Origin of the sequence: Lentzea sp. NPDC092896, assembly GCF_044754905.1 — a bacterium.
Taxonomy (GTDB): Bacteria; Actinomycetota; Actinomycetes; order Mycobacteriales; family Pseudonocardiaceae; genus Lentzea.
This window is the reverse complement of the sequence record NZ_JBIVPX010000003.1, coordinates 338,681-1,027,076: the sequence shown is the minus strand read 5'-3', so window position 1 is coordinate 1,027,076 and position 688,396 is coordinate 338,681. Positions and strand designations below refer to the sequence as shown.

At 68.4% G+C, this 688,396-nt stretch carries 696 protein-coding genes, 12 tRNA genes, 1 other RNA gene, 4 pseudogenes and 1 riboswitch (1 of these 714 only partly in view); of the genes and pseudogenes, 359 read left to right on the top strand and 354 right to left on the bottom strand.

All coding sequences use genetic code 11. The annotated features are described in order from the left end of the window. From ACIQF0_RS20855 to ACIQF0_RS20845, 3 genes are all read right to left on the bottom strand, one after another. The coding region (locus ACIQF0_RS20855) for a DNA repair ATPase (protein WP_401031425.1) at positions 1–181 on the bottom strand (181 nt) is incomplete at its 3' end. Beyond that, positions 178–2,103: an SPFH domain-containing protein gene (locus tag ACIQF0_RS20850; protein ID WP_401031423.1), complete on the bottom strand. Its 1,926-nt coding sequence runs from the start codon at positions 2,101–2,103 to the stop codon at positions 178–180. The genes ACIQF0_RS20855 and ACIQF0_RS20850, both read right to left, overlap by 4 nt. Positions 2,104–2,105: 2 nt before the next feature. Further along, on the bottom strand, positions 2,106–2,633 hold the full coding sequence (locus tag ACIQF0_RS20845; RefSeq protein ID WP_360045388.1) for a hypothetical protein: 528 nt from the start codon (positions 2,631–2,633) through the stop codon (positions 2,106–2,108). A gap of 92 nt (positions 2,634–2,725) precedes the next feature. Between ACIQF0_RS20845 and ACIQF0_RS20840 the strand changes: the two genes are divergently transcribed. Both ACIQF0_RS20840 and ACIQF0_RS20835 read left to right on the top strand, forming a co-directional pair. Then, entirely contained in the window at positions 2,726–3,523 is a 798-nt protein-coding gene (locus tag ACIQF0_RS20840; RefSeq protein WP_401031422.1) for a TIGR03619 family F420-dependent LLM class oxidoreductase, read from the top strand. An 11-nt stretch (positions 3,524–3,534) separates the two neighbouring features. Beyond that, positions 3,535–4,443 carry a CobW family GTP-binding protein gene (locus ACIQF0_RS20835; protein WP_401031420.1) on the top strand — a complete coding sequence of 303 codons (909 nt, stop codon included), beginning with the start codon at positions 3,535–3,537 and terminating at the stop codon, positions 4,441–4,443. Between the two features lie 2 nt (positions 4,444–4,445). Here ACIQF0_RS20835 and ACIQF0_RS20830 read toward each other — a convergent pair whose 3' ends face one another. The 3 genes from ACIQF0_RS20830 to ACIQF0_RS20820 form a co-directional block, all read right to left on the bottom strand. Continuing rightward, complete coding sequence (locus tag ACIQF0_RS20830) at positions 4,446–5,468, bottom strand: serine hydrolase domain-containing protein (protein WP_401031418.1); 1,023 nt, start codon at positions 5,466–5,468, stop codon at positions 4,446–4,448. Continuing rightward, entirely contained in the window at positions 5,465–6,583 is a 1,119-nt protein-coding gene (locus tag ACIQF0_RS20825; RefSeq protein WP_401031416.1) for a serine hydrolase domain-containing protein, read from the bottom strand. Before ACIQF0_RS20825 ends, ACIQF0_RS20830 begins: the two co-directional genes overlap by 4 nt. A gap of 100 nt (positions 6,584–6,683) precedes the next feature. Then, positions 6,684–7,757, bottom strand: coding sequence for an aldo/keto reductase (locus tag ACIQF0_RS20820; protein ID WP_401031414.1), 1,074 nt, complete (start codon positions 7,755–7,757; stop codon positions 6,684–6,686). 208 nt (positions 7,758–7,965) lie between these two features. Here ACIQF0_RS20820 and ACIQF0_RS20815 point away from each other — a divergent pair. Continuing rightward, positions 7,966–8,041: transfer RNA gene (locus tag ACIQF0_RS20815), tRNA-Lys, on the top strand. 162 nt (positions 8,042–8,203) lie between these two features. Beyond that, positions 8,204–8,935, top strand: a complete 732-nt coding sequence (locus ACIQF0_RS20810) for a hypothetical protein (RefSeq protein ID WP_093595949.1) — start codon at positions 8,204–8,206, stop codon at positions 8,933–8,935. Positions 8,936–9,340: 405 nt separating this feature from the next. On the opposite strand, the gene ACIQF0_RS20805 is transcribed toward ACIQF0_RS20810, so the two are convergent. Both ACIQF0_RS20805 and ACIQF0_RS20800 read right to left on the bottom strand, forming a co-directional pair. Continuing rightward, on the bottom strand, positions 9,341–10,195 hold the full coding sequence (locus ACIQF0_RS20805) for an acyl-CoA thioester hydrolase/BAAT C-terminal domain-containing protein (protein WP_401031412.1): 855 nt from the start codon (positions 10,193–10,195) through the stop codon (positions 9,341–9,343). A gap of 4 nt (positions 10,196–10,199) precedes the next feature. Continuing rightward, entirely contained in the window at positions 10,200–11,645 is a 1,446-nt protein-coding gene (locus ACIQF0_RS20800) for an MDR family MFS transporter (RefSeq protein WP_401031410.1), read from the bottom strand. Between the two features lie 192 nt (positions 11,646–11,837). Here ACIQF0_RS20800 and ACIQF0_RS20795 point away from each other — a divergent pair, with 192 nt between their 5' ends. Together ACIQF0_RS20795 and ACIQF0_RS20790 are read left to right on the top strand one after the other, a co-directional pair. Then, positions 11,838–12,782 carry a serine hydrolase domain-containing protein gene (locus tag ACIQF0_RS20795; RefSeq protein ID WP_401031408.1) on the top strand — a complete coding sequence of 315 codons (945 nt, stop codon included), beginning with the start codon at positions 11,838–11,840 and terminating at the stop codon, positions 12,780–12,782. Between the two features lie 60 nt (positions 12,783–12,842). After that, positions 12,843–13,538, top strand: coding sequence for a hypothetical protein (locus ACIQF0_RS20790; protein WP_401031407.1), 696 nt, complete (start codon positions 12,843–12,845; stop codon positions 13,536–13,538). On the opposite strand, the gene ACIQF0_RS20785 is transcribed toward ACIQF0_RS20790, so the two are convergent. Further along, positions 13,503–13,979, bottom strand: a complete 477-nt coding sequence (locus ACIQF0_RS20785; RefSeq protein WP_401031405.1) for a DUF6328 family protein — start codon at positions 13,977–13,979, stop codon at positions 13,503–13,505. The genes ACIQF0_RS20790 and ACIQF0_RS20785 overlap by 36 nt on opposite strands. Positions 13,980–14,059: 80 nt before the next feature. Here ACIQF0_RS20785 and ACIQF0_RS20780 point away from each other — a divergent pair, with 80 nt between their 5' ends. Then, positions 14,060–14,605, top strand: a complete 546-nt coding sequence (locus tag ACIQF0_RS20780) for a superoxide dismutase (RefSeq protein WP_401031403.1) — start codon at positions 14,060–14,062, stop codon at positions 14,603–14,605. On the opposite strand, the gene ACIQF0_RS20775 is transcribed toward ACIQF0_RS20780, so the two are convergent. After that, positions 14,602–15,291, bottom strand: coding sequence for a DUF4241 domain-containing protein (locus ACIQF0_RS20775; protein ID WP_401031402.1), 690 nt, complete (start codon positions 15,289–15,291; stop codon positions 14,602–14,604). The genes ACIQF0_RS20780 and ACIQF0_RS20775 overlap by 4 nt on opposite strands. 122 nt (positions 15,292–15,413) lie before the next feature. Between ACIQF0_RS20775 and ACIQF0_RS20770 the strand changes: the two genes are divergently transcribed. The 6 genes from ACIQF0_RS20770 to phoU all read left to right on the top strand — a co-directional run bounded on the left by ACIQF0_RS20770 (position 15,414) and on the right by phoU (position 22,853). Continuing rightward, complete coding sequence (locus tag ACIQF0_RS20770; RefSeq protein WP_401031400.1) at positions 15,414–16,178, top strand: macro domain-containing protein; 765 nt, start codon at positions 15,414–15,416, stop codon at positions 16,176–16,178. Between the two features lie 10 nt (positions 16,179–16,188). Then, the gene (gene dusB / locus ACIQF0_RS20765; RefSeq protein WP_401031399.1) at positions 16,189–17,313 is read left to right on the top strand and encodes a tRNA dihydrouridine synthase DusB; all 1,125 of its coding nucleotides are present in this window, start codon (positions 16,189–16,191) and stop codon (positions 17,311–17,313) included. Further along, positions 17,306–17,758 (top strand): hypothetical protein, encoded by a 453-nt coding sequence (locus ACIQF0_RS20760; RefSeq protein WP_401031397.1) that lies wholly within the window; start codon positions 17,306–17,308, stop codon positions 17,756–17,758. The genes dusB and ACIQF0_RS20760 overlap by 8 nt, the downstream gene beginning before the upstream one ends. Before the next feature lie 141 nt (positions 17,759–17,899). Next, complete coding sequence (locus tag ACIQF0_RS20755) at positions 17,900–18,748, top strand: GGDEF domain-containing protein (RefSeq protein ID WP_401031395.1); 849 nt, start codon at positions 17,900–17,902, stop codon at positions 18,746–18,748. A gap of 298 nt (positions 18,749–19,046) precedes the next feature. Further along, complete coding sequence (locus ACIQF0_RS20750) at positions 19,047–22,115, top strand: LCP family protein (protein ID WP_401031393.1); 3,069 nt, start codon at positions 19,047–19,049, stop codon at positions 22,113–22,115. A 72-nt stretch (positions 22,116–22,187) separates the two neighbouring features. Beyond that, positions 22,188–22,853: a phosphate signaling complex protein PhoU gene (gene phoU / locus ACIQF0_RS20745; RefSeq protein WP_360045423.1), complete on the top strand. Its 666-nt coding sequence runs from the start codon at positions 22,188–22,190 to the stop codon at positions 22,851–22,853. Positions 22,854–22,866: 13 nt separating this feature from the next. Here the strand turns inward: phoU and ACIQF0_RS20740 are convergent, their stop codons facing one another. The 7 genes from ACIQF0_RS20740 to ACIQF0_RS20710 form a co-directional block, all read right to left on the bottom strand. Continuing rightward, the gene (locus ACIQF0_RS20740) at positions 22,867–24,027 is read right to left on the bottom strand and encodes a hypothetical protein (RefSeq protein ID WP_401031391.1); all 1,161 of its coding nucleotides are present in this window, start codon (positions 24,025–24,027) and stop codon (positions 22,867–22,869) included. Positions 24,028–24,054: 27 nt separating this feature from the next. Beyond that, positions 24,055–24,831: a phosphate ABC transporter ATP-binding protein PstB gene (gene pstB / locus ACIQF0_RS20735; protein ID WP_319976685.1), complete on the bottom strand. Its 777-nt coding sequence runs from the start codon at positions 24,829–24,831 to the stop codon at positions 24,055–24,057. A gap of 10 nt (positions 24,832–24,841) precedes the next feature. Then, positions 24,842–25,756: a phosphate ABC transporter permease PstA gene (gene pstA, locus ACIQF0_RS20730; protein ID WP_401031388.1), complete on the bottom strand. Its 915-nt coding sequence runs from the start codon at positions 25,754–25,756 to the stop codon at positions 24,842–24,844. After that, positions 25,753–26,817, bottom strand: a complete 1,065-nt coding sequence (gene pstC / locus ACIQF0_RS20725) for a phosphate ABC transporter permease subunit PstC (RefSeq protein WP_401031386.1) — start codon at positions 26,815–26,817, stop codon at positions 25,753–25,755. Before pstC ends, pstA begins: the two co-directional genes overlap by 4 nt. A gap of 33 nt (positions 26,818–26,850) precedes the next feature. Then, positions 26,851–27,963 (bottom strand): phosphate ABC transporter substrate-binding protein PstS, encoded by a 1,113-nt coding sequence (gene pstS / locus ACIQF0_RS20720; RefSeq protein ID WP_360045432.1) that lies wholly within the window; start codon positions 27,961–27,963, stop codon positions 26,851–26,853. Positions 27,964–28,161: 198 nt separating this feature from the next. Beyond that, on the bottom strand, positions 28,162–29,037 hold the full coding sequence (gene mshD, locus ACIQF0_RS20715; RefSeq protein WP_396425145.1) for a mycothiol synthase: 876 nt from the start codon (positions 29,035–29,037) through the stop codon (positions 28,162–28,164). A gap of 10 nt (positions 29,038–29,047) precedes the next feature. Then, positions 29,048–29,809, bottom strand: coding sequence for a response regulator transcription factor (locus ACIQF0_RS20710; RefSeq protein ID WP_319976680.1), 762 nt, complete (start codon positions 29,807–29,809; stop codon positions 29,048–29,050). 175 nt (positions 29,810–29,984) lie between these two features. Here ACIQF0_RS20710 and ACIQF0_RS20705 point away from each other — a divergent pair, with 175 nt between their 5' ends. The 11 genes from ACIQF0_RS20705 (at position 29,985) to ACIQF0_RS20655 (ending at position 39,445) form a co-directional block, all read left to right on the top strand. Further along, entirely contained in the window at positions 29,985–30,707 is a 723-nt protein-coding gene (locus ACIQF0_RS20705; RefSeq protein WP_401031383.1) for an alpha/beta hydrolase, read from the top strand. Next, positions 30,704–31,540 carry a DUF2993 domain-containing protein gene (locus ACIQF0_RS20700; RefSeq protein WP_401031382.1) on the top strand — a complete coding sequence of 279 codons (837 nt, stop codon included), beginning with the start codon at positions 30,704–30,706 and terminating at the stop codon, positions 31,538–31,540. The genes ACIQF0_RS20705 and ACIQF0_RS20700 overlap by 4 nt, the downstream gene beginning before the upstream one ends. Then, positions 31,537–31,944 carry a thioredoxin family protein gene (locus ACIQF0_RS20695; RefSeq protein WP_401031380.1) on the top strand — a complete coding sequence of 136 codons (408 nt, stop codon included), beginning with the start codon at positions 31,537–31,539 and terminating at the stop codon, positions 31,942–31,944. Before ACIQF0_RS20700 ends, ACIQF0_RS20695 begins: the two co-directional genes overlap by 4 nt. A gap of 79 nt (positions 31,945–32,023) precedes the next feature. Next, entirely contained in the window at positions 32,024–32,101 is a 78-nt protein-coding gene (locus ACIQF0_RS20690; RefSeq protein ID WP_360045477.1) for a putative leader peptide, read from the top strand. Positions 32,102–32,173: 72 nt separating this feature from the next. Then, a complete protein-coding gene (locus ACIQF0_RS20685; protein WP_360045440.1) occupies positions 32,174–32,611 on the top strand; it encodes a DUF4395 domain-containing protein in 438 nt (145 codons plus the stop codon). A gap of 38 nt (positions 32,612–32,649) precedes the next feature. Next, entirely contained in the window at positions 32,650–33,495 is an 846-nt protein-coding gene (locus ACIQF0_RS20680) for a sulfurtransferase (protein ID WP_401031377.1), read from the top strand. Between the two features lie 4 nt (positions 33,496–33,499). Then, a complete protein-coding gene (locus ACIQF0_RS20675) occupies positions 33,500–33,799 on the top strand; it encodes a DUF1416 domain-containing protein (RefSeq protein ID WP_319976674.1) in 300 nt (99 codons plus the stop codon). 764 nt (positions 33,800–34,563) lie between these two features. Further along, positions 34,564–35,175 carry an FABP family protein gene (locus ACIQF0_RS20670; protein ID WP_330272083.1) on the top strand — a complete coding sequence of 204 codons (612 nt, stop codon included), beginning with the start codon at positions 34,564–34,566 and terminating at the stop codon, positions 35,173–35,175. 203 nt (positions 35,176–35,378) lie between these two features. After that, on the top strand, positions 35,379–35,966 hold the full coding sequence (gene pxpB, locus ACIQF0_RS20665) for a 5-oxoprolinase subunit PxpB (RefSeq protein ID WP_401031374.1): 588 nt from the start codon (positions 35,379–35,381) through the stop codon (positions 35,964–35,966). After that, on the top strand, positions 35,963–36,826 hold the full coding sequence (locus tag ACIQF0_RS20660; RefSeq protein WP_401031373.1) for a biotin-dependent carboxyltransferase family protein: 864 nt from the start codon (positions 35,963–35,965) through the stop codon (positions 36,824–36,826). Before pxpB ends, ACIQF0_RS20660 begins: the two co-directional genes overlap by 4 nt. A gap of 84 nt (positions 36,827–36,910) precedes the next feature. Beyond that, positions 36,911–39,445, top strand: a complete 2,535-nt coding sequence (locus ACIQF0_RS20655; protein ID WP_401031371.1) for a glycosyl hydrolase family 18 protein — start codon at positions 36,911–36,913, stop codon at positions 39,443–39,445. Positions 39,446–39,455: 10 nt separating this feature from the next. Here ACIQF0_RS20655 and ACIQF0_RS20650 read toward each other — a convergent pair whose 3' ends face one another. Then, positions 39,456–40,298 carry an aminodeoxychorismate lyase gene (locus tag ACIQF0_RS20650; protein ID WP_401031369.1) on the bottom strand — a complete coding sequence of 281 codons (843 nt, stop codon included), beginning with the start codon at positions 40,296–40,298 and terminating at the stop codon, positions 39,456–39,458. A 71-nt stretch (positions 40,299–40,369) separates the two neighbouring features. Between ACIQF0_RS20650 and ACIQF0_RS20645 the strand changes: the two genes are divergently transcribed. From ACIQF0_RS20645 to ACIQF0_RS20625, 5 genes are read left to right on the top strand one after another with little or no spacing between them, the layout of a single operon-like run. Beyond that, positions 40,370–40,759: a transcriptional repressor gene (locus tag ACIQF0_RS20645; RefSeq protein ID WP_177320500.1), complete on the top strand. Its 390-nt coding sequence runs from the start codon at positions 40,370–40,372 to the stop codon at positions 40,757–40,759. Continuing rightward, on the top strand, positions 40,756–41,817 hold the full coding sequence (locus tag ACIQF0_RS20640) for a YgfZ/GcvT domain-containing protein (RefSeq protein ID WP_401031367.1): 1,062 nt from the start codon (positions 40,756–40,758) through the stop codon (positions 41,815–41,817). The genes ACIQF0_RS20645 and ACIQF0_RS20640 overlap by 4 nt, the downstream gene beginning before the upstream one ends. Before the next feature lie 18 nt (positions 41,818–41,835). Further along, positions 41,836–42,660: a 3-keto-5-aminohexanoate cleavage protein gene (locus ACIQF0_RS20635; protein WP_360041042.1), complete on the top strand. Its 825-nt coding sequence runs from the start codon at positions 41,836–41,838 to the stop codon at positions 42,658–42,660. A 60-nt stretch (positions 42,661–42,720) separates the two neighbouring features. Beyond that, positions 42,721–43,290, top strand: coding sequence for an aerial mycelium formation protein (locus tag ACIQF0_RS20630; RefSeq protein WP_093595856.1), 570 nt, complete (start codon positions 42,721–42,723; stop codon positions 43,288–43,290). A 43-nt stretch (positions 43,291–43,333) separates the two neighbouring features. Beyond that, positions 43,334–44,515, top strand: coding sequence for an MFS transporter (locus tag ACIQF0_RS20625; RefSeq protein ID WP_401031364.1), 1,182 nt, complete (start codon positions 43,334–43,336; stop codon positions 44,513–44,515). Here the strand turns inward: ACIQF0_RS20625 and ACIQF0_RS20620 are convergent. Further along, on the bottom strand, positions 44,458–45,318 hold the full coding sequence (locus ACIQF0_RS20620; RefSeq protein ID WP_401031362.1) for a hypothetical protein: 861 nt from the start codon (positions 45,316–45,318) through the stop codon (positions 44,458–44,460). The genes ACIQF0_RS20625 and ACIQF0_RS20620 overlap by 58 nt on opposite strands. A gap of 173 nt (positions 45,319–45,491) precedes the next feature. Here ACIQF0_RS20620 and ACIQF0_RS20615 point away from each other — a divergent pair, with 173 nt between their 5' ends. Continuing rightward, on the top strand, positions 45,492–45,683 hold the full coding sequence (locus ACIQF0_RS20615) for a DUF3073 domain-containing protein (protein WP_360041030.1): 192 nt from the start codon (positions 45,492–45,494) through the stop codon (positions 45,681–45,683). A 72-nt stretch (positions 45,684–45,755) separates the two neighbouring features. Here the strand turns inward: ACIQF0_RS20615 and ACIQF0_RS20610 are convergent, their stop codons facing one another. The 11 genes from ACIQF0_RS20610 to ACIQF0_RS20560 form a co-directional block, all read right to left on the bottom strand. Continuing rightward, entirely contained in the window at positions 45,756–46,751 is a 996-nt protein-coding gene (locus ACIQF0_RS20610; protein ID WP_401031360.1) for an NADH:flavin oxidoreductase/NADH oxidase, read from the bottom strand. A gap of 84 nt (positions 46,752–46,835) precedes the next feature. Next, complete coding sequence (locus ACIQF0_RS20605) at positions 46,836–47,630, bottom strand: pentapeptide repeat-containing protein (RefSeq protein WP_360041024.1); 795 nt, start codon at positions 47,628–47,630, stop codon at positions 46,836–46,838. Positions 47,631–47,681: 51 nt separating this feature from the next. Then, complete coding sequence (iolD, locus tag ACIQF0_RS20600) at positions 47,682–49,535, bottom strand: 3D-(3,5/4)-trihydroxycyclohexane-1,2-dione acylhydrolase (decyclizing) (RefSeq protein WP_401031358.1); 1,854 nt, start codon at positions 49,533–49,535, stop codon at positions 47,682–47,684. After that, positions 49,532–50,419 carry a 5-deoxy-glucuronate isomerase gene (gene iolB, locus ACIQF0_RS20595; RefSeq protein WP_360041018.1) on the bottom strand — a complete coding sequence of 296 codons (888 nt, stop codon included), beginning with the start codon at positions 50,417–50,419 and terminating at the stop codon, positions 49,532–49,534. The genes iolD and iolB overlap by 4 nt, the downstream gene beginning before the upstream one ends. Further along, positions 50,416–51,321, bottom strand: a complete 906-nt coding sequence (locus ACIQF0_RS20590) for an aldolase (protein WP_319976660.1) — start codon at positions 51,319–51,321, stop codon at positions 50,416–50,418. The genes iolB and ACIQF0_RS20590 overlap by 4 nt, the downstream gene beginning before the upstream one ends. Further along, entirely contained in the window at positions 51,318–52,250 is a 933-nt protein-coding gene (iolC, locus tag ACIQF0_RS20585; RefSeq protein ID WP_360041014.1) for a 5-dehydro-2-deoxygluconokinase, read from the bottom strand. Before iolC ends, ACIQF0_RS20590 begins: the two co-directional genes overlap by 4 nt. Then, the gene (locus tag ACIQF0_RS20580) at positions 52,247–53,017 is read right to left on the bottom strand and encodes an ATP-binding cassette domain-containing protein (RefSeq protein WP_360041012.1); all 771 of its coding nucleotides are present in this window, start codon (positions 53,015–53,017) and stop codon (positions 52,247–52,249) included. Before ACIQF0_RS20580 ends, iolC begins: the two co-directional genes overlap by 4 nt. Further along, entirely contained in the window at positions 53,014–54,063 is a 1,050-nt protein-coding gene (locus ACIQF0_RS20575) for an ABC transporter permease (RefSeq protein ID WP_401031354.1), read from the bottom strand. Before ACIQF0_RS20575 ends, ACIQF0_RS20580 begins: the two co-directional genes overlap by 4 nt. Before the next feature lie 15 nt (positions 54,064–54,078). Beyond that, complete coding sequence (locus ACIQF0_RS20570) at positions 54,079–55,062, bottom strand: sugar ABC transporter substrate-binding protein (protein ID WP_360041007.1); 984 nt, start codon at positions 55,060–55,062, stop codon at positions 54,079–54,081. Positions 55,063–55,076: 14 nt separating this feature from the next. Next, complete coding sequence (locus ACIQF0_RS20565; RefSeq protein WP_401031352.1) at positions 55,077–55,937, bottom strand: TIM barrel protein; 861 nt, start codon at positions 55,935–55,937, stop codon at positions 55,077–55,079. A 2-nt stretch (positions 55,938–55,939) separates the two neighbouring features. After that, positions 55,940–56,935, bottom strand: coding sequence for a Gfo/Idh/MocA family oxidoreductase (locus ACIQF0_RS20560; protein ID WP_360041001.1), 996 nt, complete (start codon positions 56,933–56,935; stop codon positions 55,940–55,942). 134 nt (positions 56,936–57,069) lie between these two features. On the opposite strand from ACIQF0_RS20560, the gene ACIQF0_RS20555 reads away from it, so the two are divergent. The 5 genes from ACIQF0_RS20555 to ACIQF0_RS20535 all read left to right on the top strand — a co-directional run bounded on the left by ACIQF0_RS20555 (position 57,070) and on the right by ACIQF0_RS20535 (position 61,291). Beyond that, positions 57,070–58,071: a LacI family DNA-binding transcriptional regulator gene (locus tag ACIQF0_RS20555; RefSeq protein WP_401031350.1), complete on the top strand. Its 1,002-nt coding sequence runs from the start codon at positions 57,070–57,072 to the stop codon at positions 58,069–58,071. Further along, on the top strand, positions 58,068–59,561 hold the full coding sequence (locus ACIQF0_RS20550) for a CoA-acylating methylmalonate-semialdehyde dehydrogenase (RefSeq protein WP_401031348.1): 1,494 nt from the start codon (positions 58,068–58,070) through the stop codon (positions 59,559–59,561). Before ACIQF0_RS20555 ends, ACIQF0_RS20550 begins: the two co-directional genes overlap by 4 nt. A 408-nt stretch (positions 59,562–59,969) precedes the next feature. After that, complete coding sequence (locus tag ACIQF0_RS20545; RefSeq protein ID WP_401031347.1) at positions 59,970–60,104, top strand: hypothetical protein; 135 nt, start codon at positions 59,970–59,972, stop codon at positions 60,102–60,104. A 456-nt stretch (positions 60,105–60,560) separates the two neighbouring features. Next, positions 60,561–60,797, top strand: coding sequence for a hypothetical protein (locus ACIQF0_RS20540; protein ID WP_401031345.1), 237 nt, complete (start codon positions 60,561–60,563; stop codon positions 60,795–60,797). After that, entirely contained in the window at positions 60,794–61,291 is a 498-nt protein-coding gene (locus tag ACIQF0_RS20535) for a hypothetical protein (protein WP_401031343.1), read from the top strand. The genes ACIQF0_RS20540 and ACIQF0_RS20535 overlap by 4 nt, the downstream gene beginning before the upstream one ends. Before the next feature lie 54 nt (positions 61,292–61,345). Here the strand turns inward: ACIQF0_RS20535 and ACIQF0_RS20530 are convergent, their stop codons facing one another. From ACIQF0_RS20530 to ACIQF0_RS20520, 3 genes are read right to left on the bottom strand one after another with little or no spacing between them, the layout of a single operon-like run. After that, the gene (locus tag ACIQF0_RS20530; RefSeq protein WP_401031342.1) at positions 61,346–62,857 is read right to left on the bottom strand and encodes a tripartite tricarboxylate transporter permease; all 1,512 of its coding nucleotides are present in this window, start codon (positions 62,855–62,857) and stop codon (positions 61,346–61,348) included. Continuing rightward, positions 62,858–63,376 (bottom strand): tripartite tricarboxylate transporter TctB family protein, encoded by a 519-nt coding sequence (locus tag ACIQF0_RS20525; RefSeq protein ID WP_401031341.1) that lies wholly within the window; start codon positions 63,374–63,376, stop codon positions 62,858–62,860. Then, entirely contained in the window at positions 63,373–64,341 is a 969-nt protein-coding gene (locus ACIQF0_RS20520) for a tripartite tricarboxylate transporter substrate-binding protein (RefSeq protein WP_360041085.1), read from the bottom strand. The genes ACIQF0_RS20525 and ACIQF0_RS20520 overlap by 4 nt, the downstream gene beginning before the upstream one ends. A gap of 130 nt (positions 64,342–64,471) precedes the next feature. Here ACIQF0_RS20520 and ACIQF0_RS20515 point away from each other — a divergent pair, with 130 nt between their 5' ends. After that, positions 64,472–66,007 carry a sensor histidine kinase gene (locus tag ACIQF0_RS20515; RefSeq protein ID WP_360040977.1) on the top strand — a complete coding sequence of 512 codons (1,536 nt, stop codon included), beginning with the start codon at positions 64,472–64,474 and terminating at the stop codon, positions 66,005–66,007. After that, the gene (locus ACIQF0_RS20510; RefSeq protein ID WP_401031339.1) at positions 66,004–66,675 is read left to right on the top strand and encodes a response regulator; all 672 of its coding nucleotides are present in this window, start codon (positions 66,004–66,006) and stop codon (positions 66,673–66,675) included. Before ACIQF0_RS20515 ends, ACIQF0_RS20510 begins: the two co-directional genes overlap by 4 nt. Here the strand turns inward: ACIQF0_RS20510 and arfB are convergent. From arfB to ACIQF0_RS20475, 7 genes are all read right to left on the bottom strand, one after another. Continuing rightward, a complete protein-coding gene (gene arfB, locus ACIQF0_RS20505) occupies positions 66,658–67,086 on the bottom strand; it encodes an alternative ribosome rescue aminoacyl-tRNA hydrolase ArfB (RefSeq protein WP_319976647.1) in 429 nt (142 codons plus the stop codon). The two genes, ACIQF0_RS20510 and arfB, sit on opposite strands and share 18 nt — an antisense overlap. 9 nt (positions 67,087–67,095) lie before the next feature. Then, on the bottom strand, positions 67,096–68,226 hold the full coding sequence (locus ACIQF0_RS20500) for a SigE family RNA polymerase sigma factor (protein WP_401031338.1): 1,131 nt from the start codon (positions 68,224–68,226) through the stop codon (positions 67,096–67,098). A 53-nt stretch (positions 68,227–68,279) separates the two neighbouring features. Then, on the bottom strand, positions 68,280–69,341 hold the full coding sequence (gene purM, locus ACIQF0_RS20495; protein ID WP_401031336.1) for a phosphoribosylformylglycinamidine cyclo-ligase: 1,062 nt from the start codon (positions 69,339–69,341) through the stop codon (positions 68,280–68,282). Between the two features lie 30 nt (positions 69,342–69,371). Further along, positions 69,372–70,877 carry an amidophosphoribosyltransferase gene (gene purF, locus ACIQF0_RS20490; protein ID WP_090066113.1) on the bottom strand — a complete coding sequence of 502 codons (1,506 nt, stop codon included), beginning with the start codon at positions 70,875–70,877 and terminating at the stop codon, positions 69,372–69,374. A 97-nt stretch (positions 70,878–70,974) separates the two neighbouring features. Further along, the gene (locus tag ACIQF0_RS20485) at positions 70,975–71,337 is read right to left on the bottom strand and encodes a hypothetical protein (protein ID WP_401031334.1); all 363 of its coding nucleotides are present in this window, start codon (positions 71,335–71,337) and stop codon (positions 70,975–70,977) included. Beyond that, positions 71,337–71,639, bottom strand: coding sequence for a hypothetical protein (locus ACIQF0_RS20480; RefSeq protein WP_401031332.1), 303 nt, complete (start codon positions 71,637–71,639; stop codon positions 71,337–71,339). The genes ACIQF0_RS20485 and ACIQF0_RS20480 overlap by 1 nt, the downstream gene beginning before the upstream one ends. Further along, complete coding sequence (locus ACIQF0_RS20475) at positions 71,639–72,385, bottom strand: maleylpyruvate isomerase N-terminal domain-containing protein (RefSeq protein ID WP_401031330.1); 747 nt, start codon at positions 72,383–72,385, stop codon at positions 71,639–71,641. The genes ACIQF0_RS20480 and ACIQF0_RS20475 overlap by 1 nt, the downstream gene beginning before the upstream one ends. 94 nt (positions 72,386–72,479) lie before the next feature. Here ACIQF0_RS20475 and ACIQF0_RS20470 point away from each other — a divergent pair, with 94 nt between their 5' ends. After that, positions 72,480–72,803, top strand: coding sequence for a hypothetical protein (locus ACIQF0_RS20470; protein ID WP_401031328.1), 324 nt, complete (start codon positions 72,480–72,482; stop codon positions 72,801–72,803). Beyond that, entirely contained in the window at positions 72,800–74,770 is a 1,971-nt protein-coding gene (locus ACIQF0_RS20465) for an alpha/beta hydrolase (protein ID WP_401031327.1), read from the top strand. Before ACIQF0_RS20470 ends, ACIQF0_RS20465 begins: the two co-directional genes overlap by 4 nt. Here the strand turns inward: ACIQF0_RS20465 and ACIQF0_RS20460 are convergent. Then, positions 74,767–75,114 (bottom strand): sterol carrier family protein, encoded by a 348-nt coding sequence (locus ACIQF0_RS20460; protein ID WP_401031505.1) that lies wholly within the window; start codon positions 75,112–75,114, stop codon positions 74,767–74,769. The two genes, ACIQF0_RS20465 and ACIQF0_RS20460, sit on opposite strands and share 4 nt — an antisense overlap. A 90-nt stretch (positions 75,115–75,204) precedes the next feature. Here ACIQF0_RS20460 and ACIQF0_RS20455 point away from each other — a divergent pair, with 90 nt between their 5' ends. Both ACIQF0_RS20455 and ACIQF0_RS20450 read left to right on the top strand, forming a co-directional pair. Next, positions 75,205–76,740: a hypothetical protein gene (locus tag ACIQF0_RS20455; protein WP_401031325.1), complete on the top strand. Its 1,536-nt coding sequence runs from the start codon at positions 75,205–75,207 to the stop codon at positions 76,738–76,740. Next, positions 76,737–78,425 (top strand): hypothetical protein, encoded by a 1,689-nt coding sequence (locus ACIQF0_RS20450; RefSeq protein ID WP_401031323.1) that lies wholly within the window; start codon positions 76,737–76,739, stop codon positions 78,423–78,425. Before ACIQF0_RS20455 ends, ACIQF0_RS20450 begins: the two co-directional genes overlap by 4 nt. Here the strand turns inward: ACIQF0_RS20450 and ACIQF0_RS20445 are convergent. The 5 genes from ACIQF0_RS20445 to ACIQF0_RS20425 form a co-directional block, all read right to left on the bottom strand. Continuing rightward, positions 78,420–80,063, bottom strand: coding sequence for a glycosyl hydrolase family 28-related protein (locus tag ACIQF0_RS20445; RefSeq protein WP_401031321.1), 1,644 nt, complete (start codon positions 80,061–80,063; stop codon positions 78,420–78,422). The genes ACIQF0_RS20450 and ACIQF0_RS20445 overlap by 6 nt on opposite strands. Positions 80,064–80,119: 56 nt before the next feature. After that, the gene (locus ACIQF0_RS20440) at positions 80,120–80,926 is read right to left on the bottom strand and encodes an ESX secretion-associated protein EspG (RefSeq protein WP_401031319.1); all 807 of its coding nucleotides are present in this window, start codon (positions 80,924–80,926) and stop codon (positions 80,120–80,122) included. Next, entirely contained in the window at positions 80,923–82,197 is a 1,275-nt protein-coding gene (locus tag ACIQF0_RS20435) for a PPE domain-containing protein (protein ID WP_401031317.1), read from the bottom strand. The genes ACIQF0_RS20440 and ACIQF0_RS20435 overlap by 4 nt, the downstream gene beginning before the upstream one ends. A 15-nt stretch (positions 82,198–82,212) precedes the next feature. Then, positions 82,213–82,584, bottom strand: a complete 372-nt coding sequence (locus ACIQF0_RS20430; protein WP_401031315.1) for a WXG100 family type VII secretion target — start codon at positions 82,582–82,584, stop codon at positions 82,213–82,215. Positions 82,585–82,710: 126 nt separating this feature from the next. After that, positions 82,711–83,301, bottom strand: coding sequence for a DUF3558 domain-containing protein (locus tag ACIQF0_RS20425; protein ID WP_401031313.1), 591 nt, complete (start codon positions 83,299–83,301; stop codon positions 82,711–82,713). A gap of 150 nt (positions 83,302–83,451) precedes the next feature. Between ACIQF0_RS20425 and ACIQF0_RS20420 the strand changes: the two genes are divergently transcribed. Then, on the top strand, positions 83,452–86,091 hold the full coding sequence (locus ACIQF0_RS20420) for a glycosyl hydrolase 2 galactose-binding domain-containing protein (RefSeq protein ID WP_401031311.1): 2,640 nt from the start codon (positions 83,452–83,454) through the stop codon (positions 86,089–86,091). On the opposite strand, the gene ACIQF0_RS20415 is transcribed toward ACIQF0_RS20420, so the two are convergent. The 3 genes from ACIQF0_RS20415 to ACIQF0_RS20405 are packed head-to-tail and all read right to left on the bottom strand — an operon-like array spanning position 86,088 to position 90,946. Beyond that, positions 86,088–87,887, bottom strand: a complete 1,800-nt coding sequence (locus ACIQF0_RS20415) for a glycoside hydrolase family 15 protein (RefSeq protein WP_401031309.1) — start codon at positions 87,885–87,887, stop codon at positions 86,088–86,090. The two genes, ACIQF0_RS20420 and ACIQF0_RS20415, sit on opposite strands and share 4 nt — an antisense overlap. Before the next feature lie 20 nt (positions 87,888–87,907). Continuing rightward, the gene (locus tag ACIQF0_RS20410) at positions 87,908–90,073 is read right to left on the bottom strand and encodes a putative bifunctional diguanylate cyclase/phosphodiesterase (RefSeq protein WP_401031308.1); all 2,166 of its coding nucleotides are present in this window, start codon (positions 90,071–90,073) and stop codon (positions 87,908–87,910) included. Positions 90,074–90,127: 54 nt separating this feature from the next. Further along, positions 90,128–90,946 (bottom strand): SAM-dependent methyltransferase, encoded by an 819-nt coding sequence (locus ACIQF0_RS20405; protein ID WP_401031306.1) that lies wholly within the window; start codon positions 90,944–90,946, stop codon positions 90,128–90,130. An 89-nt stretch (positions 90,947–91,035) separates the two neighbouring features. Between ACIQF0_RS20405 and ACIQF0_RS20400 the strand changes: the two genes are divergently transcribed. After that, positions 91,036–91,884, top strand: coding sequence for a hypothetical protein (locus tag ACIQF0_RS20400; RefSeq protein ID WP_360040910.1), 849 nt, complete (start codon positions 91,036–91,038; stop codon positions 91,882–91,884). An 850-nt stretch (positions 91,885–92,734) separates the two neighbouring features. Here ACIQF0_RS20400 and ACIQF0_RS20395 read toward each other — a convergent pair. Then, positions 92,735–93,634: a LysR family transcriptional regulator gene (locus ACIQF0_RS20395; protein ID WP_401031304.1), complete on the bottom strand. Its 900-nt coding sequence runs from the start codon at positions 93,632–93,634 to the stop codon at positions 92,735–92,737. Between the two features lie 78 nt (positions 93,635–93,712). Between ACIQF0_RS20395 and ACIQF0_RS20390 the strand changes: the two genes are divergently transcribed. Beyond that, on the top strand, positions 93,713–94,552 hold the full coding sequence (locus ACIQF0_RS20390; RefSeq protein WP_401031302.1) for an aldo/keto reductase: 840 nt from the start codon (positions 93,713–93,715) through the stop codon (positions 94,550–94,552). 42 nt (positions 94,553–94,594) lie between these two features. Continuing rightward, the gene (locus ACIQF0_RS20385; RefSeq protein ID WP_401031300.1) at positions 94,595–95,386 is read left to right on the top strand and encodes a lysozyme; all 792 of its coding nucleotides are present in this window, start codon (positions 94,595–94,597) and stop codon (positions 95,384–95,386) included. 39 nt (positions 95,387–95,425) lie between these two features. On the opposite strand, the gene purL is transcribed toward ACIQF0_RS20385, so the two are convergent. The 3 genes from purL to purS are packed head-to-tail and all read right to left on the bottom strand — an operon-like array spanning position 95,426 to position 98,582. After that, entirely contained in the window at positions 95,426–97,678 is a 2,253-nt protein-coding gene (gene purL / locus ACIQF0_RS20380; RefSeq protein ID WP_401031298.1) for a phosphoribosylformylglycinamidine synthase subunit PurL, read from the bottom strand. Further along, entirely contained in the window at positions 97,675–98,346 is a 672-nt protein-coding gene (gene purQ / locus ACIQF0_RS20375; protein ID WP_401031296.1) for a phosphoribosylformylglycinamidine synthase subunit PurQ, read from the bottom strand. The genes purL and purQ overlap by 4 nt, the downstream gene beginning before the upstream one ends. Further along, positions 98,343–98,582, bottom strand: coding sequence for a phosphoribosylformylglycinamidine synthase subunit PurS (gene purS, locus ACIQF0_RS20370; protein WP_360040894.1), 240 nt, complete (start codon positions 98,580–98,582; stop codon positions 98,343–98,345). Before purS ends, purQ begins: the two co-directional genes overlap by 4 nt. A gap of 210 nt (positions 98,583–98,792) precedes the next feature. Here purS and ACIQF0_RS20365 point away from each other — a divergent pair, with 210 nt between their 5' ends. Beyond that, the gene (locus ACIQF0_RS20365; RefSeq protein WP_401031293.1) at positions 98,793–99,776 is read left to right on the top strand and encodes an NAD-dependent epimerase/dehydratase family protein; all 984 of its coding nucleotides are present in this window, start codon (positions 98,793–98,795) and stop codon (positions 99,774–99,776) included. Here ACIQF0_RS20365 and ACIQF0_RS20360 read toward each other — a convergent pair. Next, positions 99,765–100,691 (bottom strand): trypsin-like serine peptidase, encoded by a 927-nt coding sequence (locus tag ACIQF0_RS20360; protein ID WP_401031291.1) that lies wholly within the window; start codon positions 100,689–100,691, stop codon positions 99,765–99,767. The two genes, ACIQF0_RS20365 and ACIQF0_RS20360, sit on opposite strands and share 12 nt — an antisense overlap. Before the next feature lie 264 nt (positions 100,692–100,955). Here ACIQF0_RS20360 and ACIQF0_RS20355 point away from each other — a divergent pair, with 264 nt between their 5' ends. Then, positions 100,956–101,579 (top strand): MBL fold metallo-hydrolase, encoded by a 624-nt coding sequence (locus ACIQF0_RS20355; RefSeq protein ID WP_401031289.1) that lies wholly within the window; start codon positions 100,956–100,958, stop codon positions 101,577–101,579. Here ACIQF0_RS20355 and ACIQF0_RS20350 read toward each other — a convergent pair. Then, positions 101,542–102,192: a DUF2334 domain-containing protein gene (locus ACIQF0_RS20350; protein WP_401031287.1), complete on the bottom strand. Its 651-nt coding sequence runs from the start codon at positions 102,190–102,192 to the stop codon at positions 101,542–101,544. The genes ACIQF0_RS20355 and ACIQF0_RS20350 overlap by 38 nt on opposite strands. Positions 102,193–102,242: 50 nt before the next feature. Further along, positions 102,243–103,118: a phosphoribosylaminoimidazolesuccinocarboxamide synthase gene (locus tag ACIQF0_RS20345; protein ID WP_401031285.1), complete on the bottom strand. Its 876-nt coding sequence runs from the start codon at positions 103,116–103,118 to the stop codon at positions 102,243–102,245. 89 nt (positions 103,119–103,207) lie between these two features. Between ACIQF0_RS20345 and ACIQF0_RS20340 the strand changes: the two genes are divergently transcribed. Further along, positions 103,208–103,645: a hypothetical protein gene (locus ACIQF0_RS20340; protein ID WP_360040875.1), complete on the top strand. Its 438-nt coding sequence runs from the start codon at positions 103,208–103,210 to the stop codon at positions 103,643–103,645. Here the strand turns inward: ACIQF0_RS20340 and ACIQF0_RS20335 are convergent. Genes ACIQF0_RS20335 through ACIQF0_RS20305 form a run of 7 tightly spaced genes read right to left on the bottom strand, consistent with a single transcriptional unit; the run spans position 103,642 to position 109,039 of the window. After that, positions 103,642–104,433: an MOSC domain-containing protein gene (locus tag ACIQF0_RS20335; protein WP_401031283.1), complete on the bottom strand. Its 792-nt coding sequence runs from the start codon at positions 104,431–104,433 to the stop codon at positions 103,642–103,644. The genes ACIQF0_RS20340 and ACIQF0_RS20335 overlap by 4 nt on opposite strands. Next, the gene (gene purB, locus ACIQF0_RS20330; protein ID WP_401031281.1) at positions 104,430–105,848 is read right to left on the bottom strand and encodes an adenylosuccinate lyase; all 1,419 of its coding nucleotides are present in this window, start codon (positions 105,846–105,848) and stop codon (positions 104,430–104,432) included. The genes ACIQF0_RS20335 and purB overlap by 4 nt, the downstream gene beginning before the upstream one ends. 25 nt (positions 105,849–105,873) lie before the next feature. Beyond that, a complete protein-coding gene (locus ACIQF0_RS20325) occupies positions 105,874–106,629 on the bottom strand; it encodes a hypothetical protein (RefSeq protein ID WP_401031279.1) in 756 nt (251 codons plus the stop codon). Beyond that, on the bottom strand, positions 106,626–107,159 hold the full coding sequence (locus tag ACIQF0_RS20320) for a SigE family RNA polymerase sigma factor (RefSeq protein ID WP_093595697.1): 534 nt from the start codon (positions 107,157–107,159) through the stop codon (positions 106,626–106,628). Before ACIQF0_RS20320 ends, ACIQF0_RS20325 begins: the two co-directional genes overlap by 4 nt. 57 nt (positions 107,160–107,216) lie before the next feature. After that, positions 107,217–107,798 (bottom strand): TetR/AcrR family transcriptional regulator, encoded by a 582-nt coding sequence (locus ACIQF0_RS20315; protein ID WP_401031277.1) that lies wholly within the window; start codon positions 107,796–107,798, stop codon positions 107,217–107,219. Between the two features lie 27 nt (positions 107,799–107,825). Then, a complete protein-coding gene (locus ACIQF0_RS20310) occupies positions 107,826–108,500 on the bottom strand; it encodes a hypothetical protein (protein WP_401031275.1) in 675 nt (224 codons plus the stop codon). A 20-nt stretch (positions 108,501–108,520) separates the two neighbouring features. Further along, on the bottom strand, positions 108,521–109,039 hold the full coding sequence (locus ACIQF0_RS20305; RefSeq protein WP_093595689.1) for a SigE family RNA polymerase sigma factor: 519 nt from the start codon (positions 109,037–109,039) through the stop codon (positions 108,521–108,523). Between the two features lie 183 nt (positions 109,040–109,222). Here ACIQF0_RS20305 and ACIQF0_RS20300 point away from each other — a divergent pair, with 183 nt between their 5' ends. Both ACIQF0_RS20300 and ACIQF0_RS20295 read left to right on the top strand, forming a co-directional pair. Continuing rightward, on the top strand, positions 109,223–110,164 hold the full coding sequence (locus tag ACIQF0_RS20300; protein WP_401031503.1) for a threonine aldolase family protein: 942 nt from the start codon (positions 109,223–109,225) through the stop codon (positions 110,162–110,164). Between the two features lies 1 nt (position 110,165). After that, positions 110,166–110,762, top strand: coding sequence for an HAD-IA family hydrolase (locus ACIQF0_RS20295; RefSeq protein ID WP_401031273.1), 597 nt, complete (start codon positions 110,166–110,168; stop codon positions 110,760–110,762). Here ACIQF0_RS20295 and ACIQF0_RS20290 read toward each other — a convergent pair. The 9 genes from ACIQF0_RS20290 to ACIQF0_RS20250 all read right to left on the bottom strand — a co-directional run bounded on the left by ACIQF0_RS20290 (position 110,706) and on the right by ACIQF0_RS20250 (position 118,174). Next, complete coding sequence (locus ACIQF0_RS20290) at positions 110,706–111,431, bottom strand: ion channel (protein ID WP_360040855.1); 726 nt, start codon at positions 111,429–111,431, stop codon at positions 110,706–110,708. The genes ACIQF0_RS20295 and ACIQF0_RS20290 overlap by 57 nt on opposite strands. A gap of 38 nt (positions 111,432–111,469) precedes the next feature. Beyond that, the gene (locus tag ACIQF0_RS20285) at positions 111,470–111,619 is read right to left on the bottom strand and encodes a hypothetical protein (RefSeq protein ID WP_166049133.1); all 150 of its coding nucleotides are present in this window, start codon (positions 111,617–111,619) and stop codon (positions 111,470–111,472) included. A gap of 158 nt (positions 111,620–111,777) precedes the next feature. Continuing rightward, on the bottom strand, positions 111,778–112,908 hold the full coding sequence (locus ACIQF0_RS20280; RefSeq protein ID WP_401031270.1) for a pyridoxal phosphate-dependent aminotransferase: 1,131 nt from the start codon (positions 112,906–112,908) through the stop codon (positions 111,778–111,780). Between the two features lie 553 nt (positions 112,909–113,461). Beyond that, on the bottom strand, positions 113,462–114,634 hold the full coding sequence (locus ACIQF0_RS20275; protein ID WP_401031268.1) for a transglycosylase SLT domain-containing protein: 1,173 nt from the start codon (positions 114,632–114,634) through the stop codon (positions 113,462–113,464). 1 nt (position 114,635) lies between these two features. Beyond that, the gene (locus ACIQF0_RS20270; protein ID WP_401031266.1) at positions 114,636–114,941 is read right to left on the bottom strand and encodes a hypothetical protein; all 306 of its coding nucleotides are present in this window, start codon (positions 114,939–114,941) and stop codon (positions 114,636–114,638) included. A gap of 133 nt (positions 114,942–115,074) precedes the next feature. Further along, positions 115,075–115,830 carry an ESX secretion-associated protein EspG gene (locus ACIQF0_RS20265; RefSeq protein ID WP_360040843.1) on the bottom strand — a complete coding sequence of 252 codons (756 nt, stop codon included), beginning with the start codon at positions 115,828–115,830 and terminating at the stop codon, positions 115,075–115,077. Positions 115,831–115,835: 5 nt separating this feature from the next. Further along, a complete protein-coding gene (locus tag ACIQF0_RS20260) occupies positions 115,836–117,116 on the bottom strand; it encodes a hypothetical protein (RefSeq protein ID WP_401031264.1) in 1,281 nt (426 codons plus the stop codon). Positions 117,117–117,125: 9 nt separating this feature from the next. Beyond that, the gene (locus ACIQF0_RS20255; protein WP_401031500.1) at positions 117,126–117,713 is read right to left on the bottom strand and encodes a DUF3558 domain-containing protein; all 588 of its coding nucleotides are present in this window, start codon (positions 117,711–117,713) and stop codon (positions 117,126–117,128) included. Positions 117,714–117,715: 2 nt separating this feature from the next. Further along, complete coding sequence (locus ACIQF0_RS20250; protein ID WP_401031262.1) at positions 117,716–118,174, bottom strand: hypothetical protein; 459 nt, start codon at positions 118,172–118,174, stop codon at positions 117,716–117,718. 234 nt (positions 118,175–118,408) lie between these two features. Between ACIQF0_RS20250 and ACIQF0_RS20245 the strand changes: the two genes are divergently transcribed. Further along, entirely contained in the window at positions 118,409–119,233 is an 825-nt protein-coding gene (locus ACIQF0_RS20245; protein ID WP_401031260.1) for a GyrI-like domain-containing protein, read from the top strand. Here ACIQF0_RS20245 and ACIQF0_RS20240 read toward each other — a convergent pair. The 5 genes from ACIQF0_RS20240 to ACIQF0_RS20220 all read right to left on the bottom strand — a co-directional run bounded on the left by ACIQF0_RS20240 (position 119,223) and on the right by ACIQF0_RS20220 (position 124,630). Continuing rightward, positions 119,223–120,131: an ADP-ribosylglycohydrolase family protein gene (locus ACIQF0_RS20240; RefSeq protein ID WP_401031258.1), complete on the bottom strand. Its 909-nt coding sequence runs from the start codon at positions 120,129–120,131 to the stop codon at positions 119,223–119,225. The genes ACIQF0_RS20245 and ACIQF0_RS20240 overlap by 11 nt on opposite strands. Beyond that, complete coding sequence (gene purD, locus ACIQF0_RS20235; RefSeq protein ID WP_401031256.1) at positions 120,128–121,384, bottom strand: phosphoribosylamine--glycine ligase; 1,257 nt, start codon at positions 121,382–121,384, stop codon at positions 120,128–120,130. Before purD ends, ACIQF0_RS20240 begins: the two co-directional genes overlap by 4 nt. 16 nt (positions 121,385–121,400) lie before the next feature. Beyond that, positions 121,401–122,378, bottom strand: a complete 978-nt coding sequence (locus ACIQF0_RS20230) for a TAXI family TRAP transporter solute-binding subunit (protein WP_360040826.1) — start codon at positions 122,376–122,378, stop codon at positions 121,401–121,403. Further along, positions 122,368–124,257 (bottom strand): TRAP transporter permease, encoded by a 1,890-nt coding sequence (locus ACIQF0_RS20225; RefSeq protein WP_401031498.1) that lies wholly within the window; start codon positions 124,255–124,257, stop codon positions 122,368–122,370. The genes ACIQF0_RS20230 and ACIQF0_RS20225 overlap by 11 nt, the downstream gene beginning before the upstream one ends. A gap of 112 nt (positions 124,258–124,369) precedes the next feature. After that, complete coding sequence (locus ACIQF0_RS20220; protein ID WP_401031254.1) at positions 124,370–124,630, bottom strand: UBP-type zinc finger domain-containing protein; 261 nt, start codon at positions 124,628–124,630, stop codon at positions 124,370–124,372. Between the two features lie 28 nt (positions 124,631–124,658). Here ACIQF0_RS20220 and ACIQF0_RS20215 point away from each other — a divergent pair, with 28 nt between their 5' ends. Together ACIQF0_RS20215 and ACIQF0_RS20210 are read left to right on the top strand one after the other, a co-directional pair. Beyond that, positions 124,659–126,206, top strand: a complete 1,548-nt coding sequence (locus tag ACIQF0_RS20215) for a Na+/H+ antiporter (protein WP_401031252.1) — start codon at positions 124,659–124,661, stop codon at positions 126,204–126,206. Positions 126,207–126,273: 67 nt separating this feature from the next. Then, positions 126,274–127,356, top strand: a complete 1,083-nt coding sequence (locus ACIQF0_RS20210) for a glycerophosphodiester phosphodiesterase (protein ID WP_401031250.1) — start codon at positions 126,274–126,276, stop codon at positions 127,354–127,356. Here ACIQF0_RS20210 and ACIQF0_RS20205 read toward each other — a convergent pair. Genes ACIQF0_RS20205 through ACIQF0_RS20190 form a run of 4 tightly spaced genes read right to left on the bottom strand, consistent with a single transcriptional unit; the run spans position 127,346 to position 130,926 of the window. After that, entirely contained in the window at positions 127,346–128,476 is a 1,131-nt protein-coding gene (locus ACIQF0_RS20205; protein WP_401031248.1) for an LLM class flavin-dependent oxidoreductase, read from the bottom strand. The two genes, ACIQF0_RS20210 and ACIQF0_RS20205, sit on opposite strands and share 11 nt — an antisense overlap. After that, on the bottom strand, positions 128,473–129,438 hold the full coding sequence (locus ACIQF0_RS20200) for an ABC transporter substrate-binding protein (protein ID WP_401031495.1): 966 nt from the start codon (positions 129,436–129,438) through the stop codon (positions 128,473–128,475). Before ACIQF0_RS20200 ends, ACIQF0_RS20205 begins: the two co-directional genes overlap by 4 nt. After that, a complete protein-coding gene (locus tag ACIQF0_RS20195) occupies positions 129,431–130,132 on the bottom strand; it encodes an ABC transporter ATP-binding protein (protein ID WP_093595636.1) in 702 nt (233 codons plus the stop codon). Before ACIQF0_RS20195 ends, ACIQF0_RS20200 begins: the two co-directional genes overlap by 8 nt. Continuing rightward, positions 130,117–130,926: an ABC transporter permease gene (locus ACIQF0_RS20190; RefSeq protein WP_401031246.1), complete on the bottom strand. Its 810-nt coding sequence runs from the start codon at positions 130,924–130,926 to the stop codon at positions 130,117–130,119. Before ACIQF0_RS20190 ends, ACIQF0_RS20195 begins: the two co-directional genes overlap by 16 nt. 145 nt (positions 130,927–131,071) lie before the next feature. On the opposite strand from ACIQF0_RS20190, the gene ACIQF0_RS20185 reads away from it, so the two are divergent. Next, on the top strand, positions 131,072–133,456 hold the full coding sequence (locus ACIQF0_RS20185; RefSeq protein WP_401031244.1) for a M48 family metalloprotease: 2,385 nt from the start codon (positions 131,072–131,074) through the stop codon (positions 133,454–133,456). Here the strand turns inward: ACIQF0_RS20185 and ACIQF0_RS20180 are convergent. After that, positions 133,449–134,738, bottom strand: coding sequence for an adenylosuccinate synthase (locus tag ACIQF0_RS20180; protein ID WP_093595627.1), 1,290 nt, complete (start codon positions 134,736–134,738; stop codon positions 133,449–133,451). The two genes, ACIQF0_RS20185 and ACIQF0_RS20180, sit on opposite strands and share 8 nt — an antisense overlap. Positions 134,739–134,848: 110 nt before the next feature. On the opposite strand from ACIQF0_RS20180, the gene ACIQF0_RS20175 reads away from it, so the two are divergent. Further along, complete coding sequence (locus ACIQF0_RS20175; RefSeq protein ID WP_401031242.1) at positions 134,849–135,457, top strand: hypothetical protein; 609 nt, start codon at positions 134,849–134,851, stop codon at positions 135,455–135,457. 105 nt (positions 135,458–135,562) lie between these two features. After that, positions 135,563–136,192, top strand: a complete 630-nt coding sequence (locus ACIQF0_RS20170; protein WP_401031240.1) for an HNH endonuclease family protein — start codon at positions 135,563–135,565, stop codon at positions 136,190–136,192. A gap of 159 nt (positions 136,193–136,351) precedes the next feature. Here the strand turns inward: ACIQF0_RS20170 and ACIQF0_RS20165 are convergent, their stop codons facing one another. The 3 genes from ACIQF0_RS20165 to ACIQF0_RS20155 form a co-directional block, all read right to left on the bottom strand. Continuing rightward, positions 136,352–137,455, bottom strand: a complete 1,104-nt coding sequence (locus ACIQF0_RS20165; protein ID WP_401031239.1) for an aromatic acid exporter family protein — start codon at positions 137,453–137,455, stop codon at positions 136,352–136,354. 462 nt (positions 137,456–137,917) lie between these two features. Then, complete coding sequence (locus ACIQF0_RS20160; RefSeq protein ID WP_401031237.1) at positions 137,918–138,328, bottom strand: DUF3151 domain-containing protein; 411 nt, start codon at positions 138,326–138,328, stop codon at positions 137,918–137,920. A gap of 32 nt (positions 138,329–138,360) precedes the next feature. Continuing rightward, entirely contained in the window at positions 138,361–138,483 is a 123-nt protein-coding gene (locus tag ACIQF0_RS20155) for a hypothetical protein (protein ID WP_281251333.1), read from the bottom strand. Positions 138,484–138,629: 146 nt separating this feature from the next. On the opposite strand from ACIQF0_RS20155, the gene ACIQF0_RS20150 reads away from it, so the two are divergent. Further along, positions 138,630–139,745: a hypothetical protein gene (locus ACIQF0_RS20150; protein ID WP_401031235.1), complete on the top strand. Its 1,116-nt coding sequence runs from the start codon at positions 138,630–138,632 to the stop codon at positions 139,743–139,745. Here ACIQF0_RS20150 and ACIQF0_RS20145 read toward each other — a convergent pair. Next, on the bottom strand, positions 139,725–140,096 hold the full coding sequence (locus ACIQF0_RS20145; RefSeq protein ID WP_401031233.1) for a winged helix-turn-helix transcriptional regulator: 372 nt from the start codon (positions 140,094–140,096) through the stop codon (positions 139,725–139,727). The genes ACIQF0_RS20150 and ACIQF0_RS20145 overlap by 21 nt on opposite strands. An 85-nt stretch (positions 140,097–140,181) precedes the next feature. Here ACIQF0_RS20145 and ACIQF0_RS20140 point away from each other — a divergent pair, with 85 nt between their 5' ends. Beyond that, complete coding sequence (locus ACIQF0_RS20140) at positions 140,182–141,015, top strand: SDR family oxidoreductase (protein WP_401031232.1); 834 nt, start codon at positions 140,182–140,184, stop codon at positions 141,013–141,015. Positions 141,016–141,063: 48 nt separating this feature from the next. On the opposite strand, the gene fbaA is transcribed toward ACIQF0_RS20140, so the two are convergent. Further along, positions 141,064–142,098, bottom strand: a complete 1,035-nt coding sequence (gene fbaA, locus ACIQF0_RS20135) for a class II fructose-bisphosphate aldolase (protein ID WP_319976576.1) — start codon at positions 142,096–142,098, stop codon at positions 141,064–141,066. A gap of 157 nt (positions 142,099–142,255) precedes the next feature. Here fbaA and ACIQF0_RS20130 point away from each other — a divergent pair, with 157 nt between their 5' ends. Then, positions 142,256–142,540 (top strand): DUF427 domain-containing protein, encoded by a 285-nt coding sequence (locus tag ACIQF0_RS20130; RefSeq protein ID WP_360040782.1) that lies wholly within the window; start codon positions 142,256–142,258, stop codon positions 142,538–142,540. Here the strand turns inward: ACIQF0_RS20130 and ACIQF0_RS20125 are convergent. Continuing rightward, complete coding sequence (locus ACIQF0_RS20125) at positions 142,530–143,303, bottom strand: TIGR03620 family F420-dependent LLM class oxidoreductase (protein WP_401031230.1); 774 nt, start codon at positions 143,301–143,303, stop codon at positions 142,530–142,532. The two genes, ACIQF0_RS20130 and ACIQF0_RS20125, sit on opposite strands and share 11 nt — an antisense overlap. A 38-nt stretch (positions 143,304–143,341) precedes the next feature. Here ACIQF0_RS20125 and ACIQF0_RS20120 point away from each other — a divergent pair, with 38 nt between their 5' ends. Then, a complete protein-coding gene (locus ACIQF0_RS20120; RefSeq protein WP_401031229.1) occupies positions 143,342–144,268 on the top strand; it encodes an aldo/keto reductase in 927 nt (308 codons plus the stop codon). A gap of 45 nt (positions 144,269–144,313) precedes the next feature. Continuing rightward, complete coding sequence (locus tag ACIQF0_RS20115) at positions 144,314–145,165, top strand: SDR family oxidoreductase (protein WP_401031227.1); 852 nt, start codon at positions 144,314–144,316, stop codon at positions 145,163–145,165. On the opposite strand, the gene ACIQF0_RS20110 is transcribed toward ACIQF0_RS20115, so the two are convergent. Beyond that, a complete protein-coding gene (locus tag ACIQF0_RS20110) occupies positions 145,155–145,439 on the bottom strand; it encodes a YciI family protein (RefSeq protein ID WP_319976570.1) in 285 nt (94 codons plus the stop codon). The genes ACIQF0_RS20115 and ACIQF0_RS20110 overlap by 11 nt on opposite strands. Positions 145,440–145,479: 40 nt before the next feature. Here ACIQF0_RS20110 and ACIQF0_RS20105 point away from each other — a divergent pair, with 40 nt between their 5' ends. From ACIQF0_RS20105 to ACIQF0_RS20065, 9 genes are all read left to right on the top strand, one after another. Further along, positions 145,480–146,043 carry a SigE family RNA polymerase sigma factor gene (locus ACIQF0_RS20105; protein WP_093595593.1) on the top strand — a complete coding sequence of 188 codons (564 nt, stop codon included), beginning with the start codon at positions 145,480–145,482 and terminating at the stop codon, positions 146,041–146,043. 141 nt (positions 146,044–146,184) lie between these two features. Next, the gene (locus ACIQF0_RS20100; protein ID WP_401031225.1) at positions 146,185–147,093 is read left to right on the top strand and encodes an ROK family protein; all 909 of its coding nucleotides are present in this window, start codon (positions 146,185–146,187) and stop codon (positions 147,091–147,093) included. After that, positions 147,093–148,244: an N-acetylglucosamine-6-phosphate deacetylase gene (nagA, locus tag ACIQF0_RS20095; protein WP_401031223.1), complete on the top strand. Its 1,152-nt coding sequence runs from the start codon at positions 147,093–147,095 to the stop codon at positions 148,242–148,244. Before ACIQF0_RS20100 ends, nagA begins: the two co-directional genes overlap by 1 nt. Before the next feature lie 4 nt (positions 148,245–148,248). Further along, the gene (locus ACIQF0_RS20090; protein WP_401031221.1) at positions 148,249–148,443 is read left to right on the top strand and encodes a hypothetical protein; all 195 of its coding nucleotides are present in this window, start codon (positions 148,249–148,251) and stop codon (positions 148,441–148,443) included. 23 nt (positions 148,444–148,466) lie between these two features. After that, on the top strand, positions 148,467–149,183 hold the full coding sequence (locus ACIQF0_RS20085) for a VTT domain-containing protein (RefSeq protein ID WP_360041070.1): 717 nt from the start codon (positions 148,467–148,469) through the stop codon (positions 149,181–149,183). 78 nt (positions 149,184–149,261) lie between these two features. Next, the gene (locus tag ACIQF0_RS20080) at positions 149,262–150,539 is read left to right on the top strand and encodes an FAD-dependent monooxygenase (RefSeq protein ID WP_401031219.1); all 1,278 of its coding nucleotides are present in this window, start codon (positions 149,262–149,264) and stop codon (positions 150,537–150,539) included. Then, positions 150,482–151,051, top strand: a complete 570-nt coding sequence (locus ACIQF0_RS20075) for a TetR/AcrR family transcriptional regulator (protein ID WP_360040753.1) — start codon at positions 150,482–150,484, stop codon at positions 151,049–151,051. The genes ACIQF0_RS20080 and ACIQF0_RS20075 overlap by 58 nt, the downstream gene beginning before the upstream one ends. Positions 151,052–151,089: 38 nt before the next feature. Beyond that, positions 151,090–152,235 (top strand): glycoside hydrolase family 18 protein, encoded by a 1,146-nt coding sequence (locus ACIQF0_RS20070; RefSeq protein ID WP_401031217.1) that lies wholly within the window; start codon positions 151,090–151,092, stop codon positions 152,233–152,235. 39 nt (positions 152,236–152,274) lie between these two features. After that, positions 152,275–153,708, top strand: a complete 1,434-nt coding sequence (locus tag ACIQF0_RS20065; protein ID WP_401031215.1) for an amidohydrolase family protein — start codon at positions 152,275–152,277, stop codon at positions 153,706–153,708. On the opposite strand, the gene ACIQF0_RS20060 is transcribed toward ACIQF0_RS20065, so the two are convergent. Beyond that, positions 153,705–155,075 carry an FAD-binding oxidoreductase gene (locus ACIQF0_RS20060; protein ID WP_401031213.1) on the bottom strand — a complete coding sequence of 457 codons (1,371 nt, stop codon included), beginning with the start codon at positions 155,073–155,075 and terminating at the stop codon, positions 153,705–153,707. The genes ACIQF0_RS20065 and ACIQF0_RS20060 overlap by 4 nt on opposite strands. 234 nt (positions 155,076–155,309) lie before the next feature. Between ACIQF0_RS20060 and ACIQF0_RS20055 the strand changes: the two genes are divergently transcribed. Then, positions 155,310–155,954 (top strand): DedA family protein, encoded by a 645-nt coding sequence (locus ACIQF0_RS20055; RefSeq protein ID WP_401031211.1) that lies wholly within the window; start codon positions 155,310–155,312, stop codon positions 155,952–155,954. Between the two features lie 4 nt (positions 155,955–155,958). On the opposite strand, the gene ACIQF0_RS20050 is transcribed toward ACIQF0_RS20055, so the two are convergent. Genes ACIQF0_RS20050 through ACIQF0_RS20035 form a run of 4 tightly spaced genes read right to left on the bottom strand, consistent with a single transcriptional unit; the run spans position 155,959 to position 160,035 of the window. After that, the gene (locus tag ACIQF0_RS20050) at positions 155,959–156,375 is read right to left on the bottom strand and encodes a hypothetical protein (RefSeq protein WP_401031209.1); all 417 of its coding nucleotides are present in this window, start codon (positions 156,373–156,375) and stop codon (positions 155,959–155,961) included. A 46-nt stretch (positions 156,376–156,421) separates the two neighbouring features. Continuing rightward, entirely contained in the window at positions 156,422–158,542 is a 2,121-nt protein-coding gene (locus ACIQF0_RS20045) for an ATP-binding protein (RefSeq protein ID WP_401031207.1), read from the bottom strand. A 48-nt stretch (positions 158,543–158,590) separates the two neighbouring features. Next, a complete protein-coding gene (locus tag ACIQF0_RS20040) occupies positions 158,591–159,226 on the bottom strand; it encodes a nucleoside/nucleotide kinase family protein (RefSeq protein ID WP_093595565.1) in 636 nt (211 codons plus the stop codon). Beyond that, positions 159,190–160,035: a PfkB family carbohydrate kinase gene (locus ACIQF0_RS20035; RefSeq protein ID WP_401031205.1), complete on the bottom strand. Its 846-nt coding sequence runs from the start codon at positions 160,033–160,035 to the stop codon at positions 159,190–159,192. The genes ACIQF0_RS20040 and ACIQF0_RS20035 overlap by 37 nt, the downstream gene beginning before the upstream one ends. Before the next feature lie 34 nt (positions 160,036–160,069). On the opposite strand from ACIQF0_RS20035, the gene ACIQF0_RS20030 reads away from it, so the two are divergent. Together ACIQF0_RS20030 and ACIQF0_RS20025 are read left to right on the top strand one after the other, a co-directional pair. Continuing rightward, entirely contained in the window at positions 160,070–161,047 is a 978-nt protein-coding gene (locus ACIQF0_RS20030; RefSeq protein WP_093595559.1) for a LacI family DNA-binding transcriptional regulator, read from the top strand. Then, complete coding sequence (locus ACIQF0_RS20025) at positions 161,041–161,772, top strand: sugar phosphate isomerase/epimerase family protein (RefSeq protein ID WP_401031203.1); 732 nt, start codon at positions 161,041–161,043, stop codon at positions 161,770–161,772. The genes ACIQF0_RS20030 and ACIQF0_RS20025 overlap by 7 nt, the downstream gene beginning before the upstream one ends. Here the strand turns inward: ACIQF0_RS20025 and ACIQF0_RS20020 are convergent. Genes ACIQF0_RS20020 through pyrE form a run of 4 tightly spaced genes read right to left on the bottom strand, consistent with a single transcriptional unit; the run spans position 161,762 to position 164,504 of the window. After that, entirely contained in the window at positions 161,762–162,859 is a 1,098-nt protein-coding gene (locus ACIQF0_RS20020; RefSeq protein WP_401031201.1) for a glycoside hydrolase family 76 protein, read from the bottom strand. The genes ACIQF0_RS20025 and ACIQF0_RS20020 overlap by 11 nt on opposite strands. Positions 162,860–162,884: 25 nt before the next feature. Beyond that, entirely contained in the window at positions 162,885–163,562 is a 678-nt protein-coding gene (locus ACIQF0_RS20015; protein WP_401031199.1) for a TrmH family RNA methyltransferase, read from the bottom strand. Continuing rightward, entirely contained in the window at positions 163,522–163,890 is a 369-nt protein-coding gene (locus tag ACIQF0_RS20010) for a DUF2784 domain-containing protein (protein WP_360040716.1), read from the bottom strand. Before ACIQF0_RS20010 ends, ACIQF0_RS20015 begins: the two co-directional genes overlap by 41 nt. A gap of 59 nt (positions 163,891–163,949) precedes the next feature. Continuing rightward, the gene (gene pyrE / locus ACIQF0_RS20005; protein WP_401031492.1) at positions 163,950–164,504 is read right to left on the bottom strand and encodes an orotate phosphoribosyltransferase; all 555 of its coding nucleotides are present in this window, start codon (positions 164,502–164,504) and stop codon (positions 163,950–163,952) included. Between the two features lie 65 nt (positions 164,505–164,569). Here pyrE and ACIQF0_RS20000 point away from each other — a divergent pair, with 65 nt between their 5' ends. Beyond that, positions 164,570–165,121 carry a hypothetical protein gene (locus tag ACIQF0_RS20000; protein WP_401031196.1) on the top strand — a complete coding sequence of 184 codons (552 nt, stop codon included), beginning with the start codon at positions 164,570–164,572 and terminating at the stop codon, positions 165,119–165,121. Here ACIQF0_RS20000 and ACIQF0_RS19995 read toward each other — a convergent pair whose 3' ends face one another. From ACIQF0_RS19995 to ACIQF0_RS19970, 6 genes are all read right to left on the bottom strand, one after another. After that, on the bottom strand, positions 165,122–165,571 hold the full coding sequence (locus tag ACIQF0_RS19995; RefSeq protein WP_401031194.1) for a hypothetical protein: 450 nt from the start codon (positions 165,569–165,571) through the stop codon (positions 165,122–165,124). It abuts the gene before it with no gap. Next, complete coding sequence (locus ACIQF0_RS19990) at positions 165,568–166,461, bottom strand: hypothetical protein (RefSeq protein WP_360040708.1); 894 nt, start codon at positions 166,459–166,461, stop codon at positions 165,568–165,570. The genes ACIQF0_RS19995 and ACIQF0_RS19990 overlap by 4 nt, the downstream gene beginning before the upstream one ends. Further along, complete coding sequence (locus tag ACIQF0_RS19985; protein ID WP_319976548.1) at positions 166,458–166,772, bottom strand: hypothetical protein; 315 nt, start codon at positions 166,770–166,772, stop codon at positions 166,458–166,460. Before ACIQF0_RS19985 ends, ACIQF0_RS19990 begins: the two co-directional genes overlap by 4 nt. Positions 166,773–166,809: 37 nt before the next feature. After that, the gene (locus tag ACIQF0_RS19980; protein ID WP_360040704.1) at positions 166,810–167,583 is read right to left on the bottom strand and encodes an SDR family oxidoreductase; all 774 of its coding nucleotides are present in this window, start codon (positions 167,581–167,583) and stop codon (positions 166,810–166,812) included. Positions 167,584–167,638: 55 nt separating this feature from the next. Next, the gene (locus ACIQF0_RS19975; protein ID WP_360040701.1) at positions 167,639–168,370 is read right to left on the bottom strand and encodes a hypothetical protein; all 732 of its coding nucleotides are present in this window, start codon (positions 168,368–168,370) and stop codon (positions 167,639–167,641) included. Positions 168,371–168,443: 73 nt separating this feature from the next. Next, positions 168,444–169,259 carry a helix-turn-helix transcriptional regulator gene (locus ACIQF0_RS19970; RefSeq protein WP_401031191.1) on the bottom strand — a complete coding sequence of 272 codons (816 nt, stop codon included), beginning with the start codon at positions 169,257–169,259 and terminating at the stop codon, positions 168,444–168,446. A gap of 111 nt (positions 169,260–169,370) precedes the next feature. Between ACIQF0_RS19970 and ACIQF0_RS19965 the strand changes: the two genes are divergently transcribed. Beyond that, positions 169,371–170,402, top strand: a complete 1,032-nt coding sequence (locus tag ACIQF0_RS19965; RefSeq protein WP_401031189.1) for an aldo/keto reductase — start codon at positions 169,371–169,373, stop codon at positions 170,400–170,402. Here the strand turns inward: ACIQF0_RS19965 and ACIQF0_RS19960 are convergent. After that, positions 170,370–170,771 carry a hypothetical protein gene (locus ACIQF0_RS19960; RefSeq protein ID WP_401031187.1) on the bottom strand — a complete coding sequence of 134 codons (402 nt, stop codon included), beginning with the start codon at positions 170,769–170,771 and terminating at the stop codon, positions 170,370–170,372. The genes ACIQF0_RS19965 and ACIQF0_RS19960 overlap by 33 nt on opposite strands. Beyond that, positions 170,771–173,353 carry an ATP-dependent chaperone ClpB gene (gene clpB, locus ACIQF0_RS19955; protein WP_401031185.1) on the bottom strand — a complete coding sequence of 861 codons (2,583 nt, stop codon included), beginning with the start codon at positions 173,351–173,353 and terminating at the stop codon, positions 170,771–170,773. The genes ACIQF0_RS19960 and clpB overlap by 1 nt, the downstream gene beginning before the upstream one ends. Before the next feature lie 125 nt (positions 173,354–173,478). On the opposite strand from clpB, the gene ACIQF0_RS19950 reads away from it, so the two are divergent. After that, positions 173,479–173,862, top strand: a complete 384-nt coding sequence (locus ACIQF0_RS19950; RefSeq protein WP_401031183.1) for a VOC family protein — start codon at positions 173,479–173,481, stop codon at positions 173,860–173,862. On the opposite strand, the gene ACIQF0_RS19945 is transcribed toward ACIQF0_RS19950, so the two are convergent. Together ACIQF0_RS19945 and ACIQF0_RS19940 are read right to left on the bottom strand one after the other, a co-directional pair. After that, entirely contained in the window at positions 173,760–175,427 is a 1,668-nt protein-coding gene (locus tag ACIQF0_RS19945) for an MDR family MFS transporter (RefSeq protein WP_401031181.1), read from the bottom strand. The genes ACIQF0_RS19950 and ACIQF0_RS19945 overlap by 103 nt on opposite strands. A 378-nt stretch (positions 175,428–175,805) precedes the next feature. After that, a complete protein-coding gene (locus ACIQF0_RS19940; protein ID WP_401031179.1) occupies positions 175,806–176,330 on the bottom strand; it encodes a pyridoxamine 5'-phosphate oxidase family protein in 525 nt (174 codons plus the stop codon). 423 nt (positions 176,331–176,753) lie between these two features. On the opposite strand from ACIQF0_RS19940, the gene ACIQF0_RS19935 reads away from it, so the two are divergent. Beyond that, positions 176,754–177,857, top strand: coding sequence for an FAD-binding oxidoreductase (locus ACIQF0_RS19935; protein WP_319976539.1), 1,104 nt, complete (start codon positions 176,754–176,756; stop codon positions 177,855–177,857). 6 nt (positions 177,858–177,863) lie between these two features. Continuing rightward, positions 177,864–177,948: riboswitch (ZMP/ZTP riboswitch) on the top strand. A 13-nt stretch (positions 177,949–177,961) separates the two neighbouring features. Further along, entirely contained in the window at positions 177,962–179,179 is a 1,218-nt protein-coding gene (gene glyA / locus ACIQF0_RS19930; protein WP_401031177.1) for a serine hydroxymethyltransferase, read from the top strand. Here glyA and ACIQF0_RS19925 read toward each other — a convergent pair. Continuing rightward, positions 179,162–179,737 (bottom strand): TetR/AcrR family transcriptional regulator, encoded by a 576-nt coding sequence (locus tag ACIQF0_RS19925; RefSeq protein ID WP_401031176.1) that lies wholly within the window; start codon positions 179,735–179,737, stop codon positions 179,162–179,164. The genes glyA and ACIQF0_RS19925 overlap by 18 nt on opposite strands. An 84-nt stretch (positions 179,738–179,821) precedes the next feature. Between ACIQF0_RS19925 and ACIQF0_RS19920 the strand changes: the two genes are divergently transcribed. Further along, entirely contained in the window at positions 179,822–180,721 is a 900-nt protein-coding gene (locus ACIQF0_RS19920; protein WP_401031174.1) for an SDR family oxidoreductase, read from the top strand. Between the two features lie 479 nt (positions 180,722–181,200). Here the strand turns inward: ACIQF0_RS19920 and ACIQF0_RS19915 are convergent, their stop codons facing one another. From ACIQF0_RS19915 to ACIQF0_RS19880, 8 genes are all read right to left on the bottom strand, one after another. Beyond that, positions 181,201–181,629: a heat shock protein transcriptional repressor HspR gene (locus ACIQF0_RS19915; RefSeq protein ID WP_360040674.1), complete on the bottom strand. Its 429-nt coding sequence runs from the start codon at positions 181,627–181,629 to the stop codon at positions 181,201–181,203. A 5-nt stretch (positions 181,630–181,634) separates the two neighbouring features. Next, positions 181,635–182,798, bottom strand: coding sequence for a molecular chaperone DnaJ (dnaJ, locus tag ACIQF0_RS19910; protein ID WP_360040671.1), 1,164 nt, complete (start codon positions 182,796–182,798; stop codon positions 181,635–181,637). Positions 182,799–182,815: 17 nt separating this feature from the next. Further along, positions 182,816–183,448, bottom strand: a complete 633-nt coding sequence (grpE, locus tag ACIQF0_RS19905; RefSeq protein WP_360040669.1) for a nucleotide exchange factor GrpE — start codon at positions 183,446–183,448, stop codon at positions 182,816–182,818. After that, positions 183,445–185,313: a molecular chaperone DnaK gene (gene dnaK, locus ACIQF0_RS19900; RefSeq protein ID WP_360040666.1), complete on the bottom strand. Its 1,869-nt coding sequence runs from the start codon at positions 185,311–185,313 to the stop codon at positions 183,445–183,447. Before dnaK ends, grpE (ACIQF0_RS19905) begins: the two co-directional genes overlap by 4 nt. A gap of 186 nt (positions 185,314–185,499) precedes the next feature. After that, the gene (locus tag ACIQF0_RS19895; protein WP_401031171.1) at positions 185,500–186,345 is read right to left on the bottom strand and encodes a DUF4097 family beta strand repeat-containing protein; all 846 of its coding nucleotides are present in this window, start codon (positions 186,343–186,345) and stop codon (positions 185,500–185,502) included. 81 nt (positions 186,346–186,426) lie between these two features. Then, a complete protein-coding gene (locus ACIQF0_RS19890) occupies positions 186,427–186,981 on the bottom strand; it encodes a hypothetical protein (RefSeq protein ID WP_401031169.1) in 555 nt (184 codons plus the stop codon). 4 nt (positions 186,982–186,985) lie between these two features. After that, positions 186,986–187,558 (bottom strand): TetR family transcriptional regulator, encoded by a 573-nt coding sequence (locus ACIQF0_RS19885; RefSeq protein WP_093596257.1) that lies wholly within the window; start codon positions 187,556–187,558, stop codon positions 186,986–186,988. Positions 187,559–187,572: 14 nt separating this feature from the next. Further along, positions 187,573–187,896, bottom strand: a complete 324-nt coding sequence (locus ACIQF0_RS19880; RefSeq protein WP_360040657.1) for a multidrug efflux SMR transporter — start codon at positions 187,894–187,896, stop codon at positions 187,573–187,575. A 145-nt stretch (positions 187,897–188,041) separates the two neighbouring features. On the opposite strand from ACIQF0_RS19880, the gene ACIQF0_RS19875 reads away from it, so the two are divergent. Further along, a complete protein-coding gene (locus tag ACIQF0_RS19875; RefSeq protein WP_401031167.1) occupies positions 188,042–190,261 on the top strand; it encodes a (Fe-S)-binding protein in 2,220 nt (739 codons plus the stop codon). Positions 190,262–190,318: 57 nt separating this feature from the next. Here ACIQF0_RS19875 and ACIQF0_RS19870 read toward each other — a convergent pair whose 3' ends face one another. The 4 genes from ACIQF0_RS19870 to ACIQF0_RS19855 all read right to left on the bottom strand — a co-directional run bounded on the left by ACIQF0_RS19870 (position 190,319) and on the right by ACIQF0_RS19855 (position 193,567). Beyond that, positions 190,319–191,098 (bottom strand): SdrD B-like domain-containing protein, encoded by a 780-nt coding sequence (locus ACIQF0_RS19870; RefSeq protein ID WP_401031165.1) that lies wholly within the window; start codon positions 191,096–191,098, stop codon positions 190,319–190,321. Positions 191,099–191,165: 67 nt separating this feature from the next. Further along, positions 191,166–191,546 carry a phage holin family protein gene (locus tag ACIQF0_RS19865; RefSeq protein ID WP_401031164.1) on the bottom strand — a complete coding sequence of 127 codons (381 nt, stop codon included), beginning with the start codon at positions 191,544–191,546 and terminating at the stop codon, positions 191,166–191,168. A 32-nt stretch (positions 191,547–191,578) separates the two neighbouring features. Then, positions 191,579–192,886, bottom strand: a complete 1,308-nt coding sequence (locus tag ACIQF0_RS19860; RefSeq protein ID WP_401031162.1) for a hypothetical protein — start codon at positions 192,884–192,886, stop codon at positions 191,579–191,581. 129 nt (positions 192,887–193,015) lie between these two features. Continuing rightward, on the bottom strand, positions 193,016–193,567 hold the full coding sequence (locus tag ACIQF0_RS19855) for a MarR family winged helix-turn-helix transcriptional regulator (protein WP_401031160.1): 552 nt from the start codon (positions 193,565–193,567) through the stop codon (positions 193,016–193,018). Between the two features lie 232 nt (positions 193,568–193,799). On the opposite strand from ACIQF0_RS19855, the gene ACIQF0_RS19850 reads away from it, so the two are divergent. After that, positions 193,800–194,780 (top strand): cation diffusion facilitator family transporter, encoded by a 981-nt coding sequence (locus tag ACIQF0_RS19850; RefSeq protein WP_401031158.1) that lies wholly within the window; start codon positions 193,800–193,802, stop codon positions 194,778–194,780. Here the strand turns inward: ACIQF0_RS19850 and dcd are convergent. After that, on the bottom strand, positions 194,777–195,358 hold the full coding sequence (dcd, locus tag ACIQF0_RS19845; RefSeq protein ID WP_093595475.1) for a dCTP deaminase: 582 nt from the start codon (positions 195,356–195,358) through the stop codon (positions 194,777–194,779). The two genes, ACIQF0_RS19850 and dcd, sit on opposite strands and share 4 nt — an antisense overlap. 106 nt (positions 195,359–195,464) lie before the next feature. Here dcd and ACIQF0_RS19840 point away from each other — a divergent pair. Then, a tRNA-Gly gene (locus ACIQF0_RS19840) sits at positions 195,465–195,538 on the top strand. A gap of 74 nt (positions 195,539–195,612) precedes the next feature. Continuing rightward, positions 195,613–196,044, top strand: coding sequence for a PH domain-containing protein (locus ACIQF0_RS19835; protein ID WP_401031156.1), 432 nt, complete (start codon positions 195,613–195,615; stop codon positions 196,042–196,044). On the opposite strand, the gene ACIQF0_RS19830 is transcribed toward ACIQF0_RS19835, so the two are convergent. Further along, complete coding sequence (locus tag ACIQF0_RS19830; RefSeq protein WP_360040630.1) at positions 196,041–196,457, bottom strand: hypothetical protein; 417 nt, start codon at positions 196,455–196,457, stop codon at positions 196,041–196,043. The genes ACIQF0_RS19835 and ACIQF0_RS19830 overlap by 4 nt on opposite strands. Positions 196,458–196,574: 117 nt before the next feature. On the opposite strand from ACIQF0_RS19830, the gene ACIQF0_RS19825 reads away from it, so the two are divergent. Next, positions 196,575–196,937, top strand: coding sequence for a hypothetical protein (locus tag ACIQF0_RS19825; RefSeq protein WP_360040628.1), 363 nt, complete (start codon positions 196,575–196,577; stop codon positions 196,935–196,937). Here the strand turns inward: ACIQF0_RS19825 and ACIQF0_RS19820 are convergent. Continuing rightward, a complete protein-coding gene (locus tag ACIQF0_RS19820; protein WP_360040625.1) occupies positions 196,897–198,405 on the bottom strand; it encodes a sodium:solute symporter family protein in 1,509 nt (502 codons plus the stop codon). The two genes, ACIQF0_RS19825 and ACIQF0_RS19820, sit on opposite strands and share 41 nt — an antisense overlap. A 242-nt stretch (positions 198,406–198,647) precedes the next feature. Here ACIQF0_RS19820 and ACIQF0_RS19815 point away from each other — a divergent pair, with 242 nt between their 5' ends. Further along, positions 198,648–199,286 (top strand): response regulator transcription factor, encoded by a 639-nt coding sequence (locus tag ACIQF0_RS19815; RefSeq protein WP_360040622.1) that lies wholly within the window; start codon positions 198,648–198,650, stop codon positions 199,284–199,286. On the opposite strand, the gene ACIQF0_RS19810 is transcribed toward ACIQF0_RS19815, so the two are convergent. Next, the gene (locus tag ACIQF0_RS19810) at positions 199,248–199,826 is read right to left on the bottom strand and encodes a TetR/AcrR family transcriptional regulator (protein ID WP_401031152.1); all 579 of its coding nucleotides are present in this window, start codon (positions 199,824–199,826) and stop codon (positions 199,248–199,250) included. The two genes, ACIQF0_RS19815 and ACIQF0_RS19810, sit on opposite strands and share 39 nt — an antisense overlap. An 80-nt stretch (positions 199,827–199,906) precedes the next feature. Between ACIQF0_RS19810 and ACIQF0_RS19805 the strand changes: the two genes are divergently transcribed. Together ACIQF0_RS19805 and ACIQF0_RS19800 are read left to right on the top strand one after the other, a co-directional pair. Beyond that, positions 199,907–200,941, top strand: a complete 1,035-nt coding sequence (locus ACIQF0_RS19805) for an FAD-dependent oxidoreductase (RefSeq protein ID WP_401031150.1) — start codon at positions 199,907–199,909, stop codon at positions 200,939–200,941. Positions 200,942–201,346: 405 nt separating this feature from the next. Then, positions 201,347–203,182 carry an acyl-CoA dehydrogenase gene (locus ACIQF0_RS19800; RefSeq protein ID WP_401031149.1) on the top strand — a complete coding sequence of 612 codons (1,836 nt, stop codon included), beginning with the start codon at positions 201,347–201,349 and terminating at the stop codon, positions 203,180–203,182. A gap of 72 nt (positions 203,183–203,254) precedes the next feature. On the opposite strand, the pseudogene ACIQF0_RS19795 reads toward ACIQF0_RS19800, so the two are convergent. After that, positions 203,255–204,283 (bottom strand): annotated as a pseudogene (locus ACIQF0_RS19795) (Cmx/CmrA family chloramphenicol efflux MFS transporter); the annotation flags it as partial. Between the two features lie 171 nt (positions 204,284–204,454). Here ACIQF0_RS19795 and ACIQF0_RS19790 point away from each other — a divergent pair. Beyond that, the gene (locus ACIQF0_RS19790) at positions 204,455–204,901 is read left to right on the top strand and encodes a hypothetical protein (protein ID WP_401031147.1); all 447 of its coding nucleotides are present in this window, start codon (positions 204,455–204,457) and stop codon (positions 204,899–204,901) included. On the opposite strand, the gene ACIQF0_RS19785 is transcribed toward ACIQF0_RS19790, so the two are convergent. The 8 genes from ACIQF0_RS19785 to ACIQF0_RS19750 form a co-directional block, all read right to left on the bottom strand. Next, positions 204,891–205,682 (bottom strand): DUF1206 domain-containing protein, encoded by a 792-nt coding sequence (locus ACIQF0_RS19785; RefSeq protein WP_401031145.1) that lies wholly within the window; start codon positions 205,680–205,682, stop codon positions 204,891–204,893. The genes ACIQF0_RS19790 and ACIQF0_RS19785 overlap by 11 nt on opposite strands. Positions 205,683–205,728: 46 nt before the next feature. Further along, on the bottom strand, positions 205,729–207,513 hold the full coding sequence (locus ACIQF0_RS19780; protein ID WP_401031490.1) for a VanW family protein: 1,785 nt from the start codon (positions 207,511–207,513) through the stop codon (positions 205,729–205,731). Between the two features lie 282 nt (positions 207,514–207,795). Beyond that, complete coding sequence (locus ACIQF0_RS19775) at positions 207,796–208,089, bottom strand: co-chaperone GroES (RefSeq protein ID WP_084401587.1); 294 nt, start codon at positions 208,087–208,089, stop codon at positions 207,796–207,798. Between the two features lie 36 nt (positions 208,090–208,125). After that, positions 208,126–209,991 carry an NHL domain-containing thioredoxin family protein gene (locus tag ACIQF0_RS19770; RefSeq protein ID WP_401031144.1) on the bottom strand — a complete coding sequence of 622 codons (1,866 nt, stop codon included), beginning with the start codon at positions 209,989–209,991 and terminating at the stop codon, positions 208,126–208,128. Positions 209,992–210,478: 487 nt separating this feature from the next. Beyond that, a complete protein-coding gene (locus tag ACIQF0_RS19765; protein ID WP_401031142.1) occupies positions 210,479–210,901 on the bottom strand; it encodes a DUF4259 domain-containing protein in 423 nt (140 codons plus the stop codon). Positions 210,902–210,916: 15 nt separating this feature from the next. Next, positions 210,917–211,816 (bottom strand): pentapeptide repeat-containing protein, encoded by a 900-nt coding sequence (locus ACIQF0_RS19760; RefSeq protein WP_401031141.1) that lies wholly within the window; start codon positions 211,814–211,816, stop codon positions 210,917–210,919. Between the two features lie 22 nt (positions 211,817–211,838). After that, the gene (locus tag ACIQF0_RS19755; RefSeq protein WP_401031139.1) at positions 211,839–212,423 is read right to left on the bottom strand and encodes a hypothetical protein; all 585 of its coding nucleotides are present in this window, start codon (positions 212,421–212,423) and stop codon (positions 211,839–211,841) included. A gap of 21 nt (positions 212,424–212,444) precedes the next feature. Beyond that, on the bottom strand, positions 212,445–212,960 hold the full coding sequence (locus tag ACIQF0_RS19750; protein ID WP_401031137.1) for a hypothetical protein: 516 nt from the start codon (positions 212,958–212,960) through the stop codon (positions 212,445–212,447). 107 nt (positions 212,961–213,067) lie between these two features. Here ACIQF0_RS19750 and ACIQF0_RS19745 point away from each other — a divergent pair, with 107 nt between their 5' ends. Further along, positions 213,068–214,120, top strand: a complete 1,053-nt coding sequence (locus ACIQF0_RS19745; protein ID WP_401031135.1) for an NAD(P)-binding domain-containing protein — start codon at positions 213,068–213,070, stop codon at positions 214,118–214,120. On the opposite strand, the gene ACIQF0_RS19740 is transcribed toward ACIQF0_RS19745, so the two are convergent. Beyond that, a complete protein-coding gene (locus ACIQF0_RS19740) occupies positions 214,117–214,785 on the bottom strand; it encodes a dienelactone hydrolase family protein (RefSeq protein ID WP_401031133.1) in 669 nt (222 codons plus the stop codon). The genes ACIQF0_RS19745 and ACIQF0_RS19740 overlap by 4 nt on opposite strands. Positions 214,786–214,812: 27 nt before the next feature. Further along, positions 214,813–215,730 (bottom strand): SDR family oxidoreductase, encoded by a 918-nt coding sequence (locus ACIQF0_RS19735; RefSeq protein WP_401031131.1) that lies wholly within the window; start codon positions 215,728–215,730, stop codon positions 214,813–214,815. 97 nt (positions 215,731–215,827) lie between these two features. Between ACIQF0_RS19735 and ACIQF0_RS19730 the strand changes: the two genes are divergently transcribed. Then, positions 215,828–216,490 carry a TetR family transcriptional regulator gene (locus ACIQF0_RS19730; protein WP_401031129.1) on the top strand — a complete coding sequence of 221 codons (663 nt, stop codon included), beginning with the start codon at positions 215,828–215,830 and terminating at the stop codon, positions 216,488–216,490. A gap of 21 nt (positions 216,491–216,511) precedes the next feature. Further along, positions 216,512–217,285, top strand: a complete 774-nt coding sequence (locus ACIQF0_RS19725; protein WP_401031127.1) for an HAD-IIB family hydrolase — start codon at positions 216,512–216,514, stop codon at positions 217,283–217,285. Here the strand turns inward: ACIQF0_RS19725 and ACIQF0_RS19720 are convergent. The 5 genes from ACIQF0_RS19720 to ACIQF0_RS19700 all read right to left on the bottom strand — a co-directional run bounded on the left by ACIQF0_RS19720 (position 217,282) and on the right by ACIQF0_RS19700 (position 221,649). After that, a complete protein-coding gene (locus ACIQF0_RS19720) occupies positions 217,282–217,626 on the bottom strand; it encodes an NTP pyrophosphohydrolase (RefSeq protein ID WP_360040576.1) in 345 nt (114 codons plus the stop codon). The two genes, ACIQF0_RS19725 and ACIQF0_RS19720, sit on opposite strands and share 4 nt — an antisense overlap. A 14-nt stretch (positions 217,627–217,640) precedes the next feature. Beyond that, complete coding sequence (locus ACIQF0_RS19715; protein WP_401031125.1) at positions 217,641–219,008, bottom strand: S28 family serine protease; 1,368 nt, start codon at positions 219,006–219,008, stop codon at positions 217,641–217,643. A 52-nt stretch (positions 219,009–219,060) separates the two neighbouring features. Further along, positions 219,061–219,912, bottom strand: coding sequence for an NAD(P)-dependent oxidoreductase (locus tag ACIQF0_RS19710; RefSeq protein ID WP_401031124.1), 852 nt, complete (start codon positions 219,910–219,912; stop codon positions 219,061–219,063). A gap of 226 nt (positions 219,913–220,138) precedes the next feature. Further along, the gene (locus ACIQF0_RS19705) at positions 220,139–220,285 is read right to left on the bottom strand and encodes a hypothetical protein (RefSeq protein ID WP_169746017.1); all 147 of its coding nucleotides are present in this window, start codon (positions 220,283–220,285) and stop codon (positions 220,139–220,141) included. A 170-nt stretch (positions 220,286–220,455) separates the two neighbouring features. Further along, positions 220,456–221,649, bottom strand: a complete 1,194-nt coding sequence (locus ACIQF0_RS19700; protein WP_030480083.1) for an ATP-binding protein — start codon at positions 221,647–221,649, stop codon at positions 220,456–220,458. Positions 221,650–221,803: 154 nt separating this feature from the next. Between ACIQF0_RS19700 and ACIQF0_RS19695 the strand changes: the two genes are divergently transcribed. The 3 genes from ACIQF0_RS19695 to ACIQF0_RS19685 all read left to right on the top strand — a co-directional run bounded on the left by ACIQF0_RS19695 (position 221,804) and on the right by ACIQF0_RS19685 (position 223,363). Then, entirely contained in the window at positions 221,804–222,418 is a 615-nt protein-coding gene (locus ACIQF0_RS19695) for an SIMPL domain-containing protein (protein ID WP_401031121.1), read from the top strand. Beyond that, positions 222,418–222,600 carry a hypothetical protein gene (locus ACIQF0_RS19690; protein ID WP_401031119.1) on the top strand — a complete coding sequence of 61 codons (183 nt, stop codon included), beginning with the start codon at positions 222,418–222,420 and terminating at the stop codon, positions 222,598–222,600. Before ACIQF0_RS19695 ends, ACIQF0_RS19690 begins: the two co-directional genes overlap by 1 nt. A gap of 82 nt (positions 222,601–222,682) precedes the next feature. Then, complete coding sequence (locus ACIQF0_RS19685) at positions 222,683–223,363, top strand: S1 family peptidase (RefSeq protein ID WP_401031118.1); 681 nt, start codon at positions 222,683–222,685, stop codon at positions 223,361–223,363. On the opposite strand, the gene ACIQF0_RS19680 is transcribed toward ACIQF0_RS19685, so the two are convergent. From ACIQF0_RS19680 to ACIQF0_RS19670, 3 genes are all read right to left on the bottom strand, one after another. Further along, positions 223,350–223,610, bottom strand: a complete 261-nt coding sequence (locus tag ACIQF0_RS19680; RefSeq protein WP_401031116.1) for a hypothetical protein — start codon at positions 223,608–223,610, stop codon at positions 223,350–223,352. The genes ACIQF0_RS19685 and ACIQF0_RS19680 overlap by 14 nt on opposite strands. A gap of 71 nt (positions 223,611–223,681) precedes the next feature. Beyond that, entirely contained in the window at positions 223,682–224,650 is a 969-nt protein-coding gene (locus ACIQF0_RS19675) for a serine hydrolase domain-containing protein (RefSeq protein ID WP_401031114.1), read from the bottom strand. Beyond that, on the bottom strand, positions 224,647–225,852 hold the full coding sequence (locus ACIQF0_RS19670) for an acetyl-CoA C-acetyltransferase (protein WP_401031112.1): 1,206 nt from the start codon (positions 225,850–225,852) through the stop codon (positions 224,647–224,649). The genes ACIQF0_RS19675 and ACIQF0_RS19670 overlap by 4 nt, the downstream gene beginning before the upstream one ends. A gap of 53 nt (positions 225,853–225,905) precedes the next feature. Here ACIQF0_RS19670 and ACIQF0_RS19665 point away from each other — a divergent pair, with 53 nt between their 5' ends. After that, complete coding sequence (locus ACIQF0_RS19665) at positions 225,906–227,141, top strand: 3-oxoacyl-ACP reductase (protein ID WP_401031110.1); 1,236 nt, start codon at positions 225,906–225,908, stop codon at positions 227,139–227,141. Continuing rightward, positions 227,141–227,902 (top strand): MaoC family dehydratase, encoded by a 762-nt coding sequence (locus ACIQF0_RS19660; protein WP_401031108.1) that lies wholly within the window; start codon positions 227,141–227,143, stop codon positions 227,900–227,902. The genes ACIQF0_RS19665 and ACIQF0_RS19660 overlap by 1 nt, the downstream gene beginning before the upstream one ends. Here the strand turns inward: ACIQF0_RS19660 and ACIQF0_RS19655 are convergent. Then, positions 227,891–228,529, bottom strand: coding sequence for a TetR/AcrR family transcriptional regulator (locus tag ACIQF0_RS19655; RefSeq protein WP_093595411.1), 639 nt, complete (start codon positions 228,527–228,529; stop codon positions 227,891–227,893). The genes ACIQF0_RS19660 and ACIQF0_RS19655 overlap by 12 nt on opposite strands. Positions 228,530–228,627: 98 nt before the next feature. Here ACIQF0_RS19655 and ACIQF0_RS19650 point away from each other — a divergent pair, with 98 nt between their 5' ends. Further along, positions 228,628–229,257, top strand: coding sequence for an SCP2 sterol-binding domain-containing protein (locus ACIQF0_RS19650; protein ID WP_360040543.1), 630 nt, complete (start codon positions 228,628–228,630; stop codon positions 229,255–229,257). A gap of 10 nt (positions 229,258–229,267) precedes the next feature. Beyond that, entirely contained in the window at positions 229,268–230,482 is a 1,215-nt protein-coding gene (locus ACIQF0_RS19645; RefSeq protein WP_319976485.1) for an acyl-CoA dehydrogenase family protein, read from the top strand. 21 nt (positions 230,483–230,503) lie between these two features. Here ACIQF0_RS19645 and ACIQF0_RS19640 read toward each other — a convergent pair whose 3' ends face one another. From ACIQF0_RS19640 to ACIQF0_RS19600, 9 genes are all read right to left on the bottom strand, one after another. Beyond that, positions 230,504–231,727, bottom strand: coding sequence for a tyrosine-type recombinase/integrase (locus ACIQF0_RS19640; RefSeq protein WP_401031106.1), 1,224 nt, complete (start codon positions 231,725–231,727; stop codon positions 230,504–230,506). A gap of 36 nt (positions 231,728–231,763) precedes the next feature. Continuing rightward, complete coding sequence (locus tag ACIQF0_RS19635; protein WP_355558292.1) at positions 231,764–231,958, bottom strand: helix-turn-helix domain-containing protein; 195 nt, start codon at positions 231,956–231,958, stop codon at positions 231,764–231,766. A gap of 21 nt (positions 231,959–231,979) precedes the next feature. Continuing rightward, a complete protein-coding gene (locus ACIQF0_RS19630; protein WP_401031103.1) occupies positions 231,980–233,590 on the bottom strand; it encodes a replication initiator in 1,611 nt (536 codons plus the stop codon). Then, on the bottom strand, positions 233,587–235,050 hold the full coding sequence (locus ACIQF0_RS19625; RefSeq protein WP_401031101.1) for an FtsK/SpoIIIE domain-containing protein: 1,464 nt from the start codon (positions 235,048–235,050) through the stop codon (positions 233,587–233,589). Before ACIQF0_RS19625 ends, ACIQF0_RS19630 begins: the two co-directional genes overlap by 4 nt. Next, on the bottom strand, positions 235,047–235,265 hold the full coding sequence (locus tag ACIQF0_RS19620) for a hypothetical protein (protein ID WP_401031099.1): 219 nt from the start codon (positions 235,263–235,265) through the stop codon (positions 235,047–235,049). The genes ACIQF0_RS19625 and ACIQF0_RS19620 overlap by 4 nt, the downstream gene beginning before the upstream one ends. 408 nt (positions 235,266–235,673) lie before the next feature. Beyond that, a complete protein-coding gene (locus tag ACIQF0_RS19615; protein WP_401031097.1) occupies positions 235,674–236,093 on the bottom strand; it encodes a hypothetical protein in 420 nt (139 codons plus the stop codon). 2 nt (positions 236,094–236,095) lie between these two features. Further along, entirely contained in the window at positions 236,096–236,368 is a 273-nt protein-coding gene (locus ACIQF0_RS19610; protein WP_258946798.1) for a hypothetical protein, read from the bottom strand. Further along, the gene (locus tag ACIQF0_RS19605) at positions 236,368–236,634 is read right to left on the bottom strand and encodes a hypothetical protein (protein WP_090074554.1); all 267 of its coding nucleotides are present in this window, start codon (positions 236,632–236,634) and stop codon (positions 236,368–236,370) included. The genes ACIQF0_RS19610 and ACIQF0_RS19605 overlap by 1 nt, the downstream gene beginning before the upstream one ends. A 2-nt stretch (positions 236,635–236,636) precedes the next feature. Then, on the bottom strand, positions 236,637–237,113 hold the full coding sequence (locus ACIQF0_RS19600) for a hypothetical protein (RefSeq protein WP_401031094.1): 477 nt from the start codon (positions 237,111–237,113) through the stop codon (positions 236,637–236,639). A 205-nt stretch (positions 237,114–237,318) separates the two neighbouring features. Between ACIQF0_RS19600 and ACIQF0_RS19595 the strand changes: the two genes are divergently transcribed. Then, positions 237,319–238,161, top strand: a complete 843-nt coding sequence (locus ACIQF0_RS19595) for a GntR family transcriptional regulator (protein WP_401031092.1) — start codon at positions 237,319–237,321, stop codon at positions 238,159–238,161. After that, on the top strand, positions 238,158–238,895 hold the full coding sequence (locus ACIQF0_RS19590; RefSeq protein WP_401031090.1) for an HAD family hydrolase: 738 nt from the start codon (positions 238,158–238,160) through the stop codon (positions 238,893–238,895). The genes ACIQF0_RS19595 and ACIQF0_RS19590 overlap by 4 nt, the downstream gene beginning before the upstream one ends. A 43-nt stretch (positions 238,896–238,938) precedes the next feature. On the opposite strand, the gene ACIQF0_RS19585 is transcribed toward ACIQF0_RS19590, so the two are convergent. Both ACIQF0_RS19585 and ACIQF0_RS19580 read right to left on the bottom strand, forming a co-directional pair. Continuing rightward, a complete protein-coding gene (locus tag ACIQF0_RS19585) occupies positions 238,939–239,442 on the bottom strand; it encodes a hypothetical protein (protein WP_401031088.1) in 504 nt (167 codons plus the stop codon). Further along, positions 239,439–240,842, bottom strand: coding sequence for a DUF3696 domain-containing protein (locus ACIQF0_RS19580; protein WP_401031086.1), 1,404 nt, complete (start codon positions 240,840–240,842; stop codon positions 239,439–239,441). Before ACIQF0_RS19580 ends, ACIQF0_RS19585 begins: the two co-directional genes overlap by 4 nt. 448 nt (positions 240,843–241,290) lie before the next feature. Between ACIQF0_RS19580 and ACIQF0_RS19575 the strand changes: the two genes are divergently transcribed. From ACIQF0_RS19575 to ACIQF0_RS19565, 3 genes are all read left to right on the top strand, one after another. Then, positions 241,291–241,533: a hypothetical protein gene (locus tag ACIQF0_RS19575; RefSeq protein ID WP_401031084.1), complete on the top strand. Its 243-nt coding sequence runs from the start codon at positions 241,291–241,293 to the stop codon at positions 241,531–241,533. A 405-nt stretch (positions 241,534–241,938) separates the two neighbouring features. Continuing rightward, entirely contained in the window at positions 241,939–242,667 is a 729-nt protein-coding gene (locus ACIQF0_RS19570; protein WP_401031082.1) for a thermonuclease family protein, read from the top strand. Between the two features lie 101 nt (positions 242,668–242,768). Next, positions 242,769–243,194 carry a hypothetical protein gene (locus ACIQF0_RS19565; protein ID WP_401031080.1) on the top strand — a complete coding sequence of 142 codons (426 nt, stop codon included), beginning with the start codon at positions 242,769–242,771 and terminating at the stop codon, positions 243,192–243,194. Here ACIQF0_RS19565 and ACIQF0_RS19560 read toward each other — a convergent pair. From ACIQF0_RS19560 to ACIQF0_RS19550, 3 genes are all read right to left on the bottom strand, one after another. Next, complete coding sequence (locus ACIQF0_RS19560) at positions 243,191–243,520, bottom strand: hypothetical protein (RefSeq protein WP_401031078.1); 330 nt, start codon at positions 243,518–243,520, stop codon at positions 243,191–243,193. The two genes, ACIQF0_RS19565 and ACIQF0_RS19560, sit on opposite strands and share 4 nt — an antisense overlap. 67 nt (positions 243,521–243,587) lie before the next feature. Then, a complete protein-coding gene (locus ACIQF0_RS19555) occupies positions 243,588–244,508 on the bottom strand; it encodes a MerR family transcriptional regulator (protein ID WP_401031076.1) in 921 nt (306 codons plus the stop codon). 44 nt (positions 244,509–244,552) lie between these two features. After that, on the bottom strand, positions 244,553–246,052 hold the full coding sequence (locus tag ACIQF0_RS19550) for a carboxylesterase/lipase family protein (protein WP_401031075.1): 1,500 nt from the start codon (positions 246,050–246,052) through the stop codon (positions 244,553–244,555). 115 nt (positions 246,053–246,167) lie between these two features. Between ACIQF0_RS19550 and ACIQF0_RS19545 the strand changes: the two genes are divergently transcribed. Continuing rightward, a complete protein-coding gene (locus ACIQF0_RS19545; RefSeq protein WP_401031073.1) occupies positions 246,168–247,316 on the top strand; it encodes a hypothetical protein in 1,149 nt (382 codons plus the stop codon). Here ACIQF0_RS19545 and ACIQF0_RS19540 read toward each other — a convergent pair. Genes ACIQF0_RS19540 through pdhA form a run of 3 tightly spaced genes read right to left on the bottom strand, consistent with a single transcriptional unit; the run spans position 247,310 to position 250,922 of the window. Then, positions 247,310–248,689, bottom strand: coding sequence for a dihydrolipoamide acetyltransferase family protein (locus tag ACIQF0_RS19540; RefSeq protein ID WP_401031071.1), 1,380 nt, complete (start codon positions 248,687–248,689; stop codon positions 247,310–247,312). The two genes, ACIQF0_RS19545 and ACIQF0_RS19540, sit on opposite strands and share 7 nt — an antisense overlap. 14 nt (positions 248,690–248,703) lie before the next feature. Then, positions 248,704–249,726 (bottom strand): alpha-ketoacid dehydrogenase subunit beta, encoded by a 1,023-nt coding sequence (locus ACIQF0_RS19535; protein WP_360040518.1) that lies wholly within the window; start codon positions 249,724–249,726, stop codon positions 248,704–248,706. Further along, positions 249,726–250,922: a pyruvate dehydrogenase (acetyl-transferring) E1 component subunit alpha gene (gene pdhA / locus ACIQF0_RS19530; RefSeq protein WP_360040515.1), complete on the bottom strand. Its 1,197-nt coding sequence runs from the start codon at positions 250,920–250,922 to the stop codon at positions 249,726–249,728. Before pdhA ends, ACIQF0_RS19535 begins: the two co-directional genes overlap by 1 nt. Positions 250,923–251,277: 355 nt before the next feature. Here pdhA and ACIQF0_RS19525 point away from each other — a divergent pair, with 355 nt between their 5' ends. The 8 genes from ACIQF0_RS19525 (at position 251,278) to ACIQF0_RS19490 (ending at position 263,323) form a co-directional block, all read left to right on the top strand. Further along, complete coding sequence (locus tag ACIQF0_RS19525) at positions 251,278–252,696, top strand: M20/M25/M40 family metallo-hydrolase (protein ID WP_401031068.1); 1,419 nt, start codon at positions 251,278–251,280, stop codon at positions 252,694–252,696. Positions 252,697–252,774: 78 nt separating this feature from the next. Then, a complete protein-coding gene (locus ACIQF0_RS19520) occupies positions 252,775–255,429 on the top strand; it encodes an MGH1-like glycoside hydrolase domain-containing protein (RefSeq protein ID WP_401031066.1) in 2,655 nt (884 codons plus the stop codon). 241 nt (positions 255,430–255,670) lie between these two features. Next, positions 255,671–256,489 (top strand): ABC transporter substrate-binding protein, encoded by an 819-nt coding sequence (locus ACIQF0_RS19515; protein ID WP_360040506.1) that lies wholly within the window; start codon positions 255,671–255,673, stop codon positions 256,487–256,489. A gap of 71 nt (positions 256,490–256,560) precedes the next feature. Further along, positions 256,561–257,358, top strand: a complete 798-nt coding sequence (locus tag ACIQF0_RS19510) for an amino acid ABC transporter permease (RefSeq protein ID WP_401031063.1) — start codon at positions 256,561–256,563, stop codon at positions 257,356–257,358. Beyond that, entirely contained in the window at positions 257,355–258,122 is a 768-nt protein-coding gene (locus ACIQF0_RS19505) for an amino acid ABC transporter ATP-binding protein (RefSeq protein ID WP_401031061.1), read from the top strand. The genes ACIQF0_RS19510 and ACIQF0_RS19505 overlap by 4 nt, the downstream gene beginning before the upstream one ends. 4 nt (positions 258,123–258,126) lie before the next feature. Further along, positions 258,127–260,235 (top strand): hypothetical protein, encoded by a 2,109-nt coding sequence (locus ACIQF0_RS19500; RefSeq protein WP_401031059.1) that lies wholly within the window; start codon positions 258,127–258,129, stop codon positions 260,233–260,235. Positions 260,236–260,288: 53 nt separating this feature from the next. Continuing rightward, on the top strand, positions 260,289–262,412 hold the full coding sequence (locus tag ACIQF0_RS19495; RefSeq protein ID WP_401031057.1) for an NEW3 domain-containing protein: 2,124 nt from the start codon (positions 260,289–260,291) through the stop codon (positions 262,410–262,412). A gap of 11 nt (positions 262,413–262,423) precedes the next feature. Further along, positions 262,424–263,323: an ROK family protein gene (locus tag ACIQF0_RS19490; protein WP_401031055.1), complete on the top strand. Its 900-nt coding sequence runs from the start codon at positions 262,424–262,426 to the stop codon at positions 263,321–263,323. 179 nt (positions 263,324–263,502) lie between these two features. Here ACIQF0_RS19490 and ACIQF0_RS19485 read toward each other — a convergent pair whose 3' ends face one another. After that, the gene (locus ACIQF0_RS19485) at positions 263,503–264,282 is read right to left on the bottom strand and encodes a LamB/YcsF family protein (protein ID WP_401031053.1); all 780 of its coding nucleotides are present in this window, start codon (positions 264,280–264,282) and stop codon (positions 263,503–263,505) included. Positions 264,283–264,378: 96 nt separating this feature from the next. Here ACIQF0_RS19485 and ACIQF0_RS19480 point away from each other — a divergent pair, with 96 nt between their 5' ends. From ACIQF0_RS19480 to ACIQF0_RS19460, 5 genes are all read left to right on the top strand, one after another. After that, positions 264,379–265,065 (top strand): GntR family transcriptional regulator, encoded by a 687-nt coding sequence (locus ACIQF0_RS19480; RefSeq protein ID WP_401031051.1) that lies wholly within the window; start codon positions 264,379–264,381, stop codon positions 265,063–265,065. A 105-nt stretch (positions 265,066–265,170) separates the two neighbouring features. Beyond that, entirely contained in the window at positions 265,171–265,437 is a 267-nt protein-coding gene (locus ACIQF0_RS19475) for a DUF3311 domain-containing protein (protein WP_360040483.1), read from the top strand. Then, positions 265,437–267,071 carry a monocarboxylate uptake permease MctP gene (mctP, locus tag ACIQF0_RS19470; protein WP_401031049.1) on the top strand — a complete coding sequence of 545 codons (1,635 nt, stop codon included), beginning with the start codon at positions 265,437–265,439 and terminating at the stop codon, positions 267,069–267,071. The genes ACIQF0_RS19475 and mctP overlap by 1 nt, the downstream gene beginning before the upstream one ends. A gap of 71 nt (positions 267,072–267,142) precedes the next feature. Beyond that, complete coding sequence (locus tag ACIQF0_RS19465) at positions 267,143–268,390, top strand: hypothetical protein (protein ID WP_401031047.1); 1,248 nt, start codon at positions 267,143–267,145, stop codon at positions 268,388–268,390. Further along, complete coding sequence (locus tag ACIQF0_RS19460; protein WP_360040474.1) at positions 268,387–269,229, top strand: septum formation family protein; 843 nt, start codon at positions 268,387–268,389, stop codon at positions 269,227–269,229. Before ACIQF0_RS19465 ends, ACIQF0_RS19460 begins: the two co-directional genes overlap by 4 nt. A 283-nt stretch (positions 269,230–269,512) precedes the next feature. Here the strand turns inward: ACIQF0_RS19460 and ACIQF0_RS19455 are convergent, their stop codons facing one another. The 4 genes from ACIQF0_RS19455 to ACIQF0_RS19440 all read right to left on the bottom strand — a co-directional run bounded on the left by ACIQF0_RS19455 (position 269,513) and on the right by ACIQF0_RS19440 (position 272,888). Further along, positions 269,513–269,722, bottom strand: a complete 210-nt coding sequence (locus ACIQF0_RS19455; protein WP_401031045.1) for a hypothetical protein — start codon at positions 269,720–269,722, stop codon at positions 269,513–269,515. Positions 269,723–269,798: 76 nt separating this feature from the next. Then, entirely contained in the window at positions 269,799–271,610 is a 1,812-nt protein-coding gene (locus ACIQF0_RS19450; RefSeq protein ID WP_401031043.1) for a phosphoenolpyruvate carboxykinase (GTP), read from the bottom strand. Positions 271,611–271,921: 311 nt separating this feature from the next. Then, positions 271,922–272,608 carry a DUF6802 family protein gene (locus tag ACIQF0_RS19445; RefSeq protein WP_401031041.1) on the bottom strand — a complete coding sequence of 229 codons (687 nt, stop codon included), beginning with the start codon at positions 272,606–272,608 and terminating at the stop codon, positions 271,922–271,924. 43 nt (positions 272,609–272,651) lie between these two features. After that, positions 272,652–272,888: a hypothetical protein gene (locus tag ACIQF0_RS19440; RefSeq protein ID WP_401031039.1), complete on the bottom strand. Its 237-nt coding sequence runs from the start codon at positions 272,886–272,888 to the stop codon at positions 272,652–272,654. A gap of 83 nt (positions 272,889–272,971) precedes the next feature. Here ACIQF0_RS19440 and ACIQF0_RS19435 point away from each other — a divergent pair, with 83 nt between their 5' ends. Both ACIQF0_RS19435 and ACIQF0_RS19430 read left to right on the top strand, forming a co-directional pair. Continuing rightward, a complete protein-coding gene (locus ACIQF0_RS19435; protein WP_401031037.1) occupies positions 272,972–273,838 on the top strand; it encodes a helix-turn-helix domain-containing protein in 867 nt (288 codons plus the stop codon). Positions 273,839–273,885: 47 nt separating this feature from the next. After that, positions 273,886–274,023 (top strand): DUF397 domain-containing protein, encoded by a 138-nt coding sequence (locus ACIQF0_RS19430; RefSeq protein WP_401031487.1) that lies wholly within the window; start codon positions 273,886–273,888, stop codon positions 274,021–274,023. Here ACIQF0_RS19430 and ACIQF0_RS19425 read toward each other — a convergent pair. From ACIQF0_RS19425 to ACIQF0_RS19415, 3 genes are read right to left on the bottom strand one after another with little or no spacing between them, the layout of a single operon-like run. Then, the gene (locus ACIQF0_RS19425; RefSeq protein ID WP_401031035.1) at positions 273,985–275,805 is read right to left on the bottom strand and encodes a dynamin family protein; all 1,821 of its coding nucleotides are present in this window, start codon (positions 275,803–275,805) and stop codon (positions 273,985–273,987) included. The two genes, ACIQF0_RS19430 and ACIQF0_RS19425, sit on opposite strands and share 39 nt — an antisense overlap. Then, positions 275,802–276,167 carry a nucleotide exchange factor GrpE gene (gene grpE / locus ACIQF0_RS19420; protein ID WP_093595321.1) on the bottom strand — a complete coding sequence of 122 codons (366 nt, stop codon included), beginning with the start codon at positions 276,165–276,167 and terminating at the stop codon, positions 275,802–275,804. Before grpE (ACIQF0_RS19420) ends, ACIQF0_RS19425 begins: the two co-directional genes overlap by 4 nt. Further along, entirely contained in the window at positions 276,164–277,666 is a 1,503-nt protein-coding gene (locus ACIQF0_RS19415; protein WP_401031034.1) for a dynamin family protein, read from the bottom strand. The genes grpE (ACIQF0_RS19420) and ACIQF0_RS19415 overlap by 4 nt, the downstream gene beginning before the upstream one ends. Positions 277,667–277,720: 54 nt before the next feature. Here ACIQF0_RS19415 and ACIQF0_RS19410 point away from each other — a divergent pair, with 54 nt between their 5' ends. Beyond that, complete coding sequence (locus ACIQF0_RS19410; protein WP_330271867.1) at positions 277,721–278,170, top strand: hypothetical protein; 450 nt, start codon at positions 277,721–277,723, stop codon at positions 278,168–278,170. On the opposite strand, the gene ACIQF0_RS19405 is transcribed toward ACIQF0_RS19410, so the two are convergent. Both ACIQF0_RS19405 and ACIQF0_RS19400 read right to left on the bottom strand, forming a co-directional pair. Continuing rightward, entirely contained in the window at positions 278,155–278,523 is a 369-nt protein-coding gene (locus ACIQF0_RS19405) for a GntR family transcriptional regulator (protein WP_401031032.1), read from the bottom strand. The two genes, ACIQF0_RS19410 and ACIQF0_RS19405, sit on opposite strands and share 16 nt — an antisense overlap. Continuing rightward, positions 278,520–279,185 (bottom strand): hypothetical protein, encoded by a 666-nt coding sequence (locus ACIQF0_RS19400; RefSeq protein WP_401031030.1) that lies wholly within the window; start codon positions 279,183–279,185, stop codon positions 278,520–278,522. The genes ACIQF0_RS19405 and ACIQF0_RS19400 overlap by 4 nt, the downstream gene beginning before the upstream one ends. A gap of 119 nt (positions 279,186–279,304) precedes the next feature. On the opposite strand from ACIQF0_RS19400, the gene ACIQF0_RS19395 reads away from it, so the two are divergent. Both ACIQF0_RS19395 and ACIQF0_RS19390 read left to right on the top strand, forming a co-directional pair. Further along, on the top strand, positions 279,305–280,480 hold the full coding sequence (locus tag ACIQF0_RS19395) for a sensor histidine kinase (protein WP_360040443.1): 1,176 nt from the start codon (positions 279,305–279,307) through the stop codon (positions 280,478–280,480). 9 nt (positions 280,481–280,489) lie between these two features. After that, positions 280,490–281,146, top strand: coding sequence for a response regulator transcription factor (locus tag ACIQF0_RS19390; protein WP_319976447.1), 657 nt, complete (start codon positions 280,490–280,492; stop codon positions 281,144–281,146). On the opposite strand, the gene ACIQF0_RS19385 is transcribed toward ACIQF0_RS19390, so the two are convergent. From ACIQF0_RS19385 to ACIQF0_RS19375, 3 genes are read right to left on the bottom strand one after another with little or no spacing between them, the layout of a single operon-like run. Further along, a complete protein-coding gene (locus ACIQF0_RS19385) occupies positions 281,143–282,063 on the bottom strand; it encodes an SDR family oxidoreductase (protein WP_401031027.1) in 921 nt (306 codons plus the stop codon). The two genes, ACIQF0_RS19390 and ACIQF0_RS19385, sit on opposite strands and share 4 nt — an antisense overlap. Next, positions 282,047–282,526 carry a pyridoxamine 5'-phosphate oxidase family protein gene (locus ACIQF0_RS19380; RefSeq protein WP_401031025.1) on the bottom strand — a complete coding sequence of 160 codons (480 nt, stop codon included), beginning with the start codon at positions 282,524–282,526 and terminating at the stop codon, positions 282,047–282,049. Before ACIQF0_RS19380 ends, ACIQF0_RS19385 begins: the two co-directional genes overlap by 17 nt. Continuing rightward, entirely contained in the window at positions 282,526–283,053 is a 528-nt protein-coding gene (locus tag ACIQF0_RS19375) for a TetR/AcrR family transcriptional regulator (RefSeq protein ID WP_401031023.1), read from the bottom strand. The genes ACIQF0_RS19380 and ACIQF0_RS19375 overlap by 1 nt, the downstream gene beginning before the upstream one ends. Positions 283,054–283,101: 48 nt before the next feature. On the opposite strand from ACIQF0_RS19375, the gene ACIQF0_RS19370 reads away from it, so the two are divergent. Continuing rightward, positions 283,102–283,887, top strand: a complete 786-nt coding sequence (locus ACIQF0_RS19370) for an HAD family hydrolase (RefSeq protein WP_401031021.1) — start codon at positions 283,102–283,104, stop codon at positions 283,885–283,887. Here the strand turns inward: ACIQF0_RS19370 and ACIQF0_RS19365 are convergent. Then, a complete protein-coding gene (locus ACIQF0_RS19365) occupies positions 283,884–284,747 on the bottom strand; it encodes a LysR family transcriptional regulator (protein WP_401031019.1) in 864 nt (287 codons plus the stop codon). The genes ACIQF0_RS19370 and ACIQF0_RS19365 overlap by 4 nt on opposite strands. A gap of 74 nt (positions 284,748–284,821) precedes the next feature. On the opposite strand from ACIQF0_RS19365, the gene ACIQF0_RS19360 reads away from it, so the two are divergent. Further along, positions 284,822–285,184: a darcynin family protein gene (locus ACIQF0_RS19360; protein ID WP_401031017.1), complete on the top strand. Its 363-nt coding sequence runs from the start codon at positions 284,822–284,824 to the stop codon at positions 285,182–285,184. On the opposite strand, the gene ACIQF0_RS19355 is transcribed toward ACIQF0_RS19360, so the two are convergent. Then, positions 285,181–285,615 carry a PPOX class F420-dependent oxidoreductase gene (locus ACIQF0_RS19355; protein WP_401031015.1) on the bottom strand — a complete coding sequence of 145 codons (435 nt, stop codon included), beginning with the start codon at positions 285,613–285,615 and terminating at the stop codon, positions 285,181–285,183. The two genes, ACIQF0_RS19360 and ACIQF0_RS19355, sit on opposite strands and share 4 nt — an antisense overlap. 131 nt (positions 285,616–285,746) lie before the next feature. Between ACIQF0_RS19355 and ACIQF0_RS19350 the strand changes: the two genes are divergently transcribed. The 3 genes from ACIQF0_RS19350 (at position 285,747) to ACIQF0_RS19340 (ending at position 288,421) form a co-directional block, all read left to right on the top strand. Next, positions 285,747–286,658 (top strand): ABC transporter ATP-binding protein, encoded by a 912-nt coding sequence (locus tag ACIQF0_RS19350; protein WP_401031013.1) that lies wholly within the window; start codon positions 285,747–285,749, stop codon positions 286,656–286,658. 5 nt (positions 286,659–286,663) lie between these two features. Next, positions 286,664–287,425, top strand: a complete 762-nt coding sequence (locus ACIQF0_RS19345) for a hypothetical protein (protein ID WP_401031011.1) — start codon at positions 286,664–286,666, stop codon at positions 287,423–287,425. A 93-nt stretch (positions 287,426–287,518) separates the two neighbouring features. Further along, positions 287,519–288,421, top strand: a complete 903-nt coding sequence (locus ACIQF0_RS19340; RefSeq protein ID WP_360040419.1) for an ATP-binding cassette domain-containing protein — start codon at positions 287,519–287,521, stop codon at positions 288,419–288,421. Here ACIQF0_RS19340 and mycP read toward each other — a convergent pair. Beyond that, positions 288,387–289,565, bottom strand: a complete 1,179-nt coding sequence (mycP, locus tag ACIQF0_RS19335) for a type VII secretion-associated serine protease mycosin (RefSeq protein ID WP_401031009.1) — start codon at positions 289,563–289,565, stop codon at positions 288,387–288,389. The genes ACIQF0_RS19340 and mycP overlap by 35 nt on opposite strands. 128 nt (positions 289,566–289,693) lie before the next feature. Between mycP and ACIQF0_RS19330 the strand changes: the two genes are divergently transcribed. From ACIQF0_RS19330 to ACIQF0_RS19315, 4 genes are all read left to right on the top strand, one after another. Then, complete coding sequence (locus ACIQF0_RS19330; protein WP_360040414.1) at positions 289,694–290,206, top strand: hypothetical protein; 513 nt, start codon at positions 289,694–289,696, stop codon at positions 290,204–290,206. Between the two features lie 68 nt (positions 290,207–290,274). After that, positions 290,275–290,919, top strand: coding sequence for a tRNA (guanosine(46)-N7)-methyltransferase TrmB (trmB, locus tag ACIQF0_RS19325; RefSeq protein ID WP_401031484.1), 645 nt, complete (start codon positions 290,275–290,277; stop codon positions 290,917–290,919). Between the two features lie 132 nt (positions 290,920–291,051). Beyond that, positions 291,052–292,158, top strand: a complete 1,107-nt coding sequence (locus ACIQF0_RS19320) for a nitric oxide synthase oxygenase (RefSeq protein ID WP_401031007.1) — start codon at positions 291,052–291,054, stop codon at positions 292,156–292,158. A gap of 300 nt (positions 292,159–292,458) precedes the next feature. Next, the gene (locus tag ACIQF0_RS19315) at positions 292,459–293,622 is read left to right on the top strand and encodes a sensor histidine kinase (RefSeq protein ID WP_401031005.1); all 1,164 of its coding nucleotides are present in this window, start codon (positions 292,459–292,461) and stop codon (positions 293,620–293,622) included. Between the two features lies 1 nt (position 293,623). Here the strand turns inward: ACIQF0_RS19315 and ACIQF0_RS19310 are convergent, their stop codons facing one another. After that, entirely contained in the window at positions 293,624–293,830 is a 207-nt protein-coding gene (locus ACIQF0_RS19310) for a hypothetical protein (protein ID WP_360040405.1), read from the bottom strand. A gap of 221 nt (positions 293,831–294,051) precedes the next feature. Between ACIQF0_RS19310 and ACIQF0_RS19305 the strand changes: the two genes are divergently transcribed. Then, positions 294,052–295,365 (top strand): amidohydrolase family protein, encoded by a 1,314-nt coding sequence (locus ACIQF0_RS19305; protein ID WP_401031002.1) that lies wholly within the window; start codon positions 294,052–294,054, stop codon positions 295,363–295,365. A gap of 29 nt (positions 295,366–295,394) precedes the next feature. Here ACIQF0_RS19305 and ACIQF0_RS19300 read toward each other — a convergent pair whose 3' ends face one another. Further along, on the bottom strand, positions 295,395–296,075 hold the full coding sequence (locus tag ACIQF0_RS19300) for an SDR family oxidoreductase (protein ID WP_401031000.1): 681 nt from the start codon (positions 296,073–296,075) through the stop codon (positions 295,395–295,397). Positions 296,076–296,087: 12 nt separating this feature from the next. Between ACIQF0_RS19300 and ACIQF0_RS19295 the strand changes: the two genes are divergently transcribed. Next, positions 296,088–297,263 (top strand): MFS transporter, encoded by a 1,176-nt coding sequence (locus tag ACIQF0_RS19295; RefSeq protein WP_401030999.1) that lies wholly within the window; start codon positions 296,088–296,090, stop codon positions 297,261–297,263. On the opposite strand, the gene ACIQF0_RS19290 is transcribed toward ACIQF0_RS19295, so the two are convergent. The 5 genes from ACIQF0_RS19290 to ACIQF0_RS19270 all read right to left on the bottom strand — a co-directional run bounded on the left by ACIQF0_RS19290 (position 297,236) and on the right by ACIQF0_RS19270 (position 303,961). After that, on the bottom strand, positions 297,236–297,685 hold the full coding sequence (locus tag ACIQF0_RS19290; RefSeq protein WP_401030997.1) for a DUF3455 domain-containing protein: 450 nt from the start codon (positions 297,683–297,685) through the stop codon (positions 297,236–297,238). The genes ACIQF0_RS19295 and ACIQF0_RS19290 overlap by 28 nt on opposite strands. 139 nt (positions 297,686–297,824) lie before the next feature. Next, positions 297,825–298,364 carry a DUF3455 domain-containing protein gene (locus ACIQF0_RS19285; RefSeq protein WP_401030995.1) on the bottom strand — a complete coding sequence of 180 codons (540 nt, stop codon included), beginning with the start codon at positions 298,362–298,364 and terminating at the stop codon, positions 297,825–297,827. Between the two features lie 125 nt (positions 298,365–298,489). Beyond that, the gene (locus tag ACIQF0_RS19280) at positions 298,490–300,544 is read right to left on the bottom strand and encodes a PhoX family protein (RefSeq protein WP_401031482.1); all 2,055 of its coding nucleotides are present in this window, start codon (positions 300,542–300,544) and stop codon (positions 298,490–298,492) included. Positions 300,545–300,703: 159 nt separating this feature from the next. Next, positions 300,704–302,737 carry a PhoX family protein gene (locus ACIQF0_RS19275; protein ID WP_401030993.1) on the bottom strand — a complete coding sequence of 678 codons (2,034 nt, stop codon included), beginning with the start codon at positions 302,735–302,737 and terminating at the stop codon, positions 300,704–300,706. Between the two features lie 57 nt (positions 302,738–302,794). Next, entirely contained in the window at positions 302,795–303,961 is a 1,167-nt protein-coding gene (locus ACIQF0_RS19270) for an MFS transporter (protein WP_401030991.1), read from the bottom strand. A gap of 67 nt (positions 303,962–304,028) precedes the next feature. Between ACIQF0_RS19270 and ACIQF0_RS19265 the strand changes: the two genes are divergently transcribed. After that, the gene (locus ACIQF0_RS19265; protein WP_401030989.1) at positions 304,029–304,658 is read left to right on the top strand and encodes an HAD family hydrolase; all 630 of its coding nucleotides are present in this window, start codon (positions 304,029–304,031) and stop codon (positions 304,656–304,658) included. On the opposite strand, the gene ACIQF0_RS19260 is transcribed toward ACIQF0_RS19265, so the two are convergent. Continuing rightward, positions 304,607–305,188 carry a hypothetical protein gene (locus tag ACIQF0_RS19260; protein ID WP_401030987.1) on the bottom strand — a complete coding sequence of 194 codons (582 nt, stop codon included), beginning with the start codon at positions 305,186–305,188 and terminating at the stop codon, positions 304,607–304,609. The genes ACIQF0_RS19265 and ACIQF0_RS19260 overlap by 52 nt on opposite strands. A gap of 100 nt (positions 305,189–305,288) precedes the next feature. On the opposite strand from ACIQF0_RS19260, the gene ACIQF0_RS19255 reads away from it, so the two are divergent. From ACIQF0_RS19255 to ACIQF0_RS19245, 3 genes are read left to right on the top strand one after another with little or no spacing between them, the layout of a single operon-like run. Beyond that, the gene (locus tag ACIQF0_RS19255; RefSeq protein ID WP_401030985.1) at positions 305,289–306,182 is read left to right on the top strand and encodes a DNA-processing protein DprA; all 894 of its coding nucleotides are present in this window, start codon (positions 305,289–305,291) and stop codon (positions 306,180–306,182) included. A 1-nt stretch (position 306,183) separates the two neighbouring features. Continuing rightward, a complete protein-coding gene (locus tag ACIQF0_RS19250; protein ID WP_401030983.1) occupies positions 306,184–306,873 on the top strand; it encodes a ComF family protein in 690 nt (229 codons plus the stop codon). A 14-nt stretch (positions 306,874–306,887) separates the two neighbouring features. Next, on the top strand, positions 306,888–307,622 hold the full coding sequence (locus ACIQF0_RS19245) for an SDR family NAD(P)-dependent oxidoreductase (protein ID WP_401030981.1): 735 nt from the start codon (positions 306,888–306,890) through the stop codon (positions 307,620–307,622). A 45-nt stretch (positions 307,623–307,667) separates the two neighbouring features. Here the strand turns inward: ACIQF0_RS19245 and ACIQF0_RS19240 are convergent, their stop codons facing one another. Beyond that, the gene (locus ACIQF0_RS19240) at positions 307,668–308,753 is read right to left on the bottom strand and encodes an inositol-3-phosphate synthase (RefSeq protein ID WP_360040367.1); all 1,086 of its coding nucleotides are present in this window, start codon (positions 308,751–308,753) and stop codon (positions 307,668–307,670) included. A gap of 31 nt (positions 308,754–308,784) precedes the next feature. Next, on the bottom strand, positions 308,785–309,321 hold the full coding sequence (locus tag ACIQF0_RS19235; protein ID WP_360040364.1) for a PadR family transcriptional regulator: 537 nt from the start codon (positions 309,319–309,321) through the stop codon (positions 308,785–308,787). A gap of 164 nt (positions 309,322–309,485) precedes the next feature. On the opposite strand from ACIQF0_RS19235, the gene ACIQF0_RS19230 reads away from it, so the two are divergent. The 3 genes from ACIQF0_RS19230 to ACIQF0_RS19220 all read left to right on the top strand — a co-directional run bounded on the left by ACIQF0_RS19230 (position 309,486) and on the right by ACIQF0_RS19220 (position 314,458). Continuing rightward, positions 309,486–309,884 (top strand): DUF5318 domain-containing protein, encoded by a 399-nt coding sequence (locus ACIQF0_RS19230; protein ID WP_030480154.1) that lies wholly within the window; start codon positions 309,486–309,488, stop codon positions 309,882–309,884. Positions 309,885–310,234: 350 nt separating this feature from the next. After that, a complete protein-coding gene (locus ACIQF0_RS19225; protein WP_401030978.1) occupies positions 310,235–312,736 on the top strand; it encodes a transglycosylase domain-containing protein in 2,502 nt (833 codons plus the stop codon). Positions 312,737–312,844: 108 nt separating this feature from the next. Next, complete coding sequence (locus tag ACIQF0_RS19220) at positions 312,845–314,458, top strand: glycosyltransferase family 87 protein (protein WP_401030977.1); 1,614 nt, start codon at positions 312,845–312,847, stop codon at positions 314,456–314,458. Here ACIQF0_RS19220 and ACIQF0_RS19215 read toward each other — a convergent pair. Genes ACIQF0_RS19215 through ACIQF0_RS19205 form a run of 3 tightly spaced genes read right to left on the bottom strand, consistent with a single transcriptional unit; the run spans position 314,370 to position 317,567 of the window. After that, positions 314,370–315,377 carry a GDSL-type esterase/lipase family protein gene (locus ACIQF0_RS19215; RefSeq protein ID WP_401030975.1) on the bottom strand — a complete coding sequence of 336 codons (1,008 nt, stop codon included), beginning with the start codon at positions 315,375–315,377 and terminating at the stop codon, positions 314,370–314,372. The genes ACIQF0_RS19220 and ACIQF0_RS19215 overlap by 89 nt on opposite strands. A 19-nt stretch (positions 315,378–315,396) precedes the next feature. Next, complete coding sequence (locus ACIQF0_RS19210) at positions 315,397–316,773, bottom strand: glycosyltransferase family 87 protein (RefSeq protein ID WP_401030973.1); 1,377 nt, start codon at positions 316,771–316,773, stop codon at positions 315,397–315,399. A 23-nt stretch (positions 316,774–316,796) separates the two neighbouring features. Next, a complete protein-coding gene (locus ACIQF0_RS19205) occupies positions 316,797–317,567 on the bottom strand; it encodes a deoxyribonuclease IV (RefSeq protein WP_401030971.1) in 771 nt (256 codons plus the stop codon). Positions 317,568–317,698: 131 nt separating this feature from the next. Here ACIQF0_RS19205 and ACIQF0_RS19200 point away from each other — a divergent pair, with 131 nt between their 5' ends. From ACIQF0_RS19200 to dnaB, 6 genes are all read left to right on the top strand, one after another. After that, positions 317,699–318,628 carry a hypothetical protein gene (locus ACIQF0_RS19200; protein WP_401030969.1) on the top strand — a complete coding sequence of 310 codons (930 nt, stop codon included), beginning with the start codon at positions 317,699–317,701 and terminating at the stop codon, positions 318,626–318,628. A gap of 101 nt (positions 318,629–318,729) precedes the next feature. Beyond that, on the top strand, positions 318,730–319,038 hold the full coding sequence (gene rpsF / locus ACIQF0_RS19195) for a 30S ribosomal protein S6 (protein WP_093596207.1): 309 nt from the start codon (positions 318,730–318,732) through the stop codon (positions 319,036–319,038). Positions 319,039–319,067: 29 nt separating this feature from the next. After that, positions 319,068–319,577 (top strand): single-stranded DNA-binding protein, encoded by a 510-nt coding sequence (locus ACIQF0_RS19190; RefSeq protein WP_093595232.1) that lies wholly within the window; start codon positions 319,068–319,070, stop codon positions 319,575–319,577. A 58-nt stretch (positions 319,578–319,635) separates the two neighbouring features. Further along, positions 319,636–319,875: a 30S ribosomal protein S18 gene (gene rpsR, locus ACIQF0_RS19185; protein ID WP_030480165.1), complete on the top strand. Its 240-nt coding sequence runs from the start codon at positions 319,636–319,638 to the stop codon at positions 319,873–319,875. Between the two features lie 17 nt (positions 319,876–319,892). Then, complete coding sequence (gene rplI, locus ACIQF0_RS19180; protein WP_401030966.1) at positions 319,893–320,345, top strand: 50S ribosomal protein L9; 453 nt, start codon at positions 319,893–319,895, stop codon at positions 320,343–320,345. 531 nt (positions 320,346–320,876) lie between these two features. Continuing rightward, complete coding sequence (gene dnaB / locus ACIQF0_RS19175) at positions 320,877–322,904, top strand: replicative DNA helicase (RefSeq protein WP_401031479.1); 2,028 nt, start codon at positions 320,877–320,879, stop codon at positions 322,902–322,904. A 137-nt stretch (positions 322,905–323,041) separates the two neighbouring features. Here the strand turns inward: dnaB and ACIQF0_RS19170 are convergent, their stop codons facing one another. Further along, positions 323,042–323,638: a hypothetical protein gene (locus ACIQF0_RS19170; protein ID WP_401030964.1), complete on the bottom strand. Its 597-nt coding sequence runs from the start codon at positions 323,636–323,638 to the stop codon at positions 323,042–323,044. A 255-nt stretch (positions 323,639–323,893) separates the two neighbouring features. Between ACIQF0_RS19170 and ACIQF0_RS19165 the strand changes: the two genes are divergently transcribed. Together ACIQF0_RS19165 and ACIQF0_RS19160 are read left to right on the top strand one after the other, a co-directional pair. Continuing rightward, positions 323,894–324,277, top strand: a complete 384-nt coding sequence (locus ACIQF0_RS19165) for a hypothetical protein (protein ID WP_401030962.1) — start codon at positions 323,894–323,896, stop codon at positions 324,275–324,277. A 9-nt stretch (positions 324,278–324,286) separates the two neighbouring features. Beyond that, positions 324,287–324,655 (top strand): hypothetical protein, encoded by a 369-nt coding sequence (locus ACIQF0_RS19160; RefSeq protein WP_401030960.1) that lies wholly within the window; start codon positions 324,287–324,289, stop codon positions 324,653–324,655. An 83-nt stretch (positions 324,656–324,738) separates the two neighbouring features. Here the strand turns inward: ACIQF0_RS19160 and ACIQF0_RS19155 are convergent, their stop codons facing one another. From ACIQF0_RS19155 to ACIQF0_RS19145, 3 genes are all read right to left on the bottom strand, one after another. Next, complete coding sequence (locus ACIQF0_RS19155; RefSeq protein ID WP_401030959.1) at positions 324,739–327,753, bottom strand: beta strand repeat-containing protein; 3,015 nt, start codon at positions 327,751–327,753, stop codon at positions 324,739–324,741. Positions 327,754–327,948: 195 nt separating this feature from the next. Beyond that, positions 327,949–328,707 (bottom strand): hypothetical protein, encoded by a 759-nt coding sequence (locus tag ACIQF0_RS19150; RefSeq protein ID WP_401030957.1) that lies wholly within the window; start codon positions 328,705–328,707, stop codon positions 327,949–327,951. 162 nt (positions 328,708–328,869) lie between these two features. Continuing rightward, positions 328,870–331,047, bottom strand: a complete 2,178-nt coding sequence (locus ACIQF0_RS19145; RefSeq protein WP_401030955.1) for a hypothetical protein — start codon at positions 331,045–331,047, stop codon at positions 328,870–328,872. Positions 331,048–331,126: 79 nt separating this feature from the next. Between ACIQF0_RS19145 and ACIQF0_RS19140 the strand changes: the two genes are divergently transcribed. Beyond that, complete coding sequence (locus ACIQF0_RS19140) at positions 331,127–332,278, top strand: AI-2E family transporter (RefSeq protein WP_360047473.1); 1,152 nt, start codon at positions 331,127–331,129, stop codon at positions 332,276–332,278. 4 nt (positions 332,279–332,282) lie between these two features. Continuing rightward, the gene (locus tag ACIQF0_RS19135) at positions 332,283–332,723 is read left to right on the top strand and encodes an SRPBCC family protein (RefSeq protein WP_401030953.1); all 441 of its coding nucleotides are present in this window, start codon (positions 332,283–332,285) and stop codon (positions 332,721–332,723) included. Here the strand turns inward: ACIQF0_RS19135 and ACIQF0_RS19130 are convergent. Beyond that, positions 332,720–333,922: a GGDEF domain-containing protein gene (locus ACIQF0_RS19130; protein WP_401030951.1), complete on the bottom strand. Its 1,203-nt coding sequence runs from the start codon at positions 333,920–333,922 to the stop codon at positions 332,720–332,722. The two genes, ACIQF0_RS19135 and ACIQF0_RS19130, sit on opposite strands and share 4 nt — an antisense overlap. A gap of 116 nt (positions 333,923–334,038) precedes the next feature. Here ACIQF0_RS19130 and macS point away from each other — a divergent pair, with 116 nt between their 5' ends. The 3 genes from macS to ACIQF0_RS19115 are packed head-to-tail and all read left to right on the top strand — an operon-like array spanning position 334,039 to position 336,391. After that, a complete protein-coding gene (gene macS, locus ACIQF0_RS19125; protein WP_401030949.1) occupies positions 334,039–335,199 on the top strand; it encodes a MacS family sensor histidine kinase in 1,161 nt (386 codons plus the stop codon). Continuing rightward, on the top strand, positions 335,196–335,858 hold the full coding sequence (locus tag ACIQF0_RS19120; protein WP_360047477.1) for a response regulator transcription factor: 663 nt from the start codon (positions 335,196–335,198) through the stop codon (positions 335,856–335,858). The genes macS and ACIQF0_RS19120 overlap by 4 nt, the downstream gene beginning before the upstream one ends. Before the next feature lie 20 nt (positions 335,859–335,878). Beyond that, the gene (locus ACIQF0_RS19115; protein WP_360047478.1) at positions 335,879–336,391 is read left to right on the top strand and encodes a DUF1707 domain-containing protein; all 513 of its coding nucleotides are present in this window, start codon (positions 335,879–335,881) and stop codon (positions 336,389–336,391) included. Here ACIQF0_RS19115 and ACIQF0_RS19110 read toward each other — a convergent pair. After that, complete coding sequence (locus ACIQF0_RS19110) at positions 336,372–336,821, bottom strand: nuclear transport factor 2 family protein (protein WP_401030946.1); 450 nt, start codon at positions 336,819–336,821, stop codon at positions 336,372–336,374. The two genes, ACIQF0_RS19115 and ACIQF0_RS19110, sit on opposite strands and share 20 nt — an antisense overlap. Positions 336,822–336,938: 117 nt before the next feature. Here ACIQF0_RS19110 and ACIQF0_RS19105 point away from each other — a divergent pair, with 117 nt between their 5' ends. From ACIQF0_RS19105 to ACIQF0_RS19065, 9 genes are all read left to right on the top strand, one after another. Further along, a complete protein-coding gene (locus ACIQF0_RS19105; RefSeq protein ID WP_401030944.1) occupies positions 336,939–337,472 on the top strand; it encodes a TetR/AcrR family transcriptional regulator in 534 nt (177 codons plus the stop codon). A 44-nt stretch (positions 337,473–337,516) separates the two neighbouring features. Continuing rightward, a complete protein-coding gene (locus tag ACIQF0_RS19100) occupies positions 337,517–338,971 on the top strand; it encodes an SDR family oxidoreductase (protein ID WP_401030942.1) in 1,455 nt (484 codons plus the stop codon). 36 nt (positions 338,972–339,007) lie between these two features. Continuing rightward, entirely contained in the window at positions 339,008–340,039 is a 1,032-nt protein-coding gene (gene tdh, locus ACIQF0_RS19095) for an L-threonine 3-dehydrogenase (RefSeq protein WP_401030940.1), read from the top strand. Further along, on the top strand, positions 340,039–341,217 hold the full coding sequence (locus tag ACIQF0_RS19090) for a glycine C-acetyltransferase (protein WP_401030938.1): 1,179 nt from the start codon (positions 340,039–340,041) through the stop codon (positions 341,215–341,217). Before tdh ends, ACIQF0_RS19090 begins: the two co-directional genes overlap by 1 nt. Before the next feature lie 97 nt (positions 341,218–341,314). Then, a complete protein-coding gene (locus tag ACIQF0_RS19085) occupies positions 341,315–342,142 on the top strand; it encodes a helix-turn-helix domain-containing protein (RefSeq protein WP_401030936.1) in 828 nt (275 codons plus the stop codon). Between the two features lie 13 nt (positions 342,143–342,155). After that, the gene (locus ACIQF0_RS19080; RefSeq protein ID WP_401030934.1) at positions 342,156–342,323 is read left to right on the top strand and encodes a DUF397 domain-containing protein; all 168 of its coding nucleotides are present in this window, start codon (positions 342,156–342,158) and stop codon (positions 342,321–342,323) included. Positions 342,324–342,352: 29 nt separating this feature from the next. Beyond that, positions 342,353–342,826, top strand: a complete 474-nt coding sequence (locus ACIQF0_RS19075) for an RNA polymerase sigma factor (protein ID WP_401030932.1) — start codon at positions 342,353–342,355, stop codon at positions 342,824–342,826. Beyond that, the gene (locus ACIQF0_RS19070) at positions 342,811–343,827 is read left to right on the top strand and encodes a hypothetical protein (RefSeq protein WP_401030930.1); all 1,017 of its coding nucleotides are present in this window, start codon (positions 342,811–342,813) and stop codon (positions 343,825–343,827) included. Before ACIQF0_RS19075 ends, ACIQF0_RS19070 begins: the two co-directional genes overlap by 16 nt. Further along, on the top strand, positions 343,824–344,666 hold the full coding sequence (locus ACIQF0_RS19065; protein WP_401030928.1) for a LysR family transcriptional regulator: 843 nt from the start codon (positions 343,824–343,826) through the stop codon (positions 344,664–344,666). The genes ACIQF0_RS19070 and ACIQF0_RS19065 overlap by 4 nt, the downstream gene beginning before the upstream one ends. Here the strand turns inward: ACIQF0_RS19065 and ACIQF0_RS19060 are convergent. Continuing rightward, a complete protein-coding gene (locus tag ACIQF0_RS19060; RefSeq protein WP_401031476.1) occupies positions 344,663–345,061 on the bottom strand; it encodes a MarR family winged helix-turn-helix transcriptional regulator in 399 nt (132 codons plus the stop codon). The genes ACIQF0_RS19065 and ACIQF0_RS19060 overlap by 4 nt on opposite strands. A gap of 125 nt (positions 345,062–345,186) precedes the next feature. Between ACIQF0_RS19060 and ACIQF0_RS19055 the strand changes: the two genes are divergently transcribed. Both ACIQF0_RS19055 and ACIQF0_RS19050 read left to right on the top strand, forming a co-directional pair. Beyond that, the gene (locus ACIQF0_RS19055; protein ID WP_401030926.1) at positions 345,187–345,591 is read left to right on the top strand and encodes a RidA family protein; all 405 of its coding nucleotides are present in this window, start codon (positions 345,187–345,189) and stop codon (positions 345,589–345,591) included. Positions 345,592–345,627: 36 nt separating this feature from the next. Then, positions 345,628–346,272 (top strand): hypothetical protein, encoded by a 645-nt coding sequence (locus ACIQF0_RS19050; RefSeq protein WP_401030925.1) that lies wholly within the window; start codon positions 345,628–345,630, stop codon positions 346,270–346,272. A 52-nt stretch (positions 346,273–346,324) separates the two neighbouring features. Here ACIQF0_RS19050 and ptsP read toward each other — a convergent pair whose 3' ends face one another. Continuing rightward, the gene (gene ptsP / locus ACIQF0_RS19045) at positions 346,325–347,956 is read right to left on the bottom strand and encodes a phosphoenolpyruvate--protein phosphotransferase (RefSeq protein WP_360047488.1); all 1,632 of its coding nucleotides are present in this window, start codon (positions 347,954–347,956) and stop codon (positions 346,325–346,327) included. 156 nt (positions 347,957–348,112) lie between these two features. Between ptsP and ACIQF0_RS19040 the strand changes: the two genes are divergently transcribed. Beyond that, on the top strand, positions 348,113–349,168 hold the full coding sequence (locus ACIQF0_RS19040; protein ID WP_401030923.1) for a nitrous oxide reductase family maturation protein NosD: 1,056 nt from the start codon (positions 348,113–348,115) through the stop codon (positions 349,166–349,168). Between the two features lies 1 nt (position 349,169). Here ACIQF0_RS19040 and ACIQF0_RS19035 read toward each other — a convergent pair whose 3' ends face one another. Genes ACIQF0_RS19035 through ACIQF0_RS19015 form a run of 5 tightly spaced genes read right to left on the bottom strand, consistent with a single transcriptional unit; the run spans position 349,170 to position 354,252 of the window. Continuing rightward, positions 349,170–350,033: a ribokinase gene (locus tag ACIQF0_RS19035; RefSeq protein WP_401030921.1), complete on the bottom strand. Its 864-nt coding sequence runs from the start codon at positions 350,031–350,033 to the stop codon at positions 349,170–349,172. Then, complete coding sequence (locus ACIQF0_RS19030; protein WP_401030919.1) at positions 350,030–350,950, bottom strand: substrate-binding domain-containing protein; 921 nt, start codon at positions 350,948–350,950, stop codon at positions 350,030–350,032. Before ACIQF0_RS19030 ends, ACIQF0_RS19035 begins: the two co-directional genes overlap by 4 nt. 28 nt (positions 350,951–350,978) lie before the next feature. Then, positions 350,979–351,884, bottom strand: coding sequence for an ABC transporter permease (locus ACIQF0_RS19025; protein ID WP_360047492.1), 906 nt, complete (start codon positions 351,882–351,884; stop codon positions 350,979–350,981). Next, positions 351,881–353,290 (bottom strand): sugar ABC transporter ATP-binding protein, encoded by a 1,410-nt coding sequence (locus ACIQF0_RS19020; RefSeq protein ID WP_401030917.1) that lies wholly within the window; start codon positions 353,288–353,290, stop codon positions 351,881–351,883. Before ACIQF0_RS19020 ends, ACIQF0_RS19025 begins: the two co-directional genes overlap by 4 nt. After that, positions 353,287–354,252, bottom strand: coding sequence for a LacI family DNA-binding transcriptional regulator (locus ACIQF0_RS19015; protein ID WP_401030915.1), 966 nt, complete (start codon positions 354,250–354,252; stop codon positions 353,287–353,289). Before ACIQF0_RS19015 ends, ACIQF0_RS19020 begins: the two co-directional genes overlap by 4 nt. A gap of 112 nt (positions 354,253–354,364) precedes the next feature. Here ACIQF0_RS19015 and ACIQF0_RS19010 point away from each other — a divergent pair, with 112 nt between their 5' ends. The 4 genes from ACIQF0_RS19010 (at position 354,365) to ACIQF0_RS18995 (ending at position 358,886) form a co-directional block, all read left to right on the top strand. Next, positions 354,365–356,386, top strand: coding sequence for a DUF2339 domain-containing protein (locus ACIQF0_RS19010; RefSeq protein WP_401030913.1), 2,022 nt, complete (start codon positions 354,365–354,367; stop codon positions 356,384–356,386). Beyond that, positions 356,383–357,084, top strand: a complete 702-nt coding sequence (locus tag ACIQF0_RS19005; protein ID WP_401030911.1) for a helix-turn-helix transcriptional regulator — start codon at positions 356,383–356,385, stop codon at positions 357,082–357,084. Before ACIQF0_RS19010 ends, ACIQF0_RS19005 begins: the two co-directional genes overlap by 4 nt. A 57-nt stretch (positions 357,085–357,141) precedes the next feature. Then, positions 357,142–357,717 (top strand): nuclear transport factor 2 family protein, encoded by a 576-nt coding sequence (locus ACIQF0_RS19000; RefSeq protein ID WP_401030909.1) that lies wholly within the window; start codon positions 357,142–357,144, stop codon positions 357,715–357,717. 86 nt (positions 357,718–357,803) lie between these two features. Next, the gene (locus ACIQF0_RS18995) at positions 357,804–358,886 is read left to right on the top strand and encodes a hypothetical protein (protein WP_401030907.1); all 1,083 of its coding nucleotides are present in this window, start codon (positions 357,804–357,806) and stop codon (positions 358,884–358,886) included. Here the strand turns inward: ACIQF0_RS18995 and ACIQF0_RS18990 are convergent. Further along, a complete protein-coding gene (locus tag ACIQF0_RS18990; RefSeq protein ID WP_401031473.1) occupies positions 358,817–360,895 on the bottom strand; it encodes an MMPL family transporter in 2,079 nt (692 codons plus the stop codon). The two genes, ACIQF0_RS18995 and ACIQF0_RS18990, sit on opposite strands and share 70 nt — an antisense overlap. Positions 360,896–361,052: 157 nt before the next feature. Here ACIQF0_RS18990 and ACIQF0_RS18985 point away from each other — a divergent pair, with 157 nt between their 5' ends. Together ACIQF0_RS18985 and ACIQF0_RS18980 are read left to right on the top strand one after the other, a co-directional pair. Further along, complete coding sequence (locus ACIQF0_RS18985) at positions 361,053–361,772, top strand: TetR/AcrR family transcriptional regulator (RefSeq protein WP_401030906.1); 720 nt, start codon at positions 361,053–361,055, stop codon at positions 361,770–361,772. A gap of 114 nt (positions 361,773–361,886) precedes the next feature. Then, positions 361,887–362,549, top strand: coding sequence for a hypothetical protein (locus ACIQF0_RS18980; RefSeq protein ID WP_401030904.1), 663 nt, complete (start codon positions 361,887–361,889; stop codon positions 362,547–362,549). A gap of 18 nt (positions 362,550–362,567) precedes the next feature. Here ACIQF0_RS18980 and leuS read toward each other — a convergent pair whose 3' ends face one another. After that, on the bottom strand, positions 362,568–365,345 hold the full coding sequence (gene leuS, locus ACIQF0_RS18975; protein WP_401030902.1) for a leucine--tRNA ligase: 2,778 nt from the start codon (positions 365,343–365,345) through the stop codon (positions 362,568–362,570). Positions 365,346–365,594: 249 nt separating this feature from the next. Here leuS and ACIQF0_RS18970 point away from each other — a divergent pair, with 249 nt between their 5' ends. Beyond that, the gene (locus tag ACIQF0_RS18970) at positions 365,595–365,999 is read left to right on the top strand and encodes an SdpI family protein (protein WP_360047503.1); all 405 of its coding nucleotides are present in this window, start codon (positions 365,595–365,597) and stop codon (positions 365,997–365,999) included. An 18-nt stretch (positions 366,000–366,017) separates the two neighbouring features. Here the strand turns inward: ACIQF0_RS18970 and ACIQF0_RS18965 are convergent, their stop codons facing one another. After that, entirely contained in the window at positions 366,018–366,596 is a 579-nt protein-coding gene (locus tag ACIQF0_RS18965) for a YqgE/AlgH family protein (protein WP_360047504.1), read from the bottom strand. A gap of 237 nt (positions 366,597–366,833) precedes the next feature. On the opposite strand from ACIQF0_RS18965, the gene ACIQF0_RS18960 reads away from it, so the two are divergent. Continuing rightward, the gene (locus ACIQF0_RS18960) at positions 366,834–368,174 is read left to right on the top strand and encodes an MFS transporter (protein WP_401030899.1); all 1,341 of its coding nucleotides are present in this window, start codon (positions 366,834–366,836) and stop codon (positions 368,172–368,174) included. On the opposite strand, the gene ACIQF0_RS18955 is transcribed toward ACIQF0_RS18960, so the two are convergent. Then, positions 368,103–368,357, bottom strand: coding sequence for a LuxR C-terminal-related transcriptional regulator (locus ACIQF0_RS18955; protein WP_401030897.1), 255 nt, complete (start codon positions 368,355–368,357; stop codon positions 368,103–368,105). The two genes, ACIQF0_RS18960 and ACIQF0_RS18955, sit on opposite strands and share 72 nt — an antisense overlap. Before the next feature lie 95 nt (positions 368,358–368,452). Then, entirely contained in the window at positions 368,453–369,889 is a 1,437-nt protein-coding gene (locus tag ACIQF0_RS18950) for a CCA tRNA nucleotidyltransferase (protein ID WP_401030895.1), read from the bottom strand. 42 nt (positions 369,890–369,931) lie between these two features. Here ACIQF0_RS18950 and ACIQF0_RS18945 point away from each other — a divergent pair, with 42 nt between their 5' ends. From ACIQF0_RS18945 to ACIQF0_RS18905, 9 genes are all read left to right on the top strand, one after another. Further along, on the top strand, positions 369,932–370,447 hold the full coding sequence (locus ACIQF0_RS18945) for an NUDIX hydrolase (RefSeq protein WP_401030893.1): 516 nt from the start codon (positions 369,932–369,934) through the stop codon (positions 370,445–370,447). Then, positions 370,444–372,741, top strand: a complete 2,298-nt coding sequence (locus ACIQF0_RS18940) for a DUF6049 family protein (protein WP_401030891.1) — start codon at positions 370,444–370,446, stop codon at positions 372,739–372,741. The genes ACIQF0_RS18945 and ACIQF0_RS18940 overlap by 4 nt, the downstream gene beginning before the upstream one ends. After that, positions 372,738–374,387 (top strand): murein biosynthesis integral membrane protein MurJ, encoded by a 1,650-nt coding sequence (murJ, locus tag ACIQF0_RS18935; protein WP_401030889.1) that lies wholly within the window; start codon positions 372,738–372,740, stop codon positions 374,385–374,387. Before ACIQF0_RS18940 ends, murJ begins: the two co-directional genes overlap by 4 nt. Before the next feature lie 37 nt (positions 374,388–374,424). After that, the gene (locus ACIQF0_RS18930) at positions 374,425–375,942 is read left to right on the top strand and encodes a protein kinase family protein (RefSeq protein WP_360047513.1); all 1,518 of its coding nucleotides are present in this window, start codon (positions 374,425–374,427) and stop codon (positions 375,940–375,942) included. A gap of 67 nt (positions 375,943–376,009) precedes the next feature. Then, positions 376,010–376,627, top strand: a complete 618-nt coding sequence (gene sigM, locus ACIQF0_RS18925; protein ID WP_360047514.1) for an RNA polymerase sigma factor SigM — start codon at positions 376,010–376,012, stop codon at positions 376,625–376,627. Further along, a complete protein-coding gene (locus ACIQF0_RS18920) occupies positions 376,624–377,364 on the top strand; it encodes a hypothetical protein (protein WP_401030885.1) in 741 nt (246 codons plus the stop codon). The genes sigM and ACIQF0_RS18920 overlap by 4 nt, the downstream gene beginning before the upstream one ends. Before the next feature lie 77 nt (positions 377,365–377,441). Beyond that, the gene (gene trxB, locus ACIQF0_RS18915; protein WP_401030883.1) at positions 377,442–378,422 is read left to right on the top strand and encodes a thioredoxin-disulfide reductase; all 981 of its coding nucleotides are present in this window, start codon (positions 377,442–377,444) and stop codon (positions 378,420–378,422) included. 34 nt (positions 378,423–378,456) lie between these two features. After that, positions 378,457–378,786, top strand: a complete 330-nt coding sequence (gene trxA / locus ACIQF0_RS18910) for a thioredoxin (RefSeq protein ID WP_093595124.1) — start codon at positions 378,457–378,459, stop codon at positions 378,784–378,786. 221 nt (positions 378,787–379,007) lie between these two features. Then, positions 379,008–380,147, top strand: a complete 1,140-nt coding sequence (locus ACIQF0_RS18905; RefSeq protein ID WP_093595121.1) for an N-acetylmuramoyl-L-alanine amidase — start codon at positions 379,008–379,010, stop codon at positions 380,145–380,147. Between the two features lie 57 nt (positions 380,148–380,204). Here ACIQF0_RS18905 and ACIQF0_RS18900 read toward each other — a convergent pair whose 3' ends face one another. Beyond that, a complete protein-coding gene (locus ACIQF0_RS18900; protein WP_093595118.1) occupies positions 380,205–380,837 on the bottom strand; it encodes a GNAT family N-acetyltransferase in 633 nt (210 codons plus the stop codon). Between the two features lie 134 nt (positions 380,838–380,971). On the opposite strand from ACIQF0_RS18900, the gene ACIQF0_RS18895 reads away from it, so the two are divergent. From ACIQF0_RS18895 to ACIQF0_RS18885, 3 genes are all read left to right on the top strand, one after another. Then, complete coding sequence (locus tag ACIQF0_RS18895; protein WP_360047519.1) at positions 380,972–382,288, top strand: PLP-dependent aminotransferase family protein; 1,317 nt, start codon at positions 380,972–380,974, stop codon at positions 382,286–382,288. A 20-nt stretch (positions 382,289–382,308) separates the two neighbouring features. Then, positions 382,309–383,253, top strand: a complete 945-nt coding sequence (locus tag ACIQF0_RS18890; RefSeq protein ID WP_319976360.1) for a D-alanine--D-alanine ligase — start codon at positions 382,309–382,311, stop codon at positions 383,251–383,253. 137 nt (positions 383,254–383,390) lie between these two features. Further along, positions 383,391–383,711, top strand: coding sequence for a hypothetical protein (locus ACIQF0_RS18885; protein ID WP_401030879.1), 321 nt, complete (start codon positions 383,391–383,393; stop codon positions 383,709–383,711). A gap of 86 nt (positions 383,712–383,797) precedes the next feature. On the opposite strand, the gene ACIQF0_RS18880 is transcribed toward ACIQF0_RS18885, so the two are convergent. From ACIQF0_RS18880 to rsmG, 3 genes are all read right to left on the bottom strand, one after another. Continuing rightward, positions 383,798–384,757, bottom strand: a complete 960-nt coding sequence (locus ACIQF0_RS18880; RefSeq protein ID WP_360047523.1) for a ParB/RepB/Spo0J family partition protein — start codon at positions 384,755–384,757, stop codon at positions 383,798–383,800. Next, the gene (locus ACIQF0_RS18875; protein ID WP_360047578.1) at positions 384,754–385,629 is read right to left on the bottom strand and encodes a ParA family protein; all 876 of its coding nucleotides are present in this window, start codon (positions 385,627–385,629) and stop codon (positions 384,754–384,756) included. Before ACIQF0_RS18875 ends, ACIQF0_RS18880 begins: the two co-directional genes overlap by 4 nt. A 95-nt stretch (positions 385,630–385,724) precedes the next feature. After that, positions 385,725–386,372, bottom strand: a complete 648-nt coding sequence (rsmG, locus tag ACIQF0_RS18870) for a 16S rRNA (guanine(527)-N(7))-methyltransferase RsmG (protein WP_401030876.1) — start codon at positions 386,370–386,372, stop codon at positions 385,725–385,727. Between the two features lie 209 nt (positions 386,373–386,581). Here rsmG and ACIQF0_RS18865 point away from each other — a divergent pair, with 209 nt between their 5' ends. After that, complete coding sequence (locus tag ACIQF0_RS18865) at positions 386,582–387,019, top strand: hypothetical protein (RefSeq protein ID WP_401030874.1); 438 nt, start codon at positions 386,582–386,584, stop codon at positions 387,017–387,019. A 936-nt stretch (positions 387,020–387,955) separates the two neighbouring features. Here the strand turns inward: ACIQF0_RS18865 and ACIQF0_RS18860 are convergent. Genes ACIQF0_RS18860 through rpmH form a run of 5 tightly spaced genes read right to left on the bottom strand, consistent with a single transcriptional unit; the run spans position 387,956 to position 390,360 of the window. Next, a complete protein-coding gene (locus tag ACIQF0_RS18860) occupies positions 387,956–388,525 on the bottom strand; it encodes a R3H domain-containing nucleic acid-binding protein (RefSeq protein WP_360047527.1) in 570 nt (189 codons plus the stop codon). 30 nt (positions 388,526–388,555) lie between these two features. Beyond that, entirely contained in the window at positions 388,556–389,590 is a 1,035-nt protein-coding gene (yidC, locus tag ACIQF0_RS18855; protein WP_360047528.1) for a membrane protein insertase YidC, read from the bottom strand. Between the two features lie 4 nt (positions 389,591–389,594). Further along, positions 389,595–389,852 (bottom strand): membrane protein insertion efficiency factor YidD, encoded by a 258-nt coding sequence (yidD, locus tag ACIQF0_RS18850; RefSeq protein ID WP_030465621.1) that lies wholly within the window; start codon positions 389,850–389,852, stop codon positions 389,595–389,597. Further along, a complete protein-coding gene (gene rnpA / locus ACIQF0_RS18845) occupies positions 389,849–390,190 on the bottom strand; it encodes a ribonuclease P protein component (RefSeq protein WP_360047530.1) in 342 nt (113 codons plus the stop codon). The genes yidD and rnpA overlap by 4 nt, the downstream gene beginning before the upstream one ends. A 26-nt stretch (positions 390,191–390,216) precedes the next feature. Next, positions 390,217–390,360, bottom strand: a complete 144-nt coding sequence (gene rpmH, locus ACIQF0_RS18840; protein ID WP_030465619.1) for a 50S ribosomal protein L34 — start codon at positions 390,358–390,360, stop codon at positions 390,217–390,219. Between the two features lie 349 nt (positions 390,361–390,709). Between rpmH and dnaA the strand changes: the two genes are divergently transcribed. The 11 genes and pseudogenes from dnaA to ACIQF0_RS18785 all read left to right on the top strand — a co-directional run bounded on the left by dnaA (position 390,710) and on the right by ACIQF0_RS18785 (position 403,372). Further along, a complete protein-coding gene (gene dnaA / locus ACIQF0_RS18835; RefSeq protein WP_360047532.1) occupies positions 390,710–392,302 on the top strand; it encodes a chromosomal replication initiator protein DnaA in 1,593 nt (530 codons plus the stop codon). A gap of 836 nt (positions 392,303–393,138) precedes the next feature. Then, on the top strand, positions 393,139–394,263 hold the full coding sequence (gene dnaN / locus ACIQF0_RS18830; RefSeq protein ID WP_360047533.1) for a DNA polymerase III subunit beta: 1,125 nt from the start codon (positions 393,139–393,141) through the stop codon (positions 394,261–394,263). Between the two features lie 43 nt (positions 394,264–394,306). Beyond that, positions 394,307–395,188 (top strand): phosphogluconate dehydrogenase (NAD(+)-dependent, decarboxylating), encoded by an 882-nt coding sequence (gene gnd / locus ACIQF0_RS18825; RefSeq protein ID WP_360047534.1) that lies wholly within the window; start codon positions 394,307–394,309, stop codon positions 395,186–395,188. Positions 395,189–395,193: 5 nt separating this feature from the next. Further along, positions 395,194–396,300, top strand: coding sequence for a DNA replication/repair protein RecF (gene recF / locus ACIQF0_RS18820; RefSeq protein WP_401030868.1), 1,107 nt, complete (start codon positions 395,194–395,196; stop codon positions 396,298–396,300). A gap of 118 nt (positions 396,301–396,418) precedes the next feature. After that, positions 396,419–396,952, top strand: a complete 534-nt coding sequence (locus tag ACIQF0_RS18815) for a DciA family protein (protein ID WP_401030866.1) — start codon at positions 396,419–396,421, stop codon at positions 396,950–396,952. A 227-nt stretch (positions 396,953–397,179) separates the two neighbouring features. Continuing rightward, a complete protein-coding gene (gyrB, locus tag ACIQF0_RS18810; protein ID WP_401030864.1) occupies positions 397,180–399,150 on the top strand; it encodes a DNA topoisomerase (ATP-hydrolyzing) subunit B in 1,971 nt (656 codons plus the stop codon). A gap of 55 nt (positions 399,151–399,205) precedes the next feature. After that, entirely contained in the window at positions 399,206–401,749 is a 2,544-nt protein-coding gene (gene gyrA, locus ACIQF0_RS18805) for a DNA gyrase subunit A (protein ID WP_360047541.1), read from the top strand. A gap of 34 nt (positions 401,750–401,783) precedes the next feature. Then, positions 401,784–402,857 (top strand): DUF3566 domain-containing protein, encoded by a 1,074-nt coding sequence (locus ACIQF0_RS18800; RefSeq protein ID WP_401030861.1) that lies wholly within the window; start codon positions 401,784–401,786, stop codon positions 402,855–402,857. 73 nt (positions 402,858–402,930) lie between these two features. Then, positions 402,931–403,004: transfer RNA gene (locus ACIQF0_RS18795), tRNA-Ile, on the top strand. Positions 403,005–403,139: 135 nt separating this feature from the next. Next, positions 403,140–403,259, top strand: a pseudogene (locus ACIQF0_RS18790) (DLW-39 family protein); the annotation flags it as partial. A 40-nt stretch (positions 403,260–403,299) separates the two neighbouring features. Beyond that, a tRNA-Ala gene (locus ACIQF0_RS18785) sits at positions 403,300–403,372 on the top strand. 209 nt (positions 403,373–403,581) lie between these two features. Here the strand turns inward: ACIQF0_RS18785 and ACIQF0_RS18780 are convergent. Next, positions 403,582–403,974 carry a DoxX family protein gene (locus ACIQF0_RS18780; RefSeq protein ID WP_360047542.1) on the bottom strand — a complete coding sequence of 131 codons (393 nt, stop codon included), beginning with the start codon at positions 403,972–403,974 and terminating at the stop codon, positions 403,582–403,584. Between the two features lie 109 nt (positions 403,975–404,083). Between ACIQF0_RS18780 and ACIQF0_RS18775 the strand changes: the two genes are divergently transcribed. Beyond that, positions 404,084–404,617: a DUF2020 domain-containing protein gene (locus ACIQF0_RS18775; protein WP_360047543.1), complete on the top strand. Its 534-nt coding sequence runs from the start codon at positions 404,084–404,086 to the stop codon at positions 404,615–404,617. 1 nt (position 404,618) lies between these two features. Here the strand turns inward: ACIQF0_RS18775 and ACIQF0_RS18770 are convergent, their stop codons facing one another. Then, a complete protein-coding gene (locus tag ACIQF0_RS18770; protein ID WP_360047544.1) occupies positions 404,619–405,185 on the bottom strand; it encodes a hypothetical protein in 567 nt (188 codons plus the stop codon). Positions 405,186–405,279: 94 nt separating this feature from the next. Between ACIQF0_RS18770 and ACIQF0_RS18765 the strand changes: the two genes are divergently transcribed. Both ACIQF0_RS18765 and ACIQF0_RS18760 read left to right on the top strand, forming a co-directional pair. Beyond that, complete coding sequence (locus ACIQF0_RS18765; protein WP_360047545.1) at positions 405,280–405,828, top strand: peptidylprolyl isomerase; 549 nt, start codon at positions 405,280–405,282, stop codon at positions 405,826–405,828. Positions 405,829–405,995: 167 nt separating this feature from the next. Next, positions 405,996–406,742: a rhomboid family intramembrane serine protease gene (locus ACIQF0_RS18760; protein ID WP_401030858.1), complete on the top strand. Its 747-nt coding sequence runs from the start codon at positions 405,996–405,998 to the stop codon at positions 406,740–406,742. Positions 406,743–406,749: 7 nt separating this feature from the next. On the opposite strand, the gene ACIQF0_RS18755 is transcribed toward ACIQF0_RS18760, so the two are convergent. Then, positions 406,750–407,145, bottom strand: a complete 396-nt coding sequence (locus ACIQF0_RS18755) for a PH domain-containing protein (RefSeq protein WP_401030856.1) — start codon at positions 407,143–407,145, stop codon at positions 406,750–406,752. Between the two features lie 234 nt (positions 407,146–407,379). After that, a complete protein-coding gene (gene crgA, locus ACIQF0_RS18750; RefSeq protein WP_030465604.1) occupies positions 407,380–407,646 on the bottom strand; it encodes a cell division protein CrgA in 267 nt (88 codons plus the stop codon). A gap of 452 nt (positions 407,647–408,098) precedes the next feature. Between crgA and ACIQF0_RS18745 the strand changes: the two genes are divergently transcribed. Together ACIQF0_RS18745 and ACIQF0_RS18740 are read left to right on the top strand one after the other, a co-directional pair. Next, positions 408,099–409,040: a class E sortase gene (locus tag ACIQF0_RS18745; RefSeq protein ID WP_401030854.1), complete on the top strand. Its 942-nt coding sequence runs from the start codon at positions 408,099–408,101 to the stop codon at positions 409,038–409,040. Beyond that, the gene (locus ACIQF0_RS18740; protein WP_401030853.1) at positions 409,040–409,195 is read left to right on the top strand and encodes a hypothetical protein; all 156 of its coding nucleotides are present in this window, start codon (positions 409,040–409,042) and stop codon (positions 409,193–409,195) included. The genes ACIQF0_RS18745 and ACIQF0_RS18740 overlap by 1 nt, the downstream gene beginning before the upstream one ends. Here the strand turns inward: ACIQF0_RS18740 and ACIQF0_RS18735 are convergent. Then, on the bottom strand, positions 409,182–409,637 hold the full coding sequence (locus ACIQF0_RS18735) for a hypothetical protein (RefSeq protein ID WP_401030851.1): 456 nt from the start codon (positions 409,635–409,637) through the stop codon (positions 409,182–409,184). The two genes, ACIQF0_RS18740 and ACIQF0_RS18735, sit on opposite strands and share 14 nt — an antisense overlap. 87 nt (positions 409,638–409,724) lie before the next feature. Beyond that, positions 409,725–411,068, bottom strand: coding sequence for an FAD-dependent oxidoreductase (locus tag ACIQF0_RS18730; RefSeq protein ID WP_401030849.1), 1,344 nt, complete (start codon positions 411,066–411,068; stop codon positions 409,725–409,727). Between the two features lie 77 nt (positions 411,069–411,145). On the opposite strand from ACIQF0_RS18730, the gene ACIQF0_RS18725 reads away from it, so the two are divergent. Then, complete coding sequence (locus ACIQF0_RS18725) at positions 411,146–411,787, top strand: aminodeoxychorismate/anthranilate synthase component II (protein ID WP_360047559.1); 642 nt, start codon at positions 411,146–411,148, stop codon at positions 411,785–411,787. A gap of 49 nt (positions 411,788–411,836) precedes the next feature. Here ACIQF0_RS18725 and pknB read toward each other — a convergent pair whose 3' ends face one another. The 7 genes from pknB to ACIQF0_RS18690 are packed head-to-tail and all read right to left on the bottom strand — an operon-like array spanning position 411,837 to position 421,575. After that, entirely contained in the window at positions 411,837–413,837 is a 2,001-nt protein-coding gene (gene pknB / locus ACIQF0_RS18720; RefSeq protein ID WP_401030847.1) for a Stk1 family PASTA domain-containing Ser/Thr kinase, read from the bottom strand. 55 nt (positions 413,838–413,892) lie between these two features. Continuing rightward, the gene (locus ACIQF0_RS18715; protein ID WP_401030845.1) at positions 413,893–415,410 is read right to left on the bottom strand and encodes a serine/threonine-protein kinase; all 1,518 of its coding nucleotides are present in this window, start codon (positions 415,408–415,410) and stop codon (positions 413,893–413,895) included. Then, positions 415,410–416,882, bottom strand: coding sequence for a penicillin-binding protein 2 (locus ACIQF0_RS18710; protein WP_360047565.1), 1,473 nt, complete (start codon positions 416,880–416,882; stop codon positions 415,410–415,412). The genes ACIQF0_RS18715 and ACIQF0_RS18710 overlap by 1 nt, the downstream gene beginning before the upstream one ends. Continuing rightward, positions 416,879–418,351, bottom strand: a complete 1,473-nt coding sequence (locus tag ACIQF0_RS18705; RefSeq protein ID WP_401030843.1) for an FtsW/RodA/SpoVE family cell cycle protein — start codon at positions 418,349–418,351, stop codon at positions 416,879–416,881. The genes ACIQF0_RS18710 and ACIQF0_RS18705 overlap by 4 nt, the downstream gene beginning before the upstream one ends. A 3-nt stretch (positions 418,352–418,354) precedes the next feature. After that, a complete protein-coding gene (locus ACIQF0_RS18700) occupies positions 418,355–419,800 on the bottom strand; it encodes a PP2C family serine/threonine-protein phosphatase (RefSeq protein WP_360047566.1) in 1,446 nt (481 codons plus the stop codon). Beyond that, positions 419,797–420,258, bottom strand: a complete 462-nt coding sequence (locus ACIQF0_RS18695; RefSeq protein ID WP_030465595.1) for an FHA domain-containing protein — start codon at positions 420,256–420,258, stop codon at positions 419,797–419,799. The genes ACIQF0_RS18700 and ACIQF0_RS18695 overlap by 4 nt, the downstream gene beginning before the upstream one ends. A gap of 51 nt (positions 420,259–420,309) precedes the next feature. Continuing rightward, positions 420,310–421,575 (bottom strand): DUF3662 and FHA domain-containing protein, encoded by a 1,266-nt coding sequence (locus ACIQF0_RS18690; RefSeq protein WP_401030840.1) that lies wholly within the window; start codon positions 421,573–421,575, stop codon positions 420,310–420,312. Between the two features lie 117 nt (positions 421,576–421,692). On the opposite strand from ACIQF0_RS18690, the gene ACIQF0_RS18685 reads away from it, so the two are divergent. The 3 genes from ACIQF0_RS18685 to ACIQF0_RS18675 all read left to right on the top strand — a co-directional run bounded on the left by ACIQF0_RS18685 (position 421,693) and on the right by ACIQF0_RS18675 (position 423,612). After that, a tRNA-Leu gene (locus ACIQF0_RS18685) sits at positions 421,693–421,775 on the top strand. Positions 421,776–421,850: 75 nt separating this feature from the next. Then, a complete protein-coding gene (locus ACIQF0_RS18680) occupies positions 421,851–422,678 on the top strand; it encodes an NADP-dependent oxidoreductase (protein WP_401030838.1) in 828 nt (275 codons plus the stop codon). A gap of 316 nt (positions 422,679–422,994) precedes the next feature. Beyond that, positions 422,995–423,612 (top strand): hypothetical protein, encoded by a 618-nt coding sequence (locus ACIQF0_RS18675; protein ID WP_355298041.1) that lies wholly within the window; start codon positions 422,995–422,997, stop codon positions 423,610–423,612. Positions 423,613–423,637: 25 nt separating this feature from the next. Here ACIQF0_RS18675 and ACIQF0_RS18670 read toward each other — a convergent pair whose 3' ends face one another. Next, a complete protein-coding gene (locus tag ACIQF0_RS18670; RefSeq protein ID WP_401031509.1) occupies positions 423,638–423,766 on the bottom strand; it encodes a hypothetical protein in 129 nt (42 codons plus the stop codon). On the opposite strand from ACIQF0_RS18670, the gene ACIQF0_RS18665 reads away from it, so the two are divergent. Beyond that, positions 423,716–424,315 (top strand): NAD(P)H-binding protein, encoded by a 600-nt coding sequence (locus ACIQF0_RS18665; protein ID WP_401031470.1) that lies wholly within the window; start codon positions 423,716–423,718, stop codon positions 424,313–424,315. The two genes, ACIQF0_RS18670 and ACIQF0_RS18665, sit on opposite strands and share 51 nt — an antisense overlap. 368 nt (positions 424,316–424,683) lie before the next feature. Here the strand turns inward: ACIQF0_RS18665 and ACIQF0_RS18660 are convergent, their stop codons facing one another. Then, positions 424,684–425,964 carry a D-arabinono-1,4-lactone oxidase gene (locus tag ACIQF0_RS18660; protein WP_401030836.1) on the bottom strand — a complete coding sequence of 427 codons (1,281 nt, stop codon included), beginning with the start codon at positions 425,962–425,964 and terminating at the stop codon, positions 424,684–424,686. A gap of 86 nt (positions 425,965–426,050) precedes the next feature. Between ACIQF0_RS18660 and ACIQF0_RS18655 the strand changes: the two genes are divergently transcribed. Further along, positions 426,051–427,232 (top strand): amino acid deaminase/aldolase, encoded by a 1,182-nt coding sequence (locus ACIQF0_RS18655; protein WP_401030835.1) that lies wholly within the window; start codon positions 426,051–426,053, stop codon positions 427,230–427,232. Here the strand turns inward: ACIQF0_RS18655 and ACIQF0_RS18650 are convergent. Continuing rightward, entirely contained in the window at positions 427,229–427,873 is a 645-nt protein-coding gene (locus tag ACIQF0_RS18650) for a TetR family transcriptional regulator (RefSeq protein WP_396425002.1), read from the bottom strand. The two genes, ACIQF0_RS18655 and ACIQF0_RS18650, sit on opposite strands and share 4 nt — an antisense overlap. A gap of 82 nt (positions 427,874–427,955) precedes the next feature. Here ACIQF0_RS18650 and ACIQF0_RS18645 point away from each other — a divergent pair, with 82 nt between their 5' ends. The 3 genes from ACIQF0_RS18645 to ACIQF0_RS18635 are packed head-to-tail and all read left to right on the top strand — an operon-like array spanning position 427,956 to position 431,186. Continuing rightward, positions 427,956–429,203: a GH1 family beta-glucosidase gene (locus ACIQF0_RS18645; protein ID WP_401030832.1), complete on the top strand. Its 1,248-nt coding sequence runs from the start codon at positions 427,956–427,958 to the stop codon at positions 429,201–429,203. 40 nt (positions 429,204–429,243) lie between these two features. Then, a complete protein-coding gene (locus tag ACIQF0_RS18640; RefSeq protein ID WP_401031467.1) occupies positions 429,244–430,404 on the top strand; it encodes an MFS transporter in 1,161 nt (386 codons plus the stop codon). After that, the gene (locus tag ACIQF0_RS18635; protein ID WP_401030830.1) at positions 430,404–431,186 is read left to right on the top strand and encodes an SDR family NAD(P)-dependent oxidoreductase; all 783 of its coding nucleotides are present in this window, start codon (positions 430,404–430,406) and stop codon (positions 431,184–431,186) included. The genes ACIQF0_RS18640 and ACIQF0_RS18635 overlap by 1 nt, the downstream gene beginning before the upstream one ends. 280 nt (positions 431,187–431,466) lie before the next feature. On the opposite strand, the gene ACIQF0_RS18630 is transcribed toward ACIQF0_RS18635, so the two are convergent. Both ACIQF0_RS18630 and ACIQF0_RS18625 read right to left on the bottom strand, forming a co-directional pair. Then, positions 431,467–431,826: a hypothetical protein gene (locus ACIQF0_RS18630; RefSeq protein WP_030480258.1), complete on the bottom strand. Its 360-nt coding sequence runs from the start codon at positions 431,824–431,826 to the stop codon at positions 431,467–431,469. A 13-nt stretch (positions 431,827–431,839) separates the two neighbouring features. Then, the gene (locus ACIQF0_RS18625; RefSeq protein WP_307790106.1) at positions 431,840–432,130 is read right to left on the bottom strand and encodes a hypothetical protein; all 291 of its coding nucleotides are present in this window, start codon (positions 432,128–432,130) and stop codon (positions 431,840–431,842) included. Positions 432,131–432,321: 191 nt separating this feature from the next. Here ACIQF0_RS18625 and ACIQF0_RS18620 point away from each other — a divergent pair, with 191 nt between their 5' ends. Both ACIQF0_RS18620 and ACIQF0_RS18615 read left to right on the top strand, forming a co-directional pair. After that, positions 432,322–433,704 carry a helix-turn-helix transcriptional regulator gene (locus ACIQF0_RS18620; RefSeq protein WP_319976323.1) on the top strand — a complete coding sequence of 461 codons (1,383 nt, stop codon included), beginning with the start codon at positions 432,322–432,324 and terminating at the stop codon, positions 433,702–433,704. 153 nt (positions 433,705–433,857) lie between these two features. Beyond that, the gene (locus ACIQF0_RS18615; RefSeq protein WP_093596166.1) at positions 433,858–434,139 is read left to right on the top strand and encodes a hypothetical protein; all 282 of its coding nucleotides are present in this window, start codon (positions 433,858–433,860) and stop codon (positions 434,137–434,139) included. 85 nt (positions 434,140–434,224) lie between these two features. Here ACIQF0_RS18615 and ACIQF0_RS18610 read toward each other — a convergent pair whose 3' ends face one another. Continuing rightward, positions 434,225–434,935, bottom strand: a complete 711-nt coding sequence (locus ACIQF0_RS18610) for an SDR family oxidoreductase (protein ID WP_401030827.1) — start codon at positions 434,933–434,935, stop codon at positions 434,225–434,227. Positions 434,936–435,022: 87 nt separating this feature from the next. On the opposite strand from ACIQF0_RS18610, the gene ACIQF0_RS18605 reads away from it, so the two are divergent. Continuing rightward, positions 435,023–435,850: a LysR family transcriptional regulator gene (locus tag ACIQF0_RS18605; RefSeq protein WP_401030825.1), complete on the top strand. Its 828-nt coding sequence runs from the start codon at positions 435,023–435,025 to the stop codon at positions 435,848–435,850. On the opposite strand, the gene ACIQF0_RS18600 is transcribed toward ACIQF0_RS18605, so the two are convergent. From ACIQF0_RS18600 to ACIQF0_RS18585, 4 genes are all read right to left on the bottom strand, one after another. Next, entirely contained in the window at positions 435,843–436,862 is a 1,020-nt protein-coding gene (locus ACIQF0_RS18600) for a copper resistance D family protein (protein WP_401030824.1), read from the bottom strand. The genes ACIQF0_RS18605 and ACIQF0_RS18600 overlap by 8 nt on opposite strands. Beyond that, the gene (locus ACIQF0_RS18595; RefSeq protein ID WP_401030822.1) at positions 436,859–437,389 is read right to left on the bottom strand and encodes a copper resistance CopC family protein; all 531 of its coding nucleotides are present in this window, start codon (positions 437,387–437,389) and stop codon (positions 436,859–436,861) included. Before ACIQF0_RS18595 ends, ACIQF0_RS18600 begins: the two co-directional genes overlap by 4 nt. After that, positions 437,386–438,096, bottom strand: coding sequence for a YcnI family protein (locus ACIQF0_RS18590; RefSeq protein WP_401030820.1), 711 nt, complete (start codon positions 438,094–438,096; stop codon positions 437,386–437,388). Before ACIQF0_RS18590 ends, ACIQF0_RS18595 begins: the two co-directional genes overlap by 4 nt. A gap of 71 nt (positions 438,097–438,167) precedes the next feature. Beyond that, positions 438,168–438,683 carry a hypothetical protein gene (locus ACIQF0_RS18585; RefSeq protein WP_401030818.1) on the bottom strand — a complete coding sequence of 172 codons (516 nt, stop codon included), beginning with the start codon at positions 438,681–438,683 and terminating at the stop codon, positions 438,168–438,170. 59 nt (positions 438,684–438,742) lie between these two features. On the opposite strand from ACIQF0_RS18585, the gene ACIQF0_RS18580 reads away from it, so the two are divergent. Then, positions 438,743–440,392, top strand: a complete 1,650-nt coding sequence (locus ACIQF0_RS18580; protein ID WP_401030816.1) for a BCCT family transporter — start codon at positions 438,743–438,745, stop codon at positions 440,390–440,392. Here ACIQF0_RS18580 and ACIQF0_RS18575 read toward each other — a convergent pair. Next, positions 440,370–440,804 carry a DUF6474 family protein gene (locus ACIQF0_RS18575; RefSeq protein WP_401030814.1) on the bottom strand — a complete coding sequence of 145 codons (435 nt, stop codon included), beginning with the start codon at positions 440,802–440,804 and terminating at the stop codon, positions 440,370–440,372. The genes ACIQF0_RS18580 and ACIQF0_RS18575 overlap by 23 nt on opposite strands. A gap of 82 nt (positions 440,805–440,886) precedes the next feature. Here ACIQF0_RS18575 and ACIQF0_RS18570 point away from each other — a divergent pair, with 82 nt between their 5' ends. After that, a complete protein-coding gene (locus ACIQF0_RS18570; RefSeq protein ID WP_401030812.1) occupies positions 440,887–442,530 on the top strand; it encodes a TM0106 family RecB-like putative nuclease in 1,644 nt (547 codons plus the stop codon). Here ACIQF0_RS18570 and ACIQF0_RS18565 read toward each other — a convergent pair. After that, a complete protein-coding gene (locus ACIQF0_RS18565; protein WP_401030810.1) occupies positions 442,527–443,285 on the bottom strand; it encodes an SDR family NAD(P)-dependent oxidoreductase in 759 nt (252 codons plus the stop codon). The two genes, ACIQF0_RS18570 and ACIQF0_RS18565, sit on opposite strands and share 4 nt — an antisense overlap. 335 nt (positions 443,286–443,620) lie before the next feature. On the opposite strand from ACIQF0_RS18565, the gene ACIQF0_RS18560 reads away from it, so the two are divergent. Then, positions 443,621–445,402 (top strand): gamma-glutamyltransferase family protein, encoded by a 1,782-nt coding sequence (locus tag ACIQF0_RS18560; protein ID WP_401030809.1) that lies wholly within the window; start codon positions 443,621–443,623, stop codon positions 445,400–445,402. A 2-nt stretch (positions 445,403–445,404) separates the two neighbouring features. Here the strand turns inward: ACIQF0_RS18560 and ACIQF0_RS18555 are convergent, their stop codons facing one another. From ACIQF0_RS18555 to ACIQF0_RS18545, 3 genes are all read right to left on the bottom strand, one after another. Continuing rightward, complete coding sequence (locus ACIQF0_RS18555) at positions 445,405–445,617, bottom strand: hypothetical protein (protein WP_360047109.1); 213 nt, start codon at positions 445,615–445,617, stop codon at positions 445,405–445,407. Between the two features lie 91 nt (positions 445,618–445,708). After that, entirely contained in the window at positions 445,709–446,053 is a 345-nt protein-coding gene (locus ACIQF0_RS18550) for a hypothetical protein (RefSeq protein ID WP_360047110.1), read from the bottom strand. A 235-nt stretch (positions 446,054–446,288) separates the two neighbouring features. Then, entirely contained in the window at positions 446,289–446,663 is a 375-nt protein-coding gene (locus tag ACIQF0_RS18545; protein WP_093594958.1) for a hypothetical protein, read from the bottom strand. Positions 446,664–447,017: 354 nt separating this feature from the next. Here ACIQF0_RS18545 and ACIQF0_RS18540 point away from each other — a divergent pair, with 354 nt between their 5' ends. Next, positions 447,018–448,247: a hypothetical protein gene (locus ACIQF0_RS18540; RefSeq protein WP_401030806.1), complete on the top strand. Its 1,230-nt coding sequence runs from the start codon at positions 447,018–447,020 to the stop codon at positions 448,245–448,247. Further along, a complete protein-coding gene (locus ACIQF0_RS18535; RefSeq protein ID WP_401030804.1) occupies positions 448,244–449,515 on the top strand; it encodes a glycosyltransferase family 2 protein in 1,272 nt (423 codons plus the stop codon). Before ACIQF0_RS18540 ends, ACIQF0_RS18535 begins: the two co-directional genes overlap by 4 nt. Here ACIQF0_RS18535 and ACIQF0_RS18530 read toward each other — a convergent pair. From ACIQF0_RS18530 to ACIQF0_RS18495, 8 genes are all read right to left on the bottom strand, one after another. Continuing rightward, on the bottom strand, positions 449,512–452,955 hold the full coding sequence (locus ACIQF0_RS18530) for a glycosyltransferase (protein WP_401030802.1): 3,444 nt from the start codon (positions 452,953–452,955) through the stop codon (positions 449,512–449,514). The two genes, ACIQF0_RS18535 and ACIQF0_RS18530, sit on opposite strands and share 4 nt — an antisense overlap. Position 452,956: 1 nt before the next feature. Next, a complete protein-coding gene (locus tag ACIQF0_RS18525) occupies positions 452,957–454,069 on the bottom strand; it encodes a hypothetical protein (RefSeq protein WP_401030800.1) in 1,113 nt (370 codons plus the stop codon). 90 nt (positions 454,070–454,159) lie between these two features. Continuing rightward, the gene (locus tag ACIQF0_RS18520) at positions 454,160–456,523 is read right to left on the bottom strand and encodes a glycosyltransferase (RefSeq protein WP_401030798.1); all 2,364 of its coding nucleotides are present in this window, start codon (positions 456,521–456,523) and stop codon (positions 454,160–454,162) included. Then, entirely contained in the window at positions 456,520–457,605 is a 1,086-nt protein-coding gene (locus ACIQF0_RS18515; RefSeq protein ID WP_401030796.1) for an acyltransferase family protein, read from the bottom strand. Before ACIQF0_RS18515 ends, ACIQF0_RS18520 begins: the two co-directional genes overlap by 4 nt. Then, the gene (locus ACIQF0_RS18510) at positions 457,605–458,489 is read right to left on the bottom strand and encodes a hypothetical protein (RefSeq protein WP_401030795.1); all 885 of its coding nucleotides are present in this window, start codon (positions 458,487–458,489) and stop codon (positions 457,605–457,607) included. Before ACIQF0_RS18510 ends, ACIQF0_RS18515 begins: the two co-directional genes overlap by 1 nt. Positions 458,490–458,491: 2 nt before the next feature. Then, complete coding sequence (locus ACIQF0_RS18505; RefSeq protein ID WP_360047119.1) at positions 458,492–459,100, bottom strand: hypothetical protein; 609 nt, start codon at positions 459,098–459,100, stop codon at positions 458,492–458,494. Positions 459,101–459,350: 250 nt separating this feature from the next. Continuing rightward, positions 459,351–459,611, bottom strand: a complete 261-nt coding sequence (locus ACIQF0_RS18500; RefSeq protein ID WP_401030792.1) for a Txe/YoeB family addiction module toxin — start codon at positions 459,609–459,611, stop codon at positions 459,351–459,353. After that, complete coding sequence (locus tag ACIQF0_RS18495; protein WP_360047121.1) at positions 459,608–459,850, bottom strand: type II toxin-antitoxin system prevent-host-death family antitoxin; 243 nt, start codon at positions 459,848–459,850, stop codon at positions 459,608–459,610. Before ACIQF0_RS18495 ends, ACIQF0_RS18500 begins: the two co-directional genes overlap by 4 nt. Positions 459,851–459,965: 115 nt before the next feature. Here ACIQF0_RS18495 and ACIQF0_RS18490 point away from each other — a divergent pair, with 115 nt between their 5' ends. Together ACIQF0_RS18490 and ACIQF0_RS18485 are read left to right on the top strand one after the other, a co-directional pair. Continuing rightward, complete coding sequence (locus ACIQF0_RS18490; protein ID WP_401030790.1) at positions 459,966–460,928, top strand: hypothetical protein; 963 nt, start codon at positions 459,966–459,968, stop codon at positions 460,926–460,928. A 28-nt stretch (positions 460,929–460,956) separates the two neighbouring features. Then, a complete protein-coding gene (locus ACIQF0_RS18485; protein ID WP_360047123.1) occupies positions 460,957–461,250 on the top strand; it encodes a hypothetical protein in 294 nt (97 codons plus the stop codon). A 130-nt stretch (positions 461,251–461,380) separates the two neighbouring features. Here ACIQF0_RS18485 and ACIQF0_RS18480 read toward each other — a convergent pair whose 3' ends face one another. Genes ACIQF0_RS18480 through ACIQF0_RS18465 form a run of 4 tightly spaced genes read right to left on the bottom strand, consistent with a single transcriptional unit; the run spans position 461,381 to position 465,578 of the window. After that, positions 461,381–461,737, bottom strand: coding sequence for a septal ring lytic transglycosylase RlpA family protein (locus ACIQF0_RS18480; protein ID WP_360047124.1), 357 nt, complete (start codon positions 461,735–461,737; stop codon positions 461,381–461,383). Between the two features lie 45 nt (positions 461,738–461,782). Further along, positions 461,783–462,175 (bottom strand): contact-dependent growth inhibition system immunity protein, encoded by a 393-nt coding sequence (locus tag ACIQF0_RS18475; protein WP_401030788.1) that lies wholly within the window; start codon positions 462,173–462,175, stop codon positions 461,783–461,785. Between the two features lie 28 nt (positions 462,176–462,203). Beyond that, positions 462,204–462,833: a hypothetical protein gene (locus ACIQF0_RS18470; RefSeq protein ID WP_401030786.1), complete on the bottom strand. Its 630-nt coding sequence runs from the start codon at positions 462,831–462,833 to the stop codon at positions 462,204–462,206. A gap of 39 nt (positions 462,834–462,872) precedes the next feature. Beyond that, complete coding sequence (locus ACIQF0_RS18465) at positions 462,873–465,578, bottom strand: BTAD domain-containing putative transcriptional regulator (protein WP_401031464.1); 2,706 nt, start codon at positions 465,576–465,578, stop codon at positions 462,873–462,875. Between the two features lie 141 nt (positions 465,579–465,719). On the opposite strand from ACIQF0_RS18465, the gene ACIQF0_RS18460 reads away from it, so the two are divergent. Further along, a complete protein-coding gene (locus ACIQF0_RS18460; protein WP_401030784.1) occupies positions 465,720–466,766 on the top strand; it encodes a cytochrome P450 in 1,047 nt (348 codons plus the stop codon). On the opposite strand, the gene ACIQF0_RS18455 is transcribed toward ACIQF0_RS18460, so the two are convergent. Further along, on the bottom strand, positions 466,741–467,169 hold the full coding sequence (locus ACIQF0_RS18455) for an OsmC family protein (protein ID WP_030480288.1): 429 nt from the start codon (positions 467,167–467,169) through the stop codon (positions 466,741–466,743). The genes ACIQF0_RS18460 and ACIQF0_RS18455 overlap by 26 nt on opposite strands. Before the next feature lie 123 nt (positions 467,170–467,292). Here ACIQF0_RS18455 and ACIQF0_RS18450 point away from each other — a divergent pair, with 123 nt between their 5' ends. After that, on the top strand, positions 467,293–468,198 hold the full coding sequence (locus ACIQF0_RS18450; protein ID WP_401030781.1) for an LD-carboxypeptidase: 906 nt from the start codon (positions 467,293–467,295) through the stop codon (positions 468,196–468,198). 45 nt (positions 468,199–468,243) lie between these two features. Here the strand turns inward: ACIQF0_RS18450 and ACIQF0_RS18445 are convergent. Together ACIQF0_RS18445 and ACIQF0_RS18440 are read right to left on the bottom strand one after the other, a co-directional pair. Further along, a tRNA-Gly gene (locus ACIQF0_RS18445) sits at positions 468,244–468,316 on the bottom strand. Between the two features lie 33 nt (positions 468,317–468,349). Then, on the bottom strand, positions 468,350–468,748 hold the full coding sequence (locus ACIQF0_RS18440) for a hypothetical protein (RefSeq protein ID WP_401030780.1): 399 nt from the start codon (positions 468,746–468,748) through the stop codon (positions 468,350–468,352). 159 nt (positions 468,749–468,907) lie between these two features. On the opposite strand from ACIQF0_RS18440, the gene ACIQF0_RS18435 reads away from it, so the two are divergent. The 3 genes from ACIQF0_RS18435 (at position 468,908) to ACIQF0_RS18425 (ending at position 471,632) form a co-directional block, all read left to right on the top strand. After that, a complete protein-coding gene (locus ACIQF0_RS18435) occupies positions 468,908–470,218 on the top strand; it encodes a sigma-70 family RNA polymerase sigma factor (protein WP_401030778.1) in 1,311 nt (436 codons plus the stop codon). A 94-nt stretch (positions 470,219–470,312) separates the two neighbouring features. Next, positions 470,313–470,750, top strand: a complete 438-nt coding sequence (locus ACIQF0_RS18430; RefSeq protein ID WP_266036465.1) for a DUF983 domain-containing protein — start codon at positions 470,313–470,315, stop codon at positions 470,748–470,750. A gap of 15 nt (positions 470,751–470,765) precedes the next feature. Beyond that, on the top strand, positions 470,766–471,632 hold the full coding sequence (locus ACIQF0_RS18425; protein ID WP_401030776.1) for an Fpg/Nei family DNA glycosylase: 867 nt from the start codon (positions 470,766–470,768) through the stop codon (positions 471,630–471,632). On the opposite strand, the gene ACIQF0_RS18420 is transcribed toward ACIQF0_RS18425, so the two are convergent. From ACIQF0_RS18420 to ACIQF0_RS18410, 3 genes are read right to left on the bottom strand one after another with little or no spacing between them, the layout of a single operon-like run. Next, positions 471,625–472,203 carry a lactate utilization protein C gene (locus ACIQF0_RS18420; RefSeq protein WP_401030774.1) on the bottom strand — a complete coding sequence of 193 codons (579 nt, stop codon included), beginning with the start codon at positions 472,201–472,203 and terminating at the stop codon, positions 471,625–471,627. The genes ACIQF0_RS18425 and ACIQF0_RS18420 overlap by 8 nt on opposite strands. Continuing rightward, positions 472,196–473,614, bottom strand: coding sequence for a LutB/LldF family L-lactate oxidation iron-sulfur protein (locus ACIQF0_RS18415; protein ID WP_401030772.1), 1,419 nt, complete (start codon positions 473,612–473,614; stop codon positions 472,196–472,198). Before ACIQF0_RS18415 ends, ACIQF0_RS18420 begins: the two co-directional genes overlap by 8 nt. After that, positions 473,596–474,303 (bottom strand): (Fe-S)-binding protein, encoded by a 708-nt coding sequence (locus ACIQF0_RS18410; RefSeq protein ID WP_360047196.1) that lies wholly within the window; start codon positions 474,301–474,303, stop codon positions 473,596–473,598. The genes ACIQF0_RS18415 and ACIQF0_RS18410 overlap by 19 nt, the downstream gene beginning before the upstream one ends. A gap of 111 nt (positions 474,304–474,414) precedes the next feature. On the opposite strand from ACIQF0_RS18410, the gene ACIQF0_RS18405 reads away from it, so the two are divergent. Next, positions 474,415–475,677: a histidine kinase gene (locus tag ACIQF0_RS18405; RefSeq protein ID WP_319976284.1), complete on the top strand. Its 1,263-nt coding sequence runs from the start codon at positions 474,415–474,417 to the stop codon at positions 475,675–475,677. Positions 475,678–475,888: 211 nt separating this feature from the next. Here ACIQF0_RS18405 and ACIQF0_RS18400 read toward each other — a convergent pair whose 3' ends face one another. Next, positions 475,889–476,056: a hypothetical protein gene (locus ACIQF0_RS18400; protein ID WP_166048541.1), complete on the bottom strand. Its 168-nt coding sequence runs from the start codon at positions 476,054–476,056 to the stop codon at positions 475,889–475,891. A gap of 98 nt (positions 476,057–476,154) precedes the next feature. Here ACIQF0_RS18400 and ACIQF0_RS18395 point away from each other — a divergent pair, with 98 nt between their 5' ends. From ACIQF0_RS18395 to ACIQF0_RS18345, 11 genes are all read left to right on the top strand, one after another. Then, positions 476,155–477,015 (top strand): S49 family peptidase, encoded by an 861-nt coding sequence (locus ACIQF0_RS18395; protein ID WP_401030768.1) that lies wholly within the window; start codon positions 476,155–476,157, stop codon positions 477,013–477,015. A 63-nt stretch (positions 477,016–477,078) separates the two neighbouring features. Next, positions 477,079–477,945 carry a LytR/AlgR family response regulator transcription factor gene (locus tag ACIQF0_RS18390; protein ID WP_401030766.1) on the top strand — a complete coding sequence of 289 codons (867 nt, stop codon included), beginning with the start codon at positions 477,079–477,081 and terminating at the stop codon, positions 477,943–477,945. Beyond that, a complete protein-coding gene (locus ACIQF0_RS18385; protein WP_093594899.1) occupies positions 477,942–478,370 on the top strand; it encodes a hypothetical protein in 429 nt (142 codons plus the stop codon). The genes ACIQF0_RS18390 and ACIQF0_RS18385 overlap by 4 nt, the downstream gene beginning before the upstream one ends. 1 nt (position 478,371) lies before the next feature. Beyond that, positions 478,372–480,171 carry a cation acetate symporter gene (locus tag ACIQF0_RS18380; protein WP_360047135.1) on the top strand — a complete coding sequence of 600 codons (1,800 nt, stop codon included), beginning with the start codon at positions 478,372–478,374 and terminating at the stop codon, positions 480,169–480,171. Between the two features lie 258 nt (positions 480,172–480,429). Next, positions 480,430–480,780 carry a DUF485 domain-containing protein gene (locus tag ACIQF0_RS18375; protein WP_330271711.1) on the top strand — a complete coding sequence of 117 codons (351 nt, stop codon included), beginning with the start codon at positions 480,430–480,432 and terminating at the stop codon, positions 480,778–480,780. Beyond that, on the top strand, positions 480,777–482,387 hold the full coding sequence (locus ACIQF0_RS18370) for a cation acetate symporter (protein WP_401030763.1): 1,611 nt from the start codon (positions 480,777–480,779) through the stop codon (positions 482,385–482,387). Before ACIQF0_RS18375 ends, ACIQF0_RS18370 begins: the two co-directional genes overlap by 4 nt. A 118-nt stretch (positions 482,388–482,505) precedes the next feature. Continuing rightward, complete coding sequence (locus tag ACIQF0_RS18365; protein WP_401030761.1) at positions 482,506–483,000, top strand: SigE family RNA polymerase sigma factor; 495 nt, start codon at positions 482,506–482,508, stop codon at positions 482,998–483,000. After that, the gene (locus tag ACIQF0_RS18360; protein WP_401030759.1) at positions 482,997–483,899 is read left to right on the top strand and encodes a hypothetical protein; all 903 of its coding nucleotides are present in this window, start codon (positions 482,997–482,999) and stop codon (positions 483,897–483,899) included. The genes ACIQF0_RS18365 and ACIQF0_RS18360 overlap by 4 nt, the downstream gene beginning before the upstream one ends. A gap of 59 nt (positions 483,900–483,958) precedes the next feature. After that, positions 483,959–484,297: a rhodanese-like domain-containing protein gene (locus ACIQF0_RS18355; protein WP_319976276.1), complete on the top strand. Its 339-nt coding sequence runs from the start codon at positions 483,959–483,961 to the stop codon at positions 484,295–484,297. Positions 484,298–484,299: 2 nt separating this feature from the next. Further along, positions 484,300–485,208 carry a DUF4328 domain-containing protein gene (locus tag ACIQF0_RS18350; protein ID WP_401030757.1) on the top strand — a complete coding sequence of 303 codons (909 nt, stop codon included), beginning with the start codon at positions 484,300–484,302 and terminating at the stop codon, positions 485,206–485,208. A 67-nt stretch (positions 485,209–485,275) separates the two neighbouring features. After that, entirely contained in the window at positions 485,276–486,283 is a 1,008-nt protein-coding gene (locus ACIQF0_RS18345; RefSeq protein WP_401030755.1) for a glycerophosphodiester phosphodiesterase, read from the top strand. Here the strand turns inward: ACIQF0_RS18345 and ACIQF0_RS18340 are convergent, their stop codons facing one another. Both ACIQF0_RS18340 and ACIQF0_RS18335 read right to left on the bottom strand, forming a co-directional pair. Beyond that, positions 486,284–486,808 (bottom strand): hypothetical protein, encoded by a 525-nt coding sequence (locus tag ACIQF0_RS18340; protein ID WP_401030753.1) that lies wholly within the window; start codon positions 486,806–486,808, stop codon positions 486,284–486,286. A 17-nt stretch (positions 486,809–486,825) separates the two neighbouring features. Then, positions 486,826–488,010, bottom strand: coding sequence for a cytochrome P450 (locus tag ACIQF0_RS18335; protein ID WP_360047143.1), 1,185 nt, complete (start codon positions 488,008–488,010; stop codon positions 486,826–486,828). 90 nt (positions 488,011–488,100) lie between these two features. Here ACIQF0_RS18335 and ACIQF0_RS18330 point away from each other — a divergent pair, with 90 nt between their 5' ends. From ACIQF0_RS18330 to ACIQF0_RS18290, 9 genes are all read left to right on the top strand, one after another. Beyond that, complete coding sequence (locus tag ACIQF0_RS18330; protein WP_401030751.1) at positions 488,101–488,841, top strand: glycerophosphodiester phosphodiesterase; 741 nt, start codon at positions 488,101–488,103, stop codon at positions 488,839–488,841. 27 nt (positions 488,842–488,868) lie between these two features. Beyond that, positions 488,869–489,804, top strand: a complete 936-nt coding sequence (locus tag ACIQF0_RS18325) for a DUF5926 family protein (protein WP_401030749.1) — start codon at positions 488,869–488,871, stop codon at positions 489,802–489,804. A 45-nt stretch (positions 489,805–489,849) separates the two neighbouring features. Further along, positions 489,850–490,188: a DUF952 domain-containing protein gene (locus tag ACIQF0_RS18320; RefSeq protein ID WP_401030747.1), complete on the top strand. Its 339-nt coding sequence runs from the start codon at positions 489,850–489,852 to the stop codon at positions 490,186–490,188. 88 nt (positions 490,189–490,276) lie between these two features. Further along, positions 490,277–490,825: a SigE family RNA polymerase sigma factor gene (locus tag ACIQF0_RS18315; protein WP_401031461.1), complete on the top strand. Its 549-nt coding sequence runs from the start codon at positions 490,277–490,279 to the stop codon at positions 490,823–490,825. Further along, positions 490,809–491,621, top strand: coding sequence for a hypothetical protein (locus ACIQF0_RS18310; protein WP_401030745.1), 813 nt, complete (start codon positions 490,809–490,811; stop codon positions 491,619–491,621). Before ACIQF0_RS18315 ends, ACIQF0_RS18310 begins: the two co-directional genes overlap by 17 nt. A gap of 184 nt (positions 491,622–491,805) precedes the next feature. After that, positions 491,806–492,396: a hypothetical protein gene (locus ACIQF0_RS18305; RefSeq protein WP_401030743.1), complete on the top strand. Its 591-nt coding sequence runs from the start codon at positions 491,806–491,808 to the stop codon at positions 492,394–492,396. An 87-nt stretch (positions 492,397–492,483) separates the two neighbouring features. Beyond that, positions 492,484–493,092, top strand: a complete 609-nt coding sequence (locus tag ACIQF0_RS18300) for a hypothetical protein (protein WP_401030741.1) — start codon at positions 492,484–492,486, stop codon at positions 493,090–493,092. A gap of 105 nt (positions 493,093–493,197) precedes the next feature. Then, positions 493,198–493,605 (top strand): YciI family protein, encoded by a 408-nt coding sequence (locus ACIQF0_RS18295; RefSeq protein ID WP_093594853.1) that lies wholly within the window; start codon positions 493,198–493,200, stop codon positions 493,603–493,605. Positions 493,606–493,608: 3 nt separating this feature from the next. Next, entirely contained in the window at positions 493,609–494,739 is a 1,131-nt protein-coding gene (locus ACIQF0_RS18290; RefSeq protein WP_401030739.1) for an RNA polymerase sigma factor, read from the top strand. Between the two features lie 70 nt (positions 494,740–494,809). Here ACIQF0_RS18290 and ACIQF0_RS18285 read toward each other — a convergent pair whose 3' ends face one another. The 4 genes from ACIQF0_RS18285 to ACIQF0_RS18270 form a co-directional block, all read right to left on the bottom strand. Continuing rightward, complete coding sequence (locus tag ACIQF0_RS18285; RefSeq protein WP_360047151.1) at positions 494,810–495,370, bottom strand: ferritin; 561 nt, start codon at positions 495,368–495,370, stop codon at positions 494,810–494,812. 99 nt (positions 495,371–495,469) lie between these two features. After that, the gene (locus ACIQF0_RS18280) at positions 495,470–496,657 is read right to left on the bottom strand and encodes an arginine deiminase (RefSeq protein WP_401031458.1); all 1,188 of its coding nucleotides are present in this window, start codon (positions 496,655–496,657) and stop codon (positions 495,470–495,472) included. A 147-nt stretch (positions 496,658–496,804) separates the two neighbouring features. After that, complete coding sequence (locus ACIQF0_RS18275) at positions 496,805–497,503, bottom strand: CPBP family intramembrane glutamic endopeptidase (protein ID WP_360047198.1); 699 nt, start codon at positions 497,501–497,503, stop codon at positions 496,805–496,807. 73 nt (positions 497,504–497,576) lie between these two features. Beyond that, entirely contained in the window at positions 497,577–498,341 is a 765-nt protein-coding gene (locus ACIQF0_RS18270) for a DUF2470 domain-containing protein (protein WP_401030737.1), read from the bottom strand. A 78-nt stretch (positions 498,342–498,419) separates the two neighbouring features. On the opposite strand from ACIQF0_RS18270, the gene ACIQF0_RS18265 reads away from it, so the two are divergent. After that, on the top strand, positions 498,420–498,884 hold the full coding sequence (locus tag ACIQF0_RS18265; RefSeq protein ID WP_360047153.1) for a hypothetical protein: 465 nt from the start codon (positions 498,420–498,422) through the stop codon (positions 498,882–498,884). An 8-nt stretch (positions 498,885–498,892) separates the two neighbouring features. Then, a complete protein-coding gene (locus tag ACIQF0_RS18260; protein WP_401030735.1) occupies positions 498,893–499,366 on the top strand; it encodes a hypothetical protein in 474 nt (157 codons plus the stop codon). Here the strand turns inward: ACIQF0_RS18260 and ACIQF0_RS18255 are convergent. Genes ACIQF0_RS18255 through ACIQF0_RS18240 form a run of 4 tightly spaced genes read right to left on the bottom strand, consistent with a single transcriptional unit; the run spans position 499,353 to position 503,147 of the window. Then, the gene (locus ACIQF0_RS18255; RefSeq protein ID WP_401030733.1) at positions 499,353–500,495 is read right to left on the bottom strand and encodes a VWA domain-containing protein; all 1,143 of its coding nucleotides are present in this window, start codon (positions 500,493–500,495) and stop codon (positions 499,353–499,355) included. The two genes, ACIQF0_RS18260 and ACIQF0_RS18255, sit on opposite strands and share 14 nt — an antisense overlap. Continuing rightward, positions 500,492–501,124, bottom strand: a complete 633-nt coding sequence (locus ACIQF0_RS18250; RefSeq protein ID WP_360047156.1) for a helix-turn-helix domain-containing protein — start codon at positions 501,122–501,124, stop codon at positions 500,492–500,494. The genes ACIQF0_RS18255 and ACIQF0_RS18250 overlap by 4 nt, the downstream gene beginning before the upstream one ends. Next, entirely contained in the window at positions 501,124–502,287 is a 1,164-nt protein-coding gene (locus ACIQF0_RS18245; RefSeq protein ID WP_401030731.1) for a fumarylacetoacetate hydrolase family protein, read from the bottom strand. The genes ACIQF0_RS18250 and ACIQF0_RS18245 overlap by 1 nt, the downstream gene beginning before the upstream one ends. Beyond that, positions 502,284–503,147: a hypothetical protein gene (locus ACIQF0_RS18240; protein WP_360047158.1), complete on the bottom strand. Its 864-nt coding sequence runs from the start codon at positions 503,145–503,147 to the stop codon at positions 502,284–502,286. The genes ACIQF0_RS18245 and ACIQF0_RS18240 overlap by 4 nt, the downstream gene beginning before the upstream one ends. Positions 503,148–503,228: 81 nt before the next feature. Between ACIQF0_RS18240 and ACIQF0_RS18235 the strand changes: the two genes are divergently transcribed. Genes ACIQF0_RS18235 through ACIQF0_RS18210 form a run of 6 tightly spaced genes read left to right on the top strand, consistent with a single transcriptional unit; the run spans position 503,229 to position 510,459 of the window. Continuing rightward, positions 503,229–504,401 carry a homogentisate 1,2-dioxygenase gene (locus tag ACIQF0_RS18235; protein WP_401030730.1) on the top strand — a complete coding sequence of 391 codons (1,173 nt, stop codon included), beginning with the start codon at positions 503,229–503,231 and terminating at the stop codon, positions 504,399–504,401. Positions 504,402–504,434: 33 nt separating this feature from the next. Beyond that, positions 504,435–505,598, top strand: a complete 1,164-nt coding sequence (locus tag ACIQF0_RS18230) for an SWIM zinc finger family protein (protein WP_401030729.1) — start codon at positions 504,435–504,437, stop codon at positions 505,596–505,598. Further along, on the top strand, positions 505,595–507,022 hold the full coding sequence (locus ACIQF0_RS18225) for a DUF5691 domain-containing protein (protein WP_401030727.1): 1,428 nt from the start codon (positions 505,595–505,597) through the stop codon (positions 507,020–507,022). The genes ACIQF0_RS18230 and ACIQF0_RS18225 overlap by 4 nt, the downstream gene beginning before the upstream one ends. Beyond that, the gene (locus tag ACIQF0_RS18220; protein WP_360047162.1) at positions 507,019–508,104 is read left to right on the top strand and encodes an AAA family ATPase; all 1,086 of its coding nucleotides are present in this window, start codon (positions 507,019–507,021) and stop codon (positions 508,102–508,104) included. Before ACIQF0_RS18225 ends, ACIQF0_RS18220 begins: the two co-directional genes overlap by 4 nt. After that, complete coding sequence (locus tag ACIQF0_RS18215) at positions 508,097–510,274, top strand: DUF5682 family protein (RefSeq protein ID WP_401030725.1); 2,178 nt, start codon at positions 508,097–508,099, stop codon at positions 510,272–510,274. The genes ACIQF0_RS18220 and ACIQF0_RS18215 overlap by 8 nt, the downstream gene beginning before the upstream one ends. Then, positions 510,271–510,459 (top strand): hypothetical protein, encoded by a 189-nt coding sequence (locus ACIQF0_RS18210; protein ID WP_401030723.1) that lies wholly within the window; start codon positions 510,271–510,273, stop codon positions 510,457–510,459. The genes ACIQF0_RS18215 and ACIQF0_RS18210 overlap by 4 nt, the downstream gene beginning before the upstream one ends. Here ACIQF0_RS18210 and ACIQF0_RS18205 read toward each other — a convergent pair. After that, positions 510,456–510,806, bottom strand: a complete 351-nt coding sequence (locus ACIQF0_RS18205) for a cupin domain-containing protein (protein ID WP_401030721.1) — start codon at positions 510,804–510,806, stop codon at positions 510,456–510,458. The genes ACIQF0_RS18210 and ACIQF0_RS18205 overlap by 4 nt on opposite strands. 82 nt (positions 510,807–510,888) lie before the next feature. On the opposite strand from ACIQF0_RS18205, the gene ACIQF0_RS18200 reads away from it, so the two are divergent. After that, positions 510,889–511,338, top strand: a complete 450-nt coding sequence (locus tag ACIQF0_RS18200; protein ID WP_401030719.1) for a MarR family winged helix-turn-helix transcriptional regulator — start codon at positions 510,889–510,891, stop codon at positions 511,336–511,338. Between the two features lie 4 nt (positions 511,339–511,342). Here the strand turns inward: ACIQF0_RS18200 and ACIQF0_RS18195 are convergent, their stop codons facing one another. Then, the gene (locus ACIQF0_RS18195) at positions 511,343–511,933 is read right to left on the bottom strand and encodes a TMEM165/GDT1 family protein (protein WP_401030718.1); all 591 of its coding nucleotides are present in this window, start codon (positions 511,931–511,933) and stop codon (positions 511,343–511,345) included. A gap of 320 nt (positions 511,934–512,253) precedes the next feature. Here ACIQF0_RS18195 and ACIQF0_RS18190 point away from each other — a divergent pair, with 320 nt between their 5' ends. The 4 genes from ACIQF0_RS18190 to ACIQF0_RS18175 are packed head-to-tail and all read left to right on the top strand — an operon-like array spanning position 512,254 to position 518,797. Further along, the gene (locus ACIQF0_RS18190; RefSeq protein ID WP_401030716.1) at positions 512,254–513,708 is read left to right on the top strand and encodes a cytochrome ubiquinol oxidase subunit I; all 1,455 of its coding nucleotides are present in this window, start codon (positions 512,254–512,256) and stop codon (positions 513,706–513,708) included. Positions 513,709–513,720: 12 nt separating this feature from the next. Further along, complete coding sequence (gene cydB, locus ACIQF0_RS18185) at positions 513,721–514,692, top strand: cytochrome d ubiquinol oxidase subunit II (protein WP_319976247.1); 972 nt, start codon at positions 513,721–513,723, stop codon at positions 514,690–514,692. Beyond that, positions 514,692–517,685, top strand: a complete 2,994-nt coding sequence (gene cydD / locus ACIQF0_RS18180; RefSeq protein ID WP_401030713.1) for a thiol reductant ABC exporter subunit CydD — start codon at positions 514,692–514,694, stop codon at positions 517,683–517,685. The genes cydB and cydD overlap by 1 nt, the downstream gene beginning before the upstream one ends. A gap of 5 nt (positions 517,686–517,690) precedes the next feature. Further along, the gene (locus ACIQF0_RS18175; protein ID WP_401030712.1) at positions 517,691–518,797 is read left to right on the top strand and encodes a GAF domain-containing sensor histidine kinase; all 1,107 of its coding nucleotides are present in this window, start codon (positions 517,691–517,693) and stop codon (positions 518,795–518,797) included. Here ACIQF0_RS18175 and ACIQF0_RS18170 read toward each other — a convergent pair. Continuing rightward, positions 518,775–519,392 (bottom strand): response regulator, encoded by a 618-nt coding sequence (locus ACIQF0_RS18170; protein ID WP_401030710.1) that lies wholly within the window; start codon positions 519,390–519,392, stop codon positions 518,775–518,777. The two genes, ACIQF0_RS18175 and ACIQF0_RS18170, sit on opposite strands and share 23 nt — an antisense overlap. A gap of 61 nt (positions 519,393–519,453) precedes the next feature. Between ACIQF0_RS18170 and ACIQF0_RS18165 the strand changes: the two genes are divergently transcribed. Continuing rightward, complete coding sequence (locus ACIQF0_RS18165; RefSeq protein ID WP_360047173.1) at positions 519,454–519,948, top strand: GNAT family N-acetyltransferase; 495 nt, start codon at positions 519,454–519,456, stop codon at positions 519,946–519,948. Between the two features lie 48 nt (positions 519,949–519,996). Here ACIQF0_RS18165 and ACIQF0_RS18160 read toward each other — a convergent pair whose 3' ends face one another. Further along, positions 519,997–520,515: a macro domain-containing protein gene (locus tag ACIQF0_RS18160; RefSeq protein WP_401031455.1), complete on the bottom strand. Its 519-nt coding sequence runs from the start codon at positions 520,513–520,515 to the stop codon at positions 519,997–519,999. 135 nt (positions 520,516–520,650) lie between these two features. On the opposite strand from ACIQF0_RS18160, the gene pheA reads away from it, so the two are divergent. After that, positions 520,651–521,541 (top strand): prephenate dehydratase, encoded by an 891-nt coding sequence (gene pheA / locus ACIQF0_RS18155; protein WP_401030708.1) that lies wholly within the window; start codon positions 520,651–520,653, stop codon positions 521,539–521,541. Then, entirely contained in the window at positions 521,538–522,134 is a 597-nt protein-coding gene (locus ACIQF0_RS18150; RefSeq protein WP_401030706.1) for a histidine phosphatase family protein, read from the top strand. Before pheA ends, ACIQF0_RS18150 begins: the two co-directional genes overlap by 4 nt. Here ACIQF0_RS18150 and ACIQF0_RS18145 read toward each other — a convergent pair. Then, positions 522,128–522,910, bottom strand: a complete 783-nt coding sequence (locus ACIQF0_RS18145) for an MBL fold metallo-hydrolase (protein ID WP_401030704.1) — start codon at positions 522,908–522,910, stop codon at positions 522,128–522,130. The two genes, ACIQF0_RS18150 and ACIQF0_RS18145, sit on opposite strands and share 7 nt — an antisense overlap. Positions 522,911–522,996: 86 nt before the next feature. On the opposite strand from ACIQF0_RS18145, the gene ACIQF0_RS18140 reads away from it, so the two are divergent. Continuing rightward, positions 522,997–523,596 carry a TetR/AcrR family transcriptional regulator gene (locus ACIQF0_RS18140; protein WP_401030702.1) on the top strand — a complete coding sequence of 200 codons (600 nt, stop codon included), beginning with the start codon at positions 522,997–522,999 and terminating at the stop codon, positions 523,594–523,596. 1 nt (position 523,597) lies between these two features. Here the strand turns inward: ACIQF0_RS18140 and ACIQF0_RS18135 are convergent, their stop codons facing one another. From ACIQF0_RS18135 to ACIQF0_RS18125, 3 genes are read right to left on the bottom strand one after another with little or no spacing between them, the layout of a single operon-like run. Next, on the bottom strand, positions 523,598–524,179 hold the full coding sequence (locus ACIQF0_RS18135; RefSeq protein WP_319976238.1) for a hypothetical protein: 582 nt from the start codon (positions 524,177–524,179) through the stop codon (positions 523,598–523,600). Positions 524,180–524,215: 36 nt separating this feature from the next. After that, positions 524,216–524,566: a metallopeptidase family protein gene (locus ACIQF0_RS18130; RefSeq protein WP_401030700.1), complete on the bottom strand. Its 351-nt coding sequence runs from the start codon at positions 524,564–524,566 to the stop codon at positions 524,216–524,218. Beyond that, complete coding sequence (locus tag ACIQF0_RS18125; RefSeq protein WP_401030698.1) at positions 524,563–525,585, bottom strand: septum formation family protein; 1,023 nt, start codon at positions 525,583–525,585, stop codon at positions 524,563–524,565. Before ACIQF0_RS18125 ends, ACIQF0_RS18130 begins: the two co-directional genes overlap by 4 nt. 193 nt (positions 525,586–525,778) lie before the next feature. Between ACIQF0_RS18125 and ACIQF0_RS18120 the strand changes: the two genes are divergently transcribed. The 3 genes from ACIQF0_RS18120 to ACIQF0_RS18110 are packed head-to-tail and all read left to right on the top strand — an operon-like array spanning position 525,779 to position 528,112. After that, complete coding sequence (locus ACIQF0_RS18120; protein WP_401030696.1) at positions 525,779–526,471, top strand: hypothetical protein; 693 nt, start codon at positions 525,779–525,781, stop codon at positions 526,469–526,471. Between the two features lie 6 nt (positions 526,472–526,477). Continuing rightward, positions 526,478–527,641, top strand: coding sequence for a glutathionylspermidine synthase family protein (locus ACIQF0_RS18115; RefSeq protein ID WP_401030694.1), 1,164 nt, complete (start codon positions 526,478–526,480; stop codon positions 527,639–527,641). 21 nt (positions 527,642–527,662) lie between these two features. After that, positions 527,663–528,112, top strand: a complete 450-nt coding sequence (locus ACIQF0_RS18110) for a DUF350 domain-containing protein (protein ID WP_401030692.1) — start codon at positions 527,663–527,665, stop codon at positions 528,110–528,112. A gap of 28 nt (positions 528,113–528,140) precedes the next feature. Here the strand turns inward: ACIQF0_RS18110 and ACIQF0_RS18105 are convergent, their stop codons facing one another. Together ACIQF0_RS18105 and ACIQF0_RS18100 are read right to left on the bottom strand one after the other, a co-directional pair. After that, positions 528,141–528,521, bottom strand: a complete 381-nt coding sequence (locus ACIQF0_RS18105; protein ID WP_401030691.1) for a hypothetical protein — start codon at positions 528,519–528,521, stop codon at positions 528,141–528,143. Between the two features lie 5 nt (positions 528,522–528,526). Beyond that, positions 528,527–528,694 (bottom strand): hypothetical protein, encoded by a 168-nt coding sequence (locus ACIQF0_RS18100; protein ID WP_401030689.1) that lies wholly within the window; start codon positions 528,692–528,694, stop codon positions 528,527–528,529. Between the two features lie 105 nt (positions 528,695–528,799). Here ACIQF0_RS18100 and serS point away from each other — a divergent pair, with 105 nt between their 5' ends. The 8 genes from serS (at position 528,800) to ACIQF0_RS18060 (ending at position 537,126) form a co-directional block, all read left to right on the top strand. Then, a complete protein-coding gene (gene serS, locus ACIQF0_RS18095) occupies positions 528,800–530,047 on the top strand; it encodes a serine--tRNA ligase (RefSeq protein WP_401030687.1) in 1,248 nt (415 codons plus the stop codon). A 97-nt stretch (positions 530,048–530,144) separates the two neighbouring features. Continuing rightward, entirely contained in the window at positions 530,145–531,521 is a 1,377-nt protein-coding gene (locus ACIQF0_RS18090; protein ID WP_401030685.1) for a hypothetical protein, read from the top strand. Positions 531,522–531,786: 265 nt separating this feature from the next. Continuing rightward, on the top strand, positions 531,787–532,485 hold the full coding sequence (locus ACIQF0_RS18085) for a UDP-N-acetylglucosamine acyltransferase (RefSeq protein ID WP_401030683.1): 699 nt from the start codon (positions 531,787–531,789) through the stop codon (positions 532,483–532,485). Between the two features lie 29 nt (positions 532,486–532,514). Further along, positions 532,515–532,754 carry an acyl carrier protein gene (locus tag ACIQF0_RS18080; protein ID WP_191302297.1) on the top strand — a complete coding sequence of 80 codons (240 nt, stop codon included), beginning with the start codon at positions 532,515–532,517 and terminating at the stop codon, positions 532,752–532,754. Next, positions 532,747–533,481 (top strand): SDR family NAD(P)-dependent oxidoreductase, encoded by a 735-nt coding sequence (locus ACIQF0_RS18075; protein ID WP_401030680.1) that lies wholly within the window; start codon positions 532,747–532,749, stop codon positions 533,479–533,481. Before ACIQF0_RS18080 ends, ACIQF0_RS18075 begins: the two co-directional genes overlap by 8 nt. Next, positions 533,478–534,851: an AMP-binding protein gene (locus ACIQF0_RS18070; protein ID WP_401030678.1), complete on the top strand. Its 1,374-nt coding sequence runs from the start codon at positions 533,478–533,480 to the stop codon at positions 534,849–534,851. Before ACIQF0_RS18075 ends, ACIQF0_RS18070 begins: the two co-directional genes overlap by 4 nt. Then, complete coding sequence (locus tag ACIQF0_RS18065) at positions 534,848–535,903, top strand: acyl-protein synthetase (protein ID WP_401030676.1); 1,056 nt, start codon at positions 534,848–534,850, stop codon at positions 535,901–535,903. Before ACIQF0_RS18070 ends, ACIQF0_RS18065 begins: the two co-directional genes overlap by 4 nt. Next, the gene (locus tag ACIQF0_RS18060; RefSeq protein ID WP_401030674.1) at positions 535,900–537,126 is read left to right on the top strand and encodes an acyl-CoA reductase; all 1,227 of its coding nucleotides are present in this window, start codon (positions 535,900–535,902) and stop codon (positions 537,124–537,126) included. Before ACIQF0_RS18065 ends, ACIQF0_RS18060 begins: the two co-directional genes overlap by 4 nt. 222 nt (positions 537,127–537,348) lie before the next feature. On the opposite strand, the gene ACIQF0_RS18055 is transcribed toward ACIQF0_RS18060, so the two are convergent. The 8 genes from ACIQF0_RS18055 to ACIQF0_RS18020 all read right to left on the bottom strand — a co-directional run bounded on the left by ACIQF0_RS18055 (position 537,349) and on the right by ACIQF0_RS18020 (position 546,076). Further along, entirely contained in the window at positions 537,349–537,930 is a 582-nt protein-coding gene (locus ACIQF0_RS18055) for a hypothetical protein (protein WP_401030672.1), read from the bottom strand. A 27-nt stretch (positions 537,931–537,957) separates the two neighbouring features. Beyond that, a complete protein-coding gene (locus ACIQF0_RS18050; RefSeq protein WP_401030670.1) occupies positions 537,958–538,506 on the bottom strand; it encodes a hypothetical protein in 549 nt (182 codons plus the stop codon). A gap of 179 nt (positions 538,507–538,685) precedes the next feature. Further along, positions 538,686–540,083, bottom strand: coding sequence for a glucosaminidase domain-containing protein (locus ACIQF0_RS18045; protein WP_401030669.1), 1,398 nt, complete (start codon positions 540,081–540,083; stop codon positions 538,686–538,688). A gap of 27 nt (positions 540,084–540,110) precedes the next feature. Then, positions 540,111–541,475 carry an FG-GAP-like repeat-containing protein gene (locus ACIQF0_RS18040; RefSeq protein ID WP_401030667.1) on the bottom strand — a complete coding sequence of 455 codons (1,365 nt, stop codon included), beginning with the start codon at positions 541,473–541,475 and terminating at the stop codon, positions 540,111–540,113. Between the two features lie 136 nt (positions 541,476–541,611). Beyond that, on the bottom strand, positions 541,612–542,793 hold the full coding sequence (lhgO, locus tag ACIQF0_RS18035; RefSeq protein ID WP_401030665.1) for an L-2-hydroxyglutarate oxidase: 1,182 nt from the start codon (positions 542,791–542,793) through the stop codon (positions 541,612–541,614). A gap of 1 nt (position 542,794) precedes the next feature. Beyond that, the gene (locus tag ACIQF0_RS18030; RefSeq protein WP_401030663.1) at positions 542,795–543,997 is read right to left on the bottom strand and encodes a glycosyltransferase family 4 protein; all 1,203 of its coding nucleotides are present in this window, start codon (positions 543,995–543,997) and stop codon (positions 542,795–542,797) included. A gap of 4 nt (positions 543,998–544,001) precedes the next feature. Then, positions 544,002–544,982, bottom strand: coding sequence for a Gfo/Idh/MocA family protein (locus ACIQF0_RS18025; RefSeq protein WP_401030661.1), 981 nt, complete (start codon positions 544,980–544,982; stop codon positions 544,002–544,004). Further along, entirely contained in the window at positions 544,979–546,076 is a 1,098-nt protein-coding gene (locus ACIQF0_RS18020) for a DegT/DnrJ/EryC1/StrS family aminotransferase (RefSeq protein WP_360048008.1), read from the bottom strand. The genes ACIQF0_RS18025 and ACIQF0_RS18020 overlap by 4 nt, the downstream gene beginning before the upstream one ends. A gap of 227 nt (positions 546,077–546,303) precedes the next feature. Here ACIQF0_RS18020 and ACIQF0_RS18015 point away from each other — a divergent pair, with 227 nt between their 5' ends. Further along, positions 546,304–547,317 (top strand): lysylphosphatidylglycerol synthase transmembrane domain-containing protein, encoded by a 1,014-nt coding sequence (locus ACIQF0_RS18015; RefSeq protein WP_360048006.1) that lies wholly within the window; start codon positions 546,304–546,306, stop codon positions 547,315–547,317. A 49-nt stretch (positions 547,318–547,366) separates the two neighbouring features. Here the strand turns inward: ACIQF0_RS18015 and ACIQF0_RS18010 are convergent, their stop codons facing one another. Continuing rightward, positions 547,367–548,179 (bottom strand): HAD family hydrolase, encoded by an 813-nt coding sequence (locus ACIQF0_RS18010; protein ID WP_401030658.1) that lies wholly within the window; start codon positions 548,177–548,179, stop codon positions 547,367–547,369. A gap of 54 nt (positions 548,180–548,233) precedes the next feature. Here ACIQF0_RS18010 and ACIQF0_RS18005 point away from each other — a divergent pair, with 54 nt between their 5' ends. After that, positions 548,234–549,139: an LLM class flavin-dependent oxidoreductase gene (locus ACIQF0_RS18005; protein ID WP_401030656.1), complete on the top strand. Its 906-nt coding sequence runs from the start codon at positions 548,234–548,236 to the stop codon at positions 549,137–549,139. On the opposite strand, the gene ACIQF0_RS18000 is transcribed toward ACIQF0_RS18005, so the two are convergent. Continuing rightward, entirely contained in the window at positions 549,129–551,096 is a 1,968-nt protein-coding gene (locus ACIQF0_RS18000) for a DUF6541 family protein (protein WP_401030654.1), read from the bottom strand. The two genes, ACIQF0_RS18005 and ACIQF0_RS18000, sit on opposite strands and share 11 nt — an antisense overlap. A gap of 189 nt (positions 551,097–551,285) precedes the next feature. Between ACIQF0_RS18000 and glf the strand changes: the two genes are divergently transcribed. From glf to ACIQF0_RS17985, 3 genes are all read left to right on the top strand, one after another. After that, positions 551,286–552,470: a UDP-galactopyranose mutase gene (gene glf, locus ACIQF0_RS17995; RefSeq protein WP_360048000.1), complete on the top strand. Its 1,185-nt coding sequence runs from the start codon at positions 551,286–551,288 to the stop codon at positions 552,468–552,470. Between the two features lie 169 nt (positions 552,471–552,639). Continuing rightward, positions 552,640–554,544: a glycosyltransferase gene (locus tag ACIQF0_RS17990; RefSeq protein WP_401030652.1), complete on the top strand. Its 1,905-nt coding sequence runs from the start codon at positions 552,640–552,642 to the stop codon at positions 554,542–554,544. 85 nt (positions 554,545–554,629) lie between these two features. Further along, entirely contained in the window at positions 554,630–555,373 is a 744-nt protein-coding gene (locus tag ACIQF0_RS17985; RefSeq protein ID WP_401030650.1) for a class I SAM-dependent methyltransferase, read from the top strand. Here ACIQF0_RS17985 and ACIQF0_RS17980 read toward each other — a convergent pair whose 3' ends face one another. From ACIQF0_RS17980 to ACIQF0_RS17940, 9 genes are all read right to left on the bottom strand, one after another. Further along, positions 555,374–556,186, bottom strand: coding sequence for a carbohydrate ABC transporter permease (locus ACIQF0_RS17980; RefSeq protein WP_401030648.1), 813 nt, complete (start codon positions 556,184–556,186; stop codon positions 555,374–555,376). After that, complete coding sequence (locus tag ACIQF0_RS17975) at positions 556,183–557,061, bottom strand: sugar ABC transporter permease (protein ID WP_360047995.1); 879 nt, start codon at positions 557,059–557,061, stop codon at positions 556,183–556,185. The genes ACIQF0_RS17980 and ACIQF0_RS17975 overlap by 4 nt, the downstream gene beginning before the upstream one ends. Next, positions 557,058–558,287 carry an ABC transporter substrate-binding protein gene (locus ACIQF0_RS17970; protein ID WP_401030647.1) on the bottom strand — a complete coding sequence of 410 codons (1,230 nt, stop codon included), beginning with the start codon at positions 558,285–558,287 and terminating at the stop codon, positions 557,058–557,060. The genes ACIQF0_RS17975 and ACIQF0_RS17970 overlap by 4 nt, the downstream gene beginning before the upstream one ends. A gap of 40 nt (positions 558,288–558,327) precedes the next feature. Further along, complete coding sequence (locus ACIQF0_RS17965; protein ID WP_093594705.1) at positions 558,328–558,522, bottom strand: hypothetical protein; 195 nt, start codon at positions 558,520–558,522, stop codon at positions 558,328–558,330. Positions 558,523–558,598: 76 nt separating this feature from the next. Further along, entirely contained in the window at positions 558,599–559,501 is a 903-nt protein-coding gene (locus ACIQF0_RS17960) for a glycosyltransferase (protein WP_093594703.1), read from the bottom strand. 3 nt (positions 559,502–559,504) lie between these two features. After that, positions 559,505–560,323 carry an ABC transporter ATP-binding protein gene (locus ACIQF0_RS17955; protein ID WP_360047992.1) on the bottom strand — a complete coding sequence of 273 codons (819 nt, stop codon included), beginning with the start codon at positions 560,321–560,323 and terminating at the stop codon, positions 559,505–559,507. 16 nt (positions 560,324–560,339) lie between these two features. Continuing rightward, positions 560,340–561,254: an ABC transporter permease gene (locus ACIQF0_RS17950; protein ID WP_401030644.1), complete on the bottom strand. Its 915-nt coding sequence runs from the start codon at positions 561,252–561,254 to the stop codon at positions 560,340–560,342. Between the two features lie 59 nt (positions 561,255–561,313). Beyond that, entirely contained in the window at positions 561,314–562,165 is an 852-nt protein-coding gene (locus ACIQF0_RS17945) for a class I SAM-dependent methyltransferase (RefSeq protein WP_401030642.1), read from the bottom strand. 57 nt (positions 562,166–562,222) lie between these two features. Then, on the bottom strand, positions 562,223–562,699 hold the full coding sequence (locus ACIQF0_RS17940; RefSeq protein ID WP_382442309.1) for a bacterial proteasome activator family protein: 477 nt from the start codon (positions 562,697–562,699) through the stop codon (positions 562,223–562,225). A 90-nt stretch (positions 562,700–562,789) separates the two neighbouring features. Here ACIQF0_RS17940 and ACIQF0_RS17935 point away from each other — a divergent pair, with 90 nt between their 5' ends. Together ACIQF0_RS17935 and ACIQF0_RS17930 are read left to right on the top strand one after the other, a co-directional pair. After that, entirely contained in the window at positions 562,790–563,989 is a 1,200-nt protein-coding gene (locus ACIQF0_RS17935; RefSeq protein WP_360047986.1) for a cysteine desulfurase-like protein, read from the top strand. 17 nt (positions 563,990–564,006) lie between these two features. Then, positions 564,007–564,651 (top strand): class I SAM-dependent methyltransferase, encoded by a 645-nt coding sequence (locus tag ACIQF0_RS17930; protein WP_360047984.1) that lies wholly within the window; start codon positions 564,007–564,009, stop codon positions 564,649–564,651. On the opposite strand, the gene ACIQF0_RS17925 is transcribed toward ACIQF0_RS17930, so the two are convergent. After that, positions 564,635–565,600 (bottom strand): NAD(P)H-quinone oxidoreductase, encoded by a 966-nt coding sequence (locus tag ACIQF0_RS17925; RefSeq protein WP_401030639.1) that lies wholly within the window; start codon positions 565,598–565,600, stop codon positions 564,635–564,637. The two genes, ACIQF0_RS17930 and ACIQF0_RS17925, sit on opposite strands and share 17 nt — an antisense overlap. 45 nt (positions 565,601–565,645) lie before the next feature. Between ACIQF0_RS17925 and ACIQF0_RS17920 the strand changes: the two genes are divergently transcribed. Beyond that, positions 565,646–566,278, top strand: coding sequence for a GNAT family N-acetyltransferase (locus ACIQF0_RS17920; protein WP_401030637.1), 633 nt, complete (start codon positions 565,646–565,648; stop codon positions 566,276–566,278). Between the two features lie 78 nt (positions 566,279–566,356). Beyond that, positions 566,357–567,868 (top strand): M28 family metallopeptidase, encoded by a 1,512-nt coding sequence (locus ACIQF0_RS17915; protein WP_401030635.1) that lies wholly within the window; start codon positions 566,357–566,359, stop codon positions 567,866–567,868. Positions 567,869–567,920: 52 nt separating this feature from the next. On the opposite strand, the gene ACIQF0_RS17910 is transcribed toward ACIQF0_RS17915, so the two are convergent. The 3 genes from ACIQF0_RS17910 to ACIQF0_RS17900 form a co-directional block, all read right to left on the bottom strand. Further along, positions 567,921–568,376 (bottom strand): hypothetical protein, encoded by a 456-nt coding sequence (locus tag ACIQF0_RS17910; protein WP_401030634.1) that lies wholly within the window; start codon positions 568,374–568,376, stop codon positions 567,921–567,923. A 28-nt stretch (positions 568,377–568,404) separates the two neighbouring features. After that, positions 568,405–568,489: transfer RNA gene (locus tag ACIQF0_RS17905), tRNA-Ser, on the bottom strand. A gap of 28 nt (positions 568,490–568,517) precedes the next feature. Then, positions 568,518–568,949, bottom strand: coding sequence for a MarR family transcriptional regulator (locus ACIQF0_RS17900; RefSeq protein ID WP_360048018.1), 432 nt, complete (start codon positions 568,947–568,949; stop codon positions 568,518–568,520). A 164-nt stretch (positions 568,950–569,113) separates the two neighbouring features. On the opposite strand from ACIQF0_RS17900, the gene ACIQF0_RS17895 reads away from it, so the two are divergent. The 4 genes from ACIQF0_RS17895 (at position 569,114) to ACIQF0_RS17880 (ending at position 573,798) form a co-directional block, all read left to right on the top strand. Then, entirely contained in the window at positions 569,114–570,829 is a 1,716-nt protein-coding gene (locus tag ACIQF0_RS17895; protein WP_401030632.1) for a bifunctional metallophosphatase/5'-nucleotidase, read from the top strand. Positions 570,830–570,925: 96 nt separating this feature from the next. Next, on the top strand, positions 570,926–571,492 hold the full coding sequence (locus ACIQF0_RS17890) for a hypothetical protein (protein WP_401030630.1): 567 nt from the start codon (positions 570,926–570,928) through the stop codon (positions 571,490–571,492). A 55-nt stretch (positions 571,493–571,547) separates the two neighbouring features. Then, on the top strand, positions 571,548–572,327 hold the full coding sequence (locus ACIQF0_RS17885; RefSeq protein WP_401030628.1) for a hypothetical protein: 780 nt from the start codon (positions 571,548–571,550) through the stop codon (positions 572,325–572,327). Between the two features lie 574 nt (positions 572,328–572,901). After that, positions 572,902–573,798, top strand: a complete 897-nt coding sequence (locus tag ACIQF0_RS17880; RefSeq protein WP_360047970.1) for a neutral zinc metallopeptidase — start codon at positions 572,902–572,904, stop codon at positions 573,796–573,798. On the opposite strand, the gene ACIQF0_RS17875 is transcribed toward ACIQF0_RS17880, so the two are convergent. The 4 genes from ACIQF0_RS17875 to ACIQF0_RS17860 all read right to left on the bottom strand — a co-directional run bounded on the left by ACIQF0_RS17875 (position 573,795) and on the right by ACIQF0_RS17860 (position 576,971). Further along, the gene (locus ACIQF0_RS17875; protein WP_401030625.1) at positions 573,795–575,189 is read right to left on the bottom strand and encodes a M28 family peptidase; all 1,395 of its coding nucleotides are present in this window, start codon (positions 575,187–575,189) and stop codon (positions 573,795–573,797) included. The genes ACIQF0_RS17880 and ACIQF0_RS17875 overlap by 4 nt on opposite strands. 63 nt (positions 575,190–575,252) lie before the next feature. Continuing rightward, positions 575,253–575,960 carry a class I SAM-dependent methyltransferase gene (locus ACIQF0_RS17870; RefSeq protein WP_401030623.1) on the bottom strand — a complete coding sequence of 236 codons (708 nt, stop codon included), beginning with the start codon at positions 575,958–575,960 and terminating at the stop codon, positions 575,253–575,255. Positions 575,961–576,118: 158 nt separating this feature from the next. Next, on the bottom strand, positions 576,119–576,529 hold the full coding sequence (locus ACIQF0_RS17865; protein ID WP_401030621.1) for a VOC family protein: 411 nt from the start codon (positions 576,527–576,529) through the stop codon (positions 576,119–576,121). A gap of 10 nt (positions 576,530–576,539) precedes the next feature. Further along, positions 576,540–576,971: a helix-turn-helix transcriptional regulator gene (locus ACIQF0_RS17860; RefSeq protein ID WP_360047963.1), complete on the bottom strand. Its 432-nt coding sequence runs from the start codon at positions 576,969–576,971 to the stop codon at positions 576,540–576,542. A gap of 169 nt (positions 576,972–577,140) precedes the next feature. Between ACIQF0_RS17860 and ACIQF0_RS17855 the strand changes: the two genes are divergently transcribed. The 3 genes from ACIQF0_RS17855 to ACIQF0_RS17845 all read left to right on the top strand — a co-directional run bounded on the left by ACIQF0_RS17855 (position 577,141) and on the right by ACIQF0_RS17845 (position 583,926). Further along, complete coding sequence (locus ACIQF0_RS17855; protein WP_401030620.1) at positions 577,141–579,738, top strand: SdrD B-like domain-containing protein; 2,598 nt, start codon at positions 577,141–577,143, stop codon at positions 579,736–579,738. A 166-nt stretch (positions 579,739–579,904) separates the two neighbouring features. Further along, the gene (locus tag ACIQF0_RS17850; protein ID WP_401030618.1) at positions 579,905–583,054 is read left to right on the top strand and encodes a carboxypeptidase-like regulatory domain-containing protein; all 3,150 of its coding nucleotides are present in this window, start codon (positions 579,905–579,907) and stop codon (positions 583,052–583,054) included. 122 nt (positions 583,055–583,176) lie between these two features. After that, positions 583,177–583,926, top strand: a complete 750-nt coding sequence (locus ACIQF0_RS17845; RefSeq protein WP_401030616.1) for a sulfite exporter TauE/SafE family protein — start codon at positions 583,177–583,179, stop codon at positions 583,924–583,926. On the opposite strand, the gene hisC is transcribed toward ACIQF0_RS17845, so the two are convergent. Then, the gene (gene hisC, locus ACIQF0_RS17840; protein WP_401030614.1) at positions 583,916–584,983 is read right to left on the bottom strand and encodes a histidinol-phosphate transaminase; all 1,068 of its coding nucleotides are present in this window, start codon (positions 584,981–584,983) and stop codon (positions 583,916–583,918) included. The genes ACIQF0_RS17845 and hisC overlap by 11 nt on opposite strands. Before the next feature lie 75 nt (positions 584,984–585,058). On the opposite strand from hisC, the gene ACIQF0_RS17835 reads away from it, so the two are divergent. The 10 genes from ACIQF0_RS17835 (at position 585,059) to ACIQF0_RS17790 (ending at position 593,156) form a co-directional block, all read left to right on the top strand. After that, positions 585,059–585,700, top strand: a complete 642-nt coding sequence (locus ACIQF0_RS17835; protein ID WP_360047956.1) for a dienelactone hydrolase family protein — start codon at positions 585,059–585,061, stop codon at positions 585,698–585,700. Positions 585,701–585,895: 195 nt separating this feature from the next. Next, complete coding sequence (locus ACIQF0_RS17830) at positions 585,896–586,369, top strand: hypothetical protein (RefSeq protein ID WP_360047955.1); 474 nt, start codon at positions 585,896–585,898, stop codon at positions 586,367–586,369. After that, entirely contained in the window at positions 586,366–587,667 is a 1,302-nt protein-coding gene (locus ACIQF0_RS17825; protein WP_401030611.1) for a PPE domain-containing protein, read from the top strand. Before ACIQF0_RS17830 ends, ACIQF0_RS17825 begins: the two co-directional genes overlap by 4 nt. Further along, positions 587,664–588,419, top strand: a complete 756-nt coding sequence (locus tag ACIQF0_RS17820; protein WP_360047952.1) for an ESX secretion-associated protein EspG — start codon at positions 587,664–587,666, stop codon at positions 588,417–588,419. The genes ACIQF0_RS17825 and ACIQF0_RS17820 overlap by 4 nt, the downstream gene beginning before the upstream one ends. Before the next feature lie 75 nt (positions 588,420–588,494). Further along, the gene (locus ACIQF0_RS17815; protein WP_401030609.1) at positions 588,495–590,438 is read left to right on the top strand and encodes an acetoacetate--CoA ligase; all 1,944 of its coding nucleotides are present in this window, start codon (positions 588,495–588,497) and stop codon (positions 590,436–590,438) included. 155 nt (positions 590,439–590,593) lie between these two features. After that, positions 590,594–590,683 (top strand) — tRNA-Ser (locus tag ACIQF0_RS17810). A 41-nt stretch (positions 590,684–590,724) separates the two neighbouring features. Continuing rightward, positions 590,725–590,797 (top strand) — tRNA-Arg (locus tag ACIQF0_RS17805). 203 nt (positions 590,798–591,000) lie between these two features. Beyond that, entirely contained in the window at positions 591,001–591,846 is an 846-nt protein-coding gene (locus ACIQF0_RS17800) for an SAM-dependent methyltransferase (RefSeq protein WP_401030607.1), read from the top strand. A 124-nt stretch (positions 591,847–591,970) separates the two neighbouring features. Next, the gene (locus ACIQF0_RS17795) at positions 591,971–592,798 is read left to right on the top strand and encodes an SDR family NAD(P)-dependent oxidoreductase (RefSeq protein WP_401030605.1); all 828 of its coding nucleotides are present in this window, start codon (positions 591,971–591,973) and stop codon (positions 592,796–592,798) included. Then, a complete protein-coding gene (locus ACIQF0_RS17790; protein WP_330271611.1) occupies positions 592,785–593,156 on the top strand; it encodes a hypothetical protein in 372 nt (123 codons plus the stop codon). The genes ACIQF0_RS17795 and ACIQF0_RS17790 overlap by 14 nt, the downstream gene beginning before the upstream one ends. Here the strand turns inward: ACIQF0_RS17790 and ACIQF0_RS17785 are convergent. After that, positions 593,140–593,961 (bottom strand): serine hydrolase domain-containing protein, encoded by an 822-nt coding sequence (locus tag ACIQF0_RS17785; RefSeq protein ID WP_401030602.1) that lies wholly within the window; start codon positions 593,959–593,961, stop codon positions 593,140–593,142. The two genes, ACIQF0_RS17790 and ACIQF0_RS17785, sit on opposite strands and share 17 nt — an antisense overlap. 23 nt (positions 593,962–593,984) lie before the next feature. On the opposite strand from ACIQF0_RS17785, the gene ACIQF0_RS17780 reads away from it, so the two are divergent. Continuing rightward, on the top strand, positions 593,985–594,896 hold the full coding sequence (locus tag ACIQF0_RS17780) for a ribonuclease Z (protein WP_401030600.1): 912 nt from the start codon (positions 593,985–593,987) through the stop codon (positions 594,894–594,896). Here ACIQF0_RS17780 and ACIQF0_RS17775 read toward each other — a convergent pair. Then, positions 594,841–595,698 (bottom strand): NAD-dependent epimerase/dehydratase family protein, encoded by an 858-nt coding sequence (locus ACIQF0_RS17775; RefSeq protein ID WP_401030599.1) that lies wholly within the window; start codon positions 595,696–595,698, stop codon positions 594,841–594,843. The genes ACIQF0_RS17780 and ACIQF0_RS17775 overlap by 56 nt on opposite strands. A 66-nt stretch (positions 595,699–595,764) precedes the next feature. Here ACIQF0_RS17775 and ACIQF0_RS17770 point away from each other — a divergent pair, with 66 nt between their 5' ends. Next, positions 595,765–595,974: a hypothetical protein gene (locus tag ACIQF0_RS17770; RefSeq protein WP_360047935.1), complete on the top strand. Its 210-nt coding sequence runs from the start codon at positions 595,765–595,767 to the stop codon at positions 595,972–595,974. A 192-nt stretch (positions 595,975–596,166) separates the two neighbouring features. On the opposite strand, the gene ACIQF0_RS17765 is transcribed toward ACIQF0_RS17770, so the two are convergent. After that, a complete protein-coding gene (locus tag ACIQF0_RS17765) occupies positions 596,167–596,307 on the bottom strand; it encodes a hypothetical protein (protein WP_360047934.1) in 141 nt (46 codons plus the stop codon). Positions 596,308–596,325: 18 nt separating this feature from the next. Here ACIQF0_RS17765 and ACIQF0_RS17760 point away from each other — a divergent pair, with 18 nt between their 5' ends. After that, positions 596,326–597,579, top strand: a complete 1,254-nt coding sequence (locus ACIQF0_RS17760) for a hypothetical protein (protein ID WP_360047932.1) — start codon at positions 596,326–596,328, stop codon at positions 597,577–597,579. A gap of 6 nt (positions 597,580–597,585) precedes the next feature. On the opposite strand, the gene ACIQF0_RS17755 is transcribed toward ACIQF0_RS17760, so the two are convergent. Next, positions 597,586–598,344, bottom strand: coding sequence for a hypothetical protein (locus tag ACIQF0_RS17755; protein ID WP_401030596.1), 759 nt, complete (start codon positions 598,342–598,344; stop codon positions 597,586–597,588). Between the two features lie 62 nt (positions 598,345–598,406). Between ACIQF0_RS17755 and ACIQF0_RS17750 the strand changes: the two genes are divergently transcribed. Together ACIQF0_RS17750 and ACIQF0_RS17745 are read left to right on the top strand one after the other, a co-directional pair. Next, complete coding sequence (locus tag ACIQF0_RS17750) at positions 598,407–599,612, top strand: DNA cytosine methyltransferase (RefSeq protein ID WP_360047929.1); 1,206 nt, start codon at positions 598,407–598,409, stop codon at positions 599,610–599,612. 311 nt (positions 599,613–599,923) lie between these two features. Further along, positions 599,924–601,159 carry a thioester domain-containing protein gene (locus ACIQF0_RS17745; RefSeq protein ID WP_360047928.1) on the top strand — a complete coding sequence of 412 codons (1,236 nt, stop codon included), beginning with the start codon at positions 599,924–599,926 and terminating at the stop codon, positions 601,157–601,159. 76 nt (positions 601,160–601,235) lie between these two features. Here ACIQF0_RS17745 and ACIQF0_RS17740 read toward each other — a convergent pair whose 3' ends face one another. Continuing rightward, positions 601,236–602,549: a BNR-4 repeat-containing protein gene (locus tag ACIQF0_RS17740; protein ID WP_401030593.1), complete on the bottom strand. Its 1,314-nt coding sequence runs from the start codon at positions 602,547–602,549 to the stop codon at positions 601,236–601,238. Positions 602,550–602,737: 188 nt separating this feature from the next. Here ACIQF0_RS17740 and ACIQF0_RS17735 point away from each other — a divergent pair, with 188 nt between their 5' ends. Together ACIQF0_RS17735 and ACIQF0_RS17730 are read left to right on the top strand one after the other, a co-directional pair. After that, positions 602,738–602,908 (top strand): antitoxin, encoded by a 171-nt coding sequence (locus tag ACIQF0_RS17735; RefSeq protein WP_360047924.1) that lies wholly within the window; start codon positions 602,738–602,740, stop codon positions 602,906–602,908. Then, positions 602,909–603,550 carry a putative glycolipid-binding domain-containing protein gene (locus ACIQF0_RS17730; RefSeq protein WP_401030591.1) on the top strand — a complete coding sequence of 214 codons (642 nt, stop codon included), beginning with the start codon at positions 602,909–602,911 and terminating at the stop codon, positions 603,548–603,550. It abuts the gene before it with no gap. A gap of 68 nt (positions 603,551–603,618) precedes the next feature. Here ACIQF0_RS17730 and ACIQF0_RS17725 read toward each other — a convergent pair whose 3' ends face one another. Both ACIQF0_RS17725 and ACIQF0_RS17720 read right to left on the bottom strand, forming a co-directional pair. Further along, positions 603,619–605,727, bottom strand: a complete 2,109-nt coding sequence (locus ACIQF0_RS17725) for a prolyl oligopeptidase family serine peptidase (protein WP_401030590.1) — start codon at positions 605,725–605,727, stop codon at positions 603,619–603,621. 26 nt (positions 605,728–605,753) lie between these two features. Beyond that, on the bottom strand, positions 605,754–606,359 hold the full coding sequence (locus tag ACIQF0_RS17720; RefSeq protein ID WP_401030588.1) for a DUF4097 family beta strand repeat-containing protein: 606 nt from the start codon (positions 606,357–606,359) through the stop codon (positions 605,754–605,756). Between the two features lie 187 nt (positions 606,360–606,546). On the opposite strand from ACIQF0_RS17720, the gene ACIQF0_RS17715 reads away from it, so the two are divergent. Further along, on the top strand, positions 606,547–607,257 hold the full coding sequence (locus tag ACIQF0_RS17715; protein ID WP_360047918.1) for a helix-turn-helix domain-containing protein: 711 nt from the start codon (positions 606,547–606,549) through the stop codon (positions 607,255–607,257). On the opposite strand, the gene ACIQF0_RS17710 is transcribed toward ACIQF0_RS17715, so the two are convergent. The 5 genes from ACIQF0_RS17710 to ACIQF0_RS17690 all read right to left on the bottom strand — a co-directional run bounded on the left by ACIQF0_RS17710 (position 607,254) and on the right by ACIQF0_RS17690 (position 614,096). Next, positions 607,254–608,438 carry a thiolase family protein gene (locus ACIQF0_RS17710; protein ID WP_401030586.1) on the bottom strand — a complete coding sequence of 395 codons (1,185 nt, stop codon included), beginning with the start codon at positions 608,436–608,438 and terminating at the stop codon, positions 607,254–607,256. The two genes, ACIQF0_RS17715 and ACIQF0_RS17710, sit on opposite strands and share 4 nt — an antisense overlap. A 179-nt stretch (positions 608,439–608,617) precedes the next feature. Next, positions 608,618–610,342, bottom strand: coding sequence for a hypothetical protein (locus ACIQF0_RS17705; RefSeq protein ID WP_401030584.1), 1,725 nt, complete (start codon positions 610,340–610,342; stop codon positions 608,618–608,620). An 18-nt stretch (positions 610,343–610,360) separates the two neighbouring features. After that, the gene (locus ACIQF0_RS17700) at positions 610,361–611,908 is read right to left on the bottom strand and encodes a hypothetical protein (RefSeq protein ID WP_401030582.1); all 1,548 of its coding nucleotides are present in this window, start codon (positions 611,906–611,908) and stop codon (positions 610,361–610,363) included. Positions 611,909–611,917: 9 nt separating this feature from the next. Further along, positions 611,918–612,856: a prephenate dehydrogenase gene (locus ACIQF0_RS17695; protein WP_401030580.1), complete on the bottom strand. Its 939-nt coding sequence runs from the start codon at positions 612,854–612,856 to the stop codon at positions 611,918–611,920. A gap of 34 nt (positions 612,857–612,890) precedes the next feature. After that, complete coding sequence (locus ACIQF0_RS17690) at positions 612,891–614,096, bottom strand: M20 family metallopeptidase (protein WP_360047910.1); 1,206 nt, start codon at positions 614,094–614,096, stop codon at positions 612,891–612,893. A gap of 60 nt (positions 614,097–614,156) precedes the next feature. Between ACIQF0_RS17690 and ACIQF0_RS17685 the strand changes: the two genes are divergently transcribed. The 3 genes from ACIQF0_RS17685 (at position 614,157) to ACIQF0_RS17675 (ending at position 615,208) form a co-directional block, all read left to right on the top strand. Continuing rightward, a complete protein-coding gene (locus ACIQF0_RS17685) occupies positions 614,157–614,645 on the top strand; it encodes a tRNA adenosine deaminase-associated protein (RefSeq protein ID WP_401030578.1) in 489 nt (162 codons plus the stop codon). Between the two features lie 14 nt (positions 614,646–614,659). Next, positions 614,660–615,091: a nucleoside deaminase gene (locus tag ACIQF0_RS17680; protein ID WP_401031447.1), complete on the top strand. Its 432-nt coding sequence runs from the start codon at positions 614,660–614,662 to the stop codon at positions 615,089–615,091. A gap of 32 nt (positions 615,092–615,123) precedes the next feature. Further along, positions 615,124–615,208: transfer RNA gene (locus ACIQF0_RS17675), tRNA-Ser, on the top strand. A gap of 43 nt (positions 615,209–615,251) precedes the next feature. Here the strand turns inward: ACIQF0_RS17675 and ACIQF0_RS17670 are convergent. After that, a complete protein-coding gene (locus ACIQF0_RS17670; protein WP_401030576.1) occupies positions 615,252–616,022 on the bottom strand; it encodes a maleylpyruvate isomerase family mycothiol-dependent enzyme in 771 nt (256 codons plus the stop codon). Between the two features lie 2 nt (positions 616,023–616,024). Beyond that, positions 616,025–616,798 (bottom strand): maleylpyruvate isomerase family mycothiol-dependent enzyme, encoded by a 774-nt coding sequence (locus tag ACIQF0_RS17665; RefSeq protein WP_401030574.1) that lies wholly within the window; start codon positions 616,796–616,798, stop codon positions 616,025–616,027. A gap of 199 nt (positions 616,799–616,997) precedes the next feature. Here ACIQF0_RS17665 and ACIQF0_RS17660 point away from each other — a divergent pair, with 199 nt between their 5' ends. Further along, positions 616,998–619,436 carry an endonuclease/exonuclease/phosphatase family protein gene (locus ACIQF0_RS17660; protein ID WP_401030572.1) on the top strand — a complete coding sequence of 813 codons (2,439 nt, stop codon included), beginning with the start codon at positions 616,998–617,000 and terminating at the stop codon, positions 619,434–619,436. Between the two features lie 26 nt (positions 619,437–619,462). Here the strand turns inward: ACIQF0_RS17660 and ACIQF0_RS17655 are convergent, their stop codons facing one another. From ACIQF0_RS17655 to ACIQF0_RS17645, 3 genes are all read right to left on the bottom strand, one after another. Continuing rightward, positions 619,463–620,104: a GPP34 family phosphoprotein gene (locus ACIQF0_RS17655; RefSeq protein WP_401030570.1), complete on the bottom strand. Its 642-nt coding sequence runs from the start codon at positions 620,102–620,104 to the stop codon at positions 619,463–619,465. Beyond that, positions 620,104–620,763, bottom strand: a complete 660-nt coding sequence (locus tag ACIQF0_RS17650; protein WP_401030568.1) for a GPP34 family phosphoprotein — start codon at positions 620,761–620,763, stop codon at positions 620,104–620,106. The genes ACIQF0_RS17655 and ACIQF0_RS17650 overlap by 1 nt, the downstream gene beginning before the upstream one ends. 62 nt (positions 620,764–620,825) lie before the next feature. Next, positions 620,826–620,910: transfer RNA gene (locus ACIQF0_RS17645), tRNA-Ser, on the bottom strand. A gap of 130 nt (positions 620,911–621,040) precedes the next feature. On the opposite strand from ACIQF0_RS17645, the gene ACIQF0_RS17640 reads away from it, so the two are divergent. Genes ACIQF0_RS17640 through ACIQF0_RS17630 form a run of 3 tightly spaced genes read left to right on the top strand, consistent with a single transcriptional unit; the run spans position 621,041 to position 623,134 of the window. Continuing rightward, positions 621,041–621,379: a YciI family protein gene (locus tag ACIQF0_RS17640; RefSeq protein WP_360047899.1), complete on the top strand. Its 339-nt coding sequence runs from the start codon at positions 621,041–621,043 to the stop codon at positions 621,377–621,379. Between the two features lie 7 nt (positions 621,380–621,386). After that, positions 621,387–622,565 carry an RNA polymerase sigma factor gene (locus ACIQF0_RS17635; protein WP_401030565.1) on the top strand — a complete coding sequence of 393 codons (1,179 nt, stop codon included), beginning with the start codon at positions 621,387–621,389 and terminating at the stop codon, positions 622,563–622,565. Continuing rightward, positions 622,562–623,134 carry a maleylpyruvate isomerase family mycothiol-dependent enzyme gene (locus ACIQF0_RS17630; protein ID WP_401030563.1) on the top strand — a complete coding sequence of 191 codons (573 nt, stop codon included), beginning with the start codon at positions 622,562–622,564 and terminating at the stop codon, positions 623,132–623,134. Before ACIQF0_RS17635 ends, ACIQF0_RS17630 begins: the two co-directional genes overlap by 4 nt. On the opposite strand, the gene ACIQF0_RS17625 is transcribed toward ACIQF0_RS17630, so the two are convergent. After that, complete coding sequence (locus ACIQF0_RS17625) at positions 623,131–624,867, bottom strand: beta-N-acetylglucosaminidase domain-containing protein (RefSeq protein ID WP_401030561.1); 1,737 nt, start codon at positions 624,865–624,867, stop codon at positions 623,131–623,133. The genes ACIQF0_RS17630 and ACIQF0_RS17625 overlap by 4 nt on opposite strands. Before the next feature lie 115 nt (positions 624,868–624,982). On the opposite strand from ACIQF0_RS17625, the gene ffs reads away from it, so the two are divergent. The 5 genes from ffs (at position 624,983) to ACIQF0_RS17600 (ending at position 629,232) form a co-directional block, all read left to right on the top strand. Continuing rightward, positions 624,983–625,079: signal recognition particle sRNA small type (ffs, locus tag ACIQF0_RS17620), an RNA gene on the top strand. Positions 625,080–625,109: 30 nt separating this feature from the next. Beyond that, positions 625,110–627,167 carry a DNA polymerase III subunit gamma and tau gene (locus ACIQF0_RS17615; protein WP_401030559.1) on the top strand — a complete coding sequence of 686 codons (2,058 nt, stop codon included), beginning with the start codon at positions 625,110–625,112 and terminating at the stop codon, positions 627,165–627,167. Between the two features lie 632 nt (positions 627,168–627,799). Then, entirely contained in the window at positions 627,800–628,102 is a 303-nt protein-coding gene (locus tag ACIQF0_RS17610; RefSeq protein ID WP_360045980.1) for a YbaB/EbfC family nucleoid-associated protein, read from the top strand. Positions 628,103–628,105: 3 nt separating this feature from the next. Next, positions 628,106–628,714 (top strand): recombination mediator RecR, encoded by a 609-nt coding sequence (recR, locus tag ACIQF0_RS17605; protein ID WP_330271580.1) that lies wholly within the window; start codon positions 628,106–628,108, stop codon positions 628,712–628,714. Positions 628,715–628,755: 41 nt separating this feature from the next. Then, a complete protein-coding gene (locus ACIQF0_RS17600; protein ID WP_401030556.1) occupies positions 628,756–629,232 on the top strand; it encodes a uridine kinase in 477 nt (158 codons plus the stop codon). Here ACIQF0_RS17600 and ACIQF0_RS17595 read toward each other — a convergent pair. Further along, complete coding sequence (locus tag ACIQF0_RS17595) at positions 629,208–632,489, bottom strand: AfsR/SARP family transcriptional regulator (protein WP_401030554.1); 3,282 nt, start codon at positions 632,487–632,489, stop codon at positions 629,208–629,210. The genes ACIQF0_RS17600 and ACIQF0_RS17595 overlap by 25 nt on opposite strands. A 216-nt stretch (positions 632,490–632,705) precedes the next feature. Here ACIQF0_RS17595 and ACIQF0_RS17590 point away from each other — a divergent pair, with 216 nt between their 5' ends. From ACIQF0_RS17590 to ACIQF0_RS17565, 6 genes are all read left to right on the top strand, one after another. Continuing rightward, positions 632,706–634,385: an ABC transporter substrate-binding protein gene (locus ACIQF0_RS17590; RefSeq protein ID WP_360045965.1), complete on the top strand. Its 1,680-nt coding sequence runs from the start codon at positions 632,706–632,708 to the stop codon at positions 634,383–634,385. Between the two features lie 42 nt (positions 634,386–634,427). Next, positions 634,428–635,432, top strand: a complete 1,005-nt coding sequence (locus tag ACIQF0_RS17585; protein ID WP_360045963.1) for an ABC transporter permease — start codon at positions 634,428–634,430, stop codon at positions 635,430–635,432. 5 nt (positions 635,433–635,437) lie between these two features. Next, complete coding sequence (locus tag ACIQF0_RS17580; RefSeq protein WP_360045961.1) at positions 635,438–636,361, top strand: ABC transporter permease; 924 nt, start codon at positions 635,438–635,440, stop codon at positions 636,359–636,361. A gap of 6 nt (positions 636,362–636,367) precedes the next feature. After that, positions 636,368–637,366: an ABC transporter ATP-binding protein gene (locus ACIQF0_RS17575; protein WP_360045959.1), complete on the top strand. Its 999-nt coding sequence runs from the start codon at positions 636,368–636,370 to the stop codon at positions 637,364–637,366. After that, positions 637,363–638,469: an ABC transporter ATP-binding protein gene (locus ACIQF0_RS17570; protein WP_401030550.1), complete on the top strand. Its 1,107-nt coding sequence runs from the start codon at positions 637,363–637,365 to the stop codon at positions 638,467–638,469. The genes ACIQF0_RS17575 and ACIQF0_RS17570 overlap by 4 nt, the downstream gene beginning before the upstream one ends. A 79-nt stretch (positions 638,470–638,548) precedes the next feature. After that, positions 638,549–639,130 carry a helix-turn-helix domain-containing protein gene (locus ACIQF0_RS17565; RefSeq protein ID WP_360045955.1) on the top strand — a complete coding sequence of 194 codons (582 nt, stop codon included), beginning with the start codon at positions 638,549–638,551 and terminating at the stop codon, positions 639,128–639,130. A 20-nt stretch (positions 639,131–639,150) separates the two neighbouring features. On the opposite strand, the pseudogene ACIQF0_RS17560 reads toward ACIQF0_RS17565, so the two are convergent. Continuing rightward, positions 639,151–639,570 (bottom strand): annotated as a pseudogene (locus tag ACIQF0_RS17560) (DedA family protein); the annotation flags it as partial. Positions 639,571–639,900: 330 nt separating this feature from the next. On the opposite strand from ACIQF0_RS17560, the gene ACIQF0_RS17555 reads away from it, so the two are divergent. From ACIQF0_RS17555 to ACIQF0_RS17545, 3 genes and pseudogenes are all read left to right on the top strand, one after another. Then, complete coding sequence (locus ACIQF0_RS17555; RefSeq protein ID WP_401030548.1) at positions 639,901–641,469, top strand: discoidin domain-containing protein; 1,569 nt, start codon at positions 639,901–639,903, stop codon at positions 641,467–641,469. Positions 641,470–641,498: 29 nt separating this feature from the next. Then, positions 641,499–642,617, top strand: a pseudogene (locus tag ACIQF0_RS17550) (MFS transporter); the annotation flags it as partial. An 11-nt stretch (positions 642,618–642,628) separates the two neighbouring features. After that, positions 642,629–643,576, top strand: a complete 948-nt coding sequence (locus ACIQF0_RS17545; protein WP_401030546.1) for a hypothetical protein — start codon at positions 642,629–642,631, stop codon at positions 643,574–643,576. On the opposite strand, the gene leuA is transcribed toward ACIQF0_RS17545, so the two are convergent. Then, complete coding sequence (gene leuA / locus ACIQF0_RS17540) at positions 643,566–645,389, bottom strand: 2-isopropylmalate synthase (protein WP_401030545.1); 1,824 nt, start codon at positions 645,387–645,389, stop codon at positions 643,566–643,568. The two genes, ACIQF0_RS17545 and leuA, sit on opposite strands and share 11 nt — an antisense overlap. A 719-nt stretch (positions 645,390–646,108) precedes the next feature. Between leuA and ACIQF0_RS17535 the strand changes: the two genes are divergently transcribed. The 3 genes from ACIQF0_RS17535 to ACIQF0_RS17525 are packed head-to-tail and all read left to right on the top strand — an operon-like array spanning position 646,109 to position 647,221. Next, on the top strand, positions 646,109–646,405 hold the full coding sequence (locus tag ACIQF0_RS17535) for a hypothetical protein (protein ID WP_360045945.1): 297 nt from the start codon (positions 646,109–646,111) through the stop codon (positions 646,403–646,405). Positions 646,406–646,423: 18 nt separating this feature from the next. Further along, positions 646,424–646,711: a hypothetical protein gene (locus ACIQF0_RS17530; protein ID WP_330271566.1), complete on the top strand. Its 288-nt coding sequence runs from the start codon at positions 646,424–646,426 to the stop codon at positions 646,709–646,711. Between the two features lie 9 nt (positions 646,712–646,720). Next, entirely contained in the window at positions 646,721–647,221 is a 501-nt protein-coding gene (locus tag ACIQF0_RS17525; RefSeq protein ID WP_093594499.1) for an NUDIX domain-containing protein, read from the top strand. Here ACIQF0_RS17525 and ACIQF0_RS17520 read toward each other — a convergent pair. Both ACIQF0_RS17520 and ACIQF0_RS17515 read right to left on the bottom strand, forming a co-directional pair. Next, positions 647,207–647,767 carry a nitroreductase family protein gene (locus ACIQF0_RS17520; protein ID WP_401030542.1) on the bottom strand — a complete coding sequence of 187 codons (561 nt, stop codon included), beginning with the start codon at positions 647,765–647,767 and terminating at the stop codon, positions 647,207–647,209. The two genes, ACIQF0_RS17525 and ACIQF0_RS17520, sit on opposite strands and share 15 nt — an antisense overlap. Next, positions 647,767–648,990, bottom strand: a complete 1,224-nt coding sequence (locus tag ACIQF0_RS17515) for a hypothetical protein (protein WP_360045939.1) — start codon at positions 648,988–648,990, stop codon at positions 647,767–647,769. The genes ACIQF0_RS17520 and ACIQF0_RS17515 overlap by 1 nt, the downstream gene beginning before the upstream one ends. A 104-nt stretch (positions 648,991–649,094) precedes the next feature. On the opposite strand from ACIQF0_RS17515, the gene ACIQF0_RS17510 reads away from it, so the two are divergent. The 7 genes from ACIQF0_RS17510 to ACIQF0_RS17480 are packed head-to-tail and all read left to right on the top strand — an operon-like array spanning position 649,095 to position 657,314. Continuing rightward, positions 649,095–650,360 carry an aspartate kinase gene (locus ACIQF0_RS17510; protein ID WP_360045937.1) on the top strand — a complete coding sequence of 422 codons (1,266 nt, stop codon included), beginning with the start codon at positions 649,095–649,097 and terminating at the stop codon, positions 650,358–650,360. After that, entirely contained in the window at positions 650,357–651,421 is a 1,065-nt protein-coding gene (locus ACIQF0_RS17505; protein WP_360045935.1) for an aspartate-semialdehyde dehydrogenase, read from the top strand. The genes ACIQF0_RS17510 and ACIQF0_RS17505 overlap by 4 nt, the downstream gene beginning before the upstream one ends. A 44-nt stretch (positions 651,422–651,465) precedes the next feature. Then, positions 651,466–652,029, top strand: coding sequence for a hypothetical protein (locus ACIQF0_RS17500; protein WP_360045933.1), 564 nt, complete (start codon positions 651,466–651,468; stop codon positions 652,027–652,029). Beyond that, positions 652,026–653,498: an ADP-ribosylglycohydrolase family protein gene (locus ACIQF0_RS17495; protein WP_401030539.1), complete on the top strand. Its 1,473-nt coding sequence runs from the start codon at positions 652,026–652,028 to the stop codon at positions 653,496–653,498. The genes ACIQF0_RS17500 and ACIQF0_RS17495 overlap by 4 nt, the downstream gene beginning before the upstream one ends. Positions 653,499–653,506: 8 nt before the next feature. Further along, positions 653,507–654,913 carry a gluconokinase gene (locus ACIQF0_RS17490; RefSeq protein WP_401030537.1) on the top strand — a complete coding sequence of 469 codons (1,407 nt, stop codon included), beginning with the start codon at positions 653,507–653,509 and terminating at the stop codon, positions 654,911–654,913. 38 nt (positions 654,914–654,951) lie between these two features. Next, the gene (locus ACIQF0_RS17485; RefSeq protein WP_401030535.1) at positions 654,952–656,142 is read left to right on the top strand and encodes an MFS transporter; all 1,191 of its coding nucleotides are present in this window, start codon (positions 654,952–654,954) and stop codon (positions 656,140–656,142) included. Next, entirely contained in the window at positions 656,139–657,314 is a 1,176-nt protein-coding gene (locus ACIQF0_RS17480) for an MFS transporter (RefSeq protein ID WP_401030533.1), read from the top strand. The genes ACIQF0_RS17485 and ACIQF0_RS17480 overlap by 4 nt, the downstream gene beginning before the upstream one ends. On the opposite strand, the gene ACIQF0_RS17475 is transcribed toward ACIQF0_RS17480, so the two are convergent. Continuing rightward, complete coding sequence (locus tag ACIQF0_RS17475; protein ID WP_360045924.1) at positions 657,290–658,342, bottom strand: alpha/beta hydrolase; 1,053 nt, start codon at positions 658,340–658,342, stop codon at positions 657,290–657,292. The genes ACIQF0_RS17480 and ACIQF0_RS17475 overlap by 25 nt on opposite strands. 65 nt (positions 658,343–658,407) lie before the next feature. On the opposite strand from ACIQF0_RS17475, the gene ACIQF0_RS17470 reads away from it, so the two are divergent. The 3 genes from ACIQF0_RS17470 to ACIQF0_RS17460 all read left to right on the top strand — a co-directional run bounded on the left by ACIQF0_RS17470 (position 658,408) and on the right by ACIQF0_RS17460 (position 659,981). Beyond that, positions 658,408–658,983 carry an NADPH-dependent FMN reductase gene (locus tag ACIQF0_RS17470; protein WP_319976083.1) on the top strand — a complete coding sequence of 192 codons (576 nt, stop codon included), beginning with the start codon at positions 658,408–658,410 and terminating at the stop codon, positions 658,981–658,983. Positions 658,984–659,066: 83 nt separating this feature from the next. Continuing rightward, positions 659,067–659,489 carry an organic hydroperoxide resistance protein gene (locus ACIQF0_RS17465; RefSeq protein ID WP_360045922.1) on the top strand — a complete coding sequence of 141 codons (423 nt, stop codon included), beginning with the start codon at positions 659,067–659,069 and terminating at the stop codon, positions 659,487–659,489. A gap of 15 nt (positions 659,490–659,504) precedes the next feature. Continuing rightward, positions 659,505–659,981, top strand: coding sequence for a Dps family protein (locus ACIQF0_RS17460; protein ID WP_093594463.1), 477 nt, complete (start codon positions 659,505–659,507; stop codon positions 659,979–659,981). 57 nt (positions 659,982–660,038) lie between these two features. Here ACIQF0_RS17460 and ACIQF0_RS17455 read toward each other — a convergent pair whose 3' ends face one another. Further along, positions 660,039–660,989 (bottom strand): BtrH N-terminal domain-containing protein, encoded by a 951-nt coding sequence (locus ACIQF0_RS17455; RefSeq protein ID WP_401030531.1) that lies wholly within the window; start codon positions 660,987–660,989, stop codon positions 660,039–660,041. 585 nt (positions 660,990–661,574) lie between these two features. Continuing rightward, positions 661,575–663,389, bottom strand: coding sequence for a S9 family peptidase (locus ACIQF0_RS17450; RefSeq protein WP_401030530.1), 1,815 nt, complete (start codon positions 663,387–663,389; stop codon positions 661,575–661,577). A gap of 252 nt (positions 663,390–663,641) precedes the next feature. Here ACIQF0_RS17450 and ACIQF0_RS17445 point away from each other — a divergent pair, with 252 nt between their 5' ends. Next, positions 663,642–664,121 (top strand): GAF domain-containing protein, encoded by a 480-nt coding sequence (locus ACIQF0_RS17445; RefSeq protein ID WP_401030528.1) that lies wholly within the window; start codon positions 663,642–663,644, stop codon positions 664,119–664,121. Here the strand turns inward: ACIQF0_RS17445 and ACIQF0_RS17440 are convergent. The 4 genes from ACIQF0_RS17440 to ACIQF0_RS17425 all read right to left on the bottom strand — a co-directional run bounded on the left by ACIQF0_RS17440 (position 664,114) and on the right by ACIQF0_RS17425 (position 666,297). Continuing rightward, a complete protein-coding gene (locus ACIQF0_RS17440; RefSeq protein WP_401030527.1) occupies positions 664,114–664,410 on the bottom strand; it encodes an antibiotic biosynthesis monooxygenase family protein in 297 nt (98 codons plus the stop codon). The two genes, ACIQF0_RS17445 and ACIQF0_RS17440, sit on opposite strands and share 8 nt — an antisense overlap. A gap of 10 nt (positions 664,411–664,420) precedes the next feature. Then, positions 664,421–664,552, bottom strand: a complete 132-nt coding sequence (locus ACIQF0_RS17435) for a hypothetical protein (protein WP_401030525.1) — start codon at positions 664,550–664,552, stop codon at positions 664,421–664,423. A 698-nt stretch (positions 664,553–665,250) separates the two neighbouring features. Continuing rightward, positions 665,251–665,324 (bottom strand) — tRNA-Pro (locus ACIQF0_RS17430). A gap of 19 nt (positions 665,325–665,343) precedes the next feature. Beyond that, positions 665,344–666,297, bottom strand: a complete 954-nt coding sequence (locus ACIQF0_RS17425) for a metallophosphoesterase (protein ID WP_401030523.1) — start codon at positions 666,295–666,297, stop codon at positions 665,344–665,346. Between the two features lie 68 nt (positions 666,298–666,365). Between ACIQF0_RS17425 and ACIQF0_RS17420 the strand changes: the two genes are divergently transcribed. Continuing rightward, positions 666,366–666,836: a GatB/YqeY domain-containing protein gene (locus ACIQF0_RS17420; RefSeq protein ID WP_360045909.1), complete on the top strand. Its 471-nt coding sequence runs from the start codon at positions 666,366–666,368 to the stop codon at positions 666,834–666,836. A gap of 43 nt (positions 666,837–666,879) precedes the next feature. On the opposite strand, the gene ACIQF0_RS17415 is transcribed toward ACIQF0_RS17420, so the two are convergent. Then, entirely contained in the window at positions 666,880–667,596 is a 717-nt protein-coding gene (locus ACIQF0_RS17415) for a haloacid dehalogenase type II (protein WP_401030521.1), read from the bottom strand. A gap of 52 nt (positions 667,597–667,648) precedes the next feature. Between ACIQF0_RS17415 and ACIQF0_RS17410 the strand changes: the two genes are divergently transcribed. Continuing rightward, entirely contained in the window at positions 667,649–668,293 is a 645-nt protein-coding gene (locus ACIQF0_RS17410; RefSeq protein ID WP_401030519.1) for a GntR family transcriptional regulator, read from the top strand. A gap of 3 nt (positions 668,294–668,296) precedes the next feature. On the opposite strand, the gene ACIQF0_RS17405 is transcribed toward ACIQF0_RS17410, so the two are convergent. Next, positions 668,297–670,729, bottom strand: a complete 2,433-nt coding sequence (locus ACIQF0_RS17405) for a transglycosylase domain-containing protein (protein ID WP_401030517.1) — start codon at positions 670,727–670,729, stop codon at positions 668,297–668,299. 237 nt (positions 670,730–670,966) lie between these two features. On the opposite strand from ACIQF0_RS17405, the gene ACIQF0_RS17400 reads away from it, so the two are divergent. Beyond that, positions 670,967–671,257 (top strand): WhiB family transcriptional regulator, encoded by a 291-nt coding sequence (locus ACIQF0_RS17400; RefSeq protein WP_089908081.1) that lies wholly within the window; start codon positions 670,967–670,969, stop codon positions 671,255–671,257. Positions 671,258–671,261: 4 nt separating this feature from the next. Here the strand turns inward: ACIQF0_RS17400 and ACIQF0_RS17395 are convergent, their stop codons facing one another. The 3 genes from ACIQF0_RS17395 to ACIQF0_RS17385 are packed head-to-tail and all read right to left on the bottom strand — an operon-like array spanning position 671,262 to position 673,674. Continuing rightward, positions 671,262–672,389, bottom strand: a complete 1,128-nt coding sequence (locus ACIQF0_RS17395; protein ID WP_401030515.1) for an ArsA family ATPase — start codon at positions 672,387–672,389, stop codon at positions 671,262–671,264. Further along, a complete protein-coding gene (locus ACIQF0_RS17390; RefSeq protein WP_360045899.1) occupies positions 672,386–673,378 on the bottom strand; it encodes an ArsA-related P-loop ATPase in 993 nt (330 codons plus the stop codon). Before ACIQF0_RS17390 ends, ACIQF0_RS17395 begins: the two co-directional genes overlap by 4 nt. Before the next feature lie 44 nt (positions 673,379–673,422). Then, positions 673,423–673,674, bottom strand: a complete 252-nt coding sequence (locus ACIQF0_RS17385; protein WP_360045897.1) for a hypothetical protein — start codon at positions 673,672–673,674, stop codon at positions 673,423–673,425. A 68-nt stretch (positions 673,675–673,742) separates the two neighbouring features. On the opposite strand from ACIQF0_RS17385, the gene ACIQF0_RS17380 reads away from it, so the two are divergent. From ACIQF0_RS17380 to ACIQF0_RS17365, 4 genes are read left to right on the top strand one after another with little or no spacing between them, the layout of a single operon-like run. Next, the gene (locus ACIQF0_RS17380; RefSeq protein WP_089950120.1) at positions 673,743–673,898 is read left to right on the top strand and encodes a DUF4177 domain-containing protein; all 156 of its coding nucleotides are present in this window, start codon (positions 673,743–673,745) and stop codon (positions 673,896–673,898) included. Next, positions 673,895–674,350 carry a RidA family protein gene (locus ACIQF0_RS17375; protein WP_401030513.1) on the top strand — a complete coding sequence of 152 codons (456 nt, stop codon included), beginning with the start codon at positions 673,895–673,897 and terminating at the stop codon, positions 674,348–674,350. Before ACIQF0_RS17380 ends, ACIQF0_RS17375 begins: the two co-directional genes overlap by 4 nt. A 1-nt stretch (position 674,351) precedes the next feature. Beyond that, positions 674,352–674,954, top strand: coding sequence for a hypothetical protein (locus ACIQF0_RS17370; protein ID WP_360045893.1), 603 nt, complete (start codon positions 674,352–674,354; stop codon positions 674,952–674,954). A gap of 11 nt (positions 674,955–674,965) precedes the next feature. Next, positions 674,966–676,096, top strand: coding sequence for a hypothetical protein (locus ACIQF0_RS17365; protein ID WP_360045891.1), 1,131 nt, complete (start codon positions 674,966–674,968; stop codon positions 676,094–676,096). On the opposite strand, the gene ACIQF0_RS17360 is transcribed toward ACIQF0_RS17365, so the two are convergent. Both ACIQF0_RS17360 and ACIQF0_RS17355 read right to left on the bottom strand, forming a co-directional pair. Then, a complete protein-coding gene (locus ACIQF0_RS17360; RefSeq protein ID WP_401030510.1) occupies positions 676,090–676,899 on the bottom strand; it encodes an MBL fold metallo-hydrolase in 810 nt (269 codons plus the stop codon). The genes ACIQF0_RS17365 and ACIQF0_RS17360 overlap by 7 nt on opposite strands. Further along, the gene (locus tag ACIQF0_RS17355) at positions 676,896–677,687 is read right to left on the bottom strand and encodes an NUDIX hydrolase (RefSeq protein ID WP_401031445.1); all 792 of its coding nucleotides are present in this window, start codon (positions 677,685–677,687) and stop codon (positions 676,896–676,898) included. The genes ACIQF0_RS17360 and ACIQF0_RS17355 overlap by 4 nt, the downstream gene beginning before the upstream one ends. Before the next feature lie 51 nt (positions 677,688–677,738). On the opposite strand from ACIQF0_RS17355, the gene ACIQF0_RS17350 reads away from it, so the two are divergent. From ACIQF0_RS17350 to dnaN (ACIQF0_RS17340), 3 genes are all read left to right on the top strand, one after another. Beyond that, positions 677,739–678,095, top strand: coding sequence for a hypothetical protein (locus ACIQF0_RS17350; RefSeq protein ID WP_360045885.1), 357 nt, complete (start codon positions 677,739–677,741; stop codon positions 678,093–678,095). A gap of 14 nt (positions 678,096–678,109) precedes the next feature. Beyond that, a complete protein-coding gene (locus ACIQF0_RS17345; RefSeq protein WP_401030508.1) occupies positions 678,110–679,000 on the top strand; it encodes a Gfo/Idh/MocA family protein in 891 nt (296 codons plus the stop codon). A gap of 247 nt (positions 679,001–679,247) precedes the next feature. Then, positions 679,248–680,339 carry a DNA polymerase III subunit beta gene (gene dnaN, locus ACIQF0_RS17340; protein ID WP_401030506.1) on the top strand — a complete coding sequence of 364 codons (1,092 nt, stop codon included), beginning with the start codon at positions 679,248–679,250 and terminating at the stop codon, positions 680,337–680,339. A 50-nt stretch (positions 680,340–680,389) separates the two neighbouring features. Here the strand turns inward: dnaN (ACIQF0_RS17340) and ACIQF0_RS17335 are convergent, their stop codons facing one another. From ACIQF0_RS17335 to ACIQF0_RS17325, 3 genes are all read right to left on the bottom strand, one after another. After that, positions 680,390–681,637 carry an MFS transporter gene (locus tag ACIQF0_RS17335; RefSeq protein WP_401030505.1) on the bottom strand — a complete coding sequence of 416 codons (1,248 nt, stop codon included), beginning with the start codon at positions 681,635–681,637 and terminating at the stop codon, positions 680,390–680,392. Between the two features lie 505 nt (positions 681,638–682,142). Next, positions 682,143–682,817, bottom strand: a complete 675-nt coding sequence (locus tag ACIQF0_RS17330; RefSeq protein ID WP_030477589.1) for a Crp/Fnr family transcriptional regulator — start codon at positions 682,815–682,817, stop codon at positions 682,143–682,145. A 206-nt stretch (positions 682,818–683,023) separates the two neighbouring features. Continuing rightward, entirely contained in the window at positions 683,024–683,263 is a 240-nt protein-coding gene (locus tag ACIQF0_RS17325; RefSeq protein WP_093594399.1) for a hypothetical protein, read from the bottom strand. 136 nt (positions 683,264–683,399) lie between these two features. On the opposite strand from ACIQF0_RS17325, the gene nth reads away from it, so the two are divergent. The 4 genes from nth to ACIQF0_RS17305 are packed head-to-tail and all read left to right on the top strand — an operon-like array spanning position 683,400 to position 686,529. Further along, positions 683,400–684,107 (top strand): endonuclease III, encoded by a 708-nt coding sequence (gene nth, locus ACIQF0_RS17320; RefSeq protein ID WP_319976126.1) that lies wholly within the window; start codon positions 683,400–683,402, stop codon positions 684,105–684,107. Then, a complete protein-coding gene (locus ACIQF0_RS17315; protein ID WP_360045874.1) occupies positions 684,104–684,670 on the top strand; it encodes a TlpA disulfide reductase family protein in 567 nt (188 codons plus the stop codon). Before nth ends, ACIQF0_RS17315 begins: the two co-directional genes overlap by 4 nt. Further along, positions 684,667–685,326, top strand: coding sequence for an NUDIX hydrolase (locus tag ACIQF0_RS17310; protein ID WP_401030501.1), 660 nt, complete (start codon positions 684,667–684,669; stop codon positions 685,324–685,326). Before ACIQF0_RS17315 ends, ACIQF0_RS17310 begins: the two co-directional genes overlap by 4 nt. Before the next feature lie 15 nt (positions 685,327–685,341). Beyond that, the gene (locus tag ACIQF0_RS17305) at positions 685,342–686,529 is read left to right on the top strand and encodes a MarP family serine protease (protein ID WP_401030499.1); all 1,188 of its coding nucleotides are present in this window, start codon (positions 685,342–685,344) and stop codon (positions 686,527–686,529) included. On the opposite strand, the gene ACIQF0_RS17300 is transcribed toward ACIQF0_RS17305, so the two are convergent. Then, a complete protein-coding gene (locus tag ACIQF0_RS17300) occupies positions 686,447–687,217 on the bottom strand; it encodes a TetR/AcrR family transcriptional regulator C-terminal domain-containing protein (RefSeq protein WP_401030497.1) in 771 nt (256 codons plus the stop codon). The two genes, ACIQF0_RS17305 and ACIQF0_RS17300, sit on opposite strands and share 83 nt — an antisense overlap. Before the next feature lie 69 nt (positions 687,218–687,286). Between ACIQF0_RS17300 and ACIQF0_RS17295 the strand changes: the two genes are divergently transcribed. After that, positions 687,287–688,396: the 5' portion of an FAD-dependent oxidoreductase gene (locus tag ACIQF0_RS17295; RefSeq protein ID WP_401030495.1), read on the top strand. The gene runs 375 nt beyond the window's last position; the window shows 1,110 of its 1,485 coding nt (coding positions 1–1,110); the start codon lies at positions 687,287–687,289; the stop codon falls past the right edge of the window.

The window sequence follows — 688,396 nt, the reverse complement described above, 5'->3', positions numbered from 1 at the left end:
CACGCGGCACGCAGTTGTTCTCGGTCCGGATGCGTTCGGTGGCAACGAGTTCGAGGGCAGTGCTGCCGAACGTCTCGACGCGCCGGTCGTTCAGCGCCTCGGTGCTGCGGGCGAGCGCGGTGGCCTGGTCGGCCAGCCTCGCCCGCAGCACCTCGTAAGTGCCCGCGTCGAGCTGTGTCATGCGGTCTGGCCGTTGTTCTTGGCCATCTGGGTCAGCGCGATCGCCGCGGCGATGTTCTGCGCGTCACCCGTGGTGAACGAGCTGAGGATCTTGGTCAGGTCCTCCGGGAAGTTCGCCGACCCGTCCATCCACTTGGAACCCAGCGCCTGCACCACGTCCGAGCCGCCGACGAACCCGTCGACCTGCTTGCCCGCGGTGATCGAGCTGGCGATCCGGTCGAAGAACATCGTGTCGCCACCGATGATGTCGATGTCGGCCTTCTCCAGGCCGGCCGCGAGCACCATGGCCTGGGCCTCGGCGATCTCGCGCTGCACGTCGATGCCCCTGAGCCGGATCTCCTTCTCCGCCTCGAGACGCAGCCGGTACTCCTCGTGCTCGCGAGTGGCGGTGTCGAGCGCGGCCATGGCCTCCGCCTTGTGCGACAGGCCTTCCGCCTCGCCCTTGAGACGTTCCTTGATGCCCTCGGCGTCGGCGAGCGCCTTCTCGCGGTCGACCACGGCCTCGGCGCGACCGAGCGCCTCGGACGCGGCGGCGTCGCGTTCCTTGACCAGCGCGTCGGCCAGGCCCTTCGCCGCGGCCTCGGCCTGCGTGCCCTCGGCGAGACGGATCTTGGAGCGGGTGTCGAGCTCGGCGGCCTTGTTGCGCGCCTCGGCGAGCACGACCTCCTCGCGGGCCTTGTGCTGCGCGGACTGCTCCGCGGCCTCGGCGGCCTTGATGTCCTTGACCAGCGACTCCTGCGCCTCGGCCTCGGCGCGGATGATGACCTGCTGACGATCGCGCTCGGCTTCCTCGACCGCACGCAGGCGCTTGATGTTCTCCTCCTGCTCGGCCACGGTCTTCTCGACGGCGACCCGCTCGCGCACCAGGTCCGCGATCGCGCGGCGTTCGTGCTCGAGCTCCTTGTCCTTCTCGATCATGCGCAGCGAGGTCTCGCGTTCGCGGGCGATGACCTCCAGCATGCGGTCCTTCTCGATGCGCTCGGTCTCGACGGCGATCACGCGCTCGCGGTTCTTCTCGGCGACGGCGATCTCGCGAGCCTTGTTCTCGGTCTGGATGCCGAGCTGTTCCTCGGTGCGGATGAAGGCGGTGTTGGCCTTGAGGCGTTCCTCGGCCTGGACCTTCTGCGTCTCCGCCTCCTGCTGCGCGCGGGCGGTCTCGATCTCGCGCTTCTGCTTGATCTCCGCGTCGGCCTGACGCCGTTCGAGCTCGAGGATCGCCTCACGCGCGCTGACGTTCTGGCGCGTGATCTCCTTCTCCTCGTTGCGGGTGAACTCGTTGGTCTTGACGTGCTCGATCGCGGTCAGCTCGGTGATCTTGCGGATGCCCTGCGCGTCCAGGATGTTCGCCGGGTCGAGCTGCTTGAGCGGCGTCTGCTCCAGGTAGTCGATGGCCGCGTCCTCGAGGCTGTAGCCGTTGAGGTCGGTGCCGATGACCTGCACGATCCGATCGCGGAACTCGTCGCGGTGGGTGTACAGGTCCACGAAGTCGAGCTGCTTGCCGACGGTCTTGAGCGCCTCGGAGAACTTGGCGTTGAACAGCTCCTGCAGCGTCGCCTCGTGGCTCGCGCGCTCGGTGCCGATCGCCTGCGCGACCTTGATGACGTCCTCGACGGTCTTGTTGACCCGCACGAAGAACGTGATGCGGATGTCCGCGCGGATGTTGTCGCGGCAGATCAGGCCCTCGTTGCCGGCCCTGCGGATCTCGATGGTCTTCACCGAGATGTCCATCGTCTCGCAGCGGTGCAGCACCGGGAGCACAACGGTTCCCGTGAAGGTCACGTCGACCTTGCGCATCTTCGAGACGATCAGCGCCTTGCCCTGCTCGCACTTCTTGAAAAGTCTGCTCAGCGTGATCAGTGCCAAGATCAGCACGAACGCGCACACGGCGATCAGCACGATCAGCCCCGTAGAGATCGCACCCATGTTCAGCCCCCTGTGGTGATGTCCACGACCCAGAAGAACTCGCCCTCTGCGTCGTAGTCGAAGATCAACGCGGTCTGGCCCGCCTTGAGATCGGTGCTCTGCGCCGCTCGCACCTGAACGACCGCCGTACCGCCGTCGTCGGCGGTCACCTCGGCCTGCCCGTACCGCTCGGTGACCCTGGTCGTCCTGACGATCGCGGTGCGACCCACGAAGTCGTTGCGGGACGCCGGTTTCTCCGGTTTCGTCCAATTCCTGACCGGGATGAGAAGGATCTTCGTGACGAGCGCGCCCACGAGCAGCGATCCGGCGAGGATGGCGTACCGGAGCGAGCCCTCCGGCGTGAGCACCGTGCCGACCAGTGCGGCGAACCACGTGATCACGACGAACATCGAGATGGAGATCGGCAGCACCGGGGCGTCGAAGTCCAGGCCCACCAACGCCACCGTGAGCCAGTAGGCCAGCACTATCAGCAACGAAAAGCTGAACACCACGGTCGGAAACGCCAGCGCGGCAGCCAGGAACTCGGTCATCATCGCCCCCCTTCTCGCCATTCTGATGCGCGAAGCGCCTGTTCCGTTGCACTTTCGGGAATGATCGATGCAAATCGATAGTTGGCCCGATCATGGACATCGGGGTGCAGGGGCTCAACATCGGCGGCCACGCGGGACCGGACGAGACGCGACGGCTCGCCCAACTGGTCGAATCGCTCGGCTATCGATCGTGGTGGGCGTCTGATCACGTGGTGCTGCCGTCACCGCGCGTCGACCCGTCACCGTCCGAACCGGACGCCGTGATCGTGGATCCGCTGACGCACCTGGCTTATGTGGCGGCGGTCACGTCCACGCTGGAGCTCGCCACCGGCATCGTGATCCTGCCTCAGCGCAACCCGCTGGTGCTCGCGAAGCAGGTGGCGTCACTGGACCTGCTCAGCGGCGGCCGGTTCACGCTCGGCGTCGGAGCCGGCTACCTCGAGCCGGAGATGACCGCGGTCGGCGTGTCGTTCGACGACCGCGGCGCGCGGACCGACGAGTACCTGGACGCGATGGACCAGCTCTGGCACGCGCCCTCGCCGGCGTTCGCGGGCAAGTTCGTGTCGTTCTCGGGGGTGGACGCGCATCCCCGGCCGTCCAACGTGCGCGTGGTCGTGGGCGGGCACAGCGGCTCGGCGTTCCGGCGAGCTGTTTCGCGGGCGCAAGGGTGGTTCGGCATCGGGACGCCTGAAGAGATCCGCGGCCACCTGGCCCGGTTCCCCGAGCGCCCCTCCGGCTTCCGGATCAGCGTGTCGGCGTCGGTGCCGCTGTCCGCGTCGGTCGTGCGCGAGTACGAGGACCTCGGCGTGGACGAGCTGGTCATCTACCCGCCGATGTTCGACGGCACCGTGGAAGAGGTGCTGCGCCGCAACGCCGAGTTCACCGGCTAGCCTCGGACGTCGTGATCCCCGTCGTCGTGCTCGCCGGCTTCCTCGGTTCCGGCAAGACCACCCTGCTCAACCACCTGCTGCGCACGTCCGGCGGCACGCGGATCGGTGTCGTGGTGAACGACTTCGGGCGGATCAACATCGACGCGTTCTCCGTCTCCGCCCAGGTCGACTCGATGGTGTCGCTGTCGAACGGCTGCCTGTGCTGCGCGGTCGACGGCACCGAGCTCGACGGCATGCTGGAGAAGCTCTCGTCGGCGGACCTGGACGTCATCGTGATCGAGGCGTCCGGGCTCGCCGAGCCCGCGGCCATGGTCCGGATGGTGTTGCAGGCGCCCGGGGTGTCCTACGGCGGGCTGATCTACGTGGCCGACGCGGTGGAGCTCGGCGCCGTGCCTCATCTGGAACGCGATCTCGCCCTGGCCGATCTGGTGGTGCTGAACAAGGTCGACCGGGTTTCCGAACTGCCTTCGCTGCCTTGTTCGGCACCGGTGCTGCCGGTCTCGTTCGGACAGATCGATCCGGCGTTGCTGTTCGAGGTGCGGCCGCCGGACCTCGGTCCGCGCCAGCTATCGTTCGACGACCTGGACGACCACTCCACGCACACGCACGCCTCGTACGACAGCGTGTCCTTCGAGCTCGAGGATCCGTTGCACCCCAAGCTGTTCATGGACTTCCTGAGCGCGCGACCGGAGGGGTTGTTCCGCGCCAAGGGTTTCGTGCGGTTCCCACTCGGCACCTTCATGCTGCACACCGTCGGCGCGTCCGTCTCGTTCACGCCGGTCGACGACGCCCCGACGCAGCTGGTGCTGATCGGGGCGGGCATCGATCCGGAGGCGCTGACGGACTGGCTGACGGCGTGCGTCGCGGACGGACCGGTCACCGAGCAGGACATGCTCTGGGTGCTCCGGTACGCCCGCTGACGTCACTTCCTGCAGAGCGCGGTGTCGATCACGTCGAACACCTGCTGGAACTTCTTCATCGGGTCGTCGCCGAACGTGCCGGGCAACGCGGTGAGCGTGACCGCCGCGCTCTTGCCGCTGTCGGTCGCACCGCCCAGCGACGCCCAGCCGTGGATCGACCCGCCGTGGCCCCACCAGACCCCGCCGCAGCTGAGCTTGGTGCTCTCGAGCCCGAGGCCGTAGGCGCTCTTCTCGTCGACCGTGACGGCCTTGCGCATCTCGTCGAGCTGCGCTTTCTCGAGCAGTCCGCCCGTGAGCAGCACCTCGAAGAACCTGGCGACGTCAGCGGGCGTGGAGACCATCGCGCCGGACGCCCAAGCGGCGGACGTCTCGATCTCCGTCGCGTTGACCACTTTCGACTTCGGGTCGAGCAGGTCGCTCAGCGCGTAGGCCTGGGCGTGGCGGCCGCGGATGCGTTGCTCGCCCTGGTTCGGCCAGTACGTGTCCTTGAGACCGGCCTTGGTGATGACCTTCTGGATCGCTTCGCCGACGGGGCGTCCGGTGACCTTCTGGATCAGCAGCCCGGCGACGACGTAGTTCGTGTTGCTGTACTCGTACTTCTCACCCGGCTGGAAGCTCGGCGGCTTGGCCAGCGCGGCGTCCAGCAGGTCGTGCGGCGCGAAGTACCTGTCCCGGATGTCGGCGATCTTCGGGACCCCGACGTCGAGCACGTAGTCCGGCAGTCCGCTGGTGTGCTGCAGGACCTGGCGCACGGTGATGCGGCCGTCCTTGATGTGCGGCACGTACTTGTTCGCGGGCCCGTCCAGCTCGACCTTGTTGTCGGCGACCAGTTGGAGCGTCGCCACCGCCACGAACGACTTGGTGATGCTCCCGATGCGCACCTGCCCGTTGACGGGAGCGTTGCCCCGCGCGTGGTCGTGCCCGTTCACATGCGCCTCGACGCCGGGCGTGCCGTCCTTGACGATCTGGTCGAGTTGCTGGGGGACGAGGAGAGTCAGCGCCGTGAGCGCCGCGACCGCGATCACTTGGCACCGCACAGAGCAGCGTCCACAGTGGCCAGAACCGCTTCGTGGGCCTTACCGGCTTCTTCAGCCGTGTCCTGGAAAGTACCCGGCAACGCCGTGACAGCAACGGAGAACGCCCTGCCGCTGTCGGTGACCCCGCCACGCGTCTCGTAACCGTGGATGTCGCCACCGTGACCCCACGACCGGCCACCACAGGACAGTGGCGCACTGGCGATGCCGAGCCCGTACTCAACGCCCGGCCACATCTCACCTGCGGTGTCGACGGTCTTCTTCATCTCCGTCAGCTGAGCCGGCGGCACCAGCTTGCCACCCAGAAGCGCCTGGTAGAAGGCGTTGAGGTCCTTCGTCGTCGAGATGATCTGGCCGGCCGCCCAGCCCCAGCTCGGGTCCATCTCGGTGACGTCCTCGATGCCGTTGCCGGTCCTCGCATACCCCTGCGGGTGCTTGCCCTTGATCGTCTGGTCACCGACACCGGGCCAGTAGGTGTCCTTGAGGCCGGCCTTCCTGATGACCCGCTGCTCGACGTTCTCCGCGATCGGCCGCCCGGTCACCTTCTGCGTCAACAGGCCGAGCAGCAGGTAGTTCGTGTTGCTGTACTTGAACTTCACGCCCGGCTCGCCCGTCACGGGGTGCGCGTTCGCGACGTCCAGCAACTCGCGCGGCTCGAAGTAGCGGTGCCGCTGCTCCTCGAACTTCTCAAGCCCCATGAACTCGGTGTAGTTCGCGAGCCCGCTGGTGTGGTTGAGCAACTGCCGGACCGTGATCCGGTCGTCCTTGATCGCTCCCGGCAGGTAGTGGTTGATCGGCTTGTCGAGCTCGACCTTCCCCTCACCGACGAGCTGCATGACCACCACGGCAACGAACGCCTTGGTGTTGGACCCCGCCCGCACCTGCCCGTTCCTGGGCACCGGAGTCCGTTTGTTCAGCTCGGACGTGCCCGACGTGTAGGCGCTGGTCCTGCCGTTGCCTTCGGTGATCGTCGCCAACGCCGCCGGGAACTCGTGCTGCTTCGTGAGCCCGTCGAGCTGCTTCTGCACATCGCTCGCCGGCGCGGCCATCGCCGTTCCGCTGAACAACATGGCCGCTGCCAGCACTCCTACCAGCGTCTTCTTCATCCTGTGCCTCCCCTTGCCGTGGTGAGGACAAGATTTCCAACCAGGCACCGGTTGTCGCAGTCACGCACGCTTCCGTTCTCGGGGTGGAGCAGGCTCTACCTCAGTAGCGAACGTCGCTCTGCAGCAACGGCGGATAGACGTTCGACGCCTCGCCATCAACCGTCGTACCGGCGAACTGCAACATCGCCCGCAACTCCCCGTGAAGGCCGGCGGGGTAGTTGAGCTCGGGCCGCGAGATGCTGCTGAGCCTGGCGACGTGCTCCCGCGTCAGCGCGACCTCGTCGAGGTTGCTCTCCAGGTGCTCCAGCTTCCGCGCCCCGATGATCGGCACGACAGTTCCAGCCTGCGCCCGCAACCAGGCCAACGACACAGCCGCAGCGGTCGCGTCCGTCTCCTCCGCGATCTCCGCGACGACGTCGATGACCTTGAACTCCTCCTCGCTGGGCCCACCCACGAACTTGGCCCGCTCAGAGTCGCCGACCTGCACGTTCCTCCGGTACTTGCCCGACAGGAACCCGTTCTTGAGCGGACTCCAAGGCACCAGCGCCATCCCCAGGTCCCGGGCCATGGGCGCGATCTCACCCTCGACCGTCCGCGCCAGCAACGAGTACTCGACCTGCAACGCGACCAACGGCGTCCACCCGTTGAGCAGCGCCATGGTCTGCGCCTGAGCCGTCACCCAAGCAGGCACGTTGGAGAACCCGATGTACCCCACCTTGCCCGATCCCACCAGATCGTCGAGGGTCCGCATGGTCTCCTCGATCGGGGTGTTCCGATCCCAGTTGTGCATCCAGTAGAGGTCGAGGTAGTCGGTTTTCAACCGCCGCAACGTCTCGTCGAGCTGCCGGCGAATCGATCCCCTTCCACCCCCGCCGCCATTCGGATCGCCGGGGAACATGTTGAAGAAGAACTTGGAAGCCAGCACCACCCGCTCCCGATTCCCGTGGTGGGTGAAGAAGTCGCCGAGGATCTTCTCGGAGTGCCCGTTCGTGTAGAAGTTGGCGGTGTCGATGAAGTTCCCGCCGCGGTCGAGGTAGGCCCTGAGGATCTTCTCGGACTCCTCCACACTGCAGCCGGCGGCCCCGGGATCCTCACCGAAGGTCATCGCGCCAAGAGCGAAAGGGCTGACCCGCAGGCCGGAGCGGCCCAGGGTGACGTAGTGGTCGAGCGGCATCGTCTCGGCTCCTCTGACTCGTCGTTCTGACACCTCCAATTCCAGCCCCGCCGCCTTCCCGGCGGTACGACGATCCGGCTCCCTTCTTGCCCGATCCTCTCCTCTGCTCGTCGTTGGGCCTGGTCCAGCCGTGGCGGCGGTGCGTCAACCGTGAGGTTGGCAACCCGGAGGACATGCGGAGGTGGAGATCGGTAGGCTGTCCCGGCGAGGGCTGCTAGCTCAATTGGCAGAGCAGGAGACTTTTAATCTTCGGGTTCAGGGTTCGAGTCCCTGGCGGCCCACCAAACCCCCAGGTAACAGGCCTGGGGGTTTCGCATCTCCAGACCACCGATACACCTTTGACGTGCTTTACGCGGCCACGAGCCCCTCACGGCGGCCGGCTGAAATCGGGTGCAGGCACGGCTTTCCGGCACGTAGGGTGCCGCGAGACCAAAGGGGGGTGCGGCATGACGAAGCTGAACCAGATCATCGCGGTGGAGAAGAGTGTCAAAGGGGGCACGCTTCGGGACCTCACCGACGCGCATCACGGGCTGCAGAAGCCCGCGCTGCTGGCCGGTATCTCCCGGACGTACCAGCCGAAGGACGAGGACGGCGAGGTGTTGCCGCCGGAGTCCACTCGTGTGCAGATCAAGGCCGAGGACGTGCTGCGGAAGACGGCCGGTGTGATGACCCGGCTCTTCGACGTCACGGCGACCAAGGACTGGGCCAACTGCGTCGCGAAGGCCGATGTGGTGGTCGACGGGCAGACGTTGCTTCGCGACGTGCCTGTGTCGTACCTGCTGTTCCTCGAGAAGCAGCTGACCGACCTGCACACCTTCGTGAAGAAGCTGCCCTTGCTGGACGCGGCGGAGGACTGGAACTTCGACGAGTCCGCCGACTACTGGCGCACCGAGCAGGTGCGGACGATCCGCACCAAGAAGGTGCCGCGCAACCACGTCAAGGCTGAGGCCACGGAGAAGCACCCGGCGCAGGTCGAGGTGTACTACGAGGACATTCCGGTGGGGTACTGGACCACCGTGAAGTTCTCCGGTGCGCTGCCTGCCCGCCGGGTCAACGAGCTCGTCGACCGGGTGGAGAAGCTTCAGCACGCGGTGAAGTTCGCCCGCGAGGAAGCCAACAACATGGAGATCACCGACCAGCGCGTCGGAGAGGTCGTCTTCGACTACCTGTTTCGGTAGCGTCCACAGACTCCCCCGCTGGAGCGCGGGGGTGCGCTCCCGATTGGGAGCGTGAAAGCTGAAACTGAAACGTCAGCCTGAACCACTCGGTCACAAGTGCAGGTTCGAATCCTGCTCCCGGCACCATCGCGCCGGGGTAGCCCAATCGGGAGAGGCAAGCCGGGATCAAGCTCAGACTCTCGCTCCAGAATCAGCATTTCCGCCGAACGCCAGATCAACCGAGAACGGACAAGACTCGCCGAGGTGCAGGTTCAAATCCTGCTGGCCGCTCTACCCGTGCGGCCGTAGCTCAACGGCAGAGCGCGGCGACCTAAGGACTGATCCGACTCTTAAACGTCGCTGGTGTGCGCAAATGGGCGGCAACCCGGGGCCCTGGACTGGACATGTCCGGGGCCCCATCCGCGTTCAGGTGCCGCGCAGTGCGTTCAGGACGTGCGGCCAGGCAGCCGTTCCCAGGGCCCTGTCTTCTGCTTCTGTGCCGCCGTAGCAGAGGTACGTCGACGGGCTTGCGGGTTCTTCTCCCGGCAGGCGGGGGCGGTGGCCCGCGGCGGGTCGTTCGACCAGGACGGTGGGGAGTCCGGCGGCGAGTCTGCGGTCTCGCAGTGTTCTCGCGGCGGGCAGGGAGGGCCAGGTCTGGTCGTCTCCGCCGGCTACCAGGACCAGTTCGGCCTTGGTTTTCTCCGCTGGGATGGCCGCGGCCTCGTAGTGGTCGGGGTAGTGCTCCTGGCTGTGTTCGTACCAGCCTCGCAGGGGGACGAAGCCGTCCTCACGTGGTTTCGGCTCCCAGGTCTTGTCGCGGGGCACGAACGGGAGCGGTTCGCCTTGCCAGGTCCACGACGAGCGCCACGGGTGGCTTTGGCCGTCTGTTCCCGCGCCGAGGTTCGCCCAGGTTACTGAAGGTGGCGACAGGGCCACGACGGCGGCGGTGCGCTGGTCCAGAATGGACAGCCACAACGCTGCTTCTGCGCCCTTGGACAGGCCCAGCGCGGAGAGTCTCTCGGCGCCTTCGGTCTGGAGGAGGTCCAGGCCTGCGCTGAACGTTTCCAGCGGGACCTCGCAGATCCCTGGCGGCTGGTCCTCGCCGCCGTACCAGCGAAGTCCCAACGCCATCAGGCCGGCGCGGGCCAGGAGCCTGCACCGGTCGAGCGTGCCGGGGCCGTAGGAGCCGTGCAGGACCAGCACTCCCGCACGGCTTCCGGCACGAGGGCGCACGAGCACGCCCTGCACGGCACCGGTGATCTCCTGCTCGACGACGTCCAAGAACTCAGTGGGCCATCACGTCGCCGGACGTCGTGGTCCGGCTCGGCAGCATGGCCGCCACGACGATCGTGGCCGCGGCCAGGACGGTGGCGATCACGAACGCCAGCTTCATGCCGCTCAGCTGCGCCAGCGCGGCGGTGGTGCCTTCTGCGACCAGGTGGCTGGCGCGGGCGGACATCACGGTCACGACCAGGGCGGTGCCCAGGGCTGCCGCCACCTGCTGGAGCGTGCCGAGGATCGAGCTGCCGTGCGGGTACATGTTCGGCGGGAGGGCGCCCATGCCGAGGGTGAAGATCGGCGTGAACGTCGCTGCCAGGCTGACCATCAGGAGTGCGTGCAGGGCGAGCACCTGCCAGTACGGCATGGTCATCGAGACCTGGGTGAAGCCGGCGAGGGAGAGCACGATGCCGATCGAGCCCGGCAGGACCAGCAGGCGGCTGCCCAGGCGGTCGTACAGGCGGCCGACGGTCGGGCCCAGCAGGCCCATGGCCAGGCCGCCCGGCATGAGGAGCAGGCCGGTCTGCAACGGGGTGAGGCCTCGCAGGTTCTGCAGGTAGAGGGGGAGCAGGATCATCGAGCCCATCATCGCCAGGAACGCGATGCACATCAGGGCCAGCGCCAGGGCGAAGGTGCGGTGGGTGAGGGTGCGCAGGTCCATCAGCGGGGCGCCGGTGCGCTGCAGTTTGAGCTGGCGGAGCACGAAGAACGCGATGGTGGCGGCGCCCGCGACGACGATGCCGATGCTCGGGCCCAGGTTCGACTCGCCCTCGCCGAAGAGGCTCAAGCCGTAGACGAGGCCGCCGAAGCCGAGGGTGGCCATGGCCGCGCTGGCCCAGTCGAGGGTGCTGACCTGGGGTTCACCGATGTTGTCGAGGTGGCGCAGGCCGAAGTACGTCACGGCGCCGGCGATCGGGAGGACCGCCACGAACAGCAGGCGCCAGGAACCCAGCTGCAGGATCACGCCGGAGATGGCCGGGCCGAGGGCCGGGGCCACTGAGATCGCCAGCGTCACGTTGCCCATGACGCGGCCTCGGTCCTGCTCCGGCACGACGGTCATCAGCGTGGTCATCAGCAGCGGCATCATCACGGCGGTGCCCGCGGCCTGCACGATGCGGCCCAGCAGCAGGATCGTGAACGACGGCGCGGCTGCGGAGATGGCGGTGCCCGCGAGGAAGACGCCCATCGCGATCGCGTAGCCCTGGCGGGTGGTGACGCGCTGCAGGAACCAGCCGGTGACCGGGATCACGGCGGCCATGGTGAGCATGAACGCGGTGGAGACCCACTGCGCGGCCTGTTCGGTGACGTGCATCGACTCCATGAGGCGCGGAATCGCGTTGATCATGAGCGTCTCGTTGAGGATCACGACGAACGTGGCCAGCACCAACAGGCGCACGACCAGGGGTGTCTTGCCCCCTTGCACGGTCGGCCGGTCTTGGATCGCAGCAGGCATGTCAGGCCCTCACTAGGTTGCTGGCATCAGGTTCTTCGCGACACCGGAGGAGACCTGCAACGCTGTAGGAACTCATCGGTACACCCGAGTCTTCCTCATCGCCGCCCCGGTCTCACCCGGTTTCTCGTCCGTCTACCTGTACGTCGAAGGGCCAGACCGCGAATCGACATGCCGGTCCGTAGTTTTTTCGGGATGGGGTTGAAGCTGGGCGAACTGATCGCCGAGTACGACGTTCCAGGTGCTCAGGTGGCCGTGCTGGCCGGCGGGGAGATACGGGACGAGGCCGCGGGCGTGCTGAGCGCGCACACTCAGGTCGAGGTGACGAACGACTCGGTGTTCAAGGTCGGTTCGATCACCAAGATCTGGACGGCCACGCTCGTGCAGCAACTGGTGGACGAGGGGCTGCTGGATCTCGATCGTCCGATCTGCCGCCACCTGCCTGGGTTCACCGCTTCGCTCACGGCTCGTCATCTCCTCACGCACATGGGCGGAATCGCCGCCAACCACTTCTTCGACACCGGGCGCAACGGCGACGCGATCGAGAGGTTCGCGGACGCCATCGCGGCGGAGGAGCACCCCGTTCCACCTGGCACTGCTTTTTCGTACTCCAACAGCGGGTTCGTGGTGCTGGGCAGGCTGGTGGAGGTGTTGCGCGGCCGGCAGTTCCACGACGTGCTGCGCGAACGACTGGTGACGCCGCTGGGATTGCGGGCCGTTGCCACCGACGCGGACGAGGCGATCTTCCACCGGGCCGCGGTCGGGCACCACGAGGACGGATCGCCGGTCACCGAGTGGGCGGTCGCTTACGGCACGGCACCGAGCGGGTCGCATTTCGCGATGAGCGCGCGTGAGCTGCTGGAGTTCGTGCGGCTGCACCTCGACGACCCGAAGCTCGCGGTGTTGCGGGAGACCCAGGTCGACGCCGTGCCCGACCTCGGGATCGGGGTGATCGGCTGGGGGCTCGGATGGATGCTGCACCGGGACGGCGTGGTCGGACACACCGGGGTTTCGAAGGGGCAGAAGGCTTTCCTGCGCGTGGCACCAGACGCCGGGGTCGCGGTGGCCGTGCTGACCAACAGCGTGCTCGGCGAGCCGTTGGCGCACAGGATCTTCACCGAGGCTCGGACCACGGGCTGAGGGCGGGGTCGGACCACGGGCCGATCACAGGCGGTCGCGGCGCTGGCAGCGTCAACGACCATGAGGTTTCCGAACGGGTGGGTTGGTGGCACGGCTCTCGTCGTGGGGCCGGTGCTGTTGCTGGTGGGCACGCTGTTGCGGTCGCCGTTCAACTTCTTCTTCCCCGACCAGTTGAAGGCGGTGGCCGAGCATCCGGAGTTGATGCGGGCGGCCTACACGGCGTTTCTGGCCGGGAACGTCGTGATGTGGGCGGCGGTCGCCTGCCTGGTGCAGCGGATGGGGACCGGCAGCCCCAGGTGGGCGGCCTGGGGCGGGATGCTGGTGACGGTCGGGTTGTTCGAGCGGACCTTTCACGCCGGGGTCGATCAGGCGGCGTTCAGCGCCACCAGGCAGTTGGGGGTCGAAGGGGCGACGGACCTGGTGGCGAAGGGGTACGGAGAGCTGCACCTGTTCAGCTTCCTGTCCTTCACGATCATGTTCGGCTGGTTCGTGCTGGCCTTCGGGGCGTACCGGTCCGGGGTGCTCGGCAAGGTCAGGTCGGTGGCGCTGGCGACCATGGGGTTGTTGCCGCTCGGAGTCCTGAAGGGGACCGAGGTGCTGTCGATCGTCGGCACGGCCGGGTTGTGCGTCGCGTTGGTGCCGCTGGGGGTTCTGGTGTTGCGCGAGCAGCCTCGGCCGACGCGGAAGAACGTGCTGACGGCGGTGCCGGTGGCGCTCGGGCTAGGCGCGCTCGCGGTTCTGAGCACGCTCGGATGAGGCGAACGGCACCGCGAACCAGAGGCCGGTGAAGACGACGAACGCCAGCACGCCGACCACGATCGCGGGCCAGCCGCCCAGGACCACCTCGGCGAGCAGCAGGACGGTGCCGGTCATCGCCAGGGCCAGGAAGGCCAGGCCCACCAGGGCGGACGTGTTGCCGTAGCGGACCACGTCCTCGCGGCGGCCCTGGCGGAACAGGACTCGGTGCCACGCGGCCGGAGCGGTGAGGAAGGCGACGGCCGCCGCCGCGCACAGCACCGTGACGAGGTGGGTGACGCGGATGTAGCCACCCACGGTCGTGTACTTGTCGGTGAACGCGATGGAGAGCAGGAAACCGAACAGGATCTGCACGCCGGCCTGGGCCACGCGCAGCTCCTGGAGCAGCTCGTTCACGTTGCGGGCGAGTCTGCGCTGGCGAGATTCCTCGGCTTCGCTCACCACGCTCGCGTACCCGCATCTGAGCAGTTGAAACGCCGAAAAATGGCGGAGCTGGGCCGTTGGCACTAAGCAGGTGATCCATGAAGACGCTTGCAGTCGCGGTCGCCGCCGCGCTCGTGTTCACCGGAACCGCGCACGCCGAACCCGCGAGGGTGGCTCACACGTCCGCGAAGTTCGAGAGCTACAACGCCACGGCGAAGGCCGTCACGTACGACGCGAAGGTCCCGGCCGGAGCCAAGGTCACCGTCGTCGGAGTACCGACGGTCACTGGCGGCACGACGGTGTTGTTGGTGTTGAACGGATTGCAGCCGCACCGGGCTTACGGCGCGCACGTCCACGTGAAGAAGTGTGGTGCGGCTCCTGCCGATTCAGGGCCGCACTTCCAGAACGTCGCCGACCCGGTCCAGCCGTCCGTCGACCCGGCCTATGCCAACCCCCGCAACGAGATCTGGCTCGACGTGCACACCGACGGCCGCGGGTTCGCCCACACCGAGTCCACTGTGGACTGGCAGTTCACCGAACGGCACGCGCAGTCCGTGGTGCTGCACAACGAGCACACGCACACCAAGCCCGGCGAGGCAGGCACCGCCGGGCCACGACTGGCGTGCGCGAACGTCGAGTTCTAGACCCGGTTGATCACAAAAAAATCAGTGACGAACGCGACCGGCTCGCCCGCGGTGTTGCGGCCGACCCAGGTCGGGTAGACGCCGTCGCCCCAGCCGGTCGAGAACGCCACGACGTTCAGGCCGGTGCGGGCGTCGGTCACGCTGGCGGGGCCACGGCCGCCGCCCACCTCGCCGAGCGCGTCGATCAGGGCGCAGTTGCCCAGGTGGTCGTCGCCGGTCAGGCGGTCCAGCGCCGAAGCGGCGGCGATGTCGAAGAAGGCGCCGGTGCTCGACTTCACCTCGTAGCCGAACTCGGGCATCATCGGCAGCATCGGCAGCATCGGCACGTGCTCGCCGGGCACGACCGCCGGCCGCCACGAATAGGCGGGCTCGTCCTTCACGGTCACCCTGGCGGCCGCGACGCGGTAGCCCTGCCGCAGGTCGGGCTCACCGTCCTCGTCGATGTACGAGACCAGCGAGACCGACACCGGGTACGTGCCCGGCTCGACCTCGTCGGTGAACGACTCCGCGTCCTCCGGCCACACCACGAACGGGTCGGCCGCCACGAGTCTGCCGGTCGGCAAGGCCAGCTCACCGACCTGCTGCACGGCGATGACCTGCTGTTCGCCACCACCGGTCTGCTTGCCCACCGGTCCGTCGACGAAGAACCGCTCGAACCCGGACCTGATCAGTGCAACCGCCCCCATGAGCTAGGCCACCTCCAAGGGCATGTTGGCAGAAGGCCCTGACACCCGATCGGGGCACCGGGGGTGTTCGCGCTCAGTGAAGTCCGCGATACCGCAAGGAATTCGCTGCCACGCTGGTCAGCATGGGGACGATCGAGGTTGTGCTCGGCGACATCACGCAACAAAGAGTTGACGTCATCGTCACGGCGGCTAACGAGTCGTTGCTCGGCGGGGGCGGGGTGGACGGTGCGATCCACCGCGCGGCCGGGCCGAGGCTCGCGGAGGCGGGGTCGAAACTGGCGCCGTGCGAACCGGGCCAGGCCGTGGCCACACCGGCGTTCGACCTGGCGCCGGTCAGGCACGTGATCCACACGGTCGGGCCGGTCTGGGAGGACGGCGAGCAGGGCGAGGACCTGGTGCTCACGAGCTGCTACCTCAACTCGCTCCTGCTCGCGGAGGAGCTCGAAGCCGAGAGCATCGCCTTCCCCGCCATCGCGACCGGCGTCTACGGCTTCCCCGTCGAACGGGCGGCGGAGATCGCCGCGCTGACGATCCGCTCGCTGGCGATCATCGAGGAGATCCGGTTCGTGGCGTTCGACCAGGAGACCTTCGACGCGCTGACCAGGCAGCTGGCCAAGCCGGTCGAGGTGTCGTGCCCGACCTGCGAGGCCAGGGCGATCCCGATCGCGTACGGGACGTTGGCCAACCCGCGGTTCGAGGGGAAGGGAGCCGGGTTGTTCGCACCCGACGGGTGCTTCAAGCTGGGCGACGGCACCGATCCGCAGTGGGAATGCGCGAACGGCCACCGGTGGACCAACGGCGAACGTGACGAACGTCGCCACCAGGTCGCCGTCCTGGACGCCTTCACGGTCACTCTCGGTGAAGATCACGGCAGGTCAGTGCCGTAACCTGAAGGGCGTGTCCGTTCCCTCCACGCTGAAGATCGGCCCGTTCGCCGTCGACCCGCCCGTTGTGCTGGCCCCCATGGCCGGCATCACCAACGTGGCGTTCCGGCAGCTGTGCCGTCAGTACGGGGCCGGGCTCTACGTCTGCGAGATGATCACCGCCCGCGCCCTCGTGGAACGCGACGCGATGACCATGCACATGATCACGTTCGACGAGGGGGAGAGCCCCCGGTCGATGCAGCTCTACGGCGTGGATCCGCGCAACGTCGGAGAGGCCACGAAGATGATCGTGGACGAGAACCTCGCCGACCACATGGACATGAACTTCGGTTGTCCGGTGCCCAAGGTGACGCGCAAGGGCGGTGGCGCGGCGCTGCCGTACAAGCGCGAGCTGTTCCGGCAGATCGTGCGGGCCGCGGTGCGCAACGCCGGGGACATGCCGGTGACCGTGAAGTTCCGCATCGGCATCGACGACGACCACCTGACGTACCTCGACGCGGGACGTATCGCGCAGGACGAGGGCGCACAGGCCGTGGCACTGCACGCGCGCACGGCGTCGCAGCGGTACTCCGGCAAGGCCGACTGGACGGCCATCGCGCGGCTCAAGGAGGCCGTGACCAGCATTCCGGTGCTGGGCAACGGCGACATCTTCAGCGCCCAGGACGCGCTCGACATGGTCGCCGAGACCGGGTGCGACGGCGTGGTCGTCGGGCGCGGTTGTCTCGGCCGGCCGTGGCTGTTCCGGGACCTGCAGGCGGCGTTCCGCGGTGAGCCGGTCCCCGAGGGTCCGAGCCTCGGCGAGGTCGCCGACGTGCTGCGCAGGCACGCCGAGCTGCTCGCGGCGCACGACGGCGAGCACAAGGGGCTGCGCGACCTGCGCAAGCACATGGCCTGGTACTGGCACGGCTTCCCGGTCGGCGGCGACACGCGGCGGGCGTTCGCGATGGTGTCGAGCCTGCAGGAGCTGGACGACCTCATCGGCACGCTCGACCGGTCGGTGCCGTTCCCCGAGAACGCCGAGGGGCCGCGCGGCAGGCAGGGCTCGTCGGCGAAGGTCGTGCTGCCCGAGGGCTGGCTGGACGACCCGGAGGACGCCACGGTGCCCTCCGGTGCGGACGTGATGCACTCCGGTGGCTGAACGCGTCGCGGTCCTCCTGGCCTCGCTCGCGCTGGTCGCGGGCTGTGGCGGTCCGGTCGCGGGCTCCGCGAAGCCGGTCCGGCTGTCCGACGGCGACCGCGCCAAGTTCAAGGAGTACTACGCCCAGGTCAACAAGGCCGGTGACGAGAGCGCGTCCAAACAGGCACAACTCCTGAAGGACACGCAGCACCCGGACTTCCGGCAGAAGGCGTGCGACCTGCGCGGCGCGACGATCAAGGTCGAGCCCACGTGGACCACGCTGCGGATGGACGCCGACTGGGCACCACCTGGGGAGAAGGCCCATCCGCGTGGCGACGTGTACGTCGTCGCCGTCACGATCACGCTGCGGCAGCAGGATCAGGCGATCGGCAGCCAGATCGGCTCACTGCACGTCGTGCTCCTGGACGACGAGGTGTACGGGTTCGCGCCCTGCTTCGGTGGCTGAGCGGGTTGTTGATCTTCCAAGCTCACTGGATCGGAGCAGCTGACGGTCAACCGGACGGGGGAAATCCCACCCCCACGTGTCCTTGTAGCTCAAGCACCGCCTCCCAAGGGACGACACCTGCCAAGTAAGGAGGTGACCGCGATGACCGCGCTGCGACCCGAAACCGCAGAGACCCAGCAGGCCGACGCCCCAGCCGACAAGCAGGGTCCTGGCCTTGTGGGGCTGCACGAGTCCATCGCGACGTTGCTCGCCTCCCGCGGCCAGTGGCGCCAGGCGTACCAGCACCTGCGTTCCGCGCTCGACCTCGTCCACGCGGACCAGGTCGAGGAGCCGCACGTTCCGGAACAGCTGCGCCGCGAGGTCGAGCTGCTGCGCCGGGAGCACGCCGAGGCGCGCGAACAGAGCCTGCGCGACAGCCTCACCGACTCCTACAACCGCCGTTACCTCGACCAACGGCTGATGGACCTGCTGACCGAGCACGGAGCGTGCCGGCACGGGCTCGCCATCGCGCTGATCGACCTCGACTGGTTCAAGCAGGTCAACGACACCTTCGGCCACATCCTCGGCGACCGGGTGCTGCAGCGCGTGGTCGAGATGCTCCAGCAAGGCCTGCCCGAGGGCGCCTTCTGCGCCCGCTACGGCGGCGAGGAGTTCGTGCTCGTGCTGCCCCGCGTAGACGCCTCCAGCGCCCTGGAGATCGTCGAGAACGCCCGGGAACGTGTCGAGCGTCACCCGTGGCAGGAGATCGCGCCAGGGCTGCGCGTGACCGTCAGCGCGGGCCTCGCGTACGAGCCGCCCGCGGACGAGGCGCCGCAGCGGCCGGCGGTCAGCGCCGAGCAGCAGTTGCTCCGCGCCGACAGCCTCCTGTACACAGCCAAGCAGTCGGGACGCAACGCGGTGGCGTACCGTGCCGACGGACGGGTTCGCCTCGCAGGTGCTGCCGCGGGCAGGCGTGCGATCACTGAGACACGTGTTCTCGGTTACTACTGAGTGACCTGGCTCACCCGTTCAGGGCAAGCAGACTGCTCGTAATCGCGTACAGATCGCAGCTCTATCACCCGGAGTGGTCGTCAGAAGTGGCCTACATCCGTAGTATCGCGGGCGCAACTGACACGCCGGTGATGCAACCCTTGTGTCCCGGTCGACGTCCTTTCGTAATGACGAACCGCTTTTGCTTCTGACCCAGAAGGGAGATTGGGTGCCCGACGACCCCCGACGTGGCGGCCCCTCTTCCCGTGGTGATCAGGATCCCCAGCACGACCAGCCGACCGGCCGTAGACGTCGCTCGATGGAAGGCTCTGGGGGCCTGAGCGTCTCGGACCTCATCGAGCAGCACAGCAGGACGAACATCCCCCGACCCGTCCCGCCAGGCTCGCCCGACGAACCCACGACAGGCAGGCGTGCCCTGCCCGACCCACCCGCGCCGACCGGCAGGCGTGCTCTGCCTGATCCGCCGGTGCACCAGCCACCGCAGCCCCAGCAGCCTCCACAGGCACCGCGGCAGCAGCCACCCGCAGCTCACCGGCCTGGTGAGCAGACGGGTACGCGCCCGCGGCCTGAGCAGGCTGCCCCGCAGAACTTCACCGCCGACCAGACCGGCAGGCGGCGCAGGGCGGACGTTCCGCCCGAGCCCAACGGCGTTCAGCAGCCCCCGGCACGCCCGCGTCCCGCTCCAGGTGAGCAGACCGGTCCACGGCCGAGGCCTGCCCAGATTCCGATCCCGAATCCGGAACAGAGCGGTGCCTACCGGGTCGAGCAGACCGGCCAGCGGCCGCGGCCCGACGCGACGGGCATGCAGCGCCGTCCGGTCCCCGGCGAACCGCCGAGCGGCCAGGTCCGGCGTCCCGCGCCGAACGAGATGCCGCCCAACGGCGCTCCGCAGCGCAGGCTCGCCCCCGGCGACGCTCCGTCGTCCAACGGCATCCCGCGCCCACCGGCGCCCGACGCCACCTCGAACGGCATGCCCAGGCCGCCGGCTCCCGGCGACCCGAGGCGCATGCCTCCTGGTGACGCGCCGTCCTCGAACGGCATTCCCCGGCGTCCGGCGCCTGGTGTGCCCGAGGCGAACGGCATGCCCGCCGGCACGGTCCGCCGGCCGGGACCCGACGTCAACGGGGCACCGCCGCGCAGGCTCCCGCCGGGCGACGCCCCGTCGTCCAACGGCATCCCGCGCCCACCGGCACCCGGCGAGATCTCGCAGCCCACCGGTCTCAAGCGCCCGCCCGTTCCAGGTGGGGCGCCGGACGGTCCCGCGCCGCGCCGCCTCCTGGCGGGCGAGGCACCGTCCTCCAACGGCATTCCGCGTCCTCCCGTCCCCGGCGAGGGCCCGGAGAACACCGGCCGCCGCCCCATGCCCCCGAACGGGGACGTGACCGGCAGGCAGCCGATGCCGTCGCGCGCGGAGTCGAGCGGTCCCCGGCCGATGCCCCCCAGGGCGGAGTCCAGTGGCCCGCGGCCGATTCCCGGTGGCCTCGCGGGCCGGCTCGGCGCCGAGCCCGTGGACGAGCCCAAGGCCGACGCGCCCGGCCCTGAAGCCACCCAGATCGCCTCGGCGGCGGGTGTGGCCAAGGTCGAGAAGCGCGAAGACATGGACCCGTTGAGCCTCACCACCGAGATGGAGGCCATCGGCGACGACGTCAAGAAGCGTCGCGAGGTCGACCACACTCTCGCGCGGTTCTCCGCGGTGCACGACGAACTGCTCGAGCAGGAGCGCCAGCGCAAGGAACGGCGCGCCAAGCTCATGCCGTGGGTCAAGGACGGCGACGAGGACGACCTCGTCGACGAGGCGACCCAGTTCGCCGAGCCGGTCGTCCTCGGTGAGGAAGCCGGTGTGCAGCGCACTCCTGGTCGCACGCCGCAGCAGCGCAAGCTGATGCGCGCCGGCCGGATCGGCGCGATCGCCGCCGCGGCCGTCGTGTTCGCGTCGACGGGCATCGGCTGGGCCGCGATGCAGTGGGCCGACTCCAAGATCCAGAAGACCCAGGCGCTGGGCGGCAACTCCCAGGCCGTGCTCCAGGCCGAGAAGCAGCTCGGTGACGAGAACTTCCTGCTGGTCGGTTCGGACACCAGGGCCGGTGCCAAGGCGGGTGACAACGTCGGCACCCAGGCGCAGGAGGGTGGCGCGCGGTCGGACGTGATCATGCTCGCGCACATCCCCGCCGACCGGAAGCGCATGGTCATCGTGTCGCTGCCGCGCGACGTGCGCGTCGACCGTCCCGCGTGCCGTGCGTGGAACCCGGACAACGCGCAGTACGCGGGCCCGTTGGCGCCGGAGAAAGAGGTCATGGCGAACTCCGTCTACAACGACGGTGGACCCGAGTGCGTCGCGAACCTGATGACCCAGCTGACCGGCCTCAACATCAACCACTTCGTCAGCATCGACTTCGTCGGCTTCCGCGAGATGTCGACCGCGATCGGCGGCGTGGAGATCTGCTCGCCGACCGCGATCAAGGACGACGAGCTCGGTGTCATCCTCGAGAAGCCGGGCAAGTACACGCTCAAGGGTGACCAGGCGCTGCAGTACGTGCGCGCTCGCAAGGTCCAGGCCCAGGGCGACAGCGGCACGGACTTCGACCGGATCAAGCGGCAGCAGGGTTTCCTGTCGGCGATGCTGCGTCAGGCGCTGTCGAACGAGGTCCTGCTGAGCCCGACCAAGCTCAACAACTTCATCAACGCGCTCACCAAGTCCACCGTCGGTGACAACGTCGGTGTGGCGCAGTTGCTGGAGCTCGCGAACTCCTTGCAGAGCCTCGACGCCGGCCGCGTCTCGTTCGTGACGATGCCGCACTGGACCGACGAGGGCCCGACGAAGTCGAACGACGACAACATCGAGCGGCTCAAGGACGACGACGTCAAGGCGTTGTTCCAGACGATCATCGACGGAACGCCACTGCCGCAGGAGAAGCCGGTCGAAGGAAAGCCCGGCGAGACCAACGCTCCCGCGCAGCAGCCCGGCACGGTGATCGACCCCAAGGACGTCACCATCCAGGTGCTCAACGGGGACCCGACCAACGGCGGCGCGGTCGCCAGGACGTCGAACGCGTTGGAGCAGCAGGGTTTCAAGATCGCCCAGCGCGGCAACGCCACGGAGAACGCACCCAAGACGATCATCAAGTTCGCGAAGGGCAACGAGAACAAGGCCGCGACGCTCAAGGCGGCCGTGCCCAGCGCGGAACTGGTCGAGGCGCCCGAGATGGGCGGAGCGGTCCAGCTGACGATCGGCGCGAACTTCGACGAGAAGATCCAGGCACCCAAGGCGGGTACCCAGCAGGGCACTCCGCAGGGTCAGGCCGCTGGTCAGCCTGGCGACGGTCTGTCCATTGTGAACGCGGCACAGGACCCCTGCGCAGCGAAGTGATTCGCCTGGGGTTCACCTGCGGTTCATGCTGGCATGTCGCTGCCGCGATGGTCGGGACGTAGGCTGAACGCCATGCGCGAGGCCTACCACGACTCTCTAGAAGAGCTCGCCGAACGACTGGCCGACATGACCGGCATGGTCGCTGAGGCGATGCAGAACGCGACCACGGCACTGCTGCAGGCCGACCTCGGCCTGGCCGAGCAGGTCATCAGCGGCGACCAGAAGGTCGACGACGTCCGCTCCAGCATCGAGGAGCAGTCGTACGCGCTGCTCGCGTTGCAGGCACCGGTCGCGACCGACCTGCGCACGGTGCTCGCGGTGATCCACGCCGCCGAAAGCGTCGAGCGCATGGGCGACCTGGCGCTGCACGTGGCCAAGGCCGCGCGGCGCCGGCACCCGGCGTCCGCGCTGCCGGAGGACGTGCAGCCGTACTTCTCCGAGATGGGCCGCATCGCGGTCAAGCTCGCGAACGAGGCGGCGTCGATCATCCGCGAGAAGGACGTCGCCCGCGCGCGCAGCCTCGAGGACGAGGACGACGCGATGGACGACATCCACCGCCACCTGTTCTCCGTGATCATGGACAAGGACTGGCAGCACGGCGTCGCCGCGGCGGTGGACGTGACGCTGCTGGGCCGTTTCTACGAGCGCTACGGCGACCACGCCGTGTCGGTCGCCAAGCGCACGGTCTTCGTCGTCACCGGCCGGATGCCCGGCTACGGCGACGACGAGAACCTCTGAGCCCCTTCAGGAATCAGCGAAACTGCCCATCGCGCTCTGCCACCAGCTCCGGATCGGCGTAGGCCTCGGAGAACTCGGCGAGCACGGTGGGCAGTTCTTCGTCCCACACCGCCCGTGCCTCGTCGCGCGGCAGGTCCCGTGCGTCCACGGTGAAGTAGGCCCACGCCCGCACGATCTCGGGCAGCAGCGCCAGATCCGCGTCGCTCACGTGCAACTTCGCCGCCACGTTGAGGATCAGCACGGCGGTCAGCGACGCCGGACCGTAGACGACGGGGTCGCGGTTCTGCTCCACCGCGGCGGAAACGACGATCCGCGCGAACGCCTGTGCGGCCTCGACGTCCGTGATCCCGTGCTCTGAGGCCAGGAACGCGCCGACGACCTCGTCCGTCCTTTCCGGACTGATGGCGGGGATCTCGTACTCGTTGGGCACCAGGGCACTCACACGGGCGTCCGCGAGGGCGATGAGCTGCACCGGGTGCCGCACGTCCTCCTCGCCCATCAGGCCCTCCTCGGCCTCCTCGTCAGGGCCGTCCTCCCAGAACTGCTCGACGTCCGGCCACACTCGGTCGTAGACGTCGCTGGCGCTCAACGGCGTGATCTCGTCGCGGAACGCCTCGGGCGTGGAGGCGATCATGTCCTCCAGCAACGCCACGGTGCCCTCGGCCGGCGTCGCGAACAGCTCGATCGCGGTGGCGCCGAGCACCGGCTGACGCATGAACAGGACGGTCTCGCCGACACCCGCGCGTTCCTGGGTGATCGCGACGACCTCCACGTCCCCCAACAGGTTCGTGACGAGGAAGGCGTCGCGGAAGTCGGACACGGTGCCGGCGACGTACCAGGACGGCTCGGCGACACCGCGTGCCGCAACGGTTTCCGCGGCGGCGAACGCGGCGGTCCTGTTCTCCTCGGAGCCCACACCGGCCAGCGCGCGCAACGCGGTGAGCGCCGCGGGGTCGTCCATCTTCTGCAGCGCCTCGACCAGCGGGTCGGTGCCGGAGCCGGCGAGCCAGAGCGTCGCGTAGAGCTCGCTCGCCCAGGCGTCCGCGAGCAACCAGGACTCCGAACGCAGCGCGGCCGCCGACTCGAGCAACGCCCCGTACGGGGACTGCTGCTCGGGCCTGCGGCCGGGTGCCTTGCCTTGCTTCTTCTTGCGGGGCTTGCTTTGCGGGCTCACGCCAGCAAGATAGTCCAACCCGCGGATTTAGCCGAACCGGCCGGAGATGTAGTCCTCGGTCGCCTTCTGGCTGGGGTTGGAGAAGATCTTCTCCGTGTCGTCCACCTCGATCAGCTGTCCGGGCTGACCGACACCCAGCAGGTTGAAGAACGCGGTCTGGTCGGACACGCGCGCGGCCTGCTGCATGTTGTGAGTCACGATGACGATCGTGTACTCCTTCTTCAGCTCGGTGATCAGGTCCTCGATCGCCAGCGTGGAGATCGGGTCCAGGGCCGAGCACGGCTCGTCCATGAGCAGCACGTCGGGCTGCACCGCGATGGCACGCGCGATGCACAGACGCTGCTGCTGACCACCGGAGAGGCCGCCGCCGGGCTTGTCGAGGCGGTCCTTGACCTCGTTCCAGAGGTTGGCGCCGCGCAGCGAGCGCTCCGCCACCTCGTCGAGCTTCTTCTTGTCCTTCACGCCCGAGAGCCGCAGGCCGGCCACCACGTTGTCGCGAATGGACATCGTGGGGAACGGGTTCGGCCGCTGGAACACCATGCCGATGGTGCGGCGCACCTCGACCGGGTCCACAGTGGACGCGTAGATGTCCTCGCCGTCGAGCAGCACCTTGCCCTCGCACCGGGCGCCGGGGGCGACCTCGTGCATGCGGTTGAGCGACCGCAGCACGGTCGACTTGCCGCAACCCGAGGGGCCGATGAACGCGGTCACGTTCTTCGGCGGCACCGCGAGCGAGACGTTCTCCACGGCGTGGAACTTGCCGTAGAAGAGGTTCAGGTCCTTGATGTCGAGTCGCTTGGCCATGTCCGCCCGCTCACTTCGTCTTCGGCGCCAGCGCCCGCGAGATCACGGTCGCCAGGAGGTTGAACAGGGTGATGAGGACGACGAGCGTGATCGCCGCGCCCCAGATGCGGTCGAAGCCCGCCGCCGTCGGGTTGTTGCGCTCGTTCACCATCATCAACGGCAGCGAGGCCATGGGGCCGTCGAACAGGTTGTAGTTGATGAACGGCGCGTACGCCGCGAGCACCAGCACCGGCGCGGTCTCACCCATGACGCGGGCGAGCGCCAGCATGATGCCGGTCAGGATGCCGGACAGCGCGGTCGGGATGACGATCTTGACGATCGTCTTCCACTTCGGGATGCCCAGAGCGTAGGAGGCCTCGCGCAGCTCGTCCGGGACGATCTTGAGCATTTCCTCCGTGGTGCGCACGATGACCGGCACCATCAGCAGCACCAGCGCGAGCGACACGGCGAACGCGCTGCGGCCGAGGCCGAAGGTCGTGATCCAGACCGTGTAGACGAACAGCGCCGCGACGATCGACGGGACACCGGTCAGGATGTCGACCATGAACGTCGTCGCCTTCGACAGCCGGGAGCGGCCGCCGTACTCGACGAGGTAGATGGCGATCATGATGCCGACCGGCACGGAGATCACGGCGCAGACGAGGCCTTGGACCAGCGTGCCGTAGATCGCGTGGTACGCGCCGCCGCCCTGCTGCCGGGCCAGCAGGCCCGACATCGACTTCTGCCACCAGTCACCGTCGAGGATGACCGGGAAGCCGCGCTGCAGCACCGTGTAGAGCACCCACACCAGCGGGATGATCGCGATCAGGAACGCGCCCCAGACGAGCCCGGTGGCGATGCCGTTCTTGATCCGGCGGGACACGCTGACCGACTGGAACGTCGGCGGCGTCGCGAGGCGCTGGGGATCCGCGAGATTCGTGCTCACTCGTACTCCTTGTGGCCGGCGACGATCGAGCGCGCGATGGCGTTCACGACGAAGGTCAGCACGAACAGCACCAGACCGGCGGCGATGTAGGCACCGGCCGAGCGCGCGTCGTTGAACTCGGGCGCTGCCAGCGCGATCTTCGAGGCGAACGTCGAGCCACCGTCGAACAGCGACCAGCCGAACGAACTGGTGGCGGTGCTCAGGATGATCGCGACGGCGATGGTCTCACCGAGCGCGCGGCCGAGGCCGAGCATCGAGGCGCTGACGTAACCGGCCTTGCCGAACGGCAGGACGGTCGTGCGCACGACCTCCCACTTGGTCGCGCCGAGCGCGATGGCGCCCTCGATGTGCATGGTGGGCGTGCGTTCGAAGACCTCGCGGCTCACGGCCGTGATGATCGGCAGGATCATCACCGCGACGACGATGCCCGCGGTGAAGATGGTGCCGCCGAGCTGCACGTTCACGTTGCCCTTGGCGAAGATCGGGATCCAGCCGAGGTGCTCGATCACCCACTCGGAGAACGGGAAGAGCACGGGGCCGAGCACGAACAGGCCCCAGAGGCCGAAGACGATCGACGGCACGGCCGCCAGCAGGTCCACGACGTAGGCGAACGGCCGGGCGAGGTTGCGCGGCGCGTACTGCGTGAGGAACAGCGCGATGCCCAGCGCGATCGGCATGGCGATCAGCAGGGCCACCAGCGCGACCACGACCGTGACGAGCGTCAGGTCGAGGATGCCGAACCGCAGGTTCGACGGGTCGGTGGTGTTCCACTCGCGACTGGTCAGGAAGTTGACGTTGTCCAGCCCGAGCGACGGGATGGCCTGCAGGATCAGGAACAGGCCGATCGCGCCGATGAGGACGACGATGAAGACACCGGACCCCGTCGCCAGGCCGCGGAAGATGCGGTCACCGGGCCGGACGTGAGGTGCCTTGGCGGTTACTGGAGCTTCCGGTGTCGGGGGAATCGGAGCCTCCGAGGCGGTGGGAGCAGCCGCAACGCCCCGCTCGGCTCCGGCTGCACCGGAGCCGGCGGGGCGCTTGGCCACGACGGGATCATTCATCGCGTCAGCGTTTGTCGAAGTCTCGCATCAACCTCAGGCGATCGCCTTCACGGCGGTCAGGAGCTTGTCCTGGAACGCCTTGGGCAGCGGGACGTAGCCTGCGTCGGCGAGCTGCGCCTGACCGGTGGTGGCGGCAACCGTGAGGAACGCCTTGACGGCCTTCGCGGTGTCGGCGTCGTAGCCCTTCGAGCACACGATCTCGTAGGTCGCGAGCAGCAGCGGGTACGCACCGGCGGTCTTGGAGCCGTAGATCGAGTCGAGGTCGAGGACCAGGTTGTTGCCCTCGCCCTTGACCTTCGCGCCGTCGATGGCCTTGCCGGCCGACTCGGCGGTCAGCTCGACAGCGCCGGCACCGGAGTCGATCTTGGCGATCGAGAGCTTGTTGTCCTGGGCGAACGACCACTCGACGTAGGTGATGGCACCGTCGATGGAGCCGACGGCCTGGCCGACACCGGCGGACTTCTCCTTGCCCTCGCCGACACCGCCCTTGAACTGCTTGCCGTCACCCTTGGTCCAGCCGCCGGCGACCTTCAGGTACTTCTGGAAGTTGTCGGTCGTGCCCGACTCGTCCGAGCGGTAGATGACCGAGATGTCCTTGTCCGGCAGGGTCGCGGATCCGTTGAGCGCCTTGATGGCCGGGTCGTTCCACTTCTTGACCGTGCCGGAGAAGATCGCGGCGATGGTCTTGGGGTCCAGCACGAGGCTGTCCACACCGGAGACCTTGTAGCCGACGGCGACGGGGCCGAAGACCAGCGGCAGGTTCCAGGCCGGGTTCTCCTTGCAGCGCTTGGCTGCGTCCGTGGTCTCGGCACCGTCCTTGAGCGCGGAGTCCGAACCGCCGAAGTCGACCTGGCCGGCGTTGAAGTTCTTCACGCCCGCGCCGGAGCCCGAGGGGTTGTACGCGAGGTCCACACCGGGGCAGGCGGCCTGGTAGGCCTGCACGAACGCGTCGACCGCGTTCTTCTGCGCGGAGGAGCCCTCGGCGTTGAGCTTGGTCTTGCCACCGCACTCGACCGGGACGGAGGCGGCGTTCGACGAGGGGTTCGTGCCACCCGCCGGCGCGTTGTTGTCACTGCCACACGCACCGAGCAGCAGCGCGCTGGCCGCGACGAGGCCGAGAACGGCACCGTGCCGCTGGATCTTCACCTTGGTCCTCCACCTTGCGGAAAGCATTAGCGGTTCGCGACGGACGCCGCCGCTCGCTACGGAAGGTAGGTAGCCAGAATGGACAGCCCACCTAGTCAGGGTGAACGGGAGGTGAACACCGAACGGGAAGTGACGGGTCACACGGCCAAAAGAGTGACCGCGTGACCAGCGCGTATGCGTTTTGTGACGGTACGTTGACTACCGGGCGTACTGGACGTCGGCGTCCCAAAGGGTGAATCCGAGCTTCGTGTACACGCGGACCGCCGCGGTGTTGTCCGACTCGACGTAGAGCATGACTTCCTTGACGCCCTGTTCGCGCAGGTGACGCAGGCCGGCCAGGGTCAGCACCTTGCCCAGCCCGCCGCCCTGGCGGTCGGGGTCGACGCCCACGACGTAGACCTCGCCGAGCTCGGGCGTGTGCACCTTGGTCCAGTGGAAGCCCGCCAACTCGTCGTCGGCGTCGAACGCGAGCAGGAAGCCCTCCGGGTCGAACCAGGCCTCTTCTTCTTTCGCACGAACGTCCTCGATGGACATCGCGCCCTGCTCGGGGTGCCAGTCGAACGCGCGGTGGTTCACGTAGACGACCGCGGCCTCGTCCTGGCCCGGCACGAACGGCCGGATGGTGATGCCCTCGGGCACCGACGGCTCCGGCAGGTCGTTCTCGACGCGCAGCCGCATCCGCAGCAGCTCGCGCACCTTGCGGAAACCGAGCTTCTCCGCGAGCTTCTCGGCGTCCGGGTGGCCGCCGTGCGCCCAGATCCGCAGCGACTCCTGCGGGAGCGCTTTCACCAGTGCCTCGCCCACGCCCTGATGGCGGTACTTCGGGTGCACGGCGAGCTCGGCGACCTTGTTGCCGCCGGAGTCACCGACCAGGTCGACGTGCGCGTACCCGGCGAGTTCGCCGTTCAGGTGTGCGAGCAGGTGCCTGCTGCCTGTCGCGCCGGGGCGCATCCGCAGTCGCACGGCCTCGCCGACCGGGGCCACGCCATCGGTGCCCTGGGCAGCCTCCAGCAACCCCGTCACCTCGGCGGCCTGGTCGGCCGTCAGCTCCTCGAACCAGCTCAGTTGCGCCACACAGGCGAACCTACCGCGCGATCAAACGCTCATCCAGGACGCGGGCGGAGTCGTCGATCTCCACCTCGGCGAGGTCGGACGGGCGGCGGGACGATCCGGGACGCGGCGGGCGGACGAACTTGTAGCCCACGTTGCGGACCGTGCCGATGAGCGCCTCGTGCTCGGGGCCGAGCTTGGCGCGCAGCCGTCGCACGTGGACGTCGACCGTGCGGGTGCCGCCGAAGAAGTCGTAGCCCCAGACCTCCTGCAGCAGCTGCGCGCGGGTGAAGACCCGGCCCGCGTGCTGCGCGAGGTACTTGAGCAGCTCGAACTCCTTGTAGGTGAGGTCGAGCGGGCGGCCCTTGAGGCGCGCGGTGTAGGTGGCCTCGTCGATCACGAGGTCGCCGAGCTGGATCGCGCCGTCGCCACCGGGCTGGGTCGTGCCGCGGCGCGAGCGGACCAGCCGCAGGCGGGCGTCGACCTCGGCGGGACCGGAGTTCGGCAGCAGGATCTCGTCGACCGACCAGTCGGAGTTGACCGCGACCAGACCGCCCTCGGTGACCACGGCCACCACGGGCACGTCCACACCGGACGAGTCGAGCAGGCGGCACAGCGAGCGCGCGCCGACCAGGTCCGTGCGAGCGTCGATCAGCACGATGTCGTGCGGTCCGGCCTCGAGGAGCGCGGAGACCTCTGGACGCAAGGGGCGTACGGCGTGGGGAAGCAGAGCCAGCGCCGGAAGCACGGCCTCCGGGTCGGGGTCTGTCGTCAGCAGAAGCACGTCGATGCTCATTCGCGGCGCCCTCCAAATCGGCCGTGGTCGGTCACCTGGACCAGACCAGCGGCGTACGGTGACCGGGCCCCGTTGCCTGCGGATGACGGAGACAATACCGGTGCACCCCGAGAAAGTCCCAGGTCAAGAAGCCGTGCTCACACTTGTTTCCACAAGCGTCATGCCTGTTACATCCATGTCACATGACGGAGTGCGCCTGCACGGCGTCCACCACAAGAGTGAGAGCGACCTCGCTTTCGTTGTGGGACACGGATTCACGAACAACGTGCGCCGGCCGTACGTCGCCCGCGTGCTTGCCCGGATGGCCAGGAAAGCCGGCGTGGTCGCGTTCGACTTCCGCGGCCACGGACGTTCGGAAGGGCGTTCCACGGTCGGCGCGGACGAGATCCACGACATCGAGGCGGCCGTTCTCAAGGCCCGCGAACTCGGTTACTCGAAGATCGCCACGGTCGGGTTCTCGATGGGCGCCTCGATCGTGCTGCGGCACGCGGTGCTGGGGGAGACCCGTCCGGACGCCGTCGTCTCCGTCAGCGGACCGGCCCGGTGGTGGTCGCGCGAAACCGCTCCCATGCGCCGGGTGCACTGGTTGCTGGAGCAGCCGCACGGCAAGCTGGCGGCGCGGGCGCTCGGGGTTCGGCTCGGCGGTAGCTGGGTACAACCGCCGGAGAGTCCGCTGGAGGTGGTCGGGCGGATCACGCCCACCCCACTGCTGATCGTGCACGGTGACCTGGACCACTATTTCTCCGTGGACCACGCCAGGTCGCTGCACCGCGCGTCCTCAGGACATGCCGAGTTGTGGATCGAGCCCGGCATGCGGCACGCCGAATCGGCCGCGACTCCAGACCTGGTAGACCGGATGGCGGCATGGATCGTCGCCAAGATCGAGGACGAGGAATGACTGCAGGGTATTCCGGCCAGAACCCGGCGCGCGCCAAGCCGAAGAAGAAGTCGCGGCGCGGGAAGTTCCTCATCATCGCGGTGATCGTGCTGGGCGTGCTGCTCGTCGCGGCCGACTTCGCGCTCGCGGCGGCCGGTGAGTACCAGATCGCCCAGCGGATGCGGGAGAAGCTGCAGCTCAACGAGGACCCGTCGGTGCGCATCAACGGGTTCCCGTTCATCCTGCAGGCGATCCGCGGCGACTACACGCACGTCCGGATCGACGCGTACGGCGTGCCGATCAAGGACGAGCAGCAGGGCGTCGACCTGCGCGACCTCGACATCGGCGCCGACCTGCGGCACACCCGCGTCGAGCTGGCCGACCTGCTCGCGGGCAACGTCTCCAAGGCGACCATCGACACCGTCGAGGGCAGCGTCCGGATCAAGGCGCCGGACCTGAACCGGCTCGCGAACCAGGTGACGCCGTTCGACAAGCTCTCGATCGAGCCCGACAACCGCGCCGCCGCCACCCAGACGCCGGCCGACCCGAAGGCGCCCAAGACCACGGCCGCGATCAAGCTCTCCGGCCAGACCAACGTCGCCGGCAAGGTCATCACGCTCACCGCGTACGGCCAGATCGCGCTGGTCAGCGGTGCCATCCAGATCAACATCGATGACATCGAGCTGGACGACGCCTCGCTCAAGCAGATCATCCCGCAGCTGCGCCAAGCGCTTGCGATCAAGATCGACCCCGGCACGCTGCCGTTCAACGCCACGCCGACCGCCGTCGAGGTGGAGAGCGGTTCGTTCAAGCTCAGCGGCACGATCGCGGATGTACCGTTGGTCCAACGATGACTGGTGTGTGGGCGCTCCTGGGCGCGCTGGCCGTGGCCGGCGCGATCGGTGTGCTGCTCAAGGTCCGCGAGGGCCGCATCTCTCGTCGCGAAGCTTCGATCGACCTGCCCGCCCCCGTGCGCGACCTGCTCGCGCCGGGGGTGACGCTGGTCCAGCTCTCCACCACGTTCTGCGCGCCGTGCCGGCACGCGAAGGTGATCCTGCGCGACCTCGCCGACCGCACGGACGGCCTCACGCACGCCGAGCTCGACGTCACGAACCTCCCGGACGTCGCCACCAGACTCGGCGTCATGCGCACCCCGACGACGTTGGCTCTGAGGGCCGACGGAACCGAGGTTCTGCGAGTCGGCGGAGTGCCGAAACGCGACTCGTTGATCGAGGCCCTGCGCCCGCATTTGCCCTAATCCGGTCGGGTGAACCTGCGTTGTTCCACCAGATGGACATACCTCCCGCACCGAGGGATTGAGGGCTACCCTCGCTGGCATGACCTTGCTGCTCACGAAGCGACGCGCGGTTGACCTGTGCCGCACGCGCAGCAGCCTGTGTCGCACGACGAGCTGAACTGGGCTGCTTGACGCCCATCAGCTACCTCTGCCGGACTGAATCCCCTCGTCCGTTTGCCCGGAGGTCGTCGTGCCCAAAGACCGCCCTGTTGACCCGCGCGGACCGCGCTTCTCCGCCTGGATGACGACCGTCATCCTCGCGATCGTGTTGCTCACCGGCTGGTGGCGTCTCCTCGCCGCGCAGACGGTGCTCTTCGCGATGTGCGCGTTCATCTCGCTGAAGTTGAACCCGTGGGGTCACGTCTACCGCTACGCGATCCAACCGCGTCTGACCCCGACCACCGAACGCGAGGAAGCCGCCCCGCTGCGGTTCGCGCAAGGCGTCGGCTTCGTCTTCGCTCTGATCGGCACCCTCGGTTACGCCACGGGCCTCACCACGCTCGGCATGGTCGCAACCGGCTTCGCACTGGTCGCGGCACTGCTCAACGCGGCGCTGGGCCTGTGCCTCGGGTGCGAGATGTACCTGGTGCTGCGCCGGTACGCACCCGCCCTCGCACGTCCGCAATAACGACAAGCACACGCACTAAAACACAGGAGCAACTTCCCATGAGCCGTGAGAACGTGCTGGTCTCGGCCGCCTGGTCCGAGGAAAACCTCCAGGCGCCGGGCGTCGTGTTCGCGGAGGTCGACGAGGACACCACCGCGTACGACGGCGGACACATCCCCGGAGCCGTGAAGATCGACTGGAAGAACGACCTCCAGGACCCGGTCCGCCGCGACTTCGTCGACCGCGAGGGCTTCGAGAAGCTGCTCTCGGCCAAGGGCATCTCCAACGACGACACCGTCGTCCTCTACGGCGGCAACAACAACTGGTTCGCGGCCTACGCGTACTGGTACTTCAAGCTCTACGGCCACACCAACGTCAAGCTCCTCGACGGCGGCCGCAAGAAGTGGGAACTCGACGGCCGCCCCCTGGACAAAGAGGAGGTCACCCGTTCCACGACCTCGTACTCCGCCCAGGAGCAGGACCTCTCGATCCGCGCCTTCCGCGACGAGGTCGTCGACTCGATCGGCAACAAGAACCTCGTCGACGTGCGCTCCCCCGACGAGTTCTCCGGCAAGCTGCTCGCCCCGGCCCACCTCCCGCAGGAGCAGGCCCAGCGCGGCGGCCACATCCCGTCCGCGGTGAACGTCCCGTGGTCCAAGGCGGCCAACGAGGACGGCACCTTCAAGTCCGACGACGAACTCCGCGAGCTCTACGCCGAAGCGGGCTTCGACGGCAGCCGCAAGACCATCGCGTACTGCCGCATCGGCGAGCGCTCCTCGCACACCTGGTTCGCCCTGCGCGAGCTGCTCGGCCACGAAGACGTCAAGAACTACGACGGTTCTTGGACGGAGTACGGCTCGCTGATCGGCGTGCCGATCGAGCTCGGTTCCGGCAAGGAGGCCTGATCTCATGACCAACGGCTGCGGCGCCCCTGCTCAGGGCGGCACGATCGACGCGTCGACGACGGAAACCGTCCTGGAGGGCAAGGTCCTCGCCGACGGCACCCCGGTAGGCGGCGCCTTCGTCCGCCTGCTCGACTCGACGGGCGAGTTCACGGCGGAGGTGGTCACCTCCCCGGAGGGCGACTTCCGCTTCTTCGCGGCACCGGGCAGCTGGACCGTCCGAGCCCTGCACCGCACCGGCAACGGCCAGGCCGCGGTGTCGGCCTCCGGTCCGGGCGTGCACGCGGTGGAGATCGCGGTCGCCTAGACCCGCAAGACCTGGTTGGTAGGGCGAGGGCCCCGGCGGTTTCGCACCGCCGGGGCCTTCCACGTCTCGGGCAGGCCCGCGGTCCCGGGCAGGCTCGCGCAGGGGTCCCCTTGGATTCAGCGTCCCCCGCGACCCAACGTACAGAGCAGGTCTGACACTCCCGCCGGTCACGGCAAGCACCCACCGCCCACTCATACGCGATGCCGAAGGCGAGCCGTCCTTACCGTGCGGTCCGGGTGGGGTGGCTTCGTCACGAGTCGTGCCACAGCTCTTGCTGCATCAGAGGATGGGTGTCAAACGGACACGCTTTTCGTCCGTTTGACACCCATCCTCTGATGTGGCCCGCTCTTGGCACGGCTCGTGACGAAGCCACCCCACCAACGCAACCCTCTACGCAACGCAACTCCGCCCAAAGCAACAGGCGTGCCATCAACCCGCGTATGGCGTGGACCCCGGCTTTTGATCAGATTGGCGGGGTCTGGGGCGGAGCCCCAGGAATCAGCCGCCACGTCCCCCTCGCAACCCAACCACCTACGAACTCGCAACGCACACCCGCCAACGCACCAGGGGGACGACCCACGGACCCGACGCGCACGCCGAAGGCGAGCCCCCGGTGTCCTCCACCACCACAACCCTGCACGTCCCAACCAGGGAGATATCCTCTCCACCGTGGAACACATCTTCACCGGACTCCTGGTGCTAGTGACGATCGCCGTAATGTGGTTCGCCGGCTACGTCGTCTACCGCCTCTACTCCGACCAGCGATGACCAGCGGCGACGAGGCCATCCGCCTGGCCGAGGAACGTGCGGCGGCCACGAAGCAGCGCAACCTCCCCCAGTTCACCGACATGCCGATCCCGGCGGACACGGCGAACCTGAGAGAAGGCGCTGACCTCAACGACGCTCTCCTGGGCGTGCTCCCGCTCGTGGGCGTCTGGCGAGGCGAGGGCGAGATCGTCTACCCGACGATCGACGGCCCGTTCCGCTTCGGCCAGCAGATCACCTTCGCCCACGACGGCCGTCCGTTCCTCGTCTACGAGGCCCGGTCGTGGCTGCTCAACGAGGCAGGCGAGGTCATCCGCCCGGCAGCCCGCGAACAGGGTTTCTGGCGTCCGCAGGAAGACGACACGATCGAGCTCCTGCTGACGCACAACACGGGCATCGTCGAGCTGTACTACGGCAAGGTGCGCACGCAGACGTCCTGGGAGTTCGAGACGGACGCGATCATCCGCTCCGCCACGGCCAAGGAGGTCAAGGGCGCGCAGCGGCTGTACGGCGTGGTGAACGGCGACCTCGCGTACGTCGAGGAGCGCGCCATGATGGGCCAGGAGATGCAGCCGCACGCGTCGGCGCACCTCAAGCGCATCGTCGGCTGACTGGCTCGCTGAACGATCCGGTCGCCACACCGCCGCACCGCCGCGCTACCGGATCGCCGCGCTACCGGATCGCCGCGCTGCCGGATCGCCGCGCTGCCGGATCGCCGCGCTACCGGATCGCCGCGCTACCGGATCGCCGGATTGTTGAACGATTCGCGTGTCGGATTGTTCAACAATCCCACGATTCCCCGTAGCATGGGTGCATGCTTCTGCGGCGCTGCGGAACCGACGCGCTCCTGGTCGAGGTCGACTCACTGAGCGAGGTCGCGGCCGTCCGCGCCGCCCTCGCACGACTCGACGGCATCGAGGAGCTCGTCCCGGCCGCGCGAACAGTGCTGGTCAAGGGCGCGCTGAACCAGGTCAGGGACGCGTTGAAGACCATCGACCTGACCAAGGCCCCCGCGACGCACCCGCGCGAGATCACCATCCCGGTCAGCTACGACGGCCCGGACCTCGACCTCGTCGCCGAGACAGCAGGCATCACCCCGGACGAAGTGGTCAAGCTCCACACCGAGGCCATCTTCGAGGTCGCGTTCTGCGGCTTCGCACCGGGCTTCGCCTACCTCACCGGCCTCCCGCAGAACCTCCAGCAGCCCAGGCTCGACTCCCCGCGCACGAAGGTCCCGCAGGGCTCGGTCGGCATCGCGGGCGAGTTCACCGCCGCCTATCCGCGGCCGACACCGGGCGGCTGGCGACTGATCGGCCGCACCGAGATCACCCTGTTCGACGCCAAGGCCGAGACCCCCGCACTGCTGCAGCCGGGCGACCAGGTCAGGTTCGTGGTCGCATGAACGGCACCACGAACCGCAGCGTCACAATCATCCGAACCGGCCCTCAGGCCCTGATCCAGGACCTGGGCAGGCCGGGCAACGCGCACCTGGGCGTCCCCCCGTCCGGCGCCCTGGACCAGGACTCGCTCAAGCTCGCCAACCGCCTCGTCGGCAACCTCGAGGACGCGGCCGGACTGGAACTCCTGCTCGGCGGCCTCGCGCTCCGGGCGAACTCGAGCTGCACGATCGCCGTCACCGGCCCGTCCACCGAACTCACGGTCGACGGCCGACTCGCCGACTCCCACCAGCCGATCCACCTCAACCCCGGCCAAACGCTGGAGATCGGCACCCCGCAGACCGGCCTGCGCAGCTATCTGGCGATCTCCGGCGGCATCGAGGTACCGGAAGAACTCGGCAGCCGCTCCACCGACCTGCTCTCCGGAATCGGTCCAGACCCGTTGCAGGACAAGGACGTCCTGCATCTTGGGACACCCGACCTGCCCAATGGTGCAGATGTCGTGCCACCGGTCCGGGCGCTGCAAACGTTGGTCATCCCGATCCGGCTCGGGCCGCGCGACGACTGGTTCGACCAGGCGGAAACCCAGCTGCGGCAAGGGTCCTGGACGGTGTCGGATCGCAGCAACCGCGTCGGCGCGCGACTCCAAGGCACGGCACTGAATCGTCGTGACGGGGAGATTCCCAGCGAGGGAATGATCACCGGAGCGGTTCAGGTGCCGCCGGACGGGCAGCCCGTGGTCTTCCTCAACGACCATCCGACGACCGGCGGCTACCCCGTCATCGGCGTGGTGGACAACGATTACCTGCGTTTCCTCGGGCAGGCGCGGCCGGGCACGAAGGTCAGGTTCCGGCCGATCGGCTGAGGATCACGCCGTTGACGGAAGTGGTCCAGACCAAATACCGTAACTCCCAGCCGCCGCGGAATCTCTACCAAACTGGAGTTCCGCATGCGCCGGATCCCTGCCCTCCTCGCAGTTCTGATAGCACTGTTAGCTCTGGCGGTCCCTGCCAACGCCGCCACGGGCATCACCGCGACCTTCTCCCGCACCGGTACGACCGGCAAGTTCGTGGTCGCCAACGCGAGCACGACCGCGCTCAACGGGTGGTCGGTCAAGTTCGACCTGCCCGCCGGTGTCACGGCAAGCAGTCCCCAGAACGCCACGATCACCCAGAACGGCACGAGAGTGACGCTCACTCCGGCCTTCTACATCAACAACCTTCCCGCCGGACGCAACACCGAGCCGTACAGCCCGACGTTCACGCTGAGCGCCGCGGCAGACCCGACCGCCTGCACGATCAACAACATGGCGTGCGACGGCAGTGGCACCGCACCACCGGCGCCGACCGGGCTGACCGCCGAGTACTCGGTGGCCGGTGGCGCGGCGAAGTTCGTCGTCCGCAACCACTCCGCCGCCGCGGTCACCGACTGGTCGATCTCCTTCACGCTGCCCAACGGCGTGACCGTGAGCAACGGCCAGAACGGCACGGTCGCCCAGAACGGCAACGCGGTCACGATCACCCCTGCGCACTACAACAAGACCATCAACGCCGGCGCGAGCACGGAGCCGTACAGCCCGGCGTTCTCGATCAGCCAGAACGTCGACCTGGTGACGTGCCGGATCAACAACGCCAACTGCGACGGCAGCGCGGACACTCCGCCAAGCACGCCAACGGGCCTCGCCGCACCGACGAAGACCACGCGCACGGTGACGTTGCAGTGGAACGCCTCCACGCCGGGTTCACTGCCGATCGCCGGTTACGACGTCTACAACGGCTCCACGATGGCCGGCAGCTCCACCACGACGTCCACGATCATCACCGGCCTGACCCCGAACACCGCGTACTCCTTCACGGTGCGGGCCAAGGACACCAAGGGAACGCAGAGCGCCCCCAGCGCCGCGCTGAGCGTCACCACCAACAACCCCGCCAGCGACACCACGCCTCCGACCGCGCCGGGCAACCTGCGTTCGACGGCGAAGGACGCTGGCAGCGTCACGCTGGCGTGGAACGCCTCCACGGACAACAGCGGCATCGCGAACTACGACGTCTACGTGGGCTCGACCGTGAAGACGACGGTCTCCGGCACCACGGCCACAGTCAGTGGCCTCTCGCCGTCCACGAACTACACCTTCACGGTCAAGGCACGGGACCTCTACGACAACGTGTCCGCGGCGAGCAACGCGCTGAACGAGCGCACTGGTGACATCGTCGGCGGCTACGCCCGTGTCGGGTACTTCGTGCAGTGGGGCATCTACGGACGCCAGTACTTCGTGAAGGACATGGACGCCGCGAAGATGACGCACGTCAACTACGCGTTCGGCAACATCGACCCGGTCAACCTGACGTGTCTGCACGGCGTCACGAAGGGCACGAGCCCGAACCCGCAGGACCCGAACCAGGGTGACGGCGCGGGTGACGCGGAAGCCGACTACAGCAGGCCGATGAGCGCGTCGCAGTCCGTGGACGGTGTCGCGGACAGCGGCTGGGAACCGTTGCGCGGCAACTACAACCAGCTCAAGAAGCTCAAGGTGAAGCACCCGAACCTCAAGGTGCTGATCTCGCTCGGCGGTTGGACGTACTCCAAGTACTTCTCCGACGTCGCGGCGACGGACGCGGCGCGCAAGAAGTTCGTGACGTCGTGCATCGACGTCTACCTCAAGGGAAACCTGCCCGTGTACAACGGCGCCGGCGGTGCCGGCACCGCCGCGGGCATCTTCGACGGCTTCGACCTCGACTGGGAGTGGCCGGGCGCGGAAGGCCACGCGGGCAACCACTTCGGCCCGCAGGACAAGGTCAACAACACCCTGTTGATCGAGGAGTTCCGCCGGCAGATGGACGCGTACAGCACCACCACGGGCAAGCGCTACCAGCTCACGGCGTTCACCCCGGCCGACCCCGGCAAGATCGCGGCGGGCTGGGAGCTCGGGCGGGTCGCGCAGTCGATGGACATCTTCAACGTCCAGGGCTACGACTTCCACGGCTCCGGCAGCGACAACTCGTGGGAGCCCAACCGGACCGGCCACCAGGGCAACCTCTACCCGGACCCGGACGACCCCTACACGACCAAGTTCAGCGTGGAGAGCACCGTGCAGGCCTACCTCGACGCCGGGGTGCCGTCGCGCAAGATCACGCTCGGGCTCGCGTTCTACGGCCGCGGCTGGCAGAACGTGGTCAACGGCGGCAAGAACGGTGAGTGGCAGACAGCAGGAGGCGCGGCACCGGGCCAGTTCCCGGAGGAGTCGGGCACCCGCGGGTACGCCAACCTCGTCGCGTCCGTGCCGAACTGCACCGTCTTCCACGACGAGGTGGCGGTGGCGACGTCCTGCTACACCGGCAACCAGTGGTGGACCTTCGACGACGCCTGGTCGATCCAGAAGAAGACCGCGTGGCTCAAGTCGAAGAACCTGCTGGGCGCGATGTTCTGGGAGATGTCGGGTGACCGCGGCCCGTTGATGGCCGCGGTCGACGCCGGACTCAGGTAACTCAGGTAACTCAGTACTCGGACTCGTACAGGCCCTGCAGCTCGGTCAGCAGGGCCGCCGAGTCGGGCAGCTGCTTGCCGTCCAGCACGTTGACCCGCGTGATCTTGCGGACGCTGGACGCGAGGAACACGCCCTCGGCGTCGTAGAGCTCGCCGGTCTGGATCGGCTCCACGAGCACGGTCCAGCCGGCGCGCTCGGCGGCGCGGAACAACGCGTACTGCGTGGTGCCGGGCAGGATGCCGAGCTTCGACGGCGGCGTGACCAGGGTCTTGCCGCGCACCAGGATCAGCGTCGAGGTCGGGCCTTCGAGCACCGAGCCGTCCGACGTGGTGAAGACGACCTCGGCAGCACCGCGGCGCTCGGCCTCGCGCAGCGCGGCCATGTTGATCGCGTACGACAACGTCTTCGCGCCCAGCAGCAGCCACGGCGCGCGCTCGGCGAGGTCCGCGTCGATGCCGCGGTCCAGCGTCACCGCGGACAGGCCCTCGGCGCGCTGCTTGAGCACCTTCGCGCCGATCTCCATGCCGAGTGCGAAACCGGTGGGCGTGCCGTCGCCGCCCTCGACGCCGCGGGTGTAGACGAGCTTGAGGGCGAACTCCTTGCCACCGGCCCAGTTGCCGATGACGAGCTCGACCGCGCGCTCGAACTCCGCACGGGGAGGCGGCGCCATGTCGAGCATGACCGCGGACCGGTCGAGCCGGTCGAGGTGGGGCGTGAGTTCGCGGGGCTTCCCGTCGACCACGAGGATCGTTTCGAACACACCGTCACCGCGCATGAGTCCGAGATCCTCGACGCGGATCTGCGGCGAGTCGGGGTCAGCGAGGGTTCCGTCGAGCAGTGCCAGCACGCGCATGGAACGAGCCTACTAACATCAGTGATGTGGAGACCGCAAGAGGGCTGCGCAAAACCCTGCACGACCGCGGCATGAGGATGACGCCGCAGCGTCAGCTCGTGCTGGACGCGGTCAGGTCGCTCGAACACGCGACGCCGGAGCAGATCTGTCAGCGCGTCCAGGAGACGGCGCCGACGGTCAACATCACGACGATCTACCGCACGCTCGACCTGCTCGACCGGCTCGGGCTGGTGCGGCACACGCACCTGGGTCACGGCGCGCCGAGCTACTCGGTCGACGACCACCAGCACGTTCACCTGGTGTGCCACGTCTGCGGCTCGATCCAGGAAATCCCGTGTGAGCTTCTCGACCCCCTGGTCGGAACATTGCGGGAGCGCGACGGGTTCGAACTTGATGCAAGCCATCTCGCGCTGTCCGGCACTTGCCGCGACTGTTTGACGCAGGAGCAGGAGACCGAGTGACCCTCCCAGGAGCCGTCCCGCCGCCCGACGATTCCACGGATGCCGGCGTGGCCTGGCACTACGGAGACCCGTTCGCCGAGCAACGATCGGCCGCCCGTTCCGTGGTGGTCGTGGACCGCTCGAACCGCGGTGTGATCGCGATCCCCGGCGAGGACCGGCTCACGTGGCTGCACCAGCTGACGAGCCAGCACTTCGAGCAGCTGGGCGAGGGCGCGGGCACCGAGGCGCTGATCCTCGACGCCCAGGGCCGCCTCGAGCACCACATGGTCGTCGCGAACGTCGGCGGCACGGTGTTCCTCGACGTCGAGAAGGTCGACGACCTGCTGGCGTACCTGAAGAAGATGGTCTTCTGGTCCAAGGTGGAGCCGCGTGACGCCACCGGGGAGTTCGCGCTGCTGACGCTCGTCGGCCCGGACACGCCCGCGGTCCTGGAGAAGCTCGGCATCCCGGTGCCGGCGGACGTGGACGCGCTCGGCGAGGGCTTCGTGCGCAGGACGTCGTGGCCCGGCCAGAACGCGGTCGACCTGCTGGTCCCGCGTGCCGAGCGCGCGGACTGGTGGCAGCGCATCACGGACGCGGGCGCACGCCCGGCCGGCAGCTACGCGTTCGAGGCGCTGCGGGTCGAGTCGCTGCGGGCCCGCCAGGGCGTCGACACCGACGAGCGCACGATCCCGCACGAGGTCGGCCTGATCGACCCCGCCGTGCACCTGAGCAAGGGGTGCTACCGCGGCCAGGAGACCGTCGCGAAGGTCCACAACGTGGGACGCCCGCCCAGGCGAATGCTCCTACTCCACCTGGATGGTTCTGCCGACGCCCAGCCGGAGACCGGTGACCCGGTGACGCTGGACGGGCGCGTGGTCGGCCGGGTGGGCACCGTGACACTGCACCACGAACTCGGCGCGATCGCGTTGGCGCTGGTCAAGCGGTCTGTACCGGTGGACGCCGAACTCGTCACCGGGGCCCCCGAACGGGAGGTTCCGGCACGAATCGACCCCGACTCCGTGCCCGCGGACACGCCCGGACTGGGCCGGGAAGCTGTTCGCAACTTGAGGGCGTGAGCCCCTAAAGTCCGGTACATGTCCCTGGGCACGCTGATCACTGTCGCTCCCACCGGAGCGGAGCACGCGAAAGCCGACGTCCCGCAGCTTCCGGTGACCCTGGAAGAGCTGGTCTCGACGGCGCAGACGTGCGAACAGGTCGGCGCGGCGATGATCCACGTCCACATCCGTGGCGAGGACGCGAAGCCGTCGCTGGACCTCGGTCGTCTGAAGGCCACCGTCGAGGCGTTGCGGTCCGAAACGAACCTCGTCGTGCAGCTCTCCACCGGCGGGTCGGTGCACGACCCCGAGTCGGACCGGCTGCGCGTGCTGGAGGCGATGCCGGACTCGGCGTCCTGCACGATGGGCACCGTCAACTTCGGTGACGACGTGTTCATGAACCGCTGGGAGTTCATCGTCTCCCTGCACAAGGGCATGCAGGAGCGCTCGATCGTCCCGGAGTACGAGATCTTCGACATCGGGCAGCTCGCGTCGCTGAAGCGCCTGCTGGACCAGCACGGTCTGCCGGCGGGCGGCCACGTGCACGTCGACTTCGTGATGGGCGTGCCCGGCGGTATGCCCGGTGACGCGGCCACGCTGGTCGCGGCCGTCAACGCGCTGCCGGACGGGGCGACGTTCTCCGCCACCGGGATCGGCAGGACGACCCTGCCCGTGATGTTCACCGCTTTGGGTGCGGGTGGCCACCTCCGAGTGGGTATGGAGGACACCATCAGCTACTCGCGGGGGGTGCCGGTGCGGGACAACGCACAGCTCGTGGCACGTGCCGCAGGTCTCTCCAAGATCGCCCAGCGACCCGCTTTGACACCTGATGAGGCGCGAAAGCTGCTGGGCGTGCACATTTGAGACAAGTTTGGTGCATGGGATGTGTTGGCGGGTGAGGAGGATCTACCGCAGGATGGACACGTGATCGAGGTGCGTCCTGGCGGGCGCCGCCGAATCGACCGGGTGCTCGCCCCCGACTACACGGAGGGCGTCGAGCAGCGCCCGCTCGTCGAGGTGCGCGAACTCCGCGACGAGGCCGCGCAGGAAGAGACAGATCTGTCCTACCTGCGACGGCTGTTGCACGCGCGCATCGACATCGTGCGTGCGGAGCAAGAACGCCGCAGCTCCGGCGGCTCGGCCGTGGTCGAGCAGCTGGCCACGATCCTCTCCACGAACGCCGTGGGGCCCGCGACCGGTCTGGGTCGTTATCAGACCCATGAACCGTCACGTGCTGATGCGCATCAACGGCACGTCGAGGCGCTCATCTCCGACGTGGACCTGTCCGACGTGAGCTCGCTGGCCGACGATCGCCTCGGCGACGTGCTGGAGACGCTCATCTCGGAAGAGGCGTCCGTGTCGGTGCGCCGGCGCGAGGTGCAGGTGGTCGTGGACCGGCTCAACGCCGAGATCGCCGCGCGCTACCAGCGCGGGAGTGCCTCGGTGGACGAGCTGCTGGCAGCCGAGCGCGGACACCACCGTCCCAAGAGGTAAGACGAGCGTTCCACTTTCTGAGCAGCCGACCTAGCGTGCCCTCATGGGGTACCGCTGGGTCGTGCTGTCTGTCGGGGCGTTGGCGCAGGGCACGAACGCGGCCGTGTTCCTCGGCCTGCCCGCGATCAGTCCTCAGCTCCAGCAGCACTTCTCACTGACGTTGCCCCAGGTCGGGCTACTTCTCGGTGCGGTCAACCTCGGCACGATGATCGCTCTCGTGCCGTGGGGCGTCGTCGCGGACCGCCGTGGCGAACGCCTCGTGATGACCATCGGTGGCGTGGGCGCCGCCGTGTGTCTGCTCTCCGTCGCACTGGGCAACGCCTGGATCGCCGGTCTCGCGCTGCTCGGCGCCGGGCTGTTCGGGGCCAGCGTCAACGCGGCCAGCGGCCGGGCGGTGATGTCCTGGTTCAGCCGGGAGTCACGCGGCCTCGCCATGGGTGTCCGGCAGACGGCGACCCCGCTCGGCGCGGCCCTCACCGCGGCCGTCCTGCCGGGGATCGCGATCTCGGCCGGGATTCCCACGGCGTTCGTCGTGCTCGCCGGCTCGACGGCCTTCGTGGCGCTGGCGGTGTTCCTGCTGGTCAGGGAACCACCTGGAGCGATCCGGGCGAGCACCGAGCACGGGTTGGTGCTCAAGGACCCGAAGCTGCTGCGGCTGTCGCTCGCCAGCGGACTGCTGGTCGTGCCCCAGTTCACCGCCACGGCCCTGCTCGTGCCCCTGCTGCACGGCCACCGCGGCATGAGCGTGACGGCGGCCGCCGCCGTCTTCGCCGTCGCCCAGCTGCTCGGCGGGGCGGGACGGCTGGCCGTCGGCGTCTGGTCGGACCGGGCGCGCAGCCGGATCGGGCCGCTGAAGATCATCTCGGTGGTCACCGCGGGCGGGTTCGTGCTGGTCGCGGCACTCGACCAGGCGCCGTTGCCGTTGCTGATCGCGGTCCTCGTCCCGACCAGCCTGTTCGCGCTGTGCTGGAACGGGCTGGCGGTCACCGAGGCAGGCGAGCTCGCCCCGGAGGGCCGCAGCGCCACCGCGATCGCCATGCAGAACTCGGCGAACTACCTGAGCGCGGCGGTGACCCCGTTCGTCGCGAGCTTCGTCGCGGTGCACGTGGCGTGGCCTGCGGCGATGCTGCTGGCAGCGGTGGCAGCCGTGGTCGCGCGGGTGCTGATTCAGCCGTGGCGTTCCCTGCGGGCCAGCTCGCCCCAGAACTCGCGCAGCGTCTCGTAGCGCAACGCGACCTCCTCGGCGTCGTCCGCTTCGAGGGCGTCCACGATGGCGTTCACGTCGGCCGCAGAGGTGTCCTCCAGCAGGTCCTTGTCCTCGAGCAGCTGCACGAGGCCGCCGTAGTCGAGCTCGACGGCCGAGTGCGGGTGGAAGTGCTCCAGCCAGCGGCCGGTGTCGGAGAGGATCTTGGCGGGCCCGTCCTCGCCCAGCGAGCCCTTCACGACCTTGAGCGCCCGCGCGACCCGTCGCCTGGCATCGGCCATGGCCACCCGCCACGACACCTGCCGTTCCGGGTCGTCCTGGGCGCTGGCCAGCACCACGCGGCGCTGGGCGGGGTCGACGAGGGCGAACCAGGGCAGCGGGACCGTCCAGGTCGTGGAGATCACGTGGACCGCGCCGGCGGAGAGTTCGGCCATCACGGAGGACGCGCGCGCCCGGACCGTCTCCGGCGAGAGGTTGAGGGCCGCGTCCTGCAGGATCGGCGGCGCGGTGGCCAGGAAGCCCACCAGAGCGGCGGCGGACCTCGCCCGGAGATCAAGGGGGCACACGAGCGGTCCAGGGCCGACGCGGGCCGCTTCGGAGGTCGGAACCTCGGCCGGACTGATCGTCATCACGTCGAAGGACTCGCCCGGGAGGAGCTTTTGTCCCAACTGTGATCGCAACCACAGCTCCCGTTCCCGGTCACCTACCTCCGACCGGGGGACAGGGCCCGCTTCCAGGGCTTTTTCGACCTTGGAAGCTAGCGGTGCGTCCAATACCGATAACGGTTCGTACACCCGTAGGTAGGCGACGAACGGTCTGGGCACGTGTGCATCCTTCCACGCGAGGGGGGCCACGAGATTTGGCGGTACGTGTCACGCCTACCGCGTCGCGAGGAACCCCATCGGCACGGTACGGTAGTTACCAGGAATCAGTTGTCGAGACGAGTGGGGCCGCCGTTCCCCCGGCCGCCCCCGTCCCTGTGCGAGGGGGTCGAGCCATGGGGCGCGGCCGAGCTAAGGCCAAGCAGACGAAGGTCGCCAGGGAGCTCAAATACAGCTCTCATGAGACCGACTTCGCTGCGTTGCAGCGCGAGCTGTCGACTGATGAAAGGTCGCCGAACGGGAGCGGTGGTGGCGATGAGCCACCACATGACGACCCGTACGACGACTACGACGATTACCGTCGCTGAATTCAGCCTTCGGAGTTCAAGGGTTGGGTGTCCGGTTCGCCGGCACCCAGCCCTTGAACTCTGAGGGCTCTTTCAGAACGCCCTGGCGTACTGCTTCGGCGCCCTGACCTCCACACCCAGCTGCTGTGCCGCGTGCAGCGGCCAGTACGGGTCGCGGAGCAGTTCGCGCGCGAGCAGGACCAGGTCGGCGGAACCGTCCGTCAGAATCTGTTCGGCCTGCTTCGCCTCGGTGATCAGGCCGACCGCACCCGTGGGCACGTCTGCCTTGCGTCGCACCGCTTCGGCGAGCGGCACCTGGTAGCCGGGCCCGATCGGGATGTCCGCCTGCGCGGTGTTGCCACCGCTGGACACGTCGATCAGGTCCGCACCCGCGGCCTTGAGCGCCTGTGCCAGCACGACGCTGTCGTCGGCGGTCCAGCCGTTGTCGACCCAGTCGGAGCCGCTGATCCTCACGATCACCGGCACCTCCGGGCCGACCGCCGCACGCACCGCAGCCGTGACCTCGACGGCCGGGGCGATGCGTTCCTCGATGCTGCCCTCGTTCGTCAGCGGCGAGTAGAACTCGTGCAGCAGGTAGCCGTGGGCGGCGTGGATCTCCAGGACCTCGAAGCCGGCCTCGATCGCCCTGAGCGCGCCGTCGACGAAGGCCTTCACGATCCCAGTGTGGTTGTCGAGCTTCTCCGGCGTGTTACCGCCGGGGAACGGCTCTGTCGTGGGCGCCACCGGCACCCAGTCGCCGATCGCCTTGCGGCCGGCGTGCGCGAGCTGGATGCCCGGCACCGAGCCGTGCTCCTTGATGAACGCGGTGACCCGCTTCCAGGCCTCGACCTGCTCGTCGTTCCAGATGCCGACGTCCTGCGGCGAGATCCGGCCGCGCGGCTCGACGGCGGTGGCCTCGGCGATGACCAGCCCGGCGCCGCCGACTGCGCGGGAGCCCAGGTGGACGAGGTGCCATTCGGTCGGCACGCCGTCCTCCTTCGTCACCGAGTACTGGCACATCGGGCTGACCGCGATGCGGTTGGGCAGGGTGACCGAGCGCAGGGTCAGCGGGGAGAACAGCAAGCTCACGGGAAGCTCCCTCAGAACGGTTCGTAGGGCTACGAACCGTTCAAGGGACGGGGGTCGGCGTGTTGTTCCCGGATGTGAGCCATCTCAGTCACTGAACAGCGACGCAGAGACACGGGCCGGGGTGAAGTCGGGCGGCCACAGCGTCCCGCGGTTGACCCTGGCCCCGGTCAGGACGGCCTTGTCCAGGTTGACCGCGCGCATGTCGGCTCCGCGCAGGTCCGCGTCCGTGAGGTCGGCGGCGCGGAGGTCGGCGCCTTCGAGGCAGGCGACCCGCAGCGACGCCTCGCGCAGGGAGGCCCCTCGCAGGTCCGCGTCACGAAGGTCCGTGGCGTCGAGGGCGGAGCTGTCCAGGCACGTTCCGACCAACCGGGCGCCGGCGAGGTTCGACCGGCGGATCACCGCTCCCGCGAGCACCTGCTTGCCCAGGTCGGCACCGCGCAGATCGACGTGGGACAGGTCGACCTGCGCGCCGGGCCTGCGGGTGAGGATGACCAGAGCCGTCTCGACGTCCGGGCTCCTGACGGCGAGGCCCGACGGGTCCGCGGCCGTCCAGGGAGATCGCTCGCGCAGGAAGTCCCCGAGCGTGTCGTCCACGAGCTGCCGGCTCTTCGCCGAGTCCTGCGCGATCTGTTCCAGCGCGTGCAGCCCGCCGAGCCTGACCTCGGCCTGGTCACTGCCGAGGTGCTCGACGGCGCGGCGGTACCGGTCGACGACCTGGCCGTCCCTGACCTGGTACCAGCCCAGCGCACCGCCCGCGACGATCAGCACCCCGCCGAGGAGCAGCAGCGACGCCGATCGTGGAGCGGTCTGCGGCACCACCAGGACGACACCGAGTGCTACCAGGGCGAACGCGCCGAGCCTGAACATCCGCTTGCTCACGGAGAGTCATCCTCGTGACGCCACGCGCCGAGCGGTATCCGCTGTTGGAGTTCAGCTCAAATAACGGACCTGTTTGGACTTGCCCTCCAGCACTTCTTCGCGGGCCTGGGCGATCTCCGACCGGTGTGAGACCTCCGGCACACCGACCTCCCACCAGGCTCCGGCTTCCGTCCACGACGACGGGTGCGTGCGGATCACGACGACGGCCGGCCGCTTCTCGGCGACGGCCACTTCGCGCGCCTTGCGGTAAGCGCCTTCCAGGTCGGCCAGCGAGTCGACTGGGAAGACCGCGCAGCCCATCGCCGAGGCGTGGGCGGCGAAGTCGGTGCGCGGGGGTTCGGAGTGGCCGGTCGTGCAGTCGGCGTAGAGGTTGTTGAAGCCCGCGCCGCCCTGGCCCGTCTGCAGGCGGTGGATCACGGCGTAGCCGTCGTTGTCGCAGACGACGGCCACGAAACCGTGGCCCGCGAAGGCCGCGGAGAAGAGTTCGGAGTTCAGCATCAGGTACGAACCGTCGCCGAGCAGGGTCGTGACGACGCCCTGGGTGTGCGCGATCGCGGCTCCCCAGGCACCGGCAAGTTCGTAGCCCATGCAGGAGAAGCCGTACTCGACGTCCATTGTGGACTCGCCGGTGGCGCGCCAGCCGCCGATCAGTTCGCCGGGGAGGCCGCCGGACGCCGTCATGACGTAGTCGGTGGGTTCGCTGACGTCGTTCACGACGCCGACCACCTGGGCGTACGTCGGGAGAGCGGTGGACGGCGTGCGCAGAGAGGTGATGTGGGCGTCCCACTTCGTGCGTTCGGTCTGGGCGCGGCCTGCCCAATCCGCCGGGGCCTGCCACGCGCCCAGGACGTCGGTGAGTTCGCGCAGGCCCTCGTCGGCGTCGGCGACCAGGGCGAACGAGCCGTGCTTCACGGCGTCGAAGCGGGCCGCGTTCAGGGAGAGCAGGTGGGCGTCCGGCGAGAAGACCGTCCAGGACGCGGTGGTGAAGTCCTGCAGGCGGGTGCCCACGGCGATGACCAGATCCGCCTCGCCCGCCAGGACGTTGGCCGACGTCGAGCCGGTGATGCCGAGCGGACCGGCGTGCAGCGGGTGCTCGTGCGGGATCAGCGTCCGGCCGGCCGTGGTCTCGGCGACGGGGATGTTGTGCTGTTCGGCGAAGCGCAGGGCCCGGCCCGCCGCGCCCGAGTAGCGGACGCCACCACCCAGGACCAGCAGCGGGCGGGAGGCGTGGCGGATCGCCGACGCGGCCTCGGCCAGCGCCAGCAGGTCGGGGCGTTGACGCAGCGGGCGGTGGACGACGGGGGCGAACAGCGCGTCGGGGAAGTCGTAGGACTCGGCCTGGACGTCCTGCGGCAGCGCCAGGGTGACCGGGCCGCAGTCGGCCGGGTCGGTCAGGACGCGCGCCACCTGCGGCAACGTGGAGAGCAGCTGTTCGGGGCGGGTGATCCGGTCGAAGTAGCGGCTGACCGCGCGGAACGCGTCGTTGACCGTGGCCGTCGGGTCGTGGAAGTGCTCGACCTGCTGGAGAACGGGGTCCGGCGCGCGGCCGGTGAAGGTGTCGCCGGGCAGCAGCAGAAGAGGCAGGCGGTTGGCGTGGGCCACGCCGGCGGCCGTGATCATGTTCAGGGCGCCGGGGCCGATCGACGACGTGGCGACGCCCACCTGGCGGCGGTGGGTGGCCTTGCCGATGCCGACGGCGGCGAGGGCCATGCCCTGCTCGTTGTGGCCGCGCCACACCGGGATGCGGTCGCGGACCTCCTCCAGGGCGTTGCCGAGGCCGAGGACGTTGCCGTGGCCGAAGATCGCGAACACGCCGGGGAACAGCGGTGCCTGCGTGCCGTCGAAGAGTTCGGTGCGCTGGGCCAGCATCCAGCGGACCAGTGCCTGCGCGGTCGTGAGCTTCACTTGACCCGCCCCTCGGCAGTCGTTACCGGGCAACGGGGATCGAGTTCCTGCGTCGCCCAGCTGTCCCGGATCCAGGTGTGCGCCGGGTCGTCGCAGAACGCCATCGAACGCTCGTCTCCGGGACCGGCCAGGACGTTCAGGTAGTACATGGGATATCCCGGCGCCGCGACGCACGGGCCGTGGTAGCCGCGTGGGATCAGGAAGACATCGCCGTCCCGCACGGTCACGTCCTCGTCGATCGTGCCGTCGTCGGTGTACGTGCGGTGGAAACCGAAGCCGGTGCGCGACGGGGTGACCTGATCGCGGTCGGCGATGCGGAAGTAGTAGATCTCCTCGTTGTTCACCTCGCACGGCTCGGACTCGTCGTGCTTGTGCGGCGGGTACGAGGACCAGTTGCCGTCCGGGGTGATCAGCTCGCACGCGTTGAGCTTGTCCGCGTGGTCCCACACGCCCGGCGTGCCGAAGTTCGTCACCTGACGGGTCGCGTTGCCGGAGCCGCGCACCTCCACCGGAACGCCGTCGGCCGGGCCGTACTTGGGCGTCAGGCGGTTCTCGCAGCGCGCCATCGGGAGCGCGACCTCGCAGCCGTCCACAGAGGACAGCTTGACCGAGGCGTCGCGCGGCACGTAGGCGAAGTCCGTGACGCGGGTGAAGACCGACTCACGGCCCTGCAGCTCGTACCGCTCGTCGTCGACCTCGACCGTCAGCGACCCGGCCAGCGGCAGCACGAACGCCTCGAACTCGCCGGTCTCGATCGTGCGCACCCAGCCGGCCTCGATCCGCAGCACGCGCAGACCGGTGTACGTCCAGTCCGCGTCCTCCGGCGTCAGGTGGATGACGTCCGTCGAGGTCGAGAGCGTCCCGTGTGGACGGTGCAAGGTCATTCCGTGACTCCCTTCGCGGTACGGAGGATTTCGGCGGCGGCGGCAACGGCGGAAGCGACATCGCCGTCCGGCGGGTAGAGCAGCGCCCGGCCGACGACCAGGCCGCGCACGGTCGGGTGGCCCAGCGATCGGCCCCACGACGCCAGGTCGTCCTGCGGGTTCGCGGACGGCACACCGCCGAGCACCAGCGCGGGCAGCGCGGTGGTGTCCAGCACGATCTCCGGCTCTTCCGGCGCGGGCAGCTTCAGCCAGGTGTAGGCGGAGGTCGAGCCCAGCCCGGCAGCAACGGCCGAAGCGCGGGACAGAGCCGCGGAATCCTTCTGCAGCACCAGTTTGTCGTTGTGATCACGCTTGTACGGCAGCGGTTCGACCATCGCCATCAGGCCGTGCTCGGCGAGTTCGGTGACGGCCCGCGCGCAGCCTTCCAGCGTCGGGATCGTGCCGGGGTCCGAGTCGACCAGGCGCAGCAGCATCTTGCCGCCGTCGAGCCCGAACGTCGCGATGGACGACGCGTCGTACGCGGTGAACCTGTCGTCGATCTCCCAGTCCGCACCGGCGAGGCCGCCGCGGTTCATCGAACCGATGACCACGCGGTCGTTCAAGCCGTCCAGCAGGAGGAGGTCCTCGATCACGTCCGGTGTGCCGAGCACGCCGTCGACGTCGGGATTCGCCAGCGCCGTCAGCAACCGGGCCAGCAACGAGCGCCGGTCGGCCATCGCCATCGGGTCGCCGCCGACGCCGAGAGCACCGCGGGCCGGGTGGTCCGCCGCGACCAGGAACAGCGTGGACTTGCCGTTCAGCAACGAGTTGCGCCGCTTGCGCGCCTGGTAGGCCCGCCTGATCGAGCCGGGGTCCTCTGCCCGCCGCCACAGCAGTTCGCGCCACTGGCCATCGGTGATCACAGCAGTTCCTCGATCTCTTCCTGGTCGGGCATCGCGTCGGCGCAGGCCAGCCGGGAGGCGACGATCGCGCCGGCCGCGTTGGCGTAGCGGGCGATCTTCACCGGGTCCCAGCCCGACAGCAGGCCGTGCACGACCGAGCCGCCGAACGCGTCACCGGCGCCGAGCCCGCAGACGACCTCGACCGGGTTCGGCTCGACCGTCCAGCGGCCTTCCGGCGTGGCAACGAGAACGCCCTCGGCGCCCTTCTTGACCAGTGCCAGCGAGATTCCGCGCGCCAGCAACCGGTCGGCGGCCTCATCGGGGTCGGACGTGCCGACCGCGATCTCGCACTCGGTCCGGTTGCCCACGGCGACCGTGACGTGGTCGAGCATCCAGCCGATCTCGGCGCGCGCGGTCTCGACGTCCGGCCAGAACATCGGCCGGTAGTCCAGGTCCAGCACGGTGTGCCCGCTGCGCGCGCGGTTCGCCAGCATCATCCGCTGGGACGTGCGAGAAGGCTCTGCGGAGACGCCGGTGCCGGTGACCCACAACAACGGGACTTCGCGCGTGAGCGACCAAGGCACGTCGTCCTCGCCGATCGTCATGTCCGGCGCGGTCGGCAGGCGGTAGAACAGCAGCGGCGGGTCCGCGGGCGGGTTGAGCTCGCAGAACACCACCGGCGTCAGGAGATCCGGCGAGGTGCCGACGTACTTCGACGACACCCCGAAACCTTCCAGCGCCTCGCGGACGTAGGTGCCGAAGCCGTCCGGACCGACCTTCGTGAGCACCCCGGCTCGACGGCCGAGCCGCGCGGCGGCGACCGCGACGTTGGTCGCGGTCCCGCCGAGCGACTTGGCGAACGTGCTGACCTGGGCCAGCGGTACGCCGGACTGCTCCGGGTACAGATCCACCCCGACCCGGCCCACGGTCAGCACTTCGAGAGACGTCACGCCTCGGCACCCCGCAGCTCGTGCTCCAGCGCTTCCAGCTCGGCACCGCCGGCCATCTGGCGCGTCAGCTCGTTGATGTCGATCTCGTCCTTCTCGTAGCTGCCCAGCGCACGACCGCGCTTGAGCAGCAGGAACCGGTTGGCGACCGGGTAGGCGTGGTGCGGGTTGTGGGTGATCAGCACGACGCCGAGGCCACGATCACGTGCCTGGGCCACGTACTTCAGCACCACTCCAGCCTGCTTCACGCCCAGCGCGGCCGTCGGTTCGTCGAGGATCAGCACCTTGGCGCCGAAGTGCACGGCGCGGGCGATGGCGACGCACTGCCGTTCGCCACCCGACAGCGTGCCGACCGGCTGCTCGACGTCGCGAAGGTCGATGCCCATGTCGGACAACGCCTTCTTGGTGATCTCCTTGCCCTTCCTGCGGTCCAGGAAGCCGAAGCGAGTCGTCGGCTCCGAGCCCAGGAAGAAGTTGCGCCACACCGACATCAGCGGCACCACCGCGAGATCCTGGTACACGGTCGCGATGCCGTGGTCCAGGGCCTCGCGTGGCGACGAGAAGCGGATCTCCTCGCCCTCGACCCTGAACGAGCCCTGGTCGTGCTGATGGACACCGGCCAGGATCTTGATCAGGGTCGACTTGCCGGCACCGTTGTCGCCGAGCACGCAGGTGACCTCACCCGCGTTGACCACAGTGGACACATCGCTCAGCGCGATGACGCTGCCGTAGGTCTTGCCGATGTTCTCGGTCTCGATGAGTGCGGTCATCGCCGGACCCTTTCCGCTCGGCGGCGCAGCATGTTGTTCACCAGCACGGCGGCCAGCAGCATCACGCCGAGGAACAGCTGGAACCAGTCGCTGTTCCAGCCGGCGTAGACGATGCCCTGCCGGGCCATGCCGAAGATCAGCGCGCCGATCGCCGCACCCACCGCGGAACCGAAGCCACCGGTGAGCAGGCACCCGCCGATCACCGCCGCGATGATGTACTGGAACTCGAGGCCGATGCCCTGGTTCGCCTGCACGCTCGCGTACCGCAGGATGTTGATCGAGCCCACGAGCCACGCGGCGAACGCCGTCGTCATGAACAGCAGGATCTTCGACCGCACGACCGGCACACCGACCGCACGCGAGCTCTGCGCGGCACCACCGATCGCGAAGATCCAGTTGCCGAACTTGGTGCGCACCAACACCGTCGAGGCGATGACGGTGAACAGGACCCACCAGATGATCGACACGTAGAAGCCCTGCCCGCCGATCTGGAACGTCGAGGCGAACAGGAATCCTGCCGACTCGTAGCCCACGGCGTCACGCATGCCCGACACCTGCACACTGCCCGTCACCAGGCGCGTGATGCCGAGGTTGAGGCCCTGCAACGCCAGGAAACTGCCCAGCGTCACGATGAAGCTCGGCAGGCCCGTGCGCATCACGAGCCAGCCGTTCAGCGCGCCCACCGCCAGTGCGAAGGCGAGCGACACCAGCAACGCCAGCCAGACGTTGAGTCCCAGCTGGGTGGCGAGGAGAGCCGTGACGAGCGCGGTGGACGCGGTCATGACACCGGCGGACAGGTCGAACTCGCCGCCGATCATGAGCATCGCCACCGCGACCGCCATGATGCCGAGCATGGAGGCGTCGTCCAGCCAGGTGGCCGCACCACCCACGCTCAGGAACTGCTCGGTGACCACGGAGAAGAACAGGAACACGAGCAGTGCGCCGAGCATGGCGCCGATCTCCGGGCGTTTGATCAGCTGATCGATCGCCCTGGGTTTGCTCAGCCGTTCGTCTGCAGCCGGTGGAGCTGTGGCCGTCACGGTCATCTCCCCGCCTCCTCCTTACCTCTTGCCGTTCTTGGCGTACTCCGCGACCTTGTCCACGTTGGACTTGTCGACGAAGCCGGGACCGGTGAGGACGGGCTTGCCGCCACCGAGGGTGTTGGCGTTGTCCTTGAACAGCTTCAGCATCACGATCGGCAGGTAGCCCTGCTCGTACTGCTGCTGGTCGACGGCGAACAGCACGTCGCCCGCCTTGATCGAGCTGACCACGTCGGCGTTCAGGTCGAACGTCGCGACCTGCGCCTTCGAGCCCGCGCCCTTGATCGCCGCGGCCGCGTTCACGGCGACCTGCGGGTTGAGCGCCAGCACGCCGTCGACAGCGGTGTCGGACTGCAGCTTGGCCTTGATGCGGGCCTCGACGTCGGTCGGGTTGGAGATGTCGACCTGGAGGTTCTCCACCGCGCCGCCGAAGCCGGTGCGGGCACCGTCGCAGCGCTGGTTGAGGCCCGTGTTGCCGGCCTCGTGGATCACGCAGAGCAGCTTGGTCTTGCCAGCGGTCTTGAGCTTCTTGCCGGCTTCCTCACCGGCGATCGACTCCTCCTGGCCGACGTGCGCCATGGCACCGAACTCCGCGCTCTTCGCGCTGCCGGAGTTGATCGTGATGACCGGGATGCCGGCCTTCACCGCGTTCTCGATGGAGGTCTTGAGCGCGTCCGGGTTCGCCATCGACACCACGATGCCGCCGACCTTCTGCGACACGGCGTTGTCGATCAGCTTGGCCTGGGCGCCGGGGTCGCCGTCGGAGTTGTAGGTGACGCCGACACCGAGCTGCTTGCCCGCGTCCTCGGCGCCGACCTTCACGACGCTCCAGAACGCGTCACCCGCGGTGCCGTGCGTGATGACGGCGACCTTGAGGTCTCCCGTCGCCGGCGCGCTGTTGTTCTGCGTGGTCTGGGAGTTCGTTCCCGTGGGACCGCTGCACGCGGCCAGTAGAGCAACACCGGCGAGGGCGACGCCCGCACGGATGACCAGACGAGACTTCATCGTCTCCAGTCCCTTCAGAGGATCTTGCTGAGGTGCGCGAGGCTGCGCCCGGTGTCCTTCAGTGGCTTGTCCACTGGACTTCCGTCCTTGAGCTGGGTGTCCTGCTCAAGCACGAACCAACCGGTGTAGCCCGCCTCTTGGACGAGCTTCACCAGCGCTTCCACGTCCACGTCGCCGTCCCCGAGCGGCACGTAGATGCCCTGTTCCACGGCATCGGTGTAACTGAGTTCGCCGCTGCGCACCTTCGCCGCGATCTCGTCACGCACGTCCTTGAGGTGCACGTGACCGATCCGGTCCGGGTAGCGGCGCGCCAGCTCGACCGGGTCCGTGCCACCGATGAGGAGGTGGCCGGTGTCCAGGCAGAGCTGGAGATCGGAGTCCGCGAGGAACCTGTCGACCTCCGCCTCCCGCTCGACGTGGGTGCCCACGTGCGGGTGCAGCACGGTTTTCAGGCCGTGCGCGGCGGCGATCTCACGGATCTTCGCGCAGGTGGCGACGAGGGTGTTCCACTCGTCGTCGCTGAGCTTCGGCGTCTCGTCGTAGCCGTCCAGCCCGGTGGCGGCGGCGAGCACCAGGACCTCGGCACCCCCGGCCTTCAGGATCGCGGCGACGCGGCCGGCTTCGTCCAGAGTGGACTGGACGTCGGTGTGCAGGGTGACCGCGAGGAAGCCGCCGACGAGGGTCAGTTCGTGGCTTTGGAGAAGGGTCTTGAGCTGCCCGGGGTCGGCAGGCAGGTAGTCGGGCGGGCCGAGTTCGGTGGCGGTGAGGCCCAGGGAGTGCATCTCGGCGAGGACCGTCTCGGACGGGAGCACGGCGCCCCAGCCGGGAACCTCGCACACGCCCCAGGAGATCGGTGCCCCAGCGATCTTCGCCATGCCTAGTTCCCCTCGATCCTCACCGGTGCGCCGCTGCGGCGCGACTGCTCACAGGCTTCGGCCAGGCGCAGGCTGATCAAACTCTCTCGCGCCGGCGACGGGTTCGCGACCTCGCCCTTGATGACCTGCGTGAACAGGTTCATCTCGTTGACGTAGGCGCGGTGGAAGCGCTCCGGGAAACCGGGGTAGGCGTCCGGTCCGGCCACGTGCCCGCCGGGCTCCAGCGAGTTCAGCGGCGTGCGCGCGTCGACGCCGGCGACCAGGGAGTCCTTGCTGCCCAGCACCTCGATGCGGTGGTCGTAGCCGACCGGGTCGTGCCGTCCGCCGGCCAGCGTGGCGTGCGCGCCGTTCGCGAACTTCAGCATCACGACGGCGTTGTCCACGTCGTCGGCGTCCGCGAACGCCTGGTGCACCAGGACCGAGCCGCTCGCGTAGACCTCGACGACCGGCTCGCCGACCAGCCACGGCACGCAGTCCAGGTCGTGGATCAGCAGGTCGCGGAAGATGCCACCGGAGGCGGGCAGGTAGGAGAAGTCCGGCGGGTTCGCGTCGTTGCCGACGGCCCTGACCAGGTAGATGTCGCCGACCTCGCCCGCGCGGATGCGGCGGTGCAGCTCGTAGATGGCCGGGTCGAACCGGCGCTGGAAGCCGACGAGCACCTCGACGCCGGACTTCTCGACGTCCTCGATCAGCGCGGACATCTCCTCGACGTCACTCGCGATCGGCTTCTCGCACAGCGTGGGAACACCGCGGGCGATGGCGGAGCGCAGCATGTCCGGGTGCGTGTTCGTCGGGGTGGCGAGCAGGACCCCGTCGACGTTGTCGAGGAGCCCGATCAGGTCGTCGACGGCGGTCGTCCCCTCGATCCCGGCCGACGCCTGCGCTGCCCTGCCGGGCACCGGGTCGAAGAGAAGCACCTCGTCGACTCGATCCAGTGCGGCGAGGTTGGTCGCATGCATGGTGCCGATCCTGCCGACACCTGCTACTCCGATCCGCATCGCAGGTTTCCCCTGTTCATCGACGTGATGTGTTAGAGCGCTCTATTGGTTGGAGCGCTCTAATGCTGTAGCTTCCGTCACACGGGTGTCAAGGGTGGGTTTCCAGCCCGTGACGTGAGGGGAGGTGGTTCCAGGTGGTCAGGCCGACAATGGAGGACGTCGCTCTGCGAGCGGGCGTGTCCCGTGCACTGGTGTCACTGGTGATGCGCGGTTCACCCAAGGTGAGCGAGTTGCGACGCAGCGCTGTTTTGAAGGCCGCGGAGGAGTTGGGGTACTCCCCGCACGCCATGGCGCGATCGCTGGCCTCGCGCACGTCGACCGTTCTCGGCGTGATGGTGTCCGACCTGCACAACGCGTTCTTCGCGGAGGTCGTCGACGGCATTGACGAGGTGGCGCGCGAGCAGGGGTTCGACATCATCATCAACACAGGCGGCCGCTCGCCCGCTCGCGAGCGCCGCGCGTTGGAATCGCTGCTGTCCTTCCGCCCCGCCGGGTTGATCCTGCTGTCGCCTGTCGTACCGGCGACCGCCATCGGCAAAGCAGCCGAACAACTTCCCGTGGTCCTGGTCGCCCGATCGTCTCGGGTGTCCACTGTGGACACGGTCAACGACGACGGTGAACAGGGTGCGCGACTGGCCGTTGACCACCTGGTTTCGCTGGGGCACAAGCGCATTGCACATTTGGACGGCGGTGAGGGAACCCAGGCCGGACCTCGTCGGCGCGGATACATCACCGCGATGGAAGCCCACGGGCTCGTGCCGCAGGTCGTGTCGTCCGAGTACACCGATGCGGCTGGAGCGCGCGCGATCCGTTCGTTGATCGACGACGACGCTTTGCCCACGGCCATCCTGTCCTGCAACGACTTCAACGCCGTCGGTGCGATTTCGGCCTTGGAAGACGCCGGGTTGCGCGTGCCTGACGACGTTTCCGTTGTGGGGTACGACAACACTTCGCTGGCAGCGTTGCGCCACGTCTCGCTGACCACGATCGACCAGCCCCGTGCCGAGTTCGGCCGGTTGGCCGCTGACGCGCTTCTGCAGCGCGTCCGTGAAGAGCGCACCGAACCCGTGCGCCATCTCCTCAATCCCTCTCTCGTAGTCCGCAGCACGACAGCTCCCCCAGGAGGATCGCGTTGAGCACCATCCCCCACTGGATCGACGGCGCCCGCACCACGGGGGTGTCGTCCCGCAGGTCCGACGTCTTCAACCCGGCGACGGGCTCCGTCGCCGCGCAGGTCGTGCTGGCCGAGCAGGCCGACGTCGACCTCGCCGTCTCTTCTTCCCTGAAGGCGGCGCAGTCCTGGTCCGAGTCGTCGCTGTCGACGCGGTCGCGCATCCTCTTCGAGTACCGCCACCTGCTGCACACGCACCGCGACGAGCTCGCGGCGATCATCACGTCCGAGCACGGCAAGGTGCTGTCCGACGCGGCCGGCGAGGTGCAGCGCGGCCTCGAGGTCGTCGAGTTCGCGTGCGGCATCCCACAGCTGTTGAAGGGCGAGCACTCCGAACAGGTCTCGCGCGGCGTCGACGCGTACTCGTTCCGGCAGCCGTTGGGCGTCGTCGCGGGCATCACGCCGTTCAACTTCCCCGTGATGGTGCCGATGTGGATGTTCCCCATCGCCATCGCCTGCGGAAACACCTTCGTGCTGAAGCCTTCCGAACGCGACCCGTCGGCTTCTCTCCGGCTCGCCGAGCTGTTCAAGGAGGCCGGCCTGCCCGACGGCGTGCTGAACGTCCTGCAGGGCGACGCCTTCGCGGTCAACGCCCTGCTCGACCACCCGGACGTCGCCGCCGCGTCGTTCGTCGGCTCTACCCCGATCGCGCGGCACGTCTACTCGCGCGGCACCGCGGCCGGCAAGCGCGTGCAGGCCCTGGGCGGCGCCAAGAACCACATGGTCGTGCTGCCCGACGCCGACCTCGACGTGGCCGCCGACGCCGCCGTTTCCGCGGGCTACGGCTCAGCCGGCGAGCGTTGCATGGCCATCTCGGTCGTCGTGGCCGTGGGCGAGACGGGCGACGAACTGGTGTCGAAGATCGCCTCGCGAACCCGCGACCTGCACCCGTCCGTGCTGCCGGGCACCGATCCCGCCGCCCAGATGGGACCGCTGGTCACCGGTGTCCACCGGGATCGCGTCCGGTCCTACGTGGACGCGGGCGAGGCGGCCGGTGCGTCGCTGGTCGTGGACGGCCGCGGCTACGCGCCTTCCGGTGCCGAGAACGGCTTCTGGCTGGCTCCGACGTTGTTCGACCACGTCACCCGCGACATGACCATCTACACCGACGAGATCTTCGGCCCGGTGCTGACCGTCGTCCGTGCGGACACGTTCGAGGATGCTCTGGAACTGGTGAACGCCAACCAGTACGGCAACGGCACCGCGATCTACACCGGTGACGGCCTGGCCGCCCGCGAGTACCAGCGGCGCGTGCACGTCGGAATGGTCGGCATCAACGTGCCGATCCCCGTGCCGATGGCCTACTACTCGTTCGGCGGTTGGAAGGATTCGTTGTTCGGCGACACGCACGTGCACGGCGCTGAGGGCGTGAAGTTCTACACGCGCGCCAAGGCGGTCACGTCTCGGTGGCCGCAGCAGCACGGCGTGAACCTGGGGTTCCCGACGCACGGCTGATCCGTTCGGCTCAATGGCCGTCTTGTTCGCATTGCGCGAATGGGGCGGCCATTTTCCATTCCATAAGGACTATTCACACGATTGTCGTAACGCATTCCGATCTAGATGATCATGGAATACCTACACCCCGACAATAACCTCCACGCATGCGCATACCGGCTGTAGTATCGCCATTCAAACCCGGACACCTCTTTTCCGCGAAACCGAAAATCGCGGAGAAAGAGGAGGCAGGCCGCAGGAGGACGCATCACGATGCCGCCCAGCGAGGACATCAGTCCATTCGAGATGGCATGTCGCGCGACCTGCAAGGCCGAGTTCGTCGAAGCAATGGTCCGACTCCTGAGAAAAAGCGGACTGTCGTACCGCCAACTCGCCCACAAAACCAGACGTCAGGTACCGAGAAGCACGGTGTACAACCTCACCACGAAGCAGCAGTTCCCCAAACGAGAGGACCAGCTGCGAGCGTTCCTGGCGGGGTGCGGCGTCGACGCCGATGACATCATCCTGTGGCTCAAGGAGTGGCAGCGCCTGCTGACAGACTGATCTCGGCACATAGAGCGCGCGACGGCCTCCTGCGCCAACAGGAGGCCGCACCCCGCTGCTCAGCTGGTCCATAGCTCGGCCAGGGTTTTCACGACCGAATAATCCGGTCTGACGCAAGACTAGTACTGCGAACAGCGCAGCACCAGCAATTGGATCCAATTTGGACACATGACGCCGAGTTCCGGGCACTGCGAAACAGGACAATTACAGGTCACTTGGACTCCGTTGGACCGGCTTGGACTCCCTTGCCAGCCGACGTGGAAATTTTGGGACACTTGTCCGTTGGAGATCGTCCGGGCGGATGACAGGATTGCTCCGTCGGACAGCGCGCGAGTCCACGGTATCGCCAAGTACCGCCAGGACGCATTCCGCGGGTAGTTCGTCGCAATTCGAAACTCAGCTGGTCCACCCGGCGTGCGGTCTCCGCACGCCGGGGCCCTCACGTCAGGAGAGAACATGCGTTCCGCCACCAACGGAGAGCTCCCGCCGTACAGACGACCCATCCCGTCCAACGCCAGCGGCGTCGCCTTCGCGTTGATCGCTTTCGTCTTCACCGGCTGGATGCTGACCCAGGGATATTCGCCCGTCGTGTCCGTCGCCACCGCCAGCTCCGTCATGGTGGTGACGACGACCTTGAGCCGGGGCCGCGTCGTCGGCTTCAGGCCGGTGATCTGGGAAAAGGACGCCAGGTGAGCCCCGAGCTCGATCGCTTCCACCTGCTGATCCGCTCCGTGTCGGGCGAACCTCGGTCCGGCGGTCGCCTCGCCGCGTTGCTCGACCGGCAGGAACCGGCTCCGTGGCCGGAGTACACGGCAGCGATGTTCGAGATGACGATCGAACTGAGCTTCAAGAGGTCGCTGCGCCAGGCCTGGCAGGAGGCCGCCAGGAGGTCAGCTCCACCACGACCGCCTCAGGTCGAGCCCTCAGTCCCCACGTCCCTGGACGAACTCCACGCGTCCACCGTGGCCGAGTTCATCGCACTGCTGAGGACGATCCGGCTCCGGTCCGGACTGTCACTGCCGAAGATCGCAGAACGGGCAGGGTTGCCGCGCAGTCAGGCCTACTCGATGTTGAGCAGGGGGAACCTACCGACCAAGCCCGAGCAGGTGCGGCTCTTCGTCATCACGTGCGGCCTGCCCGAGCCGCAGGTGGTCCAGGTGATGGAGTTGTGGACGAAGCTGCAGTGAGACAACGAGAAAGCCCCCGCCGGGAGAGCGGGGGCTTTCTCGTTCCTGCCGTGGTCAGGCGTCGACCTTCTCGCGTTCCGGTTCCGCTGCCGCAGGAGGCTTCGGCAGGAACCGCTTGATCAGCGGGAAGAACAGGATCACCACGATGACCACGTAGACGACGATCGCCATCGGGCTGTTCACCAGGCCCGTCAGCGAGCCGTCGGAGAGCTGCAGCGAGCGGCGCATCTGCTGTTCCGCTGCCGGGCCGAGGATCACGCCGATGATCGCGGGCAGCACCGGCAGGCCGTAGCGGCGCATGCCGAAGCCCAGCAGGCCGATCACGAACATCAGCAGCAGGTCGAAGATGTCCGCGTTGACCGCGTAGGCGCCTACCGAGGCGAAGAACAGGATGCCCGCGTAGAGGTACGGCCTCGGGATGCGCAGCAGCTTCGCCCACAGCGGTGCCAGTGGCAGGTTGAGCACCAGCAGCAGGGTCAGGCCGATGAACAGCGACGCGATCAGCGCCCACACCAGGCCGGACTCGCGCTGGAACAGCAGCGGGCCCGGCTGGATGCCGTACTGCTGGAACGCGGCGAGCATGACGGCCGCGACCGCCGTGGTCGGCAGGCCGAGGGTGAGCATCGTGACGAGGGTGCCCGCGGCGGAGGCGGAGGCCGTGGACTCCGGTCCCGCCACTCCTTCGATGGCGCCCTTGCCGAACTCGTCCTTGTGCTTGGAGAGCCGCTTCTCCGTCACGTACGACAGGAACGTCGGGATCTCCGCGCCGCCTGCCGGGATCGCGCCGAACGGGAACCCGATCACCGGGCCGCGCAGCCACGGCTTCCAGGTGCGCTTCAGGTCGGCCTTGGACAACCACGGACGGCCGACCGGGATCGGCTCGAACGGCTTGCGGCGCAGGTGTGCCGCTACCCACAGGGCCTCGCCGACCGCGAACAGGGCGACCGCGACGATGACGATGTCGACGCCGTCGGCCAGGTGCAGCGAGCCGAACGTCAGGCGCTGCTGGCCGGTCATCTCGTCGAGACCGACCAACCCCAGGGTCAGACCGATGAGCAGTGACGCGACGCCGCGGATCCGGGAGGCGCCGAGCACCGAGGTGACGGCGATGAACGCCAGCACCATGATCGCGAACAGGTCGGGCGCGCCGATGTCGACGGCGTGCTTGGCCACGAACGGCGCCAGCAGGACGATCAGGATCGTGCCGATGATGCCGCCGGTGAAGTGGCCGATGGCAGCGGCGGCAAGCGCTTGCGCACCACGTCCCTTGCGGGCCATGGGATTGCCTTCGAACGCGGCCACGACCGCGGCGCTCTCACCTGGCGTGTTGAGCAGGATCGACGTGGTCGAACCGCCGAACATGCCGCCGTAGTAGATGCCCGCGAACATGATGAACGCGCCGGTCGGCTCCATGCCGTAGGTGACGGGCAGCAGCAGGGCCACCGCCATGGCCGGGCCGATGCCCGGCAGGACGCCGATCGCGGTACCCAGGAGCACGCCGATGGCGGCGAGCAGCAGGTGTGTCGGCGTCAGCGCGGTCGCGAAGCCGTCGAGCAGTTGTTCCACCTAGAACACCTCCATCAACGGGCCACCGGGGAGCGGGACACCGAGCAGGTTGTTGAACACGACGAACGTGAAGATCGACAGACCGGCCGCGATCAACGGGTCGCGCACCGGGTTGCGGCTGCCGAGCGCGTAGGCCGCGCCCCAGAACAGGATCGCGCCGGAGATCGGGAACCCGACCACGCCGATCAGGGCGGCGTTCGCGAGGAAAGCACCGCACAGCAGCAGAACCGTGCGCCAGTCGGCGGGTGCGGACAGGTCGACGTCCTCGCCGGCCTCCGCTTCTCCCTTGCCGCCGCGCAGCACGTCACGGGCCAGCAGCGCGGCGACGATCAGCAGCAGCGAGCCGACCAGGATCGGCACCGCCTTCGGGCCGACGGGGCCGCGCTGGGCGAAGTCCGTGGGGATGCTCAGCGCGTCGGTGAGCACCAGCACGCCGAGCACGACCAACAGGGCGCAGATGCCCAGCTCGGAGTGGTCGCGGAGCCACTGTTTGGGCCCCGGCTTCGTCACGGTCGTCATGCCAGCCCCAAGTCCTTGAGCACCGTTGCTACCCGCTTGTTCTCGTTCTCCAGGAAGGTCCTGAACTCGTCTCCCGGCGCGAAGGCGTCCGTCCAGCCGTTGCGCTGCAACGCTTCCGTCCACTGCGGCGTCGTGTGGAGGTTCTGGAACACCTCGACGAGCTTCGCCTTGTCGGTCGCCGAGATGCCGGGAGGAGCGACGATGCCGCGCCAGTTGGTGAACTCGACGTCCACACCGGACTGTCGCAACGTCGGCGCGTCGATGCCCTGGATGCGGTCCTTGCTCGTCACCGCGAGCACCCGCAACGTGCCGGCCTGGATCTGGTCGCGGTACTCACCGACGCCCGAGACGCCGAACGCGACCTTGCCGCCGAGCACTGAGGCCAGCAGCTCGCCACCGCCGTCGAACGGGATGTAGTTGACGGTCTTGGGCGGCAGGCCCACGGCCTTCGCGATCAGCATCGGCGCCAGGTGGTCGGGGCCGCCGGGAGCAGAGCCGCCGCCGACCGTCACCGTGCCGGGGTTGGCCTTCCACGCGTCGACGAGTTGTTGCATCGACGTGTACGGCGAGTCCTTCGCGACCACGACGATGTCCGGTTCCTCGATCAGCTTCGCGATCGGGGTGGTGTCGAGCAGCGAGTTCGGCGACTTGTTCGTGTACACCGCGCCCACGACGCCCAGACCCATCGACATGATCAGCTTGCCGTTGCCGCGCTCACCGACCGTGCGCCCGAGTCCGACCGTGCCGCCCGCGCCGGGGAGGTTGAACACCTCGGCGTTGCGCAGCAGGTCAGCGTCCTCCATGGCCTTCGCCGCCGTGCGAGCCGTGATGTCGTAACCGCCGCCCGGGGCGTTCGGCACCAGCACCCGCAACGCCCGCACCTGGCTCGTCTCGCCGCTGTCCGCACCCGGCGTCAGCAGCGGCGGCACGAGCAGGACGGCGAGCAACGCCGTCGCCACCGCCACCCACACCTTCACCGACACTGTGATCCCCGCCTCTCATCCGCGTGGTTGGACATGTTGCTCTGGTGTAAACCTTGATGTCGCTCTTGCGCTTCTAAGGTTTCTTTCGGTCTTTCTGGTCACGGGAGGTTTCATGCGCCGACGCCGTTCCCTGGCCAGTCAACTTCTCGCATGGCAACTCGTAGTCGTCACGTTGCTACTGTGCGCGGTGGGCGCGCTGACTGTCGTCCAGACGGGCAACAACTTTCGCTCCAACGAGGAACGCCGGATGCTGTCGGTCGCCGAGACCGTCGCCGCGAACTCGCTGGTCCAGGAGGAGATGGGCAACTGGCGCCTGCTGTCCGCGCCCGCCGAGACGGCCCGCAGCCTGTCCGGAGCCTCCTACGTGCTGATCCTCAACGAGAACCGGCTCGTGATCGCCTCGCCGGACCCGGCCCAGATCGGGTCCACTCTGGACACCCGCGACACCGCCCTGGAGGGCAGGTCCTGGACGGGCACGATCGGCGACTCGATCGAGGCGCACGTGCCGGTGTTCGACCCGACCAGCCGCCAGGTCAACGGCATGGTGATCGCGGGCGCCGAGGACCCAGGGACCTTCGCCGGCGTGCTGGCGCAGCCCGTCGACGTCCTGCGCTACCTGGCGATCGCGCTGCTCATCGGCGTCACCGGGTCGTTGCTGCTGGCCCGCAGGGTGAAGAACCAGACGCTCGGGCTGGAGCCGCACGAGATCACCGCGCTGGTCGAGAACCGCGAGGCGTTGCTGCACGGCATCCGCGAGGGCGTCGTCGGCCTCGACGGGCAGAACCGGATCACGCTGGTCAACGACCACGCGAGCGACCTGCTGGCGTTGCCGGAGGACGCGGTCGGCCGCTCGGTCGAGGAGCTCGAGCTCAACGACCGGCTGCGCGACGTGCTGACCGGCCGCGCGACCGGTGTCGACCAGCTGGTGCTGCGGCAGGGCGTGGTGCTGACGCTGAACCGCATGCCGATCGACGGCGCCGGTGCGGTCGTGACGTTGCGAGATCGCACGGAACTCCTTGCGCTGCAACACGAACTCGACGCCTCCCAGCACGCGACGGACACGCTGCGGGCGCAGGCGCACGAGTTCGCGAACCGGCTGCACACCATCGCCGGACTGATCTCGTTGAAGGAGTACGACGAGGTCACCAACTACATTCACCAGATCAGCTCGGCGCAGGACCAGTGGCGGACCGAGGTCGGCTCGTCGATCGGCGACCCCGCCGTGGCCGCGCTGCTGATCGCCAAGGCGTCGCTCGCGGCCGAACGCGGCACGGCGCTGCGGATGGGCCCGGACAGCGTGCTGGGCAGGGTCGACGAGGCGCTGTCCGCGGATCTGGTGATGGTGCTGGGAAATCTCGTCGACAACGCGTTGGACGCGCTGAGTTCGCTGAACACGAACGGCGCGGGGAAGTGGATCGAGGTGGGTGTGATGCAGTTGGACGACGAGGTCCAGGTCGTGGTGCGCGACTCCGGTCCCGGTGTGGCGCCGGAACTCGCGGAAGAGGTGTTCCGGCACGGGTTCACGACCAAGGCGGCATCGCACGGCGAACGCGGCATCGGGCTCGCGCTGATCAGGCGGGCGTGCCTGCGGCGCGGCGGTTCGGTGAGCGTGTCCGGTTCGGTGTTCACCGCAAGGCTGCCCTGGTGATCCGGGTGCTGGTCGTCGACGACGACTTCATGGTGGCCAAGGTGCACAGCGGCTACGTCGCGCGCACCGACGGGTTCGAGGTCGTCGGCGTCGCGCACACCGGCGGGGACGCGTTGCGGCTCGCGGCGTCGCTGAAGCCCGACCTCGTGCTGCTCGACGTCTACCTGCCGGACCAGAGCGGATTGGACGTGCTGAAGTCGTTGCGCGCCAACGAGGACGTGGACGTCATCGTGATCACGGCGGCGACCGACGTCGAGACCGTGCGCAGTGCGATGCGCGGTGGCGTGCTGCACTACCTGATCAAGCCGTTCGACTACTCGGCCCTGCGCGACCAGCTCGCGCACTTCGCGTCGTTGCGGGACAAGCTGCACCGGCTCGACTCGGCCGGACAGGCGGACGTGGACCAGGTGTTCGGCGCGCGACCCACCTCGAAACCGTTGCTGCCCAAGGGTTTGACGCCGGAGACCGCGCGGCTCGTGGACACCGCGCTGCGGTCGCACCCGGAAGGGTTGTCGGCATCGGAATGTGCTTCGTCGACGGGCGTCGCGAGGGTCAGCGCGCGCCGGTACCTGGAGCACTTCGTGTCGACGGGACGGGCCGAGGTCCGGCTGCGTTACGGCGGAACCGGCCGGCCGGAACGGATCTACGCGTTAGTCCCAGGAGCCTGAACGGCCGCGGCCGCGCTTGGTGTCCGCCCGGCGCTTCTTCGAGGCGATGCGGCGTTCCTGCGAACCCCTGGTGGGCTTGGTCGCCCTGCGCATCGGAGGCGGTGGCGCGGCGGCCTCACGCAGGATCACGGCGAGGCGTTCGCGGGCGGCGGCGCGGTTCTGCAGCTGCGCGCGGTGCTCGGAAGCGGCGATCGTGAGCACGCCGTCGACGAGCCTGCCCGCCAGCCGATCGAGCATCCGCTGCTTGAGATGCGCGGGGATCGATGGCGAGGCAGCCAGGTCGAACGAGAGCTCCACGCGGCTGTCCGCCGTGTTCACTCCCTGCCCGCCCGGCCCACCTGACCTGGAAAAACGTTCGCGCAGCTCGGACGCCGGCACCACCAGCGTCCTCGTCACGGTCACGTCGTTCATGCCTCAAGATTAGAAGGTGAGGCCGGGCAATGTCGCGATCTTTATCAGGGCGTCCCGCTGGAGGATCGGTTCCGGCCGCGCCACCGGCGTATCGATCGATTGCGTGAACGGACTGTTCGCTCGGAAGCTGCCGACGTTGTCACTCCAGATGGAGACGTGCGTGCCATCGGGCCGGTGCGCTTCCGCCCTCCAGGACACCTGGCCCGTACCGGGCAGGCGGTTCACGTAGGTCACGATCTTGACGCCTTCGACCTCGGCGTACTGGCACTCCTCGCCCCCGGCGCAGGTGACGCTGCCCGGCCCGTCTGCGGAGAGATCGAGCAGCAGGCCGCTCGCGCCGGCGGCATCGGTCAGCCGTGCGACCGCCATCCGGCTCTCCAGCCCGTTGACGTTGTAGAACTGCAGCGCTTTCGTCGACGCCACGTCGTGTGCGGTGACGCCCGCCGGGATGACGCCCGAGTCGCGCAGGATCCGGGTCAGCTCGTCGTTGCGATCGACAGCGGAGTTCGCCGTCGCCGGTGCCGACTTCTCGTCCGGTTGTGCCAGATAGCCGGCCGTGCCGAACCCCGCCACGAGCACGAACGCGAGTGCCGACGCGATCGCGGCCCGCCTGCGGACCAGCTTGGTCTTGCCCTTGCGGATGACCTCGGAGCGGTGGATCCGCAGCTCGGGCTCGTCCTCCAGCAGGTGACGCAACGCGGCGAGGCCCTTGGCGGCCTGACTCTTCACCGTGCCCTCCGTCCTGCCGAGGATGCGGGCGGTCTCGGTGATGCTCAGGTCCTCCCAGTACCGCAGCACGACGACAGCGCGTTGCCCAGGAGGCAACGTGTCGAGGGCTTCGCGCAGGTCCAGGTCGGACGTCGAGTCCGGGGCGGCGAGTTCGGGCACGGCGTCGACGGGGCGTTCGCGCTGGAAGAACCCGCGCCGGGTCTCGTCGATGGCGGTGCGCACGAGCACTTTGCGGGCGTAGGCGTCGACGCTGTCCTTGCGCACGCGCGCCCAGGCCACGTACATCTTGATCAACGCGCTCTGGACGATGTCCTCGGCGCGGTGCCAGTCGCCGCACAGCAGGTATGCCGTGCGGCGCATGACAAGCGCACGTGCGTCGACGAACTCCCCGAACTCGCGGTCGCGGTCCAAGTGCCCCTCCTCGGTCGCCGCTTAGTACGCGGCGACCGCCTCAGGAGGTTGCCTCAGAATCGCGGGTGGTCGCCGACGAGCGCGGCGCCGCCCTCGGCGGCCTTGGTGATCTCGCCGAGCACCCACGCCGGGACGTGGCGGGCGGTCAGCACTGCCAGCGCGCGGTCGACGTCCTCCGGCGCGACGACGGCGACCATGCCGACGCCCATGTTGAACGCCTTCTCCATCTCCTCGCGCTCGACGCGCCCGCGCTGGGCGATGAGCTGGAAGACGGGCGCGGGCGTCCAGGTGCCGCGGTCCAGCTTCGCGTGCAGGCCCTCCGGCAGCACGCGGGCCAGGTTCGCGGCCAGGCCACCACCGGTGACGTGGGAGAACCCGCGGACCTCGGTCTCGGCGATCAGCGCGAGGCAGTCCTTGGCGTAGATCTTGGTCGGCTCCAGCATCTCCTCGCCGAGGGTGCGGCCGAACTCCTCGACGTGGCCCTCGAGCGGCATGCGCGCGATCTCCAGCAGCACGTGCCTGGCGAGCGAGTAGCCGTTGGAGTGCAGGCCGGACGAGCCCATCGCGATCACGACGTCGCCGTCGCGGACCCGGTCGGGACCGAGCAGCTTGGAGTGCTCGACCACGCCGACGCCGGTGCCGGAGATGTCGTAGTCGTCGTCGCCCATCAGGCCGGGGTGCTCCGCGGTCTCGCCGCCGAGCAGCGCGCAACCGGCCTGGACACAGCCTTCGGCGATGCCCTTGACCAGCGACGCGATCCGGTCGGGAACGACCTTGCCGACCGCGATGTAGTCCTGCACGAACAACGGCTCGGCGCCGCACACGACCAAGTCGTCCACGATCATGGCGACGAGGTCGACGCCGATCGTGTCGTGCTTGTCGAGCGCCTGCGCGATCGCGATCTTGGTGCCGACACCGTCCGTGGAGGACGCGAGGACCGGCTCCTTCCAGCGGTCGAGCTTGAGCTGGAACAGGCCGGCGAAGCCACCGATGCCACCGAGCACCTCGGGCCGATTCGCCTTGGCCGCCCACGGCTTGAGCTTCTCCACCGCCTCGTCACCTGCGGCGATACTGACTCCGGCGGCGGCGTAGGTGGCCTTGGCGCTGTCGGTCACGTCAACTTCTTCCACTTGGATCTGGGATGCCTAAGGGCGACGCAGGGCGTCTTCGGCACCATAGCCGCTCGCCAGAACGGGAGCGGCTGAGCCCGACACGCCCTTGAGGCCCTCGAGCAGGTGCTTGCCGATGAGCGCGTCCTGCGGCAGTTCGATCGGGTACTCGCCGTCGAAGCAGGCCGAGCACAGCCGCGACTTGGGCTGCTCGGTCGCCGCGACGAGCTGCTCCAGCGACACGTACCCGAGCGAGTCGGCGCCGACCGAGCGACGGATGCCGTCGTCGTCCAAGCCGTTCGCGATGAGCTCCGCGCGTGAGGCGAAGTCGATGCCGTAGAAGCACGGCCACTTGACGGGCGGCGAGGCGATCCGCACGTGCACTTCGAGCGCACCGGCCTCGCGCAGCATGCGGACGAGCGCGCGCTGGGTGTTGCCGCGCACGATCGAGTCGTCCACGACGACGAGCCGCTTGCCGCGGATGACGTCGCGCAACGGGTTCAGCTTCAGCCGGATGCCCAGCTGGCGGATGGTCTGCGACGGCTGGATGAACGTCCGGCCGACGTAGGCGTTCTTGACCAGGCCCGATCCGTACGGGATGCCGCTGGCCTGCGCGTACCCGATGGCGGCGGGCGTGCCGGACTCCGGCACCGGGATCACCAGGTCGGCCTCGACCGGGTGCTCCTTGGCGAGGCGGCGGCCGATCTCGACGCGCGTCGCGTGGACGCCGCGACCGGAGATCGTCGTGTCCGGGCGCGCCAGGTAGACGTACTCGAAGATGCAGCCCTTGGGCTCCGGCGTCGCGAACCGGGTCGACCGCAGGCCGTCACCGTCGATCGCGATCAGCTCACCCGGCTCGACCTCGCGCACGAAGCTCGCGCCGACGATGTCGAGTGCCGCGGTCTCGCTCGCCACGACCCAGCCGCGCTCCAACCGGCCGAGCACCAGCGGGCGGACGCCGTGCGGGTCGCGCGCCGCGTACAGCGTGGACTCGTCGGAGAACGTCAGGCAGTACGCGCCCTTGACCGTCGGCAGCAGCTCCAGCGCGGCCTGCTCGATGCCCTTGTCGGCCGCCGCGTGGGCGAGCAGGCCGCAGAGGATGTCCGAGTCGGTGGTGGCGCCGTTGCGCTCGACGATGCCGAGGGACTTGGCCTTCTCCAGCAGCTCGGCGGTGTTCACCAGGTTGCCGTTGTGGCCGAGGCTCAGACCCGAGCCGGCGGCGGTGGTGCGGAACGTGGGCTGCGCGTTCTCCCAGGTCGTGGACCCGGTGGTGGAGTAGCGGCAGTGCCCGACGGCCACGTGGCCCTTGAGGCTCTGCAGGACCTGCTCGTCGAACACCTGGCTGACGAGTCCGAGGTCCTTGAAGACGACGACCTGCGCCCCGTCTCCGACCGAGATGCCCGCGGCCTCCTGGCCGCGGTGCTGCAGGGCGTAGAGCCCGTAGTAGGTCATCTTCGAGACGTCTTCACCGGGAGCCCAGACGCCGAAGACGCCACACTCCTCACGGGGTTCCTGTTCGGACTGGGAATGGTCGTCGACCACCGAATTGGCTCCCTCACGATGGGGCTGGCTGCAACCCGAGTGTAAGTGGAGCAGGGGGCCAACTACCCCCTCCAGACCCCTGGTGAGGTGATGAAACTCATGCCATCCGGCACTTCGAGAGCTGCAGCGGGATCCCGTTGAGGTACTCGAAGCCCTCGGACTGTTCCTGGCCGACGCAGATGATCTCGTCGCCCACCGCCACCTGGTCGCGCACCTTCGACTCGTCCTCGAAGTCGTCCGGCTCTACGAAGGCACTCTTGAAGGAGCTCTTGCCGGGTGCGCCCGCGGGCAGGTCTCCGACGAGGTCGAGGTAGATGCGGGTCGCGCAGATGACGTCGCTGTAGCCGTCGTAGCAGTTGTTGATGCTGGTGACCTTGAAGCGGATCTCGCCTTCCCAGCGGCCGAGCCCGCAGCCGGCCAGCACCAGGCAGGCCGCGAGCGCCGCGATGATCTTGCGCATCAGGCCTTTTTGCAGTTCGTGGTCTGGGAGCGAGTCGAGATGTGCTTCTCGTTGACCCGTTCCTGGACGACGTGGCACACCACCTCGTCGCCGACCGCGACGGGTTCCGCGAACTCCCTGGCAAGAACGCGGCCCGAGTACCAGTCGCTGATCATGTCGACCGGTTGTTCCTGCGCCAGGACGAGCTCGTACCCCTCGGAGTCGGTCTTGGTGACCTTGAACTTCACGTCACCCTCGAACTTCTTGTCGCCGCAGGCGGTCAGCGCGAGGCAGCTCAACAGGACGGCGGCGAGCTTGCGCATCAGTGCCCCCGTCCGACCTGGAGGACGTCCAGCACGCGTCGATCGCCGGTCATCTCCTTGAAGTTCATCCTGTTCCAGAGCCAGAAGTAGACGACCTCGGCCTCACCGGTCACCTGCGCGTCGCCCTCCTCACCAGGGGCCGCGGCACGGGTTTCGGGCACCTCACCGGCCACGAGGGAGATCAGCCACGACTCCGGTACGTCGGTCGGCCGCACGGTGGCGGTGCCGGTCACGGTGCTCGGCACGTCGCCGTCGAGATTGGCCGCGACGATCGTGCTCAGCACCTCGTCGATGCCGTCGGCGCAGAGGTCGGCGTCCGTGGCGACCACCTGGCGGACGACCGTCTGCGCGTCGAACCGGCGCAGCACCGTCTCGTGCGCGATCCGGCGGTGCCACACCCACGCCAGGTCGGGCGCCGCCGGCGAGAACGTCCACACCGGGCGGTTTCCCGGCACGGCCGTGAGGATCTCCGCGGCCGCGGTCAGCTGCAGGTCGAGGTACTGCAGCGGCGCCAGCCCGGCAGGCGGGGGCGACGGCCGCATCGCGGTGCGGCTGCCGGTGCGCAGGTACTCGGTGGAGGTCTCCAGGAAGCGCGCGAGGTGGATCACCAGGTCCTGGACGGTCCAGCCGGGCCGGGTCGGCACCTCGGCCGCCGGGTCCGCGTCCGCCACTGCCTTGCGGAACAACTCCGCCTGCTCGATGAACACAGCGGTCCACCGCTGGGCCGTCCACCCTGTCTGCACCATGAACGACATCGTGCCCGAAACCGTCCTCCGACGAGGGGGGAACCGGCCATCATGTATCTGCGTCGCATTGATCGGTGACCAACAGGGGGTGGCGATGTTCGGCGTTGAGCCAGAGCTGCTGCGCAACGCGTCCAAGGAGTTCGGCAACGGCTCCGACGCGGTGCGCGAGGCAGCGGAGATGATCTCGATGCTCCAGCTCGACGCGGGCGCGTTCGGGGAGGTCGACGCCGCCGCGGAGTTCGCGGACGCGCTGTCGAAGTTCGTCGGCACGCACTCCCAGGACCTGCAGCGCGGTTCCTCCTGGTTCACCGACGCCGCCGAGGGTCTCGTGTCGAACGCCGAGGCCTACCAGCGCACCGAGGACGACCACACCTCGGTGATGAAGAAGCTCATGGCGGGACTGGGGGGCGGTCAGTGAGCTACACGGATCCCGAGAGCCTGTACGGCAGGCTCGCGTCCGGTGATGCCGGCCGGATCGCCGCGGCCGCCGACCCGATCACGGGTGCGATCAGCGCGGTCGGTCGCGCTGGAGAGTCCGTCGCCAACGGCGGCAAGACCGCCGTGAGCAACTGGACCGGCGATGCCGCCACGAAGTTCACCGCGCGTGCCCAGCTGTCCGCCACCGCTGCCAAGGCCGCCGCCGAACGACTCGGTGCGGGCGTCGACATCGTGCAGGCCGCTTCGCGGGCCTACGGCCAGATGCGGGGTGCCGCGGACCAGGCGATCGGCGTGTGGCGCGGCCGTCCGCCGGGCATGGACGAGGAGCAGACCCGCCAGCTCGCCAACCAGGTCAACCAGCACCTGGACAAGGTGAAGTCGGGCTACAACAACGTTCTGCGTTCCTACGCGAGCGCGCTCACCAAGATCCCGCCGGGCTTCGAGGAGTCGGCGCGCACGGACTGCGGCTGGGACCGTGCCGCCCAGCGCGGTGGTGCGGGCGGTGCCCTGCCGCCGGTGCCACCGCCGGGCTCCGACCCGAAGGCCGTCGCCGACTGGTGGAAGTCGCTCAGCAAGGAACAGCAGGAAGCGCTCAAGAACACCAAGTACCAGGAGCTCGGCCAGCTCCGCGGCCTGCCCGCCGACGTGCTGGACTACGCGAACCGCAAGCGGATCCCTGAGGACGCGGCGCGGTTCAACGCGGAGAAGGACCAGCTCAAGCAGCAGCTGGCCGACCGTGCGCGCGAGCTCGGCGTCGACCCGAACTCGTCGGAGGGCCAGCGGGCTCTGCGCAACGACGCGCAGGGCTCACAGCTGATGTCGCAGTACGACGAAGCGGCACGTCGCGCGAAGAACGCGGATGACGCGGTGGGCGCGCTGGTCAAGGCGGGACAGCTGAGCACGGAGACCGGTAAGCAGGCGTACGTCCTCGCGTGGAGCCCTGACGGCGCCGGCGCCAAGGAAGGCGCGATCGCCGTCGCGTTCGGCAACCCGGACACCGCGAAGAACGTCGCGGTGTGCGTGCCCGGCACCACGTCCACGCTCAGCAGCTTCGGCCTGGACCAGGCCTCGAACCTCAGCAACCAGATGGGCCCGGACGGCGCCGCGATCCAGTGGCTCGGCTACGACGCGCCGGAGTTCCTGCCTGGCCAGGTGAACGACCCCGAGCAGGCCCGCGAGGGTGGCGCGATCCTCGCGAAGGACGTCGAGGGCTACCGCACCGCCAACCCGAACGCCCACGTCACGGTGATCGGCCACAGCTACGGCAGCACGGTCGTCGGCTACTCCGCCATGGACAACGGCCTGAAGGCGGACGACATCGTGTTCGTCGGCTCGCCGGGCGTCGGCGCGTCCAACGTAGACCAGCTGTCGGCCGGCGGCGGCCACGTCTACGTCGGTGGCACCGAACACGATCCGGTGATCCAGGCGACGAGTGGTGACTGGTTCACCAAGGACGGGTCGTCGACCGGTCCCTACGACTCGTCGTTCGGCGCGAAGACGTTCGGCACGTCCGGCGAGTCCTGGATCGGGCACGCCCACTCGTCCTACTACGACAAGGACACCGAGTCGCTCAGCAACATCGCGAAGATCGCCAACGGGGACGGCGGCAGCGTCACCGAGCAGCGCTGGCAGGACGCGCCCACGCCGCGTGAGGTGCCCGGTTCGAACCTGCCCGGTGTCGGGCCGGTCATCGACTGGGGCGTCAACACCGGCAAGGAGGTCGTCGACATGGGCGAGGACATCTGGCGCGGTGGCGGTCAGGTCGCGGACGACATCTCGAACGGCCGCTGGGGCGACGCGGCCGGGCACGCGGTGGACACCGTCGGCGAGGTCGCGAGCGATGCCGGTGACGTCGTGGTCGACACCGTGGGCAACGCGGTGGAGCTCGGGAAGGACGTCGTCGACGGCGTCGGCGGGGCCATCAAGACGATCGGGTCGTGGTTCTAGAACCTCACGACCGGCAGCAGGTGTGAGAGGTCGGCTCGGGTCCCCGACGCGGTGACCCGAGCGCCGTCCAGCGCGTCGGCCCACGCCAGGCCGCCGGTGGCCAGTTCGAGCCACGTTCGCGGGTCGGTCTCCACGACGTTCGGGGGCGTGCCACGGGTGTGGCGCGGCCCTTCGACGCACTGCACGGCGGCGAACGGCGGCACGCGCACCTCGACGCTGCGGCCGGGCGCGATCCGTTCGAGGGTCCGCAGGCTCAGCCGGACGGCGGCGGCGAGCACGGCACGTTCTGGCTGGTCAGCCTCACCGCGCAGCCAGGGGAGCACGGCCTGGACCGCGGCTCGCATCTCGGCGGGGTCGACGGCTTTGGCTGGCACGTCGCCCACATTAGCGAAGGGGCAGCGGCGCTCCCCGGGCTGTTGGTATACCTCTGGGCTGTGATCAGGAACTTCGCCGTCGTCGGTCCCGGGCAGGCGACCAGGGAACGACTGACGGCGGCTCTAGGGGCGGCGCCGAACATCTCGGTGTACCGGATCGGGCGGGGCGCGGACCCGTTGCCGGTCTCGGCCACCTTCGACCCGGCGGACCAGCCGGGCTGCCGCAGCCTGCTGGACTGGTTCGAACGCGGCGCGCCGGCGGGTGCGGTGCTGCTGGTGGACGACTGGGAGCTGTGCGCCGACCTCGACCCTGGGCTGGACAGGACCGTCGAGTGGATCGCCGCGTTCGGTCCGGCACGCGGTGTCCAGACGGTCGTCACGGCACGGAAGTGGGCGGCCGTACCGGATCGGTTGCGGCGGCACCTGCACGGTGAGGCGACGGACTTCCTCGCGCTGCACGGCATCGAGCCCGATCTGGGCAACAAGTACCAGCACGACGACCTGAAGGCCGCCATCGGGTCAGACGCCCGCGGCTGGCCGGTGCACCTGGACCTCAGCGGCCCCGTCGGCACCTGCGTCGGCCCGGCCGCGGAACGCGAGCAGCAGCTCCTGAGCGCGTTGCTGGGCCTCATGGTCACGCACTCGTCGAAGGACCTGAACTTCGGCTTCTTCGACATGAAGAACGTCGGCGTGTTCGACGGCCTGGACGCGGCGCCGCACGTGGCGTTCACGCTCACCGGAGAGACCGGGGACGGGACGCTGGAGCGGTTCCACGACGGCCTGGCCGGCGAACTCGACCGCAGGGAGCGGCTCGCCAGGTCAGGCGAACCGTTCCCGGCCCTGCTGCTCTGCGTGGACGGCGCCGAGGTGCTCGTCGAACGGCTCCCCGGCTACAAGCGCGTCCTGGAGTCCTTCACCCGTGCCGGCCGCGAGCTCGGCGTCCACCTGCTCTGCTCGGGTGACGTGCCGCTCACCATGCCGTTCCCGGTCCCCGCCTGGCCGTCCGCGGTGACGCCGTACGACCTCGAGGAGTGGGCCGAGGTCCTGCCGCCGGCGCTGGCCGGATCCGGCCCGCCCGCTCACGAACTCGCGCTGCCGCCACCGCGCAAGTCCACTGCGGAAGCCACGGTGGCCATGCCGAAGCCACCGCTCAGGTCCACTGTGGACCTCACACTGGACGTGCTGCCGCCCGGCGCGATCGGCCTGGTGGACTCACCGTCCGAGCAAGGCCGGGACGTCCTGGTCCCGGTGTTCACCGAGGAGCTCCGCCACGGCGCCATCGTCGGCAGGCCGGGCACCGGCAAGAGCACCACGCTGCGCACCCTCGGCTCCCTCCTCGGCGATCCGAGCCGCTACCAGCTCCTCGACGGTCCCGGCGAACCGCTCGACCCGCGACGCCACATCGTCGTGACGGCCCGCAGCTGGGACCAGGTGCCGCCGTTCATCAGGAACAGCCTGGCCTTCGCCGTCGAGTTCCGCCTGGACGACCCCGGCACGTCCCTCGTCGACGCCCGGCAGGCGGCCCAGGTGCCGGATCGGCCCGGGTTCGGTCTCTGCCTGCCCCACCGCCTGCACACGCAGATCGCGCTGCCGTGAACCACCTCGCGCTCATCGGCCCGCCTGACGCCGTCGCGTCCCGAATCGGGGCGATACAAGGGGTCTACCGCATCGGCAAGGGTGACGTGGCGGGCGTCGCGGTGAGCTTCGACCCCGGCGACGAACGGCGGCGGCAGAACCTGCTGGCGTGGTTCGAGCGCGGGGCCGAACCCGGCGCCACCCTGTTGGTCGACGACTGGAAGTACTGCAGCGAAAGCGATCCCGGGCTCGCCGACACCGTCCGGTGGATCGCGGCGAGGGTGTGGAACGTCCGGGTGATCGTCACCGCGCGGTCGGTGGACGAGCTGCCGGAGCGGATGCCGTTGCGGATCGAGGTGCTGGACTTCCTCTCGCTGCACGGGTTGAGGCGCTTCACCAAGGCGCTCGCGTGGAAAGGCCGGTGGTGGAAGGTTCCGGTCGGCGTCGGCTCGGACGGCAGGCCGGTGGTCGCGGAGCTGACGCACTTCGCCGACGGGAAGTGGCGCACGGGATCGCATCTGAGCGTCACGGCACCGGAGGCGTTCCGGAGTCTGGTGCTCGGGCTGATGACCACGCACTCACCCAAGTTGTTCCAGGCGGTCTTCGTCGACGCGCACGACTCGGGTGTGTTCGAGGGGCTTGACCAGGCTCCGCACGTCGTGGCTCATCATCGGCACGCGGCAAGGGATCCGCAGGGGATCGCGGACCTGCTCGTCGCCGAGTCGGAACGCCGGCTGGAAGTCGTCGGCAACGCCTGGACGATCTTCGACCACCGCGGCTTCGACCAGGTGCTGCCGCAGCTCCTGGTCTGCGTCAGCGGGTTCGCGGACATCGGAGAGCCCGCGTTCGCCGCTATCTCGGCGGACGTCGGCAAGTCCGGGATGCAGCTCCTGTTCGACGGTCCGAGCGAGCTGACGGACCTGCTGGTCGACGACTGCGCGGCGCCCGCGAACCTCGGCGAGATGGCGAGGTCGTTGCCACTGCTGATGCGCGAGGAGGAACCGGCACCGGACTTCTTCGCTCTGCACGAGATGCCGAACAGGCACGCGTGGAGGCCACGCCCGGTCAGGTTGCAGTACCGGGCTCCGGTGGGGGTGGACGAGTTCGGGCAACCGGTCGAGGTAGACCTGAAGTCCAAGCACCTGCAAGACGGCATGGGCCCGCACGGCGAGGTCGTGGCCCCGGACGAGCGACGGGCGGAAGGCGTTCGCGCGGTGGTTCTCGGCCAGATGGCACGGCATTCACCGGAAGAGCTGGAGGTCGTCCTCATCGACTTCCACGGCAACGGTGTGTTCGCGGGAATCGACGGCGCACCGCACGTTCGGCACGGCATCGTGGACCTGCTGGAGGACCACGAACAACGGGCCCGGACGTTGGCGCACAACAACTTTCGCACCATCTGGGACTACCGCGCCGCCGGGCTCGTCCTGCCGGAGCTGCTGATCTGCGTCGACGGCGTGCACGCTCTGCTGGAGGAACGCCCGGAGTTCCGGGAGGTCCTGCAGACACTGGCCACGGCGGGACGCACCTACGGTCAGCACCTGCTGCTGTCCGGCACGACCCCGGGCGAGCACGCGTCGTACCGGCTGGAGTTCACCGATGGGGGCTGGACGCGACGGATCGGCAGGTCGGTGGAGAAGCTGGTGCTCCCCACCGACCTGCACGACGTGGCGTGGTCGCTGCCCGTGGCGATGGCTAGCTCATGAACGGCGCAACTTCCGTTGTGCGTCATAGAGGTTGCGCGGTGTCACGGAGGTCGTGCCGTAGAGCTCCAGGCGGGAGTTCAGCTCGCCGGTGAAGTCCGGCTTGTCGATCTGGCCGAAGTCGCGGACCTCGGAGATCGCGACGGTGGCGCTGCACGGTGCCACCTGGTCGATGCGGACGTTGCCGGCGCGCTGGTTGGTGACGCTGACGTTCCAGTGCGCGAAACGCGCGCCGTACAACGGACCCGCGTTCGCGCTGCCGCCGTGCGCGCCGACGTTGTTGATGGTGATCTCGGTGCGGACGTTGGCGAACGGCAGGCCGCGGTGGGTGTCGAAGACGTCGTGGTCCATGCGGCCGCGGGTCCAGACGTTGCCGCAGGACAGGCCTTCGACGTTCAGGCCGTGGTTGCCGGCGCCCGCCTGCGAGGGTTCGGACGGTGCCTCGATCACGAAACCATCAGTCAGGTTGTCGTGGGACTGCTCGCGCACCGCGTACGCGTGGTGGTGGCCGCGGCCGGACACGTGCGTGTTCAGCAGCGAGATTCCCTTGGAGGACACCAGGAGGAAGCCGTTGTCGACGTCCTGGACGTGCACGTCGTCGGCCCAGCAGTCCCACGCGCACTGGAACGCGAGACCGTTGTACCCCTTGTCCAGCAGGTGCTTCGGCGTCGGCACCTTGAACATCTCGATCTTGATGCCCTCGACGCCCGCACCCGTGACGACCGGCGCCATCGTGGTCAGGCGCGCCTTCCACTCCGGGCGGATCTCCAGCGGCAACGGCTGCGCGAGCTTCACCCTGTTGCCGCGCACCCACTCCACGCGCACCGGCCACAGGAAGGGGAAGTACGACAGGAGCTTGTCCTTGTCGTCCCACTTGTAGGTCTGAGTGCCTGGGATGTCGCCGCACATGTGCTTGGGCAGCGAGTACTCGGAATCGTCCAGCCGCAACAGAACCCGTTGACCTGCATGCAGCTTCCGTCCGTTCTCGACGGTCACGACGAACGAACCCCGTGCTGCGGAACCGGTCACCGCCGTCAGCGTCGAGCCCTGCTCCAGCTCGTTGCCCGTCCAGCCCTCGAAGGGCCACTTCTTCGCCTTGATCGCGTCGACCAGCGGCTGGTAGCGGTCGCGGTGGCAGACCCACACCAGGCCACCCGACCAGCTCCACGCCGAGTTCTCCGAGCCGTAGCGGCTGCGGTTGATGCCGACGATCTCCTCCAGCGACCGGGTCGCGTAGAACGTCGTCTTCGCACTGCCCGCGCCGCGCAGCACCACGTTGTCGTAGCCGATGCGGATGATGTCGTCGATCCGGTAGCGGCCCGGTGGCACGTGGACGGTGCCGCCACCCAGCCTGCCGACGAACTCGATCGCCTTGTTGATCGCCGCGGACGCGTCGGCCGAACCGTCGCGGCGCGCGCCGAAGAAGAGGACGTTCGCGAGGACGGGGCGACGGGCGGGCTTCTCACCGGCGCGGTAGCCGGCGAACGAGATGTTCGGGATCTGCGGGTGGTTGTACGGGTTGGCAACGAACTCCTGCCACAGCGAAGCGGAGGACTGCGCGGAGGCAGTCCCCGTCAACGCTGACGACCCGACCACCGCAACCCCTGTAGCCAGCAGGAATTGCCGTCTGTCGATGCTCATTTCGCCGTCTCCAAGGGGTCTTGGCCACGGCGGCGGTGGTCAGATCAAACCAGACATCAGGCCCCCGCGGAACGAACCGCCTCGGAGATCAGCTCGTCCACCTGGTGCAGCATCCGGCGGCCGTCGGTCGGCGTGAACGTGCTCCACGGCGGCTGACCGTTCGAGGAACGGCGTTGCTGCAGGTAGCGGCCCTCTTCGGTGTCGAAGAACGCGACCACGCGCTCGGGCCGCCAGCGCTTGCCGTACTTGTCGCGGGCCGCCGCGCCGAAGTTCCCGGTGTGCACGATGCCGGTGAACATCTTCACCAGCGCCTTCGCGTCGTCCTCGCGCAGCCCGATGTTCCGGAACGCGGCCTCCGTCGACTTCGGCGAGCCGTCGGTCTGCGCGATCGCCTTCTCGATGTCCGCGCTCGGCAGCGTCACCGAGAGCCCCGTCCCGGCGGGGTGCGCGGGCAGCAGGGACAGCACCGCGGAGGCGAGCCCGGAGCCCTCCCACGGCTGGAACGTCAGCTGGTCGTCCCGCAGCGTCGCGAGCGCGCCCCAGTCGCCGTTCGCCACGGCGAGGACGCGCAGGCTGTGGCCGAGCCAGAGGCGGCCGTCCGCCTCCCGCTCGGGCTTCACGAACATCCGCAGCAACCCGTCCAACTGGGACGAGAGACCGCGCGAGTTGCCCAGGCGCCGGTGGTCCAACTGCTGGTAGACGCGGTTCTCGAGCTGGATTCGCTCGTCCCGCGTCTTACCCGGGGTGGGAACTTTGAGCACGAGCGGCATGGGGCCGACGTTCATGCGTTCCCACAGCACGTCGAACTCCTCGGCGGAGAGAGTGATCGGTTCTCTCTCCGCCGGAGCGCCGAACAGGCTCACTCTGACAGGCCGCCGATGACCGGCGGCGCGACCATGCGCTCGTCGCCGAACACGTCGTCGGTCTCGACCAGGTAGTCGGCCGCCTTGTGCTCGATGTCGTCCTCGCCCTCGCCCTTCTGGCCGTGAGCGCCACCGCCACCGGCACCGGCCGCACCGGCCTTGCCGGCACCAGCGCCCGCACCGGAGCCCATGGCACCGCCGCGCATGCCCTCGGGGCCGGAGCCCATGCCGGACATGCCACCCGGCATGCCGCCGGGCTTCATCGAGCCGGCCTGGCCGGACGAGCCGAGCGAGCCGGACATCGGCCCGAACGCCTTGCCGCCACCGAGCTGACCACCACGAACGCCACCGGAGCCGCCAGAGCGACCGGGGCCTCCAGGTCCACCGGGACCGCCCGTGCCCGGCCGGGTGAACACCGGACCGCCGGGGACCGGCGTGGGAGTCGGCGTCGGGTGCGGGACGTTCGTGGGCGGCGGGGTGTACGTGGGAGGAGGCGTCGGTGTCGTCGTCGGAGGCTGCGTCCACGACGTGTGCGTGGTGTCGGTGGGCGGCGGCGTCCAGCCGGTCGAGACCTGCTGCTGCGTCGTCGTCTGGGGCTGCGTCCACGACGGGTTGGTCGTGCCGGTGTTCGTACCGGACGGCCCGCCGGGACCGGTCGACGTGTACCCGACGCGCGTGCTGCCGGTACCCGTGTCGGCCGGAGGCGGCGTGTCGATCACGACCTGCGGCGGCGTCGGGAAGTCACCGAGCGTCGAGGAGTTCCAGCGGCTGTCCGACTGGTAGTCCTCCATGACCTGGACGGCCTTGGCGGCGGCGTTGTCCGCCGCGGCTTCCTGCCGCTCGTGGTCCACCTGCTGGCCGACGACGTGGGCCATGCCGACGGGACCGGTCAGCGCACCTGCCGCGATGTCGAGCAGGCCGGGCTTCTCGGTCGTGATCGGGACGACCTCGGGCATCTTCTTGCGCGCGTCGGCGATGTACTCGCCCTGCAGGCGCGCGGAGCTCTCCATGGTCGTGGCGCCGGACTCGGCGAAACCGGCCCACTCGGCCAGCGGCGACAGCGCGCCCTGGGCGGCGTCGGAGGCGTCGGACTCCCAGTCCGCGCCCATCTTCGACAGGCCGGTGTGCAGGTCGGCGTCGATCTGCGCGAGCGTCGCGGCGATGGTCTTCCAGCCCTGCTCCACCGGGATGGAGGCGGAGACGCCGGGACCGGAGTTGATCATCTTGTACAGCTCGGGGTGTCCGTACCCCTGGAAGCGGTGGTCAGTCATCGGTCAGTCCCCCTCTCAGTCCTGGTCCCGCAGGTGCTTGCCCCACATGGCGGCGTTGTCGCCCTCGGTCTGGCGGTACTGCTCTTCGATCATCTTGAGCTGGTCGATCACGCCGACGAGCTGCTTCTTGTAGAAGTCGAGCGCGGCGAGCGCCTTGTCGGACGTCTGGTCGTTGAACGCCTTCGAGGTCTCGCTGCTGATCGGGTCGCCCGCCCACGGCCTGGTGGGCAGGTCGTTCACCGCGTGCGTGATCTTGCTTTCGAACTCCGCCAGCGCCTGCTCGAAGGCCTTCCTCGCCTGGGGAATGGCGGACGGGTCCACCTTGAGCTTGCGCTGCCCGAACTCAGGCGGCGACGACGCGCCTCCACCACCATCCGCGAGAAACACGGCACACCCTCCTCAGTGACGGCCCCCCAGAAAATCGGGCCGCGTGTGCTTTTGGGACGACTTTAGCTCTGATGCATTACGCGAGTGACCGGTTCCCGGTACAAGGTGCGTACTTCTACTCAACTGTCATTTGGTCGCCAACGCGGTGCCGACGGCCTCCGCGAGCGCCTTGGCGTGCGTGCAGGCGGCCTCCGGCGTGTTGCCCTTCTCGCCGAACACCCCACCCGCGTCCACCAGCAACAACTGGCCGTCGTGAGCGTCGAGGTAGATCTCGCAGACCGGGGCGCCGCCCGGCGCCTCCCGCTGCGTCAGGTACGCGGGGTACCCGGCGACCTGGAGGGCGGTGAGCTTCGCCTCACCCGTCGTCTGCTTCAGCCTGTCCACTCCGCCGTTGAGAAGCGTGTGGATGCTCGACACGAACTTGACGGAGGCGTACGTCTGGTTGCACCGCTTGCTCCCCTCCCCGTAATCGGGGAGCGGATTACCCGGTTCGACCTTGCTCAAACCCAGAGCGGCCCTCTGGTCCTGCGCGACCAGCGAGCACGGGTCGACGGTCGTCAGGTCGACGGCCTTGGGCCTGTTCACCGGAGTACCGGCAGAAGTTCCGGTCGTCGGGGCGGAGCTGCTCTGATCCCCTGCGGACGGCGTGCCCGGTTCTGTGGATGAACACCCGGTCAGGACCGCTGCCAGCAGGAACGGGACGGCAAGTCGACGCATGACGGCCAAAATATCGGATCACCGGGCACGGAGGGTGCGCAACGACGTGTCCCGCGTCACCCGTTCGACGCATTGCCGGTGACCTCACAAAAAGGAAACCTTCTTTACGATACCCCGAAGCGCCGCCGCCCCGATGCGTCGAGGAGCGACATGCTGCGCAACCGACCACTACCGACTCTGGTCGTGGCGGCGGTGGGTCTGGCCCTGCTGGTGCCAGGTACCTCAGCCAACGCGGGCCCCGTGCCCGGCACCGGAGCGGCGCTCAAGGTGGCCGCCGCCCCAGGACAGACCTCCACCATCCCCGACTGGCGCATGCAGTCCAGCGCCACCGCCACGCAGTCCGGCAGCGTGATCTCCGGCCCGGCCTACACCGACACCGGCTGGCTGACCGTGCCCGCGCGGTCGACCGTCATGGCCGGGCTCATCGCGAACAACAAGTACGGGGACGTCAACTACTCGGAGAACCTGAAGAAGGCCAACGCCGGCGACTTCAAGGTGCCGTGGTGGTACCGCAAGGTCTTCCAGGCCGACCCGCAGCCGGGCGTGAACACGTTCCTCAAGCTCAACGGCGGCGTGATCTCCCGCGGTGAGGTGTGGCTGAACGGCACGAAGGTCGCCGGCACCGACACCGTCATCGGCGCGTACCCGACGTTCGAGTTCAACGTCACCAGCCTGCTGCGCAAGGGCGACAACGCGCTTGCCATCAAGGCGTCGCCGTCCGATCCCGCCAAGGACCTGGTGATCCACTTCATCGACTGGTCCCAGCTCCCGCCCGACCGCAACCAGGGCCTCTTCCGCGACGTCGACATCGCGCAGAGCGGCGCGGTCTCGTTGCGCGGCCTGCACGTGCTGAGCGACCTGCCGCTGCCGAACCTGAACAGCGCCACGGTCACCGTGAAGGTCGACGCGCGCAACAACACCGGCAGCGCGGTCACCACGACCGTCGCCGGCAGCGCGGCGGGCCAGAACTACAGCCAGAACGTGAGCCTGGCCGCGAACGAGACGAAGACCGTCACGTTCCCGCTCACCGTGACCAACCCGCAGATCTGGTGGCCGTACCAGATGGGCGCGCAGCCGCTGTACGAGGCGACGGCGAACGCGACGGTGGCCGGTGCGGCGTCGGACCAGCAGAAGACGACGTTCGGCATCCGCGAGGTCACCTCGAAGATGGTCAGCGGCAACATCCAGTACCAGATCAACGGAAAGCCGATCCTGATCCGCGGCGGCGGCTGGGCGTCGGACCTGTTCCTGCGCACCAACGTGCAGAAGATCGCCGACGAGATCCAGCTGACGAAGTCCATGGGCCTCAACACGATCAGGCTCGAGGGCAAGCCGGAGAACGACGAGATCTACGACCTGGCCGACCGCGCGGGCATCCTGCTGATGACCGGCTGGGAGTGCTGCTCGAAGTGGCAGAGCACCGGCAGCTACACGGCGGAGGACAAGAGGGTCGCCGGCGCGTCCGCCGAGGGCGAGGCCAAGCGGATCCGCAACCACCCCAGCGTGTTCACGTTCCTGATCGGCTCGGACGAGGCCCCGGTCGCCGCCGTCGAGACGATCTACCTGGACGCGTTGAAGCGCGCCGACTGGCAGACGCCGATCGTCACGGCCGCCGCCCGCCGCAGCTCACCGCAGCTCGGTGACTCGGGCATGAAGATGGACGGCCCGTACTGGTGGGAGCCGCCGGTCTACTGGTACAACAACCAGAAGGGCGGCTCCGCGGGCTTCGCGTCCGAGATCGGCCCCGGCCTCGCGATCCCGGAGATGGACGAGCTCAAGAAGTTCCTGAGCCAGGCCGAGATCAACAAGCTGACGGACTACAACGCGTCGCAGTACCACCTGTCGCCGTCCGGCAACTTCAGCAAGATCGGCTTCTGGGGCACCGCGCTCGACAACCGCTACGGCAAGCCGTCCAACGTGGACGACTTCGTCAAGAAGTCCCAGCTGCAGCAGTACGAGACGAACCGCGCGCAGTTCGAGGCGTTCGGCCGCGACTTCTCCGACACCGGCGCGAACCAGGCGCAGGGCGTCATCTACTGGATGCAGAACGACCCGTGGCCCAAGCTGTTCTGGCACCTCTACAACTACAACCTCGCGACCGCGGGGTCGTACTTCGGTGCCAAGACGGCGAACAAGGCGCTGCACGCCCAGTACTCCTACGACGACAAGTCGCTCGCCGTGGTGAACATGGGCCTGGAAGCCAAGCAGGGTCTGCAGTTGCAGGTGACGGTCTTCAACTCCGACGGCACGCAGAAGGCGAACGAGACGCGTTCGGTTCCGGCCAAGGCCAACGGTTCCGTACGGGTCGGCAACCTCCCGCAGCCGTCCGGCCTCTCGTCGGCGTACTTCGTGCGGCTGCTGTTGAAGGACGCGAACGGCAACGAGGTCGACCGCAACGTCTACTGGCTGTCCACCAAGGCGGACACGCTGAACTACAACGGCGGCGACTGGTACTACACGCCGCAGGCCCAGTACACGGACCTGAAGTCGTTGAGCAGCCTGAAGGCGGGCCAGGTGTCGGTGTCCACCACCACGACGCCGGGCACGAACGGCAAGCAGGCCACCAGCGTGACCATCAAGAACACCGGCACGTCCGTGGCGTTCTTCCTGCGCGCCTCGCTGCGCAAGGGCCAGGGTGGTCCCGAAGTGCTGCCGGCCGACTGGTCCGACAACTACATCACGCTGTTCCCCGGTGAGACGCAGACGATCCGGGCCGAGTACCGGACGTCCGACCTCGGCGGCGCACAGCCGGTGGTCGAGGTCTCAGGGCACAACGTGAGCAAGCGCTAGCGCGAGTAGCGGTTCGCGACGACGGCGGGGCGTTCCACGGGACGGCCCGCGTCGAGCGACCACGCCAGCCGCACGTACTGCGCGTGCGTCCAGGCGAGTGGGGTGGCCGATTCGGTTCCGCGGCCACCCCACACCTGTTCGGGCAGCATGAGGCCGCTGTTCGCGGTCGCGGCGATCTGCCTGAGGCGCTGGGCCGCACCGGCCCTGTCACCGGCCAGCAGTTCGTACTCGCCGCGTTCACCGCTCAGCAACGGCCACAACCGGCCGTAGGTCCGGGTCGGTGTCGGCCAGTTGATGCCCCACGGCCTGCCGTCCGCGGTCTCGCCGTAGCCGTCCTGCGTGAACCGGTGCCAGTAGCCCTGTTCCTTCAACTGCTGGTCGACGACGGCGACGGTGGTGCGGACGACCGGGTCGTCGGCGCGCTTGACGCCGAGTCGCACCAGTTCGAGGAAGCTCGGGTCCACGACCGCGCGCTGGTCGATGTCGGTCGGGTTGTTGTCACCCAGGTTGTACCTGGTGCCCTGATCGGGCTTTCCGTCCTTGGTGAGCCGCAGGTAGTACGGCTTCGGCGAGTACGGCCCGGTGGTCGTCGCGGTCCAGCCCTCGACCTTGCTCTGCCACTCGTCGGCGGCCGCGAGATAGCGGTCCGCGTTCTCCCCGTTGCGCTGCAACAGATCCGCGAAGCACACGAGCCCAGCGACCACCGAGGCGATGGTGGCGGGCGAGTAGCCGTCCTGGTTCTCCCACCGCTCCTGCTCGCTGAACGGCGAGTTCGGGTAGCTCAGCAGGTAGTCGGCTGAACGACGCAGCGAGTCCACTGTGGACCTGTCCTCCCGGTCCAGGTGCCAGGCGAGCAGGAGCGGTGCCGCGGTCTGGTCGAGCTGGACCTTGGTCCACACCGGCGTGCCGTCGACCCGCGTGTTCTGCGGCAGGTGCCCGTCCGGTTCCTGCTGCTCGCGCAGCATGAAGTCCAGTGCGCGTCCGGCGAAGCCGCGATCGCCGGCAGCGATCATGGCCGTGGACACGTGGTACAGGTCGCGCGGCCAGACCAGCGCGTACGGGCCGAGTTCCGGTGCCAGTTCCCGGTCGGACCCGAAGGCCCACGGGAAGCTCGGCGACGCGATCGACGCACCGGGGTGGGTCTTGTCCTCCGTCGCCGCCAGCACCATGACGGACATGTCGTAGAGCCGCCGGTCCGCCGACTTCGGCCGCTTCAGGCCATCGAGGTAGGAGTGCCAGCCCTGCGCGTACTCCCTGGCGGCGGAGCGGAATCCGCGATCCAGCGCGGCCTGGGCAACGCCCTCGCCGAACCCGACCGCGAACGTGCCGTGCGCGCGTCGCACCGGCTCGGTCGGCAAGGTGCTCGCGACCTGGCTGGAGCCCTTCATCGGCACGTGCTCGACCGACAGCCGGACCGGGCGCTGCGCCGTGAGCTCCACGTCCGCGAGCACGGCGGCGCGCCGCGGGTCGGTGACGTAGGTGATCTCGGCCCGCCAGCCGTCGCCACGCAGCTTCTGCCGGAACGTCAGCGACCTGTCGTCGGCGGGCTCGGTGTAGGCCTGACCAGGCTTTCCGTCGACCAGCAGCCGCGTCTCACGAGTAGCGGGCGTGCTCAGGTCGGGGAAGAAGATCTCGGAGAGGCCCTGGTGTCCGAGCGTGAACCACACGGGGCTCGCCGCGGACCTGGCCGTGCCGAAGCCCTGCTTGTCGGCGGGCAGCGGGACCACCTCGGCGGAGGCACGGGCGATCGGGGCCGACATGACGAGCAGGAGCACGACCAGGGCCAATGACTTCATGCCCTGAGGTGTTCCCCGAGCTAGAGATCACCACGCAACAGGCTGTCGATGTTCTCCGGCGGACCGGGCCGAGCGAAGAACCAGCCCTGCCCCGTGTCACACCCAAGACGCAACAGGCGAGCGGCCTGAGCAGGCGTCTCCACGCCCTCGGCCGTGACGCCCAACGACAACGCGTGCGCGAGCTGCACCAGCGTCGCCACGATCTGCGAGTCGACCGGGTCTTCCTCGTTCTCGGCCCGCAGCCCCTCCATGAACGAGCCGGCGATCTTCAGCTCGTGCACGGGCAGGTGCTTGAGGTAGGCCAGGTTCGAGTAGCCGGTGCCGAAGTCGTCGATCGCGATGCGCACACCCATGTCGCACAACGCCCGCAGCGCCTCCAGCGGCTCGTCGGCGGTGCCCATGATCGCCGACTCGGTGAGCTCCAGCTGCAGGTGGTGCGGCGGTAGCGCGCACTCGTCCAGGATCTGCTTCACGTCGCGGACCAGCTCGGGGTCGCGGGACTGCCGCACGGCCAGGTTCACCGACACGAACGGGGCCGCGTCGCCGAACTCCTCCAGCCAGCGCCGGGCCTCCTCACACGCCTTGCGCAGCACCCACCGTCCCAAGGGGACGATCAGGCCGGTCTCCTCGGCCAGTTCGATGAACCGGTCCGGCGCGAGCCGCCCGAACTCCGGGTGCTGCCAGCGGACCAGGGCCTCGACACCGGTGACGGTGGAGTCCTCCAGGCGCACCAGCGGCTGGTACTCGACGTAGAACTCGCCGCGTTCCAACGCACGCGGCATCGTGGCCGAGAGCGTGAACCTGGCGACCTCGCGGGCGTTGCGCTCCGGGTCGTACAGCGCCCAGCGCGCCTTGCCGTCGGCTTTGGCCCAGTACAGCGTGATGTCCGCGTCGCGCATCATGTCCGCCGACGTCGTGCCGGACAGCTGCCGTTCGACGATGCCGATCGACGCCGACACCGACAGCTCGTGGCCCGCGATGCGGATCGGCGCCTCCAGCTCGGTCAGCACCCGGCCCGCCACGTCGACGATGTCCTGCTCGCCGGACGAGCCCTCGACCAGGATCACGAACTCGTCGCCGCCCATGCGCGCGACCAGCTTGCCCTCGCCGGACACCGAGTGGTCGAGCCGGCGGCCGACCTCGACCAGCAGCTGATCCCCTATGTCGTGGCCCAGCGAGTCGTTGATGACCTTGAAACCGTCGAGGTCGAGGTAGCAGAGACCGGCACGGACGTGCTTGGCGCGGTTGTTGAACACGCGCCCGAGGCGTTCGAGGAACAGCGCCCGGTTCGGCAGGCCGGTCAGCGGGTCGTGCAGCGCCTGGTAGCGCAGCCGGTTCTGCAGCAGGTGGCGGTCGGTGACGTCCTCGATCATCGCGACCTGGTACTGCGGCTCGCCGTGGTCGTCGCGGACCAGCGACAACGTCAGGTGCGTCCACACCTGCTCGCCGTCGGCCCGGTGGAAGCGCTTCTCGGCCCGGTAGTGGTCGCACTCGCCCGCGATGAGCTGGTCGTAGAGCCGCCACACGCTGCCCGCGTCCTCGGGGTGCATGAGGTCGCGCACGTTGTACTGGCGCATCTCCTCGACGCTGAACCCGAGCATGTCCTGCAGGGCCTGGTTGACGTCCAGGATCCGGCCGTCGATGGCCGCGATGCCGATGCCGATCGCGGCCTCGGTGAACATCGCGCGGAACCGGGCCTCCGAGGCCCGCAGCGCCGCCTCCGCCTGGTCGCGGGCGTCCAGCACGGCCGCCCTGATCGCCTCCTGCTCGGCGAGGGTGCGTTCCCGCAACGCGCGGGCGTATCCGGCGGCCAGCGCGCCCTGGAGAGCCGCCAGCCGGGACTGCAGCCGTTCGTCGCCGGGGAAGCCCAGCTCGCCCAGCAGGTCGTCGCCGAGCAGCTGGACGGTGCGGCCGAGCGTGTCGGTGCCGGTGAAGTGCGCGTCGACCAGCCGTGAGCCGATCTCGTAGCCGGGTGCCGTGCGGAACGGGCTCGCGAACAGCGCCTCGACGAGCAGCTCGGTGAGGTCCTGGAGGTGCTGGGCGACCTCGGCCCTGGTCATGGGCACGTAGCTCGACCCGATCACGGCCGTGGCCCAGCTGCGCGCGAACGACTCGGCACCGGCCAGTACGGCCGGGTCCAAAGGAGAGCGGTCCTCACGCACCCGGTGGTCAACCCGATCGGTCATCTTCTCGGCCCTAACCCCACGAACGCGCAGCATACGGCCGGTCGCCGTCCGGAGTCATCTCTGCTCCTTCCGGCCCAGCGCGGCGAAGCCCGGGAAGCGCCCGCCGGACTCCCCGATGTCGGCGGGTGACTCCGGATGCCAGGCGGGCACCCTGACCACCCCGGGCTCGACCAAGGCGAACCCGTCGAACAGGCGGCCGAACTCCGACCTGTCGCGGAACGTCGTGCTCGTGACGTCGCGGTTGTAGATCTTGCGCGCCGCCCGTGACGCGTCCGTCTCCTCGTCAGCCTCGTAGCCTGCGTGGGAGAGCGCGAGGAAGCTGCCGGGAGCCAGGTGGTCGCGATAGCCGCCGATCATGCCCCAGGGGTCCTCGTCGTCGGACACGAAGTGCAGCAACGCGATCATCAGCACGGCGACCGGCTCGTCGAAGTCGAGCTGCTTGTCGACCTCGTCCGAGGCCAGCACGCTCGCCCAGTCGCGGACGTCGGCCTGCAGCACGCTCACGTGCCCGTTGCTGGTGAGGATCGAACGGCTGTGCGCGACGGCGACCGGGTCGATGTCGACGTAGACGATCCGGGCGCCGGGATCGGCGGCCTGCGCGATCTCGTGCACGTTGCCGACGGTCGGGATGCCGGAACCGAGGTCCAGGAACTGCCGGACGCCCTGACCGAGCAGGTAGCGGACGGCTCTGCGCAGGAACGCGCGGTGGTTGAGGACGACGTCGCGGATCTCCGGCATCGTCTCCAGGGTCTTCTGGGCGACGGCCCTGTCCGCGGCGAAGTTGTGGGCGCCGCCGAGCCAGTAGTCGTACACGCGCGCGACACTCGGCCGTTCCAGGTCGATGTCCCCCGGGGCCCAGTTCGGCCGCTCCACCCGCTCACCCCACCCGCGTTCGTACCGTTCGCGCCCATCATGCACCCGCCGCTTGGCAGAATGCCGACCTCGTGAGGAAAAGTTTGCTGTTGTCGACCATTCTCGCGTCCATCGGCGTGTTTGTGCTGGTCGGCGGCGTGCTCCTGCTCTTGGACCCCGGCGCGCCCAAGCACGAGGCGATCAAGACGGGCGGTCTCGCGGGCGGTGCGATCGTCGCCCTCTACGCGTTGTGGCTGAACGACCGGCGCCGCAAGGTCGAGGAGGCGCGTCAGGAGATCGAGAGCCAGCGCATCGACCACGACAGGTCCCGCGTGGCCGACGAACGGTTCGCACGCGCCGTGGAGCTGCTGGGCCACGAGACGGCCCAGGTGCGCGTGGGCGCGATGCACGCGCTCGCAGGCCTCGCGAAGTCCAGGGTCGAGTACACGCAGACCGTGCTCGACATCCTCTGCGCGTACCTGCGCCAGCCGTACAAGAAGACGCGCAACGACCCGGAGGAGATCGAGCTGGAGGTCCGGCTCACCTCGCAGCGGCTGATCGAGGACCTGCTGCCGCGCCTGGAGGTGAAGAACCCTCCGATCTACGACCTCAACCTCACCAAGGCGCACCTCGAGTTCATGGACCTGTCGTACCGGCAGGTCGGCGACCTCTACATCCGCGTCGCCCACTTCGAGGACTCCAACTCGTTCCACCACATGAAGATCCACGGCCACTTCTACGTCACCGAGGCCACGATGAACGGCCGCTTCCACATGCACCACACGGAGATCGTGGGCAGGGCCTGGTTCAGCAGGTTCAAGGCGCAGGGGATCGCCATCTTCACGGACACGAAGTTCGGCGGCGAGACCAAGTTCGCGAACTCGGAGTGGGCAGAGGTGAAGGCCGACGGCTGTACGTTCGCCGTGCAACCCGATCTTCCCGAAGCGTGGAGGAACTGACGTGAAGTGGCTGGCCGCGGTGCTGTCCGCCGTCGTGGTGACAGGGGCGACCGCGGTTCTCCTCTACCTCGTCAAGGCCCCGCCCGTCGAGATCGTGAAGACGGCCGGTGTCGCCGGTGGTGCGATCATCGCGCTGTACGCGTTGTGGCTCAACGACCGCAAGCACTCGCTGGAGAGCGAGAAGGTGGCCGACGAACGGTTCGCGCGCTCGGTCGAGATGCTCGGCAACGAGGCCGACCAGGTGCGGGTGGGGGCGATGCACTCGCTGGTGTGGCTGGCGAACTCGACGCCGCGCTACAGGCAGACGGTCCTCGACGTCCTGTGCGCCTACCTGCGCAGGCCCTTCCACCACCCGTCGTGGGACGAGAACGGCGCCGACCCGGACACCGTGTACGTCAAGTCCCCTGACGAGCAGCGGGAACAGCAGGTCCGGCGCACCGCGCAACGGCTGATCCGCGACCTGTTGTCCTGGGGCGACAAGAAGAAGATCTACTACGACCTCGACCTGACCGGTGCCTCGCTGGAGTACTTCGAGCTCGACGGGCGCCGGATCAAGAGGTTCATCGCGCGGCGGGCCCACTTCTACGGGATCACCCGGTTCCCGCGGGCCGACGTGCAGAGCACGACGCTGTTCTCCGGCTCGACCTTCCACGGGCGGTTCGACCTGAGCTGGTCGAACTTCGAGGGAGGCATCGCGTTCAGCGAGGTGACCTTCAAGGGCCAGCTCGACGTGCGCGGCGCGAAGGTCGGGCGGTTCCTCGCACTCGTCGATCCCGCCCCCGCCGACCTGCGCGGAGAGCTGGAACTACTGCCCGGCACCGCGTTGCGCACCACGTACGAGGGCTGGGCGCTAACTGGCGACGTGCAGCCGGCCCGACCTCGCCTCGAAGACCATGTCGAGCAGGACGCCGGCGGCGGCTCCGACGGTGCCGGCCGTGACGACGACCGTTTCCGCGACGGGGACGTCTACGTCGCCGCGAAGGCCGACGAAGTGCGCGCGTTCGGTCTTGACGGCGAAGGACTGCGGGACGAGGGCGACCCCGAGTCCGAACGCGACGAAGTCAAGAAGTGAGTGCACGTCGTTGACCTCGACGGCGACGTGCCGCTCGACCCCGGCCGCGGCCAGCGCGCGGTCGACCTCGTCGCGCGTGCCCCAGTCGGCGTTGAAGTCGACGAACGACTGACCCGCCAGCTCGTCCAGCCCCACCGATTCCCTGGTGGCGAACAGACTTTCCGGCGCGCACGCGAGCACGAGCGGTTCACTGGCCAAAGTGGACGTTCGCAGGTCGTCGGCGATCTTCGGCTGCCGCGTGACGAACGCGAGGTCGAGGCGGCCCGCGCGAACGTCCTCGACCAGTTCGGCGTTGCCGGACTGGCGCATCCTGATCTCCACGCCGGGGTGCAGTTCGTGGAACCGCGCCAGCACGGCGGGCAGGTGCACCACGTGCAGGCACTGCAGGCTGCCGACGGACAACGTGCCGCGCAGCAGCCCCTGGACGGCGGCGACCGCGTCCCTGGCCGACTCGACGCTGCACAGCGCACGCCGGGCTTCTGGCAGCAGGGCCCGTCCGGCCTGGGTCAGCTCGACCTGGCGGGTGGTGCGCAGGAACAGCGGCGCGCCGAGCTCGATCTCCAGCGCCCTGATCGACGCCGACAGCGCGGACTGGGTGACGTGCATCCGGCCCGCGGCCCTGGTGAAGTGGCAGTCCTCGGCGACCGCGATGAAGTACTGAAGCTGTCTGAGTTCCACAATTCATCACCGTCGTTGCTGAATGAGATCACTTCTCTGCGTTGGACAGCTTAATCGTCAGGGTCCAGAGTGGAGGACATGCAGAAGCGTCGCATCGGAGAAGTGGAAGTCAGCGCCATCGGCCTGGGCGGCATGCCCATCTCCATCGAGGGGAGGCCGGAGCGCGCGCAGGCGATCGAGACCATCCACGCCGCGCTGGACGCGGGCGTGACGTTCATCGACACCGCCGACGCCTACTCGCTCGACGACACCGACTTCGGCCACAACGAGTCGCTCATCGCCGAAGGGCTGCGCGGCCGTTCCGAAGAGGTGTTCGTGGCGACCAAGGGCGGGCACACGCGCGTGCCTGGCGGCGGCTGGGAGCTCGACGGACGCCCGGAGTACCTGTTCAAGGCCGTCGACGGGTCGTTGCGGCGGCTCGGCGTGGACCAGATCTTCCTCTACCAGTTCCACCGGCCCGACCCGAAGACGCCGATCGCGGAGTCGGTCGGGGCGTTGAAGGAGATCCTGGACAGCGGCAAGATCCGCTACGCGGGTGTCTCGAACTTCAACCCCGAGGAGATCGTGCTCGCCAACGAGATCCTCGGCGGACGGCTCGCGGCCGTGCAGAACCAGTTCTCGCCGTCGTTCCGATCGAGTGAGCCCGAACTGGAGCTGTGCGACAAGCTCGGCATCGCCTTCCTGCCGTGGAGCCCGTTCGGCGGCATCGGCAAGGCGGGGGCGCTGGCCGGTCCGTTCAAGGAGGTCGGCGAGGCCCACGGCGTGAGCGCCCACCAGGTCTGTCTCGCGTGGATGCTCGCGAAGTCCGAAGTGGTAGTCCCCATTCCGGGTGCTTCTCGCCCGGCGAGCATCTCGGATTCCGCCTCGGCCACCCACCTGGAGTTGTCCGCCGAGGAGTTGTCCCGCCTGGACGGGTGACCCCGGTAGCAAATTGCGACAAATGGTCGCACGATCTAACCCATGCGGACCTTGATCAGCATCGTGGCGATCGTCGCCGGCATGACGCCGGCACCCGCGTCCGCGGCGCCCTTGCCCGAGGGCTCCGCGGACCACACCGCGGGATCCCAGATCCTCAAACACGAGGGAACGGGCATCCTTCGCGCGGACGAGTCTCCTCCCACCGACGGCAAAGTGCCCGGCATGGACGTGAGCAGTCACCAGGGCGACGTCGACTGGAAGTCCTCTTGGGACAAAGGTGCCCGGTTCTCCTACGTCAAGGCGACCGAGGGCGTCCACTACCGGAACCCGAAGTTCACCCAGCAGTACGACGGCTCCTACGGCATCGGCATGATCCGCGGCGCGTACCACTTCGCGCTGCCGGACCGCGCGAACGGCGTGGCGCAGGCGAACTTCTTCGTGGACAACGGCGGCGGGTGGTCGGGCGACGGCAGGACGCTGCCGCCGGCGCTCGACATGGAGTACAACCCGTACGGCGAGACCTGCTACAACATGAACCAGACCGCGATGACGGCGTGGGTCAAGGAGTTCAGCGACACGGTCTTCGCCCGCACCAGGCGTTATCCGGCGATCTACACGTCCACGAGCTGGTGGAACAAGTGCGTCGGCGGCTCGGTGAAGTTCGGCGACACCAACCCGTTGTGGATCGCGCACTACACCTCGAAGCTCGGCGCGCTGCCGGTCGGCTTCGACTTCCACACGATCTGGCAGTGGCAGGCGGCCGGACTCTTCCCCGGCGACCAGAACCTGTTCAACGGCCGGTTCGAGCAGCTGCAACGCATCGCCACGAGCTGAAGACGGCCCCGTCGCGATGACGGGGCCATCTCACTCGCCCTAGTCGAACAGGGCCGGGAGGGTGCCCTCCCAGGCCTCGCGGAGCTCGTCCAGCGGGAGTTCGCCCAGACCCTGGATCTCCAGGGCGTCCGACTCCGGGTCGACGACACCGACCTTGCGCCACGGCAGGCGGCGCGCGGTGCACATGTCGGCGAAGCGCTGTTCCTCGGTGCGCGGCACGGCGACCAGCACGCGGCCGGCCGACTCGCTGAACAGCTGCACGAACAGGTCGCCCTCGAGGAAGACCCGCGCACCCACCTCACCGATCAGGCACGTCTCGACCAGCGCCTGGGCCAGACCGCCCTCGGACAGGTCGTGCGCGGCGGAGACCATGCCGTCCCGCGAACCCGCGACCAGGACCTGGCTGAGCAGCTTCTCGCGCTGCAGATCCGCCTTCGGGGGCAGTCCGCCCAGGTGGCCGTGGACGTGGTGCGCCCACTCCGACCCGCCGAACTCGTCGCGCGTCTCGCCGAGCAGCAGCAGCGTCTCGCCGGCCTCGGCCCCGATCCCGGTGGGGATGCGGCGCCGCACGTCGTCGATCACGCCCAGCACGCCCACGACCGGCGTCGGCAGGATCGCCGTGGAGCCGGTCTGGTTGTAGAAGCTGACGTTGCCGCCGGTCACCGGGATGCCCAGCTCCGCGCAGCCGTCCGCGAGACCCTTCACGGCCTGCTCGAACTGCCACATGACCGCCGGGTCCTCGGGCGAGCCGAAGTTGAGGCAGTTCGTGACGGCGACCGGGGTGGCACCCGTGGCTGACACGTTCCGGTAGGCCTCGGCCAGTGCGAGCTTCGCGCCCTCGTACGGGTCGAGCCTGGTGTAGCGGCCGTTGCAGTCCGTGGAGAGCGCGACACCGCGACCGGTCTCCTCGTCGATCCGGATCATGCCGCCGTCGCTGGGCTGCGCGAGCACCGTGCCGCCGCGGACGTACCGGTCGTACTGCTGCGTGACCCACTTCTTGGAGGCCAGGTTGGGGCTGGCCGCCATGATCTTGATCAGTTCCAGCAGGTCGTCCGGCCGCGGGAGGCTGTCCGGCGTGTTCGCCTGCAGTTCGTCCTGGTCGGCGGGGCGTTCGATCGGCCTGTGGTAGACCGGGCCCTCGTGCGCGACGGTGCGCGGAGGCACGTCGACGACGACCTCGTCGTGGTAGGTGATGACCAGGCGGTCGCCTTCGGTCACCTCGCCGATCTCGGTGGCGATGACGTCCCACTTCGCGCAGACGGCCAGGAACGCCTCGACGTTGGCCGGTTCGACCACCGCGCACATGCGTTCCTGGGACTCGCTGGACAGGATCTCTGCCGGGGTCATTCCGGTGGCCCTGAGCGGCACGCGGTCGAGCCACACGTGCATGCCGCCGTCACCCGCGGACGCCAGTTCACTCGTCGCGCAGGACAGGCCCGCGCCGCCGAGGTCCTGGATGCCCGCGACGATGCCCTTCTCGAAGAGCTCCAGCGAGCACTCGATCAGCACCTTCTCGGTGAACGGGTCGCCGACCTGCACGCTCGGCAGCTTCTTGCGCTTGCCCGCGGAGTCGTCGAACGTCTCGCTCGCAAGGACGCTGACCCCGCCGATGCCGTCGAGGCCGGTGCGCGCGCCGTAGAGGATGACCTTGTTGCCGGTACCGCTCGCGTGCGCGAGGTGCAGGTCCTCGACCCGCATCGCGCCGACGCACAGGGCGTTGACCAGCGGGTTTCCCTGGTAGGACTCGTCGAACACGACCTCGCCGCCGATGTTCGGCAGGCCGAGGCAGTTCCCGTAGCCGCCGACACCCGCGACGATGCCGGGCAGGACGCGCCTGGTGTCCTCGGCGTCGGGCCTGCCGAACCGCAGCGGGTCCATGACGGCGAGCGGCCGCGCGCCCATCGCGAGGATGTCCCTGACGATGCCGCCCACGCCCGTCGCGGCGCCCTGGTAGGGCTCGACGTACGACGGGTGGTTGTGGCTCTCGACCTTGAACGTGACGGCCCAGCCGTCCCCGATGTCGACGACGCCGGCGTTCTCGCCGATGCCCGCGAGCATCTTGCCGCGCATCTCGTCGGTCGTGGTGTCGCCGAAGTACTTCAGGTGCACCTTGGACGACTTGTAGGAGCAGTGCTCGCTCCACATGACCGAGTACATCGCCAGTTCGGCGTCGGTCGGCCTGCGCTGCAGGATCTCCTTGATGCGCGCGTACTCGTCGTCCTTCAGGCCCAGCTCCTCGTAGGGCTGCTCCTGGTCGGGCGTCGCCTCGGCGTTCTTGACGGTGTCGATCACGCGTTCACCACCGTGTCGAGCAGGGACAGGAACACGCCCAGACCGTCGTCCGTGGGCCCGGTGAGCGCGTCGATGGCGTGCTCGGGGTGCGGCATGAGGCCGACGACGTTCCCCTTGGCGTTGGTGATGCCGGCGATGTTGTTGCGGCTGCCGTTCGGGTTGTCGCCGACGTACCGGAAGACGACGCGGTGGTTGTCCTCCAGCTCTTTGAGGGTGTCCTCGTCGGCCTGGTAGCCGCCCTCGCCCGACTTCAGCGGCACGAGGATCTCGGCGTTCAGGTCGTACCGGCCGGTCCACGCCGTGCTGTTGTTCTCGACCTTCAGCCACTGGTCGCGGCACACGAAGTGCAGCTTGTGGTTGCGGGTGAGCGCTCCTGGCAGCAGGTGAGCCTCGGCGAGGATCTGGAAGCCGTTGCAGATGCCCAGAACCGGCATCCCCTTGTTCGCGGCCTCGATCACTTCCTGCATGACGGGCGCGAACCGCGCGATGGCACCGCACCGCAGATAGTCGCCGTACGAGAACCCACCGGGCACGACGACCGCGTCAACGCCCTTCAGGTCGTGATCCCCGTGCCACAACGGCACGGCTTCCCCGTCGGCGTACCGGACCGCCCGCTGCGCGTCGACGTCGTCGAGAGTGCCGGGGAAGGTGATGACACCGACCCTCATGCCTCGACCCTGCGCACGGTCCAGTCCTCGATCACGGGGTTCGCGAGGAAGGTCTCGGCGATCTTGGCGAGCGTGGCGTCGTCGACGTCGTCGGCGACCTCCAGCTCGAAGCGCTTGCCCTGACGGACGGAGAGGACACCCTGAAAGCCGAGACGAGGCAGCGCGTTCGCCACCGCCTGGCCTTGGGGGTCGAGAATTTCGGGCTTCGGCATGACGTCGACGACGACTCGGGCCACGACAGACTGCTCCCGGGTTCAGAGGGGCTGGCGGTACCTCGAGAGCCTATCTGACCTGTGCGTTCATCCTCCCGACACGTGTTCGGGGGCACATCGTCACAGCACACCGATCGGGCCCGAACGATACCCGATCACACCCATACCCAGGAGCTATTTCGCCGAAAGCGAGACCGGTGGCAGTCCGGCCCGATCGGACGGATGCTGGGGATCATGAAGATCCTCGTGCTCGGCGGAACCGTGTTCCTCAGCAAGGCGATCACGACGGAGGCCGTCCGCCGTGGCCACGAAGTGTTCTGCGCTGCCCGCGGTGCCTCCGGCGGGGTTCCGGCCGGCGCCAAGCTCGTCCAGGTCGACAGGGACAAACCCGGTGCGCTCGACGCGCTGGCCGGTGAGCAGTTCGACGCGGTGATCGACGTGTCGAAGTACTCGGTGAACTGGGTGCGGGACGCGCTCGAGGCGTTCGGGGCGACGACGCCGCACTGGACGTTCGTGTCCAGCATCTCCGTCTACGCGGACCACTCGACGGGTAGCGACGAGTTGTTGCCGCCGCTGGAGGACGACCCGAACGAGGAGTTCACCTCGGAGCGGTACGGCAGCATCAAGGTCGCGAGCGAGAACGCGGTCAGAGAGGCCGTGGCCAGCCGCGAGTTCATCGTCAGGGCCGGGCTCATCACCGGGCCGAACGACCCGAGCGACCGGTTCGGGTACTGGCCAGCGCGGATGTCGCAGGGCGGGCGCGTGGTCGTACCGGACAGCCCTGACCTGGGGTTCCAGCACATCGACGCGCGGGATCTGGCGCAGTGGATCGTGTTCGCGGCCGAGGAGCGGGTCACCGGCACGTACGACTCGACCGGGCCCGTCATGCCGTTCCAGATGGCCATGGGCGAGATCGCCGGGGCGACGGCGCCGGCCGGGACGCAGCTCGTGCCGGTGCCGGAGAGCCTGCTCAAGGAGCTGAAGATCAACCCGTGGGCCGGGCCGCGGTCGTTGCCGATGTGGCTGCCTCAGGCGTGGGCCAAGATGGTCGGCCGCGACGTCAGCAACGCGCTGGCCAACGGGTTGCGGACCAGGCCGCTGGCCGAGACCGCGCTCGACTCGCTGGAGTACGAGCGCGGCCTCGGGCTGGACAGGACCCGCCACGCCGGCCTGACGCCGGACGAGGAGGCGGAGATCCTCAGCGCGCTACAGCAGTGAGTTGATCTGCGCGGCGACGAGGTCGATGCGCACGCCCTGGTTCGGGCAGCCGCCGAAGTGGTGGAGCCCGATCACCTTGTGCGTGCGCCTCGACAGCACCGGCGAACCGGACGAGCCGCCTTCGGTGTCACACATGTAGCTGATGTCGGACTGCGACGAACTGCCGTTCACCCGCACGGCACGCACGACGCAGTAGCCGCCGCCGTTGTTGTTGTCGCGCAACGACAGCTTCTTCAGCTTCCCGGCCGGGTGGCCGACGATGTACATCTCCTCACCCACGGCCGGAACGCGCGCGTCCAGTTCGAGGTAACCGAACGAGCTGATGGCCGCGAAGTTGTTCACGGTGAAGAGGGTGTAGTCCAGCGCGGCGTCGGTCTTGAGGACCTGGGCCGCCAGCACCTTGGTGACGGTGGCCGTGGCCGTGCCGCCGCAGGTCGGGCACTGGTAGTTGAACCACACCTCGATGCCGCTGACGCTGGTGAAGCAATGGTTGTTCGTCAGCAGGCGGTTGTTCGGGCCGACGCGCCACGCCGTGCACAGCGAACTGCCGTTGCGCAGCAGCTTCGCCACGGACGCCGTCTTGCCCCACTCGGTGGGGTTGCTGGACTGGTAGCAGACCGCGTCCTTGTAGTCGTTCGTGCCGCAGATGCTCTGCACGGACGGCTGCGAGGACATCTCGGCCTCGGTGTAGCCACGCGTGAGCTTGTCGACCCGCACGCGCGACAGCGGGTTCGTCACCGAGACCACGGCGCGGTCGCCGGTGATCGACATGGCCCAGAAGCCGGACGCGTCGAGCGTGGCGGTCAGCGAGGACTTCAGGTCTCTGGTGTACGTGTACTTCTCGGTGCCGTCAGGGTTCGACACCGTGAGCACGTCACCAGGCAGGATCCGCAGGTCCGTGAAATGCAGCTTCACGTAGCCAGACCCCGGTCGTTCGATCAGCGTCGAACGATTCGCGCCACCCACGCGGACTGAGACGTTCTCCTCAGTTCCGATTTCCTGCGTCTGCGGCGACGAGGCCTCAGCAGGTGTAGAGGTGGTGGTAGCAGGGACGATGGACGTCATCGGCAGGGCAAGCGCCAGTGCCGTGAGGAGTTGCAGGGTTTTCCTCATGCCTTTTGATACTTCCGACGTCACCTGACTGTGTCAGCCCGCCAATCGTCGGTAATGGAGGAATCCATGCAAGTTGTCCATTTCGGTCATGCCTGCGTACTTCTCGACACCGGGACAACGCGCATCCTGATCGACCCCGGCACGTTCTCCACGGGGTTCGAGGACCTGACGGACCTGGACGCGGTGCTGGTCACGCACCAGCACTTCGATCACATCGACATGGAGAAGCTGCCCGCGCTGCTCAAGGCGAACCCGCAGGCGCAGCTGATCGTCGACGAGGGCACGGCGCCCACGGTCGAAAATCCGACGGTCGCTCGACCGGGTGACGTGCTCAAGGTCGGCGACACGACGGTCAAGGTCACCGGCGGGCAGCACGCGCTGATCCACGAGGACATCCCGATCGTGCCGAACGCCGCCTACGTGATCGGCGACGGCGCGTTCTACCACCCCGGCGACTCGCTGTTCGTGCCGGACGAGGACGTCGACGTGCTCGGACTGCCCGCCGGCGCGCCGTGGCTGCGCACCGGCGAGGCCGTCGACTTCATGCGCGCGGTGAAGCCGCGTGTCGCCGTGCCGATCCACGAGAAGACGCTCGCGAGCCCGCAGATGGCCGTCCGGTTCTTCGAACTGCTGAAGCCGGACGGCACCGAGGTCAGGCTGCTGACGCCAGGCGAGGAGACGGCAGTTTGACGTAGGTGGTCGGCGCGGCGTCGTGGGCGAGTGCGATGTCCACGGCGTCGAGCACGGCCTGCCGCGCACCGGGCCGGTGCAGGTCGCGCGCGTCGACGGTGATCCGGGTCAGGCCACCGCGGCGCGCGGACCTGGCGGCCGCGTAGACGAGCGCGAGCGACCGCAGCTCACCGAAGCTGGTGCGTTCGGTCAGCGCGTGCAGGCGGCCCAAGGTCGCCAGGCCGCTGCCGACCTCACGGACGGCGTGCGCGTCGGCGCAGCGCTGGAACTTGTGCTTGGCCAGCGCGATCAACGTCCCAGGTGACGCCACGCAACGCCGTGGCGCGAACGTGTCGGCGTTGAGCCCGATGGCATCCATCTGCAGACGAGCGCCCGTCAGCAACAACCCGGCTTCATAGGCCGGCAGCCGCCGTTGACCGAGGCCGTGCAGCACGACGGCGTCGCCGTGCGACGCGCGCTGCCGCACCCATTCCTGCGCCTTGCCGAGCTCGCGAGGTACTACGAGCAGCGACAACGGCACCTGCCGCGGATCAAGGGACGCGGCGAGATCAGCGCATCGGTCGAGTGTCTGCGGACCGATGCCGGACAGAGAGACCACGAGCTGTGAATGCACCGTATGAGTGCGCCATGCCGTGGTGACATCCGCGTGAAAGCGGCGCTAACTCACGCCAGCCAGTCGGCGAAAGACCGGCCGGTGAGCCGCTCGTACGCCTCGACGTACCGCTGACGGGTCGCCTCGACGACGTTCGCGGGCAGCGCGGGCGGCGGGGCGTCGCTCTTGCGGTCCCAGCCGGACTCCGACGACGTCAGCCAGTCGCGCACGTACTGCTTGTCGAACGACGGCTGCACGCGACCGGGCTCGTAGCCCTCGGCCGGCCAGTAGCGCGACGAGTCCGGCGTGAAGACCTCGTCCGCGAGGATCGGCTCACCGGAGGCGTCCAGCCCGAACTCGAACTTCGTGTCCGCCAGGATCAGGCCGCGCGTCAACGCGTACGCGCGCGCCTCGCTGTACAGCTCGATCGTCCGGTCGCGCAGCTTCGACGCCAGCTCGACACCGTGCTTCTCGGCGATGACGTCGAACGACACGTTCTCGTCGTGCGCCCCGATCTCGGCCTTCGAGGCGGGCGTGAAGATCGGCGGGTCCAGTTCGGACGCCTCGACCAGCCCGGACGGCAGCTCGATCCCGCACACCGCACCGGTCGCGGTGTAGTCGGCCATGCCCGAGCCCGTCAGGTACCCGCGCGCCACGCACTCGACGTCGACCATCCGCAGCTTGCGCACCAGCAACGCGCGCCCGCGGACCTCGGCGGGGATGCGCGGGTCGTCGAACGCGACCAGGTGGTTCGGGGCGAGCCGCTCGAACCAGAACACGCTCATCGCGGTGAGCACGCGCCCCTTGTCGGGGATCTCCGTGCTCAGGATGTGGTCGTACGCCGAGATGCGGTCGGACGCGACGAACAACAACAGCTCGTCGTCCACGTCGTACAGATCGCGAACCTTGCCGCGGGCGACGTGCTGGTAGTCAGCGAGCGTAGGCACGCTGGTCAGCCTACGTGGCCGAGTTTCGCAAACCGACGTACACCCCGGCACCACTACAGATCAAGGCAAAAGAAGCTTAAGGTGCACCCGTGCTCCCTAGAAAGGCCCTGTGGATCCCGGCTTTGGCAAGCTTGGGACTGCTCATCGTGCTGGGTGTGGCCGGGTGGAGCTTCGACTCCAGCCCCATTTCGTCGCCTGCCGCAGGAGGTTCGCTCACGTCGAGCACGCCCCAGCCGGTCTCGATCGTCCCGACCCCGGACGGTGTCGAGATCACGGTGAAGGGATCGTCCTCAGTGGCGACCACGACCACCACGACGAAGACCACGCAGCCGAAACCGCCACCCGCGCAGACTCCTCCCGCCGTGCAGCAGCCGACGACCACCGAGCCCCCGCAGCAAGGGCTCCTGGTCAACGAAGGCGCGCGCTGCGATCCGGAAGGCGCGAACGGCATCGGCCTGCTCGGCGAGAAGCTGGTGTGCCGCAAGGATCCTCAGCGCGGTGACCGGCTGCGCTGGCAGAAGGCCTAAGCCCACTCCAGCACGTCTACCTTGTCACCGACCGAGATGGTGCCGGTGCGCACGACCTGCGCCTTCATGCCGAACGTGACGCCGCCATCGGGGTCACGCCGATAGGTCGCCAGCGAACGAATCGGCTCCGGGCCGTCCTTCAGCCCGGTCTCCTGGTCGACCATCGGCACCGCGCAACGCACGCAGTCCTTGGCGTAGGCCAGTTCCACGTCACCGATCGCCGCGCGCCGCACCCGGTCCTCGGTGTGCGGTTCCGGCCAGCCGGACACGACCACGTTGGGGCGGAAGCGGTTCATCGGCACCGGGTCGCCGCCGCGTTCCAGGATGCGCTCGTTCAGGCCGTCCAATGAGGACATCGAGAGCACCAGCAACGCGTTGCCGTCCGCGTACCCGACCAGTCCGGTGGTCTCGCCGGTCGTCTCGCGACGCAGGTCCGGTGGCGTCCGCACGAGCCGCACGGACTTCCCCAGCACGTCGGAGAAGTACGCGGCGGCAGCGTCCCCCTGGTCGATTCCGGTGCCCTGCCAGGTGTGCACGACCACTGGAACCCGAGGCCCGTCAACGACGACCGGGAAGGATTCGCCGCCGATCGACAGCGAGGAGTCCACGAGGGACGGACGCAGCGCGGCCATCGCGGCGACCTTGCGCTGCGACAGGAACACGCCGTCGTCGTCGACCAGCATCATCATCCGGTCGCCGCGCAGTCCGGTGGCGTCCACGACGGAGGATGCGACGGAGTGTCCGCCGCATCCCTTGACCGGGTGGACGATCAGGTCGGAAACGATCACAGAATGGGCTCCGGCTCGTAGGCCGGGTACTTGTCGACGACCGCGGCGACCTGCTCCACGATGGACGCGACCTGCGCCGACGCCACGCCGGTGAACGACAGGCGGTCGGCCAGCAGCGCGTCCAGGGCGGCCTTGTCGAGCGGCAGCCGCTCGTCCGCCGCGAGCCGGTCCAGCAGGTCGTTCCGCGCCAGGCCCTGCTCGCGCATCGCCAGCGCGACGGCCACCGCGTTCTCCTTGATGGCCTCGTGCGCGGTCTCCCGGCCGACACCCGCGCGCACGGCCGCCATCAGCACCTTCGTCGTGCCGAGGAACGGCAGGTAGCGGTCCAGTTCGCGGGCGACGACGGCCGGGTAGGCGCCGAACTCGTCCAGCACCGTCAGGAACGTCTCCAGCAGCCCGTCGAACGCGAAGAACGCGTCCGGCAGCGCGACCCGGCGGACCACCGAGCACGACACGTCGCCCTCGTTCCACTGGTCGCCCGCGAGCTCGCCGACCATCGACAGGTAGCCGCGCAGGATCACCGCGAAGCCGTTCACGCGCTCGCACGAGCGGGTGTTCATCTTGTGCGGCATCGCGCTGGACCCGACCTGGCCGGGCTTGAAGCCCTCGGTCACCAGCTCGTGGCCCGCCATGAGCCGGATCGTCTTCGCCACCGACGAGGGCGCTGCGGCGAGCTGCACGAGCGTCGAGACGACGTCGAAGTCGAGCGAGCGCGGGTAGACCTGGCCGACGCTCGTGAGCACGCGCTCGAAGCCGAGGTGGCCCGCGACCGTGCGCTCCAGCTCCTCCAGCTTCTCGGGCGTGCCGAGCAGGTCGAGCATGTCCTGAGCGGTGCCGACCGGGCCCTTGATGCCGCGCAGCGGGTAGCGCGCGATCAGTTCGTCGAGGCGGGAGAACGCGACCAGCAGCTCGTCTGCGCCCGTCGCGAAGCGCTTGCCCAGCGTCGTGGCCTGCGCGGCCACGTTGTGCGAACGGCCGGCCATGACGAGGTCGGAGTGCTCGGCCGCGAGGCGCGCGAGACGACCGAGGACGGCGGCGGCCTTGGACCTGATCAGCTCCAGCGACCGCAGCACCTGCAGCTGCTCGACGTTCTCGGTCAGGTCGCGCGAGGTCATTCCCTTGTGGACCTGCTCGTGGCCCGCGAGCGCGTTGAACTCCTCGATGCGCGCCTTCACGTCGTGCCGCGTCACCCGTTCACGCGCGGCGATCGACTCCAGGTCGACCTGCTCCAGCACGCGCTCGTAGTCCGCGATCGCGGTCGCCGGGACGTCGATGCCCGCGGCCGCCTGCGCCCGCAGCACCGCGAGCCACAGCTGGCGCTCCAGCACGATCTTGTGCTCGGCCGACCAGAGCGTCGCGAGCGACGTGGAGGCGTAGCGACCTGCGAGGACGTTGGCGATGCGGGGCTTCGTCACACCGCAAGATTAGTGCACGCGCACCTCACTGCCAGGCGATGCCGGGGTCCGTGACCAGCTCTGTGAGGACCCCCACGCGCACCGGCACCGTCTGCCTCAGACCACTGCCCGTCGCCGGGTTGTAGTTGTGACTGGTGATGCGCACGACGTATCCGCTCTGGAACACGCGCACGACCTCCGCCCTGGCGATCTCCGGCGTCCCGTCGTTGAACTCGGCCTCGGTGACGACCGACCCGTCGTCCTGCGGAACGTCCTTGCAGAGCGTGGCGCCGGAGCAGAAGCTCTTCGTCGAGAACCCCTGACCGCCGGCTTCCAGGCGCAGCGAGGTCGGCCCGATCGGGTCGGTCAGGTAGAGGTATCCGGAGAACTCCGGGTCGCCCGGCCTGCGCGCCGGGCTCGACGTCGCGTACGGGGGATAGACGACCATGCCGGGACCGAACGACGCGGAGATGTCCTTGAGGCTCGTCATCGTCCCCCCGAGCTTGTCGGCCATCTTGTCGCCGATGCGCTGGGCCTTCTTCTCCACCGACTGACTGGGCGGCGTGGACGAGTTCGTCGTGGTCTCGGCGCCGAGCTGGCTGTCGCGGTCACGAGGCAGCAGGCCGGGCAGCGCCAGCGACGCGACGGCGATCACCGCCGTAGCCACGCCCACAGCGACCAGCGCTCGTCGACGACTTTTTTTCTGCTCGACCCGCCTGATCAGGGTGTCGGGGTCGAAGTCGAGCGGCGGCTCGTCCCAGACGGCCAGCAGCATTCCCTCGCGGATCTCCTGCTCACTCACGACGCGACCCTCCCCGAACTGTTGTCGAGCTTCTCCACGATGGTGCGCAGTGTCGCGAGACCGCGCGCCGTCTGGCTTTTGACCGTTCCCTCGGTGCACCCCATGGCCACCGCCACCTCGGCGACCGACAGGTCCTCGAAGTACCGCAGGACGAGCACCGCCCGTTGCCTCGGGGGTACCTGCAACAGCGCGGTGTGAACCAGTTCGCGCGCCCACAGTTTCGCGCTGGTCGTGTCGGGATCCACGGTGGCGTCCGCGGCGTCGGGCAGCTCCCCGTCACGCTGCTCGGCTCTGCGCCACGGCCTGCGCTTCTCGTCCAGCCAGGTGCGCAGCAGCACCTTGCGGGCGTACGCGATCAGGTTGTCGAGGTCCTTGATGCGCTTCCACGCCACGTACATCTTCATGAGGCTCGACTGCATCAGGTCTTCAGCTGTGTGCCAGTCGCCACAGAAGAGATACGCAGTACGTCGCAAAGACGCGGCATTGGCTGCCGCGAATTCGCGAAAGCCCTGTTCATCGGCCTTGCGCATGCGTTCCCCTCTCGCGTCCTCAACCAGGGGAACGCATGGGAGGAACGCGAGGTTGCATCAGGCGTGACGCGAAAGAGCCGAACGGAGCATCCTGGCCGCCACGCCGCGAGGGTCCGACTTCAGTTCGATGAACGAGTTGACCACGGATCCGTCCACCAACGCGATCAGCTCCTCGACCCGGTCGCTCCCGATGTCCCGGCCTGATCGGGCGAAGACGTCGGCGATCAGCTCGCGCAGTTCGGTCGACAGGACGCGCATCAACGGCCGCAGGTACGGGCGGCGGCCGGTCGCGACGAGGCGTTCGTAGCGCAGCAGCACGGCCTCGATGTCGGTCGCGTCCTCGCCGACCAGCAGGTCGAGCATGAACTCGACGAGCACGTCGTCGGCCGTCTGCTCGGGCAGCGACGAGAGCCGTTGCCGGAAGCTCGCGAGCTCGCTGCGGCCGTGGAACTCGACGGCCGCGATGATCAGCTCGTCCAGCGAGTCGAAGTAGTACGTGGTCGACGCGAGCGGCAGACCTGCGCGTTCGGCGACCGCGCGGTGCCGGACCGCGTCGAACCCGCCCTCCGCGAACAGGCCTGACGCGGCCTCGACGAGCGCCTGCCGCCTGCGCTCACCCTTGGGAGTTGCTGCCGTCATAGTCGAGCCAGAGTACTGGGCGGACGATCAGAACTTGGGGGCCAGTGCGTCCGCGAACCGCTTGGCCTGGCCTTTCAGCGCCCCGTCGCCCTGGGTGAACACGTAGAGGTCCTGGCCGCTGGCGGTCCGCACCTTCTCCGCACCGGCGGGCGCCTCGAACGGCTGCGGCGTGACGATCGCGGTGATCGTCAGCCCGTCGATCTTGTACGCGGCCGAGCGCGAGTCGGGCGAGCAGGTCAGCGTGGGCGACACTGCGAAGTCCGGTGAGACCGAAAGCTCGTCGGCGAGGGCGTCAGCGAGCTCTCGGTCCACACCTGCGCAGCCCTGCACTGCGCTTTCACTGGCCGAAGGGCCAGTGCTTCCCGGCGTCTGCGCGTCCCCCTGCGTGGACTCGCTTTCACCGGAGAAGCCCGTAGGCGGTTTCGCCTGCAACGGAGTCATCGGGGATTCTGCCGCGTTGTCACGGTTCTGCCCAGAACCCGCGTTGTTCAAACTGCTCGAGTCCTGGCTCACCCAGCTGTTGGCGGCGAACACCCCGCCGAAACCGAGCACGACGACCAAGGTGGTGCCGGCCGCGATCGAGTTGCGCCTGCGCAGCGTGGCGCGGCGCGAAGCCGTGCGGACGTCGCCCGCGTCGAAGGACGCCGGTGGTGCGTCCTGTGCTGCGTCGCGGAACAGGTCCGCGAGCTTCTGCTCGTCCATCTACGTCCTCCTCTCGCTGGTCACGACGCCGGTCGCAGGTCGTCGATGGCGTCACCCAGAGCTTCCCTGAGCGCCGCCAGTCCGCGCGCGGTCTGACTCTTCACAGTTCCTTCCGAGCACTTCAGCGCCTCGGCCGTGGCCGTGACGTCGAGGCCCTCGAGGAACCTGAGCACGAGCACGGCCCGTTGCCTGGGCGGGACTCTGCGCAGGCCTTTCAGCAACGCCTCGCGGGTCGCGACCGTCTCGCCGATCTCGTTGTCCGTCGTCGGCGACTCGGGCATCTCGTCGGTGAACTTCTCGCGACGCCACGGACGGCGTGACTCGTCGATCACCGCGCGCACGACGGTGCGTCGGACGTAGGCGTCGAGAGCCTGCTTGTCCCGAATCTTCCGCCACCTCCTGTGCACCGCTACGAAGGCCGTCTGCGCGAAGTCGTCAGCGCGGTGCCAGTCGCCGCACAGCAGGTATGCCGTTCGGCGCACAGCCTCACGGCGAGCCACGAAGTACTCCGCGAACTCCTGCTCGTCGCGCTGATCCACGCGGACTGCTCTCCGCTCGTTCCTCGAGTTGCACTGACTGGACGGAAACTGAGGCACCAACGGTTGCACGAACCATCGGCGAGAGCTACATCACCCCCTCGGTCGTTCACCGGATGTGATGTGATCGAGCTCGTGACCCCCATCGACCTGCGCTCGGACACCGTCACCCAGCCCGACGAGGCCATGCGCCGCGCGATGGCTCAGGCCGAGGTCGGCGACGACGTGCTGGACCACGACCCGACCATGGCCGCACTGGAGGAGCGGGTCGCCTCGTTGCTCGGCGTCGAGGCCGCGCTGTGGGTTCCCTCCGGGTCCATGGGCAATCTCATCGCCCTGTTCCTGCACCTGGAGCGCGGTGACCGGTTCCTGGCTCCGCTGGGCGCGCACGTGCTCGACGCCGAGCTCGGGACCGCCGCGTGGCTGGCCGGCGGGATGCCGCACGCCCTGCCTGTCGTGTCCGCGGAGACCGTGATCGCCGCCGGTGGTGGTGAGTCTCCTTATTACGGGCTGCGGACCACGTTGTTGTGCCTGGAGAACACGCACAACGCGTCCGGTGGCACGGTGACCTCGGTCGATGAGCACACTTCGCTGGTGGCGGCCGCTCGGTCGATCGGGCTGGCGGTGCACCTCGACGGGGCCCGGCTGTGGAACGCGTCCGTGGCTCTCGGGGTGTCGCCCGCGGTCCTGGCTTCCGGGGTGGACACCGTTCAGGTGTGCCTGTCGAAGGGGCTCGGGGCGCCGGTCGGATCGGTGGTCGCCGGCTCCGCGTCGTTCGTCGTCGAGGCCCGGCGGGTGCGGAAGATGCTGGGTGGCGGAGTGCGGCAGGGCGGAGTGCTGGCCGCGGCGGGTCTAGTCGCCCTCGACCGGATCAATCGATTGGCCGACGATCATTCCAACGCTGATGTACTTGCTTCCGGACTGCGGTCGCTGGGCTGGGAGGTGGCCGAGCCCGCCACGAACATCGTGCTGGCGTCGGTGCCCGACCTGGACAAGACGCTGCTGTCGTTGCGCGAGGTCGGGGTTTTCGCCAGTCCCATGTCAGGCAAGGTTCGGTTCGTGACGCACGGCGACGTGGACTCGTCCGACATCGCCGAGGTGTTGCGCCGGCTTCGAGAGGACGTCTGAGATGCGCTGGATCGTGTTCGACTTCGGCGAGGTGATCAGCCAGCGGAACCCGGCGCGGCCCGCGATGGCGGCGAAGCTCGGGGTGACACTGGAGGCTTTCGAGACGGCGTACTGGGACCGCGACGCGTACGACCGCGGCGGGTCGGACGCCGACTACTGGGCGCGGATCGGTTCTTCTCTGGGGCTGACCCTCGACGACGCCCTGGTCCGCGAGCTGACCGCCATGGACAACGCGGGCTGGCTGGACGACCCGGTGGTGGAGACCGTCGCGTTGCTCGAGGACCTGGCGGCGCTCGGCGTGCCGCTGGCGTTGCTGTCGAACGCACCGTCGACGTTCGGGCGGCTGGCCGAGAAGGTGCCGTGGGCCAAGCACTTCCGGCACCTGGTCTTCTCCGGCGACCTCGGCTGCGCGAAGCCGGACGCGGCGATCTGGAAGCACACGTCGGACGTGATCGGTTCGTCGGACGTGATCTTCTTCGACGACCGCCTGTCCAATGTGGAGGGCGCGCTGATCGCGGGCTGGGACGCGCGACTGTGGACGTCAGCCGCTGTGGCGCGTGCCGAGCTCCTTGCGGAGTTCAGCGAGCTCGGCGCGTAGGTTCCGCAGCTCCTGCGCGGTCTCGAGCTCGGCTTCCTCGACACCGCGCAGCTTCTCCACGAGCCAGCTGGCGATCGTGCCGGTGATGACACCGAGCAGCGCGATGCCACCGACCATCAACAACCCCGCGACCAGCCGCCCCTCACCCGTGACGGGGTAGCGGTCGCCGTACCCGACCGTCGACATGGTGGTCAGCGTCCACCACAGCGCGTCACCGAACGTGGTGATGCTGGCGTTTTCCGCGTGCCTTTCGGCGTCCAGCACCGCGAGGCTCGCGCAAAACGCGACGATTATCGTCACGCCCGCGACGTAAATGCTGACCCGTTGCCTGATCTTGTGCTGGAACTTCTTGTTCAGCAACGTGAGGACGGTGATCAACCGAAGCACCCGCAGCTGCCGAACCATCGGCAACACAACCGCGGCAAGATCGAAAAGATGCGTTTTCAGGAACTTCCACTTGTTCTGCGCCAACGTGATCCGCGTGACGAAGTCGGCCGCGAACAAGACCCAGACCAGCCACAACGCGATCTCCAGAGGCACGTGCATGGCCCCGTGATCATCGAGAACCTGCCACGCGTAGGCCCCGAGGAACACCGCGGCGAGTGCCGTCAACGGCCACTCGACCTTTCGCTCCCACCGCTCGAGGCGGGCCTCGTTGGCTAACAACACCGCCCCATGGTGAGCGGTGCGTAGTCATTAATCCAGAGTCATCGCTTGGATTTGATCGCACCGTAAGCCGCAGTGCCTGCGAGGAGTAGTCCTCCAATCACAGCGAGCCAGAAAAGGCCTTTCACCACGGCCCCGACGACGGCCAGCACGATCCAGATCGCCACCAGCCACCCGATGATCGCCCACATAGGACTCCCCTTCCTCCACCCCGTGAACGTCCGGCCGCCCGGTTTTGTTGCTCGTCCGGTCGTGTTGCTCGCCCGGCTCCGCCCGGCTCTGCTCGCCCGGCTCTGCTCGCCCGGCTCTGCTCGCCCGGCTCTCGTCCGGTTTGTCGCTCGTCCGACGCTCAGAGCCAGGCCTTCAACCGCCGCAGCGCTTCCTCGATGTCCTGCGTGGCGCCGGCGAACGACATCCGCACGAAGTGGTGCCCGTCCACGGGGTCGAAGTCGATGCCGGGCACGATCGCGACCCCGGTGTCCTCGAGCAACTTCTTGCAGAACCCCATCGAGTCGTCCGTGAGGTGCCGGACGTCCGCGTACACGTAGAACGCCCCGTCCGCCGGCGCCAACTTGTCGATGCCGAGGTCCGTCAACCCTTCGAGCAACAGATCCCGATTCACCTGGTACCGCTGAAGATGCCCAGCCGTCTCCGCGTACGAGTCCTCGTGAAACGCCTCAACCGCCGCATACTGAGCCAGCGCAGGCGGACACAACGTGAAGTTGCCCGTCAAACAGTCCACAGCCCGCCGCAGCCGCTCCGGCAACAACATCCACCCAAGCCGCCACCCGGTCATCGCGAACGCCTTGGAGAACGAGTTGACGACGATCGCGTCCCGCGACGTCTCCCAGGCACACCGCAGCGGCTCCCCGTAACTGATCCCGTGGTAGATCTCGTCGCTGACCAGCTGAACCCCGTTGGCAGCACACCAGGCAGCGATCGGCTCGACGTTGGCGACCGTCCCGGTCGGATTGGCCGGGCTAGCCACGATCACACCCTTGAGCCCAGGATCGAGCATCTCGACCGTGGGCTGAAACCGCGTCTCCGGCCCACACGGCAACTCGACGACCTCACACCCCAACGCCTTGAGGATGTTCCGGTAAGCCGGATAACCCGGCCGAGCCAGGGCAACCCTGTCACCCGCGTCGAAGGCCGCCAGAAACGCCAACGTGAACGCGCCGGACGACCCCGTGGTCACCACCACGTCGTCCGCGGTCACGTCCAGGTCGTACTGCCGCTCGTAGTGCCCGGCGATGGCCTGCCGCAGCTCGGGAATCCCCAGCTGCTCGGTGTACCCCAGCGCGTGCTCACCCAGGGCTCGCGCCGCGGCCTCGCGCACCGGGCGCGGCGCGGGGCTCGACGGCTGTCCGGCAGCCAGGGAGATCACGTCCCCGTGCGTCCGCTGCCTCTGCGCGGCGGCGGACAGCACGTCCATGACGTGGAAGGGCGGGACGTCGGCGCGGGCAGCCACGGTCAGCATGCCGCCAGGCTAACTCCCCACCACCTCTCCTCACCTCTGTCTGTTCCCCACCTCATCTCCGTCCCTTCGCTCCTCACCTCGGGCCTCGCCACCTCAGGCTTCCTCGCCACGCCTCGCCACGCCACGCCAGGCCTCGCCACGCCAGGCCTCGCCACGCCAGGCCTCGCCAGGCCAGGCCTCGCCAAGCCGTCGCCACCTGGCTTCCCAGCCGAGGCTCTCATCACCTCTGGCTTCCCCGGCCGCAACTCTCGCCACCTCTGGCTTCGCTGCCCGATGCTCTCGTCACCTCAGGCCTCCACACCTGGATCGCCACACCTGGGCTGCAGCGGCCTGGCAGCACCGTCTCGTTGCAGCGCCTCGTGGGCAGCGCCTGGGTTGCAATACCTTCCGTCGCATCCCCCGCGCTTCCGCAATATGCGGGCGCAGATAACAGTGTTTCAGGACATTCGTTACCCGTGTGGGTGTGGATAACCGAAACCCGGCCCATTTCCGTCACGACATACCTGACGAAGATGGGCCGGGTTCCGGACAAATCTCACCCGATCGGGCGGGGCTAATACCCTTGGTAGCCGCCGCCCTGGGACATCGCCTTCAGGCCGGGGTGGCCTTCGAAGCCGCCGTAGCGCGAGAACGTGTAGCGGACGCCGGCGATGATGTTGTCGATCGGATTCCAGATGTCGTCGTGGCCGGGCAGCTTGTGGGCGTTGAACGTCGAGTCGATGCACTGCATGAGGCCCTTGGAGGGCGTTCCCGCCTGGGCGTTGGAATCCCAGAGGTTGATGGCGTGCGGGTTTCCGCTCGACTCCTTCTCGATGATCTTCCAGATCTCGTCGATGTTCTCGTCGGTGACCGGAATGCCGTTGGCCTGCAGGATCTTGATGGCCTCGCGGATCCACTCCTCGACGTTGCCGGGAGGCGGGCTGCCTGAGGGCGGGCCGCCGCTGGAGCCGAGGCCGCCCATGCCGCCGCCCTCACCTCCACCGCCACCGCCGCCTCCACCGCCGGAAGCACCACCGCCCCCACCGCCGCCATGGCCGGAAGCCGCGGGTGCGGGGGTGGATGTGGACTGTGGGTCCGATGTGGACGAAGCCTTGGTCGAGTCGTCGGGCGGTGCGGTCGGGGCCCACTCGACGGGCTTGCCCGGCGCGGGTGTGAAGGACTGGGTGTTCGGGTCTTCGAGTGACGAGAACTTCGGGGTCAGCGCGCCTGGGCGGCCCTTCAGGGTGCCGGCTGCCGCGTTGACGGCGCTTTCCGCTTGGGAGACAACGGGTTGTGCGTCGCTGACGGCTTCGGCGCAGTAGCCGCGGATGACGCTGTCCACGTCCTCCTGCGGCTGGCCGTGGAGCTGCTGGCGCGTTTGGCGGGCGCGGCTCAGGAGGTTCTCGCAGATGCGGCTCATCGAGGTCTTCGCGGTTTCCAACGCGTTCGCGGCCGCCTCCAGGTCGGTCGCGGCGCCGTTGAGCGCGTCGGCCATCGAGGTGCCGCACTTCGTGACGTTCGCCATGTAGGCGACGAAGCCGTCCGCGGACTTGCCTTCCCAGGCGCCGTCGAGCTGCGTCACCGACCGTTGCAGGACGTTCGTCTGGTCGCCGCACTTGCCCGCTGCCTGCTTCCAGCGGTTCGCGATGTCGCGCACGGCCTGGGGCTGCGCGGTCTCGATCTTGTCCGCTAGTGCGGCCAGTTCGCCGCCGCCGGGCAACGCCGCGACTTCGTCCATCGCGCTCACGTCACACCGCCTTCAGGGAGTTCTTGTTGGCTTCGTCGACGTCCGCGGCATTGGTCTGGATCACGTCGAGCGCGCCTTCGATCTTGCGCAGCACCTTCTCGGCCGCTTCGAACTCCTGGGTGCCCGCCTGGTCCATTGCGGACACCGCGCCCGAGATCGCGCCAGAAGAGCCGAGTTTCCCGAAGATGTCCGAATTGCCGTACTGGCCGGAAAAGCCGTCACCGATCGCGCCGAATTGCCCGGCCTGACTGCTCACGGTCGTTCGGCACTGTTCCATGGCTTCTGTGTTGAACTTCGTCGCAGCCACGCGCGCCTACCCCCTCAACGTCTACTCGCCGACCTTAGAACGAATTGCGTCAGGCGGGGCGCCGATTCGCTCTTTCGAACGACGATGCCCGCCCGTCGACTTCGACGGGCGGGCATCAACGAGGGTTCCACGATCAGACTTCTTGCAAGAGCTCCCAGATCGAGCCGGCGAGCCGGTGGTTGTCGACCGGCGTGATGGTGCACCAGTTGCGGCCGTCGCTGCTCGGCTTGAGCTGACGGAGGTAACGCCCGTTGTGCGTGTCGTGGAAGGAAACGACGCGGCCGGCACGCTGTCCGTTGCGCTGCACACCGAACTGCCCGCGCGTGGACATGCCGTCGAGCATTCCGGCCAGTTCCTGCGCGTCACCGAGCCGCATTCCCCGCCGCTCCAGCATGGTGATCATCCGTTGCGCGTCGAGCCCGACGTCCTTGGCGGCCGCCACGAGTTCGTCGTAGGGCATGCTGATCGACCGCCCGAACCCGGCGGGCATCTCCCCGGCAACGGACACGGCGGCCTCGGCGAGCGCCGTGCCGCGAGCCTCGATCAACCACATCTCGTCGCGATCCCGCACAGCCAGGATCGCCTCGTCCCCGATGGCCGCCGCCAGTCCGGTGATCTGCCGGTCGGCCCAGATCCACAGGTCGATCGCCACCTGGTGGTTCGCCAGCAGCGCGAACCCGTCGGCGAGCTCGGGCACGACCCGGCCGTTGCGGGCCAGGCCGCGCGCCTCAAGCGACTCCCAGGCCCGCTTCACCACCTCGGACTTCTCGGTGTGGGTGATGGAGGGAATCCGCGTGTCGAGCGCGACGTGCGCGGCCGGGAGGCGCTGCGCCTCCCAGACCACGGCGAACTCCACTGTGGACAGAACCACAGAACCTGGTGAGCTCAAGGGATCTACTTGTCCTTCGGGTCTTCGCCGATGACGGACTGAACCACCATGCGGTCGTCACCGAACATCTCGTCGGAGTCGACGCCGTACTTGCGCACGTGCTCGCCGTCCTCCTCTTCTTCACCCTTGGCAGCACTGGCCGCGGGCGACATGAGCGACCCGGCGCCCTTGCCACCGACGCCACCCTTGCCCGCAGCCGCACCAGGCCGGCCGGACTCAGGTCCGACGCCACTGGCACCGCCAGGCGTCATCGCGCCACCGGGCCCCTTGCCCGCAGCACCGGTACCGCCGGCACCAGCACCGCCGGCCTTGCCGCCGCCGATCGTGCTCGGCGCACCCTTCGGCCCGGCGGGCGCGATGGGCGTCTTCGGGGCCTGGCTGGGACCACGTCCACCACCGACGACCTGAGCCCCACGCGCACCGGCCGTGCCACCGGCAAGACCGGCGGCACCGGCAGCGGCGAGGCCCAGGCCGAGGGGCGGGACGCCCAGCGGCTTGGGCAGGCCAGTGCCGGCCGCGATCGGGTTCGTGGTGTTGCCGCCGGGAAGAATGCCGGTGGCGTTGCCGGGCGTGCCCGGGGTGGGGCCGACGGGCACGCCGGAGAAGCCAGGAGTGCCGGGGCTGCCGGGCGAGCCGGTGAAACCCGGTCCGCCGTGGACGCCGGGAGAACCACCCGGCGGCAGGCCGCCGACAGGAGGACCGACTGGGGTGCTGACCGCGCCGCTCGCGACCACGATGTCCGGCGGCGTGTTGGGCGCGCGGAAGCTGTCGAGCGAGCCCTGGCTGCCCGTGACGTAGCCGTTGAGACTGTCGATGGCCTGCTGACGAGCCGCGTTGGTCGCCGCGACCTCCTTGGCGTGGTCGGTCTCGACGCCGAAGAAGCCGCCGACCTTGTCTCCGAAGTTCTTCTCGGTGTCGCCGCGCAGGTCTTCCGACGGGGGTGTGCTGTAGCGAGCCTGACTGGTGCTCTCGCCCTGCTGGGTCATCGCCTGGGAGCTCTCGTTCGACGCCTGGCTGCTGTCGTCGAGACCCGCTGCGACCACGTCCGTCTTCGCGTGGCTCCGCTCAGCGGTGGCGCCACCCCACTCGATCTTGAGCGTCTTGAGCTGGTCACGGATCGTCTTGTCGACCGATTCCAGGGTGTTGGCCAAGTCGCGCAGCGCTGCGGACGCTTCGCCGAACTTCGAAGCGACCGAGGTGCCCGAGAGCTTCTGGACCTCGTTCGCGAGATCCGCGTTGGACCAACCCTCGAAGTTCCAGTCAGTGAGCTGCCGATATCCCGACATGGTTCCCCCTCACTTCAATGTCTTGAGCGTCGCAAGCGCGAGACCAGCGGCCTTCTCGGCCTTGCCGCAAATAACGGACTGATCCTTCTCACCGGTCGTCACCGGGATGTAACTCACCATCAACTGCTGACCGTCGGCAACGTCGATCGCCACAGAACAGTCGAAACCGCTACCACCGGCCAGTTCGACTTTCACGGCGCCATAGTCGGCGACCTTGATCACGTTGGTGGTGAGGTTTCCACCGCCCAAGAGCCAGTAATCGACTCCCTTGTGGGTGACAGCACCGATCGTGTAATTGTATTTGGCATAGTTCGAATAGTGGCAGCTCGCCGATTGCTGCCCATCCACCAGATCGAGTTTGTCTGGTTCCGCAGCAAGCGTCTCGACCTGCTTCATCTGATCCGCGGTCAGCAACTTGCAGGTGTCCACCGAGTCGACCTTCAGGCTTGCCGGACGCGGGGGCAACTTGCTGGCAGAGTCGTTCCCCGACGATCCGCTCGACGGCGGCGAAGCGGTGGGGTTCCCCTTCTCACCGGTGGTGCACGCCGAGAGCACCGCCGCAAGAAGGACCACAGCAGCTATCGTGGAAATACGCATCGTCACTCTTTCAGCCTGAACGTCGCCTGGATCTCTTCTTCACTGAAGCCGTACTGCTGGGCCGACGCCTTCAGCTGCTCAGAAAGATTCTCCAGGACTTTCACGTAGGCTTCGATCCGCTTACCGTACGAGTCGTCACTGAAAAGCAGCCGATCATTCCAGGCGGTGACGACGTCAGAGGTGACCTGGCCGTCCATGGTCACAATTCGCAGCTTGGGCGCGATGTGACGGTAAGCCCGGTTGAGGATCATCATCTGCTCGTGGACAACCTTGCCCGCCTGAAGGACCGTGTCCTTCTCGACGTGGAACTTCTGGGTTCCCCCACCCGCGAAGCTCTCCGAGACTCTGTCCATGACCGAGTTCGCTGCCTTCAGGGCGCTGAACGCCACCCCCGCCACACCGCCGGCCGCTCCCGCTGCGGCACCGAGAACGGCATCCGCCCCCGCGTTCTCCTGTGTCACGACGTCCTACCCCCGTACGGTTGGTAACGGTTCGGTCCCGCTTCGCAGGCTACCAACGCCTGCGTAAGACGTACCTGTGGTTGGACGAAGACCACCCCTCGTTGGTTCCACATCACCCTCAGTGTCGTCCATGGCGCAGCGTGCCGCAGGCGATCGGATAGGGCACAGCTAGTCGGGTGAGAAGGCGGCGAGCCCCATAGCGTTGAGCACGTGCTGGAACGACTCAACGAGGCCATGGCCCGCATCGAGGACGACCTCGAAGGCGAGGTGGACGTCAAGGTGCTCGCGCGGATCGCGGGTACCAGCGAGTACCACCTGCGCCGGATGTTCAGTGCGCTCGCCGGGATTCCGCTGAGCGAGTACATCAGGCGCAGGAGGCTCACCAAGGCGGCGAACGAGGTCCTCAGTGGACGGGAGTCGTTGCTTGATGTCGCTGTCCGGTGGGGTTATGGGTCCAACGAGGCCTTTGCGCGGGCTTTCAAGGCCATGCACGGGGTTGGGCCTCAGGAGGCTCGGGCCAGCAGGAAGGTGTTGCAGTCGCAGCAGATTCTCACGTTCAGACTGGTTGTGGAGGGGAGTACGAGCATGGAGTACCGGGTTGTGGAGAAGGAGGCGTTCCGGGTTGTCGGACGGGGGACGCGGGTGCCGTTGGTGCACTTGGGGATGAATCCCGCGATCGTCGAGTTCGTCAAGGGCATCGGGATGCCGACGCTGGACCGGATGAAGGCGCTCAGTGACGGGGAGCCGGGAGGGATGCTGGCTCTCACCTTCAACCAGGAAGGGGTCGAGGAGGGCGACATGCTCGACTACTTCCAGGGGGTTGTCACGAGCGAGGAGGCGCCGGAGGACATGGAGACCCTGCAGGTGCCGAAGAACACGTGGGCTGTGTTCACGGCTGAGGGGCCCTATCCCGAGACGATTCAGTACATGTGGCGGGACGTGTACACGCAGTGGTTCCCGTCCAACAGCTACGAGAGCGTTGAGGGGCCGTCGATGTTGCGCACGCAGATCAACGGTGACCAGGCGACCGCGGAGTTGTGGATTCCCGTCACCAGCTGAGGACGAGGCGTTCCGTCACGTCTCGCAGTTCCAGAACGGCTAGCCAGTCGGCGGGGATCACGGTGACGCCGTCGCGCGCGCCGAGGATGTTGCCGCAGATCGAACCCGTCGAGTCGCTGTCGCCCGAGTGGTTCACGGCGAGGCGCAGTGCGGAAGGGAAGTCCGGCGCCACCAGGGCGGCGTGCAGGCCGATGGCCAGGGCCTCTTCGCCCACCCAGCCGCCGCCCAGTTCGGACTCGATCTCCTCCGGGGTCAACGGGCCCACGCCCATCACCTTGTCCAGCAACGAGGTTTGTTCCTCGTGGCCGTCCCAGCGGACCAGTTCGGCGCGTGCCACGGCGACAGCGGACGGCAAGTCCGCACCAGAGAGAAGCGCACGGACGATCACGGCCAGGGCGCCTGCGGACAGGTAGCCGCTCGGGTGGTGGTGCGTCATCTTCGCCGTGCCCACGGCCAGCTCGAAGACCTCGCGGACGTCTGAGGACCAGACGGCGACCGGGGCGGCGCGCATCACGCCGCCGCAGCCCTTCGAGTTGTTCTTTTCGTTGTGCTTCAACGCGGTTATGCACGTGTGGCCCGGCGCCCGCCGTGAGTGCAGGCGCTGGTCCGCCATCAGCCAACCGTCCGAAGCGACCTCCGGGCCGCCCTGCGTGTGCAGCCAGCGCGCGTAGGCGGCCCGCACGGTCAGGAGCGGGTCGATGCCGAGATTTCTTGCCAGCAAAAGACCTTCGAGCGTGAACAGCACCATCTGGGTGTCGTCGGTGATCTCCAGTGCGGGCAGGTCGACGACACCCGCTGGGCCGTACTGGCGGCGGATCGCGTCGATCGACGAGAACTCGATCGGCGCGCCCAGGCCGTCGCCGACGGCCCCGCCCAGCACACAGCCCAGCAGGCTCACGGCAGCGTGATCTTCCCGTCGATGGCCTTGGAAGCGATGTCCGAACGGTGGTGCGAGCCGGTGAGGTGGATGTCCGCGATGCGCTTGTAGGCGCGGTCACGGGCCTTCGACAGCGACTTGCCGGTACCCACGACCGACAGCACCCGGCCGCCTGCCGAGACCACGGCGCCGTCCTCACGGCGGCGCGTGCCCGCGTGCAGGACGCCCTCGGCCTCGGAACCGGTGATCACGTCACCGGTGCGCGGGCGGTTCGGGTAGCCCTCTGCCGCCAGGACGACGGTCACGGCGTAGCCGTTCTCCCACTCCAGGGCGGGCAACGACGCCAGCGAACCATCGGCGGCCGCCAGGAACAGGGCCGAGATCGGCGACTTCAGCAGCGCGAGGACGGACTGCGTCTCCGGGTCGCCGAAGCGGCAGTTGAACTCGATCACCTGCACGCCGTTGGACGTCAGCGCCAGACCCGCGTACAGCAGGCCGACGAACGGCGTCTCCCGTGCGCGCAGCTCGTCCACGACAGGCTGCACGCAGCGCGACACGATCTCCGACACCAGGCCCTCCGGCGCCCACGGCAGCGGCGCGTAGGCACCCATGCCGCCGGTGTTCGGGCCGGCGTCGCCGTCGCCGACGCGCTTGAAGTCCTGCGCCGGGAGCAGCGGCACCACGGTCTCGCCGTCGGTGACGCAGAACAGCGACACCTCGGGGCCGTCGAGGAACGACTCGAGCAGCACCGGGTGACCGCCGTCGAGCAACGTCATGGCGTGGGCGCGGGCGGCGGCCAGATCAGCCGTCACCACGACGCCCTTGCCGGCGGCCAGGCCGTCGTCCTTCACGACCCACGTCGGCCCGAACCGGGCCAGGGCTGCGTCCAGACGGGCCGGGTTGTCCACGACCTCGCTGTGCGCGGTCGGCACCCCCGCGGCGTTCATGACGTCCTTGGCGAACGCCTTGGACCCCTCGATGCAGGCAGCGGCCTTGGACGGGCCGAAGCACGGGATGCCGAGCGCACGGACAGCGTCCGCGGCCCCGACCACCAGCGGTTGTTCGGGGCCGATGACGACGAGGTCGGCCTTCCACTCCTTCGCGAGGGCGGCGACGGCCGAGGCATCCGCGACGTCGAGGCCGTAGATCTCGGCGTGCCCGGCTATGCCTGCGTTGCCCGGCGCGCACGCCAAAGCAGTCAGCTGCGGGTCGCGCGACAACGCGAGGACAAGGGCATGCTCACGGGCTCCAGACCCGATGACCAGGACGCGCACGAGGGCCGAGCCTAGTTCAGCCCAGTGCCTGCTTCGCCCCAGGGTGCAGCGGGACGGGGTCGGAGGCCGCGGCCTTGTCCTTCGAGATGTCCTTCACGGCCGGGTGCACCTTCTCCAGGTCAGCCTTCTTGTCGAAGATCAGCTTGGTGACGGCGCAGGCGTTGTTGGCCGCGAAGTCCTCGCGCACGAGCAGCAGGTTCGGCACCACGATCGTGGGAACCTCGGCCACCCCGTAGGTCGCCGCCGGGATCGGCGCCGTGTCGTACACCGGGCTGATCTTCTTCATCTCCGGCAGCAGCGGGGTGATGTCGATGAACTTCACCTTGTCCTTCAGGGACGTGGTGATGTCCGTGATCTGCGGCGTCGGCAACCCACCGGACCAGATCAGGCCGTCGATGCTGCCGTCCTTCATGCCGTCCGCGGTCTTGGTCAGGTCGAGCCGCTGCGCCTGCACGTCGGAGTCGATGTTGAGACCGGCCGTCTTCAGCAGGCGTCCGGCGATCACCTCGGTGCCGGACTTCGGCGAACCGGTCGAGATCCGCTTGCCCTTCATGTCGGCCACGGAGTTGATCCCGGAGTCCGCCCGGACGAGCACCTGCGTGTAGTTCGGGTAGATCCGCGTCAGCGCCGCGATCTTCTCCTTCTTGCCGTTGAACGCCCCGGTGCCGTTGACGGCGTCCGCGGCGGTGTCGGCCAGCGAGAACGCGATGTCGTAGGTGCCGGCGACGAGCTGCTGGATGTTCTGCACCGACGCGCCGGTCTCGGCGGACGAGGCCTTCAGCTTCGAGTTGTCGGAGATCAGCTTCGCCAGACCACCGCCGACCACGAAGTACACGCCACCGGAGTTGCCGGTCGCGATCGTGATCCGCCCGTCCGACGCCTCACAGGACGCACCGCCACCCGACGCGTCCGGCGTCGTGGGTGTGCGCTTGCCGCCACACCCGGAAACCACGAGCGCCAATGCGATCGCACCGATCGCGTACCTACGCAGCATCACGAACCCTCCCACGGGAAACCAGGTGTACCGCCACGGCCACCACGAGGAACCCGGCCCCGATGGCGATCGTCAACGGCTGCAGATAGAGCAGGAACAACGCGGCCGGCACGCACAGCAGGCGTTCCGGCCAGCGGGCGGGACCGAACAACCAGCCGCCCGTCAGCACGGCGAGAGCGGCCACCCCCAGCGCGGACGCGCCGAACGCCCACACCGAGTCCAGCAACGGCCCGCGCAGCAGCAGCGCGGCGCCGCCGTCGGTCAGCACGAACGCCAGCGGCACGAGGAACGCGGGCAGCGTGTACTTCCACGTCTGCCACATCGTCTTCATCACGTCGCCGCCGGTCAGAGCAGCCGCGGCAACGGCCGCAAGAGCGGTCGGCGGTGTCACCTCGGACAACACCGCGTAGTAGAAGATGAACATCGCGGTCTCGGCAGGCTCGACGCCCAGCGTGATCAACGCCGGCCCGATGACGACCCACGAGATGATGAACGACGCCGTCACCGGCACGGCCAGCCCGAGCACGGACACCGCCACGGCCGCGAGCACCGCCGTGAGCATCAGCACCACGACCGGTTCCGAACTGATCACCGACGCCAAGTCGACCAACGACCCCGCAAGCGCTTGCCCCAGCCCGGTCTTGGTGATCGTCGAGGTCACCACACCGGCCGCCGCGCACACCGCGATCACCGGGAACGCGGAGCGCACACCGACCGACAGCGCGTCGGCGATCAGCCGCAGCCACTCACGCCGGTGGTTGATCAACGCGAACAGCGCGGCCACGCCCGTCGCGTACACGACGGCCTTGTAGACCGGGATGTCCAGCGCCAGGAACACGATGATGATGAAGAGCGACAGGAAGTGGTACCAGCCGAGCTTGAGCACGTCCCAGAACCGCGGCGCGTCGACGTCGACCGGCCGGGCACCGAACCGCCGCGCGTCCGCTTCCACGGCCAGCGCGATGCCCAGGTAGTAGAGCAACGTCGGGATGATCGCCCAGATCAGTACCTCCAGGTACGAGACCTGCAGGTACTCGGCGATGATGAACGCCGCCGCGCCCAGCGTGGGCGGCGACAGGATCGCGCCGATGCCGGACGCCGCGAGCAGTCCGCCCGCGTTCTCCTTGGGATACCCGGCTTTCTGCAGCATCGGCCACGTCACGGCGCCCAGCGACACCGTCGTGGCGGTGCCGGAACCGGACACCGTGCCGAGCAGGAAGCCCGCGGTCGCCGCGGTACGTCCGGGCGCGGTCCGGGACTTGCGGAAGGCGGCGAAGCTGACGTCCACGAAGAACTTGCCCGCGCCGGAGGCGTTCAGCACGGCGCCGTAGATCGTGAACAGCACGATGTAGGTCGCCGCGACGTCCAGCGGAGTGCCGTAGAACCCGCTGGCGTCGTTGAAGAAACCATTGATGATCTGCGGGAAGTCGACACCGGAGTGCGAGATCGACCAGGACGGCGGCAGGAACCCGCCGTAGTAGGCGTAGGCGATGAACGCCAGGCACACCACCGGAAGCACCCACCCGGTCGTGCGCCGGCAGGCCTCCAGGATCAGCACCAGCAGCACCGAGCCCGCGATCACGTCCAGCGTCGAGAGCTGGCCCTGCCGGTTCAGGAACTCGTCGAAGCCCCCGAACAGCGGATACGCGCCGACGACGAACGCCAGCCCCGCCAGGATCCAGTCCCACCACGGCGGTGTGTGCCCGCGGCCGTACGCGAGGAACACGAGCGGCAGCGTCACCGCCAGGAAGATGATCAGGTAGTACTGGCTTCCCTTGGCGAACGGGAAGAACACCTGCTTGAGCACGAGGAGCGCGATCAGCAGGCCGGCGATCCACAGCGCCTGCTCCCACCGGGGTGAGAGCGAACGCGACGGCATCTCCTCGTCATGCTCCGCGACGATGCGGGCGAGGTCCGGGTTGGCCACGAACCGACCGTACTGTGGGGCCGATCACAGCATCAGGGGATCAATCCAAAGGAACTGCAAAGACTCACACGATGGCACTGTCCACATAGCACCAACGCCAGTCCTCGCCCGGCTCGAACGAGCGCATGACCGGATGCTGGGACGAGCCGAAGTGCGCGGTCGCGTGCCGGTGGGGACTCGAGTCGCAGCACGCCACGTGCCCGCAGGACAGGCACATCCGCAGATGAGCCCAGTTGCGCTCACCCAGGGCGAGGCAGTCGACGCAGTCCTCCACCGACTCCGGCGTCACCGAGTGGGGCAACGCACTCACGTGCGAACAGGTCATGGCTTCCATCATTACGCAAAATAAGCGCATGGTCGGGCCTGAACTTCTGCTGCTGCTCCTCGGGGCGTTGGTCGTCACTGCCATCGCGCGCCGGTTGAACTGGTCGGCGCCACTGGTGCTGGTCGCCGTCGGGCTCGTGGTCTCGTTCATACCGGGCGTGCCGGAGTTCGAGCTCGATCCCCACCTGATCCTGCTGGTGGTGCTGCCGCCGCTGCTGTACAGCGCGGCGCTGGACAGCTCCTACCTCAACATCCGCGCGAACCTGCGGCCGATCGGGCTGCTCGCGGTCGGGCTGGTGCTGTTCACGACGCTCGTCGTCGGGATCACGGCGAAGCTGGTGTTCCCGGACCTGCCGTTCGCCGCGGCGCTGGTGCTGGGCGCGGTCGTGGCGCCGCCGGACGCCGTCGCGGCCGTCGCGATCGGGCGGAAGCTCGGCCTGCAACGGCGCGCGATGACGTTGCTGGTCGGGGAGAGCCTGATCAACGACGCCACCGCGCTCACGGCGTTCAAGGTCGCGGTGGCGGCCGCGGCGGGTGCCGCCATGCACCCGGCCGAGGGTGTCGGACTGTTCCTGCTGGTCACGGCAGGCGGCATCGCGGTCGGCCTGATCGTCGGCGTGGTGGTCAGGTTCCTGCGCAGGAGGCTCTGCGAGGGCGTGCTGGAGACCGCGCTGGGACTGCTGGTGCCGTTCGGCGCCTACCTGATCGCCGAGGAGGTCGCGCACGTCTCCGGTGTGCTCGCGGTCGTCGTCGCGGGGCTCTACATCGGCCATCACTCGCCACGCGGCGGGTACTCGACCCGGTTGCAGGACGCCGCGGTCTGGAAGGCGCTGGACGCGTTGCTGGAGGCGTTCGTCTTCGCGCTCATCGGCCTGCAGGTGTCCGCGATCATCCGGGACGTCGACCTGGACGCCGCGCTGCTGCTCGGTGCCGGTGCAGTGCTGCTCGCCGCGATCCTCGCCAGGTTCGTCTGGATGTACCCGGCCACCTACATCCCGAGGTACCTGTCGAAACGGGTGCGTGCGCGCGAACGACCGCCACACCTCGGGCAGGTGACGGTGATCGCGTGGGCCGGCATGCGCGGCGTGGTGACGCTGGCCGCGGCGGCAGCGGTGCCGGCGGAGGTCCCTGGCCGCGACATCATCCTGTTCTGCGCGTTCGTCGTCACGGTCGCGACCCTGCTGCTGCAGGGCCTGACCTTGCCGTGGGTGATCAACAAGATCGGCTTCGAGGGCGACGACGCCCGCGAGGACGCGCTGGCGGAGGCGCAGGTGCAGCACCGGGCCGCGCAGGCGGCGGTGACGAGGCTCGACGAGGAGGTCGACGAGGTCCCGGACCACGTGCGTGACCAGCTGCGATCGCTGGCCGAGCACAGGGGCAACGCCGCGTGGGAACGGCTCGGGCGCCAGGAGGAGGAGAGCCCGGCGGCCGCCTACCGCAGGCTGCGCAGGCTGATGCTCAGCGCCGAGCGTGACGAGTTCGTCAAGGCCCGCGACGCCGGTGAGATCGACGACGAGGTGCTGTTCCGGGTCATGCGGGAACTGGACCTGGAGGAAGCGGCACTGTCTCGTGAGTAACCGTTCACCTGCTTTTCGTGTTGCGATGCTTGGGTTCCGCTCTCAACACAAAACGGGAGGTCGAACGATGTATCGGAGAGGTCTTGCCGCCGTAGTCCTCGTGTTCGCGGGTGCGGTGGTGGCGTCCCTGCCCTCCGCCTCCGCACACGACGACAAGGGGCCGATCGTCATCGGGCACCGCGGCGCGTCGGCGTACCGGCCGGAGCACACGCTCGCGGCGTACGAGCTCGCGGCACGGATGGGCGCCGACTTCATCGAGCCCGACCTGGTGCCGACCAAGGACGGCAAGCTGGTCACGCGGCACGAGAACGAGATCGGCGGCACCACGAACGTCGACTCGAAGCCGGAGTTCGCCGACCGCAGGAAGACCAAGACCATCGACGGTGTCGCGATCACCGGCTGGTTCACCGAGGACTTCACGCTCGCCGAGCTGAAGACGTTGCGCGCCGAGGAACGCATCCCGGCGATCCGCCCGCGCAACACCCTCTACGACGGCCGGTTCGAGATCCCGACGCTGCAGGAGGTCGTCGACCTGTCCAAGCGCCTGTCCCGCGAGCTGCACCGCGAGATCGGCATCTACCCGGAGACCAAGCACCCGACGTACTTCAAGTCGATCGGTCTCGCACTGGAGCCGAAGCTCGTCGACGTGCTGAACCGCAACGGTCTGAACCGCGGCAGCGCCAAGGTCTACGTGCAGTCGTTCGAGGTCGCGAACCTCAAGGAGCTCAACAGGTCGCTGCGCGTGCCGATCGTGCAGCTGGTCAACGGTTCCGGCGCGCCGTACGACTTCATCGCGGCCGGTGACAAGCGCACCTACGCCGACCTGGTCACCCCGGCCGGTCTGCGGGAGGTGCGGAGCTACGCGGACGGCGTCGGCCTCACCAAGGACCTGATCATCCCGCGGGACGCCAACGGGTTCCTCAAGGCGCCGACCACGGTCGTGAAGGACGCCCACAAGGCGGGTCTGATCGTGCACTCCTGGACGTTCCGCAACGAGAACTCGTTCCTTCCGGCGGACTTCCGGTCCTCGACCGACCCGGCCGCGTACGGCCGGGCCTTCGAGGAGTACGACCTGTTCTTCAAGCAGGGCATCGACGGCGTGTTCGCGGACAACCCCGATACGGCCGTGGAGGCCAAGGTCAAGCGCTAGCGCTTGCCAGTGCGAGCGTGCGGTCCCCGTCGAGCAGCCCGCGCTGCTCGAGCAGGGGCCGCACGCCCTCGCCGAACCAGTAGGCCTCTTCGAGGTGCGGGTACCCGGACAGCACGAACTCGTCGATCCCGATGGAGTGGTACTCCTCCACCAGATCCGCGACCTCGGAGTGCGACCCCACCAGCGCCGTTCCCGCGCCACCACGCACGAGTCCGACACCGGCCCACAGGTTCGGGTAGATCTCCAGCCCGCGCACGCCACGGCTCAGGTCTCCGCCGTGCAGGGCGAGCATCCGTTGCTGGCCAACGGATTCCGACGCGCCCAGCTGTTCCTGCGCCTTCGCGACCACGGCCGGGTCCAGCGCGTCGAGCAGCTTCGCGGCGGACGCCCACGCTTCCGCCGAGGTGTCCCGGCTGATCGTGTGCAGCCGGATGCCGAACCGGATCGGGCGATCGGTCAGCGCCCGCACCCGTGCGATCTTCTCCGCCACGTCGGCGGGCGGTTCGCCCCAGGTCAGGTAGACGTCGGCGCGGGCGGCCGCGACCGGCAGGGCGGCGTCGGACGAGCCGCCGAAGTAGATCGGCGGAACGGGGTCCGGCGCGGCCAGCAGCGTGGCGTCCTGCACCTGGTAGTGCTTGCCCTGGAACGTGTAGGGCTTGCCGGTCCAGATCCCGCGCACGACCTGGAGGAACTCGTCGGTGCGCTCGTAGCGCTGGTCCTTGCCGAGCCAGTCGCCGAACCGTTGCTGCTCAACGGAATCGCCGCCGGTCACCACGTTCAGCAGCAACCGCCCGCGCGAGATCCGCTGGTACGTCGAGGCCATCTGCGCGGCCAGCGTCGGTGACAGCACGCCGGGCCGGAACGCCACCAGGAACTTCAGCGTCTTGGTCTGCGCGATCAACGCGGCCGTGGTCAGCCAGGCGTCCTCGCACCACGTTCCGGTCGGCGTGAGCACGCCGGTGAACCCGACCTGCTCGGCCGTGCGCGCGATCTGCGCCAGGTAGTCGATGTCCGGATCACGGCGCGCACCCGCGGCCGGCGCGCGGTTGGCGTGGAAGTGCTCCACGACCGTGCGGCCGTCACCGGAGGTCGGCAGGAACCAGTGCAGCGTGATGCTCATGTGAGATCTCCCTGGAACCTCGTGTCGACGAACTTCGCGAAGTCGACCTTGCCCGGCAGGGTCTTGTCCTCGGTGAACGCGTCCGCGAGTTCCTGCTCGGACTTGATGACCGTGTCGTCCAGCTTCACGACCTGGTCGCCGTTGCGCTGCACCGCGGCGAGCGCCACCTCGTACTTGAGGCCTGTCTCGGCCGCCCACGCCTTCGCCCACTCCTCGCGGTGCGTGTCGGCCCACTTCTGCGCCTTGTAGTACCGGATCAGGTACTCCTTGAGCGCCGGGTTCTTCCCCTTGTCGTCCAAGGCCTTCTTGCCGGCGACGTTGAAGCCGTAGCCGTTCGACCTGCCCTCACCGGTGGTCAGCACGCGCGCCTTGGCCTCCTGCTGCGCCTGCGCGGTGTAGGGGTCCCAGATCGCCCACGCGTCGACCTTGCCCTGCGTGAACGCGCCGTACGCGTCGGCGGGCTGCAGGAAGTTCAGCGTGACGTCCTTGGTCGTGAGACCGGCCGAACGCAACGTCAGCAGGATCTGGCCGTGCGCGGAACTTCCCTTGGCCACGGCGATGTTCTTGCCCTTCAACTCACCGACCGACTTCAACGGCGAGTTCTCCGGGACGAGGATCGCGTCCGCCTCGACCTGGCCCTTCGACACGCCGACGGCGGCGATCTTGGCGTTCGCGGCGGCGGCGAAGATCGGCGGTGTGTTGCCGACCGCGCCGACGTCGATCGCGCCGGCCGAAGCGGCTTCGAGCAGGGGCGGGCCGGAGGTGAACGTCGACCACTCGATCTTGTACGGGAAGTCGTTCAGCAGACCGGCCGCGGTCAGCACCGACTTGGCGCCGCCCTTCTGGTCACCGACCTTGAGCACGACGTCGCCGGCCGGGGTGTCCTGGGACTGCGTGGCCGTCGAGCACCCGGTGGCGAAGAGGATCGCGGCGAGAAGGGCGAGCAGCTTTCTGTCAGGCAGCTTCTTCAACGTCCACTCCCAGATCGGCGAGCACGCGGGTGCGTTGCTCCACAACGGATGCCCGGCGGCGCGGGCGGGGCAGGTCGACGTGGTGCGTGGCGACGATCCGGCCCTCGTCGAGCACGAGGATGCGGTCGGCCAGCAGCAACGCCTCGTCGACGTCGTGCGTCACGAGCAGCACGGCGGGCTTGTGCCTGGTCCACAGGTCTTCCACCAGGTGGTGCATGGCGAGCCGGGTCAACGCGTCCAGCGCGCCGAACGGTTCGTCGAGCAGCAGCACATCCGGTTCGCGCACCAACGCCCGCGCGAGCGAGACCCGTTGCGCCTCACCGCCGGACAACGTCAGCGGCCACGCGTCGGCGTGGTCGGTCAGCCGCACTTCCTCCAGCGCCTTCAACGCGACCGCGCGGCCGTCCGGCTTGTGCAGGCCGAGCGAGATGTTCCGCCAGACCTTGCGCCACGGCAGCAGACGCGGCTGCTGGAAGGCGATCGACACCGTGCCGGGGACCTCGGCCTGGCCTTCGACCTCGCGGTCCAGGCCGGCGAGGATGCGCAGCAACGTCGACTTGCCGCAGCCGCTGCGGCCGAGCAGCGCCACGAACTCGCCCGGCTGGACCTCCAGGTCGATGCCGTCCAGCACGGTCCGCGGACCGAAAGCCTTGCGCAACCCGCGCACACTCACCGCGCTTGCCATCGCAGGATCCTCCTTTCGAGCACTCGCACCAGGGCGTCCGTCGTCAGGCCGAGCAGCGCGTAGACCACGAGGCCGACGACCACGACGTCGGTGCGGAGGAACTCACGGGCGTTGTTGATCAGGAAGCCGAGGCCGGCGTCCGCGTTGATCTGCTCGGCGACGATCAGCGACAGCCAGGCGGTGCCGAACGCGATCCGCAGTCCCACCAGGGTTTGCGGCACGGCGGACGGCAGCACGACGTGCACGATCCGTTCGACCCGGCTGTAGCCGAGCACGCGCGCGGCCTCGACCAGGCCGGGGTCGGTCTGCCGGATCCCGGCGTGCAGGTTGAGGTACAGCGGGAACGCCACCCCGGCGGCGACCAGCGCGAGCTTGGGCTCCTCGCCGATGCCGAACCAGAGGATGAACAGCGGGATCAGGCCGAGGTGCGGCAGCGTCCGCAACATCTGCACCGGCGGGTCCAGCAATGTCTCGCCCCAGCGGGAAAGGCCGGAGGCGAGTCCCAGAACAACGCCGGCAAAGCCGCCTATCAGAAATCCGAAGAAAACGCGTCCGATCGACACCGCGAACGCTTCGCCCAATTGGCCGTCCGCGATGAGCTCACCGGCGGATTGGGCGACGGTGAGCGGAGAAGCGAGTTTGTCGGGCGACAGCACACCCGTTGAGCTGGCCAGTTGCCACAGCAGGACCAGCGCGACCGGGCTGATCCAGCGCAGCGGCAGCTTGAACTTCCGCGCCTGCGAAGGCGTCGCGGTTTTCGGCCGCGCGGCCACTCCCGCTATGGACAAGGTCATGGGCCGAAGTACAGGCGAGCCCACGGGATGAGTCAACGACGCCCAAATCGTGAAAATGCGTCGGACATGGAGATGTTCCCCGCACGGACATATTTCCCGCCAACGGCTTAGTGACAGCGCGGCCCAAGACGATCAACATGCAGGCATGGAAGAGGGGGACAGACCCAGGGTGCCTTCGGGTACCACGCTGCGGTTCGCGTCATTGGTGCTGCTGGCGGTCGCGACCACGTTGTTCGTCTTCGGTCAGTACGCGTCGGTGTGGGGGCGCGCCACTTCGCTCGACAACGCCCGGTGCCAGGTGCGGTCGGGTCTCTACCTCACGTCGACTCTCGCCGTGGATCCCGACGAGTCCAAATGGGACGGTTATCGGGCGTGCATGGCGACGTTCCTCGGCACCCGTGCCGTGTGGCTCGCCGGCGGGCTGGTGCTGCTCTTCGCGGTGGCGTTGCTGATCTACGCGCTGCGCCCGGCGTGGTTGCGGTACCGGCGGAACCTGGTTCCCGTTCCGGAGGAACTGGACGCGCCGCTCGCCGAACTGGTCGCGGAGGCAGGGCTCACGACAGCACCGACGTTCCTGCTCGACCGGGCGAAGGTCCGTGCGGGCGGTGTCGCGTTCGGCACCCGCCGCCGCAAGTACGTCGCACTCAACGTCGGCATGATGGCGTTGCGGCGCATCGAACCCGAGTCGTTCCGCGCGATCGTGCTGCACGAACTCGCGCACGTCCGCAACGACGTCTCGATCACCTACGCGACGCTTGCGATCTGGCGTGCCTTCGTCGTCGCGATCCTGACGCCGTACGTGATCACGCTGTTCCGGCCGATGCCGGTCGGCTACGTGTCGTACGCCCAGATCGGGGGCCTGGTCCTGCTGGTGCTGCTCGTGTTCGCCGCGCGCGTCGCCGTGCTGAGGGCCCGCGAGAAGCACGCGGACGCGCTGGTGGTGCGGTGGACGGGCGACCCGGCACCGTACCGGCTGCTGCCGACGTCCGGCCGGTTCCGCCGCTGGCTCGGCCACCACCCGGCGCCCGCCAGTCGCGAGGCCGTCATGCGCGACCCGAAGTCGTTGCTGCGACCGGGTTTCTGGGAGACGCTCGGCAGCGCGGTCGCCGTGCAGATCGCCTGGTGGCACGCGGCAGCCGGGTTGCGCGAGCTGACCTGGTACCGCGCGGGCAACGAGTCGTTCCTGGTCATGCGGATCGTCTGGGCCGTCGTGGTCGCAGGGCTCATCGGCCTGATCGCCTGGCGCGGGGCCGCTTTCGGTCCCCGGCGCGGCACGTTCGCGTTGCCGGGACTGGCCGTGGGACTCGGCCTGGTGGTCGGTGACCGGCTGGACGTGCTGAACCTCCTGCCGATCACTCCGCACGGCGTCATCGCCTCGACAGCTCTGGCCGGCACCGCGACGCTCGTGACGATCTGGGCCGGACACTGCGCCACGCTCGTGCGCACCCGCTGGCACGGCTGGTTCCTCGGGCTCTCCACCGCCGTGATCACGTTCACGCTGCTGGGCTGGTTCAACGAGATCCGGGCGGCGGAGGCGTTGTGGCGCAACAACATCGTGCCGGTTCTGGACCTGGTCGACGCCTCCGTGGCGAAGGCCGTGGTCCTTCCGTACGTGCTGAACTTCAACCGGGTGCCCTCGGCGATCTCGCTCGCATTGCTGTGGCTGGTGCCGCTGGTGCTGCGCCGCGAGTTCCCCCGCTTCGCCGCGCTGGCGGGCGTGCTCGGTGGCGTGCTCGCCGCCGCGGCGGTGGTGCTGCTGGGCTCCGCCGGAGCGCCGCTCGAGGCCACGGCCTGGCAGGTCGTCGCCGTCGTGGTCGTACAACTGGTCGTCGTGGCGGCGGCACGGGTGGACCGGGTGGGCGCGTTGCTCACGGCGTGGCTGATCGGGATGGGCGGGACGACGGCGATCTGGCTGACGCACCTGAACGGCACGCAGGTCGACAGCGTCCTCGCGAGGCAGCCGCATCAGGTCCTGCCGGTTCTGGGGACGGTCGCGGCACTCGTCGCGGGTGGTTACGGCCTCCAGCGCGCCCAGACCCGTTCAGCGCCCTTCTGGGCGGTCGGAATCGCGGTCGCAGGTGTCGCGCTGGCGGTGTGGCGCCCGGTCGCGGACGCGACCGCGGCCGTCATCGAACCGCCACCGCCCGCCGCGACGGAGATCAACACCGACCAGGCCGTGAACACCTGGATCTTCGGTGGCGGCTGGGACCGGATGATGGCCGTGGTGCGGGCCCAGGACAAGGTGTTCGCGGGGGTGCGGGCCGCAGACCCGGCGGCGATCGCCGCCGGGTGCGAACAGCTCGGACCCGTGCTGCGCGAACCGTTCCCACTGCCGCCGGACCCGAGGATCGCCACGACGTGGACGGAAGGGCTGCGGGCGATGGAGAACGGCACGCGCTCGTGCCTCGTCGTCTTCCGGGACGCGGGCAAGGACGACGGCTCGATGTCGAGCGAGTTCCTGAAGGGCCTCGACCAGCTGGAGAACACGCAGAACGCGCTGATCGAGGCCCAGAAGCGAGCTGTCAGCTGAGCACGTCGTGGCGCACGATCGTCTGGTCGCGGCCGGGACCGACGCCGATCGCCGAGACACGGGCGCCGATGATGCTCTCCAGGTACTCGACGTAGGCCTTGGCGTTCGCCGGCAGCTCGTCGAACGTGCGGCACGACGAGATGTCCTCGAACCAGCCCGGCAGCTCTTCGTAGACCGGGACGGCGTGGTGCACGTCGGTCTGCGTCATCGGCATCTCGTCGGTGCGGCGACCGTCCACTTCGTACGCGACGCAGACCGGCACCTTCTCGAGGCCCGACAGCACGTCGAGCTTGGTGAGGAAGTAGTCGGTGATGCCGTTGACGCGGGAGGCGTAGCGGGCGATCACGGCGTCGAACCAGCCGGTGCGGCGCGAGCGTCCGGTGGTGACACCGAACTCGCCGCCCTGCTTGCGCAGGTACTCGCCCATGTCGTCGTTGAGCTCCGTCGGGAAAGGACCGGAGCCGACGCGGGTCGTGTACGCCTTCAGGATGCCGATCACGGTGCTGATGCGGGTCGGGCCGACACCGGAACCGACGGTCGCGCCACCCGAGGTCGGGTTCGACGACGTGACGAACGGGTAGGTGCCGTGGTCGACGTCGAGGAGGGTGCCCTGCGAGCCCTCCAGCACCACGATCTCGTCGCGGTCGAGCGCCTGGTTGAGCAGCAGGCGGGTGTCCGCGATGCGGTGCACGAAGTGCTGACCGTGCTCGAGCACCTGGTCGACGACCTGCTCGGGGTCGAGCGCCTTGCGGTTGTAGACCTTGACCAGCACCTGGTTCTTGAAGTCCAGGGCGGCCTCGACCTTCTGCCGGAGGATCTTCTCGTCCAGCAGGTCCTGCACGCGCACGCCGACGCGGGCGAGCTTGTCCTGGTAGGCGGGACCGATGCCACGACCGGTCGTGCCGATCTTGGCCTTGCCCAGGTAGCGCTCGGTGACCTTGTCGATGGCCACGTGGTACGGCATGATCAAGTGCGCGTCCGACGAGATCAGCAGTCCGCTGGTGTCGACGCCCTTCTCCTCCAGGCCCGCGAGCTCCGTGAGCAGCACGCCGGGGTCGACCACGACACCGTTGCCGATCACGTTCTTCACGCCGGGCGTGAGGATGCCGGACGGGATGAGGTGCAGGGCGAACTTCTGACCGTCCGGGAGGACGACGGTGTGACCCGCGTTGTTGCCGCCCTGGTAGCGAACGATCCACTGGACACGCTCACCGAGGATGTCGGTGGCCTTGCCCTTGCCCTCATCGCCCCACTGGGCACCGATCAGCACGACGGCCGGCATGTGAAACTCCAAGCACTTGGACTGGTTCAAGCGAATGCCGGTACGTGAGGGTAGACCAGGAGATGACCGTGCGCGGAATCGTGTTGGCCTGCGGAAACACGCAGTCGCCAATGATCGCTCAACGTGACGACGTGCGGGTGGTCCCCGCCCGCCCCGGCAAGGACCACGTTGATCAGCATCTGGACGCCGATCGGCTCGTCGTCGTGGGCACCGACGCCGACCTCGCGGCGGTGGCGTTGAGGTTGCTGCGCAAGGAAAAGCTCGTTTCGGTGGCACTGGGCTACGTGCCGGTCGCCGATTCGTCCGTTGCCGCGCTTTGGGGGCTTTCGACCGATCCCGCCCGTGCCCTGGACGTCGCCCTGAACGGTGACGTAGATCCCGTTCCACTCGTCCGCGACGACGTCGGCGGAGTGCTGATGGGTCTCGGCGTGTTGTCCCCGGTTCGTGGCGTTGGTTACAGCGACGCGGACAACGTGCTGCGCGGTCAGGCCAGCCGGATCGAGTGCACCCCGGACCCGGAGGGCGGCCTCGGCCTGCAGATCCGGATCGTCAACAAGCGCCTCTTCGGCTCCAAGGTCCGAGTCAGCCGCCCGCGCGCGTTCCAGCTCGGCTGCCTGCCCACGACCGCGGTCCTGGACGGCCACAAGCACCCGCGCCCGGTCGACAAGTGGACCTGGTACCGCCACACCGAGGACTTGAGGCTCGTGCGAGGCCTCTAGCCGTCCGGCTGTCATTCACTTGAGTGTCACTCGAAGGCATTGCCTAATTTCATAATGTGACTGAGGGTAGGTCCCGATCACTTTCCAACGAGGAAGGTCGGGACGATGTCAAAAGTTAACCGAACCATTGGTGTTTTAGTTGCCACCGCGGCTCTCACCATTGGTTTTGTTTCCCCTGCACTCGCGACACCGCCGAACATCCCCAGTGCTGCCACAGCGAAGTCCGAATTGGCCGGACTGACGGTCGCGACCGAGGGCTCGATGACGGGCTATTCACGTGACCTGTTCCCGCACTGGATCACCCAGTCGGGCAGCTGCAACACCCGTGAGGCCGTGCTGAAGCGCGACGGCACGAACGTGGTGACGGACTCGTCGTGCGCCGCCACGTCGGGCCGCTGGTTCTCGCCGTACGACGGCGCGACGTGGACCGCGGCCTCCGACGTGGACATCGACCACATCGTGCCGCTGGCGCAGGCCTGGAGGTCAGGAGCGAACTCCTGGACCACGCCGCAGCGCCAGGCGTTCGCGAACGACATGTCCGGCCCGCAGCTCATCGCGGTGACCGACAACGTCAACCAGTCCAAGGGCGACCAGGACCCCGGCACCTGGAAGCCGCCGCTGACGTCCTACTACTGCACTTACGCCAAAATGTGGGTACACACCAAGTACCGGTACAACCTGAAGACCGATTCGGCTGAGAAGGCGGCGTTGACGAGCATGCTGAGCACCTGCTGATGGCGACACTCTCCGCGCTATTCGTGGCGGGCCCTGGCGGCGTGATGACCGACGAGGTCGGCGTCGTGACAGGCGATCTGGAACTGAGCACAGAACTCTCCGACGACGGAAAGTTCCGCGCGCTGGTCCGCTACGAGGGCGCGGAAGAGTGGTACGCGATCACGGGTGCTTCGTGCGTCCTGGCTGATCCTCGCGATCACGAACAGGTGCACTCACTTCTGCTGGCCCTGCTGAACCGGCCGGAGGGCTGAGGGGCGGCAACGCCTCCATCGCCTCACTCCGGTTCAGCCCGGTCGCCTGCAGCAGGTCCACCGCGACACTCCGGATCTGCGCCAGCACGACCTTGGACGAGAACCCGTCCCCACCGAGACGCCGCGCGGTGAGATGCCGCGCGGCGTCCCGCACGGCCTCCCGAGTCTTCTTGGGCTCGGCCCCCTTCTCCAACTCGCCCTTCAAGCAGTCCACAGCGTCCGCGTAGTCCTTCAACACATCCGGCACCCCGTCCGGAATGGGTTCATCGGCCTTCAACGCAGCCATGGTCCGCCGAGCCAACACACGCGTGTTCCGAATCGCGTAGTCCACCGGCCCAGCCGCAACCTGATACCGCTTGAGCTCGTCCTTGGACCGCCACCGAATGGGCGCGATCCGAGCAATCTCACTCCCGGTCTGCAACGCGGCTTTGTAGTCGTCAATGGTCGTCTGACTGGTCCGCAACTCGGCGAGCACCCCAGCAGCCTTGACCGAGTCCTTCTCCTCCAAGGCCTCAGCAAGAGTCCGCAACGCCAAGCTCAACGTGTTGGTGAGCGCCTTCAACTGCCGCTGCGCCACCGTGACGGGATTGGCCGGAATGAGCGCCGCAACAGCCAGCCCGACCAGCCCACCGGTCAACGCGTCGATCATCCGGTCGAACCCACCACCAGCACTGGGCGGCAACAACGTGGCCACCAGAACAGCGCTACTACCAGCCTGCAACGCGATAACGGACCCACCGTCCAACAACACGGCGGCCGACATCGCCAACGCAACCACGAGCGCGATCTGCCAGGGCCCACTACCGATCCAACTGATCAGCGCGTCGCCAACCCCAACACCAACAGAAACACCGACAACGAGCTCACCGACCCGCCGCAACCGCTGCCCCAGCGAAACCCCAAGACAAACGACAGCGGCGATCGGCGCGAAGAACGGGTGCTGATGCCCGATGACAAGGGTCGCCACAACCCAGGCAAGCCCAGCGGACAGAGCACTTTGGACGATCGGCAACGCGGCCCCGCGCCACCGCGAGAACCCACGCCCGACCGCATCCCTGACCGCGCCCACAACTCACCCGACCCGCTAGTACACCGATGCCAGCCGCCAGTCTCATCGCCCGCGAAGCCGAAGGCGAGCCGTCCTTACCGAACGGGCTGGGCGGTGGGGTCCCGTCACGAGTCGCACCACAGCTCTTGCTGCATGCAGGTAGGGGTGTCAAGCGGGCACGCTTTTCGCCCGCTTGACACCCCTACCTGCATGTGGCCCGCTCTTGGTGCGGCTCGTGACGGGACCCCACCGCCAACGCAACCTTCTAAGCAACAGGCAGCCGCCCAAAGCAACAGGCGTGCCATCTACCCGCGTATGGCGCGGACCCCCCGATCAGATTGCCGGGGGTCTGGGGGCAGAGCCCCCAGGGAACGCACGCAAGGTGAGTTCGCCGCAAGCAAGCCAGGGAACGCTACGGACCGAGCGTCAGGCCAGACCCAGCGCGGCCGGAGCCTCAGGATCCGAGTCAGCGAGGAACTTCGAGCACCGATCCCACTCCTCGTCCTCCCCGATCTCGCGAGCGGCAAGAGCCAGCGCCGCGAGCGCCCGAAGGAAACCCTGGTTAGGCCGGTGGTTCCACGGCACAGGCCCAAACCCCTTCCACCCAGACCGCCGCAGCTGGTCAAGCCCACGGTGGTACCCAGTCCGGGCGTAGGCGTAAGCGGCAACGGGGTCCCCGGAGTGCAGAGCGCGCTCGGCCAGCAGCGCCCACGCCTCGGAGAAGTCCGGGTAGGCCCGGACGATCTTGGCGGGGTCGGTGCCGCCATCAGCGGCGGCCTGCGCCTCAGGGCGTTCGGGAAGACGAGTCGGCTCGGGCCCGAGGAGGTTCTCAACCATGCGTCCCATCGTGCCGCATGCCCCAGTCCGTACTAGATGAACATCCTCATGACGGCGGCCACAACGGCCAACATCAGCACGGTGACGAGCACCCCGGCGATGATCCGCTGCTTCGTGGTCGCCTTGTACCTGTCGTCATACCCGTCAGAGCTCATGCCCGTGCACCTTGCCGATCCACCCCACCGAACTTCAACTTCGCGCACGCCCGTTCACTCCATCGTGCACACGAATTGGAAACATCAGGGTAAAACCAGGGCCGTTCGCCCTACCTGGACACCCGAGCTGCGCTCATGATGTTCGGATGATTCAGGGGGTAAGGCAGTTCCGGGACCAGTACTGGGAGCGGGGCGCGCCCGGCCGGGAGACACCACAAGCGCTCACGAAGCAGCTCTACCAGCTGTGGCTCGTCGGTCTCCTGCTCAAGTTGATCGGGTCGTCGTGGGACGTCTCGTGGCACTTCAAGTGGTTGCGCGACGACCTCGCGCCGCCACACCTGATCAACACGGTCGGCACGGTCATCGTGGTCGCGCTGACGTTGTTCCACACGTTCACCGGGTACGGCGGCGACAAGCTGACCATCCGGTTGATGCAGGTCGGCAGCGGGATCTTCCTCATCGCCCTGCCGATCGACATCATCAACCACCGCGTCAACGGGCTCGACATCACGAGCTGGAGCGGCTCACACGCGCTGCTCTACCTGGGCACGGCCGTGATGCTGGCCGGCGCGATCCGCGGGTGGATGAAGTACTACCCCGCGGGCAACGCGAGGACCCTCGGCCTGACGGCCCTGTGGTTCTTCTTCCTGGAGAACGTCTGGTTCCCCAACCAGCACCAGGAGTACGGCGTGCGCGCGTTGCAGGCCTGGGACAGCGGTAAGGCCGAGGCCGAACCCATTCTCCTCCAGTTCGCCGCGGACCAGCTGGGCGTGCCGGTCGGACGCGAGGCGGTCGTGCACTTCGCGCTGCCCATCGCGGACTGGGTCTACCCGGTGTGGGGGCTCGTCGCGGCGGCGATCGTGCTGGTCATCGCCCGGCGCACGATCGACAGGCCCTGGGCGGCCACAGTGGTCGCCGGCGGGTACGTCGCGTACCGGTGCCTGATCTGGCCGTTGCTCGCCGGGATCGACTTCCCGAAGTCCGCCGTGCCGCTGTTCCTGATCCTGGTCGGGCTCGCGATCGACGCGGCGCACGCGGTCAAGATGCCCACGCCGGCCGCGGCCGTGCTCGGGTCGGCGGCCGTCACGACGGTCGGCTACGTCGGCATCTGGTTCCAGCAGGAGTACCTGTGGGGGCCGCCGATCTCGTTCTCGTCGGCGGCGGTCACGGCCGTGCTGCTGGCGGTGCTGTGGACGGTCGGGGACATGGTGATCCATCGACCGGAGACGCAACTGATCGCGTCACGCCTCAAGCTGGGCTGACAACCGGCTGGTGATCCGGCCGAACAGCTCCGCGAGAGGCTCGCCGACGTCCCGCCCGAACTCGGTCAACCCGTAGGTGACCTGGGGCGGGGTCGTCGGCTCTACCTTCCGCCAGATCAGGCCGTCCTCGACGAGCCCGCGCAGGGTCTGGGAGAGCATCTTCTCGCTGATGCCGCGGATGCTCTCGCGCAGCTCGAAGAACCTGAGGTCGTTGGTCTGCAGGGAGATCAGCACCCAGATTCCCCACCGACTCGTCACGTGGTCGACCATCTCGCGCGCGGGGCAGTCGGTGTGAAACACCTCATACCGCTCCTTCGACCCGGACCGCGTGAACTGAGTTCCGACCGCCATGTCCGGAGCTTACCCAGAGGTACGTCCTTACGAAACGTAAGCCCGGTTCCTAGCGTCGTCACCACAACGACGAAGGAGCTTCAAAATGATCGTGGTGACCGGCGCTACCGGCAACATCGGCAGGCCTCTGACGACGGCGCTGGCGAAGGCCGGCGAGCAGGTGACGGCCGTGTCGCGGCACGTGGCGGACGTCCCGGACGGCGTCAAGCACGTCGTGGCCGATCTGGCCGCCCCGAAGACCCTCCCGCTGGACGGCGCCAAGGCGTTGTTCCTGCTGCTGTCCGGCGATCTGCACGCCGTCGGCGCCAACCCGGCCGACGTCATCGCCCAGGCCGCGGACAGCGGGGTTCGCCGAATCGTCCTGCTCTCCACGCTGGGTGTGGTGACCAGGCCGTTCGGCACGACGCGGATCGCGATGCTGGAACTGGAGGACTCACTGCGGACCTCCGGCCTGGACTGGTCGATCATCAGGCCGGGCGGCTTCGCGTCCAACGCGCTGTGGTGGGCCGAGTCCGTCAAAACCCAGCGAACCGTCGCGGCACCGTTCGGCGACACCGGCGTACCGATCCTCGATCCGACGGACATCGCCGAGGTCGCGGCCGCCTGCCTGACCGACGACCGGCACAGCAGCAAGATCTACGAGCTGACCGGCCCGGAGGTGATCACGCCACGGCAGCAGACCGAGGCCATCGCACGAGCACTCGGCGAACCGGTGCGGTTCCACGAGCTCACCCGTGCCGAGGCCAAGGCGGGCATGGAGAACCTCATGCCGGGCGAACTCGCCGACGACACCCTGGACATCCTCGGCGCGCCGACCGAGCACGAGCAGCGCGTCAGCCCGGACGTGCAGGAAGTCCTCGGCCGCGCACCACACACGTTCGCTGCCTGGGCCGAACGCAACGTGGAAGCCTTCCGCTGAAAGCAAAAGGGCCCCGGCACGCAGCCGGGGCCCTCGTCACGCCAGGTGTCAGCCCGCGATCATGCGGCCCGACGACTTGAGGTGCTCACAGGCCTGCGCGATGCGCGCGCCCATGGCCGTCTCGGCGGCCTTGAGGTAGCTGCGCGGGTCGTAGACCTTCTTGTTGCCGACCTCGCCGTCGATCTTCAGCACACCGTCGTAGTTCGCGAACATGTGCGCCGCGATCGGACGGGTGAACGCGTACTGCGTGTCCGTGTCGATGTTCATCTTGATGACGCCGTACGACACGGCCTCGTGGATCTCCTCGAGCAGCGAGCCGGAGCCGCCGTGGAAGACGAGGTCGAACGGCTTGGAGCCGGCCGGGAGACCCAGCTTCTCCGCCACCACGTCCTGGCCCTGCTTGAGGATCTCCGGACGCAGCTTCACGTTGCCCGGCTTGTAGACGCCGTGCACGTTGCCGAAGGTCGCGGCGAGCAGGTAGCGACCCTTCTCGCCGGCGCCCAGCGCCTCGAGGGTCTTCAGGTAGTCCTCGGCGGTCGTGTAGAGCTTGTCGTTGATCTCGTTGTCGACGCCGTCCTCCTCGCCACCGACGACACCGACCTCGATCTCGAGGACGATCTTCGCCTTGGCGGACAGGTCGAGCAGCTCGCTCGCGATCTGGAGGTTCTCGTCCAGCGCGACGGCCGAGCCGTCCCACATGTGCGACTGGAAGAGCGGGTTGCCGCCCTTGTCGACGCGCTCCTGGCTGATCGCGATCAGCGGACGCACGTACCCGTCGAGCTTGTCCTTCGGGCAGTGGTCGGTGTGCAGCGCGATGTTCACGGGGTACTTGGCCGCGACGACGTGCGCGAACTCCGCGAGCGCCACGGCGCCGGTCACCATGTCCTTGACCTTGGTGCCCGAGGCGAACTCGGCACCGCCGGTCGAGACCTGGATGATGCCGTCGCTCTCAGCCTCGGCGAAGCCGCGCAGAGCCGCGTTGAGCGTCTCCGACGACGTGACGTTGATGGCGGGGTAGGCGAACTCGTTCGCCTTGGCCCGGTCCAGCATCTCCGCGTAGACCTCGGGAGTTGCGATGGGCATCGGTGGTCCTCCTCAGGCGCCCTGAACGGGTGTCAGCTCGCATCCTACGAGGCCGAGTCACGGGGCCAACTCGGTGGCCGCCCTCACAGAGTGATCGATCAAGTACCAGTTGACCAGCCGGTCTGCGCTACCCGCCGGTAGGGGGATAGTGGATGACATGGCAACTGCTCAGTGGAACGGCAAGATCATCGCTTCGAGCGACGACACCGTCGTGGTCGAAGGCAACCACTACTTCCCGCTGGAGTCGGTCGATCCGGCCGTGTTGAAGCCGACCGACCACACCTCGCACTGCCCGTGGAAGGGCGACGCGAACTACTACTCGTTGCAGGTGGACGGCGCCGAGAACACCAACGCGGCCTGGTACTACGCCGAGCCGAAGGACGCGGCGAAGCAGATCAAGGGCCACGTGGCGTTCTGGAAGGGCGTCGAGATCAGCGCCTGAGCCCGAGGGCGTCGGCCAGTTCCGCGTAGTGGCCGTTCAGCGACTGGACGGCCACGTGGTCGGCGCCGGCATCGATGTGCGCACGCAGCTTCGCGGCCACCTGGTCCGGGCTGCCGTGCGCGACCAACGCGTCCACGAGGCGATCCGACCCCTTCACGTCCTCCGCGGTGAACCCGTAGCGCTGCCAGTTGTTCGTGTAGTTGGTGAGCGAGAAGTAGAACGAGAGCTTCTCGCGCGCGATGGCACGCGCCACCTCCGCGTCCTCGTCGACGACGACGGTCACCTCGGGCGCGAGGAGCTTGTCGCCGAGCACCTTGCGAGCCTCGGCGGTGTGCTCGACCGGCACGAGGTACGGGTGGGCGCCCGCGGTCCGCTCGGCGGCGAGCCTGAGGACCTTCGGGCCGAGGGCTGCGAGCACCAGCCGGTCGGCGGGCACGTCGAGCCGGTCGAGGTAGGACACGAGCTTGTCGTAGGGCTTCTCGTAGGCCTGGTCGAGCTGCGGGTGACCCACGCCGACGCCGAGCAGGAACCTGTCGCTCGCGAGCCTGTTGACCTCGGCCGCGACCGCCTCAGGCTCGGACTGCCACACGTTGACGATGCCGGTCGCGATGGTGATCGACTCCGTGGTGTCCAGCGCCTCGCCGACCACACCGATCTCCGGTGAGCCGCCGATCCAGAACGCCCCGTAGCCGAGCGCCTCGATCTCGCCGATCCTCCCGGCCCACTCGTGGTGCGAGCCCCAGACCCCGAACGTTCCCAGCATGCGAACCCCAATCGTCGCGGCGTACTACCTTTCGCAGTATGCCGATCTTGAGCACCACTGACCTGAACGTGTCCCGCCTCTGCCTGGGCGGCAACGTGTTCGGCTGGACCGCTGACGAGGACCAGTCGTTCGCAGTGCTCGACGCCTACACCGGGGCGGGCGGGAACTTCATCGACACCGCCGACGTGTACTCGGCCTGGGGCGAGGGCCTCTCCGGCGGCGAGTCGGAGACGATCATCGGCAGGTGGCTGGCCGGACGGGGCGACCGCGACCAGATCGTGGTGGCCACGAAGGTCGGCATGCTCGCCGGTTTCAACAATCAGAAGCGCGACACGGTGCTGACGGCCGCCGAACGCTCGCTGAAGCGGCTCGGCGTCGACCACATCGACCTCTACTACAACCACGTCGACGACCCGAACACGCCGCTCGAGGAGACGCTGGCCGCCTACGACCAGCTCGTCCGCGACGGCAAGGTCCGGTACGTCGCCGCGTCCAACTTCTCCGCCGGACGACTGGCACAGGCGCTGGAGATCCAGGAACGCGAGGGCTTCGCGAAGTTCGTGGCGCTGCAGCCCGAGTACAGCCTGGTCAGCCGCGCCAAGTTCGAGGGCGAGCTCCAGGACACCGTGGCGAGGCTCGGCCTCGCCACCCTGACCTACTCGTCGCTCGCCAAGGGCTTCCTGAGCGGCAAGTACCGGCCGGGCGTCGAGGTTCAGAGCGCACGGGCCGGCGCGGCCTCGAAGTTCCTCGACGAGCACGGTCTGCAGGTCCTCGAGGTGCTCGACGAGCTGGCCGAGACGCACGAGACCTCGGTCGCCGCGGTTGCCCTCGCGTGGCTCGCCCAGCAGCCGACGGTGGCCGCGCCGATCGCGTCCGCCCGGACGTTGGAGCAGCTCAGCGACCTGCTCCCGGCGCTGACCCTGGAGCTCACTCAGGCCGAGGTGGATCGCCTCAGCGCAATTTAACTTGCCAGTAGCTTACCGGGAGTAGGTTGCGTTACCGTGACGAGCATGGACGTCACGGGCAAGGTGGTACTGATCACCGGCGCGGCCAGGGGCATCGGCGCCGAGGTGGCGAGGCAACTGGCCGCGCGCGGGGCTCGTCTCGCGCTCGTAGGGCTGGAGAAGGCCCAGCTAGAAGAGGTCGCGCGGCAGACCGGCGGCAAGGCGTGGGAAGCCGATGTCACGGACTGGGACGTGCTCGACCGCGTGATGAACGAGGTCGCGGCCCACTTCGGCGGCATCGACGTCGTGGTGGCGAACGCGGGCATCGCGGCCACGGGGTTCGTGCGCTCGATGGACCCGAAGGCGTTCGAACGGGTCATCGAGGTCAACCTGCTCGGGGTGTGGCGCACGGTCCGCACGGCGCTGCCGCACCTGATCAAGAGCCGCGGTTACTGCCTGGTCGTGTCGTCGCTCGCGGCGATCGTCCACATCCCCGGCAACGCGGCCTACTCGGCGGCCAAGGCGGGCTGCGAAGCGTTTGCGGACAGCCTCCGCGCCGAGGTGAGGCACCTGGGCGTCGACGTCGGCACCGCGTACTTCTCGTGGATCTCCACGGACATGGTCAACAGCGCCGACGAGCACCCGGTCTTCGGCAAGCTGCGCAAGGGCATGCCCGGCGTGGCCGGCAAGAAGTACCCCGTCCGCAACGTCGGCAGGGCCGTGGTCAGGGGCATCGAGAAGCGGGCGAAGGCGGTCCACGTCCCCGGCTGGGTCGGCGCTCTGAAGTACTTCCGCGCGTTCACGCCGATGGTCGTGGACCGCCAGGCGGTCGAGGAGGTGGCGGCGGCCGACCTCGAGATGGCGAAGTCGGACACCTCGGGACTGGTCGGGCCGGGCGGTCAGGCCGCTAGTCGGTGAGCCAGGAGCCGAGCAGGGCGTTCCAGACGCGGATCTCCCACTTCGTGATGACGTTCGCCGGCGTGTAGGGATCGGCGGAGAGGATCTCCTTCAGCGAGGCCTCGTCCGCCGCCTCGTAGATGATCAACGCGCCGGTGTCGTCCGCGTACGGACCTGCGGCGAGGACCACGCCCTTCTCGGCGAGAGAGGCGATGTACTCGCGGTGTGCCGGGCGCACCGCGAGGCGCTTCTCGCTGTCGGGACCGAACACCAATTCGACTGCAAAGCGGGCCATGCGTCCACCGTAGCGACGCTGACCGGTACCGTCCTACCTTGTGGTTGGCGAAGAAACCCCGCGCACCGTGCAGGACACCCTGACCAACCTGCGAATCAAGGACGGCGTCGCAGGACCTCCCACAGGGCCCCTCACGCTCGAAGACCTGTACAAGCAGCACCGCATGCGCCTCGTGAGGCTCGCGCTGCTGCTCGTGGACGAGCCGTCCACAGCCGAGGACGTGGTCCAGGAGGCGTTCGCCGGCCTGCACCGCAACTGGAAGGGCCTCCGGGACGCCCAGGCGGCCGTCGGCTACCTCCGCACGGCCGTGGTCAACGGCTCCCGCAGCGTGCTGCGCCGGCGCAAGACGGCCCGCGACTACATCCCGCCGCACGTGGCGAACGCACGTTCGGCCGAGTCGCTGGCGATGCTGACCGCGGAGCACCAGGCCGTGGTCAAGGCGTTGCAGCAGCTGCCACCGCGCCAGCGCGAGGTGCTCGTGCTGCGCTACTACGGCGACCTGTCCGAGGCGGAGATCGCCGAGGCCACGGGCATCTCGAAGGGCACCGTGAAGTCGACGGCGTCCCGTGCGCTCGACGCCCTGCAGAAGATCATGGCCGGGTAGTTCCGACAGTAAGCAAACTTCACCGTTCAGCCAGTTGAGGCCGTTTCGTCCGTTGCGGGCGGTTTCAGCTCGTAAGACCACGCGCCCAAATCGGTACTTGGTATAGACCAATAGGCCCCCCATGCCGCAGGATCAGTTCCCGTGGCACGCAGACACGTGGTCGCCGTTGACATCGGTGGCACCGAAACCAAGGCGGCGCTGGTCTCCGGGACCCGGGAGTCGGTGGCGGCGCAGAAGCACGCTCGCCGGGCGACTCCCGGCGAGCTGGCGCCTCTCCTCGACGTCATCGCCGAGCTCGTCAGCGAGCTGGGCGACGCCTCCGAACACGAGATCGACGCCGTGGGGATCGTGGCGCCGGGCATCGTGGACGAGGCCAACGGCGTCGGCGTGTACACGACGAACCTGCCGTGGAGCCAGTTCCCGTTCAGCACCGTCCTCACCGAACGGCTGGGCCTGCCCGTCGCGTTCGGCCACGACGTGCGTGCCGCGGGCCTGGCCGAATGCCGCATGGGTGCCGCCAGGGACCTGAGCAACGCGGTGATCATGCCCATCGGCACCGGCATCGCCGGCGCGCTGCTGCTGGACGGCAAGATCTACAGCGGCGAGGGCTACGCGGGTGAGATCGGACATGTGAACGTCGGCCACGGCGTGCCCTGCGCCTGTGGCCAGATCGGCTGCGTGGAGACAGTGGCGTCCTCCGCGGCGATCGCCCGCCGGTACACCGCACGTACCGGCACCCCCGTCAAAGGGGCCGCTGAGGTCGCACTCAGGGTCAGGGACGGGGATCAGGACGCAGTCGCCGTGTGGCACGAGGCCGTGGACGCGCTCGCCAGGGGGATCCTGGTGCTGGCGACGCTGCTCGGTCCGGAGGCCGTCGTGCTCGGCGGTGGGCTCGCACTCGCAGGAGACCTGCTGGTGGAGCCCCTGAGGGAAAGGCTGGACGGGCTGATCGCCTTCCAGCGCCGACCGGAGCTTCGGCTCGCGGCGCTCGGCGACGAGGCGGGCTTCCTCGGCGCGGCGCTGCTGGCCATCGACACGCTGGAGGCGTGATGAGCACGTGGGGTGGACCTGTCGACGTGATCCTGACCGGGGGTCGGGTCGTCACGCCGGGCGGAGTGCTCGAGAACGGGTGGGTCAGCGTCAAGGACGGCAGGATCGCCGCGGTCGGTGAGGGGGCGGCGCCGGAGGGCCCGACCCACGACGTCGGTGGCGGCACGATCGTGCCGGGGTTCGTCGACATCCACTGCCACGGCGGTGGCGGTGCCGCGTTCACCAGCAGTGACCCGGAGAAGGTCCGCAAGGCCGCGGCGGCGCACCGCAAGCACGGCACCACGACGGTGCTGGCCTCGCTGGTCACCCGCCCCGTGCCGGAGCTGGCCGACCAGGTGTCCGCGCTGGCCGAACTGGTCCAGGAGGGCGTCGTCGCCGGCGTCCACCTCGAAGGCCCGTTCCTGTCCGCCGCCCGCTGCGGCGCGCACGACCCGGCGATCCTGTGCCCGCCGGAGCAGACCGCGGTGGCGAAGCTGCTCGACGCGGGCAAGGGCACCATCCGCATGGTCACCATCGCGCCCGAACTGGAGGGCGCGGTCAACGCCGTGCGTCAGCTCGTGGACAACAACGTCCTCGCCGCCATCGGCCACACCGACGCGACCGAGGCGCAGGTCAGGCCCGCCGTCGACGCCGGCGCGTCCGTGGCGACGCACCTGTTCAACGGCATGCGCCCGCTGCACCACCGCGAGCCCGGCCCGATCGGCGCGCTGCTGGACGACGAACGCGTGACCGTCGAGCTCATCTGCGACCTGGTGCACCTGCACCCGACCGCCGTCCGCCTCGCCGCGCGCCACGCGGGCCTCCAGCGCACCGTTCTCATCACCGACGCCATCGCGGCGGCGAGCGTGGGCGACGGCGTGTACGACATCGGCGGCCTGGAAGTGCGCGTCGTCGACGGAGTGCCAACGTTGGCAGGAGGCGCCTCGCTGGCCGGCAGCACGCTCACGATGGACATGGCGTTCCGCAACGCCGTCAACTCGTGCGGACTGTCGCTCGTGGAGGCCACGCATGCCGCCTCGACCCGCGGTGCGGAGCTGCTCGGCCTCGACACGGGCAAGCTGGAAGCCGGACTCGCTGCGGACATCGTCGTCCTCGATGCAGAATTGAAGCCGCAGGACGTGATGGTCAGGGGCGAGTGGGTCAAGGAATAGGTGGATGGCGGACGATCCGGAACGACTGGTGACCGACGCGTTGCGAGCGCAGGCGACCAGCACGAATGCCGGATTTGCCGTACCTGTCCCAATTGACGACGAGCGTCCCGCACCCATGTCCGCGTGGTGGGTGCTGGGCCTCGCGCTCCTGTTGGGCCTGGCAGCGGGCACGGTGGCCGCAGTGATCACCCTGAGCTGACCTGTACCGTTGTCGCCGTGACGATTGCATTGGGCCCTGACTGGCTGGACCCCACCGTTCTGCTGAACGGGCTCGGCCCGTACATGCTCATCGGGTTGTGCCTCATCATCTTCGCGGAGTGCGGGCTCCTCGTCGGTTTCTTCCTGCCCGGCGACTCGCTGCTGTTCACGGCGGGTCTCTTCGTCGCGGCGGGCACCATCGACACCCCGCTCTGGCTCGTCTGCGTGCTGCTGACGGTGTGCGCGTTCATCGGCAACGTCGCCGGCTACTACATCGGCGTGAAGGCCGGTCCGGCGCTGTTCAGCAAGCCGGAGTCGAAGATCTTCAAGAAGGAGTACGTCGACAAGACGCAGGAGTTCTTCGACAAGTACGGCGCGCGCGCCATCGTCCTCGCCCGGTTCGTGCCGATCGTCCGCACGTTCATCACGGCGATGGCCGGTGTCGGCAAGATGGACCCGAAGAAGTACTTCACGTACTCCGCGATCGGTGGCGTGGCGTGGGCCGCGGGTCTGACGATCCTGGGCTACTTCCTCGGCCAGGTCGCGTTCATCAAGAACAACCTCGAGATCACGCTGATCGCCATCGTGCTCCTGTCGGTCGTGCCGATCATCATCGAGGTGATCAAGGCCCGCAAGGAGAAGAAGACGCTCGTGCAGGCCGAGGCCGACGACATCACCCAGGTCATGCAGGCGCAGATCCAGGACGACTCGACGCAGATCATCCCCCGCGTGGAGCGCTGACGTAGCTGAAGGCCCGTCTGTTCCGGCAGGCGGGCTTTTTGCCGGCGCAGTTTGAATACAGAGCTGTACTGTATTTATATGGTCATCATTGCGGGGGCGGGTCCGACCGGCTTGGCGCTGGCGTGCGGACTCCGGAAGCACGGGGTGGAAGTGCGGATCGTGGACGCGGCGGACGGGCCGGCCACGACGTCGCGGGCGTTGGGGGTGCAGCCGCGCGGGGCGGAGGTGCTGGCGAGGCTGGGGGCGCTGGGCGACCTGCCGGAGAAGGCGATCCGGATGGAAGCACTGCGCGTCAACGGGAGGAAGCGGCTCGACTTGACGCCGATGCGCGACGCGGGGGCGTTGATCGCGTCGCAGACGTGGGTCGAGCAACGGCTGCGGGACCGGCTGGCCGAGCTGGGGGTCGCCGTCGAGTGGAACACGCCGATCGGGTCGGTCCCGGCGCGCGGCGACGACTGGCTGGTCGGCTGCGACGGCGCGCACTCGGCGGTGCGCAAGATCGCCGGGATCTCGTTCGACGGCGAGGCGGTGATGGAGAACTTCCTGCTGCGCGACCTGCACGCCGACTGGGATCTCGACCGGACCTCGATGCACATCTACGTCGAGGACGGACACCTGACGGCGGTCTTCCCGCTGCCCGGCGACGACCTCTGGCGGGTCATGTCGCCGGACGGCGGGCGGTGGACGCCGGGGCCGATCGGCGCCGTGGACTGGGAGTCGACGTTCCGCATCCACCGGCGGCTGGCGTCGGCCTACCGGCGCGGCAACGTCCTGCTGGCGGGCGACGCCGCGCACATCCACAGCCCGTTGGGCGGGCAGGGCATGAACACCGGTCTCGGTGACGCGGAGAACCTCGCCTGGAAGCTCGCGCTCGTGGTGCAGGGCAAGGCCGCCGCGTCGTTGCTCGAAACCTACGAGACCGAACGGCGGCCGGTCGCCGCGAAGGTGCTCGGGTCGACCACGCCGGCGACGCGGATCTCGATGGGCTCCGGGCGCATCTCACGACTGGCGCGCGGCCTGCTGTTCCCGCTGCTGGGCCTCCCGCCGGTGCGGCGCGGTCTCATCCGGTTCGCCTCGCAGCTCGGCGTCCGCTACTCGGGACCAGTGGGCGGGCCGCGGGTGCCGGCGTTCGCCAGGGTCGGCCGGTGGGTGCTGGCGGGGCCCGCGACCTGCCTGGAGGTGGCGCGGGAACGGCTCGGGGACGTCGTGCACCATGAACGCGCCGGCGACACGCTGCTGGTGCGTCCCGACGGACACCTGGCGTGGCGCGGTCCGTCTTCCCCGGAGAGGCTTTCTGCGTGGCTGAACGAAGTGCTGGGCGTCCCCGCGACCCCGAGGCAGACAACGCGATCCTGACGGCCGCTTTCGAGCTGTTCCTGGAACGCGGCCTCGACGGCACGTCGATCGAGCAGGTGGCTCGTCGTGCGGGAGTGACCCGCGCGACGGTCTACCGCCGGTTCGCCACCAAGGAAGAGCTGCTGTTCAGCGTGATCGAGCTGCCGCGCGACGTCGCGGCGCTCGACCCCGCGCGGATGGCCGTGTCCTCGCAGGAGGAGATCATCAAGGGCTGGGCCGCGCTGATGTCGACGGGCGAGGCGGTCCAGTTGCTGCGCCGCATCATCGGCGCGTCCGCGGACAACTTCGGGTTGATGCGGCGGTACTGGGAGCTCTTCATCGCACCGCGCCGGGCGGTCCTCAAGGACCTGGTGCGTCCCGGTTTTCCGCCCGGTACCGACATGGACGTCGTCGTGGACATGGCCGGAGGTGCGCTTTTCTACCGCGCGCTGACCCGCCCGGAGCACAACACCCCGGACGAACTGGAGACCTATCTCCACAAGGTGTTGCACCAGGTCGGCTATCGGCCCTAGGTTGCTAGTGGTCTGGACCACCTGGGTGGAGGCCACCGATGTCGTTGTTCCGCAAGGGAGTGGCGGTCGCGTTGGCCGCACTGTCCGTCTCAGCCGGCATCGGTGTCGCCGACGCCTCGCCCAGGAAGATCGTGGGCGCCTACTACGGAAACTGGTACAGCGGCTCGAAGCCGATCTCGTCGATCCCCTCGAACACGCCGATCACGCACCTGTTCTACGCGTTCTCGCTCATCGAGAACGGCAAGTGCGTGATGCCGGCGGAGACCGCGCCCAAGGACTTCGCGGACATCCGGGATCTCAAGAAGCGCAAGCCTTCGTTGAAGGCGCTGATCTCACTGGGCGGCTGGGGTGCGGGCGGGTTCTCCGACGCCGCACTGACTCCCGCCTCGCGCAGGACGCTCGTTCAGTCCTGTGTGGACCTGTTCTTCCGCGACGGCACGTTCGACGGCATCGACATCGACTGGGAGTTCCCGGTCTACGGCGGCCCCACGGAGATCACCGACCGTCCCGCGGACAAGCGCAACATGACGCTGCTGACCCGTGACTTCCGCAAGGCGCTGGGCTCGCGCAAGCTCGTCACCGCCGCGCTGCCCGCCGGCCGGCTGCAGACCGACGGACCGTACGACGTGGCGAAGTCGTTCGAGCTGCGCGAACTGTCGCAGATCATGGACTTCATCAACGTCATGACCTACGACCTGGGCACCGGCTTCTCGCCCGTGTCCACGTTCAACGCCGGTTTCCGCGAGGTCGCCAACGACCCGATGCCTGCCGCGGACCGCAAGTGGAACAACGTCGTCGGCGCCATCGACTACTACCAGCGGCACGGCGTCTCGCCGCGCAAAATGGTGCTCGGCACGCCGTTCTACGGCCGTGGCTTCAACGTGAAGACCGAAGGCCCGCAGCACGGCCTCTACCAGGCCTACGACAGCGCGTTCTGGGTCGACGGCTACGACGAGGCGCTGAAGCTGAAGGCGACCCCGGGCTGGCAGGAGTACTGGCACCCGGTCGCGCAGTCGCCGTGGCTGTACAACGCGGCCGAGAAGAAGTTCGTGTCGTACGAGAACCCGCGGTCGATCGGGATCCGCGCGGACTTCGCCCGCGCACGTGGGCTGCTCGGCACGTTCATGTGGGAGCTCGGGCACGACGACGCCCAGTACTCGCTGCTGAAGGCAATGTCGCGCTGACTTGAGTCTCCCGTAGCGTCAAGGTGTTGGTTGAGCTCCATGACCGACACCACTCGACGTGAAGTGCTGGGATGGCTGGCCGGACTCGGTGCGGCAGCGGGCGTCGGCCTGCTGCCGGGCCGGGCCAGTGCCTCCGTCGGCGTCACCGCGTTGCGCGACGTCACGCTCATCGACTCGTCCGGCGTCCGCTCCAACTCGACGATCGTCCTGGCGGACAACAAGATTCTTGCGGTCGGCTCGTGCGACCTGCCGCTGCCGCGCGGCTCCACGGTGCTGAACTTCGCCGGCAAGTTCGTCATCCCCGGCCTGTGGGACATGCACGTGCACGGCGCGTACATGGACCGGATCACGTTGCCGCTGTGCCTGGCCAACGGCGTGACGGGCATCCGCGAGATGTGGGGCTTCCCGCAGATCTACGAGCTGCGCGAACGGATCGAGCGCGGCGAGGTGCTCGGGCCCAGGTTGATCGTCGGCAGCACCATCGTCGACGGGCCGCACTCGACGCTGCCCGGCGCGTTGATCGTCAGCACGCCCGACGAGGGCCGTCAGGCAGTGCGGGACGCGAAGACCCAGGGCGCGGACTTCGTCAAGGTCTACTCGTTCCTCGACCGCGCGACGCTCGCCGCCATCGCGAACGAGTGCTCGAAGCAGGCCATCACGTTCGCCGGGCACTGCTCGAACCACGTCGCGCTGGGCGACGCGAGCGACCTGGGGCAGCACACGTTCGAGCACATGTACGGCCTGCCGCTCGCCACGAGCAGGCGGGAAACCCCGCTGCGCCAGGCGATCGCGGACCTGCCGCTCGACCCGGCGAACTCGTTCGCGTGGTTCAGGCAGGTGCTGGAGTTCGAACGGCAGGCAACCCTGTCACACAGCCGAAGCAAGGCCGCTCAGCTCGCGAAACGGTTGCAGCGCAACAACTCCGCACTGGTGCCGACGATCGTCACCATGCGGGTGTTCGCCAGCCCGCTGGACCGGTTCGCGAACGACCCGCGGATGAAGTACATGCCCGCGTTCTACCGGGACTTCTGGCGAGACGGGCTGAAGAACTGGGCTCCGGTGACCGAGCAGGAGATCAGGCAGCAGGCGGAGTTCCTGCGGCGCCGCATGGACCAGGTCGCCGAGATGCACGCCCACGGCGTCGAGGTCCTGGCCGGCACGGATGCGGGCAACCCGTACACGTTCCCCGGTTTCTCACTGCACGACGAGCTGGAACTGCTGGTCGAGGCGGGCCTGTCCGCGAAGGCTGCGCTGAGGGCCGGCACGCGGGACGCCGCCGTGAAGCCCGGCGAGGCCGCGAACCTCGTGGTGCTCGACGGCAACCCGCTCAAGGACATCCGCAACACGCAACGGATCCACACCGTGCTGACCCGCGGCAAGGTGCTCGGGCCGGCCGAACGGCAGCGGATGCTCGCGGACGTGGAGAAGGCCGCTCAGGAGCCGATCCCCACGGCCGCGCGCACCTGTTGCTAGAACATCGAGCCCGGGTTGAACAGGTTCTCCGGGTCCAGCGCGCGTTTGATCTCGCGGTGGACCCGGAGGCCGACCGGCCCGATCTCCTTCGCCAGCCACTCGCGCTTGATCTTGCCGATGCCGTGCTCGCCGGTGACCGTGCCGCCGAGCGAGAGCCCGACCGCGAGGATGTCGTCGAACGCCTTCTGGGCGCGCGCGAACTGGTCGGCGTCTGCGGGGTCGTAGACGATCGTCGGGTGCATGTTGCCGTCGCCCGCGTGGCCGACGACAGCGATCTTGAGCCCGACCTCCCTGGCGATGTCCTCGCAGCCCTGGATGAGTTCGGCGATGCGGGTGCGGGGCACGCACACGTCGTCGGTCAGCCACGAGCCGTAGATCTCCAGCGCGGTGAGCACCGCCCGGCGCGCCGTGAGCAGGTCGCGGCCCTCGTTGACGTCGTGGGTCGCGTAGACGAGATCGGCCTCCAGGCAGATCTCCTCGATCTTCTGCAGCTCGTGCCTGGCCTGCTCGCCGCCCGCGTCGGACTGGCAGATCAGCAACGCCGCGCAGCCCGGCCCGGCGCCGAGCTCGGTCTTCAGGTACTGCTCGACGGCCTCGATCGAGGTGCGGTCCATGATCTCCATCAGCGATGGCACCAGGCCCTCGCGGACGATCCGGCTGACCGCGGCGCCGGCCGTGGCGGTGCTGCTGAACGCGGCCACCAGCGTGGCGGGGGCCTGCGGGAGGGGCCGCAGGGCGAGCGTGGCCTTGGTGATCACGCCCAAAGTGCCCTCGGAACCGATGAAGAGCTTGGTGAGGTCGTAGCCCGCGACGCCCTTGACCGTGCGGCGGCCGGTGCGCAACACCTCGCCGTCGGCCAGCACGACCTCCAGCCCGAGCACCGAGTCGGTGGTCACGCCGTACTTCACGCAGCACAGGCCACCTGCGTTGGTGGAGAGGTTGCCGCCGATCGTGCACCAGTCGTAGCTGCTCGGGTCCGGCGGGTAGAACAGGCCGTCCTTCTCGACGGCACCCCGCAGGTCGAGGTTCACCACGCCGGGCTCGACGACGGCCAGGCGGTTGTCGGTGTCGATCTCCACGATCGCGTTCATCTTCGTCGTGACCAGCACGACGCAACCCTCGATGGCGTTCGCGGCACCGGACAACCCGCTGCCGGCGCCACGCGGGACGATCGGCACGCGATGGCTCGCACAGGCTCTCACCACGGCCTGGACCTGCTCGGTGTTCAGCGGGAACACCACGGCCAACGGGCTGCCGTGCGGCGCCAACGGCATCATGTCGCGCTGATAGCTCGCGGTGACGTCGGCATCGGTCAGGACACCTGAGTCACCCACGGCGGTGCGGAGTTCAGCGAGCAAGCTCTCCATGCTCACCACGCTAGTAGGACGGCTCGGCACAGTGGCGGGTCAATTCACGCCCGGCGAGATGTGCCGAACCGCCCCGCTGGTCCGATTCGACTGGTTCACTCGATGGTGATCTCGAAGGTGATCTCGATCGAAGGGAGTTCACGCAGTGACTCAGCGTGCTCAATCCAGATTTCGCCAACCCGTTAACCCGATGTCGCCGTGCCGCTCGCACAGCACGACGTAGGCTGGCTCACCGTGGCGCATGCTTTCGCCTCGCTGGAGACCGCGGGTCCGCTGGCCGTTTGGGTCATCGTGCTGAGCTTCATCTTCGTCGAGTGCGCTTTCATCTTCGGGCTCTTCCTGCCCGGTGACTCGCTGCTGTTCGCGGCCGGTGTGGTGCTGGCCACGCACAACAGTGAGTTGTCGGCATGGCTGCTGTCCCTCGCGGCTCTGATCGTGGCCGTCGTCGGCAACCAGGTCGGTTACTTCATCGGCCGGGGCACCGGCACGCGCATGCTCGCCCGCAAGGGCGGCAAGGTGCTGAACCGGCACAACCTGAAACGCGCGGGCGACTTCCTCGACCGGCGCGGTTTCTGGGCCGTCGTGCTCGCCCGCTGGATCCCGTGGATCCGCACGCTGGCGCCGGTGATCGCCGGTGCCGCGCGGATGGACCTCCGCCGGTTCACGCTGGCCACGACCATCGGGGCGATCGCGTGGGTGCCGACGCTGGTGCTGGCCGGCTACTACGGCGCGGGCGTCCTGCAGGCGTTCCCGTGGCTCGAGACGGCGGCGATCGTCGTCAGCATCGCGTTCTTCCTGGGCGGCACCGGCTGGGGCATCTGGCGCTACCGCCAGGAGATGGCGAAGCCGATCGACGAGACCGTCGACATCGCGGGCTGACCTGTCAGAGGAACAGGTGCGACGCGTTGTTGAAGAGCGTGTTGTCGAGAAGCGTGCAGGTCTCCGCGGGGATCGTGTCGTAAGTGCCTTCGTGGTTGCTGTTGAAGTACACGCGCACGGGCTTTGACCTGTTGTTGCACGCCCTTACGGCGTTGTTCTTGATGCACTCGCCATAACCGAGCGTGCCCGGCGTCCGGTACTCGTAGCACGACGGCTGCGTCTCTCCGTAGTTCTTGAGCGACGACGCGAAGTCCGACAGCGAAACGTTGTTGCTGTTGGCCCAGTAATAGCAGAACTCGTTGTTGTCGCACTTGCCGTCACGCGCCGCGGCCGAGGCGGCAGGCGTGGCGACGGCGACCGCCACGGCGGCGAGCGTGCCGGCGACGGCCGTCCTGGCGAGTGTCCTCGAGAGGTTGCTCATGCCGTCGATGGTTGCGAGAACGCAAGGACCTCGACAGCGACAACCTCTACGAAGGACCTCCACATTTCGCGAGGTGCTGCCGCAGGCTCGCCTGCCGTCTCAGGTCGCCGTGCCGCTCGGCGATGCCCAGGCCGCGGCGCAACGTCTCGGCCGCCGCCGCCCGGTCCCGGCGCAGCAGGTGCACCAGCCCCAGTTCCTCCAGGCACGCCACCTCGCCGGTCGCGTCTCCTCCCTCGCGGAACAGGTGCAGGCTCCTGGCCAGCGCCGTCGCGGCGTCCTCTGTCCGGCCTGACCGGCGGTGCAGCGCGCCGATCCGGTGCAACACGCTCGCACTGACGCGTTCGTCGCTCTCCTCGGAGTTCAGCCGCAGGCTGTCCAGGTAACAACGGAGCTCGCGCTCGTGGTCGCCACGCCGGCCGTAGGCGCTGCCCAGGTGTTCCAGGACCGCGGCCTCGACGCACTGCAACCCGAGCTCACGCGCCAGAGCGAGGCTCTCCTCACCGGTCTCGACGGTGTCCATCACCTCGCTGAGGTTGGTGAGGCAGACCGCCACGCCGTTGGTGTCGCCCAGTTCGCGGAACGAGGCCAGGGCGCGGCGCAGAGGACCGGCGTCCCGCGACGCGACGCCCAGGTCCATCTCGACGATCGCGTGCGCCCGCGGGTCGCTCGCCGCGGGCAACGCCAGCCCGCACAGCTCGGCCCAGTCCGCGCGATAGCCGCGACTCAGGTAGTACGGGAACAGCCCGGTCGCGAGCCGGACCAGCGCCTGAGCGGGCACACCGGGCGTCCGGCAGAGGTCGGCCAGGTGCGGGCGGTGCTCGTCGAGCCAGGCGAAGGCCGCCGCGGCCGTGGTGAAGTCCGGTGCGCCCGCGGTCCACTCCGGGTCGGCCCAGGTTCCGCGGAAGCTGTGCGGCACGGCCAGCGCCACCGACCGCCACGCCACCGCCACGAACAGGTCGGCGACCCGGCCGAGCGCCTCGGCGTCCGCGGACCGTTCCCGCGCGTAGGTCCGGACGAGGTCGTGCATCCGGTAGCGGCCGGGCGTCGTGGCCTGCATCAGGTGCAGGTCGGCCAGCCGTTCCAGCACCAGTTCGGCGGCGAGCCCGTCCACGTCGAGCAGCCGGGCGGCGACCGGTGGCGAGATGTCCTCGAAGACGCCGAACAGCGTGAACGCGCGCTGGTCCGCCGGGTCCAGCTGGTCGACGGACACGGCGAAGCTCGCCCGGATTCCCGCGTCGTCGCGGTCCAGCTCGTCGAGCCTGCGCACGGCCAGGCGGCGCGCGAGGTGGGCGAGCGGCCAGGCGGGGCGCGACGCGAGCCGGGCACCGGCGAGGTGGACGGCGAGCGGCAGCCGCCCGCACTGCTCCACGACCTGCCGCGCCGAGGAGGGGTCTACGCCGGTCCGTTCCGGTCCCGCGTAGGCCGCGAGCAGGTCGAGCGCCTCGCGTTCGGGCAGCACGTCCAGCCTCAGGTGACGGGCCTGCGGCAGGGTGTCCATGGCCCGGCGGCTGGTCACGATCGCCGCACACCCGACGGTGCCGGGCAGCAGCGGCTGGATCTGGCCGGCCGTCGCCGCGTCGTCGAACACGAGCAGCACCCGCCGCCCGGCCAGTGCGGACCGGAACCGCGCGGCCGTCTCGGCCAGTGTCCCGCCGTGGTCAGGACGGCCCAGCGCACGCATCAACTGGGCCAGCGCGTCCTCCGGCTGGAGGCTCGCGCGAAGGTCCAGGTAGAGCTGGCCGTCCGGGAAGAGCTCACCCACCTGATGGGCGACGTGCAGAGCGAGCGACGTCTTGCCGACGCCGGCCATGCCCGAGACGACCACCACGCCCGACCGTTCCACCAGACCGGTCAGCTCGGCGACCTCGGCCTCCCGCCCGGAGAACCGCACCGGCGCGGCGGGCAACTGCCGGACCGGTGCGCCCGGCACGCGGCGTGGTCTGGGCGTGCGGGCCGCGGCCGCGGCGAACTCGGCCCGTTCGTCCGCGCCCAGGCCGAGCGCGTCGGCGAGCCGGAGCACCGTGGCGCGATGCGGATGGCGCCGGTCGCCCCGTTCCAGGGAACCGATGGCCTGCCCGCTCAGGCCCGCCTTCTCGGCCAGCGCCTCCTGGGTGAGCCCGACGGCGATCCGGTGGTGGCGTAGCAGGATTCCCAGCACAGAGTCCACGGTTCATCCCCCCGCGGCAGAGCACGCACGGACCAGCGATCCGGTTGCCTACAGGACTTCGGTGATCAGCAGGTCCGCTGATCCCTTGGACGAGTTCACCATCAACGCGTTGACGTGGTCCGTGCCGTGCAGCACGCGTTCCTCCGCCTCCGACAGGGTGCGCCCGTACCGCAGATGGCGGTCGATCAGCCGTTGCACGCGCACGTCCTCGTCGATGAACAGGAACCACGCCTCGTCCAGGATGATCCGGACGCGTTTCCACTTGTCGTAGTTGAGCAGCAGGTAGTTGCCCTCGGTGACGACGAGCGGGACGTCCGGGTGCACCGGCACGGCGCAGGCGACCGGTTCCTCGATCTCGCGGCGGAACTCCGGCGCGTAGATCATGTCCGGCCCGCACGCCTTGATCCGGCCGAGCAGGTCCACGTAGCCGGGGATGTCGAACGTGTCGGGCGCGCCCTTGCGCTCGACCAGCCGCAGCCGTTCGAGCTCGCTCTGCGCGAGGTGGAAGCCGTCCATCTCGACCAGGACGGCCTGGCCGTCGAGTGCCTCGACGAGCCGCCGCGCGAGTGTCGACTTGCCCGAACCGGGTGCGCCGCCGATGCCGAGAATCTTGCGCTCACCCTGATCGGTGAGAACCCGAGCCCGCTCTAGCAGCTCGTCGAACCTGACCTGCTGTCCTGCCACCGCGCCAGCTCCTCAACCCAGTCCCCGACCGCACCGACGCGAACGGCGGCCGCCTCCGAGGCGAACCCGATGGCGGCCACCGGATCCGTCCCTGACGCGAGCGCGTAGGCGTACGCGCCGTGCCAGACGTCGCCGGCACCGTTCGTGTCCTTCACCTCCACCGCGGGCACGGGCAGCTCCCCTGACGAGCCGTTCCGCGACCAGGTGACCGGCTTCGCACCCTGCGTGCGAATGACCAGCGGCACCCCGTAGGAGTGCACCTCGGCCTCGGACCGCTCGAACCCGTGAGAGCAGGCGGCCACGTCCACCAGCGGCAACAGGTGATCGAGGACAGGTTTCCAGCTCCCGGCGTCGAGCACCACAGGCAATCCCAACGCTTTCGCCTGCCGGGCGACGGGGATCACCAGGCCGTCGTGGTGTCCGTCCAAGAGCACCACGTCCGCGGCGGCCAGAAGATCAGACAAATCCGGCGCCTCGACCGGCACCGACGCGTTGCGCGAAACGACCGTGCGCTCCCCATCAGCGTCTCTGACGACGACCATGCTCACGGGCGTCGTTCCTGGCACCGCGGTGACTTGAACCGGTTCCAAGGAAGCGCGGACGAATTCACCCAGTGCGTCCGCACCCAACGCGGTGAGCAACGCCGCCCGTCCGCCCAGTGCCGCGACCGCGCGGGCCGCGTTGGCCGCCGGTCCGCCGGGTGACAGCACCGCGCCGAGCGAGCGGATCTTCTGGCCGGGTTCGGGGAAGGCGTCCACCCGTTGGGTCACGTCGAGAGTTGTGAGGCCGACACACAGCACGGCTGCCATGAGGGCTTCCTCCAAACGGGTATGGTCCCAGGTCATGGTCACCATGCGGGATGTAGCGGCTCTCGCGGGAGTCTCCATCACCACGGTGTCACACGTGATCAACGAGACGAGGCCGGTCGCGGGGGACACGCGAGAGCGCGTCCAGAAGGCGATCGACGAGACCGGGTACACGGGGGACGCGATCGCGCGTTCGCTGGTCATGGGCGGCACGAAGTCGCTGGGCCTGGCCGTGTCACTGGTCTCCCACCCGTACTTCGCCGAGCTGATCGCCGCCATCGAGTCCGAGGCGACTCGCAACGGCTATTCGCTCGTGCTGATCGACACGAGAGACACCCCCGAGTCCGAGCAGACGGCGGTCAGAACGCTGCGCTCGCGAAGAGTCGACGGGTTGCTGCTCACACCGTCCGCCGGCACCGGGGGAAGCCTCGTGCTGCCGGAGCTCAAGCGACTGAACATCCCCACCGTGCTGGTGGACCGGCTGACCGTGGCCAAGGACATCGACCAGGTCGGGCCGGAGAACGTGCAGGCCACCTCGGGTCTGGTGAAGCACCTCGCGGAACTGGGGCACCGGCGGATCGGCATCGTCTGCGGCCAGGCCGGCGTGGCGACGACCGAGGAACGCATCCTCGGCTACCGCCTCGGCCTCGGCCGCGCGGGCCTGAAGTGGGACGAGGCCCTGGTCTCGCAGAGCGGCTGGCTCGCGCCGCTGCTCGACCAGGAGGACCCGGCCACGGCCGTCGTCGCGGCGGACCACCTGGTCACCGTCGGCATGCTGCACGAGGCCCGCGCCCGCGGCCTCAAGCTCGGCACGGACCTGGCCGTCGTCGCCTACGACGAGGTCGAGTGGGCCACGTTGATCGAACCGCCGCTCACCACGCTGGCCCAGCCGGTCGAGGAGATCGGACGGACCGCGGTGAAGCTGCTGCTCTCGCGCATCGCCGACCCGGAACGGCCGCCGGAGACCATCCGGCTGGCACCGTCTCTCCGGCACCGGCAGTCCTGCGGATGCTGATCCCCGGACTGGTCTCGGTGACGTTCCGGCAGCTCACCGTCGAGGAGATCGGCGAGCTGGCGACGGAGTGCGGGCTGCGGGCCGTGGAGTGGGGCGGCGACGTGCACGTGCCGCCCGGCGACTTCGCGGCGGCGCGGCGAGCGTTGGACACCGGTCTGAAGGTGGCCGCGTACGGGTCGTACTACCGCGCGGGTGTCTCCGATCGAGCCGACCTGGCGCCGATCCTGGAGACCGCGGCCGAACTGGACGCGCCGTTCGTGCGGGTCTGGGCGGGCACCGCGGGGTCGGCCGAGTGCCCCGACCGCGGTCCGGTGGTCGAGGCGTTGCAGCACGCCGTGGAGCACGCGGACGCGCTGGGCACGAAGATCGCGCTGGAGTACCACCCGAACACGCTCACGGACACGCTCGACTCGGCGGTGCAGCTGCTCGACGAGGTCGACGGCGTGGTGTCGTACTGGCAGCCGCGCGGGGGTCAGGACGTGTTCTCCGCTGTGCACGAGGTGCGGACGCTGGAACCGGTGACGGCGCACGTCTTCTCGTGGGGCGCCGGCGGCTTCAAGGAGCGGTTCCCGCTCGCCGAACGCCGTGACCTGTGGAAGCCGGTGCTGACCGAGCTGGCGCGGGACGGCGTCGAGCGCAACGCGCTGCTGGAGTTCGTGCTGGACGACTCGCCGGAGCAGTTCCGCGAGGACGCCAGGACGCTGCTGAGCTACCTCAAGCCGTAGCGACGTTCAGACCGTGCCGTTCGAGCAGGGCGGCCGCCTCCAGGCACATCCAGCCGCCGAGCTGGACGGACAGGTCGCGGCCCTCCTTCTCGTCCGCCGGGATCGTCCACTCCGGACCGAACAACGGGCCGCTCACCGCCATCACGCGGTTGTTCCACGCCGCTTCCGCCGACTGCACGACGAGTTCCCTGGCCAGATCGGCGGTCTCGTGCCGTTCGGGGTCGAGGTCGGGGATCGTCAGCGCGGCCTCGGCGAGGTAGCGCGTCAGAATCCCCGCGAACAGGCCGCCGTCCCCGCCGCCCTGGCCCCTGATCACGCCGTTGGTGGCCAGGTCGTCGTGCACGGCGGTGATCGTGCGGGCGGCCTTGTCGAGCCACTTGTCCTGCTGTCCGTGCTTGGCCAGCTCGACGCACGCGCCGATCAGCACCCCTTGGCAGTACGTGTAGATGTTCTTCTCGTACTCGCGGATCTCGCCGTTGGGGTGGACGTGCAGGCCGTCCCACGCGAGGCCGTTGCCCGGATCGACGAGGTGCTCCTCGACCCAGTCCACGATGGACCGTGCGCGGGCGAGGTCGGTGCGTTCGTTCTGGCGGGCCAGGAAGATCGCGGCCGGGCCGTTCGCGGGGACGTTCTTGAAGTCGTCGTTGCGCTTCCACCAGATGCCGCCGCCGGCGTGGTCGGTCCAGCCGTCCCGCAGCCGCACGGCGATCGCGTCGAGCGCCTTGGGCTTCGCGACGCCGACCTCGTTCTGAGCGCGCTGCAGGGCGAGCCCGAGCCAGGCGATGTCGTCGTAGAAGTCGTTGGTCCAGCCGAGGACGTTGCGCACCCTGATGCCCCGCACGACCTTCGCGATGGCCGCCTTGCGCAGCTCGTTGGGCGAGCGCAGGTAGCCGTCGATCATGCAGTCCAGCAGGTGTGCCTGCCACCAGTAGTTGAAGCTGGTGTGGATCTTGTCCTTGAAGAGCGGGGGCCACGCCCGCGCCCCGAGGAGCGTGCCCGGCACACCCCAGACCCGCCGAAGGTGCCTGGAGTACACCGCGCGCTCCGCGACACCCGCGCGTGCCGCCAGCAGTTTCGCGATCACCACCTGGTCATCGTGCGTGCTTGACCGGTCAAGAAGCTCGATGAATCACCCAGTGGTAGAGACCCATGGCCACCGAAGTCGTCAAGTTGTAACTGCTGACCTTCTCGCGCATGGGCAGCCGGACGATCCTGGTGGCCTTCTCGCGGACCTCGGCGGACAGGCCGTGGCGTTCCGAGCCGAACGCCAGCACGGCGTCGTCCGGGATCGGGCCCTTGAGCAGGTCGCCGTCCGCGTCGAACGCGATGAGCTCGCCCGTGAAATCCAGCTCCGTGACCTTGGCCACTGGCAGCGCGAAATGCAGTCCGGCCGAGCCCCTGAGCACGTTGGGATGCCACGGGTCGACGTCGCCGGTGGAGATCACACCACCCGCGTCGAGGCCGGCGGCCACCCGGATCGCGGCACCGAAGTTGCCGAGGTTGCGCGGGTTGTCGAGCAGGACGACCGGGGCGCCGCGGTCGAACGCCAGGTCCGGCTTCTCCGCGAACCCCGCCAGACCCGTCGGGTGCGTGCGGCCGACACGGAGCTTGAAGTGGTTCTGGTCGACCTCGGTGGCAGCGGCGAACCGCTCGCGCAGATCGGGTGCGTGCGTCTCGGCGAGGCCGATCGCGGCGGCGAGGTCCGTCGTGATCAGCGGGTGCACATCGGCGCCGAAGCGCAACGCGTGCTTAACAGCGTGAAAGCCTTCGAGCAGCACGGTGACCAGCATAGAAGCCGACCCACGAGATGATCACGATCGACCCCAGCACCAGCTGGACCAGCGTCGACGCGCTCTCCGGGTACCAGACGCCGTCGATGTAGTGGTCGATGAAACCCGTGCCCAGCGGCGGCATGCCGGCCTCGGCGCGGAAGTACTCCTCCGCGGTCGTCAGCGGGCACGTCACCGGCACCAGCAGACTGAGGATCGCCCACGCACCGATCGCCAGGTGCGGGTAGATCACGCCACGCCACCGCCATGCGGCGTACCCGCCCACGAGCAGGAACGCCAGCACCGCGAAGTGCAACAGCATGACCGCCTCAGCGAACAATCTGGCCATTCGCACCACCCCGTCCTCCAGCCTAGGACGGGGTGGCTCGAAGCGCTCTCGATAAAACCTCAGGCGAGCCCGAGATCGTTCAGGTCGAGCAGGTAGCGGTACGGCAGACCCTCGGCCTCGATGGCCTCCTTGGCGCCCGTGCCGCGGTCGACGACGGTGGCGACGCCGATGACGTCAGCACCGTGCTCGCGCAGCGCCGCAACGGCCGTGAGCACCGAACCGCCGGTGGTGGAGGTGTCCTCGACCGCGAGCACACGCTGCCCACGTACGTCGATGCCCTCGATCTGCCGCTGCATGCCGTGCGCCTTGTTCGCCTTGCGCACGACGAACGCGTCGAGCACGTCACCATCGGCTCCAGCGGAATGCATCATCGCGTAGGCGACGGGGTCCGCGCCGAGCGTCAAACCGCCGACCGCGACGAAGTCCCAGTCGGACGTGAGCTGCCGCAACAGCTTGCCGATCAACGGGGCCGCCGCGTGGTGCAACGTCGCCCGCCGCAGGTCGACGTAGTAGTCGGCTTCCTTGCCGCTGGAGAGGGTCACCTTGCCGTGCACCACGGCCAATTCGCTCACAAGACGAGCGAGTTCTGACTTCGCGTTCGCGTCCAAGACCACTTCAGTTCGCACGGGTCGTCAGCTTCGCACACCCTCGCCGTCGCTGCCTCGTACCCTGCATCACTGTGAGCACCCTCTACGTCGAACAGCCGTGGACCTCCATGAGCCTGTTGTTCCGGCCGCACTACCGGGTGGAGGTGTTCGACGAGCACGACACGCCGGTCATGGTGGTCAGCGAGCGCGGCGGACCGGGCCTGCAGCGACCGTTGCGGCACACCGGGTTCTCCGGCTGGACGTCGTTCGACCTCGACGTGGTCGCGCCGCACGGCCAGCCGATCATGCGCATCGCCAAGCAGTTCGGACGACGCCCGCACGTGCGGGTGAGCACGCCACAAGGCCAGTTGATCGGGACGATCAAGACGCACGGCGCGTGGCAGCAGTCGCTGCACGACCCGAACGGTCAGCAGCTCTGCTTCTTCGGCGACATCGGACGGATCGACACCGGTGCGCGGGCCAAGCGGCACGGCAAGCGCGTTCGCCGGGACCGCGTGCAGATCAACCCTCAGGTCACCGAACCGGTGCGCTCGCTGGCGACCGCGTGCGCGGTCGCCTTCGACGTCGTTCGCGGCACCGGGACCCGCCACACCAGCAGTGGCGGCGTGGACTGGCCCGTCTGACTACCAGGCGTCCTTGCGGAAGTGGCTGGGGCCGTCGTCCTCTTCGTCGTCACGGCGCGGCCTGGGCGGCGGCTGCGGGGCCGGGTTGCCCGACTCGATGATGTCGTCGATGTCCTGGCCCTCCTCGATCGCGCGGTAGGCGCGCTGGAGGTCGGGAACGCCGACCGCGAGCGCCTGCTGCACGCCGGGGTCGTTGATCGCACGGCCCGCGGCGACGTCGGCCCACGACATCTCGCCCGCGTCGACGCGCCGCTGGAGGTCCTTGAGCTCCTTCGGCGCGCCCGGCGACTTCGCGAACCGTTCGATCGCGGCCAGGTCCTGTTCGGAGAGTCCGCGCGACCGGCGCTGCACCTGCGAGGCGGCCGTCGCGACCTTGCCCAGGTCGTCGATCCGGGAGTCCACCTCGGAGAACAGCGCCTGCAGGCGTGCCTGGTCGTAGGGGAACGTCACTGCTGACCCCCGCCGGTGGGCGCGGGTGCCGGGGCGGGCGCGGGAGCCGGGGCCGAACTCGACCGGCCGGAAGCCGCGGAACCGGCCTTGCCGAGGCTGTAGGCGCCGAGACCGACACCGATCGCGCCGGACTTCGCGGCGGACACACCGTTGTCGAACTTCTGCTTGCCGTCCTGCACGCCGTCGACGGCATCAAGCGCGTCGTTGACGTTCCTGACGTCCTTGAGCTTCATCAGCGCCGTGCCCATCGCCACGATGCCGTCGACCATGCCCTTGACGCCCTCGATCAGCGTCATGATCGACTGGATGATCTTGCGGATCGCGTCGACGATCTGGATGGCGTCGTAGACCATCCACACCGCGCGACCCCAGCCGACGACCGGGATCACCGCGGTCATGGCTGCTTCGAGCAGCATCGTGCAGAGCTTGTCGAGCAGGAACAGCGCGATCTTCGTGGCCGACCGGCACGCCGAGGCCATCGACTGGAACTTGTTGCCGATGATCCTGGCGACCTGGGAGTCCGCCTCGATCGCGATGACCCACATGGTGTCCATGCGGCGCTCGAACGCCTGCGCCGCACCGCCGTTCCAGTGCGGGTTGAGCTGACCGACGCCGTCACCGACGTTGTGCCGCACGGAGTCCAGCGCCTTGGCGACCTGGTCCCACGCGTTGGCGTTGGCGTCGATCTTCTCGAAGTCGCCGACCAGCGGGCTGATCAGCGACTCGATCAGGTTCTCGCCGGTGACCTTCTCGTAGATCCAGTTGACGCCCTGGAGCTTCCAGCCGGCGGCCTCGATCAGCTCCTTGGTGGTCTGCCGGCCAGGACGGTCCTCCGCGGCGGCGCTGAGCGCGACCGACGGGTCCTGGACGTCCGCGTACGCCGTGGTCATCGGCCGCCTCCCGCACCCTGGATCAGCTTGAGGCCGTACTGGTCGACCTTCTCGTAGGAGTCCGCCGTCTTCCTCAGGGCGTCGGCGTCCTTGAGCATCGTCTTGTTGGCGAAGTCCAACGTCTCCCCGTAGAGGTTCGCGACGCCGGTCACGACGGGGTGCAGCAACGTCAGCAGGCCGGTGAACCCGCTGGTGTCACCGCCCTTGGAGATCGCGTGGTCCTTGATGGTCAGAAAGTGCTGGGCGTTGCGGTCCAGCAGTTCGCTGTACCCGCGCAGCTCGTCCGGTTCGACATGGAACTGTTCGCTCACGAGGGCTCCGACGCGCCGTTAGGCCGAACGGTTCCGCTCAGGTGCGACCGCGACCGCCGGCGAACTTCGACGCCATCCTGCGCACGAACGGCCGCGGCAGCAGCCTCGTGATGGTCACGATCGCCTTGTACTGCAGGCCGGGGATCGACAGCGGCTTGCCCCGCCGCAGGTCGCGCAGGGCCTCGTGGACCAGCTTGTCGGCGTCGACGTAGAGCCAGTCCGGCGTCTTCGTCATGTCGATCTTCGCGCGCTTGTGGAACTCGGTCTTCACGAAACCGGGGGCCAGCGCCATGATCCGCACGCCGGTGCCCTCGGCCGCGAGCGCCATGCCCTCGGAGAACGTCGTCACCCACGCCTTGTCGGCGCTGTAGCTGGTGCCGCGGCCGGGCAGGAAGCTGGCGACGCTGGACACGTTGATCACGTCGCCCTTGCCGCGCGCGATCATCGCCGGGATCGCGGCCCTGCTCAGGCGCAGCACCGTGGCGACGTTGACGTCCAGCTGGGCCTGCAGCTTCTCGATGTCGGCCGCGAAGAACTCGCCGGTGTTCGCGAAGCCCGCGTTGTTGACCAGCAGGTCGACGGCCGACTCCGCGAGCCGCTTCTCGACCTTGAGCCGGTCCTCGTGGTCGCTGAGGTCGGCCGGCAGGACGTCGACGTGGACGCCGTGCCGGTCGTGCAGCTGCTTCGCGAGTTCCTCGAGCGCGGACGCGGTGCGCGCGACCAGTACGAGGTCATATCCCTCGGCCGCGAGCCTGCGGGCGAACGCTGCCCCGATCCCGACGGTCGATCCGGTCACCAGTGCGGTTGGCATGCCACCGAACGGTAGTCGGAAAGCCGGTGATCACCCAACGATCGGGCGGCTCCGGTCAGGGCTTGCGGCCGAACGACGGCCGGTAGACCTCGCCACCCTCGTCGTCCTCGGCCACCGGCTCCTCGCGCTCGGAGGGGTCGGGGTCGAACGGGTCGATGACGTCCGCCAGCTCACCGACATCGCGCAGCAGCCGTTCCAGGCGCGCGGGCGACGAGTTCGGCGGGGCCGCGGCCAGCACCCAGTCGTTCTCCATCCAGACGACCGTGACGTCGCCACCGATCTCCTCGGCGGCGTCGATCAGGTCCGGCGTGATGATCTTGCGAGCCGCCGGGACGTCCGTGACGAACGCGTACCGCGAGCCCACCGGCCCGAGCAGGTCGGGCATCGGCATCTTGTCGTTGTCGCGCTGGAACGGGACCGTCGACAGCCACAGTTCGATCACCACCGACAGCGCCTTGCGACAGCGCACGCCGACCAGCACCGAGTTGACCTTGCCACCGGTCTCGTGGTCGAGCACGTAGACCTGCCTGCGGCCGTCCGCGGTGAAGGTGGAGCCCGCGACGACGTCACGGGCGAGACCCGTGCCGTAGTACGCGATGGCTCCCGCTTCCCAGCGGGTCGGCAGCACGTGGTCTGTCTCCTCGAACTGCCAGCCGCGCAGAGCAGCCCAACGGCGCCGTTCACGATTACGCGCGGTTCGTTGCGCCCGGTCGGTCGCGAGCAGGGCAAACCCCGCCACGCCCGCCACCGCGGCGACGGTGAACCAGACCCACGCCGGTATGCCCACAGCCAGAGCCTAGTGGGTCGGGGGCGAACAACGAAGATCACTTCCGCGCGTCGTGACCTGGGCGTGCCTTTCCTCAGGAAAGCCGGTCCATCGCCGCCTGGCTCCCGGCGTCCGCGGCACGGAAGATCACCAGCAGCTGACCGGGGTCCTGAAGGGACGTGAGCGTCTCGAACCGCAGGGCGATCCGACCGGCGCGCGGATGCCGCATCACCTTGTCCCCGCGACCGTTGAGCCTCACGTCGCCCGCGGCCCACAGCCGCGCGAACTCGTCGTCGCCGGTGACGCACTCGGCGATGAGGCCGGCCAGCACCTGGTCCTCGGGGTGCGCGGCCCACGCGGAACGCAGGTGGGCGACGCCGTCGCGCACGGTCCGGTCGCGGTCGACGTAGCGCTCCCGGATCTCCGGGTGCAGCAGGCACAACCAGATCGCGTTGCGCCGCGACGGCGGCAGGGTGTCGAAGTCCACGAGCACCTTCACCATCTCGCTGTTCCAGGCGAGGAGGTCGAAGCGGTGGTTCATCACCATGGCCGGCCGCGGTGCCAGGTCGGCGACCAGCCCGGCCAGCGACGGGTCCGCCTCGGTGGCGGCCTTGTCCTCGCCGCGCGGCCGTTGCCGGGTGAGACCGAAGAGGTAGGCGCGTTCGTCGGTGTTCAGCCGCAGCGCACCGGCCAGGGCCTCGACCACGTCCGCCGAGGGCCGCAGCCCGCGTGCCTGCTCCAGCCGCACGACGTAGTCGACGCTGACGCCGGCCAGTTCGGCGACCTCCTCGCGACGCAGTCCGGGAGTCCGCCGCTGCCGGCGTGCGGGAAGGCCGAGGTCCTGCGGGTCCAGCCGTTCACGCCTGCTCCGCAGGAACGCGGCCAGCTCCTGCGTCACATCGGTGACCATGGTCGGTGCAACGGTCCGGGTAGGACTCGTGTTCCCAGGAAGTTCCTTCCCTTACCCCCGGTTTCCGGTGACCACAGGCTGGTGGCACACCACGAACACGGGAGAAACACCATGTCGCTCGACACCTACCGGCTGCTGGGCCGCTCCGGGCTGCGGGTCTCCCCGCTGGCACTGGGCACCGCGACCTTCGGCAACGAGTGGGGCTGGGGCTCCTCGCCGGAAGACGCGCGGCGGCTGTTCGAGATCTACGTGGAGCGCGGCGGCAACTTCGTCGACACCGCGGCCTCCTACGGCGGTTCCGAAGAGCTGCTGGGCGAACTCACCCAGGACCGGCGCGAAAGCCTGGTGCTGGCGACGAAGTACTCGACGCTGCGCACGCCCGGAGACCCGAACTCCGGCGGCTCGCACCGCAAGAACCTGTTCGCCTCCGTCGAGAACAGCCTGCGCCGGCTGCGCACGGACCACGTCGACCTGCTGTACGTGCACGTCTGGGACGCGCTGACGCCGTTCGAGGAAGTCCTGCGCGGCCTGGACGACCTGGTCAGGCAGGGCAAGGTCCTGTACGTGGGGATGTCCAACACCCCGGCCTGGGAGATCTCCCGCATGCAGGCGGTCGCCGACCTGCGCGGCTGGTCGCCGTTGGCCGCGCTGCAGATCGAGTACAGCCTCATCAACCGCGGCGGTGAACGCGACCTGATCCCGATGGCGCGGGCGCTGGGGCTGGGAGTGCTCCCGTTCTCCCCGCTGGGCGGCGGCGTGCTGTCCGGCAAGTACTCCAGCCCCTCCGAGGCCGGCACCAACCGCAGGAGCTTCAACGCCGGCCTGGGCATGGTCACCGAACGCACGCTCGCCATCGCCGACGCCGTGCGCGAAGTGGCCGCGGAGGTGGAACGCACGCCCGCCCAGGTCGCGCTGGCGTGGAACCTGCGGCGGCCCGGTGTGACGGCACCTGTCATCGGCGCCCGGACGCCCGAGCAGTTGCTGGGGAACCTGGACGCGCTGGAGGCCGGTCTGACCGACGAGCAGACAGCCCGTCTGGACTCGGTCAGCGCGATCGATCTCGGCTACCCGCACGACCTGCTCGGCGGCGACCACGTCCGAACGGTGATGTCAGGCGAGCTGACAGTCGAAAGCCGCCGCTGAGTGCGGCACCACGACGACCTGGTCCTCGTCCTCGTACAGGATCCGGCCCGGGTCGTCGCTGGTCAGCCGCTCCCACCGCACCCCGTGCGCGTCGAGGAGAGCGAGGTAACCCGGTAGACGTTCCACCAGGTGTGTCGCCTCCGCCTTGAACCACGCGCGGGCACCGGGGTTGACCTCCCGGTCGTAGACCGTCGGGTCGACCGTCGACGGATCGGTGTAGGCGGCGTTGTACCAGGCGTTGTTGACACGCACGAACTCTTCTTGCTCCTCGGTGAGCTCGCCACGCCGGCGCAGGCCGTTCACCAGTCCGAAGACCCCGGGGAAGTTCCCGTTGGCGTTGGCCTGCGCCGCCTGATACCTCACGAACATCAGTTGCTGCGGCCCACGATCAGACCGCTGTTGTCGTCCAGCACGTCGACCCGCACGGTGTCGCCGTCCCGCACCTCGCCGGCCAGCAGTTCCTTGGCCAGCTGGTCGCCGATCGCCGACTGCACCAGCCGCCGCAGCGGCCGAGCCCCGTAGATCGCGTCGAAACCGTTCAGCGCCAACCAGTCCCTGGCCGACGGCGTGACCTCCAGGGTCAGGCGACGGGCCGCGAGCCGGTCCGCCAGGCGAGTGATCTGGATGTCCACAATGGACGTCAGCTCCTCGGTGGCGAGCGCGTGGAACACCACGACGTCGTCCAGCCGGTTCAGGAACTCCGGCTTGAAGTGCCGTTGCACCACGGCCATCACCGCGTCCTTGCGCTCCCGCTCGGTCAGCGACGGGTTCACGATGGTCTGCGAACCCAGGTTCGAGGTGAGCACCAGGATCGTGTTGCGGAAGTCGACCGTGCGGCCCTGGCCGTCGGTCAGGCGGCCGTCGTCGAGGACCTGCAGGAGCACGTCGAAGACGTCCGGGTGGGCCTTCTCGACCTCGTCCAGCAGCACGACCGAGTACGGGCGGCGGCGGACCGACTCGGTGAGCTGGCCGCCCTGGTCGTAGCCGACGTAGCCGGGAGGCGCGCCGACCAGGCGGGCCACCGAGTGCTTCTCGGAGTACTCGCTCATGTCGATGCGGATCATCGCCCGCTCGTCGTCGAACAGGAACCCCGCCAGCGCCTTCGCGAGCTCGGTCTTGCCGACGCCGGTGGGGCCGAGGAACAGGAACGAGCCCGTCGGGCGGTCCGGGTCCGCGACTCCGGCGCGCGTGCGGCGCACCGCGTCCGACACGACCCGCACCGCTTCGGCCTGGCCGACGACCCGGCGTGCGAGTTCGTCCTCCATCCGCAGCAGCTTGGTGGTCTCGCCTTCGAGCAGGCGGCCGGCCGGGATGCCGGTCCACGCCGCCACGACGTCCGCTACGTCGTCGGGGCCGACCTCCTCCTTGAGCATCGCATCGTCCTGTGTGGACTCCGCGGCGACGGAGAGTTCCTTCTCCAGCTCGGGAATCCGGCCGTAACGGAGTTCGGCGGCACGACCGAGGTCACCGTCGCGCTCGGCCCGTTCGGACTCGCCGCGCAACGACTCCAGCTGCTCCTTCAGGCCGCGGACGCGGTCGATGGAACCCTTCTCGTTCTGCCACCTGGCCGTCAGCGCGGACAGTTCCTCGCGCTTCTCCGCGAGTTCGGCGCGCAGCACGTGCAGCCGTTCGACCGACGCCGCGTCGGACTCCTTGGCCAGCGCCATCTCCTCGATCTCGAGGCGCCGCACGGCACGTTCGACGGTGTCGATCTCGACGGGCCGGGAGTCGATCTCCATGCGCAGCCGGGACGCGGCCTCGTCGACGAGGTCGATGGCCTTGTCCGGCAGGAAGCGCGCGGTGATGTAGCGGTCGGACAGCGTGGCGGCGGCGACGAGGGCGGCGTCCGTGATGCGCACGCCGTGGTGCACCTCGTAGCGCTCCTTGAGCCCGCGCAGGATGCCGACCGTGTCCTCCACCGACGGTTCGCCGACCAGCACCTGCTGGAAGCGGCGTTCCAGGGCGGCGTCCTTCTCGATGTGCTCGCGGTACTCGTCCAGGGTCGTGGCACCGACCATGCGCAGCTCACCGCGGGCGAGCATCGGCTTGATCATGTTGCCGGCGTCCATCGCCGACTCACCGGTCGCGCCGGCACCGACGATCGTGTGCAGCTCGTCGATGAACGTGATGACCTGCCCGGCCGAGTCGGTGATCTCCTTGAGCACGGCCTTGAGCCGCTCCTCGAACTCACCGCGGTACTTCGCGCCCGCGACCATCGAGCCGAGGTCCAGGGACACGACCTTCTTGCCGCGCAACGACTCCGGCACGTCACCGGCCACGACGCGCTGCGCCAGGCCCTCGACGATCGCCGTCTTGCCGACACCGGGCTCGCCGATCAGCACGGGGTTGTTCTTGGTACGGCGCGACAGCACCTGCACGACCCGGCGGATCTCGGCGTCACGGCCGATCACCGGGTCGAGCTCGCCCTTGCGCGCACGTTCGGTCAGGTCGACGCCGTACTTCTCCAGCGCCTTGTAGGTGCCCTCGGGATCGGCCGACGTCACCCGCGCCGACCCGCGCACCTTCGCGAAGGCCTCGGTGAGCGCGTCGGGCGTCGCACCGTGCCGCCGCAGCAGGTCGGCCACCGGGCCGCCGTACTGCGCGAGCCCGACGAGCAGGTGCTCGGTCGACACGTACTCGTCACCCATCTCGGTGGCGAGCTCCTGCGCCTTGTTGATCACCCGCACGGCGTCGCGCGAGAACTGCGGAGCGGACACGGTCGAACCGGAAGCGCTGGGCAACGAGCGGGAGAGCTGCTCCAGCTCCTTGCGCACCTGCGCGGGGTCGGCACCCACGGCCGACAGCAACGGGGCGGTCAACCCGTCCGTCTGCGCCAGCAGTGCACTGAGCAGGTGCACGGAACCCACGTCCGGGTTCCCGTTCAGCGTCGCGGCCTGCACCGCCGCGGACACGGCCTGCTGCGTCTTGGTCGTCGGGTTGAAAGCGTCCATTCCTCCACCTCGTGGTCAGCCTCCAGCATGGACCATCATCCCGCACAACGTCAGAAAAGTTGAGTGTGTTCCGCTCAACCTTGAAATCGGTCCAGATCACACGCCGACTAGGCGAAGATCAGCTCATGACCTCAATCATCCACAGCATCACGATCGACACGCGCGACTCCTACGAGATCGCCTCCTGGTGGAGCAAGGTGCTGGGCCTGCCGCTGCACCCCGACGACAACCCCGGCGACCCCGAGTCGATGATCGAACTGCCGAACGGCCTCCGCTACCTGTTCATCAACGTGCCGGAGGGCAAGGAGCTGAAGAACCGGCTGCACCTGGATCTGCAGCCGGCCGACAACACGCGCGACGAGGAGGTCGAACGCCTCCAGGCCATCGGCGCGCAGATCTTCGACGATCAGCGCAGGCCGGACGGCACCGGCTGGGTCACGATGCGCGACCCCGAGGGCAACGAGTTCTGCGTGGAACGCAGCGCAGCCGAGCGCGCCGCGACCTCCTGATCGCTGTCACTCGAAAGCACCAACAGCTTGTCCACAGCGGGGACCGAGTTGTCCACAATCCGCTGGTCAGTATCCACAGGTGAATCAAGCTCAGTGGCGACCGTCTGTGCACCAGAACCCGTTGGAGTGACAATTTCGTCTTCCACCGAGTCCCGCAGCGGCTGCTCCTTGATCAGCAGGACCGCGATCACCGTGAACACCGCGAGACCGGCGGCGATGAGGAAGAGCTCACCCATCGCGTCGCCGTAGGAGTCCCGTACGACTGGGGAGAGGGAACCGCGGTCGAGCGTCTTCGTGCTCACCGAGGCGGCCAGCACGGCCCCGAGCACCGAGACGCCGGCCGTCCCGCCCAGCGACCGCAGGAACGTGGCCGTGGAGCTCGCGGCCCCGAGGTCCGCCATCCCCACGCCGTTCTGCACGGCCAGCACCAGGTTCTGCATGGTCAGCCCCACGCCCACGCCGACCAGCGCGAGGTAGCCGCCCATCAGCACGAGGTTGGTGCGGTGGTCGATGGTCCCGAGCAACGCCAGGCCTACGACCAGCGAGAACGATCCCCAGACCAGGTAGCTCTTCCACCGCCCGCTCTTGGCGATCAACTGCCCGCTCACCGTGGACGAGATGCTCAGCCCGAGCACCAGCGGCACGGTCAGCAACCCGGCCTTGGTCGGCGAGAACCCGCGCGCGATCTGGAAGTACTGCCCCATGAACACCGAGGCCCCGAACATCGCCGTGCCCACCGCGACGCCACCCAGCATCGCCAGCACCACGGTCCGGTTCTTGAACAGGTGCAGCGGGATGACCGGCGCGGACGCCCGCCGTTCCACGAAGTAGGCACCCACGATCGCGAGCACCGCCCCGGCGACGAACAGCGCGCTCTCCGCGCTGATCCAGGCGAAGTCCTTGCCCGCGAACGACACCCACATCAGCACCAGGCTCACGCCACCGGTGATCAGCGTGGCGCCGAGGTAGTCGATCTTCACGTGCTGCTTGCGGACCGGCAGGTGCAGCGTCTTGTGCAGCACGGCCAGCGCCACCAGCGCCAGGGGCACGCAGACGAAGAAGCACCAGCGCCAGCCGGGCCAGTCGACGAGGAACCCGCCGACCAGCGGCCCGCCCACGGTCCCGGCGGAGATCACCATGCCGGTGTAGCCGCTGTACCGGCCCCGTTCGCGCGGGCTGAGCAGCGCGCCGACGACGACCTGCCCCAGCGCCTGCACACCACCCATCCCCAGCCCCTGGAGGACCCGGAACGAGATGAGCTGCTCCATGTTCTGACTGAACCCGGACAGCACGGAGCCGACGACGAAGATCACGATCGCCGCCTGCAACAACTTCTTCTTGTCGAACAGGTCCGCGAGCTTGCCCCACAGCGGCGTACTGGCCGTCGAGGCGAGCAGCATCGACGTGATGACCCACGTGTACTGGGTCTGCGTGCCCTTGAGCTCGGCCAGGATCGTCGGGAGAGCGTTCGAGACGATGGTGGAGCTGAGGATCGCGACGAGCAACGCCACCCAGATACCGGACAGCGCTTCGAGGATCTCCCGATGTGACGAGGGCCGACTCAAAACCGGCACACCTCCAGCAGTTAGTTGATGTCATACAACTATATCTGGAGATAGTTAGCTAGGCCAACTAATTCGGTGGCTGATCGGTCACACCTCAGGGTCACGCCACCCGCTCAAGCCCCGGTCGCGCAAGCAGCAGCAGCCGATCACCCGCGATGCCGAAGGCGAGCCGTCCTTACCGAACGGGCTGGGCGGTGGGGGGTCTGGGGGCAGAGCCCCCCAGGGGAAGCACCCAACGCAACCTGGCCGCCCGCAAGGCGACCACCCGCACGGTCGCGGATCACACAGGCGACCACCCGCCCGGTCGGTCGCGGCCCGCAATGCGACAGCCCTCGTCGTCCACGCACAACGCGGACGACGAGGGCTGTGGTGGCGGGTTCAGCTGCCGGCGTCGCTCATCCTGTCGGCCTTGGCCCCGAAGAAGTCACCACCCTTGCGCTTGACGTCGTCCGTCCCCCAGTCGCGGATCCGGTCCACGGGAACCATCCGGGGGATGTGCTTGCGGCAGTGGATGTAGGCCTCCTCGACCTCGACCACCACCCACCGCTCGACCCGCTTGTCGTCACCGGCGAGCTCCTCGAACTCGTCCAGGGGCGCGATCCGGGCGCGGCCGTTGACGTGCAGCCCGATCAGGTCCTCGGTGAAGTCCACCATCAGCATCCCGATGTGCGGGTTCTCCATGATGTTGCCCAGCGACGCCATCACTCCGTTGCCCCGGTACTCGGGGTAGACGACCGTCTTGGAGTCGACGACGGTCATGAACCCGGCCTGCCCCGCACGCAGCGAGGAGTCGCACTCCCCGTCGGCATCGGCCGTCGAGATGAAGGCCATCTCCATGCGGCCGACGAACTCGGCCATCGCCGGGTTGAGGTGGTCCAGCACCTGGTCCTTGTAGAAGCGCATAGCGCGATCGGACGTCTCCAGGGCACATTGGAGGTAGTGCTCACCTCGTGAGCCGGGAAGGTCGACACGGTCGGGTGAGGTGGTTTCAGTGAGTTCAGGCAGGGACACGCGCCCAACCCAAGCACGCAAGCGCGCAACCCGGTACAGACGGACCCTCACATTCACGCTGTTGCGGTAACAACTACTCACCTAGAGTGACCATGCTTCGCTCAAAGGTGGCATCAAGGAGTCAAACAGCCCGATCAGGGGTTACTGTCCACCCTGTCGGGGGACGGATGCTTGACGAGGACGAACAGCGCCTTGCCGGCGCCACTGAACGCCTAATGAGAACGTGGAGACTGCGCGCGGACCATGACTGCGAACGCTGTGCTGAGCCCCATCCCTACCCCGCCCCACCGAGAACCCCCGCCTGGTGTCACCGCGATGGTGCGGATGATCCGGGAGAGCTTCGCGGTGGTGGAGCCGCACTCCGAAGAAGTGGCGAAGTTCTTCTACGGAATGCTCTTCTCGCTCTCGCCTGCCACACGCGAGATGTTCCCCGCGAACATGGAGGTGCAACGCAGCCGTCTGCTGCGCGCCCTCGTGCACGTGGTGCAGATGGTCGACCGCCCGGACGACCTCATTCCCTTCCTGCGTCAGCTGGGACGTGACCACCGCAAGTTCGGTGTCATCAACGTCCACTACGAGGCGGTCGGGACGGCACTGCTGTCCGCGGTGAAGAAGTTCTCCGGTGCCGCCTGGACGCCCAAGGTCGAGATGGCGTGGGCCGAGGCCTACACGTTGATGGCCAGGGCGATGCAGGAGGCGGCCGACGCCGACAACGGGCCCGCGTACTGGCACGCGACGGTGCTGGAGCACCAGCGCGTCTCGTGGGACCTGGCCGTCGTCCGGCTGCAACCGGACCACCCCGTCAGCTACAAGGCCGGTCAGTACGTCAGCGTGGAGACGCCGCAGCGCAAGCGCCTGTGGCGGTACTACTCGCCGGCGAACGCCCCGCGCGAGGACGGTGTCATCGAGTTCCACATCCGGTCCGTCGACGGCGGCTGGGTGTCCCGCTCGGTGGTCGGCCACACGCAGGCCGGCGACACCTGGCGGATCGGACCGCCGATGGGACGTCTGTCGGTCGACCGCACGGCCGGGTCGGACATCCTGATGGTGGCCGGTGGCACGGGCGTCGCGCCGATGCACGCGATCATCGACGAGATGGCGCAGTTCGGCGAGAACCCGCGCGTGCACCTGTTCTACGGCGGCCGCACCCGCGAGGACCTCTACGACCTGGACAACCTGCAACGCATCGCGACCACGAACCCGTGGCTCACGGTCGTGCCGGTGCTGGAGTCGGACCCCGGCGTCCGAGGTGTCGAGCAGGGCAGCCTCGCCGACGTGGTCACCCGCTACGGCGCGTGGGAAGAGCGTGACGTCCTGGTCTGCGGCAGCCCAGCCATGATCAGGTCGACGGTCTCCCGCATGCTCGTCGCCGGAACTCCTCTCGACCGGATCAAGTACGACCCGTTCACGCTGGACTAAACTCGGCACGTCGTAAGCGACTGGCGTGCCGAGGGTGGAACTGACCACCGGGAAGCGACGGCCGAGCGCACCGAACGCCTGGGTGCCCGGCACGGAGTGATGCCGTGCTGCGCGAAGTCGATCCCGAGATCGCCACTCTCATCCAGGCGGAGGAACGCCGTCAGGCGAGCAAGCTGCGCATGATCGCGTCCGAGAACGACGTGTCGGCTGCCGTACTTGAAGCCACCGGCTCGGTGCTGACCAACAAGTACTCCGAGGGCTACCCCGGCAAGCGGTACTACGAGGGCCAGCAGGTCGTCGACCAGGTCGAACAGCTCGCCATCGACCGGGCGAAAGCCCTGTTCGGCGTGGACCACGCGAACGTCCAGCCGCTGTCCGGCGCCCCGGCGAACCTCGCCGTCTACCTGGCGTTCCTGCAGCCCGGCGACACCGTGATGGGCATGTCCCTGCCGATGGGCGGCCATCTCACGCACGGCTGGAGCGTGTCCGCGACCGGCAAGTGGTTCAACGCGGTCCAGTACGAGGTCCGCAAGGACACCGGCGTCGTGGACATGGACGAGGTCAGGGCGCTGGCGCAGGCCGAACGCCCGAAGGTGATCTTCTGCGGCGGCACGGCCATCCCGCGCACCATCGACTTCCCGGCGTTCGCGGAGATCGCCCGTGAGATCGACGCGGTCCTGGTCGCCGACATCGCGCACATCGCCGGACTCGTCGCGGGCGGCGCGCACCCGTCACCGGCCGGGCACGCGCCGGTGATCACCACGACCACGCACAAGACGTTGCGCGGCCCGCGTGGCGCGATGATCCTGTGCGACGCCGAGCACGCGAAGGCGATCGACCGGGCCGTGTTCCCCGGCCTGCAGGGCGGTCCGCACGACCACACGACGGCCGCGATCGCCGTGGCGCTGCACGAGGCGTCACAGCCGGAGTTCCGCGAGTACGCGCACATGATCGTGAAGAACGCGCAAGCGCTCGCAGAGGCGTTGCTGGAGCGCGGCTTCGACCTGGTCTCCGGCGGCACCGACAACCACCTGGTGCTGATCGACCTGACGTCCAAGCTGATCGGCGGCAAGCCGGCCGCACGGGCCCTGGACCGGGCGGGCATCGAGCTGAACTACAACGCGGTCCCGTTCGACACCCGCAAGCCGTTCGACCCGTCCGGCATCCGGCTCGGCACCCCCGGCGTCACGACGCGCGGCCTCAAGCCGGAGCAGATGCCGTTGATCGCGAACTGGATGGATCGCGCCATCGCCGCCCACGACAACGACCAGGCGCTGGACCGCATCGCCGCCGAAGTCCAGGAACTACTCGGCACCCTCTAGGCCCACGGCCGCGCCGCGCACCTCTTCGAGAGCCCGGCGGGCGACTTCCGCGAAGTCCCCGCCGGTCTCCAGCCACTCGGCGTAGCCGCGTCGCAGGGCCAGCACACCGAGCTCCGAGGCGACGTCCGCGTCGAGCTCCGGCACACCACGTTCCAGCAGCCCGGCCTTCATCGTGCGGGCGAACCCGGCCATCTTCAACGCGTCCCGCTCGCGCAGCTCGTCGTTGGCGGCGATCACCGCCAACCGGCGCGGGCCGTTCGCCCAGCGGTCCTGGGTGAAGGTGACGGCCATCGCCACCAGCGCCCCTTCGATCGCCCCCAGCGCGCCGGCGGACTCGGGAGCGCCGGCGATCCCGTCGGTGATCAGCTCCAGCAGCCGGTCCTGCCCGCTGAACAGCACCTCGCGCTTGTCCCGGAAGTGCCGGAAGTACGTGCTCTTCGTCAGGCCCGCGCGCTCGGCGATCTGCGCGACCGCCGTGTTCTCGTAGCCCTGCTCGTCGAACAGGTCGAGTGCGGCGCGCACCAACCGATCTCCCGCGTCCGGCTCCCATCGACCCATGGCTCACATCATAAGTGATGCGACTTGGTCTCATCACTCTGCTACTGTCGATGAGACCAAGTCCCATCACTCGAAGGAAGTGTCATGAAGGTCTTCGTCACGGGAGCTAGCGGCCACGTCGGCTCGGCACTGGTTCCAGAACTGCTCAACGCCGGCCACGAGGTCGTCGGGCTCGCCCGGTCCGACGCGTCCGCCGCCAAGCTCGAAGCGCAGGGCGCCGGCGTGCGGCGCGGCGACCTGGACGACCTCGACGGACTGCGCAAGGGCGCGGCCGAGTCGGACGCCGTGATCCACCTGGCGTTCAAGCACGAGGAGATGTACGCGGGCGACTACCAGGGCGCATCCGACGCCGATCTCGCCGTCGTCCAGGCGTTCCTGGACGAGCTCGCCGGCACCGGCAAGGCGCTGATCGGCACCGGCGGCACGCTGTCGTACTCGGGCCTCGGCCGCACCGCCACCGAGGAGGAACGGGTCTCGAGCGAGGGCCCGCGCGGCGCCGCCCGCAACCTGATCATCGACGCCCAGGACGTCCGCGGCTCAGTCGTCGTGCTGCCCCCGACCGTCCACAGTGCACTGGACACGGCCGGATTCATCCCGATCCTGGTCAGGACCGCCCGCGCCACGGGGATTTCCGGCTACCCCGGCGACGGCACGAACCGCTGGTCGGCCACGCACACGCTGGACGCGGCGAGGCTCTACCGGCTGGCAGCGGAGAAGGCCCCGGCGGGCTCGGTGCTGCACGCGGTCGCCGAGGAGGCCGTGACGATGCGGGAGATCGCCGAGGTCATCGGCCGGAAGCTGAACGTGCCCGTCGAGGCCATCCCGGCGGAGCGCGCCCAGGAGCACTTCGGGCCGCTCGCGTTCATGGTGTCGCGGGACGCACCGACGTCGGGTGCGCGCACGAAGGCGTTGCTGGGCTGGGAACCGAAGGAACCCGGCGTCCTGGAGGACCTGGAGGCCGGGTTCTACTTCGACGAGAGCTGAGCTTCGAACCCGAGGTGCGCCGGGGAGGTCGCGCCGCCGGAGTCCGGCTCTGTCGGCGCAGATTCCTCAAGCGCGGCACGGATTTCCCGCTCGCTCTTCCACGCGCGTGACACGCCATCTTCCGGCCCTTCACGCACCTCTGGCCGGCCGATGTGGACGGCCGATGTGGATGGCGTGGCCTGTCCATCTCTCGATCGCCTGCCGCCGTTGTACCGCCCTGTCGCCGCCCACCCCCTTCCGCTTGCGGGGGAAGGTGATCATGGTTTCCGGACATCTACTAGACGGCGTCAGGCGTGGATCAGGACCAGATTCACCCGTCCGGGTGGCCCAAGCTCGGACACAGCCAGAGCTTCTCGACCGCGGTCAGCGGTCAGCGGTCAGCCCGCACGACGGCGCGACGCTCGCCGCGTCCGCGCAGTGGTCGCGGAAGTCGACCACCCTGGGACGCGGCGTCGCGAAGACCTCGTAGACGCGCTCGATCACTTGCGCGGCTTGGGTTTCCACACGACCAGCGCGGTCTCCTGCCGGATCGGCACGAGGTCACGCCGGTAGGAGGCGTGTACGGCGGCGGCCGTGGAATCGGCCGCCGCCAACGCCTGAGCCAGTTCCTGCTGGAGTTCGGCGACCCGCGAGCGCAGTGCGTCGACCTGGTTCTCCAGGTCGATGATCCGCTTGATGCCCGCGAGGTTCACGCCCTCGTCCTGCGAGAGGCGCTGGACTTCGCGCAGCAGCACGATGTCGCGCATCGAGTAGCGGCGGCCTCCGCCGTTCGTGCGGCCCGGCGAGACCAGACCCAGCCGGTCGTAGGACCGCAGGGTCTGGGCGTGCAGGCCCGACAGCTGGGCCGCCACCGAGATCACGAAGAACGGCGTGTCCTCATCGGTCCCCGGAGGGAACGGAAAACCCACCGGACTCACCGCCCTTCAAGGAGTGCGTTCAGATCGCCTCGCGGATCGTGGTCCTGCGTCACGTCGGCATACGCCTCAAGTGCCTTGCGGGCCTCGGACGACAGGTTGTTCGGCACCGCGACCTCCAGGGTGATCAGGAGATCGCCCGCGGTCCCGTCCCGCTTCGTGATCCCCTTGCCCCGCGCCCGCAGCACCCGCCCGGAGGCGGTGCCGGCGGGCACCTTCAAGGAAACCTTGCCGTCGAGCGTCGGCACGGTCAACGTCGATCCCAGAGCGAGCTCGGAGAACGTCATCGGCGCCGTCAGCGTCAGGTCGTTGCCCTGACGGCCGAACACGCTGTGCGGGTTGACGTGCACGCGCACGAACAGATCACCGTTCGGACCGCCGTTGCGGCCTGGTTCGCCTTGTCCCGCAAGGCGAATCCGCTGGCCGTCGTCGACACCCGACGGGATCCGCACGGTCAGCGTGCGGGTGCGGGTGCTGACGCCGTCGCCACCGCACTCGGGGCACGGGTCGTCGATGATCTTGCCGGTGCCTCGGCAGTCGCGGCACGGCTCGCTGAACGCGAACGCGCCCTGCGACCGCGTGACGAGGCCGGAACCCGAACACGTCGCACAGGTGTGCGGCGTGGTGCCGGGCTTGGCACCGGAACCGTTGCACGTCGTGCAGGCGGCGGGGGACGACAGGCGCAGCGGCACCGTCGCCCCCTTCACCGCCTCGGTGAAGTCGATGCGGACGTCGGTCTCGACGTCCTCACCACGACGCGGACGCGTCGGCGAACCCGCCCCCGCGCCGCCACGCCGGTTGAACAGGCCGCCGAGCAGGTCGCCCAGGCCGCCGCCACCGGTGTTCTGCGCGGCACGGCCGAACAGGTCGTTGACGTCGAACCCGCCGGAGCCGAAGCCGCCGGAGCCTGGGAAGCCGCCGCCGCCCGCGAACAGGCGGCGGGCCTCGTCGTACTGCTTGCGCTTGGCCGGGTCCGACAGCACGCCGTAGGCCTCGGAGACCGACTTGAAGCGGGCCTCGGCCTTGGCGTCACCGGGGTTCGCGTCGGGGTGCAGCTCGCGGGCGAGCTTGCGGTACGACTTCTTGATCTCGTCCGCTGTCGCCTCGGAGGAGACGCCCAGCTCGCGGTAGAAGTCCTTCTCGATCCAGTCCCTCTGACTCACCGGACGGCTCCTCCTCCCTAGGCTTCTTCGGACGACGCGGCGGGCTCGTGGTCGGTCACCGCGACGAGCGCGGGCCGGACGAGCTTGTCGCCGAAGGTGTAGCCACGGCGCAGGACCGCGGTGACCGTCGGGCCGTCGACGTCCGGGGACGTGCTGTGCTGCACGGCCTCGTGCACCGACGGGTCGAACGCCTCGCCGTCGTGCGCGAACGGCTCCAGGCCGGTCTTGGCGAGCGTGGACACGAGCTTGTCCGCGACCGCCTTGAACGCACCGGTCAGGTCGCCGTGGGCGGCGGCCCGCTCGATGTCGTCCAGCACCGAGAGCAGTTCGGAGGCGACGGACGCCTTCGCGTTGGTGATCACCGCTTCGCGGTCGCGTTCCACCCGCTTGCGGTAGTTCGCGTACTCGGCGGTGAGCCGCTGAAGGTCGGCGGTGCGCTCGTCGAGCTGGGTCTTCAGCTCGGCGGCCACCTCGTCCACGACCTCGGCGACCAGAGGTTCGGCCGGAGATTCAGCCGGAGCAGTGCCCTCTTCCTCGGCGACGTGGGCCGGCGGCCGGACCTCACCCGTTTCGGGGTCGATCCGGCGCCGGTCGTTCACGACGACCTGAGGCTGCTCCTCGTCAGGGGCGGCATGCCTCGGTTCGGTCACTTCTTCTCGTCCTCGTCCACGATCTCGGCGTCGACGACGTCGTCGTCCTTCTTGGCGCCGGCACCCGCACCGGCGGCGCCCGGCGCGTCAGCACCAGGGGCCTCGGCGCCGGGAGCACCCGGAGCGTTGGCGTAGATCGCCTGGCCGATGGCCTGGGACTCGGTCGCGAGCTTCTCGACCGCCGTCTTGATGGCGTTGATGTCGGTGCCCTTGAGCGCCTCGTTCGCCTCGGCGATCGCGGCGTTGACCTTGTCCTTGATCTCGGCGGGGAGCTTGTCGTCGTTCTCCTTGACGACCTTCTCCGTCTGGTAGACCAGCGTCTCGGCCTGGTTGCGGACCTCGGCCTCCTCGCGGCGGCGCTTGTCCTCCTCCGCGTGGGCCTCGGCGTCCTTGACCATGCGGTCGATGTCGTCCTTCGGCAGCGCGGAGCCACCGGTGATCGTCATCGACTGCTCCTTGCCGGTGCCCAGGTCCTTCGCCGACACGTGGACGATGCCGTTCGCGTCGATGTCGAAGGTGACCTCGATCTGCGGCACGCCACGGGGGGCGGGCGGCAGGCCGGTCAGCTCGAACATGCCGAGCTTCTTGTTGTGCGCCGCGATCTCGCGCTCGCCCTGGAAGACCTGGATCTGCACGGACGGCTGGCTGTCGTCGGCCGTCGTGAAGGTCTCGGAGCGCTTCGTCGGGATCGTGGTGTTGCGCTCGATCAGCTTGGTCATGATGCCGCCCTTGGTCTCGATGCCCAGGGACAGCGGGGTGACGTCGAGCAGCAGGACGTCCTTGACCTCACCCTTGAGGACACCGGCCTGCAGGGCGGCGCCGACGGCGACGACCTCGTCCGGGTTCACGCCCTTGTTGGGCTCACGGCCGCCGGTCAGCTCCTTGACGAGCTCAGCGACGGCGGGCATGCGGGTGGAGCCACCGACGAGCACGACGTGGTCGATGTCGCCGACGGAGACGCCGGCGTCCTTGATCACGTTGTTGAACGGCGCGCGGGTGCGCTCGAGCAGGTCGTTCGTGATGCGCTGGAACTCGGCGCGAGACAGCGTCTCGTCGAGGAACAGCGGGTTCTTGTCACCGTCGACGGTGATGTACGGCAGGTTGATCGAGGCGTTGTTGGAGCTCGACAGCTCGATCTTGGCCTTCTCCGCAGCCTCGCGGATGCGCTGAAGGGCCATCTTGTCCTTCGTCAGGTCGATGCCGTTGGCCGACTTGAAGCGCTCGACCAGCCAGTCGACGACGCGCTGGTCCCAGTCGTCGCCACCGAGGTGGTTGTCACCGGAGGTCGCACGGACCTCGACCACGCCGTCGCCGAGCTCGAGCAGCGAGACGTCGAACGTGCCGCCACCGAGGTCGAAGACCAGGATGGTCTGCTCCTTCTCGCCCTTGTCGAGGCCGTAAGCCAGAGCGGCCGACGTCGGCTCGTTGACGATGCGGAGCACGTTGAGACCCGCGATCTGGCCGGCCTCCTTGGTGGCCTGGCGCTGCGCGTCCTCGAAGTAGGCGGGGACGGTGATGACCGCGTCGGTGATCTCTTCGCCCAGGTACGCCTCGGCGTCGCGCTTGAGCTTCATCAGCACGCGCGCGCTGATCTCCTGCGAGGTGTACTTCTTGCCGTCGATCTCGTCGGTCTGCCAGGTCGTGCCGACGTGGCGCTTGACCGAGCGGATCGTGCGGTCGACGTTGGTGACGGCCTGGTTCTTCGCGGGCTGGCCCACGAGGACCTCGCCATTCTTGGCGAAAGCGACGATGGACGGGGTCGTCCTGGAGCCCTCCGAGTTGGCGATGACCGTCGGCTCACCGCCTTCGAGGACTGCGACGACCGAGTTGGTCGTCCCGAGGTCGATGCCGACTGCACGCGCCATTGGAGTTCCTTCCGCTAGTACTTGTTGAGTGTTGCTGGCTCAAGTTTGCCATCCGCTCAACGTTGAGCCTACCCGACTCAAGGTTTCTGACTGTCCTAACGGCCGACAAAGTCTGGTTGTTCCCTCACAACGCACTGAGGACCACCCCTTGTGGAGTGGTCCTCAGCACATTCCCCCTGACTCACCTCAGGCCGCGAACACCTGCACGTCCCCCGAGCCCGCGTTGAGGTTGAGTTCGAGCGACGCACCAGGATCGGTCGGGACCTGGACCGCGCGGTCGCCGCTGCCCGACGCGCCGACGAGCTTGAACGGACCACCCGGCACCCGGACGGTGATGTCACCGGACCCGGTGGTGGCTCGCACCGACTTCGCCGCCGACAACGTCAGCGTGATTCGCCCGGAGTCGGCCTTCGCGATCACCTCGCTCTCCATCGAGGTGCCGTTGATGTCGCCGGAACCCGTGTCGAGCAGCGCCTTGCCCTTGATCGCGTCCAGTGCGATCCGGCCGGACCCCATGTCGGCCGTGACGGCCCCACCGATCCTGGTGCCCTCGAAGTCACCGGACCCGGCCTTCACCTTGACGTCGCCCGCGATGTCGCGGGCGATGATCCTGCCGGAGCCCGCCCCGAAGTTGACGGAGGCCAGCCCCTCGACGGTCGCGTCCCCCGAACCGAGGTCACCGACGACCGTGATGTCCGCCGACGGGACCAGGACCTCGTAGTTGATCTCGCATTCGTCGCCGCAGCCGTCCAGCACCAGCGTGCTGCCCTCGATGCGGTGCGCGACACCCGAGGGCTTGTTGTCCTTGTTGTGCTCGACCCTGCGGTGGACCTTCGTCTCGGTCAGGCCCTGCTGGTACCGGATCGTCACGTCCCCCGAGTCCTGGTCGCTGCGGACCTTGACCGACGTGAACTTCTCAGCGACGACGTGGTCGTCCTGGAACTCGTACTTCATGATGCGGATGCCGCCACAGGCCGTGAGCCCGGTAAGCACCGCCCCCGCCACCAACGCCACCAGCGCCGTCCTCATCATGAGCACAAAACTAGAGGCGGCGGGGCTCAGCTACACGGCAGCAAGCCCCCGAAGGCGGGGTGGGGTTGTCCCTACCGTGCGCTAGACGAGATCTTCGAGCACGGCGCGCAACGCCGGAGCCGTGCGCGCCGGGTCGTTCAGGAAGTGAGTCGACGCCAGCACGTGCGCGGGCGCGATGCGTTCCCAGAGCAGGCCTTCGACCGGCACCTGGGCGATGTGCAGCTCCACGCTCTGCGCCCACCGGCCGATGCGCGACTCGATGCCGCGCAGCACGTCTCCTATCGGCAACGCCGCCGGGCTCTGCACGCGGTGCAGCTGCTCGATGCCCGGCTTGAGCGCGAGCACCACGGCCCGGCTGGCCGGCCTCGTCAGCAACGCCTCGGCGTCCTCGGGCGTCGCGGGCTCGGCACCGCGCCTGCAGGCGTCCAGCGCGTCGGCCCACCAGCCCGGCCACTCGGCGGTCACGGCGGCGCGGTCGGTGCCCAGCGGCACCTGCACGGGCAGCGACGGGTCCAGGCCCGGCACGTGCGGCTCGACGTCGACCGACAACGCCAGCGAGTCGCGCACGTACAGCGCGGCGAGCAGCCCCAGGCTCACCCCGTGGCTGATGCCGGACACCTCTCGCGCGAACCTCATGACCTCATTGTTCCCGCGGCGCGGCCGTGAATTCGTCGCGACCGCGGATCAAGAAGGACACGATTGGCTCCAGCTCGTCCTCGTTCGGAGCAACGTCGGCGATCAGACCCTGCATCAGCAGCCCGTCGATGGCCGCGAGGAACGCCCGGAACGCGACGGGATCCTCCGGCCGCACGACCTCCACGGCCAGGTCGAGCCACCGGCGCGCGGCGGGCTTCAGCTCGGGACGCCTGCCCGCCAGCAGGTACAGCTCGTACTCGGCGAGCGTGCGGCCGCGGTTCTCGTTCACGGCCTTCGCGAGGCTGCTCGCGATCTCACGGGCGGTGCCGCCGCTCGCGACGATCTTCAGCATGTCGTCGCACAGCGACTCCGCCGACCACACCAGCGTGGCGATCAACAGGTCGTCGAGCGTCGCGAAGTAGTAGGTGGGCGCCGTCGTCGGCACACCGGCTTCCCGGGCGACGCTGCGGTGGGTCACGCCGGCGACGCCCTCGCGTTCGATCACGCGCAGGGTGGCCTCGACGATGGCACGGCGCTTCTTCTCCCCGCGCGCCTTGCGACCGTCGACCTTCTGGATGTCTGCTACCGCGGTCAGTGCGTCCTCCCGAGTTCGAGCGTCACCACGCCTCCGATGATCAGGACCAGGCCGATGACCATCGTGGGGTTGAGGGTTTCGCCGAGGAACTTCCAGCCGATGATCGCGACGGCTGCAACGCCGATAGCGGACCATACGGCGTAAGCGACGCCCACGGGCATACCCAACTTCAACGCGCGCGAAAGTGCGGTGAAGGCGATGGCGTATCCGATGACGACGACGACCGACGGCCACAGTCTGCTGAAGCCGTCGGACAGCTTCAACGACACGGTGGCGGCGATCTCTCCCACGATCGCCGCGGCGAGATACACGTACAACACGGCGACCTCCGGCTTGCTCAGGACAACTACCTGAACAAGTGTTCCACAAGTTTTTGATCAATTTCCGGATACTTGACCGGTACGTGAGGAGACACCGGCCACGTCCAAGTGGTTACTGGTCAGTAACGTGTCCTAGACTCCCGCCATGACCCTCCAGCTGGTTCTCGGACTCGTCGCCGTGGCGGTGAGCGTCGTCGCCTGGGGCGTGTTCGTCGCCGCCGTGCTGAAGCAGATCAAGATCATCCGGCTCGGCCAGCCGGACGGCACCCGTTTCGGGCCGTTCGTGCCACGCCTGAAGACGATGATCGTCGAGTTCGTCGCGCACACCAGAATGGCGAAGTTCCGTTCGGTCGCCCCGTGGCACTGGATGGTGATGTGGGGCTTCCTCATCGGGTCCGCGGTGCTGTTCGAGGCGTACGGCGAGGTGTTCGACCCGCACTTCCACTGGCCGATCATCGGCACGTGGTCGGTCTGGCTGCTGCTGATCGAGCTGCTGGGCCTCGGCACCGTCGTCGGTGGTGTCGCCTTGGCGGTCATCCGCCAGCGCAACCACCCGCGCCGCGCCGACCGGCTCTCACGCTTCCAGGGCTCGGACTTCAAGTCCGCGTACTTCGTCGAAGCCGTCGTGATCATCGAGGGCGTCGGCATCCTGCTGGTCAAGGCGTTCAAGCAGTCGGCAGGCCTGGAAGAGGCGCCGCTGTGGACGTCGTTCGTGACGCAGCCGCTCTCGCACTTGCTGCCGACCGCCGCGATCTGGGTGTCCGTGATGGCGCTGGTCAAGCTGCTCAGCGGCATGATCTGGCTGATCGTGGTCGGCCGCAACCTCACGATGGGCGTTGCCTGGCACCGGTTCTCGGCGTTCTTCAACATCTACTTCAAGCGCGAGGACGACGGTGGCGTCGCTCTGGGCGCGCTGAAGCCGATGATGTCCGGCGGCAAGGTCCTCGATCTCGAAGAGGCCGACCCGGACAAGGACGTGTTCGGCGTCGGCAAGGTCGAGGACTTCACCTGGAAGGGCGTTCTCGACTTCTCCACCTGCACCGAGTGCGGCCGCTGCCAGTCGCAGTGCCCCGCCTGGAACACCGGCAAGCCGTTGTCCCCCAAGCTGGTCATCACGCAGCTGCGCGACCACATGTACGCCAAGGCGCCGTACCTGCTGGCCGGTGGCTCGCGCGACATGGCGGGCGACGAGGTCGGCCTCACCGAGGACAAGTACGAGGACTACAAGAAGCGCCTCGAGTCCATCGACGTGCTGGCCATGGCCGAGGCCGACCGACCGTTGATCGGCGGCCCCGACGAGCTGGGCGTCATCGACCCCGACGTGCTGTGGTCCTGCACGACCTGCGGCGCGTGCGTCGAGCAGTGCCCGGTGGACATCGAGCACGTCGACCACATCGTCGACATGCGCCGCTACCAGGTGCTGATCGAGTCGAACTTCCCGTCCGAGCTCGGCGGCATGTTCAAGAACCTGGAGAACAAGGGCAACCCGTGGGGCCAGAACTCCAAGGACCGCCTGGCGTGGACCGAGGGCCTCGAGTTCGAGGTGCCGGTGTTCGACGGCGAGCTGGGCGACGCGGAGTACCTGTTCTGGGTCGGTTGTGCCGGTGCGTACGAGGACCGCGCGAAGAAGACCACGCGTGCCGTCGCCGAACTGCTGCACACCGCGGGCGTGAAGTACACGGTGCTCGGCCCGGAGGAGACCTGCACCGGTGACCCGGCCCGCCGTGCCGGCAACGAGTTCCTGTTCCAGATGCTCGCGCAGCAGAACGTCGAGGTGCTCAACTCGGTGTTCGAGGACCGGCCCGCCGGTCAGCGCAAGATCGTCGTGACGTGCGCGCACTGCTTCAACACCCTGGCCAACGAGTACCCGCAGGTCGGTGGCACGTACGAGGTCGTGCACCACACGCAGCTGCTGAACAAGCTGGTGCGCGAACGCCGTCTGGTGCCGGTCGCGCCAGTCACCGAGGACGTCACGTACCACGACCCGTGCTACCTGGGCCGGCACAACAAGGTCTACGAGGCACCGCGTGAGCTGATCGGGGCGTCCGGTGCGAAGCTGCGCGAGATGCCGCGGCACGAGGAACGGTCCATGTGCTGCGGTGCCGGTGGCGCGCGCATGTGGATGGAGGAGCGGATCGGCAAGCGCATCAACGTCGACCGCGTGGACGAGGCGTTGTCCACGGCGCCGTCGAAGATCGCGACCGGTTGCCCGTTCTGCCGCGTGATGCTGACCGACGGCGTGACCGCGCGTCAGGCCGATGGCCTGGCCGGGGCGCACGTCGAGGTCGTGGACGTGGCGCAGATGCTGCTGGAGTCCGTGAAGCGCGGGCAGCCGGAGCCGGCAGCCGAGGACGCGAACGTCTGAGTCAGGCGACAGGAACGGCCCCGGTCCACTGTGGACCGGGGCCGTTTCCGTTGGTGGTCAGTGAGCCCAGACCTTGATCTTCTTGGCGTTGTTGCCCGGATCGGCGTCCGTCGCACCGGACGTCTCGGCGGTCGCGACGATCTCGCCGTGCCTGATCTGCGTGTCCACCCGTGCCTTCACCGTGTAGGTGACGGACTCGCCGATGTAGGTGTCCGCCTGGTAGAAGCTCGACAGGTAGACGCGCTGTCCGTCGATGAACCCTGCGGGTGCGTTGGTGGACAACGGGGTCAGACCCGGCGGGAACGTGGCGGTGCCGTACATCGGCGTGGGCATGTTGCTCTTGTTCCGGTAGGTGACCTCGACATCGACCACGTCACCGACCTTCATCACGCGAGGCGCGTCCAGGCGGCTGACCGACGGGTCGTACCGTCCCTGCACGAAACCCGCGTCGTACGGACCGGCCTGGCCGCCCGCCCCGAGAGTGAACCGCTCCGTCTGAAGCGTGTTCTGGCCGAAGTCCGAGTCGCCGCCGTTCTTGGTGAACGTCGTGTCCCAGCTCCGCGCGAACATGGTCACCACGTAGGTGCCCGCCGGGATGTTCTCGAACCGGTAGTCGCCGTTCGCGTCGGTGGTCGCCACCTCGTACAGCCCCGGAATCAGGAAGGTGTAGCCGGCCCGCGGCGCCTCGCCCGGCTGCCGGACGCCGTCCCCGTTGTCGTCGAACCACGCCGACCCGGTGATGACGCCGCCGGGCTCGTCGGCCATCGCCGGTTGAACGGCGAAGGCCGACGCGGCCAGTGCGAGTCCGAGTGCGGAAAGTCTTGTCACAGCACGCATTTCAAATCCCCCAGGACATGAAGTGAACATTCACCTTGGGAGACGTGCGCTGCGCGCCGAGGTTGCGTCAGTCGCTGTCGGTGACCTTGTCGTAGACCACGTTCAGCACCCAGCCGGTCAGGGCGACGATGATCGCGCCCCAGAACGCGGGCCAGAAGCCGTCGACGCGGAACGGCAGGTCGAGCTGCTCGGCGATCCACCCGGTGAACATGAACAGCAGCGCGTTCACCACGAGCCCGATCAGGCCGAGCGTCACCAGGTAGAACAGGCAGCCGAAGAACTTCACCAGCGGCTTCACGATCGCGTTGATCAGGCCGAAGATCACCGCGACGCCGATCAGCGTGAGGATCCTCGACCCGGTCGAGCCCTCGCCCAGGTCGATGCCCGGGAGGGCGGTCGACACCCAGACCGCCACGGCAGTCAGCAGCACTTGCACCAAGATGCCCATGCCGCAGACTAACCGTGACGGGTCCTAAGTGGTCAGGAGCGGCGGCGGCGCGCCACGAAGAACGCTCCCAGACCGGCCGCGAGCAGCACCGAGCCGAGGCCGAGGAAGCCCAGCGGCGAGGCACCGGTCGACGCGAGGCCGGAGTTGTTGCCCGCCTTGGCCACGGCCGGAGTGGTCGTGGTGGCCGGCGAGGCGGCGCCGGTGGTCGACGTGACCGGTGCGGTCGTCGTGGCGGTGCCCTTCTCGACGATCTTGATCGGCTTCGTCGCGACGTTGTTCCGGCGGTTGACGTCCGGCAGACGACCGAAGTTGAAGCGCGCCATGGCGTGCACCTCGGTGTACGTGATGTCGTCCAGCTCGAGCTTCAGGGCGACCTCGATCTGCTTGCCGGGAAGGATCTTGTCCTTGACGGTGAAGTCCTCGCGGGTGCCGGGACGCAGCGTCACGTTGTCGCTGTACGACAGGACCTTCGCGGCCAGGCTGCCCAGGACGAACGTCGGAGCGACCGGCACGTTGCCCTTGTTGGAGAGCGTGAGCTCGAGGTCGATCTGGTCGCCGAGGGTGTGGGTGTCCCTGGCAGGCGAGATCGCGGAGTCGAGGGCGATGTCCGCCTGGGCCTCGACGTAACGCAGGTCGAGGCGGTGCGTGCGGTTGTCGAGCATCTGCTGGATCTTGCGAGAGCCGGTCACCCAGTCGACGTCGTCGGCCGTCTTCGGCTCGGCCAGTGCGAGGCGGTCCGCGGTGAGATCCGGTGCGGTGACGGTGAAATCGCCGTTCGGCAGGTCGAGCGAGTAGGTGCCGTCCTGGCCTGCCTGGGTCTCCAGCTCGACCGCGCGGCCGCCTGCCGCCGTGCCGACGGCCTTGACCTTGCCCTGGTGGACCTTCTCATCGGCCTGCTTCACGCCGTCGCCGTTGGCGTCGACGAAGGTGGAGCCGGTGACGACGTGGCCGAGAAGGTTGAAGTCGGCGTCCGTCCTGCTCTCGGTCACGCTGTCGTAGCTGACCCGGTTGAAGCTGTACTCGAGTTCCCAGACGGCCACCGAGTACGACGGCCCCTTGGGCAGCACCGCCCGGTAGCGGCCGTCCGCGCCGGTGCCGAAGTCGCCGACGGTCTGGTGCGTGCCCTGGTCGGTGACGCGCACGCCCACACCGTTCGCACGGATGCTGTCACCGGCGTCGAAGGTGCGGTTGGCGTTGCGGTCGAGGTAGACGAGCCCCTCCACCGTGATCGTCTCGTCCTGTGCGAAGGCGGGAGCGCCTGTCGCGGCCAGGACGAGCGCGGCCGTCAGCGTGACGGCGAAGACGTTCTTCACTGATCCCCCAGCGTTCGTGTTGTCCATTTAGGACATCGGAACGCCGGGGGTCAGCGTTGCATGACACCGGTCACTCGGACAGCGGGTAACCACCCATCTCGCACCCCTCCCTCTCGCGCATTTAGCACGATATCGGATAGTACGAGTTCGTAGCAATTACTCCTTGCCGTCGAGTGCGAGCCGCGTGCGACGGTGCGCGGGCCCGAGTTCGCCGGACAGCACCTCCATCACCTGGCGTAGCAGGTCGCGCAGGTGCTCCAGATCGGCACCCGGCAGCGCGGTGAAGAGGTCGCGCTCCCGTTCGGCCTGGCCGGCGACGATCCGCAGGAAGATCTCGCGGCCGGCGTCGGTCAGCGTCGCGGGCAACGACCGGCGGTCGCTCGGGTCGAGTTCGCGGACGACGAGGCCCGCCTTCTCCAGCCGGTCGAGGCGGCTCGTGATCGTGGTGGCCGGGCTCAGCGTGCCGTTCGCGAGCTGCTTGGGCGTGAGCCGGTGCGGCGGCCCGATCCAGAAGAGCCGGGCGAGGATCTCGTAGTCGGCGCGGTTGAGCCCGTGCGGCGCGGCGATCTCCGTGGCGAGGAAGTCGAGGTACTTGCTGATCTGGTGCACCCGGTCGACCACGCCTTCGACCACCGGATCGATCGCCGGAACCATGGCCCTCCACGACTCGACCTCGGCATCGGTGTCGTCCGCACCACGCTTGCCCATCCTGTGATGGTAGTTGCGCCCACATGCAGAACGGCCCGCGTCACTCCCCGGACGCGGGCCGTTCCGTCTTACCCCCTGGTGATCAGCGTCCCCCCGGAGCAGATCCCAGCCTTAAGACACCTCAGGACATCTGGATGTTGCCCCGACCCCCGAATGTCACTCGAATGCAGTAACGATCAGGCGCGGCGAGCGCAGCAGGTGCGCGTACGCCCGCCGCCCTAAGCTGATCGCCATGAGCGAGAAGCCGCAGGCCTCCGGCGAAAGCACCCTCACCGTCGTACTGGCCCTGCTGGTCAATCTGGCGATTGCGATCATGAAGGCCGTTGCGGGCGTTTTGACCGGTTCGGCCGCCATTCTCTCGGAGGCCGCCCACTCGGTGGCCGACACGTTCACCGAGGCGCTCCTGCTGACCGCCCTGCGCCGCTCGGACCGCCCTGCCGACCGCCGCCACCCGTTCGGCTACGGCAAGGAGCGCTACTTCTGGTCCCTGCTGGCCGCGGTCTCGATCTTCGCCTCCGGCGCGATGTTCGCGTTCTACGAAGGCTTCCGCACGGTCTTCGGTTCGCCAGAAGAGCAAACCCGGCCGTGGGTGGGCTATCTGGTGCTCGGCCTGGCGTTCGCACTCGAGTCGATCTCGTGGACGCAGGCGTTCCGGCAGGTCCGCTCCGAGTCCGCCGCACACGGCCGCGGTTTCTGGGACTTCCTGCGCGTGTCCGACGATCCGACGGTCAAGACCGTCTTCCTCGAGGACTCGGCCGCCCTCGTCGGCCTGCTGCTCGCGTTCGCGGGCCTCGGCCTGCACCAGCTGACCGGCTCGTCGGTGTGGGACGGCCTCGCTTCACTGGCGATCGGCGTGCTGCTGGCGTCGGTCGCCTACGTGCTGGCCCGCACCAACCGCGGCCTGCTGATCGGACGGCAGGCGGACCCGGTGATGGTGAAGGCGATCTGGCGCCGGCTGGGCGAGGTACCCGAGGTCGACGCCGTCGTGGACATCCTGACGATGCTCATCGGCACCGACCGCGTCCTGCTGTGCGCACGACTGGACTTCGACGACGCCCTGACCGCCCACCAGCTGGAAGACGCCTGCGTGCGCATCTCCGCGGAACTGCGCGCGGAGTTCCCTGACCTCGACGAGATCTTCCTGGAACCCGTCCCGCGCACCGATCCCGAACTGCGCCGCCGCGTGCTGGAGCGCTACGGGGACCTGAGCTAGCGGCGCGTGTCCGTGCGGCTGAAGTTAAGGTAGGCGCGGCTGGGCGTGGGCCCGCGCTGGCCCTGGTACCGGCTGCCGGCCTGCTTCGAACCGTACGGGTGCTCCGCCGGGCTCGACAGCTTGAACAGGCACAGCTGCCCGATCTTCATGCCGGGGTGCAGCGTGATGGGCAGGTTCGCGACGTTCGACAGCTCCAGCGTGATGTGCCCGGAGAAGCCGGGGTCGATGAACCCCGCCGTGGAGTGCGTCAGCAGCCCGAGCCGGCCGAGGCTGGACTTGCCTTCGAGCCGCCCGGCCAGATCGTCCGGCAGCGTCACCATCTCGTAGGTCGACCCGAGCACGAACTCGCCGGGGTGCAGCACGAACTGCTCGCCCTCGGGCGTCTCGACCAGGCTCGTCAGCTCGTCCTGCTGCTGCGAGGGGTCGATGTGGGTGTACTTGGTGTTGTTGAAGACCCGGAAGAACCGGTCCAGCCGCACGTCGATGCTCGACGGCTGAAGCATCTCGACGTCGAACGGGTCGAGAGCGAGACGGCCGGACTCGACCTCTTTGCGCAGATCCTGGTCACTCAGCAGCACCCGGACAGGCTAACCGAGTTGGCGTGGTTGGCGAGCCAGCACCGTGGGACGTCACGTTGCCGGTCTGCGTGCCGCCCTGTGTATGATCGGCGACGAGCTTGATCGCGCGGGTGTAGTTCATTGGTAGAACGACAGCTTCCCAAGCTGTAGAGGCGGGTTCGATTCCCGTCACCCGCTCCACCCGAAAGCCCTCCAGCTGGAGGGCTTTCGTCGTTTCCGGGTCAGCCAGGTCCGCACCAGGCTAGCTTCGGTCCATGGGGGTCACTACTTTCCGCAGGCCGGCGCTGCGCGTCAGCGTCCTGGTCATATCGGTGCTCGGGTACTTCGTCCTGGCGTTCCGGATCTACGACGTCGCGGACGGGCTGGCCGCGAACGCTCTCCTCGGGTTGCTCATCGGTCTGCTGACGGCGGCGGTGATCCAGACCTGGCGGCTGGCGGTGGTCGTGAGGTCGGACGGGGTTCTCGTGCGCAACTCGTGGCGTGACCAGTTCCTGCGGTGGGACGACATCCACGGCATCGACCACGAGAAGGGCCGCATCCAGCGCGTGTCGATCTTGATGACCGACGGCCGGGTCGTGCAGTGCGAGGCGATGCGCGGGTGGGCCACCAAGGACGAGCCGCACGCGAAGGCGCTCGTGCAGGCGGTCACCGAACGCCTTGCGGCGCGGGAACAGCAGGCCGGTTAGTCGACCGGCAGGCCCCACGGGCGGCGGTCCAGTTCCGCCCAGCCGCCGCCTCGGGCCAAGGCCGCTCGCACGCCGGCCACGTGGTCAGCGAAGGACGCCAGGTCGCCGTGCAGCAGTTCGGCGCGTTCCACGTCCAACGGGTGCGTGTCGTCGTGCCACAGGTCGACGGCGAACGAGGCGACGAACGACATCGACTGCAGCAACTGCAGAAGCGCCGTGGAAGGTCGCAGCGACTCGGCGAGGTAGGAAAGTCGGATCTCCTCGCAGACCTCGAGCAGCGAGCGGACCTGGCGGATGGCGTCGGCCGGTGTGCCGTCCCACGACGGGTCCGGCCACACGCGGTCGCTCAGCTCCAGCCAGAGCCGCCAGCCGGTGGCGAGTTCCGCGTCGTCTGCGGGAGACCACTTACCCATGCATCCACTGTGCATGGGAGGCGGGGAAGAGTCTCGTGACGATGACGCACGCCACGGCAACCAACGGGTCACACATACGTCCTGTAGCGCATGACGCGTTCCTGGCAAGGGCAGAGCGTGAAGAGCCTCGGGACCGGACTCGCCGTGGGCGTGGTCCTCACGGTGCTCGCCCTCCCCGCGCTCCAGTACGAGATCACCGATCACGCCAACCTGATCACGCGCGTGTTCGCCTACGGCTTCCTGCTGGTGCCCGTCGCGGTCGTCACGGTGCTGCGGAGTGAGTTCCCGGTGACGCAGACGACCGGGCTGGTCGCGGGTGCGACGGTGGTGCTGGCGTCCACGGCGCAGACCTACACCGGCACGCCCATGCCCTACGTGTGGCTCGCGGCGGCGACCCTGTTCGGGTGCGCCGCCGCGAGGATCATGCGGAACGAAAGGCTTACGCCTTCACCTTCTCCGGTTCCGGTTCATCGGAGTTGAGCGAGTCGAGCAGGATGTCGCGCTCGGTGTCGGGCTCCTTCTTCAGGAAGCCGATCGCCAGGTAGAGCACCAGCGAGAGCAGCAGCGGCCACGACACGAGCACGCCCTTGGTGACCCAGGCGGCCTTGTTCATCTGCTCGATGTAGAGGAACGCCCACATGCCCAGGCCGCCGATCACGGAGGCCATCGCCGCGGTCGAGCCGACCTTGCGGAACCACGGCAGCAGGCCGAGCATCAACGGGATCGCGATCGGGCCCATCGTGGCGGCGACCAGGTCGACCACCACCTTGAGCACGAAGCCCTGGCCTCCGGAGGCGATCGCGATGATCATGCTGATGCCGATGAAGGCGAACGTCGTGATGCGGGCCAGCAGCAGCTGGTTGTCCGCCGTGAACGTCTTCACCTTCTTCCAGATGTGCGGCAGCATGTCGCGGTTGATGACGGCGGCGATGACGTTCGCGTCCGACGACACCATGGCCATGGTGTGGGAGAAGAAGCCCGCCAGGACCAGGCCGATCATGCCCGCGGGCAGCATCTGCTTGCCCATCTCGATGTACGCGTTCTCCGCCTGAGCGCCTTCGAGGCCCGGCACGATCAGCGGCGCGGCCCACATCGGGAAGAACAGCACGAGCGGCCACACGAGCCACAGCGCGGACGAGAGCAGTGCCGAGCGCTTGGCCGCGAAGCCCGACGGCGCGGCCATGTACCGCTGCGCCAGGTTCCACATGCCGCCGTTGTACTCCAGCGTCTTGATCAGGAAGAGCGCCATGAGGAACGTCGACGTGTACGGGCCGGCGAGCGGGTCGCTGTGGCTCTCCGGGAGCTTGTCCCAGATCGTCACGGGGAAGTCCCAGCCGAGGCGGCCGGCGACGGCGAAGAGCATCGCGAAGCCCGCGGCGGCCTGGATGATGAACTGGCCGAAGTCGGTGAGCGCGTCGGCCCAGAGGCCGCCGAGCACCGAGTACAGCATCGTGACCAGGCCGATGATGATGATGCCCCAGGTGATCGGGACGCCGGCGAAGCCGCGCAGCAGGATCGAGACGGCCGCCCACTTGGCGGCGATGTCGACGACCTTGAGCAACGCGCCCGCGTAGGCCATGACCTGCTGGGTGGGCAGGTTGTAGCGCTTGGCCAGGTACTCGAGCGGCGACTTGACGTCGTGCTTCGAGCGCAGCCGGTTCCACCGCGGCGCGAACAGGAACGCACCGATGCCGACGCCGATGCCGATCGTCAATGACCACCACACGTAGACGGTGAGTCCGAGCCGGTACGCCTCAGAGGCGAACGCGACGAACATGACCGCGCTGTAGCCCGACATGTGGTGCGAGATGCCGGACAACCACCACGGCATCTTGCCGCCTGCCGTGAAGAAGTCGGCGATGTTGTGGACCCGCCCACGCGACCAGAGCCCGATGGCGACCATCACGAAGAAATAGCCGACAACCACGACCCAATCGAGGGTGCCCATGTGACCTCCTTGCGTGCACACACGTGTGCCCGCGAGAGCACCAGGCCTCATGGCGGCGGAACCTGGCACATCCGCACGGGATATGTGACGTAGGTCTTACGAGACTGTTGCCGTGGGGCGGAAGACCTTCGGCCGTCTTGAATCACATTCGTGACCCTTGTTCATACACATGAACCGTCTATTCCGCGTCACACGTCCGAGGGAACTACGTCACTCCTCTGGAAGCACGAACGGAGGTGCTGATGCTCCCGCCCAGCCGGCCTGCCCCCGGCGTCGCGCTGATCGATCCGGTGCCGCTCTACCGCGAAGGCCTGTCCGCCCTGATCAGGAGGACCCCAGGCCTGCGCTGGCTCGGTTCGACCGGCGATCTGCACGCTGCCGTTCGCCTGCACGAACGACTGCGTCCCGACGTGCTGCTCATCGACTCCGTGCTCGACCCGGTCGGCCACGTCGCCCGGCTGCTGGTCGAACGCGACCCGGCCCTGCTGGTCATCGGGCTGGTCCGCGACGCGCACTCGCACGCGAACTACGTGACGACGGCGTTAGAGGCAGGTGTCCGCGGCGTCGTACCGCGATCGGCCCAGCCGGAACAGATCGTCCGGGTGATCGCCGAGACCTTCCGTTCGCGCGGGTACGTGCACCCCGATCTGCGGCCGAAGGAACGGCCCATGCTGACCAAGCGCGAGTACGAGGTGCTCACGCTCATCGCCGACGGCCTGGAGAACCAGCAGGTCGCGAACGAGCTGATCCTCTCCGTGGAGACCGTGCGGACCCACGTGAAGGGCATCCTGCGCAAGCTCAGCGCACGCGACCGGACGCACGCGGTGTCGCTCGCCTACCGGTCAGGCCTGCTGATCGGCCGCCCAGCCGTGCTCGAGTAGCCCGAACACCTCGTCGGCCGCCCGTTCGCGGTCGGGCCGATCGAAGATCAGGTCCCGCGCCTCCAGGGCGAACCGGGCCAGCGCCGCGCACCTCACGTCGTCCTCGGGCGCACCGATGTCCGTGGCGATGACCTGCGCCAACGCCTCCTGATGACGCATCCACATCCGGTGCGCGTAAGTCCGCAACGCCGGCGTCGACCGCACCAGCCGCTGGAAGTCGGCGAACAGCGGGTGGTCGGCGTGCCCCTTGGCCGCCTCCACGAAGTGGTCGCGCAACGCCTGCGGGATCGACGTGCCGGCCGGCCGGTCGCGCACCGCGCCGAGCAGCGCGGACTCCTGCTCCTCGTCCTCGTCGAAGAGCAGCGACTCCTTGCTCGGGAAGTGCTTGAACAGCGTCGTCACCGACACGTCCGCGGTATCGGCGATCTCCTTGACACCCACGTCGTCGAACCCGCGCGCCATGAACAGCTCCAGCGCCGCGTCGGAGATCGACTGGCGGGTCTGCAGCTTCTTGCGCTCACGGCGGCCGAGTTCGGTCACCGCCAGATCCTAACTGAGAGTTGACTGAGTTGAAAAGTGTAGTGATTGCACTTTTGTAGTCGATACGCTTTCATGGGGACATGACCACACCACGCATCGCCATCGCAGGGGCCGGCATCGGCGGCCTCACCTGTGCCCGCGTTCTCCAGCTGCACGGCTTCGAGAACGTCACCGTCTTCGAGCGGGAGAGCTCGCCGGAGGCCCGCCAGCAGGGCGGCACCATCGATCTGCACGCCGGCAGCGGCCAGGAGGCCGTACGCGCCGCGGGTCTCTTCGAACAGTGGCGCGCACTCGCCCGCTTCGAGGGCCAGGAGCAGCGCAAGGTCGACCACGCCACGGCCGCGTTGGTCGAGCACGAACCAGCGGAGGGCGACTTCCGGCCGGAGATCGACCGCGGCCAGCTGCGCCGGCTCCTGCTCAACTCGCTCGCGCCGGGAACCGTCACCTGGGGCCTGGGCATCGACTCGGCGAAGCCGGGCGAGATCACCTTCCTGGACGGCTCCACCGCCACGTTCGACCTGGTCATCGGGGCGGACGGCGCCTGGTCGCGGGTCCGTCCCGCCCTGACGCAGGCCGTGCCGCTGTACACCGGCGTGATGTTCGTCGAGACCCGGCACGACAACGACGAACGACTGCTCGACCTCACCGGCCAGGGCACGATGGTCGCGGACGACGACGGCCTGATGCTCTGGGCTCAGCGCAACAGCGGCGATCACATCCGCGCGTATGCGTGCGCGCGAGCGAGCGAGGATTGGAAGCCCTCCAACGCCGACCTGAAGGAGCTCTACGCGGGCTGGCACCCGTCGCTGCTGGCGTTCCTCGACGGCGAGCTCATCCACCGTCCGCTGTACTCGCTGCCAGTGCCCCACGTCTGGGAGCACACGCCCGGCGTGACACTGCTCGGCGACGCCGCCCACCTGCAGCCTCCACTGGGCGTCGGGGCGAACCTCGCCATGCAGGACGCGGCCGAACTGGCGCTCGCGATCGCCGCGGACGGTGTCCGGGACGGGGTGCGGGCCTACGAATCCGTCATGTTGCCCCGCTCGGTGAGCTTCGCCGAACGAACGAATCCCGCACTGCTCGAGATGGTCCGCGAGCGCCCGGCGCGCGTCTGACCAGCACGGCAAGCCCAGGGGCCAGGGCTTCCGGCAGGCAACGCCCCGTCAGCGGTCGCCCGCCCGGACACAGCTGTCGGCCGCTCACGCCTGGCACACCGCACCTGCAGCACGCGTCTACCGCATGGCGTCCTGCCCACACAGCGCCTGCCGTGCGGTGTCCGAGACGAGGTGCGGGCCCCTGAACCTGTCATGCCGTCCCGCCCGCTGAGCAACTCCCCCAGATGACCCCCGGACGCCCGATACACGTCTGACCGGCCCTCATGCCCGATTCAGGTCACTCAGTGGACTGTCTACTTCGCCACCAGTGGGTGGTCGGCCTTGCCGGGGTTACTGTCGGGTAATACTCTGTTGTTACCGGTCAGTAGGCGACCCCGCCGCGACCCTGAGGAGTGAGCTGACGAGATGGGCCACTACAAGAGCAACGTCCGGGATCTCGAGTTCAACCTGTTCGAGGTCTTCAACGTGCAGGACCACCTCGGCACGGGGCCGTTCGAGCAGTCCGACGAGGACACGGCGCGCAGCGTGCTGGCCGAGGTGAAGAACCTCGCGGAGGGTGTCCTGGGGGACTCCTTCGTCGACGCCGACCGCAACCCGCCGGTGTTCGACCCGGCGACGCACTCGGCAACCCTGCCGGAGTCGCTGAAGAAGTCGTACCAGGCGGTGTGGGACGGCGAGTGGTACCGCCTGTTCCTGCCGAACGAGCTGGGCGGCTTCGGCACCCCGCCGTCCGTCACCTGGGCCGCGTCCGAGCTGCTGCTCGGGGCGAACCCGGCCGTCTACATGTACCTGGCCGGCCCGAGCTTCGCGACGGTCGTCTACAACAACGGCACCGAGCGCGACAAGCAGTGGGCGCAGCTGATGATCGACCGCGGCTGGGGCGCCACGATGGTGCTGACCGAGCCGGACGCCGGTTCCGACGTCGGCGCCGGCCGCACCAAGGCCTTCAAGCAGGAGGACGGTTCCTGGCACATCGACGGCGTGAAGCGCTTCATCACGTCGGCCGACCAGGACCTGACCGAGAACATCATGCACATGGTGCTCGCGCGTCCCGAGGGCGAAGGCGTCGAGGCGAGGCCGGGCACCAAGGGCCTGTCGCTCTTCCTGGTGCCGAAGTTCCACTTCGACCCGGAGTCCGGTGAGCTGGGCGAGCGCAACGGCGCCTTCGTCACCAACGTCGAGCACAAGATGGGCCTCAAGGCGTCCACCACGTGCGAGCTGACGTTCGGCCAGCACGGCGTGCCCGCCAAGGGCTGGCTGCTGGGCGAGGTGCACGACGGCATCGCGCAGATGTTCGACGTCATCGAGTACGCCCGCATGATGGTCGGCACCAAGGCCATCGCGACGCTGTCGACCGGTTACCTGAACGCGCTGTCCTACGCCAAGGAGCGCGTGCAGAGCGCCGACCTGACGCGCATGACGGACAAGACCGCGCCCCGCGTCACCATCACCAACCACCCCGACGTGCGCCGCAGCCTGATGCTGCAGAAGGCGTACGCCGAGGGCCTGCGCGCCGTGTACCTGTACACCGCGACGCAGCAGGACAAGGTGATGCTCGGCGGCGACGACGCCAAGCTGGCGGCCCAGGTCAACGACCTGCTGCTGCCGATCGTCAAGGGCGTCGGCTCGGAGCGCGCGTACGAGCAGCTGGCGCAGTCGCTGCAGACGCTGGGCGGTTCGGGCTTCCTTCAGGAGTACCCGATCGAGCAGTACATCCGCGACGCGAAGATCGACTCGCTGTACGAGGGCACCACGGCCATCCAGTCGCTGGACTTCTTCTTCCGGAAGATCATCCGCGACAAGGGCCAGGCGCTCACGTTCATCAACGGCGAGATCCAGAAGTTCCTCGACAACGAGGGCGGCAACGGTCGCCTGAAGGAGGAGCGGGCGCTGCTCAAGCAGGGTCTCGAAGACCTGCAGGGGATGCTCGGCGCGCTGGTCGGGTTCCTGACCACCTCGCAGGAGGACGTCCGCAACCTCTACAAGGTCGGCCAGAACTCGGTCCGCCTGCTGATGACCGCGGGTGACGTCCTCGTCGGCTGGCTGCTCCTGCGCCAGGCCGAGGTCGCGCTGGAGAAGCTCGGTGGCACGCCGTCCGCCAAGGACAAGGCGTTCTACGAGGGCAAGATCGCCGTGGCGTCGTTCTTCGCGAAGACCGTGCTGCCGGAGCTCACCTCGCGCCGCAAGATCGCCGAGTCCACGGACAACGCGCTGATGGACATCGACGAGAGCGTTTTCTAGAACGCCTCACGGACGACGGGTCCGCGCATCCCCTGCCCGGGGTGCGCGGACCCGTTTTTCATCGCGTCACAAGAGCATCGGGCCGATGGCGGCGCCGACGTTGAACGCGGCGGTCGCGTAGGAACCGGCCATCGTGGGTGCCCCTGACGCGTGGTGCAGCACGCGCGCGATCAACGTGCTGCCGACCGCGAACGACAGCGCGCCGAGCACCAAGACCAGTGCCAGCAACGCGATCGGCTCCCTTCCGAGCACGTCGAGGCTCACCCAGCCGGCGAGCACCAACGGCCCGCCGAACGCCACGACAGGCCGTGGCGAGGTGTCCGCGAGCCTGCCGCCGATGGCGACGCCGAGGAACGAGCCGACGCCGAACAGCACCAGCGCGACCGGCACCCACCACTCGCTCAGCCCGGCGACGTCCGTCACCACCGGCGCGAGGAACGTGAAGTGGCCGAACGTCACCGCGTTCACGAGGACCGCGAGAGCGATGACCAACGCCAGCCTCGGCTTGACCAGTTCGGCGAGTTCCGGACGCAACGCCGGTGGCGCGACATGCTCCCGGTGCGCCGGAATCCCTTGCAGCACACCGATCGCGGCCGGCACGCAGAGCACGGCGACCGCGAGGAACGTGGCACGCCAGCCGAGCGCGGTACCGAGCAACGCTCCTCCCGGCACACCGGCGATCGTGGCCACCGTCGTGCCGGACAGCAGCACGGCGAGCGCCCGTCCACGTCGTTGCGGCGGCACGAGCGCGGCGGCCGTTGTCAGTGCCACAGCGAGAAACCCGGCGTTCGCGAGCGCGGCAAGCACCCTGGACGCCAGCAACACCGCGAAACTCGTCGTGGCGGCACCGGCCACGTGCGCGACCAGGAACACGACGACGAACCCGAACAGGCTCAGGCGCGGCGACCAGGTGCGGGCGAGCACCGCCATCAGCGGCGCTCCGACGGCCATGCCCGCGGCGAACGCGGAGGTGAGCAGGCCCGCGGTGCCGACGGACACGTCGAAGTCGGCGGCGATGGCGGGCAACAGCCCGGAGAGCATGAACTCGGAAGTGCCCATGGCGAACACGGCCAGGGCAAGCAGGTACAGCGAGAAAGGCACGGAGGAGCTCCGAGGGATGAAGGGTTTTCGGGGCTGACGGTTAGACCGCAGACCCGACCCTGGATGCCTCAGGACTCGACATGACCGGCACGCTAGCGCGATCACCTCACCAGATGCAGCTTGATTTCGTTGTCAGTTGACAGTCCCTCGTTCGGAATCAAAGATTGGCCGGTGTTCCTGTACCTGCTGATGGTGTGCGCGATCGCCGGCGTCGTGGCGCTCGCGACGGTCGTCCTGCGCCGTCTGAAGAACCGGCAGGTCCGCCAGGACGAGCTGTGGTTCGGGTACCAGCGGCACATGAACGAGCTGCGCGACGCATCGCCGGGAGCAGAGCTGGCGAGCGTCGCGCAGGTGTACCAACGAGCGGGGAGCGGCACCAAGGCCGTGATCGCGTGGCAGCGGACAGGGGTCGAGCAGGACTCCTGGTTCGAGGCGATGAACCCGGATCCGGGGGATCTCCTGCTGCTGCGGGGAAGTCCCGGCTGGGGTCCGGACAACACCAGCCCCAACGTCTTCTACGTGGCGGCGGGGCAGGTCCTGGCGTCGATGACGGTGGAGGCGCAGGCGGCCGCGGCCCGGCATCGGCACAGGCTCGCGGCCACCGGCATCACTCCTTGAGCGCCCGCGCGGCGGCGAAGCAGTAGAAGCCGAACGCGGCGATGCCGATCGCCACCGCGGACAGCAGGAACATGCCGTAAGGCTGTGCCGCCAACGTCTTCAGGGCCTTGTCCATGCCACCGGACTGCTCGGGGTCCGCGTTGATCGCGGCGAGCCCGACGAGGACACCGATCACGCCGTACGCGGCGCCCTTGCCGATCCAGCCGACCCTGCCGACCGGTTCGATCCACTTCGGAGCCCGACTCATGTCGAGGTCCTTCTCGAAGGACTTCTTGATGCCCTTGTAGATGATCACGCCAGCGATGGCGAGAATGCCGATCGCCACGGCGCCGACGAGGAACTGGCCGGCGGGCAGGGCGAGCACCTGCGCCGTCAGTTCTTGCTGCTGCTGGTTCTGGTCACCGCCGCCGCCGGAGCCCGTCGCGTACTTGAAGGCACCCAGCGCGATACCGGTCGCCGTGACGGCGCGGGCCGCGGACCCGATGCGCTTGGAGATCCGCTTCCGCTTCTTCCCGATGTACGTGTACCCCACGAACGCGAGAAGCAGCTGCCACAGCGCGAAGAACACGAGCCCGATGCCCAGCGTCCACAGCAGCCACACGCCGCCCTGGGCGATGTCGCTGACCGCGCCCTTCGAGTCGGCCTGTTCGGAGTCACCGAACGCGACCTGGATCGCAAGCCACGCCACAAGGACGTGCACGACCCCGTACAACACCATTCCCGCGCGTCCGAGCGTCTGGACGACGGGGTGTCTTCGCGCTTCCTGCGCAACAGTGGCCACGAAGGGGTGAATACCCCCGCGTGGCCACCGTGAACCTGAATGTTGCTCAGCCGCCGGGCGGCGGCTCACAGATGATCTTGAACTGCGGGTCGTAGCGGACCGTGCGCGACTCGTTGCGGGACTGGCCGGAGCGGCGGTCCGTGATCGTGCGGGTGTCCGTCACCGAGAAGCCGGGGGCACCGTTGCTCGGCGCGCAGCCGGCCTTGCTGACCTTCTTCTCCTGCGGCTGGGTGGGGTTGAAGTCGCCACTGGTGGAGCCGGTGACGTCGTAGTTCTTGGTGCCCCAGAGCACGATCTTGATCGACGAACCGGTCCAGATCGTCTGGATCGCGACGCCCGTGTCGTCCGGGTTCGTGAACGCGATGTCGATCAGGCTGTTGCCCGCGTTGTCCATGAACACGGTGGCCTCGCGGCCCTTCGGGTACCGCGTGATCCAGTAGCTGTGCTCCCTGTGGCCCGCGTCCTTCATGCCCGCGTAGTAGTACGCGTTGTAGAGCGTGGTCGCGAACTGCGAGATGCCGCCACCGACCGCCATGCCGGGGATGCCGTTCTCGATGATGCCCGCCTCGACGTAGCCCTGCGCGGTACCGCGGGGGCCCGTGTACTTGTTGAGGCTGAACGTCTCCTTGGGCTTCACGATCGCGCCGTTGACCTTCTCGGCGACCACCCGGATGTTGACGCCGGAGGCGGCGGCGAAGCCACCGGTCTGGAACTCGCCGATGACCTCCTTGATGCCCATCTTGTTCGCCTGCTCGGTGGTGACCTTCGCGGGCGTGTGCTTGTACTCGAACTTGACCTCGCGCGCGTCCGTCTTCTTCAGCGTGTCGAAGTAGGGCTGGAGGTTCTTGTCCCAGTCGAGGTCGAGGCCGTCCACCGACGGCTTGACCGTCGGCTTGCCGCCCTCGAAGACGATCTCGGCGTCCTTGCCCTCCTTGACCGTGTCCTTGAGCTGCGGCGCGGTCACCTCGGCGAGCTTGTCCTTGTTCGGCGTGACGTTCAGCGCGCCGCCCTCGCCGGGAGCGAAGGCCAGCGTGGCCCCGATCTGCTCCGGCGAGAGCGTCGCGTCCTTGCCCTCGCCCTTGATGACGACAGGACCGGAGACCGCGGTCTTCACGACGTCGTTGAGCGCCTTCTCGACGCCCTCCTTGGTCGTCTTGACGGCGGTGAAGTCCATCGGGACCTCGACCGGGTTGCCGGACGCCCAGTTCGCGACGACGGCACCGGCCGCGTCCTCGGCCTTGAGCTTCTGGCCGTCGTGCGGGTCGACGGCGACGGGCTTCGCGCCCTCGAACTTGATGGTGCCCTCGATCGGCTCGTGGTCGAGCTTGGGGCGCAGGGCCTCGAGCGCGCCGGAGACCTTCGCGTCGTCCGCCTTCGTCGCGACACCGACCTCGCGGCTGGTGAAGAACGAGGTGACGCGCGTGATCGGGCTCAGCGGCTGGCTGCCCGCACGGTCGATCGTGCCGTTCCAGTCGAGCTCCAGACCCGCGGACTTGGGGTCGAGCTCGGCGGTGACGTCGCCGGCCTTGAGCGCGACGGGCTTGTCGAGGCGCGGGCCGATCTCGTCACGCAGCTTCTTCTCGGCGTCGGCGTGGCTCAGACCGCCGACGTCGACACCCGCCACCGTCACGCCGCGCGGCACGTTGCCGCTGGAAACGAGGATGTCGAGGCCGTAGAGCAGGCCGAAGGCGCCGACCACGGCCGCGGCCACGATGACCGCCCGCTTCCGGTTGAACTTCGGCTGGGCCTCGTCCTCGCCGGGCTCGATCATCACCGGCCCGTAGACACCGGAGTCCTCCGGCCGCGGTTCCGGTGGCAGCACCGGCCTCATGTACTCGGTGGCGTCCTCGCTGGCCGGGTACCCGACACCGGGCACGGCAGCGGTGACGGTCGGCTCGCTCGAGTCCGGCTCCTCAGACGGCCACGCCTCGGTCGAGGTGTCCACCCGGACCGGAGCGATCTTGGTCGTCTGCTCGGAGGAGGTGCCGCCGGGACCCACCGGAGGCATCGCTCTCGTCTTGTCAGCGTCGTACGGCACAGCTCTCCCCGTCGCCCTGTCTCTCCTGAGGTGGCAAATGTGTGCAGCTATCAGGCGTCGATCACAACCGGCGGCTCATAGATACAGACCAGTACCGTGCTCGGTGAGCTCCGTCGCAACCGCGTGCAGATCGCGTTCCCTCATCACGAGATACGTGGTGCCGTGCACCTCGACCTCAAGCTGATCTTCCGGGTTGAACATCACCCGGTCGCCGACCTTCACGTGGCGCACGCTGGTACCGACTCCGAACACATCACCCCACGCCAACCGCTTCGCCATCTGGGCCGTAGCGGGGATCACGATGCCACCGCTGGAACGCCGCTCGCCATCCTCCGGCGAAATGCGGACCATTACCCGGTCGTACAGCATCTGGATCTCGAGCTTGACATCAGGCACCCGCAGAGTCTACGTGGCCTGCGGACCCTCCTCGTCCATGCCGCCCATGAGCAACGGAAGTCTGGTAGGTGCATCGGCAACAACTCGAACCGGCACCCCCCAGTCCTGCCTGGTCAGGCGGCAGACCGGGTGTTCGTCGGCAGGATCGTCACTGCAACTGGCGGCCTGCGCTACGACGTGCAAAACGCCGTTCGTGACCTGATCGTTGATCCGCAACGCCCGTACCAGTTCCGTGCCGACGCCCGCGCCTTCCAGGATCAGCTCAGGGGGTGAGCTGGTGATCTCGAGACGGGTGGACGGTCCGTACCTCTCGTCCAGTTTCGTCCCGGTCGGCGGGGTGAAGATGACCGCCAGCTCGAACGCTCCCGGCCCGATGTCGGTCGACGGGCGCTTCACCTCGTGGGCCGCGCCGTCGATCTTCGTCGCGGCCGCCGCGAACCGTTCGAGCCGATGCGCCGCACTCGCGACGACCACGAGCTCGTCGTCGACGATCAGCGCGTCGGACGGCTCGGCGATGTCCGTGGCGATGGTGGTGAGGGTGTTCGTCTCGGGGTCGAAGCGCCTGATGGCGTTGTTGTAGGTGTCGCTGATGGCGACCGAGTGGTCTTTGAGGACCGTGACGCCCAGCGGGTGCTGCAGCAGTGCCTCGTCCGCGTCGCCGTCCTTGTGGCCGAACGCGAACAGCCCCTTGCCGATGACCGTGTGGACCTCGCCGTTCTCGAGGTAGCGCAGCGCGCTCGTCTCGGAGTCGACCATCCACAACCGATCGCCGTCCGCCGCGAGCCCGGACGTCTGCGCGAAGAAAGCGCCTTCCGCTGGTCCGTCGTTGATGCCCTCGACGGTCGTGCCCGCGAGTCGTTCGACGGTGTTCTGCGCGGGGTCGAAGAAGCTCAGCGTGTGGTTGCCGGCCATGGCGATGGCGACGCCGCCGTTCCACCAGGCGACGTCCCACGGGCTGGTCAGCTCGATCTTGTCGGCGGGCCCGTCCGTCTCGCCGTCACGCCACTGCTCGCCGGTGCCCGCGAGGGTCGTGACCTCACCGGTGTCGAGATCGAGGCCGCGGAGGAGGTGGTTGACCGTGTCCGCGATGACGACGTCGTAGCCGTGAGTGTTGGGGACGAGCGTGAGACCGGCGGGCTCGGAGAAGCTGGGCGTAGTGCCGTCCTGCCTGCCGCGTTCGCCGGTGCCGATGCGACGGATGACGGTCTCGCCGTCCGCTTCGAGCTCCACGATGCTGTGGTGGGCGGAGTCGCTGACGAGAAGCGTGTTGCTCGGCGTCACGATGGCCTTCGCCGGGAACCGCAGCGTGGTGCTCGCCGGCTCCGGCGCCTGGTACGGCCCTTCGCCGCGATGCAGCGTGCCCTTCTCGTCGTGCTCGTCGATCAGCTCTTTGATGATGGTCTTCAGCGCCTCGACGTGCCCCTCACCAGCGGCGACGTGCACCACGTAGCCCTCGGGGTCGACCAGCGCGAGCGTCGGCCACGCCTTCACGGCGTAGTGCTGCCAGGTCGTCAGCTCCGGGTCGTCCAGGACCGGGTGGTGCACCTCGTACCGCTCGACGGCGGCCTTGAGCGCCTCCGGGTCGGCCTCGTGGACGAACTTCGGCGAGTGCACGCCGATGGTGACGAGGACGTCCTCGAACTCCTTCTCGAGGGGCCGCAACTCGTCCAGGACGTGCAGGCAGTTGATGCAGCAGAAGGTCCAGAAGTCGAGCAGCACGATCTTGCCGCGCAGGTCCTTGAGGCTGATCTGCTCGCCGCCGGTGTTCAGCCAGCCCCGTCCTACCAGTTCAGGGGCACGGACACGGGCACGGCGCTTCACAGTCGTCACGGCGGTATCCAACACTGTGGACAGTCGGGGTGTTCCGGCGTCCATCAGGTGGACGCCGGGCGCGTCAACCCTTTCATGGAATCCTCCCCATTCCTCTCCCAATCCTGCCCCTGTCCGACCCCCTCGATGGGGTTCACAAGGCACGCCTCACCCCACAAACTGTGACAAGAGCTCACACAACGTGAAATTTCTAGGCCATCACGGTTCGTTCGAATCGGAGCCGGTGTGCTCACGCCGCTCGGGCCCACACACTTGTCCATGTCGATGCCGCTGGGTCATGAGGTGCATGCGTGTCCGCTGTCGTCCTAGCGACAACACTCACAGCGATTGCGATGGCGTCTGCCAACGTGCTGGCGTTGGCCATCGCGCTGCGAGGCACGAAACCGTCTGAACGACCCGAGATCATCCGCGCGCTGAAGGCTCCGAGGGTGGGCCGCCCGCAACTGTCTCGAAGCATCCAGCGCCGAGCTCGGAAGAGTTGACCTGCTTCCGGCAGCACGTCCAGACCAGTGGCACGACCTTGCCGAGTCGATCAGGTGAGAAGGACGGCTTTGAGGTCGGCGACGCTCTGCCGCCACTGCGGGCCGTGGTCGGTGTCGTCCCACAGTTCCGGGAGCTCCGAATCCGCCGCCAGGATGCGGTCGAGTGCCTGGGCGGCGAGGGGTCGCAGGTCGGGTGAGAGGACCGGCAGCGGCTTGTCGGGGGCGTACGCCGTGGTGATCGGCGTGCCGCCGGGGCACTGCGCGGCGATCAGCGCGGCCGAGGCCAGGGCCTTGCACGCCTCGTAGCTGTCGAGGTACTCGTCAGCCTCGATCGTGCTGGTCAGCGCGGTGCGGATGATGTTCTCGCGCTCGCCCTCCGGTGCCTCGTCGAGCGAGCCGGAGAAGTCCGCGGCGGTGTCGTTGTCGAAGTGTCCGATGTCCCAGGTGCCCATGGCGGCGATCTTCGCAGCCACCACCGACAATTTCGGTCACGGCAGTTTCAGGCCCGGCTTCTCGCCGTCGTCGAACACCGGCGCCACCGTGATCTCCGCTTCCGACAGGTCCACCTCACCGCCGGCGAACCGGGCGCCGCGGAACGACACCTCGCCGCTGTTGAACTCCGCGCCCTCGAACTTCACGCGGCCGCCGGTGAACCGCGCGCCGTGGAACGTGACTCGTGCGCCGGCGAAGGTCGCGCCGCCGAACCACACCTCGCCGCCGCTCACCTTCATGCCGTCGAACGACACCCAGCCGCCGGGGAAGCGCGCCAGGCTGAGCACCAGGTTGCCGCCGGTCACGTGGATGCCGGCGAAGTCCGCTGCGCGCAACACGGCCCTGGTGAGGTGGAAGTCGTGGCCCTGCCAGCTCGTCGGGGCGTCGTCGCGGAGGTGGGCGGCGATGACGCTGGTGATCGAGAGGCGGACCTCGGTCTCCTCGTCGTGGTCCCATTCCGAGTCCAGCGACGGCTCGTACGGGATGCGGAGGTACGCGCACAGCACGTCGATGCACGTCTGGCGTTGCGTCGTCCACTCGTCTGCCAGCGACGCCATCGCGTAGAGGCCGGCCAGCCGGACTGTGGGCTTGTCGTGGCCGATCTGGTTGCAGGCGGTGGCGAAGCGCTCGTTGAGGACCTTGGCGTGTTCGCGTTTCTCGGCGGACTCGCCGACGCGTTGCTTGCGGTAGGCCACCACCAGCGCGACGACGCCGCCCACGCCGGCGACCACTGAGAGCGCGATCTTGATGATGTCGACTCGGGTGTTCACCGCGGTCGGCATGCTCAGCGCCAGCCACAGGAGGGTGGCGGCGACCGCGAAGACCGCCAGGCCGATCAGCACCACCGTGCCTATGTGCGTCCGGATCGACCAGAGTTCGCGATCAGCTTTCGCCACGGCGCGAGCGTAGTGGCGAAGGTCAGGTGCTGGTGTCGTATCTGATGGTTCCCTCGAAGACGACATCGCCGTAGGTCACGGTGAGGTCGTCGGACATGTCCGCACCGAGGTAGTTCTCTTCCGGCTCGAACTTCAATCCGATGTCGATCGGCGGCAGGTCTTCTCCCGGTGGCACCTCCGCGCCACTGCGACAGGTCGCCGAGTCACGGGTGGTCTCGCAGGTCCACCCGTCGCCGTCGCCGTTGATGACGACCGTGTGCGTGATCCCGGTGCCCTCGGGACGCGGTGAGATCCGGAGCCGGACCATCGGCGCCACGACCACCTCGTCGCCGGCGTTGTGGAACTCGACCGTGAGGTCGACCGGAGATGATGACCGGTACCAAAGCGGCTGCGGGTACGGACTCAGCGATGTTCCGCCGAAGGACACCTTGAACCAGTCCCGAGGACCGGGAGACGGCTTCTCCGTGGTGGTGGCCGGCTCCGTCGTGGTGGCCGGCTCCGCGGAGGACGGAGTGGTCGTGACGACCGGCTCAGGTGGAGCCGTCGGCGGTGGTGCCGAACAGGCCGCGACGAACAACAGCAGCAGAGCCCCCAGAAATCTCCCCATGCGTTCGACGGTAACCGAGGGTCAGGTGCCGGCGTCGTAACGGAAGATCACGTTGGGCGCCACGTCCGCCCAGTGGACGACCACGCTGGTCTGGCCCGCCTTGGTGTGCCGCATGGTCAGCGTCAGCGGGGCCCACGTGCCGCCGGCCGCGGTGGTGCCGGTGGCGGTGCACGCGATGTCACGGCCGCCCTCGCACGTCCAGCCCTCGCCGCCGACGGTCAGGTCGCCCTCGCCGTCCATGTCCTCGACGACGAACCTGATGCGGGCGTCCGACTGCGGTGTGCTGCCGGTGTTGCGCGCCGTCAGGGTGAAGTCAATGGGCTGCACGCGGTAGACGAATCCCATCTCCTGCGGGGAGTTCTGCCACTCGCGGACGCCGTTGACCTCCGTCGTGATCTCGAACGGTTCCTGCCTGGGCGGCGTCGGCGGCATCGTGGACTCGCTCGTGGGCTCGGGTGACGGAGTGGCCTGAGGCGCGGCCTGGGAGGCGCAGGCGGCCAGCAGCAACGCCAGGGCCGACACCGCGATGAGCCTCATCGGACCAGCGTATCCGCGCGGCGCGTGTCCGGCAGGCGGGAAGGTTGGCCAGAACTCGCCAGTAGCGGTCATCATGGAGGCAGACCGCCCGTCTGAACCTTTTCGCCGTGCTCGGCGTAGAGGACGCCGGGAGGTGCGTGATGGTGGAGTACCTGGTGATCGGTGCAGGTCCGGCGGGCTTGCAGATGGGGCGCTTTCTACACCGTGCAGGCCGCGACTACCTGATCGTCGAGGCGGGACCGGAGCCGGCGAGCTTCTTCCGGACGTTCCCGCGGCATCGTGTGCTCTCGACGGACGACAACTCGCTGTTCGAGGGCGTGCCGTTCGCGCGCTACAGCAAGAGGTCCTTCCCCAACGCGGACGACCTGGTGCGGTACCTGGAGGACTTCGCGCGGCCGTTGAACGTCCGCTACAACACGCCGGTCAGCGACACCGGGCAGTACAACGCGCGGCACGTCATCGTCGCCACCGGCAAGAAGCCTTACGTGCCAGGTGTTCCCGGTGTCGAGCACGCGGAGACGTACGCGACGGCCAGCACCGATCCGACCGAGTACGCGGGAAAGCGCGTGCTGATCATCGGACGCGGGCACAGCGCGTTCGAGACGGCGGACAACATCGCGTCCACGGCGCGGATCACGCACACCGTCGGGCGGACGGTGCAACGGGTCGTCAAGGAGGGCAACGAGTTCGTCGCGACGATCGACGGCACCGGCGACCTGCGGTACGACAAGGTGATCGTGTGCACCGGGTTCCGCAGGGACACCACGCTCGACGCGCCCGAGGTGCACGTGCTCACCGGCGACTCGATCAAGGCGATCCGGCACGCGGCCAGGGCGTTGCACCGGACGTTGGAGGCCGAGCACCACGGGGTGCCGTGGCCGCATCGCCGGTTGCGCAACCGGCCGGACGCGCTCGCCGCCACCATCGCGACGCGCGCCGGCGAGATTCCGGACGGGCTGGCGGATGTCGTTGTGACGCAAGGACAGCACGCGTTGCTCTACGACGAGATGCCCACGGCCGAACGCAACGGGTTCGTCGTCACGAGCACGCAGGTGAGGCACTACCGGCGCAACGAGCTGATCGCGGTCGAGCGCCGGTTGCACCGCAAGCCGCTGGAGAGGTTCTTCTCGCAGCAGCTCGCGGTGCCGTGCATCGCCTAGACGGGCAGCGTGCGCGCGAGGAACTTCACGGACTGGTCCCACGCACGGTCGGCGGCGTCCTCGTCGTACCAGGGGGCGAGGTGGTTGAGGAACGCGTGGCCCGCGGCCTCCAGGTGGATCTCGGCGCCCTCGTGCGACGGCACCGCGTCCACGACCTTCTGGTAGCCGGTGATGAACTCGTCCTCGGAACCGAAGATGAACTGGATCGGGCACGACACCTGGTCCAGCGCGCCGATCTGGTCCGGCACGCCCGAGCCGTAGAACGAGACGGCGGTGTCGGGGTTCGAGGCGACGGCGGCGGAGTACGCCAGGGTGCCGCCGAGGCAGAAGCCGAGCACGCCGACGCCGCCGGTGACCTCGGGCAGGCCGCGCAGGTACTCGACCGACGCGACGACGTCCTGCACCGCGAGCGGGAAGTCGAGGTTGCCGACGACCTCCATCGACTTCGCGATGCCGGCCTCGTCGTGCTCGCCGACCCAGCCCGGCTGGAAGCGGTGGAACAGCTCGGGCACGGCCACGACGTAGCCGAGCGCGGCGAGCTTCTCGGCGATGCCCCGCAGGTACCCGTCCAGGCCGAAGATCTCCTGGATCAGCACGATGCCGGGGCCGGAACCGGACTCCGGGAGCCAAACCGGCAACGGCATGTCGTCAACTCGATGGGTCATGGATCGATCTTGCCCGAGCATCCCCGGTCAGCGGTCCACGGCCTCCACGGCCGTGCCGGTGAGACGTTCGGCCTCGGCCCACAAACGCGCGGCCACCGTCTTGTCCCGCGCGGACCGCGGCATCGAGGCGGCCCTGGTCGGACCGACGAGCGCCCAGCGCGGCCCGTAGTAGCCACCGGGGACCGCTCCGGGGTCGGCGACCGCGTGCAGGAGCGGTTCGGTGCCCTGCTCGACGCCCTGGGAGGGAAGGATCCGGTAGCCCACCGACTCGACGAGGCCGGGCTTGCCGCCGTTGAGGTGCGGGCCCGAGGTCATCAGGTTGGTGCGGGTGTAGCCGGGATGCGCGCCGACCGAGAGCAGCGGCCAGTCCTGCTCGGCCGCGAGGTCCGCCAGGTGCAGCATCATCAACAGGTTGGCCAGCTTGCTGTGCGCGTAGACCAGCGTGGGGCTGTACCGGCGGCGGGACTGCAGGTTGTCGAAGTCGATCTTCCCCCGGTACGCGGCGCCGCTGCTCATCGTCACGACCCTCGGCGCGGGAGCGGCGAGCAGCAGCGGCAACAGCCGGACGGTCAGGGCGAACGGGCCGAGGAAGTTGCTCGCCAGCTGGAGCTCGAAGCCGTCGACGGTCTCGGTCCGCGCCGGCACGTTCATCACACCCGCGTTGTTGACCAGCACGTCCAGCGGCGTGCCCTCGGCGATCAGCTCCTCGGCGAACGTCCGCACCGACGCCTGGTCGGCCAGGTCGAGCCGCCGGACCTCCAGCCGGGCGCCCGGATGGGCGGCGAGGATCTCCGCCCTCGCCTGCTCACCCTTGGCCTCGGTGCGCACCGCGAGGACGACGTCAGCGCCGGCTCCCGCCAGGCGCTTGGCCGCCTCCTTGCCCGTGCCGCTGTTCGCTCCGGTGACGACGATGCGCTTTCCGCGCTGGTCAGGAACCTGGTACATCGCGACCCCTTGTTACGTACTGCCGGTCTCTTATGTCGTCAACATAACGGACCGTCGGTCTCTTAGTAAAGTACCGGCGGTCTGTAACATGCGTGACATGAGCTTCCAGCGGGCGCGCACCGACGAGCAGCGTGGCGAACGGCGGCGGCAGATCCTCGCCGCCGCGGCCGCGATGCTCACCGAGACGCCGGTCGCCGAACTGACCCTCACCGCGCTCAGCCGCCGGGTCTGCCTGGCCAAGGCCAACGTCCTGCGCTACTTCGAGTCGCGGGAGGCGGTGCTGCTGGCGCTGCTGGAGGCGGAGGTCGCGGACTGGATCGCCGAACTGGAGTCCGCGGGGCTCCCCGGCGGCGGCCCCGTCGGGGAGCGGGCACACCTGCTGGCCGAGCTCCTGGCCACCTCGCTGACCCGTCGCCCGGCGCTGTGCGACCTGATCAGCGCCCAGGCAACGGTGCTGGAGCGCAACATCTCCGCCGAGACCGCGCTCCAGCACAAGCTCGCCGTGCACGGGTACCTCGAGGCGCTCGTCCGGTTCACCGGGCGGCACCTTCCCGAACTGGGTGACGAGGACGTCGCCTCGCTGATGCAGACCGTCATGCTGATCGCGGTCGCCGCCTGGCCGGCCAGCCGTCCCCCGCAGGCGGTCCTCGACGCCTACGCCGCCGATCCGGCCCTGGCCGTGATGTGCGTCGACTTCACCGACGTCGTGCGCCGCACCGTCGAGGTGACGGCTTCCGGACTTCTCGCCCGCAGCCAGTAGTTCCTGCCCGATAATCTGCCGATGATCAGGTTGATCGCGACCGACCTCGACGGCACGCTGCTGCAACCGGGCGGGGTGCTGAGCGACCGCACCCGCGCCACGCTCCACGCCGTCGACGCGGACGTCGTGGTCGTCACGGCACGGCCGCCGCGGTTCGTGCAGGACCTGGAGCTGACCGGGACGGCGATCTGCTCCAACGGCGCGATGATCTACGACCTGACGAACCGCGAGGTCACGCACGCGCAGACGGTGCCGCTCGACGTCGTGCGGAAGGTGTCGGAGGCGTTGGCCGAGGTGATCCCGAACGTCGGCATCGCGGTCGAGACCGGGCTGGAAGTGCTGTCAGAGCCCGGTTTCCAGGGGTTCGGGCCGAAGAATCCACACAGGACACTGGAGTTGCTCGACCACGTCCTCGCGGAGGCGCACCAGGTCGTGCAGATGCTCGCCTGGGCGCCGGACGCCGAGGTCGACCACATGATGGAGATCGCCAGAGAGGCCGTCGGTCAGCACGTCACGGTCACGCACTCGGGCGGGCTCGGGTTGCTGGAGATCAGCCCGCCGGGCGTCTCGAAGGCCGCCACGCTCGAATCCCTGTGCAACACAAGGGGAATCGGCAAGGACGAGGTCATCGCGTTCGGCGACATGCCGAACGACCTGTCGGTGCTGGGGTGGGCCGGCACGGCGTACGCGATGGGCAACGCGCACCCGCTCGTGAAGCAGGCCTGCACCAACCACGCGCCGCCGAACACCGAGGACGGCGTCGCGCAGGTCCTCGAACAGCTCTTCCGGATCTAACGGCGCGGCACCGAGGTGGGTCCCACCACCCCGGCGCCCAGCGCCATCACCCGCTGCCGCAGCGCGCGGTCAGCGGTCACCACCGTCACGACTCGTCCGGCACCTTCTGCCCGCACGACCTCGACGATCGTGTCGTCGCCCTCGCCGGGAGCCGAGACCACCCGGACGTCGTCGACAGAGGAAACGTTGCGCGCCTTGCCTTCCACGACCAGGACGACCTCCTCGTCGCGGCCGCGCAGGGCGTCGCGGAGGCGTTCGGCCGCGCCCGCTCTGTCCCGCCACCACCCGTCTGGGACCGATCCCACGACGTTGGCTGCATCGACCACGAGCAACGGCTTCACACCTTCAGAGTGCCTCAGCCCCGGCGTGCCCGCAGTGCGTCCAGCGAGTCCGGGCCCTCGTCCACGGCAAGTGCCGCAACGGGAGCGGCGGAGACGCCGGCCCAGCGCAGCACGGCCGCCGTTGCCGCGGCGCGTTCCTTCTCGGGCAGCTTGGCGATGTTCGAGCCGTGGTTGCCACCAGGAACCGAGTACGACAACGAGTCACGCGTGCCCGGCCCGAGGCGGAACGGTTCCGCGCTCCACGGGTCGTTCTGGCCGTTCACGAACAGCAGCCGCGAACCCTGGTAGCGCACCCACGAGTCCACGTCGCGCATCGCCGACCGGTCGAAACGCGGGAACCTGATGTCGGGCGACACCATCGACCGGGGCACCGAGGAACCGGGGTAGCGCAGCAGGTCGCGCACCGCCGACTCGTCCGCCTCCGGCCAGCCGAGCTGCGTACCCGCCTGGTAGTAGTACGCCGTGTAGGGCGCGACGCCGGCGTCGTTGTAGAAGTCCCAGCCCACGGTCTTGTCGATGAACGTCCAGAGGTCGTCCACCGAGGCGCCCGCGCCGGGAACCAGCGCGCACTGCTCCTGGGTGCCGTACTGCCAGAACGTGAACGGCGTGTCCAGCACGAGGATCTCCAGCGCCTTGTGCGCGCTGCCGAACTGCTTGTACGTGTAGCCCTTGGCTTCCAGCCGCGAGACGAACTCGTCGCGGTGCTGCAGGATCTGCCGCTGCACGCCCTCAAGACGCTGGTTGCACGTCGGGTCGTTGCCGACCTCGCGGATGAACTCGCCGTAGACGTCGCGGTCGTTCACCACGTCGTTCGGCGCCACGTACGCGATGGTCGCGTCGACGTCGCGCGGGAAGAAGCGGCGGTGGTAGATCGACGTCATGCCGCCCTTGCTGGCACCCGTCGAGAGCCACTTCGCGCCGTAGATCTTCTTGAACGCGGCGACGATCCGGTGGTGGTCGTTGGCGGCCTGCCAGATGTTCAGGTCGTCCCAGTCGGCCGGCGCGGGCCGCGAGGGCGTGAAGAACCGCTGTTCGACGCTGATCTGGTTGCCGTCGACGAGCCGGGCGGGCTCGGACGGGCTCGGACCCGACAGGTTGTAGCCGGAGGTGTGCAGCACCATCGGCTTCGATTCCGCCTTGTGCAGCAACGACAAGCGCTGCTCGAACTTCGTGCCGCGCGGCCTGCGGTGGTCGGCGGGCTGCTGGATGCCGAGGACGAACGTCCGCGCGGTGCCGGACGTCCCCTCGCTGATGATCCGCACGCCGGGGATGGCGGCGATGCGGTCCTTGATGTCAGGGGCGGCGGACACGACCGCCGCGGTGGCCACGACCTGTGCGGACACCAGGCCGAACGCCAGCAGGGAGCGCGCGAGTCTGTTCACCAAGCCAAACTATTGAGCGCGCACGCCCCGCCGGACCGGCCGATCGTCGGGCTTATTCGTAGCTGGCGAAATAAGACGCGGCCATGTCCTTGTCGCCGTGCCCGCCGTCGACCGCGCGGCTCAGCCGTTCGGCGGACGCCTGCGCGACGTCGAGGCGCACGTTCGCCCGTTCCGCCGCCTCCGCGACGAGCCGCGCGTCCTTCAACGCGTTCTCGACGGTGAACGCGGGCTCGAAGGAACGGGCGATGATCGCGCCGCCCTTCATCTGCAGGTACGGGGTGTCGATCGCGCCACCGGACAGGGCCTCCAGGAACAGCTTCGGGTCGAGCCCGGACGCCTCGGCCAGCGACACGGCCTCGCCGACCGCCGCGGTGAGCGCGAGCACCCAGCTGTTCGCGACGAGCTTCAGCTTCGACGACGCACCGGCTTCACCGACCCACATCGTGCGGGCGCCGATCACGTCGAACACGGGCTGCACCCGCTCGCGCAGTTCCTCGGCACCGGACGCGAGCACGACGAGCTTGCCTTCGGCGGCGGGCTTCGTGCTGCCGAGCACGGGCGCGTCCACGAACTCCAGCCCGAGCGAACGGGCCAGTGCGATGTGGTCCTCGGTGGAGGCGATGCCGACCGTGGACGCCTGGATCCACACGGCGTCGTGCGGCAGGGACTCGGCGGCGGCCTGGATGGCCGCGGTGACCGTGGGGCCGTCGTTGAGCACCGTCAGCACGATCTCCGCGCCCTCGACGGCGGCAGCGGGGGTGTCGGCGATGGTGGCGCCCTGTGCGGCGAGCGGTTCGGCCTTGGCGCGCGTGCGGTTCCAAACCCGGACCTCATGTCCGGCCGCGGCGAGGTTGGCTGCGATGGGGGCACCCATGAGGCCGGTGCCGAGCACGGCGATCTTCATGTCCCCCAGCAAACAAGAAACCCCGCGGTGCTGCCAGGTCGGGGGTCCGACAGCACCGCGGGGTCAACAGTGACATCGGCGGACCGACGTGCGCTGTTACAACGCCATCATACTGTGGCGCGCATCACGTTTAACAGAATGAAACCCCTGGAGCGCGGGAGGTGCTCCAGGGGTTCCCGTTGGGGAGGCACTCGCGACGGGGCGCCGTGCGAGTGCCGGGTCGTGGTCAGCGGAGGGTGGTGACCTGAGCCTGGGCGATGGCCATCAGCTCGTGACGCATGGACGGGGTGGTCGCCATGTCGATCGCGCGAGCCACGGCCTTCCGGTTGCGCGCCTCGGCACGGCGGGCGCGGAGCTTCGCTGCGAAGTTCATCTCGGTCTGCACTTCCCTCTGTGAGGTCTGTTTGGTTGGTAACCCAAGTATGCACCTACGCGCGCACAAAAGCACGCGATTATCCGGTGAGGTGGGGCACATGCCGATGAATCATCGGCTGACAACGTGAACAGCCGGACAAGGCTAGGGTTGCGCCGAGGTGCGCCGGATCACTCCTCGCGGCCGAGCAGGAACCTGCCGAAGTGCGGCACGGTGAAGGCGATCTGACCCCGTTCCGCGCTGTAGACCAGGCCTTTCTTGATGAGCGAGTCCCGCGCGGGCGACAGCGACGAGGGCTTGCGCTTGAGGTGGTCGGCCACCTGGGCGGTGTTGACGCCCGCATCCTTTCCGTCGGTCAACTCGGCCATCGACCGGAGATACTCGCGTTCAGCGGGCGTCGCACGCTCGTATCGGGAGCCGAAGAAGCCCACGGCCAGCTCCGCGTCGGCCTCGGGAGCGGCCACGGAGACGTCCATCGCGGTGATCGGATCGGCAGGAGCGGCGTCCCAGGCGGCCTTGCCGTAGGCCTGGATGAAGTACGGGTAGCCGCCGGACGCGTCGAACAACGCGTCGAGCGCCTCGTCCGTGATGCCCGCGTCCTCCCGTTCGACCGGGGCGAGCACGGCGCGGTCCGCGTCCTCCCGGCTCAGGCGATCGATGCGGACGTAGCGGAAGAGGCGTTCCGAGTAGGACTTGCTCGCGGACAGGACCGCCGGCAGGTGCGGCAGGCCGGCGCCGACGACCACCAGCGGCGCGCCGATCTGCGAGAGCTCGTGACACGCCGCGCACAACGCGCTGATGTCGTCCGGCTTGAGGTCCTGCATCTCGTCGATGAGCAGCGCGACGCCCGTGCCGACGTCCTGCGCGAGTTCGGCGACGTCGGTGAACAGCTCGACCAGGTCGATCTCGATGTCACCGGAGTCCGCCCGGCCGGACGCCGCCGGGACGTCGATGCCGGGCTGCCAGCGGTCGCGCAGCTTGGCACCGTCCGGGGCAGCTCTCAGCGCGAACGCCTTGAGGATCCCGAGGATCGCCTCGACCCGGTCCGGCGCGCGGTGCCGGACCGCGAGATCCCGGATCGCCCGGTGCAGCGCGGCCGACAGCGGCCTGCGGAGATCGGCGTCGGGCCTGGCCTCGACCTTGCCCGCGCCCCAGCCGCGTTTGACCGCCATCGACCGCAGCTCGCCGAGCAGCACGGTCTTGCCGACGCCCCGCAGCCCCGTCAGCACGAGGCTGCGTTCGGGACGGCCGCGGGCCACGCGTTCGAGCACCACCTCGAACGCGCCGACCTCTTTGTCCCGGCCGGCGAGCTCAGGAGGCCGCTGGCCTGCACCGGGGGCGAACGGATTGCGCACCGGGTCCATGGCTCGCACCGTATCCGCGTTTCTAGCGACGGCTCTAGAGACGCGCAGACGAACCTCGAAGTGGGGCCGGATGCCGCTGTATACGTTTATCTAGTGATGGAGCAATAGAGCTTAATAGTTGCGGATGAACCCCGGTGCCGGTTGGCTGCGTGACGTGGCTGAAGTCGTGACGAAGGGGACCGGCGAGGTCGAGCGGACCGCCGACCGCGCCCAGGTGGACGTGACGTTCGAGGCGCTCGGTGCCGAGCGCTCCGAGGCGGTGAGCACGCTCAACCAGCGCATTTCCGCCATCGAGCCGCTGCTCACGGAGTTCGAGGTGCGGTCGCGGCAGCTGTCCGCGCACGACAACTGGGACAACAACCAGCGCGTCGGCAGCCGCGCCTCGCAGCAGTACGTGATCTGGGTGAAGGACCTGGACCGCCTCGACGGACTGCTCGCCGAACTGGTGCAGGCGGAGCCGTCCTGGATCAACGGCCCGTCGTGGACGCTCGTCGACGACACCGAGGCCATCCGTGAGGCGCAGAAGGAAGCCGTCGCCGATGCCTTGCGCCGTGCTGAGGGCTACGCATCGGCGCTGGGGCGGCGGCTCGGGCCGTTGCTGCGGATCGGCGACACCGAGGGCGGCGCGCACTACCAGCCGCGGATGATGAGCGGCGCCCAGTCGTTCGACATGGCGGGGCCCGCCGGGATGGTCGACCAGCTGAACCTGAAGGCGCAGCAGATCACCGTGTCGGCCTCCTGCACCGCTGCCTGGTCGTTGCTGGACTGATGGAGACGGCACTGATTCTGGGCATCGGCGGAGTGGTCCTGCTCTTCCTGGTCATCTTCACCGGCCTGCTCCTGGCCGGCCGCCGGGTGCGGCGCGGGCGCAGGGAAGGGCGCTACCAGTACCGGGCCAAGCCGAACGGCACCTACGACAACTCGTCGTCGTGCGCGGCCGGCAGCGGGTGACGCGGTAGTCCTGAGGTCTGACTCGCGGATCATGCTGCGGCGTGATCCGCGCTGACGGCGCGGGTCCATAGCGTGCTGATCCATGCGGAACTTGTTGATCGGCATGGTCGTCGGGGCTGCCGCGATGGCTTCCATCGCACCGGCGCACGCGATCATCGGCGGGGAGACGGCGACCGAGAAGCACACTTGGATCGCCGATCTGGGGCACGACGACAACGGACACGGCTGCGGTGGCGGCCTGATCGCTTCGCAGTGGGTCGTGACCGCCGAACACTGCCTGTCGACGGTAGTGGTCGGCACGCCGATCCGGATCGGCTCGAACGACCGGCTGGAGGGCGGCACCGTCGTCGCCGTCGCGAGTGTGCACAAGGGCGACTACGGCGACATCGGCCTGATCAAGCTGAAGAACCCCGTGGTCGAGGCGCCGCTGACCGTCGGCCCGATGCCGGCGGCCGGACCGATCCGGCTACTGGGCTGGGGCATGGACGCGCAGTCGTCGCCGACGTCGCCGCGTGAGTTGAAGCAACTCGACACCGAGGTGCTCGGCCAGTGCGGCGGGGACGACGAGATCTGCGTGAAGCAGTCCGTCGACGCCGCCGCGTGCCACGGTGACTCCGGCACGCCCGCGCTCGTCGACGGCAAGGTCGTCGCGGTCACCAGCCGCGGTCCCATCGGCCCGTGCGGCAGCGAAGGCTGGACCGTCTACACCGCCGTGGCACCGCATCAGGCGTGGATCGACAGCACGATGACTAGTGCCCGTTGAGCGACTCCATCGTGTGCTGCACCGCAACGGCGTCGCGGTCGTCCGGACGGGCCTTGAGCCATCTCCTGAGCCACTCGACGCGGCGCTTGGCGGCCGCTGCCAGCGTCAACATGATGTAGGCGCGGCGTTCCCACTCGTGCGCCGACCGCATCGCGTCGGCGGCCGGTCGCCACTCGTCGCGGAGGGTGCCGACGAGTGCGCGCGCCAGCACCGGATCTTTCTCGGGATCGACCTGCAGGTCCCGCATTCCCCCACCCCCAGTGTCGCAGCGAAGCGACACTGTGAGTGTGCATGAAGGACCGTCCGGTTCGGCAAGCCTTACCCGGCCGCGTACCGCCAGAAATCACGCATGATCGTGGTCGGGCTGGGGCTCGTCATGGCCGTGCGGGTGAGCAGGACCGTGACCGTGCCTTGGGCCGGGACGACGTGCGCGGCCGTGCCGGAACCACCTACCCAGCCGTAGCGGCCGGGCGAGTTCCACGGGTCGATCTCGGCGATGTCGACGCTGCCGCCGATGCCCCAGCCCTGGCCCTCCAGGAAGATGTGCGCGGCCTCGCGTTCCTGCTCGGACGTCGTGTCGGTCGCCAGTCGCGGCAGCAGATCGCTGGTGAGCAGGAAGCGGTTGAAGGCCAGCAGGTCGTCCACAGTGGACTTCAGGCCGCCGGCGCCGGACGGGAAGACGTCACTGATGAAGCCCGTGCTCGTCATGCCGAGCGGTTCGTAGAAGCGGTCGGCCAGGTAACCGGGGAGCGAACCCGTGACGCGGTCGGCCAGCACGCCGAGCACGTCGTACCCGGTGTTGTAGAGCCACCCGTCGCCGGGCTGGTGCAGCAGCGGGACCTGGGCGAGCTGCTTGAGCCACTCGTCGGGGGACGGCAGGTCCGCGCGGCCGTGCAGATGTGCCTCTTCGAAGAGCTTGGCGGTGGCGGGCAACGAGAAGTCCGCCGTGAAGCCCCAGCCGGAGCGGGACGTCAGCAGGTGCCGGACGGTGATCGGCCCCGCCGCCGGGACGACGTCGGTGATCTCGCTGGCCGGCGTGCGCACGACCAGCGGGTTCGCCAGTTCCGGCAACCAGTTCGCGATCGGGTCGTCGAGCCCGATCCCGCCGTCGCGCACCAGGAGCGCCGCCGCCGTGGCGACGATCGGCTTGGTGATCGAGGCGATCGGGAAGACCGCCTCGCGGGACTCGCCGACCTCCGCGAACTCGACGGCGTCACCTCGGGCGATGACGGCGACCGAGGCCGGAACGGTGTCGCGGTGGGACTCGAGCAGCGTCTGCAGCGTCACCGTTCCAAGATAGCCGTGATGCCCTGACCTCCCGCGGCGCAAATGGACACGAACCCGCGTCCACTTCCCCTCTGCTGCAACAACTTCGCCAAAGTCGCCACGATTCGGGCACCGGTCGCGGCGAACGGGTGGCCTGCCGCGAGCGACGAGCCGTTGACGTTCAGCTTCGACCTGTCGATCTCGCCGAGTTCCTTCTCCCAGGCCTTCAACGTGGCGAGCACCTGCGACGCGAACGCCTCGTGCACCTCGTAGAAGTCGAAGTCCTGCAGCGTGAGGCCCGCCTTGTCGAGCATGCGCGGTGCGGCGTGCACGGGTGCCATGAGCAGGCCCTCGTCGCCGTGCACGTAGTCGACGGCGGCTGTTTCGGCGAACGTCAGGTAGGCGAGGACCGGAAGCTTGCGTTCGGCAGCCCATTCCTCGGTGGCGAGCAGGACCGCGGAGGCGCCGTCGGAGAGCGGGGTCGAGTTGCCGGCGGTCATCGTGTCGCCGAAGACCGGCTTGAGCTTGGCGAGCTTCTCGGCGCTGCTGTCCGGGCGGAGGTTCTGGTCGCGGGTCAGGCCCAGGTAAGGAGTGACCAGGTCGTCGAAGAAGCCCTCGTCGTAGGCGCGGGCGAGGTTCTGGTGACTGCGCGCGGTGAGCTCGTCCTGGTCCTCGCGCGTGATGCCGTACTGGGCGGCGGTGATGGCCGCGTGCTCTCCCATCGACATGCCGGTGCGCGGCTCGCCGTTGCGGGGCAGGTGCGGGACGACGTGGCTGGGGCGCAGCTTGGTCAGCAGGCCGACCTTGCGGGTGCGGTTGAACTCCAGCAGGAGCTTGCGGAAGTTCTCGTTCACGCCGATCGGCGCGTCGCTGGTGGTGTCGACGCCGCCCGCGATGCCCGCCTCGATCTGGCCGAGCGCGATCTTGTTCGCGACGGCGATGATCGCCTGCAGACCGGTGCCGCACGCCTGTTGGAGGTCGTACGCAGGGGTTTCGGGACTGAGTTTGCTGCCGAGTACCGACTCGCGGACGAGGTTGAAGTCGCGTGAGTGCTTCAGCACGGCACCGGCGACCACCTCGCCGAGGCGTACGCCCTGCAGGCCGAAGCGGCTGACCAGGCCGTCCAGCACCGCCGTGAACATGTCCTGGTTCGACGCGGTGGCGTACGGGCCGTTCGAGCGGGCGAACGGGATGCGGTTGCCGCCGATGATCGCTACTCGCATGCCGTCATACTACCTACTAGCGGGTAGACTTACTAGCGAGTAGGTTGTGCGACGTGGACAGGTACCAGAAGTTCGCGACGTCGGGGCTGGGTCGCCAGCTCGTGCGCAGGCTCGGCCTGCCGAACCCGTATCCGCTCCGCCGTGACGCTGCTCTGGCGACACCGGTTCTGGTCGGTGGCACTACTCGGCTGCCCTTTCTGAAGCAGTTGGAAACAGGCCAGGCCCCCTACGGCGCGCTGGTGTTCGACGCGTCGGAGATCGGTTCGGTCGGCGACCTGCGGCAGCTGCACGACTTCTTCCACCCGGCGATCACACAGCTCGGGCCGTGCGGGCGGGTCGTCGTGATCGGACGGTCGCCGGACTCCATCGCACAACGAGCGCTCGAAGGGTTCGTGCGATCAGTCGGCAAGGAGCTGCGCCGCGGCGGCACGGCCAACCTCGTCCACGTGGCAGACGGCGCCGAGGACGGAGTGGAGTCGACGCTGCGGTTCCTGCTGTCCGGACGGTCGGCGTACGTGTCCGGGCAGGTCGTCCACGTGTCCGGGAACTCGCCCGCAGGCACGTTGGACGGCAAGGTCGCGCTGGTCACGGGCGCTTCCCGGGGCATCGGCGAGGCGATCGCCACGGCTCTGGGACGCGATGGCGCGCACGTGGTCTGCCTCGACGTGCCCGCCGCCGGGGACGAACTGTCGAAGGTCGCGAACGCCGTCGGCGGGTCGGCGTTGCAGCTCGACATCACCGGCGATCCCGCGCGGCTGACCTCGTACCTGCTGGAGCGGCACGGTGGCGTCGACGTCGTCGTGCACAACGCGGGCATCACCCGCGACAAGTCGTTGGCGCGCATGGATTCCTCGCTGTGGGACTCGGTGCTGGAGGTCAACCTCGCCTGCCAGGAACGGATCAACGAAGCACTGCTGGACGGCGACGTGCTGCGCACTGGCGGGCGGATCGTCGGGGTGTCGTCGATCGCCGGCATCGCGGGCAACGTCGGCCAGACCAACTACGCCACGTCGAAGGCCGGTGTGATCGGGATGGTCCAGACGCTGGCCCCCGTGCTGGCTGCTCGCGGCGCCACGATCAACGCCGTGGCCCCCGGTTTCATCGAGACGAAGATGACCGCGGCGGTGCCGTTCGCGACGCGCGAGGTCGGGCGGCGGATGAACAGCCTGTCGCAGGGCGGGTTGCCGGCCGACGTCGCGGAGACCGTGGCGTGGTTCGCGTCGCCGGGTTCCGGTGGTGTCAACGGGAACGTCGTGCGGGTGTGCGGCCAGATGCTGCTGGGGGCCTGATGTTGCTGCGTGCCGCTCTCACGTCGTTCCGGCGTGGGGAAACCCTTGCCGCGGAACCGGTTTCGGCTTCTATGGACGTGTCGCTGAAGCATCTGGCGGCGTACAACGCGGTGTGCGGGTTCGGGCTGCGTGACGCGTTGCCGCTGACGTACCCGCACGTGCTGGGCTTTCCCTTGCAGATGAAGCTGATGTCGGGCGCCGGGTTCCCGTTCCCGTTGCCGGGCCTCGTGCACGTCGCGAACCGGATCACGCAGTCGCGGCCGCTGACGTTGGACGAGCAGCTGGAGATCACGGTGTCCGCGCGCGATCTGCGGCCGCATCCGCAGGGCACGCAGGTCGACGTGGTGACGTCGGTTTCCGGTGTCTGGGAAGGGGTTTCGACCTACCTGCGGCGCTCCGGTGGCTCGTCCGGTTCCGGTGAGGAGCTGGAACGGCCGGTCGGGTCGGCGGTATGGCGGGTGCCCGCGGACATCGGGCGGCGTTACGGCGCGGCGTCCGGCGACCGCAACCCGATCCACCTCTACCCGTTGAGCGCCAAGCTCTTCGGCTTCAAGCGGGCGATCGCGCACGGGATGTGGACGAAGGCGCGCTGCCTGGCCGCGCTCGAGGGGCGGCTTCCCGAGGCCGTGACGGTGGCCGTCCGGTTCAAGAAGCCGCTGCTCATCCCCGGTCGTGTCGAGTTCTCGGCGGCCGAGGGCGCGGACGGCTGGGAGTTCGCCGTGTGGGGCAAGGGGCCCCACCTGGTCGGTTCAGCGGCGTGACGGTGGATGCCAGACGTTGCCGTCGACGAGGTCGCCGAAGCCCATCCAGACGAGGTTCATGAGGCGTGCCGCGACGACGCCGGCGGGTTCCTCCGGGTGATCCAGCCACCAGTCGGCGAGCGACTCGCCGGCCCCGACCAGCGCGGCGGCCAGCGACTCGGCCTCCAGCTTGGTCGCCGGTGCCTTCGTGGACTGGGTGAGCAGCGCCGCGACCAGTGAGACCGCGCGGCCGCGCATGTCCGTGAGCTCGACCGCGAATGGCCCGCCCTGGGTGGACGCCTGCCGGTGCAGCACCTGCCAGCTCGCCCGGTTCTCGCCAACGAACCCGAAGAACGCCCGCAGGCCGCTCCACAGCTGCACGTCGGGTTCCTGGTCGGGCTCGACGCCCGTCGCGATGGCCTCCATCATGCGGGTGGCCTCACGCCGGATGCAGGTCGCGAACAGTTCCTCCTTGGAGCCGAGGTAGGCGTAGAGCATCGGCTTGGAGATGCCCGCGACCTCGGAGATCTCGTCCATCGACGCCGAGTGGAAGCCGAGGCGTGAGAACACGTCGACGGCGGCATCCATGATCTGCCGCTCACGCACGGCGCGTGGCAAGCGCTTGGCTCGACCTTCTGTGCGCATCATTACCCCTCGGTTCGGAGCAGCAAGATTATCCGATCGGCTTGCCGCTCTATCTACTGGTGAGTAGTCTTACTCGCGAGTAGGTACCAGGAGGTGTGTCCATGACGCTCGACCTCACCACCGAGGCGATCGCGAAGCTCAGCCCGGCCGAGCTGATCAGCACGTTGCAGCAGATCACGCCGGACGACCCGGCGCTGGCCGATGTGAACATCGACGTCATCGCCCGCGGCATCGACCCGAAGAAGCTGGGTCGCGAAGACTTCGCCGCGTTGCTGAACGCCCTGGGCGCGCTGGCCGACGGCGGCGCGGACCTCGACCTGTCGAAGATGGACCCGTCCAACTTCGCCCGCATCATCTCGCGCGCCTCGAAGGACCAGATCGAGGCCGTCGTCGCCGACCCCGCTCTGCGCGTGCGCGTGCTGGACGAGGTGTTCCGCCGCATGGAGGTCCACTTCCGTTCGGACCGGGCGGGCTCCACTCGTGCCGTCGTGCACTTCCACGTGCTGGAAGACGTCTACGAGGCCATCATCGAAGACGCGCAGTGCACGATCAACAAGGGCGTGACGCGCGAGGCCCGTGCCATTGTGACGCTGACGCCCGCCGACTTCCTGAAGCTCGCGACCGGCAACGCGTCCGCGCCCGTGCTGTTCATGACGGGCAAGCTGAAGGTCAAGGGCGACCTGGGGTTCGCGGCCGGGTTCATGAGCCTGTTCAACATCCCGAAGGCTTAGGAGACTTCTTGTGGGTGGCTTCTCGCTCGAGCTGAACGAAGACCAGACGGACCTGCGCGACTGGGTCCACGGCTTCGCTCGCGACGTGATCAGGCCGGCGGCCTCCGAGTGGGACGAGCGCGAGGAGACACCGTGGCCGGTGATCCAGGAGGCGGCGAAGATCGGCCTCTACGGCTTCGAATCCCTCGCGACCTGGTTCGCGGACCCGATCGGCCTGTCGCTGCCGATCGCGACCGAGGAACTCTTCTGGGGCGACGCCGGCATCGCACTGGCGTTGATGGGCACCGGCCTCGCCGTCGCGGGAATCTTCGCGGGCGGCGAGCCCGAGCAGCTGGCCGAGTGGGTGCCGGAGTGCTTCGGCGACGAGTCGGACCCGAAGCTGGCCGCCTTCTGCGCCTCCGAACCCCAGGCGGGCTCTGACGTAGCCGGGTACCGGACCCGCGCGCGCTACGACGAGGCCACCGACGAGTGGGTGCTCAACGGTCAAAAGGCATGGGCCACCAACGGCGGCATCGCGAACGTGCACGTGGTCACCGCCGTCGTCGACCCCGCGCTGGGTTCTCGTGGCCAGGCCGGTTTCATCGTCCCGCCCGGCACGCCCGGCCTGTCGTCCCCCGGCAAGATCAAGAAGCACGGCATGCGCGCCTCGCACACGGCCGACGTGTTCCTCGACGACGTGCGCGTCCCAGGTCGCTGCGTCCTGGGCGGCCGGGAACGACTGGAGGCGCGGCTCGCCCGTGCCCGCGAAGGCCTGAAGGCAGGCGGCCAGGCGGCGATGGCCACGTTCGAGACGACGCGTCCGACCGTGGGCGCGATGGCGGTCGGTGTCGCACGTGCCGCCTACGAGTACGCGCTCGACTACGCGAAGGACCGCGAGGCGTTCGGGCGCAAGATCATCGAGAACCAGTCGATCGCGTTCGACCTCGCGAACATGCGGATGGAGATCGACGCGTCACGGCTGCTGGTGTGGCGGGCGGCGTGGATGGGGCGCAACAACGTGCCGTTCACCGCCGGCGAGGGGTCGATGTCGAAGCTCAAGGCGTCCGAGGTGTCGGTGTGGGCCACCGAGCGGGCGATCCACATCCTCGGTGGGGCCGGGTACACGCGGGAGCACCCGGTCGAGCGGATGCATCGCGACGCCAAGATCTTCACCATCTTCGAAGGAACGAGCGAGATCCAGCGACTTGTGGTGTCCCGCATGATTTCTGGGATGCAGATCAAGTGAGCTGACCTCCTCAGGCCGTCCTCAGGCCGTCTGAGCGGACGGGGTCTTGCGAGGCTTGAAGACCCCGTCCACCGCAGCCCGTGCGCGCTGGTGGCTGGACGGCAGCAGGTGCGTGTAAGTCCTGAGCGTGAAGCCGGGGTCCGCGTGGCCCAGGAACTCCGCCAACTCCTTCACGGACACCCCGAGCGCGAGCAGGATCGACGCGAACAGGTGCCGCATCGCGTGCATGCCGTCCTGCCAACTCGTGTAGGTCAGCCCAGCGCGCTTGAAGGCCGGCATCCACATGACCTTGTTGAACAGGTCTCCGCCGTAGGGGTCACCGTTCTCCTTGGCGATGAGCAGGTTCACGGTCACGAGCGGCCCACTCGGGTCACCCCACGGCAGCGTCACCGGAACCGTGGGGAACACCTCTAGGTGATCGTCGATCTGTTCGAGCACGCCCGTCGCGATCGGTGTCTGACGCTCCTTGCCCCGCTTCGGAAGCGAGAACACCAGCTGCCGGTTGATCACCCTGATCTGGCGACACACGTTGATCATCATCTCGTCACGGTCGATGTCATCGGGGGAGAAGCCAAGGATCTCGCCCTGCCGCATTCCGCAGCCAACACCAAGCGGCACAACGGGTTTGCACCGTGGCGGCAGCGCGAGCTGGAGTGACTTCGCGCGGGACTCAGCCCACGGAATGACCTTGCGCGGCGCACGCTTCGGTCGCTTCACGCTCTTGGCGTTGCACGGGTTCCGGTGAATCCGCTTGTCGTCCACCGCCGAGTTCAAGATGGACGACAGGGTCTCGAACAGCACCGCCTGATAGGTCTGGCTCAAGCCCTGTTCGTTCATCTCGCCGAGCCAGTCACGGATCACCTGCGGGTTGATCGCAACCAAGGACCGCTTCCGGAAGAACGGATAGATCTGGCTGTTCAGCCGGCTTTTGACCGTCTGGCGCGTCGCAGCGTCGTTCGAGTAGCCCTTCAGCCAACTCTCGGCCTGGACTGGAAACAGGATCTTCCCGGCGTTGGGGTCGATGTACTTGCCCTCACGCTTGTCCGACTCCATCTCAATGAGGAAGTCGTCAGCCTTCTTCTTCTGGCGATCCGGAAAGCTCTTGGAGCGCTCGACACCGTCCGGGTCGATGTACCGGACCTTGTAGCGCAGGCCATTCCCGTGCAAGGAGGTCTTGACCCTGGTGACCTCCTTCGTCTCCTGGTCCTGAACCTCCTTCCACCAGCGATCTTGCACGTGTCCCATGACAGACCTCTCCTCTGATTCGAATTGCCGAAACTTCTAGGCGGCGTCGGATTCCAGGCCGTCGAACCACTGGCGGACCTTGGCCGGGTCCCAACGCAGGTGCTTACCGACCCGTCGAGCAGGCGGGCCGTAGTTCTTGGTGCGCCAACCGCGAATCGTGTGCACGGGCACCCCGAGAAAGGCCGAGAGGTCTTCAACGCCCCAAAGCCGATCGAATGCTTCCCCGCTCATCACCGCTCCCCCTTCGGTGTGTCAGGCCGCTGTTGCCGAAAGATCTGGCGGCTCAGCCGCAAGCAGCGCCCGGTCGTACTCGGCCTTCCACGTCACGCGTTGAGCGATCGCATGCATGAGCAGATGCGCCCGTGGCGGCACGTTCGGGTCACCAGGCCGGACCTTGTGCCAGACGTGCCGGGCCGGGTCCTTCTCCGGCTTCTCGATCCCCACGGCCTTGAGCGCTTGGAGGACGAACCGCTTCCGGTCGGCCTTGTGGTCCGTGAGCGTCTTCCCCGACCACTTGCGAGACACCAGAACCCGCCGCCCCGGTAGCCCGAGCGTGGCCCTGCGGTGAGCGCGCCCCTTGCACCGTCCAGGGCTCATGCGGGAGTTCGCGCCGCGAGGCTGGACGCCGTAGAGGAGCCAGTTCGCGCAGCGGTCCGAGCAGGGCGTGACAGCCAGTTCGTCGGCCAGGCGGTCCGCGTGCCGGCGTTGGCGTTCGGTGTCCTGCTCGACCACTTCACCGATGGATTTCGTGAGGTACTTCGTCAGGTAGCCGATGTGTCGTCCGGCTTCTTCAGAGCCGCCGAGGATGCCCTTGGAGTGCACCTGTCGCCCGAACTTCGCGACGTGCGCCGGTTCCTCGACCTCCGCGTCCTCCCAGGTGGTCAAGGCCCTTCGGGTGTCCGGGTCGACGAACGCCTTGACGTCGAAGTCCCAGACCGGCAGCTGGTCTACGTAGACGCGTTCGTCGTGGTTGGGCCACCACACTTGGTGGTAGGTCGCCGCCGTGACCAGGCGAATGACCTCGTGGGGGATCGAGCCGCGGAGTGCTGCGTGCAGGTGTGGAGCAGCGCGTTTCTGGGGCTCGACCGTGGCGAAGTACTGCACGTCCCAGCCAGCGACCCGCCGCAGGTTCTGCCACCACCGGTCAACGAGGGACGCGAAGTGCACGGCATCCCGTGCGGCACGGCGGTAGTCGTAGCTGTCCGGGTCTACGGGCGTGCCGTCGTCGCGAACCTTGCCGTAGGTGTCGAGGGTGAGAGTCACGAACATCGAGGGACGGAAGGCTCCCGCGAACTCCCGTCCCACCGTCCGCTTCTCCACGCGCCGCCGAGGCAGGTCCGGCGCATCCTGCCGACGCTTCGTCGAGCGCTTCACGGGCCGCTTGCCGGGGTCGTCCGGCGAGGGCAGCCGGCCACGGACGCCGAGTTGCCGAAGTTCTTCGTCGACGCTGTGGATCTCCTCCCGCAGCTCGTCCGCCTCAGCCGAGTTGCCTTCCTCCTTGAAGGCCTTCATGAGGTCAGCGCGGTACTCCAGCAGCTCTGTCTGGTCCTTTGTGGGCGGTTCCGGGGTGAAGTCGGGCTCCACCTCCATGTGCCAGCCTTCGCGGCACTGAGCCATCCTCAAGGCCTTGGCCTTCTTGGCGCAGGGCTTGCAGACACTCTCGATCGTCGAGCCGCACGGCACCGCGACGTAGCGGACTTCGTATGACTCGTGGTCTTCGACTTCCATCGTGAACGGCCGGACGCACACGCCGTGCTGTTCAGCGGCAGCCTTGGTGACGTCGAACGCGGCAGGCTGCCTCATCCGTTCCGCGCGGGTCTGGCCTGCAACATCGCCGGGAAACGTAGTGAGGTTTGTGGTCATGCCGCCTCCCTATGGTCACTTGCTGCTGGGAAGTCGTGGACGGTCGCCGGGGCGAGGAACAGGCCGAGCTCGACCAGGTCCGCGTCTGTCACGTGGAAGGCCCGAGCTCGATCCGGTTCGCGCTGCCCGTCCTCCTTCAGCCAGGCGACACCGGGCGTGTTCTCGCTGATCTCGTGAGCCGCCGCACCGCGTTGCCTGACGCCGTCGCCCAGGACCATGTCCACCTGAATCGGCTCGTCGAGACGCAGCGCCACACGGGTCGTGAACAGGTGCCGGAAGCTCACGATCTCCTTGCGCGGGTCCTGCACCAGGGCCACCGTCGCGACACCGGGAGCGCGTCCCTGCGAGCTGATCGTCTGGACCGCACGAGATGCACGCTCCCGGAGCTGTTTGTCCTGCTGGTAGGCGATCAGGTCCGCCAGCTCGTCCACCACCAGGACCGTGAACGGCTCACCAGCGCTACGCGTCCACAGCCGACGAACGCCCCGGTACCTCGAAGCGCGAGCCTTGACCTCCGCCGCGATCTCTTCCAGCAGCTCGACCGCGTCCGGCCCGTTGTCGTAGACGACTTTGTCGAAGGCGTCCGGACACTGGCCCAGCTCCATGCCGCCCTTGGGATCGATGCCGACGAGACGAACCAGGCCGGCACGAATCGCGGGGGCGAGCTGCCAGACGATCGACCAGAGCACCGAGCCCTTGCCCGCACCAGGCACGCCGACCACGAGGACCTGTGAGCCGAGGAGCTTCAGCCGCCACGGCCGACCGGTCTCCGTGACCCCGATGACCAGCCGCTTCAGATCAACGTCAGCCGAGTCGTCGAGCCGAGGAACGGCTACCGGCCGGGCGAGCGGGTCAGCGTGGATGAAGTCGAGCTCAAGCAGCCGAGGCTTCAACACCCGCACCCGGCAGGACCGAGCGTTGAAGGAGTGCGCCAGGTTGTCCCGACGCGCTTCCCACTGCTCTGGAGACTGCGCCGGGATCATCCGCACCCGGACCTTGTCCCGCCAGCCCTCAGCTCGGACGCGACGCAGCTCAGGCAGGTACTCCTTACGCCGGTGCTCCTTGGTCAGATCAGCCAGCCGCATGACCGTGCGCCACTTCGGCACGTAGACCGTGGCCCGCCGCCACTCAGTGACCGCGCGGTACCAGCAGTGCCGCAGAAAAGACGACTGGTGAAGCCCGAACCAGGTCAGCAGCGCAGCAACGAGCGTGAGCAGCGCCAGGACGAGCGGAGAGAGCCCGAACTCCCGATAGGCCACGAGCCCGGCGACGGCCAGGCCGGCCACGACCGGGTACCGCACGACAACGAGCACCAGGCGGACGCCGAGCCATATGGCGAACCCCGCCAGCACGAACGGTGCCGCAACAACCTTCGCCCACCGAGGAAGCCAGATCCACCAAGGAACACGCGGCCGAGCACCCTCGAACGGAGCCGGATCAACCCACTTCGTCCCGCTCATGCCGCACCGCCCAGGCACGAGACGCAGCGGAACACCATGCCCGTACTAGGGATGAACCCCACAGGCTTGAATGCGCTCAACCCGTTGCCGCACAAGCGCTTACACGTCAGGCACTCGAACCCTTCCGCCTGAGCCTGGGTGAGTTCGAGGCTGACCAGCTCCCCACCGTCGACCATCACCGTGTAGGTGTCGACCGTCTGCAAACGCTCCACCATCGCAGCGAAGCGATCCTGTCGACTTGACGCACCCCAGGTGCGCACAGATACCCTATGCATGACTCGAATCTCCTTGTGTCCCAACGATTTCAGGGTCGTTCGAGTCGGTGTACGTCGCCGGGAACAGTCAAGGCCCGCCAAGACTTTGGACTGTTTCCGCGCGACACACACCAACGCTGTTTGTTCAGTTGTGGATCAGCTCTGACCGAGCTTCTTCGCGAGCGCCCTGCACCAGGAGCAGAGCGGCCGTTTCTCCGTCTTCCGGAACCACCCGCCACCCAGACACCGCGAGCAGTTCCGGTACTCCATCCGAACCCGCCCGGTCACCGGGTGCTTCGCGGTCAGGTTCATGCGGTACATCAACCGAGCCAGCAGGCGAGGCCTCACCGGCACCACCGCCTAACGCGGCTAGATGTGCGGAAGCCCGCAACAGCACCGGCCACAGTCACACCGGCAGGCGTCGAGGACCGGGCCGAAACCCAACGCCTTGCGCACCGACAACCCGAGCGGCACCGCCATCACGTGCAGCAGCTCGAAGTTCGCCCGGATCAGCCACCGCGACGACCGCAGCCCGTCCGGCGAGACCCAGTACCGCCAAGGCCGTTCCTGCTCCGGCCAGAACGGAACCCGTTGCACCAACCCGCAGCGGCGCAACCGCTCCATCCGCCGGTAGACGGTCCACAGCGGTTGCCGAAGAAACTCGGCAAGCTTCGGCACGGTCCACAAGCTCCACGGATCGTCGAGCAGGGCCACCAGCATCAGCTGAACCTGCACGTCGTCCGCGAACTCACCGAGCACCGCGTCAGACAGCTGAAGTTCGTCGAGCATGGCTAACCCCACTCAGTCAGTGGCCCAGGCGTGTTGCCAACCCAGCCAGCACCCTTGGACGGTTCGAGCACCGCAGCCAACAGGCCGGCGTGCTGCGACAGCGTCCGCAGGAACGCCGCCAACTGCTCCCGACCGTCAGGCCCGTCCGGCACATGGATAGCGATCTGCGCCGGATCGAGGTTCAGCCGCAGGCAATGTTCCGCAGCGGCCGAGTCCGGCCACGCCACGATGTCCGCCGACGCCGCAGGACCAGGCGAGATCATGAGCTTCAACATCACGACTCCTCCCCAGAACGGGACTGTTCAAGCCGCGCGCGACGCTCGAACTCCTCAGCGGCGATGGAGCAGGCGTGACGAGCCCACAGCGGCACCGCCAGATCAGCGGCCAAGATCCGCCACGCCTCCGCCACCGCGGAGTAGCCCAGAGCCAGACGAAGAAGTGCCTGCTTGTCGCCCGTACGGGACGCCGCGAACAGGGCCGCCGTCTGCTCCGCATACGCGGTGTTCCACCGGGCGACCGCCTCACGCGACGGCCGCGCCACTGTTAGGCCGCCGACTTCTGATCGGTCTGACCCTGCTGACCCGCAGGCTTGTTCTCACGCTTGGGCGGAGCCCCGACCTGAGGCGCGCTGATACCCGTGGCCCGGATCGTGAAGCCCTGATACTTGAACCGGTCCCCCATGACGCGCGGCTCGACCGTCAGTCCCTCGAACGCGACGGGCCGCACCTCCACGCCGGGCATGACCTGCACGGCCTGAGGCGGGACAGGCTGGACATCCGCGAGCACCGTGATCGTGACCGACGCGTCCCGCTCCTTCTCGGCCGACGGGTCGGTGACGACGACCTTCCACTGACGCTTGCCGGACCGCTCGTCGACCTTCTGCTTGGCCTGCCTACCGCGCGCCTTGTCCTCGTTGCTCATGTACTCCATGTCCGGAGCGACCACACCGACCATCAGCGCGCCCTGCGGAAAGACCTGGTCAAACGACGCATCGAAGCGAGTGCCGTACGGAACCGCCATGACTCCAACCTCCCTAGCCTCGCTAGGCCGTCTGTACGACCTAGCCAAGTCAGAATCTAGCTAGGTTGTCTAGCCAGGTCAAGCAACTTGGCGTTTTCGCAGGTTGAGCTAGCTCTCTAGGCGGGCTAGACAAGCCGCCTAACCTGGGTGTCTCACGTCCCCTCACAATCCGAGAGACGCGAGACACCCAGAGGAAGAGGCAGACATGGCGCTGGACCCGGACGACCCGCGTCCGCCATACATGCAGGTGGCGAACGCCCTACGGGCAGCGATCCTCACGAAGGTCTTCAAGGCCGGCGACAAGCTGCCTTCACGCGCCGAACTGGCGAAGAAGTACGAAGTCGCGCCAATGACAGTGCAGAACGCACTACGCGAACTGCGCGATGAAGGCCTGATCGTCTCCCGACAGGGCAGCGGCGTCTTCGTCCGCGAGCGAACCGAGCGCCCGGTTGGACTCCGCCCGCACATCGAGCGGGCGTTCGAAGCCGAGCACGTCTCCATCGACTTCGCCGGCTTCTCCGGCGAGACGCTGCAAGGCGTCATGCAGGAGCCGCTGGACAAGATCCGGATCGGCCGACTGACACCCGCCTCGATCAACATCCGGATGCTCGTCCCAGACACGTCTCAGCCGTGGGCGATCCCGTGCCAGGTCGAGGACTTGCAGGACAGTCCGGGCTTCCGCAAGCGCATGGACGAGATCATGCGCCGCCACACCCTCGCAATCGTCGACAACGTCCAGGAACTGGGAGACCTCGGCCTAGTCAAGGACGTCTCCGTCGAGATCAAGGTCCACCGCGCCGCACCGCTGTTCAAGCTCTACCTACTCAACAACGAGGAAGCTTTCTTCGGCTTCTATCCAGTCCGGGAGCATGTGATCCGCTTCGAAGGCGACCCGAAGCCGATCTACGACCTAGTAGGCAAAGAAGCCATCCTCTTCCATCACAGCGTCACAGATGACGACACCAGCACTGGAAGTCAGTACGTCGAGCAAGCGCGTATGTGGTTCGACTCCATGTGGACCACCGTCTCGATGGAGTATCAGCGATGAGTGTAAACCGGACAGCTATCAACGACATCCAGGTATTGCGCTCCATATTTGCCGACACGGACGCGATACTGCTGGACTTCGACGGTCCAGTTTGCTCGGTTTTTGCAGGATTTCCCGCACCAATAGTTGCGGAACAACTTCGCGATACGCTCAGCCATAGCTGGCAGCATGCTATTACCACTGAGGCTAAAAATAGTGGTGACCCATTTGATATTCTAAGTTTCGCCGCCACCATCGGAGATGACGAGGCGCGGTACATCGAGGCAGCCCTCAGAGCACATGAGGTCGAGGCAATATCGACTGCCACTCCTACGGCAGGAGCACACGAATTCATCCGTCGATGCCATGACTTTGGCCGCAAACTTGCGATCGTCAGCAACAACAGCACCGCCGCAGTCGAAGTCTACCTTCATCTTCACGAACTCGCAAAATATGTTGATGTGATATCTGCGCGCGCAGACTCCAACCTGGATCTTTTGAAACCAAGCGGCTTCCTACTTCATCAAGCAGCCACCAGAATTGGCGTGGATGTCACGCGTTGCGCACTCATTGGAGATTCGGTAACGGACATACGCGCCGCAAAGACTGCCTCCGCCTTCTCTATTGGTTATGCCAATAAGGCTGGCAAGATCGAGCTTTTCACTGCAGAACACCCAAACTTGATCATTACCGACATGACAACACTGAGAACGGCAATTTCCACCAATGGCCGTAGCACTGATAGCAACCACTAAGAAAGGTGCACTACTGCAGCTCGAATTAGCCGCGCGATATTATCTACGACTTCCGAACCGTTTCCTTTAGCGACGCAGGGCAAAGCTCATGCACGTGGACGCCACTGGCGAGCAGAGGGCCAGACGACTCGCTCCAGTCTGAGTCAACGCAGTTGACTATCGGTGCCCCCTGTCCATCCGATAGGACAGTCGCAATGAACTTCTTATCCGACGGATCAAACTTAGCAAGAGCCGCTGGCACTTCAGCGTAAGAACCATTTCCATCGGCGGTTATACGCACTTGATGGACTCGACTTGCATCAGCCTGAGACCGATGCAGATGCATGAAAAAGTGATCGCCCACACCAGGCTGACCGTGAAAATTGCAGTACCGCTTATACTCCTCAAAGATCTCATACCCGTCATCAATTAGAACAACACAATCAGACTCTGCGACTTCAAGAAACTCAATAGCCGCCAGTTCGCACTCATCGCTTGCCTGAGGCGACTTGCCGTTCGCCACTATTAGCACATTGGTGTCGATCGCCGCTCTCTGCGGAAGCTTCATGAGTTTCGCTCCCGGATTGCTCTCCTGCGCGCAGCCTTGTTCATCGCCGCAGCTTCACCGAACGCGTTGCCAAAGAAGTCATCTGGCCAGTTAGTGATGTTTCCGTACTGATCGAGGGCAAGCTGCTCGATCTCAGATCCATTCTCTCCCGGTTGACAGAAGTAGAACTTGCAGTCTTCTGGCTCAAGCGAGTAGCCGGGTCCAACTTCTCTTTCTGCCAAGCGGCGCTGAAGTCGCATGAGAAGATGCTCTGAGTGGCTTTCGAGAACGATCTGCAGATTTCGAACTTTGGCCGCTTCGATAATAATATCCGCAAGGCCACTCTGCACTGCCGGATGCAGGTGAATTTCAGGCTGCTCCAACAGAACAATCGATCCCTGAGGAATATAAGCAAGCAGAACAAGAATCGGGAGTACTTGACTTACACCGAATCCGACATCGGTTAGCATTACCTCTGGACTGTTTGGCGTACGCTTCACGGCAACTTGATAAATTGTGCCTCGTGTGTCGATCGGCTTCACGTCGAACGAGGAGATTAGTCCGAGCTCCTGGAGCCATTCCGCCACGTGCTGCTCGACCGACATAAGCTTTGTGCGCCGAACGCCATCGCTGCGATGAATCAAGCCGCGAGCGTTATCCTTCTTTCCTTCCGACTGTGAGGCAATTAGGGCTTGAACGGCGTACTCGCCACGCTTTCCGACATCAGCAGGGTGACCACCTCCCCAAGTATATGTACGTTCTGGATCTTGCCTGAGCGGCCCTAGGTAGTAAATCCTGCGGCATAGCTTCTCAAACTGGAGTTCTAGATCCGAAAGGAACGCCGCGTTTTGATAGTAGGCTCGCACCTGGTCAGGGAAGCTATAGAACTTCCCGGGAGGCGGAAGTGGCCAAGCGCGCCCTTGCACTCGGATGAACTTATAGTTGTCCGCCTCTAGCGAGTACTCATTTTTGGGACCTCGATTCATGCAAAAAACTTTGTCGCCGAGGCCATACTCTACATACTGAACAACAGGAGTCTGACGCACCACTGATACCTCAACAGCCAAGTGCAAGTCTCGATCCTCGGCGATTGGCGGCTGATCTTCCTTGTCTGTATTTTGAATTTGAAATGGCTCGTCTTCTTGCCAGTCCATCGAAATGCCAAGCGTTCGATTTTCATCATGCGAGAAGATCAGATCATGGAAGGTCCCCAGATTAACCAGAGCACTAGTGGTGCTCCCCAGATCAAAGACGCGTCCTCGATCTGCCGACTCTGCAGTTTGTTTAAGAAGCAACAAACTCTGCAGGAAGCTCGTCTTGCCGGAAGAGTTGCTGCCAAAGAACGCTGTAATCGGACCAAAGGAGACATCGTCCGTATTCTCCCAGGCCTTAAAGTTCTGGAGCGACAGGCTGGTGATCACCAGTCAATCCTTTCGGGAGGTTGAGAGCGAGAGCCTCGCTTGATCGTGCTGTACAGGCTAGCTTCTCGAACCCCTGTCAGCTCGCAACGCGCGTGACCTATACCGAGGCCTACCAGAGGCTAAGTGCTGCCGAACTTGGCTCTATGGGATCAAGGCGCGCCGCCAACGGCGGCGCGCTGTGCCCGCCCCCTTGGCACCGTGTCCACATCCATCCCGGCACGCCAGGCTTCGCTTCGCTCCGCCTGTCGGCCGGGCGGCGCGGCACGGCCGACCGGTCGGCAGCACCACCGCCGGCGGCGCGCAGGACCAAGCTCCCAGCCAGCACCGTCCAGGCCGATCGCGCGCATGGTCACCCTGACCGAGCTGGGCACGGCGATCGACGCCCGTCGACGCTCCGCGCCAACGGCCAACGCGCTATTGCGGTCGACAGCGTCTCTATGGTTTCCACATGATCGAGCGCGGGGACATCGCGTCTGTACTCGTCCAGTTCTTGGAAGATCGAGATGGACGAGCATTGGTGCGGCTGCCCAACGGCTCCAAAACGAGCCTTCCCTACGAGTGCCTGGATCTGGTCGTTCGGAGCGATGACCTGCCTGCGCCAGTCACCACGGATGCGCTCCGCTCGGGTCCTCTGCTTGCTCCCTATCGCGGGCAAAGCGCCAGCGAGGATCACCACCCCGACACGCCATGAACAGCCACGGCCAGCAGAGTCGCGTCAAGGCGGGGAAACGTGCCTTGACCCGCCACCACTGACCGCGAGATCAGCTTCGTGTCGGGGTGATGCCCGAGGTGTGGGTAGCCCAGAGCCAGGCCGTGTCCAGGCCGTCGAAGGTCTGAAAGGGTCGATCAACGACGACAAACGACGACCCGGAACACGCAGGTCAGCCGCGATTCTCCCTCAGCAGAGCCAGATCAGCCGGAACCCCGCGCAAGATCTTCACCATCTTCGAGGGGACTTCGGAGATCCAGCGACTGGTGGTGTCCCGCATGATCTCGGGCATTCAGATCAAGTGAGCCGTGCCTGAGCGTGATTGAGGAGTAACACCGCGTCCCGCTACGCCGATCAGCCCAGTAGGTCGGCGTTAGGGGGATCGTGGTGCTCCCGAATGTGTTCCTGATGGCCGCCGCGGTCCTGGCCGGGGCCGCGGGCAGTGCCTACGTGGTGACGGTCGTGGACCGTCCTCAACCGGTCGTCGTCAGTCATGTGGTGCGCGTCGTTGACGCGGAGACGGTCGAGGTGCGCGAAGGCGACCGCACGACGGCCGTGAAACTCGTGAACGTTGCCGCGCCCGCGGCAGGCGAGTGTCTGCACGCGGAAGCGCAGGATCTGCTCACCCAACTGCTGCCGGAAGGCACGCAGGTGACCGTGACGCGGGAAGGGCCGTTCGTTGCTCTGTCCACACAGGACGGAAGGCTGGTCAACTCCGCGTTGATCGGTGAAGGGCTCGCGGTGCCCACCGTGAACGGCATCCGGTTTCTCGACCAGGCCAAGGAAGCGAACAACAGCGCCGTCGAGAAGCGGAAGGGGCTGCATTCGCCGGACGTGCCGTGCACGTTGCCCGGGCAGGTCAAGGCGATCACGGAGGCCGCGGCCGTGGTCGAGGCGCAGCCGCTCAAGGGCAGCAGGGCCGAGTTGACGGTGGCCGCGGACACGGCGAAGACCGCCATCGGGCTGGTGGATCAGCTGGCCAAGCCCGGTGGGCTGACGTGGGACGCGGTGGCGCCGGTGGATCAGACTGTGTTGCTGGCGAAGGTGACCAAGGTGGTGCCGACGTTGTACCGCAAGGAGGCCGAGTTGCGGAACGTCGTCAAAGGGCTGAAGTGAGGTGGCCCGCCGTTCCCCTGAACCGGCGGGCCACTCGCGCAAGCATCGGGGTTCCCGGTTATGGCCCGGTAAACAGCCTGGTGGCCCTAGGGTTCTGACGCATGAGGTTGTTGCCGCCGCAATGGGCCGCGTTCGTGGTGCTTCTCGTCGATGCCGTCGTGGTCCTGTTCGCGTTGGTGACCGGCCATGCGTTGTTGCCGCGGGCCGCGAACGTCTTGCTGACGGTGATCTCCATAGCCGTCATGTTCGGGACGCTGCTGTGGTCCAAGGGCGGGTTCGGCTACGACAGCTTCGGGTCGATGTGGAAGCTGCTGCGCAGGACGTTGCCGGTGTGGTTGGTCGTGGCGGCGACGATCGCGTTCTGGGGTGGGGTCTTCCTCTTCGCCTACCCGCTGCTGACCGAACCCGACATCGGGAGTCTCGACGAGGCGGCGAACCAGCGCGGGTGGGTGGGCCTCGCCGCCGCGTTCGCCGCGGGCTCGCTCTTCTACGCCGGGATCGGCCGGCGCGCTGCTGACTCGCGTTAGAGCGGGAGTGTCAGGATCGCGCCGATGCGCTTGAGCTCGCGGCGGTGCACTGCCAGCAGCACCACGTCGGACGGGCGGCGGAAGCGCAGCACCACGAAGTTCGGGTGGGGCGCGTCGTGGTCGGTGATCTGCTCCACGCGGCCTTCGGCGTCGCTGAAGACGATCTGCTCGGCCCAGATGAGCTTGGTGGGGCCGAAGAACAGTTCGCCCTCCTGCCACTCGCCGTCCAGGAAGACGTCGCCGTCGCCGCGTGAGTGGTCTTCTTCTCCGCTGGGCCCGAAGGCCTCCGCGAAGACTCCCCCGAGAATCTCCAAAAGCACGGACATGAACGAACCCCCTTCGTTGTCACGGAAACGAGCTGGGCGCCCAGCTGGTTCCCGCGATCTCGGAGGTCTAGCCGAACGGCTGGCCGGCTTCGCGCAGCCAGGCGCGTTCACGTGAGTGGTCCGGCATGGCGGGCCAGCCGTTGATCCTCGCGATCAGGACCCAGTACCGCTCGGCACGCGGGTCCGCGAAGTCGGAGAGTTCGCGCAGCCGCTCGACGAGGCGTTCGTCGTTCGGCAGGTTCAGCGCTTCCGCCCAGTTGGCGTTCACGCGGTCCACGACCGTGCGGGCCTCGGCGGACTCCGGCGCGATGCCCGCGTCGAGAGCCTCGCGGGCCTGGGCGATCGCGAAGGTGAACGCCTCCATCTGGCCCTCGGCCGGCGGCCCCATGTCCGCGCCTGCCCTGCGCTGTTCCTCGTGCTGCTGGGACATGCGCTTGACCGACGCGCGGAAGTCCGGGTCCTGCACGAGCTTCGCGAGCTCGACCCAGGCTTCCAGTTGTTCGGTCGACGGGTCGTCCGGTAGCTCGATCCGCACGGAACGCATGTGCTGCTCGAACTGCGGGTCCAGCTCGTAGGGCCCGAACACCTCCTCGAAGAAGTCGTCGAGGATGCGCTGGCGCTCCTCGTCCGACATGCGTGCCAACTCGTTCATCAGTTCCATCTCCCCTCCCTTGGCGACGGCGCGCAGGACGGCACGGCGCAGCCGCAACGTCCTCATCTGCGCGTCGATCGCATCCGCATGGGTGCGCGCCACGTCGGTCATCGAGACCTCGCGGGCGAGAATCCGTCCGGCGGTCGGCAGATCCACACCCAGGTCGCGAAGGGTGCGGACGAGCTTGAGCTTGGCGACCGCCTCACCGTCGTACGTCCGGTAGCCGCCGACCGTTCTGGAGGTGGGCGGGATGAGGCCCTGGTCGGAGTAGAACCGGATCGTCCTGACGGTGAGGCCGGTCATCCTGGCCAGCTCGCCGATCTGGTAGCGCGTCACGGGGACAACTGTGCAGTCTCCAGTGACTGGAGAGTCAAACGGCATTAACCGATCGAGTTCCAGAACGAACAGTTGTGCCTGGTCAGGCCGTTGACCTGACCGACGCGGCCGAGCGAGTACTCCTGGACGTTGCCGGTGCGGTAGGTCGCCCAGCCCGGGTTGCCGGTGCGGGCGAACGTCGTCCAGTCGCGGATCAACGTCGCCGCGAGCCGCTGCTGGGCCGGGTCGAGGTCGAACATCGGGATGTCGAACAGGTAGGCGAGCTCGGCGGTGTGCGGTGCTCCGCCGGGGAAGGTCTCCGAGAAGAGGTCCTTGAAGTAGCCGAGCGGCGCGGTGCGGTCGGCGAACTCGTAGCCGTACGTCGGCGTGTAGCGGGAGAGCAGCCTGTCGTCGGCGAGCTGGTTGCAGGCCCACACGCTGTCGGTGAGAACCGTGCCGTACGCAAGGCGCGCGGACGCGCCGACGGGGTACTCGGCAGCGATCTTGACGGCCTTCTCCGCACCGTACGCCTGGACCAGCAAACCGTTGTAGTCGAACGGTTCCGGCACGGTCGCGGACGTCAGCCTGCCCTCGTCACGCGTGTTGCCCCAGATCAGCGGGACGCGGTTGAACCGGCCGGACCGCAACGCGTCGACGGGGTTCACCGGCAGCACCCGGTTGCCGGTCACGACCGGCGTCGCGCCGCGGTCGATGGCGGTGAAAGCGCTGGCGGGCAACGACCGCAGGCACACCACGTCCGAGCAACCGAGCTGCGCGGACAACGCCACCGCGTCGGTCTGCGCCGCGGACTTCGAGATCCAGGGAGCACTGGCCGGCTTGCCGTGGATCACGCCGTTGGCACCCCACGTCGTGGAGCAACCGCCACTCTGCGCGATGGCCTTCTGGAACAGGCCATGCGACAGCGGTGACGTCACGTGCGCGCACACGTCGAACGCACCGCCCGACTCACCGAAAACCGTGACGTTGCGCGGATCCCCGCCGAACGCGGCGGCGTTGCGCTGCACCCACTTCAGCGCGGCCTGCTGGTCCTCGATGCCGTACGCGCCCGAGTCGGGCAGATCCGGGTGCCCGAAGAAGCCGAAGAAACCGAGGCGGTAGTTGATGGTCACGACCACCACGTCGCCCTGCACGGCCAACCGGTTCGTGCCGAACCCGGCGCCGGACAGGTAGCTGTTGCCGCCACCGTGGATCCACACCATGACCGGCTTGCGCCCGTGCCGCGAAGGCGTGGTGACGTTGAGGTACAGGCAGTCCTCGTTGGTGCTCGGCGAACCGGCGCCGGCCGACTGGGCACAGGCCGGGCCCGGTTGGGTGGCGTCGCGAGGAGTCGTCCACGGCGTCACCGGCTGCGGCGAACGCCATCGCAGCTCACCGACGGGTGGCGCCGCGTACGGAATTCCCTGGTACTGCTGGTGATCTGCGGCGATGGTGCCGCGCACCGGTCCGGAGTCGGTCCGCACCAGGCCGGTGTCGGCGGCCTGCGCCACCCCGGTCAGACCGGTCAGCAGACTTGCGGCGATCAGCAAAGACAGTCGCTTGCGCACGTTCGTGTCCCCTCAGCAGGAAGCGTTTGACACACGTGCGTCGATCGAAGAACCCGCCGATCGACATCTGGGGATCGCCACATACCGGACTGTCCCGTGCGGCACGATCACCCGCGTGGGATCGATCACCTGGCAGTACGTGGCGGCGGGGGCGCTGGCCGTGGTGTGGCTGTTGTTGCTGGTCCGGCGTCTGGGTCTGCCGTCTCGCCGACAGCGGACCAGGCGCGACGCCCAGTCGCCCGTCTGGTTGTCGATCGTCGGCTGGCTGCTGATCGCGCTGCTCGTGGCAGCGACGGCGGGCGGCGGACTGCTGTGGTTGCTGGGCTGGCCGACGATGCCGAAGCAGGCGGCGTTCAGCACGACCGAGATGCTGGACCTGCTGAAGATCGGACTGGCGGTCGTCGCGGGGTTCGGTGGTGTGGTCGCGCTCGCGGTCAACTACCGCAAGCAGCGCGTCACTGAGGCCGCACACGCGCACAGCCTCAACCAGGAGGAACGCGAGCGCACCAAGCTTTTCAACGAACGCTTCAAGGTCGCCGCCGAGCTGCTGAGCGGCGAGCAGGCCGGTCTGCGCATCGCGGGCGTCTCCGCCATGGCCGGTCTCGCCGACGACTGGGAGGCCCAGCGGCAGATGTGCGTGGACGCGTTGATCGACCAGTTGCGGCTGCACGAGGGCGATGGCCAGACGGCGAACAAGATCTTCCGCGCCCTGCGCGACCGGCTCGGATCACACCGAGAAGCCGGACCGTGGTCGGCACTGAACTTCGACTTCACCGGTGTTCGGTTCGTGGACGCCGACTTCAGCGAGCGGACGTTCGCCGGTGCAGTCATCTTCGACGGTGCCGAGTTCACCGGCGACAACACCTCGTTCGAACGCACCGCGTTCAGGAACACCACGTTGAGCTGCCACGGCACGACGTTCACGCACACCGACGTGAACTTCCAGGACACGTACTTCGACTACGGGGCGATCGAGTTCGTCGGCTGCACGTTCGAGCACGCGATCTTGGACATGCGCCGGATGAACGCGCTCGGACGCGGGATCGACTTCTACCGCAGCACTTTCACCAGCAGCAGCGTCGTCGGGCGGGACATGACGCTGTCCCTGCCGGTCCGGATCGAACGCTGCACGCTCGTCGACAGCACCATCGACGTGCGGACGTTCGAGGCCGGCTTCGAGGCACTGCGGTTCACGAACAACACCACGCAAAACGGCGGGGAGCCCGAAGGACTCCCCGCCGTCACGTCGAGCGAACCTCAGTAGGTCATCGCGATGCCCGGCTCGGCCAGCAGCGCGCCGACGTCCGCCAGGAACTGCGAACCCTGCTGGCCGTCGACCACGCGGTGGTCGAACGACAGAGCGAGCTGGCAGATCTTGCGGATCTTGATCTCGCCGTCGACCACCCACGGCATGTCGCGGATCGCGCCGAGGGCGAGGATCGCGGACTCTCCGGGGTTGAGGATCGGCGTGCCGGTGTCGACGCCGAAGACGCCGACGTTGGTGATCGTGATCGTGCCGTTCATCATGTCGGCCGGCGACGTCTTGCCGTCACGGGCGACTGTGGCGAGCTCGTCCAGTGCCACCGCGAGTTCCTTCAACGACATGCGGTCGGCGTCGCGGACCTTCGGCACCACCAGGCCGCGCGGCGTGGCGGCCGCGATGCCCAGGTGGACGTAGTCCTTGTAGACGATCTCGTTCGCCGCCGCGTCCCACGTCGCGTTGACGTCCGGCGTGCGCCGGGCCGCGAGGATGATCGCCTTGGCGCAGAACGCCAGTGGCGTCAGCTTCACGCCGCGGAACTCCGGCGCGTTCTTCAGGCGCGCGCGCAGTTCCATCATCGGCGTCACGTCGACCGTCAGGAACTCGGTGACGTGCGGTGCGGTGAACGCGCTGTCCACCATCGCCTGCGCCGTTGCCTTGCGGACGCCCTTGATCGGCACCCGGCGTTCGCGCGAGCCGTTGTCCACAGAGGACGCTGCAGGAGCTGCGGCGACCGGGGCCGCCACCGCGGTTTCGACGTCGTCCCGCGTGATCACGCCGTTCGGGCCGGAGCCCGTGAGCGCGTGCAGGTCGACGCCGAGGTCCTTGGCCAGCTTGCGCACCGGCGGCTTGGCCAGCGGCACGTAACCACCCGGCGTCTGCACCGGAGCTGCCACCACAACGGGAGGAGCCACGACCGGAGCAGGAGCAGGCGGGGCCACGACCGCCGCGGCCGGAGCGGCGGCGGGTGCGGCAGGCGCGTCCTTGCGGGCCCGGCGCTTCGCGGCACCCGACTTCGGGCCGTAGCCGACGAGCGTCGCGATGCGCCCGCCCGGCATCTCCTCGCCGATCTTGCCGGACGAGGTGCCGTTCGCCTCCGCCGCAACGGGAGCGGGGGCGGCCGCGCCACCGGGGTCGGTGTCGATCGTGATGATCGGGACGCCGACCTCGACGGTCTGACCGGGCTCCGCGAGGAGCTCGGTCACGACGCCTGCCCACGGGCACGGCAGCTCGACGGCGGCCTTGGCCGTCTCGATCTCGACGATGATCTGGTTGACCGTGACGGTGTCACCCGGCTTCACGTGCCAGGTGAGGATGTCGGCCTCGGTCAGCCCCTCTGCCGTGTCGGGCAAGGGGAACTGCTTGAACTGCGGCATTTCCGGTTGTCCCCTTACCAGGCGAGAGAGCGGTCGACGGCGTGCAGCACCCGGTCGAGGTCGGGGAGGAACTCCTCCTCGAGCTTCGAGGGCGGGTACGGGGTGTCGAAACCGGTCACCCGCAGCACCGGTGCCTGCAACGAGTAGAAGCACTCCTGCTGGACCTTGGCTGCAATCTCGCTGCTGATCGAGGACTCGGACGGCGCCTCGGACACCACGATCAGACGACCGGTGCGACGCACCGAGTCGTAGACCGGTGCGAGGTCCAGCGGCGACAGCGTGCGCAGGTCGATGACCTCCAGCGACGTGCCGTCCTCCGCAGCCGCGTTGGCCGCGTCCAGCGAAGTCCTGACCATCGGGCCGTACGCGACCAGCGTCGCGTCCGTGCCGGGGCGAAGCACCCGCGACTCGAACAGCTTGCCGGGCTGGGCCGTGGTGTCGACCTCGCCCTTCTCGTAGTAACGACGCTTGGGCTCGAAGAACAGCACCGGGTCGTCGCTGTCGATCGCCTGCTGGATCATCCAGTACGCGTCGGCGGGGTTCGAGCACGAGACGACCTTGAGGCCGGCGGTGTGCGCGAAGTACGACTCCGGCGACTCCGAGTGGTGCTCGACCGCACCGATGCCGCCACCGAACGGCACGCGGATCACGATGGGCAGCTTGATCTTGCCCTGGGTGCGGTAGTGCAGCTTCGCGACCTGCGACACGATCTGGTCGAAGCCGGGGAAGATGAAGCCGTCGAACTGGATCTCGCACACTGGGCGGTAGCCGCGGATCGCGAGGCCGACGGCGGTGCCGATGATGCCGGACTCCGCGAGCGGCGTGTCGAGCACGCGCTGCTCACCGAAGTCCTTCTGCAGGCCGTCCGTAATTCGGAAGACGCCGCCCAGCTTGCCGATGTCCTCGCCCATCATGATGACCTTGGGGTTGGCCTCCATGGCCGCCCGCAAGCCCATGTTCAGAGCCTTGGAGATGGTGAGCGTCTGCGGCCCGGCCGGCGCGGCAGCTGTGGAACGGTCCATGGTCGGAGCAGCCATCAGTGCTCACCTCCAGCAAAACCCGAGACGTAGTCGAGGAATTCGTCGCGCTGCGCGTCGAGGACGGGGCTGCCCTCCGCGTACACGTTGCTGAAGATCCGTTCAGCGGGCGGATCGGGCATGTTCGTGCAGAACTCCCGCAGTTCCTCGCCCAGCTTGTCGGCGTCGGCCTCGACGCTGTCGAAGAAGTCGTGGTCGGCCCACTGCTGGCGGACCAGGTAGACCTTCACGCGCTCGATCGGGTCCTTGAGCTTCCACATCTCCAGCTCGTCCGACAGCCGGTAGCGCGTCGGGTCGTCGGAGGTGGTGTGCGCGTCCATCCGGTACGTGAACGCCTCGATCAGGATCGGGCCGTTGCCGTGCCGGCACTCGTCCAGCGCCCACTTCGTCACGGCGAGCGTCGCGAGGACGTCGTTGCCGTCGACGCGGATGCCGGGGAAGCCGTAGCCGCGGGCGCGCTGGTACAGCGGCAGGCGCGACTGGCGCTCGGTGGGCTCGGAGATCGCCCACTGGTTGTTCTGGCAGAAGAAGACGAGCGGCGCGTCGTAGACCGCGGCCCACACGAAGCCCTCGTGCACGTCACCCTGGCTGGTCGCGCCGTCGCCGAAGAAGCACATGGTGGCTTCTCCCTCGTCGTCGCCGACCTTGCCGTCGAACTTCTGGCCCATCGCGTACCCGGCCGCGTTGAGGACCTGGTTGCCGATGACGATCGTGTACGGGTGGAAGCGCTTCTCGACGGGGTCCCAGGTGCCCTGGTCCGTGCCGCGGAAGATGCCGAGCAGCTCCGTCGGGTTGATCCCGCGCGTCCACGCGATGCCGTGCTCGCGGTAGCTCGGGAACGCCATGTCCGTCTGACGCATCGCGCGACCGGCGCCGATCTGGGCCGCCTCCTGGCCGAGCAGCGGCACCCAGATGCCGAGCTGGCCCTTGCGCTGCAACGCGTTCGCTTCGCGGTCGACCCGGCGGATCAGGACCATGTCGCGGTACAGACCGCGCAGTTCCTCCGCCGTGATGTCGATGTCGAAGTCGGGGTGCTGGACCCGCTCACCCTCCGGGGTGAGGAGCTGCACCAGGTCGGCGCCGCCCTCGTCTGTCGCTCGCAAGCCTGCGATCACCTGTTCCGCTGTCGGTTTTGCGGCAGTGGCGGCCGGCGCTGCATCCGGCTCAGGGTGCGTCCATTGCTCAGGGGACGACATGCGCCTTCTCCTCTGTCTACTCCGACCGCCTGATCGCTCGTGACGACCTCGTGCGGCGACGTCGGCGGTCGCCGCCAACCCTGTGGGGCCGGAGGCTGCCGTCGACGGTGACGGTGGCTTACGACCACATCCTGACACGGCCTCACCCGACTTGGTGAGACCCGTCCCACTTCGTAACACACGAGTCAACGTTCTGATCAGCGACAACAGTCGGAGGTTCGACCTTTTGTCCTCCAACTAGGCCGTCCGATTACCGGACGCTGCCGTCCCGGTTACCGATCGTTAACTTAGCTGCGGGCCTCCAGGCAAGAGCCTAAGCACGCGAGCAGAGGCGGAGTCGTGACAGGATCGAGAGGTGGACCGCTCAGTTGTGACCAGCACCGTCAGGACGCTCTGGGACGACGACATCGTCCCGAGCCTGTCTCAGCTCGTCGCCGTACCGGCGATCTCGCCCGCGTTCGATCCCGCCTGGGAAGAACACGGCGAACTGGCCGCCGCGATCGAGCACGTGCGCCTCTGGATCACCTCCAGGAACCTCCCTGGAGCGACCCTCGAAGTCGTCCAACTGGCGGGACGCACGCCGCTTCTCGTGGTCGACGTGCCCGCGTCAGGTAACTCGGGCGACGACACGGTGTTGCTCTACGGACACCTCGACAAGCAGCCCCCGGTGGGCGGCTGGGGTGAAGGGCTCGGTCCGTGGACCCCGGTTCTGCGTGACGGACGTCTCTACGGACGTGGCGCGGCCGATGACGGCTATTCCGGATATGCCGCAATCGCGGCGATCGAGGCCGTGCGCGCGGCGGGTGGTTCGCACGCCCGTTGCGTCGTGCTGCTGGAGACCGGCGAGGAGTCGGGTTCGCCCGATCTGCCCGCTTACCTGGAGCACCTCTCCGCACAACTGGGTCGCGTGTCGCTCGTCGTCTGCCTGGACTCCGGCGGCTCCGACTACGACCGCATGTGGCTGACCACGTCGCTGCGCGGGTTGGTGCAGGTCACGGCCACCGTCCGGGTGCTGGACGGCGGACTGCACTCCGGCATGGCGTCGGGCATCGTGCCGTCGTCGTTCCGGATCGCCCGCGTGTTGCTGGACCGGATCGAGAACGCGGAGACCGGCGAGATCCTCGTGCCGGAGATGCACGTCGAGATCCCTGCCGGACGCCTGGCCGAGGTCCGCGAGGCCGTCGAGGCCGCGCCGGGTGCTCTCTGGGGCGCCGTGCCGCGCGTCGGCGATCTGCAGCCGGTCTCCGAGGACGAGGTGGAGCTGGCGCTCAACTCCGGCTGGCGGCCGACCCTGTCCGTCACCGGTGCCGAGGGTCTGCCGCTGCCGGACGACGCCGGCAACGTGCTGCGGCCGTTCACCTCGCTGGTGCTGTCGTTCCGCCTGCCCCCGACGGCTTCGGCCGCCGCGGCGCTGGAGGCGGTGCGCGAGAAGCTCACCACCGACGTGCCCTACAACGCGACCGTGGAGCTCTCCCGGGTCGAGTCGGCCGACGGCTGGAACGCGCCCGAGCTGGCGCCCTGGCTGTCCGCCGTCCTGGACGAGGCCGGCAAGGAGATCTTCGGCGCACCGTGGCGGACCGTGTCGCTGGGCGGCTCGATCCCGTTCATGGGGCTGTTGCACGAGGCGTACCCCGAGGCCCAGTTCGTGGTGACGGGCGTGATCGGGCCGGACTCGAACTGCCACGTGCCGGACGAGTGGCTGCACCTGGCGCACGCCGCTCGGGTCACCGAGGCGATCGCGCTGGTCCTCGACTCCCATTCCAGGCAGTCCTGACCCCGCTTTTAGTGAGGAAAGACTCAGACAACACCTGGGCCCGACCGGCCGTCCTCCCTGGTGTCCCACACTGGGCCGATGGGCGAACAGGCGGAACGGGCGCGTCTCGCGGAGTCGGACACACCGACTTCGCCGTGGCGGCTGTGGGGGCCGTACCTCTCGGGTCGCCAGTGGGGCACGGTCCGCGAGGACTACTCGCCCGAGGGCGACGCGTGGGCGTCGTTCCCGTTCGACCACGCCCGTGCGCGCGCCTACCGGTGGGGCGAGGACGGCATCGCCGGCATTTGCGACGTGCACGGGTTCATGAACTTCGCGGTCGCCCTGTGGAACGGCAAGGACCCGATCCTCAAGGAGCGGTACTTCGGCCTCACCAACGAAGAGGGCAACCACGGTGAGGACGTCAAGGAGCACTGGTGGGTGACCGACGGGACGCCCACCCACTCCTGGATGCAGGTGGTCTACCGGTATCCGCAGCGGGAGTTCCCGTACGGCCAGTTGCGGGAGATGGCGCGCAACGCCGGCCGGGAGAACCGCGAGCCCGAGCTCGCCGACACCGGGGTGCTCGACGAGAACCGGTTCTTCGACGTCCAGGTCACCTACGCCAAGGCCGAGACGGACGACATCTGCATCGAGATCAGCGCCACCAACCACGGGCCTGAGGACGCGCCGCTGCACCTGTTGCCGCAGCTGTGGTTCCGCAACACGTGGGCGTGGGGGCGGGACCAACGGCCGTGTCAGCTCGTCGCGAGCACCACGACCGGACGCAAGGTCACGGCTGACCACGGCAACCTCGGCCGGTACACGCTGCACCTGGACGACTCGCCGTCGATGCTCATGACGGACAACGAGAGCAACGAGATGTCGCTCTTCGGGGCCGAGCGCAACCCGTCCCCGTGGGCCAAGGACGGCATCTGCAACTACGTGGTGCACGGCAGCACGTCCACGTGTCAGGTCGTGGGGCCGGACGACGCCGGTGCGGCCGGCACGAAGTTCGCGGCCTGGTACTCGTTCGACCCGGTGGAGCCGGGCGAGACGGTGACGATCCGCGTCCGGCTCGTCGGCGGCGACGGGCACCTGGACCCGTTCGGGCCGAGCTTCGAAGAGACCATGAGCGCCCGCAAGCTCGAGGCCGACGAGTTCCACGACGACATCGCGCCGGACACGAGCATCGAGGAGAAGCACGTGCTGCGGCGCGCGCTCGCGGGGCTCATGTGGACGAAGCAGCACTACCGGTTCCGCACGCGCGACTGGCTGGACGGCGATCCGACCAAGCCCGAGGCGCCGTCGAGCCGAAGAACGCCCGAGGCGCGCAACGTGCACTGGCGGCATCTCGACGTCGCCGACGTGATCTCGATGCCGGACGAGTGGGAGTACCCGTGGTTCGCGGCGTGGGACCTCGCGTTCCACACGATCCCGTTCACGCTGGTCGACCCCGCGTTCGCGAAGGAGCAGCTGCTGCTGTTCTGCCGTGAGTGGATGATGCACCCGAACGGCCAGATTCCCGCCTACGAGTGGGAGTTCGGCGACGTCAACCCGCCGGTGCACGCGTGGGCGGCGTTGCAGGTCTACCGCGCGGACGGCAGCAGGGACCGCGGGTTCCTCGCCAAGATCTTCCACAAGCTGCTGCTCAACTTCTCCTGGTGGGTCAACCGCAAGGACGCCGACGGCAGCTACCTGTTCGAGGGCGGGTTCCTCGGCATGGACAACATCGGGCCGGTCAACCGGTCGGCGCCGATGCTGGGCGAGTGGCGGCTGGAGCAGTCCGACGCCACGTCGTGGATGGCCGCGTACAGCCTGCACCTCATGCAGATCGCGCTGGAGCTGGCGCGCGACGACGAGTCCTATGAGGACGTTGCCACCAAGTTCGTCGAACACTTCCTGTCGATCGCGGAGGCGTTCACGCACTTCGGTTCACACGGCCGCGGAATCTGGCACGACGAGGACGGCTTCTGCTACGACCGCGTGTCGCGGCGCCACCCGGACGGTCACGTCGAGTCCGAGCCGGTGCGCGTGCGGTCGATGGTCGGCCTGATCCCGTTGCTCGCGTCGGCCGTCCTCGAACCGTGGGTGCTCAGCGACCTGCACGGGTTCACCAGCCGGCTGGAGCACCTGCTCAAGCGCCGGCCGGAGCTGCGGCAGTTCATCACGTTCCACTACGAGCGCGGCGCGTTCGTGTCGCTGCTCGACGAGGGCAAGCTCAAGCGCGTGCTGCACCGCATGCTGGACGAGCAGGAGTTCCTGTCGCCGCACGGCATCCGGAGCCTTTCCGCGGCACATCGCGAGGGCCTCGAGGTCAACGTCGCGGGCCAGGACCACCGCATGGGCTACGAGCCCGGCGAGTCGCACACGCCGATGTTCGGCGGCAACTCGAACTGGCGCGGCCCTGTCTGGCTGCCGACCAACGCGCTGCTGGTGGAGGCGCTCCGCACGGTCTGCGCGTTCCACGACGGCATGTTCCAGGTCGAGATGCCGACCCACTCCGGACGCTGGGTCACCGCGGGTCAGGTGGCGGACGAACTGAGCGACCGGCTCGTCGGGCTGTTCCTGCCCGACCACGACGGACGCAGGCCGTCGGACGGCAAGCGGATCGAGGCCTCCGAGTCACCCCTTTGGCGCAGGCACGTCACCTTCAGCGAGTACTTCGACGGAGACACGGGCGAAGGCCTCGGCGCGACCCATCAGACGGGCTGGACGGCCCTGGTGGCGGGTCTGCTGACCGAACGAACACGCTGACCAGCACAGTCGTGATCAAATCCTGATCAAGGACACGCTTGCGGATCGTTACTATTCATGCGCAATACGTGAAGAAGTTGTGTGATCTGGCTCAAATCACGCAAGATTCTGCACCCGAACACCTGATTTGACGCAAGATCATTGCAAGGCAGTGGCCTGTAACACCCACGTGCTGTCCACCGCGTCACCCGAGTGGCAGGATCCCGTTCACTCGTCCGCGACAGTTACGAGGAGTGACGCAGTGGCTCGTCGATCCAGGCACGTGCTCGCCCTGCTGCCCGCAGCGGCCCTAGCGCTGACCGCGCTCGCCGGTTGCGCGACGAGCACCAACAGCGGTGGTGGCACCACCGACGGTGGCATCAAGCTTGTCAAGGAAGGCAAGCTCGTCACCTGCACCCATCTTTCCTACAAGCCGTTCCAGTACACCGACGGCGACAAGACGGTCGGCTTCGACGTCGACCTGGTCGACCTGATCGCCGACGAACTGAAGGTCAAGCAGGAGATCTTCGACACCCAGTTCGAGACGATCACGTCTGGCGCGAGCTTCAACGCGAACCAGTGCGACGTCGCCGCGGCCGGCATGACGATCAAGGAAGAACGCAAGCAGGCGATCGACTTCTCCGACCCGTACTTCGACGCCACGCAGGCGTTGCTGGTCAAGAAGGACTCGCCGATCAAGGCGCTGGCGGACCTCAAGGGCAAGAAGATCGGTGTCCAGCAGGACACCACCGGTGAGATCTACGCCAACGAGAACAAGGCCGCCAACGGCTACGAGGTCATCCAGTTCGAGGACCTCCCGCTGATGGAGACCGCCGTGCGCACCGGCGCCGTCGACGCCGCGATCAACGACAACGGTGTGCTCTTCGACTACGCCAAGGAGTTCCCGGACACCACGGTCTCCGCCGAGTTCAACACGAACGAGCAGTACGGCATCGGCATCAAGAAGGGCAACACCGCGCTGACCACCAAGGTCAACGAGGTCCTGAAGAAGGCCAAGGAAAGCGGCAAGTACGACGAGATCTACGAGAAGTGGTTCGGCAAGAAGCCGGAGAAGAAGTAGCTCTCCAACGACGGGGCGGCGGATGACGCCGCCCCGTTCGTGTCCGAACCGAAGCCGCTAGGAGTCAGACCATGGCGCTGTCCAAGCGCAAGCGGGCCGAATACTTCCGGTACTCGCAATACACGCTGCTCGTCGTCATCGCCCTGGTGATCGTGTTCCTGGCCGACTGGGAACAGATCCGCACGGCGTTCTTCAACTTCAAGACGATGGGGGAGATGTTCCCCAACGTCATCGTCATCGCGTTGAAGAACACCCTCATCTACACGGCGCTCGGGTTCGCGTTCGGCCTCGCGCTGGGCCTGGTCCTCGCGCTGATGAAGCTCTCGTCGATCGCGCCGTACCGCTGGATCGCGACCGTCTACATCGAGTTCTTCCGCGGCATTCCCGCGCTGCTGGTGTTCATCGGTCTGGCGTTCGGCGTGCCGCTCGCGTTCCAGATCCAGTTCGACATCTACTCCACGACCATGCTGGCGCTCGGCATCGTCGGTGCCGCCTACATGGCCGAGACGATCCGCGCCGGCATCCAGGCCGTGCCGAAGGGTCAGGTCGAGGCGGCGCGTTCGCTGGGCATGTCGCAGGGCCGCGCGATGATCACCATCGTGATCCCGCAGGCCTTCCGGATCATCCTGCCGCCGCTGACCAACGAGCTGATCCTGCTGACCAAGGACTCCTCGCTGATCTACATCATCGGACTGGCCCGCGACCAGTACGAACTGACGAAGTTCGGGCGGGAGACGCTGAGCCGCAGCCCGTCGCTCACCCCGATCCTCGTCGTCGGTCTCTGCTACCTGATCATCACGTTGCCGCTCGGGTACCTCTCGCGGTACCTGGAGCGCCGCTCCGGCGGAAAGAAGGTGTCCGTCCTGTGAGCGAGATTTCCGTTGAGATCACCGGGCTGAAGAAGTCGTTCGGCTCGTTGGACGTCCTCAAGGGCATCGACGTCACGGTCAACCGCGGTGACGTGGTCTGCATCGTCGGCCCGTCCGGTTCTGGCAAGTCGACGTTGCTGCGCTGCGTGAACCTGCTCGAGGAGCCGAACGACGGCAAGATCGTCGTCAACGGCGTCGAGCTGACCGACCAGGACGTCGACATCGACCTGGCGCGCACGAAGATCGGCATGGTCTTCCAGTCGTTCAACCTGTTCTCGCACCTGAACGTCCTGGCCAACCTCACCGTCGCGCAGCGCAAGGTGCTCAAGCGCGGCGAGAAGGAGGCGCAGGAGGTCGCGCTGCGCAACCTGGCACGGGTCGGCCTGTCGGAGAAGGCCAACTCGATGCCCGCGCAGCTCTCCGGCGGCCAGCAGCAACGCGTGGCGATCGCCCGCGCGTTGTCGATGGACCCCGAGGTGATGCTGTTCGACGAGCCCACCTCGGCGCTCGACCCCGAGCTCGTCGGTGACGTGCTGGGCGTGATGCGCCAGCTCGCCGACGAGGGCATGACGATGCTGGTCGTGACGCACGAGATGCAGTTCGCCCGCGAGGTCGCCGACAAGGTGATCTTCATGGACGGCGGCTACATCGTCGAGGAGGGCCCCGCGGCCGAGGTGATCGGCAACCCGCAGGAGACGCGCACCCAGGAGTTCCTGGCCCGTGTGCTCGACCCGACGCACCACGGCCCGAGCGACCCGGTCTAGTCGCGTGGCGAGGGGGAAGGTCGCCGCGGCGGACGTGCTGCGGGGGCTGTTGGGGGAGAACGAGAATTCCGGTGGTGGCGGGTGGAGGTTGCCTCGGCGCAGGCCGAGCACCCCACCCGTCATCCGCGTGGTGGACCGGGTGGTCACCGACGTGCTCGACCTGCGCGCGGTCGAGGTGCCCTACGTGCTGGAGTTCGAGCGCTGCCAGTTCGAGGGGGCGCCGGACCTGCGGCAGGCGAACCTGGCCGGCATCTCGTTCACCGACTGCGACCTGCCCGGTCTTGAGGCGCGCAACCTCCACAGCGGCAACGACGTCTCGTTGCTCGGCTGCCGCGTCACCGGGCTCACCGACCTGACCGATGCCGAGATCGCGGGCTCGGTCCTGTTGCGGGACACCAGGTTCAGCCTCCCCGGAGGGCTGTGCCTGCACGGCGACCGGTTGACGATCGCCGGCGCGCTGCTCGGGTTCGGCATCCACACCGAGGGCGAGATCCGGCTGGCCGGTTCGCGCATCGGCGGCAACGTCAACCTCGGCAGTTCCGTGCTGCAGAACGCCGACGGCTTCACGTTGAACGGCAACGGCATGCAGGTCGGCGGCAACTTCCTCGGCGCGTTCACCTCGCACGGCGTGGTGTTCCTGTCCAACTCCCGGATCAGCTCGACGCTGTCGTTGAGCGGCGCGATGCTCTCGCGCGGTTCCGACTTCGCCGACAGCAGCGACCCGCACGACGACCCGTCGGCGACGCTGATCCTCGACCGCGTCGACGTCTCCGGTGACCTCGAGCTCGACCGCGGTTTCACCAGCCAGGGCACCATCCGCGCGGTGAACGCGAAGATCGGCGGCACGTTGTCGCTGGCAGATGCCGTTTTGGACGCCGTGTCACCGCCCGCCGCCGGCACCGACCCGACCGGCTCGGGCCGCGCGCTGCACGTCGACGGCGCGGAGATCGGCGGTGACGTCGTCGGCCGCGGTGTGCAGATCAAGGGCCAGCTGCGCATGGTGGACACGCACGTGCGCGGCAGCATCACGATCGAACGGGCCGCTGTGGACAATCCGGCCGCGGATGCCGTGCTGGCCAACCGTTCCCAGATCGGCAGCAACTTCGTGGTGCGCGAGTCGGAGATCTCCGGTGGCCTGGAGCTGCGCGGCATCACCGTCGGCGCGAACCTCGACCTGCGCGGCAGCCGGTTGATCAAGCCGGGCAAGTACCGGCACCAGCCGCGCGAGAAGCCGTCGCTCGACATCGGCGGCGCCACGATCGGCCGCGACCTCATCTGCGCACGCGGCGACAAGGAGTTCGTCGCGCATGGCGGCGTGCGCTGCCGTCGCGCGGTGATCGGCCGCATGGCGAACTTCAACGGCGCCGTGCTCGGGTACAAGCTCGACAGCCACGCGTTGAACGCCATGGGCATGCAGGTGCAGGAGCTGATGCTCAACGTCGTGTCGCCGCCCAAGGGTCTGGTGACGCTGCGGCAGGCGCGTTGCACATCGTTGGACGACAACGAGAACTTCTGGAACGCCACCGGTTTCATCGACCTCGACGACTTCCGCTACGACTCTCTCGCGTACCCGATCGACCTGCGCGACGACGACCAGGTGCAACAGCGGTTGCGCTGGCTGCGACAGGCGATGCGGCGCAGCTACCACCCGCGCCCGTACGACCAGTTCGCCGAGATGCTGACCGCGGCCGGCAACGAGGAGCACGCCTCGACCGTGCTGATCGAGAAGCAACGCCTGCGGTACCGCGCGGTCGCCGAGGGCATGCGGTTCTTCGGTCCGTTGGTGCTGGTGTGGAGCTTCCTGCAACGGTCGATGGTCGGCTACGGCTACCGCCCCGCGCGCGCTCTGGGGTGGCTGATCGCGGCGTGGGCCCTCGGCAGCATGTGGTTCCAGTTCAAGGGGCCGCTGGTCGAGATCAACGCCGACGACCACCTGCCGTGGAACGCGTGGCTCTACACGATCGACCTGGTGGTGCCGATCGTCGACTTCGGCAACAAGAACCGCTGGCAGACGCCGGGAGCGTCGCAGTGGATCGCGTCCGGGCTGATCGTGACGGGCTGGGTGCTGGCGACGACCGTGGCGGCCGGTCTGACCCGGATGCTCAAGCGGTAGAACGCCACCATCGGGGTATTTCGCCCGGTGATGAACGGTGGTGCGATCTTGTGGTGATCGCCGCCGAGTCGACCGAACTCTTCGTCGGGCCTCGGACCGCGCTGCTGCAGGTGGTGCGGCTGAACTCGCCCGCGGTGGCGGGAGCGGTGCACGCGCATGTGTCCGGGCCCGGCCTGCACTCGCCGCGGCACGGCGGATCGCTGGTGCTGGGGCCGTTCGGCTACGAGCTCGGCGTCGACGTCTCCTCGCACCCGCCGGGCGCCGTGGTGCCCGCTCAGGCCGTGATGCGGTCCGCGGCCGGTGAGGAGTCGTGCGCGTTCTCGCTGGTCGTGGGCACGCCGGGGTGGACCGTGCACCTCATCGGGCACGTTGCGGGCGATGCGCCGTTCGTTGCGGTGCGGGCGCATCTGGACCTGGCGCTGACCGATCCCGCCTACCGGTTCGCCGTGACGTCGGTGGAGTTGTTGCAGCCGTACTGGGACACGTTTCCGCAGCACCGTTCGCTGCTGTTGCGGCTGATCTCCGAGGGACGGGTCGAGGTCGTCGGGTCCGAGTCCAATGTGGTCGGTGTGACGCCGTTGCTCTCGTCGCTGCCTTCCGGCGTGCCGCTGACGGCCTCTTCGCTGGGCGAGGCCGAGCGGTCGGTCTACTCGTCGTTCCTGGAACTGCGGTCCGGGGCTTCCGCTCCGCACGTGATGCTGCCGGTCGGTGGCGCTCGTGATGCGCCGAATCCGTGGGTTACCGCTGTTCATCACGACTGGAGCGCGCGCTACGCGTGGCCGCGGATCGTCTGCTCGTTGCCGCGCGACTACTACGTGCGCGGGTCTGTGCCCGTGCCGCCTGGTTCGGTGGACGACTCGCCTGCTGCCGTGTTCGCCCGTCTGACTGGATTGGCCTTTCCGCACGCCGCACTGGAGCGTGCCGCCCTCGCACACCCTCGCGAGGCCTTCGACCTGCGTTCCGAGGTCGTGTCGCGGTCGCTGGCCGCGTTGACGTCCACTGTGGACTCTTCGGTGACCGTCTGGAACCCGTTGCCTTCTCCCTGCACCGACATCGTGTCCGTGCATCTGCCGTCTGCTTCGAACGTGCACGTGGAACGCGACGGTGTGGTCCTGCCGACGTTGGTCGACGGTGTGACCGTGACGTTCCTGGCGCGCGATGTGCCCGCGCGCGGGTGTTGCACGTACGAGTTGGTCGAGGACGACGTCGACCACGGCTGGAAGCGCGGCTTCGGCACCGAGATCGCCTCCACGCACTACGTCCTGTCGTACGACCCGATCGCTTCTCTCGTCGCCGTGGACGGTCCGGCGCTGGAAGCTCCTCGTCTGGTCGGGCCGATCAGCGTCTGGCACAGCGAGGTCGGCGAGAGGATGGTCGGGTCCACGACCTTCACGCTGTGGAACGACGTCGCTCACCTGGGTCCGTCCTCGTTGTTCGCCGTGCTGGGCGCTCCCAGGACGACGCCGTCGGCGGTGGGACCGCTCGGGCCTGATTCGCCTGCCGTGACCCCGGTGTTCGCGCGCTACTGGCTGCACGAGCCCGCGCCGTTGGGCGGTCTGGCCGCGAACGTCCAGCTCGAAGTGCTCGGCCCGACGCGGCTGCGGGTGGTGGCCGTGTCGGACGGACCGGCGTTCTCGGGCGTCGTCCGGCTCTCGCTGCCCGACGGCTGGTCGGCGTCGTGGGACTCGCTGCCGGTGTCTCTCCCCGCCGGCGGCCACGTCACGGCCGACGTCGACCTGGTGCCGTCGCTCGTTCCTGGCTGCCATCCGGTGCGCGCCACCCTGGAAGGCCTGCCGTTCGAGGTCTACGACATCGCGCTGCTGACGGTGCCCGAGTGGGACGGCGACGATCCCGTCGAGGTCCTGTGGGCGGCTTCCTCACCGTCGTTGGTGTCGGTGCGGCCAGGGGAATCGTCGACGTTCCGGGTGGTCATGGCCTCCGGCGCGCACGGCGACCTGCCGGTGCAGGCCCGACTGCTGTCGCCGCGTGAGTCGTGGGACTTCGTCGGCCCGTTCTGCGTGGGCGGTCTGCTCCCCGCTCAGGGCCGGCTGCCACTCGACTTCGTCCTGGAAGCGCCTCCGTGGGCCACGCCGGGCACCTGGTCGGCCGTGGTCCGCGTGACCGCCGGCGAGCTGGTGCGGACCACTGCGCCCATCCGCCTCGAAGTGGCTGGTTAAGCTGCGTCATCGTGACTGATCTGGTGCTGGCACTGGACTTCGGCGGCACCAAGATCGCCGCCGCCCTGGTGGACCCCCACGGCACGGTGGTGCGCTCCTCGCGCGTGCCGACGCCGTCCGAGAACCCTTGGGACGCCGTCGTTTCGGTGATCTCGTCGGTCGTGCAGGACGCGGTCGTGGCCGGCGTGGGCATCGCCTCGGCGGGCCCGTTGGACGCGGTCGCCGGCACCGTCTCGCCGATCAACGTGCCGTCGTGGCAGGAGTTCCCGCTGCGGGAGTCGGTGGCGTCGCTGTTCCCCGGCGTCCCGGTGGAACTCGCGGGCGACGGCGTGTGCATGGCGCTGGGCGAACACTGGCGCGGCGCCGGCCGGGGCAGCACGTTCATGGTCGGCCTGGTCGTGTCCACCGGTGTCGGCGGCGGGCTGGTGCTGGACGGACGGCCGTTCGGCGGCCGCACCGGCAACGCGGGACACATCGGCCACATCGTCGTGGAGCCCGACGGCGAACTCTGCACGTGCGGCGGCCGCGGCTGCGTGGAGACCGTCGCGGGCGGCCCGCGCATGGTGGAGTGGGCGCGCCGCATCGGCTGGCGAGCACCGGACCACGCCGACGCCGCTCTGCTGGCCGCCGCCGCGTTGTCCGGCGAGGAGATTCCGCTGGAGGCGTTCGAACGCGCCGGTCGGGCCGTCGGGATGGCGATCGCCGGGGCGGCCGCGGTGTGCGATCTGGAGCTCGCGGTCATCGGGGGCGGGGTGGCGCAGGCCGGGGACCTGCTGTTCGAGCCGGTGCGGAAGACGTTGAAGACGCACGCCGGGCTGTCGTACCTGGCCGGGCTCGAGGTGCGGCAGGCGGAGCTGGGCGGTGAGGCCGGTCTGGTGGGGGCGGCCGCGCTGGTTCGTCAGACCGCCTGACGGGTGTGCCGGCTTGGCCGGGCCTGATGTTCGGCAGGGCCTGGGTGGACGGCGAGCACGGCGAGCGACTTGGTTCGCAGGAGGCCTGCCAGGCGCATTGCGCTGGACGGCGAGGTTCGACTGGTCGAGGCCTGTCAGACCGCCCAGCAGATGTGCCGCACTGCGGCCGCGCTGGTCCGTCAGACCGCCTGACGGGTGTGCCGCAGCGGCGACTCCACGCGGCCCACCGCGACGCCGGCCGCGTCCAGGGCCGTGCGAACCGTGCGCGCGATCTGCACCGCGCCTGGCGTGTCCCCGTGCACGCAGAGGGAGTCGGCCTGGATCCGGACCGGGCGGCCGGAGACGCTGCGGACCCATCCCTCCGTCGCCAGTTGTACGCACCGGGCCGCGATCTCGGCCGGATCGCGCAGGACGGCTCCGGGTTCGCCGCGCGGCACCAACGTTCCGGACGCCGTGTAGGCGCGGTCCGCGAAGGCCTCGTGCCACACGCGCAGCCCGGCCACCGAGGCTCGCTTCAGCCAGACCGCGCCCGGTGGGCCGAGCACGGCGAGCGTGGGGTCGAAGAGGCGGACCGCGTCGACGACGGCGTCGGCCTGGGCCTCGTGCCGGACGAGGGTGTTGTAGAGCGCGCCGTGCGGCTTCACGTACGAGACGCGGGTGCCGGCGGCTCGGGCGAACGTTGCCAGGGCTCCAAGTTGGGCCAGGACCTCGTTGGTGAGCGTGTCCGGAGCTACGTCGATGAACCGGCGGCCGAAGCCTGCCAGGTCGCGGTAGCCGACGTGCGCGCCTACCGCTACGCCTGCGGAGGCGGCGAGCGCGCAGGTTTCACGCATCGTGTCGGCGTCGCCCGCGTGGTAGCCGCAGGCGATGTTCGCGCTGGTCACGATGTTCAGCAGGGCCTTGTCGTCGCCGAGGGTCCACTGGCCGTAGCCCTCGCCTAAGTCTGCGTTCAGGTCCATGGACGTCCTCCTAGGCGCGCTCGTTTGTTGGATCGTGGGATTGTTGAACGATTCTACGATAGTGCAATGGAACGATCCTGCAAATAGACTGCTGAGGTGACCGAGACGTGGGTGTCGACGCTGGCTCAGAGCAAGGCCGACCTGGAGCGCGCGAGCACCGCGCAAAAGGTCGCCGACATGCTGCGCGAACGGGTGCTCGACGGTGAGCTGGAACCGGGCCTGCGCCTGAGCGAGGAAGCGATCGGCGGCGCGCTGGGCGTCAGCCGCAACACGCTCAGGGAGGCGTTCCGGCTGCTCACGCGCGACCGGATCCTGGTGCACGAGCACAGCCGCGGGGTCTTCGTCCGCCGCCCGACCGGCGACGACGTGCGCGACCTCTACGCCGCCCGCCGCGTGATCGAGTGCGGCGCCCTCCGCCGCTGGAACGACGTCAGCGAGAAGCAGCGGGAAGCCGTGCGGACGCCGGTCCGGCAGGCCGTGGCGCGCGCCGAGAAGAACGACTTCAGCAAGACCGGCACCGCGAACATCCAGTTCCACCGCGGCATCGTCGGCCTCGCGGGCAGCATCCGCCTGAGCGACGAGTCCGACCGGCTCTTCGCCGAGCTCATGCTCGCGTTCCGCGTCGCGCACGAGGTGGAGGCCTTCCACCAGACCTACCTGCCGTGGAACCGCAAGATCGTCGAACTGCTGAACAGCGGCACGGTCGAGCAGGCGGTCCAGCAGCTCGACGAGTACTTCGACGCGGCCGAACAGGACCTCGTCAGCCGTCTGACGGCGGATTAGTCCAAAGAGAACGTTAAGCCGAAGGCAACGATTCCGATCACGAGGCTGACGGCACTCTTCATCAGGCCTAACATCCGCGCAACACCGCGTACACGGAGGGCCACCATGCCGTCGGATCACAAGACCGGCTTGCGCTGGAGCAACTGGAACCTGCTGCTGATACTTCCGCTGTTCATGCTCATCACGCCGTGGTTCAACCAGGACGAGCCCAGGATCTTGGGGCTGCCGTTCTTCTACTGGTACCAGTTCCTGTTCGTCCCGCTCGGCGTCCTGTGCGTCGGCCTCGTCTACGTCAAGACCAAGGACGAGCCCGTGGTCACCGGCAAGGCCGACAAGCTCGGCGTGGACGACCTGGACGAGGGAGCGAACTGATGCAGTGGACCGAGCTGATCGTTTTCAGCGTTCTCTTCCTGGTCGTCACGGTCATGGGCTTCCTGGCGGCGCGGTGGCAGAAGGGCAGCACGCTCGAACACCTCGACGAGTGGGGTCTCGGCGGCCGCAAGTTCGGCAGCTGGATCACGTGGTTCCTGGTCGGTGGTGACCTCTACACCGCGTACACGTTCGTCGCGGTGCCCGCGCTGATGTGGGGCTCGGGTGCCATCGGCTTCTACGCCCTGCCGTACACGATCATCCTGTACCCGCTGGTCTTCCTGCCGCTGGTGCGGATGTGGTCGGTCAGCCGCGTGCACGGCTACGTCACGCCCGCCGACTTCGTGAAGGGCCGCTACGGCTCGCACTGGCTGGCGCTGCTGATCGCGATCACCGGCATCGTCGCGACCATGCCGTACATCGCGCTGCAGCTCGTCGGCCTCGAAGCCGTGCTGCGCAGCATGGGCCTCAACGGCAGCGGCATCATGGGGCACCTGCCGCTGTTCATCGCGTTCCTGGTCCTCGCGCTCTACACCTACCAGTCTGGTCTGCGGGCGCCGGCGCTGATCGCGTTCGTCAAGGACATCCTGATCTACCTGGTGATCCTGGTGGCGATCATCTACCTGCCCTCGAAGTTCGGCGGCTGGGGCGAGATCTTCAACGACGCTCAGGCCAAGTTCGACGCCACGCCGAACAAGACCGACGGCATCCTGCTGACCGGTACGAACCAGCTGCAGTACGCCACGCTGGCACTGGGCAGCGCGCTCGCGCTGTTCCTCTACCCGCACTCGCTGACCGGCATCCTCGCCAGTCGCGGCCGCAACGTCATCAAGCGCAACATGGTCGCGCTGCCGGCGTACTCGCTGCTGCTGGGCCTGCTGGCGCTGCTGGGATTCGTCGCGATCAGCTCGGGCACCAAGCCGCTCGTCAACCAGGCGACCGGCCGTGCCGACAACAACACGATCATCCCCGAGCTCTTCGGCGCGAACTTCCCGTCGTGGTTCGCGGGCATCGCGTTCGCGGCCATCGGCATCGGCGCGCTGGTGCCGGCGGCGATCATGTCGATCGCGGCGGCGAACCTGTGGACGCGCAACATCTACAAGGAGTACGTCAAGAAGAACGCCACCCCGGCGGAGGAGGCCAAGCAGGCCAAGCTCGCCAGCCTCGTCGTGAAGTTCGGCGCCGTGTTGTTCATCGTGCTCATCGACCCGCAGTACTCCATCGACCTGCAGCTCATGGGCGGCGTGATGATCCTGCAGACGCTGCCGGCGGTCGCGATCGCGCTGTACACGCGCTGGTTCCACGTCCACGCCCTGGTCGCCGGTTGGATCGCGGGCATGGGCTACGGCATGTGGCTGCTCTACAACATCGGCAACCCCGCGACCGGCAAGAAGCACTTCGCCAGTTCGGCACTGCCGCTGGGCGACATCTCGTTCTTCGGCTGGCACCCGTTCAGCGGTTCGACGACGCAGATCTACGCGGGCATCGTCGCGCTGTTCGTCAACCTCCTGGTCGCGGTGGTGATCACGCTGATCGCCAAGAAGGCCAAGTGGTTCAACGGCACGGACCAGACCGATCCGTCCGACTACCACGTCGACGAGGACAACCCTCGGGTCAAGCCCGTCGCTGCCCACTGAGACGAAGTCCGCAACACTATGGGCCACCTGTCGGTTACGGCGGGTGGCCCTTTGCGTTGAGGATCGATCACGTGAAAACCATCGCCGGACTGGTCGGTCTGACCGCACTCGCCCTCACCCTGAGTCCTGCCGTCGCCCACGCGCAGGACGCGAACTGCTACGACACCACCGTTCCGCTGACCGTCGAGGAGCAACGGCTCGACGACACGCTCGTCACCGGTGGCCCCGCCGTCGGCCCCGAGCTCGTGAAGCTGGCCGGGTTCGACGGCAGCGTCACGGACTTCACCGCCAAGCTCTGCCGCCAGATCGCGCCGAAGCAGGCGCAGCAGTTCGTGCAACGCGAGGGCAACGCGCTGTGGAAGGCCGCTGTCGCCCGCGCGCAGAGCACAAAACCCGTGACACACGACGCATACGACGACCGTCCGCTCTACTGGGCACGGCTGCAGCTCAGCTCCGCGCTGCGCCAGTGGACTCCTCGGTTCGCCATGGCGCCCAACGACCGCGCGAAGCTCATCCAGCAGTTCGACTGGGCGTCACGGGGTTTGAGCGACGCGGCGTTCCCCGCCAGGCCCGGCGTGCGCAAGATCGCGGTGACCGGCTTCGACCCGTTCCAGCTCACCGGCGCGAACGTGCGGCGGGCCAACCCCGCGGGCGCGGCGGCGTTGCAGCTCGACGGCCGTGAGATCTCCACGCCCAGCGGCAAGGTCGTGCTGCAGGCCGCGGTGCTCCCGGTGCTGTGGGGCGGTTTCGACGAGGGCGTCGTCGAGCAGTTCTACGGATCGGCCCTGCAGCAGAAGCCCGACGCGTTCGTGACGATCAGCCAGGGCAGGCCGGGCCGCTTCGACGTCGAGCGGTGGGCGGCGCGCTGGCGTGGTGGCTTCGCGGACAACAACAACGTCGGTTCGTTCGGCAGCGTCCCGAACGCGGCGGGCTGGCCGCAGCCGGCCAACGAGTTCATCGAGACCTCGCTGCCGTTCCAGAAGATGATCGACGCGGGCACCGGCCCGTTCACCGTGAACTTCAACCGGGCGTTCTGCGAGTGGGTCGTCGTCGGTTCGCAGCAGTCGTGCCGCACGGACGAGCCGACGCCGGGCAGGGTCGCGGCGTCCGGTGGCGGCGGTGACTACCTCTCCAACGAGAGCATGTACCGGGCCAACCGGCTGCGAATCGGTTACGGAGCAACGAATGTCCTCGGCGGACACCTGCACACGCCGGTGCTCGGGCAGCCGGCCGACCCGGCCGCGCTGACCGATTCCGCCTTCGAAAAGCAGCGTCGGGACATCGCCGATCAGGTCAAGGCCCTAGTCTCTGTGGTGTGACTCGTGTGCGGCTGGCGGTGGCAATTGTCCTGAGCGCGTTGACGCTGTCCGCGTGCGCGATTCAGGTGGGAGGGCAAGCGGTCCCTGGACCGTTGCCGTCCACGGCCTCCGCCTCCGCGCCCACCCTGCCCAAGGCAGGGCAGTGCATGAACGCCTACGAGCTGAAGGTGCTGCAGTGCACCGAATCGCACGAGGCCGAGGTCATGAGCGTCGGTGAGCTCACCGGCCTGCCGTCGACCTACCCGGACACGCAGGCGCTGCGCAAGGCCGCGCTCCCGCCGTGCCGCCAGACGCTCAGCGAGTACCTGGGTGGCGGCGACTCGGACTCGACGCGCCTGCGGGTCTGGGCGTTCTGGCCGAACGAGCAGGGCTGGAAGGACGGCCAGCGCTGGCGGCTGTGCACCGTCGTGGAGATCAGCCCCGACGAGAAGCCACTGGCGCGCAAGGGTTCCGTGAAGGACACGCTGAAGACGAACGGCTTCAGCACCTTCCAGACCTGCACCCAGGGTTCGCCGTCGAAGGACCAGGAGGTCAAGGTCGTCGCCTGCAACACCCCGCACCTGGCGGAGGCAGTGCCCGCCGGTGTCGTGTCGCTCGGCAAGTCGACCGACCCCGCTCCGTCCAAGGAGCAGATGAACACCCTGGCGAACGACAAGTGCACCAAGGCCGTGCACGACTACCTGGGCTCGACCAAGCGCACCGACGTGTTCCCCGCGTGGCGGAACCCCGGCTCGCAGGCCTGGTCAGAGGGTTGGACCAACGCCGTCTGCTACGCGGAGGCCACCAAGGCCTTCAGCGGCACTCTCCTCGGCATCCGGGACAACCCGCTCCCGAACTGACCCGGCGACCACGACCATCAGCACGGCGGCCAGGGACAGCACCAGCATCGCGATTCCTGCGATCCCCACGGCACACCTCCCTACCGTCCAGTGACGATCTTTGTGACCGCCATCACACACTTAGGACGTTCCCGGTAGGGGCGAGGTTCATTCCTGGGGCAAGACTTTTTCTGAGGCGTGCGGAGAAGCCCCCAGGCTTGTCCACAGCTATCCACAACATGTGCACAAACCCGTCCACACCTGTGGACAACTTCGTCTCATGTGGACGATGAGCTGGGCGGATTCAGAGAAAATTGCTGCACAGGACCACGCCGGCGACCACGCCGACCGCTAAACCGATGCCGAACACGAGGACGTAGCGCCACCGCGACGGACGGACCGGCGGGGCGGGCGGCACCGGGTAGTAGCGCACGATGCCCGTGGTCGGGCCGACCTCCACATCGCGCTGGGAGCCGTCGAAGTTGAGGCCGCCGAGGAAGTCGTCTTGCGTCACACGATCAGTAGTACCTCAAAAAGATGACCCAGCGGTCGCCGTTGACCGCTGGGTCATCACAAACACCTCGAAGTGACTAGCCGAGGCGCTGCTTCAGGTTCGCCAGCTCATCGCGGAGCGTGGTCGGGACCTTCTCGCCGATCTTCTCGAACCACTCCTCGACCAGCGGGATCTCGGCGCGCCACTCGTCGGCGTTGAACTCGAGCGAGGCCTCGATGTCCTCACGCGACGCCTCCAGACCCGCGAGGTCCAGGTCATCGGCGGTCGGTACGTAGCCGATCGGCGTCTCCTGCGCGGCGGCCTTGCCCTCGATGCGCTCGATGGCCCACTTCAGCACGCGCGAGTTCTCGCCGAATCCAGGCCACAGGAAGCGCTTGTCGTCGCCGCGGCGGAACCAGTTGACGTAGAAGATCTTCGGGAGCTTGTCGGCGTCGGCGCGCTTGCCGAGGTCGACCCAGTGCTGGAAGTAGTCACCGGCGTTGTAGCCGATGAACGGCAGCATCGCCATCGGGTCGCGACGCACGACACCGGTCTTGCCGACCGCGGCGGCCGTGGTCTCCGACGACAGCGTGGCGCCCATGTAGGTGCCGTGCTGCCAGTCGCGCGACTCGGTGACCAGCGGGATCGTCGTGGCGCGGCGGCCACCGAAGAAGATCGCCGAGATCGGGACGCCGTTCGGGTCCTCCCACTCCGGCGCCTTGATGTCGCACTGCTCGATCGGCGTGCAGTAGCGCGAGTTCGGGTGCGCGGCCAGCTCGTCGCCGTCCGGCGTCCAGTCCTGGTGCTTCCACGAGGTCAGGTGGGCAGGCGCTTCGCCGATGCCCTCCCACCAGATGTCGCCGTCGTCGGTCAGCGCGACGTTCGTGAACAGCGAGTTGCCCTTGGCGATGGTGCGCATCGCGTTCGGGTTGGTGTGGTAGTCCGTGCCGGGCGCGACGCCGAAGAAGCCGTTCTCCGGGTTCACCGCGTACAGGCGGCCGTCCTCACCGAAACGCATCCAGGCGATGTCGTCGCCGAGCGTCTCGACCTTCCAGCCGGGGATGGTCGGCTCGAGCATGGCGAGGTTCGTCTTGCCGCAGGCCGACGGGAACGCGGCGGCGATGTAGTACGCCTTGTTCTCCGGCGAGGTGAGCTTGAGGATCAGCATGTGCTCGGCGAGCCAGCCCTCGTCGCGCGCCATGGCCGACGCGATGCGCAGCGAGAAGCACTTCTTGCCCAGCAGGGCGTTGCCGCCGTAGCCGGAGCCGAAACTCCAGATCTCGCGGGTCTCCGGGAAGTGCGAGATGTACTTGGTCGTGTTGCACGGCCACTGCACGTCTTCCTGGCCGGGCTCCAGCGGAGCGCCGAGCGAGTGCAGCGCGGGCACGTACGGGGCGTCCTCACCGAACAGGTTCAGCGCCTTGGTGCCCATGCGGGTCATGATGTGCATGGAGACGACGACGTACTCCGAGTCGGTGATCTCGACACCGAGCATCGGCTTCTCCGCGTCCAGCGGGCCCATGCAGAACGGGATGACGTACATCGTGCGGCCACGCATGCAGCCCCGGTAGAGCTCGGTCATGATGGCCTTCATCTCGGAAGGGTCCATCCAGTTGTTCGTCGCGCCCGAGTCCTCCTCGCGCACCGAACAGATGTAGGTCCGCTCCTCCACGCGAGCGACGTCACTGGGGTCCGAGGCAGCCCAGAACGAGTTGGGCTTCTTCTTGAGCGGCACGAACGTGCCGGCGTCGACGAGCTTCTTCGTGAGACGGTCCCATTCGCCCTGAGACCCGTCAGCCCAAACAACCTCGTCGGGGCAGGTCAGCTCAGCGACTTCCTGAACCCATGCGAGCAGACGCGCGTGGTTGGTAGGTGCGTGTTCGAGACCGGGAATGGTCACTGCCGTCATCTCGTCTCGTCTCCTGACTGAACGCCTCGGCAACCCGAGCACGTGGTGGTCCGGTGCAGGACTTCGTCGTCCTCGGGAATAGCTCCAGACGCCCGGTGGAGCCGGGCGTACGTGGAAGGGGATGGACCGAGGTTAGCCCGGTGAATGGCAGGTAAAGCACCCCCAGCCTGTCGCTTCCCTCACAAAACCGATTCTGGAATCGATTCAGCACTCGGACGGCGTTAAGGCCGGCTTGAGGTGGGAAAAACACAAGAGACCCCGGTGCGGTTCTCACCACACCGGGGCCTGTGACCTGCGCTTCAGTTCTGGGGTCAGTTCGGGCTGATCCACTGCCCCGTTGTGGAATCGATTCGGACGACGCCGTCGAACCGTTCTTCCTCCAGCCAGTCGTCCGAGTCGTCCAAAATGCCGCTCTTCGAGTCGGTCACGTACCGGCCGTCGGACTCGATGTGCCCGTGCTCGACCTCGACCCAGTCGTCGCCGCGATGCTCGGACATCGTGACCTCGCCGGATCGTGTGATCTCGGTCGCCACGTCGGCCTTGCCGTCGCCGTTCGCGTCGGTGAACAGCCACGTGTCACCGTCGTCGTCCCGCACGATCGCGGTGTCGGCCTTGCCGTCTCCGTCGGTGTCCTCGGTGGCCTGCCCGACGTTTCGTTCACCTTCGTCGGTGTCCACGACAATCGCCTGCTTGGGCGACGAATTCGTCTTTTCCTGATGCGGGTCGTTCGGGCCTACCGCAACCCACTCGCCGGAATTCTCCTCGAACCGGGCCTGGCTCAGGAGATTGCCGTCCTTGTCGAACGTGCTCATCAGATCGGCGTCACCGTCGCCGTTCGTGTCGGTGAACGCGAGATGACCACCGTCATCCGTCTCGACGACGGCGGAGTCGTTCACGCCGTCCTGGTCGAGGTCGAAGGTGACGTCGGCGGTGTACTCCTCATCCTCGACGGTGACCTTCAGCTCGGCGTCGGCCGCACCGTTCTCGTCGATGTACACCGGGACACACCTCCTACTTGCTCATGTACCGGTATGACCCACGTTATGCCGGTTTGGTTCCGTCGCCAACCTTGCGGCGGGTGTGCCCGTCGATCTCGCTCTGGTCGATGGCCGCGTTGAGGGCGGCGCGAAAATCCCGGATCTCCTGGCCGGCGAACGAGAAGGCCACGCCGTCGGGTCCCGCGACCTCCACGACTCCTGCGCTCACGCTGACCTCGCACACCGCCCGGTCCGCGTAGCTGTCCCTGCAGCGAAGGAGCCATTCGCGCTTGACGCCCATGGTCAACCTCATCTTCGCCCCAGAACGCCTATATTAGACTTAACATTAGTCCTGCTTGAGGCTAAAGTCGCTCGCCTAAGCGTATGAAGGGCGGCAGCCACGTGGGTCAGGCCAGACAGACCGTGGAACGCCTCCAACTGGGCTTGGCCCTGCAACGTCTGCGCACGAAGGCGGGCCGGTCGCAGCAGGAGGCGGCGGACCTCATCGGCCGCAGCGCGCCAAGACTCAGTCAGGTGGAGAACGGCAAGGGAGCACTCGACTCGGCTGAACTCACCCGGCTACTCGACTTCTACGGGGTGCAGGGCGAGGAGCGTGCCACCCTGCTCGAACTCGGCAAGGCGAGCAGGCGCCGGCAGCCACGGGCTGGTTATGTCGACGCGCTGCCCAACTCGTTTCCCCGGCTCATGGATCTTCTAAGTGCGGCACGCCGGATCAGTTGGTACGAGTGCGGCATCATCCCCGGCCTGGTCCAGGCGAAGAGTTACGTCGAGGCTGCCATCGGTGCGAACACCGCGGTGCGATCCGAAGCCGCAGAACGGATCGCCTTCCGCCTGGAGATGCAGCAGCAGGTGCTCACCAGCACCGCTGAGCAGATCAACATCGTGTTCACGGAGGACTCACTGCTGCACGTGGTCGGCGACGACTCCGTGATGCGACGCCAAGCACTTCATCTGCTGGAACTGATGGAGCAACACAGCACTCTGAACATCCGCATCGTGCCCATGGGAGCAGTCAACAACCCTGGCAACGGTGGTGGCCTCATCGCGCTGGAGTTCCTCAAGGCTGAGCCGGTCACCTTCGCCTCCACGATCTACGGTCCCTCCACTTATTACGATCAAGCATCCTTCACGGAACCCATGCGACAGCTCTTCGAACAGATCCAGGACCTCGCGTATAACGTCCAGGACACTCGTGCAGCGCTGATCGACCTTCTAGGGGCCCCTGATTGACCGCATGGCGCAAGAGCAGCTACAGCTCGAGCGGGGGCGACGCCTGTGTGGAGGTTCGCCTCAGCAACACTGAGGTCGATGTGCGGGACTCCAAAAACGTGACAGGACCACGCTTTGCCGTGTCAGCAGATGCGTGGCTCGCGTTCCTAGGCTCGATCCCGCACGGACCGGATCCGGCCCAGTAGCTCCTCCGCCTTCGAGCGGCCCTGCTCCACCTCCGCGAGCTGCCGCGTCACGGCCTGCAGCTCGCGACCACGCTCGCCGGCCTCCATCCGCAACGCGCGGTCGACCTCGCGCAGCTCCGTCTCGATGGCCTCGATGCGCTTGGCCAGCGCCTCGTCCAGGGCCAAGGACAGAGCCTGCTCGGCCTCGATCAGCTGTTCGGCGGCCAGTTGGTCCACTGTGGAGCGTGCGTCGGCGATGGCGTCGGAGAGCCACTGCTTGACGTGCTGCTTTTCCGCCGTGTGGGTGCGGGTGCGGGCCATCCACCAGCCCGCGCCGAGGCCCAGGGCGATGGTCACCGGCAGGACGATCGGGTTCAGCACGGCGATGCCGAGGCCCGCGAGTGGCATCACGGCCAGCTTGCCGGCGCCCAGGCCGCCGGAGACGCCCATGAAGACCAGCAGCTTGTCCTCGGCTGTGGGTGGACGCTTCTCCTTGGGGCGCAACACGACCGGTGGGCGCTCGCCGCGAGCGAACTGGCCGCGGATCAGGGTCAGTTCCTCAGGGTTGAACAGGGTCGCCAGCACTGCGTCGGTGACCTGGGAGAGGCGTACCGAGAGTGCCGTGGAGATGCGGCCGGACACGACCTGCAACGCCGTGTCGACCTGTTGCGGCAGGGACGCGAGGGCGGTGCGGTCGGCGGCGTCGATGGCCTGGCGGTACCAGGTCTGCAGGTCGCGCATCTGGCGGGAGATCTCGTGGGAGTTCTCGATCCGGGCGCGCTGCACCTCGCCGCGCAGCCTCACCTGCCAGCCTCGGGTGGAGGAACGGCGTTCGGTCTGCAGTTCTTCGCGGCGGGCGCGCAGGACGACGGCCTCGTCCTCGCCCACGGACAGGGCGCGCTTCTCGTGTTCGAGGCGGATTTCCAGCTCTGCCAGCACGGTCGACAGCGCGCGCAGGGCGTTGGCCTCGGCCAGCATTCCGGCGCGGCCCGTGACGAGTTCCTGCAGGGCTGTCTGCAGGGCGGAGATGCCGGAACGTTCGCGGAGCATGGCGGCCGCGTCCGGGTTCGGGGCCTGGGCCGCCATGCCGAACATGCGCGACGACACCGGGTAGAAGGTGGCGTCGGCGAACCGGGGGGCGTGCTCGGCGAGCAGGGCCTGGTTGGCGTCGAGGACCTGGCGCCAGCCGCGGTACTGGTCGGTCTTGGTCAGGGCGAAGACGACGGTTTCGACGCGGTCGCCGACGCGTTTGAGGAAGTCGAGCTCGCCGCGGGTGAACGGCGACGAGGCGTCGACGACGAAGACCAGGGCGGTGGCCGAGGTGACCGCCTCCAGGGCCAGTTCGCCGTGCACCGACTCCAGGCCGCCGACCCCGGGAGTGTCCACAACGGACATCCGTTCCAGCAACGGGATCGGGGCGTCCACCTCGACGTAGCGCGGGGGCAGTTCGCCCTCGGGCAGGTCGTGGGCGGCGGAGACCCAGTTGATCAGCGCGGGCAGCGGGAAGCTGACCGGCGCGAGCAGGCCGGGGTAGCAGGCGCGGGCCGCCCAGGCCGGGCCGTGCTGGAAGACGAGGTAGGTCGAGGTGGCCACGTCGGCGTCGACCGGCGAGAGGCCTGGGGCCGACAGCAGGGCGTTGACCAGCGACGACTTGCCGCGGTTCGTCTCGCCGACGATCACGACGGACGACACCTCCGGCACCGCGCGGCGAGCCACCCAGTCGGCCATCGACGGGTCGAGCTCGCGCACGACGGACACCAGCCGTTCGCGGGTCTGCCGGACGGTCTGCGAGAGGTTGCTCATCGGGCCGTGTAGACCGTCACGACAGGAGCCCGCAGGACACGGCCGCGGTCGCAGAAGCCGGGCACCTCGGTCTCGGCGACCAGGCCCTGCAACGACAGGTCGTCCGTCGGCATGGTGCCGCCGGCCTCGTGCTGCGACGGGTCGAAGCGCTCACCGTCCGCCCGCACCGCCACGACCCCTATGGACGAGAGGCCTTCTTCGATCCGTTGGACCACGCCCGCACTGGCGCGGTCCAGCGCGTACATGCACAGCTGGACCAGCGCGCGGCGCTCGGCCAGCGCCTGGTCGAGCAGTTCGTCGGCAATGGTCTCCACACCGTGATCCGACGCCAGATCGGCGGGTTCGGTTCCGTTCACGCTCATCGGTGCCCCCCAGCACGTAGTTGCTGCCAGATGAGGAAATACGCCCTGTGGACGACGTGCGCCACTCGAGCCTGCGCCGGAGTCGCGCCGAACGAGGCGAACGAACGCCACCACCCGGCCCGTTCCAGCGCGAACGCGGCCAGCTCAGAGCCGGGCCGACCGGCCATGCCCAGCCGGGCCGCGACGTCCGGGGTGCTGCCGACGCGCAGCACTTCCTCCGTCAGGTCGGGGGCCAGCGTGACCGCGCCGGACGAGACCAGCGTCAACGCCTCCAGCAGCCGCAGCTGATGCGCCTCGGGACGGGCCAGCAGGACCTCGATCGCGTCGTGCACGCGCTGCCGTTCGCCCGCATCACCCGCGGCCAGCGACGTGACGGAGGCCAGCGCGGCGGCGGCCTTGATGCCGTCGGCCCGCGCCCGGAAGACCGCGTCCAACCGGCCTCGGACGGCCGCGAACCCCGACGCGTCGAACAGCACCCGCCTGAGCGCACCGGCGGTGAGCGCGGGTTCGGCGTCCAGAGCTTGGAGCGCCTGGCCGATGCCGTAGAGGTCGAGCTTCTCCAGCAACCGGGACCGCACGCCGGCCGCGACGTCGCAGTCCCACGACGTGAAGAGGTCACCGGACATCAGCATCATCGTGCGGGTGTCCGCGTCCAGGGCCGCCAACGCCCGCAACGCCTCCGCGTCCGCCGACGTGAACTCCCCGGTCTCCGCGGACTCGGCGAGCAGGCTGATCACCGGCAGCACGTCCGCGACCCGCGGCTTGAGCAGGTCGGCCTGCTTCGCCGCGAGGATCTGCGCGGCCCGCCAGACGTCGCCCTCCGAGCCCTCGACGGTCTCCGGTGCCACGTTGTCGACCTTGTTCAGCGCGGCGATGGCGTTGACCGGCCCGGCTTCTCGGGACGCGGTCGCGGCGGTGAAGGCGGCCAGCGTCGAATGATCGTCCGCGCGCACGCCCTGCGTCACGACGTACAGAACGGCCTCGGCGCCGGCGACCGCGTTGCGCGACACGGGATCCAGCAGTTCCTCGGTGCGTGCGACCGAGGCCGCGTCCAGCGAACCGAGCCCTGGTGTGTCGATGACGGTGAAGTCGCGCAGCACGGCGTTCGTCAGGTACGCCTCGATGTGCGAGATGCCTTCCACGCCAAGAGAAGCGGGGATCATGCCGTTCGCGTCGAACGGCAGCACCTGCCGTCTGCCGTCTCGCAGCACGACTTCGATGCGGTCGACCGTGCCGTACTGATAGCGCGTGACGAGCCGGGTGCACTCGCCGATGTCAGTGGGCGCGACCCGGCGTCCGATCAACGCGTTCACCAGAGTCGACTTGCCGGACTTGATCCGGCCGGCGACCGCGACCTGCAACGGCGCGTGCAGGCGGCGCAGCACTTCCTGGAATCCGGCGGCGGTCTGCGGGGAGACCTGTGGTTGCAGGGCAACGCACAAGTTGGCCACCGCCGCACACAGCGGTCCGGCCAACTGTTGTCCCTGCAACGCCGTCACGGGCACTGATCGTGCCACGGTTTGTGCGCGTGCGTGCGCGGGTAGCCACAGCGCATGGGTGACAGCTACGTGACGTTCCTAGTGCTGGGGATCGTCCTGGTCGTGGTCGACGGCCAGCTGATCTACCACAGCGGCAAGGGATACCTGAGGCGCGCCGCGTACGACGACGAGCAGGCCAGCGGCATGATGAAGCTGACGGCCGTGCTGTTCCACCTCGTCGTGCTCGGCCTGCTGGCGATCGTGTCGATCATCGAGGTCGACACCGGCAGCGCGGTGAAGAACGTGGTCCTGAAGCTGGGCGTCGTGCTGTTGCTGCTGGCAGCCGCTCACGGCGCGACGATGGCGATCCTGGCCAGGATTCGGGATCGCCAGATGCAGCAGCAGCTCGCGGACCAGATGGCGGAGGAACACCGCATCTACGAAGAGCGGCAAGAAGAGCGGCAGGCACACGTAGGCGAACCGCGGCCCGCACCCAAGATCGAGTCGCCTTACTCACCCACGTAGTGGGCTCGCACGGCGTTCAGCGCCTCCCCCTCGCTGGCGCCGAGTGACCGAGCGACGGCGACGAACTCCGCTGCAGCGGCGGAGAGCGGGTCCGGTGCATGCGAAGGCAGGGCAGCCACCACGGTGCCCTGCCTTCGTCCTGTCGTGAGCACGCCTTCGGTCTCCAGCTCCCGGTAGGCCCGCGCGACGGTGCCGGCGGCCAGCCCGAGGTCGGCAGCGAGCTGGCGGATCGTCGGCAGCCGAGACCCGACCGGCAGCACACCACCGCTGATCAACCTCACCAACTGGTCGCGCACCTGACGCCAGGGCGAGACACCGTTCTCGACGTCGACGACGATTCTCGGAGCGCTCACTTGGTGATCTTGACGTGTTTCGGGGTGGTGTTGGCCATCGCGATCCATGCGAGGATCCCGACGATGCCGAGCCAGTGCGCGGCCAGTGTGCCGGCCAGCGCCGCACCCAGCCCGGCGGACACGTGCACGCTGCGGGTGCGCAACGCCAGGTCGACGACCTCCTCGCCGCTCGCGGGCCTGGCCACGGCGGCCCAGATGATCACCGCGACGGCCACCGCGGACAGCGCCAGCCACAGGATCTGACTCCACTGCCGGTCGGCGCCGAGGTAGGCAGCGGCCGCCACCACGATCACCACGTACGACCCCAGCACCCACTTCGACGCGAAGTCGAACAGACCACGCGGAGTGAGCGTCGCCACCCGGAGCGCGTCCCGCCGTTGCCTCAGTGCGAGCAACTCGGCCAGCAGCGTGCCCGCGAGCACGATCACCACGAGCTGCCCCATTTCCTGGGCCCATCGCGGCGCGAGCGCGAGCCCGGCGAAGATCACCGGATAGAGCAGGCGCCGTCGCTTGAGGTAGCGAATGCCCTCGTCAAGCTGGTCGGGCGTCGGGTCTGGCACCTCCCACCGCTTCAGCAGCCGCTTGGCGGTGCTCTGCGTCGGCCACAGCGCCACGAGCAGAACGAGACCCCAGACCGCGGCGATCACCATGTCGAGCCACATCACGCCACCCCCTCCCGCTTTGTACCAACTCCTTGACACAATAACTCACACTGAAGTCGTACGCAGCGTCAACCCGTGGCGCGACGCGCGGAAGTTCGGCCCGCACCTAACCTTGTCCAGTGCGGCGGTTCAGTCTGTGGATGAAGGCTCATCCGGCGTTCGGGGACTCCCTGATCGCCGGAATTCTGCTGCTCTTCGACATGGGCTTCGCGGTCACAGCGGTCGACAACGGGGTGTCGTTCTCGGCCTACCTCGCGGTGACGTTGCTGATGCTCGGGCCGCTGCCGTTCCGGCGCTACCACCCGCTGGGCACCAGCTACCTGATCCTCGCGGGCGGGTTCCTGCAGCTCTTCACGCACGGTGGCATCAACGGCCTGCCGGTGCGGATGTCCGACTTCGCGCTGGCCATCGCGCTGTACACGCTCGTCGCGAGCACGAACCGCAAGACGGCGTTGATCTACCTGGGTTGGCTGCTCGCGGGCACGCTGCTCTGGGGGATCTTCCAGGTCGGCGAGATCCAGGCCGTGTTCCTCGTGTTCCTGGTCTTCGTGATCTTCGGCTTCAGCTGGGCGATGGGCGAGTTCATCGGCGCCCGCCGCGCCTACCAGCGTGAGATGGAGCAACGCTTGGTGCTTCTCGAGACCGAACGCGACCAGCAGGCCAAGATCGCGGTGGGCGAGGAACGTTCCCGGATCGCCCGCGAACTGCACGACGTCGTCGCCCACGCGGTGAGCGTGATGATCGTCCACGCCGACGGCGCCGCCTACACGATCAGGTCCCAGCCGGAGGTGGCGGAGAACGCGGTCCGCACGATCGCCGACACCGGCCGCCAGGCGTTGACCGAGATGCGTCGCCTGCTGGGCGTTCTGCGCAGCGACGACGCCGAGACGCAGTGGGCTCCCCAGCCGGACGCGCGTGGCGTGGTCGAACTGGCCGAGAACACCCGTGCCGCCGGAGTCCCAGTGCGACTGGAGATCACCGGTGACGTGGACGACCTCCCCGTCGGCGTGGGACTGAGCGTCTACCGGATCGTGCAGGAAGCTCTGACGAACACCATCAAGCACGCGGGAGCCGGCACCACCGCCACGGTGCGACTGGGCCGCCTGCCGGAGGAACTGCGGCTGGAAGTGACCGACAACGGCTTCGGCACCCCCCACGACGTGGTCAAGGTCTCCGGCGGCAACGGCCTGATCGGCATGAGGGAGAGGGCGGCGGTGCTCGGCGGCGAGTTCGAGGCAGGCCCCAACCCCGGCGGAGGCTGGCGCGTCCGCGCAACATTCCCGCTAGCCGCATAGGGTGATCGAGTGATTCGGGTGCTGCTCGTAGACGACCAGGAACTCATGCGGATGGGCTTTCGCATGGTGCTGGGCGCGCAGGAAGACATCGACGTGATCGGCGAGGCTGCCGACGGCCTCGACGCCGTGCAGATGGCCGACAAGCTCCGGCCCGACGTCGTCCTGATGGACGTCCGCATGCCCGTACTGGACGGCGTGGAGGCGACCAAGCGCATCACCGAGGCGGAGACGGCGAAGGTGCTGGTCATGACCACCTTCGACATGGACGAGTACGCCCTGTCGGCCCTGCGCAACGGGGCCAGCGGCTTCCTGCTGAAGGACACCCCGCCGTCCGACCTGGTGTCGGCGCTGCGTGCGGTGGCCTCCGGCGACGCGGTGGTCTCGCCGTCGGTGACCAAGCGGCTGCTGGGCCGGTTCCTCGGGGACGGCGGCGGTGAGCTCCGGGACGCCTCGGTGCTCGACGTGCTGACCGAACGCGAGCGCGAGGTGCTCGTGCTGATCGCGAAGGGCCTGTCGAACACCGAACTCGCCCGCAAGCTCTTCCTGTCAGAGGCGACGGTGAAGACGCACGTCGGCAGGATCCTCGCGAAGCTGGAGCTGCGAGACCGGGTGCAGGCCGTGGTGCTGGCCTACGAGACCGGTCTCGTCCGCCCCGGCGACGCCTAGCGGTACTTCTCCGGATCAGCCTCGACGGTCTGACCCGCCATCCGCGGCTTCACGACGTCGTCCCACCAGTGGCCCCAGTCGGGCTGCGACCCGTCGAGGTCCGTGAACCCGTACTCGCGCTTGAGCTTCCACGACGACAGGCACTGCCCGGCGAACCGCTTGCGGTCCTCGTCCGCCGCGAGGTGCGCGATGCCGCGGCCGAGGTAGTGCGGCGTCTCGGACAACGCGTAGTCCGGCACCTTCTCGATCGCGTCGCGCCAGTTCTCCTCGGTGACGCCGAACGTCTCCAGCATCTGCTCGGAGCGCAGGAACCCCGGTGTGGCCGCCAGCGCGGTCACGTTCGGGACGTCCTTGAGGTCCTTCGCCAGCACCTCGCCGAACCGGCGCACCGAGTTCTTCACCGCGTCGTAGGTGAGGTTCACGAAGTACGCCTCGCCGTCCTCGCCGTCGGTCACCTCGACCACGAGACCGTCGTCGGACCTGATCAGGATCGGCATGAGCTTGTGCAGCGCCACGAGATGCGTCTCGATGCCGTTGCGCCACATGTGCAGCTGCCGATCGAGGTCGTGCTCCCAGAACTTGCCCCACTCGACGAGGCTCTCGCCGCCCCAGGCGTTGTCCACGAAGATGTCGAGCTTGTCGATGCGTGCCGCGAGAGCGTCCACATCGGACGGATTCGTCAGGTCGCAGCGGACCGCGATCCCCTTGCCGCCGGCGGCGTCCACCAGGTCGGCGGTGTCCTCGATCGTCTCCGACCTACCGACCTCGGACTGCTGCGTGCGGGTGGTCCGGCCGGCGACGAACACGGTCGCCCCTGCCGCCCCGAGCTCCACGGCGATCGCCCGCCCCGCGCCGCGCGTGGCGCCGGTGACGACCGCGACCTTCCCGCTCAGATCGGGATTACTTCTTGCTGACACGGCGAGTTCCCCTTCCCTCGTGCCACGAGAGGACGACCATCTCGTCGCCCTCGACGGTGAGCTGCACGACCTCGGTGACGTCGAACCGGAAGAGGTCGATCTCCTCCGGTGCCGGCTGCCAGCCCGTGCGGTCGAACAGGTCCTTCAGGTAGGTCTCCTTGTCCGTCCAGAACTCGGCGGTGCCGCTGATCTTCGCGTCGCCCGCCTCCGTCATCGACGCGGTCGTGCTCATGCAGTGCAGCGCGAACCTCGGATCACGCCGCAGGTCCTTCGACTTCAACGAGCCGGGCATCATGCCCGCCCACAGCTCGCCGCGCGTGAAGTCCGGTTCCACGCCGCTGATGCGCGGTGCGCCGTCCTTGCGCAGCGTCGCGATCAACGCGTGCCGGTCCGCGGCGAACCTGCCCTGCACGAACGCGGCCATGTCGGGCTGTTCGGCCGCGAACTCCGCCCAGGTAGCCATCAGCGCATTCCTTTCAGCACCAGATCGATGTCTTCCTCCATGCGCGCCAGCAGGTCGCCGCGCGGACGCACCGACCAGTCCATCGAGATCCCGTACACCAGCGCGGCGAGGACGCGGGCCGCGTTCGGCGGCAGTTCCTCAGCGGCGCACAGGATCTCGAGTTCTTCTTCCAGCACCGCGTAGTGCCTGGCCAGCAGCGCGCGCAGTTCCGGGTCGATCAGGTCGACGCCGAGCTGCGCCAGGTTGTTCGTCGCGACGACCGGGTCGTTGAGCCGGTCGAACCAGGTCAGCAGCGCCTCGCGGACGGTGCCGGCCTCGCGCATCCTTCGCGTGACCTCCTCGGTGCCGGCCTTGGTGAGGGCCTGCAACAGCCCGCTCTTGGACCCGAACCGCTTCGCCACAGCTCCGACCGACACCCCCGCCTCCGCCGCCACGTCCGCGACGGTGAACTCCGGTCCGCGCCGGTCGATGACGGCCGCGACGGCGTTCAGGATCCGTTCGTCGGTGATCGTGCGAGGTCGTGCCACCCGGTTAGTGAACCACAGTTCACTAACCTTCGCATAGGGTGGTGCCACGTGAGCTGGAGACCGCGTCTGGTGGCGCTGGACATCGACGGAACCCTGACCCCTGTCGGCTCGAACGACATCTCGCCCGCCGTGAAAGCGGCTGTGGTGCGCGCGACGGAACACGGCGCTCTCGTCGTGCTCTGCACCGGTCGCAGCCTCATCGGCGTCGCCGAGGTCGCCGCACAACTGCCCGTGACGTTCTGCGTGTGCTCCAACGGCGCCGTGTGGTGGGACCCGGCTCGCCACGAGGTCACCAGGCGCGTGACCTTCGACCCCGGCCCGACGATCAAGGCCCTCCAGACGTTGCTGCCGGGATCGGTGTTCGCGGTGGAACTGACCGGCGTCGGCAGCCTGTCGATGGGCGAGTTCCTGCCGGGCGACCTGTGGGGCGTGACGAGGCAGGCGACGTTCGACGAGATGACGGAGCCGACCTCACGGCTGGTCATGCGCTGGCTTGACCACACACCGGCCGAGCTGTCGTTCGCCGTCCGCGAGCTGGAACTGCCGGGCGTCGAGTGGTCCGTCGACCACATCGAGGCGTGGCTGACCGCGGTGCCGCTCGACGTGACCAAGGGCTCGGCGCTGGAAGAGATCAGCGCGGCGCTGGGTGTCGGTGCCGAGGACGCGCTCGCGATGGGCGACGGGACCAACGACGTCGAGATGCTGCGGTGGGCCGGTCTCGGGGTGGCGATGGGGCAGGCGCCGGCGAACGTGCACGCGGCGGCGGACGAGGTGGGGCCGACCGTGCTGGAGGACGGCGCGGCGCAGGTGCTGAACCGCTACTTCCCCGGCTAGACGGAGGACAGGACGGTCTCGCGCAGCCAGCGCTGCGCCGGGTCGGCGTCGAGGCGGGCGTGCCAGAGCATCCGCGCCTCCACCTCCGGCAGCGGCAGGCCGATCGGGAACCACCGCAGGCCCGGGTACTGCGCGGCGAGGCGCTGCGGGAGCAGGCCGAGGTAGTCGCTCGACGCCACCAACTGGGCGGCGGCCGAGAAGAACGGCACCACCGCGGCGACGTGCCGGCGCAGGCCGACGGCGTGCAGGGCGTCGTCCAGCGGGCCGCGCACCCGGCCGCGGCGGGACACCGAGACGTGCGGGTGGCGGCAGAGCTGACGTGGCGTGGGGCGGTTCCCGAGCGGGTGGTCGGCGCGGACGACGCCGACGAACCGCTCGGTGAACAGCACGGTGGAACGGATGTCGGACTCGTCGTCGTGACCGGCACCGATTTCGAGGTCGACCGATCCGTCGCGCAACGCCTCCACGCTCTCATCGCCCTCGGCCACGAACCGCAACACCACTCCGGGGGCCTGCGCGGCGACAGCGGCGACGAGGGAGGTCACCACGCCGTCGCTGACCCGGATCGTGAACGTGCGGCGCAACTCGGCGGGGTCGAGTTCTTTCGCGTTGACGAGCGCGGCGGCCTCGTCGAGCAGTGACCGCACACGCGGCGCGATCTGGAGCGCGAACGGCGTCGGCACCATCCCGCGACCTGCGCGGACCAGCACCGGGTCGCCCACCGCCCTGCGCAACCGCGCCAGCGCCCGACTGGCCGCCGGGATCGACAGGTGCAGCCGCTCGGCCGCCGCGGTGACGCTGCCGTCCTGCACCAGGGCGTCGAACACGCGCAACAGGTTCAGATCGAGCTGATCAGGCATGTTTGCATCGTATGCAACCCAGACTTGCCAAAGTTGCGTGGCGAGCAAACCCCGGCCACCACCAGCATCGACGCATGACAACTTTCGAGGAAGCCGGCGTCACCGCGTTCATGCTCGTCAAGACCACCCCGAAGTGGCTCACCCTGACCGTCCCGCAGCGGATGGAGGTGTTCAAGACCGAGATCCTGCCGGCGATCGAGGAGAAGGCGGAAAGCGTGCGCTTCCGCTTCTACGACACCGAGTTCTACTCGACGCGCGTCACCGACATCTGGGTCTGGGAGGCGCGTGACCACGAGTCGTACCAGCTGCTCGTGGAGGCATTGCGCGAAACCCCGTTCTGGGACACCTACTTCGAGGTGGTGGACCTGCTCGTGGGGGTGGAGAACGGGTACGCGCGCAACTACGGCGTCGCCCCGCTCACCACCGTCAACAACTAGTCCGAGACGTTCTGCACGGCGACGACCTTGTCGACCTTGATCCGCACGACCATCTCGCCCGGCACGCCGTTGCGCTCGGCGTACTCGTCGGCGCGGTCGTCGCCCATGTAGCGCGCGGCGGTGCGGCCCGCCCAGTACTTGAGCTGCTCGGGGTCCTCGTCGATCACGGCCTGGCCGGTGATCGTCACGAAGTTGAACGGCGGCGTCTCGTCGTCGAAGCACAGGGCGACGCGGCCGTCGCGCAAGATCGACTTGCCCTTGATGGTGTCGCGTGCGGTCAGGAAGACGACGTCGGGGCCGTCGAGGTCCACCCAGACCGGTGCGACGTGCGGTGATCCGTCCTTGCGGGTGACCGCGAGCTTGCCGGTGCGGGCTGGTGTGGCCAGGACGAACTCGCGCCACCAGCCGTCCGGGGCTTCCGTGTATCCCATGTGGCTCATTCAACTACGACGGAGGTAGCGGCACCGGGCGACGGAAGTTGACGCACACCGCAGACCGCAGGCCGATGTGCCAGGACCCCTCGGAGGGACAAAGTGATCCCATCACCGAGAGGGGAAAGCCAATGATCGAGGCAGTCGGCCTCACCAAGAGATACGGCAGGACGGTCGCGGTCGACGACCTGTCGTTCACCGTCCAACCTGGACGAGTGACCGGGTTCCTCGGTCCCAACGGCGCGGGCAAGTCCACGACCATGCGGATGATCCTGGGGCTCGACCGTCCGACGGCAGGCCGCGTGCTGATCGACGGGAAGCCCTACGCGGAACTCGACCGTCCACTGCGGACGGTCGGTGCGCTGCTCGACGCCAAGTGGGTTCACCCCAACCGGTCCGCTCGTGCCCACCTGCGCTGGCTCGCGAAGTCCAACGGGCTGCCGAACAAGCGAGTGGACGCCGTCCTGGAGGCCGTCGGTCTCACCCAGGTCGCGGGCAAGAACGCCGGCGGGTTCTCGCTCGGCATGGCGCAGCGGCTGGGGATCGCCGCGGCACTGCTCGGCGACCCGAAGGTGCTGCTGTTCGACGAGCCGGTCAACGGCCTCGACCCGGAGGGCATCCTCTGGATCCGCACGTTCATGCAGAACCTCGCCGCCGAGGGCCGCACGGTCCTGGTGTCGAGCCACCTGCTGTCGGAGATGGCTCTCACGGCCAGCGAGCTCATCGTGATCGGCCGGGGGAAGCTGATCACACAGAGCAGCACGCAGGAGTTCATCGACGGCGCGACGGGTAACTCCGTCCTCGTGCGCAGTCCTCAGCTCTTCAAGCTCGGCCCGCTGCTCGTCGACAAGGGCTTCACCGTTCGTGACGGTGCGGACGGCGCGTTGTCCGTATCGGGTGCAACCAGTGACCAGATCGGGGACATCGCCGCTGCTAACGGTGTTGTTCTGCACGAGCTCAGTCCTCAGCGCGGTTCGCTCGAAGAGGCGTTCATGCAGCTGACCGGCGATGCTGTCGAGTACCACGCAGAGATCGGGAAGTGAGTCTGATGACCCTGTTGGCTGTTGAGAGAATCAAGCTCTTCTCGACCCGCTCGCCGTACTGGTGCAGCGCGCTCGCCCTGGTCCTCGGTGTCGGCCTCACCGCGATCATCGCGGCCTCGACCGACAACGGCCAGCTGTCCCTCGGCGTGACGCAGTTCGGCAGCAGCCAGCTCGCGTTGTCCGTCGTGCTGGTGATGGCGGCCCTCGCGGTCACCACCGAGTACCGCTTCAGCACGATCCGCGCCACGTTCCTCGCGGTGCCGAACCGGACGTCCGCGCTGGTCGCCAAGACCGTCGTGGTCGCGTTCATCGCCGGTGTCCTCGGCGAGATCATCGCGTTCGGCTCGGTCGGCATGGCGAAGCTGCTGTCGCCCGCCTCCGATCTCGCGATCAACTCCGGCGCCGAGTGGCGGCACGTCGCGGGTGTCGGCCTGCTGTACGGAATCGGCGCGATCATCGCGATCGCGGTCGGCATCCTGGTCCGCCAGACCGCCGGCGCCGTGGCGATCCTGCTCGTCTGGAACATGCTGCTCGAAGGCCTGATCGGGATCATCCCCAAGGCCGGCGTCAAGATCCAGGCGTGGCTGCCGTTCCAGAACGCCAACCACTTCCTGATGCTGAACGGCCCTGAGGCCGCGGGTGCGGAGCAGGCCGGCATGGGCATCGACTTCAAGCTGAGCCAGTGGGGTTCGCTCGGCTACTTCGCCGGCATCGCCGTCGCGATGCTGGTGGTCGCACTGATCGTCGCGAAGCGGCGGGACGCGTGACCTGTTCCGAATAAAGGGGGAGAGGGACCTGGGCCATCCGTCGGGGGGTGACCCAGGTCCCTGTCAGTTCTTTCGAGCGAACCGGGAGAGGTCATGATCGAAGCAGTCAGTCTTCGCAAGCACTACGGCAAGACCAAGGCCGTCGACGACCTGTCGTTCGTCGTCAGGCCGGGCCGCGTGACCGGGTTCCTCGGTCCGAACGGCGCCGGCAAGTCCACGACCATGCGGATGATCCTCGGCCTCGACACCCCCACCGGCGGCGACGTCAAGATCGACGGGAAGCACTACGTCGAGCTCAAGCAGCCGCTGCGCAAGGTCGGCGCGCTGCTCGACGCGAAGTGGGTGCACCCCAACCGTTCCGCGCGTTCGCACCTGAAGTGGCTCGCGGTCTCGAACAAGATCCCGGTCAGCCGGGTGAAGGACGTGCTGGAGATCGTCGGCCTCACCGAGGTCGCGCACAAGAACGCGGGCGGGTTCTCGCTCGGCATGGCGCAGCGGCTCGGCATCGCGGGAGCGCTGCTCGGCGACCCCGAGGTGCTGCTGTTCGACGAGCCGGTCAACGGCCTCGACCCCGAGGGCATCCTCTGGATCCGGCAGTTCATGCACCGCCTCGCTGGCGAGGGCCGCACGGTGTTCGTGTCGAGCCACCTGCTCTCCGAGATGGCGCAGACCGCCCAGGACCTGATCGTGATCGGCAGGGGCCAGCTGATCTCGCAGACCACCACCGAGCAGTTCATCGCCGACGCCACCCAGGACACCGTCCGGGTGCGGTCGCCGCACGCCGCGAAACTGCGGGAGATCCTCGCGGCGCACGCGACGGTCACCGACGACTCGGTGAGCGGAAGCCTGGTGGTGCACGGGATTCCGGCGCAGCAGATCGGTGAGCTCGCGGCGGAGAACCAGATCGTGCTGCACGAGCTCAGCCCTCAGCGCGGTTCGCTGGAGGAGGCCTTCATGCAGCTCACCAAGGAGTCGGTGGAGTATCACGCACACTGACGACGGGCTTGGGGCGCCGCGACCTGATGGCCGGTAGTGCGATCAGCAGACCGGTCATCACCGCGGTGCCGCCCGCGACGGCGGCGACGAACGGCAGCCGGGCCTTCACGTCGACCGGCTGCTGCGCGGGGCGTTGCGCCGCGAGCGTCGGAGTCGGTTGCGTCGTCGTCGGTGGCGGCGCCGGCAGCAACGGATTGCGTTCCACCGCCGGGAGTTGTGCGGTGAGCGCACCCATCGGGTTGACCATGCCGAACCCGGTCGCCGCGTCCCTGCCGGGTTCCGCCAGGTCGGTCGCGGTCTTGATCAACGCGTTGACGACGTCCTTCGCCGGCATCTCCGGATGCCTGGCCCGCACCAGCGCGGCCACCCCGGTCACGATCGCCGACGCCGCGCTCGTGCCGTCCATCTCGGCATAGCCGCTGGCGTAGACGCTTTCCGGCGCGATCGTCACGATGCCCTCCGCCGGAGCCGCGAGCACCGTGTCCGCGCCGACGTTGGACGACGCCCACGGCTTGCCCGCCTTGTTCGTGCCCGCGACCGCGATCACGCCGTTGATGTTGGCGGGCGCGGAGACCTCCTTGCCCTCGTTGCCGGTGGCGGCGACGAGGACGACGTCCTTCTCGATCGCGTAGTTCACGGCCTTGACCAGCGTCGGCGTCATCGAACTGGAGAAGCCCAGCGACATGTTGACGACCTTGGCGCCGTGGTCGGCGGCCCACCTGATGCTGTCGGCGACGACGTCGAGCCCGAACTGCTCCTTCTCGTCGGCACTCGCGATCGGCAGGATCTTGGCGCCGGGCGCGATGCCGAGCGCGCCGCCGCCCTTGCCGTTCGCGGCGATGATCCCGGCCATCCCGGTGCCGTGGCCGTCGGTGTCGGTCGTGCCGTCGGTGCCCTTGGAACGGCCGAAGCCCGCTCCCGGTAAGACCTGCCCGGCGAGGTCGGGGTGCTTGGCGTCGACGCCCGAGTCGATGACCGCGACGACCACGCCGTCTCCACGTGCCTGAGCCTGCGCCGTGTACACGTCGAGCGCGTCGAGGTGCCACTCCTGCTCCTCGATCGACTGCGCGGCGAGCAGCAACGGCAGCGCGACGGCGAGCGCGGAGAGCAGGTGCACGTCAGCTACATCGTGTTTCCAGGTCACGGCGCAACGTGCCTGGCGTCACACTGTGCGTAAGAGCGCTGTTAACAACCCGTGAAAAGCCGCAATTTGGACAACTTCGTTGTTTGACGTCGCGTTCAATGGGGTTATCCCCGTGCCGGAGGTGGCCTGTGGCGGTCCGTGTCGAAGCAATGCTCAGCCTCGAGTGGTCTGATGCGCTCGAAGTTCCGAACTCCTCTGATCTGGCCAACGCACCAGCGGAACTTCGCCGGTCGTGGGTGAACAAGGCGGACGAGAAGCAGGTCCTGGCGACCTATCGTGCCGTGAACGCCGTTGGTGACGCGCCCGCGCCGTGGTGGCTGCGTGCGCTGGACCGCGGGAAGCTGTCGTCTCGTGCCGAGGGTCACGCCGTCGAGGACGCCGTGACCGAACTGCTGTCGGCTCGCCCCGGCTGGGTCTTCGTGCCGTGGGTCGACTACGGCGAGATCGGCTACTGGGAGTTCGTTCCCTCCGAAAGTGGTGTCTACGGTCCCGCAACGCCGACGACCGTGCAGTTCACCGCCGCTCACCGCGGCTGGATTCACCTCGTACCCGCGCACCACGGACCCGGTCACGCCCAGCCGATCGACTTCACCATCGATGACCTGCGTGCTCAGATCGAGGACATCGAACTGATTGCTTAGACTCTCCGGTCGTGACCAGGCCTGAGTTCCCCCGTTCCATCGTCAGCTTCGTCCAGCGCGGCGAGCGCATGACCGTGGGACAGGAGCGTGCCTGGGACACGTACTGGGAGAAGATGGGCAACGACGTGAAGTCGTTGCCCGAGGGGCCGCTGGACTTCGACTCCTGGTTCGGCCGCTCCGCGCCCGTGCTGCTGGAGATCGGGTCCGGCATGGGCGAGACCACCTCGCAGCTCGTGGCCGCCGCGCCCGAGCTCAACTACGTCGCCGTCGAGGTCTACAAGCCGGGCCTGGCCCAGTTGCTGCTGCGCGGCGAGCACCTCGGCGGGCTCGACAACCTGCGCGTGCTGCGCGGTGACGCCGTCGACCTGCTGACCGACCACATCGCGCCCGCGTCGTTGCACGGCGTGCGGATCTTCTTCCCGGACCCGTGGCCGAAGAAGAAGCACCACAAGCGCCGGCTCGTGCAGCCGGAGTTCGTGGCGCTGCTGGCGTCGCGGCTGGAGCCGGGTGGCGTGCTGCACCTCGCGACGGACTGGGAGCACTACGCGGACCAGATGCTGGAGGTCTGCTCCGGCGAGCGGCTGCTGACCAACGTGTACGACGGCTGGGCGCCGCGGCCTGACTGGCGGCCCGTCACGAAGTTCGAGCAGCGGGCCGTCAACGAAGATCGGGTCTCGCACGACCTGATGTTCCGGCGGAACGACCTCACCTGATCGAGGTCTCAAGCCGATCGAGTGAACACCCTGGGTCTAGCCTTCACTCGTTGGAGTGGCGGGTGTTGATCACCCGAAATGCCCCGAGTGGCAGTGACGCGTGAGGCTGTTCCGGCCTTAGCGTCTCGCTGCGTGACCCCCGACGTCCTCCCCGTCGCGGAGGAGTTCGTCCGCATGTACCACGCGGCGCACTCCGACGCAGGCTCGCTGACCGCCCGCATCGCCCAGGTGCGCGCCGAGATCACCGAGACCGGAACCTACCGCCACACCACCAACGAGCTCGCGTACGGCGCGCGGATCGCGTTGCGAGATTCCGGCTGGTGCACCTCAGGTGTGCCGTGGCGCCGGCTGAAAGTCCGCGATCTGCGCGGCTATCGCAACGCGGCCGCCGTCGCCGGCGAATGCGTCGAACATCTTCGGCTGGCGACCAACGGCGGTGAAATTCGGCCGCTGGTAACGGTTTTCGCGCCGGACGCGCCCGGTTCGCCAGGGCCGGTGATCTGGAACGAGCAGTTGATCCGCTACGCCGGGTACTCCGACGGCATGGGGGACCGCCGGTACGCCGGGTTCACCGAGACCATGCAGGGCATGGGCTGGCGGCCACCGGTGCGGCGCTCACGCTTCGACCTGCTGCCGTTGGTGGTGGAGACCCAGCACGAGGGACCGCGGCTGTTCACGCTGCCGTCCGAGATCGTGCACGAAGTTCCTTTGGAGCACCCGACTCTGCCGTGGTTCGGCGAGATGGGGCTGCGCTGGCACGCGGTTCCGGTCATCGCGAACATGCGGCTGTCGATCGGTGGCGTGCACTACCCCGCCGCACCGTTCAACTCGTGGTTCGTCGGCGCCGAGATCGGCACGCGGTCACTGGCTGAGGAAGGTGCTTACGGTGTGGCGCGTGAGGTTGCCGATGCGTTGGGTTTGGACACCTCGTCCGAACGCACGCTGTGGCGGGACTTCGCGACCGTTCACCTGAACGCGGCAGTGCTGCACTCGTTCGACAAGGCGGCCGTCACCATCACGGACCACCACGCGGAAGCGTTGCACCGTCTCGCTTGGCTGCGCTCCCGCCAACGCCCGTCTGCCGCACGTCCCGCGTTCCGGTTGGACACCGCGGCCGCGGCGCGCGCACGGAACGGTTCTCCGGCGCGCTTCACGGCCGCGTTGGACGAGACCCGGCCTCAGCCGACGAGCAGGCTGGCGGAACTGCTCCGCCAGCAACACTCCCTGACCAGCGTCTGACTTCCCCATCACACGCTGGTTGCCGGGAAGACCTAGTGCTTCGAGTCGATCATCACGCCTGAGAGAGCCATCAGCGCAAGGACCAACAGGCCGACCACCGCGGCGGCCCAAGTGAACACAACTGACAACATGGCGTCCTCCGTTTCCCCGACTTTCGCTCCTCCAGAGTCCGTGACCGGCGTGTGATCTGACATCCGCCGTGAGGGTATTTCCGCAGGTCGCCCTCTCAGCCTTCTGGCTGATGCCGGGGTAGCCCCCGGTCGGACGCGGGGTCGCACTTTCGGCCCTACTGTTGCTCGGGTGGAGAGCACGGACTTGAACTGGCGGCTGCTCGCCAAGCGTCAGTGGCCGCTGGCGCTCTCACTGGCCGCGATCGCAGTCGCCGAGCTGGGTGCGATCTCGACCGATCTCGGTTGGTGGCAGATACCGGGGATCGCGGTGATCTGCGTGATCGCGGTGCTCGCGCCGCGCAGACCTTTCGACGCCGCCCTCGCTCTGGCGTTCGCCATCGCGTGCGTGGCCGTTTACATGCGGCTGCTCGGTGTGGCGATCGAGCCGCACCTCTTCTGGAGCGGCGCGGGCATCTCGATGACCGGCGCGGCGATGGCCACCATCGCGACCCTCGTGCGGGACGCATCTCGCGGGAAAGCCGTGCTGGGGACCGTGGTGGTGCTCGCGGCCATGGCGTTCGCGGAGGTCATGGGATGGCCGATCGTGGCACCACGCGAGTACGGCGAGTGGAGCCCGGACGCGTGGAACTTCGGGATCGCGGCGGGCGTGCTGCTCGTCCTCGCGCTGGGGACGGGGCTGTACTTCCGGGCCAGGGACAGCGAACGCGCGTCGCAGCTCGCGGCTTCCGTTGCGGCGGCCCAGAACTCCGAACGGATGGCGCTCGCCCGCGAACTGCACGACGTGGTGGCGCACTACGTGACGGCGATCGTCGTGCACGCGCAGGCAGGCCAGCTCAACCGCGAGGCCGCGGAACAGGTGCTGCCGACCATCGAGGCGTCCGGCTACGAGGCACTGACCGCGATGCGGCGGCTGGTGGGAACGTTGCGGGACGGCGAGTCGTCCGGACCGGCCGCGTCCTCGTCACTGGTGGACGACGTGCGCTCGCTGGCCGCGGAATCCGAGCTGCCGGTACGGCTCTCGTTCGACCTGCAGGACGCGGTGCCGCAGGAGCTGGCCCGCTCGGTGCTGCGGCTGGTGCAGGAATCGCTGACGAACACTCAGAAACACGCTTCCGCGGTGTCCTCAGTGGACGTCGCACTGTCCTCGAGCGATGGTGTGCTGCACCTGGCGGTCCTCGACGACGGCGTCGCCTCCGGTGTGCCCGTCGGCGGATCGGGAGGCTACGGGCTCGTCGGCATGCGCGAGCGCACGGAACTGCTGGGTGGCACGTTCTCCGCAGGCCGACGCGAACCAACCGGGTGGACGGTCCGCGCCGAGCTGCCGATCTCCTAGCTCACATGTCGTCGCGGATGACTTCGAACTCCTGAGTCATCTCGACATCGCTGAGCTGGTCGTCGTTCTGAGGGTCGATGTCGGCCACTGATGCCTCCGCATGATCACGCCCGTACCGTGGAGTGTGATCATGCCAACTCAGCGCCGGGTCGGCGGCTTGGGGGTCGAGGGCTTCTGCGCGCGGCGAAACGATCCACTGGTCGTGCACGGCTTCTTCGACATGATCTTGAGACGCCCCTGTCCTACCTGTGGTTGCTCTGGATGCACAAAGGGCCCGTCGCATCACGCGCAACGGGCCCCTTGGTTGGGGAGAAGTTTTAGGCCGGGGCGGACCCTGGGGGTCGGCCCGCGCCCGACAGAACGGGGATTCCCATCCCGTCCGGATGTATGCATGCATGTGACTGGCATCACAATGGCAGGATTCTCCGCATGTCACTGCGTCTGCACGCCCCGGTGGTCCTGCCCTGCGACCCGTCCTGCGCCGTGTTGCGCGACGCCGTCGTGGACGTCGTCGACGGCCGGATCACCTACGTGGGTGCCATCGCCGATGCCCCCGCCTTCGACGGCGAGGTGCGATCGCTCTCCGGAATCCTGATGCCCGGCCTGGTCAACACCCACGCGCACAGCCCGATGACGGTGCTCCGCGGCCTGGGTTCGGACCTGCCGCTGCTGCGGTGGCTGCAGGAGGCCATGTGGCCGAACGAGGCGCAGATGACCGCCGCCGACGTCGGCACCGGCATGCTGCTCGGCGCCGTCGAGATGCTCCGGCACGGCGTCACCACCTCCACCGAGATGTACTTCCACGGGCCGGAGCTGACTTCTTCGGTGCTGGCCGCCGGGTCGCGGGTGGTGTTCGGCGGGGCGATCCTCGACGTGCCGGGGATGGACTGGAAGTCGCAGACCGACGAGATCTCGTCGTGGATCGACTCCGACGGACTGCGGTTCGGGCCTGGCGAGCGGGTCGAGCTGGCCTACGGGCCGCACTCCGCCTACACGCTGTCGGCTCCGCAGCTGACGGCGATCGCTGTCGAGGCGCGAGCCCGTGGCGCGCTGTTCATGGTCCACGTGGCCGAGTCGCCGTTCGAGGACGAGGCCGCCCGCGCCGAATTCGGTTCCGTGCCGGCCCTGATGAAGGCTTCGGACGTGCTGGGCGGGCGCGTGCTGTCCGCGCACTCCGTGCACCTGTCCGACGAGGACATCGCGCTGTACGCGGCGCACGGCGTCGGCGTCGCGCACTGCCCCGGCTCCAACACGAAGCTCGCTTCGGGGATCGCGCGCGTGCCGGAACTGCTGGCCGCGGGCGTGTCGGTCGGGCTGGGAACGGACGGGCCCGCGTCCAACGACGACCTGGACCTGCTGGAGGAAGCGCGGCTGGCCGGGCTCCTGGCGCGCGTCTCGAAGATGGACGCCACCGTGCTCGGGGCGGCGCAGGCGTTGCTGATGGCCACTCGGGGCGGTGCCGACGCGCTGGGACGCGACGACATCGGCGCACTGGAGGCCGGGCGCTGGGGCGACGTCGTGCACGTCGCCGCCGACGACCCCGCCTTCGCGACCGGGCTGGACGCGCCGGACGCGCAGGTGCTGGCGAACCTGGTGTGGGGGTCCGGGTCGCGCCGGGTCACCGACGTGTGGGTCGCCGGCGACCACGTGGTCGCCGGTGGGGAGTCGACGCGGGTGGATCGGCACGAGGCTCAGGCCGGAGTCGCCGCGGTGGCGCGGCGACTGCGGAGCGTCAACCTCTAGCCACAGGCTGTTGACAAGCCTGTGGACAACTAGCGGCGTGGCCGAGACCGCACGTTGATCTCGGTGATGTGGGCGTCGGGCGTCGCCAGCACGGCTGACGCCACCGCCCGCCCCACCGAGGCCGGGTCGATGTACTGCGAGGGGTCGTAGTCGCCGCCCTCCTGGCGGCGCACGTCCTCCTGCATCGGCGTGGCGGTCCGGCCGGGGTACACCGAGGTCACGCGCAACGCCGGCTCGTCGCCGCGCAGCGCGTCGGCGTAGGCGCGCAGGGCGAACTTCGACGCCGCGTAGACGCCCCAGCCCGGGTTGGCGTTCAGGCCGGCGCCCGAGTTGATCAGGACGACGTGGCCGCCTGCGGTGCGCAGCTGCGGCAGCAGCAGGTTGGTCAGTTCGGCGACCGCGAAGACGTTGACGTCGAAGGTCTTCCGCCAGTCGGCCTGGGTCGCGTCGGCCAACGGGCCGAGCACGGCGATGCCCGCGCTGTGGACGAGCACGTCCAGGCGCGAGACGCTGCCCAGGTCCGAGGAGGCCACGTTCGTCAGGTCGAAGGGCCAGGCCTGCGCTCCGGGGAGTTCCGCGGCGAGCACCGAGAGCGATGTTTCGTCTCGTCCGCCTAGCAGGAGATCGTGAGTTGGGGCCAGACTTCTGGCGATGGCCGAGCCGATTCCGCTGGATGCCCCGGTGACGAGGGCGACCGGACGATCAGTCATGGGGGGACCATAGTGCCCAGGAAGTTGATCCTGCCGTACCTCTGCCTGCTCTACTTCATCAACTACCTCGACCGGGTCAACATCGGGTTCGCCGGGCCCAACGGGATGTCGGAGGAGCTCAAGCTCTCGGCCACCGTGTTCGGGTTCGCGTCCGGGGTGTTCTTCATCGGGTACCTGCTGCTCGAAGTGCCGAGCAACCTGGCGCTGCACCGGTTCGGGGCACGCAGGTGGATCGCCCGGATCATGATCAGCTGGGGGATCGTCGCCACGGCGATGGCGTTCGTGCCCAACGGGACCGTGCTGATCGTGCTGCGGTTCCTGCTGGGCGTGGCGGAGGCCGGGTTCTTCCCGGGGATCATCCTGTACCTGACCTACTGGTACCCGCAGAAGGACCGGGCGCGGATCGTCGCGTTGTTCATGGTGGCGATCCCGATCTCGACGGCGCTCGGGGCCACGTTCAGCGGGTTGCTGATCCAGTGGACGGACTGGCGCACGATGTTCCTCATCGAGGGACTGCCGGCGATCGCGCTGGCGTTCGTGACGTGGTTCTGGCTGCCGGACAAGCCGGAGGAGGCCGTCGAGCAGCCGGAGGAAGAGCACTGGCCGTTGAAGAAGGCCCTCACCCATCCCCGGATCCTGGCGTTGAGCTTCGTGTACTTCGGGATCGTGTACGGGCTGTACACGCTGGGGTTCTTCCTGCCGACGATCATCAAGGGACTGGCGCCGGGGGCGGGTGTGGTCGAGCGCGGGCTGATCAACGCGATTCCGTACGTCCTCGGCGCGGTCGCCATGGTCCTGTGGGCCAGGCACGGCGACCGCACCGGAGAACGGAAGTGGCACGTCGCCGCGCCGATGTTGCTGGGTGGAGCAGCGATCCCTGTCGCGCTCTACCTGGAGAACCCCATCGCGGCGATGGTGGCGGTCTCGGTCTGCGCGATCGGTGTCTGCGCCGCACTGCCCACGTTCTGGGCGCTTCCCACGAGCTTCCTGGGCGGTGCGGCTGCGGCGGGTGGAATTGCGTTGATCAACTCACTGGGCAACCTGAGCGGTTTCGTGGCGCCCTACGTGACCGGTTGGCTGCGTGACATCACCGGTACCCAGAAGACGGGCCTCTGGGTCGTCGGCATCACGATGATCACCGCAGCGGTGGTCGCGCTCGTTCAGAGGGCGGGTACGGAGAAGGTGTAGAGGGCTTCGTAGCGGACAGAGGTCTGGGCGCCTTCGGTGCAGCTCCCGGCGGGTGCGACGCCGCCCTTGGTGTTGAGCCGCTGCACGTAGCTGACGCCGGCGAACGTTCCTTCGCCCCTGGTGGACTTGGCCTTCAGCAGCAGTTCCGGAACGGCTCCCGGAACCTCGTTGCGGGCTCCGTCGACCGGGGCGGCCTCGACCGCGCTGCCGTCGACGGTGGAGACCCAGATCGGGCCGCGCGAGTGCAGCGCGACCGCCCTGCCGAGCCGGTCCGCCAGCGTCGCGGCGGGTTCCAGGCTCTTCCACGCTCCGGCCGTGCAGGTGTAGGTCTGCACGCCCTTGGCGTAGAACTTTTCGACGATCTTGTTCCCGGCCGGGACCTGAACGGCGGGTGCGACCCTCGCCTCAGCTCCGCCGCTCATGGATTCCGGGGTCGGCGCCGCGGTGGAGCCGACACCTCCTGCGAGGATGCCCAGAAGAGTTGATGAGACCAGGACTAAGCCAGCACGTTTCATCACTCCACGTCGTACGGACCGAAAACCGGACCGGTTCAGTACCGTCTCAGTTGGCGGGCGCGTAGAAGGTGTAGAGCGCCTTGTACGGAACGGAGGTCTGCGCACCGGCCGTGCAACCACCGGCCGGAGCGACGCCGCCCTCGGTCGCGAGGCGCTGAACGTAGGTGACCTTGCCGAACAGGCCGTCGCCGCGAGCGGTCTTGGTCTTGAGCAGGAGCTCGGGCACGGCGCCCTTGATGTCGTTCTTGGCACCGTCGACGGGGGTCGCCTCGACCGCGCTGCCGTCCACGGTGGAGATCCAGACGGGGCCGCGGGAGTGGATGATGATCGGCTTGTCGTTCTTGTCCACGAGGGTCGCGGTGGGCTCTAGACCCTTCCACGCGTTGCCAGTGCACGAGTACGTCTGGACGCCCGTGGCCTGGTATTCGCCGACCAGCTTCTGGCCTGCCGGGACCTGGACGGCTGCCGCGACGGGCGCGTCCTCGGCCTGAGCGACGGGAGTGGGGGTCGCGGTGCCGGCGGTGGGGGTGCCACACGCAGCAAGACCCAGAAGAGCAGCAGCACCAACGAGAAGACGAACATTCACGATTCACTCCAAAGTGGACAGCCAAAGTGGACTTTCCCGATTTCGGCTGTCCGCGGTGCAGCCACCCATCACACGGACGGGCGGCCGCACCGGTTCACAAGATCAGAGTGAGCCGGACCACACGATCAGTCGCAGATCTTCCTGCGGTCCTTGCGCCACACCACCGCGACGGACGGACGCGGCTGCGAGGTGCCACCGTCCGGCCAGTGCGACAGCGGGTTGTTCGCCGAGGCGCCGTCGATCTCGCCGGGGTGCTGCACGGACACCAGCACGAAGTCCTCGGTGACGACGGGACCGCAGGTCTCCGCACCCTTGGGCACCGTGAGGAACTGCTTCACGAAGCCGCGGCGCTTGCCGGCGACGGGCAGCGCGAACAGGCCGTCGTTGGAGCCCAGGGCGTTGCCGTCCGTGGAGATCCACAGGTTGCCGTGCGTGTCGAACGCGACGTTGTCCGGGCACGAGATCGGACTGACCTGCGACTTGTCGAAGCCGCCGAAGTACGTGCCGGGGTCCTTGGGGTCGCCGCAGAGCAGCAGCAGCTTCCACGAGAACGCCAGCGCGGTGTTGTCGCTGCGGCGCTCCTCGATCTCCAGGACGTGGCCGTGCTTGTTGCCGTTGCGCGGGTTGATCTCGGTCGGGCCTTCCTTGCCCGCCTTGCCGCGGTCGGTGTTGTTGGTCAGCGCGGCGTAGATCCGGCGGTTGTGCGTCGAGGGCTCGACGTCCTCCGGGCGGTCCATCTTCGTGGCGCCCATCTTGTCCGCGGCCAGGCGCGTGAAGACGTAGACCTCTTCCGCGGTGAAGCCGGGCACGAACGACTTGTCGTTGTGCGCCAACGCGATCCACTCGCCGGAGCCGTCGAACTCGCCGTCCTGCGGCAGCGTGCCGAGGCCGTCGATCTCGGCGGCCGGGCTGTCGCCGGTGAAGCGCGCGACGTACAGCGTTCCCTTGTCCAGCAACTGCTTGTTGTGCTCGCGGGCGCGCTTCGAGTCGCCCTTCTGCATCTTCTCGTCCGTGACGAACTTGTACATGTAGTCGAAGCGCTCGTCGTCGCCCATGTACGCGACCACACGGCCGTCCTTGGCGACGATGACGTTCGCGCCCTCGTGCTTGAAGCGGCCGAGCGCGGTGTGCTTGACCGGCGTCGACGTCTTGTCGAGCGGGTCGATCTCGACGATCCAGCCGAAGCGGTTGGCCTCGTTGGGTTCCTGGGCCAGGTCGAAGCGCTTGTCGAACTTCTCCCACTGGCGCAGCGACGCGCCGCCGCTGATGCCGTAGCGGGCGAACTTGGCCTTCGTGTCCGGGTCGGTGACCAGGCTCGCGTTGGCGAAGTACTGGTTGAAGTTCTCCTCGCCGGACAGGATCGTGCCCCACGGCGTGACGCCGCCGGAGCAGTTGTTCTGCGTGCCCAGAACCTTCTTGCCCGTCGGGTCGGCCGAGGTCTTGAGGAACTTCGAACCGGCGGCCGGGCCCTTCACCTCGAACGGCGTGGTCAGCGTGATCCGGCGGTTGTACTTCTTCTTGTCGTCCGGGCAGACGAAGAGCTTGCCCGTGCGGGGGTCGCGGTCGACCATCACGACCGACAGGCCGTGCGCGGCCCACGCGATCTTGGCGTGCTTCTCGGTGATGGTGGTCGGCGTCCAGTCCTTGAACATGAACGACTCGGTCGTGTACTCGTGGTTGCTCACCATGAGCCAGCTGTCGTGGTAGCCCGGCACCGGGACGAGACCGCAGAAGTCGTTGTTGAAACCGAACTGCTTGGCCTGTGCCTCGGGCGTCTGGTTGTCGAAGTCGAACTTCGGCGCGTCGTCCAGCACCCCGTCACCCCAGCGGATGACGACGTCCTGCTGGAACCCCTGGGGGATGGTGATCTGGTCGAGGGTGTTGGGCGCCACCGGCTCGAAGTTCAGACCGTCGTTGCCGCCGCGACCGAGGTCGAGGTCGACGTTCACCGGGGCTGCCGCGGCCGAACCGGAGAACGCGAGCGCGCCGGCACCGGCGGCCGCGACGACCGCACCTGCCTTCAGCATGCCGCGCCGGCTCACGACCTCCTTGACGACGTCGCCGAAGTACGCGTTGGCGGACGAGTTGGGCGCCTCGTGCGCACAAGCGTTGCCGCAGCGGAACTCGCAGGTGACGGCCTGACGTCCGAGCGGGTGGTTCGTCGGGAGCAGGGGCAGCATGCGGCGGCCCCGATCGGTGGGTGAGGACACGCAGGCCTCCGAGATCGGTCAGTGTGGGAACTGGCCGAACCTAAGAGCCCAACGAGATCGCCTGCCGTCCAGAAGGTGAACGGCAGGCGAACTCGTACTACTCCCGAACGATCACAGCACTCAGGGTGATCAACCGATTTCACCCAGCTGACGACGACCCTTGCGCCACACCGCGACGACCGACGGACGAGGCCTCGCGGTACCCCGGTCCGGCCAGTTCGAGGCGGGCTTGTCGGCACTGGCGCCGTCCACCTCGCCGGGGTGCTGCACGCACACCGTGATCACCCGCTCGCCGATCACCGGACCGCAGGTCTCACCACCGCGCGGCACCGTGAGGAACAGCTTGAGGTGCCCGCGTTCCGGCCCTTCCAGCGGCACGCCGTAGAGGCCGTCGTTGAGCCCGTCGAGCTTGCCGTCGGCGTCCGTGGAGATCCACAGGTTGCCGTGCCGGTCGAACGCGACGTTGTCCGGACTGGAGATCGGGCTGACCTGCGACTTGTCGTAGCCGCCGAAGTACGTGTTCGGGTCCTCCGGGAAGCCGCAGACCAGGAACAGGTCCCAGTTGAACGTCAGCGCGAGCGCGTCGTTGCGGCGTTCGACGATCTCGATGACCTGGCCGTGGCGGTTGTTGACGCGCGGGTTCGGTTCGGTCGCGCCTTCCTTGCCCGCCGTGACACCACGTTCGACGTTGTTGCTCAAAGCGCAGTAGACCGCGCCGGTGCGCGGGTGGCACTGGATGTCCTCCGGGCGGTCCATCTTCGTCGCGCCGACCTTGTCCGCCGCGATGCGCGTGAAGACGTACACCTCCTCGGCGGTCATGCCGGGCACGAAGGACTTCTTGCCCGCGGCCAGCGGAATCCACTCACCCGTGCCGTCGAACTTGCCGTCGCTGGGCAGCTTTCCGGTGCCGTCGATCTCGGACACGGGGCTGTCGCCCTTGAACTTCCCGACATACAGCGTGCCGTCGTCGAGCAGCGTCATGTTGTGGCGGCGCGCGGCTTTGCTGTTGCCGTGCTTCATCTTGCCGTTGGAGATGAACTTGTAGATGTACTCGAACCGCTCGTCGTCACCGGAGTACGCGACGACGCGGCCGTCGTCGGCGACGCGGATGTTCGCGGTCTCGTGCTTGAACCGGCCGAGGTGCGTGTGCTTGATCGGCGTGGAGTCCGGGTCGTGGGGGTCGAGCTCGATGACCCAGCCGAACCTGTTGACCTCGTTGGGTTCCTGGGCGAGGTCCCAGCGCTTGTCGAAGCGCTCCCACTTGCGCGTGGTCGCCGTGCCGGTGACGCCGTAGCGGGTCAGCCTCGGGTCGTTGCGGCCGGCGGCGTTCGCGAAGTACTGGTTGAAGTTCTCCTCGCCGGACAGGATCGTGCCCCACGGCGTGACGCCGCCGGAGCAGTTGTTGATCGTGCCGAAGACCTTCTTGCCCGACGGGTCGACGGACGTCTTGAGCAGGTCGCTGCCCGCGGCAGGACCGCGCACCTCGAACGCCGTGTTCAGGGTGATGCGGCGGTTGTACTTGCTGAAGCGCGGCCGGTAGTGGCCGGAGAACAGCGAGCGCTTGATCATGAACACCGAGAGGCCGTGCGCGGCCCACGCGATCTTCGCCTGTTCCTCGGTGGGGTTGTTCGCGTCGTAGCCGCGGAACATGAACGGCTCGCTGGTGTACTCGTGGTTGGTGACCATGATCCCGGTCAGTTCCAACGGGTCCAGCGGCAGGATCGCGGCGAAGTCGCAGTTGAAGCCGAACTGCTTCTCCTGCTTCGCGGCGGTCTGGTTGTCGAAGTCGAACTCGGGAACGCCGGGGAAGAGCGGATCGCCCCAGCGGATCACGATCCCCTGCTCGTACCCCTCGGGGATGACGACCTCGTCCTTGGTGTTGACCTCGACGGGCTTGAAGTCGAGTCCCCTGGGTGGGCGGCCCTGGGACTCGGGCGCGGCGGCGGTGTCGGGAGCGGCGGCGGCGGTGGCCGGCAGCGAGACGGTGGCGGCTGCTGCGACGACGGCACCGGCTTTGAGGGCGGTCCGCCGGCTGACCAGGTCGCCGAAGTAGGTGTTGTCCGAGGTGTTCGGGACCTCGTGGAAGCAGGCGTCGCCACAGCGGTACTCACATGTCACCGCTGCTCTGCCGACGCGATGGTTGACGAGCGGCAGGGGGATCATGGTGGTGGCCTCCTACGGTCGGTGCGGGAACCGCGACCGACCGTAGTTCACCTTTTGTTAACCCACTAGCTGCTCGCTCGCGATCACGACTTCCGTAGGTACCTCGTGCGTATCAGTACGGTTGAACGCCAGCAGCACAGCGGCGACTCCGCACAGCACCGCCGCCACGACGAACGGCTGAGCGAGGTGGCTCACGAACGTCGCCGCCAGCGCGCCGCCGAGCCAGCGCAGGAAGTTGTACCCGGCGCTCGCGACCGGCCTCGGCGCGTCGCTGACGCTCATCGCGGTTCCGGTGAACAGGGTGTTCAGCAGGCCGCTGACCAGGCCGGAGATGACCACGGCGACCACCAGCAACGGCTTGCTCGGCACCGCCATCAGCAGCATGAGCACGGCGAACGCGAGGACCGACCCGATGATCGCCGCCTTCTCGCCGACGCGGTCCGCTAGCCGTGGCGCGAGGAAGACGCTCGAGACCGCGACGCACACGCCCCAGCCGAAGAAGATCAGTCCGATCTCGACGGCGCCCCAGCGCAGGACGAACGGCGACCAGGCCAGAACCGTGAAGAACGCGGCCGTGTAGAGCGCCGCTCCGACCGAGGTGCGCAGCAGGACCGGGTTCCTGAGGGCCTTGAGCGGGTCGAGCAGGCCGATCTTCGGACGTTCCAGGTGCGAGTCCCTGGCCAGGAACGTTGCACAAAGGATCAACGCGACGGCCATGAGAACCGCGGTGCCGAGGAACGGCCCGCGCCACGAGAAGCTGCCGAGCAACGCGCCGAGCAGCGGCCCGACGCTCAGACCGAGGCCGAGCGCGGCTTCGTAGAGCAGGATCGCGGCCTTCTGCCCGCCACTGGCCGCGCCGACGATGACGCTGAGCGCGGTGGCGATGAAGAACGCGTTGCCGAGCCCCCACACGGCCCGCAGTCCCACGAGCTGGCCGATGCTCCCTGCCGCCGAGCACGCCAGCGTGGCGACGACGATCAGCGCGAGCCCGCCGACGAGCGTGCGCTTGGCCCCGAACCTCGCCGTCGCGGCGCCCGTGAAGAGCATCGCCACGACCTGAACACCGAGGTAGGAGGAGAAGAGGAGGGTGACCTGCGCGGGTGTTGCGTGCAGACCCTCCGCGATGGACAACAGGATCGGGTCCACGAGCCCGATCCCCATGAAGGCGATGACCGCGGCGAACGCCGTGATCCACACCTGCTTGGGCTGAGCTTTGAAATTCACTTAGCTATCCTAACCGATTTTGCTTAGCATAGCGAAGTATCGTGGCCCACAAGGTACGGTTCTCGGCGTGGATGCGGTGATCTTCGACCTCGACGGCGTGCTGATCGACTCCGAGCAGGTGTGGGACGAGGTGCGCCAGGCGTTCGCCGCCGCGCACGGCGGCACGTGGACCCCGGCCGCCACCCGTGCCATGCAGGGGATGTCGACGCCCGAGTGGGCCGCGTACCTGGTGTCGGACGTGGGCGTGCGGCTGACCGCCGCGGAGACGTCCGCCGGCGTGGTCGCCGAGATGGAGAAGGCCTACGCCGCACACCTGCCGGTGATTCCGGGCGCTGTCGACGCCGTTCGCGCGGTGGCGTCCCGCTTCCCGGTCGCGATCGCGTCCTCGGCTCCGGCCGTGCTGATCAAGGTGTTCCTGGAGGTGACCGGCCTGCCGGTGCCCGTCGCGGTGTCGTCGGAATCGTGCGCCGCCGGGAAGCCGTCACCGGACGTGTACCTCGCGGCCGCCGCGCAACTGGGCGTTTCTCCGGCTTCCTGTTACGCCGTCGAGGACTCGACCAACGGCTTGAAGGCGGCTCTGGCGGCGGGCATGACCGTGCTGGCCGTGCCGAACCCGCACTTCCCACCCGCCGAGGACGTGCTGGCTCAGGTGCGGGTGCTGTCCTCGATCGCCGACCTGCCGGACGCGCTGGCGTAACTGATCGCGGCCATGCCGATCGCGATGCACGTGCAGGCGATGACGCCCTTCGGCCAGTAGATGTGGCTGCTGAGGAACAGGTAGCTGCCGACCAGCAGGAAGACCGCCCCCGGCAGGGCTTTGAGCCTGGCCTTGAGCACCGCGCACACCACGATCGCGAGGCTGGCCGCGAAGAAGCACCACGCGCCCACGGTCCCGAGCTGGTTACCGATCTTGAACAACGGCTCGTCGGCGGCGGTGCGGCCGCCGTTCGCCAGCGTCATCGCACCGCCGCCGATACCCGCCAACGCGTCCAGCGCGCCGTAGAAGACGACGTACCCGAAGGTGGCCGCGCGAGCCGGGTAGCGGACGTACTTCGGGCTGTCGTCGAGCAGGACCCATTGCGCCGCACCGAGCAGCGGGAAGATCACCGCCAGGATGATGTGCATGTTCTGCCACCACTGCGCGGTCGACGCGTCGAGGTGGTGCGGGTGGGTCAGGCCGATGCCGGCGAGGATCAGGCCGGGGAGGGCGACGAGCAGCGTGCGCACCGGCCGAACCTAGCGGTGATCACTGCTTTCCCCGCTAGACTCGCCCACTTTCAGGCGATTCGACCGAGCAAGTCGAACCTGTGTTCGATAGGATGTGGCAGTGGTGAACCGGCGTGAACAGGCGGCGTTCCTGCTCGCACTGCGCGACAGCGAGCGCGGCTGGGCCGACGTCACGAGCGCCGTGGAGGACGCGGGATCCGCCCTGTCCGCACTGGAGTCGCTGCTCACCCCCGACCAGCCGACACTGGACCACATCGCTCCCGACGTGGCAGGCCGCCTGGAACTGGTCGAGAAGGAGATCGAGTCCTGGGAGGACGAGGGCATTCACCTCGTCACCGTGCTGGACGAGCAGTACCCGGTCCAGTTGCTCATGGTGCATCAGCGGCCGCCTTTCCTGACCTGCAAGGGTTTCCTCGACCCCGCCGACCAGTTCGGCGTCGCCGTCGTCGGCAGCAGGCACGCGAGCGCGCGAGGACTCCACATCACACGCGAGATCGCGACAACACTGACCAAGCACGACATCACGGTCTTCAGCGGCCTCGCGGCCGGAATCGACACGGCCGCGCATCGAGCCGTTGTGGACGCCGGAGGCCGGACGGTGTCAGTGGTCGGCACCGGCCTGCGCCGCTGCTACCCGGCGGAGAACACCGACCTCCTGCAGGAGATCGCCAGGACGGGAGCCGTGCTGTCGCAGTTCTGGCCGGACGCCGGTCCAGCCAAACACCACTTCCCGATGCGCAACGCCGTGATGAGCGGCTGCAGCGTCGCGACCGTCGTCGTCGAGGCGGGCGAACACAGCGGCACCCGGATCCAGGCACGGCTCGCGCTGGAGCACGGCAGGCACGTCTTCCTGTTGCCCGAGGTCGTGTCCGGCACGACCTGGGGCAGCGAGATGTCCGAGCGACCGAACACGACTGTCCTGGAAGGTCCCGATCACCTGCTGCGCGTGCTGGACGAGTTGCGCGCCGGAGTCCCGGACCTGATCGACCTCTGACGTGAGCCCGCTCAACCGCATCTCCGAGAGCTACCTCAACATCCTCGTTCCGCCACCAGCGCGTGGGCCGAACGTGTGCGGGGTCTGCCGCAGGACCACCGATGGCTATCCCCGATGCTGGCAGTGCAACCAGCACTTCCAGTCTCACGGCGCCGAACTGGCCGACGAGGTCGTGCCGATCTCGATGGCGGTGGACGACGGCCAGCTGGTCCACGTGCTGGGGAACTACAAGAACAACAGGTTCCCAGGCGTGCGGAAGCAGTTCACCAACGAACTCGCCGGCGTCCTCGCGACCTTCCTCGCCGGACACCGACGGTGCCTTGGCGAGTTCGACGTAGTGACGGTCGTTCCGAGCACGAGGCAACGGGCAGACGGCCATCCGCTCGTCGACATTCTCGGACGACGGCTTGGCAGCACCCGTGCGGACTTCGCCGAGGTGCTCAGCACTTCCGGCGACAACTCCCGGCTGCTGCGGCCGGACGAGTACGTCGTCCACGCCGATGTCGGAGACAGGCGGATTCTGCTGATCGACGACCAGTGGACGTCCGGTGCCAGCCTCCAGTCATCGGCCATCGCCCTCAAGCGCGCCGGAGCAGCGCGAGTCGTCGGCCTCGTGATCGGGCGGCGAGTCGATGCGGGATCGCGCGGCACGTTCGACTGGGAAGTCTGCGCTGTCTGCCTGGGGAGCTGACTAGCGTGGCGGGTATGACGCAACGAGTTGCTGTGGTCACCGGCACCGCGCAGGGCATGGGCCTGCGGATCGCGGACGTGCTGCGCGAGGACGGGTTCGCCGTCGTCGGCTTCGACCTGCAGGAGAGCAAGGACGGGATCGTCGGCAACGTCGCCAGCGCCGCGGACGTCCAGCGCCTGACCGATCACGTGACCAGCACTTACGGCCGTGTGGACGTGTTGGTCAACAACGCCGGGATCGCCGGCATCGTGCCGTTCGAGGACACGAGCCTGGAGCAGTGGGAACGGATCATGGCGGTCAACCTGACCGGGCCGTTCCTGCTCACGCAGGCGTTGGGCAAGGTCATGCTGGAACAGAAATCCGGCAGCGTCGTCAACATCGCGTCCGTCGCCGGGCTGCAGGGGGTGGCGGACCGGGCCGCGTACAACACGACGAAGCACGGGCTGATCGGGCTGACGCGCACGCTCGCCGTCGAGTGGGGCGGGCGGGGGATCAGGGTCAACGCCGTGTGTCCCGGCTGGGTCAAGACCGAGATGGACGTCGAGTCGCAGGCCGGCGGGTACTACGTCGACGAGGACATCACCGACCACGTGCCGATGAACCGGTTCGCGGCGCCGGACGACATCGCGCAGGCCGTGCGGTTCCTGGCCAGTGACAACGCTCGGTACATCAACGGAGTCGCGCTGCCGGTCGACGGCGGGTGGACCGCGGACGGCAGCTGGCAGAAGCTGCGGCTCTCGAAGCGCTGAACGTGAAGGGCCGCCCTCCGCGAAGGAGAGCGGCCCTTCACGGCATCAGACTTCGCCGCGAATGAACTTCTCGACGGCCTCGTGCGCCTCGGAGTCCGAGTACTGCACGGGCGGGGACTTCATGAAGTACGACGACGCCGAGAGGATCGGGCCGCCGATACCCCGGTCGAGGGCGATCTTCGCCGCGCGCACGGCGTCGATGATGATGCCCGCGGAGTTCGGGGAGTCCCAGACCTCCAGCTTGTACTCGAGGTTCAGCGGCACGTCGCCGAAGGCGCGACCCTCCAACCGGACGTAGGCCCACTTGCGGTCGTCGAGCCACGCCACGTAGTCGGACGGGCCGATGTGGACGTTGCGCTTGCCCATCTCGCGGTCCACCTGGGACGTGACGGCCTGGGTCTTGGAGACCTTCTTGGACTCCAAGCGCTCCAGTTCCTTCATGTTCAGGAAGTCCATGTTGCCGCCGACGTTCAGCTGCATGGTGCGGTCGAGCTGGACACCGCGGTCCTCGAAGAGCTTCGCCAGCACGCGGTGCGTGATGGTGGCGCCGACCTGGGACTTGATGTCGTCACCGACGATCGGGACGCCGGCGGCGCGGAACTTCTCCGCCCACTCCGGGTCCGACGCGATGAAGACGGGCAGGGCGTTGACGAACGCCACACCGGCGTCGATCGCGGCCTGGGCGTAGAAGCGGTCCGCGTCCTCGGAACCCACCGGCAGGTACGAGACCAGCACGTCGACCTCGGCGTCACGCAGCGCCTGAACAACGTCGACCGGCTCGGCGTCGGACTCCTCGATCGTCTCCCGGTAGAACTTCCCGAGACCGTCGAAGGTGTGACCCCGCTGGACGACGACGCCGAGCGGCGGCACGTCCGCGATCTTGATCGTGTTGTTCTCGCTGGCCCCGATGGCCTCGGAGAGGTCGGTACCGACCTTCTTCGCGTCGACGTCGAACGCTGCGACGAACTCGACATCGCGCACGTGGTAGTCGCCGAACTGCACGTGCATCAGACCGGGCACGCGGGTGTTCGGGTCGGCGTCACGGTAGTAGTGGACGCCCTGCACCAGCGACGCCGCGCAGTTGCCCACCCCGACGATGGCCACTCGAACGGTGCGGCGGTTTTCGCCCATTGCCGAGTCCTCCTTGATCAACAGTGAATCGCTACTCGTCCTGCTCGGACTTCTCGTGCGCGATGAGCTCGTTGAGCCACCGCACCTCGCGCTCCGTGCTTTCCAGGCCTTGGCTGTGCAGCTCACGGGTGTAGCGGTCGATCTGCTCACCCGTGCGCGTGAGCCGCTCGCGAAGCCCCTCCCTGCGTTCTTCGACACACCGCCGGCGGCCTTCCAGGATGCGCATCCTGACGTCGGCCGGCGTGCGTGAGAAGAACGCCAGGTGGACTCCGAACGAGTCGTCGTCCCAGGTCTGCGGACCCGCGTCGGCCAGGAGATCGGCGAACCGCTCCTTGCCCTCCGGCGTCAGCTTGTAGACCTTGCGAGCCCGACGTCCCCAGGAGAGAGCCGATTCCTCCGGCCCCTCCTCCACGATCAGGCCCGTCCTCTGGAGTCGCCGCAGTGTTGGGTACAGCGATCCGTAGGAGAACGCGCGAAACGCTCCGAGCAGGTCATGCAAGCGCTTGCGCAGCTCGTAGCCGTGCATGGGCGCCTCGTGCAGCAGGCCGAGCAGCGCGAACTCGAACACGAGTCACCTCCTCGCACCTGCACCGATAGGTGAGGCGATTATATCGGCTCGATACATCGATGGCTCCTTGCAACTGTGGGATGTGGCACACCGTGATACCGCGCCGGACCTCGCTGCCCTGAACGGCCCATCATCGGAAAGCGGTCGGCACGTACTCTGGTGACGTGTTGACCCAACGGCAGGTGGTGGACTACTCGCTGCAGCGGCGTGCGCTGCTGGCGGAGGTCTATGCCGGTCGGACGGGCACCATGGAGGTCTGCGACGCGAACCCGTACCTGCTGCGAGCTGCGAAGTTCCACGGGACGGCGACCGACGTGCCCTGTCCGGTGTGCCGCAAGGAACCGCTCACGCACGTGTCGTGGGTCTACGGTGACGAGCTCAAGCACGCGGCCGGCTCGGCACGCACGCCTGAAGAACTGGTGAAGATGGCGAACCTCTTCGACGAGTTCTCCGTGTACCTAGTTGAAGTTTGTCGCACGTGCAGTTGGAACCACCTGGTGCAGTCATACGTCCTGGGGAAGCGTGGGCTGGAAAAGCCACGCAGGCGAACTGCGGCGGAATGACCCACAGGTGACACTGCTCCGAATGAAGTACGACCACCGAACCGTGTGCTGATGCACGCCGGTCTGGGAGGCCTTTTCACGTGAACGACCAGCATGATGACCGGCAGCGCGGAGGCGAGCCGCAGTGGCCGACCGGGGACGACCCGGACGGCGGCGGCACGAGGCGCGATGTCCCGAATCAGCCGCGACCGGGCACCCCACCCGGCGGTTTCGCGCGCCCTCCCCAGGGTGGCACGCCACCTGGTGGTTTCCCACAGCAGCAGCCCCCACGCCGCCCGAACGGACCAGGCGGTCCTCAGGGCGGTCCTGGTGGGCCTCAGGGCGCTCCAGGGCGTCCCCAGGGACCGGGGATGAACGGTCCCGGCGGTCCGCAGGGCGGGCCCGGTGGTCCGGGCGGCCGTCCTCCGACGCCTCCCGGCGGGATGCCGATCGCGCCGCCGCCCGGTGGCCGTCGCCCCGGTGGACCTGGCGGACCCGGCGGCCCTCAGGGCGGTCCTGGTGGTCCCGGTCGCCCCGGCATGCCCCCGCGCAACCCCGGTGAGGAACGCACCACGCAGATGCCGCCGGTCAACCGGCCGCCGCAGCGCGAACCCGAGCTCATCACGCACCGCGAGCCGGACGACGAGTTCCTCATGGCCGGTGTCGCCGACGATGACGACGAGTACTACGACGACGAGCCGGAGCTCACCGAAGAGGAGGAGCGCCGTCTGCGCAAGAAGAAGATCTGGAAGCGCGTCCGAATTGGTGCGTTCGTCGCGATCGGCCTGATGATCCTCGGCCCCGTGATCGCCATCGCGGTCGCGTACCCGCTCGTCGAGTGGCCGCGCCCGAACGAGATCGCGGACGCCCAGGACAAGACGATCACGTTGCTCTACTCGGACAACACCGAGATGGGCAAGATCACCTCGCCCGGTCAGAACCGCACGATGCTGACGTACGAGGAGATTCCGGACAACGTCAAGAACGCGGTCATGGCCGCGGAGGACGCGAACTTCTACGACAACCCCGGCTTCGACGCCAAGGCCATCGTCCGCGCCGTCTGGATCCAGGCGACGGGTGGTAGCTCGGGTGGTTCCGGTCTGACGCAGCAGTACATCAAGAAGGCCACGGGCAACGAGGAAGCGACGCTGACTCGTAAGTTCACCGAGCTCGTCAAGGCCTACAAGATGAGCAACGAGTCGGACCACAACACGATCCTCACCGCGTACCTCAACACGGTGTACTTCGGTCGTGGCGCGAACGGCTTCAAGGCCGCCTCGCAGGTCTACTACAACAAGCCGATGAAGGACCTCAGTCCCTCCGAGGCCGCGCTCATCTCGGGCATGATCCAGACGCCCTCCTGGTCCGAGGACGAGGAGTACTCGAAGAAGCGCTGGGAATTCGTGATGGGCCAGATGCTTCAGAAGAAGTGGATCAGCCAGGCCGACTACGACGCCCGCCAGTACCCGCAGCCGCTGCCGTTCGAGCAGACGCAGCCCGCCGGTCTCGACGGCCCGCTCGCCCGCGTGAGCCAGCAGGTCCAGAACGAGATCGACAGCGAGCTCGTCGGCCTCACGATGGAGAAGGCGCAGAAGGTCGGCGTCACCGTCCACACGACGATCGACCCGAAGATGCAGCAGGCCGCGGTCGACGCCGTGAACTCCGTGATGGACGGCCAGGACGCCGACCTGCGCACGTCGCTCAGCGCGATCGAACCGCAGTCCGGCGCGGTCAAGGCCTACTACCCGGGCAAGGACGGCCTCAAGGGCATCGACTACGCCAAGGGCACGATCCAGGAGGCCGGCTCGTCGTTCAAGCCGTTCGACCTGGTGGCCGCCCTGAAGATGGGCAAGGGCATCGGCGACACCTACGACGCCACACCGCGCAAGATCGCCGGCGTCGAGATCCGCAACGCCGGCACCAGTCAGTGCGGTAAGCAGTGCCCGATCAAGCAGGCCATGAAGGAGTCCCTCAACACCGTGTTCTACGACATGGTGGCGGGCCCCGAGGGCACTGGCACGAAGGCAGTGGCGGACGCGGCGCACGCGGCCGGCATCCCGAAGGTCGTCCGGGTGGGCGGCCAGGACAAGGAGACCCTGGTCGGTGAGGGTGGCAACCCGCCCACCGCCGGTATCTCCATCGGTGCCGACAGCGCCCAGGTGCGGCCGTTCGACATGGCCTCGGCGTTCGCGACCTTCGCGGCTCGCGGCATCTACCGGGCTCCGTTCTTCGTCACGAAGATCGTGGGCCCCACCGGTGACGTCCTCTACCAGCACGTCGACCAGCCGGTGCCGGCGTTCGACCCGGTCGAGACGAAGAGCCGCGACATCGCCGACAACGTCACCGAGACGTTGAAGGAGATCCCGTCAGGGCCGATCGCGTGCGCAGGCGGCCGCCCGTGCGCCGGCAAGACCGGTACGCACGAGCTCCCCGGCAGCGTCGACCAGAACTCGAAGGCCTGGATGGTCGGCTACACGCCGCAGCTGTCCACCTCCGTGTGGGTCGGCAAGGACCAGGGCAACGTGGCCATCAAGAACAAGCAGGGCAACCCCATCTTCGGTAGTGGCCTGCCTGGTCTGATGTGGAAGAAGTTCATGGACACGGCACTCGCGGGCGCACAGAAGGAGGCGTTCGCGAAGCCGGTCCCGCTGGGCAACTTCAACCCGCCGCGCAAGTCGGACCCGCCGTCGCCGCCGCCGAGCAACCAGCAGCCGAGCAATCAGCAGCCCAGCAACACGCAGCCGAGCAACACGCAGCCGTCGCAGACCAAGCCGACCAAGCCGTCGGGCTGTGGCCAGATCATCTGCCCGCCGTCCGGCCCGCCGGACCCGAGCGGTGACCCGGACCCGGGCCGCAATCCGGGTGGCGGCTAAAGATCGATCATGAGAAAGGGCCTGACGCGTACTCCGCGTCAGGCCCTTTCTGCTTCGGTCCAGGGATGTTGACCACGGCGAAACGGTCTTGGCCGTAACATCCGCGACGTGCCCAGCAGCCCTGCCGAGCTTCCCGCCGAGGCCCCCGAGAAGGACCTCTCCGAGGAAACCGATTCGCTCACTCGCGAAGAGCGCGTCGCCCCGACCTGGACCGAGTCGCTCGCCCGCGGTCTGAGCAGACCGTTCGGCGGTCCCCTCGGCGAGCACGCGCAGATCGGCCGGAACTACTTCTGGACGGCACTGCGGGTGATCCTGATGCTCGCCGTGGTCACGTTGATGCTGGGGTGGGTGCAGAAGTCACCGTGCATCCAGCAGTACACGGACGACAAGGGCGTCGTGCAGCTCGACTGGCGGGGCAGCAAGCAGTTCACCGCCCTCTGCTACTCCGACACCGTGCCGCTCTACACCGCGGAACGGCTCGACCAGCGCGGTGCCTTCCCGTACATCACGTCCTGGAAGGACGACGAGGGCAAGCCGACCGAGCACGTCCGGTACATGGAGTACCCGGTCGTCACCGGCGTCTTCATGTGGCTCAACGCGCGGGTGGCGCAGGGGCTCGTGGCGCTCGTCCCTGGGCTGCCGATGACGGTGATCGTGTTCTTCGACGTCACCGCGTTCTGGCTGGCCGTGGCGTGGCTGGTGACCGTGTTCTCGGTGGCCAGGATCGCCCGGCGCCGAATGTGGGACGCGGCGATCGTGGCGGTGTCCCCGCTGGTCATCGTCCACGCGTTCACGAACTTCGACACGATCGCGACGGCGTTCGCGACGGCCGGCCTGCTGGCGTGGGCGCGCAAGAAACCCGCGCTCGCCGGCGTGCTGCTGGGGCTCGGTGGTGCGGCGAAGCTCTATCCGTTGTTCCTGCTCGGGCCGTTGCTGTTGTTGTGCTGGCGGTCCAAGAGGATCAAGGCAGGCCTCACCACCACCGCAGCGGCCATAGGCGCGTGGGCGCTCGTCAACGCGCCGATCGCCCTGAACCCGGCCTCGCAGACCGGGTGGCGGGAGTTCTTCCGCCTCAACACCGAACGCAACGCCGACCCGGACACGCTCTACAACGTCCTCGTGCAGTGGACGGGGTGGCAGGGCTTCGATCCCGGGCTGACGCAGGGGCAACCGCCGACGGTCCTCAACACCGTCAGCTCCGTGCTGTTCCTCGTCTGCTGCGCCGGCATCGCCTACGTGACCCTCTCGGCGCCGACGAGACCCCGGCTCGCGCAGCTCGGGTTCCTGGTCGTGGCGGCGTTCCTGCTGACGAACAAGGTGTGGAGCCCGCAGTACTCGCTGTGGCTGGTGCCGCTGGCCGTGCTGGCGTTGCCGCGCTGGAAGCTGCTGCTGGCGTGGATGACGGTCGACGCGCTGGTGTGGGTGCCGCGCATGTACTTCTACCTCGGCACGGACAACAAGGGACTGCCGATCGACTGGTTCCTCGGCGCCGTGCTGCTGCGGGACGCGGCTGTCATCACGTTGTGCGTGATCGTCCTGAAGGAGATCTACCACCCGGAGCGCGACCGCGTGCGGATGGCGGGCGACGACCCGTTGGCGGGCGTCCTGGCCGATGCGCCGGACCGGCAGCTCGTCAGACCCGCACGAGGCGAGCCATCGCACCGAATGCGGTCCCGTTCGGATGCAGGTGATCACCGGAGTCGAACTCCGGACGCAGTCTGAGCGGATCGGCGGGGTCGCGCACGGCCTCGTCGAAGTCGATCGCGGCGGGGAAGGTGGCGCGGATCCACGCGTTCACCTTCTGCCGCTGCTGTTCCTTCTCCTCGGTCCACGTGTACCAGCCGTGCCACGGCGTGATGGTGCCGACGTGGAACTCCACGCCCGCGTTCTGGCACCGCAGCTGAACGGTGCGGATGCCGGCGATGACGTTCTCGGCGCTGACGCCGTTCTGGATGTCGTTGATGCCGCCGAGCAACACGACCTTGCGCACTTCCTTGCTGTACAGGACGTCCCGGTGCACACGGGTGACCATCGGCGCCGTGCCCAGCACCACGCCGTTGCCGTTGATGCCCGCGTTGAGCACCGCGTAGTCGGTCTCGACCAGCGACGGCCAGGTGTTCTCGGCGAACCCCTCGGTGATCGAGTCGCCGAACATCACCACCGCACCCGGCGCGGTGAAGCCCGCGACCTCGACGGCCGAGACGAGGCAGATCTGCTCGCGCGTCGACGTGATCGTCCGATGGGCGCGTGCCTGACACGGCGTGCCAGCGGGGGAGTACGTGCTGATGTCGAGCGTCTTGGTGACCTTGAGCTGCACGGCGTCGCTGTAGACGTCGTCGCGGGCCCTGATCGTGACGGAACGGGACCTGCCGAACGTGAGCTGCCGCGTCTCGCCGTCAGCGGTGACGGTGACCTGCTCGACGCGGACCGGCTTGATGCCCATCAGGTTCGACAGCCGCACCCGGACCGACGTGCCGCCCGCCGCGAGGTCGACGGTCGTGCGCACGCTCTGGTCCGGCACGGAGCTCGACAGCGTCGGCACGGCCTGCCACACGGGCAGCCAGCGGATCACCTCCGAGCGCACGGGCACGCCGGAAGCGCCGCAGGCCAGCAGCAACGCCAGCACGATGATCACCCTCACGGGTGAAGTCTGCGGCTGATCAGGTCTTCGCTGCTACGGCCCCGCGGAGGAACTTCAGGTCTTCGTGATCGTCCTCGGTCACGTCCCTGGCCTTGAGGAAGACCACGAACAGCGCCACGAGCAACGCGGCCCTGCCCCACACGCCGATCATCACGGCCTGCGCGGAGAAGCTGTCGTAGATCCCGGCCGGCTGACCGAACTCGATCGCCCAGAACCAGCGGAAGATGCCGATGCCCATCGCGAGGTCGACCACGAAGTAGGCGAACGCCCAGGCCAGCCGCACGCGCAGCAGCACGAGGAACGGCACCAGCCACAGCGTGTACTGCGGCGAGTGGACCTTGTGCAGCAGCATGAAGCCGCACAGCATCGCGCCGGACACCGCGATCCACGGGTAGGTGCCCTCGCGCCGGAACCGCATCCAGCCGTAGCCGGCGGCGATCGCGAACGAGATCAGGATCGTGATCGGCGAGATGACGCCGACCAGCGACTGCATCGCGTCGTCGCCGATGAACGGCCGCAGGCCCCAGTACCAGATCGAGTTCGTGGTGATGTCGACCCGGCGCAGCTGCTGGAACTCGAACGACGCCGCCCAGCCGTCGTAGCCGGCGATCGCGAACGGCAGGTTGACCAGTACGACCGTGATGATCGAGGCGAGCCCGACCTTGACCGCGCCGGCGATGTCGAACTTCTTGCCATCCGGCATCTCCTGGCCGCGCCAGCCGCCGGTGGCGACGAAGAGCATCAACGGCAGCACGAAGGCGGCCGGGTAGACCTTGAACGCGAACCCGAGCCCGAGCAGCACGGACGCGACCGTGGCTCTCTCGACCAGCGGCCGGTTCCAGCGGTGCACCACGAAGACCGCGGCGACCGAGCACAGCACGACCGGCAGGTCCCAGTTGTGGAACGCGTAGAGGATCAGCGGTGGACCGATCGCCCACAGCAACGCGCGCCAGCGGGCGAGTTTGCCCAGCAACCAGCCCGTGAGCAGGCCGAACGGCGCCATCAGCAGCGACGAGTAGAGCAGGTACTCCGCGTCGTTGTGCGCGAAGATCGCACCCGCCCAGATGATCAGGCCGGAGAGCACGGGGTACTCGACCGAGCCCCCGATGAGGGTGCCCTTGTCGTTGATGTTGCCGTCGACGTACGGGAAGACGTGCCGGTCGATGTCGCGCCCGATCCAGAGGTGCTGGATGTCGGAGTAGCAGACGTCTTCCTTGTTGCGCTCGTCGTAGTCGGGCTGCGTGCGGCCCCACTGGTCGAACGCGGGACCGGTGCAGCGGTCCTTGTTGATGAAGCCCAGCAGCAGCGTGAGCCCGCACAGCAGCACGAGCACGACAGCGGCGGGCCTGCCGAAGCGGTTCACGAAACGCCCGGCGTCGCCTCGCTCGGGCGTCACGCTCACCACCTCGTGCACGGAGTTCACCGGCCGGCGCGGTCGCGCAGGAAGGCGATGTCGTCGGCCTGGCCCTCGTCCGGCGTCTCCACCACGACGGGGCATCCGGCGGTGGCGACCACGGCCGCCAGCTGGTCGGCGTCGATGGTGCCAGTCTTGATGTTGTCGTGCCGGTCGCGCGAGGAACCGAACTCGTCGCGTGAGCTGTTGAGGTGCACCAGGTCGATCCGGCCGGTGATGGCTTTCACCCGATCGACGATGCCGACCAGGTCCTCACCGGCGGCGAACGCGTGGCAGGTGTCGAGGCAGAAGCCCGCGCCGAACTCGCCGACCGCGTCCCAGAGCAGCTTGAGGGAGTCGAACGTGCGGGCCATGGCGCCGTCGCCGCCCGCGGTGTTCTCGATCAGGACCGGGACCGCGAAGCCGCCGTCGGCGACCTGGCGTTCGAAGAACTTGCGCCAGTTCGCGAAGCCCTCCGCCGGGTCCTCGCCCTTCGTGACGTGCCCGCCGTGCACGATCAGGCCCTTCGCGCCCACGGTCGCGGCGGCCTCCGCGTGCTGGATCACGTTCTTCCTGGACGGAATCCGGATCTTGTTGTTCAGCGACGCGATGTTGATCATGTAAGGGGCGTGGACGAACACCTCGAGGTCGGAAGCGAGCAGGGCTTCCGTCTGCGGATGAGGTTTGGGTTTCTTCCAGCCCTGGGGATCCGACAGGAAGAACTGGACGACCTCGGCCCCGCGTTCGGCCGCGGCGCCGACCGGGTCGTCGTCGCGTACATGGGCCCCGATGCGCATACGCAGGAGGGTAGTCGGCGTCCATAACGCCATCGCAGCCGCCGCCGATAGGAGTAATTGGAAAAACTGGGGATGGTCTACGTCACCACCAGGACCTACGGTCGTTACTTGAGAGTAGGAAAGGGGTTCGCATGAGGCTGTTGAGCGTCGCCGCCACGGCGTTGCTGGCCCTCGTGTCCGCTTCGGTGGGCGGGGTCGCGCACGCGGCAGATCCCATCGTGGTCGGCAGCTGTGCCACCACCGTGCAGGGCGCGCCCGGCACCCCCGTCTCTCTCAGTCCGGCAGCCGTGACGCAGCCGATCACGGACCTGGTGCGCGCCGTGCCGTTGCTCGGGCCGCCGCTCGCGGAACCGTTCAAGCAGGCGTTCGCGCAGGCCAAGCCCATGCCGATCGGCGCGGTGCAGGTCGGCACGACGACCATCAGCGGTGCCACGATCGCGAACGCCGTGATGGCGGAGGTCCAGAAGATCCCGCTGCTCGGCCCGATCCTGGGCACGCTCGACAAGACCGTCCGCTCGACGCTGACGCAGGGCTGCCAGGTGACGCTCGTCGCCGTCAACCAGGTCGTCGCGCCGATCCAGGACGGGTCCAAGGCGATCGCGGACGCCTCGCAGCAGGCCACCGGCGCGATCCCCGGCGCACCGAAACCGCCTGGTCAGCAGCCTTCTCCGCAGCCCGGCACCCCGCCCGGTCAGCCCGGCACGCAGCCGGGGATCCCCGGTGTGGGCGCGGGCGCGCCGAGCAACCGCGACTTCTCGCTCTACCCCATCGGCTCGAACTTCGGCCGGGTGCCGCTGTTCAGCTACGGCTCGCTGCCGTTCGCGATGCCTGGCCTGTACTCGCCGTCGCCCGGCGTCCGGTACGGCTCGCAGGTGCCCCGCGCGTCCAACGGCACCGGTATCGAAGGTGACTCGGTGCAGGCGGCCGGCCGCGCCACGGCGTTGCCCCGGCTGAGCGGTCCCGGCGGTGTCGGCGCTCCGGTGCTGGTCGCGGTGCTGCTGCTGGCCCTGGTCACGGGTGCGCTGGTGCGGACCTGGGTGCTCCGCCGCACCCCTGCGTAGTCGCCGGACGCGCTCTGTTAACCTTTGTCAGTTGCTGACGCGACGACCCTCCTGCCACGGAAAGCCCGTGGCCGTGAGTCCACAGGAGGTGAGTGGTCCTCATGCGTCATTACGAAGTGATGGTCATCCTCGACCCCAGTCTCGACGAGCGCACGATCGCGCCGTCTCTCGACACGTTCCTCAACGTCATCAAGACGTCGGGCGGCAACGTCGAGAAGGTTGAAGTTTGGGGCAAGCGCCGGTTGAGCTTCGAGATCAACAAGAACAGCGAGGGCATCTACGCGGTGCTCGACCTGACCTCGACGCCCGACGCGGTGAAGGAACTGGACCGCCAGCTCGGTCTGCAGGAGACGGTGCTCCGGACGAAGGTCCTGCGCCGCGAGCCCGCCAAGTCGGCCGTCAAGGCCTGACGAACCTGAATTAGGGGAGCTCCCAAGACATGGCTGGTGAGACGACGATCACGGTAGTCGGGAACCTGACTGCCGACCCCGAACTGCGCTTTACCCAGTCCGGTGCGGCGGTGGCCAGCTTCACGGTCGCCTCCACGCCCCGCACGTTCGACAAGAATTCGGGCGAGTGGAAGGACGGCGAAGCGCTGTTCCTGCGGTGCAACGTGTGGCGGCAGGTCGCCGAGAACGTGGCCGAGTCGCTCACCCGCGGTTCGCGAGTGCTCGTCTCCGGACGGTTGCGCCAGCGTTCCTTCGAGACGAAGGAAGGCGAGAAGCGCACTGTCGTGGAGCTGGAGGTCGACGAGATCGGCCCCTCGCTGCGCTACGCGACCGCGAAGGTCAACAAGGTCAGCCGTGGAGACGGCGGCGGTGGCGGCGGCTTCGGCGGCGGCGGCGGTCAGCAGTCTCGCGGCGGTGGCGGTGGCGCGCCGGCAGACGACCCGTGGGGTTCCGCCCCGCCGGCCGGCTCTGGTGGCTTCGCCGACGAGCCCCCCTTCTAGACCGACTGCACCGGTCATCCAGTACTTCACTCATCGCGTATTCAGGAGTTAGAGACACATGGCCAAGCCGCCTGTGCGCAAGCCCAAGAAGAAGGTCTGCGCCTTCTGCAAGGACAAGAGCGCGTCCCTGATCGACTACAAGGACACGACGCTGCTCCGCAAGTTCATCTCCGACCGCGGCAAGATCCGTGCCCGCCGCGTCACGGGCAACTGCTCGCAGCACCAGCGCGACGTCGCTGTTGCCGTGAAGAACGCCCGTGAGATGGCCCTGCTGCCCTACACCTCGACCGCTCGCTAAGAGAAGGAGACACTGCGATGAAGCTCATCCTCACCGCTGACGTTTCCGGCCTTGGCGCTCCCGGCGACATCGTCGAGGTCAAGGACGGCTACGGCCGCAACTACCTGCTCCCGCGTGGCTTCGCGATCGTTGCGACCCGTGGCGCGCAGAAGCAGATCCAGGTCATCACCCGCGCGCAGGACACCCGCCGCGTGCGCGACCTGGACCACGCCAAGGAGATCAAGACCGCGCTCGAGGGTCTCTCCGTGGAGCTCAAGGCCAAGGCCGCTGCCGGCAGCACCAAGCTGTTCGGCTCGGTCACCGCGTCGGACGTGGCGGCTGCCGTCAAGTCCGCCGGTGGTCCGGTCCTGGACAAGCGCGCCATCGAGCTGCCGGGTCACATCAAGACCACGGGCAAGCACTCGGTCACGGTTCGCCTCCACCCCGAGGTCACCGTCGCCCTGCCGCTGGTCGTCACCGCCGGCGCGTGATCTTTGGGCAGAACCGCCACACGTTGGTGGGGATCGCCCACGGTTCGGTTTGCTGAAGCGCCGCCTACCCGGAATGCTCCGGGTGGGTGGCGCTTTCGCTCGTTCGGACCAGTGCCGCTCTGTCCACGTCCTGTGGATAAACCGCGCGTTCAGCGTGGTCGCGACACGCCGAAGAGGGTGTTTTTCGCGACACGCCGAGGGTGTGGCGCACAACTTTTTCCACAACTTGTGCACAGCCACTGAGCTGCGGTTACTTCTGTCACTCCACTGGTTGTCAACAGGTTGTCCCCAGTGCCGCGACCCCTGTGAGCATCCATCCACAGGTTGTCCCCCAGTTGTCCACAGGACGATCCACACGCTGGTTTGCTTGCTCCGGACGGGTCCCTCTAGCGTCGCGACCAGGGCAAGGTCATCGCACAGCGTGGCCGCCCGAAATTGTCGGTGCCTCGCGGTACAACTAGGGGACTCACGCACCGGCTTTCGACTCTTCGCAGGGGTGATTCAGCAGTGGCGCTCGTGGACGACCGGGGCATGGCGGAGCCCGCATTCGAGCGTCAGCCGCCGCAGGACCTCGCCGCGGAGCAGTCCGTTCTGGGCGGCATGCTGCTGTCGAAGGACGCGATCGCGGACGTCATCGAGGCGCTCGCGCCGAACGACTTCTACCGCCCCGCGCACCAGGCGATCTACGACTGCATCCTCGACCTGTACGGCCGCGGCGAACCGGCCGACCCGATCACCATCTCGGCCGAGCTCGAACGCCGCGGCGAACTGCTGCGCGTGGGTGGCGCGCCGTACCTGCACACGTTGATCGCGACCGTTCCCACGGCCGCGAACGCCGGCTACTACGCCGAGATCGTCGCCGAGAAGGCGGTGCTGCGCCGTCTCGTCGAGGCGGGCACCCGCATCGTGCAGCTCGGGTACAACGGTGCCGAGGGCGCGGACGTCGACGAGGTGGTCGACCGCGCGCAGGCCGCGATCTACGAGGTCACCGACCGCCGCACGACCGAGGACTACGTCGCCCTCGAAGACCTGCTGCAGCCGACGATGGACGAGATCGACGCGATCGCGTCCCGTGGCGGCATGTCCCAGGGCATCCCCACCGGCTTCGCCGACCTCGACGCGCTGACCAACGGCCTGCACGGCGGCCAGATGATCATCGTCGCCGCCCGTCCCGGTGTCGGCAAGGCGCTGGCCCTGAACACACCGCTGCCCACCCCGTCCGGCTGGACGACGATGGGCGAGATCTCCGTCGGGGAGTTCCTGATCGGCGCCGACGGCCGCCCGACCCGAGTGGTCGCCGCGACCGAGGTGATGACGGGCCGCCCGTGCTTCGAGGTCGAGTTCTCCGACGGCACCGTGATCGTCGCCGACGGCGAGCACCAGTGGCTGACGGAGTCGTGCAGCGAGACCGGCGGCTTCTGGGCGATCCGCACCACCGCGCAGCTGTTCGACCGCGTCGGCGTGTGCCGCATGTTCGTGCGCCTGTCCGCGGCCTGGGACCTGCCTACCGCGTCGTTGCCTCTCACTCCCCGCTCGCTCGGCCTGTTCCTCTCGGGCCTGGGCGACCTGGAACTGACCGACGACGAACTGCGCGTCGCCAAGGACCTCGACCTGGCCGACGACCCGCACATCCCCGCCGCGTACCTGCGCGCGTCCCGCAAGCAGCGCGAGGAACTGCTCGCCGCCCTGCAGATCGACGGCCGCTTCGCCCGCCTGCGCCGCGACCTGGCCGAACTGATCGCGGGCCTCGGCCGCCACGACCAGGTGGAGATCGTCGCCGTCCGCCCCGTCGCCTCCGTGCCGGTGCGCTGCGTCGAGGTCGACAACCACGACCACCTGTACCTCGCGGGCGAGACGATGATCCCGACCCACAACTCGACGCTGGGCCTCGACTTCGCCAGGTCGTGCTCCGTCAAGCACGGCATGACCAGCGCCATCTTCAGCCTGGAAATGAGCCGCACCGAAATCGTCATGCGCATGCTCTCCGCCGAGGCGCGCATCCGCCTGAGCGACATGCGAGGCGGCACGATGAGCGACGACGACTGGACCCGCCTGGCCCGCCGAATGAGCGAGATCAGCGAGGCCCCGCTCTTCGTAGACGACAGCCCCAACCTGACGATGATGGAGATCAGGGCAAAGGCAAGGCGCCTCAAGCAGCGCCACGACCTCAAGCTCGTGGTCGTCGACTACCTCCAGCTGATGTCGTCGGGCAAGAAGACCGAGTCACGCCAGCAGGAAGTCTCGGAGTTCTCCCGAAACCTCAAGCTGATCGCCAAGGAACTCCACGTCCCGGTCATCGCGATCTCGCAGCTCAACCGAGGCCCCGAACAGCGAACCGACAAGCGCCCGATGCTCTCCGACCTCCGTGAGTCGGGCTCCCTGGAGCAGGACGCCGACATGGTCATCCTGGTCAACCGCCCCGACGCCTGGGAACGCGACGACCCGCGCGCCGGCGAGGCCGACCTGATCATCGCCAAGCACCGCGCGGGCCCGACCGCGACCATCGTCGTGGCGCACCAGCTGCACTACAGCCGCTTCACGGACCTGGCCCAGACCTGAGCCGAGGTTGTTGCGCAGAGTCTCGAACTCTGCTGCGGCTTCTCCATGAAGACCGCACTTGAAATGCACTTATGCAGTCAAAATGACCTGCAGGCCGCCCGCCCCAACCTTCACCACAGGAAACGCCGTCCCGGCAGCTACGGGGCGGCATTTCCGCTGTCCGGGGCCTGGAAGCGAGCCTTGTCCCGCGTGCTGATCACGTACATCACGGCGACGAGGCCCGCCACCAGCACGCCCAAGCCGCCCAGCAGCCACCAGTACCAGGCAATCGTGCGATGCCTGGCGACGGCGACGATCTCACCGCTGTCGTTCGCGGTCATGATGTTGCCCGCCACCAGCAGCGTCTCGTCGTCACCAAGAACGGTGCTGCGGTCGCGGAAATCCTCCAGGCCCGTGTAGGTCTGCCCGGTCTGGTCGACCAGCACCGCGGTTCGCGGCGTCCGCACGACGAACAGTCGCGTGAGGTCGTACGCCCCGTCCTCCTTCTGCACGAACACCACGCGGCCCCACAGCACGCCGTCCGCGATGCCCCGCGCCGTGCGCCGCGCCTCGGGACTGACCTCGCAGGCAACTACCGCCCGGTACCGCTTGTCGTCGCAGTCGAAGGCCAGCAACATCATCGGGCTCATCCCGGCGATCTCCCGCGCCTGCTCGTCGTCCAACATGGACGGTGCAGGCGCCCCGCATCCGCAGAGCACCAACGCGAGCACGGCCACGATCCGCCCCAGACGCATGCGCGAAAACTAGCCAACGCTGTCGGGGACTGGTCCCCGACCGCAGCGGCGACCCGGCCAGGGCGACCGCGTTGCTCTGGCGCACACAGCCCGAGCCCAAGCCAGGCCGAAGCGCTCGCGCCGTCGGCTCCCGTGCGGGGAAGCCCGTCGCATCATGCGGGCGGTCGACTTCGTGGTCGCCTCGCGGCCGGACCCACGTGGTCGGCACAACAAGCAGGAGCGGGCCGAGACGTCACCGGTGATGAAGCCGACGCCGTGGCGTTGTTGTGGATCCGGGTCGAGCTGAGCCTCGAACCGGGTCCAGCTGTCGCGGTGCTGCTCGACTTCGCCGCGTTCAACGGCAGGTGGCGTCACGTAGAAGGCGAGCGCGTCCGTGGAGAGGTCGACGAACACCAGCGCGTGAGCACCATCGGTGCCCTGGTGGGTGCCGAGCCGCATCGGGCGTACCTGTGCGGTTCGCCGGGCGAACACCCGCGCGAGCCTGCCGTTGATCTCAAGGCGGAAGCGCCGCTCCTCCGGCTCGATCTTGATCCGGTACGACGTGCGGCGGGCTGGCCGTTTGCCGTTCGTCCCGGCGGGCTCACCCGTGCGGGGCTGATCGTCGCGCCACTCCTGGTCAACAGCCCTGACCTCGGCTAGAACCGGACTGTGCTGCACGACCCGCTCACGGGCCTGCCCGGCCACGCCCTGCTCCTGGACCGCCTGGAGCAGTCGCTCATCCGCGCCCGCACCCGCGGCACGCTCGTGACGCTGGTCCTGATCACGGCGCCGGACGACGTGCTGAAAACAGCGAAGGCCCTGCGGCAAGGGCTGAGACCAGACTTCACGGTCGCGCGGTACGGCGACGCGGTGCTGGCGGTGCTGGCCGAGCACGACTTCGGGGACGGGGCGCCGATCGCGGAGTTGATCAGGCAGCTGATTGGAAAGCGGCCGCACGTCCACTGGGTGACGAGTGACGGCGATGCGGAGCCGCAAACCGTTCTCTCAACAGCGCGAACACCCCCCGCACGGCACTGAGCCCCAGCGACAACGTCTGTCGCTGGGGCTCAGTTTCTTACCGGAGGAGGGTGTTACAACTGCGGGTTACTGCGGGGTGTTGCTTACAGCGAGCCGGTCACCGTCTGGAACAGGTTGGCCGGGTCGATCGAGGCCAGCGCCGGGGCGTTGAACGGCAGCTGCGGCAGCGCGCGCTCGTCGGCCTTCGGGGCCAGGCCCTGGGTCGGGTTCAGGTTCAGACCCGAGAGGGAGGCCGGGCCGTCGACGGGCAGCGTGGGCAGCGAGCGCTCGGTGGGGAGCGCGGGCAGCTGCACGGGCACCGGCAGGGCCGGGGCCGTCACCGGGAGGGACGGCAGCGAACGCTCGGTGGCGGTGGCCGGGACCAGGTCCTTCGCACCGTCGAGCAGCTGGCCGATGGGCAGGCCCTGGACGTTCGGGGACAGGCTCGCGACGCCACCGTTGACCGGCAGAGCGGAGCGCTCCTGCGCCACGCCCGGCAGGGACCCGATGGGCAGCTGGCCGGCCATGGCCGCCAGGTCAGCCGGGTTCGGGAACTGGTTCACGGGCAGCTTGCTGTCGAGACCGTGGAACGTCGGAACCTCGTTGGCCTTCAGCAGGCTGTCGACGCCCTTGGGGAGCTCCAGGCCCTTGAGCTGCGCGGCACGCAGGGTGCCGTCGGTGTCCTCGCCGGTGAGCTGCGTGTCGTCGCTCGTGCCCAGCGTGGTCGCCTGGCCGACGACCTCGACGGGGATGCGCGCGACCTTGGCGGCAGCCTCGACCGGAACGGTCATCTCGCGGGCGGTCAGCGGTCCGCTGCCCTCCGTGAGCATCTCGCCACCGGCCTGCGTGTGCGACGTCTTGTCGGTGACGGTCGTCGCGTTGCCCGCAGCCGCGACCGCGTCCGCGTACACGCCGGCAGCGGCGTTGGCGGGGACGTGGATCAGGTTGCCGGACACCGAGGCGTCGTCGGCCTTCGAGTAGCTGTCGGCACCGGACACGACGTTGGTGTCGGACACCACGTCGGAGTTGGTGATGCCCGCCGCGGCAACGGTGTTGCCCGGAACGGCCGGGAGCACGGCCGGCTGCGCGCCGATCAGGTTGCCCGAGACCGCGCCCTGGTCGCCGTTGCTGTTGACGTCGCCACCGGCGACGGACGACAGGGCGTTGGTGGAGAAGGCGTCGACGTTGCTGCCGCCGCCGACCGACCAGCCGAGCACCTGGGTGCCGGTGGCGACCGGAGCCGAGACGACGTTGCCCGCGATGGAGCCCTTCTCACCCGTGGTGAGAGCGTCGCCGCCGGCCTTCATGTCGGTGTCGTTGTCACCGGTGGTCTTGTTGTTGCCGACCAGGGTGGCACCGTCGGCGAAGACCTGGGCCGGCGTCGAGGTCGGGACCTGGACGATGTTGCCGGAGACCGAGGACTTCTTGCCGTAGGCCTTCGGGTCCTTGCCCGCGATGACCGTGGTGTCGTTCGCCGAGTCGGACGTGGTGTTGCCCACCAGGCCGGCGGTGACGGCGAAGACCTGCGGGGCGACGGCGGTGGGGGCGGTCACGATGTTGCTCGAGACCGTGCCGTTGTCGTCCTGCGTGTTCGGCTGACCGCTGGAGCGAACCAGCTTGGTCTCGTCCGCGGAACCGGACGCCTGGCCACCGAGGGTCGCGGCGAGGCCGTAGACCTCGGCCGGAGCGGCGAGCGGGGTCGACGCGATGTTGCCGGAGATGACCGAGTCGTTGCCGGTCGTGCCCTGGTAACCGTTGGTGGTCGACTTGACGTCGTTCTCGCAGGTACCAGCGGCCTGGCCCGCGAGGGTGGCGCCGTTGCCGCACGCGTCCACGGCCGTGGCCGGGGGAACGTCGGCGATGTTGCCGGACAGGACCGACTTGTCGGCCTGGGTGTAGGTCTCGCCACCGGCGTTCGAGGTCGCGGCGTTGGCGTGGTCGGTGAGCGCGTTGCCCACGAGCGACGCGCCGTTGCCACCCACGGCGGCGGGGAGCGAGACCGGCGCGCCGGCGACGTTGCCCGAGGCGGTGGAACCGGTGCCGCTGGTGTGCTTCGTGCCACCGGCGTTCGACCAGTTGGCCGTGTCGCTGACGGCGTTCGAGTTGCCACCGACGGCGGCCGCGTTGTCGTCGACCGTGATCGGGCCGGCGAGCGCGGGCTCGACGATGTTGCCGGCCAGCGTGGCCGGGTCGCCGTTGGTGTCGACGTTGCCACCGGTGATGGCGGTGCCGGTCTGCGTCGAGTGGGTGTCGGCGTTGCCGGCACCGGCTGCCGCGTTGCCGTTGACCTCGGCCAGCGGGGACAGCGGGATCGGCACGGCGTTGCCCGAGATCGAGCTGCTCTTGCCGCTCGTCAGGACGTCGCCCTCGGAGGAGGCGAACGTGTCGGCGGTCGAGTTGGCGTCGGCGATGCCGGCCGCACCCACACCGTTGCCGGTGATCTGGACCGGGGTCGCACCCTGCTCGGAGACGACGTTGCCGGAGATGGCGCCCTTGTCACCGTTGGTGGTGATGTCGCCGCCGGTCGTGGAGACCTGCTTGGCGTCGGTGTTGGTGGTGGCGTTGCCACCCGCCGCGATCGCGTTGCCGGTCAGCTGGACCGGGAGCACGTGGTTGACGGCGACGACGTTGCCGGCGAGAGCCTGGCCCGCGCCATCGGTGACGATGGTGCCGTCGCGGTGCGTGGTCTGCGTGCAGTCGCCGGTCGCCTCGGTGTTGGCGAGAACCGCGATCGCGTTACCGCAGATGTTGATCGGCACATCGACGTGCGCCTGGATCGTGTTGCCGCGCACCAGGTTCTGGAGCGGGGTGCCCTGAAGGCGCTCGCCGGCCTGACGGACCAGCGGGTTCGCGACGGGCGCTGCCGTGCGGGTGGGCACCGCGCTGGTGACGCGGTCCGTGCTGATCGTGCGGTCCACCTTGGGGACCGTGATCTCCTTGACCGGGGTGGCCAGCTTGTTCTGGTCGGCCTTGATGGGAACCGCGGCCGCGACGTCGACGGCCGGAGGCGCTGCGTCCGGGTCGACGTTCTCCTGGGCAGAAGCGATGCCCGTACCGAGCATCAGCAAACCACCAGTGACAAACGCGGTCTGAAGTCCGCGCTTTGCCCAGGTCTGCATTAGATCTCCTTCATCGGTTTCCCGTCGAGAAAGCGACGGGGGCTCAAGGGGGTGGGGCCGAAGCGCGCAGGGGAAGGCGCGCCATCACCGGGGGAATCGCACGCGGTGATCGACCTGTGTGAGCGCAAGAAAAAAGCGCGACGGTCGACTTCCGGACAGCCGGGGGAGGAGGCTGCCGCGGACCGCGCGCTGGAATCAGTCGGGGTTGATACCGGGCTGCTTGCCCGGCGTCACGGTGACCTCGTCAGTGGACGGCGCGAGAGCGCTCGTCGACGAGATGCCGTGAGAAGTGCCGGACGCAGCGAAGGCAGCGAACGTGCTGCCCTTGGCAGAGCCAGAACCGTCGTTGCACGAAGAGCACTGCACCGGCGCGGGGGCCGGGACGGGCAGCTTCGGGAACGGGTTGCTGGGCAGGGACGGACGCTGCTCGGAGGGCACGACGAAGTCGTTGTGCTCCAACAGATCCGTCCACTTGGCACCGGACGAGCCGGTGAACTGCGAGACCACCGGTGCCGGCGACTGTCCGGCATCGGTGGCGGGAGCCGGGATCTCCGGGAACGTCACGTCCATGGCCCGCTCGGAGACGGGGGTGCTGGACTGACCGATCCTGGTGACCTGCGGCAGGATTCGTGCGGCGATCTGCTCGACCGCCTGGGAGACCTGCACGTCCGGCAGGGCGGCGCGAGCCTTCTCCTGCTCGGCGCGCAAGGTCTCGTCGAGCTTGTGCACTGCCTTGGCGGCGGGCACGACGACCGGCAGCTTCTCGTCCGTCTTGGCGACGAGCTTGCTGACGACGTCGACCTGCTGCGCATCAGCAGTAGGCACCGTCTCCGCGTTCGCGGCAGACGTGGTGAGCGCCCAGGCAACGGCCGTTCCCGCGAGCGCCCCACCGACGGCGAGCAGCGCTCGGGTGGCGAACCGGCGGATGCCGTTCGCTCCCGTCTTCGCTCGCATGTCAGCGGACAACGCAGGAAACCTCGCTACTCGGTGGCACTCAAGGGATTCGCCGACGATCAACGTGATCAAGTCGACGTCGGCGACTCTGCCAGTCCATCCACCCCGAATGCACGCTCTGAGCGCTCGGTTAACTACATCGTGTGAACGACGTCCTGGGACTCACACCCGCTTCAGCACGCGTGCCGCACCCGCCGCCGCAGTCGACGCGAGCACCCAGCCCACGGCCACGAGCAGCGAAGATATCCACTGCGACGCACCGGTGAACTGCCACTTGCCGTCGTGGCCGAAGTCGATGATCGGGATCAACAGGTCGAGCGCGAGCAGCCACGCGTTCCAGACCGGGTCCTCGTCCTGGTTGAGCTTGACCATCGGGTGCCAGTTGAACCACAGCGCGCCGAACAGCCAGAACACGCCGAGCCAGCAGATCGCGAGCCACGGCCGGTAGCCGTATCCGACCGTGAACCGCTGCACGACGCCCCAGACCCGCCCGGCGCGGCCGAGTTCGGAGTAGCGGCGGCGTTGTTTCTCCAGCTGGACCTTCTGCGCGAGTTCTTCTTCGCCGCCCTGCTGGTAGACGGCGGCGAGCTGTTCGTACGGTCCTGGCGCGAAGTCGGGTTGCACCTTGAGCAGCCACTTGAGCCGCGTCTGCACCGGCACGTCGGGGTCGGCGGTGATGCCGGCGAACTCGAAGTCGTCCACGGCGACGCCGCCCTCGGCGTCCCACAGGCCCGGCCCGTCGGTCACCGACACCGCTTTGAGCCGGCTCAGCACGACCTTGCCCTTGGGCTGCTGGCCCTCGGGGATGTGCAGGCGGAACTGGTGGACGGTGAGCCCGTAGGCGTTCAACGCGATGTCCGCGGTGGTCGAGCCGAGGTGCGAGTTGCTGAACGTCGCCATCTTGCCGACCTCGCCCAGCCGGATCCGCACGCCGCCGACCGCGGTGAACCCGCGGCTGCACAGGAGGTCCTTGCCGATCGTGATGGCACGGGCGTCCAGCGACGGCTTCTGCGTGCCGTTCGCGCGCAGCCTCGGCAGGGTCAGCTCGGCACCGGACATGTCGAGCGTCGAGCCGATGTTCGCGTTCTGCAGGCGGACCGAGCCCTTGGCCCGCAGCTCGCGCAGGAAGAGCGTGCCGCCGATCTGGAGTCGGTCGGCGAACAGGACGTCGATGCCGGGCCCGTGCAACGACACCCCGGACATGCTGGCGCTGCCGTTGATGGTCGCGTTGGACAACCGGACCTGGCCGTAGGTCTGCAACGCGAGCGAACGGGCGCCGGCGCCGTTGACCGCGCTGCGCGCCTCGACGTCGCCGCGGACCTGCATGCCGTCCGCGTGCAGGGCGACGGGGATGCGGTTCGTGACGTCGCCGGCGAGTTCCTCGGCGATCTCCCGCGGCCCGATCACCGCGCCGGAGAGCCGGAGGTAACCGCCGATGCTCGCGTTGGGCAGCCGGACCGTGCCCTCACTGGTGAAGCCGTCGTCGAGCTCGACGTTGCCCTCGACCCGGATGCGGTCGGCCACGAGCGTCGCGGCCTCGTCGGCCGATCCGTGCGGCAGGACCAGCACCTGGTGGTCGACGCGGTGGGCGGAGTGCAGGCGGGCGCCGGTGAACTCGACGTTCCCGCCGACCTTCGCGCCGTCGAACAGCACCCGGCCGTCCGCGTTGAAGCGGCCGCCCTCCGCGTTGCAGAAGACGTTGCCCGAGACGACGATCCCGGAGGCGTCGAGCGCGTCCTTGCCGGGGTTGATCAGACGGGCGCCGCCGAGGTGGACGCTGCCGCCGATCGCCGCGCCCCTGAGCCGGACCTCGCCCTGCGCGCGCATCGCGATGGCCTGGACGGAACCGCTGACCCGCAGCCGTGCGCCCAGAAGCGCGTGATCGGTGTCGCTGCGCAGGACCGCGCCGGCCAGGCGGAGCGTGCCGTCGACGGCGGCGTCGGTGAGGTCGACGGTGCCGGTGCAGGTGAAGCCGGCTTCGAGGACCAGGTCGCTGAAGACGCGGAGGTTGCGGCCCTGCAGGCCGGGGACGCGGGTGCCGCGCAGCCGGAGCCCGATCAGGCGTGCCATGCGGAGGTCGAGCGACTCCTCGAACGTGCAGTGGGTGAGGTCGATGACCCGCGTGACGCGCGTGCCCTCCAGTTCGAACCTGCCGGTGATCCGCGCGTTTCGGAGCCGCAGAGCGGGCAATCCCTTGCGCGGCACCCGGTACATGCCGGTCAACAGACCGGTGAGCACCTCGCCGCGAACGCTCTGTCCGGTCAGGTCTGTCTCGGTTCCCCCCGCGTAGCCCCCTGCGACCTGGCGCTCGACATCGGTCAAGTCTTCCGGCTTGATCACTTCGTCCTCCCCTGACGAGTCGGATCATCCCTGGTGAGGTTCCGGCTTGGCGAGGGTTCGACCAGTTACCGTGAGGTCCATGAGCGCGCCGGAGTCGGAGATCAGCAACCGCGTTCCCCTGCTGCTACGGGTGAGCGCCGCCCTGAGCTGGCGGTTCGTCGTCGTGATCGCCGCGTTGTACGTGGTCGCCTACGCACTGAGCTTCCTGGCGTCGATAGTGATTCCCGTCGCCATCGCCCTGCTGCTGGCCGCGCTGCTGTCGCCCGGCGTCGCGAAACTCGTCGAGTGGCGGGTGCCGCGCGGCGTGGCGACGACCGTGATGATGATCATCGGCATCGGCGTGCTCGGCGGCGTGCTGACGTTCGTGATCAGCGAGTTCTCCCGCGGCCTGCCCGAACTGCAGACGCAGGTGGCGGCCTCGCTCGACACGATCCAGAAGTGGCTGAAGGACGGGCCAGCGCACCTGTCCGACGCGCAGTTGCAGAACTACGTCAACGAGATCGTGAAGACGATCAAGGAGAACCAGGCCGAGATCACGTCCGGCGCGCTGACCACCGCGGCGACCCTGGGCGAGTTGCTGACCGGGCTGTTGCTCGCGCTGTTCACTCTCATCTTCTTCTTGCACGACGGTGACGGGATCTGGCGCTTCGTGACGCGTGCGGTGCCTCGCGACGTGCGTCAGCGTGTCGACGTGGCCGGGCGCCGCGGGTTCGGCTCTCTCGTTTCTTATGTGCGCGCTACGGCCGTGGTCGCGATCGTGGACGCCGTCGGCGTTGGTGTCGGCTTGGCGATCATCGGTGTGCCACTCGTGGTGCCGCTGTCCGCGTTGGTGTTCCTCGGCGCGTTCATCCCCATCATCGGTGCGGTGTTCACGGGTGCCGTGGCTGTGTTGATCGCGTTGGTGACCAACGGGCCTATCGCCGCTCTTGTCGTGCTGGCCGTTCTCATCGGCGTGATGCAGTTGGAGTCGCACGTCTTGCAGCCGTTGCTGCTGGGGCGTGCTGTGAAGCTGCACCCGTTGGCCGTGGTGCTGGCGATCGCCGGTGGGTTGGTGACCGGGGGTATCGCCGGTGCGCTGCTGGCCGTGCCGTTGCTGGCGGTGCTGAACTCCGGGATCCGGTCGCTCATCTCCGATGCGGACGCGGTGCAGAAGCCGGAGAAGGTGGACGTGCTGAATCCTCAGGACACGGCACCGAAGGACGACACGAGCAAGCGGGTCAAGGAGCTCTAACGCCGTGCGGACAGGAACCTTCGACTACACGATCAACGGCAGAGGCACGGTCGCCGACGCCGTCGAACTGATGGCCGACGTGCCTCGGTTGGTCACCATGCACCCGCTGGCGATCGCGACCAAGGCCGTTCCGCCGGGTCCTGGCGTGCTGCGCAGCACCGCCGTGACCTCGCGGCTGAAGCTCGGCCCGATGGCCATGAAGATCACCTACCGCGCCGACCTGATGGTCCAGGGCGACGACGAGGTGATCACCGTGGCCCACCAGCAGCCGAAGACGACCCTGCGCAGCCACGTCCGGGTGCAGGACGCCGGTGACGGACGGGTGCGGATCGGGGTCGGCATCACCTTCGAGGCGCCGAGTCCGTTGTTCTCGTACGGCTTCGCGAAGGCTCGGTTCGCGCACGAGCACATGGCCGCGGAGATCGAGAAGTACCTGAACGCCTAGGCCATCGAGACGAGGTTGCGGCCGTACGCCTTGGCCGCCAGCAACGCCGCGTCGGCCGCCACCAGCAGATCCGGCAGCTCGTACCCGAACCGAGTCGTCGTCGACACCCCGATGGACACAGTCAGACCGTGCAGCTCGTGCGGCTTGCCGTCCGTGGCCATCGTGGGCACGCGAAGAGCCGCCACGGCCTTGCGCACGCGTTCGGCGACGTACTCGGCCTCGTCGGGGGTGGCCTCGGGCAGCAGGACCACGAACTCCTCACCGCCGAACCGGCCGACCAGGTCTCCTCGGCGGACGGTGCCGCGCAGCAGCAACGAGATCGCGGCCAGTGCGGCGTCGCCTGCCAGGTGGCCCACCTCGTCGTTCACGCGCTTGAAGTGGTCGAGGTCCAGGAGCATGACGGCCATGGGGCGGGTGCGCCCGGAGCCCTTGGTCAGTTCGTAGCGGGCTCGGCTGTCCCAGTGGACGGCGTTGGCGAGGCCGGTTTTGGCGTCCCGCTGGGCTGAGCGGCGCCACTGCGGGAGCTGGGCTGCTCGTTCCAAAAGTGCCAGGGGTGGGCCGGCGATGAGGGCGTGGATGGCGTTCGCCTCCGCCACGCAGCCCATGAGGCCGCCGATCGACACCGCCACGATGCCGAGGATGGCGTCGATGGGTTCGCCGACGTTCTCCTCGAACGTGGCTGAGGGGCTGCGCAGCTTCAGGCCGAGCGAGATCAGGCCCGCGCGCAGGATCAGCAGCAGGGCCGCGCCCAGGGTGAGGATCAGGAGGTTGGCGTGCGGGTCCGCCCAGCCGAGCACGTAGCGAGTGGTGAAGACGGCCAGTGCGGTGGCGCTCAGGGTGAACAGCCAGCGGTGGGTCTCCGGGCGTGGGGAGAGCAGGCTGTGCAGGGCGGGGCCGAAGAGGAGCAGCACGAGCAGGTTCGGCGGGAGCGCGAGGATGCCCGCCGTCAGGTAGCAGAGGTGGGCTGCCCACGGGTTGCGCTCGGTCTCACCCAGGCGGTGGCTGTAGATGGAGCTGCCGATGATCACCGCGCCCGCTGTGCCCGCGATCGCGGCGAACCTGGCGATTTCGGAGGGTGACGGCGTTTCGGAGGAAACGATCGCGTAGACGACGGTCGCGAAGGCGGCCATGTCGATCAGCAACCAGTAGCAGAGCGCAGGCCGCCGCAAAGTCCACACCGGCCAGTCCCGCACCTGCATCGCCCTCCCCCGAACCCGGAGAGCGTCGCACATTCCTCCGTTCGGCAGAAGACGGCCACCTGGGGGTTAGCCAGCACACGTTCACGCGGCAGGATGGTGTCCGAAAGGAGCACAGCGTGCGCAAAGAGCCTGCCGAACGTGTGACGAAGGTGATCGACGACCCGGCCACGCCCCTGTGGCGCGGGACGATTGCGCTACGCATAGTCACATTCCTCTTCGCGGCGGCGAACGTCATCGCGAACCAATCCGGTTACGTCCGGCCGTGGCTCGCGTGGACCACGCTCGGGGTGATGGCGTTGTGGTCCGTCTTCACGAGCCGCGCGTACAGCACGACTTGGGGCAGGCGGTGGCCGCTCGTACTCGTCGACCTGGCCCTGACCTGCGGTCTCATGTCGTTGTCGCCGTTGATCATGTCCGACCACCAGCTGCTGACCCTGAACGTCCCGTTGATCACGACGATCTGGGCGTGCGTGCCGGCGGTCGCGCTGGGCGCGCTGGGCGGGGCCTACGCGGGCTTCGCGGGCGGACTGGCCGTCGGTCTCTCCACCTACCTGTCCAAGGGCGTGCCGAGCCTCGACCTGCTGCGCGACGTCGTGCTGCTGGCGGGCGCGGGCATGGTCGTCGGCATGGCGTCGGCCACCGCACGGCGCAGTGCGGTGCTCCTCACCCAGGCCCTGAGGGCGGAAGCGGCGACGGCGGAACGGGAACGACTTGCCCGTTCGATTCACGACAGCGTGCTGCAGGTCCTCGCCCGCGTGCGCAAGCGCGGCCTGGAGGTCGGCGGCGAGGCTGCCGAGCTGGCCAAGATGGCGGGCGAGCAGGAGGTGGCGCTGCGGAATCTGGTCGCCGCCGCTCCCGTCGACTCCACTGTGGACGGCGAGATCGACCTGCGGCCCGGCCTGCAGGTGCTCGCCACGCCCAGGATCCAGGTGTCGACGCCCGCGACCCAGGTGATGTTCGAGGCACCGGCGGCGGGCGAGCTCACGTCGCTGGTGCGCGAGGCGCTGTCCAACGTGGACAAGCACGCCGGCGAGGACGCACGGGCCTGGGTGCTGCTGGAAGATCTCGGGGAGGAGATCGTGCTGAGCGTGAGGGACGATGGGCCTGGCATCCCGGAAGGCCGGATCGCGTCGGCCGCCGCGGAAGGCAGGATGGGGATCGAGAAGTCGATCAAAGGCCGGGTGGAGTCGCTCGGCGGAACGCTGGAGCTCCAGACCGGGCCGGGGGAGGGCACGGAATGGGAGGTTCGGGTGTTCAGGAAGGGGGCGGCAGGATGACGGTCTCGGTGATGGTCGTGGACGACCACCCGATGTGGCGCGACGGCGTGGCGCGCGATCTCCAGGAGCGGGGCTTCGAGGTGGTGGCGACCGCGAGCGACGCGCCCTCGGCCGTGCGCATCGCGAAAGCCGTGCGGCCCAACGTGGTCCTGATGGACCTCAACCTCGGCGAACTCTCCGGGGTCGACGCCACCCTGATGATCACCACTGAACTGCCGGACACGCGCGTGCTCGTGCTGTCCGCGTCCGGCGAGCACGACGACGTGCTGCAGGCCGTGAAGGCCGGCGCGTCCGGATACCTCGTGAAGTCCGCGTCCTCGGAGGAACTGGTCGAGGCCGTGTCCCGCACCGCCGCCGGGGACGCCGTGTTCACCGCGGGCCTCGCGGGCCTGGTTCTGGGCGAGTACCGGCGCATGGCCGCCGCGCCGGACGACTCGGAGGAGAAGCCGCAGCTCACCGATCGGGAGACCGAGGTGCTGCGGCTGGTTGCCAAGGGCCTGACCGCACGACAGATCGCGAACCGCCTGGTGATCTCCCACCGCACGGTCGAAAACCACGTGCAATCAACATTGCGGAAGCTTCAACTGCACAACCGAGTGGAATTGGCGCGTTATGCCATCGAGCACGGTCTTGACGCCGAACCGGAGGCAGAGAAATGACAGACCCCAGAGAGTTACGCGTGTCCGATGCGGAACGTGAGCACGTCGTCACCCTGCTGAACAAGGCGGTGGGCCGCGGCATGATCACACTGGACGAGTTCACCGTCCGCACGGACACCGCTCTCGCCGCGAAGACCAGGGCCGATCTCAACGCCGTCCTGGTGGACCTGCCCGGCATGGTCAACAACGAGCTGGCCCGCGAGCGGACCGAGCTGAAGAACACGATGAGCACCACGACCCGCAAGGGCCACTGGGTCGTGCCGCAGGAGCTCGTCATCCGCAACACCCTCGGCACCACCAACCTCGACTTCACCGCCGCCGACGTGCCACCGGTCGTCAACGTCGACCTGGACGTGTCGCTGGGCACGGTGAAGCTGCTGCTGCCCGCGGGGTCGTCGGTCAACGCCGACGCCGTCGAGATCACCGCCGGCGAACTGAAGGACAAGGTCCACAACTCGGTGGGCAACCCGCACTTCCAGCTCAAGGGCGCGGTGCGCGGCGGAACCGTGGTGATCAAGAAGAGCAGGCGCTGACCCCGCTCGTCAGCTGAGCGCACAAGGCGTCGAGCGCGTTCGCGGCACGAGCGAGCCCGATGTGGTCGAAGTAGTCCCGCGACTCGACGATCAGCCCGTCGCGGACCCGCAGGACGATGACGCCCGGCACCGCCCAGTCCTCGTCACCGCGGTAGGTGAACTCGCCGATGACCACCTCGGGATCGGCCGTGTGGTGGACGCGCACGTCCTCGACGCGGAATCCGGCCGGGCGCGGCCGTCCCGCGGCGAAGTGCTGCCGCAGTGCCTCCCGGCTCAGGAGTGGAGTGTCGCCGAGCGGTGCCATCGGGTGCCGCACGTCGGTTTTCTCCGCGTAGTACCCGGCCAGCCGCTCGACCTGGTCACGATCACCGCCGCGGAGCCGGCGAACGCCGTCGAGCAGGCCGCGGAACACGTCTTCTGGGGTTCGCATCGAACACACCTCTCAATCGGAGTCTTCACTCCGGATAATACGGAGTCGAGACTCCGGATATCAAGACTCGATCACCGTGCCCGCGGCACCGGGCCCGTGGCGAGGAAGAATGGGTGCATGCGGAGCGACGCGCGGGCGAACCGGGACCGGGTGCTGGCAGCCGCCGAGGAGGTCTTCGGCGAGTCGGGCAACGCCGGCTCGACCGAGGAGGTGGCGCGCCGAGCCGGTGTCGGGATCGGCACCGTCTTCCGGCACTTCCCGACCAAGCAGGCGCTGGTCGAGGCAACGGTCGTCCGGCACCTCACCCTGCTCGCCGGCACGGCTCGGGCGCGGGCCGAGGCCACCGATGCCGGAGCGGCGTTCCGGGCGATGTTCCGCGAGATGGTCTTCGGTGCTCCGGCGAAGATCGCGCTCCTCGCGCTGCTGGAGGAGCCTGCCGGCGAGGTGGTGGCAGCGGCCGCCGCTCTGCGCGAGGCGGTCGCGGACCTGCTGTCGCGCGGCCAGCAGGCAGGCGAGGTGCGCGTGGACGCGACGGTGGCCGAGGTGTACGTGCTGATCACAGCGCTGGCGAACGTCCGCGGCGACCGCGCCGTCCTGGACAGAGCGGTGGGCGTGGTGATCGACGGACTGTCCCCGCGAGGCTCCGCCTAGCCGTCTGATCTGCGGCGGGACCCGCGAACCCGCAGGATCGGGGCATGCGATGTCTCGTGACCGGCGCGACCGGGTACCTCGGCGGACGACTCGTGCCCAGGCTGCTGGCCGAAGGGCACGAGGTCCGCTGCCTGGTGCGTTCGCCGGAGAAGCTGCGCGACGTCCCGTGGGCCGCTGACGTCGAAATCGTCAAGGGTGACGTGTTCGGCGATCTGGACGAGGCCATGCGGGACGTCGAGGTCGTCCACTACCTCGTGCACTCGCTGCAGTCGAAGGACTTCGCCGACGCCGACCGCAAGGCCGCGGAGAACACGGCGCGGGCCGCCGAACGTGCCGGTGTGCAGCGGATCGTCTACCTGGGCGGACTGCACCCGGCCAACGTCGAGCTGTCGCCGCACCTCGCCTCCCGCAAGGAGGTGGGCGAGGTCTTCCTGCGCTCCGCGACGCCGGCCGTCGTGCTGCAGGCCGCGGTGATCATCGGGTCCGGGTCGGCCAGCTTCGAGATGCTGCGCTACCTCACCGAACGGCTGCCGGTCATGGTCACGCCGCGCTGGGTGCACAACCGGATCCAGCCGATCGCCGTGCGCGACGTGCTGCGCTACCTGGTCGACGCCACGACGCTCGAAGGCCACAACCGGACGTTCGACATCGGCGGACCGGACGTGCTGACCTACCTGGAGATGATGCTCCGGTACGCCGAGGTCGCCGGGTTGCCCAGGCGCCGCGTGCTGCCCGTGCCGCTGCTGACGCCGGGCCTGTCCTCGCACTGGGTCAACGTCGTCACTCCGGTCCCGAAGTCGATCGCGAGGCCGTTGATCGAGTCGCTGGTGCACGAGGTGGTGTGCCGCGAGAACGACATCCGCGAGGTCCTGCCCGGCGAGAACACCGGCTTCGTCAAGGCCGTCGAGCTGGCGCTGGACAAGATCCGGGACGCCGACGTGGAGACCCGCTGGTCAGGGGCGTCGCTGCCGGGTGCGCCGAGCGAACCGCTGCCGTCCGACCCCGACTGGTCCGGCGGCTCGGTCTACACCGACGAACGCGAGCGCAGGACGAAAGCCACTCCCGAGCGACTCTGGGAAGTCGTCGAAGGCATCGGCGGCGAACGCGGCTGGTACTCGTTCCCGCTGGCCTGGGCCGTGCGCGGCTGGATGGACCGGGCCGCGGGCGGCGTCGGGCTCCGGCGTGGAAGGCGCGACGCGAACCGGTTGAACGTCGGCGAGGCGCTCGACTGGTGGCGCGTCGAGGAGATCGAACGCGGGCACCTGCTGCGGCTGCGGGCCGAGATGAAGGTGCCGGGCAAGGCGTGGCTGGAGCTTCGAGTGGCGGGCAACGAGGGACACGGGTCCACTTACCGCCAACGCGCCGTGTTCGTGCCCAAAGGGCTCGCCGGACACCTCTACTGGGCGGTCGTCTGGCCGTTTCACGGCATCGTGTTCGGCGGCATGGTGCGCAACATCGCCAATGAAGCTGAGCTGCACAAGAACTTCAGAAAGTCCTGATGGACTGCACAAGCAGCAAAGGGTGAAACTTCCCGCATGAAGGCTCTCGTCAAGGTCGCCGCTGGGCCTGGACTCGAACTGACCGACGTCCCCGACCCGACCCCGGGTCCGACGGACGTGCTGGTCAGGGTGTTGCGCACCGGCATCTGCGGCACCGATCTGCACATCGACTCGTGGGACGACTGGGCGGCGCAGAACATCAAGGCGCCACTGGTCCTCGGGCACGAGTTCGTCGGCGAGGTCGTCGAGGTCGGCAACAGCGTCACCGGCGTCAAGGTCGGCGACCTGGTCAGCGGCGAGGGTCATCTCGTCTGCGGGACCTGCCGAAACTGCAAGGCCGGCCGCCGCCACCTCTGCGCCAACACGCGTGGTCTGGGCGTGCACTCCAACGGCGCGTTCGCGCAGTACGTCGTGCTGCCCGAGCAGAACGCGTGGGTGCACCGCACGAAGGTCGACCTGGACGTGGCCGCGATCTTCGACCCGTTCGGCAACGCCGTGCACACCGCGCTGAGCTTCCCGGTCATCGGCGAGGACGTGATCATCACCGGCGCCGGGCCGATCGGCATCATGGCCGCCGCCGTCGCCAAGCACGCGGGCGCGCGCAACGTCGTGATCACCGACATCTCCGAGCACCGGCTCGACCTGGCCCGCAAGGTCGGCGTCGACCTCGCGGTGAACGTCGCCGAGAAGTCGATCGCGGACGCGCAGGCCGAACTCGGCATGGCCGAGGGCTTCGACGTCGGCATGGAGATGTCCGGCAAGCCGGTGGCGATGCGGGACATGATCGCGAACATGGCGCACGGCGGCCGCATCGCGATGCTGGGCCTGCCCGCGGACGAGTTCTCCGTCGACTGGAGCAGCGTCGTGCTGAAGATGCTGCACATCAAGGGGATCTACGGCCGCGAGATGTTCGAGACCTGGTACTCGATGACCGTGCTGTTGCAGCGCGGCCTCGACCTCACGCCGGTGATCACGCACCGGTTCGACCACACGCAGCACGCGGAGGCGTTCGCCACCGCGCGTGAAGGCAAGTGCGGCAAGGTCATCCTCGACTGGACGGGAGCCTGATGTACGGCGAGCTGAAGAACGACCTCCTCAAGACGATCGAGGAGATCAGGGAGGCCGGGCTCTACAAGTCCGAACGCGTCATCGCCACCCCGCAGAACGCCAGCGTCAGGGTCGGTTCCGGCGACGACGTGCTGAACTTCTGCGCCAACAACTACCTCGGTCTCGCCGACCACCCGCAGCTCATCGCGGCCGCGAAGAAGGCTCTGGACGACTGGGGCTTCGGCATGGCCTCCGTCCGGTTCATCTGCGGAACCCAGGAACCGCACAAGGAACTGGAGCGCAAGCTCAGCGAGTTCCTCGGCACGGAGGACACGATCCTCTACAGCTCGTGCTTCGACGCGAACGGCGGCCTGTTCGAGACGCTGCTCGGCGCCGAGGACGCGATCATCTCCGACGAGCTGAACCACGCGTCGATCATCGACGGCGTGCGCCTGTCGAAGGCCAAGCGCTTCCGCTACAAGAACCGCGACATGGACGACCTGGAGCGCCAGCTCAAGGACTCCGCCGACGCCCGCTACCGCCTGATCGCGACCGACGGCGTCTTCTCGATGGACGGCTACCTCGCGCCGCTCGACGAGATCTGCGACCTGGCCGAGCGCTACAACGCCCTGGTCATGGTCGACGACTCGCACGCCGTCGGCTTCACCGGCCCGACCGGCCGCGGCACCCCGGAGCTGTTCGGCGTGCAGGACCGCGTCGACATCGTCACGGGCACGCTGGGCAAGGCGCTCGGCGGCGCGTCCGGCGGTTACACCTCCGGCCGCAAGGAGATCGTCGAACTGCTGCGCCAGCGCTCGCGCCCGTACCTGTTCTCGAACTCCCTCGCGCCGTCGATCACCGCCGCCGCGATCGCCACGCTCGACATGCTGTCCAGTTCCACGGAGTTGCTCACCCAGCTGAGGTCGAACACCGAGCTGTTCCGCCGGCGGATGACCGAGGCGGGCTTCGACCTGCTGCCGGGCGAGCACCCGATCATCCCCGTGATGATCGGCGACGCGGCGGAGGCGGCCAGGCTCGCGGATCTCCTCCTGGAACAAGGCGTCTACGTCATCGGCTTCTCGTACCCGGTCGTGCCGCACGGCAAGGCGCGTATCCGCACGCAGATGTCGGCTTCACACACGACTGAGGACGTTAACCGCGCCGTTGACGCGTTTATCGCCGCACGCGAAAAGATGTAAACACCGTACTTGTACCGGCTCCAAAAACTACTTCCTTCGGTGATATTCGGGGAGAAACAATGGAGCCGGTACGGGTCTAGCTTCTAGCTTCGTCGACATGCCACGACGAAAGTCCAGTGTGGTGGGACGCGAGTTCGGTGATGCTGTTCGCGAGGTCATCGAGCAGACCGGGCTTACCCACCGCAAGCTCGCCGAGGAAGTCGGCTGGGACGAAGCAAAGCTCTCTGACATGGTCCGCGGCAAAGGCGGCGTGTCCGAGATCGACGTGATGCAGTTGCTCAGCTACTGCCGCGTCAGGCCACCAGAGATCGAACGCCTGCTGGCGCTGTACCGCGAGACGCGCGAGCTGGGGTACCTCAAGCTCCCCGACGAGCCGCCGGATCAGCTGCCCACGCTGCTCACCCAGGAGCGTCTCGCCAACGCGATCACCGTCTGGTCGATGAACCTCGTCCCAGGTCATCTTCAGACTGCTGACTACATGCAAGCCGTCATCGACGGAGAGGCGCGCAAGCAGGCAGTCGACTACGACAAGGTCATCGCGGCGAAGCTCGAACGCCGCAAGCTCTTCCACTGGAGCCGCACGTTCGTGTTCTACATCCACGAACAGGCCTTGCGTCTACCGGTGGGCGGGACAGAGGTGATGGAGGATCAGTACCTCCACATCCTGGCGATGGCCCAGCGCGACTACATCACCGTGCGGGTCGTACCCATAGCCATTGGTGCGCACGCGGGGGTTTCCGGATCATTTCTCCAGCTCGACTACGAGAAGCTCGAACCGGTCGTCTTTCTCGAAGGAAAGAACTCCGGACTCTTCCTGGAAGACGTGAAATCGTTGGCGATCTACGCCTCTGTGCTCAAGGTGCTCGACGCTCAGGCCATGGATCCGGAACAATCGAGGCTGCTGATCAACAGCATGCTGACCTGAGGGAGCGTTCCGGATGAGCACCTGGCGCAAGAGCTCTTACAGCGCAGACTCAAGCGACTGCGTTGAGGTCGGTCGCGGTGTCGGCATCCGGGACAGCAAGGCGCCTGCCGCGCACCTGCCCGTGTCGGACGAGGCGTGGTCGGCCTTCCTCCGCGATGTGACCCGCGTCACTCAGTTGTAAGAATCAGTGACGTCGGCGCACTTCCCATCGTGGAGGAATTCTCGATCGTCTACCGCGAGTGCTACCCGCGAGTGCTCGCCTATGCGGCGAGCCACGCGGGCGGCCGGGTCGCCGAGGACATCACCAGCGAGACCTTCACGATCGCCTGGCGCAGGCTCGACCAGATGCCGTCCAACGCGCTGCCGTGGCTGCTCGGCATCGCCCGCAACCTGGTGCGCGCGTCCCGTCGTGAGGCGACCACCTACGAGCTCACCGACTTCCCCGCAGAGGACGACTTCGCGGTGATCGAGCTGCGTGCGGCTCTGGCGAGCCTGTCAGAGGCCGACCAGGAGGTTCTCACGCTCATCGCGTGGCACGGGCTGGCGGCGGCCGAGGCCGCGCAGGTGCTCGGCTGCACGACGGCGACGTTCTTCGTGCGGCTGCATCGGGCTCGACGGCGTTTGCAGGCCGCTCTCTGGACCCCGAAATTCGACAGTGCGAGGGCGTCGTGGAAGACATCCTGAAAGACCTGGCGCAGGCCAAGCCTCCGACGCCAGAGGTCGACTCCGAGCGGATGGAACGCGACCTCGCGCGCATCATCACGTTGCCGCGGGAGAGGCCGGTCCGGAAGCAGCTCGTGCGGCGGTTTGCTCCGTTGGTGGTCATCGGTGCGGTGATCGTGCTCGCGGTCGTGCTGCTGCCTGCACCTCCTCAGCCCGTGCAGCCCGCAGCCCCTCCGAAGTGGTGGCATGTGCTCACGCGGCAGTGGTCGGTGATGATCGTCGGCGACCCGGCGAAGCCGTACGCCGCGTACTTCGACTCCAAGACCGAACGGTGGCTGGCCACCAACCAACAGGTCACGGTCGTCCAGAAGGACGGTGCCGTGCGGGCCTTCTCCCTCGAACGCGACGGCAAGGCGTGGGAGGAGGCGGGCAGGCCGGAGACGGTGCCCCAGGTCGGCGGGAACCACCTGGTGCGCATCGGCCCGATGAAGCCGGCCGTGCAGAGGACCAGCGTCTCCGGGTTCCAGATGTCCCTGCACAGCCAGGCGCGTTTCGACTCGCTCGACTCGCTGCCCGCAGACCCGCAGGAGTTGAGGAAGGCGCTCGAGACCGTCGTGGGGAAGGACGCCTACCGGATCGGGTCGCTCGCGATGGAGCTGATGAGCTCGAACGTGCGCGACGACCAGCGGCGGGCGGCGTTCGAACTGCTCAAGACGCTCGACGGGGCGCGGTTCCTCGGTGAGGTGACGGTGCTCGACGAACGCAAGGGACTCGCTGTGGCGATCGCCGCACCGCCGACGTTCCAGTTCACCGACGTCGAGACGCAACTGGTGATGAGCCCGGAGACCGGCCTGCCGATCCTCAAGCGGGACGTGCTCACCACGCCTCAGCACGGCCTGCCCACGCAGATGACCATCTCGCAGGAGGAGTACCTCCTGCTGGAGCAGGTGGACTTCGACCCGATCGTGCCTCAGGACGTCCCCGTGAACGGCGAAGTGGAATCCCCCATCATTGAGCGGTGATCGACCCACGACGGCTCCGCGTGCTGCGCGCACTCGCTGACCACGGCACCGTGACGGCCGCGGCCGCCGCGTTGCACCTCACGCCGTCAGCGGTGTCGCAGCAGCTCGCGGCGCTGGAGTCCGAGGCAGGACACCCGTTGTTGCTGCGCAAGGGACGCCGGGTGTCGCTGACGCCCGCCGGTGAACTGCTCGTCACGCACGCCCATGTCGTCGCCGCGGAACTGGAACGCGCACAGGCCACTTTGGACGCTCTCGCCTCCGGCTCAGCCGGACGGGTGGGCGTGGCGGCGTTCGCGTCGGCGATCACGCAGGTGGTGGCACCGGCGTTGGCGGCGTTGAAGGAACGCTCGATCGAACTGTCCGTGCGTGATGCCGAGGGACACGAGAGCGTGCGGTTGTTGCTGGACGGCGAGATCGACGTGGCGATCACCGAGGAGCACCGGACCACCGACCGTTTCACGCGGTTTCCGCTGTACACGGAGCCTTTCGACGTCGTGCTGCCACCGGGACACGCGCTTTCGGGCGGGCCGGTCGAGTTGCAGCAACTGGCCGACGAGGACTGGGTCGTGACGCTGCCCGGCAATCCGTTGCGGGACGTCGTGGAGATGGCGTGCGCGCAGGCGGGGTTCACGCCGCGGATCAGGCACACGTCTGACGACTTCCGCGCGATCCAGGCACTCGTCGACGCGGGAGCCGGGGTGGCGTTGGCTCCCCGCAACGCCGTACGCGGTGTGCCGGTCGCCGGAGTCGCGCCGTTGCGGCGGGTGGTCGCGGCGGTGCGCAAGGGGTCGGAGGAACACCCGTTGATCAGCGCGGTTCTCGACCAGCTCCAGCGTTAGGGCGGCGGGATCGTCAGGCGCAGCTTGGCCGCAATGCGCGTCAACGCCTGGCGGTCGGCGGCGGTGAGCGGGTCGAGCACGAACTCCCGGACCGCGCGCAGGTGGGTGGGCGCGGCGGCCTTGACCACCTCGAAGCCCTCGTCGGTGAGCGTGGCGATCGTGTAGCGGCCGTCGCCCGGGTCAGGGGAACGCACCACCCAGCCACGTTGCTGGAGGCGCTTGACCACGTTGGACAACCGCGACAGCGAGCCGTTCGCCAGGTGCGCGAGCTCGCTCATCCGGATGCTGCGGTCCTTCGCCTCCGAGACGTGGCTGAGCACCAGGTAGTCGAAGAGGCTCAGGCCCGACTCCTGCTGCAACGGTGCCTCCAGCCGGCCCGGCAGCAACAACAGCATCGAGACGAGGCCGGTCCAGGCGTCCTTCTCGTCGGCGTTCAGCCACTCCACACCACACAGCGTACTTCATGCTTGAAGTCATGCTAGGTTTGACTTCAAGCATGAAGTCATCGAAGGGAAGAGTCATGAGCAAGCCGGAGTTCTTCGCCACCCCCGGATACGGCGACACCCAGCTCGAGAACATGCGGTACAGCCAGGCCGTGCGCATCGGCGACCGCGTCGAGACATCAGGTCAGGGCGGCTGGAGCGACGAGTTCGAGTTTCCTGAGTCGCTCGAGGAGGAGATCGCGCGCGCGTTCGAGAACGTCGAGCGCACGCTCGCGACGGCGGGCTCGTCCTGGGCCGACGTCGTGCACGTGAACTCGTACCACGTGCTCGGCGACGACTCGTTCGACGACCACAACCGTGTGATGGTCGAGCAGTTCCGTGCGCGGATGGGCGACCGCGCGCCCATCTGGACCGAGAGCGGGGTCACCGCCCTCGGTCACCCGAAGATGCGCATCGAGATCCGCGTGACCGCGATCAGTTAGGGACCTGTCCCCAGCCGCGCCGCCTACCGTGCCGGCATGAGGGTCCTGGTGCTCGTGCTGCTGCTGGCCGGATGCGGCGCGCCGCCGCCGCGGTTCCCGGTCGAAACCTCGGTGACCACCACCTCCAGGGAGGTCATCGGCGCCGCTCCCACCACCACACCGCCCACGCCGACCAAGTCGATGAGCAACGAGGCTCGGGGCCCGCTCGCGAAGGCGGCTTGCGAGAGCGGGGGTCCGTTCAACCCGACCAGCAGGCCCTACGCAGGCGCAGGGCCGCACCCGATAATCGCGCACGAGGTGCTCGACCCCGCAAGCCACATGCAGCACTCGTCGGTGGCATCGAGCGGCGACGCCACCATGTTCCTGAGCGACGTCAACCTGATCCAGCTCGTCGCCTGCGTGGTGCCGGTCGTCGGTGCCCGCTCCGGCACGGTCACCTGCTACTTCACCGAAGGCGACACCCGCGACTGGCCGTTGCACGAGGCGAGCTACCAGGTCACGTTGCGGGAGGCGCGGACAGGACGGGTGGTCACGACGGTGACCGCCGCCGGCGACGAGACCGCCAAGGACAGCTGTCCGCTGTTCGGCACGGACTACTCCGACTCGCTGGTGGCGCGCAGCCTGACCTGGGAGTCACTGGGCAAGGCCGTCGAGCCGATCCGCAACGGCGAGGCGCGCTAGACGCCTCGCCGACTGGAACCTGCGGCCAGAATCCCGCTTGCGGTGACCTGGGTCAGTGCGGGGCGCGGGCCGCCAGCTTGGCCGAGCCCGGGTCACCCGCCGCCAGTGCACCGCGGGCGGCAAGCTGGCAGATGTCCACACTGGTCGTCGCGAGCTTCGCGCCGACGCCCGTGAGAGCCGTGTGGTTCATGGACAAGGACGTGATGCCCAGTCCGATCAGCACGCACGCGAGCAACGGGTCGGCCGCCGCCTCGCCGCAGACGCCGACGGGCTTGCCGGTGGCGGTCGCCGCCTCGCCGACCTGGGCGATCAGGCGCAGCAACGCGGGCTGCCACGGGTCGTTCAGCGCGGCGACGCCACCGAGCTGGCGGTCCGCCGCGAAGACGTACTGCGCCAGGTCGTTGGTGCCGATGGAGATGAAGTCGACGACCTGAAGGATTTCGCGGGCCGACAGTGCGGCCGACGGGACCTCGACCATCACGCCGGCGCGCTGGATGCCGGCCTTGCGGGCACGTTCCACGAACCAGGCGGCTTCGGCGGCGGTCGCGACCATCGGGGCCATGACCGAGACGTCGGCGCCGGAGGACTTGGCCGCCGCGGCGATGGCTTCGAGCTGGCGGTCCAGGATCTCCGGGCGGTCGAACGCGACGCGCAGGCCGCGGACGCCGAGGGCCGGGTTGGGCTCGGGGGCCGGGTTCAGAAACGCCAGCGGCTTGTCCGCGCCCGCGTCGAGGGTGCGCACCACAACGGGTTTGCCCGCAAACGGCGCCAGCACAGCCTCGTAAGCAGCAGTCTGCTCAGCAACGGTCGGTTCCTCTGCGGCGTCCAGGAAGCAGAACTCCGTGCGGAACAGGCCGACGCCCTCCGCGCCCGCCTGAGCAGCGGCTTGAGCATCGGCGGGGGAGCCGACGTTGCCCAGGACCTTCACGCGGTGGCCGTCCTTGAGGACACCGACGCCGTTCCACGAGGCCTTCTTGCCGGTGCCGGCCGAGCGGACCTTGCCGTCCGACTCGCGGACCTGGCCGGTGTCGCCGTCCACGTCGAGAGAGGTGCCCTCGAACGCCAGGATGCCGCGGCACGCGACGACGGCCGGGATGCCCAGCGACCGGGCGAGGATCGCGGTGTGGGAGGTCGGGCCGCCCTCCTCCGTGACCAGGGCCAGGACCTTCGACGGGTCGAGACCGGCGGTGTCGGCGGGCGCGAGGTCGCGCGCCACCAGCACGGACGGCGAGGCCAGGTCGGGTACGCCGGGCGCGGGCAGGCCGAGGAGTTCGGCCACCACGCGGTCGCGGACGTCCTGGACGTCGCGGGCCCGTTCGGCCATGTAGCCACCGGCGCCCTGCAGTGCCGAGATGAACTTCTCGGCGGCCTGGTGCACCGCACGGGCCGCGGTCAGCGACTGGTCGACGACGAGCTTCTCGGCGGCCTTGATCAGCGACGGGTCACCCGCCATCGCCGCTGTGGTCTCCAGAACGGCACGAGCGTCACCCTCGACCGTCTTCGCGCGCTCCATCAGGCGCTGCACCACGACCTCGGCCGCAGGGCGGATGAGGGAGGCTTCCATCTTCGTATCCGCTGTTCGCTGGCCCGCAGGAGGTTCCGGCAGGGCCTCGGCGATCCTCACCACGGGGCCGGTTGCCCGACCACTGCTCACACCGACACCGCTCAGCCGCGCGCTCGACATGGTCTAGACCATACCCTCCGACCGGAAACCCAGGACAGCTCAGTGTGACCAATTGAGCGGCGGAACGCGCAGCGATGCTCCGTTCGTCATCATGGCTTAACACGGACGGCCGACGGCAGTGTGACAGTAGGCCGTTCGGAGCAGTACGGTCCCGCTGTGCGACTTCCGTCCGTCTTCGCCGCAGTCCTCCTGGTCGCCGGATGCACGTCGGCGCAACCGGGCCTCGGCCCCGAGATCAACGTTCCCGCTCAGCTGAGCACCATCCAGGAGGCCGTGGACGCGGCGCAGGAGGGCGCGACCATCGTCGTGTCGCCGGGCGTCTACGAGGAATCGGTGCGGGTCAGGACCAAGGGCCTCACGATCAGGGGAGCCCGGCGCGGCAGCGTGATCATCGACGGCGAGGTCAAGCGCGAGAACGGGATCGAGGTCGCCGCTGAGGACGTGTCCGTGCAGAACCTGACCGTTCGCAACCACACGGCCCACGGTGTGCTGATCTCCGAGCAGCGCGGCTTCCGCGTCTCGTACGTGACGGCCAGCAACAACGCTCGGTTCGGCGTCCGCGCTCTCAACGCCCAGAACGGCGTGATCGAGCAGAGCTACGCGAGCGGCAGCGCGGACTCCGGGTTCTCCGTAGGCCGGTGCAAGCCGTGCGACGTCGTCGTGCGCGGCAACGTCGCCGAACGCAACGCCGTCGGCTACCAGGGCACGAACGCGTCCGGCCGGATGTTCGTGCTGGGCAACAGGTTCAGCGGCAACCGGGTCGGCATGACCTCGGCCGCCGAACGCCAGGAGGACGTCGTGCTCGTCGGCAACCTCGTCTCCGACAACGACGAGGCCCTCTCACCCGCGCAGGCAGACGGCGCGTTCGGGCTCGGCATGAGGATCCTGACCAGCGCGAAGAACCTGGTGTCCCGCAACCTGATCACCGGCAACCCCGGCGTCGGGCTGGCGCTGAGCCCCGGCCAGGACCCGATGGACAACCACCTGGAGACCAACGTGATCGTCGGCAACGGCCAGGACGTGCGCTACGAAGCCGACGCGCCGCAGAAGAAGTCCAGGGCGCCGCGCGGGATCCCGTTCAACCAGGTCGCCGCGCCGCCGCTGCAGCCGGAGATGCCCGCGGACCCGTTGCCGGACAAGGCACCGGACGTCGACAGGTACGTGCTGCCGAGCGAGGACCTGTTCGACGAGCGCGCGGCCGTGCGGGCGTAGGTCAGCCGACCTCGGCGGCCGTCGGGTAGGACGGCTGCGCGCCGGCCTTCGTGACGGACAGCGCGGCCACCTTCACCGCGTATTCGGCGGCCTGGACGATGTCGTCGCCCTCGGCCAGCCGTGCCGAGAGCGCTCCGGCGAACGCGTCACCGGCACCGGTCGTGTCGACCACCTCGTCGACCTCGATCGCCGGCACCTCGACGACGCCCGCCTGCGCCACGACGGCGGCGCCGCGCGAGCCCAGCGTGACGATCGCCGAGGTCGGGCCAAGCTTGAGCAGGTCACGCCAGTCCGAAGCCAGTTGTGCGGCCTCGTGCTCGTTCACGATCAGCACCGTGAGCTGCTTCAACGTCTCCGCGGGCAGTTCCGCCACCGGCGACAGGTTCAGCACGGTGCGGACGCCTGCCTTGGACGCGACGCCGATCGCGTGGATCACCGTCTCCAGCGGCACTTCCAGCGAGCAGGTCAGCACCTGAGCGCCGTCGAACGAGACATCGTCCACATCGGACAGTGATACGTCGGCGTTGGCACCGGGCGAGACGACGATGGAGTTCTCGCCGTCCGGCGTCACGGTGATGTAGGCGATCCCGGTGGGGCGCGCGGAAGTCTTCACCAGAGCGGTGTCGACGCCGGACGACTCCAGCGATTCCCGCAGCAGCGAGCCGTAACCGTCACCACCGACGGCGCCGATCAACGCGACGGAAGCACCGACGCGGGCAGCGGCGACGGCGGTGTTGGCGCCCTTGCCGCCGGGCAGCACGACGGTGTCGCCGCCGAGCACGGTCTCACCGCCGGCGGGCCGCCTGCCGACCTCGACCACGAGGTCGGCGTTGGCGGACCCGAGAACAAGCAGAGCGTTCGTCACTTGATGAACTCTGCCACGTTCTTCGCGTTGATGACCTTGACCTCGACGTCCACGACCTGCTGAACCGGCTCGCCCTTGGCGGCGTGCACGGCCTGCTCGACGGCCTTGGAGCCCAGCAGCTTCGGCTGCTGCGCGATGGTCGCGGCGAGCGTGCCGTCCTGGATCGCCTTCAGGCCGTCCGGGGTGCCGTCGAAGCCGACGACCATGACGTCCTTGCCGGCACGGGCGCCGAGGGCCTTGATCGCGCCGAGCGCCATCTCGTCGTTCTCGGCGAAGATGCCCTTGAGGCCGGGGTGCCCCTGCAACAGGTTCGTGGTCTCGTTGAGGCCCTTGGCGCGGTCGAAGTCGGCCACGGCGGTGGCGGTGACCTTGATGTTGCCGCTGTTCAGGCCCTGTTCGAAGCCCTGGCCGCGGTCACGTGACGCCGACGCACCGGGAATGCCCTTGAGGTGCGCGACCTCGCCGGAGGCGGCGCGGCCCAGTTCGATGGCCGCGAGGCTGCCGCCCGACACGTTGTTCGAGGCGACCTCGGCGGCGACCTTGCCGCCCTCGACCGCGCGGTCGACGGAGATCAGCGGGATGTTCGCCATCTCGGCGGCCTTGGCGGCGGGCGCGGACTGCTTGGAGTCGACCGGGTTCAGCAGGATCGCCTTCACGCCCTGCGTCACCAGCGTCTGCACCTGGTTGATCTGGTTCGTCGCGTCGTTCTGCGCGTCGACCACGGTCAGCTTGGCACCGAGCTGGTCCGCCATCTCCTGCGCACCCTGCTGCAGTTCCACGAAGAACGGGTTGTTCAAAGTGGACACGGCGAGGCCGATGGTGATGCCGCTTCCTCCGGACGCCCCAGTTCCGCTGCACCCGGTCGCCACTAGAGCAGCGGCACCGAGCGTCAACGCGATCCGTCGGGTCACCTTCATTGGTGTCTTCCTTACCTGTTGCGGGTTTTCAGCGACGGCGAAGTGAGTCGAGCAGCGCGGCGAGAGCGATCACCACGCCGATGACGACCTGCTGCCAGAACGGCGGCACTTGCAGCAGGTTGAGGCCGTTGCGCAGGACGGCGAGCACAAGTGCGCCGACCAACGTCCCGGTGGCGCGGCCAACGCCACCGGACAGCGACGCACCACCGATGACGACAGCGGCGATGGCGTCGAGCTCGTAGCCGGCCGCTGCCTGCGGACCGGCGGACCCGAGCCGTCCCGCGAGCACGAGGCCCGCGGCGGCGGCGAACAGGCCGCTCAGCGCGTAGATCCAGAGCTTCTGCTTCCGGACGTCGATGCCGCTGAGCTTGGCTGCTTCCTCGTTGCCGCCGATCGCGTACATGCGACGGCCGAGGTTGGTGCGCGTGAGGATCAGGCCGGTGATGCCGAAGAACGCCAGCATCAGCAGCAGCGGCAGCGGAACCATCGGCGCGAGGTTCGAGCCGAGGAACGTGACCAGTGCGTCGGTCTCGTGCGGCTGGCCTTCGGAGAACACCAGCGTGAGACCGCGGGCGACGCTGAGCATGGCGAGCGTCGCGATGAACGGCGGCAGCTTGCCGTAGCTGACCAGCGCGCCGTTGACGAGGCCGCAGAGCGCGCCGACCAGGAGCCCCACTGGTCCGGCGGTGAGCGCGCCGACCATCGCGGCCAGTGCGGCAATGCTGCCGACCGAGAGGTCGATCCCGCCCGCCACCACCACGAACGTCATGCCGAACGCCATGATCGCGATGACCGCGGCCTGCACGCCGACGTTGAGCAGGTTCTGCGCGTTGAGGAACGCGGGCTGCATGATCGCGATGACCAGGGCGAGGATGACGAGCCCTGCGAGGGCACCGTTCTCGCTTGCGTACTTGCGAATGCTGATCGTGGTCATGCCGAAATCTCCTGCACGGCGAGTGCCATCACCTGGTCTTGAGTCGCGCCCTTGGGCAGCTCACCGGCCACCTGGCCGTGGGCCATCACGACGACGCGGTCGCTCATCCCGATCACCTCGGGCAGGTCGCTGGACACGAGCAGCACGGCCCGGCCCTGCGCGGTCATGCGGTTGATCAGCTCGTAGATCTCGACCTTGGCGCCGACGTCGACGCCCCTGGTCGGTTCGTCGAGGATCAGCACCTTCGGGTCGGCCAGCAGCCACTTGCCGATGACGACCTTCTGCTGGTTGCCGCCGGAGAGTTCCTTGACCGGTTGCTCGACGCGGCCCTTGATCCGGAGCTTGCCCGCGATGTCGTGCAGGCGTTTCTCGTCGCGGTTGTCGAGCGTCACGAGTTCGAGGTTCTGGCCGACGGTGGCCGTCAGGACCAGGCCCTGGCCCTTGCGGTCCTCCGGGACCAGGCCGAGACCTGCCCTGATGGCGGCCTGGACGTCGTGGCGGGGCAACGGTTTCCCGTCGACCGCGACCGTGCCGTGGTCGTAGCCGTCGACGCCGAACGCGGCCCGCGCGACTTCCGTTCGTCCCGCTCCGACCAGGCCCGCGATGCCGACGACCTCGCCCGCGTGGACCTCGATGCTGATGTTCTCGAAGACACCGCGCTTGGTCAGGCCCTGGATGCTCAACAGGGGCTGGCCAGGACGTTGGCGGGCGCGTGGGTACTGCTCGTCGATCGGGCGGCCGACCATCAGCTCGATCATGTGCTGAGTGGTGGCCTTCGGACCCAGGACTCCGACGCTCCGGCCGTCGCGCAGGATCGTGATGCGGTCGGCGACGCGCTGGATCTCGTCGAGGTGGTGGGTGATGAAGACGAGGCCGACGCCGTTGTCGCGCAGCTGGGCCATGATCTGCAGCAGGCGGTCGGTCTCGGTCTCGGTGAGGACCGCGGTCGGCTCGTCCAGGATCAGCACGCCGGCGTTCTTGTCGAGCGCGCGGGCGATCTCGATCATCTGCTGCTGGGCGATGCCGAGGTCCTTGACCTTGGCGTCCGGGTCGACGTTCAGCCCGACTCGGTCCAGCAGCCTCGGGGCCCTGCGGCGCATCTCGGCGCGGTCGACGAAGCCGTACCTGCGCGGAAGCCGGTTGAGGAACAGGTTCTCGGCGACGCTGAGTTCGGGGACCAGCGCCAGCTCCTGGTGGATGACGGCGAGGCTGGTGTGGCCCTCGATCGTTCCCGCGTCCTGGTCGTGGATGCCCGCCAGCACCTTGACCAGCGTGGACTTGCCCGCGCCGTTCTCGCCGAGCAGGACGTGGACCTCGCCCGCGTTGATGTCGAGGTCGACGCCGTCCAACGCCTTCGTGGCACCGAAGTGCTTGGTGATGCCGCGGGCGGTGATCAGGGTGTTCACAGCTCGGCCTCCCCGAGCGAACCGCGCAGCACGAGCTTCGCGGTGAGGCGGACGTCGTCGGGCTGCTGGCCGTTGATCAGGGCCAGCAGGCTGCGTGCGGCGGCGCGCCCCATCTCCACGGTCGGCTGCGCGATGACCGTGATCGGCGGGTCGAGCAGCGGGAACCACGGCTGGTCGTCGAACACCGCGAGCGCGATGTCGTGCGGGATCTGCAGGCCGCGGGCCCTGACCTCGCCCAACGCGCCGAGACCCATCAGGTTGTCCATCGCGACCAGCGCCGTGGCGCCGTCGTCGATCAGCCTGGCCGCGGCCTGACTGCCGCTCTCCTGGCGGAAGTCGCCGTGCACGACCTGCGCGAGGCCGCCGAGCGACCCCGTGAGCACGTCGGTTCGTTCTCTTCCAGTGGAGGTGTTCGGCGGACCCGCGATCACTCCGATGCGGGTGTGGCCGGCGCCGACGAGCCGCCGGGCGAGCGCGGTCAATGCCTCGCTGCCGTCAGCGCGGACGACGGGGCATGTCGCGCCCCTGACCGTCCGGTCGAGCAGAACTAGCGGTACGCCGCCTGCGCTCACTTCGCGAACCAGACTCGGGTCGTCGGTCGCGGGGCACAGCAGGAGGCCGTCCACCCGGCGGTCGAGCAGGGTGCGCACGTAGGTCGCTTCCTGCTCGGCGCTCTCGTCGGCGTTCCCGATCACGACGCAGTAGCCGTGTGACCGGGCTTCGTCCTCGACCGCTCGCGCGATCTCGGCGAAGAACGGGTTCAGCAGATCGCTGATGACCAGACCGAGGGTCTGGGTGCTGGTGGTCCTGAGGGATCGCGCCAGGGCGTTGGGCCGGTAGCCGAGCTTCTCGATCGCGGCGAGCACGCGCTCACGGGTCTCGGGCGTCGGTGCGGCATGGCCGTTGAGCACGCGCGACACGGTGGCCGTGGAGACGCCGGCGTGCTGCGCAACGTCCTTCATGGTCGTCACGAGGCCGTAGTTAATCGATTACACATGTATGTAGTCAAGCCGAGACCTGTGGATGAGTAGGTGTACGGATGTCACTGGGCGTGCTCTGCCTCACTCTGATCACATGGACGGACAGGATCGCCTCGGAGACGAGCAGCGCCTTGCGCTGGAGCTCGCGGCCATCGGGCAGCGGCTGACGACGATCAGCTCGGAGTTGCGTGAGCGCTCCACCGCGACCGCGGTGCTCGACGCACCTGAGGTGGCACGGCCCGGTGAGGTGCCGCAGCCGCCGGCCACGACCGTCCCCACGCCGCCTGCCGGAGTGCCGCAGCAGCAGCCGCCGCCCGTGAGTGCGCCGCAGCAGCCCGCCGGTGTGCCGCAGCAGGGTGCGCCGCAGCAGCCCGTCGGCGTGCCGTCGCCGCCCGTTGGCGTGCCGCAGCAGCCGAACCCGTGGTCGCAGCACGCCGTTGCCTCGGCCCAGGTGCCGCCGCCTCCCGGCCCGCAGTTCCCCGGCCGGAACTTCCCGCCGCCTCCCCAGGCGCAGTGGCCCCACCCGCAGCAGCAGACGTGGCCACAGCAGCCGCTGCCGCCGCGCGAGACCGTGTTCGAGAAGCTCGGCAAGGACGGCGCCGGTGCGAAGCTGCTGGCCTGGGTCGGTGGCGCGATCACCGTGCTCGGCTTCGTGTTGCTGCTGGTCCTCGCCGTGCAGCGCGGCTGGCTCGGCCCGCTGCCGCGCGTGATCGGCGGCGCGGTGTTCAGCGGCGCGATGGTCGGCATCGGCATGTGGCTGCACCGCAACCCCGCCGGTCGTACCGGTGCGATGGCGCTGGCCTTCACCGGGTTCGCCGGTCTCTACCTGGACGTGATCGCCGCGACGAGTCTGTACGGCTACGTGCCGGAAGGTGTGGGCCTGGTCGTCGGGCTCGCCGTTGCGGCTGCCGGTGTCGTGCTCGCGCTGAAGTGGGACTCGCAAGCGCTCGCGGTCAGCGTCGTCGCAGCTTGTGCCCTGTGCTCGCCGATCATCACCGAGGGCTTCACGGTCCTGCTCGTCGGCTTCCTGCTGGTGCTGAAGATGGCCAGCACGCCGGTCCAGATCAACCGCAACTGGCCGGGTCTCGCGATCGCCGGCGGCTTCCCCGCGATCCTCGCCTCGCTGCTCACCACCGCGAACGCCATCCCGCGCTCCTACGAGTGGACCGTGGTCGGCGTCGCGGCGGCCACGACCGTCGTCGGCATCGCCGTCGCGTTCCTCACGATCCGCAAGCGGCCGGACGACATCGTCGCGGTGGCGTTGATCGCCGGTTCGGCGCTGCCGGCCCTGTTCGCGACGACGTTGCTGAAGGACCCGGCCAACTCGATCCTCGCCGGGGTGGTCGCCGCCGTGCTGCTGGCGATCTGGATGGTCCCCGACCTGCCGCGCGGGTTCACGACGGCGGCCGGTGCGACGGGCATGCTCGCGTTGTTCCAGACCACGGTGATCGCGCTCGACGGCAACGTCCGCACGGCGATCGTGCTGGCCGAGGCCGTGCTGCTGGCGGTCCTCGCGGCGCGCCTGAACAAGAAGAGCGCGCTGGTCGGTTCGGCGGCGTTCGGCGTGCTCGGGTTCTTCATGGCGATCGGGCAGGCCGTGCCGATCACCTGGCTGGTGGAGGAGCCGCGGTTCTTCAACGACGTCGAGCCCGGCGACTACGCGGCGGGCCTGGTGACGGCGGTCGTGCTGGGCATCTTCGCGGCCGTGCTGCCGTGGGCCGCGCTCAAGATGCAGGTGCTGCGCGAGCCGGCCAGGCACCCGTTCCCGTGGATCGTGTCCGGGCTCGTGCTGCTCTACGGCGCGGCGGGTGCGGTGCTGTGCGCGGCGCTGCTGGTGTCGCCGGACGAGACCGGGTTCCTCTTCGGACACTCGGTGGTCACCGTGTCGTGGACGATCGCCGCGTTGTTCCTGCTGGTCAGGGGCATCAACAACAAGGCGCTGCGGATCTCCGGCCTGATCCTGGTCGGTGCCGCGGTCGTGAAGCTGGTGCTGTTCGACCTCTCCGCGCTCGACGGGATCGCCCGCGTGCTGGCGTTCCTCGGGGCCGGTCTGGTCCTGCTCACCGCTGGCACCCGTTACGCCAAACTGGTGACGACGGCCAAGAAGTCTGTGTGAACCGCACCGAACGGCTGTACGCGCTGGTCGAGGAGCTCCGGGCCGTCTCGCCGCGGCCGCGCAGCGCCGCCTGGCTGGCACGGCGGTTCGAGGTCAGCGCCCGCACCGTCGAACGGGACCTCGAGGCGTTGCGGCAGTCCGGTGTCGCGATCCGCAGCGACACCGGACGCAACGGCGGGTACAGCCTGGACCGCGAGCGCACGCTGCCGCCCGTGACGTTGACCGCACGGGAGGCGTTGGCGATCAGCGTCGCGTTGCGAGCCGCGTCAGCCACTCCGTTCGCTGGTGCGGCACGACAGGCAGCGCAGAAGGTGCTGGCCGTGCTGCCTCCCGACGTGCGGCAACGGGAGGACGCGCTGGCCGCGCGGGTGCACCGGGTCGGTCCCCACCCCGATCTCCCCGCGATCAGCGGTCAGGTGGCCGACACCGTCGAGGACGCCCTGGTGACCGGCCGGGTGCTGCACCTGGCCTACACCGACAGGGCGGATGCGACCTCCAGTCGTGACGTCGAGCCGATGGGTCTGCTGTGGGGACCGCACGGCTGGTACGTGGTCGCGTGGTGCCGCCTGCGGGACGGGGTGCGCGGGTTCCAGTTGGACCGCATCGCCACCGCCGTGCTGACCGATGAGCGGTTCAGTCCCCGCGAGGCGGAGTGGGCGGCGGAGCTCGACCGCTTGGACGCCGAGGCGCTGCGCTGAAATGTGACGCCGAACACCGACATAACGGTGTCGCGGTCCGTTGGAACCATCTCGTACATGAACAACAACGAAGAACGAATGCAGCAGTGGTGCCGTATGTGGAGCGAGGACCCGACGCTGGCCCACGAGCTGATGACTCCCGACTGCGTTCAGTGGTCCGCACAGACCGAAGGGCTGGACGACGTGGTCGGTCCTGCGGACCAGGTGAGGTTCATCGAGGGCTACCGCGCCCAGCACGTCAACGTCTTCACCGCGCGGACGCTCGCCGACGACGGCGATCAGTTCGCCTACCTGTGGGACGTGCGCAGGCCCGACGGCACCGTGAAGACCGGCTTCGACTTCAACGTCCTGCGTGGCGACAAGATCGCGGAGAACTGGACGTTCGTGGGTGAGCGCGACACGACGCCCGACCTCCCACCCGCCGGCGGCGGTGATCTGCGGCAGGTCCTCGACGGCTGGCTCGACGCGCGGTCCCGGACCCTGCACCGGGAGCCGGTCCTGGATCTCGTCCGCGGCACCATCGCGTTCCTGTGGACCGGCCCCGCGGTCAGCGGAGCCGACCTGCTGGCCGTGCGGGACGGCAGGGTCACCTGCTCCTGGTCCCTGACCGGTACGAGGCCTTTCCGCTACTGAACGTCGTACTACAACCAGGCAAAGATTTCCCTCGACAGAGTGACGGAAGTAGATCGAAAGCACCCGGAAGTGGTCCCATCGGGCGTATGGCAAAGCCACGCCTCGTGGCCGCGGTTATAGCGCTCTCAGCGGCCTTCGCGGCGACGGGTGTTCACCAAGGGCACGAGTACACAACCACTTCTTCGGCATCGGTCGCACCGCTCGCGTACGTGGTGGGCAAGACCGGTCTCGTGCAGGTCGTGGACACCCGCAACGGTGCCGTTCTCGTGCAGGCGGACACCGGGGGCCGCGCGACGGGTGTCGCCGTTTCTCCTGACGGGCGCCGGCTCTACGTGATCAACGGGTGGACCGGCGCGATCACCGTGGTCGACCCGAGCAGTGGCGAGATCCTCGATCGGCTCTTCACCCAGGTCCAGCTCTCGCACGCGGCTATGCGACCGGACGGCCAGCGGCTCTACGTCTCGGCCGCCGGCGGCATCGCGGTGGTGAACCCCGAGAACTTCCAGATGGTCGCGGTGATCAAGGCGGGCGGGCAGCCGCAGGGCCTCGCCGTCCACCCGGACAACAAGATCCTCTACGTCGCGAACTCCCAGGACGGCACGGTCGGCCTGGTCGACACGGCGACGGCGTTCCAGACGTCGACGGTGCCGGTCGGCGGGCTGCCGCAGCACCTCGCGATCTCACCGGACGGCAAGCGCCTCTACGTGAGCGGCATGCGCCTCGGTGAGAAGACGCCTGGAACGTTGTCGGTGATCGACACGGCCACGAACCAGGTCGTCGGCACGCTGGAAGCAGGCAGGGGAGCGGGCAGCATCGCTGTCACCCCCGACGGCGCCACGGTCTACCTGACGCTGCCGAAGGAACGGTCGGTCGTGGTCGTCGACGCGGCGACCATGACCGTGCGCGAACGCTTGCGGATCGACTCGCCGAGCGTCGCCATCGCGCCGGGGGACACGAGGGTCTTCCTCGCCACCGGCACGACGACGACGGTCCTGGACAGCACGAACGCGGTGCTCACCACGTACCGGATGAAGACGGGCGAACTGCAGGAGGCGAGGCCGCGCCAGTTCGACGCGGCCATGATCGCCTTCCCGCCCGGTCAGCCGACGGCGACCGGCTTGCGGACCTCGTCGTCGAACGGGTCGTCGAGGTCGGCCGGCTCGTCGTGAAGCGCGAGGCGTTCCTGGATCCGCTTGAGCGGACCGGGTGACCACCACGCGGCGTTGCCGAGCAGCTTGAGCACGGCGGGCACGAGCAGCATCCGGACGATCGTGGCGTCGAGCGCCAGCGCGAGGATCATGCCGACGCCGACGAACCGCATCATCGCGACCTGCGAGAACGCGAACGCGCCGGTCACCACGATCAGCAGCAGCGCGGCCGAGGTGATCACCCGGCCGGTCTTCGCGAGGCCGGTGGTCACCGCCTCTTCCGTCGTCGCGCCCTGGCCGCGGGCCTCGACCATCCTGCTGAGCAGGAAGACCTCGTAGTCAGTCGACAGACCGAACACGATGGCCGCCATCAGCACGACGATGCCGGACTCCAACGGTCCTGGCGTCACGCCGAGGAGGTCGGCGCCGTGACCCTCCTGGAAGATCCACACGAGCACGCCGAACGTCGCCGAGAGCGACAGCGCGCTCATCAGCACGGCCTTGATCGGCAGCACGATCGAGCCGAACGCCAGGAACATCAGGATCAGCGTCGCGCCGACCAGCAGCGTGACCATCAACGGCAGCCCGTCCGCGATGGCGCCGAGCGAGTCGCTGACCGTCGCGGTGTTGCCGCCGACCAGCACCTCGGCGCCGTTCGGCGGGGTGATCGCGCGAACGTCCTCGAGCGCCTGCTTCGACTCGTCGCTGAGCGCGTCGTGCTCCAGGCCGGCCATGGCCGCCGTGACGCCCTTGTCCGCACCCGTCGGCTGGACCTCGCCGATGCCGGGCACGTCCTTGACCTTGCCCAGGTACTCCTGGACCGCGGCCTGGTCACCGCCCTTGACGACGATCTTGAAGCCGGTGTTGGAGAGCGCCGAGAAGTTCTGGTTGATGTTCTCGGTGGCCACGCGCACGGCGTTGCCCTCCGGCAGGACCTTCTCGGTGACCTGGCCGAACTGCACGCCGAGGAACGGCGAGCCGAGCGCGAGCAGCACACCGATGATCGGCACGGCGATCAGCACCGGTCGCTTCATGACCTTGGTGCTGAGCTTGCGCCAGCCGCGTTCGCTCGGCTCCTTCTTGCGCCACGGCATGGCGAGCTTGTCGACCCGATGGCCGAGCACGCCGAGCAACGCGGGCAGCAGCGTGACCGAGACCAGCGCCGCGATCGCGACCGACGACACACCGCCGTACGCGAGGGACTTCAGGAAGCCGTGCGGGAAGAGCAGCAGTCCGGCCAGAGCGATGACCAGCAGCGTCGCGCTGAAGACGACGGTGCGGCCGGCGCTGGCGACCGTGCGTCCGACGGCTTGTTCGGTCGTGCGGCCCTGGGCGAGTTCCTCGCGGAACCGGCCGACCATGAACAGGCCGTAGTCGATCGCCATGCCCAGGCCGAGCAGCGAGGCGACGTTGACCGCGAACGAGTTGACCTCGGCGAAAAGTGCGACCGCGTGCAGCACACCGAGCGCGCCCATGATGGCGAGACCGCCGACGACGACCGGGAGGCTGGCTGCGACCAGGCCGCCGAAGATGATCACGAGCAGCAGCAGGACCAGCGGCAGCGAGAACATCTCCGCGCGCGTCAGGTCCTCCTGGGACATGTCGTTGATGGCCTTCTGGGTGGGCACGAGCCCGCCGACCTGCTCGCTGAAGCCGTCGATCTTGAGCTGCGACTGGATGTCCTGGAACTGCTTGATCTGCTCGTTCGAGTCGCCGCTGCTCAGCGTGATGGCGACGAGCGCCTGCTGCTGGTTGTCGGACGGCACCGGCCCGACGGCCTTGAGCACGTCGTCCTTCGGGAAGCCGCTGATGTGGTCGGCGATCTTCTTGAGTTCGAGCGGGTTCGCGAAATCGCCGCGATAAATGACGATCACGTCACCGTTCTGCCGCCCGAACGCCTCCTCGGCTACTTTGTCGGCCCGCGCCGCCTCACTGGAGGGAGCCTCGTAGCCGCCCTGGCTGAGCTTGTCGAACACGCCGATGCCCCACACGCCGCCGATCACGGCGAGCAGTACGGTCGCGATCAACACCACCCACCGGCGGCGATATGCGATAGATCCCCACTTCGCGAACATCGACGACGGCCTCCTGGGTTACCGTGCTGTTAATCCCGTGAACTCTTGTAAACACCGTTCACTGAAACCGTACGGGGCCATGGACGGGGTCTACAACCCGATGGAGTGACATATGACCGAGGCCACTCGCCGAGAACGGCTTCGCGCCGAAACCGAGCGTGAGATTCGGCAGGCGGCCCGCGCCCTTTTGGTGGAGAGCGGCCGCGACGCGGTTACCCTGCGTGCCATCGCGCGCAAACTGGGGATCACCGCACCGGCGTTGTATCGCTACTACGACTCCCACGACGCGCTATTGCGGCAGCTCTGCGACGACATCTGCGCGGACATGGCGGCAGCGCTGTACGCAGACCTCGCCGCGGACACGTCAGGCCAGGTGGGATGCCAGGTCAGGGCGGTCTGCCACGCCTTCCGCCGCTGGGCCCTGGCCCACCCGCAGGAGTTCGCGCTGGTCTTCGCCTCGCCCCGCGACCCGCTCGGCGCCGACCAGTTCGGCTCGGTGTTCCTGCAACTGGCCGGCCGGCTGATCGCGTCCAATCTGGTGGCGAACCACGCGGACGACTCGGTGCCCGAGGTGCTGCACGAGGACCTGGTGAGGTTCCAACAGGTCCTGGCGGACGCGGTGTCGGTGCACGGCGTCACGATCGAGGACGACGTCCTGAATCTGGGCAAGATCTACCACGTCGTCCAGTCGTGGGTGCGGCTGTACGGGCACGTGGCGCTGGAGGTGTTCGGGCGGTTCCCGTTCACGGTGAGCAACCCGGAGCCGATGTTCGACAGCATGCTGGACCAGATGCTGACGGACATCGGGTTTCAGGATTCAGACGTTCACTGATGTAGCGCCGGCCGGGCGTTCGGCGACATACGACCCGTGGTCGACGCCAACAACTCGCCAGCTCCTGCTGATCTGCCTGATGTCGTTGAAGAACCGGTCTCGTCGTCAGGCGGAGTGGGCCAGGCGGTCCTCGACCTCCTGGACAAGGCCATCGGCCTGCAGACGCCGCTGGTCCGCAAGAACATCGCCCGCGCCCGCCAACGCAATCCGGAGGCGACGCCGGCGGAGGTCATCGGCACCCTGGAGAAGATGTACGTCAGCGCTCTGACGAGCACGGGGGCCGCGGTCGGGGGCGCGGCGGCCGCACCGGGTGTCGGCACCGGGATCGCGTTGGCGCTGTCGGCGGGCGAGGCGCTGTCCTCGCTCGAACTGAGCGCCCTGTACGTGCTCTCGACCGCCGAGATCCACGGAGTCCCGCTCGACGAGATCGAACGCCGCCGGACCCTCGTCCTCGGGATCCTGCTCGGCGAGTCCAGCACCAAGACGATCGGCAAGATCGCCGAACGCACCGGCCAGCACTGGGCCCGTCAGCTCGTCAGCGCGGTGCCCATGGCGACCCTGAAACAGATCAACAAAGTCCTGGGCAAGAACTTCATCACCAAGTACGGCACCAAGCAGGGGATCGTCGTGCTCGGCAGGGCGGTCCCGTTCGGCATCGGCGCGCTGATCGGCGGCGGCGCGAACGCCACCATGGCCGTTCTGGCTGTTCGGGCTGCCAGGCACGCGTTCGGCCCGGCACCCGAGTCATGGCCGGAGGAAGAGCCGGCGCAGCCGTAGCCACGCCGGCTCCCGTTGCTACAGAACGATGTTCACCAGGCGACCGGGGACGACGATCACCTTGCGCGGTTCGCCACCGGCGACCAGCTCGGCGATCTTCTCCTCGGACAGTGCCGCGGCCTTGATCTCGTCCTGCGACGCGGACGCCGACACGACGATCCGCGAGCGGACCTTGCCGTTGACCTGGATCGGGTACTCGACCGTGTCCTCGACCAGGTACTGCTCGTCGGCCTTCGGGAACGGGCCGTGCGCCAGCGAGTCGTCGTTGCCCAGCTTCGACCACAGTTCCTCGGCCACGTGCGGGGCCTGCGGAGCCAGCATCAGCACCAGGGCCTCGGCCAGCGTGCGGGGCGTGCCGGACGCGTAGTGCTTGGTGACGTAGTTGTTCAGCTCGATCAGCTTCGCGCCCGCCGTGTTGTAGCGCAGGTTGGCGTAGTCGTCGTGGACGCCGGCGATCGTCTTGTGCAGCAGGCGCAGTGCCTCTACTGACGCTTCCTCGTCCGTGACGCGCAGCGAGCCGTCGGTCTCGTCGACCAGGTTGCGCCACAGACGCTGCATGAAGCGTTGCGCGCCAACGACGTCCTTGGTCGCCCACGGGCGGGACACGTCCATCGGGCCCATGGACATCTCGTAGAACCGGAAGGTGTCGGCGCCGTACGTCTCGCACATCTGGTCCGGCGTGACGACGTTCTTCAGGCTCTTGCCCATCTTTCCGTACTCACGGCGGACTTCCTCGCCGTTGTACGTGTACTTGCCGTCGGCCTCGACGACCTCGTCGGCCGGCACGTAGACGCCGCGCGGGTCGACGTACGCGTACGCCTGGATGTAGCCCTGGTTGAACAGGCGGCGGTACGGCTCGTCGCCGGACAGGTGGCCCAGGTCGAACAGGACCTTCTGCCAGAAGCGCGAGTACAGCAGGTGCAGCACCGCGTGCTCGACGCCGCCGATGTACAGGTCGACGCCGCCGGGGTCGGTCGGGCCGTGCTCGGCCGTGCGCGGGCCCAGCCAGTACTTCTCGTTCTCCGGGTTGACGAACCGCTCGGTCTCGACCGGGTCGACGTAGCGCAGCTGGTACCAGCACGAACCCGCCCAGTTCGGCATGGTGTTCGTGTCGCGGCGGTACGTCTTCAGGCCGTCGCCCAGGTCCAGCTCGATCGTCGTCCACTCGGTGGCACGCGACAGCGGCGGCGACGGCTCGGTGTTCGCGTCCTCCGGGTCGAAGGTGCGCGGCGAGTAGTCGTCGACCTCGGGCAGTTCGATCGGCAGCATCGACTCGGGCAGCGCGATGGCGGTGCCGGCCTCGTCGTAGACGACCGGGAACGGCTCGCCCCAGTAGCGCTGGCGGCTGAACAGCCAGTCGCGCAGCTTGAACTGGACGGTGCCGTGGCCGTGGTCGTTCTCCTCCAGCCAGCCGATCATCGTCTTCTTGGCGTCGTCGATCGCCATGCCGTCCAGGAACCCGCTGTTCACCGCGGGTCCGTCGCCCGTGTAGGCGTCGCCCTCGAAGCCCTCGGACGGCTGGACCGTGCGGATGATGGGCAGGTCGAACTTGACGGCGAAGTCCCAGTCGCGCTGGTCCTGGCCGGGCACGGCCATGATCGCGCCCGTGCCGTAGCCCATCAGCACGTAGTCGGCGATGTAGACCGGAATCTCCTTGCCGTTCACCGGGTTTGTCGCATATGCCCCGATGAAGACGCCGGTCTTCTCCTTGTTCTCCTGACGGTCCAGTTCGGACTTCAGGGACGCTGCGCGCCGGTACGCGGCGATGTCTGCCACGCGATCGGGCGTCGCAATCTGGTCCACCAGCTGGTGTTCCGGTGCCAGGACCATGTAGGTCGCACCGAACAGCGTGTCCGGACGGGTCGTGAAGACCTCAATGCTCTCGTCTCCCACCGCGAATCGGACTCGGGCGCCATGCGAGCGCCCGATCCAGTTGCGCTGCATGGCCTTGACCTTGTCCGGCCAGTCCAGCCGGTCCAAGTCGTCGATCAGCCGGTCCGAGTACGCGGTGATGCGCATCATCCACTGGCGCAGGCTTTTCCTGAACACCGGGAAGTTGCCACGCTCACTGCGACCGTCCGCGGTGACCTCTTCGTTCGCCAGCACAGTACCCAGTCCGGGACACCAGTTGACGGGCGCCTCCGACATGTAGGCCAGCCGGAATTCGCCCAAGATCCTTTGCTGGTCGGCAAAAGACAGCTCAGACCACTTGCGACCACCCTCGACGTCCCGCTCTCCAGACTCGAACTGCGAGATCAACTCGGCGATCGGGCGAGCCTTGCGCGCGTCGGCGTCGTACCAGGAGTTGAAGATCTGCAGGAAGATCCACTGGGTCCACTTGTAGTACTCGGGGTCGATCGTCGAGATGCGGCGACGCTCGTCGTGGCCCAGACCCAGCCTGCGGATCTGACGCAGGTACGTGTCGATGTTCTCTTCGGTGGTCTTGCGCGGGTGCTGCCCGGTCTGCACCGCGTACTGCTCCGCGGGCAGGCCGAACGCGTCGAAACCCATGGTGTGCAGCACGTTGCGGCCGTTCATGCGGTGGTACCGCGCGAAGACGTCCGTGCCGATGAAGCCCAGCGGGTGGCCGACGTGCAGGCCGGCACCGCTCGGGTACGGGAACATGTCCTGCACGAACAGCTTGTCCGCGGGCACGTCACCCTTGAGCGCTCCGACGGGGTTGGGCGCGTGGTAGGTGCCGTGGTCCTCCCAGTACCGCTGCCACCGCTCCTCGATCTGGTTCGCCAGCTCGGCGGTGTAGCGGTAGGCGGGAATCTCCGCCGCGTCCGTGCTCATTTCAAGGTCCCTCTCACGTCGTTCCTGCCCCTGACATGACGAAACCCCCCAGCCCAGACAGGGCATGGAGGGCGGCCGCGCCGACCGTCTTGCGATCAGGTCGTCGCGGCTAGATAAGGAGCAGGCGGGCCGTGCTCATGTCGTCAACGGTATCAGCGGACCGCAAGCGCGATGAACCGGCGGTGGCCTGCGGCACATCAGACCGGGGTGACCGAGAGGTGAACCCCGGTCCCGTCTTACCCTCATGGAGTGAACATCGTGCTGTCGGTCGTCCTGGGTGTGCTCGGCGTCGCTCTCGGCGCGGTCGGTCTGCTGGGCCTGCAGGGCAAGCTGCGCCGCAACCGCTTCGTCGGCGTGCGCACCGCCGCCGCCGTGCGGGACGAGGAGACGTTCGCGCTGGCCAACCGCGTCGCCGGGGTGCCGAACGTCGCCGCGGGTGTCGTGGCGATCGTGTCGGGTGCGATGGCGTTCGTCATGGCCGACCTGGCCGTCACCGCTGGGATCATCGGACTGATCGGCGCGCTCACCATCGCCTTCGCCGGTGGGCTCGTCGGTAGCCGTGCGGCCGAGGCGCTGCCGGAGCCGGTCAAGCCGAAGGGCTGCGGCGGGTGCGCTTGCGGTGGCGGCGGCTGCTCCCCGCTCGCCGGGCTGTAATCCGACGTTTCACGTGAATCAGTTGTCCCGGACGTCCTTCGGGTAGGTCGACAGCAGCGCCAGCGGCATGCCCTGGCGGCGCAGCACCCGTCCCCACAGGTCGACGTTCGCGCCGACCAGCACGTCGTCGGCCAGGCCGGTCACGACGATCCAGTCACCGCGGTCGATCTCGCCCTGGAGCTGGCCCTCGCCCCACCCGCTGTAGCCCGCGAACACCCGCAGGCCTCTTACCAGCGGCATCAGGTCTTCCGGTTCGGCGTCGAGGTCCACCAGGGCGACCGGGCCCTGCACGCCGACCAGTCCTTCCACGGTGGACGGATCGGTGCCCACCTTCAACGCTGCCAGGCACAACGCCGTCTTCTGCTCGACCGGGCCGCCGACGTAGATGCACTGCGGCTTCGTGACGTGGGAGCCCCACGGTGGCAGTACGTCGTAGACCGCCATCTCGGAGGGGCGGTTCAGCACGACGCCGAGGGTCCCCTCTGGACGTTGGTCGATGATGTAGACGACGGTGCGTGTGAAGTTCGGGTCGTTGAGGCTCGGAGCGGCTACCAACAGGGAGCCTGGCTCGACTTCGACTTCGTCATCGGGACGCACGTCACCATGAAATCACCCGTGATCGCCGGAACAACTCAGGCCCGCGTCCCGTTAGACTCAGGTGTCGGATGTCTTTGTGTCCCCCGGGCTCAACAGACAACCGCCTTCGCGGAATACCGTTCGGCTGGAGCCGCGTAGTGCGCCGCGCCGTGAGGCGACCTGGCATCCGATCCAAGAGAGCCGGACCGTGAGGTCCGGCTTTCGTGGTTTTCACCACTACGCGCATAGAGTGCAACGGTGACAACGCTTGCGGTGGAGAAGCACCACTGGGGATCACGCCGGTTCCTCGGCATCCCCGCCTACCGCAGGCTCCTCGCCACCCGTCTCGCCTCTCAGTGGGGCGACGGGCTCTTCCAGGCCGGTCTCGCCGGCGCTGTGCTCTTCAACCCCGAACGGCAGGCCGATCCGGCGGCGATCGCGGCCGGGTTCGCGGTGCTGTTGCTGCCGTACTCGCTGATCGGACCGTTCACGGGTGCGTTGCTCGACCGGTGGGACCGCAAGAAGGTCATCGTCGTCGCGAACATCGCGCGGGCCACGTTCGTGCTGTTCACGGCCTTGGCGGTCGGTGCAGGGCTGAGCGGGCTGCCTCTCTACGTGTCCGCGCTCGTCGTCATGGGGATCGGCAGATTCGTCGGGTCCGGGCTGTCCGCGTCACTGCCGCACGTCGTCGACGAAGATCACCTGGTCGAGGCGAACGCGCTGACCACGACGGCCGGCGCGGTCATGGCCGTGATCGGCGCCGCCTGTGCGATCGGGTTCCGCACGCTGCTCGGCGCAGGCGACGGCGGTTCGGCGTGGACCACCAGCATCGCGATGGTCGGGTTGCTGCTCAGCGCGTTCATCGCCAGCCGGTTCAAGCCGGGCGTGCTCGGGCCGGACGAGGTCGACGAGCCGCACAACGCGATCACGGCCGTCGCCCGCGGGCTGCTGGACGGCGCCAAGGCCACCTGGCGCACGCCGAGCGTCACGGCAGGCCTGGCCGCGTTGCTCGCGCACCGGGCGGCGTTCGGCATGAGCCTGATGATCACGCTGCTGCTGATGCGCTACAGCCTGGAGGACGTCGGCATCCTCAAGGCCGGCATCGGCGGGCTCGGCGAGGTCGCGGTCGCCGGTGGCGCGGGTGTGCTGCTCGCCGGGATCCTGACCGACCGGATCGTCGACAGGTTCGGCGTCAAGCGCACGATCTGCGGCGCGTTGCTGCTCACGGCCGCGGCCCAGGTCGGGCTCGGGCTGCCGATGACGCTGCCGTCCATCCTGATGGCCAGCTTCGTGATCATCTTCGCCGGTCAGATCGTCAAGCTGTGCGTGGACACCGCGGTGCAGCACGACGTCGGCGACGAGGTGCGCGGGCGCGTGTTCGCCCTCTACGACACCCTCTTCAACATCGCGCAGGTCACCGCGGTGACCATCACGGCGACGGTGATCCCCCTGGACGGGCGCTCGCCCGGCCTGATCCTCGTCGCCGCGAGCCTCTACCTGGTCGGCATGGCCGCCTACCTGGTCCTGTCAGCGCGGAAACGGCAGGTGCAACATGCCGGCCTCGTGCGCGAAGACGACAGCCGCCACACGATCGGGTAGTTCCAGGCGCAGCAGGATGTCGGCCACCTCGTCGGCCACGCGTTGCTGCCCGATGCCGAGCACCCGCGCGATCTCGTGGTCGGCGTGACCACGTGCGAGACACCTCAGCACGGCCCGTTGGTCGTCGGTCAGGACGTCCAGGTCCCGTACGGCAGGACCTGCGGAAAGTCCCCAAGTGAACATCTGCACCACCCCCATGCGCCCCCTAGCGCACGTCCCATGGTGCATCCCCGCGCTGACACTTCGCTAACGCGGGGATTCCATTCGCTCACTATGCGTCACGGAGTGGGCGGGGTGATGCCCTGTTCGCGCGCCCAGTCGAGCAACGCCGCCTCGGCCTCGTCGCGGTCCAGCGGCCCCCGGTCGAGCCTGAGCTCCTTGAGGAACTTCCACGCGGCACCGACCTCACGACCCGGCGCCAGGCCGAGCAGCTTCATGATCTCGTTGCCGTCGAGGTCCGGGCGCACGCGCGCGAGGTCTTCCTCGGCCGCGATGCGCGCGATGCGTTCCTCGAGAGAGTCGTAGGTCCGCTTCAGCAAGTTCGCCTTGCGCTTGTTACGGGTCGTGCAGTCGGCACGGACGAGCTTGTGCAGCCGCGTCAGCAGGTCACCGGCGTCCGTCACGTACCGGCGCACGGCCGAGTCGGTCCACTCGCCGTTGCCGTACCCGTGGAAGCGGAGGTGCAGGTAGACGAGCTTCGCGACGTCCTCGGTGATCTCCTTCGAGTACCGCAACGCCCGCAAGCGCTTGCGGACCATCTTCGCGCCCACGACCTCGTGGTGGTGGAACGAGACGCCGCCGCCGGACTCGAACTTCCGGGTCGCCGGCTTGCCGATGTCGTGCAGGAGCGCGGCGATCCTCAGCACCAGATCGGGTGATTGATCAACTTCTTCAAGATCAATTGCCTGTTCCAGCACAACCAGCGAGTGGTCGAAGACGTCCTTGTGTTGATGATGTTCGTCGATCTCCAGCTTCATGGCCGTGAGCTCGGGCAACACGATGTCGGCCAGCCCGGTCTCCACCATGAGCTCGATGCCGCGGCGCGGATGCGCGCCGCACAGGAGCTTCGAGAGCTCCACCTGCACGCGCTCCGGCGTGATGCGGGCGAGTTCGCCTGCCATCGATCGCATCGCCTCGATCACCCTGGGCGCCGCGGCGAAGCCGAGCTGGGAGACGAACCGGGCGGCGCGCAGCATCCGCAGCGGGTCGTCGCCGAACGACTCCTGCGGGGTCGCCGGCGTGTCCAGCACGCCGTCCCGCGCCGCCTGGAGGCCGCCGGTCGGGTCCACGAACTCACTCGCCGCGATGTCGTACGCCATCGCGTTGACCGTGAAGTCGCGCCGGACCAGGTCGCCGTCGATGTTGTCGCCGAACGTCACCTCGGGATTGCGGGTGACGCCGTCGTAGACGTCCGCGCGGAAGGTCGTGATCTCGATGATCTCGCCGTGCTTCGACGCGCCGACCGTTCCGAAGGCGATGCCGGTGTCCCACTGCGCCTCGGCCCAGCCGCTCAGCAGCTTCTGGATCTCCGCAGGTCGCGCGTCCGTGGTGAAGTCGAAGTCGTTCGTCGGGCGCCCCAGCACGGCGTCGCGCACACTTCCACCCACGAGGTAGAGGCGCTTGCCCTCGGCTGCGAACCGAGCGGCGAGCTCAGCGACGACTGGTGTAATTGCGGGAGCTTCCACCACCGCATTCTGCTGGAGCGATCGAGACACGAGAAACCAGCGTACTCAAGGTTCGTAAGTACGATCGGCCGTATGCCCTCGTCAGCCGCACGTTCCGGGAGCCCCAAACCGGGGCGCCGGAAGAGGCGCCGGGGCAGGAGGCTCAAGACCGTCGACGAGACGTCGGCGGGTGGCCTGGTGCTCGACGCCGAGCAACGGGCCGCGGTGATCGGCAGACTTGACCGGCGAGGCCGGTTGCTGTGGTCTTTGCCCAAGGGTCACATCGAGGCCGGCGAGACCGCGGAACAGACCGCGGTGCGCGAGGTCGCCGAGGAGACCGGTATTCATAGCAGGGTGCTGCGCCCGTTGGGGTCGATCGACTACTGGTTCGTCGCTGACGACCGCCGGGTGCACAAGACGGTTCACCACTTCCTCCTCGAAGCGACGGGGGGAGAGCTTTCCGACGAAGACGTGGAGGTCACCGAGGTGGCGTGGGTGCCCCTCGGCGAGCTGGACGAGCGACTCGCGTATGCCGATGAGCGCCGTCTGGTCCGCCGAGCCGCCGAACTGCTCGCCGACCGCTGCCGCAACGGGGCGGAGACGGCGTGAGCCTGAGGAAGCTCGTCTGCACAGCCGCTGTCGCCGCGTTCGTGGTGATCACAGCGCCGCCCGCCGGCGCGCAGCAGGCGCAGCCCGACGAGATCGACGCGTTGCCCTTCATGCCCGCTCCCGCCACCCAGGTGTGGGCGACCAGATCGCTCTCCGCCCAGCCAGGGCAAGCCCAGCAGCAGTTCCTGCGGCTCGACATCGACCAGCTCACCCCCCGGTTCGTCACGAGCGACTCCCCGGCGACCGTCAAGATCACCGGCAGGATCGTCAACGTCGGTGACCGCAAGGTGTCCGACATCGTGCTGCGCCTGGAGCGCGGTGAGCCGCTCGGCACCGAGGACGACCTGCGCAAGGCGTTGCGGGAGCCCGCGGCGGCCGAGGCCGTGCAGCCCAAGTTCACCCCTGTCGCCGGTGAGCTCGAGTCCGGCCAGCAGAAGGACTTCACGCTGGAGGTGCCGCTGCGCGGTACCGAGCCGACCTCGCTGGAGATCGAGCAGCCCGGCATCTACCCGATCCTCGCCAATGTCAACGGCAGGCCCGACTACGGCGGCCAGGCACGTCTCGCGGCGCTGTCGACGCTGCTGCCCGTGCTCGGGGTGCCCGGCGGCGAGACCAAGGGCAAGCCGGGCGCGCCGGCGAAGCTGACGGTGCTGTGGCCGATCGCGGACCGCCCGCGGCTGGTCAGGCTCGGCGGCGAGGACGACTCCGAGCTGATCGACGACGAGCTCGCGACGTCGCTGTCGGTCAACGGCCGGCTCTACGGCCTGTTGCAGGCCTACGAGCAGGCGATTCCGTCGATGAGCACGGCCATGTGCCTGGCCATCGACCCCGACCTGCTGCGGACCGTGCAGGCCATGGGCAACGGCTACCGGGTGCGTGGCGGGTCGGAGGGCAAGGGCGAGGCCGAGGCGAAGCTGTGGCTCGACCGGCTCAAGCTCGCCGTCACCGGCCGTTGCGTCGTCGCGCTGCCGTACGCCGACGCCGACCTCGTGGCGTTGAACAGGGCGAAGCTCGGCACGATGCGCACGCTCGCGGTGACCGACGGCCCCAAGCTCATCCAGGACGTCCTGTCCGTGCAGCCGCTGCCCGACCTGGTGTGGCCGGAGGACGGCGTGCTGGATCAGTCGACGTTCGACGAGCTGGTCACGCCGCAGCCGGACAAGCGCTACCCCGGCGCGAAGTCGCTGCTGCTCGACCCGACCGGCCTCGCCGACGCGCCGGGCACCGAGCCCGTCGGTGTCGGCGGCAAGAACCCGGTGACCGCGGTCAAGATCGACTCGATGGTCTCGGACGCGCTGCAGGGCAGTGAGTCCCGGCCGCGCACGCTGTCCGGGGTCACCGCGCCGTTCGAGAGCCAGCCGGTGTCCGTGCAGAACGCGCTGGCGGTGCTGGTGTTCCGCGCCGGCTGGCAGGGCGACGGACGCAACGTGCTGATCGCGCCGCCGCGTCGCTGGCACGCGCCGCTCTCGGAGATGAACGAGTTCCTCGCCACCGCCCAGAAGCTGCTGACCGGCGGTTACGCGGCCCAGACCGGGCTCGAGGAGCTCACCAGGGCCACGCCGTCGGTGACGAACGCCAAGATCGCCTACCCGCCGGAGGCCGGTGCGCGGGAGATCTCGGAGATCATCTCCAGCTCCGTGACGAGCCAGAGCGTCGAGCTCAACGGCCTGGTCGCGGCCATGCAGCAGGAGGACAGCGAGCACGCCTCGCCTGCCGACCTGGCCGACCCGCTGTGGCTCGGGCTGCTGCGGGCCATGTCCGGCGCGTGGCGGGGCAACGAGCAGGGCGCCCGGTCCGCGGCCGAGGTCAGCCAGGGCGAGCTGAACGCGCTGACCGGCATGGTCGGCGTGACCCAGCCGAACAGCCCGATCCTGCTCGGTTCCGGCGACAGCCCGATCCCGATCACGATCACGAACAAGCTCGACGTCCGCGTGACGGTCCGGATCAACCTCGCCGACACCCCGGGCATCCGCAAGCTCGACCTCGCCGACCAGGTGCTTCCCGCCCGCGGCGAACGAGTCGTGCGGGTTCCGGTCGAGGTGCTGCGCTCCGGCCGGTTCCCGGTCAGCGTGCGCCTGACCACTCCCGAGGGCGTCCCGCTCGGTGACACTGTCAAGCTGGAGGTGTCGTCGTCCGCGTACGGCACCATCACGGTGATCATCACCGTGATCGCGGGCATCGCGCTCGTCCTGCTTTCCGGGCGCCGGATCTACAAGAGGGTCCGCGCTCGCAACGGCGAGAACGGCGACGCCCCGTCCATCGAGAACGTCACACCGGAGAAGTCGAGCGCGTGAGCGAGACAGCCACGACCACCCAGCCAGAGCAGCAGAAGCAAGCACCGTCGGTCGCCAAGGCGAGCGGCTCGATGGCGATCGCGACCATCGTCAGCCGCGGCACCGGCCTGCTGTCGAAGGTGCTGCTCATCGCGGTGATCGGCGCCGAGGTCCTCGGCGACTCGTACCAGGCGGCCTCCACGCTGCCGACCATGATCAACGAGCTGCTCCTCGGCGGCATCCTGACCAGCGTGGCGATCCCGCTGCTGGTCAGGGCCGAGAAGGAGGACGGCGACGGCGGTGAGTCGTACGCCCAGTGGCTGATCAGCATGGGCACGCTGATCCTCGGCATCGGCACCGTCATCGCGATGGCCTGCGCGCCGTTGCTCACGGACCTCTACATCTCGGACTCGGACAAGGCGAACCCCGCACTGGTCACCGCGTTCGCGTACCTGGTGCTGCCGGGCATCGTGTTCTACGGCCTGACGGCGTTGCTCAGCGCCGTGCTCAACGCACGGCACGTGTTCGGCATCCCCACGTGGGCGCCGGTGCTGAACAACGTCGTCGTGATCCTCGTGCTGGGCGTCTACGCGCTGCTGCCGGGCGAGCTCACGCTCAACCCGGTCCGCATGACCGACCTGCACCTGCTGGTCCTCGGTCTCGGCACCGCGCTCGGCGTGGCGGTGCAGGCGTTCGTGCTGTTCCCGGCGCTGAAGAAGACGGGCTTCCGGTTCAAGTGGCGGCTCGGCTGGGACTCGCGGCTGTCGGAGTTCGGCAGCCTCGCGTTCTGGGTGCTGATCTACGTCGGCCTGGGCCTCGCCAGCATGACCGTGCTGACGAACGTGGCGACGAGCGCCCAGGGCGCGCTGACGGCGTTCAACTACCAGTGGCTGATCGCGCAGGTGCCCTACGGCGTGCTGGGTGTTTCGCTGCTGACCGCGTTGATGCCGAAGATGAGCCGGGCGGCGGCGAACAACGACAACGAGTCGATCGTGCGGGACCTGCTGTTCGGCAACCGCATGTCGGCGATCCTGCTGATGCCGTTCAGCGCGCTGCTGACGGTGTCCGGTCTGGCCGTCGGTCTCGGCATCTTCGCCCTGGGCGCCTCGGGCATCCAGGGCGGTACGAGGATCGGACTCGCGCTGGCGCTGTCGGCGTTCGGTCTCGTTCCCTACGCGATCACGTTGCTGCAGCTGCGGGTCTTCTACGCGATGAAGGACGCCCGCACGCCGACGCTCATCCAGGCGTTGATCGTGGCGGTGCGCATCGGGCTGCTCTACCTGTTCCTCGGCATCTCGACGCCGGGCAACGCCGACCAACTCGCCGTCGGTGTGTCGCTCGCGATGTCGCTGAGCTTCGTCTTCGGCGCGATCGTCGGTCAGGTGTGGCTGCGGGTCCGGCTCGGCCGGCTGCGCACTGGTTTCACCATCTGGACGGTCTGTCTCACGGTCGTCGCCTCCTCGCTCGCCTTCGGAGTCGCCGCAGGCGTGAACTGGCTGGTCCAGAACCTGTTCTCGATCTCCAACGTGTACGTGTCGAGCTGGGTGGAGCTCGTCGTGGTGACGTTGATCGGTCTGCCGCTCGCGTTCGGCCTTTTGGCCGCGTTCCGGGTACCCGAGATGAAGCCGGCGATCGACAAGATCAACCGTTTGGTGCGGCGAAGGTGACTCCAGTCCGTGAGCGCCGTCCCGTACCCTCGTCTCCGTGAGTAGCGGAGTTCACGCCGCGCTGGTTCCCGGCGGCGTCATCGGCAATGGCCGCTACCGGCTGCTCGCGAAATCCGGCGCCGACGCCAGGTCCAACGCTGAGCTGTGGCGCGCGCGGGACGGTCAGCTCAACCGGGACGTCGCGCTGACGGTGCTGCTGGGCGATCTGGCGGACAACGAGGCGGCAGCCCGTGCCCGCCGTACGGTCGAACGCGCGATGCACGCGGCGTCGTTCACGCATCCGGGCGTTTCGCGGGTGATCGACGTGTTGACGCCCGGCACCGGCATCCGGGGAGACGAGGGCATCCTCGGCATCGTCATCGCCGAGTGGACCCAGGGCACCGACCTGATGGACCTCATCGCGGAGGGCCCGCTGCCGGCGGGCGCCGCGACCCGTCTGCTCGAACCGCTGGGCGCCGCCATCGAGGGCGCGCACCACGCCGGTCTCGTGCTGGGCGCCGACCACCCGCAGCGCATCCGGGTCACCTCGGACGGCCGCCTGCGCCTCGCGTTCCCCGGTCCTCGGCCGGACGCGATCGCGCGCGACGACGTCAAGGGCCTCGGCGCGATCCTGTACCTGCTGCTCACCGGCCGGTGGGCGCTGCCGGGCGGTCCTCAGGGCGTGCCGGTCGCACCGACCGGGCCCGACGGGTCCGTGGTCGCGCCGAACGCGTTGCACCCGTACCTGCCCCACGACCTGTCGTCCGTCGCGGTGCGGTCGCTGGAGGACACGTCGGTGGGCGGCATCCGCACCTCCGCGGCGATCCTCCAGGTCCTCGACCAGATCGCGGCCGAGGAAGCCCAGACCTCGCTGATCCCCGCCGTGTCGGCGTCCCGCGATGACGACGACCAGGTCGTGTGGACGACTCAGCGGCCGCGGCAGGACAAGCAGCAGAAGAAGAAGCTGTGGATCAGCGTCGGCGTGCTCGCCGTGGCGACGCTGACCGTGATCGTGTGGCTGAGCGTGCAGATCGTCGGGTTCTTCAGCGACGAGCCGTCCAAGGGCGGCGGTCCGACCGTGGTGATCAACCAGCCGGGGTCGAACGGCCAGACCGCGCCTCCTCCCGCGCCGGCCGGACCGGTGCAGCCGGGCCAGATCGGCGTCTACGACGTCACGAACCAGCCCGACAACGCGAACCAGGCGAGCCGGGCGGTCGACAACAACGCGGGCACGTTCTGGCGGACCGACAACTACTTCCAGCCGTTCCCGACGCTGAAGCCCGGCATCGGGCTGATGGCGTCGTTCGCGGAGCCGGTGAAGCTGGCCTCGGTCACGATCACCTCGCCCAGCAAGGGCACGAAGGTCGAGATCAGGGTGGCGTCCGCGCTGGACTCGCCGATCGAGGAGACCAAGGTCATCGGCGTCGCGGACCTGTCCGACGGGCAGACGCAGATCCAGCTCAACGACCACGAACCGACCGGTCACGTCCTGATCTGGATCACGCAGCTGACGAACTCCGGCGGCGGCAAGAACCAGTCGGAGATCCGCGAGGTCCTCTACACCCGCGCTCAGTAGAACTACGCGGGCACGCTGAGTAGACCTGTCCGGGTGATCTGTGATCACCCTCGCTAAAGTGCGTCCCGTGACCGCCGCAGCCAGCTCGGACGCCGATCTCATCTCGGCCCACGCCGCAGGTGACCCGTATGCGTTCTCGGAGCTGGTGAAACGGCACCGCGACCGGATGTGGGCGGTGGCGTTGCGCACGCTGCGTGACCCGGAAGAGGCCGCGGACGCGCTCCAGGAGGCGTTCATCTCGGCCTTCCGGGCGGCGTCATCGTTCCGCGCGGAGTCACAGGTCACCACCTGGCTTCACCGGATCGTGGTGAACGCGTGCCTCGACCGGATGAGACGGCGACAAACCAGACCGACAGTGCCGTTGCCCGAGGCTGGTCCTGGCGAGCCCGTCGCTCCCCGTGACGCGATGAGCGACCGCGAGACCAGCCTGATGGTGCAGCAGGCGTTGATGGAGCTGCCGGAAGAGCAGCGGGCGCCCATCGTGCTGGTCGACGTCGAGGGGTATTCCGTCGCCGAGACGGCGAAGATCCTCGGCATCGCGGAGGGCACGGTCAAGAGCCGGTGTGCGCGAGGTCGCGCCAAGCTGGCCAAAGTTCTCGGGCACCTCAGGAACCGAATCGCAGATGCGAACGTCCCAGCTGACGGTGTGAATGTGCAAGAGCAACGTCAGTGGGAGGGCCGATGACCGGCATGGAGCGCGTGCCGATGGGTCCGCCGTGGTCTGTTGACCTCATCGCGGACCTGCACGCGGGCGTGCTGCCCCCTGAGGTCGCCGCACAGCTGCGTCCGAGGGTCGAGGCGGACGCGGAGGCCAGGGAGATCCTGCAGGCGCTGGACGCCACGCTGATGGACCTGCAGTCACTGCCGCCCATCGCGATGCCCGACCACGTGGCCGCGCGGATCGACGCCGCACTGGCCGCGGAGGCCCGTCCCGGCATCGCGCCGGTCGTGTCCCTCAACGACGCCCGCAAGCGCCGCAACCGCAGGCTGGGCCTCGGCGGTGGCGTGCTGGTGGCCGCCGCCGCGGCGTTCGGCATCGTGCTGGCCGTGTCGCCGGGCTCGCAGACCCCCGCGAACGACAGCGCGCAGCCTCCGCAGGCGACGTCCAAGCCGAGCTCGGGCGCCCTGCAGTCGCTGACGAAGGCCGAACTGGGCTCCGCGGTCGGCGAAGTGCTCAAGGCGCAGAACTACGGACCGCTGGAAACCCCCGACCGGCTGGCAGGCTGCCTGCAGGGCGGCGGCATCACCAGTTCGGGCAACCCCCTCGGCATCAGCCCGGTCAACCTGGAGGGCAAGGACGCCGTGATGGCGATCCTGCCCGCCGGTATCGGGAAGTACCGGCTGGTCGTGCTCGACCCGGCGACCTGCGGACCGGACAAGCCCGAGGGCGTTCTCGCGGACACGACCGTGGGCCAGAGGTAGTCGCTCAAGTCACGGAATTAGCTGCACCTACGATCCGTTGAGCCAGTCAGACGACGAGATCGAGGAGTTGCAGAGCCGTGAGCGTGCGCAACGTGATCATCATTGGATCGGGACCGGCGGGCTACACCGCGGCGGTCTACGCGGCACGCGCGCAGCTGGAGCCCCTGGTCTTCGAGGGTTCGCAGTACGGCGGCGCCCTCATGACGACGACCGAGGTCGAGAACTACCCCGGCTTCCGCGACGGCATCATGGGCCCCGAGCTCATGGAGCAGATGCGCGAGCAGGCCATCCGCTTCGGTGCCGAACTGCGCGCCGAGGACGTCGAGTCGGTCGAGCTGACCGGTGAGATCAAGAAGGTCGTCGCGAACGGCGTCGAGTACGAGGCCAGGGCCGTCATCCTCGCGATGGGTGCCGCTGCCCGTTACCTGAACATCCCCGGCGAGCAGGAGCTGCTCGGCCGCGGTGTGTCCGCCTGTGCGACGTGTGACGGTTTCTTCTTCCGCGACCACGACATCGCGGTGGTCGGCGGCGGCGACACGGCCATGGAGGAGGCGACGTTCCTCACGCGCTTCGCCAAGTCCGTGACGGTCATCCACCGCCGCGAGGAGTTCCGCGCCTCGAAGGTCATGCTGGAGCGCGCCCGCGCCAACGAGAAGATCAAGTGGCAGCTGAACACGCAGGTCACCGACGTTCTCGGTGATGGCACCGTGTCCTCGATCAAGATCAAGGACACCCAGACCGGCGCCGAGTCCGAGATGCCCGTCACCGGCTTCTTCCTCGCGATCGGCCACGACCCGCGCTCGGCGCTGGTCAAGGGTCAGGTCGACCTCGACGCGGAGGGTTACGTCCTGACCAAGGACAAGTCCTCCTACACGAACCTGGACGGCGTGTTCGCCGCCGGCGACCTCGTGGACCACGAATACCGCCAGGCGATCACCGCCGCCGGCTCCGGTTGCAGCGCTGCGATCGACGCGGAACGGTGGCTCGCCGAGCACGGCAACGAGCACGCCGAGATCGCCGCCGAGGCCGTCGGTGGCGGCTACGGCAAGAGCAACTGAAGTTCCTTCTGCGAGATCTTTTAGGGAGAGCAACATGGCAGGCGCCACCGTCACGGTGACCGACAAGTCGTTCGCGGACGACGTTCTGACCAGCGAGAAGCCCGTGCTGGTCGACTTCTGGGCGACCTGGTGCGGCCCGTGCAAGATGGTTGCGCCGGTGCTGGAGGAGATCGCGGCCGAGCACGGCGAGAAGATCACCGTCGCCAAGGTCGACATCGACGCCAACCCGTCGATCGCCCGTGACTACCAGATCATGTCCGTCCCGACGCTGATTCTGTTCCAGGGCGGCCGTCCGGTGAAGCAGATCGTCGGCGCGAAGCCGAAGGCCGCGCTGCTGAAGGACCTGCAGGACGTCCTGGCGTGAGCCAGAAAGTTGCATGGAGCTGAGAAGTTCTTTGCAACGCGCAACGTGACCCGCCCGTCTATCGATAAGACGAGCGGGTCACGTTCGTTTTTGGTGCCGGGACGGTGATCTCGGTACGACTGTGAGTAGCCCTGCATCGATCACTCAGCGCGGCAGGGCACAATGAGGACTTCCCAACTGACGCGCCGACCAGGTTCGGCGCCATAGTCGAGCGAGGGTGCATGCAGCTGCTCCGCCGCGGGGACGTCGGAAGTGATGTTGCCGAGATCCGGTCGACCCTGACCAGGCTCGGACTGCTTCCGCCGGCCGACCCACAGGCGCCGCCGGTGTTCGACCAGCAGGTCGAGCACGCCGTGCGCGCGTTCCAGCAGCAGCGGGGGCTGATCATCGATGGCATCGTGGGCCCGGCGACCTACCGCTCGCTGCGTGACGCGACGTTCCGGTTGGGGGACCGGCCGCTCGCGTTCCTGATGTCGCAGCCGACGACCGGTGACGACGTGCTCGCACTGCAGGAACGCATGCTGGAGCTCGGGTACGACGCCGGCCGCGCCAACGGTGTGTTCGGTCAGCAGACCGAACAGGCGCTGAAGAACTTCCAGCGCGACTACGGACTGATCGTCGACGGCATGTGCGGCCCGGACACCGTGCGCGCGTTGCGCCAGCTCCAGCCGAAGGTCCGCGGCGGCCGTCCGCAGCTGCTGCGTGAACAGGAGAAGCTCCGCGGCGCCGGTTCGCGCCTGTCCGGCAAGCGCATCGTCATCGACCCCGGTCACGGCGGCCAGGACCGCGGCGTGGTCGTGGACGGGCTGTCCGAGGCCGAGCTGATGCTGGACCTGGCTCGCCGTCTCGAAGGCAAGATGGCCGCCACCGGCATGGAGGCGCTGCTCACGCGCGGTCCGGACAACTGCCCGGACGAGGCGGAGCGCGCCAGGTTCGCGAACGAGGCGGGCGCCGACCTGATCCTGTCGCTGCACAGCGACGGCAACTCGTCGCCGAACGCGCAGGGCGTGTCGACGTTCCACTACGGCACGGGCAACGGCGCGTCGTCCACGGTCGGTGAGGCGCTCGCGGGGTTCATCCAGCGCGAGGTCACCGCCCGCACGTCGATGTCGAACTGCGGTTCGCACCCGAAGACGTGGGACCTGCTGCGGCTCACCCGCTGCACGGCCGTCCGCGTCGAGGTGGGCTACCTGACGAACACCGAGGACCGCGCCCGGCTGGCGACGCCCGGCTTCCGCGACATCGTGGCCGAGGGCATCCTCGTGGCCGTGAAGCGTCTCTACCTGCTCGGCAAGGACGACCAGCCGACGGGCACGTTCACGTTCAACGACCTGCTGCGCTACGAGATGGCCAAGGGCTGATCTCCGGTTCTGACGAAAAGGCCCCCTCGCTGCCGGCGAGGGGGCCTTTTCGCTGTCTCAGACGGGGCGGAAGCTCGGTTCCGCGGTGGAGACGGTGACGCTGTTGAGAAGCCGTTCGAGAGCTGCCTCGACGTCTTCCTTCCACGTGATGGCGCTGCGCAGTTCCAGGCGCAACCGCGGCCAGCGCGGGTGCGGCCGCACGGTCTTGAAGCCCACGCTCGTGAGGAACTCGGCGGGCGTGACGCAACTCGACTCTTCGTCGTCCGGGCGCATGTCGCCGAACGCCTCGATGGCCTTCACGCCACGACGCGTCAGATCCTTCGCCACGGCCTGCACGAGCACGCGCGCGAGTCCTCCCCCTCGGAACTCCGGGAGAACGTCCAACGACGTCATGAGGACGGCGTCCGGGCTCACCGGAGAGGTGGGGAAGGCGGCGCTGCGCGGAACGGCGGCCGGTGGTGCGTAGAAGACCGAACCAGCGGGGATGCCGTCGCAGTAGATCATGCGGCCGCACGAACCCCACTCGAGCAGGACGCTGGAGACCCAGGCTTCCTTCTCGAACTCGGTGTCGCCGTATTCCTCAGCCTGTTCTCGCAGGTGAGGAGCCAGCTCCCAGAAAACGCACGTCCTGCTGTGCTTGGAGAGATGCTCCAGGTTGTCCAGCGTGACGCCCACGACGCGACGGGACACCCCAACCTCCACCCGTTAACACACACAGTGAACCCATACGAGGGTAGGCGAATGTGACGGAACCCGGAAGGCGCGTGCCCTGAACGGGACGACGGTTACACTCGCTCGGGACATTTCCTATACAGGAGTCCCACATGACTGTGCCCGGACAGCCCGCGAAGCAGGGCCCCAGAAGCCTTGACCCCCACCTCCGCCGCTACGCAGCGCGCACGGCAGGGATGACGGCATCGGAGATCCGGGCACTCTTCGCAGTGGCGTCCCGTCCGGAGGTCGTCTCGCTGGCCGGCGGCATGCCGCACCTGGCCGCGCTGCCGCTGGAGTCGCTGTCCGCGGAGATCGGTCAGCTGGTGGCCACCGACGGGCTGGTGGCTCTGCAGTACGGCTCGGCGCACGGTGTCCCGTTGCTGCGCGAGCAGATCTGCGACGTCATGGCGCTGGAGGGCATCAACGGCCACCCGGACGACGTGGTGGTGACCGTCGGCTCGCAGATGGGCCTCGACATGGTCACCCGGATCTTCTGCGACCCCGGTGACGTGGTGATCGCGGAGGGACCCTCCTACGTGGGCGCTCTCGGCTCGTTCACGGCGTACCAGGCTCAGGTCGTGCACGTGGCGATGGACGCGGACGGGCTCGTGCCGTCGTTGCTGCGGGAGGCTCTTGAGGCCTGCAAGCGCGCGGGGCAGCGGGTCAAGTTCCTCTACACGATCCCGAACTTCCACAACCCGGCCGGCGTGACGCTGGCGGTGTCGCGGCGGGCCGAGATCCTGGAGATCTGCCGCACCTACGGCGTGCTGGTCGTGGAGGACAACCCGTACGGACTGCTCGGGTTCGACGGCCAGACGTACCCGGCGCTGCGGTCTCTCGACCCGGACAACGTGGTGTACCTCGGGTCGTTCTCCAAGACGTTCGCCGCCGGGCTGCGGGTCGGCTGGGTGCTGGCGCCGCACGCGGTGCGCGAGAAGCTGGTGCTGGCCGCCGAGTCGGCCACCCTGTGCCCGCCGACCCTGAACCAGATGATCGTGTCCCGGTACCTGTCGACGCAGGACTGGAAGGGTCAGATCAAGACTTACCGCGAGGCGTACCGGGAACGCCGCGACGCCGCGATCTCGGCTCTCGAGCAGCACATGCCGCAAGGTTCCACGTGGAACATTCCGGATGGCGGCTTCTACGTCTGGGTGACGGTGCCGGAGGGCATCGACACGAAGGCGATGCTGCCCCGCGCCGTGACGGCCCGCGTGGCCTACGCGTCCGGTACCGGTTTCTACGCGGACGGCTTCGGCTCCCGGCAGCTGCGGATCTCGTACTGCTACCCGACGCCGGAGCGCATCCGTGAGGGCGTCCGCCGCCTGGCGAACGTCATCGAGGACGAGATGCAGCTGGCCGCGACCTTCGGGGCGACACCGGGCCGTCAGCTGTCCGGTCCGCAGACCCCCTCGCCTGACACCGCCTGATCTTTCTTTGGAGTTGTGCTGTGGCTGACCGCATGGTCGCTGTGCTGTCCGGTGGGCTCTCCCACGAACGCGAGGTCTCGATCCGCTCCGGCCGCCGCCTGTCGGCTGCCCTGCGGTCGGCGGGCGTGACGGTGGAGGAGTGGGACGCCGACGCGTCTCTGTTGACACGGCTGCGGGACCACCGCCCGGACGCCGTCGTCGTCGCCCTGCACGGCGGTGAGGGCGAGAACGGGTCGGTGCAGGCGATCCTCGAGATGTTCGGCGTCCCGTACGTGGGCACGGACTCGCGGGCGTGCCGGCGCGCGTGGGACAAGCCGACCGCGAAGGCCGAGCTCGCCCGCGCCGGGCTGACGACGCCGGAGTGGATCGTGCTGCCGCACGCGACGTTCCGGGAGCTGGGTGCCAAGCCGGTGCTCGACGCGATGGTCTCGACGCTGGGGCTGCCGTTGATGCTGAAGCCGGACCAGGGTGGGTCGGCGCTGGGCGCTCAGGTCGTCAGGGACGCCGCCGAACTGCCGCCCGCGATGGTCGGGTGCCTGGCGTACGGCGACACCGTCCTGGCCGAGCAGTTCATCTCCGGCGTGGAGGTGGCGGTCGCGGTCGTCGACGGTCCGGACGGGCCGTACGCGCTGCCGGCCGTCGAGATCGTTCCGGAGACCGGGGTCTACGACTACACGGCTCGGTACACCGCGGGCCTGACGGACTTCCACGCGCCGGCTCGGTTGGACGCGGCCGCCGCGAAGTCGGTCGGGGAGCTCGCGGTCGCGGCGCACCGGCTGCTCGGGCTGCGGGACGTGTCGCGGACCGACGCCATCGTGGCGGAGGACGGGACCGTCTACTTCCTCGAAGTGAACGTGTCGCCGGGGCTGACCGAGACGTCGCTGCTGCCGATGGCGGTCGAGGCGGCAGGGGAGTCGTTGGGTGAGATCTACGCCGGGTTGATCGAGCGGGCTGTCGCTCGCTGAGTTCGTCCCGGTTCTGAGTGCGGCGCCGAGCCTCTCGGTGCCGCACTTTTTGTTTGCGCCGAAAACCTTGGCCCCTGGTTCGCCGACGCTGCCACACTGCGCGCGGAGAGGGATTGATCAAGGGGGACACCTTGCGCATGATCACGCTCGTCGCCGCGTTGGCGACGACCTTCTGCGTCACCGCTCCGGCGTTCGCGACCGAACAGGTCTCGTGCTCGGCGAGTGCCGTCGTGAAGATCAACTGGGTGGACGGGTCCGGCGCGCAGCGGGCGAGCTGCTACGGCGAGATCGGCGAACTCGCGGTCATGCTCCCGCGTTCGTCGAGCGTCGAGCCCGGCGACAACTTCGGGTGGGTCGAGTACACGGAGAGGGACGGCCGGACCGTTCGCCGTGTGCTCGACAGCGGGCAGATCGTCCAGATCGGTGGTCTGACGGTCACGCGGGTCCGCATCTACTGATCGAGAAATAGGTGACGCCCCGTATCCGATTGGATGCGGGGCGTCATCGTCACCGTGACATAAGGCCCGTGGGTGATCCTATGGGCCTACTCCGATGTCCGAATTGTCGTTTCTGGGCTCATCATGCCGATGATCCTTTGAAGATCATCAACTGACCCGAATTCGACCACGATCCGGCCTTTTCGCTGCCCGAGTTCGACCTTCACACGGGTGTCGAAGTTGTCCGAGAGGCGCTCGGCGAGCTCCTGAAGACCGGGCGCGTGCAGCTGCTTGCGCGGAGCCTGCTTCGGTTTCGCCGGCTTCTCGTTCTTGGCGATCGTGACCGCTTCTTCGGTCGCGCGGACCGACATGCCCTCGGCGATGATCCGTGCCGCAAGATCTTCCTGCGCTCCCGCCTCATCCAGACCGAGAAGTGCCCGCGCGTGCCCGGCGCTCAGCACGCCCGCCGCGACCCGTCGCTGAACGGCGAGGGGGAGCTTCAGCAGCCGGATGGTGTTCGTGACGACGGGGCGGCTGCGGCCGATGCGGTCGGCGAGTTCCTCGTGCGTGACGCCGAACTCCTCCAGCAGCTGCTGGTAGGCCGACGCCTCTTCGAGCGGGTTGAGCTGGACGCGGTGGATGTTCTCCAGCAACGCGTCGCGCAGCATGACGTCGTCGGCGGTCTGCCGCACGATGGCCGGGATCGTCTTGAGCCCGGCCTGCTGCGTGGCACGCCACCGGCGCTCACCCATGACGAGTTCGAACGTGTCCGCGGTGAGCTCGCGGACCACGATCGGCTGCATGAGCCCGAACTCCTTGATGGAGAACGAGAGCTCGTCGATCGCATCCTGGTCGAACACCTGGCGCGGCTGCTTGGCGTTCGTGCGGATCGCGGTGACCGCGATCTCGCGGTACACCGCTCCCGCGACCTCGCCGATGGGCTGCTGGGTCTTGGTTCCGTTGCCGGCCACGGCGGGCCGGATGGTGCTGGGTGCACCGGCAGGCGGACCCTGCGGGATGAGTGCGGCCAGACCGCGCCCGAGTCCGCCCTTGCGCTGCTCCGTCATGCGCCCTCCTTCTTGGCCCCGCGGATCGCGATCTCCTTGGCAGCGTCGAGGTAGCTCATCGACCCGCGCGAGCCCGGGTCGTACGTCAACACCGTCTGCCCGAATCCTGGTGCCTCGGAGACCTTCACGCTGCGCGGAATCACGGTCTTGAGGGCGACGTCGCCGAAGTGGCCACGCACCTCACTGGTCACCTGGTCCGCGAGCTTCGTGCGGCCGTCGTACATCGTGAGGAGGATCGTGGAGATCAGCAGATCGGGGTTGAGGTGCTGCTGTACGAGCTCGATGTTGCGCAGCAGCTGGCTCAGCCCCTCCAGCGCGTAGTACTCGCACTGGATCGGGATGAGGACCTCCTGGGCCGCGACCATCGCGTTGACGGTCAGCAGGCCAAGGCTCGGCGGGCAGTCGATGAAGACGTAGTCGGGCTGCAACTGGTCGAGCGCCTCGGGGGAGAGCGCCTCCTTGAGCCGCGACTCGCGGGCGACCATCGAGACGAGCTCGATCTCGGCGCCGGCAAGGTCGATCGTCGCGGGCACGCAGAACAGGTTCGGCGACGTCGGGCTGACCTGAGCCGCCTCGGCGATGGAGATCTCGCCGATCAGCACCTCGTAGACGGACGGCGTGCCGCTGCGGTGCTCAACCGAGAGCGCCGTGCTGGCGTTGCCCTGCGGGTCGAGGTCGATCACGAGCGTCTTGAGCCCGTGAATGGCGAGCGCGGCGGCGAGGTTCACCGTGCTCGTGGTCTTGCCGACGCCACCCTTCTGGTTGGCGACGGTCATCACCCGGCGATGAGTCGGGCGGGGGAGCAGGGACTCGTCGGGGTGCAGCACGCTTGCCGCACGAGCCGCCTCTTCTGCAATCGGGGTCCACACCACGGCGCTGTCATCTCCGTTGTTGGTCGGCTTGGCTTTGGGTTTGGAGGGCTTCGTTTCACGTGGAACATCGGCGGCCTGGAACTCCGGATACACGCTCACCGATCCCTCCGCGTCTGGCGCTCCACGATGAGCACCGTCGTAGGCACCTCAAGTACGTCCGCTCCCACGACGACGACCTTGGCGTTGGCGCCCCCAGCTTTGAGCACCGCCGCGCCGTCGCGTTCCAACTCCTCCTGCGCACGCTCACCCTTGAGCGCGACCATCCGCCCACCACCCCGGAGGAGCGGGAGGCACCACTTCGTCAGCTTCTCCAGCGGAGCCACCGCCCTCGCAGTAGCCGCGTCGCAGTTGAGCAGCTGCTTGCGAATCGGTCCTTCCTCCGCGCGCCCGCGGAGGACCGTCACGTTGTCGAGCTGGAGCCGTTCCTTCACTTCCTCAAGCCACGCGATGCGGCGAGCCATCGGCTCAAGAAGCGTGATCCTCAGGTCGGGCCGCGCAATGGCGAGCGGCACCCCCGGCAGCCCGGCGCCTGAGCCCACGTCAACGACACGTTCGTTGGGATCGAACAGCTCCTCGATCACTGCCGAGTTGAGCACGTGCCGATCCCAAATCTTCTCGACTTCACGAGGACCGATAAGTCCGCGCTCCACGCCGTGCTCCTCCAGGAGCCTGACGAACTCGGCAGCACGCTCAACGTGCTCGCCGAAAACGAGCTTCGCGTTGTCGGGCAACTCCCCGGCCATGTTCTCCGTCCGTGAGCGTTTCACGTGAAACCACGCGGCGGCGACGTTCCGGCGGCCGGTGGAAAAGCTGGCGAATGCCAGGGCACCATCATGACGGATCCACCGTGCGCTCTGCCAAATCCTGAGCGCCGTTTCACGTGAAACTTGGGGGAAAGTTGCGTCCGACGCTCTACACAGTCGCTCGACCGGGTCCGGGCACCGTTTCGACGATGGGTCACCCGGCAGGCGGCGTGTACTTGGAGGGGAAGATTCGCGAGCTGCGCCGGCTTGGGGTCGACGTGCTCGTGTCGGCGCAGACCGACTCCGAGCGGGTCGAGTGCGATCTAGCGGAGGAGGAGCGGGTGGTTCTTGCCGCGGGACTGCGGTACGTGTGCTTCCCGATTGAGGATCGCTCGGTGCCGGAGGTGGGGGCAGCTGTCGCTGTGGTTTCGCCGCTCCATGCGCTGTATCTACGAGGGGCGCATGTGGTGTTCCACTGCTGGGCTGGGATCGGGCGGTCGTCGTTGTTGGCTGGGTTGTTGTTGGGGATGGATGGGGTTGAGCCGGGGGAGGCTTGGCGGTTGATCGCGTCGGCTCGGGGGTTTCCGGTGCCGGACACGGCGGTGCAGAGGGAGTGGCTGGCTGAGTGGTGGGCGGCGCGGGGGTAGGTGTTTCACGTGGAACGTTGGGGGCGTGGGTCGGGGGACCTGGGTGGGTCCTACTCCGGACGGGGTGCCTGTCGGGCGAGTGGTCACCTTGTGCGGGCGGGGGTGCCGCGTGGGTCGGCTTGCGTTGGCTTGTCGCGTTCCAGCGGGGCGGTTACCTGGCGGGCTGGCGGTCGCCTTGCGAGAGTGGCCGGGCGGGCAGCGCGCGGGCCGGCTTGCGTTGGGTCGTCGCGTTCCAGCGGAGCGGTCACCTGCCGGGCGAGCAGTCACCTTGCGAGGGTGGCCGGGCGGGCAGTACCGAGCCGGTGCCGGTCATCGCCGCTTCGCGACGATAGCGATTGGGGCTTGACCTTGAGCCTCTGGCGGGATGCTTGACGGCCGGAAAAGGCCGGGCTGAAAAGCGCCCGGCCGTGCCCATGAGGGGAGCATCCCGCCCACTCAAGGTCAAGCCCCAATCGCCGGGTTGGTTGCGTCATCACCGCTTGACCGGCAGGCCTTGGTTCACCCGCCTCGGCTTCGCCATTGCCGTTGGCGGCAGGGACGCTCGGCTTCGCCGTTGCCTTGAGCGTGCGGAGGGACGGCTCGGCTTCGCCATTGCGGTTGCTGGCAGAGGGGCTCGGCTTCGCCGTCGCCTCTCTGGCGCGGAGGGACATCTGCTTCAGCTACGCCTCGCCAGGCGGAGAGCAGTGCAGAGGCGGGGCTCAGGGCGCGAGGCTCTTCCTGGCGTCATCATGCCGAGTCGACATGTCGCCACCGGATGCCATGCACGATCGCCGAGCTTCCCGTATCGGCGGGCCCTCGAATCGTTCTCGCTGCCGCCGCCTGTGCCTGCGCTCGGCGAACTCTTCGTGTCCTCCGTCCCTCCCTCCCGTCTGGTCCGGGACAGCAAACGGCCCCTGGTTCCGGTGGGAACCAGGGGCCGTTGGTGAAGCTCAGCCGTCAGGGCTTGGTGAAGATGATGACCCGCCGCTGCGGCTCCTCACCCTCGCTCTCGCTGTGCACGCCCGCGACTGCGGCGACCGCGTCGTGGACGACCTTGCGCTCGAACGGGGTCATCGGGTGCAGGCGGGCGCGCTCGCCTGAGGCGGCCACCTTCTCCGCGGTGGTGCGGCCCATCTCTGCCAGTTCGGCACGGCGACCCGCTCGCCACTGGGCGATGTCGAGCATCAGGCGGGAGCGGACTCCCGTTTCCTGCTGCACGGCGAGGCGGGTGAGTTCCTGGAGCGATTCGAGGACGTTGCCTCGGGGGCCCACCAGCTTGGCGAGGTCTTCGCCTCCGTCGATGCTGACGATGGCCCGGCCGCTTTCCACGTCCAGGTCGATGTCGCCGTCGTAGTCGAGCAGGTCGAGCAGGCGCTCGAGGTAGTCGCCCGCGATGTCGCCTTCCTGGACGAGCAGGTCCTCGGTCTTGCTCTGCGACTGCGGCTCTGCCGCGGCCTCGGACTCGGCCGAGGCTGCGGCATCAGACGACGCCTCCACGTCGTCGGTCGCCTGCAAGGTCTCCGACACGATGTCTCCTCTCCGGGGCAACGCCCGAAATCAGCGGCGCTTCTTGCTGCCCGGCTTCTTGCTGGTGGATCGGCCTGGGGTCAGGCCGGGGATCTCGGTGTTGGAGTTGCCGTTGCTGGCTGTCTCCGACGACGCCGACGACGAGGGGCCGCTCGGGCCCGCGGTCGGCATGCGCTTGGCTCCGTTGGCCGGCTTGGCTCCCGGTGCGGGCTTCTTCGGGTTCACCGGCTTCGCGCCCGGCTTCGGGGCGAGGGCCTGGCGGGTCTCGACGACCGTCGCCTTCTTCTCCTCTTCCTCGGAGTCGATGCGCTTGTACACGAAGTGCTGCTGGCCGAGGGTCCACGCGTTGTTGGACAGCCAGTACAGCAGGATCGCGACCGGGAAGAAGAAACCGCCGGCGAGGACGCCCAGGGGGAAGACCCACAGCGTCAGCTTGTTCATGATCGCCGTCTGCGGGTTGTCCAGCGCGGACGCGTTCTGGCGGGCGACCGAGTGGCGGGCCGTGAAGTGGGTCGCGATGGACGCCACGATCATCAGCGGCACCGACAGCAGAATGACGTTCAGGCGCTCGGTGCCGTACTGGGCCAACTGGTCGGCGGGCATCGTGATGAACGTCGAGAGGTTCGTGCCGAAGAGCTTGGCGTTGACGAACGAGTCGACGCCCTGCTTGTCGAAGAAGTAGACCTCGCCCCAGCCGGGCTTGAACGAGCGCAGCACGTGGAACAGACCGATGAACACCGGGATCTGCACCAGCATGGGCAGGCAGCCGCCGAGCGGGTTGACGCCGTGCTCGGACTGCAGCTTCTGCATCTCCTGCGCCTGGCGCTGGCGGTCGTTCGGGAACTTCTTCTTGATCTTCTGCATCTCCGGCGCGAACTCCTGCATCTTTCGCATGGAGCGCACCTGGCCGACGAACGGCTTGAAGAGGATGGCGCGGAGGGTGAAGACCAGGAAGATGACGGCCAGGGCCCAGGCGAAGCCGCTCGACTCACCGAAGACTTTGCCGAACACCCAGTGCCAACACCACAAGATGAAGGACACCGGGTAGTAGATGAAGTTGAGCACGGAGCTACTCCTCGGTGGATACGTCGGGGACCTGCCGCCTCGGCGGAACGGGGTCCAGGCCTCCAGGGTGCCAGGGTCCGCAGCGCAGCAACCGGCGGATGGTCAGCCAGGTTCCGCGCAACGCACCGTGGACGGTCAACGCCTCCACCGCGTACGCGCTGCAGCTCGGGTAGAAGCGACAGGTAGGCGGCAGCAGCGGTGAGATGAACCGCCGGTAGAAGTGCACCGGCAGCAGCGCGACCTTCGCGGGCAACGTGGTCATCGCAGCACCTTGCGCAGGGCGGAAGTGAAATCAGCGGCGAGCTCCGAGCTCGACGCTTCGGCTGCTGGAGCCAACGCGCGCACCACGACGAGAGTTCCCGGCGGCAGTTCTTCCAGTGCCGGGCGCACGACGTGACGCAGACGTCGATAGACACGGTGGCGGACCACCGAGTTGCCAACTGCCTTGCTCACGACGAAGCCCACCTTGGACGAATCCAAGGTGGGCACGTCGGGCTTCAAGACGTGGACGACCAACCGGGGCCGTCCGGCGCGGCGGCCTCGGCGGACCACCAGGCCGAAGTCCTGGCTGCGGGTGAGCCGGGCGGCCGGTGGGAGCACGACGACGCTGCGCTTACCAGCCGCGGTCAGGCGGACAGAGTGGCACGGCCCTTGCTGCGGCGCGCGGCCAGAATGGCGCGGCCGGCGCGGGTCCGCATGCGCAGCCGGAAGCCGTGCGTCTTCGCGCGGCGGCGGTTGTTGGGCTGGAAGGTGCGCTTACCCTTGCTCACGGTCGGTCTCCCGGTGCTTCACTGCTGACAAAGCCTGTGTGGTTGTCCCCGACAACAGTGGACGTAGGCGCGCGAAAGGCGCCCGTCGCAAGCGGGAGACTCGTACGAGGGTACGCATGCCCGGGTGCCGCGACCAAATCGGGGTGGCCCTCGCCACGTCTTGTGAGCCGTCCCCGCCCTTGTTACCGTTCTCCCTTCGCGCGTGCCGGGGCTGGTGTGGGAGCCGCCGCCGGACCGGCAACACAACGCACCTTTTAGTGCACAGTTGTGGATAACTCTGTGGATACCTCTATCCTCCGTGTCCACATGTGGAGTCTTTGGCTCCGGCGGAGGGGAGGGGACGGCGGAGGTGTCGAACCAGCAGGTCGATCTTGGTCTTGTGTGGGCCGAGGTGGTGCAGGAACTGGCGACCAGCCACCTGTCCCCTCAGCAGCGCGCGTGGATGAGGGTCACTCGTCCGATCGGATTGCTGGACGGAACGGCACTGCTCGCAGCCCCGAGCGACTTCGCGAAAGAGGCGATCGAACGCGCACTGCGCGACCCGATCACCGCCGCGCTGTCCCGCAGGCTGGGTCGCACGGTGTCGCTCGCGGTGAAGGTCGACTCTCCTGAACCGGTCAGCCCGGTCAGTCCGCCGACCACACCAATTCCCGTCCAGGCAGTGCAGCCGGTGCCGCAGCTCCAGCCGATGCCCGGCATTTCCGGCGGCGACACGCCCGGCCTCGTGGACGAGGTTCCGGGCCTGACCGCCGACGGCGCGGAGGAAGAGGTCGACGAAGCCGGCGACGCGCTCGCCGCCGTCACCGAGATCTGGCCCACCTTCAACACGGCCAACGCCGCGATGGGTGCGACGCCGAACGCGAACCTGCCGTACACGCGGCCCGCGAACCCGTCGCCGTCGCAGACGCGGCTGAACGAGAAGTACAACTTCGACACGTTCGTCATCGGCGCCTCGAACCGGTTCGCGCACGCCGCGGCCGTCGCGGTGGCCGAGGCTCCGGCCCGTGCGTACAACCCGCTCTTCATCTGGGGCGAGAGCGGCCTCGGCAAGACGCACCTGCTGCACGCCGTCGGGCACTACGCCCAGCGCCTGTTCCCAGGGATGCGCGTGCGGTACGTGTCGACCGAGGAGTTCACCAACGACTTCATCAACTCGCTGCGTGACGACCGCAAGGTCGCCTTCCAGCGCCGCTACCGGGACATCGACGTTCTTCTCGTCGACGACATCCAGTTCCTGGAGGGCAAGGAAGGTACGCAGGAGGAGTTCTTCCACACGTTCAACACGCTCCACAACACGAACAAGCAGATCGTGGTGTCGAGCGACCGGCCGCCCAAGCGGCTGGAGACGCTGGAAGACCGCCTGCGCACGCGGTTCGAGTGGGGCCTGATCACGGACATCCAGCCGCCCGAGCTGGAGACCCGGATCGCGATCCTGCGCAAGAAGGCGGCCCAGGACCGGCTCGCGGCTCCGGCCGACGTGCTGGAGTTCATCGCCTCCCGCATAGAACGCAACATCCGCGAGCTCGAGGGCGCGCTCATCCGCGTCACGGCGTTCGCGTCGCTCAACCGCCAGCCGGTCGACATCCAGCTCGCCGAGATCGTCCTTCGCGACCTGATCCCGGACTCGCACGCGCCGGAGATCACCGCACCGATGATCATGGCGGTCACCGCCGAGTTCTTCGGGGTGTCGATCGACGACCTGTGCGGCCCCGGCAAGACGAAGGCGCTCGCGCAGGCACGGCAGATCTCCATGTACCTGTGCCGCGAACTGACGGACCTGTCGCTGCCGAAGATCGGCCAGACGTTCGGCGGCCGCGACCACACGACGGTCATGCACGCGGACAAGAAGATCCGCAAGGAGATGGCCGAGCGCCGGCGGATCTACGACCAGGTCCAGGAGCTCACGTCCCGGATCAAGCAGCGCGCCCGCCACACTCCCTGATCCACCCGGGTACCGACGAAGGGGTCCTCCACCGCGGAGGGCTCCTTTTTTCGTTCGCGCTCGATCCGGCCGCCGAGCACCCGGGGACGTGACCGCGGTCCGGCGGCAGCACCCGGGGACGGCGAACGGCGGCGGGCGACCGCTCCGGACGCGACCGGACGACTCGGCGGCGGACACCCGGGGACGGAGCTGTGACCCGACGTCGAGCACCCAGGGACGCCTCGGGCGAGGACATGGGGCTGCATCAGTGCGTGCGGCTCCAACCACCACCACGCGCCGCACACGTACCCGGGTAGACGAGGCTCGATCGGCCGCCCGCCGAGGCTTTCTGTTGACCCCAGGCACTCGAAGGGGTGGGGACAACTGGAAAAGTCTGTGGCCCCGGCCACGATCTGGCCACAGAAGCCTGTTGAACACCCGGGTACAACTGGCCCGCACCCGGGGACGCACCCGGGGACAACTGTGGACGATCTGTGGATCGAGAGCTGTGCACAACTGGCTGTCCCCGGGTGCGCCGATCTGTCCCCGGGTGCCATCCCCCCTTAGTCCACATGGTGGGTGACACCTTGACCTGCAGGTTTAACGGCTGTCCCCACAATCCACAACCCTTACTGTTACTGCTGTTTGATCTCTTCTAGAGAGAACTCAAAAGCAAAACAGCGGTGGATGGTTCCTGGGGATCGGTGCCGAACCCCGAAGTGACGGGAAGGGCCAGGACGCTCTAACGTTGTTGCTCCGCACCTCGGTCAGCTCGGTCAGCCGAGGTCGAGGCTCCCTAACCCCCACTGGCACGTTGTCGTGGTTGGGCTTGTCGACTGTCGAGGAAAGGACGCCTCATGAAGATCCGCGTCGAACGCGACGGCCTGGCCGACGCAGTCGCCTGGGTCGCTCGCAGCCTTCCGTCTCGTCCACCGGTTCCAGTGCTGGGCGGCGTGCTGCTCGACGCGGAGTCGGACGACTCGCTGACGGTCTCCGGGTTCGACTACGAGGTCTCGGCTCAGGTCGGCGTCCCCGCCACGATCGCCGACGGTGGCCGCGCTCTGGTCTCCGGGCGTCTTCTCGCCGACATCACCAAGGCGCTGCCGAACCACCCCGTCGAGATCGCGGTCGACGGCTCCCGGATGATGATCAGCTGCGGCAGTGCCAGGTTCAGCCTCCCGACGATGCCGGTCGAGGACTACCCGGCCCTGCCGTCGATGCCGCAGTTGATCGGTGAGCTTCCCGGCGAGATCTTCGGCGAGGCCGTGAGCCAGGTCGCCGTCGCGGCCGGCAAGGACGACACGCTCCCGATGCTGACCGGCGTCCGCGTCGAGATCGGCGAGGGCAAGCTGACCCTCGTCGCCACCGACCGGTTCCGCCTGGCGATGCGCGAGTTCCCGTGGGAGCCGGACGCGACGCTCGGCGAGGTCGCCGTCCTCGTCCCGGCCCGCACCCTCGGCGACGCGGCCAAGACGCTCGGCTCGAACGGCGGCAAGGTCGAGATGTCGCTCGCCGCCAACGACGGACTGCTCGGTCTCTCCGGCTCCGGCAAGCGGACGACCACCCGCCTGCTCGACGCGGACTTCCCGAAGTACCGCCAGTTGCTGCCCTCCGAGCACTCGGCCGCGGCGATCATCGACATCGACGCGCTGCAGCAGGCGATCAAGCGCGTGTCGCTCGTCGCCGAGCGCGGCACCCAGGTCCGCCTCGAGTTCGTGGACGGCGGCCTGCGCCTGTCCGCCGGTGGCGACGACGAAGGTTCGGCCGAGGAAGAACTTCCGGTCGAGTACACCGGCGACGCGGTCACCATCGCGTTCAACCCGGGCTACCTGCTCGACGGACTCGGAGCCGTCCGCACGCAGAAAGTCCACTTGTCCTTCACCACACCCAGTCGCCCGGCATTGCTGAAGCCGGTGGACGAGGATGGGAACGTGGCGCCGGGCTACCTGTACCTGCTCATGCCCGTTCGCCTTCCCGGCTGAGAAAACCCTTACCGGGTACCAGAAGAACGTAGGGGAGAACACCGTGCAGCTCGGACTCGTCGGCCTCGGCAAGATGGGTTTCAACATGCGCGAGCGGGTGCGCCGTGCCGGTCACGAGGTGATCGGCTACGACCGCAACCCGGAGGTCAGCGACTCGGAGTCGTTGGCGGACATGGTGTCCAAGCTCGAAGCGCCGCGCGTCGTGTGGGTCATGGTGCCCGCCGGCGAGATCACCCGTAACACGGTGCAGGAGCTGTCCGAGCTGCTGGCGCCCGGCGACCTCGTGGTCGACGGCGGCAACTCCAAGTTCACCGACGACCGGATCCACGCGGACCTGTTGGCGGAGAAGGAGATCGGCTACCTCGACTGCGGTGTCTCCGGCGGCGTGTGGGGCCTCGACAACGGCTACGCGCTGATGGTCGGCGGCGACGCGAAGCACGTCGAGCAGGCGCAGCCGATCTTCGACGCGCTGCGTCCGGAGGGCCCGCGCGAGGAAGGTTTCGCGCACGCGGGCAAGGTCGGCGCCGGCCACTACTCGAAGATGGTGCACAACGGCATCGAGTACGGCTTGATGCAGGCGTACGCCGAGGGCTTCGAGCTGCTCGACAAGACCGACGTCGTCGACAACGTGGGCGCGGTCATCACGGCGTGGCAGCGCGGAACCGTTGTTCGGTCGTGGCTGCTCGACCTGCTGGTGCGCGCGCTGGAGTCCGACCCCGAACTCGACGACCTGCGTGGTTACGTCGAGGACTCGGGCGAGGGCCGGTGGACCGTCGAGGAGGGCATCAACAACGCGGTGCCGCTCCCGGTGATCTCCGCCGCGCTCTTCGCGCGGTTCCAGTCACGCCAGGAGGACTCGCCGGCGATGCGTGCCGTCGCCGCGCTGCGCAACCAGTTCGGCGGCCACTCGGTCCAGAAGGCATGAGGTAGGTGCACGTCAGACACCTCCAGGTCAGCGACTTCCGTTCCTGGGAGCTCGCCGACCTGGAGCTCGAGCCCGGCGCGTCGGTGCTCGTCGGGCGCAACGGCCAGGGCAAGACGAACCTGGTCGAGGCGATCGGGTACGTGGCGACGCTGGGTTCGCACCGCGTTTCCAGCGACGCACCGCTGATCCGGCACGGCGCCCAGCGCGCCGTCGTGCGGACGGCCGTGGTCAACGAGGACCGCGAGCTGCTCGTCGAACTGGAGATCACGGCCGGCAAGTCGAACCGGGCGCGGATCAACCGGGGTCCGGTGCCGCGGCCGCGCGACGTGCTCGGGATTCTGCGGACCGTGTTGTTCGCACCGGAGGACCTCTCTCTTGTGAGGGGCGATCCGAGCGACCGGCGGCGGTTCCTCGACGAGATGCTGGTGCTGCGCGCGCCCCGGTACGCCGGAGTCCGCAGTGACTACGACCGCGTCCTCAAGCAGCGCAGCGCGTTGTTGAAGACGGTGAAGCACTCCCGGTCGGCCGATCTCTCGACGCTGGACGTCTGGGACGGGCATCTCGCCAAGCACGGCGCGGAGCTGCTGGCCGCTCGGTTGAAGCTGGTCCGCGACATGAAGGACCACGTGACCTCGGCGTACGCGGAGGTCGCTCCGGAGTCACGCCCGGCGCTCATCTCGTACCGGTCGAGCGTCGGCGACCTCCCGGAGGACAGGGAGAGCATCGAGGATCTGCTGCTGGCCGAGCTCGACCGGGTGCGGCGGCAGGAGATCGAACGCGGCGTCTGTCTCGTCGGTCCCCACCGGGACGACCTCGACCTGACGCTCGGTGAACTCCCCGCGAAGGGCTACGCCAGTCACGGAGAGTCATGGTCATTCGCGCTCGCACTGAGGCTCGGCGGGTACGAACTGATGCGTGTCGACGGCATCGAACCGGTGCTCGTGCTGGACGATGTCTTCGCGGAACTCGACCGCGGCCGGCGTCGGCAACTGGCCAAGGTGGCGGCCGCCGCCGAGCAGGTGCTGATCACCGCGGCGGTGGCGGAGGACGTTCCCGACGAGCTGACCGGGGCCCGGTTCGAGGTCCACGGCGGGGAGGTGCGGCGTGTCTGACTCGGAGACTGACTCAGGGGGTTCAAAGCCCCCACATGTAGCTCGATCGGGTGTGTCCGCCCACACATCTGGGGACAAGTCTGTGGATGGTGTGGATAACTCCGTCACAAATCCGGACTTGTCCACAGGTTCATTCACACCTGAGGGTGAGCCACTGAAGGGTTCCGACCTCGCGAGGGCAGCCCTGGAGGCCGCGAAAGCGAGCGCGAAGGCTCGTGGACGGGTGCCGGGGAGCAAGTCGAGGGGCCGTCCGGCCGATCGCCGCCGACGTCGTTGGTCGGGCGCGGGACCGGACGACCGCGACCCCCAGCCGCTCGGGCGGATCGCGTCCAGGATCGCGGCGGACCGCGGCTGGGTCGAGCAACTCCAGGGTGGCCAGGTCTTCGGTCGTTGGGCAAAATTGGTAGGTGAGGACGTCGCCGAGCACGCGAAACCGATCGCGCTCAGTGACGGGGAACTGACGGTCCAGGCGTCGTCGACGGCGTGGGCCACTCAGCTGCGCCTTCTGCAGCGCGAGCTGATCAAGAAGATCGCCGCGGGCGTCGGCAACGGCGTCGTCAAAAAGCTCAAGATCAAGGGACCGGACGCGCCAAGCTGGCGACACGGCCCCAGGCACGCGCCTGGGCGCGGTCCGCGTGACACCTACGGGTGAGGTCCTGTCAAGGGCTCAGCGGCGATTCTGCGGCTCAATGAGCGTTCACCTGCGGATTTGAACCCCCGTTTCAGCCGTCCCGACCCGTCCCGCGCCGCTTGAGGCGCTCTGTGACCGAATCAAAGGTGTCCTTGACCCCGTTCTGTCGGGGTGCACCGGTAGAATCACAGGAGCGTCACCCATCACCGTGCGGGTTCTGCCCGCATCAGCGAGGAGACTCCAGGCCCGTGTCAGCTAAGAAGAATGAGTACGACGCGTCCTCGATCACCGTCCTCGAAGGCCTCGAGGCAGTGCGCAAGAGGCCGGGTATGTACATCGGCTCGACCGGCGAGCGCGGTCTGCACCACCTGGTCCAAGAGGTCGTGGACAACTCGGTCGACGAGGCCATGGCCGGCTACGCGACCACCGTCGACGTCACCCTGCTGGCCAACGGCGGCGTCCGGGTGATCGACGACGGTCGTGGCATCCCGACCGGCATCCACCCCGTCGAGGGCGTGCCGACCGTCGAGGTCGTCATGACCAAGCTGCACGCGGGCGGCAAGTTCGACAGCGACTCCTACGCGGTGTCCGGCGGTCTGCACGGCGTCGGCATCTCCGTGGTGAACGCGCTGTCCACCGTCGTCGAGCTGGAGATCAAGAACGCCGGCTACGTCTGGAACCAGCGCTACGAGGCCTCGAAGCCCGCGCACGAGCTGCGCCGCGGCGAGGCCACGACGGAGACCGGCACCACGGTCACGTTCTGGGCGGACCCGGAGATCTTCGAGACCACCGAGTACAACGTCGAGACGATCGCGCGCCGCCTGCAGGAAATGGCGTTCCTCAACAAGGGGATCACCATCGTCCTGCGCGACGAGCGGGTCTCGGAGGCGGACGAGGAAGCCGACGCCGAGGGCCACAAGGCCGCGGTGAAGGAGCGCGTCTTCCACTACCCCGGTGGTCTGGAGGACTTCGTCCGCCACATCAACCACACGCGCGAGGCCGTGCACCAGAAGGTGATCGGGTTCGAGGCGAAGGGCGAGGACCTCGAGGTCGAGGTCGCGATGCAGTGGAACACCGGCTACACGGCCTCGGTCTACACCTTCGCGAACACGATCAACACGCACGAGGGCGGCACGCACGAGGAGGGCTTCCGCGCCGCGCTGACGCGAGTCGTCAACGAGTACGCGCGCGAGAAGAAGCTCCTCAAGGAGAAGGACACCAACCTCACCGGTGACGACATCCGCGAGGGTCTCGCCGCGATCATCTCGGTGAAGTTGAAGGAGCCCCAGTTCGAGGGCCAGACGAAGACCAAGCTGGGCAACAGCGAGGCCAAGTCGTTCGTGCAGAAGTCGACGAACGAGCACCTGGCCGACTGGTTCGAGCGCCACCCCAACGAGGCCAAGACGATCGTCACCAAGTCGGTGTCGTCCGCGCAGGCCCGCATCGCCGCCCGCAAGGCCCGCGAGCTGGTGCGCCGCAAGGGCGCGCTCGACATCGGCGGCCTGCCCGGCAAGCTGAAGGACTGCCGCTCGACCGAGCCGGAGCGCTGCGAGCTCTACATCGTCGAGGGTGACTCCGCAGGTGGCTCGGCCAAGGAAGGCCGCGACTCGATGTACCAGGCGATCCTGCCGATCCGCGGCAAGATCATCAACGTCGAGAAGGCGCGCATCGACCGCGTCCTGAAGAACACCGAGGTCCAGTCGCTGATCACGGCGCTGGGCACCGGCATCCACGACGAGTTCGACCTGACGAAGCTGCGCTACCACAAGATCGTGCTGATGGCCGACGCCGACGTCGACGGCCAGCACATCCGCACGCTGCTGCTCACGCTGCTGTTCCGCTTCATGCAGCCGCTCATCGAGCACAACCACGTGTACCTCGCGCAGCCGCCGCTCTACAAGATCAAGTGGCAGCGCACCGAGCCGGAGTACGCCTACTCCGACCGCGAGCGCGACGCCGTGATCAAGGACGGCATCGCCGGCGGCAAGAAGCTCGGCAAGGAAGACAACATCCAGCGGTACAAGGGTCTTGGCGAGATGAACGCCGAGGAGCTGTGGGAGACCACGATGGACCCGGCGAACCGGATCCTGCGACAGGTCACCATGGACGACGCGGCCACCGCCGACGAGCTGTTCAGCGTGCTCATGGGCGAGGACGTCGAGGCACGCCGTTCGTTCATCACCCGCAACGCCAAGAGCATCAAGTTCCTGGACATCTGAGTCCGGTCTTGGTCCCTAGGCATCCTGGCGTTTCTGGCGAGAAGGAAAGAGAACAGTGACCGATACGACTCTGCCCCCGCAGCACGACCGCATCGAGCCGGTCGAGATCCAGCAGGAGATGCAGAACTCGTACATCAACTACGCGATGTCCGTCATCGTGGGTCGTGCGCTGCCGGACGTGCGTGACGGGCTCAAGCCCGTGCACGTCCGGGTGCTGTACTCGATGTTCGACTCCGGCTTCCGCCCCGACCGCGGCTTCAACAAGTGCGCTCGCGTCGTCGGCGACGTGATGGGCAACTACCACCCCCACGGTGACTCGGCGATCTACGACGCGTTGGTGCGTCTCGCCCAGCCGTGGGCGCTGCGCTACCCGTTGATCCAGGGCCAGGGCAACTTCGGCTCGGTGGGCAACGACCCCGCCGCCGCCATGCGGTACACCGAGTGCCGGCTCTCCCCGCTGGCCATGCACATGCTGGCCGACATCGAGGAAGACACGGTCGACTTCCGCGACAACTACGACGGTCGCATCCAGGAGCCGACCGTCCTGCCGTCGCGCGTCCCGAACCTGCTGATCAACGGCAGCTCCGGCATCGCCGTCGGCATGGCGACCAACATCCCGCCGCACAACCTCCGCGAGGTCGCGGAGGGCGTGGTCTGGGCGCTGGACAACCACGAGGCCTCCGACGAGGAGACCCTCGAGGCGATGATCGCCCGGATCAAGGGCCCGGACTTCCCGACGTACGGCCAGATCCTCGGCACCTCCGGCATCGAGGACGCGTACCGCACCGGCCGCGGCTCGGTCCGCATGCGCGCCGTCGTCGAGATGGACGAGGACGCCAAGGGCCGCACGATCCTGGTCGTCACCGAACTGCCGTACCAGGTCAACCCGGACAACCTGGTCGAGAACATCGCCTCGCTGGTGCGCGACGCCAAGCTCACCGGCATCGCGAACATCGCGGACGAGTCGAACCGCCGCATCGGCATGCGCATCGTCGTCACGCTCAAGCGCGACGCGGTGGCGAAGGTCGTGCTGAACAACCTCTACAAGCACACCCAGCTGCAGTACTCGTTCGGTGTGAACATGTTGTCGCTGGTCGACGGTGTGCCGCGCACGCTGCGCCTCGACCAGATGATCCGCCACTACGTGAAGCACCAGATCGAGGTCATCATCCGGCGGACGAAGTTCCGCCTGCGCAAGGCCGAAGAGCGCGCGCACATCCTGCGCGGCTTGGTGAAGGCGCTCGACCAGCTCGACGCCGTCATCGCGTTGATCCGCCGGTCCGAGACGCCGGACATCGCGCGCTCGGGCCTGATGTCGCTCCTCGAGGTCGACGAGATCCAGGCCAACGCGATCCTGGAGATGCAGCTCCGCCGCCTCGCGGCCCTGGAGCGCCAGAAGATCATCGACCAGTTGGCCGAGATCGAGGTCGAGATCGCGGACCTGAAGGACATCCTCGAAAAGCCGGAGCGGCAGCGCAAGATCGTGCGCGACGAGCTCACGGCGATCGTGGACAAGTTCGGCGACGACCGCCGCACGAAGATCATCCCGTTCGACGGCGACGTGTCCATGGAGGACCTGATCGCGGTCGAGGACGTGGTCGTCACGATCACGCGCACCGGCTACGCGAAGCGCACCAAGACCGACCTCTACCGGGCGCAGAAGCGCGGCGGCAAGGGCGTTCAGGGCGCGCAGCTCAAGCAGGACGACATCGTCGCGCACTTCTTCGTGTGCTCGACGCACGACTGGATCCTGTTCTTCACGAACAAGGGCCGTGTGTACCGCACGAAGGCGTACGAACTGCCTGAGGCGAACCGCAACGCCCGTGGCCAGCACGTCGCGAACCTCCTCGCGTTCCAGCCGGACGAGGAGATCGCACAGGTCATCCAGATCCCGAACTACCTCGTGTCGCCGTACCTGGTGCTCGCCACTCGCAAGGGTCTGGTGAAGAAGTCGAAGCTGTCCGACTTCGATTCCAACCGATCGGGTGGACTTATCGGCATCAACCTGCGCGAGGACGACGAGCTGGTCGGAGCGGTGCTCTGCTCGGCGGACGACGACCTGCTCATGGTCTCCGCCGACGGCCAGTCGATCCGCTTCCACGCGACCGACGACGTGCTGCGCCCGATGGGTCGTGCCACGTCAGGTGTGCAGGGCATGCGGTTCAACGCCGATGACGAGCTTCTTTCCGTCGGCGTCGTCCAGGAGGGCCTGTTCGTTTTGGTCGCGACGGACGGTGGGTACTCGAAGCGAACTCCGATCGAGGACTACCCGGTCCAGGGCCGCGGCGGCAAGGGTGTGCTGACCATTCAGCACGACCGCCGACGTGGCAGGCTGGTGGGCGCGCTCATCGTCGACGTCGACGACGAGCTCTACGCCATCACCTCGACCGGAGGGGTCATCCGGACCCGAGCCGAGCAGGTGCGCAAGGCTGGACGGCAGACGAAGGGCGTGCGGCTGATGAACCTCGGCGAGAGCACCACTTTGATCGCCGTCGCACGCAACGCGGATGAGCCCAGCGACGTCACTATCAGTGAAGCGTCTGCTGCGGAGGATTCTGCCGCCGACCAGGCAGCCACCCCCACCGACTCGGCTGAGTAGTCGGAATCGCTAGCGAGAGGTCAAGGACAAGCTCGTGACTCCACCCGAGAACCGCGAAGGTCGGGACGCGGACAAGACCGCGGTGATCACCAAACCGACTCCCCAGAAAACTGCGGAGAAGGCGGACTCGACCGCTTCGGCGGCCTCCGGTTCCTCGGGTGGAAACGCGCAGGACAAGACCAAGCCCGTGTCGGCGGAGAAGGCGGCCGAGGCCGCCGCTCCCGCCGCACCGGCTCAGGAAAAGGAGAAGGAGAAGCCGGCCAAGCCCGCCGCTCCGGCCGCGACTCCTGCTCCGGCACCCGCTCCGGCCGCCGCAACTCCGGCACCTGCCGCGACTCCGGCGCCCACCCCGGCACCCGCTCCCGCCCCGGCCGCTCCGGTCGAGGAGAAGACGGTCTCGCTCAGCACTCCGGCGCCTGCGGCACCCGCGGCTCCGGCCGCGCCCGTCGCCGACGAGCCGGTCGTCGTCTCGGCACCGCCGCCCTGGCAGCGAGTGACGAACGACACGGAGGCCACTCAGCACGACGCGACGGAGACGTACGTGGCTCCGTCCGCGCCGCCCACCCCGTCCGCGGCTGAACCGTCGCCGGCCTTCCCGGTCACCGACCCGGACACCGTCAAGGTGCAGAAGCCCGTGGTCACGGGCTCGGCCGTGCCGGCGGGCCTGGGCAGCAGCCGCACGTCGGTGAACATGGGCAACGCCGCTCGCCCCGCCGCGTCCACCCCGTCGGCCCGCCGCCCCGGCCGCGGCCCGCGCCGCGCCTCGCTCCAGGTGAAGCGCGTCGACCCGTGGTCGGTGCTCAAGCTCGCCCTGGTGCTCGGCGTCGCGTTGTTCTTCGTCTGGCTCGTGGCGGTCGGCGTGCTCTACGGCGTCCTGCACGGCATGGGCGTCTGGGACAAGATCAACAGCACCGCGAACGACCTGCTCCAGGCCAACGAGCCGGGCGAACCGCTGATCAGTGCCGGTCGCGTCTTCGGCGTCTCGGCGATCATCGGCGCGGTCAACATCGTGCTGTTCACGGCTCTCGCAACCGTTGGCGCGTTCGTCTACAACGTGTCCGCGGATCTGGCCGGTGGCTTGGAGTTGACGCTCTCCGAGCGTGAGTGACCCCCGATTTGGGGGCGGCGAGGACGATCCTGTAAGGTTCTTCTCGTCGCCCCAAGGGGTGACAGTTGATCGAGGGCCTATAGCTCAGGCGGTTAGAGCGCTTCACTGATAATGAAGAGGTCGGAGGTTCAAGTCCTCCTAGGCCCACTCGATTCGAAAGTTATCTCGAATCACTATCTCGATTCTGTCCGGACGTTGAGTTCCGGAGCCCCGGCCGAAGACCCAAGAAGCCTGTAGGCTGGTCTGGTAGTCGGGGCATAACCGTCTTTGGAGGGGTTCAGAGTGGCTAAGAAGATCATCGCACTCGTCGTGGTCGCCGGTGCGGTCCTGTTCTTCGTGAAGCGCAGCCGTTCGGCGAAGGCCGACGCGGACCTGTGGCGCGAGGCCACCGCTCCCACCGACTGATCTTCGCTCTGACGGGCGGTCCGCCGCCCCCAGGCTAGGGGACGTAGCTCAATTGGCAGAGCACCGCCTTTGCAAGGCGGGGGTTAGGGGTTCGATTCCCCTCGTCTCCATTCGTTCCTCGGGTCGAGGAGTGTCTGCGGAAAGCGCAGACCTCCTCGGCCCGAAGTGTTTTTTGGGGGCCGAGCCCCCAAACCCCACGCCGGGGCAAGCCCCGGAACCCCAACTGTCTCGGCCCGCCCAGCAGGCGGCTGCTCGTGGTGACGCTGATGCCCCGTTCGCGCCGCTGCGAACGGGGCATCAGCGCATTTCGCGCATCACGTCACGCTGCGGCGAGTGACTTCTTCGGTGACTTGCGAAGGGTGTCGATGCTCCAGGCGCCGGCACCTGTGAACGCGAGCAGCAGGAACGCCCACGAGTAGACGGCCGCGAGCTCGCCGCCGTTCTCGATCGGCAGCAGTCCCTGAGGCTGGTGCACCACGAAGTAGGCGTAGGCCATGGCGCCGGAGCTGAGCAGCGCCGCCCAGCGCGTCCACAAGCCGATCAGGATGAGGCCGCCACCGATCAGCTCGATGAGGGCCATCGGGCCGGCGGGCCAGGACAGCAGCTCGACTCCCTTGGACAGCTTCTGCACCCCGTGGAAAACGAAGAACAGTCCGATGACGATGCGGAAGAGCGCAACTGCGTGCTCACGTCGTTGCTCCAGGAACTCCATGATCAGGGTCCTTCCAGGGCGCGGGGCAGGGGAGAGGGCACAAAAGGTATGGACCAATTTAGAGTGTGCCGCTCAAGGCGCTTTAGGTATCTGGTTGACTGTTGCCCCTATGAAACGAGCACTGTTGCTGCCCCTGCTCGGCCTGCTCGCCGCATGTGGCCCAGATGTCGTCCCCAGCAAGCCGGTGGCCGCGCCCCAGAACCAGCAGGCCCCCGCCACCACCAGCGCGGCTGCGACGGTGCCGCCCGCACCCCAGCCCGCGAAAGAAGGCACCTGCCCGTACCTGGCGACCAGTTTCGTCGCGCAGGCGAACGGACAGCTTGTACCCAGAGTGAAACTGTCAACGGACGAGCCTCACCCTGCGTGTTTTTTTTACGCGAACGCAACTGAGATTCAGTTGACCGTGAGGGTCTACGTCGGTGACGAAAAAGTTGCCAAGCTCATCGTGAACGAGGCGGCGCCGGACGGTTCACAGCCCGCGAACTCGCCCACCGGCTGGACCGGAGGGTACGTGAACAACGACAGCGGCGTCGTCTACGCCGTGGCGAAGAGCGACGCCGCTGTGGTCGTCACGAGCAATCAGAAGCAGTCCATCAAGGCCCGCCGCATCGCCGAAGAGGCGATCAAGGGCCTGAAGCTCTGAACTACTTGATCGGCTCCTTCTGGGAGGGCACCTGCCCGTTGAGGACGGGCTCCGCGTGCGGGGCCTGCTCCTCGTCCTGCAGGTGGACCTCCTGCGGCCTGCGCGTCATCGCGACGTAGCCGGCCGCCGCGGCCGCGATCAGGAGACCGAGCACCCACGGCCAGCGGCGACGCTTCGGTGCGTCCGCACCGAGCTGGGCCGCGGCCTTGCGGATCTCCTTGGCACGCACCTTCGCGTCCTTGCGGGCGCCCTTGGCCGCCTTCTTCACTTCCTTGCGCACGACCTCGGCCTTGCTGATGAGGTCGGCGCGGGTCTGCGCGCTCTTCTTGGCGAGGCGCTTGCGAGAGCGACGAGTCTGCTTCTCCCAGTCCTCGGCCTTGCCCATGAGCGTGTCGGCCCGCTCCACGAGTGCGCCGCGAACCTGGTCAGTGGTGATACCGCGGTCAGCGAGCTTGGCCTCGGCCGCGTGACCAGCGCGAACGACACCCTGACGCGCGGCCTTCAGGCTGGTGCCGACAGCCTTGCCAACGTTCTCGCCGGCGCGGGTCATGACGTCCACCTCGTCCATCCTGTGCTCCACACGTTGTCGTCCGGTGATGTCATAGAGGTACCCATCGTGCCCCTTTCTGAACATCGCCGCCCGTGGATGGCACGATGGGGTGGTGGCTGACAGCAACGAATCCTTCGTCGGGACCAAGGTGACGGCGACCCTGCACACCACGCAGGGCGACATCCGCATCAACCTGTTCCCCGACCACGCCCCCAAGACGGTGGCGAACTTCGTGACTCTCGCCGAGGGCACGAAAACCTACACCGAGGCGAACGCGAGTGGCACGAACTCTGGCCCGTTCTACGACGGCACCCTGTTCCACCGCGTCATCGCGGGCTTCATGCTCCAGACCGGCGACCCGACCGGCACCGGCCGCGGTGGCCCCGGCTACCGCTTCGGCGACGAGTTCCACCCGGAACTGCAGTTCAACAAGCCCTACCTGCTCGCGATGGCGAACGCCGGGCCCAACACCAACGGCTCGCAGTTCTTCGTGACCGTGGCGCCGACGACGTGGCTGAACTTCAAGCACACGATCTTCGGTGAGGTCGCGGACCAGGAGTCGCGCGACGTCGTCGACGCGATCGGCAACACCACGACCGGCGCGGGCGACCGTCCGGTCAACGACATCAAGATCGAGCGGATCACGATCGAACGCGCGTGAGCAACGCCCCCGTGCCACCGGACGGGCCGATCGGAGCGCAGCCGGAGACCCCGGTCTGTGCACGTCATTCCGATCGGCCCACCCGGCTGCGCTGCACCAGGTGCGACCGTCCGGCCTGCCCGGAATGTCTGCGCGACGCCTCAGTCGGCATGCAGTGCGTCGACTGCGTGAACGAAGGTGCCCGCACGGTTCGCCAAGCCCGCACGTCCGCGGGCGCGGTGGTCTCGACCGGCAGGCCGATCATCACGCAGGTGATGATCGCGCTCAACGTGCTGGCGTACGTCGTCACGGTCTTCCAGTCCGGCAGTCCGATGAACAACCAGCGGGCCGGCCTGTTCACGGCGACGTCGATGATCCCGGAGCTCACCGCCAACGGTGAGTGGTGGCGCATCCTCACGTCGGGCTTCATGCACTTCGGCCTGATCCACCTCGCTCTCAACATGGCCGCGCTCTTCGTGGTGGGCCCTGTCGTCGAGCAGGAGCTGGGCAAGCTGCGGTACAGCGCCGTGTACTTCCTGTCGCTGCTCGGCGGCAGTGCGGCGGCGTTCTACTTCGGCACCGTCTGCCAGCAGCTCGCCGGCGCGTCCGGCGCGGTGTTCGGCCTGATGGGCGCCCTGCTGATCGTGTTCAAGCGGCAGAAGCGGGACATCTCGACGATCGTCGTGATCGTCGGAATCAACCTGGTGTCGAACCTCTTCACCAACGCCTCGCTGCTCGGGCACCTCGGCGGGTTCGTCATCGGCGGCCTGCTGACGCTCGCGATGGTCAAAGCGCCGCAGAAGAACCGCAACCTGTACCAGATCGGTGCGGTCGCGGTGGCGCTGCTGTTGCTCGGCGGCATGTTCGCGTTGCGCGCCGCCGAACTCGACACGGCGGCCGAACTCGTCCTGGAGTACGCCAGGACGTGCCGCTAGAACCGATTCACGGCCGCAGTGCGTGGAGCACTCCGGCGACTTCTTCGGGATCGGCGCCGAGGTCCACTCTCGTGAGCACCACGAGACGGTCGTCGGCGTCGAGTTCCAATGTCTGCTGTTCCCTGCCGAGCCGGCGGGTGGTCTGCAGCTTGACCTTCACCTCGTGCCACGGCAGCCGCGTCGTGCTCGCGAGCCCGCGCACGGCCAGGCCGTCGACGTCCGCCGTGAGCCTCGGCCGCGCGATCGTTGCGAACGCCGCGAGGTAGGTGACCAGCAGCGATGCCAGTCCGATGAGGAGACGGCCCGCGTTGTCGTCGACGGTCAGCGCCGCGAAGGCGAGAGCGAGGGCGACCACCCACGCGACGGCGACCAACGGGGCGGGTGTGGACCAGGTACGAGTCACACTGTCGAGTGTCCCGCATGAAATGTGGACAACTGAACGGGTCCGCATGAGGGAAAACCGTCGCTTGTGCATTTTGGTGCAAAGTTGTCCACAGGACTTGTCCCCAATGGGGATGACTTACAGCTGTGTGCTTCGGTGACGCTCGGATGAACCAGGTGAACCAGGAGCAAACAAAGGTCGGCCCGGACGTGTGACGTCCGGGCCGACCTCTACGAACAGTGAGCTGCGGGGCGCCTAGCGCCAGCGCATCGTCATCAGCAGACCGATGATCATCAGCGCGAAGCCGATGGCGAAGTTCCACGCGCCCAGCTCGAGCATGAACGGGATCTTCTCGGCCGCGATGTAGTTGACGACCAGCCACGCGAGGCCCAGCAGCATGAAGCCGAGCATGACAACGACGTAGACCGGGTGAGACGGCCCCGCTGCCTTGACCTTGACCGGCGTGCGGCGGTCAGTGGGTGCGGTGTAGACCGCCTTCTTCCGGACCTTCGACTTGGGCATGCTGTCCTCGCCTGACGTGGATATCCGTGAGTGACGCGAGTTTACGTGCACTACTCAGGAGACACGTTAACGTAGCGGCGGTGGTCAGCGAACCATCCTTGTAGACGCAGTTGTTTTCAGTTCACAGTGCGCGCGGAGGTTCTCAGGTGAACTCGGGACCGCAGCAGCCGCCACCACGGCGTCCTGCACCCCGTCGTGATGACCTTCAGCACCCACGGGCCACCCCTGCTCCCCGTCCGCTGCCTCCACCGGAAGCAACCCAGTTCACCAGCGCTTTCTCCGGAAGTCTGCCTCCGAACGGCCAGACGCAGCACCGCCAGGGCCCGCCTCCGTGGACCCCGCCGCCGGGCACTCCCGTGCGCGGAATCCCGGTGCCTGGCCGTCCCGGTCCGCCTCCCGGAATGCCGCCCGCACCGCCTGGAACGCCGCCTCGGGGAATGCCTCCGCGCCCGATGCCGCCGCGTCCCCGCCCGGTCGATCCGGCAACCGAGGTGATCCCGCGCGTCGAGGACGATTACGACGACTACGACGATGACGAGTACTACGACGAGCCCGCGGCCAAGGACGCGTTGCCGCCGGACAGCATGGCGCGCAAAGCGGTGCGCGGCTTCGGCGAAGCCCTCATCACGATGGGCCTGGTCGTACTGCTGTTCGTCGTCTACGAGGTCTACGTGACCGACCTGCTCTCCGCCGAGAAGCAGCAGGACGCGACCGCCGCGCTCGACTCCGAATGGAACTCGAACGTCGTCACGCCCCCGCCCGCCGACCCGAACCGCCAGTCGAAGCTCAACCTCATCGAGGGCAAGGCCTTCGCGAAGATGTACATCCCGGTCTTCGGCAACGACTGGAAGTTCTCCGTGGTCGAGGGCACCACAGACAAGCACCTGGAAATCGGCCCTGGCCACTACAAGGACACCGCCCAGCCAGGCGAGGCCGGCAACTTCTCCATCGCCGGCCACCGCGTCGGCAAGGGCGCACCGTTCAACGACCTCGACCTGCTCGAGTCCTGCAACGCGGTCGTCGTGCAGACCCAGACCCAGTGGTTCGTCTACCGCGTACTGCCGATGAGCAGCGAGGTCGGCGGCTGGGCCACGAACCCGAAGGCGAAGGAAGCGGCCTGCACCGGCGTGGCACCGCTCTCCACGACGTTGGGCGACGCCTACTCCAAGACCGTCGGCCAGGAGATCGTCGTCCCGACCCAGGGCGAGGTCATCGCCCCGATCCCACACCAGGTCGGCGCCGCGGTCCCGGCGGACAAGCAGGCCCGCCTGCTCACGCTCACGACCTGCCACCCGCGCTTCTCCGACAAGCAGCGCCTGATCGTGCACGCCATCGAGACCAAGAGCTACCCGGTGGCCGACGGCTTCGTGCCGCCCGAGATGACGGAGGGCTGATGTACAGCTGGATCTGGCGGCACCTGCCGGGCCCGCTGTACCTGCGGGTCATCGAGGCCGTGGTGCTGGTCGTCGCCATCGTCGGGCTGCTGATGTTCGTGGTGTTCCCGTGGGCGGAACCGAAGCTGCCGTTCAACAACGTCACCACTCAGTGAGCTGCTCCTCGGCTCGTCGCAGGTACTCCCGCACGTAGCCGAGGAACGGCTCCGGGTCGTGCTCGTAGGTGTTCAAGGCCGCGTAGACCCCGTCGTTCTCGTCGTTCACCTGGAGCGTGATGCGCCAGGTCGCGTAGTTCCACTCGGCGCGAGGCGCACCGGCGAGGATCCGGCGGGCGGTTTCGCGGCCGAGGTACCAGGTGGCCTCGTCCTCGGTCATCAGCGTGATGCCGAGTTCGACGAGCACCTGCTTGACCAGTGCGGCGGCGTCCCTCTGCTCCAGGCGGGTCGGCGACTCGCCGGCGAGTTCCTGCAACGCCGGCGAGTCGAGATCGGCGATCAGCAGGTCGCACGCGAGCCACACGACCTGTTCCGGGTCGATGGCGCAGTCGGCGAGGTCCGCGTTGAGGCGCAGCAGGCGGTCGCGCAGGTCAGGGCTCACCCGCCCAGTGTCCGTGCGGGCGCGACCGAAATAAGTGAAACCGCCACCGCGCCCACGCGCGATGGCGGCTTCATCGAGGAACGGCGGTCAGCCGTTCGAGATCGAGGTCATCTCCTCGCGCGACACGACCTTCACGCGCTCACGTCCGTGAGCCGCACCCAGTGCGATCTCGTGCGCGTCGAGCCGGCTCCATCCCTCGTTGGTCACGAACGGCACGCCGCGCTGCTCGAGGAACTCGACCACCGAGTCCGGTGCGGGCGAAGTGGCGCGGGGCAACGCCGCCGCGTCTTCGAGGAGGCTGGTGATGGTCTCCAGGGCGTCGCCCTTGGTGTGGCCGATGAGGCCGATCGGGCCGCGCTTGATCCAGCCGGTGGTGTAGACGCCGGGGATTGGCACCTCGTCGAGGTCCAGCACGCGGCCTGCCTGGTGGGGGATCGTGCCTGAGACGTGGTCGAACGGGATGTCGGCCAGGTGCGTCGAGAGGTAGCCGACCGCGCGGTACACGGCCTGGACGTCCCAGTCGGTGTAGACGCCGGTGCCTCGGACGTTGCCGTCGCCGGTCAGTTCCTGGGTCTCGGTGCGCAGGCCCGTCACGCAGGTCGAGCCGAGGACCTCCACCGGTGCTTCGAGGAAGTGCAGGTGCAGGCGGCGGGGGCGGGTGCCCACGTCGCGGATCGCCCACTCCTGGAGGGTTTTGACGATCATCTCGACCTGCTTGTTGGTCCTGATCGCGTGCATCGAGGCCTCGTCGAACTCGATGCCCTCGGCGTGGACGATCACCTCCACGTTCGGCGAGTGGTCGAGTTCGCGCAGTTCCAGGGGCGTGAACTTGGCTTGTGCCGGGCCTCGGCGGCCGAAGACGTGCACGTCGGTCACGGGGGATGACGAAAGGCCCTCGTAGACGTTCGGCGGGATTTCTGTCACGAGCAGTTCGTCTGCGGTCTTGGCCAGGACGCGTGCTACGTCCAGAGCCACGTTGCCTACGCCGAGCACGGCTACCGAAGTAGCTGTCAGCGGCCAGGTGCGCGGGACGTCCGGGTGGCCGTCGTACCAGGACACGAAGTCCGCGGCGCCGTAGCTGCCCGGCAGGTCGATGCCAGGGACGTTCATCGCGCGGTCGGCGGAGGCGCCGGTCGAGAAGATGACGGCGTCGTAGAACTGGCGCAGGTCGTCGAGCTTGATGTCCACGCCGTACTCGACGTTGCCGAAGAAGCGGACTGACGGGCGGTCCAGCACCTTCTGCAGTGCGCCCACGATGCCCTTGATGCGGGGATGGTCTGGCGCAACGCCGTAGCGGACCAGGCCGTAGGGCGCGGGCAGCTTCTCGAACAGGTCGATCTGCGCGTCGACGTCGGACTTGGTCAGGATGTCGGCGGCGTACACGCCGGCCGGTCCGGCGCCGACTACCGCGACGCGCAAGGGGCGACTCATGACACCTATTTTAGGGTAGCCTAACCTGAACGTAGACGAGAGCTAACTCACTCGACTCGACCGACTAGGCTCTCTTCATGCGCGTGCTCGTGGTCGACAACTACGACAGCTTCGTCTACAACCTCGTCCAGTACCTGGCTCAGCTGGGTGCCGAGTGCGTCGTGAGGCGCAACGACGAGGTGGACCTCGACGAGATCGACAAGGTCGACGGTGTGCTCATCAGTCCTGGGCCCGGTACGCCGGAGCGCGCCGGCGCCAGCATCGACGTCATCAAGAAGTGCGCCGACATCGGCAAGCCCGTGTTCGGTGTGTGTCTCGGCCATCAGGCGATCGGTGTGGTCTGGGGTGGCACGGTCGACCGCGCGCCCGAGTTGTTGCACGGCAAGACGAGCATCGTTTTCCACGAGGGCAAGGGTGTTCTCGGCGGTGTGCCGCAGCCGTTCATCGCGACCCGTTACCACTCGCTGACGGTGCTGCCGGAGACGATTCCTGCGGAGTTCGAGGTCACCGGCAAGACCGAGACCGGCATCGTGATGGCCATGCGCCACAAGGAACTCCCGGTCGAGGGTGTGCAGTTCCACCCCGAGTCGGTGCTGACCGACGGCGGCCACCGGATGCTCGCCAACTGGCTGAAGGTCTGCGGCTTCGAGGTTCCGGAGGCCACGGTCGCGCAGCTCGAGAACGGCATGCGCACGCTCGCCGCCGCTGCCCGCCTGTAAAGCAAAAGGGGCGGCTCCCCCGAAGGGAAGCCGCCCCGAAACCCGCGTGCTACGACGAGATGATCCCGAACTTGCCGACGGTGATCGTCACCGTCGACCCCTTGGTGATCGCGGAGCCCTTGGCCGGGTTCTGCGACTGGATCTTCCTGTTCTGATCCGGGGTGCCGACCTGCTGTTCCTGGACGTTGAGGTTTCCGTTCCAGCCCAGCGACTTCAGCTTGTTCGAGGCCTCGTTCTCGGTCAGGCCGTTCAGGTCGGGCATCTCGATCTGGTTGCCCTTCGAGACCTTCAGCGTGACCGTCGTGTCCTTGGCTGCCTTGCTGTTCGGCGCCGGGTTCTGCGAGAGGACCTGACCCTCGGGCTTGGCGCTGTCGGTCGGTTCGATGACGACCTTGAAGCCCGAACCCTCCAGCGTCTGGCGCGCGTCGGCCTGGTCGTCGCCGACGACGTTCGGCACGTTCTGCTTCTCCGGCGCCCTGCCGAGCTGGATGGTGATCGTGCCACCCTTCTTCAGCTTCACGCCGACGTCGGGGTTCTGCGAAGCGACCTTGCCGACCTTGGTCGCGTCGTCGACCTCGGTGGTCTGGTCGCTCTGCTGCAGCTTGAAGCCGTTGGGGTCCTTGTCCAGGATCACCTGGGCTTCCTGCGGGGTCTTGCCCTTCAGGTCGGGGGCCACGCCCTCACCGGGGGGCGCACCGACGGAGATGGTGACCTGCCCGCCCTTCGCCACCTGAGTGCCCTCCGGCGGGTTCGTGCCGATCACCTTGTTGATCTGGTCGGCCGTGCACTTCGCCGCGGCGCCGTTCGGGCCGGGCTCGCAGGCCACCGTCTCCTGGGACGGCACGAGGCCGGCCTTCGTGATCTTCTCCGAGGCTTCCACGGGGCTCAGGCCCACGATCGACGGGACGGGGACCTTCTCCGTCGCATCGTTGCCGGAGTTCATGACGTTCGCGGTGATCCACGCGGCGAGGCCGAGCACGGCCACGCACAGGATCACGACCAACGTGACCATGATGGCCTTCTTGCGCCTCGCGCGACGCTCTTCTTCCTCGTCGGCGATCGGGTCGTAGTCGTCGTCCGGCTCCGACTTCAACGCCGCCGGGCGGTGCCTTCCGCCGGACACGACCTGCGTGCGCGGTGAACGCGCCGCCTGCTCGTTCATCACGGCGGTGCGGTCCTCGGCCGTCATCACGGCCGGCGCGGACGGGCGCTGACCCGACAGCACGCGCACCAGGTCGGCGCGCATCTCCGCGGCCGACTGGTAGCGGTTCGCCGGACCCTTCGACATCGCCTTCAGCACGATCGCGTCGAGCTGCGGCGACACCTTCGGGTTGAGCTGCGACGGGGCCTTCGGGTCTTCCCGCACGTGCTGGTACGCGACCGCGACGGGAGAGTCACCGGTGAACGGGGGCTCGCCGGTCAGCAGTTCGAACAGCACGCAACCGGCCGCGTAGACGTCGGAACGGCCGTCGACGGACTCACCGCGCGCCTGCTCCGGCGACAGGTACTGGGCCGTGCCGATCACCGCGGCGGTCTGGGTGACCGCGGCCTGACCGTCGTGCAGCGCACGGGCGATGCCGAAGTCCATCACCTTCACGGCGCCGGACTTCGTGATCATCACGTTCGCCGGCTTCACGTCGCGGTGGACGATGCCGTGCCGGTGGCTGAAGTCGAGCGCGGCCGAGACGTCGGCCATGACCTCCATCGCGCGCTTGCCCGACAGCGGGCCCTGCGTCTTCACGATGTCCCGCAGTGTCCGACCGTCGACGAACTCCATCACGATGTACGGCAGCGGGCCGTACTCGGTCTGCGTCTCGCCGGTGTCGTACACCGCGACGATCGCCGGGTGGTTCAGGGCGGCCGAGTTCTGGGCCTCGCGCTTGAACCTTTCCTGGAACTGGGAGTCGCGGGCGAGGTCTGCTCGCAGCACCTTGATCGCCACGTCTCTGCCGAGGCGGACGTCCCGCCCCTTGTGGACCTCGGACATGCCGCCGTACCCGAGAGTCTCGCCCAGTTCGTAGCGGTTTGAGAGCAGTCGCGGAGTGCTCATCGGTGCTTCGTCCCGCTCCTCGTCGACGGTGTTCCGAACTCGGTTCTTGTGTTGCTCATGGCGCGCACGTCACCTTCACCTGCGAGCCGACCGGCACATCGCCCGTGGGCGCGATGGCGGTGACTCGGCACTTCTTCAAGTCGCTCGGCGGCGTGCCCTGCGCGCTCTGCACCTTGGGTTCAAAGCCTTGATCGATCAGCGCGATGCTGACCTCGTCGCCGGAACGGCCGATGTAGTCGTCCTCGTCGATCCGCTTCGGCGAACTGCCCGGAATCCGGTCGGCGGAGTCGGGCTTCGCCTGACCGTTCGCCGGGGCGTTCGAGTTCGCCGAGCTGGACGTCGTCGGCCTGCCGCCTTGCCCGGTGCTGTCGTTCTGCTTGACGGTGAACTTCCACAGGAGGAACACGCCAAGGATCAGCAGCACTGCCACCAGGAGAGCGACCATAACCCAGACGCCGGTCCGGTTTCTCCCCGGTGGTGTCGGCATGGGAGTGAACGTTCCGGTTTGGTGCACCGGTTGCATTCCGGTCTGGTGCACCGGCTGCATGCCCGTCTGGTGCGCCGGTTGCATCGCCGGATGGGTGTTGGGACGCCCCGGTCCTCCCTGGTGGTGCGCCATCTGCGGTGGAATCTGCAGCGGCTGTGACACCTGAGGCGGAGGTGGTGGCATGGGTGGTGGCGCCTGCACCTGCTGCGGAATCGCCGGAGGCATCGTGAACCCGGACGGCGTCGGCAGCGGTTGACCCACCCGCACCGCGCTGACGGCCGCGGCGAACTCTCCGCCGGTCCGGTAGCGCTGCCGCGGGTCCTTCACCAGCGTCGCCTCGATCAACGCCCGCGCACCAGGCGGAACGTCCGGCGGCAACGGCGGCGCGATGTCGCGGATGTGCATCATCGCGACGGTCACCGCATTGTCCGAAAGAAACGGCCGGTGACCGGCCAGGCACTCGTAGCCACACACTGCCAACGAGTAAACATCGCTCGCCGGTTCGGCCTCGCCCCCAAGTGCCTGCTCGGGAGCGATGTAGTGCGCGGTGCCCATCACCATGCCGGACCGCGTCACGGGTGCCGCGTCCACGGCCTTCGCGATGCCGAAGTCGGTGATCTTCACCTTCCCCGACGGCGTGACCATGATGTTGCCGGGCTTCACGTCGCGGTGCACGAGCCCGCGTTCGTGGGCCGCCTGCAACGCGTTCCCGGTCTGCTCCAGCAGGTCGAGCGTCACCTCGGCGGTCAGCCGGCCGCGGGAGATGATCGTCGCGAGCGGTTCGCCCTCGACGAGTTCCATCACCAGGTACGCCGTGTCCTCCGGTCCGTCGGTGACGGACGCGGTCTCGCCGTAGTCGTGCACCGACGCGATGCCGGGGTGGTTCAGCGACGCGGTCATCCGCGCCTCGACGCGGAACCGGTGCAGGAACTCGGGGTCTCCGGAGAGCTCCGCCTTGAGCACCTTCACCGCGACGCGGCGGTCGAGCCGGTCGTCCGCGGCTTCCCAGACCTCGCCCATGCCACCGACCGCGATCCGCCTGCTCAGGCGGTAGCGGTCGGCGAGGAGCTGGCCCTTGGTCAGCATCAGCGGCCTGCCAGGTACGCGTTCATCACGGCGCGCCCGATCGGGGCCGCGACCTTGCCGCCGGTGGCACCCAGACCGCGGTCGCCACCGTCCTCCACGATGACCGCGATCGCGATCTCCGGCTTCTGCGCCGGCGCGAAGGCGATGTACCAGGCGTGCGGGTTGTTCTTCAGCGCGTCGGTGCCGTGCTCGGCGGTACCGGTCTTCGACGCCACCTGCACGTTCTGCAGGCGGCCCTCGCCACCGGTGTTGATCTCGGACTGGATCATCATGTCGCGCAGCGCGTTGGCGTTGGCCGTGCTCATCGCGGTGTCGACCTCGTCGGGCGAGGTATCGTCGATCGACTTCAGGTCCGGGCCGAGGATCTTCGACACCAGGTACGGCTGCATGCGCTTGCCGTTGTTCGCGATCGTCGCCGCCACCACCGCGTTCTCCAGCGGCGTGATCTGCACGTCGCGCTGGCCGATGCCGGTCTGGTAGAGCGACGCGTCGTCGGGGATCGGGCCGAGCGTCGAGGTCTCGACGACCAGCGGCACCGCGAGGTCCGGGTCGTTGAAGCCGAACTTCTCCGCCTGCCTGCGCAGCTTGTTCGCGCCGAGCTGGCCCGCCATCTCACCGAACGCCGTGTTGCACGACTTGGCGAGCGCGGTCTCCATCGGCACCGTCTCGCCAGGGCCGCACGGGGTGCCGTTGAAGTTCGGCAGCTGGGTCTGGCTGCCCGGCAGCGTGATCGATCCCTTGGCGGTGTACTGCGTGTCCTTGTTCTTGCCGTCGGCGAGCGCCGCCGCCGCGACGACGACCTTCAGCGTCGAGCCGGCCGGGTAGAGGGCCTGCGTCGCGCGGTTGACCAGCGGGTCGTTCGAGTCCTTGGCGGTGAGCTGCTTCCACGCCGACGCCTGCTCGTTCACGTCGTGGCTCGCGAGCAGGTTCGGGTCGTAGGACGGCGTGCTCGCCATCGCGAGGATCTCGCCGGTGTCCGGCTTGATCGCGACGACCGAGCCGGTGAAGCCCTTCGCCGTCAGCTGGTCGTACGCGGTCTGCTGCACCTTGGCGTTCAGGGTGAGCTGCACGTTGCCGCCGACCGGGTCACGACCGGTGATCAACGCGGAGACCCGGCGCGCGAACAGCCGGTCGTCCGAGCCGTTGAGGAGGTCGTTCTCGGCGCGCTCCATGCCGGAGGTGCCGTAGGTGACCGACAGGTAGCCGGTGACCGGCGCGTACACCGGGCCGTTGTTGTAGGTGCGCAGGAACCGGAGACGGTCGCTCGTCTCCTTGACGTCCGCGATCACCGTGCCGTCGGCGACCGTGATCAGACCGCGCTTGCGGGCGTACTCGTCGAGCAGCACCCGGCGGTTGTAGGCGTTCTTGCGCCACTCGTCGGCGTTGATCACCTGCACCCACGTGGCGTTGCCCAGCAGAAGCAGGATCATCACCATCATGGCCATGCCGACGCGGCGGAGCGGTGTGTTCATTTGGGACGCTCCACCATCACAGTGTGCTGGTCGGCGATAGCCGGTTGTTGCGGTTTCGGCTTCGCGACCCGCTGCGGGGCCCTGGCCGCCGCAGAAATTCGCAGTAGCAACGCGACCAGGATGTAGTTCGCGAGAAGGGAAGAACCGCCGTAGGACAGGAACGGCGCGGTGATACCCGTCATCGGGATCAGCTTGGTGATACCGCCGACGACGATGAACACCTGGAAGCAGACCGCGAACGCGAGACCGCCGCCCAGGAGCTTGCCGAAGCTGTCGCGCACGGCGATGGCGCCGCGCAGGCCGCGCAACGCGAAGACCATGTAGACCAGCAGCAACGCCGCGAAGCCGACGAAGCCGAGCTCCTCGCCGATCACGGCGGTGATGAAGTCGGTGTTCGCCTCGGGGATCATCTCCGGACGGCCGGCGCCGAGACCCGCGCCGCCGATGCCGCCGGTCGCCAGAGCGAACAGCGACTGCGAGATCTGGTAGCCACCGCCGACCACGTCGTAGCGCGCGATCGGGTCCTGCCAGTTCGCCACGCGCTGCTGGACGTGCGTGAACAGTTTCCACGCGATGATCGCGCCACCGGAGAACAAGCCGAGGCCGAGAACGACCCACGCCGCGCGTTCGGTGGCGATGTAGAGCAGCACGAGCACGATGCCGAAGAACAGCAGCGACGAGCCGAGGTCCTTCTGCAGCACCATGACCGCGACCGTGACGCCCCAGGCCGCGAACAGCGGGCCGAGGTCACGGGCACGGGGCAGGTCCATGCCGAGGAACCGGCGGCCCGCCACGGTGAAGAGGTCCCGCTTCGACACGAGGAACGCGGCGAAGAAGACCATCAAGAGGATCTTGGCGAACTCACCCGGCTGGATGGACAACGGTCCGATGCGCAGCCAGATCTTCGCGCCGTTGATCGTCGGCGCGATGAAACCGGGCAGCACACCGGGAAGCAGCAGCGCGACCAGTCCGACGAGGCCGAACGTGTAGCCGAACCGCGCGAGCATCCGGTGGTCTGGCAGGAACTTCAGCGTGGCCGCGAACAGCAACAACCCGATGCCGGTCCAGATGACCTGCTTGAAGGCCACCGGGTCCCAGGTCGAGCCGTCCGGGAAGACGGTGCCCTCGAGAGCCAGGTCGATCCGGTGGATGACCACCAGGCCGAGCCCGTTGAGCAGCGCGACGCACGGCAGGATCGCCGGGTCGGCGTACGGCGCCCACCTGCGCACGGCGAGGTGGGCACAAGCGAAGAGTCCGAGGTACGCGAGACCGAGGTAGAGGATCCTCAGGCTCAGCGAGCGCTCCTGGTTCAGTTCGACCAGGATGAGAGCGAGCGTCACGAGACCGGCGGCGAACGACAGCATCACCAGTTCGGTGCCGCGTCGCGTCGGCGCCTTCAGGCCTGGCGACGTGTTGGTCGCCGCCGACGCACCTGGTGAACCTTCCCCGGAGGGGACGGGCGAGCCCATCAACTACGGACCCTCCCGGCATTCCACACCCGGCTTTTGCTGGGAGGGGGTGAGCGAAGGCTCGGTGGAACCGGTCTCCGGGTTCGGGGAACCGTTCGCGGGCGGCGTGCTGGACGCACTGCTCGAAGCACTGCTCGAGGTGCTGCTGCTCGGCGTGGACGGCGTCGTCGTGGGCGTCGAGCTGGTCGACGTCGACGAGGTGTCCTTGCACAGCGGCAGCATGTGCTCGGTGCGCAGCAACCGGACCGCGGCGCGGGCGCCGTCGAGGCCGTTGTCGCTGCGGATGCCCGCGGTGATGGTCTTGCGACCGGCTTCCTGCAGGTCCTTCAGCGTGATCGGGGTGCAGCCCGTGGATCCGGGCGGGCAGGAGTCCTCGACCTTGGACGACAGCTTGAAGCCGATGACGCTGCCGTTGAGGCCGCGGAAGATCGCGACCTGGCCGTCCTCGGTGGCGCCGACGTAGTACTGGGTGTTGAGCCACAGCTTGCCGCCGACAGCCACCACCGCGGTCAGCAGGAGCAGCACGAAGATGATCGCGAACGCCTTGATGGCGCTGCGCTTCTTGCGCTTCGGGTCCTGCGGGGGCGGGGGAGGCGCGTCCATGCGTTGCTGCATGGGCGGGCGCTGCTGCGTGATCGTCGCCGCTCGCGAGGCCGCGGAGTCCGGCGGAGGAGTGTGGTCCTCGCTGCCGTCACCGGCCGCGCCGCCGACGATCGGGTAGTCGTCGCCGAAAGCGACGTCCTGGACGTCCGCCACGATGACCGTGACGTTGTCGGGACCGCCGCCCTTGAGCGCGAGCTCGATCATCCGGTCCGCGCAGGCCTGCGGGTCCGGGATGCGGATCGCCTCGTCGAGCGTCTCCAGGCTCACGACACCGGACAGACCGTCCGAGCAGAGCAGGAACCGGTCGCCGGCACGCGCTTCGCGCACCGTGAGGCTGGGCTCGAAGTCGTGCCCGGTGAGGGCGCGCAGCAGCAACGAGCGTTGCGGGTGCGTGGCGGCCTCGTCCGGGGTGATCCGGCCCTCGTCGATCAACGACTGGACGAACGTGTCGTCGTGCGTGATCTGCGCGAAGGAGCCCTCCCTCAGGAGGTACGCGCGCGAGTCGCCGATGTGCACGAGCCCGAGACGGTTGCCCGCGAACAGGATGGCCGTGAGCGTGGTGCCCATGCCCTCCAGGTCCGGGTCGCTCGTCACGAGCTCGGAGATGGCGCCGTTGCCACTCGCGACCGCGTCGCGCAGCTTGCCGAGGAGGTCGTCGCCAGGCTCGTCGTCGTCGACGTGGGCCAGCGAGGCGATGACCACCTTGCTCGCGACCTCACCGGCGGCGTGGCCACCCATGCCGTCGGCTACTGCGAGCAGGCGGGGGCCCGCGTACACGGAGTCCTGGTTGTTGTTGCGAACCAGGCCCCTGTCGCTTCGGGCCGCGTATCGAAGAACCAAGGTCATGAGCGCAGCTCGATCACCGTTTTGCCAATGCGGATCGGGGTGCCGAGAGGTACGCGCAGGGGTGCGGTGACCTTGGCTCGGTCTAGGTAGGTGCCGTTCGTGGAGCCGAGATCCTCCACGTACCAGTCGGTGCCGCGCATGGACAGCCTCGCGTGCCTGGTCGACGCGAAGTCGTCGTCCAGCACGAGAGTGGAGTCGTCAGCACGGCCGATCAGGATCGGCCTGCCGTCGAGTGAGATTCGGGTGCCGGTCAGCGCCCCGTGGGTGACCACGAGTTGCCGAGGCGCCTTGCTTCCCCTCGCCGACTTCTCGGACCTCCGGAAACCGGGCAGACCTGACGCCCGGAGCCCTGAGGCTGCGTAGAGATCAGAGCGGACCACACGTAGGGCGGCCAGCACAAAGAGCCAGAGGAGCACGAGAAAGCCCGCTCTGGTCAGCTGCATCACCAGCTCTGGCACCGGTTGTAACCGCTCCTGCCTTGAGTTGCTTACCGACGCCCGTGTCGACCTCTAGCCCGCGGTGCGGAAAACCAGCGACGAGTGGCCGATGCGGACGACGTCGCCCTCCGCGAGCTGCCAAGTCTGCACTGGCGTGCCGTTCACCGTGGTGCCGTTGGTCGAACCGAGATCAGCGAGCATCGCATTCTGCCCGTCCCACGAAATTTCCAGGTGGCGCCTGGAGACTCCGGTGTCCGGGAGGCGGAAGTCGGCTTCCTGCCCACGTCCTACGACGTTTCCACCCTGCTTCAGGTTGTACGTGCGGTTGGAACCGTCGTCGAGGTGCAACGTCGCGTTGAGCTGACGGTTGGCGCCCTGGGTCGCCGGCGGGGCGTATCCGCCCTGGTTGTAGCCCTGGTCGTAGCCGCCCTGCTGGCCGTAGCCCTGCTGCTGGCCGTAACCCTGGTCATAACCGCCGGCCGGCTGCTGGCCGTAACCCTGGTCGTAACCGCCGCCGCCCTGCTGGCCGCCGCCGGCGTAACCCTGGTCGTAGCCCTGCTGGCCGTAGCCCTGCTGCTGGCCATAACCCTGGTCCTGGCCGTAGCCCTGCTGGCCACCGCCTGCGTAACCCTGGTCGTAGCCCTGCTGCTGCTGGCCGTAACCCTGGTCCTGGCCATAGCCCTGCTGCTGGCCGTAACCCTGGTCGTAGCCCTGCTGGCCATAGCCCTGCTGCTGGCCGTAGCCCTGGTCTTGTCCTTGCTGGCCGTAACCCTGCTGCTGGCCATAACCCTGCTGGTCATAGCCCTGCTGCTGCTGGTCGTAGCCCTGCTGGCCGTAGCCGCCCTGACCATAAGGGTCCTGGCCGGGCTGGCCCTGTCCTTGTCCGTAGCCGGGTGGCTGGCTCATGGGTCGGTCTCCTGCGGTGCGAGGTGGTGCTGACCGTCGGCTGGCCGCTTTCACGTCGGGGTCGACGGACGAGCTGGTTCGGAACTGTCCGGTGTGCAGCGCCTCGGAGCGCTCCAGGGAGACTACGACGTCACCATAGGTATCCCATCCGGACTCGGCCAGGTGCTCTCGCAGGCCCTCTGCGAGAAGCTGTGTGATGCGTAGTTCATCCTGCTCGTCGCCCGCAAGACGTTCGTGGTCCTGAGGTCCGAGGAGCACCTTGTAGTGGTTGGGGGCTAGCAGTCTGCCACCCGCGAGCTCGCGGATGTTGCTGTCACCCTCCCGTTGCAGTGCCTGTGCCACCTCTTGGGGCACAACGCTGCCGCCGAACACGCGCGCGAAGGTGTTGCCGACGAGACCTTCGAGCTTGCGCTCGAAGCGTTGCAGGCCCATGTCGACTCCTTCCGCTCGGCCGGGCTCCTGTACCGATCGTATCCGGGTACGACCGCTCCTACAGGGGGCGATTAGGAACCTGGTTTGGGCGCGTGCTAGTGTTTCCAACGTCTCCAGGGGCAAGTGGCGGAATGGCAGACGCGCACGGTTCAGGTCCGTGTGTCCGAAAGGACGTGGGGGTTCAACTCCCCCCTTGCCCATAGAAAAGACAGATCGAACCCCCCTCGCGGAATCGCGAGGGGGGTTCTTTCGTTGAACCGGCAGTATCGGATTCCTTGATCCAACAGGTGATGTCTGTCACTCGTTCGGGGGTCGGCATGTGGGCGATAGCGGCGGCGGATTTCGGTGCGGAGCTCGAGTTGGTCGAGGTTCCGGAGCCGGTGGCGGGCCCGAACGAGTTGAAGGTGCGGTTGTTCGCGGCGAGCGTGAACCCGTTCGACCGCAAAGTCGTGAACGGGATGCTCCGGAGTTCCGCGCCTCATCAGTTCCCGTTGGTTCCCGGAACTGATGGTGCGGGTGAGGTGGAAGGTTCCGGAGAGAGGATTTTCGGCACGTTCTTCCACCGTCCCGTCGGCGGTGGAACATACGCCGAGTACGTCACAGTTCCGGCCGGGAACGCGTTGGTTCCGTTGCCGGACGACATGGATCCCGCCGTCGCCGCCGCATTGCCGACCGCGGGAATGACCGCTTTGCAGTTGGTCGAGTCGCTCGGGACCGCGGAATCCGTGTTGATCGTCGGTGCTTCCGGTGGAGTGGGGTCGTTCGCCGTCCAGATCGCCCGTGCGGCGGGCAAGCGGGTCATCCCGATCGGCCGCGGCGACTCCCTCGTCGAGGCCGACGCCCTGATCGACCTCGTCAGCGCCGACCGTTCGTCGTTCGAGGCGAACGCGCGCTATGCGCCGCTGGCCTTCAACACCAATTACGTTTCCGCAGATCAGGCGCAGAACTTCAGCATGAAGGGCTCGCGTGAAACGTTGGTGCGCCTGGCGTCGATGGTGCAGGCGGGCGACCTGGAAGTACCGATCGCCCGGCGCGTGCCGTTGCGCGAGGCGACCGATGTTTTCGCAGGTCACAAGCCTGGCAAGACCGTGATCATCATGTAGGTGGTCGTTCTGGCGCGGTGAACGGTCGACGGACGGTGACCGGTACCGCTGACCGGCTTTTTGCCCCCACGCCTGGCGCACACACCCTGAGCAGGTCTTTTGGTGCGTCCATACGGATTAACGTCACCCAGACGGCAGCACCGTAGGACCGAACTCCCCCCGCCACTCCTCGACCGGTCACCGACCGGTCGGCGCCGTCGATCGCAGGGGGTCCTGTGGCCTGGGGGCGGGCCGCGCGCTTACTGCTAATTCTTTATCCAGAGCACGAGTCGAAACGCGGCGGATCTCCCGCCGCGGGTGACGAGGAGGCACTGGCGTGAGCAGCACCCCAGCAAGGATCGCGGCACTCGACAGCTCGAACGGTCTGTCGACCACCCCGGTCCCGGTTCCGGAACTGCCCGCGTCCGTCGAGGAGTTGGCAGCCGCTGCGGCGATCCGCCTCGGCTGGCACGGCGTGGTTCTCCCCGAAATGGTCCTGATGGGCCGCAAGGTCGTCGTCGTGGCCGAACTCCTGGCCGATGCCCACGCCGAGCGCGTGTGCGTGGGTGCGGGCCCTGAGGCCGACAAGACCACCGTCTCCACGTGGGTGTGGCCGGAGATGGAAGGCCGCGTCCCGCCGGCCGCCGTGCGCATCGTCGGCGTCCTGGCCGTCGCCCGCCACTGGCGCACCGCGCTCGCCTCCGCCGTCCCCTTCGCCCGCTACGGCAACGCCGCTGTCGTCCTCCCGGAGTCGGTCGCGTTCTCGCACGACTACCTCGCGAACTGCCTGCCGCGCGTCCGCCGCTACGGTGTCTCCGTCCTGCTGGCCGACGACGAGAAGGACCTCTCGGTCGACGTGTCCGGCCGCCAGGAGAACGTGCCCTCCGAGGACACCGCCATCACCCGCTGGGTCAACGAACTGGTCTACGAGCAGGTGCTCGCCACCGCGTCCTGATCTGCCGAGTCGTGCTGGCCACGCCTCACTGATCTACGGTCGGGTCATGCGAGTAGTAATAGCCGGCGGACACGGGCAGATCGCGCTGCTTCTCGAGCAGCAGCTGGCCACCCGTGGAGACGCCGCCACCGCGCTGGTCCGGAACCCCGATCATTTTGGTGACGTGCAGGAAGCCGGAGCCGTTCCGGTGTTGTGCGACCTGGAGTCCGCTGATCTGGACTCGGTCGCCGCGTATTTGAACGGTGCTGACGCGGCTGTGTTCGCCGCTGGAGCTGGTGCCGGATCTGGCGCCGCCCGCAAGGACACCGTGGACTACGGGGCCGCTGCGCTCTTCGCCTCTGCTGCTGTGGAGGCAGGGGTGCGGCGGTTTGTCCAGGTTTCCACCGTGGGGATCGAGGCTGCTGACTCGCCTTCGGTGGATCCTGAGTTCGCGGTTTATCTGAAGGCCAAGGGGATGGCCGAGGAGGATTTGAAGGCTCGGGATCTGGATTGGACGATCCTGCGGCCTGGGCCGTTGGTGGACGATCCGGCTACTGGGCTGGTCACGCTTGCGGCGCCTCGGTTGCCTCGGGCTTCTGTTACCCGGGCTGATGTTGCTGCTGTGCTGGCGGAGTTGCTCTTGGCGCCTGGGACTGTTGGGAAGACGCTTGAGTTGGTCAACGGGGAGACTCCCGTTGCTGAGGCTGTTCGGGCTGTTCTCTGAGTCGCTTTGTTCGTAGCGTTCCCTGGCTTGCGTGCGGCCAGCTTGCGTTGGGTGCTTCCCCTGGGGGCTCTGCCCCCAGACCCCCGGCAATCTGATCGGGGGGTCCGCGCCACACGCGGGTAGATGGCACGCCAGTTGCTTTGGGCGGCTGCCTGTTGGTCAGAGGGTTGCGTTGGCGGTGGGGTCCCGTCACGAGCCGCACCAAGAGCGGGCCACATGCAGGTAGGGGTGTCAACTCGACGAAAAGCGTGTCGAGTTGACACCCCTACCTGCATGCAGCAAGAGCTGTGGTGCGACTCGTGACGGGACCCCACCGCCCAGCCCGTTCGGTAAGGACGGCTCGCCTTCGGCTTCGCTGTGGGTGGGTGTTAGCCGAGTACGCGGTCCAGGTAGGCGTTGGTGAACGTCCTGCCCGGATCGACCTCGTCCCGTACCCGCAGGAAGTCGTCGAAGTGCGGGTACAGCGGGCAGAGTTCGGTTGCGGTGAGGTCGTGCATCTTGCCCCAGTGTGGGCGGCCGCCTACCGATGCCGCGATGCTTGCGTATGCGTCGAAGAACGCCTTGTACTGCATGCCTAGTGCCTGGTGCATTGAGATGTACGCGGTGTCTCGGCCGTTCGCCGTTGAGAGCCAGATGTCGTCTGCCTGGGCGATGCGCACTTCGCACGGGACGATGAGGTGGTCGCGTTCGCCCAGTTTGTTCGCCACGGCGCGGAGTTCGCCGATCACGTCCATCAGGGTTTCGCGGGGGATGGAGAACTCGGTCTCCACGAAGCGGACTCGTCTTGGGGTCACGAAGACGTTGTGCGAGTAGTCCGAATAGGACCGTTCGGAGATCAGTGAGCCGCAGAGTTCGTTGAGGCGCTTGGTGTAGCGCGGGAAGGTCTTGGCCACCTTGGTCACCGCGCCGAACGCGGCGTTCTCCATGACCTCGTACTCCCAGGCCTGCCTGAGCTTGGAGAGTGGGCGGGCCTGGTCGGTGATCCTGTTGTTGCGCTTGAGGATCACGCGGTCGGAGTGGGTGAACCAGTGGAATTCGACGTGGTCCTCTACTGCGCAGAGGTCGTCGAACTGTTCCAGCACTGCGTCCAGGCGGCCTGGGGATTCTGAGGCCTGCAGTACGAACGACGGGACGCACTGGAGGGTCAGGGTGCTGATGATGCCGAGTGCGCCCAGGCCCACTCGTGCTGCGTTGAAGAGGTCTGGGCGTTCGGTGCGGTTGCAGGTCACCACCGAGCCGTCGGCCAGGACCAGTTCGAGTTCCACGATCGCGGTGGCCAGGACGCCCAGTTTGCCGCCGGTGCCGTGGGTTGAGGTGGAGACTGCGCCGGCGACTGTTTGGGCGTCGATGTCGCCCAGGTTCGGCATTGCCAGGCCCAGGCGGTGCAGGTCGGCGTTGAAGGCCCAGAGGGGAGTGCCGGAGCGGACTGTTACCAGGCCCGTTTCCGCGTCCGCGCGTACGATTCCCGTCCATCGGTCCAGGTCGAGCGCTACTTCTGGCGCTACGGCGATGTCGTTGAACGAGTGGCCGCTGCCTCGCGCTCGGATGCGGGAGGCGGAGAGGACCGCCGTGGCGATCTCGTCCGTGCTGGACGGACGGACGACGCGCGTAGGCGTGCACGAAGCCGTTTTAGCCCAGTTCGTCCACACGCGAACCTCCACGAGAGAGTGTGACCTGCGAGTAACGTAAGTGAAAGCTCTTCACGTTTCAAGGGTTCAGCACGTACCGTCAGAGCATGCGCAGAACTCGACTCGATGCCGCGACGAAGGATTTGGATCCTCCGTTCGCGATCGTCGACCTGGATGCCTTCGACCACAACGCGGCGGACCTCGCCCGTCGCGCTGCCGGTCATCCGATCCGGGTGGCGAGCAAGTCGATCCGGGTGCGCGACCTGGTGAGCCGGGCGCTCGAACGGCCCGGTTACGCCGGGGTCATGTGCTACTCGCTGGCCGAGGCGCTGTGGTTGTCGGAGCAGAACGTCAGCGAGGACCTCCTCGTGGCGTACCCGACCGCCGACCGCGCGTCGTTGCAGAAGCTCGCGGCCAACGAAACCGCACGTCAGCGCGTCACGATCATGGTCGACTCGGTCGAGCACCTCGATTTCGTGGACGCTGCCATCGGGCCGCACGCCGACATCCGGGTCTGCCTGGAGCTCGACGTGTCGTGGCGACCGCTGCCGGGCGTGCACATCGGGCCGCGCCGGTCGTCGATCCACACGCCGCTTCAGGCGAAAGCGCTGGCCGGCAAGATCACCCAACGCGCCGGCTTCAAGCTGGTCGGCGTCATGGCGTACGAGGGGCAGATCGCCGGGCTGGGCGACAACCCGCCCGGGCAGCCGCTGCGGGCGCTCGGGATCCGGTTCATCCAGTCCAAGTCCGGGCCCGAGCTGATCCAGCGCAGGACCGCGGTGGTCAGCGCGGTCCGGCAGGTCGCCGACCTGGAGTTCGTCAACGGTGGTGGCACCGGGAGCTTGGAGTTGACCGGGTCCGACCCGTCGGTCACCGAGCTCGCGGCCGGGTCCGGGCTCTTCGGGCCGACCCTGTTCGACGGGTATCAGGGGTTCAAGCCGGAACCCGCGGCGCTGTTCGCGTTGTCGGTGGTGCGCAAGCCGACCAAGCGGGTCGCCACGCTCTTCGCCGGCGGCTACATCGCTTCCGGCACGCCCACGCCCGACCGCCAGCCGTCGCCGTACCTGCCTGAAGGGCTGAAGACGCTCGGCCTCGAAGGCGCTGGCGAGGTGCAGACGCCGGTCACCGGCAAGGCGGCGGAGCAGCTGAAGATCGGCGACCGCGTCTGGATGCGGCACGCCAAGGCCGGCGAGCTGTTCGAGCGGTTCGACGAGGTGCACCTGGTGCACGGTGACCGCATCGAGCGCACCGTGCCCACGTACCGCGGCGAGCGCCGCAACTTCGGCTAGGCCGGCAGGCGCGACGACAGGTAGCCCCTGACCAGTGCCTTGGCCTCGATCAGGATCGCCTGGTCGCCGTTCGGGTTGTTGCGGAAGGCCATCTTCAGCACGGCGTCGGCGGCCTCGACGGCGATCGCGATCGGCAGGCCGACCTCTCCGAACGGAATGCTGAACTTGCCCGAGATCAGCTCCGAGATCTTGTCGGAGATGACGGCGTTGTTGTCCCGGCGGTCGTCGAGCAGGCGCATGTCCACGACGTCACCGAAGTGCAGCTTCCCGAACGCGGGGATCTCGCGGTGCATCGTCACGTAGACGTCGAACACCGTGTCCACGGCGTCCCACCAGTGCTCGAGTGTCGCCTGCTCGAGCCGTTCGGTGATGCCCTGGGAGAACTTGTCGACGTTGCGCAGCGTCAGTGCCTGCACGACGGCTCTCTTGTCGGGGAAGAACTGGTAGAGCGAGCCGACGGCCACTCCCGCTCTCTCCGCGATCAACGTCGTGGTCACGCCGTCGTAGCCCACCTCGTCGATGAGAGTCGCGCACGCCTCGAGCATGCGCTCGACTCTCTTGGCGCTGCGCTGCTGGACGGGCTGACGGCGAAGCGGGGTGGTGCTCGTCACGGCGACTCCCAGTAGTTCGGGTACTTCCATCTTGCCTGTTGTACGGCTCTTTCACTTCCCTGAACCTGTCAACACGCCTACGATCCGAACAAGTTTCACATTTGGAGGATCGATGAGCGACTTCCTTTGGGGAGTGTCGACGTCCGCGTTCCAGATCGAGGGCGCGTTCACCGCCGGCGGCCGCGGCCCCTCCGTGTGGGACGGGTTCTCTCCAGTACACGAGAACCAGAACGCTTCCGTTGCGTGCGACCACTACAACCGGTGGCGCGAGGACGTTGCGCTCATGACGCAGCTCGGCGTGAACGCGTATCGGTTCTCGATCGCGTGGCCGCGCATCCAGCCGTCCGGCAAAGGACCTGTCAACGCCGAGGGCCTCGACTTCTACGACCGCCTGGTCGACGCGCTCGTCGACGTCGGAATTGCCCCCGTGGTGACGTTGTACCACTGGGACACGCCTGCGGAACTGGAAGCGCAGGGCGGATGGCTGAACCGGGACATCGCCGACCGGTTCGCCGACTACACGGCGCTGGTCGCGGACCGGCTCGCCGACCGCGTGAAGCTGTGGATCCCGGTCAACGAACCCGCGATGGTGACGTTGCAGGGCTACGCGATCGGTGAACACGCTCCCGGCAAGACGCTGCTTTTCGACGCGTTGCCGACCGCCCACCACCTGAACCTCGCTCACGGCCGTGCGGTCGAAGTGCTCCGCTCGTACAACGCGCAAGCGGTTGGCACGGCGAACAACCACACGCCCGCCTGGCCGGTTGGGCCGAATGACGTAGCAGCCGCCGAGGCTTACAGCGAAATTCACAACTGGATCTACGCGGATCCCATGTTGTCGGGCCGATATCCCGACGCAGTCGCCGACCTTCTGCCTATCGCCGATGGTGACCTGGCCACGATCCACCAGCCGCTCGACTTCTACGGCGTGAACTACTACAACCCGACGCGGCTCAAGGCGCCGTCCGAGGGCAACCCGTTGCCGTTCGAACTGGCGGAGATCGACGAGTACCCGCTCACCGGGTTCGGCTGGCCGATCGTTCCGGCCGGGCTGACCGAGATGATCAACGCGTTGCGCGAGCGGTATCCGGACCTGCCGCCGGTGCACGTGACCGAGAGCGGCTGCAGCTTCCCCGACGAGCTCGCGGACGCCGACCGGATCTCCTACCTCGACGGACACCTCAAAGCCGCGCAGGCAGCGGACGTCTCCGGGTACTTCGTGTGGTCGCTGCTCGACAACTTCGAGTGGGAAGCCGGATATTCACAGCGGTTCGGCCTGGTCCAGGTCGACTACGAGACGCAGCGACGCACGCCGCGCGACTCGTTCCACTGGTACAGAAAGGTGATCAGCGGTGAGTGAAGCCCTCGCTGAGCCGGTGGTGCGGGTTCGCCGCGGCTGGATGGCCTGGTTGTTCTGCGCGAACCTCGGGTTGTGGCTGGCGGTCTACGCGCCGATCCAGGTGCTGCTGCCGCAACAGGCCGAACTGCTGAACAAGGCGAACAAGGAGCTGGTGTTCGGCATCGTCACCGGCTTCGGCGGCCTGGTGTCGCTGCTGGTCGTGCCGTTGATCGGGTTCCTGTCCGACCGCACGACCTCGCGGTTCGGCCGCCGCCACCCGTGGACGCTGGCCGGCGCTGTCGTCGGTGCCGTCGGCCTGGCCGTGCTCGCCAACGCGCCGTCGGTGGTCGTGATGACCATCGGATGGTGCCTGGTGCAGGCCGGCATCGGCGGAATGCTCGCCGCGCTGACCTCGGCCGTGCCCGACCGGGTGCCGGTCGAGCAACGGGCCCAGGTCGGCGGGCTCATCGGGATCAGTCAGATGCTCGGCACCGTGCTGGGCGCGGTCGTGGTGACGCTGCTGGTCAGCGGACTTCAGGCCGGCTATCTGGCGTGCGCGGTCATCGTGCTGGCAGGCGCCATCTTCTTCGTCCTGCGCACACCCGACACGCAGCTCATCACCAAGCCCGTGCGGCCGACGTTCTGGATCTCGCCGAAGCAGCACCCCGACTTCGCGTGGGCGTGGGGCGGGCACCTGATGATCAACCTCGGCAACGCGTTCGGCACGCTCTACCTCCTCTACTTCCTCGGCGACGTGGTGCACCACGAGTCGCCGGAGGACGGTCTGCTGGTGCTCATGGCGCTGTACGGGGTGGCGCTCGCCGCAGGAGCAGTGCTGTTCGGCGCACGGAGTGATCGTTCTGGCCGCCGAAAGCCGTATGTGTACGGTGCCGCGGCCGTGATGGCGCTCGCGGCGTTGATCCTGGTGATCTGGCCTACCTGGACCGCCGTGCTGATCGCCTCTCCGCTGCTCGGCGTCGGCTTCGGCACGTACTGGGCCGTCGCGATCGCGCTGCTCACCCAGGTGCTGCCGGCCGCGTCCGACCGGGCCAAGGACCTGGGCGTGCTCAACGTGGCCAACGCGTTACCGCAGGTCATCGCCCCCTTGCTGACCGCGTTGATCCTCGCCAACCTGGGCGGTTACCGCGGTCTGTTCGCGGTCTCCGCGCTGGCGACGACGCTGGCCGCGGTGTTGATGAGTCGAGTGCGATCGGTGGTCTGATGCAGCTGTCGGGCAAGAAAGTTCTGGTCACGGGGGCGTCCCAGGGAATCGGCGCGGAAGCGGCGTTCCGGTTCGCCGCTCACGGCGCTCATGTCCACCTTGTGGCCCGGAGCGCCGAACTGCTCGATCTGCAGGTCAAACGGATCACCGAGTTCGGCGGCTCGGCGACCGCTCATCCGGCGGATCTGGCGGACGCAGAGCAGATTCGCGCACTCGCGGAAGACGTGCCGGCGCCGGACGTGCTGGTCAACAACGCGGGTGTCGGGCGCTGGCTCTTCCTCGACGACACGTCGGCGGACGAGCTGGTCACCATGAACGCCGTGCCGTACCTGGCGGCGTTGCTGCTCACCAGGGAGTACCTGGGCACCATGCGGTCCCGTGGCTCCGGCTGGATCGTCAACGTGAACTCGCCGGTGTCCCGCCTGCCGATTCCCGGCTGCGTCGGCTACCAGTCGTCACGCTGGGCGCTGCGCGGGCTGACCGCGTCACTGCGCCTCGACCTGCGCGGAACCGGCGTCGGGATCAGCGAAGTGGTGCCGGGCAAGGTCTCCAGCGAGTACTTCAACAACAACCCTGGCGCCGAAGAACGAATCCCGGCCATCGCCCGGCTGATGATCCCCACGGTCACGCCGGAGCAGTGCGCGAAGGCGATCGTGGACGCGGTGGAGAAGGAACGTGCCGAGCACCTGTTCCCGTGGCAGCTCAAGGCGTTCGAGCTCTCCGGCCGGCTGTTCCCCGGCCTGACCTCGTACCTGGCCTGGAAGACCGGCACCCACCGCTAGTGGTGTGACCCGGCAACGTTCCGGGCCACACCACTGGACGTGAAAACGGCCCCTATCTGCGCGGGAGGTGCAGACAGGGGCCGTGGTTGGTGACCGCGGACCAGTAACGGTCGGGGAGGGAAGGTGCACGTCACCGGCCCGCGGGAATCTGTGGAGTTGTAAAGCTGACCGGGGCCCGCGATGTAGCGGTCGGGGGTTCGCACATCGCGGGCCACCGGTCAGTAGGCGGTTTGCAGACCTGGTCGTGTCGGGGGGACGCCAGGTCAGTCGCAAACGCCCGTTAGTGGGCTCGAGCCACCGCGCGGCGGGACCGGGTGACAGGAGGAGTCACCGGGGCCTCGCGCAGATGGCGAGCCGGGCGCGGGGCGAGTCCGCCCGCAACCAGGTGTTCGTACGCGGCGCGCCACACCGAGCAAGGTGACTTCTGCTGGCGCCAGCGGCCGGAACATTCAGGGCAGTTGCCCTTCTCGTCCGGCTCGTGCGCTGCCAGAAGTGCACGCCATCCCTCGGTCAGCCGAGGGAGCTCGGATCGAGCCACCGACAGGAGGGACGGGGCGTCAGCGCGGCTCGCCAGCTCTGTGAGCAGGTCGAGGCGTTCCCACACAGCGTTGCGAAGAACCTGTCCGAGGATCGCGTCCATCGAAACGTCACCGTCACCTTTCCGCCTGGTCGGCGGCTTCGCGTAGCGCAGCCCTGAGCTGTACGAGCTGGTCGTGGGACAAGACTGCCGTCTCCCCGGGAGGGCCTACCAGGACCACTTGGCCCTGAACGACCTTCACGGTGAGCTGGCGGTCCCGGTCGACCACGTCGCCGCAGCTGATCTGCCACGTCCGACGTTGCCCGGTCATGCCGCGCCATGTGGATTCGGTGTCACCCGTCTCCACAATGGAGGTGGAGCCTGAGGAGGAGCTGTCCACTATTAGGTCGTTCCTCTCCGTGCTCACTCGCTTACCGGAATCTAGATTGCGATGATTCATGCCGGAACGGGACGTCACAGCGCCCACCGGTGGAAGTCTTACGGTGAGCGGTAAGCGGTGTTCGGTAGAGCCGATCAGCTCCGCCGAAGAGGACTTCTCGGGCTCGGGGACCTGCCCCTAGTCTGCCGATGACGCCCAACGGACTGTGAGGGTGCGCGATGAACACCATGAGTTCCCAGGGCTCTCCGATCCCCACCGAGGTGTGGGACCACCAGGAGATGCGGGACGCACTTGCCCGACGAGAGATCAGCTCGGTCTACCGGCTGCTCCGAAGGCACGGCGTGTCCCAGCGCCAGATCGCGGCGCTCACTGGGCAGTCGCAGTCCGAAGTCTCGGAGATTCTCAAGGGACGCCAGGTGATGGCGTACGACGTCCTGACGAGGATCGCCATCGGCTTGGGTGTCCCACGTGGATACATGGGTCTCGCCTATGACGAGACAACGGCAGTAAGGGTGGCCGCAGCTGCGGACTCACCCCATCCGGAGGAGGAAGAGTCGGTGAAGCGTCGGAAGTTCCTCGCGCACGCCGCCGCCGTGACAGTGGGCGCGGCCGTGTTCGGAGCGGACTCCGGGTCGTGGGTTTCACACCCCACACAGACTCCGGCTCCGGGACGCATCGGCATGACGGACGTGCGGCAGGTCGAAGCGGCCACCCGTGCTCTGCGTGCCCTCGACTACCAGTACGGCGGCGGCTCCTGTCGTGACGCCGTGGTCGCCCAGCTGTCCTGGGGACAGCAGATGCTCGGCGCGAGCTCCACGGACATCGTTCGCCAGCGGCTCTTCGTGGCCCTGGCCGACCTGCACAACCTCGCCGGCTGGACGTCGTTCGACACGGGCCTGATGGACTCGGCCCGCAACCACTTCGGCCAGGCGCTCGACCTCGCGAAGCAGGGCGAGAACGAGGCTCTGATGGCGAACATCCTGTACCGCATGGGCCGCGTCTACTTGCACCAGAACGCCCCGGACGACGCGCTGAAGGTGTTCCAGCTGGGTCAGCTGGCCGCGCAGAACTCCGGTTCCGAGCTGGCGGTGGGCATCCTGTGCGCGAACGAGGCCTGGGCCTACGCGAAGATGGGTTCCGACGAGCAGGCGCTCAAGCTGCTCGGCCGCGCGCGTGACGAGTTCTCCCGCGCGGACGTCGTCGAGGCACCCGCCTGGGCGCGGTTCTTCAACGAGATCGACCTCTCGTCGATGATCGGCACCGTGCACACGGAGCTCGCGCAGTCCGTGGACGTCAAGTACGCCCGCACCGCGATTCCCTACCTCTCGAAGGCGATCAACAGCTTCGGCGACGACATGGCGCGCAGCCGGTCGTTCAACCTCACCTCGATGTCGATCAACCACCTCATCCAGGGCGACGTCGACCACGGCGCCAAGGTCGGTGGCCAGGCCGTCGACCTGTCCGAAGGCCTGAAGTCGGTCCGCACGAAGCAGCGCATGGAGCCTCTTCGCCAGGAGGCCGAGAAGCGCCGCAACAACCCCGAGGCCCGTGAACTGGCCGAGCGCGTCGCACGCTTCACCGGAGCTGACAGCGCCGCCTAGTGGCAATCTCGTTTGGGTCCTATAGCACCACGATCGGATGGCGTGGGACACGAACCGGTAACGCCAGGACCTTCGCACACGAATGCAGCATCGACGGGCGAGAAATCCACGCCTAAGGTGCGGCAGGTCGGGGCGAAGGACGAGGTGCGGCGCGTGAGCCTTACTCGGAGGTGGCGTTCCAGGAGAGCGCTGCGGTCCGCGCAGTTGCTCGACGAGGTGGTGGACACCCAGCTACCGCTGCTGGCGGGCTTTGACGAGGAGCGACGGCGACGATCCGCCGACTACCTCGCCGAGCTCGTGGCGCTGGCTCAGGACTACCGCTACTACGCCAACGGCTGGATCGACAGCCGTGAGCTGGACCGCCGCGGTCAGCGGACGATGAACCGGCTGGCGCGAATGCGGGAAGAATCTTCGGCCCGACTGATCACCGACTAGTCCGTTCGTGCGCAGCTCGTCGCGCCGATCGGACCACTCGCCGAGTCCGGTCGAAGTTGTGGATGTTTCACGTTGAACATTTGCCTCACCAGGGCACAGTCCCGGCGTCGTCGAAGAGACCGCCGGTGGGACCGTCGTCGGGCAGCGTGGCCAGCCTGATCGCCGCCTTGGCGCCGTCCGCGGGTGTGCTGGTCCCCTGGAAGCCGTTGAGGTCGGTCGCCACGTAACCGGGGCAGACGGCGTTGACCTTGATGTTCGTGAGTTCCTTCGCGTACTGGACGGTCAGCGCGTTCAGGAACGTCTTCGCCGGCGTGTAGGTGCCGTTGACCTCGCCGAACTCCACTTCAGGATTGGTCTGCAGCGTCAGGGACGCCAGGTGGCTCGACTGGTTGACGATCCGCGGCCGTGCGGAACGGGCCAGCAGCGGCAGCATCGCGTTGGTGACCCGGACGACGCCGATCACGTTGGTCTCCAGCACCTCCCGCAGGTTTTCCGGTGTGGCGGCGGACGGCGCCGCGGGCCACGCTCCGGCGATCGCCGCGTTGTTGACCAGCACGTCGAGGCGGCCGAACCGTTCCTCGAGCAGTGCCACCGCTGCCTGGACGCTGTCGTCGTCGGTCACGTCCAACGGCACGAAGAACGCGTCGACGCCGTTCGCGCGCAGTTTCGCCACGGCCTCCTCGCCACGTTGCGCATCCCTCGCGCCGACTCCGACGGTCATCCCGAGGCCCGCCGCGATCTCGTAGCCGATTCCCTTGTTCGCGCCGGTGACCAGCGCAATCGTCTGTTCGCTCATGCATTTGATCGTGGTCCGAGAGGCGATCAGGACCAACATCACTTCGGTGTCCCAGCGATACCCGGCCGGTATCGATACGGTGGTGGGGTGGAGACCAGAGAGCTCCGGTACTTCGTCGCGGTCGCCGAAGAACTGCACTTCGGCCGCGCCGCCGACCGTCTCGGCATCGCCCAGCCACCGCTCTCCCGGACGATCGCGCAGCTCGAACACCGGCTCGGCGTCGCGTTGCTGACCCGCACCAGTCGCAAGGTCTCGCTCACCGACGCCGGCGCGGTGCTGCTCGCGGAGGCAAGGGCGATCCTCGGGGCGGTCGCCGCGGCGGAGAGGCGCACCCGCAACGTCGAAAGGCCTGCATTGGTGCTGGCCGCCAAGGCGGGTGGCTCCAGCGAGCTGCTGGCGAAGCTGCTCGACGCCTACGCCGCCGAACCCGGTGCGGTCGCCGTCGACCTGCTGTTGTGCGAGGCCCACACCCGGCAACCGCTGCTCGACGGCCGGGCGGACGTGGCGATCATGCACGAGCCGTACGACTCGACCGCCGGACTCGACGTCGAGCCACTGCGCACCGAGAGCCAGTTCGCGATCCTCGCGAGCTCGCACCCGCTGGCCGGCGCCGGTCGGTTGCGGATGGCCGACGTCATCGACCTGCCGGAACTCGCGCGCTGGCCGGAGCCCGACGGCAGCTACCTCCCGGGGCCCGGCATGGAGGTGCACAACCTGACGCAGTTGTTCCAGATGATCGCGCTCGGCCGTGCGGTCGCGGTCATGCCGGAGGTCGTCCGCTCCGGCCTGCTCGAGGGCCTGGCCGCGGTACCGGTGGTGGACGCGCAGAAGGTGACGACGGTGATCGCGTGGCCACCGCACAGCAGGTCGCGTGCGGTCGCCGACCTGGTCAGGGTCGCGACCGGGTTCAGCTGACCGGGGCGCGGCTCAGGATCACGGCGAGGCCGAACGCAACGCCCATGATGGTCACCTCAAGGATCGCCCACTGCACGATCGCGGTGACCTTGTGCTGGGAGATCTTCGGCAGCAACCGCCACCGGATGTGCGCGCCGAGCACCGCGATCAGTCCCGCGCACACGGCCTTGCCCAGGAACAGCAGGCCGTAGCCGGTCGTGAACAGCGACTGCGGGAACGGCACGATCGGGTTGAGGATCAGCTCCAGCAACCCGTTGAACAGGCCGGTGATCGCGACGACGACCAGGCTGACGGTCGCGATCTTCGAGAACCTCGGCAGCGCGATCGCCAGCAGCCCCTTGCGGTAGGCGACCAGCGCCATCAACGCGCCGAGCCCACCGGTCCACGCGGCGGCGCCCAGCACGTGCAGCTCCATGGAGACCATCGAGTAGTCGTGGTACTTCCAGTTGGAGGCGTGTCCGGTCACCGGGATCGGCAGCAGCCCGAACATCGAGACGAGAATCCGCAGCTCAGCGGGTACGGACTCGCCGCCGCGCACGGCCATCACACCGATGATCAGGTAGACGAACGCGCAGGACGCGCTGAACAGCAGGCCCTTCCCGGCGCCCACGTTCGCGATGTAGTCGACGGCGTTGCCGATGCTGACGTCGCTGCCCGGCCGCAGTTCAGCGGCCTGCAGGACGATCGCCATCAGCGCCGCGACGACCCAGACGGCGGCGGCGACGACCGCGGCCGGCCGGGCGAGACGCATGACCGGTTCGGTGTGCGTGGGCCGGTCGAAGCCGAGCAGCTTCGGCAGGATCGACAGCCCGACGACGATCGTCGCCGAGATGTCGAGCAACACCCGTGTGACCGGCAGGCCGTACCGGACCGCCGCCCCGGCGTCGACGACCCCGGCGACCACGACGGGTGGTGCCAGCACGAGGCCGAGCGCGATGCCTCCGAGTGCGCCGAACACGAGTCCGGCGAGCACGCGGTAGTGGGTGGGGGCGGCGGTCCGGACATCGCTCATGCCTTCGCGCCTCCGCCACCGCGCAGGGCGAAGAACACGCCACCGCCGAGCAGCACCACGGCGCCGACGATCCACACCCAGATGGGCAGGCCGTCGTTCGAACCCGAGTCGCCGGTCGCGGCGTCGTTCGTCGCGGCGGTGGGCGTGCCGGTGCCGTCCTTCGTGAGCGTGAACGTCAGCTCACCGGAGACGGGGTGCCCGTCCGCGGACAGGATGCGGTAGCCGATCTTGTACTCGCCGGCCTTGCCCAGGGCGTTGACCTTCGCGGAGACCGCGGTGTCCTTGATCGTCGGGTCGCCCGCGACCTCGTAGTGGCCGCCGTTCGCGTCGACGACCGAGATCGCGTTGATGCCCTGGCCACCCTGCACGTCCTGGTCGAACGTCAGCGTGACGGTCGACGGGCCGACCTCCAGCGAGGTCTTGTCCTTCGGGTCACTGCCGATCAACGCGTTGTGCGCCGCCGCGGGGGCGGCCGTGGCGAGCACGGCCGCACCAGCGAACAGGAACGCGATCAGAGCGCGCTTCATGCCTTGCGCCTCGAACGCAGGATCGCGCCGACACCGAAGCCGAGGCCGAGCGCACCGACGGCCAGGCCGGCGCCACCGAGGTAGCGGGCGGTCTTGTCGGAACCGGCAGCGGACGCCTCGTGCGTCTCGGTGCTGTTGGCGGCCGGGGTCGTGCCGTGGCCGTGGTCGTCACCGGCGGCGGCCTTCGGGGCGAGCTTCAGCGCGGGCGCCGGGTGCTCCGGCTCCTTGCCGTCCGCACCGGCGGCCTGGGCCCAGTCCACGACCTCGCCGTTCTCGTAGGTCTGCTTGGTCGGGAGCTCGAGCTTGTCCTTGCCCTCAGGCAGCGTGCCGATGGCGACGAAGAACTCCTGGTACTCGTTGACGTTGATCTTCACACCGGGCTCGGCGGTCCAGGTGATCGTCTTGAACGCCTCGGTGACCTCCTTGCCGGCGAGCGTCACGGGCTTGTCGAGCTTGCCCTTGACGACCTCGGCCTTCCAGCCGGCCAGTGGCTTGGTGCGCACCGACGTGAGCGGGGTGTCCTGCGGCAGCGTCACCTCGATCTTGGTGGTGCCGGCGTTGTCGCGCTCGTTCGGGACGCGGAACGCGAAGGTGGCGCGGCCGCCCTGGGTGAACTCGGCCGGCTGGGCGCTGACGTGCGCCGATGCGATGGTCGGGGTGCCGAGCACGGCGAATCCGGCAACGGCGACAACGGCGAGCGTGCGCACGCCAAATCGATTTGTAGACATGAACTTGTGGCTCCTGATGCCAAAGGGGGTCTGCAGAGGGATACGGATGATCAGGAGTCACAGGGCGGGCCGCGCCGCCCGTTCGCACGCGAAATCTCCAGGTGGTGAGCGTTCTGGAGGTACGGCGTGCGGGGGAACGTCCGCATCGGCGTGGAGACCGGCAGCGGCGTGAGCCTGCGGGGGATCAGGCGGGTGACGGCGGCGAACAGCCTGAACAGGGCGTTCTCGGCGTGGAACAGCAACAGCCCGGTCAGCGTCGCGGCCACGAGGTGCGCCATGAACATCTGCCCGGTCAGCGTGTTGGTGTGCTCGTGGTTGACCCAGGTCAGCAGCAGGTGCTGGGCGAGCTGGGCCGTGCCGAGCCCGGCGATGACCGAGATCCGTCCGGTGCGCTTGTCGGCCAGTGAGGCTGCCGCGAACGCGATCAGCGCCACCAGTGGCAAGGCGTGGATGAACTCGGAGATCTCGCCGCCGCCCAGCCCGTGGGCGGTGATGGTGAGCGCGGCAGACGTCAGCGCGAGTGCGGCACCGCGGAGGGTGCGCAACTCACTCGTCCGGGTGCTCACGAGGGTTGAGGGTAATCGGAGGAGTTTGCCCCGGTCTATGAGTGGGTATCTAGGGCCGCATGACCGTTCAATGCGACAAGCCGGGCCGTACCGACCGGGTTGTGTTCGGCGTTGCCGCAGGTCTCACGCTTGCGTTCGTGACCTGGGGAATCGTCGGTACCGAGAGTTTGGCGTCTGCCTCGAAGGCGGCGCTCGGCTGGATCATCCAGCATCTGGGATGGGCCTTCGTGCTCTCCGCCACCGGCTTCGTGGTCTTCGCGCTGTGGCTCGCGTTCAGCCGTTACGGCAAGATCCCGCTCGGTCAGGACGACGAGAAACCCGAGTTCAAGACCGTGTCCTGGGTCGCGATGATGTTCAGCGCGGGCATGGGCATCGGCCTGATGTTCTACGGCGTCAACGAGCCGCTGACGCACTTCGTGAAGCCACCGCCCGGTTCCGACGGAGATCCGTTGGAGACCGCGATGGCGACCACGCTCTTCCACTGGACGCTGCACCCGTGGGCGATCTACGCCATCGTCGGCATCGCGATCGCCTACAGCAGCTTCCGCCGGGGACGTTCTTCGCTGATCAGCTCCGCCTTCGCCCCCCTGCTGGGCAAGCGGGCTGCCAGCGGCTGGGGTCGTGCGATCGACGTCATGGCGATCTTCGCGACTCTCTTCGGCTCGGCCGCCTCCCTCGGTCTCGGCGCCCTGCAGATCGGGAGCGGGCTGGAGGCGGCCGGCTGGGCCGGTCAGGTCGGCAAGGGCGTGCTGGTCGCGATCATCGCGATCCTGACCGTCGCGTTCGTCGCGTCCGCCGTCTCGGGTGTCTCGAAGGGCATCCAGTGGCTGTCGAACATCAACATGGTGCTGGCCGTGACGCTGGCGCTGTTCCTGTTCGTCGTCGGACCGACCGTTTTCATCCTGAACCTGCTGCCCACGGCCCTCGGTGACTACTTCCGCGAGCTCGCGACGATGGCCGGCCGCACCGCCGCCTCCGGTGGCGACGCGACCGAGACCTGGCTGTCCGGCTGGACGATCTTCTACTGGGCGTGGTGGATCTCGTGGACGCCGTTCGTCGGCATGTTCATCGCGCGCATCTCGCGTGGCCGCACGATCAAGCAGTTCGTCGCCGGCGTGATCCTGGTGCCGTCCGCGGTGTCGCTGGTGTGGTTCGCGATCCTGGGTGGCACGGCCATCTTCGAACAGCGCAACGGCGTCGACCTCGCCGGTCAGTCCACTCCGGAATCGCAGTTGTTCTCGCTGCTGGACCAGTTCCCGCTGGCCGCCGTCGCCGGCGTCGTCGTGATGCTCCTGGTGGCGATCTTCTTCGTGTCCGGAGCCGACGCCGCGTCGATCGTGATGGGAACGCTCTCGCAGGAGGGCACCATCCGGCCGACGAAGCCCGTGGTGATCTTCTGGGGCGTGGTGACCGGTGCCGTCGCCGCCGTGATGCTGCTGGTCGGCGGGTCCGATGCGCTGACAGGGCTGCAGAACCTGACGATCATCGCGGCGCTGCCGTTCATGGTCGTGATGATCGGGCTCTGCGTCTCGCTGGCCAAGGACCTGCGCTCCGACCCGATGATCAGGCGTGAGGAACGGGTCGCCGAGGTGATGGAGGAGGTCACCGCGCACCTCGACCCCGGTCAGGTGGTCGAGGAGGCGGCGGTCAAGGCCGTGGCCGAGGTGACCGGCAGGAAACCGGACGTCAGCGCACGTTCAGGCGCCTGAGCAACTCCTGCTCCAGCATCTCCAGATCAGTTCCGACGGCCCGGTGCGCTGCTTTGCGCCGGGCCGTCGGCATGCGCTCGGAGGCGCGCACCGCGGCGAGGAGCTGAGCAAGGCGCGACTCGGTCTTCGAAACCCAATCGGAATCAGTCGCCCGCAATGTCTCCATCGACTCGGAGAAGCCGACAATTCGCGCGTGCAGCCGGGCGCCGTAACCGGAGTACTTACCGATGTCCGCGACGTCGATGCCGAGTCGGCGCGCCCGATAGCGGTCGTACTGCTCGCTCAAAACCCCAGCTCCGCGGGCGATCACGGGGGCCAGCACCGGAATGAGCGCGGGCGCCACCACCTTCGCGACACCGACCAGGCTCTTGGCCCTGCTGGGCGTGAAGCCGGCCTTCGCTTTGCGCGCCATTCGGGTACACCTCCTCCGTCACGTGAAACTTACTGCCCAGGTTGCCGACACATCTCCTCGACGCGCGACATACCCTCGTCCTGTGACTTTCCAGGTGCAGCTAGACGCCGGCGTGGTCACTCGTTGTCGGCGGCGGGTGCACCTCGAAAACGATCCGGACATGCGCGACGTTCCCAGGGCGGCGCCAGATCCGGCTTCGGAACAACGGAAAGCGGACGCGACCAACCATCGGCGTGCGGTGGCGGACGCGCTCGGCAGGATCGTCGGCTCGAACCTCTTCGAGGTGCCGAGCGGACCCGATGTGCGCAGTGCCGACCGGGAACGGGTGACGCTCGCGGCGATGGAGATGGGCGCCCAGTACATCTGGGGCGCCGCCCTGCCCCGTGATCCACGCGGTGGCCGTCGTGGCGGAATCGACCTGCTGGTCAAGGACTCCTCCGGGTACGTGCCGGTGCTCGTGGTCCGGCACAAGATCACCGATCCCGGCCAGGGCGCGCGCACGAGCCCGTTGACGATGCCGTTGCCCGACGGCAGCCGCACGGACCCGCATCGCAAGGTCCGTCCCCAGCCCCGTGACCAGCTGCGGCTGGCCCACGCGCAACGGCAGCTGCAGGCGGCCGGGTACGCGCGCAACGGCCGCGCCACGGGTGGCGTGATCGGCATGGACGCCGACGTGGTGCTGTGGCACGACCTGGAGGCGCCGACGTGGCCGGGCGGCCGCAACGCGCTGGCCGAGTACGACGCCCGGTTCAGCGACCGGCTGGCCGTGGCGCTGGCGGCGGCGAACGAGCAGGAACCGCTCGCCCGGCCGTCGCGGATCGTCGACTGCAAGACCTGCCCGTGGTGGCCAACCTGCGACGACGATCTCCGGCGTGGCCGGGACGTCAGCCTCGTCGTGCGCGGCGAGGACGCGGTGGCGTTGCGGAAGATCGGCCTGTCCACTGTGGACGAGCTGGCAGAGCTGGACCCCGCGGCGACCGGTCCGATCCAGCTCGTCGGCATGCCGTTCGGCGACGCCGTGGTGCTGGCGCGGGCGTGGCTGCGCGACCTGACGCTGGTGCGCAGGGTGCCCGAGATGAACGTGCCGCGCGCGGACGTCGAGGTCGACGTCGACATGGAGAGCTTCGGCGATCTGGGCGCGTACATGTGGGGCTGCCTGCTGTCCGGAAAGGACATCGACGAGGAGCACGGCTACCGCGCCTTCGTCACGTGGGACCCGCTGCCGTGCGACGACGAGGCACGGTCGTTCGCCGAGTTCTGGACCTGGCTGACCGGGATCCGGTTGCGGGCCAAGGCACGCGGGCTGTCGTTCCGCGCCTACTGCTACAACGAGCTGGCGGAGAACCGCTGGCTGCTGGCGTCCGCGGAACGGTTCGCGGGCAAGCCGGGGATTCCGACGATCGCGCAGATCAAGGAGTTCATCAACTCGGACTCGTGGGTCGACCTGTTCGGCATCGTCCGCGAGCAGTTCCTGTGCGCGCACGGCAAGGGCCTGAAGGTGATCGCGCCGGTGGCCGGGTTCTCGTGGCGGGATCCCGAGGCTGGCGGCGAGAACTCCATGCGCTGGTACCGGTCTGCGGTCGGGATGAACGGCGACGCGCTCGACACCGATCAGCGGCGGCGGTTGCTGGAGTACAACGAGGACGACGTCCGGGCCACCCATCGCCTGCGCGAGTGGATGACCTCGGACGCCATGTCCAGACTGCCTTTTGCCGGAGAGCTCTAGCGGGGTGCCATGCGGAGAGCGCCGTCCATGCGGATGACCTCTCCGTTCAGGTAGTCGTGCTCGATGATCGAGAGCGCGAGCTGCGCGTACTCGGACGGCTGGGCCAGGCGCTTCGGGAACGGCACGCCGGCGGCGAGGCCCGCGCGGAACTCGTCGGAGACCGTGGCGAGCATCGGGGTGTCGACGATGCCGGGCGCGATGGTGAGCACGCGGATGCCGACGTTGCTCAGGTCGCGGGCGGCCGGGAGGGTCATGCCGACGACGCCGCCCTTGGACGAGGCGTAGGCGACCTGGCCGATCTGGCCGTCGAACGCGGCGATCGACGCGGTGTTGATGATGACGCCGCGGGCGCCGTGCTCCAGCTCGTCGGTCTTGCCCATGGCCGCGGCGGCCAGGCGCAGGACGTTGAACGAGCCGATGAGGTTGACCTCGATGACCTTGCGGTAGAGGTCGAGGTCGTGCGGGCCGGTCTTGCCGACGGTCCGGGACGACGGGCCGATGCCCGCGCAGTTCACCGTGATGCGCAGCGGGGCGCCGGAACCGGCCGCGGTGTCGACGGCGGCCTGGACCTCTTCGCCCGAGGTCACGTCGGCGGCCAGGTAGGTGACGTTCTCGATCGCGTCGGCGTTCGCGATGGCGCTCGGCAGGTCGAGAGCGAACACCTGCGCTCCACGCGCCGCCAGCGCACGTGCGGTCGCGCCGCCGAGACCGGACGCGCCACCGGTGACGATGGCCGCGGTACCCGAGATCTCCATGCCTTCATCCTCCTCGAAGCGAACTGCTCGCGAGGAGGTTAACGCTCGTTACCTCGAACTCAACGGTCGGTCCAGTGGAGCAGGGCCACCAACGGCACCGCTGCCACGAGCGCGAGGCCGATGAAGATCGTCGCGACACCCAGAATTCCCATGCCCTGAACTGTGCCGTTCGAACGTGTTCGAAACATCGTCCGCGCCGGTAGACCTCTGGTAGGAGATCTGTCACGGTCCGCTACGACCAAAGTCGTACGTTCTCCGGGTGCTGCTCCGTTCGGGTCTAGGGCATACGTCACTTGGAGTCACACAAAATAGTTAGCGTCGCATACCTTTATTGGGTGTTCACCACGCGCCCCGAACTCGTCGGCACCTTCGGCATGGTCGCTTCGACCCACTGGCTGGCCTCCGCGTCGGCCATGGCGGTGCTGGAGGACGGCGGCAACGCCTTCGACGCCGCCGTGACCGCCGGCTTCGTGTTGCAGGTGGTGGAACCCCACCTCAACGGCCCCGGCGGCGAGGTGCCGATCATCTTCTCGGCCGCAGGAGCGGCCCCGCGCGTGCTCTGCGGACAGGGCGTGGCGCCCGCCGGAGCGTCGATCGAGCACTACGCGGATCTGGGTCTTTCGCTGGTGCCGGGCAGCGGGTTGCTGGCCGCGACGGTGCCCGGCGCGTGGGACGGCTGGCTCACCCTGCTGCGTGACCACGGCACCAAGTCGTTGCGTGAGGTGCTCGACCGGGCGATCGGGTACGCCCGCGACGGTTTCCCGCTGGTCGAACGCGCCGTGCACACCATCGGACTCGTCTCGGACCTCTTCCGCGACCACTGGCCGACGTCCGCCGCGCAGTGGATGCCCGACGGCGTCCTGCCGGCTCCCGGCGGCCGTTTCCGCAACCCGAAGCTCGCCGACACCTGGGAGTGGCTGCTGGCCGCCGCCGAGGCCGCAGGCTCCGACCGCGAGGCGCAGATCGAGGCCGCGCGCCGGGCGTGGTCGCAGGGGTTCGTCGCGGCGCAGGTCGACGAGTTCTGCCGTTCGGAGTTCCGCGACGACTCGGGTCGTGACCACGCGGGTGTGCTGACCGGTGCCGACATGGCGTCGTGGGAGGCGTCGTACGAGGACGCGGTCGTCGCCGACTTCGGTGAGTGGTCGCTCGTCAAGGCCGGCGCGTGGACGCAGGGACCCGTTCTGGCGCAGCAGCTGCGGTTGCTGGAGGGCTACGACCTGTCCTATGTGGACGGCAAGCCCACCGCCGAGACCGTGCACCTCGCCGTCGAGGCCGCGAAGCTGGCGTTCGCCGACCGCGAGGCCTGGTACGGCGATGCTCCGGACGTGCCGCTGGAAACCCTGCTGTCGCGGGCTTACGCCTCCGAACGCCGTGCGCTGATCTCCGACTCGGCGTCCCTCGAGCTTCGGCCGGGCTCACCTGACGGCCGGGAACCGTTGCTGCCCCAGCACATCGTCAGCGGTCCGTCGGTCGCGATCTCCGACCCGACGGGTGCGATCGGCGAACCGACCGTGGAACGCTCCGGCGTGACGCGCGGCGACACCGTGCACGTGGACGTAGTGGACCGCTGGGGCAACATGGTCTCCGCGACCCCGTCCGGCGGCTGGCTGCAGTCGTCGCCGACGATTCCGTCGCTCGGCTTCTGCCTGGGCAGTCGTGCCCAGATGTTCTGGCTGGACAGGGATCTGCCGAACTCGCTGGCTCCAGGAAAGCGCCCGCGGACCACGCTGTCGCCGTCGATGGCGTTGCGCGACGGCCGTCCCGCGCTGGCGTTCGGCACGCCTGGCGGCGATCAGCAGGACCAGTGGCAGCTCGGGTTCTGGCTGGCGCACCGCGCGGGCCTGAACCTGCAGGAGGCGATCGACTCGCCGATGTGGCACTCGAACGCGTTCCCGAGCTCGTTCTACCCGAGGGCCTGGACGCCGGGCGAACTCGTCATCGAGTCCCGCGCCGGCGCGGACGTCCTGGATGCGTTGCGATCGCGTGGCCACCAGGTCGTGGACGCCGGCGAGTGGACTCTCGGCCGGATGTCCGCCGTGGCGAGGGACGCCTTCGACGGACTGCTGCGCGCCGGCGCGAACGCACGCGGCGCGCAGGGCTACGCGGCAGGCCGGTAGCTCTAGCCGCCGATGACGTGGGTGCCGTCGTGGATCATCTCCACGTTGCCACCGAAGTTGTGCAGCGTGCTGACGCCTGCGCTGTCGCCGAGCTCGCTGACCTTGCCGATCGGGTCGACGTCGGGAAGCTGCGGCGCGGCGCTCGCGGTGCCCGCCATGGCGGCGATCGCACCCGCGGCGATACCGGCGGAAGCGACGATCTTCTTGATGCTCAAGACGTTCCGCTCCTAGAAAAGTGGAACGGCGCCCGATTCGAGGGGGAGGGAATCGGGCGCCGCCCCGGCCAGGAAGTGCTGGTCGGTCAGATCAGATGTCGACGGACGCGGCACCGGTCGGCACGCCGGCCGGCTCGTTCAGGCCGAGCAGCGTGGAGGCCGGAAGGCCGGTCGCACCAGCGTCGACGTTCTCGACGAGCGCGTTGACGTCCACGTCCTGCGCGTTGATCGCCTGGATCTTGCCCGCGGCGTCGGCGGTGTTGACGTGCGCGAGGTCGCCTGCCTGCGCGATGTCGCCCAGCTGGCCACCCAGGTCGGGCGCGGTGTGAGCGGCGGCGGACCCGGTGTCCGCATGTGCGATACCACCCAGGCCGAGCATGACGGTAGCGCTGCCGAGGGCAACAGCGGCCCCCGCGACGGTCTTCCTGAGGTTCATGGGCGCGAACGTTTCTGGGTCCGGGCCCTCTACATCAAGCTGCGTAACTCAGGCGAGGGAAGTTCTTCATCCTTTAGGGGCGCAACACGGCTTGCTACCGAACGTCATGATTCTGGTCGTATTGGACACACGAGGTCCGCCGGAGAACAGGACAGGCCTTGTCATCGAGGCGCCGAACTCGGACATGGTTCAAAGTCGCCGCAATACGCGGCGACTTTGAAAATGACTGACCGACCTAGGCGATGGCCCCTGGCGGCAGCTTCAGCTTGAACGGCAGCGTTGTCACGACAGCCAGATCGGACGCGGTCGCCTTCATCAACGAGGGAGCGTTGCGAGCGCCGGGCTCAGGCAGGTCCAGCAGCCTGTCCACGGCCTCGACCAACGGGCCCTCGTAGATCCACACGGCCTGAGCCGGCCTGGCCGAGTCACGAACCGCTGGCAGGCGTCCTGCGCGCGCTTCCGTCTCCGACCAGAACAGGATCGAGTCGATGAAGCCTCTGCGCTGCTTGAACGCCATGATTCGGTCGAGCTGCCCGGCGTCGTCCCTCAGGTGGAGGAACTGAAAGCCACTCTCGCGCAGCTCGATGACCTTGTTCAGTGCGTGGTCCATGGCGCACCTACCCCTGTGAGGTCCCCTTCGGGTGACTGATCAGTCATACGACCCGAAAGGATCGTACGTTAAGTCAACGTTCCGCCGTAAGACGTACTCCGAACGAGTATCTCAATTGGTGGACGTTTGTGGCGCAGGGTAATCGTTGGCCTTCTTGGTTGAGGAAACGGCCAGGAGGACCGCTACGGTTCGCACCAAGAACGCCAAACCGCCCAATGTGACTAATGTCACGCTGATCAACATGTGTCGCCTCCGAGTGGCTCCTACACCCGTACTAGACGTGTAGCACTCGTCCTGGGTTGCACCTTGGCGACTCGCCGGTCTTGGCGGGGTCTGACCAGTAGAGTCCGACCGGTGCGTGAAGAAACCGCCATTGGGGGAGCACTCGGCTTGCTGTGCAGCACCGAGCTGGACGGGCTTGGCGACCAGTTGCCTGTGCGCGTCCTCGGACGGGAGCTGCGCGAACGCCTCGGTGATTGGCGGATCAGTCCGCTCGCCCGGCGGGAGCACTCGCACCGGGCCGACGGCGGACTGGGCGCGTTGCCGATCAGTTCGGTCGGGCCGGACGACTTCCACCTGATCGTCGTGTCGCCGTCCGAGCCGGTCGAGATCGCCGAACTGCCCGGCAACGCGGTCGCGGTCGCGGTCAGGAGCGGCGGGCAGACCGGCATCAAGGTGCTGTCGACCAGGGACGGCGGGCCGAACGCGGAGGCCGTGCCGAACCTCGGCGTGCTCGCCAACCGGCTCGTGGAGCCCGAGGTCCTCACGGCTCGCGTGCAGCACCTCCAGCAGCTCGGCAGGCTGCCCGAGCAGCAGTACCTGCTCTGGCACGTCACCGAGAGCACGCCACTGGTCCGGTTGCGGCCCGCGGTGGCCAAGGCCGCCGAACTGCTGGCCATCGACCACGTCGTGGTCATGCCCACCGGCACGAAACCGGACGACACCGGCTGGCCCGAGCTACCGCACGACGCGGTCGTCGAGGACCGGCTGGCCCTGATCGCGAACGCGGCCGCGGTGGTGGCCGGCGACGAGCACGTCGCGGCGGCCGCGCAGTCGTTCGAACGGACCTGGGTGCTCTTCGACCCGAAGGGCGTCGACCGGCCCGCCGTCGAGCAGTTCGGCAGCGCCGAGCAGATCGCCACCGCCCCCAGCCGGCTCGTCACGGCCATGCGGCGCGCGCTCAAGGTGGAGAGGTCCGCCAAGGCCGTCCGGGTGCTGGACGAGCACCTCAACGCCGTGGCGCGGCTTGCGGAGGACGCGTTCGCACGGACAGGTGCCGTCGAACCGCGCATCGCGATGCTCGCCGCGGAGAACCGTGCGCTGCGCAAGGCGCACCAGCAGCTGCACGCGCGCTTGATCGCCGAACGCGAGGCCGTCATCGAGCACATGCTCAGCCGCAGCGGTGACGTCGGACCGGACCTCGCCACCGAACGACGGCTGCACACCGAGCTGGCGGAACGGCATCGCGACGTGCTCGCCGCGCTGGCCGCGGAACGGGCCGAGCTCGCGGCGATGCGCGGCACCAAGCTCTACCGGTGGACGCGGCTGCCCCGCGTCGTCTACGGAAAGCTGCGCGGACGGTGAGCCCGCGCGTCACGTTCGTGCTGGTCACCTACGGCGGCGGGCCGATGGCCGCGCGCTGCCTGGAGGTCCTCGCCGAGCACACCGACCAGCCGTACGAGGTCGTGGTCGTCGACAGCGCGTCGCCCGACGGCACCGGGCAGTGGCTGGAGGACAACCTCACGAACGCGACTGTCGTCCGGCTCGACACCAACCTCGGGTTCGGTGCCGGCTGCAACGTCGGCGTCGAGCACGCGGGTACCGAGTTCGTCTGCTTCCTCAACGCCGACGTCGAGGTGACCGAGGGCTGGCTGCCGCCGCTGCTCGAGTTCCTGGACGGCAGGCCGGAGGCCGCGGCGGTCGCGCCGTTGATGGTCTTCCCCGACGGACGGGTGCAGGAGGCGGGCAGTCTCCTCGGCGGCGACGCGTACAGCAGGGGCTGGGGCGACGGGCAGTACGACGTCGACTCGTTCTACCCGCGCGTCGTCGACTACGCGTCGGCCGCGTGCCTGGTGATGCGGCGCAAGGCTTTCTACGAGGTCGGCGGGTTCTCGCCGGAGTACCACATCGCCTACTACGAGGACACCGATCTGCAGTTCATGCTGCGCAGGCACGGCTGGCAGGTGTGGGTTCAGCCCGCGTCACGCGTGCTGCACGTGCGGCACGGCACCAGTTCGACGGCCACGGCCGAACGCCTCTCCGACATCAACCGGGAGGTGTTCCGCAAGCGTCACGCCGAAGACCTGGCGGACCGCCCGCCGTCGCTGGGCATCCACGAGCACACCCACCGGCTGTGGTGGCTGCGCGACCACCCCGCCTCCGCGCGGATCCTGGTGGTCGCCGGCGAGGAGCTCGACGACGCCCTGCTCACCGAGCTCAGGGAACGGGACCGCGAGGCCGCCGTCACGCTGTTCGTGCCGGAGGAACCAGAGCACGACTGGCGATCGGCCGGGATCGAGGTCGTGTCCGACGCCGAACCGGCGACGTGGAGCCGCGAACGCGTCGGCCTCTACGACGTCGTCCTCGCGCTCGGCCCCGCCACGCCCGCGGAGGAGATCACCGAGTGGCAGCCTCAGGCCGTCCGGGTGCTGCGCCTGGACGTGCTGCCACACCTCAGGTGGGAGAAGCGGTACGCACGCGACCGCAAGCGCGAGGACGCCGTGCGCGCGGGCGTCGAACGCGCGCGGCTCGCGAGCGCGGAGGAGTGGGCGCAGATCGTCATGCGCGCGGGCGACGACGTGCTGGACGACGTGCTCGTCGAATGCGGTCTGGCGCCCGCTCGAACCCGCTAACGCTGAGCGCGCCGCAGCAACGCGGCCGCGAGCAGCCTCCGTTCGGCACCCGCCGTGTCCGGGCGGTCGCCTTCGAGCGCGAGGCGGACCAGCGGCCACAACCGGCGTTCGGCCGTGGTCAGCCGGGAGACGTGCTGGACCGTGTCCGGCGGCATCAGGTCGTGGTTGCGCATCAGCAGCACCGTGGCGAACTGCGCGATCCGGCGCGTCTCGTGCTCGACGATGTGGTCGAGCTCGGGTTGCTTGTGCGCCAACGCGTTCTGGTCCAGGCCGAGCGCGTACCTGGCCAGGCCCTTGAGACCGGGCAGGCCGTCGGCGAGGCGCGGCACCTGCCAGCCGGTGACGTTCGCACCGTGCTGGCGGTAGGAGTGCAGCGCGCGGTCGACGAACGCGATCCGGCCGATCGACAACGCGCACGCGGCCAGCCACTGGTCGTGATACGACGCCGGGGTGCTCGGCGGCAACGGCAGCATCCGCTGCGCCAGCACGTCCGCACGCACCATGCTCGCCGCGCCGGTCACCGTGTTGAGCAGCAACAACTGCTCCAGATCGGTGATCTGGTCCGGCCTGTCCTTCCACACGCGGTCGGTGATCACCGTGCCGTTGTCGTCGACCAGCCGCATGTTGCAGTACGCCAGCAGCACCGACGGGTCGGCGAACTCCGCCAGCATCGTCTCGATCTTGTCGGTGTCCCACAGGTCGTCCTGGTCGGACAGCGCGACGAACTCGGCGTCCGCCGGCACGAGCTGCAGCGCCTGCTCGAAGTTGCGGTAGAAACCGGCGTTCTTCTCGTGCTCGACGACGATGAACCGCGGGTCGTCGCCCACGACGTCGTGCAGCGTGGCCAAGCCGGCCTCGTCCGAACTGTCGTCGCTGATGACGCACACCCAGTTCTCGTGGGTCTGCGCGCGGATCGAGTCGAGCTGGGCGGCGAAGTGGTGCCGCGGCGGGTTGTAGGTGGCGAGACAGATCGCGACCTTGGGCCCGGTGGCGGGCCAGACGGCCTCGACGCGCTTCACCGTCGACTGTGGACGGACGCGCAACGGCGGCAGGTCGCAGCGGAAGATCGTGCCGTCGGCCAGCGTCACCAGGAGTTCGAGCGTGACGGAACCAGGTGACGTGCGTGCCCGGACCGGCACGCGCAGCCGGATTCCGTTGCCGGGATGGCCGATCGTGCCGGGGTAGGTCCTGCCGTCGGCGCGGACGGCGACGGCGTGCACCGGCAGGTCGTCGTGCACGGCCGTGCCTTCGAGCTCGACGACCTGGCCGCGGCCGACCGCGACCTCGTCGGTCGGCACCTCGACCTCGTACCGCATGCGCTCGACGCGGTTCTGCTTGCTCACCTCGCGGATCCGGCCACCGACCAGCGGTGCGATCGGGCCCAGCCGGCGCAGCACCGCGTCGGTCTCCTCGCCGCCCCTGCCGAGCAGGAGGTCACGCGTGCCGCGCACCGCACGGGCGGCGGGCCAGACGTAGTCACGTCCAATGTGGACGATCGACGACGAGTTCAGCTTGTCCAGGCGTGCCCGCAGTTCCGCGTTCTCCTGGGCGAGCTGTTCGGCACGCGCCGTCTGCTCGACGAGGCGTGCGTCGGTGTCGGCGAGCTCGATCAGCGAGTTGCCGGCCAGCTCGTCCAGCCTGCTGATCTCCTTGCGCAGCGTGTCCGCGGCCGCGTTCGACTGCTCGTGCAACTCGTCCAGTTCGAGGGAGCGTTCGTGCAGCTTCTCCGTCAGCTCGACGGCATGCGCGTTCAGCTCGACCGCTTGTGCGTTCAGGTCGGTGATCTGCTCGTGCAACTGCGGCACCGAGTTCGCGATGTCCTGCAGTTCGGTGAGCGCGGGCCCTTCCCAGAGCCTGGGCTTGCCGGGCACGTCGAGCTCGCTGAGCAGCGCGGCGTGCACCTCGTCCGCCGCCGTGCCGCTGACCAGTTCCTGCAGCGTCGCCTCGGCCGGGAGCAGGTCGTCCCACCTCGGCGCGGGCAGTGCGGCGAGCTCGGTCAGTTCCTCGGTGAGCTGCCGGATCGTCCACTGAGCGGGCCACGGATGCGCGGCGGCACTGCGGTGGACCTCGCGGGCGAACTCCAGCAAAGCCCGCACCAGCGCCAGTTCGGCGTCCACACCCGACTCGGCCTGCCACTCCAGGTCGATCCGGTGGTACGTCCCGTCCTCGGCGACGATGAAGTTGCCGGGATGCACGTCGAGGCAGTCCGGCGGCAGCACCGCGACGCCGTCGCGGCCGGGCAGGAACGGGTGCCGCACGTCCGCGTCGGTGGCGGGCCGCGCGTCCGCCGCGCAGTACTCGCGCCACCGCTTCAACCGGTCGCGCAGCGCCGGAAGGTCGTTGTCCGCCAAGGCGTCGAGCAGCAGGCTGTCCAGAGCGACACCGGGTAACACCGGGTCGCGTTCGACCAGCACCTGGCTCAGCCAGCCCGACTTGGTCTCGCGGCAGTCGGTCATCACGAGGTCGAGGTCGGCGGTCAGGGTCCGCGAGCGTCGCCACTGCGGGAGCCTGCCGTTGTTGACCATCCAGGCGAGGCCCGGTCGCAGGGTCCGTTCGACGGACTTCTGCGTGCGCGCGGCGATGACGAGGAACGACGGTGACACCGCCGCGCCGAACCCGTCCGCGACGGCGAGCCGGTGCGGCAGCCTTCCGGCCACCGCGCCGGTGGTGCCGCCGAACGCGCCCTGCAGCGGGTCCCGCACGAGCTTGTCGATCAGTTCGGGTGCGTCGGGACGGTCGTGCAGCGCCGCGTCCACGACGATCCGCGGGATCTTGTAGTCCGGGTACGGCAACAGCCAGCGCTGGGCGGTGAAACCGGCGTCCGCCAGCAGTTCGCCGAGCCGTTGCCTGTTCCACGTCCGCGCACCGGAACCCGGATAGCCGGCGGGACCGACCCACGACTTGCCGCGGTGGTCCTCCGCCCTGCCGAGCAGGTAGCCGAGCCCCAGCTGGTTCTCGATCGCCAGCACCAGCGCGCCGTCGTCGTCCAGCGCGTCCGCGACGTCACCCAGCAGTTGCTCGGGATCGCAGTACTCCAGCACCCCGCAGACCATCGCGAGGTCGAACTCGCCGTGCCTGCTCAGTTCGACGGCGGGACTGTCGACGATCCGCACGCCCGGCAGGTCGCGGCAGCGTTCCCGCGCCGCGGCCGCGCGCAACGGCACGCCCTCGACGCCGACGACGTCCGCACCGGCCTCGGCCATCGCCCGGCTCAGGACGCCGCTGCCGCAGCCGACGTCCAGAACCCGTTGCCCCGGCTGGATGTTCAGCGGCGCGAGCAGCGCGAGCCGCTGGGGGGAGAAGTGGTAGCTGAGCTCCCACGAACCACCCAGGTTCGTGGCGAGCTCCGCTGAACCACCGCTGACGTCCGCCGCCGCGCGGAGCCGTTCGAGAACGGAATCCTCGGCGCCGTCCGCGTAGTCGACGACGTCGTTGCTCATGTCAGGCGATCGGGAACTTCTTCGACACCGCGAAGCCGTAGTCCTGGAACTTCTTGATCAGGTCGGCGTCGCTGTCACCGATGGGCTCCTGGACGGTCGTGGCGCGCACGACCTGCTTCCCGGACGCGTACACCATCTGGTACGTGCCGTTCTGCTTCTGCTTGATCAGCTGGAGCACCTTGGACTTCGCGGGCAGCAGGCCACGCGCGCCCTCGACCATGCCGGTCTTGCCCGCCGCGTCCGCGAGATCGGCGGCGAGCTTCGTCGCCTTCTCCGCGGAGTCGGCCTCGAAGACCTCGGCGTGGTAGACGAACGCCTCTTCCTTGCCGCCCTTGAACGCGATCTTCTGCACGCCCGCGGCGGTCAGCGCCTCGGCTTCCTCAGCGGTCAGGAAGCCTGCCGTGACGAGCTTGTCGGCCGTCGCGTCACCGTTGTTCGGGTCCGCCGTGCCGGGCGCGGCGGGCAGCAGTTCGAGTGCGGTCTTCGGCTTGGCGCTCGACGAAGTGGTCGTCGTGCCGCCGGCCGTCGTGTTCTCGGTGCCACCGGAACCGCCGCGCAGGCCGAACCACCAGATCGAACCACCGATCAGCGCCACCACGAGGATCGCGCCGATGATCGCGAAGATCTTCTTGCCCTTGCCCGACGAACTCTCGTCGAACACCTCGGGACCGGAGCGCATCCAGCTGTCGTTCGACGGCGTCACCCACGGCGGCGTCTGGTCGCTGGCCTGCCACGGCGGGGGAGGACCAGGCTGCTGGAAGCCGTGCGCCGGTGAGGGCGGGCCGTAGTTCGGCGTGGGCATGCCACCGCCGGGCACGACCTGGGTGCGGTCCGCGTCGGCCGGCCGCGGCGTCACGACCTGGGTCGCGTCCGGGTTCGGCTTCGGCGGCTCGCCGCCACCGACCGGGGTGATGTACTGCGTCGCCTGGGAACCGGTCGACGGACCCGCCGCCGGCGGCTGGGCCTGCCAGCGCGGCTGCTGCCCGGACGCTTGCTGGCCGCTCGTGTTGCTGGAGGACAGCACCTGGTCGCGGCGAACCCGGTAGTCGTCAGCCGAGATCCGGCCGCTCGCAAGCTCGTCGTCCAGCTTGCGCAGTTCGTCCTGCCAGTTCACGCTGACAGCCCCTTTCTCCAAGTACGAACCCGGCCATTGTGCATGTCGTGCCTGAGAGCTGACCGGCCAACCGCCAAGTCGTGATCCGGCCTACCGGACCTTTGGGCCGGATGCCCTATACCGCTCTACCTGACTGACCACTCGCAGTATCGCCTTGCGCAGAACTGGCGTCACGCCTTGTGCCCCTGCCGGATCCGGCTCCGGTGCGGCGGGCGCGGCCGGTTGAGAGCGCTCCCGCCAGGTCCGCAGCGCTTCCCCGACCTGGTCCCGGATCCACTCCGCGGCGGCTTCGGTGCCGCGCGTGCGCCGCAGATGTTCCCGCGCGGCCAGCCCGCGTTCGGCTGCTCGTGCGGGATCGTCCGCGACCTCGCGCATCGCCTGCGCGGCCGCGTCGAGATCCGGTTCGGCCCAGTGCGCGTCGGATGGATACGGCGCGGCGTCCGGCCCTACCTCAACGATCTCGTACGGCACCGGCCAGCAGTTCACCGGGTCCAGGAACTCGGTGGTGCCCGAGTAGTCGGTGCTGATCACCGGGATGCCCATGGACATCGCCTCGGCGACCGTGAAGCCGAAGCCCTCCGAGCGGTGCAGCGACACGTAGCAGTCGCTACCGGCGTAGAGGTCGTGCAGTTCCTGCGCCGTCAGGTACTTCTCGACCAACGTGATCCGCTCGTCCTCGGCGACGGCGGCCCGCAGCCGTTCGGCGGCGGGGACGTGCTGCTTGCCGTTGATCACCTTCAGCACCAGCTCGACGTCGTCGCGGCCGGGGAAGGCGCGCCGGAAGGCCTCGATGGTGCCCAACGGGTTCTTGCGCTGGAAGACGCTGTTGAAGTCCATCGCGAAGAGGAACCTGGTGCGCCCGCCGGGTTTCTTCGCGGCCGCCTCCCTGCTCCTGACCGGAATGGGGAACACCTTCACCGGCTTGTCGGTGTGCGCGGCGATCGCCTCGCGGCAGAACTCGCTGATCGTCCAGATCTCGTCGACGCTGCCGTACGCGTGCATCGCCTCGGGGAACTCGTCGAGCTCCCACGACCACACGCCGATCTTGTGCCGTCCCTCGGCGACCTCGGGATGCGCGTGCAGCACCGCCTGCGTGAGGTCGGCGTTCACGCAAAGGACGCTGACCGGGAACCGCGGCCTGCTGACGTCTTCGGGTGCGTCGATGCCCAGTTCGTTGACCACGAACTCGTCCTCGATCACGGACGCCGTGGGCACGTTCGCCGCCGCGAGCGCGTCGTGCAGCGACCGCCCCAGCTCGCCGACGCCGAGCACCGCGGTGAGGTGTCCGAGGAGGTTGACCCCGAACTCGTCCACCGCGGGGGCGATCGGCGGGGGCGGCGTCGGGATCGCCCAGGACGGCAGGTCGCCGCCCGGCACCCCGAACGCCCGCAACCAGTCCAGGTAGCCGGGGTTCGCCGAGTCGTTGTAGTACCCGCGCAGGTCCGCCCGATCGCGCCAGATCGCGGCGGCCCACCGGTTCAGCGTGCCGAGCTCGGGTTCGGTGAGCCACGCGCGGAAGGCCTTGCCGCTGAACGCGTGCGGCACCTCCTCGTCCTCCTCGACCGCGGCCTGCCGGTAGATCGCGCGCACCAGCGGCGTGATCGCCGTGCCGTCGGAGAGCTCACTGAGCCACGACGGCGCCACGTCCTCCGGCGCGATGTACCCGGCCTCGGTCAACGCCGCCGCGTACCGCGCGACCACCGGCGCCAGTCCGGGCTGCGCGGAGAGCAACGTGCGAGGACGCGCGTTGAGGTACGTGCTCAGCAACCACGGCCTGGTCGCGTCGAACCCGAGGAAGTCGATCACCTGAGCGCCGGCGACCTCCCGCTCGAAGGCGTTCCACACGCCGATCGTCTTGCGGGCGACGTGATGCGCACGCTGGCTCACGGCCTGGTCGAACCACGCCTGATCAGCCCAAACGCCCCGCCCGAGGTCGATGGCGTGGAAGGTCCGCACCGCCTCGGCCCAGCTGTCCAGGAACTCCACCGCACCCTGCGAGACCACGACGAACCCGGGGTCGAACACCCCCGTGCCGACCAGCCGCCCCTCGTCGGACTTCACGTCGTCGAACGGCTGATGGAAGTGCGGCGACACCACGAGCGCGTGCTCGCCACCGAGCAGATCGCCCATCGGCGCCAGCACGAAACTCGACGACGTGAGGTGCACGGCGACATCGGCCTCGAGGAGAAGCTCCCGCAACAGCAACGGCTTCAACGCCTCGGCGAGCTGCTCGGGCGGATAGGCCGTGGCCAGCCCGAAGTAGTCGTCCTCCGGTACCCCGATCGCACCGGGACCCAGCACCGTGATGCCGTCCTCCGAGCGGGCACCGGGTTCGGCGTCGAGCACGGCGATGACGAACCGGCTACCGGGGTGGTGCTCCAGGTACGACTTGGCGAGCACCGTCGCCAGCGGCAGACCGCTCTCCCTGGTGATCGTGCAAGCGACCGCGTTCATGTTCCCCAGTTCCCCACGAGTTCGGGCTTGGCCGTGCGTGCCTTCGTCCGGCGGCGGTACCACCGCGCCACCGGATCCTCCACGAACCGGTACAGCAATTCCGACGCGACTGCCACACAGAGCAAAGCGAATGCGACCGCCAGCCACGATCCCACAGCAGGTGTGATCACGTGGAAAAGCGCGAAGCTGATCGGGATGTGCACGAGGTAGACCGCGTAGGTCCGCTTCGCGATCGCCGCGACCACCGGTGACCGGACGAGCTTCCCGTCCGCGCGGATCGCCAGCAGCATGATCAGCACGACGATCAGCAGCGTGCGCGGGAACGCCTGCCCGTTCGGCCACACCTTGCTGGTCAGGTCCGCCTGGACGAAGAGCAGGAAGTGCAGCGTTCCGAACGCGACACCGGCGCCGGCGGGCAGCTTGCCCAGTCGCACCAGCGAGATCAACTGGCCGATGAACAGCACCGGCAGGAAGGTCGCGATCATCCGCACCGCGGTGCTCGGCGCGGCGTTGTCCGGAGGGGTGATGGACAGCAGCACCGACACCAGCGCCACCGACAGGGCGGGCGGCAACCACGGCCACCGCCTGAGCAGCGGGATCGTGGCGGCGACGAAGAGGTAGAACACCACCTGGACGATGAGGGTCCACACGACGGCGAGCACCTGCGCGGTCTCCGGGACGGCGTACTGGACCAGCAGGAGGTTCCAGAACAGGTCGTCGAAGTCGGGGATCCGGTTGATGTTCACCCACTGCCAGGACGCGAACGCCCAGGCGAGCAGGGTGGCGATCCACAGGGAGGGCAGCAGCCTGGCGGCGCGGGCGCCCAGGAACTGACCGGTGGTCTCCCGGAACGAGACCTGCGTGACGACCAGGCCGCTGATCAGCATGAACACGCTGACACCGACGAAGCCCAGGTTCGGGTTCAGGTGCAGCGGGCCGATCAGCACGCCGTCGACGGCCTCACTGGCACCCCAGGGTTCGTTGCCGACCTGCATCCACCCCGCGTAGTGGTTGTAGATCACGACGACGCTCAGCAGGACGCGCATGAAGTCCAGGCCGTGCATGTACCCGGGCTTGTTCATCACGGCGCACCACCCAGAAGCGGGTAGCCGATCACGCCGGCCAGCAACACGAGCCAGATCGCGTGGTCGGCGAGCCAACGCACGGCCACATGTCCGGCGAGCCGTCGTGCGGTCTCACCGCTGACCACGACGGCCACCGCGACGAGCAGCGCGGCGATCAGCGAGGCCACCGGGTACCACCACTGCGCGAAATCCTCGTTCGTGTTGTTCAGCCCCAGCACCGGAATCGCGCAGAGCATCGCGGTGCCGGACGCGATCCACGTGGGGATCACCCGCCGGCTGTGCAGCGCGATGACCTGACCGACGACGACGAGCGGGTAGAAGACCAGGACCAGGGCCGCCCTGCTCGTCGGTGCGACCGCCACCACGACCGTGACGACGATGATCTGGGCGATCGGGACGACGACGCCGAAGCGGCGCGTGAGTTCCGCCGTTGCGACACCGACCAGCTGGAGCAGCACCACCCAGGCGAGCGGCACGAGCAGCGGTGCGCCCGTGACGAGCTGGCTGACCAGCGAAAGATTGCCTGCGAAAGCCAGCAGCGACGTGCCGGCGGTGTCCGGTGAGGTCCAGATCGGCACTCCGAACGTGACCAGGACGGCGGCGAGTCCGACCGCGATGCCGGCCGGCAGGTAGGTCCGCCGCAGCCGGACGGCCAGCGGGGACCGGTCGAACGTCGCGGTGTAGCCGGTGGTCGCCAGCAGCACGAGAAGCGCGAGCGGCCCGAAGTCCTCGCCGAGCCCGAGCGGCCGGTTGAGCACGGCGCGGATGACGGCGAGGTCGAAGTGCTGGCCGATCAGGTAGGCGTAGACGGCCAGCAGACCCGCGCCTGCCTGCAACAACGTGACCGCAGGCGCGATCGTCGTGCGCTGGGGTGCGGTCATGGTCATATCGGCTGCTCGTCCGCCGGTGACCGCTCGATCTGCCGGTCCAGCAGGCTCATGACCCGTGCGGTGACCGCGTCCCCGTTCTCGCCGTACCCCTCGATCCGCAGCACGTCCTGACCGCGCACGTAATGCGCGTGAAAGGTGTTCCCGCTCCGGCGGAGCAACACGTCGGGATGCGAGGTCTTCACCAGTTCGTGCTGGCCCGCGGCGTAAAGACCGTCAAGCGCGCCGAACAACCCCCACGGCGAGTCACCGTGCTGAACGCCGAATCGCCACAGCCCGAGCGTGACGCCTTCGTCCAGCGTGATCGTCGCCTCGACCTCCGCCACGCCACCTTCTTCGACGATCTCCATCTCGGCCGGCGTCAGCACGTTGCCGCGCGCGAACCTCTCCACCGGCCCGTCCCGGTCGAACACGACCTGACCGCTCAGCTTGACCAGCACGTTGGTGTCCACGAGGTAGGGCAGCCGCGGCGTCGGATCGGCGGCCTGCATCGTCTTCTCGAACCGCGATCCGTCTCCCCACACCGCCCACGTCACCCCGCTGACGGCGGCGAGGAGCGCGAGCACGGCCACGACAGGCGCGGCACGGCGGGCGCGAGCGGACATGACGGAACTCCCCAGAAACCTCGTTTCAGCGATTCTCGCTGATCAACACATCGTCTGGTGTCCGAACAAGATGGATTCATGTGCTAACTCACATCACCGGTGCCGCGTTCCTGCGATGCAGGTCATGGCCCTGTTCGGTCGCCCGACGGTTCAGTCGGTGACCGCTGCGGACGCGTTACCCGGCCGCCGCTCCCCAACGCGAAAGAGCGGCTGATCCGCCCCTGCCCGGAGCAGATCAGCCGCTCTTGCACTACCTGCCGTAGTGGTAACGACATGCGGCGATCCTGATCTCATCGCCCGCGACCTTGTAGACCAGTCGGTGCTCGTCGGTGATGCGGCGCGACCAGTAGCCCTGGAAGCCGTGTTTGAGGGGCTCAGGCTTGCCGATGCCCTCGTTGCCGTTCCGCTGGACGTCCTTGAGCAGGTCGTTGATCCGTTTGAGGACCTTGCGGTCCTCGGTCTGCCACCAGAGGTAGTCGTTCCAGGAAAGCTCGTCCCAGATCAGCTTCATTCAGCGAGTTCGTGCTGTGATCCGCCGCCGGACTCCAGTCGCTCGATGGACGTGATCAGGCGTCGCGCGTTCTCCGGGCTGCGAAGCAGGTAGGCGGTCTCCTTGAGCGACTGGTAGTCGTCAAGCGACACGATCACGACAGGCTCGTGCCCAGCGCGGGTGATCACGACCTCTTCGCGGTCGTTGACCACGGAGTCGAGCGTCTCGGCGTACTTCGCGCGAGACTCGGAGTAGCTCATGGTCTTCACTGGCACCCTCCTTTCGACGTACAAGATACTGTACGTCGATGCGCGGTGAGCGGCAAGGATTTGTGGCACGGCATACCCCTGCTGCCTTCCTGGCAGGATCGGGCGGATGAGTGCCAGGACCCGCTTCTTCGCCGACGTCGTGCAGACCGGCACCGTCCTCGGCCTCGACGCGAACCTGGGTCCGGACGTCGCGGCCGAGGTCATGGGCGGGCTCGGCGGGGAGAACCGCGGCGGGCGCACGTACTGGCGGTCGTACGGGCTGGTCGAGGTCGGCTGGTACTGGCGGGAACGTGAGCTGGGCTGGCAGGGCGAGCATCTTGCCGTGCAGGCGCATCGGCTGGGGTACGGCGATGAGTGGCTGGATGACGCCGTGGCCGCTGCGTACGGGCGGTTCGGTGGGGTGGTGATGTTCGACGAGCTCGCGGCCGAGCTGGGGCGGCGTGGGGTCGAGCTGGTCGCGGTCGGCGGGGTGGAGTTCGGGCATCAGTCGTACTGGCAGCCGGAGGCTCAGGTCACGGTTCACGTGGGGGTGGATGCCGAGTTCACGCCCGGCAGCGTGCGGAAGATCTTCACGGCGTTCGGGCAGGATCTGACGATCTCGTTCGGCGGTGACCACCGGGTGGTGTGGCAGCAGGTGAAAGCGCTTGCCTCGATGTCGGTGGAGGAACGGATCCGTTGGGCTGACCGGCCGGTGGAGGACTTCCGGTCGTGGTGGCGTTATTGCGCAAGGCTTTTGGCGGGACGCGTGGCTTCGCATGACGAAGTGCGGGAACGAGCGGTGTTCGTCGAGGTCGCCTTCTGGATGTGGGACCACGGCGTCGCGAAGGGTGTGTACACGCCGAAGGAAATCGCTTACCTGCGTGCGAGGTTCGCTGCGCGCATCGACGAGCTTTACCCGGAACTCGCGTTGCCCAGCCATGACGAGTTGGTCGGTGCGTGTCTTGACCACGTCAGCGAACCGATGGCGCGGGAGGACAAGAACCTCGTGGACGCCGCGCGGCTGCTCAAGCACGGGCTCAGCGACACGAGCCGGTTCGACGCGATCTACGAGCGGCGCGCGACCGTCTGATCAGCAGAAGATCAGTCCACACTGCTTGGTGGTCGTCGTTGTCGTGGGCGGCCGGGTGGTCGTCGTGGTGACGGGCGGCGGCGCCTTGGTGGTCGTTGTCGTCGTCACCGTTGTGGTGGTCGTGGTTGTCGTCGTAGTCGTTGTCTTGGAAGAAGAAGACGGCGCTGACGACGAGCTGGACGCCACTGTCTGTGACGGACTCTCGGACTCCGTCGGGATCAGAGATGGCGTGTTGATCAGCGACACACGGGCCGGTTTGTCGCTTCCCGGCCCTGCCGGATCGCCCGACGCGAGCGATCCGACAAGCGGTGCGAGCACGTAAAACGCGGCGACGACAACGCCTAGGAGAGCCCCGGTTGCGAGCCGACCAGGCCCACTCATCGCCGCCAACACCCCGATTGCCTATCCCGTTCACTCGATTGGGTCAAGCGAACCGGTTGTTTTCGGTTCAATCAAACCTTGGTGACCGTCACGCCGACTACGCCCTGTGACAGGGTCGCGATCGTCTTGAAGGCCTTCGGGGTGAGGTCGACGCATCGGCCGGTGATGAACGGGCCGCGGTCGTTGATCCGCACGGTCACCGTCTTGCCGTTGGACCGGTTCTTCACCTTCACGCGCGTGCCGAACGGAAGCGTCTTGTGCGCGGCGGTGAGCTTGTTGGGGTCGAAGCGCTCGCCGCTGGCCGTCGTGCCACCGCCGGAGTAGTAGGAAGCCTTGCAGGTCTCCGCGGAGGCCACGGGGGAGAAGAGCACAGCGGTGGCGGCGAGGGAGGCCAGCGTGAGGCCGGCGGCCGCGAGAGTCTTTGCCATGTTGCAAGGAACTCAGGCCCCGGCAAAGAGTCGCCTAACGCGCGCCTAACCGGGGAACTGCTCGGCCGCGGACACCAGGAGGTGCCAGTCGCCGTCCGGCAGCGTGCGAAGACGATCAAGGATTCCCGACATCCTGGCCAGTAACGCAGGGTGATCAGCCCAGAAGGAGTGGTCTACTCTCAGTAGAGCCGCGAGCAGGTCACCGGGGTACAGGGCGACCGATCGCAGCGGGTCGCACTCGACGTGTTCCAGCGCCAGCAGCGCGGTCACGTCCAGGCCCACCTGATGCGTCACGAGCAGGTGCAACGACGTCGGCGTCAGCTGTCCCACCGGCAGGTCGCGCAACGCACAGAGGTCGCGGTAGAGCTGGGTCGACGACGAGTCGGGTCTGCGCCAGTCGTCTTCGCTCAGGTGCGCGAGCGTGTTGTCCCGGTCCACGCACCCATGGTCCACGCAAAAGGACGCCCTAGCGGGCTGACTGAGGCAACGGTTCGGCATTGGGCGACTGCCAGCCCACGCGGACGAGCACCTCGCCCTCGTGCAGCAGCACCTGCGATGCCAGGCCCCACACCGTCGACGCCAGCAGCACACCGCTCACGGCCTCGCCGACGCTCAGCCAGTCGTTCCCGAGCATCCGCAGCAGGACACCGTTGCGCCGCGCGACCAGTTCGATGTCGCAGTTCTCCGCGCGGGCCGCGTGCAGCAGCCACGTCAGCGCCGAGTCCGGCACCTCGTCGGCCGTGTAGGGCCGCGGATCGGCCCTGCGCAACGAGATCGCGGCCGCCGAGGCCACCTCGCACGAGAACGGGTCGAGCTCCCAGCGCGGGTGCACCGACGCGACTTGGCCGTCCGGCTGAGGAGTCCGCAGCACATGACAGTCCCAGCCCATCGCCGACAACGCGACCCGCACGTGGTGCAGCACGGCACCGCACGCGAGCAACGCCGTCTGGTCCTTGCGTGTCGTCACGAGCTCAAGGCACTCGTTGCCGGTTCGCCATCGCCACGGCGGAACGATGCCGAACGACGGCGCCCTGGCGGCGAGTTTCAGCACTTCCTCGACGGTTCCCGCGTCTGGCATGCGCACGCTGGTCCTCATCCGGACAGCCTGCTCACGAGCGGTTGCGCGGAACCTGCATCACGACTGCGCGGCCGCAACCACCGAGGTCACGGTCATCGCCGCACCGCGCGAGAAGTGTTCTTCGTACGACTCCGGTCCCAGCGCCTGCCGGCACAACGCCACGCATTGGTCGTGCGATGCGGCGAAGTTCGCGGATCCGAACAACGGCAAGCCGACTGACTGCCAGACCCTGTCCGCGCCGCCCAGCAGCAATGCGGCGTGCGACGCGGACCCGGTGACCACCGAGATCAACGCCAGCAGCTCCACTGACACCGCGATGCCCAGCAGGTCGTTGAACTTCTCCTTGATGCGCAGCGCGGTAGTAGCCAGCTCACGGGCCTCGGCGACGTCACCTCGTCCCATCGCGACGAAAGCCAGGACGTACAACGCGAACGCGCGCGCCCACAGCTCACCGTTCTCCTCGCACACGTCCCGTGCCTTGGTGCAGATCTCCGCCGCACGGTCGAGTTCGCCGCCGAACGCCACGGTGATCGCCAACGCCACCCGAGCCATGACCACGTTGCTGTCCATGTGCCCGAGCGCGGCGTGCCGGCGGTCGGCCTCGGCCAGCAACGTCGCCCCCAACGGCAGATCGTCGTCGAACACCGCTGCGGCCCCCTGCACATAGGTCGCGTAGACGTCGGCGTCCTCGTCTTCCAGCAACGCGGCCTCGGCACGGCACTGCTCCAGCAACGCCGGCACGGCGGAGGTGTTGCCCTGCAACGTCGCCAGGTATCCGGTGACCCACAACGCCTTGCAGCGCGCCCGCGACGGCTGGGTCTCGAGCGACAAGGCCCAGTTCAGCCAGTGCCGTCCCTCGGCGAACCGCCCGCAGCCGACCCAGTAGAACCACAGCGTCGCCGCCAGCCGCAGCCCCGAGTCGGCCTCTCCCGGTGTGGTCAGGGAGTGCTCCAACGCCGCCCGCAGGTTGCCGCGTTCGGCCGTCATCGCTCCCACGGTCGCGGCCTGCCGCGGCGTGAACCAGGCCCGTTCTCCTTGCAGGGCAATGCCTGCGTACCAGTCACGATGGCGCGCCTTCAGCCGTGGCTCTTCATCGCTCGCGCGCAACCGCGTTTGCCCGAACTGGCGCATGGTCTCCAGCAACCGATAGCGCGCCACGCCCGCGTGTTCTTCGCGCTGCAACACGGACTTGTCGACCAGCCCGTCGACCGCGTCGAACATGAAGTCCGCGGTCAGCGACTCGTCCGAGCACACCGCCTCGGCTGCGGCAAGGTCGAAGCTGCCGGCGAAGACCGACGCCCGCGCCCACAGCAGTTGTTCGCGCGGTGAGCAGAGGTCGAAGCTCCACTCCATCGTCGCGAGCAGCGTTTGGTGCTGTGGCAACGCGGTGCGCCCGCCGTCGGTCAGCACCCGGAACCTGTCGTCCAGCCGTTCCAGCAGCTGCGCCGGCGTCAGCGCGCGCACCCGCAACGCCGCCATCTCGATCGCCAGCGGGATGCCGTCGAGCCGTTTGCACAGGTCCGTGACGGCCTGCTCGTTCGCGCGCGTGATGACGAACGAGCCGGGAATCGCCGCATCGGCGCGTTGGGCGAACAACGTCGCCGCCGGGTAGGGCACGGACAACGGCGCCACGGACAACACCTGCTCGCCGTAGACCCGTAGCGCGCGACGGGACGTGGCGATGACACGGAGGTTCGGAGCCACACGCAGCAACGTGTCCACGAGGACCGCACAGTGGTCCACGACGTGCTCGCAGTTGTCCAGTACCAGCAACGCGTCCTTGCGGGCCAGGAACTCCGTGAGCACGCTCAGCTGCCCGCGCCCGGTCTGGTCGACCACGCCCAGCGCCTCGGCGACGGTGTGGGGGACCAGGGCGCGGTCGCGCAACGCCGCCAGCTCCACCAGCCACACGCCGTCCGGTGGCTGCTCGGCCCGCGCCACGTGCACCGCGAGCCGCGTCTTGCCCACCCCGCCGACGCCGATCAGCGTGACCAGCCGGTGTTTCCTGATCAGGTCGGCGACGTGCTCCGTCTCCGGGCGGTCCACGAAGCTCGACCGGTCGGCCGGAAGGTTGCCGCGCACCGGGACCGGCGTCCGTTCGGGCAGGTCGAGGCGTGGATCGGCGGTCAGCACCGCCTGCTCGAGGTCGCGCAGCCGCGGGCCGGGCTCGATCCCGAGTTCGTCGACCAGGGCACCGCGCGCCCGTTGGAACGCGGCCAGCGACTCGGCCTGCCGCCCACACCGGTAAAGCGCGATCATCAGCTGTTCCCACAGCCGTTCGCGGAACGGGTGCTGGTCGACCAGCGAGTTGACCAGCGGCGCCACCGCGGCGTGCTCGCCGAGCGCCAGCGACGCCTCCATCAGGTCCTCGGTCGCGTCCATCCGCAGGTCGGTGAGCCGCGCGGACTCCTGCCGGGTCCACTCGCCCGGCCGGCAGTCCGCGAGCGGGTCGCCGCTCCACAACGCCAGGGCCTCGCGCAGCATCTTCGCGGACTGCAACGGTTCGTCGCTGTGCCGTGCTGCTGCGACGAGTGCCTCGAACCGTGCGGCATCAACGGTGTCCGCAGGCGCGTTCAGCACGTAACCCGGCTCGCGGGTGGTGATCAACTCGCCGAGTCCGGCGTCGCGGATCTGGCCGCGCAGCCGGGCGAGCAGGCTGTGCAGGGTCTTCGTGGCGGACGCCGGTGCCTCGCCCGACCAGAGCGCGTCCACGAGCGCGCTCCTCGGCACCGTCTCTCCCGGGTTCAGCGCCAGCCGTGCCACCAAGGTTCGCTGTCCCGCACTGCTGAGCTGGACTGCTCCGTTCGGACCGGTGAGTTCGAGCGGTCCGAGCAGCCGGATTATCACGTTATTGGTCCTGTCGTCAGCCCCCGACAAAGGCTGGAACCGCGCAAAGATATCGCAATGGAATTCGACCCGAGAATCAACGCCCAGCGCGTCACCGCATACGCCGACCTGCGTGCCGTGCTGGCTGATCCGGTGACGTTCTCCTCCCGGAACATGACAGGCCCGCAGGTCGCGGCCGTGGCGGCGATGATGCCGCCCGAGCAGCGGCGATTGCTCGAACTGATGTCCTCGCTCAATGCGGCCGACGGCACCAGGCACGCCCGAATTCGTGCGGCGGCGAATCAGAAATTCACTCCAACGGCCGTGCGCCAAATGGCTGACACAATTAGGGAACGCGCAAGGACTCTGCTCGACGAACTACCGGAAGAGGCCGATTTCGTCAGTCAGTTCGCCGCGCCGTTCGCGTTGGGCGTCGTCGGAGACGTGCTCGGCGTGCCGGAGGCGGACTTCCCGCTGTTCCGCGAGTTCGTGGCACCCGTGCTGGAACTGACCAGCGGAGAGGAGGTCAGCGAGCGCGTGCTCGGGTCGTACTTCGCGGGCATGAACGAGTTCTGCGCCTACTTCGCCCGCTCCGACGCGTTCAGGGGCGGGCAGCTGTCCGAGCAGGAACGGCTGTCGCTGTGCCTCGCGGTCGTCGTGGCCGGTACCGACTCGACCACGAACATGCTGGCCAGCACGTTGCTGCGCCTCGACCCGAAGGAACGCCGGCTGGGCGGCGTGGTCGAGGAGGTCGTGCGCCTGGACACGCCGTTCATCGGTTTCTTCCGGACGGCGACGTGCCCGGTGACCACGGGCGGGGTGAAGATCGCCGAGGGCGAGCACCTCTTCCTCGACTACGCGGCGGGCAACCGCGACCCGAAGGTGTTCACCGAGGACTTCGACCCGGGAAGGCCGTCCGTGCCGGGCCATCTCGGCTTCGGGCACGGACCGCATTACTGCCTAGGCGCCCAGCTCGCGAAGCTGGAGGGCCGGATCGTCGCCGAAGAGCTGCTCGACCGCTCGTCCGAGGTGGCCGAGCAGCCCGGCGACGTGCGCTACCGCAGGCACCTGATCAGTCACGGGCCCGCGGCGCTGCGATTCAGACCAGGGCAGCGTCGAGGGTGATGTTCTCGACGGCCGCGAGCGCCTTGGAGACCGGGCAGTTCGCCTTGGCGCCCTCGGCGGCCGTGACGAAGTCCTCCTGGGACAGGCCGGGCACGTTGGCGCGAACCGTCAGGTGGATGCCGGTGATGCCGACGCCGGCCTGGAAGCTCACCTCGGCCTTGGTGTCGATCGAGGTGGGCGGCGTGCCGGCACCGGTCAGGCCGTGCGACAGCGCCATCGAGTAGCAGGCGGAGTGCGCGGCGGCGATGAGCTCCTCAGGGCTGGTCTTGCCGCCCGCCTCCTCGGCGCGCGCCTTCCAGTCGATGTCGAAGCTGCCGCTGTTGGAGGTGGCGAGGCTGACGTTTCCCTTGCCCTCGACGAGGGAGCCTTCCCAGTGAGCGTTTGCCGTCTGCTTGATGGCCATGATCTCCAGGTCCTTGTCGAACAGGCTCGATCGGGGTGATGCGAGCGGACAGGTCCACCCTTTCACGGGTGGGCTCGGAGATCACCCTGAGAACCACTCGACGGGACTGCGAGAGTCTGTCGTGTGAACGTCGTGCTGCCTCCGCGTGTCGTTGCCGGAGATCGGGTTCGTCTGGTGTCGCCCGCGAGCTACCCGAGCGAGGAGGAGCTCGCGGAGTCCGTGCGAGCGCTGGAGAGCTGGGGCCTGGTCGTCGAGGTCGGTGAGCACGCGCTGGACCGCCGCGGCTACCTGGCTGGACGCGACGAGGATCGGCTGGCCGATCTCGACGACGCCTATCGCGATCCCGGAGTGCGGGCGGTGATCGCCACCCGCGGCGGCGCGGGCGCGTACCGCATCGCGCACGACCTCGACTTCGACGCCGTGCGGGCCGACCCCAAACCGCTGGTGGGGTTCAGCGACATCACCAACCTGCACCTGGCCCTGTGGCGGCACTGCCGCGTCGCCGGGATCCACGGCTTCCTGGCCGGCGCTCGCTCGGCGGCCTCGACGCGGTCGTTGCTGATGGGGACCGAACCCGCCGTGCTGCATCGCGACCCGGACGCGCTCACGGCGGCCGTCCGGGTGGGCGGTGTGGCCACGGGCAACCTCGTCGGCGGGCATCTCGGCACCCTCGCCTGGTCCGTGGGAGCCGGACTGCCGGACCTGGACGGCTCGATCCTGTTCCTGGAGGCCACGCGCGCCGTCGGGCTGGGTCACGTCGACCGGCAGCTGACGCAACTCATCCGGTCGGGCTCGCTGCGAGGACTGAGCGGGGTCGCGCTCGGCCGGTTCCCGGGGTTCGAGGACTACACCGACCGCGACTGGACCGTCCTCGACGTGTTGCGCGACCGGCTGGAGCCTCTGGGCGTGCCGGTGCTCGGCGGCATCGACGTCGGCCACGGTGACAACCCGTTGTCGATCGCGCTTGGACCAATGGCCGTGTTGGACGCCGGCGCGGGCACGCTCACCATCGGCCCCGCGGTCCGCTGAAACGAAAGAAGTCCGGCACCCAACGGGCACCGGACTTCTTTCGAGAGCGGATGACGAGACTCGAACTCGCGACCCTCACCTTGGCAAGGTGATGCGCTACCAACTGCGCTACATCCGCACTGCCTTACGGGGGAGAACTATACAACAGCGCTTAAACAGCATCTTGCGAGGGGGGTGCCAAACCGGCCAGCAGTTGATCTACCTCGTCCAACTGCTCCTTCGGCCACCGCCACTCCCACAGCGCCCGCACCTTGGGCAGCACGTCGACCGGCAGCCACGCGGCGACCTCCTCGCGGAGGTCCCAGTCGTCGAACACGTGCTCGTAGAAGCTGATCAACGCCGCGTTCTCCAGGAACTGCTCCGGCTGGTGGAAGCACCAGTGCGCGAAGCCGTACACGCGCCGGAGCACGTCGTCGGCCTGCTCTCGGTGCGCTTCCTGGGCCAGCTGGTACAGCTCGGAGAAGAAGACGTGGCAGGACCACTCCTCGGTCTCGGCGACAGCCCGAAGTTCCGGCACGAGGGCCGAGGCGCGTTCTCGCCAGTCCACCACGGGCGTGACGATAGTCGCTGGATCTTCTTCCGCCGACGGGCCGACGCCCACCTGTGACCGTCCTGTCACCGAATGCGTTGCGCTGATCAGCCCACGCCGAACGGATGGTCTTGTATATCGACCTGTTCTCATCCAGGAGCAGGTCTGGCCCCTTGTGGCATGTTGAAGCCTGTGATGGTCGACGAGAACGAGGTCGACCGGGACCTGCTCGCCAGAGTGCGCGAGGGAGATGACTCGGCCTACGGCGAACTGTTCTCCCGGCATGCGGACGCGATCCGCCGTTTCTCTCTCAGGCACGTCCGTGAGGCGGCTGAAGCCGACGACCTCACCGCTGAGGCGTTCTTCCGCATGCTGCAGGCGATTCGCCGCGGCAGCGGGCCCACGGACCACGTGCGCACGTACCTGTTGACCGTCGCCCGCCGCGTCGCGTGGGAGTGGAGCGGACGGCGCCGGGACGTGCCCGTCGAGGACGAGGAGCTGGGCCGGCGCGTCGAGCCGGTGAGCGACAACGCGAACAGCCGGGCCGAGCACAACCTCATCACCAGGGCTTTCTCCAGCCTGCCTGAACGCTGGCGAGTCGTGCTGTGGCGCGTCGAGGTGGAGGGCGAACGCCCCGCCACCGTGGCACCGCACTTCGGACTCTCGCCCAACGCCATGTCGGCGTTGGCCCGCCGTGCGCGCGAGGGGTTGCGTGCGGCGTACCTGCAGGCACACCTCGCGGCCGACGACGGACGTTCGTCGTGCGCGGCGATCCGGTCGAAGCTCGGCACCTACACCGCGGGCGGGGTCCAGGGCGTCGAGGAACGCCGGATCCGCGCCCACCTCGACACCTGTTCCGCCTGCACGCAGCTCTACACCGAGCTGAACGAGGTCTGCGCGACGTTGCGCGCCAGCTCGGCGTTGCTGATCGTGCCGACCACGCTCGGGCTCGCGTTCGCCGGGAAGGTGTTCTTCACGAAGGCGAAACTGGCCGTCGCGGCAGCGAGCGTGGCGACCATCGGCCTGTTCGGGACGATGGCCGCGGTGTTCAACGGTGGCCCCGGTGTCGCCGTGCTGCAGCCGGACCAGAACCCGGTCGTCGCGATGAACACGTCCGGCTCGACGAGCTCCGAGCACAGCCAGGGACTCGTGGTGGCCCAGCCGCCGCCCGAACAGCACCAGCAGAAGCCGCAGGAGAACGTGATCAACCCCGGCGGCGGGCAGCGGCAGGAGACCGTGCGCAGGACGACGTCCGTGCCGGTGCCGACCAGCGACCAGCACCAGGACCCGCCGGTGGAGCGGGCGGAGAAGATCGTGGAGTCGTCGGAGAAGTCCGAGGTCGTCAGCTCGGTGGTGACCACGACGCGGCGGGACATCACGTCGCTCGACACGCCGTCGGCCTCGTCCGAACCGCCCTCCGAGCCCTGCTCGACGCCGCAGACCACGGCCACGACGATCACGCTCTACCCGAAACCGGCCATCGAAAACTGACGGTGACGATCAAGCTCAGCCGAGTTCACCCACAAGGCTCTGCCTCGGCCAGGTACGGTTTGTCCAAGACCGACCGACTGTGGGAGACGGGTACATGACGCGGCTGGTGCGCGGTGCTGACGGGCGGATGTGGACGGTCCACAGCCGCATCGAGTGGCGCAACCCGGTGGAGTCCGACGACTTCGAACACGACGTCAGCGGTGGTGTCCTGCCCGGAATCATGATGGCAGGCATGCTCGCCGTCATGGTGGTCGTGCTGATCGCCTGGACGCCGGAGCAGGTCGTCGTCCCCGCCTGGCTGATCCTCGCGCTGATCTTCCTGTTCGCGTTCTTCCCGGTCCGCTGGGCGCTGCGCCGCCCGCACACGCTGGTCGCGGAGAGCAAGGCCACGGCCGACGAGCTGCCACCCGAGCGGTGGATCGGCTCGGTCCGCGGCCCGATGGCGGTGCGCCAGGAGGCGTCCCGGGTCGCCCGCACGATCGAGATGCACTCGCTGCCGGACGTCGAAGGTCCGCTGCAACCCGTCGACTGATGCGACACTGGTCCGGTGCCCGAACTACCCGAGGTAGAAGCACTGGTCCATCACCTGCGTGAGAACGCGGTGGGCCGTGTGGTGCACCGCGTCGACGTGGCTTCGCTGCAGGTCCTCAAGACGTTCGACCCGACGTGGACCGCGCTGCACGGCCAGGAGGTCGTGGCCGCGCACCGGCACGGCAAGCACCTGGACCTGGAAGTCGCGGACGGCCTGCACCTGGTCGTCCACCTCGCCCGCGCCGGCTGGCTGCGCTGGGCCGACAACATGTCCGCACCGCCGCCCAAGCAGGGGCGCGGGCCGCTGGCGTTGCGCGTGCACCTCGGTCCACCCGGCCAAGGGCCTGGGTTCGACCTGACGGAAGCGGGCACGAAGAAGGGCCTCGCCGCGTGGATCGTGCGCGACCCGAAGACCATCCCGAGCGTCGCGAGGCTGGGCCCCGACGCGCTGGGGATCACCCGCACGCAGCTGGAAGACCTGTTCGACAAGCGGACCGAGCGGCTGAAGACGTCCCTGACGGACCAGACCCTGATCGCGGGCATCGGCAACGCCTACTCCGACGAGATCATGCACATGGCCCGGCTCTCGCCCTACGCGACGACGGGCAAGCTGAACTCCGAACAGCTGGACCACCTGCACGAGGCGATGCTCACCACCCTGACCGACGCGGTCGCACGGTCCGTCGGTCAGGACGCGGCACGGCTCAAGGGCGAGAAGCGCTCAGGGCTGCGAGTGCACGCACGCACCGGGCTGCCGTGTCCGGTGTGCGGCGACACGGTTCGTGAGGTGTCGTTCGCGGACAAGGCTTTCCAGTACTGCCCGACGTGCCAGACCGGCGGCAAGCCGCTGGCCGACCGCCGGTTGTCCCGCCTGCTCAAATGACGATCAGGACCTCCAGGGTGCGAGGGCCGTGGACGCCCTCCACCCGGTTGAGCTCGATGTCGCTGGTCGCCGACGGGCCGCTGATGAACGTCAGCGGCCGGGTGGACTCCAGGCGCTGAAGGGCTTCCGGGACCGAGGCCGCGATCTGGTCCTCGCGCACCACGCAGAGGTGGTAGTCCGGGAGCAGCGTGAGCGCGCGGCGTCCCTGGGCCTCGCTGCCGTCGAGGACGATCGTGCCGGTGTCCGCGATGGCCACCGCACATCCGGTCAGCACGCCGTCGGCCTGGTCGAGCTCGTCGATCGACAACGGCTCGCGCAACCACGTGACGCCGTCGATCAGCCACTCGTCCGGAAGGCCGGCCGGCGCGACGATTCGCTTGCCCTTCAAGGATTCCAGCGCTTCGGGCACGTCGCTGACGGTGTGCACGATCGCGCGGTAGTCGGCGACCCGTTCAGCGAACAGCTCGACGCCGCCGGGGCCCTTCTGGTTGTAGCCGCGCACGACGGGCGTGGCCGCCGGCACTTGTGCGTTGCGGATGCGCTGAAGGATTTCTTCTCGTGCGCTAGCCACGGTTCTTCCTCCACCAGGCGCGGAACGACTCGGACGGCGGTGCGGGCACGTCGCGGGAGGACGTCCACTTCGATCCCGGCCACGGCAGCGACGTGATCTTGCCGTCGCGCGCCAGGAAACGGGCCAGGGAACCGGCTTTCTGCGCCTTCTCGTAGCGCGAGGCCTCCCGGAACATCCACGCGGCGGCCGACATCGCGACGGACTCCGCCGTGCGTCCCTTGGCCTCCACGACTTCGGCGCGCAGGTGGGTCAACACCGACGGGATGTCGATCCGCACCGGGCAGACCTCGAAGCAGGCGCCGCAAAGTGAAGAGGCGTAAGGAAGTGAGGCCGCCAGCGGGTCGTGCAGGTCGCCCATCAGCTGCGGCGTCAGGATCGCGCCGATCGGGCCGGGGTAGACCGAGCCGTACGACTGCCCGCCGGTGCGTTCGTAGACCGGGCAGACGTTGAGGCACGCCGAGCAACGGATGCAGCGAAGTGCCTGGCGCCCAACGGAATCCGTCAACGTCGCGGTGCGGCCGTTGTCGATCAGCACGAGGTGGAACGTCTGCGGGCCGTCGCCGGGCGTCACGCCGGTCCAGACCGACGTGTACGGGTTCATCCGTTCCGCGGTGGACGAGCGGGGCAGCAGCTGCAGGAAGACCTCGAGGTCCTGCCACGACGGCACGAGCTTCTCGATGCCCATCACGGTGATCAGGGTGTCCGGCAGCGTCAGGCACATCCGGCCGTTGCCCTCTGACTCCAGCACCACGATCGACCCGGTGTCGGCGACGGCGAAGTTCGCGCCCGAGATCGCGACCTTGGTCGTGAGGAACTTCTGGCGCAGGTACACGCGCGCCGCCTCGGCGAGGTCCGCCGGTTCGTCGGAGACCTCGACCCCCATGCGGCGCTGGAAGATCTCGCGGATCTCCGAGCGGTTGCGGTGGATCGCGGGCACCAGGATGTGCGACGGCCGGTCCTCGCCGAGCTGCACGATCAGTTCGGCGAGGTCGGTCTCGATCGCGTGCACGCCACCGGCCTCGAGGGCCTCGTTGAGCCCGATCTCGGCCGTGGCCATGGACTTGACCTTGACGACCTCGGTCGCCTGCTCCGCCCGGCAGAGGTCGAGCACGATCCGGTTGGCTTCTTCGGCGTCCCGCGCCCAGTGGACGACGCCGCCTCGCGCCGTGACCGACTCCTCGAGCTGCACGAGCAACGTGTCGAGGCGTGCCAGGACGTCGTCCTTGATCTGCTCGCCGGCGACCCTGAGCATCTCCCAGTCGGTCATCTCGGCGACCGCGGCGGCCCTGCGTCCCCGGATGGTCCCGGTGGCCTTGCGCAGGTTCTGCCGCAACTGGGTGTCGTTCAACGCCTCTTTGGCGGCCTTGGGGAACGTCGGGCTGCCCAGCCACGTCACGGGGTTGCGCGCCACGGGTCCTCCTCCGTCGAAGCCAGGATCTCCGCCAGGTGCACCGGCCGGACGCCCGTGCGCAGTCGCGAGAGCCCACCTCCGATGTGCATGAGGCAGGAGTTGTCGCCGGCGCACAGCACCTCGGCGCCGGTGTCGAGCACGCACCGCATCTTGTCCGCGAGCATCGCCGTGGACGTCTCGGCGTTCTTCACCGCGAACGTGCCACCGAAGCCGCAGCACTGCGTCGAGTCCGGCAGTTCCACCAGATCGAGTGCCTTCACGGCCCTGAGCAGCGCCAACGGCTTGTCGCCGACCCCCAGCATGCGCAACGAGTGACACGTGGGGTGATAGGTGACCCGGTGGGGGAACCACGCGCCGACGTCGGTCACGCCCAGCACGTCGACGAGGAACTCCGCGAGCTCGAACGTGCGCGGCGGAGACTCACCCAGGGTGGGATGGACCTCGCGGACCATGCCCGCGCATGACCCGGATGGCGCAACCACGTAGTCGTAGCTTCCGAAGACGTCGGTGTACTTGCGCGCCAGCGGCTTCGACAGCTCCCGGTAGCCGGTGTTGAAGTGCATCTGGCCGCAGCACGTCTGCTCGAGCGGGAACTCGACCGTGCAGTCGAGCCGCTCCAGCAAACGCACGACAGCCCTGGCCGTCTGCGGGAAGAACGTGTCGGTCAGGCAGGTCGCGAACAGAGCCACTTTCACGGGCACACCCTCTCCCCAAATTCATCGGATGTCTACCCGGATCGGTGGACCGTACGGGGGTACGCCGGGCGCGCCTCTTGCTATAGGGGTGCCCCACAGCACAGCATGTGCACCGTGGGCGACCTGTTGACCGAGCGCGCCGTGCTCGGTGTCATCGCGACCCTGGCCGTTCTGGGCCTCTTCGTGATGCTGTGCCGCGCTCGACGAGTCAGCACCTCCGTCGAGGATGCTGTGATGGACATGCTCGACCGGATGTCCAAGGCGTCGAGCGATCTCCGTGCGGGTTTGACCCAGGAGGCCGCCGACAAGGCCACACCGCACCTGCGCGAGATGCTGCGGTGCGTCGCGGTCGCCATCACCGACGAAGAGGGCACCGTCCTCTCGTGGGACGGCGGCGCGAACGACCACTACGAATACCTCCGCGACACGGTCGCCCGTGCCATCAACAACTGCCACAAGGAACACGTCGACCACCGCAAGCTCGGCTGCGAGCTGCAAGGTCCGTGCTCCCTGCACAGCGTTGTCGTGGTTCCGCTGGTTGTCGAGGGCGACGTCGCCGGCACGTTGATCGTGGTCTCCGGCGTCGCGTCGAAGCGCCAGATCCGCATGGCAGAGGAGACCGCCCGCTTCGTCTCGACGCAGCTGGAGCTGGAAGTCGTCCAGAAGCAGCGCCAGGCCCTCGCCCAGGCCGAGGTCAAGGCCCTGCGAGCCCAGATCTCGCCGCACTTCGTCTACAACGCGCTGAACACGATCTCGTCGCTGATCCGCACCGACCCCGCGCACGCCCGAGAGCTGCTGCAGGAGTTCGCGGAGTTCACGCGCTACTCGTTCCGCACCGACGGCTTGTTCACGACCCTTGCCGATGAGTTGACCAACATCCATCGCTACCTGACCATCGAACAGGCCCGCTACGGCGCCCGGCTGAGCGTCCGGCTGCGCATCGCCCCCGAGGTCCTGCAGGTCGTCCTGCCGTTCCTGGTCCTGCAGCCCTTGGTCGAGAACGCGGTCCGGCACGGCCTGGCCAAGAAGCCCGGCGGCGGCATGCTCACCATCACCGCCGAGGACAACGGCAACGAGGCCCTGATCAGCGTCGAGGACGACGGCGTCGGCATGGACCCCGACCGGCTCGACGACATCAAGGACGCCCACCAGACCGGCGCGCACGTCGGCATCGGCAACATCAACGACCGCATGCGCACGGTGTTCGGCGCCGAGTACGCGTTGGTCGTGGAAACGGCCCCGAACGCGGGCACGAAGGTGATCCTCAAGGTGCCGAAGTTCGCCCGCAACGTGCTGCCGAACCTGAACATCGGGTCGCAGATGACCGACGAGCCGATGACGGCGGAGCAGCCGGCGATCCGCGCCTGAACTTGCAGGGTCAATCATGCTCAACCCAGGCGTGCATCGTGCCGATTGTGGTGTTGACCAATGAACAGCCGGCCGTTTGAACGAACAGACGCCGCCCGCGAGCAAAGGCCATCATCCAGTGCACGAACAACAAGCACCCGAACGCGTCCGCGTCTGCATCAAGTGCACCGCCAAGGGGTTCAACAGCTGCAAGTGCTGACGGGGACGAGGTTCAGCGTGCTGCCACCGCCAAGGTCGTGATCAGCACGACGGCGCACACGCTCCAGCTCACCCACATCCAGTAGATGTGCATGGGCGTCGGTCCGGCCGCGTTCTGCCGGCCCCGGTCGTCCCACCACTCCACATACCGCTCGAGCCAGCGGATCGGGTTGAACGTCACAGCCCGAACCTAGCATCTTGTGTCACAGGTCACGCGGGAGCAACCGACAGCGCAGTTGGGCTCCCGCGTGTCCGCGAAACGCACGTACTGTCGAGTACATGAGCGTCACGGAGAAGATCGCGGCCCGTCTCCCGAGGGTCATGGACCGGGGTGAGCGGCCGCCGGTGGTCGCCGCGGTGCGGTTGCACGGGGTCATCACCCCGCAGTCCTCGCCTGTCGCGCGCAACACGATCAGCCTCCAGAACGTCGAGTCGGCCATCAACCGGGCGTTCGACAACGAGCGGCTCATCGCCGTGGCACTGCTCATCAACTCTCCCGGCGGCGCGCCGACGCAGTCCGCCCTGATCGCCGAGCGCATCCGTGAGCTCGCGACCAAGAAGCACGTGCCGGTGCTCGCGTTCTGCGAGGACGTGGCGGCGTCCGGCGGCTATTGGCTGGCGTGCGCGGGTGACGAGATCTACGCGCACGGCACGAGCCTCGTGGGCTCCATCGGTGTCGTGAGCGCGGGCTTCGGGCTCAACGGCCTGCTGGAGAAGGCCGGTGTCGAGCGCCGCGTCTACACGGCAGGGGAGAACAAGGTCCGGCTCGACCCGTTCCAGGCCGAGAAGCCCGAGGACGTCGAGTGGCTCAAGACCCTGCACTCCGATCTGCACGACCAGTTCCGGGCGTGGGTCACCGAACGCCGCGGCGCCAAGCTCAGCGCCGACGCCGCCCTCTTCAGCGGCGAGGTGTGGACCGGCAGCAAGGCCGTGGAACTCGGCCTGGTCGACGGCATCGGCACGATCAGGAGCGTCATCGCGAAGCGCTTCCCGGACGCCGAACTGACGATCGCCGAGCCGCGCAGGCCGTTGTTGGCCAAGCTCGGACTGACCGGCGCGTCCACCCGATCGGGGGATCTCGTGGCGCAGGTGCTCGCGAGCGTCGAGGAACGTGCTCGCTGGTCCCGATTCGGGCTGTGAGCATCAGTTCGGTTTCACAGGGCGTGTCGAGGCCTACCCCGGCGTAGACATGACCGCACATTGATGGGCAAGATGCCCGACACAGTGAGTACCCAAGACAACGCCGGTCTCCTCGTCCTCGCAGTCGATGACGAGGCCCCTGGCCTGAGCGAGATCAAGTTCCTGCTCGAGAGCAGTCCTCACATCCGGCGCGTCCTCACGGCCTTCGACGCCGCCGAGGCCCTGCGCATCCTGAGGGGTGACTACGAGCAGGAGGTCATGGCGAGGACCAAGAACGGCCTTCCGCCGGTCGACGCGGTGTTCGCGGACATCAACATGCCCGGACTCTCCGGCATGGATCTCGCGCGGGTGCTCAGCGCGTTCAGGTACCCGCCCGCGCTCGTTTTCGTGACAGGCGTTGAGGAACGCGACGCGCTCGTGACGGCGTTCGACGTCGGCGCGCTCGACTTCATCAACAAGCCGATCAACGAGGAACGCGTCCTCAAGGCGATCTCACGGGTCGCGGACCGGGTGGGACGCACGGCGGCACCGACCGCCGCGTCGAGCGCCACGGCCCAGAACCCCGCCGAACCGACCGACGACGAGGTCATCCCCGTCGAGCTCGGCGGCACCATCAAGCTCGTGCCGCGCGCGTCCGTGCGGTACGTCGAGGCGCAGGGCGACTACGCCCGCCTGCACACCCAGGACGGCAGCCACCTCGTCCGCATCCCGCTCGCGCAGCTCGAGGAACGCTGGGCCAACGCGGGGTTCGTGCGCATCCACCGCTCGTACCTGGTGGCGTTGCCGCTGGTGAGCGAGCTGCGGATGACGGCGAACGGCTACGCGGTCGTCATCGGCACCGGTGAGGGTGCCAAGGAGCTCCCGGTCAGCCGCCGGCACACGAAGGAGCTCAAGGAGCGGATCGTGCGACCGCCGAAGAGCGGCTGGTGAGCAGGCACGACGCGGGAAAGCCCGAGCAGCCCGCCCGTGAGGCCTGGCTCGGCGAGCAGGGCAGCAGGCCGCGCCGCCGCAGGGTCGTGCTCGCGGACTCCACGAAGTCGCGCGGCAAGGCGTTGCGCACGATCATCGAGCTGGAGGAGCAGACCAGCGTCGGTGAGAAGCTGGTTCGCGACCTCATCCGGCAGCAGCTCAAGTCCGCGTTCGGGCTCGCCTTCGCGGTCCTGATCGGCATGTGCCTGCTGCCGGTCACGTTCTACCTGGTTCCGTCGATCGGGGATCTCAAGATCCTCGGCATCCCCATTCCCTGGCTCGTGCTCGGCCTCGCGCCCTTCCCGATCCTCTACGGCGTCGGGTGGGTCTTCCGCAGGCAGGCCGAACGGCACGAGCGCGACTTCGTGAACATGGTCGACCGCTGACGTGAACGCCACCATCTGGAGCCTCAGCGCCATCGTCGCCGTTGCGGCCGTCACGTTCCTCCTCGGCTACGTCGGGTCGCGCAAGGCGAACACCACCCCGGACTTCCTGGTGGCGCGCCGCGCGATCCCCGCCACCCGCAATGCCGCCGCGATCTCCGGCGAGTACCTGTCCGCGGCGTCGTTCCTCGGTGTCGCGGGACTCGTGCTCAAGGACGGCGTCGACGCGCTCTGGTACCCGATCGGCTTCACCGCCGGCTACCTCGCGCTGCTGCTGTTCGTCGCCGCGCCGCTGCGCCGGTCCGGTGCCTACACGCTGCCGGACTTCGCCGAGGCCCGGCTGGGATCGTCGAACGTGCGGCACTTCAGCACGTTCTTCGTGGTCTGCATCGGTGTGCTGTACCTGGTGCCGCAGTTGCAGTCCGCCGGTCTGACGCTGACCACGATCACCGGCCTGCCCGCGTGGTTCGGCGGCCTGATCGTCACGGTCATCGTGGTGATCAACGTGCTGGGCGGCGGCATGCGCGCGATCACGCTCGTGCAGGCGTTCCAGTACTGGGGCAAGCTCTTCGCGATCGCCGCGCCCACGTTCGTGCTCTTCGTGGTGTTCCTGGCCTCTCCCGACCGCGGCACGCAGCCGATCAGCGACGACGGCGTGGTCCGGTTCCCGAAGGCCGAGTCGATCACGGTGGCCGAGCAGGTCGTGAAGGTCCGCGTCGACGAGCCGCTGACGTTGAAGGTGACCGGCCAGATCGACGGCAGGAACGCGGACGGTGCGGTCTTCTGGGGCCGCGGTGTCTACGAGCTGAGCCCTGGCACGAAGATGGAGTTCGCCGCCGGCAGCCCGGTGCCGGTGGTCGAGGGCTCGCCGACCAGCAACTACGACTGGACGCGGCCGCAGACCGGTGGCATCTCCGAGCTGATCAGGACGTACTCGCTGATCTTCGCGACGTTCCTCGGCACGATGGGCCTGCCGCACGTCCTGGTCCGCTTCTACACCAACCCGGACGGCAAGGCGGCCCGCCGCACGGCGTTGCACGTGCTCTACCTGCTGGGCCTGTTCTACATCTTCCCGACGGTGCTGGGCGTGCTGTCGCGGCTCTACCTGCCGCAGCTGCTGGTGAACGGCAAGACCGACGCGGCGGTGCTGATGCTGCCGGAGACGATGCTGCCGAACCTGGGCGGTCAGATCGTCGGCGCGATCGTCGCCGCGGGCGCGTTCGCGGCCTTCCTGTCGACCTCGTCCGGACTCGTCGTGTCGGTCGCCGGAGTCGTCTCGACGGACATCATGCCGGGCAAGGTTCGTGACTTCCGGTGGGCAACTGTGTTCACCGGACTGGTCGCAATCGGTCTTGCTCTGCTCCTGCCGCGCTCTGATGCGTCACTGACCGTGGCCATGTCCTTCGCTCTGGCGGCGTCGACGTTCTGCCCGCTTCTGGTCCTCGGCATCTGGTGGAGAGGACTCACCTGGGTGGGCGCCGTGTGCGGGCTCGTGGTCGGCGGCGGCATGGTCCTCACCGCTCAGGTCGTGAGCGTCGTGAGCTCCTACACCGGCCGCTGGGCGCCCGCGTTCATCACCCAACCTGCGCTGATCACGGTCCCGGTGGCGTTCGCGATCATGATCATGGTCAGCAAGGCGACCCGCAGACGGGTGCCCGCGGACGTCAGTCAGATCCTGCTGCGGCTGCACGCCCCCGACCCGCTGGGATTCATCCGTGACCGCGACATCGCCCGCTTCGGGACCGCGGAGGAGAAGGCCCGGCAGGCCGAGGACAAGCGCAGGGGAGCTGGTCGAACACGGTGAGTAGCCACCGTTTCAAATGGGTGAAATTTGGTCACTCGAATCGGTGAACGGTGAACAAGGTCACGCAGAGTGCTGTTCGTCTACGCATACTGACCGTTCGTCGCATCACCCGACTGCTGGGCGCAACGGCACGAACGGGGTCTTACCTGAGTGACTCAAGTCTCCATACGGTTCCTGACCAAGAACAGACCGCACCTGGAGGCATTACGTGCACGTCACGTTGCTGACACCTACGACGAGTACCGCGAGGAGGGGACTGTGAGCAGCGTTGAACACACCCCGTCTGAGTCGTCCCCAGAAGCGCAAAAGTGGGTCGACGTCCAAGCGAGCGATGACTTCGCCGAGCTGAAGCATCGGCTGCGCAAGTTCGTATTCCCCGTCTCCGGCCTGTTCCTGGCGTGGTACCTGCTGTACGTGCTGCTCGCGGACTACGCGCACGACTTCATGTCCACCAAGGTGTTCGGCAACATCAACGTCGGGCTCATCTTCGGTCTGCTGCAGTTCGTGTCGACGTTCGTCATCACGACGCTGTACGTGCGGCACGCGAACAAGAACCTCGACCCGCTGGCGGAGAAGCTCCGCAACGAGATCGAGGGAGACGGCAAGTGAACGAGTCCAGCCCGATCCTCAACATCAGCATCTTCGGCGTCTTCGTCCTGATCACGCTGTTCGTGGTCATCCGGGCGAGCCGGAACAACAAGACCGCCGCCGACTACCTGGCCGCCGGTCGCGCGTTCACGGGTCCGCAGAACGGCATCGCGATCGCGGGTGACTACCTGTCGGCCGCGTCGTTCCTCGGCATCGCGGGTGCCATCGCGCTCAACGGCTACGACGGCTTCCTGTACTCGATCGGCTTCCTGGTGGCGTGGCTCGTCGCGCTGCTGCTGGTCGCCGAACTGCTGCGCAACACCGGCAAGTACACGATGGGCGACGTGCTGAGCTTCCGGATGCGCCAGCGTCCGGTCCGCGCCGCGGCCGCCACGTCGACCATGGCCGTCTCGTTCTTCTACCTGCTGGCCCAGATGGCCGGTGCCGGTGGTCTCGTCGCCCTGCTGCTCGGCATCACGGGCACGGGTGGCCAGGCGATCGTCATCGCCGTGGTCGGCGCCCTCATGATCGCCTACGTCCTCATCGGCGGCATGAAAGGCACCACCTGGGTGCAGATCATCAAGGCGGTCCTGCTGATCGCCGGTGCGGGCATCATGACCGTCTGGGTGCTCGGCAAGTACGGCTTCAACCTGTCGTCGCTGCTCGGTGCCGCCGTCGACGCCGCGCCCAAGGCCGGCGAGAAGCTGCTCGGCCCCGGCCTGCAGTACGGCGCGACCGGCACCAGCAAGCTGGACTTCCTGTCGCTGGCCCTCGCACTGGTCCTCGGCACCGCGGGTCTGCCGCACATCCTGATGCGCTTCTACACCGTGCCGACCGCGAAGGAAGCCCGTCGCTCGGTCGTGTGGGCCATCTGGCTGATCGGCATCTTCTACCTGTTCACCCTGGTCCTGGGCTACGGCGCCGGTGCGCTCGTCGGTCCGGACAAGATCAACGCGGCTCCCGGCAAGGCCAACTCGGCCGCCCCGCTGCTCGCGCTGGAACTGGGTGGCCCGATCCTGCTGGGCCTGATCGCGGCCGTCGCCTTCGCGACGATCCTCGCGGTCGTGGCGGGCTTGACGATCACGGCGTCGGCGTCGTTCGCTCACGACATCTACGCCAACATCATCAAGAAGGGCCGGGAGAACGGCAACGGTGACGCCGAGGACAAGACCGACGAGGTGAAGGTCGCCCGCATCACGGCGATCGTCATCGGTCTCGTGTCCATCGGTGGCGGCATCGTGGCCAACGGCCAGAACATCGCGTTCCTCGTGGCTCTGGCCTTCGCGGTCGCCGCCTCGGCGAACCTGCCGACGATCCTCTACTCGCTGTTCTGGAAGAGGTTCAACACCTCGGGCGCGCTGTGGAGCATCTACGGCGGTCTGATCGTGACGATCACCCTGATCGTCCTGTCGCCCGCCGTCTCCGGCAAGCCGACCTCGATGTTCAAGAACGCCGACTTCGACCTGTTCCCGCTGTCGAACCCCGGCATCGTCTCGATCCCCGTCGCGTTCCTGCTCGGCTACATCGGCACGATCCTGTCGAAGGACAAGGCCGACCCGGTCAAGCAGGCCGAGATGGAGGTCCGCTCCCTCACCGGTGCGGGCGCCGAGAAGGCCATCGCGCACTAGTCACGCACCACCGGGAAACGGGCCGTCCTTCACGGGGGCGGCCCGTTTTTCGTGCGTGCAACCCTGGACCGGCTGACCGCGTATTGGATGCGAACGCGGCAGAACTTGGGGGACCGGAGTGCGACGAGACGAGGAGTTCTCGCAGTTCTTCACGAGCAGATTCGACTGGGCCCGGCGCACGGCGTACGCGTTGTGCGGTGACTGGTCGGAGGCAGAAGAGATTGCGCAGAACGCTTTCGTGAAGGCGTACGCGAAGTGGCCGAGCATCAAGCGCGAAACGGCGGAGGGCTACGTCCGCACCATCGTGACGCGCGTGTTCCTCGACAGCAGACGTCGTGGCCGCGACCGCGAGCGTCCTACCGCTGACCTGCCCGAACACGGCGTCGGCGGCGGTTTCGCCGATCCGGACGCCCGGCTGAACGCGGCGCTGCAACAGGTGGCGCCGAAACAACGGGCCGCGCTCGTGCTGCGTTTCGTGCACGACCTGTCCATCGAGCAGACGGCCGCCGAGCTCGGCTGTTCGGTGGGCAACGTCAAAAGTCAGACAGCCAGGGGTTTGGCGACGCTCCGCGAGGCGTACGGCGAACCGGTCAACTCGGAGAGTGGTCGATGAACATCGAAGACGAGCTGCGCGGAGCTCTCGACATCTCCGCGCCGCCTCCCACGACAACGCTGGACCAGGTCATGAAGCGCGGCCGGCGCCAGGTCTTCCTTCAGCGAGCCGGAGCGATGATCGGGGTGGTCGCGGTGGTGGCCGGCGTGGGCATCGGCGCCGCCACGCTGAACCAGGCCTCGCCGCCCCAGCAGGCGGACCAGCCGAGCTTCGGCCCCGCCACCGTGGAGCACGCGGTGGGCTGGCCGCGGGTCGACACGCCACCGCAGAAGCCGTACGGGACGTGGTCGCCCGCGTCCACCGCGCCGCCTCCCGCCGGACGTCCGATCCTCGCGATGCCGCGGTGCGACATCAAGCAGCGGAAGTGGGCGATGAAGGTGCACGCCGGCTCCCTGACGCTGAACGACGAGTACGTGCGGAAGTGGATCGGCACGGTGCGCGAGCAGCTGCCCGAGGTGGAGGTCAGCGAGCTGTCGCCCAGGCTCGACAAGTCGTCCTACCTGGAGTACGCGGTCGACCTGACCGACTCCGGCGGCACCGGCAGCGTCCGGCTCACCGCGGGCAGGTTCGCGGGTACGCCGCTCGAGTACGCCGACGACAACATCTGGACCAGCGGCGACTGCGTGCCGCCCTACCGGACCACGTTGCCGGACGGCACGATCCTCCAGCTCCACAGCGTGCGCGCGGCCGAGCCGTTCCAGACGCTCCTGCAGGTCATGGAGGTGTTCCGGCCGGACGGTCTGATGCTGCAGCTGGAACTGGCGAACTACGGCAGCAAGGACATGCGTCCCGCGGCGCAGGAGGGCTACTGGGAGCGCACCGGTCCCGGCCGGGCGAACCTGCCGTTGACCGAGGAGCAGTTCTCGAGGCTCGGGCCCGCCATCGCGGAGGTGGCCTGAGGGTGTCCCGTGCCGGAGGTTCACGTCCGTGCAACCTCCGGCATGGGAACATCTACGGCGTGACTGTTCCAAGCGTGGAGATCGCCGAGGTTCCGGCACAGCTGCCCGAGGGCGCCGTACTGCTGGACGTGCGCGAGCAGGACGAGTGGGACGCGGGCCACGCGCCTGGCGCGCTGCACGTCCCGATGAGCGAGATCGGTGCCCGTCTCGAAGAGGTGCCGAACGACGTGCAGCTCTACGTCGTGTGCCGCGCCGGTGGCCGTTCGGCCCGCGTGACCCAGTACCTCAACGAGAACGGCTGGGAGGCCGTCAACGTCGAGGGCGGCATGCAGCACTGGGAGGCCGCCGGTCGCCCGCTCGAGGGCGGCGCCGACGGCATGGCGCCCGAGGTCATCTGATCGTGCAGCCGCTGCAGCCGATGCGCGTGGACTGGGTGGCGACTCCGCCACCCGGTGCCTATCCGCAACCGCAGAACCGGTCGCAGCGGCTGTCCTACGGCGGCCCGCCGAACTACCCGGTCCCGCCGCGCTGGGGTTTCCCCCTGCTCGCGTGGCGCTGGCCGACGGCCGTGGCCAGCACGGTCGAGCAGGCGGACTCGGTCGACAACGTCCGCCGGCTCGGCAAGACCGCGCAGAACTCGCTCTGGGTCGTCGCCTTCGTCGCCCTGTGGGCGGCGGGGTCCGAGATCTGGCGTTACGTGCTGCTCGTGATGAGCCGGTTCGGCGCTCTGGACGCGAACGTGGTGCTCACGTCGGACGCCATGGTCGTGTCCTCGTGGACGGTCATGTTCGTCGGCTGGGCGCTGTCATTGGTGCTGGTGCTGGTGTGGATCCGGCGCGCGCGGAACGTGGCCGCGGACCTCGTGAGCTACGGGCCGTCCCGGTCTGGTGTGAACGCACTCCTGCTCCTGCTCGCGCCGTTCGTCAACCTGGTCGTCCCGGGTTCGGTGCTGGCCGAGCTGGAACACGCTGTGGCGCGCCGCCCCGTCGGCGAACGTCCCCGGCCGTCGAAGCTCCTGCTCTGGTGGTGGGGTTTCTGGGTCGCGGCCGGGTTGATGTTCTGGATCACCCTGCTGTGGCGGAACCTCGCGGACAGCACGCAGGCGCTGGCGAACGGCGTGCTGCTGCACGTGTTCCAGGACCTCGTGCTGGTCGGGGTCGCGGTGACGACGGCGCTGGTCGTCCGCCGGATCACCACGCTGCTGCTGCCGGTGGACGCCGCGTCCGTCCGGCTGATGCGGGTCGTCGAGGTCAAGGACGCCCCCGAACCGCCGCTGCGGTCGGTGCGCGCGTCCGGCTCGCCCCGCTGACGCTGTTCAACCGACGTTCGCCCTGCTGGACCTGCCGACGTTCTTCCGGCCGTGCCAGGTTGGATGAATGCGGACACTCATCGGGGCTCTGGTGATCGCAATGGCCACCCCTGGCGTCGCTCAGGCGCACCACCGGGACTTCGACCTCCAGGCACACCGCGGCGGCATCGGCCTGACCGTGGAGAGCACGCTCAAGGCGTTCGGCAAGGCGCTCGAACTCGGCGTGACGACCCTGGAGCTCGACCTCCAGATCACCAGGGACGGCCGTGAGGTCATCACCCACGACCGCAAGACGAACCCGGCGAAGTGCCTGGACACGAAGCCGGCGTTCCCCGGCGATCCCGAGTTCCCCTACGCCGGCAAGTACGTGAAGGACCTGACGTTCGCCCAGGTGCGGACGCTGGACTGCGGCAGCACGAGGTGGTCGCAGTACCCGGACCAGGAGCTCTCGCCGGGCGCCCGCATGCCCACCCTGGACGAGTTGTTCGACCTCGCCCGCAAGCACCGCGCGTGGGGCATCCGCTTCAACATCGAGACCAAGGTCGAGGCCGCCGCACCGCACGAGACCGCGCCACGTGAGCAGTTCGTGCAGCGCGCCGTCCGGGAGATCCGCCGCTCGGGCTTCCTGGCGAACGTGACCGTCCAGTCCTTCGACTGGGGCACGCTGATGCGGCTGCGCGAGGTCGAGCCGCGCATCCCGCTGGTGGCGCTGACCCAGCCGGAGATGCTGCGGCCGGGTTCGCCGTGGACGGGCGGCCTCGAACTCGCCGACTTCGGTGGCAGCGTCGCGAAGATGGCGAAGAGTTTCGGCGCGGTGGCGCTCTCACCGGTGCACGGCAACCCGCAGGGCGGCAAGGTCGGCGACCCGGACTACGTGCCGTTCACCACGAAGGCGCTCGTGCAGGACGCGCATCGGCAGGGGCTCAAGGTGATCCCGTGGACGACCAACGACCCGGCCACCATGCACAAGCTGATCGACGACGGCGTGGACGGCATCATCACCGACTACCCCGATCGGCTGCGGAAGGTCATGCAGGAACGGGGTTTCCCGTTGCCGCGCAAGTACCGCCGCTAGTCAGCCGTGGGGCCTGCGCGGGAGCTGGGGCAGGCCCAGCAGGGTCCTGACCTGAGTCGAGGTCAGTCCCATCCGCCGGACGATTCGTTCCGGGGCCCAGCGCAGTTCGTGGTGCAGGGCCACGACGATCGCGGTGATCTCCTGCTCCGCCGCGGAGATCTCCGCGGCCCGGTCCTCCTTCAACCGGTCGGACTTCTCCGTCGCCGCGAGAACCAGCTCCTCGAAGTCTTTTCCGTGCTCCTTCAGGTAGTTCTCGTGGTAGCGCTTCCTCGCGGCGTCGTCGGCGATCCGGAAGAACTCCGATCGCGCCATGTCCCAGGCCATCCAGCGCTGCCACCGTCCCAACCAGACCTTCGGCTGGCCGGGTCCGCTCTTCTCCCACTGCTGCCACGCGAGCAGCCGCGCCTGGCTCACCTCCCAGTCGCGGTCGCGGGTCAGCTCCTGCAACGCCCGGTCCGCCGCCAGCGATTCCTCGCCCAGCGGCGATCCGGTGAGGATCGCCTGTGCCGCATAGGCACGGCGCATCAGTTCCTCTTCGCCGCTCACCCCGCGCCCAGCGGCAGCGAGTGCAGGCCGCGGATCACGAACTCCGCGCGGCGGTTGGGTTCCTCGGCCAGCACCGCGCCGGGAAGCTTGCGGTGCAACGAGGACAGCGCCGCCTCCACCTCGATGCGGGCCAGCGGCGCGCCCAGGCAGTAGTGGATGCCCATGCCGAAGCCGAGGTGCTGGTTCTTCTCGCGGCCGATGTCGAGGACGTCCGGGTTCTCGAAGACCAGCGGGTCGCGGGCGGCCGCGCCGAGCAGGGCGGCGATCTTCTCGCCGGGCTCGATGACGTGGCCGGCGATCTCCACGCGTTCGGTGGCCGTGCGTTCGAAGAGCTGCAACGGCGAGTCGTAGCGGATGAGCTCCTCCACGGCCGTGGGCATCAGTTCGGGGCTGAGCCGCTCCCACTGCGAGCGGTGCTGCATCAGTGCGTAGACGCCGTTGCCGATGACGTTGACCGTGGCCTCGTGGCCGGCCATCAGCAGGAGCACGGCGGTGGCGACGAGTTCGTCCTCGGTGAGTCTGGCGCCGTCGGTGTCGGTGACGGCGACCAGGTCGGAGACGAGGTCGGCGCCGGGGTTCTTGCGGCGCAACGCGACCAGTTCGCGCAGGTAGGCGACGAACTCGGTGGCGGCGCGTTCGGCCGCGGCCTGCTGGTCGGCGGGCAGGCCGTACTCGTACATCTTCACGATGGCGTTCGACCACGGCTGGAGCAGGTAGCGGTCCTGCTGCGGAACGCCGAGCAGCTCCGCGATCACCTCGACCGGCAGCGGGGCTGCGACGTGGGCGAGCAGGTCGGCCTGACCCTGGTCCTTGATCTTGGCGGCCAGTTCGTCGACGAGCCGGTCGGACAGGTCCGCGACCCACGGGCGCAGCCGCTCGACGTGACCGCGGCCGAACGCGGCGGCGACCAGCCGGCGCAGGCGGGTGTGCGTGGGCGGCTCGTTCTCCAGCAGCGAGTTGCGGTGCAGGAGGTTGAAGGACATGAACTGCTCGACCGGCTTGACGTCCGACCAGATTCGCCCGAACGAGCGATGCCGCAGCACCGCCGAGCAGGCCGCGTGGGAGACCGCGACAGCGACGTCCATCTGCTCGTGGTGATGCACCTCACCGGCCTCACGCAGGGCGGCGAACGCCGGGTACGGGTCGGCGATGAACGCGGGATCACGCTGGTCGAACGTCACAAGGCGGGACGGTAAGTCGCGATCGGCGTTTCGTCCACGCCCATTTGATTGATGACTCAAATTGTTGCGCAGGAACTATCGTCTGGTCTTGTGCAGCAGCCAGCGATCGTCGCGCACCGTGGCGCGTCCACCGACCGTCCCGAGCACACCATCGGCGCCTACGAGCTCGCGCTCAAAGAGGGTGCGGACGGCCTCGAGTGCGACATCCGCCTGTCGAAGGACGGCGAGATCGTGTGCGTGCACGACCGCACGCTCACCCGCACGTCGAATGGCCGTGGCACGGTCAGCGCGCTCTCGCTCGAAGAACTGAGGAAGTTCGACTACGGCAGCTGGCACCGCCACCGTCAGCCGGCCGGGCTGTTGGTGCTGGACGACCTGCTGGAGCTGGTCAAGGGCAAGAACGTGCAGCTCTTCGTCGAGACCAAGCACCCGGTCCGGTACCGCAACGAGGTCGAGCGCAAGCTCGCCGAGGCGTTGAAGAAGCACGGACTCGGCGCCCAGATCGTCATGATGTCGTTCTCGCCGACCGCGGTGAAGGCGTTCCGCGAGCACGCGCCGGACATCCGCACGGTGCTGCTGCTCGACCGCCTCGGCCGCTACCGCGGCGGCTCGCTGCCGTCGTTCGCCGACTACACCGGGCCCGGTCTGCACCTGCTGCGCAACGACCCCGGCTACGTTGATCGGGCGAGGCGCGCCGGTCACGAGACGTACGTGTGGACGGTGGACAACGCCGAGGACGTCGCGCTGTGCCGTGACCTGGGGGTCCGCTACCTCGCGACCAATGCCCCGGCGAACACCCGCCGCCTGCTGACGGCTAATTTGGCGACCTAGACAAGCCTGAGCACGAGGAGGGCCAAGGTGGCCAAGCGGACCGCGGTCAAGGACGCACCGAAGGACGGGATCAACCCGAAGCAGCCCTGCCCGTGCGGGTCCGGCAAGCGCTACAAGGCCTGCCACGGCGCGCCCGGCGGAGCGACGGACGTCATCGTGTCCCGCCCGTTCGAGGGTCTCGCCGCCGAGTGCGAGCTGATCGCGCTGCGCGAGTTCGTGCCGTCGGCGATCGTGAAGCTGCCGACCAAGGACGGCCGCGAGGTCACCCTCGCGACCGTGCTGCCGATGGCCGCCGCCGGCCTGATCCGCGGCGACGACGTGCCGTTCGTGGGCCTGCAGGTGCAGACGCGCTCCGGCGACATCAGCCGCGACCTGGCGCGGGCGCTGCAGTGGGCGCAGCAGGCGAAGACCGGTGACGTGCTGCCGGTCGTCGGCCCGGACAACGGCGACGACCCCGGCCGTCTGCAGGACCTGCTCGACGCGGACGCCGACATCACGCCGGTGCTGCACACCGACTTCGTGTGGTGGATGCCCGAGGGCACCGAGCCGACGGGCGACGTCGCGCTGTCGCTGGAGCGGGCGAACGCGGCGATCCTGCCGACCGAGCGCCTCGACGCCCCCGGCGTGAAGGCCGCCTACTGGGTCGACGCGGGCGACAAGGCGCACCTGCGCTGGGTCCGCCCGGAGCCCGAGGAGAAGTTGCTGCCCGCGATGGCCCGGCTGGCCGCCCGCGGTGAGCTCGACCTCGGCGAGGGCTCGCGCTACGCCGGTTCGTTCCGCGCGCACGGCCTGCTCGTGCCGGTCTGGGACCTCGACCGCGAGATGCACGCCCGCGAGTGGGCCGAGCCGGCCGAGGCGCTGGGCAAGCGCTTGCTGGAGGCGCTGGCCGTCGACGAGCCGCTGAGCGACGCCGAGCGCCGCGCCCGTGACGGCCTGCGTGGCCGCCAGATCACCCTGCGGTAGTCCACCGGGTTGTCCACATGGTTGTGCACAGGGAGCTGTGGATAAGTGCTGCTGCACATCATCACGACGGCCGGCTGGGCTGCTGCTCAGTCGGCCGGGTCGATCCCGCCCGCCGAGGGTGAGGAGTTCGTGCACTGCTCGGACCGGGGCGTCGTGCACGTGACGGCCGGGAAGTTCTTCCACGGGCAGAGCGGGCTGCTGCTGCTCGTCGTCGACCCGAAGCTGCTGGGCGTGCCCGTCCGGTGGGAGGCGGTGGCGGACTCACCGCTGTGGTTCCCGCACGTCTACGGGCCGATCCCGGTCGCCGCGGTGACCGAGGTGCACGAGTTCCCCGGTGAGCGAGACGGTTCGTTCGTTCTGCCGGAAGCCGTTGCCGTTTTGTGATTTAGTTTGGCAACCGTTCGACTCGCCCAGGCGTGGATCTCTCGAAGCCAGTGTGCTGCTTTGGGGGAGGGGGTGTGCCGTGACGGCGGTGTTGCAGCTGGGGACAGCCGCCGAGCGCGGCGGGGAAAGAGCGGAAGCCGTGGGGGACTTCGCTGAGTTCGTGCGCGTGTCCATGCCCGGACTCCTGCGCTACGGGCACGCGTTGACGGGAAATCCGCACGACTCGGCCGACCTGGTGCAGGCCGTGCTGGAGAAGGTCGGCTCGCGCTGGGCCGCCGTGCAGCGCAAGGGTGACGACCCGCTCGCGTACGTCCGCAGGGCGATGGCGAACACGCACATCAGCATCTGGCGCAGACGTCGCCGGGAGAGCCTCGTGGCGGACTTCCCCGACAGCGGAGCCGTGGCTCCCGAGCTGAGCCGGCTCGAGAACGAACCGCTCTGGCAGGCGCTGCGCGACCTGCCGCCACGGCAGCGCGCGGTGGTCGTGCTGCGCTACTACGACAACCTCTCCGAGGCCGAGATCGCGAACGCGCTCGGGATCTCGTGCGGCACGGTGAAGAGTCAGAGCAGCAAGGCCATGGCGAGCCTGCGAACACGCTTGGCGAAGGAAGGAGTGACCGGTGGACGAACTGGATGATCAGCTGCGCAAGCTCTTCAGCGATGATCGGCTCGACGTGCACTCCCCACCCGTCACCACCGAGACCGTGGTGCGCGGTGCCGCCCGCCTTCGCCGCCGCCGTGCCGCCGTCACCGGGGCGTTCGCCGTGGCGGTCCTGGTCGGTGCCGGGGCCGGGCTGGCCCAGCTGGGCAAGGGCAGGCAGGACGACACGGTCGGCGCGTACCTGACCACGGCCACCCCGACCAGCTCGACGACCACGCCCCCGACGTCGGTCAGCACGTTCACCTCGACGGTGATCGTGACGACGAACCCGCCGCCGAACTCCAACGGCGGCAACCCCGACACCTCCGGCACCGGGACCAGGAGCGACCAGAAGTCGGATCCTCCTCTGCCGCCGCCGGCCACACCGGAGGCACAGCCCGGCCGGTACGGATCGCTCGCGCTGGGGATGTCCGAGGCCGACGCGCTCGCGACCGGCTCGCTGGTCGAACCGAGCACCCCGGCCGACTCCGAGAACAGGTGCAAGGCGTACGCGACGAAGTCGGTGCCCGACAGCAACGCCGTGATCGTCTCACCGGCGCGGGGAATCGTGCGGATCACGCTGGCGAGCTTCGCCAAGACGCCCAAGAACGTCGGTGTCGGCTCGAAGGTCGCCGACGTGAAGACCGCCTATGCGAATGCCACGCAAAGCGGTTCCAACGTGGTGGTGTCAATGAACGCGACACCGGCGTGGTCGTACATCTTCGAGAGTGACGGAAGCACGGTGACCACCGTGTTCATGCGGCTGAATGCGAACGACTGCACGGCCGTCTGACAATTCGATCTTGTCGAAGTCCCGCCGCTCATTGGGGGTGCGGCGGGGCTTCGGCGTACCCGTTTGCGGACGTATTCGCTGTGATCTCTTCGTGACTCAGAACTGTGCAACCTGGCTTCTCGGGTGGCGTCTTACTGGATGTCCGAAAGGGCATGGGGGTTCGTCACCAATGGGGGAAATAGAAATGAACAGCTCTGTCAAGCTTGCGCTCATCGTCGCGGTGGCCGTTTCCGGAATTGCCGCGTGCACGTCCACTCCGGCACCGAAGCAGAATTCCGCGCCCGCCACCGAACTGCCGTCCGCCACGCCGCCCGCGGTGGTCACGGAGGTCGTGACCGCGACGGTGACCAACCCGCCTCAGGCCGTGGTGAAGGTGGACAACCGCCCCGGCTACGGCGCCCTCAAGCTGGGCATGACGCTCGACGAGGCGAGAGCGGCCGGCCTGACCGACCTGACGTGGGACAGCGACGGTGACGGCATCTGCGTCGCCGACGACGAGGTCGCGATCTCGAAGAAGTACGGCGTCGTCCGGATCACTTTGCCCCTGGACGCCAGGACTTCCAAGGGAATCGGGGTCGGCTCCACCTTCGCCGAGGTGAAGGACGCTTACCAGGCGGCTTCTGAATACCGCTCGGGCTGGTCGGCGAGGATCAGCGACAACGCCTCTTACGCGTTCCTCGGCAGTGGCAAGCTCGACCATTTCCCGGACACCGACGAGGTCGTTCTCATCAAGCTGGGATCGAGCAACGCCGACTGCGCCTTGGCATTGCTCTGAGTCTCACCAAGAACCGCCGTGCCCGCCCCGCTGGGGGTGGGGCGGGCACGGCACCCGAATGCAAAAATTTCCTGGGGGGAAATCGCAATGAAGCGCTCTGTCATTCTCGTCGCAATCGCCGCCGCTCTCGGCCTGTCCGCGTGCACGTCCACGCCGACGCCGACGCCGGACACCACTGCCACTTCCGCTGCCACGTCCAGTTCCGCGCCGTCCAGCACGGCGCCGCCGCCCGCGGTGGTCACCACCGTCGTGACGCAGACGGTGACCAACCCGCCGCCACAGCCCACCAAGCCGGTGATCGATTCGTTCGGCTACGGCCCGCTCAAACTCGGCATGACGCTCCAGCAGGCCCTCGACACCAAGCTGATCGCTCCTGATCTGCTGAGCCCTCCGGACGGCGCCTGCACGGGCCACCGGATCCTCGGCACCGATCACAGCGTGGCGATCTCCAAGAAGCTGGGCGTCGCCTCCATCACCTTCACCCCGGAGATGACGTCGGACGGCGTCGGCATCGGGGCGACCGAGGAGAAGCTGAAGGCCGAGTACACCAACCTCAGGCCAGTCGGCCCGAACTACACCTGGGCCGCTGACGCCGACAACAACCCGGCAGCCACGTTCGTCTTCGGAGTGCACAAGGAGAAGAAGACGCTCTGGGCGGCGTACCTCGCGCTCAAGAACCAGGACTGCCACAACTAGGAAAAAAGATCTTCAGCCGGCGATGTCGAGATCCGCGTTTCGGCTCCGTCCCCGCGGTGGAAGTGACCATGATGGGTCGCACCAGCACCGAGGGAGACACCAGAGATGGCGAAGTACCTGCTGCTCAAGCACTACCGCGGCGCGCCTGCGGCGGTGAACGACGTGCCGATGGACCAGTGGACGCAGGACGAGATCACCGCGCACGTGAAGTACATGAACGACTTCGCGGACCGGCTCAGGACCACCGGCGAGTTCGTCGACGAGCGGGCGCTCGCGCAGGAGGGCACCTGGGTCCGGTACGACGGCGAGGGCAGGCCGCCGGTCACCGACGGGCCGTTCGCGGAGACGAAGGACCTCATCGCCGGCTGGATGATCATCGACACCGACAGCTACGAACGCGCGCTCGAACTCGCGGCCGAGCTGTCGGCGGCGCCGGGCAAGGACGGCAAGCCGATCCACGAGTGGCTGGAGATCCGTCCGTTCTACGGCCACGCGCCGACGATCACGGAGTGACGAGTGGACGAGGCACTGCTCAGGAGCCTCCTGCCGGCGGTGCTCGGCATCCTCGTCCGCCGCGGAGCCGACTTCGCGGCGGCCGAGGACGCCGTGCAGGACGCGCTTGTCGAGGCGGTCCGGGTGTGGCCGGAGGATCCGCCGCGGGATCCGAAGGGCTGGCTCGTCACGGCGGCCTGGCGCAAGTTCCTCGACGCCACGAGAGCGGCGACGGCCCGGCGCAGGCGTGAGGACGCGATCGACGCGGAACCGGAGCCTGGGCCGGCGTCGGACACCGACGACACGTTGCAGCTCTACTTCCTGTGCGCGCACCCGTCGCTCACGCCTTCCTCGGCCGTCGCGCTCACGCTCAGGGCCGTCGGCGGACTGACCACCCGCCAGATCGCGCAGGCCTACCTGGTGCCGGAGGCCACGATGGCCCAGCGCATCAGCCGGGCCAAGAAGACGGTCGGCGACGTGCGGTTCGACCAGCGCGGCGACGTCGCCACCGTGCTGCGTGTGCTGTACCTGGTCTTCAACGAGGGCTACTCCGGCGACGTCGACCTGGCCGCAGAGGCCATCCGGCTCACCCGGCAGCTCGCGGCCGTGATCGACCACCCCGAGGTCGCGGGACTGCTCGCGCTCATGCTCCTGCACCACGCCCGCCGCGCGTCCCGGACCAGCGAAGGCCGTCTGGTGCCGCTCGCCGAGCAGGACCGCGGCAGGTGGGACACGACGCTGATCGCCGAGGGCGTCGAGATCCTGCAGGCCGCGCTCGCGCAGGACAGGCTGGGGGAGTTCCAGGCGCAGGCGGCCATCGCGGCGCTGCACGCGGACGCGCCCGTGGCCGAGGAGACGGACTGGGTGCAGATCGTCGAGTGGTACGACGAACTCCTCCAGCTGACCGACAGTCCCGTCGTGCGGCTCAACCGCGCGGTGGCGGTGGGAGAGGCCGACGGACCGCGCGCCGGGCTGAAAGCGTTGGCGGAACTGGACGATTCACTGCCCCGCTACTCGGCCGTGGCCGCATATCTCCACGAGCGCGACGGAAGTCCGCTGACGGCCGCGAAACTCTACGTCGAGGCGGCGGAGAAAGCATCGAACCTCGCCGAGCGGGAATACCTGACGCGGCAGGCCGCCCGTCTCAACAACTGAAAGGACCGCCTCACCCGGTCAGGTGAGGCGGTCCTTTGTGATCAGGCACTCAAAGCGTGCGAAGAAAAACTCAGAGCTTGCCGCCCGCGGCGGTCGGGGCGCCGGAGTCGGCACCCTCGTCGCCCACGCTCTCGCGGGTCAGGAAAGTCTCGACGTAGAACATGTTGCCGTCCGCGCGGTCCATGATCGTGAGCAGCGTCTTCATCGAGGAGACCTCCTCGACCTGCTCCTTCAGGAACCACTGCATGAACTGCTCGCCGATGTAGTCGCCCTCCTCGCGGGCGGCCTTGGCGAGGCCCACGATCTGGTCGGTGACCTGCTGCTCCTGGCGCAGGGCCAGGTCGACGAGGTCGCGCGGCGACTTGAACTCGTTGAACGGTGCCTCGACGCCGGGAATGGTGATGGCGATGTCGTTGTCCATCAGGAACTGCACGATCATCATCGCGTGGTTGCGCTCTTCGAGAGCCTGGCTGTAGAAGTGCGACGCGAGGCGGGGGAGGTCCTCGTTGTCGAACCACACGGCGAGTGCGATGTACTGCTGCGAAGCGGAGAACTCGTTGCCGACCTGAGCCTGCAGCAGCTCGTGGAACTTCGACTTCTTGGACAGGATCTTCTTCACGTTCGAGGCCATGCGGAGTACGTTAGCCGAGAACAAAGATCTTCGCATTCCAGGAAAAGCTAACCTTTGTTTGGAAAGGTGATCCAAACAAAGGTTAGGCGTTCCTAACGATCACACCAATGGCGCGCGGTCGATCGGGCACGACATGCAGCGGGGTCCGCCGCGGCCGGAGCCCAGCTCCGAGCCGGCGATCCGCAGCACCTCGACGCCCTGGTCCTCCAGGCGCGCGTTCGTCTCGACGTTGCGCTCGTACGCCACGACGAGACCAGGCGCCACGGCAAGCGTGTTGTTGCCGTCGTCCCACTGCTCGCGCTCGGCGGTGACGATGTCGAGGCCCGTGTCGATCACGCGCAGCCGTTCGATGCCCATCGCCTCAGCCGCCGCCTCGAGGAACGGCACGGGGCCGTCCACCCGCACGCCACCGTTGCCGTCGGCGCGCAACGGGTAGGCCGTCAGCGTGTGGCGGATCGCGGGGTACATCACCACGGCGTCGCGGTCGACCATCGTGCAGACGGTGTCGAGGTGCATCGTGGCGCGTTCCTGCTCGATCGGCACCGCCAGCACCGTGTGCGCCAGGCCGTCCGCGAGAGCGGAGCGGGCGAACGACTCCGCGCCCGCCGGGGTGGTGCGCTCGCCGACGCCGATGGCGATCACACCCGGCGCGAGCAGCAGCACGTCGCCACCTTCCAACGGCGCCGAGTGCGCGCCGTACGCGCGGCCCGTGCGGCGGAACCGCGGGTGGTAGGCGTAGATCAGGTCGGTCAGCGTCGTCTCGCGGTCGCGGGCGGGCAGCGCGAGCGACGTGATGGCCACGCGGTCGCCGACCCAGACCGACGAGTCGCGGGTGAAGAGCAGGTTCGGCAGCGGGTCGACGGCGAAGTCGATCGGCAGGTGCATCTTGCGCACCAGCGACGCGCCCTCGGCGGCCGGCATCTCCTCGAACGTCATGCCGGTCATCAGCACCTGGGCGAGCTGCGGTGCGTCGAGCGAGGTGAGGTGGCTGCGCAGCGCGTCGGCCAGGTCGATGCCGAGGCGGCGCTCGTTGACGGCGCTGTGGATGCCCGCGATGCGCGCGCGGTTGTCCTCCAAAGCCTGCACCAGCACGTCGGCCAGCAGCAGGACCTCGACGCCCTTCGAGGTCAGCGTCGCGGCGAAGGCGTCGTGCTCCTCCTGGGCCCTGCCGACCCACGGCACGCCGTCGAACAGCAGCTGGTCGTTGTTGCGCGGGGTGAGCCTCTTGAGCTCGTTGCCCGGCCGGTGCAGCAGCACCGTGCGCAATGGGCCGACCTCGCTGTCCACGCGCGGCGCGGCGTCCGGAAGTGCTTCGGTCTCAGCGATCGTGTGCGCAGTCACCGGACGAGCGTAACCCTGAACAGCACAAATCGCCGTCCGCGAGCCAAAAATCGCAACGAATGGCGGTAAATTATGGAATCTACCGTGGAATCGTTACGGCAACCAGCTCACTTTGCCGCGCAACATTGTGTAGCCGATGAACGCGACCACGTCGAGGATGGTGTGGGCGATGACCAATGGCCACAACCGCTTCGTGCGCTGCCAGTAGAAGCCGAACACCAGGCCCATGACCACGTTGCCGACGAACCCGCCGAAGCCCTGGTAGAGGTGGTACGAACCGCGCAGCACGGCCGCCGCGAACAACGCCGTGTACTGCCGCCAGCCGAGCTGCTCGAGCCGCGTGATCAGGTACCCGACGACGAGCACCTCCTCCGCCCACGCGTTGCCGGCGGCGGCGAGGATCAGCGCCGCGCTCATCCACCACTGGTTGTCCAAAGTGGACGGCTGGACGGCGAGGTTGAGCCCGAGCGCCCAGGCGGCGAAGTAGAGCCCCAGCCCGGGGATGCCGATGATCGCGGCCAGTCCCAGCGCACCCAGCGAGTCCGCGAGCTTGCGGGTGCCGTCGAGACCGATGACGCGCAGCTTGATTCCGGTGCGCCACAACAGGTACAGCCCGATGCCGCCCCACGCGGCGAGCTGTAGCACGCCGAGCAGCTGCGCCACGAGGTCCAGCAGGTCGGCGCGCGCCTGCGGGACGTTGATCGCGACGGACTGCTGGTTGAGCGGTGTCGGCTGCAGCAGGCTGTCGATCAGCCGCACGAGGCTGCGCAGCCCGGACAGCCCGAGCGTCATGCTGAAGACGATCAGCAGTTCGAGCTGGTAACCGCGCTTCTCTTCGGCGGGAATCAAGGTCACCAGCCAGACGCTACCTCTGGGACAGGAAGGGGCAGCCCATCAACCGCCGCAGTTCCGCGGCGAGTTCCTGCGGAGTGCTGACGGGCTTGGAGAACGCGATCCGCACGTCGTGGTCGTCGCACTCCGCCTCGATCCGCAGCCGCAGCCCGAACCGGTCGAGCCCGAGCGGCCGGATGTGACCGGTCCGCAGCTCCTCCGGCAGGTGGCGGGAGAGTTGGTCGACGACATCGCTGTGCGCGGCCTCCAGGTGCCGCAGCCAGTGGTCCTCGTTGCCGCAGAACGGGTCCGGTGCCGCGCTCGCGAACTGCTCCGGCCTGATCGACGACGTGCCCTCGGCGTCCGCGATCACCATCGACGCGGGTGTGAGCCGCAGCACCGAGGCGCCGTGACCCGCATCGAGCAGCCGGTGGTCCGGACGCACGTCGGCGACCGCGAGGATCTCGTCGCGAGCCTCCTCGTCGTCCAGTGCGGCGACCCAGCCGGTGAGCCACAGCAGGCCGCGGACTGGTTCGCGCAACGGAACCGGCGCCTGGTCGGCGATCTCGAGCATCGCCGTCACCTCGGCCCGCGGGGTCTGCCACAACTGCCCGACCAGCGGGTGTTCGTCGGGCAGCAACAGGATCGTGGTGCCGCACGGGTGCACGTGGTGGAACAACGGGCTCGTGCGGGAACCGGACTGAGGAAGCAGTGCGGCAGAACCGTGCCGGGCCGCGATCGTGCGGGCGCGCTCTGCGGCGTGCGGCGCCGGCGGGCGCTTGGTCTGGGTGTCGGTCACCGCTGCACCTCCTCGAAGGTTAGGCAAGCCTAACTTAGCTTGGCGCGTCATGGGAAGCGTCACCTGTACGGTGGACGGGTGGTCGTGCCCAACAAGCCGTCCACCGAGGTGACGGCGCTCGACGATCGGTGGACCCGGCACTGTGTCGACCGGGCGAGCCGCCGTGCACTGATGTGGACTGTGGTTGCCGGTGCGGCCTTCGCGCTCCAGTTCGTGCTGGTGCTCGTGTGGTCCTGGTCCTCACCGGTGGCGCTGGTGTTGTTGTTCTTCGCCGCGGCCGTTCTCTGGACGGTCACGCGACGACGTCCGGTGCGTTTGCCGGAAGGGGAGCCGTGGATCTTCGCGCAGGCCCGGTGGGAGGGCGGCCGGTTGGTGGTGCTGGGGTCACCACCGCTGTTGCTGACTCTGAGGGTGGGTCCGTTGCTGCGTGGACGGATCGCCCGGCATCGCCGCGTGTGGTTCGTTCCGCCGGACGCCGCGGGGAACACCGTTGTGACGTTCAGGGGAGTTCCGCAGCTCATCACCGCCCGCGTGTTTCGATGATCATCTAGATGGCTATGTCAATGGACGTGCACGTGACCACGGCGTGGAGTGACACCTGCCTCGCGCGGGCAGACCGGCGCGCGATCGGTCACATCTTCTTCGCCCTCGCGGTGCTCGGCGTCGTGCTCGTGATCGGCTGGATCTGGCTCACCGTGCTGTCCGTGCCGGTGGTGCTCGAACTGGCCGCGCCGGGACTGCGGCACTTCCTCACGCGCCGCGGCACGACCGCCCTGATCGAGAAGTTCCCGTGGCGCCCGGTGTCGGTGAACTTCGTGGCGGGACGGCGCATCGGCCGGTCCGCCTACCTGCGGGTCGACGACTCGGAGAAGAACCTGCGGCTGCCGGAGCTTCCCGAACGCGCGCGGGTGCTGGTGCGGCACACCGGCCGGGTGTGGATCGCTGGCCCGGACGAACGAGGACGCGTCGTCGTGATGACGCGCGGCCTCGCGTTCCTCACCCGTGGCCGGGTCATCGACCGGTAGCGATGCCTTCGCCCTCGGCCCACTGCGTGAGGTCGTCCTTGCGCAGCGCGGCCGCCAGCAGTTCGGGGAACTTGTCCGGCGTGCAGGCGAACGCCGGCGCGCCGAGAGCGTGCAGCTTCGCGGCCAGTTCGTGGTCGTAGGCGGGTGTGCCGGAGTCGCTGAGCGCCAGCAGGTTCACGACCGTGACGCCGCTCGCGACCAGTTCGCGGACCCGGCGCTGCAGCTCGGTCTCCGACCCGCCCTCGTAGAGGTCGCTGATGATCACGAGCACCGTGTCGGTGGGCCTGCGGACCTGGGTCTGCGCGTAGGCGACCGCGCGGTTGATGTCCGTGCCGCCGCCGAGCTGCGCGCTGAACAGCAGGTCGACCGGGTCGCTGAGCTGGTCGGTCAGGTCGGCGACCTCGGTGTCGAAGGCGACGAGCTTCGTCGAGATCGACCGGATGCTCGCGAGCGCCGAGCCCAGAACCGCCGCGTGCACCAGGGATTCCGCCATCGAACCGGACTGGTCGACGAGCAGGATCACGTCCCGCATCGCCGCGGTGCGGCTGCGCCTGCGGTGACCGATCAGGTCCTCGACGATCACGGTCCTGTGCTGCGGCTGGTAGTTCTTGAGGTTCGCCTTGATCGTCGTCGCCCAGTCGACGTCCTGCAGCTGCGGCCTTCTGGTGCGCCGCGACCGGTCGACCGCGCCCCTGACGGCCTCGATCAGCCGGTCCTGCAGGCGCTTCTCGATGTCCTCGACCACCTTGCGCACCACGGCTTTCGCGGTGTCGCGGGTGCGGGCGGGGATGGCCCGGGAGAGCTGCAGCAGGGTGCTGACGAGGTTCACGTCCGGCTCGACCGCCTGGAGCAGTTCGGGTTCGAGCAGCAACTGCTTGAGACCCAGCTTCTCGACCGCGTCCCGTTGCATCACCTGCACGACGGAGGTGGGGAAGTACTTGCGGACGTCGCCGAGCCAGCGGTGCAGCTGCGGTGAGCTGGCGCCGAGGCCCGCGCCCCTGTCGCCGCCACCGCCGTAGAGGCCCGTGAGCGCGCCATCACGCCGTTGGTCGTCCTCGCCGAGCTCGGACACGTCCTCCGCGCTGGGGCCCAGGAGCAACCGCCAGCGCCGTAGCCGCTCTTCGGTCATTTGAGCGCTGCCGCCACTTCTTCGGCCGCCCGCACGACGTGAGGACCGACCACGTCCGCGTCGAGCTTTTCCAGTGCCACCACGCCGACGGACGCCCTGAGGCCGGGCACCCCGCGCACAGGGGCCGCGACGCCGAAAGCGTTCGGCTGCAGCTCACCCGCGGAGACGACCCAGATCTCGCCGGGCGTGGAGATCGCCCGGCCGGCCGCCCCGCGGTGCACCGGGTGGCGGGAACCCACCCGGTACGCCACGTGGAAAGCGGTCCACGACGGTTCGACGACAGCGACGGCCTGGGCCTCGGTGCCGTCCGCGACGGTGAGGTGCGCGGTGGCGCCGACCTTCTCGGCGAGCTCGCGCAGCGCCGGGTTGGCCGCCATGCGCAGCTGGGGGAGGACGTTGGAGGCGAGGCGCAGCACGCCGAGGCCGAGCCGGACCTTCGAGCCCTCCCTGCGCACGAGACCGCGCGCCTGCAGTGGCACGAGAAGCCGGTACACCGCGGCCCTGGACGCGCCGATGGCCGTGGCGAGCTCCGAGATCGACGGTGCCTCGGACTCCGCCTCAGCGACCGCCTGGAGCAGCGCCAGACCCCTTTCCAGGGTCAGCGAGCTCTCCTTCGTCGCTCCGACCATCACGCACTCCGAACTGTTCCCACCACCTCGGCGAGACCGACCACGGAGCCGCCCTCACCGGGAGCGGTGGCGGTCAGCTTGACCGTGTCGCCGTCCTCCAGGAAGGACCTCGTGGAGCCGTCGTCGAGCTTGAACGGTTCCTTGCCGCCCCAGCTCAGTTCGAGGAACGAGCCGCGCTCGTCCTTCTCCGGTCCGGAGACCGTGCCAGAGGCGAACAGATCACCTGGGCGCACCGTAGCCCCGTTCACCGTCATGTGCGCCAGCTGTTGCACAAATGACCACGACATCTCCCGGAACGGAGGCCGCGCGACGATGGTGTCGTTCAGCTCCACCGTGATCGTGATGTCCAGGCCCCACGGCTGGTCGCACGTCAGGTAGTCGTGCAGCTTGTTCGGCAGCGGCGGCGTCGGGACGCGTGCAACTGAGAACGCCTCCAGCGGCGTGATCCACGCGCCGATCGACGTCGCGAACGACTTGGCCAGGAACGGGCCGAGCGGCTGGTACTCCCAGGCCTGGATGTCACGCGCCGACCAGTCGTTGACCAGCGTGACGCCGAAGACGTGCTCGGCGGCCCTGCTGGTGCTCACGTTGGCCGCCTTCGGGCCACCGCAGACGAACCCGACCTCCGCCTCGATGTCGAGGCGCTCGGACGGGCCGAACTTCGGGCCCTCGCTGCCGCGCTTCTGGCCGTTCGGGCGGACGATCTCCGTGCCGGAGACGTACACCGTGCCCGCGCGGCCGTGGTAGCCGATCGGGAGGTGCGTCCAGTTCGGCGTGAGCGCGTCACCGTCGGGGCGGAACATCTTCCCGACGTTCTCGGCGTGGTGCCTGCTCGAGTAGAAGTCCACGTAGTCGCCGACCGTGAACGGCAGCTTCGCGGTCTCGATCCCGACGAGCTCCGCGCCCTTGGGGGCGGAACTGGCCGTGACGATCTCCCGCAGCTTGGCGCGCAGCACGCTCCAGACCGGCCTGCCGGCCTGCAGCAGCGGGTCCAGCGAGTCGCCCTGGACGTACTCGCTGCACTTGCCCAGCGCGAGGCTCCCCAGGAGCAACGCCCGGTCGCCGACGCGGACGGCCACGCCCCCGTCGACGACCCCGTAGGGCAGGGTCTGCGGTCCGAACGGCTGGTCCTCGGAGAAGTTCGGGTCGCTGATCCAGCTCACAGAAGTCCAAGCCCCTCAAGGTCGGCGACGGGTTCGGCCAGCGAGCACGAGCCGTAGCTCGCGAACACACCGCGCACGGCGTGCGCCGCCTGGTCGCTGAGCGCCTTGGCCTCGGCGGTGAGCGCCTCGGCGTCGGTGCTCGCCAGTGCCTCGCGGACGTCGCGGCCGCTCAGCGAGCGCGCGGTGGCCACGAGGAGGTTCAGGAAGCCGTGGTGGGTGAAGCCCTGCTCGTCGGTGTAGCGGACGGCCTTGTGCAGGCCCGCCGTCGCCTTGAACGCGACGCCACCGCCGCTGACGACGGACAGGAAGTCGCCGACCTCTTCGACGCTGGGGAAGTTCTCCTGGGAGAGACCGCCACAACGCAGCTTGGGCCAGCTGCCGTGCTCGATGACCCGGCGGACGCCGTCGAGCCACTCGGCACCGCCGCGGCGGGGTTCGACGACGCGGATGACGTCCTCGGGCACGAACTCGGACACGCGCTCGAGCCACACCTCGTCCACATCGGACGGTGCGGGCATCTCGACCATGCGCAGTGCCAGGAGCTCGCTTCGGCTCTCGACGATCGAGACGGCCTTCGGCACGCCGCCGAGGCCGGTGTCGATCACGAGACTCAGAGCGATCGGTTTGGCCGGCTTGACCTTGATCAGTTCGGTGATCAGCTCGGCGAGACGGGAGGCAGGACAGAGGAAGAGGCCCATGACGCCAGCCCACTCGCCGACGCGTCCGTCGAGGTGACCGCGCACCGCGTCGGGCATCGACGCGTTCCCCGGAGGGAACAGCGCGGCATCGTCCACAAGCCTCGCGAGCAGGGGCGGAGTACCGCGCGGACCGGGCGCACGGAGTTCGACAGCGCTTGACACGGCTGACACGCTAGCCGTGTACCGCCAACTGAACAAAGATGTCCGATAGTCGAACGCCTTGGAAGGACCCGGAGAGCACTCATGGCCTACTACCGCCAGGTGGGAGAGATCCCCCGAAAGCGCCACACCCAGTTCCGCAAACCGGACGGTGGGCTCTACGCGGAAGAGCTCATGGGCGTCGAGGGTTTCTCGGCCGACTCGGCGCTGCTCTACCACCGGTACCTGCCCACGGCGATCGTGAACGCGGAGACGGTGAAGGACGAGCGCGGGAATGCGGCGCCGAACCTGCCGCTGAAGCCGCGCCACTTCAAGACCACGGACCTGACCTGGGCTTCTGATGACGTGGACGCCGTCACCGGCCGCCGGAAGCTGTTCTCGAACCCGGACGTGACCATTGGTTTCGTCGTCGCCTCCGCGCCTTCTCCGTTGTACCGCAACGCTTTCGGTGACGAGCTGCTGTACGTGCAGGGCGGTTCGGGTGTCATCGAGACGATCTACGGGGCGATCGAGGTCGGTGACGGCGACTACGTCGTGATCCCGACCTCGTGCACCTACCGGGTCGTGCCGTCGGCGCCGATGTCGTTGCTGGTGCTGGAGGCGACCGGGCACATCGGGCCGCCCAAGCGGTACCTGTCGAAGGCCGGCCAGTTCCTGGAGCACTCGCCCTACTGCGAGCGGGACATCCGCGGGCCTTCCGAGCCGTTGCTCGTCGAGGGCACCGATGTCGACGTGCTCGTGCGGCACCGTGCGGGACTCACGAAGTTCACCTACGCGAACCACCCGTTCGACGTCGTCGGCTGGGACGGCCACCTGTACCCGTGGGCGTTCAACATCCGCGACTTCGAGCCGATCACCGGTCGCGTGCACCAGCCGCCGCCCGTGCACCAGACGTTCGAGGGCCCGAACTTCGTCGTGTGCTCGTTCTGCCCGCGCAAGGTCGACTACCACCCGCTGGCCGTGCCGGTGCCGTACAACCACGCGAACGTCGACTCGGACGAGCTGATGTTCTACGTCGGCGGCAACTACGAGGCGCGCAAGGGCTCTGGCATCGGCATCGGTTCGATGTCGCTGCACCCGTCCGGCTGCACGCACGGCCCGCAGCCCGGCGCCGTCGAGGCCTCGCTGGGGCTGGACTACTTCGACGAGACCGCGGTCATGGTGGACACGTTCCGCCCGCTGGAACTGGGCGAGGCCGCGGAGGCCTGTGAGGACCCGGCATACGCCTGGACGTGGGCCCGTCGCGGTCCGGCCTGATTTTCTGTCGGGGGTCCTCGCTACTTTGGTCTGGTGAGGACACGAGCCGTTCCGATGCGCTGGCAGGGCCTGGGCAAGGCCCTGCCGGTGCTGTGGGGCCTCTACACGGGCTCCGGCTCGCTGCCGTACCGCGTGTGCGTCGACCTGGCCGCGGGCTCGGCCAAGTGCACCTGCCCGTCCCGCAAGTTCCCCTGCAAGCACGCCGTGAGCCTGCAGGAGCTGGACATCCCGGACGCGCTGCCGCCCGACTGGGTGGAGGAGTGGACCCAGCGGCGTGCGGCTCGTGAGCTGGATTCCTCACCCGAGGCCGTGGCCCGCCGGTTGCGTGCCCGGGAGAAGACGGCGGCGAACCGCGCGTCCGCGATGTCCTCCGGCATCGACGGCCTGCGTGACTGGCTCCTCGACGTCGCCTCGGCCGGCATCGCGTCCCTGCCAGGCCGCCCGGCCTCGTGGTGGCAGGCGTTCACCGCCCGCATGATCGACGCCCAGGTGCCAGGAGTGGCCGCCGCGGTCACCGAGATCCAGGAGATCGTCGCGCGCTCGGGCCCCCGCTGGACGGCCGACGTGGCCGACCGCCTGGGCGGCCTGCACCTGTTGTGCTTCGTGCAGCCGCGCACCCGCCTGGGCGTCACCGTGCCCGAGGAGACGGTGAAGGCCTCTCCAGGAATCTCCGACCGCTGGGTCGCCCTGCTGCGCCTGGAAACCGACGACGGCAGGGTCAGGACCATCCGCCAGTGGTGCTGGGGCCGTCAGACGGGCCGCTGGGCGGTGGCAATCCGCCACTCCGCCGTCGGAGCGCCTGTCCCGTTGCTGCCCCACGGCCTGGAGTCCTCGGCACTGGTCCACCCGTACCCGGCGTCGGACCGAGTGGCGCTGGGCGAACTGGAGGGCTCTCGGGCCCCTGACCCGGTTCCCGCCCCCTCGACCTGGCGCGAGTCGCTGGCATCGCTGGAACCGATGCTGATGGCCGATCCGTGGCAGCGCCTGTTCCCGCTGGGCTGCGCGACCGTCCGCCCGCACGGAGCCTCTCTGGTCGACGCCTCCGGTCACGCGCTGCCGGTTCGCGACGACACCGGCCTGGACATGGCGCTGGCGCTGACCGGCGGCACCCCGTTCGACGCCTGGGGCCTCTGGGACGGCCACGCCCTCCGCCTGGGAGCGATCGCGCTGGACGGCGCCCTGGAGGTGGTGGCGTGAAGGCCGAGTGGTCCCAGACCGTCCAGGACCTCCTGATCGGCACCACGAGAGGCGGCGGCGACCCGACGGCCCTGCTGTCCGACTGCGCCGCCCTGGGCGTGGCCGCGTTCGGCGCCACCCTCCCGCAGGAGGCCACCACCGACCCGGTGCCGCTGGCCCCACCGGAGACCGCCCAGCTCCCCAGGCCGGCCGCCAGAGCAGTCCTGGACGCGATCATGAGCGTCGACGACGAGGTCCTGCTCACCGAGTGGTGCGCGCTGGCCAAGGCCAACACCGTCGTGGCCGAGCACCGCATGCTGCCCGCCCTGCTCGCCCTCGGCACCGCCCGGCCCGGTCTGCGCGCCGCCGTGGTCGAGGTCCTGGGCACGCGCGGCCGCTGGCTCGCCGGCACCCGTCCCGGCTGGTCCTGGGCGAGTGGCGCCGCACCGCTGGTGGACGAGGTCCCGCTTCAGGAGATCCTCGACCTGCCCAGCGCCCAACGAGTTCGCGCCCTGCGTCGCAAGCGCAAGGCGGACCCGGCCGGGGTCGGCGCGTTCATCGCGCGGGAGTTCGTGGAGTCCCGCCGATCAGCCGACCGCCAGGTCCTGATCAGCGCCCTGGAAACCGGCCTCGGCCCGCAGGACGAGCGCCTGCTCGAAGCCGCCCTCGACGACAAGGCGGCGGCCGTCCACGACGAGGCCCTCCGCCTGCTCCGCAAGCTGTCGCCCACGCGCCTCGGTGCGCGCGCGGCACACCGGCTGCGGCACGGGCTCCGGCTGACCGCGGACGGGCTCGACGTCCGGCCGGACGAGCTGTGGACCGGGCAGCCCGACGCGGCGGAGCAGCGGGACCTCATGCGCGACGGCTCGGAGAAGGGCGTGGCTGGTCGCATGCGGGCCGCGGCCGCGAGTGTGCCGCCGTCGTACTGGACCTCGACCCTCAAGGCAGACGACGCGAAAGCCGCCGACATGGTCAGGAGGGGCCCGTGGGCCGGTGCGCTCCTCCGGGGCATCTCAGACCAGCTGGCCGCGGCAGCGGACCCGCGGCCGTGGGCGGTGGCCGCCGCCGAGACGCTGACCGGCATGGAACAGCTCGAAATGCTCGCGGCGTTGCCGGCCGCGGTCGCCGAGCAGGCGGTCGTCGCCGTGTCGAAGAACTGGCACTACGACCTCCTCGACCACGCCTGCGCCCAGCTCCCGGCGCCGTGGTCGCCCGAGACCACCCGCGCGCTGCTGCACCGGTACGCGGCTCTGCCCGACCCGCGCTGGCGGGCGGGGCGTCCGCCGGCCGTGCTGCTGGCACGGGGTGACGCGGACCTGCTCGGCGCGAGCTGGGAGGCTCTGACCCGTCGCTGGCCGGAGAACTCCCTGGAACTGGAGGTTCTCCGCCTCCGCATCCGACTGCGTGAATCGTTCGCACCAGCACCGCCTCAGGAGGCCCAGTGACCGCCGTGCTCAGGCCGACGGCCGAACAGCAGTACGCCGCCGAGCTGGAAGCCGTCGCGGCCCAGGACGACCGGCAGCGGCCGCCCAACTGGCGGCTGTCCCCGCAGGCCGTGGTCACCTACGTGCTGGGCGGCACGCTGCCCGACGGCACCGTGATCTCGCCGAAGTACGTGGGCGCGCGCAGGCTCGTCGAGGTCGCGGTGGGCACCCTGGTCACGGACCGGGCGCTGCTGCTCGTCGGTGTGCCGGGCACGGCGAAGTCGTGGCTGTCCGAGCACCTCGCGGCGGCGATCAGCGGCGACTCGACGCTGGTGGTCCAGGGCACGGCCGGCACGAGCGAGGACCAGGTCCGCTACGGCTGGAACTACGCCCGCCTGATCGCCGAGGGCCCGAGCGAGAACGCCATCGTGCCGAGCCCGGTCATGCGCGGCATGCAGCTGGGCACGGTCGTGCGGGTCGAGGAGCTGACCCGCATGCCGTCCGAGGTGCAGGACTCGTTCATCACGGTGCTGAGCGAGAAGTCGCTGCCGGTGCCGGAGCTCAACACGCAGATCCAGGCCGTGCCGGGCTTCACGGTCATCGCGACGGCCAACGACCGGGACCGGGGCGTCAACCAGATGTCGTCGGCGCTCGCGCGGCGCTTCAACACCGTCGTGCTGCCGCCGCCCGCGACCGAGGACGCCGAGGTCGAGATCGTCCTCACCAGGTCCCAGCAGCTCGGCAAGGCGCTCCAGCTGCCGGCCGAGCCGCCCGCCCTCGACGAGGTGCGCCGGGTCGTGCGGATCTTCCGCGAGCTGCGCAACGGTTCCACCGTGGACGGTCGAACCCAGCTGAAGAAGCCGAGCGGCAGCCTGTCCACGGCGGAGGCGATCTCGGTCATCGCGAACGGCATGGCGCTGGCCGGCCACTTCGGCGACGGCACGCTGGGCGCGGACGAGCTGGCCAGCGGCCTGATCGGGTCCGTGATCAAGGACCGAGTGTCGGACGCGACGGTCTGGCAGGAGTACCTGGAGACGGTGCTGAAGGAGCGCTCCGAGTGGCGCGACCTCTACCGGGCCTGCCTGGACGCCAGCGGTGACTGAGCCTGACTCCGGGCCTGTCCTGCTGGGCATCCGGCACCACGGCCCCGGCTCGGCCAGGATGGTCAAGCGGGCGCTGGAGCAGACGCGTCCGGCGCTCATCCTGATCGAAGGGCCACCCGAGGCGGACTCGCTCCTCGAACACGTCCACGCCCTCACCCCACCGGTCGCGATCCTGCTGCACGACGAGACGGAACCCGAGAACGCCGCCTTCTGGCCGTTCGCGGAGTTCTCCCCGGAGTGGCAGGCCCTGCGCTACGCGGCCGAGAACGGCGTCCGGGCCCGCTTCTTCGACCTGCCCGCGGCGGCGTCGATCGGAGACGACGGCCCAAGCGGCAACGTCGATCCCATCGGCCTGCTCGCCGAGGCCGCGGGCTTCGACGACCCGGAACGCTGGTGGGAGGACGTGGTCGAGCACAGCGCGTCGGACCCGCTCGATCTCGCGGACGCCATCGCCGAGGCCATGGTCTCCGTGCGCAAGGAGTTCGAAGGCGAAGTAGGCGAACGCACTCTGCGCCGAGAAGCGTTCATGCGTCAGACGATCCGCAAGGCGCGCAAGGACACCGACGGTCCGATAGCGGTCGTCTGCGGTGCGTGGCACGTCCCGGCGCTGCTCACCAAGCCGACCGTCGCCGCCGACACCGCGCTGCTGAAAGGCCTGCGCCGCCGCAAGATCTCCGGCACCTGGGTCCCGTGGAGCCACGGTCAGCTGGCCGCCGAGTCGGGCTACGGCGCCGGCGTCGACTCCCCAGGCTGGTACGCGCACCTCTGGCAGCACCAGGCCGACGTGGTCCCGCGCTGGTTCGCCAAGGCCGCGGCCGTGCTCCGCGCGGAAGACCTCCCGGCCTCGACCGCGAGCGCCGTGGAGGCCGTTCGCCTCGCGGAAACCCTTGCCGCGCTGCGGGAACGCCCGTCGGCGGGCCTGAGCGAGGTGAACGAGGCGGCGCTGGCGGTCCTCTGCGGCGGCGACGAGATCCCGCTCCAGCTGGTCCACCGCAAACTCGTCGTCGGCGAACGCCTCGGCGAGGTGGGCGAAGCCGTCCCGCGCTCGCCCCTGGCCGCGGATCTCCAACGCCTGCAACGCAAACTCCGCCTCCCCGCGGACGTCCAGCCCAAGCCGCTCAAGCTGGACCTCCGCAAGGACACCGACCGCGAACGCTCGAAACTCCTGCAACGCCTGGAAGTCCTCGGCGTCCCGTGGGGCAAGCCGGACCGCTCCAACTCGCTCGGCACCTTCGCCGAGGTCTGGCAGCTGCGCTGGGACCCGATCTTCGCGGTGTCCGTCGCCGTGGCCGCCCGCCACGGCACCACGGTCCACACGGCGGCGGAGAACGTCCTCACCCAGGCCGCCAAGGACGCCAAGCGGGTCGCCGACGCCGCCGCGACGCTGACCAAGTCCGTGGGCTGCGAACTCCCGGCCGCCGTGACCGAGGCGCGCCAGGCGCTGGACCGCTGCGCCGCCATGGCCACCGACGCCCTCGAACTGCTCGCCGCACTCCCAGACCTGGCCAGGACGGTCCGCTACGGCTCGGTCCGGGGCACCGACCCGGAACTGCTGCGCGTGGCCCTGCACGGCCTGCTCACCCGAGGGGCCGTCGGCCTCCCGATCGCCTGCCGCAACGTCGACGACGAAACGGCGGAACACGCCCTCCAGGTGGTGGACGGCGCCCACGAGGCCACCCGCCTGGCGGCCGACGACGACCACCAGAAGACCTGGTGGCGAGCCCTGCACGCCCTCGTCAAAGCCGAGGCCCACGGCCTCCCGACGGGCAGGGCCACCCGCCTGCTCTGGGAAGCGGGCGAACTGACGAGCGACGACGTGGCTGCCCGCCTGCACCGCAACGTCGCGAGCGCCTTCGTGGCCGGCTTCCTCCGCGGCTCGGCCACCCTCCTGGCCGCCGACCCACGCCTCTTCGGCCTGATCGACGAATGGCTCAGCGGCCTGCGCGGTGAGGCGTTCGACGACGCCCTCCCGTTGCTCCGCCGAGCCATCACCGACTTCACGCCCGCCGAGCGCCGCCTGCTCGGCGAACGCGTGGTGGCGGGCGAGACCCCTCAACCGGCCGCCGACGACGAGTGGGACCTGGAGATCGCCGAACGCCTGGCCGCGCACGTCCGCGGCCTGATGGCCGGAGTTTCACGATCGGCGGATTCGCCGATCCCAGAGCCGTGACCACACCGGACGAAGACCGCCTCACGACGTCGGCCGAAACCGAACTCACCCCGCCTGACGAGAGCCGCCTCGACGAGTCCCAGGAACTCATCGACGACGCCAAGAAGTTCGCCCGCGAGCTGCGCGAGGAGGTCCCGGACACGACGCCGGAGCCTCCTCGTGAAGAAGGCTCCGCGGCGAACTAGACCGACCAGGGCGGCGTGATCGTCTGCCCGTCCGCCAGCGTGCCCTGGATGCCCACCGACGTGGCCACCAGCACTCGCGCCGGCCCGCCGGTCAGCGCCAGCTCGGTGTTCGGCGGCACCACGACGGCGTCGCCGACACCGGCGTGGTGCCCCTGGATCGTCACCGACCCGGAAAGCACGTAGAACACCTCCTCCTTCGACGCGCGATGCGGCGTTCCGTCGCCACCTTCCGGCACGTCGACGGTCCACAGCGCGATCTCCGAACTGCCGCGCGACGGCACGGCCAGCGACCTGAACTCGAACCCGCCGAACTCGTGCAGCTCCGCGGAATCCCCCGTGACCAGCAAGACAACCTCCAAAGTAGTCAACCAAGTTGTCTAACCTTAGAATAAGGTCAACCAGGTTGTCTACCTAGTTCGGGGAAGCAAGATGGAACCGGTGCCGATGCTGCTGGCGATGACGTACCGCGCCATGGGCGACCAGTTCCACGACCGCCTGCGGCAGATCGGCCTCGAACCGCTCCGGCCCGCCCACGGCTACGTCTTCCGGTTCCTCAAGGAGAGGCGCGCGACGACCGTCGACATCGGACAGCACCTCGGCGTCACGAAGCAGGCGGCCGCGAAGATCGTCACCGAGCTCGACGAGTGGGGTTACGTCCTGCGGGAGCCGCACCCGACGGACAAGCGCGCCCAGTACGTCACGCTGACCACGAAGGGCCGCGACTACCTGAAGTTCGCGGACAACCTCTGGTCGGACCTGGAAGCGGAGATGGCCGAGGCGATCGGCGACGACACCCTCGTCACGATCAAGGAAGGCCTCGCCGCGTACCTGCGACACGTCCACGGCGAGGACCAACCAGGGCTCCGTCCGGTCTGGTGACCGGCTAGAACACCTGCGTCAGCGCGATCACGGCGAACACCGCGAAGATCGTTCCGGCCACCCGCTGGATCCAGTGCGTCGGCAACCGCCCGGCGAGCTTGCGCCCCACCAGCACGGCCAGCCCGGCGACGGCGACCAGCGCCAGCCAGGCGCCCAGACCGACGGCGACCGGTGCGCCGTAGCGGGCGGTGATGCCGGCGGTCGCGAGCTGCGAGGCGTCGCCCCACTCGGCTGCGAACAGCACGCCGAACGAGGTCAGAGCCGCCCGCCAGAACGGCACGGCAGCGCTCGCCCCGGCCTCGTCGGCGGAGTCCTCGTCCTTCGAGAAGCCCTCTCGGAGGAGCATGAACGCGCCGATGCCGAACAGCAGCGCCACGACGCCCGCGACCAGGCGGTCGGGGAGCAGGGTGATGGCCGAACCGAACGCGGCGGCCACCACGCTCTGCACGGCGAAGGCCGCGACGACGCCGACGAACACCGGCCAGGCGCGATAACGCGTGGTCAGCACCAGGGTGGCGACCATGGTCTTGTCCGGGAGCTCGACGAGGAACACCACCGCGAAGGCGGTGATGAACGCGAGCAGTGATGTGGCCACGAAGGTCCTCCACGTCCGAATACGAACCCGGACGGAGGCGCAACAGACCCCGACCGGGCATGCTGCAACCCGGCCGGAGGTCTCGTTCGCCCGACACAAGCATCGGGTGTGGGACCGGATCCACTCGAAGGCGGATCAGTATGTCGATCACCACGCCACCGGCAACGTACTCCGGCGGGAACTACTCCCCTCTGGCGAAATCATCGTAACCGACGCATGTCACCCGAAAGGCGTGACTTCGCGCACGGGACTTAGGTCCCGAGTCCGAACGGGACCGTCGTACCTGATAGTGGTCGTGATCCACACATACGCTCGTCAACGTGGACGTACTCGAACTCGCGCGGTGGCAGTTCGGCATCACCACCGTCTATCACTTCCTGATGGTGCCGCTGACGATCGGCCTTTCCCTGCTGGTGGCGGGGATGCAGACCGCGTGGGTGCGCACGGGCGACGAGCGCTACTACAAGATGACGAAGTTCTGGGGGAAGCTCCTCCTGATCAACTTCGCCATGGGTGTCGTGACGGGCATCGTGCAGGAGTTCCAGTTCGGCATGGCCTGGAGCGCCTACTCGCGGTTCGTCGGTGACGTGTTCGGCGCTCCGCTCGCGATGGAGGCGCTCGTCGCCTTCTTCGTCGAGTCGACGTTCCTCGGGCTGTGGATCTTCGGCTGGGACAAGTTGCCGAAGAAGATCCACTTGGCGTGCGCCTGGGCGTTCAGCCTCGCGACCATGGCCAGCGCGTACTTCATCCTCGCCGCCAACTCGTGGATGCAGCACCCGGTCGGCATCGAGATGCACGAGGGCCGTCCGCGCCTCACCTCGATCTGGGCCGTGCTGACGAACAACACGACGCTCGCCGCCTTCCCGCACACCATCGCGGGCGCGTTCGCGGTGTCGGCCGCCTTCCTCGTGGGCATCGCCGCCTGGCACCTGCACCGCAGGTCGGAGGAGGAACGGGTCTGGCGCAGCTCGCTCAAGCTCGGCACGTGGGTCGGCGTGGTCGCGTTCAGCGTCCTGGCGATCACCGGTGACCTGCAGGGCAAGCTGATGTTCGAACAGCAGCCGATGAAGATGGCCGCCGCGGAAGCGTTGTGCCACACCGAACAGCCTGCGAGCTTCAGCATCTTCGCAATCGGCGACGTCACCAGGCCCGACTGCGAGAACGTCAAGAGCATCACGGTGCCCGCACTGCTGAGCTTCTTGGCGCACAACGACTTCAGCAGCGAGGTCAAGGGAATCCAGGACCTCGTCCCGATGTACCAGGAGCGCTACGGCGAGTTCTACCCCGTCGACGAACGGCTCGGCGAGCTCAGCGGCAAGCCGATCGACTACGTGCCCGCGCTTCCCGTGACGTACTGGGGTTTCCGGTTGATGATCGGGTTCGGCGGCATCTCGGCCGGGCTGGGCGTCCTCATGCTCTGGTTGACCCGGAAGAACCGGACGCCCACCGGCTGGTGGTTCCCGGCACTCGGTCTCGCCGGCATCGCGACTCCCTTCCTGGCCAACAGCGCGGGCTGGATCTTCACCGAGATGGGGCGGCAGCCGTTCGTCGTGGTGCCGAACCCGAGCGGGGTCGACGGGGTGTGGATGTTCACCGCGCAGGCGGTCAGCCAGTCCACGCCCGGCGAGATCCTGACCTCGCTCATCGCGCTGACCGCGGTCTACACCGTGCTGGCGGTCGTGGAGTTCTACCTGATCCGCAAGTACGTCCGAGGCGGGATTCCCGGTGTGCTGCCGCAGAAGACCGACGACGGCGCCCTGGCGTTCGCGTACTAGGGGAGAGGCGACGTGGAAACGCTCTGGTTCGTTCTGATCGCCGTGCTGTGGCTCGGCTACCTGTTCCTCGAAGGATTCGACTTCGGCGTCGGCATGCTGCTTCCCGTGCTGGGACGCGACAACCGCGAACGCCGAGTCATGATCAACACCATCGGGCCGGTCTGGGACGGCAACGAGGTGTGGCTCATCACCGCGATCGGTGCCACGTTCGCGGCCTTCCCCGGCTGGTATGCGGCGCTGCTGAGCGCCGCATACCTGCCACTGACCCTGTTCCTCATCGCGTTGATCGGGCGTGGGGTCGCGTTCGACTACCGCGGCAAGGTCGACAACCCGCGTTGGCGAAAGGCCTGGGACGCAACGATCGTGGTGGGCTCGTGGGTCGCCACGCTCAGCGTCGGCCTGCTGATCTCGACGACGGTGCTGGGCCTGCCGATCGACGCGAACGGTGACCGCGTCGGCGGTCCGTTCGCGGCGATCAGGCTCGACACAGTGGTGGGGGCGCTCGCTTTCGCGGGATACGCGTTGGTGCACGGCGCGGTGTTCACGGCGCTGAAGACCGAGGGTGAGATCCGCGAACGAGCTCGCCGGGTTGCGTTGGTCCTTGCGCCCGTCGCACTTCTGCCGCTCGTGGCACTGCTCGTGATCGCCGCCGGCCTCTGGGCCGCCGTGGTCGTGGCGATCCTCGGCCTCGCGATGTGGAGGCTGGCCGTGGACCGCGACGGACAGTCGTTCGCGTTGATGGGACTGGCGATCGCGGCGAGCGTCGTGGTGCTGTTCGGGACGCTGTACCCGAACGTCCTGCCGTCGACGCTGAACGACGCGTGGTCGCTCACGGTCGCCAACACGGCGTCGAGCCCCTACACGCTGAAGGTCATGACGTGGGTCGCCGCCTTCGGCACACCCGCGGTGCTGGTCTACCAGGGCTGGACGTACTGGGTGTTCCGCAAGCGCATCGGCGTCCAGCACATCCCGGCAGCGCACTGATGAAGCGAGGCCCGCTGGGAGCTCTGCCCCAGCTCTCCAGGAACGCCAGGCGCGCCCTCGTCGGGGTGGGCGCGCTGGCGTTCCTCAACGCCCTGGCGCTCGTCGCCCAGGCCGTCGCGCTGGCATCGGTGATCACGACCCGCGAAGGCCTTCCGCTGCTGGCCGTGGCGATCCTGGCGCGCGCGGGCCTGTCGTGGGCGACGGAATCGGCCGCCGCCCGCGCCGCCGCCGGCGCCAAGGAAGAGCTGCGGACCCAGCTGCTGGCCAAGTCGTTCGAACGCGGCCCCGGCTGGATCGCCGACCGCGGCACGGCCGAGCTGTCGGTGCTCGCGACCAAGGGCCTCGACGCGCTCGACGCCTACTTCACCCGCTACCTCCCCGCGCTGGTCACGGCCGTGATCGTGCCGCCGCTGGCCGGTGCGTGGATCCTCTTCACCGACTGGCCGTCGGCCGTGCTGATCGCGGTGACCGTGCCGTTGATCCCGGTCTTCGCCGCCTTGATCGGCTGGTACACCGAGAAGCGCGTTCGCAAGGCCGCCGACGTCACCGAGCTGCTTTCGGCCCAGCTCCTCGAACTGCTTCGCGCCCTGCCGGTGCTGACCGTCTTCGGCCGCGCCAAGCAGCAGGCGGGTGCGGTCCGGCAGATCGGCGAGCAGCACCGCAAGGCCACGATGGGCACGCTCCGGATCGCGTTCCTGTCCGCGTTGGTGCTGGAGATCGCGGCGTCGTTGAGCGTTGCGTTGATCGCGGTCGGCGTCGGCATCCGGCTCGTGCACGGTGACATGACGCTGATGACCGCGCTGGTCGTGCTGATCCTCGCGCCCGAGTGCTACCTGCCGTTGCGCGCCGCCGGTGCCGCTCACCACGCCAGTGAGGACGGACTGGAAGCGGTTCGGCGCGTCGCTGAAGTCGTCGATCACGAGGACAAGACCAGGCCGCGGCTGCCCGGCGGTTCGGTCCACGTCGACAACCTGCGGGTGCTCCGGCGCGGAGGTTTCGCGCCGGACGGCATCAGCTTCGACGTGCGGCCGGGGGAGATTCATCGACTTGAAGGCGCGAGCGGTGCCGGAAAGTCGACGACGTTCCAGGTGCTGCTGGGCTTCGTGGAGCCGACGGACGGCACCGCGTTCGTCGCCGGGGACATCGCCTACGTGCCGCAGAAGCCCGCGTTCGCCGCCGCCACCCCGCGCGCCGAGTTGGAGCTCACGGTTCCCGGCGCCGAGGACATCGAGCAGGTCGCCCACGAGGTCGTGGCCGCGCATCTGCTCGACCGCCAGATCACCGACCTCTCAACCGGTGAACGCCAACGCGTCGCAGTTGCGCGCGCCCTGCTGAGGGTTCGCCACGGCGCGACGGTGCTGTTGCTCGACGAACCGACCGCGCACCTCGACCCGGTGACAAGTCGCAAAGTCGACAAAGCGATCAAGAGAGCTAGCGACACGGCCGCTGTCGTCCTCGCCTCGCACCGTGAGAAGGAGACGACCGAGGACGAGACGTTCGCCAGGGTCGTCACCGAGGAGACCCAGCAGGAACGGCCGAAGCGCCTGCCGATCCCGTGGAAGGGCGCCGGCCTGGGCATCCTCGCGGCCGTAGCGGGCATCGCCCTGACCGCCCTGGCCGCCCACCTGATCGCCCGTGCTGCCGAGATGCCGCCGATCCTGACGCTGTCGGTGCTGGTCGTGGGCGTGCGGACGTTCGCGCTGAGCAAGGGCGTGCTCCGCTACGTCGAGCGCTTGGTGACCCACGACGAGACGTTCCGCCTTGCCAACGACCTGCGCGCCGAACTCTGGTTGCGACTCGTGCGCACGCAACGCCGCGATGGTCTGCAACGGCTCGTCGAGGACGTCGACACCGTCCGCGACCTGGTGCCGCGCGTGCTGGTGCCGCCGGTCGTGGCGATCGGTGCGGGCATCGCGACCACGGTCCTGTTCGCGTTCATCGACCCGGTCGCCGCGCTGACGTTGGGCGGTCTGCTGCTCGCGGCCGGGCTCGCGGCACCTGCCGTCGCCGTGTGGACCGAGCGGCGGGCCAGCACGAAGCTCTCCAGGGGCCGTCGCAAGGTCGCCAGCGAGACGATCAACGCCCTCGTCGCCGCACCGGACCTCATCGCGCACGACGCCCACCACCGCCTGCTGGCCCAACTGCACGCCGAGGACGTCGAGCTCGCGGGACAGACCCGCCGGCAGGCGTTCGGCACGGGCGCGGCCACGGCGATCGTCCTGCTCGCGACCGGTGCGGCGGCCCTCATCTGCGCCACCACCGGCAACCCGGTGCTCGGTCTCGTCCCGCTCGCCCTCGCCGAACCGCTGGCCGCGCTGCCGTTGGCCGCTCAGCAGCGCAGGGCACTGCGAGAAGCAAGTGCGCGCTTGCAATTCGATGCGCCGGAACGCCCCGAGCAGCCGCGCGGCAAGCGGATCCGGCTGGAGAACGTCGACGTCCGCTGGCCCGGCGCGACCGAGCCGACGTTGAAAGACCTCCACCTCAACATCGAGCCCGGCACGCACGTGGCGATCGTCGGGCCGTCGGGCAGCGGCAAGTCGACGCTGTTCGCGCTGCTCCTGGGCTTCCTGCAGCCCGAACGCGGCATCGTCGAACTGCCCAGGGCGACCTGGTGCCCGCAGGAGCCGATGCTGGTCAGCACGACGGTGAGGGAGAACCTGCGCATGTCGGGACAGCACGACGACGAGGCTCTCCGCGAGGCGCTGCGGGGGGCGTGTCTGCCGGAGTGGGTGGACCGGCTCGACACGGTGATCAGGCCCGACCAGGTGTCGGGCGGCGAGGCGCAACGGCTGGCGCTGGCGCGGGCGTTGCTGCACGACGCCGACGTGGTGCTGCTCGACGAACCCACCGCGCACCTCGACGAACCGACCGCGCGCAGGCTGTTGCGGCAGCTCAGGCAGGACGGCAGGACCGTTCTGCACATCACGCACCGCCCGGACGAGGCGGCGAGGGCGGACCTGGTGCTGGACCTCGGCACACCCGCATACCGTTGAGGACCATGGACCCCTCTCTGGCGCGGCGCGTGCTCGTCGCGTCCACCGAGATCACGTCGGCGGCGCTGGAAGACCCGGAGAACGTGCTGCGGCTCGTGGTGAAGGCGGCCGCGGAGATCGCGGACGCCGACCTCGGCCTGGCCATGCTCGCCACGGAGGACGACGACGGCACGCTGACCGTCGAGGCGTCCAGCGGTGAGCCGGTCGTCGCGACGCTGAGCCCGCGCAGTGCCGCCGCCAAAGCCGCGCGCACAGGCGTTCCCGTCATGGCCGACGACGTCGCGAACGACCCGCGCACGGCCCCGTACGTGCCGCAGGCACTGCGGAACTACGGACCGTTCGCCGTGGCGCCGTTCGGCACCTCGGACCGCAAGATCGGCGCTCTGGCCGTGTACCGGCGTAGGGACAAGCCGCCGTTCACGCAGGAGACGGTGGACGTGTTGTCGGCGTTCGCGGCGCAGGCAGGCCTCGCCGTGGTGTTGTCGGAGGGCTTCACCGCACGGCAGCGCGTCGCGGTCTACGAGGAGCGCGAACGGATCGCCCGCGACCTGCACGACGTGATCATCCAGCGGCTCTACGGCGCCGGCGTGCAGATCAGCCTGCTGCAACGGCGCCTGGGCAAGAAGCTCGACACCTCGCAGCGCGCCCGCATCGAGGAGGCCGTCGACCTGGTCGACGAGACGATCGCCGAGGTCCGCGCGACCGTCCGCAAGCTGCGCAACACCGACCCGGCCGACTCCGCCGACCTGCACGACTCGATCAAGGCCGAGGTCCGCACGGCCGGTGAGCTGCTCGGCTTCCCGCCGCGCCTGCACGTGGCCGGCGACCTGGCGAACGTGCCGCGCAAGCACGCCGACGACGCGCGGGCGGCGTTGCGTGAGGCGTTGTCGAACGTCGTACGGCACTCCGGCGCCACGCACGTCCAGATCGACGTACGGCGCGATGAGAAGCACCTGCTGCTGCGCGTCGCCGACAACGGGTGCGGCATCCCGTCCGGCGTGACTCAGCGCGGGCTGCGGCACCTCGCCGAACGGGCGAAGGCCGCGAGTGGCGATTTCCGCGTGGTGAGTTCGCCGAACGGGACGACGCTCACCTGGTCCGTCCCCGTTTAGCCACCCACGCGGCGGCTTGCGTGCGGCGTTCCATGCCGAGTTTGGACAGAACGGACGTCACGTAGTTCTTCACGGTCTTCTCCGCGAGGAAGAGCCGTTCACCGATTTGGCGGTTCGTCAGGCCCTCACCGATGAGTTCGAGCACGCGCTGTTCCTGGTCGGTGAGGCCAACCGGGGACGGATTGCGCATCCGTTCGAGTACTCGGCTTGTGGTCGCGGGGTCCAGAAGGGACCGTCCAGCCGCGACCTCGCGCACGGCCGTGACGACGTCCTGACCGCGAACCTGCTTGAGCAGATAGCCCGACGCCCCGGCCATGATCGCGCCGACGAGCGCTTCTTCGTCGTCGAATGCGGTCAGCACCAGGCAACGAATGCCAAGGTCCCGCAGCGTCCGGCAGAGGTCGACGCCGCTGCCGTCGGGCAGTTGAACGTCCACGACGGCCACATCGGGAGGGTTCGCTCCTGCTCGCGTCACCGCCTCGGTGACGGAACCCGCCTCGGCGATGACCGAGATGTCCGACTCGTCGTCGAGCATCTCGCGCAGTCCTCTGCGCACTACTTCGTGATCGTCAACCAACAAAACTCGCACTGGCACGAATCCACCGTACGTCGAATGGCTGTTCCTGAGTGTGACTCAAATTGGCACAGTTCTTGTCATGGCAGAAGGCTCGGTACGACCGGTCGAGGAAGCAGATCGCATAGTTGTCGCCCGACTGGTTCTCGAGCTATGGGGAGCGCACACCGCCGTCGCGCACGGCGAGGTGTTCTTCCCGGCGAGTCTGCCGGGCTTCCTCGTGGAGAAGCAGGGTCAGGTGCTGGGTCTGCTGACCTATGCGGTGGCGAACCACCAGCTGGAGATCGTCACGATCGACGCGCTTCGGCGAGGCCGGGGCGTCGGCACCGCGCTGGTCGACGCCGCGGTTCGCCAGGCACGCACGCTCGGATGCAACCGGGTGCGCCTGACGACCACCAACGACAACCTCGACGCGGTCCGGTTCTACCAGCGCCGTGGCTTCAAACTGGCGGCCTTGAGACCGGACGCGGTCCGCGAGGCGCGCAAGCTCAAGCCGGAGATCCCGGCGGTGGGGGAGTTCGGCATCCCCATCACAGACGAGATAGACCTGGAACGATGGGTCGCGCCACGGCAGTAGTCCACAGCTGTCCACAGCTCTGTCCACAGGGTTGTGCACAACCGGAACTCACACGTGCAGCGGGTTGAACGCCTCGTCCCACGCGGCGGCGACCTGATGGGCGCACGTGGACGGTGCGACGCCTCCCACCCCGGTGCCGAGTCCCGGCATCGCGATGGTGTGGACGGCGTCGCGCACCGGCGTGCCGTCCTCCAGGCGTCCCGTGAGCCAGAGCATCAGCACGGCGCGCGCGGCCAGGTACGGGTGGACGGTGTCGACCGGCAGCCGTTCGCCGGGCAGGCGCATGGTCGGCGCGCTGATCATCCAGGCCGGCTCGGTCTCGCCGGTCGCCACGATCTGCGCCTCGCCGACGGGGAGCTCACCGCCGTGCAGCGCGAGGACGGCGCTGCGGACGTTGTTCTCGACCTGGGGGAACGCCGTGGCGTAGACGGCGTCGATGCCACCGCGCATCCAGCCCTGCGAGTTGGCCGGGCTGACGATGGCCTGCGCGTGGATGTCCAGAACGGACCCGCGATGCACCCGCACCCCGGCGCGGCCGTTCGCCACGGCGAGCCAGGCGTTCGCCATCGGTTCGTCGACCGCGCACAACACGAGTTCTGGCGCTAGAGCGGGCACGCCCCAAGCATTCCAGTTCGAACGGTCCCGGCGGAACCCAGGATTGGCCCCCGACACAGGCGTGATTCGCGCCTCTACTGTGTGCGGGTGCCTCGCATTGCGTACTTCGGACCACAGGGGACCTTCACCGAGCAGGCCGCGATGCGGTTCGAGGGTGAACTCGTCCCCGTCGAGACCATCCCGCTCGCCTTCGCCTCGTTGCGCGACGGGTCGACCGACTTCGCGTGCGTGCCGATCGAGAACTCCGTCGAGGGTGCCGTGCCGGCGACGCTGGACGCGCTCGTGCGCGACGAACCGGTCGTCGCGGTGGCCGAGACGGTGCTGGACGTCCGGTTCAGCGTCCTGGTGCGTCCCGGCACCGGTGAGATCCGCACCATCGCGTCGCACCCGCACGCGCTGGCCCAGGTCCGCGAGTGGATCGCCGCCTCGTTGCCCGGCGTCACCTCGATCGCCACCTCGTCGACTGCGGCCGCCGCTGCGGCTGTGGAGCGCGGCGAGTTCGATGCGGCCGTGTCCGCTCCTGTTGCCGTGAACCACTACAAGCTGGACGAGTACGCGACGGACATCCTGGACGTGCCCGACGCACGCACGAGGTTCCTGCTGCTCCAGCGTCCGGGTCAGTTGCCGGAACCGACGGGTGCCGACCGCACGAGCGTCGTCGTGACCACCCCGAACCGCGTGGGCGTGCTGTCCGAGCTGCTCACCGAGCTGGCGTTGCGTGGCATCAATCTCACCGGCCTCGAATCACGCCCCCAAAAGGGCAAACTGGGGACGTACCGCTTCTACATCGACGTCGAGGGGCACATCGCAGAGCCGAGGATCGGTGACGCGCTGGCCGCGCTGCACCGACACTCGCGCGAGATCCGGTTCCTCGGGTCCTTCCCGAAGGCCGACCAGGGGCCCGTCGAGGCTCACAACGCCGAGTTCGCCGCAGCCGCCTCCTGGGTCGATGCTGTCAGAAAGGGCGAGCGCGGGTGAGGTTGCTGCTGGTCAGGCACGGTGAGACGGCGTCGAACATCGAACGCAGGCTGGACACGGCCATGCCAGGTCCCCCGCTCACCGAACTGGGCCGCAAACAGGCCCGCGAACTGGCCGACACCCTCGCCGCCGAGGAGATCGTCGCGGTCTACGCGAGCATCGGCCTGCGCGCCCAGCAGACCGCCGCACCCACCGCCGAACGCTTCGGCCTGTCCGTCCAGATCCTGCAGGGCGTGGAGGAGATCCAGGTCGGCTCCCTGGAGGGCCGCAACGACACCGAGGCCTACCAGACCTACCTGGAAACCGTCATCAAGTGGGCCGAGGGCGCCCTTGACGTGGCGTTTCCCGACGGCGGCGAGTCCGGGCAGCAGGTGCTGGACCGGTTCCTGGGCGCGGTCGAGTCGATCGCGCAGGACGGCACCGTCATGGTCGTGACGCACGGTGGCGCCGGGCGGATGGGCGCGCTGGCGCTGGCGTCGAACGTGCCGGTGGAGCTCGCGGAGAACCTGCTGCCGAACACCGGCGTCGTGGTGCTCGAGTCCGACGGCGACGGCTGGGTGTGCCGGTCGTGGGCGGGCGTCGAGGTTCAGTAGCCCAGGTCGAGCCATTCCCCGAGGGCGAGCACGTGCGCGCGTTGCCCCGCGTGCTCGCGGAACTCACCCTCCGGGTCGGCGACCTCGACGTAGCCGGGCAGCTTCACCGGCTGCTCCTGCTCGTAGTGCATCGGCACGGCGTGCCTGGCACCGAGGATCGTCGCCGCGGCGGCGGCCTGGAACGGGTCCATCGCGGCGAGCACCGGGCTCGGCGGCTGGAGGTGCGGTGCGTTCACGACCGCGCCGTTGGCCGGCAGGAACGCCGCGTCGAACGGGCTGAACCGCCGCGCGACCAGCCACCACCAGCCGTGGAACATCGTGTCGCCGCCGTGGAAGACGCGCTGCCCGTCCGCCTCCACCACCCAGTTCAGCTGGGGATCGCCCAGCCCGTCGACGGACGGGACGGCGGTGACGCGGAACGGGCCGATCTCGCGTTCGGACCAGGTGTCCACCACCTCGGCGGCCAGCCGGTGCTCGGCCAGTTCGTGCTCGCTCAGCAACGTCGTCACGTTGTCCACGTTGTCGCCGTGTCCGGGCGCCGGGCGTAGAACCGGGGCCCCCGGCGTCAGCACGTCGGCGAGCGCCGTCGCGTCGGTGTGGTCGCGGTGCAGGTGCGTGACCAGCGCGGCGGTGACCTTCCCGCCCGGCCTCGTCAGCCCGATCCCCGGCCGCCAGCCGGTGAACAGCGGTGACAGGTCCTGCACGTAGTCGATCACCAGCCGCGCCCCGCCGGCCTCGGCCTCGATGCCTGCCCAGCCCAGTCGTCGCACTCGCATCTCGCACTCCTCACGTCGGTGAGCCGAACTTAGAGTACGAGCGTTCGCCAAATCAATAGCGAACGTGCGTACGCTATTCTCGTCACATGTCCCCGCGACGCTCCGCAGCCGACGCGCTCCTCACCCGAGGCCGGATCCTGAGCCGCGCCGCCGAGATCGCCTCGGAGGAGGGCCTCGACGGCATCACCATTGGCCGCCTCGCCGAGGAGCTCGAGATGAGCAAGTCCGGGGTGCACAAGCACTTCGGCACCAAGGAGACCCTGCAGATCGACACGCTCGACAAGGCGTTCGTCGACTTCTGGCACCGCGTGGTCGAACCTGCGTTGACCGAACCGCCCGGCCTGCGGCGGCTGCGCGTGGTGTGCGCGAACTCCGTGGACTACCTGGCGGAACCGCTGCTGCCCGGCGGTTGCCTGATGACCGCGGCGCTGAGCGAGTACGACGGCAGGCCCGGCGCGGTGCGCGACGCGGTGGCGCAGGTGTGGTCGCGCTGGCAGGGACAGCTGCGGGCGGACCTGGTCGCGGCGGTGGAGGGCGGCGAGCTACCGCGCGGGTTCGACGTCGACCAGGCGTTGTTCGAGATCCTGGCCGCGGGGCTCGCGCTGAACGCGGCTATGCAACTCCAGCACGACCAGGCTGCGGTCGGCCGGGCGCGCCGGGCGATCGAGCGAGCGCTCGACCAGTGACTCAGACGCTCGTGTCCCAGTCGAGGTGGCCCTCGTAGACGATGTCGTCGAACGTGGCGGTGAAGTCGTGGCCGTTGCCGGGCCCGCCGCTGACCGAGTCGGGGTGCTTCGTCACCTCGACGGCGATTCGAGGCAGCACCTCGCCGGGGGCGACCTCGGCAGCGGTGCGGCAGGTCGCCGACTCCTCGGTGGTCTCGCAGGTCCACCCGTCGCCGTCAGCGCCGATGACGATGGTCTCGGTGTCCCACTCGATGGGGAGCAGCCGGAAGGCGATGGTCGGTGCGGTCACGGTCACGTCGCCCGCGTTGTGGAAGTGGACCATCAGCTTCGTCGGACGTCCGCCGTACCTGATGCGGTGGCGGTACTGCGGGTAGAGCGGCGGCCCGAACCGCGCGGCCCCGCCGCCGATGTAGAGCCAGTCCGTCGGCGTCAACGGTCCCACCTCCTCAGCGGACCGGAACTCCGGTGGATAGGTCGGTTCCTCGGGAATGGTGGTGATCGCATTCGGCGAGGGCTGCTCAGGTGGTGGCGCCGAACAGCCCGCCACCAGCACCAGCAAGAACGCCCCCAGCACTCTCCCCATGCGCGCGAAGCTACGCGGCCACGGGTGAGGCGCAGGTCAGCCCCAGCCCAGCTCGTGCAGCTTGGCGTCGTCCACCCCGAAGTGGTGCGCGATCTCGTGCACGACGGTGATGATCACTTCTTCGATCACGTCGTCCTCGGTGTCGCAGACGTCGAGGATCGCCTCGCGGTAGATGAAGATGTGGTCGGGCAGCGCGCCGCCGTAGTCGGAGTTGCGTTCGGTCAGCGCGATGCCCTGGTAGAGCCCGAGCAGTGACGGCTCGTCGGGGTTTCGGTCCTCGACCAGCACCACGACGTTGTTCATCGCGTGCATGAAGTCGGGCGGGACCAGGTCCAGGGCCTCTTCGACCAGCTCGTCGAAGCGAGCTCGGGTCATCTCGACGGTCATCGGTTCTCAGTGCTCGAAGGGGGCGCGCTGGAGGACGGTTTGTCGGGCTTGCCGGAGTCGGAGGGCTTGCCCGACTCGCCCGAGGGCGGCTGGCCGGACTCGGAGTGCAGCGGGGCGCCGGTGGGCTCGGCCTGAGCCTTGACCGAGGTGGTCTGCGGCGGGTTCGCGGTGGTCAGCGGCGCGCCGTTGGGGTTGCGGACGGTGCCCTCCCACGCCACGAGCTTCTCTCCCTGGGGGACGGCGCCAATCTTGCAGTTGGCCTTGCGCGAGCCGACGGCCCAGCTCTCCTCTGCGCGCGTGTCCCAGGTGATCAGCAGGTTCTTCGCCTTCAGGTCGGCGCCGCCGGTGTAGTCGGCGGCTATCGCGGCGCACTTCTCGGACATCACGGTGTCCTGCTGCTCGGGCGCCACGAACGCGCCCTCGGGGTGTTGCACGACGCCGACGATCTCGAACGCGTGCGGCTTGGCGCACTCGATCGGGTCACCGACCGTGTTGTTGTCGGCGAGCGCGACGCAGACACCGGGGTCGTAGACGTTCGACTGGTCCTGGGTCTTCGCGCTGCCGAACGACGGCAGGGCGGCGCCGGAGGGGGCCGTGACCTGCAGGCCGCACCGCAGCTGGCGGTAGCCGCTCGACCAGCGGCTCTCGTCCGGGTTCAGGGTGCTGACGCCGTACTTGCCCTTCGGGTCGAGCTTGCCGGCCATGTAGGTGGTCGACGCCTGCGCGCAGTTGTCCTGCGCGATCTTCTCCCAGGCCTCGCCGTTCGGGAACGGCGCTTCCTTCGGGTAGGCGGCCGTGATGTCGGCCGTTCCACTGACCTCGAACTTGTGCGCGGCCGTGCAGTCGACCTTCTGCGCGTCCGACAGGTCGGGTTTCTCCCAGTTGAGGCATTCGCCCGCGACGGCCTGGTACGCGGCGTTGACGAGCTCGCGTTTGGACCCGAGCGGTCCTCCTGCCAGCACAGACGTGAACGCGGACAACATCAACAAGCCGAACGCGCCCACGAAAGCGCCGACCATCACAAGCCGCGTGTCGCGGATGTGACCAGATCGACTCAACCAACCGGCGCTCGGAGACATCTCAACCATGATGCCCGTGCCGTGTGAGGCGGCTGTGCGCCGGGTTGGGGTCGAGTGTTGCTATTAGGACACTCGTCACTGAATTGGCCATGTTTCAGCTGTCTCGCTAGGTACCTTGCCCGCGGGAGTGGTGATGACTGACAACAACCTGCCAGGACCTGGCCAGCCGACGCCCCAGCCTGGGTCGCCGTCGGGACAGCCCGGCCAGCCGCAACAGCCCGGCCAGCCTCAGCAGGCAGGCCAGCAGCCGCCGCCGTACCAGCCGGCGGCTCCTCAGCCTGGCCAGAACCAGCCGGGACAGCCGCCTGCCAAGGGCAAGGTGCGCCAGCAACAGGCCGGCATGACGAAGCCGCGCCAGGCGACGGTCGCCGAGCAACGCGCTCGTGCCGCCGCGCTGAAGGCGCAGCAGGAGCGGTTCGCCGCCGAGTCCGCCGCCTTCGAGAAGAAGCGCAAGACGCGCAAGCGCCTGCTCATCGGCGGTGGCGTGACCGTGGGCGTGATCGCGCTGGTCGCGATCTGGTACGCGGCCGCCAGCCCCAAGAACGTCACGGCGCAGTGCACCGACTCGAACAACGTGATCGTCGACGACGACTACTGCGACCAGTCGTACTACAGCAGTCACGGCGGTTACTCGAGCGGCGGCTTCATCTACATCGGTGGCAGCTCGTACCGCTACAACTACGGCGGCTCGGGCGCGGTCGGCCAGAAGGTGACCGGCGGCAGCTACACGATCCCGAAGGGTGCGAACGTCAGCACCAAGTCGGGCACGTCGGTGCAGCGCGGCGGCTTCGGCGTCAGCAGCGGCTCCTCCAGCAGCGGAGGCTGAGCACAGTTGCGTCGTGAAACCTCGCAGCCGCGGCCGAACTGGCAGCGGACGGTCTCTGACCAGGGGTTGGTGTTCGGCCTGCCCGCGAAGTACGCGAACGGTGCCGACCGCCCGTACTGGGACGAGTCGGTGCACTACGTGTTCGAGATGAGCGACATCCTCTCGCTCGAAGCCGACGTCGAGCTGCTCCACTCCATGTGCCTCGACGCGGTGGACAACGTGGTGCTCACCGAGCGGTACCGCGACTTCGGCATCCCCGAGTGGGTGTGGCCGCACATCGCCGAGTCGTGGCGCCGCCGCGACCCGCACGTCTACGGCCGCTTCGACCTGCGCTACGACGGCTCCGGTCCCGCGAAGCTGCTCGAGTACAACGCGGACACCCCCACGTCACTGCTGGAAGCCGGCTACATCCAGTGGCACTGGAAGGAAGACGTCTTCCCGGACGACGACCAGTGGAACTCGCTGCACGAGCGCCTGGTCGAGCGGTGGACGGAGATCGGCGCGAAGCTGCCCTCCGGTGAGCTGCACTTCACCTGGTCGGGTGCCGACCCGTCCGGCGAGGACCACCTCACGATCGCCTGCCTGCAGGAGACGGCCGCCGAGGCCGGTCTGAACACCGTGGGCCTCGCGATCGAGGAGGTCGGCTGGGACACGCTGCTCAACCGGTTCGTCGACCTCGAAGAGGCCCCGATGGGCACGGTCTTCAAGCTCTACCCGTGGGAGTGGGTGGTCGAGGAGCAGTTCGGCCGCCACGCCGTCGAGTCGCTGCCCGGCACGCTGTGGGTCGAGCCGCTGTGGAAGATGCTGCTCTCCAACAAGGCGCTGCTCGCGGTCCTGTGGGAGATGTACCCGGGCCACCCCAACCTGCTCCCCGCCTTCCTGAACGACCCCGGCATGCTCACCGAGTACGTGCGCAAGCCGCTGCTCGGCCGCGAGGGGTCGAACATCCAGATCGTCGCTCCCGGCTACGAGACGCAGACCGGCGGCGTGTACGGCAAAGAAGGCTTCGTGTACCAGCTGTTCGATCCGCTTCCGGAGTTCGACGGCTACCGCCCCGCGTTGGGTGCCTGGGTCGTCGGCGACACGGCGGCAGGCCTCGGCATCCGGGAAACGGTCGGTCTGGTGACCGACGATGGCGCGGCGTTCGTGCCGCATCGAATTGTTGAGTAAGACTCCGAAAGGGAACAGCACATGTACGAGCTCGCGTTGGACCCCGGCTTCGGCTCGGCGATCGGCCGGGGCATCGGCGCGATCGCGCTGTACGCCGTCGTCGGTCTGGTCCTCATGGTGTTCGGCTTCTACGCGATCGACTGGACGACGCCGGGCAAGCTGTCGCTCCTGGTCCGCAACGGCGCCCCGAACGCCGTGATCGTCACCGCCTCCGGCCTCGTCTCGATGGCGTTCATCGTCGTCGTCGCGATCCTCAGCGCCGTCGGCAAGCTCGACGAGGGCCTGCTCACGTCGCTGATCTACGGCATCGTCGGCATCATCGTGCAGGTCGCGGCCGTGCGACTGCTGGAGTGGGTGACCCGCCTGGACATCGGCTCGATCATCGAGTCGGACAAGTTCGCACCGGCCTCCGTCGTCGTCGCCGCGGCCCACGTGGCCCTCGGTCTCGTGGTGGCGTTCGCGATCTTCTAGACACGCGCTTCGCGAAGGGACCCGGTGCTCAGGTGCCGGGTCCTCTTCGTTGGCGCAGGCGCCGGATCCCCAGGCCGGAGGTGACCAGGCCCGCCACTCCGAGCAGGATCGGCGGCACCAGCACCAGCGGGCCCTGAGGACGGCTTCCGAACTCGTACAGCCGGTCGTCGGCGTTGATCACCCGGACGGTCTCGTCCTGCACGGGGTTGCCGGTGGCGAGGTACATGCCGGACAGCGTGACCATGCCGTCGTCACTGACGAACGTGCCGTCCCGGACGTTGTAGGTGCCGGGCACGCCACCCTCCGCGTCCTGGACCGCGTCCGGGAGCAGGATCGCACCTGCGACGAACAGGACGATGCCTGCGAACAGCGTGAAGGCCGGTCCGTTTCCCTTGGGTTCGGGCGTCACGAACTTCAGGACGCGGACGGACGGCCCGGCGTTGCCCGTCTCGCCGTTTCCTGCGGAAATCCCAGCAGTGCGGCCACGAGGCCACCGGCGAAGGCCAGGACCGGGTTCGGCTTCCGCGAGGCCTCCCGGTGGAACTTCTCGTGGTCGAAGTCGTGCGGAACCTCGTTCGTCATCGCGCACCTCCTGCCACTTCAACGCCACCGCGCCGTCGTCCGTTGAACAGCGCGAACGGGATATCCGGATGAAGTGCGGATCAGGCGGGGACTACCCTTTCCAGGGTGATTGACCTCAAGGTGTTGCGCGAGAACCCGGAGACAGTGCGCGCGTCGCAGCGTGCTCGTGGCGAGGACGAGGGCGTCGTCGACAGCCTGCTGTCCGCGGACGAGCGCCGGCGGTCCGCCATCTCCCGCGCGGACACCCTGCGCGCCGAGCAGCGGGTGCTCGGCAAGGAGGTCGGCAAGGCCAAGGGCGACGAGAAGACCGCCCTGCTCGTCAAGGCGAAGGACCTGGCCGCCGAGGTCAAGGCCGCCGAGGCCGAGCAGCACGCCACCAACGACGAGGTCCAGGAGCTCCTGGCCAGGATCCCGAACCTGGTGCACCCGGACGCGCCGGTCGGCGGCGAGGACGACTTCGTGGTCGTCAAGACCGTCGGTGAGCCGCGCGTGTTCGACTTCGAGCCGCAGGACCACCTCGACCTGGGCACCAAGCTCGGCGCGATCGACATGGAGCGCGGCGCGAAGGTCGGCGGCTCGCGGTTCTACTTCCTCAAGGGCGTCGGCGCCCAGCTCGAGATCGCGCTGCTCAACATGGCGGCGGCGCAGGCCACGGCCAACGGGTTCGAGCTCATGATCACGCCCACGCTGGTGCGGCCGGAGATCATGGCGGGCACCGGGTTCCTCGGCGCGCACTCGAGCGAGATCTACCACCTGCCCGCGGACGACCTGTACCTCGTCGGCACGTCGGAGGTGCCGCTCGCCGGCTACCACGCCGACGAGATCCTCGACGGGGAACGCAGGTACGCGGGCTGGTCGTCGTGCTACCGCCGCGAGGCCGGGTCGTACGGCAAGGACACCCGCGGCATCATCCGCGTGCACCAGTTCAACAAGGTCGAGATGTTCTCCTACGTGAAGCCCGAGGACGCCGAGGCGGAGCACGCCCGGCTGCTCGGGTGGGAAGAGGAGATGCTCGCCAAGATCGAGGTGCCCTACCGCGTCATCGACACGGCGACGGGTGACCTCGGCACGTCGGCGCACCGCAAGTTCGACTGCGAGGCGTGGGTCCCGACGCAGCAGAAGTACCGCGAGCTGACCTCGACGTCGAACTGCACCACGTTCCAGGCGCGCCGCCTGAACATCCGCTACCGCGACGAGAACGGCAAGTCGCAGATCGCGGCCACGCTCAACGGCACGCTGGCCACCACCCGGTGGATCGTGGCGATCCTCGAGAACCACCAGCAGGCCGACGGTTCCGTGGTCGTCCCCGAAGCGCTGCGTCCGTTCATGGGCGGCCTGGAAGTTCTCAGGTAAAACTTTTCCAAAACCTGTATTTCTCCGGGCCTGACGACGTCTTCCTTGCAGAACACCACATGGGGGTGTGGTGTCCAGCAAGTAGGGGGTAGTTGTCATGTCTTTTGAAGCAGCGGTCGGCGAAGTCGACATCACACCGGTGAACCCGCCCTATCCGAGCCTGTGGATGGGCGGGTACGGGTGGAGCCCGCGCGGCAACCACGGCGCGATCGCCCGCCGGTTACGCGCCCAGTGCCTCGTGCTCTGGGACGGCGGCGTGCCGAAGGTCCTGCTGCGCGCGGACCTCGTCAGCATCCCGAGGGACGTCAACCAGGCGATCAGGGGGACCCTCGTCAGCGAGGGACTGGTCGCGGCGAACGACCTGATGCTGCTGGCGAGCCACACGCACTCGGGCCCGTTGTACGGCGACACCAAGCCGAGCCCGCAGGTGATGATGGGCCTGAGTCAGGCCGACGTCGACGCGGTCAACGGCACGACGTGGCTGATCACCGACGCCCTGGTGCAGCTGGTCCGCGACACGCTGGACCTGGAGCGCACCGACGTCACGCTGTCCTACGCCGAGGGCGAGGCCAAGATCGGCCACAACCGCGTGGCGGACGACTTCGCCGTGCTGGACACCGTGCCGGTGCTGCGCCTCGACAACACCGACGGCGACCTGTTCGCGGTCGTGTTCGGAGCGGCGTGCCACCCGGTCTCGCGCGGCAACGACGAGGTGTTCGACGGCGAGTTCCCGGCCGTCGCCTCCGAGCTCATCGAGAACGAGCTGGGTGTGCCCGCGCTGTTCGTCCAGGGCGCGTGCGGCGACCAGGAAGCGAACGACCCGCACGTCCCGGCCACCACCGAGCAGCTGGGCACCGTCCTGGGCCAGGCGGTCCTCGACGTCCTCGGCGACGACGGTTTCGACGCCGTCACGGGACCGGTCAGCACGGCGATGACCGAGGTCAGCCTGCCGTTCCACACGAACACCGCCGACCCGGACGTGCTGGCCGCGGTCCGCGCGAAGTACAAGCTCCGGCTCAAGGTGATGCCGCAGACGGACCCGAACCGCCGGCACGCCGCCCTGATGGTCAAGCTGATCGACGCGGGTGAGCTGCCCACCTCGATGCCGATGCCGATCCAGCGCTGGCGGTTCGGCGGCCTGAGCATCCTGGCCCTCGCGCACGAGCCGGTGTCCGCCTACGACGTGAAGCTGCACGCGGCGTTCTCCGGAAACCTCTGGGTCGCGGGATACGCCAACGAGTGCGAGGGCTACATCGCGGACAACGACACGTTGCGCTCCGGCGGCAACCTGCACGCGGGCTACGAGGCCGGGTGGAACCAGGGCGACAACGCCATCGCGGGACTCGGCAGCTACTGCGTCTCCTACGCGTGGCCTGGTCCGCTGAAGTACTCGGACACGGCGACGCCCGCCGCAGGCACCACTGAGCGGATCGTCCTGGACGCGAGTTTGAATCTCCTGAACTCAGTGGCGTGACCAGGCCCGTTGGCGGGTGACTTCACGCTCAGCAGGGCGCCTCGCGGCACCGCCCCCACGCCCCCGTACCACCAGTACGAGGACGTGGGGGCGGCACCGCGACGCACCCGTCTGACCGCGAAGTCGCCCGGCAACGTTCCAGGCCACACCACTGGCCGGTCAGGCCCTGTTCTGCCCGTGAAGTAGAGTGGCCTACCGGCCCCGTCGGGTGGAAGTGCCCTGGTGACGTGGGTTACACATCAACTCACGGGCAGGACAGGGATCAGTGGCGAACCGCATTCACGAGACCGCGATCATCGGCAAGGACGTCGAGATCGGCGACGACAACGTGATCGGGCCGTACACGGTCATCGCAGGTCCGGCTCGGATCGGTGACGGCAACTTCATCGGCCCGCACGTCAGCATCGGCGGCCCCGCCGAGTTCCTGAGCGCGCCGCACCTCGCGGGCTGGGACGGCGAGAACGACGGCCCCGGCGTGGTGATCGGCGACCGCAACCGCATCCGCGAGTTCGTCACGATCAACCAGGGCGCCAAGGAGCCGACCAGGGTCGGCAACGACAACTACGTGATGGGCCGCGCCCACATCGCGCACGACTGCGTCATCGACAACAGCGTCGTGATCACGAGCGCCGTGCAGATCGCCGGCCACTGCCACGTGTGGAGCGGCTCCAACATCGGCCTCGGCACCGTCGTGCACCAGGGCACGCAGATCGGTCCCGGCGCGATGATCGGGCTCGGCTCGGCCATCCGCAAGGAGGTCGGTGCGTTCACCATCACCCTGGGCAACCCGGCCCGCACGACCGGCGTCAACGTCATCGGCCTGTCGCGTCGCGGCGCCGACGAGGACGCGATCGCCGCTCTCACCGGTTTCCTGACCGGCAAGGAGGCGGAGGTTCCCGCCGGCCTGCCGGAGGAGCTCGCCGCGCTGCTCAAGGCGTGGACCGAGCGTTCGAACGAGCACTGACCCAGACCGTCCGAGAGAACGAGAGAACGATGTCCCTGAACGACCGTCTTCGTGGTGTCTTCGTGGACGCCCTCCAGCTCGACGACTCGGTTGACGTCGAGAACCTGAAGTACCGCGACATCGATGAGTGGGACTCGGTCGGCCACATGGCGCTCGTCGCCGCCATCGAGGACGAGTTCGACGTCCAGTTCGAGACCGAGCAGGTCATCGACATGAGCAGCTTCAAGGTCGCCGTCGACATGCTGAAGGGCCTCGGCGCGGGTGAGTGATTTCGCCGGCAAGGTAGCGGTCGTCACCGGCGGCACGCGCGGCATCGGCTTCGCCACGGCCGCGGCGCTGGCCGAGGCGGGCGCGACCGTGGTCATCACCGGCCGCGACCGCGAGACGACCGAGAAGCGCGCCGCCGAGCTGGGCGAACGCGTCCACGGCGTGGCGCTCGACGTCGCCGACTCCGCCGCGATCAAGGACGTCTTCAAGGCGATCGCGAAGGAGCACGGGCGCATCGACGTGCTCGTGGCCAGCGCGGGCGTGCTGGAGGGCGGCCTTATCGGCATGCTCACCGACGACCACGTCAACAGGACGCTGACCACGAACGTCGCCGGCACGATCAACTCCGTGCAGGCGGCGGCGCGGGCCATGATGCGCAAGCGCACCGGCTCGATCGTGCTGATCGGCTCGATCGTCGGCGAGCGCGGCAACGCCGGTCAGATGGTCTACGCGGCGTCCAAGGCGGCGCTGGTCGCGGCGGCGAAGTCCGCGGCGAAGGAACTCGGCAGGCACGGGATCAGGGTCAACGCGGTCGCGCCCGGCGTGATCCAGACGGACCTGATCTCGGAGCAGTCCGACGAGGTGCTGGAGCGGGTGAAGGGCGACACCGCCCTCGGCCGGCTCGGCACCGCGGAAGAAGTGGCCAAGGTGATCCGATTCCTGAGCAGTGACGACGCCTCGTTCGTCACCGGTCAGGTGCTCGGGATCGACGGAGGTTTGGTGCTGTGACGCTGCTGCACGCTCAGGCCCGCCTGCGTGACGCCGCGACCGGTGAGCTGCTCGGCGGTGCCGAGCTCGCCGGTCGCGTGTCCGAGGCGGCGAAGGAACTCGCCGATCTGCCGTCCGGGGTGCTGTTCCTCCGGGTCGGCCTGGACCTGACGAGCGTGCTGCGGTACCTGGGTGCGTTCGAGGCGGGCCGCGCCGTCGCGCTGCTCGACCCGGCGCAGGACCGCGAGGTGCTGGACGGGCTCGTGGCCCGCTTCCGCCCCGCGGTCGTGCTGGGCATCGACGACGAACCCGCGCCGGGGTACTCCCAGGACTGGGTGCGCGAGGACGCGGACGGCGTCGCCCCGCACCCCGATCTGGCCGTGATGCTGCCGACCAGCGGCTCCACCGGTAACCCGAAGTTCGTGCGGCTGTCCCGCTCGGCGATCCTCGCGAACGCCGACGCGATCGCCGAGGTGCTCGGCATCGACGAGAACGAGGTCGCGCCGACCACCCTGCCGCTGCACTACAGCTACGGCATGTCCGTGCTCAACAGCCACCTGCGCAAGGGCGCGACGGTGCTGCTGGAGGGCTCCGGCGTCGTGGCGCGGCCGTTCTGGGACGCGGTCACGCAGTACGGCGTGACGTCGCTCGCAGGTGTCCCGTACCACTACGAGATGCTGCGCAGGCTGCGGTTCGACCCGGCCAAGTACCCGACGCTGCGCACGCTGACGCAGGCCGGCGGCAAGCTCCGCACCGACCTGGTCAGCGAGTTCAACGACAAGATGCGCGCCGCCGGCGGGCAGATGTTCGTGATGTACGGCCAGACCGAGGCCGCGCCGAGGATGGCCACCGTGCCGTCCGACCGGCTCGCCGAGAAGGTCGGCTCCGCGGGTCCCGCGCTTCCCGGCGGCACGTTCGCCATCCGCGACGAGGCCGGGAACGAAATCGCCGAATCCGGTGTTGCCGGTGAGGTGGTGTACCGCGGGCCGAACGTGATGATGGGCTACGCCGAGTCCGAAGCCGAGCTCGCTCTCGGCGACGAGACCGGCGGCGTGCTCGTCACCGGCGACCTCGGTTACCTCGACGCCGACGGGTTCCTCTACATCACCGGCCGGCTCAAGCGAATCGGCAAGGTGTTCGGCAACCGGGTCAACCTGGACGACCTGGAGCAGATCGTGAAGGGCTTCGGCGCAGCCGCCGCCGTACCCGCGGGCGACAAGGTCGTCGTCTTCCTCGACAGGGCCGAGAAGGACACCTGCAAGCAGGCCGCGAAGTTGCTGTCCGAGACGCTGCACCTGCACGTCACGGGCTTCGACGTGCGTCCGGCGGAGGGTTTCCCGCAGCTGCCCAGCGGCAAGATCGACTACCGGTCACTGGAGGCACAGGTATGAGCGTCTTCGGGCGCAATCAGGCCGAGCGCGAGACCGCGCTGCTGGCCGAACTGACCGAGCTGACCGAGCACCACCGCGCGAACTCCGAGCAGTACGACCGGATCCTGTCGTCACTCGGTATCAAGTCCGGCGAGAAGTTCGGGTCGTTGAACGACCTGCCGTGGCTGCCGGTGCGCATGTTCAAGACGCACGAGCTGAAGTCCATTCCGGACTCCGAGGTCTTCAAGGTGCTCACGTCGTCCGGCACGACCGGCGGCGGCGCGTCCCGGATCTACCTCGACAAGGACGCCGCCGCGGTGCAGACCCGGCAGCTCGGCGCGACGCTGCAGGAGGTGCTCGGCGGCAAGCGGCTGCCGATGCTGATGGTCGACACCATCAGCATCATCAAGAACCGCCGCTCGTTCTCCGCTCGCGGCGCCGGCGTGCTCGGCATGGCGACGTTCGGCCGCAGTCACGTCTACGCGCTGGACGAGAACGACCAGCCGGACGTCGAGGCGATCAAGGAGTTCCTCGCCAAGCACGGCTCAGAGCCGTTCCTGATCTTCGGCTTCACCTTCATGGTGTGGCAGTACCTCTACGAGGTCGCGCGTGAGCACAAGTTGGACCTGTCGAACGGCATCCTGATCCACTCCGGTGGCTGGAAGAAGCTCATCGACATCGCGGTCGACAACTCGGAGTTCCGCAAGCGCTTCGCCGAGGACACGGGCCTGACCCAGATCTACAACTACTACGGGATGATCGAGCAGATCGGCACGGTCTTCCTGGAGGGCAAGTCGGGCAACTCGTTGTACTGCCCGGACTTCGCGGACGTGATCATCCGCAACCCGGAGACCTGGGAGGAGCAGCCCGTCGGCGTTCCCGGTGTCATCGAGGTCGTCTCGACGCTGCCCCGCAGCTACCCGGGCCACGTGCTGCTGACCGAGGACCTCGGTGTGGTGCACGGCGTCGACGACGGCGACTGGCCGGGCAAGCGGTTCTCCGTGCTCGGCAGGCTCCCGCGGGCCGAGGCACGCGGCTGTTCGGACACCTTCTCTGGAGCTGTGGCCTCATGAAGCGCCGTTTCCCGGCAGGATCTGACGTCTCCTCGGTCGACGAGCTCCTCGCGAGCATCTCCGGCGAGCCCACCGGCGGCCGGCTGAAGGTCGGCGACGAGCGGATCGTCGACTTCCTGGTGAAGTTCGCGCGCAAGCTGCTCGCCCCGCAGATGGCCCGCCGCTACCCGGAACTCGCGTCGCTCGGCTTCTTCCTGCGCCGCGGCGAGATCAACAAGGTGCTGCGCCAGCTGGAGACCCCGGAGGGCGTGCTGCGCTTCGGCCGCGGTCTCGTCTTCCACATCCCGCCCGCCAACGTCGACACGATCTTCGTGTACTCGTGGGCGCTGTCGGCGTTGTCCGGCAACAGCAACGTCGTGCGCATCTCGCCGCGTTCGGCCGGTGCGGCGGAAGCCGTCGTCGAGGCGCTGAACGACGCGTTGCAGGACGCGCACCCGGCGGTCGCGCAGACCCAGGTCATGGTCACCTACGACCGCGACGACAAGGTGACCGCCGCGCTGTCCGCGGCGTGCGACCTGCGCGTCATCTGGGGCGGCGACCGCGCCGTCAACGAGGTGCGCAAGATGCCGCTCGCGCCGCACGCGCGCGACGTCACGTTCCCCGACCGCGCCTCGTTCGCGCTGATCTCCGTCGACGGCTGGGTTTCCGCGACGCCGGAGCGCAAGCGCGAGGTGGCCGTCGGTTTCTACAACGACTCGTACTGGTTCGACCAGGCCGCCTGCTCGTCGCCACGCGCGTTGTTCTGGGTCGGTGACGAGGTCGCGGGCCAGCAGGCGCGGACCGAGTTCCGGGCAGAGCTGACCGCGGTGCTCGAAGCGAAGAACCACGTCGTCGAGCCCGCGATGGCCGTGCAGAAGCGCGTCTCCGCCTACGGTGTCGCGGCGGACGGCCACGCGAAGTCGATCTCGTTCGACGGCAACGCGGTGGCCACCCTGGAGCTGACGGAGGCGGCGGACGTGCCGCGCGAGTGGCTGGGCGCGGGCACCTTCCCGTTCGCCACGCTGCCGACGCTGTCCGCGCTGGTGCCCATGGTGCAGCGCAAGGACCAGACGCTGTCGGTGTTCGGCTTCTCGCAGGAGGAGCTGGAGACGCTGGCGCACGAACTGGCCGGGCGCGGCATCGACCGCATCGTGCCGTTCGGCAACGCGCTGACGTTCTCCGACCACTGGGACGGCTTCAACCTTCCCGCGGAGTTCACCCGCCTGGTGACCGTCCAAAGCTGACAGTCCACAGAGGACGAAAGCCGCACTGGAGCCTGGTGCGGCTTTCGTCGTTTCCGGGCTAGGGCCTGTATCGAAGTCTGATCCGCGACAGCCGGGCCCGAGGCGGTTCCTGGCGGCACGGCCGAACGACCCACGTACAACACCGGTACGCGGGCCATTCGGCCGCACCACCACGAACCGCCTCAAGCGCAGCTCTCATCGAACCAGACTTCGATACAGGCCCTAGTTGTGGCAGTCCTGGCCCTTGAGCGACAGGATCGCCGCGACGACCTTCTTGTCCTGGTCCACCCCGAAGATGAACTTGGCGGCCGGGTTGTTGTCGGCGTCGGCGACCCAGCTGTAGTTCGGGCCGGTCGGCTCGAGGTTCGTGTACTCCGCCTTGAGCGTTTCCTCGGTCGCGCCGATTCCCGCGCCGTCAGCGGTCATGTCCGCGGTGAAGCTGATGCTCGCGACGCCCAGCTTCGAGGACACCCAGACGTACTGGCCAGTGCCGAGGATCTGGTGGGACGAGCAGGGCCCGCCGGGCCCGCTGACCGGGCCGATCAGCTTGGCGTCGATCGCCTGCTTCCCCGTCATGCCGAGCTTGAGTTCGCCGTAGCCGAACGAGCCGATCACCGGTTTGGCCGGTGGAGGCGGTGGGTTGGTCACGGTCTGGGTGACGACCGTGGTGACGACCTGGGCGGCCGGCGGCGTCGTGGTGCTGGACGACGTGGGTGCGGCGGTCTGCTCCGGTGCGGGCGTGGACGTGCACGCGGCCAGGCCGAGCGCGGCGGTGATGGTGACGAGAACGATGGAACGCTTCATTTTTCTTTCCCCCCAGGGATTGCTGACTCAGAGCAGGTACATCGAGCAGTCGGCGTTGTACGTGTGCAGCTTGATGTGGACGACCTTGTCGGTGTCGGCGAACTGGTCGGTCTCGGAGCTGCCGATGAAGGAGTAGCCCGCGTTCTCGGCGATGCTCGCCGACCAGCCGGCGCGGAACGCGGAGACGGTCGGGTACGCCTTCTTCACCGCGGCGTAGGTCGAGCCGATGCCGATTCCCTTGGAGGTCTTGGCCTCCGCCGGCAGCGTGATGCGCACGACGCCGTACCGCTTGGAGATCGCGACCGAGTCGTCGCCCACGCAGGCGCCGTCACCGTCGCTGTCCCAGGTCAGATCGGTCAGGCCGGTCGCCCGCGCGTCCTCCAGGGTCATGCCCAGCTTGAGCGAGCCGTAGCCGAGGCGGGTGTCGGTGTTCACCACGTTCTTCGGCTGGTCGGTGATCGTGGTCGCGGCGGTGCCGGCCGGCCGGTCGGCGGTGGCGTTCTGCGCGGGTGCGGACGTGCACGCGGTCAGGCCGAGCACGGCGGCGATGGTGACGAAGATGAACGAGCGGCTCATTTCTTCCCCCCGGGAATGCTGTCGTGCCCGCCCCACCCCCAGCGGGGCGGGCACGACGATGCTGACAGGACGAACTCTGCCGGGCCCGCCTGCAAATCATCTGCAAATCTGCTGCAGGGCCCTGAACTGCGAAAAGGCCGCACCGGAGAGTCCGGTGCGGCCACACTTCGAGCCAGTCGTCAGATCAGGTGCAGGTTGGCGTTGGTGAAGCCGGTCGCGAAGACGACCTCGTTGTCCCACGGGTTCGCCGCGAAGCCGTGGTAGTTGTGCCACGCCTTGACCGAACCGTCCGGCAGCGCCGTGACGATCTCGGCCTTGCCGTCACCGTCGAGGTCGGCGAAGTGCAGGCCCTCGTTGGTGAAGCCGGAGCCGATGACGGCCTCGTTGTCCCAGGGGCTCGCCTGGAAGCCCCAGTAGTTGCGCCACGCCTTCACGGCGCCGTCGGGCAGGACCGTGACGATCTCGGCCTTGCCGTCCGCGTTCAGGTCGGCGAAGTGGAGCGAGGAGTTGGTGAAGCCGGACGCGATGATCGCCTCGTTGTCCCACGGGCTGTTCGTGAAGCCGTGGTAGTTGTGCCACGCCTTGACCTGGCCGTCCGGCAGGACGGTGATGATCTCGGCCTTGCGGTCGCCGTCGAGGTCGGCGAAGTGCAGTGACTGGTTGGTGAAGCCGGTGGCGATGATGGCGTCGGCGTCCCACGGGTTCGCGCCGAAGGTGCCGTTGTTGCGCCACGCCTTGACCTGGCCGTCGGGCAGGACGGTGATGATCTCCTTGTCACCGTCGCCGTCGAGGTCCGCGAAGTGGGCGTTCTCGTCGGTGAAACCGTTGGCGACGATGGCGTCGGCGTCCCACGGGTTCTGGGCGAAGCCGCGGCCGTTGCGCCACACCTTCACGTTGCCGTCGGCGGAGATGAACGCGATGTCGGTCTTGGCGTCACCCGAGAACGAGGACCCGGCCGAGACGGACGGCCCGCCGGTGTTGAAGCGGTAGAGGTTGTAGTTCTGCATCAACGAGATGTTCTTGCTGGCGTAGTTCGGGTCCGTCGCGTACTTCTTCGCGACCTCGCGGATGAACTGGTCGGGGTTGTTCTCCCGGTACGGCAGGGCGCTGTCGTAGATGCCGCTCGTGGTGATCAGCCGGCCGTAGTCGCGGAACGAGTCGGTCATCGAGCGGTAGACCCGGAAGTACGCGGTCTCGGGATGACAGGTCGGCGTGCACTCCGTGGTCTGGTAGGCGTGGCAGCCGATCGCGATCGGGCCGGGGCTCGACGCGTTCACGCACTTGAAGCCGAAGTAGTTCTTGTCGTTGGCGGAGAGGCTGCTGCGGCCCCAGTCGGATTCGAGAATCGACTGCGAGGTGGTCACCGAGGCCGGGATCCGGAACTCGGCCTGCACGGCCTGGGCGGCGGGGCCGGCGACGTTGACGTAGTCGTCCTGGAGACCGGCGGCGACCATCGTGTTCAGGGCGCTGTCGCGGTTTTCCTGCTGTGACTCGGTTTCCGGCGGCGCGGCGTAGGCGGTACCGGTGACCAGACCTGCGAACGCCGTGGCGAGCAGGGTGGCGGTCAGCTTCTTCATGACTGTCCTTTCCAGACTCGTGGCGGGCTAGATCAGGTGCAGGCTGGTGTTGGTGAAACCGCTGGCGAAGATGACCTCGTTGTCCCACGGGGCGTTCGCGAAGCCGTGGTAGTTGTGCCAGGCCTTCGCACGGCCGTCGGGCAGGACCGTGACGATCTCGGCCTTGCCGTCACCGTCGAGGTCGGCGAAGTGCAGCGACTGGTTGCTGAAGCCGGTGGCGATGATCGCCTCGTTGTCCCAGGGGTTCGCCTTGAAGCCCCAGTAGTTGCGCCACGCCTTGACCTGACCATCGCCGAGAACGGTCACGATCTCGGCCTTGCCGTCGGCGTTCAGGTCCGTGAAGTGCAGCGACTCGTTGGTGAAGCCGGAAGCGATGATCGCGTCACCGTCCCACGGGCTGTTCGCGAAGCCGCGGCCGTTGTGCCACGCCTTGACCTGGCCGTCGGGGAGAACGGTGATGATCTCGGCCTTGCGGTCGCCGTCGAGGTCGGCGAAGTGCAGGGACTGGTTGGTGAAGCCGGTGGCGATGATCGCCTCGGCGTCCCACGGGGACGCGGTGACACCGCGGCCGTTGCGCCACGCCTTGACCTGGCCGTCGGGCAGGACCGTGATGATCTCCTTGTCGCCGTCACCGTCCAGGTCGGCGAAGTGGGCGCTCTCGTCGGTGAAACCGGAGGCGACCACGGCGTCGGCGTCCCACGGGTTCTCCGCGAAGCCGCGGCCGTTGCGCCACACCTTCACCTCGCCGCTCGGCAGGACGGCGGCGACGTCGGTCTTCGCGTCACCCGAGAACGACGAACCGGTCTGGCCCACCGAGTCCTCGACGATGTTGTTGTAGCGCTTGGCCGCGTAGGAGGCCGTGTAGGAAGCGCTCCAGGTGCGCTGCTCGGCGACCTGGCCGAAGTCCCACTCCTCCCAGACCACTGCCTGGGTCTGCGCGCCGTCGGCCCAGCGCACGAAGATCGCGATGTGCTGCTGGTCGCTGTTGTGCTTCCACAGCACGTCGCCGGGCTTCAGTTCCGACTTGGCGATCGAGTACATGAACGGCTGCAGCGAGTAGGTCGTGTAGCTGTTGTCCATGCCCCACGCCATCGACGTGAAGCCGGAGCAGTCCTGGCGGTAGCTGCCGTACTCGTTGGCGTACCAGGAGGACTGGCTGTACGGGACCCGCGCCTTCAACCAGGTCTCGGCCCGTTTCATGACCTCCGATCTCGCGATCGGGTTGTTCGCCGCCATCTTCAAGCCGGGCTCGGGTTCCTTGCCCTGCTTGGCGTATCCGCCGTCGGTGACCAGCGTGCCGGGCTCCGGTGCCGCCTGGCCGGCGATCGGCCCCAGGAACGTCACCGCCGTCGCAACCAGAGCGAGCAGGGTCGCCATCCGTCGCAGTCGCATTTTCGTGCCCCCCAGAATTTCGGGCTGTTTTGTTTACAGCCAGAACTCTGCGGGTATGGCCTGCAAGCCATCTGCAAACTCGCTGCGACAGGATCTACAGGCGGTTTGCAGGACTCTTACAGGTGTGTTGACCTGCTCAAACGAGCGTGGCGACCGTTTCGTCCGCGATGTGCCGGCCGATCTCCAGCGCGCTGGTGGCGGCAGGGGAGGGCGCGTTCAGCACGTGCACCTGGCGCGGTGCGGACTCGATCAGGAAGTCATCGACCAGCGAGCCGTCCGGCAGCATCGCCTGGGCGCGGACACCCGCCTCGGCGCGCACGATGTCGTCCTCGCCGACGGCCGGCACCAGTCGGGCCAGGCTCGCCGCGAAACGCTTGCGGGAGAACGACCTGAGCACCTCGTCCAGCCCGGTCCGGCCGAACCGGGCGGCCAGCTTCCAGGTGCCGGGGAAGCGCAGCACGTCGACCACGTCGCGCGGGCTGACCTGGGCCCAGCGGTAACCCTCGCGGCGCAGCGCCAGGACCGCGTTCGGACCCGCGTGCACGGAACCGTCGAGCATCCGGGTCAGGTGGACGCCCAGGAACGGCAGCGCCGGGTCCGGCACCGGGTAGATCAGGCCGCGCACCAGCTCACGCCGTTCGGGCCGCAGCTCGTAGTACTCGCCGCGGAACGGGACGATCGTCGCCTTGGGACGCAGGCCGGCGAGCCTGGCCACGCGGTCGCTGTGCAGGCCCGCGCAGTTCACCAGCGCGTCGGCCCGGACGATGCCCTGCGGCGTGGCCACCGCGACGCCGGTGTCCGTGGAACGGATGGCCAGCGCGGGGGAGTTCAGACGGAGGTCGGCACCGGACAGCAGGCCGACGAGCACCCGGCAGACGGCCGGGAAGTCGATGATCGCCGTGGACTCGACGCGCAGGGCGGAGACGGCGGACACCTCGGGCTCGTACTCGCGAGCCTCGGAGGGGGAGATGATCCTGGCGGGAACGCCGTTCGCTTCAGCGCGTTCGGCCAGGGCGTTCAGGCGGGGCAGTTCGTCGGGCGAGGTCGCCACGACCAGCTTGCCGCAGACGTCGACGGGGACGCCGTGCTCCTTGGCGAAGGCCACCATGGAAGCGTTGCCCGCCACCGACATGCGGGCCTTGAGCGAACCGGGCTTGTAGTACAGACCGGCGTGCACGACGTTGCTGTTGTGCCCGGTCTGGTGCGCCGCCCAGTGCGACTCCTTCTCCAGCACGGTCACGTCGTGACCGCGCCGGAGAAGTTCGTGAGCGGCGGAGAGTCCGAGGATCCCTCCGCCGATCACGACGACGTGACTCACGTCAGGCCTTGCCCGACACGTTCTTGAGGATGTCGAGGTTGGCTTCGCAGATCTTCGGCATGTCGAAGTTGTCGAAGACCCACTGACGACCGGCCTCGCCGATCTTCTTGGCGACGCCCTCGTCCTCGATGAGCCGGTTGATCGACTCGGCCAGCGCGGAGTGGTCGCCCGGCTTGGTGAGCAGCGACTCCGTGCCGTTGGTGATCACGGCGTTCGGGAAGTAGTCGGCCCGCTCGGCCATGACGGTCGGGACGCCCGCCGCCATCGCCTCGAGCGACGCGATGCCGATGCCGAAGCCCTGCAGGTCGTGGACCTCCATGTCGGCGCCCGCGAGCAGACCGGGGATCTCCGCCTTCGGCAGCGTGCCGGTGCAGATCAGCGCGTGCTCGACGCCCAGCTGCTTGGCGATCTCCAGGAACTCCGTGTTGTACAGGCCGCCGATGACCAGGACCTTGGTGTCCGGGTGCTTCTTCAGCACCTCGGGCAGCGCCTTGACCAGGTTGATCCGGTCGCGGACCGGGATCACGTGGCCGAGCGACGCGATGACCGGGCCGTCCCCGATCTCCGGGAACCGCTCGCGCATCTTGGCGCGCTCGGTGGCGTGGTCGAGGTCGTGGAAGCGGTCGAGCTCCACGCCCACGGCCAGCTTCTCGATGCGCTCGTCCGGCGTCTTGTAGCGCTTCTTGATGTACTCGTAGAAGATCGTGTCGATCGCGATCAGCTTCGTCGGCTTGTTGTACGACGTGATCGGCTTGACGACGATCGCGTCGAGCATCCGGAAGACCGCGTGGATCGGCTTCATCGGGCTCTGCAGACGCGTGTGCAGCGTCAGCACCGACGGCACGTTGCGCTTGCGCGCCCACAGACCGCTCTGCCAGGTCAGGTCGAAGAACTGACCGTGCTGGTGGACGACGTCCGGCTTGAAGCCGTCCAGCAGCTTGAAGACCTTCTTGCGGTTGCCCCACTTCAACGCGAACGTGATGTCGAAGTTGAACGAGATGCGGGTCTCCGGCAGCGTCCAGGACGGCAGCCGCACGATCTTGATGCCGTCGCGCTCCTCCACCGGCAGCGCACCGCCGTACGCGGCGGTGATGACCAGGACCTCGTGGCCCTGCGCCGCGTAGTAGCGCGCCAGCGTGTCGGACACGTAGGCGCTGCCGCCCATCCGGGGCGGGAAGAAGTTGTTGATGATCGCGATGCGCATCGCGTCAGGCCTTCCCGTTGGTGGCCGAGAGGGTCGCCTCGTGCACGACCTTGTGCGCCGGGAGGATCGCGTTGCGCTCAGCGGTCACCTCGTCCGAACCGGCGCCCAGCTCGAGCAGGTTCAGGAAGTGGTTCAGCTGCGCGGCCAGCGGCTCGGCGCTCTGCAGGATCGTCGGCAGCTCGATGACGGTCTGCGACTGGTAGCCGACGCCGTCCGCCGCGGGCGAGTCCGCCACGTGCTTGTAGATCGTGATGTCCCGGCGCAGCAGGTCGATCTCGATCAGGCGGTCGATCTCCAGCACCGAGATCTGCCGCACCTTGCGCTGGCTGATCCGCGACGCCGAGATCGTGGCGAGGGCACCGCTCTCGAACGACATGGTCGCGTCCGCGGAGTCCTCGGAGCCGTTGTCCTGCGACTGCTTGTGGAAGAAGCCGAACGAGCCCTTCACCGCGGCCGGGGCGTTGCCCACGAAGCGGATCGCGAGGTCGACGTCGTGGATGAGCAGGTCGCCCGCGACACCGGTCTTGATCCGCGGCACGAACGGCGAGTGCCGCATCGCGTTGATCTGCACGACCTCGCCGACGAACTGCTTCGCGGTGAGGATCGCCGGGTTGAAGCGCTCGAGGAAGCCGCAGACGAGCGGCAGGCCGCGCTTCTCCGACTCGGCGACGAGCTCCTCGGACTGCGCGTACGTCGCGGCCAGCGGCTTCTCGATGAGCAGCGGCTTGCCGAGCTCCAGCGCCTGCTTGGCGATGGCGTAGTGCGCCTCGGTGGCGGCCGCGATGACGACGGCGTCGACGTCCTTCAGCCCGTCCAGCGAGCTGGTGTGCTCGATGCCGAAGCGGTCGGCGATGGCCTGACCGGTCTCGGCGTTCTGCTCCACGACGAACTTGAAGTCGACGCGATCGGACTGCGACAGCACGCGGGCGTGCAGCGAGCCCATCGTGCCGGCGCCGACGAGGGCGACCTTGGGACGGGCGGTCACGCGCCGAACACCTCCCGGACGGACGAGACGATGGTCTCGAGCTCTGCGTCGGTCAGCTTCGGGTGCACGGGCAGCGAGAGCGCCTGCTCGGCGACCTTCTGCGCGACCGGCACGTCGGAGGCGATGACCTGAGGGTTGTCCCGGTAGCAGTCGTAGTCGAACACGAGCTTCGGGTAGTAGATGCCGTTGCCGATGCCCTTCTCGGTGAGCTTCGCCGCGAGCTCGTCGCGGGTCACCGGGGCGTCGTCGCCGACCAGGATCGTGTACTGGTGCCACACGTGCTCACGGCCCGGCAGCACGGCCGGCACGGTGAGGCCGGTCACGCCTTCGAGGCCCTTCGAGAGCGCCTCGGCGTTGCGCCGGCGCGCGTCGGTGAGCTGCGACAGCTTCTCGAGCTGCGGGATGCCCAGCGCCGCGTGCAGGTCCGTGAGGCGGTAGTTGTGACCCGCCATCTCGTACTGGTAGCGGGCGCGCATGCCCTGGTTGCGCATGACGCGCAGCTTGTCCGCCAGCGCGTCGTCCGACGTCGTGATGACGCCGCCCTCTGCGGTGGTGATGTTCTTGGTGGCGTAGAGCGAGAAGCAGCCGATGCCGAACGAACCGGCGGGCTTGCCCTCGAACGTCGCGCCGACCGCCTGCGCCGAGTCCTCGACGATCGTCAGCCCGTGCTGCTGCGCGAGCGGCACGAGACGGCCCATGTCGGCCATCTGGCCGTACAGGTGGACCGGCATGAGGACCTTGGTGCGGTCGGTGACCGCGCCGCTGACCTTCTCCGGGTCGAGGTTGAAGTCGACCGCGCTGATGTCGGCGAACCGAGCGGTGGCGCCGGCCTCGAGGATCGCGTTCAGCGTGGCCACGAAGGTGAACGGCGTGGTGATGACCTCATCACCGGGCTGCAGGTCGAGCGCCTGGATGGACGCGACCAGCGCGGTCGTGCCGTTGTTCACGGCGACCGCGTGAGGCACACCCGCAACGGAGGCGAAAGCGTCCTCGAACCGCTTGACCATCGGTCCCTGTGCGATGACACCGGAGCGGAGCACTTCCAGCACGAGCGGCTCGGCGTCCTGGACGTCGACGACGGTAATCGGAATCATGCAGCAGACTTTCCACTTCCGGAGACGGTTGGATGCGTCCGGTACAGTTACCCCGGTGTTACTGCCAGGTGCAGACCAGGCGCGGACCACAGGCTACCTGCCTGATGGAGTGATCCTTTTCAGGGTCCGTTGTGGATCCGCGTCGTAGGAAGTACGACCCCCTCATGGACGCCCAGCCCGCCGTGCCCGGCTCGTCGCTGGGAAGCGAAGCAGGAAGCGGAGAACCGATGACCGTCGAGCCCGACGTGGCTGCCACCGACGCTGAGAAGGTCGAACCTCCGGCTCCGGCCAACACACGCAAGGCAGTGGTCATCGCCTGGGCGAAGCGCGTGCTGATCGTGGCCGTGCTCGCCGCCGCCGCGTGGTCGGTCTACTCCCAGTGGGACAAGGTCTACCCCGAGCTGGTCAAGCTGCCGTGGCAGTCGGTCGTGCTGTCGCTGGTCGCGGTGTTCGTCGGCATCTTCCTGGGCCCGCTGGTCTGGAAGATCGTGCTGTCCGACCTGGGCGCTCCCGTCCGGTTCGCCGACGCGTCGAAGTTCTACCTCGTCGGCCAGCTGGGCAAGTACGTCCCCGGCGCCGTCTGGGCCGTCCTGCTCTCGATGGAGCTCGCCCGTGAGGCGGGCGTCAACCGGGCGCGCAGTTTCACCGCGGGCCTGGTCGCGACCGGCATGGGCGTGCTCGCGTCGCTGATCGCCGGCCTCGCCGCGCTGCCCGTGATGCTGTCCGGCCGTCCAGAGGCGAACCAGCTGCTGTGGCTGTTCCTGCTGCTGCTCGTCGGCCTGCCGTTCCTGCACCCGCGCCTGCTGACCTGGTCGGTCAACCTGGTGCTGAAGGTCCTGCGCAAGGCGCCCATCGAGCGTCGCTTCACCGGCAAGGAGATCCTCAAGGCGCTGGGCACGGCCGTCGCCATCTACCTCTGCTACGGCGTGCACCTGTGGCTGCTGGTCAACTCGCTCGGCTCGCCGCGCTGGGACACGCTGATCCTGTCGACCGGCGCCATGGCCCTGTCGATGACCGCGGGCCTGCTCGCGTTCTTCCTGCCGTCGGGCATCGGCGCCCGTGAGCTCGTCATCACCGGCACCATCGCGACCGTGCTGCCGTTGCCGCAGGCCATCGCGCTGGCGCTGGTCTCGCGCCTCATGTTCACCATCGCCGACCTGGCCGCCGCCGGTTCGGCCACGCTCGTGGCCTACGTGCAGAAGCGGCGCGGCGTTCCCGTGCCGGTTCCCGCCGAGGACTGACCGAACGACGAAAGCGCCGCACCCCGACGGGTGCGGCGCTTTTTGCTTTCTAGAACCAGCGCTCCAGGACCTGGGCCACGCCGTTCTGGTCGTTCGTGCCGGTGACCTCGTCGGCCACCTCCAGCAGCTCGTGGTGCGCGTTGGCCATGGCGACACCGTGTCCGGCCCACCGCAGCATCGGGATGTCGTTCGGCATGTCCCCGAACGCGATGACGTCCTCGGCCGCGACCTCCAGCCGTGCGCAGACGTCGGCCAGGCCGGTGGCTTTGGTCACGTCCCTCTCGGACACCTCGATCAGGCCCGCGTTGGTCGAGTACGTGATGGCGAACTCGTCACCCAGCACGGCCGTCGCCGCGGCCGCCATCTCGGCGCTGGTCATCTCCACGCGCCTGACCAGCAGTTTGATCGCCGTGTGCCCGAGCACCTCGGCCCGGGGCGCGAGGTCGTGCGCCTCCGGCCAGGCGTGCCGGTACTCCTTCTCCGCGACGAACGCCTGCACGTCCGCGGCCCGCTCGCCGACCCGTTCCGCGGCCACCGCACACCCCGGGATCGCCGTGTCGAGGGCGTGGGCCAGGTCGGTCAGCCGCACCGGGCTGATGCCGCGCTGCCAGATCACGCGGTCCTCGTCGAGGTCGTAGAGCACCGCGCCGTTCGCGCAGACGACGTAGCCGGAGACGCCCAGCGCGTTCGCGATGCGCGGCATCCACCTCGGCGGACGGCCGCTGACCAGCACGAACGGCGTGCGGTCCGCGAGCACCCTGCCCACCACCCCGGCCGTGTGGTCGCTCACCTGCTCGTTCGTGCCGAGAATCGTTCCGTCGACGTCCGATGCCACCAGTGCCGGTTTCTCCACGACGTCCATCCTCGCTGATGGCGGATTCGCCGGTCGACGTAACTCGTTCGCTAATGTCAGCCGGTGCGAGTTGGTGTGGTGATCCTCCCCGAGTACCGCTGGTGGGTGGCGGAGCCGAAGTGGCGCGCAGCCGAGGAGCTGGGCTTTTCCCACGCGTGGACGTACGACCACCTGGGGTGGCGCACGCTCGTCGACGGCCCGTGGTTCTCCGCCGTGCCCACGCTCACCGCCGCCGCGATGGTCACGTCGAAGATCCGGCTGGGCACGCTCGTCGCCTCACCCGTCTTCCGGCACCCGGTGCCGTTCGCGCGCGAGATCTTGACTCTTGACGATCTCTCGGACGGCCGCCTGAACGTCGGCATCGGCTCCGGTGGCACGGGCAGCTACGACTCCGACGCCATCGGCGCCCCCGAGCTCACGGCCCCGCAGCGCACCCAGCGGTTCGGCGAGTTCGTCGAGCTGCTCGACCTGCTGCTGACCAGGGACAAGACGACCTGGAAGGGCGAGTTCTTCACCGCGGACGAGGCTCGCGGGCACCCCGGCTGCGTGCAGCGGCCGCGCGTCCCGTTCGTCATCGCCGCCGACGGGCCCAAGGCCATGGGCATCGCCGCCCGCTACGGCACCGGCTGGATCACCACCGGCTCCCGGCAGCTCGACAGCCCCGACTACGAGACCTGGTGGCGTGGCGTCGCGAAGGTGACCAAGCGGTTCAACGAGGAACTCGCCTCGATCAACCGGGCCAAGGGCACCATCGACAGGTACCTGAACCTCGACTCGTCGCCGGTGTACTCGCTGACGAGCGTCGAGGCGTTCCAGGACGCCGCCGGACGGGCCCGCGACCTCGGGTTCACCGACCTGATCGTGCACTGGCCGCGCAGCGAGGGCGTCTACTTCGGCCACGAGACCGTGCTGGAGCAGGTGGCCGGGGACGTCCTCCCCGGCCTAGTCGACTTCGAGTTCAGGGACTGACGGGAGCGCCCGGCTCCGGCACCAGCTTGTAGATCGTCGAGTCCTGGTTGGAGAAGACCTTCTGCACGAACGGCTTGCCGTCGAGGTTCTCCAGGCCGTCCACGCGGTCCTTGCCACCGTGCACGTAGCCGACGTCCACGATGATGTAGCGGACGTTGAGGTGCTTCACCGCTTCACGCACGGCGGGGTCGTTCGCGTAGTCGTTGAACTCGGCCTGCAGCGTGTGCACCGCCGGCGACTCGGCCGACCCGTCGTAGTGGCCGACGACCGGCTGCACGCCCGCGAGCGCGTACATCCAGACGGTGCCGTCCCTGCGGTCGTTGAGCACCCGCTCGCCCGGCTTGACCAGCTTGGCGAGCTCCTGGAACGCGAGCACCTCGGTCGGGCTGACCACCATGTCGTGCCGGTCGGCGCCGGGCTGGTTGCCGTAGCCCTGCTTGACCTGGTTCGCGTTGAGGTTGAAGTACAGACCCTGGCTGACCAGCGCGAACACCGCGATGACCAGGCCACCGGCGACGTACCCGGAGACACCGGCGGGCACCTTCACGCGAGCCGCGCCGGCCTTCACGAAGTCGTACACCTGCGCCAGGCCGTGCCCCGCCACGACGACGAGCGGCACGCACGCCAGCGCGATGAGCCGCCACTGGTCGTTCCACCACGGGCTGGTCAGCTTCGCGACCCACGGCTGCGAGTAGGACGCGGTCAGCACCCACACCCCGCCGAAGAACGCCGCCGAACCGAGCAGCCAGCGCAGCTCGCCGAGACGCGAGGCGAAGATCAGGCCGACCCACAGCGCGAGCGCCAGCCAGTACTGCGGCAACGCGATGACGTGCTGGAACGTGAGCAGCGAGCCGACCGACTGGCTCACCGGGAACGTCGACGGCCAGTCCACGATCGCGATCTTGCCGCCGACCGCGAGCGCGCCGAGCAGGTGCGGCAGCGTCACGACGATCGCCACGACCGCGGGCACGATCAGCTTCAGCGCGTCCCGCCAGATCAGCCCGAGGTGGCCCCACCAGCGCTGGATGAACATCGGCAGCACGAACAGGATGCCGCCGAACAACGTGCTGGAGTGGATCGCGAGCAGGCCGACCGCGACACCGCCGAAGAAGATGCCGGTGTCGAGTGCCGCCCGCTTGAGGTACGCGTCCATCGCGATGGCCAGCACCGGCATGACCGCGATGCCGAGCGTGAACGTCAGCAGCGGGCCGCGCCACAGGTTGTCGTAGGTGGCGCTGGTGCAGGCGACGGTGATGAGCGCGGTGAACGCGGCGGTCATCGCACGGCCGTTGAAGTGCCGGATCATCGCGACCAGGGTCAGCGCGAGGATGCCGGGGAACATGATCGTGCTGGCGTTCAGCACGGCCGGCACGGCGGCACCGGTCAGTTTGAACACGAGCGCGCCGACCAGGTGGTAGGCGTTCGGGTAGAAGACGCCGTCCGGAAGCTCGTACCAGTTGACCTTGCCGGTCGCGTAGAGGCTGCCCTCGCCGGTCTCGGCGATGTAGCGGATGCCGTTCGCGTGGTAGGCGGCGTCCCAGTCCTGCGGGATCGAGTTGAGGTCCCAGCGCATCGCGGCCATCAGCACGGCGAACCCGACGACGGCGGCGGCCAGCAGCGTCACGGCCACTGCGATGTGCGCGCTGCGGTTCCACGGCGACGGCGTGCGCTCGATCGGACCGCTGCGGCGCACCACGAACCAGCGCGCGGCGGCGAACAGCAGGATCACGACCACCGTGGTGACCAGGAACGTCCAGACGTTGAACGGGATCCCGATCTTCCACAGCCACGGACCGGCGAGGCCCGCGATCAGGTACGTGAACACGGGCGCGCTGGCGGCGAGCGCCCAGCCGCGCACACCCGCTGCCGCGGCGGCGAGTCCGCCCGGCAGCCACAGGACGGCGAGATACGTCCCGATCGTCGCCACGGTCAGCAACGTGCTCGCTTCGGTCGGCACAAGACCACCCATGGTTGCTCTGCAAGTGGATGTGCGGGATGGCCCCGCGAATGACACCGGCAAGGCTATCCCGAACGGGCTGAACGCCGTCCGACGGCCTGTCGCACGCGTTTTAGCTGATCAAGGGCAGTGCGATTCGCGGAGGGGGTGTTGGGAACACGCCTGGGAGGGCCGGTACCCTCCACGTTCGTGAGCTTCGCTGGTTTTGACCTCATCGTCGTCGGTTCCGGTTTCTACGGGCTGACCGTTGCCGAGCGCACCGCCTCCTTGCTGAACAAGCGGGTGCTCGTTCTGGAACGTCGTTCCCACATCGGTGGCAACGCGTACTCGGAGGCTGAGCCCGAGACAGGAATCGAGGTGCACCGCTACGGCGCGCACCTCTTCCACACCTCGAACAAGAGGGTCTGGGAGTACTGCAACCAGTTCACCGAGTTCACCGGCTACCAGCACCGCGTGTTCGCGATGCACAACGGCACGGCGTACCAGTTCCCCATGGGCCTCGGGCTGATCACCCAGTTCGTCGGCAAGTACCTGTCCCCGGACGAGGCTCGCGCGTGGGTCGCGGAGCAGGCGTCCGAGATCGACAGCAAGGACGTGAAGAACCTCGAGGAGAAGGCGATCTCGCTGGTCGGCCGCCCCCTGTACGAGGCCTTCATCCGCGACTACACCGCGAAGCAGTGGCAGACCGACCCGAAGGAGCTGCCGGCCGCGGTCATCAGCCGCCTCCCGGTCCGCTACAACTTCGACAACCGCTACTTCAACGACACCTACGAGGGCCTGCCGGTCGACGGCTACACCGCGTGGCTCGAGAAGATGGCGGAGCACGAGAACATCGAGGTCCGCCTCGACACGGACTTCTTCGACGTGAAGGACGAGATCCCGGCGGGCACGCCGATCGTCTACACCGGTCCGGTCGACCGCTACTTCGACTACTCCGAGGGCTGGCTCGGCTGGCGCACGCTCGACTTCGAGCAGGAGGTCGTCCAGACGGGCGACTTCCAGGGCACGCCGGTCATGAACTACAACGACGCGGACGTCCCGTACACCCGCATCCACGAGTTCCGCCACTTCCACCCGGAGCGGGACTACCCGAAGGACAAGACGGTCATCGTCCGCGAGTTCTCCCGTGCCGCGGAGAAGGACGACGAGCCGTACTACCCGATCAACACCGCCGAGGACCGCGAGAAGCTCGAGCGGTACCGCGTGCTGGCGAAGAAGGAAGCCGCCGAGAAGAACGTGCTGTTCGGCGGCCGTCTGGGCACCTACAAGTACCTCGACATGCACATGGCGATCGGCGCTGCTCTGAGCGCGTTCGACAACAAGATCGCGCCGCACCTGACCGAGGGTTCCGCCATCAACGGCGACCTCGACTGATGTCGGTTTAGACGCATTTCGCCCGGCCGTACAACCTGTGCGGCCGGGCGTTCGTCATTGGACAATGAGTACTATGGGCGCTTGACGCGCCGCGCCACGACTCTCTGTGGCGGTAGCCATCCATGAAGCTGACCCGAACCGCCCGAATTCGGTTCGCCGGAGGAAGCACGTGACCGAGCAGGCCAAAGCCGCAAGCGCCACCAAGATCAACCCGACCCAGGTTCTTCAGCGGGTGATCATGCCGCGGGACGAGGACCCGCTGGACGTGCGTCCGCTCTACCTCGACGAGCCGGCCAACGTGCACAGCCACGTCTCGGGCCGCCGCGCGGTGACGGTTCAGACCTCGGCCAAGGTGTCGTTCGCTTCGTACTTCAACGCGTTCCCCGCGAGCTACTGGAAGCGCTGGACGGTCGTCGAAGAGGTCGTGCTGCGCATGCGCGTGCGCGGCGCCGGTCGCATCGACGTCTACCGCTCGAAGCCCAACGGCGACATCATCCACCTCGACGGCCAGGTCATCCGCAGCCCGAAGGCGTGGTTCGACGTCGCGCTGACGGTGTCGCTCAAGCCGTTCGAGGACGGCGGCTGGATCTGGTTCGACGTCTTCACCGACGACACCACGATGGAGATCGACGACGCCGCGTGGACCACCGAGCAGCCGCTGCCGGCGCAGACCGTCGCCATCGGCATGACGACGATGCGCCCGGTCGACGCGGTCATCGCGCTGCGCGCCCTCGGTGAGGACCCGGCCGTCTTCGCGGTGCTGAAGAAGGTCTTCGTCGCCGACCAGGGTTCCGTGAAGGTCCGCGACACCCCCGGCTACGACGAGGCCGTCAAGGCCCTCGGCGACAAGCTGGAGATCATCGAGCAGGACAACCTCGGTGGCTCCGGCGGCTTCACCCGCGGTCTGTACGAGGCGATCGAGCACACCGACGCCGACCAGATCATGCTGATGGACGACGACATCCGCCTGGAGCCGGACGCCGTCCTGCGCTCCAACGCGTTCGCGCGCGCCGCCGCCCAGCCGGTCATCGTCGGTTCGCACATGCTGAACCTCCAGGCCCGCTCCCGCCTGCACAGCATGGGCGAGGTCGTCGACCTGGGCACCTGCTACTGGCGGGCAGCACCCGGCGCGCTCACCGACCACGACTTCGGCACCGAGTCGCTGCGCGAGACCGAGGAACTGCACGCCCGCATCGACGCCACCTACAACGGCTGGTGGATGTGCCTGTTCCCGCGTGAGGTCGTGCAGCGCACCGGCTACCCGCTGCCGCTGTTCATCAAGTGGGACGACGCGGAGTACTCGCTGCGCGCCCTGGAGCGCGGCTACCCGACGGTCTCGCTGCCCGGCTCGGCCGTGTGGCACATGCCGTGGACGGACAAGAACGACGCCACCGACTGGCAGGCGTACTTCCACACCCGCAACCGGCTCGTCCTCGCCGCGCTGCACAGCCCGTACGACGTCCGCTCCACGCTCCTCAAGCAGGGCCTGAAGCTGTCGCTGCGGCACCTGCTCTCCATGGAGTACTCGACCGTCGCCGTGCAGCAGAAGGCGATCGAGGACTTCCTGGCCGGCCCGTCGAAGCTGTTCGACTCGCTGCGCACGGCCCTGCCGGAGATCCGCGAGCTCCGCAAGCACTACTCGGACGCCCAGGTCCTCCCGTCCGCGCGCGAGTTCCCGGCGCCGACGTTCGACATGGTCCGCGCCGAGCAGATGCTGACGCCGCCCACGAACCCGGTCACCATCGCGTCCGAGGCGGCCAAGGCGCTCATGCACAACCTGCGCGAGCCGCAGGCGGCAACGGCGGAGCGCCCGCAGATCAACGTGCCGGCGTCCAATGCCCGCTGGTTCCTCCTCGGCAACCTGGACAGCGCCACCGTGTCCAACGCCGACGGCAGCGGCGTCGCGTTCCGCAAGCGCGACCCGAAGGAGTTCCGCCAGCTGATGAAGCGCGCGGTCCGCAACTACCGCCGCCTGTCGGCCGAGTGGCCGCGGATGCAGAAGGTGTACCGCGACGCGCTGCCCGAGCTGACCTCGGTCGAGTCGTGGCGCAAGGTGTTCGAAGCCAACAGCTGATCTCGTCTGTGCAAAAGGCCCCCCGAACTTTCGGGGGGCCTTTTTCGCTGAGCAACCTCACCCCGCGGCCAGGCGTCCGGGATGCATGGGGGATATCAGGAGAGCAGATTTCTACGACGGACCGGCCCACGACTACCTGGGCTACTGGAAGGGCCGCGACTACGAGCACGATGCCGAGCGCGTCGCCATCGACCGGCTGCTGGCAGCCCGGCACTTCGCGCGCGCCGTGGACGTGGGCGGGGGCTACGGCCGCATCACCGCGTTGCTGCCGAAGTACGCGGACCACGTGACGCTGGCCGAGCCGAGCAGTCGCCAGCTCGACATGGCGGCGAAGTTCCTCGGCAAGGGGATCGAGCGGGTGCAGGCGCAGGCCGCGCGGCTGCCGTTCGCGACGGGCTCGATCGACCTGGTGACGATGATCCGGGTCATGCACCACCTGCCCGACCCGACCGCGGAACTGGCCGAGATCGCCAGGATCCTCGCTCCGGAGGGCACCGCCGTCGTCGAGGTCGCCAACCTCGGGCACGCGCGCAACCGCCTGCGCCGGCTCGGCAGGGGAGTTCCCGCCGAGCCCGTGGACATCCGGTCACCGGAGAACCGGCACGACGACGAGATCCCGTTCGTCAACCACAACCTCGACACCGTGACCAGGCAACTCTCCGACACCGGGCTGCGGGTCGTGCGTTCGCTCTCGGTGTCGAACCTGCGGTCGGGCGCGTTGAAGAGGGTCGTGCCGCACCGCGTGCTGCTCGGTCTGGAGAAGGCGGCACAGCCCGCGCTGGCCAGGATGAGGTTCGGGCCGAGCATCTTCCTGCTGGTCACCCACTGATCAGTCCTTGATCCCCGTCTCCGTCACCCCGCGCACCAGGAACCGTTGCAGCGCAACGAACACCACCACCAACGGCGTGATGGAGACGGCGGCCGCCAGGAACAGCTGCGTCACGTCGATCGACTGCGAGGTCAGGAACGTGGACAGCGCCACCTGCACCGTCCACGAGTCCTGGTCCTGCGCGATCACCAACGGCCAGAGGAACTGGTTCCAGCTGGTCACGAACGCGATCACGCCGAGCGCCGCGAAGAACCCCTTCGAGTTCGGCACGACGACCCGCCAGTAGGTGCCCCAGTGGCCGAGCCCGTCGATCCGCGCGGCCTCCTCCAATTCCCGGGGGAAGTTCAGGAAGTACTGCCGGAACAGGAACGTGGTGAATCCGCTGAACAGCCCCGGGATCACCAGCCCGCGCAGGTCGGACACCCAGCCCAGCGTCGAGACGACCACGAACGTCGGCACGAACGTGACCGCGGCCGGGATCATCAGCGTCGCGATCACCAGGTACAGCACGAAGTTCGAGTACCGGTACGGAATCCGCGCGAGTCCGTACCCCGCGAGTCCGCACAGCAGCAGCTGACCGGCCGTCTGCAGCACCGCGACGACCAGCGAGTTGACCATGCTGCGCACCATGGGCACGGCCGGGTTGGAGAACAGCGAAACGAAGTTCTCCCAGTGGATCTCGTCGGGCCAGAACGTCCACGTCGGCGCGGTGATCTCCTGCTCGGTCGCCAAACCGTTGCGCAGCACCAGGTAGAACGGAATCAGGAACAGCACCGCCGCCAGCGACAGTGCGAGATAACGCAGAAGCTTCATCGCGTGATCACCCTGCCCTGCAACAACGTCACGCCCGCGATCAGCAGGGTCAGGATCACCGCGCCCGCGCTGCCGTGCCCGAAGTCCTGCCCGCCGGACCCGAGCGCCGTGTAGTAGAGGTAGATCAACGGCGGCCGTGCGAACGGCGGGTAGCCGCGGTCGGTGCCCAGCACGTTGTAGAACTCGTCGAACGCCTGGTACGCGGCGATGAGCAGCAACAACAGCACCGCGATCGACGTCGTGCGCAGCTGCGGCAGCGTGATGTACCGCAGGGTCTGCCAGCCGCGTGACGCCCCGTCGATCCACGCCGCCTCGTAGAGGTGCTGCGGAATTCGTTGCAAGCCCGCGATGAACAGGATCAGGTAGAACCCGAGCTGCAGCCACAGCCGCAACGTCACGAGCACCAGCCAGTACCAGGGTGGCGACGTCGACACCGTCCACGCGATCGGCTCGGCGCCGAACCACCCCAGCACCGTGTTCGCGAGGCCGAAGCGCACGCCGTTGAAGATCGACAGCTTCCACACCAGCGACGCCACGACGTACGAACAGGCCGTCGGCAGGAAGAACACCGACCGGAAGAACGCCTTCATGAAGCTGATCTGGTTCACCAGCAACGCCAGCGCCAATGCGAGCACGAACGTCAGCGGCACGATGAACACCGCGAACACGCTGAACGTGCCGAGGCTGCGCAGAAAAGGCTCGTCGGTCAGCATGTCGGCGTAGTTGCGCAGCCCGACGAACGACGTGGGCGTCACCGTGTTGCGGGCGTCGAAGAACGACAGCAGCAGGCTCCACCCGATCGGCACGTAGACGAACACGAGCAGTCCTGCCGCGAACGGTCCGACGAACAACCAGAACGCGCGTCCGTGCCTCATCCGTACAGGCGCTTCAGCTCGTCCCGTGCCTTGCCCGCGGCGGTCTTGATCTCGGCGTCGACCGGAGCGCCGTCCCGCACGACCCGCGACACGGCGTCGTTGAACGCGGTCCGCATGACCGAGGTCCAGTCCGGCGGGTTGGACGCCTTCGCGTTGTCCCGCACGAACTTCACCGCGTCAGCCGCCGCACCGGTGGTCAGCTTCGAGGCCTTCTCCGAGATGCTCCTGCGCGGCGGGATGTGGAAGCCGTAGCTGAGGTTGAAGTCCTCCTGGTAGTCGGTCCGCTCGATCCACAGCCACTTCACGAACTCCTTGGCCTCGTCGATCCGCTTCGACCTGGCGTTGATCATCGCGCCGAACGCCCCGACCGGCACGCTGGCCTTGCCGGACGACGAGAACTTCGGGAACGGCAGCACGCCGAAGTCGTCGCCCAGTGCCTTCTGGATCGCCGGCACGGTCCACAACCCGGTCCACTGCATGGCGACCAGCCCCTGCGTGAACGCGTCCGGCTCCGCCCAGTCCTTCACCGCGCCGAGCAGCAGGCTGCCGCTGGAGTAGAGCTCGCGCAGCTTGCCGATCGCCTGCGCCGCAACGGGATCGTCGAACCCGACCTGGTGGTCGCGCACGTAGTCCAGCCCCGCCGACCACAGCGCGGGCCCGCCGAGCACGCCGCCGCCACCGTCGTTGCCGGCGAAGAGCCCCTTCACCCCGTCCTTCGTGAGGCGTTTCGACGCGTCGATCAGCTCATCCACAGTGGACGGTGGCTGAACCCCGGCCTGTTGGAGGAAGCTCTTGCGGTAGAACAACATCTGCATGTCCACGGCCTGCGGAACGCCGTAGATCTTCCCGTCGACGGTGTGCGTCGCGAGAATCGAGTCGGTGAAGTCGCTCTTCGCGTCGCCGAAGACGTCGTCGAGCGGCACGAGTTGGCCCGCCCGGACCGAGCTGATCTGCGGGGTGGACTCGAAGACGTCCGGTCCGCCGTCGGACAGCAGGCTCGTCGCGAGCTTGGAGTCGTAGTCGCCTGGGTTCCACTGCACGTCGACCGGGGTCTTGGTGAACGCCTTGGCGTAGCGCTCCACCGCCTGCTGGACGCCGGGCTCGCCGTACGCGTGGTACCACTGCTTGAGGGCCTGGCCGCTGCCGTCCCTGCCGGTGTTCGAACCGCACGCCGCGAGCAGCGCGCTCGCGCCGGCCAGAGAGAGAAGTCTGCGTCGGGAGATCACTCATCCCGTCTTACTCCGATCACGTCGGGTGCGCGAGCGGTTACTCGAAGTGCGCTACGACGACGTTGGAGAAGTTCACGACGTACTCACGACCGTCCGGGGCCGCGATCGGCTGCGTGTGGCCGTTGCGGACGATCTGCGTCAACCGGGACGCGAGGTCGTCGCGCGTCTCGTCGGTGACGGTGAGGGTGATGGGGTTCGGATTGGCGGCGAGGAACAGCACGAGTCGGCTCATGCGTTCAGCAAACCGCGTTCCGGTGCCGTGCTGAGGGCGGTTCCGCTCGCAGCGATTCCGCCCTCAGCAGATCACGTCACTTGCGGAAGAAGCGCTCCCGCTGACCGAGGCGCACGAGCTTCAGCCACTCGACGAACGCCTTCGGGTCCTTCTTCACCGCGAGGAAGTACAGGCCGAAGCGGAACACCTCGAGGGCGCCCAGCTTGCGCATGCCCGGCTGCGACAGCAGGTACCCGCGGTTGCGGTAGGTGTAGTACCGCTTGATCTGGTTCTCCGGGTCCTGTGCGTGGAACCGGCCACCCAGCATCGGCTTGAACTCGTCCGAGCCGTCCGGGTGGACGTAGGCGACCTTGAGCGAGGTGCCGAACGGCAGCCCGCTGCGCACCAGGCGGCGGTGGACCTCGACCTCGTCGCCGCGGAAGAACAGGCGGTAGTCCGGCACGCCGACGACGTCGAGCGTCGAGGCGCGGAACAGGGCGCCGTTGAACAGCGAGGCGATGCCCGGCAGGAAGTCGGTGCCGAGGTCGGCGGCCGAGCGCTTCCAGGTCAGGCCCCTGCGCAGCGGGAACGCGAGCTTGTCCGGCGAGTCGATGTTCGTGACGACCGGCGAGATCTCCGCGAGGTTGCGGCGCTCTGCCTCTTCGAGCAGGACGGCCAGCACGTTCTCGTCGGCCGGGCGGCCGTCGTCGTCGGCCAGCCACACCCAGTCCGCACCCAGCGAGAGCGCGTGCAGGATGCCGAGCGCGAAACCGCCCGCGCCGCCGAGGTTGCGGTGCGACGCGAGGTACGTGGTGGGCAGCGGGCACTGCTCGACCAGGTCGTTGACCGGCTGGTCGGGGCCGTTGTCGACCACGACGAGGTGGTCGGGGACGCGAGTCTGGGTGGCCAGCGCCTTCAGCGACTCGGCCAGCAGCTCCCTGCGGTGGCGGGTGACCACCACCGCGACGACGGAGCCCTTGGGCAGTGCCTCGAGGTTCACTGTCTATTCGCCGCCGTTTCCGCTGAGGACGGGAGTGGAGTAGCCGAGCCTGGCCAGCTGGTCGGTGCTCATCCGCTCGAACGGGTCGAAGCCCTTGTACTCGGTGAGCACCTCGCGCAGACCGCCGTGCATTTTGACACGGCCTTCGTCCATCCAGATCGCGCTGTCGCAGAAGTCCAGCAGCGTTTCGTCGGAGTGGTTCGCGAACACCAGCAGGCCGGAGCGCTTGACGAGGTCCTTGAGGCGGTCGCGGGCCTTCGCCATGAACGCCGCGTCGACCGCGCCGATGCCCTCGTCGAGCAGCAGGATCTCGGGGTCGATCGAGGTGACCACGCCGAGCGCGAGCCGCACGCGCATACCGGTCGAGTAGGTGCGCAGCGGCATCTGCAGGTAGTCACCGAGCTCGGTGAACTCCGAGATGTCGTCGACGCGCTTTTCCATCTGCTTGCGGGTCATGCCGAGGAACAGGCCCCGGATCATGATGTTCTCGTAGCCGGAGATCTCCGGGTCCATGCCGACGCCGAGGTCGAAGACCGGCGCCACCTTGCCGACGATGCGCGACTGGCCGCGCGTGGGCTCGTAGATGCCCGCGAGCAGGCGCAGCAGCGTGGACTTGCCGGCGCCGTTGTGGCCGACCAGGCCGACGCGCGCGCCGTCCTTGAGCGACAGCGAGATGTCGTGCAGCGCCTCGATGATCGGCACCCGGCCCTCGGAGCCGATCTTGCCGCCGACCTTGCCGAACGCGAGCTTCTTCAGCGACCTCGACTTGGCGTCGAAGATCGGGAAGTCGACCGATGCGTTCCAGACGTCGATGCTGACCATGGTTAGTCGACCTCCTTTAGACCCAGTAGGAAACGCGGGCGCGGTAGTTGCGCAGGATGACCATCGCGAGCCCCCAGCCGGCCACGGTGAAGCCGCCGACGATCGCCCAGTGGTGCCAGTCGACCGCGTGGCCGAGCAGCGGGGCGCGGACGACCTCGACGAAGTGGTACACGGGGTTGAGCTCGGCGATCAGGATGCGCCAGTCGTTGCTGCCGCCGCCGGTGACCTTCTGCAGCACGCCCGCGTCCCAGACGATCGGCGTCATGAAGAAGACCAGGTTGATGAAGCTGGTCACGACCGGCGGGATGTCGCGGAAGCGGGTGCTGATGACGCCGAAGGCGAGCGCGACCCACACCGCGTTGAGCGCGAGCAGCGCGAAGCCGGGGATCGCGAGCACGATCGTCCAGCTCAGGCCAGGATGGACGGGACCGCCCTCACTGATCTGGTACTGGTGGTTCAGCGAGGTGAAGAAGATCGCCAGCACGATCGCGTAGACCGCGAGGTTGTGCAGCAGGAACAGCACCTGGCGCCACACCATGCGCATCACGTGGACGGTGATCGGCGCGGGGAGGTGCTTGATGAGCCCCTCGTTCGCGATGAACACGTCGGTGCCCTCGGTGATGCAGCCGAGGATGAAGTTCCAGACGATGAAGCCGACCGTGACGTACGGGAGGAACGTCGGGACGTTCGTGTCGAACAGCACGGAGTACAGCAAGCCGAGCGCGAGGGCGGTCGTGCCCATCGAGATCGTGATCCACAACGGACCTATGACCGATCGCCGGTAGCGCTGCTTGATGTCCTGCCAGCCGAGGTGGCCCCACAGCTCGCGGTGGTCCCACGCCTCACGCACATCGGCGAACGCGCGCTTGAAGCTGCGCGAGGAGATGGCAGGCGGCGCCTCGGGGTGGTCGAGGGTACTGGTGGCTTGCACGAGGACTGAGCGTACCGGCGTCTCAGATCGGACCTGGACGCCGGTACGTCACGGAGTGGTCAACGAGCGGGGATCTTGGTCACCCGCATGGTCACCTGCTCGTTGTCGTAGGTGAACGCTTCGTAGCTGAACTCGATCCCGGTCTGCTCGACGTACTCGGTCCACGCCTTGTGCTCGTGGTCCATCCAGCCGGGGAAGTTGAAGTACTCGTCGAAGTGGACGACGCTGCCCTCGACCAGGCGCGGGCCGACCAGCTCCAGCACGGTCTTCGTGGAGGAGTAGAGGTCGCAGTCGACGTGCAGGAACGTGACCGGCCCCTCGTTCTTCTCCAGGAACTCCGGCAGCACCTCGTCGAACCAGCCGACGACGAGCTCGGCGCCCGGCACCTCCGGCAGGCCGTCGACGTTGAACGCGCCGGCGGGGAAGCCGTTGCGCCAGTTCTCCGGCAGGCCCTCGAACGAGTCGAAGCCGAAGACGCCCTCGCCGCCGCGCGCGGTAGCGATGATCTTCAGCGTGGTGCCCTGGTAGACGCCGAACTCCAGCGCGAGCCCGCCCTCGGGGGCGAGCGTCAGCGCGTGTTCCAGCGTCTCGTGGGGGTGGCCGAACTGAGGGGCGTGCGGCATGTTGTCGCGCACGAACCTGGCGCTTTGCAGCGCCGCCTCCTGCTCACCCGCGAACACCAGGTCGCGGCGCGTGCGGATCTCCAGCTGACGGGCCTGGTCGACGGCCCGGTCGCCCTGGTGCCGGATCTCGTCGCGCACCTCCCGGCCCAGGGCGTCCACCTGGCGTTGCAGGTCGTCGACCTGCGCGCGGATGGGGGCCACGGCGTCCGCCACGATCTCGATCGCCTTCACACGCAGCTTGTGGCGCAGTTGCTTCGCCGACAGGGCACGGCGCACCTGCTCGAGCACGATGGCTCCTCTCCCAGGAAGTTCAGCGCATCGTAGAACCACCACCGGGTGTCCCGGCTAGAGGTACTGGCCGGTGCCCTTCCCGGTGATGCCACCCTCGGCGCCCTCGCCACCGCTGCCAGCGGGCAGGGCACGGCCGCGCATCTGCTCCAACTGGGCGCGAGCAGCCATCTGCTGGGCGAACAGCGCCGTCTGGATGCCGTGGAACAGGCCCTCCAGCCAGCCGACGAGCTGAGCCTGCGCGATCCGCAGCTCGGCGTCGGACGGGGTGCCCTCCTCGGTGAACGGCAGCGACAGGCGCTCCAGCTCCTCGCGCAGCTCCGGCGCCAGGCCGTCCTCGAGCTCCTCGATGGACCGCTTGTGGATCTCCTTGAGACGGTTGCGGCTGGCCTCGTCCAGAGGTGCCGCCCTGACCTCCTCCAGCAGCTGCTTGATCATCGTGCCGATCCGCATGACCTTGGCCGGCTGTTCGACGAGGTCGGCGATGTCGCCGTCCTGGCCGCCGACGATTACGACGGGCTGCTCCTGGTTCATGGTCTCCATCCTCGCGTGATTCACGTTTTGACCCTAAAGCGGGTGGGGCTGGTCGTTGCTGTGTTTGCTCGCATACGTACGGTGTGTGTCATGGCGTTCGACGTCGCACGAGTACGAGGGCTCTTCCCCGCGCTCGGCGACGGCTGGGTCCATCTCGACGCACCGGCCGGCATGCAGGTGCCCGAACAGGTCGCCACCGCCGTCTCCACCGCGCTGCGCGCCCCGGTCTCCGGACCCGGTGGCATCTTCCCGGCCTCCCAGCGGGCCCAGGGCATCGTGGACGCCGCTCGCAGGTCCGTGGCGGACCTCGTCGGGGCCGATCCCGCTGGTGTCGTGCTGGGCCCCTCCTCCGCCGTCCTGCTGCAGCGCCTCGCCGACGCGATGACCGACGACTGGTTCATGGGCGACGAGGTCCTGGTTTCCCGCCTGGACCACCCGGCGAACATCGCGCCGTGGCTGCGGGCCACCCAGCGCACCGGCAGCGCGGTCAAGTGGGCGGAGATCGACATCGAGACCTGCGAGCTGCCGAGCTGGCAGTTCGACGAACTGGTCACCGACCGCACCAAGCTGATCGCCATCACGGCGGCGTCCGGCGTGGTCGGCACCCGCCCGGACCTCGGCAAGATCTCCGCGGTGGCTCGCGCGCACGGGTCGTTGATGGTGGTGGACGCCTCCGCCGCGGCGCCTTTCGTGCCGTTGGACATCGTTGGCATGGGCGCTGACGTGGTGGCCCTGTCCGCCGGCCAGTGGGGCGGCCCGCCGGTCGGCGCGCTGGTGTTCCGCGACCCGTCGGTGCTCGAACGGCTGCCGTCGGTCTCGGTCGACCCGATGGCCCGCGGCCCGGAACGGCTGGAGCTCGGCCCGCACGCGTACCCGATGCTCGCCGGTCTCGTTGCATCCGTCGAGTACCTCGCGGACCTCGACGACGCGGCGTCCGGCACGCGCCGTGAACGGTTGCTCACGTCGTTGGGATCGGTGAAGGCCTACCAGGCCGGGCTGCTCGCTAACCTCATCAACGAACTGCGTTCGCTGCGGCACGTGATGGTGATCGGCGACGCCATGCGGCGGGTGCCCGCGCTGGCGTTCTCGATCGCCGGGGTCAAGGCGGAGGACGGCGTCGAACACCTCGCTTCGCGGGGCGTCTGCGCGTTCGCCGATCCCGGTCAGCACGGGGTGTTCTCGGTGCTGGGTGTCGGCGAGATCGGCGGCGCCATCCGCATCGGGCTCGCGCACTACACGAACGCAGTCGAGATGGACGACCTGGTGCGGGCGGTGGCCGAACTGGGCTGAGAGCTTGGAGATCATTCTTGGACGACTCGCTTGCTCGCGAGCTCGCTGATCTCTCGGCCCTGCAACGCATCGGTTCGCTGAACACCGAGTACCTGCCGGTGCTGTCCGGCGACCTGCGGCCGGCGGCTCTCGTCGCGGTGATGGACGAGATCGTGCTCGGCGCACGGACTGTCCTGGTCCAACTGGGCTGTGGCACTTCTTCGGTTCTGCTGGCGCGTTTGTTGCAGCAGCGCGGTTTCGGGCACCTGCTGTCGATCGAGCACGACGAGCGCATCGCCGCTTTCGTTGCCTCGCAACTACGACGTGAAGGTCTGGGCTCGGTCGCCCGTGTCGTGCACGCGCCGTTGTCGAGGCATCCGGCGGCGTTGTCGCGGCACGGTCAGTGGTACGCGCCGAAGCAGGTGCACGACGAAGTGCTCGGGTACGTCGAGCGGTTCGGGCTGGTGGACCTGCTCCTGGCCGACGGGCCGGGGTTCGGCGACTCGCGCTATCCGGCGTTGCCCGTGCTGCGCGCCGTGCTGGCGCCGGGGGCGACGGTGCTGGCAGACGACGTCGACCGGCCGGACGAACAGGCGGTGCTGGCGCGGTGGTCCGAGGAGTTCGGGCTGGAGTTCCGCACGGCTCCCCGGACCTCGCTGGCCATGGCTACCGTTCCCGCTTGAGCAGGACCTTCCCGAAGACGTCACTGGCCTCCAGCAGGCGATGCGCCTCGGCTGCGTTCGACATCGGCACCACCTGGCCGACGATCGGCTTGACCGCGCCGCTCTCGATCAGCGGCCACAGGTGCTCGCGGACCTGCGCCACGATCGCGCCCTTGCTGTCGATGCTGCGCCCACGCAACCCGGTGGCCATGACGGACGCCCGCTTCTGCAGCAGCTTGCCGATCGGCAGTTCGCCCTTCACGCCGCCCTGCATGCCGATGATCATCAACCGGCCGTCGGGGGCGAGGACGTCGATGTTGCGGGGGAGGTAGGAGGCGCCCATGTTGTCGAGGACGACGTCGGCGCTCTTCACCTCGGCCACGAAGTCCTGGGTCTTGTAGTTGACCGTGATGTCCGCGCCGAGTTCGGCGCACTTCGCGAGTCGCTCGTCGGATCCGGCCGTGACCGCGACGGTCGCGCCGAGCGCCTTGGCGACCTGGATGGCGTGCGTGCCGATGCCGCCCGCGCCGCCGTGCACCAGGAACGTCTCGCCGAGCTTGAGCCGGCCGTCCATCACGACGTTCGACCACACCGTGCACGCGACCTCGGGCAATGCGGCCGCCGTGACGACGTCGACGCCCTTCGGAACGGGCAGCAGCTGGGCCGCGGGCACGACGACCTTCTCCGCGTAGCCACCGCCGGCCAGCAGCGCGCACACCTCGTCGCCGACGTTCCAGCCGGTCACGCCCTCGCCGAGCTGGGAGATCGTGCCGGAGCACTCCAGCCCGATGATGTCCGGTGCACCGGGCGGCGGCGGGTAGAAACCCTGCCGCTGCAACAGGTCCGCGCGGTTGACCGCGCTCGCGGCGACGTCGATCAGCACCTCGCCCCGGCCGGGCACCGGGTCGGCGACCTCGGTCCACTCGAGCACGTCCGGGCCGCCGGGTTCGCGAACAGTGATGGCACGCATGCAGTCGACCGTAATACCGCTCGACACGTCCGGCACCATCGGATCATGGACGCCTGGCCGCTACGACATCTGGTCCTCCGCACTCCGCGCCTGGAGCTGCGCCCGGACGACGACTCCGGGTTGTTCGAGCTCATCGACGTGGCACTCGCGGGCGTGCACGACCCGGCCGAGATGCCGTTCTACGTGCCGTGGACCGACACGCTTCCCGAAGACCGCGGGCGCGGCCTGCTCCAGCACTTCTGGGGTCAGCGCGCGAAGCTCGCCGCGAACGACTGGGTGATCAGCTTCATCGTCCGGCACGAGGGCAGGGCGATCGGCGTGCAGGACGTCGGCGCGCGCGACTTCGGCGTGCTGCGCGAGGTGAACACCGGCTCGTGGCTCGGCCAGGAGTTCCAGGGCAACGGTTTCGGTACCGAGATGCGTGTCGCCGTGCTGCAGTTCGCGTTCGACCACCTGGGCGCGCACATCGCTCGTTCGGCGGCTTGGCAGGGAAACCACGCGTCCAACCGTGTGAGCGCCAAGCTCGGTTACGTGCACGACGGCACGATCGGCGCAGCACCGCGCGGCGAACGCCTTGAGCACGTGCGATTGCGTCTGGACGAGGCGAACTTCGTGCGACCGGAGTGGAAGGTCGCTGTCGACGGGCTAGCGGAGTGTGTTCAGCTGATCACCAGCTGAACTCCCGCCGACCGACGGATTGTGTCGTGGGTCTCCCTTTTGTGAGGGTTCAGCCATCTCGAACGAAGGGGAACGTTCATGTCCGGCAGAACCAAGCTGGCGACTGTGCTTGCCATCTCGGCACTAGTCGCAGCCCCTACCGCCACGGCGTCCGCCGCCGCTGATCCGGCAGGCCCCGCACTCGCCAAGAAGCTCGCGAAGAAGGTGACCGTCGAGGGTGTCAACCGGCACCTGATCGCGTTCCAGCGTCTCGCCGACCGCAACGGCGGCAACCGCGCGGCCCTGACGCCCGGCTACGACGCCAGCGTCGACTACGTGGCGGGCAAGCTCCGCGACGAGGGCTTCATCGTCACGACGCCGAACTTCACCTTCGACATCCCGGTGACCGACGCCGAGACCGCCCGCGTCGACGGCGTGAACTACCAGGCGCTGATCCTGACCGCGTCGCCGCAGACCCCGGCCGGCGGCATCACCGGCCCGCTGCGCGTGGTCCCGGAGGACGCCACTCCGGGTTGCGAGGCCAGTGACTTCGCCGGACAGGACTTCACCGGCTCGGTGGCCCTGATCCGCCGAGGCGCGTGCACGTTCGAACAGAAGCACCTCAACGCGTTCGCCGCCGGCGCCATCGCCGTGCTGGTGTCGAACAACGTCGCGGGCCCGCTGTCGAACGTGACGCTGACCAACCCCGGCAAGATCCCGACCGCAGGCGTCTCCCAGGCCGACGGCACCACGCTCGCCGGCAAGGCGGGCTCCCAGGTCACCGTGGACTTCCGCTTCCACACCGAGAGCCGCACCCAGCGCAACGTCATCGCCGAGACCCGCACGGGCCGCAAGAACAACGTCGTCATGGCCGGCTCGCACCTCGACAGCGTCGAACTCGGCGCCGGCATCAACGACAACGGCTCCGGCTCCGCCGCGCTGCTCGAGACCGCCCTGCAGCTCGGCTCCCGCCCGAAGGTCGACAACGCCATCCGGTTCGCCTGGTGGGGTGCCGAAGAGCGCGGCCTGATCGGCTCCGAGGAGTGGGTCCGCCAGCAGACGTTCGAACAGCAGCTCGACATCGCGCTGTACCTGAACTTCGACATGGTCGGCTCCCCGAACGCCGCGTACTTCATCTACGACGGCGACGACTCCGACGCCACCGGCGCGGGCCCGGGCCCGTACGGCTCGGCCCAGATCGAGAAGGCCTTCGCCGACTACTTCACCGCCAAGGGCGTCCCGACCGAAGGCACGGACTTCTCCGGCCGCTCCGACTACGGCGAGTTCATCGCGCAGGGCATCCCGGCCGGCGGCCTCTTCACCGGCGCCGAAGGCGTCAAGACCGCAGCACAGGCAGCCAAGTGGGGCGGCACGGCAGGCGTCGCCTACGACCCGTGCTACCACTCGAAGTGCGACAACCTCGGCAACATCGACCGAGTGGCCCTCGGCCGCAACGCGGGCGCCATCGCCTTCGTGACCGCGGCCTACGGCGTCTCGACCGAGGACGTCAACGGCGTGCCGCCACGCGCGAAGCGGGCAGAGGCCCGCAAGTCCGCGGCACTGCAGAAGACCGCCGCACACGACGACCACACGCACCTGGCCGTCTCGTAGTTCGCTGATCCGATGACGGCGGCGGTGCCTGCGGGCGCCGCCGCCGTTTCGTTCAGCGGCTCAACTCGTCCCGCGCGGCGCCGAGGAACGCGACCTTGGGCCCCTTGAGGTGATCCCACAGCGAGCCATTGGTGGGCTCCTGCCAAAGAACGTGATCGAGAGCCTTCACATACGCCCGCGCCAACTCGTGCAACGACGACACAAAAAGCACGTGGATCATCCGCTCACACACCCACAACTCGTCGACGACGTCCAACGCCGCCGTCTTCCACGCAGCCGTGTCGTCCCGATCCTCAGCCGCCCGCTCGGCCTGCTGCCCGGCCCGGATGAACTGCCGCAACAGCTCCAACTGCTCCACGCGCCGCGCATCGGCGCGCTCGGTGGCCAGCTTTCTCTGCTCATTGCGTTCGACGCGACGCTGCACGGTGGTCTGCACCAGAAAGGACAGACCGCCGCCGAGCAGCACTCCGACCAGAGAAAGGATCGCGGGCCACACCTGTGTCTGCATGCCGCGACTAATACCAAAAGATCGCTTGCGGAAGCGGAGGGATTTGAACCCCCGGACGGTTGCCCGTCTCCCGCTTTCAAGGCGGGTGCATTCGGCCGCTCTGCCACGCTTCCCCGACGCCACTGGCGTCAGCGACAAAGCCTAGCCGTTCGACTCCCGCAGGTGTGTCATGACCCGGTCGAACACCTTCGCCAGCACCTCGCCCTCCTCGGGCGTGATCAGGTCGACGATGTGCTCGCGGACGCCGCGCAGGTGCGTGGGGGCGGCCGCGACCAGCTGCGCCATGCCGGCGGCGGTCAGTTCGGCGAGCACGCCTCGTCCGTCCTCTGTGCACTCGCGGCGGGAGACGAGGCCGGCCTTCTCCATGCGCGCGACCTGGTGGGAGACGCGTGACTTCGAGGAGGCGACGTCCTCGGCGAGTTGCGTCATTCGCATGCGCCGGTTTGGCTGTTCGGACAATCTGACCAGAATCTCGTAGTCCGCCAGTGACACTCCGTGGGTGTCCTGCAGCTCTCGGTGCAGGCGGTCCATGAGCATGGACGAACCGTTCACGTAGGTGCGCCAGGCGCGCATCTCGCCCTCGTCGAGCCAGTGCGGCTCCTGCTCACTTGGTGTCACGCGAACAAGGTTAGTCCTGAGCATGACGATCCAGTCATTGCTCTGGAAAACGTGGCGTTCGGAAGGCAGACTCCTCCGCCGTACACGCGCGTTAACCACGCCATCGAAAGGCTCCACGCATGAGTTCGTTCAGACGGCTTTCCGTTCTGGCGATCACCGCCGCCGCGGCCACTGTCATCAGCTCTACCGGGGCAGCCCAGGCCGATGCCCAGTCACTGCGCGGTCGGGGCACGGTTGACGTGCGCCTGATCGGTATCAACGACCTGCACGGCAACATCGAGCCGCCCACCGGGTCGTCCGGGCGCGTCATCCTGCCGGACGGCACGACCGTCGACGCCGGTGGTGCCGCCTTCAACGCCACGCACATCAAGAACCTCCAGAACGAGGTCAAGAACTCCGTCATCGTCGGGCAGGGTGACCTGATCGGCGCGTCGCCGATCGTGTCCGCGCTGTTCCACGACGAGCCGACGATCGAGGTGCTCAACAAGGTCGGCATGGACGCGACCGCGGCGGGCAACCACGAGTTCGACGAGGGCTACAAGGAGCTTCTGCGCATGCAGCGCGGTGGCTGCCACCCCGTGGACGGGTGCCAGTTCCGCGACAAGTACGAGGGCGCGAAGTTCCCGATCCTCGGTGCGAACGTCACGGACGCGAAGCACGGGCTGCCGGCTCTGCCGCCGTTCTGGGTGGAGATCCGCGACGGGATTCCGATCGGCTTCATCGGCATGCCGCTCAAGGACGTGCCGATCCTGGTCGACCCGAACGGCATCAAGGACATCAAGTTCGGCGACGAGGTGAAGGCGGCCAACAAGTACGCCAACCTCCTCGACGCCATCGGCATCAAGTCGATCGTGCTCCTCGTGCACCAGGGCGACCAGGTCACGGCGACCACCGGTGGGCCCAACGCGTGCAACGTCGCGCCGAACAACCCCGGTAGCTACATCGCCGCGAACGTCAGCCCGAAGATCGACGCGGTCTTCTCCGGCCACAGCCACCAGCACTACAACTGCGTGGTCAAGGACCCGGCCGGCAACCCGCGGCCGTTCATCGAGGGCCTGGCCTTCGGGCGTGAGCTGAGCGTCGTCGACCTCAAGATCGACCGCCGGACGCGCGACGTGGTCCGCGGCGAGACCAAGGCCGACAACAAGATCGTCACGCGCACGGTCACGCCGGACCCCGCCATCCAGTCGATCATCGACCTCGCCAAGACGAAGTCGGCCCCGATCGCGAACCGGCAGGTCGGCACGATCAGCGCGGACATCGTGCGGGCGCAGAACCCCGCCGGTGAGTCGCCGCTCGGCAACCTGATCGCCGACTCGCAGCTGGAGCTCACCAAGGGCAACGGCGCGGTGCTCGCGCTGATGAACCCCGGTGGCGTCCGTGCGGACCTCACGTACGCCAGCTCGCCCGCAGGTGAGGGCAACGGCGTGGCCACCTACGGCGAGACGTTCACCGTCCAGCCGTTCGGCAACATCCTGCAGACGGTCACGCTGACCGGCGCGAACATCAAGGCGGTGCTGGAGCAGCAGTTCACCGCGGCCAGGCAGTTCGTGCTCCAGCCGTCGTCCGGCCTGAAGTACAGCTGGTCGGTCTCCGCGCCGTTCGGTTCGAAGGTCTCGAACGTCACGCTCAACGGCGTGCCGCTCGACCCAGCCGCGAGCTACCGCGTGACGATCAACAGCTTCCTGCAGGGCGGTGGTGACGGCTTCAGCGAGTTCACCAAGGGCACGAACATCACCGGTGGTGGCATCGACCTGGACGCGTTCTCCGCGTACCTGTCGACGCACCCGAACCAGGCGCCTCCCGCGCTCGACCGCATCACGCAGCTGCCGTAACCGCAGAACGCTGCTGAAGGCCATCCCCGCGACGCAGGTCGCCGGGATGGCCTTTTTGCGTGCCTGACTGCTCCATTTGATCTAGGGTGAGGGCCGATGTCGTGGTTGCGTCGGCTCTTCCTGCTCGCCGGTCTGGTGACCGGCGCCTGGCTGCTGGGCGCCGCCGGTCAGGCCAACGCCGACGTCCGGGTCGAGATCGACCAGCTCAAGGTCGAGGTCAAGCTCCCCGTCGCCGACATCGGTCTCACGATCGAGACCAGGCCGCAGCAGCAACCCGAGGCGCCCGTCCCGCCGAAGCCGGCGCCGCGCGTCGAGGCACCGGAACCACCGGCGGCACCCACGCCGGCGCGGCCCGTCGAAGTGCCCGTTCAGGCCGAGACGTTCCAGCAGCAGGCAGCACCACAGCCGCCACCGGCGCCGCTGACGACGCGTTCCACGAACCCCGTGCCCGTCCCGCACCAGCCGCAACCGCAGGCCGAGCAGCCGATGCCCGGCACGCTCCCGCAGAGCGGCGCGGGTTCGGCCACGAGCACCCAGATTCCGGCGGGCACGCTGCCGCACGCGATGCGGCCGCCCACCACCACAGCGTCTCTCATCAGCACCGAACAGCAGGACGTGCCGCGCACCGTGCGCGCGGAGGAACCGACGTTCTCCCCGGACTGATCCCGCCTGCCGCACCAGCAGAGGGATCAGTCACCACATTTCAGGGAGAACAGTCATGCGCAAGAACCTCAACCGCACCATGTCCGCGGCTCTGCTCACCGGCGGCCTGATGGTCGCGTCCGCCGGATGGGCCCAGGCCATCCCCGTGCCGCTCAACATCGACGACGAGGTCCGCGTCGGCAACCTCGTCAGCGTCCCGGTCAAGGTCTGCGGCAACGCGATCAACGTCCTGGGCAACAGCGACGCCACCTGCGAGGAGAAGCCCGCCGCGCGCACGCAGGCCGACAAGGCCCTCGTCTCCGCGCCCGTCACGGTGTGCGGCAACTCGGTCGGCGTCGCCGGCGGCGGTACCGGCAGCTGCGGCGAGACCAAGCCCCAGGAGCCCAACGGCACCGTCGAGGCCCCGGTGACGGTCTGCGGCACCAGCGCGGCCGTGCTCGGCACCGCGAGCGGCGACTGCGGCAAGACGGAGACCCCCGAGCAGCCGGAGCAGCCCGAGCAGCCGGAGCAGCCGGGCGAGAACCCCGAGCAGCCGGGTGAGAACCCCGAGAACCCCGGCAACGAGAACCCGGGCAACGGCAACCCCGGTGGCGGCAACAACAACGGCGGCAACAACGGCAACGGCAACAACAACTCCGGCAGCGGCAACACGGGCGACGACTCCGGCGCCGGCACCCCGCGGACCGGCGACAAGGCCTCGCAGCACGCCTCGGCGGTCATCCCGAACCTGTCGAGGACGGGCGCCGACCCGCTCGAGTTCCTGCTGGTCGGACTCGGCCTGATGACCGCCGGCGTGATGGCTCGCCGCGGTGCGCGTCGAATCACCAAGGCCTGATCCTGATCAATATCTGATCGTTTTCCCAATCGCCCGGCGAGAGATTCTCTCGCCGGGCGATTGCTGTCTGCAGTGTCGATCTCCGCAGGTCACCCGTCCGACTTCACCAATTCAGGTTTTGCGTGAGGTGTTGAGAAATGCGGCGATCAAGCGCATAGTCGATAACGAGCTGGCAACCGGTAGGTGAATGAACTAGACCACCCGGAGGCCACGCCCAGAAGGGGTAGGTGGTGCTGTGCAGGTATCTCCTCGCTGTGGCGAAACGCGGTCTGTCGCATCCCCGCGAACGGACTGGACGTGACCGGTCCGGTCGCGACTGTGTAGCGATGGACACGAGGTTTCGGGTGCCCAGGCGCCATCAGGCGTCGCTCGGCGCACTTCGACGCTGTTGAGCTCGGCATCGGTGTCGTCTCATGGCGTCACCGGCTGAGCGCCACGCCAACCTTCGTGGGCCGTAGTCGTCACTTCCAAATGGGAAAGCCCAGGTGCGGTGCCCCGACGTCGGGTCCCGCACCTGGGCGTCTTTTGTGCTTTATCGTGTGCCGCCTACGGGTCCTTGGCATGGAGGCACGCGGTGCAGTTCAACGAAGGCGCGGAACTCGACCTCTCGCAGGTGTCCGACCAACGAGGTGTCGGCGGCCGAGTCGCCGGCGTCGGCGGTGGTCTCGGCGTGGTCGGCCTCATCATCTACTTCCTGATCCAGCAGTTCACCGGCATCCAGCTGCCGGCGGGCGGGCTCGAGGGCATGGGCAACAACACCCAGGTCGAGTCCGGTCAGCTGCTCGAGAAGTGCAAGACCGGCGCTGACGCGAACCGCGACAGCGACTGCCGGGTCGTCGCCACGATCAACTCGATCCAGGGCTTCTGGACCGACCAGTTCGCCCGCTCGGGCAACACCTATCAGGTCACGAAGACCAACTTCTTCCGCAACAGCGTGAACACCCGCTGCGGCAACGCCACCTCCGCGGTCGGTCCGTTCTACTGCCCCGCGGACTCCCAGGTGTACATCGACCTGGACTTCTTCAACGAGCTGCGGACCAAGTTCGGCGCGACCGGCGGACCGTTCGTCGAGGCCTACGTGCTCGCCCACGAGTACGGCCACCACGTGCAGAACCTGCTCGGCACCTCGGACCGGGTCGGCCGGGAGACCGGTCCCACCTCGGGTTCGGTGCGCCTCGAACTGCAGGCCGACTGCTACGCGGGCGCCTGGGGCAAGGCCGCGACGACGATTCCGTCGGCCAACGGCCAGCCCCTCATCTCGAACATCACCCAGGAGGACGTGAACGCCGCCCTGGACGCGGCCGCCCGCATCGGTGACGACTTCATCCAGAGCAACCTCGGTGGCGGGCGGGTCGACACGACCAAGTTCAGCCACGGCAGCTCTGCGCAGCGGCAGAAGTGGTTCACGACCGGGCTGGAGACGGGCGACCCCGCCCGCTGCAACACGTTCGACACGAACAACCTGGGCTAACGCAGCGAGGCCCGTTCCTGGCGGGACGGGACGCCGTTCACTCCTTCGGTGGTGACGGCGTAGGAGGCGATGACGTGGGCCGCGGCGGAGACGTTGCGGCCCAGCGCCTCGCGGTTGATGTTGCCGAGGTTGTCGCAGGCGCGGTGGTAGCAGGGGTCCATCTCCACTCCCGCCGTGCCGCCCCACTTCGCGGCCTGCGCCGCGGTCTTGACCTCGCCGCCGCCGGAGATGATGCCGCCGGCCGGGATGCCGAGCGCGGTGAACGAGCCGTAGTCGCTCGCGCCGCGCACGTTCAGGCCCTCAGGACCGAGGTTGCGCGCCGTGTAGAAGTCGCTGAACGCCTGCTCGACGTGCTTCGACCCGTACGGCAGGCCGGGGTCGTTGTAGACGTAGTAGCCGGGGTTGGGTGAGCCGACCATGTCGAAGTTCAGGTACAGCGCGATGTCGAGCTGCTGCTCGAACGACAGCGCCGAGGCGTAGGCGCGCGAGCCGATCAGGCCGGCCTCCTCCGCGCCCCACCAGGTGAAGCGGACCGCGTTGGGCAGCTTGGGCCGGGCACCCATCTTCAGCGCGACCTCGAGCAGCGCGGCGGATCCCGAGCCGTTGTCGTTCATGCCGGGACCGGCGTCGACGCTGTCGAGGTGCGCGCCGGCCACGACGACGTTGTCGGTGCGCCCCGTGCGCGTCTGCGCGACGACGTTGCGGTCGAGGTGGACCTCGTCGTGGTGGCGCAGGTCGAGGGTGACGGTCTGTCCTGCCAGGGCGGCGAGCGCGGTGCCGTCGGCCTTCGAGGCGCTGCCGCCCGGGATCGCGCCGGGGATGCGCAGGTCGAGGTGGCCGTCGACGTTGTTGGAGATGATCACGGCGGCGGCGCCCGCGTTGACGGCGTTGGCGTACTTGCTGACGAACGTGCAGGTGCCGCGCCGGATCAGGGCGACGGCGCCCTGGAAGTCCTGACCCGCGAAGTCGCTGGCCTCGCACCCCGGCGTGCCGTCCTCCGGCACCGTCCGCAGCGGCGCGGTGAGGCCGCCGTCCGGGGTGTTCGGGGTGTCGCCGAACGGCACGAGCTCGTGCGACGCCGTTCCCACCGACGCCCGGCCCGCGTCGTCGACCTTCCGCTTGATCTCGAACTCCGGCGTGGTCACGTCGAACCCGGCGGCGCGCAGCCGTCCGGCCACGTAGTCGACGCTGGCCGAGTAACCGCTGGTCATCGCGGCGCGGTTGCCGCCGTGGGTGTCGGCGATGCGCTGGAACGCGATCAGGTGGCGGTGCGCGCCATCCGCGCTGACTCGGGCGGACAGGTCGCGGGCGGGATCGGTGGCGGCGCTCGCTGTGGAGCCGAGCAGCACCATGGACGAGGCGAGGGCAGCTACCGCGATGTTGGCACGCATGTGATCGACCTTGGCCCGGGTGGTCATGAGAGCGCTACCACCCGGGCCAAGTGAGACAGTCGATCAGCGGCGCGCCACGGCCAGCAACCGGTGGTCGCCCACGCGGAAAGCCCTTCCGTCGACGTCGCCGAACAGCTCGACCGACGAGAACCCGGCGGCGTTCAGCATCCGGGTCAGCTCAGCGGCCGTGTAGACGTGCTGTTCGCAGATCGACCGCTGCGTCCGCTCCCCGTCGGTGAACGTGAAGTCGATCAGCAGCCGCCCTGAAGCGACGTCGTACTGGTTCACGGCGACGCAGTCCACGCCACCGAACGACATGCGCAGCTCGCCCGGCAGCGAAGGCAGTATCGACTCGGCCGTGCAGCCGTAGTCGATGACGAGAACCGGTGCCGCGGCGGCCAGGTCTGCCAGGAACCGCTGCGAACCGGCGTGCGACAGGTAACCGAAGCTGTTGCCCAGGCACAGGGCCAGATCGGCGGTCACGCCGAACGAGCCCAGTTCCGCCAGGTCGCCCTGCCGCCAGTCGAGCTCGGGTGCCAGCGCACGGGCGTGGGAGATGGCCTCGGCGGAGATGTCGATGCCGGTGGTCGTGTAGCCGCGGCGGGCCAGTTCGATGCTGTGCCTGCCGCTGCCGCACGGTGCGTCCAGCACCCGCGGTCCCGCGCTGAAACCGGTGATGAAGTCGATCTCTGCCGAGGTGACGGAAGCCGGGACGGCGCCACGCCAGAAGGTGTTGGCGAGATCGGTGAAGAACGAGGTGTACCACGTCAAGGTAGTGCTCCTGGTGATCGCGAGAAACAGAACGCGAGAGTCACCGGGTACTGCGAAGGCACCCGGTGTGTCCGGGGCTGCCCATGGCATCGACCTTGTCTTCGAGAACGTCTGAAGGCACTACTGAAGCACGTCCAGCACGTAGATCGGAAGTGCTTTTACGGCTGGGCCGAACGCGGCGACGAGAAGCGGATCATGTTGCCCGACGGGTCGCGGAACGCGCAGTCGCGAACGCCGTAGAACTGGTCGACCGGTTCCTGCAGCACCTCGGCGCCCGCCGCGCGGACCTGTTCGAACTTCGCGTCCACGTCGTTGACCACGAAGATGACGCCGTGCAGCGATCCCTTGGCCAGCAACGCGTGCAGCGCCTCGTGGTCGGTCGGCGGGACGGGTGGACCGATGTGCGAGAGACCGATCTCGACGTCGGGCTGGGCGGCGGGCCCGACGGTGAGCCAGCGGTAGTCCTCGATGGACTCGTCGGTGCGCACTTCGAGCCCGATGACGTCGCGGTAGAACTTCAGCGCGGCGTCCTGGTCGTGGACGAAGAGGAACGTGTGCGAGAGCTTCATGGGCGAAACCCTAGGCACGCCGCGAACGCGTCGCTTCTCCAAATCTGCTCGGTCTCGTCAGCCCCATCAAATGACATCCGGGAACCGCGGCCAGCGAATCGTGGGCACGTGCCCGGTAGGCCGACGGCGTTTCCCCGACCAGTTCGGTGAACCGCGCGGAGAACGAGCCGAGCGACGTGCACCCGACCTCGACGCAGACCTCCGTCACCGACAACGTTCCGAGCCGCAGCAACGCCTTGGCCCGTTCGATCCGCCGCGTCATCAGGTACCCGTACGGCGTCTCGCCGTAGGCCGCGCGGAACTGGCGGGCGAAGTGCGACGGCGACATCAGCGCGGCACGGGCCATCGCGGGCACGTCCAACGGACGCGCGTACTCGCGGTCCATCAGGTCACGCGCCCGGCGCAGGTGCGCGAGGTCCTCCGGCGTCACGAACACCAGCATGCCACCGCCGTGAGCGCAGACGAGTCCCCGCGATGCTCACGCTTCCCGCGCGCCATTGGTTGCCCTGGCCGAAGAAAATCTTGAACGCATTTCCGGCCTGCCTCCGACCCTTTCGGCACTCCTGTTCCTGCGGTACTTTCCGCACGTCACTGGGACTCGGGGGGAACCGTTGTCCGATAGATCTGCCAGCCGTGCCGTGCTCAAGATCGGTGTTCTCACCACCGTTGTGGCACTGGCTTTCAGCAGCACCGCCTTCGCGCAGTCCGAGCCCGCGAGCACACCGCCCGCGCCCACCGGGACATCCGCACCGTCGTCCTCGGAGCCCCCGCCGCCACCGCCGCTGGCCCAGGCTCCTCAGCGGGACAGCGTCTCCGGCGTGCTGTACGCCGACAAGAACGGCAACGGAGTGCAGGACCCCGGCGAGGCGGTCTCGGGCGGCTTCGTGGAGCTCCTGGGCCCAGGCGAAATAGCCAAGCGCACCACGGCCATCGACGCGGACGGGAAGTTCGTCTTCCGCGACCTCGCGCCCGGCACGTACGCGCCGACCTACTTGCTGGACGACGGCTGGGTGGTTCACCACGTCGACCCCGGCGGTGACCTGATCGACGTCAGGGCGAACGAGACGACCCTGATCACGGCGCGTGCGGAGCGGCCGTACAGCGAGCAGATCCAGGTCAGCGCGACGTTCGACCGCGACAACTACCGCCTTCCGGCGACCGCGAGGATCACGCTGAACTTCCACAACGTCGGCAACCGCAAGATCTACGGAATCAAGCCGCAGTGCGAGAGCCGGAGCAGGCCGGAGGCACTCGGCCGCGGCAAGGGCTGGGACGCGCTCCTGGCGAACGGCCTCACGCTCGACGCCGGGCAGAGGTTCACGATGACGATCGACGAGGAGATCCCCGAAGCGGCCAGCCTGCTGGGCGCGGTGGGTCTCGTCTGCCGATTCGCTCCCAACGCCGGCTGGAACACCGACGGTCCGATGATCAGCGTCCAGGCGCGGGCGAGCGGCGGTGCGGGCGCGTACGTCATGGTGTTCGGCGAGGACAGGAACGCCGACTCGCGCATCGAGGGGGACGAGGCGGTCGAGGGCCTCCAGGTCAGTTTGCTGGACGGCCGGACCGGGAAGTTCGCCACCGAGTCCGTCAGCGGCGCGGACGGCCGGATCGAGTTCGCCGGCCTGCCGATCGGTGAGTACCGGGCCGTCATCCACGGGCCGTGGACGTTCGCCGACGCGGGACAGGAGCAGGTGGTCATCACCGGGAAGGGCGGCGGTGGGGTCCGGTTCCTGAAGTCCGCGATTCCTGCGGAACTGCGGGTCGAGGTCAAGCTGGACAAACCTCGCTACGAGTCGCACGAGACGGTTCACCTGGAGCTGACCATCACGAACATCGGTGGTCAGACAGCCGAACAGGTCTGGGTCGAATGGCTCGACGGACTGTCGCTGCCCGCCGAGCAGTGGGGAGAGTTCAGGCCGTACTTCGCCGGCGGGCGGATTCCCGCCGGCGAGTCCCGCACCCTCAGCGCCTCGGGCCGGATCAGCGTCATCGCCGACGGCGAGCTCGCGGTGGTGGGGGCCGTCGCCCACCTCGGCATGCGGAACCTCTCCGGCTTCCGGGCCACGGCCGAGGTCGTGCAGACCAAGGGCGATCTCGGTGGCGTCGTCTACACCGACAAGAACGGCAACGGGCGGATCGACGAGGGCGAGGCGGCCCCTGACGCCGTGGTCTCGCTCAGCGGCGGCGCTCCGCACGACTCCCGTGAAGTCGTAACGGACTCCGAGGGCAGGTTTTCGGCGAAGGGCATCCCGTCCGGTGACTACATCATCAGCTTCCGGCTGGCCGGCGGGTGGATCGTGCACGCCGAGAGCCAAGACCCGAACGTGCGGGTCGAACCGGGCAAGCCGCTCGACCTGACCGTCCGGGCGGAGCGCCCGTACACCGAACTGTTCACGGCGACCGCCGAGCTGGACAAGACCTCCTACGTGCTGGGGGAGACCGCCAAGATCACCATCAGGTTCGCCAGCACCACCGGCCGCGAGATCCGCGGCATCAAGGCCATGTGCAACTTCAACGGCGACGTGCACCACTTCGGCGGCAACTTCGACAACCTCATGCCGCCGGGATGGGGAGACCTCCGCGAGGACAGTCCCGGTGTCACGCTCGCCGCCGGCGGGACGAAGACGGTCGTTGTCGAGGAAGCGGTGCCCGCGGGCGCCGCCATCTGGCAGATGGCGGCGCTGGCCTGTCGCTTCGGGCCGGACCCCACCGAGAACAACGACGTGCCCTTCGCCTTCGACTGGGCCGCTGTCCAGAGCGGGACCGGTTCGTTGAAGGGCAGGCTCGCGCACGACCGCAACAACAACCGCGTCGTGGACCCCGGAGAGGCCGTCACCGGCGCCCGCGTCCTGCTGATGACCGACCAGGAGTACGGCTTCCAGCTCGCGGAGGCGGTCTCGGACGCGGACGGGGTGATGCGCTTCGACGAGCTGCCGCCCGGTGTGTTCTGGGCGTCGGTCGACGGACCGTGGAGGTTCGAGGGCGACGAGGGCCAGACGGACATCAGGGGCGGCGAACTGACGCAACGCGACTTCTTCGTGGTGCCCGCGCCGCAAGCCACGCCACCGCCCGCTCAGCAGCACTCCAACGGTGGCACGAAGGGCGCGCTCGCCAAGACCGGCGCCAGCGTGCTCGGACTCGGTCTGCTCGCCGCGCTCCTCGTGGCGTTCGGCATCGGTGCTCGGGTCGCCGGTCGCCGGAGGACCTGACTGAGACAGGAATCATTTCCTGAAATGTCTTTGATCCGGTACTTTGCCCGAGTCTGCCGGGCACGTGCGGGGGCTTGATGCTCAGGCAGACCATTCCTACGGGGTCTATGGGGGATTCCTAGTGTCCGAGAGATCGGTCAGCCGTGCCCTGCTCAGATTCGGGGCCTTGACCACCGCTGCCGTCCTCGCGTTCGGCACCGCCACCGGCGGTGCGCAGGCGCAGGAGCCGGAAACACCGACGTCGACCGTTGCGCCGACGCAGACGACCGAACCGAGCACGCCGCCGCCGTCGAACGAGCCGGAGCCGCCCGCGTCGAGCGACCCATCGGTCCCGCCGCCGTCGGGTGACCCTGCTCCGCCGTCGACCTCGACGCCTCCGCAGGAGAACCCGCCCGTCCCGAGCACGTCCGTCCCGAGCACGCCGGTCACGCCGCCCAACGAGCCCGCGAAGGCGGAAGAGCCCAAGCAGGCGGCGCAGCAGGCCGCACCGGACCTCAAGATCTCCGTGAAGTTCGACCGCGCCGAGTACGCCATGGGCGAGCCGCTGGGCGTCACGGTGACCCTTCGCAACGAGGGTGACGTGGCCGCGAACCAGATCCGGTTCGCCAGCGAGGTCCTGTCGATGAACCTGACCACGGGCGTCGACGACCTGATCTCCCGCCCGAGCCTGGCTCCCGGCGAGGAGAAGGTGATCAAGCTCGGTGCCACGGCGCAGTGGGGCGTCCCGAACGTGGCGCTCACCGTTCGCACCTGGGCCGAGGGCGCGACCGACAAGACGCCGAACGACAACCTGTCGCGAGCCGAGACGAAGATCGTCAGCAACGGCGGCCAGATCAGCGGTGTGCTGTTCGAGGACCGCGACGGCAACGGCGTCGCTGGCCCTGGCGAGGGCATCGACTGGCAGACGCTGAAGCTGAGCGGTGGTCCCGCGTTCCCGAATTCCGGCCAGACCTACAACGGCGGCCAATTCACGATGCGTGACGTTCCGCCTGGCACTTACCAGGTGCGCTGGACCGGCAGCGGCCCCGGCAGCCCCAACTCCCTGACGGTCAAGCCCGGCCAGTTCATCACCGTCAAGCAGGGCGAGACCACCGAGGTCGCGCTGCAGGCCGTGCCGGCGCTCTCGCGTTCGCTGTGGATCTCCGGCCACTCGTTCGACAAGCCGAGGTACGCCAAGGGCGACCCGATCTCGGTGAGCGTCACGCTGCGCAACAACGGCACGGCGCCGATCACCGACCTCGTCACCGTCTGCGACCCGGAGAACGACCCGGCGACCCTCGACGGCACCGGCGACGGCTGGGGCGACCTGCGCCCGGACCGCGGTGGCGTCACGATCGCCGCGGGTGAGACGAAGACGTTCACGGTCACGGACACCGTGCCCGACGTCGACTTCCCGAACGGCAAGGTCTACTTCGCCTGCGCGTTCAGCGTCGACGGCCGCAACGCCGACGGTCCTGGCGCCGGCTACGGCTCCGCGAACCCCGGCCTTACGGTCGGGGCGGACGTCGCCGGCATCTACGGCACGGTTTCCGGCCACCTCCGCGTGGACGGCTCCGGCATCGCCTCGACCAAGATCGTCGCGATCGACCCCGCGACCAAGAGGATCGTCGGCCAGTCGTGGACCGACTGGAACGGCTCGTGGCGGATCCAGAACCTGCGGCAGGGCAAGGTCGCCTTCCAGGTCGTCGGCAGCTGGAAGCTCGAGGACGGCAGCGCGCACCGGCTCGTCGACGTCATCGCCGAGCAGGAGGTCGTCGCCGACCTCGACGTGGTGAGCGGTCCCGTCGTGAACGACCCGACGGTCTTCGCACCGGACCTGAAGGTCTCGGTCTCGTTCGACAAGTCGAACTACGACCTCTCCGACATGGTGCGCATGACGCTCAAGGTCGAGAACATCGGCACCGGCGCGGAGCCGGCGCGGGGTCGCTGGAACGGCACGCCTTACAACGAGCAGGAGCCCTACTTCGACTACACGGAGCTCCGCAAGTTCCTGGACCCCGAGATCGTGCTCTACCCGGGCGAGAACAAGCAGGCCACGTTCATCGGCCGGCTCAAGGACGGGGGCGACAACGCCGACAAGCTCCGCAAGGTGAGCTACGTGGCCGAGGTCGGCTCCCAGACCGCAGACCCGAACCGCGACAACAACAAGGCCGAGGCGCGGGCGGACGTCAGCTGGGGCACCGGTTCCTTGGCGGTCCTCGTGTACGGCGACCGCAACCTGAACGGGCAGCCGGACGCGGGCGAGGAGCTCGCGAACCGCAAGGTTCGGGTCGGCGGCGGCAAGCCGCACGTGAACAAGGAGGCGACGACCGACGCTTCCGGCCGGATCCGCGTCACCGACGTGCCCGCGGGCACGTACTCCGCCTCGGATCAGTACGACCGCGACTCCGGCTGGCTCCAGGACACCCCCGAGGCCGATCGCTTCGCCGTGGTGAACCCCGGCGACGAGGGCACGGCACGGGTGCGGCTGGTCCGGCCGCTGTCGGACGAGCTGAAGGCGTCGATCAAGTTCGACAAGCCGGAGTACCAGGCAGGCGACGCGGTCGGCGTCTCCGTGTCGATCACGAACGGCACCACGAAGTCGTTGCAGGTCAAGGGGGAGTGCGGGGGCGGCAGCTACGGCCCCTACCTCGGCAACGACCTTCCGGAGTGGGGTCAGCTGGGCAGGGGCGCCGCCGGTGTCCAGATCGCGGCGGGCCAGACGTTCGACGTCCACTTCAGCACCGCTTTGCCCGCGTCGTCGCCGGACTGGGGCTACGTCACGGTCGGCTGCTCGTTCGGGCCGGAGAACGGCGGCGGCAACCCGCACGCGTCCGCCACGAGCAAGGTGCCCGGTGCGACGGAGACGTTCACCGGCTTCGTGGTCACCGGCGACTGGATGGCGCCCGAGAAGGTGCCGAACGTCAAGCTCGTGCTGCTCGACCCGCACACCGGCAAGCCGGTCGTGAGCACGACCACGGACGCCCAGGGTGCCTGGACCTTCCCGGACCTGCCGGTCGGCGAGTACGTCCCGCTGGTGGTGGGCCCGTGGAAGGTCATCGACCTCGGCGAGGGTGAGCCCTTCGGCAACGTCCGGGGTCGCCAGTGGCCGTCGTACATCTGGATCGAGCGCGGCCCTGAGGTCACCGACCCGACGGTCGTCACTCCCGGAGGCGCTGGCGGGAACGGTGGCGGCTGGAGCAACGGCACGATCCTGGCGCCGGCGACCAGGAACACGGACGCGCTGGCGAACACCGGCGTGGGCGTGCTCGGACTCGTGCTCTTCGGCGCGTTGCTCGTGATGACGGGCGCGGCGATGAGGCGCAGGACCGCCTAGCCGAACATCTCCTGGGCAGGCCCGGCGCTCACTCTGAGTGCCGGGCCTGCTGTCATTAGCGCCACACTCTGTCGTCCCGAGTGGAGTGTTAGCGTCGCTAACCAGTGGGTACGGGGGTGGACATGACGGTCTGGGAAGCAGTCGCGGTGGTGATCGCGGGTGTGTTCGCAGGCGGCATCAACACCGTCGTCGGCAGCGGCACGCTCGTGACGTTCCCCGTGTTGCTCGCCGTCGGTTATCCGCCTGTGGTCGCGAACGTGTCCAACAGCCTCGGCCTCGTGCCCGGCTCGTTGTCCGGCGCGTGGGGCTACCGGGAGGAGCTCAAGGGGCAGGCGGACCGCATCAAGCGGTTGCTGCCCGCGTCGATCCTCGGTGGCATCGTCGGGGCGATCCTGCTGGTCACGTTGCCCGCCAAGGCGTTCACCGCGATCGTGCCGGTGCTGATCGTGATCGCGCTGGTGCTCGTGGTCATCCAGCCGTGGCTCAACCGCAAGCTCTCGCACCGCCGCAACGACAACGATGGCGGTCTGCTGCTGTGGTTCGGCGTCTTCGCCGCGGGCATCTACGGCGGCTACTTCGGTGCCGCGCAGGGCGTGCTGGTCATGGGGATCATGGGCGTGCTCGTCAGCGAGCACCTGCAGCGGATGAACGCGCTGAAGAACGTGCTGACCGCGTTCGTGAACCTCGTCGCCGGGGTCATGTTCATCTTCATCGCCGACGTGGCGTGGCTGGTCGTGCTGCTGCTCGCCGTCGGGTCCGTGGTCGGCGGCCAGATCGGCGCCAAGATCGGCCGCAAACTCCCACCCGCCGTGTTGCGCGGCGTCATCGTGGTGGTGGGAGTCGCGGCGATCGTTCAGCTGCTCATGAAGTGAACGCGCGGGCGGCGGCCAGGAAGGCGTCGTTCTCGTCCGGCTCGCCGATCGTCACGCGGGCACCCTCGCCTACGAAGGCGCGCACGACGACCTTGTGCGCCAGGCAGTGCTCGTTGAACGCGGCCGTGCGCTCGCCCAGCGGCAACCACACGAAGTTCGCCTGCGTCTCCGGCACGTCGTAGCCCATCGCGAGCAGTTCGCCGCGCACCCGGCCGCGTTCCGCCACGATCGCGCGGCAGCGGACCATCAGCTCGTCCTCGGCGTCCAGCGAGGCCATCGCGGCCACCTGCGCCAGTGCGTTCACGGAGAACGGCACGTAGACCTTGCGCAGCACGTCGGCGACGACCGGCGGCGCGACCGCGTAGCCGATCCGCAGGCCGGCGAGGCCGTACGCCTTAGAGAACGTCCGCAGCACCGCGACGTTGTTGTGGCCCGCGGCCCACTGCTGCTTCGCGAGCTCGACGCCGTCCGGGACGTGCGCGTCGTCGACGAACTCCTTGTAGGCCTCGTCGAGCACCACGAGCACGTCGCGCGGCACCTTCGCGATGAACGCCTCGATCTCCTCGGTGCGCAGCGCGGTGCCGGTCGGGTTGTTCGGGTTGCAGACGAAGACCATCCGCGTCTTCGGCGTGATCGCCGCGAGCATCGCGTCCAGGTCGTGCGTGTGCTCCGAGTTCAACGGCACGCGGATCTGCTGTGCGCCCGCCACGTGCGTGACGATCGGGTAGGCCTCGAACGACCTCCACGCGAACAGCACCTCGTCGCCGTCGGCGCAGGTGGCCTGGACGAGCTGCTGGCACAGGGTCACCGAGCCGCAGCCGATCGCGAGGTGGTCGGCAGGGACGCCGAGTTTGTCGGCCAGCCGTCCGGTGAGTTCGACGGCGCCCGAGTCGGGGTACCTGTTGATGCCGGAGGCCGCCTCGGAGATCGCTTTGACGACGCTCGGCAGCGGTCCGGCGGACACCTCGTTGCTCGCGAGCTTGATGGCGCCGGGGATGCTCTTGCCGGGCACGTAGGACGGCAGGGACGCCAGGTCAGCACGGGTTCGCACGGTCATGTCCCCGATCCTCGCATTGCTCCGTCCGATTGGTCACGTTGACTGGAGTTCACCCCGTCGTGGAAGGGTAGGGCGATGACGAGTACCCGCATCGAGACGCTTTCCCTCACCGACGGCCGTGAGCTGCGGGTGACGATCGCCGAACCCGACTCCGCAGTGCGGGGCGGACTCGTGGTGCTGCACGAGGCCCGTGGCATCACCGCGGGCGTGCGCACGCTCGTCAGCAGCCTCGCCGACGAGGGCTGGCTCGCGATCGCGCCGCACCTCTACAACGAGGACCGCGTGCACGGCGACGACATCAAGGACCAGGTCAGCAAGCTCTCCGGCGACCGGTTGCTCGCCGACACCGACGTCGCGTTCGTCTGGCTGGGCCAGCAGGGCGTGAGCGCCGACCGGATGGGCGTCGTCGGGTTCGACATCGGCGGCACCGTCGCCATGGTGGTAGCCGCGAGCCGCACGATCGGCGCCGCGGTCACGGTGCAGGCGCCCGGCATCCTCGAACCGCTCTCCGACGGTCTTCCCGCGCTGGTGGACGTGGCCGGCGACCTCACGTGCCCGTGGCTTGGAATTTTCAGCGACGAGGACTCGGAAGAAGTGAGCAAGCTTCGCGATGCTGTGATCAGCTCCGAAACCGCGTCAGATCTGGTCCGTTTCAACGTTTCCAGTGACGAAGCGTGGGTTCGTGCGTTGAACTGGTTCGACGCTCACATGAGGTAAGGGTCTTTACGGCGGATTGGAACCGAACCGTCGTCCGGGTACATCTAAGGAGTGCTTCGGACGGCTGACTGGGTGTAGCAGTGAGTAACGCCCAGTGCTGCGGTGACGAGTTATATGCAGTGCAGGGGGTTATGACGGATGGCTGAAGGAACTGGGACAGGGACCACCGGAACGACTGGCGCGGACACCCCGCCGGTGACACCCGACGTCACGACGTCGGTCACCGCGCCGATCACGGCTGAACAGCTGGCGGCGGCGAAACCTGTTCTCCAGCAAGGTCTGCTGGTGGACAAGGCGGAGGCGAGCAACGCCGCGGCCAAACTCGACGCGGCGGCGGACAGCGGCAAGCTGACGCTCGACGTCGACGCGGCGGACGCGTTGATCAAGGCCGTCGATGCGGCCCGGGACCAGGTGATGGACCTGTGGAAGCGCGCGACCGATCAGCTCGCCACACCGTTGCAACTGGGGGAGAACCCGGTCGCGAAGGCGATCAGCGCGCGGTTCTCCGACCTGGCGGTCGGTGAGGACTCAGGCGCCGCGAAGGCGTTGCTGGACCTCTTCAAGGTCCTCGACGACATCAGCAACGCCCTGAGCCGCAACCGCGACACCATCCGCGATGCCGACGAAGAAGCCGAGAAGTCGATGAAGAACGCCGGGGGGTCCTGGTGAGTCACGGATCGCACGACAACAAGGGCAACGGCGACAAGGACAACAAGTCGTCGAACCACCACGATGACGACGACAAGTACGACCGCAACGACCTGCACGAGCCGGTCGACTGGATGACGTACACGCACGAGCAGCTCTACAACATGGTGCACACGGGCGTGAACCTCGCCGGTGCGCAGGCCGCCGCCACGAACTGGCAGAAGATCGGCGAGGACATCGCCGGTGTGCGGACGAGCCTGCTCAAGGCCGTCGAGGACTCGTCCGTCGGCTGGGACAGCGACTCCGCGCGGCTCGCGCGGGACGGCCTGACCGAGGTCACCAACTGGGTCGACGACACCGCGAACTACGCGACGAAGGTGTCGGCCGCGATCACGACCGAGACCAGCAACGTCGAGGCCGCGCGTGCCGCGATGCCGCCGCCTCCCCAGGCGCCCGCGGCACCGGTGCCCGCGGAGACCAAGCTGCCGACGCCGATCCTGAACTCGTCGGACCGGCTGGTGATGGTCGACCAGGTCGACGGTTTCGGTGCGACGGCCCTGCAGAACCCGGCCCTGGTCGCCAAGAACCCCAGCGCGTTCGCGGGCTTCGACACCGTCGGCGCCAGCCCGGTCGAGACCCTCGCGGCCAACGACGCCTCGCACCGTCTCGCGGCGGACGTGATGGCGGCGTTCCAGCGCAACTCGGCGGCGGTCGACCAGACCGTGCCATCGCAGTTCACGCCTCCGGTGAACCCGATCAACCCGACGCCGACCGGCACGGATCTCACCAACCGCTCGCACACGGGGCCGGACGGCACCAACGCCGGTGGCGCTGGTGGCGCCGGTGGTCCCGTCGCGACCGGCACGCAGAACCAGAACCGCGGCACCACGAACGCGTCCTCTCGCGGTGGTGGCGCCGGTGGGTTCGGTGGTGCGGGTCGTGGTGGCGCCGGCGGGTTCGGTGGCTTCGGCGGCGGAATGGCTCGTCCGTTCGGCTCCAACTCTGGCAACCAGGGCTCCGGTGGCGGTGGCGCTGGAGGCGCGGCCGCGTCCGGTGGTGGCACGGCCGGCGTGAGCGAGGGCTCGCGCGGTGGTGGTGGCGCCGGTGGTGCGGCGGCCGCTGCCTCGGCGGCGCCCGGCAACACGACCAAGGCGTTCCAGAACCCGCTCGCGATGGGCGGCGCGCCGATGGCCGGTGCCCCCGGTGCGGCCGGCGGCCAGAACGACTCGAAGGAACACAAGACGGCGAGCTACCTGGAAGAGGACGACAACGTCTTCGGCCTGGACCGCAAGGCGGCCCCGCCGGTGATCGGTCAGTGAGAGAACGCCAGTTCACGGTGAGCTCGCAGGAGTTCTTCCTGCTGTGGCAAGCCGTGCACGGCGAGGACCGCGTCGTGCCGCTCGGGACGCCCCACTTCGGGGCCACTCGGGCGGCGCGGCAGCGTCTCGTCGAAGAGAGCTCGCAGACGTTGCAGGCTCGTCGGTTGGGCACGGTGCAGCGTCCGGATCCCGATCTCCGCGCGTTGGTCAGCGGTCTCGGCGAGTTCGACCGGGCGTTGGAGATCGCGTACTTCAAGGGCACCGAACTGGCTCGCGGCATCGCCTGCGCGGGCTGGGGAGGCTCCTTCGCCGCCCGCGTGAACGGCGAGGTGCACCTGTACCCGTTCCACCCGACGTCGCTGGCCTCCGCCACGGTGTCATCGTTGCCAGGCCTCGCGCCGGGCTCCGGCCGTGCGGTGAACGTGCGCTGGGACGACTACGTCCGCGCAGGTCAGGCGGGTGAGCAGGACGGCAAGCAGGCGTTCCTGGACGTGCTGCGCGGTGTCGGCATCCGCGAGCCGGAGGCGCACAACCTGATGCGCATCGTCACGTCCCGCATCGGCGGCGGCGAACTGGGCCTGACCGCTCGCAACCGCGACGGCGTGCCCCGACCGACCGGCCGTTCGGTCTCGTGGCTCGACACGCGTGAGGGCCGTTACCTCCTGCGCAGGCAGGACGGCTGGCTGGTGCTGGCTCCCGCCGACGCCTCCCGGCTGACCAGCGCCGTCGACGAACTGATCGCGGCGGGATAGTTCCACACCAGCGGGCTACCGCAAGTCCGCCAATCACACATGGACGTTCGGTTGTGCCTCAGTTAGACATGGGGCATGACCGACACCGACGTCGAACTGCTGTGGCGCCCGGACCCCACAAGGGACAACGGGATGTCCGCTTTCCGGACGTGGCTCGAAGGCCGCGGACACGACTTCCCCGACTACGAGTCGCTGTGGGAGTGGTCAGTCTCCGACCTCGAGGGATTCTGGGGCGCCATAGCTTCGTACTTCGACGTCCGGTTCCACGACGAGCCTTCGCGCGTGCTGGGGTCCACGGAGATGCCCGGCGCGGAGTGGTTCCCCGGCGCGACTTTGAACTACGCCGAGCACGCGTTGCGCCGCGGTGCCGACGACGACCTGGCCGTGATCTTCCATCGCGAAGACGGCGTCGCCTCTTCTTTGACGTTCCGTGTGCTTCGCTCCCGCGTGGCCGCTTTCCGGGCCGCGTTGGCCTCTCTGAGCGTCTCCCAGGGCGACCGGGTGGTCGCACTCGTCCCGAACGCCCCAGAAGCCCTCATCGCCTTCCTGGCGGCCGCCTCGCTCGGCGCCACGTGGTCGTCCTGCTCCCCGGACTTCGGCGCGCGTGCCGTCGCCGACCGCTTCACCCAGATCGAGCCGGCGGTGTTCGTCGCCGTCTCCGGCTACGTCTACAACGGACGGTCGTTCGACTGCCGCCCGGTGGTCGAGGAGATCCGCGCGCAACTGCCCGGCCTGCGCGCCACCGTCCTGATCGACTACCTGGACAACGGCGCCTCGCTGCCGGACACGTTGTCGTTCTCCGAGCTGGTGTCGTCGCACGAGGGCGCCGAGCTGGAGTTCACGCCGGTGCCGTTCGACCACCCGCTCTGGGTGCTCTACTCGTCCGGCACCACGGGCCTGCCCAAGGGCATCGTCCAGGGCCACGGCGGCATCGTCCTGGAACACCTCAAGATGCTCGGCCTGCACAGCGACCTCGGCCCCGGCGACCGGTTCTTCTGGTTCACCACCACGGGCTGGATGATGTGGAACTACCTGGTGGGCGCCCTCATGGTCGGCACCACCATCGTCCTGTACGACGGCAGCCCGGCGTTCCCGTCGCTGAACACGTTGTGGCACCTGGCCGAACAACACCGGGTCACCTACTTCGGCACCTCGGCCCCGTACGTCCAGTCGTGCCTGAAGGAAGGCCTCGACCCGTCGTCCCGCTACGACCTGACGGGCCTGCGCGTAGTCGGCTCGACCGGCGCACCTCTGACCCCGGAAGGCTTCCGCTGGATCGCCTCCGCCGTGGGCAAGGACGTCCAGATCGCCTCGGTCTCCGGCGGCACCGACGTCTGCACCGCGTTCGTGGCCGCCTCCCCGGACCGCCCGGTCTGGCTGGGCGAACTCTCCTGCCGCTCCCTGGGAGCCGCCGTCCACGCCTACGACGACGCCGGCGTCCCACTGGACAACGAGGTCGGCGAACTGGTGATCACCAAGCCGATGCCGTCCATGCCGGTCTTCTTCTGGGGCGACGAGGACGGCTCGAAGCTGCGCGACGCGTACTTCGACACATACCCGGGAATCTGGCGCCACGGCGACTGGATCCGCATCACCCCACGAGGCTCGGCGGTGATCTACGGCCGCTCCGACTCGACCCTGAACCGAGGCGGCGTCCGCATGGGCACCTCGGAGTTCTACCGCGTGGTCGAGTCCATCGACGGCATCGTCGACTCCCTGGTCATCGACACCAGCGGCGTCACCGAAGGCGAACTCCTCTGCTTCGTGGTCCTCGACGGCGTGCCGCTGGCCGACGTGGAACCGTTGCTGCGCCGAGAATTGCGAGCGTCCCTCTCACCCCGCCACGTCCCGAACCGTTTCGTGGCCGTCGCCGAGATCCCGAGGACCCTGAACGGCAAGAAGTGCGAGGTCCCGGTCAAGAAGATCCTGGCCGGCATGGACCCGGACCGAGCCGTCAGCCGAGGCGCACTCCGCAATCCCGAGTCCCTCCAACCGTTCCTGGAACTCGCCGCGGAATGATCTAGGTCACTCCGTCCGCGGTGACCAGGCGTTTAACGCCCCTCTCCACCCCTCTGAACATGCTCTGACCAGCAGGTTTTGAGTAAGGAGGGGGGCGTTTTGCAACTCGGATGACGACCTGTGTAACCTATGTCCCGTGGCCGAGGATGGTCCCGGGAGGCTTCGCCTAGTCTGGTCTATGGCGCCGCACTGCTAATGCGGTTTGGGGTAACCCCCCATCCCGGGTTCAAATCCCGGAGCCTCCGCAAGGCCGAGCCTCTAGGGGATCGGTTATAATTGAATACACGCGCTCGTAGCTCAACGGATAGAGCATCTGACTACGGATCAGAAGGTTGCAGGTTCGAATCCTGCCGAGCGCACTGACTCAGGGCCCTGTGGAGAAGTTTCCGCAGGGCCCTGACGCATTTCTGGTTGTGGTGCGGCGATCCGGCCCGCTCCGGGTGTCGACCGGGATCGTGGACAACGCCGACGAGCGGACACTAGCGTTGGGATTCGCCGGTGCGGGCCTCCCTGCACCGGCGAATCCATGTCCGGACGGGCTGATCACGAAAGGCCGGGTTTGGTGAACACCACTGTCGAGCAACAGGTCCGCGAGTACTACGACCACGCAGGGCCCGCCTACCACGCGCTCATGGGGCAGTTCTGGCACCACGGGGACCTGGAGGCCGAACGAGCCGGCCTGTCGCCCGAGGACGCGGCGAAGGCGTTGGCGCGCAAGCAGGTCGACGCCGCGGGATTGCGTCCTGGCGGGACCGGGCTGGACTTCGGCAGCGGTGTCGGTGGCACGGCGGTCTACATGGCCGAGATCTCCGGGGCGAACGTCGTCGGCATCTCCAACAACGAGTGGCTCTCGGCACAAGCGCGCACATACGCGGCCGAGCAGGGGATGAGTGAGCGGGCCGCGTTTCTGACTGTGGGGGACGAGGACTACAAGTCGCTGATCGCGTGGCCGGACGGGTCGCTCGACATGGTCAGCTTCTACGAGTCGGTGTGTCACCTGCCGGAGAAGGCCGCCTTCTTCGCCGCGGCGTTCCGCGCCCTCAAGCCCGGTGCTTGCCTGGTCGGGGTGGACTGGATTCGGCGGCCGTTCGGCGAGTACCGGACCGAGGAGCAGATCGCGCCGTTCATCGGGCCGGTGCAGGAGGTCATCTCCATTCCCGAGCTCGGCACGCTGGACGAGTACCGCGAGATGATGTCGGCCTCCGGGTTCATCATCGAGGCCGCGGAGGACCTCTACCCGGACGTCGAGTGCTGGGGCAGCACGCCGCCGGACGACGGTCAGGGCTGGGGTGAGTACACGGCCGGCGAGAACGACTCCGTGATCCACGACGGGAAGCGCGTGCTCGACGCCGCACGTGCCGCCGGGGTCTTCTCCGTCGCGCGGTGGGTCGCGCGCAAACCTGGCTGACGACTGACAGGCCCGGCACGCCACGGGGTGTGCCGGGACCGGTCGCCGCTTCACGCACGCCGTTCGGCGAGGGCAGCGGCTGTTCGCCGACGTGACGGGCGGCCCGCATGGCCACACTCGAGGTATGGCGATTCTGGCGGGCAAGGCCGTGGTCATCACCGGCGCCGGGCAGGGATTGGGGCGGGCGTTCGCCACCCACGCGGCGGCCGAGGGGGCCGCGGTGGTGATCAACGACGTGAACGAGCCGCTCGCGAGGCAGGTCGCCGACTTCATCACGCTCAAGGGCGGCAAGGCCGTCGTCAGTGCCGGCAGCGTCGCGGACTCCGATCAGGCGGAGGCGATGGTCGACACCTGCACGGCCGCGTTCGGCCGGATCGACGGGCTCGTCAACAACGCCGGCATCCGCTACCAGGCCGAGATCGGCCAGGACGACCCCCGTGCCATGCGCGAACTCGTCGAGATCAACGTGCTCGGCACCCTCTACTGCACCAACGCCGCGGTCAGGAGCATGCGCGGCGGGTCGATCGTCAACCTCGGCTCGGTCGCGATGGCGGGGCAGCCGACGGCGCTCACCTACAGCGCCTCCAAAGGGGCGGTGGCGAGCATCACGGCCGGGGCGGCCGCCGAACTCCACGAGCGCGGCATCAGGGTCAACGCCGTGTGCCCCGTCGCCTGGACGCGCATGGCCGCCGCCGACACCCTGGCCAAGCCCGGCGGGCCGCCTGAGACGATCGCGCCGCTGGTCACGTACCTGCTGAGCGACCGCGCCGCGAAGGTCACCGGGCAGCTCATCCGGCTCGCCAACGGGCGCCTGCACGTCATGGGGCAGACGTCGCCGAAGGAACCCGTCCTCGAGAACGCCCTGTGGGACGTCGACGCGATCGCCGAGGCCTTCGAGCAGCGGCTCGAACCCGAGGACCCCGCCTGGGTCCGTTGGGGTGTCGGAAGGTGACGCACGCCTGATCACCAGGCAGAGTGGCGGCGTGGAGCAGCGGGAGATCATGCAGCGGGCGCTCGGCGTCCTGACGCTCACCTACGACGGCGCCGGGTCCAACGACTACCTGCGGATGGCGCTCAAGTCGTTGCAGGAGGGCGTGTTCAGCTACGAGGTCAAGGTCGACGGCGAGCTGAACGAGGCCGGTCAGCAGGCCCTCAAGCAGGCGATGGACCAGGTGCTGTCGCAGTTCGGCTGGTTCACCGCAGGACTGCTTTACGCCTTCCACGGTGTCGCGCAGGCCTACGAGAACGACTACGAGGAAGCCGACGTGCAGGAGGTCCTGCGTCAGCTCGCGATCAGGCTCGCCGACTGAGAAGTTCCGCGCGGACGCCGTCGGAGAACGGCGTCCACGCCTCGACCGCCCACGGCCCGAAACGCAGGTCCGTCAACGCGACGCAGGCCGCGGAGATCTCCGGGTCGACCCACAGGAAAGTGCCGGACTGCCCGAAGTGGCCGAAAGTGCTCGCGGAAAAAGAAGTCCCGGTCCAGTGCGGCGACTTCGAATCGCGGATTTCGAAGCCGAGACCCCAGTCGTTCGGCTTCTGCATGCCATAACCGGGCAGCACCCCGTTCAGTCCGGGAAACACGACCGAAGTCGCCTCCCGCACCAGATCGGCGGAGACCAACCGCGGCGACAACAACTCAGCGGCGAACAACGCCAGGTCAGCGGCACAGGACTCCGCTCCGGCACCGGCCGAGCCGACCAAAGCCGAGGAATTCATCCCCAACGGCGCGAAAACAGCCTCGTGCAAATAGGTCGCGAACGGCATTTCGCACGCCGAACCCACAAAAGAGGCCAGCACGTCAAACCCGGCGTTCGAGTAGATCCGGCGGGTACCGGGAGCGGCCTGCACCTCGGCCTTGTCGAACGCATAACCGGCCGCGTGCGCGATCAGATGCCGCACGGTCGAACCCTCGGGACCGGCGGGCTGGTCCCACTCGACCGCGCCCTCCTCGACGGCCACCAGCACGGCGTACGAGGTCAGCAGCTTCGTGACGGACGCGAGCGGGAACACGCGCTGTTGATCACCCAACGAGCCGACCACGCCGTCCGGCGCCACCACGGCCACCGCCACGTTCTCGACAGGCCACGACGCCGCCACTTCCACGCTCCGCATGGGACAGACGTTAACGTCAGGGTGTGACAGTCCGGGAACTGATCGTCCTGGGAACGGCCAGCCAGGTTCCCACGCGCCAGCGCAACCACAACGGCTATCTGCTCAGGTGGGACGGCGAGGGCTTCCTCTTCGACCCGGGCGACGGCAGCCAAAGGCAACTCCTGCGCTCAGGCGCCGCTGCGAGCGACATCACCCGGATCTGCATCACGCACTTCCACGGCGACCACTGCCTGGGCGTCCCCGGCATCGTCCAGCGGCTGTCCCTGGACCGCGTCCCGCACACCGTCCACGCGCACTACCCGCAGTCGGGCGCCCACTTCTTCGAACGCCTCCGCTACGCCAGCGCCTTCTACGACGCCGCGGACGTCAAGGAGGTCCCGGTGGTCGACGACGGCGAGATCGCCAACGGGAAGTTCGGCACGCTGGAGGCCTACCGCCTCGACCACGGCATCGACAGCGTCGGCTACCGCCTGATCGAGCCGGATGGCCACCGCATGCTCCCCGAGAAGCTCAAGGAGCACGGCATCCAGGGCCCGCAGGTGCGCACGCTGCAGACCGAGGGTGAGTTCAACGGCATCAAGCTCGCGGACGTCAGCGAACCCCGCAAGGGCCAGCGGTTCGCGTTCGTCATGGACACCAGGCTCTGCGACAACGTCTTCGAGCTCGCCGACAACGCCGACATGCTGGTGATCGAGTCGACCTATCTCGCCCGCGACACCAAGCTCGCCGGCGACCACGGCCACCTCACCGCCCAGCAGGCCGCCCGCGTCGCGCAGGACTGCCGGGTCCGCAAGCTCGTGCTGACCCACTTCTCCCAGCGCTACGAGGACCCCGCCGAGTTCTACGCCGAGGCGGCCGCGGAGTTCGACGGCGAGATCGTCATCGCGAAGGACCTGGACCGGGTCCCGGTGCCGAAGCGAGCCACTGGTCCCTGACGATCTCCTCCAACGCCGACGAACGCGGCTCCCAGCCCAACGCACGCAGCCGTGACGAGTCGGCCCGCAGTGATCGAATCTCACCGGCGTGCGCGGGCTTCCAGGTCACGTCCACGGCCCGCCCCGTCACGTCGGCAACGGCGTCCAGCACGTCCCGAACGGAAGCGGCGGTCGCCCCGACGTTGTAGACCGCCGACGTGCCCACGGAACAAGCCTCCAAAGCCACGACGAAGGCAGCAGCAACGTCGCGTACGTGCACGAAGTCGCGCACGGCTCCGCCGTCGCCGTAGACCTCCATTCCAGGCACGGTTCCGGCGGCGCACGCGACAGCCCGGGTGATCACCCGACTGGTGTCCGCGTCACCACCTCCAGCGACGTTGAACAAACGGAGAGTGGTCGCCCCGATCTGTCCTGACTGTGCTGCCCACGCCACGAGGTCCTCCGCGGCGGCCTTGGAGGCGGCGTACGGAGAGGAGGGTTCCCGGACCGACTCCTCGGTCAGGACGGCGTCCGACGGCCGGTACACCGTGCCAGTCGACGCGAGCAGGAATCGTTGGCCCTTCAGGGCTTTGAGCAGATTCAGCGTCCCGCCCACGTTCGTCTCGTAGTACGGGAGTGGATCAAGAAACGACTCCCGGACACGGGCGACCGCGGCCAAGTGGATGACGGCGTCCACATCGGCCAACTCGAACGGCTCTGACAGCCGCTGACGGGACGAAACCGGTTCATGACCATGAACCCGCAGCTCACGCACCACGACCCTGCCGACGTACCCAGTGGCACCGGTCACTAGAACTCGCACGAGTTGACCCTAAAGGTCGACGGAGACTGCGCCGATAACACACGAGTGAGTTACCCCCATCGCGCTGTGCACACGAGCATCGCCGGACTCCTGCACGATCACGCCGTGCACGAGTTCAAGCGGCAGGAGTTCCTGCGCAACGTGGCCGAGATCGTGGGAGCCGCACCCGCGCCCGGTCCCGCAGAGCTCACCACGCCGTTGCCGTCGATCAACCCCAAGCGCAGCTTCCTCGCCCGCGTTGACCAGGTCCTTCGGGACGCGGCCCGCTCTCTGTGAGCACCCGTACCAACGACTGATCCACTTGCTTCGAGGCTTGAGCCGACAGGCCCGTCGCAAGATTCATCCGGCCGTTGCCGGACCGTGCTTCGACACACATACCGGGTGGCTCTACGCTACGCGTCACCCGGCGATCGCCGGTCACGTCCTCCGCTTCTCTTAAGCGAGTTTTCGGCGATGAATCATGTCCTCTCAGCGCTCAACGAGCGCCTCGGCAGGTTGTTCGGTGACCGGCTGGTAGTTCTGGCCGGTGGCACGCGTCTGGCTAAGCGCGCGCATGAGCTGCATACGCTCGGCGCTCGCCATACGCTCGTGCTCGATACCGACGATCATGCCCCGCTTCATGATTCCGTGATCGCCCGCTGGGTGTCGCTGGGCATCAAGGGCAGCCTGGTCGCCGTCGAGCAGCGCCGTCTCGGCAAGCTGCTCACGAAGCCGGGCAACGAGGTCAAGGCGATCCTGCGCGACTTCGACCCCGGCAGCGAAGCGGTCGTGATCAGCACGCCCTACAACGAGATCAGCTCGTTCCAGGGGCGCCCCGTGCTCAACGCGCGGGAGCCCGAGTGGGTCGCGCTGGAGAACAAGACCACCATCGACGCGCTGTGGGACGAACTGTCCGCCCGCCGCGCGCCCGCGATGGTGTTCGACCTCGACTTCGAACGTCTCTGGGGCGCCTCGGAGATCCTGGACCGCGGCGCCGGCGTCGTCTGGTCCGGTGACGGCCCCGCGATCAACGGCGGTGCCAACTTCGTGCGCCGCGTGCGGTCGTACGAGGAGGCCATGGAGGCCTTCGACGTGCTCGCGCCCAAGTGCGACCAGGTCCGAGTCATGCCGTTCCTGGAAGGCATTCCGGTCAGCGTGCACGGCATCGTCTTCCCGGACGGCACCGCTGTGCTGCGCCCGATCGAGATGGTCGTGCCGCGCCGCCAGGGCCAGGCCAAGTTCCTCTACGCGGGCTGCGCGTCGTACTACGACCCGCCCGTGTGGATCCGCGACGAGATGCGCAACCTGGCCCGCCGCGTCGGCGAGCACCTGCGCGAGACCGTCGGCTACCGCGGCACGTTCACGCTGGACGGCATCGCGACCGAGGACGGCTTCCTGCCGACCGAGATCAACACCCGCTACGGCGGCGCGATGGTGTGCTTCGAGGACGCCGTCCCGACGCTGCCGCTCGCGCTGGTGCAGGTCGCCCTGGTCGCCGGCTGGAACCTGGGCATCTCCTCGATGGAGTTCGAGGAGCTCGTGCTGCAGGCCGCGGACAACCACCGCGCCGGTGCCGTGGGCGCCAACGTGCGGGCCGTGCAGCCGACCGAGGTCGACGAACGCCGCGTGATCTTCACCGGCTGGGCGTGCCGGCTCGCGCACGCCGACGAGCCCGCGCACGCCACGCTGCGGCTGAGCCCGTCACCGATCGGCGGCCGCCTCGATCTTGATCTGCACCGCGAGAACATGCCCGTGGGCGCCCCCGTGGCGGCGCTGACGGTCGCGGCGTTCGCGCTCGCGGACCAGGAGTGGGGAACGGGCCTCGGTGCCCTGGAACCCGCCGTCGCGGTCGAGGACGAGGTTCAGGTCGAGCAGGCCATCGAAGAGGCCGTCACCGCTTAGAGAAGATCACCAGGCGCCCTCGTCCCCGTACGCGGAGACGAGGGCGAACTGGTAGCCCATCAGGGCCGCGGCGACCTCTGGTGGCTGGTGCACCGGACGCACCAGCCCCTCGCCCAGCACCTTCGGCTGGTCCACGCCCAGCAACTCGGGCGAGTCCTTCAGCAGCGCGACCCCGATCTCGGCGGCGTCCGCGAGCATCTCCTCGCCCGGCAGGTCGATCATGTCCGTGATCAGCCCGTGCACGAACGCGGGCAGCTTCTCCGGCACCGCGCAGGCCAGCGCGACCAGGCACGCGACCCGTTCGGACGCGAGCGCCTCGAAGATCTTCGGCGCGCCCTGGGCGACGGCGTGCCGGGTCTGCGTCAGCCAGTCGGGGGCCGTGCGGGGCAGTTCGCGGCCGAGAGCGTTCCACCTGCGGTGCGTGCGGCGTCCGTCCTCGGTGAAGCCCTTGCCCGCCAACGCCATAGCGGCCAGCAGGAAGATCACCCGGTCCCGCACGTCGCCGGCGACCTTGTAGGACGCCCCCAGCTCCACCAGGAACGGCACGGCGCAGAACGAGGCCTCGGACACCGTGTCGTCGGTGAGAAGCCGGTCAGCGAGCTGTGAGAGCGCGTTCTGCCGCGCGTCCTCGCTGGGGTCCATCAGGGAGCGCAGCAGACGGGGCACGCGGCCGGCGCCACCCCGGCCGTCGTAGACCTCGGTCCAGGAAATCCTGTCGAGTCCGCGCAACGGGTCAGGCCGTTGCCAGGCGCGCGGCAGCTCCATAGGCGGGAAAGGTACGGGATGTCACGGAAAGGTCCTCGGCGCCTCGCCCGTACGATCTCGCCGTGTCCTTCTCGGTGGCCGACATCTTCTCGGGTGCGGGCGGCATGAGCTTCGGCTTCCACGCCCACCGCGACTTCCGGGTCGTGGGTGCCGCCGACGCGCAGATCGGCAAGCCGAGTTCGAAGTTGGGTTCGTTGCGCTGCAACGACACCTACCGCGCGAACATCGGCGTCGACCCGTTGGAGGTCGACCTCGCGAGAGTCTCGCCGGCGGCGTTGCGCGAGGTCTGGGGCCTCAAGCGCGGCGAACTCGACGTGCTGCTCGCGTGCCCGCCGTGTTCGGGCTTCAGCCGCATCACCTCGCAGAACCACCTGCGCGACGACCCGCGCAACTCCCTCGTCGGCCGCATCGCGGTCTACGCCGAGGAGCTGCGCCCGAAGGTCGTGCTGATGGAGAACGCCCGCGAGCTCGTCAAAGGCAAGCAGCGCCACCACTTCGACAGCCTCGCGCAGGAACTCACCCGGCTCGGGTACTCGGTCTGGGGCGGCACGCACATGCTGTCGAGGTTCGGCCTGCCGCAGCTGCGCGAGCGGACGCTGATGGTCGCCGTGGACGGCGGCCTGCCGTTGCTGACGCTGGACGACCTGTGGGCGGGCCGCGTCATCCGCCCGTCCGCCATCACGGTCCGGCGCGCGATCAGCAAGCTGCCGGTCGTCGCGGCGGGGGTGGCGGACCTGGAAGACCCCATTCACGTGTCGCCGACCTTTTCCCAGGACCGCAGTCTCGAAAGAATGCGTGCAATTCCTGCGAACGGCGGATCGTGGGCTGATCTGCTCCGCTCACCGGAGACCGCGGAGTTGTTGAATCCTGCACAACGCAAGATCGTCGAACAGCAGAACTGGGGTTCGCACCCCGATGTCTACGGCCGGTTGTGGTGGGACGAACCGGCTCGGACCATCAAGCGGGAATGCGGACATGTCGGCAACGGGCGATATGCCCACCCCGTCCAGCACCGCCTCTGCACGGTCCGCGAGATGGCCCTCCTGCAAGGGTTTCCGCGCCAGTTCCGCTTCGACGTCTCGATTCTCGGGAACGCGTATCGGCACGTCGGAGACGCTGTTCCACCGCTGATCGCCTACCAGCTGGCCGGACTGACCCGCTGGATTCTCACCGGCCGCCGACCGGAACCCAAGGAGATGTGCCTGCGCGGCACTTCGCTGCGTCCTGGCGACATTCGTCCGGCAGAAGTTACCGAAATGGTGGCGTAGGTCTCTGAACCGACCTGGGTGATCATCCGTAGCGGGACGCCGCTATTGATAACTGTTCGGCAACGAATTTAACGTCACCTGACGGAATGAATGCATCGCAGGCCTATCCACTGTGGACACCGTGAGTATGTTTGCGCTGCTCACGCCCGGTGTTGGGTGCTCGCCATACCTCACCCATACGTGTGTCACCCCATCGGCTAACGTCCCGCTCGCTTCCTGTCGGTTCAGTGTCGATGACGACGTGCCGACCGTCCCGACGGATGACTGACTTCCCGCCGCGTTCGGGCTAATTTCAGCGAGCAAGGAGACCCATGGCTTCCCGGTTGAGGATCGGCGCAGCGCTGTTCGGCGCCACCGCCCTCCTGGCAATGACCACCCTTCCGGCGTCCGCTGAGGTCGTCATCACCCCGGATCGTGGCGACCAGCCCAAGGGCGAGCACGTCGCGCTGAAGCGGGGCGTGGGCAACCTTCCCGACCACGGCGAGAACTACCTCGACACCTCGGTCATCAAGCTCCGCATCAAGGACCAGGACGAGTCCAAGGTCTACGCGTACTGCGTCGAGCTGCCGACCCCGCTCAAGGACGGCGACAACCTCCGCGAGACGCCGTGGGGCACGCACCCCAACCCGAAGTCGAAGTTCCCGGCGAACGCGGGCAAGGTCCTCTGGGTCCTGACCAACTCGTTCCCCGGCATCTCGATGGACGAGGTCAAGACCAAGTGGGGCAGCCAGTTCTCCAAGGAGGAGACGATCGCGGCCACGCAGACCGCGATCTGGCACTTCACCGACGGCGCTGAGCTGGACACCAACGACGGCCGCAACAAGCAGGACGTCAAGGACCTCTACGCGAAGCTCGTCGAGCAGGCCGAGAAGAACGAGATCAAGGACCAGCCGAAGCCGACGCTGGAGATCGAGCCCGTCTCGCAGTCCGGCAAGGCCGGCGAGAAGATCGGCCCGTTCAAGGTCACGACCACGGCCTCCGAGGTCAAGCTGACCGCGAACCTGCCCGAGGGCGTCACCATCACCGACGCCGCCGGCAACCCGCTCGCCGTGCAGAAGAAGGACGACAAGCTCGCCGTCCAGGGCACGGGCGACAAGGTCTCCGAGTTCTTCGTGAACGTCCCGGCCGGTGCGAAGGACGGCCAGGCGTCGTTCAAGCTCTCCGCCGAGGCCACGCTGCAGGTCGGCCGCCTGTTCATCGCGAAGGACAAGGCCGACAACGGCGAGACCAAGAAGTCCCAGTCGCTCGTCGTCGCGCAGCCGTCCAAGGCCAAGGTCGAGAAGGAGGCCAAGGCCGACTGGAAGGCCGCCGTCGTGCCGCCCACCTCGAGCACGCCGTCCTCCTCGGTGACGCCGCCGACCTCGACCCCCGAGACCACGACGCCGACCACGTCCTCCACCCCGGCCAACCCGGCTCCGGGTGGCGGCGAGGACGACCTCGCGTCGACCGGTGCGTCGATCATGTGGCCGCTGATCGGTGGTCTGGTCCTCGTCGGCGCCGGTGTCGGTGCGCTGTTCGTGGTCCGTCGCAAGAAGGCCGGCGCCTGATCCAGGCAGCCAGCCCCCAGACGAACGCCCCCTGGTTCCGCGCCGGAGCAGGGGGCGTTTGCCATTTCTGAAGGGACTACCGGCGGCTGACGCCCGCCACGTAGATGTCCCCGTCGGCGATCGCGACGTCCCGGGCGGAAGACGCCCCGGAGAAGATCGCGCGGGCCGGGTCGCGGAAGTTCTCCACGATCTCGACGCGCTGCACCGGCTTGGCCGTCGGGATGACGGACTCCGGCGACCAGAAACGACCGAACCGCACCAGGTAGGTGTTCACGTTCGGCTTGCCGTCCTCGGTCGCGTAGACCCGCCAGGTGAACAGGTCGACCTCCTCGATCTCACGGGTGCGCAGTCCCCGTGCGACCTCCTTGGTCTCCCAGCTCCGACCGTTCCAAGTGGACAGGTAGTTGCGCAGCGGACCCTTGTCCTCGTCGCCCATGAACCACAACAGGAACGGCTTGCCCAGCGTCGTGCCCACCTGCTGGATGTAGTCGGGGGACTTCACGGCGTTCGGCAGGGTCAGCGGGGTCTCCGCGACCTTCAGGTGCGTCTCCTGGTCGGCGTCGTCGATCTGGGTGCCCAGGTCCTTGCCGGACGCCGAGTAGAAGTGCCGGTTCTTCGGGTCGAACCACGTGTAGTAGATGTTGCGGTGGTACCGGTCGTGCAGATGTCCCTCCGTGCCACCACCCGCGAGCGTGTACACGATCCGCACGCGGCCGTTGTCCTCCAGCCGCAGCTGACCGATGTAGATCTCGTTCATGTTGTCCGCGCGGGAGGTCGAACCGATCGCGAACCTGTCCCCGGTCAGCTCCGTGGAGGTCTTCCACGTCTTGCCGTTGTCCTTGGACACCACGTAGAGCATCGGCCGGGTGTCCGTGGGGGTGACCTTGTCGAGGTCGCGGGTCGTCTCGCGGTAGAAGACGTAGATCGTGCCGTCGCGCGTGACGAACGGCATCGGGTACGTGGCCGCGTTCTTCGAGATCAGCGTCTCTTCCCAGACGCCGTCGGCCGAGTTGGGCTGCGGCGAACGGGACATGCGCAGCTCGATGTTGTGCATGCCGCGGAAGACCAGCAGGTGCCCGTCCTTGGCCTGGACCATGGTCGGGTAGTTGTGCGAGTCCGAGTCACCGTCCGCGACCCGGTTGGGCGTGGACCAGGTGGCCTTGCGGTGGTCGTACGCCTGGACGTAGCTGTCCTCGTACTGACCCGCCCACGAGATGAACGTCTTGCCGGCCTTCTTGTCGTAGACCCCACCGGCGACCGGACGCCGGTCACTGCGGGCCGCGACGTTCGTGGCCGTGGTCGTCACCGTGAACTTCGCTTTCCCCTGAACATCGGCCGTGGCGTTGGCCGAGGGGACCGCGACGAGCGGCAACAGCAGTACTGCGGACATAACTCCACGCAGGAGCCGTGTCATGCAACTTCCTCCTGGTTCTGACCGCGACGGCGGCCGACCAGGCGGCGGTAGCGACATCTTCGTTGTCGCCGAGCCAACTTGTCCAGGCGGAGTTAGCGTGATCGCTGGCTATCAACACGCGGGCCCCACTCGGGTACCCTGCGTCAGGGACGAAGGAGCATCACATGAACTTCGACGAGATCAAGAACAAGGCCCTGGACCTGGCCGAGCAGAACCACGAGAAGGTCGACCAGGGCGTCGATGCCGCGGCGGACTTCGTCGCAGGCAAGTTCGGTCACGCAGACCAGGTCGACTCGGTTGCCGAGAAGATCAAGGACATCCTTCCAGGTGGATGAGTGAACTCCTTCAACGCCACTGACGCGGGGCGGGTCACCTCCACCGGAGAGACCCGCTCTCCTTCTGCCCGCAGGCCCGAGATGATCACCTGGCAGGGCATCCACGAGCCGCGGCTGGAGCAGGTGCGCCTGCTCCTCTCGAGCGACCAACGCCTCCGCGCGTCTGGCCGCCTGGTCGCCGCCGGCCCCGACGAGCAGTTCAACGCCTCCTTCGAGGTGTCCGTGGGCGAGAGCGGCCAGGTGAACAGGCTCCTGCTCCGCACCGCGACCGTGCTGGAGGAGCGCCAGTGCTCCTTGTCGCGCACCGAGGACGGCGCCTGGCTGGTCGACCACGGCCAGGGCAGCAAGCGCGAGACGTTCAACGACGCATTGGACGTCGACGTCCAGTTCGCCGTGCTGTTCAACGCCATCCCCATCCGCAGGTTGGGCCTGCACCGCGAGCCGGGTGAGCACGCGCTGCCCGTCGTGCGGGTGTCGCTGCCCGACCTGTCGGTGAAGGCCGTGACCCAGACCTACAAGACGGTGTCCGTCGCGGACGACGTCTCGGTGGTGCGGTTCAAGAGCGGCGGGTTCGAGCAGAACGTCAAGGTCGACCCGAACGGCCTGGTGCTCGAGTACCCGCTGATCTCGAAGCGGATCTAGAACCGCTTCGTCGACCGCCCCCTCACCTGTGTCGGTGAAAGGGCGGTCGGCGGTCGTGGCTGAGGTCGTCAGACCATCTCGCCCAGCACCTCGGGGTCGATGACGATCGGCGCCGGACGATACGCGGGCGGCTCGACCCCCATCAGCGAGCGCACCAGGAAGTCCCAGGCCTTCGTGCGCACGTAAGCCATCCGGTCGATGAACAGGTGCTCGGCCCCGGGCACGATCACCAGCTCGAACTCCTTGCCCGCGGCGATCAACGCGTCCGCCATCCGCAGCGAGTGGTCCGGATGAACGGTGTCGTCCAGTTCGCCGTGGATCAGCAGCAGCTTGCCTTCCAGCCGGTCCGCGATCTCGACGTTCGAGGCGCGAAGCCACGCCGAAGGGTTGTCCGGGCCGTCGACGGTCTCGGCCCAGCCCAGTCCGATGTACCGGGCGTCGTGGGAGCCGGACAGCGCGACACCGGCGCGATAGGTCTCCGGGTGGGCGAGCACCGCCCGTCCCGCCGCGAATCCGCCGCCCGAGTGGCCCATCACGCCCACCCGTGCGAGGTCCATCCACGGTCGCGACTCGGCCAGTTGGTGCAGGGCCGCGACGTGGTCCTCCAGGCTGCCCGCGGCGGCGAGGTTGCCGTACGAGACGTCGTGGAAGGCCTTCGAACGACCCGGCGTGCCGCGGCCGTCCAGAGCGATCACGACGAAACCGAGTGCTGCCAACGGTTCCGCGTCCAGGCCCATGCCGCCGGGGTCGAAGCACGGTTCGACGCGGTTGACCTGCGGGCCGGGGTAGACGTTGTCCACCACGGCGTAGCTGGCGGACGGGTCGAAGTCGCGCGGCTTGTAGAGCACGCCGTAGATGTCCGTGGTGCCGTCGGCCGCCTTGACGCGGAAGCGTTCCGGGGGCGTCCAGCCCGTGGCGAGCAGGCGGCTGATGTCGGCCTGCTCCAACGAGACCAGCACCTCGCCGCTCCACGAACGCACCACCGTCACCGGCGGGGTGTCCACAGTGGACGCCAAGTCGACGAAGTACGAACCGTTGGGCGACACCGTGACGACGTGGTCCAGCGAGTCGTCGGTGACGACGGCGAAACCGGTGCCGTCCAAGGCGACGCGGCACACCGTGCGGCGGTACGGGTCTTCGGAAACCAGGCCCGACGCGGTGAAGTGCACGACGCCGTCGGAGACGTGCAGGATCTCGCGGACCAGCCATTGGCCCGTGGTGACCTGGTTGAGCAACGAGCCGGTGTGCAGGTCGTAGCGGTAGAGGTGGCCCCAGCCGTCGCGCTGCGAGAACCACAGCACCTCGTCAGCCAGCACGCGGACGATGGGCGCGCCGTAGATCAGCTGGTTGGGGCCCACTCGGTTGGAGCCCGTCTCGCTGATCACGACCGTGACCTCGCCCGACGAGGCGTCCATCCGGTTCAGGGTCAGGGTGTGCTGGTCACGGGGGCGGGAGAGGAAGTAGACCGCCGTGCTGTCCTCGGACCACCACGCCCAGCCGGCCATGATCGGGGAGAACTCCGGCATGAGCAGCGGTTCGCACTGGGCGTGCACCGCCTTGCCTTCGGCGATGTCGAACACGACCAACTCGGCCAACGGCATGTGCTCGTCGCCGGGGTAGGCGTAGTGCTGGGTGTGCGTCACGGGGGCGCCGCCGTCGGCCGGGCGCGATTCGATGAGGTGGGTCTGGCGGACGTTGCGCTGGTCGGTGCGGTGGGCCAGCACCTTCGACGAGTCGGGCGCCCAGGCCAGAGCCGGTGGCATGTGGGGTAGGCCGAACTTGCGCATCAGCGTGCCGTAGCTCATGGCGTCCGGGCCGTATCCGTAGCCGTGGCCCGGAACGCCGTCCGAAGTCAGCGCCCACTCGCGCTCACCCGAGCGCGCCCACAGGTCGTGGCCGCGCCGCGAGACCGCGACCTTGCCGTCGGGGGAGGAGACCTCCAGCGGGTTGCCGGGTGCGGCGACGAACGGCATCGGGTCGAAGCCCGGGGTGCGGGTGCCCTCCGCCGGGTCGACCACCACGAACTGGCGGTCGGCGCCGTCGCGGAGCTGGTACCAGAAGCGGTTTCCGTCCTCGATCCACTGTGGACGGACCTTGTCGGCGACGACCAGTTCGCCGGGGGCGGCTGGGCGGCGGAGGAGTTGTTCTGCGGCTTGGTAGTGGGCGGTGGTGCTCATGGTCTCTCCCCAGTGCGTAAGCGGTTTTAGAGGCTGCGGGCGGTGATGTCGCCGTACGACGTGGTGGCGCGGATGGTGAGGTCCGGCGCGTCGGCGTTGCGCAGCGCGTTGTTGACGCGGCCGTACGAGGTGCCGGCGTCGAGTGCGGCCGAGAGGCCGGCGGCGACGCTGACGTTGATGTCGCCCTTCTGGGTGGTGATCTCGGCGGAACCGTTGAGGCGACCGACCGTGACGTCACCGGCCTGCGTCACGAGGCGGACGTGCGCGGCCTCGTCGATCTTGATGTCGCTCTGCGCCGCCTCGAAGGCGACGTCACCGAGCCGGCCGACGCCGCGGAACTCGGCGCTCGCCGCCTTGGCCTCGACCCGCGAACCGGCGGGCAGCTGGACGGTGACCTCGACGGCTCCCGACGAGCCGAGGATCTTGTTGCCCGACTCGGTCGTGATGCGCAGGACGCCGTCGGCGTAGTCGACCTCGATCTTCTCGGCCGCCTTCACGTCGCGGCTCTGCGCGGCGTCGGCCGGGAGGACCTCGACGGCGGTGTCGGCGCGGTCGGCGGCGATGAACTGAACGCGCCCGGCGGGGATGTCGAGGATGGCGGCGATGGGGGCGGGGGTGGTGAAGGTCTGCATCTCGGGCTCCTGTGGCTCGTTGTTTCTGATGAGAGAAAAGCTACGTTGCGTTTCCAGATCTGGACAACAAGTTCGTTGCGATGGAAGCGCATAACAGCAGCTCAAAGCCGCAAGATCGTTGCAACAGGATGTAGATCTAATGCAACGACTGTTGCAATGAGGTGAAGGTGAAAGCTATGGTCTGGGCATGCCAGGAGGTCGACTCACCCAGCAGGAACGCCGTCAGATCGCCATCGGCCTGTCCGACGGCCTCGCCTACGCGGAGATCGCGCGAAACCTCGACCGGCCCACCTCGACGATCACGCGCGAGGTGATGCGCAACGGAGGTCCGGCCGGGTACAAGGCCGACATCGCCCACCTCGCCACCGAACGCCGTGCGCAGCGGCGCAAGCAGGCCGCACCTCGCCGACCGGTGGCGGAGCGCGCGGACGGTCGTGACCTGGAGGCGGTGCGGGAGTTCGAGGAGATGTTCGCCGGCATCTTCATGGGCCAGGGCCTGTCGAAGATGCCGGCGAGGGTGCTCGCGAGCCTCTACGCGACCGACTCCGGCAGCCTGACCGCGTCAGAACTGGTGGGACACCTGCAGGTCAGTCCGGCCTCGGTCTCGAAGGCCATGTCCTTCCTGGAAGGTCAGGGCCTGATCGCGCGCGAGCGCGACGAACGCCGCCGCGAGCGGTACGTCGTCGACGAAGGCGACATCTGGTACCAGTCGATGATCGCGAGCGCCGCCGGCACGACGAAGCTCGCCGAGGCCGCGCGGCAGGGTTCCGGCGTCCTCGGCTCCGGCACCCCGGCCTCCACCAGGCTGGAGAACATCGCGCGGTTCCTGGACTTCGTCAGCGAGAGCATCGTCCGCGCGGCCGAGCAGGCCCGCGACATCCTGCACCCCAAGGACTAGACGCGCACCGCCACGGCCACACCCTGACCGACGCCGACGCACGCCGCCGCGATGCCAATGCCGCCACCACGCTGCCGCAGGTGGCGGCACACGTCGACGATCACGCGCGGCATCGAGGCGCCGAGCGGGTGGCCGTAGGCGATCGCGCCGCCGTGGACGTTGACCTTCTCCTTGTCGATCTCGGGAAGGTGGTGCACCACCGACAAAGCCATCGCGGCGAAGGCCTCGTTGATCTCCCACAGGTCGACCTGCTCGGCCTCGATGTGCAGGCGCTTCAACAGTTTCCGGATCGCCGACACGGGCGCGATGGTGAACCGGTGCGGTTCCTCGCCGGTGGTCGCCGACCCGAGCACCTCACCCAGCGGCTCGACGCCCAGTTCGGACGCGATCGCTTCCGTGCCGAGCAAAGCAGCCAACGCGCCGTCGTTGAGCGGTGACGCGTTGCCCGCCGTCACCGATCCGGTCTCCGAGAACGCGGGCTTCAGCTTCGCGAGCTTCTCGAGGCTGGTGTCGGCGCGGACGTTCTCGTCGCGCCGGATCGCCGTCCCGTCCGGCAACTGCACGGGGAACGCGAAACCTTCGTGCACACCGGCATCCCACGCCGCGGCGGCGCGGCGGTGCGAGCGCAGCGCGAAGTTGTCCATCTGCTCGCGGGTGATCCCGAGTTCGTGGGCCACGTTCTCGGCGGCCAAGCCCAGCGGCACTGTGTAGTGCTTGGGCATCCGCGGGTTCACCAGCCGCCAGCCGAGCGCCGTCGACACGGTCTCCAACCGATCCGGGAAGGCCTTGTCCGGGCGCGCCGTCACGAACGGCGCCCGTGACATCCCCTCGACGCCACCGGCGACGATCAGGTCGGCGTCACCGGTGATCAGCGCCCGCGCGCCCTGGATGATCGACTCGCCACCCGAGGCGCACAGCCGGTTCAGCGTCACGCCCGGCACGGAGACCGGCAGCCCCGCCAGCAACGCGGCCATGCGGGCGACGTTGCGGTTGTCCTCGCCGGCTCCGTTCGCGTCACCCAGCAGCACGTCGTCGATGCGCGCCAGGTCGAGCGACGGGTAGCGGCGCAGCAGGTCGACGATGGGCAGCGCCGCGAGGTCGTCCACCCGGATGCCGGAGAGACCTCCCCGGTACTTGCCGAACGGCGTGCGGGCGGCGTCGATGATCAGTGCGCGTGCCATACGTCCATCTTGGAGCAGGAGTGCCGCGGCCCGAAATTTGGCGAGCCAATTCACGCTCAGCAGGGCGGCTCGCGGCACCGCCCCCGCGCCCCCATACGTCCAGTATGAGGACGCGGGGGCGGCACCACGATCCACCCGTCTGACCGCGAATTGACCCGGCAAATTTCGAGCCGCGGCACTCACGGCTTGAGCAAAAAGGGAACGTAACCCGTCTCGGGGCTCACCTCTGAATCGGTGCTGAACGCCTTCACCTCGATGGCGTGCGCTCCCGCGGTCATCGCGCCCGTGTTGAGTGAAATCCGCCACCGGCCTGCGGCGGCGGGTCCGTCGGCGGTCGTCGGCACGGTGGCGACGTGGTTGCCGTCGAGCCTGATCTCGAACCCGGCGAGGCCCGCCACGGCCACGTCGAGGGCGTTGACGCGGACCTCCAGCACGACCCGGCCGCGGTTGAAGGCTGCGCCGTTCTCGACTGGCTGGCCGCTCGCGTCCAGGACCTCGGGGATCGGGTCGGCGAGCGTCGGCTTCGCGTCCACCAGCGGTGTGCCGGGCTGGCGGCGCGGTTCCTTCTTCGGGCCGGTCAGTTCGACGTCGGTGTGGGTGACCTGGATGCGTTCCTGGGTGACGAGCTGCACGTTCAGGTTGTCGGTGAAGGCCTCCCTCGGCAGGTCGGCGACGGCCGGGTACTCCGCGCCCGGCTTCCAGGGCGTGCCCTCGATCGCCGGCCTGAGCGGTATCTGGATGCCGTTGACCTTCACCGCGGTAACCGGCTCGCTTTCGCGCGACGGGATCAGGGCGATGCGCAGCTGACCTGCGGTGACGTCCGCGATGGGAGTGGCGCTCGCGCTCGCCGGGCCGTCCACGCGGACCTGCGGCGTCGGGCCCGCGAGCGGGGCGTCGGCCTTGGCGGTGCGGTAGCCGATCAGGTCGACTCCGGCGCGGATCCGGTCGCCGGCGAGCGCCGCGACGCCGACCAGGGCCGTCGCCTCGCGCCACTGCGGCACGAACGGCGAGGTGGCGACGACGTCTCCGTCGCGCACGACCTGGACGCCGGCCGGGGTCAGCACGAGTTCCCACCGCACGGTCACGCCGGGCAGCGCGGCCGGGACGGGCTTGACCGACGTGCCGTTCGGGACGAGCTCGACGATCGAGTTGCCGGAGTTGTCGGTGGAGACCGTGGCGCGGATGGTGTTCGGCGGCACCGGTTCGCCCTGCACGCTGACCGGGCCCGGCACGAGGTCGAGCAGCAGCTTGCCGCCGGTGCCGGGGGCGTCGGTCTCGATCACGAGCCGGCTCTCGTCGTCGCCGCGGACGAACGGCGTGCGCGACCTCAGCGTCACCGCGCGGGTGCCGCAACTGCTGCTGATCACGAGCCGGTCGTGGTCGTCCTCGTCGCCGCTGGTGGCGCGGGCGCAGTCGGTGCGCTTGGAGAGCCTCCACAGTTGGAGGTCGGGTTCGTCGGAGGAGTCGAAGCGGTCGACGAACGTGTACGGGGCGTTGTCGGCGCGCGGGGTCGCCTTGGTCCTGGCGGGCTGCGAACGCTGACCGAACGCGTCGACGGCGCGGATGTCGATCTGCTGCTCGCGTTCGTTCTCGAGGCCGTTGAGCTGGGTGCCGGGGCGCGTGACGAGCTTGACCTTGTCGCCCCACCGCACCTCGTACGCGGGCGCGTCGCCGGTCCAGGTGAGCTGGATCTTGTGGTGACCCGCGCGCGCGACGACTCCCGCGGGTGTGGCCGGGCGGCCCTGGGGGCCCGGCACCAGAACCTGCTCCGCCACGTACGGCTTGAGCTTCGTCGGCGCCGGGGGAGCGACGGGCAGGCCCGAGTCGCTCCCGCCGGTGTCGCGCAGCACGATCACGCCCGCCACCAGCGCGAGGCCCACGACGACGAAGGCGACCCGCTTCATAGCGTCACGCTAAGGCGTTCACCCCAGCTCGAACACGGTTTCCGCGATAACGGGTTCGCCACCGTCCGCCGGAAGGACGCTGAGCTTGAGCCGAGCGTGCGCAGCGGGGGTCAGCGTCCTGGTGTCGAGCCAGAACTCGTGCCTGCCGGGAACGCCGGGCCCCTGCTCGTTGGTGGGCAGCGAGACGATCCGCTTGCCGTCGAGTTCGAGCTCGATCCCGCGGTGCCCGATGGCGTTGACCTCGGCCGTGATCAGGACGCGTCCCTTGCCGGGCAACGGTTGCGGGGGCTTGGTGCCGTCCTCGTGCATGACGTGCAGCCGCGGCGCGCCGGTCTTGATGCCGCCGGGCCGGTCCGCGAGCCGGGGGAGCGTGCCGGGGCGGCTCTCGGGCTTGCGGATGACGACGAGCTGGGCTTCCTGGGCGGCTCGGACCGTCCTGGGGCTGATCGGCACGTTGGTGACCATGACCTGGCCGGCGTCCGGCTTGACGAGCTTCGCGGCCACGGCGTCCTGCGGGAGTTCGACGTCCTTGTCGAGCGGGATGACCTCGGTGGGCACGACGCGTTCCGGCACGCCCCCGACGCCGAACGCGTCCAGGAAGCCGCCGCCGTCGATGCGGATCCGCGGGTGCACCAGCCGTTCCCTGATCGCGACGGGTTCGTAGGCGACCACGACGCCGTCCCGCAGCGCGACCACGGCCTCGGGCAGCACCCGCATCTCCCAGCGGTGCCGCACGCCGGCCGTCAGCCCGGTCATCGGCGCGTCGCCCAGGTCGATCTGCTTGCCGGTGCGGGGAAGGTCGGGGTCGGCGACGATCCGCGTGCCCTGCGTCGTGATGTCGAGGCTGACCGCGCCCTTCGGCTGCGCGTCGGTCTCCTTCAGGTACTGCCACGGATCGGGCAGCAAGGTCAGCCGCACGTGACTCGACTCGACCGCGCCCGCGACGCTGATGATCGCCCGGCCGGTCGCGCCATCACTCGCGGGCACTCCGAACCGGATCGGGGTGTTGCTCTGGAAGGCGGCCATCGGGCAGTCGACGTCGATGCGCTTGCTCTGCCCGAACGGCCGGAGCCCCAGGCACTCCGGTTCCGCCTCGACCCGCCACTTCCGCGGATCGAGCGCCTCCGGGCCGTCGAACCTGTCCGCCTGGCCGACGAGCTGGTCCTCCCACTTGCCGTTGTAGACGTCCTTGGGCGTCGCGGCGATCTTGAGCGGCTCACTGCGCTTGCCGGTCGCGCTGACCGCCCGGATCTCGACCTCGGTCTGGGTGTCGGGACTCAGGTTCGGCAGCTCGACCTCGGGACCGGGCACCAGCTGCTCGTTGCCGTTCCAGCGCACCTCGTAGGCGGGCGCCGACCCGTTCCACGCGATCTGCAGCGCGTCCACGTCCAGCGCCTGAGCCCTGGCGTTGGACGGTTTCATCGGCTCCTGGAGCGCGACGACCTCGACACCGTCAGCCGTTTCCTTCTTGAGGGTGTCCGGCGCGTCACCGGCCCGGAGCGCCACAACCGCGGCCACGACGAGCGCGAGTCCACCGAGTCCGCCGGCGAGCGTCCGTCGATCCACTCGGCGACCCTACGACGTTTCCGCTTGCGCGGTGCTGCCGTTCAGCCCAACCACACGTCCGCCACGAGACCCAAGGTTCCGCAACGCCGCCAGTGCTCCCGGCTTGGTCAGATCGATCGTGATCTTCGTCCGCTGCGGCTGGTTGACCAGCACGTTCCGGCCTTCGTGCCCGGCCTCGATGGTCTTCGCGAGACCGCCGGTGGACGCCAGCGAACCCCTCGCCGCGCCGAGCCTGCCGAGCGCGTCGTCGACGGCCATCAGCAGCGCGTCCCGGTTCCCCTCGCACATCGCCCTGACGAGCTCCGGCCTGCTGCCCGCGACCCGCGTCCCGTCCCCGAAACTGCCCGCCGCGAGCGCCATGGCGAGCGGCCCGCCATCGGCCCCGACCGCGGCCAGGATCGCCGCCATGATGTGCGGCAGGTGACTGATCCGGGCCACCGCCTCGTCGTGCTCCTCCGGCGTCGTCGGCACCACGTGCGCGCCGAGGTCGAGCGCGAGCTGGATGACGTCGTTGAGGTGGTCGTCGGCCTCCTCGGGCGTGACGACCCAGGCAGCGTTCTCGAAGAGCGTCCTGCTGCCGGCGCCCCACCCGCTCTTGCTCGTGCCGGCCATCGGGTGGCCGCCGACGAAGCGCACGTCCGGCGCGTACCGGTGCACGGCGTCGTGGACGGGCCCCTTGACGCTGGTCACGTCCGTGAGCCGGGTGCCGGTGGGGATCTTGCGCAGCAGGTCGGGCAGCGCGGGCATCGGCACGGCGAGCACGACGAGCGCCTCGGGGTTCCGGCTGAGGGCCTCGTCCACACTCACGATGTCGAAGCCCTCAGCGCGCGCGTTGTCCGCGTCCTCTTTGCTCGCCGTCGCACCCCACACCGTGCGCCCGGCAGCCTTGGCGGCCCGCAGCACGGAGCCGCCGATCAGTCCCAGTCCGATCACGCACACGTCTCGCACGGCGCCCATCATTCCGTGCGACGCGTACCTGTAACTAGCGGAGGGCGTCCAGCGCGAACGCCGCGTACATCGCCACCCCGTGCTCCATAGCGGCCTCGTCGAACAGCACCCGGTTCGAGTGGTTCGGCGCGGCCTCCTCCAGGTCGACGCCCCGCGGGCAGGCCCCGAGGAACGCCAGCGCGCCGGGAACCCGCTGCAACACGTAGGAGAAGTCCTCCGCTCCCATCAGCGGATCCTGCATCGGCTCGCTCCACGAGGCACCCATCGCCGTGGCCGCCAGGTCCACCACGTGCTGCCCGACGACGTCGTCGTTCACCGTCACCGGATACCCCGGCACGATGCTGACCTCGGCATGGCACCCGTAAGCGGCGGCCGTGTGCTTGATGGCCTGCTTGAGCTCCTTGTGCACGAGCGCGCGCGTCTCCTCCGACAACGTCCTGATCGTCCCGTCGAGGGTCGCGACCTCGGGGATGATGTTCGTCGTGGTGCCGGCGTGGATCTGCGCGACGGTCACCACCGCGGGCTGGTGGACGCTCACCCGTCGTCCGAGCATCGTCTGGATCGCGCCGACCATCGCGGCCGCGGCGGGCACCGGGTCCAGTGCGTTGTGCGGCATCGCGCCGTGACCGCCGCGGCCCTTCACGTGCACGTGGAACGAGTCGGCGGAGGCCATCATCGGGCCTGGGCGGCACGTCACCACGCCCGACTTCATCGTGGACGTGATGTGCAGTGCGAACGCCTTCTCCACGCCGTCGTCGAGCAGGCCCTCGTCGATCATGTGCCGGGCGCCGTGGTGGCCCTCCTCGCCCGGCTGGAACATGAACAGGACGCGGCCCTTGAGCGAGTCACGCCGGTCCGCCAGCAGCCGGGCGGAGGCAGCCAGCATCGCCACGTGCGTGTCGTGACCGCAGGCGTGCATGTTGCCGTCCACTTCGGACGCGAACGGCAGGCCCGTCTCCTCCTGGAGCGGCAGGCCGTCCATGTCGCCGCGCAGCAGCACCGTCGGCCCCGGCTGGTCGCCTTCGAGCACCGCCACGACCGAGGTCGACGACTCGCCCTTCGTGACCTTGACAGGCAACCCCTCCAGCGCGTGCAGGATGGCGGCCTGCGTCTTGGGGAGGTGAAGTCCCTGTTCAGGGTGCCGGTGGATCTGACGGCGCAGCGCCACCGTGCGGGGCTGGAGCGAACGAGCCCCTTCGAGCAATCCGGCGAGACGGGGGTCCGGCGTAGTTGTGCTCATCTACCGATGGTGCCACCACCTCGGCTACCGGGAAGGTCGTCTGGGCCCTACGGTGTGCACATGACACAGCAGGAGCCGGTCAACGGCTTCGCGGTCGCGGTCGTCCGAGAGGACGGCCGCTGGCGGTGCAGCAGGATGGACAGCTCCGCGCTGTCGGAGCTGGACGCGGCTATCACGGAGCTGCGCCAACTGAGGTCGACAGGAGCTGTGTTCGGTCTCCTCGCCGTCGACGACGAGTTCTTCATCATCCTGCGTCCCGTGCCGGGTGGCGTCGCCCTGCTGCTGTCCGACGCGGCCGCCGCGCTCGACTACGACATCGCGGCCGACGTCCTCGACCTCCTCCGCGTCGAACCACCGGACGAAGAGGACAACGACATCTGGCCGGAAGGCGACCTCGGCGTCCTGACCGACCTCGGCATGCCCTCGCACGAACTCCAGATCATCGTCGACGAGGTCGACCTCTACCCGGACGAGCAGCTCCAGATGATCGCCCAGCGCATCGGCTTCATCGACGAGTTCACGAAGCTGCTCGACACGATCCAAGCGTGATCTCCGCAGAGGACATGGTCCGAGCGGCCCTTCGCGCGGCCGCGAACGCCGGTACGGACGTCCCGATCGGCGCCGTCGTCTTCGCACCGGACGGCTCCGTGCTCGCCGAGGCCTGCAACGCGCGCGAAGCCCTGGGCGACCCGACCGCACACGCCGAGATCCTGGCGCTGCGGGAAGCCGCGTCGAAGTACGGCGACGGCTGGCGGCTCGACGGCTGCACCATCGCCGTGACGTTGGAACCCTGCACGATGTGCGCCGGCGCCCTCGTGCTCGCCCGTGTTTCGCGTCTCGTCTTCGGCGCCTGGGAGCCCAAAACCGGGGCTGTGGCGTCGTTGTGGGACGTCGTGCGCGACCGCCGGCTCAACCACCGGCCGGAGGTGCAGGGCGGTGTGCTGGAGAAGGAGTGCGCTGACCTGCTCGAACGCTTCTTCCGGACCCAGCGTTAAGCCAGTCGCGCGGGCTGTGTATTGTTCTTATCGGTGGCGTGTCCGAGCGGCCGAAGGAGCACGCCTCGAAAGCGTGTGAGGTGAAAGCCTCCGTGGGTTCAAATCCCACCGCCACCGCTGTTGAAGGGCCCCGGAGCGATCCGGGGCCCTTCTTGCGTCTTCAGAACCTCATCGCGTCCAGGAACTTCGCCAGCAGCCCGGCGTCCCCGGTCACCTCGAGACCTTCCGTCCCACGCCGTTGGTACAGCGCGAGCACGATGTCCATGACGGGGCCGCGCACCGCCACCGACCACTTCTCCTCGTCGTCCGTCACCCGAGGCGCGGACCCGCGAAGATCGACCGTCCACGTCTGCGCGGTGTCCGTCGTCTCGAAGTGCAGGACGCCGGAGCCGAGCAGTTCGGCCGCGGCCGGTCGCAGGTCGAAGATGATCCACGCGATCGCGGTCATCCACTCGTACAACGTGTCGTGAGCGACCCGCTCGTCGACCTCGAACGGCAGACCGAGCGCGTCGAAGGCGTCCCAGCGGTGGATCACCGTCTCGTGCGCCATCCGCCTCGACCAGAAGTCCGGCCCCGGCTCGCCGGGCCGCAGCACCGCGATCATCTCCCGGCGGTCGACGGGCAGCATCGTGTCCGAGATCAGCGCAGCGCCCTCGATCAGCCACGGGCCCAGCTCCGCGGCGGTCTCGCCGGTGTACTCGGAGACCGAGTGCGCTTTGCTGAACGACCTGTCGATCTCCGGGAACCGTTCCCCGACCATCTGCGCGATCCACCGGTGCGCGTAGCCGAGGTGGCGCAGCAGCTGGTTCAGCGTCCAGTTCGGAGTGGCCGGCACCGGGATCGAGAGATCGGCGCCCTCGATCCCGGTGACCAGCAGCGACGTCTCGGAAACGATGATGGCCAGACGTTCCTGGTAGCTCAGCGACCCCATGGTCAAAAACGTACGCGGTCCAGGAACAGGTCGAGCAGCGCCGCGTCCCCGAACACCTCCAGCCCCTCCACCGGGCGGCGCCGGTAGACGGCCAGCACCAGCTCGACGAGCGGGCCGCGCAACGCCACCGCGGCCTTCTCGTGCCCCTCCCGCACGACGGGCGACGGGCCCGTGAGATCGATCACGAACTCCGCCTCGGCGTCGGTCGCGTGCAGGTGCACCGTGTGGCCGGGGCCGACCAAGGCCGCGGTCTCTGCGGGCCAGCGCATGAACGCGTACGGCAGAGCGAGAGCGGTCCACTCCGAGAGCGTGTCGTGGGCGACCTCCAGGTCCAGTTCGAACGGCACGCCCAGCGCGTTCGCGACGTCCCAGCGGTGCATGACCGTCTCGTGCGTCATGCGGCGTGACCACACGCGCGGGCCGGGGTGGCCGGCGAGCGAGGCGATCATCTCGTCCGGGTCGACCTCGGTGAGCACCTCCGACAGGGAGGCGGCGCCCTCGTCCAGCCAGGGGACCAGCACGGACGCCGGCTCACCCACATACGAGGACAGCTGCTGCGCCTCGTTGCGGGAGTAGTCGACCTCCGGCAGTCTCTCGCGGAGCATCAGGTCGGCCCAGCGGTGCGCGTGGCCGAGGTGGCGGAGCAGTTGGTTGAGCGTCCAGTCCGGGATCGACGGCACCTGAATGCCCAGGTCAGCGCCGTCCAGGGACGAGGTCAGCAGCGAAGTCTGGTGGATGATCTCGGCGCAGCGACGCTCGTAGCTCAGCATCTTCATGCCCTCAACGTAGGGACGTCGGCCGGTGCCTGGGAGGGGCCCACCGGCCGACGTTCCGAAATGGAGCATACACCATGATCGAACACTTGTTCGAGTGATCATTGATGGGCCAACCGGTTAACCGTTAGTAACAACGGCTACCAAAGCTCACTCGATCGGGGAAAGATGCGTCGGTCCGCCGCATCCCCTGGAGGAAGTTTTGAGACCCACCCTGCCCGTCGTCGGGACAGCGGTGGCGGCACTCGTGCTCGCCGCCGTCCCCGCCGTCGCCGCACCCAGCACAGACGCGCTGATCTCCGAGGTCTACGGGGGCGGCGGCAACTCCGGCGCCACCCTCAAGCAGGACTTCGTCGAGCTCGCGAACAAGGGCACCACCCCGATCGCGCTCGACGGCTTCAGCGTCCAGTACATCTCGGCCACGCCCGGCGCGAGCACGCAGTGGGGCGTCACCCCGCTGGCCGGTTCGATCGCGCCCGGCAAGACGTTCCTCGTCGCCGAGGCCAAGGGCACCGGCGGTACCGTCGAGCTGCCCGCCCCGGACGCCACCGGCACGATCGCCATGAGCGCCACCGGCGGCACCATCGCGCTGGTCAACGGCACCGCGGCGCTGACGTGCAAGACGGCGGCCGACTGCGCCGCCGACACGCGGATCAAGGACCTCGTCGGCTTCGGCGCTGCGGTGGTGCGCGAGGCCACCGCGACGGGCGCGCTGAGCAACACCACCTCGGCGTCGCGCAAGGCCGGGCTCGTCGACACGGACGACAACTCCGCGGACTTCACCGTCGGCGGCCCCACCCCGACCAACTCCAAGGGCGAGACGACTCCGGGCGGCGGCGACCCGGATCCCGACCCGGAGGACCCCACCCCCGGCGACAAGCGCATCCACGACATCCAGGGTGTCTCGCGCATCTCGCCGCTCAACGGCCAGAAGGTCACCAACGTCCCCGGTGTCGTCACCGGCACGCGCGCCACGGGTGACCGCGGCTTCTGGATCCAGGACACGGCCCCGGACAACGACCCGCGCACCAGCGAGGGCGTCTTCGTCTACACGGCGGGCACCGCGCCGACCGTGGCCGTCGGCGACAGCGTCGTGGTCAGCGGCACGATCGCGGAGTACCGGCCGGGCGGTGAGACGGGCTCCAACCAGACCCTCACCGAGATCACCGCGCCCACCACGATCACGGTCTCCAAGGGCAACCCCGTCCCGGCGCCGGTCGTCGTGAAGAACATCCCGGCCGGCTACCTGCCCGCTCCCGGCGGCAGCATCGAGCAGCTCCCGCTGGAGCCCGCGAAGTACGGCCTCGACTACTTCGAGTCGCTCGAGGGCACGCTCGTCCAGGTCGACGACGCCCGCGTCGTGGGCCCGAGCAACACGTTCGGCGAGGTCTGGGTGACGGTCAACCCCGACCAGAACAAGAACCTGCGCGGCGGCACGACCTACACGAGCTACGACCAGGCCAACAGCGGTCGCCTGAAGATCAAGACCGCGGGCACGCTGCCCGCCTCGAACGTCGGTGACGTGTTCGCCGGCGCGACCGTCGGTGCCATCGAGTACACGAACTTCGGCGGCTACACGCTGGCGGCGCTGAACCTCGGCACCCACGCGTCGTCCAATCTGCAGCGCGAGATCACCGCGCAGCAGAAGGAGTCCGAGCTCTCGGTCGCGACCTACAACGTCGAGAACCTCGACCCGTCCGACCCGCAGGAGAAGTTCGACCGGCTCGCCGAGGGCGTCACGACGAACCTGCGCAGCCCGGACGTCGTCGTGCTGGAAGAGATCCAGGACAACAACGGCGCGACCAACGACGGTGTCGTCGCGGCGGACCAGACGCTGCAGAAGTTCTCCGACACGATCTTCGCCAAGGGCGGCCCGCGCTACCAGTGGCGGCAGATCGACCCGGAGAACCTCAAGGACGGCGGCGAGCCCGGCGGCAACATCCGCGTCGGCTTCTTCTTCAACCCGCAGCGGGTGTCCTTCGTGGACCGTCCGGGCGGCGACTTCAAGACGCCCGTCCAGGTCGTGAAGAAGAACGGCCGTGCGGCGCTTTCCGTGTCACCGGGCCGGATCGACCCGCTCAACGACGCGTGGGCCAGCAGCCGCAAGCCGCTCGCCGGTGAGTTCAAGTTCCGCGGCCGCACGGTCTTCGTCGTCGCGAACCACTTCAACTCCAAGGGCGGCGACGAGGCCGTCCACGGCCGCAACCAGCCGCCGAACCGCTCGTCCGAGGTGCAGCGCGCCAAGCAGGCCGCGGCGCTGAAGACGTTCACGGAGCAGATCCGCGCGATCGACAAGGGCGCCAACGTGGTGCTCGCGGGCGACCTGAACGACTACCAGTTCTCGCCCGCCGTCAAGGCCCTCACCGGCGACGGCAACCTCAAGGCGCTGATCGACACGCTGCCCGTGAACGAGCGGTACAGCTACGTCTTCGAGGGCAACTCGCAGACGCTCGACCACCTCGTGATGAGCAAGAACATCACGCGCTTCAGCTACGACGTGGTCCACATCAACGCCGAGTTCGCCGACCAGGCGAGCGACCACGACCCGCAGATCGTCCGCGCCCGCCCGTCCACGGGTGACGCGAACGTCGACAGGATCGTGTTCGCCCTGGAAGACATTCTCGACTGCCTGAAGAAGTAACCGCTGCTACTGCTGCCGTCGCCGCGTCATCCACCCGACGCGGCGGCGGCAGCTGCCGTTGCGGCACCCACGCCGGCCTGGATCGCCTCGATCGCCCTGCGCACGGCGTCGCCCGCCCAGTTGCCGGCCGCGATGTCCTTGGCGCGCTTGTTCATGTCGCGCTTGTCGCCCTCGACCACCTTGTGCACGGACTTCACCGCGTACAGCAGCGTGATCAACGACCCGGTGCGCGCATCCGCTCCCCGATAGCCGTGCGCGACCTCGGCCACCGCCTTGCGCACTTCGTTCTGCGCGGCCTCTTTGGTGATCGCGTAGCTCTTCGCCGGGAAGATCCCCATCACCTTCCGCGACTCCACCCGCACGAGGCCACGGCCTTCCAGATGCGCGCCCACGTTGTCCCGCAACTGCTTCCGGATGCGTTCGACCGCACGCTGCGGCTTCATCGGCTTGTCGATCCGCGTCACCGACTCCTGCAGCACCGGGTCCTTCAGCGGCGTCGGATCGACGACCTGGAGCTTCTTGCCGTTGGGCTCGAACGCGACGCGCCCCGAGTTCACCAGTTCGATGAGCACGGCACCGGCGAGCGCGTTCTCCACCGACGACGAGTCGGCGCGCAGTTTTCCGTTCTGCTCGTTGATGAACAGCAGCATCAGATCTTCGTGCAACATCAGCTGGAACCCCCTCCGACCGAAGTGGCGGCCACCGTCGAGGCCACCATCGTCGCCATGACCGCGGCATGAACCGCCTCCAGCGCCTTCTTCACGGCGACACCGGCCCAGTTCCCCGCGGAGATCTCTTTCGCACGTGCGTTCATCTCGCGCTTGTCGCCGTTGAAGACCTTGTGCAGCGCGTTCACCGCGTACAGCAACGAGATCAGCGCTCCGGTGCGGTCGTCCGGCGCCGTGTGGCCCAGCGCGACGTTGCCCACGAGGTCGCGAATCTCGCTGATCGCCTGATGGTCCTGGATCACATAACTCTTGGTGGGGAAGATCCCGAGCATCCTGGTCTTCTCGACCGACAGCACACCCTGGCCTTCGAGCTGTGCCATCACGTTGTCCCGCACGTGAGTCCGCAACCGCTCCACCGCCCGCTGCGGCTTCAAGGGCTTGTTGAGACGAGTCAACGATTCCTGCAGGAACTCGTTGCTCAACGGCGCCGGGTCGACCACGGCGAGCTTCCTGCCGTCCGCCTCGAACGCGACCCGCCCGGACCTGACCAGTTCCAGCAGGACGGCACCGGCCAGAGCGTTGTGGATCGACGTCGAGTCCAGCAACACCCGGCCGTCTTCCTCGTCGAGGAACAGCAGCATCAGGTCTTCGGGCAGCATCATGCAACGTTAACGCGCGAAGGGCGCCGAACGTTGAAGTTCGGCGCCCTTCGTAGCGAGAGCGGAGGATACGGGATTTGAACCCGTGAGGGGGTGAACCCAACACGATTTCCAGTCGTGCGCACTAGGCCGCTATGCGAATCCTCCGTCGAGAACCTTACCGGACGGGTGTTCCGGGGCCCAAAACGGGGGTCGCCGAAAAAAGTTCGAGGCCCGTGTCGATCTGGCGGTGGTCCGCTCGTCGTGATCCCGTAGGACCGGACCGAGGAGGGCAATCGTGAAGTACATGCTGTTGATCTACGCGGCCTCTGACCAGCAGGCGAGCTGCACCGTGCAGGACTGGATCGCCTACGAGAAGGAGATGAAGGACGCGGGCGTCCTGGTCTCCGGGCACTCGCTGGCCGATCTCGTCACAGCGACCACCGTCCAGGTCGGACAGGACGGGAGGCGCACCGTCACCGACGGTCCGTTCGCCGAGACCCGCGAGGTGCTGGGCGGCTACGACATCATCGACGTGCCGGACCTCGACGCGGCGCTGGAGTGGGCCGCGAAGTGTCCCGGCTCGCGTGACGGCGGGGCCGTCGTCGTCCGGCCGATCGCCGAGTTCGACTTCTGAGTCCGCGATGAACGTCGAGCAGGTGTTCCGGGAGGAACGCGGCAGGCTGCTCGCCACCCTGGTCAAGCGGTTCGGCGACCTCGACCTGGCCGAGGAGGTCACCTCCGACGCGATCGAGGCGGCGCTGCGGCACTGGCCGGTGGACGGGGTGCCGGACCGGCCCGGCGCGTGGTTGCTCACGACCGCGCGCCGCAAGGCCGTCGACCGGCTGCGGCGCGACCAGGTCCACGCGGCACGGCTGGCGTTGCTGCAGGTCGAGGTCGATCGGACTGATCCGCCCGCGACCGACCCGATGCCGGACGAGCGGCTGGAGCTGTTCTTCACGTGCGCGCACCCCGCGTTGCCCGAGGAGGACAGGGGAGCGCTGACGTTGCGCTGCCTGGCCGGCTTCACGACGCCGGAGGTCGCGCGGGCCTACCTGGTGCCGGTGCCGACCATGCAGCAACGGATCGTGCGCGCGAAGAAGAAGATCAAGGAGGCGCGCATCCCGTTCCGCGTGCCGGATCGCCGCGAGCTGCCGGAACGCTTGCCGGGCGTGCTCCAGGCCGTTTACTCGATCTTCACCGAGGGGTACGCGGCCCAGCGCGCCGATCTCGCGGAGGAGGCCATCCGGCTCGCCAGAATCCTGCACGGGCTGCTGCCCGAACGCGAGGTCACGGGGCTGCTGGCGTTGATGCTGCTGATCCACGCCCGCCGCGACGCCCGCGCCGAACTGCTGGAGGACCAGGACCGCACGCTCTGGGACCGCGACCTGATCGACGAGGGCAGCGCACTGGCGGAACGGGCGCTCACGGGCGGACACGGCCCTTATGGCGTGCAGGCGGCGATCAACGCGCTGCACGACGAGGCGCCGGACTTCGCCGGCACCGACTGGCCGCAGATCGTGGCGCTCTACGACGTGCTCGCGAAACTCAGCCCGTCCCCGGTGGTCGCGTTGAACAGGGCCGCCGCGATCGCCATGCGCGACGGGGCGGCGGCCGGACTCGCGTTGCTCGACGAACTCGCCGGCGTGCCCAAGCTCCGCGACTACCACCCGTACCGGGCGGCCCGCGCAGACCTGCTGCACCGCCTGGGCCGTGACGACGAGGCCGCCCAGGCCTACCGCGAGGCCATCGCGCTCGCGGGCACCGAATCCGAACAGGACTTCCTGCGCCGCAGGCTGGCCGTCATCGAGGGGCGATCATGATCATGAAATGGCTGGAGGCGGAACGCCTGGGCGTCGCCGACCTCATCGAGGACCTGACCGACGACGAGTGGCGGCGCGAGACCCTCTGCACCGGCTGGACCATGCAGGAGATGGCCGCGCACCTGACCACGTCGACCCGCACCGGCTGGCGGGACGTGCTCACCGGCGTGGTGAAGGCGCGCTTCGACTGGGAGCGCATGGAGGACGACAAGGCCCGCACGATCGCGGCGAAGTTCACTCGATCGGAGTTGACCGCGCAGATCCGCGAGACGGCCGGCTCGCCGAAGCGCGCGCCCATGGCCGCGCCGATCGATCCGTTGGTCGACTTCCTCGTGCACGGCCAGGACATCGCACGGCCGTTGGGACGCGTCCGGGAGATGCCGCTCGAACCGGCCCAGGCCGCGTTGGAGCACGTGTTGAAGAGTCCGTTCTGGGGTGCGCGCAAGCGCTTCCGCGAGTCGGGAATCCCGGACCTGCCCGCCCCTGACCTGCTGATGCTGGCCACGGGACGCGAGTTGTCCACAGGTGTGGATGGCCCGGTGGACAACTCGAACACACGTTCGATCTAGAGCCTGGGGGCCGCGGCGAGGAACTTGTCGAGGGTCCCGTCGCCCAGCTTCAGGTTCTTGTCGAGCTGCTTCACGAGCTCTGCCGACTCGGTGAACCGCTCGCGCCTGCCGTCCAGTCCGTCCGCCGTGGCCTGCAGCGCCCTGCCGTACAGCTCGGTCTGGGCGAGCCAGGGTTCGGAGTCCGCGGCGAACCCCTTGTCGACCCGTTCCCTGATCGTCTTCGGGGCACCGGCGAGCACGTTCGCGCAGGTGCGCAGGTCGGCGACGGCGGCCTTCTTGTCGCCGGCCTTCCACCTGTCCTGGAACTCCCTGAGCTCGGCGGCGAGCCTCGGTGCCGTCCACGAGCTCATGTCGAAGAACGCCAGCAGCGCCGTCCGCACCTGCTCGTCACCGCCGGCGAGGAGGTTCGCGTAGCCGAGTTCGGCCGCGTCCTCGTCGTACATGGCGTCGTTCCAGGCGTAGTCGGCCATCTCGAACATCGCGACGCGGCTCGCGTAGGCCTGGCTCATCGGGTTGGAGAGCAGACCGACGACGCTGAGCCCCGGTTCGCGGCCCGAGTACGAGCCGAGCAGCAGCCGTCCCCTGGCGTCCGGGTAGTCGGCAACGGGGTAGTTGTCCCAGATCAGGGTCTTGCGGCCCCACAGCTGCTCGGCGCGCCTCGAGTGGTCCCTGGTGATCGTCGTGGGGATGACGGCGGTGCCGGTCCACATGACCACGACGGACTTGTCGAGGTTGTCGCGGAAGACCCTCTTGTAGGGCGTCTGGTTGATGTCGCCGTACTCGGTGAGGACGGTGATCAACGGCCCGGAGCCCGGCAGCTGGTCGCGGATGGTCAGCGCGGTGTCGTTGAGCAGGTCGTTCTGCGCGCGTGCCGCGTTCTCCTGGTTGGGCGGACCGTAGGTGTCGCGGTCCTCCTGGCAGTTCCACTTGGCGTAGTCGATGTCGTCCAGGAGCAGCGCGAACGACCTGATGCCCGCGCCGTGCAGCTGGGTGAGCTTGGCCTGGACGGCGTCACGGTCGGCGTCCTTCGAGTAGCAGATCGACAGGCCAGGAGCGAGCGAGTAGGTGAACTTCACGTGCCCGGCGGCGGCGCGTTTCGCCAGCTCGGCGATCTGCGCGAGGCGGTCCTCCGGGTACGGGTCGCGCCAGCGGTCGCGGTGGAACGGGTCGTCCTTCGGCGCGTACACGTAGGAGTTGAACTTGACCGTCGCGGCGAAGTCGAGCTGGGCCTGCTGCTCGGCGTAGGTCCACTGCCGTCCGTAGAAGCCCTCGACGATCCCGCGCTGCGGCAGCGACGGCCGGTCGTCGATCTTCACGCCCGCGAGCTTGCCCTGCCGCACCAGCTGGCGGAGGGTCTGCGCGGCGTAGAACGCACCCGAGGAGTCCGCGCTCGACACGCTGACCTCGGTCGACCCGACGGTGATCCGGTAGGCCTCCGCGGACAGCGCCTTGTCGGTGCTGAACCGGATCTTCAGCGCGGCGCTGCCGGTGCCGCCCGCGAGTGCCTTCTCGACGATCTGCTTCGTGGTGGCCTCGACGTCACCCTCGATGGTCACGGAGGCGGGGATCGGTACGTCCGCAGTCACTCGTTCGAGCGTCTGAGGCGTCGGCCACACCGTCACGTCGGTCGCGCGGTTCGGCACCGCGTCACCCTTGGGCCGGTAGATCAGGACCCCGGCGACGGCGGTCGCGGCCACGACGATCACGGCCACCACGAGGCCCGTTCTGCGCATGTCGATCAGTGTGCAGGAGCCGTGTCCAGTAAGTGTGTGGCCGGTTGTCCACAGCTGGGGACAACACTGTGGGCAACTCGAACGTGTGTTCGATCAGACCCGTTCGCTACACTTGCGTCGGACCTCGTGCGGCACACATCTCGCGAACCTCCCCAGGGCCGGAAGGCAGCAAGGATAAGCGGGCTCTGGTGGGTGCACGGGGTCCCCTTTTTGTGTCGGTGGCCACCGGTACTGTTCCGGGCGTGGCGCTCGCTCTGTATCGCAAGTACCGTCCGGCCACGTTCTCCGAGGTCGTTGGCCAGGAGCACGTGACCGATCCGCTGCGCGTCGCTTTGTCGGCAGGCCGGGTGAACCACGCGTACCTGTTCAGCGGCCCGCGCGGCTGCGGCAAGACGTCGTCGGCCCGCATCCTCGCCCGCTCGCTGAACTGCGTGAAGGGCCCGACGCCCGACCCGTGCGGCGAGTGCAACAGCTGCATCGGCCTCGCGCCGAACGGCACCGGCAGCGTCGACGTCGTGGAACTGGACGCGGCCTCGCACGGCGGTGTGGAAGACGCCCGCGACCTGCGCGACAAGGCCTTCTACGCCCCGGCGGAGTCGAAGTACCGCGTCTTCATCATCGACGAGGCGCACATGGTCACCACGCAGGGCTTCAACGCCCTGCTGAAGATCGTGGAAGAGCCGCCAGAGCACCTGATCTTCATCTTCGCGACGACCGAGCCGGACAAGGTCCTCCCGACGATCCGCTCGCGCACGCACCACTACCCGTTCCGCCTGATCCCGCCCGGCGTCATGCGCACCCTGCTGGAGCGCAACTGCGCCGCGGAAGGCGTGGCCGTAGAACCGTCGGTCTTCCCGCTGGTGATCCGCGCGGGCGGCGGCTCGGCCCGAGACACCCAGTCCGTGATGGACCAGCTCCTCTCCGGCGCGGGCGAGGACGGCGTCAAGTACGAACGAGCCATCTCACTCCTGGGCGTCACCGACTCGGCCCTGATCAACGACGTCGTCGACGGCCTCTCCGCAGGCGACGGCGCCGCCGTCTACGGCACCATCGACCGCCTGGTCGACGCCGGCCACGACCCCCGCCGCTTCGCCTCGGACCTCCTCGACCGCCTCCGCGACCTGGTCCTGCTCTGCGCGGTCCCGGACGCGGCAGAACGCAACCTGGTCAGCGCCCCGGACGACGAAGTGGCCACGATGTCGGCCCAGGCAGAACGAATCGGCCCGGCGGCCCTCACCCGCTACGCCGAGATCGTCCACGCCGGCCTGGTCGACATGCGAGGAGCCACCGCCCCGCGCCTCCTGCTGGAACTGCTCGTCTCCCGCATGCTCCTGCCGTCGGTGAGCCAGTCGGAAGCGGCCCTCCTCCAACGCCTGGAACAGCTGGAACGCCGCCCTCCGGCCACCATCGCAGCAGCTCCGGGCGAAGCCCCGGCTCAGGCAGGCGCCCCGGTCTTCACCCGAAGGTCCCAGCAACCGGCGGAGCCGGCAGAGCCAGAACAGCCAAGGCAACAGGAACCACCGCGCGCCGCGGCCCCGGCTCCGGTCCAGCCCGCCACTCCCACTCCAGCACCGGCAGTGGCACCGACGCCGACCCCGGCTCCCGCCGCGGCACCTGCTCCAGCACAGCCCACGCCCGCCGCCTCGGCAGCCCCGGCAGCGGCACCGATCGCACCGCCGCAGCCGGCAGCCTCGTCCGCCAGCGGCGCAATGGACGCGACGGCGGTCCGCCGAATCTGGTCCGAACTGCTGGCCGCGGTCCGAGCGACGAGCCGAAGCACCGAGGCGATGCTGACCAACGCCATGGTCAGCGAGGTAGACGGCAACGTCGTCACGATCACCCACACCTCGGCCCCACTGGCGCGCCGCCTGGCTGAGTCCCGCAACACCGAGGCCATCGCCACGGCCCTGTCCTCAGTGCTGGGCGGCACCTGGCAGGTCCGCTGCACCCACGGCACCCCAGGCGCGGCCGCACAACAATCAACCCCGGCCAAGGCTGCCCGCCCAGCCCCAACCCGCCCAAGCCAGGCCCAGAACAACCAACAGTCCCGCCCACAACCAGAACCACAACAATCCCAGGCCCCGCGCCAGCCGATGGACGACGTCCCACCCCCGCCGGAGCCCCCGGAGCCCGACGACCCCCTCCCGCCGGAACCGGACGACGAAGAGGCAATGCTGGCCGAGGCCGCCCGCCCGGCAGACCCGGACAAGGTGAACGAGGTCCAGGCCAAGGACCCGGAGTCGGTAATGCTCCAACTCCTGGCCGACGAACTAGGCGCCCGCCCACTGAAGAAGGCCTAACCGCCCACGCCTGACCGCCACGCTTAACCGCCCGCAAGCCGGGCGGCAGGGTGCCTCGGCGCGGGACTCGGACGGCATGCTGGCGCAGGGGTCCCCTTCGAAGTTGGATCCCCCGCGACCCAACTTAGCGACGAGGTCTGACACTCCAGCGATGCCGAAGGCGAGCCGTCTTTACCGTGCGGTCTGGGTGGGGTGGCTTCGTCACGAGTCGTGCCACAGCTCTTGCTGCAGCTAGGAAGGGATGTCAAACGGACACGCTTTTCGTCCGTTTGACATCCCTTCCTAGCTGTGGCCCGCTCTTGGCTCGACTCGTGACGAAGCCACCCCACCAACGCGCCCCTCAAAGCAACGCGCCTCCGCCCAAAGCAACAGGCGTGCCATCTACCTACGCGTGGCGTGGACCCCGGCTTTTGATCAGATTGGCGGGGTCTGGGGCGGAGCCCCAGGAATCAACGCAAGCAAACGCCCGCAACCCAACCCACCCACGGACAACAAACCGGCACCCGCCAACCCACCAGGGGGACGACCCACAAAACCGACGCGTCCGCCGAAGGCGGCCACCACCCCCGTACCCTGGACCAACAACCAAAGCCCCACCGAGAGGACCAGCGGTGCAACCCGGTCAGTTTGACATGCAGGCCCTGCTCCAGCAGGCCCAGAACATGCAGCAGCAGATGGCAGAAGCCCAGCAGCAGCTGGCCGAAACGCAGGTCACCGGCAACGCGGGCAACGGCCTCGTCACCGCGACGGTCACCGGCGGCGGCGAGCTCGTCAGTCTCACCATCGACCCCAAGATCGTGGACCCGGAGGACGTCGAGACCCTCCAGGACCTGGTGATCACGGCGATCAAGAACGCCAACGCCAGCGCCCAGGCACTCGTGGAGCAGAAGCTCGGCCCGCTCGCCCAGGGCGGCCTCGGCGGATTGCTCGGCTAAGAGATGTACGAGGGCCCGGTACAGGACCTGATCGACGAACTGGGCAGGCTCCCGGGCGTCGGCCCGAAGAGCGCGCAGCGCATCGCCTTCCACCTCCTCGCCACGGAGCCCGCTGACATCGAGCGGCTTCAGCAGGCGTTGCAGAAGGTCAAGGAGGGCGTGGTCTTCTGCGACGTCTGCGGCAACGTGTCGGCGGAGACGCGGTGCCGGATCTGCCGCGATCCGAAGCGGGACCTGGCGCTGGTCTGCGTGGTCGAGGAACCCAAGGACGTCCAGGCGATCGAGCGCACCAGGGAGTTCAGGGGCCGCTACCACGTCCTCGGTGGCGCGCTCGATCCGCTCAGTGGTGTCGGGCCGGACCAGCTCCGGATCCGGCAGCTGCTCAACCGGATCGGCACGGCGACCGACGGAGTCGACATCTCCGAGGTCATCATCGCCACGGACCCGAACACCGAGGGCGAGGCCACGGCCACGTACCTGGTGCGAATGCTCAGGGACTTCCCGGGGCTCTCCGTCACGCGGCTCGCGAGCGGGCTGCCGATGGGTGGCGACCTGGAGTTCGCGGACGAGCTGACGCTGGGGCGTGCGCTATCTGGTCGCCGGAGCATGTAGCAACGGCCCCATCGCGGCTGGGCGGCACTCGCCTGGTCGCGGTGGACGGTCCGTCCGGTGCGGGAAAGTCCACGTTCGCCAAGAACCTCGCGCACCAGCTGAACGCCCAGCTGATCAGCACCGACCACTTCGCCACCTGGGACGACCCCACGACGAAGTGGTGGCCGCGGCTACAGCAAGCGCTCGACGAAGTAGAACAGGGCCGCGAAGGCCGCTACCGGAAAACCGACTGGTCCCAAGGGTTTCCGTGCATCGGAGAAGGCGACGAGGTCGTCCTAGCTCCACAAGGGACGATCATCCTGGAAGGCTTCTCCAGCGCCAGGAAGGCGAACACCCGCCTGAGCCTCGCCATCTTCGTGGACCACGGAACCGAACAGCAACGGCTGGAACGCGCGGTAGAACGCGACGGCGAACACCAACGCGAACACTTCATCCGTTGGCAGCAATACGAAAGAGGCTGGTTCGCGGTCGACGAGACCAGGGCCAGAGCTGACTACGTTGTCACGTCGAGCAACTGAGCCTGGACGACGGAAGCCTCGGGAGTTCCGATCGCGCTGAACACTTCCAGCGACGACGACCAGTGCGATCGAGCGGACTCCGAGTCACCCAGCATGAAAGACGCGTCTCCGGCCAGTTGCAGCGCACGTCCGAACACCCAGCGGTGACCGGAGTCCGAACCGACCGACGCGGCCCGCAACGCGCATTCCAGCGCACCGGCGGCGTCCGAGGTGTCGAGGTGGGTGCGCCCGATCACGAGCAGCACCTCCATCTCGGCCAGGCGGAACTGGGATCGGCCCGCCTCGACCAGCGCGGCGGTGGCGGTGGAGAGCGCTTCCTCGTAACGGCCGACCGCGCGGTACGAGGAGGCCAGGCCGCGCCGCGCCGAGCAGATGCCCCACGAGTAGCCGGTCTCCACGCCGATGGCCAGCGCCGACGAGAACTGCTCCAGCGCCTCCTCGTACCGACCTCCGCCCTCCAGGGCGCGGCCGAGCAGGTTCTGCGCGTCGCAGACGCTCTTGACGTTCTCCAGGTCCTGCGCGATCTGCATGGCGGCGGAGGCCTCGACAGCGGCTTCCTCGTAGCGGCCGCGCATGATCAGCGTGATGGCCATGCCCTCGTGCATGGTGTGGCCGAAGTTGCGGGCCGCCGCACGCTCGTAGAGCTCACGTGCGCGCACGAAGTAGTCTTCGCCGAGATCCGGCTTGCCGCGCCACGCCTGCACCTCGCCGAGCGCGCGCATCGAGTTCGCCTGCAGGATCCACGAGTCGAGGCGCTTGCCGTCCTCCAGCGCCTCCTCGAACGTCGACGCGGCCCGGTCGAGCTGGCCGAGCTGCATGTAGACGCCGCCGAGGTTGAACAGGGCGTTCGCGAGCACCTGGGGCGCGCGCACCCGGCGGGCGATCACCAGGGCGCGTTCGAGGTGGTCCGCGGCGTGTTCGAGCTCGCCGAGGTCGATGTAGACGCTGCCGGCGTTGGACAGCACGGCGGCCTCGGCCTGGGGCAGGTCGATGTGCTCCTGCAGGGCGATGGCCTGCTGGTAGTAGCCCAGTGCGTTCCGGTGCTGGCCGGTCACCCAGTACAGCGTGCCCAGCGACGACAGCATCGCGAGCTGGCCGAGTTCGTCCCGCGGCGCACGAGCACCCAACAAGCCGGCCCGAGCGGTCTCACGCCACTCGGCGGTGAGGCTCTGCGTGTAGAAGTAGCCGCGCAGCGCGTCCGCCAGCTGCCACGGCGAGTTCTCCGGGTCACGTTCTACGGCGTGCGCGACCAACGCGACGAGATTGGCGCGCTCGACGTCCAGCCAGGTCAGGGCTTCGGTGGAGGTGCTGAACGTCCGCGGCACCACGCTGTCCACCGGGGCGGGGCGCGGGAAGCGGAACAGCGTCGACTTCATCGCGGACGTGGCGTTGTCGACCGAGCGCACCGCCCAGTCCAGCAGCCGTCGCAACGACAGACGCGAGTCCGCGCGGCCCTCCTCGAACGCCAGGCGCTCGGCCGCGTAGTCGCGCAGCAGGTCGTGGAACTGGTAGCGCGACGGCGCGTGGTTCGAGATCAGGTTCGCGGTGGCCAGGCGGTCGAGCCGGCGCCGAGCGTCCTGGGTGGTCAGCCCGCTCAACGCGGCGGCCATCTCCGGCGTGAAGTCCGTGCCGGGCACCAGGGACAGCAACCGGAACATCTGCGCGAGCTCAGGCTTCAACGCCGTGTAGGAGAGGTCGAACGCCGCGTGCACCGCGACCCGTTCGTCGCCCTCGACGGCCAGCGCGGCGAGCCGGTTGCCCGCCCGCAACTCCTCCACGTAGTCCGCGATGGACAGCTCCGGACGCGACACGAGGTTCGCGGCCGCGATACGCAAAGCCAATGGCAGATGCGCGCACAGGGCCGCCAGTTCCAGCGCAGCGTCCTCTTGGGACGCGACCTCGTCCGCACCCAGAATGCCTGCGAGGAGTGACTTCGTCTCGTGCCAGTCGAGCACGTCGAGCCGCACGTTCGACGCCGCGTGCGAGACGGCCAGTCCGCGCAACGTGTCGCGAGAGGTCACCAGCACCGCACACCCCGGCGACCCCGGCAGCAGCGGACGGATCTGCTCTGCGGAAGAAGCGTTGTCCAGCAGCAGCAGAACGCGCTGACCGGTCAGCGTGGACCGGAACATCGCCTCCTGCTCGTCCTGGTCCAGCGGCACCTGATCAGGCTCGGTCCCGAGCGCACGAAGGAACCGCGGCAGCACGTCCACCGCGCTCAACGGCGGTCCGGGGGCGTATCCGCGCAGGTTGACGTACAGCTGGCCGTCCGGGAAGTCGGCGCGCATCCGGTGCGCCGCGTGCACGGCCAACGCCGTCTTGCCCACGCCCGGCGGCCCGGCCAGCGTGACGACCGGCACACCCTGCGCGGTCCGCAGCAACGCCACGATCAGCGACACGGCCTCGTCCCGGCCGACGAAGTCGGGGATGTCCGCGGGGAGCTGCGACGGCACGACCCGTTCCGGCTTCGCGGCGACCACCGGCGTGCCGGACGGAACCCGAGCCACCGCGCCGATCGACCCGGACAGCACCTGGCCGTGCACGCGCCGCAGCTCGTCGCCGGGATCGATGCCCAGCTCGTCGCCCAGCAACCGCGACACGCGCTGGTAGGCGGCCAGGGCCTCGCTCTGCCTGCCGGAGCGGTACAGCGCCACCATCAGCTGCGCCCAGAACCGCTCGCGCAGCGGATGTTCGCTGGTCAGCCGGGACAGTTCCGCGACCAGCTCGCCGTGCCGGCCCAGTTCGAGATCGACCTCGACCCGGCGTTCCAGCACGTGCAGGCGGCGTTCGTCGAGCCGCGGCACCTCGTCGCGGTGCAGGATCTCCGACGGCACGTCGACCAGGGCCGGACCTCGCCAGAGCCCGAGGGCGGCGGCGAACGCGGCCGAGGCGGCCTGCAGGTTCCCGGCGGCGCGCTCCTGCTCACCCTGTTCGATCAGGGGTTCGAAGCGCATCAGGTCGATCGTCTTCTCGTCGACGTCGATCAGATATCCGTCGGGCACGGTCCTGATCGGCACGGACGGTCCGAGCAGCTGTCTGAGACGCATCACATATGTCTGAAGAGTCGCGCGTGCACGTGCGGGTGGATCTTCACCCCAGACGTTTCCGGCGAGTTCGTCCACGGAGACCGAGGTGCCCGCGCGCAGCAGCAGCGACACCAGCAACGCACGTTGTCTACCGGCTCTGACCAGCAGAGGTTCGGTGTCGAGGAGGACCTGGAGGGGGCCGAGCACGCGGAACTCGACCAGCTTGCTCATGCGACCTCCTCCGCGTGTCGTTGTTGTTTCTACAGCCTAGGAGAGCGTCTGACGCATCTGCAGTGCTCACGTTGGGTCAGCGGCCGTGCGCCGGACGTATCAGAATGCCTGGTCTAGTGGCCGGATCGTGACCTGAGATGCCCCGGAGGGGGTATGTACAACGGTTATGGTCGGCGACCACACCGTGAGATGTGCGGATTGTCCAAGGGGTGTTTGATGGTCCACTCAGTAACGGCTCGCCGCCGTTGGGTTGCCGTGATCGGCTTTCTCAGCGTCAGTGCGCTGGCCCTGTCCGGTTGCGCGCAATCCCAGCGCGACTCAGGCGGCGGCGGCAAGGAAGGCGGGACGCTGACTTTCGGCGCCGCCGGTGCGCCGAAGCTCTTCGACCCGTTCTACGCGACCGACGGTGAGACCTTCCGGGTCTCCCGCCAGATGTTCGAGGGTCTGGTCGGCTTCAAGCCGGGTACCGCCGAGGTCGAGCCCGCGCTGGCAGAGAAGTACGAGCCGAGCGCAGATGGCAAGACGTGGACCTTCACCCTCAAGGAGGGCGTGAAGTTCCACGACGGTACGGACTTCAACGCCGAGGCCGTGTGCTTCAACTTCAACCGCTGGTACAACCAGAAGGGCGCCGGCACCTCTGACGCCGTCTCCCAGTACTGGCTGGACAACTTCGGCGGTTTCGCGAGCACGCCGGACAAGCCCTCGCTGTTCAAGGCCTGCACGGCCAAGGACGCCAAGACCGCGGTGGTCGAGCTGAACGAGGTCACCTCGCAGTTCCCGTCGGTCCTCGGCTTCACGTCGTTCTCCATCTCCAGCCCTGACGCGCTGAAGAAGTACGACGCGGACAACGTCCAGGCCGCCGGTGACGCGTTCACCTTCCCGGCCTACGCGAACGAGCACCCGACCGGTACGGGCCCGTTCAAGTTCGGCAAGTACGACAAGGCCAACAACACCGTGGAACTGGTGAAGAACGACACCTACCACGGCACCAAGGCCAAGCTGGACAAGATCGTCTTCAAGATCATCCCGGACGAGACCGCCCGCAAGCAGGCGCTCAAGGCCGGCGACATCGACGGCTACGACCTGCCGAACGCGGCGGACTGGGCCGGTCTGAAGACCGACGGCTTCAACGTCGCGATCCGTCCGGCGTTCAACGTGTTCTACCTGGGCATCAACCAGAAGAACAACCCGAAGCTCGCCGACCTGAAGGTCCGTCAGGCCCTGCAGTTCGCGATCAACCGCGAGCAGCTGGTCAAGTCGCAGCTGCCCGAGGGCGCCAAGGTCGCGACGCAGTTCATGCCGGACACCGTCAACGGCTACAACAAGGACCTCAAGGCCGTCGGCTACGACCCCGCCAAGGCGAAGTCGCTGCTGGCCGAGGCCGGTGCCTCCGACCTGACGCTGAAGTTCTACTGGCCGTCCGAGGTCACGCGTCCGTACATGCCGTCCCCGAAGGACCTGTTCGGCGCGATCTCCGGTGACCTGCAGGCCGCCGGCATCAAGATCGACGTGGTCACCAAGCCGTGGAACGGTGGCTACCTGACCGACGTCGACGGCGGTATCCCGGACCTGTTCCTCCTGGGCTGGACCGGCGACAACGGCACGGCGCACAACTGGGTCGGCACGTTCTTCGGCCGCACCGACAACCGCTTCAACACCGGTGTGTCGCCCTGGGGCGCCACCCTCGCGGCGGACCTGGCCAAGGCCAACTCCGAGCCGAACGAGGCCAACCGCACGAAGCTGTACGAAGAGATCAACAAGAAGATCATGGAGGAGGACCTCCCCGCGATCCCGATCTCGCACTCCCCGCCCGCTCTGGTGTTGAAGTCGGACATCAAGGGTCTCGTTCCCAGCCCGTTGACCGACGAGAAGTTCGGCCCAGTCTCCAAGGGCTGAGCCGGCTAGCTCCCACCACAAGAGAACAACGGGGTAGCTCAAGTGCTCCGCTACACCATTCGACGGCTGATTCAGCTGGTCGGCGTGGTGCTGGTGCTCTCGCTGCTGCTCTTCGCGTGGTTGCGCGTACTCCCAGGAGGGCCGGTCTCGGCCCTCCTGGGAGATCGTTCTACCCCGGAGAAGGCGGCAGAGCTCACCAAGCAGCTCGGCCTCGATCAGCCCATCGTCTTGCAGTACTTCAAATTCCTCGGTCGCGCGGCGACCGGTGACTTCGGCGTCTCCACCGGTGTTCAGCCCGGTGACTCGGCGCTCGACATCTTCATCCAGAGATTTCCCGCGACGCTCGAACTGAGCTTCTTCGCGATCGTCATCGCGATCGCGGTCGGCGTTCCGCTCGGCTACATGGCCGCGAAGCGCCGCGGCGGCTGGTTCGACAACTTCAGCGTCGTCGGTTCGCTCATCGGTGTCGCCGTTCCGGTGTTCTTCCTGGCCTACGTGCTCAAGGGCGTCGCGTCGTCCTCGCTCGGGCTGCCGTCCAGCGGTCGTCAGGACGCCATCGACGCCACGCGCGTCACCGGCTTCTTCACCCTCGACGGCATCATCACCGGCGAGTGGGACGCGACGTTCAACGCGCTGGAACACCTGATCCTGCCGGCGATCGCGCTGGCGACGATCCCGTTCGCGGTGATCTTCCGGATCACCCGCGCGGCCGTCCTCGACGTGCTCGACGAGGACTTCGTGCGCACGGCCGAGTCCAAGGGCCTCACCGCACCGGTGATCCGCCGCCGGCACGTGCTGCGCAACGCGATGCTCCCGGTCGTCACGACGATCGGCCTGCAGACCGGTGCGTTGCTCTCCGGCGCCGTGCTCACCGAGAAGGTGTTCTCGTTCCCCGGTGTCGGCGAGGCGCTCGCCATCGGGTTCGAGCGGCGTGACTATCCGGTGCTGCTGTTGTTGATCATCATGGCCACGAGCGTCTACGTCGTGGTCAACCTGCTGGTCGACCTCTCGTACGCGCTCATCGACCCGCGCATCAGGACGAGGTGAGACCGGTGGCACTTGGAGTGACCAAGAAGGACAAGATCGACGGCCTCGCCGAGACCGCGGGTGTCTCGCTCGCGGCCAGCGCGTGGAAGCGGCTCAAGCGCAGCCCGGTGTTCCTGATCGGCGCGACGATCATCGGCATCTTCGTCGCGGTCTCGATCCTGTCGCCGTGGCTCGCGCCGCACGACCCGGCCACCCCCATGCTGATCGACCAGGTCATCAAGGCGCGCAACGAGATCCCGCCCGCGCAGCCGGGCCACCCGCTCGGTGGCGACCTTCAGGGCCGCGACTTCCTGTCGCGCCTGCTGATCGGCTCCCAGCAGACGTTGATCGTCGGCATCGGCGCGACGATCATCGGCCTGTCCGGCGGCCTGATCCTGGGCACGCTCGCGGGTGCGATCGGCGGCTGGGTCGACTCGCTCGTCATGCGCGTCGTCGACGTCATGCTCTCGCTGCCGTCGCTGCTGCTGGCGTTCTCGATCGCGGCGATGTTCGCGCGGCCGAGCCAGTTCACCGTGATCCTCGCGGTGGCGATCGTGCAGATCCCCGTGTTCGCCCGGTTGCTCAGAGGCTCGATGCTGGCGCAACGGCACAGCGACCACGTGCTGGCGGCGACCGCTCTGGGCGTGAAGAAGGGCGCGATCGTGTTCCGGCACATGCTGCCGAACTCGCTCGGCCCGGTGATCGTCCAGTCCACCCTGGTGCTCGCCACGGCGATCATCGAGGCGGCCGCGCTGTCGTTCCTCGGCCTCGGCAACCCGGACGACCGGACGCCGGAGTGGGGTCAGATGCTCGGTGACGTGCAGAAGGTGTTCGACACCCATCCGCACCTCGCCGCGTGGCCCGCGATCTGCATCATCATCGTCGCGCTCGGTTTCACGCTCATGGGCGAGACCCTGCGTGAAGCCCTCGACCCGAAGAACAGGCGGTGAGTCGTCGTGGCACTGCTCGAAGTACGTGACCTCTCCGTCGTGTTCCAGCGCAAGGGCGAAGAGCCGTTCCGCGCGGTCGACGGCGTCAGCTTCGACGTGGAGCCCGGCCAGACGGTCGGGCTCGTCGGCGAGTCGGGCTGCGGCAAGTCCGTGACATCGTTGGCGATCATGGGTCTGCTGCCCAAGCGCGGCGCCCAGGTCTCCGGCAGCGTGACCTACGACGGCACGGACCTGCTGAAGCTGTCCGACAAGCAGATGCGCGACAAGCGCGGCAGCGAGCTCGGCATGGTCTTCCAGGACCCGCTGTCCTCGCTCAACCCCGTCGTCCCGATCGGCATCCAGGTCACCGAGGTGCTCGAACGGCACCGCGGCATGCCTCGCAAGGAAGCCATGATCGAGGCGAAGAACCTGCTCGACAAGGTCGGCATCCCGGACCCGAACCGGCGGCTCAAGGAATACCCGCACCAGCTCTCCGGCGGTATGCGGCAGCGCGCTCTCATCGCGATCGCGCTCGCGTGCCGGCCGAAGCTGCTGATCGCGGACGAGCCGACGACGGCGCTGGACGTGACCATCCAGGCCCAGATCCTGTCGCTGATGAAGGAACTGGTGCAGGACCTCGGCACCGCGCTCGTGATGATCACCCACGACCTGGGTGTCGTCGCCGGCCTGTGCGACGAGGTGAACGTGCTGTACGGCGGCAAGGTGGTCGAGAAGGCCATGCGGCACAAGCTCTTCGCCGAGCCGCGCCACCCGTACACGCACGGCCTGCTGGCCTCGATCCCGCGCCTCGACGCCGCTCGGCACTCGAAGCTGACGCCGATCAAGGGTTCCGTCGCGGACAACATCCCGTGGGCGAGTGCCTGCGCGTTCGCACCCCGGTGCCCGAACGCGCTGGACATCTGCCGCACGGAGACCCCTGCGGAAGAAGACCAGCTGGGTCGCCTGCTCCGCTGTCACAACCCGGTGGTGCCGGGAACTCCCGCCACCGAGGAGGTGCCGGTATGAGCGAGACCCTGGTTTCCGTGCAGGACATGAAGGTGCACTTCCCGATCAAGCGGGGCGTGTTCATGGACCGCAACGTCGGCTACGTCTACGCGGTCGACGGCGTCGACCTCGAGATCAAGCGCGGCGAGACGTACGGCCTCGTCGGCGAGTCGGGTTGCGGCAAGTCCACCCTCGGGCGGGCGATGCTGCGGCTCAACGAGCCGACCGCGGGCAAGATGGTGTTCGACGGGCAGGACTTCTCCGAGCTCAAGGGCGAGGACCTGCGCAAGATGCGGCGCCGGATCCAGATGGTGTTCCAGGACCCGCTGTCCTCTTTGGACCCGCGGCAGTCCGTGGAGTCCATCCTGATCGAGGGCCTGCGGGCGCACGGCCTGGACAAGGGCAAGGAGTCGACCAACAAGCGGCTCCGCGAGCTGCTCACGGCCGTCGGCCTGCCGACCACGGCGCTGCGCAAGTACCCGCACGAGTTCTCCGGTGGTCAGCGGCAGCGCATCGGCATCGCGCGGGCGCTGGCACTGGAGCCGGACCTGATCGTCGCCGACGAGCCGGTGTCCGCGCTGGACGTGTCGGTGCAGGCGCAGGTCGTGAACCTCATGGAGGAGCTCCAGGAGCAGTTCGGCCTGACCTACCTGGTGATCGCGCACGACCTCGCCGTCGTGAAGCACATCTCCGACCGCGTGGGCGTGATGTACCTCGGCGGCCTGGTCGAGGAGGCCTCCTCGGAGGACCTCTACGCCGAGCCGCTGCACCCGTACACGCGGGCGCTGCTGTCGGCGATCCCGGTGCCCGACCCCGTGGTCGAGGACCGGCGTGAGCGGATCCTGCTCGCGGGCGACCTCCCGTCGCCGGCGAACCCGCCCAGCGGCTGCCGGTTCCACACCCGGTGCCCGTGGCGGCAGGCGACGAAGTGCGACACCGAACGTCCCGTGCTGCGTGAGCTCAAGCCGGGTCACAAGGTGGCGTGCCACTACGCCGAGCAGATCCGGTCAGGCGAGATCCAGGCGCACGAGGTGAAGCCGATCCTGGTGGAGGAGGACGACGGCCTGTCGCCCGACGTCCCGCTCGTGGGACCGGCTTCGGTGACCGAAGCGCTGAACCCGTAGTACTCGTTCTCCGGCCGGGGCCACCTCACTTCGAGGTGGCCCCGTTCGTTTCTCCAGGGCCGTCCGCTGTTCTCGGTGGATGGACAGTCGTGGCTCGATCCTTCTTCGCGCGGCGGAGATCGCGTCGGTCGACGGCCTTGAGGGCGTCACGATCGGGCGGCTCGCGGTCGAGCTCGGCATGAGCAAGAGCGGGGTCTTCTCGCACTTCGGCGCCAAGGAAGAACTGCAGATCTGCACCGTGCACACGGCGGCGGAGATCTTCGCGCACGAGGTCGTGATGCCGGGCGGTGGGCTGCTGGACCTCGCCGACCGCTGGCTCGACTACTCGAAGCGCCGCGTGTTCCCCGGAGGCTGCTTCTTCGTGGTGACCCGCTCGGAGTTCGCCGCCCGCCCCGGCCGCGTGCGCGACGCGTTGATGCTCTTCAACCTGCGCTGGATCTCACTGCTGGAACGGCTGTGCGGCGACGCCCAGATGGCGTTCGAGGTGGACGCCCTGCTGGCGGCGGCGGACCGGTTCGCGGTGCTCTACGACGACGCCTCGGCGTACGAGAGAGTGCGGCTGGCGTTGCGCGCACGGATCGCCATGCCGACCGGGATGGAGATGAGCGTGGCCACGGCGAACGACAACAGCATCGCGAGCCACGCCTCGTCGACGAGCTGACCGCCGATGTACCCGACGGTGGCGGGGTAGAGGCTCCACAGCGCCGACCCGAGCGCCGCGACCGGCACGAACCGCCGCAGCGGCCACCGCAGCGCGCCCGTCAGCAGTGCCCCGACGATGCCGCCGGCGGGCAGGAACCGCGCCGCGATGAGGATCGTCTCGCCCTTGGTTGCGAGCTGGTCGGCCGTCCACACGACCATGGCCCGCGCCTTGGTGTTCTTGTTGACCTTGTCGAGGGCCCGCATCCCCATCCGGCGCCCTGCGGTAAAGTTGATCAAGTCGCTGACCAGGCAACCAGCCGCGGCGACGAGAACCACCAGGTACAGCGGCACCTCACCGGACGCGGCCAGGACACCGGCGCCGATGAGCACGGCCTCCGTCGGTGCCAACGGCACGACGGCGACCAGGAACAGCACTACGAGGCTGGCTGCGGTGCTCATGATCGGTGAACGTACGTGACCCAGGTGAACAATCCCGACCTGGGTGTTTCTTCAGCGTGCCCACAGGAACCACACACGGCTCCGCCGAACGGCCCCGTCCGTTGCCCGAAAGGGCATGACTGGGCGTGACGCGCGTCGTTCGCGCGGATGACTCGCGGTGCCGCCTGCCAGGTGTGATGCAGGTCATGTGCCCTCTGGTGTCCCTGTCCGGGGTTGGTGCCCGGCTTCTGCCGTTGGCCTGCGCGTTCGGCCGCCGTTAACGTCCGAACTCAATTGGAAAGCTTGTTTACCAATCCTTCGAACCGCCGCCCTTCGCCCAGGAGGAACGAAGTGATCAAAAAGCACACCAGAGCTGGTGTCGCCATAGCCCTGTTCGCGCTGGTGGTCCCTCAGATCGCAGCCTCAGGCACGGCTAACGCGGCTGATTCCCTGCTTTCCGCCAACAAGCCCACCACCATCTCGTCGGCAGAGGCCGAGACCTTCGGCGGCGCCAACGCCGTCGACGGCAACTCGACCACCCGCTGGGCGAGTCTCGAAGGCGTCGACCCCCAGTGGATCGCCGTCGACCTCGGCGCCACGGCCACCATCTCCAAGGTCAAGCTCAACTGGGAGGCCGCGTACGCCTCCGAGTACAAGATCCAGACCTCGGCCGACGGCTCGACGTGGAGCACCAAGAAGACCCTCACCGGTCAGAACGGTGGCGTCGACGAGACGAGCCTGACCGCGTCGGGCCGCTACGTGCGGATCTACGGCACCAAGCGCGGCACCGCCTACGGCTACTCGCTCTTCGAGCTGGAGGTCTGGGGCAGTTCCGGCGGTGGTGACACCTCGGCGCCGACCGCGCCGTCCGGGCTCGCGAGCACCGGCACCACGTCGAGCTCGGTCAGCCTGCAGTGGACGGCCGCGTCCGACAACATCGGCGTGACGAGCTACGACGTCCTGCGCAACGGCAGCGTCGTCGGCACGCCCACCGGCACCACGTTCACCGACAGCGGGCTGGCGTCCGGCACGGCGTTCACCTACACCGTCAAGGCCCGTGACGCGGCCGGCAACCTCGGCCCGGCGAGCAACTCGGTGCAGGCGACCACGCTGCCAGCGGCGCCCGGCGACACCATCACGGTCGTCGCCGCCGGTGACATCGCGTCGCTGACGAACACCGAGCACTACGAGACGGCGAAGCTGATCGACCAGATCAAGCCGAACCACGTCCTCACGGTCGGCGACAACCAGTACGACAGCGGCACGATCGCGGAGTTCAAGGCGCACTACGACAAGTCGTGGGGCAAGTTCAAGAACATCACGCACCCCGCGACCGGCAACCACGAGTGGGAGGACAACCTCAACGGTTACAAGTCGTACTTCGGCGCCCAGGCCTTCCCGAACGGGAAGCCGTACTACAGCTGGGAAGCCGGTGACTTCCACTTCGTGTCGTTCGACTCGCAGAAGCTCTACGACACCGGCGCCGACTCCACGCAGCTCAACTGGTTGAAGGCCGACCTGGCCGCGAACACCAAGGCGTGCGTCGTCGGCTACTGGCACCACCCGAGGTTCAACTCGGGCGAGTACGGCGACAAGTCCGTGATGGCCCCGGTGTGGAACGCGTTCGCGGACGCCAAGGCCGACCTGGTGCTCAACGGTCACGACCACCACTACGAGCGGCTGAAGCCGCTGAACAAGAGCGGTGCGGTCGACGAGGCCAACGGTCTGCGCGCCGCGATCGTCGGCATCGGCGGTGACTACCTGTACGACAACGTCAAGCCGCGCACGGGTGTCGAGAAGTGGTTCGCGGACTCGCACGGCGTCGTGAAGTTCACCCTGTCCGGTCGCTCCTACTCGTGGGAGGTCATCGACACGGCGGGCAAGGTGCGCGACAAGGCCGGTCCCTACAACTGCCGCTAGTCGTGTCTGACCGTTGATCGGAGGCCGTCGTGTACATCGCAACCGCAAGGCAAGCTCCGGCTTCTGGTGGCACCGGCAGGATCGCGGGCAACGTGCTCGCGCTGGGCGCGGTGTCCCTGCTCACGGACGTCTCGTCCGAGATGGTCACCGCCATCCTGCCGCTGTACCTGGTGCTGGGGCTGGGGTTCTCCCCGCTGCAGTTCGGTGTGCTCGACGGCATCTACACCGGTGTGACGGCACTGGTTCGCGTTGTCGGTGGTCACGCTGCGGACCGCTGGCAACGGCGCAAGTTCGTGGCCGGTCTCGGGTACGGGATCTCGGCGCTGGGCAAGCTCGGCCTGCTCGCCGCCGGGACCTCGGCCACCGCGATGGGGCTCGTGCTGGCCGGGGACCGGACCGGCAAGGGCTTGCGCACCGCGCCGAGGGACGCGCTGATCACGTTGAGCAGCGAGCCTTCGGCGTTGGGACGTGCCTTCGGTGTCCATCGAGCGATGGACACCGTGGGCGCGTTCCTCGGCCCACTGCTGGCGTTCTGTCTCTTGTGGACGCTTCCGGCTCGTTACGACGTGGTGTTCGTGGTGAGCTTCTGCTTTGCGGCACTGGGCTTCCTGGTGCTCGTGCTGTTCGTGCGTGATCACCGGGACGTGCTGCCACGCGTCGCGGTGTCGCTGCGGTCGGCGTTCGGATTGTTGCGGTCCAGGCCGTTCCGGCGGGTCTGCCTGGTCGCGTGCGGGCTCGGGTTCCTGACGCTCGGCGACGGGTTCATCTACCTGTTGCTGCAGAAGAAGCTCGACGTCGAGCTCGCCTACATCGCGTTGCTGCCCCTCGGCACGGCCGGCGTGTACCTGCTCGCCGCCGTGCCGCTGGGCTCACTGGCCGATCGCGTGGGCCGGTGGCGGATCTTCCTGGTCGGGCATCTCGCGCTGCTCGGCGCGTACGTGCTGCTGGCAGGTGTTTCCGGGATTTCCCTGCTCATCGGTGTTCTGGTGCTGCACGGCCTGTTCTACGCGTGCACGGACGGCGTGCTGATGGCCGTCGCCGGACCGATGATCCCCGACGAGCTGCGCACGTCCGGTCTGGCCCTGCTCCAGACCGGGCAGGTGCTGGCCCGTGCTACCTCTTCCGTGCTGTTCGGCGCTCTTTGGACGTGGTTCGCTTGGTGAGGATCCTGATCGTCGTACTTGCTGTGATCGCGCTGGGCGCGGGCGCCACCGCCTACGCCCTGCGCGCTCCGGACGCTGTTTCCGTCGCCGTGGAGCAGGGGCCGGTCGAGTTGTCCTCCGGACGGCTGCTGTTCGTGGACGACGTGAGCGGCAAGGTGGCCTCAGTGCCGCTGACCGACCCGACCGGTCCGCGCAGGCTCAGTTCGTTGTCCTGCAAGCGTTTCTACACGGCGGCCGGGCAGGGGCTGTGCCTTGCGGACGCCTCCGGCCCGTTGCCGGGCGCGACCGCCGTGTTCGTCGATCGCGGGCTGGCCGAACGCCGCCGCGTGGAGGTCGACGGCGTCCCGAACCGCGCCAAGCTGTCGGCGGACGGGCGGATGGCGTCGTGGACGACGTTCGTCACCGGCGACTCGTACTCGCAGGCCGGCACGTTCTCGACGCGTACGGCGATCCTCGACACCGAGACCGACGTGTACTCCAGCAACATCGAGGGGACCCGGATCGCCGGCGTGAAGACGGTCAACGACATGAACTTCTGGGGCGTGACCTTCAGTTCCGACGACCGCACCTACTACGCGACGATGAGCAGCGGCGGGAAGACGCACCTGATCCAGGGCGATGCTTCCGACGAGTCCGCGAAGACGTTGCGGGAGAACGTGGAATGTCCGTCGCTCTCGCCGGACGGCAAGCGGGTGGCGTTCAAGAAGCGCGTGCTCGGCGACGGCGCACGCCCGTGGCGGCAGCACGTGCTGGACCTGACCACGATGGTGGAGACACCGCTGGCCGAGACCCGTGGGATCGACGACCAGGTCGTGTGGCTCGACAACGACACCATCGCCTACGGCCTGCCGGGTGAGGGCATCTGGGCCGTGCAGGCGAACGGGGAGGGCGCGCCGCGGCAACTCGTGCCGCACGCGTCCTCCCCGTCCCTCGCTATCGGTTAGCGCGGTTGATCGCGGAGACGATCGCGCGGAACGACGCGGCGACCGTGGAGCTGTCGATGCCCACGCCCCACAGCACGCGGTCGCCCACAGCGCACTCGACGTAGGCGGCGGCGCGGGCGTCGTCACCGGCGGACAGCGCGTGCTCGGCGTAGTCCAGCACCCGCACGTCGTAGCCCACCGAGGCGAGCGCGTCGACGAAGGCCGCGATCGGACCGTTGCCCGAGCCGGTGATCTCCTGCTCGTCGCCGTCGATCAGCAGCGTCGCGGTGATCTCCTCGCGGCCGCTGCCGTCCGAGGAAGCCTTGTGCTTCAGCAGGTACAGCGGCACCCGGCCGTGCAGGTACTCGTCCGCGAAGGCGTCCCACATCTCCTTCGGGTTGATCTCGCCGCCCTGCGTGTCGGTGACCTCCTGAATCACCTTCGAGAACTCGATCTGCAGGCGCCGCGGCAGGTCCAGGTGGTGCTCCTGCTTCATCAGGTACGCCACGCCGCCCTTGCCGGACTGCGAGTTGACCCGGATGACGGCCTCGTAGTTGCGGCCGACGTCCTTCGGGTCGATCGGCAGGTACGGGACCTCCCACAGGAAGTCGTCGACGTGCTGCCCGGCCTCCTTGGCGTCGGCCTCCAGGGCCTCGAAGCCCTTCTTGATCGCGTCCTGGTGGGAACCGGAGAACGCGGTGAAGACCAGGTCGCCGCCGTACGGGTGGCGCTCGGGCACCGGCAGCTGGTTGCAGTACTCGACGGTGCGCCGGACCTCGTCGATGTCGGAGAAGTCGATCTGCGGGTCGATGCCCTGGCTGAACATGTTCATGGCCAGCGTGACCAGGCAGACGTTGCCGGTGCGCTCCCCGTTGCCGAACAGGCAGCCCTCGATGCGGTCCGCCCCGGCCAGGTAGCCCAGCTCGGCGGCCGCGACACCGGTGCCGCGGTCGTTGTGCGGGTGCAGGCTCAGGATGATCGCCTCGCGGTTGTCGAGGTTCCTGCTCATCCACTCGATGCTGTCCGCGTAGACGTTCGGCGTGGCCATCTCGACGGTCGCCGGCAGGTTGATGATCAGCGGCTTCTCCGGCGTGGGCTGGATGACCGCGCTGACCGCGTTGCAGACCTCCAGGGCGTACGACAGCTCCGTGCCCGTGTAGGACTCGGGGGAGTACTCGTAGCGGAAGTCGGTCTCCGGGTAGTCCTGCTCCTGCTGCTTGGCGAACTTCGCGGCGTCGGTGGCGATCTTCTTGATGCCGTCGCGGTCCGAGCGGAAGACCACCCGGCGCTGCAGGATCGACGTCGAGTTGTAGAAGTGGACGATCGCCTTGTTCGCGCCCCGCAGCGACTCGAAGGTCCGCGCGATCAGCTCTTCGCGGCACTGGGTCAGCACCTGGATCGTCACGTCGTCCGGCACCGCGCCGTCCTCGATGATCTCCCGGACGAAGTCGAAGTCCGTCTGGGACGCCGCGGGGAAGCCGACCTCGATCTCCTTGAAGCCCATGCGGACCAGCAGGTCGAACATCTTGCGCTTGCGCGCGGGCGACATCGGGTCGATCAGGGCCTGGTTGCCGTCCCGCAGGTCCACCGCGCACCACAGCGGGGCCTTATCGATCTTCTTCGTCGGCCAGGTGCGGTCCGGTACGTCGATGACCTCGACCAGCTCGCTGAACGGGCGGTAGCGGTGGAACGGCATGCTGCTGCCCAGCTGGCGGTTCCAGGACTGTTGCGTGTCCGGGGCCGGGCGGGAGGGCTTGCGGATCCGGCTCGTGCCCGAGGTGTAGGCGTCAGCCGACTCGAACGCGGTGGTGGTGAAGGCCTCGTCTGAGGTCATGATTTTTGTGCTCCTGCGGGTCGTTTACGGGAACGACCGGCGGCAACGCTGAGGCCCGCGACGGGGGGCCGGTCTGATCAGACCCCGTCACGGCAGCGAAGCAGGAGGGAACGCCACACGTCGGACAGAGTAGTCACAGATCGGGGCGGGATGGAAACTCAGGGACCGGATCGTGGGATCCGCCGTGTCGCGGGCGCGTCGGTTTTGTGGGTCGTCCCCCGGTTGCGTTGGCGGCTGCGCGTTGCGAGTTCGTAGGTGGTTGGGTTGAGGGCGTTCTGTGGCGGCTGATTCCTGGGGCTCCGCCCCAGACCCCGCCAATCTGATCAAAAGCCGGGGTCTACGCCATGCGCGGGTTGATGGCACGCCTGTTGCGTTGGGCGGAGGCGCGTTGCTTTGTGGGGCGCGTTGGTGGGGTGGCTTCGTCACGAGTCGAGCCAAGAGCGGGCCACATGCGAGGAGGGGTGTCAACTCGACGAAAAGCGTGTCGAGTTGACACCCCTCCTCGCATGCAGCAAGAGCTGTGGCACGACTCGTGACGAAGCCACCCCACCCGGACCGCACGGTAAAGACGGCTCGCCTTCGGCTTCGTGGCTGCCGCTGGTCCAGTCGGCCGCGTCGTTGCGCGGAACGGCGCAACCGGTTGATACGTGCAGGTCACGATTGCTGAAGATGGTGACTTTGCAAGTTTTGACGCGCGCGTACCCGGGAAAAGTTCATGTATGTCCAGATTACGTACCACCAGTGGCCGCGGCACGGCTTCCCGCGTGATCAGCGGCATCGGCGCGCTCTTCGCATTCATCGAAGTGCTGTACATCCTGATGATCGTGTTGGGCGCGAACCAGGCGAACGCGTTCTTCAAGTTCATCCAGTCCCTGGCCGAGCCCCTTGCTCTGTTCTTCCCGGGTCTCTTCAACACTGGCAACTACAACCTCGACGTCTTCCTCAACTACGGTCTTGCCGCCGTGTTCTGGCTGGTCGTGACCGGATTGCTCGCGCGTGCGGTGTCACGCTACTGAGTAGTAGATTCCGGCGGTATGCGGACGCGTGTGGTCGGTATCGCCGCCGGAGTTGTCAGTTGGGTCGGCCTCGCGCTGGCGGTCGTGCTCGTCGTTCACGTCGTGCTCACCGTCGGCGGGGCCAACCCGGACAACCCCATCACCAGTACGGTCAAGTCCCTGGCCGAGCCGTTGGCGCTCGCGTTCAGGGACCTCTTCTCGCCCGAGGACGCCAAGTTGCGAGTGATCGTCAACTTCGGCCTCGCCGCCCTGTTCTGGCTGGCCGTTCGAGCGATCGTCATTAAACTCGTGAGGCGCCTGAACTAGGTTCGAAGCATGGCGCGCGACGACTTCTGCAACAGCTGTGGCTCTCAGTACGCCGACACGGCCGCGTACCCGCGAAGGTGCGCCAGTTGTGGGCACATGGTGTGGGCGAATCCCTCTCCGGTCGTGGTGTTGCTCGTCCCGGTGAAGGACGGGCCGCGGACCGGGCTGCTCACCGTGCGGCGGGCGATTCCGCCGGTCGGCGAGCTGGCGTTCGTCAGCGGGTTCATGGATCGCGGTGAGTCCTGGCAGCAGAGTGCCGTGCGCGAGCTTGAAGAAGAAGCCGGCGTGCGCATCCCGCCGGACGACCTGCGGCCGTTGCACTTCGTGTCCACGCCGGATGGCGGAACGGTGCTGATGTTCGCCACCGCGCCCGCGATCAACGCCGAGGACATGCCGCCGTTCGTGCCCAACGACGAGGCTTCCGAACGGGCGATCATCTTCGAGTGCGTGCCGTTGGCCTTCCCGCTGCACAACGACGTCGCGACCAAGTACTTCTCAACTGAACTCTGACTGACCCCAGGTACCGGTGAAGACCGTCTCGGACAGCGGCAGGCGCCGGCGTTCCCGCTGTTCGCGGGCCTGAAGGTCCTCCGGGAGGTCGGCGAGCGAGCCGTGCCGTCCGAGGGCCATGGCGACCAGCGGGCGAACGTCGCCAGGCATGCCGAACGCGGCGTGCGCGGCTGCTTTGTCGAAGCCGCCCATCATGTGCGCGATCAGGCCGAGGTCGACGGCCTGGAGCGCCATGTTCTCCATGGCGAGGCCCAGGCCGAACTCGACGTTCGGGATGTCGCCGCGGTCGTCGGTGGTGAGCACGCAGCCGATCAGCAGCACCGAGGCGCGGGGTGCCCAGGTCTTGTTGCCGCGCGTCAGGGTCTCAACGATCGCGTCGAACGTCGGCGTGCCGCGGTGACCCGCCACGAACCGGGCCGGTTGGCTGTTGCCGTGCGACGGGGCCCAGCGGCCCGCCTCCAGCACGGTGCGCAGCTCGTCGGCGGAAACCGTTGCGTCAGCGGAGAAAGCGCGAGGACTCCAGCGCTTCGAGATCAGCTCGTTCATCAGATCGCATACTGCCAAACGGCCAGGGAGTAGGCGCCGAACCACGCGCTGAACAGCGTCGCCATGCCCAGGACCGTCAGGACCGTGGACGGACGGCGCCGCGCCAGGACCAGAGCCAGGGGAAGCAGCAGGGTGAACGCGGGCAGCAGCAGGCGGGCCTTCGAGTTCATCAGGCCGTTCGAGCCGAGGTCCATGGCCAGGACGCCGATGCCGTAGACGATCAGCGGCCACTCCAGGCGGCGCTGGAAGGCGTAGAAGACCAGGACGATGGCCAGCACCAGCAGCCAGACCGTGCCGGTCTCGAGGATCGAGCGCGGGTTGCCGAGGTGGCCCCAGGCGAACTCCCAGGTGGCCGCGCCGCCGTCGAACTTCGAGCCCCAGCCCCGTTGCTGCACGCCGAACCAGCCCATGAGGTCGCCGGTGCGGACGGCCACCCAGCCCAGGTAGCCGAGCAGGCCCAGCGGTGCGACGACGCCACCGGCCCAGGCCCGCCAGTCCTTCCTGTCGGCGATCACCGCGACCAGCGCGGCCAGGCCGACCGCCACGATCAACGCCGCCGCGGTCGGGCGGACCAGGCCCGCCGCCGCGCAGCAGACACCGGCGAGGATCCAGCGCTTCTTGACCACGCCCACCAGGGCCCAGACGGCGAACGCGCAGAACGTCGCCTCGGAGTAGGTCATCGAGAGCACGACGGCCATCGGGGACGCGGCGAACAGCGTCACGAAGATCAGGCCCGTGCGGTTCGAGCCGTCGCGGACCACCCGGCCGAGGACGAACAGGCCGTAGGCGCAGAAGACACCGCTGATCAGGCTGACCGCGAAGGCCGCGCCGATCACGTCCACGCCCGGCAGGCCGTCGACCCACCTGATCAACGCCGGGTAGCCCGGGAAGAACGCGAGCGGGGTCTCGGCGGTGCGCCGGCCGAACGCGTCGTACGGGGGTGACGGGACGCCGTTGTAGCCGCCCGTCGCGATGCCGAGGAACCAGTCGCCGTCCCACGACTTCAGGTTGTCGACCGAGGTGTCGGCCTTGCCGGTGAGCTTGTTCTGGTACTCGACGACCAGCTGCAGCACGAACAGACCGACCTGGCGGACGATCAGGTAGATCAGCGCGGGAGCCGTCCAGAGCGCGGCCGGATGTCTGAGCGCCTCGGCCGTCCGTGAGCGCGCACTGCTCTCCTGCACGGCTGCTGGGGCCTCCACGACATCGGCACTCGACGACACCCGGACAGAGTAGTCACGCGCGTCACGGCTCCAGAGTCTCACCAGGTGGTCCGGGTAGGCTGCCTTCGACGTGGGGTTTTAGTCGCGCGAAGGAGGTCAGGTCGGTGGCGCTCGTCGTCCAGAAGTACGGCGGTTCATCGGTTGGAAGCGCCGAGCGGATCAAACGCGTGGCCGAGCGCATCGTCGCGACCAAGAAGGCGGGGAACGACGTCGTGGTCGTCGTGTCCGCCATGGGTGACACGACTGATGAGCTGCTCGATCTCGCCCGCCAGGTCTCGCCGGTGCCGCCCGCGCGTGAACTCGACATGCTCCTCACCTCCGGTGAGCGCATCTCGATGTCACTGCTCGCGATGGCGATCAACTCGCTCGGTGCCGAGGCGCGCTCCTACACGGGCTCGCAGGCCGGCGTGATCACGACGTCGGCACACGGCAAAGCGCGGATCATCGACGTGACACCGAGCCGGATCCAGGACGCGATGGCCGAGGGGGCGATCGTGATCGTGGCGGGCTTCCAGGGCGTCTCCCAGGACTCGAAGGAGATCACGACGCTCGGCCGTGGCGGCAGCGACACCACAGCGGTGGCGCTCGCGGCCGCGACCAAGGCCGACGTGTGCGAGATCTACACCGACGTGGACGGCGTCTACACCGCCGACCCGCGCATCGTGCCGAACGCGAAGAAACTCGACACGATCACGTACGAGGAAATGCTCGAGATGGCCGCCTGTGGCGCCAAGGTGCTGATGCTCCGCTGCGTGGAGTACGCCCGGCGCTACAACGTGCCCGTGCACGTCCGCTCTTCGTTCAGCAACAAGACCGGAACCATCGTGTCCGGTTCAGTGGAGGACCTTCCCGTGGAACAGGCGATGATCACCGGCGTCGCGCACGACCGGTCCGAGGCCAAAATCACCGTGACGGCAGTTCCCGACCACCCCGGCATCGCGGCCAAGATCTTCCGCGTCGTGGCGCAGTCGGAACTCGACATCGACATGGTCGTGCAGAACGTCTCGCAGGCCGCCTCCGGCCGCACGGACATCACGTTCACGCTGGCCAAGGTCGACGGCCCGCGTGCGGTGGCCGCGCTGGAGAAGGCCCGCGGCGAGATCGGGTTCGACCAGGTCCTCTACGACGAGCACGTCGGCAAGGTGTCGCTGATCGGCGCGGGCATGCGCTCGCACCCCGGCGTCACGGCGACGTTCTGCGAGGCGCTGGCCACGGCCGGCGTCAACATCGACATCATCTCCACCTCGGAGATCCGCATCTCGGTCATCTGCCGCGACACCCAGCTCGACGACGCCGTCCGTGCCCTGCACGACGCGTTCGACCTGGGCACCGACGAAGAGGCCGTCGTTTACGCAGGGACTGGACGATGACCGCCCCCGTTCTCGCGCTGGTGGGCGCGACCGGTGCCGTGGGCACCGTGATGATCGACATCATCAACACCCGTTCCTCCGTGCCGTGGGGCGAGATCAGGCTGATCGCGTCCCCGCGCTCGGCGGGCAAGAAGATCAACGTGCGTGGCCAGGACGTCACGGTCATCGCTCTGTCGCCCGAGGCGTTCGACGGCGTCGACATCGCGATGTTCGACGTGCCGGACGAGGTCAGCGCCGAGTGGGCGCCGATCGCCGCCGAGCGCGGTGCCGTCGCGATCGACAACTCCGGCGCGTTCCGGATGGACGCCGACGTGCCGCTGGTCGTGCCGGAGGTGAACGCGGACAAGATCAACGATCGTCCGCGCGGCATCATCGCGAACCCGAACTGCACGACGCTGTCGATGATGGCGTCGCTGGGCGCGCTGCACCGCGAGTTCGAGCTCAAGGAACTCGTCGTGGCCTCCTACCAGGCCGCTTCCGGTGCCGGTCAGTCCGGCATCGACCGCCTGTACGCCGAGATCGCGGCGCTGGCGGGCAAGGAGGCGGGTGTGTCCGCGGGTGATGTGGCCGAGGCGCTCGCCGCCGCCGGTCTGTCCGCAGAGGACTCGCCGTTCCCGGCTCCGCTGGTGCTGAACGTGGTGCCGTGGGCCGGTTCGCTCAAGGACGGCGGCTGGTCGTCCGAGGAGCTGAAGGTCCGCAACGAGGCCCGCAAGATCCTCGGCATCCCGGACCTGAAGGTCTCCGCGACCTGCGTCCGTGTCCCGGTCGTCACGACCCACTCGCTGTCCGTCCACGCGACGTTCGCCCGCGAGATCACGGTCGAGGCCGCGCACAAGATCTTCGAGTCGCAGCCGACGATCGTGCTGGTCGACGACCCGGCCGCGCAGAAGTTCCCGACGCCCGCGGACACGGTGGGCGAGGACCCGACGTACGTGGGCCGCGTGCGTCAGGCGCTGGACTTCCCGAACACGCTGGACTTCTTCGTGTGCGGCGACAACCTGCGCAAGGGTGCCGCGCTGAACACCTACGAGGTCGCGGAAGAGCTCGCGAAGCGCCTGTAGATCGTCGCTCCTGTCGCCGTCGGGCCCGGTAGGGTCTGACGGCGATGGGGGAGATCGAGTGGGTGAGGCCGCCTCGGCTCGCAGAGGTCGTGGCCGCCTATCAGGGTTTCGCTTTCGGCGCGGGTGTCCGAACAGGACTCGTCGGCCAACTGGTCGCGTGTTCGGCGGAGGATCCGGCCGCCGCCCTGGCGCAGTGGGCGTCCGAGCCTGCCGTCCAGCCCGACCTGGTGTCCTGGCAAAGTGCCCGTGACCTGGTCAAGAACAGCTATCGCGGCAAGATCAGGTCACAGGGGTCCGGTGCGTTGATCTGGGCGTTGCCCGCCGCCGCGCAACGGCTCGGCGAGGACCGGATCCGCGAGTTGGTCGAGCTCACCCACGGTCCGGACTCCGCGGCCGCCGACTCCGTGATCATGCTGGCCTCGCACCTCTTCACGCCGTCGAAGCTCGAGCCACCGGACGCTGACGTCTTCACGGCCGCGGGTGCGCTGGCGCAGGCCGTTCGTGGTGAGGGTCGTGGGGTCGCGCGGGCCATCGCGGGCGCACTGGAAGGCGGACCCGAGCACGAAGTCCGGCTCGTCGCCGAAGAGCTGTACCGGAGGTCCTGGTGAGGGCGTTGGCTCCGATGGAACAGCTCCTGCACGAGCACGAAGACAACGTGAACGGCTTCGGGCACCACGCCGCGCACGGTGAGCTGCTCATTCCCGGCGAAGTCCTGATGAGCGACCGCGAGGTCCTCGACGTCTACACGGACGAGTCCCGGCTGCCGGCGGGCGTCGAGCAGTGGATCCGCCTGCCGTTGCACACGGTCCTGAGCAGGCTCATCTCGAGCAAACCGAAGCTGCACTTCAACCCGGGTCTGCCGTTCGAGGCCGAGTTCGACTTCGTGGAACTGGCCGACGCCGCCGCGCAGCACATGCGGATCTGCGGATGCGGGGAACGGCCGACCGCCACGCGGGAGGCCAGCCGCTGGGTCGACGGCGAGGGCCGCCGGTTCTTCGTGGTTCCGCACAAGGACAGCTCGCGGCTGCGCGGCTGCCTGATCGGGGGCGCGATCGGTGACGCGCTCGGTGCGAACACCGAAAACCTGCCGATGGAGGTCGTCTACGAGCGCCACGGGCCGGACGGCATCACGGACCTGCCCGAGAAGCCGGACATCACCGACGACACGCAGATGACGCTGTTCACGTTCGAGGCGATCATCCGGTCGCACGTGCGGCAGCGGATCACCGGCGAGCGTGAGATCACCGGCATCACCCAGAACGCCTACCAGCGTTGGCTGCACACGCAGAAAACGCCGTGGGACAAGGCCCGTGGCATCCATTCCACTGTGGATGAACCGGACGGCTGGCTCGTCTCGCACCAGGAACTCTTCCGCATGCGGGCGCCGGGACTCACCTGCACGAGCGCGTTGCAGGAGTACGCCCGCACCGGCGAGCAGGCCACGATCACCAAGCCCGTCAACAACTCCAAGGGTTGCGGCGGCGTCATGCGGGTCGCGCCGGTCGCTCTCGTCGACGACGATCCGATGGTCGTGTTCGCGCTGGCGGCGGCCAACGCGGCACTGACGCACGGCCACCCGAGCGGCTACCTGTCGGCGGGCGTGTTCGCCGTGCTGGTGCACCAACTGTTGCGCGGCAAGGGTTTGCCGGACGCGTTGGACGTCGCCGTCGACTCGCTCGTCCGGCGCGAAGGCCACGAGGAGGTCGTCGCGGCCATCGAACACGCCGTCGAACTCGCGGCACTCGGCTCACCGAGCGTGGCGCGCGTCGAGGAACTCGGGCGTGGCGGTGTCGGCGACACCGCGCTCGCCATCGCGTTGTACTCGGTGCTGGTCACCGACGATCCGAACGACGCGTTGCTGCTCTCGGTCAACCACGGCGGCGACAACGACTCGACGGCGTCCATGTGCGGCAACCTCGCCGGCGCGTTGCACGGCGTCGAGAAGATCCGCCCGGACTGGGTCGAGCGCGTGCAGTTCCGCGAGGTCGTCGACCGGATGGTGGCGGACTGGGAACTGGAGACCAGCCAAGCCGCGCCGGTGGGACAGGAGTGGTTCGTCCGGTATCCGCCGTCCTAGGGTGGGTCATGCTCGTTCTCGCGGTGGACCTAGGCACGACGGCGACCAAGGTCGTGGCGGTGGACGCGCAGGCTCGTGTCGTCGCGTCGACCGAACGCGCCTATCCCATGCGCACCAGTGGTCTCGAAGCCACGCACGACCCGCGGCAGGTGCTCGACGCCGCGTTCGACGCCATCCGCGAACTGGCTTCGGAGGACGTTCGCGCGATCGCGTTGACCGGCGCGATGCACTCGATCATGGGCCTGGACGCCGGCCTGACGCCGGTCACGGACGCCCTGAGCTGGGCCGACAACCGCGCGGTCGAGCAGACCGAACGCCTGCGGGGCACGGCAGAGGGACGTGAACTGCACCAGCAGACCGGTGCGCCGATCCACTCGTTCACGCCGCTGATGAAGCTCGCCTGGTTCCACGAGAACGGCATCCGCGCCGCGAAGTGGTGCGAGATCAAGGACTTCGTGCACCTGCACCTGACCGGCTCGTTGATCAACGAGCACTCGTCGGGCTCCGGCACGGGCCTGATGAACATCCACACCCTGCAGTGGCACGAGCCGTCGCTGGAGTTCGCCGGAGTCACCGCGGACCAGTTGCCGCCGCTGGTCGAGCCCACCCACTCGACGCCGCTGACCGCCGAGATCCCAGGACTGCGGCCCGGCATTCCGGTGATCGTCGGCGGTGGTGACGGGCCGTTGGGCAACCTCGGCGTCGGCGCGGCCACCCCGGGAGCCGGCGCGGTCTCGCTCGGTACGTCGGGCGCGCTCCGCGTGGCGCAGCAGGGGCCTGGTGTCGACGAAGAGGGCCGCACCTTCAGCTATGCGATCGGCGAGGGCCTGTGGGTTCGTGGCGGCGCGATCAGCAACGGTGGCGTGGTCGCCCAGTGGGCCGCGGAGACGTTCAACGTCCCGGTCGGCAAGCTTCTCTCCCAGGCTGCCGACGTCGACTCCGACGGGCTCGTCGCGCTGCCGTATCTGCTGGGCGAGCGTGCGCCGTGGTGGGATCCGACCGCGCACGCCGCGTTGCTCGGCCTCCGGCGCGAACACACCCCTGCGCAGATCACCAAGGCACTGGTCGAGGGGGTGTGTCAGCAGTTGGCGCTCGTGCTGGACGCTGTGCCGCAGGTCGACTCGCTGAGGATCACCGGCGGTGCGTTCCGCGCCCCGATCTGGGCCCAGACGCTGGCGAACACGCTCGGCATGCCGTTGCACCTCACCGAGGACAGCGGCGGTTCGGCCGTGGGAGCTGCTTTGCTGGCATGGCGGGCGCTGGGTGAGATCGAATCGCTGACCGTCGACCTCGTGCAGCCGACGCAGACGATCACACCGGACGAGGACGCCATCGAGAGGTACGCGAACGCACGGCCGTTCGTGGTGAAGGCGTACCGGGCGCTGGAAGAGCTGTACGGCGAATCACATCGTTAGCAAAGAAAACCTTTTGCCATCCGCGTGAGGATGGCTGTGTGGACCTCGCCCCCTTCAAGCACGTGCTGATGCTGCCCAGAGTCCGTCCGTTCGCACTGCTGATGTTCTTCGCGAGGATGCCTCCGGCGGCGACCGGCGTGATCCTGACGCTGCACGTCGCGGTCACGCTGGACCGGGGCTACGGCGCGGCGGGCCTGGTCGGGGCGGCGGGCACGATCGGCATGGGGCTGGGCGCTCCGCTGATGGGCAGGCTGATCGACGAACGCGGCCTGCGGTCGATGCTGGCCGTGAGCGTCACGGCCTCGGCGGCGTTCTGGCTGACGGCGCCGCTGATGGGCTACTGGACGTTGCTGGTGACGTCGTTCTGCGTCGGGCTGCTCGGCGTGCCGATGATGTCGATCGGACGGCAGGTCATCACCGCGCTCGTGCCGGAGAGCCGGCGCCGGGTCGCGTTGTCGGTGGACTCGATCTCGGTCGAGCTGTCGTTCATGGGCGGGCCCGCGCTCGGCGTGTTCGTCGCGACGAAGTTCTCCACGAACGCCGCGCTGCTGTTCATCGGCGGCTCGATCCTGGTCGCCGGAGTGTTCCTGTACTGGGCGAACCCGCCGATGGTGCACGAGGACGAGGTCGTCGACGGGCCGCAGCCCCGCGTGTTCGAGTGGATGCGCGGGCGGATCGTCGGCGTGCTGGTGGTGTGCGTCGGGGCGACGGTGTGCCTCGGCGGCATGGAGGTCTCGGCGATCGCGTCGCTGGAGCACATCGGCAAGCAGAGCTGGCTGGGCGCGGTGTTCTTCGCGATGTGCGCGGCGTCGATCGTGGGCGGCCTGGTCTACGGCGGCGTGAAGAGGGTGCCGAGTGTCCTGGTGTTGCTCGTGCTCATGGCCGCTCTGGAGATTCCGGTGGGTCTGGGCGATGGCAACGTGCTGCTGCTGTGCCTACTCCTCGTGCCGATGAACCTCATGTGCGCTCCGTTGATCGCTGCCTCTGGTGAGCGCATCAGCAGGCTCGCGCCTCCCACCGCTCGTGGCCTGGCTCTCGGTCTGCAGGGGTCGGCGTTCACCGTGGGCAACGCGATCGGCCAGCCGCTCGCCGGTGTCGCGGTCGACCGGGGTGGCGCTCCGGCGGGGTTCGCGATCGTCGGCGTGGTCGGGCTGCTGGTCGCGGGCGTCGCCTGGCTGCTCGCCCGGCAGAGCAAACCGGTTGCCACCGGGGTGACGATGTCCTCGTGAACCTCGCCCCGTTCAAGTCGGTCCTGGCGCTGCCGGGGGTTCGTCCCCTGATGCTGCTGATGCTGTTCGCCAGGATTCCCCCGACGGCGGCGGGCGTGACGGTGACGCTGCACGTCGTCACCACGCTCGACAAGGGCTACGCGGCGGCCGGCACGGTGGGTTTCGCGACCATGATCGGCCTCGGCTTCGGGTCGCCGTTGATGGGCAAGCTGGTCGACAGCAAGGGCCTGCGGTTCGTGCTGGCGCTCAGCCTGCTCGAAGGCGCGTTCTGGCTGACGGCCCCGCTGATGGACTACTACGTGCTGCTCGTGCTGGCGTTCGCCAACGGGCTCGTGGCGGTGCCGGTGATGTCGATCGGGCGGCAGGCGCTCACCGCGATCGTGCCCGAACCCCAGCGCAGGCCCGCGTTCTCGCTGGACTCGATCTCGGTCGAGCTGTCGTTCATGGTCGGGCCCGCGGCGGGCGTGCTGATCGCGACGAAGTTCTCGACCGGCACCGCGCTCGTCGTGATCGGCCTGGCGATCCTGACCGCGAGCGCGGTGCTTTTCGCCGTGAACCCGGTGCTGCTGCACGAGGACGATGTCATCGAGGGCTCGCCTCCCCGGCTGCGGGAGTGGCTGCGCGGGCCGATGATCGCCGCGTTGATCATCCCGTTCGGCGCCACGATGGTGTTGTCCGGCATGGAGATCTCGGCGATCGCCTCGCTGGAGCGCACGGGTCAGCAGAGCTGGCTCGGGCTGATCTTCTTCGTGATGTGCGCGGCGTCGGCGCTGGGCGGGCTCTTCTACGGAACTCTGCGACGCGTGCCGACCGGCGTGGTCCTGCTGGCCTGCATGGCGTTGCTGGAGATACCGGTCGGCCTCGGCGACGGCAGCGTGTGGCTGCTGGCGCTCGCGTTGATCCCGATGAACCTGGCGTGCGCGCCGACGATCACGGCGTCGTCCGAACTGATCGCCAAGAGTGCGCCGCCGACGGCTCGCGGGCTGGCTCTCGGGCTGCAGGGATCCGCGTTCACGTTCGGTGTCGCCGCTGGTCAGCCGCTCGCGGGGGTTGCTGTGGACCACAGCGGACCCCCGCTCGGCTTCCTCGTCGCCGGCGTGGCCGGGCTCGTGATCGCGGGCCTCGGCTGGGCGTTCTCGCGGCAGCGTCAGGCGGTCTCGGCCACGTCCTGAGCGGAGTTGGCCAGCGCGAGGCCCGTGCGGAGCGCGCCCACCGCCTCGGACACGGCCTCGCGGAAGATCCCGCCGACGCCGAGCACGTTCGCGAAGCCGTGGAACAGGCCCTCGTGCCTGCGCAGCACCACCGGCACGCCCTCGGCGGCCAGCCGTTCCGCGAAGGCCTCGCCCTCGTCGCGCAACGGGTCGTAGCCAGCGGTCGCGATGTAGGTCGGGGGCAGCTTCGACAGGTCCTCGGCCAGCATGATCGACAGGCGGGGGTCGTGCCGGTCCTTGCCGCCCTCGCTGTACTTGTCGAGGAACCAGTCCATCTTCTCGTCGGTCAGGAAGAACCCGTTGCCGAAGATCTCGCGGGACCGGCGGCGCACCGACGCGTCCACGCCGGGGTAGAAGAGCAGCAGGAACGCCAGGTCGATCTCGGCGGCGTGCGCGGTCACCGCGGCGAGGTTGCCGCCCGCGCTGTCCCCGCCGAGCGCGATCCGCTTCGGGTCGATGCCCAGGTCCTCGGCCTTGGCGATCGCGTACCGCAGCACCTCGGCGGCGTCGTCGGCCGCGGCCGGGAACCGGGCCTCCGGGGCGAGCCGGTAGTCGGCCGCCAGCACGCGGACCCCGGCCTCCCTGGCGAGGAAACGGCACAGGTTGTCGTGGCTGTCGAGGCTTCCGGTCACCCAGCCGCCGCCGTGGTAGAAGATCAACAGCGCTGAGCCGCTCGCGAGGCCGTCCGGCGTGTACAGGCGCCCGGCGAACTCCCCGATCGTGAGCTCCCGCGCACCCACCCCGGTGATCTTCGGGCCGGCCACGAGCTTCGAACTCAACTCCAGGTCCAGTCGGCTCTCGGATGCTGTCTTCGTGCGCCACTCCGTCCCGGACAACTGCTGGAGCCTGAGCAGCAGCTGCGCCTCGGGGTGCAGGTCCTGGCCGTCCAAACGGATCGGACTGCCGGCGATGAGGCGGCGCACAGGGCCGGGGAGACCGAACGCGAAGCGCAGAGCACCGGCCATCACGGCCGCCTGGAAGTTCGACATGTGTTGCAGGTTACTCGCGAGTAGTGCTGGATCTCCAGGTATCTGGAGGTGGAAGGATCGTTGTCATGACGGTGACGGTGGTGGGCATCGGGGGCTCGATCAGGTCCGACTCGCAGTCCGAGCGGGCGCTGCGGGTGGCCCTGGAGGGCGCGCGCGAACTTGGCGCGCAGACGATCCAATACAGCGGCCCTGACCTGGTGCTTCCGTTCTACGACCCGTCGGTGCCGGACCGCACGGACATCGCCATGAAGATGGTCGAGGACCTGCGCAGGTGCGACGGCGTGATCGTCGTGTCGCCCGGCTACCACGGCACCGTGTCCGGCCTGGTCAAGAACGCCCTCGACTACATCGAGGACCTCCGCGACGACGACCGCCCGTACCTGGACGGCCGCGCGGTCGGCACCATCACCGCCGCGTACGGCTGGCAGGCCGCGGTGAACACGCTCGCGGCAGTCCGCTCGATCGTGCACGCGCTGCGCGGCTGGCCGACGCCGCTGGGCGCCGCGATCAACTCCGCGCAGGTCAAGTTCGACGGCGATGGTGCCTGCTCAGACGCCGACGTCGACCGGAACCTGCGGGTGATCGGCCGCCAGGTCGCCGAGTTCGCGCTCCGGCAGGCGTCTCAGTTGGACGTGAACTGAGTCACGACGGGGCATTTAAGTCGTGCGCGATGCGTTCTCCCTCAGTGAAAGGCAATTAGCCCACTGACTCAAGGGAGAGCGGAATGGAAGCGCTGTACACGGCTGAGGCGACTGCTTACGGCGAAGGCCGCAACGGCGAGGTTCGCTCGTCCGACGGTGTGATCGACGAGGTCCTGTCGGTCCCCAAGGAGATGGGCGGCCCCGGCGGCGACGCGACCAACCCGGAGCAGCTGTTCGCGGCCGGTTACTCGGCTTGCTTCAACTCCGCTATCGCAGCCGTCGCGCGCGCCGGGAAGATTCAGGTCCCGTCTTCTGAGGTAACCGCCAAGGTGGGGATCGGCTCCAACGGCGCCGGCGGCTTCCAGCTCGCCGTCGAACTCGCGGTGAAGATCCCCGGACTCGACCAGGCGGTCGCGGAGAAGCTCGTCGAGCAGGCCCACCAGGTCTGCCCGTACTCCAACGCGACGCGCGGCAACATCGAGGTGGCGCTCACCGTCACCGTCTAGGAGGCGCGTTTCACCATGGCCAAGAACCCGATCACCAGCCCACTGGCTGACGCCGACCGCGACGCGGTGGGCAAGATCCTGCAGGCGACGCTCGTAGACCTCGTCGACCTGTCCCTGATCGGGAAGCAGGCGCACTGGAACGTGATCGGCAAGAACTTCCGCAGCGTCCACCTTCAGCTCGACGAACTGGTCGTACTGGCACGCAACGCCGCCGACCAGGTAGCCGAGCGAGCGGCCGCTCTCGGCGTCACGCCGAACGGCACGGCGAAGACCATCGCCGCGTCGTCCGGCGTGCCCGAGATCGCGTCCGGCTGGCTGAAGGAGGACCAGGTGGTCGAGTCGATCACGACTTCCCTGGCGTCGCTGATCTCCCGCATGCGCACCCGCATCGACGAGACCGACAAGCCCGACCTCGTCACCCAGGACCTGCTGATCGGCATCACGCAGGAGCTGGAGCAGGCGCACTGGATGTGGCAGGCGCAGTCGGCCTGACAGCCGAGTCGGCCTGACCCGGCCTGACAGCTCAGTCGGCTCAGTCGGCCTGACAGCTCAGAGCATCAGCTGACGGATGGCCCGTTCCTCGATGGAACGGGCCTCGTCCACTTTCCTGGCCAGTTCGTCGTAGTCGCCACCGTTGGCGATCTCCGACCAGAGCGCGCCCGACGCCCGGAACTCCTGCGCCCCGGGCAGCCCGGCTTCTTCGAGGAACTCGGCGTAGAGCGGCCGGGTAGCGCCCGGCGCCGTGTACTCGACCTCCAGGCAGTCGCGCAGCCTCTGCCTCACGAACCCGGGATCGTCGGCCCAGCGCTGGGACCAGCCCTTCTTCCCCTTGTCGCGCAACTGCTCCGCGAGCTTGCGCATGCCGGAGAAGCCGAAGTTCACGTCGAAGTTGTTGCCCAGCACCGGCCCGGTGAGGTGCTCGCACGTCATCCGCACGGCCGCAGCGACGTCCGGCTCGCCCGTCCGCTCGCCGATGCTGATCATCTCGTGCCTGCCCTGCCCCCAACTCGCCATGAACGCGCCGAGCGGCTGCACGTGCGTCCCGTGGTTGTGCACGGTGACCACGTCGCCGTCCGCTCCCAGCACCCCGACCGGGTGCTTCTCCTTGCCCAGCAAGCAGATCACCGGCCCGTCGGCCGCCCGCAACTGCTGCTCGGCCTTGCGCGCCGACGTGGTGCTGGTGACGTCGTGCGCGATGCCGGCGTGCGCGAGCGCGGTCGGGATGAACGGCGCGGGGTGATGCCGCGCGACGATCGTCATCGTCGGCGTGTGCCCCTTGTACTCGAACACGAAGTACATGAACCCGATGCCGCCGCCCAGCCCGGCGAGCATCGCCTCGGACCACTCGTCGTCGAGCATCTCCCGCAGCAGCCAGGAGTCGTGCATCTGCCCGGTCGGCCGCGCGTCTTTCAGCACGTGCCTGCGCGCGGTGGTGTACGACTCGCCGGTGCGCTCCATCCGGGCGCGAACCAGGCGCTTGAACGACTTCTGCTCGGTCATGGCGTGCCTCTCACGGACGCGCTGGAGCCGTTCCCCACGCCTGACTCCGCTCGTCCGGGCTGCGTTCGTGCACACGACTGACACGACTGACCGGCGCCGGAAGGACAGGAGTCCCCTTTGCCTCCGCAACGCCGGCCAGCGTGGGTGACCGATCAGGAGGTGAGGCGCTCGGCAGCGCCGTCACCCATGCTACTGCGGGCGTCACCGCACGACGAGCGCTCCGCAGCCGTCCTGGGCAGCCGTCCTCGCAGCCATCCCGAGACCGCCTCCCAGGGTTCATCGCCGACGATCTCCGGAGCCGGCGTCGGCCGTTCCGAGGTCGTCTCCGGCCGTGTCGCTCCGGCCGTGTCGCATCAGCCGTGTCGCTCCAGCCGTGTCGCTCCAGCCATGTCGCACCGGCCAGGTCGCCGTGCCACACCGGCCATGTCAGCGTGGCCAAGCGCCGTGCACACCGCTCCCCGCGCGATTCCTCATGACGCAACGCGCGGATCCCGGATTTGGTTCCCGCTCTGTCCACAGGCTACCCGAGTTCGGATAACCGCTGGTCAGCGAATCGGCAGCCTGTGGACAACTCGCGATCATGACCTACTTCGCGCCCAGGTGCCGCCGAGCGAAGTCCACCTCGGCCGCCGTCTGACGGATCGTCTCGGCGACGACCAACGAGCCGTGGCCCGCGTCGTAGCGGTACATCTCGTAGGCGTGGTCGCGGGCCGCGAGTGCGTCGAGGTAGTTGTCGATCTGCCTGATCGGGCAGCGCGGGTCGTTCTCGCCCGCGAGGATCAGCACGGGCGCGGTGACCTGGTCGACGTACGTGAGCGGCGAGCACTCCTCGTACAGCTCGGGCAGTTCCTCCGGGGAGCCGCCGAACAGCGCGCGGTCGAACGCCCGCAGCGGTTCCATCTCGTCCTCGTAGGCGGCGAAGTAGTCCGCCACCGGGACGCCCGCGACGCCGACGGTCCAGCGTTCCGGCTGGGTGCCGATGCCGAGCAGGGTCAGGTAGCCGCCCCACGAGGCGCCGTTGAGGACCGACTTCGACGGGTCGGTGAGACCCGACTCGACCGCCCAGTCGTGCACGTCGGCGATGTCCTCGAGTTCCGTGATGCCCGGACGGCCCTCGATGGCGTCACGCCACTTCGAGCCGTAGCCGCTGGAGCCGCGGTAGTTCACGTGCACGGTGGCGAACCCTGCGTCCAGCCACACCGCGCGGTAGGCGGAGAAGCGGTCCTCGTCGGAGGAGTGCGGGCCGCCGTGGATCAGGAAGACCGTCGGGAACGGGCCCTCGCCGTCCGGCTTCGAGACGAGCGCGTGCACGTCGCCGACGAACACGTCCTCCAGTGGCGCGGACGTCGCGGGCTTGGCGCCGGCGGGCTCGACCAGCACGCGCTCGGTGCCGTCGGTCGCCAGCGCGCGGATGACCGTGGACCTCTCGGCGGACGACCAGGAGTACTCGATCGTGCCGTCCGGGCGCACGCCCGCCGAGCCGATCACGCCGGGCGCGGTGTCCAGAGTGGACAGTTCGCCGGTCGCGAGGTCGTAGCGGTGCGCGGTGTTGCGGGCGTGGTGGGTGTGCACGATCAGCAACGCGGACGCGTCCGGGTACCAGTCGGCGGAGACCTCGCCCGGCAGGTCGAGGACGATCTCCTGCTCGGTGCCGGCGGCGACGTCCCAGATCAGCAGTTCCTCGCGGCCGCGGCGCTCGTGCAGCACCAGCAGTCGCTGGTCGCCGCGCACCGGGCTGAACGAGATGGCGTCGAGGCCCTTGCCCTTGCCGTCCCACTTCTCGGCGATGGTCTCGCCGTTCTCCGCGTTGAGCGCGCGCAGCGCCATGTGCCTGTTGTCGCCGTGCTCGGAGTGCGCGATCACGACGATCGACTCGTCCTTCGACAGCGCGGTGACGCCGGCGTCGTTGACGTGCTGGTAGAGCACCTCGCTCTTGCCGTTGCGCGCCAGCCACACCGTGGTGCCGTCGTCGGTCGACGCGGCCACGGCCGTGACGGTGCGGCCGATCTCCAGACCCGCCGGGTAGCCGGGGGTCACGTCGGCGACCGCGGGCTCCGCCTTGCTGCCGTCGGCCTTGAACGGCTCGCGCACCCAGACGCCGAACTCGTCGCCGTCGTGGTCGTCGAACCACCAGATCTCGGTGCCGTCCGGGTTCAGCGTGGCGTGCGACGTGCCGTTCGGGCGGTCGGTGACCTTGCGGTGCTCGTCCGTCGCGCGGTCCCAGGAGTAGATCTCCCACACGCCGCTCGCGTTGGAGACGTACAGGGTGCGGTCCGGTGCGTCGTCGGCCCATCCGGGCAGGCTCATGCGGGGAGCGGTGAACCGCTCACGCCACCGGGTCTCGGCGGCCGGGTCCTCGAAGAGCTGTTCCGGAATGTCGGGAGAAGGGTGCGTCGTCACGGTTCAACACTAGAGTCAGTGGCCGGTTCCAGGGGGAATCCACGTGACACAACCACCACAGTGGGGTGCGCCACCGCTGCCGCCGAAGCCCGCGCAGCCCCGCTGGCGAGGGCACCCGGCCGTGAAGCGGTGGATATTCGCAAGGCATCAACATTCTTTGTCGCAAGGCCACAGACCGAGCAACCGCCGCTGATTAGTTGAATCGAGTCAGAGATTCTAGGTGTGGGGTCCCGCGAGAGTTAACGTTGATGCATGTCCGAAACGATGGATCGCCTCGCCGGGGCCGCCACGTTGGAGGAAGTGCAACGCGTCGTCCGCACCACGGCCAGGTCTTCGCTGGCCGCGCACGGTGCGACGCTGGTGCTGCTCGACGGTGACCTCTGCTACTACGCCGACGAGGACTCGATGAGTCCGCTGTGGAAGGGCCAGCGCTTCCCCGCCGTGAACTGCATCAGCGGATGGGCGATGTTGAATCGTCAAACCGTGGCGATCAGGGACATCCGCTTCGATTCGAGGATCCCTCAGGAAGCGTATCGGCCGACTTTTGTGCGAAGCCTGCTGATGGCCCCGATCCTGCGCCCGGAACCGCTCGGCGCCATCGGCTGCTACTGGGCCGTCCCGCACACCGCGACCCCTGCGGAGACCGAAACGCTGGAGTCACTGGCCCTGGCCGCCGGCGAGGCCCTGGAACGCTTCCCAGAAGGCCTGCCCGCACGGGGCTTCATCAACTGACGTCCTGGAAGTGCCGCAGCGTCAACGGCCGCTGCAGGTACTCGTCCTCGTCCGGGAACGTCACCGGATCGGTGCGCCAGCCAGGCCCGGCGTAGTTCTCCAGGGCCTGCTCGTCCTGCCACCGGCTCACGTACTGCACGCGCAGCGGGTCGTCGAGGTCGACGAGCACCTCGTGCCCGACCAGCCCGTCGTGGATCTCGGGAAACGTCCTGACGAGATCCCGCACCCGTGCGACGAACTCTTGCTCCCGGCCCGGCTTCACCAGAGCCTCCGACACCCGCGTCAGCATGGTGCCGAGCTTATTGCCGCCCGAGCTCCTCGTCGAAGATCCGGTCGACCTGCCGCGAAGCCCGCGACAACGCCCTGACCGCGATGAAAACGACGATGAGACCGACGGCCACCACGGCCGTCACCCAAGCGGAAGTGAACATGTAAACGATCCCCAGGGACTGCAGCACCACAATTGCTTTGGCCGCTATGACGATCCACGACCTGGAAGCAGCATTGGCGGCGGAGGCGGAGTCCATCACTGACATCTCCCGACTTATTCAACGGCGGCTGAACCACAGCCTTCGTCGTTTGGATCAAGACTCCCGTTACGCAACGTCAGTTGAACCGTCAACCTTCACTCGTAAGGGTTAACGCTACGTGGTCGTTCCGTATGATTTGATCCGGAACGATGGCGCAGTGTCATGCAACGACGGTGGCGTCTACGGCTGCCCGTGTCGAGACGCGTCACACGATCGAGTGACTTATCGGGAACGTTGATGACTTTTCGCGGTGATCGCGAAGGACCTTCGACCCTGTGTGCGAAGGGACCTTCTGGTCGACTTGTCGACAAACAAAAGGCGAGACAAATTCACGACGAAAGAAAACGCCTCGATTCCACTCCGGGATGGAATTGAGCCGAGATCGGGCCGGTCGTGCGAGATGGTCTGGGCGTGAACTGGTCCCGCTGCCGGCTCTGGGGAACGTCGCCTCGATGCTCGACGCGACGGTCGAGCGGCTTGAGGGCGACTTCCCCGCCGAGTGGAGGGCATGAGATTCGGAAGTCGCCCCAAAACGGCTGCAGAAACAAATCAGCTCCCATCCGCATTTCTGCGAACAGGAGCTGATTCGTGTTATTCAATCGGGGTGACAGGATTTGAACCTGCGACCTCTTCGTCCCGAACGAAGCGCGCTACCAAGCTGCGCCACACCCCGGCTGGGAACATGTAGAACTCTACATCATGTCCGCGCCAGCTCCGAATCGGACCCCCTCATTTCGCCCCTGACCAGGCGTAACGGGCCGCGGAACCAAGGTCAGCAGGGAAGCCTCCGGAGGGCAGCAGAACCGCACCGGCGCGTACGGCGAAGTGCCCATGCCGGCGGACACGTTCATCCACATGTGCGAGCCCCAGCGCGAAACTCCGCGGGCGCGGCCGCGGTCCAGTTCGCAGTTCGTCACCACTGCGCCGTAGAACGGGATGCGGAGCTGGCCGCCGTGCGTGTGGCCCGCCATCACGAAGTCGTAGCCGTCGGCGGCGAACGGGTCGAGCACGCGCGGTTCCGGGGAGTGCGTGACGCCCAGGCGCAGGGCTGCTGACGGGTCCGGGGCGCCGGCGATGTCGGCGTAGCGGTCGCGCTTCAGGTGGGGGTCGTCGAGGCCCGCGCAGAAGATGGCCTGGCCGCCGACCATGATGGTCTTGCGCAGGTGCGTGAGGTCTTCCCAGCCTCGTTCGATCATGCCGGCGCGCAGGTCGCGCCACGGGAGCGTCACGCCGTGGATGCGCTTGGTCTTGGCGGACGGCAGCAGGTAGCGGACCGGGTTCTTGAGCCTCGGCGCGTAGTAGTCGTTGCTGCCGAAGACGAACACGCCCGGCTTGTCGAGCAACGGGCCGAGCGCGCGCAACGTGCCGGGGACGGCGTCCTTGTGCGCGAGGTTGTCGCCTGTGTTGACCACGAAGTCCGGGTTCAGGTCGGCCAGCGCGGCCACCCAGCGCTGCTTCGACACCTGGTTCGGCGTCATGTGCAGGTCTGAGATGTGCAGCACGCGGATCGGCTTGGCTCCGGGGGACAGGACCGGCACCGTGGCGGTGCGCAGGGTCCAGTGCCTTCTCTCGATTCCCGCCGCGTACGCGACGGTCGCGGCGCCGAGAGCGGTCGTGGCGAGGAGGGCGCGGCCCAGCTTGTTCACGCGTCAAGGGTACGGAAGGGCGTTAACTCGATCGGCGCGGCATCCGGAGGGCGGTACCGTTCTGCGCCATGGCGGACTTGAAGACGCGGCTGAAGAACGACCTGACTGTCGCGATGAAGGCACGGGAGACCGTCACGGCCGGTGCGTTGCGAATGGCGCTCACGGCCGTCACGAACGAGGAGGTCTCGGGCAAGCAGGCCCGTGAGCTCTCCGACGACGAGGTCGTGAAGGTCCTCGCGCGTGAGGCGAAGAAGCGCAAGGAGGCCGCGGAGGCCTTCGACGGCGCCGGGCGGGCCGAGAAGGCGGACCTGGAGCGCCAGGAACTCGCCGTGCTGGAGATCTACCTCCCGAAGCAGCTCGACGACGCGGAGCTGAAGTCCATTGTGGACAAGGCGTACGACGCCGTCGCCGCGCAGCTCGGTGAGGCGCCGGGGCAGAAGCAGATGGGCCAGGTCATGAAGGCCGTCAACGCCGAGGTCGCCGGGCGCGCCGAGGGTGGCCGGGTGGCCGCCGCGGTGAAGGCCAGGCTCGCCGGTTAGAACGCAGTGCCGCAGCGGTGATCGACCGCTGCGGCACCCCAGCTCAGAACGCCTTGCCGACCGCGTCCGCGAACTCGCCCATCGACCCGAACTCCAGGTCGTAGCTGAAGTCACCGGACGGCTCCGGCGTCGCGCCCCAGCCCGGCCGGTCGCTCCGCCGGTTGATCCACACGGACGGCAGCCCCTCCCGCTTGGCCGGGACGTGGTCGTGGAACAGGCTCTGCGCCACGTGCAGCAGCTCCGAACGCTCCACGCCCAGCGAACCCAACTCGCGATCCAGTGCCCGGAAGTGGTTCTCGGCGGGCTTGTACGCGCCGACGTCCTCCGCGGTGATGATCGCCGCGAAGTCCCCGCGCAGCTGCCGGTTGCTGCCCGCGAACCCGGCGCGGTGCACGTTCGACAGGATGATCAGCCGGTAGTGGGACGCCAGGCGCGCCAACGCGTCCGCGGAGTCGGGGAACGCGGGCCAGTCCGGCACCGAGTCACCCAGCCGCCGCGCCCACTCGTCGCTCACCTCGCGCCCCAGTGAGGCGCCGGTCTGCCGGAAGGCCGTGGCCAGGACGTCCGGGTACAGCGAGGACGGCGTCGCCGCCTGCACCGCAGACTCCTGCTTCCCGTATGCGAGCAGCAGTTCCTCGTCGGACAGCGAGAGCCCCTGTTCGCGCGCCCACGGTGACAGCACCGCGGCGATGCCGGTCTCCCAGTCGATGAGCGTGCCGTAGCAGTCGAAGCTGAGCGCCTTGAACGCTGTCAGGTCCATGACTCAAACTGTAGTACAGTTCAACTGTAGGGCAACCCGTTAAACTGGCCACATGTCAGCCCTCGACGGCCTCGAAGTGCGCCGCACCACCACGGCCCAGCAGCTGGCCGACGGCCTCTCCGAACGGATCATGGCCGGTGCTTTCGGCCCTGGTGACAGGCTCAGGGAGAGCGCGATCGCGGCCGAACTCGGCGTCGCGCGCAACACCATCCGCGAGGCCGTCCGGATCCTGGAGCTGACCGGACTGGTCCGCTACGAGGTCAACCGCGGCGCCGTCGTCATCGCGCCCACGCCGGAGAAGATCGAGGCGCTCTACACGGCCCGCGAACGCCTGGAGACCGCCGCGATCGCCCGCACCCCGCGCCCGGAGCAGCTCGAGGCGATCACCACGGCGTTCGACGCCCTCGTAGAAGCCGCCCGGACCGGCGACGGGATCGTCGACCGCGACCTCGCGTTCCACCAGACGATCGTCGCGCTGCTCGACAGCACGAGGCTGGACGAGTTCTTCGCCTCGCTGACCAAGGAACTGCGCTTCTACCTCACGGTCCTGAGCAAGTCCGAGACGCCGGAGGAGGTCGTGGCCGAGCACGAGGCCATCGTCGACGCCATCCGCCTCGGCGACCGCGACAGGGCGGTCGCCGAGATCCGGGCTCACGTCGACGTGAGCGTGCAGCGCCTCAAAGCGCTGCTCGGCTGAGCGCTACCGGGGTTCCGGTTCGGTCGGCAGCGTGATCGGTGGCGGCTCGTTCGGGTTGCCGGGGTTGGGCGGCGGCTGCGCCGGCGGTTCCGTGGCCACCGGCGGTGGCACGTACCCCGAGCTCACCGACAGCGTGATCACCGTGCCGCGCAACGCGTTGCCGCGCGGCGACTGGCTGACGACCGTGCCCTTCGACTTCTCCGAGTTCACCGACTGCTGGCTGACCTTGTAGCCGGCCTGCTCCAGGATCCGCACGGCGTCGTTGGACTGCTTGCCCACGACGTCGGGCACCTGGATCTCGCGGCCGCCCTTGAGGTAGCGCTGCTCCACCTGCGGCAGCTGGGCCACCGGCAGGTTCGCGTGCATCTTCGACATCGTCTCGAACCACGTCTTGGCCGGGATGGTGCCGCCGAAGATGTTGCCGTTGCCGCACAACCGGGGTGCGGCGCCCACGCAGATCGGGCGGGGCGAGTTGCCGTCGTTGAACGTCTGAACGGCGCCCGCGAAGTCCGGGGTCGCACCGATGAACGCCGCCGACTTGTACTCCTCGGTGGTGCCCGTCTTGGCGATCATCGGGCGGGTCCACTTGGCGGCACGGGCGGCGGCCGCGGCGGTACCTCCGCCGACGTCGTCCTTGCTCATGCCGACCGCGAGGCCGTTCGCGAGCCCCTCGGCGACGACCTGCTCGCACGGCGCCTCGTTGACCGGGATCGGCTTGCCGTTGCGGTCCAGCACCTTCGTGATCGGCGTGGGCGGGCACCACTTTCCGCCGCTCACGATGGTCGCGGCGACGTTCGCGAGCTCCAGAGTGGACACCGGCGCCGGCGAGAGCGTGAACGACGCGTTGCCGCCGTTCTGCTTGTAGAACTCGGTCTGCGAGACGCGGTTCTGCTTGTCCTTGGCCTTCGGGTCGGGCCTCGTGCCCTGCAGGTTCGTCGCCATCGTCTCGCGCATGCCCAGCCGCGAGGCCATGTCCACGACCGCGTCCATGCCAGTCTGCTCCTCGAGGATCACGAAGCCGGTGTTCGGCGAGGTCGCGAGTGCCTGCTGCAGCGTCATGGACGACGGGTAGCTCGAGTCGAAGTTCGACAGGCAGTACCAGCGCGTGCCGGGCTCACCGGTGCTCGGGCAGCGCTGGGCGCCACCCTTGAAGACCCGCGAGGTGTGCGAGGTCGGCGTCGGGATGACGTTCTCGATGCCGAGACCCTTCTCCAGCGCCGCCGCGGCCGTGAAGACCTTGTAGACGGAACCGGCGCCGAACTTGTTCTCCACGCCGCTGGGCAGGTCGTACGTCGTCTGCCGCAGGTCGGCCTTCAGGCCGTAGTCGCGGTTCGCGACCAGCGCCAGCACGTCGTGGCGGTCCTTGCCGGGCTTCACGATCGCCATCGTGTTCGCGATGCCGTCGGTGCCCTTGCCGACGCCGGCCTCGGCCGCCGCCTTCGCCTGCTGGGTGACCGCTCTGTCCAAAGTGGTCTGAATGGTGTAACCGCCGGTGCGCAGCTGTTCCTCGCTGAAACCCGCGCGCTGCAAGTAGTTCACGACGTACGAGCAGAAGAAGCCGTTTTCCGGACCGGCGCCGACACAACCGTTCGGTGGTGTGCGAACCGGAGTCGCGAGACCCAGTCCTTCCTTCTTCGCCGCCTCACCCGCGTCACGCGACAGCTTGTCGTTCTCGACCATCCGGTCGATCACTTTGTTGCGCCGCTCCAAAGCTTTGTCCGGATACGCTTCGGGGTCGAGTGCTGACGGACTGTTCACCATTCCCGCGAGCATCGCGGCCTGAGGAACCGTCAACTTGTCCGGCGTCGTGTTGAAGTAAGCCTGCGCCGCCGCCGCGATGCCGTAAATGGTCGAACCAAATGGAACGACGTTGAGGTACCGGGCGAGGATCTCCTCCTTGCCGAGCTTTCGCTCCAGCTGCAACGAGATCCGGGCCTCGCGCATCTTGCGCGCGATGGTCTGCTCCTGGGCCTTGGCCTGCTCCAGCTTGTTGTTCCGCGCGACCACGTGGACCAGGTAGTTCTTGACGTACTGCTGGGTCAGCGTGGAGGCGCCCTGCGACACCGACCCGCTGACCTGGTTCGTCAGCCCGGCTCGGATCGTGCCCTTCCAGTCCACGCCCTGGTGCTCGTAGAACCGGCGGTCCTCGACCGAGATCAGCGCCGCCTTCATGGTCGGCGAGATCTTCTCGGGAGGTGTCAGGACTCTGTACTGGTCGAACAGGTAGGCGATCGGGGCGCCGTCCTTGTCCGTGACCGTGGTGATCAACGGGGGATCCGTCGTCACCAGGTCGGCCGAGATGCTGTCCACAGTGTCGCTGGCTCTGTTCGAGACGAGGCCTGTCGCACCCACGACTGGGAACAGCATGCCGGCGAGGAGAACCCCAGCCAGCAGGCACAGGCCGAGCATCTTGAGCACGCCATTCCTGACTCGCACGCGGGTCAGCGTACGCCGTACACGAACGGGTGAAGGTGATCAGTAAGTGCCGTTACTCAGCATGAGTAGACATACGCAAGACAGGTAACAGTCGGGTGACCCAGGCTTGGACAGGGAACCGAACAGCACTACAGTCCGTCAACGTCCAAGGAATGCAGCCGTGGCTCGAACGCTACGGCATCCGTGGCAGGGGTGTGGCGGATTTCCACATTTGGACAGCACTGAGGAGTGGGGGATATGAACCAGGGGGATTGGCGTATCAACGCTTCGTGCCGTGACGAAGAGCCGGACCAGCTCTTCGTTCGAGGTGCGGAGCAGCGCAAGGCGAAGCTCGTGTGCCTGGGATGCCCGGTGCGCATGGAATGCCTGGCCGAAGCGCTGGACAACAAGATCGAGTTCGGGGTCTGGGGAGGCATGACCGAGCGCGAACGCCGTGCTCTGCTGCGTCGTCGTCCAGACGTTGACTCGTGGTTCGAACTGCTCGACAACGCACGTCAAGAGCACGTCGAAGACACGAGGGTCAGCTAGGCGCTTATTCGCCGGCGAGTCGACGACCTATCTCCCGAAGGCCGTCGAGGTCGTGCACGTCAGCAGGCAATGCGGGCACGCCGACCAGCGCGACGCCGGGGTGTGCACGCGTGAACCGGGCCAGCAGCCGCTTCTCACGATCGGCCACTGCCACCCGGTCCGCGTGCAGCCGGAGCACTGCCGCGGCGAGCGGCGCGTCACCGGAGCGGTCCAGGTCATCCGCTGCGGCGACCGCCTTCGCCGCGGGCAGATCCCCCGCGAGCACGGGATGGGTCCTGTTCGCGACGAGCCCGCACAACGGCATGTTCTCGGCGCTGAGCCGTTCCACGAAATAGCTCGCTTCGCGCAATGCGTCCGGTTCCGCCGCCGCTACCACCACGAAACCGGTTCCGGGCGAGCGGAGCAGTTCGTACGTGCGCTGCGCGCGTTCGCGGAATCCTCCGAACATGCTGTCGAACGCCTGAACAAAAGTTGACGCGTCCTGCAACAGCTGGCCGCCGACGATCGTCGACACAGCACGGGTGAAAAGGCTGAAACCGGTTCCGACGATCTTGAGCAGCCCTCGGCCGCTCGCACGTGCCGGCGCCGACAGCATCCTGATGAACCTGCCGTCGAGCACCGTCGACAGGCGCTGCGGCGCGTCCAGGAAGTCGAGCGCCGACCGCGACGGCGGGGTGTCGACGATGATCAGGTCCCACTCGTCCTGCGCCACCAGCTGGCCCAGCTTCTCCATCGCCATGTACTCCTGCGTGCCGGAGAACGACGAGGAAATGGTCTGGTAGAAGGGGTTCGACAGGATCTGGTCGGCCCGGTCGCGGCCCGCGTGGGTCAGCACCATGTCGTCGAACGTGCGACGCATGTCGAGCATCATCGCGAACAGCTCGCCCTTGGGCTCGAAGCCGTCGACGACGACCTCGCGCGGGTGGTTGTCCAGTTCCCGCAGGCCCAGCGACTGCGCGAGCCGCCGTGCCGGGTCGATCGTCAGCACGACCACGCGCCTGCCGCGTTCGGCCGCGCGCAACGCCAGCGCGGCCGCGGTCGTCGTCTTGCCCACGCCGCCGGAGCCGCAGCAGACCAGGACGCGCGTCTCCAGGTCGTCGAGCAACGGGTCGAAGTCGAGCCTGGTGGTCATCGGACACCCGCCGCGACCAGCGCCTCGGCCAGTTCGTAGAGCGCGGCCACGTCCACCCCGTCCGTCAGGTCCGGCAGCTCCAGCGTCGGCAGGTCCGACTCGGAGAGCAGTTCCTTGGCTTCCTGCTGCGACTGCACCCGGATGGCATGCTCCACCGTCTCGTCGACCAAACCTTCGAGCGTGAACTCGTCGAGGTCGAGCCCGGCGGCGTTCAGCCCCGCCCGCACCCGTGACTCGTCCAGCCTGCCCTCGGCCGCGACCGGCAGCGAACGCGCGGGCAGCCGGACCGGCTGGACCCTGTTCACCAGCACCGCGCCCGGACGCAGGTCGGCGCCGTCCAGTTCGGTCACGGCGTCCAGGGTCTCGCGCACCGGCATCTCCTCCAGCAGCGCCACCAGGTGCACCGCCGTGTCACCGGAGTGCAGCAGCCGCACGACGCCGTCGCTCTGCCCCTTGATCGGCCCGACCTTGGCGAGGTCGGCCATGGCCTTGGTGACGTCGAGGAACTTGACCACGCGCCCGGTGGGCGGCGCGTCCAGCACGACGGCGTCGTAGAGGTGGCGGCCGTCCGGTCCGGTGCGGTTCACGCACTCCTTGACCTTGCCGGTCAGCAGGACGTCGCGCAGGCCGGGCGCGAGCGTGGTCGCGAACTCGATCGCGCCCATCTTGCGCAGCGTGCGGCCCGCGAAGCCGAGGTTGTAGAACATCGCCAGGTACTCGAGGAGCGCGGCCTCCGCGTCGATCGCGAGCGCGTGCACCTCGCCGCCGCCCGGCGCGGACGCGATCCGTTCCTCGGAGTAGGGCAGCGGGGCCCGGTCGAAGAGCTGGGCGATGCCCTGCCTGCCCTCGACCTCGATCAGCAGCACCCGGCGCCCACCGGTGGCGAGCGCGAGCGCCAGCGCGGCCGAGACCGTCGTCTTGCCCGTGCCGCCCTTGCCGGAGACCACGTGCAGACGGGCTCGGGTCAGCTCCTCGGTCCACGACGTCACATGTCCAGACTATGTGTGAAATCGGTCGAACGTGGATCGGTCGGTCAATCGACCATGGTGAGGAAGAGAACGGCGATCGCTGTCGCGGCCACCAACGCCCACGCGACGACCGAGGGAAGCCACAGCGCGATGCTCAGCGTGATCACGCCCACGACCACGAGGCCGATCAGTCCGGCCTGGACGACCTCCGTGCGCCGGCTGTGCTTGCGGTCACGCACCTGGGCCATGGCGACGAGCACCATCACCAGCCCACCTGCCGCGAACAGGCTGGTGGCGATGATCCGCCAGGTCTCCATGTGATCAAGGTAGCTCGAAGTGCGAGAACCGCGCAGAGGGCGATCGGGTGGCAAGTTAGGCTCCGCGCATGACGAAGTGGGAGTACGCGACCGTGCCGTTGTTGATCCACGCCACGAAGCAGATCCTCGACCAGTGGGGCGACGACGGCTGGGAGCTGGTCACCGTGCTGACGAACCCGACGGGTGAGCAGCACGTCGCGTACCTGAAGAGGGCGAAGGCATGAGCACCTGGAGCAACCGCCTGAAGGAGCTCGGCATCGAGCTCCCCGGTGTCGCCGCCCCGCTCGCCGCCTACGTGCCCGCCACGCAGAGCGGCCCGTGGGTGTTCACCTCCGGCCAGCTGCCGTTCGTCGAGGGCAAGCTCCCCGCCACCGGCAAGGTCGGCGCCGAGGTCTCCCCGGACGAGGCCAAGCAGTACGCCGCGACGTGCATCCTCAACGCTCTCGCGGCCGTCCACGCGCTCGTGGGGATTGACTCGATCAAGCGAGTCGTGAAAGTTGTCGGGTTCGTGGCCTCCGCCGAGGGCTTCACGGGACAGCCTGGTGTCATCAACGGCGCCTCCGAGCTGCTCGGCGAGATCTTCGGTGAAGAGGGCAAGCACGCCCGGTCGGCTGTGGGGGTCGCAGAGCTGCCGATCGGCGCTCCAGTGGAGATCGAACTGATCGTCGAGGTGTGACATGTCGGACACGTGCCACGAACTGCTGCTCAGGCTCGCCGGACGCCTTCCGGACGACCTGCTGTGGCGGTACCGGGACTGGGCGGCTTCGGACGCGTATGCGGTGCTCGCGCGGTCGCTGCCGCGCACTCTGCTGCACGGACGCATCCCTCTGACTGATCACGAACTGCGCCTTTTGCAGGACGCGCTGGTGCCCTACGGGGCGGAACCCGGTGCTGTCAGTTCGGTCAAAGGGCTGGACGAACTGCCACCCACCGACTACACCTTTTCCCCGGAATCACCCGATCGGGTGCCGATGGGAGATTCCGCGACCGTCGTTCTCGGAGCCACGCTGCGAGGCCGGCACGGGGTCGGGGAGGTTCGCTCCTGCTGGCGCATCGGTCCCTCCGGGATCAACCGCGTCCTGCTGGTGGCGGCCACCACCGGCCACGCCCGGCTGACTGGTGAGTTGCAGCGTGTTCTGCGGGCGTTGGGCGAGCACGACCCGTGCGTTGAGATCGTGCCGTCCGGCATGGACCTTCCGCCCTACCACCGGGCGGCGTTGGCGGCATCGGAGCTGGTGTGTGCCGGCGCCGAGTCCGAGGAGCACCTGGTGCTCAGCTAAGGAGAGTTGACGTGACGAACGACGGTGTCGGCCTGCCGGTCCGTCTCCACGATCTCCTGCTGTCGATGGCCGGGCGGGTCGACGACGCCGCCCTGTCGCAGGCCCGCGAGTTCCTCGCGGTCGGAGAACTGGATCGCTCGATCGAGCTGCTCCTGGGCACGCTCCTCGCGGGCGGCATCCCGGTGCTGCCGGACGAGCGCGCGGCCATCACGTGGATCCTCCACGAGGTCCGCTCGGACGCGGCGCTGACCGACCGCCTGCCGGTGGTCGAGATGCTGCCGTTCATCAGGCACCGCTTCACCTCCGAGACGGACCCGGCCTCGGACATCGCGGGCGATCTCGCCCGTGCGGTGTCGGTGCTGCCGGACATCCGCTCGGTGCGCTGTGTCTGGCGTTCGTCGCCCACGGGCTCGACGCCGGGCCCGTTGCCGCAGCGGGTCGTGCTGGTGGACATCGGTCCGCAGGGCTTCGCGCCCGCGACCGCCTACCGGGTCGACTCGGTGCTGCGCAAGGCCGGCGTCCGCGCGTCGGTCGAGGTGCTGACCACCGGTGTGCAGCTCAGCGACTACCACGCGTCCGCCGTGACGTCGTCGATGGCGGTGCCGATCTCCGGCGCCGCCGCCCCGATGATGGCCGACCACATCTCGCAGCAGCAGCAAGCCTGGTTCGACCAGCCGGCCGAGGAGCTTCCCGCTCCGGCGCCGGTGGCCGAGCCGACACCGGCGCCGGAGCAACTGGAAGAGACCGGCTCACGACGCGCACGTTCCGCACCGACGACGCTGGAGGGCTCGCAGCCCTTCCCGCCCAAGCCCGTGAAGCGCATCCCGAGGGCCCCCGTGGAGCCCGAGATCGAGGTGCTTCCCGAACCCGTCCCGATCAACCGGGCCGAGATCACGACCGAGCTCAAGCCCGACGAGTTGGCGGCTCTTCAGGCCGCTCTCGCCGAGCCCGCCGAGCCGTCCTCCGTGGACGCGAACCTCAGCGAGCGCGAGCGGGCCCTGTTGCAGCAGCTGCACGAGGAGCTGGCGCAGCGGGAGCAGACCGGGGCGAAGGGACCTGACAGCGGTCGCTGGCAGATCGACAGGTCCTCGTCGCGTTCGTCGGCGTTCGGGGCCACGAACAACGGCCACCAGCCTCAGTAGCCCGTCCGCAGGTACTCCAGCTGGGCCCGCACCGACCACTCGGCCGCGGGCCACAGCACCTTGTCCACGTCCGCGTAGACGACCTCGACGACCTGTCGCGGGGTCGGTGCGCCGCCCAGCGCTTCGACGGCTTCGCGGACCTGTTCCAGGCGTTGCGTGCGGTGGGCGAGGTACGTCCGGGCGGCTTCTCCGGCGTCCGCGAGCTCGGGGCCGTGGCCGGGCAGCACCGCCGTGTTCTCCGGCAGTTCGGCGAGCAGCTTGAGCGACTCGAAGTAGTCGCCCAGCCTGCCGTCCGGGTGGGCCACGATCGTCGTGCCGCGGCCCAGGACCGTGTCGCCGGTCAGCACGGCCTCGCCGTCGATCACGAAGCACAGCGAGTCGCTGGTGTGGCCGGGCGTGCCCAGGACGCGGAGTTCCAGGCCGGCGCTGGTGATCACGTCGCCGTTGCGGAGGCCTTCCGAGCCGTGGGTGAGCGTCGGGTCGAGCGCGCGCACCGGAGCCTTGACGAGTTCTGCGAACTGGCGGGCGCCCTCGGAGTGGTCCGGGTGGCCGTGGGACAGCAGGATCTCGGCGATCGGGCCGACTGCCGCGATGCGCTTGAGGTGCGCGTCGTCGAGCGGGCCCGGGTCGATGACGACGTACGACGTCGCATCCGGTGCCTTGAGCAGCCACGTGTTGGTGCCGTCGAGCGTCATCGGCGACGGGTTGTCGGCCAGCAGCACGGCGGCATGTTCGGTGACCTGGCGGAGTTCGCCGTACAGCGGGTGCGCGGCGCGGGCGCCGATCAGCGGGGAGCCGCTCACTGGAACACCACCCGGATCACGTCGCCGTCGCGGATCAGCTTGGGAATGATCTTCTCGACGCTGCGTTCCTCGGCCATGACCTTCTCCACGTTGCCGAGAGCGCCCACCTCGTCGAGGGTGCGCCAGGTCGGCGGCATGAGCATGCGACGACCCTCCTGCGCGTCCTCGATGGCGTCCGCGGGGGTCTGCCAGGCCGCGTCGGAGGCTTCCGTCGTCTCGCCGTCGGCCTTCTGGCCCTGTGGCAGGGCGGCGACGAAGAAACGGGTGTCGTAGCGGCGGGGCTCCTCGTACGGGGTGACCCAGTTCGCCCACGGCCTGAGCAGATCCGCGCGCAGGACCAGGTTCTCGGCGGCGAGGAACTGGGCCAGGGAGATCTCGCGGTCGACGAGCTGCTGCCGGGCCTTCGCGTAGGTCTTCGTGTCCGCGACGACCGAGTTGACGTCAGGGCCCGCGAGCAGAACGCCGGACTCCTCGAACATCTCGCGCACGGCGGCGCACACGAACGCGCGGGCCGTGGCCGCGTCAACGCCGAAGATCTCGCCCCACCACTGCGGCGGCGGACCCGTCCACGCGACGGACGTGTCGGCGTCGCGCTGGTCGACGCCACCGCCGGGGAAGACGGTCATGCCGCCCGCGAACGCCATGCCCTTCACGCGGCGCAACAGGAAGGCTTCGAGGCCTGCGGCGCCGTCGCGGAGCAGGACCACGGTGACGGCGTCCCGCGCCTGCGCGGGCTGATCGGATTGGGAGACCGGCCGTGCGGGTACCAGGTTTCCCGGCAAGGTCATGTCGTCGGGCATCCTCCGAGCGTACGACCGCGCTAACCCGAGGATGGTGTGATGGCGACGAAGGTCTCCGGTTGTCTGGTGCAGACCCTGCTGTTCCTGCTCGGCGCTGTGCTGGGCACAGGGCTGACAGCGGTGGCGGGCGTGGTGATGTTCGTGCCGGACCGCACGACCGTGATCAGCGTGGATCCGACCTCCAGCTCGCCGGGCGTGTACGTGAAGAAGGTCGAACAGCTCGTGGGCGGCACCCACTACGAGATCTGGCTGGGTCCGACGCCGGACCGCGGCCACGTGGTGACCGTGCCCGCCGGCTGGGACCACGACCCGCAGCGGGAGTCGAGCGACGCCGGCCTGCGCCTGAAGTTCGACAACGGGGGCGAGATCTTCGTCCCCAAGGCGAGTTACTCCTGAGGCAGGATGTGCGAGTGGACGAACAGCTGCGCGTAGGACTTGTCGGTGCGGGCCCGTGGGCCGAGATGATCCACGCACCCGGCATCGCGAACCATCCGGGCACTTCCCTGACCGGCGTGTGGGCCCGGCGCCCGGAAGCAGCCGCGGCGCTGGCGGCCTCCTTCGGCGCGGAACCGTTCGAGGACTACACCGCGATGCTGTCCACTGTGGACGCAGTCGCGTTCTGCGTGCCGCCGGGCGTGCAGGGCCCGATGGCGATCGAGGCCGCCCGTGCCGGCAAGCACCTCGTGCTGGAGAAGCCGATCGCGGAATCCGTGGAGGTCGCTTCGGAACTGGCCGACGCCGTCACCGAGGCAGGCGTGGCGTCCCTGGTCGTCCTGACCCGCCGCTACGCCCCGGAGACGAAGGAGATGCTGGCCCAGCTCCACCGGACCGGCGGCTGGACCGGAGCCGACAGCCGCTGGATCTCCGGCGCGCTGCTGGACGGCCCGTTCTCGAACTCCCCGTGGCGCCACGACAAGGGCGCGTTGGACGACGTGGGCCCGCACGCGTTCGACCTGCTGGACGCGGCCCTGGGCGAGATCACCGACGTGCTGGCGGCGAACGTCAACGACACCGGCCTGTGGCAACTGATCCTGCAACACGAAGGCGGCGCCACCAGCACCGTCTCCCTGTGCCTGTCCCTGCCGATGCAGCCACCGTTCGCGGACTTCACCGTCTTCGGCACCGAGGGCCACCGCACCCTGACGAACCGCGACACCCCCGCGCTGGAGTGCTTCACGAACCTGCTCGACGACTTCGTGGCGATGGCGGACAGCGGCACCACGACGCACGAGTGCGACGTGCGGCGCGGCCTGCACCTGCAGCGGATCATCGACCTGGCGCGCCGCAAGGCAGGCGCCTGACGTCTTACGGGAAGTGGCGGCGGAGCCTCACGCACAGGCCGTCCGATCGAATCGCGCTGTGGGCAGGGCCCCGCCCTCCGGCGCCGATGTCGATCACGCCACACGACGTCGGCGAACACCACCGGCCCGGCCAGCGGCCCGGAACCGAGGTGCTTCGCGCAGATCAGGCACTCGTCCACAACCCAGCTCCGTCCAGCCGCGACCAGGGCGCCCAAAATTGTCAGGGGTGCCCGCTAGCGTCCAGAGCATGGACCTCACCGCCACGACAGCCGAGCTCGCCGGTGCCGCCGCCGAGGTGGCGCGGCTGCTGCCGACCCGCGTGCTCGACCCGGTGCTGGCCGGGCTTCGCCTGAAGGCCGGCACGGACGTGGAGGTCGCGGGCAGCGACCAGGAACACGGTGTGCGCCTGAGCGTCCACGCGACGGTGCACACCGAGGGCGAGGTGCTCGTGCCGGCGAAGCCGCTGGCCGCGACCCTTCAGGCGCTCGACGAGCCGCAGGTGCGGCTCAAGGTCGAGGGGCAGCGGCTGGCCATCCGCACGCCCACGTCGAGGTTCGCGATCCCGCTGCTCGACCTCGCCCACCACCCCGGTGTCCCGGCGCTGCCGCCGCTGCAGGGCCACGTGGACGCCGCCACGCTCAGGACCATCGCGGCGGTCGCGGGGGCGGCGAGCAAGGACGACGCGTTGCCGATCTTCACCGGCATCCGGATCCAGTCGGACGCCCACAAGCTGCACTTCATGGCCACCGACCGCTACCGCATGGCCTACGCCACACTCCCGTGGGAACAACATGGTCAACTCGACCTGTTGGTACCTGCGAAGGCCATCGTCGAAGCGGCCCGGCAGGCAACGGGCGAAGTCGCCCTGCACGCGAACGAGGACCGCATCGGCCTCGCCTGGGGCAACAACTCGATCTCCACCGCGCTCCTGGCCGCTCCGTTCCCGGACGACCGCGCGCGCCGACTTCTGGAGGCAGTCATCGACAGCACGGTGCTCGTGGACGCGGACGCGTTGGCTCGCGCCGTCCGCAGAGCCACGCCCTACGGCGGCCCGCACCAGGCCGTGACCATCCAGGTCGAGGACTCCGAGATCCGGGTCAAGGGCAGCGACCCGCAGCAGGGCGAGTCGGAGGAGTTCGTCAAGGCCACGGTCGAGGGCGACCGGCTGACCAAGACGTTCCAGGCCCGCTACCTCGCGGACGCGCTGAAGGCGTTCGCAGGCCGCCGGATCGAGTTGAAGATCCAGGACGGCCTGCGTTCCACGGTGCTGACGTCGACGCCCGGCGAGGACGGCGTCGAACTCACCTACCTCGTGGTGCCGATGCGCTCGGTGGCATGACGCGAAAGGGCCCGGAAGCGACAGCCTCCGAGCCCTTCCCCGAGCGAGTCTCAGCGGGCCGCGAGTTCCATCTCGGAACGAGCGGGCACCTCGGCGGGCACGCCGCGCTGCACGGTGCCGCGCAGCAGCCAGACCGCCAGCGCGATCAGCAGTCCGGCGATACCGGACGCGATGAACGCCGGCCGCGTGCCGAAGTGCTCGATCAGCTGACCGGACAGGCCCTGGCCGATGGCGAGGCCGACGGTCACCGAGGTGATCACCCAGCCGAACGCCTCCGCGGCCATGCCGTTCGGCGTGACCTGCTCGATCGCCGCGGAGTGCGCGGTCGACTGCGGCGTGATCAGCGTGCCGACCAGGAACAGCGCGACGCCCAGGCCGATCAGCGTGGCCGGGATGGCCAGCAGGAACGCCAGCAGCGCGAAGCCGCCCAGCAGCACCGGCAGGCGCAGGTGCATCGGGCGCGGCCACGGGCGCATGCCGTACAGCACGCCGAAGATCACGGAGCTGATCGACCACAGCGACAGCATCAGGCCGCCCATCGAGGCGTGGCCCGCGGCCTTCGCGAACGCCGGCACGGCCACCTCGACGAAGCCGATGGTCACACCGAAGCCGAGCGCGGCGAGCGCCACCGTGCGCATGCCGGGGTAGGCGAACGCGCCGAGCAACGGGCGCGGAGCCTGCACGACCGGACCCCAGGCGCGCACGACCGGGTTGAACGCGAACCACAGCGCGCCGACGACCATCAGCACGGAACCGACGAGGACACCGGTGCCCGCCCACGGCGCGGCCAGCAGCAGACCGGCGAGACCCGGTCCGAGGATGAAGAAGACCTCCATGCTGATCGCCTCGTAGGCGTAGCCCGCCATCCGAGTCGGGCCGGACGGGACCATCCGCTCCCACAGCGCACGCGACGCCGAGCCCACCATCGGCTCGGTGGCGCCGACGCCGAGGGCCAGCGGGACCAGCACGAACACCGACGCACCCGCCTCGACGGCGAGCACGGACACGGTGACGAAGAAGGCGAAAAGCCCGGTCACCGCGAGCAGCGGGCGAGTGGGACCGAAGCGGTCCATCAGCCGGCCCTGTACGACGGAACCGAGAGCCACACCCGTCAGCGCCGCCGCCGAGACCATGCCGGCGACCGCGAACGATCCCGTCGCGCGCTCCACGTAGAGCAGCAGCGAGAGCCCGACCATCGCGATGGGCAGGCGGGCGAGCAGAGACGCGACCACGGGGCCGCGCATGCCGGGGGTCGTCAGGGCAGCGCGGTAGTCGGAGAGGCGGGCGGAGTGGGACATGTGTACCAGTATGCCAAAGTTGGTACGGATGTACCAGATCGGGTGCCCAGGGTCACGATGATTGCGATTGGGTCACGGGAATGGGATGACCGGGTGAAACATGCAACGAATCGGCCACACACGAGGTCCTTGAGGGTGAAAGGGCTTGAGCAGTCGGGGTGGCGACATGCGAAAGTTGACTCGCCAACCGAGACCAACCTCTGGCTTGAGGGTCGGGGCCTGTGCGCCAGAGGGATGGAAGGCACGGTTCGTCGGGGGATGGGCCGTGCAACACAAAGGACCGGTGCGCCACGTCGGGGGTGGCGCCCGGTCCTTTTTGTCTGGTCGCTGCTCCGCAGACTCCGGGCTCGTTCGCCGAGGAACTGGGCGAAGCTCTTGGCGCGCTGGCCGGAACCTCGTCGCGTGCTTGCCCTGCGTGGGGTTGCTTGCGCGCTCATAGCCCGAACGCGCACGGAGCCCCGTTGACTGCCCGGGGCTCCGTTGCGTTTCGTGCTTTGCGTTCTGACTAGCGGGCGCGGCGCGCGAGGCGCTCCGGGTCCAGGATCAGCACGCTCTTGCCCTCCAGGCGCAGCCAGCCGCGGTGCGCGAAGTCGGCCAGAGCCTTGTTCACGGTCTCGCGGGACGCGCCGACGAACTGCGCGATCTCCTCCTGCGTCAGGTCGTGCGTGACGCGGAGCAGGCCGGCCTCCTGCGAGCCGAAGCGCTGTGCGAGCTGCAACAACGCCTTGGCGACGCGGCCGGGCACGTCCGTGAAGATCAGGTCGGCCAGCATGGAGTTCGTCCGGCGCAGCCTGCGGGCCAGGGCCCTCAGCAACTGCTCGGCGATCTCCGGCCGGTTGGTGATCCACTGTCGGAGCGCGGGGCGGTCCATGGACACCGCGCGCACCTCGGTCACCGTCGTCGCAGTCGACGTGCGGGGGCCAGGATCGAAAATGGACAGTTCGCCGAACATGTCGGAGGGCCCGAAGATCCCCAACAGATTCTCGCGGCCGTCCGGCGACTTGCGGCCGATCTTCACCTTGCCGGACTGGATGATGTACAGGCGATCGCCCGGCTCACCCTCCGCGAAGATCACGTGGCCACGCGGGAACTCCACCGTCTCAAGGGTCGTCGCCAGCGCCTCTGCGGCCGCCGGGTCCACCCCCTGGAAGATGCCCGCTCGCGCCAGGGTCTCGTCCACCTCGTCCCTCCTAATCGACGCGACGGCACGCCTACCACCATCTTTGGTGGAGTCAGCGCCGTGCCGCCGATCACTGCGTTGCAGTCTAAGGGCTACGTAGTGGATCGCCGCTCGGCTCGCCGTCTTACTAGGAACAACAAGACTGAAGCGATCCAGAGCCCAACGAGCCAGTTTACGCCATTCGGGTGGACGTCAGCACGGGGCCATCAGCGAACGCGCTTGCGCGTGCCACCGCGGCCACGGCGACGGAGGCGGAACATGTCAAGGGCGCGACCGATGCCGTGTCCGTAGAGCGCCTTGACCTCTTCGGGCCTGGCGGACTCCAGGAACTCCTCGACCTCGTTCTCCTGCACGGCGACGTGCCGGAGCTTCGCTTCGACGCGCTCCATGAAGAGCGCGAAGAACATGATCACGATCGGAACGACGATCACAAACCAGGCAGTCATGATGCTCCGAAGTCTGGCGCATGAGGGATTCGAGTGCGGATCTAGGGGGTGGGTCCGGCGTGTTGACTACTCTGGATCAGTGCCCGCAACCAAGAAACCGGAAACCAAACTCGGCCTGACCCGCAGGGCCCGCCGGATGGTGCGCGTGCTGGCCGAGGGCTACCCCGACGCGCACTGCGAGCTGGACTTCACCACGCCGCTCGAACTCGTCGTGGCGGTCATTCTGTCCGCGCAGTGCACCGACAAGAAGGTCAACGAGGTCACTCCCGCGCTCTTCATGAAGTACCCGACGGCCGCCGACTACGCCGGCGCCGACCGGACGGAACTCGAAGAGATGCTCCGCCCCACCGGTTTCTTCCGGAACAAGGCAACGTCTCTTATGGGTCTCGGTGCTGCTCTTGTGGAGCATCACGACGGGGTGGTGCCGGGCAACATGGAGGAGCTGGTCAAGCTCCCTGGTGTAGGACGCAAGACGGCCAACGTGGTTCTCGGCAACGCGTTCGATGTGCCCGGGCTCACAGTCGACACCCACTTCGGCCGCCTCGTGCGCCGCTGGGGCTGGACCGATCTCGAGGACGCCGTCAAGGTCGAGCACGCCATCGGCGAGCTGATCGAGAAGCGCGACTGGACCATGGCCTCGCACTGGATCGTCTTCCACGGCCGCCGTGTCTGCCACGCCAAAACCCCTGCGTGCGGGGCCTGTCTGCTGATGAAGGACTGCCCGTCGTACGGCCTCGGACCGGAGGACCCGGACAAAGCGGCCAAGCTCGTGAAGGGCGACGAGAAGCCCCACCTGATCGAGCTCGCCGAGCGAGTACGGGCCGGTGAGAAGCTAGGGGGGTGAACAACCGCACGCGCTGGCTCGCCGTCGTGCTCGTCCTCGGCGTGGCGGGTGTCGTGGCGCTGTGGCCCCGTGACGACTCGCCGGGGCCGCCACCGCCCACGTCCGCCCGCCCGACGCAGGACGTGGCCGCATTGCGCGCGCAGGCCCAGCTCCGGCCTTGCGTGCCGGGGGCGGAGGGCGGTGTGGGCGTGACGTGCCTCGGCGACGGCACCCGGACGGACCTCGCGCTGAAAGGCCCGCTCCTGATCAACTTCTGGGCGACCTGGTGCCAGCCGTGCCAGGAGGAGCTGCCCGTGCTGGACACCTATGCGAAGCAACCAGGTGCCGTGCCGGTCGTCCCAGTTCTCGTGGAGAGCAGGGACGCGGACGGCCTGGAGCTGCTCGCCCGCCTCGGCGTGCGGTTGCCGTCCGTTCACGACGAGGCCGATGAACTGCGCAAGCGAGTCAAGGCGCCGATAACGCTTCCCGCTACGTATTACGTATCAGCGGACGGACAGGTCCGGCAGATCACCGATCCGCCGTACTTCACAGCACCGGAACAGGTGGAGAAGGCGGTTCGATGACGGAGGCGACGGAGCCACCCGAGTGGATGCAGCGCCTGGTCAAGGCAACTGGGGAGATCGACGCGCGAACGTTCATGCGCGACCCCCGCCCGCCGGCGCGCGCCTATCGCAAGGCATCGGTGCTCATGCTCTTCGGGGAATCCGACGAACACGGGCCCGACCTCCTGCTGCTGCGCCGTTCGGACACGCTCGGCTCGCATCCGGGCCAGGTCGCGTTCCCCGGCGGCGCGTCCGACGACACCGACGACGGGCCGGTGGGCACGGCATTACGCGAGGCTTACGAGGAGACCGGTGTACTTGAGTCAGGAGTGAGACCACTTGCTTTGCTGCCGGAGCTGTACGTGCCGGTGTCCGGGTTCGTGGTCACGCCTGTGCTCGCCTACTGGGAACAGCCGGGCCCCGTCGCACCAGTCGATCCGGCGGAGACCGCCGCGGTCGCTCGGGTGCCGGTCGCGCACCTCGCCGATCCTGCCAACAGGTTCCGGGTGCGTCACCCCGCGGGTTACGTCTCAGCGGCCTTCTCCGCGCCGGGCATGCTGGTGTGGGGATTCACCGCGGGGTTGGTCAACGGCCTGATCGCACTCGGCGGCTGGGAACAGCCGTGGGATGCGACCGATGTGCGTGACCTTGAACTAGCGTTGCGCGCTACACAGTGAGGCGGAGGTTTCGGGTTGAACTGGGTTGACCTGCTCGTGCTGGGCCTTGCCGTGATCGCCGCGGTGTCCGGGGCCAGGCAAGGCATGGTCGTCGCGCTGCCTGCGTTCGTCGGCGTGCTCGTCGGCCTGATCCTCGGCACACAGATCGCTCCGCTGCTGGTGTCCCAGTTCGAGAACGTCGTCACCAAGGTCGTGTTCGCGGTCGGCGTCGTGGTGCTGCTCGTGGCGCTCGGCGAGACGATCGGCGTCTACATCGGCCGGACGATCAAGGCCAGGGTCAACGCGTCGCCGTTGAAGGGCGCGGACAACGCCCTGGGCGCGATCGTGCAGGGCCTGGTCGTCTTCATCGTCGCCTGGATGATCGCGCTCCCGCTGACCTCGGTCGTCGGCCTGCCGGACCTCACCTCGTCGCTCAAGCAGTCGGTGATCCTCGGCAAGGTCGACCAGACCATGCCGCAGGCCGCCCGCGTGCTGTCCGGCGACCTGCAGAAGCTCTTCGACGTCTCGGGCTTCCCGCAGGCGATGGACCCGTTCAACCGCACGCCGCTCAAGGAGGTCGAGCCGCCGAACAGCCAGCTCGCGGACTCCCCGGTCGCGAAACGGCTCCAGGCGAGCGTGCTCAAGGTCCGCGGTCGTGCGCCGTCGTGCTCACGTGCGCTGGAAGGCACGGGATTCGTCATCGCGCCCGAGCGGGTCATGACGAACGCGCACGTCGTCGCAGGCACGAACGAGGTGACGGTCGAGGTCGGCCGCGGCCAGTTCGACGCGACGGTCGTCTCCTACGACCCGCGCACGGACATCGCCGTGCTCGCGGTGCCGGACCTGGAGGCCACGCCGCTGCAGTTCCGCAGCGACGAGGTGCAGCCGGGCGAGGACGGCATCGTGCTCGGCTACCCGCTCGACGGCCCGTACAAGTCCTCGCCGGCACGGGTGCGCGAGCGGATTCCGCTCCTGCGCGGCCCGGACATCTACGACGCCCAGACGGTCACGCGCGACGTCTACACGGTGCGCGCCGAGGTCCGGTCAGGAAACTCGGGCGGCCCGCTGGTCGACCCGAACGGCCGGGTGATGGGCGTGGTGTTCGGTGCCGCGGTCGACGACCCGGAGACGGGCTTCGTGCTCACTGCCCAGCAGGTGCAGTCGATGGTGCAGAAGGCGCCGACGCTGACGAAGCGGGCGTCCACGCAGGGTTGTGCCTCGTAGCGATGCCGTCGAGCACGTAGCTCAGGCCGGTGTCGAACCACGACGCGGCGTTCGTGTGCTCGGCCTCGTACATGACCCTGGCGAGCCTCGGGAACCTCCCGGTGGCCAGCATTCGCTGCATGTAGGGGCCAGAGGCGGCCTGCCACTGCTCCTCGGTCATGCCGCTGGCCTGCTCTTCGCGGGTCTCGGCGATCTCGTTGCGGACCGCGCCGTGGACGAACGCCATCACCGTGCCGACCGCGCCGAGCACGTCGTCGATGGTGGGGAACTCGGGCCTGTCGTCGAGGGTGGCCAGTGTCGCCTCGATGTGGGCCAGTGAGTTCGGGCCCCGGTGCGGGCGGCCGCCGAGCAGGTCGATGAGCCACGGGTGCCGCTTCGCCGCCGCGCGGATGCCGTGGGCGATCCGCGTCAGGGCCTCGCGCCACTCGGTGCCCGGTTCCGGTAGCGCGATCTCGCCGTAGACCTCGTCGACCATGAGGTCGAGCAGTTCGTCCTTGGTCTCGATGTAGCCGTACAGGCGCATCGGGCCGGCGTTCAGCGCGGCGGCGACCTTGCGCAACGACACCTCGTCGAGCCCGCCCCCGTCGGCGAGCCTGATCGCGGCCTCCACGATCAAATCCCTGCTCAACGGGGTCGGCGACGGCTTGCTGGGCGGCTCTGGGCGGTCCCACACGAGTTCGTTCGACATCGGACTGGACAATACACCGTCTGGCCGCGATACAGTGTATTGAGTGATACGGCGTATCGGGAGGATGCGATGAAGACTTCGGTGTTGGTGGTGGGCGGGGGACTGGCTGGGACGTCGGCCGCGCTGTTCCTGGCGTGGCGCGGGGTGGACGTGGTGCTGGTCGAGAAGCATCCGGGCAGCTCACTGCACCCGCGAGCGGTCGGCTTCAACGCTCGGGTGGGTGAGTTGCTGCGCGCGGTCGGCCTGGAGGGCGAGCTGCCGGTGAGCAGGATGACCAAGGGGTTCGGCGTCCGGCGGGTCCGGGCGGAGAGCCTGGTCGGGAAGAAGTACGACGAGACCTTCTGGACGCCACCGGCGCAGCTCTCCGACATCGAGTACTCGCCGTCCAAGGGCGTCGGGGTGGCCCAGGACAAGATGGAGCCGCTCCTCCGGGACAAGGCCCGTGAGCTGGGCGCGGACATCCGCATGAGCACCCGGATGCTGGAGTTCTCGCAGGACGGCGACGGCGTCACGGCGGTCGTGCAGGGCGACGGCGAGCCGTACGAGATCCACGCCGACTACCTGATCGCGGCCGACGGCCACCGCAGCCCGATCCGCGAACAGCTCGGCATCACGCGCACCGGCCGCGGCTTCATGCACACCTCCCGCAGCGTGCTGTTCCGCGCGCCGCTGCAGGAGTACCTCAAGGACGGCATCGGCCAGTTCGTCATCGACGACGTCGGCTTCCTGACCACCTACGGCGACGGCCGCTGGGTGCTGATGCTCGACGACCGCGAGTACGCCGAGCCCGAACTGCGGCAGAAGATCGTCCAGGCCATCGGCCGCGACGACCTGGAGATCGAGATCATCACGACGGGCCGCTGGACGATCAGCGCGGGTGTCGCCGACCAGTTCTCGCAGGGCCGGATCTTCCTGGCGGGCGACGCCGCGCACACGTTGCCGCCGAGCCGCGGCGGGTTCGGGGCGAACGTCGGCATCGAGGACGCGCACAACCTCGCCTGGAAGCTCGCGGCGGTGATCAACGGCGAGTCACGACCGTCCCTGCTGGACACCTACGACGCGGAACGGCGCCCGGTCGCGACCCTCTGCCACCAGCAGATCTTCGCGCGCAACGACGGCCACAACCGCGACGGCGAGCCGGAGGACGCGCCGTTGATCGACAACAACGCGATGCACTAC

Excerpts from the sequence above, each read along its gene's own strand:
- ACIQF0_RS20410 (WP_401031308.1), bottom strand. The coding sequence starts at position 90,073 with ATGACCGATCGGGTTGACCACCGGGTGCGTGAGGACCGCTCTCCTTTG.
- ACIQF0_RS19450 (WP_401031043.1), bottom strand. The coding sequence starts at position 271,610 with ATGACGGCAGTGACCATTCCCGGTCTCGAACACGCACCTACCAACCAC.
- ACIQF0_RS17500 (WP_360045933.1), top strand. The coding sequence starts at position 651,466 with ATGGGGGAGATCGAGTGGGTGAGGCCGCCTCGGCTCGCAGAGGTCGTG.
- ACIQF0_RS19775 (WP_084401587.1), bottom strand. The coding sequence starts at position 208,089 with ATGCTGTACGACCGGGTAATGGTCCGCATTTCGCCGGAGGATGGCGAG.
- ACIQF0_RS20755 (WP_401031395.1), top strand. The coding sequence starts at position 17,900 with ATGACCGCGCTGCGACCCGAAACCGCAGAGACCCAGCAGGCCGACGCC.
- ACIQF0_RS17630 (WP_401030563.1), top strand. The coding sequence starts at position 622,562 with ATGATCATGAAATGGCTGGAGGCGGAACGCCTGGGCGTCGCCGACCTC.
- ACIQF0_RS20615 (WP_360041030.1), top strand. The coding sequence starts at position 45,492 with ATGGGGCGCGGCCGAGCTAAGGCCAAGCAGACGAAGGTCGCCAGGGAG.
- ACIQF0_RS18955 (WP_401030897.1), bottom strand. The coding sequence starts at position 368,357 with ATGTTCACTTGGGGACTTTCCGCAGGTCCTGCCGTACGGGACCTGGAC.
- ACIQF0_RS17740 (WP_401030593.1), bottom strand. The coding sequence starts at position 602,549 with ATGTCCGCAGTACTGCTGTTGCCGCTCGTCGCGGTCCCCTCGGCCAAC.
- ACIQF0_RS19000 (WP_401030909.1), top strand. The coding sequence starts at position 357,142 with ATGAACAACAACGAAGAACGAATGCAGCAGTGGTGCCGTATGTGGAGC.
- ACIQF0_RS19830 (WP_360040630.1), bottom strand. The coding sequence starts at position 196,457 with ATGGGTAAGTGGTCTCCCGCAGACGACGCGGAACTCGCCACCGGCTGG.
- ACIQF0_RS17975 (WP_360047995.1), bottom strand. The coding sequence starts at position 557,061 with ATGAGGCACGGACGCGCGTTCTGGTTGTTCGTCGGACCGTTCGCGGCA.
- ACIQF0_RS17925 (WP_401030639.1), bottom strand. The coding sequence starts at position 565,600 with ATGCGTGCCATCACTGTTCGCGAACCCGGCGGCCCGGACGTGCTCGAG.
- ACIQF0_RS18705 (WP_401030843.1), bottom strand. The coding sequence starts at position 418,351 with ATGGGCTCGCCCGTCCCCTCCGGGGAAGGTTCACCAGGTGCGTCGGCG.
- ACIQF0_RS20695 (WP_401031380.1), top strand. The coding sequence starts at position 31,537 with ATGACTGGTGTGTGGGCGCTCCTGGGCGCGCTGGCCGTGGCCGGCGCG.
- ACIQF0_RS17985 (WP_401030650.1), top strand. The coding sequence starts at position 554,630 with ATGGGGGATATCAGGAGAGCAGATTTCTACGACGGACCGGCCCACGAC.
- ACIQF0_RS18060 (WP_401030674.1), top strand. The coding sequence starts at position 535,900 with ATGAAGCGCCGTTTCCCGGCAGGATCTGACGTCTCCTCGGTCGACGAG.
- ACIQF0_RS19925 (WP_401031176.1), bottom strand. The coding sequence starts at position 179,737 with ATGGGTCGATGGGAGCCGGACGCGGGAGATCGGTTGGTGCGCGCCGCA.
- ACIQF0_RS19630 (WP_401031103.1), bottom strand. The coding sequence starts at position 233,590 with ATGACCACAAACCTCACTACGTTTCCCGGCGATGTTGCAGGCCAGACC.
- ACIQF0_RS18600 (WP_401030824.1), bottom strand. The coding sequence starts at position 436,862 with ATGAGCGATGTCCGGACCGCCGCCCCCACCCACTACCGCGTGCTCGCC.
- ACIQF0_RS18545 (WP_093594958.1), bottom strand. The coding sequence starts at position 446,663 with ATGGACCACGCACTGAACAAGGTCATCGAGCTGCGCGAGAGTGGCTTT.
- ACIQF0_RS19940 (WP_401031179.1), bottom strand. The coding sequence starts at position 176,330 with ATGCGCTTCTACAAGGACCAGGTGCTGGACCACCTCAACCCGGCGATG.
- ACIQF0_RS17670 (WP_401030576.1), bottom strand. The coding sequence starts at position 616,022 with ATGGGGTCGCTGAGCTACCAGGAACGTCTGGCCATCATCGTTTCCGAG.
- ACIQF0_RS20425 (WP_401031313.1), bottom strand. The coding sequence starts at position 83,301 with ATGCGTCGACTTGCCGTCCCGTTCCTGCTGGCAGCGGTCCTGACCGGG.
- ACIQF0_RS19960 (WP_401031187.1), bottom strand. The coding sequence starts at position 170,771 with ATGTTCGTGAGGTATCAGGCGGCGCAGGCCAACGCCAACGGGAACTTC.
- ACIQF0_RS17890 (WP_401030630.1), top strand. The coding sequence starts at position 570,926 with ATGTCGTGGTTGCGTCGGCTCTTCCTGCTCGCCGGTCTGGTGACCGGC.
- ACIQF0_RS18340 (WP_401030753.1), bottom strand. The coding sequence starts at position 486,808 with ATGCGCCGTGCCTATGCGGCACAGGCGATCCTCACCGGATCGCCGCTG.
- ACIQF0_RS20635 (WP_360041042.1), top strand. The coding sequence starts at position 41,836 with ATGTCCCTGGGCACGCTGATCACTGTCGCTCCCACCGGAGCGGAGCAC.
- ACIQF0_RS17420 (WP_360045909.1), top strand. The coding sequence starts at position 666,366 with ATGGCGGACTTGAAGACGCGGCTGAAGAACGACCTGACTGTCGCGATG.
- ACIQF0_RS17735 (WP_360047924.1), top strand. The coding sequence starts at position 602,738 with ATGAACTTCGACGAGATCAAGAACAAGGCCCTGGACCTGGCCGAGCAG.
- ptsP (WP_360047488.1), bottom strand. The coding sequence starts at position 347,956 with ATGTCGAGCGCGCGGCTGAGCGGTGTCGGTGTGAGCAGTGGTCGGGCA.
- ACIQF0_RS20295 (WP_401031273.1), top strand. The coding sequence starts at position 110,166 with ATGCGCTGGATCGTGTTCGACTTCGGCGAGGTGATCAGCCAGCGGAAC.
- ACIQF0_RS19560 (WP_401031078.1), bottom strand. The coding sequence starts at position 243,520 with ATGTCCGTGCTTTTGGAGATTCTCGGGGGAGTCTTCGCGGAGGCCTTC.
- ACIQF0_RS20300 (WP_401031503.1), top strand. The coding sequence starts at position 109,223 with ATGCGCCGCGCGATGGCTCAGGCCGAGGTCGGCGACGACGTGCTGGAC.
- ACIQF0_RS20655 (WP_401031371.1), top strand. The coding sequence starts at position 36,911 with ATGCGCCGGATCCCTGCCCTCCTCGCAGTTCTGATAGCACTGTTAGCT.
- ACIQF0_RS18510 (WP_401030795.1), bottom strand. The coding sequence starts at position 458,489 with ATGACCGCACCCCAGCGCACGACGATCGCGCCTGCGGTCACGTTGTTG.
- ACIQF0_RS17385 (WP_360045897.1), bottom strand. The coding sequence starts at position 673,674 with ATGGAGACCTGGCGGATCATCGCCACCAGCCTGTTCGCGGCAGGTGGG.
- ACIQF0_RS18945 (WP_401030893.1), top strand. The coding sequence starts at position 369,932 with ATGCCCTCGTCAGCCGCACGTTCCGGGAGCCCCAAACCGGGGCGCCGG.
- ACIQF0_RS20195 (WP_093595636.1), bottom strand. The coding sequence starts at position 130,132 with ATGGCAAGCGCGGTGAGTGTGCGCGGGTTGCGCAAGGCTTTCGGTCCG.
- ACIQF0_RS19575 (WP_401031084.1), top strand. The coding sequence starts at position 241,291 with ATGATCGAGCGCGGGGACATCGCGTCTGTACTCGTCCAGTTCTTGGAA.
- ACIQF0_RS18745 (WP_401030854.1), top strand. The coding sequence starts at position 408,099 with ATGCCGCCGCGTCCCCGCCCGGTCGATCCGGCAACCGAGGTGATCCCG.
- ACIQF0_RS20675 (WP_319976674.1), top strand. The coding sequence starts at position 33,500 with ATGACCAACGGCTGCGGCGCCCCTGCTCAGGGCGGCACGATCGACGCG.
- purQ (WP_401031296.1), bottom strand. The coding sequence starts at position 98,346 with ATGAGGGTCGGTGTCATCACCTTCCCCGGCACTCTCGACGACGTCGAC.
- rplI (WP_401030966.1), top strand. The coding sequence starts at position 319,893 with ATGAAGCTCATCCTCACCGCTGACGTTTCCGGCCTTGGCGCTCCCGGC.
- ACIQF0_RS18775 (WP_360047543.1), top strand. The coding sequence starts at position 404,084 with ATGAAACGAGCACTGTTGCTGCCCCTGCTCGGCCTGCTCGCCGCATGT.
- nth (WP_319976126.1), top strand. The coding sequence starts at position 683,400 with ATGGTGCGCGTGCTGGCCGAGGGCTACCCCGACGCGCACTGCGAGCTG.
- ACIQF0_RS20660 (WP_401031373.1), top strand. The coding sequence starts at position 35,963 with ATGAACGGCACCACGAACCGCAGCGTCACAATCATCCGAACCGGCCCT.
- ACIQF0_RS18630 (WP_030480258.1), bottom strand. The coding sequence starts at position 431,826 with ATGGACGCGATCCTCGGACAGGTTCTTCGCAACGCTGTGTGGGAACGC.
- ACIQF0_RS19140 (WP_360047473.1), top strand. The coding sequence starts at position 331,127 with ATGAGCGCGCCGGAGTCGGAGATCAGCAACCGCGTTCCCCTGCTGCTA.
- ACIQF0_RS20025 (WP_401031203.1), top strand. The coding sequence starts at position 161,041 with ATGCTGATCCCCGGACTGGTCTCGGTGACGTTCCGGCAGCTCACCGTC.
- ACIQF0_RS17410 (WP_401030519.1), top strand. The coding sequence starts at position 667,649 with ATGTCAGCCCTCGACGGCCTCGAAGTGCGCCGCACCACCACGGCCCAG.
- ACIQF0_RS19535 (WP_360040518.1), bottom strand. The coding sequence starts at position 249,726 with ATGGCTGCTCCGACCATGGACCGTTCCACAGCTGCCGCGCCGGCCGGG.
- ACIQF0_RS19800 (WP_401031149.1), top strand. The coding sequence starts at position 201,347 with ATGGGCCACTACAAGAGCAACGTCCGGGATCTCGAGTTCAACCTGTTC.
- pstC (WP_401031386.1), bottom strand. The coding sequence starts at position 26,817 with ATGAATGATCCCGTCGTGGCCAAGCGCCCCGCCGGCTCCGGTGCAGCC.
- ACIQF0_RS19615 (WP_401031097.1), bottom strand. The coding sequence starts at position 236,093 with ATGCTCGACGAACTTCAGCTGTCTGACGCGGTGCTCGGTGAGTTCGCG.
- trxA (WP_093595124.1), top strand. The coding sequence starts at position 378,457 with ATGGCAGGCGCCACCGTCACGGTGACCGACAAGTCGTTCGCGGACGAC.
- ACIQF0_RS19120 (WP_360047477.1), top strand. The coding sequence starts at position 335,196 with ATGACGGTCTCGGTGATGGTCGTGGACGACCACCCGATGTGGCGCGAC.
- ACIQF0_RS20690 (WP_360045477.1), top strand. The coding sequence starts at position 32,024 with ATGACCTTGCTGCTCACGAAGCGACGCGCGGTTGACCTGTGCCGCACG.
- ACIQF0_RS17400 (WP_089908081.1), top strand. The coding sequence starts at position 670,967 with ATGAACCAGGGGGATTGGCGTATCAACGCTTCGTGCCGTGACGAAGAG.
- ACIQF0_RS19820 (WP_360040625.1), bottom strand. The coding sequence starts at position 198,405 with ATGGGCACCCTCGATTGGGTCGTGGTTGTCGGCTATTTCTTCGTGATG.
- ACIQF0_RS17380 (WP_089950120.1), top strand. The coding sequence starts at position 673,743 with ATGACGAAGTGGGAGTACGCGACCGTGCCGTTGTTGATCCACGCCACG.
- ACIQF0_RS18995 (WP_401030907.1), top strand. The coding sequence starts at position 357,804 with ATGGCAAAGCCACGCCTCGTGGCCGCGGTTATAGCGCTCTCAGCGGCC.
- ACIQF0_RS20475 (WP_401031330.1), bottom strand. The coding sequence starts at position 72,385 with ATGGTGCAGACAGGGTGGACGGCCCAGCGGTGGACCGCTGTGTTCATC.
- ACIQF0_RS19620 (WP_401031099.1), bottom strand. The coding sequence starts at position 235,265 with ATGGTGGAGCGTTTGCAGACGGTCGACACCTACACGGTGATGGTCGAC.
- ACIQF0_RS18145 (WP_401030704.1), bottom strand. The coding sequence starts at position 522,910 with ATGCGAGTGCGACGACTGGGCTGGGCAGGCATCGAGGCCGAGGCCGGC.
- ACIQF0_RS18140 (WP_401030702.1), top strand. The coding sequence starts at position 522,997 with ATGTCCCCGCGACGCTCCGCAGCCGACGCGCTCCTCACCCGAGGCCGG.
- ACIQF0_RS19360 (WP_401031017.1), top strand. The coding sequence starts at position 284,822 with ATGACAACTTTCGAGGAAGCCGGCGTCACCGCGTTCATGCTCGTCAAG.
- ACIQF0_RS17440 (WP_401030527.1), bottom strand. The coding sequence starts at position 664,410 with ATGCTGACGCGGGTGTCGGAGGCTCTGGTGAAGCCGGGCCGGGAGCAA.
- ACIQF0_RS19440 (WP_401031039.1), bottom strand. The coding sequence starts at position 272,888 with ATGGGCGTCAAGCGCGAATGGCTCCTTCGCTGCAGGGACAGCTACGCG.
- hisC (WP_401030614.1), bottom strand. The coding sequence starts at position 584,983 with ATGACCGTGCGAACCCGTGCTGACCTGGCGTCCCTGCCGTCCTACGTG.
- ACIQF0_RS20365 (WP_401031293.1), top strand. The coding sequence starts at position 98,793 with ATGAAGATCCTCGTGCTCGGCGGAACCGTGTTCCTCAGCAAGGCGATC.
- ACIQF0_RS19870 (WP_401031165.1), bottom strand. The coding sequence starts at position 191,098 with ATGCGTGCTGTGACAAGACTTTCCGCACTCGGACTCGCACTGGCCGCG.
- ACIQF0_RS20750 (WP_401031393.1), top strand. The coding sequence starts at position 19,047 with ATGGAAGGCTCTGGGGGCCTGAGCGTCTCGGACCTCATCGAGCAGCAC.
- ACIQF0_RS17465 (WP_360045922.1), top strand. The coding sequence starts at position 659,067 with ATGGAAGCGCTGTACACGGCTGAGGCGACTGCTTACGGCGAAGGCCGC.
- trmB (WP_401031484.1), top strand. The coding sequence starts at position 290,275 with ATGACCGTGGGACAGGAGCGTGCCTGGGACACGTACTGGGAGAAGATG.
- ACIQF0_RS19435 (WP_401031037.1), top strand. The coding sequence starts at position 272,972 with ATGAAGGGCGGCAGCCACGTGGGTCAGGCCAGACAGACCGTGGAACGC.
- ACIQF0_RS20850 (WP_401031423.1), bottom strand. The coding sequence starts at position 2,103 with ATGGGTGCGATCTCTACGGGGCTGATCGTGCTGATCGCCGTGTGCGCG.
- ACIQF0_RS17445 (WP_401030528.1), top strand. The coding sequence starts at position 663,642 with ATGTCCGAAACGATGGATCGCCTCGCCGGGGCCGCCACGTTGGAGGAA.
- ACIQF0_RS19585 (WP_401031088.1), bottom strand. The coding sequence starts at position 239,442 with ATGAAGCTTCCGCAGAGAGCGGCGATCGACACCAATGTGCTAATAGTG.
- ACIQF0_RS18470 (WP_401030786.1), bottom strand. The coding sequence starts at position 462,833 with ATGAGGACCAGCGTGCGCATGCCAGACGCGGGAACCGTCGAGGAAGTG.
- ACIQF0_RS19860 (WP_401031162.1), bottom strand. The coding sequence starts at position 192,886 with ATGGACAACACGAACGCTGGGGGATCAGTGAAGAACGTCTTCGCCGTC.
- ACIQF0_RS17940 (WP_382442309.1), bottom strand. The coding sequence starts at position 562,699 with ATGAACCAGGAGCAGCCCGTCGTAATCGTCGGCGGCCAGGACGGCGAC.
- ACIQF0_RS18100 (WP_401030689.1), bottom strand. The coding sequence starts at position 528,694 with ATGACGAACGAGGTTCCGCACGACTTCGACCACGAGAAGTTCCACCGG.
- dnaN (WP_360047533.1), top strand. The coding sequence starts at position 393,139 with ATGAAGATCCGCGTCGAACGCGACGGCCTGGCCGACGCAGTCGCCTGG.
- ACIQF0_RS17895 (WP_401030632.1), top strand. The coding sequence starts at position 569,114 with ATGAGTTCGTTCAGACGGCTTTCCGTTCTGGCGATCACCGCCGCCGCG.
- ACIQF0_RS17415 (WP_401030521.1), bottom strand. The coding sequence starts at position 667,596 with ATGGACCTGACAGCGTTCAAGGCGCTCAGCTTCGACTGCTACGGCACG.
- ACIQF0_RS18480 (WP_360047124.1), bottom strand. The coding sequence starts at position 461,737 with ATGGCAAAGACTCTCGCGGCCGCCGGCCTCACGCTGGCCTCCCTCGCC.
- leuA (WP_401030545.1), bottom strand. The coding sequence starts at position 645,389 with ATGACCTCAGACGAGGCCTTCACCACCACCGCGTTCGAGTCGGCTGAC.
- ACIQF0_RS20845 (WP_360045388.1), bottom strand. The coding sequence starts at position 2,633 with ATGACCGAGTTCCTGGCTGCCGCGCTGGCGTTTCCGACCGTGGTGTTC.
- ACIQF0_RS20010 (WP_360040716.1), bottom strand. The coding sequence starts at position 163,890 with ATGGCCAGATTGTTCGCTGAGGCGGTCATGCTGTTGCACTTCGCGGTG.
- ACIQF0_RS17815 (WP_401030609.1), top strand. The coding sequence starts at position 588,495 with ATGACCGACACCGACGTCGAACTGCTGTGGCGCCCGGACCCCACAAGG.
- ACIQF0_RS17690 (WP_360047910.1), bottom strand. The coding sequence starts at position 614,096 with ATGAGCACAACTACGCCGGACCCCCGTCTCGCCGGATTGCTCGAAGGG.
- ACIQF0_RS18655 (WP_401030835.1), top strand. The coding sequence starts at position 426,051 with ATGCGCAGAACTCGACTCGATGCCGCGACGAAGGATTTGGATCCTCCG.
- ACIQF0_RS19245 (WP_401030981.1), top strand. The coding sequence starts at position 306,888 with ATGACGCAACGAGTTGCTGTGGTCACCGGCACCGCGCAGGGCATGGGC.
- ACIQF0_RS20825 (WP_401031416.1), bottom strand. The coding sequence starts at position 6,583 with ATGAAGAAGACGCTGGTAGGAGTGCTGGCAGCGGCCATGTTGTTCAGC.
- ACIQF0_RS18865 (WP_401030874.1), top strand. The coding sequence starts at position 386,582 with ATGGGTCACCCGGCAGGCGGCGTGTACTTGGAGGGGAAGATTCGCGAG.
- fbaA (WP_319976576.1), bottom strand. The coding sequence starts at position 142,098 with ATGCCCATCGCAACTCCCGAGGTCTACGCGGAGATGCTGGACCGGGCC.
- ACIQF0_RS18360 (WP_401030759.1), top strand. The coding sequence starts at position 482,997 with ATGAACATCGAAGACGAGCTGCGCGGAGCTCTCGACATCTCCGCGCCG.
- ACIQF0_RS19030 (WP_401030919.1), bottom strand. The coding sequence starts at position 350,950 with ATGAAGGTGACCCGACGGATCGCGTTGACGCTCGGTGCCGCTGCTCTA.
- ACIQF0_RS20575 (WP_401031354.1), bottom strand. The coding sequence starts at position 54,063 with ATGACCGTGACGGCCACAGCTCCACCGGCTGCAGACGAACGGCTGAGC.
- ACIQF0_RS19345 (WP_401031011.1), top strand. The coding sequence starts at position 286,664 with ATGACCCTGTTGGCTGTTGAGAGAATCAAGCTCTTCTCGACCCGCTCG.
- ACIQF0_RS18770 (WP_360047544.1), bottom strand. The coding sequence starts at position 405,185 with ATGGACGAGGTGGACGTCATGACCCGCGCCGGCGAGAACGTTGGCAAG.
- ACIQF0_RS18405 (WP_319976284.1), top strand. The coding sequence starts at position 474,415 with ATGTGCACCGTGGGCGACCTGTTGACCGAGCGCGCCGTGCTCGGTGTC.
- ACIQF0_RS19380 (WP_401031025.1), bottom strand. The coding sequence starts at position 282,526 with ATGGCTACCTGGGCGGAGTTCGCGGCCGAACAGCCCGACATGGCCGCG.
- ACIQF0_RS17520 (WP_401030542.1), bottom strand. The coding sequence starts at position 647,767 with ATGAACGAGCTGATCTCGAAGCGCTGGAGTCCTCGCGCTTTCTCCGCT.
- pstB (WP_319976685.1), bottom strand. The coding sequence starts at position 24,831 with ATGGCCAAGCGACTCGACATCAAGGACCTGAACCTCTTCTACGGCAAG.
- ACIQF0_RS19355 (WP_401031015.1), bottom strand. The coding sequence starts at position 285,615 with ATGGGATACACGGAAGCCCCGGACGGCTGGTGGCGCGAGTTCGTCCTG.
- ACIQF0_RS19735 (WP_401031131.1), bottom strand. The coding sequence starts at position 215,730 with ATGTACCAGGTTCCTGACCAGCGCGGAAAGCGCATCGTCGTCACCGGA.
- ACIQF0_RS19780 (WP_401031490.1), bottom strand. The coding sequence starts at position 207,513 with ATGAGGCCGGTGCTGCCACCGGAACCGCGGCCGGAGGACTCCGGTGTC.
- ACIQF0_RS18725 (WP_360047559.1), top strand. The coding sequence starts at position 411,146 with ATGCGCGTGCTCGTGGTCGACAACTACGACAGCTTCGTCTACAACCTC.
- ACIQF0_RS17650 (WP_401030568.1), bottom strand. The coding sequence starts at position 620,763 with ATGCTGCCCGAAGACCTGATGCTGCTGTTCCTCGACGAGGAAGACGGC.
- ACIQF0_RS17455 (WP_401030531.1), bottom strand. The coding sequence starts at position 660,989 with ATGACCGAGCAGAAGTCGTTCAAGCGCCTGGTTCGCGCCCGGATGGAG.
- ACIQF0_RS19240 (WP_360040367.1), bottom strand. The coding sequence starts at position 308,753 with ATGGGCGAAAACCGCCGCACCGTTCGAGTGGCCATCGTCGGGGTGGGC.
- ACIQF0_RS18285 (WP_360047151.1), bottom strand. The coding sequence starts at position 495,370 with ATGGCCTCGAACGTGAAGAAGATCCTGTCCAAGAAGTCGAAGTTCCAC.
- ACIQF0_RS17845 (WP_401030616.1), top strand. The coding sequence starts at position 583,177 with ATGACGGTCTGGGAAGCAGTCGCGGTGGTGATCGCGGGTGTGTTCGCA.
- ACIQF0_RS19100 (WP_401030942.1), top strand. The coding sequence starts at position 337,517 with ATGCGATGTCTCGTGACCGGCGCGACCGGGTACCTCGGCGGACGACTC.
- ACIQF0_RS17535 (WP_360045945.1), top strand. The coding sequence starts at position 646,109 with ATGTCCAGATTACGTACCACCAGTGGCCGCGGCACGGCTTCCCGCGTG.
- ACIQF0_RS18045 (WP_401030669.1), bottom strand. The coding sequence starts at position 540,083 with ATGAAGAAGCTGACCGCCACCCTGCTCGCCACGGCGTTCGCAGGTCTG.
- ACIQF0_RS18730 (WP_401030849.1), bottom strand. The coding sequence starts at position 411,068 with ATGAGTCGCCCCTTGCGCGTCGCGGTAGTCGGCGCCGGACCGGCCGGC.
- ACIQF0_RS20185 (WP_401031244.1), top strand. The coding sequence starts at position 131,072 with ATGGAAGAGGGGGACAGACCCAGGGTGCCTTCGGGTACCACGCTGCGG.
- pxpB (WP_401031374.1), top strand. The coding sequence starts at position 35,379 with ATGCTTCTGCGGCGCTGCGGAACCGACGCGCTCCTGGTCGAGGTCGAC.
- ACIQF0_RS20710 (WP_319976680.1), bottom strand. The coding sequence starts at position 29,809 with ATGAGCATCGACGTGCTTCTGCTGACGACAGACCCCGACCCGGAGGCC.
- ACIQF0_RS18520 (WP_401030798.1), bottom strand. The coding sequence starts at position 456,523 with ATGAACGCGGTCGCTTGCACGATCACCAGGGAGAGCGGTCTGCCGCTG.
- ACIQF0_RS20180 (WP_093595627.1), bottom strand. The coding sequence starts at position 134,738 with ATGCCGGCCGTCGTGCTGATCGGTGCCCAGTGGGGCGATGAGGGCAAG.
- ACIQF0_RS20415 (WP_401031309.1), bottom strand. The coding sequence starts at position 87,887 with ATGAAGTCATTGGCCCTGGTCGTGCTCCTGCTCGTCATGTCGGCCCCG.
- ACIQF0_RS18515 (WP_401030796.1), bottom strand. The coding sequence starts at position 457,605 with ATGAACAAGCCCGGGTACATGCACGGCCTGGACTTCATGCGCGTCCTG.
- ACIQF0_RS19990 (WP_360040708.1), bottom strand. The coding sequence starts at position 166,461 with ATGACCACGGCGTACGCGGACGTCCAGGACCCGTCGGTCGCGCTCAGC.
- ACIQF0_RS18010 (WP_401030658.1), bottom strand. The coding sequence starts at position 548,179 with ATGGACGTCGTGGAGAAACCGGCACTGGTGGCATCGGACGTCGACGGA.
- ACIQF0_RS19920 (WP_401031174.1), top strand. The coding sequence starts at position 179,822 with ATGAAGGTCTTCGTCACGGGAGCTAGCGGCCACGTCGGCTCGGCACTG.
- ACIQF0_RS18235 (WP_401030730.1), top strand. The coding sequence starts at position 503,229 with ATGGCCTACTACCGCCAGGTGGGAGAGATCCCCCGAAAGCGCCACACC.
- ACIQF0_RS17665 (WP_401030574.1), bottom strand. The coding sequence starts at position 616,798 with ATGAAGATGCTGAGCTACGAGCGTCGCTGCGCCGAGATCATCCACCAG.
- ACIQF0_RS20820 (WP_401031414.1), bottom strand. The coding sequence starts at position 7,757 with ATGCCGCTCGACCACTACGTCACCCTGGGCCGCTCCGGCCTGCGGGTC.
- ACIQF0_RS20390 (WP_401031302.1), top strand. The coding sequence starts at position 93,713 with ATGCAGAAGCGTCGCATCGGAGAAGTGGAAGTCAGCGCCATCGGCCTG.
- ACIQF0_RS17310 (WP_401030501.1), top strand. The coding sequence starts at position 684,667 with ATGACGGAGGCGACGGAGCCACCCGAGTGGATGCAGCGCCTGGTCAAG.
- ACIQF0_RS17795 (WP_401030605.1), top strand. The coding sequence starts at position 591,971 with ATGGCGATTCTGGCGGGCAAGGCCGTGGTCATCACCGGCGCCGGGCAG.
- ACIQF0_RS19015 (WP_401030915.1), bottom strand. The coding sequence starts at position 354,252 with ATGAAGGACGTTGCGCAGCACGCCGGCGTCTCCACGGCCACCGTGTCG.
- ACIQF0_RS17745 (WP_360047928.1), top strand. The coding sequence starts at position 599,924 with ATGGCTTCCCGGTTGAGGATCGGCGCAGCGCTGTTCGGCGCCACCGCC.
- ACIQF0_RS18505 (WP_360047119.1), bottom strand. The coding sequence starts at position 459,100 with ATGTCCGCTCGCGCCCGCCGTGCCGCGCCTGTCGTGGCCGTGCTCGCG.
- ACIQF0_RS17335 (WP_401030505.1), bottom strand. The coding sequence starts at position 681,637 with ATGTCCCACTCCGCCCGCCTCTCCGACTACCGCGCTGCCCTGACGACC.
- ACIQF0_RS19050 (WP_401030925.1), top strand. The coding sequence starts at position 345,628 with ATGAGGGTCCTGGTGCTCGTGCTGCTGCTGGCCGGATGCGGCGCGCCG.
- ACIQF0_RS20175 (WP_401031242.1), top strand. The coding sequence starts at position 134,849 with ATGATCGCTCAACGTGACGACGTGCGGGTGGTCCCCGCCCGCCCCGGC.
- ACIQF0_RS19815 (WP_360040622.1), top strand. The coding sequence starts at position 198,648 with ATGCTCCCGCCCAGCCGGCCTGCCCCCGGCGTCGCGCTGATCGATCCG.
- ACIQF0_RS17910 (WP_401030634.1), bottom strand. The coding sequence starts at position 568,376 with ATGCAGACACAGGTGTGGCCCGCGATCCTTTCTCTGGTCGGAGTGCTG.
- ACIQF0_RS18620 (WP_319976323.1), top strand. The coding sequence starts at position 432,322 with ATGAACACCATGAGTTCCCAGGGCTCTCCGATCCCCACCGAGGTGTGG.
- ACIQF0_RS20355 (WP_401031289.1), top strand. The coding sequence starts at position 100,956 with ATGCAAGTTGTCCATTTCGGTCATGCCTGCGTACTTCTCGACACCGGG.
- ACIQF0_RS20230 (WP_360040826.1), bottom strand. The coding sequence starts at position 122,378 with ATGCTGCGTAGGTACGCGATCGGTGCGATCGCATTGGCGCTCGTGGTT.
- ACIQF0_RS18595 (WP_401030822.1), bottom strand. The coding sequence starts at position 437,389 with ATGAAGCGCGCTCTGATCGCGTTCCTGTTCGCTGGTGCGGCCGTGCTC.
- ACIQF0_RS19650 (WP_360040543.1), top strand. The coding sequence starts at position 228,628 with ATGACGCTCGACCTCACCACCGAGGCGATCGCGAAGCTCAGCCCGGCC.
- ACIQF0_RS18255 (WP_401030733.1), bottom strand. The coding sequence starts at position 500,495 with ATGACCGAAGAGCGGCTACGGCGCTGGCGGTTGCTCCTGGGCCCCAGC.
- ACIQF0_RS18650 (WP_396425002.1), bottom strand. The coding sequence starts at position 427,873 with ATGGAAGTACCCGAACTACTGGGAGTCGCCGTGACGAGCACCACCCCG.
- ACIQF0_RS19425 (WP_401031035.1), bottom strand. The coding sequence starts at position 275,805 with ATGAGCAACCTCTCGCAGACCGTCCGGCAGACCCGCGAACGGCTGGTG.
- pknB (WP_401030847.1), bottom strand. The coding sequence starts at position 413,837 with ATGAGCACTCCGCGACTGCTCTCAAACCGCTACGAACTGGGCGAGACT.
- ACIQF0_RS17765 (WP_360047934.1), bottom strand. The coding sequence starts at position 596,307 with ATGATCGTCGGTATCGAGCACGAGCGTATGGCGAGCGCCGAGCGTATG.
- ACIQF0_RS19750 (WP_401031137.1), bottom strand. The coding sequence starts at position 212,960 with ATGAGGCTCATCGCGGTGTCGGCCCTGGCGTTGCTGCTGGCCGCCTGC.
- ACIQF0_RS19170 (WP_401030964.1), bottom strand. The coding sequence starts at position 323,638 with ATGCGTCTGGGGCGGATCGTGGCCGTGCTCGCGTTGGTGCTCTGCGGA.
- ACIQF0_RS17955 (WP_360047992.1), bottom strand. The coding sequence starts at position 560,323 with ATGGTCAGCATCGACGTCTGGAACGCATCGGTCGACTTCCCGATCTTC.
- ACIQF0_RS19025 (WP_360047492.1), bottom strand. The coding sequence starts at position 351,884 with ATGACCACGATCAGCATTCGCAAGTACGCAAGCGAGAACGGTGCCCTC.
- ACIQF0_RS20215 (WP_401031252.1), top strand. The coding sequence starts at position 124,659 with ATGGTCGGGCCTGAACTTCTGCTGCTGCTCCTCGGGGCGTTGGTCGTC.
- ACIQF0_RS19565 (WP_401031080.1), top strand. The coding sequence starts at position 242,769 with ATGAGGTTGTTGCCGCCGCAATGGGCCGCGTTCGTGGTGCTTCTCGTC.
- ACIQF0_RS19755 (WP_401031139.1), bottom strand. The coding sequence starts at position 212,423 with ATGGGGAGATTTCTGGGGGCTCTGCTGCTGTTGTTCGTCGCGGCCTGT.
- ACIQF0_RS20680 (WP_401031377.1), top strand. The coding sequence starts at position 32,650 with ATGAGCCGTGAGAACGTGCTGGTCTCGGCCGCCTGGTCCGAGGAAAAC.
- ACIQF0_RS20800 (WP_401031410.1), bottom strand. The coding sequence starts at position 11,645 with ATGCCTGCTGCGATCCAAGACCGGCCGACCGTGCAAGGGGGCAAGACA.
- ACIQF0_RS19510 (WP_401031063.1), top strand. The coding sequence starts at position 256,561 with ATGGCGCTGTCCAAGCGCAAGCGGGCCGAATACTTCCGGTACTCGCAA.
- ACIQF0_RS18640 (WP_401031467.1), top strand. The coding sequence starts at position 429,244 with ATGGCCTGGTTGTTCTGCGCGAACCTCGGGTTGTGGCTGGCGGTCTAC.
- ACIQF0_RS19410 (WP_330271867.1), top strand. The coding sequence starts at position 277,721 with ATGGGTGACAGCTACGTGACGTTCCTAGTGCTGGGGATCGTCCTGGTC.
- ACIQF0_RS20625 (WP_401031364.1), top strand. The coding sequence starts at position 43,334 with ATGGGGTACCGCTGGGTCGTGCTGTCTGTCGGGGCGTTGGCGCAGGGC.
- ACIQF0_RS20140 (WP_401031232.1), top strand. The coding sequence starts at position 140,182 with ATGATCGTGGTGACCGGCGCTACCGGCAACATCGGCAGGCCTCTGACG.
- ACIQF0_RS19610 (WP_258946798.1), bottom strand. The coding sequence starts at position 236,368 with ATGTTGAAGCTCATGATCTCGCCTGGTCCTGCGGCGTCGGCGGACATC.
- ACIQF0_RS19980 (WP_360040704.1), bottom strand. The coding sequence starts at position 167,583 with ATGCCAACCGCACTGGTGACCGGATCGACCGTCGGGATCGGGGCAGCG.
- ACIQF0_RS18530 (WP_401030802.1), bottom strand. The coding sequence starts at position 452,955 with ATGAGCAACGACGTCGTCGACTACGCGGACGGCGCCGAGGATTCCGTT.
- ACIQF0_RS20540 (WP_401031345.1), top strand. The coding sequence starts at position 60,561 with ATGCGTTCCGCCACCAACGGAGAGCTCCCGCCGTACAGACGACCCATC.
- ACIQF0_RS18635 (WP_401030830.1), top strand. The coding sequence starts at position 430,404 with ATGCAGCTGTCGGGCAAGAAAGTTCTGGTCACGGGGGCGTCCCAGGGA.
- ACIQF0_RS17900 (WP_360048018.1), bottom strand. The coding sequence starts at position 568,949 with ATGCGCGCCTGGCGCACCTACGTGAACGGTTCGTCCATGCTCATGGAC.
- tdh (WP_401030940.1), top strand. The coding sequence starts at position 339,008 with ATGAAGGCTCTCGTCAAGGTCGCCGCTGGGCCTGGACTCGAACTGACC.
- ACIQF0_RS19950 (WP_401031183.1), top strand. The coding sequence starts at position 173,479 with ATGACCTCAATCATCCACAGCATCACGATCGACACGCGCGACTCCTAC.
- ACIQF0_RS19060 (WP_401031476.1), bottom strand. The coding sequence starts at position 345,061 with ATGCTGTTGTTGCTGCCGGGCCGGCTGGAGGCACCGTTGCAGCAGGAG.
- ACIQF0_RS20515 (WP_360040977.1), top strand. The coding sequence starts at position 64,472 with ATGCGCCGACGCCGTTCCCTGGCCAGTCAACTTCTCGCATGGCAACTC.
- ACIQF0_RS19130 (WP_401030951.1), bottom strand. The coding sequence starts at position 333,922 with ATGCAGGTGCGGGACTGGCCGGTGTGGACTTTGCGGCGGCCTGCGCTC.
- ACIQF0_RS17625 (WP_401030561.1), bottom strand. The coding sequence starts at position 624,867 with ATGCGCAGAACGGGCCTCGTGGTGGCCGTGATCGTCGTGGCCGCGACC.
- ACIQF0_RS18690 (WP_401030840.1), bottom strand. The coding sequence starts at position 421,575 with ATGGGCCTGCAACGCTTCGAGCGCAAGCTCGAAGGTCTCGTCGGCAAC.
- ACIQF0_RS18050 (WP_401030670.1), bottom strand. The coding sequence starts at position 538,506 with ATGAGCCGCTCGTTCATCTTCGTCACCATCGCCGCCGTGCTCGGCCTG.
- ACIQF0_RS17705 (WP_401030584.1), bottom strand. The coding sequence starts at position 610,342 with ATGAAGCGGGTCGCCTTCGTCGTCGTGGGCCTCGCGCTGGTGGCGGGC.
- ACIQF0_RS20115 (WP_401031227.1), top strand. The coding sequence starts at position 144,314 with ATGGACGTCACGGGCAAGGTGGTACTGATCACCGGCGCGGCCAGGGGC.
- ACIQF0_RS18895 (WP_360047519.1), top strand. The coding sequence starts at position 380,972 with ATGACTGTGCCCGGACAGCCCGCGAAGCAGGGCCCCAGAAGCCTTGAC.
- ACIQF0_RS19305 (WP_401031002.1), top strand. The coding sequence starts at position 294,052 with ATGTCACTGCGTCTGCACGCCCCGGTGGTCCTGCCCTGCGACCCGTCC.
- arfB (WP_319976647.1), bottom strand. The coding sequence starts at position 67,086 with ATGAACGACGTGACCGTGACGAGGACGCTGGTGGTGCCGGCGTCCGAG.
- dnaB (WP_401031479.1), top strand. The coding sequence starts at position 320,877 with ATGGCGGAGCCCGCATTCGAGCGTCAGCCGCCGCAGGACCTCGCCGCG.
- ACIQF0_RS20320 (WP_093595697.1), bottom strand. The coding sequence starts at position 107,159 with ATGCGCAAGGCCGATGAACAGGGCTTTCGCGAATTCGCGGCAGCCAAT.
- ACIQF0_RS19730 (WP_401031129.1), top strand. The coding sequence starts at position 215,828 with ATGAGCTTCCAGCGGGCGCGCACCGACGAGCAGCGTGGCGAACGGCGG.
- ACIQF0_RS18460 (WP_401030784.1), top strand. The coding sequence starts at position 465,720 with ATGGAATTCGACCCGAGAATCAACGCCCAGCGCGTCACCGCATACGCC.
- ACIQF0_RS19365 (WP_401031019.1), bottom strand. The coding sequence starts at position 284,747 with ATGCCTGATCAGCTCGATCTGAACCTGTTGCGCGTGTTCGACGCCCTG.
- ACIQF0_RS18740 (WP_401030853.1), top strand. The coding sequence starts at position 409,040 with ATGTACAGCTGGATCTGGCGGCACCTGCCGGGCCCGCTGTACCTGCGG.
- ACIQF0_RS19225 (WP_401030978.1), top strand. The coding sequence starts at position 310,235 with ATGAACGGTCCCGGCGGTCCGCAGGGCGGGCCCGGTGGTCCGGGCGGC.
- ACIQF0_RS17860 (WP_360047963.1), bottom strand. The coding sequence starts at position 576,971 with ATGCTGGTGTTCGTGACGCCGGAGGACCTCGCGCACCTGCGCCGGGCG.
- ACIQF0_RS20485 (WP_401031334.1), bottom strand. The coding sequence starts at position 71,337 with ATGCGCAAGATCATCGCGGCGCTCGCGGCCTGCCTGGTGCTGGCCGGC.
- ACIQF0_RS17835 (WP_360047956.1), top strand. The coding sequence starts at position 585,059 with ATGACGAGTACCCGCATCGAGACGCTTTCCCTCACCGACGGCCGTGAG.
- ACIQF0_RS18020 (WP_360048008.1), bottom strand. The coding sequence starts at position 546,076 with ATGATTCCGATTACCGTCGTCGACGTCCAGGACGCCGAGCCGCTCGTG.
- ACIQF0_RS19280 (WP_401031482.1), bottom strand. The coding sequence starts at position 300,544 with ATGCTGCCCCTGCTCCCGACGAACCACCCGCTCGGACGTCAGGCCGTC.
- mctP (WP_401031049.1), top strand. The coding sequence starts at position 265,437 with ATGCAGTGGACCGAGCTGATCGTTTTCAGCGTTCTCTTCCTGGTCGTC.
- ACIQF0_RS20385 (WP_401031300.1), top strand. The coding sequence starts at position 94,595 with ATGCGGACCTTGATCAGCATCGTGGCGATCGTCGCCGGCATGACGCCG.
- phoU (WP_360045423.1), top strand. The coding sequence starts at position 22,188 with ATGCGCGAGGCCTACCACGACTCTCTAGAAGAGCTCGCCGAACGACTG.
- ACIQF0_RS17375 (WP_401030513.1), top strand. The coding sequence starts at position 673,895 with ATGAGCACCTGGAGCAACCGCCTGAAGGAGCTCGGCATCGAGCTCCCC.
- ACIQF0_RS20130 (WP_360040782.1), top strand. The coding sequence starts at position 142,256 with ATGGCAACTGCTCAGTGGAACGGCAAGATCATCGCTTCGAGCGACGAC.
- ACIQF0_RS19110 (WP_401030946.1), bottom strand. The coding sequence starts at position 336,821 with ATGCGAACCCCAGAAGACGTGTTCCGCGGCCTGCTCGACGGCGTTCGC.
- ACIQF0_RS18160 (WP_401031455.1), bottom strand. The coding sequence starts at position 520,515 with ATGGCGAACGCCTGGCTCGCCGTGGCGAACGGCCGCGCCGGGGTGCGG.
- ACIQF0_RS18250 (WP_360047156.1), bottom strand. The coding sequence starts at position 501,124 with ATGGTCGGAGCGACGAAGGAGAGCTCGCTGACCCTGGAAAGGGGTCTG.
- ACIQF0_RS17980 (WP_401030648.1), bottom strand. The coding sequence starts at position 556,186 with ATGAAGCTTCTGCGTTATCTCGCACTGTCGCTGGCGGCGGTGCTGTTC.
- ACIQF0_RS20210 (WP_401031250.1), top strand. The coding sequence starts at position 126,274 with ATGTATCGGAGAGGTCTTGCCGCCGTAGTCCTCGTGTTCGCGGGTGCG.
- dnaN (WP_401030506.1), top strand. The coding sequence starts at position 679,248 with ATGGACCTCACCGCCACGACAGCCGAGCTCGCCGGTGCCGCCGCCGAG.
- ACIQF0_RS18175 (WP_401030712.1), top strand. The coding sequence starts at position 517,691 with ATGGACCCCTCTCTGGCGCGGCGCGTGCTCGTCGCGTCCACCGAGATC.
- yidD (WP_030465621.1), bottom strand. The coding sequence starts at position 389,852 with ATGACCACGTTGCCCGCGAAGGTCGCGCTGCTGCCGGTGCACTTCTAC.
- ACIQF0_RS17725 (WP_401030590.1), bottom strand. The coding sequence starts at position 605,727 with ATGAGCACCACCGCCCACTACCAAGCCGCAGAACAACTCCTCCGCCGC.
- ACIQF0_RS19595 (WP_401031092.1), top strand. The coding sequence starts at position 237,319 with ATGGCGCTGGACCCGGACGACCCGCGTCCGCCATACATGCAGGTGGCG.
- ACIQF0_RS19710 (WP_401031124.1), bottom strand. The coding sequence starts at position 219,912 with ATGAAGATCGCCGTGCTCGGCACCGGCCTCATGGGTGCCCCCATCGCA.
- ACIQF0_RS18015 (WP_360048006.1), top strand. The coding sequence starts at position 546,304 with ATGACCGTCGAGCCCGACGTGGCTGCCACCGACGCTGAGAAGGTCGAA.
- ACIQF0_RS19300 (WP_401031000.1), bottom strand. The coding sequence starts at position 296,075 with ATGACTGATCGTCCGGTCGCCCTCGTCACCGGGGCATCCAGCGGAATC.
- ACIQF0_RS19690 (WP_401031119.1), top strand. The coding sequence starts at position 222,418 with ATGGAGACGGCACTGATTCTGGGCATCGGCGGAGTGGTCCTGCTCTTC.
- ACIQF0_RS19010 (WP_401030913.1), top strand. The coding sequence starts at position 354,365 with ATGGACGGACAGGATCGCCTCGGAGACGAGCAGCGCCTTGCGCTGGAG.
- ACIQF0_RS19685 (WP_401031118.1), top strand. The coding sequence starts at position 222,683 with ATGCGGAACTTGTTGATCGGCATGGTCGTCGGGGCTGCCGCGATGGCT.
- ACIQF0_RS20580 (WP_360041012.1), bottom strand. The coding sequence starts at position 53,017 with ATGACCGCACTCATCGAGACCGAGAACATCGGCAAGACCTACGGCAGC.
- ACIQF0_RS18345 (WP_401030755.1), top strand. The coding sequence starts at position 485,276 with ATGCGGACACTCATCGGGGCTCTGGTGATCGCAATGGCCACCCCTGGC.
- ACIQF0_RS17680 (WP_401031447.1), top strand. The coding sequence starts at position 614,660 with ATGGTCCGAGCGGCCCTTCGCGCGGCCGCGAACGCCGGTACGGACGTC.
- ACIQF0_RS18780 (WP_360047542.1), bottom strand. The coding sequence starts at position 403,974 with ATGGAGTTCCTGGAGCAACGACGTGAGCACGCAGTTGCGCTCTTCCGC.
- ACIQF0_RS18125 (WP_401030698.1), bottom strand. The coding sequence starts at position 525,585 with ATGGTCGGCGCTTTCGTGGGCGCGTTCGGCTTGTTGATGTTGTCCGCG.
- ACIQF0_RS19590 (WP_401031090.1), top strand. The coding sequence starts at position 238,158 with ATGAGTGTAAACCGGACAGCTATCAACGACATCCAGGTATTGCGCTCC.
- ACIQF0_RS18565 (WP_401030810.1), bottom strand. The coding sequence starts at position 443,285 with ATGGAGATCTCGGGTACCGCGGCCATCGTCACCGGTGGCGCGTCCGGT.
- ACIQF0_RS20770 (WP_401031400.1), top strand. The coding sequence starts at position 15,414 with ATGGGGACGATCGAGGTTGTGCTCGGCGACATCACGCAACAAAGAGTT.
- rpsR (WP_030480165.1), top strand. The coding sequence starts at position 319,636 with ATGGCCAAGCCGCCTGTGCGCAAGCCCAAGAAGAAGGTCTGCGCCTTC.
- ACIQF0_RS18200 (WP_401030719.1), top strand. The coding sequence starts at position 510,889 with ATGGAACCGGTGCCGATGCTGCTGGCGATGACGTACCGCGCCATGGGC.
- ACIQF0_RS19200 (WP_401030969.1), top strand. The coding sequence starts at position 317,699 with ATGAGGCTGTTGAGCGTCGCCGCCACGGCGTTGCTGGCCCTCGTGTCC.
- ACIQF0_RS20435 (WP_401031317.1), bottom strand. The coding sequence starts at position 82,197 with ATGACTGACCACCGCTTCCAGGGGTACGGACACCCCGAGCTGTACAAG.
- ACIQF0_RS20050 (WP_401031209.1), bottom strand. The coding sequence starts at position 156,375 with ATGAGCAACCTCTCGAGGACACTCGCCAGGACGGCCGTCGCCGGCACG.
- ACIQF0_RS18065 (WP_401030676.1), top strand. The coding sequence starts at position 534,848 with ATGAGCGTCTTCGGGCGCAATCAGGCCGAGCGCGAGACCGCGCTGCTG.
- ACIQF0_RS18715 (WP_401030845.1), bottom strand. The coding sequence starts at position 415,410 with ATGCTGACCAAGGGCCAGCTCCTCGCCGACCGCTACCGCCTGAGCAGG.
- ACIQF0_RS17475 (WP_360045924.1), bottom strand. The coding sequence starts at position 658,342 with ATGTCGAACTTCCAGGCGGCCGTGATGGCCGGTGCTCTGCGCTTCGCG.
- ACIQF0_RS19400 (WP_401031030.1), bottom strand. The coding sequence starts at position 279,185 with ATGTGGCTCGACATGGTGATCGCCGCGGTCTGGGGTCTCGTTCTGCTC.
- ACIQF0_RS18305 (WP_401030743.1), top strand. The coding sequence starts at position 491,806 with ATGAACAGCTCTGTCAAGCTTGCGCTCATCGTCGCGGTGGCCGTTTCC.
- ACIQF0_RS20445 (WP_401031321.1), bottom strand. The coding sequence starts at position 80,063 with ATGAGCATCGACAGACGGCAATTCCTGCTGGCTACAGGGGTTGCGGTG.
- ACIQF0_RS20810 (WP_093595949.1), top strand. The coding sequence starts at position 8,204 with ATGACGAAGCTGAACCAGATCATCGCGGTGGAGAAGAGTGTCAAAGGG.
- ACIQF0_RS19205 (WP_401030971.1), bottom strand. The coding sequence starts at position 317,567 with ATGCGCATCGGGGCCCATGTACGCGACGACGACCCGGTCGGCGCCGCG.
- ACIQF0_RS19835 (WP_401031156.1), top strand. The coding sequence starts at position 195,613 with ATGGGGGTCACTACTTTCCGCAGGCCGGCGCTGCGCGTCAGCGTCCTG.
- ACIQF0_RS19875 (WP_401031167.1), top strand. The coding sequence starts at position 188,042 with ATGACCCTCCAGCTGGTTCTCGGACTCGTCGCCGTGGCGGTGAGCGTC.
- ACIQF0_RS19935 (WP_319976539.1), top strand. The coding sequence starts at position 176,754 with ATGGTGCGGATGATCCGGGAGAGCTTCGCGGTGGTGGAGCCGCACTCC.
- ACIQF0_RS17590 (WP_360045965.1), top strand. The coding sequence starts at position 632,706 with ATGGTCCACTCAGTAACGGCTCGCCGCCGTTGGGTTGCCGTGATCGGC.
- ACIQF0_RS18090 (WP_401030685.1), top strand. The coding sequence starts at position 530,145 with ATGTCTTTTGAAGCAGCGGTCGGCGAAGTCGACATCACACCGGTGAAC.
- ACIQF0_RS17530 (WP_330271566.1), top strand. The coding sequence starts at position 646,424 with ATGCGGACGCGTGTGGTCGGTATCGCCGCCGGAGTTGTCAGTTGGGTC.
- ACIQF0_RS18670 (WP_401031509.1), bottom strand. The coding sequence starts at position 423,766 with ATGATCGGGGTTCCGGACCAGCGCGGTGGCGGCGTCTCCACGGGTGGC.
- ACIQF0_RS20420 (WP_401031311.1), top strand. The coding sequence starts at position 83,452 with ATGCTGCGCAACCGACCACTACCGACTCTGGTCGTGGCGGCGGTGGGT.
- ACIQF0_RS20570 (WP_360041007.1), bottom strand. The coding sequence starts at position 55,062 with ATGAAGTCTCGTCTGGTCATCCGTGCGGGCGTCGCCCTCGCCGGTGTT.
- ACIQF0_RS20245 (WP_401031260.1), top strand. The coding sequence starts at position 118,409 with ATGGCCCGCATCGAGGACGACCTCGAAGGCGAGGTGGACGTCAAGGTG.
- ACIQF0_RS20780 (WP_401031403.1), top strand. The coding sequence starts at position 14,060 with ATGAAGACGCTTGCAGTCGCGGTCGCCGCCGCGCTCGTGTTCACCGGA.
- ACIQF0_RS18985 (WP_401030906.1), top strand. The coding sequence starts at position 361,053 with ATGACCGAGGCCACTCGCCGAGAACGGCTTCGCGCCGAAACCGAGCGT.
- ACIQF0_RS20795 (WP_401031408.1), top strand. The coding sequence starts at position 11,838 with ATGGGGTTGAAGCTGGGCGAACTGATCGCCGAGTACGACGTTCCAGGT.
- ACIQF0_RS20015 (WP_401031199.1), bottom strand. The coding sequence starts at position 163,562 with ATGCTGGTCACCGTGCTGCTCGAAGGCTTTCACGCTGTTAAGCACGCG.
- ACIQF0_RS20315 (WP_401031277.1), bottom strand. The coding sequence starts at position 107,798 with ATGACGGCAGCAACTCCCAAGGGTGAGCGCAGGCGGCAGGCGCTCGTC.
- nagA (WP_401031223.1), top strand. The coding sequence starts at position 147,093 with ATGAGCACGTGGGGTGGACCTGTCGACGTGATCCTGACCGGGGGTCGG.
- ACIQF0_RS20645 (WP_177320500.1), top strand. The coding sequence starts at position 40,370 with ATGAGGATGACGCCGCAGCGTCAGCTCGTGCTGGACGCGGTCAGGTCG.
- ACIQF0_RS19340 (WP_360040419.1), top strand. The coding sequence starts at position 287,519 with ATGATCGAAGCAGTCAGTCTTCGCAAGCACTACGGCAAGACCAAGGCC.
- ACIQF0_RS18710 (WP_360047565.1), bottom strand. The coding sequence starts at position 416,882 with ATGAACACACCGCTCCGCCGCGTCGGCATGGCCATGATGGTGATGATC.
- ACIQF0_RS17570 (WP_401030550.1), top strand. The coding sequence starts at position 637,363 with ATGAGCGAGACCCTGGTTTCCGTGCAGGACATGAAGGTGCACTTCCCG.
- ACIQF0_RS20190 (WP_401031246.1), bottom strand. The coding sequence starts at position 130,926 with ATGACCTTGTCCATAGCGGGAGTGGCCGCGCGGCCGAAAACCGCGACG.
- ACIQF0_RS20790 (WP_401031407.1), top strand. The coding sequence starts at position 12,843 with ATGAGGTTTCCGAACGGGTGGGTTGGTGGCACGGCTCTCGTCGTGGGG.
- ACIQF0_RS20310 (WP_401031275.1), bottom strand. The coding sequence starts at position 108,500 with ATGGACGAGCAGAAGCTCGCGGACCTGTTCCGCGACGCAGCACAGGAC.
- ACIQF0_RS18080 (WP_191302297.1), top strand. The coding sequence starts at position 532,515 with ATGTCCCTGAACGACCGTCTTCGTGGTGTCTTCGTGGACGCCCTCCAG.
- ACIQF0_RS19770 (WP_401031144.1), bottom strand. The coding sequence starts at position 209,991 with ATGGACGCCGGAACACCCCGACTGTCCACAGTGTTGGATACCGCCGTG.
- ACIQF0_RS19190 (WP_093595232.1), top strand. The coding sequence starts at position 319,068 with ATGGCTGGTGAGACGACGATCACGGTAGTCGGGAACCTGACTGCCGAC.
- ACIQF0_RS20460 (WP_401031505.1), bottom strand. The coding sequence starts at position 75,114 with ATGCGAGCCGCGGTCCAGGCCGTGCTCCCCTGGCTGCGCGGTGAGGCT.
- ACIQF0_RS17710 (WP_401030586.1), bottom strand. The coding sequence starts at position 608,438 with ATGGCACGCGCACTGATCATCGACGCCGCCCGCACGCCGTTCGGCAAG.
- ACIQF0_RS20255 (WP_401031500.1), bottom strand. The coding sequence starts at position 117,713 with ATGCGTATTTCCACGATAGCTGCTGTGGTCCTTCTTGCGGCGGTGCTC.
- ACIQF0_RS17595 (WP_401030554.1), bottom strand. The coding sequence starts at position 632,489 with ATGAGCAAGCTGGTCGAGTTCCGCGTGCTCGGCCCCCTCCAGGTCCTC.
- ACIQF0_RS17915 (WP_401030635.1), top strand. The coding sequence starts at position 566,357 with ATGTCCGGCAGAACCAAGCTGGCGACTGTGCTTGCCATCTCGGCACTA.
- ACIQF0_RS20565 (WP_401031352.1), bottom strand. The coding sequence starts at position 55,937 with ATGGCGAAGATCGCTGGGGCACCGATCTCCTGGGGCGTGTGCGAGGTT.
- ACIQF0_RS19150 (WP_401030957.1), bottom strand. The coding sequence starts at position 328,707 with ATGCGAGCGAAGACGGGAGCGAACGGCATCCGCCGGTTCGCCACCCGA.
- ACIQF0_RS17935 (WP_360047986.1), top strand. The coding sequence starts at position 562,790 with ATGGCGTTCGACGTCGCACGAGTACGAGGGCTCTTCCCCGCGCTCGGC.
- ACIQF0_RS17300 (WP_401030497.1), bottom strand. The coding sequence starts at position 687,217 with ATGTCGAACGAACTCGTGTGGGACCGCCCAGAGCCGCCCAGCAAGCCG.
- ACIQF0_RS17565 (WP_360045955.1), top strand. The coding sequence starts at position 638,549 with ATGGACAGTCGTGGCTCGATCCTTCTTCGCGCGGCGGAGATCGCGTCG.
- ACIQF0_RS17460 (WP_093594463.1), top strand. The coding sequence starts at position 659,505 with ATGGCCAAGAACCCGATCACCAGCCCACTGGCTGACGCCGACCGCGAC.
- ACIQF0_RS17355 (WP_401031445.1), bottom strand. The coding sequence starts at position 677,687 with ATGACCTTGCCGGGAAACCTGGTACCCGCACGGCCGGTCTCCCAATCC.
- ACIQF0_RS19670 (WP_401031112.1), bottom strand. The coding sequence starts at position 225,852 with ATGCGAGTAGCGATCATCGGCGGCAACCGCATCCCGTTCGCCCGCTCG.
- ACIQF0_RS18030 (WP_401030663.1), bottom strand. The coding sequence starts at position 543,997 with ATGCGCATCGCGATCATCAACAACTTCTTCCCGCCCCGGATGGGCGGC.
- ACIQF0_RS20110 (WP_319976570.1), bottom strand. The coding sequence starts at position 145,439 with ATGGCCCGCTTTGCAGTCGAATTGGTGTTCGGTCCCGACAGCGAGAAG.
- grpE (WP_093595321.1), bottom strand. The coding sequence starts at position 276,167 with ATGAGCGTGAACGGAACCGAACCCGCCGATCTGGCGTCGGATCACGGT.
- ACIQF0_RS20080 (WP_401031219.1), top strand. The coding sequence starts at position 149,262 with ATGGTCATCATTGCGGGGGCGGGTCCGACCGGCTTGGCGCTGGCGTGC.
- ACIQF0_RS18040 (WP_401030667.1), bottom strand. The coding sequence starts at position 541,475 with ATGCGACTGCGACGGATGGCGACCCTGCTCGCTCTGGTTGCGACGGCG.
- ACIQF0_RS19660 (WP_401031108.1), top strand. The coding sequence starts at position 227,141 with ATGTTGCTGCGTGCCGCTCTCACGTCGTTCCGGCGTGGGGAAACCCTT.
- ACIQF0_RS18905 (WP_093595121.1), top strand. The coding sequence starts at position 379,008 with ATGCAGCTGCTCCGCCGCGGGGACGTCGGAAGTGATGTTGCCGAGATC.
- ACIQF0_RS17785 (WP_401030602.1), bottom strand. The coding sequence starts at position 593,961 with ATGCGGAGCGTGGAAGTGGCGGCGTCGTGGCCTGTCGAGAACGTGGCG.
- ACIQF0_RS20070 (WP_401031217.1), top strand. The coding sequence starts at position 151,090 with ATGTCGTTGTTCCGCAAGGGAGTGGCGGTCGCGTTGGCCGCACTGTCC.
- ACIQF0_RS18885 (WP_401030879.1), top strand. The coding sequence starts at position 383,391 with ATGATCACGCTCGTCGCCGCGTTGGCGACGACCTTCTGCGTCACCGCT.
- ACIQF0_RS18130 (WP_401030700.1), bottom strand. The coding sequence starts at position 524,566 with ATGACCGTCGAGATGACCCGAGCTCGCTTCGACGAGCTGGTCGAAGAG.
- ACIQF0_RS19855 (WP_401031160.1), bottom strand. The coding sequence starts at position 193,567 with ATGGGCAAGCGTGGTGCGGACGACACCGATGCCGAGGTCGAGTCGTGG.
- ACIQF0_RS18550 (WP_360047110.1), bottom strand. The coding sequence starts at position 446,053 with ATGAACCTCAGGAAGACCGTCGCGGGGGCCGCTGTTGCCCTCGGCAGC.
- ACIQF0_RS19705 (WP_169746017.1), bottom strand. The coding sequence starts at position 220,285 with ATGAACTTCGCAGCGAAGCTCCGCGCCCGCCGTGCCGAGGCGCGCAAC.
- ACIQF0_RS18880 (WP_360047523.1), bottom strand. The coding sequence starts at position 384,757 with ATGACGGAGCAGCGCAAGGGCGGACTCGGGCGCGGTCTGGCCGCACTC.
- ACIQF0_RS20035 (WP_401031205.1), bottom strand. The coding sequence starts at position 160,035 with ATGGCAGCCGTGCTGTGTGTCGGCCTCACAACTCTCGACGTGACCCAA.
- ACIQF0_RS17685 (WP_401030578.1), top strand. The coding sequence starts at position 614,157 with ATGACACAGCAGGAGCCGGTCAACGGCTTCGCGGTCGCGGTCGTCCGA.
- ACIQF0_RS20705 (WP_401031383.1), top strand. The coding sequence starts at position 29,985 with ATGTCACATGACGGAGTGCGCCTGCACGGCGTCCACCACAAGAGTGAG.
- rpsF (WP_093596207.1), top strand. The coding sequence starts at position 318,730 with ATGCGTCATTACGAAGTGATGGTCATCCTCGACCCCAGTCTCGACGAG.
- ACIQF0_RS19625 (WP_401031101.1), bottom strand. The coding sequence starts at position 235,050 with ATGAGCGGGACGAAGTGGGTTGATCCGGCTCCGTTCGAGGGTGCTCGG.
- ACIQF0_RS18645 (WP_401030832.1), top strand. The coding sequence starts at position 427,956 with ATGAGCGACTTCCTTTGGGGAGTGTCGACGTCCGCGTTCCAGATCGAG.
- ACIQF0_RS18055 (WP_401030672.1), bottom strand. The coding sequence starts at position 537,930 with ATGAAGCGTTCCATCGTTCTCGTCACCATCACCGCCGCGCTCGGCCTG.
- ACIQF0_RS20560 (WP_360041001.1), bottom strand. The coding sequence starts at position 56,935 with ATGCGGATCGGAGTAGCAGGTGTCGGCAGGATCGGCACCATGCATGCG.
- ACIQF0_RS20120 (WP_401031229.1), top strand. The coding sequence starts at position 143,342 with ATGCCGATCTTGAGCACCACTGACCTGAACGTGTCCCGCCTCTGCCTG.
- ACIQF0_RS18490 (WP_401030790.1), top strand. The coding sequence starts at position 459,966 with ATGAGTGCCAGGACCCGCTTCTTCGCCGACGTCGTGCAGACCGGCACC.
- ACIQF0_RS20205 (WP_401031248.1), bottom strand. The coding sequence starts at position 128,476 with ATGAGCATCACGCTGCACTGGTTCCTGCCGACCTCCGGTGACGGCCGC.
- recR (WP_330271580.1), top strand. The coding sequence starts at position 628,106 with ATGTACGAGGGCCCGGTACAGGACCTGATCGACGAACTGGGCAGGCTC.
- ACIQF0_RS17715 (WP_360047918.1), top strand. The coding sequence starts at position 606,547 with ATGCCAGGAGGTCGACTCACCCAGCAGGAACGCCGTCAGATCGCCATC.
- ACIQF0_RS20260 (WP_401031264.1), bottom strand. The coding sequence starts at position 117,116 with ATGTCGGGATATCGGCAGCTCACTGACTGGAACTTCGAGGGTTGGTCC.
- ACIQF0_RS18260 (WP_401030735.1), top strand. The coding sequence starts at position 498,893 with ATGGCTATGTCAATGGACGTGCACGTGACCACGGCGTGGAGTGACACC.
- ACIQF0_RS19890 (WP_401031169.1), bottom strand. The coding sequence starts at position 186,981 with ATGAGGTTCGCGCGAGAGGTGTCCGGCATCAGCCACGGGGTGAGCCTG.
- ACIQF0_RS20840 (WP_401031422.1), top strand. The coding sequence starts at position 2,726 with ATGGACATCGGGGTGCAGGGGCTCAACATCGGCGGCCACGCGGGACCG.
- ACIQF0_RS20225 (WP_401031498.1), bottom strand. The coding sequence starts at position 124,257 with ATGCCGTCGCGTTCGCTCTCACCCCGGTGGGAGCAGGCGCTGTGGATC.
- ACIQF0_RS19350 (WP_401031013.1), top strand. The coding sequence starts at position 285,747 with ATGATCGAGGCAGTCGGCCTCACCAAGAGATACGGCAGGACGGTCGCG.
- ACIQF0_RS17470 (WP_319976083.1), top strand. The coding sequence starts at position 658,408 with ATGACGGTGACGGTGGTGGGCATCGGGGGCTCGATCAGGTCCGACTCG.
- ACIQF0_RS20670 (WP_330272083.1), top strand. The coding sequence starts at position 34,564 with ATGACCAGCGGCGACGAGGCCATCCGCCTGGCCGAGGAACGTGCGGCG.
- ACIQF0_RS19740 (WP_401031133.1), bottom strand. The coding sequence starts at position 214,785 with ATGACCCATCGAGTTGACGACATGCCGTTGCCGGTTTGGCTCCCGGAG.
- ACIQF0_RS17610 (WP_360045980.1), top strand. The coding sequence starts at position 627,800 with ATGCAGGCCCTGCTCCAGCAGGCCCAGAACATGCAGCAGCAGATGGCA.
- ACIQF0_RS20060 (WP_401031213.1), bottom strand. The coding sequence starts at position 155,075 with ATGGAGAGCTTGCTCGCTGAACTCCGCACCGCCGTGGGTGACTCAGGT.
- ACIQF0_RS17325 (WP_093594399.1), bottom strand. The coding sequence starts at position 683,263 with ATGACTGCCTGGTTTGTGATCGTCGTTCCGATCGTGATCATGTTCTTC.
- ACIQF0_RS19640 (WP_401031106.1), bottom strand. The coding sequence starts at position 231,727 with ATGGGACACGTGCAAGATCGCTGGTGGAAGGAGGTTCAGGACCAGGAG.
- ACIQF0_RS17965 (WP_093594705.1), bottom strand. The coding sequence starts at position 558,522 with ATGAGCCGACTCGTGCTGTTCCTCGCCGCCAATCCGAACCCCATCACC.
- ACIQF0_RS17525 (WP_093594499.1), top strand. The coding sequence starts at position 646,721 with ATGGCGCGCGACGACTTCTGCAACAGCTGTGGCTCTCAGTACGCCGAC.
- ACIQF0_RS20470 (WP_401031328.1), top strand. The coding sequence starts at position 72,480 with ATGTTCGGCGTTGAGCCAGAGCTGCTGCGCAACGCGTCCAAGGAGTTC.
- ACIQF0_RS19085 (WP_401030936.1), top strand. The coding sequence starts at position 341,315 with ATGCCACGACGAAAGTCCAGTGTGGTGGGACGCGAGTTCGGTGATGCT.
- ACIQF0_RS19290 (WP_401030997.1), bottom strand. The coding sequence starts at position 297,685 with ATGAGCGGCGGAGCTGAGGCGAGGGTCGCACCCGCCGTTCAGGTCCCG.
- ACIQF0_RS20090 (WP_401031221.1), top strand. The coding sequence starts at position 148,249 with ATGGCGGACGATCCGGAACGACTGGTGACCGACGCGTTGCGAGCGCAG.
- ACIQF0_RS17395 (WP_401030515.1), bottom strand. The coding sequence starts at position 672,389 with ATGACCACCAGGCTCGACTTCGACCCGTTGCTCGACGACCTGGAGACG.
- ACIQF0_RS19635 (WP_355558292.1), bottom strand. The coding sequence starts at position 231,958 with ATGAGCGGGGAAGCATTCGATCGGCTTTGGGGCGTTGAAGACCTCTCG.
- ACIQF0_RS18495 (WP_360047121.1), bottom strand. The coding sequence starts at position 459,850 with ATGAGCTACTCCGAGTCTCGCGCGAAGTACGCCGAGACGCTCGACTCC.
- iolB (WP_360041018.1), bottom strand. The coding sequence starts at position 50,419 with ATGACCTTGCACCGTCCACACGGGACGCTCTCGACCTCGACGGACGTC.
- ACIQF0_RS18920 (WP_401030885.1), top strand. The coding sequence starts at position 376,624 with ATGACCGGCATGGAGCGCGTGCCGATGGGTCCGCCGTGGTCTGTTGAC.
- ACIQF0_RS20220 (WP_401031254.1), bottom strand. The coding sequence starts at position 124,630 with ATGACCTGTTCGCACGTGAGTGCGTTGCCCCACTCGGTGACGCCGGAG.
- ACIQF0_RS19155 (WP_401030959.1), bottom strand. The coding sequence starts at position 327,753 with ATGCAGACCTGGGCAAAGCGCGGACTTCAGACCGCGTTTGTCACTGGT.
- rsmG (WP_401030876.1), bottom strand. The coding sequence starts at position 386,372 with ATGGCCGGGGAGTTGCCCGACAACGCGAAGCTCGTTTTCGGCGAGCAC.
- ACIQF0_RS18135 (WP_319976238.1), bottom strand. The coding sequence starts at position 524,179 with ATGGGGAGAGTGCTGGGGGCGTTCTTGCTGGTGCTGGTGGCGGGCTGT.
- ACIQF0_RS17865 (WP_401030621.1), bottom strand. The coding sequence starts at position 576,529 with ATGAAGCTCTCGCACACGTTCCTCTTCGTCCACGACCAGGACGCCGCG.
- ACIQF0_RS18610 (WP_401030827.1), bottom strand. The coding sequence starts at position 434,935 with ATGAGCGAACAGACGATTGCGCTGGTCACCGGCGCGAACAAGGGAATC.
- ACIQF0_RS18395 (WP_401030768.1), top strand. The coding sequence starts at position 476,155 with ATGAGCGTCACGGAGAAGATCGCGGCCCGTCTCCCGAGGGTCATGGAC.
- ACIQF0_RS19655 (WP_093595411.1), bottom strand. The coding sequence starts at position 228,529 with ATGATGCGCACAGAAGGTCGAGCCAAGCGCTTGCCACGCGCCGTGCGT.
- ACIQF0_RS18455 (WP_030480288.1), bottom strand. The coding sequence starts at position 467,169 with ATGGCCATCAAGCAGACGGCAAACGCTCACTGGGAAGGCTCCCTCGTC.
- ACIQF0_RS17885 (WP_401030628.1), top strand. The coding sequence starts at position 571,548 with ATGCGCAAGAACCTCAACCGCACCATGTCCGCGGCTCTGCTCACCGGC.
- ACIQF0_RS17720 (WP_401030588.1), bottom strand. The coding sequence starts at position 606,359 with ATGCAGACCTTCACCACCCCCGCCCCCATCGCCGCCATCCTCGACATC.
- ACIQF0_RS19865 (WP_401031164.1), bottom strand. The coding sequence starts at position 191,546 with ATGGGCATCTTGGTGCAAGTGCTGCTGACTGCCGTGGCGGTCTGGGTG.
- ACIQF0_RS20155 (WP_281251333.1), bottom strand. The coding sequence starts at position 138,483 with ATGAGCTCTGACGGGTATGACGACAGGTACAAGGCGACCACGAAGCAG.
- ACIQF0_RS19520 (WP_401031066.1), top strand. The coding sequence starts at position 252,775 with ATGGGCGAACAGGCGGAACGGGCGCGTCTCGCGGAGTCGGACACACCG.
- ACIQF0_RS20285 (WP_166049133.1), bottom strand. The coding sequence starts at position 111,619 with ATGTGGGCGATCATCGGGTGGCTGGTGGCGATCTGGATCGTGCTGGCC.
- ACIQF0_RS19105 (WP_401030944.1), top strand. The coding sequence starts at position 336,939 with ATGCGGAGCGACGCGCGGGCGAACCGGGACCGGGTGCTGGCAGCCGCC.
- ACIQF0_RS19540 (WP_401031071.1), bottom strand. The coding sequence starts at position 248,689 with ATGCCGCAGTTCAAGCAGTTCCCCTTGCCCGACACGGCAGAGGGGCTG.
- ACIQF0_RS20700 (WP_401031382.1), top strand. The coding sequence starts at position 30,704 with ATGACTGCAGGGTATTCCGGCCAGAACCCGGCGCGCGCCAAGCCGAAG.
- ACIQF0_RS20280 (WP_401031270.1), bottom strand. The coding sequence starts at position 112,908 with ATGCTGACCGTGGCTGCCCGCGCCGACGTCCCGCCCTTCCACGTCATG.
- ACIQF0_RS17635 (WP_401030565.1), top strand. The coding sequence starts at position 621,387 with ATGAACGTCGAGCAGGTGTTCCGGGAGGAACGCGGCAGGCTGCTCGCC.
- dnaK (WP_360040666.1), bottom strand. The coding sequence starts at position 185,313 with ATGGCGCGTGCAGTCGGCATCGACCTCGGGACGACCAACTCGGTCGTC.
- pdhA (WP_360040515.1), bottom strand. The coding sequence starts at position 250,922 with ATGTCGTCCCCTGAGCAATGGACGCACCCTGAGCCGGATGCAGCGCCG.
- ACIQF0_RS19680 (WP_401031116.1), bottom strand. The coding sequence starts at position 223,610 with ATGCGGGACCTGCAGGTCGATCCCGAGAAAGATCCGGTGCTGGCGCGC.
- ACIQF0_RS17350 (WP_360045885.1), top strand. The coding sequence starts at position 677,739 with ATGGCGACGAAGGTCTCCGGTTGTCTGGTGCAGACCCTGCTGTTCCTG.
- ACIQF0_RS19895 (WP_401031171.1), bottom strand. The coding sequence starts at position 186,345 with ATGATGAGGACGGCGCTGGTGGCGTTGGTGGCGGGGGCGGTGCTTACC.
- ACIQF0_RS19600 (WP_401031094.1), bottom strand. The coding sequence starts at position 237,113 with ATGGCGGTTCCGTACGGCACTCGCTTCGATGCGTCGTTTGACCAGGTC.
- ACIQF0_RS18295 (WP_093594853.1), top strand. The coding sequence starts at position 493,198 with ATGGCGAAGTACCTGCTGCTCAAGCACTACCGCGGCGCGCCTGCGGCG.
- ACIQF0_RS17655 (WP_401030570.1), bottom strand. The coding sequence starts at position 620,104 with ATGTTGCACGAAGATCTGATGCTGCTGTTCATCAACGAGCAGAACGGA.
- ACIQF0_RS17490 (WP_401030537.1), top strand. The coding sequence starts at position 653,507 with ATGCTCGTTCTCGCGGTGGACCTAGGCACGACGGCGACCAAGGTCGTG.
- clpB (WP_401031185.1), bottom strand. The coding sequence starts at position 173,353 with ATGGACGCTTTCAACCCGACGACCAAGACGCAGCAGGCCGTGTCCGCG.
- ACIQF0_RS19850 (WP_401031158.1), top strand. The coding sequence starts at position 193,800 with ATGAGCGAGAAGCCGCAGGCCTCCGGCGAAAGCACCCTCACCGTCGTA.
- ACIQF0_RS20150 (WP_401031235.1), top strand. The coding sequence starts at position 138,630 with ATGATTCAGGGGGTAAGGCAGTTCCGGGACCAGTACTGGGAGCGGGGC.
- ACIQF0_RS19965 (WP_401031189.1), top strand. The coding sequence starts at position 169,371 with ATGTCGCTCGACACCTACCGGCTGCTGGGCCGCTCCGGGCTGCGGGTC.
- ACIQF0_RS19700 (WP_030480083.1), bottom strand. The coding sequence starts at position 221,649 with ATGGACCCGGTGCGCAATCCGTTCGCCCCCGGTGCAGGCCAGCGGCCT.
- ACIQF0_RS19970 (WP_401031191.1), bottom strand. The coding sequence starts at position 169,259 with ATGGTCACCGATGTGACGCAGGAGCTGGCCGCGTTCCTGCGGAGCAGG.
- ACIQF0_RS18430 (WP_266036465.1), top strand. The coding sequence starts at position 470,313 with ATGACGCGGCTGGTGCGCGGTGCTGACGGGCGGATGTGGACGGTCCAC.
- ACIQF0_RS20480 (WP_401031332.1), bottom strand. The coding sequence starts at position 71,639 with ATGCGCAAGCTCGCCGCCGTCCTGTTGAGCTGCCTCGCGCTGACCGCC.
- ACIQF0_RS20160 (WP_401031237.1), bottom strand. The coding sequence starts at position 138,328 with ATGGTTGAGAACCTCCTCGGGCCCGAGCCGACTCGTCTTCCCGAACGC.
- crgA (WP_030465604.1), bottom strand. The coding sequence starts at position 407,646 with ATGCCCAAGTCGAAGGTCCGGAAGAAGGCGGTCTACACCGCACCCACT.
- ACIQF0_RS17875 (WP_401030625.1), bottom strand. The coding sequence starts at position 575,189 with ATGCGTGCCAACATCGCGGTAGCTGCCCTCGCCTCGTCCATGGTGCTG.
- ACIQF0_RS20650 (WP_401031369.1), bottom strand. The coding sequence starts at position 40,298 with ATGCGCGTGCTGGCACTGCTCGACGGAACCCTCGCTGACCCCGACTCG.
- ACIQF0_RS17435 (WP_401030525.1), bottom strand. The coding sequence starts at position 664,552 with ATGTTCACTTCCGCTTGGGTGACGGCCGTGGTGGCCGTCGGTCTCATC.
- ACIQF0_RS18165 (WP_360047173.1), top strand. The coding sequence starts at position 519,454 with ATGGCAGAAGGCTCGGTACGACCGGTCGAGGAAGCAGATCGCATAGTT.
- ACIQF0_RS20170 (WP_401031240.1), top strand. The coding sequence starts at position 135,563 with ATGTCAAAAGTTAACCGAACCATTGGTGTTTTAGTTGCCACCGCGGCT.
- ACIQF0_RS19725 (WP_401031127.1), top strand. The coding sequence starts at position 216,512 with ATGATCAGGTTGATCGCGACCGACCTCGACGGCACGCTGCTGCAACCG.
- ACIQF0_RS17370 (WP_360045893.1), top strand. The coding sequence starts at position 674,352 with ATGTCGGACACGTGCCACGAACTGCTGCTCAGGCTCGCCGGACGCCTT.
- ACIQF0_RS18120 (WP_401030696.1), top strand. The coding sequence starts at position 525,779 with ATGACTGACAACAACCTGCCAGGACCTGGCCAGCCGACGCCCCAGCCT.
- ACIQF0_RS18390 (WP_401030766.1), top strand. The coding sequence starts at position 477,079 with ATGGGCAAGATGCCCGACACAGTGAGTACCCAAGACAACGCCGGTCTC.
- ACIQF0_RS20030 (WP_093595559.1), top strand. The coding sequence starts at position 160,070 with ATGGTCACCATGCGGGATGTAGCGGCTCTCGCGGGAGTCTCCATCACC.
- ACIQF0_RS19805 (WP_401031150.1), top strand. The coding sequence starts at position 199,907 with ATGACCACACCACGCATCGCCATCGCAGGGGCCGGCATCGGCGGCCTC.
- ACIQF0_RS18110 (WP_401030692.1), top strand. The coding sequence starts at position 527,663 with ATGTACGAGCTCGCGTTGGACCCCGGCTTCGGCTCGGCGATCGGCCGG.
- ACIQF0_RS20145 (WP_401031233.1), bottom strand. The coding sequence starts at position 140,096 with ATGGCGGTCGGAACTCAGTTCACGCGGTCCGGGTCGAAGGAGCGGTAT.
- cydD (WP_401030713.1), top strand. The coding sequence starts at position 514,692 with ATGAAGCGAGGCCCGCTGGGAGCTCTGCCCCAGCTCTCCAGGAACGCC.
- ACIQF0_RS18700 (WP_360047566.1), bottom strand. The coding sequence starts at position 419,800 with ATGACCTTGGTTCTTCGATACGCGGCCCGAAGCGACAGGGGCCTGGTT.
- ACIQF0_RS18580 (WP_401030816.1), top strand. The coding sequence starts at position 438,743 with ATGACCGTTCAATGCGACAAGCCGGGCCGTACCGACCGGGTTGTGTTC.
- ACIQF0_RS19485 (WP_401031053.1), bottom strand. The coding sequence starts at position 264,282 with ATGGACCTGAACGCAGACTTAGGCGAGGGCTACGGCCAGTGGACCCTC.
- ACIQF0_RS17755 (WP_401030596.1), bottom strand. The coding sequence starts at position 598,344 with ATGGAGCTGCCGCGCGCCTGGCAACGGCCTGACCCGTTGCGCGGACTC.
- ACIQF0_RS19090 (WP_401030938.1), top strand. The coding sequence starts at position 340,039 with ATGTACGGCGAGCTGAAGAACGACCTCCTCAAGACGATCGAGGAGATC.
- ACIQF0_RS18500 (WP_401030792.1), bottom strand. The coding sequence starts at position 459,611 with ATGAAGCTGATCTGGGACGAGCTTTCCTGGAACGACTACCTCTGGTGG.
- ACIQF0_RS20125 (WP_401031230.1), bottom strand. The coding sequence starts at position 143,303 with ATGCTGGGAACGTTCGGGGTCTGGGGCTCGCACCACGAGTGGGCCGGG.
- ACIQF0_RS19275 (WP_401030993.1), bottom strand. The coding sequence starts at position 302,737 with ATGATCCCCCTGCCGCTCGTCAACCATCGCGTCGGCAGAGCAGCGGTG.
- ACIQF0_RS20065 (WP_401031215.1), top strand. The coding sequence starts at position 152,275 with ATGACCGACACCACTCGACGTGAAGTGCTGGGATGGCTGGCCGGACTC.
- ACIQF0_RS17505 (WP_360045935.1), top strand. The coding sequence starts at position 650,357 with ATGACCGCCCCCGTTCTCGCGCTGGTGGGCGCGACCGGTGCCGTGGGC.
- ACIQF0_RS19475 (WP_360040483.1), top strand. The coding sequence starts at position 265,171 with ATGCCGTCGGATCACAAGACCGGCTTGCGCTGGAGCAACTGGAACCTG.
- ACIQF0_RS18275 (WP_360047198.1), bottom strand. The coding sequence starts at position 497,503 with ATGACGCTCGGGCTGTCCGGGCTGCGCAGCCTCGTGCGGCTGATCGAC.
- ACIQF0_RS17920 (WP_401030637.1), top strand. The coding sequence starts at position 565,646 with ATGGACGCCTGGCCGCTACGACATCTGGTCCTCCGCACTCCGCGCCTG.
- ACIQF0_RS19055 (WP_401030926.1), top strand. The coding sequence starts at position 345,187 with ATGAGCAAGCCGGAGTTCTTCGCCACCCCCGGATACGGCGACACCCAG.
- ACIQF0_RS18435 (WP_401030778.1), top strand. The coding sequence starts at position 468,908 with ATGTTGAAGCCTGTGATGGTCGACGAGAACGAGGTCGACCGGGACCTG.
- ACIQF0_RS18575 (WP_401030814.1), bottom strand. The coding sequence starts at position 440,804 with ATGGCGCGCAAAGCGAAGGCCGGCTTCACGCCCAGCAGGGCCAAGAGC.
- ACIQF0_RS20775 (WP_401031402.1), bottom strand. The coding sequence starts at position 15,291 with ATGGGGGCGGTTGCACTGATCAGGTCCGGGTTCGAGCGGTTCTTCGTC.
- leuS (WP_401030902.1), bottom strand. The coding sequence starts at position 365,345 with ATGAGCACGGACGCGGCGGAGATTCCCGCCTACCGCTACACCGCCGAG.
- ACIQF0_RS19080 (WP_401030934.1), top strand. The coding sequence starts at position 342,156 with ATGAGCACCTGGCGCAAGAGCTCTTACAGCGCAGACTCAAGCGACTGC.
- ACIQF0_RS18300 (WP_401030741.1), top strand. The coding sequence starts at position 492,484 with ATGAAGCGCTCTGTCATTCTCGTCGCAATCGCCGCCGCTCTCGGCCTG.
- ACIQF0_RS20525 (WP_401031341.1), bottom strand. The coding sequence starts at position 63,376 with ATGACGACCGTGACGAAGCCGGGGCCCAAACAGTGGCTCCGCGACCAC.